The organism is Kordia periserrulae (assembly GCF_003054265.1).
Taxonomy (GTDB): domain Bacteria; phylum Bacteroidota; class Bacteroidia; order Flavobacteriales; family Flavobacteriaceae; genus Kordia; species Kordia periserrulae.
Window position 1 is genome coordinate 115,343 of the sequence record NZ_QBKT01000001.1, and the last position, 835,480, is coordinate 950,822.

713 protein-coding genes, 9 tRNA genes and 1 riboswitch (1 of these 723 only partly in view) are annotated in these 835,480 nt (G+C 36.5%); of the genes, 353 read left to right on the plus strand and 369 right to left on the minus strand.

The features are described from left to right. The 3 genes from C8N46_RS00505 to C8N46_RS00515 all read right to left on the minus strand — a co-directional run. Positions 1-178, minus strand: partial view of a hypothetical protein gene (locus C8N46_RS00505; protein WP_108112903.1) — the beginning only. The gene continues 473 nt to the left of window position 1, outside the view; only the first 178 of its 651 coding nucleotides appear in the window; its start codon is at positions 176-178; its stop codon lies off the left edge, out of view. Further along, positions 179-580 (minus strand): RidA family protein, encoded by a 402-nt coding sequence (locus C8N46_RS00510; protein ID WP_108112904.1) that lies wholly within the window; start codon positions 578-580, stop codon positions 179-181. A 121-nt stretch (positions 581-701) separates the two neighbouring features. Then, the gene (locus C8N46_RS00515; protein WP_158269036.1) at positions 702-1,247 is read right to left on the minus strand and encodes a DUF1697 domain-containing protein; all 546 of its coding nucleotides are present in this window, start codon (positions 1,245-1,247) and stop codon (positions 702-704) included. 580 nt (positions 1,248-1,827) lie between these two features. Between C8N46_RS00515 and C8N46_RS00525 the strand changes: the two genes are divergently transcribed. The 7 genes from C8N46_RS00525 to C8N46_RS00555 all read left to right on the plus strand — a co-directional run bounded on the left by C8N46_RS00525 (position 1,828) and on the right by C8N46_RS00555 (position 6,572). Beyond that, positions 1,828-2,289 carry a hypothetical protein gene (locus C8N46_RS00525; protein WP_108112906.1) on the plus strand — a complete coding sequence of 154 codons (462 nt, stop codon included), beginning with the start codon at positions 1,828-1,830 and terminating at the stop codon, positions 2,287-2,289. Positions 2,290-2,362: 73 nt separating this feature from the next. Continuing rightward, a complete protein-coding gene (locus C8N46_RS00530; protein WP_108112907.1) occupies positions 2,363-3,250 on the plus strand; it encodes a dienelactone hydrolase family protein in 888 nt (295 codons plus the stop codon). Between the two features lie 59 nt (positions 3,251-3,309). Beyond that, positions 3,310-4,095, plus strand: coding sequence for a bile acid:sodium symporter family protein (locus tag C8N46_RS00535; protein WP_108112908.1), 786 nt, complete (start codon positions 3,310-3,312; stop codon positions 4,093-4,095). Then, entirely contained in the window at positions 4,088-4,807 is a 720-nt protein-coding gene (locus C8N46_RS00540) for a phytanoyl-CoA dioxygenase family protein (protein WP_108112909.1), read from the plus strand. The genes C8N46_RS00535 and C8N46_RS00540 overlap by 8 nt, the downstream gene beginning before the upstream one ends. Positions 4,808-4,867: 60 nt before the next feature. Then, positions 4,868-5,395 (plus strand): TPM domain-containing protein, encoded by a 528-nt coding sequence (locus tag C8N46_RS00545; protein ID WP_108112910.1) that lies wholly within the window; start codon positions 4,868-4,870, stop codon positions 5,393-5,395. Between the two features lie 212 nt (positions 5,396-5,607). Beyond that, positions 5,608-6,066 (plus strand): TPM domain-containing protein, encoded by a 459-nt coding sequence (locus tag C8N46_RS00550; RefSeq protein WP_158269037.1) that lies wholly within the window; start codon positions 5,608-5,610, stop codon positions 6,064-6,066. 35 nt (positions 6,067-6,101) lie between these two features. Beyond that, entirely contained in the window at positions 6,102-6,572 is a 471-nt protein-coding gene (locus tag C8N46_RS00555; RefSeq protein ID WP_108112912.1) for a carboxypeptidase-like regulatory domain-containing protein, read from the plus strand. On the opposite strand, the gene C8N46_RS00560 is transcribed toward C8N46_RS00555, so the two are convergent. Further along, positions 6,569-7,969 (minus strand): FAD-dependent oxidoreductase, encoded by a 1,401-nt coding sequence (locus C8N46_RS00560; protein ID WP_108112913.1) that lies wholly within the window; start codon positions 7,967-7,969, stop codon positions 6,569-6,571. The genes C8N46_RS00555 and C8N46_RS00560 overlap by 4 nt on opposite strands. Position 7,970: 1 nt before the next feature. Next, entirely contained in the window at positions 7,971-9,230 is a 1,260-nt protein-coding gene (kynU, locus tag C8N46_RS00565) for a kynureninase (RefSeq protein ID WP_108113564.1), read from the minus strand. Between the two features lie 124 nt (positions 9,231-9,354). Between kynU and C8N46_RS00570 the strand changes: the two genes are divergently transcribed. The 4 genes from C8N46_RS00570 (at position 9,355) to C8N46_RS00585 (ending at position 18,804) form a co-directional block, all read left to right on the plus strand. Next, positions 9,355-9,996 carry an O-methyltransferase gene (locus tag C8N46_RS00570; protein WP_108112914.1) on the plus strand — a complete coding sequence of 214 codons (642 nt, stop codon included), beginning with the start codon at positions 9,355-9,357 and terminating at the stop codon, positions 9,994-9,996. A 236-nt stretch (positions 9,997-10,232) separates the two neighbouring features. Next, the gene (locus C8N46_RS00575; RefSeq protein WP_108112915.1) at positions 10,233-11,936 is read left to right on the plus strand and encodes a 7TM diverse intracellular signaling domain-containing protein; all 1,704 of its coding nucleotides are present in this window, start codon (positions 10,233-10,235) and stop codon (positions 11,934-11,936) included. A gap of 357 nt (positions 11,937-12,293) precedes the next feature. Further along, positions 12,294-17,972 carry a M4 family metallopeptidase gene (locus C8N46_RS00580; protein WP_108112916.1) on the plus strand — a complete coding sequence of 1,893 codons (5,679 nt, stop codon included), beginning with the start codon at positions 12,294-12,296 and terminating at the stop codon, positions 17,970-17,972. 19 nt (positions 17,973-17,991) lie between these two features. Further along, a complete protein-coding gene (locus tag C8N46_RS00585) occupies positions 17,992-18,804 on the plus strand; it encodes a T9SS type A sorting domain-containing protein (protein WP_245896664.1) in 813 nt (270 codons plus the stop codon). A 160-nt stretch (positions 18,805-18,964) separates the two neighbouring features. Here C8N46_RS00585 and C8N46_RS00590 read toward each other — a convergent pair whose 3' ends face one another. The 6 genes from C8N46_RS00590 to C8N46_RS00615 form a co-directional block, all read right to left on the minus strand. Then, positions 18,965-20,479 carry a S8 family peptidase gene (locus C8N46_RS00590; RefSeq protein WP_108112917.1) on the minus strand — a complete coding sequence of 505 codons (1,515 nt, stop codon included), beginning with the start codon at positions 20,477-20,479 and terminating at the stop codon, positions 18,965-18,967. A 37-nt stretch (positions 20,480-20,516) separates the two neighbouring features. Further along, complete coding sequence (locus C8N46_RS00595) at positions 20,517-21,080, minus strand: phosphatase PAP2 family protein (RefSeq protein ID WP_108112918.1); 564 nt, start codon at positions 21,078-21,080, stop codon at positions 20,517-20,519. Beyond that, complete coding sequence (locus C8N46_RS00600; RefSeq protein ID WP_108112919.1) at positions 21,080-21,352, minus strand: Sec-independent protein translocase subunit TatA/TatB; 273 nt, start codon at positions 21,350-21,352, stop codon at positions 21,080-21,082. Before C8N46_RS00600 ends, C8N46_RS00595 begins: the two co-directional genes overlap by 1 nt. 167 nt (positions 21,353-21,519) lie before the next feature. Next, positions 21,520-23,790, minus strand: coding sequence for a M1 family metallopeptidase (locus tag C8N46_RS00605; protein ID WP_108112920.1), 2,271 nt, complete (start codon positions 23,788-23,790; stop codon positions 21,520-21,522). 63 nt (positions 23,791-23,853) lie between these two features. Continuing rightward, complete coding sequence (locus C8N46_RS00610; protein ID WP_108112921.1) at positions 23,854-24,354, minus strand: DUF6702 family protein; 501 nt, start codon at positions 24,352-24,354, stop codon at positions 23,854-23,856. A gap of 80 nt (positions 24,355-24,434) precedes the next feature. Next, positions 24,435-25,202, minus strand: a complete 768-nt coding sequence (locus C8N46_RS00615) for a carboxypeptidase-like regulatory domain-containing protein (RefSeq protein WP_108112922.1) — start codon at positions 25,200-25,202, stop codon at positions 24,435-24,437. Between the two features lie 142 nt (positions 25,203-25,344). On the opposite strand from C8N46_RS00615, the gene pepE reads away from it, so the two are divergent. Next, complete coding sequence (pepE, locus tag C8N46_RS00620; protein ID WP_108112923.1) at positions 25,345-26,049, plus strand: dipeptidase PepE; 705 nt, start codon at positions 25,345-25,347, stop codon at positions 26,047-26,049. Positions 26,050-26,080: 31 nt separating this feature from the next. On the opposite strand, the gene C8N46_RS00625 is transcribed toward pepE, so the two are convergent. Both C8N46_RS00625 and C8N46_RS00630 read right to left on the minus strand, forming a co-directional pair. Further along, positions 26,081-26,156, minus strand: a tRNA-Gly gene (locus tag C8N46_RS00625). A 51-nt stretch (positions 26,157-26,207) separates the two neighbouring features. Further along, on the minus strand, positions 26,208-26,633 hold the full coding sequence (locus tag C8N46_RS00630) for a GNAT family N-acetyltransferase (protein ID WP_108112924.1): 426 nt from the start codon (positions 26,631-26,633) through the stop codon (positions 26,208-26,210). A gap of 93 nt (positions 26,634-26,726) precedes the next feature. Here C8N46_RS00630 and C8N46_RS00635 point away from each other — a divergent pair, with 93 nt between their 5' ends. The 5 genes from C8N46_RS00635 (at position 26,727) to C8N46_RS20245 (ending at position 30,166) form a co-directional block, all read left to right on the plus strand. Next, a complete protein-coding gene (locus C8N46_RS00635) occupies positions 26,727-27,179 on the plus strand; it encodes a GNAT family N-acetyltransferase (protein ID WP_108112925.1) in 453 nt (150 codons plus the stop codon). An 80-nt stretch (positions 27,180-27,259) separates the two neighbouring features. Continuing rightward, positions 27,260-28,228: a TolB family protein gene (locus C8N46_RS00640; protein ID WP_108112926.1), complete on the plus strand. Its 969-nt coding sequence runs from the start codon at positions 27,260-27,262 to the stop codon at positions 28,226-28,228. Continuing rightward, positions 28,221-28,952 (plus strand): M15 family metallopeptidase, encoded by a 732-nt coding sequence (locus C8N46_RS00645; RefSeq protein WP_108112927.1) that lies wholly within the window; start codon positions 28,221-28,223, stop codon positions 28,950-28,952. The genes C8N46_RS00640 and C8N46_RS00645 overlap by 8 nt, the downstream gene beginning before the upstream one ends. 39 nt (positions 28,953-28,991) lie before the next feature. Continuing rightward, entirely contained in the window at positions 28,992-29,750 is a 759-nt protein-coding gene (locus tag C8N46_RS00650; protein WP_108112928.1) for a M48 family metalloprotease, read from the plus strand. A gap of 239 nt (positions 29,751-29,989) precedes the next feature. Next, complete coding sequence (locus C8N46_RS20245; protein WP_158269038.1) at positions 29,990-30,166, plus strand: hypothetical protein; 177 nt, start codon at positions 29,990-29,992, stop codon at positions 30,164-30,166. A 65-nt stretch (positions 30,167-30,231) separates the two neighbouring features. On the opposite strand, the gene C8N46_RS00655 is transcribed toward C8N46_RS20245, so the two are convergent. After that, positions 30,232-30,624 (minus strand): ankyrin repeat domain-containing protein, encoded by a 393-nt coding sequence (locus C8N46_RS00655; RefSeq protein WP_108112929.1) that lies wholly within the window; start codon positions 30,622-30,624, stop codon positions 30,232-30,234. A gap of 345 nt (positions 30,625-30,969) precedes the next feature. Here C8N46_RS00655 and gpmI point away from each other — a divergent pair, with 345 nt between their 5' ends. Genes gpmI through C8N46_RS00685 form a run of 6 tightly spaced genes read left to right on the plus strand, consistent with a single transcriptional unit; the run spans position 30,970 to position 35,708 of the window. Further along, the gene (gene gpmI, locus C8N46_RS00660) at positions 30,970-32,487 is read left to right on the plus strand and encodes a 2,3-bisphosphoglycerate-independent phosphoglycerate mutase (RefSeq protein ID WP_108112930.1); all 1,518 of its coding nucleotides are present in this window, start codon (positions 30,970-30,972) and stop codon (positions 32,485-32,487) included. Next, positions 32,487-33,083 (plus strand): outer membrane beta-barrel protein, encoded by a 597-nt coding sequence (locus C8N46_RS00665; protein WP_108112931.1) that lies wholly within the window; start codon positions 32,487-32,489, stop codon positions 33,081-33,083. The genes gpmI and C8N46_RS00665 overlap by 1 nt, the downstream gene beginning before the upstream one ends. A 6-nt stretch (positions 33,084-33,089) precedes the next feature. Beyond that, positions 33,090-33,671, plus strand: a complete 582-nt coding sequence (locus C8N46_RS00670; protein WP_108113566.1) for a thioredoxin family protein — start codon at positions 33,090-33,092, stop codon at positions 33,669-33,671. A 43-nt stretch (positions 33,672-33,714) separates the two neighbouring features. Further along, on the plus strand, positions 33,715-34,125 hold the full coding sequence (locus C8N46_RS00675) for a BT0820 family HAD-type phosphatase (protein ID WP_108113567.1): 411 nt from the start codon (positions 33,715-33,717) through the stop codon (positions 34,123-34,125). Beyond that, positions 34,122-34,928: a type I methionyl aminopeptidase gene (gene map / locus C8N46_RS00680; protein WP_108112932.1), complete on the plus strand. Its 807-nt coding sequence runs from the start codon at positions 34,122-34,124 to the stop codon at positions 34,926-34,928. The genes C8N46_RS00675 and map overlap by 4 nt, the downstream gene beginning before the upstream one ends. A 15-nt stretch (positions 34,929-34,943) precedes the next feature. Next, positions 34,944-35,708 carry a class I SAM-dependent methyltransferase gene (locus tag C8N46_RS00685; protein WP_108113568.1) on the plus strand — a complete coding sequence of 255 codons (765 nt, stop codon included), beginning with the start codon at positions 34,944-34,946 and terminating at the stop codon, positions 35,706-35,708. A gap of 615 nt (positions 35,709-36,323) precedes the next feature. Here the strand turns inward: C8N46_RS00685 and C8N46_RS00695 are convergent. The 11 genes from C8N46_RS00695 to C8N46_RS00745 form a co-directional block, all read right to left on the minus strand. Then, positions 36,324-36,566 carry a hypothetical protein gene (locus C8N46_RS00695; RefSeq protein WP_108112933.1) on the minus strand — a complete coding sequence of 81 codons (243 nt, stop codon included), beginning with the start codon at positions 36,564-36,566 and terminating at the stop codon, positions 36,324-36,326. A 98-nt stretch (positions 36,567-36,664) separates the two neighbouring features. After that, complete coding sequence (locus C8N46_RS00700) at positions 36,665-36,913, minus strand: hypothetical protein (RefSeq protein WP_108112934.1); 249 nt, start codon at positions 36,911-36,913, stop codon at positions 36,665-36,667. A 136-nt stretch (positions 36,914-37,049) separates the two neighbouring features. Then, positions 37,050-38,000, minus strand: coding sequence for an FAD:protein FMN transferase (locus C8N46_RS00705; protein ID WP_245896666.1), 951 nt, complete (start codon positions 37,998-38,000; stop codon positions 37,050-37,052). An 87-nt stretch (positions 38,001-38,087) separates the two neighbouring features. Further along, the gene (locus tag C8N46_RS00710) at positions 38,088-38,450 is read right to left on the minus strand and encodes a Na(+)-translocating NADH-quinone reductase subunit F (RefSeq protein ID WP_245896668.1); all 363 of its coding nucleotides are present in this window, start codon (positions 38,448-38,450) and stop codon (positions 38,088-38,090) included. 221 nt (positions 38,451-38,671) lie between these two features. Next, complete coding sequence (locus tag C8N46_RS00715) at positions 38,672-41,446, minus strand: alpha/beta hydrolase family protein (RefSeq protein WP_108112935.1); 2,775 nt, start codon at positions 41,444-41,446, stop codon at positions 38,672-38,674. 134 nt (positions 41,447-41,580) lie between these two features. Then, on the minus strand, positions 41,581-42,891 hold the full coding sequence (nqrF, locus tag C8N46_RS00720; RefSeq protein WP_108113571.1) for an NADH:ubiquinone reductase (Na(+)-transporting) subunit F: 1,311 nt from the start codon (positions 42,889-42,891) through the stop codon (positions 41,581-41,583). Positions 42,892-42,896: 5 nt separating this feature from the next. Then, positions 42,897-43,616: an NADH:ubiquinone reductase (Na(+)-transporting) subunit E gene (gene nqrE / locus C8N46_RS00725; RefSeq protein WP_108112936.1), complete on the minus strand. Its 720-nt coding sequence runs from the start codon at positions 43,614-43,616 to the stop codon at positions 42,897-42,899. 77 nt (positions 43,617-43,693) lie between these two features. Continuing rightward, positions 43,694-44,326: an NADH:ubiquinone reductase (Na(+)-transporting) subunit D gene (locus C8N46_RS00730; RefSeq protein ID WP_108112937.1), complete on the minus strand. Its 633-nt coding sequence runs from the start codon at positions 44,324-44,326 to the stop codon at positions 43,694-43,696. A gap of 3 nt (positions 44,327-44,329) precedes the next feature. After that, positions 44,330-45,082 (minus strand): Na(+)-translocating NADH-quinone reductase subunit C, encoded by a 753-nt coding sequence (locus C8N46_RS00735; protein WP_108112938.1) that lies wholly within the window; start codon positions 45,080-45,082, stop codon positions 44,330-44,332. Between the two features lie 2 nt (positions 45,083-45,084). Beyond that, positions 45,085-46,293, minus strand: coding sequence for an NADH:ubiquinone reductase (Na(+)-transporting) subunit B (locus C8N46_RS00740; protein ID WP_108112939.1), 1,209 nt, complete (start codon positions 46,291-46,293; stop codon positions 45,085-45,087). A 4-nt stretch (positions 46,294-46,297) separates the two neighbouring features. Next, a complete protein-coding gene (locus C8N46_RS00745; protein WP_108112940.1) occupies positions 46,298-47,647 on the minus strand; it encodes a Na(+)-translocating NADH-quinone reductase subunit A in 1,350 nt (449 codons plus the stop codon). A 190-nt stretch (positions 47,648-47,837) separates the two neighbouring features. On the opposite strand from C8N46_RS00745, the gene C8N46_RS00750 reads away from it, so the two are divergent. Both C8N46_RS00750 and apaG read left to right on the plus strand, forming a co-directional pair. Further along, the gene (locus tag C8N46_RS00750) at positions 47,838-49,091 is read left to right on the plus strand and encodes a type IX secretion system plug protein (protein ID WP_245896670.1); all 1,254 of its coding nucleotides are present in this window, start codon (positions 47,838-47,840) and stop codon (positions 49,089-49,091) included. Between the two features lie 123 nt (positions 49,092-49,214). Next, entirely contained in the window at positions 49,215-49,601 is a 387-nt protein-coding gene (apaG, locus tag C8N46_RS00755; RefSeq protein WP_108112942.1) for a Co2+/Mg2+ efflux protein ApaG, read from the plus strand. A gap of 238 nt (positions 49,602-49,839) precedes the next feature. Here the strand turns inward: apaG and C8N46_RS00760 are convergent, their stop codons facing one another. From C8N46_RS00760 to C8N46_RS00770, 3 genes are all read right to left on the minus strand, one after another. Continuing rightward, a complete protein-coding gene (locus C8N46_RS00760) occupies positions 49,840-50,802 on the minus strand; it encodes a hypothetical protein (protein ID WP_108113572.1) in 963 nt (320 codons plus the stop codon). Positions 50,803-50,877: 75 nt separating this feature from the next. After that, on the minus strand, positions 50,878-51,891 hold the full coding sequence (locus tag C8N46_RS00765) for a DUF6695 family protein (RefSeq protein WP_108112943.1): 1,014 nt from the start codon (positions 51,889-51,891) through the stop codon (positions 50,878-50,880). After that, on the minus strand, positions 51,884-52,612 hold the full coding sequence (locus C8N46_RS00770; protein ID WP_108112944.1) for an NRDE family protein: 729 nt from the start codon (positions 52,610-52,612) through the stop codon (positions 51,884-51,886). Before C8N46_RS00770 ends, C8N46_RS00765 begins: the two co-directional genes overlap by 8 nt. 211 nt (positions 52,613-52,823) lie before the next feature. On the opposite strand from C8N46_RS00770, the gene pruA reads away from it, so the two are divergent. Further along, complete coding sequence (gene pruA, locus C8N46_RS00775) at positions 52,824-54,449, plus strand: L-glutamate gamma-semialdehyde dehydrogenase (protein WP_108112945.1); 1,626 nt, start codon at positions 52,824-52,826, stop codon at positions 54,447-54,449. A 131-nt stretch (positions 54,450-54,580) separates the two neighbouring features. Here pruA and C8N46_RS20250 read toward each other — a convergent pair whose 3' ends face one another. Both C8N46_RS20250 and C8N46_RS00780 read right to left on the minus strand, forming a co-directional pair. Then, positions 54,581-54,742, minus strand: coding sequence for a hypothetical protein (locus C8N46_RS20250; protein WP_158269039.1), 162 nt, complete (start codon positions 54,740-54,742; stop codon positions 54,581-54,583). A gap of 153 nt (positions 54,743-54,895) precedes the next feature. Continuing rightward, on the minus strand, positions 54,896-56,221 hold the full coding sequence (locus tag C8N46_RS00780) for an Omp28-related outer membrane protein (protein ID WP_108112946.1): 1,326 nt from the start codon (positions 56,219-56,221) through the stop codon (positions 54,896-54,898). 231 nt (positions 56,222-56,452) lie between these two features. On the opposite strand from C8N46_RS00780, the gene C8N46_RS00785 reads away from it, so the two are divergent. Beyond that, the gene (locus C8N46_RS00785; protein ID WP_245896673.1) at positions 56,453-56,941 is read left to right on the plus strand and encodes a TlpA family protein disulfide reductase; all 489 of its coding nucleotides are present in this window, start codon (positions 56,453-56,455) and stop codon (positions 56,939-56,941) included. Positions 56,942-56,988: 47 nt separating this feature from the next. Further along, complete coding sequence (locus C8N46_RS00790; protein WP_108112948.1) at positions 56,989-58,668, plus strand: DUF6029 family protein; 1,680 nt, start codon at positions 56,989-56,991, stop codon at positions 58,666-58,668. Positions 58,669-58,847: 179 nt separating this feature from the next. Here C8N46_RS00790 and rsmG read toward each other — a convergent pair whose 3' ends face one another. Next, a complete protein-coding gene (rsmG, locus tag C8N46_RS00795) occupies positions 58,848-59,477 on the minus strand; it encodes a 16S rRNA (guanine(527)-N(7))-methyltransferase RsmG (RefSeq protein WP_108112949.1) in 630 nt (209 codons plus the stop codon). A gap of 116 nt (positions 59,478-59,593) precedes the next feature. On the opposite strand from rsmG, the gene C8N46_RS00800 reads away from it, so the two are divergent. Continuing rightward, positions 59,594-60,640, plus strand: coding sequence for a fatty acid desaturase (locus C8N46_RS00800; protein ID WP_108112950.1), 1,047 nt, complete (start codon positions 59,594-59,596; stop codon positions 60,638-60,640). Here the strand turns inward: C8N46_RS00800 and C8N46_RS00805 are convergent. Beyond that, positions 60,633-61,370 (minus strand): hypothetical protein, encoded by a 738-nt coding sequence (locus tag C8N46_RS00805; protein ID WP_108112951.1) that lies wholly within the window; start codon positions 61,368-61,370, stop codon positions 60,633-60,635. The two genes, C8N46_RS00800 and C8N46_RS00805, sit on opposite strands and share 8 nt — an antisense overlap. Before the next feature lie 102 nt (positions 61,371-61,472). On the opposite strand from C8N46_RS00805, the gene C8N46_RS00810 reads away from it, so the two are divergent. After that, a complete protein-coding gene (locus tag C8N46_RS00810; RefSeq protein ID WP_108112952.1) occupies positions 61,473-62,657 on the plus strand; it encodes a pyridoxal phosphate-dependent aminotransferase in 1,185 nt (394 codons plus the stop codon). Between the two features lie 329 nt (positions 62,658-62,986). Here C8N46_RS00810 and C8N46_RS00815 read toward each other — a convergent pair whose 3' ends face one another. The 4 genes from C8N46_RS00815 to trkA all read right to left on the minus strand — a co-directional run bounded on the left by C8N46_RS00815 (position 62,987) and on the right by trkA (position 66,713). Continuing rightward, positions 62,987-63,286, minus strand: a complete 300-nt coding sequence (locus C8N46_RS00815; protein WP_146169686.1) for a hypothetical protein — start codon at positions 63,284-63,286, stop codon at positions 62,987-62,989. A 213-nt stretch (positions 63,287-63,499) separates the two neighbouring features. Next, positions 63,500-63,757 carry a hypothetical protein gene (locus C8N46_RS00820; protein ID WP_146169687.1) on the minus strand — a complete coding sequence of 86 codons (258 nt, stop codon included), beginning with the start codon at positions 63,755-63,757 and terminating at the stop codon, positions 63,500-63,502. A gap of 106 nt (positions 63,758-63,863) precedes the next feature. Further along, positions 63,864-65,354, minus strand: a complete 1,491-nt coding sequence (locus tag C8N46_RS00825; protein WP_170110051.1) for a TrkH family potassium uptake protein — start codon at positions 65,352-65,354, stop codon at positions 63,864-63,866. A 9-nt stretch (positions 65,355-65,363) separates the two neighbouring features. Continuing rightward, positions 65,364-66,713 carry a Trk system potassium transporter TrkA gene (gene trkA, locus C8N46_RS00830; RefSeq protein ID WP_108112956.1) on the minus strand — a complete coding sequence of 450 codons (1,350 nt, stop codon included), beginning with the start codon at positions 66,711-66,713 and terminating at the stop codon, positions 65,364-65,366. Between the two features lie 161 nt (positions 66,714-66,874). Between trkA and ubiE the strand changes: the two genes are divergently transcribed. From ubiE to C8N46_RS00845, 3 genes are read left to right on the plus strand one after another with little or no spacing between them, the layout of a single operon-like run. Continuing rightward, positions 66,875-67,603: a bifunctional demethylmenaquinone methyltransferase/2-methoxy-6-polyprenyl-1,4-benzoquinol methylase UbiE gene (ubiE, locus tag C8N46_RS00835; protein WP_108112957.1), complete on the plus strand. Its 729-nt coding sequence runs from the start codon at positions 66,875-66,877 to the stop codon at positions 67,601-67,603. 5 nt (positions 67,604-67,608) lie between these two features. Further along, positions 67,609-68,328 (plus strand): type IX secretion/gliding motility protein PorT/SprT, encoded by a 720-nt coding sequence (gene porT / locus C8N46_RS00840; RefSeq protein WP_108112958.1) that lies wholly within the window; start codon positions 67,609-67,611, stop codon positions 68,326-68,328. Positions 68,329-68,364: 36 nt separating this feature from the next. Beyond that, positions 68,365-68,793, plus strand: a complete 429-nt coding sequence (locus tag C8N46_RS00845; RefSeq protein WP_108112959.1) for a hypothetical protein — start codon at positions 68,365-68,367, stop codon at positions 68,791-68,793. Position 68,794: 1 nt separating this feature from the next. Here the strand turns inward: C8N46_RS00845 and C8N46_RS00850 are convergent, their stop codons facing one another. Then, positions 68,795-69,526, minus strand: coding sequence for a TrmH family RNA methyltransferase (locus tag C8N46_RS00850; RefSeq protein WP_108112960.1), 732 nt, complete (start codon positions 69,524-69,526; stop codon positions 68,795-68,797). 38 nt (positions 69,527-69,564) lie between these two features. On the opposite strand from C8N46_RS00850, the gene tamL reads away from it, so the two are divergent. The 3 genes from tamL to accD all read left to right on the plus strand — a co-directional run bounded on the left by tamL (position 69,565) and on the right by accD (position 74,928). After that, positions 69,565-72,105, plus strand: a complete 2,541-nt coding sequence (gene tamL, locus C8N46_RS00855) for a translocation and assembly module lipoprotein TamL (RefSeq protein ID WP_108112961.1) — start codon at positions 69,565-69,567, stop codon at positions 72,103-72,105. Between the two features lie 519 nt (positions 72,106-72,624). Next, the gene (gene fbaA / locus C8N46_RS00860; protein ID WP_108112962.1) at positions 72,625-73,692 is read left to right on the plus strand and encodes a class II fructose-bisphosphate aldolase; all 1,068 of its coding nucleotides are present in this window, start codon (positions 72,625-72,627) and stop codon (positions 73,690-73,692) included. Positions 73,693-74,070: 378 nt separating this feature from the next. Continuing rightward, on the plus strand, positions 74,071-74,928 hold the full coding sequence (gene accD, locus C8N46_RS00865; protein ID WP_108112963.1) for an acetyl-CoA carboxylase, carboxyltransferase subunit beta: 858 nt from the start codon (positions 74,071-74,073) through the stop codon (positions 74,926-74,928). A gap of 76 nt (positions 74,929-75,004) precedes the next feature. Here the strand turns inward: accD and C8N46_RS00870 are convergent, their stop codons facing one another. Next, positions 75,005-75,832, minus strand: a complete 828-nt coding sequence (locus tag C8N46_RS00870; protein WP_108112964.1) for a hypothetical protein — start codon at positions 75,830-75,832, stop codon at positions 75,005-75,007. Between the two features lie 297 nt (positions 75,833-76,129). Between C8N46_RS00870 and rpsO the strand changes: the two genes are divergently transcribed. After that, positions 76,130-76,399, plus strand: a complete 270-nt coding sequence (gene rpsO, locus C8N46_RS00875) for a 30S ribosomal protein S15 (RefSeq protein WP_108112965.1) — start codon at positions 76,130-76,132, stop codon at positions 76,397-76,399. 166 nt (positions 76,400-76,565) lie between these two features. Continuing rightward, a complete protein-coding gene (locus C8N46_RS00880; protein WP_108112966.1) occupies positions 76,566-78,743 on the plus strand; it encodes a polyribonucleotide nucleotidyltransferase in 2,178 nt (725 codons plus the stop codon). A gap of 72 nt (positions 78,744-78,815) precedes the next feature. Here C8N46_RS00880 and C8N46_RS00885 read toward each other — a convergent pair whose 3' ends face one another. The 7 genes from C8N46_RS00885 to C8N46_RS00915 form a co-directional block, all read right to left on the minus strand. Beyond that, on the minus strand, positions 78,816-79,178 hold the full coding sequence (locus C8N46_RS00885) for a hypothetical protein (protein ID WP_146169688.1): 363 nt from the start codon (positions 79,176-79,178) through the stop codon (positions 78,816-78,818). 29 nt (positions 79,179-79,207) lie between these two features. Then, entirely contained in the window at positions 79,208-79,714 is a 507-nt protein-coding gene (locus tag C8N46_RS00890) for a hypothetical protein (protein WP_108112968.1), read from the minus strand. Positions 79,715-80,032: 318 nt separating this feature from the next. After that, positions 80,033-81,148: a helix-turn-helix domain-containing protein gene (locus tag C8N46_RS00895; protein WP_108112969.1), complete on the minus strand. Its 1,116-nt coding sequence runs from the start codon at positions 81,146-81,148 to the stop codon at positions 80,033-80,035. Positions 81,149-81,294: 146 nt separating this feature from the next. Then, a complete protein-coding gene (locus C8N46_RS00900; RefSeq protein WP_108112970.1) occupies positions 81,295-81,696 on the minus strand; it encodes a GtrA family protein in 402 nt (133 codons plus the stop codon). A gap of 70 nt (positions 81,697-81,766) precedes the next feature. Next, the gene (locus C8N46_RS00905) at positions 81,767-82,333 is read right to left on the minus strand and encodes a CDP-alcohol phosphatidyltransferase family protein (RefSeq protein ID WP_108112971.1); all 567 of its coding nucleotides are present in this window, start codon (positions 82,331-82,333) and stop codon (positions 81,767-81,769) included. A gap of 1 nt (position 82,334) precedes the next feature. Then, the gene (locus C8N46_RS00910) at positions 82,335-82,784 is read right to left on the minus strand and encodes a CDP-archaeol synthase (RefSeq protein WP_158269040.1); all 450 of its coding nucleotides are present in this window, start codon (positions 82,782-82,784) and stop codon (positions 82,335-82,337) included. A 58-nt stretch (positions 82,785-82,842) separates the two neighbouring features. Continuing rightward, positions 82,843-85,152 carry a phosphotransferase gene (locus C8N46_RS00915; RefSeq protein ID WP_108112973.1) on the minus strand — a complete coding sequence of 770 codons (2,310 nt, stop codon included), beginning with the start codon at positions 85,150-85,152 and terminating at the stop codon, positions 82,843-82,845. A gap of 187 nt (positions 85,153-85,339) precedes the next feature. Between C8N46_RS00915 and C8N46_RS00920 the strand changes: the two genes are divergently transcribed. The 4 genes from C8N46_RS00920 (at position 85,340) to C8N46_RS00935 (ending at position 88,974) form a co-directional block, all read left to right on the plus strand. After that, positions 85,340-86,101 carry a 7-carboxy-7-deazaguanine synthase QueE gene (locus C8N46_RS00920; protein ID WP_108112974.1) on the plus strand — a complete coding sequence of 254 codons (762 nt, stop codon included), beginning with the start codon at positions 85,340-85,342 and terminating at the stop codon, positions 86,099-86,101. A gap of 134 nt (positions 86,102-86,235) precedes the next feature. Continuing rightward, the gene (locus tag C8N46_RS00925; RefSeq protein WP_108112975.1) at positions 86,236-87,099 is read left to right on the plus strand and encodes a sigma-70 family RNA polymerase sigma factor; all 864 of its coding nucleotides are present in this window, start codon (positions 86,236-86,238) and stop codon (positions 87,097-87,099) included. 136 nt (positions 87,100-87,235) lie between these two features. Continuing rightward, the gene (gene rpe / locus C8N46_RS00930) at positions 87,236-87,895 is read left to right on the plus strand and encodes a ribulose-phosphate 3-epimerase (RefSeq protein ID WP_108112976.1); all 660 of its coding nucleotides are present in this window, start codon (positions 87,236-87,238) and stop codon (positions 87,893-87,895) included. A 422-nt stretch (positions 87,896-88,317) separates the two neighbouring features. Continuing rightward, positions 88,318-88,974 (plus strand): sensor histidine kinase, encoded by a 657-nt coding sequence (locus C8N46_RS00935; RefSeq protein WP_108112977.1) that lies wholly within the window; start codon positions 88,318-88,320, stop codon positions 88,972-88,974. On the opposite strand, the gene C8N46_RS00940 is transcribed toward C8N46_RS00935, so the two are convergent. Beyond that, complete coding sequence (locus C8N46_RS00940; protein WP_211314468.1) at positions 88,971-89,774, minus strand: zinc-dependent peptidase; 804 nt, start codon at positions 89,772-89,774, stop codon at positions 88,971-88,973. The genes C8N46_RS00935 and C8N46_RS00940 overlap by 4 nt on opposite strands. Positions 89,775-89,963: 189 nt before the next feature. Between C8N46_RS00940 and C8N46_RS00945 the strand changes: the two genes are divergently transcribed. Both C8N46_RS00945 and C8N46_RS00950 read left to right on the plus strand, forming a co-directional pair. After that, positions 89,964-91,280, plus strand: coding sequence for an aryl-sulfate sulfotransferase (locus tag C8N46_RS00945; RefSeq protein ID WP_245896675.1), 1,317 nt, complete (start codon positions 89,964-89,966; stop codon positions 91,278-91,280). Between the two features lie 150 nt (positions 91,281-91,430). Continuing rightward, a complete protein-coding gene (locus C8N46_RS00950; RefSeq protein WP_108113573.1) occupies positions 91,431-92,444 on the plus strand; it encodes a hypothetical protein in 1,014 nt (337 codons plus the stop codon). Between the two features lie 214 nt (positions 92,445-92,658). On the opposite strand, the gene C8N46_RS00955 is transcribed toward C8N46_RS00950, so the two are convergent. From C8N46_RS00955 to C8N46_RS00970, 4 genes are read right to left on the minus strand one after another with little or no spacing between them, the layout of a single operon-like run. Continuing rightward, positions 92,659-93,072 (minus strand): DUF2452 domain-containing protein, encoded by a 414-nt coding sequence (locus C8N46_RS00955; protein WP_108112980.1) that lies wholly within the window; start codon positions 93,070-93,072, stop codon positions 92,659-92,661. 18 nt (positions 93,073-93,090) lie between these two features. Beyond that, entirely contained in the window at positions 93,091-94,626 is a 1,536-nt protein-coding gene (locus tag C8N46_RS00960) for a cryptochrome/photolyase family protein (RefSeq protein ID WP_108112981.1), read from the minus strand. Positions 94,627-94,632: 6 nt separating this feature from the next. Then, entirely contained in the window at positions 94,633-95,931 is a 1,299-nt protein-coding gene (locus tag C8N46_RS00965) for a DASH family cryptochrome (RefSeq protein WP_108112982.1), read from the minus strand. After that, positions 95,924-96,067 (minus strand): DUF2256 domain-containing protein, encoded by a 144-nt coding sequence (locus C8N46_RS00970; protein ID WP_108112983.1) that lies wholly within the window; start codon positions 96,065-96,067, stop codon positions 95,924-95,926. The genes C8N46_RS00965 and C8N46_RS00970 overlap by 8 nt, the downstream gene beginning before the upstream one ends. Before the next feature lie 93 nt (positions 96,068-96,160). On the opposite strand from C8N46_RS00970, the gene C8N46_RS00975 reads away from it, so the two are divergent. The 13 genes from C8N46_RS00975 (at position 96,161) to C8N46_RS01035 (ending at position 107,964) form a co-directional block, all read left to right on the plus strand. Further along, complete coding sequence (locus tag C8N46_RS00975) at positions 96,161-96,952, plus strand: SGNH/GDSL hydrolase family protein (protein ID WP_108112984.1); 792 nt, start codon at positions 96,161-96,163, stop codon at positions 96,950-96,952. A gap of 77 nt (positions 96,953-97,029) precedes the next feature. Then, positions 97,030-97,665, plus strand: coding sequence for a hypothetical protein (locus tag C8N46_RS00980; protein ID WP_158269043.1), 636 nt, complete (start codon positions 97,030-97,032; stop codon positions 97,663-97,665). A gap of 99 nt (positions 97,666-97,764) precedes the next feature. After that, positions 97,765-99,285 carry a sulfatase-like hydrolase/transferase gene (locus tag C8N46_RS00985; RefSeq protein ID WP_108112986.1) on the plus strand — a complete coding sequence of 507 codons (1,521 nt, stop codon included), beginning with the start codon at positions 97,765-97,767 and terminating at the stop codon, positions 99,283-99,285. A gap of 34 nt (positions 99,286-99,319) precedes the next feature. After that, a complete protein-coding gene (locus C8N46_RS00990) occupies positions 99,320-99,724 on the plus strand; it encodes a hypothetical protein (RefSeq protein WP_108112987.1) in 405 nt (134 codons plus the stop codon). A gap of 159 nt (positions 99,725-99,883) precedes the next feature. Continuing rightward, positions 99,884-100,837 (plus strand): YitT family protein, encoded by a 954-nt coding sequence (locus C8N46_RS00995; RefSeq protein WP_108112988.1) that lies wholly within the window; start codon positions 99,884-99,886, stop codon positions 100,835-100,837. 54 nt (positions 100,838-100,891) lie between these two features. Continuing rightward, positions 100,892-102,241 (plus strand): DEAD/DEAH box helicase, encoded by a 1,350-nt coding sequence (locus C8N46_RS01000; RefSeq protein ID WP_108112989.1) that lies wholly within the window; start codon positions 100,892-100,894, stop codon positions 102,239-102,241. Positions 102,242-102,402: 161 nt separating this feature from the next. Further along, on the plus strand, positions 102,403-102,819 hold the full coding sequence (locus C8N46_RS01005; RefSeq protein ID WP_158269044.1) for a lysozyme inhibitor LprI family protein: 417 nt from the start codon (positions 102,403-102,405) through the stop codon (positions 102,817-102,819). A 318-nt stretch (positions 102,820-103,137) separates the two neighbouring features. Further along, the gene (locus C8N46_RS01010; protein WP_108112991.1) at positions 103,138-103,554 is read left to right on the plus strand and encodes a lysozyme inhibitor LprI family protein; all 417 of its coding nucleotides are present in this window, start codon (positions 103,138-103,140) and stop codon (positions 103,552-103,554) included. 431 nt (positions 103,555-103,985) lie between these two features. Continuing rightward, on the plus strand, positions 103,986-104,753 hold the full coding sequence (locus C8N46_RS01020) for an XRE family transcriptional regulator (protein WP_108112993.1): 768 nt from the start codon (positions 103,986-103,988) through the stop codon (positions 104,751-104,753). Positions 104,754-104,755: 2 nt separating this feature from the next. Next, complete coding sequence (locus tag C8N46_RS01025; RefSeq protein WP_108112994.1) at positions 104,756-106,132, plus strand: exonuclease domain-containing protein; 1,377 nt, start codon at positions 104,756-104,758, stop codon at positions 106,130-106,132. Further along, positions 106,098-106,298 (plus strand): hypothetical protein, encoded by a 201-nt coding sequence (locus C8N46_RS20105; protein ID WP_146169690.1) that lies wholly within the window; start codon positions 106,098-106,100, stop codon positions 106,296-106,298. The genes C8N46_RS01025 and C8N46_RS20105 overlap by 35 nt, the downstream gene beginning before the upstream one ends. A gap of 222 nt (positions 106,299-106,520) precedes the next feature. After that, positions 106,521-107,369: a DUF2971 domain-containing protein gene (locus C8N46_RS01030; protein ID WP_108112995.1), complete on the plus strand. Its 849-nt coding sequence runs from the start codon at positions 106,521-106,523 to the stop codon at positions 107,367-107,369. A gap of 133 nt (positions 107,370-107,502) precedes the next feature. Then, positions 107,503-107,964 (plus strand): hypothetical protein, encoded by a 462-nt coding sequence (locus tag C8N46_RS01035; protein ID WP_108112996.1) that lies wholly within the window; start codon positions 107,503-107,505, stop codon positions 107,962-107,964. A gap of 47 nt (positions 107,965-108,011) precedes the next feature. Here the strand turns inward: C8N46_RS01035 and acs are convergent, their stop codons facing one another. From acs to C8N46_RS01085, 10 genes are all read right to left on the minus strand, one after another. Continuing rightward, positions 108,012-109,919 carry an acetate--CoA ligase gene (gene acs, locus C8N46_RS01040; protein ID WP_108112997.1) on the minus strand — a complete coding sequence of 636 codons (1,908 nt, stop codon included), beginning with the start codon at positions 109,917-109,919 and terminating at the stop codon, positions 108,012-108,014. A 14-nt stretch (positions 109,920-109,933) separates the two neighbouring features. Beyond that, entirely contained in the window at positions 109,934-111,829 is a 1,896-nt protein-coding gene (locus C8N46_RS01045; protein ID WP_108112998.1) for an acetate--CoA ligase, read from the minus strand. Continuing rightward, positions 111,826-112,050 carry a hypothetical protein gene (locus C8N46_RS01050; protein WP_108112999.1) on the minus strand — a complete coding sequence of 75 codons (225 nt, stop codon included), beginning with the start codon at positions 112,048-112,050 and terminating at the stop codon, positions 111,826-111,828. Before C8N46_RS01050 ends, C8N46_RS01045 begins: the two co-directional genes overlap by 4 nt. Positions 112,051-112,121: 71 nt before the next feature. Next, on the minus strand, positions 112,122-112,487 hold the full coding sequence (locus C8N46_RS01055; RefSeq protein ID WP_108113000.1) for a response regulator transcription factor: 366 nt from the start codon (positions 112,485-112,487) through the stop codon (positions 112,122-112,124). 18 nt (positions 112,488-112,505) lie between these two features. Then, positions 112,506-115,199 (minus strand): ATP-binding protein, encoded by a 2,694-nt coding sequence (locus C8N46_RS01060; RefSeq protein ID WP_108113001.1) that lies wholly within the window; start codon positions 115,197-115,199, stop codon positions 112,506-112,508. After that, entirely contained in the window at positions 115,192-115,386 is a 195-nt protein-coding gene (locus C8N46_RS01065; protein ID WP_108113002.1) for a hypothetical protein, read from the minus strand. Before C8N46_RS01065 ends, C8N46_RS01060 begins: the two co-directional genes overlap by 8 nt. A gap of 94 nt (positions 115,387-115,480) precedes the next feature. After that, complete coding sequence (locus C8N46_RS01070) at positions 115,481-117,274, minus strand: sodium:solute symporter family protein (protein WP_108113003.1); 1,794 nt, start codon at positions 117,272-117,274, stop codon at positions 115,481-115,483. Between the two features lie 30 nt (positions 117,275-117,304). Continuing rightward, positions 117,305-117,565: a DUF4212 domain-containing protein gene (locus tag C8N46_RS01075; protein ID WP_108113004.1), complete on the minus strand. Its 261-nt coding sequence runs from the start codon at positions 117,563-117,565 to the stop codon at positions 117,305-117,307. Positions 117,566-117,578: 13 nt separating this feature from the next. Next, on the minus strand, positions 117,579-118,823 hold the full coding sequence (locus C8N46_RS01080; RefSeq protein ID WP_108113005.1) for a hypothetical protein: 1,245 nt from the start codon (positions 118,821-118,823) through the stop codon (positions 117,579-117,581). Between the two features lie 108 nt (positions 118,824-118,931). Then, positions 118,932-119,351 carry a transposase-like zinc-binding domain-containing protein gene (locus C8N46_RS01085; RefSeq protein ID WP_108113006.1) on the minus strand — a complete coding sequence of 140 codons (420 nt, stop codon included), beginning with the start codon at positions 119,349-119,351 and terminating at the stop codon, positions 118,932-118,934. Between the two features lie 136 nt (positions 119,352-119,487). Between C8N46_RS01085 and C8N46_RS01090 the strand changes: the two genes are divergently transcribed. The 6 genes from C8N46_RS01090 (at position 119,488) to C8N46_RS01115 (ending at position 123,501) form a co-directional block, all read left to right on the plus strand. Then, positions 119,488-119,889 (plus strand): hypothetical protein, encoded by a 402-nt coding sequence (locus C8N46_RS01090; RefSeq protein WP_108113007.1) that lies wholly within the window; start codon positions 119,488-119,490, stop codon positions 119,887-119,889. Positions 119,890-120,033: 144 nt separating this feature from the next. Further along, positions 120,034-120,732: a DUF2490 domain-containing protein gene (locus tag C8N46_RS01095; protein ID WP_108113008.1), complete on the plus strand. Its 699-nt coding sequence runs from the start codon at positions 120,034-120,036 to the stop codon at positions 120,730-120,732. A 44-nt stretch (positions 120,733-120,776) separates the two neighbouring features. Beyond that, on the plus strand, positions 120,777-121,412 hold the full coding sequence (locus tag C8N46_RS01100; RefSeq protein WP_108113009.1) for a transglutaminase-like domain-containing protein: 636 nt from the start codon (positions 120,777-120,779) through the stop codon (positions 121,410-121,412). A gap of 126 nt (positions 121,413-121,538) precedes the next feature. Beyond that, positions 121,539-121,781, plus strand: a complete 243-nt coding sequence (locus C8N46_RS01105; protein ID WP_108113010.1) for a hypothetical protein — start codon at positions 121,539-121,541, stop codon at positions 121,779-121,781. Between the two features lie 159 nt (positions 121,782-121,940). Then, on the plus strand, positions 121,941-122,183 hold the full coding sequence (locus C8N46_RS01110; protein WP_108113011.1) for a class I lanthipeptide: 243 nt from the start codon (positions 121,941-121,943) through the stop codon (positions 122,181-122,183). 79 nt (positions 122,184-122,262) lie between these two features. Then, positions 122,263-123,501: a lanthionine synthetase LanC family protein gene (locus C8N46_RS01115; protein ID WP_108113012.1), complete on the plus strand. Its 1,239-nt coding sequence runs from the start codon at positions 122,263-122,265 to the stop codon at positions 123,499-123,501. Between the two features lie 74 nt (positions 123,502-123,575). Here C8N46_RS01115 and C8N46_RS01120 read toward each other — a convergent pair. The 15 genes from C8N46_RS01120 to mraZ all read right to left on the minus strand — a co-directional run bounded on the left by C8N46_RS01120 (position 123,576) and on the right by mraZ (position 140,137). Further along, a tRNA-Arg gene (locus C8N46_RS01120) sits at positions 123,576-123,649 on the minus strand. Between the two features lie 66 nt (positions 123,650-123,715). Continuing rightward, positions 123,716-124,165 carry a GatB/YqeY domain-containing protein gene (locus tag C8N46_RS01125; RefSeq protein WP_108113013.1) on the minus strand — a complete coding sequence of 150 codons (450 nt, stop codon included), beginning with the start codon at positions 124,163-124,165 and terminating at the stop codon, positions 123,716-123,718. Between the two features lie 101 nt (positions 124,166-124,266). Continuing rightward, positions 124,267-126,198, minus strand: coding sequence for a cell division protein FtsZ (gene ftsZ / locus C8N46_RS01130; protein ID WP_108113014.1), 1,932 nt, complete (start codon positions 126,196-126,198; stop codon positions 124,267-124,269). A 22-nt stretch (positions 126,199-126,220) separates the two neighbouring features. After that, entirely contained in the window at positions 126,221-127,576 is a 1,356-nt protein-coding gene (gene ftsA, locus C8N46_RS01135; protein WP_108113015.1) for a cell division protein FtsA, read from the minus strand. 3 nt (positions 127,577-127,579) lie between these two features. Continuing rightward, positions 127,580-128,299 (minus strand): cell division protein FtsQ/DivIB, encoded by a 720-nt coding sequence (locus C8N46_RS01140; protein ID WP_108113016.1) that lies wholly within the window; start codon positions 128,297-128,299, stop codon positions 127,580-127,582. Continuing rightward, positions 128,289-129,641, minus strand: coding sequence for a UDP-N-acetylmuramate--L-alanine ligase (gene murC / locus C8N46_RS01145; protein ID WP_108113017.1), 1,353 nt, complete (start codon positions 129,639-129,641; stop codon positions 128,289-128,291). Before murC ends, C8N46_RS01140 begins: the two co-directional genes overlap by 11 nt. A gap of 4 nt (positions 129,642-129,645) precedes the next feature. Beyond that, the gene (gene murG, locus C8N46_RS01150) at positions 129,646-130,752 is read right to left on the minus strand and encodes an undecaprenyldiphospho-muramoylpentapeptide beta-N-acetylglucosaminyltransferase (RefSeq protein WP_108113018.1); all 1,107 of its coding nucleotides are present in this window, start codon (positions 130,750-130,752) and stop codon (positions 129,646-129,648) included. Between the two features lie 209 nt (positions 130,753-130,961). Beyond that, positions 130,962-132,185 carry an FtsW/RodA/SpoVE family cell cycle protein gene (locus C8N46_RS01155; protein ID WP_108113019.1) on the minus strand — a complete coding sequence of 408 codons (1,224 nt, stop codon included), beginning with the start codon at positions 132,183-132,185 and terminating at the stop codon, positions 130,962-130,964. Between the two features lie 107 nt (positions 132,186-132,292). Then, on the minus strand, positions 132,293-133,633 hold the full coding sequence (gene murD / locus C8N46_RS01160; RefSeq protein ID WP_108113020.1) for a UDP-N-acetylmuramoyl-L-alanine--D-glutamate ligase: 1,341 nt from the start codon (positions 133,631-133,633) through the stop codon (positions 132,293-132,295). A 98-nt stretch (positions 133,634-133,731) separates the two neighbouring features. Next, the gene (gene mraY / locus C8N46_RS01165; RefSeq protein ID WP_108113021.1) at positions 133,732-134,967 is read right to left on the minus strand and encodes a phospho-N-acetylmuramoyl-pentapeptide-transferase; all 1,236 of its coding nucleotides are present in this window, start codon (positions 134,965-134,967) and stop codon (positions 133,732-133,734) included. Between the two features lie 38 nt (positions 134,968-135,005). After that, entirely contained in the window at positions 135,006-136,469 is a 1,464-nt protein-coding gene (locus tag C8N46_RS01170) for a UDP-N-acetylmuramoyl-L-alanyl-D-glutamate--2,6-diaminopimelate ligase (RefSeq protein ID WP_108113022.1), read from the minus strand. Further along, positions 136,466-138,457: a penicillin-binding protein gene (locus C8N46_RS01175; RefSeq protein ID WP_108113023.1), complete on the minus strand. Its 1,992-nt coding sequence runs from the start codon at positions 138,455-138,457 to the stop codon at positions 136,466-136,468. Before C8N46_RS01175 ends, C8N46_RS01170 begins: the two co-directional genes overlap by 4 nt. Positions 138,458-138,463: 6 nt before the next feature. After that, the gene (locus tag C8N46_RS01180; RefSeq protein ID WP_108113024.1) at positions 138,464-138,784 is read right to left on the minus strand and encodes an FtsL-like putative cell division protein; all 321 of its coding nucleotides are present in this window, start codon (positions 138,782-138,784) and stop codon (positions 138,464-138,466) included. A gap of 2 nt (positions 138,785-138,786) precedes the next feature. After that, the gene (rsmH, locus tag C8N46_RS01185) at positions 138,787-139,683 is read right to left on the minus strand and encodes a 16S rRNA (cytosine(1402)-N(4))-methyltransferase RsmH (RefSeq protein ID WP_108113025.1); all 897 of its coding nucleotides are present in this window, start codon (positions 139,681-139,683) and stop codon (positions 138,787-138,789) included. After that, a complete protein-coding gene (mraZ, locus tag C8N46_RS01190) occupies positions 139,670-140,137 on the minus strand; it encodes a division/cell wall cluster transcriptional repressor MraZ (protein ID WP_108113026.1) in 468 nt (155 codons plus the stop codon). Before mraZ ends, rsmH begins: the two co-directional genes overlap by 14 nt. Positions 140,138-140,533: 396 nt before the next feature. Here mraZ and C8N46_RS01195 point away from each other — a divergent pair, with 396 nt between their 5' ends. The 3 genes from C8N46_RS01195 to C8N46_RS01205 all read left to right on the plus strand — a co-directional run bounded on the left by C8N46_RS01195 (position 140,534) and on the right by C8N46_RS01205 (position 142,828). Further along, positions 140,534-141,298, plus strand: coding sequence for an alpha/beta fold hydrolase (locus C8N46_RS01195; protein ID WP_108113027.1), 765 nt, complete (start codon positions 140,534-140,536; stop codon positions 141,296-141,298). 37 nt (positions 141,299-141,335) lie between these two features. Continuing rightward, positions 141,336-141,944 carry a ribosome biogenesis GTP-binding protein YihA/YsxC gene (gene yihA / locus C8N46_RS01200; protein WP_108113028.1) on the plus strand — a complete coding sequence of 203 codons (609 nt, stop codon included), beginning with the start codon at positions 141,336-141,338 and terminating at the stop codon, positions 141,942-141,944. 131 nt (positions 141,945-142,075) lie between these two features. Beyond that, positions 142,076-142,828: a DUF5995 family protein gene (locus tag C8N46_RS01205; RefSeq protein ID WP_108113029.1), complete on the plus strand. Its 753-nt coding sequence runs from the start codon at positions 142,076-142,078 to the stop codon at positions 142,826-142,828. A gap of 39 nt (positions 142,829-142,867) precedes the next feature. On the opposite strand, the gene gldC is transcribed toward C8N46_RS01205, so the two are convergent. Then, positions 142,868-143,206: a gliding motility protein GldC gene (gldC, locus tag C8N46_RS01210; RefSeq protein ID WP_108113030.1), complete on the minus strand. Its 339-nt coding sequence runs from the start codon at positions 143,204-143,206 to the stop codon at positions 142,868-142,870. Further along, positions 143,206-144,159 carry a gliding motility lipoprotein GldB gene (gene gldB / locus C8N46_RS01215; RefSeq protein WP_245896678.1) on the minus strand — a complete coding sequence of 318 codons (954 nt, stop codon included), beginning with the start codon at positions 144,157-144,159 and terminating at the stop codon, positions 143,206-143,208. The genes gldC and gldB overlap by 1 nt, the downstream gene beginning before the upstream one ends. Before the next feature lie 202 nt (positions 144,160-144,361). Here gldB and nadE point away from each other — a divergent pair, with 202 nt between their 5' ends. After that, positions 144,362-145,150: an NAD(+) synthase gene (gene nadE, locus C8N46_RS01220; RefSeq protein WP_108113031.1), complete on the plus strand. Its 789-nt coding sequence runs from the start codon at positions 144,362-144,364 to the stop codon at positions 145,148-145,150. Between the two features lie 170 nt (positions 145,151-145,320). Beyond that, positions 145,321-145,950 (plus strand): response regulator, encoded by a 630-nt coding sequence (locus C8N46_RS01225; RefSeq protein WP_108113032.1) that lies wholly within the window; start codon positions 145,321-145,323, stop codon positions 145,948-145,950. A gap of 193 nt (positions 145,951-146,143) precedes the next feature. On the opposite strand, the gene dnaG is transcribed toward C8N46_RS01225, so the two are convergent. The 5 genes from dnaG to C8N46_RS01250 form a co-directional block, all read right to left on the minus strand. Continuing rightward, positions 146,144-148,105: a DNA primase gene (dnaG, locus tag C8N46_RS01230; protein ID WP_108113033.1), complete on the minus strand. Its 1,962-nt coding sequence runs from the start codon at positions 148,103-148,105 to the stop codon at positions 146,144-146,146. Positions 148,106-148,485: 380 nt separating this feature from the next. Then, positions 148,486-149,544 (minus strand): porin family protein, encoded by a 1,059-nt coding sequence (locus C8N46_RS01235; RefSeq protein WP_108113034.1) that lies wholly within the window; start codon positions 149,542-149,544, stop codon positions 148,486-148,488. Between the two features lie 49 nt (positions 149,545-149,593). Then, on the minus strand, positions 149,594-150,337 hold the full coding sequence (locus tag C8N46_RS01240; RefSeq protein ID WP_108113035.1) for a hypothetical protein: 744 nt from the start codon (positions 150,335-150,337) through the stop codon (positions 149,594-149,596). Then, positions 150,324-150,887: an RNA polymerase sigma factor gene (locus C8N46_RS01245; RefSeq protein ID WP_108113036.1), complete on the minus strand. Its 564-nt coding sequence runs from the start codon at positions 150,885-150,887 to the stop codon at positions 150,324-150,326. The genes C8N46_RS01240 and C8N46_RS01245 overlap by 14 nt, the downstream gene beginning before the upstream one ends. A gap of 68 nt (positions 150,888-150,955) precedes the next feature. Beyond that, positions 150,956-151,933: a polyprenyl synthetase family protein gene (locus C8N46_RS01250; RefSeq protein ID WP_108113037.1), complete on the minus strand. Its 978-nt coding sequence runs from the start codon at positions 151,931-151,933 to the stop codon at positions 150,956-150,958. A 263-nt stretch (positions 151,934-152,196) separates the two neighbouring features. Between C8N46_RS01250 and C8N46_RS01255 the strand changes: the two genes are divergently transcribed. After that, positions 152,197-153,321 carry a T9SS-dependent choice-of-anchor J family protein gene (locus C8N46_RS01255; RefSeq protein WP_108113038.1) on the plus strand — a complete coding sequence of 375 codons (1,125 nt, stop codon included), beginning with the start codon at positions 152,197-152,199 and terminating at the stop codon, positions 153,319-153,321. Positions 153,322-153,482: 161 nt separating this feature from the next. Here the strand turns inward: C8N46_RS01255 and rlmN are convergent, their stop codons facing one another. The 9 genes from rlmN to rsgA form a co-directional block, all read right to left on the minus strand. After that, positions 153,483-154,526, minus strand: a complete 1,044-nt coding sequence (gene rlmN / locus C8N46_RS01260) for a 23S rRNA (adenine(2503)-C(2))-methyltransferase RlmN (protein ID WP_108113039.1) — start codon at positions 154,524-154,526, stop codon at positions 153,483-153,485. 67 nt (positions 154,527-154,593) lie between these two features. After that, positions 154,594-155,133: a hypothetical protein gene (locus C8N46_RS01265; RefSeq protein ID WP_108113040.1), complete on the minus strand. Its 540-nt coding sequence runs from the start codon at positions 155,131-155,133 to the stop codon at positions 154,594-154,596. A 203-nt stretch (positions 155,134-155,336) separates the two neighbouring features. Next, complete coding sequence (gene queA / locus C8N46_RS01270; RefSeq protein ID WP_108113041.1) at positions 155,337-156,392, minus strand: tRNA preQ1(34) S-adenosylmethionine ribosyltransferase-isomerase QueA; 1,056 nt, start codon at positions 156,390-156,392, stop codon at positions 155,337-155,339. Between the two features lie 76 nt (positions 156,393-156,468). Next, positions 156,469-157,698 (minus strand): 3-phosphoshikimate 1-carboxyvinyltransferase, encoded by a 1,230-nt coding sequence (locus tag C8N46_RS01275; RefSeq protein ID WP_108113042.1) that lies wholly within the window; start codon positions 157,696-157,698, stop codon positions 156,469-156,471. Between the two features lie 24 nt (positions 157,699-157,722). Then, the gene (locus C8N46_RS01280; protein WP_108113043.1) at positions 157,723-158,049 is read right to left on the minus strand and encodes a nucleotide pyrophosphohydrolase; all 327 of its coding nucleotides are present in this window, start codon (positions 158,047-158,049) and stop codon (positions 157,723-157,725) included. Positions 158,050-158,172: 123 nt separating this feature from the next. Next, a complete protein-coding gene (locus tag C8N46_RS01285) occupies positions 158,173-160,194 on the minus strand; it encodes a DUF3857 domain-containing protein (RefSeq protein ID WP_108113044.1) in 2,022 nt (673 codons plus the stop codon). A 36-nt stretch (positions 160,195-160,230) separates the two neighbouring features. After that, on the minus strand, positions 160,231-162,138 hold the full coding sequence (locus tag C8N46_RS01290) for a DUF3857 domain-containing protein (protein ID WP_108113045.1): 1,908 nt from the start codon (positions 162,136-162,138) through the stop codon (positions 160,231-160,233). 357 nt (positions 162,139-162,495) lie between these two features. After that, complete coding sequence (gene dtd, locus C8N46_RS01295) at positions 162,496-162,948, minus strand: D-aminoacyl-tRNA deacylase (protein ID WP_108113046.1); 453 nt, start codon at positions 162,946-162,948, stop codon at positions 162,496-162,498. A 2-nt stretch (positions 162,949-162,950) separates the two neighbouring features. Then, entirely contained in the window at positions 162,951-163,904 is a 954-nt protein-coding gene (rsgA, locus tag C8N46_RS01300) for a ribosome small subunit-dependent GTPase A (protein ID WP_108113047.1), read from the minus strand. A 148-nt stretch (positions 163,905-164,052) separates the two neighbouring features. Between rsgA and C8N46_RS20255 the strand changes: the two genes are divergently transcribed. Next, a complete protein-coding gene (locus tag C8N46_RS20255) occupies positions 164,053-164,223 on the plus strand; it encodes a hypothetical protein (protein ID WP_158269045.1) in 171 nt (56 codons plus the stop codon). 283 nt (positions 164,224-164,506) lie between these two features. Here the strand turns inward: C8N46_RS20255 and C8N46_RS01305 are convergent, their stop codons facing one another. The 5 genes from C8N46_RS01305 to C8N46_RS01325 all read right to left on the minus strand — a co-directional run bounded on the left by C8N46_RS01305 (position 164,507) and on the right by C8N46_RS01325 (position 170,614). Beyond that, entirely contained in the window at positions 164,507-166,156 is a 1,650-nt protein-coding gene (locus C8N46_RS01305; RefSeq protein WP_146169691.1) for a hypothetical protein, read from the minus strand. A gap of 364 nt (positions 166,157-166,520) precedes the next feature. Then, entirely contained in the window at positions 166,521-167,603 is a 1,083-nt protein-coding gene (locus tag C8N46_RS01310; RefSeq protein ID WP_108113049.1) for a bifunctional 3-deoxy-7-phosphoheptulonate synthase/chorismate mutase type II, read from the minus strand. A gap of 184 nt (positions 167,604-167,787) precedes the next feature. Continuing rightward, positions 167,788-168,636, minus strand: coding sequence for a prephenate dehydrogenase (locus C8N46_RS01315; RefSeq protein ID WP_108113050.1), 849 nt, complete (start codon positions 168,634-168,636; stop codon positions 167,788-167,790). Positions 168,637-168,638: 2 nt separating this feature from the next. Then, positions 168,639-169,787 (minus strand): pyridoxal phosphate-dependent aminotransferase, encoded by a 1,149-nt coding sequence (locus C8N46_RS01320; RefSeq protein ID WP_108113051.1) that lies wholly within the window; start codon positions 169,785-169,787, stop codon positions 168,639-168,641. Continuing rightward, positions 169,784-170,614 (minus strand): prephenate dehydratase, encoded by an 831-nt coding sequence (locus tag C8N46_RS01325; RefSeq protein WP_108113052.1) that lies wholly within the window; start codon positions 170,612-170,614, stop codon positions 169,784-169,786. Before C8N46_RS01325 ends, C8N46_RS01320 begins: the two co-directional genes overlap by 4 nt. Before the next feature lie 555 nt (positions 170,615-171,169). Between C8N46_RS01325 and gldA the strand changes: the two genes are divergently transcribed. Beyond that, positions 171,170-172,063, plus strand: a complete 894-nt coding sequence (gldA, locus tag C8N46_RS01330) for a gliding motility-associated ABC transporter ATP-binding subunit GldA (protein ID WP_108113053.1) — start codon at positions 171,170-171,172, stop codon at positions 172,061-172,063. A gap of 412 nt (positions 172,064-172,475) precedes the next feature. Here the strand turns inward: gldA and C8N46_RS20260 are convergent, their stop codons facing one another. The 4 genes from C8N46_RS20260 to C8N46_RS01345 all read right to left on the minus strand — a co-directional run bounded on the left by C8N46_RS20260 (position 172,476) and on the right by C8N46_RS01345 (position 175,202). Next, entirely contained in the window at positions 172,476-172,616 is a 141-nt protein-coding gene (locus C8N46_RS20260; protein ID WP_158269046.1) for a hypothetical protein, read from the minus strand. A 135-nt stretch (positions 172,617-172,751) separates the two neighbouring features. Then, on the minus strand, positions 172,752-173,510 hold the full coding sequence (locus tag C8N46_RS01335) for a head GIN domain-containing protein (RefSeq protein ID WP_245896680.1): 759 nt from the start codon (positions 173,508-173,510) through the stop codon (positions 172,752-172,754). After that, on the minus strand, positions 173,507-174,043 hold the full coding sequence (locus C8N46_RS01340; protein ID WP_108113054.1) for a hypothetical protein: 537 nt from the start codon (positions 174,041-174,043) through the stop codon (positions 173,507-173,509). The genes C8N46_RS01335 and C8N46_RS01340 overlap by 4 nt, the downstream gene beginning before the upstream one ends. Before the next feature lie 49 nt (positions 174,044-174,092). Beyond that, the gene (locus tag C8N46_RS01345) at positions 174,093-175,202 is read right to left on the minus strand and encodes an acyloxyacyl hydrolase (protein WP_108113055.1); all 1,110 of its coding nucleotides are present in this window, start codon (positions 175,200-175,202) and stop codon (positions 174,093-174,095) included. A 181-nt stretch (positions 175,203-175,383) separates the two neighbouring features. On the opposite strand from C8N46_RS01345, the gene C8N46_RS01350 reads away from it, so the two are divergent. The 3 genes from C8N46_RS01350 (at position 175,384) to C8N46_RS01360 (ending at position 177,090) form a co-directional block, all read left to right on the plus strand. Continuing rightward, positions 175,384-175,599 (plus strand): hypothetical protein, encoded by a 216-nt coding sequence (locus C8N46_RS01350; RefSeq protein ID WP_108113056.1) that lies wholly within the window; start codon positions 175,384-175,386, stop codon positions 175,597-175,599. A gap of 487 nt (positions 175,600-176,086) precedes the next feature. Further along, complete coding sequence (locus C8N46_RS01355) at positions 176,087-176,287, plus strand: hypothetical protein (protein ID WP_108113057.1); 201 nt, start codon at positions 176,087-176,089, stop codon at positions 176,285-176,287. Between the two features lie 599 nt (positions 176,288-176,886). Beyond that, positions 176,887-177,090 (plus strand): class I lanthipeptide, encoded by a 204-nt coding sequence (locus C8N46_RS01360; RefSeq protein ID WP_108113058.1) that lies wholly within the window; start codon positions 176,887-176,889, stop codon positions 177,088-177,090. Between the two features lie 91 nt (positions 177,091-177,181). Here C8N46_RS01360 and metF read toward each other — a convergent pair whose 3' ends face one another. The 10 genes from metF to C8N46_RS01405 all read right to left on the minus strand — a co-directional run bounded on the left by metF (position 177,182) and on the right by C8N46_RS01405 (position 195,128). Beyond that, positions 177,182-178,138: a methylenetetrahydrofolate reductase [NAD(P)H] gene (gene metF, locus C8N46_RS01365; RefSeq protein WP_108113059.1), complete on the minus strand. Its 957-nt coding sequence runs from the start codon at positions 178,136-178,138 to the stop codon at positions 177,182-177,184. A gap of 196 nt (positions 178,139-178,334) precedes the next feature. Beyond that, positions 178,335-181,043: a methionine synthase gene (gene metH, locus C8N46_RS01370; RefSeq protein WP_108113060.1), complete on the minus strand. Its 2,709-nt coding sequence runs from the start codon at positions 181,041-181,043 to the stop codon at positions 178,335-178,337. 113 nt (positions 181,044-181,156) lie between these two features. After that, positions 181,157-182,158, minus strand: a complete 1,002-nt coding sequence (locus tag C8N46_RS01375) for a homocysteine S-methyltransferase family protein (protein ID WP_108113576.1) — start codon at positions 182,156-182,158, stop codon at positions 181,157-181,159. 278 nt (positions 182,159-182,436) lie between these two features. After that, positions 182,437-182,538: riboswitch (SAM riboswitch) on the minus strand. Positions 182,539-182,717: 179 nt separating this feature from the next. Further along, positions 182,718-183,752, minus strand: coding sequence for an SAM-dependent methyltransferase (locus tag C8N46_RS01380; protein WP_146169692.1), 1,035 nt, complete (start codon positions 183,750-183,752; stop codon positions 182,718-182,720). Between the two features lie 135 nt (positions 183,753-183,887). Further along, positions 183,888-188,153, minus strand: coding sequence for an Ig-like domain-containing protein (locus tag C8N46_RS01385; RefSeq protein ID WP_146169693.1), 4,266 nt, complete (start codon positions 188,151-188,153; stop codon positions 183,888-183,890). A 333-nt stretch (positions 188,154-188,486) separates the two neighbouring features. Then, positions 188,487-188,744, minus strand: coding sequence for a hypothetical protein (locus C8N46_RS01390; RefSeq protein ID WP_108113063.1), 258 nt, complete (start codon positions 188,742-188,744; stop codon positions 188,487-188,489). A gap of 73 nt (positions 188,745-188,817) precedes the next feature. Further along, the gene (locus C8N46_RS01395) at positions 188,818-189,993 is read right to left on the minus strand and encodes a trans-sulfuration enzyme family protein (protein ID WP_108113064.1); all 1,176 of its coding nucleotides are present in this window, start codon (positions 189,991-189,993) and stop codon (positions 188,818-188,820) included. Between the two features lie 415 nt (positions 189,994-190,408). Then, the gene (gene thrA / locus C8N46_RS01400; RefSeq protein ID WP_245896683.1) at positions 190,409-192,811 is read right to left on the minus strand and encodes a bifunctional aspartate kinase/homoserine dehydrogenase I; all 2,403 of its coding nucleotides are present in this window, start codon (positions 192,809-192,811) and stop codon (positions 190,409-190,411) included. A gap of 21 nt (positions 192,812-192,832) precedes the next feature. Beyond that, positions 192,833-193,825: an alpha/beta fold hydrolase gene (locus tag C8N46_RS20835; RefSeq protein ID WP_245896685.1), complete on the minus strand. Its 993-nt coding sequence runs from the start codon at positions 193,823-193,825 to the stop codon at positions 192,833-192,835. A gap of 7 nt (positions 193,826-193,832) precedes the next feature. After that, positions 193,833-195,128, minus strand: coding sequence for an O-acetylhomoserine aminocarboxypropyltransferase/cysteine synthase family protein (locus C8N46_RS01405; RefSeq protein ID WP_108113065.1), 1,296 nt, complete (start codon positions 195,126-195,128; stop codon positions 193,833-193,835). Positions 195,129-195,917: 789 nt separating this feature from the next. On the opposite strand from C8N46_RS01405, the gene metK reads away from it, so the two are divergent. Beyond that, positions 195,918-197,174, plus strand: coding sequence for a methionine adenosyltransferase (gene metK, locus C8N46_RS01410; protein WP_108113066.1), 1,257 nt, complete (start codon positions 195,918-195,920; stop codon positions 197,172-197,174). A gap of 81 nt (positions 197,175-197,255) precedes the next feature. Here metK and C8N46_RS01415 read toward each other — a convergent pair whose 3' ends face one another. Further along, on the minus strand, positions 197,256-197,678 hold the full coding sequence (locus C8N46_RS01415; RefSeq protein ID WP_146169694.1) for a hypothetical protein: 423 nt from the start codon (positions 197,676-197,678) through the stop codon (positions 197,256-197,258). A gap of 502 nt (positions 197,679-198,180) precedes the next feature. Here C8N46_RS01415 and C8N46_RS20265 point away from each other — a divergent pair. The 5 genes from C8N46_RS20265 to C8N46_RS01440 all read left to right on the plus strand — a co-directional run bounded on the left by C8N46_RS20265 (position 198,181) and on the right by C8N46_RS01440 (position 202,796). Continuing rightward, positions 198,181-198,339 (plus strand): hypothetical protein, encoded by a 159-nt coding sequence (locus C8N46_RS20265; protein ID WP_158269047.1) that lies wholly within the window; start codon positions 198,181-198,183, stop codon positions 198,337-198,339. 589 nt (positions 198,340-198,928) lie between these two features. Then, a complete protein-coding gene (locus C8N46_RS01425) occupies positions 198,929-199,693 on the plus strand; it encodes a hypothetical protein (RefSeq protein WP_108113069.1) in 765 nt (254 codons plus the stop codon). Positions 199,694-199,784: 91 nt separating this feature from the next. Then, positions 199,785-200,762: a Gfo/Idh/MocA family protein gene (locus C8N46_RS01430; protein WP_108113070.1), complete on the plus strand. Its 978-nt coding sequence runs from the start codon at positions 199,785-199,787 to the stop codon at positions 200,760-200,762. 2 nt (positions 200,763-200,764) lie between these two features. Continuing rightward, the gene (locus C8N46_RS01435; RefSeq protein WP_108113071.1) at positions 200,765-201,409 is read left to right on the plus strand and encodes a hypothetical protein; all 645 of its coding nucleotides are present in this window, start codon (positions 200,765-200,767) and stop codon (positions 201,407-201,409) included. 73 nt (positions 201,410-201,482) lie between these two features. Continuing rightward, complete coding sequence (locus C8N46_RS01440; protein ID WP_146169695.1) at positions 201,483-202,796, plus strand: paraquat-inducible protein A; 1,314 nt, start codon at positions 201,483-201,485, stop codon at positions 202,794-202,796. Between the two features lie 5 nt (positions 202,797-202,801). On the opposite strand, the gene C8N46_RS01445 is transcribed toward C8N46_RS01440, so the two are convergent. The 7 genes from C8N46_RS01445 to C8N46_RS01480 form a co-directional block, all read right to left on the minus strand. Continuing rightward, a complete protein-coding gene (locus tag C8N46_RS01445; protein ID WP_108113073.1) occupies positions 202,802-203,473 on the minus strand; it encodes a response regulator transcription factor in 672 nt (223 codons plus the stop codon). After that, positions 203,466-204,257: a sensor histidine kinase gene (locus C8N46_RS01450; protein WP_108113074.1), complete on the minus strand. Its 792-nt coding sequence runs from the start codon at positions 204,255-204,257 to the stop codon at positions 203,466-203,468. The genes C8N46_RS01445 and C8N46_RS01450 overlap by 8 nt, the downstream gene beginning before the upstream one ends. Further along, positions 204,233-204,883, minus strand: a complete 651-nt coding sequence (locus tag C8N46_RS20270) for a hypothetical protein (protein ID WP_158269048.1) — start codon at positions 204,881-204,883, stop codon at positions 204,233-204,235. The genes C8N46_RS01450 and C8N46_RS20270 overlap by 25 nt, the downstream gene beginning before the upstream one ends. A 9-nt stretch (positions 204,884-204,892) precedes the next feature. Then, positions 204,893-205,615 (minus strand): hypothetical protein, encoded by a 723-nt coding sequence (locus tag C8N46_RS01465; RefSeq protein ID WP_108113077.1) that lies wholly within the window; start codon positions 205,613-205,615, stop codon positions 204,893-204,895. A gap of 154 nt (positions 205,616-205,769) precedes the next feature. Next, a complete protein-coding gene (locus C8N46_RS01470) occupies positions 205,770-208,487 on the minus strand; it encodes a carboxypeptidase-like regulatory domain-containing protein (protein WP_108113078.1) in 2,718 nt (905 codons plus the stop codon). A gap of 45 nt (positions 208,488-208,532) precedes the next feature. Then, entirely contained in the window at positions 208,533-209,417 is an 885-nt protein-coding gene (locus C8N46_RS01475) for a GLPGLI family protein (protein WP_108113079.1), read from the minus strand. Between the two features lie 184 nt (positions 209,418-209,601). Next, on the minus strand, positions 209,602-210,456 hold the full coding sequence (locus C8N46_RS01480) for a GLPGLI family protein (RefSeq protein WP_108113080.1): 855 nt from the start codon (positions 210,454-210,456) through the stop codon (positions 209,602-209,604). 139 nt (positions 210,457-210,595) lie between these two features. Between C8N46_RS01480 and C8N46_RS01485 the strand changes: the two genes are divergently transcribed. After that, entirely contained in the window at positions 210,596-212,068 is a 1,473-nt protein-coding gene (locus C8N46_RS01485; RefSeq protein ID WP_108113081.1) for a sensor histidine kinase, read from the plus strand. Next, positions 212,065-212,748, plus strand: coding sequence for a response regulator transcription factor (locus C8N46_RS01490; protein WP_108113082.1), 684 nt, complete (start codon positions 212,065-212,067; stop codon positions 212,746-212,748). Before C8N46_RS01485 ends, C8N46_RS01490 begins: the two co-directional genes overlap by 4 nt. A 65-nt stretch (positions 212,749-212,813) precedes the next feature. Here the strand turns inward: C8N46_RS01490 and C8N46_RS01495 are convergent, their stop codons facing one another. Continuing rightward, complete coding sequence (locus C8N46_RS01495) at positions 212,814-213,215, minus strand: hypothetical protein (RefSeq protein ID WP_108113083.1); 402 nt, start codon at positions 213,213-213,215, stop codon at positions 212,814-212,816. Positions 213,216-213,502: 287 nt separating this feature from the next. Here C8N46_RS01495 and C8N46_RS01500 point away from each other — a divergent pair, with 287 nt between their 5' ends. Both C8N46_RS01500 and C8N46_RS01505 read left to right on the plus strand, forming a co-directional pair. Next, complete coding sequence (locus C8N46_RS01500) at positions 213,503-214,294, plus strand: hypothetical protein (RefSeq protein ID WP_108113084.1); 792 nt, start codon at positions 213,503-213,505, stop codon at positions 214,292-214,294. 77 nt (positions 214,295-214,371) lie between these two features. Further along, positions 214,372-214,986, plus strand: a complete 615-nt coding sequence (locus tag C8N46_RS01505) for a deoxynucleoside kinase (RefSeq protein ID WP_108113085.1) — start codon at positions 214,372-214,374, stop codon at positions 214,984-214,986. Between the two features lie 221 nt (positions 214,987-215,207). Here the strand turns inward: C8N46_RS01505 and C8N46_RS01510 are convergent, their stop codons facing one another. From C8N46_RS01510 to C8N46_RS01530, 5 genes are all read right to left on the minus strand, one after another. Beyond that, positions 215,208-215,456, minus strand: a complete 249-nt coding sequence (locus C8N46_RS01510; protein WP_108113086.1) for a hypothetical protein — start codon at positions 215,454-215,456, stop codon at positions 215,208-215,210. Positions 215,457-215,651: 195 nt separating this feature from the next. Then, positions 215,652-217,925, minus strand: coding sequence for a sodium-translocating pyrophosphatase (locus C8N46_RS01515; RefSeq protein WP_108113087.1), 2,274 nt, complete (start codon positions 217,923-217,925; stop codon positions 215,652-215,654). A 115-nt stretch (positions 217,926-218,040) separates the two neighbouring features. Beyond that, positions 218,041-218,568, minus strand: coding sequence for an inorganic diphosphatase (locus C8N46_RS01520; protein ID WP_108113088.1), 528 nt, complete (start codon positions 218,566-218,568; stop codon positions 218,041-218,043). A gap of 86 nt (positions 218,569-218,654) precedes the next feature. Then, positions 218,655-221,147: a DUF5686 and carboxypeptidase-like regulatory domain-containing protein gene (locus tag C8N46_RS01525; protein ID WP_170110061.1), complete on the minus strand. Its 2,493-nt coding sequence runs from the start codon at positions 221,145-221,147 to the stop codon at positions 218,655-218,657. Positions 221,148-221,253: 106 nt separating this feature from the next. Then, on the minus strand, positions 221,254-222,231 hold the full coding sequence (locus tag C8N46_RS01530) for a pyruvate dehydrogenase complex E1 component subunit beta (RefSeq protein WP_108113090.1): 978 nt from the start codon (positions 222,229-222,231) through the stop codon (positions 221,254-221,256). A 450-nt stretch (positions 222,232-222,681) separates the two neighbouring features. On the opposite strand from C8N46_RS01530, the gene C8N46_RS01535 reads away from it, so the two are divergent. The 7 genes from C8N46_RS01535 (at position 222,682) to C8N46_RS01565 (ending at position 229,402) form a co-directional block, all read left to right on the plus strand. Then, on the plus strand, positions 222,682-223,428 hold the full coding sequence (locus tag C8N46_RS01535; protein ID WP_108113091.1) for an electron transfer flavoprotein subunit beta/FixA family protein: 747 nt from the start codon (positions 222,682-222,684) through the stop codon (positions 223,426-223,428). 70 nt (positions 223,429-223,498) lie between these two features. After that, on the plus strand, positions 223,499-224,467 hold the full coding sequence (locus C8N46_RS01540; RefSeq protein ID WP_108113092.1) for an electron transfer flavoprotein subunit alpha/FixB family protein: 969 nt from the start codon (positions 223,499-223,501) through the stop codon (positions 224,465-224,467). Between the two features lie 94 nt (positions 224,468-224,561). Beyond that, positions 224,562-225,209 (plus strand): bifunctional nuclease family protein, encoded by a 648-nt coding sequence (locus C8N46_RS01545; RefSeq protein ID WP_108113093.1) that lies wholly within the window; start codon positions 224,562-224,564, stop codon positions 225,207-225,209. Between the two features lie 12 nt (positions 225,210-225,221). Continuing rightward, positions 225,222-226,946, plus strand: coding sequence for a nucleoside transporter C-terminal domain-containing protein (locus C8N46_RS01550; protein ID WP_108113094.1), 1,725 nt, complete (start codon positions 225,222-225,224; stop codon positions 226,944-226,946). 114 nt (positions 226,947-227,060) lie between these two features. Next, entirely contained in the window at positions 227,061-227,885 is an 825-nt protein-coding gene (locus tag C8N46_RS01555; protein ID WP_108113095.1) for a thymidylate synthase, read from the plus strand. A 22-nt stretch (positions 227,886-227,907) separates the two neighbouring features. Next, positions 227,908-228,780 carry an energy transducer TonB gene (locus tag C8N46_RS01560; protein ID WP_108113096.1) on the plus strand — a complete coding sequence of 291 codons (873 nt, stop codon included), beginning with the start codon at positions 227,908-227,910 and terminating at the stop codon, positions 228,778-228,780. Positions 228,781-228,808: 28 nt separating this feature from the next. After that, the gene (locus tag C8N46_RS01565; protein ID WP_108113097.1) at positions 228,809-229,402 is read left to right on the plus strand and encodes a GNAT family N-acetyltransferase; all 594 of its coding nucleotides are present in this window, start codon (positions 228,809-228,811) and stop codon (positions 229,400-229,402) included. Positions 229,403-229,456: 54 nt separating this feature from the next. Here C8N46_RS01565 and C8N46_RS01570 read toward each other — a convergent pair whose 3' ends face one another. Next, the gene (locus C8N46_RS01570; RefSeq protein ID WP_108113098.1) at positions 229,457-229,753 is read right to left on the minus strand and encodes an isoamylase early set domain-containing protein; all 297 of its coding nucleotides are present in this window, start codon (positions 229,751-229,753) and stop codon (positions 229,457-229,459) included. Positions 229,754-230,173: 420 nt separating this feature from the next. On the opposite strand from C8N46_RS01570, the gene C8N46_RS01575 reads away from it, so the two are divergent. From C8N46_RS01575 to C8N46_RS01605, 7 genes are all read left to right on the plus strand, one after another. Then, the gene (locus tag C8N46_RS01575; RefSeq protein ID WP_146169696.1) at positions 230,174-230,587 is read left to right on the plus strand and encodes a hypothetical protein; all 414 of its coding nucleotides are present in this window, start codon (positions 230,174-230,176) and stop codon (positions 230,585-230,587) included. Between the two features lie 8 nt (positions 230,588-230,595). Continuing rightward, a complete protein-coding gene (locus C8N46_RS01580; protein WP_108113100.1) occupies positions 230,596-231,528 on the plus strand; it encodes a dihydrofolate reductase in 933 nt (310 codons plus the stop codon). 152 nt (positions 231,529-231,680) lie between these two features. Beyond that, on the plus strand, positions 231,681-232,691 hold the full coding sequence (locus tag C8N46_RS01585) for a DinB family protein (RefSeq protein WP_245896687.1): 1,011 nt from the start codon (positions 231,681-231,683) through the stop codon (positions 232,689-232,691). 126 nt (positions 232,692-232,817) lie between these two features. Next, entirely contained in the window at positions 232,818-233,708 is an 891-nt protein-coding gene (gene fabD / locus C8N46_RS01590; RefSeq protein ID WP_108113102.1) for an ACP S-malonyltransferase, read from the plus strand. A 10-nt stretch (positions 233,709-233,718) separates the two neighbouring features. Next, the gene (gene lspA, locus C8N46_RS01595; RefSeq protein WP_108113103.1) at positions 233,719-234,225 is read left to right on the plus strand and encodes a signal peptidase II; all 507 of its coding nucleotides are present in this window, start codon (positions 233,719-233,721) and stop codon (positions 234,223-234,225) included. Positions 234,226-234,473: 248 nt separating this feature from the next. Beyond that, positions 234,474-234,683, plus strand: a complete 210-nt coding sequence (locus C8N46_RS01600) for a hypothetical protein (RefSeq protein ID WP_108113104.1) — start codon at positions 234,474-234,476, stop codon at positions 234,681-234,683. A 407-nt stretch (positions 234,684-235,090) separates the two neighbouring features. Next, positions 235,091-235,345 carry a hypothetical protein gene (locus C8N46_RS01605; protein ID WP_108113105.1) on the plus strand — a complete coding sequence of 85 codons (255 nt, stop codon included), beginning with the start codon at positions 235,091-235,093 and terminating at the stop codon, positions 235,343-235,345. A 73-nt stretch (positions 235,346-235,418) separates the two neighbouring features. On the opposite strand, the gene C8N46_RS01610 is transcribed toward C8N46_RS01605, so the two are convergent. The 3 genes from C8N46_RS01610 to C8N46_RS01620 form a co-directional block, all read right to left on the minus strand. Beyond that, positions 235,419-236,699 carry a metal-dependent hydrolase family protein gene (locus tag C8N46_RS01610; RefSeq protein WP_108113577.1) on the minus strand — a complete coding sequence of 427 codons (1,281 nt, stop codon included), beginning with the start codon at positions 236,697-236,699 and terminating at the stop codon, positions 235,419-235,421. Beyond that, the gene (gene galE, locus C8N46_RS01615; RefSeq protein ID WP_108113106.1) at positions 236,696-237,736 is read right to left on the minus strand and encodes a UDP-glucose 4-epimerase GalE; all 1,041 of its coding nucleotides are present in this window, start codon (positions 237,734-237,736) and stop codon (positions 236,696-236,698) included. Before galE ends, C8N46_RS01610 begins: the two co-directional genes overlap by 4 nt. A 134-nt stretch (positions 237,737-237,870) precedes the next feature. Next, positions 237,871-239,028, minus strand: coding sequence for a DegT/DnrJ/EryC1/StrS family aminotransferase (locus C8N46_RS01620; RefSeq protein WP_108113107.1), 1,158 nt, complete (start codon positions 239,026-239,028; stop codon positions 237,871-237,873). Between the two features lie 98 nt (positions 239,029-239,126). Here C8N46_RS01620 and C8N46_RS01625 point away from each other — a divergent pair, with 98 nt between their 5' ends. Together C8N46_RS01625 and C8N46_RS01630 are read left to right on the plus strand one after the other, a co-directional pair. Then, positions 239,127-240,362 (plus strand): 3-deoxy-D-manno-octulosonic acid transferase, encoded by a 1,236-nt coding sequence (locus C8N46_RS01625; protein ID WP_170110052.1) that lies wholly within the window; start codon positions 239,127-239,129, stop codon positions 240,360-240,362. A 137-nt stretch (positions 240,363-240,499) separates the two neighbouring features. Further along, a complete protein-coding gene (locus tag C8N46_RS01630; RefSeq protein WP_108113108.1) occupies positions 240,500-240,889 on the plus strand; it encodes a hypothetical protein in 390 nt (129 codons plus the stop codon). Positions 240,890-240,951: 62 nt separating this feature from the next. Here the strand turns inward: C8N46_RS01630 and C8N46_RS01635 are convergent, their stop codons facing one another. The 7 genes from C8N46_RS01635 to C8N46_RS01665 form a co-directional block, all read right to left on the minus strand. Next, complete coding sequence (locus tag C8N46_RS01635; protein WP_108113109.1) at positions 240,952-241,146, minus strand: hypothetical protein; 195 nt, start codon at positions 241,144-241,146, stop codon at positions 240,952-240,954. Positions 241,147-241,266: 120 nt separating this feature from the next. Beyond that, positions 241,267-241,452 (minus strand): hypothetical protein, encoded by a 186-nt coding sequence (locus C8N46_RS01640; protein WP_108113110.1) that lies wholly within the window; start codon positions 241,450-241,452, stop codon positions 241,267-241,269. Between the two features lie 146 nt (positions 241,453-241,598). Continuing rightward, complete coding sequence (locus tag C8N46_RS01645) at positions 241,599-241,832, minus strand: hypothetical protein (protein WP_108113111.1); 234 nt, start codon at positions 241,830-241,832, stop codon at positions 241,599-241,601. 154 nt (positions 241,833-241,986) lie between these two features. Beyond that, a complete protein-coding gene (locus C8N46_RS01650) occupies positions 241,987-243,486 on the minus strand; it encodes a tail fiber domain-containing protein (protein WP_158269050.1) in 1,500 nt (499 codons plus the stop codon). Positions 243,487-243,713: 227 nt separating this feature from the next. Further along, positions 243,714-245,234, minus strand: coding sequence for a tail fiber domain-containing protein (locus C8N46_RS01655; protein ID WP_108113113.1), 1,521 nt, complete (start codon positions 245,232-245,234; stop codon positions 243,714-243,716). Between the two features lie 242 nt (positions 245,235-245,476). After that, positions 245,477-247,045 (minus strand): tail fiber domain-containing protein, encoded by a 1,569-nt coding sequence (locus C8N46_RS01660; protein WP_108113114.1) that lies wholly within the window; start codon positions 247,043-247,045, stop codon positions 245,477-245,479. Between the two features lie 227 nt (positions 247,046-247,272). Further along, positions 247,273-247,357 (minus strand) — tRNA-Leu (locus tag C8N46_RS01665). A 109-nt stretch (positions 247,358-247,466) separates the two neighbouring features. Between C8N46_RS01665 and C8N46_RS01670 the strand changes: the two genes are divergently transcribed. After that, positions 247,467-248,855 (plus strand): dipeptidase, encoded by a 1,389-nt coding sequence (locus C8N46_RS01670; RefSeq protein ID WP_108113115.1) that lies wholly within the window; start codon positions 247,467-247,469, stop codon positions 248,853-248,855. Between the two features lie 286 nt (positions 248,856-249,141). Here C8N46_RS01670 and C8N46_RS01675 read toward each other — a convergent pair whose 3' ends face one another. Beyond that, positions 249,142-249,996, minus strand: a complete 855-nt coding sequence (locus C8N46_RS01675) for a hypothetical protein (protein WP_108113116.1) — start codon at positions 249,994-249,996, stop codon at positions 249,142-249,144. Between the two features lie 197 nt (positions 249,997-250,193). Here C8N46_RS01675 and C8N46_RS01680 point away from each other — a divergent pair, with 197 nt between their 5' ends. The 3 genes from C8N46_RS01680 (at position 250,194) to C8N46_RS01690 (ending at position 253,837) form a co-directional block, all read left to right on the plus strand. Next, entirely contained in the window at positions 250,194-250,565 is a 372-nt protein-coding gene (locus tag C8N46_RS01680; RefSeq protein WP_108113117.1) for a BlaI/MecI/CopY family transcriptional regulator, read from the plus strand. Beyond that, positions 250,562-252,616 carry a M56 family metallopeptidase gene (locus C8N46_RS01685; protein ID WP_108113118.1) on the plus strand — a complete coding sequence of 685 codons (2,055 nt, stop codon included), beginning with the start codon at positions 250,562-250,564 and terminating at the stop codon, positions 252,614-252,616. The genes C8N46_RS01680 and C8N46_RS01685 overlap by 4 nt, the downstream gene beginning before the upstream one ends. Before the next feature lie 120 nt (positions 252,617-252,736). Beyond that, positions 252,737-253,837, plus strand: a complete 1,101-nt coding sequence (locus C8N46_RS01690; RefSeq protein WP_108113119.1) for a DUF4407 domain-containing protein — start codon at positions 252,737-252,739, stop codon at positions 253,835-253,837. Between the two features lie 64 nt (positions 253,838-253,901). On the opposite strand, the gene C8N46_RS01695 is transcribed toward C8N46_RS01690, so the two are convergent. The 9 genes from C8N46_RS01695 to C8N46_RS01730 all read right to left on the minus strand — a co-directional run bounded on the left by C8N46_RS01695 (position 253,902) and on the right by C8N46_RS01730 (position 259,764). After that, positions 253,902-254,624: a LytR/AlgR family response regulator transcription factor gene (locus C8N46_RS01695; RefSeq protein WP_108113120.1), complete on the minus strand. Its 723-nt coding sequence runs from the start codon at positions 254,622-254,624 to the stop codon at positions 253,902-253,904. Between the two features lie 13 nt (positions 254,625-254,637). Next, positions 254,638-254,961, minus strand: a complete 324-nt coding sequence (locus C8N46_RS01700) for a histidine kinase (protein WP_108113121.1) — start codon at positions 254,959-254,961, stop codon at positions 254,638-254,640. 1 nt (position 254,962) lies between these two features. Then, a complete protein-coding gene (locus C8N46_RS01705; RefSeq protein ID WP_108113122.1) occupies positions 254,963-257,029 on the minus strand; it encodes a PAS domain-containing sensor histidine kinase in 2,067 nt (688 codons plus the stop codon). A gap of 138 nt (positions 257,030-257,167) precedes the next feature. Continuing rightward, positions 257,168-257,578 carry a response regulator gene (locus C8N46_RS01710; RefSeq protein WP_108113123.1) on the minus strand — a complete coding sequence of 137 codons (411 nt, stop codon included), beginning with the start codon at positions 257,576-257,578 and terminating at the stop codon, positions 257,168-257,170. A 158-nt stretch (positions 257,579-257,736) separates the two neighbouring features. Then, the gene (locus C8N46_RS01715) at positions 257,737-258,006 is read right to left on the minus strand and encodes a DUF1272 domain-containing protein (RefSeq protein WP_108113124.1); all 270 of its coding nucleotides are present in this window, start codon (positions 258,004-258,006) and stop codon (positions 257,737-257,739) included. 4 nt (positions 258,007-258,010) lie between these two features. Then, positions 258,011-258,382 carry an MmcQ/YjbR family DNA-binding protein gene (locus C8N46_RS01720; protein WP_108113125.1) on the minus strand — a complete coding sequence of 124 codons (372 nt, stop codon included), beginning with the start codon at positions 258,380-258,382 and terminating at the stop codon, positions 258,011-258,013. Between the two features lie 64 nt (positions 258,383-258,446). Then, on the minus strand, positions 258,447-258,584 hold the full coding sequence (locus C8N46_RS20280) for a hypothetical protein (protein ID WP_158269051.1): 138 nt from the start codon (positions 258,582-258,584) through the stop codon (positions 258,447-258,449). A 182-nt stretch (positions 258,585-258,766) separates the two neighbouring features. Continuing rightward, positions 258,767-259,390: a DUF4230 domain-containing protein gene (locus C8N46_RS01725; protein WP_108113126.1), complete on the minus strand. Its 624-nt coding sequence runs from the start codon at positions 259,388-259,390 to the stop codon at positions 258,767-258,769. 113 nt (positions 259,391-259,503) lie between these two features. Beyond that, the gene (locus tag C8N46_RS01730; protein WP_108113127.1) at positions 259,504-259,764 is read right to left on the minus strand and encodes a hypothetical protein; all 261 of its coding nucleotides are present in this window, start codon (positions 259,762-259,764) and stop codon (positions 259,504-259,506) included. Positions 259,765-259,960: 196 nt separating this feature from the next. On the opposite strand from C8N46_RS01730, the gene C8N46_RS01735 reads away from it, so the two are divergent. Together C8N46_RS01735 and C8N46_RS01740 are read left to right on the plus strand one after the other, a co-directional pair. After that, positions 259,961-260,317, plus strand: a complete 357-nt coding sequence (locus C8N46_RS01735; RefSeq protein WP_245896689.1) for a hypothetical protein — start codon at positions 259,961-259,963, stop codon at positions 260,315-260,317. Between the two features lie 239 nt (positions 260,318-260,556). Then, complete coding sequence (locus C8N46_RS01740; RefSeq protein WP_245896691.1) at positions 260,557-260,949, plus strand: hypothetical protein; 393 nt, start codon at positions 260,557-260,559, stop codon at positions 260,947-260,949. Here the strand turns inward: C8N46_RS01740 and C8N46_RS01745 are convergent, their stop codons facing one another. Genes C8N46_RS01745 through ruvC form a run of 5 tightly spaced genes read right to left on the minus strand, consistent with a single transcriptional unit; the run spans position 260,950 to position 265,483 of the window. Continuing rightward, positions 260,950-261,699, minus strand: a complete 750-nt coding sequence (locus C8N46_RS01745) for a cyclase family protein (RefSeq protein ID WP_108113129.1) — start codon at positions 261,697-261,699, stop codon at positions 260,950-260,952. It abuts the gene before it with no gap. Between the two features lie 60 nt (positions 261,700-261,759). Next, entirely contained in the window at positions 261,760-262,884 is a 1,125-nt protein-coding gene (gene hemW, locus C8N46_RS01750; RefSeq protein WP_108113130.1) for a radical SAM family heme chaperone HemW, read from the minus strand. A gap of 12 nt (positions 262,885-262,896) precedes the next feature. Next, positions 262,897-263,184, minus strand: a complete 288-nt coding sequence (locus C8N46_RS01755; RefSeq protein WP_108113131.1) for a hypothetical protein — start codon at positions 263,182-263,184, stop codon at positions 262,897-262,899. Between the two features lie 20 nt (positions 263,185-263,204). Then, positions 263,205-264,911, minus strand: coding sequence for a leucine-rich repeat domain-containing protein (locus C8N46_RS01760; protein WP_108113132.1), 1,707 nt, complete (start codon positions 264,909-264,911; stop codon positions 263,205-263,207). Next, positions 264,908-265,483 (minus strand): crossover junction endodeoxyribonuclease RuvC, encoded by a 576-nt coding sequence (gene ruvC, locus C8N46_RS01765; RefSeq protein WP_108113133.1) that lies wholly within the window; start codon positions 265,481-265,483, stop codon positions 264,908-264,910. The genes C8N46_RS01760 and ruvC overlap by 4 nt, the downstream gene beginning before the upstream one ends. A gap of 115 nt (positions 265,484-265,598) precedes the next feature. On the opposite strand from ruvC, the gene C8N46_RS01770 reads away from it, so the two are divergent. Beyond that, positions 265,599-266,543 carry a lysylphosphatidylglycerol synthase domain-containing protein gene (locus tag C8N46_RS01770; RefSeq protein WP_158269052.1) on the plus strand — a complete coding sequence of 315 codons (945 nt, stop codon included), beginning with the start codon at positions 265,599-265,601 and terminating at the stop codon, positions 266,541-266,543. Between the two features lie 122 nt (positions 266,544-266,665). Further along, positions 266,666-267,667 (plus strand): glycosyltransferase family 2 protein, encoded by a 1,002-nt coding sequence (locus tag C8N46_RS01775; protein ID WP_158269053.1) that lies wholly within the window; start codon positions 266,666-266,668, stop codon positions 267,665-267,667. A 6-nt stretch (positions 267,668-267,673) separates the two neighbouring features. Here C8N46_RS01775 and C8N46_RS01780 read toward each other — a convergent pair whose 3' ends face one another. Then, on the minus strand, positions 267,674-268,138 hold the full coding sequence (locus tag C8N46_RS01780; protein WP_108113136.1) for an RES family NAD+ phosphorylase: 465 nt from the start codon (positions 268,136-268,138) through the stop codon (positions 267,674-267,676). After that, a complete protein-coding gene (parS, locus tag C8N46_RS01785) occupies positions 268,138-268,551 on the minus strand; it encodes a type II RES/Xre toxin-antitoxin system antitoxin (protein WP_108113137.1) in 414 nt (137 codons plus the stop codon). The genes C8N46_RS01780 and parS overlap by 1 nt, the downstream gene beginning before the upstream one ends. Positions 268,552-268,653: 102 nt before the next feature. On the opposite strand from parS, the gene C8N46_RS01790 reads away from it, so the two are divergent. Beyond that, a complete protein-coding gene (locus C8N46_RS01790; protein ID WP_108113138.1) occupies positions 268,654-269,397 on the plus strand; it encodes a Bax inhibitor-1/YccA family protein in 744 nt (247 codons plus the stop codon). 54 nt (positions 269,398-269,451) lie between these two features. On the opposite strand, the gene C8N46_RS01795 is transcribed toward C8N46_RS01790, so the two are convergent. The 11 genes from C8N46_RS01795 to dnaE form a co-directional block, all read right to left on the minus strand. After that, positions 269,452-269,949, minus strand: a complete 498-nt coding sequence (locus C8N46_RS01795) for a hypothetical protein (protein ID WP_146169697.1) — start codon at positions 269,947-269,949, stop codon at positions 269,452-269,454. Positions 269,950-269,984: 35 nt separating this feature from the next. Beyond that, positions 269,985-271,133, minus strand: coding sequence for a tetratricopeptide repeat protein (locus C8N46_RS01800; protein ID WP_108113140.1), 1,149 nt, complete (start codon positions 271,131-271,133; stop codon positions 269,985-269,987). A gap of 6 nt (positions 271,134-271,139) precedes the next feature. Further along, a complete protein-coding gene (locus C8N46_RS01805) occupies positions 271,140-272,372 on the minus strand; it encodes a M56 family metallopeptidase (RefSeq protein ID WP_108113141.1) in 1,233 nt (410 codons plus the stop codon). Then, the gene (locus C8N46_RS01810; RefSeq protein ID WP_108113580.1) at positions 272,369-272,737 is read right to left on the minus strand and encodes a BlaI/MecI/CopY family transcriptional regulator; all 369 of its coding nucleotides are present in this window, start codon (positions 272,735-272,737) and stop codon (positions 272,369-272,371) included. Before C8N46_RS01810 ends, C8N46_RS01805 begins: the two co-directional genes overlap by 4 nt. A gap of 128 nt (positions 272,738-272,865) precedes the next feature. Further along, positions 272,866-274,140 carry a hypothetical protein gene (locus C8N46_RS01815; protein WP_146169698.1) on the minus strand — a complete coding sequence of 425 codons (1,275 nt, stop codon included), beginning with the start codon at positions 274,138-274,140 and terminating at the stop codon, positions 272,866-272,868. A gap of 288 nt (positions 274,141-274,428) precedes the next feature. Further along, positions 274,429-274,502, minus strand: a tRNA-Asp gene (locus tag C8N46_RS01820). Between the two features lie 86 nt (positions 274,503-274,588). Beyond that, the gene (locus C8N46_RS01825; RefSeq protein ID WP_108113143.1) at positions 274,589-275,518 is read right to left on the minus strand and encodes a DUF58 domain-containing protein; all 930 of its coding nucleotides are present in this window, start codon (positions 275,516-275,518) and stop codon (positions 274,589-274,591) included. A gap of 172 nt (positions 275,519-275,690) precedes the next feature. Then, the gene (gene trxA / locus C8N46_RS01830; RefSeq protein WP_108113144.1) at positions 275,691-276,011 is read right to left on the minus strand and encodes a thioredoxin; all 321 of its coding nucleotides are present in this window, start codon (positions 276,009-276,011) and stop codon (positions 275,691-275,693) included. A gap of 157 nt (positions 276,012-276,168) precedes the next feature. Next, positions 276,169-277,185, minus strand: a complete 1,017-nt coding sequence (locus tag C8N46_RS01835) for a transglutaminase domain-containing protein (protein WP_108113145.1) — start codon at positions 277,183-277,185, stop codon at positions 276,169-276,171. 26 nt (positions 277,186-277,211) lie between these two features. Continuing rightward, on the minus strand, positions 277,212-277,613 hold the full coding sequence (locus C8N46_RS01840) for a carboxypeptidase-like regulatory domain-containing protein (RefSeq protein WP_108113146.1): 402 nt from the start codon (positions 277,611-277,613) through the stop codon (positions 277,212-277,214). A 227-nt stretch (positions 277,614-277,840) separates the two neighbouring features. Then, entirely contained in the window at positions 277,841-282,223 is a 4,383-nt protein-coding gene (gene dnaE / locus C8N46_RS01845; RefSeq protein ID WP_108113147.1) for a DNA polymerase III subunit alpha, read from the minus strand. Between the two features lie 313 nt (positions 282,224-282,536). On the opposite strand from dnaE, the gene C8N46_RS01850 reads away from it, so the two are divergent. Both C8N46_RS01850 and rimM read left to right on the plus strand, forming a co-directional pair. Then, positions 282,537-283,043 carry a 30S ribosomal protein S16 gene (locus tag C8N46_RS01850; protein ID WP_108113148.1) on the plus strand — a complete coding sequence of 169 codons (507 nt, stop codon included), beginning with the start codon at positions 282,537-282,539 and terminating at the stop codon, positions 283,041-283,043. A gap of 68 nt (positions 283,044-283,111) precedes the next feature. Next, complete coding sequence (rimM, locus tag C8N46_RS01855) at positions 283,112-283,639, plus strand: ribosome maturation factor RimM (RefSeq protein WP_108113581.1); 528 nt, start codon at positions 283,112-283,114, stop codon at positions 283,637-283,639. A 159-nt stretch (positions 283,640-283,798) separates the two neighbouring features. Here the strand turns inward: rimM and C8N46_RS01860 are convergent, their stop codons facing one another. Next, positions 283,799-284,011 (minus strand): hypothetical protein, encoded by a 213-nt coding sequence (locus tag C8N46_RS01860; protein ID WP_108113149.1) that lies wholly within the window; start codon positions 284,009-284,011, stop codon positions 283,799-283,801. 79 nt (positions 284,012-284,090) lie between these two features. Here C8N46_RS01860 and C8N46_RS01865 point away from each other — a divergent pair, with 79 nt between their 5' ends. The 5 genes from C8N46_RS01865 (at position 284,091) to C8N46_RS01885 (ending at position 288,002) form a co-directional block, all read left to right on the plus strand. After that, entirely contained in the window at positions 284,091-284,804 is a 714-nt protein-coding gene (locus C8N46_RS01865; protein ID WP_108113150.1) for a tRNA1(Val) (adenine(37)-N6)-methyltransferase, read from the plus strand. 106 nt (positions 284,805-284,910) lie between these two features. Next, on the plus strand, positions 284,911-286,089 hold the full coding sequence (locus C8N46_RS01870; protein WP_108113151.1) for an acyl-CoA dehydrogenase family protein: 1,179 nt from the start codon (positions 284,911-284,913) through the stop codon (positions 286,087-286,089). Between the two features lie 816 nt (positions 286,090-286,905). Continuing rightward, on the plus strand, positions 286,906-287,289 hold the full coding sequence (locus C8N46_RS01875; RefSeq protein ID WP_108113152.1) for a toxin-antitoxin system YwqK family antitoxin: 384 nt from the start codon (positions 286,906-286,908) through the stop codon (positions 287,287-287,289). Between the two features lie 29 nt (positions 287,290-287,318). Continuing rightward, positions 287,319-287,705 carry an SMI1/KNR4 family protein gene (locus C8N46_RS01880; protein WP_108113153.1) on the plus strand — a complete coding sequence of 129 codons (387 nt, stop codon included), beginning with the start codon at positions 287,319-287,321 and terminating at the stop codon, positions 287,703-287,705. 39 nt (positions 287,706-287,744) lie between these two features. Next, the gene (locus C8N46_RS01885) at positions 287,745-288,002 is read left to right on the plus strand and encodes a hypothetical protein (RefSeq protein ID WP_108113154.1); all 258 of its coding nucleotides are present in this window, start codon (positions 287,745-287,747) and stop codon (positions 288,000-288,002) included. Between the two features lie 2 nt (positions 288,003-288,004). Here the strand turns inward: C8N46_RS01885 and C8N46_RS01890 are convergent. The 3 genes from C8N46_RS01890 to mutS all read right to left on the minus strand — a co-directional run bounded on the left by C8N46_RS01890 (position 288,005) and on the right by mutS (position 290,882). Further along, positions 288,005-288,088 (minus strand) — tRNA-Leu (locus tag C8N46_RS01890). Between the two features lie 23 nt (positions 288,089-288,111). Further along, positions 288,112-288,184: transfer RNA gene (locus C8N46_RS01895), tRNA-Gly, on the minus strand. A gap of 124 nt (positions 288,185-288,308) precedes the next feature. Beyond that, positions 288,309-290,882 (minus strand): DNA mismatch repair protein MutS, encoded by a 2,574-nt coding sequence (gene mutS / locus C8N46_RS01900; RefSeq protein ID WP_394340239.1) that lies wholly within the window; start codon positions 290,880-290,882, stop codon positions 288,309-288,311. Between the two features lie 283 nt (positions 290,883-291,165). Between mutS and C8N46_RS01905 the strand changes: the two genes are divergently transcribed. Then, positions 291,166-291,699 (plus strand): RNA methyltransferase, encoded by a 534-nt coding sequence (locus C8N46_RS01905; RefSeq protein ID WP_108113156.1) that lies wholly within the window; start codon positions 291,166-291,168, stop codon positions 291,697-291,699. A gap of 295 nt (positions 291,700-291,994) precedes the next feature. On the opposite strand, the gene folK is transcribed toward C8N46_RS01905, so the two are convergent. Next, positions 291,995-293,128, minus strand: coding sequence for a 2-amino-4-hydroxy-6-hydroxymethyldihydropteridine diphosphokinase (gene folK / locus C8N46_RS01910; protein WP_108113157.1), 1,134 nt, complete (start codon positions 293,126-293,128; stop codon positions 291,995-291,997). A gap of 206 nt (positions 293,129-293,334) precedes the next feature. Here folK and sppA point away from each other — a divergent pair, with 206 nt between their 5' ends. Further along, positions 293,335-295,101, plus strand: coding sequence for a signal peptide peptidase SppA (gene sppA / locus C8N46_RS01915; RefSeq protein WP_108113158.1), 1,767 nt, complete (start codon positions 293,335-293,337; stop codon positions 295,099-295,101). 81 nt (positions 295,102-295,182) lie between these two features. Here the strand turns inward: sppA and C8N46_RS20285 are convergent, their stop codons facing one another. Next, positions 295,183-295,344, minus strand: coding sequence for a hypothetical protein (locus C8N46_RS20285; RefSeq protein ID WP_158269054.1), 162 nt, complete (start codon positions 295,342-295,344; stop codon positions 295,183-295,185). 229 nt (positions 295,345-295,573) lie between these two features. Between C8N46_RS20285 and C8N46_RS01920 the strand changes: the two genes are divergently transcribed. Beyond that, positions 295,574-296,308: a queuosine precursor transporter gene (locus C8N46_RS01920; RefSeq protein WP_108113159.1), complete on the plus strand. Its 735-nt coding sequence runs from the start codon at positions 295,574-295,576 to the stop codon at positions 296,306-296,308. A gap of 140 nt (positions 296,309-296,448) precedes the next feature. After that, positions 296,449-299,121, plus strand: coding sequence for an AsmA-like C-terminal region-containing protein (locus C8N46_RS01925; protein WP_108113160.1), 2,673 nt, complete (start codon positions 296,449-296,451; stop codon positions 299,119-299,121). A gap of 246 nt (positions 299,122-299,367) precedes the next feature. On the opposite strand, the gene C8N46_RS01930 is transcribed toward C8N46_RS01925, so the two are convergent. After that, on the minus strand, positions 299,368-300,162 hold the full coding sequence (locus C8N46_RS01930; protein WP_108113161.1) for a DUF2797 domain-containing protein: 795 nt from the start codon (positions 300,160-300,162) through the stop codon (positions 299,368-299,370). A 133-nt stretch (positions 300,163-300,295) separates the two neighbouring features. On the opposite strand from C8N46_RS01930, the gene C8N46_RS01935 reads away from it, so the two are divergent. Continuing rightward, positions 300,296-301,816 carry a GH3 auxin-responsive promoter family protein gene (locus tag C8N46_RS01935; protein ID WP_108113162.1) on the plus strand — a complete coding sequence of 507 codons (1,521 nt, stop codon included), beginning with the start codon at positions 300,296-300,298 and terminating at the stop codon, positions 301,814-301,816. 187 nt (positions 301,817-302,003) lie between these two features. Beyond that, positions 302,004-303,635 (plus strand): OmpA family protein, encoded by a 1,632-nt coding sequence (locus C8N46_RS01940; protein ID WP_108113163.1) that lies wholly within the window; start codon positions 302,004-302,006, stop codon positions 303,633-303,635. A gap of 62 nt (positions 303,636-303,697) precedes the next feature. Here the strand turns inward: C8N46_RS01940 and C8N46_RS01945 are convergent, their stop codons facing one another. Beyond that, entirely contained in the window at positions 303,698-304,153 is a 456-nt protein-coding gene (locus C8N46_RS01945; protein ID WP_108113164.1) for a hypothetical protein, read from the minus strand. A 502-nt stretch (positions 304,154-304,655) separates the two neighbouring features. Here C8N46_RS01945 and C8N46_RS01950 point away from each other — a divergent pair. Next, on the plus strand, positions 304,656-306,524 hold the full coding sequence (locus C8N46_RS01950; RefSeq protein ID WP_108113165.1) for a tetratricopeptide repeat protein: 1,869 nt from the start codon (positions 304,656-304,658) through the stop codon (positions 306,522-306,524). 110 nt (positions 306,525-306,634) lie between these two features. Continuing rightward, positions 306,635-309,712, plus strand: a complete 3,078-nt coding sequence (locus C8N46_RS01955; protein ID WP_108113166.1) for a T9SS type A sorting domain-containing protein — start codon at positions 306,635-306,637, stop codon at positions 309,710-309,712. A 141-nt stretch (positions 309,713-309,853) separates the two neighbouring features. Here the strand turns inward: C8N46_RS01955 and C8N46_RS01960 are convergent, their stop codons facing one another. From C8N46_RS01960 to C8N46_RS02000, 9 genes are all read right to left on the minus strand, one after another. Further along, entirely contained in the window at positions 309,854-311,128 is a 1,275-nt protein-coding gene (locus C8N46_RS01960) for a serine hydrolase domain-containing protein (protein WP_108113167.1), read from the minus strand. A 118-nt stretch (positions 311,129-311,246) separates the two neighbouring features. After that, on the minus strand, positions 311,247-312,056 hold the full coding sequence (locus C8N46_RS01965) for a LytTR family DNA-binding domain-containing protein (RefSeq protein ID WP_108113168.1): 810 nt from the start codon (positions 312,054-312,056) through the stop codon (positions 311,247-311,249). 10 nt (positions 312,057-312,066) lie between these two features. After that, entirely contained in the window at positions 312,067-313,299 is a 1,233-nt protein-coding gene (gene clpX, locus C8N46_RS01970) for an ATP-dependent Clp protease ATP-binding subunit ClpX (RefSeq protein WP_108113169.1), read from the minus strand. Between the two features lie 27 nt (positions 313,300-313,326). Further along, on the minus strand, positions 313,327-314,019 hold the full coding sequence (clpP, locus tag C8N46_RS01975; protein WP_108113170.1) for an ATP-dependent Clp endopeptidase proteolytic subunit ClpP: 693 nt from the start codon (positions 314,017-314,019) through the stop codon (positions 313,327-313,329). Between the two features lie 77 nt (positions 314,020-314,096). Beyond that, a complete protein-coding gene (gene tig / locus C8N46_RS01980; protein WP_108113171.1) occupies positions 314,097-315,425 on the minus strand; it encodes a trigger factor in 1,329 nt (442 codons plus the stop codon). A 232-nt stretch (positions 315,426-315,657) separates the two neighbouring features. After that, the gene (locus tag C8N46_RS01985; protein WP_108113172.1) at positions 315,658-317,169 is read right to left on the minus strand and encodes an SGNH/GDSL hydrolase family protein; all 1,512 of its coding nucleotides are present in this window, start codon (positions 317,167-317,169) and stop codon (positions 315,658-315,660) included. Positions 317,170-317,188: 19 nt separating this feature from the next. After that, positions 317,189-318,442, minus strand: a complete 1,254-nt coding sequence (locus C8N46_RS01990) for an OmpP1/FadL family transporter (protein WP_108113173.1) — start codon at positions 318,440-318,442, stop codon at positions 317,189-317,191. A 128-nt stretch (positions 318,443-318,570) separates the two neighbouring features. Then, positions 318,571-319,338: an alpha/beta fold hydrolase gene (locus C8N46_RS01995; protein WP_108113174.1), complete on the minus strand. Its 768-nt coding sequence runs from the start codon at positions 319,336-319,338 to the stop codon at positions 318,571-318,573. After that, positions 319,335-320,054: a pyridoxine 5'-phosphate synthase gene (locus C8N46_RS02000; protein WP_108113175.1), complete on the minus strand. Its 720-nt coding sequence runs from the start codon at positions 320,052-320,054 to the stop codon at positions 319,335-319,337. Before C8N46_RS02000 ends, C8N46_RS01995 begins: the two co-directional genes overlap by 4 nt. 97 nt (positions 320,055-320,151) lie before the next feature. Here C8N46_RS02000 and C8N46_RS02005 point away from each other — a divergent pair, with 97 nt between their 5' ends. The 8 genes from C8N46_RS02005 to murI all read left to right on the plus strand — a co-directional run bounded on the left by C8N46_RS02005 (position 320,152) and on the right by murI (position 328,311). Then, positions 320,152-320,808, plus strand: coding sequence for a CBS domain-containing protein (locus C8N46_RS02005; RefSeq protein ID WP_108113176.1), 657 nt, complete (start codon positions 320,152-320,154; stop codon positions 320,806-320,808). A 3-nt stretch (positions 320,809-320,811) separates the two neighbouring features. Further along, positions 320,812-321,696, plus strand: coding sequence for an NAD kinase (locus C8N46_RS02010; protein WP_108113177.1), 885 nt, complete (start codon positions 320,812-320,814; stop codon positions 321,694-321,696). A gap of 99 nt (positions 321,697-321,795) precedes the next feature. Beyond that, complete coding sequence (gene porG / locus C8N46_RS02015; RefSeq protein ID WP_108113178.1) at positions 321,796-322,482, plus strand: type IX secretion system protein PorG; 687 nt, start codon at positions 321,796-321,798, stop codon at positions 322,480-322,482. 20 nt (positions 322,483-322,502) lie between these two features. Next, on the plus strand, positions 322,503-323,243 hold the full coding sequence (locus tag C8N46_RS02020) for an isoprenyl transferase (RefSeq protein WP_108113179.1): 741 nt from the start codon (positions 322,503-322,505) through the stop codon (positions 323,241-323,243). Between the two features lie 7 nt (positions 323,244-323,250). Then, the gene (gene bamA, locus C8N46_RS02025) at positions 323,251-325,872 is read left to right on the plus strand and encodes an outer membrane protein assembly factor BamA (RefSeq protein WP_245896693.1); all 2,622 of its coding nucleotides are present in this window, start codon (positions 323,251-323,253) and stop codon (positions 325,870-325,872) included. 48 nt (positions 325,873-325,920) lie between these two features. Further along, the gene (locus C8N46_RS02030; RefSeq protein WP_108113181.1) at positions 325,921-326,862 is read left to right on the plus strand and encodes an OmpH family outer membrane protein; all 942 of its coding nucleotides are present in this window, start codon (positions 325,921-325,923) and stop codon (positions 326,860-326,862) included. A 45-nt stretch (positions 326,863-326,907) separates the two neighbouring features. Continuing rightward, positions 326,908-327,420 carry an OmpH family outer membrane protein gene (locus C8N46_RS02035; protein WP_108113182.1) on the plus strand — a complete coding sequence of 171 codons (513 nt, stop codon included), beginning with the start codon at positions 326,908-326,910 and terminating at the stop codon, positions 327,418-327,420. 111 nt (positions 327,421-327,531) lie between these two features. Continuing rightward, positions 327,532-328,311: a glutamate racemase gene (gene murI / locus C8N46_RS02040; RefSeq protein ID WP_108113183.1), complete on the plus strand. Its 780-nt coding sequence runs from the start codon at positions 327,532-327,534 to the stop codon at positions 328,309-328,311. A 53-nt stretch (positions 328,312-328,364) separates the two neighbouring features. On the opposite strand, the gene C8N46_RS02045 is transcribed toward murI, so the two are convergent. The 3 genes from C8N46_RS02045 to C8N46_RS02055 form a co-directional block, all read right to left on the minus strand. Then, positions 328,365-328,886 carry a gamma carbonic anhydrase family protein gene (locus C8N46_RS02045; protein WP_108113184.1) on the minus strand — a complete coding sequence of 174 codons (522 nt, stop codon included), beginning with the start codon at positions 328,884-328,886 and terminating at the stop codon, positions 328,365-328,367. A gap of 530 nt (positions 328,887-329,416) precedes the next feature. After that, entirely contained in the window at positions 329,417-330,148 is a 732-nt protein-coding gene (locus C8N46_RS02050) for a LytR/AlgR family response regulator transcription factor (protein ID WP_108113185.1), read from the minus strand. Continuing rightward, positions 330,149-332,377 carry a tetratricopeptide repeat protein gene (locus C8N46_RS02055; protein WP_108113582.1) on the minus strand — a complete coding sequence of 743 codons (2,229 nt, stop codon included), beginning with the start codon at positions 332,375-332,377 and terminating at the stop codon, positions 330,149-330,151. Positions 332,378-332,589: 212 nt separating this feature from the next. On the opposite strand from C8N46_RS02055, the gene C8N46_RS02060 reads away from it, so the two are divergent. The 4 genes from C8N46_RS02060 (at position 332,590) to C8N46_RS02075 (ending at position 338,380) form a co-directional block, all read left to right on the plus strand. Continuing rightward, positions 332,590-333,615 (plus strand): SIMPL domain-containing protein, encoded by a 1,026-nt coding sequence (locus tag C8N46_RS02060; protein ID WP_108113186.1) that lies wholly within the window; start codon positions 332,590-332,592, stop codon positions 333,613-333,615. A gap of 7 nt (positions 333,616-333,622) precedes the next feature. Then, positions 333,623-334,333 carry an SIMPL domain-containing protein gene (locus tag C8N46_RS02065; RefSeq protein WP_108113187.1) on the plus strand — a complete coding sequence of 237 codons (711 nt, stop codon included), beginning with the start codon at positions 333,623-333,625 and terminating at the stop codon, positions 334,331-334,333. A gap of 48 nt (positions 334,334-334,381) precedes the next feature. Further along, positions 334,382-335,557 (plus strand): VWA domain-containing protein, encoded by a 1,176-nt coding sequence (locus tag C8N46_RS02070; RefSeq protein ID WP_108113188.1) that lies wholly within the window; start codon positions 334,382-334,384, stop codon positions 335,555-335,557. Positions 335,558-335,926: 369 nt separating this feature from the next. After that, on the plus strand, positions 335,927-338,380 hold the full coding sequence (locus C8N46_RS02075; protein WP_158269055.1) for a LamG domain-containing protein: 2,454 nt from the start codon (positions 335,927-335,929) through the stop codon (positions 338,378-338,380). 68 nt (positions 338,381-338,448) lie between these two features. On the opposite strand, the gene C8N46_RS02080 is transcribed toward C8N46_RS02075, so the two are convergent. After that, complete coding sequence (locus C8N46_RS02080) at positions 338,449-339,453, minus strand: PorP/SprF family type IX secretion system membrane protein (RefSeq protein ID WP_108113190.1); 1,005 nt, start codon at positions 339,451-339,453, stop codon at positions 338,449-338,451. Positions 339,454-339,886: 433 nt separating this feature from the next. On the opposite strand from C8N46_RS02080, the gene C8N46_RS02085 reads away from it, so the two are divergent. The 4 genes from C8N46_RS02085 (at position 339,887) to C8N46_RS02100 (ending at position 342,552) form a co-directional block, all read left to right on the plus strand. Continuing rightward, complete coding sequence (locus C8N46_RS02085) at positions 339,887-340,792, plus strand: NifU family protein (RefSeq protein ID WP_108113583.1); 906 nt, start codon at positions 339,887-339,889, stop codon at positions 340,790-340,792. A 76-nt stretch (positions 340,793-340,868) separates the two neighbouring features. Beyond that, entirely contained in the window at positions 340,869-341,069 is a 201-nt protein-coding gene (locus C8N46_RS02090; RefSeq protein ID WP_108113584.1) for a dodecin family protein, read from the plus strand. 123 nt (positions 341,070-341,192) lie between these two features. Continuing rightward, positions 341,193-341,564, plus strand: coding sequence for a DUF1304 domain-containing protein (locus C8N46_RS02095; RefSeq protein ID WP_108113585.1), 372 nt, complete (start codon positions 341,193-341,195; stop codon positions 341,562-341,564). Positions 341,565-341,691: 127 nt separating this feature from the next. Then, on the plus strand, positions 341,692-342,552 hold the full coding sequence (locus tag C8N46_RS02100) for a mechanosensitive ion channel family protein (protein ID WP_108113191.1): 861 nt from the start codon (positions 341,692-341,694) through the stop codon (positions 342,550-342,552). Positions 342,553-342,625: 73 nt separating this feature from the next. Here the strand turns inward: C8N46_RS02100 and tsaB are convergent, their stop codons facing one another. From tsaB to cyoE, 15 genes are all read right to left on the minus strand, one after another. Continuing rightward, complete coding sequence (gene tsaB, locus C8N46_RS02105) at positions 342,626-343,300, minus strand: tRNA (adenosine(37)-N6)-threonylcarbamoyltransferase complex dimerization subunit type 1 TsaB (RefSeq protein WP_108113192.1); 675 nt, start codon at positions 343,298-343,300, stop codon at positions 342,626-342,628. 79 nt (positions 343,301-343,379) lie between these two features. Then, positions 343,380-343,547, minus strand: a complete 168-nt coding sequence (locus C8N46_RS02110) for a hypothetical protein (protein ID WP_245896695.1) — start codon at positions 343,545-343,547, stop codon at positions 343,380-343,382. 62 nt (positions 343,548-343,609) lie between these two features. Further along, complete coding sequence (locus C8N46_RS02115; protein WP_108113194.1) at positions 343,610-344,941, minus strand: TolC family protein; 1,332 nt, start codon at positions 344,939-344,941, stop codon at positions 343,610-343,612. Between the two features lie 31 nt (positions 344,942-344,972). After that, positions 344,973-346,127, minus strand: coding sequence for an efflux RND transporter periplasmic adaptor subunit (locus tag C8N46_RS02120; protein ID WP_108113195.1), 1,155 nt, complete (start codon positions 346,125-346,127; stop codon positions 344,973-344,975). 35 nt (positions 346,128-346,162) lie between these two features. After that, positions 346,163-347,422: an ABC transporter permease gene (locus C8N46_RS02125; RefSeq protein WP_108113196.1), complete on the minus strand. Its 1,260-nt coding sequence runs from the start codon at positions 347,420-347,422 to the stop codon at positions 346,163-346,165. 16 nt (positions 347,423-347,438) lie between these two features. Beyond that, complete coding sequence (locus C8N46_RS02130; protein ID WP_108113197.1) at positions 347,439-348,671, minus strand: ABC transporter permease; 1,233 nt, start codon at positions 348,669-348,671, stop codon at positions 347,439-347,441. After that, a complete protein-coding gene (locus C8N46_RS02135) occupies positions 348,664-349,365 on the minus strand; it encodes an ABC transporter ATP-binding protein (RefSeq protein ID WP_108113198.1) in 702 nt (233 codons plus the stop codon). Before C8N46_RS02135 ends, C8N46_RS02130 begins: the two co-directional genes overlap by 8 nt. A 127-nt stretch (positions 349,366-349,492) precedes the next feature. Further along, the gene (locus C8N46_RS02140; RefSeq protein WP_108113199.1) at positions 349,493-349,726 is read right to left on the minus strand and encodes a hypothetical protein; all 234 of its coding nucleotides are present in this window, start codon (positions 349,724-349,726) and stop codon (positions 349,493-349,495) included. Further along, the gene (locus C8N46_RS02145) at positions 349,726-350,289 is read right to left on the minus strand and encodes a DUF420 domain-containing protein (protein WP_108113200.1); all 564 of its coding nucleotides are present in this window, start codon (positions 350,287-350,289) and stop codon (positions 349,726-349,728) included. Before C8N46_RS02145 ends, C8N46_RS02140 begins: the two co-directional genes overlap by 1 nt. 12 nt (positions 350,290-350,301) lie before the next feature. Further along, on the minus strand, positions 350,302-351,006 hold the full coding sequence (locus C8N46_RS02150) for an SCO family protein (protein WP_108113201.1): 705 nt from the start codon (positions 351,004-351,006) through the stop codon (positions 350,302-350,304). A 3-nt stretch (positions 351,007-351,009) separates the two neighbouring features. Further along, positions 351,010-351,702, minus strand: a complete 693-nt coding sequence (locus tag C8N46_RS02155) for a hypothetical protein (RefSeq protein ID WP_108113202.1) — start codon at positions 351,700-351,702, stop codon at positions 351,010-351,012. A gap of 315 nt (positions 351,703-352,017) precedes the next feature. Further along, positions 352,018-352,416 (minus strand): cytochrome C oxidase subunit IV family protein, encoded by a 399-nt coding sequence (locus tag C8N46_RS02160; protein ID WP_108113203.1) that lies wholly within the window; start codon positions 352,414-352,416, stop codon positions 352,018-352,020. Positions 352,417-352,447: 31 nt separating this feature from the next. Continuing rightward, the gene (locus C8N46_RS02165) at positions 352,448-353,533 is read right to left on the minus strand and encodes a cytochrome c oxidase subunit 3 (RefSeq protein WP_108113204.1); all 1,086 of its coding nucleotides are present in this window, start codon (positions 353,531-353,533) and stop codon (positions 352,448-352,450) included. Between the two features lie 46 nt (positions 353,534-353,579). Then, a complete protein-coding gene (locus tag C8N46_RS02170) occupies positions 353,580-354,161 on the minus strand; it encodes a cytochrome c oxidase subunit 3 (RefSeq protein ID WP_108113205.1) in 582 nt (193 codons plus the stop codon). Between the two features lie 5 nt (positions 354,162-354,166). Next, complete coding sequence (gene cyoE / locus C8N46_RS02175) at positions 354,167-355,078, minus strand: heme o synthase (RefSeq protein WP_108113206.1); 912 nt, start codon at positions 355,076-355,078, stop codon at positions 354,167-354,169. Between the two features lie 192 nt (positions 355,079-355,270). Between cyoE and C8N46_RS02180 the strand changes: the two genes are divergently transcribed. Next, on the plus strand, positions 355,271-356,173 hold the full coding sequence (locus tag C8N46_RS02180) for an MBL fold metallo-hydrolase (RefSeq protein WP_108113207.1): 903 nt from the start codon (positions 355,271-355,273) through the stop codon (positions 356,171-356,173). Here the strand turns inward: C8N46_RS02180 and C8N46_RS20110 are convergent. The 20 genes from C8N46_RS20110 to C8N46_RS02275 form a co-directional block, all read right to left on the minus strand. Beyond that, positions 356,156-356,359, minus strand: coding sequence for a hypothetical protein (locus C8N46_RS20110; protein ID WP_146169699.1), 204 nt, complete (start codon positions 356,357-356,359; stop codon positions 356,156-356,158). The two genes, C8N46_RS02180 and C8N46_RS20110, sit on opposite strands and share 18 nt — an antisense overlap. A gap of 98 nt (positions 356,360-356,457) precedes the next feature. Next, positions 356,458-358,569 (minus strand): gliding motility protein RemB, encoded by a 2,112-nt coding sequence (locus C8N46_RS02185; RefSeq protein ID WP_108113208.1) that lies wholly within the window; start codon positions 358,567-358,569, stop codon positions 356,458-356,460. A 419-nt stretch (positions 358,570-358,988) separates the two neighbouring features. After that, positions 358,989-359,792 (minus strand): energy transducer TonB, encoded by an 804-nt coding sequence (locus C8N46_RS02190; protein ID WP_158269056.1) that lies wholly within the window; start codon positions 359,790-359,792, stop codon positions 358,989-358,991. A gap of 110 nt (positions 359,793-359,902) precedes the next feature. After that, positions 359,903-360,619 (minus strand): energy transducer TonB, encoded by a 717-nt coding sequence (locus tag C8N46_RS02195; protein ID WP_108113210.1) that lies wholly within the window; start codon positions 360,617-360,619, stop codon positions 359,903-359,905. A 54-nt stretch (positions 360,620-360,673) separates the two neighbouring features. Next, positions 360,674-361,054, minus strand: a complete 381-nt coding sequence (locus C8N46_RS02200; protein WP_108113211.1) for a VanZ family protein — start codon at positions 361,052-361,054, stop codon at positions 360,674-360,676. Between the two features lie 4 nt (positions 361,055-361,058). Continuing rightward, the gene (gene gcvH, locus C8N46_RS02205) at positions 361,059-361,439 is read right to left on the minus strand and encodes a glycine cleavage system protein GcvH (RefSeq protein ID WP_108113212.1); all 381 of its coding nucleotides are present in this window, start codon (positions 361,437-361,439) and stop codon (positions 361,059-361,061) included. Between the two features lie 75 nt (positions 361,440-361,514). Then, positions 361,515-368,780, minus strand: a complete 7,266-nt coding sequence (sov, locus tag C8N46_RS02210; protein WP_108113213.1) for a T9SS outer membrane translocon Sov/SprA — start codon at positions 368,778-368,780, stop codon at positions 361,515-361,517. A 5-nt stretch (positions 368,781-368,785) separates the two neighbouring features. Beyond that, positions 368,786-369,367, minus strand: a complete 582-nt coding sequence (gene ruvA, locus C8N46_RS02215; protein WP_108113214.1) for a Holliday junction branch migration protein RuvA — start codon at positions 369,365-369,367, stop codon at positions 368,786-368,788. A 111-nt stretch (positions 369,368-369,478) separates the two neighbouring features. Further along, the gene (locus C8N46_RS02220; protein ID WP_108113215.1) at positions 369,479-371,782 is read right to left on the minus strand and encodes an NADP-dependent malic enzyme; all 2,304 of its coding nucleotides are present in this window, start codon (positions 371,780-371,782) and stop codon (positions 369,479-369,481) included. A gap of 114 nt (positions 371,783-371,896) precedes the next feature. Further along, positions 371,897-372,838 carry a tRNA epoxyqueuosine(34) reductase QueG gene (gene queG, locus C8N46_RS02225; RefSeq protein WP_108113216.1) on the minus strand — a complete coding sequence of 314 codons (942 nt, stop codon included), beginning with the start codon at positions 372,836-372,838 and terminating at the stop codon, positions 371,897-371,899. Next, positions 372,835-374,169: a cytochrome P450 gene (locus tag C8N46_RS02230; RefSeq protein WP_108113217.1), complete on the minus strand. Its 1,335-nt coding sequence runs from the start codon at positions 374,167-374,169 to the stop codon at positions 372,835-372,837. Before C8N46_RS02230 ends, queG begins: the two co-directional genes overlap by 4 nt. Positions 374,170-374,404: 235 nt before the next feature. Then, the gene (gene ruvB / locus C8N46_RS02235; protein ID WP_108113218.1) at positions 374,405-375,427 is read right to left on the minus strand and encodes a Holliday junction branch migration DNA helicase RuvB; all 1,023 of its coding nucleotides are present in this window, start codon (positions 375,425-375,427) and stop codon (positions 374,405-374,407) included. Positions 375,428-375,573: 146 nt separating this feature from the next. Beyond that, complete coding sequence (locus tag C8N46_RS02240) at positions 375,574-377,370, minus strand: cytochrome c oxidase subunit I (protein WP_108113219.1); 1,797 nt, start codon at positions 377,368-377,370, stop codon at positions 375,574-375,576. 34 nt (positions 377,371-377,404) lie between these two features. Further along, complete coding sequence (locus C8N46_RS02245) at positions 377,405-378,469, minus strand: cytochrome c oxidase subunit II (protein WP_108113220.1); 1,065 nt, start codon at positions 378,467-378,469, stop codon at positions 377,405-377,407. Positions 378,470-378,495: 26 nt separating this feature from the next. Next, positions 378,496-379,923, minus strand: a complete 1,428-nt coding sequence (locus tag C8N46_RS02250; RefSeq protein ID WP_108113221.1) for a quinol:cytochrome C oxidoreductase — start codon at positions 379,921-379,923, stop codon at positions 378,496-378,498. A gap of 28 nt (positions 379,924-379,951) precedes the next feature. Further along, positions 379,952-380,530: a c-type cytochrome gene (locus tag C8N46_RS02255; RefSeq protein ID WP_170110053.1), complete on the minus strand. Its 579-nt coding sequence runs from the start codon at positions 380,528-380,530 to the stop codon at positions 379,952-379,954. 8 nt (positions 380,531-380,538) lie between these two features. Further along, positions 380,539-381,063, minus strand: a complete 525-nt coding sequence (locus C8N46_RS02260; protein ID WP_108113222.1) for a DUF3341 domain-containing protein — start codon at positions 381,061-381,063, stop codon at positions 380,539-380,541. Then, on the minus strand, positions 381,056-382,447 hold the full coding sequence (nrfD, locus tag C8N46_RS02265; protein ID WP_108113223.1) for an NrfD/PsrC family molybdoenzyme membrane anchor subunit: 1,392 nt from the start codon (positions 382,445-382,447) through the stop codon (positions 381,056-381,058). The genes C8N46_RS02260 and nrfD overlap by 8 nt, the downstream gene beginning before the upstream one ends. A gap of 33 nt (positions 382,448-382,480) precedes the next feature. Continuing rightward, positions 382,481-385,645 (minus strand): TAT-variant-translocated molybdopterin oxidoreductase, encoded by a 3,165-nt coding sequence (locus tag C8N46_RS02270; protein ID WP_108113224.1) that lies wholly within the window; start codon positions 385,643-385,645, stop codon positions 382,481-382,483. A 34-nt stretch (positions 385,646-385,679) separates the two neighbouring features. Continuing rightward, positions 385,680-386,981 carry a cytochrome c3 family protein gene (locus C8N46_RS02275; protein WP_108113225.1) on the minus strand — a complete coding sequence of 434 codons (1,302 nt, stop codon included), beginning with the start codon at positions 386,979-386,981 and terminating at the stop codon, positions 385,680-385,682. A gap of 212 nt (positions 386,982-387,193) precedes the next feature. Between C8N46_RS02275 and C8N46_RS02280 the strand changes: the two genes are divergently transcribed. Further along, positions 387,194-387,592: an SPOR domain-containing protein gene (locus C8N46_RS02280; RefSeq protein WP_108113226.1), complete on the plus strand. Its 399-nt coding sequence runs from the start codon at positions 387,194-387,196 to the stop codon at positions 387,590-387,592. 77 nt (positions 387,593-387,669) lie between these two features. Here C8N46_RS02280 and infB read toward each other — a convergent pair whose 3' ends face one another. From infB to rimP, 3 genes are read right to left on the minus strand one after another with little or no spacing between them, the layout of a single operon-like run. Beyond that, entirely contained in the window at positions 387,670-390,501 is a 2,832-nt protein-coding gene (infB, locus tag C8N46_RS02285; protein ID WP_108113227.1) for a translation initiation factor IF-2, read from the minus strand. Between the two features lie 49 nt (positions 390,502-390,550). After that, positions 390,551-391,783 carry a transcription termination factor NusA gene (nusA, locus tag C8N46_RS02290; protein ID WP_108113228.1) on the minus strand — a complete coding sequence of 411 codons (1,233 nt, stop codon included), beginning with the start codon at positions 391,781-391,783 and terminating at the stop codon, positions 390,551-390,553. Positions 391,784-391,796: 13 nt separating this feature from the next. Then, a complete protein-coding gene (gene rimP, locus C8N46_RS02295) occupies positions 391,797-392,261 on the minus strand; it encodes a ribosome assembly cofactor RimP (RefSeq protein WP_108113229.1) in 465 nt (154 codons plus the stop codon). A 152-nt stretch (positions 392,262-392,413) separates the two neighbouring features. Between rimP and C8N46_RS02300 the strand changes: the two genes are divergently transcribed. Further along, positions 392,414-393,238 (plus strand): universal stress protein, encoded by an 825-nt coding sequence (locus C8N46_RS02300; RefSeq protein ID WP_108113230.1) that lies wholly within the window; start codon positions 392,414-392,416, stop codon positions 393,236-393,238. A 40-nt stretch (positions 393,239-393,278) separates the two neighbouring features. Here the strand turns inward: C8N46_RS02300 and C8N46_RS02305 are convergent, their stop codons facing one another. The 4 genes from C8N46_RS02305 to C8N46_RS02320 form a co-directional block, all read right to left on the minus strand. Then, positions 393,279-394,679, minus strand: coding sequence for a TolC family protein (locus tag C8N46_RS02305; protein WP_108113231.1), 1,401 nt, complete (start codon positions 394,677-394,679; stop codon positions 393,279-393,281). Between the two features lie 2 nt (positions 394,680-394,681). Continuing rightward, positions 394,682-396,046, minus strand: coding sequence for an HlyD family secretion protein (locus C8N46_RS02310; RefSeq protein ID WP_108113232.1), 1,365 nt, complete (start codon positions 396,044-396,046; stop codon positions 394,682-394,684). 5 nt (positions 396,047-396,051) lie between these two features. After that, the gene (locus C8N46_RS02315) at positions 396,052-397,710 is read right to left on the minus strand and encodes a peptidase domain-containing ABC transporter (protein ID WP_108113233.1); all 1,659 of its coding nucleotides are present in this window, start codon (positions 397,708-397,710) and stop codon (positions 396,052-396,054) included. A 797-nt stretch (positions 397,711-398,507) separates the two neighbouring features. Continuing rightward, a tRNA-Gln gene (locus tag C8N46_RS02320) sits at positions 398,508-398,580 on the minus strand. A gap of 159 nt (positions 398,581-398,739) precedes the next feature. Between C8N46_RS02320 and C8N46_RS02325 the strand changes: the two genes are divergently transcribed. Both C8N46_RS02325 and C8N46_RS02330 read left to right on the plus strand, forming a co-directional pair. After that, complete coding sequence (locus tag C8N46_RS02325) at positions 398,740-402,012, plus strand: DUF2723 domain-containing protein (protein WP_108113234.1); 3,273 nt, start codon at positions 398,740-398,742, stop codon at positions 402,010-402,012. A gap of 18 nt (positions 402,013-402,030) precedes the next feature. Continuing rightward, on the plus strand, positions 402,031-402,681 hold the full coding sequence (locus C8N46_RS02330) for a polysaccharide deacetylase family protein (protein ID WP_108113235.1): 651 nt from the start codon (positions 402,031-402,033) through the stop codon (positions 402,679-402,681). On the opposite strand, the gene C8N46_RS02335 is transcribed toward C8N46_RS02330, so the two are convergent. The 3 genes from C8N46_RS02335 to cphA form a co-directional block, all read right to left on the minus strand. Beyond that, positions 402,678-402,974, minus strand: a complete 297-nt coding sequence (locus tag C8N46_RS02335) for a thioredoxin family protein (protein ID WP_108113236.1) — start codon at positions 402,972-402,974, stop codon at positions 402,678-402,680. The genes C8N46_RS02330 and C8N46_RS02335 overlap by 4 nt on opposite strands. 87 nt (positions 402,975-403,061) lie before the next feature. Continuing rightward, positions 403,062-404,372 carry a metallophosphoesterase gene (locus C8N46_RS02340; protein ID WP_108113237.1) on the minus strand — a complete coding sequence of 437 codons (1,311 nt, stop codon included), beginning with the start codon at positions 404,370-404,372 and terminating at the stop codon, positions 403,062-403,064. Between the two features lie 243 nt (positions 404,373-404,615). Continuing rightward, positions 404,616-407,267, minus strand: a complete 2,652-nt coding sequence (gene cphA, locus C8N46_RS02345; protein ID WP_108113238.1) for a cyanophycin synthetase — start codon at positions 407,265-407,267, stop codon at positions 404,616-404,618. Between the two features lie 183 nt (positions 407,268-407,450). On the opposite strand from cphA, the gene C8N46_RS02350 reads away from it, so the two are divergent. After that, on the plus strand, positions 407,451-408,314 hold the full coding sequence (locus tag C8N46_RS02350; RefSeq protein ID WP_108113587.1) for a cyanophycinase: 864 nt from the start codon (positions 407,451-407,453) through the stop codon (positions 408,312-408,314). 410 nt (positions 408,315-408,724) lie between these two features. On the opposite strand, the gene C8N46_RS02355 is transcribed toward C8N46_RS02350, so the two are convergent. After that, positions 408,725-409,654, minus strand: a complete 930-nt coding sequence (locus C8N46_RS02355; protein WP_108113239.1) for an isoaspartyl peptidase/L-asparaginase family protein — start codon at positions 409,652-409,654, stop codon at positions 408,725-408,727. Positions 409,655-409,898: 244 nt separating this feature from the next. On the opposite strand from C8N46_RS02355, the gene C8N46_RS20785 reads away from it, so the two are divergent. Then, entirely contained in the window at positions 409,899-412,253 is a 2,355-nt protein-coding gene (locus C8N46_RS20785; protein WP_211314469.1) for a beta strand repeat-containing protein, read from the plus strand. Between the two features lie 49 nt (positions 412,254-412,302). Here C8N46_RS20785 and C8N46_RS20290 read toward each other — a convergent pair whose 3' ends face one another. After that, the gene (locus C8N46_RS20290; RefSeq protein ID WP_158269057.1) at positions 412,303-412,452 is read right to left on the minus strand and encodes a hypothetical protein; all 150 of its coding nucleotides are present in this window, start codon (positions 412,450-412,452) and stop codon (positions 412,303-412,305) included. A gap of 143 nt (positions 412,453-412,595) precedes the next feature. Beyond that, complete coding sequence (locus C8N46_RS20295; protein WP_158269058.1) at positions 412,596-412,751, minus strand: hypothetical protein; 156 nt, start codon at positions 412,749-412,751, stop codon at positions 412,596-412,598. A 143-nt stretch (positions 412,752-412,894) separates the two neighbouring features. On the opposite strand from C8N46_RS20295, the gene C8N46_RS02365 reads away from it, so the two are divergent. Together C8N46_RS02365 and polA are read left to right on the plus strand one after the other, a co-directional pair. After that, positions 412,895-413,692: a hypothetical protein gene (locus tag C8N46_RS02365; RefSeq protein ID WP_108113240.1), complete on the plus strand. Its 798-nt coding sequence runs from the start codon at positions 412,895-412,897 to the stop codon at positions 413,690-413,692. Positions 413,693-413,758: 66 nt separating this feature from the next. Next, positions 413,759-416,590 carry a DNA polymerase I gene (gene polA / locus C8N46_RS02370; RefSeq protein WP_108113241.1) on the plus strand — a complete coding sequence of 944 codons (2,832 nt, stop codon included), beginning with the start codon at positions 413,759-413,761 and terminating at the stop codon, positions 416,588-416,590. Positions 416,591-417,530: 940 nt separating this feature from the next. Here the strand turns inward: polA and C8N46_RS02375 are convergent. The 3 genes from C8N46_RS02375 to C8N46_RS02385 form a co-directional block, all read right to left on the minus strand. Further along, positions 417,531-418,049 carry a lipocalin family protein gene (locus C8N46_RS02375; RefSeq protein WP_108113242.1) on the minus strand — a complete coding sequence of 173 codons (519 nt, stop codon included), beginning with the start codon at positions 418,047-418,049 and terminating at the stop codon, positions 417,531-417,533. A gap of 73 nt (positions 418,050-418,122) precedes the next feature. Continuing rightward, positions 418,123-419,592 (minus strand): KAP family P-loop NTPase fold protein, encoded by a 1,470-nt coding sequence (locus tag C8N46_RS02380; protein WP_108113243.1) that lies wholly within the window; start codon positions 419,590-419,592, stop codon positions 418,123-418,125. Positions 419,593-419,850: 258 nt separating this feature from the next. Beyond that, positions 419,851-422,478 carry a DUF5916 domain-containing protein gene (locus C8N46_RS02385; RefSeq protein WP_108113244.1) on the minus strand — a complete coding sequence of 876 codons (2,628 nt, stop codon included), beginning with the start codon at positions 422,476-422,478 and terminating at the stop codon, positions 419,851-419,853. A 186-nt stretch (positions 422,479-422,664) separates the two neighbouring features. Here C8N46_RS02385 and C8N46_RS02390 point away from each other — a divergent pair, with 186 nt between their 5' ends. The 6 genes from C8N46_RS02390 to C8N46_RS02415 all read left to right on the plus strand — a co-directional run bounded on the left by C8N46_RS02390 (position 422,665) and on the right by C8N46_RS02415 (position 429,349). Beyond that, positions 422,665-423,570 carry a nucleotidyltransferase gene (locus tag C8N46_RS02390; protein WP_108113245.1) on the plus strand — a complete coding sequence of 302 codons (906 nt, stop codon included), beginning with the start codon at positions 422,665-422,667 and terminating at the stop codon, positions 423,568-423,570. Beyond that, on the plus strand, positions 423,563-425,026 hold the full coding sequence (locus tag C8N46_RS02395) for a B12-binding domain-containing radical SAM protein (protein WP_108113246.1): 1,464 nt from the start codon (positions 423,563-423,565) through the stop codon (positions 425,024-425,026). The genes C8N46_RS02390 and C8N46_RS02395 overlap by 8 nt, the downstream gene beginning before the upstream one ends. Then, positions 425,019-425,804, plus strand: coding sequence for a class I SAM-dependent methyltransferase (locus C8N46_RS02400; RefSeq protein ID WP_108113247.1), 786 nt, complete (start codon positions 425,019-425,021; stop codon positions 425,802-425,804). The genes C8N46_RS02395 and C8N46_RS02400 overlap by 8 nt, the downstream gene beginning before the upstream one ends. 309 nt (positions 425,805-426,113) lie before the next feature. Further along, a complete protein-coding gene (locus C8N46_RS02405) occupies positions 426,114-427,499 on the plus strand; it encodes a B12-binding domain-containing radical SAM protein (protein WP_108113248.1) in 1,386 nt (461 codons plus the stop codon). Next, on the plus strand, positions 427,496-428,248 hold the full coding sequence (locus C8N46_RS02410) for a class I SAM-dependent methyltransferase (RefSeq protein ID WP_108113249.1): 753 nt from the start codon (positions 427,496-427,498) through the stop codon (positions 428,246-428,248). Before C8N46_RS02405 ends, C8N46_RS02410 begins: the two co-directional genes overlap by 4 nt. A 3-nt stretch (positions 428,249-428,251) precedes the next feature. Then, positions 428,252-429,349 (plus strand): SGNH/GDSL hydrolase family protein, encoded by a 1,098-nt coding sequence (locus C8N46_RS02415; protein ID WP_108113250.1) that lies wholly within the window; start codon positions 428,252-428,254, stop codon positions 429,347-429,349. Between the two features lie 335 nt (positions 429,350-429,684). Here C8N46_RS02415 and C8N46_RS02420 read toward each other — a convergent pair whose 3' ends face one another. Together C8N46_RS02420 and C8N46_RS02425 are read right to left on the minus strand one after the other, a co-directional pair. Further along, positions 429,685-431,103 (minus strand): B12-binding domain-containing radical SAM protein, encoded by a 1,419-nt coding sequence (locus tag C8N46_RS02420; RefSeq protein ID WP_245896698.1) that lies wholly within the window; start codon positions 431,101-431,103, stop codon positions 429,685-429,687. A 30-nt stretch (positions 431,104-431,133) separates the two neighbouring features. Further along, positions 431,134-431,874, minus strand: coding sequence for a glycosyltransferase family 2 protein (locus C8N46_RS02425; RefSeq protein WP_108113252.1), 741 nt, complete (start codon positions 431,872-431,874; stop codon positions 431,134-431,136). A gap of 90 nt (positions 431,875-431,964) precedes the next feature. Here C8N46_RS02425 and C8N46_RS02430 point away from each other — a divergent pair, with 90 nt between their 5' ends. Beyond that, complete coding sequence (locus tag C8N46_RS02430) at positions 431,965-433,401, plus strand: ArnT family glycosyltransferase (RefSeq protein WP_146169701.1); 1,437 nt, start codon at positions 431,965-431,967, stop codon at positions 433,399-433,401. A 35-nt stretch (positions 433,402-433,436) separates the two neighbouring features. On the opposite strand, the gene C8N46_RS02435 is transcribed toward C8N46_RS02430, so the two are convergent. Next, positions 433,437-434,288: a DUF3472 domain-containing protein gene (locus C8N46_RS02435; RefSeq protein WP_146169702.1), complete on the minus strand. Its 852-nt coding sequence runs from the start codon at positions 434,286-434,288 to the stop codon at positions 433,437-433,439. A gap of 219 nt (positions 434,289-434,507) precedes the next feature. Here C8N46_RS02435 and C8N46_RS02440 point away from each other — a divergent pair, with 219 nt between their 5' ends. From C8N46_RS02440 to C8N46_RS02465, 6 genes are all read left to right on the plus strand, one after another. Next, positions 434,508-435,485: a polysaccharide deacetylase family protein gene (locus C8N46_RS02440; protein ID WP_158269059.1), complete on the plus strand. Its 978-nt coding sequence runs from the start codon at positions 434,508-434,510 to the stop codon at positions 435,483-435,485. 9 nt (positions 435,486-435,494) lie between these two features. Then, on the plus strand, positions 435,495-436,418 hold the full coding sequence (locus C8N46_RS02445; RefSeq protein WP_158269060.1) for a GNAT family N-acetyltransferase: 924 nt from the start codon (positions 435,495-435,497) through the stop codon (positions 436,416-436,418). Then, a complete protein-coding gene (locus C8N46_RS02450; protein ID WP_108113257.1) occupies positions 436,419-437,264 on the plus strand; it encodes an FkbM family methyltransferase in 846 nt (281 codons plus the stop codon). It abuts the gene before it with no gap. A 119-nt stretch (positions 437,265-437,383) separates the two neighbouring features. Then, complete coding sequence (locus C8N46_RS02455) at positions 437,384-437,824, plus strand: GIY-YIG nuclease family protein (RefSeq protein WP_317046659.1); 441 nt, start codon at positions 437,384-437,386, stop codon at positions 437,822-437,824. Between the two features lie 399 nt (positions 437,825-438,223). Further along, complete coding sequence (locus C8N46_RS02460) at positions 438,224-439,273, plus strand: glycosyltransferase (protein WP_108113258.1); 1,050 nt, start codon at positions 438,224-438,226, stop codon at positions 439,271-439,273. Further along, positions 439,266-440,405 carry a lipopolysaccharide biosynthesis protein gene (locus tag C8N46_RS02465; protein WP_108113259.1) on the plus strand — a complete coding sequence of 380 codons (1,140 nt, stop codon included), beginning with the start codon at positions 439,266-439,268 and terminating at the stop codon, positions 440,403-440,405. The genes C8N46_RS02460 and C8N46_RS02465 overlap by 8 nt, the downstream gene beginning before the upstream one ends. 227 nt (positions 440,406-440,632) lie before the next feature. Here the strand turns inward: C8N46_RS02465 and C8N46_RS02470 are convergent, their stop codons facing one another. Continuing rightward, positions 440,633-441,469, minus strand: coding sequence for a 2OG-Fe(II) oxygenase (locus C8N46_RS02470; RefSeq protein ID WP_108113260.1), 837 nt, complete (start codon positions 441,467-441,469; stop codon positions 440,633-440,635). Between the two features lie 110 nt (positions 441,470-441,579). Here C8N46_RS02470 and C8N46_RS02475 point away from each other — a divergent pair, with 110 nt between their 5' ends. Both C8N46_RS02475 and C8N46_RS02480 read left to right on the plus strand, forming a co-directional pair. Continuing rightward, entirely contained in the window at positions 441,580-442,638 is a 1,059-nt protein-coding gene (locus C8N46_RS02475) for an SGNH/GDSL hydrolase family protein (RefSeq protein ID WP_108113261.1), read from the plus strand. 98 nt (positions 442,639-442,736) lie between these two features. Then, positions 442,737-443,741 carry a sensor histidine kinase gene (locus C8N46_RS02480; protein WP_108113262.1) on the plus strand — a complete coding sequence of 335 codons (1,005 nt, stop codon included), beginning with the start codon at positions 442,737-442,739 and terminating at the stop codon, positions 443,739-443,741. 332 nt (positions 443,742-444,073) lie between these two features. Here C8N46_RS02480 and C8N46_RS02485 read toward each other — a convergent pair whose 3' ends face one another. After that, complete coding sequence (locus C8N46_RS02485; protein WP_108113263.1) at positions 444,074-445,663, minus strand: ArnT family glycosyltransferase; 1,590 nt, start codon at positions 445,661-445,663, stop codon at positions 444,074-444,076. Beyond that, positions 445,660-446,775, minus strand: coding sequence for an SGNH/GDSL hydrolase family protein (locus tag C8N46_RS02490; protein WP_108113264.1), 1,116 nt, complete (start codon positions 446,773-446,775; stop codon positions 445,660-445,662). The genes C8N46_RS02485 and C8N46_RS02490 overlap by 4 nt, the downstream gene beginning before the upstream one ends. Positions 446,776-446,927: 152 nt before the next feature. Between C8N46_RS02490 and C8N46_RS02495 the strand changes: the two genes are divergently transcribed. The 7 genes from C8N46_RS02495 (at position 446,928) to C8N46_RS02525 (ending at position 454,190) form a co-directional block, all read left to right on the plus strand. Further along, positions 446,928-447,296 (plus strand): DUF2200 domain-containing protein, encoded by a 369-nt coding sequence (locus C8N46_RS02495; RefSeq protein ID WP_108113265.1) that lies wholly within the window; start codon positions 446,928-446,930, stop codon positions 447,294-447,296. A 597-nt stretch (positions 447,297-447,893) separates the two neighbouring features. Then, on the plus strand, positions 447,894-448,964 hold the full coding sequence (locus tag C8N46_RS02500) for a radical SAM protein (RefSeq protein ID WP_108113266.1): 1,071 nt from the start codon (positions 447,894-447,896) through the stop codon (positions 448,962-448,964). A gap of 30 nt (positions 448,965-448,994) precedes the next feature. Further along, positions 448,995-450,515 carry a B12-binding domain-containing radical SAM protein gene (locus tag C8N46_RS02505; RefSeq protein ID WP_108113267.1) on the plus strand — a complete coding sequence of 507 codons (1,521 nt, stop codon included), beginning with the start codon at positions 448,995-448,997 and terminating at the stop codon, positions 450,513-450,515. 9 nt (positions 450,516-450,524) lie between these two features. Then, entirely contained in the window at positions 450,525-451,184 is a 660-nt protein-coding gene (locus C8N46_RS02510) for a methyltransferase (RefSeq protein ID WP_108113268.1), read from the plus strand. Positions 451,185-451,186: 2 nt separating this feature from the next. Continuing rightward, positions 451,187-452,152, plus strand: coding sequence for an acyltransferase family protein (locus tag C8N46_RS02515; protein ID WP_158269061.1), 966 nt, complete (start codon positions 451,187-451,189; stop codon positions 452,150-452,152). Between the two features lie 12 nt (positions 452,153-452,164). Then, on the plus strand, positions 452,165-453,364 hold the full coding sequence (locus C8N46_RS02520) for an SGNH/GDSL hydrolase family protein (RefSeq protein ID WP_146169703.1): 1,200 nt from the start codon (positions 452,165-452,167) through the stop codon (positions 453,362-453,364). Between the two features lie 13 nt (positions 453,365-453,377). Further along, complete coding sequence (locus C8N46_RS02525) at positions 453,378-454,190, plus strand: TerC family protein (RefSeq protein WP_108113271.1); 813 nt, start codon at positions 453,378-453,380, stop codon at positions 454,188-454,190. Between the two features lie 231 nt (positions 454,191-454,421). Here C8N46_RS02525 and C8N46_RS02530 read toward each other — a convergent pair whose 3' ends face one another. Continuing rightward, positions 454,422-455,420 (minus strand): SGNH/GDSL hydrolase family protein, encoded by a 999-nt coding sequence (locus tag C8N46_RS02530; RefSeq protein WP_146169704.1) that lies wholly within the window; start codon positions 455,418-455,420, stop codon positions 454,422-454,424. Between the two features lie 276 nt (positions 455,421-455,696). On the opposite strand from C8N46_RS02530, the gene rplM reads away from it, so the two are divergent. The 4 genes from rplM to tsf all read left to right on the plus strand — a co-directional run bounded on the left by rplM (position 455,697) and on the right by tsf (position 458,580). After that, the gene (rplM, locus tag C8N46_RS02535; RefSeq protein ID WP_108113273.1) at positions 455,697-456,152 is read left to right on the plus strand and encodes a 50S ribosomal protein L13; all 456 of its coding nucleotides are present in this window, start codon (positions 455,697-455,699) and stop codon (positions 456,150-456,152) included. 1 nt (position 456,153) lies between these two features. Beyond that, positions 456,154-456,540: a 30S ribosomal protein S9 gene (rpsI, locus tag C8N46_RS02540; protein WP_108113274.1), complete on the plus strand. Its 387-nt coding sequence runs from the start codon at positions 456,154-456,156 to the stop codon at positions 456,538-456,540. 176 nt (positions 456,541-456,716) lie between these two features. Beyond that, positions 456,717-457,508, plus strand: a complete 792-nt coding sequence (gene rpsB, locus C8N46_RS02545) for a 30S ribosomal protein S2 (RefSeq protein ID WP_108113275.1) — start codon at positions 456,717-456,719, stop codon at positions 457,506-457,508. Between the two features lie 106 nt (positions 457,509-457,614). Continuing rightward, a complete protein-coding gene (tsf, locus tag C8N46_RS02550; RefSeq protein WP_108113590.1) occupies positions 457,615-458,580 on the plus strand; it encodes a translation elongation factor Ts in 966 nt (321 codons plus the stop codon). 71 nt (positions 458,581-458,651) lie between these two features. Here tsf and C8N46_RS02555 read toward each other — a convergent pair whose 3' ends face one another. Then, positions 458,652-458,888: a hypothetical protein gene (locus C8N46_RS02555; protein WP_108113276.1), complete on the minus strand. Its 237-nt coding sequence runs from the start codon at positions 458,886-458,888 to the stop codon at positions 458,652-458,654. Between the two features lie 598 nt (positions 458,889-459,486). Here C8N46_RS02555 and pyrH point away from each other — a divergent pair. From pyrH to C8N46_RS02600, 8 genes are all read left to right on the plus strand, one after another. Beyond that, positions 459,487-460,194, plus strand: coding sequence for a UMP kinase (gene pyrH, locus C8N46_RS02565; protein ID WP_108113278.1), 708 nt, complete (start codon positions 459,487-459,489; stop codon positions 460,192-460,194). Between the two features lie 106 nt (positions 460,195-460,300). Next, positions 460,301-460,855, plus strand: a complete 555-nt coding sequence (gene frr / locus C8N46_RS02570) for a ribosome recycling factor (protein WP_108113279.1) — start codon at positions 460,301-460,303, stop codon at positions 460,853-460,855. A gap of 187 nt (positions 460,856-461,042) precedes the next feature. Beyond that, positions 461,043-463,565: a DUF5686 and carboxypeptidase-like regulatory domain-containing protein gene (locus C8N46_RS02575; RefSeq protein ID WP_108113280.1), complete on the plus strand. Its 2,523-nt coding sequence runs from the start codon at positions 461,043-461,045 to the stop codon at positions 463,563-463,565. A 47-nt stretch (positions 463,566-463,612) separates the two neighbouring features. After that, positions 463,613-466,039: an efflux RND transporter permease subunit gene (locus C8N46_RS02580; protein WP_108113281.1), complete on the plus strand. Its 2,427-nt coding sequence runs from the start codon at positions 463,613-463,615 to the stop codon at positions 466,037-466,039. A 491-nt stretch (positions 466,040-466,530) separates the two neighbouring features. Further along, positions 466,531-467,973 carry an asparagine--tRNA ligase gene (gene asnS, locus C8N46_RS02585; protein WP_108113282.1) on the plus strand — a complete coding sequence of 481 codons (1,443 nt, stop codon included), beginning with the start codon at positions 466,531-466,533 and terminating at the stop codon, positions 467,971-467,973. Between the two features lie 183 nt (positions 467,974-468,156). Next, entirely contained in the window at positions 468,157-468,945 is a 789-nt protein-coding gene (locus C8N46_RS02590) for a hypothetical protein (RefSeq protein WP_108113283.1), read from the plus strand. Positions 468,946-468,993: 48 nt separating this feature from the next. After that, complete coding sequence (rpoN, locus tag C8N46_RS02595; RefSeq protein ID WP_108113284.1) at positions 468,994-470,451, plus strand: RNA polymerase factor sigma-54; 1,458 nt, start codon at positions 468,994-468,996, stop codon at positions 470,449-470,451. Continuing rightward, positions 470,452-471,057 (plus strand): hypothetical protein, encoded by a 606-nt coding sequence (locus C8N46_RS02600; RefSeq protein ID WP_108113285.1) that lies wholly within the window; start codon positions 470,452-470,454, stop codon positions 471,055-471,057. Here the strand turns inward: C8N46_RS02600 and C8N46_RS02605 are convergent. The 8 genes from C8N46_RS02605 to C8N46_RS02640 all read right to left on the minus strand — a co-directional run bounded on the left by C8N46_RS02605 (position 471,052) and on the right by C8N46_RS02640 (position 476,396). Then, on the minus strand, positions 471,052-471,747 hold the full coding sequence (locus tag C8N46_RS02605) for a porin family protein (protein ID WP_108113286.1): 696 nt from the start codon (positions 471,745-471,747) through the stop codon (positions 471,052-471,054). The genes C8N46_RS02600 and C8N46_RS02605 overlap by 6 nt on opposite strands. A 102-nt stretch (positions 471,748-471,849) precedes the next feature. Next, the gene (locus C8N46_RS02610) at positions 471,850-472,335 is read right to left on the minus strand and encodes an ExbD/TolR family protein (protein ID WP_108113287.1); all 486 of its coding nucleotides are present in this window, start codon (positions 472,333-472,335) and stop codon (positions 471,850-471,852) included. 13 nt (positions 472,336-472,348) lie between these two features. Then, positions 472,349-472,966 carry an ExbD/TolR family protein gene (locus tag C8N46_RS02615; protein ID WP_108113288.1) on the minus strand — a complete coding sequence of 206 codons (618 nt, stop codon included), beginning with the start codon at positions 472,964-472,966 and terminating at the stop codon, positions 472,349-472,351. Positions 472,967-472,968: 2 nt separating this feature from the next. Next, the gene (locus tag C8N46_RS02620; protein ID WP_108113289.1) at positions 472,969-473,385 is read right to left on the minus strand and encodes a hypothetical protein; all 417 of its coding nucleotides are present in this window, start codon (positions 473,383-473,385) and stop codon (positions 472,969-472,971) included. A gap of 33 nt (positions 473,386-473,418) precedes the next feature. Continuing rightward, positions 473,419-474,150 (minus strand): MotA/TolQ/ExbB proton channel family protein, encoded by a 732-nt coding sequence (locus C8N46_RS02625; protein WP_108113290.1) that lies wholly within the window; start codon positions 474,148-474,150, stop codon positions 473,419-473,421. Positions 474,151-474,228: 78 nt separating this feature from the next. After that, positions 474,229-474,316, minus strand: a tRNA-Ser gene (locus tag C8N46_RS02630). A 58-nt stretch (positions 474,317-474,374) separates the two neighbouring features. Continuing rightward, a complete protein-coding gene (locus tag C8N46_RS02635; protein WP_108113291.1) occupies positions 474,375-475,403 on the minus strand; it encodes an asparaginase in 1,029 nt (342 codons plus the stop codon). A gap of 225 nt (positions 475,404-475,628) precedes the next feature. Further along, positions 475,629-476,396 (minus strand): TatD family hydrolase, encoded by a 768-nt coding sequence (locus tag C8N46_RS02640; protein ID WP_108113292.1) that lies wholly within the window; start codon positions 476,394-476,396, stop codon positions 475,629-475,631. Between the two features lie 126 nt (positions 476,397-476,522). Between C8N46_RS02640 and C8N46_RS02645 the strand changes: the two genes are divergently transcribed. Continuing rightward, a complete protein-coding gene (locus tag C8N46_RS02645; RefSeq protein WP_108113293.1) occupies positions 476,523-476,963 on the plus strand; it encodes a retropepsin-like aspartic protease in 441 nt (146 codons plus the stop codon). 251 nt (positions 476,964-477,214) lie between these two features. On the opposite strand, the gene C8N46_RS02650 is transcribed toward C8N46_RS02645, so the two are convergent. From C8N46_RS02650 to C8N46_RS02660, 3 genes are all read right to left on the minus strand, one after another. After that, positions 477,215-479,248 (minus strand): carboxypeptidase-like regulatory domain-containing protein, encoded by a 2,034-nt coding sequence (locus C8N46_RS02650; protein ID WP_158269062.1) that lies wholly within the window; start codon positions 479,246-479,248, stop codon positions 477,215-477,217. A 170-nt stretch (positions 479,249-479,418) separates the two neighbouring features. Beyond that, on the minus strand, positions 479,419-480,642 hold the full coding sequence (gene odhB / locus C8N46_RS02655) for a 2-oxoglutarate dehydrogenase complex dihydrolipoyllysine-residue succinyltransferase (protein ID WP_108113295.1): 1,224 nt from the start codon (positions 480,640-480,642) through the stop codon (positions 479,419-479,421). Positions 480,643-480,759: 117 nt separating this feature from the next. After that, complete coding sequence (locus C8N46_RS02660; RefSeq protein ID WP_108113296.1) at positions 480,760-483,534, minus strand: 2-oxoglutarate dehydrogenase E1 component; 2,775 nt, start codon at positions 483,532-483,534, stop codon at positions 480,760-480,762. Between the two features lie 168 nt (positions 483,535-483,702). On the opposite strand from C8N46_RS02660, the gene C8N46_RS02665 reads away from it, so the two are divergent. Then, positions 483,703-484,194 (plus strand): alpha-ketoglutarate decarboxylase, encoded by a 492-nt coding sequence (locus tag C8N46_RS02665; protein WP_108113297.1) that lies wholly within the window; start codon positions 483,703-483,705, stop codon positions 484,192-484,194. Here the strand turns inward: C8N46_RS02665 and C8N46_RS02670 are convergent. Then, entirely contained in the window at positions 484,178-484,531 is a 354-nt protein-coding gene (locus C8N46_RS02670; protein ID WP_108113298.1) for a hypothetical protein, read from the minus strand. The two genes, C8N46_RS02665 and C8N46_RS02670, sit on opposite strands and share 17 nt — an antisense overlap. Positions 484,532-484,693: 162 nt before the next feature. Here C8N46_RS02670 and C8N46_RS02675 point away from each other — a divergent pair, with 162 nt between their 5' ends. From C8N46_RS02675 to C8N46_RS02695, 5 genes are all read left to right on the plus strand, one after another. Further along, positions 484,694-486,007 carry a DUF2254 domain-containing protein gene (locus C8N46_RS02675; protein ID WP_108113299.1) on the plus strand — a complete coding sequence of 438 codons (1,314 nt, stop codon included), beginning with the start codon at positions 484,694-484,696 and terminating at the stop codon, positions 486,005-486,007. Between the two features lie 193 nt (positions 486,008-486,200). Further along, positions 486,201-486,887, plus strand: a complete 687-nt coding sequence (locus C8N46_RS02680) for a glycosyltransferase family 2 protein (protein WP_108113300.1) — start codon at positions 486,201-486,203, stop codon at positions 486,885-486,887. Next, entirely contained in the window at positions 486,888-488,393 is a 1,506-nt protein-coding gene (locus tag C8N46_RS02685; protein ID WP_108113301.1) for a cellulose synthase family protein, read from the plus strand. Further along, positions 488,390-489,790, plus strand: a complete 1,401-nt coding sequence (locus C8N46_RS02690; RefSeq protein WP_108113302.1) for a glycosyltransferase 87 family protein — start codon at positions 488,390-488,392, stop codon at positions 489,788-489,790. Before C8N46_RS02685 ends, C8N46_RS02690 begins: the two co-directional genes overlap by 4 nt. A gap of 93 nt (positions 489,791-489,883) precedes the next feature. Beyond that, a complete protein-coding gene (locus C8N46_RS02695) occupies positions 489,884-490,621 on the plus strand; it encodes a hypothetical protein (RefSeq protein ID WP_108113303.1) in 738 nt (245 codons plus the stop codon). A 15-nt stretch (positions 490,622-490,636) separates the two neighbouring features. Here C8N46_RS02695 and C8N46_RS02700 read toward each other — a convergent pair whose 3' ends face one another. From C8N46_RS02700 to C8N46_RS20300, 3 genes are all read right to left on the minus strand, one after another. Next, positions 490,637-491,302 (minus strand): response regulator, encoded by a 666-nt coding sequence (locus C8N46_RS02700; RefSeq protein ID WP_108113304.1) that lies wholly within the window; start codon positions 491,300-491,302, stop codon positions 490,637-490,639. A gap of 11 nt (positions 491,303-491,313) precedes the next feature. Beyond that, positions 491,314-492,927, minus strand: a complete 1,614-nt coding sequence (locus C8N46_RS02705; RefSeq protein WP_146169705.1) for an ATP-binding protein — start codon at positions 492,925-492,927, stop codon at positions 491,314-491,316. Positions 492,928-493,308: 381 nt separating this feature from the next. Further along, the gene (locus C8N46_RS20300; protein WP_158269063.1) at positions 493,309-493,479 is read right to left on the minus strand and encodes a hypothetical protein; all 171 of its coding nucleotides are present in this window, start codon (positions 493,477-493,479) and stop codon (positions 493,309-493,311) included. A 389-nt stretch (positions 493,480-493,868) separates the two neighbouring features. Between C8N46_RS20300 and C8N46_RS02715 the strand changes: the two genes are divergently transcribed. Next, positions 493,869-494,420: a hypothetical protein gene (locus C8N46_RS02715; RefSeq protein WP_108113307.1), complete on the plus strand. Its 552-nt coding sequence runs from the start codon at positions 493,869-493,871 to the stop codon at positions 494,418-494,420. A 70-nt stretch (positions 494,421-494,490) separates the two neighbouring features. Here C8N46_RS02715 and C8N46_RS02720 read toward each other — a convergent pair whose 3' ends face one another. The 5 genes from C8N46_RS02720 to C8N46_RS02740 all read right to left on the minus strand — a co-directional run bounded on the left by C8N46_RS02720 (position 494,491) and on the right by C8N46_RS02740 (position 499,977). After that, a complete protein-coding gene (locus C8N46_RS02720) occupies positions 494,491-495,351 on the minus strand; it encodes a pseudouridine synthase (protein ID WP_108113308.1) in 861 nt (286 codons plus the stop codon). Between the two features lie 200 nt (positions 495,352-495,551). Continuing rightward, on the minus strand, positions 495,552-496,466 hold the full coding sequence (locus tag C8N46_RS02725; RefSeq protein WP_108113309.1) for a geranylgeranylglycerol-phosphate geranylgeranyltransferase: 915 nt from the start codon (positions 496,464-496,466) through the stop codon (positions 495,552-495,554). Between the two features lie 13 nt (positions 496,467-496,479). Beyond that, positions 496,480-497,409 carry a mevalonate kinase family protein gene (locus C8N46_RS02730; protein WP_108113310.1) on the minus strand — a complete coding sequence of 310 codons (930 nt, stop codon included), beginning with the start codon at positions 497,407-497,409 and terminating at the stop codon, positions 496,480-496,482. A 35-nt stretch (positions 497,410-497,444) separates the two neighbouring features. Beyond that, on the minus strand, positions 497,445-498,527 hold the full coding sequence (locus C8N46_RS02735; RefSeq protein WP_108113311.1) for a diphosphomevalonate/mevalonate 3,5-bisphosphate decarboxylase family protein: 1,083 nt from the start codon (positions 498,525-498,527) through the stop codon (positions 497,445-497,447). 241 nt (positions 498,528-498,768) lie between these two features. Further along, positions 498,769-499,977, minus strand: coding sequence for a BaiN/RdsA family NAD(P)/FAD-dependent oxidoreductase (locus tag C8N46_RS02740; protein WP_108113591.1), 1,209 nt, complete (start codon positions 499,975-499,977; stop codon positions 498,769-498,771). Between the two features lie 203 nt (positions 499,978-500,180). Here C8N46_RS02740 and C8N46_RS02745 point away from each other — a divergent pair, with 203 nt between their 5' ends. Beyond that, complete coding sequence (locus tag C8N46_RS02745) at positions 500,181-501,038, plus strand: hypothetical protein (RefSeq protein WP_245896700.1); 858 nt, start codon at positions 500,181-500,183, stop codon at positions 501,036-501,038. 72 nt (positions 501,039-501,110) lie between these two features. Next, positions 501,111-501,845 (plus strand): 23S rRNA pseudouridine(2604) synthase RluF, encoded by a 735-nt coding sequence (gene rluF / locus C8N46_RS02750; protein WP_108113312.1) that lies wholly within the window; start codon positions 501,111-501,113, stop codon positions 501,843-501,845. Here the strand turns inward: rluF and C8N46_RS02755 are convergent. The 6 genes from C8N46_RS02755 to C8N46_RS02780 all read right to left on the minus strand — a co-directional run bounded on the left by C8N46_RS02755 (position 501,842) and on the right by C8N46_RS02780 (position 509,982). Further along, positions 501,842-502,564, minus strand: a complete 723-nt coding sequence (locus C8N46_RS02755) for a LytR/AlgR family response regulator transcription factor (protein ID WP_108113313.1) — start codon at positions 502,562-502,564, stop codon at positions 501,842-501,844. The two genes, rluF and C8N46_RS02755, sit on opposite strands and share 4 nt — an antisense overlap. A gap of 2 nt (positions 502,565-502,566) precedes the next feature. Then, entirely contained in the window at positions 502,567-503,628 is a 1,062-nt protein-coding gene (locus tag C8N46_RS02760; RefSeq protein ID WP_108113314.1) for a sensor histidine kinase, read from the minus strand. Between the two features lie 81 nt (positions 503,629-503,709). Next, a complete protein-coding gene (locus C8N46_RS02765) occupies positions 503,710-505,104 on the minus strand; it encodes an alpha/beta hydrolase family protein (RefSeq protein WP_108113315.1) in 1,395 nt (464 codons plus the stop codon). A gap of 150 nt (positions 505,105-505,254) precedes the next feature. After that, positions 505,255-505,947 carry a DUF6090 family protein gene (locus C8N46_RS02770; RefSeq protein WP_170110049.1) on the minus strand — a complete coding sequence of 231 codons (693 nt, stop codon included), beginning with the start codon at positions 505,945-505,947 and terminating at the stop codon, positions 505,255-505,257. 45 nt (positions 505,948-505,992) lie between these two features. Continuing rightward, positions 505,993-509,682 (minus strand): metallophosphoesterase, encoded by a 3,690-nt coding sequence (locus tag C8N46_RS02775; protein ID WP_108113317.1) that lies wholly within the window; start codon positions 509,680-509,682, stop codon positions 505,993-505,995. A gap of 45 nt (positions 509,683-509,727) precedes the next feature. Further along, positions 509,728-509,982 (minus strand): peptide methionine sulfoxide reductase, encoded by a 255-nt coding sequence (locus C8N46_RS02780; protein ID WP_108113318.1) that lies wholly within the window; start codon positions 509,980-509,982, stop codon positions 509,728-509,730. 190 nt (positions 509,983-510,172) lie between these two features. On the opposite strand from C8N46_RS02780, the gene C8N46_RS02785 reads away from it, so the two are divergent. Next, positions 510,173-511,417: a Pycsar system effector family protein gene (locus tag C8N46_RS02785; RefSeq protein WP_245896702.1), complete on the plus strand. Its 1,245-nt coding sequence runs from the start codon at positions 510,173-510,175 to the stop codon at positions 511,415-511,417. 5 nt (positions 511,418-511,422) lie between these two features. On the opposite strand, the gene C8N46_RS02790 is transcribed toward C8N46_RS02785, so the two are convergent. Beyond that, positions 511,423-513,795, minus strand: a complete 2,373-nt coding sequence (locus tag C8N46_RS02790) for a GAF domain-containing protein (protein ID WP_108113319.1) — start codon at positions 513,793-513,795, stop codon at positions 511,423-511,425. A gap of 280 nt (positions 513,796-514,075) precedes the next feature. Between C8N46_RS02790 and C8N46_RS02795 the strand changes: the two genes are divergently transcribed. Both C8N46_RS02795 and C8N46_RS02800 read left to right on the plus strand, forming a co-directional pair. Then, positions 514,076-517,495 (plus strand): hypothetical protein, encoded by a 3,420-nt coding sequence (locus C8N46_RS02795; protein ID WP_394340234.1) that lies wholly within the window; start codon positions 514,076-514,078, stop codon positions 517,493-517,495. 120 nt (positions 517,496-517,615) lie between these two features. After that, a complete protein-coding gene (locus C8N46_RS02800; protein WP_108113320.1) occupies positions 517,616-518,173 on the plus strand; it encodes a hypothetical protein in 558 nt (185 codons plus the stop codon). 313 nt (positions 518,174-518,486) lie between these two features. Here C8N46_RS02800 and C8N46_RS02805 read toward each other — a convergent pair whose 3' ends face one another. From C8N46_RS02805 to C8N46_RS02815, 3 genes are all read right to left on the minus strand, one after another. Next, positions 518,487-520,031: a glycine--tRNA ligase gene (locus C8N46_RS02805; protein WP_108113321.1), complete on the minus strand. Its 1,545-nt coding sequence runs from the start codon at positions 520,029-520,031 to the stop codon at positions 518,487-518,489. 36 nt (positions 520,032-520,067) lie between these two features. Further along, positions 520,068-520,622, minus strand: coding sequence for a class I SAM-dependent methyltransferase (locus C8N46_RS02810; RefSeq protein WP_108113322.1), 555 nt, complete (start codon positions 520,620-520,622; stop codon positions 520,068-520,070). A gap of 128 nt (positions 520,623-520,750) precedes the next feature. Beyond that, the gene (locus C8N46_RS02815; protein WP_108113323.1) at positions 520,751-521,152 is read right to left on the minus strand and encodes a hypothetical protein; all 402 of its coding nucleotides are present in this window, start codon (positions 521,150-521,152) and stop codon (positions 520,751-520,753) included. 51 nt (positions 521,153-521,203) lie between these two features. Between C8N46_RS02815 and C8N46_RS02820 the strand changes: the two genes are divergently transcribed. Both C8N46_RS02820 and C8N46_RS02825 read left to right on the plus strand, forming a co-directional pair. Further along, positions 521,204-521,893 carry a ComF family protein gene (locus tag C8N46_RS02820; RefSeq protein ID WP_317046660.1) on the plus strand — a complete coding sequence of 230 codons (690 nt, stop codon included), beginning with the start codon at positions 521,204-521,206 and terminating at the stop codon, positions 521,891-521,893. A gap of 415 nt (positions 521,894-522,308) precedes the next feature. Then, positions 522,309-523,925: an Ig-like domain-containing protein gene (locus C8N46_RS02825; RefSeq protein ID WP_108113324.1), complete on the plus strand. Its 1,617-nt coding sequence runs from the start codon at positions 522,309-522,311 to the stop codon at positions 523,923-523,925. Here the strand turns inward: C8N46_RS02825 and C8N46_RS02830 are convergent. The 3 genes from C8N46_RS02830 to C8N46_RS02840 form a co-directional block, all read right to left on the minus strand. Continuing rightward, positions 523,909-524,694, minus strand: a complete 786-nt coding sequence (locus C8N46_RS02830; protein ID WP_108113325.1) for an amidohydrolase — start codon at positions 524,692-524,694, stop codon at positions 523,909-523,911. The genes C8N46_RS02825 and C8N46_RS02830 overlap by 17 nt on opposite strands. A gap of 62 nt (positions 524,695-524,756) precedes the next feature. Beyond that, positions 524,757-525,470: a LytR/AlgR family response regulator transcription factor gene (locus C8N46_RS02835; RefSeq protein WP_108113326.1), complete on the minus strand. Its 714-nt coding sequence runs from the start codon at positions 525,468-525,470 to the stop codon at positions 524,757-524,759. A gap of 104 nt (positions 525,471-525,574) precedes the next feature. After that, the gene (locus C8N46_RS02840; RefSeq protein WP_108113327.1) at positions 525,575-526,543 is read right to left on the minus strand and encodes a sensor histidine kinase; all 969 of its coding nucleotides are present in this window, start codon (positions 526,541-526,543) and stop codon (positions 525,575-525,577) included. 220 nt (positions 526,544-526,763) lie between these two features. On the opposite strand from C8N46_RS02840, the gene C8N46_RS02845 reads away from it, so the two are divergent. The 4 genes from C8N46_RS02845 to C8N46_RS20750 all read left to right on the plus strand — a co-directional run bounded on the left by C8N46_RS02845 (position 526,764) and on the right by C8N46_RS20750 (position 530,190). After that, complete coding sequence (locus C8N46_RS02845) at positions 526,764-527,648, plus strand: thioredoxin family protein (RefSeq protein ID WP_108113328.1); 885 nt, start codon at positions 526,764-526,766, stop codon at positions 527,646-527,648. A gap of 238 nt (positions 527,649-527,886) precedes the next feature. Next, a complete protein-coding gene (locus C8N46_RS02850; protein WP_108113329.1) occupies positions 527,887-529,590 on the plus strand; it encodes a helix-turn-helix domain-containing protein in 1,704 nt (567 codons plus the stop codon). 79 nt (positions 529,591-529,669) lie between these two features. Then, on the plus strand, positions 529,670-529,834 hold the full coding sequence (locus tag C8N46_RS20305) for a hypothetical protein (protein ID WP_158269064.1): 165 nt from the start codon (positions 529,670-529,672) through the stop codon (positions 529,832-529,834). Between the two features lie 200 nt (positions 529,835-530,034). Then, positions 530,035-530,190: a hypothetical protein gene (locus C8N46_RS20750; protein WP_170110054.1), complete on the plus strand. Its 156-nt coding sequence runs from the start codon at positions 530,035-530,037 to the stop codon at positions 530,188-530,190. A 233-nt stretch (positions 530,191-530,423) separates the two neighbouring features. Here the strand turns inward: C8N46_RS20750 and C8N46_RS02855 are convergent, their stop codons facing one another. Together C8N46_RS02855 and C8N46_RS02860 are read right to left on the minus strand one after the other, a co-directional pair. Next, complete coding sequence (locus C8N46_RS02855) at positions 530,424-530,657, minus strand: hypothetical protein (RefSeq protein ID WP_146169706.1); 234 nt, start codon at positions 530,655-530,657, stop codon at positions 530,424-530,426. Positions 530,658-530,701: 44 nt separating this feature from the next. Beyond that, complete coding sequence (locus C8N46_RS02860) at positions 530,702-531,847, minus strand: methionine aminotransferase (protein WP_108113331.1); 1,146 nt, start codon at positions 531,845-531,847, stop codon at positions 530,702-530,704. 166 nt (positions 531,848-532,013) lie between these two features. Between C8N46_RS02860 and C8N46_RS02865 the strand changes: the two genes are divergently transcribed. Then, positions 532,014-532,214 (plus strand): hypothetical protein, encoded by a 201-nt coding sequence (locus C8N46_RS02865; protein WP_108113332.1) that lies wholly within the window; start codon positions 532,014-532,016, stop codon positions 532,212-532,214. A gap of 46 nt (positions 532,215-532,260) precedes the next feature. On the opposite strand, the gene C8N46_RS02870 is transcribed toward C8N46_RS02865, so the two are convergent. The 8 genes from C8N46_RS02870 to C8N46_RS02905 form a co-directional block, all read right to left on the minus strand. Continuing rightward, positions 532,261-532,827: a hypothetical protein gene (locus C8N46_RS02870; RefSeq protein WP_108113333.1), complete on the minus strand. Its 567-nt coding sequence runs from the start codon at positions 532,825-532,827 to the stop codon at positions 532,261-532,263. Between the two features lie 171 nt (positions 532,828-532,998). Then, complete coding sequence (locus tag C8N46_RS02875) at positions 532,999-533,565, minus strand: hypothetical protein (RefSeq protein ID WP_108113334.1); 567 nt, start codon at positions 533,563-533,565, stop codon at positions 532,999-533,001. Positions 533,566-533,831: 266 nt separating this feature from the next. Next, on the minus strand, positions 533,832-535,607 hold the full coding sequence (locus C8N46_RS02880; RefSeq protein WP_108113595.1) for a MutS-related protein: 1,776 nt from the start codon (positions 535,605-535,607) through the stop codon (positions 533,832-533,834). A gap of 144 nt (positions 535,608-535,751) precedes the next feature. Then, positions 535,752-536,147, minus strand: a complete 396-nt coding sequence (locus C8N46_RS02885) for a hypothetical protein (protein WP_108113335.1) — start codon at positions 536,145-536,147, stop codon at positions 535,752-535,754. Positions 536,148-536,231: 84 nt separating this feature from the next. Next, positions 536,232-537,140, minus strand: a complete 909-nt coding sequence (locus C8N46_RS02890) for a M28 family peptidase (RefSeq protein ID WP_245896704.1) — start codon at positions 537,138-537,140, stop codon at positions 536,232-536,234. Positions 537,141-537,216: 76 nt separating this feature from the next. After that, positions 537,217-537,963 (minus strand): succinate dehydrogenase/fumarate reductase iron-sulfur subunit, encoded by a 747-nt coding sequence (locus tag C8N46_RS02895; RefSeq protein ID WP_108113337.1) that lies wholly within the window; start codon positions 537,961-537,963, stop codon positions 537,217-537,219. A gap of 70 nt (positions 537,964-538,033) precedes the next feature. Then, positions 538,034-540,031: a fumarate reductase/succinate dehydrogenase flavoprotein subunit gene (locus C8N46_RS02900; protein WP_108113338.1), complete on the minus strand. Its 1,998-nt coding sequence runs from the start codon at positions 540,029-540,031 to the stop codon at positions 538,034-538,036. A 15-nt stretch (positions 540,032-540,046) separates the two neighbouring features. Further along, positions 540,047-540,706 carry a succinate dehydrogenase cytochrome b subunit gene (locus tag C8N46_RS02905; RefSeq protein WP_108113339.1) on the minus strand — a complete coding sequence of 220 codons (660 nt, stop codon included), beginning with the start codon at positions 540,704-540,706 and terminating at the stop codon, positions 540,047-540,049. A 309-nt stretch (positions 540,707-541,015) separates the two neighbouring features. Between C8N46_RS02905 and C8N46_RS02910 the strand changes: the two genes are divergently transcribed. Together C8N46_RS02910 and C8N46_RS02915 are read left to right on the plus strand one after the other, a co-directional pair. Beyond that, positions 541,016-541,924 carry a RimK family alpha-L-glutamate ligase gene (locus C8N46_RS02910; protein ID WP_317046663.1) on the plus strand — a complete coding sequence of 303 codons (909 nt, stop codon included), beginning with the start codon at positions 541,016-541,018 and terminating at the stop codon, positions 541,922-541,924. After that, positions 541,902-542,873 (plus strand): succinylglutamate desuccinylase/aspartoacylase family protein, encoded by a 972-nt coding sequence (locus C8N46_RS02915; protein ID WP_108113341.1) that lies wholly within the window; start codon positions 541,902-541,904, stop codon positions 542,871-542,873. Before C8N46_RS02910 ends, C8N46_RS02915 begins: the two co-directional genes overlap by 23 nt. Positions 542,874-543,203: 330 nt before the next feature. Here C8N46_RS02915 and C8N46_RS02920 read toward each other — a convergent pair whose 3' ends face one another. From C8N46_RS02920 to C8N46_RS02930, 3 genes are all read right to left on the minus strand, one after another. Further along, positions 543,204-545,198 carry an NACHT domain-containing protein gene (locus C8N46_RS02920; protein ID WP_158269065.1) on the minus strand — a complete coding sequence of 665 codons (1,995 nt, stop codon included), beginning with the start codon at positions 545,196-545,198 and terminating at the stop codon, positions 543,204-543,206. Between the two features lie 650 nt (positions 545,199-545,848). Continuing rightward, positions 545,849-546,346 carry a nuclear transport factor 2 family protein gene (locus tag C8N46_RS02925; RefSeq protein ID WP_108113343.1) on the minus strand — a complete coding sequence of 166 codons (498 nt, stop codon included), beginning with the start codon at positions 546,344-546,346 and terminating at the stop codon, positions 545,849-545,851. 217 nt (positions 546,347-546,563) lie between these two features. Then, positions 546,564-549,419, minus strand: coding sequence for a VPS10 domain-containing protein (locus tag C8N46_RS02930; protein ID WP_108113344.1), 2,856 nt, complete (start codon positions 549,417-549,419; stop codon positions 546,564-546,566). Positions 549,420-549,629: 210 nt separating this feature from the next. On the opposite strand from C8N46_RS02930, the gene C8N46_RS02935 reads away from it, so the two are divergent. The 4 genes from C8N46_RS02935 to C8N46_RS02950 all read left to right on the plus strand — a co-directional run bounded on the left by C8N46_RS02935 (position 549,630) and on the right by C8N46_RS02950 (position 555,920). Further along, on the plus strand, positions 549,630-550,214 hold the full coding sequence (locus C8N46_RS02935; protein WP_108113345.1) for a Crp/Fnr family transcriptional regulator: 585 nt from the start codon (positions 549,630-549,632) through the stop codon (positions 550,212-550,214). A 123-nt stretch (positions 550,215-550,337) separates the two neighbouring features. After that, positions 550,338-553,799, plus strand: a complete 3,462-nt coding sequence (locus C8N46_RS02940; protein WP_158269066.1) for a T9SS type A sorting domain-containing protein — start codon at positions 550,338-550,340, stop codon at positions 553,797-553,799. A gap of 134 nt (positions 553,800-553,933) precedes the next feature. Beyond that, positions 553,934-555,226 (plus strand): aminopeptidase P family protein, encoded by a 1,293-nt coding sequence (locus C8N46_RS02945; RefSeq protein WP_108113347.1) that lies wholly within the window; start codon positions 553,934-553,936, stop codon positions 555,224-555,226. A 73-nt stretch (positions 555,227-555,299) separates the two neighbouring features. Beyond that, positions 555,300-555,920 carry a hypothetical protein gene (locus C8N46_RS02950; protein ID WP_108113348.1) on the plus strand — a complete coding sequence of 207 codons (621 nt, stop codon included), beginning with the start codon at positions 555,300-555,302 and terminating at the stop codon, positions 555,918-555,920. A 62-nt stretch (positions 555,921-555,982) separates the two neighbouring features. Here C8N46_RS02950 and C8N46_RS02955 read toward each other — a convergent pair whose 3' ends face one another. The 6 genes from C8N46_RS02955 to C8N46_RS02980 form a co-directional block, all read right to left on the minus strand. Further along, complete coding sequence (locus C8N46_RS02955) at positions 555,983-556,381, minus strand: cupredoxin domain-containing protein (RefSeq protein ID WP_108113349.1); 399 nt, start codon at positions 556,379-556,381, stop codon at positions 555,983-555,985. 84 nt (positions 556,382-556,465) lie between these two features. Beyond that, positions 556,466-557,023 (minus strand): carboxymuconolactone decarboxylase family protein, encoded by a 558-nt coding sequence (locus C8N46_RS02960; protein WP_108113350.1) that lies wholly within the window; start codon positions 557,021-557,023, stop codon positions 556,466-556,468. Between the two features lie 644 nt (positions 557,024-557,667). Beyond that, entirely contained in the window at positions 557,668-558,513 is an 846-nt protein-coding gene (locus C8N46_RS02965; protein ID WP_108113596.1) for a helix-turn-helix domain-containing protein, read from the minus strand. Positions 558,514-558,720: 207 nt separating this feature from the next. Then, a complete protein-coding gene (locus C8N46_RS02970) occupies positions 558,721-559,953 on the minus strand; it encodes an AbiH family protein (protein WP_108113351.1) in 1,233 nt (410 codons plus the stop codon). Between the two features lie 197 nt (positions 559,954-560,150). Beyond that, positions 560,151-561,440: a branched-chain amino acid transport system II carrier protein gene (brnQ, locus tag C8N46_RS02975; RefSeq protein WP_108113352.1), complete on the minus strand. Its 1,290-nt coding sequence runs from the start codon at positions 561,438-561,440 to the stop codon at positions 560,151-560,153. Further along, positions 561,441-562,001: a hypothetical protein gene (locus C8N46_RS02980; protein WP_108113353.1), complete on the minus strand. Its 561-nt coding sequence runs from the start codon at positions 561,999-562,001 to the stop codon at positions 561,441-561,443. 48 nt (positions 562,002-562,049) lie between these two features. Here C8N46_RS02980 and C8N46_RS02985 point away from each other — a divergent pair, with 48 nt between their 5' ends. Both C8N46_RS02985 and C8N46_RS02990 read left to right on the plus strand, forming a co-directional pair. After that, positions 562,050-562,832 carry an alpha/beta fold hydrolase gene (locus C8N46_RS02985; protein WP_108113354.1) on the plus strand — a complete coding sequence of 261 codons (783 nt, stop codon included), beginning with the start codon at positions 562,050-562,052 and terminating at the stop codon, positions 562,830-562,832. Positions 562,833-563,078: 246 nt separating this feature from the next. After that, positions 563,079-563,309, plus strand: a complete 231-nt coding sequence (locus C8N46_RS02990; protein WP_108113597.1) for a hypothetical protein — start codon at positions 563,079-563,081, stop codon at positions 563,307-563,309. A gap of 314 nt (positions 563,310-563,623) precedes the next feature. On the opposite strand, the gene thiL is transcribed toward C8N46_RS02990, so the two are convergent. Beyond that, on the minus strand, positions 563,624-564,670 hold the full coding sequence (gene thiL, locus C8N46_RS02995; protein WP_108113355.1) for a thiamine-phosphate kinase: 1,047 nt from the start codon (positions 564,668-564,670) through the stop codon (positions 563,624-563,626). Between the two features lie 89 nt (positions 564,671-564,759). Between thiL and C8N46_RS03000 the strand changes: the two genes are divergently transcribed. The 13 genes from C8N46_RS03000 to sufD all read left to right on the plus strand — a co-directional run bounded on the left by C8N46_RS03000 (position 564,760) and on the right by sufD (position 579,863). Next, a complete protein-coding gene (locus C8N46_RS03000) occupies positions 564,760-566,187 on the plus strand; it encodes a choice-of-anchor B family protein (RefSeq protein WP_108113356.1) in 1,428 nt (475 codons plus the stop codon). Positions 566,188-566,218: 31 nt separating this feature from the next. Continuing rightward, entirely contained in the window at positions 566,219-567,472 is a 1,254-nt protein-coding gene (locus C8N46_RS03005; protein ID WP_211314470.1) for a choice-of-anchor B family protein, read from the plus strand. A 3-nt stretch (positions 567,473-567,475) separates the two neighbouring features. After that, the gene (locus C8N46_RS03010; protein ID WP_108113358.1) at positions 567,476-568,861 is read left to right on the plus strand and encodes an autotransporter outer membrane beta-barrel domain-containing protein; all 1,386 of its coding nucleotides are present in this window, start codon (positions 567,476-567,478) and stop codon (positions 568,859-568,861) included. A gap of 2 nt (positions 568,862-568,863) precedes the next feature. Next, positions 568,864-569,619, plus strand: coding sequence for an MbnP family protein (locus tag C8N46_RS03015; RefSeq protein WP_108113359.1), 756 nt, complete (start codon positions 568,864-568,866; stop codon positions 569,617-569,619). Between the two features lie 293 nt (positions 569,620-569,912). Continuing rightward, entirely contained in the window at positions 569,913-572,702 is a 2,790-nt protein-coding gene (locus tag C8N46_RS03020; protein ID WP_108113360.1) for a sensor histidine kinase, read from the plus strand. Further along, positions 572,699-573,328, plus strand: a complete 630-nt coding sequence (locus tag C8N46_RS03025; protein ID WP_108113361.1) for a response regulator transcription factor — start codon at positions 572,699-572,701, stop codon at positions 573,326-573,328. The genes C8N46_RS03020 and C8N46_RS03025 overlap by 4 nt, the downstream gene beginning before the upstream one ends. A 421-nt stretch (positions 573,329-573,749) precedes the next feature. Continuing rightward, a complete protein-coding gene (locus C8N46_RS03030) occupies positions 573,750-574,820 on the plus strand; it encodes a cytochrome-c peroxidase (RefSeq protein ID WP_108113362.1) in 1,071 nt (356 codons plus the stop codon). 212 nt (positions 574,821-575,032) lie between these two features. After that, the gene (locus tag C8N46_RS03035; RefSeq protein ID WP_108113363.1) at positions 575,033-575,362 is read left to right on the plus strand and encodes a HesB/IscA family protein; all 330 of its coding nucleotides are present in this window, start codon (positions 575,033-575,035) and stop codon (positions 575,360-575,362) included. Positions 575,363-575,406: 44 nt separating this feature from the next. Next, the gene (locus C8N46_RS03040) at positions 575,407-575,808 is read left to right on the plus strand and encodes a four helix bundle protein (protein WP_108113364.1); all 402 of its coding nucleotides are present in this window, start codon (positions 575,407-575,409) and stop codon (positions 575,806-575,808) included. Positions 575,809-575,841: 33 nt separating this feature from the next. After that, positions 575,842-577,290, plus strand: coding sequence for a Fe-S cluster assembly protein SufB (gene sufB, locus C8N46_RS03045; RefSeq protein ID WP_108113365.1), 1,449 nt, complete (start codon positions 575,842-575,844; stop codon positions 577,288-577,290). A 20-nt stretch (positions 577,291-577,310) separates the two neighbouring features. Beyond that, a complete protein-coding gene (locus C8N46_RS03050; protein ID WP_108113366.1) occupies positions 577,311-577,745 on the plus strand; it encodes a hypothetical protein in 435 nt (144 codons plus the stop codon). Between the two features lie 34 nt (positions 577,746-577,779). Beyond that, entirely contained in the window at positions 577,780-578,532 is a 753-nt protein-coding gene (gene sufC, locus C8N46_RS03055) for a Fe-S cluster assembly ATPase SufC (RefSeq protein WP_108113367.1), read from the plus strand. An 11-nt stretch (positions 578,533-578,543) separates the two neighbouring features. Next, on the plus strand, positions 578,544-579,863 hold the full coding sequence (gene sufD / locus C8N46_RS03060) for a Fe-S cluster assembly protein SufD (protein ID WP_108113368.1): 1,320 nt from the start codon (positions 578,544-578,546) through the stop codon (positions 579,861-579,863). 62 nt (positions 579,864-579,925) lie between these two features. Here sufD and C8N46_RS03065 read toward each other — a convergent pair whose 3' ends face one another. From C8N46_RS03065 to C8N46_RS03080, 4 genes are all read right to left on the minus strand, one after another. Beyond that, on the minus strand, positions 579,926-580,462 hold the full coding sequence (locus C8N46_RS03065; RefSeq protein WP_108113369.1) for a hypothetical protein: 537 nt from the start codon (positions 580,460-580,462) through the stop codon (positions 579,926-579,928). A gap of 46 nt (positions 580,463-580,508) precedes the next feature. After that, on the minus strand, positions 580,509-581,249 hold the full coding sequence (locus C8N46_RS03070; protein ID WP_108113370.1) for a hypothetical protein: 741 nt from the start codon (positions 581,247-581,249) through the stop codon (positions 580,509-580,511). A 68-nt stretch (positions 581,250-581,317) separates the two neighbouring features. Next, positions 581,318-581,854 (minus strand): DUF2589 domain-containing protein, encoded by a 537-nt coding sequence (locus C8N46_RS03075; RefSeq protein WP_108113371.1) that lies wholly within the window; start codon positions 581,852-581,854, stop codon positions 581,318-581,320. Between the two features lie 360 nt (positions 581,855-582,214). Further along, complete coding sequence (locus tag C8N46_RS03080; protein WP_108113372.1) at positions 582,215-583,558, minus strand: serine hydrolase domain-containing protein; 1,344 nt, start codon at positions 583,556-583,558, stop codon at positions 582,215-582,217. 293 nt (positions 583,559-583,851) lie between these two features. On the opposite strand from C8N46_RS03080, the gene C8N46_RS03085 reads away from it, so the two are divergent. After that, a complete protein-coding gene (locus tag C8N46_RS03085; protein ID WP_108113373.1) occupies positions 583,852-584,136 on the plus strand; it encodes a class I lanthipeptide in 285 nt (94 codons plus the stop codon). 19 nt (positions 584,137-584,155) lie between these two features. Next, on the plus strand, positions 584,156-584,416 hold the full coding sequence (locus C8N46_RS03090) for a class I lanthipeptide (RefSeq protein WP_108113374.1): 261 nt from the start codon (positions 584,156-584,158) through the stop codon (positions 584,414-584,416). Between the two features lie 51 nt (positions 584,417-584,467). Here C8N46_RS03090 and C8N46_RS03095 read toward each other — a convergent pair whose 3' ends face one another. The 5 genes from C8N46_RS03095 to C8N46_RS03115 form a co-directional block, all read right to left on the minus strand. Next, entirely contained in the window at positions 584,468-585,331 is an 864-nt protein-coding gene (locus C8N46_RS03095) for a helix-turn-helix transcriptional regulator (RefSeq protein ID WP_158269067.1), read from the minus strand. Positions 585,332-585,578: 247 nt separating this feature from the next. Beyond that, positions 585,579-587,459 carry an OmpA family protein gene (locus C8N46_RS03100; RefSeq protein ID WP_108113376.1) on the minus strand — a complete coding sequence of 627 codons (1,881 nt, stop codon included), beginning with the start codon at positions 587,457-587,459 and terminating at the stop codon, positions 585,579-585,581. A gap of 20 nt (positions 587,460-587,479) precedes the next feature. After that, on the minus strand, positions 587,480-588,397 hold the full coding sequence (locus C8N46_RS03105; RefSeq protein WP_108113377.1) for a PorP/SprF family type IX secretion system membrane protein: 918 nt from the start codon (positions 588,395-588,397) through the stop codon (positions 587,480-587,482). Between the two features lie 53 nt (positions 588,398-588,450). Then, a complete protein-coding gene (locus C8N46_RS03110; RefSeq protein WP_108113378.1) occupies positions 588,451-593,880 on the minus strand; it encodes a T9SS type B sorting domain-containing protein in 5,430 nt (1,809 codons plus the stop codon). 91 nt (positions 593,881-593,971) lie between these two features. Then, the gene (locus C8N46_RS03115) at positions 593,972-594,934 is read right to left on the minus strand and encodes an endonuclease/exonuclease/phosphatase family protein (RefSeq protein WP_108113379.1); all 963 of its coding nucleotides are present in this window, start codon (positions 594,932-594,934) and stop codon (positions 593,972-593,974) included. A gap of 83 nt (positions 594,935-595,017) precedes the next feature. Here C8N46_RS03115 and hflX point away from each other — a divergent pair, with 83 nt between their 5' ends. The 5 genes from hflX (at position 595,018) to C8N46_RS03125 (ending at position 597,292) form a co-directional block, all read left to right on the plus strand. Further along, the gene (gene hflX / locus C8N46_RS03120) at positions 595,018-596,229 is read left to right on the plus strand and encodes a GTPase HflX (protein ID WP_108113380.1); all 1,212 of its coding nucleotides are present in this window, start codon (positions 595,018-595,020) and stop codon (positions 596,227-596,229) included. Between the two features lie 264 nt (positions 596,230-596,493). Beyond that, entirely contained in the window at positions 596,494-596,658 is a 165-nt protein-coding gene (locus C8N46_RS20755) for a hypothetical protein (RefSeq protein WP_170110055.1), read from the plus strand. 31 nt (positions 596,659-596,689) lie between these two features. Then, the gene (locus tag C8N46_RS20760) at positions 596,690-596,863 is read left to right on the plus strand and encodes a hypothetical protein (RefSeq protein WP_170110056.1); all 174 of its coding nucleotides are present in this window, start codon (positions 596,690-596,692) and stop codon (positions 596,861-596,863) included. Between the two features lie 37 nt (positions 596,864-596,900). Beyond that, positions 596,901-597,071: a hypothetical protein gene (locus C8N46_RS20310; RefSeq protein WP_158269068.1), complete on the plus strand. Its 171-nt coding sequence runs from the start codon at positions 596,901-596,903 to the stop codon at positions 597,069-597,071. 38 nt (positions 597,072-597,109) lie between these two features. Continuing rightward, a complete protein-coding gene (locus tag C8N46_RS03125) occupies positions 597,110-597,292 on the plus strand; it encodes a hypothetical protein (RefSeq protein ID WP_108113381.1) in 183 nt (60 codons plus the stop codon). 51 nt (positions 597,293-597,343) lie between these two features. On the opposite strand, the gene C8N46_RS03130 is transcribed toward C8N46_RS03125, so the two are convergent. From C8N46_RS03130 to C8N46_RS03180, 11 genes are all read right to left on the minus strand, one after another. Continuing rightward, positions 597,344-598,627: a sortase family protein gene (locus tag C8N46_RS03130; protein ID WP_108113382.1), complete on the minus strand. Its 1,284-nt coding sequence runs from the start codon at positions 598,625-598,627 to the stop codon at positions 597,344-597,346. A gap of 35 nt (positions 598,628-598,662) precedes the next feature. Continuing rightward, positions 598,663-599,379 (minus strand): response regulator transcription factor, encoded by a 717-nt coding sequence (locus tag C8N46_RS03135; RefSeq protein WP_108113383.1) that lies wholly within the window; start codon positions 599,377-599,379, stop codon positions 598,663-598,665. Then, positions 599,379-600,773, minus strand: a complete 1,395-nt coding sequence (locus tag C8N46_RS03140; protein WP_108113384.1) for a sensor histidine kinase — start codon at positions 600,771-600,773, stop codon at positions 599,379-599,381. Before C8N46_RS03140 ends, C8N46_RS03135 begins: the two co-directional genes overlap by 1 nt. Before the next feature lie 218 nt (positions 600,774-600,991). Next, entirely contained in the window at positions 600,992-601,912 is a 921-nt protein-coding gene (locus tag C8N46_RS03145) for a DUF3078 domain-containing protein (protein ID WP_108113385.1), read from the minus strand. A 138-nt stretch (positions 601,913-602,050) separates the two neighbouring features. Further along, positions 602,051-602,974 carry a DUF3078 domain-containing protein gene (locus C8N46_RS03150; RefSeq protein WP_108113386.1) on the minus strand — a complete coding sequence of 308 codons (924 nt, stop codon included), beginning with the start codon at positions 602,972-602,974 and terminating at the stop codon, positions 602,051-602,053. Positions 602,975-603,157: 183 nt separating this feature from the next. Continuing rightward, positions 603,158-603,673, minus strand: a complete 516-nt coding sequence (locus C8N46_RS03155; protein WP_108113387.1) for a DUF2480 family protein — start codon at positions 603,671-603,673, stop codon at positions 603,158-603,160. A gap of 11 nt (positions 603,674-603,684) precedes the next feature. After that, positions 603,685-604,011, minus strand: coding sequence for an iron-sulfur cluster assembly protein (locus tag C8N46_RS03160; protein ID WP_108113388.1), 327 nt, complete (start codon positions 604,009-604,011; stop codon positions 603,685-603,687). Position 604,012: 1 nt separating this feature from the next. Continuing rightward, the gene (locus C8N46_RS03165; RefSeq protein ID WP_108113389.1) at positions 604,013-604,435 is read right to left on the minus strand and encodes a SufE family protein; all 423 of its coding nucleotides are present in this window, start codon (positions 604,433-604,435) and stop codon (positions 604,013-604,015) included. A gap of 48 nt (positions 604,436-604,483) precedes the next feature. Beyond that, positions 604,484-604,939: a hypothetical protein gene (locus tag C8N46_RS03170; protein WP_108113390.1), complete on the minus strand. Its 456-nt coding sequence runs from the start codon at positions 604,937-604,939 to the stop codon at positions 604,484-604,486. Between the two features lie 93 nt (positions 604,940-605,032). After that, complete coding sequence (locus C8N46_RS03175) at positions 605,033-606,067, minus strand: zinc metalloprotease (protein WP_108113391.1); 1,035 nt, start codon at positions 606,065-606,067, stop codon at positions 605,033-605,035. A 266-nt stretch (positions 606,068-606,333) separates the two neighbouring features. Next, the gene (locus C8N46_RS03180; protein ID WP_108113598.1) at positions 606,334-607,545 is read right to left on the minus strand and encodes an aminotransferase class V-fold PLP-dependent enzyme; all 1,212 of its coding nucleotides are present in this window, start codon (positions 607,543-607,545) and stop codon (positions 606,334-606,336) included. Between the two features lie 269 nt (positions 607,546-607,814). Here C8N46_RS03180 and C8N46_RS03185 point away from each other — a divergent pair, with 269 nt between their 5' ends. From C8N46_RS03185 to C8N46_RS03285, 22 genes are all read left to right on the plus strand, one after another. Continuing rightward, positions 607,815-610,301, plus strand: a complete 2,487-nt coding sequence (locus tag C8N46_RS03185; protein ID WP_108113392.1) for an O-antigen ligase family protein — start codon at positions 607,815-607,817, stop codon at positions 610,299-610,301. 306 nt (positions 610,302-610,607) lie between these two features. Further along, positions 610,608-611,186 (plus strand): DUF4255 domain-containing protein, encoded by a 579-nt coding sequence (locus tag C8N46_RS03190; protein ID WP_108113393.1) that lies wholly within the window; start codon positions 610,608-610,610, stop codon positions 611,184-611,186. Further along, the gene (locus C8N46_RS03195) at positions 611,183-612,001 is read left to right on the plus strand and encodes a hypothetical protein (RefSeq protein ID WP_108113394.1); all 819 of its coding nucleotides are present in this window, start codon (positions 611,183-611,185) and stop codon (positions 611,999-612,001) included. Before C8N46_RS03190 ends, C8N46_RS03195 begins: the two co-directional genes overlap by 4 nt. Before the next feature lie 51 nt (positions 612,002-612,052). After that, positions 612,053-613,633, plus strand: a complete 1,581-nt coding sequence (locus tag C8N46_RS03200) for a phage tail sheath family protein (protein WP_108113395.1) — start codon at positions 612,053-612,055, stop codon at positions 613,631-613,633. Positions 613,634-613,703: 70 nt separating this feature from the next. Continuing rightward, positions 613,704-614,165, plus strand: a complete 462-nt coding sequence (locus C8N46_RS03205) for a phage tail protein (protein ID WP_108113396.1) — start codon at positions 613,704-613,706, stop codon at positions 614,163-614,165. Further along, the gene (locus tag C8N46_RS03210; protein ID WP_108113397.1) at positions 614,158-614,604 is read left to right on the plus strand and encodes a phage tail protein; all 447 of its coding nucleotides are present in this window, start codon (positions 614,158-614,160) and stop codon (positions 614,602-614,604) included. Before C8N46_RS03205 ends, C8N46_RS03210 begins: the two co-directional genes overlap by 8 nt. 2 nt (positions 614,605-614,606) lie before the next feature. Next, entirely contained in the window at positions 614,607-614,777 is a 171-nt protein-coding gene (locus tag C8N46_RS20315) for a DUF5908 family protein (RefSeq protein ID WP_158269069.1), read from the plus strand. 24 nt (positions 614,778-614,801) lie between these two features. Further along, a complete protein-coding gene (locus C8N46_RS03215) occupies positions 614,802-615,467 on the plus strand; it encodes a CIS tube protein (protein ID WP_245896707.1) in 666 nt (221 codons plus the stop codon). Next, positions 615,464-617,263 carry a type VI secretion system tip protein VgrG gene (gene vgrG / locus C8N46_RS03220; RefSeq protein ID WP_108113399.1) on the plus strand — a complete coding sequence of 600 codons (1,800 nt, stop codon included), beginning with the start codon at positions 615,464-615,466 and terminating at the stop codon, positions 617,261-617,263. The genes C8N46_RS03215 and vgrG overlap by 4 nt, the downstream gene beginning before the upstream one ends. A 291-nt stretch (positions 617,264-617,554) precedes the next feature. Further along, positions 617,555-617,857, plus strand: coding sequence for a PAAR domain-containing protein (locus tag C8N46_RS03225; protein WP_108113400.1), 303 nt, complete (start codon positions 617,555-617,557; stop codon positions 617,855-617,857). Then, positions 617,850-618,278, plus strand: a complete 429-nt coding sequence (locus C8N46_RS03230; RefSeq protein WP_108113599.1) for a GPW/gp25 family protein — start codon at positions 617,850-617,852, stop codon at positions 618,276-618,278. Before C8N46_RS03225 ends, C8N46_RS03230 begins: the two co-directional genes overlap by 8 nt. A 7-nt stretch (positions 618,279-618,285) precedes the next feature. Then, positions 618,286-622,992: a hypothetical protein gene (locus C8N46_RS03235; RefSeq protein WP_108113401.1), complete on the plus strand. Its 4,707-nt coding sequence runs from the start codon at positions 618,286-618,288 to the stop codon at positions 622,990-622,992. Next, positions 622,992-625,859: a hypothetical protein gene (locus tag C8N46_RS03240; protein ID WP_108113402.1), complete on the plus strand. Its 2,868-nt coding sequence runs from the start codon at positions 622,992-622,994 to the stop codon at positions 625,857-625,859. The genes C8N46_RS03235 and C8N46_RS03240 overlap by 1 nt, the downstream gene beginning before the upstream one ends. Beyond that, positions 625,852-630,054, plus strand: coding sequence for a contractile injection system tape measure protein (locus C8N46_RS03245; RefSeq protein ID WP_108113403.1), 4,203 nt, complete (start codon positions 625,852-625,854; stop codon positions 630,052-630,054). Before C8N46_RS03240 ends, C8N46_RS03245 begins: the two co-directional genes overlap by 8 nt. A gap of 135 nt (positions 630,055-630,189) precedes the next feature. Beyond that, positions 630,190-632,703, plus strand: a complete 2,514-nt coding sequence (locus C8N46_RS03250; RefSeq protein ID WP_108113404.1) for a coiled-coil domain-containing protein — start codon at positions 630,190-630,192, stop codon at positions 632,701-632,703. Next, complete coding sequence (locus C8N46_RS03255; protein ID WP_108113405.1) at positions 632,700-633,545, plus strand: hypothetical protein; 846 nt, start codon at positions 632,700-632,702, stop codon at positions 633,543-633,545. The genes C8N46_RS03250 and C8N46_RS03255 overlap by 4 nt, the downstream gene beginning before the upstream one ends. Positions 633,546-634,047: 502 nt before the next feature. Continuing rightward, complete coding sequence (locus C8N46_RS03260) at positions 634,048-634,971, plus strand: hypothetical protein (RefSeq protein WP_108113406.1); 924 nt, start codon at positions 634,048-634,050, stop codon at positions 634,969-634,971. Further along, the gene (locus tag C8N46_RS03265; protein WP_108113407.1) at positions 634,961-636,316 is read left to right on the plus strand and encodes an ATP-binding protein; all 1,356 of its coding nucleotides are present in this window, start codon (positions 634,961-634,963) and stop codon (positions 636,314-636,316) included. Before C8N46_RS03260 ends, C8N46_RS03265 begins: the two co-directional genes overlap by 11 nt. 11 nt (positions 636,317-636,327) lie before the next feature. Next, entirely contained in the window at positions 636,328-636,843 is a 516-nt protein-coding gene (locus C8N46_RS03270; protein ID WP_108113408.1) for a hypothetical protein, read from the plus strand. A gap of 24 nt (positions 636,844-636,867) precedes the next feature. Further along, positions 636,868-637,368, plus strand: a complete 501-nt coding sequence (locus C8N46_RS03275; protein ID WP_108113409.1) for a hypothetical protein — start codon at positions 636,868-636,870, stop codon at positions 637,366-637,368. Between the two features lies 1 nt (position 637,369). Beyond that, positions 637,370-638,341, plus strand: a complete 972-nt coding sequence (locus tag C8N46_RS03280; protein WP_108113410.1) for an eCIS core domain-containing protein — start codon at positions 637,370-637,372, stop codon at positions 638,339-638,341. Between the two features lie 17 nt (positions 638,342-638,358). Next, positions 638,359-638,703: a hypothetical protein gene (locus tag C8N46_RS03285; protein WP_108113411.1), complete on the plus strand. Its 345-nt coding sequence runs from the start codon at positions 638,359-638,361 to the stop codon at positions 638,701-638,703. A gap of 495 nt (positions 638,704-639,198) precedes the next feature. Here C8N46_RS03285 and C8N46_RS03290 read toward each other — a convergent pair whose 3' ends face one another. The 3 genes from C8N46_RS03290 to C8N46_RS03300 all read right to left on the minus strand — a co-directional run bounded on the left by C8N46_RS03290 (position 639,199) and on the right by C8N46_RS03300 (position 642,574). Next, positions 639,199-639,870: a hypothetical protein gene (locus tag C8N46_RS03290; RefSeq protein WP_146169708.1), complete on the minus strand. Its 672-nt coding sequence runs from the start codon at positions 639,868-639,870 to the stop codon at positions 639,199-639,201. A 27-nt stretch (positions 639,871-639,897) separates the two neighbouring features. Further along, positions 639,898-640,728, minus strand: a complete 831-nt coding sequence (locus tag C8N46_RS03295) for a hypothetical protein (protein WP_108113413.1) — start codon at positions 640,726-640,728, stop codon at positions 639,898-639,900. Positions 640,729-641,122: 394 nt separating this feature from the next. Continuing rightward, complete coding sequence (locus tag C8N46_RS03300; RefSeq protein WP_146169709.1) at positions 641,123-642,574, minus strand: hypothetical protein; 1,452 nt, start codon at positions 642,572-642,574, stop codon at positions 641,123-641,125. A 562-nt stretch (positions 642,575-643,136) separates the two neighbouring features. Between C8N46_RS03300 and C8N46_RS21095 the strand changes: the two genes are divergently transcribed. Next, positions 643,137-650,444: a PKD-like domain-containing protein gene (locus C8N46_RS21095; protein WP_108113415.1), complete on the plus strand. Its 7,308-nt coding sequence runs from the start codon at positions 643,137-643,139 to the stop codon at positions 650,442-650,444. Positions 650,445-650,452: 8 nt separating this feature from the next. Next, positions 650,453-651,460: a PorP/SprF family type IX secretion system membrane protein gene (locus C8N46_RS03310; RefSeq protein ID WP_108113416.1), complete on the plus strand. Its 1,008-nt coding sequence runs from the start codon at positions 650,453-650,455 to the stop codon at positions 651,458-651,460. A 28-nt stretch (positions 651,461-651,488) separates the two neighbouring features. On the opposite strand, the gene C8N46_RS03315 is transcribed toward C8N46_RS03310, so the two are convergent. After that, on the minus strand, positions 651,489-653,267 hold the full coding sequence (locus C8N46_RS03315) for a T9SS type A sorting domain-containing protein (protein WP_108113417.1): 1,779 nt from the start codon (positions 653,265-653,267) through the stop codon (positions 651,489-651,491). Between the two features lie 257 nt (positions 653,268-653,524). Here C8N46_RS03315 and C8N46_RS03320 point away from each other — a divergent pair, with 257 nt between their 5' ends. The 27 genes from C8N46_RS03320 (at position 653,525) to C8N46_RS03455 (ending at position 698,481) form a co-directional block, all read left to right on the plus strand. After that, positions 653,525-654,115: a toxin-antitoxin system YwqK family antitoxin gene (locus C8N46_RS03320; protein WP_108113418.1), complete on the plus strand. Its 591-nt coding sequence runs from the start codon at positions 653,525-653,527 to the stop codon at positions 654,113-654,115. Then, positions 654,096-655,328 carry a hypothetical protein gene (locus C8N46_RS03325; RefSeq protein ID WP_108113419.1) on the plus strand — a complete coding sequence of 411 codons (1,233 nt, stop codon included), beginning with the start codon at positions 654,096-654,098 and terminating at the stop codon, positions 655,326-655,328. Before C8N46_RS03320 ends, C8N46_RS03325 begins: the two co-directional genes overlap by 20 nt. Further along, positions 655,306-655,674, plus strand: a complete 369-nt coding sequence (locus C8N46_RS03330; RefSeq protein WP_108113420.1) for a hypothetical protein — start codon at positions 655,306-655,308, stop codon at positions 655,672-655,674. Before C8N46_RS03325 ends, C8N46_RS03330 begins: the two co-directional genes overlap by 23 nt. Continuing rightward, complete coding sequence (locus tag C8N46_RS03335) at positions 655,652-656,128, plus strand: hypothetical protein (protein WP_108113421.1); 477 nt, start codon at positions 655,652-655,654, stop codon at positions 656,126-656,128. The genes C8N46_RS03330 and C8N46_RS03335 overlap by 23 nt, the downstream gene beginning before the upstream one ends. Beyond that, positions 656,118-657,242 (plus strand): type II secretion system F family protein, encoded by a 1,125-nt coding sequence (locus tag C8N46_RS03340; RefSeq protein ID WP_108113422.1) that lies wholly within the window; start codon positions 656,118-656,120, stop codon positions 657,240-657,242. The genes C8N46_RS03335 and C8N46_RS03340 overlap by 11 nt, the downstream gene beginning before the upstream one ends. 147 nt (positions 657,243-657,389) lie before the next feature. Further along, positions 657,390-657,815, plus strand: a complete 426-nt coding sequence (locus C8N46_RS03345) for a type IV pilin protein (RefSeq protein WP_108113423.1) — start codon at positions 657,390-657,392, stop codon at positions 657,813-657,815. Positions 657,816-657,819: 4 nt separating this feature from the next. Beyond that, positions 657,820-658,308, plus strand: coding sequence for a prepilin peptidase (locus tag C8N46_RS03350; RefSeq protein WP_108113424.1), 489 nt, complete (start codon positions 657,820-657,822; stop codon positions 658,306-658,308). Continuing rightward, positions 658,298-659,707: a GspE/PulE family protein gene (locus C8N46_RS03355; RefSeq protein WP_170110057.1), complete on the plus strand. Its 1,410-nt coding sequence runs from the start codon at positions 658,298-658,300 to the stop codon at positions 659,705-659,707. The genes C8N46_RS03350 and C8N46_RS03355 overlap by 11 nt, the downstream gene beginning before the upstream one ends. 4 nt (positions 659,708-659,711) lie before the next feature. Continuing rightward, positions 659,712-661,625: a type II and III secretion system protein gene (locus C8N46_RS03360; RefSeq protein ID WP_108113425.1), complete on the plus strand. Its 1,914-nt coding sequence runs from the start codon at positions 659,712-659,714 to the stop codon at positions 661,623-661,625. 1 nt (position 661,626) lies between these two features. Then, complete coding sequence (locus tag C8N46_RS03365) at positions 661,627-662,811, plus strand: hypothetical protein (RefSeq protein WP_108113426.1); 1,185 nt, start codon at positions 661,627-661,629, stop codon at positions 662,809-662,811. Further along, a complete protein-coding gene (locus C8N46_RS03370) occupies positions 662,811-663,329 on the plus strand; it encodes a hypothetical protein (RefSeq protein ID WP_108113427.1) in 519 nt (172 codons plus the stop codon). Before C8N46_RS03365 ends, C8N46_RS03370 begins: the two co-directional genes overlap by 1 nt. After that, on the plus strand, positions 663,319-664,281 hold the full coding sequence (locus C8N46_RS03375) for a fibronectin type III domain-containing protein (protein ID WP_146169710.1): 963 nt from the start codon (positions 663,319-663,321) through the stop codon (positions 664,279-664,281). Before C8N46_RS03370 ends, C8N46_RS03375 begins: the two co-directional genes overlap by 11 nt. A gap of 15 nt (positions 664,282-664,296) precedes the next feature. Continuing rightward, positions 664,297-664,773, plus strand: coding sequence for a hypothetical protein (locus tag C8N46_RS03380; RefSeq protein ID WP_108113429.1), 477 nt, complete (start codon positions 664,297-664,299; stop codon positions 664,771-664,773). Then, positions 664,774-665,271: a hypothetical protein gene (locus C8N46_RS03385; RefSeq protein ID WP_108113430.1), complete on the plus strand. Its 498-nt coding sequence runs from the start codon at positions 664,774-664,776 to the stop codon at positions 665,269-665,271. It begins immediately after the preceding gene. A 16-nt stretch (positions 665,272-665,287) separates the two neighbouring features. Continuing rightward, positions 665,288-665,872 carry a hypothetical protein gene (locus C8N46_RS03390; RefSeq protein ID WP_146169711.1) on the plus strand — a complete coding sequence of 195 codons (585 nt, stop codon included), beginning with the start codon at positions 665,288-665,290 and terminating at the stop codon, positions 665,870-665,872. A gap of 271 nt (positions 665,873-666,143) precedes the next feature. Further along, complete coding sequence (locus tag C8N46_RS03395; RefSeq protein WP_146169712.1) at positions 666,144-672,248, plus strand: hypothetical protein; 6,105 nt, start codon at positions 666,144-666,146, stop codon at positions 672,246-672,248. A 10-nt stretch (positions 672,249-672,258) separates the two neighbouring features. Next, positions 672,259-672,906 carry a hypothetical protein gene (locus tag C8N46_RS03400; protein WP_146169713.1) on the plus strand — a complete coding sequence of 216 codons (648 nt, stop codon included), beginning with the start codon at positions 672,259-672,261 and terminating at the stop codon, positions 672,904-672,906. Between the two features lie 2 nt (positions 672,907-672,908). Further along, the gene (locus C8N46_RS03405) at positions 672,909-673,646 is read left to right on the plus strand and encodes a hypothetical protein (RefSeq protein WP_146169714.1); all 738 of its coding nucleotides are present in this window, start codon (positions 672,909-672,911) and stop codon (positions 673,644-673,646) included. A gap of 96 nt (positions 673,647-673,742) precedes the next feature. Beyond that, on the plus strand, positions 673,743-684,539 hold the full coding sequence (locus tag C8N46_RS21035) for an RHS repeat-associated core domain-containing protein (protein WP_108113435.1): 10,797 nt from the start codon (positions 673,743-673,745) through the stop codon (positions 684,537-684,539). 4 nt (positions 684,540-684,543) lie between these two features. Next, the gene (locus C8N46_RS03415) at positions 684,544-684,933 is read left to right on the plus strand and encodes a DUF5071 domain-containing protein (RefSeq protein WP_146169715.1); all 390 of its coding nucleotides are present in this window, start codon (positions 684,544-684,546) and stop codon (positions 684,931-684,933) included. 870 nt (positions 684,934-685,803) lie between these two features. Beyond that, the gene (locus C8N46_RS03420; protein WP_108113437.1) at positions 685,804-686,097 is read left to right on the plus strand and encodes a hypothetical protein; all 294 of its coding nucleotides are present in this window, start codon (positions 685,804-685,806) and stop codon (positions 686,095-686,097) included. Between the two features lie 379 nt (positions 686,098-686,476). Continuing rightward, positions 686,477-687,160 (plus strand): hypothetical protein, encoded by a 684-nt coding sequence (locus C8N46_RS03425; protein ID WP_146169716.1) that lies wholly within the window; start codon positions 686,477-686,479, stop codon positions 687,158-687,160. 457 nt (positions 687,161-687,617) lie between these two features. Continuing rightward, a complete protein-coding gene (locus C8N46_RS03430; protein ID WP_108113439.1) occupies positions 687,618-689,258 on the plus strand; it encodes a tetratricopeptide repeat protein in 1,641 nt (546 codons plus the stop codon). A gap of 417 nt (positions 689,259-689,675) precedes the next feature. Next, complete coding sequence (locus C8N46_RS03440; protein ID WP_108113441.1) at positions 689,676-696,248, plus strand: matrixin family metalloprotease; 6,573 nt, start codon at positions 689,676-689,678, stop codon at positions 696,246-696,248. 27 nt (positions 696,249-696,275) lie between these two features. Next, on the plus strand, positions 696,276-697,094 hold the full coding sequence (locus tag C8N46_RS03445; RefSeq protein ID WP_108113442.1) for a T9SS type A sorting domain-containing protein: 819 nt from the start codon (positions 696,276-696,278) through the stop codon (positions 697,092-697,094). Positions 697,095-697,267: 173 nt separating this feature from the next. After that, a complete protein-coding gene (locus C8N46_RS03450) occupies positions 697,268-697,654 on the plus strand; it encodes a helix-turn-helix domain-containing protein (RefSeq protein ID WP_108113443.1) in 387 nt (128 codons plus the stop codon). A 5-nt stretch (positions 697,655-697,659) separates the two neighbouring features. After that, on the plus strand, positions 697,660-698,481 hold the full coding sequence (locus tag C8N46_RS03455) for an IS3 family transposase (RefSeq protein ID WP_108113444.1): 822 nt from the start codon (positions 697,660-697,662) through the stop codon (positions 698,479-698,481). On the opposite strand, the gene C8N46_RS03460 is transcribed toward C8N46_RS03455, so the two are convergent. Next, positions 698,465-701,374: a hybrid sensor histidine kinase/response regulator transcription factor gene (locus C8N46_RS03460; protein ID WP_108113445.1), complete on the minus strand. Its 2,910-nt coding sequence runs from the start codon at positions 701,372-701,374 to the stop codon at positions 698,465-698,467. The genes C8N46_RS03455 and C8N46_RS03460 overlap by 17 nt on opposite strands. 498 nt (positions 701,375-701,872) lie before the next feature. Here C8N46_RS03460 and C8N46_RS03465 point away from each other — a divergent pair, with 498 nt between their 5' ends. The 9 genes from C8N46_RS03465 (at position 701,873) to C8N46_RS03505 (ending at position 710,045) form a co-directional block, all read left to right on the plus strand. Beyond that, on the plus strand, positions 701,873-702,301 hold the full coding sequence (locus C8N46_RS03465; protein ID WP_108113446.1) for an ABA4-like family protein: 429 nt from the start codon (positions 701,873-701,875) through the stop codon (positions 702,299-702,301). After that, the gene (locus C8N46_RS03470) at positions 702,298-703,095 is read left to right on the plus strand and encodes a hypothetical protein (RefSeq protein WP_108113447.1); all 798 of its coding nucleotides are present in this window, start codon (positions 702,298-702,300) and stop codon (positions 703,093-703,095) included. Before C8N46_RS03465 ends, C8N46_RS03470 begins: the two co-directional genes overlap by 4 nt. A gap of 5 nt (positions 703,096-703,100) precedes the next feature. Then, positions 703,101-704,171 (plus strand): sensor histidine kinase, encoded by a 1,071-nt coding sequence (locus tag C8N46_RS03475; protein WP_108113448.1) that lies wholly within the window; start codon positions 703,101-703,103, stop codon positions 704,169-704,171. Then, complete coding sequence (locus C8N46_RS03480; RefSeq protein WP_108113449.1) at positions 704,168-704,938, plus strand: LytR/AlgR family response regulator transcription factor; 771 nt, start codon at positions 704,168-704,170, stop codon at positions 704,936-704,938. The genes C8N46_RS03475 and C8N46_RS03480 overlap by 4 nt, the downstream gene beginning before the upstream one ends. 46 nt (positions 704,939-704,984) lie before the next feature. After that, on the plus strand, positions 704,985-705,599 hold the full coding sequence (locus tag C8N46_RS03485; protein ID WP_108113450.1) for a hypothetical protein: 615 nt from the start codon (positions 704,985-704,987) through the stop codon (positions 705,597-705,599). A 72-nt stretch (positions 705,600-705,671) separates the two neighbouring features. Next, on the plus strand, positions 705,672-706,760 hold the full coding sequence (locus C8N46_RS03490) for an SGNH/GDSL hydrolase family protein (RefSeq protein ID WP_108113451.1): 1,089 nt from the start codon (positions 705,672-705,674) through the stop codon (positions 706,758-706,760). After that, complete coding sequence (locus C8N46_RS03495) at positions 706,757-707,332, plus strand: hypothetical protein (protein WP_108113452.1); 576 nt, start codon at positions 706,757-706,759, stop codon at positions 707,330-707,332. The genes C8N46_RS03490 and C8N46_RS03495 overlap by 4 nt, the downstream gene beginning before the upstream one ends. 270 nt (positions 707,333-707,602) lie before the next feature. After that, positions 707,603-708,892 carry a hypothetical protein gene (locus C8N46_RS03500; protein ID WP_108113453.1) on the plus strand — a complete coding sequence of 430 codons (1,290 nt, stop codon included), beginning with the start codon at positions 707,603-707,605 and terminating at the stop codon, positions 708,890-708,892. After that, a complete protein-coding gene (locus C8N46_RS03505) occupies positions 708,882-710,045 on the plus strand; it encodes a glycosyltransferase family 2 protein (RefSeq protein ID WP_108113454.1) in 1,164 nt (387 codons plus the stop codon). The genes C8N46_RS03500 and C8N46_RS03505 overlap by 11 nt, the downstream gene beginning before the upstream one ends. A 95-nt stretch (positions 710,046-710,140) precedes the next feature. On the opposite strand, the gene C8N46_RS03510 is transcribed toward C8N46_RS03505, so the two are convergent. Beyond that, positions 710,141-710,815: a class I SAM-dependent methyltransferase gene (locus tag C8N46_RS03510; RefSeq protein WP_146169717.1), complete on the minus strand. Its 675-nt coding sequence runs from the start codon at positions 710,813-710,815 to the stop codon at positions 710,141-710,143. 515 nt (positions 710,816-711,330) lie between these two features. Between C8N46_RS03510 and C8N46_RS03515 the strand changes: the two genes are divergently transcribed. The 8 genes from C8N46_RS03515 (at position 711,331) to C8N46_RS03550 (ending at position 717,526) form a co-directional block, all read left to right on the plus strand. Beyond that, the gene (locus tag C8N46_RS03515) at positions 711,331-712,467 is read left to right on the plus strand and encodes a hypothetical protein (protein WP_108113456.1); all 1,137 of its coding nucleotides are present in this window, start codon (positions 711,331-711,333) and stop codon (positions 712,465-712,467) included. Between the two features lie 103 nt (positions 712,468-712,570). Continuing rightward, the gene (locus C8N46_RS20320) at positions 712,571-712,747 is read left to right on the plus strand and encodes a hypothetical protein (RefSeq protein WP_158269070.1); all 177 of its coding nucleotides are present in this window, start codon (positions 712,571-712,573) and stop codon (positions 712,745-712,747) included. Positions 712,748-712,863: 116 nt separating this feature from the next. Beyond that, a complete protein-coding gene (locus C8N46_RS03525; protein WP_108113458.1) occupies positions 712,864-714,003 on the plus strand; it encodes a hypothetical protein in 1,140 nt (379 codons plus the stop codon). Positions 714,004-714,031: 28 nt separating this feature from the next. Then, on the plus strand, positions 714,032-714,547 hold the full coding sequence (locus tag C8N46_RS03530) for a hypothetical protein (protein ID WP_108113459.1): 516 nt from the start codon (positions 714,032-714,034) through the stop codon (positions 714,545-714,547). Beyond that, on the plus strand, positions 714,544-715,362 hold the full coding sequence (locus tag C8N46_RS03535) for a tetratricopeptide repeat protein (RefSeq protein WP_108113460.1): 819 nt from the start codon (positions 714,544-714,546) through the stop codon (positions 715,360-715,362). The genes C8N46_RS03530 and C8N46_RS03535 overlap by 4 nt, the downstream gene beginning before the upstream one ends. 95 nt (positions 715,363-715,457) lie before the next feature. Further along, positions 715,458-716,057, plus strand: a complete 600-nt coding sequence (locus C8N46_RS03540) for a methyltransferase domain-containing protein (protein WP_108113461.1) — start codon at positions 715,458-715,460, stop codon at positions 716,055-716,057. Between the two features lie 84 nt (positions 716,058-716,141). Further along, positions 716,142-716,948, plus strand: coding sequence for a DUF6503 family protein (locus C8N46_RS03545; protein WP_108113462.1), 807 nt, complete (start codon positions 716,142-716,144; stop codon positions 716,946-716,948). 2 nt (positions 716,949-716,950) lie between these two features. After that, on the plus strand, positions 716,951-717,526 hold the full coding sequence (locus C8N46_RS03550) for a DUF2911 domain-containing protein (protein ID WP_108113463.1): 576 nt from the start codon (positions 716,951-716,953) through the stop codon (positions 717,524-717,526). Here C8N46_RS03550 and C8N46_RS03555 read toward each other — a convergent pair. The 4 genes from C8N46_RS03555 to C8N46_RS03570 form a co-directional block, all read right to left on the minus strand. After that, on the minus strand, positions 717,513-718,010 hold the full coding sequence (locus C8N46_RS03555) for an Arm DNA-binding domain-containing protein (protein WP_108113464.1): 498 nt from the start codon (positions 718,008-718,010) through the stop codon (positions 717,513-717,515). The genes C8N46_RS03550 and C8N46_RS03555 overlap by 14 nt on opposite strands. A 201-nt stretch (positions 718,011-718,211) precedes the next feature. After that, positions 718,212-718,285 (minus strand) — tRNA-Asn (locus tag C8N46_RS03560). Positions 718,286-718,394: 109 nt separating this feature from the next. Next, entirely contained in the window at positions 718,395-719,720 is a 1,326-nt protein-coding gene (gene rseP / locus C8N46_RS03565; protein ID WP_108113465.1) for an RIP metalloprotease RseP, read from the minus strand. Positions 719,721-719,884: 164 nt separating this feature from the next. Further along, positions 719,885-721,639: a M1 family metallopeptidase gene (locus C8N46_RS03570; RefSeq protein WP_108113466.1), complete on the minus strand. Its 1,755-nt coding sequence runs from the start codon at positions 721,637-721,639 to the stop codon at positions 719,885-719,887. Between the two features lie 139 nt (positions 721,640-721,778). Between C8N46_RS03570 and C8N46_RS03575 the strand changes: the two genes are divergently transcribed. The 4 genes from C8N46_RS03575 (at position 721,779) to C8N46_RS03590 (ending at position 725,071) form a co-directional block, all read left to right on the plus strand. Next, positions 721,779-722,447 carry an SCO family protein gene (locus C8N46_RS03575; RefSeq protein ID WP_108113467.1) on the plus strand — a complete coding sequence of 223 codons (669 nt, stop codon included), beginning with the start codon at positions 721,779-721,781 and terminating at the stop codon, positions 722,445-722,447. 100 nt (positions 722,448-722,547) lie between these two features. Then, the gene (locus C8N46_RS03580) at positions 722,548-722,775 is read left to right on the plus strand and encodes a FeoA family protein (RefSeq protein ID WP_108113468.1); all 228 of its coding nucleotides are present in this window, start codon (positions 722,548-722,550) and stop codon (positions 722,773-722,775) included. Positions 722,776-722,787: 12 nt separating this feature from the next. Next, the gene (feoB, locus tag C8N46_RS03585) at positions 722,788-724,944 is read left to right on the plus strand and encodes a ferrous iron transport protein B (RefSeq protein ID WP_108113469.1); all 2,157 of its coding nucleotides are present in this window, start codon (positions 722,788-722,790) and stop codon (positions 724,942-724,944) included. A gap of 4 nt (positions 724,945-724,948) precedes the next feature. Continuing rightward, complete coding sequence (locus C8N46_RS03590) at positions 724,949-725,071, plus strand: FeoB-associated Cys-rich membrane protein (protein WP_108113470.1); 123 nt, start codon at positions 724,949-724,951, stop codon at positions 725,069-725,071. A gap of 18 nt (positions 725,072-725,089) precedes the next feature. Here C8N46_RS03590 and C8N46_RS03595 read toward each other — a convergent pair whose 3' ends face one another. The 7 genes from C8N46_RS03595 to C8N46_RS03625 form a co-directional block, all read right to left on the minus strand. Continuing rightward, positions 725,090-725,737: a hypothetical protein gene (locus C8N46_RS03595; RefSeq protein ID WP_108113471.1), complete on the minus strand. Its 648-nt coding sequence runs from the start codon at positions 725,735-725,737 to the stop codon at positions 725,090-725,092. A 407-nt stretch (positions 725,738-726,144) separates the two neighbouring features. Further along, the gene (locus C8N46_RS03600) at positions 726,145-726,750 is read right to left on the minus strand and encodes a cysteine peptidase family C39 domain-containing protein (RefSeq protein ID WP_158269071.1); all 606 of its coding nucleotides are present in this window, start codon (positions 726,748-726,750) and stop codon (positions 726,145-726,147) included. A gap of 11 nt (positions 726,751-726,761) precedes the next feature. After that, entirely contained in the window at positions 726,762-728,156 is a 1,395-nt protein-coding gene (locus C8N46_RS03605; RefSeq protein ID WP_108113473.1) for a metal ABC transporter permease, read from the minus strand. Then, positions 728,149-729,222 (minus strand): metal ABC transporter permease, encoded by a 1,074-nt coding sequence (locus tag C8N46_RS03610; RefSeq protein WP_108113474.1) that lies wholly within the window; start codon positions 729,220-729,222, stop codon positions 728,149-728,151. The genes C8N46_RS03605 and C8N46_RS03610 overlap by 8 nt, the downstream gene beginning before the upstream one ends. A 76-nt stretch (positions 729,223-729,298) precedes the next feature. Beyond that, entirely contained in the window at positions 729,299-730,036 is a 738-nt protein-coding gene (locus tag C8N46_RS03615) for a metal ABC transporter ATP-binding protein (RefSeq protein ID WP_108113475.1), read from the minus strand. A gap of 75 nt (positions 730,037-730,111) precedes the next feature. Then, on the minus strand, positions 730,112-731,026 hold the full coding sequence (locus C8N46_RS03620; protein ID WP_108113476.1) for a metal ABC transporter solute-binding protein, Zn/Mn family: 915 nt from the start codon (positions 731,024-731,026) through the stop codon (positions 730,112-730,114). Between the two features lie 67 nt (positions 731,027-731,093). Then, positions 731,094-731,759, minus strand: coding sequence for a metal-dependent transcriptional regulator (locus C8N46_RS03625; RefSeq protein WP_170110058.1), 666 nt, complete (start codon positions 731,757-731,759; stop codon positions 731,094-731,096). A gap of 103 nt (positions 731,760-731,862) precedes the next feature. Here C8N46_RS03625 and C8N46_RS03630 point away from each other — a divergent pair, with 103 nt between their 5' ends. After that, the gene (locus C8N46_RS03630) at positions 731,863-734,136 is read left to right on the plus strand and encodes a TonB-dependent receptor (RefSeq protein ID WP_108113478.1); all 2,274 of its coding nucleotides are present in this window, start codon (positions 731,863-731,865) and stop codon (positions 734,134-734,136) included. A 294-nt stretch (positions 734,137-734,430) separates the two neighbouring features. On the opposite strand, the gene C8N46_RS03635 is transcribed toward C8N46_RS03630, so the two are convergent. Beyond that, on the minus strand, positions 734,431-735,405 hold the full coding sequence (locus tag C8N46_RS03635) for a polyprenyl synthetase family protein (RefSeq protein WP_108113479.1): 975 nt from the start codon (positions 735,403-735,405) through the stop codon (positions 734,431-734,433). Between the two features lie 129 nt (positions 735,406-735,534). On the opposite strand from C8N46_RS03635, the gene C8N46_RS03640 reads away from it, so the two are divergent. From C8N46_RS03640 to C8N46_RS03655, 4 genes are all read left to right on the plus strand, one after another. Continuing rightward, on the plus strand, positions 735,535-736,143 hold the full coding sequence (locus C8N46_RS03640) for a TetR/AcrR family transcriptional regulator (protein WP_108113480.1): 609 nt from the start codon (positions 735,535-735,537) through the stop codon (positions 736,141-736,143). A 1-nt stretch (position 736,144) separates the two neighbouring features. Next, positions 736,145-737,473, plus strand: coding sequence for a TolC family protein (locus C8N46_RS03645; protein ID WP_108113481.1), 1,329 nt, complete (start codon positions 736,145-736,147; stop codon positions 737,471-737,473). Between the two features lie 97 nt (positions 737,474-737,570). Next, a complete protein-coding gene (locus C8N46_RS03650; RefSeq protein ID WP_108113482.1) occupies positions 737,571-738,740 on the plus strand; it encodes an efflux RND transporter periplasmic adaptor subunit in 1,170 nt (389 codons plus the stop codon). 5 nt (positions 738,741-738,745) lie between these two features. Beyond that, on the plus strand, positions 738,746-742,279 hold the full coding sequence (locus C8N46_RS03655; protein ID WP_108113483.1) for an efflux RND transporter permease subunit: 3,534 nt from the start codon (positions 738,746-738,748) through the stop codon (positions 742,277-742,279). Positions 742,280-742,645: 366 nt separating this feature from the next. Here C8N46_RS03655 and C8N46_RS03660 read toward each other — a convergent pair whose 3' ends face one another. Beyond that, complete coding sequence (locus C8N46_RS03660) at positions 742,646-743,005, minus strand: toxin-antitoxin system YwqK family antitoxin (RefSeq protein ID WP_108113484.1); 360 nt, start codon at positions 743,003-743,005, stop codon at positions 742,646-742,648. A 313-nt stretch (positions 743,006-743,318) separates the two neighbouring features. Here C8N46_RS03660 and aspS point away from each other — a divergent pair, with 313 nt between their 5' ends. From aspS to C8N46_RS03690, 6 genes are all read left to right on the plus strand, one after another. Then, positions 743,319-745,067, plus strand: a complete 1,749-nt coding sequence (gene aspS, locus C8N46_RS03665) for an aspartate--tRNA ligase (protein ID WP_108113485.1) — start codon at positions 743,319-743,321, stop codon at positions 745,065-745,067. Between the two features lie 91 nt (positions 745,068-745,158). Next, a complete protein-coding gene (locus C8N46_RS03670) occupies positions 745,159-745,698 on the plus strand; it encodes a hypothetical protein (RefSeq protein WP_108113486.1) in 540 nt (179 codons plus the stop codon). After that, positions 745,670-746,611: a tetratricopeptide repeat protein gene (locus C8N46_RS03675; protein WP_108113487.1), complete on the plus strand. Its 942-nt coding sequence runs from the start codon at positions 745,670-745,672 to the stop codon at positions 746,609-746,611. The genes C8N46_RS03670 and C8N46_RS03675 overlap by 29 nt, the downstream gene beginning before the upstream one ends. 30 nt (positions 746,612-746,641) lie before the next feature. After that, positions 746,642-748,420: a chloride channel protein gene (locus tag C8N46_RS03680; protein ID WP_108113488.1), complete on the plus strand. Its 1,779-nt coding sequence runs from the start codon at positions 746,642-746,644 to the stop codon at positions 748,418-748,420. Positions 748,421-748,455: 35 nt separating this feature from the next. Next, complete coding sequence (locus tag C8N46_RS03685) at positions 748,456-748,710, plus strand: hypothetical protein (protein ID WP_108113489.1); 255 nt, start codon at positions 748,456-748,458, stop codon at positions 748,708-748,710. Between the two features lie 82 nt (positions 748,711-748,792). Then, positions 748,793-748,987, plus strand: a complete 195-nt coding sequence (locus C8N46_RS03690) for a cold-shock protein (RefSeq protein ID WP_108113490.1) — start codon at positions 748,793-748,795, stop codon at positions 748,985-748,987. Between the two features lie 261 nt (positions 748,988-749,248). Here C8N46_RS03690 and C8N46_RS03695 read toward each other — a convergent pair whose 3' ends face one another. Next, positions 749,249-749,704 (minus strand): nucleoside deaminase, encoded by a 456-nt coding sequence (locus C8N46_RS03695; protein WP_108113491.1) that lies wholly within the window; start codon positions 749,702-749,704, stop codon positions 749,249-749,251. A gap of 83 nt (positions 749,705-749,787) precedes the next feature. Here C8N46_RS03695 and C8N46_RS03700 point away from each other — a divergent pair, with 83 nt between their 5' ends. After that, entirely contained in the window at positions 749,788-751,554 is a 1,767-nt protein-coding gene (locus C8N46_RS03700) for a 1-deoxy-D-xylulose-5-phosphate synthase (RefSeq protein WP_108113492.1), read from the plus strand. 151 nt (positions 751,555-751,705) lie between these two features. Here the strand turns inward: C8N46_RS03700 and C8N46_RS03705 are convergent, their stop codons facing one another. From C8N46_RS03705 to C8N46_RS03720, 5 genes are all read right to left on the minus strand, one after another. Next, a complete protein-coding gene (locus tag C8N46_RS03705) occupies positions 751,706-752,116 on the minus strand; it encodes a DUF1801 domain-containing protein (protein ID WP_108113493.1) in 411 nt (136 codons plus the stop codon). A 40-nt stretch (positions 752,117-752,156) separates the two neighbouring features. Continuing rightward, a complete protein-coding gene (locus C8N46_RS20325) occupies positions 752,157-752,294 on the minus strand; it encodes a hypothetical protein (RefSeq protein WP_158269072.1) in 138 nt (45 codons plus the stop codon). A 333-nt stretch (positions 752,295-752,627) separates the two neighbouring features. Further along, the gene (locus tag C8N46_RS03710) at positions 752,628-755,426 is read right to left on the minus strand and encodes a T9SS type A sorting domain-containing protein (protein ID WP_108113494.1); all 2,799 of its coding nucleotides are present in this window, start codon (positions 755,424-755,426) and stop codon (positions 752,628-752,630) included. A gap of 46 nt (positions 755,427-755,472) precedes the next feature. Then, complete coding sequence (locus C8N46_RS03715; protein WP_108113495.1) at positions 755,473-758,367, minus strand: M4 family metallopeptidase; 2,895 nt, start codon at positions 758,365-758,367, stop codon at positions 755,473-755,475. 43 nt (positions 758,368-758,410) lie between these two features. Then, a complete protein-coding gene (locus tag C8N46_RS03720) occupies positions 758,411-759,754 on the minus strand; it encodes a deoxyguanosinetriphosphate triphosphohydrolase (RefSeq protein ID WP_108113496.1) in 1,344 nt (447 codons plus the stop codon). Between the two features lie 235 nt (positions 759,755-759,989). On the opposite strand from C8N46_RS03720, the gene C8N46_RS03725 reads away from it, so the two are divergent. Then, a complete protein-coding gene (locus tag C8N46_RS03725; protein WP_108113497.1) occupies positions 759,990-762,320 on the plus strand; it encodes an inorganic phosphate transporter in 2,331 nt (776 codons plus the stop codon). A gap of 122 nt (positions 762,321-762,442) precedes the next feature. Next, positions 762,443-763,195, plus strand: coding sequence for a DUF6503 family protein (locus C8N46_RS03730; protein ID WP_394340237.1), 753 nt, complete (start codon positions 762,443-762,445; stop codon positions 763,193-763,195). 283 nt (positions 763,196-763,478) lie between these two features. Here C8N46_RS03730 and C8N46_RS03735 read toward each other — a convergent pair whose 3' ends face one another. From C8N46_RS03735 to C8N46_RS03745, 3 genes are all read right to left on the minus strand, one after another. Further along, a complete protein-coding gene (locus tag C8N46_RS03735) occupies positions 763,479-765,917 on the minus strand; it encodes a ribonucleoside-diphosphate reductase subunit alpha (protein WP_108113498.1) in 2,439 nt (812 codons plus the stop codon). A 151-nt stretch (positions 765,918-766,068) separates the two neighbouring features. Continuing rightward, a complete protein-coding gene (locus C8N46_RS03740; protein ID WP_108113499.1) occupies positions 766,069-767,049 on the minus strand; it encodes a ribonucleotide-diphosphate reductase subunit beta in 981 nt (326 codons plus the stop codon). A gap of 273 nt (positions 767,050-767,322) precedes the next feature. Further along, complete coding sequence (locus tag C8N46_RS03745; RefSeq protein ID WP_108113500.1) at positions 767,323-767,892, minus strand: DUF3109 family protein; 570 nt, start codon at positions 767,890-767,892, stop codon at positions 767,323-767,325. 158 nt (positions 767,893-768,050) lie between these two features. Between C8N46_RS03745 and C8N46_RS03750 the strand changes: the two genes are divergently transcribed. The 3 genes from C8N46_RS03750 (at position 768,051) to C8N46_RS03760 (ending at position 769,625) form a co-directional block, all read left to right on the plus strand. Further along, positions 768,051-768,644: a MarC family protein gene (locus tag C8N46_RS03750; RefSeq protein WP_108113501.1), complete on the plus strand. Its 594-nt coding sequence runs from the start codon at positions 768,051-768,053 to the stop codon at positions 768,642-768,644. 172 nt (positions 768,645-768,816) lie between these two features. After that, entirely contained in the window at positions 768,817-769,023 is a 207-nt protein-coding gene (locus tag C8N46_RS03755) for a hypothetical protein (RefSeq protein WP_108113502.1), read from the plus strand. Next, entirely contained in the window at positions 769,023-769,625 is a 603-nt protein-coding gene (locus C8N46_RS03760) for an FAD-dependent oxidoreductase (RefSeq protein WP_211314471.1), read from the plus strand. Before C8N46_RS03755 ends, C8N46_RS03760 begins: the two co-directional genes overlap by 1 nt. Positions 769,626-769,742: 117 nt before the next feature. Here C8N46_RS03760 and C8N46_RS03765 read toward each other — a convergent pair whose 3' ends face one another. The 5 genes from C8N46_RS03765 to C8N46_RS03785 all read right to left on the minus strand — a co-directional run bounded on the left by C8N46_RS03765 (position 769,743) and on the right by C8N46_RS03785 (position 773,621). Beyond that, positions 769,743-771,341, minus strand: coding sequence for a S41 family peptidase (locus tag C8N46_RS03765; protein WP_108113504.1), 1,599 nt, complete (start codon positions 771,339-771,341; stop codon positions 769,743-769,745). A 12-nt stretch (positions 771,342-771,353) separates the two neighbouring features. Further along, positions 771,354-771,788 (minus strand): deoxycytidylate deaminase, encoded by a 435-nt coding sequence (locus C8N46_RS03770; RefSeq protein ID WP_108113505.1) that lies wholly within the window; start codon positions 771,786-771,788, stop codon positions 771,354-771,356. A gap of 130 nt (positions 771,789-771,918) precedes the next feature. Beyond that, complete coding sequence (locus tag C8N46_RS03775) at positions 771,919-772,113, minus strand: hypothetical protein (RefSeq protein ID WP_108113506.1); 195 nt, start codon at positions 772,111-772,113, stop codon at positions 771,919-771,921. A gap of 52 nt (positions 772,114-772,165) precedes the next feature. Beyond that, the gene (locus tag C8N46_RS03780; protein ID WP_108113507.1) at positions 772,166-772,747 is read right to left on the minus strand and encodes a HupE/UreJ family protein; all 582 of its coding nucleotides are present in this window, start codon (positions 772,745-772,747) and stop codon (positions 772,166-772,168) included. Positions 772,748-772,808: 61 nt separating this feature from the next. Further along, positions 772,809-773,621: a molecular chaperone DjiA gene (locus tag C8N46_RS03785; protein WP_108113508.1), complete on the minus strand. Its 813-nt coding sequence runs from the start codon at positions 773,619-773,621 to the stop codon at positions 772,809-772,811. Positions 773,622-773,803: 182 nt separating this feature from the next. Here C8N46_RS03785 and C8N46_RS03790 point away from each other — a divergent pair, with 182 nt between their 5' ends. The 3 genes from C8N46_RS03790 to C8N46_RS03800 all read left to right on the plus strand — a co-directional run bounded on the left by C8N46_RS03790 (position 773,804) and on the right by C8N46_RS03800 (position 775,697). Then, a complete protein-coding gene (locus tag C8N46_RS03790) occupies positions 773,804-774,214 on the plus strand; it encodes a BrxA/BrxB family bacilliredoxin (RefSeq protein ID WP_108113509.1) in 411 nt (136 codons plus the stop codon). Positions 774,215-774,282: 68 nt separating this feature from the next. Next, the gene (locus tag C8N46_RS03795; protein ID WP_108113602.1) at positions 774,283-775,026 is read left to right on the plus strand and encodes a lysophospholipid acyltransferase family protein; all 744 of its coding nucleotides are present in this window, start codon (positions 774,283-774,285) and stop codon (positions 775,024-775,026) included. 11 nt (positions 775,027-775,037) lie between these two features. Continuing rightward, a complete protein-coding gene (locus C8N46_RS03800) occupies positions 775,038-775,697 on the plus strand; it encodes an HD domain-containing protein (RefSeq protein ID WP_108113510.1) in 660 nt (219 codons plus the stop codon). Between the two features lie 12 nt (positions 775,698-775,709). On the opposite strand, the gene C8N46_RS03805 is transcribed toward C8N46_RS03800, so the two are convergent. After that, complete coding sequence (locus C8N46_RS03805; RefSeq protein ID WP_108113511.1) at positions 775,710-776,579, minus strand: AraC family transcriptional regulator; 870 nt, start codon at positions 776,577-776,579, stop codon at positions 775,710-775,712. A 206-nt stretch (positions 776,580-776,785) separates the two neighbouring features. On the opposite strand from C8N46_RS03805, the gene C8N46_RS03810 reads away from it, so the two are divergent. Continuing rightward, the gene (locus C8N46_RS03810) at positions 776,786-777,370 is read left to right on the plus strand and encodes a hypothetical protein (protein WP_146169718.1); all 585 of its coding nucleotides are present in this window, start codon (positions 776,786-776,788) and stop codon (positions 777,368-777,370) included. 111 nt (positions 777,371-777,481) lie between these two features. Here the strand turns inward: C8N46_RS03810 and C8N46_RS03815 are convergent, their stop codons facing one another. The 11 genes from C8N46_RS03815 to hemH form a co-directional block, all read right to left on the minus strand. Then, positions 777,482-777,913 carry a hypothetical protein gene (locus C8N46_RS03815; RefSeq protein WP_108113513.1) on the minus strand — a complete coding sequence of 144 codons (432 nt, stop codon included), beginning with the start codon at positions 777,911-777,913 and terminating at the stop codon, positions 777,482-777,484. Positions 777,914-778,111: 198 nt separating this feature from the next. Then, positions 778,112-779,185 carry a PA0069 family radical SAM protein gene (locus tag C8N46_RS03820; RefSeq protein ID WP_108113514.1) on the minus strand — a complete coding sequence of 358 codons (1,074 nt, stop codon included), beginning with the start codon at positions 779,183-779,185 and terminating at the stop codon, positions 778,112-778,114. Positions 779,186-779,456: 271 nt separating this feature from the next. Continuing rightward, on the minus strand, positions 779,457-780,311 hold the full coding sequence (locus C8N46_RS03825) for a fibronectin type III domain-containing protein (protein WP_146169719.1): 855 nt from the start codon (positions 780,309-780,311) through the stop codon (positions 779,457-779,459). Positions 780,312-780,496: 185 nt separating this feature from the next. After that, the gene (locus C8N46_RS03830; protein WP_108113516.1) at positions 780,497-781,540 is read right to left on the minus strand and encodes a T9SS type A sorting domain-containing protein; all 1,044 of its coding nucleotides are present in this window, start codon (positions 781,538-781,540) and stop codon (positions 780,497-780,499) included. Between the two features lie 43 nt (positions 781,541-781,583). Next, a complete protein-coding gene (locus tag C8N46_RS03835; protein WP_108113517.1) occupies positions 781,584-782,621 on the minus strand; it encodes a T9SS type A sorting domain-containing protein in 1,038 nt (345 codons plus the stop codon). 180 nt (positions 782,622-782,801) lie between these two features. Then, entirely contained in the window at positions 782,802-783,602 is an 801-nt protein-coding gene (locus C8N46_RS03840) for an enoyl-CoA hydratase/isomerase family protein (RefSeq protein ID WP_108113518.1), read from the minus strand. A gap of 5 nt (positions 783,603-783,607) precedes the next feature. After that, entirely contained in the window at positions 783,608-785,020 is a 1,413-nt protein-coding gene (locus C8N46_RS03845) for a sensor histidine kinase (RefSeq protein WP_245896709.1), read from the minus strand. Between the two features lie 93 nt (positions 785,021-785,113). Further along, the gene (locus C8N46_RS03850) at positions 785,114-785,665 is read right to left on the minus strand and encodes a CopD family protein (protein ID WP_108113520.1); all 552 of its coding nucleotides are present in this window, start codon (positions 785,663-785,665) and stop codon (positions 785,114-785,116) included. Beyond that, positions 785,666-788,770: a VPS10 domain-containing protein gene (locus C8N46_RS03855; RefSeq protein WP_170110060.1), complete on the minus strand. Its 3,105-nt coding sequence runs from the start codon at positions 788,768-788,770 to the stop codon at positions 785,666-785,668. It lies immediately after the preceding gene. Positions 788,771-788,911: 141 nt separating this feature from the next. After that, positions 788,912-790,252: an MATE family efflux transporter gene (locus C8N46_RS03860; protein ID WP_108113521.1), complete on the minus strand. Its 1,341-nt coding sequence runs from the start codon at positions 790,250-790,252 to the stop codon at positions 788,912-788,914. Continuing rightward, positions 790,252-791,295 (minus strand): ferrochelatase, encoded by a 1,044-nt coding sequence (gene hemH, locus C8N46_RS03865; RefSeq protein WP_108113522.1) that lies wholly within the window; start codon positions 791,293-791,295, stop codon positions 790,252-790,254. Before hemH ends, C8N46_RS03860 begins: the two co-directional genes overlap by 1 nt. 616 nt (positions 791,296-791,911) lie before the next feature. Here hemH and C8N46_RS03870 point away from each other — a divergent pair. Then, positions 791,912-795,361 carry a TraB/GumN family protein gene (locus tag C8N46_RS03870; RefSeq protein ID WP_108113523.1) on the plus strand — a complete coding sequence of 1,150 codons (3,450 nt, stop codon included), beginning with the start codon at positions 791,912-791,914 and terminating at the stop codon, positions 795,359-795,361. Positions 795,362-795,664: 303 nt separating this feature from the next. On the opposite strand, the gene C8N46_RS03875 is transcribed toward C8N46_RS03870, so the two are convergent. Continuing rightward, entirely contained in the window at positions 795,665-797,155 is a 1,491-nt protein-coding gene (locus C8N46_RS03875; RefSeq protein ID WP_108113524.1) for an aminotransferase class V-fold PLP-dependent enzyme, read from the minus strand. A 213-nt stretch (positions 797,156-797,368) separates the two neighbouring features. Beyond that, the gene (locus C8N46_RS03880) at positions 797,369-798,256 is read right to left on the minus strand and encodes a helix-turn-helix transcriptional regulator (RefSeq protein ID WP_108113525.1); all 888 of its coding nucleotides are present in this window, start codon (positions 798,254-798,256) and stop codon (positions 797,369-797,371) included. A 203-nt stretch (positions 798,257-798,459) separates the two neighbouring features. Here C8N46_RS03880 and hemA point away from each other — a divergent pair, with 203 nt between their 5' ends. The 12 genes from hemA (at position 798,460) to C8N46_RS03940 (ending at position 811,128) form a co-directional block, all read left to right on the plus strand. Then, positions 798,460-799,719, plus strand: a complete 1,260-nt coding sequence (gene hemA / locus C8N46_RS03885; RefSeq protein ID WP_108113526.1) for a glutamyl-tRNA reductase — start codon at positions 798,460-798,462, stop codon at positions 799,717-799,719. Next, positions 799,716-801,296, plus strand: a complete 1,581-nt coding sequence (hemC, locus tag C8N46_RS03890) for a hydroxymethylbilane synthase (RefSeq protein WP_108113527.1) — start codon at positions 799,716-799,718, stop codon at positions 801,294-801,296. The genes hemA and hemC overlap by 4 nt, the downstream gene beginning before the upstream one ends. Positions 801,297-801,709: 413 nt before the next feature. Beyond that, positions 801,710-802,735 (plus strand): uroporphyrinogen decarboxylase, encoded by a 1,026-nt coding sequence (gene hemE / locus C8N46_RS03895; RefSeq protein WP_108113528.1) that lies wholly within the window; start codon positions 801,710-801,712, stop codon positions 802,733-802,735. A 202-nt stretch (positions 802,736-802,937) separates the two neighbouring features. Then, positions 802,938-803,906, plus strand: a complete 969-nt coding sequence (locus C8N46_RS03900) for a hypothetical protein (protein ID WP_146169720.1) — start codon at positions 802,938-802,940, stop codon at positions 803,904-803,906. Positions 803,907-803,952: 46 nt separating this feature from the next. Beyond that, positions 803,953-804,477 (plus strand): GNAT family N-acetyltransferase, encoded by a 525-nt coding sequence (locus C8N46_RS03905; RefSeq protein ID WP_108113530.1) that lies wholly within the window; start codon positions 803,953-803,955, stop codon positions 804,475-804,477. Further along, positions 804,474-805,217 carry an EI24 domain-containing protein gene (locus C8N46_RS03910; RefSeq protein ID WP_108113531.1) on the plus strand — a complete coding sequence of 248 codons (744 nt, stop codon included), beginning with the start codon at positions 804,474-804,476 and terminating at the stop codon, positions 805,215-805,217. Before C8N46_RS03905 ends, C8N46_RS03910 begins: the two co-directional genes overlap by 4 nt. A gap of 99 nt (positions 805,218-805,316) precedes the next feature. Continuing rightward, positions 805,317-806,219 carry an oxygen-dependent coproporphyrinogen oxidase gene (gene hemF / locus C8N46_RS03915; RefSeq protein WP_108113532.1) on the plus strand — a complete coding sequence of 301 codons (903 nt, stop codon included), beginning with the start codon at positions 805,317-805,319 and terminating at the stop codon, positions 806,217-806,219. After that, positions 806,210-807,007, plus strand: coding sequence for a hypothetical protein (locus tag C8N46_RS03920; RefSeq protein WP_108113533.1), 798 nt, complete (start codon positions 806,210-806,212; stop codon positions 807,005-807,007). Before hemF ends, C8N46_RS03920 begins: the two co-directional genes overlap by 10 nt. A gap of 69 nt (positions 807,008-807,076) precedes the next feature. After that, complete coding sequence (locus tag C8N46_RS03925; RefSeq protein WP_108113534.1) at positions 807,077-807,508, plus strand: PaaI family thioesterase; 432 nt, start codon at positions 807,077-807,079, stop codon at positions 807,506-807,508. A 142-nt stretch (positions 807,509-807,650) separates the two neighbouring features. Next, a complete protein-coding gene (locus C8N46_RS03930; RefSeq protein WP_108113535.1) occupies positions 807,651-808,373 on the plus strand; it encodes an FRG domain-containing protein in 723 nt (240 codons plus the stop codon). A gap of 236 nt (positions 808,374-808,609) precedes the next feature. Then, positions 808,610-809,902, plus strand: a complete 1,293-nt coding sequence (locus C8N46_RS03935) for an ATP-binding protein (RefSeq protein WP_108113536.1) — start codon at positions 808,610-808,612, stop codon at positions 809,900-809,902. Continuing rightward, positions 809,899-811,128 (plus strand): tetratricopeptide repeat protein, encoded by a 1,230-nt coding sequence (locus tag C8N46_RS03940; protein ID WP_245896711.1) that lies wholly within the window; start codon positions 809,899-809,901, stop codon positions 811,126-811,128. Before C8N46_RS03935 ends, C8N46_RS03940 begins: the two co-directional genes overlap by 4 nt. On the opposite strand, the gene C8N46_RS03945 is transcribed toward C8N46_RS03940, so the two are convergent. After that, a complete protein-coding gene (locus C8N46_RS03945; RefSeq protein WP_146169721.1) occupies positions 811,118-812,047 on the minus strand; it encodes a hypothetical protein in 930 nt (309 codons plus the stop codon). The genes C8N46_RS03940 and C8N46_RS03945 overlap by 11 nt on opposite strands. A 135-nt stretch (positions 812,048-812,182) precedes the next feature. Between C8N46_RS03945 and hemB the strand changes: the two genes are divergently transcribed. From hemB to C8N46_RS03960, 3 genes are read left to right on the plus strand one after another with little or no spacing between them, the layout of a single operon-like run. Then, the gene (hemB, locus tag C8N46_RS03950) at positions 812,183-813,160 is read left to right on the plus strand and encodes a porphobilinogen synthase (RefSeq protein WP_108113538.1); all 978 of its coding nucleotides are present in this window, start codon (positions 812,183-812,185) and stop codon (positions 813,158-813,160) included. A 5-nt stretch (positions 813,161-813,165) separates the two neighbouring features. Continuing rightward, the gene (locus tag C8N46_RS03955) at positions 813,166-813,570 is read left to right on the plus strand and encodes a c-type cytochrome (protein ID WP_146169722.1); all 405 of its coding nucleotides are present in this window, start codon (positions 813,166-813,168) and stop codon (positions 813,568-813,570) included. 5 nt (positions 813,571-813,575) lie between these two features. After that, a complete protein-coding gene (locus C8N46_RS03960; RefSeq protein WP_108113540.1) occupies positions 813,576-814,082 on the plus strand; it encodes a DinB family protein in 507 nt (168 codons plus the stop codon). Positions 814,083-814,145: 63 nt separating this feature from the next. On the opposite strand, the gene C8N46_RS03965 is transcribed toward C8N46_RS03960, so the two are convergent. After that, complete coding sequence (locus C8N46_RS03965; protein WP_108113541.1) at positions 814,146-816,059, minus strand: T9SS type A sorting domain-containing protein; 1,914 nt, start codon at positions 816,057-816,059, stop codon at positions 814,146-814,148. A gap of 246 nt (positions 816,060-816,305) precedes the next feature. Here C8N46_RS03965 and C8N46_RS03970 point away from each other — a divergent pair, with 246 nt between their 5' ends. The 9 genes from C8N46_RS03970 to C8N46_RS04010 all read left to right on the plus strand — a co-directional run bounded on the left by C8N46_RS03970 (position 816,306) and on the right by C8N46_RS04010 (position 823,032). Continuing rightward, complete coding sequence (locus tag C8N46_RS03970) at positions 816,306-817,385, plus strand: CNNM domain-containing protein (protein ID WP_108113542.1); 1,080 nt, start codon at positions 816,306-816,308, stop codon at positions 817,383-817,385. 192 nt (positions 817,386-817,577) lie between these two features. Further along, positions 817,578-818,063 (plus strand): methylated-DNA--[protein]-cysteine S-methyltransferase, encoded by a 486-nt coding sequence (locus C8N46_RS03975; protein ID WP_108113543.1) that lies wholly within the window; start codon positions 817,578-817,580, stop codon positions 818,061-818,063. Between the two features lie 28 nt (positions 818,064-818,091). After that, entirely contained in the window at positions 818,092-818,904 is an 813-nt protein-coding gene (locus C8N46_RS03980) for a cyclase family protein (protein ID WP_108113544.1), read from the plus strand. Between the two features lie 58 nt (positions 818,905-818,962). Continuing rightward, positions 818,963-819,454, plus strand: coding sequence for a PaaI family thioesterase (locus C8N46_RS03985; protein ID WP_317046668.1), 492 nt, complete (start codon positions 818,963-818,965; stop codon positions 819,452-819,454). 39 nt (positions 819,455-819,493) lie between these two features. Then, positions 819,494-820,207 (plus strand): 3'-5' exonuclease, encoded by a 714-nt coding sequence (locus C8N46_RS03990; protein WP_108113546.1) that lies wholly within the window; start codon positions 819,494-819,496, stop codon positions 820,205-820,207. Between the two features lie 224 nt (positions 820,208-820,431). Next, positions 820,432-822,003 carry a helix-turn-helix domain-containing protein gene (locus tag C8N46_RS03995; RefSeq protein WP_158269073.1) on the plus strand — a complete coding sequence of 524 codons (1,572 nt, stop codon included), beginning with the start codon at positions 820,432-820,434 and terminating at the stop codon, positions 822,001-822,003. A 95-nt stretch (positions 822,004-822,098) separates the two neighbouring features. Beyond that, positions 822,099-822,374 (plus strand): hypothetical protein, encoded by a 276-nt coding sequence (locus C8N46_RS04000; protein ID WP_108113548.1) that lies wholly within the window; start codon positions 822,099-822,101, stop codon positions 822,372-822,374. 85 nt (positions 822,375-822,459) lie between these two features. After that, positions 822,460-822,735 (plus strand): hypothetical protein, encoded by a 276-nt coding sequence (locus tag C8N46_RS04005; RefSeq protein WP_108113549.1) that lies wholly within the window; start codon positions 822,460-822,462, stop codon positions 822,733-822,735. Between the two features lie 99 nt (positions 822,736-822,834). Continuing rightward, positions 822,835-823,032, plus strand: a complete 198-nt coding sequence (locus tag C8N46_RS04010) for a hypothetical protein (protein WP_108113550.1) — start codon at positions 822,835-822,837, stop codon at positions 823,030-823,032. A 189-nt stretch (positions 823,033-823,221) separates the two neighbouring features. On the opposite strand, the gene C8N46_RS04015 is transcribed toward C8N46_RS04010, so the two are convergent. After that, positions 823,222-826,974: a S8 family serine peptidase gene (locus tag C8N46_RS04015; RefSeq protein WP_108113551.1), complete on the minus strand. Its 3,753-nt coding sequence runs from the start codon at positions 826,972-826,974 to the stop codon at positions 823,222-823,224. Positions 826,975-827,327: 353 nt separating this feature from the next. Here C8N46_RS04015 and C8N46_RS04020 point away from each other — a divergent pair, with 353 nt between their 5' ends. From C8N46_RS04020 to C8N46_RS04030, 3 genes are all read left to right on the plus strand, one after another. Next, a complete protein-coding gene (locus C8N46_RS04020; protein WP_108113552.1) occupies positions 827,328-828,998 on the plus strand; it encodes an ABC transporter ATP-binding protein in 1,671 nt (556 codons plus the stop codon). Between the two features lie 42 nt (positions 828,999-829,040). Continuing rightward, on the plus strand, positions 829,041-829,397 hold the full coding sequence (locus tag C8N46_RS04025; RefSeq protein WP_108113553.1) for a hypothetical protein: 357 nt from the start codon (positions 829,041-829,043) through the stop codon (positions 829,395-829,397). Positions 829,398-829,544: 147 nt separating this feature from the next. Next, positions 829,545-831,104 (plus strand): class I SAM-dependent methyltransferase, encoded by a 1,560-nt coding sequence (locus C8N46_RS04030; protein ID WP_108113554.1) that lies wholly within the window; start codon positions 829,545-829,547, stop codon positions 831,102-831,104. Position 831,105: 1 nt separating this feature from the next. Here C8N46_RS04030 and C8N46_RS04035 read toward each other — a convergent pair whose 3' ends face one another. From C8N46_RS04035 to C8N46_RS04045, 3 genes are all read right to left on the minus strand, one after another. Continuing rightward, the gene (locus C8N46_RS04035; RefSeq protein WP_108113555.1) at positions 831,106-832,782 is read right to left on the minus strand and encodes a S8 family serine peptidase; all 1,677 of its coding nucleotides are present in this window, start codon (positions 832,780-832,782) and stop codon (positions 831,106-831,108) included. A 19-nt stretch (positions 832,783-832,801) separates the two neighbouring features. Further along, positions 832,802-833,020: a hypothetical protein gene (locus C8N46_RS04040; protein WP_146169723.1), complete on the minus strand. Its 219-nt coding sequence runs from the start codon at positions 833,018-833,020 to the stop codon at positions 832,802-832,804. Between the two features lie 120 nt (positions 833,021-833,140). Next, entirely contained in the window at positions 833,141-834,817 is a 1,677-nt protein-coding gene (locus C8N46_RS04045; protein WP_211314472.1) for a helix-turn-helix domain-containing protein, read from the minus strand. A gap of 253 nt (positions 834,818-835,070) precedes the next feature. Between C8N46_RS04045 and C8N46_RS04050 the strand changes: the two genes are divergently transcribed. Next, positions 835,071-835,480: HMG-box domain-containing protein (locus tag C8N46_RS04050; protein WP_108113558.1), on the plus strand; the 410-nt coding region annotated here is incomplete at its 3' end.

The window sequence follows — 835,480 nt, forward strand, 5'->3', positions numbered from 1 at the left end:
CAATAATGTTAGTTTGATGTATTTTAAATTCATTATAACTGTATTTGTAAATATAGCCATGATGTGTTTCTCCATTGTTTAAAGCAATATTTACATAGAAACGATAGGCATATCCAGCGTCTACTGCTTTTCCTTTGAAACTAAAGAACAAACATATAATGAATACAATCTTTTTCATTTACTGTTTTTTGTAAGCGACCACTTTAATTTCCACCACCAAATCTGGATGCGGCAATTGATGCACGGCAACCGTTGTTCGTGTTGGTCCGGTAGCTTTGTCGAAAAATTCACCATACGCTTCGTTGTAGCCTGCAAAATCGTTCATATTCACCAAAAACGAAGTAACATCAACCACATCAGCCAGACTTGCGCCTACACTTTGTAAATTTTTGTCAATATTTTTCAAAACTTCACGTGTTTGCGTGCGAATGTTTAGGTGTTTCGTTCCCATTTCATCAATAATATCCACACCTGCAATGCTATTATCTGGTCGTCGCGAACTGGTTCCTGATACAAATATAAAATCGCCCACACGTTTGGTATGCGGATACGCGCCTCTTGGAGTTACTTTTTTTTCCATTGTTTTTTATTGTCGATTTGTCTTTTTGTTAATTTGTGTTTACACTGAGCTTGTCGAAGTGTTATTCGTTATTCAAAAATCACTTTTTTATTTAACATTTTGCGGTTTTACATTTTACATTTCATAACGCTTCCGCCATTTCTAACAACTTATTGATAGTTTTCCAGTTTCGTGTGGTCGCTTGTGTTTTGAGTTTTCGTTCAAACAGATTGTTGGTCAATTTACTACGCCCAAAACCGTTGGGACAATACAAATACACTTCCGAATTGATGATTTTAAATTCATCGTCTTTACTATCAATCTCAAAATCTGTTACTGTGGGAGTGGTTGCTAGAAATGTAATAGCTTGTTTGGAAATATCTTTGTCCGTGAACGGATTATTTGCCATCGCTATTTTCCATTCCGCAATCGTTTTTACCAACACAGGCACGTCGTAATCATACTGCTTTTTGATGGCTTCTGAAATTTGATTGCCTAATTTTGTTTGATCTTTTTCATTGGAAGCAAATACTACATTTCCACTTTGGATATACGATTGAACCTTCTCTAAGCCTATATCTGACAGTAATAAACGAAGTTCCGCCATCGGCAGTTTTTTACTTCCCGAAACGTTAATTCCGCGCAAAATAGCAATGTATATCATGTTTGTTGGTTGTCTTGTTTTCAAAGATACATTTTTTTTGGGTGTTGGGTGTTGGGTGTTGGGTGTTGGGTGTTGGGTGTTGGGTGTTTGTTTACGCTTCGCTTTAAACTGATACCTTAAAAATCGAAGGAAAAGCTCGGTGTAGCGTTACGAGAAGATACTTTTTGTTGGGGAAAGCTTGTTGCACGATTACAGGAACGAATTCCCCACGGGGAAAAGCTTCTCGCACGTCTGCAGGAACGTTTCGAACGTGTTGGAAAGCTTCTCGCAGCGCTGCGAGACGGTTTTGTTTGTTCCCGAAAGCTTGTTGCAGGTCTGCGAGACTGTTTCGGGACTTCCCGAAAGCTTCCTGCAATGCTGCGAGACCGTTTCGGGTTTTCCCGAAAGCCTGTTGCATTGCTGCGAGAAGGTTTCGGGAGCGTTTTTATTGCGAATTCTTTAATAAAAAGTTCATTTTTTGTAGGTTTTTTGTGAATTTTTCAGAAGTTATGTTTTTCTTTATTGGAAGCTGTATTGCAGAATTGAAATCTTTAGATTTATTTATTACAGAAATTGTTTTTATCCTATATTTAAAGGAAAATGAACTTACATAAAATCATTGAACTTGAAAGAAATCTCCAAAGACACTCTTGAAACCAACTTAAAAGAAGCTACTCATATTTTATTGGAAATGGCTAGAAATATGTGCTGGAATACAATTTCAAGTCATGTAGTTTATTTTATTTCAGAAACACGAAATGATATTCATAATAGTATAAAGTTTAATAATCAAAAAGAACTAAAGTCACTTCCAGAGACTATTGCAGAATTAGAAGTAATCTATGAAAATCTTTATGATATAAATTTATATATCTACAATAGTGAAAAGAAACGGACAATTATAGAAATCCAGTACTATCCTAAATCACTTCTTGAACTTGATTATTATGAAACCGTGAAGAATAAAGAGCCAATGTTACATTGTAAAGTAAAAATACCTAACTATCGAAAAAACGATTCTGAAAAGTTTGATATTAACTGGACTTTGGGTGGAATTCGACATAAATGGAATTCTTTTTTTAAATAAATATATTTCAATGTTTAAAAATAATTTCACCTAAAATTTCCCTAACTTTAAGCTCAACCAAAAATCCAACATCATGAGCGAGCTTAAAAAGGAAGACATTAAACAAGAAGTATTTGATTTATACGACGATTATGCGCATAATAAGATTGGACGCAGACAGTTTGTGGAGCGACTTTCTTTGTATGCCGCTGGAAGTGTTACGGTTGGTGCCTTGCTCAGTTTTATGTCGCCCAACTATCGAACAACAGCAGAAGTTGCCAAAGATGATCCAAATATTGAATCGGATTATATAACATACAAATCTCCGAAAGGTGGTGGCGATATCAAAGGCTTGCTTTCCATCCCGAAAGATACCAAAACGAAAATTCCAGGTGTTGTCGTAGTACATGAAAATCGCGGATTGAATCCGTATATTGAAGATGTTGGACGAAGAACTGCGTTAGAAGGATTTATCAGTCTGGCACCTGATGCATTATCGCCATTGGGCGGTTATCCTGGCAACGATGATGATGGGAGAACGATGCAGCGTAAACGCGATAGAAACGAAATGTTGGAAGATTTTATTGCTGCGTTTGAATACGTAAAGAATCACCCGCAATGTGATGGCAATGTTGGAGTCGTCGGATTTTGCTTTGGCGGCTGGATTTCCAACATGATGGCAGTGCGACTGAGCGATTTAAAAGCCGCCGTTCCTTTTTACGGACGACAACCCAGCGACGAAGATGCCGCGAAAATCAAAGCGCCTTTGTTATTGCAGTATGCCGAATTGGACACACGCGTCAACGCAGGTTGGGAAGCTTTTGAAAAGGTGTTAAAAGCAAATAATATTGAACACACGGCACATTTTTATCCAAACGTCAACCACGGATTTCACAACAATACGACACCGCGTTATGATAAAAAAGCGGCAACCTTAGCATGGGAACGTACGATTGCTTTTTTTAAGGAGAAATTGGTGTAAATTTTTATCATCATAAGGATAAAGCTGTATATTTCTGCTCTCAATTGTAAAATTTTAGCATGCAGAAAGAAATTGACACGAGAAATAGTGAGTTATACACGAAACAAGCAATAAGTATCGCTACATTTATTGGTGGACCGTTAGCGGCAGGATATCTTATCCGAGAAAATTTTCTAGCCATAGACGAACCTAAAAAAGGAAAAAATGTATTCATTATTTCTATAGTGGCTACAATTGCACTTTTTGTATTAATTTTTTCCATTCCTGAACATATTATAGAAAAAATACCAAATATTGTGCTTCCTGTAGTGTATACCGTAGCTATTACTATTTGGGTAGAACAAACTTTTGGAACGATTTTAAAAAAGCATGAAGAACTTAAATACAGTTTTTATTCTGTTTGGCGTGCGATTGGAATAGGTATAGTTTCACTTTTGATTATCGGAATAGGTATTTTTGGTTATGCGTATTTGTCTGCCGACACAGAAGCAACAGAAGCATATCAATCTTCTTTAGAAAAGTTTTATGAGAATGAAAAACAGTCGCTAGCTTTTTACCGACTGATGCAAACCGAAAGCGATTTTGATCTTATTTTAGAATTGAACAAAAATGCTATTCCCAAATGGAAAGAGAATATTGAAATTGTAAAAAGTGCTGATACCATTACAGATTTACCTAAAGAAATTAGTGATTACAATAAAAAATTACTTCGATATAGCGAACTCCGATTGGAAGCGTTTGAAGTATTCAAAAAAGCGCTAAAAGAACGTACTGTTAAGTACGATTCAGAGTTAAGAAATTTACATGAAATGATTGATAAACAGCTGGAAGCGATTAATGAATAAAAACGTTGATTACATAAGTTCCTTAGACGAACAGGGATTTGCTGTTCTAAATCATATATATGCAGACGCGGAAGTCGACGCTATATACAACTGTATTGAAAAAGCTTGTGCCAAATTGAACGTTGGCAACTATTCTAAAAGTGTGTTTGCAATACGACAAGCAATGAAGAAGATTCCTGAATTGGAATCGCTAGTTAGTACAACAAAATTACAGAACTTATTATCTTCTCTTTTTACGGAACCGTATTTTTTGACCAAAGCTATTTATTTTGACAAACCTAGCGAATCTAATTGGTTTGTGGCGTATCATCAAGATTTGAGTATTTCTGTTGATAGAAAAGTAGCTGTTTCAAACTATACGAATTGGACATTCAAAAAAGGTCAATATGGCGTACAACCGCCATTAGATATTTTAGAAAATATTGTCACTGTTAGAATTCATCTCGACAAAACCACCAAAGAAAACGGCGCATTAAAAGTCATTCCAACATCGCATCTAAAAGGAATTTACAGACCTGAAACCATCGATTGGAATACAGAAACCGAACATGTTTGTGAAGTCGAAAAAGGTGGCATCATGCTCATGAAACCGTTAACACTTCACGCTTCTGAGCGAACCACAAATGGCAAACAACGACGTGTGTTACACTTGGAGTTTGGCTCAAAACAACTCACCAAGCCTTTAGAATGGTTAGAGTTTTATAAAATTTAACATCAGGTTACTATTTTATTTTATATCTTTCTATCACATTAAAATCACACTATTGATATTATGAAGTATAAGTATCTACTGATTCTATCGCTTTTCATCGCAAGCATTTCCTGCAAACAAAAACCCGCAACATTTCCCAATATTGACAAAGACGCTACTAGCGAAATTTTCCCAAAACCTGTAGGCTTTGTGAATGATTTTGACAGTATTTTTTCTGAAACCGAACGAGCGGATTTGTTGAAGCTTATCAAATTACACGAAGCTGCTACTACCAATCAAATTGCTGTAGTAACGGTCAATGATTTAGGAACCTATTCCGATATTGAAAAGTATTCGTTGGATTTGGCAAATTATTGGGGCGTGGGACAAAAAGAAAAAAACAACGGCGTACTCATCGCAATTCATGAAGATGCTAGAAAACTTTGGATACAAAACGGCGATGGTTTGGTCAAAAAATTGACGGATGCCGAAACGAGTTATATCATTGAATCTAAGATAATTCCTGAATTTAAAAGAAATAACTATTACAAAGGTGTCTACAGAGGTATTGAAGCCATTATTCGAGAAGTGAATAAAACGGAAGACTAATACCAACTACTCTAATTTTCTTTTTAAAAAGTAACTAAACAGTTCATTTCATCGAAAATTTGCTATTTAAGTTGTTAATTTTAAACGACATATCGTTGATTTTCTTATCTTGCAAGAACCCAATTGATTTTTAATAGCCCGCCATGATATGTAAACGCCTACTGCTCTGCCTGCTAATTGCGCTTTGTTTTAGCTGTGAAGCTACGCATAAAATGCACTCCAAATCATTTATTGGCAAACATGCTGCCAAGGTTGACTTTCCTATGTTAAAAGGAAGTGTGAATGATTATGACAATATTCTTTCCAAAAAACAAGAAGCCGATTTACTCCGACTGATACAAAAGCACAAAGAAACTACCACAGATGAAATTATCGTTGTAACCTTAACCTCGTTGCAAGGATATTCTGGATTGGTAGAATATTCGTTGGATTTAGCAAATCACTGGCAAATTGGCGAAGAAGATAAAAATAACGGTGTTTTAATTGCACTCTATATGAAAGACCGTCGCATTTGGATTCATAATGACGTTGGAGTGATGCATAAACTTACCGATGAAGAAGCGTTAGAAATCATCAACCAAGTGATTGTGCCTGAGTTTAAGAAAAACGATTTCTTTACAGGTTTTGAAAAAGGAATTCAAGAGATTATTAAAGAGTTGAAGGAGTCGTGAAACAAGTATTTTTTTGCTGTTGTATTATATTGTTAATGATTCGTTGCAAAAGCAACAACAAAGCTTGTGCCTTAGCAGAAGCACCTGCGCATCTCCAAACAAAAAGTAAAAGCACCCTAGATATCAATAAAAACTTAATTTTTGCTGATACGACAGTCGCAACCATTTCTGGAAAAATATATGGCGAATCTTTATACAGCGATGAGAAATTTCAAGAAGAAGACACTTTGCCATTTGCAAATATTGCATTAATAAACGCGGAAACACAAGAAGTTCTAGGAACAACCACTGATTTGGATGGCGCCTACAATCTTTCCATTCCCGCTGCTACGTATCAACTTAAAATAAGTTTTGTTGGCTATAATATCGTTTTGATAGACAATATACAATTAGGAACGGGCGAACTCTTTAACCTATCTGCACAACTAGGACTCGGAATTGAGAAGGAAGAGTTTACCATTCGAAATCATCGCGGCACTAAAAAACTTATCCGTAAAACGAATTAGTGCTTCATCTTCGCAACACTATCTTCCTCTAAAATTTCATTCGTCTCTTCTTGCACTTTTTTAAGAATTGCGTGTAAATCTTCCGTCGTGTCGATTTCGTCATCCGCAATCATGTTTAATAAGGCTTTGTCTTGCGCGCGCCCAATTTGCATGGCTTTGCTGTACGGAATATCTTCGTTAAACGTCACCATCGAATATTTAGAGAAATACTGCTCTGGGAAGTTTTTTTCCAAATCCATTTCTAGCTTTCTCTTTTCCTTAAAAATCGGATTCGCCACATGGTCGCGCATTTCGTAGTAATTGTCAATCGCTAAATCGGCAATGGCATCCGTATCTTTTTTACGTGTTTTTTCGTATGCTTTAAACACTGCTTCCCAATCGCCTTCATGCGTATCAAGAACTTCATTCAGCACCACAACATCTTCAAAAGAAGCATTCATTCCTTGTCCGTAAAATGGCACAATGGCATGTGCTGCATCGCCCATTAACAAGGTATTATTTTTATACGACCACGGCGAACATTTTACCGTTCCTAGTGGTGCCGTCGGATTTTCAAAGTATTCTTTTTTCAAATCAGGAATCAACGGTAACAAATCTGGAAATTGTGCTTCAAAGAATTCTTGTACGCGCTCAGGTGTCGTAATATTATTGAAGTTGTATTCGCCTTCATCATACGATAAAAAGAGTGTAACCGTAAAACTTCCATCCAAATTCGGCAAGGCAATAATCATATAATCGCCGCGTGGCCAAATATGCAGTGCGTTTTTCTCCGTTCGGAATCCGCCTGTAGCTGTGGGTGGAATGCTTAATTCTTTGTATCCGTGTGTTAAGTAATTTTGAGAATAGCTAAATAAAAACTTACGCTCCAAATAGTAACTTTTACGCAAGGCAGAACCCGCGCCATCTGCTCCAAAAATAACATCTGCCGTGAATTCAATGTCTTTTTCAGTTTCGTAACAATAGAAAGAAGCTACGTTGTTTTCAATATCGACACCTGTACATTTTTTGTTGAAATGTATGTTGACAGCTTCATGTTCCTCCGCTTCTGTTAATAACAACGCGTTCAAATCGCCACGCGAAATGGAATTGATATATTCGCCTTCACGTCCCGAATAGTTAGACATAAAGGTGTTTCCTTCCACGTCATGTACCAAACGTCCGTGCATCGGAATGCAAAGCGGCATGACTTTATCCGCAATTCCCACCATATTCATCGCTTTGATACCACGGTCGGAAAATGCTAAGTTAATGGAACGTCCTGCTGAAATGTCTACTTTTCGCAAATCGGGACGACTTTCCATCACAGTGACTTTATAACCACGTTGTCCCAAACGCAACGCCAATAAAGAGCCGCACAAGCCTGCACCAATAATCAGTATGTTTTCCTTTTTTTCCATCTTATAAGCATTTTTTGAGTTCGTCTACCATGTTGTACACATCTTCATACGAATTGTACAACGGCACTGGCGCACAGCGAATGACATCAGGTTCGCGCCAATCGGAAATTATATGTTTGTCTAACAGCTGTTGATGCAAAGATTTGTCTGCATTTTCAACCTGAATTGATAATTGACAACCTCTCTCTTCAGGATTTGACGGTGTGATGATTTTGATACGATGGGTATCAATCTGATTGATTAAATATTCAAAATACGCTGTGAGATTTTTAGATTTTTCGCGCAAAGCATCCATTCCGACTTCGTTAAACATATCGAGTGACGCTTTGATAGCTGCCATCGATAATATCGGCGGATTGCTCAATTGCCAACTTTCTGCGCCCGGAATTGGATTGAAATCGTACCGCATGTTGAAACGCGTTTCCTTATCGTGTCCCCACCAACCCGCAAAACGATGCAGTTCTTTGTTGTGCGCATGCTTTTCATGCACAAATAATCCTGCCAAACTTCCTGGTCCGGAGTTGAGATATTTATACGTACACCACGCAGCAAAGTCCACATTGGAATCGTGCAAATTCGGTTGAATGTTTCCTGCGCCATGCGCTAAATCGATTCCCACCATCGCGCCTTTTGCGTGACCGAGTTCCGCTATTTTTTTAATGTTGAGATATTGTCCTGTGTAATAATTGACGCCGCCAATCATGAGCAACGCAATTTTGTCACCGTGTTCATTGAGCATTGCTTCCAAATCTTCCATGCGTAAGAGTTCTTCACCTTCGCGCGGTTTCCATTCAAGCATTCCTTCTTTCGGATCGAAACCGTGAAATTTAAGTTGCGATTCTACCGCATATCTGTCGGATGGAAAGGCATCACTTTCAATCACGATTTTGTATTTGGTTTTTGTCGGTTGATAAAACGACACCATCAATAAGTGAAGATTTGTGGTGAGCGTATTCATAATCACGACTTCGATAGGTTTTGCGCCTACTATTTTTGCCATGTTTTCCGTGAGAAACTCGTGATACGGCATCCACGGATTTTTCGCATCAAAATGTCCTTCTACGCCTAAATTTGCCCAATCGTTCAACTCTTGTTGAATATATTCTTGCGTGATTTTAGGTTGTAATCCGAGCGAATTTCCACAGAAATACAACCATTCGTTTCCGTCAGCATCTTTGGGAATGTGAAATTTTGTTCGGTAGTTTTTTAAAGGATCTTTTGCGTCTTGTGCTTGCGCAAACGCCAATGTATTTTGAAACATGTGCAATGCTATTTTTACCAAAAATACGTATTCCATTTTGGTAATAAAAAAGATATCTGTCATTTTGTAATTACTTTTGGTTCGATTCTTTTTTTAATCAATATTTTTGCAAAAATCAAAAGTCATGCATTTTATTCCAGAAGCTTTAGACGAATATGTAGTTGCACATTCGGAAGACGAACCAGCATTATTGAAAGCACTTACCAGAGAAACGTATCAGAAGGTGTTGCAACCACGCATGTTGAGCGGACATTACCAAGGACGTTTGTTGAGTATGCTGTCTAAATTAATCGCGCCGAAAACTATTTTGGAAATTGGAACGTACACAGGCTATTCAGCGTTGTGTTTGGCGGAAGGCATGAGAGCTGATGGTACATTGCACACCATTGACATCAACGAAGAACTGCACGATTTTCAACGCAAGTATTTCGATGCTTCTGACTATGGCAATCAAATTCATCAATATACAGGAAATGCTTTGGAGATTATTCCTGCAATGGACATGCGTTTTGATTTGGTGTTTATTGACGCCGATAAACCGAATTATCCAGCCTATTTTCATGCGATTATTGAAAAGATGCAACCGAATGGCGTGATTTTGTCGGACAATGTTTTATGGAGCGGAAAAGTGATTCAATCAGTACAGAAAAACGACATTTCCACAAAAGCGTTGTTAGAGTATAATCAACTTTTAAAAGACGATGCACGTGTAGAAACGGTTGTATTACCGATTCGCGATGGTTTGACGATTAGTAGGGTTGTTTGACAGGTGTTGGGTGTTGGGTGTTGGGTTTTGGGTGTTGGGTTTTGGGTGCTTTTTTGGCGATTTGTTAATTTGTTTTTTGTTTTTCTTGACTCTTGACTCTTGAATCCTGACTCTTGATTCTTGATTCTTGATTCTTGATTCTTAAATCATGACTCGTTTTCATTTTGTATTTTAAATTTCAATATTATATTATAGCCAATTAGTCATACGTTTTATGTTTTAAACTAATTAGATAGATGATTGCTTTTCACAATTTGCTGCGAATCAGAAGCGCATGGATGGTTATTTCGTGTGTCTTTTTGTGTTTGCAATGCAGTTGTGTTTCTAGTGGAGAAAAAGAATATGTTATTGAAAACGGTGTTTTGGATATTTCGGCGTGGAATACTAACACTGAAGCTATTGCTTTACAAGGAGCCGCACTTTTTTACTGGAAACAATGGGCAAAAGATGAGAACGGAAATTTTGATGCTTCTTTGTTGAAGAAAGCGGATACCATTAATGCGAGTACTTTTTTATGGTCGCATATACGCAACGAAAAACGTGGCTATGGAACATTACGCTTTGCCATACAACAAAAGCGTCCTCAAAAGCTTGTCCTTGAAATTCCGAGACTTCTTGGAGCGGCAGAGGTTTGGATTAATGGCAAATTGGTGAAGTCGCATGGTCAAATTTCAAAAAATGCCGCTGAAGAAAAGATTGACGGAAGACCGCTAGAAATCATTTTACCACAAGAACCTTTTTTAGATATGGTTTTCTTGATATCGAATCATAAACATCGTTTGGGTGGCGGCATTGCGTTGGCTTCTAAAATTAAAACCAAAGAATACTACCAAGAAACGAAACTGTCAAAACCATTGATAGAAGGCATTATTACTTTCTTGATTTTGCTGTTTGGCATGTATCAAATCATCCACTTTTTTAGTTTTCCGACTTACAAATATTATTTATATCTGGGACTGTTTTGCCTTATTGGTGCTTCTCGACAGTTGTTTGTGGGCGAAAATTTAATTTATTCTTTTTATCCTGAAATTTCGTTTGATTGGGTACAAAAAATGCGATATATCGGCTATTACGGCGGATTGCTTTCGGTGTTCATGTATCATGCGGTGTTGTTTCCTGGTTATTTTCATAAATACTTAATCGTAGCCATCAAGATTATTACAAGTATTGGAATTTTATATGTAATTGTCGTACCAACTTACTACACTACTTTAAGTGCGCCTATTTTTCAGGTGTTAGGATTGTTCTATGTTTTCTTAGGATTCTATCAGATACTCATGGCAATTAAAGACAAACGCCCGTATGCGATTGGCATGTTCATCAGTATGTCGATTACCGCTTTTTTATTAGCGAATGATCTTTTAATTGCGATGTTGTTTTTGAAAACAGAATTTTTAGTGATTTATGGATTGTTGTTTTATGTTGGTTTTCAGATTGTATTGAACAATCGAATTCAGAAACAAACCGAAAAAAAACTAGCAGCATTGGCGTTTGACATTCAAAATATGTCTAAAAATATTCAGCAGAAGCAAGAGGAAATTGTGCAGTTACGCTCAGAAACTTTTCAACAGTTAAAATCGAAAGAGAAATTAGTAGAAAACCTGAAAAAAGTAGCTTCCAAAGACGAATCTATTAGTATTCAAAACTTGATTGTGAATTTAAAATCAGAATTGCTAGAAGATTCGCAACTCAACAGAATTAAAAATGATATTGAAACGCTGAATCATGAATTTGCCGAACGTCTTCTTTTAAAACATTCCAACTTGACTAAAACAGACATCGAAATCTGTTCGTACATTCGTCTTTCGTTAAGCAGAAAAGAAATTGCCAAACTTCGTTTTACCACCGTAGAAGCTGTTAAAAAATCGAGAAGTCGTTTGCGCAAAAAAATGAATCTTTCTCCAGAAAAAAATCTAGACGAGTATATCAAATCCATTTAAAACATTGCATTTTTCTGAATTTTTCTCCTTGTAAGCGTATTTTTTTACGATACTTTTATCTTGCTAACTACCTAAATGCAAGTTTCTTACAAAGTTGTCCCCTACGGTGTACCCTCTTCATTTTTTAAGAATATACATGAGTCGCATACATTTACCGTGCTTTAATTAAAAGAAGCGTATGTATGATGCGACGTTTATTCAAAAACATATTTAAAGTTCCTAAAAAACAACTGACACCTCTTGAAGAGTTAGAAAAAAGAAAGAACGAAATGCAACTCCAATTACACCAGTTGGAAGAGATAGAAAACGAGCTTAGAAACAAATCAAATTAATTATACACCTACGAAAGATTAACACATGAAGAATTCAATTTTACTAACCTTAGTATGCCTTATTTTTAGTAATGCAACTGCGCAAGATGGTTCTTTTGGAAAAATTCCCTTAACCAAAGTTTCCGCTAGTCAACAAAAATCGACACCACTAAGTATTTTATTCAACGATTTACAACCAGTTTCAGGAACTGAATTTCGACTAAAACATTCAAACAAAGATGCTGCTAACAATGTACACTTAACGTATCAGCAGTATTATAATGGTGTTAAGGTTGAACTTGGAGTGATTAAAGTACACCAACAAAACGGACAAACGATTTCATATAATGGCGCCTATTTTCCTGTGCGTAGCCTGTCAACTTCAGCATTTTTACCGAAAAGTCAACTGGAAACAACTGCGAAACAATTTTTAAAAACACAAAATATTTTTTGGTTTTCGGGTACGGAATTGGCAACGAACGTCATACCAAATCCTGAAAAAGTCATCATTCCCAACAGAAAAGCAGGAACAATACACATGGCGTATGCTTTAAATGTGGGTACTTCCAATCCTGAGTTGCAAATGGGAACCTTGTATGTAGATGCTACTTCTGGAAAAGTACTTCGCTATAAAAATCGTTTGTTTCAGTGTTTTGAGGAAGAAAATCACAGCTCTTTTTCCACCGATGAAGAACATACACATACATCAATTCCTTTCGCAAGCGGAACTGCTGCAACTGTATATTCAGGTTCGCAAACATTTGACACGGAATTGGATAACTCAAACTACATTTTAGAAGATTTTAGCAGAGCAACGGGAACCAACTGGAATTTAAGCACACAGGGTTTGGGTTATAAAACAGGAATTTTTACCGTAGACCTACGAAATAGTACCGACCTTCAAAGCACTTTATACGATTTTACAGATGCTGATAACAATTGGACAGCCGCAGAAATGAGCAGCAACGAAGACCAATATGCGTTGGATACACAGTGGGGAACAGAACTTGTATATGATTATTGGAAAAATGTACATGGACGAAATAGTTATGAAGGCTCCAATGCTTCCATTCTGTCGATTATGCATTATGGAAGTAATTATAACAATGCGGCTTGGGGCGCACTTTCTGACAATGTGGGTTATATGATTTACGGTGATGGTTCGGGCGCTTATACACCATTTACTTCGCTGGATGTTGTTTCACACGAAATTGGTCACGGAGTTACCAATAGTACGGCAAGCTTGGATTACGAATTGGAATCAGGAGCGCTCAACGAGAGTCTCTCCGATATTTGGGCAATGGTGATTGAAAATTATGCCAATACCAACAACGGATTGAGTAAGGATTTCTCCTTAATCAACGAAGAAAATGGCGGTGGCGCTATTCGTTCTATGTCTAGTCCGAATACGTATGGACAACCTGATACGTATGGCGGAACGTTTTGGACAGATGTTTCATCTTGTACGCCAAGTAGTGCGAATGATTATTGTGGTGTACATACCAATAGCGGCGTGCTGAATTATTGGTTTTGGCTACTCTCACAAGGTGGAACAGGCACCAATGATTTAGGAGATTCATTCAGCGTTACTGCTATTGGAATGGACGATGCTGCAGCCATTGTGTGGCAAATGCAAAATAATTATCTCACCGCAACTTCTGATTATGCAGACGCAAGAACAGCAGCGATTCAAGCAGCTATTGATTTGTATGGTGAATGTTCTGCCCAAGAGCAACAAGTGACAAACGCTTTTTACGCAGTTGGTGTTGGCAATGCGTTTTCTAAATTGACAGCAACAGTAACTAGTAATCCGAGTGATGAACGAATTTGTGAAACCACTGCTGCAAGTTTTACCGCGGCTGGAAACGATTACACAGGATTGCAATGGCAAGTCAATGATGGAAACGGTTGGGTAGATTTGAGTGATGACAGCACCTATTCAGATACCAATCAATTGACAATGAATATTAGCAATGCGCCGTTTAGTCTGAATGGATACGAATATCGCATAGCGTTTCAGTCAGATTGTGGGGAAACCTATTCAAATGCCGCTATACTGACAGTGATGGAATATCCTGACGCTACTATAACCACACAAGATGCTGTATGCGATACCGACTCAGGCGAAATTACGTTTGCTTTTCCTGATAATGATGCCAGAACCAATATTGAATTTAGTATAGATGGTGGAAGTACGTATCCGTACAATTATAGCGATAATACAGGCTCAGGTACCGTAACAGGTTTGGCAGCAGGAACCTACGATGTTTTTGTACGATGGGGAAATGATGAATGTGCTGTAGATATGGGACAATATACTATTGTAAATTTATGCTATACTGCCATTCCCGATGCAAACTTTGAAGCTGCTTTAGATGCGTTAGGCTACGATGATATTTCTGGCGACGGACAAGTGCCAACCTATTTGATTGAAACACTTACTTCTTTAGATGTATCTAATAAAAACATCTCAGATATTACAGGAATTGAAGATTTTACGAGTTTACAAACGTTAGACATCAGTGACAATACAATGAGCGCCATCGATATAAGCACTAATATTTCTTTAACGAGTTTGAGTGCGCAAGACAATAATTTAACAGCCATCGATGTCAGTAATAATACAAATCTAGTCACTTTAGGTATCGCCCGAAATTCAATTACGAGTTTAGATGTTTCTAACAATACGCAGCTCTCTGAACTATACGGAGCAAGTAATTCCATCACCAGCGTCGATTTGAGCAATAATCCCAACTTAACCATCGTTGGATTGAACCCTAATGCACTTACAAGCTTAAACGTTCAAAATGGAAATAATACAGCCATTACTACTTTTGCCATTAATGGTAATCCTAATTTAACCTGTGTATTGGTAGATGATGCTGCGTATAGTACTACGAATTGGACAATTGTTGACTCGCAAACATTTTTTAATGAAGTTATTTGTTATGAAGAATATACGACTATTCCAGATGCTAATTTTGAAGCGGCACTAGATGCGTTGGGCTATGATGATATTTCAGGTGACGGACAAGTGCCGACAGCGTTGATTGAAGTGCTAACTTCGTTAAATGTAAGTAGCTCAGGCATTACTGATTTAACTGGAATTGAAGATTTTACAGCACTGGAATCATTGATTGTTTCTAGCAATTCCCTCACTACAATTAACACAAGTACTTTAGTAAATCTTGACCAAATTTGGGCGACTGGAAATGACCTTACAAGTTTGGATTTCAGCACCAACGTATTGCTTGACGATATTAGAGTTGAAAACAACGAATTGACATCAATCGATTTGAGCAATCAACCAAACTTGCAAATTTTACAAATCAATGTTAACAGTTTAACAGCGCTTGATGTATCTAACAATCCACTACTTGTGCGACTTCGATTGAATTCAAATAGTGTTACAAGTTTAGATTTAACAAACAATACAGTATTAAATGAATTTAGAGCCAATGATAATGGTATGACTGATTTGAATGTTCAAAACGGAAACAATAGCAACATTAGTACGTTTACCGTTACGGCAAATAATTTAACTTGTATATTGGTAGATGATGCCGCATATAGCACGACCAATTGGACTTCTATTGATAGTGGTGTTGTTTTTTCAGAAGTGTATTGCGGCAATTATACCGCTATTCCAGACAGTAATTTTGAAGCGGCTCTTGAAACACTGGGTTACGATGATATTTCTGGAGATGGACAAGTCCCTACCAATTTGATTGATACCATTACCTTTTTAAGTGTAGATGATAATGCGATTGCAGATTTAACAGGTATTGAAGACTTTGTATCGCTTGAAAGTTTGAATATTGGAAACAACCTTTTGACCAATTTGGATGTATCTAATCAAACTAACTTAAAAAGTTTAGACCTGAATAATAATCAAATCGCTTCTCTAGATATATCTGCAAACACGCAATTAGAATATTTACGAATTGATTTTAACAACTTCACAACTATTGACATAAGCAATAATCTATTATTAGAAACATTCATCTTTAATAACAATGGATTTACAGAACTTGATGTATCAAATCACCCAAATATTATAGAATTTAATGCTAATTATAATGATTTAAGTTCGCTAAATTTTAAAAACGGCAACAATACGAATGTTACACAATTCACTGCGATAAGCAATCCAAATCTTGAATGTGTTCTAGTAGATGACGCCACCTACAGTACTACCAACTGGACAAATATTGACGCGCAAACATCTTTTAATGATGCCTTTTGCTATACAGAATATACTTTAATACCTGATGCTAATTTTGAGGCGGCACTTGAAGCGCTTGGCTATGATAATATTTCTGGAGATGGACAAGTACCAACCCTTTTAATTGAAAGCATTACCTCATTAAACGTAAACAATCAAAACATTGCTGATGCTACAGGTTTGGAAGACTTTACAGCGTTACAAGAGTTATTTATCAGAGGCAACAACTTATCAAGTCTTGATATTTCTAATTTGATAAATCTGGAGAAAATCTGGGCACTGAATAACAGCTTAACGTCATTAGACATGACCAACAATCCGTTATTAGAAGATGTGAGAATAGAATACAACAATATAACAAGTCTTGATTTTAGCAATCAACCCAATTTAAGTATTCTTCAAATTGACAACAATCTACTTACAGAACTTGATGTGTCAAACAATCCAGCAATTACAAGGCTTCGTGCAGAAAACAACTTCATTACTTCACTTGACTTGTCAAACCTTTCAGTGTTAAATGAATTGAGAGTTTCAAATAATGTCTTGACATCTTTGAATGTTCAAAATGGAAACAACACAAATATTAGCACATTTTCTGTAAATTCAAATGACCTGTATTGTATTTTAGTAGACGATGTAGATTATAGCACTACCAACTGGACAAATATAGATGCAGATGTAAGCTTTACTGAAACCTCGTGCGATTATGTAATTGTAGATATTGATGTATTCTTGCAAGGTGCGTTACTCAATCCAAATACAGGAGAAGAAAGCTTAATGCGCGACGATTTACGAGCAGGTTCTTTGCTAAATACCACTTCGCCTTATTCGGATAGTATTACTGTTCCTCAATCCATAACACTTACCGATAACGGTTCTGATAGTATGGTAGATTGGGTTTGGGTAGAATTACGCCATAAAAGTATAGATACACTGTTTATCGCTGGACAATCTGCTGTGCTGCAACGCGACGGAGATGTTGTTGCTAATACTGATGATTTGGCTACACCTTTAACCTTTGATGGAGTTGCTCCAGATGATTATTACGTCGTAGTCAAACACCGAAATCATTTGGCAATTATGACATCGAGTCCAATTTCTTTAAAAAATGGAGCTACAACGATTAATTTTACAGATGCTACCAATGAAATCACCTATGGAAGCAATGCACAAACTACCTTTGGAATGCCCACAGATACATTCGCAATGTGGAGTGGAAATACCAACGAAGATTCAGTAGTGCAATACTCAGGAACCGATCCTGATACGCCAACCATTCTTTCGGAAGTATTGAACGATTCTGGAAATTTCTTAAACTTTCCAACATACGCCATCAATGGATATAATGTGAATGATATTGATTTGGACGGAACAGTGCAATACTCCGGTACCGATCCTGATACGCCGTTTATTTTGCAAAATGTATTAGCACATCCTTCAAATTTCCTCAATTTCAGCACGTATCAAATTGAAGAACAATTACCAGAAAACAATGATTAATCCTAAAATACCTACAACAATGAAAATTCAAAAAATAACAGCTATTTATATTTTAATTGTATCATTCTTTACAGTACAATTACACGCGCAAGATGGTTATACCTATACATTGATTGATAATGGAGGGTACAGCTATACTATTGGAGCTGTTCCAAACACTAGTACAAATACCTTTGCCACTTCCATTCAGAGTTATGGCTTTACCATCATTATTCCAGATGGAGTGACCGCAAGTATCACTTCTTCTTTGGGAAATGGTGCCAGTGCTACATTTTTTAATGGAAGTGATGTTGGCGACAGTTCTATTGATGGATATTTGATTACAGAAACCTTAGGAAGTCCAATTTCCATAGCAGCACCGTCTTCCGGAACCACTACCAACATGGTAACGATTCAAGTAAATGGTGCGCCAACTTCAGGAACAATGTATATTTTAGAAAATAACTCATCATTGGCAGCAACGGTTACTCCGTTAAAAAGTTTTATGTCTGCCGATATGGAAGATGATGGTTCTGCCATGTATTCCAATAGAGTAGACCCAAACGGAACTGGTGTTTCTGGTTCTTCATCAGTTGATTTTTCAACATTGTCTGTAACGCAAAATGAATTTCTTGAATTGACCATCTATCCAAATCCAGTAAAAGATATTTTATACCTAACTAGTGTAACGCCAATTACCAAAGTTGAAATTATAAATACTAATGGACAATCTGTACTCAACAGTACAAGTAACATGGAACAATTAGATGTTTCACGATTGCAAAGTGGTGTTTATTTTTTAAAAATATACCATCAAAAGCATTCCATGACTAAGAAAATTGTAAAGCTATAACAAATGCGATTCATGATTTGTTGATGATGATGTTTTTATATTTCAAATCATCTACATCAACCTCTTAAATTCCTCAAAATTTTAGTTCAACACATAAAAAAACTCTCGCCATTACGACGAGAGTTTCTCCCTATTTACTAAACTAAATATGCCAACTGTTCTACTGAACTGCCTGCAATGCGTCTATATTTCCATATCCATATTGTGAGTTTTTGTATGGATAGAAATCTGCAGATTGTTTCAATCTGTTTAATACCTGTGTTTTTGACCAGCCTGGATGTCTAGACCATACTAAAGCCGCGATTCCTGCTGTTGTTGCCGTTGCTACTGACGAACCTCCAACATAATCTGTTTGTCCGTTGTAATAGCTTAGTACTGGCGTTGTTCTACTTCCGTTACCATGACGTTGCATTACTACGGTAAAATCAATATCGCTTCCTTTGTGGCAAATATCGCATTCTTTGTAGTAACTTGCATCGGTTACTCCTGTTACAGCAACCGTTTCATCCATCCATGCAGGAAATATCACTCCTACAAAGTTAGTGAAAGTTGTGGAAGTTCCACCCGCTGCGAAGATTAATTTTCCTCTATTGTTTGCATATCGTACTGCATCTTTGATTCTTCCTACCGAAATGATATGTCCAATAGACATCGAAATTACCTTTACATCGCTTCTGTTTCCTAAAGCTGTAAGAGCGTTTGCTACCCCTTTTTGTTCGTGATAACCGTCTAAAAGTACATTTTTTGTTCCACGATAGCTAATTAAATTTGAATTATATGCAACTCCGACTGGCATTCCGTCGTTATTTCTAGGCGCGGCAGCTACTGCCGTCATGCTTGTTCCGTGTCCACATTTGTCATTTGGACCATCTGTTCTAGTGGACCATGGCCAAATTGAATCAACAAAGGTGCCATATTTTTGAACATATCTTCCCGAAGAATATCCGTCGTTAAAACTTCCATTCATCAAAGAATTGTTTGGTGTCAATCCAGTATCAATCACACCAATACCTACTCCTGAACCTGTGCTGTAACTCCAAGCGGCTGGAATATTGTGCTTGTAAAACGTCCACGGCACTTTTGCCCCTGGCGCAACGGTTGTATAATCTGCGGAGTTTAATGTTTCAGACTCGTATCCGCAACCTGCTCCAGATTTTGCCGTAACTTCATGGTCTAAGTAACGATACCCTGTTGGTTCAATGTAACGAATTCCTTTTTGAGATAGCAAATCGATAACCGTTTCTAAGTCTTCAATTTTTACATCAATGATGTTGAGTTGACTATCTTCTTCTATGAGAAAATCTTTGATTGTTTTTTGTCCGTTAGCTTCTACCGTTGCAATGCGTTGTAGAAGTCGATTTTTAATGCTTTCAGCATTTGAGTTTTCTTTGTTGAAATCATTGTCGTCATTTCCATAACCAATCGTTAGGATTTGATCGCCATGAACGGTAGCACTCCATATTGTATGTGCGTCCATGTTTGTCCACTCAAATCGTTCGCGACTGGAAACGGTTTCGTTGATTTTGGCATTGATTTGTGTTGGTGTTAGCGGTGTTTTTTGTAGCGTTACTACACTGTTTTCTTCTTCTAAGGTTTCGATTGCAGGATCGTTTGAACAAGAAATGACACTAAAAGCCGCCACAAGTACGGCTAGTCTTAGGTTAAGATTTTTCATGCTTAATTGTTGATTGGTTAAAATTTTAACGAATATATTAATAAATTCGTAATTTTACTATGCGTGCATTGCAAATTCGATGAAATGCAATTCCAATCAAAATACCTACTATAATTCCCGTAAGGATGTCCGACGGATAATGCACGCCAAAGTACAAGCGGCTGTACATGAAAAGCAACGGCCATATAACCAAGAGTTTTATCCACGGAAGTGTGTTGTGCAACATTAAAAAGAGAAAGCTTGTCAACGCTACCGAAACCGTAGCATGCCCTGAGAAGAAACTGTAATTTTTTGGCTGAATGATAATGTTTAAAAATGGCGCTACGGTAGCATCGTTGCATGGTCGCATACGCTCTACACCTATTTTAATGACTTCCACAATGAGCAAGGAAAAAAGAAGAATAACAATTCCATAACCTATGATGAGTCGCGCCTGTTTTTTGGGGAATTTTTGGTAGATTTTATAAAAAACAAGCACCAATATCGGAACCCAATAAATGAATTTGGTTACAAAAAGCCAGAAAGTTTTAAATTGTGAATTCCCTAAATTATTTAGGTAAATGAGAAGTTCTTTATCATATATCAATAGTTCATCGAGCATTAAAATTGCCTTTTGATCGGTCCTGACATGTCTTCTATATCTTCTTTTACTTTATTGATTTCATTTTGAACATCGCCAGTAATGTCAGTATCTATTCCGTTGTCTTCTGCACTTTTTTGAATTTCATGCTTTATTTCGTTGGTCGCATCTTTTAGTTGACGCATTCCTTTTCCCAAACCACGCGCAATTTCAGGAATTTTATCCGCACCAAATACCATCACCACAATCAACATGATTACAAAAATTTCTCCACCACTTATGAATAATACCATACGTTGTTCAAATTAATATACAAATATAATCAAGTTAATAGAATAGTATGAGGAACTTGTTTAATCTTTTTTCTTTTGCAACGTTGCCATATTTTGATATTTGCAATTTGCACCTACAAAAAAAGCCAGCAATAACGCTGGCTTTTGTATGATTGTTGAAACGGTTGTTATTGTTTCATTTTGTTTTCTTTGAACTTGTTAAAGTCTGACTGACCTTCTTCTTTTGGCCATGAATTGTTGGTGGTATCAATATCCGCAGTTTCTAATTTTGGATCTAATTGAATACCTACCAATTCTTTTTCTGATGCAACCACTACTGTCGCTTGATTGTCATTTTTTCTCCAGATTTGTACAGGATAACGCATCATTTCTTTGGAACCGTCTGCGTACGTACATTCAAAAATAATTGGCATTACCAAACCGCCAGGCTTGTTGAACGCAATTTCATAGAAATATTTAGGATTGCCCATAGCGGCTCTCTCTGCTGCTGTGAAATTGTCCATCAAATATTCCTTTAACGGAGCGTTTTCTTCCATATCGACTAACGACTTTCCTTCGTTTTCTTTATTATAATTTTCATTGTCTTCAGGAATAAAATACACCACACTTTGATTTCTAATGGAACGCGAACCAACTTGGTATTTCTTTACGCTTTCAATTCCGATATCTACGAAATCTGTGGTGTAAAACCATCCACGCCAAAACCAATCCAAGTCATATCCTGAAGCATCTTCCATTGTTCTAAAGAAGTCTTCTGGAGTTGGATGTTTAAACATCCAGCGCTGTGCGTAGGTTTTAAAAGCATGGTCAAACGCTTCGTGTCCCATGATAGTTTCACGTAAAATATTCAATCCTGTTGCTGGTTTTCCATAGGCATTTGGTCCTAATTGATATACGTTTTCAGGATTGGACATGATTGGCGATAAACGATCTTGACTCCCTTTCATGTACGGTACAATTTTAGAAGCTTCTCCTCTACGCGACGGATATTTTCCACCAGAAGATGCAACCGATTCTGGATGCGCTTTCGCGAATTCTTGCTCCGCTAAGTACTGCATAAAGGTGTCTAAACCTTCATCCATCCATCCCCATTGACGCTCGTCAGAGTTGACAATCATAGGGAAAAAGTTATGTCCAACCTCGTGAATAATTACACTAATCATCCCAAATTTTACACGCTCAGAATACGTTCCATCTTCGCTTGGACGTCCGTAATTCCAACAAATCATCGGATATTCCATTCCTTGATTTTTAGCGTGTACAGAAATCGCTTTGTGATATGGATAATCAAACGTGTGTTTTGAATAGGTTTTTAAGGTACTTGCTACTGCTTTTGTAGAATATTTTTCCCAAAGTGGATTTCCTTCTTTTGGATACATAGAAACTGCCATCACTCGCTTTCCGTTGATATCTACCGCTTGCATGTCCCAAATAAATTTACGCGAAGTCGCAAAGGCAAAGTCGCGCACATTTTCCGCATAAAATTCCCACGTTTTCTTTTTATTTGAAAAGTTTTTTTCTGCTTTTTCTACTTCATCTTGTGTTACAATAATTACGGGCTCATCATAGGATTCTAGCGCGCGTTCGTAACGTTGCATCATTTCTTTTGAGTAGACTTTCTTTCTGTTTTGCAGTTTTCCTGTAGCATCTAAAACATGATCGGCAGGCACCGTAATTTTTACATTGTAATTCCCAAATGGTAAGGCAAATTCACCATTTCCCCAAAATTGATAGTTTTGCCATCCTTCTACATCATTATATACTGCCATACGTGGAAAGAATTGTGCAATGACATACGCATAGTTTCCATCTTTTGGAAAGAACTCATATCCTGAACGACCTCTTTTCGTAACGTGATTGTTGATATTGTACCACCATTTAATAGAGAATGATACTTTATCGCCAGACTTTAATGGTGTTGGCAAGTCAATTCGCATCATAGTTTCGTTGATGGTAAACGACATTGGTCTTCCTTTGTCATTTTTTACATAATCAATATTAAAACCACCATCAAACGGATCAGCAACATAACTTCCTACAAATGTAGACGCTCTTTGCAAACGCGGAAAGCTTCCGCCATTTTTTAATTTTGCTTGCGAATTTTTAGCACGGATGTTTTGATCTAATTGTACCCAAAGATAGGCTAAATCGTCAGGGGAATTGTTGGTGTATGTAATGGTTTCGACTCCGTATAATTTTTGATTTTTGTCATCAAGCTCAATTTCCATTTCGTAATCGGCTTGCTGTTGGTAGTATGCCTTTCCAGGAGCTCCAGAAGCTGTTCTGTACATATTTGGCGTTGCAAACTCTTGATACAGCTGTCTAAATTTATTGTTGTTGGTATGTCCCTGCGGCTTTTTATCTTCTGTTTCCTGCGCTACAGCAAGATTTGCGCCTATAAATAGGAACGCTAAGATGTAGAAATGTATTCGTTTCATTAGGTTTTTAAAATAGGTTTGTGGTTTTGAAGCCCTAAAAATAACTATTTTAAAAAGTTTTTGTTAAAATTTTAACAAACCTTTATCGTTTTGCCTCACAAGTAGTAAGCTTTTGCGCGAATTATTGATTTTTACGTGTACCAAATTCTGTTGATCTTCTTCTATTTCGTAAAGCAATCCGTTTTCAATGGTGAGCGATTGTACCGAATCAATCGCTACAATTTCTAGATAGCAAACCGTAACATCGTCTTCGTATTTTTTTCCGATAAAATTGAATGATTTTGCTTCTCCATTCACCCAAATTTTAATTTTTTTGGTCAAATATTTTTGCATAAGATTTTCTACTTCCGCAACATTTTTTTCGGTAGTCAATTCTTCTTGCAAGTCATACCGTTCTTTTAACACACGCTGAAAATCATCGATAAAGATTCGCGTGGTTATTTGTAATGCTTTGTTTGTTTCGCTGTATTCAATATTGGTAACGCTTACATAAAATTTATGCAAGGTGGTAAATCCGAAGAACGGAACTATCAAAAAGAATAGAAGAAATCTCTGTAGTTTCATAAAGTTAAACGACATTTTAGGTCTGCCACAAAGATATCCAAAAAGCATTCCAATTGTAGAAATTTTGAATAGGAAGTGATTTAATTTTTAGTTGTAGCAATTGATTTGAGATATTCTTTGCTATGTTTCACCATGAAATCAATCATTAAAAATTCGTTTTTCTCTAAAAAGATATCTTCCGAAGGCATTTGGTCGTCACAATAATATAGAAAAGCGCTAATGTTCTCTTTTGGAATGCCTAAGTTTTCCGTGAAAAATTCATCCTCATAACGATTGCGAATTTCGTTAAAGCTTGTACGCTCGTAAATCGGCTTTGCCTTTTCTTTCTTTTTCCCTTTTCCTTTAAAAATGGCATTCACTAACATTCCCACCAAACCTATAATATTGGCACCGCGAAATTCTGCCTGTCCCATCGCTTCGTTTCGAACTTGCGAATAACGGTCGTCCGCAAATTGATAATCTTGGTACTTGACGATTTGCTCTTCTTGAAAATCAAGAAACTTATCTTTATTTTCTGGACTTATCACTACTTCGTCCAACTCCTCTACTTTATCCTTCACTTCTACGACCAAGCGATTGTTTTCTATGATTTTGTCAGTAATTACAATTTCTTTTATGGTATATTGAACCGAAGAAAAAATCAAAATATCATCTTTTTTAGCTAAAATTTCAAATTCTCCTTTTTGATTGGTTGTGGTTCCTGTACTCGTCGTATTGTTGATAATATTCACATTGGGCACTTTTACATCTCTGTATACCACAGCACCGCGTAAAATTTTGCGTTCTGCATCTTGCGCAAGCATTATGGTAGAAATCAAAAGTGAAAACAGAAGTAATTTTAGTTTCATAGCAATTGGTATTATTGGTTAAATAGTTTCAATTTTTAATTATATAAAGAACTTACTTTTTGTACTTAAAAAAATGTCAACAGACATTAAACTTTTGTTAAAAGCTTTTAATGATTATTTTTACACATAGAATTGATTTTTCATGAAAAACCTCATCATTGCCAGCACATCTACCGTTCACGGAAGTGCGCCATTAAGCTATTTACTTGACAAACTTTCCTTGTTTTATAAAGATACGGAAGAAATTTTATTTATCCCATACGCGCGTCCAGGCGGAATTACACATGACGAATATACCGCTGCCGTAAGTAAACCTTTTAATTCTATTGGAAAAAATGTACGCGGTGTACATACGTTTGAAAATCCCGCACAAGCCATTGCCAATGCCAAAGGACTTTTTACAGGTGGCGGAAATACCTTTTTATTAGTTTCACAATTGTATGCGAATGAAGTAATGCAACCGCTACGAGAAGCTATTTTTAATGGCACACCGTATTTTGGAACAAGTGCAGGAAGTAATATTTGCGGACTTACCATGCAAACGACCAATGACATGCCAATTATTTATCCGCCAAGTTTTAAAACCTTGGGCGTGATTCCTTTTAACATCAATCCGCATTATTTAGATCCGATGGAAGGCAGTACGCACATGGGCGAAACTCGTGAAACACGCATTAAAGAGTTTCACAAATTCAACACGCTTCCTGTAGTCGGAATTAGAGAAGGTAGCTGGATTCGCGTAAAAGGTGATAACATTCGATTGGAAGGCCCACACAGCGCACGTATTTTTGAGCAAGATAAAACACCGTACGAACTGGAAACAGGTTCAGAAATTATATTTCCATAAAAAAAGCCGATTCGGACTGAATCGGCTTTGGTGGAGCGAGAGACCGGGTTCGAACCGGCGACATTCAGCTTGGAAGGCTGACGCTCTACCAACTGAGCTACTCTCGCATTAGCGGATGCAAATATAGAAAAATATGACTTCTATTTCCAAATGTTTTTTTAGATTTTTTTTAAAAAATGATAGCCGCGCGCCACAAATCCCTGATTATAATAGAATTTATGCGATGGAAAGTTTTCGATATACGTATTGAGTTCAATCGTAGTCACACCTTTTTCTTTTCCGTAAGCTTCAATCCATTGAAACAATGTGGCACCAATTCCTTTACTTCTGTAGGCATCTTCAATATACACATGGTCTGGCTCTAAACTTTTTCCACAATAATGACGCGTCATGCTCCACAATCCGAAACAACCAATGAGTTGATCGTGGTCGTAAATAGCAAAGGCTTCATAATTTTGAGACAACATTTCTTCAAAACGTGCTTGTAATATATCCATTGGAACCTTTTGTTGATTCATAATATCCAAATACGGCAAAATAATGGACGCTTCTTCTTTGGAAAGTGATTTAAACGTAATTTGCATACGAATTCTTTTTTGTTCAAAATTAATTCATTTCTACAAAACACAACTCCCAAATTAGTGATACTTTTGAGTATTTGTATCAATTTTGTGACTATGGAAACTTCCAATTACACCATTAAAGAAATTACCGCAACAACTGCTTTTGAAGTGCGCCATCCTGTGTTGCGAGAAGGAAAACCGATTGAATCTTGCCATTTTGCTGGCGATGATTTGCCCACGACTTTCCATTTAGGATATTACACAAACGAGCAACTTGTAGGCGTCGTTACCTTGATGAAAAACAATCACGCAGAAATTAACCGTAAACATCAGTATCAACTGCGTGGCATGGCGGTGTTGACCAATTTTCAAAAACGCGGCATTGGTGATGCACTAGTAAAAAAAGCAGAACAAATGATTCTCGCTCGTGGCGGAATGTTTATTTGGATGAACGCACGCGAAATAGCGGTACGATTTTATGAAAAATTAGGCTATGAAAAACACGGAACACCTTTTACCATTCCAAAAATAGGACTGCATTTTGTGATGATAAAATCGTTGGAATGAATATTAACGCCTTTTTAACGCTTCTACAGCAGTAAAAAGCGTACTTTTTCAACAACAATCATCAATCAAAAATATTTTTTATGAAAAAAATCGTCTTTATCCTCTTGTGGACGAGTCTGCAATTGTGTGCGCAAAATTCACCAAACATTGCCTTTGAAAACAATTCAGCAACAGCCAAAATTTTTATAGAACTTCCTGAATTTAAAAATATCAATCTACGTGATATTGCCATTTCGCCCAAGTATGATGAAATTTTCTTCACGCTTGACGCGCCTAAAAATGCATTTCGAACCATTTTAACTTCCAAAAAAGTAAACGGACAATGGACCGCTTTTTCGATTGCTTCGTTTTCTGGAAACTACCACGATATTGAACCAGCTTTTTCTCCTGACGGGAAGAAGTTATTTTTTGCTTCTAAACGTCCTATTAATGTTGAAAAAACGCCTAAGAAAGATTATGACATTTGGTTTGTTACCAAAGAAAATGGTGTTTGGAAACATCCGACACGATTACCCGAAACTATCAATTCAGACCAAAACGAATATTATCCTTCTATCACAAATGACGGCGCTATTTATTTTACTGCTGAACGACCTGACGCAAAGGGAAAGGAAGATATTTACAAAAGTGAATTTAAAGACGGAAGCTATCAAACACCTGTAAGTTTAGGTACTGGCGTCAATACAAAAACGTATGAATACAATGCGTATGTGAGTCCCGATGAATCCTTTATTATTTTTGGTTCGTACGGTAGAAAAGGAAGTTTGGGTCGTGGTGATTTGTACATTAGCTTTCGCAAAAATGCTGTTTGGCAAGACGCAATTCACTTAGGAAATTTCGTTAATTCCAATCAAATTGATTACTGTCCGTTTGTTACGTTTGATAAAAAATATTTCTTCTTTACCAGCGAAAAAAGTACGATTCAACCTGCATATAAAAACCTGAGTATGGAAAAATTGAAAGCAATTCTAAATGATGGAAGCAACGGAACTTCAAAAATTTACTATCTTTCGTTTGATAACTTATTAAAATCGCTTTCACTTGAATAGAAAAGATTTCACAAAACTCTTAGGATTGGGCGCAGTGGCTTTACATAGCCTTCCCAGTTTCGCGTTTCAGCAACCACAATTACCTACTGAAGAATTGATTGGCAAAGGAAATCCGACCGTTTTTGGCGATGGTTTTTCGTTGCGAAAAGAAGCCTATGATGCATTTGTAAACATGCGCGCTGCGGCTGCAAAAGATGGTTTTTATATTCATGTAGTGTCAAGTTACCGCAATTATGCGCATCAAAATCGTATTTGGGAACGCAAGTACAAACGTTACACAACACAAGGATTATCGCCTGAAAAAGCGATTAAAAAAATCATTGCATATTCTACCATTCCAGGAACTTCCAGACACCATTGGGCAACTGATATTGACATTATTGATGCGAATGCAACGTACAGTGGCGATGCGTTGGTTCCAAAAAAATTTCACGGTGACGGACCGTTTTGCAAATTGCGTGAATGGTTAGAAAAAAACGCAAACTCCTTCGGTTTTTATATTGTTTACACTGACAAACACGACCGAAAAGGGTTTAAATATGAGCCGTGGCACTACAGTTATGCACCACTTTCCAAACCAATGCTAAAAGCGTATCGAGAATTAGACATCAAAACCATGCTACAAAAAGAAAAATTGATGGGCAGTACGCATTTCAGCGAAGCTTTTATCCATTCGTATATAAACGAAAATATTTTGGACATCAATCCTGAACTTTTATCGTAGGTTTTGTACTTTTAAGAAACGCATCGTATTGACAGAATTATGAGAGGAACTAATGTAAAAATCAGATTGTTGATTGGACTCGCCATTGTCGCTTTTGCTTTTTTTAAAAAATGTGCCAATCGTGAAATGAACGAATATACAGGTCGCACACAAACCATCAGTATGACCACCGAAGAAGAAATTGCGCTTGGGTTTCAAAATAGAGAAGCCATGGCGCGACAATATGGCGGTTTGTATCCTGATGCTGGCGCGCAAGCACGGGTAGATATGATTGGTGAAAAACTGGTAAACATGAGCATGGCAAAAGAATCGGGCTATCAATTTGAATTTCATTTGTTGGCGGACAATCGTTCTATAAACGCCTTTGCATTGCCTGGCGGACAAATTTTTATCACAAATGCACTTTACAGCAAACTCGATGATGCACAATTGGCAGGCGTTCTCGGTCATGAAATTGGTCATGTGTTGGGAAGACATTCTGCGGAGCGCATTGCAGAATCTGATTTTTGGCAAACGGTCACTACAGGCGCTTCTGTTGGTGCTGATATGGGAAATATGGTCGGAAGCATCGGACAACAAAAATTACTAAAAAATGGACGTGAAGATGAATTGGAAAGTGACAAACTTGGCGTAGCATTGATGATTTATGCAGGTTATGACCCTGAAGCTATGATTGAAGTGATGAAAATCTTGAAAGCTGCCGTAGGACCTAACAGAGTTCCTGAGTTTCAAAGTACACATCCCGATCCTGAAAATAGAATTCAGAAAATCAAAGAAGTAATTGAAGAGTATCAGTGATTTTTTTTGGGTGTTTGATGCTAGGTGTTAAGTGTTGGGTGTTGGGTCGCTTCGCTTTTTGTTTTTTTGTTTTTTGTTTTTCGTCGATTTGTCAATTCGTCTTGACTCTTGACTCTTGATTCTTGATTCTTGTTTCTCAATTAATCCCAAAAACCACTACCAAAACGGTGGTGAAACTGTAATTGATTGCGTGTTTTTCTCAGTATATTCTGCCCATTAACCTTTTTAATTTTATAATCATGAAGAAAAAAGTAAATCAATTACGATTAAACAAGAAACAAGTAAGCCTTTTAAATGCGGATGCTGTAAAAGGAGGATATCCTGTTAGATGGACAAATGCATGTCCTGAAGAAACCGTACAAATCACTATGTGCTATGGAGCCATTCGATGCCAAAAATGGCCAGAACAACCATAAAATAATAATCTAAAAAAAGCCGTTTCCTCTCAGAAACGGCTTTTTAATGTGAACTAATTTAGTGATTATTTTGAAGCGTTCTCCAATACTTTCTTTGCGTCCAATGCTTTTGAAATTTTGGCATAATCGACAGCAGTGTGTCCTTGATTATCCTTAATATCTACTTTAGCACCATTTTCTAATAATAATTTGATAATTTCAACTCGGTTAAAACGAGCTGCATACATTAACGGTGTTTTTCCATTGGATATTTTGTTGACATTCTCGCCAAATTGAATCATTTTCTTTACCGTTTCAAAATCGCCTTTTGCAATCGCAATACAAAACGAATTGACTTTAGTAACATTTGTTACTTTTACTTTGTACGTTTCAGTTGATTCGGTGTTCTTTTCAGTTGCGTTAGCCGTAGTGAATGATGCTCCTACTATAAGAGCCATCATAAAGATTGTTTTTCTCATAATGTTGTTGTTTTTTAATTGATGATTACATGACCTTTTCAAAACTGGTCACACCAAATAGACGACACTTCTCAAAAAATGTTGCAACAAAAATTCAATTATAACACTTCCTTAACTATTTGCTATCAAATCTGTTAAGACGCTCTTAATTTCTTAAATCACATTAAGATTTTATACAGAGATTCTTAAGAATTGTTTAATAATTTTTTTTTGACGCTTTTACAGAAAAAACAGTCTTTTACTGTGAATTTGATAATCCCATACAAAAAAACCGCGTTTTTTAGGTTTGCATTGTGTTATGTACACAATTACACTTATTTTTATTTTTTTAAAAAATTATATCGCATGAATAAGAAAGTCATTTTAATGATTTTAGACGGATGGGGAAAATCGCCCGATCCAAAAGTTTCTGCCATTGCCAACGCCAATGTTCCGTTTATCAATAGTTTATACACGAACTATCCAAATGCCAATTTATTGACCGACGGCATGAATGTAGGTTTGCCTGATGGTCAAATGGGAAATAGTGAAGTTGGACACATGAATTTGGGTGCAGGACGCATTGTATATCAAGATTTAGCTAAAATTAATTTAGCCATTCAAAATAGCACTTTAAAGGACGAAGTGGTTCTAAAAAATGCCTTGCAACACGCCAAAGAACGCAACAAAGCTGTTCACTTATTAGGACTTGTTTCCGATGGTGGTGTGCATTCGCACATCAAACATTTAGAAGGTTTGGTACAAATTACGCACAGTTATGATTTGGACAATGTGTTTATACATGCTTTTACCGATGGTAGAGATGTCGATCCGAAATCTGGGAAAGGTTTTATTGCGCAAACAGAAGCATTCTGCCAAAAAGCAACTGCCAAACTCGCAACTGTTACAGGACGCTATTATGCGATGGACCGTGACAAACGTTGGGAACGTGTACAATTGGCATACAACGCGCTCGTTCACGGACAAGGAAAACTGAGTTCCAACGCCACACAAAGCATTCAAGAAAGTTACGATGTTGGTGTCACGGACGAGTTCATCAAACCGATTGTAATGACAGATGAAAATGGACAACCAATTGCAAAGATTCAAGCTGATGACGTGGTGATCTTTTTTAATTTTAGAACCGATCGCGGGCGTCAATTGACAGAAGCCTTATCGCAAAAAGACTTTCCAGAATTTGGCATGAAAAAACTGCCGTTGTATTACGTAACGATGACCAATTACGATGCTTCTTTTGAAGGAATTCATGTCGTATTCAACAAAGAAAACATCAAGGACACACTTGGAGAAGTATTGGCAAAACATGGAAAAAAACAAATTCGTATTGCGGAAACTGAAAAATATCCGCATGTGACGTTTTTCTTTAATGGCGGACAAGAAACACCGTTTGAAGGAGAAGAACGCATTTTATGTCCATCACCAAAAGTAGCTACGTACGATTTAAAACCCGAAATGAGCGCATACGAAATTCGCGATAAAATTATTCCTGAGTTGAAAAAAGAAGTGGCAGATTTTGTTTGTTTAAACTTTGCCAATCCAGATATGGTGGGTCATACGGGCGACTTTCAAGCTGCCGTAAAAGCCTGTGAAGTAGTTGATACTTGTGCAAAAGCCATCATAGAAACGGCACAAAAGCACGGGTATAGCACCATTGTGATTGCCGACCATGGAAATTGCGATACGATGATCAATCCTGACGGAAGTCCAAACACCGCGCACACAACCAATCCTGTGCCAATTATTTTGGTCGATGAAGACATCAAACAGGTACACGATGGTGTTTTGGGCGACATTGCACCGACCATCTTACAAATGATTGGAATTCCACAACCTAAATTAATGACACAAAAATCGCTTATTTAATGACGCAAAAACTTTTAATTATTACTGCTTTTTTATGTTGTTTACATGTTAAAGCTCAAGAAAATCTTTCCTATGGAGTTTCTGTAGGGACAAATGTATATTCAATGCTCACTGATAGAAACACAAGCTTTAATTCAAATGGTTCGTTTTCCATTCCTGAATATGCGGGATTATATATAGGAGCATACGGAAATTATCAATTAAACAATCATTTTGGTGTTGTTGCTGACGTTGCTTATGAGCAGCGGACTATTGATATTGTCCCAAGAGTAAAACTGAGTTTTATAAGTATTAGTCCAAAAGTAAAATTTGATGTTAACGGAAGTTATAATCAAGGTTTTTATCTAAAATCAGGATTGCGCTATTCGATGCTCACTACTGCGGAAACTTCTGATGGAGGTATCGATGTAAAAGAAGCTTATAAAAATGGGCTTTTCAGTTTAAATTTTGGAATGGGAACTGATTTTGCAAATATTTTAGGTTTAGAATTAATTTTCGACTATTCCCTTGCAGATGCTTTTGATGTAGACGTAAAATCCAAACTATTAGGTGCATACGCACTTTTAACAGTTGATATTGAAAAACTTATTAAATAAATGTTCATGAAAAAATTAAGCTATATCCTAATCGCACTTGTATTTTTTGCGTGTAAAGACGGAAAAAAGACAAATTCGACAGAAAATACCGAAGACAAAAAAGAAATTGAAATCACCAAAGAAGTGATTAACGAAGAAGAAGAAGCATTGCCAATTATTGTAGGTACGCAAACGCGCGAAGCCATTTCTTCCGAACCGTACGACAGTTGGTTTGCGCCTACGTACGCAACCTATCCTGTAGATAAAGAAACTGCAGAAAAAGTACAACCGTTGATGACAGATGTAAGCGTGAAAATTTTTATGGGAACTTGGTGCGAAGACAGTCAACGCGAAGTGCCGCAGTTTTACAAAATTTTGGACAAAATGAACATCAGTAATGACATCATCACATTAATCACAGTTGATGAAGACAAAACGACTCCTGAAAATTTAGAAGAAGGATTGAACATCACCAACGTGCCAACATTTATCTTTTACAAAGACGGAAAAGAAATCAATCGTATTGTGGAGTCGCCTGTAACTTCTTTAGAAAAAGACATGCTGAGTATTTTATCTGGCGAAGACTATACCCACATCTATGCTGAATAGTTGGTAATTCTTTGTAGCTTTGCAGGCACAAAATGGAAGTGGAATGATTGTGAAAGAAAGCTTACTGATTGCTATTGATTTTGACGGTACTATTGTTGATGATGGGTATCCTAAAATTGGATCGCCCAAAATTTTTGCATTTGAAACTATGAAACGCTTGCAGCAAGATGGACATCGGCTTATTTTATGGACCTACAGAAGCGGTAGAAAATTGGAAGAAGCTGTTCAATTCTGTGCTGATAATGGTATTGAATTTTATGCGGTAAATAGCAGTTATCCTGAAGAAGTATTTGATGGAAAAGTAAGTAGAAAAATCAACGCTGACTATTTTATTGACGATAGAAATATTGGTGGATTTATTGGTTGGGGAAAAGTATATCAAATCCTTACAAACGAATCACCAGACGAAAAATTAACAAAGAAAAAAGGATTGTTTTCCTTTCTGAAGAGATGATTATACCAAAAACACGAGAAGAAATTGAATTGATGCGCGAAAGTGCGTTGATTGTCTCCAAAACGTTAGGAATGTTGGCCAGCGAAATTAAACCTGGCGTAACTTCGTTATATTTAGATAAATTGGCGGAAGAATTTATCCGCGATCATGGTGCGATTCCTGGATTTTTAGGCTTATACGATTTTCCAAATACGCTGTGTATGAGCCCAAATGCACAAGTCGTTCACGGAATTCCAAACAACGAACCGTTGCAAGAAGGTGATATTATTTCCATCGATTGTGGCGCAATTAAGAATGAATTCTACGGCGATCATGCCTACACGTTTCCTGTCGGCGAAATTGCTCCCGAAATGGAAAAGCTATTAACAGTTACAAAAGAATCTTTGTATGTAGGTATCCGCGAGTTCAAAGCTGGAAATCGCGTAGGCGATGTTGGTTTTGCCATTCAAAAGCACTGTGAAGCACACGGATATGGTGTGGTTCGTGATTTGGTAGGTCACGGATTGGGACGTAAAATGCACGAAGACCCTAACATGCCAAACTACGGACGTCGTGGACGTGGAAAGAAATTTATTGAAGGTATGGTTGTTGCCATTGAACCGATGATTAATATGGGCGTAAAAGAAATTAAGTTTTTACGTGATGGCTGGACTGTGTTGACGAAAGACGGAAAACCAAGTGCACATTTTGAACACGATGTAGCCTTAGTCAACGGAAAACCTGAATTGTTGTCTACCTTCAAATATATTTATGAAGCGTTGGGCATTGAAAGTAATGAAGAAGACGAATTCAGACAAGCGTAGCTAGCAAATACATTGGTGAGAACACTTTTTAAATACATATTAAATACGATTCCGCGACCATTTTTAATTAAAATGAGTTATTGGATTCGTCCTATCATCACATTTGTATTAAAAGGAAACAGTTATACTGATCCAATTGATGGCAAAAGTTTTCGAACGTTTTTATCGTATGGATATGCTATTAATCGCGAAAATGCCTTGTCGCCCAGTACGTTCTCGTTAGAACGCCATCGATTGTTATGGTTGTATTTACAAAACGAAACGGACTTTTTTACCAAACCACAAAAAGTACTGCACTTTGCACCTGAACAAGCCTTTTATAAGCGTTTTCGCAATCAGGAGAACTTAGATTATACGACGACCGATTTGTATTCGCCGCTTGCAGATGTGAAAGCTGATATTTGCAATTTGCCTTTTGAAGATGATGCTTTTGATACGATTTTATGCAATCACGTGTTGGAACATATTCCTGATGATACTAAAGCTATGCAAGAATTGTATCGCGTCCTAAAACCAGGTGGTATGGCGATTTTGCAAATTCCACAAGATTTGGAGCGCGAAACTACGTTTGAAGACGATTCGGTCACCGATAAAAAAGAACGCACGAAAATTTTCGGTCAATACGATCATGTACGTGTGTATGGATTGGACTTTTTTGACAAACTTCGCAACGTCGGATTTACCGTAAAAGAAGAGGATTACACTGCAAATTTCACTCCCGAAGAAATTGAACGCTATTGTTTGATGGAAGGTGAAATTATTCCTGTTTGTTTTAAGTAGGTATTTTTAGGTTTTGGGTTTTGGGTGTTAGGTCGCTGGCGCTTTTTGGCTGTTGGCTGTTGGCTGTTGGCTGTTGGCTGTTGGCTGTTGGCTGTTGGCTGTTAAAGATACTTTTTCATTTTAGATTTTGAGTTTTACATTTTAAATTTTGTTATTCGTTATTTGTTATTCGTTGCTGGTTGCTGGTTGCTGGTTGCTGGTTGCTGGTTGCTGGTTAAAAGTACTTTTTTAATTTGTATTTTGTTTTCAATTCAAACTCTCAGTTATTTCACTACACAAACAAAAAAGACTCCATCATACGATGAAATCTTTTTCTCTTAGAAAGTTACTCATGCTTTCTTTTTAAAAACTAGTTGTTGAAGTTGATTACTGCCCTACTTCGTTTCACTTGTGATAAGCTCTTATTTTTTGTTTTGATGTAAATATACATTTGAATATGTTTTGAGTGCACAATCAGTTGCTCAAATGCAGATTTGAATTTTTGAAATGTAGACTTCCGCAAATCATCGGTTGTAGCGCTTCAACTATTTTAAGCTAAGCATTCTCAGAAGAAGAAACTTAAAAAAGGTCATTAGAAAAACTAATGACCTTTTGATTATTGTGGGCATAATTGTTTTAGCAAATCCCTGGATCACAAGAAAAAGTACGTTCGCATTCAAATCCTTGTGTAGGACATCCTATAGTGCCGCAGTTTTGGTTGGTTCCACAGCCAACTGTACACGCTGCAGAATAACACAACGTATTTGCATCTTGTATGCATGATTCTGTTCCTCCACCAGAGATTCCTTGTGTTTTAAAGTTTGAGATTAAGTTCTTGTTTAATGATAAGCTACTTTGTTTAAAATTCTTTTTTTTCATGACTTTTATTTTAAAGTTACGCTAAGAATATACTTAAAATACAGCGACTTATCCTTGTATACGCCACACTAATAGTACACGAAAACCGTATTTAACATTTAGCAAATACCGTTTGGCTCGCAAGATATGGATGGAATACATAATTCTGTAGGCGCACAATCTTCTGTGTATGGACATCCTAAAGCTGTTTGGCAGGTTCCTGTCAACGCGCCGCAATTGGTGTCAGCATCTGCAAAACACGAAAATGTACGTACCAGCGTTCCTCCTTTTAATTTTGCTGTAGAAAAGTTTGAAATAACGCTTTTGTTTAAACTAAGTCCGTGGTGTTTTAGGTTCTTTTTTTTCATGATATGTGATTTTTAAATTAATACCTTAAAGATAGTTTCTACTTTAAGGATTTTTTTATTTAAAAACCTCACCATTAGTATTCTAAAACCCTAATTAACATACTGTGTATGTTTTAAGATTCTTTTTCGCGTTGAATTAAAAGTCGGTAATGATTAAGTTTTGAAAACCGTTGGTTGTATATTTTTGAATGTTTCCATATTCGTCTCTACTGACAATATATGCGTCCACATCGTTCAACTCGCTGAGTAGTTTTTTTGTTTTGTCATACGGCATTACCATAAATGCAGTCGCATACGCATCTGCTTTCATACAGTTATCCGCAATCACCGAAACGCTCAATACATTGTTTTTCATAGGATAGCCTGTTTTGGCATTTAAGATATGTACGTAATGGTCACCAGTTTCAGGATCTACTCTGTATTTTCGGTAGTTTCCAGAAGTTGCCATGGCTTTGTTTTCTAGCGTAATGTATTCAATGTATTGTCGCTCGCTAGACTCTTGCACGGGACTGTCAATAGCAACTGTCCATTTTTTTACTTTTTTGGTGTTTTTTCCTTTGGTTAGAATCTCGCCGCCAACTTCAATGATATAGTTTTTTATTCCTTTCTCATCAAACATTTTACCAATTAAATCAATAGCATATCCTTTTCCCAGTGAGTTAAAATCAAAAGTTAATGAAGGATGTTCTTTGTACACTTTTCCTTCTTCCGAAATACGCACTTTATCAAACCCAGTAAACGCCATAATGCTGTCTACTTGCTGTTTTGCAAGATTGTTTATTGGTTTTTCTGGACCAAATCCCCACGCATTTACCAACGCGCCCACAGTTGGGTCAAAGAAGCCGTCTGTTTTTTCATAAACTTCTCTTGAAAAATTATATACTTCACGAAAATATTCGTCAATCACTACATCTTTTTCGTTTCTGTTAATCCGTGAAATATCAGAGGTTGGAATGTAGGCAGACATCGATTTATTGACTACGTGAAATATGTTTTCAATAGCATCTTGGTAGTCTTCGCCTTCTTTTTGAATTTCGTATTGAATATTGTATGTTGTACCAAGTGCAAATCCTTGGTTTTTATGCATCAGTACCTCTTTGGGTTTTTCAATGCACGACGTTAGTAGAAAAGCTATACATATGTATAGGGGAAATGTAATTGCTTTCATTTGTTGTTATAGTATTTGTATTAAACCATCATAATCGAGTATGTATGGTTGGTCTTTCATGACTTCTTCTAGTGGATTTTCTGCATTTCCGAGTCCGACACCAGCATAATAGAGTTCCGCTTCAAACTTTTCTACATGCTGTTTAAAGGTTTCCATCCATATAGCGTCGTACTCTTTTGGATCTTCAGGGTACATAACTGCTTTGACCAACACAAACTTTTTTTTGTTGTGTTTATCAATACAGACAAATTGTGGATGTTTGTTGAGTTTGCTGTTAACAGCCAAGAATTCAAATCCTTTTTCCTCCAATTCCTTTCCTACAATATTCATTGCAAGGTTATGCAATTCCTGTTTTGTGAGTTTTTCCATTAGTAGAATTCACTAACCAACACACTACGAATGTACTCGTTTATTGGTCGTCTTGATTTTTATTTTATGTTTTGTATTGAAATTCGATAAAGTGTTCAATTTTTCCTTTTAACTGAAAATCAACACAAAGATACTTTAATTTCAGCGGATTTGATAGTATTCTCAATGGTAAGCACATAAAAAAAAGGAGTGTCTTTTTAGAACAATCCTTTTGCGATATTTTATTCTTTATCAAGATCATATCCGAGATTGACTCCTTTTTCAGAGCGCGGAACACCTTTGGTCATCCAAATCGGCGCTGGCGCATCTTTTAGGTAATGATCAAAAAATTGCATCATTCTGATGGATAAATCTTGCTTGTTTTTCATTTTTCGTAGATTGTGCTCTTCGTTATTATACACCAACATCCAAACGGGCTTTTTCAATCGGCGCATGCCCATGAAAAGTTCAATTCCTTGATAATACGGTACAGCACCATCATTGTCGTTATGCATGATAAGTAACGGCGTTTCTACATTTGGCAAGTGAAATAACGGTGAGTTTTTTACGTATAAATCAAATCCGTCCCACAAATCCGTCCCGATACGACTTTGGGTTTTTTCATATTGAAACATTCGACTCAGTCCACTTCCCCAGCGAATTCCGCCATACGCAGAAGTCATGTTACTCACGGGAGCTCCAGCCATAGCAGCTCTAAATTTGTTTGTTTTTGTGATGAGATACGCTACTTGATAACCGCCCCAACTCTGCCCTTGAATTGCCATACGACTACTGTCGATATAGCCTGTTTTTTCCATCATTTCTACTCCAGAAACCACGCAGTTATACGCGTCATCACCAGGTTGTCCTGTGTTGTAAACGATGTCTGGAACGAATACAATATAATCGTTGCTCACTAAATAGGTTCTATCAATAGTTGAAGCACTTGGTCTTGGCGAATAATGATTGTGAAATCCATCTGAGCTTTTTTCGTAGAAATAGGTAACTAGTGGATATTTTTTTGATGCGTCAAAATCTTCGGGTTTGTACACAGTGCCTTCAAGTTTTGTACCGTCGTACGCGTTCCACGATACCAATTCGGCAGTTCCCCATTTAAAATCTTTTTCATGAGGATTAACGTTTGTGATTTTAGTATGCGATTTAAAACTATTCGTCGTTACGTATACATCTTCAAAGTCTTTAAAATTTTGTTTGGTAAAAGTTACGACATCAGCTTCTAATGCTTTTTTAAAGTCCATGATGAGATATGTATCTGGCTTAATCTTCTCTTTCAGCTTGCCATTATCATTCAATAAATAAACACCTATTGCTTTGTTTTTTTCGTTAAAACCCTTAATTAAAAGTTTGTCATCAACATACGTGACTAACAAAGGATTTTCTCCTAATCTTCTCGTTCTATAGACTATTTTATTTTCTGTACCGTTTTTGGTGATGTTTTTTGGCTGGGTTTTTCCATCTAATGAAACTTGCCAAATATCGTACTGACTGTTGAGTAAGAGGTTTCCATTTTTATCAAAACCACCAGAGCCATACGCCGAAGCTGGGGCAGGAACATCATTTTCTACATCTTGAAAATCTGCAGCAATGTTTTGTGTCATGTTGTGCTTTTTCAATGTATGTAGGTTTATTGAAATCCAGTCGTTGGTATCTATATCAAAGTAGACTCCATAATTTCCATCCACAGAAATGTCCATTCGTACTTGCACCTTTTTTAAAACCAGTTTCTTTTCACCTGTTTCCAAATTGATGGCATATATATCACGTTCCCAAGGCATTTTCCACGTTTCAATAGCATACGGCGAATAGTCAACTCCAATCGCAAAAGTGTTCATGTATTTATCGAATAGTTCAACTGCATCAATAACATCGTCTTGCAATTTCACAATACGATTTTCGTTGATATGATACACATACAAGCGATTGTCTTCTTCTAAGTTTTTTTTGTTTACTTTTTGCCTTGGCTGTGTGATTTCATCTTTCCAATTCCAAACATCTACCTGTGGAATTTCATCATCGAGTAAGGTGGTGTCTTTTTTGTGAATGCTTTTTACTTTTGTGAAGAAATATAAATGCTCCAAATTTTCAGAGAAAAACAATTGTTTTGACCCACTTAATGTTTGACCTTTTCCGAAAACTGCTTCTTCGTTATCAGCAAGTATTTTTAATCTATTGTCTTTATACAAGTATAATTTATGCGGTACGGAATCCGTTTTTGTAGAATCTCTATCTGCAATAAAAGCCAATCGATTTCCTTGTTTGTTGACAGCTAGTTTTTTGTAATCGTAGCGAGATGTATCAATAATTATCTTAGTTTTTGTCGCAGTATTATACGCATATACACCTTTTGCCTTCTTTTTACGTTTGTCATGTTTTTTAGTATAGTAGAATGTGTTTCCTTCTTCGGGAATTACAACATCTTTGATGTTGAATAACGTATCTTGTTGTTTGCTGCTTAAATGATATACAAGCGCATAGTTGTTTTTCCAAGCTGGCAGACTGTCTCCTTTGATAGAATCTTTGTGGTTTTTAAATTTTTCTACAACCAGATAATCACTGTTCTTTTTAGGAAGTTTGAACGATTTTACGCGTGTAATGGAATCATAGATACTATTATTTTCCGCATCGTATATGTAGAGTACTTCTTTTTTTCTATCCTCTTCTTTTACCTTGCTTTTCTTTTCGAGCCGTTGAGTTTGATACTTGACTTTTTTCTGAAAGATGATAAATTTTTCATCGTACGAAATGACACTTTTGCTTCCATTGAAAAAACGCGCTGTTTTTTTGGTTTCTGTATTGTACACTTGCAAATATCCATCGCCGCGTTCTGTACGTGTTATGATTTCAGAGACAATCAGCTTTCCTTTGTTAGAAATTTTGGTTTTATCCACTATTTTCCAAAGATCATAATCGTTATGTGTAATTGCTTTTTTTTGTGCAGTAGTTATTCCAAAAGAGAAAAATAATAGGAATAGTAGGGAGAATATTTTTTTAGTCATTTTGCGCTGTAATAATAATGTCTAAATATAAGTAGAATATTTCTTATTGATAAAGCATCAAATGTTAATATAGTTCCCATAAAAAAAGGACCGCAGTAATTGCGATCCTTCTATATATTAAAAAATATGATTTTTTATCCTCCGAAGTCATCAAATCGGATGTTCTCATCTGGAATACCGAAGTCTTCTCCCATTTTTTGAACGGCTTGGTTCATTAAAGGTGGTCCACAGAAGTATAATTCAATATCTTCTGGTGCTTCGTGATGGTTTAGATAGTTATCAATTACACAGTTGTGAATGAATCCGACAAAACCGTCTCCTGCTTCGTCATTGATATCTTTTTTAACTTTCCAGTTATCTTCTTCTAACGGCTCAGAAAGTGCCATATAGAACTTGAAATTAGGGAAATCTCTTTCCAATTCTCTGAAGTGTTCAATATAGAATAACTCACGCTTAGAACGTCCTCCGTACCAATACGTAACTTTTCTTCCTGTTTTTATGGTTTTGAATAAGTGATATAAATGAGAACGCATTGGCGCCATTCCTGCTCCACCTCCAACATATAACATTTCTGCATCCGACTCGTTGATAAAGAATTCTCCGTAAGGTCCAGAAATCGTTACTTTATCACCTGGCTTTTGCGCGAAAATGTACGATGACGCTACACCTGGATTTACATTCATCCATTGGTTTTTAGCTCTGTCCCATGGCGGCGTAGCAATACGAACGTTCAACATAATTTCACGTCCTTCTGCTGGGTATGAAGCCATAGAGTACGCACGCTCAACCGTTTCATTATTTTTCATCACTAAAGGCCATAATCCAAATTTATCCCACTCTGCTTGGAATTTATCTGGTGTTTCATGCTCTTCTGGATGCGCAGTAATGTCAATATCTTCGTATTTGATTTCGCATGGAGGAATTTCAATTTGAATATATCCTCCAGCTTTGTATCCCATATCTTCTGGAATTTCAACAACAAATTCTTTAATGAAAGAAGCTACGTTATAGTTACGAACAACCACAGCTTCCCACTTTTTAATTCCAAATACTTCTTCTGGAATGGTGATGTTCATGTCTTGTTTTACTTTTACCTGACAAGCCAAACGCGCTCCGTGTTGTAATTCTTTACGTGTAAAGTGTGGTGTTTCTGTTGGCAAGGCTTCTCCTCCACCTTCTAGTACATGACATTCGCACTGAATACATGTTCCACCACCACCACAAGCAGATGGTAAAAATATTTTTTCGCTACCAAGTGTAGATAGTAACGTTCCTCCTGATGCAACTTCTATTTCTCGTTCACCATTGATGGTAATTTTTACGGGACCCGATGGTGATAATTTTTGTTTTACGTACAACAATAATGAAACCAATACTAATATGATTAGTAAGAAGGCTGCAACTGTAGCAATGACTGTTCCTGTTGTACTTGCTTGTAATATCATCATGATTAATTAATTACTTTTGTATTGTTAGCGATTTCTTTTGCTGTACTATTGTCTTGAATAGTTTCTGTTTGAGCGGTGTTGTCTTTTGCTTCTTCCGCTTCGTCTCCGCCAGTTAACATTCCACCAAAACTCATAAATCCGATAGCCATTAAACCTGTGATGATGAAGGTAATTCCCAATCCTCTTAAGGGTGCAGGAACGCTAGAGTATCTGATTTTTTCACGAATTGCTGCAATTGCCAAGATAGCTAAAAACCATCCGATTCCTGAACCAACTCCGTACGTTGTTGCCAATCCTAAGGTTGCGATTTCGCGAGATTGCATGAATAACGAACCTCCTAAGATAGCACAGTTTACCGCGATTAATGGTAAAAAGATACCCAACGAGTTGTATAGTGATGGTGAAAACTTCTCTACAATGATTTCTACTAATTGTACCATGGTTGCAATGGTAGCAATAAACATGATAAAGGATAAGAAACTAAGGTCGTAATCCGCATATTCTGCTCCTAACCATGATAAGGCACCAGGTTGTAAGATGTATTGATCTAGCAACCAGTTTAAAGGTACTGTAATGGCAAGTACAAAGATTACTGCAGCTCCCAATCCGACAGCAGTAGATACTTTTTTAGATACAGCAAGGTACGAACACATTCCTAAGAAGGTTGCAAATACCATGTTGTCTATGAATATTGATTTGAAAAATAATTCTACGTGTTCCATATTTTTTTGTTTTTAGTTGTTTGTTATTTGTTGTTTGATGTTTCCAACAACCAACAACTAGCAACTGTCAACTAAGTTTAGTCTTCGATTAATGCTCTATTTCTTGAACGTTGCACCCAAATAATGATTCCTACCACGATTAATGCCATAGGCGATAACAACATGAATCCGTTGTTTTCATAACCGTATGCATATAATCCTGTTTTTGCTACTGGATCACCTAATATTTGTATTCCTAATAAAGTTCCAGAACCTAGCAACTCTCTAAAGAAACCTACAATGATTAAGATGATAGCGTATCCTAAAGCATTTCCAATTCCATCCAAGAATGATCTCCACGGTCCATTTCCTAAAGCAAAGGCTTCAAAGCGTCCCATAATGATACAGTTGGTAATAATCAGTCCTACAAAGGCTCCTAGTGTTTTACTCAATTCGTAGGCGTATGCTTTTAGTACTTGATCTACAATAATTACTAAGGTTGCTACTACGATTAACTGTACAATGATTCGAATTTTTGAAGGAATAATGTTTCTCATTAATGAGATAACCACGTTTCCTACTCCCATTACGAAAAGTACGGAGATAGACATTACTATCGAAGCTTCTAATTCTGCTGTAATCGCTAATGCAGAGCAAATTCCTAATACTTGAATGGTAATAGGGTTGTTGTCTGTTAACGGATCTAAAATTAACTTACTATCTTTTGCCATGACTTACCCTTTGTTTTTTAATTGTTTGAAATATGGCACATACAGCCTTAAATCTTTTTTAATCATCGCTGATACTCCGTCGCCCGTAATGGTTGCTCCTGCAATAGCATCAACTTCGTAATCATTTTTATCTTCGTTAGTAGGATCGGCATTTGTTTTAGAAACTGTGATTCCTTTAAAAACTCCTGCTTCCGTTAATAGACGCTCTCCATAGAAATCGTCCATAAAGTAACGCTGCTTGATGTTGGCACCTAATCCTGGCGTTTCACCTTTGTGATCGAAGTACACACCTTGCACTACCATATCTTTATCCATAGCTACATATCCCCAAATAGCATCCCATAGTCCTTTTCCACGAATTGGCGCGATATAGAATGTTTTTCCATCTTTTTCTCCGACAAACAAAGGCAATCTACGCGTTTTTCCTTCTTTCGCTCTCGTTTGCTCTTTCTTCACATCAATTAGATATGCTTCTTTATCTTCTTTTACTTGTCCGTTTTCAATAACCAATTGTTTGGTAATGTATTTTTCAAACAACTTAGGCGCTTGTTCTGTAGAAACAAAATTGGCAGCACCATCAGTATTATTGTTAACACCCATAGTATATAGGATGTTTTGCTGTTTTTCCAAACGCTCATTTTCTTGAATAATTGGTCTAAATGTAGAAGCCAAATATGCAAGTATTGCTCCCACAACCAATACCATTCCAACGGCGAATAAGACGGTATATGTGTTTTTATCTGTTCTTTTTTCCATCGTTACGCTGTTTTAACTTTTAGACGTTTCATTCTTTTCTTCACGTTTCCTTGAATCACATAGTGATCAATGGTTGGTGCAAATACATTCATTAAGAGAATGGCTAAGAATACACCTTCTGGATAGGCTGGATTGAATACGCGAATCATAATAGAGATGAATCCTATTAAGAAACCGTAAATCCATTTTCCTTTATTCGTTTGAGCTGCGGTTACTGGATCAGTTGCCATATATACAGCACCGAACAAGATACTTCCGATAATTAAATGCTGCCAGAAAGGCACACTCATCAATCCGTAAAATTTACTTGTATCAGAAATCCATCCTGCATCTACAACTCCGTTGAAAATTAATCCCATCACCAAAGCACCAATTACGGTACTCAACATAATTCTCCAACTTCCAATTTTGGTAAAGATTAAGAATAACGCTCCTATGATGATTAAGAATTTAGACGTTTCTCCCACAGAACCAGGAATCAATCCCCAAAACATATCCCATTGATCTATATTTGGCAATGTTGAGTTTTGCGCATACGCTCCTAAAAGTGTTTCTCCAGAAATGGCATCTGCTGTTCCTGCTCTTTCTACGGCTTCACTTACCCAAACTTTGTCTCCTGACATCCACGTTGGATAGGCAAAGAATAAAAAGGCTCTGATGGTTAATGCAGGATTTAGAATGTTCATTCCTGTTCCACCAAAAACTTCTTTTCCAATCACAACACCAAAAACAACTGCTACTGCCAACATCCATAATGGAATATCCACTGGAACAATTAATGGCACTAACATTCCTGTTACTAAGTATCCTTCTTCAACTTCATGACCTTTGATAACGGCGAATAAAAACTCTACCGCTAGTCCAACACCGTACGATACAATAACCAATGGCAATACTTTCCAAGCTCCGTGAATTAAGTTATCGAACGTCCAAAATGTACTTCCTAAAAATCCATTAGAAGCTTCAATTTCACCTGTAGCTAAAAAATGTTGATATCCTGCGTTGAAAATCCCGAAAATTAAACATGGAACTAATGCAAGAATCACCGTATTCATCGTACGCTTTAAGTCGTCTGCCGCTTTGATGTGCGTTCCACCGTGCGTAGTTTCGTTAGGTAAGTATAAAAATGTATGCAATGCATTGAATGCAGGCGCCATTTTTTTGCCTTTATACTTTTCTTTTAAATTGTGTAATTTTTCTTTTAAGCCCATAGCTTTATCCTATTTCTTTAAGCATTAAATCTAAACCTTCTCTAATTATTTTTTGATGCGGTTGTTTAGACACACATACAAATTCTGTCAATGCAAAATCTTCTGGAGCTACTTCATACATTCCTAATGCTTCCATTTCGTCTAAGTCAGCATACATACATGCTTTTAAGGTTTGCATTGGATAAATATCTAATGGAAATACTTCTTCGTACGTTCCTGTAGTTACGAACGCTCTGTGTTCTCCGTTTGTATTGGTAGTAAGGTCGTATTTTTTCTTCGGATTCAACCAAGAGAATGTAAATGCTCTCGACACACTTACTTTGTCAAAAACGGGCTTGTTCCATCCGAAGAATTCGTAATCGTCACCTTCTGGAATTGCCGTAATTTGGTTGTCATAAAATCCTAATGCGCCATCAGCTCCTTCATTACGTCCTGATAATACATTTCCACTGATAACTCTTGTATTGTCAAGGTTGATATTATCTGCAACGATATCTTTAATGCTCGCTCCTGCAATGGCGGTTACGTATTGTGGTTTTGTAATTTGCGAACCTGTTACTGCAATCGTTCTTGTTGCATTAAACTTACCTGTAAGCAATAGTTCACCGATAATTACTAAATCTTTCGCTGCGACTGTCCACACCACTTCTCCTTTGTTTACAGGATCAATTTTATTGATGTGCGTTCCAACATTTCCTGCTGGATGCGGTCCAGAAACCGTATGCGAAGTTGTTCCTGCTACGTTTGCCAATGGAGAATTTCCACCTTTTTTCGTAACAACATGAACGCTTCCTTCTGTAAGTTTCGTCAACGCTGTCAATGCTGCTAACAACTCTTCTTCCTTTCCTGCTAATGTGTAATCCAAATCAGCAGCCAAAGGCGCGCTATCATATCCAGAAACAAAAATTGCTTTAGGAGATTTTGTAGGATTAGCAATCACAGCATACGGACGTTGTTTGATGAATGGCCAACATCCTGCCGCTAGCAAATGCTCTTTTACCTCATCACCAGACATGTTTGCAACATCTTTTTTTCCGAAATCGTGATGTGTTTGTGTTGCATCTGCCAAAATTCTAATCTCTAAAATTTTTCGCTTTGCGCCACGAACAATTTCTGAAACCTCTCCACTTACTGGAGAAGGAAAAAGTAATGTTTCGTCTAATTTAGAATGGAATAATGCCTCACCGGCTTTTACTTTGTGACCAACTTTCACCAACATTTTAGGAATGATACTGTGAAAATCCTCGGGCTTTATCGCATAATAACTACTCGCTTTTGCTGCTACCGTAGTTTTTTCTGCTTCGCCAACAAGCTTAATATCTAAGCCTTTTTTTATGCGAATGTCTTTTGACATAGTTTATGAATTTTATCTAAAAATCGTGCAAATTTAAACATTTATACACTCATCTAAAAGCCAATAGATAACTATAAAATTTATTTATACTGATTCTAAATTATTAATTTAAAGCTGCGTTTTACTACTAGAAATAGCTCAGATATTATTAGGCATGCATTTTGCGTATCTTTGTAAAAATTTTCAATTCATGATTACTCGTATTTTCACTGTTTTTTCATTGTTTTTTGTACTGTGTATGTATGCACAAGTAGCACCACTTGAAGAAGTAGAACCACCTTATTTTATTAAAAGTATTGATTTGATTGGCACAAATCAGGGCGACCAGTTTCCTGTGCTACAATTAGGAGAACCATTGCGAGTAACGTTTGACGATGTCAATGGCGATGAAGCTGACTATTATTATAAAATAGTGCATTGCAACTACGATTGGACACCTTCCAATCTGGCGAAAGCGCAATATATGCGTGGCATGGACAATCAGCGAATTATTAATTATGAAAATTCATTCAATACACTGCAATTGTATTCCAACTATCGCTTGACGATTCCGAATCAGTTTACAACCTTGTTATTGACAGGAAATTACATGCTTTCCATCTACAACGACGATGACGAATTGATGTTTTCACGAAAATTTATCATCTATGACAATATAGTTGGCGTTGGCGCTGCTGTTCACCGAACTCGAGATTTAAGTACGATTCAAGAAGATCAACTGATTCAGTTTGAAATCAACGTTCCAAATATGCAATTGCGAAATCCAGAACGCGAACTCAAGGTTGCTATTTTAAAGAATTACCGCTGGAAAACAGCTATTACCGATATTAAACCACAATATACACTAGGAACTCGATTTGTATATCGCTACAATACAGAAACCGCTTTTAAAGGCGGAAACGAATATTTGAATTTTGAAAATAAAGAAATTCGCGGTGGAAATGTGAGCGTAGCAAGTATTGAACTCCGCGATTTGTATCACAATTATTTACATACCGATATTACTCGTGCTGGGCAACCATATACGTTTAACCCCGATATTAATGGCGATTTTGTAGTGAATACCATTGTTGGTGAAGATCCTTCGATTGAAGCTGATTATGCGGTGATTCACTTTTCGTTACAAAATTATATGGATTTGACAGGCAGCAAAGTATATGTTGTGGGACGATTTAACAATTATGCCATCAGCGAGGAAAATCAACTGTTTTATAACCCAGAAACGGACTTGTACGAAGCGCAACTATTGATGAAGCAAGGGTTTTATAATTATAAATACGTTGTCGTCAATGAAAAAGGTGACGTGGACGAAACCAAAATCAGCGGTTCTAATTTTGAAACTGAAAACGATTATTTAATCATTGTATATTTTAGAAAGTTTGGCGAAATTTACGATCGTGTTATTGGAATTGGAACTACGAATTCTAGCGTAATTAAAAATTAGAAAATCAGGCTTTTACCTAAAATTCGTTAAAATTTTAACAAGCTTTAAAAATATAACTATAAAATTTGTATTTTTGAGTACACCTCGATAAATACTTTTATTAGTAAACAGCAAACATAGCAAATGATTCAACAGGTAACGAGAGGCATAAAAATTTCCGTAGAAACTAGTTTTGAAGGTACTTTTTTCAAAAACTATAAAATGCATTTTGCGTTTGGTTATCAAATTACGATTGAAAACCAAAGCAAAGATTCTGTGCAATTAACTTCTAGACATTGGCAAATTTTTGATGCTCTTAACAACATCGAACTTGTAGATGGCGAAGGTGTGATTGGCAAAAAACCTGTCTTAAAACCAGGAGAATCACACACCTATCAATCAGGTTGTTTGCTCGCCTCTCCAATCGGTGCCATGCGTGGACATTACAATATGGTGAACTTTACAACGACCAAAAAATTCCGAGTTTTCATTCCGACATTTAAGTTGTGTGCGCCTTTTGCGTTGAATTAGGTGTTGGATGATAGGTGTTAGGTCGCTTCGCTTTTAGGTTTTGATTCCGTATTATACTTTATTTTCTCTCTTTATTTAATCGCTAGATTTCTCTTGTCGATTTTTTGTATTTTTATGTTGAATTTTAAATGTTGGATGTTGAGTTGTTGTTCTTTTTCAACATCAATACTAAAATACCAAAGCGTCAGCGTATCTAACCATCTAAAAATCTAAGCGCAGCAAAGTCAAGTCTAAACAATCATTCAAAATCCAATACGTTTTCTGCTTCAATCAAATACTGTAGTGCTTCAATCTTTTTATACATTTTGTTGAAAAAAATTCGCTGTTCTTTTTTGCCTGCGGCAGATAATAATTTGGAATTCCGCATTTGTCGCTGTAAATGTTCATCTACTTGTGAGAGTGTTTCGGTGTCGCTGGTTTTGTAGTACGAAAGAACAGTATACGGCACAAAAAGCGTTTTGATGCTTGGCGTCTTTACCAACACCGTATTGTTCATCAGTAATAATTCGTTGTAAAATAAACGATAGTTAGTGTCATTCGTGACTTTCAGTTCAATCATTTCAACTAATTGCCGTACATCGTCACACAACTGCAACGCCATTTTTTCAGAAAGTAAGGTCGATTTGTAATAAAAGTGAATCTGTTTTAACGTACTATTAATGGTGGTGATATCCCAAATTTCCGTGACTTTTAAATTTGCATACAATTCTCCCAATTGAGAAGCCGCTGTAACCAACGAAACTGATGGCGCAAAATTTTCAAATGGAACGACTTTTTGATTGTCGCTCAGCAATTGCAACCACACATACATTTTAAAGCGTGACAATACATTGTTTGACGATGTATAAAAAATAGGCAAATCTTTCGCCGAGTAAATGATTTCAGAATCTTTCATCGCCAAAATCTGTTGTAAATTTTGATGCGACGCTTTAAAGTAGGCTTCCAAATCTTCTTGTGAAGAAATAGTTTGCGTTTTTTCTACTGCAATTACCTGTTGTTTTCCAACGGCAAATAGTTGATCTAAGGATATATTAAAATGATGCGCTAACGCAACTGCTTCTTCCAACGATAATTTACTTTTCAAACTGGTACGTCGGTGCGCGGCATCATAGCTAATATCCAATACTTCAGCTACGACTTCAATTAATGAAGAATTTTCAGGTAAAGCTTCTTTAAGTTTTGACAGAAAAAATGCTTGCATGCTATTTGTGATTTTCACAAAAATAAACATTTAGTCATTTAAAATTACTCTTAAATTGCACTAACAACAATAAATCTAGGTCACAAGCAATTGATAATCTTCTTGAAAAGTAAAGAAAAACACCGTATCATCTTGCAACACAGAACAAAACGCACAGTTAGAATCGTAGATAAATTTGTATGGTTGTTCCCAATCAAAATCTGGATTGTTTACCTTGAAAATTCCGTCAACATCTACATTTCCGTTAGGAGAAATTCGGCGAATGCGATAACAATATGTTTTTGCAGGCAAAGGAAATAGTTCAAACCAAACTCCTGCGCCAATTCCCGGAAGCCATTGTGCATTTTCTGAAAGTATCGTCAATTTTTTCGGCTGTAGGTTTCCTTCTATAGTAGGCTCAAAATCTTTTAAACGATCTAAAAAACAACGTCTTGTTACTTTTCTCGCCGTCGAATTAAAAAAACGAATTTCATCTCCCGAAACCTCATAACAATGCACTTCTGTACTTGCTAAAACAACATTTCCAATCGTACTCGGCGTAAACCATTTCGACTGTTTGAGACGTTTTTTTATGGTGGAATTTGTGGTAGCGGAAATAATCGTATCCGTAACAAATCGCGCGCAATTGGAAGCATTTTTGTCAAACGCTGCATATTTTGTCGCACCTTTTCGCATATAATACTGAATAAAAGTAGCCGCAGCATCGTAATCCACTTGATTGCAAATAGAAGCCATCATTTTTCCTTCACCATGTGTTAATTGTGGATTATTGGCTAAAAAGTGTAAAATTTCCTCTAAATTGACAATTTCGCCATTCCGAATCGTGGCTTTTAGCGGAAAATCCAATTCTCTATCGCGTTCTTTGGAACGCACACGACCGTACGACAATTTCGTCACATAACGACCGAAGTCATAATACGCAAGTTCACCGCTGACTTTTTCAATCAATACCAACGCGGCATGTCCTGCACGCACGTAGTTTTTAGTGCCCATTCCCATAAAACGCAAATAAGGAGAATACCATTCTGTAGACGTTCTTACAACAGTTTCAGGATATGCCAACACCAATATAATCCCCGTATTATTCATGCAAGGTTTGTATCGAATTGAAACTAAGTTCGCTTGTTGCATCTGTCATCAAATGGTGATATTTCATGGAAAGTATTTCGGTTGTTTTTTCTATTTGTGTGATACTAACGGTTTTCACGAAAAATCGGTCCATAATCACATCTACCTCAGGATTGCCAATGCCTGCCGTTTTGTGAAAGCGCATTACCGATGCAGCATTTAAAATATTTTTCTGTTGGAAATCTGAAAACCAATCGCGGCGCAACTGTTTCATATCTTCAGAATACAACATTGAAGACGACCAAATATGAGGTGTTTCTAACGGTAGCTTTTGAAAGTGTTTTTGCGCGCCATCCCAAACCAATTCGAAAAGTTGCAACGAGGTGTTCCAATCGACGATGATTATTGTAAATGGTTCAATTTTATGGAGATTGTAATCTGTAACGGATTTTTCAATATGTGTACTCGTCAAAAAATCTTTTACCACAATTCCACGACTGTGCCGATATGCAGGCAAGCGTTTATGCGCAGTAAATCCAGCATTCAACAAACAAACCGCACGTTTTTGATTGCTCATGCCAATCCAAGTGCCACCTCCAACTTTATCTTTGGGATATACTATTTTAGCATTAGCTGTTGAATATATTGCTGGCTTTATAGTTTCTCGAGCAGGCGATTCGTCACGATTTGACGTGAGTACAAACGCATCATTTCCTTGGTAAACAAAACTAACAGTACACATAGTCGTTTTGGTCTTTCTTTGGGCGAACAACTTACAAAATTTTCATCAGAAACAGGCAAAAACTGTGAATTCTGTAATTCATCAAAAAATAACATCCTGATTATTGTAAAAACCCTAAAAATGACTAAAAACGCATATTCCTGTAAAGGTGCTTTTTTTTTGTATCTTTGCAGCTTTAAATTCTAATCAAAATACAAATAAAAATATCACTATGGGAAAAGGATTTTTTCAAGTTCCAACAGCCATTAACGAACCTGTAAAATCGTATGCACCTGGCAGTCCTGAAAGAGCTGCTGTTATCGCACAATACGAAGCATATTTTAATGGAAATGTTGATGTGCCAATGTACATTGGAAGTGAAACTGTAACAACTGGAAATACAAACAATATGACACCTCCACACGACCATCAACACGTTGTGGGAACGTATCATTTAGCAGAAAAAAAGCACGTAACACAAGCTATTGAAGCGGCTTTGGAAGCTAGAAAAAAATGGGCACAGTTAACATGGGAACAACGTGCAGCTATCTTTTTAAAGGCTGCTGAATTAATCGCAGGACCTTACAGAGCAAAAATCAACGCAGCTACGATGATTGCGCAATCAAAAACAGTACACCAAGCAGAAATTGATGCCGCATGTGAGTTGATTGACTTTTTACGTTTTAACGTAGAATTTATGTCACAAATTTACGAAGAGCAACCAGATTCTGCAGAAGGCATTTGGAATCGTGTTGAATACCGACCATTAGAAGGATTTGTATATGCAATTACACCATTCAATTTTACTGCGATTGCTGGAAATTTACCTGCAAGTGCTGCAATGATGGGAAATACCGTAGTTTGGAAACCTAGTGATAGTCAAATTTTCTCAGCAAAAGTGATTGTTGATGTTTTTAAAGAAGCTGGCGTACCTGATGGTGTCATCAATGTAGTATATGGTGATCCTGTGATGATTACCGATACTATTTTAGCAAGTCCAGATTTTGCTGGAGTGCACTTTACAGGTTCAACCTATGTTTTTAAAGAATTGTGGAAAAAGATTGGAAATAATATTCACACATATAAAACCTATCCTAAAATTGTAGGTGAAACTGGCGGAAAAGATTTTATTATTGCGCATCCAAGTGCAAATGCTAAACAAGTCGCTACCGGAATTTCACGTGGTGCATTTGAATTTCAAGGACAAAAATGTAGTGCAGCTTCACGCGTGTACTTGCCAAAATCTATCGCAAATGAGGTGTTAGAGTATGTAAAAGAAGATATTGCTTCTTTCAAAATGGGTTCTCCTGCTGATTTGAGTAATTTTATTACTGCGGTAATTCACGAAGGTTCTTTTGATAAATTGGCAAAATATATTGACCAAGCAAAAGCGGACGCTGATGCGGAAGTGATTGCTGGTGGAAATTACGATAAATCGAAAGGGTATTTTGTGGAACCAACAGTGATTTTGACCACAAATCCAAAGTACACTACGATGGAAACAGAATTATTCGGTCCAGTAGTTACGGTATATGTGTACGAAGATGCCGATTGGTCAGAAACTTTACAATTGGTTGACGGAACTTCTGAATACGCTTTAACAGGCGCTGTATTTTCTGGAGATCGTTACGCAATTGACGAGGCTACCAAAGCCTTGGAAAACTGTGCTGGAAACTTCTATATCAATGACAAGCCAACAGGTGCGGTTGTAGGACAACAACCTTTTGGTGGCGCAAGAGCTTCTGGAACCAATGACAAAGCAGGTTCTGCACAAAACTTATTGCGTTGGGTTTCTCCACGATTAATCAAAGAAACTTTTGTAACTCCAACAGACTATAGATATCCGTTTTTAGGGTAATATTTTCAAACTCATATAACAAAAAGCCAGCAAATTGCTGGCTTTTCACTTCTTTAGTTATTGGTATTATTAGCTAATTGTTTAGCTATACTTAAAAAGCTATACAAATAGCTCTTTTAAAATATTCTTACTTAGCGGCAGAAATAAGAAATGCATACATAATTTCCATCATCATCAATGTACCATTCTTTCGTTAAATCTGTTGGTCCTCTTTGTCCTTTAACTTTTTCTACATCAAAATTGGAGATGACTTTTCTATTTAACTGCAAATTTGACAACTTTCTTTTTTTCATAGTATTATAATTTTTATGATTAACACTTAAAGCTACTAAGAAAAAACTATGTTGCAGTAAGGTTTTACCTTATAAAAACAAAAAGACAGCTACGAGAGCTGTCTTTTTTATAAAGAATTAAATACGATAATTCTAGCTAATTATATGTTTTCTTTAGTTTGCTAAGAAGTCAGAATCTGCTTCTGCTGTCCCTGTTTTAGAGAATGCTGCGTTGATTACTTTGTTGTCAGCACCAACAATCATAGCGATTACAGAAACTTTTGAACTGTCAGATACATTTCCTGGCATTGCAATATCAAAAAACTCTGTATGTTTTTGTCCTGCTGCTGTGCTTCCTGCTGGAATAGCATCTCCCAACACATTTGTAATAGAGTGTCTTAATGTATGATTGTGAACGAAGTTTGTGATTGGATCTACACCTCCGTAGTAAGTTGTGTAGTTTGCTTGTGAAGCTACAATGCCATCTTCTAATACCATTACTACTAATTTTGCTCCTGATGTGTTTTGTGCAAACGCTGCACTCACATATACTTGCAAGTTGTTTCCAACTACCATAGAATTTAAAGACAATCCTGAAGATGTAGTTCCAGTTGCTAAGTTTGTTGCTTGCGCTACGTTACTTGGCTCTGGGAATGTCCACTCTTGATCTCTGTTGATAACTGCTGTTGGATAACTTCCTCCTGGATTGAATTGACTTACCAATGTTTGGCTGTATGAGTTTTGCATGTTATCACCACTGTGTGCTCCTACTGCAAAAACTCTGTCTGATTGCGCTTCTACTTGTTCAATAGCGTATGATACTCTTGGACACCATCCGCACCAAGTTCCTGTAAAGTCTTCAATAACTGCCATTTTAGCAAATGTTGCTGGAGCTGTTTCTCCAGTTACAGGTAAGTTAAATACTCCAGAAGTCAAACCGTCTTTTGACGCTGTTACTTCTAAATCTCCCATAGCAGTCACCATCATTGCATGACCACTGATTTGGTTTCCATTTACTGTTAACGTTGCAGAATCTGTAATTGTGTAATCGTTTCCAGAAGCATCTGAACCAATCACGGTAAAACTTGCAGTATCTCCTACTTTTACACTTGTATCGTTACTTTCTACTCGTAATGCTGTAATTACTGGAGGCGTTACCTCAACACTAATAGCACCACTGTTGATTTGTTGATATTGCGCTGTAATTTGATACGTTCCTGTAGCAGTTGGCGTAAAATCTAGTCCTGAAATAGCACTATTATTTACTCGAATTGTTGAACTTGATGATACATTAGACCCATCATTTGCTGTTACCGTAAAAGTAATAGACCCGCCCAATTCGATGGAATTTTGACTTGCAGTCACTGTAATAGAAGTAATTCCTGATCCGCCACCTGGATTTGTAGGTTCGCCTGGCTCGTTATCAGAATCACTACTGCAGGAATACATAAATAACGCAGCAACGACAAGCATACATTTAAAAAGATTTTTTGCTTTCATAAGTTTTTTTTGGTTTATAAAGTTTAGTTAATTGGTATAATTGGCGTCTAATTTATATTAAATTTTTGTTAAAAAAAAGAAAAATCTAACAAACAGTAAATCAATAAAATAACCTATCATTTATATAGAGAATATGGAGAAACCACCAAAAATGATTTATTTTATTTTTCTTGTTTTTTTAACGTTAGCTTTTATATATTTACAAAATTCTCACTATTAAACTAAAAAAATATGAAGTCAATTATGAGTTTTGTTGCGGTATTTCTACTGTTTACAATACAAGCTACTGCTCAGAAGGAAATTCCGAATGTTGAAGTCAAAAATTTAGACGGAACTTCGCTAAACATGAATCAAATTACGCAAGAAAAAGGCGTGAAAATTCTCAGTTTTTGGGCAACATGGTGCGTGCCTTGCATTAATGAATTGGATGCTATTAATGAAGTATATGAAGATTGGCAAGATGAAACGAATGTAGAATTGATTGCCATTGCTACAGACGATTCAAGAACTAAAAAAAGAATCAAGCCGTTGATAAATGGTAAAGGATGGGAATACAAAATTCTTTTAGATGACAATCAAGATTTACAACGCGCTTTAAATATTACCACAATTCCTCACGTAATTGTTATTAAAGATGGAGAAATTGTTTTTCGCCATACAGGATATTTTCCTGGCGCAGAAAATCAGTTGTATGATGTCGTAAAGAAAAATTCAAAATAAACCATCTACAAACAGCTAACCTAACACTAAACTAACTACATATTTTCATGAAGAAACTAATTTACCTTTCTTTAGCATTGGTATGCACTGTCGGATTTGCACAAAATCCCGACGAAGAAGATAAAAAAGATTGGGGAAGACTCACTGGCGGATTTGAATCTATTGTTCAATGGTATAACGATGACACAAGCTTAGGAAAATTCGCCGAAGAAGAACATGTTCGTTCCAATAACTATTTAAAATTAGATTACAATTACGGAAATTGGTTTGCGGGAATGCAGATAGAATCGTACGCGCCAATGCCATTATTGAATTATTCTCCAAAACTAGACGATTCTGGCGTAGCATTATATTATGCAATGTATCGCTCCAAAAAATTAGAAGTGACTGTCGGGCATTTTTACGAGCAATACGGAAGCGGACTGATTTTACGTGCTTGGGAAAACAGACCACTCGGAATCAACAATGCTTTTAGAGGTGCACGTGTGAAATTTGATCCTTCCAATTCGGTATCACTTTCTGCTATGTACGGAAGACAGCGTGACGGTTTTGATGTGTCGAATGGTGATATTTATGGATTTAATTCCGAATTTGATTTATCCAAACTACTCAAATTGGAAAGTTCAACAGTTTCTGCCGGATTTAGCTATGTAGGACGTAAAGAAGACATTCCTGAAGAATTTCAAAACGGAGAATTTGACGAATTGACCAATTCCTTTTCTGCACGATTGGATTATTCTGGCGAAAGCTTTTACTCGGGAATAGAATATATCGTTAAAGACAAAGACATTATTGTAAACTCACAACGTTTCATAGAAAATTTTGTAGAAAATGGAAGTGCCTTATTGCTCAACTTCGGATATTTTAAACAAGGTTTAGGAATTGATGCAACGTTCCGTAGACTCGAAAATATGAACTTCTTCTCCGAAAGAGAAGCTGCCGGAAATGTATTCAACGAAAATATTGTCAATTACTTACCAGGATTGACCAAACAACACGATTATTTACTGACCAATATTTACGTGTATCAAGCACAAGCTGCTATCACGGTTCCTGATCCGTCATTGTTAAAATACGGTGAAATTGGTGGTCAAATTGATGTGTTTTACAATTTTGAAAAAGGAACACCAATTGGTGGAAAATACGGAACTAAAGTTGCGGTAAACGCTGCGTATTGGGCTGGATTGAAAGGAGATTTCAACTTTACAGACAGAGATGCCAACATTGACTATTTCGGATTTGGACAAAAATACTTTTCAGAATTTAGTTTGGAAGTCCGTAAAAAATGGAGTCGCAAGTGGCAAAGTATTTTTTACTATGTAAATCAATACTACAACCAACGTTTTATCACGGATCAGCGCGGTGTGGTAAACTCAAATATTGGTGTGGTAGAATCTACCTACAGAATCAACTCCAAACAATCGGTTCGTGCAGAATTACAACATTTATGGACGCAAGACGATAACGGAAGTTGGGCTGGAGCAACGTTGGAATTTAATGTAACACCAAGATTATCATTTTATGTAAACGATATTTACAATTACGGAAACGACGTAGAAGACGAGCAAATTCACTTTTACAATGCAGGAGGAAGTTATGCTAGAGGCGCTACTCGATTTGCCATCAATTACGGAAGACAGCGTGGCGGATTGATTTGCGTGGGAGGAGTTTGTCGTTTTGTACCACAAAGTACTGGATTGACAGTAAACATTACCACAGCATTTTAAAAATTCATACACATCCCAACCAACTAACTACTTAAATACGAGGCTGTTTTTAAAAGTCCAATCTTCGTCAAACCGAACTTGATTCGGTTTCTCATAACAGTGAGAAATCAGTGTGATGGGATTCTGAGTCAAGCTCAGAATGACGTTAGAAATACTTTTAAAAACAGCCTCGTTCATTTTTATGGCTTATATTTTAACGGAAGATGTACTACTTTTTTCGTTTCAAAAAAATCTTCTTCAAAATAATCGGAAATCGCATACAATGTAGCTTTGGGAAAATCTTGCAACTCTTCAGTTAAGTCGCCGCCTTTTAAATATAAAATTCCGTTTTTCAATTCGTGTTGTTGTTTTTTGGCAACTTTTTTACGAACCCATTTTACAAAATCAGGCATATTGGTTACGGCTCTGCTCACAATAAAATCGAATTCGCCTTTCACTTTCTCCGCACGTAAATGATACGCAGAAACATTGGTCAAACCTATACGTTCTGCAACGGCTTGTACGACTTTTATCTTCTTTCCAATCGCATCTACCAATACAAATTTTACCTCTGGAAACAAAATTGCTAGTGGAATTCCTGGAAATCCGCCGCCTGTTCCCACATCCAATATTTTTGAGCCTGCTGCAAACGATTGAACTTTTGCAATAGCCAACGCATGCAGTACATGACGCAGATACAATTCGTCAATATCTTTGCGAGAAATCACGTTAATTTGCGCGTTCCATTCCTTATATAAATCTTCCAGCTGCTCAAATTGTTCGATTTGAGTGTCTGTTAAATCTGTAAAATACTTTTGTATAATTTCCATAATTAGCGCAAAACTACTCTTTATTTACGATTTAATAAATTTATTATTTTCAAATTGCAAATTTTACAATATATTGTACTAGTTTTACCTCAAACATAGATTAAATAGCTTTTTATATGTCGAAAAAAAATGTAGATCAAGAAATTAAAGAAGCATTGAAAAATTGGAGATCTATCGTCTCTAAATACAGAAAAAAAAGTACAAAAAAAGCCATTGGGCAAATGGCATCTTCTTTTTTACCATTTATTGCCGTTTGGGTATTGATGTATTTTACCCTTGAATTTTCACTAACGCTGACCATTTTATTGGGAATCTTAAACGCCTTCTTTTTGGTGCGAATTTTTATCATTCAACACGATTGCGGACACGGTTCTTTTATAAAATCGCAAAAAGCAAGTGATATTATTGGATATGTGTGTAGTGTATTTAGCTTTTTACCATTCAAATATTGGGCAGTAACGCACACATTTCATCACGGACATAACGGACAGTTAGAAACGCGACAAGTTGGCGACATGCCTACGTTGACCGTAGAAGAATTCCGCGCAAAAAGCTGGTGGGGACGCTTCAAATACAAAGTTTTCAGAAGTCCCATCGTAATTTTCGTAATTGCGCCTGCGTACTATTTAATTGTGACAACCAAGTATCCGTTTTTGCAATTTAACAAATGGAAAAAAATCACGTTGACACTTTTAAAAGACAACCTCATCATCATCATTCCATATTTAATTATTGGGTATTTTGTAGGTTGGGCAAACTTTTTTGCGGTGCAATTTATCATCTTATTCTTCTTCGGAATCATTGCGTTTTGGTTTTTTTACATTCAGCATCAACATGAGTTTTCGTATAAAAAGTGGAAAAAAGATTGGGATTTCTTGCTATCTGCAATCAAAGGAAGTACGTATTTAAAATTACCACGAGTAATGGAATGGTTTACAGGTCACATCGGCATTCACCACATTCACCATTTAAATAGTAGAATTCCAAATTACAATCTAAAAAAGTGTATTACAGAAAATAAAATTTTATCAAAATACGTAACTACTTTGTCCTTTAAAGACGGATTGAAAATGATGTTTTTAAAATTATGGGATGAAGAACAACAGCGTATGATTACGTTTAGAGAATACTATAGACTCGAAAAAGTTCGCTTTTCTAATTAAAGAATATAAAATACATTCTAATTGCAATAATAAGTACCACATAAGCAATTGAAATATAGAGCAACGGCTTTGCGATGACTTCGTAAAGCCGTTTTTTAATGCGTTTGATCGATTTGATAAATTCCACATAAAGTAATGCATAGCACACAAATAACAACACGCCCAATCCTTCTGTGATTCCAAAATGAAATTGCAATTTTAGTATGTGAAAATATGCTACAGCGTGTGATAAGAAAAAAACAAATAGTAATACTATAGATGCTGTAGACCTAAGGTTTCTCAAAGTTAAATCGAGCGTATAAAAAAACTCATAAAAAGAACTCGGTGCAACAGTAGAAGAAACAATTAACAATTTTTCATTTCCTTTCTCAACATTCATATCTTTTCGTTCTTCGCGCCATCTTTTTCCTTTAAAAAAAGGATTGAATTTCAATTCTTTATCGATCATATTTCTTTTTAAAACATATTCGATAAAATGTGAACCTAGTATTCCAAAAACGACTAACAAGCTTACTGCGATTACACCATGATACACGGAAGGATTCAATCCATCCAACTCAAAAAAGATAAACTTTTTAGGCACTACATTCATAAAATACAACCCGAAAAAAGTAACAACAACTAGAATAAAGACCAAATAGTCAAGTCGTTTTTTAACACTTATGATGCGACTAATTAAATTCTCTAGAAAAAACTCTTTAGAAACTTCTTGATTGTTATTATTTTCCATAATAAAATACTTTTGTGATTATTGAAAACTATCTTTCATCCTAAAACAAAAATAACTAATTTCGCAACGTTCAGTAATTAAAAAAAGAAACAACACACAACCATGGCATTATTATCTGAAAGAGTTTTAAATATGTCTACTTCTGCTACGTTAGCAATGGCAGCGAAAGCACGAGAACTAAAAAATGAAGGAAAAAATATTATTGGGTTAAGTTTGGGTGAACCCGACTTTAACACACCCGATTTTATCAAAGAAGCTGCCATACAAGCCATCAATGACAACTACAATAGTTACACGCCTGTAGATGGATATGCAGAATTGAAAGATGCTATTATTCAAAAATTTAAGCGAGATAATAACTTAACATACACGCCAAATCAGATTGTAGTTTCTACAGGAGCTAAACAATCGCTTGCAAACGTGGCAATGGTATTACTGAATGATGGTGACGAAGTCATTCTTCCTGCGCCTTTTTGGGTAAGTTATAGCGACATTGTAAAATTGGCAGAAGGAGTTCCAGTAGAAGTATCAACTTCAATTGAAACCGATTTCAAAATGACGCCTGAACAATTGGAAGCTGCCATTACACCAAAAACAAAAATGATTTGGTTTAGCTCGCCGTGTAATCCAAGTGGTTCGGTATATAGTGAAGCAGAATTAAGAGCTTTAGCGGCTGTTTTAGAAAAACATCCAAATATATATGTGGTTTCTGATGAAATTTACGAACACATCAACTTTACAAGCGAGCATTTTAGCATTGCGCGAATTCCATCTATGTATGATCGTACTATTACGGTAAATGGTGTTTCCAAAGCCTTTGCTATGACAGGTTGGCGAATTGGTTATATCGGTGGTCCTGAAAAAATAGCAAGAGCTTGTAATAAAATTCAAGGACAAATTACAAGTGGAGCCAATTGTATTGCGCAACGCGCTACCATTGCAGCTTTAGAAGCTTCAACAGATAAAATACAATACATGATAGACGAATTCTTAAAACGTAGAGATATCGTTTTAGAATTGCTTCAAGAAATTGAAGGGTTCAATGTCAATGTTCCTGAAGGTGCTTTTTATGTATTTCCAGATATTTCCTCATTCTTTGGAAAAACCTTGCGTGGAAAAACAATCAACAATGCTACAGACTTCTCTACGTATCTGCTAGAAGAAGCTTTGGTAGCAACTGTAACGGGAGAAGCGTTTGGAAACCCAAATTGCATTCGAATTTCGTATGCCGCTTCCGAAGCAGAACTGCGTCAAGCAATACAACAAATAAAAGAAGCATTGCAATAAAAGTATATTTCTGTAAGTAGAATCTAAAAGCTGTTTTTCTTTGAGAAACAGCTTTTTTTTGCCAACAAATAAGCAAAAAGCATCTAAAAAGTCTAAAGCGAAGCGTTTCTAACAATTCTAAAAACAAAAACCTTAAATCATTAAATTGAGCGAAGCGAAAGCAGAACATCTAAAAAGTCTAAAATTCCAAAGCGAAGCGTTTTTAACAATTCTAAAAACAAAAACCTTAAATCATTAAATTTTTGAATCCTTGAATGGAGCGAAGCGACAAAAATCAAATGAGCCAAAAAATGTGTGATAAGTACATTTTTTGGCTCGGTTGAGATTAACTAAATAATATTAAGTATTAAAAGTGAAATTGTCAAAATAGCACCACTAAACATGATAATGGTGTTGGGAAACTTTCGTTCGTAACGCCAAAAAAACTCTTTAATCCCAAAGAATAAAAAAGTATTGAAGGCATAAAAAATAACAATACAATACGTGAGATCAATTCCAAAGAGCGTCTTTGCTGGTGTTGCAGTATCAACAGTAATATCCATGTTGGTAAAAATCATAATTACCGTACTTGTTAGCAATATGACAGTAGCCAACCAACAGAATTCCAAAAAATTAAACTTCTTTAGCATTCGTTCTCTAACTTTTGTTTCACGAAGTAAATTTCCAAAAAACATCTAAAATTCAAAAGGGGTTTTTTCCCCTTTTTTGTTGGAAAACTCTGAGTGAACTAACGAAATTGCGACTAAAACTATACTTTTAAGTACTAAAATTTTTAACGAGCATAAAAAAACCGTTTCAATACAATTTGAAACGGTTATATATTATTTGATATGAAGTATCGTTTACAGAAAAGCAATTGCATATGCTAAGATGAAAACTGATACTTTTAAAATAGCTCCTGCAGCTGGCGTAAATCGATGTTGATTGGTACGTATGCGTTGCTTTAATCCAAATAAAGAGCTAGATTCTACATTGCGAAAGTTCTCTTTTGCTTTTTCTTTGTAGTTAGAAGTTAAAATACCTACATATCCTAAATCCTCTGTTCTTTCGATGGGTTCTGTGCGAACCAACATTGTGTGTGTTAAATTTGTTGTTGTCATGATGATTGTTTTTTTTTGATTGATACAAGTATGACGAAGCAACAACTATTTTGTTACACGTAGCTGTAAAAAAATTTGAAAAATTATTCTTTTAAAACTCTAGAAACTAACGGTTTCGCCAGAAAATTGGCGTCAACAGGATTAAAACAGTAAACAATTCCAAGCGTCCAAGAAGCATTAAAAACGCACACCACCATTTTCCAAAAGAAGGTATGGAATTGTAATTTTCAAGCGGATTCAAATCGCCCAATGCGGGACCGACATTTCCCAAAGAAGAAGCTGCGCCACCAATGGCAGATTCAAAATCCAATCCTACAAATCCTAAAACCAACGCACCAATAATAAACAACAACATGTAAAGAATGAAGAATCCTAAGATATTGTACACAATATGTTCTGAAACCGATTTGTTGTTGTATCGTACAGGAATAATCGCGCGTGGATGTAATGTTCGTTTAAATTCTAACAAGCCGTTTTTAATCATTAATAAATGCCGCACAACTTTTACACCACCCGAAGTAGAACCTGCAGAACCACCAAGAAACATCAATCCGAAGAAGAAAATAGTTAAAAAGGTAGTCCAACTTGTAAAATCAGCGGTGACAAATCCTGTGGTCGTAATGACGGCGACGACAGAAAACAACGAATGTCGAAAGCCACTTTCCAATTCGCCATACACCATCGGATGATAGTCAGACGGTTGCACATTAGCCTGTGTATATACGATTACGGTTGCTATCAAGGTAAATACGATGACAAAAATTGCGTAGAACCGGAATTCTTCATCGCGAAATACTTTTTGTATTTTTCCTTTAAACGCGAAGTAACTCAACACAAAGTTGGTTCCTGCCAAAAACATAAAGAAAATGATGATATACTGAATCATCGGATTGTCGTTCCAATACGCAATACTCGCATCTTTCGTAGAAAATCCTCCTGTTGACAAGGTACACAACGCGTGATTTATCGCATCAAAAAAGGACATTCCTGCGACTTGCAATAAAATGGTTTCCGCTATGGTATATCCTACGTAAATCAGCCATAAACGCTTGGCTGTATCGGTAATTCGCGGATGCAATTTATCTGCACTTGGTCCTGGCGCTTCTGCAGCAAATAACTGCATTCCTCCTATTCCCAGTAATGGTAAAATAGCAATGGCTAACACAATAATTCCCATACCGCCAATCCAGTGTGTCATGCTTCGCCAAAAGAGAATACCTTCTGGCAAACCTTCAATTTTTTCTAAAATTGTGGCGCCAGTAGTAGTATAACCCGACATGGTTTCAAAAAAGGCATTGGTAAATTTCGGGATGGTTTTGGTAAATATGTACGGAAATGTTCCCGAAAGGGACATAAAAATCCAACCGAACGTCACGACAATATATCCTTCACGCTTTTTGATTTCTTTTTTGTGGTCTTTGGTCGTCAACATAAAAAGCGCACCTGCAATAATGGTAACCAATCCTGCAAGAAAGAGTTTAAAAGTCACACCATCTTCATACAGAAAACTGACCAAAGTAGCTAGTAGCATAAATCCGCCATTGCAAATCAACAGCAGTCCCATCAAATGAAATATGATTTTATAATTGACTTTCATTTTCAATGCTTAAAGAAACATGCGTTCTACTTTATTGATGGATTGCGGCAAACTACAAACCACAATTCGGTCACCCGATTTGATATGGAAATCGCCCAAAGCAATCAATCCTTCACCTTCACGAATTACGCCGCCAATAATAGCTGAGCGAGGAAAATCAAGGTCTTTTATTTTTTTATCGCATACGCGAGAGGTTGGTTTTACAACAAATTCTAACAATTCTGCATTCAAGTTGTTTACACGCGTCATATCGACCACATCACCTTTACGAATGTGGCGAAATATATTGTTTGCTGCTAACAGTTTTTTATTGATAAGTGTATCTATTCCGATAGATTGAGAGAGTTGGAAATAATCCATATTTTCCACCAATGCAATGGTTTTTCGGATGTTTTTAGTTTTAGCAACCAAACACGACATGATATTGGTTTCGGAGTTTCCTGTCACCGCAATAAATGCATCCATATCGTATATTCCTTCTTCTTCTAGCAATTCCACATTGCGTCCGTCACCTTGAATAATCATGGCATTTGGCAATTCATCAGCTAGTTCAAAAGCTTTGTTTTTGTCTTTTTCGATTAATTTTACTTTGAAACGGTTTTTGCATAAATCTCTTGCCGTTTTATAACCGATATTACTTCCGCCGAGAATCATGACATTTTTAATATCTTCTCGTTGTTTTCCAATCAATTTATACAACTCTTCCACACCTTCTTTTGAGGTGATAAAATACACCTGATCGCCTTCTTTAAAAAGCGTATCTCCACGTGGAATGAGTGTATATTGCGTTCCAAATCGTTGAATCGCAATCGGCACAAAGTGTAATTCTGGAAAAATCCGCGCGGCTTCTTTCACGCTTTTCCCCACAAAAGGTGCGGTACGTTGCAAAATGGTTCCTACCATAGTAAGCGCACCTTCTTCAAACTCGTAACTATCGTTAAAAGCCGATTGATCTAACAATAATTTTATCTCGGCAGCCGCTAATTTTTCAGGAGAAATCAACTCATCAATTCCCAAATCTGAAAATTGGAGTTCTTCCTGATAACTGATAAACTCTGTATTAGAAATTCTTGCGATGGTTCGCTTACAACCCAATTGTTTCGCAAGTACGCAAATGGTAATATTTGTAGTTTCGGAAGACGTTACTGTGATTACTAAATCAGCTGAAGAAACTCTCGCTTCTTTCAAAATACGAATAGAAGTTGCATCACCTTTAATCACACGAATATCTAAATGTGTATCCGCATAATCCAAATTCTCTTTGTTGCAATCTATTAGCGTTATATCTTGTGATTCGTAAGAAAGTAGTTTCGCTAAATGATATCCTACTTCACCAGCTCCCGCAATTATAATTTTCATCGAGTTAACTTATTGAAAAAGTACACAAATATAAGGCAAAAAAGCGATTATTCACTAATACTTTTCATGTTGAATATCAGTTTTGTATATCTACCATAAATTATAGCCGTTGCAATACTACATTGACAATAGGATTGAGTATATTTGCCAAAATTTCCAATATGTCAAAAAATGTAACACCATACAAAGAGTCCAATCGTGGCAAGAAAGAGCAAGTTACAGAGATGTTTGATACCATTTCAGAGAATTACGACGGCCTAAATCGTGTGATTTCTTTTGGTATTGATGTAAAATGGAGAAAAAAAGTGGTAAAATTAGTTGGCGACACCAATCCAAAAAGCGTGTTAGACATTGCCACGGGAACAGCCGATTTAGCAATTAATCTTGTTAAAACTGGCGCTGAACGCATTGTTGGCCTAGATATTTCGCCAGGAATGTTGGAAGTCGGCAAGCAAAAAATCAAGAAAAAAGAGTTGCACGATAAAATTGAAATGGTGTTGGGCGATGGCGAAAAGTTACCTTTTGAAGACAATTCGTTTGATGCCATAACCGTAGCATTTGGCGTGCGAAACTTTGAAAATTTAGAACAAGGCTTGCAGGAAATTTACAGAGTTTTAAAACCGAAAGGAATTTTTGTCGTGTTGGAAACTGCTGTTCCAACAAAAACGCCTTACAAACAGTTTTATCGTCTCTATTCAGGGAGAATCTTACCTGTGATTGGAAAGTTGTTTTCTAAAGACAATGCAGCGTACGGATATTTGTCAGAATCGGCAGCCGCTTTTCCTTTTGGAGAAAACTTCAACAATATTTTACGAAAAATTGGGTTTATAGATGTGAAAGATAAACCACAAACGTTTGGTGTAGCGAGTATTTACACCGCAACAAAGTAGATTTTATGAGGAAGATTTTGTTCATCATCTGTTGTATGTTTGCGTTTCAGTCTGCGCATTCTCAATTATTTAGCAAGAAAAAAGTACAAAACGATGCCAGTGGCGGAAACGGTCAAATAGACAATAATACGCTTACTTGGGGTTATTTTTTAGGATTTAATAGTTACGATTTTAAATTTACCTACAATCAAAATCCAGATGCTATACAACTAAAACCGCAACTTGGCTTTAATGTAGGATTGGTGGGTGATGTAAAGTTGAATAATTATATGAATTTGCGCTTGGAGCCAGGAATTTACTTTACCACACGTAATATTGAATATCCAGAAAGTTACGGTTTGACAGATCCTGTGGATAGATTGCGCGAAATAAAATCGAGTTATGTGCATATTCCGTTGTTATTAAAAATTGGCACAAAACGTATCAACAACTTTAAGCCGTTTATTGTGGGCGGATTTTCTACCTCGATTAACTTATCGAGCAACGAAAAAAATCCTGATGACAATAGTAACAATCAGTTTCGAATGAAACAGCGAACGTTTTATTACGAATTAGGTTTTGGGGTTGATTTTTATTTGTACTACTTTAAATTTACACCTTCAATCCGCGGTGTTTTTGCGTTGAATGATGAATTGGTGCGTGACCGCGATCCAAACAGTCCGTGGACGAGCAATATTCAAAAAATGCAAACGCGCGGAATTTTTATTAATTTTACGTTTCAATAGCATCTCGACTGCGCTCGATGTGACATATTACTTCGCATGAAAAAGTACCAACTTTTAATTGATAATGATTTAGAAGTCAGGATAGATCATATTGACCAATGGTTTACCTATAGTGGATTGCTAGAAGGATTACCAACAAACAGGCTTAACACAATGATACTGGAACGAACGAAAGAGGAAGCTAAAGAACGCTTTCATTCAGATGCCGTCTATCTTATTGAGCCTACACAAACTCCTATTGAATATGAAGGTAGATATGTTTTTGGGAAACCGATGCAACTTCCTTCAATTACTTGTGTCTGTAGCGTTGCTAGTTCTGAAGTTTTCAGGAATAAAGAAATGCATGGCTCTCATTTAATAATTATTTGGCTTCAGGAAGATTATGCCTTTCCTATTGAAGAAACTATTATCGAAAAAATAAAAGAAATTCCTTTTCGCAAAATTTGTAAAGAATTTGAATATTGATTTAAGTAAACTCCATACGTTTAAACTCATTCAACAAAATTCCGGTTGCCATCGCAACATTTAAACTTTCGGTTTGTTGGAAGTCTCCGAAACGTGGAATCGCTATTTTTTCGGTGATGAATGTTGAAATTTCTTCAGAAACACCATTGGCTTCGTTGCCCATAACGAGAATTCCATCTTTCGGCAAGTTAGTTTTGTACACATTAGTACCGTCCATAAAAGCACCGAAAATTGGCAAGTTGGTTTCTGATAAGTATGTTGATAAATCTGTATAGACAACTTCTACACGTGTCAAAGAGCCCATGGTTGCTTGAATCACTTTCGGATTGTAGCAATCGACGGTAGTTTCTGAACATACGAGTTGTTTCACGCCAAACCAATCGCACAAACGAATGATGGTTCCTAAGTTTCCAGGATCGCGAATTGCATCAAGCACAACGATTAATCCTTTTTGTTGTGAAAAAGTTGCTTCATGAATTTTAAACAGCGCCAAGGCTTTGTTCGGTGTTTTTAAAAAGCTGACTTTTTTCAGTTCGGCTTCGGAAACCAACGTTGCGTCTACATTTTCTTCAAACAAAAATTCATCGGTTGTAAACAAAGTGTCCAATTCAAAACTAGAATCTAGAAACTCCTGAATCACCTTTTTTCCTTCTGCTACGAAAAGTCCGGTTGATTTTCGGTACTTTTTTTGATGTAGACTCGTTATTATCTTTATTTGTCTTTTGCTAATCATCCAAATAGTTTAATTTTGAATTTGTAAAACACCTCTTATTGAAATCCTTTTTAGCAAAAATATCATTATTTATTATAATTGGCGTGTACGTTACTTCTTGTAATTCTATCAAATATGTAAAAGAGGATGAATTACTGTTGACGAAGAACGAATTAACGGTCAACGGAGAAGTGTCTAGCGACCCTGATGCGTTGAGTCAAATGTACCAAAAACCGAACAGTCGACTTTTAAATTTTCCGCTGCGACTGCACATTTATAATTTAGCTGAAAAAAATTCTGATTCTACCTATCAAGCTTGGCTCGATAGAAACCCGAAACGCCGTCAACGTTTGAATAACGCGCTTTCAAAAAAGCAAGTTCGCGAGCTTGGAAATTACAAAACGGGCTTTAATAAATGGTTGCAAAAAACAGGAGAAGCGCCTGTCATTATCGATCAAAAGAAAACCAAAAAAACGACCAATCGACTCAAAGTATATTATCAAAATAAAGGCTATTTTAATGCGAATGCCGATTTTGAAGTGATTCCTTCCGAAAAAGAACGTCGCGCAAGCATTCAATATCGTGTCGATACCGGAAATCCGTATTTTTTAGACAGTATTCAAGTTGCTATCAAATCACCTGATTTAGATTCTATTTACAATTTATACAAAGATGCATCATTCTTAAAGCAAGGAAAACAGTACAATACGGGCGATTTTTACGACGAACGCGAACGCTTGACAGTACTTTTTAGAAATTCGGGAATTTATAATTTTCAGTTAAACTCTATCAAACCTACAGTCGGAATTGATTCTACAGGAAACGATTATAAACTACCTGTTTTATTAAAGATTAATAATTTGAACGAGCGCAAAGGCGATAGCATTGTGGAAACAGAATACAAAGTGCATCGCATTAAAGAAGTAAATATTTATACCGATTATACGTTTGCCAATTCGCGTTCAAAATTTATTGATTCGGTTCAGTATGACGATTTTACAATTTATTCAAATGATAAATTGCGTTTTCGTCCAAAAGCGATTACAGATGCTGTATTTATGCATGCTGGCGATATTTATCGCGACAACGACCGAACACTTACGTACAAGCACATCAACAACTTGCGAACGTTTAAATATCCGAACATTCAGTACGAATATGCCAATGACAGTCTGACGGATTTGATTGCGAATATTTATTTGCAACCACGAAAGAAGTTCTCTTTAGGTTTTGATATTGACATTACGCATTCCAACATTCAGGATTACGGTTTTTCGTTTAGTACGTCGTTGATTAGCAGAAATGTTTTTCGCGGTGCAGAAACGCTCGAAATTGCTGCTAGAGGAACTTTAGGAGCATCGAGAGATGTGGCCGATTCGGAAGACCAATTCTTTAATATTGCGGAGATTGGCGTCGATTTTAGATTGAATTTCCCGCGATTTTTCTTTCCGTTCAATACTGACAAAATTATTCCGAAATACATGTTGCCAACCACTGTTTTATCGCTCGGAACGAGCAATCAGCAGAATATTGGACTCGACAGACAAACCTTTACAGGATTTATTCGCTACAACTGGCAACCTACCAAAAAGAACACGTTTAACTTGGAATTGTTCAATCTGCAATTCATCCGAAACCTGAATACGAGCAATTATTTTAACGTATACACCAGTTCGTACGACCGATTAAACTCCGTGGCGCAAAGCTCCAATTATATTGATAATGACGAATCGCTCAATATCGCTTCTGGACAAACCGACCAGTTTATCGAAGACGTAATTTCTAACAACTTTGAAGTCACGCCAAGCGAGCTTTCTACCGTTTTGAGTGTGAATCAGCGAAAATTTCGATTGACGCAAGACAACTTGATTGCAGCTTCAAAAATCAACTTTCTCCATAACAGCAAAGAAAACATTGCCGACAATACGTTCTTTCAGTTTAGAACCGAATTGGAATTGGCGGGTAACTTTTTATCTGCGATTGCAGGCGTGGCGAATTTGGAAAAAGATAGCAGAGGAAAATACGAGCTTTTTGGAGTTCCGTTTACGCAATACATCAAAACGGAATTTGACTATATCAAACACTGGGAACTCTCACGAAAAGAAGATGTGTTGGCATTTCGCACCTTTTTCGGAATTGCAATTCCGTATGGAAACTCTGAAAACATTCCGTTTGCTCGAAGTTATTTTGGCGGTGGTTCTAATGACAATCGCGCGTGGGCAGCGTATCAGTTAGGTCCTGGACGTTCGGCGAGTCTACTCGATTTCAACGAAGCCAATTTAAAACTTACCACCAATTTGGAATATCGTTTTGATTTGTTCGGAAGCTTTAAAGGCGCGCTTTTCGCGGATGCTGGAAATATTTGGAATGTATTTGATGATATAGAAGACGAAGACCAAAAATTCAACGGATTTGATTCGCTTCGCGACATTGCCTTAGGAACAGGTTTCGGTTTGCGCTACGACTTTAGCTTCTTCGTGTTGCGTTTTGATATTGGTTTCAAAACCTACGATCCTGCCTATCCGATTGGCAATCGTTGGTTTAATGATTACAATTTTGGAAACGCGGTCTATAATATTGGGATTAATTATCCTTTCTAATTGGGTTTTGGGTGTTGGGTTTTGGGTGTTAGGTTTTTGGTGTTGGGTTGCTGGTTGCTGGTTGCTGGTTGCTGGTTGCTGGTTGCTGATGAAAATACTTTTTAATTTTATATTTTGAGTTTTACATTTTAAATTTCGTTATTCGTTATTCGTTATTCGTTATTCGTTATTCGCTAATTTTTCACTCTTAACTATTCACTCATAACTTTTAACTTGATTACTGATTACTGATTACTGGTTGCTGGTTGCTGGTTGCTGGTTGCTGGTGAAAATACTTTTTAATTTTACATTTTGAGTTTTACATTTTAAATTTCGTTAAAAGGCAAGTGATTCTCGATAGAAAATTTGTATCGAGATGTACTTTCAAGTTCCATATCAATTTCAAATTCAACTTCAAGTTCAAATTCCAACAACACTAAAACGTTTGCGCCCACAAACAACTAAAAATGAACGCAGAACTGCATAAAAACTCACTACAATTTTATTACATTTGTAATCCAAACAAAAAAACCAAAGACGATGAGTCATAATATCAAACCAGGAGTTGCTACTGGAGACGAAGTACAAGAAATATTTAAACTAGCCAAAGAAAAAGGCTTTGCGTTACCAGCCGTAAACGTAGTAGGTTCAAATTCTATCAACGGAGTGCTAGAAACTGCTGCAGAGCTGAACTCTCCTGTTATCATACAATTTTCAAACGGAGGTGCACAATTCAACGCTGGAAAAGGATTGAGCAACGAAAATCAAAAAGCAGCCATTGCAGGCTCCATTGCTGGCGCAAAACACGTGCATGAAATGGCAGAAGCGTACGGCGTTCCAGTCATTTTACACACAGACCATTGTGCTAAGAAATTATTGCCTTGGATTGATGGATTGTTGGATGCCAGCGAAAAGCATTTTGCAGAAACTGGAAAACCATTATACAGTTCACACATGATTGACCTTTCAGAAGAACCGTTGGAAGAAAACATCGAAATCTGTAAAGAATACTTGGCGCGCATGAGCAAAATGGGCATGACGTTGGAAATTGAGTTGGGAATTACAGGTGGTGAAGAAGATGGTGTAGACAACAGCGATGTGGACGATTCTAAATTATACACGCAACCAGAAGAAGTAGCCTATGCATACGAAGAGTTGATGAAAGTAAGTCCTAGATTTACCATTGCAGCAGCTTTTGGAAACGTTCACGGTGTATACAAGCCTGGAAATGTAAAGTTGACACCAAAAATCTTGAAAAATTCACAAGAATATATTTCTCAAAAATACAATGTAGGTCACAATCATATTGACTTTGTATTTCACGGCGGATCAGGTTCTACCTTAGAAGAAATCAGAGAAGCTATTGGCTATGGTGTGATTAAAATGAACATTGATACCGACTTGCAATTTGCCTTCATGTCTGGAATTCGCGATTATATGTTAAATAAAAAGGATTATTTAATGACACAAATTGGAAATCCTGATGGTGACGACATTCCAAACAAAAAAGATTACGATCCAAGAAAATGGTTGCGCGAAGGTGAATTGACCTTTAAAACACGTTTAAAGCAAGCATTTGAAGATTTAAATAACGTAAATACGTTGTAATATAATTTGGGCGTTTCCCTCCAATCGAGTTGGAGGTCGGGCTTTCGTAACTCGCTTTTCACAAACTGTCATTCCTGCGTAGGCAGGAATCCATTTTGCGAAAGAGCTCAAACAATTTACTCAATCCCTAACGCGAAACTTCCCACGAAAGTGAAAAACTTCAAAACAGAAACCTCGTTAACATTGTAAAACAAACTGTTAACGAGGTTTTTTACATATAAATCAAATACAATCTTTAGTTAGTCAAATCAAATTTTGAGTTTCAACAATAAAAACAGTAATTTTGTCCACTAACTAAAAATGAAAACTAACTATTGATTGTACGATACAGATTGCTGTAAACAGTCTAACATTGTAAATCGTAATTCACAAATCATTATGGCTTGGTTTAAAAGAAAAGAAAAAGGTATCCAAACCTCCACAGAGGAAAAAAGAGATACACCGAAAGGACTTTGGTACAAATCGCCCACAGGAAAAATTGTAGATTCGGAAGAATTGGCAAAAAACTTTTATGTAAGTCCTGAAGATGGATACCACGTTCGCATTGGAAGTAAAGAATATTTTGAAATATTATTCGACGAAGGAAAATTCAAAGAACTCGATAAAAACTTATCCTCTAAAGATCCACTAAAATTCGAAGACAGTAAAAAATACACGGATCGATTGAAAGACGCTAAAGAAAAAACAGGCTTAAAAGACGCTGTTCGTTCTGCCGTTGGAAAATCGAAAGGAAAAGAGTTGGTTATTGCGTGTATGGACTTCAAATTTATTGGCGGTTCTATGGGAAGTGTTGTAGGAGAAAAAATTGCACGTGCGGCAGATTACTCCCTTAAAAACAACATTCCATTCATGATTATCTCCAAATCTGGTGGCGCTCGTATGATGGAAGCAGCCTTATCATTGATGCAATTGGCAAAAACTTCGGCAAAATTAGCACAGTTGGCAGATGCTGGAATTCCGTATATTTCATTATGTACCGATCCAACAACGGGTGGAACTACTGCTTCATTTGCAATGTTAGGAGATATCAATATTGCAGAACCTGGTGCTTTAATCGGTTTTGCAGGACCACGTGTAGTTCGTGATACGACAGGAAAAGATTTGCCAGAAGGTTTCCAAACCTCTGAATTCCTCTTAGAACACGGATTCTTAGATTTTATCTCTCACCGAAAAGAATTGAAAAACAAAATCAACTTATATATTGACTTGATTCAAAATCAGCCAATACGAGCGTAGTTTTGTTTTAAAAATAGTATAAAAAAAGGCTTCCCGACGTGGAAGCCTTTTTCATATACCTAAAACCAAATATTTGCTAATCTAAAAAAATGGTTACGGTGTTTCCATTTGGACCTGTCCACGTAGCTTCGCCATCACAATCTCCGTCGCCGTACGCTAAGATTCCTGTGTTTTCATTTCGAGACAATTCCACCACACCACTTACAATAAAAGCACAAACCGCTTCTCTACGTAATGGTGTTGTTATAGTTGCTGAATGTGTATTTCCTAAAGGTCCTGTAGTAGTACCATTTCCTGTAATCGAAAATACATTGTCTGTCCAAGTGCCTGTATTTACACCTTCAATCCATTCGCGAGCACGTGTTGCTTGGCGAGTATAGGTTGCGCCATTTGGCCAGGTAATTTGCATGTCAATTGCTGCGGTCGATTGTGGATTTCCATTTTCATTCGACAATACACGTGTTACACTTCGGGTGCCATCAACCAATACGCCATTGCGTGTAAAATTGTTAAATGTAACTTGAATGACTCTACTTGCCAATTCTGCGTTTACATCTTGACTCATCATGATGATTCCGCTAACGATATTTCCATTTGGCAATTGGCAACCATCACCAAAATCGAGTGTAAGCTGACTAAATCCGCCGCTAACTTCTGTAGAAATTGTTACACACGACGGTAAAAAAGAAGGAGCTGATTCGAATTCTTGTGAAGCATCATCGACAATCAATCCGATATCATCTGAAATTAGGTCAATTTCTGCACTGCGTTGTGCCAATTCGTCGTTTATAGCGACTTCATCTTCGGCAGTAACTGTTTCGTTCTCGTTTTGACAAGCTGTTAGTAAAAAAAGACTCATCAATACCAATAAAATTCCTCGTTGCTTTTTGAATGTAGTTTTCATCTTTCTGTTTTTTTAAGTTTTTAATGTTTTGTGATGGAAAATGTTTGTATTCAAATAGTTCGGCGCCAACCTATCATAAATGTATTTTGTGATTAACATTTTTTAACATTTCATGTCTGTAAGACTAAACTGAAATACAAAGGTTTAATTAGCGTTAAAAAAGATGTATGGCATTCAAAAATTCGCAGCACAACAATCTTTCTATTTTTCTACTTTAGATTCTAAAAAATAATAGTATATTTGCGGCTTGATACGATACACGTATCTATACATAAAAATTATTAAAATAATATTGGCATGTACTTAACTAAAGAAGTTAAAGAAGAAATCTTCGCAAAGCACGGATCGTCTGCACAAGACACAGGTTCGTCAGAAGGTCAAATCGCGTTATTTACGCACAGAATTAATCACTTAACGGAGCACTTAAAAAGAAATCGTAAAGATTATAACACAGAGCGTTCTCTAGTAAAATTGGTAGGTAAAAGAAGAAGCTTACTAGATTACCTAAAAAAGAAAGATATCAACAGATATCGTGCAATCGTAAAAGAATTAGGATTAAGAAAATAAAAACAAAAAGAGGCTTCGTGCCTCTTTTTTTAATTATATAAACACATATTTCTTTCTGTAGAAAGAAGTTATAAAAAGCTATAATTACTGGTTTTTCATTGGGTCAACACAACAACTACACACAACAACACAACGACCTTTGTTTAATTAGAATTAAAGAAAATTTATGATTCCAAAAGTTTTTAAAGAGGTCATTGACCTTGGTGACGGAAGAGAAATCTCTCTCGAAACCGGAAAATTAGCGAAGCAAGCACATGGTAGCGTTGTGGTACAATCAGGAAAATGTATGCTATTATGCACGGTTGTTTCTAACTATCACCAGTCTGATGTTGACTTTTTACCTTTAACGGTAGATTACCGTGAAAAATTTGCTGCAGCAGGTCGTTATCCTGGTGGATTCTTCAAAAGAGAAGCTAGACCAAGCGACGGAGAAGTGTTAACCATGCGTTTGGTGGATCGTGTATTGCGTCCGTTATTTCCAAAAGATTATCACGCAGAAACACAAGTAATGATTCAATTAATGTCGCACGATCCAGATGTAATGCCAGATGCCATGGCAGGTTTGGCAGCGTCAGCGGCAATTCAGTTGTCTGACATTCCGTTTGAAACAGCAATTTCAGAAGTACGTGTAGGGCGAATTAATGGTGAATTTATCATCAACCCAACCTTATCACAATTGAAAGAATCAGATATTGATATGGTGATTGGTGCTTCTGCAGATTCTGTAATGATGGTAGAAGGTGAAATGAAAGAGATTTCAGAAGAAGAAATGACCGAGGCTATCAAGGCCGCTCATGAAGCTATCAAAAAACAATGTGAAGCGCAGTTGCGATTGGCAGAAGCTTTCGGTAAAAAAGAAACCCGTGAATACGAACCAGAAGTTGAAGATGAAGAGTTAGCTGCGAAGATTCATGATATGGTGTATGACAAAACATACGCTATTGCAAAAGCAGGTTCTTCAAAGCACGAGCGCGGACAAGCGTTGAGCGATTTAAAAGAAGAAGTATTTGAATCGTTTACCGAAGAAGAGCAAGAAGCATTAGGAAAACTCATCCACAAATACGTTGCAAAAGCTCAAAAAGCAGCTATTCGCAACTTAACTTTAGATGAAGGATTGCGTTTGGATGGTCGTAAAACAACAGACATCCGACCAATTTGGTGCGAAGTAGATTATTTACCATCTACACACGGTTCTGCAATTTTTACACGTGGAGAAACACAAGCGTTGGCTACTGTAACACTAGGAACTTCTAGAGAAGCCAATGTGGTAGACATGCCATCATTTGAAGGTGAAGAGCGTTTCTACTTACACTACAACTTCCCTCCTTTTTCAACAGGAGAAGCACGCCCAATTCGTGGAACATCGCGTCGTGAAGTTGGACACGGAAACTTAGCGCAACGCGCATTAAAAGGAATGATTCCTGAAGATTGTCCATACACAGTACGTGTGGTTTCTGAAGTATTAGAATCAAACGGTTCGTCTTCTATGGCAACAGTTTGTTCAGGAACAATGGCATTGATGGATGCTGGTGTGCAAATGATTAAGCCTGTTTCAGGAATTGCGATGGGATTAATTTCGGATGCAGAAACTGGAAAATACGCTGTATTGTCTGATATTTTAGGTGATGAAGATCACTTAGGAGATATGGACTTTAAAGTAACAGGAACGGCTGACGGAATTACAGCATGTCAAATGGATATTAAAGTAAAAGGATTGTCGTATGAAATTCTTGTAAAAGCTTTAAAACAAGCACGTGACGGACGTCTACACATTTTAGGAAAACTGACGGATACGATTGCAACTCCAAACGAGAATGTAAAACCGCATGCACCAAAAATGATTACCAGAACGATTCCTGGAGAATATATTGGAGCATTGATTGGTCCTGGTGGAAAAGTAATTCAAGAGTTACAAAAAGAAACCAATACAACTATCGTAATTAACGAAGATCCTGAAACGGAAGAAGGAATTGTAGAAATTCTAGGAACCGACCAAGAAGGAATTGATGCGGTATTGGCAAAAATTAGTGCCATTACATTCAAACCTGAAAAAGGAAGTGTTTACGAAGTAAAAGTAGTAAAAATGCTCGATTTCGGAGCGGTGGTAGAATACCTAGAAGCACCAGGAAACGAAGTATTGCTACACATTTCTGAATTGGCTTGGGAACGCACTAACAATGTAAGTGACGTGGTAAAAATGGGTGATATCATCGATGTGAAATATTTTGGAGTAGATCCAAAAACACGCAAAGAAAAAGTATCGCGTAAAGCCTTATTACCAAGACCTCCAAGAGAAGAGCATAAACCACGCGAAGACCGTAAACCAAGAGAAGATAGAAAGTAATCTTTTTTGAAATATATGTATAAACGCCTCAACTTTTATTGAGGCGTTTTTTGATTATGATTGCTATCAGGGTTAAATGGATACTAATGCTAAAGCAACGATTCCTACCAACAATCCTAAGGCTCCAATTCCTGCCCCAAATACAGTTCCAATTGTTGAAAGTGTAGGGTTTTTTAATTGTATGCGTACAATTTCAGATTGATCAATCTGCAAAGTGTCTTTCCAAACAATCCCATAATACGTTTCTCCCGATTTTATTACTTTTTTATACTTTTTTTTAACTCCGGATTGCAAGTGTACTTTGACTTTTCGTTCACTCGCTACAGCTTCGTCTAAAGTTGCTGACGCATTTCTGTAGATAGTACAACTTTGTATGCAAAAGAAAAATGCCATCATCATTATTATTAGTTTATTTGTGATTTGAATACATTTCATAATTTCTGTTTTTTTAGATTATTTTATATTTAAAAGTCCAATTGAAACGCTAAGCCCAAACTCATAATCGTATGCAAACTATTTATACTTAAACGTATTTGCGGACCAATTGAAAAATTATTACTCACCATAACTTTAAGTTTTGACGTTATCGGAACGCCCACTGTAGCATTTCTATCATGACCACGAATAGTAAAATTTGGAGTTTTAAAATAGAAATATGACAACCCAATAAAAATATCTGTTTGCAACCAGTCGGCGAGTTCAAATTCTTTTCCCCAAGACAAACTCACTTCTGAAAAAGAATCATTAAGATCTGACAATATGACTATCTCTGACCCAAATTGCCCAGAAAGTAGAAATACATTTTCTTTAAATCTAAAGCTTATATCTCCGCTTATAACAAGACCGCCCGTTTTTGCACTTCGATAAACAGAAAGAGGATTTAAAGAAATAAAATTGAATCCAAAATCCTTTTTTTCTTGTCCACTACATAATAATGGCAATACTAATAAGATGACAATACATTTTTTCATAATGATCTAATTTTAAGATTAATATGAAACGAATCTACTATTGAAGTGTGGCTTTAGCATCCGAATTGTTGATTTGCAGTAGTATTCGGATATTTTTTCCAGTTTGTTTTTAAGAACAAATCACCAAAGACATAGCGATTTCATCAAATCTAAATTGATAAAAACACTAGAAAACACAATAGCTTAGCGTTACTTTAAAAGAAAATAACTTTGGAATCTTTTTAGAGAAAGTGTGGCAGAAATAATTTCCTTAAGAAGCACTTTTACTGGTGTCCGAAATCTTCATTTGAATGAAAATTTGAGATAAATTATAGAATATCAATGTGTTTTTCGATATTCGGAAGGTGTGAGATTTGTGAATTTTTTGAAGGCTGTGTAAAAAGTTGAACGTGAATTAAATCCACATTCTAGTCCGATAGCGACAATGGTATAATTGTCAAAATCATTATCTTTTAATAACACTTTTGCTTGATGCACGCGCAACGAATTGATATAATCTGAGAAGTTATATTCGCTACAACTATTGATCAATTTTGACAAATGTCCGCCACTAATATTGAGTTCATCAGACAATTGCTCCAAACTCAATTTAGCATCTAAAAATCGTTGTTCTGTGAGAATATAATTGGCAATGGTTTCAAACTCTCGTTGGTGTTTTTCAGATAAATCCGTTTTAGTTTCTGAAATTATTTTTTTAGTCGTTTCCGGTTTTAATTCTGCTAATTTTCCACGCAATAGGATTCGGTCGTGTAATAAGGTATAACGTGAAGTTCCTTGGTATCCAATCCAATACAACAACACAGAAGTTGCCAATCGTAACGGATAATACGCACGTGCATCGCTAAAATACGTATTCAACACAATTGCCAATACCCAGAACAAAAGGACAAATCCGCCCAAAATCAAAAAGATTTTCAGCCATTTGATGTCGTCATAATTCGCGATAAAATCTAGCAATTTGCTCTTTTCAAAGACAATTCGGACACATTTATAAAAAAGAAAAATCGAAAACGCAGCATTGACCATTTCTTCTACAGAAGTGTACAGGTTGATAGCGGAAACATCATTTTCAGAAGCCGTTACAATAAAAATACTTCGCACTATCAATTCCAACACAAATAAAATAATGGCGACATTTAAAAAGCTACGGACTTGTTCCTGAATTTTTAAATAATGAATCAAAAACATGTAAAACATGGGCATAATCAACATATACCAAGGCACTAAAAATTGCCGTAAAAAGAAAAAATCGAACCGGAAATCTTTGGCAATCAACCATGCTTGCAGATTGTTGAGCGAGAGAAAGAAAACGGTCAGATTTAAAAAGATAATGACACTATCAACCTTCTTTTTAGAAAACAACGTAAAACCATTAAAGATAAATCCTTGTACAGCTCCAGCAATTAGTAAAAAGTTAAAAAAGTTGGCGTCCATTCATTTTTCTTTGTGTGAAAGTAGGAAACTCAAATCAAACTTAAAATTTTTTCGTATGTTATTTGAAGTGAATTATAGGTTATTTTTTGACAAACTCTATTCTGTAGTGACGCAATAGCGATTTTGTTACCTACTTTTACACACAATTATGTTGAAGAAACGCTTCTTTTAAAAACGTATGTTTTCAAAAAAATCAAACTTATCAACGCAGTCGATAGCAAACAAATTCCCCAAACCCATCGGTGATGAAACTGCAATACTTCCACCAAAAACAAATGCAATACAGTACTAAAAATCAATGCGCCAACATCCACCACAAAGGCTTTGTACAAACTTTTAACATACGAACCTTTATGTGAAAACGTGAATTTTCTGTGCAATGCATGTTGGCGCACAATACCAATCACAAAAGCTGCAATCCAACTCAGCGTAGCTTTCGGCGAAAACGGATTGACATAGTACATAACTTCATAAGTCAAAAATCCTAAAATCACACCGATTCCTGCAATAATTAACATTCGAAATGTTTCAGATTGTTGGTTGTTCATGAATTAAAAGATTGAAAAATTGAAAGATTAAAGAACTAAAAGACTCACCAACTCAAAAACTCAATACTCACTACTTCCAAAGAACCCAATACAAACCTTTCGCGTCTGTTTTCATTTCGTTTGAAATCAGCAAAATGATCAATTCTTCTACATGTGAAATGTATCCTAAAATCATAGCGATGTAAAATAAAGTTTCGTTGTAACTCCACGCAAACAGCACAAAAATGAAGAAACCTTGTACGTAACCGCCAATTTTTGTAGTGTATAAATGTAAGGTCGGATATTGCTTGAACTTGAGAAACGACACCAACAATCCTAAAAAGAAGAAACCGATAAATACCCAAAGCATCCAAATGGACTGTGACATTTCTTGAAGTTTAAACATAAAAATTCCCAAAAAAGCCGCGATAAAGGTTCCGTTGTCGGCGAGTGAATCGAGTTTTGCGCCAAAGTTGGTTTGCAGATTGAAACTTCGCGCAATCAAACCATCTAAAATATCTGTGACGAGATTTACACATAAAAATATGGCAAACAAATTCGCTTCTTCAGTGTAAATAAACCAAAGAATCAACGGAAACGTGAGCAATCTGTAAAAACTTAAAAAGTTAGGAACGTTGTAAATGTTTTCTTTTTGCATGTTAAAATGATTTTTTAAGGTGTAATTGAACTAAGAAATAACTCATACTGATATGTAAACTGCTTGAAATCGCAAACAACAAAAGTGCGTTGGGAAACGTGATAAATCCCAAAAGGAAATACACCAAATTCACGCCGAAAGCAGAATCTGTTTTATCAAGAAGCATAAAAAACAATGCGTGTGTTTCAGATTTTTCACCAGCTTCAATTCCTAGTTTGCGTTTCATATACGAATTCGGCAACTCAAACAACATATAGGAAACACCCAACACAAAACCGAGCCAAAATGCATGTGTTAAGTGAAATGAAAAAAGTAAATTCATTAAAAACAACAACAATCCATTTACGACAGAAACTACCAGAAATCCGCGCCAGGTTTTGTTGTTGCCAAATAATTTTGTTGAAATCGGACGCTTTACATTTGAAAAAATAGCTGTCTTAATAATGATCATGTGCAACACATTTGATATGAGCAACGGCAACAAAACGATGGCAATATGCTGTGAAAAACTATACATCTTCCTCCAAAAATTTGAGCATTTGTAATGCCGTTTGCAACACACGTTTTGAAAAATCATACGCAATCAAAATGCTAGAAACTTCGTAAAAGGAAAGTCGCGTGATGATGTACACTTTCAACGAATATTGGCTCGCTTGCAACCATTCGTGCCACGTTGCTCCGTTATACAATTCAAAATGTTCTTTTAGATATTCGTAAAAAGTTGCTTTGTTAAAATTTTCAGGCAATACAAAACTCAAAAACTCCACAATATCGCGCTGTGGAAAATCGACAACCGCCAATTCCCAATCGTAAATGGCAGGTGTTCCATTCTTCCGAATCGCAATGTTTCTCGGGTTGCAATCGTTGTGAATAATCGTTTTTGCTATCGAAATTTCATTGGCTTGTGTTTCCAAATTGTCTATTTCATTCAGTAAATTTTTCAACGCAAACCGATTTTCTGCTGTAGCACATTCCGCAATCAACAATTGCATCATTTTTGTATACAATTCGGCAGCGTTCCAAGGTTGAAAAGCTTCAATATGTGTAAAATCTTTCACAGAAACTTCTTGGTGAAACTGCGTCATCGCTTTAATCACTGAAGAAATATGTGGTTTTTTCCAATGCGTTGGATGATTTTCCGCATTCATCAATTGCATCTTTTCGGCAGGCAAAAACTCTTGAATCAGCATAAAAATCTCGCGTTTCAAATTGACGTGTTTTCCAAAATATTTCGGCATGCATTCAAAACCGTTTTTGTGCAAATACGTGTAAATTTCAATTTCTTTCAGATGACAATTGTGATATTCCAACTGTGGCTTGAAACGTTTCAGCAAATCCGACAATTTCGGATCAATGGAAGCTGCGATTGTGTGCAAGCCTTTCATCACTTCATCGTCCAACGGTTTGGATTTTATGAGTACATCTTTGATTTTTTGCTGTCCATTTTTAGTCGTGTATGCAATTTGAAACGGCAAAAACCCAATAATTTTTTTATTGACTTTAGAAGCGATATTCGTCAAAATTCCATTCTCCAGCAACGCATGTGTTTTCGGCTGAATATCTTGAATCTGCTTGTCTTCAAAAAAACCATTCAAACTCGATTGCACAAAATTTGGCGTCAATTCAGACAGCAACAACCACGAAACAGGTTTATTTCTTCCTAATTTTTCATGTGCTTTCGCGAATTCACCACTAACAATTGCCGCATAGGTTGAAATTTCCAAACCTAAGGCAAAACCAGCAATCAATTTGGCAAAACGCATCACTTTTCCACTTCCGCGACACTTCATAATTTCCAGTGCTTGCGCTTGTCGCGGCAAGGAAGTTCCACCACCAACCGTACCAATGACTACATTTGGAAGCGTCAACTGAACATGTAAACCGTTCTCTTTTTTTGACAAATGCAATTGTCCAACACTCGATTCATGAATCGAAGCCAAATCTTGTCCAGTTGCTACAAAAATAGCGGCAATCGCATTCGCTACGTTGATGTTATAGCCAATCATGCCATCTTTTTCTGCTAATTTTTTTGACGGATAAAAAAACTGTAATAACTTTTCAGAAGTCGTTCGCAATACTTTTTGAATGATTTCTTCTGAAAGAGTACATTCAGCCACCACATGAATTCCTCTTCCCGACTCCATATTATAGCGAGACACTTTTTTATCGCACGCGCCGTTGCCTTCAATCACAAAATCTACAGGCTTGATATTTGTTTCTTTAAAAAACGCTTCTACTAAGTGCAACATAGCATGCCACGTACAGGTCGTCGTCATATTTTGTCCCGATGCATCGCCAGTTTCATAAGTGAATTTTGTGTGAATGATGTGTTCTTGTTGGATATTTTCTATCTGAATTAATGTAGCATGATTGGAATGCGATTCCGCAACTTTTTTGATAGCTTGAAATGTGTTTATAACAAATTGCTTGAAAATACTCGCTTCTTCTTCATTCGTAAAAATAAACATCGGCGCACGCGTCATTTTTTGCCATTTTACTTCCGCAGAAAAACCATTGCTCTTGCTGATAACTTTTGCTCCACGATTCATGCTGGCAACCAACGCACCTTCCAACGTTCCTGCGGGTGCGTACACCAATTCCTGTGTTCCGTTATCGTTAAAAAGTAGTGGACCAACAATTCCGAGTGGAATTTCAGTGCTTCCAATATAGGATTCTATATTTCCGCGAATATCATGAAACTCCAATTTCGATTGTGATATCTCATTAATTTTGATGTTTTGCTGTGTTAAAAAGTCCAAACGCAAGTTGGTCGCTGTGTTTGTAACCAATCCTCTTCCTGGAATAATCGGTATTTCCATAGTTTCTGAGTTTTTCTTAGCTCCAAAATTATTGTTATAATCACATTTACACTTACGTAAAACTCAAACACTTAATTTATTTTTTGTGATTTTCGCAAAATATGATTGTAAAATCATTCACAAGCATATACGTTTGTCACTCCGAAGGGAAACTCGTAATTTTGCAGCCTATTTTATACATTGTATCATGGTCAAATTGAAAATTGCGAATTTGGACGGAAAGCCTGAAATTTTCCACTCCATTCAAGGAGAAGGAAAAAACATGGGCCAACCAAGTGTGTTTATTAGAACATCGCTTTGCAATTTGCATTGTATTTGGTGCGATACCGATTATACGTGGAATTGGGAAAAGACGCGATTTACACATGTAAAAGATGCCGATCCTACATACACAAAGTATAAAATGGACGACATGATTATTTCGCTTACGCTGGAAGAAATCTATGCGGAAGTTGCGAAAACAGGTTGTAAAAATATTGTATTGACTGGCGGCGAACCGATGATGCAACTCCAAGGAATTTCTGCCTTGATGGAATATTTCAATACAAAAGCAGACGATTATTTTTTTGAGATTGAAACCAACGGAACCTTATTACCCGATGCTACCTTTGAAGCGTTAATTGATCAATATAATGTGTCGCCCAAATTAGAAAATTCCAATAATCCGAAGAAATTACGCGAAAAACCTGAAGTCTATCAATATTTTGCGACGAATGAAAAGGCTGTTTTTAAGTTTGTGATTGCGTCAGAGAACGATCTCACGGAAGTGTTAACGATTTGCAAGAACTATCAAATTCCGAACGAAAAAGTGTATTTAATGCCCGAAGGAACGAATCCAGAAGCATTAAAACAGAAGCAACAATGGCTAATAGAAGTTTGCAAAAAATACCAATTTCACTACACCGATCGCTTGCACGTACATATTTACGGCGACAAAAGAGGTGTTTAATTATTTGTTTTTTAAGCAATTACAGGAAAACTTAAACTTTATTTTAAATAATTCTTATGTTTCTGTAACATTTTTGTCATTTCATACGTATAACTAATTGCGTAAGCACAAGATTAAAATCCCAAGCATATTACATGAGACAACTTAAAATTACCAAGCAGGTTACCAACAGGGAAACCGCGTCATTAGACAAATATCTTCAAGAAATCGGTAAAGTTGACCTTATTACAGCAGACGAAGAAGTAGAATTAGCACAGAGGATTAAGGCTGGCGATCAAATAGCGCTAGAAAAATTGACAAAGGCTAACCTTCGTTTCGTAGTATCGGTTGCAAAACAATATCAAAATCAAGGATTGACACTTCCTGATTTGATTAATGAAGGGAATTTGGGACTTATCAAAGCCGCGCAGCGTTTTGACGAAACGCGTGGTTTTAAATTTATTTCGTATGCCGTATGGTGGATTCGTCAATCTATCTTACAAGCATTAGCTGAACAATCGCGTATTGTTCGTTTACCTTTGAACAAAATTGGTTCAATTAACAAGATTAATAAAACTTTTGCGTATCTTGAGCAAAGTCATGAAAGAGTACCTTCTGCAGAAGAAATTGCAAAGGAATTGGACATGACCGTGAATGATGTGAAAGAGTCTATGAAAAACTCTGGACGCCACGTATCTATGGATGCGCCGTTGGTTGAAGGAGAAGATTCAAACTTATATGACGTATTGAATTCTGGTGAATCGCCAAATCCTGATAAAGAACTCTTACATGAGTCTTTAAAAACAGAGATTGAGCGTGCGCTAGAAACGTTGACACCAAGAGAAGCAGACGTAATTCGTTTGTATTTCGGATTAGGAAACCAACATCCAATGACCTTGGAAGAGATTGGTGAAACCTTCGATTTAACGCGCGAGCGTGTACGTCAAATTAAGGAAAAAGCGATCCGTCGCTTGAAGCACACTTCACGTAGTAAAATATTAAAGACATATTTAGGATAAAAGTTCCTATAAACCGTACAGCAGTTTAGTTTTTATAACATAACTGTTCGTTTTTTGATTGATGAATGACGCTCTCGCATTGCGAGAGCGTTTATTTTATACTACTTTTGTCAACAAATAACAACACACTACAATTATGTCTACAAAACGAATTGCGCCATCTATTCTGGCGGCTGATTTTGCCAATTTACAACGCGATATTGAAATGGTAAACCAAAGTGAAGCCGATTGGTTTCATATTGATATTATGGACGGCGTTTTTGTGCCGAATATTTCTTTTGGAATGCCCGTTTTAAAAGCGATTAGCCAACACGCTACCAAAACGATTGATGTCCACTTAATGATTGTGGATCCTGATCGGTATATTCAAACGTTTGCCGATTTGGGCGCCAATGTGTTAACAGTTCACTATGAGGCTTGTACACATTTACACAGAACGTTACAAGCCATAAAAGCAGCTGGAATGAAAGCTGGCGTTGCGTTGAATCCACATACCAATGTGAGTCTGTTAGAAGATGTAATTCAAGATATTGATTTGGTGTGTTTGATGAGTGTAAATCCTGGCTTTGGTGGACAATCGTTTATCGAAAACACATACGATAAGGTCAAAAAATTGAAAGCATTAATTACCGAAAAAGGAGCTGCTACAGAAATCGAAATTGACGGTGGCGTGAATGATAAAAATGCCAAAGCGTTGGTTGATGCTGGCGCAGATGTGTTGGTTGCAGGAAGTTTTGTATTTCGTTCTGAAAATCCGATAAAAACAATTCAAAATTTAAAGACAATCGTTTCTTGAGATAGATTTAAGAACCATATTTTAACAAAAAAGTCATCCTTAGGATGGCTTTTTTTTGTGACCTATCGAGTGCAAATCGCGTCAAAAAAATCCTTTTTAATTTAAAATTTCTACGTTTTTTTCAGAAAAATACACTTTTCTAAAAGACTTTTTACGGACAAGAAACAGCTTTTTTAGTGTCAATTCCGTGAATTGACCACCCTTTTTTCGATTTTTTCACAAAAACAAAATAAGCTACTAATAATCAGCATTTTATATTGATTTTTATTGTACTGTTTTCCGTGAATATAGACTCTGAATTCGGGAAAACGGGCAAAATGCTGTTGTCTTTTGTTTATAACAATTGTACTTTTACCTACACCTATTTGATAAAAATCCCTAAAAGCCGACACGAAAATGTTAACTCTAAAAAATTGTATTGAATGTCATCAAATGAACTATCGTTACGCTACGATCTTTTAAACTCCCAAATGAACCCGCATTTTATTAATAATGCAATCCAAAGTATCTGTAATGCTATGACCAAAGGAAATGTGAATCAGTCAATCAACTGGCTCAATAGACTCTCACATTTGTACCGACTCGTTCAAAAATCTACAAAATCGAAACTCATTGATTTGCAGGACGAGATTGAAATTTCAAAATTATATATTGAATTGCAACGCGATCTTTTTGACAAAGGTTTTTCATATAGTATTCTAATTGACGAAGCCTTAAAAGAAGATTTAGAATATACCAAAGTGCCACCATTAATTTTTCAACCACTCATTGAAAATGCTATTTTACACGGCTTGAAAGACATGAAACGAAACGGAAAAGGAACTTTGAAAATTTCCATCAAGCTAGAAAAAGAAATGTTATACGTGTGTATCACAGACAACGGTAATGGCATTACCAAAACAAAAAAAGAACTAAACGAAAGCTCAGGTATTTCCTTAGAAAATATCAACGAGCGTTTAAAAATCATCAATGGCACTACGAGCGAGAAAAAGCTTCTCGACGTACGAACCTTACGCTGCGATGCTGGAATTATTTCAGGTACACAAAGCTGCTTGCGAGTTCCATTAATTCAAATTTAAAAATCAGCTACATTCATATTCAACATGCGCTTTACATTATTGTACATGTGAGGTAGTTTGGCACGAAATTCTTCAGGAGTTTCAAAGAAATGCTCAATCAACACAGATAAAAATTCATACTGATTCTCAAAAGCATACTCGCGTAAATAATTTACTTTTATCAAGCGCTTTTGAGCATCTTTATCTGTAAGTGCTGCCAGCAATCGTTTGTAATTTCGCAAAAATTGTCGCGCCGTATAGGTACGTTCTGTCAAAAAACTAAAATGCAACGCGTGTGTCAATTCGTGAATCCCGAGATTTAGATTGTCATCTTCAATTTTGATACCTTCTTCAAAATCTTCCCATGAAAATACCAAGGTTTTGTATTTCGGATTGGCTTCTCCTTTGTGTAATTGCTGTGTAATATTGGAGAAATAATGCTGTGGATAGACTAAAATCGTTTCAAATCGCGAAAGCAAATACCGACGAAATCCAAACGTAATCATCACTGCTGTAGCCGAAATTAATAATTGCATGCGTTCTGTAACTCGTAAATCTTCGCGTCCTACAAAGGTGTGAGAACGTATAAAACGCAATACTCTATGCTCAAAAACACGCTTTTCTTTCACCGTTAATTTGTTGTAAAAAGGTACTTCATTTGCAACAATACTTCGCTGTCGCTTTGTAAACGCATCTGAAAACAACACAAAGTGATGCAAATTGGTATTTTTGTATAAAAAAGCTTTCAGATAATCTAATGGCAATGCAGATAATTTAAAGAATACGCGTAGAAAATTACGTTGGTATAAGTTATACTTCAATTTGCATGCTAAAATAGAAATTCTAGATTGATAAAAAATAACTTAGAACTAAATTTAAGATGATTTGAATCGTTATTTGTAAAAAAATAATTCAAAAACGTATAAAATTGAAAGAAAATGACGAAACTTATCCGTTTTGATACTGAACTTATGAGAGAATTATATATTTTTAGCCTACTAATTTAAGCTATGATGAAACAATTATATAAAGTAAGGTATGCTGTATGTGCATTGTTGTTTGCCTTTGCAAGTTGCGCTGAAGATGATTCTGTAATTATTACGCCTGAAGGTGGAGAAAATCCAAACCCAAATCCCGATCCTGTAGTGTTGGCTCCCGAAGTGGAAGTATATGACGCTGATAAAGTACACAATAACATCACATTAGTAGCAAATGTTGCTAGTGAAACTGCTTTTTTACTAAACAAAACAGGACAAAAAGTACATGAATTCACTTTTGACGCACCTTTGGGAAATGACTTAGAAATACTACCAAATGGAAAACTATTAGGCATTTTTAAAGATCCAAACGCTCAAATTACCTTTGGAGGCTACGGCGGAACCGTTAAAATTATGAGTATCAATGGAAACGTGGAATGGGAATACACGTTAAGTAACCAAAATTTTGTGTTGCATCATGATGTGGAAATGCTACCCAATGGAAATGTTTTATTATTGGTTTGGGAACGTATTCCAGAAGCAGACGCTGCTTTACAAGGTTCTGCAAATCCTGGCGATATTTATCCAGAAACATTAATGGAAATAAATCCTGACACTAATTCTATTGTATGGCAATGGAGAAGTTTTGATCACATCGTTCAAGATGACGATTCATCGTTACCAAATTATGGCATTGTAAGTCAAAATCCACACAAAATCAACATCAATTACAACCCAATTGCCAATGGCGACATTATGCACGCCAACGGTTTTGATTATGATACAGCCAAAGATGTAATCTATTTGAGTGTAAATTTTTTTAGCGAAGTTTGGGTAATTGACCACAGTACAACAACTGCCGAAGCTGCTACAGGTTCTGGCGGAAATTATGGAAAAGGCGGCGATTTGATTTATCGTTTTGGAAATCCGCGTGCCTATGACAATATGATGGGAGAAGTTCGTGGCGACAGAAATCACTATCCAAACTTATTAGAAGATGGTGTACAAGGAGAAGGAAATATGTTATTGTATGTAAACGGATTTGCAGAAGGTGTTTCTACCGTGTACGAACTAGAAATGCCAACAACATTTTCGTTACTTCCTGATACAGACAACGAACCAAATGTGGTATGGTTTTATAAAAATGATGCCATATTTTCCAGTAAAGTTTCTGGAGCAGAACGCTTAGACAACGGAAACACCTTAATCTGTGAAGGTGATTTTGGCTTTTGGGAAGTCACACCAGAAAAGGAATTGGTTTGGAAATACAATGGCGGCGAAGGCTCGTTCTTTTGGAGAGCATACGATTACGAAGTGGACGATCCTGTATTGGCAAGTTTCGGATTGTAAAAGTCAATATTTATAATAATTTAAGAGAAGCTGAATAATATATTATTCAGCTTCTTTTTTTGCTTTTTTTTCAAAAAACACAGGTGTTTTTGTAACAAATCAACTGCTTTTGATACTTATTTGGCGAAGCCAACTCAAAAACAATTCGCCATGCAAATACTGTACAACTTTCACCAACGTTTTGCTAAATTCCTAATTCCAATTGCGCTTTTTACAGCAACCTATTTTTTAATAAAATCCCCATATTTTTTAGAAAATTCCAATACACTTTCCTTTGCTGTTTCTGCGGATTTATTACTAACGATTCCTATCATCTATTTTTTATTGATTCGAAAAACAAGTATTCCAAAAACCACCGTAGTTCCTGTCATGCTGATTGGTTTAGCGATTGGGTTTTCAACGCTTCCAGCAACAAATCAAGAATATTTACAATTGTTTAAAACATGGTGTTTACCTGTGATTGAAATCGGTGTCGCATCATTCATCATTTACAAAGTCCGAAAAGCAATTCTCTTTCACAAACAGCAAAAAACTTCGGTAGACTTTTTTACTGCATTGAAAAAAACCTGCGCAGCAATACTACCAAAACCAGTAGTGATTCCGTTTGCCACCGAAATTGCGGTCTTTTACTATGGATTTATCTATTGGAAACGAAGAAAATTAGCCGAAAACGAATTCAGCTATCACAAAGAAAGTAGCTATTTAGCCTTATTTTTTGGGTTGATATTAATTGTGGCGATTGAAATTGTTCCAATTCATATTTTATTAGCAAAATGGAGTGAACTTGCCGCGTGGATTCTCACAGGACTCAGTATATATTCTGGAATACAAATATTCGGCTATGCAAAATCACTCATGAAACGCCCAATTGCGATTGAAAATAATCGTTTACTATTGCGATACGGCATCATGCAAGAAGCAGAAATTCCATTATCAGATATCAAACAAATCACACTTACAAGTAAAGAATTTGACAAAGAAGAAAATAGTGCACGACTTTCCATCGTAGGAGAATTGGAAGGTCATAACGTACTTATTGAAACCAATAACGAACATCAGTTGCGCGGTTTATTCGGCAAGAAAAAAGCATTTACAAAAATTGCGTTGTTTGTGGATACGCCAGCAAAGCTGAAATCGTTTATTGAAAATTCTTTACAAGATTAGATATTTCATCAAAGTACTTCTCGATACAAATTCGCTTCATTTCGACAAGCTCAATGAGCTGCAAATTTACTCGAAGTGACGGTTTTTGAAATTGAAGCTGAACTCGAAATTGAAATCGAAACAAATCGTTACTTCTAGTGAAATTTAGTATCGAGAAGTGCTTTGAAAACCAACATTTACTTTTCAAAAAAATTCAACATTCAACATTAAAAATTTAATCCTCAACTACTTCCCACATCTTGTCAGCATTCAAACGAAACGTTTCCACATAATCAAAATTACATTGACTCGGCGCAATAATGGATAAAAATGGTTGCTGATGCTTGTCGCGATACAAATGGTAAATTTCACCGACAATTGGTTCAAAGTTGAATTTTGCATTGTAAATCAGGTTGTTATATTCAAACTTTTCCATCAACGCGTCGTATTCTGCTTTGAGTTCGTCATACCGCGCTTTGACTTGTTTGTTGACTTTATCAATGTTTACATTTTTCCAGGTAATGGTATCTGGCGTTTCAATTCGTGGTGCGCCTACGTTAGTAGCATACGGTTTTAGCGCCGCATTATAGCTATTGCTTTCTTCATCAAAAACTACATTATCAGGTCTTTTATCTTCCTTCTCTTGCATAACTTTACTTCTTCTTTTTTAATACTTATCTGGATTTGCAATCACGTCTTGCGCTCTTTTTTTCAACGCTTCTAATTTATCTTTATCCATTTTATTTAGCAAACTCATCATCATATTCATACGTTGGTTATCTTCAAAATGCGCACGTTTTTCGTCTAAAAAATTCCAATACAACGAATTAAATGGACAGGCATCTTCGGTTTCTTTTTTAGAAATTTTATACGTGCAATCTTTACAATAATTACTCATTTTATTGATATAGCTTCCGCTAGAAACGTACGGTTTTGTGGCTACCAATCCGCCATCAGCAAATTGACTCATCCCACGCGTGTTCGTAATTTCAACCCACTCAATCGCGTCAATATAAATACCTAAATACCATTTATCAACCTCATCAGGATGCATTTGCGTGAGCAGCGCAAAGTTTCCTGTAATCATCAAGCGTTGAATGTGATGCGCATACGCGTGATTCAAGCTTTGAGAAATGGCATGTTTCAAACAATTCATTTTTGTGTTTCCTGTCCAGAAAAAATCAGGAAGCTTGTTCGAATTGTCTAATTTGTTCAAAGTTCTATAATTTGGCATTTCTTTCCAATACATTCCGCGCATATATTCACGCCAACCCAAAATTTGTCGCACAAAACCTTCTACTTGCGAAATATCAATGTCGTCTTTATGATGGCGCCAATACGAAATGACGGTTTCAATCACTTCTTTTGGATGCAGCATTTTAGAATTCATTGCAAATGACAAGCGACTGTGAAATAAGAAATGTTCATCCGTGTGCATCGCATCTTGATAATCGCCAAAATACTGTAATAAATTCTTGCAGAAATAATTCAACACATCCAAACATGCATCGCGATTCGTTGGCCAATGAAAGTTGTCAACATCTATGTTTCCTATGGTTTCCACGTCTGCCTTTTGAATCATTTCATAGATTTCTTCTACAGAGTTTTCTAGCTGTTTTTCAGTGGGAATTTCAGGTTCGCCTTTCCACTTTTTACGATTGCTTTGGTCAAAATTCCATTTGCCACCTTCAGGATCTTTCTCATTCAGCATCATAATGTCATACTTTTTGCGCATATCGCGGTAAAAATATTCCATGACCATCTGCTTTTTCCCTTCGTAAAAGTCTGTAAAATCAGTTCGCGAGGTTAAAAAATGTTCGGTGTCGTATGCTTCTGTTTCAATATCAATTTCATCACAAAAATTCGTTAACTGCTCGTCCAAACGATATTCGTCGGGCAATTGATATTCAAACTTTTCAATGTCGTGTTCGTCAATCAATTGTTTCAAATTCTCCACCAAATCCTGTAGATTCTTCTCGTCATCTAACGTATAATAAACAACTTCATGACCTTCATTTTCAAGCCAATCCGCAAACGAGCGCATGCTTTTAAAAAACGCTACTACTTTTTGTATGTGATGTTTTACATAATCCGTTTCCTGACGCATTTCCGCCATAAAATAGACAACTTCGTCATTTGTGTCTTCATACCAAGAATGCTGCTGATTGAGCTGATCGCCCAAAATAAGTCGTAGTGTTTTCATATATTTTTAAAATAATCTTGGTTGTAGCCAAAGATTTTGAAATTTGTTGTTGGCATCGTAGCGTTCGGCTTGCAATCGCACATTAAACGTTCGGTTGCGAGGATCGTTTCCAACGCCCGAAACATATTGCCAATTTCCGTAATTGCTATGCACATCGTAATCGAGTAACATAGATTCAAAATACGCCGCGCCAATTCGCCAATCCAATTGCAAGGTTTTGGCAAAATACGAACCCACATTTTGTCGCCCGCGATTGCTCATCCAGCCTGTATGTTTGAGTTCGAGCATATTTGCATTGACAAAAGGTTCGGAAGTTTCGCCGTCAATCCATTGTTGAATTTGTTTTTGGTCATCATTCCACTCGTACGATTTTTGTAGAATTCCTTCCAGTTGAAACAAATGATTTCCGTGTTTTAGGGAAACATACTTAAAAAAGTCGCGCCAAATCAATTCAAAAATCATCCAATACGTTGATTGATTCTTCTCAATTTCAGATTCGTATTTTTTAACTTCATGATATATTTTTCGTGGCGACAAACTACCATTTGCCAACCACGCAGAAAATTTAGAACTGTAATCTTTCCCTACCAATCCGTTGCGTGTTTTTTTGTAATAGGACAACTTTTTGGTATTCCACGCATATTCTTCTAAGCGTTGTAATCCAGCTGTTTCGCCACCTTTAAAAGGAAATGCTGTGCGCGAATCACGTTCAAAATGCTCCAATCCTAAGTCGTGTAATGTTGGGGCTTTCGTCAGATGCGCCACGCGATTTTTCTCTGGCATTTTGGAAACGGTTTCCATCGGACGAACACTTGCGTATTTTTCACATTTTTTTCGAAAGACCGTAAATACTTTCGGAATCTGGTCAATTGACATCGGAATGTCTTCTGGGTGAAACAAAAATTGGTCGTAACTTTCTATCCAATTCACATGCTCAGGAAGTGTATTTTGTACTTTTTTAGCGACAGAAACTTCTTTGGCAGTCCATTCTTTTTGCGAATAAACCGAAGTCACATTGTGAATCGAAATATATTCTGCAATTATTTTTTCAGGATAATCCACATGTACAAACAACGGAATATTCAATTCGTTGAGTTGATTTTGCAAATCTGCAACGGTTTCTATCAAAAATTGGGCGCGGTACTTTCCTGTTTTCACAAATCCGAAACGGTCTTTTTCAAACTGTCGCGGATCAAAACAATACACCGCCATGACAAAATTATTTTCTTTTGCCGCTTTTACCAACGAAATTTGATCATGCACACGCAAATCATTTCGAAGCCAAACCAATCCTATTTTAGTCATTTTTTGTGTTTTTATTTCTGCGACAGCGCTCACTACAATATTGTACTTCATCCCACACACGCTCCCATTTTTTGCGCCATGTAAACGGTCGTTCGCAAACTTTGCAGATTTTTGTAGGAAGGTGTGTTTTCTTCATTTGAGTGCTTTGTTTAACAAATATACAAAATGATGAAACAAAAATAGTTTTCTGACTCAAAATTGTATCTTTAAGCGCTAATTTGAAATGATTATGAATATTAAATACATGCTTGGCGCGATGATTTCCATTCCGCTGTTGCCGATACTTTATTTCCAGGGAAAGAAAATCGAGCGTACCATTCCGAAATTACCTGAAGCTACCGATGTTGAAGGAATGTCTGCTGTAGAAAATACGCAATCATTTCAAATAGTAGCTATTGGCGAAAGCACCATTGCTGGTGTTGGCGCCAATTCACACGCCACAGGATTTATAGGAACCTTGGCAAACGAATTGTCTGCACAAATTCCGGCAACGATTTCATGGAAAGTCTATGCAAAAAGTGGGTATACTGCCAAATGTGTCACGCAAAAAATCATTCCAACAATTGAAGATCAAAACGTAGATATCATCGTGATTGGTTTGGGTGGAAATGACAGTTTTGCACTGCGTACGCCCAAACGCTGGAAAAAAGACATCAACGATTTGATTATTAATATTCGCTCAAAATACCCAAAAACACCTATTGTTTTTACCAATATGCCACCGATTAAAGAATTTACCGCTTTTACGGGAACGTTCAAATTTGTGATTGGTAATTTGGTGTTGCATTTGGGTAAAGAGCTCGAAAAAATTGTGAAACACCATGAAAATGTCTATTTCAATGCACGAAATTTAGAATACGACGATTTGATAAACCGCATGAATTTAGACGCTGCACCTGAAGATTTTTTCAGCGACGGCGTGCATCCATCGGAATTGGCATATCAAGTTTGGGCAAAAGACATGGCAGAGTTTATGGTGGAAAATGTAAATTTCAAAAGAAAAAGCATTCTTGCTAGCTGAAATTTACAGCGCATTGCACTACTTAATTTACAAAGTTTTGCTACTTTAGAAACCTCAATTTTATGAAACTTTATGTTATGAATTTTAGATATATTTTCCTTTCTCTTATGGCTGCAATTTGTGTGATTTCTTGTGCAGATAACAACAAAAAAGAAAATAACGCAACAACTACAGAACAATCTAAAAATACGGAAAATACTGCTGAGAGTGTTGTCTTGGTACAATCGTTTGTGGACGCTCGTAATAGTTACAACAAGGAAAAATTAGCCGCAATGACACCGAAAAATTATCAAGAATCATTTGATAATAAAGTTGTAGAAGTAAAAAGTCAAGATGATTTTTTAGCACAAATCGGTTGGGCAAAAGTCATGGATTCTAAAACCACCATTGAAAAAGTAATTTCAAAAAATGATGCTGCTGTGGTTGTTATTGAAACCAATAGTAATTATATCAATACGGCATTGGAATTAAAACCGCGAAAATTTAAAACAAAATATTACTTAAAAGACGGTAAAATTGTAAGACAAAGTTTTGGCTATCCACCAAATGAAAAAATAGATGTAAAAGCTAATAATGTTATATACGGAAATTTTGAACGATACTGCAAAGTGAGAAATATTCCAGTTTCGTGGGAACCAACAAAAGAAGATGGGGAAATTCTACGAAAAGCATTGGAAGCGTATGCAAATCGCGAAAGAGAGCCAAAACAGTAAGTCAACTACTTTGAAATAATCTCTTCAAAAAAGGAATTACGTAGTTTCACGCTATTTTTTTTGAATAAATACTCCTATTTTCATGGAAAACTTTACTCCATGAATATTTCAAATTTACCAGAAAAGCCAGACATGATCTTAATCATCACTGATCAAGAACGTGCTACTCAAAATTTCCCTCCAAATTGGGAAAGTGAAAACTTAAAAACCATGACATTTTTAAAAGATCATGGTTTTACGTTTAACAAAGCATTTTGCAACTCGTGCATGTGTTCGCCAAGTAGAACCACTCTGTTTACAGGTGTATATCCTGCACAACACGGAGTCACACAAACGCTCACTTTTGGCGGTCGTTATTCGGATGCAGAAACACAATTAGACCCAAAAATATACAACATGGCACGTATGCTTTCGGGTGAAGGTTATGATGTGCAATACAGAGGAAAATGGCATTTGAGCAAAGGCGAAACCGAAGAAGGTTTGACCGCTTCCGAAATTGCACTTACAGGTTTTAGAGGTTGGATTGCTCCTGATGCTGGTGAAGACGTAAAACCGCAAAACTTTGGCGGCGGCTTTGCCAATCATGACGAAATGTACATACAACAAGGCATTGATTTTTTACGAAAAGTGAGAACCGAACGCGAAAACGGTCACAAACGTGTGCCATTTTTGTTGGTGTTATCATTAGTAAATCCGCATGATGTATTGGCATATCCAAATGGTACTGACTTTGGATATACCGAAAGTGACTGGTCTGGCAGAAGTGTCGGCTTGCCATATTCAGTCAATGAAGATTTATTAAAAAACAAAAAACCGATGGCACAATTTCAAATTGTAAAATCGGCAAACATATTACTTGGCGCATTACCAACAGATGAAGAAAAACTAAACTATATCAACTTTTATGCGCATACACTCACCAAAATAGATCATCAAATTGGTGAGTTTATAGATGAGTTGTATCGCGTAAGTGATGCAGGAAATAGTATGGCAGACGAAGCCTTAGTGATTCGTATTTCAGATCATGGTGAAATGGGCTTAGCACACGGCGGCATGCGACAAAAAGCATTCAATGTGTACGAAGAAACACTCAATGTTCCGATGGTATTTTCAAATCCGATTCTTTTTCCAAGTGAAGACGAAAACGGAAATCCAATTGCACAACGCAGTTCGAATGAATTGGCTTCTTTAATTGATATCATGCCCACTATGGCTGCGATTGCTAATGTGGCAAATCCGTCAAAAGCATTGCAAGGCAACAACTTATTGCCAATCATCACGGATGGAAAGGGCGTTCAAGATGAAATTTTATTTACGTTTGATGATACCAAAGCAAGTTCAGCAGATTACCCGTCTGCCGTTTTGGCTACCAATCGTATTCGTTGTATTCGTACCAAAGAGTGGAAATTTGCATACTATTTTCACGCCTTAGGAAGTTATCCTACGGTATACGAATTATATCGCTTGACAGATAATGAGGATAACGAAATGGAAAATTTAGCGTACAATCCTGAATACAAAGACATCAGAGACGAATTGGCTAAAAAATTACACGAAGCCGAAGAACGACTCTTACGACGCAAAGCGGTTACAGACGGACCTATTGCGTTGAACAGATAAGATATTGTTACTTTTGTAAAAACACGAGTTCTAAATGTCGAAAAAAAGTTTCTTTTTGTATAGTGTAGCTATAATATTTCTTTTTAGTTGTGAACAGAAACAGCAATTTAGTTCCCAATGGAATTATGAAAAAATAAAAGGCTATGGAAAAACAAACGTACATACGTATATATTTTGTGGTCCTGTAGCTGAAAAGTTGACACAATATTATAAAGTAGGAACTTGGACTTTCTATTCTCCACAAAATATAAAAATTGCCGAAGGTGTTTTTGATGCAGAATTATCCGAAATTAACAATCACGGTGGTTGCTCGTTCAATGTATATACAAATACTATGAATCCTAAAAAATGGAAGTTTTGGGATAGTAATGGTACGCCAATACCAACTAACAAAAGAGATTTGAATTATTTATTAAAATACGAAATTAATAATAATTAAAATGAAATAGTCAACTACTTAGGGGCAAGCTCATGAAGCACACAGCAGAAACAATTAAAATATTTCGACGAAAGCTTCGGAGCATTATACATCTCGATTATAGAGTGAAGAATATTATAAGTATCTTTCGAGAAAGAAACATCTCTCAACCTAAAAGCCATGAAACGACTCCTTTCAGAAATTTTTCAAATCAGTATTGGAATTTTATTGGCGAGTATTGGACTCAAAATGTTTCTGTTGCCCAACGGTTTTTTAGATGGCGGCGTTACGGGAATTGCCATTTTGTTAGGAGAGCTTTTTGGATTGAATGTTTCCGTTTTACTACTGATTGTCAGTATTCCGTTTTTAATCTTAGCGTGGTTTACATTGACGAAACGCATCTTTATAAAATCGCTCATTTCCATTATCGGATTGGCTATTTTTATTCAGGTTGAAAATTTTTCTGTCGTTACCGAAGATAAACTACTCATCGCTATTTTTGGTGGATTATCGCTTGGCGCAGGAATTGGCATCACAATAAAAAACGGCGCTGTGTTAGATGGTTCTGAAATTTTAGGAATTTTCATCAACGACCGTTTAGGCATCAGTATTGGTAGTGTGATTTTGGGGTTTAATGCCATTCTATTCAGTTTAACCGCGATACTCCTTTCGGTAGAAATTGCCATGTATTCTATTTTAACCTTTCTAGTCACCGCAAAAATTATTGACCTAGTCATTGAAGGGTTTGAAGATTTTGTCGGATTAATGATTGTCTCCGAAAATTACATCGAAATTGAAGAAGAACTCATCAAAGTCGTCGGTACAGGAATGACCTTGTACAAATCGGCGCGTGGTTATGGAAAACGCGGAACACAAACCGAAAAAGACATCATTCACACCGTCATCAACCGAATTGATATTCGCCGAACGTACAATTTAATCGAAAAAATTGATCCGAATGCGTTTATTATTGAATTTGACGTCAATCGAATTAAGGGCGGAATTTTAACCAAATATCTGACTGCAGACGGACTTAAAAAGTTATCGCCTGCATTGTATACAACGGACGACGACGAAAATGACAACAATGCTAAAAACGGTCAAGAGAAAACATCAAAAACTGTAAAAAAGTAGCTTTCCGCAGGCTAAACACATGAAATACACTACATTTGCGCAAAATAAACGCTTATGGCAACTTTTCAGGATTTTGACTTAACCAAACAATTACACTACGCCATTGAAGACTTGGGTTTTACAACACCAACGCCTATTCAAGAACAATCGTTTTCGGTCATTCGTTCTGGGAAAGATGTGGTGGGAATTGCGCAAACAGGAACGGGAAAAACCTTTGCCTACATGTTGCCACTACTGCGCGATTTAAAGTTTTCAAAGCAAGACACTCCACGAATTTTAGTGCTAGTTCCTACACGCGAATTGGTGATTCAAGTGGTGGAACAAATTGAACTATTTGCCAAATATATCAACGTTCGAATTGTCGGTGTGTACGGTGGCGTGAATATGAATACGCAGGCACAAAGCTTGCAACAAGGCGCTGATATTGTGGTGGCTACGCCAGGACGTTTGTACGATTTGGTATTGAGTCGAGCTCTACAATTGAAGGCCATTAAAAAGTTGGTCATTGACGAAGTAGATGTCATGTTGGATTTAGGATTTCGCTATCAAATCACGAATATTTTTGAATTGCTTCCTGAACAACGTCAAAACATCATGTTTTCGGCCACCATGACTGACGATGTAAACGTATTGATTGAAGATTTTTTCGTTGCACCACATACCATTTCGATTGCTGTGAGCGGAACGCCGTTGGACAATATTTCACAAACTTGTTACGCCGTTCCAAATTTTTACACGAAAGCTAACTTGTTGACTCATTTGTTGAAAGATGCTGAAACCTACAGTAAAGTCCTAGTTTTTATCACCAACAAACGCTTGGCTGACCGATTGTTTGAATCATTACAACGTGATTTTGGAGAAGATGTTGCCGTCATTCATTCCAACAAAACTCAAAACTACCGTATTCGTTCTATTGAAAATTTCAATGCAGGCGAAAACCGCATTTTAGTTGCAACCGATGTCATGGCGCGTGGATTGGATTTGGATATGATTACGCATGTATTCAACTTTAACACGCCCAACTATCCTGAAAATTACATGCATCGTATCGGTCGTGCCGGAAGAGCGAAAGCCAAAGGAAACGCCATTTTATTCTTCACCGAAAAAGAAAAAGAATACAAAGAAGCCATTGAAACTTTGATGAATTATGAGATTCCGCAACTAGAAATTCCAGCAGAAGTCGTGATTTCAACCGAATTGGCTCCAGAAGAACAAACGCACATTAGCGAACACAACAATCCATCCAAAACGGAAGGCTTGGAAGCGGGTTTTCACGAAAAGAAAGAAAAAAACAAGAAAACTAACCAAGGTGGTTCGTATCGAAGAGAAATCGCGAAAAAATACAAAAAACCGAAAACAAGAGGTGATAAAAATTACAACCGTCGGAATAAGAAACGTAAATAATGTACCGATGTAGCAATTTTTTAATATAACAATGGTTTTTAATCAGTTAACTTGTTAATATATCTATTAAAAAATGTACTAAGCTTATGATTACTGTGTTAATTTTCAAATTGACAGGTTTTCAAATTAATAGATTCATTAACAATCAACATCTTAAAATCATGAAAAAAATCTTTTCCCTTCTAGTAGTCCTAATGACCAATTTTTGTTTTAGTCAAACAACCGCAGATACGATTGACCAAGAAAATCGAAGATGTCTTCAAGAGTCTACACCCGGAACATTGGAAAGCGTTGAGTGCGATAGAGCTGCGTCGGCTTCTTGGAAAGAATTACTAGAACAAACGCTAGTTCAGCTCAGAGATCATCCAGAGATTATAGCAGAAGATGCATTATTTGATTCACAAACGCATTGGGTAAGATATCAAGAAGCAGATTTAGAATTTTATACAGCGTTCTACCACCAACAATACGAAGGCGACACCATGACTCAAACCGTGATTGCAAATCATGAAAAACAACAATTCCGCAAACGCACGATGTACTTATTGGAGTTTTTGGAAATATTGAATGAACAATAATAATACATTTTTTCAAAGCATCTCTGGATACAATTTTCTATCGAAAATCACTCAATGTGACGCTTCGTTTACTGTGCTAATATGATGATTTGAAAATGTGATGCTTTGAAAATTTGGCAATTTTCTTTTTTATGCCTTGCGGCTTTTTTTGCTTACGCAAAAATTGTTTTTATTCTTTGGTTGTTACTTATCAAAACGGCAAAACTGTCATTCCTGCGACTTGTACTGAGCCTGCCGAAGTAAGGCAGGAATCCATTTAAAAACTTCAAAAAACAAAAGACAAACAACGAACACCAAAAAAAACCGTATCTTTTCTTTATGAAAAAACTTGTTCTTCTTCTCGCGCTCATTACAATACAGTTTGGTTTTAGTCAAGAAACTGCAGAAGCTATTGATAAAGAAAACCGAAAATGTCTCGAAAATGCCATGCCAACAACATTAGGCAGCGTAAAATGTGAAAAAGAAGCCACAGCTTCTTGGCAAAAACTCATGGATGAAACCTTACAACAACTAAAAAAACATCCTAAAACAGCATCCGTAAATTTACTGTTCGATTCGCAAACACATTGGTTGAAATTTCAAAAGGCAGACTTAGCATTTTATGCAGCGTTTTACCACAAACAATACGAAGGCGGCACCATGACCATGGCAGCAGTAGCAACGCATGAAAAACAACAATTCCGCAAACGCACCTTGTATTTACTAGAGTTTTTGGAAGTATTGAATGAAGAATAATCACGTTAATTTCAAAGCACATCTCGATACAATTTTCTATCGGAAATCACTCGATGTGACGCTTCTTTGTAATGTGTTAATTTGATGATTTGAAAATGTATCAATGTTTTTTTGTTATTATGATTTACGCTTTTAATCTTTAAATTCAATTTTCTATAACTTCCGTTCAAGTAGCGATTAAAAAAAGAAAAATTGAGCAAGCAATTCAAAAAAATCTAATCATCTAAAGGCAAAGCCGTCTAAAAAGTCTAACAATCCAAGTAAGTGCAAAGCACGACAACAAAAATTTTCAAATTGACACATTTTCAAATTTACACATTGGCACATTCACACATTGGTACATTAAAAATTCCGTAGTTTCCATCACTTGCTTTTATTTGTAGCATTTATTACCTATGTTTGTAGTAACGTAGATTATAAACCCAAACGTTATGCGGAATATTCAAAAGAACATCAAGCATTTGCGCACACTGAAAGGCTTTTCACAAGAACGTTTTGCCGAAGATTTAGGCTGGTCACGCTCCATGGTTGGCTCGTATGAAGAAGGTCGTTCGGAACCGCCTATTGATCGCTTAATCGATTTATCAAACTATTTCAAATTACCGATTGACATTTTAGTCAAAAACGATTTGACACAAGCCAAAGACACTTCGTTTATGCAGCTAGGAAATCAGCGATTGCTCTTCCCGATTACGGTCAACGAAGACGATGAAGAATTGATTGAAATCATTCCCACACAAGCTTCAGCAGGATATTTGGCTGGTTATGCCGATCCGGAATATATTGAGCAATTGGAAAAAATTAAGCTGCCTTTTCTGCCTACAGGAACACACAGAGCGTTCCCGATTAAGGGCGATTCTATGTTGCCTGTGAAAGATGGTTCGTACATTGTAGCAAAGTTTGTGGAGGATATTAATGATATCAAAGACGGTCGCACCTATGTCGTTTTGACGAAAAATGACGGTTTGGTGTACAAGCGTGTTTCACAACATTTTACGGGACAAGGTTTGCTGTTGAGCAGTGATAACAAAGCGTACGAACCGTTTATTGTGGCGAATGAAGATGTGTTGGAACTTTGGGAATTTACCTGCTGTATCAATACGCAAGAATATGATAAAAAGGAGTTGAAACTCAGCAGTATTATGGCGATGTTTCGCGAATTGCAAGTCGAATTGGAAGCGGTAAAACGAATGTCGTAAGTATGCCAACAAATCAAATCTATACCATTATCGACGTTGAAACGACGGGACGCACCAACAAAATCACAGAGATTTCTATTTTTCGTTTGGACGGAAATGAAATTGTGGATGAATTTACTTCGTTGGTCAATCCGAATGCGTTTATTCCTGCGCATATTACCGCATTGACAGGCATTGACAACGAAATGGTCGCCGATGCGCCGACATTTTCAGAAATCGCTCAAAATGTGTTGCGAATTACGAAAGACAGTATTTTTGTGGCGCACAATGTTAATTTTGACTACAACGTTATTCGCAATGAATTTAAAGAATTGGAGATAGACTTTCGTCGGAAGAAACTCTGTTCGGTGCGCTTGTCGCGAAAACTCATCCCAGGATTGCCGTCGTACAGTTTGGGAAAATTGTGTAAATCGCTCAACATTCATATTTCTGACCGACACAGAGCGCGCGGCGATGCTGCTGCGACGGTTGTGTTATTTCAACTTTTATTGTCAAAAGAAACTGCCGAAGAAACCTTTCAACAGTTTTTAAAGAAGGAATCCAAAGAAGCAACCTTGCCGCCGCATTTGCCCAGCGAAATTTTTGATGAATTGCCCAACAAACCTGGCATTTACTATTTTAAAAACAAGCGTGGAAAAGTTATTTATGTGGGAAAGGCAAAAAACATTCAAAAACGCGTGTTGGGACATTTCTATAACAAATCCAAAAAAGAACTTGATTTGTGCAGAGAAACTGCCGATATCGACTACGAATTATCGGGAAGCGAATTGATTGCTTTATTGATGGAAGATGCAGCTATTAAGCACTATTATCCGCGTTATAATGTGGCTTCCAAGCGCATGCCGAAACGTTTTGCCATTTTTGAATATGCCGATCGTCGCGGCGTGCGACATTTGGCGATAAATGATGCGAAAATCATTCAAAATCCATTGTTGGTTTTCTACAATATTCGCGATTGCAGAACCTATTTGGAACGACTTTGCGTGCAATTTGAGTTGTGTCCAAAATACTGTCATTTGCAGGAAAACGTCCAAGAATGTTCACATTTTATGATTCAATCCTGTAAAGGCATTTGCAAAAATGAAGAAGCGATTGAACACTACAACGAGCGCGTACAACAAGCCATTGATTACAGCAAAGAATCGTCGCAAAATTTGGTCATCAAGCAAAAAGGCAGAAACACCCATGAAGAAGCTTTTGTCTTGGTCAAAAATGGTTTGTATCTTGGATATGGTTTTATTGATAACGAAATACAAATCACGCATACTGACGAATTGGAACATCATCTTATCAAGCAAAAAGATAATGTGGATGTGCAACGAATTTTACGGAAAGTGTTGTTGGATGCGAATGTTCGGCGTGGGTTGGTTTTTGGGTGATGTTTTTGATTTTTTATTTATGGATGATTTGACAAAACGAATACGAGAGCAGCAGAAACAAATTGACTTGATTCAATCAAAACTGGAAAAAGCGGAACAAAATGGTTTTACAAAAGATAGTCAGCAAGATATTTTGGCACAATCGAAGTCTTTGCTTAATGGTTAATTATTAAAGTGTTTTATTATATCAAAAAAAATATCGTTTGCGCGTTTAAGTTTTTATACTATTTATTTTAGAGTTTTTGCTAATATGGTTGATTGATATTAACTATTTAATTCAACTAAAAATTTGAATTAGAAGAAAAATCTTATATTTATATATGATTATTGAATAATAGGAGATTTTGAGGAAGTTCCGTGTTATGAATACATTAATAACAAAGCAATAATGAATAGAATTGACGACATATTTAATTCAGATGAAATCATATATCATTACACGAAAACCCAAACTGCTTATGAATATATCCTTCACACAAAAAAGCTGAAATTATCTGAACGAAAAACATCGAATGACCCAATAGAAAATATTCAAAATAGAGTAATTGCATTAAGTTCTTATGGTTATGAAGATACTCCAGTAGCAAACGCTGAAGATGCTGATTATGTTAAAAAATTTATTTTAAATAAAATAAAAAATTCTCGACAATTATGTTTTTGCAAAAACAATGATAATCCTGAGTTAAAAAAGCACTTAATTTTACCTTCTGAATATTATGGATTTCTTAAACCTCGCATGTGGGATCAATATGGAGATAAATATAAAGGTGTTTGTTTAGTTTTTGATAAAAGCGAACTTAAATCAAATAATCAACATATATTTTCTAAAGATGTTAAATATATTAACTATGAAGAGTTCTTCAGGAAGATTACAAATATTGACCTTAATCAGCTTTACGCTATAGGAGTAGATGAATACTGTAATCAGTATTTAAAAAGAATAATAAATTTTAGTTTTTTAAAACATAAAGATTATTCTGGAGAAAACGAATTCCGTTTCCTCTCTTTTTCAAATGAAGATAATTATTTGAATATAGGAAATAGTTTAAAGGCAATAGTAGTCTCTCGAAAAGAGCTTTCTGAGTTTGCTAATAAATGGTTTATTAAATACACTAGGGATAATAATATACAGCTATTCTATATTGATTGGGATTATGATGGGTTTCGTCTAATTTCTAAAAAAGATTTTGATAATCAAGTTAAAGAATTAGCTAAATTAACTACAGAAACGGAATAAATATTAAACTTATCGCTAACAAAGGTAGTCACTATTGAACCCAAGATTAAAAAATAATACGTCATTAGCACTTTTTGAGTAAATTTTCTTTTTGAGTTTTCCTATAAAATCTTAAAATTAAAAAAACATATAAATGAATTTAAACTCCATTTGTCAACAACTCCTTCAATTTAAAGTTGAAGCTACTACGGAAGACTTTGAAATAAACCTCTTTTTCGATAAGGTTGGTGAAGAAATTCACGAATTAGGAACGTTGAATAATACCCAAAAAGAACAACTTATTACAACACTTTTTCAGTGCATTGCCAATCAGCATCCTGAAATGGAAGCAAATTTTTCTTTTATTCACTTGATTGAAAATATTGATGCACCAGATTTTAAGATTTACGAAGCTGAATTGCTAAAGTTTACTAAAGCACATGGAACCATCACATCTGTTTTATTATTAAACAGACATATAAATTCGTTAGATAAAACTAAACAAACTGAATCTTTAGATATTCTGAAAGCGATTGCTGAAAACAAAAATTACTCTGAGCATGTGCGACAGGAAGCATTGAATTATTACAATTATCAAAAGAAGAAACTTCTATAAAAAATCCCGCCATTTAGCGGGATTTCTCATCTATAAAATTGCTGTCACTACAACGCATTATCCATAATATCCTGCACAACCTCAGGATTTAACAACGTACTCGTATCTCCTAAATTACTAGTATCTTTTCCTGCAATTTTTCGTAAAATACGACGCATGATTTTTCCTGAACGTGTTTTAGGTAAGCCGTTGGTGAATTGTATTTTGTCCAACTTCGCTATCGGTCCAATTTGCTCCGTAATGATTTGGTTGATTTCCTTACGAAGATTGTTTTGGTTTCTGCTTTCGCCCGTTTCTTTTAATGTCACATAGCCATACAACGCATTTCCTTTGATATCGTGAGGAAAACCGACAATCGCCGATTCCGCCACCGCAGGATGTTCGTTGATGGCATCTTCAATCGGAGCCGTTCCTAAATTATGTCCCGAAACAATGATGACATCGTCTACTCTACCCGTAATTCGGTAATACCCAACTTCATCACGCAACGCACCATCACCTGTAAAATATTTGTTCTCGTAGGCTGAAAAATACGTGTCTTTGTATCGCTGGTGATTTCCCCAAATGGTTCGTGCCATACTTGGCCAAGGAAATTTGATACACAGTCGTCCGTCTACTTGATTTCCTTTTATTTCGTTGCCGTTTTCGTCCATCAACGCAGGTTGAATTCCAATAAAAGGCAAGGTTGCGTAGGTTGGTTTGGTTGGTGTTGCGTATGGAATTGGCGTAATCATGATGCCGCCCGTTTCGGTTTGCCACCACGTATCTACAATCGGAGCTTTTCGCTTTCCAACATTATCATCATACCAATGCCACGCTTCTTCGTTGATTGGTTCTCCAACGGTTCCCAATACTTTTAATGACGACAAATCGTGCTTTTCTAAATGTTCTACACCTTCTTTTGCCAAGGCGCGAATGGCCGTTGGTGCCGTATAAAATTGATTAACCTTATGTTTTTCTACAATTTCCCAAAAACGTCCAAAATCTGGATAACTTGGCACGCCTTCAAACATTACAGTGGTCGCACCATTACACAACGGACCGTATACAATGTAACTATGTCCTGTAATCCAACCGATATCAGCAGTACACCAATACACATCTTGTTCACGATATTGGAATACATTTTTAAAGGTATACGCGCTGTACACCATATATCCTGCGGTAGAATGTACCATTCCTTTGGGTTTTCCTGTAGAACCTGAAGTATACAAAATAAACAACGGATCTTCTGCGTCCATGACTTCTGGAACACAATCGTGATACGCTTCGTCAAGCAAGGGTTGCAACCAATGGTCGCGTCCTGTTTCCATGTGAATGTCTGTGTTGATTCTTTTTGCGACTAATACCGTTTCTACACATTCACATTCTTTCAAGGCTTCGTCTACAATGCCTTTTAAATCGATGGTTTTAGCACCGCGATACGAGCCGTCACTCGTAATGACCATTTTACATGTGGCATCATTGATTCTAGTCGCTAATGCGGAAGATGAAAATCCTGCAAAAACTACAGAATGTATCGCTCCAATGCGCGCACAGGCTAATACAGAAATTGCCAATTCAGGAATCATCGGTAAATAGATACACACACGATCGCCTTTTTGGATGCCTTGCTCTTTCAATACATTCGCAAAACGGCATACTTTGTCGTGCAAATCGCGATAACTAATATGTTGCGCTTCTTCTTCTGGATTATTCGGTTCAAAAATAATGGCGGTTTTATCGCCACGAATGTGCAAATGACGATCAATACAGTTTTCGGTGATATTGAGTTGCGCTCCTTCAAACCATTTCACTTCCGGTTTGGTAAAATCCCAACTCAGTACATTGTCCCACTTTTTACGCCACATAAAATGCTCTTCGGCGATTTCTTCCCAAAAAATTTCAGGATTTCGAACAGATTTTCGATATACTTGATAGTATTCTTCTAAATGTTTGATATGATAATTACTCATGGTTGTTTAATTTTTTATTTGTGAATGCCAATACGATGATTTTTGTAAATGGCTTGAATTTCGTTAATAATATTGGTATCGTCAATGGTTGATGGAATTTTGTATTCGTTTTCATCTGCAATATTCCGTAGTAATTTACGGAGAATTTTTCCACTTCGCGTTTTTGGCAAACGTTGCACTACCAACACATCTTTAAATGATGCCACAGCTCCGATTTCATGACGTACATTTTGAACGATTTCGTTTTGAATGAAATTTTCTGCTAACTGTTCTCCAGATTTTAATACAATCAATCCCAACGGTTTTTGCCCTTTGATGTCGCAGTGCACGCCGAAAACAGCACATTCAGCCACAGCTTTATGCGAAGCTACGATTTCTTCCATTTCTGCGGTAGACAAACGATGTCCCGCCACGTTAATAATATCATCTACGCGACCTGTGATAAATACATAACCATCTTCATCTTTATATCCGCCATCACCAGAAAAATAATAACCTGGAAAGCGTTCTAAGTATCCTTTTTGGAAGCGTTCTGGATTTCCCCACAGATTTTGCAAAGTTCCTGGTGGCAATGGCAATTTGGCAACAACATAGCCTTCTGTATTGGCTGGAACCTGTTCGCCCGCTTCATTTACAATTTGAATGTCATATCCGCACACGGGAAAACTTGCCGAACCTGCTTTTACGTGTTGCAATCCTACACCGACCATATTGGCTAACATTGGCCAGCCGCTTTCGGTTTGCCACCAATGATCAATAACGGGAACGTTTAATTTTTCCTTTGTCCAATTTAATGTCGCAACATCACAACGTTCGCCTGCTAAGAACTGATATTTTAGACACGACATGTCAAACTGCTTCAATAATTTCCCGTCTGGATCTTCTTTTTTAATTGCTCGAATGGCTGTTGGCGCGGTAAACATCACTTTTACCTTGTGTTCACTAATGACACGCCAAAAAGTAGAAGCATCAGGTGTTTTGATAGGTTTTCCTTCAAAGAGAATCGTCGTATTGCGATGTAGCAACGGAGCGTACACAATATAGCTGTGTCCCACTACCCAACCGACATCACTGGCAGCCCAATAGGTATCGCCTTCTTCTACGCCATATACATATTTCATAGAAAATTTGAGCGCCGTTGCATAACCGCCTGTATCGCGAATGATTCCTTTCGGAGTTCCTGTGGTTCCTGATGTATATAAAATGTAAGATGGATGTGTCGCTTCTAGCGGAATGGCTTCTACTGGCAACGCACTTTCGACAAAAGAAGTATAGTCGATATCGTATGTTTTTTGTGGAATTTCTACGCCCAATTTTCTATCAAAAACAATGACATTTTTTGGTTTGTGAATCGCTTTTTCAATCGCTTCATCTACAAAAGGTTTGTACGGAATGATACGATTGATTTCTATTCCGTTTGATGCTGTGATGATTGCTTTTGGCTTGCAGTCGTCAATGCGAATTGCCAGTTCGTGCGGTGCAAATCCACCAAAAACTACCGAATGAATGACGCCAATGCGTACACATGCTAACATCGCATAGATGGCTTGCGGAATCATCGGCATGTAGATGATACAGGTATCGCCTTTTTGCAGTCCTAATTGTTGCAACGCGCCTGCTAATTTGGCAACTTCGACATGCAATTCATGAAAAGTGATGTGTTGTTTTTTTTCGGTGACTGGAGAGTCGTAAATGATGGCATTTTGCGTTCCAAAACCATCGTTGATGTGTTTGTCAATGCATAGATAACTCAAGTTGAGTTTGCCATCTTCAAACCATTGATAATAGTCGTTTTTATCTTTGGAAAGAATGGTTTTTGGCGGCGTATGCCAATCTAAATTTTGTGCTTGTTCTTGCCAAAAAACTGCTGGTTTTTCTATGCTTTTTTGATAGAATTCTTGATAGTTCATGACTTTGATTTTTTGGGATTGAAGAGTCCGAACCAATTCGGATTTAATACTTTAAGCTTTATCAAAGCCCAAATAATCAGCACAAAGCAAGCACCCATGACTAAAGAATTCACGGTACTAATAGCAGCTTCGCTTTCAAACTTAAATCGAAGAAAAAGCGTCACGACAACATACAAACTGATGATAATATCTGACGCTAAAGGATTGATACGTAATTTCATGTCTTCAAAATTTTAATTAAATATTGTTTGTTTGCACACAAAACCAACATTTACTAAGACTTAGAAGACTTCTAAGTTACCAATTCCAGAATTTCTGAAATTATTTTTTTTACTGAAAAAGGTTTTGTTACATATTTATCCGCTCCAAGTTGCAACCCTTTTTCAATGTCTGAAGCTTTATTTTTTGCAGTTAGAAACACTACTTTCGTGTGTTGCAAACTGTCGTTATCTCTAATTTTTGTCAACGTTTGATATCCATCTACATTTGGCATCATAATGTCTAGCAATACCACATCTGGAATTTGATGTTGTAAAATTTCCAAAGCTTCACTTCCATCTCTGGCGATAAATACTTCAAAATGTTGCTTTTTAAAAGCATATTCCAACGACATTACGATGTTAGGTTCATCGTCAACAATTAAAATTTTCTTCTTCATATTTTTACTGAAACCAATTTAGTCAAAAGGTAGCGTAAAAACAAGTGTTGCGCCGTTTTTTATTCCTTTTTTTGCCCAAATTTTTCCACCGTGTTTTTCTACAATTTGTTTCGTAATGGCTAATCCCAATCCACTCCCTTGCGGTTTGATGGTATTTTGATGTTTTGATTGGTAAAATTTATCAAAAATATAGTCGTGATCTTCCGCAGGAATTCCTTTGCCATTGTCTTTTACCATAACCTCAACTTCACCATTCCCGAGCGTTGCATCAATCACTACTTTTCCTTCTTTTTCTGGACAAAATTTAAGCGCGTTTGACAACAAATTTGTCAATACTTGCAATATGCGATCTTCATCATATTTGAGCGTGATGGCATGTACGGTTTTGTTATTGATTTTGATATTTTTTTTGGAAGCAATGTGTTCAATACTGCTCACAGCTTTTTCAATGGTTTTTTGCAAGTCGTTTGCTTGTATTTCTAGGTGTAAACGACCTGTTTCTAGTTTTTCAAAATCTAAAATATTATTAATCAATCGCGCCAAACGGTCAGAATCTTGCAGAATGTTTTTTAGAAATTGATTTTTCATATCTTTTGGCATATCATCGTCATCGTCCATCAACAATTCGGTTGCTGCTCTGATTCCCGTAATTGGTGTTTTTAATTCGTGCGCTACTGTGTCTAAAAATTCATCTTTTTGTTTGTCTTTTGTGATGAGTTCTTCATTCGCATCTTTTAATTGAGAGGAAAGCTGTGATAGTTCTTCTGATTTTTCGCGTAATATTTTGTTGTTAACGATATTTTCTTTGGATTCTTCTAAAATTTTCAACACTTCCACCAAACTGATTTGCTCTTCCTTAACCACACTTGCAATGAGTATTTTAGCAGAAGCACCACCAATACTTCCGGTTAGGAGTTTTTCTGAAAAATTGATCAATCGTGCGTCCGCGAGTTGCGTATTGGGCGATAGATTGTATTTAGTAAAAAAGATTTTTAAAGCGCGTGTTGCCCGTTTTTCTCCCAAGAAACGAACCAACACATTTTTAATATCTGCCACATAGGCTTCCCCTTTCCAAACCAACGCACTGTCTTGCAGCGTTGAAAAGTTACGACTGTCTACAAACATTTCCGCATAGTTCCGTTCGCGATAGTTTCCTTTTGAGGTTAACGAAAAAGTCAAATAACACAATATATTACAACTCATACTCCAAAAGAAGGCATGTGCTGGCGGACTTAAAAAATCGATTCCGAAAAGTGCGTAGGGTTTTGTCCATTCCATGCCGTTGATTCCGTGTTGAATAAAATCGTCTGTTCCTGTGTAGGCTTGTAGTATGAATGGTAGAATTAAGGTATAAACAGCGATTAGTGTTCCTGCAATAATTCCAATGATTGCTGCTTTTGAGGCACCACGATTCCAAAATAAGCCAATAAAAAATGACGGAGCGAGTTGCGAAATGATGACAAATGAAATCAATCCGATAGAATACAGCGATAATTCTTTTGAGAAGGAAATGTAAAAGAAATACGCACCAATGATGATGAAAAAGATAGAAATTCTACGAATGTTTTTAATGTATTTGGAATTTCGCTCTGTTTGATTTTTGATGAATTTGTCTAAGAAACCATACGGAATCACCAAGTTGTTACTCACCATCGTTGATAGTGCCAATGTAGACACAATCACCATAGAAATGACGGCTGAGAATCCTCCTAAAAACACCAAAGTTGCTAGGAACGAATTGCCATTTTCTAGCGGAAGTAATAAGGTGTAGTATTCTGCATTTTGGGTGTCGCCAAACGTTAGTTTTCCCGCCCAAGCGATAAAAATCACAAAGAAATTAAATAGCAATAAGTACAAAGGAAATAACCAGATTGCTTTTTTTAAGTGTTTTTCGCGTGTGTTTTCTATGACGGACACTTGAAATTGTCTTGGTAGTAAAAAAATTGCGATGAACGCGAGTGCAATCATGAAAAACCAATCAAAACCATTTTCTACACTTCCTAAAGTGACGAGGTCTTTAAAGTTTTCCATACTTGCCGACATCTGATTGTAAATGTCCGTCGTTCCATCAAACAAATAGAAAGTGATGTAGACACCAACTATCAAGAAGAACACCAATTTGATGACAGATTCAAACGCTACCGACATGACAATTCCTTTGTGTTTTTCCGACGCATCGGTATTTTGTGTACCAAAAAAAGTAGCGAAAATTGCCAATAGCAATGCCACATAAAACGTAGAATCGTCAAAAACAGAAGTCGATACGTAACTGGTTTCATCCGCCATAATTTCAAAAGTTTCTGAAACCGCTTTGAGCTGCAACGAAATGTATGGCAGCGTTCCCATTAAACAGACAATAGTCACCAACGCACCTAAAAACCGGTTGTTTCCATAGCGAAGTGAAATGAAATCAGCAATGGACGATATTTTATGTTGTTTGGAGATACGAATGATTTTCCGCAGTACAACAATCCACAACGGCGCTGCAATGACTGGTCCGAGATATATTGGCAAGAAATTGATTCCTGAGTTGGCTGCAATTCCGATACTTCCGTAATACGTCCACGCCGAACAATATACTGCCAATGAAAGTGTGTATACGTACGGATTGTTTACCCATTTGCTTTGCCGTCTTTTTTCCGCCAAAAACGCCATGTAAAAAAGTACCGCTAAGTAACTTATGATGATAAAAACAAGTGTGTAATTATTCATAGTGACGTTTTAAGACGATATAGGAAATAATGACAGACAACAACCAAACCGAAAAGATGGAAAAGTAAAATGTGGGAATTCCCCAAAAAGCACCTTCTAAATTAAATATCAACACAAAAGGTACATTGAATACCAAAAACAACGCAATAGCGAGGACAATTAATTTTTGTTCGTGTCGTTTTTTCATTTGGCTGGTTTGTATTTTTAAAAATAAGAAAAAATCAACACTACAAAAATGCAGTGCTGATTTTGAACTAACGCAATATAGTTATAAAAGAATTTTAATGCGCTGAAGCTTCTCCGGCTCCAGATGGAATTCTGATATTTTCTACCAATTCTTGCACCTCTTTTGGTGGTGCTGGTGTTAATCGGGAAACGACTACTGAAACGACTACGTTTACAATCATGGCAATAGTTCCGAAACCTTCTGGCGATGTTCCAAACCACCATTCGCTTTTTGGCAACGGATCCATTACGCCGATGAGTCCCGTTTTGTAGCGAATCATGTAATAAAGCATCAGTAAGATTCCAACTACCATTCCAGCAACGGCACCTTCTTTGTTCATTCGCTTGTCAAATATTCCCAAAATAATTGCTGGGAAGAAGGACGCTGCGGCGAGTCCGAATGCTAGGGCGACGACGGCGGCAACAAATCCTGGAGGATAAATTCCGAAGAGTCCTGCCACTACTACCGCAATTACGATAGAGATTCTTGCCCATTTTAATTCACCTTTGTCAGAGATATTTGGATTGATTTGTTTTTTGATTAAATCGTGAGAGATGGATGTTGAGATTACCAATAATAATCCTGCAGCTGTTGATAATGCAGCTGCCAATCCACCTGCGGCAACTAGAGCGATTACCCAGTTTGGCAGATTTGCAATTTCAGGATTTGCCAATACCATGATATCCCTGTCTACATATAATTCGTTTGCTTCCGCTGCTTTCATATTTGATACTAAACGTTCTCCATGCGCTCCTCTTAGATTTTCTCCATTCGCATCTTTTAGGAAGTTCGGTTTTCCATTCAATGCATCTCCTGCAACATACTGAATTTTTCCATCACCATTTTTATCTGCCCATGCGATTAATCCCGTGTTTTCCCAGTTTTTAAACCATGCTGGAATTTCTTGGTATTCTTTTTCGCTTACCGTTTCAATTAAGTTTGTTCTAGAGAATACAGCAATTGCTGGTGCTGTGGTGTATAAAATTGCGATGAATAATAAAGCTAAACCGGCAGATTTACGTGCATCTTTTACTTTTGGAACGGTAAAGAAACGTACGATTACGTGTGGTAATCCTGCGGTTCCTACCATTAAGGCTAAGGTAATTGCAAATACATCCCACGTTGATTTGGTTCCGCTTGTGTACTCGTTAAATCCGAGTTTTGTGTGTAATTGATCCAAATGATCGAGTAATGGAATCCCTTCTGCCACTTCGCCTCCCATTCCGATTTGTGGAATGATGTTTCCTGTCATTTGCATTGAAATGAAGAACGCTGGTACCATAAAGGCAAAGATTAAGACACAGTATTGTGCTACTTGCGTATAGGTGATTCCTTTCATTCCTCCTAAAAAGGCAAAGGTTAATACGACTGCCATTCCGATGACAACTCCGAGATTGATATCTACTTGTAAAAATTGTGAAAATACAATTCCCACACCACGCATTTGTCCTGCTACATAGGTAAATGACACAATTAATGCACAGATAACCGCTACTGTTCTAGCGATATTTGAGTAGTATCTGTCACCAATAAAATCGGGTACGGTAAATTTTCCGAATTTCCGCAAATACGGCGCTAATAGTAAAGCTAGTAATACATATCCGCCTGTCCATCCCATTAAAAATACAGAACCGTCATATCCCATAAAAGAGATGATTCCTGCCATTCCGATAAACGAAGCGGCACTCATCCAGTCGGCTGCGGTTGCCATTCCGTTGGCTAGTGGAGAAACGCCTCCGCCAGCTACGTAAAATTCTTTTGTTGAGCCTGCTCTTGCCCAAATTGCTATTCCAAAATAGAGGGCAAAAGTTACCCCTACTAAGATCCAAGTCCACGTTTGTACACTCATGTTTTTTTGTTTTAAAAAGGTTAGTTAGGGTTACTCGTCGAAACCGTATTTTTTGTCTAATTTGTTCATTAATCGCACGTACACGAAGATGAGAATTACGAATACGTAAATAGAGCCTTGCTGTGCAAACCAGAAACCTAGTTTGAATCCGCCAAGTCTAAATTGATTGAGTTCTTCTCGGAATAGAATCCCACAGCCGTAGGAAACTACAAACCATATTGATAGTAGGATGAGAAGATATCTTAGATTTTCTTTCCAGTACGCTTTTGCGCGTTTTTTTTGATCGCTCATATTGGTTGGTTTTTTATAGGTAAATCATTGCTTGAAGCGTGAGTGTTCCCACCGCATCTGCATTTCCGTATTTTGTATTGAAATATTCTAGTGTTAGTTTTGAATGATGTCCACTGAGATAGGTGTTAACTCCTATTCCGAAGGAAGTGGCATTGTCGTCAATCGCGTCTATTTGTCTGCTGTCAAATTGAATATACGGTTGAAATTTTGTCGATTTTTCTGTTGGAAGTACGTAGCCAACGTGTCCGTGAAGTAAGGAGCCCGTTTCATAGGTTCTACCCAATGTGTAGTTTCTTCCGTAATCGCTGAATTGTGCTAGTGCATACGCTGTAATGGCACCGCCTTTTCCGCCCATTGGCGCATCGTAAAAAGCATCTACGGCAAAGATAGATACATCTTCTCCTGCCAGTTCTCCTGCAGAATTTGCAATGACTGATCCTTTTGGGTGAAAGAAGAATCCCGCTCCTACATTAAAGACTTTTTTTCCGCCTAAGTATGTTCCTACTTTGTATGGCAAGAAGTTCGATTCTTGATCTAAAAAGTTGTAATCAAAATATCCTGAATAGGTTCTGCCTGCGTCTTTTGAGCCTAATAAGCGTCTTCCAGCATACACCGCCGCTCCGTCAGGTGTTGGCGTTGCTGCTTCTTGCAGATTATTAGTGACTGCATCATTGATGGAAACACGGTATTGTAATTTTCCGAATTTCCCTTTGAGATACACTCCCATGTGGCGTGCAAATTGATCGGACAATCCAATGGTTGCCCACGCTTGTCGCTGATTATCGAGCGTCATCATGTTGAGCGTACTTTGGTTGTTTGCTCTGGAGATTCCATTCCAATAGTGCAATCCGCCACCGATGGCATGATTGTCTGTAATGGTAAATTGTCCCCAAACATCGTGAAAGAAGAGTTGCGAACTGTCGCCTTTTCCTGTTGGAGAAAGGTTATCGCCATTTAAACTGTTGAGTCCAAAATGTGTGAGGATTAAAAAACGTTTGTTAAGCTGTGCGTACATGAGGACACGCGCTCTACGCAGACTAAAATTGAGATCGCTTTGTTCGTTTCCGTTCGCGTCTAATGGCCTGTCGGAATTGTGTTGTGCCCAAATTTGTGCCCATGAGATGATTCGAAAGTATTTTGAACCATCTTCGTTGAGTTTTACTTTCATTCCGCCTTGATAATCTGGCGCGCCTTGGGCGTTTGAGTTTTGGAACGATAGTATAAACAATCCGACTAATAAAAGGGTTAATTTTCTCATTGTGATTAAGGTTAGTTTTGCTATGATACTGGTTTTGTGTGCAATGCTAAACTCTAAAAAACAGCGAGATAAATAAAAATTAGTATATTTTTTTGTTAATTTACTATATTAATCTTTGAAACGCTCCCATTTTATCAGCATAAACTTATCTCCTAGTTCTGTTACAATAACTCCTGCTCCTTTGATGTTTTCTGAATTTTTAAAATAGTTTCCTAGCTCCGTAGCGTTTAAGATTTTGTAAGTAGGATGGTAATCAGAATTGTACGGTCGTTTGATGTTGTATTTTTTCACCCAATTCATGATACTAACATGCGAGATTCCTAAAATGCGTTCAATTTCACGATAGGTCAATCCTTCTAAATACAATTGCAGCGACTTGTTTACATAATAATCATCAATCTTCTTCCCTATTTTGTTTACAGAGAAAAAGTAGTTGCATTTTTTACATTTATATCGTTGGCGATTGTTGACAATTCCACTCTTAATGTATTGCTCTGAACTGCAGTTGGGACACGATTGAATCTTCATATATACTAATTTAGCATAAATATAGTAATTTAGCAATAATTATTTTTAAAACTATAGTATATATAATCTACTTATTGGCTTGATTTTTGAGATAATTCATCAAAAACATATTTTTAAACGACTTAAAATTTGATATATGAGAATAATTTTTGTTTTAGTGTTTGCGTTGGGTATTGGAAATGTAACAGCTCAAGAAAAAAATGTTTTTGATAGAGATACTATAGCTCCATCTGACGAGGAATATTTGAAATATTCTTGCGAAAGCGGCAAAAAACAAGCAGCATTAGATTTTAAGAATGGAGAGTACAATTGCTTTTCATATGGATTGATGAGAAAGGAAGACTTCGATTTTGAACGATTTTATTCTGCGTATTTACACAAAAAATATAAAATTGTCAATAGAAATATGGGCTGTGTTGTGACAGATTATGACATGTGTTATTCTGACATCATGACTAAACTTGTAAAAGAAAAATTTGGCAAAGATATCTTCAAAAAATCTAGAGAAGAAGCTAAGAAAGTTTATAAGAAGAAATAATTTTACAATTCATTTTTAAGCTGTGTTTTCTATGAAGTGATTGAAACTATTTAAAAAGATAGTGACACAATTAGTTCTGTGCTATCTCACTAAAATGTATTTGATTTGAGTATTTTTGTTAACCAAAAGCACAATCACACACTTATGAAAAAAACACTCCTTTTTCTCACACTTTTTCTGGCTTACACAAATATTAGTACTGCACAATCTCCCGATGAAGATCAACTCGGTGCTTGGTTTATGTACTTTTACAGTGCCGATTTTAAAGATTCAAATTGGGGAATTCAAGGTGATTTTCAATATCGTGATTGGCGTGGATTGGGTGATAGAGAGCAGTTGTTGCTACGTTCAGGAGTTACCTACACACCGAAAGATGCTGGCGTAAAATTTACCTTTGGATTCGCTAATATAACTACTGGACAATTTGGTAATGACATTGACAATCCTGTGTCTGAAAATCGTATCTATCAAGAAGCGTTATTTTCCAATACGCTTTTACAGAGAGTTTTATTGACACATCGTATTCGCTATGAGCAACGCTGGGTTGAAAACCAAGATTTTAGAACACGGTATCGCTATAATTTATTCGTAAATGTTCCTTTCAATAATACAAAACTGATTAAAAACACCTACTATTTTGCGTTTTACAACGAGATTTTTCTCAACGGGCAACGCGCTATCGGAAATGGAAGAAGTGTACAGTTTTTTGATAGAAATCGTACGTATTTAGGATTGGGATATGCCATTACAAACAACCTGAGATGTCAACTCGGTTGGATGGAGCAAACTACTACAAACTGGCAGAAAGGTCAATTACAATTTAGCATTCATCATTCGCTTTAGAGAAATTGTAGAAAATTTAAACTAGAATAACTATCTTGTAAATTATGCAAGAATACCTACAATCAACCTTCTATTTTGACTATGAAAGTCCCGAAATTCAACAACTAATTTCAAACTTTCAGCATCTTTCAAAATTAGAAAAAATTACACAGCTATACATTCACGTTCGTGACCATTGGCGATACAATCCGTACACCATTGGACTCACTGCAAATCATTTTAAAGCAAGTTCCATTTACAACAAAAAACAAGCGCATTGTATTGACAAATCTATTCTTTACATTGCAGGATTGCGTGGTTTGGGAATTCCTGCGCGCTTGCGTTTGGCAAAAGTTTCCAATCATATTGCCGTAGAACGTTTGGAACAAAAATTAGGTTCTAACGAACTAGCGCCACATGGTTTGGTTGACGTGTATTCGGGTGGAAATTGGGTAAAATGCTCGCCTGTTTTCAATAAAGAATTGTGTGAGATGTATAATATTGCCACTCTAGATTTTGACGGAAAAACCAATGCCATTCTCCAAGAATACAACAGAGACCAAGTAAAATTTATGGAATATTTAGAAGATTACGGAAGTTTTGCCGATGTTCCACTCGATTTTATCAAAGAAACGTTTAAAAATCACTATCCAGCATTATACGAACAATTCAAAGATTCAGAAGAAGCTAATATTGTTTAATTTCGATTACAACGCCATCAAGCAACTGATTTTGAAATAACTGATATTTATTATACATTTATTTGAAACTTAGTTGCGGAAGCCGAAAAGCATATAGAGTAGGCAACACCAATTCACTTTATCATTATGAAAAAATTAAAACTAAACGAATCAAAACTAAAGCTTCACAAAGAAAAAATTACGAAGCTTAACGCGAAAGAAAATCTACAAATTAAAGGTGGTGCGACAGATTGGCCAGATACTGCAAAATACTGCGAGCCAATTCGTATTACACAAGGAGATTGTGACATTCCAACTATCGGTCACGATGACGGACCAAATTGTTTAAGTGCTACTGATTGGGGATGGTGCTGGTGTCATGGAATTTAATATATAATTCCAAAAGCATTCTATATAACAGCATGGACGTTTTTACAAACGACCATGCTATTTTTTTTGCTAAAAAATTTTGTCATATATTTAATAACGAAAACTTAGTGCGGTCACCGAAAAGCATATAGAGTAGGTATTATTAACTTTCACAAAATCATGAAAAAATTAAAAATTAACGAATCCAAACTGAAGTTGCACAAAGAGAAAATTTCTAAATTTAGTGACGACATGTACAATCAAGTTAAAGGTGGAGCTTCTGACGGACCAACTACCTGCCAAGTATGCCCTGTGGGTAAAATTACGGAAGGAGATTGTGATATTCCAACCATCGGTCATGATGATGGACCGTATTGTTTAAGTGCTACCGATTGGGGATGGTGCTGGTGTCATGGAATTTAATATTCAGAAAATATATTTTTAATGTAAACAATGGCGATTCGTAAAAGAATCGCCATATTTATTGTTACTCTCAATTATCATGTCGTACAAAATTCATTCAAAAAATCCTCTTTACCAACCATCCAAGCAACTTTTAGAACAATTATTTCACATCACTTCAACTGCGAAACCGTCAGGTGATACCATATTATTTGATTTGGGAATTATTGTGTTTACGGCGATGTATCATCATCATTTTGGAAATGAACAAAGCAAAATTGCTCTCGAAGATCAAGTTGAAACTTTTGAAGAAGCACTCAATAACTATGCAGTTGACAATCCTGCAAAGCAAACTTTGGTCAGTGGTTATTTGTCCTTCGGATTGGTGTATCATTTTCTCAAGAAATATGCAAAAATGGAAGCATCGCCTTATTTTGAAGAAAACTTGGATGACATTGCTTTTGCAGCTTTGGAATTTCAGCTAGACATTGGCAATTTGGATTTTTTATACGGAGCTACGGGAATTCTGCATTACATGCTTCGATATACAAAAGACAAAAATATAGTAAACAAAGCCATTTCACTATACCTTACACATTTACAAAAAACAAAACTCCATTTAAAAGGCGGCATTGCTTGGGAAGACTATTATTTTAGACATCGAGAAGATAAGATTGGTATCAATTTAGGACTTGCACATGGTGTTCCAGGAATTTTAAAGGTCTTATTGTCTATTTACGCATACGCAGAACATGCACAACAAAAAGATGGTATTAAAAAAATCATTCAAGGCGTCGTTTCCTTTTTGAAAAATGTAGTGTTTAAACAACATGAAATTGCATATTCCTATTTTTACATTCCCGATGTAGAACAAGATAGTTCCACTGTCGACACACGATTGGGTTGGTGTTATGGTGATTTGAGTAATGCATTGATTCTCTACCAAGCTGGAAAAATTATTGAAGATGATGCTATGATACAATTTGCCAATGAAATTCTACAAAAAACATGCAAACGCAAATTACAAAGCAGTACTAAAATTAGAGACGCTGGACTTTGCCATGGAACTGTGGGTTTACAGCACATGTATCAAATAGCATACAACTACACACAAACAACAGATTTCCTTGATGCTTCTCAGCATTGGCTTCAAGAAACGTTTGAACAATGTAGTTCTTTTGTAAACGAAGGAGCGTATAAAAAATTCAACCCTATTGAAAAAAAGTACGAAGTCGACAACGGCTTTTTAGAAGGTGCTGCAGGAATTGGACTGTCTTTAATCACGTTGCTAACAGGCGACAACAGCTGGAATGAATTGTTGCTTTTGAATGATGTGTGATGATATTCAAAGACGGGAGAGACATGATAAATAAAAAAATCTACATAGATATGTAGATTTTTTTGCTTGTGTAGTGACCCCGGCAGGATTCAAACCTGCAACCGCTGGAGCCGAAATCCAGTGCGCTATTCAGTTGCGCCACGAGGCCATTTTATTCCCGAGAAATCGGGAATCCTTTTATTAAAAGTTCTGATTTCTCAGAACTTGTCTTTTCCTAATTCATCAACTTAGCCTTCACAATGGCGGAAATAGTTTTTCCATCCGCTTGTCCTGCCAATTCTTTGGAAACGATGCCCATCACTTTTCCCATGTCTTGCATTCCCGAAGCACCAATATTGTCAATGGTCATCACAACTACTTTTTCTATTTCTTCCTCAGATAATTGTTCAGGTAAGAATTGCTCAATGATGGCAGCTTGTGCTAATTCAGGTTCCGCTAAATCTTCACGTCCTTGTTCGTTGAATATCGCTGCGCTGTCTTTGCGTTGCTTGACTAACTTTTGTAATAACTTAATTTCATCTGCTTCCGATAAATCGTCTCCTGCTCCACTTGTTTTGGCTAATAATAATTCCGATTTCACCGCTCGCAACGCTGCTAAAGCCGTTTGATCTTTTGCCTTCATCGCCGTTTTCATTGCCGTCATTATCTCTTGTTGTAATCCCATGATTTCTTTTATTTTTTGAGAAGCGAAGATAAAAAATTAAACCCGAAAATAGAACAGCAATTTCCGGGTCTAAAAAACATATATAATAGTACTAAATCTAATTAGTCAACGTTGTCGTGCAAAAAAGAATTATTACTTCTCAATTGCATATCATCATTGCTATCCGTTCCTAAACTGGTTCGGGAAGCATTGTTGCCAGTCGGTTTGTTTTCATCAAGTTCAATACCTGCACGCTTATATGCTGGTTGTTTTTCAATGTCGTCAATACGATTGGCAGTATTGTTGTTGAATTTATAATTAAACTCTTTTAACTTTCGCTTTCGTTCGTCCGTTCTGCTTTTCAAACTCTCTTCTATCGTACTATTGAATGGATCAATTGCATCTTTAGCTGGAGTTTCTTCCATTGGACTTTCTACTATTTTCTTCTCAAAAACGATACCTTCTTCAGCTGCTTGAGGCGCCTTTTTTTCAGTAGCAGCATCTTCATCCATATAATCGTCCAAACTATAACGCTTTACGCCTTTATCATTGACTTCCGTTACCGGAATTACCTCTACAGGATTGTTCACTTCCATAGATTTCACGTCGTCCGTCAAATCGAATTTCACCGTGTTTTCTTCCTGTGTTGCTTCTTCCGATGTTGCGTTTGCCAACGGCATGTCAAAAGTAAAAGAAATTTGGTTTTCATCCTCAATTTTTGGTTGTGCTACCACAAATTCAGGGTCAGTTACCTCCATGTTTCTAATTTCATCTGTCAAATTGGTAATAATAAACTCCTCTTCCATCGAAGTTGCTTTTACTTCTTCGTACACCACAGCAATATTTTTGATCAGTTCCGTGGTCGGAATTAGATTCAATTCCGCAACATCATCAACCAAGGTATGACGAATCACTTTTTCCGCTTTTGGCGTTTCCTCTTTTGGTTTTTGAGGAGTTTTTGGTGTAACTACTGAAGTTGATTTTGGTGTTAAATCTTGCACCGCTGGTTGTTCATCTTCTAAGGTGTGAATAACTTTTTTAGATTCCGTATTCACGATTTCATCCTGCTGATCTACATCAAAACCTGTCGCAATAATCGTTACCGAAATTGCATCTTCCAACGTTTCATCTTCTCCAACTCCCATGATGATATTGGCGCCGCCACCTGCTTCATTCTGAATGTGGTCGTTGATATCTCCAATTTCGTCAATGGTGATTTCTTCTGAACCAGAAACGATAAGCAACAGTACGTTTTTAGCTCCTGAAATTTTATTGTCATTTAATAATGGTGAATCCAAAGCTTTCATAATAGCTTCATTGGCTCTATTCGCCCCAGAAGCATTTGCCGATCCCATGATGGCAGTTCCACTATTTGATAACACAGTTTTCGCATCGCGCAAGTCAATATTTTGCGTGTAGTGATGCGTTATTACTTCTGCAATTCCTCTTGAAGCTGTTGATAATACTTCGTCTGCTTTTGAGAATCCTGCTTTGAAACCTAAGTTTCCATATACTTCACGTAGTTTGTCATTGTTAATCACAATTAACGAATCTACATGCGCACGTAACTTTTCTACACCAATACGCGCTTGCGCATTACGCATTCTTCCTTCAAATTTAAAAGGAATGGTTACGATACCTACCGTCAATATATCTTTGTCCTTGGCTAATTTTGCAATGACTGGCGCTGCTCCTGTTCCTGTTCCACCGCCCATTCCGGCAGTGATAAATACCATTTTGGTATTGGTATCGAGCATTAAACCGATATCTTCAATACTTTCCAAAGCCGCTTTTTCCCCAACTTCCGGATTGGCTCCTGCGCCAAGTCCTTCCGTAAGCGAAACCCCTAACTGAATTTTGTTAGGCACTGGACTGTTTTGTAAAGCCTGCGCATCTGTGTTACAAATGACAAAATCTACGCCTTTTATTCCTTGATGGAACATGTGGTTGATGGCATTGCTTCCGCCACCACCTACACCGATCACTTTGATGACATTTGATTGATTTTTTGGTAAATCAAATGAAATGTTTCCGAATTCTGTGTTGCTACTCATAATTCTTAAAACTGGTTTTTTATTATTCTGCGTTATCTAAAAAATCTTTTAACTTATCGGCCCATTTTTCAAAAATCGACTTGCGTTCTTTTTTGGGTTCCGATGGTTTTGGGGCGCTATGTTCGGTTTGTGCTGAGTCATTGTCGATAGCATGTTCTGCTTCTGAGGTTGTTTCTGTAGGTGGTTCCACAACGTCTTCTTCAACGACTACTTTTGATTGGTTTTCAATGGCATTCATTACAAGTCCGACAGCCGTTGCGTACAACGGACTCGCCATGTCAGGATCAGAATCGCCCGCCAAATGTTCATTCGGGTAACCAATTCGTGTGTCCATGCCTGTAATGTATTCTACTAATTGCTTTAAGTGATTCAACTGACTTCCGCCACCTGTCAACACAATTCCTGCAATGAGTTTCTTTTTTTGTTCTTCATGTCCGTAATTCTTGATTTCTAAGTACGCCTGTTCTATGATTTCAACTACACGTGCATGAATGATTTTTGAGAGATTTTTTAAGGTAATCTCTTTTGGTTCTCTTCCTCGCAATCCTGGAATAGAGACAATTTCGTTGTCTTTATTTTCCCCAGGCCACGCTGAACCAAATTTTATTTTGAGTAATTCCGCTTGTTTTTCAATGATAGAACACCCTTCTTTAATATCTTCCGTAATGACGTTTCCACCAAATGGAATGACTGCTGTATGGCGAATGATTCCGTCTTTGAAAATGGCTAAATCGGTAGTTCCACCTCCAATATCAATCAACGCGACTCCTGCTTCTTTTTCTTCTTGACTTAATACCGCATTGGCTGAAGCTAAAGGCTCAAGCGTGATTCCTGCCAAGTCCAATCCGGAACTTTTGACACAACGACCGATGTTTCGGATAGAAGATACTTGTCCGACCACTACATGAAAATTCGCTTCTAAGCGTCCGCCGTACATTCCAATCGGTTCTTTTATTTCGGCTTGTCCGTCTACTTTGTATTCTTGCGGAAGCACATGAATGATTTCTTCCCCAGGAAGCATCACTAGTTTATATACTTGATTGATTAACAAGTCAATATCAGCATCGTTGATGACTTCATCTGCGTTGGCACGCGTGATGTAATCGCTGTGTTGCAGACTGCGAATGTGTTGCCCTGCAATTCCCACCACCACTTCCGTAATTTTAAAATCAGAATCGCTTTCTGCACCTTGCACAGCTTGTTGTATGGATTGAATGGTTTGTGTAATGTTATTTACGACACCACGATGCACACCAAGACTCTTAGATTTTCCTACTCCAAGAATTTCGAGCTTTCCGTATTCATTTTTGCGCCCAATCATTGCCACAATTTTTGTGGTTCCTATGTCTAATCCTACTGCGATGTTGTTATTTTCCATGACTTATTTTTTGGTGCACACTACTTGATTGGTAAATTTTAAATCAACTTTTGCATAATTGTCCAGCGTTTGGTCTTTCATTGCTTTTTTGTAAAACGCTTTCAAATTATTCACCTTCTTCTCCATATTTTTTATGTTGCCAAACAGCACTACGAAATCATTCGTTCTTAGCTTCAGATTGAATGTTTTGTTTTCGTTTTGAACAATGGCAATGACATTCTTTTTGAGAAAATCATCTTGTGCAATATAGGTTGCCAATGCGTACACATCATTCAGCTCTTTTTTGTCTACTTTCCCTTCCACAAATGGAACACGAGCAGCAGAAACTGTAGACAAAGGCATAGCTTTCCCTTCAGAATCGATGTAATAAGAGTTTTTTGTTGCGATACGTGCTATTGGTGTTCGCTGTTTTATTTTTGCACCAAGAGTACCATTTACAGACAGATACACTTCTGCATCCTGAATCATTTCATTTGCGCGCAAACGCTTCTCCAGAATATCCAAATCTAGTTGTTCTTTTCGTACGCTCGTAACCGTATCGTTATTTTGTATTAACAATTTATTAACCATCGCACGTGTGATAAAAGCTTGTTCTCTGTCCAAAAATTTTATCTCAGGATTTTCAATGATACGCGCCGAATTTCTATTCGCCGAAAAGGCATATAGAAAGATTAATACTGCCGCAATAGCAATTCCTTTTATGAGATTCCAATTAATTTTCAACGGTTAATTTGTTTTTAATTTTTATCACTTCTTCTCCAATATCTCCAGCGCCTACAGTGAGCAATACATCAGTTGTTTTGCTAGAGATATAGTTGATTACAGCTTCTTTTGTAAGTAACTGTTTTTGGTCGTTGTTTATTTTATTGAGTAACCAACTTGCGTTGATTCCCGCAATAGGTTCTTCCCTTGCGGGATAGATTTCCAACAAAATGATTTCATCAAATTGTGACAGACTTTCCGCAAATTCATCTGCAAAATCTCTAGTTCTGCTGAATAAATGTGGCTGAAATATCGCTGTCACTTTTTTTTCAGGATACATTTCGCGTACTGCTTGATGCAAGGCATTGATTTCCGTTGGATGATGCGCATAATCGTCTATAAACACAAAATCGTCTGTTTTTATTTGGTAGGAAAAACGACGTTTTACACCTTTAAAAGTTCCCAAAGCTTTGGCGAGGCGGTCGGTTGGGGATCCTATTGTTTCCGCCATCGCAAAAGCTACTAGACCGTTTAACAAGTTGTGTCGTCCCGGTAAATAAAATTGTACGTCTTCAATGATTTTTGTCGGCGTTACAATATCAAACATATACGCACCATTTTGTATGCGTATGTTTTTTATGTGATAGTTGGATGTTTCTTTAAATCCATACGTAATTCCTTCTAAATTCAAATCTTCTTGCACAAAGAGTTTCCCGTTTGGTTTTATGCATTCCGTAAACGCTATAAACGATTCCTGCAAGGCTTCTTTTTCACCGTAAATATCCAAATGATCAGCGTCCATCGATGTGATACAGGCAACATCTGGCGAAAGCTGTAAAAACGAACGGTCAAACTCGTCCGCTTCTACCACAGTGATTTTGTTTCCTTTTAGAATGAGGTTTGAGTTGTAATTTTCCGCAATTCCACCTAAAAAAGCCGTGACATTTACTTCAGAATCTGCTAATAAATGTCCTAAAATGCTAGATGTTGTGGTTTTTCCATGTGTTCCCGCAACGCCCAAGCAGAAGGTGTTTTTTGTGATTAAGCCTAAAATTTCTGCGCGTTTGTATATGTTGAATCCGTTGTTCCGGAAATGATTCAATTCTGTATGCGAACTTGGAATAGCAGGCGTATATACGATTATTGTGTTTTCTTTATTGAGAAATGCCGCTGGAATTTCAGCTACAGCATCTTTCGTTGAAACAGGAATTCCGAGTGCTTCTAAGGCATTTGTGATGTCTGTTTTTGTTTTGTCGTAACCTGCAACATTTTTGTCACTGAATTTAAAATAGCGCGCCAAAGCAGACATGCCGATGCCGCCAATACCTACAAAATAAACGTTATGTATGTTTTTTAAATTCACTCTTTTACTTATTCAATAATTTTTCTATTTCATTAACAATTCTTGCGGTCGCATCTGGTAATGCTAGTTTTTTGATGGCTGTTCCGTAATCTTGCTGCATTTTTTCAGAGTGTATCAATTCTTTAAAACAGATTTCAAATTGCGCATCCAAGTCTTTTTCTCGAATGAGCATTCCGGCTTTTTGCTCTGTGATTGCCAGTGCATTTTTGGTTTGATGATCTTCCGCAACATTGGGTGACGGAATGAAAATCACAGGTTTTCCAACGATGCATAATTCCGACACTGAACTCGCGCCCGCTCTTGAAATGATAACATCTGCAGCAGCATACGCCAAATCCATTTTATTGATGAATTTATGCACTTGTACTTGCGGTAATTCGTTGTGAACTTTGTACTGTTCGTAATAGAATTTTCCGCATTGCCATATCAGTTGTACGTTTTGCTTTTTAAAGAAATCCAATTCCGCTTCAATGAGTTGATTGATTCTTCTTGCGCCTAAACTTCCACCTATAATTAGGACTGTTTTTACATCGCTTTTTAGCTTAAAAAAAGCTTGTGCTTCGACTCTTTTTCCATCTATTTCCAACAAATCTTGTCGTACAGGATTGCCTGTTTTGATGATTTTTTCTTTGGGAAAATAGCGTTCCATGTGATCATACGCGACACATATTTTTTGCACTTGCTTCGCCAACCATTTGTTTGTTTTGCCTGCATAGGAGTTTTGCTCCTGTATCAACGCAGGTATTTTTTGTCCAGAAGCGACTTTGAGTAACGGTCCACTGGCAAATCCGCCTGTTCCAATGACTACATCTGGTTTGAATTTTTTGATAATTTTTCGAGATTTCAACAAACTACTCAATACTTTGAACGGAAACATCATGTTTTTGAGCGTGAGTTTTCGTTGCAATCCTGAAATCCACAATCCTTCGATGTTGTAACCCGCTTGCGGTACTTTTTCCATTTCCATTCGGTCTTGCGCGCCTACAAAGAGAAATTCTGCCGTTGGATATCGTTTTTTTAATTCGTTCGCAATCGCAATCGCTGGATAGATGTGTCCACCTGTTCCGCCACCTGATAGGATGATTTTATATGATTGCGTTTGTTTGCTCATTTTTTTGTTCTTTGTTCTTCGTTGTTTGTTTTTTGTTGTTTGTTTTTTTTCTATTCGTCAATTCGACTTGACTCTTGGCTCTTGGCTCTTTTTTGTCAATTTATTGATTTGTTGATTTGATTTCTTTCGTCATGCTGAACTTGATTCAGCATCTCATACATATATGTTTAAATCATAAATCGTATATCGTCAATCAAAAATCGTAAATCCTAAAGCGCTTCACTCAGCACATTTAACGGATTTTCTTCATTTTCTTTTTGTATTTCTTCTTTTTCTTGTTTTTCCAAGAGTTCTTCTCGTTTTTTGCTGACGCTTAATACGACTCCGATTGCCAAACAGGTCATCCAAATGGACGTTCCTCCACTACTGATTAATGGTAAGGTTTGTCCCGTGACAGGAAATAATTCTACCGCAACCGCCATGTTGATTAATGCTTGAAACACAATGGGCAATCCGACACCGATGGCTAGTAATTTTCCAAAAATGGTATCTGCCTTGTGCGCTACAATCACAATTCGAAATAGCAATAGTAGGTACAGAAATAGCAGAAACAATCCACCCACCAAACCGTATTCTTCTACAATGATAGCATAGATAAAGTCTGACGAACTTTGCGGTAACAACGTTTTCATTTTACTTTTTCCTGCACCAACACCTACAATTCCACCACTTGCAATGGCAATTTTAGAGCGGTCAATTTGGTAATTTTCCTTTTTATTTTCTTTTTCATCTTCGTTCCAATAGTTTGATACACGACTTTCCCAGGTTTGTATTTTGACTTGAATTGGTCCTGGAATGGCTCTTCCCACCATGATAAATAATGCCAATCCGACAATTCCTGAACCGACAACCATTGCTAGGTATTTTATAGGATATCCTCCCAAAAAACACAACATTAACACCATGGAAAAGATGATTGCTGTGGTGGAAAAATTGGCTGGCAATATCAGTCCTACGACTAAAAATACAGGCAACCAAAGCGGCACCAATGTTTCTTTGAACGTGATGGTTTTTTCTTTTATTTTGGAGAGATAGCGCGCTACATATATCATTAATACAACACTCGCCAAGGTAGAGGTCTGGAATTTTATTCCTACAAACGGAATGCGCATCCAACGACTTGCATTGGCACCTCCAATAGTGGTTCCTTGTGCTAGCGTATACGCCAAAAATAACAACACAATAGGTAACATAATTAGCGATAAGCCTCTGAAATAACGATACGGCATGCGATGTACTGCGTAAATGATGACAAACCCTAAAAACAAGTGCGATCCGTGACGCACCAAAAATTTTAACGTTCCACCATCTCCGTACAAGTATGCCAAGTTACTACTGGCACTGTATACAGGCAAAAACGAGAATAGCGCTAGCAAGGCAACTACTGCCCACAACGCTCGGTCTCCTTTTATGTTTTTAAAGATGGTGTTCATTTTTTTGTTTTCTGTTCTTTGTTCTTCGTTTTTTGTTGATTTGTCTATTTTTCTTGACTCCTGACTCCTGACTCTAGAATCTAGAATCTTATATCATAATCTTAGCTTCAAAGTGCTCTTACGGCTGCTTTGAATTGCCTTCCGCGTTCTTCGTAGTTTTCGAATAAATCAAAACTTGCACAGGCTGGCGACAGCAGTACATTATCTCCTTTTTCCGCGATTTTGTGGGCGATTTTGACAGCTTCACTCATGGAAGTCGTTTCCACCATTAAATCCGTTACGCCGCCAAAAGCTTCAATGATTTTAGAGTTGTCTACTCCTAAACAAATGATTGCTTTTACTTTTTCGTGCACTAATGGCAATAATTCTGCGTAATCGTTTCCTTTGTCCACTCCACCAACTATCCAAACCGTTTGTGTGGTCATGCTTTCTAGCGCATAGTATGTGGCGTTGATGTTTGTCGCTTTGGAATCGTTGATGTATTGTACGTTTTGGATTTTTAATACTTTTTCCAAACGATGTTCTACACCTTGAAATCCTGACATACTTTCGCGTATGGTTTGTTTTCTAATGTTCAATAATTGTGCTACAGCAGATGCCGCCATGGCATTCTTTGTATTGTGTTGTCCTTCTAGTGCTAGCGAGTCCGTCGGCATAGTAATTGTCTTATTTTGTATCGTTAGTATTATGTTATTGCCTTCTATATAAGCGCCATTCTCTTGTTTGTTTTTGAGTGAGAATGGAATTAATGTTGATTTTACTTTGTATGTTTTTAATCCGTTGACAACAACTTCATCGTCGGCGTCGTAGATTAAGTAATCGTTTTCCGTTTGATTCATCGCAATTCTAAATTTTGCTGCGATGTAATTTTCAAATTTGTAATCGTATCTGTCTAAATGGTCAGGCGTAATGTTGGTAATGATGGCAATGTGCGGACGAAAATTCACGATGCCGTCTAGCTGGAAACTACTTAGCTCTAACACATATTCATCAAAGGATTCTTCTGCGACTTGTCGCGCAAAACTTTTCCCCATGTTTCCTGCTACTCCCACATTCAATCCGCCTTCTTTTAACACGTGATGTGTTAACATCGTTGTGGTCGTTTTTCCGTTGCTTCCCGTGATTCCCACAATGGTTGCTTTGGTGAACTGCCCTGCAAATTCAATTTCCGAAATCACTGGAATTCCTTTCTCACGAAGCGATTTTACCAACGAAACCGTATCTGGAATTCCTGGACTTTTCATCACTACATCTGCATTGAAAAGCTTTGCTTCCGTATGTTGCTGCTCTTCCCATTCAATTTCAAACTGATTCAGAACGTTTTTATAGTGCGTTTTGATGGCTGATTTGTCCGAAACAAATACGTCATATCCTTGCTGTTTCCCTAAGATTGCCGTTCCTACGCCACTTTCTCCCGCTCCTAATATGACCAATCGTTGTTGTTGCACTTTTTGTTTGTTATTTGTGTTTTGTCATGACTCCTGATTCTTGGCTCCTGACTCTCTTTTTATCGATTTGTTGCTTCCTAAAACCCAACGCCCAAAACCTATCTCACCTTCAATGTTACAATCGTTAGAATTGCTAGTAAGATTCCGATAATCCAGAATCTGGTGACAATTTTACTTTCGTGATATCCTAATTTTTGATAGTGATGATGCAATGGTGACATTTTGAAAATTCTTCTTCCTTCTCCAAATTTCTTTTTGGTGTATTTGAAATAACTCACTTGCATGACTACCGATAGATTTTCCGCCAAGAAGATTCCACACAAAATTGGAATGAGCCATTCCTTACGAATTGCTATCGCGATTACTGCAATGATTCCACCAATGGTTAAACTTCCTGTATCGCCCATAAATACTTGTGCTGGATAGGTGTTGTACCATAAAAATCCAATCAAGGCTCCGACAAAAGCGGCTATGTAAATGGTGATTTCTCCCGCGCGCGGAATGTACATGACATTGAGATATTCTGAGAAAATTAAGTTTCCAGATATCCATGCAAATATTCCTAATGTTAGTACGATGATGACCGAAGTTCCAGCGGCGAGTCCGTCAATTCCGTCGGTGAGATTGGCTCCGTTTGAAACCGCCATAATGATGAAAATCACGATTGGAATAAACACCAACCACGCGTATTTTGCATAGTCTGGATTCATCCAAGTCACTAGTTTTGCATAATCGATTTCGTTGTTTTTTACAAACGGAATCGTGGTTTTCATGGAGCGTTTTTCTTCTCCAAATTTTTTCGTTGGCGTGGTATTACCTACCATTAATTCTTGCTGTTGCGCTGCAGGTAATTCTTCACGAATGGTTACATCTTGATGAAAGAATAAGGTTGCTCCTACGATGATTCCCAATCCTAATTGCCCTAAGATTTTGAATTTTCCTTTGAGTCCTTTTTTGTCGTTTTTAAACTTCTTGATGTAATCATCAATAAAACCAATAATTCCCATCCAAATGGTGGTCACAATTAGCAAAATGATGTATATGTTTTCCAGCTTTGCAAAAAGCAATACAGGAACTAAGGTTGCCAAAATGATGATGATTCCTCCCATGGTTGGCGTTCCTGCTTTTTCTTTTTGCCCAGCTAATCCCAAATCGCGCACGGTTTCTCCAATTTGTTTTGAGCGCAAATAGTTGATAATTCGTTTTCCAAAAATCATAGAGATCAACAACGAAAAAATTACCGCCATTGCCGCTCTAAAACTCAGGAATCCAAACAAAGAAGCGCCTGGAAACTGATATTGTTTTTCGAGATATTCAAATACGTAGTATAACATGTTATTTTTGGTGTTGTTGCTCTTTTAAAACTGGTTTTTTATTCGTGTAAATTGTCTAATATTTCTTTGGCGATTTTGTAATCGTCAAAATCGGTTCGTTTGCCGTTGATTTCTTGATAGGTTTCATGTCCTTTTCCTGCAATGAGAATGATGTCGTTTTCCCCTGCCATTTGACACGCCGTTTTGATAGCTTGTTTTCTATCTGTAATTGAGAGTGTCTTTTTATAGTTTTGCGGTTCTACACCTTTTTCAATGGCTTCAATGATTGCTATTGGATCTTCTCTACGAGGATTGTCGGACGTGAAAATGACTTTTGTACTCAACGTTGACGCAATGTTCCCCATTTTTGGACGTTTTGTAGCATCTCGATTACCGCCACAACCTACCACCGTAATGAGTTGTTCATTTCCTGTGCGAATGTCATTGATAGTTTCTAACACATTTTTTAAAGCATCTGGCGTATGCGCATAGTCCACAATGGTTGTGATGTTATTTTTTGTGATGAAATATTCAAAGCGACCGCTGACGTTTTCGAGTTCACTCATCAATTGTAAAATTTCCATCTGCTCTAAACCTAATAATTCCGCCGTAGCGTAAATAGATAAGAGATTGTACGCGTTGAAACTTCCGATGAGTCGTGTCCAAACTTCGTTGTCGTTTATTTTTAAAAGCAATCCTGAAAGACTGTTCTCCAAGATTTGCGCGCGATAGTCTGCATACGTTTTTAAAGCGTAGGTGTATTTTTTGGCTTGCGTATTTTGCATCATTATCAAGCCGTTTTTATCGTCTATGTTCACCAAACAGAACGCATCTTTCGGCAATTCGTCAAAGAATTTCTTTTTGACATCTCTGTATTCAGCAAACGTATCGTGATAGTCTAAATGATCATGCGATAGATTCGTGAAAATTCCACCTCGAAACCTTAATCCAGCCGTTCTTTTTTGATGAATTCCGTGCGAAGACACTTCCATAAAACAGTATTCCACACCTTCGTGGTTCATCTTTTCTAGATAACTATTAATGGTGAGTGAATCTGGCGTGGTATGCGTTGCTTTGTATTCGACATCGTCCACTAAAATTCGCACTGTAGACAACAATCCGACTTTGTAACCTGCTTTTTTAAAGAGTTGATATAACAGCGTAGCCACGGTTGTTTTTCCATTGGTTCCTGTAACGCCAATTAGCTTGAGGTTTTCCGAAGGATTTCCGTAAAAATTAGATGCCATAATTGCTAATGCGCTGCTTCCGTTATCTACTTGAATGTAGGTAACTCCATTGACAATTTTGTCTGGAATCATATCGCAAATGATTGCAACAGCGCCTGCTTTGATGGCTGCACCTATATAACTATGACCGTCAAATTCATATCCTTTGATAGCGATAAAAACATCATTAGCTTGCACTTCTCGCGAATCAAAGACCAGTTTGCGGATAGCTAGATTGGTATCGCCCGTCACTGCTTCGATATGAACTTTGTATAATATGTCTTTTAGGATCTTCACGATAATTCTAGTACAATTCGTTTTTCCTTGCTAATTTTTTCTCCTGCCTCTAAAGATTGCTTTGTCACTTTTCCACTTCCTTTAATTTCTACACGCAATCCTAAATTTTCAAGTAGTGGAATGGCGTCCATTGCTGGCATTCCAACCACATTTGGCATGATGGTTTTGTATTTTTTACTCTTATCTAAATATTCTTTATATTCTTTTTCTACAACTGGCGCTACGCTTTCGATGTTTTCTACTTGGTCAAATATTGGTGTGTCTCTGTAGATTTTATGTGCGATTTTTTTAAAAACTGGTCCCGACACATCCGCACCGTAATACCCAATTTTTTGATCAGGTTCATGAATGACTACAATGCATGAATATTTCGGATTCTCTACTGGGAAAAAGCCTGAAAACGTCGAAATGTATTCGCGATTTTCTTTGATGGCGTAATTTTTTTGGCAAGTCCCAGTTTTTCCCGCCATAGAAAAGTTTGGGGAATACAATCCATTTCCTGTTCCGTGTTCTTTTTCTACTACATTCAACATCATCTTCGTTACTTTTGCTACGGTTTCTTTTGAGCAAATGGACGGATTGATAACTTCTTTTTCGAATTGTTTTTCGCTAGTGTACCAGTTTTCACGTACGGCTTTTACAAATCGCGGTCGCACCATTTCACCTCCATTTGCGATGGCATTGTAGAATGCTAAAATTTGTAATGGCGTCAATTCTACACCATATCCGTATGCCATCCATTGCAATGAAATTCCACTCCAGCTTTTGTCATTTGGATGTGGCACAATAGGTTTCGGCTCGCCCTGAATAGGCAACTCAAGTGGTTTGTGCAGATTCATATTATAGAGTCTGTTCACAAATTTCTTTGGATTTTTTCCGTAGAAATTGTCAATAATCTTTACAATTCCAACATTTGACGATACTTCAAATGCTTTGGATGCTGTGATGGTTCCGTATCCACGTCTGTTAGAATCTTCTACCGTTTCGCCATAAAACGTAATTCTTCCGTTTCCTGTATCGACCAAATAATCACTGTCAATCACACGGTCTTCCAACGCCGCAACCATCGCCATCAACTTAAAGGTTGAGCCTGGCTCATGTCGCTCACCAACCGCGTAATTATAACGTTCTACATAATTTCCTTTACTGTTTCTTCCTAAGTTTGAAATGGCTTTTATTTCGCCCGTCTCCACTTCCATTACTACTACACAACCGTGATCGGCTTTGTATTTTTCCAATTGTTCCAACAATGCATGATGCGCAATGTCTTGAATATTCACGTTGATAGATGAAATGATATCGTAACCATCTTGCGGTTCTAAATCGTTGTCAATAGAAATGGGTTTCCAACGTCCGTTGGCTATTTTTTGTTCGATGCGACTTCCTTCTTTTCCGCGCAAATCATCACCAAAAGCACCTTCCAATCCAACACCCACTTTGTCTTTTACTTCGTATCCAATGGTACGACGCGCAATGCTTCCGATTGGATATTCGCGTACTGTTTTTTGTTTGCTGATAAATCCGCCTCTAAACGTTCCTCGTTTGAATATTGGAAACTTTTTGATGCGCATGTATTCTGCGTAACTTAGATTTTTTGCGATTGGATGATATTGATCTTTGTTAGCACGCGCTCTTGTCAATTTGCTTTCGTAATACGCAGACGATTTTCCTAATAACTTTGCTAAAGAATCTGAAAGTGCTTTGATGTTGTCTGTAAATTCACGTTTGTAGACCGTTTTGGCATCAAAAAAGATATCATATTTAGATACCGAAGTTGCGAGTAAACTTCCATCGTCGGCATAGACATTTCCGCGACTTGGCTCTATGACTGCTTTTCGTATCACTTCCTCATCAGCAAGTGCGCGATATTTGTCACCTTCTACAAATTGCACGTTTACCAATTGCACCACAACCGCAATCGCGAAGAGAAACATACCTCCTGCGACAAAATATAAACGATTTAATATGTTTTTTTCGGTTACTGGCATTGATTATTATTGTTGTGATGTTACTCTAATTTTTTGTGGTGGGTTTTTCGATGGTGCTAATCCCGTGTTGGCAACTTTTTCAGTGATGTAGGATTCTAGTTTTAGTTGTTGCAGCGTTGTTCGAGTTTCTACAAATTCACTTTTGAGTCGCTTCACTTCATCGTTTAGTCTTGCGATTTCGTGTACTTTTTCATCTGCCCAATGCGAACTTGCAATCATAATCAAGGCTAAAAACGAAGCAAATACAATGAAACGCCAGTTTTTGATGGCGTCATCTTTGATGAGAAACTTCCCTTTTAGAATGTCGTAAATGTTTTCCTTTTTCATGACTACAGACGTTCTGCTATTCTTAGTTTTGCGCTACGCGCTCTGTTATTTGTTTTTATTTCTTTGTGTGATGGAATAATTAATTTCCCCACTTTTTTAAACGGCACTTCTACTCTACCGTAAAAATCTTTTTCTGGCTCACCTTCAAAAAGTCCGTTACGAATGAAGCGTTTTACCAAGCGATCTTCTAGCGAATGATAACTTATCAAACTGAGTCTTCCGCCAATTTCAAGCACTTCTTGTGTTTGCATTAGAAATTCTTTCAACACTTCTATTTCTTGGTTTACTTCGATACGAATTGCTTGGTAGATTTGTGCTAACACCTTATGCTCTCTGTGTTTTGGCAAAAATCGCTGCAATACTACTCGCAAGTCTTCCGTAGTTCGAATGGGTTGTTCAGACCTTGCTGTAACGATTTGCGCTGCAATGGCTTTTGCATTTCGCAATTCACCATATAATGATAAAATTGATTGCAAATCTTCTTCTTCATATTCATTGACTACGTTGTAAGCAGACACTTCATCTTCTTGATTCATTCGCATGTCTAAATCCGCTTCAAAGCGCAGTGAAAATCCGCGTTCAGCTTTGTCAAATTGATGCGATGACACTCCGAAATCACCCAGAATTCCATCTACTTTTCGCACTCCATAAAACCGTAAGAACTTTTTAAGATGTCTAAAATTTTGATTGATGAGCGTAAATCGCGCATCATCAATTGCATTGTCAAGCGCATCTTGATCTTGATCGAACGCATATAGTTTTCCGTTTTCTCCGAGTCGACTCAAAATTTCTTTGGAATGTCCGCCACCGCCAAAGGTTACATCTACATACACTCCATCTTCTTTGATGTTGAGTCCATCAACGGTTTCTTTCAGCAATACAGGATTATGATATTCCATCGCCATCGTCATTTCCCATTACTTCTTCTGCCAAATCGCCGATATCAACATCCGCATCATCTGTTGCTGCATTGTATTGTTCTTTGTCCCAAATCTCCACAATGTTAATAGCGGACGACAATACAATTTCTTTCTTAATTCCTGCAAAAACCACTAAGTCTTTCGGAATCAACAATCTTCCAGCAGCGTCAATTTCCACCATTCGAACACCTTTGTTAAATCTTCGAATGAAATCGACATTTTTCTTTTTAAAACGGTTCAATTTGTTTAGTTTTTGCGTCATGAGATTCCATTCGCTCATCGGATGCAATTCTAAACACGAACCAAATAAACCTTCTTTGATGACAAAACCTTCTTGCAACACCGGAGACAACTGCTTTTTTAAATCCGCAGGAACCAGCATACGCCCTTTAGCGTCTACTTTGCATTCGTATGTTCCGATTAAATTTATCACGTGAGAATCAGGTTTACCTATATAAGATTCAAATATATTGAAAATTTTACCACATTTTACCACATTTTACCACTTTGTTGATAAGTTTTTGCTTTTTTCAGCCAAAAAGCCTGTAATTGAGCTAAAAATCAACTTGTTGAAAGTGGGATTTTAGAAAAGTGAAACATACTTTTATTAAGCATTTTTATGTCATGATGTCGAAATTTTATTTCGTGTAACTTCACAAGAAAAACTGAAGAAAAATCACTAGAATACTGCGAAAAAAACAAAATGCATCTCTTATTTTCATCATAAAAACACATTGTTTTACTATTTTTCAAGACATTTCAAAAAAAGCCTATTAATAAATTTCGAAATGCCTATATTTGTCTCTTGTTAAAAAACTGATAGCCATTAATGAAAGAAAGCTTTAAAAAGGACGGGAAATTCAATTATCTAGAATTAGGAGAAGGAACACCTATCGTTATTTTACATGGCTTAATGGGCGGTTTGAGTAATTTTGAAGCTGTTACCGAAAATTTTTCAACGAAAGGATATAAAATTTTAATTCCTGAGTTACCTATTTACACAAAGCCACTTTTAAAGACCAACGTAAAGAATTTTGCAAAATATGTTAAGGAATTTATTGAACATAAAGAGCTTGACAAGGTTATTTTGCTTGGAAATTCACTTGGCGGACACATCGGATTGTTGACTACAAAATTGTACCCTGAACTTGTCAAAGGATTAGTCATCACAGGAAGTTCTGGATTGTACGAAAGTGCGATGGGCGACGGCTATCCAAAACGTGGCGATTACGAGTTTATCAAGAAGAAAAGTGAGGATGTTTTTTATGACCCAGCAGTGGCTACCAAAGAGATTGTAGACGAAGTGTTTGCTACGGTTAATAATCGCAGTAAGTTGATTAAAACCTTGGCAATTGCGAAAAGTGCTATTCGTCACAATATGGGCAAAGACTTGCCAAATATGCACACACCTACAGGAATTATTTGGGGAAAAAACGATACGGTTACACCACCAAATGTTGCTGAAGAGTTTCATGAATTATTACCTGATTCTGACTTGTATTGGATTGACAAATGCGGACATGCACCTATGATGGAACGCCCTGAAGAGTTTAACGAATGTTTACAAGATTGGCTGACCAAACGCAATTTTTAGGTCGTCACGAAACGAAATAACATCAAATTTTACCGCTGTGAAAATTAAATCTGCCGAATTCGTAATGAGCAACTCGGACGTTGCGAAATGTCCAAAAAATCCAATTCCTGAATACGCGTTTATTGGTCGCTCTAATGTTGGAAAATCTTCTTTGATCAACATGTTGACGCAACGAAAGAGTTTGGCAAAAACTTCTGGACGACCAGGAAAGACACAGCTTATCAATCATTTTAAGATTAACGACGAATGGTTTTTGGTCGATTTGCCTGGTTATGGCTACGCACGTGTTTCCAAAAGCACAAAAAAGGTTTTCCAAAAGTTTATTACAGAGTATTTTAGAAAACGCAAACAACTAGTTTGCGGATTTGTGTTAGTAGATATTCGTCACGAACCACAGAAAATTGATTTGGAATTTATGCAATGGTTGGGCGAAAACCAAATTCCGTTTTGCATCATTTTTACGAAAGCTGATAAATTACGTCCATCACAGATTGAAAAACATATTGAAAACTATAAAGCCAAATTATTAGAAGATGTTTGGGAAGAAATGCCGCAGTATTTTGTGACGTCCGCTTCAAAAGCGATTGGTCGCGATGAAGTGTTGGAGTTTATTGAGCAAATTAATCAAGATTTGAAGAATTCGTAGTTTTTTTGATTGTTCTTTGTTGTTTGTTTTTTGTTGTTTGTTTTTCGTCGATTCTATAGAAACATCTCAATACTTAATGCTTTTTAAATCTTTATAATTTTCATACTTTTAAGAGACCAAAAACACCAACCATGCAAGCTACTACGATTGATGAAGTGATTTCATTTTTAGAAGAAATCATTCAAAAAAATAAGGAGATTCCAAGCACGATGGGCTATTTCGCTGCCTTGTATCACAAAGTGACTTGCAAAGTGAAAGAAGGTATTGAGAACGATTTTTTTGATGACAATCCGCGCATGGAACAACTAGATGTTATTTTTGCAAATCGTTATTTGCAAGCGTATTCTGAGTTTCAAAACGGTACAAAACCTACCGATTCTTGGCAAATTGCTTTTGAAGAAGCAGATAGTTATTGGTTGATTGTGTTGCAGCATTTGTTATTGGGAATGAACGCACATATCAATCTCGATTTGGGAATTGCTGCCGCAGAAGTCATGAAAGGAAAAAATATTGACGATTTACAAAACGACTTTAATAAAATCAACACAATTTTAGGCGAACTCGTCCATGATGTTCAAAAGGAATTATCACTGATTTGGACGTTTTTAGCCAAAATTTTAAAGAAAACAGAGAAATTCAGCATCATTTTGACCGATTTTAGCATGAAACTTGCCAGAGACGGCGCATGGAAATACGCGACACTTTTGGCGAATTCACCTGAAACAGAATGGCAAAAACTCATTCAGGAACGAGATGTCAAAGTTGTTAAAAAAGCCAATTTGGTCATCAATCCAGGATTTATTGCACGATTGATTTTAAAAATCATCCGATTAGAAGAAACTGGAACTATTAAAACACGCATTGAGATTTTGCAAAAAGACTAGTTTTCGGCTTCGCCCAAACTACATGTTTTTACAAGCTATCTACTTCTTAATAATTTCAAGCTTTTCAGCAAAATAATCACAAAAATCGAGCATGGTTGCGCTCATTTTTTCATCGTTCGTTGCGCGTTGAAATGTACGTGCCATAGATACTAATGTTTGATGATAAAACACTTTCATTTCGTCAACAGGCATGTCTTTTGTCCACAAATCGATACGCAGACTTTCTTGCGCTTTATGATCCCACACAGACAACATCACTGCTTTGGAAGGCTCATTTTCAATTCCGCCATCTTTCGCGGTCCAATTGATAGCTTCTGGCACATTATTTTCATCAACCGTTACTGCTATTTTTATTTCGGACGTTACTTTTTTCGCCATTATTTCTTGGGTTTGTACTTTGAATTTGTAAAAATTTCTTTGGAGGATTTCCCTAAAAGATTTTGCAAAGATACATCATTATTTTCCATGTACGATTTCACAATTTGATATCCAATAAAACGCCCAATTCCACCAGGCGATTCACTGTCCAATTCGAGATTGAATTTTGAAAATGGCGCTACGTTTAAGAACCGATTATCTAATTTATTATCAGTACTGTACAACAATTCTTTTTCAATAAAATAGGTCCAGATTTGTTTTTCGTTGGCTTCTGCCCATGCAATTTTTTCATCTGTATAACCAAACTGCATTGCCAAACTCGCTTTCGGCACTAATAATGATTTAAGATATTGCACTTTTCCGTGATAAATCATTTTACTTAAAAACGTACGTTCACGTGGTGGTTTTACTTGTGTATACGCAAACTCATTGGCAATATCAACAGGAATCATTTCTTTTTCAAAGCTTTGTGAAATGTACTTTTGAATGCCGTCGTAAAATTTGTGATTTTTACCCAAATAGGTATTCAACGCAATTAAAATCATGTCTTGGTATAGAATGACTTTTTTGCGATAATCTTCGGTTGTTACCGTAAATACTTTTGGCGTATCGTATTCAGGAAAATAGTATTCCAAATGTTGCAACACCGATTTTATATCGCGCTGCACAGGCGCAAAATCTGAAAAGACAGTATTAATTTCAGTTTTTAATTCTTTTTGTAGCGGATCGTTCATGGTGTAAATCCACGTAGAATCTGGAATCGAAGCCGGAAAGAATAACGGATAGGTTTCTTTCAATTTTGGCAAATCAGAAGGTTTAGCTCCTAAAAAGACCTGATCAAACCGAACTACATTTACATCTAAGGGAATTGCCGAAATTTCTTTTTCGAGCGGATTTTCTTCAGCACAACCAATCACGAACAATACTATTAAAAACACTAACTTTTTCATCATTTTTTTCATAAAGCAATTCGATACATTTAACTTCTATTTTTATTTTTTATTGCGTGACTATCTTTGGACTGCAAAGTTACTTTTTTTATCTTGTAAAAAAATTGAAACCGATGAAATGCGCTGACACAATTGCATTACAAATAACTAAAATTGGTGCTGGTAAATTTTATCTGACAGAAATTAATAAGCAAACATAAAATAGATGAAAACTCAACAGGTGATTGACCATATTGTCGAATGGTTAAAAGATTATGCTACTAAGGCAAAAGTAAACGGATTTGTAGTGGGTGTATCGGGCGGAATTGACTCTGCCGTAACCTCTACATTGTGTGCCAAAACAGGCTTACCAACCTTATGTATTGAAATGCCCATTCACCAAGCAAAAAGTCACGTAACACGTGCCCAAGAACATATCAAACAATTAAAAGAACGCTTTGAAAATGTGGCAGATACACGTGTAGATTTGACACCTGTTTTTGAAGAATTTAAAACAGAAGTTTCTTTAGAAGGCAAACAGGCAACGGTTGACATGGCGTTGGCAAATACCAGAGCGCGTTTGCGTATGACCACTTTATATTATCACGCAGGATTGCTAGGACGATTGGTTGCGGGAACAGGAAACAAAGTTGAGGATTTTGGTGTTGGTTTTTACACAAAATACGGCGATGGCGGCGTGGATTTGAGTCCCATAGCAGATTTGATGAAAAGTGAAGTATATCAGTTAGGTGCAGCACTAGAAGTGCCAGAATCTATTATGAAAGCTGCGCCTTCTGATGGTTTATTTGGCGATGCTCGAAGTGACGAAGATCAAATCGGAGCGAACTATGACGAACTAGAGTGGGCAATGCGTATGGATGATGAAGGAAAAACTGCTGACGATTTTACTGGAAGACAACAAGAAGTGTTCAAAATTTACAAACGATACAATACTGCGAACCAACATAAAATGATTCCAATTCCAGTCTGTATAATACCGCAAAATCTTACATAAAAAATCGCCTTTTTTAATAGTTTTTATAAAAATTTGTTTAAATTTGTCGATACAGACCCCCTAAACCTGAAATAAAAATTGATTCGCTTTTATGTGCACATCTTTATGTCCATAAACGAAACTATCTTTATGTGATGGTCTGATTTAATAATAACTTTAAAAACTAAATTATGGTTAAAGTATTAATTGCAGACAATCATCCTATTGTTCGTAAAGGAATTAAATCCTTATTCAAGAACTCTACTGAGATTGATGTCGTAGGAAAAGCTGCGACAACTTCTGAATTATTTGATTTTATCAGTCAAGAATCAGTTGATGTAGTATTATTGGAAATGGATATTCCTGAAGTCAATGGAATTACTGCTTTGAGAAGACTTAAAAAAGACTTCCCTGACGTGAAAGTAATTATGTTTAGCTCGCATTCTGAAGATGTTTACGCTGTAAGCACACTTAGAGCTGGAGCTTCTGGTTACTTATCAAAATCTGTAGCTACAAATGTTATTAAAGAAGCGATTACCAAAGTTATGAATGGAGGCATCTATATCAGTAACGAGTTAGCGCAACGCTTAGCATTTGACGAAAGCACAAACAAACCCCGCAGATTCTTCAGACGTTTGTCTACGAGAGAAGTTGAAGTGTTAAAACTTTTAGCTTCTGGTAAACGTAACAAACATGTTGCTGAAGAGTTAAATCTGAACGAAAAAACTGTGAGCACATACAAAGCTCGCCTAATGCGTAAGTTGAACGTAGACAACTTGGTTGATTTACTACAACAAGCAAAAGCATTAGAATTACTGTAACTAAATTGCATTATTGTAAAGATTTCCCTTTACTACAGTAAAAATTTTGATGATGATATGTGTACTGAAAAGTATGTATATCATCATTTTTTTTACTTTCAGATGTTAGTTGTGAGATATGAGTACTGATTGACGATTGTTGATTGACGATTGTTGATTTTTGAAATCTCAATACTAATATCGAAATACTACCTCAAATCACCCTCTTCAACTGTTCCGAAAGTGATTTTTTTAAGAAGATATAATCTTTGATTTCCTCTAAAACCTGTTGCAACTCTTCAACTTTAGTATCTTCTGTCAGACTGAGTTTGAGTTCTTCTATTTTTAGATTGATAAGAAAGCAGCGTAGTGAAAGTATGGTTTCGTTGGTCAATTGCGCAATGGTTTCTTCTTTGGGTTTTACGAAGATGTTTTGCGCTTCCCAATTGTGTAGTTCGTATTGCTCTTCGCGCATGAGAATATCTGTAATTTCACTTGCAACTTCTGGCTCTATTTCGTTGACAAACGCATCGAGTTCTAGTTTGCCTGTTTCGTTGAGTTTTTCGATAGCGCGATAGTAAATCGTTTTGAATTTTTCATTTGCCAAATCAATTTCATCTTGTTGTAAATCGAGATAGAGTTTTTGAAAGACTTTTGCATCAAAGAGTTCACGCTCCATTTTGAGTTCGCCATCTTCATCTTCTTTTAAAATCAAGTCTTCAAACGTCGCTTCCATGTTTCCGTAGAGCAATAAGATTTCAATGATTTTTCGCTCCAACACATATTGCTGATCAACAGCTTCTGCCTTTTTTTCAGGTTTGATTACCTCAAACGTTTTTTGCTCTTGCTTGATTTTTTTGTTGGCATCCTTGATGTTTTTGTTTTGCAATTGCGCTAAGGTTGCAAACAACACATCTTCCGAAATGTCCATGATACGCGATGTTTCACGCAAATACAACTCCTGTTTGATACGATCAGAAACTCTCGAAATACTCGACATCATGTCGTTGATGACTTCCGCCTTTTTAATCGGATCGTTTTTTGCGACTTCCATCAGCAACGAAGCTTTGTAGCTGATAAAGTCTTTGACGTTATTTTCAAAATATGCCAACACATCTTCCAACGCGTTGTTTTTGGCAAAACTATCCGGATCTTCTCCCTCTGGAAACGTACATACACGAACATTCATGTCTTGCTCCAAAATCAAATCCACACCACGAAGCGACGCGCGAATTCCCGCAGCATCTCCATCATAGAGAATCGTAATATTTTTTGTCAAACGATTGATTAAGCGAATTTGCTCCGCCGTTAAGGCAGTTCCCGACGAAGAAACGACATTGTGAATGCCCGCTTGATGCATTTGAATTACATCCGTATATCCTTCTACCAAATAGCAATTATCTTCTTTGGCAATAGCTTGCTTTGCGTAATACAATCCGTAAAGCACTTTACTTTTATGGTAAATATCACTTTCGGGTGAATTGAGGTATTTGGCAGCTTTTTTATCATTCGTCAAAATTCGTCCACCGAAACCCAATACGCGTCCGCTCATACTGTGAATTGGAAACATGACACGTCCTTTGAAACGGTCAAAACGCTTTTCACCTTTTACAATAGTAAGTCCCGTTTTTTCTAAATAGGTAAGATTGTAACCTTCTTTCAAAGCTGTATCCGTAAATGCGCTCCACTCATCCAACGCATATCCCAAACCAAATTTTTTGATGGTTTCCGTCGTAAAACCTCGTTCTTTAAAATAAGTAAGTCCAATCGCTTTTCCTTGCGGCGATTCCCAAAGGATTTCTTCATGATATTTTTTGGCATATTCCGACACCAAATACATACTTTCCTTTTCGTTGGCTAGTGCTTTTTCTTCGTCGGTGCGCTCGGTTTCTTCAATTTCAATTCCATATTTTTTTGCCAAATAGCGAATGGCTTCCGGATAGGTAAAATGCTCGTGTTCCATGAGAAATGCTACTACATTTCCGCCTTTTCCAGAACTAAAATCTTTCCAAATTTGCTTTACGGGCGACACCATAAACGACGGTGTGCGTTCGTCCGAGAATGGACTTAACCCTTTGAAGTTGCTTCCCGATTTTTTGAGTTGCACAAAATCGCCAATCACTTCTTCTACGCGAGAAATGTCAAATACAGCATCTATGGTCGATTTAGCAATCAAAGGTTTTGTGATTTTTAGGAATGAACTTCAAAAATACTAAGTTTCGAGGGAATTTTGAACGTTGGATGCTGAATTTTGAATTCTCTTTCAAAGGAAATCCTTAAACTTCTATCTAAAAATGGAATTTCATAGTACTTTTCGATACAAATTTGCCTTATTTCGACAAGATCAATGAGCGGCAAATCCACTCGAAGTGATGGCAACTTTTAATGTGTAAATTTGATAATTTGAAAATGTACCAATGATTTTAACAGTTGCAATCTTGAAACTGAATTTACAACAAAGATACTAAACGTCACTTCGAGTAAAATCTTGAAAAGATTTTGTATCGAGAAGTACTATGGAATCTAGCCTAATTCAACATTTAAAATTCATCATTTCTAAAAAACATCCAATCGCACACCTAACGAAATATTGCGTTGTTTAGTATTTGGACTTTTGAAGATTGGCGACAGGTCGTATTTGCAGTACAAACTCATATCGTCCCAACCAATATACGCGCCCAAACCATAGACAAAGTTATTGGTATTGAAATTTCTGCGGATTTCTTGGTCTACATTATCGCCGTTTTCAGCATAGCGTAGTTTTTGCTTTACAGCTAAGTTGACACCGAAATAACCACCCAATCCAATTTTGAATTTTGAGTTGGTGTAATAGCGCACATAACGTTCATTTTCCACTTTGCGTGAAGGACCAAATTCAAAGTATAACGGGATTGTTAAATTGGTCATTCGTATTTTGGAACGATTCAAATCGTTGGGAAATTGCTCTAGCGTTGTCAAGTCGCCATTATCAACAAAATAGCGATTTCCCGTAGGTTTTAAGTTGTTGTATTGCAGCGTTAAACCATAGCGAAAACGTACAAAGTTGTGATTTTTAGCAACACGTGTGCTCCACAGAATTCCAAATTCGAAGAATCGCGAACCGCCCATTCTGTAATCGGAATCGCTGAGAGAAACACCATCTTGTATAGCATTATTAAAACCAAATGCAAACATGATGTCAGATTTCGTGCGACGGTCATAGCGAATAGGTCGTTTTTTGATTTTTCGGGTATCAAATACTTCTCCAAATCGAATAAAACTTCCTTTTTCACGAATGTAATAGCCCGTTATCATTTCGCGTTTGTTTTTCGCCATACGATATTCGATGTTTGCTACGGACAATTTTGCTGCTTTCTTTTTTTGTTTTTCAGCTTCTTCGGGAGTGATTTTTCCTTTTTCTAAATCTTCATTAATCAGATTTACTTTTCGTTTGAGCAACTCCTTTTCATCTTCCGTGATGGCTTTTAAAAGACCTTCAAGGTATTGTTTTTCACGCTCCTTTTTAAGTGTAATGGAATCTTTTGTTTGATTCGGAATGCTGTCTTTTTGTTGTGCTTTTGCACTAAAATTTATGCATAAGATAATCAGGCATGCATACAAAGTACTTGTTTTCATGTTCGTTTTTTTTATGTTAATTGATGATTTTTGTAATTTTTTTGAGCGATTATTGCTCGATATCTGCTGTTCGCGTTCGTTGTAAATTGCGTTTTACGAGTTCAAATACGCGTTGTTTGAATGACTTATCGAGCTCGTGTTCTACTTCGTTCAGCAATTCTTCTGCAGTGGCAATATGTGTATCATTTACTTTTTCTTCTTTGACTTTTAAATGTTTGAGCGATGCTTGTGCTTCTTTCAGTAAATAATCAATTTCCGCATCGGTGACCGTTCGTTCTTCTTTTTCAAATAATGATGCGATAGATGCCTTTAATTCGTCATTGGAAGCTACTATGATTTCTTTTTCTTGTATAACCGTTTCTAACTTTTGCGGCACTGCTTTTTCTTGAACAACGACAGTTTGCTGCACTTCTTTTTGCAAATCGGTTTGCAATTCTTTTACCTGTTTTGTAACTTGTTTTTCAGTATTTACGATTTGTTCTGTCACAACAACATCCGTTTCTTTTGTAGGATTGATTTCTTTTTGTGGTGTGATGATTGGCTTGGATTTTTTCTGAACAGGCAATTCTTCATTCGCAATGACATCCTCCACTTTTGCCGTTTCTGAACGTAAGATGCTAAATACAATCCAACCAATGAGCAATGCCAAACACGCTGCGTACGGAATATACATTTTTTTGCTACGCTTTTGTCTGTCGTTCGCATCAAGGCGAGCAGCGAGTGTTTCCCACGATTGCTCCGACACTTCCATTCTGCGTTCTTCTAGTAGTTGTTTGATTTCAGGCGATTTCATTAGCTCTGTTTTTTTTTGATTGTAATTGCGTTTGAAGCGTCTTTTTTGCTTTGAATAGTTGCGTTTTGGAAGTACTTACCGAAATTTGCAACATTTCTGCAATTTCTTGATGTTTGTATCCTTCTATTTCATACAAATTGAATACAATTTTATAGCCTTGCGGCAACGCATCAATCGCTTTCTGAATTTCTTCTACACCAGCATTTACGTCCATTTCACACTCAGTGATTTCGGTATAACTTTCAATTTCTTCTACCGCAACCAGCGGATTCTTTTTTCGCAAAAACGAAATCGATTCCCGAATCATAATTCTGCGAATCCAACCTTCAAAACTTCCGTTGTGTTGAAAGGTTTTCAATTGTGTAAATACTTTGAAAAATCCCGAAAGCATGATTTCTTCTGCATCGTGAATGTTGGAAATATAATACCTACAAACGCTCAACATTTTTGGCGCGTGTTGTGCATACAAAACTTGCTGCGCTTTTCGGTCGTTGCGTTTTGCTCGTTTGATTAATTGTGCTTCTTGTAGATGTAATTGTATAACTTTCACTTTACAGGCTGCTTTCTATTGACATAGACGCAATTTTTGTGCAAATGGTTGTCTGACGATGAAAAAAATTATTTTTTTCTATCAATTACGTAGTTTACCATCAACTCTAAAGAGTCCTTATAGGTAGATTTTGGGTAGGTTTCCAGCAGGTTGAGCGCTTTTTCTTGGTATACCTTCATTTGATTCACGGCATAGTCCAATCCGCCAACTTTTTTTACAAAAGCAATCACTTCTTTGACTCTTTTTTTGTCTTTGTTATGATTTTTGACCGAGTTGATTGCCCACTTTTTTTCTTCCTTCGTACAATGATTCAACGCGTAAATGAGCGGAAGTGTCATTTTTTGCTCTTTGATATCGATGCCTGTAGGTTTCCCGATTTGCGTTTGTCCGTAATCGAATAAATCATCTTTTATTTGAAACGCCATTCCGATGTATTCGCCAAACAAACGCATGCGCTCTACTTCTTCTTCAGAAGCATTTACGGATTGCGCACCCATGGCACAACAGGCTGCAATTAAGGTTGCAGTTTTTTGTCGGATGATTTCATAGTAGATTTCTTCAGTAATATCCAATCTACGTGCTTTTTCAATTTGCAACAATTCGCCTTCACTCATTTCACGAACTGCCACTGAGATGATTCGCAACAAATCAAAATCGCCATTATCAATCGATAGTAATAATCCTTTCGACAGTAAATAATCGCCCACCAAGACCGCAATTTTATTTTTCCAAAGTGCATTGATAGAGAAAAAACCTCTTCGTCGATTGGAATCGTCTACCACATCATCGTGAACTAAAGTTGCGGTGTGAATCAATTCAATTACCGAAGCACCACGATAGGTACGTTCATTCACAATTCCGTCAGACACCATTTTCGACACTAAAAAAACAAACATCGGGCGCATTTGCTTTCCCTTTCTGTTAACGATATAGTGTGTGATTCGGTTGAGTAGCGCGACTTTGGAAGACATTGAATTGTAAAACTTTTTCTCGAAAAGTTCCATTTCTTTGACAATCGGTTGTTTTATCTGCGCGACTACTTTCATGTGGCTGCAAAGATATTAACTAATTCCATGATTTGTGTCCTTTTTAACAAGAATCAAACACAATTCATCGTTTTATCAGCCACCTTTTTACGCTTTTTATGATTCTTGACTTGCGATTCTTTTTTGATGAATTGAAAATTTTTGTTGTAAACTTTTAGCAAATTCCTAAAAATAGACTTGTGAACGTTAAAAACAACGCAGATTACTTTGTGTATTGTATTTTTTCATAACTTGAAGGATATTAACACTTTAAAGCCGAGCTTATGAAAAAAATTACACTTTTACTTTTTACATGCATTTTCTTCCAATTTGGATTTGCGCAGTTATCCGAAGATTTTGAATCTAGCGCTACCATTCCCGCAGGATGGACGAGTTTTATTGGTACCAACGGTTTAGGAACGGTACAAAATTGGCAAGTGAATGACGGAGCTACTAATAATGTTGCCTTTGTTACTTGGGAAGCGGTTACGGGCGGAAATTCGGAAGATTGGCTTGTGACACCACAGTTTACGGTAGATGCTACAAATTTTATTTTATCGTTTGACCAATCGGATAGTTTTGCTACGGATTATGGTTCTACATACACAATTCGCGTTTCAACGAATACGCAAACCACACATGCCGATTTTGTGATTGTAGACACGCAAACAGAAGCCGATGTTTGGTCTGGCGGACCGTTGGCACAACACACGGTGGATTTAAGCGCCTACATTGGTCAACCTATTTATGTAGCGTTTGTATTAGAACAAAATGATGGCGATCGTTGGATTATTGACAACGTAGAAATGATTGCCAACGCTACTGCACCTGACCCTGCGACAACACCAACACCTGCAGATATGGCAACAGGCGTTGTGATTGATCCTGCGGATGATAATATGGACGGAATGCCAGACAATTCGGTTTCGTTTGCTTGGCAAGCTGCCACTACTGGCGATCCTGCCACAGCGTATGATGTGTATTTGGGCGATTCGCCAACGACACTGAATTTATTAGGAACACTTGGCGCTACTTCAGTTGATATTACAGGAATGCAATATTCTACGCAGTATTATTGGCAAATTGTAGCAAAAAATGTTGGTGGAGACGCTATGAATTCTCCTATTTGGAGTTTTACTACCGAAGCCGACCCGTTATCGGTGGAGGAAGTCGATACCTCGAATTTTATACTATATCCTAATCCGACAACTGGCATTGTACAGTTTCAAAGTACGCAACCTATTAACAAGTTAAAGGTGATTAATTTCTTTGGACAAGAAGTATTGCGTGTTGATGAAGAAGTACTTACCAATAAGCAAATAGATCTTTCAACTTTACGCGCTGGAACGTATATTATGATTGTCACTATTGGCGATAACACCAGTTCTTATAAAGTTGTGAAGCAATAGTTTTCAAAACATATTTCATAAATAAACAAAAGCCTTCAGAGTTTTACTTTGGAGGTTTTTTGTGTTTTTAATTGAAAGATTAAAAGATTTAAAGATTGAATGATGGAAGCAAGAACAACATTGATACATTTTCAAATTATCAAATTGTTACACTAAAAATATTATTCTTTATTCGCCAACTGTCCGCATGCTGCGTCAATGTCTTTTCCTCTGGAGCGTCTTACCGTTACGGTAATTCCGTTTTGTTCTAAAGAATCTACATACCTATCAATTGCTTTGTTGCTGGCTTGTTGAAATTGTCCATCGTCAATTGGATTGTATTCAATCAAATTAACTTTGCTTGGCACATCTTTACAAAATTTCACTAATGCATTGATATCTTTTTGTTGGTCGTTAATGCCATCCCACACTACATATTCGTAAGTAATTTTGTTTTTGGTTTTATCGTACCAATACGCCAGGGCTTCTTTTAAATCTTTGAGTGGAAAGTGTTCATTGAACGGCATGATAGATGTACGAACTTCATCAATAGCAGAATGTAACGAAACAGCAAGTTTGAATTTCACCTCATCGTCTGCCATTTTTTTAATCATTTTTGGAACGCCCGAAGTAGAAACGGTGATTCGCTTAGGCGACATTCCTAAACCTTCATCCGACGTAATTTTATCGATCGCTTTTAATACATTATTGTAGTTCATCAACGGTTCGCCCATTCCCATGAAAACAATGTTTGATAACGGTCTGCCATGATACAAACGGCTTTCACGGTCAATTGCTATTACTTGATCATAAATTTCGTCAGGATTCAGATTTCGCATGCGTTTTAATCGCGCTGTAGCGCAAAATTTACAATCCAAACTACAACCTACTTGACTTGAAACACAGGCAGTAGTTCGTGTACTCGTTGGAATGAGCACGGATTCCACAATCAAACCATCATGCAAACGCACTGCATTTTTGATAGTACCGTCCGAACTTCGTTGCATTTTGTCCACACGAATATGATTGATGACAAAGTTTTCTTCTAACATTTGACGCGTATCTTTGGAAATATTCGTCATGTCATCAAAATTGTGTGCGCCTTTTTGCCACAACCATTCATAGACTTGATTTCCGCGAAACGCTTTGTCTCCTTGCGACACAAAAAATTCTCGAAGCTGTTCTTTGCTTAATGCACGTATGTCCTTCTTCCCTGCTTGTTTCATGCTGCAAAAATAGGGAGAATTTATGAGTTAGTTAATGTAGCAATGAACTAATTGAAAAATGTAACAATTATCTACTTTTCACTTCAATTTTTAATTCGTAATCGCCTTCGGTTAAGCCTTCTGCGCCCACAACACCAATCACGACTTTGTACGACCTATTGATAGCATTTATGCGAACCTTTCGGGAATGATCTTGCGTTTTTCCACGCCATTTTCGATCCCATTTATAGTCGGCTTCACACGTGATGCAGCTGTTCAAATTTGGCGGAACGGCTTCGTTAGTTTCACCAACTATGTACGCGTACAAACTAAAATTGTGCTTTTTATTTTTCGGAATGACCGTAATAAACATTTCAGAATACTTCGGAATCATGGTCGAATACAACACATGATTTCCTGTAAATTTTTGATTTTGCGTCGCAGGAAAGCACGCCACACTGCTATTGGCTGCCCATGACAAATCGGGTATTTTTTCACCGCTGGATAAATTTCCCTCGTACGAAGTCGTACTGTTGGGACTGACTTTTAATGAATACACTTGTTTTTGTGCAAAAGTGCTGTGACTTATCAACACACAAAAAATTACGAATAAAATACCTGTTTTCATGATGGAATGCTTTAGTTGTTACTTTCAAAGTACACAAAAAAGCTACTTGCAGAAGATTGATTTGTATTTTCGGTTGTCAATTTTGTACAAACTACCGATTTTATACTTTTTGAAAATTTGCACAAAAAAAATCCTGCCATTCGACAGGATTTGCATATTTCTATTTAAAGATATCTCGACAGCGCTCGATATGACATGATTGATTATAAAATCAACATTGCATCTCCGTAGGAATAGAATTGATATCCTTCTTTGATAGCTTCATTGTACGCTTTTAGGATGAAATCGTGACCAGCAAAGGCTGAAACCATCATTAATAAGGTAGATTTTGGTGTATGGAAATTGGTAATCATGCAATTCGCAATACTGAAATCGTACGGAGGAAAGATGAATTTGTTCGTCCAACCTTCGTATTCGTTCAAGGTACGCTCTGAGGATACTGAACTTTCCAATGCACGCATTACCGTAGTTCCTACAGCACACACTTTACGTTTGTTTTGCTTCGCATTGTTTACTATTTCTACTGCTTTTGGCCCTATTTTTAATTCTTCCGAGTCCATTTTATGCTTGGATAAATCTTCTACCTCAACTGGGTTGAAGGTTCCCAAACCAACATGTAGAGTGATTTCAGAAAAATCAATTCCTTTGATTTCCAAACGCTTTAATAAGTGTTTTGAAAAGTGTAAACCTGCCGTTGGTGCAGCTACAGCGCCTTCTTCTTTTGCATAAATAGTTTGGTAACGCTCTTCGTCTTCTGGCTCTACTTCTCTTTTGATGTATTTTGGGAGCGGTGTTTGCCCAAGTTCACTTAGTTTTGCTCTAAATTCTTGATACGAACCGTCATATAAAAAACGTAAGGTACGACCTCTAGAAGTCGTATTATCAATCACTTCTGCTACTAAGCTTTCGTCATCCCCGAAATATAATTTATTTCCAATTCTAATTTTACGTGCAGGATCTACCAACACATCCCATAAACGTTGTTCTTCGTTTAGTTCTCTTAATAAAAAGACCTCAATGCGTGCGCCTGTTTTTTCTTTGTTTCCAAAAAGTCGCGCAGGAAATACTTTTGTATTGTTCAACACCATTACATCTCCTTCATCAAAATAGTCCACCAAATCTTTGAATTTTCGGTGTTCAATAGTTTGCTTTTCGCGATTCAACACCATTAAACGTGCTTCATCTCTGTGCTCGGAGGGATATTCTGCTAATAATTCTGAAGGAAGATTAAAATTAAAATGCGATAGCTTTTTTGCCATAAGTTTTTTGAGTTTTTTTAAGAATTGCAAATATACAATCTCAACATAGGGGTTGTCAAGTATTTGGCTTGTTTTTTTAGGTTTCGGTCACTTTAATTCCAATCTTTTGTATATCTGCCCAAAAATCTGGAAAGGATTTAGAAACAACATCCGCTTTTTCGATTTGAATAGGAACACGCAATGACAACGGCGCAAAAGCCATTGCCATTCGATGATCTTTATAAGTTGCTATGGAGATGTTTTCGTTAATATTGGTTGCTTTGTGTAAATGCAATGATTCGTCTGTTATGTCTACAGAAGCGCCTAGTTTTTCCAATTCGGTTTTGAGTGCGACAAGTCTGTCGGTTTCTTTGATTTTTAGTGTATGCAAGCCAATCATTTCACAAGATAGTTGCAATCCGAAAGCAGTAACTGCAATAGTTTGTGCGATGTCTGGTGCATTTTTTAAGTCAAGCTTGATAGTTTCCTGTGTTGCTTCACGCGTTTTGCAAAGTGTGATGGAATTGTTTTGAAAACTCGTTTCTACGCCAAATTTTGTATAGATTTCCGCCAAGCAAGAATCGCCTTGTAGACTGTTTTTTTTGTATGACGAAAGCGTAATTTCTGTGCCAATCTTACTTAAAGCAATCAAACTATAGAAGTACGACGCCGAACTCCAATCGGATTCTACCGTGAATTTTTTAGTTGCTGACAAAGCCTTAAACGCTGCTACCGTAATGATATTTCCTTCAAAATTCGTCTGCACACCAAGTTCGTTGAGCAACGAAAGTGTCATGTTGATGTACGGAACCGACGTAATGTTTCCATCCAGCGTAAGCGATATGCCATTTTTCAAAGTTGGTGCAATGAGTAGTAAGGCAGAAATATATTGACTACTTACATTTGCTGCTAATGTTACCGAATTTTTAGTAAGTTTTTTTCCGTTGATGCGCAATGGCGGATACCCTTCGTTGTTGGTGTATTGAATGTCTGCACCCAATTGTTGCAAAGCTTCCACCAATATTTTAATTGGTCGTTCTTGCATGCGCGAAGAGCCTGTGAGCGTTATTTCTTGTCCGTCACGTGTTGCATAATAAGCAGTTAAAAACCGCATTGCCGTTCCTGCGTGATGAATGTCTTTGACCGTTTCTGTAGACGACAAGGCTTTTTGCATTAATTGCGCATCGTCTGAATTGGAAATGTTGTCAATCGTGATATTCGGATATAAAGCTTGCAATAAAAGTAAGCGATTGGTTTCACTTTTAGAGCCTGTAATGGCAATATTGGATTGTAGATGAAGTGTAGATTTTTGAAGCTTTATATTCATGGTTTATAAAATGACGTCTGTTGTTTATTTCAATTTTTCGTTGTTGTGATGACGATCGTGGTCACGCTTGGTTTTTTTGTCCATCTTTTTGTCAAATGCAGCTTGCAGGTCAATTCCTGTTTGATTTGCCAAACATAGTACTACAAAAACCACATCTGCCAATTCTTCACCTAAGTCCTTGTTTTTATCACTTTCTTTTTCACTTTGTTCACCGTAACGTCTAGCAATGATGCGTGCTACTTCGCCCACTTCTTCCGTGAGTTGCGCCATGTTGGTAAGTTCGTTGAAATAGCGTACGCCGTGTTCTTTTATCCAAGTGTCTACTTGTAATTGTGCCGCTTGTAAGTTCATTTTTTGTTTTTGTGCAAAGTTATGGAATCTTCGTCGCAATAACCTAAAAAACCCAATTTTAAGCAGTTTTAAAAAGCAACTTAAAATTGAGTTTTTGTAATTTTTTGATTTTTTTTTAGAACTTTAAATCTTCTTCAATACTACTTTTTCTTTTTCTTTTTCCACCAACATTTTGTAGAATTCACGCAACGCTCCGTATTTGTCTGGTGTAATTACAGAAGCGTTGATTTCTTTTGACATCACCACGCTTATTCCAACTGCCGTTTTAGAAATGTTAAACGAATATACACCTAAGTTTTCTGGCATTTTAACCATTCCCGCTTCGGGTAATGATTCTACCTCGTATCCTTCTGGCAGTGTAATATTCATCATGATTTTTCGTTTCCACGGATAGCCAAAATCAACAGGATATACACGTTCTTCAGCTTTGAAAATGTTTTCAGAGGTTGCTAAAAAGAATAATGGTGAAAAGTACATTTTGTCACCAATCACTTCCGCTTGTGCTTCTTTTTCAAACGCATACGATTCCATCACGGGTTCGCCTACTTTGTTAAGATTTTTTACTGAATGTTCTGAAATTTCAATGTCTTCAATACTGTTTTCCAATCGCTCCAAATAGTCTTCTTCTTCAACTTGCGCATACATTTCGCGGAAGTTCAGTGCGTTGTGCGAAGTGTATTGTGTACGTTGTTTTCCCGTAAGGTCACCGTTTTCATCCAACGTTACATTAATCATCGTTGCACGTGATGCTTTTTCTTGTGGCATCAAACTGATTTGATTCCAACTTCCGTCCTTACGAATGAGTCGCCCTGACCAATTTAACGCTCGCAATGGCAATACATTTGGTTCACCGTAATAGTTAGTCGCATCCAACAAAATCACTGCATTTTCCACTTCAATTGCGGTAATTACATAGTTGAAACCTTCCAACGTTGGGAACAACGTAATTCCGTGTGAACGTGTGCTTAAAATCACGGGATTGGCGTTGATACCTGCGTGACGCAACATGGCAGTGAGCATCAAATTCATGTCTGCCACGTTTCCTGTTTTATCTTTATACGATTTGCGAACGCCCAATTCAGGATATTTTCCGTAGTTTCCGTTCCACTTGATTCTATCGCGCACATAGAAGTAAATCATCGCGGCTTTTTTCATATCGCCCGATACGCCTGCTACCAAGTTGTCTATATCACTTTTAAAGTAGGACGATTTTTCCAATTCGCCACCGAAGCTTTCACTTCTGTAAATCGTTTTTACCACATCGTCCCATGATTTTGCAAGGTATTGTGGAATGTCGTTTGGCATTTGCACTTGCGCCAATTCAAATTTTACCGCACTTCGGTAATTTTGAATATTACTCACAAAATTTTCATCTTTCAGAGCTGGCACATTGCTGAGATTGTATTTGGTAATGTTGAATGTGAAATCGATGTCATCTTTAGAAAAAGTTGTTCTCACAGAAGTTGTTCTACTAGTTCCTCCGTTTCGAGAACTCCCTGTTAAGGTAATTGTTCCTGGACGTGTAGTTTCTACTGGACTTATTCTAAAATAACCTTTGTAGTGTTTTTTATAGGTAAAATATTCGTGCGCTTCAAAAACGACTTCAATTTTATTAACAGGAATCTCGTATTGGAAATAGACTTCATTGATGTTCCAATAATATGGCGACACTACTTTGTAACGATATTCCACAACCGAACCTTCTTTTACGTTTGGCATCGTAATTTTTTCGATGTCTACGTATTCGTTCCGTTTTTCTGTAAAGATTCCGTCTTTACGCAATTTGGTGTCTTCAATTTTTCCACCTTCCAAGTTGTAGGTATATCCTTTTAGGTTGGAAACTTTTTCACGATTCCCGCCATCTCCTTTGTAGAGCGGAATGGAGTGATTTGCCCAATCCAAACCGTCTTTGTTATAAATTTTGATGCGTTTGTGAATATTGGTTTCTACTTGAAATCCTTCGCCTTGTATGTAACGTAAGGTGATGTAGTTTTTTTCAAATAGAATTGCCGCATTGGCTTCTGGGTCATTAGGATGTTTTGTTTCTTCTAATTCAGCTTTGGACACTTCACCAAAATCGAAATCTTGTGCGTGTAATGTGATAAAAGCAAACATTGCAAGCACACATATTGTGTATTTTTTCATTGTAGAGTTTATTTTTATAGAATTTAGGAGATTGAATTATTTTTTTACTAATACAATTTTAGAACTATCGTATTTGACAATTTTCTTGATAAATTTTCGATAGTTGCTGTATTCTTCTTTGGGATACAAACCATCTTTTATGGTAATTTTTCGTGTGAATTGTAGCGTTTGATTGTCTTTTTGTTCGATAGAAAACGAATAGCTTCCAAATTTGGTTTCATACGAAACATCGTCTGGCATGGCTTCTATTTTAAAATCGCTAGGCAATTTGATTTCATACGAGTCAACGTCTTGATATCCTCGTTGAATTTCCAATGGAAATTTACGATTTCGGTAGCGATCAGGAATGCTAGAAATTCTATTGAAAGCGTTTGGCGCAAATAACAATCTGTCGCCCGTAACCACGCCATACGCATCAGCATTGAACGCTACTTTTTCTGTGAATACGACTTCTTTTTTGTCGTTTTGTAGTTCTATGTTGTCTATGTTTACATTGTTGACTGCGTAGAAATATTTTTTATAGCGTTTATCCTTTTCAACATCTGAAAAATCTTCTATATAAAAACGACTGTCATATTGTATTCCGTAAGTTTTGATAGTAACCTCAGCATCTATGTTTCCATTGGCATCTAAGGTATAATTTCCTGTGGTTTCTTGCAGATTTTCTTCCGTTGCGTATTTTTTGGTGTGTTTTAGTTGTCCGCCTTCTGGAGTTACTACCAACACATTTCTATCATCGGTAAAATCGCCAATATGACCAAAAGGCATTTTTTGACTGGTACATTCCAACCAAATATCATCACCATTGTTCGGAAGATTTAAAATCACGTGATTTCCTTGTCCGAGCGTTGCAAAATCTTCATAAAAATTCACAATTTCACTTCCTGATTGCACAACCGTATAATACGATTCAATTCCCGCAATTTTCAGCAATGCCATCATATAGTTTGTCAAACCTTTACAGTCACCATAACCTACTTTATCTACTTCAGCAGCTTCAATCGGTTGGTAACCGCCAATTCCGACCTGCACACTGATGTAGCGTGTTTTTCCTTGCATGTATTCGTAAATTCGTCTTGCTTTTTCAATATCGGAAGTTGCATCAGCAACTAAGTTTTCGATGGCTGCTTTTGTTTCTGCATCAACCGTAGCACGTCCTAGTAAGAGATTATCGTAAATCCATTTCCCGGTTTCATCCCAATCTTTCACTTCCGCGCTGATACCTTCGTAAGTAAACTTACTAAGTGCAAGGTATACTTGCGGTTTTATTTTTGCTTCTGACGGACTGTACGCTTCAGGTTTCATTCCTGAAACATCATCCAAGACATAAATTAATTTGCCTGGATTTTCTATTTTGACCACCCCAAATTCCTCCAAATTCAACTCTTTTTTATACAAGGAAAGTGATTCCGGATAGGTAATTTGATATTTGCTTTTTTGAATGCCTGTGTAATAGCTAAGAGGCGAAAATCGGGGTAGGTTTGCGGTTGTTTTGTAGTTGACAGTACTGGTAAAAACTACTGTGAAAGGATAGGAAATAGGCGTGTAATCCATGTATTTTATTCGAGAGTCAGAATACATGGTTACGCCATCAACGGCACTGACATCTTGAAAATCGCGTTCGCGGATTTTTTTGATTTGCTTTCCAAACTTATCATAGATTCTAGCTTCTAAGTCTTTGATACTTGTAGAGTTATCATATCCAGCTCCAGCCTGAATTTTGCTCAAACCATTTTCGTTTAAGACCGTTACAATTCGTTTTTTAGACACTTCCATATCGTCAGTTGCATTTACGGTCACTGTAGTTTCATCTAAGCGAATAACGGCATTTGCATTTTTTGTAAGTTCTTGTGGAAGTGTGAGATAACTGGTAAGATTATCTTGAGCGTTCGCTACATGTATAGCGAATATGATGGCAACTGTTGCCAAAAATTTTAAGCGCATACGTTTGTATTTATTTTGATATTAAGGGAGAACAAGTCACGAATATAAGAAAAGTTATTAATTTAACGTAAGTTAGATATAGATTTCATTCAAACTTAAATTTAAGTTCTCATGGAAACTTATAGAATCATCTAAAAATTTAGTTTTATACTTTCTTTTCTTTGCTCGCCCAAAGAAAAGAAACAAAAGAAAAGGCGCTTTTCCAGAGGTGTTTTTAGTTTTTCTTTTAAGGAAAAACAAAAACCGCATGATTTTTTCTAAATTTTCTCCAAGGATTCAAAAATTTTTAACGAAAAATTCCTGCTACACTGCGGAAAAGATTAAAACGACTGTTCCTTAAAATTGATAAACGTTCAATTATTCCTTGTTTTTTGTATCAATAATGATGGTTACAGGACCGTCGTTTAATAAGCCTACTTTCATATCGGCGCCGAAAATGCCTGTTTGTACTTTTTTCTGAATGTCGGTTTCAAATTGTTTTACAAACGCTTCATACAACGGAATAGAAACGTCAGGTTTTGCTGCTTTGATATAGCTTGGACGATTTCCTTTTTTAGTACTGGCATGCAAGGTAAATTGACTTACGACAATCGCTTCTCCGTCCACATCGATAAGGGAAGTATTCATGACGCCATTTTCGTCGTTGAAGATGCGCAATTTGGCTATTTTTGCAGACAACCAAGCAATGTCTTCCTGCGTGTCTTCATGCTCAATTCCCAACAAAATTAGCAATCCGTGCCCGATGTTGGCTACTTTTTTTCCGTCGACAGCAACACTTGCCTCCGTGACTCTTTGTATGACAGCTCTCATGATTAGACTTCTTTAAATTCGTCCATACGATAGTTGCTTTCGTCGCCTTCTATCATTTGTAGATAGCTTTTGTAACGCGACCAAGCTATTTCACCATCATCAACCGCATCTTTTACCGCGCATTTTGGTTCTTCAATGTGGATACAGTTGTTGAATTTGCACTGACTTTTTAGCGCGAAGAATTCTGGAAAGTAATCGCCAATTTCTTCTTTTTCCATATCTACAATTCCGAAACCTTTGATGCCTGGCGTATCAATGATTTTTGCACCAAATTCCAAATCGAACATTTCGGCAAAGGTTGTGGTATGTTGTCCTTGCTTGTGTTGTTCAGATATTTCTTTGGTTTTTAAGTTTAATTCTGGAGAAATTGCGTTGACTAAAGTAGACTTCCCAACGCCTGAATGTCCTGCAAACATGCTCACCGTTCCTTTCATGCGTTTTTTAATGACGTCTATATTTTGTTGCTTTTTGGCAGATATTTCTATGCACTCGTAGCCTATGTTTTCATAAATGTCTTTGAGATACATGACCTCAGCACGACGTTCAATTTCTTTGTAGGAGTCAATTTTGTTGAACACCAGTACGCACGGAATGGAATAGGCTTCTGCCGTAACCAAGAAACGATCGATAAAACTTGGAAACGTCGGCGGATTGTCAATTGTAATTAACAAAAAAACCTGATCAATATTGGCAGCAATAATATGTGTTTGCTTGGAGAGATTGACCGATTTTCGAATGATGTAGTTTTTTCGGTCAAAGATTTTGTCAATGATGCCTGTTTCGGTGTTGTTATCCGTTTCAAGCGTAAAATTCACGTTGTCGCCAACCGCAATCGGATTGGTGCTTTTGATGTCTTTGAGTCTAAATTTCCCTTTGATTCTACACTCGTATTCGTCACCGTTCTCGGTTTTTACCAAGTACCAACTTCCCGTAGATTTATAAACAGTTCCTATCATTAGTGCAAAGATTATGATTATTCTTAAAAAAACAAACGATTGTCGTACAGGCTTTTCAGAATCTTATAAAAATGTTAAGTAAGGTGTTTCCGTACTGCGTTTTATAGAAGGCATTGTATATTATAAAATAACAATTAAAATATACATTATGTTACAAAACATTTTAAAGGTAAAAGGAGTTCGTGAACTTACAAAAAAGACACAACTTGAAATCGTTGGGCAGTTAGGTAGTTTTTGTTGTGAATGGTGTCCAGATGGAACTTGCAACGGCTGGGTAGATTCTCCAAAAACGACATGTCCTTTTGCACCACCGTGCTAAAAAACAAAGCCATCTCAAGCGTATGACTGAGATGGCTTATTTCATTGTAATTGGATTATTTACTTAACGTGAATTCGATATAACTATTTTATTATACAACTGATTACTAATAGATTATACTCAATATCAAATCGAGCATTATCGTAGATACCGAGCATAGCTCATGAGATTCCTTTGAAATTATCAATTCTTAGTTGTTCTTGACTGCGCTCGAACTGACAATTAGCTATTTCTCAGTGAATTGTGAATTACATAGTGATTTCTTAAGTCGAACTCACGTTACTTAGTTTTGAATTTGAAGTCTCCCCAATTTATCTTTTGATCTTCTAGAAGCATAAATGATATAATCACCTGCAGCTTTTTGGAAATATACACCTGGTCTGAGTATCAAGCGTTCTTCTTGCAAATCTTCTGGATCGAGACGCGTGATGTTTCCTTCATTATCAAATACAAATGCTGTTGGAATGGCTTTGTTGTAGTTTCCTAGCTTTTTTATTTCTTCAATATCAGTAACGCCAACGTTCTTTTTGTTGTCGTTAAACACAACCGTCAGTTGTCCGTTTTCATAAATTGGAATTGCGCTTAAATATTCTGGACCTTTTCCTGCTACTGCAATTGGAATTGAAACGCTCACTCCGACAGAAAAATTATTTCCGCCAGCAAAACCAAAAATTCCTAAAGAGAATACCGTAAAACTCGCTTTTTGTTCTTTCGGAATTACGTTTGTCCATGCTACCGAACCATCTGCATTTAACGATGTTACAATGATTTCGTTGTTGATGTATGTAATTGGCTGAACCGACAATGGTCCAATTCCTTGACTTCTTCCCACAAAAACTTCCTGATATTCAGATAATAAAAATAATCCGCCGTCATTTTTTTCAATGATACTATGCGTTCTGTACAAAGGTTTGATGTCTTTGTCTTTTTTAGCACGACGTTCTCCAATGAGCTTTACTTTGGTTTCGTAATCGAATTTGTTGAATTTTAAATTTTTTACGTCATTGGTTTGTACATCAACTGTTGCGGCGTAAATTCCTCTGAGTTTTTTATTGGCTTTTCCATTTTTACGAACACCTGAATAAAATCCTACCAAATGCAATACATCTTTGTTGGTCGCTAAAATTTCACAGTTAATCACTTCTCTATTGGTAAAATCAATATTAATGATTTCTTTCGCGTAGTCTTTGTCTTTTTTGAATGCGTGTACTTCAAACTTTTCGATGTTTTTTTTCTGCTTTCTGTCTCGGTAACTTTCGTTAATTACTACAAAAATATCATCGTACACATTTACATCAAAGTCTGCAATATTGAACTCTAAATCGCTTCTGTCTTTGAACGGCACCTTTTCCAAGTCTGACATTTGAGTATCAAGACTTTCGTTGAATAGTTTTATTTCGTATTGTACTTCGTCTTCTTTGTCAAAATACGCTGCATGCATGATGAGCAATCGCGCTCCATCTGGCGAACTTTTAAAGTAAAAAGCGCCTCTTTCTCTCTTTTTGGTCACTTTTGTTTTGAACAAGATTTTTCCTTTGTTAGAAATTTTTCCATCCGCAGAAATAGGAAATCCTAATAAGTGATTTTCTTTGGCTTTGCGGTCGTACAAACTTCCAAAAGCGTATAAATTATTCCCGATAACGATGATTTCTTCAAACGTAAGGTCTTTTCCGTTATATTCGGCAAATTCGACTTCTTGTTTTCCAATTTCAGCCATCGTATCAGAGCTAAACATTTTTAGAAAGTATTTATTCTTTCCTTTTCGAGCTAAGGTGTAAATTTTACCATTGACTTCTCCCGCAATTCGGACAATTTTTTCTTTGTCTTCTTTAATTTCTTCTCCGTACGAAATTGTGATAGGACCAAGTTTTCCTTGTGCGCTCATAGTGCATACTACAAATAATAGCATACAGGCGCTGATAACGTGTTTCATGTGTTTACTTACAGTTTTAAGTGATTGAATTTTGAATTAATTTTTGGGGATATTTTTTGGCTTCTAAGGCAGTTATGTATTGTTAAAATTGCTACAAACATATAGAATTTAGAAGAGATTCGAAGTCCTTAGTTGAATTTTATGACTCTTGAACGCAAATACAAAAAGATACATTATTCTTTTTCAACAACTTAGCTTCTTATTAAAAATTTAAAAAAATTGAGTCTTGTTTTTTGCTGCGATATTTCATGTCAATTAAACATCAAAACGTACACTAAGTGCAAAATCGAGCGCAGTCGAGATTCCTTAGAAAGTGAATCTCTAAGATTTCTCGACTGCGAACTAACAAGTAATTGTATGCAACCTATTTACTCATAATTTTCTCCTGATGGTTGATAGATTCTTGGTGAATCGCTTTAAAGATGCGCAATACAAATTCTTCACTTAGTTGATTTTGCTCACCTTCGAGAATCATTTTGCCTAAAATTTCATTCCAACGTCTGGCTTGTAAAATGGCAACGTTTTTCGCCTTTTTCAATTCTCCAATTTTATCGGCAACTTTCATACGTTTTCCTAGCGTTTCAATCAATTGATGGTCAATGACATCAATTTGCGTACGCAATGTATTGAGTGCGTTACGGTAATCGGCTTCTGTGTCAGTTTCCTTTCTGATTTTTAAATCGTCCATGATTTCTACTAAACGCGTTGGTGTAATTTGCTGTTTGGCATCACTCCACGCATTGTCTGGATCAAAATGTGTTTCTACCATCAATCCGTCGTAATTTAAGTCGAGTGCAGTTTGACATAAATCGAAAATGATATCTCTACGCCCTGCAATGTGTGATGGATCTAAAATAAGTGGCAAATCTGGGAAACGGTTTTGCAATTCAATTGGAATTTGCCACTCAGGATTGTTTCGGTAGCGCGTTTTCTCGTAGGTTGAAAATCCTCTGTGAATGACACCTAATTTTTTGATATCAGACGAATGCAAACGCTCAATGGCACCCAACCACAATGGCAAATCTGGATTTACAGGATTTTTCACCAACACAATTTTATCCGTACCTTGCAATGCATCTGCAATTTCTTGTACAATAAACGGACTTACCGTAGAACGTGCTCCAATCCACAACACATCAATATCGTGTTCCAACGCCAAACGCACGTGTGTTGCATTGGCAACTTCGGTAGCCGTTAACATGCCTGTTTCTTCTTTGGCTTTTTGCAACCATTTGAGACCTAAAGCACCGACACCTTCAAAATTTCCTGGTCGTGTACGTGGTTTCCAAATTCCTGCGCGTAATACAGTAGCATCGGTATCTTTCAGTTGATGCGCTATGTTTAATACTTGTGATTCTGTTTCAGCACTGCACGGTCCCGCAATTACTAGCGGATGCGGCAGCTCAAAGGCATTGAGCCAGTTTCTGAGTTCTTTTTTATTTTCCATGGTTTGTTTTTTATGTTTTTTGTTCTTTGTTATTCGTTATTTGTTATTTGTTGATTCGTGTATTTGTCTTGGCTCTTGACTCTTGGTTCTTGGCTCTAAATTATTTGTTGATTCTCTGATTAGAATTTCAATAGGTTATTGATTTCATACTGAAAACCGACAACTGAAAACTGGCAACTACCAATCATTCCAATCCTTTTAATATTTTCTTTATATAGTTTGTGTTTTCCATTTCTTTGTAAATTCCTTCAAAATTGTCTTGCAACATCAGGTTTTTAAATTCTTGTAAGTTGCTGATGTATTCGTCGAGCGTTTCAATGACGTTGGTTTTGTTTTGTTCAAAAATGGGTGTCCACATAGCTGGTGAGCTTTTTGCTAAACGCACGGTGGATGCAAATCCACTGCCTGCCAAATCGAAAATATCGCGTTCGTTTTTTTCTTTTTCTATGACCGTTTTTCCCAGCATAAACGAACTGATATGCGATAGATGCGATACATACGCAATATGTTTGTCGTGCGATTTCGGATCCATATATCGAATGCGCATTCCTAAGTTTTTAAACAGTTCTAATGCTTTTTCTTGCAGACTGAACGCTGTTTTTTCGACTTCGCAAATAATATTTGTTTTGCCTTCAAACAACCGTTGAATTGCCGCAGAAGGTCCCGAAAATTCGGTTCCTGCAATTGGATGCGCTGCTAAAAAATTGCGCCGTTTTGGATGCGCTGCTATGCTTTTACAAATTTGTTCTTTGGTGGAACCCGCATCAATGACCAACGCATCATCTTTGACCGTGTGTAATACTTCGTCGATAATTTTGATAGACGCATGCACAGGAATCGTCACAATGACAATATCTGCATTTTCAACATTTTGTAGTGTTGCTTTTTGATGAATTAACTGTCTTTGCAGTGCTTCTTCCAAATGTGCGTCACTGACATCAATACCGTGAATGATTGCCTCAGGATATGTCACTTGAATATCCAACGACATGCTTCCGCCAATAAGTCCAATTCCGATGATATATACGTTCATTGTTATGCGATTCTGTTGATGACTTCTTTTATTTTTTCTTCCGATACACAAAGTGAAAAGCGCACATAGCCTTCGCCTTGTGTTCCAAAAATGCTTCCTGGCGTAATAAACACACTTTTTTCATACAATAGTTTGTCTACAAATTGCTCTGATGTAAGTGTATTGTCCGAAGGTAATTTTGCCCATACAAACATTCCTGCCGTTTCTTTGTCGAACGTGCATTGTAATTTCGTTGCGACTTCCCACACGAGTTTGCGACGTTTTTCATATATAGTGTTGAGTTGCGAAAACCATTCTTTAGAACTCGACAATGCTTTGATAGCGCCTTTTTGGATTCCGTAAAACATGCCCGAATCCATATTGCTTTTTACTTTTAATACATGTTGAATGTGTTCCGCTTTTCCCATCACCATTCCTGTTCGCCAGCCTGCCATATTGAACGATTTACTCAACGAATTCAATTCCAACGCCACTTCTTTAGCGCCGTCAATTGCCAAAATACTGAGTGGATGTTCGTTCAGAATGAAACTATACGGATTGTCATTTATGATTAATATTTGATGCTTTTTCGCAAATACAATCAGTTTTTCAAAGAAAGTTTTCGTTGCTTTTGCGCCCGTTGGCATGTGTGGATAGTTTACCCACATGAATTTTACCTTGCTCAAATCTTGCTTTTCCAATTCGTCTAAATTTGGCAACCAATCGTTTGCAGCATGCAAGTCGTAATATCGTGGAATCGCGCCTAATAATTTGGTTACCGAAGTATAGGTTGGATAACTTGGATTCGCAATCAACACCTCATCGCCCTCGTCCAAATACGCCATAGAAATGTGCATAATGCCTTCTTTACTTCCCATTAACGGTAGTACTTCCGTTTCCGCATTGAGCGTGACTTGATAGTTTTTTTGATAGAAATCGGCAATTGCATTTCGCAATTCTGGAATTCCTTGATAGCTTTGGTATTTGTGCGCCATTTCGTCGTTCAGACTTTCTTCTAAAGCATCAACAACAATACTTGGCGGTTGCAAATCGGGACTTCCTATTCCGAGATTGATAATGTTTTTTCCAGCGTTTACCAAGCCGCGTACTTCTCGCAACTTTCGCGAAAAGTAGTATTCTTCAACTGTATGTATGCGTTTTGCAGGAATCATGTGTTTCGTTGGTTTTTGTAGGTTCCTAAAACTTTAAGACTTGTAGACATTATTTCCAATATTGAAATGGCTTTGGTGTAATCTTCATACGCTTCAAAGGTAACATCGACAAAGAAGGCGTATTTCCAAGGTGTTTCAATAATGGGTAAGGATTGTATTTTGGTCAGATTCAGTTTGCAATCGCTCATAACGTTGAGTACGGTTGCTAAACTTCCTCTTTTGTGGTCGAGTTCAAAACGGAGCGATGCTTTGTCTATTTGATCAATTCCGTTGCTTGGCTTTTCTTTTTGCAGAATGACAAAACGTGTCGCGTTGGTTTTGATGGTTTGAATTTCTGCTGATAACACGTGTAATTGAAACAACTCTGCAGCCGTTTTGGTTGCAATGGCGGCTGTGCCTTTGAGTTTTTGTTCTTGAATTCTTCGCGCGACTTCCGCAGTATCATTATCTTCAACCAGTTTGATATGTGGATATTGTTTAAAAAATTCTTTGCATTGCAACAGCGCCATCGGATGCGAACAGACTTCTGTAATATCTTCTATGGTTTGATTTGGCAATGCCATCAAATGATGATGAATGTTTAAATAGTATTCGCCGTTAATGTGAATATTGTTGGCATCAATCAACGCGTAATTTGGAATGATGGAACCTGCAATGGTGTTTTCTATCGCCATAATAGCGTAATCACTTTTTCCATGAATCAAACTGTGTACGAGCGCATCAAAAGACAGGCATTCGTCCAACTGTATTTCATTTCCAAAATAAAGTTGTGCCACTTTGTGATGGTTTGATCCTAATATTCCTTGTATTGCGATGGTTGATTTCATCAATATTATTTATCGTGTTTTAAACTTGAAAAACAAAAACTAAGTTTCCTGTTAAAGCCACTAATTAATAATTTAAAATAAATGTCAAATTGAGCACAGTCGAGATTCAATCAAAACCTTAATTTTTGTAGTGTTCTCGACTGCGCTCGAACTGACAAATATTAGGTTTTAGTGAACTTTATGCTGTTAAATTATTCTTTATTTCAAATTCACGTTATTAAATTTTTATTCCAAAAAAAAAGTTCCGAATGTATTTCGGAACTTACTTTATATCGTTATTTGTTTTCTACTAAATTACATGACAAAGCGTTCCGACTTCTTTCCAAAAAAGAAGTAAAAATATCCTTGCCAAAAATAATTTGTATTGAACATGTTGTTTTTCATTTCGTTATAGCTAAAGTATAGATTAATTTTTAGATTCAAAATCGTTTTCCAATATTTTTTAAAGAAAAACGTTTTTAGCAATAAACCGCAGTGTTTTTTGTTTTTATTTAATTTAATATCGCGAATTGCTGATAAAAATTTATGTAATTTTGATGTTCAAATCCCTATACTATGTCTATTGTCGTTGAAAATGTCACAAAAATTTATGGCGAACAAAAAGCGCTAAACGCAGTTTCTTTTGAGGTAAAGAAAGGTGAAATTGTTGGCTTTTTAGGGCCAAACGGCGCGGGAAAATCGACCATGATGAAGATTTTAACCACGTATTTGAAAGCTTCGTCGGGAACAGCTGCTGTGAACGAATTTGACACGACTACAGAAGCTCGAAACGTACAAAAAAGCGTAGGTTATCTTCCGGAGCACAACCCGTTGTATTTAGACATGCACGTGCGTGAGTATTTGGCGTTTAACGCGAATGTGTATAAAGTTTTAAAATCGCGCATAGACGAAGTAATTGCCATGACAGGATTGACGCCAGAAGCACAGAAAAAGATTGGCGAATTGTCCAAAGGATATCGTCAGCGTGTGGGATTGGCAAATGCGTTGTTGCACGACCCAGAAGTGTTGATTTTGGATGAACCAACGACAGGACTCGATCCGAATCAGATTACTGAAATCCGCAATTTAATTACGTCCATTGGTAAAGAGAAAACTATTTTTCTTTCCACACATATTATGCAAGAAGTGGAAGCCATGTGTGACCGCGTGATTATTATAAATAAAGGTGAAATTGTTGCTGATACCACCTTGGCAAAACTGCAAAAAGACCAAGATCAAATCATAGAAGTAGAGTTTGATTATCGCATAGAAGATGTATTGATTGAGCAACTTCCGCATGTAACAAAAGTGGTCAACACACATGGTTTGGTGTATGAAATTACGTTTAACACCTCCAAAGATATGCGTCCGACGGTGTTTGATTTTGCACACGACCACAGCTTAAAAACTTTGCAAATTAATCAGAAGAATAAAAATTTGGAGAGTTTGTTTCGGGAGTTGACGGCTTAGGTTCGCTGCGCTCAATTCAAAGATTCAAGGTTTTTTATGTTTTTTTTAATTGCTTCGCTCTTTGATATGCTAGCGCTTTTAGATTGCTGTTGCTTTTAGATTTGTTCCTTTACAGGAATCTTTTTAGATGCGCTTTCGCTTTAGAGTTTTAGTATGGGCTCGCCTCTTGGTGTTTTAGTAAGTTAGTAGTTGAGTTTGTGAGTTTTGTTTGGATAATATTTTCACATTGGCACATTTTCAAATTATCATATTGATTCATTGAAAAAACGTCATATCGAATGATTCGCCTAAGCGAATAGTATCGAAATGTGCTTTGATAAAAAATCCTGTGCAAACAAGTACTTCTCGATACATTTTTTCTGCGAAAAAACACTCGAAGTGACGCTTTTTCTTTCATGATGTAACACACATTTTATCCCACGCAGAGACAAAACGTTTTTTCCAACGAAGTTTGTTTGGTAGTTGGTAATTTTCCTCCATTAATTGCAATGCTATTCATTTTGCAGATGGTTTTCTTTTTTAGCAATAAATCTTTTGATTTTTTTTCTTTCATGCTGTTTCATTTTAGAATTAATAATGACATGAAAGTACTATACCTGTGTCGCTTTGACAACAGTCGTTACCGTTCGTTTATGAATTGAAGGTATTAAAAATACATTACCGTAGATATTTATGATTCTTTATGAAATTAATCTTGAAAGATGAGATTTCCTGTGTAATGTGCTGTAAAGTCAATGATTGGCGGACGATGTACGGCAATAACATCGCCTGTTCCGTAAATATCTCCAGAAAGTTCTCGTTGCGGATGGATGATGATATCGTTGCTTCCGCGCGAAAAGATAGCTACGGATTCTGCAATAAAATCAGCCGCTTCGACTCTTGAATTTCCTCCAGGAAAGTTGATACTAAAATTGTTCGTACTTCCCGTTATGAATAGATTGGATAAGTTATTGAACACTATTCGCAGTTCTTCATTTTGTACTTGCAAATTAAAGTTCCCAGAAGCTGCATTATCGTTCGTGAAGTTTTCTGAAATCAATGTCAAGTTTGGAAACGTTAAAATTCCGTCCGAACGTACTTCAAACTGCGTTTTACTCACAATTTCTGTAATGTTTGGACTTGTTATATACACAGTTGTGATTCCGTAATCGCGAACGTAATTGCAATCGTTGTTATCTGACAATTTTAGTGTTTCTCCCGTAACTTTGGCTTCAATATCGTTGAGAAGATTTTGCCCTGTTTCAATGGTTATTTCTTGTGTGACGCCTTCTTTTATGATTAACGTAATATGTTCTCCCACTTCTATTTTTGAGAAATTGGCAACCGTAATCACCTCTGTAACAATCGTTCCTGAAGTTTGAAAGCAATCGTTTGCATCTTCTGAGTTACAAGAAATACAGAGCAAGAGTAATATTATTAAGTATTTTATTCTTAGTATTGTTTTCACTTTGACTTTCGTGATTTTTTATTAAAATTTAAAAAATAAACCGCCGACAACATGTGTTTACTCACATTAGGCATGTCTTTATTGGTAATTGCCATGTTGAAAGCGTAGGTTAGTTTTATTTTTCTGTCACCATAACCTATTTCTGGTCTTACACGGAAACTGTTATTATTTTCCATATCAAAATACCAAACTGCTCCAGCTCCTAGATTGATTCCCCATAAATTAGAAAACCCTGCTATTTTCGGAGCAATTATATATTTATCATTAATGTAATGTTCAGTCGATATTGCATAGCCTTTTCCTACATCACCATAACCAGCAGATCCCCATTGGTAATGGAAATATCCTATTTCAAACATAGTTTCCCTAGCGCCATGAACTCCTAACACAATTCCATCTAATGGAGGATACTCTTCACTTTCGTTTTCAAAACCAAGTTTATTTTTTTTAATTGGCTCTTCTGGTGCCATTTGTGCTATTCCTATATGATATAGAAATAACACTATCATGCTACATAAAACTCTTTTTTTCATCTTTTGTTTTTTTCATGATTGTATAAAAGAGTCTTTTATTTATTAACTGTTACAATCTAATTCCAACTCCAAATTCTACCGCTTCTGCCTTGGCTGCGTGCGATTTGAGCGTTAACGCTCCAAACCATTTTTTACCAAAATAACGCTTCATTCCCACACGAATATAGGTTTGTCCTTCAAAATCTACTGGATAGTACACATAATAGCCCAATTGCGTAACGACCGATAATTTATTGATGAATAATTCGTGTCCCACAAATACTCCCACACGTTTGTAATCTTCATCGCCTGCTATTTCTCCGTTTGGAAATGCGATGGAACGATAACGAATCCATTCTTTTAAAAAGTTAGAGAAAAATACTTCCGTTCCGAGTTGAATTGCGCTTTTTCTACCCAAACGTTTGTCTGCATACGCAGATAGTATTGTAAAACCGTATTGTCCGCTTCCAATCGCATCACTTTCGTTGACGCCTGCGCGCAATACAAAGTTGAACTTTATTGGTTCGGCAAAGTTTTGTGTGACTTCTGTTTGTTGATATTCTATGAGCGATGTATCGTCAAGATTGTAATTGACACCTACATTAAACGCTAGCGTATTGATGCTTGTATTTGGCGCTTTTACGTTGGCATTGGAATAGTGTATGAGCGATAAACCTGCTTGCACGCCGATTCGCTTGAATAGGTTTTCTTTTTTGTAATTGAGCATCACGTACGTACTACTCATCAAGCGTGAACCGAAAGCGATATTTCTGAAATTTTCAACTTTGTCATATGGATTACTAGTGTACGCAATTCCTTGTCCGACACGCAACATTAAATTTCTATTGAGAAAGTAAAAATTATAGTGTGCATACAGTGCCAAATTCTCTCCTAAAAATTCATTTTGTAAGTTTTGATAGCTAAACGAAACCCCATAATCGGGATAGTTGTAAAACTGTGACCAATCGTCATAACCAAATGTTTTTTGATTGTAACTTATAATAAAACCTTCGGGATGTCCTGTAATCAAATGTAAAATATCGTCGTTGTGACGCGCAATGCTTCCACTAAAATAATTGACATCAACCGTTGCCGCTTTGGGCGCTTTGGTTGTGGTTGTCGTTTCTTGTGCTATACAACAATACGAATAGAGAAAAATAAGGAAAACTATTTTTTTCATAGCAGCGACAAATGTAGTTTTTATTTTACAAAGGTGATTATTTCTGTGATTTTTCTTGACAAAAGTAGAATTATAAACGATAAATGTTAACTACAGCATCCACATACTTCTGGTATTGAAAAACCTTCGGAACTAACTGTTTCATTTTCATAATTTTAAATCAATCTAAAAACCATATATCATGAAGAAAAAATCAATTCACAAGTTACACTTAAAAAAAGCAGCTGTTTCCAACTTGAATATGGCAGTTGTAAAAGGTGGAAACGATGCAAATTCGGATTTTCCATGTGTGTCCGTTAATTTCTCTTGCTTTTCCTTTAATTTTTGCGAAACTATCGATTATACAGCATGCAATGGAGAGTATATATGTCAAATTTATCAAGAACCACAACGTTAGTTTTTAGTTTATAAACCATCATCAAGGAGAGATTTTTAACGAATCTCTCTTTTTTATACATCCTATTTTTACACTTACAGCAATCACGTATGTAAAGTATTGTAAAACCCGCACAGTAACTTTCTGTTTTTTAATAGTTTTACACAACAAAATTACATTATGTAATAAATATACATACACGCAAATTTAGAAGCTTTTTCGTGTGCTTCCTATTTTGTCATTTAAGGGATTCGTATTTTTAAGGCTAGAATCTCTTGAGGCTATAATAGACTATTTGCGATGCTATGATAGATTGCTACTAGGTGCAATCGACAAACTGATTTCTAAAATAATCGATTTTATGTTTAGTTAAAAAAGAGGAATTTAAGGCATTCCTCTTTTTTTGTTTTAAATGTTAAATACAGCGAACACCTACTTCTAGTAATGTAAAACCTAAGACGTTTTTGTGACGTTTTTTCTAAATTTAGCATTCAAAAAATTTATTATCATGAAGAAAAAATCAATTCAAAAGTTATCGTTGAACAAGAAATCAATTTCTGATTTGAATACCAAAGCGATTAAAGGAGGAACCGGTGATTCTGAATTCTTTTGCCAGTCAGAAGATATTTGTGCAACTATAGATTACACAAGATGTAGAGGCGAATTGCAGTGTCAAATTTATGCAGTTCCTACTGACCAACCTTGGTAAATAAACAGTTGAAAATTGGGTTATAAAATTCAATTAAAAAACAAAATCATGAAGAAAAAATCAGTTACATCTTTAAAGTTAAAGAAATCTTCAGTTTCTACTTTAAATATAAATATTCTTACCGTGAAAGGTGGATTGGGAGATTCATTTCACATCTGCAATTCTGTGAATAATTTTTGTGACACTATTAATGTGACAAAATGTTATGGAAATGTAGAATGTGGTTATTTTAATACGAGAATAGATGTGTGTTAAATCGAGAAACTTATTTATTACAAACCATGAAAAAAAGTAAATAGTTAAGTTTTAAGATTGTTCTTTTGCTGCGTTGAAAGCAACAAGGACAACTCACACTGCATAAATGAGTTAGTAATAATTACTAATTGTTGAAAGGCAACTGCTCAACTTGTTTGATCCGAGAGTTGGGTATTGTTGATACAACTTTTCAATTATGCATTAAAAGAGAGGAGCTAAAGTTCCTCTCTTTTCTTTTTAAAATAACCTATAAATTATAGAAAAAACATACTTTTTGTACTGTAAAAATCTGCATTTTATTATTGATTTTCAATATCTTATCATTAATAATAAATACATAAATCATGAAGAAAAAATCTATTAAAAAGTTATCTTTAAAAAAGGCAGCCGTTGCAAATTTTAATCCTAACGACTTAAAAGGAGGAAATGATCCTTGGCAATCTGTGTATATCTGTGAATCAGAAAACTGGTGTCAAACAATTGATTACACAGCTTGTGACGGTGGTTACAACTGCGGAATCTTTGACAGAGGCACAAGAGACCTTTAGGCTACAAACACACGCATTCGTGTATACAAAAAGAGAGGAACATGTTTGTTCCTCTCTTTACATTTTTAAGTATAATCGCTTACAATTTCGACTAAAATATCTCTTTCGCAATGGCTTCAATATTGCTCGATCTTCCCATAGAATAGTAATGCAAAATAGGAACGCCAGCCGCCACCAATTCTTTACTTTGCTGAATACACCACTCAATTCCTACTTGGCGCACTGCTTTGTTATCTTTACAACGAACCACTTCCATAATCAAATCGTCTGGTAAATCTACTTTGAAACGATGTGGAATCAAGTTTAATTGTTTGCGCGTTGCAATCGGTTTTAATCCTGGAATGATAGGAACAGTAATGCCTTCTTTTCGGCATTTTTCTACAAAATCGAAGTATTTTTGATTGTCAAAAAACATTTGCGTTACAATATATTCTGCGCCTGCTTTTATTTTTTTCTTTAAAAAGTGAATGTCCGAATCCAAACTCGGTGCTTCCATGTGCTTTTCAGGATAACCTGCCACACCAATACAAAAATCGGTTGCGGAAGAGTTTTGCAATTCTTCATCCAAATACTTTCCATTGTTCAAGTCTTGTATCTGACTAACCAATTCAGACGCATAGCGATGTCCTTCTTTTTCAGCTTTAAAATAGATTTCACTTTTTACGGCATCACCACGTAACGCCACTACATTATCAATTCCCAAGAAATCTAAGTCAATCAAGAAATTTTCCGTGTCTTCTTTGGTAAATCCACCACACAAAATATGCGGAATCGCGTCTACTGAGTATTTATTTTGAATCGCCGCACAAATTCCAACCGTTCCAGGACGTTTTTTCACAACTTGCTTTTTCAATAATCCATTCTCCAACTCTTTAAACGTATATTCTTCTCGGTGATAGGTAACGTCAATAAATGGTGGTTTGTATTCCATTAACGGATCAATATTATCAAAAATAGATTTGATGTCTTGTCCTTTTAACGGTGGTAATATTTCAAAGGTAAACAAGGTTTTTCCTTCTGATTGTGCAATATGTTCTGTTACTTTCATTTAATCCTTTAGGTTTCATTCCCGAGAAAGCGGGAATCTTTGTTAAATATTCTTTCTTTTTCTCTTTTTCTTCTTTCTGTTGATTCGTGTTTACATTGAGTTTGCCGAAATGCCTATTAATTTACTGAATCTCGATTCTTGTTTCTTGATTCAAGAAAAATTCAAAATCCAACATTCAACATTTAAAATTCATAGACTAATCTGCCAACACAGGATGCAACCATTTTTGCGCTTTTTCAACCGTGATTCCTTTTCGTTTGGCGAAATCTGCTACTTGGTCGCTGGTTATTTTTCCAAGTCCGAAGTATTTCGCTTCTTCATTGGCAAAATAGTATCCTGAAACAGCGGCGGCTGGCCACATTGCTAAACTTTCAGTGAGCGAAACGCCAATAACGTTTTCCACATCTAGCAATTCCCAAATCGTTTCTTTTTCCAAGTGATCTGGACATGCAGGATAGCCTGGCGCAGGACGAATTCCTTTATACGTTTCTTTGATGAGCTCTTCATTTGATAAATCTTCTGCAGCAGCGTAACCCCAATGTTTCGTTCGCACTTGCTTGTGTAAATATTCTGCCAAGGCTTCCGCAAAACGATCGGCAATGGCTTGTGCCATAATCGCGTTGTAATCGTCGTTTTGTTCTTTGTAGCTTTTTGCCAATTCGTCCGCACCAAAAATAGCAGTACAGAACGCACCCATATAATCTTGCTTACCGCTTTCTTTAGGCGCGATAAAATCTGCTAACGCAATATTGGGCACTTCTTGTCGCTTTTCTAATTGTTGGCGCAAGGTTCTAAACACCGCAATTTCTTTTCCGTTTTTCTGAATGGAAATATCATCGTCGTGAATCGTATTTGCTTCAAACAGTCCAAAAATAGCTTTTGCTTTTAGTGATTGTTTTGCGATGATTTCCTCAATCATGTTCGTAGCGTCATTGTACAATTGTGTTGCTTGTTCGCCAACGACGTTGTCTTCTAAAATAGTAGGAAAACGACCGTGCAAATCCCACGAACGGAAAAACGGACTCCAGTCAATATACGGAACCAATTCTTTTAAACTTAACTGCGTCAGCTTCTGAATGCCAAGTTCTTTCGGTTTTACAATATTGCTAGTTTCCCAATCGATTTTATATTTTTTCTGGCGTGCTTCTGCTAAAGAGATGTATGATTTTTTCTGTTTACGCTTTAAAAACTTTTCACGGAATTCGTCATAATCCTTTTTTAACTGATCGCGATATGTTTTAGATTTTTTCTTGTTTAATAAATCGCCAACCACCGTAACTGCTCGTGAAGCATCATTGACATGTACCACCGCGTTTTTATACTCTGGATCAATCTTTACAGCTGTATGCGCTTTGGAAGTCGTGGCACCACCAATCAACAGCGGAATCTCCAAGTTTTGACGTTCCATTTCTTTTGCCAAATACACCATTTCATCGAGCGAAGGCGTGATTAAACCTGACAACCCGATGATATCTACGTTTTCTGCTTTGGCCGTTTCAATGATTTTTTCTGGCGGCACCATCACGCCTAAGTCAACAATTTCATAGTTATTACAACCTAGCACAACACTTACAATATTTTTTCCGATATCGTGTACATCTCCTTTTACGGTTGCCATTAATACTTTTCCAACCGCTTGTTGTTGCTCGCCTTTTTCAGCTTCGATAAACGGTTGCAAATACGCCACCGCCTTTTTCATGACACGTGCCGATTTTACGACTTGTGGTAAAAACATTTTTCCAGAACCGAACAAATCGCCCACCACATTCATTCCCGTCATGAGTTGTCCTTCAATGACTTCAATTGGTTTTTCAGCTTGCAAACGTGCTGCTTCGACATCTTCGATAATGTATTTATCAATTCCTTTGACAAGCGAATGCGTGATGCGTTCCTGCAATTCGTAATTGCGCCATTCTTGGATTGTTTCTGTGTCTGCTTTTTTGGTTCCTTTGTAGCTTTCTGCTAAGTCTAGTAAACGTTCTGTAGCATCATCGCGACGATCGAGAATGACATCTTCTACGTGTTCTAACAAGTCTTTTGGAATGTCGTCATAGACTTCTAACATGGTCGGATTTACGATTCCCATGTTCATTCCAGCTTGAATGGCATGATAGAGAAACACTGAGTGCATTGCTTCTCGCACTACATTGTTTCCTCTGAACGAAAACGACACATTGCTCACGCCACCACTCACACTTACATTCGGATAGGTTTCGCGCGTCCAGCGTGTTGCTTCTATAAAATCTATGGCGTTTTTGCGATGTTCTTCCATTCCTGTGGCGACCGGAAATATGTTTAAGTCAAAAATGATATCTTCTTCAGGAAAACCAACTTTATTGACCAATATATCGTAAGAACGCGCTACAATTTCCAATCGGCGTTCGTAGTTATCAGCTTGTCCAACCTCATCAAAAGCCATCACAATGACTGCCGCACCATAGCGTTTGATTTGCGTAGCTTCCCAAATAAAATTTTCTTCGCCTTCTTTTAACGAAATAGAATTGACCACACATTTTCCTTGTACTACTTGCAATCCGGCTTCAATGATGTCCCATTTGGAGCTATCAATCATGATAGGAACGCGGCAAATATCAGGTTCGGCAGCAATGAGATTTAGGAATTTTACCATCGCTTCTTTCCCATCAATCAAACCGTCGTCCATATTGATATCGATAATTTGCGCGCCGCCATCTACTTGGTGTCTGGCAATTGCCAACGCTTCATCGTATTTCTCTTCTTTGATGAGTCGTAAAAACTTCCGAGAACCTGCGACATTGGTACGTTCACCAACATTGATAAAGTTGCTATTCTCGTTTAAAACCAAGGGTTCCAAACCAGAAAGACGCATGAATTTTGTTTGCTTTTTAGGTGTTGGGTGTTGGGTATTGGATGTTGGGTATTGCATTTTTCTTTTTCTTTTCGTTGTTCCGCTTGTTCTTTGTTATTCGTTTTTTGTCAATTTGTCGATTTGTCTTTTATGGTTTTGATTGACAATTTTCGATGTAAACTTTTTATTTTTTAAGCACTAACAACCAATCTTCTAGGTTCATATTTAGCAGCTACTTCGGCGATGGCTTTGATGTGTGCTGGTGTGGTTCCGCAGCAACCTCCGATGATGTTGATGAGATTTTTTTTGAGATATTCTTCTATTTGAAGCGCCATTTCTTCAGGTGATTCGTCGTATTCTCCGAAAGCATTTGGCAATCCTGCATTTGGATGTGCCGAAATGGCAAAGTCTGTTTTGTTAGCAATGGCTTCTAAGTGTGGTTGCAATAGGTTTGCACCCAATGCGCAGTTGAATCCGACAGAGAGCAACGGAATGTGAGAAACCGAGATGAGAAATGCTTCTGCTGTTTGTCCGGACAAAGTTCTGCCACTGGCATCCGTAATGGTGCCACTTAGCATGATTGGAATTTTGATATTTCGTTCTGCCTTGACTTCTTCTATTGCGAATAGTGCCGCTTTGGCGTTTAGCGTATCAAAAACGGTTTCTACGAGTAGGATATCCACGCCTCCATCAATGAGCGCTTCTACTTGTTGTTTGTACGCAATGCGCAATTCGTCAAAGGTGACGGCTCTATATCCTGGATCGTTTACATCTGGCGACATGCTTGCTGTTTTGTTGGTGGGACCGATAGAGCCTGCAACAAAACGTGGTTTGTATGGCTCTTTAGCCGTGAATTCGTCCGCGACTTCTTTGGCAATTTTGGCAGATTCGTAGTTGAGTTCATACACTAAGTCTTCCATTTCATAGTCTGCCATCGCGATGGTTGTCCCTGAGAAGGTATTGGTTTCTACGATGTCTGCACCTGCGGCAAAGTATTTTGCATGTACTTCTTTGATGGCGTGTGGTTGCGTAATGGACAGCAAATCGTTGTTTCCTTGCAGTGACACATTGAAGTCTTTAAAACGTTCGCCACGGAAGTCTTTTTCCGTGAATTTATAAGCTTGCAACATGGTTCCCATAGCGCCATCGAGCACTAGTATTCTTTTTTCTAGTTCGTTCCAGATGTTTTTCATTTTCATTTTTTATAGTGTTCATACGTTTTGTCTTTTTTCAAAATATTTCTTTGAGATTCCACTTTCGTGGGAACTTGTCGTTAAGGATACTTCGGCTTTACTCAACAACTTTATATCCTTGCGTTAAGGATAGGAGCATTGTTGGAGCTCTTTGTATGATGAGATTCCTGCCTACGCAGGAATGACAGCGTACAAAAGCGACTGCGGATAGCCTGACCCGTTAGGGTAACGCCCAAATTATTATCAAAAAAGTAGTAGGAAATGGTGTGAATTTCACTTAGTTATCTATCTGCACTGCAGTAGAATGTAGCACCTTCTTTAAATGTAAAGGGTTGCTAAGGCGTCAGCGGGTCTATTCCCTCAACCTTTCTTGATAACGACAATATTTGTATGAACTATTTGCTACAAAGAAACAGTATAGAACAAGAAGATGCAAATATTTTTAGTTGATTTTTAAACGATAACGTTTTCGGTTTGGGTTTTGGGTTGGTTGTCTGTTTTTCGTTGTTTGTTATTTGTCTATTCGTCGATTTGTTGATTGACAACCGACAACCGACAACTAATTTTGAAGTTTAAGTTCTACAGATGGTTTGAGTTGATAGAAAAAGGTGACGTTTGGAGCATCGAGTGGATATACGATTTCCATTTCAAACGGAATGCTGAGTGAGGATTCGTTTCTTGTTAGCCAAATGTCTTTACAGACGTGTACTTTGGTGTCGATAATCATGGTATGGTAACGTTCATCGCCTGCTAAGTTGATGGTAACACCTTCAAATGTTTCTGGAAGTGCTTTGCTTCCGTCACTGCTGTTTACTGCTTTTCGAACGTCTAAAATGGTAGCAACTTCTTTTTCTTTTCGTGTGTCTTCACCTTCTTTTTGCGGATAGGTTAAGCTTGCTTTTACTATGACATTGTTTGGAATGAGTTCGCAGTTTTCCGAAAGTTGCGGTAGCATGTTCCACAGAATTGGCACGTATGATTCTCGATATAATAAAGCATCTAACGTTTCGCTAAAGAGAATGTGGTATTTTTTAGCATCTGGAATTTGAAAGGTTACCGCATCTGCATTGTAGAAATTGGTAACGTACGCTGCTAAATCTAATGATTTTACGAGTTTTTCTGCCATTTTGATAGAGTCCGGATTGATTTCTAATACGGCAAATTGTACTTCGGAAGCTTCAAATAACGGCGCTACTAAGGTGACAAATGGCGCGTACGGTCCGCAACCCGCGTAGAATATGTGAATCGTTTCGTTGGGATGTTGTTGTTGCTTTTCACGAATCAAGGCTACCATTCCTTTTAAAAATTTGGCAGTTCTGTGGTAATCTAATAAACAGGCAGCAGCGTGATTGAGCGACAGTGCTTTTCCGCTTGCTGTGGGTACTGCAGCGTTGTATTGCATGCCTTCTCTGTAGTCAGAAATATTAGTGGTTTCTAGATAGTGCTTGTGAATTTCGTCAACCGTATTTTTTATGGTTTCAAAGTCAGGCGAACTATTGAGAAGTTTTGTAGCGAGGTCTTTAATCGTATTGCGTAGCATGCTTGTTTTGATTTTGCATAAAAGTAAGTGATGCGTTTTGATTTCGCAACCCATATTTCTTTGTGTTTTTAGTTTTGGTTATTTTCTGACATGTTTTTTTATATAAAAAAGAAGTTTATTTTTAAAAACACAAAAGCACTCTCTATAAACATAAAGAGTGCTTTTTGCAAAACGATTGATACAGAGTTGTTAGTATATCACTTTTTGAATTTTCTGCTTCCCGTTTTCTAATACCACTTTTACGATAAGCGTACTATTTGTCGGTTTTAAATTCGTAATGTCATATACTTCTTGTCTGATATTACCTTTGTGTATTAAACGTTTTCCAAGAATATCGTGAATGGTAATTTCGTCTATTTGACTGTTATACGCATGTACTTTTATTTGCTGTTGACCTGTCGTAATTACAATTCCTGTGTTTGCGTCGAAATCATCCACACCTAAGGTGCTGCTGGCTGCAGCAACATATTTTAAGATGAAACGGTCTTCAAATTCTCCATTTTCAGAATAGAAGTTATACGGTGTCAAACGTAAATTGTGTTCGGTACTTGTGTACGTATCTTCTAAATAAATTTCTTGATTTGTTGCATTAAAAAGTCCGTCGAGCGCGTTAATAGCAATGGTATAATTTCCGCTTTGCGCGATGGTTACACCTAATGGTACTTGGTCATTGCTATCAAAAGGAACCGCTCTTCCTTGAATCGCCATTTTTTCATCTCCAATGAGCGAATAGATTTGCGTTGGCGCATTGCTTAGATTTAATCCGTCGTAAAGATTATCTGCACTGTTTGATGCACCTGTAATGTACCCAATAAGTGTAGAAGCCGCTTTGTTGTTTGGCGCAATAATGTCTAACCAAATTCTATTTTTTTCAATGGTTGTGGTTGACGTATCGCTTTCTGTATCACTGTTTTCAAATTGCACATCTGCTACGTCGGATGCTCTATAAAATTGATCATTAGTGTACGCTGTACCACGCATGGAGTTGTTAAACTGAACCGTGGTTGAAGCAGGTGCGGCATCGTCTACAAAGACAAAAAAGGCTTGTCCTGCCGCAATGTTTCCGTTAAATCCTGCCGGATTTGACCCTGTACTGTTGTATTGGATATAATCGTTTTCGTTGTAGTTATAATAGTAATCGCCATAGAAAGGATCGCCATAGGCATTGCTTGGCGCACTGAGATGTCTCCATAAATATACTGTTCCTGAAATGGTAGCAGCATTAGCTGCAATAAAAACATCTGCAGAGATTGCTGATGGATATGGATTTCCGATTAAGTTCCAGTTGTCGTCTTCTGCGGTTGTTGTTGTTCCATACGCTCCAGGATAGTCAACTCCTGTGTACGAACCTCTTGATACTGCGGTATTAATGATACCGTTGTTTGGACGTCCAATAAATTCTGCTGTACCCGCGACACTGGTTCCAGAAAGTCCTCTCACAATATATCCACTTCCAATTCCCATAGTTCCAGAAGCAGCTTGCCATGAACCATGATTTCCAATACCATTTCCGCTTACAGTAGGGTTCCATTCGTATATATAACTTGAACCTGGCGAAATATTGCCCACATCAAAACCTTCTACCGCAGTTGACCAATATACATAGTCTAAGTTTCCAACCGTAACGGCACGATCCATATTTATTTCTCCTGTGTTGTTATTGGAGGCTACATCGGTTACCTGTATAAGATTTGCACCGTCAGCCACATGCAACGTTCCTCCAGCTTCTACACGAATCCAATCTGTCACCGTAATGGAAGAACCTGGATCCATTTCAAGATATCCGCCATTTTTTATGGTAATATTTTTTGCTACTCCTGCTCCTGAAGCTCTGGTGTCAATAGTTAATCCGTTGTCTTTGATGATAACACAATCGTCTGATGTTGGCACTAAACTTTGCGCCCAGTTGGCTGAATTTCCCCAAGCATCTGCGGTACTTTCAAATATTCGTGTTTTGTTGGTTACATCAAAATTAGAACTTACTGCACCACAACCATTTGCCAAATTCGCATCAATGGTAAACGAATAGTTTGCTTGTGCTAATTGCGGTAACGTTGGCATTGCGTATACGGTTTCGTAACTTCCTGTGGTGTACGGCGTATCACCAACACCGTCGCTATCAGTATCGATGTATAAATCTATAATTCCAGAAGGAGTCGTTGTCCAATCTACAGCAGTTACATCTTTGTCTCCATAAAGTTGAATATTGTCCACCGCAATTCCATCTACCCAAATACCATAAAAGCGAATACGAACGCTGAGTGTTGGTTCGTTGATATACGCAGATAAATCATACGAAAGATTGTCAAACTTCGTTCCAATTCCGACATCGGCTACAATATCAGAAGTGATTGCTGTCCAGTTGGTGTTGTCGGTAGAAACTTCCACCGTAAAATAATCGTTTGTTGCGCCATTTCCATCCGCTAGATAGTGTGAGTAGTAACAATCGAAGCTAAACGTTAGGTTGACAAAATCCGTAGTATCGTACGAACTTGTGGATTGTAAGGCATTGTGCGTTACATAGGAATTCCCTGAACCATCTTGACCTACATCTGAATTACTCAGTGCAAATTGATCACTTCCAAATCCGGAAGAGATTGCTGGAAACCATACTTGTTCTGCTGGCACAAAGGTACTTGTTTGAACTTGCCACGCCGTTTTTGCATTGATAGTCGCGCCATTATCTACAATAACCACATTGCTAAAATCACCCAAACTACCCGATTCAAAGTCTTCATTTATTAAAAATACATCTTCCACATCGCCCGAAACAGAGATTTCGAGCATATCGTTTTCACCACATACGACTCTATTATTGATGTCTGGCGTTACATTGATGGTTGGAATCGGATTCACTTTCGCCACAATTGGCTCGCGCACCCACGATTCACAGGTTCCGTTGTATGCAGTTACGTAATAAGTGGTTGTTGCCGAAATAGAAGGCGTTGTCCAGTTTCCTAAATTTGTTTCTGCCAACATGGTTCCGCCAGTTTCTGCATCGTACCATCGATATCTTTTAAACCCAGAGAAAGATGCTGATACTGATAAATCTACCGTTCCAGGTCCGCAGGTTTCTCCATCAGTAATGGTATCAATAAGCGCGTCACAATACGGTTCAACTGTGAATAGATAATCTTCCGCTTCCCCGAATTGATCAAGGGTTGCACCTGTATTTACAAAGTCTTCACAAGGATTAAAGTCATACGAGTTGTTGTACGTTCCTGATGAGTAACTGTATCCTGTGTAGTTTCGTATGCGCAATTTGTAATCGCCAGCTGCAGTTCCGAGTGGAATGACAAACCCGAAAGTCGTCGTGGTCGTTGAAATGAAGTTTGAGTTGTACACTTCTTCCGTAGCTTCGTCAAATATATCATCTTGATTCCAATCAACCCATGCTTTCCACGTACATCTAAAAGCGGCTTCTACATATACATTGATACCTTCTCCTTCTACTTGTCTGGAAAGTGTAGCTAAACCAGTGTGATCTTGATATCCTGTACTGTATCCTGTACCTGCATTGGTTACATCTTGCAAAGTTCCCAAGAAAGATACTTCGTCAATATACATTCTACTTGGTGTATCGGTTGTTGGCTGACAGTTGATGAGTGAAGGCGTGGTAACACAAATATCAAAGGTTCCATCACCAGAACCTCCGTAACTGTACACACGCACATAATAGGTATTTCCAATCGTTAGTCCTGAAGCACTTATTCGTTCGCTATTGCTTCCCGTTGTCGCATCGGCACAGTCAATATTGGTACCATTACACGAACCAGAACGCAAATCTACCACAGCGTCCGTAAGTGTTCCTGGAGTTACCGTAATATCCAGGTCTGTTGCTGTTGCCACAAAACTAAACCATACATCGTCGTCTGCATTTCCTGTATAACCTCCACAACTGATTGCGGAGATACTCTGCGTTGCGTATAAAGTAGTGCCAGTAGTACTCGTGGTACAGACAGCTCCATTTACGGTAAGTGCTGTAGCATTGGCACATGCATTATTGGCTGGCGCAGAAGCTCCGTTGGAGAGTAAAGTAACAACAATATCGCCATTAAGATTGTTGGTAGTTGCGCAATTGTATCTATTTAAGTGAATTCTGTAATCGCCTGTTGTTGCTGGCACAAAATCTATGGAAGCGGCAGTTCCTACGCAGGCTGGTCCGTTGTCGTCATTGAATGCCACAAAATTTCCGCCAGAATCTCTGATGGTCATTTGCGTGTCATAGCCTGAACCACAGTTGGAAATCCTGTAGGTTGCTCCGGCTATCATGTTGGTGACATTGAAATTTCGCCTTCCCCCTTGGTTTGCTGGCGGAGTACAGCTTATACTACTTCCCACTACTGTTGGCGCAGCAGTGCTACATGCGTTTGTACTTATTCCGCTACACTGTGCCTGTAGATTCACAGATATAAAATAACATAGAATAAGAGTCAATGGTAGTTTTGCTCTCATAGACTGATAGATTTAGGGGTATTCGTAAAATTGGCTTATTATTAATCACGTTGAAATTATAAAATATATCTGTTCACTGAACTTAAGAAAAATGCATTTCAACCTCGTTTTTAAACATTTCGTCGAAACTACAGTCTTAAAGCGTTGTAAAAAGACAAAAATATACATCACTATTTACTAGGCTTTTACGATATTTTACCACAAAAAGGCATTTTATTTCAACTATTTGATTTATAGCTTATTACAAATATATTTTTTATATCGAACTGTCTTGTTATTTCATAAAAAAAGCGAACCGAAGTTCGCTCTATTTTCTGTTTATTACACCTAGAGTTATGCGCAATCTCTACATGTTGGCGTTTCTGTTTGTGTGATACAATCAATAAAGACACTAACACATTCTTGGTCTGAGATTGGCACACAATAGTCTGTTCGTTGACAATCAAAAGTCACCAAGCAAATATTATTTCCGTTGGCGTCCACAAAAGTTCGAACACAATTGGCTGTATTACCTCCAACCGCTTTATTGTATTCTAAACTAGAAATGGTTTTTCTGTTTAATGCTAAATTTTTTAAGTTCTTTTTTTTCATGACGTTTGTATTTTTAGTTACGAGGTAAAAAGGTAAAAATAATTTCACGTCATGAAGTACGGGATTCCCTTACTTAACGTTCATTTGTTAAGGCTTGCTGCAAATCGGCAATGATATCTTGTACATTTTCAAGTCCCACCGAAACACGGATAAGTCCGTCCGTAATGCTTGTTTCCAAACGGTCTTCTACAGAAAGTTTGCTGTGTGTTGTCGATGCTGGATGTGTTACAATGGTACGTGTGTCGCCTAAGTTTGCCGATAAAGAACAAAGTTTGATACTGTTTAAAAATTTTCTACCTGCGTCAACGCCGCCTTTTATTTCAAACGAGACCACATTTCCACCCAATTTCATTTGCTTTTTGGCGGTTTCGTATTGTGGATGCGATGGCAAAAAAGGATATTTTACCAATTGTACTTGCGGATGTGTTTCTAAGAATTCTGCTACTTTTAAAGCATTTTCACAGTGACGTTCTACACGTACGACTAAGGTTTCTAAACTTTTGGATAATATCCACGCGTTGAACGGCGACAATGCAGGTCCTGTGTTTCTGGAAAAGAGATAAATTTCACGAATTAAATCAGCGCGTCCAACAGTAACACCGCCTAACACACGACCTTGTCCGTCAATCAATTTAGTAGCGGAATGAATGACCAAATCGGCTCCAAATTGTATTGGATTTTGCAGATATGGCGTCGCAAAGCAGTTGTCTACGATAAAGATTAGATTATGCTTTTTTGCAATGTTTCCCAACAATTCCAAATCCAAAATATCTACAGCAGGATTTGTGGGCGATTCTGCATAGAGTACTTTGGTATTGGGTTGAATTAAAGATGCTATCTTGTCTACTTCATCGACTTTAAAATAGCTTGTTTCGATATTCCATTTGGGCAAAAACTTGGTAAATAAACTGTTTGTAGAACCAAATATGGAGCGAGACGACACAATATGATCGCCGCTATTGAGCAAGGCTGCAAATGTTGAAAATACGGCAGACATTCCCGTGGCAAAGGCATATCCGTCTTCAGCACCTTCCATTTTGCAAATTTTGGATACGAATTCAGACGTGTTTGGATTGGTGAAACGACTGTAAATGTTTCGTTGTTTCTCTTCCGCAAAGGAAGCGCGCATGTCTTCTGCATCTTCAAATACAAAACTCGACGTTAGGTACAACGGATTGGAATGTTCCAAAAAATCAGTCCGTTCAATTTGCGTCCGAATTGCTTGTGTTTCTATATGGTTTGAGGTCATTTTTTTGTTTTTTATTTACACTGAGCTTGTCGAAGTGTTTGTTGATTTGTTTTTTGTCAATTCGTCTATTTGTCTTGTTTCTTGGTTCTTGGTTCTTGATTCTTGATTCTTTTTAAATACTTTTAGATTTAAAATTTATCATTTTACATTTTGAGTTTCATAGTACTTCTCGATACAAAATTTTCTTTGAAAATTTCACTCGAAGTGACGTTTGTGCAATTCAAAATTGAGCATTTATAATTTTTCTGTTTTTCGTTATTCGTTGCTTTTTCAAAACTTCACTCATAACTCATCACTTTTAACTCATAACTTGAACTATGCTTATCAAAGGCATCTCGACTGCGCTCGATGTGACAATTTTCAATTCAAAATTCAACATTCAACATTTATAATTTAAAATTTAACATTTCTAGTTTCAAAGCTTCTCCGTTAGTCGTAAAATATCTCCAAAAACGCCTCTTGCCGTCACTGCTGCGCCTGCGCCTGCGCCTTGAATGACTAAAGGTTGTGTTTTGTAGGCTTCTGTGTAAATTTCGAAAATGGAATCGGAACCTTTTATCTGTCCCAATGCTGTATTGTTGGGAACAGAAATTAGTTTTACTTCTAAAATTCCTGTTTCTGTTGATAAATCACCCACATACCTCAACACGTGATTTTTTGGTTGATTCGCTTTGATGAGTCGATAGGTTTCATCCAAATCGGTGACTTTCTTTTTGAATTGCTGCAACGGAATCGATTGTAAGTGCGCTGGCAATAAATTTTGAATGGTAATGTCTGAAAATTCATGTTTCAAATCCAGTTCTCTGGCAAGGATTAATAACTTTCGTGCCACATCATTTCCCGATAAATCTTCACGCGCATCCGGTTCGGTATAACCATTTGCTTCCGCTTGTTTTAAAACGTCACTAAAAGACACATCTTCCACCGAAAACGTATTAAACAAATAGCTTAACGAACCTGAAAAAACACCGCGAATTTTGTTGATTTTTTCACCCGATTTGTGCAATAATTTAATTGTGTCAATTAATGGCAATCCAGCTCCAACGTTGGTTTCGTACAAATAATTTTTTTGATACTTTTTGAGTTCGCTTCGCAACGTTTCATAAAATGAGTACTCAACCGTATTGGCAATTTTATTTGCCGAAACCAAATCGAAGCCATTACTAACTAAACTTATATAATTATGAATGAAATCCTTACTTGCCGTGGTATCTACCGCAATTAAATTTTCTAAATGATGTGTTTTTGCGTAATCAATAATTTGTTGCACCGTGTAGGCAACTTTTTCTTTTTTGAATGTTTCTTTCCAATTGTCTGCAATGCCGTTTTTGTCTAAATATACATGTTGCGAATCTGCTACCGCAAACACATTGAGTTTGATATTGTTTTTGTCTAAAATGTCTTTCTTGCTTGTAATGATTTGATGGAGCAACGTGCCGCCGACCAAGCCTTTTCCAAATACGGCAATGTTTATTTTTTTAGAAATTCCGAAAATTTGACCGTGAATGACATTAATCGCTTTGTGTAATTGTGATTTTTTAACCACCAAACTCACATTTTTTCCAGAAACCGTATTGTTGAACAGAATCGGAACGATTTGATTTTTAATCAACGCGTTGTATGGCTTGTGAAATTCGCTCAGGTCTTGCCCAATAATGGAAATCACAGCGACATCATCTACAACCGAAATTTTATTGACATCTTTGTTATAGAAATCATTTTCAAATTCTTTTTCCAAAGCAACAATCGCTTTTGTCGCTTTGGCAGCGTCAATCACCAAACCAATTCCACGCTCAGACGAACCTTGTGAAATGATGCTCACATTGATGTCATTTTCGCTCATGGTTTTAAAAATTCGTGCATCTACGCCTACTCGTCCTAGCAAACCTCTTCCTTCCAAATTAATCAACGCGACATGTTCCATTACTGAAATTGATTTAATCCCTTTTTTAGTCGTTTTTTGCTTGATGATGGTACCTTCATCCGAGCTGTTAAAGGTGTTTAAAATACGCAACGGAATGTTTTTTTCAATCAGTGGCACCATAGTTTTTGCATGTAAAATATTTGCTCCAAAAGTGGCCAATTCGTTCGCTTCGTTAAAAGATAATTCTGAGATTTTTCGCGCATCAGCGACCAAATCAGGATTTGCGGTAAAAATGCCGTCTACATGTGTGTAATTTTGCAACTCTTCCGCATCTAAAAAATTCGCCAACAACGCCGCGGTATAATTGCTTCCGTTTCTGCCCAACGTAGTCGTTTCATTGTTTTGATTAGAACCGATAAAACCCGTAACAATATTCACTGTAGTTCCGTTGTGCGATTTGAAATGATTGATAATATTTCTGCGCGAAATGGTATCTAAAGGACGTGCATTGCCAAAGGAATTGTCCGTTTTAATCAAGTTTCTAGCATCCGCAAAATGCGCGTTGACACCTTCTTTTTTGAGTAAATTGGTCACTAATTTTGCTGCAATCAATTCGCCTTGCGACACAATTTGATCTTTTATTTTTTCACTGTAATCGCCTAATAAATAAACACCTTGAAATAAATTTTCGAGCGTAGTGAATTCTTCTGTAAAATCGATGGAGCGATCTATTTGACTTTGATAGGCTTTAAAAGCGGTCAATTGTTCGTGATAGGATTCTTTGTTGATTGCTTTTTCTAACATTTCTAGCAATTCGTCCGTTGCGTTTCCGCGTGCCGACAAAACCACGGCAATATGTTCTTGTTTTTTTGCCTTTTCTTTGATGATGTCTATTGTGGCTTTAATTCCTTTTCCGTTTGCGAGCGATGTACCACCAAATTTTAAAATTTTCATAACAATGTGTTGTGTGCTAGTTTAGATAGATGATTTTTGAACTTGAAATATGTTTCTGAGAATGAGACTTAATTGTCCGTATTCTATTAAAAATGCGTCGTGTCCATGAATGGATTGTATTTCATCGTGATATACATTTTCTTTGAAACGTTGCAAACGTCGGTAAGTTTCTAGGTCTTCATCAGGCGAGAAAAAGAGATCACTATTGATACTGATAATGTGAATGTTTCCCGTGATTTTTGAAGCCACTTCTTCCAACGATGTTCTTCCTCTTGTAATGTCGATGGTTTTTAGCAATTGATTCATCAATTTGTACGCCGCCAATTGATAACGCTGTTGTAATTTTTTTCCGTGATGCGCCAACCAACTTTCGGTATTGAATATGTTTTTTTCTTTGTGTTGCGTTCGCTGAAATTTTACTTTGAGCGAAAACGGCGTTCTGTAACACAACATGGCATGAATACGGGCATCTTCAATTGGATTGTTGGAATTTTCTAAGATGCGTTCTTGCAAAAAACAATTTCCAATCAGCCAATCGGTCGATTTCCAATCGGAAGCAATCGGAATCAAATTTTGAATTAAATTGGGTTCTAACACTGCCATTTCCCAAGCAATTCCGCCACCTAAGGAACCGCCAATCGCTGCAAAAAGCTTCTTGATTTGCAAGTTTTCCAATCCTCTGAGAAAAATCTTGGCAATATCACGCGCTACAAAATCTTTGTAATGCTCAATCAATCCAACTTCTGCTGAAAAACCATTGCCAGGAATGTCGAAACTTAAAATTTTGAAATGATTCGTATCAATACATTTATCATCGCCAATCAAGCTATTCCACCAACCGTTTTCCCCAGTCACTTCCGAATTTCCCGTCAAGGCATGATTTACCAAAACAATCGGCGCATTGGCATCATCCGAACCTACAAGCTGATAACTCAACTTGAGGTTTGGATAATACGCGCCGCTTTCCGTAAAGAAATTTGAAATGGTAATATGTGCTGTTTTTTGTGCCGCCATCACGCTGTTATGATGCTGGAATTCCAGCGGTTATTTTGTCGAATACGGTTTGTAAATCTGTTTTTAAATCTTCCACATCTTCCAATCCAACAGACAAGCGAATTAAATCTTGCGTAACACCTGTAGAAGCTTGTTGCTCTTCTGTCAATTGCTGATGTGTGGTACTTGCTGGATGAATAATTAAGGATTTGGTATCGCCAATATTGGCTAAGAGCGAGAATACTTTTGTTTCATCAGCAATGCGTTTTGCCGCTTCGTACCCAGCTTTGATACCAAACGTTACAATGCCACTTTGTCCTTTTGGCAAGTATTTTTCTGCTAAAGCTTTGTAATTGCTCGTTTCCAATCCCGGATAATTTACCCAAGCTACCGCTTCTTGTGTTTGCAACCATTTTGCTAATTCGAGTGCGTTTTTGCTGTGTTGTTTGATTCGAATTGGCAAAGTTTCCAATCCTTGAATGATTTGAAACGCGTTGAACGGACTCAATGCCGAACCAAAATCGCGCAATCCTTCAATACGAACTTTCGCAATAAACGCCGCGGCTTCCAACGCTTCGCTATATACCAATCCGTGATATCCTGGTGATGGTTCTGTAAACTCTGGAAACTTTCCGTTGGTCCAGTCAAACGTTCCCGCATCGATGATAGCTCCTCCTAAGGCAGTTCCGTTTCCGTTAATGTATTTGGTAAGTGAGTGAATGACGATATTTGCACCGTGTTTGATAGGATTCAATAAATAAGGCGTGGCAATGGTGTTATCGACAATGAGTGGAATTTTGTTGGCTTTGGCTTGTGCGGAAATCGCTTCGATATCTAACACATCTAATTTTGGGTTTCCGAGCGACTCAATGAAGACAGCTCTTGTGTTTTCTTGTACAGCATCTGAGAAACTATTTTCTACGTCTGGATCGACAAATGTGGTAGTAATTCCGAGTCTTGGTAGCGTGACGTTCAGCAAGTTATACGTTCCGCCATACAAGCTATTGGAAGCTACAATATGATCGCCTGCTCTAAGCAAAGTTAGTAGCGTCGTTGCAATGGCTGCTGTCCCAGATGCAGTAACTACTGCGGCAATTCCACCTTCCAATGCTGCGAGTCGTTGCTCTAAAATATCGTTGGTCGGATTGTTAATTCGGGTGTAAATATTTCCTGGCTCTGCTAAGGAAAATAAATTGGACGCATGATCCGAATTATTAAATACGTACGCTGTTGATTGATAAATTGGAACTGCTCGTGTTCCGCCATTTTGCGTAGTGTCGTGTCCTGAATGCAATGCTTTTGTTGCGAATTGTTGTGTGCTCATTTTCTTTGTTTTTAGTGTGTTTGTATTTTATGTTCTTTGTTTTTTGTTCTTCGTTATTTGTTATTTACACTGAACTTATCGAAGTGTTTTTAAACTGGATTTGTTGAAATTGTACCAATGAAAAAAGGCCCTTTTGGGAAAACTATTACCAAAAGGACCTTTTTTTGAATTATAACAAATGCGTTAGCATTTATCTGGAACTTTTCGATAATAGCAAGCTTGGCTACAGCACATCATGCACATAACCATCATCATACAGCAACACGTTGTTTTGGTTGGTTCGATTCCTGCTATTTGAAAAATTTGACTCATTGGTTTTTGAAAAAAAAATTAACTTAAAATATAATCATGAAAAAAGCCTCTGCGTTTTGCAGAGGCTTAATGTTATTGTGAAATACGTTCAGTTATCGTAATACAATAGAGTCCTCTGCGGCATTTCTACTACACATCATACAACACATATTACAAACTTTAGTATACATTTTCTGTTTTGTTTGTCACAAAGGTAAAGTTATAATTTTTTAAAATCCAAATCTTTTTTTGAGAAATTTTCTTTTTTAACAGTTTTTTACGTTCTCAATAAAAATCTTTTTTTGTTGTTTGTTTGTACTTAGTTTTTTATACATTTGCACCTGTTTTGAGGAAAAATTTGAACTGATTGCAACCTCAAGTACTGAATTTTCAGTATGCTAAAAAATGCTAAAGCAGTAATTTTCTACTTCTTTAGACGACCAAGCAATCGCTTTTTTAATTTTCCACACTATTTTAATTTTTAAAAGAAGATTTATTATGTCATATTTTTTTACCTCTGAGTCAGTTTCAGAAGGACATCCAGACAAAGTAGCAGATCAAATTTCTGATGCTTTAATTGATAACTTTTTAGCGTTCGATCCTGAGTCAAAAGTTGCTTGTGAAACGTTAGTAACTACTGGTCAAGTCATCCTTGCGGGAGAAGTAAAATCAAATACGTATTTAGACGTTCAAAAGATTGCTAGAGAAGTTGTTAACAAAATTGGCTACACGAAAAGCGAATATATGTTCGATGGAAATTCTTGTGGTGTTTTATCGGCTATTCATGAACAATCTGAAGACATTAATAGAGGTGTTGACAGAGAAACGAAAGAAGAGCAAGGTGCTGGTGACCAAGGAATGATGTTTGGATATGCTACCAAAGAAACTGAAAACTTGATGCCTTTAGCGTTGGATTTATCACATTTACTGTTGATTGAATTGGCGGCTTTGCGTAGAGAAAATAAAGAAATCACCTATTTACGTCCAGATGCGAAAAGTCAGGTAACAATTGAGTATAACGATGATAATGTACCTTCACGCGTAGAAGCAATTGTAATTTCTACACAGCATGACGATTTTGACGAAAGTGATGAAGTCATGTTAGCAAAAATTCGTGAAGACATCGTAAATATTTTGATTCCTCGTGTAAAGGCGAAATTAAAGCCAGAAATTCAAGCATTATTTGGTGATGATATCAAATATCACATCAACCCAACAGGAAAATTCGTTATTGGTGGACCACACGGAGATACTGGCTTGACAGGTAGAAAAATCATCGTTGATACCTACGGTGGAAAAGGTGCACACGGTGGTGGAGCGTTCTCTGGAAAAGACCCAAGTAAAGTAGATAGAAGTGCTGCGTATGCAACGCGCCATGTAGCGAAAAACTTAGTAGCTGCTGGTGTTGCTGATGAGATTTTAGTACAGGTTTCCTACGCTATCGGAGTGGTTGAACCAATGGGAATTTTTGTGGATACGTACGGAACTGCCAAAGTTAACATGACCGATGGAGAAATTGCTGAAAAAGTAAAAGAAGTATTTGATATGCGCCCAGCAGCGATTGAAAGTCGTTTAAAACTTCGTACACCAATGTACAGTGAAACAGCAGCTTACGGACACATGGGACGTACAAATGAAGTGGTTTCTAAAACATTTACCACACCAAGTGGCGAAACAAAAACAATGGACGTAGAGTTATTTACTTGGGAAAAATTAGACTACGTAGACAAGGTAAAAACAGCTTTCGGATTGTAAGATTCTAAGCTTAGTTATATATTTAAAAACCGCTTTTGTAATTTATACAAAAGCGGTTTTTTTATGATGTTTTTAGCTTAGTTATTCGGCAACTTCAAGCACTTTAGCATTTTGAATTTTTTCCATAAAATGTTCTTTTGAAGTGACATTCCATGCGGTTTCAAAAACAGTTCCCCAAATGGCAAGTACTTGTCCGGGTTTCATCTCGGTTTCAACAATTAAGTCCCAATGAAATAGACGGTTAATTTTTGCACGAAATTTTAAATTTGGATGCCATCGTACTTTTTCATGCCAATTTGGACCAAACTCAGATTTCCCCCACCAACGTCCGTCCGTGTGTAAAAATTGCCACGACGCATGGTACAATCCCTTGTGATGAAAATAACAAAATTCATCTGTCATTGCTTCTTCTTGGTTTTGTTGTTCTACATTCAATTCTTCAGCAGGTTTGAAACCTTTTAATACTAATTCGTGGTTTGAATTTTCATTTTTAGAATTCATCATGATTATTTTTTTATGGTTTGTAATGATACGAAAGTAGAAGACATGAAAGACAAAAACCAATAATCACGCGCACTTCAAGGGTTTATACGCTAAAAAAACGTATATATACGCTACCTTTTTTCACAACATCTATTGAAATCTTGCCTTTATACAATCAAGTAGACCAATGACGAAACCATTCTTTAGTTTCAAATAGAAGTACCGCAATTTTGACACACTGCGGAAGCTGAAAAGCAAAAAGAGTAAGCAACATAAATATTTTAAAAAATGAAAAAAATAGGTATCTATCTGTGTGTCATATTCTTATCAAGCTGCAATAAGCAATTGATGGAATATTGTAAAAAAGAAAATGCTGCTGCACTTGAAAAGTGTAAAAAAGAGTGCGAGTTGGCGTTACCGGATCCTTCAACAGGCTTAACCAAAGAAGAAGCGGTTAAAAAATGTAAAGAACGATGCTCCGTAAAAAATATGGAAGATCGTTTAAATTGTTACTACAGTCGAGATGCAAAATGCATCCGAAAATGTACGCGAAACAAAGCAAAAGAATGTCGAAAAGACAAAAGAGATTGCAGACGAATTGCACGAACTACAAAACGAAATTGTATCAATCAAGCAAGAGCCAACAAAAGAAACTGTATCCGAAATTGCAGAAGAAATTTGAGAGGACGACAGCGACGAAGATGCATTAGAAACTGCAAACAAACTTTTAGAGCTATACGAAGAAATTGCAAACGCAATTTTAGAACTGCAAAGCGTCAATGCAACACTGTCGATTGTAAAAAAAGTGTATTTTATGATGAATGTGTGAAAGACTGTGCCAAAAATTAGCGCCTTTTCAGGTAGAATTTATAATAATGTGAGTTCGATATAACTATTTTATTATATAACTGATTACTAATAGATTATACTCAATGTCAAATCGAGCATTATCGTAGATACCGAGCATAGCTCATGAGATTCCTTTGGAATTATCAATTCTTAGTTGTTCTCGACTGCGCTCGAACTGACAATTAGTTATTTCTCAGCGAATTATGAATTACATAGTGATTTCTTAAGTCGAACTCACGTTATAATAAGCAAAGTCATTTTTATCGCTGTAAAGATGACTTTGTTGTGTTTGTAAAATCATTTCTGCAACAAAATTATAAAAAGCGTATACTTTTCGTAGACATTCACAAAGATTGTTAGGTTTTGATTTGATTGTCGTTTTTAGCTTTTCTATCTTGAAAAAAACTTGTTTATAAGCCAATATGGAGTCTTTACGTCATCACTCTAAAAATTCGCCAAAGCATACTGCTGTGGCTAATGGCATTGCACAGCAAAAATCCCAAAAAACCACTTTTCAACTATTAGATAATCGTCCTGCAACCGTTATTCAACAAAAAAAGTGGCAACAAACTACTTCTTCACAAAACAGTAAAATAACGACTTCCAATGCTATACAACTTGTAAAGAAGTATGAGAAAAAGAAGAAGAAAAAAGTTACAAAATCAGGATATGAAAGTGATTCCGAAGATTGGGTGCCATCAAGTGCTCGACGCAAGCACAGACAAACTTTTAGCAAGAAGCTTCGAAGAGAAGTAATAATGCGAGGCGCGTTGCGAAATAAAAATCGAATGTATGTATGTCCTGGTTGCGGAAGACCATTGGCTGACAGAAAAGGACGAGAAATTAAAACTTTTTTTATTAGTAAATCGAAAAAGCGACATAATATCGTTTCGGCGCAACTAGATCATTATCCGCCGTGGGCTGGAAGATTGAAGAAATTAAAAGCAAAAAAGAAATCAGACGAGGAAATTCGTAAAGATCATGACGACCCAACAAGGTTGAGACCGTTGTGCCGTGAATGCAATCAGAGTCATAAATTTGAAAATGTAAAAGAACTGCCTGACAGCGGATATACCGATGATGAATACGAAAGCGATAACGAAGCAAGAGACAAAGAAATTTGGAAAAAATACCGAAAAGACGACGATGATAATGCAGGAACTGGTGGTTCGGGAATTACGGCGTAAAGTCTAAGCTATCTTTTTATCACAATTCACAAGGTAAAATGTTAAAATCGCGCTTTATTTTTTACTTTTAAGTTCACTTTTACTAAAAATCATGTCACAAAAAATACGTTGGGGAATTCTTGGGTTGGGAAAAATTGCACACAAATTCGCATCCGATTTACAACTTTCAGACACTGCTATTTTACAAGGCGTTGCTTCTCGAAGTCTAGAAAAAGCTTCGGATTTTGCTACAACCTATCATGCAAAAAAAGCTTTTTCTTCGTATGAAGCATTGGTCAAAGATGAAGAGATTGATATTGTATACATTGCCACACCACATGCGTTGCATTTTGAAAATACCATGTTATGTTTACAGCATAAAAAAGCAGTGTTATGTGAAAAGCCGCTCGGAATGCATCTCACAGAAGTGCAACAAATGATAGAAAAGTCAAAAGCACAAAATGTATTTTTGATGGAAGCCATTTGGACACGATTTATGCCTTCGTATCAAAAAGTACTAGAATTGTTGAACAAAAAAGCCATCGGAGAAATCATCAGTGTTCGAGCAGATTTTGGTTTTCAAACGCCATTTCAACCTGAAAGTCGTTTGTTTGATAAAAAACTAGGCGGCGGCTCGTTGCTTGATATTGGTTTGTATCCTATCTTTTTGAGTCTTACCGTATTGGGAATGCCTTCCAACATTAAAGCTTCGGCGCGATTTACCAAAACTGGCGTGGATAGTTTTTGCGCCATGTTGTTCGATTATGAAAACGGTCAAAAAGCGGTGTTGGAATCTACTTTTGAAGTCGATACGCCTACAGAAGCTTATATTTTTGGAACGAAAGGCGTGATAAAATTGCATCGTCGTTTTCATGAAGCCAATACTGTTTCGCTGATAAAAAATAATAAAGAAACCGTTTTCGAAGTTCCGCATGCAGGCATTGGATATATTCACGAAATTGAAGCAGTACACGCATGCATGCTAGCTGGCAAAACCGAACATCCGAAATTACCACTAGAATTCAGTCTGCAACTGATGACCATTATTGATAAGGTAAAATCTGCTATCGGATTGCAATACATTGTATAAAAATGGGCGTTTATAACTTTTTTAGTCGTGAAAACTTATCAAATTTGAATCCGCCAAGCGCAGGAGTTATTAAAGAGATTTTGTACGATATTGCTACTCCTGTTTTTGAAAAGCTCAACCTTCAAGCTACTGAAAATCCGTATGTTTGGATGAGCGATTTTAACGAAGAAGGAATTCGAAGAATAATTCAGTTTAGTTATCGTGGTACTGTTGGTAATTTTAGAATAGGAACCAATTTTGACTTTATGCCTGTCATCAATTCGAAACAAAACATTGTTTTCAAAAAAGAACAGTGTCATTTATTTGATGATGCACAAACTATTGTGAATAGCAAAAAAAGCATCTCGCTTTGGCATAAAAAATCATTTATTAAATCGTTGCAAAAACTAGTACATAAACGTATTCATAAAATTGACACATATTTAAGAAACACAAATACGATTTCGCAAAATATTATCATTGCAAATGCGCAATTACAACATCCCGATGAAGTATACCCAATTCACGAGCCAGCACTGCGTTATGTACTTGCTTTTTTACATGCCAAGTTAGGAGAAAAGGACAAAGCCATCGAATTGATGCAAGAACATTTGGCAAATAGACAACACACGCCAAAAGAAGTTTTAAACTATCTTGAAAAAGTGTGATTTATTTTTTTGAAACAAATTTCGTTCTCAATCGTTTATTGTATAAATAACATTACGAACCAAGAATTGAACCGTGCGGAATAACCTCATCATCAATAGTTTTTTAATTGGATTGCTTATCGCAATTAGTGTGGCAGCTTTTACTACGTATCGTCTTGAAACGAAAAAGCGTTCGCTTAAAGAGGACGTTATTGAACTTTCGGATATTAAATACGGAATGTTTAATGTGGATGCTTGGGAAGAACAATTTGCAACGATAATCACGAAAAAACTGGAAGAATTAGAACTTTCAGGTACGCAACGCGATGAAGCACGTGTGAAGATTAAAACATTTTTAAACGAATCGATTGATAAATTTGAAATTGCGTACAAATCAAAAAACGAGAAAAACGCAGATTTTTTAGGACTTTCATTACGTAATATTGGTGCGGATTATTTTCAGATTTTTGGCGAATTGAAAAATCAAATACCTGTCATTACGGAAGATATTCTCGATTTTTTAGAGAGTGAAGAAAATCGTGATGGCATCAAAAATTATATTTTAGCGCAAATCAATTCGTATACAGAAGGCACTTTTCAAAAGTTAGATTACACCACTTACAACAACATTGTATCCAACTATAATGCTGCTGACGGAAGCGAGTGTATCTCAATTATTTCTGATAAACTAGCGCAGGTTAAAAATCAACAAAGCACGTCCAATATTGTCATTGTCGCGGCTTTTTTGAGCATGCTTTTGTTGTTATTAGTGTTGAAAGAAACTTCCAATTTGAGAATTGCTATTTATATCGTTGCTGCCATTCATTTACTCGCGTTAGGTGTTTTTCTTCCGATGATTGATATTGACGCGCGCATTGCTTCGATGGAATTGCAATTGATGGGCGAAGCGATTTCATTTACCGACCAAGTGTTGTATTATAAGAGTAAAAGCATCATGGAAGTATCACACATCATGCTTTCGCAAGGAAAAACAAAAGTGATGTTGGTGGGTATATTGGTCTTACTTTTTAGCGTGATTTTCCCAGTTTCCAAGCTAATCTCGAGTATTGCGCTCATCTTTAAACGTTCCTTACAACACAACAGATTTATAAAATTTATGGTATTTAAAAGCGGAAAATGGTCCATGGCAGATGTGATGGTGGTTTCCATTTTTATGTCGTATATCGGTTTTACGGGCATCATTTCAGGACAGCTTTCGCAATTGGAAAACAGCATTGAAAATTTAGAAATTCTTTCCACCAACAAATCCGAATTGCAAAATGGTTTCTTCTTTTTTATGGGCTTTGTGATTTTTAGTATTTTTATTTCACAACGCATTCAGAAGTTGTTGAAAACGCCCGAAACAGTTGAAGTTGCCACGAAAGTCACAGACAATTCAGCATCCTAATTTTATCAAAAATCCAACGAAATCAATCCTTCTTTTACCGCTTTTATAATCAGCGTTGCTGTATTTCGCGCACCTAATTTACCAATCAAATTTTTGCGATGTCCTTCAATAGTTCGTGTGCTTAAAAACAATTTTTTTCCTATTTCAGTGGTCGTCAATCCTTTGGCAATCAATTCTAATACTTCCATTTCGCGTGAAGTGAGTTGGTAATTATTTCTGAGTGTAGGTGTTTTGTTCGATTTGTCTTTCAGACTTTTTAACATCGCATGCGATACTGATTCGTTAAAATAATGGTCTTCTTCGTAAACAGTTCTAATAGCTTCTTCAAATTCTGCAGGTTCGGCGTCTTTCATCAAATAACCATTGGCGCCCAATTCCATCAAATACGCAATCATACGTTCTTCTTTGTGCATGGTTAAAATGATAATTTTTAGTTCTTGATAATTACAGTCTTCTTTTAAACGTTTTAAGGTTTCTACGCCGTCCATTTTGGGCATTTCCAAATCGAGAAGAATGACATCTGGCGTATTGTTTTGGAGTTTTGTCAACAAATCTTGACCATTTTCTGCTTCTAGCGTCAGCTCAATATTGTCAAAATCGTCCACAATCAATCGGATGCCTTCGCGGAATAACGAATGATCGTCTGCAATGCCTACGGTGATAACTTTTTCATTCATGAGTAATTGGTATTTGTATGATTAATTTGATTCCTTTTGAAACTTCTTCATAGCGCAATGTGCCTAAAAGTGCCGATAAGCGACTTTCTATATTTTTGAGTCCGATGCCTTTCTTTTGCTGTATTGTAGATTCGTCAAATCCTACTCCATCATCTTGATATACGATTGTAAAATTCGTTCCTTCATTTGCGAACAGTATCGAAACTTTTGTCGCCTGTGCATGTTTTAAGGTATTATTGAGTAATTCTTGCAGAATGCGATATACGTTTAGTTCGTTTCTTTTTGATACAGTTTGAGTTGTTTTATCTGTAAAATGAATCTGCACTACTTTTAAATCGTTTACGGTAGCTACCAAGCTTTTTACCGCTTCCACCAAACCCAATCGCTCCAAAATAACAGGTCGTAAATCTTGTGAAATGCTTCGTACACCTTGAATCATTCGTTCAAATAAGGCATACATTTTTTCCGTAGTTGCTTGCAGTTTTTCTGGAGAAGCTTCAGGCGAAATTTGACTTAAATACAATTTCGTAGTTGTTAACAATGCGCCCACATCGTCGTGCAATTCTTTTCCAATTCGCGAACGTTCTTTTTCCTCGCTTTGGATGGCAATTTGTAACAATTCTCGTTGGTACGCGGCTTCTACTTGTTGATGTTTTTGCTGCTGCGCGAATAAGCGTTTTTGGTAAATGATGAAGAATACAATCACACCCAAAGCCAGCGCAAAAAGCACGACCATGCCAATAATGATAATTTGTAATGTTAGCGTCGAATCGGATTCACCCATACAGCAATGGTAAAAAAGAGCATTAATATGATATTGACAACCGCATGCAATCCCCACACTAAATAACTTACCGCATCAGGTTTGGTAAACATGCTATTGTTGATAAAAAACAGGATTAAGTTACTCGAAAAATAAATTAAAAAACCCGCATTGATCCAAAACATTGGCTTTTTTTCTAGCGGACTGTATATTTCTTCCTGCAAAAGCGCATAAAAATAACACAAACACAAAAAGATGACTAAAAATCCGAGCGTGGTTGTTACATTGGAATTGAACGTTGTCAACGCTTGAAAACACAACATGTTTACTATCGCAAATACTGTAAAAATCACTCCGGCACTCATAAAAACATGCTTTGAAAACAGTTTTTTCAGTGCTTCTTTATACAAATTAAGAATCAGCAAACATTCTACAATACTGTAAAAATGATATACGGGTAAATTGTTCTCTTTTCGATACCACAACGCATTCGCAATCGCTTCTACAATACAAATTGCAATCAGTAAATACAGTAATTTTCGCTGAATGCTTGTCAAGCGACGACGTTTCCAAAGTGCCAAACACAATGGCAACAATACGCCAAATGACGAGATGAGTCGCAGGTATCCAAAAAGTTCTTCACTCATGTTTTTCAATTAACATGTTGGCGGACACGGACTGGAATATTCAATAAAGGTTTCTCCTTTGGAAAATTCCAAAACACTTTTCAACCCGAACGATAAGTCGTTTTTGTCTACTGCCGAATCGTATTGAAATCCTAAAACTGGCGTAAACGAAATTTGAGTTTTATCGGAAAACTTGTTCATATCGATTCCTGAATACAGCGTGATTCCAGTCAATTCAGGCAATTTGCGAATCACTTCCGTAAGTATTTTTTCTTTTACTTCAAAGTATTGCACACGAAGTAAGGTATCAAATCCGTTGGCTGCTTTTTTAGAAGCAAAAAACAAATCGTCTACTAAATTTGCATCAATCGTGTCCCAATTTTGACAAATCATGTCTTTAAATAATTTTGGAACGACTTCTAAATCTCCAGAACTTGATTTTCTATTTTCTGTAGCATGCAATTTGAATTGATGCAATTTATCATCATCCGTTAACACTTCTAGCACTGGAAAAAAAGTAAACGCAGCTTTGTTTGGAGGATTTAATGCTAGATAAATTCGCAACCGTTTGATGGTTTTTTTTATGCCTTCAAACTTAATAACATCCTCAACCTTATCCATGTCAAAGTCGCTCGTACGCTCATATTGCTCACCTTTGAGTCGATGAAAATGATGTGTTAATTGCAACATATCTTCATGTGCCCAGCGTTCAATATGCTCTGAAAATTCATTTGTTTCTTTAGGATGATTCATAATACCGTAGTTTCAATGATTATATATGGTTTTGATAGATTGTATTTCCTATAAAACTAGCTAAAAAACACTATATTTTTCGCTTTTCATATAGCAAATACGTATAAACCACTTAAAATCACGGGAAACTACGGAGTTGTATTTTTATGACATTTTACAAATGATATTTCAAGCTAAAAATCACATAACGCGGCTGAATAAAATATTCGCTCGTACTGGTTAAGAAATTATTCGAATTGTCTTGATTGAGCGATGTTGTATTAAGCAAATTCGTTCCGCTCACAGCATATTCCCAAGGATTGTCCTTTTTTCGGTATGACAATTCCGCTTTTAAAAAACTGTAACTGTTGATGGTTTGTGCTTCGTTGCTGTAGTTGAAATACGAATAGTCAGCCGTAAAAATGAAGCTTTTTAAGAAATATGCATCCACATTTACAAACGGATTGCTCGTGATGAATCGGTTGGAATTTTGTCCTTGCTCGTAATCGTTAATCGTTAAATTGTAGCCCACTTCAATATTGGGCGCATCTCTAAAATTGGTACTGACGCGCGTGCTATAATTCTGTGTGAATGATTCGTTGACATTGCGCAAACCATTGATTTCTTGATTAAATCGCGAGAACGAAAAGGTGCCGCTCACAGAGGCTTTTATTTTTCGAAACGTACGCTCAAAACGTCCGTTAGCGGTAATACTTTCGTCTGCAAAATTGGAATTGAACGGCGTAGAAACGGTATTGGTACTTAGCACATCAGGATCACCTGCATTTTCACCTGGAATGACTAAAAATTGTGAACGATTTCGAATCGGATCGATGCGCTTGTTATAGTTTATAAAACCAAAAATATTGGTATAATTAAACAGGTTGAAGCTAAAGTAACTCAAATTCAAATTGTGCGACAAAGCGTTTTCAAGCGTTCTATTTCCTCTAAAAATGGAATTGAAATTGTTAAACACCAAACCTTCTGCCAAATTATTCACATCGGTAAAATCGGTTTGCATTCGATAGGAAAAATTCAGCGTTTCAGAATCTTTAAACTGTACTAAAATATTCGCATCTGGCAAGAAACGCGTAAAGGCATCTTTAAATTCTGAACCAAATTGTGCATTCTTTACACCGTACGCATGTGCCGTAATTCCTGGCGTAAATGTAAATTTCCCTGATTTTATCTTATAGTGCAATCCTAAAAAAGTATCTGAAAAATTATACCGAACATCGTTTGCAATGGCTTCTTGCGGATTTGCCAACGTGAGTTTGCTTCCGCTATCTAACAACTGAAATATTTCTGAGTCAAATTGCTGTGTACTCAATGTGGTTCCCACCGTAAAATTCAGATTGCTTTTTTGATTCAACACGTACCAATAATCCAATCGTGCGTCAAATTTGTTGGTTTTTACACGTCTGTCTTGCGCAATGTCTAAAAAGTTTTGCGAGGTATTTAAGCCTAACAAATCTGTGAAACGGAATTGTTCACTTTGCGCCAAACGTGCGTTGTAAAACGGATCTTCATCTTGTAACAAATGCTGCGCTTCCAAGGCAAAAATATGCTTGTCGCTCAAGGTGTAATAGTAATTCAAATTTTGATTGAAACTGTATGGATTTTGCGATTGTCGCTCGTCAATATTTCCTAATAACGACGAAAAGAAATCTTCGGTTTGCGTTTGTTGCGACACTTTTGCAAACACATCATAATCCAATTGATTGTTGCTATTTGGCTTGTATGTTGAACTTAGCTTTAACAATCCCAAATCCGTTTTTTGGCGTGTGGTCGTCGTTGTGATTTCATCAGGCGTATTTTCGTCGATATAATCGTTCAAACTATTTTCTTCGAGTTCCGTTCGTGAACCTGAATAGATGGCAAAACCGCTAATATCCCAGGTCTTTTTTGGCGAATAACTAAAGTTTGCCGCACCAAATTTGGAGTTGATATCTTTCGCACGATTGTTTCGCAAGGTCAAAAATCCGATATCGCTTGTGGCTACGTTAAAGTTTGTTCCTGTGTTTCTAGCGGCACTTCTAAATCCGCCCGTAAAATTAAAATAATCGCGCGGTGTAAATGGAATCGCGCCAATATTGTTGATATCTGTGATAAGATTAATGCTGTATTTTGGACTGTAATAAAACAAACGCGGATTGGCAACATAGCGTTCTTCTGGACCGATTCCGCCCGTAATTTCACCAAACCAAAAGTTTTTCTTGCCTTCTTTCAGTTTGATGTTTATCATCACATTATCTTGATCATTTCCAAGTCCTTTTAATTGTGAAACTTCGTTGCTGTTTTTCAACACTTCTACTTTGTCAACGGCGTCTGCGGGAATGTTTTTTGTAGCAAGTTTGCTATCGCCGTCAAAAAAATCCTTGCCTTCAACCATGACTTTTGTAACCGTTTTTCCTTCCACTTCAATGTCACCTTCATCACTGACTTCCACGCCTGGCAGTTTTTTCAAGACATCGCCTAATTTACGCTCGGAGCCATTTTTGAATGAGTCGGCATTGTATACAATCGTATCGCCTTTAATGGTTACGGGCATTTCGTAGGTGAGTTCTACCGCTTCTAGCCTTTCGTCAGCTTTCATCACAAAATCTTTTTGGATATCAACTTCTTGGGTTTTGATAGAATCGTTGATAGTTGCCAAACCGATAAAACTTACTTTGATGGCATATTCGGTATTCTTCTTCAAGGCAAGTCTGTAGCGACCTTCGTTGTTGGTAATTCCGTACGATTCTAAAGCGTTGGTAGCTTTATTAAGTGCGATTACATTGGCGAGTTCTATAGGTTTTCCGATAGAATCTCGAACCGTTCCTTCCAGTTTAATTTGGGCAATAGAAGCCTGTGCTATGAAACATAGCAGTATACAGATTATATTTTTCATTGGATTTTTCTTCTGAATGGTTACAGGAAGGAAAGGACGTATTTTTTATCCTCTACCTCTGCCACGACCGCGACCACGGTACATTTCGCGCATTTCCTGCATTTTTTTCATTACAATATCATTGTATTCTTTACGCGTCACAACGTCTCCCTTGTCTGGAGCTTCAATAGTTTCTTTTTCGCCTGGATTCATCACAATTTTAGAACATAAAATCGTGGTTCGATAAGCGCTTACTTCTAAAATTAATCCTGGTAATCCCCAAAATTCTCCAGGTCCTTGATTGATTGGTATGTCTAACGTATACCACGCTGTGACTAAAATTTCTTTTGGAATATCTATTTGACTAAACGGATCGTTTGCAGCTTTGATAGAGTCTTGCTTTTTTTCTTCGGCAGTTTTTTCTTTGTCATTATTGTTTCTTCTTGGACGCATCGCACTAAAATCCAAATCGTCTACTTTTTTCAATGCGGTAGCTTTAAAACACAAATATTTTCCTATCTGTTTTGTTTCGCCTTCCATTTTCCACTCTAGCTTTTGTAAACTGTCTTTGATTAAGAATTTTTTACCGAAAAACTCTTTCGATTCAATCAAAACGCCTTCTTTCAAATCTTTGTATTGCGGTCCTGGTGAAAAACTTCCCATCATAGCACTTCCAAAACCGCCACCTCCACGACCTGGCGCATCAATTTTGTCTTCTTCCTTGTAGATAGATGCTGACTGATTAAAGTCTAAAATATATACTTTTTCCAAGAAGCTTTTCATGCGTTCCGCAATTCGCTTTTTTTGCTCGGTTGATAATTCTCTACCGCGTGGTCCCCAACTATCAAAGTCCATCGTGGTTTTGGATTGGTAATACGCTTTTCCTTGAAAATTTTGAGCAAATACGCCTGTTGTACATAAAACTAAGCTCCAAAGTAATAATCGTTTCATCTGTCAGATCTTTATAAGTTTGTTGTTATTGTTATGTTTGTACATAACAGCGTAAAAAGTTACACTTTTTAACTTCATTAAGACCCTAATTTTTAGGTAGAGTTTAAGCGATTTTTGTTAAAATTTTCTTAAAGCTGCTGCAAGATTCCGTTGTACTGTTCGTTTTTTTGATGATTTATGGGAATTAACCGCCAATTTCAATTCTAATTTCGTTGCCGTCACCACGTCGGTTACTGCGATAACGTTCCATCATTTCTTTGGATTTTTTGTCCATGATTTCTTGAAATTCTTTACTATTGACTTTTTTTCCGCTCGTCGGCTCTTTAATCGCTACTTTGTCCTTTGGATTCATCACAATTTTACTGCATACAATCGTTCGCGTGCCATCGTTTACTTCTAGAATCAATCCTGGCAATCCCCAATACATATCTGGTCCAGAATTCACTGGAATTTCTGGTGTGTACCAAGCTGTTACGGTTACTTTTTCGGTAGTTACTTCTGGCTCTTCATCGTTGGAACCGACAGACATCGAAGTCATTTTTTTCATTTCAATCGTACGTGTTGCTTTGTAACATGTGTACTGACCGATGAATTTGGTTTCGTTTTCCAATTTCCATTCCTTGTTTTCTAGCGCATCTTGTACTAAGAATTTTTTTCCTAAAATTTCTTGTGCGTGTGCGTATCGTTTTTCTTTGGTGTTTTTGTACAACTCTGTTGATGCACCATCGCCCATCACCATGACTTGAAATCCATTGTTTCCTTGTGGTGTTGGTGCAGCTAGTTTTTCTTCTTGTTTGTACACAGATTCGGAAGGTGTAAACGTTAAACTGTATTCTTTTTGAAATTGTTTTTGCAACATGGCATTTAACTGTTCTTTCATTTCTTTGTTGATGCCTTGTGCCGTAGAAATACTGTCCATTTTAAAGTCCATTTTCATGCTGGTTTTATAGGTTGCGACACCTTGAAAATCTTGCGCAAGCATAATAGAACTAATCAACATGAAAATAGATACGATGATTGATGTGGTATAATTTTTCATAATTCGTGAGTTTTTAGTTTTTGATGGTACAAATATGAAGTTCTTTCTTTTTGTTTTGCGTTAACGAACGTTAACGAGTGTTAACCGATGCTATTTTTGCCAAATAACTTCTTACTTTTGAGATGTAATTATACTGAAAATGAAGCAAAAACATTCTTCTTGGATTTTATATGGAATCATTGCGACGATAGCAATTACGATTGCTGTTCAAGTATATTGGAATTATAAAAATTACATCGTTAATAAACAACAATTCATCAATCATGTGCAAATAAGTTTGGATAATGCGGTGGAAGCTTATTATGCCGATGTTGCCAAGCGTGAAAAGATGATGTTTATTACAATGGACGCTAGAAGCTCTGCAAAAGATTCTGGCGCATTTGAAAAATTGCGAAGCGTGAATTTTGATTCTATTATAACAACGTTGGAAAAACAAATTTCAAAACATGGCGAAACCTTTATTATCGATTCTGGTGCTACTGATTTTACAAGAATAGATTCTATTCATTTCACCAATATACAGCAGAAACAAAAGACTCCGTGGCATGTAAAACAACGAGACAGCATTCGTTTATTCAATCAAATTTCTTCTTTGTACATCTCAATTTCGGAAGATTCGCTGAATTTTAAAAAGCTACAAACGTTTTTAGATACCGAACTGCATCGCAAACAAATTGACATTCCGTATAGCTTGCAACTTTCCATCAATGATTCTATTGTGGAAGAAATGCACACCGAGACACTTCCCACTAAAACCTTAAAAACATTTTCAAAATCTGCTTATTATAAACCAGGCGAAAAATTGGCATTAGAGTACGCCAATATTACGATGCCTGTATTGAAAAAGAGTATGTTTGGCATTTTGATTTCAACCTTACTTTCGTTGGCAATTATCAGTTCACTGCTGTATTTATTACGTGTGATTCGCCGTCAGAAGCAATTGGCGGAAATTAAAAACGACTTGATTAGTAATATTACACACGAGTTTAAAACGCCCATTACGACCATTTCAACAGCCTTGGAAGCGATTCAACATTTTGGCGCGATGAAGGATCCTGAAAAGACACAGAAATATTTGTCTATTTCAGATAAACAGTTGAAAAAATTGCACGTAATGGTAGAAAAATTACTGGAAACTGCCACACTTGATAGTGAAAAACTACTACTCAAAAAAGAGTTGGTTGACATGGTCGATTTCGCACAAAAAATCACCGATAAGCAACGGACACTTTCTGGCGAAAAAACACTTTCGTTTCGAAGTAATGTTTCGGAATTACCTGCAGAAATAGATACGTTTCATTTTGAAAATGCGATGACCAACTTGATTGATAATGCACTGAAATATGGCGGAGATACAATTGAAGTCAATATTGCCAAAGTGTTGGAAACAATCGAAATTACCGTTTCAGACAATGGAAATCCGATTGATAAATCGCAACGCGACAAGATTTTTGATAAGTTTTACCGCATCCCGAAAGGAAATACACACGATGTAAAAGGTTTTGGTATCGGATTGTATTACACAAAAAAGATTATCGAAAAACACGGTGGCACCATTCAATTAGTGCCAAATACCAATCATACGATTTTTAAAATTACGCTTTTCTCATGACCAAAAATACCATCAAATTATTGCTAGCAGAAGACGAACCTGCGTTAGGACAAATTGTAAAAGAAAGCTTGGAATCGCGCGATTTTGAAGTGTTTTTATGTGAAAATGGTGAAATTGCGGCTAAAACCTATCAAGAAGTACAACCTGATATTTTGGTGTTGGATGTGATGATGCCGAAGAAAGATGGTTTTACGTTGGCAAAGGAAATTCGTCAAGAAAACGCAGCAATTCCGATTATTTTTTTAACGGCAAAATCGCAAGTAAAAGATGTGGTGGAAGGTTTTCAACACGGCGGAAACGATTATTTGAAGAAACCGTTTAGCATGGAAGAATTGATTGTACGCATTCACGCGCTGTTGGACAGAATTCACCTGAAAAAAGACCATACAAAAATTCCAATTGGCAAGTATATGTTCAATCACACACAACAACAATTGCTTTGGGAAGAAACGCCAATTCAACTCACACATCGCGAATCTGCTTTGTTATTTCACTTGTCAGAAAAGCGAAATTCGGTGCTCGACAGAACCTTTATTCTGAACAAACTTTGGGGCGACGACGATTTTTTCAACGCGCGTAGCATGGACGTGTTTATCACCAAACTCCGCAAGAAACTGAAAAACGATCCTGACATTCAGATTGTCAATGTACGTGGTTTTGGGTATAAGTTGATTTGTTGATTTTAGATTATTTAGACACGCTTCGCTTTTTAGAAACGCTTTGCTTTAGACTTTTTAGATTGTCATTATTCAAACTTAAGTCCATAACTAGCAGCGATTTCATCTAGCTTATATCCAGCTTTTTTTCCTCTTTCAGATAATTCAACTATTTTTTTTGATGTCTCTTTGTCTCTAACTCCTTTATTGAGTATACTCATTAATAAAACAAATTGATTTTTAATTTTCAAAGCTTGAAATTTATAATCTGATGGGCAATTATCTAAATTAACTCCATCCAATGTTTCTATTAAAGCAGAGATTGAAGTCTTAACTCCTTCTACAGAATCAAAACCATTTTTATTAAGCTGATCGATAGCCCTTTTTATTTCTTTATGTGACTTTTCCACACAATTGATTTCTTTACCCTTTTCAGATTCACAACCAAAAAAAATAACCAAAAATAAAATACAAAAGAAAAACTTTTTCATGTGCTTTTAGATTAATAATTAGTCTTAAACTCAGTTAAATATAAGTGTAAAATTACTACATTTAGAAGGTTTTACTTATTTTTTATTAAAATAAAAAATTATCAAAAGAAAACTTTTGTAATTATGTTTCAAAATTCTATCAATAAATTGAGAGCAATCAAAATCTATTTCACAACATAATTTTCAAATTAAAACATTTTCAAATCATCAAATTAATACATTAGTACATTAAAAAATTGCTACATTATTACATAAGAAAAAGGTTCCTTTTTTGTAATTTGCCTTTTATGAAGCGTTTGGTTTTTCTTTTGTTTTTAGCGAGTTCTTTGTGTTCTTTTGGACAGGAAGTTGTAACGGCGACTTTGCTGGAGCAAGATAGTTTGGCTGTTGATCGTTTTGTGGCGAAAGATAATTTTGGCGCGTTGTATGTGATTCAAGATAATATTCTCATCAAACGACATGATGGAAAAGAATGGCAATACAATAACTTGCAATTGGGCGATATTACGTCGGTTGACATTTTGAATCCGTTGAAAATCACGCTTTTTTACGAAGATTTTAATACCGTAATTGTGTTGGATAATACGCTGAATGAGATTAAAAAGACCGATTTTAATGTGATTGAAGAGTTTAAAAATCTCGCCGCAGCAAGCACAGCAAACGACCGAAATTTGTGGATTTTTGATACCAATACGCAACAATTGGAAGTGTTTAATTATGTACAACAGAAAACGCCTGTGCAAAATTTGCCGATTCCCGAAAAGTTTGTCACGATGAAAAGCAATTACAATTTTTGTCGCGTGTTGACAGAAACAAAATTGTATTTGTACAACATCTACGGAAGTTTACTTTCTAAAAAAACTCTGGAAGGCGCTACCGATTTTGAGATGACCAACAACGAAGTTATCTTTTTGAAAAACAAACAATTATTTTACAGCAGTAACGACGACGTTTATCTAATAAAGTTACCATCTGAAAGAATTGCTATGAAACAGTTTTCGCTTCACGATGATATCTTGTATATTTACGACGGAATTGTATTGTACCGATTTCAACTCCAAAAACCAACGAAAGAATAGATAGAACGAATAAATTTACCTTCCACTAAAAAATCCATTAGTTTTGAAGGTAATCGAACACCTAATTACAGAATCACATGCATGTTGCAATTGCCGGAAATATTGGCGCAGGAAAAACAACGTTAACGAAATTATTGGCAAAACATTACAAATGGGAAGCGCATTTTGAAGATGTTGTTGACAATCCGTATTTGGATGATTTTTATACGCAAATGGAACGTTGGAGTTTTAATCTTCAAATTTACTTTTTAAATAGTCGTTTCCGACAAGTATTGAATATTCGCGAAAGCGGGAAAAAAGTCATTCAAGATCGTACGATTTATGAAGATGCACATATTTTCGCTCCGAATTTACATGCGATGGGACTCATGACGAATCGCGATTATGAAAACTACCAATCGCTGTTTGAATTGATGCAAAAATTGGTAGACGCGCCCGATTTACTGATTTATTTACGTGCAGACATTTCTACACTGGTAGCGCAAATTCACAAGCGTGGCCGCGATTATGAAAATTCGATAAGTATTGATTATCTAAGCAGATTGAATGAACGCTATGAAGCGTGGATTTCAAAGTATGACCAAGGAAAATTGTTGGTGATTGACGTTGATAATTTAGATTTTGTAGACAATCCAGAAGATTTAGGAAACGTCATCAACCGAATCGACGCCGAAATTCACGGATTGTTTTAAGGGAAGCTTTTCACAATATTACAAAAGAGGTTGTTTTTAAAGTGTTTAAAACGTCATTCTGAGCTTGACTCAGAATCTCATTCTATTGATTTTCAACTGTTATGGGAAACCGAAATGCTTGCATTCATGAATACCAAAAATTATCAATATAGATATAGTATGAATAATCAAGTTCGGCTTGACGAAATTTAGACTTCTAAAAACAGCCTCTTTTTTTTATTCTAACAACCTGTATGACAGGTTCTACAATGAATTGGATCACTTACAGGATGTGCATTCGTAATACAATAGCCGCAAGTTTGTCCGCTGCAATTATTGGTGTACGTTCCTCCGCTTCCGCCTCCGCCGCCAGTATCGCAATCTGCATCTTCGGTTTCAAATGGCGGATAATCTCCTCCGCGAATTTTAGAGAGATTGGAAACACTCGCTTTGCCTAAATTCAGTTTTGAAATTAATTTCTTTTTTTTCATGATATATTATTTTATGGTTCATAAGTTCTTTGAAATTATAAAACATGTAGGATTTTTCTTTTAGGTTTTTCTATAAGATATTTACGTGTATACATGAAAAAAGTATTGATTTGTTAACATTGATGACATTTTCACACATAAAAAAACAGCAACCATTGCTGATTGCTGTTTCTAAAAAATATAAAAAGTCGGTTTTTATAGATTTTCCTCTTTCATTGTGATGATATTCAAGGCAACTTCTTCTTCATTTGTTTCCTGTGCATTCACCTGAATGATATTTTTGTCTACTTCTTCAGCCGTAGCTGTTTTATCTGAATGTCCACCCAAAATTGGTGCAATAACTAATCCTACCAAACATGTCAATTTGATTAGAATATTCATAGAAGGTCCAGAAGTATCTTTGAATGGATCTCCAACCGTATCTCCAGTTACTGCTGCTTTGTGTGCATCAGAACCTTTGTATGTCATTTCTCCGTTGATTTCAACTCCTGCTTCAAACGATTTTTTAGCGTTGTCCCAAGCACCACCAGCGTTGTTTTGGAAAATTGCCCACATTACACCCGATACACAAACTCCAGCCATATAACCTCCTAAAGCTTCTGCTCCAAATACCAATCCGATGATGATTGGTGTAATGATTGTGATTAATCCTGGAATTAACATTTCGCGTAAGGCTGCTTTTGTAGAAATATCTACACATTTTCCGTATTCTGGCGTTCCTTTTCCTTCCATAATTCCTGGAATTTCACGGAACTGACGACGAACCTCTTCTACCATTTCCATTGCTGCTTTTCCTACAGATTCCATGGCTAAAGCAGAGAAAATTACAGGAATCATTCCTCCAACAAATAAAGCGGCTAATACATCTGCCTTGAAAATATTGATACCTTCAATGTCTGTAAAAGTTACGTATGCTGCAAATAATGCCAATGCTGTTAATGCGGCAGATGCAATAGCAAATCCTTTTCCAACAGCCGCCGTAGTGTTTCCAACAGAGTCTAAAATGTCAGTACGCTCACGCACGTGAGGTTCTAATTCGCTCATTTCCGCAACTCCACCAGCGTTGTCTGCAATTGGTCCAAACGCATCAATTGCTAACTGCATTGCCGTAGTTGCCATCATCGCAGAAGCTGCCAACGCTACTCCGTAGAATCCTGCTAACGCATACGAACCGTAGATTGCTGCTGCAAATAATAATACCGATAAGAAGGTAGATTTCATTCCAACTGCCAAACCTGCAATAATGTTTGTTGCGGCTCCTGTAGAACTATTTTGAACGATATTCAATACTGGTTTTTTACCTAAACTTGTGTAGTATGCTGTTACCACAGAAATCAACGCTCCTACTGCTAAACCGATAGTTGCTGCATAAAATACGTGACGTGAAGGAATCATCATTGCTTCTTCCACTCCAAAGAATTTCATTTGAATGGTTTCTGGCAACATCCACTTGATTAAGAACCAAGATGCTACCCAAGTAAGCAAAATTGCTACCCAGTTTCCTAAGTCTAATGCTTTTTGAACTTGCGCTTCTTTTGCTTCGTTATTTTTTATTTTTACTAAAAATGTTCCAATAATAGACGCTAAAATTCCGACACCAGCAATTACCAATGGTAATATGATTGGTCCCATGTTAGAAAAGCTATCTGTAAATGGTGCTTTTGTAATTTCAACTATATCTCGAATTACATAATTTCCAAGTACCATGGCTGCTAAAACTGTAGCTACATACGAACCAAATAAATCAGCTCCCATTCCTGCTACATCTCCTACGTTATCTCCTACATTGTCTGCAATGGTTGCTGGGTTACGTGGATCATCTTCTGGAATTCCCGCTTCTACTTTTCCTACTAAATCCGCTCCAACATCGGCTGCTTTGGTGTAAATTCCACCACCAACACGTGCAAATAACGCAATGGATTCCGCTCCTAAAGAGAATCCTGCCAAGGCTTCTAACACAACTGTCATTTCATCATAGAAGTTTCCACCAGTCATGAATTGCTTCATAAAAAAGATAAAGAATAAACTCAATCCTAAAACTGCCAAACCTGCTACTCCAAGTCCCATAACGGTTCCACCACCAAACGATACTTTTAGTGCTTGTGGCAAACTTGTTTTTGCTGCTTCCGCTGTACGAGCATTTGCATCTGTAGCAATTCGCATTCCAATATTTCCTGCTAAGGCTGAGAAGATAGCACCGACAACAAATGCTAAAATAATCATGTAGCTAGTAGTATCTACTTTCCAAGCTACCAATCCAAGAAGTCCAGATGCTATGACAACAAATATTGCCAATAACCTATATTCCGCATTTAAAAATGCTAATGCTCCTTCTTTAATACTTTTTGAGATTGACTGCATTTTTTCATTTCCTGCAGCCTGTTTTTTTACCCAACTCATTTTGATGAGCATAAAAACAAGACCCAAGATTGCCAAGGCGATTGGCACATAAATCATGTAAGATTCCATATTATTTATTTGATTTGTTAATTAGCGGCGTAAAAGTAACAAAATCAAGCAGAAAAAAAAACCTTCTAAATCGCTTTAGAAGGTTTTTTTTAAGATTTCTGATGTAATCTTTTTTTTATATTGTAAAGTCGCCGTTCTTTTTGTGTTCGCTCGCTTCGTAACGCGCAATGCATTTATCTACAATTTCATAGGCTTCTTGTGCATTTCCCCAACCGCCAACATCTACTTTTTTCTTTTCTAAATCTTTGTATACTTGGAAAAAGTGCGTAATTTCTTTGATTCGGTGCGGATTCAAATCTTCAATGTCTTCATACGAATTCCAAATAGGATCGCTTACAGGAACACATACTATTTTTTCGTCTGGCCCTTTTTCATCTGCCATGTGGAAAACGCCAATTGGCTTGATTTCCATCACACACATTGGAAATGTAGGTTCGGTTCCTAAGACTAAAACATCTAACGGATCGCCATCTAACGCTAATGTTTCTGGAATAAAACCATAATCACCTGGATACATCATCGACGAAAATAACATTCTGTCAAAACGTATCTTTTTTAAGTCAAAGTCGTACTCGTATTTATTTCTGCTTCCTTTTGGAATTTCAATCAGTGCGTCAAAAGTCCCTTTTTCTTTCGCTGTCATATTTTCAATTATTACGCATTTTTTAAAACGGCTGCAAATTTAGGTAAAACCGTCAGATTGACCAATGGAGAAGTGGTTTAATTTTATTAAAAATGAAATCCGAAGGCACCTGTCACACCAAATTGACGCGCGTCTATGTTTCCTTTGTAGTTTCCTCTGAAGTTAAAATCGATTCGGAAAACTTTGAAGATGTTACCAACTCCGAGTGAGTATTCCCAGTAAATATCTTTGTTTGGTGCGATTCCTTCTGGTGTAATGCTTCTAAAAGGCAAACTTTGAAAAGCAGGAACGTTCATGTCTACATTTTCTTGCGAGATTTCTCCCCAAACTCCTCGAATTCCGACAATTTCACGCAAATTTAGCTTTCGTAGAAACGGAATTCTTGAAAAAAGTCGCCCGTTGAAATTGTGCTCTATGTGTAATGAAGCATACGTATCTGTCACGAATTCGTAAAAATTTAACTGTGAAAAAGTATTGTGAATTGAGAAATATGCTTGGTTTCCTGGCACCACGTTCAGCAAGCTTAACGGTACTGTTCCAAATGTTTTTCCTGCTTCAAATGTGGTGAATGTTCTTCCGAATCCGCCGACTTGAAACGGTTGTCGGTAGAATAATTGCACTCTGGAATAGTTAAAATCACTGTTGAATAATCCTTCTACACCGCGTGCATAGTTTAGATAAATTCGCGGATAATCGTCATTGACAATTTTACGTTCTACTCCGTGACGAATGGTTTTTCGCCCTGGCGTCATGTCTACAGAAAAATTGACTTCCGATTGTACCAAACGATCATTGATACCATTTGGCGCTTGCGGATCGAGATAAGACAAACTAAAGGTTGTTGGCGATGCCGAACGCATGGTTTTGTAGGAACTTCCCAAACGAAAAGTCATGTTTTTGATAGGCTCCATTTCCAACGCAAAGGTGGATAAATTGATGTTTGTTAAACGATCGCTGTTTCCAGAAGCAAATAATGCGGATGATGCAAAACTTCGCCCTAAAACATTGTCATTTACCGTTAAACTTACGCCTGTTTGTTCCACATCACGGCGATTTCCTGCCGAAATAATCAATCGGTTTTTAGGGTTGAGTAACCATTTTCCTGAGATTCCGTATTTGAAACGATTGTCTTTAAAACCATACGCGCCATAACCTTCTAATCGCCATTTGTCGTTTGGTCCGAAATAGGTTCGTCCTCCGGCACGCACTCTAATTCCTTCTACATCGTTGAACCCGAAGGTGGAAAAAATTGGTCCGTAATCCAAGTTGTATTGGTCAAATTCCACATACCCCGAAGCTAAAATAGACGCCAAACTGTACAAGCGTTTAAATTTTGGAACGGTTTTAAGCGTATCCAACATTTTATACACGCCTTTTTCGTCTTTGTTTAACTTCTCTAAGCGATTTTCTTGCCAAAAAGCATCATCACGCTCGTAAATTTCTTCGTTAAACGGATTGATTTCCTTTTTGTAGAATTCATCTGGTTTTTCTTCATCAAACACGTAATTGTCATACAACGTAGTACGTTTTCCGTAGACACCTTTGGACTTTTCTTTTTTGTTTAATGCGAAATCCGACAACATATAATCGCGCTTGAGCAAGAATACGGAATCGTTCAAGACGTCAAATTCTTGTTCTATGTAAATTTCTTTTACCCAGTTGATATTGGCACTTTTACTAGCTTGAAGATTTATTTTTTTGATGGCAAACGTAGAATCATTCACCCAAAAATCACCTTTAAACGTAAGTTCATTTTTTCGTCGTGGATAGTACACAATATTGTAACACCATTTGTTGTCGATAAAAGCCGTATCGACCAATACATAGTTATACGTATTGATTCCTGTGCGTGATAATGGACTTGTAAAACTTTTATCGAAAAACTTCAGATAATTGTCGTAAATATCATAATCGGCATATAAATCTTTGATAAAAGCCGTGATGGTTTCGTTGCTGCTAAAACCAGAGTTTTTATTCCCGATTAGGTCTTCTTTTTCTTTGTTTTTTACATTATCGCCATAGACTTTTGAGAAGGCTTCGTTGATAAAAATTGGCAGATAGGTTTTCCCCGTAACGCTAGAGGTATCAATTTCGTTGAAGATGAATTCCATGCCACGAAAGAGTCTGCTTTTCATCATGGCACTGTCAATCGTGTTCAAATCAAATTCTACTTTTTCGTATTTATCGTATTGATATTGTTTGAATTGCCGAATACCATTGAAGCGTTTTCGCTTCCAAATTTTGCGAAGAATATCGATGGCGGGATTGTTCTTTTTCGGCTGTTTTCCCGAAACTATGACCACAGCATTGAGTTTTTCACCTTCTTCTAAAGTGACTTCCATGTTGTAATTGACCTTTTTGGACAATTGAACTTCTTTCGTTTCATATCCCACAAAAGAAAAGACAACTATTGTGTATGTTTCATCAGATTCCAAATAAAATCGACCATCCTCGTTGGTAATCGTCCCTTGAATGGAATTTTTAAATACCACATTGGCAAAAGGCACAGGTTCCCCTGACGCGTCTTTGACTACTCCACTTACTTTGGTTTGGGAAAAACCTGTGTAGCAGAACAGCATGGCTATAAAACAATAAAAGGTAGTCTTCAAATTTGTGTCATTTTAAAAACAAAAACTTCATCAACAAACATGCCGATGAAGTTTTTATAACGTTAAAAGTTCCTGTTTATTTATACATCACTTTTTTCACAGCTTTGATAACGTCATTTTTGTTTGGCAACCATTCTTCCAATAATACTGGAGAGTATGGTGCTGGCGTATCTGCTGTATTTATTTTTTGAATTGGTGCATCTAAGTAGTCAAATGCTTGTGCTTGTACTTGGTAAACGATTTCTGTAGCAACGTTTCCAAATGGCCATGCTTCTTCTAAAATGACCAATCTGTTAGTTTTCTTGACAGAAGTTAAAATTGCATCATGATCCATTGGACGAACCGTACGCAAGTCGATGATTTCACAAGAAATTCCTTCTTCTGCTAATTCGTCTGCCGCTTTGTACGCTTCTTTGATGATTTTTCCGAAAGAAACAATAGTTACATCCGTCCCTTCGCGTTTAATGTCTGCAACTCCTAATGGAATGGTGTATTCACCTTCTGGCACTTCACCTTTGTCACCATACATTTGCTCTGATTCCATAAAAATTACAGGATCGTCATCTCTAATCGCTGTTTTTAGTAATCCTTTTGCATCATACGGATTGGAAGGAACAACCACTTTTAAACCTGGACAGTTGGCAAACCAACTTTCAAAAGCTTGTGAGTGTGTTGCGGCTAATTGTCCCGCAGAAGCTGTTGGTCCGCGGAAAACAATTGGAATATTTAACTGTCCACCAGACATTTGACGCATTTTGGCTGCGTTGTTTATAATTTGATCGATTCCAACTAGTGCAAAGTTGAACGTCATGAATTCGATAATTGGTCGGTTTCCGTTCATGGCTGAACCTACTCCGATTCCTGCAAAACCAAGTTCTGCAATTGGTGTATCGATAACTCTCTCAGCACCAAACTCATCCAACATTCCTTTCGAAGCTTTGTACGCTCCGTTATATTCGGCAACTTCTTCTCCCATTAAGTAAATGCTGTCATCTGTGCGCATTTCTTCGCTCATAGCTTCGGCTACCGCTTCTCTAAACTGTATTGTTCTCATACAATTGTTTGTGTTTTAAAAAAGTGAAAAACAAAAATAACAATTAATTCTAAAAATGATAGTTCCTAAATCAAACATTTCTTAAAGATTAATGTTTTTATGATTTCTTTAGTAAAAGCGTGTACTCTTTGAAAATCTTCTTGATTATTCACCATTAAAAATGTTAAATAGTATGATTCCTATTTTTAGAGGATACTATTTTAAGTATTTGGATATACCTGTGATTCATTATCACAAGAAATCCAATGAAAGTGCTGAAAGAATGTAAACTGTATTTATTTTTTAAGATGATAAATTCCATGAAAAACCTAGGTAAAATTATAGATAATTGAAAAAAATATACAAAAATCAAAAAATCATCAAAATTTCCTATGCGCGCATAGTATTTTTAGAGAAATATTCAGTATATTCGTCGAAAATTTAAACTTTCAATTAAAACATATAAATTCCATGAAAATATTAGTATGTATTAGTCACGTTCCTGACACTACTTCAAAAATCAATTTTACGGAAGGAGATACTAAATTTGACACCAACGGCGTACAGTTTGTTATCAATCCAAATGATGAATTCGGATTAACACGCGCTATGTGGTTTAAAGAAAAACAAAGCGCTTCTGTAGACGTTGTAAACGTTGGTGGTGCAGAAACAGAACCAACACTCCGCAAAGCCTTAGCCATTGGAGCCGATAAAGCAATTCGTGTAAATGCTGAAGCGACTGACGGATTTTTTGTTGCAAAACAATTAGCAGCCGTAGTAAAAGATGGCGGATACGATTTGGTAATCGCAGGAAGAGAATCGATTGATTATAATGGCGGAATGGTTCCTGGAATGGTAGCTGAATTGACAGGTGCTAATTTTGTAAATACTTGTATTGGTTTAGAAGTTGACGGAACTTCAGCTACTGCTGTTCGTGAAATTGACGGAGGAAAAGAAACTTCAAATACTTCACTTCCATTAGTAATTGCAGGACAAAAAGGATTGGTAGAAGAAAGTGACTTGCGTATTCCTAATATGAGAGGAATTATGATGGCGCGTAAAAAACCATTAACCGTAATTGATGCGGTTGATGCTGCAAAAGAAACCACTGCTGTAAAGTTTGAAAAACCTGCACCAAAAGGTGCTGTGAAATTGGTGGACGCCGATAATATTGACGAATTAATCAACTTATTACACAACGAAGCAAAGGTAATTTAGTCAATAGCATAATTCAGATAAATATGAATGTTTCAATCATTCAATAATTTAATCTTTAAATCAAAAAAACATGTCAGTTTTAGTATATACAGAATCAGAACAAGGAAAACTTAAAAAAGCAGCTTTCGAAGTAGCATCGTACGCAAAAGAAGTTGCCAATCAATTAGGAACTACAGTTACGGCAGTAACTATCAACGCAAATGATACTTCCGAATTAGGAACATACGGCGTTGACAAAGTATTAAATGTATCAAATGACAAACTAAACAACTTCAACGCAAAAGCATATGCAGCTACTTTACATCAAGCTGCTGAAAAAGAAGGTGCCAAAGTGGTCATTGTAAGTTCAAGCGCCGATAGCAAATCGGTAGCGCCAATTTTAGCAGTAAACCTAGATGCAGGATATGCTTCTAACGTTGTTGCTGCACCAAGTAACACAAGTCCTTTTACGGTAAAAAGAACTGCTTTTACCAATAAAGCATTTAGCATGACAGAAATCAACTCTGATGTCAAAATCGTAGGCGTTTCTAACAATGCTTTCGGATTGGTGGAAAATGCTGGTGACGCTGCTGCAGAAGCTTTCGCACCAAACTTAGACGATTCATTATTTGGTGTTAAAGTAGATACCGTAGATAAAGTTACTGGAAAAGTAACCATTGCAGATGCGGATATTGTAGTTTCTGCAGGAAGAGGATTAAAAGGTCCTGAAAACTGGGGAATGGTAGAAGAATTAGCAAGCGTTTTAGGCGCGGCAACTGCCTGTTCAAAACCAGTTTCAGACTTAGGATGGAGACCTCACGGAGAGCACGTTGGACAAACAGGAAAACCTGTTGCTTCTAACCTTTACATTGCTATTGGAATCTCTGGTGCCATTCAGCATTTGGCAGGAATCAACGCTTCTAAAGTAAAAGTTGTGATCAATACAGACCCAGAAGCTCCTTTCTTCAAAGCAGCAGATTATGGTGTTGTAGGAGATGCTTTTGAAGTAGTTCCAACGCTAATTGAAAAATTGAAAGAATTTAAAGCGAATAACGCATAATTTTTGTTAAATTGTGCCCAAATAAGGGCTGTCTAAAATTGGGAAACCCTTTTTTTAGACAGCCTTTTTTTATGAGAATGCATTCCAAAAACAAATGAGCTTAGTAAAACTAAATATTAAGGGAATTTCATATAGCCAAACGCAAAATGGAGCGTATGCTTTAATTTTAAATGAAGTAGATGGCGACCGCAAACTACCTATTGTTATTGGCGCTTTTGAAGCACAATCCATCGCAATTGCGCTTGAAAAAGAAATCAAACCACCGCGACCATTGACGCACGATCTTTTTAAAAACTTTGCCGATCGGTTCGATGTGGTGGTCAAACAAGTTATTATTCATAAACTGGTAGATGGAGTTTTTTATTCGAGCATCATCTGCGAGCGTGATAAAATAGAAGAAATCATTGATGCCCGAACTTCAGATGCTATTGCCCTAGCTTTACGCTTTGATGCGCCAATTTTCACCTATAAAACCATTTTGGATAAGGCTGGAATCTTCCTAAAACTCACTTCCAAAGAAGAAGACGAAGAAAACGAAAAAGAAAGCATTGTCGTAGACGAATTATTTACCGATGAAGACCAAGAATTAGATACGGTAGAAAGTGCTACTGACAATACGTTAAAAACACTTTCGCTTCAAGAATTATACAACATGTTAGATGGCGCTGTGGCGGATGAAGACTATGAAAAAGCTGCCCGACTTCGTGACGAAATCTCTAACAGAGAGCAAGACAACAAATAAACACCTATTCCAATGCAGAAATTTGTAGTAAGTATTTTGACAGTATTTTGTGTACTATTTACTGTAAGTGCACAAGAAACTGAAATTGACGGAACGTGGAAATTTACCAGCATTCAAAACGCAGATAACGAGGAAATTGTTCAAGTTTCTAGTGTAGATAAATTGACCTTACAATCAGGCGAATTTCAATACCAACTCGCAGCAAAAGACAATTTAAAAGCTAGTGGCGATTATATCTATCAAAACAATCTCTTGGTTTTTTATTACAATCAACCAAACGATACCATTCGCAAATACAAAATCACCACACTGAATGATTCTATCTTAGTTTTTAAAGAAAAAGAAATTTCATATCACTTCAAAAAACAACAAGAAAAACAAGAAGTTGTTACTGCAACTAATACGAACTCAGAAATAAGCGAAATTATTCCGAATGATGGATTTAGCATGAATAGCTTACTCCGCGGAATTCTTGGAATGGTTGTATTATTAATTATTGCATTTTTATGTAGTAGCAATCGAAAAGCCATCAATTGGAAAACTGTTGGCTTGGGATTGGCATTCCAGTTGATTATTGCCATCGGGGTATTGAAAATTGATGCTGTAAAAAGTGCTTTTGAAGTAGTTGGTGGACTTTTCATTAAAATTTTAAATTACACGCAAGCAGGAAGTGAATTCTTATTTGGGGGCATGATGAATGTAGATTCTTTTGGATTCATATTTGCTTTTCAAGTATTGCCAACCATCATCTTTTTCTCTGCACTAACTTCTGTATTATTCTATTTAGGAATCATTCAAATCATTGTCAAAGGAATGGCATTGGTACTAACGAAACTCTTAGGCATTTCTGGCGCAGAAAGCTTATCTGTTGCTGGTAATATCTTTTTAGGACAAACCGAAGCTCCTTTATTGATAAAAGCCTATTTGGAAAAAATGACACGATCTGAAATTTTATTAGTCATGGTCGGAGGAATGGCAACGGTGGCTGGAGCCGTTTTGGCGGCATATATTGGATTTCTAGGTGGAGACGACCCTGCATTACAACTTATGTATGCAAAACACTTATTAGCGGCTTCTGTTATGGCAGCACCAGGAGCGATTGTCATTTCGAAAATACTATATCCGCAGACGGAGAAAATTAACAATGATGTAAAAGTTTCACAAGAAAAAATAGGCTCGAATATTTTAGACGCCATTGCTAATGGTACTACAGAAGGCTTAAAACTTGCCGTAAATGTTGGAGCCATGCTACTCGTTTTTGTTGCTTTTATTGCCATGCTGAATGGAATTTTAGGTTGGGTTGGTGACATTACATCGCTAAATAGCTGGATGGCAGCAAATACAGTATATTCAGAGTTTTCCTTAGAAGCAATCCTTGGAACTATTTTTGCGCCATTAATGTGGCTTATTGGTGTTGCAGTGGAAGACATTATGCAAATGGGACAATTGTTAGGTGTAAAATTGGCCGCGAGTGAGTTTGTTGGATATATCCAATTAGCAGAATTAAAAGATGTTGCAAGCGCATCGCATTTAACCTACCAAAAATCTATTATCATGGCAACGTACATGTTGTGTGGATTTGCCAATTTTGCTTCTATTGGAATACAAATTGGTGGCATTGGTTCATTAGCACCAAAACAGCGAAAAACCTTATCAGAGTTTGGAATGAAAGCCTTAATTGGCGGAACCATTGCTTCCTTAATCTCCGCAACGATTGCAGGAATGTTGATTGGATAAAATCGTTAATAACCTATTGATAAAATATAAACGCATTGATACAAAATCAATGCGTTTTTTTTATTTTTATAAACTGCAAAAATTGTATCGCAACACTCAAAAAAAGGAAACATCATGAGACAATATTTAGATCTTGTAAAACATGTATTAGAACACGGAAATGAAAAAGGAGATCGTACAGGAACTGGAACGAAAAGCGTTTTTGGCTATCAAATGCGTTTTGACCTCAGCGAAGGTTTTCCGATGGTGACAACGAAAAAACTACACTTAAAATCGATTATTCACGAATTGTTGTGGTTTATTAAAGGCGATACGAATGTAAAATATTTGCAAGAAAACGGCGTACGTATTTGGAATGAATGGGCAGATGAAAACGGCGATTTAGGTCCTGTGTACGGACATCAATGGCGCAATTGGAATAGCGAAAGTATTGACCAATTATCCGAAGTGATTGAAACTTTAAAAAACAATCCAAATAGTAGACGTATGTTAGTTTCTGCTTGGAATCCAAGTGTTTTGCCAGATACGTCTGTGTCGTTTGGCGAAAATGTGGCAAACGGAAAAGCAGCGTTACCGCCGTGTCACGCGTTTTTTCAATTTTATGTAGCAGATGGTAAATTATCGTGTCAGTTGTATCAGCGAAGTGCCGATGTCTTTTTAGGCGTTCCGTTCAATATTGCTTCATACGCCTTACTTACAATGATGATGGCACAAGTTTGCGGTTACGAATACGGCGATTTCATTCACACGTTTGGCGATGCGCATATTTACAGCAATCATTTTGAACAAGTAGAATTACAACTTACGCGTGAACCATATCCGCTTCCAACCATGAATATCAATCCGAATGTAAAAAGTATTTTCGACTTTACCTTTGACGATTTCGAATTGGTCAACTATCAACATCATCCGCATATTAAAGGTGCTGTGGCTATTTAATTTAACTTTAATATTTTAATTCATGTCTTTCTCCTTAAAAAATTTGCTTAGCTTATTAATATTCTTTTTTTCATTATTGATAAGTGCTCAAACAGAAAAATCTAAAAAAGATATACCAGAATCTACCGTAATAGAAGGTTGCCAATATGAAGAAGATGTATACGAATGTTCCAAGGAAAAATTTCGACGTTCTATTTTTCAATATCTAAAACCTTCGGACGCCATTTTGATTGCAAAGAACACTACAAAAGACACCATTTTTGTAGATGTAATGTTTGCGACTGATTCCGTTGGAAAAGTAGACAAAGAACGTTCCTCGCTGAAATTTCACGAAACCGAGATGAAACCTTTCAAAATTGAAACATCTTCTTCTCCCGTAGACTTTCAAATTGAATTAGCTCCAATATCACAAAAGCAAACCTCTTATATTAGAAATCATTTATTTCTAAAAATTGATCGAAAAAACAATATTTTCATCCCTTTATATGATTATACACCTAAACGAATTCCGTTTTCAGGACCAGAAGTTGGTGTTGTTTATCCTGGTTGCGAAAAAGCTTCTTCTAACAAGGAGAGAAAAAAATGCATGGCTACTAATATTTCTAAGTTTGTTGCTGAAAATTTTAATGATAGATTAGGAAAAAAATTAGGGCTCGACGGCATCAATCGAATTTATGTTGTATTTAAAATTAATGAAGAAGGAAAAGTTAAAGAAATACGCTCCAGAGCGCCACATCTTAAACTAGAACAAGAAGCTATCAGAGTTATCAAAAAACTTCCTGATATGCAACCTGCAACTATAGAGAATATTCCTGTAAGTGTAAATTATGCACTTCCTATCGTTTTAAATGTATCTGCTAAAGAAAGAAAAAAAAGAAAGCGAAATAAATGGTAACTTTGATTGACATATCAATTTTACTGCCATGATATTACTCGATTTTAAAAAGAATTATATTCTCGACAATGGCTTTGTACAATTACGACCATTACATGTAGATGATTTTAAATACTTACTTCCCTACTCGCTCAATGAACCTGAGTTGTGGAAGTATTCTTTAATTCCGGCAGACGGAGAAGTAGGTTTACGCAACTACATCAACATTGCCCTAGAGGGTAGAACACAACAAAATGCCTATCCATTTATTGTGTACGACAAACGGTACAATACCTATGCTGGTTGTACGCGATTTTACGATTTTCATCAAAAACATCAAACCGTTTCCTTAGGATATACTTGGTATGGAAAAGATTTTCAAGGAACGGGACTGAATAAAAATTGCAAGTTTTTGTTGTTGCAATTCGCTTTTGAGCACATGAAAGTGCAGCGCGTAGAATTTAGAGCCGATAACACCAACAAACGTAGCATTGCCGCTATGAAAAGTATTGGCTGTACCGAAGAAGGTGTATTGCGAAGCAACTGCGCTACCGAAATTGGCAGACGCGATAGCATTGTACTCAGCATTTTACGCTATGAATGGTTTAGTCGCGTAAAACGTGAATTATTGAAGAAGTTATAAAAACAAAAAGCCCTCTACAAAAGTAGAAGGCTTTGTAAAAATTCAAAATTCTAATTATAAACTCAAAACTCCGTTTTCAGCAGCTGCAAAGTCATTCCACTTGTACGCATCTGCTTCGTCGTCGTTTGTGTACACTCCGTCAACTACATAACGGAATTCATACTCAGCATCTTTTTCTAAATCAACAGTTCCTTTAAAGGTTCCGTTTTTAAGTTTTTTCAAGCTTGTAGCTTCTGCATTCCATTCATTAAAATTTCCAACCACAGAAACTGCTTCAGCTTCTTCAGCAGCAACACTAAAAGTTACTTTGCAAACTGGTTTACTTTTTAAATATTGTTTTTTAATTGCCATAATTTCAAGTATTTAATAAGGCCAAATGTATATAAGAATTTTTGGGAAACAAATGAAAGAATTCATAAAGATGTAAGAATTATCATTTTACTAAAAAATAGCTTTTAAAATCGTAAAGAATGAAAAAAATATGCCGTTTATTTAAAAGATTGACAACACAATTTTAACACCTTTTCCCTTGATTTTCAACGATATCGTTTGCGTAAATTCACACTCACAAAGGAATTCACGCTAATTTCATTCATCTAAAAAAATTGCATTTCATAGGGAAAATTCATCTTTTCGTTGGAACAGAATGTAGTATTCAAAAAAGAAAAGTATCTTTATCTCAATAAAACAATTTCAAACATGAAAAAATTTATCATTACTATAGCATGTTGTTTTGCAATTCATATAAGTTTTGCTCAAAAATCAACAAATATGTCCACTCCTAAAGTTTCTCCAAATGGCACCATGAATTTTTCAGTGATGGACAATGCGCCAACGTTCAAAAAATGCAATTCGGCAGACAATCCATCGTATTGTACCGTTAGTGAAATAAAATCTTTTCTTATTCAAAACATTAGTAAAGACGCCGCTGCAGTAGCTGCTTTAAAAAGTCAAAAAGAAAAAAAAGCATACATTCGTTTTGTTATTAACAAATCTGGAAGCGTTGAAAATATTGGCGTTCGTACGGAAAGTCCTGTGTTAAAATCAAAACTTACTAAAATTTTAGCACAATTGCCTACATTTTCTTCTGGTTCACACAATGGAACTCCTGTAAAAGCTTCTTTTGGTGAATTTATCAATTTATCAGATGCCACAATTGACCCAACTTCCAAAACTAAATTTTAAACAATTACATGTTCGGTAAAAAAAAGAATCCTACCACAGAAATCGATAAAGAACAATTAGCACTCATAAAAACGGCACAAAAGCGTATCAAGCAAAAAAAACGCTTATATTATCATTTTGTCATTTTTCTCATTGGCTCTGCATTATTAGTACTCATCAATATCGTATTGGGTATGGGAAAAGATATAACGCTTTTTGGCGCAAATTGGTTTGTTTGGGCAGTGTTTTTATGGCTGTTTGCCTTTCTATTTCATGCGTTTGATGTATTTGTTACGAATAAATTCATGGGGAAAGAATGGGAAGCCAAACAATTAGAAACCTTAGTGGCGCAACAAGAAAATCGCATTGCTGAATTGAAACAAAAGTTTATCGACCAAGAAACAAAAGTAGCAGAAGTTGAAGCCAAAGCCGAATTGGCAAATGAACCTGTTCCTGAAGTGATTGATCGTGGTAATTTAACCATTATTGTCGCTGCGGCAGAAAATAACGTTATCGGAAAAGACAATCAACTGATTTGGCATTTAAGTGATGATTTGAAGCGATTTAAAAAACTGACTTCGGGACACCATATTATCATGGGACGTAAAACTTTTGAGAGTTTTCCAAAACCCTTACCAAACAGAACGCATATCGTCATTACGCGACAAAAAAATTACAAAGTTCCCAAAGGAGTTATTGTCGTTCACACCATGAAAGAAGCCGTAAGTGTGGCAACTGTTGCCGATGCGGAACCATTTGTAATTGGCGGTGGCGAAATCTACAAACAAGCCATTCCGTTTGCGACAAAAATTGAATTAACACGTGTACATCACGAGTTTGAAGGCGATACGTTTTTTCCAGAAATTGACACAAAAGATTGGAAAGAAGTCTCAAACACATTTCACAAACAAGATGACAAACACGAATACGAGTTCTCTTTTATTACGTATGAAAGGGTGTAAAACAAATTAATCCGATGAATTATTTCACTATTTTTTCTAGAAAAAGTATGCGCTGCTTTCTTCTAATGGTATTATTTTTTTGCGCAAATAGCCATGCTCAAGACGATTGGACTTATTTTACGTATACCATAAAAATCAAAGCAAATAAAAAATTGAAATTCAAGCTTTCCGCAGATATAAAAGTAGAAAACATTGACAAAGTAGCTTGGGGAGCTATCTACACTCGTGTAGACACAAAGAACGATGAATATGGATTTTTTGATAATATGCGCGATAGACCTGTATTATCTAATGAATGGAAAAACTATGAAATTAACGGACATATTGACGAAAACTCTTCTAAATTAGTCTTTGGTGGGATTTGTATATCTAATGGGAAATTTTATTTTGACAATTTTGAACTGTACATTGAAAATCTCCAAACAGGTGAATTAGAAAAAACTACAATCAATAATCACAATTTTGAAAACAATCCTGCCAATATTAAATTATCTGGATGGGATACAGACTTTCCAAAAATAACGGCTGATTTTGAGAAAGGATATGCCTACAATCTTATAAAAGATGACCCAGAAAGAGGATATTCGCTAGTTATTGAAGGAAAAAATATAAAAATTGACGATTACAATCTTATAGGAGAACGCGAAGAATATACGCCGCAAATCGGAACCTTAGTTTCCATGCTAAATAATCTTAGTGACCGTGTTGAATATCACGTTAAAAACCTTGATCAACGTGAGTTAGACCATTTGCATGATGAAAAGGCGAACTCCATTGGTGCATTAATTATGCACTTAGCTGCTGCAGAAAAAATTTATCAATTATACACATTTGAAAATCGTGGTTTTAACGATGAAGAAGAAAAATTTTGGGGACCAGCACTCTATCTGGATGATGCAGGAAGAGAAACGTACAAAGGGCATGATGTTGAATATTACTTAAAAATTTACAGAGAAGTACGTGCGGTTACTTTGGAAGAATTTAAAAAGAGAGACGATGAATGGTTGAAAAAAACCAATCCTACGCGCAGTTCTAATAATCACTACTATTGGTTTCATGTCATGGAACATCAATCAAGTCATTTAGGACAAATATTATTTCTAAAAAAGAGAATTCCGCCACCGCCACCGATTATTGTCAAAGAGAAAAAGAAAATTGATTAATTAATCGATTTAAAAAGAACTCATTGCCCACGTTACACCACGTAAATCTAAATTATCAAGTAAAATTCTTTACTTTTGCCGAACATTTACAAATACGTGTTTGACACGATTTAAAAGACAATTACAATGAAAGCATATATTTTTCCAGGACAAGGTGCGCAATTTACAGGAATGGGATTAGACCTTTATGAAAACTCAAACATCGCTCAAGAGCTTTTTGAAGATGCCAATGGTATTCTTGGATTTCACATCACAGACATCATGTTTGAAGGTTCTGCGGAAGACTTAAAACAAACGAAAGTTACACAACCTGCTATCTTTTTACATTCCGTAATTTTAAGTAAAGTTTTGGGTGATGCCTTTCAACCAGAAATGGTGGCAGGACATTCCTTAGGAGAACTTTCTGCTTTGGTTGCCAACGGCGTATTAACGTTTGAAGACGGTTTGCAATTGGTTTCTAAACGTGCATTAGCCATGCAAAAAGCCTGTGAAATTCAACAAAGTACAATGGCAGCCGTATTAGGATTGGACGATGCTGTGGTTGAAAAAGTATGCGAAGAAACACCAGGAGTGGTGGTGGCAGCAAATTATAACTGTCCAGGACAAATTGTAATTTCAGGAGAAATTGATGCTATCAACAAAGCCTGTGAAACATTGAAAGAAGCGGGCGCAAAACGCGCATTGGTATTGCCTGTAGGCGGTGCTTTTCACTCTCCTTTAATGGAACCTGCGCGTGAAGAATTGGCAGCAGCTATTGAAAATACTGCTTTCAATACACCAACATGTCCAATTTATCAAAATGTAACAACTACGGCAGTTATAAACCCCGATGAGATAAAAAAGAACTTGATTTCACAATTAACAGCACCTGTAAAATGGACACAATCGGTGCAACAAATGATTGCAGATGGTGCTTCTCACTTTACGGAAGTTGGCCCAGGAAAGGTATTACAAGGATTATTGCGCAAAATTGACCGTTCTGTAGCGGCTGAAAGTGCAATCTTCGAAAAGGAATAAATAAAAAATCATGAAAATGTCTCGAACGTTGCGAATGCTTTTTATCGTTGGGCTGATTTTGATAAATGTTGGTTGCGACCAAGTATCGAAATCAGTGGCGCGAACTCATATTGACGATACCGAGCGTATTTCAGTGATTGGCGAATACGTAGTCTTGTTAAAAGCGGAAAACAAAGGTGCATTTTTAGGATTTTTATCTACACTAGAAAATCCGATTTTAAAAGTTATTTTTCTCATCATTTTACCAATTGCAGTATTGTTCTTTATCTTGCGAATGATTATTATCACTAAAGATTTAGACCGCTTTATGATTGTTGGTTTATGCTGTATTGTTGGCGGCGGTATTGGTAATTTGTACGATAGAATCTTATACCAATCGGTAACTGATTTTATGCACATTGATTTGGGCGGAATTTTTAAAACAGGCATTTTCAACATGGCAGATGTTTCTGTGATGCTCGGAAGCGCACTACTACTTATTTCCTTTATCAAACGAAAAGAAATTTCATTATCATAAGTACAAAACCTAGCAAAACGCTAGGTTTTTTTTATGAATAGAATCTTCACACTACTCTTAAAATTACATCAAAAACGTATTCATCAAGAACGACGAAGTTTATAAATTGAAAAGCAGAAAGGTTTAATATAGAACACATGTCGAAATGTTTACATTGAGCCTGTCGAAATGTTAACTACGGTTTTACCGTACCTATTTTTTAGATGATTTTAATACTTTAAAGAATTAGTAATCAAAAACTTAAAATCATGAAAAAAAGAAACACAACATCCTTACGTCTAAACAAAAATTCTATTTCCAATCTTGAAAAACAACAAGTACAAGGTGGAACTGTATACACAAAATATAACTGTGATACATTTGCGGGAAGTCCGTGTACGTCATTTATTGATGCGTGTCCGTCGGCTTGGGTATGTCCATTAACAGAAGATCCTAAACAATGTCCATATCCGTACTAGAATTTGATATGACATTCTTATAAAGTTTAAAAATACAGATTGATATTCGTGTGATGCTTCTTTTTGTATTCGCAAATGAAGTTTCGCCCTATTCCATACAGACATTATTTTATACCTCTAAAACTTAGATGAAAAATGACATTTTTGTAAGAATTTTTCAATGTATTTTTAGTTCTTAATCAAGCTATTAACTAAAATTAAAATCATGAAAAAAAGAAATCTTAAATCGTTAGAACTTAGAAAAAATTCAATTTCAAATTTAGAAAATCACCAAGTAAATGGTGGATTGAAACTTACAGATACGTGTACATCCGTTATTGATGATTGTCCTTCCGCATGGTATTGCCCTACAGATGTACCTACGCTCTGCGTTTTTACTTCTATATAATCAACTTAAATACAAAATCATGAAAAAAAGAAATCTAAAAACATTAAGACTCCGCAAAAACGCTATTTCTAGTGTAGGAAATACTGCAAAAGGCGGATTGGTAAGAATTACATTGATTGATGACTGCGGCTCGCAAATTGATGCGTGTCCGTCTGCGCTTGCATGCACATTTCAAGCAGATTGCCCATTAACGATAGATCTTACTTGTCAGACACTCAACAACAAGTGTGAAACATTTAATTATCCATGCCAGTCACTCGTTGAATGTGCATAATACAAACAATAAAGGCTGTTTAAAATGTTAAACAGCCTTTTTACTATATAATTTTGTTCTTCCTTTTTTTGAGTTATTGCTTGTAAATTTTTCCATCTTTCATTACAAAAGTGACATTCTCCATTGTGTTGATGTTTTGTGTAGGATCTTCGTCAACCGCTACAATATCTGCTAAAAATCCTGCTTTCAATTGTCCTAGCTGATTTTCCATTCCTAAAATTTTAGCATTCGTCACCGTAGCCGATTGAATGGTTTCCATTGGCGGCATTCCTGCTTCTACCATAAAACCAAATTCCTTTCCGTTGAGTCCATGTTTAAAAACGCCAGCATCAGTTCCAAACGCAATTCCCACACCTTTTTTATAGGCTTTAGCAAAAGTTCCTTGGATTTTAGGTCCAACTGCTAACGCCTTCGGTACAATAATTTCCGGATAATACCCTTCAATTTTTGCCTTGGCAGCGACTTCTTTTCCCGCAGTAATGGTTGGCACCAAATACGCATCATGCTTTTTCATCAACTCCATGGTTTCTTCGCTCATCAACGTTCCGTGCTCAATGGTTTTTACGCCACCGATGATAGCGCGTTGCATGCCTTCATCGCCGTGTGCGTGTGCTGCAACATGCATTCCGTAATCTTTAGCAGTTTCACAAATCACTTTAATTTCGTCAACCGTAAACTGCGGATTGCTTCCACTTTTCGCGACACTTAGCACACCGCCAGTTGCCGTAATTTTGATAACATCTGCCCCATTTTTATAACGTTGACGTACTGCCTTTTTTGCATCACTTACATTGTTTACCACACCTTCTTTTGGTCCTGGATCGCCACTAATTTCTTTGCGATTTCCGTTGGTAGGATCGGCATGTCCGCCAGTAGTTGCGAGTGCTTTTCCTGCGGTGAAAATTCGTGGTCCGTCCACTCTTCCTTGTGCTATGGCATTTCGCAACGAAATATTCACACCTGTTCCTCCTAAGTCACGAACTGTTGTAAATCCCGCTTGAAGCGTAACATTCGCAAAACCTACAGAGCGAAATGCTACGTCGGCATCGTTTAAGGTATACTTTTCTAAATAAGCTTTCGGATTGGTTTCACTTTCAATATGTACGTGCATATCAATCAATCCTGGCATGACTACTTTCGATTTTAAATCGATCACAACATCCGCAGAAGATGCTGGTCGCACATATCCGTTTTCGACACTTTTGATGGTATTTCCAGAAACAATAATCGTTTTTTGCGACAGTATTTTTCCGCTTTTGGTGTCAATGATTTTTCCACAATGTAAATAGGTATCTTGCGCCATTAATAATGTAGCACAAAACAGACTTACGCAAAGAGCTAGTAGTTTTTTCATGAGGTTTTGATTTGGTTCGTTTTTCGTATTTTTTGTTCCCATTTCCAAGCAGAAAGCATGGCTTCATCTAGTGTTGAAATTGCTTTCCAGCCTAAAATGGTGTTGGCTTTGGTAGTGTCCGCATAGGCAGAAATGACATCGCCTTCTCTCCTACCGACAATTTTATAGTTGAGTTTTTGTCCGCTAACACGCTCAAAACTTTGAATGACTTCCAACACAGAACTTCCGGTCCCCGTTCCAATATTGAACACTTCAAAAGTTGCCTCATTTTCTTTGTTGAGCAATCGCTGCAATGCGGTAACGTGCGCTTTCGCGAGATCGACCACGTGAATATAATCACGAATACAAGTACCATCTTCCGTAGGATAATCGTTTCCAAAAACGGCCAGTTCTTTTCGCAATCCGATAGCAGTTTGCGTGATAAAAGGCACTAAGTTTTGCGGAACACCATTGGGCAATTCGCCAATTTCTGCACTTGAGTGCGCGCCAATTGGATTAAAATAACGCAACGATATTACCTGCAAACCACTGACAACTTTCGCAGTATCTTTTAGAATTTCTTCGCCAATTTGTTTGGTATTTCCGTACGGAGAAAAAGCTTCTTTTATAGGCGCAGCTTCCGAAATCGGCATCTGTTCTGCCTGACCGTACACCGTACACGACGAACTAAAGATAAAAGCACTGTTTTTTTTGTGTTGAATTTGCTGTAAAACGGTGATTAATGTCGACAGATTGTTTTCATAATACAACAACGGATTTTCCACGCTTTCGCCCACAGCTTTGCTCGCCGCAAAGTGGATAATTCCGTCAATAGTATCGTGTCGTTGAAAGAAGGAAATCGTTGCTTTTTTGTCGCGTAAATCTAGTTTTTCAAATACCGGCAACACTCCTGTAATTCGTTCAATACCTTCTAAAACTGCTTCTGACGAATTGGAAAGATTATCAATAATTAATACTTCGTATCCAGCCGATTGCAACTCAACTACTGTATGAGATCCAATATAACCTAAGCCGCCTGTAACTAGTATTTTTTTCAAGATGGGTATTGGTTTTTTGGTGTTGGGTTTTTGGTGTTGGGTTTTTGTTTTTCTTTTTTGTCGCTTTTAGCTCTTGACTCTTTGCTCTTGACTCTTGATTCCTGACTCTTGGTTCTTGATTCTAAAAAATATCCTTATCCGTTTACGAAATCTAAGACTGTTTTGGTGATGAAATCTATTTGATCATCTTCCAATTCGGTATGCATAGGCAAAGAAATTACTTCTTTTACCAACTGATTTGTCACAGGAAAATCTGCTTCGTCGTATCGCTCATCAGCATACGCTTTTTGTGAGTGCAACGGAATTGGATAGTAGACTCCGCAAGGAATTTCGTTATTATTTAAATGCTGAACTAATGCATCTCTATCTGTATTAAGGATGCGCAACGTGTATTGATGAAATACGTGACAGTTACAGCCTGCACAAATTGGATTTTCGCAAGATTTTGATATTTGTGGCGTGATTATTTTATCATTTCCATAGAATGCGGCATTGTATTTTCGCGCTGCGTTTTGACGTGCTGCATTGTACGTATCTAAATGCGGTAATTTTGCGCGTAAGATAGTTGCTTGAATTGAATCCAATCGAGAATTTACTCCAACTACATCATGATGATATCGCACATACATTCCGTGATTTACAATGCCGCGAATGGTATGCGCTAAATCGTCGTCGTTGGTAAAAATTGCTCCACCGTCACCATAGCAACCTAAGTTTTTTGATGGAAAGAAAGATGTTGAAGCTACATGACCAATTGCACCCGCTTTTTTAACCGTTCCATCTGCAAAGGTATAACTTGCTCCAATGGCTTGTGCATTGTCTTCAATTACATACAAATTATGTTCGTTGGCAATTTCCATAATTGCGTCCATATTGGCACATTGTCCAAATAAATGTACGGGCACAATTGCTTTTGTTTTTGGTGTAATTGCTTTTCGAACTGCTTCTGGGTCAATGTTGAATGAATCTTTTTCTACATCAACCAATACTGGTGTTAATTGTAGTAAGGCAATTACCTCAACCGTTGCGGCAAACGTAAAATCGGCAGTGATGACTTCATCACCAGGCTTCAATCCTAGTCCCATCATCGCAATTTGCAAAGCATCTGTTCCGTTGGCGCATGGAATGACATGTTTTACATCTAAATATGCTTCTAATTCTTCTTGAAACGCATGTACTTCAGGCCCATTGATAAATGCGGAAGATTCGATTACATTTAGGACAGATTGATCAACTTGGTCTTTAATTTTCTCGTATTGACCTTTGAGGTCGACCATTTGGATTTTCTTCATTCGTATCTTTACTTTTATTCTAACAATATTACAAAATTGTACAACGATACCCAATGAATTTAAGGGAAAGATGTATTTTAGCTGCAAACTGAATGCTTTTGTATTATATCTACAACATATTCGTCTATATTGCTGGTTTTTTTTTGAAAATTATTGCACTGTTCAACACCAAATTGAACCTTTTTGTTCAAGGCAGAAAGACCGTTTTTCAAACCTTATCTGATACGATTTCTGCTACTGATAAGGTGATTTGGTTTCACACGGCTTCTTTGGGTGAATTTGAACAAGGATTGCCTGTGTTGGAGGCGTTGAAAGCACAATATCCAAATCACAAATTTTTATTGACGTTTTTTTCGCCTTCGGGATATGAGGTAAAAAAAGATAGCGGCGTGGCAGATATTATTACGTATTTGCCTTTAGACACCAAAGCCAACGCACGAAAGTTTTTAGCATTAACGCATCCGGAATTGGTGGTTTTTGTAAAGTATGAATTTTGGCCGAATTATTTAGCTGAGCTGAAAAAGAGCAACATTCACACGATTTCTATTTCTACTATTTTTAGGAAGTCGCAAGTATTTTTCAAGTTTTATGGCGGCTGGATGCGAAAATCATTGCGTGCATTTCATCATATTTTTGTTCAGGATGAAACGTCTCAGCAACTTTTAAAGCGCATCAATTACACCGATGTTACCATAAGCGGCGATACCCGTTTTGACCGTGTATTGGAGATTTTAGATCGTGATAATTCACTTTCTTTCGTTGAAGATTTTAAAAATAACACTCCAACCGTTGTGATAGGAAGTAGTTGGGCAGAAGACGAAGCTATTTTTGTTCCGTTTATCAATGCAACAACAGAACACTGTAAGTTTATCATCGCACCACATAACATCAAACAGGCAGAAATTCAGAAGTTAAAAAGTAGTATTACCAAAGCTACGGTGCTGTATTCCGAAAGAGCACAGCACAAAGATTTGAGTCAGTTTGAGGTGTTTATTGTAGACACTATTGGCATTTTGACCAAAGTGTATAGTTATGCAGATATTGCCTACGTTGGCGGCGGCATGGGTACTTCTGGACTGCACAACACTCTAGAGCCTGCTGTGTTTGGAATTCCTGTTGTGATTGGCAAAAATTACACAGGATTTAAAGAAGCGGAAGATTTAGTTGCTTTGGGCGGCATTGTTTCTGTTACTTCTAAAGTGTCGTTTCAGCAAGTTATGCATCGTTTACTTACAGATGCTGATTATAAAAAAGCTATTGGAGCAATTAACGATGCGTATGTTCGTAGTAATGGCAATGCTTGTGAAATTATTATGCGCTATCTAAACCGTTGAAAATTCTTTAAAAAACGGCACTCATTTTTACCAAAACGTTAATTTTAACAATTGCAAAAAAGATGTTATGGTATTCTTTGTGAATGAATAAAAGAAATCTTAACATTGTGATACAATTAACAATAAATAGGTAAAAAATGAAAAAATTAGTATTAAGAGCTTCTTTGGTTGTTGCGTTGATGATCGGAATGACTTCTTGCGAAGAAGTTAAAAAAGAAAGCGAAAAAGCAAAAGAAAACGCTAAGGAAATGGCAAAAGATGCCAAAGAGACCTTGAAAGAAGCAGCAAAAGATGCTGAAAAAGCAGCAAACGATTTGAAAGAAGATGCTAAAGAAATGGCGAACGATGCAAAGGAAGCTGCTGAAAAAGCTGCAGAAGATGTAAAAGACGCTGCAAAAGCTACTATGGAAGAAGCAAAAGACTCCGTAAACGCGAAAATGGACGAAACTTCAGATGCTGCTAAAAAGAAAATGGACGAGACTAAGAAAGCTGCGTCTGATAAATTAAATAACGCTACAGGAAACTAAGGCGTTATAAGAAAGACTTGTAAAAGTAAAAAGCTTCTCTGTAACAGAGAAGCTTTTTTTGGTTATTGGCAATTTGTTCCATATCCTGTCAAACACCAAGAGCCTGTTTGTGTTGGAGGCGGACATTCTGTCTCAAATTGACTTTGTCCAGTTGGTCTATCATAAGTCCAATCTAATCCACCTTTTAAAGCGTTTGCCTCTAAACTGGATACTAAACTCTTGTTAAGTTTCAAGCTTTGTACGTTTTGTTTTTTCATAATGTAAAGTTTCTTAGTTAAAGTCTTAAATTTAGGAAATTACAGTGATATTCAAATACGTGAAAACCGTAAAACTCACTGTTATTCCTGCCATTTCTCTTTCTAATCAACAACATTTAATTATAAACAAATACAAGCACTTCCGTTATCTTGTGTAAAACAGCCATCTGAAATTGGTTCGCATTGTCCTGTACAAACTACTGAACATAAATTTGAAGTTCTTGTCCCTCCTTTTATAGCATCTGTAGTAAAATTAGAGACGATACTTTTCTTAAATTCAATTTTTTTAATTCCTTTTCTTTTCATAATTTTTCTTTTTGTGATTAATTTTTAATAAAAATATACTTTCAAAAAAAAAATTACGTACGGTAAAACCGTAATTAACAAAATTATAAGAAATTGATAGTCAATACTTAGCAATGTTTTTATAGCTAATGGTTTTTGCTGTATCCTTAACAAATAGGACGCGTGAGTCTATCAACTTCAATGGTTAAAACACAACCTGCTTCTTGGGTTTGTGGACAGTTAAAGCGTGTCAAACATAAGTTGTTGCCGTTTTGATCAACAATTGATAAAATACAGTATCGTACAGAGTTTTCTACTCCACCAACTACTTGTTTGTCTCCATGAAGATTTGAGATAGACTTCTTGTTTAGCGATAAATTTTTAATGCTCTTTTTTTTCATGATTATAAAGTTTTATAGTTAAGATTAAAAAGGTAAGAATCCGCAACACAAAAAGAAAATCTTTTAACAACATTGGTTGTTCATTTTATAAAACAAACAATCAGCACCAAACGGTGCTGATTGCAGTATATCTAAGATTGTATTTCGTAATGGACTATTTTACAATCATTTTCTTAGTTACCATAATTTCTCCGTTAGAAACTAAGCTGTAAATAAACATTCCTTTACCAATTTCGTTAGAACTGATAATTACTTGTCCTTTTTGGCTTGTTAAATTATAATCTCTGATGAATTTTCCAGACATGTCAAACACCGAAATTGTTGCTTTTGCGTCGCTTGGCAATGTGTAATTGATAGTAGTTTGGTTTGTAAATGGATTTGGTCTGTTTTGATCCATTGTAAATCCAACTTCCGTATCGTTGTTACCTTCTAGTTTGTTTTTAGTGGTAGCCAACTCATTGCGCAAGTCTGCAATTTCAGTTTCCAACACCGTTACTTTATTGTTCATTTCATTCAAGCTTGATGTCAATACTGAAATTAATCCTGTGTAGTTCACTGCTTTGTATTCAAACGAACCTGTTTGCTTATTTTCTTTATCAAAAGTAGGCTTGTTGATGGTTGTTACCAATTCTGGGAATACTTCTTCAAGGTTTTGCGCTAAGAATCCGTGTTGTAATTGTGAAGGTAAGTTTAAGTGTTCGTTTTGCTTGAACGTGTACGAAACGGTTTCTAATTGCGATAACTTATCCAGCATATTTTCTTCTGCTTGAATGTTTTCTTTTAATCTTTTATCAGAAACTGTAAATGTTCCTGTTACAAAAACGTCACCATTAAAATATCCCGCAAATCTATTCGGAAGTGATGCTGAACTACCGTAAATAGCCGCTCCAAACCCTGTAGGATTCGCTACAATACTTCCAATAGCAGCTTCCACACCATAAGTAGGACCTGTTTGACTCCCTATTGTTTCAACTCTTACTCCTCTACTATCCCCAGATTCTTCTTTAACCGTAACGTTAATACCAGTTACCGATTGAGATTTACCTGTCTGTAAGACACTAATTCCTGTCTTAAACTGCCCTTTTTGTTCATTAATGGTTTTGATTCCTGTAAACACTGTTCCGTTGTCTGTGTTGTTACGTACAATCAAACCTGTTTTAGTATTTCCTGGTACGGTACTGTAATCAATACCTACTAATGGTTCGTTAGACGCTAATGGTTTTCCAAAAAAGGTTCTTCCGTCATACGTCATTGTGGCATTTAAAATAGAACTTGTAGACGTAAAGCTATCTGAGGTTCTAAATTCTAAATTGTTTTTGTTGGTTCCAATCCACTGAATTCTAGGATCGTCGTCATTGATGTCTTGAAACCCTAATGTAATTGCTTTTTTAGGCAATTGAAAACGCAATCCGTAAACGGTTTGTGTTCCTGTGTTCAATCTTCCGAAAGAAAACCAGCGACTTGTATTAAAGTCAAAAGCTCCTCCTAAATCGAGTTGTGTAACGAGTCCTTTGCTAAATCTGAAAATTTCTGTACCACCAAATTGCTGCGGAATTGGTGTTGTAATTGTCGATTGTACTGGTCCCGCCGATTGATTCTGTGCGAATGTCATTCCCGCAAAAAATAACGCTAATAAAAAGATAGTTTTTTTCATGTTAAATAATTTTAATTGGTTTTGTTTAAAAATAATCATTAATTAGTTAAACAAATTACGGTTGCACCTTACTTTTAATATACTACTAATCAGTTTTATACATAATATTTTGTTAAAATTATTTACACTTATTCAAAACAAAACAAGAAACATAAAAAAAGCCAAGGTTTTGCAACCTCAGCTTTCCTTCGTAACTGTGTACGACTGTAATTATATTTGGTGAACTATTATCGAATAATCATCTTTTTAGACATGATTACTTCGTTATCAGAAATAAGCGCATATACAAATATGCCTTTTCCAATATCGTTTGCGTTAATTGTTACTTGTCCTTTTTCGCTAGATAGATTGTATTCTTTGAGAAACTTCCCAGATAAATCTACCACCGAAATCGTTGCTTTGGTATTGCTTGGCAAGGTATAATTGATTACCGTTTGATTGGTAAAAGGATTCGGTTTGTTTTGCTCCATGGAAAATCCGTCAACACCATTTGGTAATTCTGGTTTTATAGCGCCGCTAGTTTCCAAACTACGTTTCATCTCTTCAATAGTACCTTCTAAAAGTGTAATTTTTTCATTGAGTTCATTGATGCGTGTGGTAGATTCTTCGTTCAATTCTTTCAAACTTGACGTTAAAATTGAAATCAATCCTGTGTAATTTACAGCTTTGTACTCATACGTTCCTACTTGAAAGTTTTTCTCATCTTCAATTGGTTTGTTGATAGTTGTCACCAATTCTGGAAAAACTGCTTCAAGGTTTTGTGCCATAAATCCGTGCTGAATGTTTGAGGGTAGATTTAAATGTTCGTTATCTCTAAACTTATATGTTACTGATTCTAATTGTAATAGTTTATCCAATACATTTTCTTCTGCTTTTACATTTTCTTTTAATTTTTCATCCGAAGGCAGATATGACCCTGTAGTAAAAACATCACCATTAAAATATCCTGCAAAACGATTTGAAAGTATCGCCGAACTACCGTAGATAGCTGCTCCAAAGCCAGTTCCTGTATTTGGAATATCACCACGAACAGCATACGAGCTACCATTGCTAGTTCCTGAAATTCTAGCCGTTACTCCCGTATTTTGATACGACGCACTTGTACTTACATTAATACCCGTAGACAAATACGAAGATCCTGCGCTTTGTACTTCAATTCCTGTTTTGATATATCCTGATTGATTATTTATAGCTTTAATTCCTGTAAAATACAAACCCGAAGTATTGTTGTTTTCTACAATAAGCCCCGTTTTGGTATTGTTTGAAATATTACTATAATCAATTCCTACCAAAGGCTCATTGGAAGTCAGTGGAGTTCCAAAATACGTTTTTCCATCATTGGTCATCGTTGCTACTAAGTTGGAAGCTGTGGAAGTAAAACTATCGGCAGCTCTAAATTCTAAGTCGCTTCCTGCAAAGCTTGAAGCGCCAATCCATTGAATTCTTGGGTTTGCATCATTCAAATCTTGATATCCCAACGTAATAGATCTGTTAGGCAATTGAAAGCGCAATCCATATACAGTTTGTGTTCCTGTAAAGAGTCGTCCCATAGAAAACCATCGGTCGCTCGTGAACCCGAAGCCACTTCCTGAGTCTAACTGCGTCATGAGTCCAGGGCCAAATCTGAAGGTTTCGCCTGAAAGCGGACTTGGCGTTGTAATCGACGTTGCGATGGTTCCTGAAGATTCATTTTGCGCAAACAAAATTCCCGCAAAAAATAAAGCGAATACTAAAGTAATTTTTTTCATAGTTTAAATAATTTTAAATTGGTTTTGTTTAAAGTTACCTATAAAAAAATTAAACAAGTTACGGTATAACCATAAAATTAACATGTTATAATTCAGATAATTAAAAAATAGAACGTTAATCACAACTCATTTTTCAGTACATAAACTTTACACAGATTAAAAAGAAGCACAAACACAAAAAGCTAAGACGTCAACATCTTAGCTTTTACTATTGTAAGGTAGGTTTTTAAATGCTACTCAAATTATCGAATCACCATCTTTTTCGTTAAAATAACTTCATTATCCGAAAGTAACGCATATACAAATATGCCTTTTCCTATTTCGCTCGAATTGATAGTTAATTGTCCTTTTTCACTTGATAAGGTATACTCTCTAATGAATTTTCCTGATAAATCTACCACTGAAATGGTTGCTTTGGTATTGCTTGGCAACGTATAATTGATCACTGTTTGATTGGTAAAAGGATTTGGCTTGTTTTGTTCCATAGAAAATCCTATATCGTTAACATCATCAAGACTATCTGGCTTGGTTTCTCCTGTGAGCGCTTGTATTTTACTTTCTAAAGCTGCTACTTTATCGTTTAATTGCGCTATAATTACCGACGTTTCTTCTTTCAACTCTTGCATTTCTGCTTTCGATTTTTCATCCAATTCCTTCAAACTTGACGTCAAAATTGAAATCATTCCAATATAATTAACCGCTTTGTATTCGTAGGTTCCTGTTTCCTTATTCTCTTTGTCAAAAATAGGTTTCTTAATCGTTGAAACTAACTCAGGAAATACTTCTTCAATATTTTGAGCGATAAATCCGTGTTGCAAATTACTTGGAAGACTCAATTGGTCGTTTGATTTGAAATTATACGTAACCGCATCAATCTGAGCTAATTTTTCAAGTACATTTTCTTCGTTTTTAATATTTTCCTTCAATTTTCTATCAGAACCCGCCGAGAATGATCCTGTAACTACCACATTTCCATTAAAATAACCTGCATAACGATTCGGGTTTGTAGAAGCTCTTCCTTGAATAGCCGCTCCAAAACCTGTTGGTGTTACACCTGATGGTCCTGAAATTGCTCCTGAAATTCCGTAGGTAGAGCCCGTATCACTACCTGTTACGCTCGCTGTAATTCCTGTATTGTAATATCCGTCGCTAATTCGCATACTCATTCCTGTATTTCCGTAACAAGAACCTGTGATAGCCTGCACTTCAATTCCTGTTTTTGCATACCCTCCTTGATTGTTTTTAGCAAAAATTCCTTTCGCAATATAAGCGTTTGTACCTGAGAGATTATCTACCGTTATACCTGTTCGTGTGCTTCCTAAATCTCCGTAATCAATCCCTACTTTTGTGGTTGTTATGCCTAATGGATTTCCAAAAAAAGTATTCCCTCTATCAGTCATTGTTGCCACCAGTTTTGAACTTGTAGAAGTAAAACTATTAGAAACTCTGAATTCTAAATCGGTTCCAGCCGCAAACGAATCGCCAATCCACTGAATTCTAGGATTAACATCGCCTAAGTCTTGGTATCCCATCGTAATAGCTCTATTTTTTAACTGAAATCGCAAACCATATACGGTTTGACTTCCTGTGTTTAATCTTCCCAAAGAAAACCATTGACTAGAATTAAAATCAAAAGCAGTTCCTGAGTCGAGTTGCGTCACTAATCCAGGTTGAAATCTAAAAATTTCTGTTCCTCCGAATTGCTGAGGAATTGGATTAAAAATTGAAGACTGTACTGCCCCAGATGATTGATTTTGCGAGAAACCAATCGCTGTAAAAAGTACAGCAAAAAAGAATGTAATTTTTTTCATGGTGTTAGTTTTTAAATTAATATTCTTTTAAAGGTAGCCACCAACACACAAACATTTTTACGGGATAACCATAAAAATTAAATCATTAAATATCAAACATTTATAAAATTAAATGGTTATTTTATAGTAAAATTTAAATAAAGAATAAGATGAAGAATATACTAGAAATAATATGTTCAAATCCACATAAAAAAAGCCGAAGTCTAAAGAACTTCGGCTTTCTGTTTTGGTGCGGGTGAAAGGACTCGAACCTTCACACCGTGAGGCACTAGATCCTAAGTCTAGCGTGTCTACCAATTTCACCACACCCGCAAATGTGGCTGCAAATATAAAGAACATTTTTAATATTCAAAGGAAGTCAAACGTATTTTTCCTTCTTTTTTTAGTACATTTGAGTATCTACAAAAACTCAATATATTTCATGAATACAATAAAAACGTATATCGAAACGCATAAAAATCGTTTCATAGATGAACTCATCGAACTTTTAAAAATTCCCTCAATTAGCGCTGATCCTGCCTACACACAAGATGTAATTGACACCGCAACTGCTATAAAAAACAGTTTGGAAAAAGCAGGCTGCGACCATGTAGAAATCTGCGAAACGCCTGGCTATCCAATTGTTTTTGGACACAAACATATTTCTGACGATTTACCGACCGTTTTGGTATACGGACATTACGATGTACAACCACCAGATCCATTAGATTTGTGGGAAAGCGGACCGTTTGAACCCATCATCAAAAAAACTACCTTGCATCCCGAAGGCGCTATTTATGCACGTGGTGCATGTGATGACAAAGGACAAATGTACATGCACGTAAAAGCATTGGAATTGATGAACGAAACCAATCAATTACCGTGTAATGTAAAATTTATGATTGAAGGTGAAGAAGAAGTCGGTTCTGAAAGTCTTTCGTGGTTTGTGGAGCGCAATCAAGAGAAATTGGCGAATGATGTTATTCTGATTTCCGACACGGGAATGATAAGCAACACACAACCATCAATCACGACAGGTTTACGCGGATTAAGCTATGTAGAAGTAGAAGTTACAGGTCCCAATCGCGATTTACATTCCGGATTATATGGTGGCGCAGTGGCAAATCCAATCAATATTTTGGCAAAAATGATTGCTTCCTTGCACGATGAAAACAATCACATCACCATTCCTGGATTTTACGATAAAGTAGAAGAACTATCTGCGGAAGAACGCGCCGAAATGGCAAAAGCACCGTTTTCGTTAGAAGCTTATAAAAATGCACTCGATATTGACGCTGTGTATGGAGAAGCAGGTTACACAACCAACGAGCGCAATTCCATTCGCCCAACATTGGATGTCAACGGAATTTGGGGCGGCTACACAGGCGAAGGTGCTAAAACCGTGATTGCCAGCAAAGCGTATGCGAAAATTTCAATGCGTTTAGTGCCAAATCAGGAATGGAAAGAAATTACCGAATTGTTCAAAAATCATTTTGAAAGTATCGCGCCAGCAGGTGTAAAAGTAAAAGTAACACCACATCACGGCGGACAAGGATATGTAACACCCATTGACAATATTGGGTATCAAGCGGCAAGCAAAGCATACGAAGACACCTTTGGCAAAACACCGATTCCACAACGCTCTGGAGGAAGCATTCCGATTGTTGCATTGTTTGAAAAAGAACTTAAAAGCAAAACCATTTTGATGGGATTCGGACTCGATAGTGACGCCATTCACTCACCAAACGAGCATTTTGGCATCTTCAATTATTTGAAAGGAATCGAAACCATTCCGCTATTCTATAAATATTTTACAGAACTTTCTAAATAACGTGAGTTCGATATAACTATTCTATTATGTAGCTGATTACTAATAGATTACGCTCAATGTCAAATCGAGCGCAGTCGAGATTCCTTTGAAATTATCAATTCTTAGCTGTTCTCGACTGCGCTCGAACTGACAATTAGTTATTTATCAGTGAATTATGAATTGCATAGTGATTTCTTAAGTCGAACTCACGTTAAATAACTTCAAAATCCGCTCTCAGTAGCGGATTTTTTATTGTGATTCTGTAAAATTTTTAGGTTGAAGTAAAAATCGAAAAGTTCAAATTACCTCATCTATAATATATTTTACGCACCACATGCGAAAAAGGTTTTTCCCAGTATAAATCTGTTTTTGCAATCCAATTTCCTTGTGCGTCATACGTATAATTAATTGTGTTTTTTAAAGATTTGAGTCCCTTATCATACACTTTCTCTTGCACTAAAAGACCATTTTCATACTTAAAATTTCTCTTGAAATCCTTATTCTCTACGACAGTTAACTTTCGATCTTTCATTAAAGATTCACATGAAGGACAGTCTTTCAAAAGGTTTTTAAAGTTCGCTTCAGAAGTATCAATTCCTTCAACATAATCATAAAAATCATTTTGAGCCACAATATCAAACTCGATATGTAAATAGTTACTTTTGGTAATGGCGTCTTCGTAACTTTTTACTATTCCATCCTGCACTGAAAATATGAGTTTAGAAACAGGTTCTCCTTCATCAAAAATAATCTTTTCTGTTTGATAGTCACTATACGTAAAAAGCGTCTTAGAAACAACAAAATCGCGATCTCTGTATTGCGAACTATCAATCGATTTTGTTACTCTTCCTTTATTATCGTACATATATTTGTGGTAATTATGCGTGTGTGCTGTTTTAATTGATTTCTCTACAATTTTTCCAGCTTCATCAAACACTAAAATTTCTTTACTTAACAAATGCTCATCCGATGGGTTTTTAACATCTGCCTCTTTAGAATATAAATAGATTTCTACTTTCGCTATTTTATCTGTATACTTCAAGCGATCATTTCTATGTTCATTATTTAAAATATACCACTCCGTAATTTCTTTCTGAGTGAGCTTTTGAGCATAGGAATTATAAGCAATTAATAAGACAAAAAAGAAAATTGTATTTTTCATATGAATAAGATAGTTAGGCTATAAAAATATAAAATTATCATCAGAAAATTTTACTCTACACTTGTAGAATATAAAATTTAATTCTACATTTGTAGAGTAATATTACAGTGATTGGATATAGTGAACACTTTTATTTTGTTGTCGACCAAACTAAAAGTAGTAACTTCTCTCCTATCAAAACCTTAAATTTTTGACGTGTGAAACTATCAAAAACAGAAGAACAATTGATGCAACATTTATGGAAGCTTGAAAAAGCATTCATGAAAGACCTTTTGGAACAATACGAAGAACCAAAGCCTGCAACCACAACGATTGCAACTTTACTAAAACGCATGACCGACAAAGGATATGTTGCCTACAAAACGTTTGGAAAATCGCGAGAATACTATCCATTAATCAAAAAAGCGGACTATTTCTCCAAGCATTTAAACGGACTGATTAAGCACTTTTTTAACGATTCTGCGTCGCAGTTTGCTTCGTTTTTTACCAAAGAAACAAACCTCTCCGAAGATGAGCTAAAAGAGCTACGTACGATTATCGATCAACAACTAAAAGAGAACAAAAAATGATTTCGTACCCCATCAACGCTACATTGTGTTTGGCGCTGCTTTTGTTCGTTTACAAAGCATTGCTAGAACGCGAACGTATGTATGTTTTCAACAGGTATTATTTACTTTTTGGATTGTGTTTTGCGTTTGCCGTACCGTTCATAACAATGGAAACTGTCGTTGAAATTCCGCTGACGGAACTGGCGACTACCACAAACCTTTCAAATATTGACAGCAGTACACTAGGAACAACACTAGAAAACACTACAAAAGTTTCTACAATTTCCGTGTGGCTTATGGTCACTATAAGTTTGTATGCTATTGGATATCTGTTATTCTTCTTTCGCTTTTTACAGAACATATATAGAATTTTTTACAAAATCATAAAAAGTGTACGCGTTCGCTACAAATTAGCGTCGTTGGTATTATTAAACGAAAACGTATTACCACATACATTTTTACACTATATATTTCTCAAAAAAGAAGCCTATGATACCAACAATATCGCAGAAGAATTGTACACACACGAACTGGCGCATGTAACACAAAAACATACGTTAGATATTATTTTCATTGAATTGATTCAAATTATTTTTTGGTTCAATCCATTACTAATTTTTTACAAAAAGGCGATACAGCTCAATCACGAATTTTTAGCCGATGCTGCTGTATTACAATCAAACACACAAGTGCCTAGGTATCAACATTTATTGTTAGCAAATGCACATGGAAATCACGATTTGCGCCTGGCAAGTAATTTGAATTTTTCTGTAACTAAAAAGAGATTAAAAATGATGACAAAACATACTACTCGTGGACGTGCTTGGCTCCTAGCCTCACTCACGATTCCGATTTTTACAGCTGCTTTATTTTTGTTTAGCACCAAAGTAATCGCGCAAAAAACAATTCCTGTTACCACAGCAAAAAAGACAGCTATCCAAACTACGCTTCAAAAAGATGCAAAAGCAGCATATTATAAGAATGCGACGTTTGTATTTGAAGATAGCAAAGGACAAAAAACAAAAAAAATATACACAGAACTTACGGTTTCCGAGAAAGCAAAATTAGTTCCGCCGCCGCCAAAACCGACTGCGAATCAGCCCACAAAACAACAATTGAGCGACTGGCTAGATGAGCAAAAGTTTGCCATTTGGATTGATAATAAAGTCGTTCACAATAGTGAAATCACAAAACATGATATTGTCCATTATCAGCAGAGTTTTGTGCATAAAAATGCGCGTAGCAAGCGTTTTCCGCAAGCGTATCAAACACATTTATATACGGCAAAAGGTTTTTCAGCATTGCAACAAAAACACAAACCTACTTTAGGTAAAAACGTGGTTTTACACATTAAAGAAGGGAGCGATCAAATTCGTTTGGAAAAGAAAAAAGCAGATGCAACAAAGACCGATTCAAAAGAGAAAGTACAGCGTAAAGACCTCTTGATATTTATTACTAAAAACGAAACGTTTTTAGTGAATGAAAATTATGTTGTATCAGGAATTGACAAATTGGACAACGTTCTAAAATCAGAGCTTTCAAAAATGAAACAAAAGAAATCAATTACAGCTTCAATTATATATGATACTGCGGTTTCAAAGGAATTTATTTCAAAGACCATTGCTGTTTTGAATAATCATAAAATTTATGACATTACGACTAGAAATTCATCTTCCGAAGACGAAATACGATTACCACCGCCGCCACCTGCGCCAAAAAAGCCACAAATAAAAGAGGTTAAAATTCCAGCGCCAACAGCACCGCCTAAAGTCACAAAAGAAGAAGAAAAACGGTTGAGCATCATGCATAAAATCGTCAAAGGTCAAAAATTAGAAACGATGATGATTAATGGAAAAAAGCATTATTATGTAGAGAAAAATGGCAGAACCTATATTTTTGACGAGGATAGTTATATGGTCGATAAAGAGGGAAATCGATTACCTCCGCCACCGCCACGTTCAAAAGAAAAAGCAAAAAAGAAAGAATTGGAAGCAAAGAAGGCTAAAGAAGAAAAAGCTGCTAAAAAATCATCCGATTGGAAAGAGGTTAAGAAGATTTTGGATAAATCTTAAAATAAGATCAAAAAATATAAGACAATACCAAGCGGTTTATTTACTGAAATAAGCCGCTTTTTTTGTAACATTTTGGCAAACTTCACGTTCTTATAGACATCATCAATCAAAAATCATACTATGTTACAACAATTTTTTCTCGTCTGTTCGGGTGTCGATCGCGACTTGATACGCGACTGTAGCCGCGGCGAACAAACCAAATATGCTGGCATTGGCGCCACCGTTTTTTTCACTGCATTAATGGCGTTCATTGCTAGTGGTTATGCACTCTACACTGTTTTTGATAATGTATATACCGCGATTGGTTTTGGACTGATTTGGGGATTGCTTATTTTTAATTTGGATCGATTTATTGTATCTACCTTACGGAAGAAAGATTCAAAATATCAAGAAATTCTTCAAGCCACACCACGAATTATTTTAGCGGTAATTATTGCGGTGGTGATTTCAAAACCGTTGGAATTGAAAATTTTCGAAAAGGAAATTGATCAAGTGTTGCTGAAGCAGAAGAACGATTTGACACTTTCCAACAAAAATCAAATCGCGGAACAGTTTACACCGGAAATCACACAAATTCAACAAGAAATTACCGATTTAAAAGCAGCAATAACTTCCAAAGAACAAGAAGTAAACAATTTATACGAAACGTATATTGCGGAAGCAGAAGGTAGAAAAGGTACCGAATTGGTCGGCAAAGGTCCTGTGTACAAAGAAAAACGCGAAAAGCATGATGCTACTTTGCAGGAATTGCAAATATTACGAGAAACAAATGCTGCAAAAATTGCAACAAAAGAAGCCGCGATTACAGATTTAATCACAAAACAAAAAACTGCGGAAGCCGAAACCCAACCTATTATTGATCGGTTTGACGGTTTGATGGCGCGTGTCAATGCGCTGGGCGAATTGCCTTGGCTACCTTCATTTTTTATTTTTCTATTGTTTTTAGCTGTTGAAACTGCGCCAATTTTTGCTAAATTATTCACGTCAAAAGGCGAATATGACTTGAAGCTTCAAGATGTAGAAGATGCTGTAAAAACTTGGGTAGAACAAAAAGTGCATCAGCGTAAAACACTGTTAAGCACCGATATTTCATTAAATAATAAGGTGTACAGCGATATTGCTGAAGAAGAGGAAGTGTATCAGTATAAGCGTAAAAAAGCGCGTGAGTTACTACAATTACAAGCAGATGCCTTTTTAAATTTACAGAAAAAACAGTTTTAAATGTGAATAACAATCGTTGGCAACTTCCCTATTTAAAAGTAATGATTCTTAAGAAAGTGTTGTATTAAAGCAAGTTTAAGCGCTGCATCAATTCTTTTCGATTGGCTCTACTTACTGGAATTACGTCTTGTTTTATCAACACGCTATTGTCTTCAATATCCACAATTTTTGTGGTATTAATGATATAGGAACGATGTACTTTTAAGAACAAGTGACTTGGCAATTTTTCTTCTATCTTTTTTAAGGTAGAATGTACCACGTAGTTTTTGTCTTCTGCTTTTATTTTGATGTAATCGCCTTTAGCTTCTATCACACAAATATCTGGCACGTTTATTTTTACCAAACGACGATCAATATTTACATACAAATCATTGCCGACAGCCTTCGTTGTTTCTTCTGGGTTTGCGCTTACAATTTCTTCTGCATGTTGCGTTGCACTGCGTTCTTTAATTCGTGCTACAGCTTTGGCAAAGCGCTCTGGAGAAATTGGTTTTACCAAATAATCTACCACACAATCATATTCAAAAGCGTCTAAAGCGAAGTTTCTATCGGAAGTTGTTAAAATGATAAGTGGCGGATTTTTTAAGGTTTGAATAAAATCAAATCCTGAAAATGTAGGCATGTGAATGTCCAAAAAGATAAGGTCAACCGTATTCGTATTCAGATATTTGATAGCACCAATAGCATTGTCAAACTCTTCTACAATGGTTAATTCATCAATCTTCTTACAGAGCTGCTTGGTAATGGCTCTTGCGGCAGCTTCGTCATCTACAATTATACACTTCATAACTAGGTAGGGCTTAGATAGTCGTTAAAAATTCTTCCATGTTTTGCAAAATCCTGAGAAAAGTGTCTAATTGACTCGGATTGTCATTTTTTAGTTCTTCCTCAAAAGCAATTGCAAAGTCATAGCTTTTTTCGAGTCCCAAAATACTAATTTTATGTTTAATTTTATGTACATGTTCGGCTGAATTTTGATAGTTCTGCTCACGAATGCTCTCTAAAAAGGCTTCTTTTTCTTTTGGAAGTTCTTTTTTTACAATAGAAATTAAGTTGGCTTCAAAATCGGCATCGCCGTCAGCTAAAGCCTTTATATACGATAAATTGGGACGATCTAACTCCATATTATTTTTTTAGTTTAAAGAAAAATGTGGTGCCTTTTCCTTCTTTGGATTCTAGCGAAATGGTTCCGTTGTACAACTCAATGATTTTTTTCACAATAGACAATCCTATTCCGGTAGATTTTCCTTTTTTGTCTAAAGTTTGAAATATTTTAAAGATTTTATCGTGATACGCTTCTGAAATTCCAACACCATTGTCAGAGATTGAAAATTTCCAGTAGGTTTTGAGTTCGGTAAATTTTACTTCTATTTTACCTTCTTCTTTGTCAATATAATTGATGGCATTGCTGATTAAGTTTTGAAATAATTGCTTGATGCGTGTTTTGTCAGCATTGATAGTTGGTAAATTGTCAGGATATATAAATTGAATGTGTTCTGGAATGTAGAGTATGGTTTTAATTTCTTCCAAAACCTCTTCTATATGTACTTTTTGAACGGCTAGAATGTTTTTGTCATTTACACTCGAATAGCGCAAAATACCGTCAATAAGCGCGTCCATTTGCTCCAATTTATTGTTCAACTTGTCAAAGGTTTCTACAGCTTCCGCATCGAGCACGTGCTCATAATCTTCTTGAAACCAAGATATTAACGCATTAATACTTCGTAATGGCGATTTTAAATCGTGAGAAACAATATGTGCAAAATCGCGCAATTCTTTATTGCTTCGTTTGAGGTTTTCGAGCAACTCTTTGTTTTCACTTTCAGCGGCAATTCTTCGCTCCAAATTGTTGGCGTTGGTCAACTGAATGGACACTAAATTGGCAACATTGACTAAAAGGCGCAAATGTTCTTTTGTGAAAAAGTTTTTGGATGAATTTTCAGAATCAATCACACCAATTACCTCATCATTAATGATGATTGGCACGGCGAGTTCAGACAAGCGGCGTTTGTCATCGACCACATATCGATTATCTTTAGACGTATCTTGAATGAGTTCGGGTTTCCCTGTTTCAGCAACATGCCCTACAATTCCTTTTCCAAACGGAATGTAGATTTTATTGACAATTTGCTTGTTTTCGTCAACTTTAGCGCCATACGCAGCTATTTGTTCTAGTACTTTTTCTTCTTTATTTACCAAATAGACGACACAATCTTCAAACTCCAAATCGTGCGCAGCTACATTGGCAATTTCCCAAGCAATATCGTGAATGGTAAGTTTTCCAATAAACGAGCGCGTTAAATTATTGAGTGTATCCAACATGACACGTCTTTTATGTTTTGCTGTAATATCTTCTACAAAAGCTAACTGGTATTTTATTTTCCCGTTTCCATCACGAACTCCAGTTACATTGGTTTTGGATAAGAAAGAGGTACCATCTTTTCGCCGGTAACGCTCTTGCAAACTGTAATGATCTATTTCTTTATCGACCATTTGTTTGTAAAGTCCTCTCGATTCTTCGTGTCCGTCTTCAAATGAAAGCGATTCTATAGGCAAGCCCAACAATTCTTCTTCACTATATTGAATAAGTTGTTCAAAAGCTTTGTTGGTTTTAATGATTTTTCGGTCTTGCGCCAATACAATCCCTAAGGTAGAATTGTCAACAATAGCCGCGAGTTGCTCTCGTTGCTCTTCAAAATTAACGGCATTTTCTTTCGATTCTGTAATATCGCGTACAATTCCTTGCGCGCCAACTATTTGTCCTTCTTCATTGTAAATGAGACTCGAATTCACCTGAACCCACTTTACTTGTTTGTCTTTCGTGTAGACTCTAGCTTCATAATTCGGAAACGTTCCATCTTGAATCAATTGCGCAAACGAGTTCATAGCGTAGGCAAAATCGTCTTTGTAAATGATGTTTACTAGATTGAAAGGCTCTTTTTTGATATCGTATCCAAAAAGTTTGACCGCTGCGTCGTTCATTTTGATTACGTTCCCTGTAGATGGATTGATGACAATGAAAGCATCGAGAATATTGTCGAAAAACATATCGTACTCACGTGTCTTCACTTTGAGTGCTTCGCGCAGCTCTAGTAATTCACTCGTGCGATGTAGGAGTAATTCTTCCGCTTTTTCGCGGGCTCTTTTTTCGTTCTGAAGTGCTTCTTCTAGGGCTTGAATCGTATCTTTCATTGAACGCAACTATAGTTTCGAGGGATTTTCGCGTCTGAATATACTAAATTCAAAGCAATTTTCGGTCAATAAACAAAATTAACCGACGAAATGCACTTTTAAGGCTTTGGTTGGAAAAATAGTAGAAAATGGAACTTCCTAAAATTCAATGACTTCATTCACCATCCAGTAGTCAACAACACGCTGTATTTTTTTAATATAATCTTCGTATCGCAGTGGTTTGATGATGTAACCCGCAATTCCAAGATTGTAACTTTCGAGCATGTCTTGATGGTTATTTGAAGTGGTAACAATAATTGCAGGAATGTAACGTAAATGTGGATCTTCTTTCAATTCTTTTAAGAATTCGAGACCGTTCATTTTTGGCATATTCAAATCCAAAAGAATGACGTTAGGTAGCTCTTGTTTCTTTTTTAAGATATCAAGTGCTTCCTCTCCATTTTTCGCTTCGAGTATTTTATGTGTAAATCCTAGTTTTTTTAAGGATTTTTTGAACTTCAATACTTCGATCTCGTCATCTTCGATAAATAAAAATGAAAGATTCTCCATGAATTCGTTAACTTATAGTTTTCAGCAATTAAAACGTAAATTTCTCGTTTATATGCGACTTGACACAGTTCTTTCGACTAAATGTTTTTTTTACTAGTCTAATGGACTTTTTAGACAGTTTAACGGTTTTGATTTTTTAGTCTTTTTTCGACTGTTTTCTATTGAGATTCCGCTATTTTTCTATGATGCGCAACAATATCAACAGGTTTGAAAACTCTTTTACTACTTACAGGATATTTTTTTAAGAGTTGTTTTGGACGAATGGGACGCTTGCTAAAATCACCTCCACAATTGGGACATACATTTTTTAAAATCCCAGAAGCGCAAGCCTTACAATAGGTACATTCAAAAGTACAAATAACCGCATCTTCGGCATCGAAGGGTAGATCTTTGTTGCAATTTTCACAATTTGGTCGAATTTCTAACATATTGTTATTGATACGTTTTGAGTGCTGCTTGTTGTTTTTTGGTCATTCCTTTTACCACCAAACGATACGATTCGTCAATAAGTTCTTGAATAAACTCGGTGGATAATTCGCCGTGAAACAGTTCTACTGTGTTCCAATGTTTTTTACTCATGTGAAAGCCTGGTTTGATACTTTCATAGTCACTCCGCAATTCTTCCGCTTTTTCAGGATCACATTTTAGGTTGATAGCCGCTTGTCCTTCTTCCCATTTACGCAAAGAAGCAAGTGCAAACATTTTTCCTAGTACTTTAAAAACGAGTGTATCTTGATCAAAGGGAAACTCTTCAGTAACCGCTGGTTTTTGAATACAATATTCGCGAAGTAATTCAATATTCATAGCATCTATTTACAAACAAGATATAAAAAATTGTGCAATAGACAGGAATAACGAATACTAAAAGTTATGCATTGATATCGGAACGATTTTGCATTTCTTTTTTCTTATTCTTTTCTTTGGTTGTCGTCTTGTGGATTGGCGCAATGTCCAAGCTTACCAATACATCATTTAGGTAGTAGACGACTTTATCGATTAGTGACATCTTGCTGTTGTTATTAGGTTGGTACAAATATACGGCAACAATGCGGAAACCAATGTTAGATTTTCTTTAAATCCGTGTATATTTTCGATAAACTACCCATTTTCTATAAAAATAGTCTACAATAACACTAGACAAGTCATCCATTCATCACAAAAAATTAGTTTTCAAATACTTATAAAATCTTACGCTTCTGAAGATTCTTTTAATTTTGGAACGGTTGTTTCAGGCAATGTTATTTCAGCATAATCCAATTCCCAACCAATGGTTTCAACAATTTTTTCTATGACCAAAATAGCATTGAGCGCTTCTTTGTTGGCAGCTTCTATCAAACCACTTTCAGGAACTTTATCAACAATGTGTTGTTTTGCTTCTTGATTGAGTTTGGTTAAATCGTCTGCTTTAAATTTATTCAGCAATCCGTCTTTGATATCGTAATATGTCACATCTGTTTCTACCGTTAAAATTTCGGGTTGCGGAAAGTGTACAATGCGTAGTTTTTTGCTGCTGTTATCGGCTTCTAAGCGTAGTTTTTTTAAATCGTATCCAACACTCGCTTTTGCTTTTATAACGACAAGCGCACTTTTTTTACTCGAAATCATTCGCAAAAAGTGGGCTGATTTATCTTCATACTGATAAATTTCACTAAAATCGCCTTCTACCGTAGTGAGTTTACACACACTTTTAATTTTGTTTAAAAGCAAGTGAGACTGCTGCACGACACGATTTTCAGATTGCTTTTTATTTACCAAATAGTAAATAACATATGATACTATTCCTCCAAGAAGTACTGCTACAATTAAATCCATACATCAGCAATTTACAAAAATCTTTTTTGTGTTATTGACTTGTAAAAATACTGTATTTTTTATTGGATTGGCAATTTGAAAACTATGTATGTGTAAAATATGACAAAAATAACTTACGTTATACCTAATATTCGATTTCTAGCTTCTTCGGTTTCTTTGATGCCTTCTTGTGTTCGGATAAACAGCTCTATGATGGCGTTTTCAATATCTTCATTTTCATTCAAACCATTAAAGACATTTCGAATCATAGAAGAACCGTAAGGCTTGCCGTTTCTGCTTTTAATATTTTTCTCTTTTAAAATTTTTAAGACACCATCTGTATAATGATATCCTAACACTTCTTTAAGCTTAACACGTTGTTTTTTTCGTATCATTTTTATACCCAAATTTAATATTACTAGTTAATTGCTATATTTGTGTCGATTTTATGACACACGTTATAGAACTGACAGTATAATATTACAAACTATTTTCTACATATAGAAATTTTTTGTAGAATAATTTCATAAAACGATGAAAATAATCGACAGAATACTCCTCTTCATTAAGCATAAAAACTTGAGTATGCGTATGTTTGATAAGTCAATCAGCGTAGGAAACGGCTATACAAGCAAGCAATCGAAAGCGAATGCTTCTGTAGGGAGCGACGTGCTTGAGAGAATAATCGATACGTATCCCGATTTGAATCCGCTATGGTTGCTTACAGGAGAAGGTGAAATGATTCGTGAAATCACCAAAAAGCATCCTACCAAAAATACTACGGAAGAACCACCATTGCAATACGACACGATTGACGACATGATTAATCATAAAATTGAAAGCTCCATACAACGACAATTCAAAGTGTTGTTAGACAAACTTGACACGTTTCCAACCATGGAAGACATCCGAAAAGAGATTGAAAAAATGCAAAAAAGTGACCAATAGTCAGGAAAAATCTTCGTTTTACTACACATCTTCTAAAAGTCAACGCTACACAAAATTGAGAATCAACGGTATATAATTCCTGTCTTTTCAGAAAAAAAGCGACAGCTCTCATAAAATTATATTATATTTACGAGTTCACTAATTTGTGCTGATTTACTGTCAATTTAAGTGACGTTTTAAAATTTTAAAAACTATTTTCTATGAAAATTTAATTTTTCATAGCTAAATTTCTATATAAAATGAAAATAATCGATAGAATCATAGAGTTTATTAAGTATAAAAATATGAGCATGCGTGCCTTCGATATCTCAATAAAAGTGGGCAATGGCTACACCAGCAAGCAATCAAAATCGGGCGCTTCTATCGGAAGTGATGTTTTGGAGCGTATTATCGATACCTATCCAGACTTAAATCCGTTGTGGTTGATTACAGGAAATGGTGATATGACGATTCCAATTCGAAAATCAGACGAGCCGCTTCCCGATTACGGAGAAACGATTGACGAAATTTTAGAAAATAAAATCAAGCGTATCGTACAAGAACAGTTAAAAGAGTTTAGCGACAAATTAGAATCGTTTCCAACGTTGGATCAGATTAGCAAAGAGATTCAAAAAAATCTGCGCGGAGAATAGTTACTTCAAAATTTTATACAAAATCGGTTTGCTTGGTGCAGCGTCGTTTTCAAAAGGCGCAATTTGAATGTTTACATAATACGCGCCGTCTTCAATCGAATTTGCCACAAAAATAAATTCTGTAATCGTTGCTTGCATGCGAATTTTTTCCGTAGTATTCCAAAACGCATTGTGTGCCAACAATTTTCCTTCGTCTTTTTCTTTATCGATACTAGGCAAATCAATCAGCAAATGCTCAATTCCCTTTTCACAAAGATACACCGCAGCCGCTTCTTCCAAATATGGCGGATTGGTATGTGAATATTGTTTATGAAGTTTTTCGTTAAAATTAGGCAACGTACGAATGATGATTGCTTCACGCTTTTTATTGCCGATAATCGATTGCAATTGCTTTCTGGAAATAATATAATCATCGCCCATTTTTTCTGGCACGACCGTAATCAATTCCGCATAAAAGAAAAACTGCTTTAAATTTTGATTGATGGAATAGACTTCTTCTGTAATATGTCCCACACATTCGGTATGCGTTCCGTGTGCATGTGGATTGAACGAAATGGTGTTGAAATTGACATCGCCACCTTCTTTAACGCTGCCAACCCAACCGTCAAAACGTACAGGCTGTACTGTTGGCGCATCTACATACCACGCGTTTACGTTGTCTTCGGAAGCCCGAAGCGGAATGGAAATGTCTAAAGGTTTGGATAAATCTATTTGATGTTTGGTAGTATTTCGTTGTATTGTGCAAATCATGTCACAAAAATACAAATTGATTACTCATCCTAAGAATGATTTGTAAAAAACTCTTTGTTTTTACACTTTAAAGAAATCTGCAGCAATTCCATCACAGAGAAACTTTCCTTTTTGAGTAGTTTTGATACTGTCTTTTTCGGTTTGAAGTGTTTCTTCTTGTAAATGTTTTTGGGCGCTTTTTTGTGTGTGATGTAGATAGTTGTCACCAAATTCCTTTTGAATGTATTGTAAAGAAATTCCCCAAATCGTGCGCAAACCTGTCATGACATATTCGTTGTATTGATCGTCTTTTGACAAGGTTTCTGTCGTAGATGGAAGTTCATTTTGTTCCATACTTTTGATGTATTTGGTATTGTTTGAAACATTCCAACTGCGGGTTTTTCCATCAAACGAATGTGCACTTGGGCCAATTCCGATATAATGAGCACCTTTCCAATACGAAGAATTGTGCTTCGAAAAATAATTCGGCTTCCCAAAATTTGAAATTTCATAATGCACAAAACCTTGCTTTTCGGCTTCTTGAACCAACACGTTAAAATGTGCCAAAGACGCTTCTTCAGAAACATTTTGATATTTTCCTTGTCGGATAAATTTTTCCAATGCCGTTTTTGGCTCTACCGTAAGTGCGTAACTTGAAATATGAGAGATTCCAAAGTCAAAAACTGTTTGTAAGTTGGTTTGCCATTCTTCCATGGTCATGTTTGGAATTCCGTAAATCAAATCGACAGTAATATTGTCAAAATACTGCGTCGCGATTTCCAAGCATTGTTTCGCTTCTTCACTATCGTGCGCGCGATTCATTAGGGTTAAATGCGCATCAAAAAACGATTGAATTCCGATGCTTAATCGATTGACCGAAGATTTTGCCAACTCCATAATTTTTGCTTCGTGTAAATCGTCTGGATTGGCTTCTAGCGTAATTTCAGGGGTTTCAGAAACGGTATAATTTTCAGAAACCACCGCTAAAAGCTGATTGATTTCTTCTGACGAAAGTACACTTGGTGTTCCACCACCGAAATAAATAGTTTCTACAGTAGTAGTTGCCAATTCTTCACGGCGCAATTCTAGCTCTTTTTGTAACGCTAACAGCATGGCATCTTTCTTGGCGAGCGACGTAGAAAAATGAAAATCGCAATAATGACAAGCTTGCTTACAAAACGGAATATGTATATAAATACCAGCGATGACTTTCTGTTTTTAATCTGACAAACGCATAATTAATCGTACCAACAACAAAATAAAAATGATAATACTTAACACCACACGCCAAACAGGAACGCGTTTTCCGTTGGCATCATATATATCATCAACTTCAATAGCCGCTTGTCGGTCTGCCATGCGTTTTTCGTGTTTTACATCTCTTACAAAATCGTCACATTTTAGCAAAAATGCTGGTTTTTCATTCGTTAAACCACATACAATTCCCTGCGACGAAGAGAACGAACGATTGGTACAGGTTTTACAAAATTCTATTTTATCACTCATAATATTATTTTTTAGACTTCCTATTTTCGTGGAGTCACATTCAAATTCGGATTGATTGTTTGTAGCGAATCTATGTTTTTTTGTGAAATATATTTTGGATTGACCATTAAATATTTTAATTCGGAATCTTTAGCTATTGATGTTGGAATGTTTGATATTGGTGTATCATGAACATCAATACTGTATAAGTTTTTGAGCTTTGCTAGTTCTTTTGGATACATCTTAAAATCATTACTATCTAACGAAACATCAAACAAATTCTGTAATTTTTGAAAAGATTTGGGCAGTCCTTTCAATTTATTAGTACTTAAATTTATCGAACGAAGTGTTTCTAAATCTCCAAAAGTCTGCGGTAGCTTTTCAATTTTGTTATGATGCATACTTAAGCTTCTTAAATTGACCAAATATGAAAGTGTTTCAGGTAAAGTTTCAATTTTACAACGATTGGCGGATAATTTTATTAATTGCGAACAGTAGCCCACAACAGCAGGAAACTGTTTAAGTCTTGTTTGAGAAATCTCCAAATACTGCAAGCACTGTAAATTTTGGAAAGTAACAGGAAGTGATGTGAGTTTTAAATTGGTTTCTAGGCTCAGGTATTTCAATTGTCGCAATTCTCCAATGCCATTGGGCAATTCTTGTAAAAGATTCCCTTGCAAACTCAACATCCATAAATTATCAAGCAACGCTATATTCTCTGGAAGTTTTCTAATACCGCATTGACCAAGTTTTAAAATTCTCAAATTTGGCAATAAACTCAATTGTTGAATGGTTTTTTCAATGTCAGTAAATTGATTTCGCGACAAATCTAAAATCTCCAAATTTTTGAACTGAAATAATGTTGTGGGTAGTTCATGCAATTCACTGTCTCGAAGATTTACTATTTTCAATTCATTACGCTGCGGCAATAACGCTTTTAAATTTTCTGTTCTAGGCACTCTTGCAATACTATTTAAAATCTCTATTTGGAAACGTTTGTTTTCATCAAACATATTGAAATCAGCACAATTATTTTTCAGAATACCATCCATTTCTGATATGGTTAATTTTGGTAATTCAAACTTAGCAACTTGCTCAAACGTTATTTTATCTTCTATAATATTGCGCATTAAAAGCGTGTCTTCTTGAAAACCACGATTATCCAAAAAAGCAGTATCCCAAACAGCACCTTCTTTATTGTTCCCTAAATACTTGGAGAAAATCATGAAATAATAATTATTACGAATGTCTTCATACGTTCCAGGCATGCGCGTTCGTTGCTCATACACTTTGGCAGCAATATCAAATTTTTGTGACATAAACGCACAGTTTCCTTTCCACGAAAGTAGAAATGGATTTTTTCCATGGCGTTCAATAATGGTATCAATATCTGCCATCGCTTTTTCGAATTCATTTGCATATAAGTATGCTTGAAAGCGAAACAATGTCGCTAAAGAACTTTCTGGAACATGCTCAAGATATGTATTCAAATCGGAAATGATTCCTTTGATGTCTAAAGGTGCAACATTGGTAGCGATTTTGGCTCGTGAAAAATACGCTTCTATATCTTCTGGCTTTCGCTCTAAATATTCGTCAATCAAATCTTTAGCCGCTTTCCAATTTTTAGATTCTGATGCTTTTTGATACCGTTCTTGTAGTTCTTCATCACTCAGTAAATTTCCACAAGTAATAAAAATTATAGATAAGAATCCTATAGAAAGTATCTTAGAAAAATTCGTCAATTTCATTTTTTTACGCGCTTTTCATTCTGTTTTACAAAACTCGCCCAACCCGAATAACCTTTGCCTACGTCTACTCTGCCCGAATTGTAAAAGTGACACACTGCAGCCGCCAAACCGTCTGTAGAATCTAAGTTTTTGGGAAGCGATTTTAGTTGTAATAAACTTTGCAACATTTTGGCAACTTGCTCTTTACTAGCGTTTCCGTTCCCTGTGATTGCCATTTTTATTTTTTTAGGAGAATATTCTGTGATAGGAACTTCACGTGACAACCCTGCTGCCATCGCCACACCTTGCGCGCGACCGAGTTTGAGCATCGATTGTACGTTTTTTCCAAAGAATGGAGCTTCAATCGCGATTTCGTCTGGATGATAGGTATCAATCAATTCCACTGTGCGTTCAAAGATGAGCTTGAGCTTTAAATAATGATCACTGTATTTTTGAAGTTGCAATTCATTAAGTTGTAAAAAGTGCATTTTTTTTCCCACCACTTTAATCAATCCGAAACCCATAATCGTGGTTCCTGGATCAATTCCAAGTATGATTTTTTCTGTTTTTCCTGTTTTTTTCTCTTGATTCATCTATCTCCCAAGCTAATCACATCACGAAAATATTCGTCATGACTATTTTGTTTGCCGAAATGCCTTATTTTGCAACATGCGAATTTCGGTATCACACAAAACTAAACAATTCTTCGTGTTCACAATAAAAGTAGCAATACTAATTGGTGCTGCCTATTTTATTTATGATAAATTGACCAACAATTCGCAACTAGATTTTGCTACGTTTTGGACGCAATTGGAGCACTCAAAACTGTTACATTTTTCAACTATTAGCGTGTTGCTTTTTATAAGTATTTTGAATTGGTTTGTCGAAATTGTAAAGTGGAAAACGTTGGTGAACAGTTTTAAAGAAATTTCACTTTGGGAAAGTGCTGCGCATACCTTGGGCGGATTAACGGCTTCGTTGTTTACGCCAAATCGCATTGGCGAATATGGTGCAAAAGCTTTGTATTTTCAGAAATCGGAACGCAAACGCGTTGTGGGACTGAATTTTCTTGGAAACGTTGCGCAACTATTAGCAACTATTTTTTTTGGTATGCTTGGTGGACTTTTTTTTATACTTCATTTTGAATTGACATTACCTTGGATAAAAGTGTGGCAAATTGTTTTTCTATTGATGATAATTGCGACATTGCTGATTGTGATTACAAAGCAAAAAATCATTCAAATTAAGGGTTTTTCTTGGGGACGTATGCGTGATTTTGTACGGAATGTTTCTGGGGGAATTCACTTGAAAAATTGTAGTTATGCGGTGATACGCTATTTGATATTTTCACATCAGTTTTACTTTTTGCTATTGTTTTTTGGCTTGAATACTTCGTACTTTTTAACCATGAGTACTATTGCAGTAATGTATTTAATTACGTCGTTGATTCCGATGTTGTTTATTTTTGATGTGGTTGTCAAAGGAAGTGTTGCCGTGTGGCTTTTTGGGTATCTTGATATTCCAGAATTGTCCATTTTAACCGTAGTTTCGTTAATGTGGATACTTAATTTTGTGTTGCCAAGTATTGTAGGAAGTTATTTTGTGTTAAACTTTTCAGTTCCAAAAAGCAACGAAAAATCTGTAGTGTCATGATGTTGATAATTCTTCTTTTCGTTTGTTTTAGCTACTTTTTGTTATTAGTATGTTTGATAGTTGGTTTTAGGAAATTGCCTGAAACTAAATTCAAAAAAACGCCGTCACAAACAAATTTTTCTGTGATTATTCCCTTTCGGGATGAAGCAACACATCTTCCAAATTTGTTAGCATCTATCGCTGCACTAAATTACCCTGAAAGCAACGTTTCGTTTTGGTTTATTGATGACGATTCTCAAGATGATTCGTGTACAATCATTGAAGAATTGAGTAAGAAACACGCGATACAAAACGTACATCTTCTTCAAAACAAACGCCAATCCAATTCGCCCAAAAAAGATGCGATAGTTACTGCCATTTCACATCTTAAAAATAATTGGATTGTAACGACAGATGCCGATTGTATGCTTCCAGAAAATTGGCTTCACATGCTGAACCAAAAGATTGTTTTAGAACAACCCAAAATGATTGCGGCTCCTGTGACATATGTGGAAGAAATGTCATTTTTCAAGTATTATCAACTCCTCGATTTTTTGAGTCTGCAAGGAACAACAATCGGAAGTTTTGGTATAAAGATTCCTTTTTTATGTAACGGTGCAAATTTAGCTTATCAAAAAGATGCTTTTTTAGACGTCGATGGTTTTTCGGGAAACGACACTCTTGCCAGTGGCGACGATGTGTTTTTATTGGAAAAGTTCGTTCAAAAATTTCCTGATGAAGTTGTCTATCTCAAATCAAAAGACGCTTTGGTAAAAACCTATGCGGTTTCCACATGGAAGGCATTTATTTCTCAGCGTGTGCGTTGGGCATCAAAAAGTGCTAATTATACACTGTACACAGGAAAAATAATCGGTATTATTGTGATGTTAATGAATTTGCTGTTTTGTGTACTTCCGTTGTTTTTATTTGGAGTGTTTTCATGGAAAGTTATTGTGTTGATTGTGGTTTCAAAAATAGTTCTCGATAGTGTTTTGTTACTTCAAACTTTACAATTCACACAACAAAAAATAAAGCCATTTTTCATCTTCATTAGTGGAATTACCTATCCATATCTTACTATTTTTATTTTTATAAAATCATTGTTTTCAAGTTATCAGTGGAAGAATCGAACGTTTAAGAAGTAATGACTTCTATTTCTCTTGATACAACCGCGAATCAAAGCTAAATTTTTGAACTTTTGCGACGGTTATTTTGTGGAAATCTATGTGTAACGGATTTAAGATATAATTGAATTCGTCTTTAACAATGGCAGAAGGCACTTTGAGTACGGCACATTTATTTTCCGTGACGAATTTGGTAAAAATTTCTTGCGTTTTGCTGTTGTATGGAAACGTATTCCAGTCTTTCGGAAGTTTTTGAAGTTCGTATATCGGAACTTCATCAGGAATGTCTACATGCACTAAAATACGATCGCTTGGCAAATCTTCTGTAATGTCAAGATGCATCACAACTTCCAAATATGCTAACGAAATGTGTTGCGAAGTATATACGGCACGCGTTCCAATTTCGTTCCAACGTCCGCCAATTTTTTCTGCACCAATTCCAGAAAGCAAGTTGTTTTTCCGTTTGGCTCTGTCAATTCTGTAAACAATCATCAAGCAAAAATTCCGTAATCAATACGTCGTATTTCGTCAATGACCAACTTTACACCATAACTCGTATCTAATAGTGAAAAAGGCGTTTGCCCGCCCAAAACTTTACTTTTTTTATTGAGCCATCTGGTAAATTTTTTCTCATCACCAAATACTTCAAAACCTTTTGAATATACTTCAGCAATTTCAAACAAACGCTCGCTAACTTCTTTATCGTAACTTGTTTTTTTAGATAAGGTAGAATACGATGCAGGCACAATTTCTGATATCTTTGTCAAAGGCAATGCGACACGCAGGCTAAATTTTTTCAATTGTGAACGTGTCACACCATTTCGTGTGGCGTGAATGACTTTTAGTTTGTTTTGTGGTGAGTCATTTCTGTTGTCAATATAGCTTGTAAGAGTCAGCGCTTCCATGTTTGAGTTATTTTACCTAATACATTATGTAAATTTACAAATATTTTATGAGATTAGCATTGAAGATTTCACTTTTTTCTTATTTTTAACAAAAACTAGCCGATGAGTTTATTTGGTTTGAAAACTTCGAATCCAGCGTTTACAAATTATTTTTGGGAAAATCCTCGTAGTAAAAGCGCTTCTGGAAAAATGACACTTCAGGGTGTGATTGCTAAATCTGTTTTTTGCTTACTACTTGTGACGCTTGCTGCTGCTTTTGTTTGGAAATTATATTTTGATGGTGTATCCATCACTTGGTACACTTCCGGAGGTATTATTGTAGCACTGTTATGCAGCATTCTTATTTCTGTAAAACGCGAATGGACAATGCCTTTGACGCTTATTTATGCGATTGCCAAAGGTCTTTTTATCGGTGGATTTAGTGCTATCATTCACGGAAAATTTCCGTATTTACCTTTTCAAGCCGTTATCATTACCTTGGCTACTTTTTTGGTCATGCTTTTTCTCTATCTTGCCAAAATAATCAAAGTCACGAAAAAGTTTAAAAGTGTTATCATTGCTGCAACTACCGTTATTTTTGTCATTTACATTACAGCCTTTATTCTGCGCTTTTTTGATATTTATATCAGCTTTCTTTGGAGCAGTTCTTGGTATGCAATTACCTTTAATGTGATTGTGGCGATTTTTGCTTCGTTAAGCTTGCTGCTCGATTTTGATTTTATTAATAAATACGTCGGAAAGGCAAAAAAGCACTACGAATGGTTTGCCACTTGGGGATTGCTCGTAACCATTATTTGGTTGTATGTAGAAATTTTACGTTTGTTACGAAAACTAGCCGTTCGGTAAAAAAGTACTTTCAATAATTGAATCTTTTAATCTTTCAATTAAAATAGAAAAAAATCACTGTTCTTCGACTTTTAAAATGATGGGCAGCATAAATTTTGTAGTCACGGGAATGCCTCTTTTGTAAGCTGGAGACACTTTCGGAAGTGATGCTGTACTGGCTTTGATTAAACTGTCTAACGACGGAATTTGTTTTGCTGTTAACACCGCTTTGTGAATACTTGAAACTTCAATCACGCCAAGTGTATCAATTTGTAATGCTACCTGAATGGTGTCTTGAATACGTTTGGTCACCGAAATAGTATGTTGCGAAAGTTTTTCGTGAATTTGATTGGTTAAGGTTTGAAAAAAACACGCTTTTTGCGCTTCTTTGTCCAATTCGTCACAGTTTGAAAAAGACGGAAACACATCTACCGTATTCAAATTGATACTTTCTTTTTCTTGCGCTATGATGGTTTCTTGCGAAACTACAGGCTTCTTAAAAAAGTCGCAAGACGCACAAACGCAAAATATCAGGCAATATGTCCAAAAATGTTTCATTCGTACAAATATCATGAAAAATACAACTTTTCAAGATTTTGCCGTCATTTTTAGTTTTTTTCTTCTGATTTTAAATGAATTTCTTCTTTTAACTCTCGAATTCGAGTGTTGACAATCGTTTTTATTTCCACTTTTGCTTCTGGAAATTTTTCCAAGAAACGCTCATACATTTTCATCTTTTCATCCAAATCTGCAAAATAATTATCTGCGCATTGTGCCAATCGTAACTGCGCCAATTCGTACTCAGGATTTTCGTCTAAAGCCATTTGAAAGAGTTTCATAGCTTTTCGGAATTCTTTTCGGTCAAAATGCACCATTCCCAAAATATAATAATCGCCCGAAGGATCGGTCATTTTTCCAACAATTGCTTGCGAAGCGTGATGTTCCGCTTTGTCTATAATTCCATCCTGATAATACAATTTCGCCAACTGCGAATGATAAAAATAATTTCCTGCATCGCGTTTGAGCGCCGCTTCGTAATATGAAATCGATTTTAAAATTTTATTCGTTCGATATGCAGAAAACGCTGCTTTTTCATACACATATTGCGTCGCTTTCTTTTCGTTAATCAATTTTTCAAACCAAAGCAATGCTTTCCTATAGGCTTTGTTAGCATACAATAATTGCGCGTTGAACCCAATGATTTTGGCATCTTCTTCATTGTTTTGCAAACCTTTTTGTATCAAATCTTCCGCTTTGTCAAATTCTTGATGTTCAATAGCACTTTTAATCAATTTGTAAATACTTTTTTGGTGTTGTGCATCTAGTTGAAAAGCCGTTTCATACGATTGCAAATAATCGTTTCGCTCCAGCGCTTCTTTTACCAATCCAATGTGATAATGAAAATTTGGGTTTAAGGTATCTTTTTCTTCCAGTTTCTCGAAAGTTTGTAATGATTTTTCGAGTTTTCCCGCACTAAATAACAACTTCCCATAATCATACAACACCAAGGTATTTAGTGAATCTACTTTGAGTACATTTTCATAACTTTTAATTGCTTTTTTAGTATTTCCTAAGGCTTTGTAGGCTTTCGCGATTTGCGTTTCGGTATAGTTATTTTTCTCTTGCTGATATAACTGAATGGCTTTTGAATAATTTCCGACCAAATACAAACTATCTGCAACAGACAAAGTCGAAGTTTGCGCTCCGACTTTGTAACATACTACACTCAACATACATGTGATGATTATTTTTTTCATGTAAATTTACTCTACTTTAAAGGCAATTGGCAATACATATTTTACACTTACTGGTTTTCCGTCTTTCATACCTGGCGAAAGTTTCGGTAGTTTTTCCACTACGCGTTCTGCTTCTGCAGTCAATTCTGGATGCGGTGAATTTACATCGAGTGCTGTAATAGCTCCTGTTTTGTCTACCACAAATTTTACAAATATTTTTTGCGTTCCTGACAATCCAAGCTGACTTGCTTTTTTCGCATTAAAATGTTGACTTACATGCGTAGCAATTTTATTCGTAAAACAGCTTTTTAAGTCTTCTAATGTTTGCTCATTTTCGCACCCTGGAAAAATAGGCGCGCTGTCTATAATTTGAAAAGAAATGGCTTCTTTTTCAATAGCTTCTACCGTATCTTCAGCCTCTGTTGTGCTGTCTTCGCAAGACGTATACACTAATGATACTAGTAAAAGCGGCACTAATACTAAATACTTTAATTTTAAAATTTCTCGGGATTTTTGTTTTGATAACATACTAATTCGTTTTTTGATTAATGAATGTTTAAAAAATTGATTGGTAAATGAAAAATGTTGTGTTTGAAAAACTTCTGATAACAATTTTTCGTAATAATTGGATTTGTTCGTGTGTTGAACAACTCTATCATCAGCAATGTATTCGTGTAGTTCTGAAATTCGTTTTTGATAGATGTAGACTAATGGATTGAACCAACATAGAATTCGTAAGAGTTCAAAATACAGCAAGTCTAGTGAGTGTTTTTCTTGAATGTGCACCAATTCGTGCGAAAGAATGTCTTCCAATTTGGCTTCGTCAATCTCTTCTCCTATAAAAACATAGCTAAAAATGGAAAACGCCAAGCTGCTTTTGGGTATGATGACAATGGTGTAGTTTTCGTGTTTTACAAAACGTCCTTTGAAACGAAGCTTGAGCAATTGTACTATTTTGTAGATGAATAGCAAACTACTTACTGCAATTCCAATAACTAAAAACCATTTCCAAGTAGGTTCAATAGTTTCGACTGCTTTTTGTGGTGTAAGCACAATTTCTGGTAGCAGAATAATGTATTCTTGCGGCACGACATTTTGAAAGCTTTCAATTTTGATGAATGGCAACACAAACGAAATCAACGAGGAAAAAATCAGATACATTCGATTCCAATTGAAAAAGGTTTCTTTTTTGAGAAACAAATCGTATCCCAATAAAAACAATAACTGAAACGCAACGACTTTGATAAAATAGACCATCATGACTCTTGATTATTTTTTTCGATTTCTCTTCGTATTTCTTCCAATTCTGAAGTACTGATATCATTTTTTTGCATAAAAAATGACACCATACTTTTAAAAGAGCCTTGAAAATAGCCATTTACCAATTTAGAAATGGACTGATTGCTATATTCCGATTGCGGCAATAAGGGAAAATAAATATGTCCTTTTCCAACTTTTTCGTATCCAACAAATCCTTTACTTTCCAAAATTCGCACAATGGTAGAAACCGTATTGTATGCAGGTTTTTCACCTTTGAGATGTTCAATAATCGTTTTTACATTGGCGCGTTCTAGCTGCCATAGAATTTGCATGATTTCCTCTTCTGCTTTTGTCAATTGCTTCATTGCTACTTGTATTAGTTTTTTCAACTAAATCCTTAGTTCAACAATACAAATATAACTAAAATTTTAGTTTGAACTAATTTTTTAGTTAAAAAATAGCAACTTTAACATTTTGAATGTCTTAAGATATATTATTTTGAAAAGTACTTTATTTGTCGAAAAGTTTGTTCTTTTTTAACGCCGTTTTCTGTAAACGTTTTTGACGTCCAGTTGCCTTGTGCGTCGTACACATATTCATAAGCTAATTTTGTATTTTCCTCAAAATCAATTCGTAAAAGCTCATCTCCGTATATAGAATAAGTTACTTCTTCAACTAATTGATTGCCTTTATAATAGTATGATTTATATCCTTCATTATTTTTTTCAGTGATTCGATATAATTTTTGAGACGTGATTGTATTGTCCTTAAAACGAACAGTATATTGAAGTGTTTTACAAAGTTTCCCATTGTTAGAATCATACTCATACATTTTCAAGTTTCCTTTAACTGTATTATATTTTATAATTGCTTGCCGAAGTCTGTTGTTACTGTCAAAAATGTATTGCTCTATACTAGTTTCTATAGAATCATTTCTTCGTTTGCGATAGGTATTAATTTTCTTTACAGTTTTACCATCTTTATTATATATGTATCTTTTATTACTTTTTAACTTATACTCAGAAAGGTTCCTTTTTGCAACAGGTTTTCCATATTCGTTACTAAAATCATATTCAAAAACATATGTTTTGATTTGAACCAATCTTTTTTTTTGATCATGTCCATAGAATATAACATAATCGCTATCGGGAATTCCTCCTTTACAACTTACAATATGACTTGTGAACACATGATTATTGAGCGATTCATGTTTGACAAGTAATGTATCTTTTTGATATGTATAGCGCTGTTTGAGAAAAAAATTGTTTTGGTAGGATGATTTTCCCCAGACTTCTTTGAGTTTACCATATTCAGTATAGATTCGTTTCTCCTCTTCGATATGTATTCTTTTCAAGTTATTTGTCGTTCTATCATAGATTTTCCTAGACTCAACTGAATGTATAAGTTGTCCAGAATCATTAAATGTATTTTGAATATCTGAGGAAACTATGCCGTTTTTATTAATGTATTCTCTTCGTAAAAGTTTGCCGTTTGAAAGATATTCAGACACTTCTTTAGATTCTTCTATAAATGTATCTGAACTAATTGTTTTATATTTTTTCAGAATGGAATCAAATTCAAATTGAATGTAAAGGTGTTTTTGTGTAGTTACTTTTTTAACAGCTCCTTTAAATTTTTCACCATGTAAAAAATAATCATGATAATAGGGTTGCGGAATCAAAGTCTCATTATCCAATACAGTTTGCGCATTTCCAAAAGAAAATGAACTCAACATAAAGAATAGTGTAAAATATAGATTCTGCTGCATCTATTAACTAACGAAAAAAGTCATACTTTATTAAAAGAGGAAGTGAATTTTTATGTAGAGGATTCTAGCATACGCTGGAATTAAGTGTTCAATTAGAGTAAGCACTTTTAAAAACCGAGTTTCCCTAAAATAAAAAAGCATCCCTATTTTCGGTGAAGAAAAAAGGAAAGCTTTTCATTGGTTTAACTACTAAACCAAGGCAAACCAAGGGTTTACCTTAAACAACACAACTAAATCATTTTGCCAAAAAAAGCTTCTCAACTTAGGAGAAGCTTTCTGCAATTTTAGCGGTCTGGACGGGACTCGAACCCGCGACCCCATGCGTGACAGGCATGTATTCTAACCAACTGAACTACCAAACCGTTGCTTGATTGCGGATGCAAATATACACCACAATTCTATTTATGCAAATATATTTTAGCAAAAAATTAAAGTTTTTTTAATCCCGCTATGCAAATTTTTGTCTTTCAACGAGATAAGTCAATAAAATTTTCTCAAAGTTTTCATTGATATCTGCCGCTACGTACTTTATTTTGTATTGCGCGCATTTCATTTTGAGCTGTGAAAAATAGTCCGACACTGCTTTTTGATAGTTTTCTTGTACGGTATCTGCATAAATGTCAATATGCTCGCCCGATTCTACATCTATGAAACGTTTGGGTTTGTTGTCGAAATCAAATTGTAATTCTTTTTGCGCATCAAACACGTGAAATAAAATGACTTCGTGTTTGTTGTATTTTAAATGCTGCAATGCTTCAAATAATTGTTCGTCTGCTACACCATCTTGAAACATGTCTGTAAAAAGAAAAATAAGACTTCTGCGCTTTATTTTCTCGGCTATTTGATGCAAATAGGTGTACGTGTCTGTTTTTTTGTTGCTGCGCTTTGTAGTGACTGCCGTATCAAGTGCATTCAACAACAACTGATGATGTCGCTCGCTTCCTTTTTCGGGCGCGTAAAAATCATACGTATCTGAATAAATACTCAAACCTATGGCGTCGCGTTGTTTTTTTAAAATATTCATCAAAGAAGCTGTTGCCAATGCGGAAAACCCGATTTTATTCAAGTTTTCTAAAGACAAATTCGCCACTTCAGGATAGTGCATGGAAGAAGAGTTATCAATAATGATATGACAGCGTAGATTGGTTTCTTCTTCATATTTTTTAGTGTACAATTTGTCCGTTTTGGCAAACAATTTCCAGTCAATATGTTTGGTGCTTTCGCCCGAATTGTAAATTTTATGCTCTGCAAATTCCGCAGAAAACCCATGAAATGGACTTTTGTGCATTCCCGAAATAAATCCTTCAACGACTTGCTGCGCGAGTAATTCCAGATTTTTAAATCCTGAGGTTTTATTGAGTTCTTGTTGTAAATTCAAATGATACAGACTTTAATGATGATATAAATGTACAATTAAATATTGTTTTGAAAGAACGTCACGAAGGTATGAAACTGTTTTTAACTCTTTTTAAGAAGTTAAATTGAAGCAAACAAAAAAGGCTTAGCAGTACGCTAAACCCTTTCTTCTTTTTCACTAAGTTGTATATTTCTTATGCTAATAGCTTGTCTAACACGTCTGTATAGGTACTTTTCTGAGCTACACCAACTTGACGACCAACTAATTCTCCGTTTTGGAACACCAATACGGTAGGAATGTTACGAACACCAAATTGAGAAGCATACTGCTGATTTGCATCAACGTCTAACTTACCAACAACAGCTTTTCCTTCATATTCTCCAGCAATTTGCTCTACAACTGGTCCTAACATTCTACATGGTCCGCACCAAGCTGCCCAAAAGTCAACCAACACTGGCTTATCGCTGTTCAAAACTACTTCTTCAAAATTTGCATCTGTGATTTCTAATGCCATAATTATATATTTTTAAAATGTTACTTTATTATTTGATTAATATGCAATATTAGTCAAATATTTTACCAAAACTTACATCTCACACATTTGTTTTGACTATGTTTATATTGATTTTTCTTATTACTATCTAAATCTCAATTATTTAGATAAAAAATCATTATCGAGTCACCTCAACAGTGTACGTTGCTATTAAATCTTCTTTGATGTATAAATGCACATCGTAAAATCCTGTGAATTCGAACTTGTAATCTATACTCAGCGAATTGTCTTTGATTGAAACTTCTTTCGGATAGATTTTGCGTTCTCTAAAACTACTTTCAATGACCAAATTGACATCTTTTTCAGCAACTTCTTTTTGCAACTGTAAGGTAAAATTGATGTTTTGATTTCTTTGAATGGCATTGTGCATTTTTTGTGGATATGTATGACCGCTGAAATACGCATACGCTTTATTATAGATAATTGGCGCGTCCATAAAATCGTCAAACGATGGCGTTTCTCCTTCCAACAAAAACCACTTTTTAATTATCGGATGATGATTTATCGCAAAGATTTTCGGATCAGACAGAAAAAATCCTTCGTTAAAGTCAAATTGAAATTGATTGGATTCAGGATTAGGATTACCACTCGCCCACGTTGGATCACACAAATACCATTTCCCATCAAGTTTTACCACATTCCAACTGTGATTAGGCGAATCTAAGGTTTTCAGATTGATAGTACTCGTTCTACCATAACCGTGAATCATTTCGCATTCAATATCTGCCAAATTCGCCAATTCTTTCACCAAATACGCATAACCTGTACATATCGTAGAACGGTTTTTGAGGAGTCTTTTAAAGACAATTTTCTGAAATTTAGAATTCCACGCTTTGAGTCGAGCTGGATTGTCTTTGTAGCGTTGGCGATTGCGTTTGTTGCGCTCGTACAAGCCGTAATTATTGGACACATTGCTACAAATCCATTTAAAAATAGCGCGAAATCGTTCCGCATCTGTGTCCAGTTGTGACGTGAGTTTGTAGACTAAATCAGGTAAGTTGTGCAATGTTTCATCTTTGTATTTCAGTGCTATTTCATCCGCTTTTTCAAAAGAAATATGACTAAAGTCTGAAATTTGAGCTGTTCCCTGAAATACAAAGATGTATAGGAATATGTATAATATAAATATTCGCATGAAACTGCATTGCTACGGTAGCAAGGTTAATTTTTCCGTTTCGATTTGTAACGCTTATTGGTGTTGACCGCGCCCATAATTTCAATCACCTCATCGGATAAAATTGCTTTTACAAATGTTGTGTCCTCTTTAATGCGGAATTCAATCGATTCGTAGCCTAAAAAGCTTATCACCAATACATCGCCAGTTTCAAGTGCTACAGGAAAGGTAAATTCACCTTTGGCATTGGTTACCGTTCCTTGGTTTTCACCTTTTAAAATAACATTGACACCTTCAAGCGGTCCTTGAGGATTGCTAACTGTTCCTTTAATAATTCGTCCCTTTTGTGCACTTGTGTTTTGTCCGTACATCGGATTGAACGCAAAAATGAGCATCATTATCAACGCTGCATACCAAGCTTTTTTCGGAATTGTAATGTGTGTTTTCATCTGTTTCTTTTTTTAATCTATGTTAAATGTATTGTTGCTATTGTAATTATCAAAACCATTATGAGTAAACTCTCGGTTTGAGTGAGTAAATGGCTAATTTGATGTAATTTAAGCTTTTATTGAGCGAATTACAATAGTTTCAAACCAAATTAACATTCTCTCTTTTTTGTTATTTGTTATTTGTTTTTCGGTGTTTCCTATAACACCCAACACCAAAAACCTAACACCTAATTAATCCGATACAACACGTCTTCTTCCGTCAACGCATCTAACAATTCTTGGGTAATGTTTACTTTTTTCTTTTTACTTGGTGCTTTGAGTTTTATTTTTTCGTTGGCTTCATATAAGGTAAAATGCAAGGCTTTGTCACCTTTGTGTGTAGAAATGATATCGTTGATGCAATTCAATGTTTCTTCTTTCAATTCGTTGACATCCAATTGAATAGTGAGTTTTTTAGCTGCAGTTTCCATGACATCTTGCAGCAATTGCATGGAATTGAATTGCAATCTCGGTTCACCGCGTTTTCCTGTATCACGATTTACCCAACCTTCCCGAATAAACGCTTTGATATACACAAACGAATTGGGCACAAAGAAATGTCTGAACTTTAAGTATTCTTCTCCAAAAATTCGAAATTCGTGCGAATTGTTGTAATCTTCTACCGTAAACAATGCCCAACCTTTGCCGTTTTTGGAAACTCTATGTTGCACTTCCGTCACAACGCCACCAAACGAAATTTCACGATTTACATAGTCTTCCATTCGTGAAAAACAACTCAAATCACCATTACAGAAGTATTCCATCTCGGTTTTAAAATCGTCCAACGGATGTCCCGAAATATAAATTCCCACAACTTCTTTTTCGCGCGCCAACTTCTCCATCGTTCCCCATTCTTCACAAGGCGGCACTTTGGGTTCTGCAATTTGCACTTCGCTCGATTCGCCAAACAAACTTACCTGGGCTGAGTTTTGATTTTCTTGGAATTTTGCTCCGTATTTCACGGCTTTTTCTAAAAAAGTTACGCCGTCGCCTTCCGTGTGAAAGTATTGTGCTCTATGTGTATCGCCGAACGAATCAAATCCGCCTGCTAAGGCTAAGTTTTCAAAGGCTTTTTTGTTGGCGGCGCGTAAATCAATTCGTTTTGCCAAATCGAACACAGACTTATATTTTCCATCTGCGCGTTCTTTTACAATAGTTTTTACCGCGCCGTGTCCCACACCTTTAATTGCGCCCATTCCAAAACGTACCGCACCTTGATCGTTTACTGTAAACTTATAGAACGATTCATTCACATCTGGACCTAATACGTCCAATTTCATACGCTTACATTCTTCCATAAAGAAGGTAATCGTTTTGATATCGTTCATGTTGTTGGATAGTACTGCCGCCATGTATTCCGCAGGATAATGTGCTTTTAAATAGGCAGTTTGATACGCAATCCAAGCATAACAAGTTGAATGCGATTTGTTGAAGGCATACGCTGCAAACGCTTCCCAGTCTTTCCAAATTTTTTCCAATTTGTCTTCTGGATGTCCTTTAGCAGATGCTTGCGTAATAAACTTCGGCTTCATCTTGTCCAAAACCGCTTTTTGCTTTTTTCCCATCGCTTTACGCAAGACATCGGCTTCACCTTTGGTAAAATCGGCTAATTTCTGCGACAACAACATCACTTGCTCTTGATAGACCGTAATTCCGTAAGTTTCTTCCAAGTATTCTTGACACGCTTCTAAATCGTATTCAATGTCTTCTTCTCCGTGTTTTCTGCGGATGAAACTTGGAATGTATTCCATCGGTCCTGGACGATATAACGCATTCATAGCAATGAGATCGGCAAACGTTGTCGGTTTGAGCGATTTCATGTGTTTTTGCATTCCGGGCGATTCGTACTGAAACACACCAACCGTTTCTCCTCTTTGGAATAATGCGTAGGTTTCTTCATCGTCAAGCGGAATGTTTTCGATGTCGATGTCAATTCCGTGTTTGTATTTGACAAGCTTGACCGTATCTTTTATCAGTGTCAGCGTTTTGAGTCCTAAGAAGTCCATTTTCAGTAAGCCAGCACTTTCCACTACTGAGTTGTCAAACTGTGTACAGTACATGTCGGAATCTTTTGCCAACGCGACAGGAACGAATTTGGTAATATCGTCTGGTGTGATGATGACTCCACAAGCGTGAATTCCCGTATTTCGTACCGAACCTTCCAATACGCGCGCCATATTGATGGTTTCTGCTTCGAGCCCATCTTCTTCGGAAAGATTCAACAGTTCGTTGATTTGAACGACTTCTTCTGCTCTAAATTTTTGTTTGAGTTCCGCCTCCGATTTTCCAAAAATCTTTTCCAGTTTTGTATTCGGAATCAGTTTGGCAATTCTGTCCGCTTCGTTGAGAGGTAAATCCAACACACGCGCTGTATCACGAATGGAGGATTTTGCCGCCATCGTTCCATACGTAATGATTTGCGCCACTTGATTTTCGCCGTATTTATCAATTACGTATTGCATCACGCGACCGCGACCTTCATCGTCAAAGTCAATATCAATATCGGGCATGGAAATACGATCTGGATTTAAGAAACGCTCAAAAAGTAAGTCGTACTTTATCGGATCAATATTGGTAATCCACAAACAATACGCCACTACCGAACCTGCTGCTGAACCACGTCCTGGACCAACCGAAACGTCCATGTTTCGCGCTTCTCGGATAAAATCTTCTACAATTAAGAAATAACCTGGATATCCTGTGTTTTCAATGGTGGCTAGCTCAAAATCGAGCCGTTCTCTGATTTCAGGTGTGATTTCGCCGTAGCGTTTTTTGGCACCTTCATACGTTAAGTGACGTAGATATTTATTTTCTCCACGCTTTCCGCCGTCCATTTTGTCTTCTTCGCATTGAAATTCTTCTGGAATGTCAAATGCTGGCAATAAGACATCGCGTGCTAACTCAAACGATTCTACTTTGTCAATGACCTCTTGAACATTCAGAATGGCTTCTGGTAAATCTTTGAACAAGGTTTTCATTTCGTTTGGCGACTTGAAATAGTATTCCTGATTCGGCAAACCGTAACGATAACCACGTCCGCGACCAATAGGCGTTGCTTGTTTTTCACCATCTTTTACACACAATAATACGTCGTGTGCGGTGGCATCTTCTTGTGAAATATAATAGGTATTGTTGGTTGCGATTAACTTGATATCGTGTTTTTTGGCAAGTTGCACCAAGACATCATTTACGCGATTTTCATCTTCTTGATTGTGACGCATGATTTCCACATACAAATCGTCTTGAAAGGTTTCTTTCCACCATAATAAGGCTTCTTCCGCCTGAGCTTCTCCAACATTTAAGACTTTGCTTGGCACTTCTCCGTACAAGTTTCCGGTAAGCACCATGATATCTTCTTTGTATGTTTCGATGACATTTTTATCAATTCGTGGTACGTAGTAAAATCCTTTGGTGTATGCAATGGAAGACATTTTTGCCAAATTGTGATAGCCATTTTTGTTTTTGGCTAATAGTACAATTTGATATCCGTTGTCTTTTCGGGTTTTGTCTAAATGATCTTCGCAGACGAAAAATTCGCATCCTACAATCGGTTTTAGTAATTGCAAGTTGGATTCTTCACCATTTTCTGCAGCTTCCGCGATTTTTGCTTCGATTCCTTTGTTGTAACCACTTACTTCTCGCACAAAGTGAAACGCGCCCATCATATTTGCATGATCGGTAATGGCAACGGCTGGCATATTGTAATCGGCAGCAGCTTTTACCAAATCGGCAATGCTTGAAGTGGATTGCAAAACGGAGAATTGCGAGTGATTGTGCAAGTGTGCAAACGCTGCATCTTTTAGTACTTCAATATTTTCGGCGATTTCTTGCTTTGAAATTCCGCCGTCCGTTTGTTCTTTTGCTAAACGCTCTCTGATTTTTTGAGAAGCTGCTTTGAGATTGATGTGTTTTAGACCAATCATTTCGATTGGCTTCGGATTGTTTTCCGAGAAACGCTCAAAGTAATCAGGCGCGACATCAAGTTGTTCAATGGTGTATTCTCTTCTTCGGATAAGTTCTAGAAAACAGCGTGTTGTTGCTTCCACATCGGCAGTTGCGTTGTGCGCTTCTCCAAAACCGACTCCGAATAAGTATTCGTGTAATTCCGTTAGTGTGGGTAGTTTGAACTTTCCGCCACGTCCGCCAGGAATTTTACACAATTGCGCAGTATCTTCCGTACAGGTGTCCAACACCGGCAATTCTTGTAAATTGTTGACAACATTTTCACGATAGAATTCCGCACCCATGATATTGACATCAAAGCCAACATTTTGTCCGACAATGAATTTTGCTTTTGACAGCGCGATGTTGAATTTTGCCAACACTTCTTGGAGTGAAATTCCTTGTTCTTGTGCCAATTCGGTAGAAATTCCGTGAATTTTCTCAGCATCGTACGGAATATTAAATCCGTCAGGTTGTACCAAATAATCTTGATGTTCGATGAGATTTCCTAGTTCGTCGTGCAATTGCCAAGCGATTTGTATGCATCGTGGCCAATTGTCGGTATCAGAAATTGTTGCGTCCCAACGTTTTGGTAATCCTGTTGTTTCGGTATCAAATATTAAGTACATAGAATGCTTTTGTAAAGAGGAAATTGAACGGATAAAATTACAAATTTATTTCCTGATTTTGAGAAGGAGTTATCAACACCGTATTAGTGGTTGAGCGGTTTGTTGGAGCTCTTTTTAGGCGCGTATTTCAACTCTTTCTTAGTGAAGTTATTCACTTTTTTGCGCCTAAAAAAGCGACTAGCGAAGACACGACCGCACTTTTTCGTGCGGGAATACCAAAAAAAATAAATTTAACTCCTTGTTTTTCAGAAATTATAGTATTTTTGCAGCCTTATTAATAATCGAGGTCGTGAACCTCACAAATTAATTTTTTATGCCTGTTAAAATTAGATTACAGAGACACGGTAAAAAAGGAAAACCTTTTTACTGGATTGTTGCCGCTGACGTGCGTGCAAAAAGAGATGGTCGTTACTTAGAGAAATTAGGTACGTACAATCCAAACACAAACCCTGCAACGATTGACTTAAATGTTGACGGTGCTGTACAGTGGTTACAAAATGGTGCGCAGCCAACTGATACTGCGAGAGCAATTCTTTCTTATAAAGGTGCTATGTACAAAAATCACTTATTAGGTGGTGTACGTAAAGGTGCTTTGACTGAAGAGCAAGTTGAAGAGAAATTCAACGCTTGGATTGAGCAAAAAGAAGGAAAAGTACAAGGAAAAGTTGACAGTTTAGCAAAAGCTGAAGAAGAAGCAAGAGCAAAAGCTTTGGAAGCTGAGAAAGCTGTAAACGAGGCGCGTATTGCTGCCAGTGCTCCTGTAGTGGAAGATGCAGCGGAAGATGCTGGAGAAGTTCCTGCTGCAGGTGAAGAAGAATAAATTATAGCTCGATATAATTTTTAGCCTAGTAAATGTTAATTTTGCTAGGCTTTTTTTATGTTATTGATATGAAAGTTGAAGATTGTTTTTATTTAGGAAAGATTGTTAAGAAATACAGCTTTAAAGGTGAGTTGTTGGCAAAATTGGATACCGACCAACCTGATTTGTACGAAGATTTAGATGCTGTTTTTGTGCAATTAGGACGTGATTTTTTGCCGTTTTTTATTGAGAAATCCTCGTTACACAAATCAGATTTGCTTCGAATTAAGTTTGAAGATGTTGATACAGAAGAAGATGCCGACCAACTATTGAAGTGTGATTTGTATTTGCCTCTAGCTGCCTTGCCAAAATTAGAAGGCAATAAGTTTTATTATCATGAAATTATTGATTTTACAGTAGAAGACGCTTCTTTTGGAATCGTAGGAACAATTACTGGCGTGAATGATACGACTTCGCAACCGTTGTTTGAAATTGAACGCGATGGTATTGAAATTTTAATTCCGATGAACGATTCTATTATCAAAAAAGTTGATCGGAAAGCGAAAAAAATTCACATTGAAGCGCCCGAAGGATTGATTGATTTGTATTTGGAGTAAAAGTCAACTATTTCGGAGAAAAACCAAGAAGCATTTAGGAGAGACTATTGAAACATTTCGACGCAAGCATTGGAGAATTTTTAATCTCGATTATTGAGTAAGCTCTCACAATAAAAACTGTAAGAGCTTTTTTTACTAAAATTTTGACGTAGTTATATACTAAATGTCACAATAATAGATTGAATCAGGCTCGCCACACGCTGGTCTGTGTACTGAAAGTCCACAACCTTCATGCAAGAATGTTACATTTTTTATTGGTTCATCTGGCGTATCTCCTCCATCGTTTGGAGCTGCGCCACCTAAAACTGCTTTTGAATCTAACATTGAGATTCTTTCTTTGACGAATGTCAACTTTTTAAGTTGTTTTTTCATTTTGATTAGATTTTTTATGGTTAATACACTTTAAAGTGCAGAATTATTATTTTTGTTACCCATTGTTTTTCAAATAATTATGAGCAAACCTTTTCGATTCAAACAATTCACCATCCTTCAAGATAAAACTGCCATGAAAGTAGGTACGGATGGCGTTTTACTCGGTGCTTGGACGTCCGTTGAAAGTAATCCGTTTTCTATTTTAGATATTGGTGCAGGCACAGGATTGATTGCGTTGCAATTAGCACAACGCTGTCATGCCGAAGTGATTGATGCTATTGAGATTGACGATGATGCTTATGAGCAAGCGGTTGAGAATTTTGAAAATTCTCCGTGGAGCGACCGACTGTTTTGTTACCACGCAGGTTTGGATGAGTTTGTCGCTGAAATTGACGACAAATACGATTTGATTGTTTCCAATCCACCTTTTTACACTGAAAATTACAAAAGCGACAATACACAACGTGATTTGGCTCGTTTTACAGATTCGCTGCCTTTTGAAGAACTGATTGCTGGCGTTGCGCACTTGTTAGAACCTACAGGAACCTTTCACACAATTATTCCACATAAAGAATTCGCGCATTTTATTCATCTGGCGAAAGCCAACAACTTATTTCCATATAAAACTTGCCATGTAAAAGGAAATCCGACTGCCGATTTTAAACGAAGCATGATTTCGTTTTCGTTTGAAGAAAAGACACATTTGATAGAAGAATTGACTATTGAAACGGAAAGACATCAATATACGGACGCTTATATTTCACTAACGAAGGATTTTTATTTAAAATTATAACAATTAGTCTTTGTTTTGTGACATTTCATTAATTACATTTGTGAGCGCGATTTACAAACATTGCGTACATTTGAGTAGTTAAAAAAATGCTATAAACACACGATTGATGAAACCAGATTTATTCCAAGCTCCTGATTACTACAACTTAGACGAGCTATTAACTGAAGAACATAAATTAGTACGAGATGCTGCCCGCGAATGGGTAAAAAGAGATGTATCTCCCATTATAGAAGAGTATGCACAACGCGCCGAATTTCCAGAGCAAATTATTGATGGATTGGCAGGAATTGGTGCTTTTGGACCGTATATTCCAGAAGAATATGGCGGTGCTGGTTTGGATCAGATTAGTTACGGATTAATCATGCAAGAAATAGAGCGTGGTGATTCTGGCGTGCGTTCTACAGCTTCTGTACAATCTTCCTTAGTGATGTATCCTATTTGGAAATACGGAAATGAAGAACAACGCAAAAAATACTTACCAAAATTAGCTTCTGGCGAATGGATGGGTTGTTTTGGATTGACAGAGCCAGATCACGGAAGTAATCCTGGTGGCATGACGACCAACTTTAAAGATATGGGCGATCATTATTTATTGAATGGCGCTAAAATGTGGATTTCCAACGCGCCATTTGCACAAGTTGCTGTGGTTTGGGCAAAGAATGAAGAAGGAAGAATTCACGGTTTAATCGTAGAGCGTGGTATGGAAGGATTTTCTACTCCTGAAACGCACAACAAATGGTCGTTACGTGCTTCTGCTACTGGCGAATTGATTTTTGACAATGTAAAAGTTCCAAAAGAAAACTTATTACCAAACAAATCAGGATTGGGCGCGCCACTTGGCTGTTTGGATTCTGCACGTTATGGAATTGCTTGGGGCGCTATCGGAGCTGCGATGGATTGCTATGATACTGCATTGCGTTACAGCAAAGAGCGTATTCAATTTGGAAAACCAATTGGCGGATTCCAATTACAACAAAAGAAATTAGCCGAAATGATTACCGAAATTACCAAAGCGCAATTATTAACATGGCGTTTGGGTGTGTTGCGTAATGAAGGAAAAGCTACTTCTGCACAAATTTCAATGGCAAAACGTAACAATGTAGCGATGGCGTTAGATATTACACGTGAAGCACGTCAAATGTTAGGCGGAATGGGAATTACGGGAGAATATTCTATCATGCGTCACATGATGAACTTGGAAAGTGTAGTGACGTACGAAGGAACACACGATATTCACTTATTAATCACAGGATTGGATATTACTGGATTAAACGCTTTCAAATAAAATAAGAAGGCTTTACGAAGCTTTTTTCAATAAATCAAAACATGGGCAACGTTTACAACGCTTGCCCTTTCCTTTTTTATATTTCTTGCAACACTTACTTTTAACGTTCTTGACAATCTTAACTTTTTCCTTCTTCGATTTTGCAGGAACTTCTTCTAAAGCAATTAAAAAAGACATAAAAACTGAGTTCTAATTTCGAGGACAAATATAGTTATTTTAATTTATTCTAAATAAAAAAATTAAATTTTAACAACACAAGAAATAGCGTTGTGATTTTAAGAAAAAAAAGTAAAAAGAAAGCGTGGTGTGCGAAAGAAAGTTTGGGAAATCTCTTTTTAGGTTAATGGAAGTTATTTTAATTACTAAATGAGACCCCCTAATTTCTCAATTTAATACATAACTAACTTTTATATTTCTCTAAGTTTCCTCAGCAACACTAAAAAAAAGGGAGAATCACAAGTCATGATCTCCCTTTTATCTAATAGAATAATACTATTATAATGAGATTCCCCTAAACCTCAATATGTTTTTAACAAAATTACACGATATCTTCGGAGAAGGGTACGATTAAACATTACTTGTGTTACGGTTTTACCGTAATTATATTACGTTTAGCTTTTTATATTTCACAAATCATTATTTATCAGTTATTTATAATAAAAAACTATTTTCGACGATAAAAAATAATCGAACAAAATTCGTTTCCAAGTTAAAAAATTTAAAAATGAAAGAAGTAGAACTTGTAGAAAAAGTCATAAATTATCTCATTAAGTCTAATGCTGTTTATGGAGAAAATAACATATAAATATAAATAACATGAATCAAAGCATAATAAGACCAGAAAAAATACGAGTTGATATAGAAAATTTAGAATATTGGAAAACAGGAACCTACACTGGAGTAGATTACAAATATAACGGAAAACCATTCACAGGCTTTGCCGTATTGGGATATTACAACAATGGTCAAATTGAAGGTGAGTGGGAATATCATGACGGTGAAAAATTGGGATGGGAAATTGATTATTATGAAAATGGTAATATTAAAGAAAAAACCTTGACTTATGGAGCTACTTCAATCGTATTTTACGAATACGATGAACAAGGTAATATAATTGATCACGGCTTCGTTGCTCCCAAAACTATTTATAACGAATGTGCAAGACTTATCGGCATGCAAGAAATAGAAGAAGATGACTAATCATTTTTTAGTGGGTTAAACTAACATTCATGCAAAAATTAGAAGAATACCTAATCGAAAATAATATAAAAGATAGTTCTGGTATTCCGATAACTGAAATAGAAAACTTCGAACAAAAATTGAACATTAAGTTTCCTAAAGCCTATAAAGAATATAATGAGCTGGCGAAAGCTAATTTAAAAGAATATGGTCTAGAACATTTAATCACAAAAGATTTTTGGGTCATTGGAGAAATATATGGCTCTTTGTATATCAATTTTATATATTTAGACGAAGGAGATGATCCACCAGTATATGGCTTAGATATGGAGAATTATGAAGATTATCCAGAAAAATTTTTCAGAAAAATAGCCAACAGCTTTTCTGAATATGTAGAACGAGCTATTGACAGTTATGATCCTAGATATGATAGATAGGACTATATAAAGCTTTGAAAACTATAGATAAATAAAGCTATGTTAAAAAATAAATATTGTAAAGTGGGAGATCGTCCCGTTAAAGGAATACAAAGTAAAGAAGGTTTCGGCGTGTATGTTTTTAATTGGGAAACTGGAAACTTTGATTTAGACCTAGGTTATTTGGAAAAAATTTACTTTGGTTCTATGGACGATGTTGAAGAATTAACCAAAGAAGAATTTGAGATTTACACAAAACGCTTGAGAGCAGAATTTAAAAAACAAAAAAAGCTTCACAAATTTGTGAAGCTTTTTTAAAGTACTCGAGGCGGGACTTGAACCCGCACGAACTAATGTTCATTGGATTTTAAGTCCAACGTGTCTACCAATTCCACCACTCGAGCTTGGACTTTTAACTATTATTTAGAGCGAAAAACGGGGCTCGAACCCGCGACCTCAACCTTGGCAAGGTTGCGCTCTACCAGCTGAGCTATTTTCGCAGTTTGTTTGTATGAACGTACAATACTATTGCTGTATTGCGGATGCAAATTTAAAACATTTCTTTAAATACCAAAGCGTTTTCTATAAAAAGAATGAACTTTTTTATAATTCACTCGTTATCAACTACTTTTTTTTGCGTACCAACATCCGTTTGATTTCGTTGAGCTTCATCAAAGCCTCTACAGGCGTCAGCGTATCGATGTCGGTCATCAAAATTTCTTCCTTGATTTCTTCCAACAACGGATCGTCCATGTTGAAGAAACTCAATTGCATATCGTTTTCTACACTTTTTAAATCGTCTGCCAATTCTTCGCTGGAATGCGATTTTTCTAAGCGTTTGAGAATTTTATTGGCTTTGTGAATGACTTGCTGCGGCATTCCTGCCATTTTTGCCACGTGAATTCCGAAACTATGTTCGCTTCCACCTTTGACCAATTTTCGCAAGAATAACACATTGTCTTTCAACTCTTTTACAGACACATTATAATTCTTGATGCGATCAAAAATCTCGGTCATTTCGTTGAGTTCATGGTAATGTGTTGCAAACAAGGTTTTCGCGCGTGATGGATGCTCGTGCAAATATTCTGAAATCGCCCACGCAATCGAAATTCCGTCATACGTACTCGTTCCACGACCAATTTCATCCAACAATACCAAACTTCTATCCGAAATATTATTCAAAATTGACGCGGTTTCGTTCATTTCTACCATAAAAGTCGATTCGCCCATCGAAATATTATCGCTCGCGCCTACTCTGGTAAAAATCTTATCCACCAAACCAATTCGCGCCGAATCTGCAGGTACAAAACTTCCCATCTGTGCCAACAACACAATCAAAGCAGTTTGACGCAAAATAGCCGATTTACCACTCATATTCGGTCCCGTAATCATGATGATTTGTTGGGCTTCTCTATCGAGATACACATCGTTGGCAATATAACTTTCGCCAATGGGCAACTGCTTTTCAATCACTGGATGACGTCCATTTTTTATCTCTAAATCGTACGAATCGTCAATTTGTGGATATGTATAATTGTTGTCTTTCGCTAACATGGCAAATCCACACAAACAATCCAACTTCGCAATAATATTCGCGTTTTGCTGAACAGATTTGATATATTGATGCATCCAAACGACCAAATCGGCAAACAACTCTTGTTCTATCTGCATGATTTTTTCCTCAGCACCCAAAATCTTCGTTTCGTATTCCTTTAACTCTTCTGTAATATAACGTTCCGCACTCACCAACGTTTGCTTTCGCGTCCACGTTTCTGGCACTTTTGCTTTATGCGTATTTCGAACTTCAATATAATACCCAAACACATTATTGGACGCGATTTTTAAGGACGGAATTCCCGTTGCAGCAGATTCACGTTCCAACATTTTGTCTAAATAATCTTTCCCCGAAAAGGCAATCCCGCGCAATTCGTCCAACTTATCAGAATAACCATTCGCAATGGCATTTCCTTTTAAAATATTGACTGGCGCTTCTTCGTTGAGTGTTTCTTTAATTTTGGAGCGCAGCAATTCGCATTCATGAATCGTATCTCCAATAACTTTCAGTGCTTCGTTTTTACTTTTACTTGTAATTTGTTTGATGGGAATAATAGCTTCAAGCGAATTTTTCAGTTGAATGACTTCTCTTGGCGAGATTTTCCCTGTGGCGACTTTGGAAATCAAGCGTTCAATATCACTAATTTGTTTGATGTGATGCTGAATTTTTTCCAGTTCTGCAGTTTCTTGAAACAGATAATTTACCACTTCATGTCGCTGTTTTATCTGCTGACTGTTCTTTAGTGGCAAGGCTAACCAACGTTTCAACAAACGTCCGCCCATCGGAGAAATGGTTTTATCAATCACATCCAACAACGTAATTGCATTCATGGCGGTTGAAGCGTACAATTCCAAATTTCGAACCGTAAAGCGATCCATCCACACATATGCATCTTCTGCAATTCGGGCAATCGACGTAATGTGTTGCAATTGGTTGTGACGCGTTTCCGATAAATAATGCAAAACCGCGCCAGAAGCAATAATTCCTTCCTGCAAATCTTCTACACCAAAACCTTTTAACGAACTGGTATCAAAATGTGTGATGAGTTTTTCGTGCGCAAAGTCCGATTTAAACACCCAATCTTCCAAATAAAACACATGAAAGTCATTGCCGAACGTTTCTGTAAATGCTAGTTTTTTCTGCTTCGGAATGAGAATTTCGCTCGGTTTAAAATTTTGCAAGAGTTTGTCAATATATTCTGCTGAACCTTGCGTTGTCATGAATTCTCCCGTAGACACATCTAAAAAAGAAACGCCCAACAGCTTTTTTCCATAGTGAATGGCACACAAAAAATTGTTCGTTTTGGCTTGCAACACTTCGTCGTTAAACGCCACACCTGGCGTTACCAATTCGGTGACGCCGCGTTTTACAATAGTTTTTGTTTGTTTCGGATCTTCTAGTTGGTCACAAATTGCCACGCGCTCGCCTGCTTTGACGAGTTTTGGCAAATAGGTATTGAGCGAATGGTGTGGAAATCCTGCCAATTCAACATTTTCACCGCCGTTATTTCGATACGTTTGTACGATGCCTAAAATATGAGCCGCTTTCACAGCGTCTTCTCCAAACGTTTCATAAAAATCGCCCACTCTAAAGAGCAACATCGCATCAGGATATTTGCTTTTGATGCTATTGTATTGCTTCATCAACGGAGTTACTTTTTTCGCGCTACTTTTTGCCAATGTTTGGAGTTTTTAATGTTATTTTTGCAGAAATCAATTGATATGAACTCATATAACCTTTTTGTGCTTGCTAAAAAATTGTGATTTTAATTCCTGTATTCGTCTTTTTTGAGTTCCGTAACGTTGCTATGCAACTAAAAAAATACTTCAACAGAACTTAAAATTCCTAATTTTCGCCTAAACACAAAAAGTCTACATGAGTTCATCGCGAATTTAAGTAAATTCAAGGAAAACTTACGAAGTATCTATGAGAAAACTCAAAAATAGTGAATTGAACAGATTGAGTGTAGACGAATTCAAATCGTCACAAAAAACACGTCTTATTGTTATCCTTGACAATATTCGCAGTTTGAACAATATTGGCTCAGTTTTTAGAACGAGTGATGCCTTTTTGGTGGAAAAAATCTACTTGTGTGGCATTACCGCAAAACCACCGCATAAAGACATTCACCGAACGGCTTTGGGCGCTACGGAATCCGTGGCGTGGGAATACCGAGAAGATACCTTAGCACTTGTAAAAGAATTGCAAGAAAACAACGTACAAGTCGCTTCCATTGAACAAGCCGAAAATGCTGTGATGCTTCACGAATTTGCACCCGAAAAGGGAAACACTTACGCACTTATTTTTGGAAACGAAGTAAAAGGTGTGCAGCAAAAAGTGGTTTCCGCCAGTGATTACGTAATTGAAATTCCGCAATTTGGCACCAAACATTCGTTGAATATTTCGGTAAGTGCTGGCGTGGTGATTTGGGATGTGTTTTCGAAGCTGCGCTTCTTCTAGACTCGCTGCGCTCTTGGATACGCTTTGCTTTAGACTCGGCTGACGCCTTTTAGACACGCTTCGCTTTGGATTTTTGGACTGCTGACGCTTTTAGTATTTTTCTTTTTTTAGAATAATCTTACTGTCATTCCGTACTTGATGCGGAATCCACTTTGCAATTTCTATTATTTTTTTTGATAGCTCAACTAGTAAATCGAAATAGATTCCTGCCTACGCAGGAATGACAGATTGTTTTCCAAGGAAAAAGGCGAACAGCCGCGTCCAAAGCGTCAGCGCGTCTCGTTTTCTAAAAAGTCTAAAAACTATTGATTTCCGAAATAATCTTCTGATAATCATTGGCATTCGCTACAAAATCCAAGTCAGAAACGTCGATGATTTTTACGTTGAGGTTTTTGTGTGTTCGGATGAATTCTAAATATCCGTTGTTGATTTTTTCTAAATATTCCGAAGGTATTTTTTGTTCGTAGTCACGTCCGCGTTTTTTGATGTTTCGCAACAAACGTTCGGTATTTTGATAGAGATACACATACAAATCAGGTTTTGGAATTTCTTTGTACATGATATCAAATAACTTTCGGTAGAGTTTGTATTCTTCTTGTTGCAACGTGACTTTCGCAAAGATGAGCGATTTTACCACGTCATAATCGGACACTATAAAATCTTTAAACAAATCCAATTGCGCTAAATCGTCTGAAATTTGCTGATACCTGTCTGCCAAAAACGACATTTCTAACGGAAACGCATAGCGACTGTTATCTTCGTAAAATTTTGGCAAAAACGGATTGTCTGCAAAACGTTCTAAAATCAGCTTTCCGTTAAAATCTTCTGCAATTTTGGTCGCTAATGAAGTTTTTCCCGCTCCAATGTTCCCTTCTATGGCAATGTAATTAAAACGAGAAAAACTCTTTTCAGCATTCGGGTTTTTCAATGTTTCTTTTTGCTTTTCTATGTCTTGAACAGGAATTTCATCGTTTAATTGCGATATTGTTTTTTTAAGTGTTGGATGAATTTTACTCGGCGCAATATCACACAAAGGATGCATGACAAATGCGCGTTCATGTGCCAACGGATGCGGCAATGCTAACAATTCGGTTTTCATGACAACATCTTCGTAAAAGATAATATCAATATCAATGGTCCGATCTTGATAGCCTTTTTGCTCACTTCGCACACGACCTAATGCTACTTCAATTTCCAAAATTTGCATCATCATTTCTGCGGGATGCAACGCAGTTTCCACACACAAACAGGCATTGTAAAAATCATTTCCATCATATCCCCAAGAAGGTGTTTTATAAATAGGAGAAATTTTCACAATCCGCCCCACTTTTTTAGAAAGCTCGTCTACAGCGTTTTGCAAATGTGCGCGTTTGTCGCCAACATTACTTCCGATTGAAATGTATGTAGTATGTAACAGGTTTGGATGCAATTAAATCGATTTTTTGCGCTGAAAATAATTCCGCCAAAGATAGTCAAAATATGCAGACAGGAATTGCCAAACGGAAGAAAGAACATGTTAACTTATCAACACAGCAACCACATTAAGCATGATAAAACTGTAACTTTTACAGAGAAAACCACACTTACTTTCTAATTCAATTATTAATAGATATTTTTGTGTAAAATATAGACACTATGAATTTTTTTAAACGTGTATTGTCCACAATTGTGGGATTGATCATTTTTGTTGCCCTTTGCTTTTTAATCTTGTTTTTTATGCTGTTCGCGAATGCGAGTTCGGCGAATGATTTGATTAGTGTAAAGAAAAATACGGTTTTAGAACTCGATTTGAGTCAGCCAATTGATGATTACGGCGGACGATTTGATTACAGCAAGGTCCCTTTTTTCCCTGATGAGCCAGAATATGACGGATTGTTTGATATTATTGATGCTATCAACCAAGCAATGAACGATGATAGAATTAAGGGAATTTCCATCAAAAACAATTCAATTGTCGCAGGAATGGCGCAAACCAAAGCCTTACGCGACGCACTGCTTTCCTTTAAAGAATCTGGGAAATTCATTGTTTCCTACAGTGATTTTTATTCTCAAAAAGATTACTACTTAAATTCTGTTGCAGATACTATCTATCTAAATCCTGTAGGCGCTTTAGACTTTAAAGGCTTGGCAATGGAGCGCATGTATTACAAGGATTTTCAAGAGAAATACGGCGTAAAAATGGAAGTCGTGCGCCACGGAAAATACAAAAGTGCAGTAGAAGGCTATCTCAGTCAGGAAATGAGCGATGCCAATCGTGAACAGATTTCAGTGTTTTTACAATCGATTTGGGACGAAATGCGAAAAGAAATCAGCGCGAGCAGAAATATTTCAAGTGACGAATTGAATACGTTGGCAGATGAATTGGCGGGCAGAACAGCAACAAAAGCATTGAATGCCAAACTAATTGATAAAATTGGTTATGAAGACGAGTTTGAAGCAGGAATTCAACACGCCATGGGCAAAAACACCTTGGTCAATCGCATGGATATATACGAATACGCAACTTACACAGGAAACCTAAGAGCTTATGATTCGTCTACCGATAAAATTGCGGTAATTTATGCGCAAGGCGAGATCATGTACACCGAAGGCGACGAAAATACCATTGGACAAGTGGTGATGAGTGAAGCTTTTAAAGAAGCTAGGGAAAACCCAAAGGTAAAAGCCGTTGTATTACGTGTCAATTCTCCTGGTGGAAGTGCGTTGGCAAGCGAACTCATTTGGCGAGAAATTGAATTGACAAAGCGCACAAAGCCTGTCATCGTTTCTATGGGCGACTTAGCAGCTTCTGGCGGCTATTATATTTCGTGCAATGCAGACAAAATTTTTGCAGAACCTAATACCATCACAGGAAGTATTGGTGTTTTTGGCACCATTCCAAACATTCATGAATTGGCAGAAGATTTAGGCATTAACGCAGAACAAGTTGGTACGAATAAAAATTCTGTTGACTATAGTATTTTTGAACCGTTATCCGACGAACAACGCGCGTTGATTAAAGAAGGCATTGAAGATGTGTATGATTTATTTACCCAACGTGTGGCAGACGGACGTGGCATGACGCAAGAAGCCGTTGACGAAATTGCACAAGGTAGAGTTTGGACAGGAAACGATGCGGTAAAAATTGGTTTGGTTGATGAAATTGGCGGATTGGACATGGCATTGCAAGCTGCGGCTTCTGCGGCTGAAATTTCAAACTATCAAATTTTGGAATTGCCTGTGTATAAAAAAGATTTACAAAGTATTATCAATCAATACACCAACGGTTTTGTACAAACGAAAGAAGATATTTTAAAAGAAGAATTGGGCGATAAAAACTATCAATTGTTGCAAAAAATGAAGCGCCTTTCACAAATGAAAGGACCACAATTGTTATTGCCATACGAAATTGAGATTCGATAATTTTGTTAGTTATTAATCACAAGAAAAAGCCTTTCTCCGAATGTTGAGAAAGGCTTTTTTATGTTAGTCATTTACAACGTATTATAAACACCAGCAATAAGATCCACCACCTAAAATAATGGAAATTGGATGATCACAAGCTCGAGCATTAGATCCTCCCACAACTTTGGTTTTCGTTGAATGGTCGATAGCTGAAATAGATTTCTTGTTAAGCTTCAAGCTTTTTAAATTCTTTTTTTTCATAATAATAGATTTTGTGATTAATATTGAAAACAAAGCTAAGCACGGAAACCTTGCTAAAAAAGCACTTATAATCAAGCATTTATAAATAACGAGTCGTGATTTATATATCTCGACCATGATTTTTAAAAACAATAATTATGCTTTCTCCGTGACGATATGTAATTTCCAAATCTGCAAACACCTCAAAGCAAAACTTCTTTTCAACTAGAATCTTTAGTATCTTTACCACATGACCGTAGCCGATAAAAAACTTGCTGCTAAAATATACTTGTATTTGGCCGCATTATTCATTACTTCGTTAGTAGTTTCAAACTTAATTTTTCAAAAGTTTTTCTATTGGTATCCTGTAGATATTGAGATTTTTGGCGAAAATCTTTTTGAACTTTCGGTTGGTTTGTTACCGTATCCACTTACCTTTTTAATTACAGATGCCATTTCGGAGATTTATGGAAAAAAGAAGGCAAATCAAGTTGTAATTGCGGGTATTTTTGCTTCGGTATTTTCGTTGGGAATCATTTACATTTCAAAAAGTGTTCCTGCATTAGACAATTCTCCTATTAATGATGAAACGTTTACAAAAGTATTTGGAAATGCGCCACTAGCTGTTTTTGCCTCTATGTTGTCGTATCTTTTTGCACAATTTATTGATATTCAGCTATATCATTTCTGGAAAAAACTCACAAAAGGAAGACATTTATGGTTGCGTAATAATTTTTCCACGTTTGCCTCGCAATTTGTAGATACTTTTTCTGTGATAACGCTATTATGTTTGTTTGAAATTTTACCTTGGGATATTTATCTCGGTTTGGTTGCTAGTGGTTTTATCTTTAAAGTCTTAGTCGCTTTCATTGATACACCGTTTTTATATTTGATAGTATATGCCTTTAGAAAGCGTTTTGGCTTGAAAATTGGTGAAGAGATAGACTTAGACGATTACGCAACAGAAACAATTGAAAACAAGTAACTTTCTTTGTTTGACTGTGCGTTTTGGTCACTATCGAATCATTCTTTGACGCATTCGATGGTATCTAAAAAATTTATCAACTTCTTAACAGTGATTTTTTGAAATTTTACGTTCTTAGGAGTAGAAAAAATGCCAAATCTATGAAAGTGAAAAAAATAGTAAAACGTACAGGAATTACCTTCCTTATTCTGCTTATCGCCTTAATTGCAACACCCTATATTTTTAAAGATAAAATTATTGCGATGGTAAAAGAGAGCATCAACGAAAATATCAATGCGCGTGTTGATTTTGCCGATGCAGATCTTAGTTTCTTCCGCAATTTCCCAAAAGCTTCTATTGTATTGGAAGATGTAAAAGTTATCAACAATGCACCTTTTGAAAATGATACGTTATTTTATGGAAAAGAAGTTTCGGTGACCACCGGAATTGGCGAACTTTTTAAAGGAAAAAACGAAGCGATTCAAATTTATAGTTTTACAGTTGATGATGCGAAACTGAATATTGTGGTTGACGAAAACGGAAATGCCAATTACGATATTGCCAAACCCAGCGAAACACCTAAAACCGCAGATACAACTTCAGAAACGTCCAATTTTGCGTTCCAAATAGACAATTATCACATCCTAAATACTGATATTACCTATCACGATGCAAAAAGCAAGACGTTTTTAACCATTGAAAATGCACAACACGAAGGTTTTGGCGATTTCTCATTAGCGACTTCCAAATTGGAAACGACGACAACGGCGCTGGTTTCGTTTGCGCTCGATGAGTTAACCTATATCAATCAGCAACAAGTACAACTAGACGCGCTCATTGGAATGGATTTGAACGAAGGAAAATACACGTTTTTAGAAAACGAAGCTTTAATCAACAAATTGCCGTTGAAATTTGATGGTTTTGTAAAAGTCAATCCGAATTCGCAAGAAGTACAATTGAAATTGCAAACACCTTCTTCCGATTTTAAAAACTTTTTAGCAGTCATTCCTGAAGCGTACACCAAAGATATTACCAATGTAACAACCTCAGGAAATTTTGAAGTTTCTGGAGAAATCAAAGGAATTGTAGACGAAAACAATATTCCGAAAATTGATATCAATATTGTGTCCAACAATGCTTCTTTTAAGTATCCTGACTTGCCAAAAAGTGTGGAGAATATCAACATTAATGCACAAATTAAAAACACCACAGGAAAAACCGAAGACACGTATATCAACATCAACGATTTGGCTTTTAAAATTGACCAAGATTCTTTTCGTGGAAACGGCACACTTTCGCAACTCATGAGCAATCCGAAAGTGAATGCGACCATCAAAGGAAAATTGAATTTAGGCAATATTTCCAAAGCGTATCCAATCGAATTAAATAAAGAATTAAGCGGCATTGTCGACGCCAATTTAACGACCAATTTTGACATGAACGCGATTGAAAAACAACAATACAATCGCATCAAAAATACAGGAAACTTAAAAGTGACGGATTTTTTATTTTCTTCCAAAGATGTGGTAAATCCATTAGCGATTTCGGAAGCTGCAATTGATTTTGTTCCTGGCAGAATTTCACTTCGAAAATTTGACGCTTCCAGCGGAAAAACAGATTTTAACGCCACAGGAGCCATTGATAACTTGCTTGGTTTTTTATTTAATAATGGAAAATTGAAAGGAAATTTCAATGTAAATTCAGATACTTTCTACGTGAGCGACTTCATGGTAGCTAGCGAAAAAGGAAGTGAAAATAAAAACACAGAAGTACAGCAAGGAGAAGCCTTGAAAATTCCAGCGTTTTTGGATTGTAAGATTAACGTAAATTCAAAAAAGGTATTTTACGATACTATCGAGCTTACCAACGTACAAGGAAGTTTATTTTTGGAAGATGGAGAAGCGATTTTAGAAAATGTCCGCTCCGATGTTTTTGATGGAAAAATCACCTTAAACGGATTGGTTTCTACAAAGCAAAACACGCCAAATTTTGCCATGGATTTAGGTATGAATTCATTTGATATTTCCAAATCATTCAACGGACTGGAATTATTGCAAAACATTGCGCCAATTGCCAAAGCGCTGAACGGAAAACTCAATACAAATATTTCTTTAAAAGGTGATTTAAGCGACAATTATACGCCAAATTTAAAAACGATTTCTGGAAATGCGTTTGCTGAGTTATTAACTACGACCTTACGCTCTACAAACATAGATTTCTTCAATAAAATCAATGAAAAATTGACCTTTATCGACTTAAATAAAGTAAATATTGAAGATATTAAAGCAAAGTTGTCTTTTGACAATGGGAAAGTAAGTGTAAAACCGTTTTCGTTCAATTATAAAGACATTGAAATTACCGTGAGCGGAAGTCACGGATTTGACCAATCACTAGCTTATAATGCTACATTTCAAATTCCTGCAAAATATTTAGGCTCGGAAGTGACGAATTTACTTTCGGAAATCAAATCGGAAGAAGCAAAACAGATTTCGATTCCTGTGTCAACAAAAATTACAGGAAACCTTACCAGTCCAAATTTTACTACCGATTTGGCAAGTGCCACCAAAGATTTGGTCACAAAATTAGCCAAACTAAAAGCACAAGAAGCATTAGGAAATATTGATACTGGAAGTGATACCGTAAATGATATTTTAGGAAGTGTGTTGAATGGAAATACCAAAGAAAAAGATTCTACCGTAACAACGCCAAATTCTAAGCTAGATGAGGTAAAAGGTGTTTTTGGGAATTTTCTAAAAAACCGTAAAAAGAAAAAAGAAGCCACAAAAAAGAATGATACGATTTCGCAAGTAGAAAAGCAGCAGGATTCTTTGTAGGTGTTGGGTGTTTGGTGTTGGGTTTTGGGTTTTGGGTTTTGGGTGTTTGAAGTAAAATTATCAAATTTTCAAATCAACAAATTTTCAAATTAAAAAACTGCTACATTGATACATTAAAAAAGCTGCCGCGTCGAAAGCTCCTCATAGTGACGTTTCAAAAAAGCAATTAACACATTTTCAAATTACCAAATTGACAAATTTTCAAATTAAAACACTGCTACATTGCTACATAAAAAAATTGCTACATTAGCCAATTCCAAGACTCACCACCAAGCCTTCATTTCCGCGAATGTTGAAAACTGTATTGTCTTCAAAAATTAAATATTGTCCTTTGATGCCTTTTAAAATTCCTTCGTAGGTTGGTGTTTTGAGGAGATTCAAACTTTTTATCTTTTCAGGATAGGAAAGCACTGGAAAATCCAATTCTACCACTTCTCTATTCGGCAAATAATAATCTTTGGCTTCGTCAGGAATGAATTCTTTTAATTCTTCTTTTTTGGCGACTAAATCTGCTTCTTCATTCAGATTTTGCAGCATTTTTCGCCAATTCGTTTTGTCAGAAACATGCGCTTTTAAAGCAACTTCCGTAATTCCTGCAATATATCTATTAGGTGCTTCCAAAATTTCTACCGCTTTTACCGCGCCTTGGTCTATCCAACGTGTCGGAACTTGACGTTTTCGCGTCACACCAACTTTTATCTCGCTTGATAATGCCAAATAGACAATATGCGGTTGCAGCTGTACTTGCTTTTCGTATTCCAAATCGCGATCTTCAATACCTAGATGCGCAGTGCTCAATTCTGGTCGCATAATCCAATCGCCAGCCGTTGGAATCTCAAAAAAACAACTTTTACAAAATCCTTGACGGTAAATTTCCTTATCCAAATGACAATTTAGGCACTCAAACTTCTCAAAAGTCAGACTCATTTTCTTATCGAGTAACTGGTTCATATTCAAGAAATCATCTTCAAAATTTAGGTAATATTGTATCGGATTTCCGAACTCAGTTTGCATTTTCGTTAAAACACCTTTGTACATCATTAAAGATTTTTGCTATTTTTATTCAATTAAAGTAAGTTTACACACCAAAGAAAAGTGATAACGAAAGTAACAAACTTTTCGCGAGTAGCCATATTTTAATAGCTAAAATACAACCGAATAACCGTAAGACACCATGCCGATACCTTTAGTAAATTCTATCGCGTCTTGGTTTTTAAAAAAGCGCATCACGCAAATTGAGCATTTTTTAAAAAACCCGAACGAAGTGCAGTCAGAACTGCTAAAGAACTTATTGTACGCGGCAAAAAAGACGGAAATCGGAAAGCAATACGACTTTGCCAACATCTCCAATTACCAAATATTTTCAGAGCGAATTCCCGTTACAACGTATGAAGACATTCAATCAATGATTGAACGCGCGCGCAGAGGAGAAAGTAATATTTTTTGGCCAAAATCGATTCGTTGGTTTGCAAAATCGAGTGGAACTACCAATGCCAAAAGTAAATTTATTCCTGTGACAAACGAATCGTTGGAATGGTGCCATTATGCTGCGAGTAAGGATTTATTGTGCATGTATTTGAATAACAATCCTGAGGCGCAATTGTTTAATGGAAAGAGTTTACGCTTGGGCGGAAGCAAAGAATTGTACGAACAAAACGGTACATATTACGGCGATTTATCAGCCATTTTGATAGATAATTTGCCGTTTTGGGCAGAATTTAGCAGTACGCCAAGCAGTAAAGTATCGCTTATGGGCGATTGGGAAGTAAAGATTGATGCCATTATCAAAGAAACCTTGCGCGAAAACGTGACGAGTTTGGCAGGCGTTCCTTCGTGGATGTTGGTATTGATGAATGAAGTATTAGTCCAAACACAAAAAGCAAATTTATTTGAAGTGTGGCCCAATTTGGAAGTCTATTTCCACGGTGGTGTGAGTTTTGCTCCGTATGAAGAGCAGTACAGAAACTTATTGCCAAATCCTGATTTTAAATACTACGAAATTTACAATGCTTCCGAAGGATTTTTTGCCATTCAAGATCGAAATGATTCGGATGAACTTTTATTGATGTTGGATTATGGTATTTTTTATGAATTCATTCCGATGGATACCTATCATACCCCAAATCAGAAAGTAATTCCGCTGTCGGAAGTTGAGGTAGATAAAAACTATGCTGTTGTCATTACGACCAATGGCGGTTTGTGGCGCTATATGATTGGCGACACCATTCGTTTTACTTCTGTAAATCCGTATCGCATCAAAGTTACAGGAAGAACCAAGCATCACATCAATGTTTTTGGAGAAGAACTCATCATTGAAAATGCCGAAGATGCCCTCAAAAGAGTTTGCACTGCAACTCAGTCAAAAATTGCAGAATATACCGCAGGACCTATTTTTATGCAGGATAAAGAAAAAGGTGCGCACGAATGGATTATTGAATTTAACAAAGCACCTGAAAATATTGACGAATTTGCTTTTCTGTTGGATGAAGCTTTGCAAAACATCAACTCCGATTACGAAGCCAAGCGTTATAACAACATGACGCTAAACAGTTTAAAATTGAACGTAGCTCGTTCAGGATTGTTTTATGATTGGTTAAAGAAAAACGACAAACTTGGCGGACAACATAAGATTCCTCGACTCTCCAACGAGCGCACGTATTTGGACGATTTACTTCAGATGAATTCACAAGGCTAAAATCATTAAAAATCAAATAAATAGCTTTTTATATAGGGGAAAATACGTGGTTTTTTCCTGTAGTTTCAGCGGTTTGTACTCCTTATCGGATATTCACGTCATTTATCTAAAAAAATGCGTTTAGCATAATTCCCGCTTTATATTTGTGTTATCAGATTATTAACAATAGTACAATACTAAATTTCAAATGAGAAAGTTTACAGCTACGGTGCTAACTTCTTTAGCACTGTTCACAGTAACTTTCGCAACTGCACAAGGGCCAGAGGCAGAAGCGATAGGGACTAGTGAAACCTACAGCAATGTAGCGGATAAAGACGCGGAATATCGCGCAATCAAAGCATTGGATCCAAACGGATTCATGTATGAATTCAAAAATCTTAATATCAACACTGAATTCTCTGAGCATGCAACTGCATTCTTTAGAGACAAAGTAATTGTGTCTTCTGCGAAAAAAATTGGGGCGTTTTTCACAAAGAAAGATCCAACTACAAACGAAGGATTTCACAATCTATACTGTGGTGATTTAAACCAAAAAGGAGATATTAAAAACTTAGTGAATTTTTCTAGAGCAATCAATACTAGAGAAAATCACGAAGGTTCTGTTGCTTTAAACGATGCACAAAATGTAGTTTTCTTTACAAGAAGCATTGAAGAAAATGGGCAGCACAACTTGAAAATTTTCAAAGCAGAAATGCTAGAATACGAATGGACAAATTTTGAAATGTTGCCATTCAACGTAGCAGGATACGCTATTGAAAACCCTGTGTTATCTCCAGATAATAAAACGATTTATTTTTCATCAAATATGCCAGGTTCTAAAGGTGGATATGATTTGTTTTCAGTAACTATCAACGAAGACGGAACATACTCGAAGCCAAAGAACTTAGGAAGTGAAATCAATACACACAAAGACGAAAAGTTTCCATACGTAATGGCAGACAATAGCGCTTTGTATTTTTCCTCTAACGGACATTACAACTTAGGAGGATTGGATGTATTTGAAAGTAAAATCATTGATGGAAAATTTAGTTTTCCTGTGAATATGGGAAGTTCATTAAACAGTCCAGAAGACGATTTTGGATTTTTGATGGATCAGACAAATTCTGGTTTCTTCACGTCAAATCGTGCGGGTGGAAAAGGTGGAAATGACATTTACTATTTTAAGAGAGAAAAAACAACTCAAACATTACAAGGTTTGATTGTTGACCACAAAACAAACATGATTTTACCAAATGCTACGGTAACTGTAGTAGACGCGTATGGTCGTGTTGTTGACAAAATTACGTCTGATGATAAAGGAATTTTCACTACAACAATTATTCCTTACAATTCATACACAATTCACGCTTCAAAAGATGGTTTTATTGACCAAGAAGAGGACTTCGAATCGTTTAGAGGTGATAATTATAAGCACAATGTAACGATTAAGTTGCCACAAGCAAAAGCTGAAATCGTACAGGAAGAAGAAAAATTAGTTATTAAAATCGAGAATATCTATTTCGATTATAACAAATGGGTTCTTAAAGATGAGTCTACGTTAGCATTGAACAAAATCGTAGATGTATTGAATGAAAACCCAGAAATGAAAATTGAAATCAACGCGCATACCGACAACAGAGGTAGTGCAAACTACAACGCAAAGCTTTCTAACAAAAGAGCTACTGCGGCAAGAGCATACTTGTTAGCAAAAGGTGTAGCTGCCAGCCGTGTGATTTCTAATGGATATGGTGAATCGCAACCTTTAGTAGATTGTGGAACAACATGTTCAGAGGCGCAACACGAGACCAACCGTAGAATCGAGTTCATTATCGTGGAGTAAATTGTAAATAATACTGATATTACCCAAAAAAGGAACGTGCCCTGCGTTCCTTTTTATTTTCTTCAACTACTAGAATATTGTACAATTGACAGTATTGTCAATATTAGACCTATAACGGATATTATGATTTGAATAGAAATCCAATATTTGTATAAGCGTGATTTATGTATCCATCCAAATCTCTCTCTAATTTTCTTTTTAGCTAGATCATTATCAATACTTGTATTTGGAAAATCTTCATGAATTTTTTCTTTATACAATCTACTGCAGTACAAATGCCATGAGAACCTTTCATAATGTTTTATAGAAAAAAAACTTCCAAACAAGCCTAATATCATAAGTAAGGCTGATAAAATCATCTTTTCAATACTGACTTCCACATTAGTTATCACTGCTGTCAATATTGTTGACACTGTTAGAATTATGTTAGTCATACTCGCACGCTGAGATTCATGATTAAGCATTGAATTTTCATGTTTTTTGTAAAACTCAAGAAGTATTTGATGTTTTGCCTCCATACATATAAAGCTTTATTAGTTAATAATTAAATAATATAACATGATTAACCAAAAAAATTATTGATAGTATCAAATGATACTACCGCACTAAGATAAGATACTCTACATTAGCAAACACAAACTTCTTCTTCTTTTACAAAAAATCTCAGCAACTTTTTAGTTTTTCCTCAGCAACTTTTCATCCTTTCCTCCTTTACTTTCACTCAAAACCTCATGAGCTTTTGAAACTTTACTACCTATCAAAAAAAAGTTTAATACGTATTAAAATCATTTTTGCTACGTAGCAAACTAAATTTTACTATAGAGTAACTATTTAAAATGTCTTGACAATTCATTGTTTTTACACGGAGGTTTTCATAAAATGATACAGTACTATTGACTGTTATACCCTTTGCTAAAATGTTTAAAATAATTTTGTAAATTTCGATACGATTCTTCAAGAAGGATATAAGAACGCATTTGATTTTGAAATAGAGAATCTCTTACCCTAACTCCGTAAATAATGAAAATAAAAGTAGTTTACATTATATGCTTTCTCTGCTATGCATCCTTTGCGCAAACCGATAGCTTAGAAACCAAGCTCAAAACAATTCCTAATGACACCACAAAAGTTAAACTACTTAACGACCTTGCTCGGAGCAATTTCAATAAAAACATCAAAAAATCATTAGCGTATTTATCTGATGCAATAACGTTGAGTCAAGAAATCAATGACAATATAGGTTTATCAGATTCCTATAAAAACTTAGGAACAGCACACTATTATTTAAGTCAACTCGACAGTACAAAATTCTACTGGAATAAGTCCCTAAAACTTATTCCCGCAGATTCAACCGCTAAAAAAGCCGATGCCTTTAATAATATGGGAATTGTTTATTTAAGAATTGGGCAGACAGATTCTAGTCTATATGCGCATAACCAATCGCTTATATTAAGAAAAACATTGCCAGATTCTACCAATGTTGCACGTTCTTATCATAACATCGCAGCACTCTACAGATCTAAAGGCGATTATAATATAGCCATAGAATATTATTTTAAAGCTCTACCGATATACAAAGCGCATGACTTAGATAAGGAAACCTCTGATTTACTTAATAGCGTGGGATTATTATACCAAAATATTGAAAACTACGACGAAGCCTTGAAATTTCTTTTAGATTCTTATGAATTGAGAAAAGCGATTGGAAATCCAAGACTTATTGCAAGTTCTATAAATAACATTGGCACCTTGTACTATCAAATTGAAGCGTACGATAAAGCAGAGGAATATTATTTAAAATACCTTGATTATGCTGAAAAATTAAAGGATTCTAGAGGTATGGCGGGTTGTTATTTAAATTTAAGCAACATCTATAAATACAGGGAAGAAAATTCAAAAAGTATTGATTATCTGGTAAAGGCAAATACCCTTTTTGAAAAAATTAAAGACCTCAGAAGTTCCGCTTTCGCAAGTATTAATTTAGGAAGCCTCTATTTAAAACTAAACCAGTATTCCAATGCTAAAACCTATTATCTCGAAGCTAGAAACAAAGCAATCCAAATTGAATCGAAATCCATAGAAGTTAAGGCTTTAAACGGTCTTTCTGATGCCTATGCAGGAACTAATGACTTTAGAGAAGCTTTAGCTTACTATAGAGTACGCGATAGTCTGAAAGAAGTCTTATTCAATACTGACCTCAATGAAAAAGTAGCGCATTACCAAGAGTTGTATGAAGCTGAAAAAAAGGCTAAAGAGATACAAATACTAGAAGCCGATACTCTCAAAAAGGAAAAAGAGGTAGCACTATATAAAGCCTACAGAAATTGGGCTGTTGTATTCTCAATTCTTTTACTAATTACCATTTTTTTGATTATCAATCGAAATAAAATTAAGAAACAGTATCTTAAAAACGAGACTGAAAAATTTAAGCTTCAGGCAGATTTGAATAAAAAAGAGCTTGAACTCAAGGAAGCCGAACTAAGTTCCATAGCGATGAAATCCTTACAGAAAAACGAAATTTTAACTGCTATTGAAGACGAAGTTAATGCACTTAAAGCTGATAAACATCAAACAAAGACAAGTGTATTTAATGCCTTAGAACATCTAGTTAAAAAAGGGTTGGTAATGGATAACCAATGGGAAGTATTTCAAAAACACTTTAAAAATGTACATCCAGGGTTTTTCGATTATCTCAATAAAAATTTTCCAGAACTCACAAGTAACGATTTAAAAGCTTGTGCTTATGTGCGAATGAATTTATCCTCAAAAGAAGTAGCATCGCTCACCAATGTGAACCCAAAAAGTGTAATTATGCATCGTTACCGTTTAAAGAAAAAACTTCAATTGAACAAAGAGGATGATTTAAAGAATTTTCTGTACGATATTTAAAAAAAATGAGCCTTGTAGACATTTTGTAGATACTCTTTTTTTTAAAATCCCCTTTCTAATTGGTTGATTTGCAACAACACAATTTGTGTATATGCAAAAAACCAATTTATATGAAAAAATTTTTACTTCTTAGTGTATGTATCATAATACCTAATTTATTTTATGGTCAACTTGTATTAACGACCAATGATGCTTTAGATATCACAGCATCCTCTGCTAGACTTGGTGGTAATGTATCATCAAACTCTAGTGTATTTCCAACATCATTTGGAATTGTGTATTCCAGTACCACTTCATCTCCTTTTGATGGTAACGCAAACAGTACTACCGATTGGAATGCTAGTGCCAGCGGTTTTGGTACTTTTGATGAAATTGTAGGAGGCTTGTCTAGTAACACTACCTATTATTTTAGAACGGTTGCCTGGGATAATCAAGGAAGTCGCTACCATGGTCCGGTAAAAAGTTTTACAACAGACACCTCGTCAGTACCTGTAGTATCTACAGCAGCCGCTTTTAATATTACAGCAACCTCGGCTTCTTTAGGAGGAACCGTTTCTCTACAAGGAACCTCGTCAGTAACCGAGCGCGGTGTTGTATATTCGAGTTTGGACAATACGCCTCTTATTGGAGAAACTGATGTAACCAAAGACACTAATGGAGCCGGCATCGGTAGTTTTAATGAAGTGATAGCAAGCTTATCACCCAGCACAACTTACTATTACAGAACTTATGCCACCAATGCTTCGGGTACTGGTTATGGACCTATAATGAGTTTTACAACCTTAAATGCTTTACCAGGAGTTGCTACGGCTACTGCAAGTAGTATCACAAGTAATACCGCCACTTTAGGTGGTGACGTTACTAGTGAAGGAGCAAGTTCTGTTACCGAGCGCGGTGTAGTGTACTCAACGACCGACACCAATCCAACTATAGGAGCAAGTGGTGTTATAAAAGATGCCAACGGTAGTGGCTCAGGTACGTTTAGTGAAACCATAAGCTCACTCTCTAGTACAACAACTTATTATTTTAGGGCGTATGCTATCAATGCGTCAGGCACCAGCTATGGCAATACTTTAAATTTTACAACGCCCGCAGCACTGCCAACGGTAACTACCACAACACCTAGTAGCATAACCACAAATTCAGCAGTCTTAGGAGGTAATGTTACTAGCGATGGAGGAGCATCTGTTTTTGAAAATGGAGTTGTCTACTCTACTACAGACGCTACACCAACCATTGGAGAACCTGGTGTTACAAAAAATAGCAATGCTTCTGGATTAGGAACATTTAGCGAAACAATCAGTGGTCTTTCCCCAAACACTACCTATTACGTAAGCGCGTATGCTAGCAATGCTTCTGGAACAAGTTATGGCTCAGTAGTAAGTTTTACTACAACAGGGTTTAATTTACCAACTGTAACAACAACAACCGTTATCAATACCGTTGCTACCATAGCTGTTTTCGGTGGTGACGTTACCGATGATGGTGGCGTACCAGTTACACAACGTGGAACGGTGTACTCTACAACCGATAGCACACCAGAAGTTGGAGAAGCTGGTGTCATGCAAACCTTTGATGGCGCTGGCACAGGAACTTTTAGCAATAACGTTGTGGTAGACAGAAATACGACCTATTATTATCGTGCGTACGCTACCAACTCCGAAGGTACTGCTTATGGTAATCTCTTAACTTTTACTACACCTGCAGAGTTACCAACATTAACAACCTCTACACCGACGAATATCACAAGTTCAGCAGCCGATTTGGGAGGTAATATTACTGATGATGGAGGTGATACCATTATAGAGCGTGGTGTAGTGTATTCATCAACGGATACATCTCCTGCTATCGGTGAAGCCGGAGTTGTTACAGATACCAATGGCACAGGTACAGGAATTTTTAATGAAACTATTGGAGGATTAGCCAATTCTACCACTTACTATGTAAGAGCCTATGCTATCAACTCTGCTGGTACGTCCTATGGTAACCTTATGAGTTTTAGCACCCCAAGTGCCAATGAACCAACTGTAACTACCTATGCAGCAGTTGATATTATGCAAACTTCAGCGCTCCTTGGCGGGAATGTTAGTGATGAAGGCCTTTCGAGTGTTACTGAACGAGGTATAGTATACTCCACCACGGATAGCACTCCAGAAATTGGAGAAGCTGGAGTGATAAAAGATACAAATGGTAGTGGTGCTGGTAATTTTTGGGAAACCATCAGCGGACTTACTCCAGGTACAATGTATTATGTGAGAGCGTATGCTATAAATAGCTCTGGCACGGGTTATGGAAACATATTGACGTTTACAACTTTAGATCCTTTAACAGTGGTTACTTTGAATGCGACTGGCGCTAATACGTCCATCAGTTTTTCTGGTGAAATAGCTTCTGATGGAGGCTTGAATATCCTTTCTAGAGGTTTTTTATACTCTACAGTAGATACGAACCCAATAGCGGGAGCACCTAATGTTTTTTCAACAACATCATCAACGTCCATGTCGGTAGCAACATTTGCTAAAATCGTATTTGGCTTGACAGGAAATGGAACTACCTATTATTATAGAGCATGGGCAAATAGTTCTGAAGAAGGCTTAGCCTATGGTGATGTGTTGAGCTTTGTGTTGGTTTCAGATGCAACTGTTTCAACTGTTAGCGTAAGTAATATCACTGATACTACTGCTGAAATGGGTGGTAATATTGTAGATAACGGTGGCGGCACCATTTCAGAGCGTGGAGTAGTATATTCTAGCACAAATACGAATCCTATAATAGGAGGTGCAGATGTTGTGAAGGATATCAATGAAACTGCTATGAATCCTTTTAGTGAAGTCATTACAGGACTTAGTCCAAATACAACTTATTATTTTAGAGCGTATGTCATAAACGAGGCTGGCACTAGATATGGTGCTGTTGTAAGTTTCTCAACAAATACCCTCGGTGTCGCATCCAATACTATTCAAGGATTTGAGTATTACCCCAACCCTACCAAACATACTTTGCACATTAAAGCAGCTACCGTATTGGACAATATTACCGTTACCACTACTACGGGGCAAGTTATCCTTCAAAAAGAGATACATCAGTTGAGCGATGCTATTGATATCTCTCAATGGAATGCTGGCATGTATTTTATAAAAGTACAGGCTTTAGATAAAACAGTTGTAAAGACAATTATAAAACAGTAACTATCTGTTGCACCTTTTAGTCAACCACTTCGACGCAGGCGTCGGATTATTTTAAATCTCGATGATCGAGTAAAAACTGTGCTCAAGTGATTGTAATCAAATATAAAATCACTTGGGCATGTTTTGAAGATAACTGTTTTATTATTTTTTCTCTATGGCTTGTTGGTCTTTATTGGCAGTTTCTTTCTTCGGCAACATCTTTTTATAACGACCATTTCCGACGTATGTATATATTAACTCAGAAAGGTAGAAACGTTTGTTTCGCCATGAATCGCCTAAGCGAACTACAATGATGTTTTCATTTGGGTTTACATATACATATTGCCCTAAGATGCCTAGTGCATTGTAATCATCGCCTTGAAAGTGCGCTACATATTTGCCACTTTTCAGCTTTTTTGTGACTACCAAATCTTTATTGTTAGCTTCTGCATGTGCTTTCCCTTCTGCTTCTGTTTCAAACACATCGTAGTGTGTGTTGGTCCACCATTTGTTTTTGTATTGTTGATTGGCATAGATTTTTTTCCCGCTATCTGTTTTGGCTACCCAAGCGGCTGGCACGATTTGCTTTCCTTTGTATTTTCCGCCGTTTAGATACAATCTGCCTAATTTTGCAAAGTCTTCAGCCGTAGCATTTAAACAACAGAATGCTTTCACCATTTTATTACGTTTGCTATCAACCGTCCACGTAGCATCCGATTTCATTTCGAGTGGCTTCCATAGCTTTTCAGAAAGGTATTCTTCTAATGGCATTTTTGTGACACGCTCTAAGATGACACCTAATACTTGCGTATCAATACTTCTGTAATTGAAACGTCCTGGCGCTTCTTCAATGGACATTCCATTAGTGATTTTTGTGCGAATGTTGGTTCCGTAATACAAACGTGCCATTCCTGTAAATGGATTGATGCGTGGATATTCGTCGAATTTGATACCGCTTTGCATGTTTAGCAAGTGTTTTACAGTGATTTTCTCAAAATCTTTGTCTTGTTTCAATAATTCTGGAATGTACGTGGTAATCGGCTCGTTTTCGTGTAATAAACCTTCTTCTTGTGCGATTCCTACCAAAGCAGACACAAATGACTTCGCTACCGAGAAAGAGGTTAGTAAGGAGTTTTCATCATAGTCATTAAAATACTTTTCGTAGATAATGGTATCGTTTTTAATGACCATAAACGCGTTGGTGTTGCTTCCTTCCAAAGCTTCATCTAAAAAAGACGCCAATTCCGCATCTGTTTTTGCGGCAAACATAAATTCTTGTTCTCCTTTTTCAACAGCTACACTAGGTTGCCATTCGTTATCAGTGACATCGGCTTGACCATGTACTACAGTACGATATACCATGGTACAACTTTCACAATAAAATGCGGTTACTATTATAAATGTAAGCGCGAAAATTTTAAATATTGACTTTTTCATCTGTCTATCTTTTTATTGGTTTGACAGTTCAATATTCTGACATTTCCCCAGTGTTTACAACTATTTGTGGCGAATGAAACGATTTGAGTGGTGAAAATTTTTCGCTTTGGCGAACGGTTTATTCTGCGGGATTAATGAATTTTGCTACCAATGCTTTTTTATAGGTTTTAGACACAGGAATTTCTGTGACATTTGGCTTCAAAATCAAAATAGTTTGTGCAGCATCGCGTTTCCATTCTAAAAAATGAACTGGATTGATTAGGAATGAACGATGCGTTTTTAGGAGAAACGGAAATTGTTTTTGCATGGCAGATATTTTGTTTCGGAAGAGTTCGCTTTTTAATTCACCATCTAACAAATAGCATACTTTTACATAATTGTTTGCCGATTCAATAAAAACCAACTCACTTTCTTTAATGTGCAATACTTCCGCTTTGTTTTCTCCTTTAATGACAATGGTAGGTTCTTTTATGGAAGCGGGTTCTTGTACAATTGTTTTTTCACTGAATAACCATCGCAAAAAAATCATCACGGGAAGAATTAAAAAAACCGTCGGAATTACTTGTTGAAAGAAGAAATAGGAAAAACTGTGTGCGTACGGATCATTTTCAAGCAGAATGAATTTAAAGAACAGATAGCCAATTCCACCCGAAATTAAAAGCATGGACAATATGAATAATCCTTCTTGTAAAAACGACCATTTTCCAGCCGATTTGTAAAGGAAACGCTGAATAGGAATGGTAATGATATAGGTTAAAACTCCAATAACACTATACCCAAAAACAGCTAACGTACGCTCGTTTCGAGGCAGCTGATACATGTCAAATGGTTCCACATAGTAAAAGAACAGAAACAGCCAAAATCCAATAAAAAATCCAATCAATAATTGCTTTTTTATTGATTGGATGTAAAAATTCTGTATTTGCATTACCGTTGTTTTAGGATACTGCTTTTAATTTTTTGATGGCTACTTTCGATAGCTTTTTCTCAGCATAGGTTTTGCTGATTTTTAATTCTTTTTCGTCCGAACCAGGCAATTCAAACATCGCATCGGTTAGGATAGTTTCACAAAGTGAACGCAATCCACGCGCGCCAAGTTTGTACTGAATTGCTTTTTCCACGATAAATTCCAACGCACCTTCCGTAATATCAAACTCAATATTATCCATTTCGAATAATTTTTTGTATTGTTTGATGATGGCATTTTTCGGCTCTGTTAAAATCGCGCGAAGCGTATTGGCATCTAGCGGATTCATGTGTGTCAATACTGGCAAACGACCAATGATTTCTGGAATGAGTCCAAAATCTTTTAAATCTTTCGGAATGATGTATTGCAACAAGTTGTCGGTATCAATTGCGCCTTCATCTTTGGAAGCACTGTATCCAACGGCTTGCATGTTTAAACGACGCGTAATTACTTTTTCAATTCCGTCAAAAGCACCGCCTGCAACAAATAGAATGTTTTCCGTGTTGACTTCAATAAATTTTTGATCAGGATGTTTTCTTCCGCCTTTTGGTGGAACGTTTACTACCGTTCCTTCCAATAGTTTCAACAACGCTTGCTGTACACCTTCTCCAGAAACATCGCGTGTAATGGATGGATTGTCGCTTTTGCGCGCAATTTTATCAATTTCATCAATGAACACAATTCCGCGCTCTGCTTTTTCCAAGTTATAATCTGCTGCTTGCAACAAACGTGTTAGGATGCTTTCTACATCTTCTCCAACATAACCAGCTTCCGTCAATACGGTTGCATCTACAATTGCCAACGGAACATTTAACATACGCGCCACGGTTTTTGCCATGAGCGTTTTTCCCGTTCCGGTTTGCCCAACCATGATGATGTTACTTTTTTGTATTTCGATATCATCATTCGTTGGTGGTTGCAACAATCGCTTATAGTGATTGTACACCGCAACCGACATTACTTTTTTAGTGGCTTCTTGTCCGATGATAAATTCGTCCAAAAAGGCTTTGATTTGTTTTGGTTTGCGAAGCACCAATTCAGACGACAATTCATCATTGCTAGACTGTTTTGATTCTTCGAGCACAATTCCGTGTGCTTGCTCAATGCATCTGTCGCAGATATGCGCGTCCAAACCTGCTATTAACAGATTGGTTTCTGGCTTTTTTCTACCACAGAAGGAGCATTCTAATTCTTCTTTCGCCATTATTCTTATTGTTTACTTGTGTGGAGATTATTCTCTTACAAGTATTTCGTCAATCATTCCGTATTCTTTTGCTTTGTCAGCTTTCATCCAGTAATCACGATCAGAATCGTTGTATACTTTTTCGTAGTCTTGTCCTGAATGTTTTGAAATGATTTTATATAATTCTTCTTTTAGTATTAAGATTTCTCTTGCTGTAATTTCAATATCACTCGCTTGTCCTTGCGCGCCACCAAGTGGTTGGTGAATCATGACACGAGAGTGTGTTAATCCTGAGCGCTTTCCGGCTTGTCCTGCACATAACAATACCGCTCCCATAGAAGCAGCCATTCCTGTACAAATAGTTGCCACGTCTGGTTTGATGAATTGCATGGTATCATAAATTCCCAATCCTGCATATACGCCTCCTCCTGGAGAGTTGATATAGATTTGAATGTCTTTTGACGAATCTACACTTTCCATGAAAAGCAATTGTGCTTGTACAATATTCGCAACTTGGTCGTCAATTCCTGTTCCTAAGAAGATGATTCTATCCATCATTAAACGAGAAAAAACGTCCATTTGCGCTACATTTAGCTGACGTTCTTCAATGATGTATGGCGTCATTCCCACAGGATTTGAAAATGTTGATGGAGTCATACGACTTACAATTTTGTCGTAATACATATTATTGATACCGTGATGTTTAGTCGCGTATTTATGAAATTCTTTTTTATAGTTCATAAGATGTCTTTGTATTTTTGATTAAAAAAGGCGTTAAAAATATGATTTTAACGCCTTAAATATAAGTATTTTATTTCTTACTCGCTATCTCCGTAAACTTCTTTAACGAAGTTTTCGTAGGTAACTTCTTTCGTTGTTAAGTTTGCCTTTTCTTTGAAAAGCTCTAATAATTTTTGACTCAACAATTGATCTGTTAATCTGCGTACTTCTTCTTGGTTTGATAAGATTCTTGCTGCAATGTCTTCCAATTCTTGATCGCTAGGATTTAGCTGACCAAATTGTGCCATTTGCGCTTTAATCATTTGTTTAGCAAACTCTTTTAAGTCTTCAAACTCAACTTTTACTTCGTTTTCTTTTACCAATTTGTCTTGAATTAATTGGTAACGCAATCCTTTTTCAGATTTTGTGTATTCTTCTTCAGCTTGCTCTGGCGTTAATTCTTGCTCGCCTGCAGATTGAATCCACTTTATAAGGAAGTCCGCTGGCAAATCGAATTTTGTATTTTCAATCAAACCTTCTGTAACGTCATTTAACAAACGTTGGTCAGATTGCTGCAAAAATTGTCTTTCCGCGTCTTCTTTGATTTTTTCTTTTACTTCTTCTAGTGAAGAAACATTTCCTTCTCCAAATAACTTGTCAAACAATTCTTGGTTCAATGCTGCCAATTCTCTTTTGTTTGCTTCGTTAATTTTGAAAGAAACTTCAATATCTAAATCGTGTACTTCGTCGTGAGATACTTGCAAGAAGTTCATTAAATCGTGATCGTCGTTGAACAATCCTTTCGTGTTTAGTGTAATCGTATCACCAACTTTAGCACCGACAAATTTATTTAGATTCTTTTTTCCTTTTACTTTATCTAGACTGAAAGTTACGTTGTTTTCAATTTCTTTTTCTTCGTTTGAAAAGATTCCTGTTACTTCTGATTCCTCTGTTACCTCATCTTGACTGATTAATTTTCCGTATTGCTTACGAATGTTTTCAATTTGTCCGTCAATCATTTTATCATCCGCTACAATGTTGTATCGTGTAACTTCATTTCCTTTCAAGTCTACACTAAATTCAGGAGCCAATCCTAATTCAAATTCGAAAGAAAACGTTTCTGCATTCCAATCGAATTCTTCTTGGATTCTAGGCAATGGATTTCCAAGAATATCTAGTTTTTCTTCAACTAAATATTTGTTGAGGCTTTCTTGCAACAATTTGTTTACCTCATCAACTAAAACTGCTTTTCCGTATTGCTTTTTTACCAATCCTAAAGGCACATGTCCTTTTCTGAATCCTGGAATATTAGCCGTTTTTTTATAATCGTTTAAAATTTTTGTAACCTTGTCACTGTAATCTTCTTTTTCAATATTTACAGTCACAACTGCATTTAATGCATCTATATTTTCTCTTGTTATATTCATCTTCTTATTAGTGGTATGAAAATTGGGTTGCAAAAGTACATTATTTTTAAACGCGAATCAAGTTTTTAACCAATTGTATATCAGTTTATTTTTGCTGCAACTACAGAAATTTTGCGGTATTGCATTCACTCATTAAGCAATTTCAATTGAAATATTTCTAGCTAGTCGTTTTTACACATAAAAAAAGCACCGAAAAATTCCGATGCTTCCTTTGTATATGTTTTTAGTAGTCTTAGTTTGATGGAACTACCGTAACGCCTGGATAATAACCAGCGGTTACTCTTGGCACATTTGCACCATATTTTTCATTAATTACTTGAATGAATTGATCAGCAATGATAGCATATCCTCTTGCATTTGGATGTACGCCATCTAAAGAGAATACTGCTGTAGACAAGGCATCGCTAGAACCGTCAAAATAGTTGTTTGTGTAAATTTGACCATCAGAAGTACGCAATCCTGAAACCAACTCTTCTAACAATACTGCCGTATCTACTACCGCTAAATCGTTCGCAGTTGCAATAGACACAATCGCATTGTTATAAGCCGTTCTTGCATCTCTTACTGCTTGAATTTCCGTTGCTGTCAATACCCAATTGTCTGCTAAAGGCACAGATACACCATTTATTTGTGTAGGGTCATTATTTACCTCTTCTCCTATAATTCCAGAAGAAGGCAATACTAATAAATCTTCAATAGTTGCTTGACGGTAACTTGGAATTCCAAATCCTGTCAAATCTGTTAAGTCTTCATCAACAATGACAACCGCGTTTTGACCTGCTGAGAACGAAATAGTACGTTGTGCAGCTTCTTCCGCAGTGATTAAACCGTTTCCTGCTGCAAACTGCAATCCACCATTATACGCTGCATATCCGCTATTTACAAATGCTGCCGTTGCTGCATCCATCGGAATTGGATTGTAAGGAACCGTTGTAAAATAAGGAATTGAAGTTACATCTGGTAAAGTTGCTACAATACCTTTAGCTCCGTTAGCCGTTAACGCATCTACCAATCCTTGATACGTAAATGCAAATACTCCTGGGTCTGTGATGTCATTAAACCCATACGATAATACGTTCGGGTTTCCTGTTTGGTCAACACCTACACCACCAGAAGTTGCATACGATAAGATGTCGTTGTTTCCAATCCAAAGTGTAAAGAATGTTGGGTTTAAAGATACTGCGTCACCAATTACGGTAGCATTTGGCGCTGTAGCATGACGTACATAGTACGGATTTGCCGCACCAATAGCTAAGTTAGCTATGTTTCCATATCCTGGCGCTCCTAAGTGAAATGATTTTGCTCCAGGAACTCCCATGTTATTGTACGCCGTAGCTTGCAAGTTAGATACTTCCATTGTTGGCGCTACATTTAAGTTTTCAGGTCTTCCCTGACTAGCATCAATTACCAAACGCGTATCAAATCCTGGTAATGGAACTCCACCTAATAAAAATCCTCCTGCATCATTTACATCATCATCATACGAAGGTTGTGTAAACGTTCCGCCGCCAGCAAATTCGAATTGCTGTGCCATGATGTTTGGAAACGAGTTTTGTTGTCCGCTTCTAAATACGGTTCCGTCCATGAAACCTGCGGTAAGTGAATTCCCAACAGCAACAAACGTTGAAAAATCTGCTGAGCCACTTGTGTACGTTCCACTTTCGTCGATAGGATTGTCAAATTCTGGTTCACAGGCAAATAATCCTAACGCTAATACTGCTAAATATTTTATATTGTTTTTCATCTTTTTCTACTCTTTGATATTATAGTTTGTACGATACTCCAATTCCTGCTACCAATGCGTTCGATTTGTAATCGCCTCCAAATGACAAACGCTCTCCTGCTTCTACAAAGCTATCGTACGAGTTGTTTACTTCGTTAGAATGTACATATAATACAGAAGCATCAATTGCCCATTTACTATTTAGGTTGTATGAGAAACCTGCTGTAAAGTTCACAGAGTCTGGACGTGGCGTTTCTGGCGCAAAGAATCCGTCTCTAATTGGCGATTCGTCATAGTAAAATCCTGCTCTTACGATTACTTTTTGCGTAGCTTCGTATTGCGCTCCTATTTTATAGATAGATGAGTTTTTGTAGTTTCTTGGGTTTCTTGACAATCCTGCTGCATTGAAGAATTGTACATCTAGTGATTTGTATGCATCCCAAAATGTTCTGGTATAATCAAATGCTACTAACCATTTTTCTGAAGGCTTGAATGATGCCCCAAATGTTAATTCTGCTGGTAATGGTAATGATGAGGTAAAATCTCCGTCAGGAAAACTTCCCGCTAAAGCGCCAGGTATGTTTTCAAAATCGGCAGTTCCATCACCTCTTTCTACGTCCATATTAATTTTTGAACGATAGTTAAATCCTAAGTTGATATCTTCTGTAGGGCGAAACATGGCACCGATAGAATATCCCCAAGCGTTAATTCCTGAAGCATCAATCGTTACATTGGAACGATTTCCAGCTTCGTCCGTTAAGCTTCTTGATAAGTTTCTGTTGAAGTTTACTGCACCTGTTACATAAATTGGTCCACCACCAATACTTAATTTATCCGAAAGTTTAATAGCAATGGTTGGCTGTACGAAAATAGCCGACAGCTCAATTTCGTTTACCAAATGTGAACCTTCCCAATCAGATGGCCACTCTACTCTACTTCCGTACGGTGTATATACTGCCAATCCCGCAGATAACCAATCATTAATTTTGTACGAACCGTACGCATAAAAAGGTGTTCCTATTGGATTGTCTGCTTCTGACGAATATCCAAATTCACGATTTTGATAGATGGTGTTCGACATTACTACTGCCGCTCCTAGTGATACATTAAGCTCTCCATCCAAGTACACTAAACCTGCAGGATTGAAAAATGCTGATTCTGCACTTGTTACAACCGCAACGCCCGTATGCCCCATAGCCAACTGCTTATGACCTTGTACTCCGACTCTATATCCTCCAGCATACATTACCGAAGCCGAAAACGCGATGGTCAGTACCAATAATAGTTTTTTCATAATAAATAAAAATGTTGATTTAAGGTTAATTTTTGTAAAAAATCAGAGCTCCAAAATTAGTATAAATTATGATAAACACAAGAATTAAACGAATTTATTATGCATTCATAGTAAATTTAATATGATTTTTATGAATTCAAGAAAAGTAAGGATTTTTCAAAAAATTCTTTTGGGTTTTCAGCGTGCAACCAATGTCCTGCATTTGACACTTCTTGTATGATTGCATTCGGAAAGTGTTGTTGTATTACTCTTTCGTCGCCTGTAAGAATGTATTCAGACGCGTCTCCTTTTAAAAACAAGGTTTCTTTATGATAAATAGCTTGAGGGGAAAGTGACTCACCAATTTCTTCTACATTTTCTATTAGTACATCTAGATTGATGCGCAATCCGAGCGTTTTATCATCTTTCCAATATAAGTTTTTGAGTAAGAATTGACGCGTTCCAAAGTCAGGAACATACTTTTCCATAATGTCTTCCGCGTCGCTTCTGCTGGTCAATGTTTCTTTTTGAATGGCAGCTAATCCTGCTAAGATTTGTTCGTGATGTGTGGGATAGAATTTTGGCGAAATGTCTACAATAATCAATTTATCAAGCATTGCTGGAAAGCGTGTGGCAAATACCATCGCTGTTTTTCCGCCCATAGAATGTCCTATGAGCGATATATTTTCTAACTGATGGTGTTCACAATAGCGTTTTACATCTTCCGCAAGGAGATCATAATTAAAGTCATCCGAATGAAAACTTCGTCCGTGATTTCGCTGATCGATTAAGTGTACTTGAAAACCTTGTTTAGCAAACTTTTTTCCCAGTGTTTTCCAGTTGTCTGACATCCCCAAAAACCCATGCAGTATCAACAATGGCTTTCCGTCTCCAAGAATATTTGAATGTAAAATCATGCTTTTAGTTTGTTTAAGTACATATTTACTACATTTTCAATGCCTAAGTACAACGATTCAGAAATCAACGCGTGACCAATAGATACTTCGAGCAAACCAGGAATTTCTTTGACAAAAAACGCAATGTTATCCAAACTCAAATCGTGTCCCGCATTTACGCCGATTTCTAATTCATTGGCACGTACAGCACAATCTACGTAAGGCTGAATGGCTTTGGAGTTGCCTAAACTGTATTGATGTGCAAATTCTTCCGTGTACAATTCAATGCGATCTGTTCCTACTTCTTTGGCGCCTTCAATCATTTCTATGACTGGATCTACAAATATGGAAGTGCGAATTCCGTTGTTTTTAAATTCTGCAATCACTTCCGTGAGAAAGTCTTTGTGTTTTATGGTATCCCAACCAGCATTTGAGGTAATCGCATCAACCGCATCTGGCACCAACGTTACTTGTGTGGGTTGCACTTCCAACACCAAATCCATAAATTTTTGGATAGGATTCCCTTCTATATTATATTCGGTATAGACAATTGGTTTTAAATCGCGCGCATCTTGATAGCGAATATGGCGTTCATCTGGTCGCGGATGAATGGTGATTCCTTCTGCACCATATTCTTGTACATCTTTGGCAAATTGAACGAGATTTGGAACATCGCCGCCGCGTGAATTTCGAAGCGTCGCTATTTTATTAATGTTTACACTTAATTTTGTGCTCATTGTGGTATATTTTTTGTCTGATTACAAAAATACAAAGTTCGCTATACTTAAGAAGTAGTTATTTTTAATTAATTTGCACTCTCAAAATGCTATTGCTATGAATATTGCACAATATATATTGAATGATGTGAAACCCTTATCCGTTTCTGACAATGTAAAGGAAGCGCAATTGGTGTTTAATCAGCTTACGTTTTCACATATTCCAATTATGGAAAACGGAATCTATATAGGATGTATCTCTGAAACTGACACACATTGCTTTGACGCTGAAAAAGATATTTATGACTATCGCTATGCATTAGAGCAGTTTTTTGTGCGCGAACAAACCAATTGGATTGACGTATTGGAAGCGTTTGCACAGAATTCAGCGAACATCATGCCTATTTTAAATGATAAAAACGATTATATTGGCTATTATGAACTGAATGATATTATTCAAGTTTTTAATGATACGCCATTTTTACACGAATTGGGAAGCGTATTGGTGGTTGAAAAAGGCGTGAAAGATTATTCGTTTAGTGAAATCTGTCAAATTGTAGAATCGAATAATGGCCGTTTGTTAGGCGCGTTTATTTCGAATGTGGAACGCGATATAGTACAAGTCACGATGAAATTGAACAACGTTATTTTGAACGAAGTTGTACAATCGTTCAGACGCTACAGTTATAATATTGTTTCTGAATTTGCAGAAGACACGTATATGCAAAACCTAAAAGAGCGCTCAGAATATTTAGATAAATACTTGAATATTTAATTTATGAAAGTTGGTATCTACGGTCAATTTTATCACAAAAAATCAGGTGAATACATTAGTTTTTTATTGCATTCCCTACAACAGTATGGAGTAGATATTTATATTGAGAAAAAGTTTTACGAAGCGTTTACTTCGGAAAATCAAGTTGAAAAAGCATATCAAACTTTTGAATCGTATCATGATTTAGACAATTCATTTGACGTGTTTTTTAGTATTGGCGGCGATGGAACTATTTTGAGAACCATCACGCTTGTGCAAGATTTAGACATTCCGATTATCGGAATCAACACGGGACGACTTGGTTTTTTAGCGACAATTCAAAAAGAAGATATTCAAACCGCCATTGCAAAAATTGTCAAAAACGAATATGCCATCGAAGAACGCTCAGTGCTTGCTGTGACAACTTCACCCGAAAACGAAGACATTCTCCATATGAATTTTGCCTTAAACGAAGTCACCGTCGCACGAAAAGACACGACTTCCATGATTACGGTGAAAACACATTTGAATGACGAATACCTTACGTCTTATTGGGCAGATGGTTTGATTATAGCCACACCCACAGGTTCTACAGGGTATTCGCTAAGTTGCGGCGGCCCTGTAATCACTCCAAACAATAATAACTTTGTCCTCACGCCTATTGCGCCACACAATTTAAACGCGCGTCCGTTGGTCATTCCAGACCACACTATTATTCGATTGGAAGTTTCTGGAAGAGAAGACAAACATCTTATTTCCTTAGATTCCCGCATTGCCACTGTTGATATTAATAGCACTATTATTATTAAAAAAGCGCCTTTTACCATCAAACTTATAGAGCTAGAAGGTGAGAGTTTCTTAAAAACACTTCGTAAAAAACTACTTTGGGGCGAAGATAAACGAAATTAAAAGCAATAAAATCGAGCAAATTATGTTTAAATGGCATAGGCTTATTTTTCAATTGCCTATAACAAAAGAGAATACTATATTTGCAAACTTTTGATACCTATGAGAAGACTCGTTATTCTATTGGTTGCTTTTACGTTAACCAAAACACTTCATGCGCAACTCCACGAAATTGGAGCGTATGTAGGGTATAGTAATTTTATTGGTGATGTGGGATCGACTCAATACATTAATCCGAATCATTTGGCGTATGGTGCTATTTATAAATGGAACAGAAGTGAACGTCATTCCTTTAGAGCATCTATTACCCGAACGCTGTTAGAAGCAAAGGATATTCATTCTGATGATCCTGCGCGACAACTAAGAGGATTGGAGTTTACCAATACCATAACTGAGTTATCTTTAGGAATTGAATTTACATTTTGGGAGTTTAATTTGCACGAAACCGATGCGCAAGCGGCTCCTTATTTATATACAGGAATATCGTACTTTAGTTATGATTCGCTGTTTTTAGATAACGGAGACTTAGTATCGTTTGGTGACGACAATACGTTTGCCATTCCTATGGTGTTGGGATACAAAATGACCATTTCGGACAAGTTTATTCTTGGTTTTGAATTGGGCGCACGCTATACTTTTACAGATGGTATTGACGGAAGCAATCCTGTAAATGACAAAAAAGATTTTGACAGTTTGAAGTTTGGAAATATAAATAGTAACGATTGGTATATGTTTACGGGCATTACCCTAACCTATACATTTGGGAAAAAACCCTGTTATTGTTACTAGCGCAGTAAGCAAAAATACGAATGAGTTTAGCCGAGAAAATACAGAAAGACTTTTTGCCGCAACATTTAGCCATTATCATGGACGGAAATGGACGCTGGGCAAAACAAAAAGGAAAACTTCGTGTATTTGGACATGAAAGCGGTACAAAATCTGTTCGTGAAATTGTGGAAGCCAGTGCCGAACTTGGAATTAAGAATTTAACCTTATACGCATTTTCTACCGAAAACTGGAATCGTCCAAAATTGGAAGTAGACGCATTGATGCGATTATTGGTTTCTTCGTTGCGAAAAGAACTCAAAGTACTTCAAAAAAACAACATCAAACTACAAGCCATTGGCTCGTTACAAACGCTCCCTAAAAGAGCTAAAAATGAACTGTTTGAAGTTATTGAAAAAACAAAGAACAACGCACACATGACATTAACATTAGCATTGAGTTATGGCTCTAGAGAAGAACTTAAAAATGCTGTTAAAGAAATCTGTGATAAAGTTAAAAATAATATAATTTCTACGGAATCTATTGACGAATCCATTATTAATCAGCATCTTTACACGCACAATTTACCCGACGTAGATTTGCTTATACGCACAAGCGGAGAACATCGTATAAGCAACTTTTTACTTTGGCAAATTGCCTATGCTGAACTGTATTTTACCGACGTACTATGGCCAGATTTTAGCAAGGAGCATTTGTATGAAGCGTTGATTAATTATCAAAATAGAGAACGAAGATTTGGAAAAACAAGCGAACAAATTAATTAAAATTTTAATGCAGAAAAAATACCTAAAATCATTATTGCTAGTATTAGTACTGTTTTTCAGTATTGCCTCGTACGGACAAGAGACGACATTTGACAAAGGAAAAAAATATACGATAGGCGGCATTAAAGTTACCGGATTGAAAAGTTATAACGAACAAACCGTTATTACCTATACACAATTACGCGAAGGACAAGAAATTTTGGTACCTGGTGAAGAAATCAGTGCCGTAATTAAAAAATTGTGGGGATTAGAGCTTTTTAGTGATATTAATTTCTATATAGAACGTATTGAAGGCGATAAAGTATTCCTTGAATTGAACATTCAAGAATTACCGACGTTATCAGACATTCAAGTTCGCGGATTGAAAGAAAATAAAGCGGCTGGAGTCATCAAAGAAACAGAACTTAAAAAAGGAAAAAAAGTTACCGAAAGTTTCTTAGCAAATACTAAAAACTACATCCAAAACAAGTATAAGAAACAAGGATATTACCGAACTAAAGTTGATATTTCTACAAAGCCTGATACTACTGACAAAGCGACTAACAATGTGAAAGTCATCGTAAATATAGACCGTGGCAAAAAGGTAAAGGTTAAAAACATTCGCTTCTCAGGAAACGAGCAATTTAAAGACAAAAAATTGCGCAGAGCAATGAAAAATACCAAGGAAAAATTTCCACTGCGTATTTTTAAAGCCTCAAAATTTATTCCTGAAGATTATAAGGAAGACTTAAATTCTATCATCGAAAAGTATAAAGAAAATGGTTTCCGTGATGCGCGAATTGTAAAAGATTCTATTAGCTGGAACGAAGACAATACCTTAAATATTGATATTGCACTTGAAGAAGGTAACAAATACTACTTTGGTGATATTACATTCTTAGGAAATACGGTATATACGGACAGACAATTGAGCAGTTTGTTGGGAATTAAAAAAGGAGATACCTATAATGGTGTATTGTTGGAAAAAAGAATCGCTGATGAAACCGATCCTGATGCGCAAGATTTGACCAATCAGTATCAAAATAACGGTTATTTATTCTCAAATATCAACCCTGTGGAGGTTTCTGCTAAAAATGATACTATCAACTTTGAAATTCGTATCATTGAAGGAAAACCGGCATATTTCAACAATATCTCTGTAGTTGGAAACGAAAAAACGAACGACCACGTAATTTACCGTGAAATCCGTACCAAACCAGGAGAATTGTATAGTAAAGATAAAATCATTCGCACCATTCGTGAATTAGGTCAGTTAGGATTCTTTGATGCTGAACAAATCAAGCCTGAAATCAAAAATCCAGATCCAAACAGTGGAACGGTTGATGTAGAATATAGTTTAGCAGAACGTGGCGGAAGTCAAATAGAGCTGCAAGGTGGTTACGGTGGTGGAGGTTTCATCGGAACCTTAGGATTGTCGTTTAACAACTTTTCTATCCGAAACTTATTTAACAAAGACGCTTACAAACCATTACCAACTGGTGACGGACAAAAATTAGCGTTGCGTGCACAAGCAAGTCGATTCTTCCAAACCTTTAGTTTCTCGTTTACAGAACCATGGATGGGCGGAAAAAAACCAGTTCAGTTTACAACTTCGCTATCACATACAGTACAATTTCTATTCAATCCACAAACAAACAATGCTGATAAAGACCGTCGTTTCTTAATCACAGGTTTATCTGTCGGATTGGCAAAACGTTTATCGGAGCCAGACGATTACTTCGTATTGTCGCAAGCATTGAGCTTTCAACATTACAACTTAAAAAACTATAACACTGGCTTATTTACCTTTGGTGACGGATTCTCAAACAACCTTTCCTACACAGTTGCCCTAACGCGAAATTCATCGGGTCCAAACCCAATTTATCCAATGCAAGGTTCAGAATTTACGGTAAGTGCAAAACTTTCCTTACCTTATTCGCTGTTTAACGACGTAGACTATGGAAATTTAGAGAATTTAGAAGAATTTCAGCAAAAAGATGCCAATGGTAATTTCTTAAATGCAAATGCTGGTTTGCCTGGCGAACCTGCAAACTTAGGACCAACATTAGAGCCTGGAGAAACACCTGTAGTAAATCAGGGAAGAGTGGACCAAGAGAAATTTAAGTGGTTGGAGTTTTATAAAATCAAATTCAAAGGTGCTTGGTACCAAAATATTGTTGATAAATTAGTCTTAAAAACACAAGCAGATTTTGGGTTCTTAGGAGCGTATAACAATGATAGAGGCATCATTCCTTTTGAGCGATTCTTCGTTGGTGGAGACGGATTAGGAAACTTTGCATTAGATGGTAGAGAGGCAATTGCTTTGCGTGGATATCCAAATCAATCACTTTCTGATATTGATGGAGGTACTATTTTCAATAAATTTTCGTTAGAGTTACGTTATCCGATAACATTAAAGCAAACAGCTTCCATTTATGCATTGACGTTTTTAGAAGCTGGAGGTTCTTTTAATTCGTTTAAAGAATACAGTCCGTTTGAGCTCAATCGCTCAGCTGGAGCAGGTTTACGTATATTTATGCCTGCATTCGGATTGTTAGGAATTGACTTTGGATATGGATTTGATCCAATTCCAGGAACGACGCAACGAAACGGATGGGAAACGCACTTTATTATCGGACAACAATTTTAAGTAATTTTAATTTTGGCACGATATTTTCTATTAACAACACCGACACTCATGAAAACTAAAGTTCTTTTTTTATTAACAATGCTTCTGACACTATCTACCGTGAACGCACAACGTGTAACTGGTGCGCGAGTTGGCTATATAGACATGGAATACATTTTAGAAAATGTAACGGCATATCAAGAAGCAAACACGCAACTAGAAGCAAAAGCGCAACGCTGGAAAACTGAAATTCAGAAGAAGCAAAACACAATAGATCAAATGAAAAAAAATCTAAGTGCGGAACGTGTTTTACTTACGAAAGAATTGGTGGACGAGCGTGAGGAAGAAATTCAAATCTTGGAGCAAGAACTGGAAACGTATCAACAAGATCGTTTTGGTCCGTACGGAAGTTTGATGCAGCAACGCCAAAATATGGTGAAGCCTATTCAAGACCAAGTGCTCACAGTGGTTCAAGATATTGCAAAAAATAAAAGTTACGATTTCGTGTTTGACAAATCAGCCGATGTAGTAATGCTCTATTCTGCGAAAAAATTTGACATTAGCGATCAAGTTTTACGTGTGATTAATAGAAACGAAAAGCGCAAAGGCAGAGAAGAAAAAATCAGGAAAAAGCAAAGTGAGCGCTCTAAATTTGAAGAAGGAGAAACCACAAAACAGCCAAATCCTGAAGCAGAAGCTAAAAAGAAAGCAAGAGAAGAAGCCATTGCTGAAAAAGAAGCTGCTGTAGAAGAAAAGAAAGCAGAACGTGAAAAGCTATTAGAAGAACGCAAACAAAAACGTTTGGAAGAGCGCGAAGCAAAGAAAAAAGAATATGAAGAGCGTCGCAAAAAACTTATAGAAGCGCGCGAAGCAAAAAAGAAAGCTGCGGAAGAAAAACGCAAACAACGAGAAGAAGAGAAACGCAAACAACAGGAAGCACGTAAAAAGAAACAAGAAGAAAATAACAAAGAAAACGAGGGAAACGGTGAAGGTGCCGGAAACGGAGAATAACAAACAATTAATATAAATAACACTTAAAGTAAATAATTGAAAATCATGAAACAATTTAAAAAGCTAATTGCAATTGCAGTACTATTTTTTGGAGTAGTAAGTTTTACAAATGCACAGACTAAAGTTGCTCATATCAATACGCAAGAGTTAATTAGTTCGATGCCAGAAATGAAGAACGCAAAAGATGAGTTTGACAAATTACAAAAATCATTAGGTGCTGATATTCAAGCTTCAGTAACTGAGTATAGAAATAAATTAACACAGTACACTAACGAAGCTCCAAACAAAACAGATGCTGAAAATAATGCACGAAAAAAAGAGTTAGCAGAGTTAGAGCAACGTATCCAAGAAGCACAAGCTGCTGCTGATAAAACAACTCAGCAAAAGTATATTGATTTAACAAAGCCAATTCAAGAAAAAGCATTGGCAGCGATTCAAAAAGTAGCAAGAGCGCAAGGTTTCCAATATGTTCTTGATGAAACACCAGGTTCAGGTGTATTATTCGCCGAAGGAACTAACTTAATGGATGCTGTTAAAAAAGAATTAGGTATCAAGTAATTATACTCTAAATGATATCATTAAAAACCGCCTACTCAGGCGGTTTTTTGTTTTCAAAAGCTTTGTGAAAATCATTTAAAAAGCATTTAATTTTTATGTATTTTTACATATATGAATACTTCTCCAATTGGCATTTTTGATTCAGGCGTTGGCGGCACTTCTATTTGGCGAGAAATTCACAAATTATTGCCCCATGAAAACACTATTTATTTAGCCGATAGTAAAAATGCACCGTATGGCCCAAAAGGCAAACAAAAAATTGTAGAACTTTCCATAAAAAACACTGAATTACTGTTAGGAAAAGGCTGTAAACTCATTGTCGTTGCCTGTAACACTGCAACAACCAATGCCATTCGCTATTTGCGTGAAAATTACAACGTTCCTTTTATCGGTATTGAACCTGCCATTAAACCTGCTGCGTTACAAACGAAATCCAACACTATTGGCATTTTAGCAACCAAAGGAACCTTATCGAGCGAATTGTTTCACAGAACAAGCGATTTGTACACCAGCGGCGTTACTGTGATTGAACAAATTGGTGAAGGATTAGTTCCACTAATTGAAAATGGTGAAATCAACTCACCAAAAATGGAAAAATTACTGAATTTGTATCTGCAACCAATGATTGCTGCAAATATTGATTATCTAGTTTTGGGCTGTAGTCATTATCCATACCTCATTCCGAAGTTACAAACTTTGCTTCCAAAACACGTAACCATTATCGATTCTGGAATTGCCGTTGCGAAACAGACTCAAGCAATTTTAGAACGACACACGCTCTCTGCTCCTAAAATGAATTCAGGAACGTGTATTTTTTACAGCAATGGAAATCCTGAAATTCTACGCGATATTGTACAAGGCAACTTTACAGTAGAAGCGCTGGATTTTTAAAAAAAGTACCTCATTCTGAATCTTTTATCTGTCGCTGCTCCAAACAGACCTTATTAAGCATCTTCCTCTTTAAACCAACTCGAATATTTCACATAATTATCGGCAATGCGATTAATTTCTCCTGAAATCAATTCCTTGCTGATATCTTTTACTTTTTTCGCGGGAACGCCAGCATAAATACTCCCCGATTCCACATGCGTATTTTTAGTCACAACCGCGCCAGCTGCAATGATGCTATTGCTTTCCACTACACAATCGTCCATCACAATACTTCCCATGCCAATCAACACATTATCATGAATGGTACAACCATGCACAATTGCGTTGTGTCCGATAGATACATTATTTCCTATAGTTGTCGGTGAGGTTTGATAGGTTGCATGAATCACCGCGCCATCTTGCACGTTGACTTTATTGCCCATTTTGATAAAATGTACATCACCACGAATTACCGCATTGAACCAAACACTGCATTGATTGCCCATAGTCACGTCTCCGACGATAGTTGCGTTTTCAGCGAGAAAGCAATCTTCTCCAATTTGTGGGTGTTTTCCGTTTACTGGTTTGATGATCATATTTTTTAGGTGTTGGGTTTTGGGTGTTGGGTTTTAGTTATTGTTTTTTGTTCTTTGTTCTTTGTTCTTTGTTGTTCGTGTTTTGGAAGTTTCTAATTCGAGTTCAGCTTAACGAAATACATTTTCAATCTTAAATAAAAAACATTGGTACATTTTCAAATTATCAAATTGCTACATTAACAATACCGTCACTTCGAGTGAAATCTTGAAAAGATTTTGTATCGAGAAACGCTTTGAAACGTCAGCTTTTTAATTATTGTTGTTTGTTGTTTGTTTTTCGTGTTTTGAAATTTCAAATTCGAGTTCAGCTTAACGAAATACATTTTCAATCTTAAATAAAAAACATTGGTACATTTTCAAATTATCAAATTGCTACATTAACAATACCGTCACTTCGAGTGAAATCTTGAAAAGATTTTGTATCGAGAAGCACTTTGAAACGTCAGCTTTTTGATTATTGTTTTTTGTGTTTTGTTTTTCGTGTTTTGAAATTTCAAATTCGAGTTCAAGTTCAAGTTCGAGTTCAAGCGTTATTTAAAATACGACAATAAATTTGCTTTTTTCGTTGACGAAACCAAAACTTCTTTTCCGTTGCTTAATACTACGCTTCCGCCTTTTCCTTTGCGATATTTCACAACTTCATTTACATTGACCAAATACGATTTGTGAACTCTTGCAAACGGATATTGACTTAGTGCTTCTTCAAAATATTTTAGCGTTTTACTCACCACAATTTTGGAATTGTTGATGTAAATCTCAGTATAATTGTCGTCTGCTTTACAATAAATAATATCAGAAACATTTAACACTTCAAAACCGTCTTGTTGCGGAATGGTAATTTTTCCGTTGATACTTTCAATAGTTGTCGCCAAAACCGTTTCCGCCAAACGCTCTTCTTTACTTTTGATAGCAACTACATGATCGACTGCTTTGATGAGGTCGTCAATCGAAATTGGTTTTAGTAAATAATACGATGCGTGACTGTTCAACGCTTCAATCGCATAATGATCATACGCCGTTACAAAAATGGTTTCAAACGAGCGATCGCCTACTTTTTCGAGCAAATCAAAGGCATTCCCAAACGGCATTTCCACATCTAAAAACACCAAATCCAATTCGTTGTTTCGTATCAAAACGAGTGCATCTTCAATATTAGAAGCTTCGCCAATCACATTGACATTCGGACAGTATTTTGCGACGTATTTTTTTAGAATTTCTCTACTAATTTCTTCGTCTTCAACAATAATGGTTTGTAATTGCATTTAGTCTTTTTTGAGCGTTAATATTACTTTCGTTCCTTGTCCATCCTCAAACACATCGGTTACAGAAACATCTACTTTGTCTTTGTACATATCGTTTAAAATCGCGATTCGTTTTTTGATATTTCCCATACCTTTCGATTTTTGACGCAACTGATTTTTGGTTTTTAATTCCATAGAGCGTTTGCGACCAATGCCGTCATCTTCTATCACAATTTCAATCATTTCATCCGTTTTTGGCGTGATGGAAATTTTCAACAAACCTTTTTCTTCTTTGTAGCGCAGTCCGTGCCAAATAGCGTTTTCAATGTACGGTTGCAGCAACATCGGCGGAATTTGATATTCGGAAACTTTCAATTGTTCGTCTACGTGAATTTCATAGTCAAACTTGTCTTGAAAACGCAAATGTTCGAGTCGCACGTACAATTCTAGCAATTCCAACTCTTTGGAAAGCGGAATAAAGTCTTCATCCGAATTTTCCAATACCGAACGCATCAAGGTAGAAAACTCCGATAAGTAGCGATTGGCATTGCGTTCGTCATTGAGCGCGATGTAATTGTTGACCGAATTCAACGCATTGAAAATAAAGTGCGGATTCATTTGCGTTCTGAGCGATTTCAACGCCAATAAATTGTTGGCAAGCTTCTGTTGTTTGCTATTTCTGTACAACAAATAAATTGTGACAATTAATAATAGCATCCCGAAAATAAGTGAATAAATAGTATATTTCTGAGTCTGATTGCTCTTTTCTACCAATTCTTGTTCGCGGCGATAACTTTCCGTTCGTAACAGTTCTAGTTTTCCATTGGCTTCCAAACTGTTGATACGTGTTTGTTGCTCCTGAATGTTTTTTCGCAAGCGACTTGCTTCTGAAATTTGCTGTTCTTTTCGAATTACCAATTCGTTGACCAATTCTACATATTCTTCAAACTTATCCCGTGCTTTTTCAAAATCTCCCATAGACTTATAGGCTTCTGAAAGTCTTCGTGTTGCATCTTTTGCAACAATAATATCTTCTTTTGAATTGGCCTCCGAAGCACTTTTTTCCAAATATGGCAAGGCTTCATCGTATTTTTCCTGTAAGATTAAAGCGTTTCCTATTTTATAATTAATTCGCTGCGAACTGATGACTACAGAATCGTTCAATGCTCCTTTGGCAACCTGCGTTTCTGAACCCGATTTTTCTAAGTCTTCTAAATTCTTTTTACGCAGTTGAATTTCTTTGTCGTACAAGTTGTTTGAATTGTAGAAATCTGCCACACGATCTTGTTCAACAATGGCACGTTTTAGGTTTTGTTCTTGCGCTAAATTCAACGAATTTGTAAAATATCCTGCGGCCTGATTTACATTTCCAGATGCAGCGTAATTGTCTGCAATTTTAGAATTCAAATCTGTGATTTTTGGCGTAATTAAGTCTTCTTTCGCAATTGCCAATCCTTTGTTGTAATTTTCAAGTGCAATATCATATTTCCCTAATGCCTTGTAGGCGTCGCCCAAACCTTCGTACACCGTAATTTCTTGGTAACGCGATACATTATTACGCAAAATTCGTTCAAATGATTCAATCGCTTCCTTATAATCGCCATTCAACAATTGTGTTTTTCCAAGTGAAATCCACAAACGCGTTGTGCTATACGTATTGAGTGCAATTTGATAATTGCTAATTGCCAAATCGTACTGTTTCCAATACGCATACACATCTCCTAACACTTCATACGCATCCGAAAGTTGTTTTTTGTCATTGGAATCATACACACTTGTCAACGCTTTTTCTATGTATTCAATACTTTTTTCAATGTCTTTCTTTTTAAATATTTTGGCAGAATCGAGCATGATTTTATGCTGCTCCAGATTGGATTTTCTCTTTTTAGAAAATTTCTTTGTCGTAGGTATTTCTTCTTCTCCATAACCATCTACCAACACCACAATAGATTCGTCACTATCAATCACGTGAAATTGTTTTCCAAAACTCGGATGCTCAATCACCAACTGATCGCCTACGCGCGTTTTAATGGTGAAGCGACCAAACATATTTGTTTTCGTAACATCGCCACCCACAATACGAATCGTTGCTTCTGCTACAGGTTCACGATTGTTTTTTCCTCGTATTTCACCGCGTACTGTAAAATAAGCTGCTTCATCTTTTTGCTGTGTTTCCGTATTTTGAGAAACTACCGTTTGAAATGAAATCAGGCAAAAAAACAGACATAGTATGCTAAGTGTTTGCTTCATCTTTTTCATTAAGAATGATAAACTTACGCACTTTCGTTGATATACTAAAATGTGCTACTACTGAAAACCGCCTTTTTTCGTGTTTTTTAGGCGATTTTTCACGATTTCTCTCAAGGAAAGAATCCATTCACTCATTCAATATGACTATTGACTCATTGGTGTTTTTTTTCAAATTTCTTTGCGGGTACTTTTAGACAAAATTTAATCAAAAAATGAAAAAAATAACACTTTTACTCTGCTTGTGCATTACACAATTCATCATAGCGCAACACAAAGGAAACTATGACCAGAATCTTCAAATTTCCAGGCAAAATATAGCAACTTCTAGAAGCATGGGCAACGCGAATTTTGGGCCTCGTGCTACCAATCCGACAAGAAATATAACTCCAAATTCCAATATTGTCATTGACGTACACGCATTGTACAATGCAAAAGCGACTTCGTACACCGCAATTTTTAATATTTCGCAAATTGGTCCGACAGCCGAAGAAACACACAAACTTGTGAATGAGCGTGTTGACAATGTTCGAAATGAATTGCTTTCCGCAGGAATTGCCAAAAATGATATCGCTATCGACGTCATTTCGTTTGTACCTGTGTATGAAATTGAAGTGGAGAAAAAGTTGTTTAGCAAAAAATACAATGAAGTCCCAAAAGGCTTTGAGTTGCAACAAAACATTCATATTAAGTTTACAAAAACAGCGCAATTTGAAAAGATTTTAGCGTCATGTGCTGTCAATGAAATTTACAACTTGGTAAAGGTTGATTATTTTATAGAAAATATTCGTGAAGTGTATAAAAAGCTGCAAACTTCACTCCTATCTTTAGTAAAAGAAGAAAAAGAATACTATAAAATTTTAGGATTTGATTTGACTAATTATGATGCTATTATGGCAGATGATAAGTATTGTTATTTCCCAAAGGATTTTTATAGGAACTATCAAGCATATAATAGTATTTCATTTGAAGCATTAGAAGGAAAGAGAAGCGTGACTAAAGCGAAAAAACAAACTTCGTATTATTACCAACCGATTTCGACAGAAAATTATGATATCGTCATCAACCCTAACATTTTAGAACCCGTGATACAAATTGGTATGCAAATTAAGTTGGTGTACACACCAAAACCAAAGGAGCAAAAACAAGAACCAAAAACAGAAATTAAAACCGAGCATAAATATTATGTGATTTCGCCAGATGGCAATATTGACGTAAAGGAATTGAGAACAAACAACTAATTATATCATGAAGCATCTTACAATCATTATCGTATTTCTATTGTGCATTCCTTTGGCAGTTCTATCGCAAAGTGAAAAAAACTTTATCGATCAAAATTATATTGAGATTACCGGAACTGCGGAAACGTTGGTAACTCCTGATGAAATTTATGTTTCTGTAACGCTTACAGAGAAAAATCATAAAAAAACGATTGAAGAACAAGAACAATTGTTGCTAGCCAATTTAAAAAGTTTAGGTATTGATACCGATACAGATGTGTCTGTTTCTAGCTTTCAAGGTAGTTATGAACGTTATTTTTTACGACGCAACGAAGTTGAGAAAGAAAAAAAGTATCAAATCATTATTCATGACGGCGTTACGCTTTCAAAGACATTTATGGTGCTAGATAGCTTACACATTACAAATGCTAGCATTACCAAAGTAAGTCATTCTGAAATTGAAAAGTTTCGAAGAGATACCAAAATTAAATCGCTCGTGGTAGCCAAAGAAAAAGCTAAACAATATGCTGAAGCAATTGACCAAGAGATTGGAAAAGCAATTTTTATTCAAGAAGTTGACCCGAATTCCTATCAAAGAGTAGCGCAATACAGGGCTTTGAACTCCTCTAACACCATTACAAATTTGACAGCTTCTATGGAATTGCAAAATATCGCTTTTCAAAAAATTAGTCTCACCGCCACTGTTTTAACCAGATTTGAACTAAAAACAAGTAATTAATCACCAAAAGCATCACCAGACTTGAATTAAGAACTTAAAACAAAAAACATGAAAAAATTAAATTTATTCATTGCAAGTACGTTACTTTTTGTGGGTGCTTGTAAAGGAAACTCAAAAACAGACACTGTGCTGTTGAGTGAAACAGCAACGAATTTAAACGCAACTACAGTACTGACTACAAAAGTTGTTGCTAAAAACACCATTAAAGTCGCGCTATTGTTAGACACTAGTAATAGTATGGACGGATTGATTCATCAAGCGAAAGCACAGTTATGGGAAATTATCAATGAGCTTTCGTATGCAAAATGCGGTACAGAAAAGCCTAGTTTGGAAATTGCCTTATACGAATACGGAAACGACAATTTGCCATCGGAAGAAGGTTATATTCGACAAGTATTAGGATTTAGTAATGACTTGGATGAAATTTCTGAAAAGCTATTTTCGTTAACCACACGCGGTGGGAATGAGTTCTGCGGACATGTAATTCAAACATCCATGGATCAACTAAATTGGGGAAACAATCCGAAAGATTTGAAACTGTTATTCATTGCTGGAAACGAACCTTTTACGCAAGGAACTATCAGCTATAAAGATGCCATTACCAACGCTATTGAAAAAGACGTTGTTATCAATACTATTTTTTGTGGAAACTATGAACAAGGAATTTCAGGTATGTGGAAAGATGGTGCGGTATTGGGAAAAGGAGATTATATGACCATTGCGCACAATAAAAGTATTGCTTATATAGAAACTCCGTACGATAAAAAGATTATGGGATACAATGCAAGCTTAAACTCAACTTACATCGCATATGGTTCCAAAGGAAATTACAGAATGACGAAACAAGCAACACAAGATGCAAACGCGAGTTCTATCAATGCTGAAATTGCGGTAGACAGAGCGGTTTCTAAAAGCTCCGATTTTTACACTAATTCTTCTTGGGACTTAGTAGACGGAATTGCCAACGATTCTGTCAAAGTAGACGAATTGTCCGAAAGTGAATTACCAAAAGAACTCAAAGGCAAATCGAAAGAGCAGATTTTAACGTATGTGAAAGAACAGCAAAAAAAGCGAAAAGAAATTCAACAAAAAATTCGTGAGTTAAACGCGAAGCGAAAAGCATACATTTCTGAAAAAAGTACTGAAAAAGGAAAAAATGATTTGGAAAGCGCTATCATTCAAGCTATCAAAAAGCAAGCAGCCCGTAAAAATTACACATGGTAATTTAGACTGCTTTGCTTTTAGATAATTAGAGCGCTTCGCTTTTAGATATTAGCCTTTTATTTGCTTCGCAAATTGGTTGGTTTTTTCTTTTTGCCTGCGCAAAAATTTTTAAAAGCATGCTGATTCACACACTGAAAGTTTAGTAATAACCTGTGTTATTGCTAAACTTTCTTTTTTTATAAAATAATTTAACCCACAGAAAACCAACACATCATAAACTTCGTATGTATTGACAGAAGGCTTTGAAAGTCAATAACTAATCCCCGAATTAATACAAAAACTATGATGCATACAATTACTTTTTATGTAAAGAAAAAACAGATTCCCCTTTTTGTTTTTTTATCTTTTTTTTTAATGTCTAATTTGACAATGGCTCAGGACAATTACGCAATTGAAGTAGACAACAACCGAGAGTTTGTAGAAATTCAAAACTACGGTGAGTTTATGACTAATGGAAATCCGTATACAGTTGAATGCTTGTTCAAGTTAAGTAATATACCTTTCTTTAGTTCTGACCAGGTAATTTTCGGTTCTGGAAATTATTTCAATCCGAATTTTATACGCTGTGCCAAACCAATTGTGCTGGTAGGTAATGACCTTTTCAATGGCACGTATATTGGCTTTATTCCAACAGAAAGACAAAATAATAATTTTGGACGATTGCCGATTTTGGAAATTCCGTACGAATTGGAAGTTGATACATGGTATCATGTTGCTTTTGTGTATAACGGAGGGAATGAATTTTATTTTTATGTAAATGGAAGACGCGTTGGTCATGCCACGAAAACACATCATAATATATCATGTAATACTTCTAACAATGATATACATATCGGCGGCGTCAATATAGATGGTAGAAATACGGCTAATTTGGATGGTGCTGTTGATGAATTTAGAATTTGGCGAAAAGCAAAAACCGAAGCTGAAATTCAAGCGCAAATGTACACACATCTTACCGGAAGAGAAACTGATTTAGATTTGTACTATGATTTTGACGACGCTTCTAATACTAGTAATGTTATAGATATTACCGGTAACGGAAATAATGGTATTACTAATAATATTGATTCAAGAAACTGGATTACGTCATCGAGCTTTTCTAGCTTTACAGGAGCTGTTAGCGACGATTATTATTTAGCAGAAAACTGGTATAATTTTCAAGCAGCGCCTTCCAACGTAGGAATTGAAGCGAGTACATCTATTTCCAACAATGTATCTTTAAAAAATATCAGCATTTCCCAAAACGGCTCATTAACGGTTACTGAAAATAGCACATTTACAGTTGACTCATATTTGCACACGCAAGGTTTATTAACGCTGGAAGAAGGTTCGTCTTTAGTGCAACTTGATGAAGGTATTGTGAATCAATATCCAATCGTTATGAAAAGAACCGGAAACACCAACGAATTTAGATACAGTTACTGGTCGTTGCCTGCTGTAAAAAGTATTGATATCTTATATGAAACACCACCAATATCAGCGCCGTGGACAACAAATCCGACGCTCAATGAAAAACTTTTAACACCTGAAGACATCTTTAATTTTGGAACTTCCGAAGGACAACGCGATCCATATTGGTTGTTTTTATTGACAGGAACACAAGGTGGCTTTGGAAATGATGCAGATAATATTTTCTGGTCACAAATTAGTCAAACCACAGAAATTGATAAAGGATTCGGTTTTACGCTAAAAGGTCCTTTGGGTAGCAATCCGTCGCAAGCAAAAGCTACTATTGAAGGCGTTCCTACCAATGGTGATGTTACGGTTCCGTTGGTATATGTGGATAACAATTCGTATTTGATTGGAAATCCATATCCTTCCGCAATTTCTGCCGATGAATTTATTGAAAGAAATAATGCAACCATTACAGGTACTATCTATTTTTGGGAACAATGGTCAGGAAACTCGCATGTATATGACGAATATATTGGCGGTTACGCTACGTACACACGTTTAGGCGGCGTAACTACTAAAAATGAAGCACAATCGTTCAACGATCCAACTTTTAGAGCACCTACAACTCCAAATAATGCCATTAGTGCTGGACAAGGATTTGTGGTAGAAACACGTGAAAATACTTCTGGAACTATCATTTTTGATAATGACATGCGTATTGAAGGAAGCAACACACAATTTTATCGTCAAACCACAACAAGCACAAATGAAAATGATGTAAAAAAATGCTGGATTAATTTGTCGAATGAGGAAGGCGATTTTGATCAAATATTGATTGGAACACTTCCAGGCGCAACTGCCGCAGATGATTATGGTTTAGATGGAAAATTACTAGATTTTAAAACGGTATATGCGTACACACTAATTGATGATGAAAAATATACCATAAATGCGTTGCCTTCTTTAGACAATGTAATTCCACTTGGAGTGGCAACAAACATCAATATGGAGCATACTATTGAATTGGATAACGAAGAAGGATTGGCGAATCATGAAATTTTACTAAAAGACAACACTACAGGAGTTACGCATAACTTACGAGAAGCTTCCTATACATTTACATTGGACGTTGGTGATGTAGCTAACAGATTTGAACTGCTAATTCAAGAAAATGAAACACGTTCAACAGATGATGAAAGTCCTATAGTTACCTTACCAAATGTGCGATTACGATTGCAAAACAACGGAATTGCCATTGTTACAGAACGTACCATTGAAGCTATTCAGGTTTCTGACTTGAGCGGTCATACAGTGTATACAGATAGAAAGTCAGACTTTATCAAAAAGAAATTTGAACAAGGCTTTTATATTGTTATACTGACTGATAGTAACGGCAATCATGTACGAAAGAAAGTGTTTATACCATAAAATACATAAAAGAAAAAGGCTTGCGTTTTGATGCAAGCCTTTTTCATATAGTGTAAAGATTAAATGTCTTAGTTAATCGCAGGACAGTTACAATCATACGGATCTCTTCGATCTCCGAAATCGTATCCTAACGTAATTTGGTGATAACCTCCGTTAGAAAGCACTAAAGAATTTGCTTGGTACGAATACGTGTACGCAAACATAAAACGATTGTAATTTACACCTACAAATGGTGTAATGTACTGTAGTTTCTGATTGTCAACCTGTGTTCCGTTTACGAATTCTGCGCCGTCTAAACTTCTTCTATACGACAATCCGCCCCAAACAGAACCGAACTCCATACTTCTGTACACTTTTATGTTAGCATCAATAGAAGATTCTTGCGTCTCTTCTGTATATTGAAACATGATTGATGGCTCGTATGTCCAATCGCTATCATAAGCTCCGAATGTATATCCTGCAGACGCTAAGTAGCGACGTTGGTTTTTCGATTCAAATTCCTGCGAGAATAAATCTCTTTGTGTTGGCAATGCGTTTTTAATGGTTAAATGCGCAAAGAAATCTAAGAAATAGTACGAAGCTCCAAAATCTACATTAAAATACGTTGTATTCAATCGTCCACCAGAAATGATAGGGTCAGGATTGTTGATGATATCAAAACCTGTTTCATCTAATGTTCCTTGGGTGAATCCTGTACTAATTCCGAATGATAATTGATTTAAGTCTACTCTATTTCTAGATAACAATAAGTGATATGCGAATGTTAAATACACACCTTGCTGCGAGAAATTTCCGTTTTCGTCGTTATACACAATAGCTCCAACTCCTACTTTGTCGCCTACGCGCGTATTAAAACTCAATGTTTGTAATGATGGTGCGTTATCTACATCAAACCATTGTTGCCTAGCTGTCAATCTGATTTTAGAAGCGTTAGAAGCGCCCGCCATCGAAGGATGTATCAGATATAAATTGTCAGAAAGATAGTCTACATAAACAGGAAGTCCATCTTGCGAAAAAGAGCATTGTACTCCAAATGCGATGGCAACAATAGCTAAGTATTTTTTAAATTTCATTAGTGTGTATCTTTTTGTGTAAAAAATTATCGATACGATATGAGTCGTATCGAAATTCAATGCAACTTATTTATTTGATAACGAGGCTTTTAGTTGTTTGTGTTTCAGTTAGTTATATGCAATACTCCTGTAAAATAGGCGTTTCCATAGCGCAAAATGCCACACATTTGGTCAAATATATAAATTATTTGATAAGTATGTAATGCTTATCATAATTAATTATCGATGTTACCCTAAGAAACTCGTTTGAATGAAACCTATTTTCTACATGGTTTCATTTTCGCTGTTAATTTATTAAAAACGTAATTATTTACTAATTATTTTAACACAAAAAATAAATTTCTTGCAAACACCACTTTTCAAAAGAATAATTTACGCGACTCCATTTACAGAATCCAGCGATAATGGTTACTTTTGTAAAAAAATTGAAACCATGAGTGGTATTACAATACAAATAGAAAAAACAAGCAATCCCGCAATTGTAAAGTTTGAAGCAAGCACATTTTTAACACGACATAATAGTTACGAATTTAAAAATATTGACGATGCAAAAGATTCGCCTTTAGCACAGCAATTATTTTACTTGCCATTTGTAAAAACAATCTTTATTTCGGGAAATTTTATCGCCATTGAGCGTTATAATATTGTGACTTGGGAAGATGTACAAGATGAAGTTGCTGAGCAAATTCAAGAATATATTAACAGTGGTAAAGAAATCATCAGCGAATCGGCTACAGCAAAAAAAGTAGTTCCTGTTACTGTATACGCAGAAAGTACGCCAAATCCGACTGTGATGAAGTTTGTTGCCAATAAAAAAATAGTAGAGCGCATTTTTGAGTTTAAAAATATTGACGAAACTAAATATGCACCGCTGGCACAAGCGTTGTTCCATTTTCCATTCGTAAAAGAAGTCTTTTTAGATAAAAACTATATTTCCATCACCAAGTACGATATGGTCGATTGGAATGATATTACGATGGAGATTCGTGAATTTATCCGAAATTATATTCAAGAAGGAAAAGAAGTCATTTCAAAAGACATTCCTGCCGAACAGAAAGAAAAAATTGAAATTTCAGACGAAAGTTTTGAAGCGCTGGACGATATTTCTAAAGAAATTGTCAACATTTTAGAAGAATACATCAAACCAGCAGTGGCAAGCGACGGTGGAAACATTATGTTCGACTCGTACGATCCAAACTCAAAAGTGGTTAAAGTTGTGTTGCAAGGCGCTTGTAGCGGTTGTCCGTCTTCTACCATGACCTTGAAAAGTGGTATTGAAAACACGCTAAAAAACCTATTAAAAGGGCAGATTAACGAAGTTATTGCAATTAACGGATAAGAAATCTTTGTTTATTACAAGAATTGCTGTAATTTATAAGGTAAAATATTTAATAACCTTTAAAAAAACACTAATTATGGCAGTTTTAAAAGTAATAGAAGTACTTTCAAACTCTAAAAAGAGTTGGGAAGACGCGACTGCAAAAGCAGTAAAACAAGCAGCAAAATCGGTAAAAAACATCCGCTCCGTATATGTGCAAGAGCAAAGCGCTATTGTAGATGGCGATGCCGTTGTTGAATACCGTGTAAACGTAAAACTTACGTTTGAAGTAAAATAACAAAGAAATCAATCATACGTACAAAAGCGTTGTCAGTATTTGATAACGCTTTTTTTTATACTCAAAGTTTTTCCATATCTTATGTATGCCTTAATCTTAACAACAATAAATAAAGAACAGCTTATGAGAACTTTAGAAATCATTCTTATTGCGCTTGTCGCGATAGAGCACGTGTACATTTTATACCTTGAAATGTTTTTATGGACTACACCGAAAGGCATGAAAAGTTTTGGCTTAAAATCGAAAAGTTTTGCCGAAGAAACCAAAACACTTGCTGCCAATCAAGGATTGTACAATGGCTTTTTAGCGGCAGGATTGTTTTGGTCATTGTACACCAAAGAGATACACGTTAGTCTATTTTTTATTATCTGTGTGTGCATTGCTGCTGTATATGGTTCGTATTCCACCAACAGCAAGCGAATTTTAATCATTCAAGGAACACCTGCATTTTTGGCATTGATTGTTATTTTACTACGCATGTTTTTAAAGATGTAACAAATAGATTCAAAGGTGTCAAACGACAGATTTTTTTACCGTTGATAGATTCCCCCAAAATTTGTCGCTAATTTAACGTTGAAAAAACTCGATTTTATAATTTTACACTCAATAAAAAATCAATACTATGCAAACAGGAAATACTACACAAACTTCCACAGAAGATGCCAACACTGCAACAAGTTGGCTTGGCAATTTTGACTTTAAACAAATTATTTTTGATTATGGATTAAAAGTGGTTGCTGCACTTGCCATACTCATCATTGGATTGTTTATCATCAAAATGATTGTGCGCGTTTCAAAGAAAATTATGAAAAAGCGCGGAGTTGACGATACGTTGCAAAAATTCCTAGGAAGTTTACTAAGTTGGACACTTAAAATTTTATTATTTGTTATTGTAGCTTCGCAATTGGGCATTGAAACTACGTCATTTGCGGCTATTATTGGTGCAGCTGGTTTGGCAATTGGTTTGGCATTGCAAGGGTCACTGTCAAATTTTGCGGGCGGTGTGCTCATCATGATTTTCAAACCATACAGAATTGGCGATTTTATTGAAGCACAAGGCGTGATGGGAACTGTAAAAGAAATTCAAATATTTACCACACACTTAAACACCGTTGGAAACAAACTAGCCATTTTACCAAACGGTGCAGTTTCTAATGGAAATATCATCAACTATTCTGCAGAGGAAAAACGAAGAGTCGATTTGGTTTTTGGCGTGAGTTATGATGCCGATATCAAACAAACTAAAGATGTGTTGATGAAAATCATGACGGATAATGATACTATTTTGAAAGAGCCTGCTCCAAGCGTAACTGTTTTAGAACTGGCAGATAGTTCTGTAAACTTCGCAGTGCGTCCGTGGGTAAAAACAGAAGATTATTGGGATGTGTATTTCTACATGCAAGAAAATGCTAAGATTGCACTAGATGCTGCAGGAATTGAGATTCCTTATCCACACAGTGTTGAGATTCACAAAGGAGAATAACTGTTAGATAAAATTAGAAAATCCTATTGTACCATAATTTACAATAGGATTTTTTTTATAGTATCGTTTGTGTTTACTTTTTAGACTTCGTTACGACGAAATCTTTTAAATAATACGGTTCAAAATATGCGACATCTTCGAGGTCGTTTTTTTTGTGCTTTTCTTTAGCAATCGGAATCATTTTTTCAGTAGATGGAAAATACACCTCATCATAAAACACCGCATTTTCATGCGCAATAATACCTTTGCATTTTTCAGCACCGTTTCCTATAAAATGTACTTTTCCTTTGGCTAATTCAGCAGCAAAAGAAGCCTCTGTGATGATTTCTGCCTTTGTATCTCTAATTTGGTTGTAATTTGCATCAAATACTGCTGAATATACTTCCATACGGCGCGCATCTAACAGTGGTACAATAACGCCGTCTGTAATAGCAATAGCACGAGCTAAAATTTCCAAACTTTCAATCGCAAGCAAATCTACGTCAGCAGCAAAACACAATCCTTTAGCAGCAGAAACTCCAATGCGCAATCCTGTGTACGAACCTGGCCCTTTTCCAACAACCACTGCCGCAATGTCTGTTGACTGAATATTGGCAGTTTCAAAAGCTTCTTTGATAAATACGTGTAATTTTTCAGAATGCGAGTAGTTTTTATCGTTTTCTTCCTTAAAATAAAGAATCTCTTCATCATCTGCCAAACACACCGAACAATTCGTCGTTGAGGTTTCTAAGTATAATCGTATTGCCATTGGATTGCTAATTTTTTACAAAAATAAAAAAAGCATCAATCGTTATATAAGAATTGATGCTTTTTGTGTGTTTTTATTATTATTTCCGAAAATCTTTTTCTGTCATCCGCTCGTCATATATTTTACCATCTTTTTCAAAAGCCCAAACATTTGAGATTTCACGTAATTTTGGCAATTTATCTTCTTCTTTTTTAATTTTTTGCTTTACGATTCTCCGAAATTTTCTATTAGCATCACGCTTATTCACCTTTTCGGAATCTGCCGACGTAACTCCTCTAATTTTTATCTTTTTTTAGACCTACTCATTATCTATTTAAAATCTGTTAGCGGCAATCCGAAATAGAATTCTAGTATTTTTAAACGGAAAATATAGTCGTACTTGGTTCGAACTACATCCGATTCCGCAGCTTCCAAACGCTGTTTTGATTGACTAAAATCGAACGAGTTCATCATTCCTTCATTGAAACGTTCAGTAGAATATTTGTGAGCTTCTCTACGTGCTACTAAGGTTTTTTCAGCAGCTTCATAGGCTTTTAACGCACCTTTGGTATCATTGTACGCCTGATTGACCGTTGCTTCTAAATCAATTTTAGTTTGTTCTAAGTTAAATTTCGCGCGTTCAATATTGATTCTTGAACGTCGCACACTGTTTCTACTTCTAAAACCATTAAGAATTGGAATACTTAACTGCAATCCAAACGAATGTGTTTTGTTATCAGAAACCTGAACAAAAAATGGGTTGGTTGGAAAAAGTTCACTATCAAAAACGGTAGTACTAAATCCGTAAAAACCAGATAAGCTAGGCAATAGCGTTCCTTTTGCTATTTTTAAATCGTATTCTGCCAATTCGATATTGGTTTGTGATATTTTTACATCATTTCGTACTTCCAATGACTTTTCAAAAATTTGTCGCGGCGTATTGTTCATAATCGTTGTTGACGGAATCATATAATCGCCTTCAGCAATATCAAACGTTTCGTAATCGTTTAACAATAACAACTGCGCCAATGATATTTTGGAAAGACGCAAGTTATTTTCAGCGTTCACAATTTGCTGTTCTTGTGTTGCGGCATTGGCTTCAATTTCTAAGGCATCACCACGTGGCACCACACCTTCTTTTACCAATTCGTTTGTACGATTGAGCTCGTTCATCGTTACTTCATACTGTGCTTTTAACACTTTGAGCGATTCTTTATTGAAGAGAATCTGTAAAAACGATTGCACAACCTGTAAGGATGTATTGTCTTTAATATCGTCTAACTGATATTGATTGGCTAATAATGCCAAATTTGCTCGGTGCAATCTATTGACATTTTGCAAACCATTATAGATATCAACATTTACATTTATAGATCCATTAGAGTTTTGCTGAGTTGCTGTTTGAATTTGACCTGTAAGCGGGTTTTGCCCTAAACCTATACTCCACGAATGTCTAGCTGAAATATTTGCTGTTGGCAGAAAACTTCCTACGGCGTCACTTTTGTCTAATTCTGTATTTTGTCGGTCGAGTTGCGCTTGTTTGATGGCAATATTATTTTCCAACGCATAGTCGACACACTCTTTTAATGTCCATTTTTTTTGTGCGGTAGCAAACGTTGTAAATCCTGCTAATAACACGATAATGATATAAACTTTTTTCATGGTACTGTAATGGTTATGCTGTTTTTCGGTTTTATTCGTTTGTTTCTTCTTTGTTATTTTCTTCGCCTTCTTTCTTTTCCTGATCTTCTTTTTTGACAGCGTATTTGTTCCAGATTTTGATTTTATCGTCTTCTTTTAATCCAGATTTTATTTCGATATTTTTTCCGTCAGAGATACCAACTTCTATGAATTTTTTCTCAAACTCTTGCTCGCCTTTTTCAATTTCTACATACGGTTTGTCATCATTCTTAGCATCAAATCGCAACAGCCCTTCGTCAATCACTAAGATATCTTCTTTTTTTCCAAGTTCAATCGTTGCATTCGCGCTATATCCTGCTCTGATGAAAAATTCATCGTCCAACGCTACATCTGCTTTTATTTTGAATTGCACCGTTCCGCTTTCTTCCACACCTTTTGGTGCTACGAAAGTAAGTGTTGCTGGAAAATCTTTATCTTCAATCGCGCCTAAATTTACGATAAGTTCAGAATTTGGCTTTAATTTTCCAACTTCAGCTTCGTCAACTTTCCCTTCAAAAATCATTTTTCCTAAATCTGCAATGGTAGCAATGGTAGTTCCTGCATTGAAATTATTACTTTCAATCACTTGATCACCTTCTTTGATAGGAATGATTAAAATCGTTCCTGAAACCGTTGCTCTAATGTTTGTATTTGCCGCAGAACCACCTACAGAACCTTTTTTGATGATTTGCAAATCGCTTTGTGCATTTCGCACGTCTTGTTTTGCCTGATTGTACGAAAGTTCTGAACGCTCAAATTCTTGACTCGAAATGATGCCTTTGTCAAAAAGCGTTTTGTTTCTATCGAATGCAATTTTTGCATTGTCTAACACAATTTGTGCATTTTTAATACGATTTCGAGCGCTGTTTAGCGATTGTTCGTTTGGTACTACTTTGATTCTCGCAATTAAATCTCCTGTTTGGATTTTGTCACCTTCTTCCACAAATATTTTTTCAATAATTCCTGAGATTTGCGGTTTTATTTCCACTTCATCTTCTGGGATTACCGTTCCCGCAGCGACGGTTTTTTCAATAATAGTTGTTTTAAAAGGTGTCGTAGTTTCAAAAGTTTCTACGTTCGTTTTATTGGTGTTTACAAAGTATGAACCTGCAAAAAAAGCAGCTACCAATAGTAATAGTATCAACAGGGTTTTTAAAACTTTTTTCATTATATGATTCTTAATTTAGTGTATGATTGATGTTGTTATTCTTCTCGTAAGGCTTCTATTGGTCGAATACTTACGGCGCGTTGCGCTGGTATGAGTCCAATGAGCGTTCCTAATATGACCATTATGGCAATGGCTAAACCGATGTATTCCAAACTTACCGTTGGATTGATGAATGGAAAATCCAATCCTTTGGTAAAGTTATTTAGTAATTTTAGTGACAATCCTCCAACGGTCATTCCTAAAAGTCCAGCAACCAGCGTTAAAAATACCGATTCTAAAATGATTTGTCCGCGAATTTCATTTGGTTTTGCGCCCAATGCACGTCGGATTCCGATTTCTTTGGTACGTTCTTTTACCGTGATTAATAATATATTTCCAATTGCGATAACGCCTGCTAAAATGGTGGCAATTCCCACAATAAGTGCTGTAAATTTGAGTCCTTTGACAAATCCTGTGATTTTACCAAACATTTCTCCAAAGTTTGCTGCTCCAAAGGCGCGTTCATCATTTGGATGCACGGTGTATCTTCTTTTAAGTAATTCTTTTGTTTTTTCTTCAATGGCAACAATGTCTTCTTCAGGATATCCTGCAATAACCATCCAACCGATTCTGTTTCCTGTATTGAATACTTTTTTAAACGTTGTAAACGGAATAAAGATAGAGTCGTCTCCTTCAAAGAAATCTGTATTGTTTCTTTTGTACACGCCGACTACTTGAAAATACACATTGTTGATTTTGATGTATTGTCCAACAGGATTTTCGTCTTTTTCAAAGAGTTCTCTTTCTACACGTTCTCCAATGACACATATTTTACGACTGTCTTTGATATCTTTTTGATTTAAGAAACGACCTTTGCGCAACTTCTTTTTCGACACATTGTCAATAATTGGATAATCGCCAAAAACCTTATAGTTTTCAGATTTCATATCGTTTACCACAAGTGGCGCAGCGCCTCCAAATAATCCTCTCGCATTTCGTGGTGCTACAAATTGCACGCCTTCTATTTGATTGGCAATTCGGTAGGTATCACTAATTTCAAGTTGAATGTTACGATTTCTGTTGTAACCGCCGTAGGGAATTCCCGTTTGTTGTCCCCAAAGAAAAATACTATTGGTAGCTAAATCTTTAAACGTTACATCAAAACCATTTTCCATTCCTTTGGCGGCTCCTTGCAATCCTACAAAGAGTAGAATTCCCCAAAAAACACCAATAATCGTAATTGCCGTTCGTAGTTTGTTTTTACGAATGGTTCCGAAAATTTCTTGCCAAGTATCTCTTGTAAATATAAATTTCATCGTTTCTTGGTGTTGTTTATTCGTCTCTTAATGCGACAATTGGTTTTACTTTTGCGGCGCGTCTTGCGGGAATGTATCCTGCAATGAGTCCAGATATTACTAAAATGATGGTAGCACCTATAATAGTTCCTTGACTTACATTCGGATTGGTGATAAACCAGTCTTTTAGTTTATCGCCCATAGAATTTAATATAAAGTTTCCGATGACCAAACCGATATACCCAAACAGTAATGTGATGACTACCGTTTCCTGCAATATCATTCCGATGACTGAACTAGGTTTGGCGCCTAATGCTTTGCGAATTCCGAGTTCTTTGGTACGTTCTTTTACAATGTACACCATGATATTACTAATTCCAATGACACCTGCTAGTAATGTTCCGATACCAATCACAATGACAATGATTTGCAACAGACTGGCAAACTGCAAGGTTTCTTCTAAGTCTTCTATTTTGTTGTTAATTCGAAGTGCACTTCTGTCGCTTGGCGCAATATTGTGTCGTTTTTTGAGTTCTTTTTCAATTTCTTTGGAAAGTTTTCGGGCTCCGTTAGCTCCGATACTCATGTCATACATCAAATTGATTTGATCTATTCGTTCCGTGTTTTTGTAAATGCGTTGTGTGGTACTTACAGGTGTATAAATGGTGCGTTCTTCTCGGTCGCCACTTCCTTCATCTTTAAAAACACCGATAACACGATACACGATTTTGTTCATGCTAAAGTATTCTCCAACAGCATCTTTATCGCCAAATAAGTCTTTTTCTACCAAACGCCCGATAACTGCCACACGCGCATCGGTACGTATATCATTTTGATTGATATAGCGTCCTTTGAATGTTTCTGTTTGTTCTAAATATTGATGCGATGGATGTACTGCACGCACATCGTAACTTCCGTATTCGTTTTTATATTTTGCCGAAACACCTTTAAATACACGTGCTGTGATATGTTCGAGTCGGTCTGCGAATTTTTCTTTTAAGAATTCTAGGTCTTCGTTTTCAAACTCAATGCGCCTGTTTTCCTTAAAGCCTTTGAAGGGTTTTGACGTACTTCTTGGGCTAATGAAAATGGTATTTTGTGCATCGTCTTGAAAGGATTCGTAAAAGGTGTTTTTGAGTCCATTTCCCATTCCGAAAAGAATCGTGAAAATCAAAATTCCAAGCGTCACAGTAAACCCTGCCAAGAGCGTTCTTAGCTTGTTTTTATTGATAGTTTGGAATATTTCTCGCCAACGATCTAAATCAAACATGTTCAGAAGCTCTTACTTGTTCTACAAATTTGTCTTGCTCTATCACACCGTCTTTTAACATCACAATACGTTTGGTCATGTGTGCAATGTCTTCTTCGTGTGTTACTACTAAAATTGTTTTTCCTTCGTCATTGATTCCTTGCAAAAAATCCATTACTTCGTATGAAGTTTTGGTATCTAATGCACCTGTTGGCTCATCGGCTAGTAATACTTTTGGCTCAGAAGCCAATGCACGTGCAATGGCTACACGTTGTTTTTGTCCACCAGAAAGCTCACTTGGTAAGTGATGCGCCCAATCCGCTAGTCCAACTTTTTCAAGATAGTAGAGTGCTTTTTCTTTTCGGATTTTTCGCGAAATACCTTGATAGTATAAAGGCAGCGCTACGTTTTCGGCAGCATCTTTATAATTAATCAGATTGAAAGATTGAAAGATGAAACCTAAGAATTTATTACGGTAGATTGCTGCTTTTTTTTCGCTTAAATTTTTAATTGGAACATTGTCGAGCACGTACGAACCTTTGTCGGCTTCGTCTAACATTCCGATAATATTTAGTAGGGTAGATTTCCCTGAACCAGAAGATCCCATGATGGAAACAAATTCTCCTTCTTTGATATCGAGATTGATTCCTTTGAGTACGTGAAGCGAGTTACTTCCCATACGATAGGATTTGTGAAGTTCCTTGATTTGAATCATAGATGGTTAGGTGTTTAGTCAACACAATATTACATATTTGCAGTTACAAGTGTTATTAATATTGTGTTAATCTTATTTTGATTGATTTCTATATAAGACTATCCAAACACGATTTCGTTACAAAAACCTATGATTTTTTTACCGCTTCTTTCTTATTAAGAAGTTTGTAGATGTAAAATATGGTGATTCCGACCAAAATGTAAGGAATTGCCATTAAATACACGATTCCGTTGTTGATTCCCTTAGCTTGTGATACATCTGCTTCCGATTCTAATACAGCTCTACACATGGCACATTGCGCATCTGACGGAAGTACAACAAGCAAGAATAATACAAATACTATGTAGTGTTTCTTTTTCATTAAGGAATAGCGTTTACAATTGCTACAGCTTTGTCGTAGTACGGCGAAATCATAAGATAGACTACAACGCCTGTTATCGCAACATATAACCAAATTGGAAAGGTGATTTTTGCTATTTTTTTGTGTTTGTCGAAACGTTTTGCCAAGGCTTTTACATAGGTGATTAACACCAGCGGAATAATCGCAATACTCAACACAATATGCGAAATCAGAATAAAGAAATACACACCACGCATAAACGCATCAGGATTTCCGTATTTAGTAGATTCTGAAGTCATGTGATACGCCACATACATCGCCAAGAATGCTACTGATAGTCCGATGCATATTTTCATCAACGTTTCGTGCAGCTTTATTTTTTTGTTTTTGATAGCAATGACTGCAGCAATTAATACTACTGCCGTAATTCCGTTTATCGTTGCATAAATTGGCGGTAAAAATGTCAACGGTTCTACACTTTCGAGTTTTACTCTAAACAAAATAGCGACTACTACAGGAATTGCTACAGATAGTGCAATAATCAGTTTTTTATATTTTTTTTCGATGTCGGTTGTTGCTTCCATAGTATGCACTATTTATTCTTCTTCTAGTAAATTTTTAATGTCTTGTTTGAGCATTTCTACTTCTTCAATATCGGTTCCTTGATAGTAGATTTTTGGATTTCCGTGCTTATCTCTTCGCGAACGTATGAAACCGTTTTTATCAATCAACGCAAAATATCCTTGATGTTCAAATCCGCCAGCCACCGCAGGATTGATTCCTGTAAAGATGTTAAACCCTGTATTGGAAAGTTTGTGAATTTCTTCCAAATCGCCTGTTAAAAAATGCCAGTTAAGTGATTTTACACCATATCGTTCTGCATATTCTTTTAAGACTTTTGGCGTATCTGTCTTAGGATCGATGGTGAATGACGCAATGGCAAAATCGTCGCGTCCGTGAAATTCTTCATCAAGTGTACGCATGTTGCTATTCATTACAGGACATATTGTTGGACAGGTAGTGAAGAAAAATTCCATCACAGTTACTTTTCCATTAAAATCTTGATTAGAGATTTCTAAACTATCTTGATTGATAAATAGAAAATCGGGCACTCTTCGTGCTTTTCCATCAATTTTAAGGTACATCAATTTGGTGTTTCGTTCTGCACCCACAATATTCATTCGGTCTTTTTCAACCGTTTCGCCTTTTTGCACTTTGTCAACGATTTTAGGAACGAAAATAATTCCAAAAACTAAGATGATTAGCGCAATTCCGATGTATGAATAGTTCTTTTTTTGCATGTTTTATTTTTTCAAGTCTTCCGTTCTTCTTTTGTCAGATTTCTCATTTTTTCCACCGCGATATTCTTTGAAAAGAATTCGAACGTCATCTGTCATTTTACCTGATAATTCAGAAATTAAGATTGTATTGTAGCCATACAGCATATATGGCGCTGCTTTTTCTTCAATTTCATCGTCTGTTCTATCGTCAATACGTCCACGCAGGTCTTTGTTTTTGTCAATGATATACACATATTCTGAACTCCCAAATTCGTCTAATGGCAATGGAGATTCTAGTCCGTCAAACACACGTTCTAGTTCATCTTTTTCAACAATGACAAAGTTCCAGTATTTTTGTTCGTCTGCAAAACGACTGATTTCTTGTTTCAGATTTTTAATTTCCTCCTCTTGTCCAGGCGTTACTAACATTACCAATTGAAAATGCTTGAATCCGCTGAAACGTTTGTATATTTTTTGATTGAGATTGAGAACGTTGATTTTTCTATCTTTTACTTTGCTTCCTAGAAAGCCAAGAATGGTAATTTTACCTTTAAATTGAATAGAATCTCTTCCTTCAAAAGAAGTGTAGTTGACCAATTCTGATACATTTTGTTTGATTATAGGAAGCTGACGATAGTTGTGATTGGTAAATAGAAGAATCAATACAATTGTGATGGGTAGTAAGAATAAAATTCCTAAGATGATTTTCTTTTTCATGAGTACGTTTGTATCGTTATTCTTCTTTTTAAAAAGTTTAGCAGCTTCATCGTCAAGCTTTTAAACTAATGAAAAGTGCTTTTTTTACAACTACAACTTTTCTACTGCAAAAATAAAAATCGGTTCGCGAATTACCGCGATAATCTTCCGTTTTTTTCGCTTTTCGGACTGTTTTTAGAAAAGAATTAACATTATTATTTGATGAATCTTAAAAAGACAAAATTCACCCAAAAACCATCAAAATTTTGAAAGTGAATCGCATAAAAAAAGACAGTAAAAAATTACTGTCTTTCGGTATATGTTTAAGGTGTCATTTTAGAAATTCCACTTGATAAATCCGTTTGCTTTTACGTCTTCAATATACGTTCCTTCTTGTAAAAGGATAAAGATTAAGTAGCAAATTAGGAATACTGCTGTCCAAACTACTGCTCTACGCAACGAGCTTTTTTCATCACGCAAGTGCATAAAGTCCCAAGCAATATAGTATGCTTTTACAATCGTTAAAACGATAAATACCCAGTTTAACAATTTCATTCCGATGAAGTAGTTATCAACTAAGATTGAAGGCTTTGCAATACCCAATCCAACTTCAACGATTGTTACAATAGATAAGAAGATTAAAACGCCCCAAATTTTTTGAACGTTTGACTTGAATTTAAGTCTTCCTCTAAATATGGCTAATTTGTGTTCCGTATGTCCGTGATCGTGTGCCATGATAATTATATAATTTCTTTGATATTTTTGATTAAACTAAGTAGAAGAATGTAAATACAAATACCCAAACTAAATCGACAAAGTGCCAATACAGTCCAACCTTCTCTACCATTTCATAGTTATTTTTTCTTCTGTCATACGTTCCTAAAAGGATATTTAAGAAGATAATGATGTTGATAACTACTCCAGAAAATACGTGGAATCCGTGGAATCCTGTAATAAAGAAGAAAAAGTCTCCAAACAATCTGTTTCCGTATTCGTTGTGAATAAGATTTGCTCCTTTTACGTATGTTACCGCATCTTTCAATGCTTTTTCAGATTCTGCACGTGTTAAAATTCCTTTGTGACCTTTGTGGTCTGCATTGATGTACATTTTCTCAAATCGCTCCGCTTTGGCTACATCTGCAGGATTTTCAGAAGCTTTTAAAGCTGCTACGTTTGGTATGATTTCCTGCGTACGAACCGCCAATGTAGAATGTTCATTAAATCCTGTAATTACGTCTTGTACAGAATACGTTGGCAATGCAGGTTCAGAAACATACCACAATCCGTTTTTACCTTCGTGTTGTACTCTTTCTTTATGAGAAGCTGTCGCAAAATCTTCCACTGATACACGATACATTTTATCGTCATCAGCTGTTGTTTTTGTATCTACAAACTGTAAAATTTGCCCACCTTCTGTTTCTAATGCTCCGTACGAACCTTGAATAAAGTTTGTCCACTCCCAAGCTTGTGAGCCTAAGAAGATTGCTCCTCCTATAATCGTTAAGAACATATAGAAAATTGTCTTCTTTCTATCGTTGTGGTGACCAGCATCTACTGCCAATACCATCGTTACCGACGACGCAATTAATATAAAGGTCATTAAGGCAACAAAATACATTGGGTTGTCTCCGTGTGTTCCAGGAAAGTGATTGTATACTTCATCGGCAATTGGCCACGAATCGATGAACTTAAATCTTGAAAATCCGTATGCTGCCAAGAATCCTGAGAATGTTAATGCATCTGACAAGATGAAGAACCACATCATCATTTTTCCGTAGCTTGCGCTTAGTGGCTTATTTCCGCCTCCCCAAACTTTACCTTCTGTGCCTGTATTTGAAACAGTAGCTTCCATAAAAAGTTTACATTTTTAAAAAATTGTTCAAATTTACGTTTTTTTCTTATCTTAAGAAATATAAAAATAAAAACAAGAAGACCCACAGTATATCTAGGAAATGCCAAAACATTGCACCTAGTTCTAAACCAAGCGTTTGCCCTTGTTTGTACTTTTGTTTAAAATGATTATAAATTACAACTAATAACACGATAATCCCTGCTGCCACGTGCAATAGATGCACTCCTGTGATAATATAAATGAAAGAGAAGGCAATGGTACTCGATTTACCTGTAAAATAATACTTATTCGCAATGATTTCGCTAAAGCCCACAAATTGAAAAATCACAAACGCAATTGCGAGTGCTAGCGTCAATAGCAAAAGGATTGTCGTAATTTCTCTATCGCCTTTTTGAATGAAGACTTTTGCAAAGTGAAACGTTACGCTGCTTAAAATAATGACAATCGTACTGTAAAAAAACGCTGTTGGCAGCACTAAATCGCTCAACCAATCTGGGCGTTCTTGACTCACAATATATGCACTGGTCAATCCTGCAAAGGTCATAAACATACTAATCATGGCGAACCACAACATCATTTTCCTTGATCTGTCCTTCTTCTCTTGAAATGTTCCCTGCGTTAAGTCCATATAATTTACTGTAAAAATTTATCTACTACAAATATAATTTGCATTAAGGTGATGTATCCGACACTTGCTAGCATCAAGGCTTTTGCTGATTTTTTATCCATGTTTTTATACAATCGGATTCCATAATATAACAATCCAATTCCTGATAGGAATACTAAAATTGCTGCTACAACCGACAATTGCAATTCTCCCGTCAATCCAGAAACTGGAAATATGGAAATTAAAATCAGCCAAACAGTGTACATAATGATTTGCAAGGCTGTTGCTTTGTTACGTTTGCCTGTTGGCAACATAAAGAACCCACCTTTTTCGTAATCTTCATATAAAAACCAACCTATTGCCCAAAAGTGTGGAAATTGCCAAAAGAATTGTATCATAAATAAAATTCCTGGCTCAATGCCAAATTTATTCGTAGCTGCAACCCAACCCAACATAAACGGAATGGCTCCTGGAAATGCGCCTACAAATACAGCTAAAGGCGTTTTGGTTTTTAAAGGCGTATACACACAGGTGTACAGAAAGATAGAAATCGCACCAAACATGGCAGTTCTTGGATTGATAACGTATAAAATCGCGATTCCCAATACGGTAAAAATTGCTGCAATGATAAACGCCGTAGTCACCGACATGCGACCTGACGGAATAGGCCTGTCTTTGGTTCTGTCCATCAAAGCATCCAAATCACGTTCTATGATTTGATTGAAGGCATTGGATGCTCCTACCATAAAATATCCACCTAAAGCGAGCAAACTCAATATCTTAAAACTGAAACCATCTGCACCGACTGCGAGTAAATATCCTGCTAACGAAGAGAAGACTACGCTGATGGCTAAACCAACCTTGGTAAGTTGTTTAAAATCTTCTAATAGGGAAGCAAATGCGTATGTTTTTTTGACTGTATTCAATGCCGTTTTCATCAACCTTTCTAAATTGCTGCAAAGATATAGTACAAATCATTTGTATGCAATGATTTTCAAAGGTTTTACATCTTTTATGAATTGTTATTGCTTTTGTATTTTTATCTTTGGAAAGGAAGCTCTTTTTGTAACGACTATTGCTTGCCGCTAATTCATTTTATTAGAATAGAAACCAACTAAAAAATCGCACCCATGAAATTTTTAAAAATCATTACGTTCATTGTTTTTTTCACAACTGTTTCTATAGGATTTGCACAAAAGAAAGAGGTGCAAATTAACGTTACGAAAGTTTCAGACCATATTTATATGCTGGTTGGACAAGGTGGAAATATCGCAATTTCTGTGGGAGAAGATGGTGTTTTTATGATTGATGACCAATTTGCACATTTGACGCCAAAAATTTTAGATGCCATCAAAAGTGTTACTAATCAACCTGTGGAATTTTTAATCAATACGCATTGGCATGGCGATCATACAGGCGGAAATGAAAATATGCAAAAAGAAGGCGCCATAATTGTAGCGCATGAAAATGTTCGCAAGCGTATGAGCATGGAGCAATTTAATAAAGAACGAGAAATTACCAAAGAAGCAGCTCCAAAAGAAGCATTGCCTGTTATTACCTTTTCTAAAGATGTTTCATTTTTTTTCAATAATGAGTCTATTTTTATTTTTCACGTTCACGAAGCGCACACAGACGGTGACGCAATGGTGTATTTTACAGAAAGTAATGTATTGCATACTGGCGATGCGTATTTTCAAGGAAAGTATCCGTATATCGATTTGAATTCTGGCGGAAGCGTTGAAGGATATATTGCCGCTATTAAAAAAGCATTATTGGTGATTAATGATGCTACTAAAATTATTCCTGGTCACCGAAATATGTCAAACAAGGCTGAGTTGCAATCGTACGTGAAAATGTTGGAGGAATTAAAAACCGCTGTTATTACTGAAATTAAAGCTGGGAAAACCGAAGAAGACGTGGCAAAAAACACAACGCTTACGAAAAAGTATGATGATTTAAACTATGGTGACTGGTTTATTTCGAGCGAAAGAATTCGAAGAACTTTTTACAAAAGCCTACAAAAAGTCCATTAAAACTCTATAATTTATAATGATAACGCCCGCAATGGCAAACAAAGCACAACCGATAATAAATACTGGGTATTCTTTTACGATGTAAATCGATTTTCTGTGTCGTTTGTAGGTTGCTAAATCAAGAGATTTGTATCCTAAATAGATAAATGGTAATGCAAGAAGAAGGATGAATAATGGCTTAATCATTCGAAATATAGGTTTGGGCAGTACAGAACTTTTACATTCTGTTAGGTTAATTTATTCGAGGCTTTAACAAATTTAAAGAAAATTTCTGAAAAGAAAAGTTAAAAATCGAAATACCAATTAAAAATATCGGTGCGGATTCCAAAATTAAACCACGTGGTGTTTTCTTCAAAATCAACTGCCGTATTTGCTTCAGGATTGAAACTTCTATACGTAATATTGGCAAATATTTTTAAATTGGTTTTCGGATTGATGATGTAACCCACATTCAAATCGCCAATCAATACATTGGTTTTGTTTCCTTGCAATAATTCGATGCCTGTATCGCCTACTCTATTGTCGTTATCTATAAAAATATTCCCTCCGTAACTCGCATTGTCAATAGCTGGATCAAAGTCCAATCCGCGCTGCCCAAAGATGAGTTTCGCACTTCCAAACCAACGTTTGTGATTGTAGCGTGCAATTCCAATAACTTCACGAAAATTTGCGCCCCATAAATGTGCTAGCGATTGATTGTTATGTCCGTAATTGGTTGCCACTTCGTTATGCGAATACGTGTACGGTCGCACTTGATTATATTCAAATTGCAGCAATAAATTAGCTACTTTAAACGCGTTGTAATATTTTGCACCAAGCTGAAACCCGAATTTATTTTTCCAACTTTGATTGCCTTCTCGGATGTCGTTCAGTGAAAATTCATCTAAAATAAATTGTCCGTAGAAATTCACGTTGTCATTCCATTTGTATTTTGAACTCAGTCCAACCAACGCATTTCCTGCGCGTGAACCTGTTGAAAATTCTATCGCACGATAAAAAATAACAGGATTTACATAATTGATATCAAAGCCGCGATTGTTGTCATTTTTCCAAATTACCGATTCAAAAAAGCCAAGATTTAATTTCTTGGAAACATTCCAACTTAAATAATGATTGGCAATGTATTTTGTTAAAAAAGCACCATCTTCCGTGACTTCCGGACGCACATCGCGCAGCCACATCCAAGTGTTTGTATATTTGATTTTCCAGAAAGAAGTGTTTAATTTTAAGAATGGATACGGACTTACCACGTCACTTACAAACAATGAACGATATCCATCACCAATAAAGTTTCTGCTGTGTCCAAATTGCACATTGAAGGTTTTGTTGGGCGAATAGGAAATATACCCTTCTGCCACAGGATAATCGTACGAATCGGTTTTGAATTCTTTGGCAATTCCACGCGCAGGAATGATAGCCGGATTTCCGCCTGCAGGACGAATACTTTCTGCATATCTGTTAAAATAATCTGCAAATCGTCCTTGACTTTCAAATACTGTCGCTGAAAAATTAAATCCTTTTCCTAATCCACCTTGCACTTGCAATCCTCTGGTGTTGTTGTATGTGTAATCGACTTCGCTATTGGTATTTTTCCCTAGTTGTAAATCGAGAATCGGATCTACCGTAAACCAATAGTTTTTTCCTTTGACAGTAACCAAATGTTCGTTCCAAAGCTTTCGTCCCAACCAAGAAGAAGCGTCTTTTTTAAGTGCTGCCTGTTGGTTATTCAAGTCGTAATAGTTTGAAACAGTAGTGTACAAAAATGGCTTTGACGCAGTGTGACTATTGGTTCCTACCAAATTGATTTGACGGTCAAAATACGAATACATATCGTGTGAAAACGGAATGTTTAAGTTACTTGCATACAAATCATCTTCATAGATTTGCAACTCGTTATTTACTTGGTCAAACTCCGTTTTTGCGGCAGCTTCTAGCTCATTTTCTTTTTCTTCAAGCGTTTCAGGTTTTTCAATAGATTCCACGCTTCCTAACGGAATTTCTAACTTCATCGTAAACTGTACATACGCAGGTTTTCCACTGTAGGTTGATGGTTGTACTGTTGGCAATTGACCAAATACGCGTTTTATTTCTGTTTTTAATTCTTCATATACTGCATCTACATACAATACTTTGAATTTTCCTTCTTTCGTGACTTCAAACAATACTACCAATTCGCCTTGATAGTTTTCTTTGGCAATAATTGCTGGTTCTTTAAAGTTATTAGTAACAAAAGTACGTAGTGTGGTATTGAAGCAATTTTCAAGATCGTCAATAGCTACATTTTCACATTCCGCAAATACAGGGTATTTTTCAAAATTGGACGTAGAGGTTTGTCCTAAAGCTGTTTGAAATAGTAAAAATATAAGTAGATATAGAGACGTATGGACTCGCTTCATGTTTGAGGATTTATGAAGCCGAAAGATACTATATTTTCGCAAAAATCAATTCATTCTGCGTTGTTTATGATGAGAGATTGGCAAAAAATGACCTTGCTTTTAACAGTTATCGAATTAATTTTCGTTGTTTTTTTACTCTTTTTTTTCAAGAGAAATCACTTTTTAACCTAAAAAAGCGACAAATTAAACGATAAAAACCATTAATTACACATAATCAAAGTGCTATCAATTACTTTTTCGTACTTTTGTGGTATACTTTCTGATTAAATGACCTTTGTAAGTCTTGGTAACATTTACAAAAGGCTTTAAGTTGACATTTTTCATAATAATCGGTTTTAATGTTAATGTAATGATATGTCACAGAAAGTATACCTAAAAAACCGAGTGAATAACTCGGTTTTCCTTTTTTAAATAGTTGCTTAATTCACCTTAAAGAGAATTGGCAACGTGTACTTCACTTTTACTGACTCATTTCGTTGCTTTCCTGGTTGCATTTTAGGAAGTAATTTTACCACGCGCTCCGCTTCTTTTTCAAGTTTTGGATGTACAGCTCGCGATTGAATTCCTGTTACATTTCCATGTTCGTCAATTACAAATAAAACATTGATTCGTTGTACACCTTCGTCTAAGTTTAAATCATCAGCAATACCCGTATTGAACTTTCTATTGATGAGTTTTTGAACTTTTTCAGACATACATTTTTTACGTTCAACTTTACTTTTGAATTTTTCGCAACCTGGATAAATTGGTGCATCTTCAATAAGCGAAAAAGGAACTTCCTCAATTTTTTCTTCGTCATCTACGTATTCTACCGCATTTGGATCAAAATCTTTGTTGGTTTCAACAGGATCTTTAGACGTTTTTAAAACAGTTTCTTGTAGTATTTTTGTCTTATCGTCAACTTCTTTTACCTCATCGTAAATAATTTGTGATTCTACCTTTGGTTCAGGTTTTGGCTCTTCTACTTTGATGATTTCTTCTTGAAATATTGGAACGTATTCCATGTTATCATCCAAGATATCATCTTCAATTTTTACCATTTCTGGCGCAGCTTCAACGGTTTCAATTTGAAAGAGTGTGTACACAATAAATAAACTCAGCATGAGGCTTACTGAGAAACGTAGTAATGGACTTCTTTCGATTTTTAAATCGTTCTTTTTAGCAAGGTGACTTTCGTGTACACCGTTTGCATTCAAATCGTTGTTGTGATTTGCTTTTTTCATATTAATCGGTTTTAATGTTAATGTTGTGTTAACATCAAGAAGCATACCAAAAAGAAAAAGCCCGAGCAAAATGCTCGAGCTTTTCAATATATTTTATAAAGTTTTCTAACTTACTGTACTTTGAAAACAATTGGAAGCGTATAGTTTACACCTACTGGCTTTCCTCTTTGCTTACCAGGCTTCATTTGCGGAAGACTCTTAATTACTTTTTCAGCTTCTTGAGCCAATCTTGGATGCGGCGCTCTTGAACGCACATCAGTAATTTTTCCATTTCTGTCAATTTTGAAGACTACAAATATTTTTTGCACACCTTCCAAATCTAAATCACCTGCTAACTCTGTATTAAATTTTTTGTTAACGTGTTTTTGTACTTGGTCAGACATACACTTTTTACGCTCAGCCTTGCTCTTATATTTTTCACAACCTGGGTAAATAGGTGCATCTTCAATTACTGCAAACGGTACGTCTTCAATAATTTCTTCTTCTTCAACTACCTCAACTTCTTCTACTTCTTCGATAACTTCGTCTTCCGTAGTTTCTGTTGATTCAATTACAGTTTCTTCCACTTCTTCCTCATCTTCCACAACTTCAATTACTTCCGGAGCTGGTGGCGGTGGCGGTGGTGGTGGTTGTTGCAATTGCTCAGTGATTACCATTTCTTCTTCAGTGTCTTCAATCACCTCAGCAGTTTCCTTTTTTTCAACTTTGTCGTAAGCTGTCCATTCCATTCCTTGCCAAATAAGAAATGTAACTAATGCCAAACCTAAGGATAGATAAAATAGACTATTTTTTCTTAAGTCAACATCTGGATTCTTTTTTGCTTCCATAATAATATAGTTTTAATGGTTGCTAATTTAATTATTTATTAGCAGAAAAAACAATTAATTCTGCGTTTTTAACGTTGTTTTGTTTGCAATAAACCATTTTATAGTGAATACTGCAAGTATTATACCAATTGTATTTGCTAAAGCATCTTGCCAATCGCCTTGTCGGTTGGTAACCAGCGTTTCCTGTAGTATTTCTATGATAATTCCATACACAAAAGCCAAAATTGCACTTGCTTTGATGGCGTTTTTTTGTAAACTATCACGCGTAATCCCTTTAGAAAAAGCAAAAAACCAAACAATGGTCACTAAAAAATAGATAATTCCGTGCATCAGCTTGTCAGCATATGAAAAATGCAATGCCTGCGGTCCTTTTAATTCTACCAAACTAAGAATGGTAATGACAATTGTCCAAGCAACGGCTGCTGCAGAAAACATATATTTATGCACCTACAAGCTCTTTATATGCTTCATGATCTAACAAATCATCGATTTCTGAAGCATCTTTGATAGCAATTTTAATCATCCAGCCTTCTCCATACGGATCTTTGTTTACCAATTCTGGATCGTCTTCCAAAGTTTCATTGAACTCAATTACTTCTCCAGATAAAGGCATAAATAAGTCTGATACCGTTTTTACCGCTTCTACCGTTCCAAAAACCTCGTCTTTGTCAACTTCATCGTCTAACGTATCCACATCAACATATACGATATCGCCCAATTCGCCTTGCGCAAAATCTGTAATTCCAACCGTTGCCGTATCACCATCAATCTTCACCCACTCGTGGTCTTTGGTATATTTTAAGTCTGCTGGTATGTTCATTTTTTTTTGAGTTATTTAGTGTTATATGTGAGCAAAAATACTTTTTTCTAGTTAAGTTTTCAATACCTAGTATTGTTAATTTCCAAAATTGTATCGAAGCGTGATTCCTGAGCGAATTGTCGTCTGTGGAAATGCCGTAGAAACTGCAAATTCAGAGAAGGTATGATCGTAGTAGAACAATGCTGTTAGGTTTCTACTCAATGCATAATCAGCCGTGAATTTTAACGACCAAAGTGTTTGTCCCGCAGTTACTTGATTGTTGAATAAATCCAAACTGCGAATTATTGTGATGTTATCTCGCAATGACAAATCTGCTTTTAGGTTTAAATCTCCTTTAAGCGTCGTTTTCTTTCCTGCAATTCTCGTATCGATACGTACATCTTTGAAACGATAACCAAGTCCTACAATGTATTCGTTTCCAGAAACTTCTGTTAGTAAGTTGTTATCAAAGCTTAACGATAAAGCTCTATCGCGTTTTACTTCTGCCAAGATTTTAATAGAATTTTTCATCTCCATATCAATTCGAAGTAATGGATTGAATTGCTCTACCAAGTTGATATTAGAGAAAATATTCTGATTGTGGAAGTTTCCACCTTGGTCTAAGTTGGAAGTACCAAATGGGTTAGACGCGTCGTAATCCAAGTTATTTCTAAACGAATTGATGGTATAGCTTGAACGATACCCGTGTGTCAATGAAAAACGCTTGAAACGCTTTTTGAACCATTTTAAACGCATCAAACCAGTATATTTTATGGTCCAGTTCGGAATTGGCACGTCTCTAAAAGCACCGAGTTTTACATCGTTTGCATCTTGTCCTGTGTACGCTGCTAAGAACGCTGGCAATAATACAGCCTGATTTGTTTTTCCGAATCCGTCAGGGAAACCGTCAGCATCTGTATCTGTCAATGGTTGTCCATTGGCAATAGCCAAACGACGCGCGATGATTTCTCGGTTATTTTCAAAGTCCGCAAACGTTGCCGATTCGTTTTCATCGCTTTTCTTAAATGCTGTTTTTATCAATACCGTAGAAATTCCGAAGTTTCCAAACGTGTTTCCAGCACCGTTTGGCGATAAGGAAATGTATTCGCCGTTTTGCACATTAAATTGCTCTGAGAAATTTTCCGAATAATTACGATTGGCAACTACATCAATTTTCAAATCGCGCATTGGCTCCACTAATGCCGTGATGTCTAAGTTTTTATTGTGTACTTGTGTGAATTGCTGATTGAATCCTGAGAATTCTGTTAAATAGCCTTGTCGCGCTGCTTCGTAACGAACGTCTGCTTGACTACCAAATACGAATCCGAGAGAAGGTTTCAATGTTCCAATAAATCCAATAGATGGTGTATATCCTGGTAATACTTTACCATTGTTTTCCGAATACGCAATATTGATTCGTTTTACACTTCCCACCACATCTACCAAGGTGTTGAAAATTTTTGTTCCAACGCTAGATTTGTTCGAGTTCTTATTGTCAGTATTCTGCGCTTCGTTTCCGCTAGGAACGCCAGGACTACGAGGATTTCTTGTTCGTAAATTGGTTTTACTATTTCGTTTATCCTTTCGCACAAAACCTAAATACTTATAGAACTTTGTCATATCCAACGTAGCATTTAAGTTGTGTGTATTTGCGTTTTGAATCGTGTTTAAACGCTCGCCTGCTACTTGCTGCAATACATCCGAACCACGCTGCCAGTTAAAATCTCCTGTGTAACTGTACGCAGCTGTTAAAAAGCTCAATGTTGGAATTTTATTCAGCGGTAAATCATAGGTTAGTTGCAATGATTGCGTATGTGTATTTGGCTCTCCAATATCCCAGAAACCATCCCAAATACCTAAATCTTGGTTGATGTCTCCATCTTCGTCAAAGAAATTATTGACAATATTATTATTGGCTGCCGTAAAGTTGAAACGCAGTGAATTTGTCAAATTATAATTGATAGCATACGACCAATCAAACAAGAAATTACGCTGCTGTAAACGCGGTAAATTGTCTGCATTCGCATCAGGCAATAATGGATCTCTATAAATTTGATCGTTAAAGCTTCTTGTGATGTTTGAATTTAATGAAATGCTTGTTGGTAATGGATTGAAATTGAAGTCTTTTAACCATTTCCAGTATCTTCCTGTAAATAACGAATCGTTTTTCTTAAACGGTTCTATAGATTTTGGTTGGAAGTTAAAATTGTAATCCAATCCTGCGCGTACATTTTGATCGCGAAGCGATTTGATTTCGTAATCGTGATGCTCTGTTTCGTTGTACGAATAGGAAAGTGTTAAGTTTTCTACATCATAAAAACGAGCTTTTTGTTCTGCTCCGCGTTCTTTCCGAACGCCAATAAAATTGATACTTTTTCGCTTTGTGTAGGTGATGGCTTGCTCACGAATACGATCTTTGTCTTCTTGGGTTTCCGCCAAATCCAATCGGTCTTCCAAGCGAATATCTTGATAGAATGGATCAAACTCTGGCGTGATAATTTCTTCCCCAATACTATAATTGAACGGAATTTTAATCCCCCACTTTTTCGGTAATAGTTGTCCCAAACTTACATTGGTCACTACATCATACTGCTTGATGTCTTCCCTGCTACGATCGTTTGGCGATTGTTCTATATTTCCAAATCCCACTGTACTGATTCTTCCTGTTGCAGAAATGGTTGCAAAATCAGCCAAATTCGCATCTAACGAACCGACAGCTGCCCAACCACCGCGATTTTCGAGTTCTGCTAAACGCAATTCATTAAACCAAAATTCTCCACAAATTGGAATTCCGCCAGTTGGTGTATCGGTATCATCCAATTCTGTTGCGGTGTTATTTTTTATACCTACCATTAAGGAACGTACACGACCAATGGTTGGATTACCAATAATAGCTACACGCATTTTATCTTCTGCTCCTGCATATGTTTCCCCTAAATTACTTTCTGTATAGGTTCCAAAATTAGCAAATTGATTGTCTATTAAAGCTCCATTATCTGTGTAATAGGCAACTTCAGAAGCTCCTGTAGCATTGTTGAAGTTTGCTGCTTTTATTCGTGTAAGCAATGCTAGTGGAATGTCAAATTCGTTTCGCCACACATCTTCCGGCAGTGATTCATCTGGCAAGGTTACATTTAGCGGAATTTCCACTTGGTAATAGTTTTGCGTAAAGTCGTTTCCAAATCGTAAAAACGCGACGGCTTGTTGGTCGCCTAATGGTTGTGTTTGTCCGAAAAGTGATTCCGCATGCACAAACATTTTTAAGTTTTTGTACTGACGCAAATCGACATCTACATTTTTGAAAACACCACGCGAATCGCCTGCTTCCAAATCGCACAACACCATTCCGAGCGATTGTTCATTTTGACGAATTACCGTGTTGTTATTGTTTAATTGCTCACGTACCACACCTGGCGGAATTACATATCCAATTGGTAATTTGTTAGCGTTTTCTTCAATGTTTACGATGTTTACATCAAATTGCGTTCCGTCATCTTGCGGGTCGTCATCGTTCGCTTCTAACGACAAATTGTAACGTCTCCAATCACCACGAATCAAATCTAAAGTTCCAAAACGAAGTACTGTTGGCTCGTTAAAGCCTGTCATATACATACGGATAAAACGAACGGCACGTAAATCGTCTAAAGAAATACGATCGTCCGGATCTTGCTTATAGAAATCTGTAATTGGAATTTTAAATTGAATCCAACGTGAACTGATTTGCTGTTGATTTGGCAAATCGGTCGTTACTAAACGTTCATCAGTAATGTAACTTGTTGCTGTTCCAATGTTTGGATTGATAGGAATTCTGAATTGGAAATAATTATCAATCGTATTCATCGTTTGGTCACGGTTGATATCTTCCACATCTGGCACCGTTGTAGCACCTCTGTTGGTATCTGTAACAGCAATTGGCGAGTTTCCTTGTGTTCCGTTATAGTTTTTGTAACGCTGTAAGATATCTCCAGAAGCATTTAAGAAATACTGATAGTTATCTGCTGCCGGATCGGCTTCACCCGCATAATTGTCATAGGTTAACGCTTCTTCCGTATCGTTCAAACCATCCAAACCAATATCTTGCACTTGACGATTGGCTTCCTCTGAATCAAATGCATAGACTAGCGATTGTGTTTGCGGTACTTTTCCCCAAGCAGTTTGTGTTACTAACTGGTTTAACGCATCCGCTTCTGGCAACCCGTTTTCGTATTGCTTACGACCGTCTTTTAAGATATCTTCTGAAATATTACCAATGTTTAAGACCAATTCTCCACCTGTACTGGTAGTGTTATCACTTGAGAAATATGGGTCTAGTAACCAGAATTGAATGTATTCAACATTGGCTTGCTCAAAATTCGTCGTCGTAACAGGACGCATAATTCCTCCCCAATTTTGATTTGGTGATTGGTTCGGGAAATTTGGATTGTTGTTATACGGACCTCTTTCGTTTGGATAGTAGGCTAAATCGAGTGTGTTTTGAACCGTTGTTTGTCCGCGTGCAATGTCAGTTTGTGGAAATATTTCTTCTACAAATATTCTACGTGTTTCACTTCTAGAAACATCATTATCACTGATTTCGCCTGGCGCTTGATTTCCGTAGAAAATTGGGTCAATGCTATACCAAGCCAATCGCGCACGGTTGTAACCATATTGTAAATCGTCGTTTCCAAATTGTCCACCCAAGTTATCACCGAGCGAGTTTCCTGGCGTTCCTGGTGTACTTGCTAAAAACCAACCTAGTGGAGATTTGATATCAATCAGTGCTTGTGCACCTTCAAAATCATCTACATACGCTGTAGCTTCTCCTTGAAAATCGGCATTTTTTGGACTCCCTGGAAGTAAGTATGCAAATTCACCACGAATAGAAACATTGGAAGGCACATCAGTATCCACATTTGGTAGTTTGTTTACCAAACGTGTTAAAAACGGTACTTCTGTAGAATAGTTTCCATTAAATCCAAAGATAGAGTTGTTTACAGGTTCTTGCCCGTAGTTTGCTTTTTGTGTAATTGGTCGCTCGTTGAGATTCAAATAGGTTGCTCCAATTAAGAAGTTTTCGTTGAATTGATGCTCAATGTTAATTCCTGTAAATCGTTTGTTTTGCTGACCGAATAACGCATTGTTTTCTACCGAAACGTTAATTGGTGTATTGGATGCTTTTAAAGCTTCGTCTAAAATGGTTACGCGTCCCGCTTGATAGTTTACCGTATAGTCAATTCCTTCTTGCAACACACGTCCACCAGCAGTTACTACTACAGAACCTCGCGGCACATTGAACGCACCGAGTGGAATTCCGTCGCCACCTTGCGATTTGTAACGTCCTTTCAATTGGAATTTGTTTTGTTCTGCATTGTCTAGCGCGCCAGCTTTGGTTTCTTCATACATCGAGCGGTACACGTATAGCGACTGATTGGCATTATACCCTGCAGGCGTATTATAGTTTTCCGTAGGTGAGTTTCGAAGTTTTTCAAATAGAAATTCTCCAAAAGGCTCTACTGTGGTAAAAATAATCCGTCCAAATTCTTGATCGACTGTAATTCCAGGCAAATAGTCAAAGAAACCATCTCCACCTGCTTGTGGATTGTCGTAAATATCCAATCGGTCAAGATTGAATACTTTTAGTAAGATTTCGTCTGCTACGTCTTCTGGCAATGCTGGTCCGCCTGCTGCTGCAGTGATATAGTTTACGGGCGAAGGATCCGTATATAAAATATTTAAACGAAAATCTTCTGGACTTAATTGATACGCGTTTGTTGCGTAGATGTTTTTCATCATCAAATCCCAAATAGGATCTTCAACTTCCGTAATGGCGCTTTTTAAGAGTTTTACAACTAGATTTTGATTTTCAATGTCTGTTGCCACACCATTCGTGTCCGTGTTTGTTACCTGCGTTGCATCGATTCCTCCATTGGCAAATTCACCCACTTGAAATACTTGTCCGTTTGCGGTGTATTGATACGCTACTGCTAGTACTTCGTCATTGCTGAGTCGCTGGTTTAGCGATATGTATCCTAGTTTTGTATCTACTTTGTATTCGTTTTCGTTCAGCTTTCGAGCATTTTCTAAGAAAACGTAGTCAAATCCTTGCTGTACGTTGTTCGCTAGTACGCCAAAACCTTGTTGTACCGTAGCAATGTCACGAATTTGATCCGTTAATACAGAGCCACCTGTTCCAATAGCTACTGGATTGTAGTCGTTGTTCGCATTGGCTGGAAGTGCTCCTGGGTTTGCTGAGTTGAAGAATCCTGCAGGCACGGTTCCACTGTTGTTGATTCTTGTTTTGGCAGGATCGGCTTCTCCTAAATCTTGCAAACCTACAATGTTACGTACGTTTTGTGTTTGTGCAGAACGGTTGGTTACCCAAACTTCCACACGCGTAATTTCTACAGGTGTATTTTTAAATGGATAGTTTGCCAACGCTTCATCGTAATTATCTCTAAAATATTGTGATAAAAAGAAGTGTCGGTCTTCGTCATAGTCGAGCGCAAATAAGGCAAATTCTTCAATGGTTCCGCCACCTTGTGCTGTAATGCTCCTCGTTTGTGAGCGTTGTTCGGAGAAAACTCCTGTGAAGCGAGTTTTTCCAAATTGCAATTCTGTTTTTACACCAAATAGACTTTGTGCACCTGTAATGAGCGAGCTATTGAGTGGCATGCTTACGTTACCTACTTCAATTTTTTGCAAAATATCATCTTCCGTTGGCGTGTATTCTAATTTGATTTGATTTTGGAAGTCGAACGTAGATTCTGTATCGTAGTTGGCGTTAATTTGCAGGCGTTCACCTACTTTTCCCAATAAACTTAAACTGATGCGCTGGTCAAAATCAAAACTTAAATTGCTTCGGTTTCTCGGTGATAAGGCTGGATTGTCATTTTTTTGAAAACGCACACCTAAGTCAATTGCCACCGAACCTTGCGGAATTACCTCAATGGTATTTCCTCCAAAAATAGTTTCAAAAAAGTTAGAGTTGATTTCAAATATTGGCAGTAAGTTTTTTATTCCGTCTTTTGAATCCTCTTTTTTACCAGCAATCGCATCGAGTTTTTCTTTGAAGTAGCCTTTCATGCTTTCTTTCAGTAACAACTCTTGAAATTGCTTTGGCGTTAAGATGAGCGGATATCTAATATCGAAATTCGCTACGGTTTCTGTGTAGATGTAGCGATCTGTTTTTGGGTCATAGGTATATTTTGAGACAATGCTGGATGGATCTTTTAGTTTTATTTCTCCAATCGCATATCCCGTTTTTGTTGAGTCTGACGGCGTTGGTGTCGGTTCTTGCGCCGTGAGTATGGTGCTAAATAACAAAATAAATACAACTAGTGTATTTTTGGTGTAATTTGTCATTAGGTTGGTAATGTTTTTCAAAGTAATTATAAGTTTTTTAATGCCATCTTTATCAACTCTTCTACACTTCCGTTTGGCATTTCTTTCATTATTTTATCGAGTACTTTTTCAGATTGTTTTCGGGTGTACCCTAATACTTCCAAAGCAGATAACGTTTCTTCTTTGTTTGTATTGTTTTGAGACATCGAAACTTCGTCAAGATCGTATAATTTTATGATTTTATCTTTTAATTCTATGATAACACGCTGTGCTGTTTTTGCCCCAATCCCTTTTACGCCTTGAATGGTTGCCACATCGCCGCCGCCAATTGCTTCACATATTTGCTCTGCAGTTAAGGAAGAAAGCATCGTTCGAGCTGTACTTGTTCCAATTCCTGAAACTGAGATGAGTAAACGAAAAATAGCACGCTCTGATTTTTGAAAAAAACCATAAAGCGTGTGCGCATCTTCTCTAACATGAAGGTGCGTAAATAATTTTATGTTTTCTTGGTTTGGGATTTGCGCATACGTTGTGAGAGAAATGTTGATAAAGTATCCGACTCCATTGCATTCTATCACTACATCTGTTGGATTTTTCTCTACGAGCTTTCCCTGTATGTGAGTAATCATGTATTCGTTGCTGCTAGTTAAAGTCCCAAATGTAATAAATTTATTCACATTTATTTAAGGATTTAAGCCTTTAATATACCAACGCGCTATACTAAGTGATTTTAGAGCAATTTACGACTCTTCTTTTCGGAGCGCCCACTTTTCTTTTTCTTGTGCGTCAACCGCCGCCACAGCTGCCATGTTGATGATTTCATCCACACTTGCACCGAGTTGTAAAATGTGAACTGGTTTGCGCATTCCTAACATGATTGGTCCAATAGAATCAGCTTTGTTTAACTCTTTCATGAGTTTGTAGGTAATGTTTGCTGCATCTAGATTTGGAAAAACAAGTGTATTGACTTCTTTTCCTGCCAATTTGGAGAATGGAAATTTTTCCGAAAGCATTTCTTTGTTTAAGGCAAAATCTGATTGTACTGCACCGTCTACATTGATATTTGGATAGTATCTGTGTAAAAATGCTACAGCTTCACCTACTTTTTTAGCGTCTTCATGTTCCGATGAACCAAAGTTTGAATAAGACAACATCGCAATATTAGGCTCCAAACCGAACATTTTTACCGTAAGCGCTGTCATTTGCGCAATTTTTGCTAAGTCGCGCGCCGAAGGATTTATGTTGATGGATGTATCTGACAAGAATATCGGTCCGCGCTCTGTAATCATTAAGTTTGTGGTAGCTGCTTTTCGCACGCCTTTTGCCGTTCCAATTAATTCTAGCATCGGTTTTACTACGGTTGGATAGCTACGGGAGTAGCCTGAAATTAATCCGTCTGCATAGCCATCATTCACCAACATCGCTGCAAAATAGTTACGCTCTCGCATCATTTTTTTAGCATCAATCTTAGTGACACCTTTGCGTTTTCGTGATTCCCAGTAGATTTCTGCAAATTTTTGTCGCAACTCTCTTTGGTCTTCACTCTTCGGATCAATGATTTCTACATCATCTTCAAATTCGAGTTCTTCTCTGAGTTCGTGAATGCGTTTTTCATTTCCTAATAAGATAGGAATGGCAATTCCTTCATCATACACATATTGCGCTGCTTTGAGAACATCCAAATGATCGGCTTCTGCAAATACAATACGTTTTTTATTGCTACGCGCTCTTTTGTGTAATAATCGAATGATTTTGTTGTCTGCACCCAATCTGTGCAACAATTCGTCTTCATAACGCGCCCAGTCTTCAATAGGCTCTGTTGCCACGCCAGAATCCATTGCTGCTTTGGCAACCGCTGGTGGAATTTTTGCTATTAATCGCGGATCAAATGGTTTTGGAATGATGTATTCTTTACCGAAATTAAGTTTGGTTTCTGCATAGGCAATATTTACTTGCTCAGGCACAGGCTCTTTTGCCAATTCTGCCAATGCTTTGACAGCCGCCATTTTCATTTCTTCGTTAATTTTTGTCGCACGTACATCTAAGGCACCACGAAAAATAAACGGAAAACCTAACACATTGTTTACTTGATTCGGATGATCGGAACGTCCTGTTGCCATGATGATATCTTCGCGCGAAGCAATGGCTTCTTCATACGAGATTTCAGGTGTCGGATTTGCCATCGCAAATACAATTGGGTTTTCTGCCATAGAGCGCAACATGTCTTGCGAGACAATATTTCCAACCGATAATCCTAAAAATACATCTGCACCTTTTAGTGCGTCTGCCAGTGAGTCGTAATGTTTTGCCGTACGGAAACGCGCCTGCATCGGTGATAAGTCTGTTCGGTTTTTGTGCAATAAACCATCTACATCAAACATGGCGATGTTTTCCAATTTCGCGCCCAACGCCACATATAAATTCATACAAGAAATCGCCGCAGAACCTGCTCCAGATACTACAAAACGTACATCTTCAATGTTTTTTTCTGCCAATTCTAACGCATTTATCAACGCTGCCGAAGAGATGATGGCTGTTCCATGCTGATCGTCGTGCATTACTGGAATATCCAATTCTTCAATGAGTCTGCGCTCTATTTCGAAAGCTTCTGGTGCTTTGATATCTTCCAAGTTGATTCCTCCAAAAGTTGGCGCAATGTTTTTAACCGTATTGATAAATTCGTCCACATCTTTGGTATCCACTTCAATATCGAACACATCAATATCCGCAAAGATTTTAAAGAGCAAGCCTTTTCCTTCCATCACAGGTTTGGAAGCTTCCGGACCAATATCACCCAGACCTAAAACGGCAGTTCCGTTAGAGATTACCGCCACCAAGTTTCCTTTGGTCGTGTATTTGTAAACGTTTTTTTTGTCTTTATGGATTTCTAAACAAGGCTCGGCAACGCCTGGAGAATAGGCTAGAGATAAATCGCGTTGTGTAGCGTATCTTTTAGTAGGAACTACTTTAATTTTTCCAGGTTGCGGTTTCGCATGATATATCAGTGCTTCTCTCCTTTTACGTTCTTCATTGTTTTTGCTCATTGTAGGTCATTTTTTTGCCCTTGTATGTGACTATGTGAATTTACAAATTTATGAGTATGCAAGTAAAGGAAAAAATTTAATAGCTTTTCTTTGGCATTATTTAACGTCCTTAAGCTATTCTAGTCCTTTTTCCGTTTTTAAAAATTTAATATTTCGCACCAAACCTGTATATTTTGTTCGTTTTACTGCCGATTTTTTAAAGATTTCGCTAAAGACTTCTTGCGTAATTTCTTCCCACTCTTTTTTGCTCATCGAAAGCAATTCTGGATGCGGATTGAACAATGGTTCGTTGTGCGGTTTTGAGAAACGATTCCACGGACATACATCTTGACATACATCGCAGCCAAACATCCAATTGTCAAACTGCCCTTGTACGTGTGTTGGAATTTCGTTTTTAAGTTCGATGGTAAAATAGGAGATACATTTGCTTCCGTCAACTACATAGGGTTCAACTATGGCTTGTGTTGGACACGCATCAATACAAGCGGTACAACTTCCGCAATGGTCAGTAACTGGCGCATCGTATTCCAATTCCAAATCGATGATGAGTTCTGCAATAAAATAGAACGAACCTACTTTTTGCGTGAGTAAGTTGCTGTGTTTTCCAATCCAGCCCAAACCGCTTTTTGCCGCCCACGCTTTGTCAAGTACTGGTGCAGAATCCACAAAAGCGCGTCCTGAGACTTCTCCAATTTCTTCTTGAATGAAGTGTAATAGTTGTTTGAGTTTGTCTTTGATGACGAAATGATAGTCCATTCCGTAAGCATATTTGGAAATTTTGGGCGCTTCCGAATCTTTTTGTGTTTCCGATGGATAGTAATTTAACAATAATGACACTACCGATTTGGAACCTTCTACCAATTTTGTCGGATCAAGTCGTTTGTCGAAATGATTTTCCATGTACTGCATTTCGCCATGCATGTTTTGGTTGAGCCACGCTTCTAATCGCGGTGCTTCTTCTTCTAAAAATGCTGCTTTTGAGATTCCACACGATAAAAAACCCAAGCGTTTGGCTTCGGCTTTGATAAGATTTGTATGTTTTTCTTTCGAATTCAAGCAGTTCGTTTTGAGAACGTTAGTTTTACATTTATAGGTTTTAGGGTGATTAGCGGCGAAATTTCTATGTGTTGTTGATTCGTTTTGATGTTGTACTTTTTCAACATTTGATAGACAGACAACATCATTTCATACATCGCAAAGTTATTTCCAATACACATGCGCGGTCCTGCACCGAACGGAAAGTAATAATTGGTGATTTCTTTTCGATTTTCATCAGAAAAACGTTCTGGAATAAAATCGTTTGGATGTTTCCAGTAGGCTGAATTTCGGTGTAATTCGTAGAAAGAAATTCCAATCATCGTTCCTTTTTCTACCGTGTAATCGCCAAACGAATCGCCTTCAATTGCTACTCTATCCGTAATCCACGCTGGCGGATATAAACGCATCGACTCTTCTACGCAGTTTTTTACGTAGCTGAGTTTGCCAATTTTTTCCATGGGCGATAGTGTTTCGTCAATCGCGTCAATTTCAGCTAAAACTTTTTGATAGACTTCTGGATTTTTAGCGATGAGTTGAAACGTGAATGTGAGTGCGTTTGCGGTAGTTTCATGTCCCGCCACAAAAAAGATGAGAATTTCGTCAATGAGTTGTTCGTTTGTCATGGAAGTGCCATCGTCTTCGTATTTTGCTTTGAGCAACATATCGAGCAAATCGTCGTGTTCTTTGTCAGAATTTCTACGCTCTTCGATGACTTTATTGATGATTTCTCGGCTTTCTTTGACGAGTACTAAATGTTTTTTGACCAATCCGCTAACGTTGTACCACCATTGTTTGTGCGGTTGACGGATTTCTCGAATGATAAAACCTTGCAGCGTTTCGATGATTTTTTGCAAACGATGCATCGTGTTTTCGTCCGAAGAATAGTTGAACAACGATTTTGCCACAACATGAAACGCCAGTTCATTCATGATGGGATACGTGTCAATATTTGTATTTTCTGGAAGATTTGACAACTGCTTTTCAATCGTTTTATCCATGATGGCGACCAATCTTTGCAGCTTTTCCTTGTGAAATGCAGGTTGAATCAGTCGTCGTTGTTTTAGCCAATACTCACCACTTGAAGTCAACAATCCTTTGCCAACGTATTTGGATAAGAACTTGGTCTGGATTTTTGATTTGTTATAGTTCCGATGATTTTTTCGCAGCAAATGCTTTATGATTTCTGCATCGCGCGTTAGCATGATTTTTTTAGAAAACGGCGGCGAAATCGCAAACGAATCACCATGCTTTTCAAAATTTTCTTTGTGAAACGGAATCGGATTTCGCGTAATCGACGACGATTTTAAGAAGATTTTGTAGAATGGGATTGTTTTTGGGTAGCGGTACATTTTTTTGGTGTTAGGTGTTGGGTTTTTGTTGATTTGTTAATTCGTCAATTTGTTGTTTTTTATTTACTACTTGACTCTTGGTTAGCTGTTAATTTACTTCTTTCAATTTTGCATCAAAACTTCAACTAATAACCTTATAAACATCTATACTTCGTAGTTGATTCGTCTTTTAGTCTTTTCTTAGAACTAATATGACTTTTACATTTAAAATTCAACATTTAGCACATAACATTTCCTAGAAAAGTCCTCCTTGAATGCCGCCTTTGACTCTTCCTAGATGTTTGTAGGCGAGTTCGGTGACTTCTCTTCCTCTTGGTGTTCGAATGATGAATCCTTGTTGTATGAGAAACGGTTCGTACACTTCTTCGATGGTTTCGCCACTTTCAGAAACAGCTGTAGCCAGCGTTGTGATTCCGACTGGTCCGCCTTTGAATTTGTCGATGATGGTTGAAAGAATTCTGTTGTCCATTTCGTCTAGACCATACGCATCTACGTTTAATGCTTTTAGACTAAAACGTGCTATTTCTATATCAATGGTACCATTTCCTTTGATTTGTGCAAAATCGCGTACTCTACGCAACAATGCGTTTGCAATACGCGGCGTTCCACGACTTCTTCCTGCAATTTCAATCGCTGCTTCCATACTGATAGGCACATTGAGTATTTGTGCACTTCGCTGAACGATGGTAGAGAGTAATTCTGTGGAATAGTATTGCAATCGGCTTGCAATTCCGAAACGTGCACGCATGGGCGCGGTAAGCAATCCTGAACGCGTAGTCGCTCCTACTAAGGTAAAAGGATTCAAGTTGATTTGAACGGTTCTTGCATTCGGTCCCGATTCAATCATGATGTCAATTTTGTAATCTTCCATCGCCGAATAGAGGTATTCTTCCACAATGGGACTTAGTCGATGTATTTCATCAATAAATAAGACATCGCGTTCATCGAGATTTGTTAGCAATCCTGCTAAATCACCAGGTTTGTCTAATACAGGTCCCGAAGTCACTTTGATACTTACGCCAAGTTCGTTTGCTAAAATGTGTGCTAGCGTTGTTTTTCCCAATCCTGGAGGCCCATGAAATAAGGTATGGTCTAGCGCTTCATCACGTAGATTTGCCGCTTGGACAAAAACTTCCAAGTTTTCTAATACTTGATCTTGTCCTGTAAAGTCTTCAAAAGACAGCGGACGCAATGCTTTTTCTACGTCTAATTCCTCAGACGAATAGTTCTGATTTGTTGGGTCTAAATTGTCGTTCATTAGAAACAAAGATATAAAAGAAAAGCCTTTCTGTGGAGAAAGGCTTTTTATTATTTGTATTCTCGTTTGAGAACGCTTTTTATTTTTTGAAATTTTTACTCTTGTTACATCTGTTGTTTCAAGAGATTGCCACTTTCGTGGAGATGTTAGTGATGCAATTCTTCTTCACCCTCTTTCATTGGAACTGTTTGCGGCACAAAATCCTCATCGTGTCCAGGTTTGCTATAGTCATACGCCCAACGGTGTACGTGTGGAATTTCTCCTGGCCAGTTTCCGTGAATATGCTCTACTGGAGTTGTCCACTCAAGAGTATTAGATCTCCATGGGTTTTGCGGTGCTTTTTTACCATAAAAAATACTGCTAAAGAAGTTGTACAAGAATACCAATTGGAATGCTCCTCCAATGATGGCAAACATTGTAATTACCACATTCACATCTGCAACATCATCGAATAATGGGAATTCAGAGTTTGTATAATAACGTCTTGGCAATCCTGCCATTCCGATAAAGTGCATTGGGAAGAAAACTCCGTACGCACAGACAGCAGTTACCCAGAAGTGTATGTATCCAAGATTTTTATTCATCATGCGCCCAAATAATTTTGGGAACCAATGATATATTCCTGCAAACATTCCATAGAGTGCAGAGATACCCATTACTAAGTGGAAGTGTGCTACTACAAAATAAGTATCGTGCACGTTAATATCTAAGGTACTATCTCCTAAAATAATTCCTGTCAATCCACCTGTAATGAACGTCGATACCAATCCGATAGAGAATAGCATTGCAGGGTTCATCTGTAGGTTTCCTTTCCAGAGTGTGGTGATATAGTTGAATGCTTTAACGGCAGAAGGAATTGCAATGAGTAGGGTTGTAAATGTAAATACAGAACCTAAGAATGGATTCATTCCTGAGATAAACATGTGGTGCCCCCATACAATTGTTGATAAGAACGCGATTGCCAAAATTGAGGCAACCATGGCTCGATATCCAAAAATAGGTTTTCGAGAGTTCGTAGCAATAATTTCTGAAGTTATACCCAATGCTGGTAATAGTACAATATATACTTCAGGGTGTCCTAAGAACCAGAATAAGTGTTCAAATAATACTGGCGAACCTCCTTGATAGTGTAATGCTTCTCCTTGTATAAATATGTCTGATAGGTAGAACGATGTTCCAAAGCTTCTATCAAAGATTAATAATAATGCTGCAGAAAGTAATACTGGGAACGAAACCACACCAATAATCGCTGTTACAAAGAATGCCCAAATTGTTAATGGCAATCTTGTCATAGACATTCCTTTTGTTCTAAGGTTAATTACCGTAACGATATAGTTTAGCGAACCTAGTAATGATGATGCAATGAATATTGCCATCGATACCAACCATAATGTCATTCCTAATCCAGAACCTGGAATTGCTTCAGGCAAGGCACTTAACGGAGGATAGACTGTCCAACCTGCTGATGCCGCACCACCTTCTACAAATAAAGATAATACCATGATTACACTTGAGATAAAGAATAACCAATAGGATACCATGTTTAAGAATCCTGAAGCCATATCACGTGCTCCAATTTGCAATGGAATTAACAAGTTACTGAACGTACCACTTAAACCAGCAGTTAATACAAAGAATACCATAATGGTCCCATGAATCGTTACTAAGGCTAAGTATTTATCTGCACTCATTACGCCATCAGGTGCCCAGTTTCCTAAGAATATTTCAAAGATTGCGAATGATTCTTTTGGCCATGCAATTTGCATACGGAAAAATATAGACATCATAATCCCGATAACTCCCATAATAGTACCTGTAATTAAGTACTGCTTGGCAATCATTTTGTGATCCTGACTAAATATATATTTAGTAATGAATGTCTCTTTATGATGATGTCCGTGATCGTGTCCGTGATCTCCTGCGTGTGCTGCTGTTGCTGACATATCTATATGTTATATCTTTAGTTTATTTTTATTATTACTTTTTTCCGAAAGTTTCTTGCTCCGCCATCCACTTATCGAAATCTTCTTGACTTTCAACAATTACGTTGATTTGCATGTTGTAGTGCGATTCACCACAGATTTTATTACACAGTAAAAGAAAGTTAAACTCGTAAGGCTCTAATGGCTCTTCTCCTTTGGCAACTAAGGTTTCACTTTTTGCTGCTCTTAGTGCATTGATTCGACTTACTTTTTTCTGAATTTTTGATGTTTGACGCATTTCATCTGTTGTCATAGTAGGCGTCATTGCAAATTCTGTAATCATCCCTGGAACACAGTTCATCTGCATTCTAAAGTGTGGCATGTATGCAGAGTGCAATACATCTTGCGAACGCATTTTGAATACCACTTTACGATTTACAGGTAAATGTAATTCTTGTACAATTACATCATCTTGTGCGTATTTGTCTTCTCTATCCAATCCGAGAATGTTTGGATTGTCTCCTAAGTCAATTAAACGAACGTTTGCTTTTCCAAGCACATTGTCTTCTCCAGCGTATCTAACTTTCCAGTTGAACTGTTGTGCGTATAATTCTACCACAATTGGATCATCGTCCATATTTACGTCCATGATTTCGTTCCACGTGAATAATCCGTAAAGAATTAAACCTGCCAACGTAATTACTGGAATGATGGTCCAAATGAACTCTAATTTATCGTTATCTGCGTAGTATAATGCTTTTCTTCCTTTTTTACCTCTGTACTTATACGCAAAGTAGTGAAGTAACGCTTGTGTTACTGTTTGCACAAAGAAGATTAATACCATAGATATAATCATCAATGTATCTACACTCGATCCGTGTTCTGAAGCTGCATTTCCAATCAATGGCAAATCTCCCCATTTCCAGAAAGAAATGATTGTTATGATGTATATGAACATCAAGAACCCCATCATTAGGTATCCATTGATATTGTTATCCTTGTCATTCGCTATTTGCGTATTATCGGCTTTTGCTTGCGATAAGTCAAATATCTTCGTCAACTGCCAAATTGCGATTGCAATGAGGATAAGTACTATAAACGTTAGTAAACCAGTAGTCATCTTATTTTATACTGTTTTGAAATTAATTAATAATGAAAGTGTTTACTTTCTTCAATAAACGGATTTCGTTTCGCCATTAATGGTGCCTTCGTAAGTGTGGTAAACACTACAAAGATGAATAATCCTAAGAATAATAGTATTGCGCCTACTTCAGCCAATCCTAGCGACCATTGCGCTCCAACTGTTGCTGGCATTACCATGTTGAACACATCAAGATAGTGACCGAATAGAATTACAATTCCTGCAATTACAATAATCCAGTTTAATCTCTTGAAATCACTATTCATTAAGATTAGTAATGGGAATATTAGGTTTAAGCCTAACATTCCAAAGAATGGTAAGGTATAATCGTCAATTCGTGTGATGAAGTAGGTAACTTCTTCTGGAATGTTTGAATACCAGATTAACATGAATTGAGAGAACCATAAATATGTCCAGAAAATACTGATACCAAACATAAATTTTGCTAAATCGTGTAAATGGCTATCATTTACATATTCTAGATATCCTCTTGATTTAAGATATATGGTGATTAATGCGATTACGGTGATTCCAGACACAAACATACTTGCGAATACATACCATCCAAATAGTGTACTGAACCAGTGGTGATCAAAAGACATAATCCAATCCCAAGACATCATAGATTCTGAGATTAAGAATAGTACTAAGAATACTGCAGCCAATCGGAAGTTTTTCTTAAAGTTGCTATTGTCGTTTGAGTTGTCTTGTTTTACAGAGAAACGTCTTGATAAAATGCTATATACAATCCAAATAGTACTGTAAATGATGGCTCTTACAAGAAACGCTGTGGTGTTTAACCAACCGCTTTTTCCGTCAGTAAGTTTGTCATATTTTAACTCATTAGTTTTATCAATTAAATCAGGATCCATCCAGTGGAATAAGTGATTTAAGTGCAAACTTGGAAAACTCAATACTATCAATGCAATGATGATAATTGTTCCAGGAATGATGTAGGCACCAATTCCTTCCATCACTCTAAATAGTAATGGTGACCAACCTGCTTGTGCGGCACGTTGAATAGCATAAAATGCTAATACGCCTAGTGCAATCATCATAAAGAAGAATGCTGCTACGTATACTGCTGCCCAAGGCTTGTTTTGTAATTGATCTAAATGATGCTTATCGATGTCAGCTTGACTTTTATGATGTCCGCCATCTGTTGCATGGTGTGCTGTTTCACTATGTGCATTGTCATGAGATTCACCTCCATGAGTTTCTGCTTTGTGGTCACTGTGATTTGCTGTTTTATCTGCATCATGCGTTTCAGTTCCGTGAGAAGCACCATGCCCATGTGCATCATGAGCGGCATGCATTGCTTTCATTTCTTCAACCGTACCAGGCGTATTCATGAAGCTCAAAGCAACCATGATGGCTCCAACTACAAAGGAAGCTATTGCAAAAAGTCTTAATCTATTTGAAAACGTATACATTGTATATAATTCTATATCGTTATTGGTCTTATTTTTTCTCTAATTCTGCTTTCAACTGTAATACATGCTGCACTACTTGCCAGCGCTCTTCAGTATCTAATTGACTTGCGTGCGATCCCATGTTGTTTTTACCATACATTAATACATGATAAATACTACCTTCTGTGATAGCTCTTGCGGCATCGTCATATCTTGGAATTCCTAAGAATTTTTCACGCTTCACTAACGTTCCTTGTCCGTCACCTTTGTTTCCGTGACAAATAGCACAATAGATTCCGTAAAGCTCTTTTCCTTTTGCTAGGTTTTCTTCGGTAGTCGCTAATGGATTTTTCAATTCCGCTTTTGCAGCTTCATATCCTTCATTGGTATCGTCATACTCATACGGCATCCAACCTCTTTTCACACTTCCTTCTGCAGGAATTTGCGCTTCCATATTGTGTACTGCATATTCTCCGTAAGGCACACCGTCTACTTCTTGATATGCTTCATATCCTACAGATTCATACATGTTAGGAAAGTATTGATAGTTTGGCTGCGATTTATCAAAGCATGAAGACATCAGCAACGCTGCTCCAAAAACGACTCCTATTTTTATAAGGCTCTTCATAATTCTTATTAATGCTTTTCTGTAACTTTAATTTCTGTAGCACCTGTTTCTAACAACAATGCTTTTAATTCTTCTTCGTTTCCGTGAACTGATACTTCCATTAAAAAGTGATCATCTGTTGTTCTTGGATCAGGATTTTCAGCTTCTTTAAACGGCCATAATTTACTACGCAGGTAAAATGTAATTACCATTAAATGCGCTGCAAAGAAAACGGTCATCTCAAACATAATTGGCACGAATGCTGGCATGTTTTCTAGGAAACTAAAACTTGGTTTTCCACCTATGTTTTGTGGCCAATCAACAATCATGATATAATACATCATGGTAACGGCAACTGACAGTCCAACACAACCATACATAAATGCTGTAATGGCCAATCGCGTAGGCGCTAATCCCATAGCTTTGTCTAGTCCGTGCACAGGAAATGGCGTGTACACTTCTTCGATATGATGATTTTCTTGACGCACTTTTTTCACTGCTGCCATTAGCACATCATCATCAATATACATTGCTTGTATTACTTTACTACTCATGGTTACCGTCTCTTAGTTTTTTATATTTTTCTCCTGATGATTTTAAGATTGATTTTACTTCCGCCTGTGCAATTACAGGGAATGTTCTAGAGTATAGTAAGAACAATACAAAGAAGAAACCAATTGTACCAATAAATATTCCTATGTCTACAAACGTTGGAGAGAACATCGTCCATGATGATGGAAGGTAATCTCTGTGTAATGAGGTTACGATAATTACGAAACGCTCAAACCACATTCCAATGTTTACGACAATAGAGATGATAAAAGAGAACATGATACTTGTTCTTAATTTTTTAGACCACATAAATTGTGGAGAGAACACATTACATGTCATCATTGCCCAATATGCCCACCAGTAAGGTCCGGTTGCTCTGTTTAAGAATGCATATTGTTCGTATTCTACTCCAGAATACCACGCGATGAATAACTCTGTAATATACGCACATCCTACGATAGAACCTGTAATCATGATTACGATGTTCATCAATTCGATGTGTTGTAGTGTGATATAGTCTTCCATATTACACACCTTTCTCATGATGATTAATAAGGTGTTTACCATGGCAAATCCTGAGAAAATTGCTCCTGCAACGAAATACGGAGGGAAAATTGTCGTGTGCCATCCTGGAATTACCGACGTTGCGAAGTCAAACGATACAATGGTGTGTACCGAAAGTACTAATGGTGTTGCTAATCCTGCTAATACCAATGATACTTCTTCAAAACGTTGCCAGTCTTTAGCACGTCCACTCCATCCAAAACTTACCAAACTGTATATTTTCTTTTGGAAAGGTTTTACCGCTCTATCACGAATCATAGCGAAATCTGGCAATAAGCCTGTCCACCAGAATACTAAGGATACCGATAGATACGTAGAAATCGCGAATACGTCCCAAAGTAATGGTGAGTTAAAGTTCACCCAAAGTGAACCAAACTGGTTTGGAATTGGCAATACCCAATATGCCAACCATGGACGTCCCATGTGAATGATTGGGAATAAACCTGCCTGTACTACTGAGAAAATGGTCATCGCTTCCGCAGAACGGTTAATTGCCATTCTCCATTTTTGACGGAATAGTAAGAGTACGGCAGAAATCAGCGTTCCTGCGTGACCGATACCAACCCACCAAACGAAGTTTGTAATATCCCAAGCCCAACCAACAGTTTTGTTAAGACCCCAAACTCCAATTCCAGTAGATATTGTATATATAATACATCCAATTCCCCAAAGGAATGCTACCAAAGCAATTGAGAATACTATCCACCATTGCTTATTTGCTTTTCCTTCTACTGGAGCTACGATATCAAGAGTTACATCGTGATATGATTTGTCTCCAGTTACTAAGGGTTTTCTTATAGGTGCTTCGTAATGCGACGCCATAATCAGTTTATAATTGTTTCTTATTAATTATTTTTATGCTTCTTTCGTATTTCTCACTTTTACGTGATACTGTACATTTGGTTTTGTTCCTACATGCTCCAACAAGTGATACATACGCTCGTCTTCATGCAATTCAGCAACTTTACTTTCTTTATCATTCAAGTCACCAAATACCATTGCTCCTGAACTACAAGCAGCAGAACATGCTGTTTGGAATTCACCATCTTTGATTTGACGTCCTTCACGCTTCGCATCCAAGATTGTTTTTTGTGTTTTTTGAATACACATAGAACATTTTTCCATTACACCTCTTGAACGAACTACAACGTCTGGGTTTAATACCATACGTCCTAAATCGTCATTCATGTGGTAATCGAATTCATCATTCTTATTGTATAAGAACCAGTTGAATCGACGTACTTTGTATGGACAGTTGTTTGCACAGTAACGTGTTCCTACACAACGGTTATACGCCATGTGGTTTTGACCTTGACGCCCGTGAGATGTTGCCGCCACAGGACATACTGTTTCACATGGTGCGTGATTACAGTGCTGACACATTACAGGCTGGAACGCTACTTGTGGATTTGCTGCTGGACTTTCCATTTCAAGGAAACCTCCTAGAGATCCGTTTTCACCAAACAATCCACTCATATTTTCTTTCTTCTCTACATCACCACTAAAGGTATCTGCTGAAGAGTAATATCTATCAATACGCAACCAGTGCATATCTCTACTGCGTCTTACTTCTGTTTTACCAACTACTGGCACATTGTTTTCTGCGTGACATGCAATTACACATGCTCCACATCCTGTACAAGCGTTTAAGTCAATTGATAAATTAAAGTGATGTCCGACAGAACGATCAAACTCAGCCCACATATCTGCTTTTGGACTTGTTGCATCAATCATTTCGTGATCGCGAGATACGTGTGGCATCGGATTCCACTCACGGTAATGCTCTGTATTGAAAACTTCTAATGTAGTTTCTTTTACAATATCGCCTCTACCCATTAAGGTATTGTGTAACTGAACGCATGCAAATTCATGTTCTCCACCAACTGCTTCTACAGAAACATTTTGAACATTGTTGAAGTTTTGATACACTTTGTAAGCGTTCACTCCCGTTTGCATTTCTTTTTTGATTCCAGCAGTTTTACCGTAACCTAATGCTAAACCAACGGTTCCTGGCGCTTGTCCTGGCTGAATGATTACTGGAACTTTGATTGGCTCTGAACCGTTTACTGTAATGTTAGCATACGAACCATTCAATCCGCCGTTTGCTACATTCCAGTTTTTCAAACCTTTTGCCTCTGCATCTGCCTGAGAAACCGTTAAGTAGTTATCCCAAGAAGCTCTGGTGATTGGATCAGGGAATTCTTGCAACCAAGGGTTGTTTGCTTGCTGTCCGTCTCCCATTCCAGTTTTCGTGTACAATACCAACTCCATTCCAGAAGCTGCTGCTGTACTTGCTAATTTTTGAGCTTGTGCTGCTGCACTACTCGTCACAACTGTTTCAGTTTCAGTTTCGTTTGTCGCTTCTGCATCTGCATCTTCCATAGCTGCGGTAGCTTCCGCTGCCAAACTTACTGTTGCTGTTGTTTTAAATACTCCGTCATGCACTGCTTGATTCCAAGAAGTTCCTCCTAAGATATCAGCCGTCCAAGTTGCGCGTAAGTATTCGTAGTATGATTTGTCATTTCCAGTCCACTTTAATAAAGCGTCTTGAAATTGCCTTGTATCAAATAATGGACGAATTGTAGGCTGCGTAATTCCGTAGTGACCTTTTTTGATTTCTACATCTCCCCAAGATTCTAAGTAATGTGGAGCCGCGGCTACATATTTCGTAGTTATAGCAGTTTCATCATCTTTTTGTGTGAATGTTACTGCCAAGTCTAATTTCTTTAATCCTTCTGCAAATTCGTCTCCGTTTGCTAAAGTATATACAGGATTTACGCCTGCCATGATGATTCCGCCTACAGCACCAGCTTTCATATCACTGATGAGTTTTGCTACAGCTTTATCACTTCCTTGACGTAATTTTCGTGGTGCACTGGTATCAAATGCTTTACTTGCCAATGCTTCGTTGATTGCCAACACTAGGCTTTGCGCATCCACATCGTTGATTCCAGTTACTACAACCGCTTTAGAACCTGCTTGCTTTAGTTGACCTGCCGCATTTTTGATAGCTTGTTCTACATTTGCCGCTAATTTTCTGCCAGAAACAGAAGTTCCAGTAATTTCAGCGTATAATTTAGCCAAGGCTACTTTTTGGTCTGCCACAGTTAATGGAACACGTTTGTCAGCGTTTGCTCCAGACAACGTCATGTTTGATTCAAACTGCACGTGTCTTGACATTTTTTTATGTCCTTTGGTTCCATGTGGAATTCTTCCTTTCGCATATCCGTCGTCATATCCGCCACCTTGCCAATCTCCTAAAAAGTCAGCACCAACTGATACAATTACTTCTGCTTTTGAGAAATCATAATCTGCCAATCCTCTTTCGCCGTATTTTGCTTCAAAAGCGTCTAAAGCTGCCGATTCAGAAACTGCGTCGTATACAACGTGCTTCACGTTACCAAATTTCGCAGTAAATTCACCTACTAATTTTGCTACTGAAGGACTTGCAAAAGTTTGTGTCAATAACACAATTTGCTTTCCAGAAGCACTGATTTGATTTAGTTTTTGACCAACTTCCGCATCAAACGTTTCCCAAGTAGTGTCTTTACCATCAATTTTTGGCTTTTTCACTCTCATGCTATCATATAAAGATAGTACAGACGCATGAACTCTTGCATTTGCGCTTCCTTTAGTAATAGCTTCTTTGTTGTTTTCTACTTTGATTGGACGACCTTCTCTTGTTTTGATTAAGATACTCGCAAAATCGTATCCATCAGCAATTGTTGTTGCGTAATAATCTGCAACTCCAGGAATGATAGTTTCTGGCTGAATTACATAAGGAATTGATTTAACTACAGGTCCTTCACAAGCTGCTAAAGTTGCAGCAGCTGTACTAAAACCAACGTATTTAAGAAAGTCTCTACGAGAAGTTGAAGAAGATTCTAACGTTTCTTTGTCTCCCAAGAATTCATCTACAGGAACTTCCTCTACAAACTCATTCTGTCTAAGCGTCTCAACAATAGAGCTATTTTCGTTTAGCTCCTCAACACTTTTCCAGTATTTCTTGTTTGATGCCATATTATATATATAAAATTAGCTTCTTAAATTAGTATTAATAGTGACATTTTCCACATTCAAGCGCACCCATTTCAGCTGCTTTGAATGATTCAACACCATATTTTTCTTTTAACTGCTCGTGAATTTTTTCGTAGTATGCATTTCCTCTGAAATTCACATCGGTTTCTCTGTGACAGTTGATACACCATCCCATTGTTAGTGGCGAATGCTGTTCTACAATTTCCATACTTTCAATTTCACCGTGACATGTTTGACACTCAACACCAGCTACAGAAACGTGCTGCGAGTGATTGAAATATACAAAGTCAGGCAAATTGTGAATACGAATCCATTTTACTGGTTTTTGCTCATTCACGTAATCTTGCTGTGTTGGATCCCAACCAACAGCATCGTATAATTTTTGAATTTCTTTGTTGTAATCTACTCCGTATTTTGTGATTCCTTCCTGCTGCACTTCTTCCGCAACTTGCGCGATGTTTTTGTGACAGTTCATACATACATTTAAAGAAGGAATTCCTGAATGCTTACTTACTCTTGCAGAAGAGTGACAGTATTTACATTCTATTTTGTTATCACCCGCGTGAATTCTGTGCGAGTAATGAATAGGCTGAATTGGCTGGTATCCTTGATCAATTCCAATTTGCATGAAGTAGCCATACGCGAAATATGCCGCTCCTAACATAAAGAAGATTGTTGCAACAATGACTAAGAACTGATTTTGAACAAATGCTTTCCAAATAGAAGTTTTACTAACTTCTTCTTCCAAACTCACGGTTCCATTTGCAATAGCAAACTTGCGCAATGTTTTGTTTACTAAGAACAATCCTAACGCCAATAATCCGAATAATACGATTAAAGCAGTTAATACAATCTCAGTTGAAAATCCAGATTCTACAACCTGCGACTTACCACCATCTCCATTATCCACTACTATTGGTGCTTTTTCCTGAGCCGTATACGCTAAAATATTATCAATATCTTCATTTGACAATGTTGGAAACGCCGTCATTTGACGCTTGTTGTACTTTTCATACACTTCAACAGCATAACGATCTCCCGATTTGATAAGTGCGCTACTGTTTTTAATCCACTTGTACAACCATTCACGACCAAGTCCTTGCTCCTCATCTAAGCGAGCTTCAATATTTCTCAACATTGGACCTGTAGACATTGCGTCTAGTTTGTGACAGGCAGCACAGTTAGCTTTAAATGATGCTTCTCCAGCTTTGATTGCAGCTTCATCTTGCGCAAATGCAACAGTTGAAAATGCTAACATCAGCGCTAATGCGGTTCCTAAAATTCTTGAAATTGAATTGCGGCGATTCACCTTTTTCATATTTGTTATCTTCTTAATTTGGCATGATTTTTTCTAAGCTTGATTACAACTTAGGTATTAGTGCTTATTCCAAATCTGCACAAAAATACAAATCACGGGCAATTTGCGAAATTATACTGAACTCTTAATTTGTAATTTATAGTAATTCTAAATAACAATTTTACCAGTTTGTTCGTTAGGTTGTTTTACATTTGTAATAAATTATATTCATTATGAGATTTTTAGCTAAAAAAAGATATTTTTATTTGTTGATTTTGACGTTTTTTCTTGCAGAAAATGCTGTTGCTCAGGAAGGTGAAATTTCCATTTCAAAAGACCCAAAAATTGACAAATTACTTGAATTTCAAAAAGAAATCAATCAGGAAACCGATAATGACAATCGCTTAAAGATTCAAATTTTTAATGGCAATCTTCGAAATGCTGAAAAAGTGAAATCGCAGTTTGAGTCAAAGTATGTAGATATTCCTACAACTATTAAGTTTGAAACGCCAAATTACAAAGTTTGGGTTGGAAATTTTAGAACAAGCTTAGAAGCAGAACGGTATTTGATTGAAGTGAAAGAGACATTTCCTAACGCATTTATTTTTACACCTCCAAAGAAGAAGAAATAGATTTTATAGCTTACTATTATTCCATAAAAAAAGGATTGCGCTTGCAATCCTTTTTTTATGTCTATGTACATTATTTATTATAGTGTTTTCTTCACGGCTACTTCTTGGAAAGCTTCTACAATATCACCTTCTTTGATGTCGTTGTAGTTTTTGATTTGCAATCCGCAATCATATCCTTTGCTTACTTCTTTTACATCGTCTTTGAAACGTTTTAACGAAGCCAATTCACCTGTAAAGATGACAACTCCATCACGTATTAAACGAATGTTAGAGTTTCTGTAAATTTTACCGTCCGTCACCATACATCCAGCAATGGTACCAATTTTAGAGATTTTGAACGTTTCTCTAATTTCAGCATTTCCTGTGATTTCTTCTTTCATTTCAGGCGACAATAATCCTTCCATCGCATCTTTTACATCGTTGATAGCATCATAGATGATAGAGTATGTTCTGATATCGATTTCTTCTTTATCCGCTACCACTCTTGCATTTCCTGCTGGTCGAACGTTAAATCCGATGATAATCGCATCTGAAGCGGTTGCTAATAATACATCACTTTCTGTGATAGCACCTACACCTTTGTGAATGATTTTCACTTCAATTTCTTCGGTAGATAGCTTTTGGAATGAATCTGTCAACGCTTCAACCGAACCATCCACGTCACCTTTTAGAATGATGTTTAATTCTTGGAAGTCACCAATTTTGATTCTTCTACCAATGTCAGATAACGTTGTTCTACGTTGCGTTCTTACCGATTGCTCACGCAATAATTGTGTACGTTTTGCAGCAATTTGCTTCGCGTCTTTTTCATCTTCAAAAACATTGAATTTATCTCCCGCTTGCGGCGCACCATCTAAACCAAGTACAGATACTGGCGTTGACGGATTGGCTCTTTTCACTTTTTTACCGCGCTCATCAAACATTGCTTTTACTTTTCCGCTATGTTTTCCTGCTAGTAAATAGTCTCCAATTTTTAAAGTTCCGCTTTGTACTAAGATGGTGGACACATATCCACGACCTTTGTCAAGGAATGCTTCTACCACAGTACCAACCGCGTTTTTATCAGGATTTGCTTTTAGTTCTAATAATTCAGCTTCTAACAATACTTTTTCCAACAATTCACCTACACCAACTCCTGTTTTAGCAGAGATATCGTGCGATTGGATTTTTCCTCCCCAATCTTCTACCAACAAGTTCATACCTGCAAGTTTCTCCTTGATTTTTTCTGGATTTGCTGTCGGTCTATCAATTTTGTTAATCGCAAATACAATAGGCACTCCAGCCGCTTGCGCGTGACTGATAGCTTCTTTTGTTTGCGGCATTACATCATCATCTGCAGCAATTACAATAATTGCAATATCGGTTACTTTAGCACCACGTGCACGCATCGCTGTAAAGGCTTCGTGACCAGGTGTATCTAAGAATGTAATACGTTGTCCGCCATCTAACGTAACACCGTATGCTCCGATGTGCTGTGTGATTCCTCCAGATTCTCCCGCGATTACGTTTTCACTACGGATATAATCTAGTAAAGATGTCTTACCGTGGTCAACGTGTCCCATCACCGTTACGATTGGCGCTCTTGGCACTAAATCTTCTGGCGCATCTTCTTCTTCTTGAATCGCTTCTTCAATTTCTGCTGAAACGAAATCAACCGTAAATCCGAATTCTTCTGCTACAATTGTTAAGGTATCTGCATCCAAACGTTGGTTTTGCGTCACCATAATTCCAAGCATCATACATTTAGAGATGATGTCATTGACACTAACATCCATCATCGTTGCAAGTTCTCCTACAGTTACGAATTCTGTAGCTTTTAACACCTTGCTTTCTGCTGCTTGTTGCTCTAAATCTTCCTCTGCTTTTTGTCGGTGAATATCACGCTTTCCTCTACGGTATTTAGCACCTTTAGACTTGCTGCTTTTCCCTTGTAGTTTTTCAAGCGTTTCTCGTACTTGTTTTTGTACTTCTTCTTCTGTTGGCTCAACTTTTACCAAAGGTTGCTTACGATTGCCTCCTCTGCGGCTTCCGCCACGATTATTGCCACTATTGCCGCCAGCTTTGTTTCCAAATTTACCTCCTTGACGGTTGTTGTTGGCAGCACCACCAGCACCCGTTTTAGAAATACGCTTACGTTTTTTACGCTTGTCAGCCTCCGAGTCTTTCTTAGAATCTTCTTTCTTCTTTTTGGATTTGTTGAACTGCGTCAAATCAATTTTTTGACCTGTCATTTTAGGTCCTGAAAGTTTTTGATATTTTGTTTCAATCACTTTCTTTTCAGGTTCTTGCGAAGTATCAGCAGCAGTTTCATTTGCTACTGGTTTTTCAACAGCTTTAGGTTTTTGCACTTCTTTTTGAACCTGCTTTGGTTTTGAGAATTTCGGTCTATTAGAGATGGTTTCAGACTTTTCTGGCTTGCTTTCTTTTTCAGACTCAGCAGCCTTCTCAATAGTTTTTGGAGCTTCTTTTTGCGGAGCTTCTTCCGTTGTTTGTTCGGTAGCTTTTGGCGCTTGCTCAGCTTCTTTCTCTTCCGTTGACGACGTATCTTTTTGAGGGTTTAGATCTATTTTTCCTATCGTTTTCGGTCCAGATAAATTTGCTTTGGCACGCACTACTTTTTCGCGCTCTTCACGTAAGCGTTGTGCTTCTTCTTGTTCTTTTACAAGTTGTTCACGCAATGCTTCTTTCTCCTTCCTTTTTTCTTCCCCAATTTCTTTGGAAGCTCTTTTTTTGCTTTTGTCAGTTTGAAATTCATCCAATAGCACATTGTATATTTCTTGCGATATTTTAGTCGTCGGTCGTTTGTCCACAGAGAAACCATTCTGCGCCAAATGATCGACAGCTCTATCGATAGAAATGTTTAATTCGCGTAGTACTTTACTAAGCCTTATTTGTTTTTGTTCAGCCATAAGCTATTTTAAATTTTACCCTCTTTTTTTAATAAAAAACTGCTTTTTATTAATCTTCAAATTCTTCTTTTAGAATTCGAATGACCTCACCCACAGTTTCTTCCTCTAAATCTGTTTGTTTTACGAGGAAGTCCATTTCTTGATCTAAGACACTTTTGGCAGTATCTAAACCAATTTTCTTAAATTCTTCTATTACCCAAGCTTCAATTTCATCAGAGAATTCGGTTAATTCCACATCTTCTTCAACACCTTCACGATATACGTCAATTTCGTATCCTGTAAGTTGTCCTGCTAATCGGATGTTGAAACCACCTTTTCCAATGGCTTTTGAAACTTCTTCTGGTTTTAAGAACACTTCTACACGCTTTGTTTCTTCGTTAATTTTTAACGAGCTCACCCTTGCTGGACTCAGCGCGCGCGTAATATATAGTTGTAAGTTTGTTGTATAATTGATTACATCTATATTTTCGTTTCCTAATTCTCGTACGATTCCATGGATACGAGAACCTTTCATTCCCACACATGCACCCACAGGGTCAATTCTATCATCATAAGAATCAACTGCTACTTTTGCTTTTTCGCCTGGAATTCTTACTACTTTTTTCACTGTAATTAAACCGTCAAAAACTTCTGGAATTTCTTGTTCAAATAGTTTTTCCAAGAATTCAGGTGCCGTTCTCGACATGATAATCATAGGCTTGTTTCCTTTTAAGTCTACTCTATCAATAATTCCACGTACATTTTCTCCTTTACGGAAAAAGTCGGACGGAATTTGGTTTTCTTTAGGCAACACAATTTCGTTTCCTTCATCATCTAATAATATCACAGCTCTGTGTCGAATGTGATGTACCTCAGCTGTATATATTTCTCCCACTAAATCTTTAAATTGCTTGTAGATTGTAGTGTTATCATGCTCATGTATTTTAGAAATTAGGTTTTGACGTAGTGCCAAAATAGCTCTTCTTCCTAAATCTACCAATTTTACTTCTTCAGACACATCTTCTCCTACTTCAAAGTCTGGCTCAATTTTTCGTGCTTCTGAGAGTGCTATTTCTTGATTTGGCTCTTCTACTTCACCATCGGCTACTACGATTCTGTTTCTCCAAATTTCCAAATCGCCTTTATCTGGATTGATGATGATATCAAAATTATCGTCGGATCCAAATTTCTTTTTCAATGCATTTCTAAAAACATCTTCTAATATCGCCATTAATGTTACACGATCTATTAGCTTGTCGTCCTTAAATTCTGAAAACGACTCAATCAATGCTAGATTCTCCATGACATGTCTTTAATTAAAATGTTACCATAACTTTAGCTTTTACAATAGTTTCATAAGGTATTTCCTGTTCTTTTTGAACTGTAACTTTACCTTTTCCAACAGGTTTTGGCTCGCGCGCTTTCCATTGGAGTTTTATTTTTTCATCATCTGCTTCCACCAAAGTACCTGTAACTTTGTTTTGGTCGTCCATGATGACTTCTAATTTTCTACCCACATTTTTCTTGTATTGACGAATGTGTGTAATTCCTTCTGATATTCCTGCAGAATATACTTCCAAAGAGAAGTCTTCTTCCTCTCTGTCAAGGTTGTGTTCAATGTGTCGACTCACTTTCATACAGTCGCTTAGCGTTACGCCATTATCGCCATCAATCACAATGATAATCTTGTTTCCCGGCTTTATTTCCTTGGAAATAAGGAACAACGAAGATTCCTCTTCGAGCACTTCCTGTAATAAATCTGTAACCTTTTGCTTCAACATTTTTAGTATGAAAAGAGGGGACTTCTGTCCCCTCATTTTTTGCCTTTACTTCGAATAACGGTGCAAATATACACATTTTTTCCAATCTTTAAAACTATTCAACCAAAGGTTTTTATTTGTAACTTTCAACCTATATTAAAAATACAATCTTCATGAAAAAAATTCTCCTTCCTACTGATTTTTCCGAACAAGCCGAATATGCGTTAAAAGTTGCCGCTTCGTTGGCAAGACAGAATGATGCTACTATTTATTTGATGCACATGTTAGAAATGCCCTCACATTTATTGTCGGGCGATACCAATTTGGATGTTCCTGAACAATTATTGTTTATGAAGATAGCGCATGAACGCTTTGAAAAAACCATGGCACAAGATTTTTTGAAGGGAATTAACGTGGAAATCACCGTAGAAACACACAAAGCTTTTGACGGAATTACGCAAGCCATTCACCGACACGAAATTGATTTGGTAGTAATGGGCTCTAGCGGCGCTTCTGGATTGAAAGAAATGTTTATTGGCTCTAATACTGAAAAGATTGTACGAACTGCCGACGCACCTGTACTTGTGATTAAGAATGCTATTGAAGATTTTACCGTGTCTAATTTTGTGTTTGCTTCTGATTTTTCCGAAGATCAAAAATTAGTGTTTGAGCAAGCAATCGATTTTGCCAATAGTTTTAACGCCAAACTGCATTTATTATTTGTCAATACACCAAATAGATTTGTAACGACTGCCATTGCCGAACAAAAGATGAATTTGTTTATTGAAAATTTTGAAGATTTGGGCGACCACGAATTGCATATTTACAATGATAATAAAATTGAAACGGGAATTTTGAATTTTTCACGCGCTATTAATGCCGATTTGATTGGAATGAGTACGCACGGGCGACAAGGATTGGCGCATTTCTTTAACGGAAGTATTAGCGAAGACTTGGTCAATCATTCGTTGCGACCTGTGATTACGTTTAAGATTTGATGATTGAAAGACTGGTTAGACAAATTTTAAAAATTTTAAACTACAACATATTCGCCATAATGTTGAACAAGTTGGCTTTGGTGATGAAGTATTTGTTTTCTAAATCAATTGCTTTGATGAGATTTTCAATGAGTTTTGCTTCGCGCGAATTGACTAGAAATAGTGAACTTTCTCCCAAAAAGAATTTTCGCTCTTCCGCTCTGAGCATCACTTCATAATCATTGACCAATTGCTCCGTAAGCTGATTTTGCAATTGATACGATTCAATTTCTTGCGTAACGGCGTTTATTTTGTTTTTGAGATTGACACGTGTTGCCGTGCGCTCAAAGTCAACATCTTGTAGTTTTAGTTTTGCCAAACGCAAATCTCCGCGTTCTTTTCGCAAGAATAATGGAAAACTGATGTTCAATCCTGCTTTGTAATTTTGCGTATTGAACGTTCCCGTTTCGTCAGGCGTTTGCGTTAAAAAATTGTATTGCAAATCTATTTGTGGCAACAGATTGTTGAGTCGTAATCGCCGATTGAGCAACAGACTTTCGTATTTTAGGTTGAGCGACTGCATTTTCGGATGCGCTTCCACATCAAAATCAGCACTGTCAAATCCTGTGACATTTAGCACTTCATCAATTCGATTGGCTGTATCAATATCTGGGCGAATGTAGGGTTGCAATTCTACAGGCGTATCATTATTCAACCACAAAAAATTGGACAACTCCAAAGAGCTTTTGACAAACTTGATGCGCGCTTTTTCCAAATCGAGTTTTCGAGTGTTGAGCGTTAAGCTTGCTTCTAGCGTGTCAATCGCAGCTTTGTCACCTGCTCGGTAACTTTTCTTGATTCCGTCAAAACGCAATTGCGCGTTGGATAAAAACGATTGATATACTTCTCTGTTTCTGTACGATTTTAACCATGTAAAATAGGTAATGGAAGCTTCGTATAATATTTCGTTCACTAATAATTGCTGATCGGCTTGTGCTTGTTGCGTAAAGAGTTTTGCTTGTTTTAGCATTGCCATGCGTTCATTCATCAAAAAACCTCTTGCCAACGACACCGAAACGCCTGCGCTGTACAATCCGTCTGTTGGTACGCTGAATTCTGGATTTAAGAATTCGCCTGTATTTTCTTCAAAATTCGCTTTGAATTCTACGCCATACCACGTTGGAATTTTGAACGTCGCATTGAGTTTGTCGTAATATTCTGTTTTTTTGAATTTTTTCCGATCGTAATCTACTTGCAATTTCGGATCAAAAGCACCACGCGCTTTGAGCAGTTTTGCTTCACTTTCGTTGATGATTAGGTTTGCCTGCTTTACAATTGGATGATAGGTTTTTACATACCCAAGATATTCATCCAACGACATGACAGAGTCGAGCGGATTTTCAATTTGAGCAGTTACATTTCCACTGAAAAGAAATACAAGGAAAAGAAAAATATATCTCATAGTTATTTCTTCTTGTCTTTTGATGCTTTGTTAACAGTTTTGTCATCTGGCTGATAGAAATCTGGCGGGAAACTGTTGAGTTGTCGCCACAATTCAAACCAAATTGGCACATCATTTAGCAATGCAATCGTTCTGGCACCTGAACCTACACGAATGGCATCTGGCCATGGATTATCAGTTTCATCTGGTGCTAATAAGATTCTATATTTTCCGTTATCGCTGATAAAGTTTTCAATCGCTACTACTTTAGCGCCATAGGTTCCGTACGAAACGTTAGGCCAACCGCTAAATACGATTGCCGGCCAACCGTCAAATTGCACGCGTACTTTTTCACCTTTATGAATCAACGGTAAATCAATTGGCCGCACATACGTTTCTACCGCCAATTCATAGTTTGATGGCATAATGTTTACCAATTGTTGTCCTTCTTTGAAGGTTTCTCCAATTCCACCTATGATTGCTTTGTTGATAAAGCCATCTTGCGGTGCAAGAATATAGCGCAAATTGTTTCGCATTTTGTAATTTGTATATTGATTCTCCAATTTGGTTACTTGCGCTTCCGTATCAAATTGACTGGATTGCGCGGTATACAAATCACTTTGTGCTTTGGAGATTTTGTCAGCATAATTAGCTTGTGTGCTTGACAGTTCTATTCTCGCATTAATAATGTCATTCTTATTCGCTAAATATTTGTTTTCTAGCGAAATGAGTTTGGCTTCTGTTTCTTGTAGTTTTAAACGTTTTGCTTCTACATCTTTTGTAGCAGCCAATCCTTCATTTGCAAGTGTTACCGCACGATCGTATTGTGTTTGTGCAATGCCTCTGTTGATACGAGCTGCTTCTACATCAATACTATCACCTTTAATTTTTAGTTTTGCTTGTAATAGTTTGTTTTGAACTTGCTCTAATTTTAACTCGCGTTCTCTGAATAATGCTTTAATTTGTCTTTCTAGCGCTTCTCTTTTTCCTTTGTATGCTGTGACAGATGAGGATTTCGCTACGATTTGATCGTTGGTTCTTTCGACCAATCTATCGTCAAAATATTCACTTTTTACTTCTGATATTCTTAAGATTGTATCTCCTTTTCGAACAGAATCACCTTCGCGCACGTACCATTGCTCAATACGCCCAGGAATTTGTGACTGAATGGTTTGCGGACGTTGATCTGGTTTCAAAGTAGTTACCTGTCCTTGTCCCGTAATATTTTGCGTCCAAGGTAAAAACAGAATGATGATTCCAACCACCGCAAATACAAATAAAAATCTGTTGAGTTGCTTGTAATATTTTTTGTTAAAGACAAGCTTCCCAGACGCATACTCCGTAAGTTTCACCTTTTTATTTAACTGATTATTTGTAATATTTAGCATGTCTTTTAATTTTTAATTTCCCCTTTTTCCAATGTAATTCGTTCGCCGCAATATGTTTTCCAGCGTTCGTTGGTGCTGACTACAATTAACGCCCACGGATTTGACGAATCTGTTAAAAAGTCGATAATTCTATTACTTTCTTCCACATTAAATTGGTCTAATGGATCTTCTAGAATCAGCACTTTTGGATTTTTGATGATGGCCCTTGCCAGCACTATTTTTTTGGAAATATTGTATGAAATTTGCTTCCCTTCTGGATACAACACCGTATTCAATCCTTTTGATTGTTCTTTGATAAATTGCAGCAATCCTACTTTTTCCAACGCCCAAAATATGCGATCGTCAGATATGTTTTCATTCCCAAAAGCTAGGTTTTCTCGGACAGTTCCTTCAAATGGAGTTTCTTCTGAGAGTGATAATCCTAAATGACTTCGGTAATGATTTAAAAATAAACTCGATATGGAGAATGAGTTCACATAAATACTTCCTGAAGTTGGCGCAATGACGCCTGCAATCATTCGTAATAAACTCGATTTCCCAGAACCACTTTCACCTTGAATTAAGATTCTACTTTTCGGCTTAATTTTAAACGATATTTTATTGAGAATTGGTTGTTCTCTCCCAAAAACTTCATACGAAACCTTATCGAGTTCAATATGCATTTCTTCGCTAAAATCAGGTTGTTCTCCTTCTTGCGCTTCCAATCCTTTATCTACAACTTGCCCTAATTTTTCGATAGACGTTAATACGTCATAAAATGATTCCAATCCAACAATGAGTTTTTCTACAGAGCCAATCACTAATAAAATGATGATTTCGGCCGCGACAAACTGTCCAATATTCATTTCTTGATTCAACACCAACGCTCCGCCAATTAGCAGTAAAGAAGCCGTAACTAGCACCTTAAAAGATATCATTTGAATAAACTGCAATACCAATACACGAAAGTGACTTTCACGTGCTTTTAAGTATTTTTCTACCAAAGCATCGTTTTTTTTGAGCGCCAAACTGGTATTTCCAGAAAGTTTGAAACTCACCATGGTTCGTGCTACTTCTTGAATCCAATGTGCGACTTTATATTTGTTTTTAGATTCTTCCAAGCTTGTTTGCAAACCTCTTTTTGCCGTGTATTTAAACACTACATAAATTAAAGCCACCAACAATACCCCAAATATGATAAAGAATGGATGGTAGAATGATAGTAAAATTAGCGCAAATAAAATTTGCAATAGTGCTGATGGCACATCGATTAGTATTTTAGACAGTCCTTTTTGAATGGTTAAGGTATCAAAAAAGCGGTTTGCAAGTTCTGGCGGATAGTAATTGCGCAACTCATTCATGCGAATTTTAGGGAAGCGATAACTCAATTCGAACGACGCTCGCATAAAAATACGTTGTTGAATGGTTTCAATGATGCGCAATTGCATTAATTGCAACGCTCCTGTAAATATAACTCCAAGCGTAACTAATATCACCAATACTACCCAAGAAGTAGATACTTGCGCTCCTTGAATAAGGTTGATGATGGATTGAATTCCCAACGGCAAGGATAGCGCAACAATTCCTGCAAAAACGGCATAATACAATACTTGTAGAATGTCTTTTTTTTCTAATTGAAGCAAGCCAATAAATCGCTGCCAAGGTGTTAATTGTTTATTCGCCATATTTTATACGTTAAAAGCGTTTAAGAAATCTATATTTTGAGTGAAAATTATTATTCACTATTTTTTCATTTTAATATTCACGAACGCAAATATAATAGTATTACTATTAATTTTGCATAAAATGATATTAATATTAACATTAATTAAATTTATAATACTGAAAAACAGTTACTTAAAAACTAAATGCTTTATTAAATTTTAACATTCAACAGGCTCTAATTCACCGACATACATTCGTTTTAGAGCTAGTTTATCAAAGATAACTAAAATAAATAGGCAAAGCGGAAAGATTCTTTTTGAATAAGATTTTATTGTAAAAATTGAACAAAATAAAATTTAATTGTTCGAGTTATTGATGATTAAAGATTTATAAGAAACCATTCAGAAGACGATAAATTGTTAGGAGAAGTATGTAAAAATAAAAATCCTTTTTTAAAATGAAAGGAAGTTTTGTTGGCCCACTAGGGTTTATCTCGTCAAGCTCGATATAAACTTCTCGCCCTAATTATCAAAACTTAAAAACCTCTGAAAATAAAAAAGTCCTTCTCGGATTGAAAAGGACTTTCGTTGGCCCACTAGGGCTTATCTCGTCAAGCTCGATATAAACTTCTCGCCCAAATTATCAAAACTTAAAAAACCTCTGAAAATAAAAAAGTCCTTCTCGGATTGAAAAGGACTTTCGTTGGCCCACTAGGGCTTATCTCGTCAAGCTCGATATAAACTTCTCGCCCAAATTATCAAAACTTAAAAAAACTCTGAAAATAAAAAAGTCCTTCTCGGATTGAAAAGGACTTTCGTTGGCCCACTAGGGCTCGAACCTAGACTCTTCTGGACCAAAACCAGACGTGTTGCCAGTTACACCATGGGCCATTGCTGTAATGCGGTTGCAAATTTAAAACAAACTTTTTAAAGTGCAAACATTTTTTAATTTATTTTCATCGAATTTGATTCTTAAGGTTTTCCAAAAAAATTCACTTGATTGACTATAAATTCTTAAATTCGCCGTTAGTCTTAATTAAAAGCAATTACATGACTTCTTTGAATTTTAATAAATGGAACACCATCTTAGGATGGGTTGTTTTTTTAATCGCGTTGATTACCTTTAGTCTTACTGTAGAACCTACAGCAAGTTATTGGGATTGCGCCGAATATATTGCCACTTCTGCAAAACTTCAAGTAGGACATCCACCAGGAGCTCCTTTCTTTCAAATGATGGGCGCCGTGTTTGCCACATTTGCTTCTGCACCTGAAGATGTAGCCTTGATGGTAAATTATTTATCCGTTTTCTCAAGTGCCTTTACTATTTTATTTATGTTCTGGTCCATTACGAATTTGGTTCGTAAAATGGCATTGCTTAAAAAAAATGACACAGAAGAAACTCCAGAATTTACAACAGCTAAGAAAATTGCCGTTTTAGGAAGCGGCTTGGTAGGCTCATTAGCCTTTACGTTTTCCGATAGTTTTTGGTTTAGTGCCGTAGAAGCAGAAGTGTATGCGATGGCAATTTGCATCATGTCACTCATGTTTTGGTTGGCATTGCGTTGGGCTGACGAAATGCACACACCACGAGGCAACAAATGGCTGATTTTAATTTCGTTGATTGTTGGACTTTCCTTTGGAGTACATTTTATGGGATTATTGACCATTCCTGCCATTGGAATGATTTACTTCTTTAAAAATTATAAAATTGTGACTGTTCAAAATTTCATTCTTGCCAATGTAATTTCTGTAGGTGTGTTGTTGTTTATCTTTAAATTATTATTGCCGAATGTATTACGCCTGTTTGGATATTTGGAAGTATTTTTTGTGAATACGTTTGGAATGCCGTTCAACTCAGGTTCCATTATTGCTGGATTGTTACTGATTGCAGCTTTTTACTACGGTTTAAAATATACACGCAAGAAGAACTTTCCAATTTTAAATACCATCATATTATGTACGGTGTATGTTTTGATAGGATTCTCAACTTGGTTGATGATTCCAATTCGCGCAAACGCAAACACTATTATTAATGAAAATAATCCATCAGATGCGCGTTCGTTGTTAGCCTATTACAATTTAGAACAATACCCAGAAACACATTTGCTATACGGACCAATGTACACGGATATTTATGGCGGACTTGACGAAGATGAACCGTATGTTGACGATGCACCAAAATACGAGCGTGATTATACGCTTGGAAAATACGTCATCGTAAATCAATGGAAAGGCGCTAAGCAAAATTCCGATAGCAAACACCGAGGTTTTCTCCCACGAATGTGGAGCTCCGAACATGCAGAAAACTATATGGACTTTAGCGGCATTCTTGATTTTGATTTAAAGCCACAATATAGAGGAGAAATAGAAGCCGTGAAGTTTGTCGATTCCATAAAAACTGCTGCGGAAGAAGGCTATATTTCACCTGAAAAATTTATTAAAATTGTTAAAAATTACCGCGATTTTATCGACGTAAAGCCGCCAACATTCTGGGACAATTTCCATTACATGATTACCTACCAAATGGGCTACATGTATTGGCGCTATTTTATGTGGAACTTCGTGGGAAGACAAGACGATATTCAAGGAAAACTAGACAACCACGGAAACTGGATTAGCGGCATTAAGCTTATTGATGAAATTCACCTAGGAAGATCGCAAGATAATTTACCGTCGGATGTACTGAATAACAAAGCACGAAACACCTATTACTTTTTACCGTTAATTTTCGGAATCTTCGGGTTTGTATTTTTACTCATGCGTGGTCAAAAACAATTTTGGGTGCTATTTGTATTCTTCATGTTTACAGGATTGGCATTAAAAATATATCTCAACGAGCGTCCTTTTGAACCTAGAGAACGTGATTATGCCTTGGTAGGCTCATTTTATGTATTTGCCATGTGGATTGGCTACGGTGTGTACGCACTATTCGATTCGTTACGATTGTATGTTGCCAACAGAACGGCGGTTGCAAGTTCAATTACAGTAGTAGCATTATTGGCTGTTCCGTTGTTAATGGCAAGTCAAAACTGGGACGATCATGACCGTTCCAATCGCTATACGGCACAATCTACTGCAAAAGCCTATCTCAATTCCATCCAAGAAGATGTTGGTGCGATGATTTTCACCATTGGAGATAATGACACATTCGCGCTTTGGTATGCACAAGATATTGAAGGATACCGAACGGATGTGCGAACTATCAATACCAGCTTATTAGGAACCGATTGGTACATTGATCAAATGAAACGCAAAGCGTATGAAAGTGAAGCAGTACCGTCTGAAATGACGCATGATAAATATAAGCACGGAACGCGAAACTACATTCGTTACGAACCAAATCCTAGATTTAAGGAAGACGAAGTATGGGATTTAGATCAATTCATGAATTGGGTACTCAGCGATGGAAAAGAAACAAAATACGGATACTTGATTGATAATATTTATCGCCGACCAGATTATGATATTCCTGAAAGTCAACGCAATACCATTTATTATCCTGTATACAAAATCCGTGTTCCTGTCAATAAGGAAAATGCTAAAAAATATGTTGACCCAGAAGACCACGATAAAATTGTAGACAGCATTATTATTGAATTGCCGCGTTCTGCCATTTACAAGAACAACTTAATGATGTTGGATATTTTGAATCAAAATGATTGGAAACGTCCTATTTATTTTACAGGTGGAAGCTTTGACAAAGCTGAATATATTTGGATGAAAGATTATTTGCAGTTAGATGGTTTGGTATACAAATTAATCCCAATCAAAACAGAATTCCCGAATGAACTCGATATGGGACAAGTCAATTCAGACTTGATGTACAAAAACGTCATGACTTGGGATTGGGGTAATTCTGGAAGCGACGACATTTACCACGATCCACAAACGCGCCGCCAAAGTATTTCGTACCGATTGAATTTGGCGAGACTCATAGAGCAACTCATCAAAGAAGAAAAGTTTGAAAAAGCTGAAAATGTCATCGACTTGGCGTTTGAAAAAATGCCTATCAAGTACTTTGATTTTTATGGTTTGAACGAGCCTTTTATCGACGGTTATTTCAAAATTGGAAAAACCGAAAAAGCAACGAAATACTATTACGAAGTACGCGCGAAGTATTTAGAATATTTAGACTATTACAAACAAGTTCCAGTAAGTCAAAAATACAGAGATATTGAAGATATTTTTATGAATATTGAAAAATATAGAAGTCTCTTAGAATTGTTGGAAACTAATAAACAACAAGAACTTTTAGAAAGTGAAATGGACGTTTTTAATGGATATATTGAAATATTCGGTCCTGTTTTGAAAAGTCTTGAGTAGTTTTTAAATCTAACCTTCATGAAACTCTATACCGCTAAAACTCCCAAACTGGCAAAATGGTTATTTCCATCGCTGGTTTGGGAGTTTTCGGTTACTGAAAAAAAACTTTTTCTAACGTTTGACGATGGTCCCATTCCAGAAGTAACGCCGTGGGTTTTAGCACAACTTGCCACATACAACGCCAAAGCTACTTTTTTTTGCATTGGGGATAATGTGGAGAAACATCCAGCAATTTTTCAACAAGTAGTGGCTGCTGGACACGCTATTGGCAATCATACACAGCAACATCTAAATGGCTGGAAAGTTTCCAAAGAAACATACATCGACAACATTTGTGAAGCACAAAAAAGCATCGAAAACCACTTAGAAAATGCTGCGGAAGCGTCCAAACTATTTCGTCCGCCTTATGGAAAATTGACGCCACAACTCTGCAAAAGAATCCAAAAATTAGGTTATAAAATTATTCTGTGGGATGTGTTAAGTGGCGATTTTGACAAGAAATTATCGCCAGAAAAGAGTCTTTCAAATGTTGTTAACAATGCAGAGGCAGGAAGCATCGTCGTATTTCACGATAGCCTCAAAGCATTTGAAAAATTAAAATATGCGCTTCCGAAAGTATTGCAGCACTTTCATGAATTAGGATATACGTTTGAACGAATTCTGCTTTAAACGTGCTCAGAAATCAATCCGATTAAAGTATTAGCATCTTGCTCGCCGCTTTGTCTCCACACCATTTCACCATGCTTGTAAATCATCAATGTGGGAAGTCCTTTCACGCGTAAGGCTTCTGCCAATTCTTTATTTTTATCCACGTCTATTTTAATTACTTTGGCTTTGTCGCCAAGAGCTGCTGCAACATCGCGCAATACCGCATGCATTGCTTTCGATTGCTCATTCCATTCTGTATAAAAGTCTAACAAAATTGGAATATTTGCACTAATTAAGTCACCAAACTTAGACATAAGCAAATGTTTTTATTTTATGGAATTATTACATTTTTAACCTAAAAAATAACAATCCGCTATTACAAATGTACTATTTTCTTGCGATTATGCCACTTTCTCGCGTTTTTTCAGTTCTATCACGGTAATTTCAGGCCAAATTCCAACACGTCCAGGAAACGCCAACACACCAAATCCGCGGTTTACATGCAAGTATTTCCCTGCTTCTTCATACAAACCTGCCCAACGTGGATATCGATATTTTACAGGACTCCACTTGAAATTTAAAAACGGAATTTCAATGCCAAACTGCATTCCGTGTGTATGTCCGGCAAGCGTCAATTGAATTTTTTTCTCAAAATTGATGATATTACTTTCATCGACCACATCGGTTGGACGAATGACTTCCTTTCCTTCTTTATTTTTTGGAAACTGCATTTCTTTATAGTCAAAGTGCGAAGGATCATGCGAAAGCAACACATTAAATTCTCCATCAACAACGTTTTCTGTAGCTTTTTTTAAACTTCCCTTCTTGGGAAAGTGTCCAGAAGCACCCCAATTTTCAACACCTAAAATATGTAACTTTTCACCGTTGCGTTCTATTGTTTTTTTATCGTTTAACAATAGATTGAACCCAATGTCTTTATGAACTTGTTCTATTTTTTTGTGATTTTCTAGAATTTCTGCTTTCGTTTCATACGCATAAAAACCATAATCGTGATTTCCCAGTACGGAATATTTTCCATCTTTGGCTTCTAAACGTTTAAAGGTATCAATCCACGGATGCATTTCTTCCGCCACAGCGTTTACAATATCGCCTGTAAAGAGAATGACATCACTTTGTTGCTCGTTGATCAAATCGACCGCGTATGCTACTTTTTCTTTATTGTCAAAACTTCCCGCATGAATGTCTGAAATTTGCGTAAGCGTATAACCATCAAACGCAGCAGGCAAATCGTCAAAAAACATCGTATGCTTAATGACTCTAAAGTCGTATCGTCCTTTAAAAACGCCGTATAAAAATCCCGCAAAGGGAATAGCGGCAATACCCAATGCCAGTTGACTAATAAATTTTCGCCTGCCTGGTAAGGCTTCTGTGGCAGACATTCCGCTGTGTTGAAAATAGTTGAACAATCCTGTAAAAAAACGGAAAATATCTTCTATAAATAAAATCGCAAGAATAAACAATTTCGGCACGGTCAGCGTCAGCAACATGGCAATGGCATATCCTAATGATAAACTAAAACGACCTTCACGCTGCGCAATGCTCATTTGATAGAAAAAAACACCATAAACAAGTACCGTAAATACCCAAAATCCGATGAGTATAAATTTGTTGGCAGTCAATGTACGAATGGAAAAAAAAGTGTACAGTTCTAGAATAAAAACCAGCACTATAGGAATGATGAATCGTAGCATTTTGTAAATTTTAACAAATGTAATTTTTCTTCAATGAACGCTTTTTGTTTTTAGAGGAACTTTAACATTCGCTGCACTCAATTCTAGGGTTTAAAAATTCATTGATTCAAGTTTTTTTCACGCTTTGCTTTTAGATTGTTGGACTTGTCAGTTAGAGCGCAGTTGAGAACAACTTAGAAACTTTGGTTTCGGCTGTATCTCAACTGCACTTAATTTGACATCTATGTGATTTTTAAAAATCTTTTACTTATTCGGAATATCGTCTGGTGTAAAATCGTACAGTTTATTGGATTCTTCTTCTTTAAGTTTTTTCACCAAATCCAACGCATCTGGAACCACATCGCTACACAACACAATTAGTGAACCGTTTTTGGCATTTTCTACCGCGTGCAAAATGGCTTGTTTTTCGGATGGAATGACCGTTGTTTTCTTGTTTGGATCGTGCATTTTAATGCCGTCTTCCAACATTTTGATGAGTTCTGCTTCCGTTTTTCCGCGCAATTGTTTGTCTTGACGAATAATCACTTCATCAAACATTGCTGCTGCCAATGCGCCCATTTCGTTATTATCTTCCACGCGTCTGTCGCCAATTCCTGCAATAATTCCGACTTTTTCAGTAGCTTCCAAATTGTCAACAAATTGTTTCAGCGCGCGCATTCCTGCAGGATTGTGTGCATAATCTACTAAAATTTGGAAGTTTTTGAATTTGAACAGATTCAAACGTCCAGGTGTTTGTGAAGCGGAAGGAATAAAGGTTTCTAACGCAACTTTCATGTCTTCCAGCGTAAATCCTTTTAAATATCCCGCAATCACTGCTGGCAACACATTTTGAATCATAAAGGTTGCTTTTCCGCCAAAAGTTAACGGCACATTGACTGCTTTGATGATGCGCATTTTCCATTCGCCTCTACACAAAGTGATGTAACCATTTTCATAAATAGCACAAATACCACCGCGTTTTTGCATGGCTTTGATGTGCGGATTGTTTTCGTCGAGCGAGAATAATGCTACGTTGCATTCTACATTTTTACGCATTGCATAGACTAGTTCGTCGTCTGCGTTTAAAATTGCGGTTCCATCTGGCAAAACTGTTTCTGGAATGACACCTTTTACTTTTGCCAATTGCTCAATGGTATGAATTCCTTTCAAGCCTAAATGATCAGCCGCTACATTGGTTACAATTCCGATATCGCAGTTTTTAAAGCCCAATCCTGCACGCAACAATCCGCCACGTGCACATTCCAACACCGCAAAATTTACCGTTGGATCTTTGAGTACAAATTCTGCACTTGCCGGACCTGTACAATCGCCCGTCATCAGTAATCTATTTTGAATGTACACGCCATCACTTGTAGTATAACCCACTTTATAACCTTTCATTTTAGCCATGTGCGCGATGAGTCGCGTTGTGGTTGTTTTTCCATTGGTTCCCGTAATCGCAATGATTGGAATTCGGGAAGTTGATCCTGGAGGAAATAGTTTGTCAATTACAGGAGCTGCCACGTTTCTTGGCAATCCTTCCGTTGGCGCTAAGTGCATACGGAATCCTGGCCCTGCGTTGACTTCCAATACGGCGCCGCCTGTTTCTGACAACGGTTTGCTGATGTCGGAAGTCATGACATCAATTCCGCAAATATCTAAGTCGATAATTTTTGAGATACGTTCTGCCATAAACACATTGGCTGGATGTACGATGTCAGTAACGTCTTCAGCCGTTCCACCTGTACTGAGGTTTGCCGTGTCTTTTAACATCATGACTTCATCTTTTTCCAAAACGGTTTCTAAGGTATATCCTTTTGCGGCGATGAGCGTTTCGGTCAACGTATTGACCTTAATCATCGTCAATACTTTTTCGTGTCCATACCCTCTGCGTTCGTCTTTGTTAACCTCATCAATTAATTCTTGAATCGTTGATTTTCCATCTCCAATCACATGTGCTGGTGTACGTTTTGCCGCTGCAACCAATTTATTATTGATAACTAACAGACGATAATCATCTCCCGTTATATATTTTTCTACGATGACCGACCTCGAAACTTCTTGTGCTTCTTTAAAGGCTACCAAGGCTTCTTCATACGAATTGATATCTACTGTAATGCCGCGTCCGTGATTTCCGTTAATGGGTTTTATTACCAAAGGAAATCCTACATAGCGACAAGCGTCTTTTAAATTGCTTTCGCGACGAATGATATCTCCGCGCGGCACTTCTACTTCGGCTTGTTCTAGTAAGTACTTGGTATCTTCTTTATCACAAGCGATTTCCACACCAATATTGCTGGTTTCACTCGTTACCGTTGCTTGAATACGCTTTTGATTTGCCCCGTAACCTAATTGACAGAGTGAGTAACGGTTCAATCGAATCCATGGAATGCCTCTGCTTGCTGCTTCTTCTACAATAGAACCTGTGCTTGGTCCTAAACGTTCTTCTTCACGAATTTCGCGCATTTCTTGAATATCCGACGCTAAGTCGTATTCTTCGCCAGCAATCAACGCTTCACAAATACGAACGGCAGCTTTAGCGGCATAGCGTCCTACTTTTTCTTCCATATAGGAGAACACTACATTGTACACACCTTCTTCGCCATAGCCACGCGTTCTACCAAATCCTGTGTCCATTCCCGCCAAGGTTTGTATTTCAAGCGCAATATGTTCAATGACATGTCCCATCCAAGTACCTTCATCGACACGCATAAAAAAACCACCTTCGCAACCTTCCGAACAACGGTGTGAATACATGGAAGGAAACATGGCTTTGAGTCGGTCGCCAAAACCGTCAACTTTGTTTGTTGGATAGTGTTCCATTTCTTGTAAATCCAACACCATTACGATGAGTTTATGTCTTCTTACCGACCAGTAATTTGGGCCGCGCATTGCATTGATACTTCTAATTTCCATGTGTTATCTTGGTTTGGTGGTTAATTCACTTGTTTTATCACAAGCCTAGTGATAAATATAGAAAAATTTCACAGATTTCTGTATTGATTTCTGCATTCTGTTGATATCCTTTAAGATTAGACTAAAAAAGAAACGCCACTCCAAAATTTGTATTATTTTTGCAACCACAAAAATCACATGAACATGCAGCAGATTAAAGGAACATTAATTCCGATTGGAGGTAATGAAGACAAAGGCATTGAGGAAGATGAAATGTACACACTCGATTTTATTGATGAGGGTATTTTATTTCATGTAGTCAAAGAAGCTGGTGGCGAAAATGCGAATATTGTAGTGATTCCAACTGCCTCAAGTATTCCTGTAGAAGTTGGTGAAAATTATTTGACCGCTTTCCGAACGTTGGGTTGTAACAACGTGACAGTACTGGATATTAGAAGCAAAAAAGACGCAGAAAAAGAATCGTCAATTGCATTGATTGAAAACGCAAATTGCATTATGTTTTCGGGCGGTGATCAGTCGAAAATTACGGATAAGATTGGCGGTACTAAAATTCATGAGATTTTAGTGCATCGCTATCAAAATGAGGTTGGTTTTGTGATTGCGGGAACGAGTGCTGGCGCCATGGCAATGGCAACCGAAATGATTGCAGGCGGAAGTGCTTCAGAATCGTTTATTAAAGGCGCCGTACGCATGTATAAAGGTTTGGGATTGATTCCTGAGTTGATGATTGACACCCATTTTATTCGCCGAGGACGTTTTGGTCGCCAGTCAGAAGCAGTGGCAAAATTTCCAAATTTGATTGGTATTGGCTTGGCAGAAGATACGGGGATGATTATTAAGAATGGTAACGATTGTACTGTAATTGGTTCAGGCATGGTGATTGTGTTTGATGGTTCGACACTGACGCATAATAATGAAAAAGTTTTGCAAGAAGGAACACCTATGACGATGGCAAATATGACCATTCATGTACTTTCAAACGGTGATCAGTTTGATATTCAAAATCGGAAAGTAACGGTATTGCCTATTGAGGCACCGTTTATTTAGACTGTTAGATGTTAGATCGGCTACGCCTTTTAGACTTTTTTGTGCGCTTTGCTTTTTGGTATTTTGGTATGTTCGTATGCTGGTATTGCTTTGCTTTTGGTATGCTTCGCACGAATTGTCATTCTTGTGACTTGTACTGAGATTTTCGAAGTAAGTTAGGAATCTGCTTTTAGTGTGAAATTTTTTATGACTTTTTTATTTGGAAGAATGTACTTTGAAAGCAATTGACACATTGCTACATTTTCAAATTATCAAATTGAGTACGCTTGCTTTGCTTAATTTAAAGATTGAAAAATTAAATGATTCAAAAATTTTCTTTGAATAACTTCTTTTTCTGTTTTTTCAGGAAATAACCTTTGAAAGCAATTGACACATTGCTACATTTTCAAATTATCAAATTGAAGAAGTAGCTATTTATAAATAGCTACTTCTTCAATTCCGTTGGAAGATTTACACGCTCGGTACATGCCTTCGGTATTGAAAGGCATCGCGATGTTTCCTTTGGCATCTATAGCGATGAGTCCGCCGTCGCCACCGAGTTTAAGGATGCGTTTGTTGATGACTTCATCCGCCGCTTTTTCTAGCGAATAGTTTTTGTATTCCATTAAACAAGAAACATCATACGCCACCACACCACGAATGAAGTATTCGCCACTTCCTGTACAAGAGACTGCACAAGTGTTGTTGTTTGCATAATTTCCAGCACCAATCATGGGCGAATCGCCAACGCGTCCAAAACGCTTGTTGGTCATGCCACCTGTAGATGTTGCAGCTGCAATATTGCCATCAGCATCACATGCTACAGCGCCAACCGTTCCAAATTTGGAGTCTTTTTTTAGAGAATGATCGAGTTGAAAACTATCCGTATGTTTGATTTCTTGCCATTGTTGATATCTGAATTCATCGTAAAAATATGAGGGTTCTTCAATTTCATAGTTATGCATTTTTGCGAAATACATTGCGCCTTCGCCTGCCATAAATACATGCTCACTTTTCTCCATTACATCACGTGCCAACGATATTGGATTTTTGATGCCTGTTATGAGCGAAACAGCACCTGCATTAAGGTGTTTTCCTTCCATGATTGCGGCGTCCATTTCGTGTGTTCCTTCTGCGGTAAAGACACTTCCTTTTCCTGCATTGAATAGATGTGAATCTTCCAGCAATTTTACAGCGACTTCCACAGCTTCTACCGAAGATTTTCCTGCTGCCAAAACTTCATACCCAGCATCTAAGGCTTTTTGCAAAGCAGCTTTGTATTGCGCTTCTAATTCAGGCGTCATCATTCCTTTGACCAATGTTCCTGCGCCGCCGTGAATGGCAATTGAGATTGTTTGCATATATCAAAAATTTGATGCTCGAAAAGTACAAATTTGAAATCATTTCACGAAAAACTCATCCATAAGATTTTGATTCTTTTGTAACTATGTGCTAAAACAAACCATCTATACAAAAAACACCCCTAAGTATATAGTTAACAAATGTTCCGTGCAGATTATTTGTATTTTTAATTGCCCAAAAAAATCACTACCATAACCATTTTTAACATACATGCTGACTATTTGAACAGAAAAAAATCAGGTTATGAAAAAATTACTATTCTTCTATTGTATTTATATCAGTTTTTGTTGTATTTCTACAGCACAAACTTGCATCACTGGTACGGTAACTTTGTCTTCTCAAACAGCGGTTGATAATTTTGTGGCTACTTATTCTGGCACATGTGATACGGTGGAGACACTCAATATTTCATCTACAACAATAACAGATTTGTCAGGGCTATCATTTTTGACCACCGTTACGGGCGACTTATATATAAGAGTACGAACCATTACAACGTTGGCTGGTTTGGAAAATATCACTACAGTTGGTGGAAATTTACAGATATATGACTGTGAAGCAATTACAGACTTAAACGGATTGTCTGGACTTACCTCTATTGGAACGTATTTCTCAATTCAGCTTACTGAGAGCCTTACAGACTTAACTGGCCTCGGCAACTTGGTAAGTATAGGTTCTTATTTTTCCGCTCGTTTTAATAATGGTTTGCAAAGTTTTTCTGGACTTACTAGTTTGACTTCTATTGGAGATTATTTAGAAATTATATATAACGACGATTTACTAAATACCAATGGCTTTTCAAATCTTGCCAGTGTAGGTGGAAACATCTCTATTAATTCAAATGCTTCGCTAACTACTGTGAGTGATTTTGCCAGTCTTTCTACTGTTGGAGGAAATATAAGTATTTCTAGTAATGGTGCACTAACACAAGTGACAGGATTTAACGCTTTAACGTCCGTAGGAGGATATATAAGCATAGCTAATAATTCTTCCTTACTTGATATTTCGGGGTTTTCAAACGCCATGACCGTCACCAATTATATTTATATAAATACGAACAACGCTTTAACAGATATTTCTGGGTTTAATGGTGTAACTTCTACAGGAGGCTATATTAATATTTATCGAAATAATGGCTTAACCAGTATTACAGGCTTTTCCAACATTACTTCGGTAGGCAATAATCTTAGTATTGATGACAATCCTATGTTAACCAGCGTGTCCGGATTTGGAAGTTTAACGACTATCACAGCAAATCTTTATATTGGAAGAAATGATAACTTGGCGAGTATTACTGACTTTACAAACCTGAATTCTATAGGAGGCTTTTTTTATTTGGATGACGATTATGCATTGACTGACATCAGTGGTTTTGCTGCTTTAACTACCGTTACTGGTGATTTTTATATTGATAATGCTGACGGACTTACAAACTTGAGCGGATTGGACAACTTATCCTCTATAGGTGGTAATTTTCAAATCATAAATAATGATGCGCTAACTAATATAGATGAGTTAAGTGCTGTAACTGGAACGCTAGGAACTGTTACTTTATCTAATAATCCTTCATTGTTAACGATTCAAGGACTCAATGGTATTACTACAGCAAGTTCTTTATCTGTTTACTCAAATACATCATTAACCAACGTTGACGGATTGAGTAATATGACTACAATCAATGGTTCTGTAATTTTTTCAGGGAATAGCGCGTTGGCAAATCTCGACGGATTGTCGAATGTAACTACTTTAAGCGGTAATTTACAGATTAATCTTAACAATGCGCTTACTTCTATTGCGGGAATTGGCAGCATTACTTCACCATCAATTAGCAGTTTGACCATTAGCAATAATGCAATGTTGAACGATTTAACTGGTCTTAACCTAAGCTTGGTCACAGGAAATATTTCCATTTCCTCAAATAACGCTTTGACTAGTTTTGCTGGAATTACCTCTACGGATAGCCTTAATGGAAATTTAAGCATTAACTCCAATACTGCTTTAACCGATATTGATGACTTGCTTGGCGATGTTATTTATATTGAAGGAAACTTGACGATTAGTAACAATTCAACGCTAGACGAATGTTGTGTGGTTACAAATTTTACAAATGGCGATTCATATATTAACGGAAGTTTGTCCATTTCTGGAAATAATACCAATTGTGCGTCTTTAGCTGCTATTATTCCGTATTGCAATACGACTCAAAGTGATACCGACGATGATGATGTTATTGATTCTATAGATAATTGTAGCGATGTAAGCAATCCTGATCAAACAGATACGGATGGCGACGGCATTGGCGATGCATGTGATAACTGTCCTGAAAATGCAAATCCTACCCAAGACGACGCTGATAATAACGGAATTGGGGATGTTTGCCAAAGTGATATGAGTGTAGACACGGGAACCAATGCTGGCGGCGTAGGAATTGGTACTACCACACCAAACTCCCAACTAGAAATTACAACAGGCGATGTATTTATCAACAATAAGTACAGAGGAATTATTATGAAAGCCACCAATGGAAAGTGCTTTCGCTATCAACCCGATAAAGACGGGAAACTACTGGGTAAAGAAATTACGTGCCCAGACAACTAAACTACGAAAAAAGCGGCTTCTGAGCCGCTTTTTCATTTTTAAAATCGTATTATTTATCCGTTTTAATTGTATATAAAGTATCTGGACAATCACAAATAGACTCATAATGTGTGCCGCCACCTTTTACAGTCATCGTTGCTTTCGGATTTGAAATCGTTTTTTTGTTAAGTTTAAGTGATGTTAGGTTTCTTTTTTTCATGATATATAATTTAAAAAGTTAATACATTTTAAACTTATAAAATGAAATCAGAAACTATGTACGGGAAAACCGTATTTAACATTCAAATTATCATAGCAAAAAGAAAAATGAACCAAAATTCGCTGTAAATTAATTTGGAAAGACTATTTAAATTGACACTCTCTAAACGAAGTTGGGTAACTGGATGTTTGTCCGCCACACGTTTCTGCTCCCGAGCCACCAACGATGACTGCTACTGTTTTAAAGTTAGAAATGGACTTTTTACGAAGCGCTAATGTACTAAGATTTCTTTTTTTCATGTCTGCATAATTTAAAAGTTACTACTACTTTAATATATGAAATGAAATCAGGAATTGTGTACGGGAAAGCCATACTTAAATGACGTACTAAAAAAGAACCAATAAGTTTTGTAGATTTACCAACCTAACCAATAAATTCCATCATGTCTTCTAAAAGTTACGTACTGTATATTATTTTCATATCTGTCATAATTAGCTGCGCACCTTCTTTCGATTTGGAAAAAGAAAATACTAACCTCATTACTTCTTTACAAAAATTATCAAATCCTGAAAAAAGAGTAGACGTTTTTTATCCCGCTTCATACAATACTGATAGTATCAAAGCGTTGATTGTTGAAGAAAATAAAGGCTTGCTTCATGCTATTAATAAAATGGGAAAACATTCTAATGTACAAATTAATACTGTCAGTTCGGCTATCACTATACAAGAACGTCTTTTTAGAATTGTAAATGCCAGTTCAACTTACAAATTGAATCTAAACCAATATATGCTTAGTGAAGAAGAACTTAAAAAAAGTTTGGATAATAATCATATTGATTATGTTGAAAAAGATAGCATTTTAACAATCAAAACTAATGCTGATTATGTTGCCATTTTTCATGATAATCGTTGGGAATATTTCGATTTTAATGTTTCCATATTATACGATGCGTATGGTTTAAAAGATACCAAAAAATTGGTGCAATTGTATTATAATGAAGTTTTTGAGCCTGCAAAAGAAAAGTGGGATGCAGAAAGCATTACTGACTTTAAAAATATCTACAATGAAAATAAAGACTTGCCTCAGTATCAAAAGTTAAATTATGATGCCTATTGTGATTGTTTGATATTACACTATGAAAAGTTTGACGATGACAAAACCTATACTGAAGATTTTTTTATGAGTGAAACATATCTGAACAAAATGTACAGTTGCCGAATTTTAACCACTCAAGAATAATTCCCCAATTCCATATAGATTCTAGCGATTATTGTTAACTTTGGAATTCTTTCAAATGTATCATTCATGGCAGACCAAAAACGACTTTTTTTACTGGACGCGTACGCGCTTATTTTTAGAGGATATTATGCATTTATCAAAAACCCGAGAATCAACTCGAAAGGTTTTGATACTTCCGCAATTATGGGATTTATGAACTCATTATTAGATGTAATAAAACGCGAACGTCCTGACCATTTAGCGGTATGTTTTGACAAAGGTGGAAGTGTGGATCGTGTCGAAGTTTTTCCTGAATACAAAGCGAATCGACAAGAAACACCAGAACCGATTACACTCGCCATTCCGTACATTGAAAACATCTTAAAAGCCATGAAAATTCCAGTGATTGTCAAAGCAGGTTTTGAAGCCGATGACATTATAGGAACTCTTTCTAAAAAAGCCGAAAAAGAAGGCTATCAAACGTTTATGGTAACGCCCGATAAGGATTTTGCGCAGTTGGTTTCTGAAAATATCTTTATGTATCGTCCAAAATTTGGTGGCGGTTACGAAACGTGGGGCATAAAAGAAGTACAGGAAAAATTTGGCGTAGAACGCCCTGAACAAGTGATTGACTTTTTAGGAATGATGGGCGATTCTGTCGATAACATTCCTGGATTGCCTGGCGTGGGAGAAAAAACAGCAAAAAAGTTTCTCGCTGCGTATGGAAGCATGGAAGGTTTGCTAGAAAATTCACATGAATTGAAAGGCAAAATGAAGGAAAAGATTGAAGCCAATGCTGAATTAGGCTTGCTATCTAAACAACTCGCAACCATCATGCTCGATGTTCCGGTGGAATTCAACGAAGAAGATTTTGAAATGTGCGATCCAGATTTGGAAGCTGTAAAAGAAATTTTCACCGAATTGGAATTTAGACGCTTGCTAGACAACTTAATAAAAACATTTGCACCACAAGAAGAAAGCACTGCGGAAGCAGACAACACAACTGCTACAAAAACCACTCAAAAAACAACGACTAACGGACAATTTGATTTATTTGCTACACCTGGAAGCGGAAATGTAAGCGAAGAAACTACAACTTCTGGTTATCAAACCATCACAACAACCGACCATTTTTATCAATTGGCAAACACACCAATGTCGCGAAAAATACTGCTTCAAAAGTTACTAAAACAGCAAAGTGTATGTTTTGACACCGAAACCACAGGCTTAAAAGCACTCGAAGTAGCATTGGTTGGCGTGGCATTTTCATGGGAAAAAGGCAAAGGATACTATGTGCCGTTTCCTGAAGACCAAGCAGAAACGAAAGAAATATTGGAGGAATTCCGCCCGTTTTTTGAAAGCACTTCCATTGAAAAAGTTGGACAGAATTTAAAATACGACATCAAAGTCTTATCAAATTATGATATGACCGTAAAAGAACCACTTTTTGACACCATGATTGCGCATTATCTCATCAATCCTGATATGCGACACAATATGGACGTACTGGCGGAAACCTACTTGAACTATCAACCAGTTTCCATTACAGAATTGATTGGAAAGAAAGGTAAAAATCAACTGTCGATGCGCGAAGTTCCTTTGGAAGAACAAACTGAATATGCAGTTGAAGATGCCGACATCACCTATCAGTTGAAGGAACACTTTATCAAAGAATTGGAAAGTGGCAACTTAACCAAATTGTTTACTGATGTAGAAGTGCCTTTGGTAAGTGTGCTTTCAGCGATGGAAATAGAAGGAATCAATCTTGACCCAAACTTTTTAGCAGAACTATCTAAAGACCTCACCACCGATATTGAGCGATTGGAAAAAGGCATCTACGAGCAAGCAGGAGAAGAATTCAACATTGGTTCGCCAAAACAACTCGGTCCAATTTTGTTTGACAAATTAAAACTGGTCGACAAACCTAAAAAGACCAAAACAGGACAATATTCTACCGCAGAAGATGTGTTGTCATACTTAGCAAAAGACCATCAAATTGTAGCGGATATTTTAGAGTGGCGACAATACAAAAAATTACAAAGTACGTACGTGGATGCGCTTCCAAATGAAATCAACCCAAAAACAAATCGAATTCATACCGTATACGCACAAGCAGTTGCCGCTACTGGAAGATTAAGCTCTAACAATCCAAACTTACAAAACATTCCAATTCGTACAGAACGCGGGCGACAAGTTCGAAAAGCGTTTGTACCGCGAGACGAAAACTACGTATTACTCGCTGCCGATTACTCGCAAATTGAATTGCGTATCATTGCCGCATTGAGCAAAGAAGACACGATGATTCAATCATTCAAAGATGGTACGGACATTCACGCGTCTACAGCTTCAAGAGTGTTTAATGTGCCGTTGGAAGAAGTCACACGCGAACAACGAAGCAACGCCAAAACCGTCAATTTCGGAATCATTTATGGAGTTTCTGCCTTCGGACTGAGCAATCAAACTTCCTTAACACGAAGCGAATCCAAAGAATTGATTGACACCTATTACGAAACCTATCCAAAACTCAAAGCCTACATGGCAAATCAGGTAGCGTTTGCGCGCGAAAAAGGCTATGTAGAAACCGTATTGGGAAGACGTCGTTACTTAAAAGATATCAATTCAAGAAATGCCATTGTACGTGGTGCGGCTGAACGAAACGCGGTCAATGCGCCAATTCAGGGAAGCGCGGCAGACATTATCAAATTGGCGATGATTAACATTCACAAGCGTTTTGAAGCAGAAAGTTTCAAATCAAAAATGCTGTTGCAAGTACACGATGAATTGGTCTTCGACGCACACAAAGACGAACTCGAAATCATCAAACCAATCATCAAAGAAGAAATGGAAAACGCGTTCAAAATGGAAGTTCCACTAGACGTTGAAATCGGCATTGGACAAAACTGGCTCGAAGCGCATTAGCCGCAGGCGTCATGCTGAACTTGATTCAGCATCTTATTATTGATGCACGATTGTTGATTTTTGATGTACGATTTATTTGATGTACGATTGTTTGTTTTGTCATTCCTGCGACTTGTACTGAGCTTGCCGAAGTAAGGCAGGAATCTGTTTGATATGCGATTGTTGATTTTTGATATACGATTTATTTGATTGACGATTGATTGTTTTGTCATTCCTGCGACTTGTACTGAGCTTGCCGAAGTAAGGCAGGAATCTGTTTGATATACGATTGTTGATTTTTGATATGCGATTTTGTCTTTTCGAGGAAGCATGACGAAGTAATCTTTTACTATGCTTAATCAAATCGTCTCTTCGAGTGGTTTTTCGTAATAAAATGAAGAAAAATTGTATCGAGAAGTACTTTGAAATTCACAGCTGTTCTCGATACAATTTTCTATCGAAAATTACTCGAACTGACAGTTTAGGATTTCGTTCCTTTGCTACAATAAGATAGCATTTTGAGAAAATATAGGGAAAAAGAAAAGCGAACCGAAGTTCGCTCAAAAGTTAACATCCAATTAAAGTGTCATAACAAGGACTCTCCTGTGGGTAAGGATATTCAGGACCATCACATTGACATTCAAATCCACCTTTTATTGCAGATTGCTCCTTTTTATTCAATAATTGAACTCCTTCGAGTAGTAAAATGTTGTTTAGCATGATGTGAATTTTTGGTTAAAAACATAAGATAACACAACTAATGATAAACCTAGTACGGTTTGACCTTACTTAACAGTAAAATAGCAGATTTTTGTCAATAGAAATTGATAGAAACAGTCATACTAACAACGAATTGTAAGACGCAAAAGAATAACTTTTCAAACAAAAAAAGAGACTGTCTTTAAAGTATAAATTACTTCAAAAACAGCCTCTATCCCTTAAGCTTACAGGCTTGCTTATTTTATTGCTTTGTGTACACGACTCTCACATCTTCTTGAGCAACAGCGTTAAATCCGCCTGAATAAATTTGAAATCCTTGCGGAATTAGCAATGAAAGTTGACTATCAGAGTCAATCGTTACGGTAACGGTATATCCATCGTCTTCTATTAATGATAGATTGGAACCATTTACCGTCCAATTTGATGGAAAAATGTCGGTTTCCATCTCACAATTTAACGTGTACGTAAACTCGTTTGTAGTTCCTGCAACCAACTCAGCTACGACGAATAAAAACGAATTAGACGTTACCAACGCAGTACCGTCTGCGTTGATTTGAATGGTTTCGTTTTGATAACAATTTGTTTCGGAAATGAGCTCATTGCTCGCTGTTCCGTCGCCGTTAAAATCGTAGGCGTTTTCTACTTCAAACGCGGTCATTCGCCACGTTCCTACTAATGGATCAACTGTTGTTACGTCATCGTCTGATGAACATGCAAATAATCCTAAACTCAAAACGGATAGTAAAATTAATTTTTTCATACTGTTATATATTTTTTAATTGATGATGCGAAAGCTACATCAAAATACATGCCGAAAATTAGTACAAAAGAAATTATAAAATCTGCTTAACGCCTTGGTAGATGTCTGAAATGGATTTGTTGGAGTAGCTTTTAAGTGTTTTAAAAAAATCTAAATTTTCACCCACATATTTTAAAAAGTAGTAATCTATTCTTTTTTCTTCTAAATAAATTGATTTAAAAATTTTATCGTGAGCATAAAACCCTTCCGCTACATCAGTAAGATTTGCAGGGCAAAAAATAAGCATTAATCTAGCAAAACCAACACTTCGTTCTGGAAGTATGTTAGTTAAGAATATTTTTTCAAATTCTGTTTTATATAAATTATCTTCTAAGCTATTATTCACTCTTCCCCATTTATTGTTAATTGAATCAGGATTCATTTTAAAGACTGCTTCCCTAAAAGTTTTTGTTTTTAACTTAAAATCAAAAAGTATTTTAAATAATTCTGGATTGAATTCCTTTACGGTAATCAGATATAAGGTTAAAATCGTCTCAAAATAATTTTCGTTAGATGATTTCTCAGTGTAAATATTTCCTGTATATTCTAAAAATGGATGAGCTTCTGGCAAACTTTCTTTTGCATTCGCTAACAACAAATATTTATTCAACACCTTTTTCAGCTTTCGCGGATTGGTAAAGTGAAGCGCCCGGAAGAAATTTGCAATTCTTTCATTGAGTTTTTCTCCTGCTACATCACGCTCATCAAAATAATGAGAAACCAGTTTTAACACACTTTCATGTTTTGGCATGGAGAACGAAATATCAAAAATTTTCTCCAAATATTCTTCTGACTTCACCGCATCTTTGTATTTGGTTTGAATCGCTTGTTGGACGGCTTTTTTATCGATGCCAAAAAAGAAAATCGTTTTCTTTCCGTAGGTAAAGAATAGTTTTATGGCAGACAGTAAATTCAGTACGTTTTCAGGCTCGCAACGATCTAAATCGTCAATAAAGATGATGTTGTATTTTTTCTTTTTTTTCTTTGTGGTGTGACATTCCCAACGAACAAATTCTGTTTTAAATTTTTCTAAAGCTTCATAAAAAGAAAGTTCTCCTTTTTCAAACTCTTTTACAAGTTCTGATGGGTTAAAATCCACACTCGGACCATTTTCGTAAAGCTGATACTTAACTTTTATAGATTTTCCAAAACCACGAAATAGTTTTACTGCGTATTTTACAAAATCCTTACTAATAGTATCAGCTTCACTTTCCTTCAATAAAAAATCTAACAACGTTTGCGGCAAATTATCGTCTTTTTCAAACTGCCATGTATCAAAGAAAAAGGTGTTAAAATCTTCTTTTAACTCACGTTCCAAATACTTCATCAACGTACTTTTTCCACTTCCCCAATCGCCATACAACACAAACATTTTAATTTCATGAAATTGATCTGTATTGCTTTCCAAAATGGTTTTGATGAGTTCCGCTTTGTCAATAACGCCTAAATAATCGTTTTCCTTTTTTAAATCTTCTATAGGTAAGTTGTTCAGTAATTTTGCCATGAAACGTGTTTTTCTAAATGTAAGAAAATATCTTTTATTATGAACAGTAAGTTTTGAACATCATAGCTATTCTCGATACAATTTTTCTTCATTTCATTCCAAAAAATCACTCGAATTGACGGTTGTAGTTTTACAGAAGAAAGCAAATTCAAGAGCACTTGAGTAGAAAAAATTCTAGTCAAGAGCACAGATTCTCTACTCAAGAGCAAAAATTCCTAAACTTTTAAACGCCGAGCAACGCGAGTAAACGCATCAACTTTACAACACAAATCGATAGGTAAACTTCATCAAAAAGATATTCTCTGGTTGCTGTCCCAAAATCTGATTGTCTAAACTTTGCAAAATGTGATTGCGTGTGTTCCCAAAACCTGTGGTTCCTTGCGACCACACTAAGAAGAGTTCGGAGCCTGGAATGTATTCCCAACGCAAAACCAAATTGGAACGAAACTGCACAAACGCAAAATCAGGATTTCCGATAGAATAGTTGACATTGCCGTCTGCACCTTCGTCAACGAGATACGAATTGGAAGCCGTGTCAAAGCTAATTTCATTGGGCTGATATTGATAAAAACGGTCGTTTAAATTGTCTGCAATGGAATTGGTAACGTATTTAAAATCCTTGTAGCGACCAACAGAAACAAACGGTTCGCCATAATACTGAATCGATAAATTCGGATTGATGGTATAATTGAAACGAATTGCCGCACTCAAGGTTTGGTTGTCAATATCTCCTAAAATATAGCGTGTGGTTCCGTTATTATTTACTTCCGTTACATACTGCGTTTTGTTTGGATTGTTGTTATAGCTTGGACTGATGGAAATACGCATGGCATTCGTAGGTTGATAGGTAACATCACCACTGACTTCAAAAAACCTGAAATTGTTTTGTTTTGCTTGCGAATACACCATTCCCCAACTTGTACGCAACTTTTTACGCTCGTCTGTTCCGAAAAAAGCATAGCCAAAGTTTTCATCAGAAAATCGCCAACGCGGTCCGCCACGTAAAAAAGTATTCGTAAAAATTCTAGGTTTGTGCGCGCCGCCAAAATCAATCCACCAATTGTTTAGGAAGCGTAAATTTCCGTTGATTTCATATTGAATTCGGTTGTAGTTCCCTTCAAAATCGTAGGTAGTAAATTGTGAAAATCGTGCTGAAATTCGCCTAAAATTTCCAAAAGATTTGGTCGTTTGATACCGAACGTTTGCATACTGACGAACTTCATCTGCTTGCCGTAAAAAGCCGATGTCGTTCAATTCCAATTCTGGCGAACGCCAAATAACGCCTGCATCATAACGCCAAGTTCCGCTTCCTGCTTTTCCAAATTCTAACTTTCCTCCGGTTCCTGTCAAGGAAGTACGATTCGGATCAACGTCTACATGTCCTGCATCCACACGCTGAAACAAATGCGTTAACGAATTTTGGGTAGCCGCAATCGCTTCTTTGCTTCCTTCTATATGACTTGCTACGATATTTCCTTGTAAATAATAGGTTCTATCTTTCCAATTGTGTGTAAAATCTAATCCGCCCGTATACGCTGAACGATGCAAAAAGTTGAGATTGTCTTCCAAACGTCGGTTGGTTGCGGTGAAAATTCCGCCAATAAAAGTATTGCGCTCGTTGAAGTCTTTTTGCAAGCGACCGACAAAATAATTCGTCAACGGTTCTACGAGCTCTTTTCTGCGTGTTCCGTTGTTGTCAATTTCGGCAAATTCGCGTCCTGTCACACTCTCCAACACACCAATGGACCAACCATTTTTAGTTTTTCCACTGAATTTTGCTGCGCCAATAATGGTGGAGTTTTGCGGTTGATTGACAAATTCTTGTGCTTGTGTGTTGGGAAAACCTTGTGGATTTCGCCCAATACGCCTTGAATAAAACACATTGTCTTGTCCGTTCGCAAATTGATAATCGAAAATATTTTTATTCTCCACAAAAAACGGTCGTTGCTCGCGGAAGAAAATCTGAAAACCGTCCAAGGCAATTGCGGCAGGATCGGCTTCTACTTGTCCAAAATCTGGATTGATGGTAAAATCTAAAGTCAAATCGTTCGTCACGCCAATTTTTCCATCCAAACCTGCATTTAATGAAAAATCATCACCATCACGAAACGGATTGCCATTTTCTTCTGGATAGGTATCATATTGCGTTAACAGAAACGGCTGAATTTCCAATTGTTTTTGCGGAATGATATTTTTCAAACCGTGCAATTCGCCAAATTCACTTACCCAACCTGGCGCATCCAATGGAATTCGTTGCCATGTAGAGCGTTCTTCTTTTCTAAAAAAACGACGCTGCACTTGCAATCCCCAAATTTGTTCGTCACTTTTTCCAAAACGCAATTGACTGAACGGAATTTTCATTTCGGCAGACCAACCTTCGCTATCTACACTGGTTTTGGTGTACCAAATCGGATTCCAACTTCCGTCCCAATTATTTCCGTTATTCGAGATAAACTCGTCACCTTTTACGCCAGCCGCAGTCACAGTAAACGAAAAACCAGAGCGTAAATCGTGGTAACTATCAATATTAATTTCTACCCAATCGCCATCAAAACCATCGCGACGCGACAAGCGTTTTACAATTTTTTCGGGATTTTTATCCAACGCACGAACTGCTACATACAAAAACTTGGCATCGTACATAATTTTAAACTTTGTTTGCTCGGTTGGCGGCGTATTTTCGTCGGGGCGATTTTCAATAAAATCGCTTGCCCATTCCACTGAATTCCAACTTTCATCGTCGATAATTCCGTCTATTTTGGGTGCTTCGCCTTGTAGTACGTTCGTGGTGTAAATTCGTTTTGGAATTGATTTGGAGGTTTCTTGTGAAAATCCCCAAAAGGGAATGCACAAAAACCCCATACAAAACCATAGGAAAGATTTCATATTGTCGTTTTTTGAATGATTGATTGTTATAAAAGTAGCAAACCTTGTAAAATAACGTCAAAATTTAGTTAAATATTAACACTTATTAAGAAGTACAATAAATAATAAACAATACCAGTTTTATTGTTTATACTCACGTAAAGAAGTTTAATTTTACCTACATTTGATTCGAAAAACAACAAAATTGTGAGTGCCTTACAAACCATATTATATTTTTCGCTTTTCAAGTATCCTTTGACGCGGACGGAAATTTTTCAGTTTTCCAACAATCCGAATCAGAAGGAAATTGACCGTGAAATTGATGTACTTCTGGAAAAAGGCATCATTTTTAATTTTGATGGTTTTTATATTGACGTCAACGATCCTGACCGTGTAGAACGTCGTTTAAAAGGCAATGAAATGGCGCGAAACATTATGCCAAAAGCGGTAAAAGTTTCGAGAAAAATTGCCAAATTCCCGTATATCAAAAGTGTTTCCTTATCAGGTGCTTTGTCCAAAGGATATTACGATGACGAAGGCGATTTTGACTTTTTTATCATTACCAAACCCAATCGTTTGTGGATTGCACGTACGTTGTTGGTTTTATATAAGAAAATCTTTTTGTTGAACTCTAAGAAGTATTTTTGTGTGAATTATTTCATCAGCACAGACCAATTGGAGATTGTAGAACAAAATTTATTTACGGCAACCGAAATTGCGACGCTGATTCCGTTGTATGGAAAAGAAACCTTTGAAGACTTTTTAGCAGCAAATTCGTGGGCAACACCGTATTTTCCGAACAAACCCAAAGTCAAAACAAGTACGATTAGAGAAACGCCGAAAAGCAAACTCTCAAAAATGATTCAACGTGTATTTGATGGTGGTTTTGGATTGAAGCTTGATAACTATTTGCAAAAACTAACCATCAAAAAGTGGATGCGAAAGTTTAAACATTTAGAGAGAGAAGATTTTAATATTGCGATGAAATCTACCAGACATGTTTCTAAACATCATCCGCAAAACTATCAAAACAAGGTGACGAAACGTTTGCGAGAACGGTACAATGAAGTTATTGAACAACACGATTTGAAATATCCTAAAAAACATGCTTGATATTGTTTTTTCACATTCCTATTACTATAAGTTTGATGCAAAGCAATGGAAAAATCAAACACCGTATCCGCCCTTAGGAACGCTCTATGCCGCTTCGTATTTGCGCGAAAACGGTTATACAGTTGGTGTATTTGATGCGAACTTACTCGACGACCCAAAAACGATACAACCATATTTAGAGAAACAGCAACCAAAAATATTTGTATTATACGATGATGGCTTTAATTATTTGACAAAAATGTGCTTAACCACCATGCGCGAAGCCGCTTTTGAAATGATTACAATTGCTAAATCGTTAGATTGCAAAGTGATTGTGTGTAGCTCGGATTCTACCGATCATTATGAAAAATATTTGGCGGCTAGCGCTGATTTTGTCATTCAAGGAGAAGGTGAAATTTCGTTGAAAGAACTAGTCGATGCATTGTCAACTAATGAAGATACGTCACAAATTAAAGGCTTGGTTTTTGAGAATGATGGCGAAATTGTCAAAAATCCAAAGCATCCTGTATTGCGAAATTTAGACGAATTGCCAATGCCTGCGTGGGATTTGATTGATATTGAACCGTATAGAAAAATCTGGGAAGCTGGTGGCAATGAATTTACGCTGAATATGGCAACCACGCGCGGTTGTCCGTTTAAATGCAATTGGTGTGCAAAACCGATTTATGGCAATCGTTACAATTCGCATTCGCCGGAATATATTACGAAGCACATCAAATATCTCAAAGAAAATTATGGCGTGACGCGCTTTTGGATGTGTGATGATATTTTTGGCTTAAAGCCGAATTGGGTGCAAAATTTCAACAAGGAACTTAAAAAAGAAGACCTGAAAATTTCGTATTACATTCAAAGTCGTGTTGATTTGTTATTGAAAGAAGATACGATTGAAGCGTTGGCAGAAAGCGGACTGGAAGAAGTTTGGGTAGGTGCAGAAAGTGGCTCACAAGCGATTTTGGACGCGATGGACAAGGAAACGAAAGTGGAACAGATTTATGAAGCTACACGTTTGTTAAAAGAGAAAAATGTGCGTGTGGCGTTCTTTATTCAATTTGGGTATTTGGAAGAAACCAAAGAAGACATTCAGAAAACGATTGACATGATTAAAGAGTTGGTTCCTGACAATATTGGCGTGTCGGTTTCGTATCCGTTGCCTGGTACAAAATTTTATGAAAAAGTCAAAGATGATTTACAACTTAAAGCCAATTGGACGGATTCTGATGATTTGGCGATGATGTTTAAAGGAACCTATAACACGCAATTTTACCGAAAATTACAGCGCTACGTACATAAAGAATTTCGTAAAAGTCAAGCGTTTCAAAACTTTAAAAAGTTTTTCAAAAATCCATTTTCTATTTCCAAAGCAGAATTACGTTCCATGATTTTACTTGGGTATTACGTGCCTTCTGCCTTTATCGACAAGTTACAACTCAAAAACATGGAAAATACCAATGCATAGCGATTTTGATGTAGCAGCGGCGCAATATGACGCTATTTTTACGTATTCCAACATTGGGAAAGCACAGCGAAAACTGGTTTTTAAGTATATCAATCCAATCATTAAACAAGATAAAAAACTATCTATTTTAGAGTTAAATTGTGGAACTGGCGCAGACGCGATTGAATTTGCAAAGTTAGGTCACGACGTCATTGCCACAGATATTTCTTCGGGAATGATTGAAGTTGCCAACGCAAAGCCACATCCTGAGAATGTGCAGTTTCAAGTGCAAGATATCAATACCATTACCAAAGATACGTTCCACAAGCAATTCGATGTTATCTTTTCAGATTTTGGGGGAATTAATTGTTTATCACATGAGCAATTGCAAACATTTTTTAAAAATGCTGCGGACTTGCTCTTACCAAACGGGACATTAGCCATTGTTCTCATGCCAAAAAATTGTCTGTGGGAACGTTTCTATTTCACACTAAAAGGCGACAGAAAAAAGGCAACGCGTAGAAACACTACCAAAAGCATTGTTGCGAATGTAGATGGTGTTGGCGTAGACACGTGGTATTACAATCCGAAAGACATTTCTGCAGCAGCGAACAACTATTTCAACACTAAAAAAATAAAACCCATTGGCGTGACCATTCCGCCCTCGTATCTGGAGCAATCGTTTGTAGCAAAATTTCCAATGCTGAATATTTTCAAAGGAATTGACTCAATAGTAACAGCTTCTTCCCTAGCAAAGTATGCAGATCATTTTTTGATTGTCCTTGAAAAAAGAAGCTAGTGAGTCATCTCGACTACGCTCGATGTGATAATTTTCAACCACCATTCTAAATAAGCAGATACACGAATTGAAATTTTAGAACTCAGTAAAACATCTTTATATTTACGATTGAGAATTCACGATAACGAATAACGAATAACGAATAACGAATAACGAATAACGAATAACGAATAACGAATAACGAATAACGAATTAGGAATTAGGAATTAGGAATTAGGAAAATTACAAACTAACGAAAAACAAACAACACAAAACCTTGAATCATTGAATCTTTAAATTCTTGAATTGAGCATAGCGAAAAGCGACAAAATGAGCATTCTCCTCACACATACCTACTACTTATACGAAGATGCCAAAGAGCAACGCATCATGCGTCCGTATGCGCCGTTGGGATTGTTGTATATTTCTTCGTATTTGAATGAGCATCAGGTTGAAAATCATGTGTACGATTCCACATTTTACTCCAAACAAGAACAGCTCGATTTCATCAAAGCAACACAACCAAAAGTCGTTGCGATTTACACGAATTTGATGACAAAAATCAATGTGATTTCGTTAGTTCAAATCCTAAAAACGGAAGCTGCATACGGTTTTCCAACGATTATTTTGGGCGGGCCCGATATTACCTATAATTGTAAAAATTACCTCAACACTGGCGCCGATTTTTTAATTATTGGCGAAGGCGAACAAACGACGTTGGAACTCTATCAAGCAATTATCAATGGCGAAAATGTGAGTGAAATTCACGGAATTGCCTACTTAGAAAATGGTGAAGTTGTAAAAACGCCAGCGCGTATGCGTATGAAAAGTTTGAAAGAATTACCATTGCCCAACAGAGCTGCAATTCCCGTAGAAAAATATTTGGACGCTTGGAAAACATATCACGGGAAAAGTTCGATGACAGTAAGTACACAACGCGGTTGTCCGTATACGTGTAAATGGTGTAGCACGGCGGTATATGGACAAAGTTACCGCAGACGTCCCGCTGATATGGTGGCTGCCGAATTGAAACTATTGAAAGACACCTACAATCCGGATGGAATTTGGTTTGTGGACGATGTGTTTACGGTAAGTCACAAATGGTTGGAACAATTTCATGAAGAAGTCATCAAGCAAGATGCGATTATTCCGTTTGAATGCATCACGCGCGCAGAACGTTTGAATGATAATGTATTGCAATTGCTAAAAGAAGCTGGTTGTTTCCGAATATGGATTGGTGCCGAAAGTGGTTCACAGAAAATCATTGATGCGATGGATCGTCGCGTAGATGTGGATGTGGTGAAAACTGCCATTCAAAAAACCAATGCCTTGGGAATGGAAAGCGGCACGTTTATCATGGTCGGTTATCCTGGTGAAGACGAACAAGATATCAACGAAACGATTGATTATTTAAAAGCCGCCAATCCAACACATTTTACCATTACGGTGGCGTATCCTATCAAAGGAACGTCGTTGTACAACGAAATTGAAGATAAAATTACCGTGCAACCAGAATGGAATACCTCCACAGATAGAGATATTGACTTTACACGCACCTATTCACGAAAATTTTACGATTTTGCTGTGCGAAGAATTGTCAATGAAGTCAATTACAACAAAGAATTACGCAAAGGAAAAGATAAAAGTTTGTTGACAACTATAAAGTTAAAAACGAAATCTTTGCTTGCGCAAACTGCCATGAAATTGTATAAATGAACCTAGATTTTAGTCGAATCACGCAACAAGAAGGTGTGTATTATTTAACGCCTGAAGATGCTGGTTTTTCCAAGCATTATCTCGCTGTGCGCGAAAAGGAAAATCGCATCTTAACGGACGCTGACATACGAAAATTGCCTTTTTTAAATCGTGATGAATGGCCATATCGTGTGAAATCTACAGAGCGATTTATCAAGTATATAGCTATAAAAAAACGACCACAAACCATTTTGACTATTGGTTGCGGAAACGGTTGGTTTTCAAACAAAATTGCAGAAGTTTCTTCTGAAAATAACGTCATTGGTTTGGATGTTAATCGTGAAGAATTGGAGCAAGCAGCGCGTGTTTTTAGAAAAGAAAATCTGTATTTTATGTATGCGGATATCTTCAAAGTCTCTAAAAAATGTGAAACACTGTTTGACATCATCACGCTCAATGGCGCGATTCAATATTTTGAAGATTTTGAAGAACTTATCACGCTTTTACAATCATTTTTGACTGAAAATGGCGAAATTCATATCATCGACAGTCCTTTTTATAAAACCAACGAAATTGCTGCTGCAAAACAACGTACAAAAGCGTATTATAAAGACTTGGGCGTTCCTGAAATGACAGCACATTACCATCATCACGATGAAAAACTGGTCGCTAATTTTGAAGTTTTGTATCAGTGTAAGCGCAACATCATTCACAAAATTTTAGGCAAAAAAGATTCGCCTTTTTCTTGGTATCGATACATAAAAAGTTAACGAATGGCACGTAAAAAATTTTTAAGAAAAGTAACCTATTACGGTTTGTTCACCATCATCATTTTGGTGATTGCGGAAATTGTATTGTCGTTGTTGAATGTTGTGCCGAGCGATTATTATGTAAATACGCCAAATTCAGGTTTTACGTGGGAAATCAATCATGATGAAATCATTGGGATTCATCAAGATTCGGAAGTTTCTTTTGATGCATTGGGCGCGCGTTCTATTTCAAATTATGAAGAAGCAAATCACAAAATGTTTGTTTTGGGCGGAAGTACCGCAGCATGTTTCGCGCTAACCCAAGAAAAAACGTGGGCAGCATTGATTGAAAAAAAGTTGGGCGATACATTTTGGATTGGAAATTTTGGACGACCAGGAAATAATAGCAATCACCACGTATTGCAACTGGAGCAATTGTTGAAAAAGCCAGCATTACAAGACACCAAAACCGTACTTGTGATGCAAGGTGTGAACGATTTAGTTGCCTATTTAATTTCGGAAGAACGCTATCTAAACTTGCCAGAAGCGAAAGTAAAAAGCTTTGCCTTTCAGCATATTCCAGACGATCATTTACCTTGGTACAAACGCTTCACCTTGTACAAACTCGCTTCGAGAGCGAAGAAAAATATTTCGTTCTATTTCAATCACAAAGACCATTTGACAAAGACCGTTTTAGACATCAGAGCGTTGAAAAAGCAATCTAAAATCATTCCCGAATTGCCTGATTTGACCAAAGGTTTGACGCGATATGAAGAAAATATCAAACGAATGATTCAAATAGCAAAAGAGAAAAACATTCAACTCGTTTTTATCACACAAGCCACGATGTGGAAACCGAATTTGGAACCGCAATACGAAGAATTGATGATTACCAGCGGTTTTCAAAATAACGAAGCTTTTTACAGTACCACAGCGTTGTATGGCGGTATGGAAGCATTTAATCAAAAGTTAAAAACAGTTTGCGCGCAAGAAAATATTCCGTGTATTGACTTACAACTACCAAAAACCACCGAATCGTTTTACGACGATTTTCACTTTAACGAATCGGGTGCGGAATTGACTGCGCAGCAGATTTCAGAGAAGCTCTTGGAGTTTCTTTAATTTGAAAATTTGATGATTTGTAAATGTGTAAATGGACTTTCAAAGTACATTCTTCCTAAAAAAAGCATGAAAACTTTCATACTAAAAGTAGATTCCTGCCTTATTTCGGCAAGCTCAGTACAAGTCACAAGAATGACAATTCAAGGAACAAACCAAAAGCAAAGCACTACCAACATATGAACATACCAAAATACCAACAAGCGAAGCGTTCAAAAAAAGTCTGAAAATCCAACAGCGAAGCAATCTAAAGCGAAGCGTTTCTAAAAATTTACGCTGAGCTGAGCGAAGTGAAGCAAATCAAAAATCGTCAATCGTAAATCGTAAATCCAAAATCCCTAGGCTAATTGCTGTTTTTTAAAGAAGGTATCAACAATCTTCTTCTCCACTGGCATGTTGAAATACTTGTGTTTCAAACGCCATCTCGCGACTAATTGTAGCGGTTTGTAAATCCATTTTTGGTTGGAATAGGCAAATTTTAAGTAGAACTTGAATTTCTCAAAGAATGCATATTTTTCCTCGCTCACCCAAGGTCCAGACGAACCTACAAAGTCAAAATCTGACCATTCGTGAACAGTTTCTGGAAGTTTGTAGCCTTGTTTTACAACATTGTCGGTAATCGTTGTTCCTGGATACGGTTTAAAGTAAAAAATAGGCGTATGAAAGTTGGGATGCATGCTATTCAAATCGAGTGCAACTTTAACCGTTTCTCGAATACTTTCGTCTGTTTCTTCTGGGAAACCTACGATAAACGGGAATTGTACGGCAATGCCTAAATCTTTGCAACGCTCGGCACACATATATACTTGCTCAATTTTGATATCTTTTTTCAACCAATTCATCATTTCTTGCGAACCAGATTCGACACCTATCAACAAACGACGCAAACCAGATTTCGCACAGATTTTAAAATCTTCCACCGACATTCGCGAACCTTGATCGGCGCGCATAGTAGCTGCCCATGTAAAGTTTAAACCTTTCTCAATCATACGTTCGGAAATTTCAATCACACGATCGCGATACGTGAAATAGGTTTCATCTTGCAGATTCAAATCGGTAAACTGATATTTTTCGTGTAAAGCGGCTAATTTATTCACCATGATTTCAGGTGAAATTGCCGTCCATTTTCTGTTGTACACAAACGGATCCGCACAAAATGTACATCTAAAATAACATCCTGTCGAAGAAATATAATCGAGTTGACGTCTGCCTTTCTTTTCAAAGTATTTTTCAACGTCAATCAGTTCGTAATTGATATCCGCAAAAGTGTCCATCGCCACAATAGTTCGCGGCGGATTTTTGATAATTTCGCCTTCGTCATTACGATAGCAAATTCCTTTTACTTGTGATAAATCGCCGTTGGTTGCATACACTTCTACCAATTCACGAAACGTATCTTCACCTTGTCCTTGCGCGGTAACATCAATACAAATTTCGTCTTTTAAGGTCTGTTTTGGAAACAGCGATGTATGCCAGCCGCCCCAAATAACAGGAATGTCTTGGCGCATTTTTTTTACCGCTTGCGTTACTTTTAGCGCATCTTTTATCGGTCTTCCCGTTAATACGGTCGTTCCAAAACACAAAGCGTCGTCAATATGTGATTGAATTGTTTCGAGCGGATTTTCATCAATACGCCCGTCCACAATAATAACTTCATATTTCTCTGGGTCAAGCACAGAACCTATCGCCAACAAGGCAAGTGGCATGTCAAAAAAGACAGCTATTGGATTGTACAGTAAGATTTTTTGCTTTTTCAAAACGGGCAATTATTTTTATAAAGATAATGACTATTTGAATATTTGAAATGACTTTAGTTTGTTTTTATGTAGAAAATATTGAATTGACACTTTCAACACGCCCAAACCATAAGTAACACTGCGTTGAAAATTGATGGACGAGCTTTCGCTAGAATAGGTTGTCGGACAGGTAATTTCAGCAATTTCATAGCCTTTGTTAAAAATTTGACACAACATTTGATTGTCAAAAATAAAATCGTCCGAATTATACTCTAATGCGAGTGAATTCAGCACTTCCTTAGAAAACGCACGAAATCCTGTATGGTATTCCGACAATTTCTGATTGATGACAATATTTTGAAATAAGGTTAAAAAACGATTGGCTACATATTTGTACATCGGCATGCCGCCGCGCAACGCACCTTTTCCTAAAATTCGCGAACCCATCACTACAGGATACACATCATTTGCAATCAAATACGCCATAGAATGTATCAACTTTGGTGTGTATTGATAATCGGGATGCAGCATTACAACAATATCGGCTCCTAGCGATAATGCTTTTTTATAACAACTCTTCTGATTGGCTCCATAGCCTTTATTTTGATCGTGTTTTACTACATGTTCAATACCCAACTCGTTGGCTACACGCAACGTTTTATCGGTACTACAATCGTCTACCAACACCACGTCATCTACAATATCGAATGGAATTTCGTTGTAGGTTTTTTGCAAGGTTTCCGAAGCGTTGTATGCAGGAAGAACAACAATAAGTTTTTTGGAGTTAATCATGGTTTTGGCGTAATTGCACAAAAAATAATGCTAATTTTTTACGTTCGCCAATTTAACAACTATATTTAGATACACAAAACAAAACTACTATTGAAACCTTCTAAATTAACGACTTTTTTTTACCAGAAAGCAACGCTTTTTTGCATTCCGTTGCTCATCATGATAACATTTCAAATAGTAGGTTTTGATGGTTTGTACGGTCAAGACGCGTATGAATATTTGCGCTACAGCAATGCCATTCAAGAGTATATGACGGACGGCGTGCATCCAGGAACGTATTATTGGCCTGTTTTATATCCGACACTGGGAAGCTTGCTTGGTTTTTCGTTTGGAAGCACCGCATTTGCCTTGCAACTGATAAGTTGTTTAAGTTTTTCAATTGCGAGCGTATATATTTTAAAAACCATTCGAATTGTATATCCAAAAGCAGCACTCCGTTTTTTGTATGTGTTACTTTTTGTGGTATTTTGTCCGTTTTTATTAAAAATGGGACTCATCGTAATGTCTGATGCTTTAGCGTTGGTTTTTGTTGTATTGAGTGTTTATTTTTTCTTTAAATCCTATTACAAAAACACCAACCTTGCTCCTATTTTTATATTTGCTACGTGTGCATTGATGACGCGTTATGCTTCGTTGTTTATTACCTTTCCAATTGTTGTTTACAGTTTGATGCTGGTATGGAAACGAAAGCAGTTTTTGCAATTAATAACAGCTGTATTTTTGAGCGCGATTGTAAGCATTCCATTTATTATTTTTCAATGGGGCGCATTGTTTGAAGCGACTGCAAATCCGTTTTTACAAACCTGGTCGGTTGGAAATTATTTCAAAACAAGTTTTACCACACAAGATGGTTCTGCAAATTATACACTTCCAAATTTAATACATGCGCTTTCGGTATTTTTTCATCCTGGTTTTCTCTTTTTAGGAAGTATTTTAAGTGTGATTTCACTTAGAAATTATAGATTGCTTTTTACATTTCCACAAAAACTATTGTTCGTTTGTATAGGATTGTATTTGTTGTTTTTGGCAGGAATTCCGTTTCAAAATCCGCGCATTACGGGATTGGTTTTTCCACTGGTATTACTACTTTTATTTCCTGCGTTTGTACGATTGATGAAGTTCGATTTTTTAAAACGATTCCGCACTCCGTTTGTAATTTCAGCCATCGTTTTACAATTGGTGTTTTTTGTAATGACATTTCAACTGATTTTTACACGCGCCATTACAGAAAAAGAATTGGCAGCGATGATACAACCGTATGAAGGCACTACGTTGTACAGTTTTGATGTAGATTTGGCGATGAAAGGTCGCGGATTGGACTTTGAGTATAAAAACATGTACTTAGAACGCTACGAGAACTTTCAAGCAAACGATTTGGTTTTGTTTGATGCGGCACGTTATCAAACACAATGGAAGGACAAAAATCCTATGCTAAACTGGAATTTCATCGTTCAAAATTATCAACTAAAAACCCTAGAAAATCATCCAAAAGGCTGGAAATTGTATCAGATTCAAGCTAAAAAATGATTTTTTACTAGTTCTAGCAAAGAAATCTTTCCAATTTAATTATCAGGCATATCTTTTGGCGATTTCGGAATATTCGATTGTGTATGCTCGTTTTTATTTCCGCCCAAAAATAGTACAACGCCTTTCGCAAAATCAAAATTATAGTTGAATGGCGTAACTAAGGCACCATTATTCTCTGTGCCGTTCTCACAAATATTCCCCGAAGCTTTGGTACTTCCTTTATATGTCGAATAGCCACTATACACTCCTTTTCCTTGATAATTCACCGCAGGCGGCGTAAAACCGACAACCGATAATGGCACTTGATCACACGGACTAATGGTCCTTCCGTAAAACTCCACAAAATTAGTAATCGAATGTATGTCAATTTTTTTATAGCCTAACGGAACTTTTATTTTCCCGATAAAGTGTTCTTTTAAATTGCCTTGCGCATCAGCTTCAATCAACCATCCGCCCCACCATTGACCATCTTCAACAGTTTCCAATCGCCAAACTCTATATCTGTAAAACTTTGTAGCATCTATTTTAATGGCTAACTCGCAGGTTTCACCAACACCTTCGCCACCAAATTTGCGACATTTAGTGCCTTTCGATGCTGTCGCATTCCATAGCGAAAATCGCACATTGGTTGCGCCGTTATTTTGTTCTTGTAGTCCTAAATAACCACCAACACCTGGGTTGTCTACCCAATCCCATTGCACTGGCCAAAAAGAACTCGCATTTGATTTGGAAATCCATACTTGCTGGTCAATATTCCAAACGTCTGTTGGACTTTCTTCAAAGCTCCAACGGACATATTGAGATGCCCATAATTGCTGTTGCGCCATGGCTTGATTGACGCTAAAACAAAGTAGTACTACACAGCATATACGTTGTAGTATTGACATAGTTACTGATGAATTTATTGTGTTTTGAAGCTTCATATTGAAATATTTTATGATGAAAGATACGTATATATAATAGAATTCTTAGTGTCGTTTGACATTTTCAAACAATCTACTTAGAAAATTTCACGATGAGATAAACAGCGTGCATTCTTAAATGTATTTCAAAAGGAAACTTTATATTGCAACTTTATACTCTATTTTTGAAAATGTATGCTTTGGATGCGCATCAAATATCGGCTCGGATTACTGTACAAAACCATCTTGTTCAAACTTGGTTTTGGAAAGTTTTTGTTGCGAAATCGCTATGGCGAACGTATTTTGGTGTATCACGGAATTGATGAAGTTGGCGAAACCAAGTACAATAGCCGATTCATCTCGAGAGCATTTTTTGAAGAATTCATCAAATATATTACCACGCATTACAACGTAATTTCACTAGACGATTTTTATCAGAAGAAATTCAAAAAAGATACACTGAACATTGCGTTGACTTTTGACGATGGATATTTGAACAATTACAAATATGCCGTTCCAATTTTAGAAAAATATAAGGTTCCTGCCAGTTTTTATATTACTACGATTCACGACAAAGCACCGTATTTATGGGCGGATTTTCTGGATATTGTTTCGTATCACACCAACAAAAAAGAAGTCATTTTAGAGCGAAATCTCTATCAAAAAAACGATAAACACGAATTTATTTGGAACGGCATCTCTATGAAAAATGTCGCAAAAGCATTGCCGTATGACGTTTTGAAAATGATTTATGAAGTTTTTAAAGACGATTGGGAAGCCTTGCCACCAAAAAAATACGAGGATTATTGGATGCTGATGAACGCACAACAAATTAAAGAAATTGCTGAAAATCCGTTGTTTACCATTGGCGCGCATGGCGAAACACACGCGAGTTTGGTAGATATTCCACTCGAAGAAGCAAAAAAAGAAATTTTACACAGCAAAACACAACTCGAAAACATCTGTAAACAACCCATTACTGAATTTGCATTTCCGTTTGGGTATTACAATCAGGAATTAGCTGATTATTGTACAGACATAGGATTTGAGCGACTATTATTGGTAGATTACAATACTAAAGAAGATGCTGAAAATGACGCGTGGAAAAACCGTTTTGTGATGAATCCGTACATTTCCATGGAACAACAATTGGCGTGTTTATTAAAAGGTTCTTACTTTTAAAAAATGAAGGTGTACAAAGACATATATCAACTGAAACGCGTAGATAATAACGATTTTCCAGCCATCAAAGAACTCTTTTGGAAAGTCTTTAAAAAGAAAGTCACGCTCAAGTATTTGCAAAACAAATACAACACGTCGCACGTAGGTGTAAAGTATATTTGTAGCATTGCCTATTGTGACGAAATTCCTGTAGCGTTTTACGGAGCGATTCCACAAAAATTTAAAAATAACAACGAAGAAATCTATGTCGCACACGCCTGCGATTCGTACACACTTCCCAATCATCAGCGAAAAGGTTTGCATTATGAATTGGCGAAATTGGCATACGAAATCATGAAAGAGCACGACATGAAATATGTGTATGCATTTCATAGCGAAAACACCTATTTCAGCACCAAAAAGCTGGGTTGGAAAGAGCACGAACGCTTGCAACGATTTCATGTAAAAGTCAACACTTTGCCTATTGGAAAAGGGTTGAATAAACTGCGTTGGACGAAATTGTACGATGTGTTTTTTAGTCAAAAAGTTCCCGCGAAAGCATTAGAAAAACTAAATTCAGAACACAAAGAAAAATTCCGATTGAAGTTTGATAACGACTTCATTCAGTATAAAAACAGTTTCAAAAGTCATTACTGTGTACAAATTGGCGAGTGTGTGTTTTGGTTAAAAATTCAGGCAATTATGCATGTGGGCATGTTCTACGCGCCTTCTGCGGAAGCGTTGCAAAAAGCTCTCAAAAAACTAAAACGAAAAGCATTTTTCTTAGGCATTACGGAACTTTTATTTCAAGTGGATCAGCATTCTGTCATGGCAACACAATTACAAACCATTACGCAACCAAAAGAATCGTGGTTGGTGGGTTATTTAGATTTTGATCCGCAAATTGACCTAAAAGATTTTATATTTACCTACTCAGATTTAGACACTTTTTAAATGCAAATTCAGCTAAAAAATCACACTTTTCAGATTGATCCTGGACAAAATAAACACTATTGGACGTATATCAATTCCATCGATTGGGAACCGCATACCTTTGCTATTTTTGACTATTTTGTAACGGAAGATTCTGTGGTATTGGACATTGGTTCGTGGAGTGGCGTGTTGACGTTGTATGCGGCAAAGACTGCTAAAGAAGTACATGCGCTTGATCCAGATCCGGTGTGTTTTCGGGAGTTGAATGTGAATGTAGATTTAAATCCCGCTGTGGCGGAAAAAATACAAACCTATCAAACGGCGATTTCAAATACGAAAGAAAGCGTTCGTTTGTCTGCACGCGCGCAATACGGAGCTTCGTCGAGTAGCATTTTAGAACGCAAACGCGATACTGAAAACTCTTTGGAAATCAACACGCTTTCGTTGGAAGATTTTTTGGATTCGGAAAACATTCAAACCGTAGATTTTATTAAAATGGACGTGGAAGGTGCCGAATTTAAAATTTTACCAACAATTGGAAAGGCGTTGCAAAAAGTCAACTATCCAACATTGTATGTGTCCTTTCATTATCATTTTTTGAATGAAAACATGTACCACAAATACATTCCGTCTACATTTTTAAACAAATTACTCATGCGATTGGAACACACGTTCGGGTTTTCCCTTTTCAAAAAACGAATTCGAAAAGAAATCGAGCATTTATTCCAAGATGTAAAAGCATATCGCTACATTTATAAAACCGACGGAACGCCGATAACTTATGAAACATTACAACAAAACCCACAATTGATTAAAACAACCGATTTGGTGTTTACGAATTTGGAGTGGGATGTGTCAAACTTGTAATATATTTTGTCATTCCTGCGTAGGCAGGAATCCATACTGAACTATGCAATTTTGTAGTTCATCAAAAAAATTAACAAAAATGTAAAAAATAGATTCCGCAACAAGTGCGGAATGACAAAATGAAACAAATTGTCATTCCTCTCAAGCAGAACAAAAAAAGAATCCAAATAGTCATTCCTGCGACTTGTACTGAGCTTGTCGAAGTAAGGCAGGAATCCACAAGAAACAATATGTACAAAACAATTCATCAATATTATGTCTATATTCTTTCTAACAAAAAGAATGGAACGTTATACATTGGTATCACAAATAATCTTGAAAGAAGAGTTTTTGAGCATAAAAACAAATTGGTTGATGGTTTTACTAAAAAATATAATCTTACCAAACTCATGTATTATGAAATATTTCAACATGTTGACGAAGCCATAAAAAGAGAGAAAAGGCTAAAAAAATGGAAAAGACAATGGAAAATTAATTTAATTGAAGAGAAGAACCCTAATTGGAAAGATATAGCTTCTGATTGGGCAACAAACATGGATTCCGCAACAAGTGCGGAATGACAAAATGAAAACAGCTTGTCATTCCTCTAAAGGAGAACAAAAAAGAACCCAAATGTCATTCCTGCGTAGGCAGGAATCCATACTGAACTATGCAATTTTGTAGTTCATCAAAAAAATTAACAAAAAATGTAAAAAATAGATTCCGCAACAAGTGCGGAATGACAAAACGAAAACAACTTGTCATTCCGCTCAAGCAGAACAAAAAAAGAACCCAAATGTCATTCCTGCGTAGGCAGGAATCCATACTGAACTATGCAATTTTGTAGTTCATCAAAAAAATTAACAAAAATGTAAAAAATAGATTCCGCAACAGGTGCGGAATGACAAAATGAAAACAACTTGTCATTCCTCTCAAGCAGAACAAAAAAACCAAGATTCCCGCCTACGCGGGAATAGATAATGAACAAACCAACCCAACATATCGTATTTTTAACACCAGGTTTTGCGGAATCCGAAGCGGATTCTACTACAATTCCTGTGCTGCAAGTATTTTTAAAAAGTATCCGAAAAGCATTGCCAGAAGCAAAATTAACCTTACTTGCTTTTCAGTTTCCATTCACAAAAAAAAGATACCATTGGCACGGTATTGAAGTGATTCCGCTAAACGGAAAAAATAAACGCCTCCGAAAACTACAAACGTGGCGAAAAGCAGCAAAAACACTTAAAAAACTACACAAAATCCAAAAAATAGATACGATTCATAGCTTTTGGATTGGTGAATGTGCACGTATCGGACAAAAGTTTGTGGATAAGTATAAAGTGAATCATGTTGTGACGGTGATGGGGCAAGATGCTTCGATTAAAAATTCGTACGGCGTGTATTTGGAAAATTCGAATGCCAGATTGGTCACGCTTTGCGAAAACCATCAGAAGACATTGCTTAAAAATTACGGTTTTATTTCCACAATCATTCCTTGGCATTTAGACGTTTCTGATGTTCCTCCATTGCAGCAAAACACGATTGATATTTTGGGTGTTGGCGCTTTAAATTCGGTTAAAAATTACAGCGATTTTGTAGATATCATCGCAGTATTAGCGAAAACGCACCCGAACCTCAACGTTACAATTATAGGCGATGGCGACCAACGAAATGCTATTGAAACAAAAATCAAAAGTCTAGGCTTGGAAGACACCATTACACTATTGGGAACGCTTCCTCGAAACGACGTTTTTCAAAAAATGGTGCAATCGAACATCTTGTTGCACACAAGTCATTATGAATCCTTTGGTTTTGTATTTTTAGAAGCCTTGTATTCGGGAATGCACATTGTTTCAACAAACGTTGGACTTGCCAAAGCATCTGACAAATGGAAGGTTTGCCATGAAAAAATGGAACTCATTGAAGCTTGCGAATCGCTACTTTCGCAAAAGAACGTATCCAAAGAGCGCGTACTTTTGAGTTCAGAAACCGAAACTATCAACGCTTATCTATCTTTGTATCATGCGTAGATTGCTCACCATCGGAATCAACACCATTCAAGGATACGCCAATCCTGCATTCAATTTTTTGATTGTGGTTTTTGGGGTGAAAATCTTTGGAAAAGACGATTGGGCAAGCTTAATCAACGTGATGATTTGGGTATTTTTTCTCTCGTTTATTTTTGGTTGGGGAAATCGCGATTATTTGTTACGCACCTACAGTAAAAACCCAGGCAACATGTACCGCGCATTTTTTAGCAATCTCTTTTCAAGAAGTTTGTTGTTGCCCTTTTCGGGAATTTTCTTTTTGTTCTTTCCAGTAGAAATCGCAATATGGTCTGTCATTTTAATTTGCTTGCTGTTTTTGTATAATTCGTTGAACACGTTGGTCATTTATCATCAAAAATTTGGCGCGCAGTTAGTGGCAGAAATTCTTGGTTTTGGTATCATTTTCGGAAGTATTTTTTATCTGGAAACATTTGAGCTTGAAACTTTTTTGCAAGTATATTGTATTGCCACATTGCTTAAATTTATAGTGTTAAGCGCACAATTGCAATATTGGAAAGAACCTATTAGCGCGACAATTTCCTTGCAAGAATTCAAACTAGGATTGCCTTTTTTTATTTTGGGATTAAGCGGCTGGCTGATTTCCAAAACAGACATTTACATGGTCGATTTGTACCTAAAACCTTCACAATTGGCAGAGTATCAATTGCTGATTACCGCATTTTTAATGTTGCAAGCGTTGGCAGCGTACATCACCATTCCGTTTACCAAACATGTGTATCGCGTGTCGGATGAAGTTGTGCAAAAAATAAAATACAAACTCTATTTAGTATCACTTCCATTAACGATTCTCGGCGGATTTACAATCTGGTTAATCATGGAATATTTTGTGAAATTGGGCTTTAGTTACGAATATTATATTGTAGGTTCATCCATCGCATTGCCCTGTTATTTTTACACGTTGAACGTGATGGAACTCATGAAAAATCACCAAGAACGCATCATTATTTACATTAGTTTTTTTGCTTTTTTTATCAGCGTCAGCATGATAGTATTGTTGATAGAAATCTATGAAATTTTTGGCGTGTTGCTAAGTGTTTCCATCACGCAATGGTTGGTATTGTTGGTGTATAAATTGCAACGAAAGTTTGGATGATTTCCAGTCGTCACTTCGAGTAAAATCTTAAAAAGATTTTGTGTCGAGAAGTACTCTGAAACTACAAGTTTTGACTTCACAGTGATTTCGACTGCGCTCAATCTGACAATTGAAACTAATGTCTAAAAACTGAAGAACGAGATTGCTTCGTCATGCTTCCTCGCAAAGACGTTTCAAAATAAAATACTAAAAGTGTTTACACTGAGCCTGTCGAAGTGAAAACCAATCTATTTCTTCTTTCTACGGAATAAATTCAACACTTTACTCACAAAATCATCATTGATTCCCAACGTACCTTTTACCCACGTATATGCTGCAATGAGTTTTTTATCGAGCCAAATAAAAACGGCTTTAAAACCATCACCAGGACGTGCTCGGTAATTGGTAGAACGCCGTTTGAACGAACCCGATTTTTCTTCGGTAAAGTAATACAAGGCAATCGATTTACGCGTAACGTCTTCTGGACAGGTGATTGGGTCAGGGAAACCATGATACGAATCTTCATCCGTGTTAAAAATGACAATCCGATTGAAAATGGGTTGTACTTTTACCGCGCATTTCGACATGTCTTTTTCCCAAAGTTCCAACGCGCCGCCGTACGATTCGTCCCAATCTTTGTTTAAATACACCAACACATTTACACGACGTCGCCAGTTTTTTTTGTGCGGATGCACGGTAAAATCTGCATGAATATTTAAAAAACCGCCTTTTTCACTTTGGTGAATACCGCCGCCTTCAATGGTTTTATCGGGCAAGAGATTGGAAATTCCTGTGAGTTGTTCCAGATATGTGATGAATTCTGGAGAATTCAATTCGTGGATGATTTCGTCGCGAATAAATGCTGGAATCAGCTCTAACTTGTTGAGTCCGTGTTTCTTTTCGTTGACATGAATGTAATGAATCCAGCCATCATCTTTGATTTTCGGAAATACTTCCAAGGCTTTTTCCGCCGCAGCGACTTCCAAAAAATCATCTACCACGATATGCGGATACGGTGACGCTTTTTGGTATTGTTCTATGGCTGATGGAAGTTGCGCATTCCATTTGGAATAGTCAAAAATCATGAGTTGGTTTCAAATTTTCGTGCTAAAAGTACTAAAAATAGTCAGTCGCGAATAGCAATTTTCCGTGCTTTTTTAATTTTTTATTTGTTCCTTTGTTTGAAACCATTTCCATGAAATACAAACGACTTGTTGGAATAAATTTACTTGTTTTAAGTGGATTGTTACTGCTGTTGACAATGATTTTGTATTTCGTGGAAGTCCATCGCATCAACAGTTTTTTTTCATTTACGAGTGAGAAACAAGCGGAATATTTCATTCCCGATGCTACCGCGATGTTCGTCCACAAACCGAATATTCATTTGTATGACAATTGGGGAACGCCGCAACAAAAAATGTCTACCGAACGCAGAACTAATAATGTAGGATTTCGCGAAGATGATGACATTACCACCAAACAAAAAAACGAATTTCGAGTTTTAGTTACGGGCGATTCGCATACGGATGGTGTGCTGCGCTACAACACGCAATCGTTTGTGAATATTTGGGAAGAAAAACTAAATGCTGCAGATAGCACCATGTTTTTCAATTGTATGAATGGTGGTGTTGGGTATTACACATTTCGCAACTATGATGGTTTTTTAAAAAAATACACTTATTTACAACCAGATGTGTTTTTAATCAATGTGTTTGCAGGAAATGATTTTCGAGAAGCAGCCATGTTTGAGGACAATCGTACAGGTTTTTCCAACGTTTATAAAAGTTTGCGAATGCGCTTCCGCAGAAAGTTTCAATCAAATGCACAAAAGCAAATTCCCTACACGCAAGGATTGGAGCAATTACTCTATTTTGAGTCGTTTCCAGATGAAAAAGAACGCACTATGGAAATTGCACAAGGTTATCTATTGCAAATTAAAGAATGGTGCAAACAGCATCATATTCGACTCATTGTTACGGTATTGCCTTCAAAATTGGACACCAATGCAGACTTTCGTCAAGAAATACAACACTTATTCAAACTTGATGAAAAAACTATGCAAAGCACGCAAGAATTAACCCAAACATTTATCAAATTCCTTCAAACAGAACAGATAGAACATTACGATTTGCAACCTTTATTACAAAACGCTACTGAAAAAGTATATTGGGATGCAGACTTACACATCAATCCAAAAGCGCATGAAATGATTGCGGAGTTTCTCAATACACATATTGCATTTCCGTCAAAATAACTATATTTCTTACAGTATTTGCATCACAAATTGCATATTTATACAGTTTATAGTACATTTACTTTCAACAGTCCCGAATTTAAGAACAACAACTCTTTATGCACTTTTACGACTACCTTATTGCTGCACTTATTTTGTTGGGTGCGTTTATCATGTTGTTAAGTGCGCGATATACCAAAAAGATTTTCAACACACTTCCCGATAGTCAACTACAAGGAAATTGGAAAAAACTCCGCATTTTAATGCTGATTTTTTTAGTGGGATATTTGGCAGTAGCAACCGTAGTGATTTTGGGACAAACGGACTTGTTAGCGGTGCTTTCGGGTGTTATCTTTTTTATGGGATCGCTCTTTGTGTTTATTGTAGTTCGCACTGGATTGGATAGTTTTAAACGTTTAAAAGAACTCAATCAAAATTTAGACGACACCGAGCTCAAAAACAAGGAATTAGAGCAATTTGCTTATATCACATCGCACGACTTAAAAACACCGATTCGCGGTATTTCGAGTTTGGCGTCTTTTATTAAGGAAGATTTGGAAGCTGGTGAAACAGATGACGTGTATGACCATCTAGAAACCATGCAAGGACGCGTGAAACGACTAGAAAATTTGATTGATGGTATTCTGCATTATTCCAAAATTGGAAAAATCAATCCTGAGTCGGTTGATTTGAACAAAATGCTACGCGGAGAAACTAAAAGTTATCCAAATCCCGACAAGGTAAAAATTGTCAAAAAAAGCACACTTCCTACGGTATATGGTGATAAAATTCAGTTGTCGCAAGTCCTATCAAATTTAGTCGGAAATGCTGTAAAATATAACGATAAAGACGTTTGTAAAATCACGATTTCCAGCACAGAAACCTCCGATTTTTACGAAATTACCTTTGCTGACAACGGACCAGGAATTGCTCCGAAATACCATCAAAAAATCTTTGAAGTTTTTCAAACGTTGGACGATAAAAACAAAAACGAAAGCACGGGATTGGGCTTGTCTATCGTCAAAAAAATTCTAGAAAAACATCAAGGCAGCATTCGCGTGGAATCGGATGGAAAATTAGGAACAGCATTTGTGATTTTATATCCGAAGCGTTTAGTGAAATAAATTGATTAAAATCACCAATTCATCACATGAAAAAAAGACTTCAAAAATTTTTTAAGAAGCAATATAAAACTATTGAAAATGACACTTTTAAAATCGTAGACCACAATCCTAATTATTTGATTCAGAAGGTGAATTGAAACTATAATTAGATTTGAGATATGAGTAGTGAGATAAGTCCAGAGTTCAGAGTTCAGCTAGAAATACAAAAGGTTCTCGACTGCGCTCCTGAACTGACATTTTGAAGTCTCTCAATTCTCAATACTAACATCTAAATACTAAAAAACATCTAGATTCCAGACTCTAAAAATCCTGACTCCTGAATCTAAAAAAAATCACTTCACCAAATAAAAAACGCCTTCTCCAAACAACCAACGCGAATATTTGTACTTTTTTACTATTTTTTGATGCTTTGCTGGTTTGAAAACTAGCGTGTATGTTGGCGTGACTTGCTCCCACCATTTTTCTTGTGTTTCGGAGAAAAAATTCCACGTAACATATTCTACGCCGCCTTGCAGTTGATTTTTAGGAACGGTTTCTGTGAGTTCGTGTATCACTTCCCAACGTGCGCGATTCCATGATAAATAATCATGCACGGCGCATACAGAAAACCACGTCAAAATTCCCAAGAAACCATACGTGGCATATTGATAGCTTTTTTTGAAAACTTTTGTTGAATTCGCACCCAAAAAGACAATCGCGATAGGAAATAAGGGCAGCAAATATCTATCGTACACGCCAACCATTAAAAACGGCGTCAAATACACAACAAAAAATACAAACGATAAAATGACAAGCGAATTGACCTGCCTTTTACGAAACACACCAAGAACCATATTTCGAATATGAAAAACCAATGTTACACTTGAAAATACGCCGATTGTGGTAATAATTTGCCAAAACCATTTCGGCATTGTCGGTTCAGGGCTTTTGGTAAAACTTCCGCCGTCGTCTGCTAAGGTTGTTGGACCGACTCCAAAATCAATCCAAATGTTGTCTAAACTTGGAATTTCTTTTCCTGACCAAATTAAAAAAGCAGTTATCAAAATTGTCCATACAATTGCTGAAATTACAGAACCTTTAAAAGTGTATCTCTTAAAATATAATAGGTGAATTGGCACTAAAAAGATTCCCAAATACGCCATGGTACGACAGAAATACGAAAACGCATTGATGATGATAACTTTATTTACATTCAAAATACTATCTATGAGCAAATTGAACTTTGAATTGTATCGTTCTTGCAACAAATTGTTCGTTTCCATGATATAATTAAACACCAACGAAAAAAGCATCAACGCTAATAATGGCATGAAAGCTTTGAGTAAATTTTTTCGATTTCGTGGTTTTACAATCACAAATGTTACCAAAAATACGAGTGGAAAAACCCATGCCAATTGGCGAATTAAAAATGCCCAATAACAAAAGAATATTGCCAAAAAAATGGGTTGCCATGTGTCTGTTTGTAACGCTTTCGCGAAGAAGAAAAAAGCCCAAATCGTTACGCACATAAACGGCACATCGGTCATGAATGAAAACGACAGCGATAAAAAAATCGGATTCATCACACACAATACAATTCCCACAAAAATTGCCCAACGCGACAAGTTTGCCAATTTGAAAAGTTCATACATTCCAATGATAGTCGCAAATCCCATGAGTAGTGTTGACCAACGCAATACGGTAAACGAAAAGCCAAAAACTTCGGTAAAAAAGTAACCCCAATATACATGTGCAATTAAGGTCATTTCGCCCCAATTGTAGAGTTTTAAATACCCTTCTTCGTATAAGGTTTTCACCGATTTCCCATAACACCAATCATCATTCAGTGGAAAATCGCCTACTGGATTGATGAGTAAAATGAGCAACAACCACAACAGCAGCAATCCGAAATACTCTTGATATTTTTTGAAAAATTTCATCATTGATAGTACCTAAAAAACGATTCAATTTCTTTTTTGGCAAAAGCGTTTCCAGCTTCGCTCCAATGTCCGTCACACGATAAAAACAGCGCTTTATATTCGTCTTCTGAAAATTGATTGGTTTTGGGTAATAAGTCCAAATATTCTATTTGAAGCGAATCGCACACCGCTTTCAATTGTGTTCCGAGCGGATTTTGTCCGTGTTCGCGATAGGCTTTGATTTCTTTTTCAATCGGAATGCTATACACCATTACAGGACGATTTCCTGCCAAGGATTTTATGGCTTCCAACGTAAATCGCAAACGGTCAAATTGTGCTTGCGAATAGTTAAAATAACTTGGCACTTTTTCCGCTACTAGCAATTGTTCTTTTGGAATCGTACTGACTCTTTTCATCACGCGCAAATACCGATACATATTGTACGAATACGTAAAATTCTTTAAAATTTTATGTTTCCATCCTTGCTTTTTTGGGCGTGCTTTGGAATCGTTGATATTTTGGGTGTGATAGACAATTTCATAGTTCGGATAGTTTCCTTTGAGAAACGGACGATACCGATCGCCACCCACTTTTAAGGCAATTTCATAATCATCGTCAATAAAATCGTTGGACGGTAAAATACCAACCAAAACAGCGTCGTGACTGTACCTTTGCGCATGCGTTTTGTACAACATCCAATATTGTGTTGGTCCAAAATTTCCTGCCAAGCCAAAGTTTAAATGTGGAATATGTGTGTCGCTTTCCAGCAGATTTGTCAAGCGATTCTCTGAATCTACGCCAATACCTTCTGTAAACGAATCGCCCAAAGCAACGACACGTTTTCCTGTGCTTTCAACGGCTCGTTCTACATCACGAAAGCCTTTGGAATTGGTTTCATAGACGACATCAAAACAATATTTTTTTTGACGATAGCTATCGTTCGGCAAATGCAAGGTGCCAAAATTTACATCCAAATCGAACCAAAAACTGTGTGTGTTTTGAAAGGTGTAGGTTGGCAATTCAATCTTAATTTCTGCTACACGAATATAGATGGCTAACACAATTTCGAGCAACACAAACGTAATTCCGAAAATAAGAATGAAGTTTTTAATGAATTTGAAAACACGTTTTTTCAACGAATGCTATTTTTTGGTTGGTGTGATAGAAACAAATATACAGTCTCTCAGAAAAGATTGTACATGAAATTGAAAAAAATACAGTTGACGAATCTCGTTTTGCGATTGCCCAAGATTATTGTAGTTTTATAAAACACCTAAAATTCACAAAGATGAAAGTCACCGACGCACACAATGAGCGCATTGCCAACATGAAATTTAGTTCCGTTTATCCACATTATGTCACCAAAGTTGAGAAAAAAGGCAGAACCAAAGAAGAATTGCATCAAGTGATTACATGGCTTACAGGTTTTGACGAAGCGAAATTGCAAGAATTCATCGGAAATGAAGCTACTTTCAAAGAATTCTTCGCAAAAGCCAACCTCAACCCAAACGCACATTTGATTAAAGGTGTGATTTGCGGCTATCGCATTGAAGAAATCGACAACGAACTCACGCGTAAAACAAGGTATTTAGACAAACTCGTGGACGAATTGGCAAAAGGTCGTACAATGGAGAAGATTTTGCGTTCGGCAATTTAGATACGCTTCGCTTTGGATCGCTTTGCTGTTAGATTGTAGATATTAGACTTTTATGTCATTCCTGCGACTTGTACTGAGCTTGCCAAAGTAAGGCAGGAATCTATTTTGATTTTTCCGCACTCTTATGAGAAGTTAAAACCTATGCTGAATTTATTTCAGTATCAAGTTCAACTTGACGTTTGAATTCTTTATGTCATTCCTGCGACTTGTACTGAGCTTGCCGAAGTAAGGCAGGAATCCATTTAGTTTCTGAGTAGATTCCGCAATGAATGCGGAATGACAAAACTACTCAAGCTGCAACTCCGATGGTAAAAAATCGCTCAACACCTATTTCCTTGATTGTTGATTAAGGACTTTTCCTTATTCTTATGGAAAATTGAATCAAACTCAACTTGACAAAAGTTTTGATTTAAAACATCCTCAATTCTAAAAAAACAATTCAAAATTCAACATCCAACATTCAAAATTTCAAAACAGACATCTCATTATTTAAACCCAATCGAAATAGTTGTCGTAATTTTTCTACTGAAAACCCGAATTTCATCATGCTTTTTGCGTTTAGATTTGTAGTTTTACGGCATTACAATAAAATTGCACATGAGCATCGCTACGTTAAAGAAAGTCAACCAAAAATTCTTGCCAAACAAATACATGTTTGCGCCAGAGTGGATTATTTTGGGTGTGAATAATGTGTGTAATTTGCATTGTAAAATGTGCGATGTTGGCACGAAAAATCTAGATTCTAACTTTGCGCAAAATCTGGTGGGAACACATCCTATCAACATGCCGTTGGAATTGATTCAGCAAATTATTGACCAAATGGCGGAATTTTATCCTTCCTCAAAATTAGGCTACGCGTTTACGGAGCCCTTGGTATATCCGCATTTGGAAGCTTCGTTGCTCTATGCCAAACAAAAAGGAATCGAATCTGCTATTACGACTAATGCGTTGACATTAAAACACAAAGCAAAAATCGTAGCCGATAGCAATGTATACATTTCACTAGACGGTCCGCAAGACATTCACAATGAAATTCGCGGGCATAAAAAATCGTTTCAAAAAGCTGTTGAAGGTATTGAAGAAGTACTGCGCATCAATCCGAACGCGACTATTGGTGTTTTTTGCGTGATTACGGAATGGAATATTGGTTATTTAACGGAGTTTTTAGACTTTTTTAAAGACTATCCGCTGCAACAAATCGGGTTTATGCATTCTAATTTTGTGGAACAAAAAGTTGCCGATTCGCACAATCAAATTTGGGCACACTCCTATCCAGCAACAGCTTCTAACGTTGACGAAGTGAATATTGATAATTTTGATTTGGACGTACTTTGGGAAGAAATTGCCGAAATAAAATCGAGAAATTATAAGTTTCCTGTGGGTTTTTCACCAGAAATTGCTTCCAAAGAAAAATTACACGAATATTATCACCAACCTGAAAAGCAGATTGGAAAAATGTGCAACGATGTGTTTACCAATGTCATGATAAAATCTGACGGAAGCGTCATTCCCGCACACGGACGCTGTTATAATTTGGAATTGGGAAATATTTACCAAGAAAATTTAAAGCACATCTGGAACGGTCGCGTATTGTCAAAATTCCGAAGCGATTTATCAAAAAACGGCGGCTTGTTACCTGCGTGCAGTCGTTGTTGTAGTGCGTTTTAAATCTCAAAAAATATAATAAGAACTATATTCATGTCAAACAAAATCATCATATTCAATCCGCGAAGTGCCAATGCAAAGCATCGCTTACCAAATACTATCATTCAGGTAGGCGCGTCCATTCATGGAAAATATGACTATGTGTTTGTGGATGGAAATATGGAGAAAGACCCTTGGGTAAAAATCAATGATTATTTTGCTACGGGCGAGTTCAAGTATTTCTGTTTGACTGTGATGCCTGGACCGCAATTGAAACAAGCCATTCCGTACGCAAAAAAGATTAAGGAATTGTATCCAGATGCGGTAAATATTTGGGGTGGCTATTTTGCTTCGAATCAATTTAAGGCGTGTATGAATTCTGGCTATGTAGATTATATTGTGAATGGTCCTGGAGACAATACTTTTCCAAAATTATTAGATGTTTTAGAAGGAAAAAGTGATGAAAAATTATCTCTGATTCGCAATTTAATTTACATAGATGAAAACGGAGAGATAAGGCAAACCGTTAAAGAAGCCTTGCTCGATCAAGATACATTGCCACCATATCCGTATGAATATTTTAACGAGTTTTATCCGCTTGAGCGCTATTTGGCAAAAACCTTTATGGGCGAACGAACGTTTGCCTATCATTCGAGTATGGGCTGTCCATTTACGTGTTCGTTTTGTGCCGTGGTGCCAATTTACAATGCAAAATGGAAAGCAAAATCTGCGGAAAACGTGTATAAAGACGTGAAATATTTTAAAGAAAAATACAATATTCACGCGGTAGAGTTTCACGACAACAACTTTTTTACGTCCAAAAAACGTGTGTTAGAATTCTCCAAATTGGTCATAGACGATAATATTCAATGGTGGGGCGAAGGTCGTATTGATACGATTAATAAATATTCGGATGAAGATTTGCATTATATGCGAAAAGCAGGTTGTCGCATGATTTTTTTAGGTGCCGAAACAGGCAACGATGAAGTGCTAAAGCAGATGAACAAAGGCGGCACGCAAACTGGACAAATGATTAAGGATTTTGTAAAGCGCATGAAAGCGGTAGACATTATTCCTGAATTGTCGTTTGTGCTCGGTTTGCCAGGCGAAAACGAGCAGAAAGTCTACGAGCAAATTTTGTGGGACATCAATTTTATTCGTGAGATTAAAGGTATCAATCCGGATGCGGAAATTATCATTTACTTGTACAGTCCGGTTCCGACAGAAGGTTCGGAATTGTATGAGCAAATTACAAAAGCAGGGTTTGCATTTCCAACCAAATTGGAAGAATGGATTGAACCAAGTTGGGAAAAATTCGATTTGCGAAGAAATCCCCTCACACCTTGGCTAAAACCGTATATGATTGATAAAATTCAAAATTTTGAAACGGTGTTGAACGGCTATTATCCAACAGCTTCTGATTTTCGAATTAAAGGCTACAAAAAATGGTTGCTAAAAATGGCATCGGGCTATCGTTTTAAATATGGTTGGTATAAGTTTCCGTATGAAATCAAAGTTATGCACAAAATTTGGAAATACCGTCAGCCAGAAATTGAAGGCTTCTACTCAGAATAAGTTGGAAATATGGTTAAAAAACTAAAAAAACGCTTGTTTCCTGTTGCGAAATTTTTCTTTGATAAATATACTTCCAAACAGCGAAAATTTACGTTTGAAGGCATTACTATTCAAATGCATTCAGCCGTGTTTCCACCTAAGTTTACGCTTAGTACCAAAATTTTATTGGAGTATTTAAAATCATTAGATCTAACGGATACAACCTTTTTAGAATTGGGTTGCGGTTCGGGAATCATCTCGTTGTTTGCCGCTTCTAAAGGTGCAAATGTGACAGCTTCTGATATCAACCAAACTGCATTGGATTTACTGAAAGAAGCTTCTCGAGAAAACGAAATTCCGTTGCAAATTGTGTATTCTGATTTGTTTGAAAACTTGTCCAATCAACAGTTTGAGTATATCATTATCAATCCGCCCTATTATCCAAAAACACCGCAAAATGTAAAAGAGCGTGCGTGGTTTTGTGGCGAACATTTTGAGTATTTTGAGAACTTATTTCAGCAATTACCTAACAATTTAGCTGAACATACATGGATGATTCTTTCGGAAGATTGTGATATTGAAACAATTAAAAACATCGCTCAAAAAAACCAACTTTCGTTCGAATTGATTTTAGAAAAAACCGTAGTCAAAGAGAAAAACTATATATTTAGTCTTCAAAAATCGTCTTAAACTTGCAAACAACGTCGCGAAACATATTGCTCGATATTTTTAAAGTTATTGCTGCATTATTTGTGATTGGTGCGCATTGTCACTTTTTGTATGAGTATAGTGAAGTAAGCTTTCGAATTATTACCAACGGAATTTTCCGAATTGCCGTTCCCTTTTTTTTCTGTGTGAATGGTTTCTTTTTATATGCTGTTTTTAAAAATAATCGCATGCAAACGTGGTTGAAACGCGTGGGTATTTTATATGCAATTTGGATGTTGATATATTTCTATTTTTGGACGTATTTACAAGATTTTAATGTTTTAAAAATGATGTTAACATTGGTGTTTGGCTTTAATCATTTATGGTATTTGGCGGCATTGCTCGTTGGCGGATTGGTTTTGTATCAACTTCGAAAGATGTCAAATAAAGTATTAATTGCAGCTGCGTTTTTGTTCCTTTTGCTTGGAATTGCGATTCAATATGTGGGACAGCTTCATGTGTTTTCGCAACAACCTACGCTGGACAAATTGCTTAACTATCCGCCGTTACACCGAAATTTTTTACTATTTGCATTTCCTTTACTAAGTATGGGTTATGTGATAAGACGCACCAACGTTCACACAAAACTTAGCAAAAAATTAGTTGCGATTTTACTGATAACAAGCTTCACACTTTTCATTGCAGAAAATTTGATTGCGTATTATTTTATAACGGGAAAAGTAATTCTCAACACGTATCTTTCTTACCTATTCTTAGCTCCGATGTTGTTAATTGCTGCTTTTGTGTTTAAAAAGAACGCTAATCTCAATAGTAAATTATTAGCGTCGTATTCAATTGCGCTCTATTTAATACATCCGTTCATTATCTTTCTAATTTATCGTTTTTTCACGTTAGATTCACCAACATTGCTATTTGTGACTATTTTAGTAGCTGGAATTGCTAGTTATCTATTAATTTTACTCAATAAAAAATTGAAATACATTTTATAAACCATCCTACTCGTGAAGAAAAAACTCAAATTCGCCCTTATTTTATTTCGAAACGTATTGATTATTTTCTTTCTAATGGAAATTGGATTGGGGATTTTTTATCATTTTTATGACAAAAGCGGCATTGACGAAAATACCGAACGCATTATTGCTTCAGGAATTTATGAAGGTACTGATTTGAGTGATGACGATATTAAAACGATTCATCGTGAATTGCGCCAACAAGACATGATTTGGGAACCGTATTTGCATTATCGCTTTCAACCGATGAATGGAAAGTTCAACACGATTTACAAAAACGGACGCAGAAAAACCAGCAATCCAAGCTTGAAAGATTCTGCCACCGCGCTAAAAATATTTTGCTTTGGCGGTTCTACGATGTACAGTTCGGGTGCTCGCGACGAATACACAATTCCGTCAGAATTGTCCAAATTAATTCATCAAACCTTTCCCAATCAGAATGTGGAAGTTACCAATTTTGGGTGTCACGGCTACACACGCGCTTCAGAAAACATTCAGCTACAGCGAGAATTGATTCAAAATAATATTCCAGACATCGTGATTTTTTATGATGGCGTCAACGAAGTGATTTCGGCACATCAAAATAATGAAGCGGGAACACCAACGAATGCTTACAATCGAAAAAAAGAATTTAAAATTGCGCACAGTTACAAAAAACGCATCAAATTGATGATAACTACAAGCAATTTGTACCGATTTATCACTACGATGCAACGCAAAATATTTTCAGGTTCCGCGTACAAGCAATTAAGTGCTAGAGGAGACTCATTGGCAATTGATATTGCCAAAAATTATGTGGGTTTTGTGAAGCTTTCCAAAAGTCTGGAAAACGAATATGGTTTTAAAGTATTTAACTTTTTACAACCAAATATTTACTCCAAGAAAACCTTGTCAGAAGCGGAAAAAAATTATTTCCAACAGCAACAATATTACGAAAACCTATACACGCTTTCGTATGAAAATGTCCGAAAAGATGCTGTATTCATCAACGATGACACGTTTATAGATATTAGCGATGCGTTTGACAATACTGAGAAAACTATTTATTTTGACTTTTGCCATACAGGCGAACGCGGCAATCAATTAGTCGCTGGGCGAATGTTTACGTATTTGCAACCGTTACTGGCAACGAAAGAAAAGGATACTGTAACAAACGCCGTTATCAATCAACTAACAGAAATCAATCAATAATCACGATAAAAACATGGAACAACTTTTAACTTTAGACAGTCTTTTCACCTTATTTATGCTTGTGTTGCTGCAAGCCGTTTTAGGATTTGACAATTTATTATACATTTCCTTAGAATCACAAAAAGCGCCAAAAGACAAGCAATCGTACGTTCGAAAAATGGGCGTTGGCTTGGCAATTATTTTGCGAATTGTGTTGTTGTTTGTATTGTTGGAATTGATTAAATATTTCCAAAATCCGTTTTTGTCCATGCACAGCAATACTTTTATAGAATTTGATCTTAATGGACACAGTTTGATTGTGTTGGCAGGAGGAATTTTTATCATTTACACCGCCGTTAAAGAAATTTGGCACATGATGCTCATGAAAGAACACGCCAAAATAGAAGGTAAGGAAAGTAAGAAATCGGTTAAAAGTGTCATTATTTGGATTGTGATTATGAACTTGGTGTTTTCGTTCGATTCTATTTTAAGTGCGATGGCATTAACGAGCGATATGGACGCTACACCTCAATTAGTTTTAATGACGATTGCCATTATTTTGGGTGGATTGTTAATGATTGTGATGGCAGATAAAGTATCGAACTTCTTGCAGAAGAACAAAATGTATGAAGTGCTCGGATTGTTCATTTTATTTATTGTGGGAATCATGTTGTTGACCGAAGGCGGACATTTGGCACACATCGAATTATTCGGCAATAAAATCACGCCAATGAGCAAAACTACCTTCTACTTTGTCATTATTACCTTAGTCATTATTGATATTGTTCAAGGTCGTTACCAGAAAAATCTCTTAGCAAAGAAAGAAGCGCAAGACCGTAAGGAGTGAGGATTTTTGATTTTTGATTTTTAATTTTTTCTTACTCTTATGGGAAGTTGAATGATACTTAATCTAGTTCAGCACTTGAGTTCAACTTGACGGTTTGAAAATACTTTGATACGTCATTGCGAGAATTTCATCGAAATTCGTGGCAATCTGTTTCTTTCAAAAGCATACTTGAACTATGAAGCAAACAGACTACCGCGTCGCTGTGCTTCTCGTAGTGACGTTGCTCTTTAATTAAAGCGGCAATTCCGACTGTAAAAAATCGCTCAACACTGTATTTCCTTCATAGTTAATATGCGGATCATTGGCGAAGTACAAACGATTATCATTCGTATCGTTCACTTGAAAAACTGACAACGGATTTAGTTGTTTTACGTTTTTGTATTGCTGTAAATCTTGTGTTGCTTTTGCGAAAAATGGATAATCGGATTGTTGTATAGCAACTTCATCTTCAAACCTAGCGCCTATTTCGTTTAGATTATTTCGATAATATGAATTGACTTGCGAACAATGCGGAATCCAAACCAAATACACTGGAATGTCTTCAGGAATCGTTTCTAAAAATTCGTGCATTTCGGCTAACCATGTTTCGTATCGGGAAGCAAAAGGTGCTTTAAGCATCAACGTATTGTTAAAATAGCTCGCATCAAAATTTAAAAAACGTTTGGTGCGTTCATCATAATATTCTGGGCGAAATTCATCCGTTGCCATCGTGTAACTTCTACTAGTAACGCGCGGACTAAAAGCAGCAAGTTTGTGGTTTAGATACGAAAGGCTCAAAAAATAATCAGAAATTCCCCAATAGAGATTTCTCATCAACGAAAATTGTTTCCAACTCCACAAATGATCAACATCGGTTAAATCGTTTCCTACATATATTTGATAGATAATGGCCTTTGGCTTGTGCTTTTTGATTTTTGAACGCGCAAAAGTGTTTACTTGCCGAATGCCAATGCCAGGAACGCTCACATTTACAAACGTCTTTTCAGGATTGTATTCGCGCAACTTATCTATATAATTGATTTCTTTTGCTGTAGCTGAAAACGAATCGCCAAACACTAAAAAATCTACGGAAGTCGCTGTCAAATCTGCTTCGCTATTCAAATGCGCGGTTTCGGCTTTGTAAAAATCGATGATGGAATACCGATAGAGTACTTCAAACAACAACAAACTCAACACGAGAATGATACAAGCATTAAGAACAATCTTCTTTATTTTTGGCAACAATTTCATCGGTTACAATTTGACCAAAGATAGGTTTAAAATCAAATTTTGAATAATTTTTTATCAATTTGAAACCCAACTCGACGACAAAATGATTTTTTCATTCACATAAAACACGAAAAACAAAACCTTTTACATTCTGAAAATAAAAAGTAAGCTAATGAAAACCAATACTTTTAACTATTTCAAGGATTCTTTCAAATGAGTTTGTTATCTACAGAATAAATCTTACCTTTGCGGACTCTTTTAAAGAGATAGGAATGTTTAATTATTAAAAAAATTAGTGTGGATACATTAAGCTACAAAACAATTTCAGCAAACAAAGCTACTGCAGATAAGCAATGGGTTTTAGTAGATGCTGAAGGACAGACGCTAGGGCGTATGGCTTCTAAGGTAGCAAAATTACTTAGAGGTAAGTACAAGCCTAGCTTTACACCACATGCTGATTGCGGAGATAATGTAATTATTATCAATGCTGAAAAAATCAACTTAACTGGAAACAAGTGGGCAGACAAAACATATGTTCGTCATACAGGATATCCAGGTGGTCAAAGAACACTTTCTGCTACGGAACTTTTTTCAAAAGATCCTGCAAAATTAGTAGAGAAATCAGTAAAAGGAATGTTGCCAAAAAACAAATTAGGTAGCGCATTATTCCGTAACCTTAAAGTGTATGCTGGCGCTGAGCACGGACAAGAAGCTCAAAAACCAACTACTATTAACTTAAATGATTTAAAGTAACATGGAAGTGATTCACAAAATTGGTCGTAGAAAGACCGCTGTTGCTCGTGTTTACGTAAAGCCAGGTTCTGGAAACATTACCGTAAACAAAAAAGCATTTGAAACGTATTTTCCAACTCCAACATTACAGTACAAAGTAAAACAACCATTCGCGTTGACTGAAACTGTTGACACGTATGATGTAAACGTAAATGTTTATGGTGGTGGATCTACAGGACAAGCTGAAGCTGTTCGTTTGGCAATCTCTAGAGTTTTATGTGAGATTGATGCTGAAAACAGATTGGTATTAAAACCAGAAGGATTGTTAACAAGAGATCCTAGAATGGTTGAACGTAAGAAATTTGGACAGAAGAAAGCTCGTAAGAAGTTCCAATTCTCGAAACGTTAATTTTTGGTCGTTTTTCAAAAAAACGTACTGTTCATTTATTATTGAAATTAAAATCATGTTGTCGTTGTTTCACTTTCAGAGTGAAATTTAGTTTAGCATCTAAATAGGTAAGACCGATTTGTACAGATTGCTACTTAGCTATTGCTAATTCAACGGAACGTAAACTATTTACAAAAATGGCAAATAACATAGAAGTAAAAGACTTACTTGAAGCAGGTGTACACTTTGGACACTTGACAAGAAAATGGGATCCAAACATGGCGCCGTATATCTACATGGAGCGCAATGGAATCCACATTATCAATTTATACAAAACAGCTGCTAAAATTGAAGAAGCAAACGAAGCTTTAAAGAAAATTGCAGCTTCAGGTAGAAAAATATTATTCGTAGCTACCAAAAAACAAGCAAAAGACATCGTTGCTGAAAAAGCAGGGAAAGCTAACATGCCGTACATCACTGAAAGATGGCCAGGTGGAATGTTAACTAACTTTGTAACGATTAGAAAAGCCGTTAAAAAAATGGCTTCAATTGATAGAATGAAGAAAGATGGAACGTTCATGACTTTATCTAAGAAAGAACGTTTACAAGTAGATCGTTTAAGAGCAAAATTAGAGAAAAACTTAGGTTCTATCTCTGATATGACACGTCTTCCAGGTGCATTGTTCGTTGTAGACATCAAGCGTGAGCATATCGCGATTAAAGAAGCTCAAAAATTAAACATTCCAATTTTTGCAATGGTTGATACTAACTCAGACCCAAGAGAGGTTGATTATGTAATTCCTGCAAATGATGACGCTTCAAAATCAATCGAGAATATCTTAACACACGTTACAGATGCTGTAATCGAAGGATTATCTGATAGAAAAGCTGAAAAAGAAGCTAAGAAAGCTGAAAAAGAATCGACTGCTCCAAAGGCAGAAGCTCCAGCGAAAGCGGAAACTCCAGCAAAAGAAGAAGAAACAAAATAATTATTATTTAACGTTGATACGTTCATTCTCCTAAGAAAGATAAGTAGCTTTGCTGCTCGTTTTGAAAATGATGAATGAACGTACTAACATTAAAACAAACAATAAAATGGCAAAAATTACAGCCGCAGAAGTAGGTAAATTAAGAAAAGCTACCGGTGCAGGAATGATGGACTGCAAAAAAGCATTAGTAGAAGCAGAAGGTGACTTCGATAAAGCAATTGAAATCCTTCGTAAAAAAGGACAAAAAGTTGCTGCAAAAAGAGCAGATCGCGAGTCGTCTGAAGGTGTTGCTGCTGCAAAAGTAAATGCAGACAATACTGCTGGTGTCGTAATCGTTTTAGGATGTGAAACAGATTTCGTTGGTAAAAACGAAAGTTTTGTTGCCTTAGCAAAAGATTTCGCTGATTTAGCAATCAACTACAACTCTAAAGAAGAGTTCTTAGCTGCTGACTTTGGAGGTATTACTGTTGCTGATAAGTTAACTGAGCAAACAGGTGTTATTGGTGAGAAAATTGACATCAACGGTTTCGAAAAATTGGAAGCTCCGTATGTTGGTTCGTACGTTCACATTAACAAAATTGCTGCTGTTGTTGGTTTATCTGCTAACGTTGACAATGCTGAAGAGTTGGCAAAAGACTTAGCTATGCAAGTGGCTTCTATGGGAGCAACTACATTATCTTACAAAGATTTTGACCCTGCGTTTGTAGCCTCTGAAACAGAAGCTAGAATTGCGGCAATTGAAAAAGATAACGAAGAATTAGCACGTTTAGGAAAAACGTTGAAAAATGTTCCTCAGTACATTTCTATGTCTCAATTGACAGACGAAGTAATGGCAAAAGCAGAAGAAGAAGCAAAAGCACAATTGGCTGCTGAAGGAAAACCAGAAAAAATTTGGGATAGAATTTTACCAGGAAAAATGGAAAGATTCATCTCTGATAACACAACTTTAGACAAAGAGCAGTGTTTATTAGACCAAGATTTTATCAAAGACGATAAGAAAACTGTTGCACAATACGTTTCAACTTTTGGAGACGTTGAAGTAACAGGATTCAAACGTGTATCTTTAGGATAAGCAATATACGCTTCGGCGTTTTTATATAGCAAAAAGGATTGTCACTATTGACAATCCTTTTTTTTATTTTTCTAGTAACAACCACAGCTTTCAGCTTCATAAGTTCGAAAGCCACAAAATGCACCAATGGTTTCACCGCAAGCATAACCACCTTGAGTTTCACAATTCATAGTATCTTCGCAATCACCAAGTTCAGTGTCTTGGTTACACATAGCTATAAAAGTTTCTTCATATCCGCCTTTAAGACTTTTAAAATTAGAAATTGCTATCTTATTAAGTTGTAATGTTGTAAGATTCTTTTTTTTCATGGTAAATGATTTAAAATTAATTCATTAAATTAATGAAAAATATTACAAATATCCTAAAAGAAGAATTCCCCTTTAACGTTAACTTTTTTAGTTTAAAAACATCCCACAACAAAAAAAGTTGCCACATGGACAACTCTTTTTTTTCTTTTTCATAACTGCAATTTTTACAACTGTTGCTTTGTAAGCAATATTTTAATTCAATAGTTTCACTACTGAAATGACCTGTTGCATCAATAGTACTAAGCGGGAGAACAATTGGCATTGCCAAGCGATGCAACACCAACACTTTATTTAAGACTGTTTCAGTATAATACCAACTAACAAAAACATATACTTTATAAAGATGCTTAATGCACTATGTTTAACTGCTTTACAAAGATATTTAGGATACGCTTGCAAATATGTTAACGATGTCTTAATAAAATTTCAATTTCAATTAAAAGAAGTTATGTCTACTATAAGAGCTTTTTATGTGTAATGTTTTTATGTTGTCAAAATTTTATCTGAACGAAAAATAAAAAAACTCCATTTTCGCTTTTCAAAACATTTTTGTAGACTTCATTATTTGCTATATTTGCAAAACTCATCACAGAACACAATGCAATACAAAAGAATTTTACTAAAACTATCGGGCGAAGCGCTCATGGGCGAAAGACAATACGGAATAGACCCAAAACGTTTAGCCGAATATGCTGAAGAAATAAAAAAAGTTGTTGACTTAGGAATTGAAGTTGCCATTGTTATTGGTGGTGGAAATATCTTTAGAGGTGTTGCCGGTGCAAGTAATGGTATGGATCGCGTACAAGGCGACCACATGGGAATGTTAGCCACGGTAATTAACGGACTTGCATTGCAAAGCGCTTTGGAAGATGCTGGCATTTACACACGTTTAATGACCGCACTCGAAATTAAAGAAGTTGCAGAACCCTACATCAAGCGAAAAGCCATTCGTCACCTTGAAAAAGGGCGTGTTGTCATTTTTGGTGCAGGAACAGGAAATCCGTATTTCACAACCGATTCTGCCGCTGTATTACGCGCTATTGAAGTGAATGCAGATGTCATTTTAAAAGGAACACGTGTCGACGGAATTTACAACGAAGACCCAGAAAAAAATACAAAAGCCATCAAATTTGATCACATTTCTTTTGATGAAGTATTGAAAAAAGGTCTCAAAGTAATGGACACTACAGCCTTTACACTAAGCCAAGAAAACGAATTGCCAATTATTGTGTTTGACATGAATACCAAAGGAAATTTACTCAAAGTAGTTTCTGGAGAAAACATTGGCACAAAAGTGAATTTGTAATTTAAAACTGGCGTAGTTTTTGATTTTATTCGATCGAAATAAAAAAAATTAATATAAATTAGTATGATGTAACGTTAAATTGCATGAAATTAATTAAAAGATAATTATGAACGAAGACGTTAAATTTATAATAGACACCACAAAAGAATCCATGGACAGTGCCATAATGCACTTAAATAAACAATTATTAGGAATCAGAGCAGGAAAAGCTTCTCCAGCCATGCTATCAAGTGTGATGGTTGAATATTACGGCTCACAAACACCTTTGGCGCAAGTTGCCAACGTAAACAGTACCGATGCGCGTACCATTACTATTCAACCATGGGAAAAAAGCATGATTTCTGAAATTGAAAAAGGAATCTTAGTAGCAAATCTCGGATTCAACCCAATGAACAATGGAGAATCTGTTATCATCAATGTGCCACCACTTACAGAAGAACGTCGTAAGGAATTGGCAAAACAATCCAAAGCAGAAGCAGAAGACGCTAAAGTTGGTGTCAGAAATGCTCGCCAAGATGCTAATAAGGAAATCAAAAAGCTAGACATTTCTGACGATTTAAAAAACAATGCCGAAATTGATATTCAAACATTGACAGACAAATATGTAAAGAAGATTGACGAAATTTACGCCATAAAAGAAAAAGAAATCATGACGGTGTAAAAAACGTTAAACTTATAATAAACTAAGAATAAAGCGACCTGAGGTCGCTTTATTTTTTGTAACATTATACTTCCTTTTTCGTTATATTTAAAATACGTAATGAAGGTGGATTGTACGTTCAAGATTGATAGTTACATACAAAGGTTTCGACCAATTTTCAACTGACCATTAAAACATACCCTACTAGATGAAAAAATCAGTATTGATTTTTATTGTATTGCTCACTTCTTTTGCTGCCGTTGCACAACAAAGAATTTCAGGAATTGTCATTGACAAAACTTCCAAAGCATCGCTGCCATTTGCGAATATTTCTATCTCAAAAACAAAAGGAACCATCACTGATGCAGAAGGGAAATTTAATCTTGTATTAGATGATGACGTTATGTCCATTAAAATTTCCTATATAGGCTACAAAACCGCTGTGATTCCTATTTCGAAAAATACCAACTATCTAAAAGTACAATTGCAACCTTCGCAAGAAGCATTGGACGCTGTAGTACTGTACAACAAAGAAAATCCTGCATTGCAAATCATGCGTGATGCGATTGATAGAAAGAAAGAAAATGATCCTGAGCGCAAACTGAATTCGTTCAAATTAACAGCGTACAACAAACTATTGGTCACAGCGAATCCAGATTCTATCAACGGGCAAATTGATTCTGTTTTCACCAAAAAAGACGGCAAACTCATCTTCAAAGAAGTCGATTCAACCAATTATAGTTTTAAAAAAGATATCACGCGAAGTCATATTTACATGACGGAAAAAGTCAGCGAAATTTCGTTTACAGACTCCAAAGGAAAACGCGAAAAAATTCTAGCTACACGCATGGCAGGATTTAAAGAACCGATTTATGAACTTTTGGGCATTAAAATTCAGTCGTTTTCCTTCTACAACAACAAATATGAACTTTTTGGAACGGCGTATGCGGGACCGATGGCGGGAAATGCACTTTCCAAATACAAATACAAAATTTTAGATACGGTGAGCAATAACAATCGTGAATCGTATATGATTTATTACAGTCCCCAAAAAAAAGAAGAAACTTCGGGACTCGAAGGAATTTTGTATATCGACCGTGAGTCGTACGCGCTTCAAAAAGGAATTGCAGAAATAAAAGGTGTGATTGACATCAAAGCCGTTCAAAACTTTGACTATAACGAAACTTTTCAAGTATGGTTTCCAACCGATAAAGAAATTCAAATTCGAAAAGGTAAAACCGACGAACCTGTGACGATTTTTGGAACTTCCGTTCGTGTATCGCGCAGCACACAACAAGACAGCATCAAAACAGTAAATACCAATAAGCAAGATGTGAGCGACTTTGTTTATTTAATTTCTAAAACGAAAAACTTTGATTTATCGCTCAACAAACCTGTGACCATTCGTGGACGCGGTTTGGAAATTGAAATTGAAGACCAAGCACATAACCGAGATGAAGCGTATTGGAATCAATTCCGAACAGATAGCATTACCAAACGCGGAAAGGAAACCTATTTTGTGTTGGACAGTATTATTGAGAAAGACGATGTAGAAAAAGATATTTACCTAGCGCGAAAACTCATCAGAGGATATTACCCGACAAAATATGTCGATTTGGATTTGCGCTACTTGATAAAATACAACAACTACGAAGCCTTTCGTTTGGGACTTGGTGGCGTTACCAATGCGAATTTTTCTACCAAATACCGCATCAATGCGTATGGAGTGTATGGAACGCGCGATCAAGATTTTAAATTTGGCGTGGGCGCTGCAGCGCGATTGGACAAACGAACACAAACGTGGTTTGGCATGTCGTACACGGACGATTTGGTGGAAACTGGAAGTTCGCGATTTATTACAGATAGACGCGCTTTTTCGTTGTTTGAACCGCGATTATTCAACATTGATTTGTTCTATGAAACACGACGACTCACAGCCAATATCGAACACCAAATTACGGCGAAAACACATGCGAACTTGATGCTTTCTAAAAGCAATATAGAATCAACCTACGATTACGGATTTGTCAATAATGGTGAAATTTTCAACTCGTACGAAATCACGGAAGCTACCTTTTCGGTGCAATGGAATCCATTTAGTGAGTACATGCAAACACGTCACGGTCGAAGTGAAATAAAGCGCGGATTTCCACAATTTGCATTTCAGGCAACGCAAAGTTTTGATGGCTTTTTAGGAGGCGATTTCAATTATACAAAATTTGATGCGCGTATAGCGTATGAAATTAGTCCTCTCAACAAAGGTGTAACTTCGTTTTTGATAAAAGGTGGATTAGGTTTGGGCGATATTCCAATTTCGCACTTGTACCACACTTCGCCAAACAATCCAAACAAAGACGTGCTTTTACAGCGTTTTTCCATTGCTGGAAGAAACAGTTTCGAAACCATGTATTTCAACGAATTTTTCTCTGACAAATACGCGATGTTTCAGGTAAAACATCAATTCAAACCATTTAAAATAGGTAAAAGTTTTCGCCCAGAATTGATATTAATTTCACGATTTGCCATTGGTGATGCAGACAATATTGAACGTCATTTAGGACAACAATTCAATTCGTTACAACACGGTTTTTCAGAATCTGGTTTTGAAATCAATCAGCTATTTGCTGGTTTCGGTTTGAGTTTTATGTATCGTTACGGTGCATATCACCTACCAAAGTTTGAAGATAACCTCTCATTTAAATTCACGTATTATTTTAGTTTAGGATTCTAGCGGACTTCAATCGTTTTTCCTAAATTTGCACGAGCAAAAACGGAACAATGATTAAATGGATAAATACGCGCTTCTGGGCAAGTGTCGCACGACTGATTCTTCGCAATAGAATAATCATTTTGACACTTGTGGTAGGAATGACGATATTTTTAGGATATCAATGGAAAAACATGCGTTTCTCCTATACGGAAGCGAATTTATTGCCTGACAATCACCCTGTTAACAACGAATACAACAAATTCCTTGGTATTTTTGGGGAAGAAGGCAACTTAATCATTCTTGCCGTAAAAGACAGCTCACTATTTACTCCAGAAAAATTCAATGCATGGAATCGCCTTAGCAAGCGTTTTTATGCGAAATCGGAAGTAAGTGCGGTGATTTCGACAGACAATCTTAAAAAACTCATTAAAGACGACGAAAATCAACGCTTTGATTTGGAAGATTTGGTCAAAGGAAAAATCAAAACCCAAGAAGAAGCCGAAGCCATTCGCGATGAACTTTTTCAAAATTTACCGTTCTATAAAAGCTTGCTGTTTAACGAAGAAGGAACCATCCGTACAGCCGTTTATTTAGATAAAGAAATTGTAAATACCGCCACGCGAAAAGATTTTATCTACAGTGAAGTTTTACCAATTATAGAAGAGTTTGAAGCCGAAACTGGCATGGATTTGCGCGTGTCGGGAATGCCATACATTCGCACACTCAACTCGCAAAACATTGTCGACGAAATTGGTTTGTTTATTGGTGCTGCCTTGCTCATTACCAGTTTAATTTTCTTTTTCTTCTTCCGCTCATTTCGCGCTACATTTATTTCGATGATCGTCGTAATTATTGGTGTAATGTGGTCGTTTGGCGTGATTGGTTTGTTGAATTATGAAATCACCGTATTAACAGCCTTGATTCCGCCACTAATCATCGTGATTGGAATTCCGAATTGTATCTTCTTTATCAACAAATATCAGCAAGAAGTCAAAAAACATGGAAATCAGGCAAAATCGTTGCAACGTGTAATTTCTAAAATTGGAAATGCTACGTTGATGACCAATATGACAACTGCGGCTGGTTTTGCGACGTTTATCATCACGGAAAGTAAACTTTTAAAAGAGTTCGGAATTGTAGCATCAATCAACATCATTGCGATTTTTATTTTGTCATTGTTGATTATTCCAATCATATACAGTTTCATGGCATTGCCAAAAAAGAAGCACTTGCATCACTTAAATAAACGTTGGATTGGTGCTTTTGTGTCTTGGATGGAAAAAATGGTGCGTCATCACCGATTTGCCGTATATGCTGTTTCGGTAGCGCTACTCGTAGTCAGTATTATTGGAATTTATCAAATTCGAATTTCAGGAAGTTTGATTGAAGATATGCCACAACGCGCAGATTTCTTTAAGGATATTCGCTTTTTTGAAGAAGAGTTTGACGGCATCATGCCGTTGGAAATTTTGATTGACACTAAAAATAAAAACGGTGTAACCAAACTTCCTACACTCAAACGCATGGAAAGATTGGAAGAGTTAATTGAAGAAACGCCAGAGTTGTCGCAGCCCATGTCTATTGTAAGTTTGGCAAAATATTCGCGTCAAGCGTATTTCGGTGGATTGGCAAAAAACTACTCCTTGCCTACTTCCAATGAAAATTACTGGATTTCCTCATTTGCCGCGAAATCAAAATCGGAAGCCAATTTATTAGCAAGTTTTGTAGATTCTACGGGAAGATATGCACGTATTACAACGTTTATGAAAGATATCGGCACCGACCGAATGGAGCGTATCGAAGAAAATTTACAAAATAAAATAAACAACACGTTCCCAGAAAAAAAATACGACGTTACCATGACAGGAAAAGCGTTAGTTTTCCTCAAAGGAACCAAATACTTGGTGAATAACTTAATCATGTCGCTATCGTTAGCAATCTTCTTGATTTCGTTGTTTATGGCGTATTTATTTCGCTCGTTTCGCATGATTTTAATTTCGTTAGTACCCAACTTACTTCCGCTATTAATTACGGCTGGAATGATGGGCTTTTTAGGCGTTCCTATCAAACCATCGACGATTTTGGTATTTAGCATCGCATTTGGAATTTCGGTAGACGACACGATTCACTTTTTGGCAAAATACCGCCAAGAATTACAAAGCAATCACTGGCGCATTCGAAAATCCGTATATGCCGCTTTACGCGAAACTGGTGTGAGTATGTTTTATACATCTATCGTATTGTTCTTCGGGTTTTCGGTATTTATGATTTCCAGCTTTGGTGGAACGGTTGCTTTGGGCGGATTGGTTTCTGCAACCTTACTCTTTGCCATGTTGGCAAACTTGCTGTTATTACCTTCTCTATTGCTTTCGCTAGAACGTAGCATTGCCAACAAACGTGTATTAAAAGAGCCTAACTTTAGAATTTTACCGGAAAAACCAAACAGAAAACTTTCAGACTTGGTACGTAGAAAAAATAGAAATAATAAATCTTAACGGATACTAAACATGTTATGTTGTAAGAAAAAAGATGGTATCTTTGCAAAACAGCTATAAAAAATAAAGCCTGAAGCTGTTGGTACAGCATTCAGACTCTATTCGGTTCCCCCAAACCTACCTTAATTTTCTTAATCATTGAAGACAAATTAAGATTACAATTGATTAATAGCCATGACAAATATATGTCAACATGTTGCTTTCAGACAAGGGGAAAAATCCCCTTTTTGGTAGGTAATACCCTTTAATTTATAGGTATTTCTACGCTTTGTGGAATTCTCGCAACATAAAAACATAGTCTTCTCACAAAATCTACGTGCATTTCGTATCAATTTTACACACTAAGTTTTTAATCTGTTCAATCTATTTTTAGGAATTCTCATCAAATTGATTTCATTAAGAATCATATCTATTCGCATCAAAAAATTATTGTAGCCTATTTCATAAGTTTTCACTAATAAACTATATTTGTCGCCTAAAATATTAGAGAGATGAAATCATACACAGTCGCTGAGTTACTAAGCTCAGAAACATTACTACAAGAAGTTACTGTAAAAGGTTGGGTACGAACATTTAGAGCAAATCGTTTTATTGCTTTAAATGATGGATCAACCATCAATAATATTCAATGTGTGGTTGATTTTGAAAATACAAACGAAGAAACACTAAAACGCATTGGTACAGGCGCTGCTATTGCTGTAAAAGGTGAATTGATTGAAAGTCAAGGAAAAGGACAAAAAGTAGAAATTCAAGTTACTGATATCGAAATATTAGGTGATGCTGATCCGGAAGAAGTATCGGAAACCGTAATGCAACCTAAAAGACATACGTTAGAATTTTTACGTAAACAAGCACACTTGCGTACGCGTACAAATACTTTTAGCGCGGTAATGCGTTTGCGTTCGTCGTTATCGTTTGCCATTCACAAATATTTTAATGAGAATGGTTTCTACTACATGCACGCACCAATTATTACAGGAAGTGATGCAGAAGGTGCCGGAGAAATGTTTCGCGTGACCACACTCGATGCTAAAAATCCACCGTTGGATGACGATGGAAATGTTGACTATTCAAAAGATTTCTTTGGAAAGGAAACGAATTTAACAGTTTCTGGACAGTTGGAAGCGGAAACCTACGCAATGTCTTTAGGAAAAGTATATACATTTGGACCAACATTTAGAGCCGAAAACTCAAATACATCACGTCATTTGGCAGAATTTTGGATGATTGAACCCGAAGTTGCTTTTATGGATTTGGCTGGAAATATGGACTTAGCAGAAGATTTTATGAAATCGGTGTTGAGTTATGTGTTAGAACACAATGCGGATGATTTGGCGTTTTTAGAAAACCGTTTGATTCAAGAAGACAAATCAAAACCACAAGCAGAACGCAGTGAAATGACCTTAACAGAGAAGTTGCGTTTTGTGATTGATAACAACTTTAAGCGTGTAAGCTATACAGAAGCGATTGATATTTTACGCAATTCAAAACCGAATAAAAAGAAAAAATTCAAATACATCATCAACGAATGGGGCGCAGATTTACAAAGTGAACACGAACGTTTCTTGGTAGAAAAGCATTTCAAATGTCCGGTGATTTTATTTGATTATCCAGCAAATATCAAAGCGTTTTACATGCGTTTGAACGAAGATGAAAAAACGGTTCGCGCTATGGACATTTTATTCCCAGGCATTGGAGAAATTGTCGGCGGTTCGCAACGTGAAGAGCGCTTAGACGTATTAAAGGAGAAAATGGCTGCTTTAGACATTCCTGAAGAGGAATTGTGGTGGTATTTAGAACTTCGCAAATACGGAACAGCAGTACATTCAGGTTTCGGACTCGGATTTGAGCGTTTGGTAATGTTTGTGACAGGAATGAGCAACATTAGAGATGTAATTCCATACCCAAGAACTCCACAAAACGCAGAGTTTTAAATTTTAAAAAATAAATTCTATAACCAAGCAGTCATTTATTTTGAATGACTGCTTTTTTATTTCTTCTTGAAAAAACATCTTACAATTTCTTTCCAAAGACAGGAATTCGTTTGCTAATTTTTGATGCGTAATATACTTTACCATCGAAGTTTGTTATATTTGTGTAACACTTACACACAATTCATGAGAAAAAGTTTTTACAGTATCGTAACAATGGTATTATTTTTGGTGAGCTGTTCCCAGAAAAGTACAGACAAAGTCAGTTCCACCATTAATTTTCCGAAAGGATTTACACAAACACTAGTGTTAGGAACAGAAACTAGTGCCAACAAACAAGGTTCTTTTGAAGAAATGAGCTATGTTCATTTTCAATTGGATGAGGTCACAGCTGATAGTACGTTTGTGTTTACTGGAAAAGTGACTCGTATGCAATATAAGTCTGATATTTTTGGTGAAAAGGAAAGTTTAGACACCGAAGTGATACAATCACTAAACAGTACCAAAAGATTGAGCGCTACTGAATTGGAAATGTATAACGATATCAAACAATATTTAGATAAAGAGTTTACGTTAACACTAGATAAATACGGAAATATCATCAAAGAAGCTCAATTTAAAGGCGATGATAGTTATTTGTATGATACATCTTTTGTAGATCAATATACACCTGTGCCACTCGCATTTCCGAAAGAAAAACTCGCCGTAGGTACTACTTGGGATTTTAACACAGAAAATCCTTTGATTGCATCGCAGAAAATAAAATACGTATATACGGTTGATGACATTACTGAGGATAGAATTTTTGTAGACGTTGAAATGACGATTGATGGATTTGCTGGAATGCTAAAGAAAAACAAAGCAAAAGGCATCTATGAAATTGATCGAAAAACCAAAAGATTTATCAAAGGTGAGCGCACGATGAATATTCAAACTGGTGGCGGAAAAGCGATATACAAAATTTATGAATTATAACTAAGACCAAAAACTAATCAACAAAACCACGTGTTTTAACAGAATACCATGCTTAAACAACAACTGAATTTTAAACTATCTCAAAAACTATCTCCTCAACAAATTCAATTAATGAAGTTGATTCAATTGCCTACGCAAGCTTTTGAGCAACGATTGAAACAAGAATTGGAAGAAAATCCTGCATTGGATAGCGGAAAAGAGCAAACGGACGATTTTGATTCCGATTTGTCAAATGATTATGATGACGATTATGGAAACGAGTCAATCGCTGCAGAAGATATCAATGTGGACGAATATTTGAGTGATGATGAAATTCCAAGTTATCGTTTACAAACCAATAATTATAGTGCCGATGATGAAGAGAAAAGCGTTCCGTATGCGTCTGGAACGTCTTTTAATCAACATTTAAAGAATCAATTGAATACGTTTCGCCTTTCGGAAGAAGACCGTGAAGTGGCTGAATTTTTGATTGGCAGCGTGGATGAAAGTGGTTATATCCGCAGACCTTTGGAAGATATTGTGGACGATTTAGCATTTACACAAAATATTTTCACTTCTGTAGAACACATAGAAAAGATTTTAAATATTGTGCACGAACTGGATCCGGCTGGAGTTGGCGCACGAAATTTGCAAGAATGCTTACTCATTCAACTACAAAGAAAAGAACCGACAGCTTCTATAGAAATGGCGATTGAAATTTTGGAAAAGTCGTTTGAGCATTTTACCAAAAAACATTACAAAAAGCTATTACAGAAGTTTGATATTACTGAAGTAGAACTGCGTGATGCGATTTTAGAAATTGAGCGTTTAAATCCAAAACCTGGCGGCTCGTATGCTGGAAATACCAAAATCATAGAACATATTGTTCCCGATTTTACCATTCGTATCGTTGAAGGTGTCTTAGAATTGACCTTAAACGGTAGAAATGCTCCCGAATTGCATGTTTCTAAAGAATACAATAACATGCTTAAAGGCTATAAAGACGCCCGTGAGAAAACGAAATCGCAAAAAGATGCGGTATTGTTTATCAAGCAAAAGTTAGACGCTGCCAAGTGGTTTATTGATGCCATAAAACAACGTCAACAGACACTTTTGGTAACGATGAATGCCATTATGCATTATCAAGAGGAATATTTCCTTACAGGCGATGAGCGCAAGCTAAAACCTATGATTCTGAAAGACATTGCCGATATGATTAACATGGATGTTTCTACGGTTTCGCGTGTGGCAAATAGCAAATACGTGGATACGCCGTACGGAACGAAATTGATTAAGGAGTTTTTCTCGGAAGCAATGAAAAATGAGCAAGGAGAAGATGTTTCTACACGAGAAATTAAAAAGATTTTAGAAACTGTCATTGAAGAAGAAAACAAGAAAAAACCGTTGACAGATGAAAAGTTAGCCAGTATTTTAAAAGAAAAAGGCTATCCAATTGCACGCAGAACTGTAGCAAAATATAGAGAACAGCTCGATATTCCTGTGGCTCGCTTACGAAAGAAAATATAAATGCGCACTTTTCTCAACGTTATCTCGTACATATTTCATCCTATCTTTATTCCTGTAATGGCAACTGTTGGATTCTTTCTGGTAACGCCACGCATGTATGAATTCAACTTTAAAATAGACGTATCCATCACGATTGCCATTTTTACTGTATTCATTCCTATCTTGACATTTATTTTGTTGCGACGACTACGAATGATTGATACTGTTTTTGTGAAAGATGTACGGCAGCGTAAAATTCCGTTATACTTATATGTTTTACTGCTGTTTTTAATTGTTACCAAAATCATTTCGAAATCTATTTTTGCAGAGTTGTATTATTTTTTTGTCGCGACGCTGATTTCGGCAATATTGTGTTTGTTTTTCGTGTTGATTCGCATCAAAGCGAGCATGCACATGATGGGAATTGCTGGTTTGGTCATGTTTTTGATAGTGCTCAGCATTAGCTATCAACTCAACATTACGTTTGCATTAAGCATTTTAATTTTAATGATTGGAATTGTAGGAAGCTCGCGTTTGTACTTAAAAGCGCATACTGTTGGCGAACTGATTCTTGGGTTTGCCATTGGCGTTATTCCTCAATTGTTAGTGATGTACGATTGGTTATAAAATGTAAAACATCAAGCCTACTTTAATGGTATTTATTTGAAATTGTTCGCCATTGGTGGTAAAGGTATCATCTTTAAAAAGCTTGTTCAACCCATAATAGAAGTGAAAATTCCACGTATTGTATCCTGCACTTAGCGTCAATCCGTATTGAAAACGATTCAAATCGTCGTTTTGAAACTTTAGCTTTTCAGCATCACTGATAAATTTAGAAACTCCCGAAAAAATATATCCAACTTTGAATCCGCCGTAAATACGCCAAAATTTATATGTTTCTGCTGTAGACGTTCGCCAGCGAAATTCGATAGGCAATTCTACTTCGTGTGTTCGGTATTTATTTCGCTTAAAACTTACATCGCCATCAATAGCTTCATAAGCAATTCCGTTGTCCGTTTCTACTGCTTTTAAATTATGAAAGTAAGAATTAAAAGAATAGCCCAGACCAATTCCGATAGCTTTGTTTCGTTTTTTGTTGATGGGAAAATCGCGGATAACACCTATATGCAATCCGTTTGAAAAGTTATTTTGAGAAATGCCGCTAGGGCGATTTTGAAGGATGTTATAGGTGAATCCGATATAAATCTGGTCTTCACGGTACTTATCATCAGGAATTGTGTCTTGAATGGACTCTTCTTGTGCAAAACCTGCTTGCATTCCTAACAAGATTACAATTCCAATAACAATATGTTTCATTTGCGATGTATTTTAAAAACGATTGCTTTGTGGATTCTATGACAAGATAACATAAAAAAAGCACTCTTAGTAGAGTGCTTTTCTATAAAAATTTAAGATTTTCTATTTGTAATTTTGACTAGCTTCACCTTTTCTAGTGGTGTAGTTAATCTTTAACGCGTTGATTTCACGAAGTTGTTGCTTGATATCTGCTACCAATCCCATATTCGTTTCTCCATCAACTTTTAAAGCTGTAATGGCAACATATCTGAACTCTTGACCAACATCATTGTTCAGCGTATTAAACCAATAATCTTTAATTTCATCAACATTTGCAAACTTATCATTTAACTGAATTTTTGCTTGTGCTCCTACTTCCTTTTGATATCTTTCATGAGGTTTTCCTGCATAAATATAAATGATAGGATCATTTTTATCTAGCTTCTGCACTTGGTCTGCATACGGGAAATCTTGTGCTACTTTGTAATCATCTTTCTTAAACGTGGTTACCGTCATAAAGAAAAATAATAACATGAATACAATATCTGGTAATGCTGCTGTAGAAACAGGTGGTAATTCACCACTTTTTTTCTTTTTAAATTTAGACATAGTAACTACGTTTTTAATTATTTGTTTCTGCTTCAGATATTTTCAAAGGAAATAACTCTTTAATTACTTCCATTTTCTCTTTTAAGTCTTCTTTTACTGATTCATCGACTTGAGGATCAGCAACGACACTTTCCATTTCTGTAAAATCTCTTTGATACAAACGTTGTGCTTCACGGTTTCTCAACACATTGTATGCACCTACGAGTTCATTTTGTACAGACATGAACGTTTTATAGTTTGTCTCTCTATCGTTTCGTACAGAAATAATCGCTTTGTTGGGATGATCTGAAGATTCTGGATCCTTCTTACCTTTACAATATGTACAAGGCTCACCTTTTTCGTTAGTTCCGCCACCGTTATCAAGGAATTCTATTGCTGCTTTGCGCAAATCTTTGATATCCATGATTTCTTCTTCAACCAAAAGATCATTGTTTTTATTTACCAATACTGTAAATAAGTTCTTTTGCTTGATGATTGGTGGTGTTACTCCAGGAGGCGGCATTGGAGGCAACTTACGGTTGATTCCTGCATCCTCTTGGAATGTAGTAGTTACTAAGAAAAAGATAAGAAGTAAGAATGCAATATCGGCCATCGAACCTGCGTTCACTTCTGGTATGTTTCTTCTTCCCATAATTATTTGTTAAGTGTTTTCTTGATTCCAAATCCAATCATAGACAAAATTGCTATGGCTGCTAAAAAGTAGAACATGTAAATACCTGTTCCTACATATTTAGATTCTGTTGCGGTTACTTGTATATCGTCTCCTAGATTTTTCGGAATTACGTCACTTGCAGCTACATAAGACAGGATTGCGATGATGGCAAATACTGCTAAAGAAATCAATGTTTTCTTTAACGCCTGTGGATTGGTAGCCAAGTTTTTAATTCCAAAGAACAATGCAATTGCCGAAGTAACAATAACCAATACTTCACCTGCAATAATCATTCCATTTCCAGTTGAATTGTCCGTAAGTATCATAATATAGAGAATTAACCCTATCAATGCTATTACGGCAATTAAAATTGTTAGTATTAATTTTAAAGTTTTCATATTATATATTGTATTGTATAAAAGTTGATAGTCTTATTTCTTGTAACGAACTAATAAATCTATTAAAGAAATAGATGAATCTTCCATATCGTTTACAATACTATCAATTTTAGCAATAATATAGTTGTAGAAAATTTGAAGAATAATACCTACAATCAAACCGAATACAGTTGTCAATAAGGCTACCTGAATAGAACTCGCAATTAACGAAGCATCTAACGAACCTACTGCTGCAATTTTATCGAAGGCTTGAATCATACCAATTACCGTTCCCATGAAACCTAACATTGGTGCAATGGCGATAAATAAAGAAATCCAAGATACGTTTCTTTCTAATTGTCCCATTTGTACTCCACCGTAAGCAACTACTGCTTTTTCAGCGTTTTCAACACCTTCATCCATACGGTCTAATCCTTGATAAAAGATAGATGCTACAGGACCTTTTGTGTTTCTAGCTACTTCTTTTGCAGCTTCTACTCCACCACTCGCTAAAGCATTTTCAACATTTGCTAATAACTTCTTGTTATTAGTAGACGCCATATTAAGGTAGATGATTCTTTCAATACAAATAGCCAATCCTAAGATAAGACATAAAAGTACAATTCCCATAAATCCAGGGCCACCTTTAATAAAGTAATCTTTTAATATTTGGTGAATACCTTGCTCAGCACCTGCTGTTGCTTCAGCTGCGTCTTGCGCTGTTGCTACACCTACATTTAAAATCGTTAACATGGCCACAGCCATAATAGAAAATCCTTTTTTCATTTCTTTTGAACTTAAATTTTGTTAGTTAATCGGGTTAAAGATATAAAAATTTTAATAATAATGTACGATATTTTTATGCAGAGAGGAAGGGATTCGAACCCTCGATACGGTTGTGCCGTATACACACTTTCCAGGCGTGCGCCTTCGACCACTCGGCCACCTCTCTAAAATGGACGGGCAAATAACAAAAAATATTTTAGTTTTTGAAATATATCAGGTTATTTTTAAGACATTTCACCTCTAATCTGTGTTTCAAAGACTATTTTGAAGGTTGACATGTCCATTTTCCTACCAAGAAGATACATAAGCTTGGCTATCGCGGCTTCAGTGGTAATGTCTTTTCCGCTCACGATTTCAAGGTTTTTTAAGGCAACACTAGTTTCGTATTGTCCCATAATGACTTTTCCACCGGAACACTGTGTTACATTGACAAGGAAGATTCCTTTTTGTTTTATTTCTGATAAAAATTCCAAAAACCAAGGCGCTGTAGGCGCATTTCCCGCACCATACGTTTCTAAAATGATGGCTTTTATAGTGTTTGAAGCTAAAAAACCTTCTAAACTTGCTTTAGTAATGCCAGGAAATAGTTTGATTAAAGCAATATTATTATCTATTTGTTTGTGCACTTTAAATGGTTTCCCTGGAGTTGCACGCCACAAATTTTCCTTAAATATTTTTAAATGCACACCCGATTCTGCCAATGGTGGATAGTTGAGCGATGCAAATGCTTCAAAATGTTCTGCGTTTATTTTGGTAGTTCGATTGGCTCTGTAGAGTTTGTATTCAAAGTACAATCCGACCTCTTGTATTTCCGGATTTCCGTCAGCATCACGCAAGGAAGCTAATTGAATAGACGTAATGAGGTTTTCCTTTGCATCCGTGCGTAAATCGCCAATAGGCAATTGCGAACCTGTGAAAATGACAGGTTTTGCCAAGTTTTCCAACATAAAACTCAACGCCGAACTTGAATAACTCATGGTGTCGCTTCCGTGTAATACTACAAAACCGTCAAATTGCGCATAGTTTTCTTCGATGATTTCCGCAATTTTTATCCAGTTTTGCGGATTCATATCGGAAGAGTCTATCGGTGTGTCAAAGGCAACTGTTTCAATAAAACAATCCAAATGAATCAGCTCTGAAATACGCTCTAAGAGTTTGTCAAAGTTAAAAGCACGAAGCGCACCCGTTTCAAAATCTTTAATCATTCCGATGGTTCCACCTGTGTATATGAGTAGTATTCTGGGTTGGGTCATTTTTTTGTGGGTGTTGGGTTTTTGGTGTTGGGTGTTGGGTATTGGGTCGCTTTGCTTTTGGTTGTTTGTTTTTTTGTTATTCGTTTTTTGTTAATTTGTTGATTTGCCTTAACTCTTGAGTCTTGCATCTTGGCTCTTGGCTCTTGGCTCTTGGCTCTTGGCTCTTGGCTCTTGGCTCTTGGCTCTTGGCTCTAAACTTTTAAACAAAAATAACCAAATTACGGATTATATTCCGAAAATAGCTTTTGAGTTTTCTGTGGTGATTTGCGCGACTTCTTCTGTGGATAGCTGATATATTTCTGCTACTTTTCCCAATACATTGGTCACGTAACTGCTTTCATTTCGCTTTCCTCTATACGGCGTTGGCGCTAAATAAGGTGCGTCGGTTTCTAAAACAATATGTTCTAGCGGAATTTCGTGAAGAAATTTGTCAATTTTACCATTTTTAAAGGTTACAACGCCACCAATACCGAGTTTCATATTGTAACTCAAGGCTTTTTCAGCGTGTACTTTGGTTCCCGTGAAACAGTGAAAAATCCCGAAAAGGGCATCATCTTTTTCTTTTTCCAACACTTCAAATACTTCGTCAAACGCATCGCGACAGTGAATAACAATAGGAAGCTCGTACTTTTTTGCAAGTTGAATTTGATACTGAAACGCTTCTTGCTGTTGACTTAAAAATGTGGTATCCCAATACAAATCAATACCAATTTCGCCAACCGCATAAAATTTCCGTGCGGCTAGTAATGCTTCTACATGTGCTATTTCTTCTTTGTAATTTTCTTTCACATGTGTTGGATGCAATCCTGACATCAAAAAAACATGATTAGGATAGTTTTTTTCAAGCTGAAACATGCGCTCTGTATACGTAGAATCGATTGCGGGTACAAAAAAACGTTGTACACCATGTTGTATGGCGCGCTGCATCATGTCATCTCTATCTTCGTCAAAAGCTTCGCTGTATAAATGTGTATGCGTATCTGTAAGTATCATGCCGCAAAAATAGTACTTTCCATAATATTTATACTGCACTTCTTTTTAAAAGGTTTTCGCTTTTTTATATCGTTTCGTTGTTTTGATTCGTATTTTTGTGAAGAATCGAATTAGATATTTTTACAGATGAGAAAGAGTTTGCGAAAGTTTTTGCTCGACAAAGGATATACACGTGTGAAGTTGAATCGAATCAACACGAATCATTACGAAGTAAAAGCAAAGATTAATGGTGTGGAAGGAAGTTTTATTTTAGATACAGGCGCTTCTACCTCATGTGTTGGTTTTGAAGCTGTAAAGATTTTTAAGTTGAAAGCGAAAGATTCTACAATTAAAGCTGCTGGTGCTGGTGCAGTGAATATGGAAACTCAAATCGCGAAAAGCAATAAAATTCGAATTGGAAAGTGGAAAAAACAACGTGTAGCGTTGGTACTTTTTAATTTGGATCATGTAAATACTGCCCTAACACAACACGAAGCCGAGCCTGTACACGGAATTATTGGCGCTGATATTTTGCGCAAAGGAAAAGCCGTGATTGATTACGATAAAAATTGCCTGTACTTAAAGTAGGGTTTTTGTCAACACAACTGTTTTTATGTTTTTAAAAGTACTTGTTTAAAAAAACAGGTAGAATTGCGCATTTTTTTACGCGTATTTTTTAAGATTTTTACCCTATTAACTAAAAATGAGTTGTCATGACTTCCCTAACGCATAGCAATAAACGATTTACCATCCTTTTTACCATACAAGTTATTTTGCTGATTGCTGCTTTTTGTATCAACATTTACGAGTTGTTATAGTAATTTTCTCGCTTAATCTTCCTATCGCTGCAAGGAAGATGATGTATTTGATTGATAGTTAATCTTGTCTAATGTTACTTTTTGTTGGTGCTTGTATAATTTCACTACTTTTATACTTCGTTCTTGATTTGGCGCGCCGTAGTTGGTATATACAGTATATTTTAAATAGGTAGGATTGCTATTGTCTTCTTCTTCCAAACTTTTAATATTCACAATCCATTCGCCCGTGTTATTTGTATCATCAATAATAAATTCTTCCATGTGATAACCGTTTTTCACCTCATCTATCAGACGGTCTTTTTTAGCAGAAAGTGTATGTTCCCATGTGTAGAATTTTTGTGACGGATTGACAAATTGAAATTCAAATTTAGCATCTGGTCGATTCCATTCCAATACCAAGCGCACATCATATTTAAATGTTGCTTTGAGCAAGTTTGAAGGAATGTCTTTATAATCAAGTTCTACTCTATGTCTGCGCAGTAATTGTTGCATTTCGCTCAAAAGCGGCTTTTCCAATCCAGAAAAATCTATGTTTTCAAACGAATCCGTGAGCATTTTTATATACAAATCCAACGATTCTTGATAGTTTCCAGCACGCTTATACGCCAATGCCAAATCGCGGTACGATTGTGAAGCATTTGGCAACAACACTGCAATGCGTTGATAGACTTCTTTTGCCTTTTCAAATTCGCCCATTTCTTCTAGTTTATATGCCAAGCTTTTCAAAGCTTTCGGATTTTCCTCCGCTAATACTTCAATGTTTTGCAAAATCCCTAAGGCTTTATCTTTTCCCCAACGCTTAAAATATTCAGCCGTATCCAAATAATATGGAATGGTATTTCGATTTGCATTTTGCTGTTGTTTTTTAAATATTTCAATGGCTTCAGCGTATGTTTTTGCCGATTCCAATTCTAAAATATACATTGGTTTTTCGTCCACATTATAAATGAGCGGAATCCTTTCTTTGTAATCGTTATTGGTTGCCAATGCTGTATTTACAATAGTTCCATTCGCATCTTTTTTTAAGAATCGATTTTTGGATGTGATTAAAATAGTTGGTTTTCCACCGTACAATATGGTAGATTCTATCGATTTTAAAATGACAATATTGTCAATCGTCCTTAACTCTATATCGTCTAAACTTCCACGAAAAGGAAAACCATCATAATACACCTGAACCGACTCACCGCGAAGCAACATTAGTGTTTGCGAATCTGAATCGATAGGTGTAAAATTCCCTGAAGTCAAACTACGGCGTGGCGATATGGAATAACGTGGAACTGTATTTGTTCCGCCGTTGTACACAAATAAACCTGCTACACTTCCGCGCAACACATCGGAGGTGTAAATATGTTGTGGACCAATATCTTCTGATGAAATGATGGTACTTGAACCAAAAGAATCGAGTGTTACTTTGCCGAATCCTGTGTCTACAAACTGTGGTTTTTTCTCTTTTTTCTTTCCTTTTAATGTTACGGGATTTAGCAATTCCGTATTCGGATTCAACACAATATCCAACGGATTTCGATTGCGAATAACCACTTCTTTGGCATCCATTCCTAAATAGCTCACCACAAGTGTATCTCCTACTTTTGCAGAAATTGAAAACACACCATCAAAATCGGTGTGCGCTACGGTAAAACTATTTTTTATTCGCACGGTAGCATTTTGTATGGAGAGATTTTTTTGTGTAGAAACGGTTCCTTTTAGTTTATTTTTTTTTACAATATTATCATTCGCCCTTAGATAGATTTTATCAGATACAGAAAGATATTTTTTTAGTTTAGACATTTCTGTTGTGACCGTTTTATAACCGTTTGCTAAAAGCTGAAAACGGTCATTTTCACGTACCCAACCTTCATCAAATGACATGGTAAATTTTCCAGAAGCGTCTGTTACGGCTTTGATGTCTTTGTCTAAAAATTCAACATTTACATACGGAATGGGTTCTTTGGTTTCTGTGTCTAAAATATAGGCATCAATCGTAATTTCATATTGCGCAAAAGCTGCGATTGTAAATAGGAATAGTATAAAAGTGGTCGTTATTTTTTTCATAGCTGATGGTTTTCCAAGTCGTAATTCAACGCTCATTTTAAACTCTTAAGTTACTGAAAATAAAGACATCAACCAATATGTGAATTCTTAAAAAAAGTTAATTTACAAAACGCCACAAAAAAAGCCATTGCGTTTCCACAATGGCTTTTAATGACATATACAGTCGGTTTTTATAATTCCAATGCTTTTTTCACATTGTTGTCCATTAATAATTCTTCTGGATTTTCCAACGCTTCTTTTACGGCTACTAAGAATCCTACAGATTCTTTTCCGTCAATAATTCTATGATCATACGATAGCGCAACATACATAATTGGTCGAATCACTACTTGTCCATCCACAGCAACTGGTCGTTCTACAATGTTGTGCATTCCTAAAATTCCAGATTGTGGCGGATTGATAATTGGCGTAGATAACATACTTCCGAAAACACCTCCGTTAGAAATGGTAAATGTTCCGCCGGTCATTTCATCCACAGTAATTTGTCCATCGCGAGCACGCAATGCCAATCGTTTTACTTCCGCTTCAACACCTCTGAAGGATAGGTTTTCAGCATTTCTAATGACAGGAACCATCAATCCTTTTGGTCCTGAAACCGCAATACTGATGTCACAGAAGTCGTAGCTTATCATTTCTTTTCCATCAATCATAGAGTTAACTGCTGGATATAATTTTAACGCACGAACCACTGCCAATGTGAAGAAAGACATAAATCCTAAACTTACGCCGTGCTTCGCTTTGAAAGCTTCTTTATATTCTTTACGTAAAGCAAAAATTGGCGACATGTCAACTTCGTTGAACGTAGTTAACATTGCCGTTTCGTTTTTAGCGGATACCAAACGTTCTGCCACTTTTCTACGTAACATGGATAGTTTTGTACGCTCTGTACCGCGCGAACCGCCTGTTGGTGTTCCCATACTTGGTTGTGCTTTTACGGCATCATCTTTCGTAACACGACCGTCTTTTCCTGTTCCTTGTACTTCGTTAGCACTCATTCCTTTTTCAGCTAGTACTTTTTTAGCCGCTGGAGAAGCTGTTCCTGTTGCGTATGTTTTTGCTGGTTCTGTCGCTTTTGGTGCTTCAGGTTTTGCAGGCTCAGGTTTTGGTGCTTCCGCTTTCTTTTCTTCTTTCGGAGCATCGCCTCCGCTTGGTTTCTCTGCACTTGTATCAATTAAACAAACTACTTGTCCAACTTCTACCGCATCGCCTTCTTCTGCTTTTAAGGTGATTGTTCCACTAGCTTCTGCTGGCAACTCTAAGGTTGCTTTATCAGAATCAACCTCAGCAATTGCTTGGTCTTTTTCTACGTAATCGCCGTCTTGTACTAACCATTCTGCAATTTCTACTTCAGTGATGGATTCTCCTGGCGAAGGAACTTTCATTTCTAAAATCATCGTGTTCTATATTTTAGTTTTTATTTTGTTTGTTTTTAGAATGTTCACTCGAACAAGCGCAGCGAACATTGTGTGTTATGAAATATTTTTTGACTGAATTTAAATCAACTCTATTTCTTAACGCATGTTATCTTTTGTTTTGTCAAAGACATACGCAATGACTTCTTCATGACGACGTTTGGAACGAACGGCACTTCCTGCGGCTGGCGCTCCGTAAAATCTTCTTGAAGCTACTCTGAAGTTTCGAACTTCTTCCATGTGCATGAGTAAATGACCATACGCTCCCATGTTTCTAGGTTCTTCTTGTGCCCAAACGACATCGTCCGCGTTTTTATATTTTGCTAATATGTCTTTAATTTTTGTTTTTGGTAATGGGAACAATTGCTCCAATCGTACCAAAGCTACGTCTGCTTCTCTACCTTGCTTTTCGCGCTCTTCTAGTAAGTCGTAGTAGAATTTACCTGTACAAAATACTAAGGTTTTTACTTTTTTAGCATCTGCATTCACATCGTCAATGAGTGTTTGAAAGCTTCCCGTTGCAAATTCTTCACGTGTAGATACTGCTTTTGGATGACGCAATAAACTTTTTGGCGTAAATACAATCAAAGGCTTTCTAAAACCTGCTTTCATTTGACGACGCAATAGGTGATAGAAGTTTGCTGGCGTGGTACAATCAGCAACAAACATATTGTCTTTAGCGCATAATTGTAAATAACGTTCCATACGCCCTGAGGAATGCTCTGCTCCTTGTCCTTCATATCCATGTGGCAGTAGCATCACCAAACCGTTTTGGGTTTTCCATTTGTCTTCTGCTGAAGAAATGTACTGGTCAATCATAATTTGCGCGCCGTTGCTAAAGTCACCAAATTGCGCTTCCCAAATCGTTAAGGTATTTGGACTTGCCATCGCATATCCGTAATCAAATCCTACCACTCCATATTCTGATAACAATGAATTGTAAATGTAGAAGTTTCCTTGATTCTCCGCTACATGGTCTAGCAACTTAATTTCTTCTTCCGATTCTTCTACTTTGACAACTGCATGGCGATGCGAAAAGGTTCCTCGTTCTACATCTTGTCCTGTGATACGCACGTCAAATCCTTCTTGCAATAACGAACCATACGCGAGTGTTTCTCCCATTCCCCAATCGATTTCATTCTTTTCAAAGAACATTGTATGACGATCGGAAACGATACGGTTTATTTTTCGCAAGAATTTTTTATCTGACGGAAGTTTAGACACTACTTCAGCAATTTGTGCCAGTTTATCTTCTGGATAGGTGGTGTCAATATCTTTTTCCATCACGCCTTCGTCTACACGCTCCAAACCTAAGTCTTTCCAAGCGTCTTGCATGAATGGTGTGATGACTGTTTTTTCTTCTTTACGAGAATCTTCTAGATTTTCTTCTAGTGAATCTTTGTATTTTTTCTCCAATTCTCGCACATAGTTTTCATCAATGACACCTTGCTTTACTAATTTTTCAGCGTAGATGTCTCTTGGATTGCTATGTTTTGAAATGGCTTTGTATAATTTTGGCTGTGTAAAACGCGGTTCATCACCTTCGTTGTGTCCGTATTTACGATATCCTAGTAAGTCAATAAATACATCGCGTTGGAATGTCATACGATATTCTAAAGCGAATAACGTTGCATGTACTACAGCTTCCGCTGCATCCGCATTTACGTGCAATACTGGCGATAGGGTTACTTTTCCAACATCGGTACAATACGTTGACGAACGAGCGTCTAAGTAGTTTGTTGTAAATCCAACCTGATTGTTGATGACAATATGAATAGTCCCTCCAGTTTTATAACCGTCAAGTTGCGACATTTGTACAATTTCATATACCAAACCTTGTCCCGCAATTGCCGCGTCACCGTGAATCACAATTGGCAATACTTCTGAAAAGTTATCTGCGTGATTTCTATCTTGCTTTGCTCTAGCGATTCCTTCTACAACAGCACCAACCGTTTCTAAGTGTGACGGATTTGGCGCAATATTCATACTGATTTTTTTACCAGAATCGGTTTCTCTATCAGAAGTCAATCCTAAGTGATATTTTACATCACCATCAAAAATAGCTTCGGCGTAGTCTTTTCCATCAAATTCGCTAAAGATGTTTTTTGGCGATTTCCCAAAGATATTTGTCAATACATTCAAACGACCTCTGTGCGCCATTCCTAAAACAAATTCTTTTACACCAGCATCTGCCGCAGCTTCTACCAACGCATCCAACGCAGGAATGAGCGATTCTCCACCTTCCAACGAGAAACGTTTTTGTCCAACATATTTGGTATGTAAAAAGTTTTCAAAGGAAACTGCTTCGTTTAGTTTTTTAAGAATTTGCTTCTTTTGGTCTGTAGAAAACTTTGGGTGATTGTCGTTGACATTCAACTTTTTCTGAATCCACTCAATTTGCTCCGGTTTTCTGATGTACATGTATTCCACACCTATAGATTCGCAATAAATACGCTCTAAGTGCTCTACAATTTTCCGAAGTGTGGTTTTTCCGATGCCTAAAATTTCACCTGCTTCAAAGGTTTTGTCTAAGTCGCTTTCGCTTAAACCGAAGTTTTCCAAGGCTAGTGTTGGCTCGTATTTTCTACGTTCGCGAACAGGATTGGTACGTGTAAATAAGTGTCCGCGCGTGCGATATCCGTTGATAAGTTTTACTACATCAAATTCTTTTTTAACATTTTCAGGAACAACTTCTTTCGTGATGACTTGCGTTGTTTCTGAGATTTCTTCGCCATTGCTTTCCATTCCGAAATCGAATCCTTGAAAAAAGGCGCGCCAGCTTGGCTCTATGCTGTCGGGATTTTGTAAATATTGGTCATATAATTCAGCAAAATATGCTGTATGTGCTGCATTTAAAAAGGAAAATCTATCCATGTTTTTTCTTTCTCGTCTTGTTTCGACAAAATTTTATCAAAAATACAACTTTTGCTAGAAACACATCACAAGTTTTTATATATATTTATGGGAATAACCTATAAGCTTTTTTAAGAAATGAAAAAAAATGTTTTTTGCCACTTCAAAAGTCCTTTTTTGCTCTTTTTTATGTTGTTATTTTCCCTTTCGGCACTTTCACAAAATACAACCTCCAATTCGCAAGGAAGTGATTTTTGGAAACGTGTACGCTATGGTGGCGGATTGGGTTTGAGTTTTGGAAACGGTATTTTTAGCGCTACGGTAGCACCAAGTGCGATTTACGATTTTAATACACAGTTTTCAGCAGGTATTGCATTGAATTATACTTATTTTAACGATGACGATTTTTTTAGATCTACGATTATTGGCGGAAGTCTTATTGGATTGTATAGTCCGTTGCGTGAAATTCAATTGTCTACCGAGTTTGAATATATGAATGTAAACCGCGATTTTGACGATCCTATTTTTGCAGATGATAATTATTGGCAACCTGCCGTATTTTTCGGGATTGGATATACTACCAATAATTTTACCGTTGGCGTTCGGTATAACGTACTACACGATGATGAAAAGAGCATTTATGCAGATGCCTTAGTACCTTTTGTCAGAGTTTATTTTTAAACCACACTTTTTGCCATTCGCGTTTCAAAATTAGAAACGCTACTTGTTCCGAAAGTTTGACCATATCAGAACCATCAAGTGCCTTTATTTTTGTTTCGGAAACGTCGATGATGTAGAGCAAATTCAAGTATTCTGAAAATTTTTCTTGGATGAGTTGAAAGACTATCGCGTGCAATTCTCTTTTTAAAGATTCTGGAGAAATGTTGGGGGCAAACGTTTCTTCAATATTTGCTAAGGCAAAATCTTTGTTGAGTTGCGCTATCAGTTTTTCGTACAATGCTTCTTTTTGGGCATCGTCGAGGAGTTCTTGGATATGTGCATGATTTTTTGGCAACATACACAAATGTAATTATTCCCGGGTAGACTTCAATCAAAACATGGGAGAATCATGAAAAATTTACGAAAGAAGGTATTCTCCGAATTGTTCTTCACTTCAAACCATCAAAAAACTAAATAAATACGTAGTTTTATGGAGGAGTTTTAAAATAATTAGAATTACATGCTTAACCTCATCTATCTTTTTAAAAAAGCGCGTGACAGTTTTTGGTTTGTGCCTACGCTAATTATTGTGTGTAGCATTGTTTCTGCAATTGTTTTATTGTACATAGACCGCACTTTTCCCTTTGAACCCGAAGGCGTTTTGCGATTGATGTTCTCTGAAAACTCCGATTCTGGAAGAAATGTGCTCACCGTAATTGCTGGCTCCATGGTTGGCATTGCCGGAACGGTTTTTTCAATTACCATAGTAGTGTTGCAACTCGCTTCTTCACAATTAGGACCTCGATTGCTTCGTAATTTTATGTACAAACGACTCAATCAAGTGGTTTTGGGACAGTATGTTGGTGTATTTTTGTATTCCATTATTGTCATCAATGCGATAAAAGACAACAGTGAATATGCTTTTATCCCGAATATTTCTATTCTTTTTGCCATTTTTCTTGCAATTTTTAATGTGTTTTTACTGGTGATTTTTATTCACAGTATCAGTATTAGCATTCAGCCAAGCAAGATTATCAACGAACTTCGCGTCAGAATTGAGCAAAACATTCAAGATTTATATCCAGAACAGGTTGAAAAAGAAGTAACGTTAATCCCAAAAGAAGACATCAGTAATCAACTTGAAAGCATTCAAAAGTTGGAAGCAAAAGCAAGCGGTTATATTCAATATTTTGATTTGGATGCTTTGGTAAACATTGCTAGAAAACGTGAAATTATCATCAAAATATTGCACAGACCTGGAAGTTATATCGTTAAAGAACAAGCCGTTTTTGAGCTTTTTAAAAACAATTCGGAAGCTGAGTTTTCAGAAGAAGATTCACTATCGGTCGAAAAAACATATAAAATTGCCACAAAAAAAAGCTTTTTTCAAGATGTTGAATTTGGTATTCATCAGATAGCAGAAATCGCTTCTAAAGCCTTGTCGCCTGGCATCAACAATCCGTACACTGCGGCAATTTGTATTGACAATTTGACTTCTGTGTTGTGTAAATTGGTCGTAGTAAAAATTCCTGATGCTGCTATTAAAGATGATACTAATGTGCTCCGATTGATTGTGATGCAAAATTCCTTTGAAGGTTATTTAGATGCTGCTTTCAACTTGATTCGCCAATACGGAAAAACGAGTCCATTCATCATCATTGCGTTGATGGAAGCCTTGAAAACTATTCTTGATGCGGACACTGATAAAACTCATACTGAAACACTTTCAAACTATGCAGAAATCGTTATGGAAACTGGAAAAAAATCATTTCAATTACAAAAAGATATAGACGATTTGGAACATCGTTACACACTATTTAAGACAAGTTTATAATTTGATTTTTAAGTTATAAAGTATACAAAATCCTTAAATCATCCATAACGACGAGATTAACTCCTAAAAAATGAAAGATTGTCAATGGCATTTCGACTACTCCAAAAATAATCGTTAAACGTTATAAAAAACCAAACCCTTACATTTGCAAAATCGTAATCGACAACATACCAAAACGAACTAAAAGAGATTTATGATTATAAAAGTCATCATTCCTGCGTATAATGAAGAAGATTCTATTGCGAATGTTATTCAGGAAATCCCCGAGATGGTTACGGAAGTGATTGTGGTCAGCAATAATTCCACCGATCATACCGAAAAAAACGCTGCTGCTGCTGGCGCAACGGTTTTAAAAGAACCTCAAAAAGGCTACGGTTATGCGTGTTTGAAAGGAATGGAATACATTGCACAACAAGATGTAAAACCTGATATTTTGGTGTTTTTGGACGGCGATTATTCGGATTATCCTCAAGAATTGACTAAAATTGTGGCACCAATTATAGAGCAAGACATTGATTTTGTGGTTGGTGCGCGTGTAAAATCGCTTCGTGAAGATGGTTCTATGACGCCGCAACAAGTATTTGGAAATTGGTTAGCTACGTTTTTGATGCGATTGTTTTTTGGAGCAAAATTTACGGATTTAGGACCGTTTAGAGCCATAAAGTACGAAAAGCTACTGAAACTGAATATGGAAGACAAAACCTATGGATGGACAGTGGAAATGCAGCTCAAAGCATTGAAACAGAAACTTTCATACATAGAAATTCCTGTACGATATAAAAAGAGAATTGGTGTCTCAAAAGTTTCAGGAACCGTAAAAGGTACTATATTTGCGGGCATGAAAATTTTAGGTTGGATTTTTAAATATAGTTTTAAATAGATGGGATTTGATGCAGAATTTTTCAAGTTGGCACTGTCGTTTGTCGTGATGGCGATATACGGAATTGCGCTGATTTTGATTTTAATGTATAGCTTGGCACAGTTAAATTTGTTGATTAATTATCTACGAGCAAAGAAAGAAGATGAGAACGCGCCACGCTTCGATTTGAACAATCCTGATGAGGTTCCGTATGTGACCATTCAGCTTCCAGTGTACAACGAATTGTATGTAATGGAGCGTTTGTTGGACAATATTGCGCTGCTAGAATACCCAAAAGACAAACTAGAAATTCAGGTGTTGGACGATTCTACGGACGAATCGGTCATTTCCACCGCAGAAAAAATTAAAGAACTTCAACAACTTGGGTTAGACATTTCACACATTCGCCGCAAAAACCGCGTTGGCTTTAAAGCCGGTGCACTAAAAGAAGGTTTGGAAGATGCAAAAGGTGAATTTATCGCAATTTTTGATGCCGATTTTCTACCCAAAAAAGACTGGCTTCAACAAACAATTCCGTTTTTTAAAGATGAAAAAATTGGTGTGGTGCAAACCCGTTGGGGACATTTAAACCGCGATTATTCCTTACTTACCAAAATTCAAGCATTCGCGCTCGACGCACATTTTACGCTCGAACAAGTCGGTCGAAATTCCAAAGGCCATTTTATCAACTTTAACGGAACGGCTGGAATTTGGCGAAAAACCTGCATTATTGATGCTGGAAATTGGGAAGGCGACACACTCACTGAAGATTTGGATTTGAGCTACCGCGCACAGTTGAAAAACTGGAAATTCAAATACTTGGAAGATGTAGAAACGCCTGCCGAATTGCCTGTAGTGATTAGTGCGGCGCGCTCGCAACAATTCCGCTGGAATAAAGGTGGTGCAGAGAATTTCCGTAAAATGTTCAAACGTGTTATTCGCTCCAAAAACATATCGTTCAAAACCAAAGTTCACGGTGTTTTACATTTGCTGAATAGCACCATGTTTTTAAACGTATTAATCGTGGGAATTTTAAGCATTCCGATGTTATACATTAAAAATACCTACGGACATTTGGAAATTTATTTCACCGTTTCGAGCTTCTTTATTATTAGTACGATTATCTTTTTTATCTGCTTTTGGTTTCCGTTTAAACGTGTACAAGGTGGCGGATTTTTAAAATTTGTTGAATACATTCAGATGTTTTTCACCTTTTTTTCCGTAGCAATGGGATTTTCGGTGCACAACTCTGTCGCTGTGTTGGAAGGTCATATGGGCAAACGCAGTGAATTTGTGCGCACGCCAAAATTCAATATCAAAAGCTTGAAAGATTCGTGGAAAAACAACAAATACATTCGCAAAAAAATATCTGCAAACACGATTATTGAAGCGTTTTTAATGGTGTATTTTTTGTTTGGAATGTACAGCGCGTATCCGTTAAATGACTTCGGATTGTTTCCGTTTCACTTAATGTTATTCTTAGGTTTTGCCTTTGTCTTTTTTAATTCCATTCGCTCCAAAGTGTGATAGCAACTGCCGCGAAATATCGTAGCGTTTCTATTGTATTCGTGCTGTTGAGCATTTTTGTATACTATTATATTGGTTATCCGCTCGTACGCACGGAAATTTCCTTACTAATTTCATTGCTCGCGCTCGGTTTTGCTTGTTTTTTAGGATTGATTCATCTTGAAAAACAACACTTTTTTTTCCTTGCGGGAATTGCCATTGTCTTCCGATTGGTTTTTGCGGGAAGCATTCCGAATTTATCACAAGACTTTTACCGTTTTATTTGGGACGGACGCATGTTGCTCGAAGGCTGGAATCCATATTTATACTTACCAAACGATTTGATAGCTTCAGGAACTGCGCCAGTAGCAGAAGCACAGGAATTGTGGCAAGGCATGGGCAATTTGAGTGCATCGCATTATACCAATTATCCGCCCATCAATCAGTTGTGTTTTGCCATTGCGGGATTGTTTGCTGGAAAAAGTATTTTGGGTTCCGTTATTGTGTTGCGCTTGTTGATTATTCTAGCAGATATTGGCACCTTGTATTTTGGGAAAAAATTGCTGAAACGACTCGGTTTGCCTGTACATCATATTTGGTTGTACATTCTCAATCCGTTTATCATTATTGAGCTCACAGGAAATTTACATTTTGAAGGCGTGATGATTTTCTTCCTAGTTTGGAGTTTGTATTTGCTACACAAAGGCTCGTGGAAATTGGCGGCAGTAGTGTTTGCATTGTCCGTTTCTGTAAAGTTGATTCCGTTAATTTTTCTTCCGATTTTGTTTCAATGGTTTACCAAACATAAAGCTTCTGAGGTATCTAAAAAGACGTTTGCTGCTATTTGGAAAGGCATGTTAAAACTTTTGAGTTTTTACGGAATTGTCATCACAACGATTGTATTGCTCTTTTTACCATTCATATCGAAAGAATTTATAGCAAACTACCAAGAAACAGTCGGATTGTGGTTTCAGAATTTTGAGTTCAACGCCAGTTTTTACTACATCGCACGCTGGATTGGCTATGAAACCGTCGGCTGGAATTTGATTAAAGAAATTGGAAGCATCACACCGATAATCGTGTTGATTTTTGTTGCAGGCATTAGTCTGTTTAGAAATAATAACAACTTCCAAAAAACCATCACGGCGTGTTTGTTTGGCTTGTCTTTTTACTTTTTTACCACCACGACCATGCATCCTTGGTATTTGGCTACGTTGTTGCTATTAAGCATTTTTACACGGTATCGATTTCCTGTTGTTTGGTCTTTTGTGATTATGTTTAGTTATTCCGCGTATCAGAATGAAGGTTCTGTAGAAAATCTGGCATTTGTAGCGTTGGAGTATGTAATTGTGTATTGGTTTTTGGTGTATGAATTGTTCTTCTATCCAACAGAAAAAAGAAACGTTGAGACAACCTAGCAAGGTATTCAAGAGAATATTCCTTATCAAAGAAGCTTTTCTTTCCTCATTTTTCCGTATTTTTAAAAGATATAACCAATTCACATACTGATTATGAAAACGTTACGCCTGTTACCAATTGCCTTTTTACTACTTTTTAGCAGTTCCTTAATTGCTCAAATTAGCGGTTCGCCAAGAGAATTTGAAACCACTACAGAAATGTACAATCAGATTCGAAAATTATTAAATACCAAAGAAAAAGTACCGTATAAAATTGATTGGGAGAATGTAAAAGGAAGTCCGTATTTAACTGAAAACTATAAATTGGCAAAGTTCTCTGTTGGAGAGAAATCGTACGGAAATATTATGATGCGTTTTAATACATACACAGACGAAATTGAGCTCTTACCAGAAGAAGGAGAAGAAGCTGGTGCCTTGATGAAACTTGACGACTCTAAAATTACATTTGGAAATACGACGCTTGCATTGTTTGATTATACCACTGAAGAAGGCGATGCTAAAAAAGGGTATTTTTTAGTGTTGAATTCTGCTGATAACATAAAGCTAGTCCTCAAAAAAAAGTGTGTATTTTCTCCGAATGAGAAAGCTTTAACCGCCAATCAGGCAGATAGAGCCGCTAAGTTTACGCAATACGATTATTTCTACATCGTGAAAGATGGTGATTTTATGGAGGTAAGTCCTAAAAAGAAAGATATTCTAAAAATCTTCCCGAATCAGAAAAACGAGATTAAAGAGTTTATCAAAACTGAAAAATTAAAACTTAAAAATCAACAAGATTTCGGAAAACTGGTGGATTATATCGCGAGCATTTCCAATATGGAATCCAACTAACTGGCTAATAGAATTTTATATCAAGCCTAAATCCTTTGCGTTTGCAATAAGATGAATGGCATTGTTGGCTTTGAAGTAAATTTTAAGCTTGCTCAATCGTTTTTCAATGGAACTTAAGCTGTTGGGTGAAACACTTCGCGCTTTTAAATCTTTGGCAATTTCATCTTGACTCAATCCTTTAGACAATAATTTCAAAAGTACAATGTCATAATCGTCAATTTCCATATCGTTTTTAGGACTTAGCGCATTGTTTACTTTTTGCGATAAGTGCTGCTCTCCCTTGAATACTTTTTTGATGGCAGCAGTCAATTCTTGCAGACTTTTTCTGCCCTTGCACACATACGCATCAATTTCGTGTTCATTGACCAATCTACGAACGCGTTGCAATTTATCTTCTACAGAATACACAATTACTTTTAAGTTGGGCTGTCTTGTTTTTAACTTTACAATCAACTCTTCTCCCGAACTTAATTTTTGTTCTCTGTGGTCTTTCACAAAAGACAAATCGGTAATCAACAAATCGTATGGTTTTTGATCTATGAGTGCTTTTTTCGCTTTTAAATCTGCATCATCACAATATTGTGCATGATGTATGGTGTCTATTTCCAATGAGGAAAGTACAGTTAGGACGCCTGTGTTGATATCGTCCATATCTTCGGCAATTAAAACTTTCGTAAACATAAGCTATTCTATCATACTGGTACATTAATACTAAACTTACAACCTTTGTCAAGTTCTGTATCAAAAGTAAGTTTTCCTTTAATGGCACGAATACGGTTTTCCGCATTTCGCAAACCATTTTTGGAAGTTTTGGCTGTAAAGCCTTTCCCATTGTCGATATATTGAATGAATAATTGCTTGTTTTGTTTTTCGATAGAAACCACTACCAATGCGGCATTGCTGTGTTTTTTCATGTTTGTCAAAAATTCTTGCAATACGCGATATACGGTAACTTTGATGTGCGAAGAAATTCCTTTCCAGATATCTGTATCGTAGCGCTTCAACAGTACATTTACCTCATCCGATTGATAACTTCGGAACAAATTACTGAGTTCATCAGGAAATGTATCGTCCGTTTCTACGGTTTGAATTTGTTTGGAAATATCGCGTGCCTGATTGTAAATGGTGTCCAACTTGTCCAACACTACTTCCTTTTCAGGATCTGTGGTTTCTAGTTGTGTCATGAGCTCGTACAAATCGTTTGCCAACTCATCGTGTACTTTGGAAGAAATTCGCGCTTCCGTAACATGTACTGTTTTTACTTTTTCAATTTTATGACGTCGTTGAATGCGTTGGTAGATGAAGAAAGTGAGAACGATGAGGACGATGAGGATTAATAATAGGATTAAAACTTGGTTTTCCTTTTTTGATGCTAAATTATCAGCTTTTATAGCAGCATTTTGGGCTTCAATTTTTTGCTCTTTTTCATCATCATAATTAAACTTAGCGTTTGCAAATTCACTTTGCACTCTATTTCTCTTTTGATTGACTTCCTTTTTTATTTTTAGATATTTAGCTATATTTTCACTTTTAGCATCAATTGTAATTAATTGCTCATAAGCTTCATACTTTACTTGATCATTATCAAGCTTATCTGCTAGTTCAATAATTTTTTTTGTATAGTTAAGTACTTTTTGCTTATCTCGTTGAACGTACATTTCAGCTAGTTTCATGTATATAGAAACCAACCCAGATATATTATTTATTTTTTCATAATATATCAGTGACTCTTGAAGAAGTGAATCCGATTTTTTGTTCAATCCATTTTTAAGGAATAATGTATGTGCTAAATTTCCATTAAAGCGAGCTCTTTGTGTTTGAGATAATTTCTTTGAACTTTCACTTAGAATATTGTTATAAATTTCAATAGCTCCTTCATAATTCTCTTTTTCTTTAAAAATATTTGCTTTTGTGTTTAAAAAAGTTCGAATGAGGTCATAACCTACTTTTTTCGTGGTTACAGAGTCTTTAGCCAAATCTAGAGCCTGATTTATTCTGTTCTCTGCATTAAGTAAATCTCCTCGCTCCTTTGCAGCAACAGCAATATTGAAATAAAGTTTACTTTTTATTTTAATGTTTTTTGATTTTTTTACATATTTTAATCCTTCTAGTGCAGACGTTTGACTCAAACCAAAGCTTCCTGTCTTTTTATCTATAGTAGAAATCTCTAAAAGTGATTTGGCAACTTGTAAACTATCATCAATTTTTTCATAAAGATCCTTTGCACTTCTGAAGTATTCATAGGACACCTTAAAACTATCCAACTCTTTAAAATTGGTCGCTTTTTTATAAAGAGCTTTAGCCATATAAAGCGTATCTTGAGTTGACTCTGCGATTTCGTATAATTTGTTTGCATAAAAAATAGCAGAATCATACTTTTCGCTCTTGTTATAGACTGATTCTAGCCTTATATACGATCGCTTTATGTACTTAGTATTGTTGTGAGTTTTTGCTAATTTCAATTCTTCATTAGCATAAAAAATAGCAGTATCATATTGTGCATTATTTTTTTTGGAAAAAGCTAAAGAGTCTAGCGAGTAAAGAGTATTTTTTATCTCATTTCTTGCCAAATCTTCTTTCTTTTCACAAGAAGAACATAAGACAATAAATACACAAAATAAAAAGAAGGATGTTGCTGGTAGTAGTTTCATCCTTCTAAAATAGTAAAAATATAATTACAGATTCTATTAATCTTTCGTAGGAGCTTCTTCCTCTTCTTCTGGCGTCATTTCTCCATCATCACCTTCCGTAGCTTGTTGTTCAAATTGCACTTCTTCTTCGGCAATAGAGTTTGGCGTACAAGAAAATAATGCGCAATTGAGGAAAACCGTAAGTATTATTAAGCTGAATTTTTTCATTTTGTTAGTGTTTAAAAATTGGACATAGGTGTTGCCGTCCGAGGAATACTCAGCGTAGTCTTTGTTCAGCAACACAGCGAAATAGAAATGGCGCCGATTTCTTGTGTTTTTGGGAAGTGAAGAGACAATCACATGTAGTTTGGCTACTTCCGGGAGCCAACCCAAATGCTTCTTATCTCAAAAATGAACCGAGCTACATGCAGGAGATCAAATTGCTATATCTCAGTGTTTAGAAATAATTTCTGTAACAAATAAACTGAGGTTTTGAATGAAAAAATGGAAAGTTTAGGGAAGTGTTTTGGAAAGTTTAGAGAAACTTTTTTCCCGATTTTCAAAAAGGATTTTTAAACGCTTTTTACAACAATAAAAGAAACCTAAAACGATAAGTAATGCATAGAGAGTTAGTATTAAGTGCTTTTAAAAAAGCGAGAAAAGAAGTGAAGGAAGCCACAGGTGTCACGATGTCCATTACAGGACTTTCAAAGAAAATTTCCGACTATCTAATGGACAGATTTCATTTCCAATACCATGAAAAAAGTCTGCGGAATAAGTACAATTTGGCAGTAAAAGAAGAAACGGTAGAACTGAAAAGCTCCGTAGCGAATTATTTGTGCCGCTATCTTGGCTATGAAAATTATGCAGATTTTATCTTGGAGAAAGAAAAAGAAGCGAATCCAATTGAAACCGCAAATGCTGAAGTTATAGAAGCAGGAAAAATAAAGAAGGAACCCACAATGGGAGAAAAACTGAAGATTATTATTCAAAAAAATAAAGTCACACTGATTTTCAGCGGATTGACATTCATGATTTTTTTCGGGTTATACGCCATCAATAAACAGCGATTTTTAGAGTGTGAAGATGTATATTGCGCAACAGAATTGTTGGAAGTGAAGAAAAAATCTTGTAAAAGAATTCAGCAGACTAAGACGTTATACGCATAGTTTCAAAATTCCCCAAAACAAAAAAACCTCCCAAAAATGAGAGGTTTACAATGTAATATGTTTTGTTCTGTTATAAATGCTTCAAGTTAATTACTTCTTGAGCGGTTAGTTCACGCCAGTGACTTCGCGGCAAATCCTTTTTTGTCAATCCAGCAAAAACAACTCTGTCCAAACGAGATACTGTATACGATAAATGCTCAAAAATAGCCTTTACCATTCCATTGCTTCCCGTACTAACTTTAATACCTACTTCGCGTTTTGTAGCTCCCTGAATCCACGAAATTTCATCTACTTCATGCTTGATTCCATGAATATGAATTCCGTCTTTTATTTTGTTGAAGTCTGCTTGACTAAGATTTTTATCTAGTTCAACATGATAGATTTTACGAACTTTTTGATTCGGATCTGTTAATTTTCTTGCCAACTGTCCATCATTGGTAAATAATAACAATCCTGTGGTTTGTCGCTCCAAACGCCCTACAGGAACTACTCTTGCAGTCGTTGCCGTTGCTACCAAATCCATCACCGTTTTACGCCCTTTTTCATCTTTAGTAGTTACTAAAAATCCTTTCGGTTTGTTCAATAAAATATAGGTTGGTTTTTCAGGATTGATAATACGACCATCAAAACGAACTTCATCCGTTAGCTGTACTTTATACCCCATTTCGGTCACAACCTTACCATTTACAGTTACACTTCCGATAGAAATATGCATATCAGCTTCACGTCGTGAACAAATACCTGAGTTTGAAATATATTTATTTAAGCGAATTCCGTCAGAATTGCTCTTTGAAGTCGGTTTTGGCGTTGTTTTTTTCTTGTAATTCGGCTGTTTTCCTTCAAAAGATTTCTTTCCTTGATACGGTTTTTTTCCTCCTTTATCATTCCCTTTTGACGAAACTTTACTTTTGCCTTGTCGCTCTTTTGCCATTATATGTATGCTCTAAATTTTTTGCAAAGATACTCTTTAATTATTCACAAACGAATATCGAGTTGATTATTCGTTTTTTTATTGTTGAAATTGTTAATGCGTTCAAAATCAACTCTTAATTTTAAGAGTGTATGAAAGCTTTTTCAACACATACAGGCAATAAGCAGACTTAAAAAGTGTTTTGAAGTTGACAACTTACATCACAAAACGCGTGTGATTTTATCCAAGATTGCTTCAATATTTAATAAAGGAATACTGAAAACGCCCGAAACAATGATGAATTTTAAAATGTTGTGAAGTAATACATATTGCGATTTTGTTTTAGAGCGATACAAAATCAATACGGAAATTAATAAAAGTGCGATACTTCCGTAAAAATAATAGCGCATATAGCCTGTATCATAATGGGAAAGTAGAAAAATTGTAACCAACACCGCAATGGTTGCTGCCGATGTAATCAGTGCTTTGGATTTTTGTTCACCATACATCACTGGAATGGTTTGGTAATTTTGCACCAAATCACCTTTGATATTTTCCAAATCTTTGATGAATTCGCGAATGAGAATTAAGAGAAACAAAAATGTAGCATGTACAAAAATGACGCTGTTTAAGTTGCCGTAGTATATAAAAACTGCAAAGAAAGGCGTAATTGCCAACGTTGCAGATGTCAAATTCCCCAAAAAAGGAATCTTTTTCATTTTATGTGAGTAAAACCAAATTCCGAAAATATAAGCGGAAAAGAAGAGAAATGCATTGAATGATACCAAACTCGCAATTCCCGCAGAGATAAAGTTTAAGATGAAATAGGTAGCAAGTTTTGTGCGCTGACTTACCAAACGATCTAACATGGATTTTTTTGGTCGATTGATTAAGTCTTTTTCTGCATCATAGAAGTTATTGATAATGTATCCTGCCGCAATGGCAACTGCAGAAGCTAAAATTAAGGCATGCAAATGTCCATCGAGCAAAATTTCCATAAAACCTTCAGTTGGCGCCAAAATAAATTTCGCTGCTAAATATTGTGCAATAACGATAATGAGAATATTATAGCCTCTTACGACAGAAAATAAGCTGAAGAGTTTGTAGTAAAATAGCTTTCGTTTTCTGGATAACATGCGTGACCAAACGTTAGAAGTTATACACTACTTCAAGTTTGTAATCTTTCAACGTCTCTTTTGTTTTTTCAATGTTTTGAGTAAATCCAAGAATGTATCCGCCGCCGCCAGAACCGCAAAGTTTTAAGTAGTAATCATTGGTTTCAATTCCTTGTTTCCACAATGAATGGAATTGCGTTGGAATCATCGGTTTGAAGTTATTAAACACAACTTTTGAGAGCGATTTTAAGTTTCCAAATAAAGATTTTATGTCACCTTTTAAGAAATCTTCCACGCAAGAATCCGTGTGTTTTATAAATTGATCTTTGAGCATTTTACGGAAACCTTCTTGCTTCATGTTTTCCATAAAAATATTTACCATCGGTGCCGTTTCGCCAATAATTCCACTATCTAATAAGAATACCGCGCCTTGTCCGACTTCGTTTTGAGATGGAATTCCCGTCGGCTCAATATTGTCTTTGGAATTGATTAAAATTGGAATGCTTAAATAGCTATTCAACGGATCGAGACCAGAACTTTTTCCGTGGAAGAATGACTCCATCGCGCCAAAAATATCTTTTAGCTTTAGAAGTTTTTCTCGAGTTAAGTTCTCTAATACCGTGATTTTATCATGTGCATATTTATCATAAATAGAAGCCACCAATGCACCTGAACTTCCGACACCATAACCTTGCGGAATGGAAGAATCGAAATACATGCCTTTGTCCAAATCACTTTTTAAAGCTGCAATATCAAACATAACTAAATCCGCATCTAATGCTTCCAAATAGTCTGCAAAATCTTTAAGACTTTTGTTAGATTTTATAGCTTCCTCAGATGGATTTTCGTCAATTTTTAATGCGCCTTTGTAAAAGTTATACGGAATAGACAATCCTTTTGAATCTTTAATGATTCCGTATTCTCCGAAGAGTAGTATTTTTGAATAAAACAGCGGACCTTTCATAATTGCTTTTTAAATGGGGCTTTTATACTGTAAAATTACAACTTTTTTGCTCCAAAACCTATTCTGTCGCAAATGTGATGCCCATTTTGACAAAATTTTAGTAATTCCTTTTGAATAAACGGATACACAGTATCTTTTTCGTTTTCAGGATATAATACATGAACGTTTGCACCTGCATCTAAGGTAAAACAAACATGCGTTCCCGAAGTTTCTCTAAATTTCCAAATTCGATTGATGATTTCTAGCGTATTTGGCTTCATCAAAATGAAATACGGCATGGAAGTCATCATCATAGCGTGCAAAGTGAGTGCTTCACTTTCTACAATGGCAATAAATTCTTCCAAATTTCCTTCATCTAAAACCGATTGCATATTGGTTAAATTTTCATGCGCCTGTAAAAAACGCTGTTGGGCAAACGGATGATTGTGCATTAAATCGTGTCCCACAGTACTGCTGACTTGCTTCTCACCTTTATCCACCAACAAAATGGTGTCATGATAATTTTTGAACACTTGATGAACGCCGTACGGATATTTTATTCCGAACAAATCCGAGCTTCCAATGGTATCTTTGTGATGTCCCCAAACTATCAAATCTCCTTCAATACTTCTGCTCGCACTTCCAGAGCCTAAACGCGCTAAAAAGGAAGCTTTACAGTTAAATTTTTCATCGGAAAGTGCTGGATTGAGCTCTTTTTCCAAACTCATCAAGCACAATGCCAACGCACTCATTCCTGAAGCTGAAGAGGCAATTCCGCTACTGTGCGGAAAGGAATTGGACGTTTCTATGGTAAAATGATAGTCTTTTAAAAACGGGAGATATTTTTCAACACGCTTAAAAAACGTGATAATTTTTGGTTTAAAATCGTCTTTCTGTTTGCCTTCAAAAAATAAATCAAAAGAAAAATCTTCGCCTTTCTCTTCAAGCTTTTCGTAAGATAACTTTGTCGTGGTAGCACATGCTTCCAACGTAAAACTGATAGAAGGGTTTTGCGGAATTTGATCTTCTTTTTTTCCCCAATATTTAATTAGTGCAATATTGCTTGGCGATTTCCAAGTAACGCTTCCTGATGTACTATTATTGGTATATTTTTCAGGTAGAAATTCAGCGATGTTCATAGACAATTGTAAATTTTTGCAAAGATACGGTTTTTTAATGTGTCAATTTGAAAATGTATCCATGTGATAATGGCTTCTTTTTTTAGAAACTACAATTATTTTCTCAACGCATATCTCGATACAATTTTTCTCTGAAAAATCACTCGATATAGCATTTTGGTTAGACTTCTTAGATTTTTAGACGGACTTAGGTTTTCTTCTAACACATCTAAAACAACGTAAGTCTAAAAGCGACAGCGGTCTAAAGATTAAAAATCGTTTCTGAAATCACAAAACTTCCTGTCCATGCGTTTTGAAAGTTAAATCCGCCCGTAATGGCATCGATATTTAGAATTTCACCTGCAAAATAGAGATTTTGGTGTTTTTTACTTTCAAAGGTTTTAAAATTGACTTCTTTTAAATCGATTCCACCAGCTGTCACAAATTCTTCTTTGAACGTGCTTTTCCCTTTTACTTGAAAAATAGCTGCTGTGAGTTGATTGGCTAATTCCTCTGTTTGTTGTTTGTTTACGTCTGTCCAACGTATATTTTCGTCAATCTTAGACGCTTGCACAATGCGTTGCCACAAGCGTTTTGGCAAATCAAACGGATTGTTTTTTTGAACTATTTTTTTTGCTAATTGTATTTTATAATCTTTCAAAAGTTCTATGCATTCTTGTGGCGAAACATCATTCAACCAATTGACTTCTATCTGAAAATCGTAATTTTTATCGGCTAAAATTCGTGCGCCCCAAGCGGAAAGTTTTAAAATTCCTGGTCCGCTCATTCCCCAATGTGTAATGAGCAACGGTCCGTTGGATTCCAATTTTGTATCCACTACTTTTACATTGGCAGGCGTTGCAATTCCGAGTAAATCTTTGATACGCGTATCTTTGATATTGAACGTAAATAACGATGGAACCGCAGGAACGATAGTATGTCCGAGCGTTTCTAACAGTTTCCATATTTTCGGATTGCTGCCTGTGGCAAGCACTAGGTTGTTCGCTTTCAGTATTCCTTGACTCGTTTCTACATGCCAAATAGCATCTTCTTTTGAAATATGTTTTACCGCATGATTTTTCCGAAAATCGACTTGGTATTTTTTTGCTTCTCGCAGAAAGCAATCAATTATTGTTTGGGAAGAATCGGAAACCGGAAAAATTCTGCCGTCGTCTTCAATTTTCAATTCCACGCCGCGTTCTTCAAACCAACCCATCGTATCGCCACAACAAAATTGATGAAAAGGACCGAGCAGTTCTTTTTCACCTCTTGGATAGTATTTTACCAAATCTTTCGGGTCAAAACACGCATGCGTGACATTACAGCGTCCGCCGCCTGAAATTCTGACTTTGGTCAAAAATTCTTTCCCGCGTTCCAAAATCACCACCGATGCTGAAGGATATTTTTCCGCTACATTTATCGCTGTGAAAAATCCCGCAGCGCCGCCGCCAATTATGAGAACATCTATCATTGTTGTTTGTTGTTTGTTGTTTGTTGTTTGTTGTTTGTTGTTTGTTGTTTGTTGTTTGTTGTTTGTTGTTTGTAAAGAAATACTTTTTAATTTAAAATTCAATAGTTAGCATTTAAAATTTAATAATCTTAAACTCTTCTTAATTGATTGTTGAAATTTTCTATTCCCTAGAGAAAGCCTTATTTTTGAGAAAAAGCCCTTTTATGAAGAATTTTCCCTTAAAATATATCTTTTTTCTATTGTTATGCACCAATTGCAACGTGAATTACGGACAATTGAAGTATGCTGGAAAGATTTCTGACGATTTGGAAGAAGTCTCTGGTATGGAATCAATTCCTAATTTTAAGGGTTTTTGGATGATTAATGATGGTGGAAATGATGCAGAAGTGTATGAGGTAAATATGGAAGGAAAGATTTTTAGAACCTTGTATATTGACGGGAAGAATCGCGATTGGGAAGATTTGACAAAGGACGATGAAGGCAATTTATATATTGGTGATTTCGGGAATAATTCTAACGACCGGAAGAATTTAAAAGTGTATAAATTGGACGCCAAAGATATGGCGGAAAAGAAGAGTATTGATCCGGAAAAGATTAAGTTTTCATTCCCAAATCAGAAAAAATTTCCACCAAAAAAGAAAGAACGCCATTTTGATGTAGAATCGTTTTTTTATCATAATGGATATTTGTATTTATTCACAAAAAGCCGAACGAAAAGTGATTTTGGACGCTCCGATTTGTATAAAATTCCTGCTGAAAAAGGCGAACACGAAGCCGAATTTTTAGGGACATTTCATACCTGTAGCGACGAACATTGTTGGGTAACCTCAGCAGCCATCAGTCCTGACGGAAAGAAAGTCGTTTTGCTGTCGCACAATGCTGTTTGGCAATTTACCGATTTTAAAGGTGATGATTTCTTCAATGGAACCGTAAAGAAATACGATTTGGGACATACCTCGCAGAAGGAAAGCATCTGCTTTACCGACAATACTACCGTGTATATTGCAGATGAAGAATCGCACGGAAGTGGGCGAAATTTGTATCGATTTACGCTTGATTGAAAATCTTCAAGTGTCTTCAAATAAAAAATTAACATAACTTTGCACTTTGAATAAATTTCGAATACAATTTGAATGAGCGATCCACAACTGACACGAATTAATAAGTTTTTGAGCGAAGCAGGTTATTGTTCGCGTAGAGCGGCAGATAAATTGATTGAGCAACGACGTGTGACCATCAACGGGAAAGTGCCAGAAATGGGCACTAAAATTGCGCCAGGCGATGAAGTCCGTGTGGATGGCGAGTTGATTTCAAATCCGTCAGCCAAACAAGTGTATTTGGCGTTTAATAAACCTATCGGTATTGTGTGTACGACTGATACACGTGTGGAAAAGGATAATATTATTGATTATATCAATTATCCGACGCGAATTTTCCCAATTGGACGTTTGGACAAACCCAGTGAAGGCTTGATTTTCCTGACAAGCGATGGCGATATTGTGAATAAAATTTTACGCGCACGTAACAATCATGAGAAAGAATATGAAGTGACCGTGAATCGTCCAATTACGAATGATTTTATTCAGAAAATGGGCAATGGCATTCCGATTTTAGGAACCGTGACGCGCAAATGTAAAGTGGAACAACTCACAAAATACACGTTCAAAATTATTTTGACACAAGGATTGAATCGACAAATTCGTAGAATGTGTGAATATTTGGATTATAATGTGGTCAAACTGAAACGCACACGCATTATGAATGTTTCGCTAGATGTTTCTGTGGGGAAATGGCGTCATTTGACAGCAGAGGAACTGCAAGGAATTCACGATTTAACGAGTGCTTCTTCGAAAACACATCCCAACTAAAACCCTAATACTTCTTTGAATTTATAGGATTGTCGGCGCGAAACTTCTATTTCTTGCTGTGAATTTTTCATCGTTATTTTTAGCTTTCCGTTAAACCACGGCACGACTTTATCTACATGATTGAGATTGATGATTTGTTGTCGATTGGCTCTGAAAAAAGTGTCCTCAGGCAACTTCGCTTCTATTTGGTTGAGCGATTTGTAGATTAACGGCTTGTGTTCGTCAAAATATACACGTGTGTAATTTCCAACGATTTCAAAAACAGCAATTTCCGAAATTCGGATGAGCCAACAATTTTCACCTTCTTTGATGAATATTTGACGATGTAGCTCAAACGGTTTTTCTTCAGAAGCTTCTTTTTCTATCGTTGTAATGACTTTTTCGATGGTTTTGGAAAAGCGTTCTTGACTGATGGGTTTTAGCAAGTAATCGAACGCATTGTATTCAAAGGATTTAATCGCATACTCATCATACGCAGTCGTAAAAATAGTCATGGGAACATTTTCTAACATTTCTAGCAATTCAAAACCATTTTTTTCAGGCATGTTGATGTCTAAAAATAACACTCGTGGTTGTTTTTGATTGATGAGTTCGTAGGCTTTGTCTACATTTTCAGCTTCGGCTACCAGCTCAATCTGCGGATGCTTTTTGAGAAGCTCCTTTAGTTCATTTCGCGCCAAGCGAGAGTCTTCGACAATTATTGCTGTGATGTTTTCCATGATTAACTAACAGGTATTTTAATAACTGCTTGTACTTCGTTTTCCACTTCTTTGAGTGTAAATGTAGCGTTTTCTCCGTATAATAATTCCAGACGCTTTGAAATATTGTCGACACCTATTTGAGTAGAATCGGTGGTTGATTTTAAACTTCCTGTATTGTTGACTTGTAATATGATTTCTTCGTTGTTTGTAGCGACCAACAACTTGATTTTCCCACCTTTTTTCTGGTCGGAAATACCGTGTTTGATAGCATTTTCAACCAACATTTGTAAAATCATCGGTGGAATTTTGATTTGCAATAACGATGCGTCTACTTCTTTTTCATAGTGTAAACGGTCTTCCAGTTGTATTTTGGAAAGTGCAATATAATTTTCAACCGTTTCCAGCTCTTGCGCAATTTGAATAGCATCCACTTTGTTCATGTTGAGCGAATATCGCAGCATTTCAGACAACCGTGTGAGCATTTCTCTAGATTTGTCCACATCTTCCAACATGAGCCCGCGAATGTTGTTGAGGCTGTTGAACATAAAGTGCGGATTGAGTTGTCCTTTTAACGTGTTTAATTGTGATTCTTTTAGAGAAGCTTCTAATCGTAAACGATCGATTTTGTTACGCTGCATACGCGCAATGGATTTTATCGCCACATAAGAAACAATCCAAAAGAACACATAAATACTTACATTTACGGAAGTTACAACAATAATGTCACTAGAAATTGGAAGTATTTTTTCATGAATAGACGCAAAGATTAGTGCACTAAGGCTGAGAAGAATTACAATGAATAACAGTACAATAAAAGCGTACAATCCGAAGATTTTTAGATAATTTTCACGGGTTTGGTTTTCAATAAAATTGATACGTTTTAAATACAAGCGCAACCAAGTAGTTAATCCAATACCAAGAATCACAAATACAATTCCTTCAAAGAAAAAATATAGAGGCTGAATTCCATTTTCAGAACCTAAAAAAATTTGTGCCGCAATGTTGATGCTAATTAATCCTCCCCAACCTAAAAATTGCAGTAGCCAGAAAAGGTATGTATTTGTTTTTTTTAAAGTTGCCATGTCTGTGAAAATCGTGTCTAAAAGTACGTAAAATGCACTTTCTCAAGCTAGAAAAAGTGCATTGTAAATTTGATTGATGATTTAGAATCGTGCGTTTATCCAGTCAGAAATAAAATTTAATGCAACAGGCGCAAATGTTTCTTCAATAGTTGCATATTCACTAAATGCGCCTGTTTCTGAGGTTTGAAATAGGTGGTTTAGGTTCTTAAATTCCTTGATGGTTACGTCTTTATTGTGTTGCAAACCTTTTTGAATACCGTCTAAGTTCATTTTAGGCAATACTTGAAAGTCTTTTTCTCCGTTCACAGCCAATACAGGACAGTTTACTTTTTGCAATGATACTTGCGGATCGTAACTCATAAAAGCACGCATCCATGGTGATGTAAAGGCTTCTACTTGCTGATTGATAACTGCATCTGTAAGTTCTGCTTTTCCTTTTTCGGAAGTAATTTTGGTTTTTAAATCGTGCAAGATGGCTTTCATTTCTTTTTTGGAAGCTTCACCTTTGTAGTTGGCACTGATTGTATATAATTTGGCAGACGCTTCTTGCGATGCCGCAATGTCTTCCGCAGGATAACCTTCCAATTCGGCAGCACGTTTTCCTTGAGTGAGCAATACTGTTTTTCCGTCAACACCCGGTCCTGCTAATAAAACACAATATGCTACGTTGTTGTTTCTAGCTGCTACAATTGGTGCAATCAATCCGCCTTCACTATGACCGATTAATCCAATTTTAGTTACATCTACAACATCGCTTCGCGTTTGTAAATATGCCATCGCAGCTTCTACATCGGTAGCGAAATCAAAAGAAGTTGCTGATGAAAAATCACCTTCCGATTTTGCCGTTCCTCTATCGTCGTAACGCAAAACTGCAATTCCCTGACGCGTTAAATGATCTGCTAATACTAAAAATGGTTTGTGTCCTAGCAATTCTTCGTTTCTATCTTGCGGTCCAGAACCTGAAATTAAAATCGCTACTGGCGGATTTTTAACGTCTTTTGGTAAAGTTAACGTTCCTGCTAATTTGATGTTTTCTGCTTTCGCATTTTCAAAAGTAACTTCTTCAGCAGTGTATGGATACGGTTTTTTTGGCTCTTGTGGTTTTACTTTTTTAGTTTCCTTTTCGCCTTTGGTCATGTTTAAAGGAAAGGTTTGCCCAGATTGTTTGAACGTTCCTTGAAGCTTACCATTAGCAAATATAGCCGTGTATTCCATTCCTATTTGTGCATACGTAATGGTTAGTGTGCTTCCTTCTAATACTGTTTTGTCAGTAGGAAGATCGTACGCACCTTGTTTTGGACTGTCTAAGGTAGTTGTGTATCCGTCATCGCTTTGTGAAATGTTGAATACTATAGGAAGTTCCATTCCTTGCACATTCAAATTTCCTTTCCAAGTTCCAGAGATATCTTGTGCCGATGCGAACATGGCTCCTAGTAGAAAAGCAAGCTTAAAGATGAGTTTGATAATTGATTGCATGTCTGTCGTTTTTTGATTACGGTGTAAAAGTAGGACACTTTTACGCGTTCTTAATCAAAATTATGACGAACGGAAAATAGATTGTGGCGAACGGTTTTTTGGTTGTTTTTCGTTTACACTGAGCTTGTCAAAGCATTTTTTGTATACACATCAATCCTCTTTTTCGGCAATTCGCTTTTCTATTTCTTTCATGATTTTTTCAGCTCTTGTTTTGAAAATTTTTAATTCAGGTAAGAAGATTTTATATGCCATGAAATGTGTGGTCGCAATTCTGTTTTTGTAATCGGGATCGTTGAGCGCGTAGTCGATGAATTCTTTGGTAGGACGAAAATTGATGACACTTGACCACCATTCGTAGTTTTTCTTGAAATGCGAGTAATTTTCTTTGATATCTTCCGAACGCATGTCGTCATCTATTTTAATTTCTCGAAGTCGTTCTGTGTAAAATTCTATGATTTGCGTAGGCAAACTGTCTTGAAACTTGTCGGTATTGAAGGCTTCTAACTGATTGTATCCGCGCTTGTTGAACGTAATTTCAGGAAAACCAATCATAATAGCAATGTATTGCGGATTAAAAGCATAATCAACCGCTTTGATGGAATCTTTTAATATTTTATTGAATAGTGGTTCTGCCAAATCATAATAGGAAAACATTTTATCAATTTCTTTGATATCATTTTCCAAATCATCTTGGACAATGGAATAAATATTTAACAGCTTTGCTTTTTCTTTGCGTCGTTCATTCCAATTGTTTAGAGAAACTGCAATTAAGATTCCTATTACCACCAAAATGATTTCTCCAATTGCATATGCAATATAACTTGCTATTTCTTTCTTTTTCAAAAGTTTACTTCTTTTATTTCTAAATAATTTCATATATGATATTCATTAGAATCCAAAACCAAAACCGAATGCAAAACGCAATCCGTCATCAGAATTAAATAATGAAATATTAGCAGAAAGCATATCGGCAGCATTGAGCCAAATTCCGCCTCCGAGCGATGTATTCCATTTTTCAGAAGTATCGCCGCTAATCCAAATTCTACCATAGTCAAATCCGCCAAAAACACCAATATTTAACGGCAATATTCCTGTTTTTACTTTTCTAAGATTTACGCGTAAATCGGTCGTTTGCACAAAGGCACGTTTTCCTGTAAAACGCTCATGACGAAAGCCACGCAAACCTGTTCGAGCACCCAAACTTGCTGCTTGATAAAATTCAAAACCATCGCCAAAGTTGATGTGTCCGCGGAATTTTGTCGCCAATACTAGTTGTCCACTCGAAATCAGTCGATGATTGATGGCAAACTCAGGAATTAAGTAGGCAAAACCTCTTGTGGTACTTACGTTATTTTTATATCCTGATTCTACACTTATCTCCATTCCCATTGTTGGAAACGCTGCATTGTCAACATTTTTGTAATGATATTTTGCACGAACTCCGAAGAAATCTTGCTTGTCAAAAAGTCGCGAATCTGCTGGAAAGTTTTGCTCTAAGAAACGACCTGGCGTCCGTTCTATTTCATTGCTTTCATAGGAAAATCCTGCTTGGAAATTTCCGCCCAATTGTCCACGCCATATCAGTGATGGTGTAAATGTAAACGTTCGTATTTTGACACGATTGAAATCCAAATCTACATCCAAACCATCATTTTCGTCTGCTTCAGGATTTGGTGTGTTGTTTCCAAAACCGAAAAAGTTGATGGCATAATTTGGACTATTAAAATCGACTCCGAGTAATAAATTCCAACGTCCAATGATATTGCTAAATTCTCCCAAATAACCGAGATCAAAACCATTGGTTGCGAAGAAATATTCAGCTCTAATCGTATGACGAGACGTAAATGGATTTCGCTCAAAACCAAAATCGGTAATCGTTGTTGAAACTCCAATTTTAATACCGTCGTCAGGATTGAATCCTAGCGTTGGAAGCAGTTGCGACGTTCCATTTTTTAACTTTTTGTAATCGTACACATTCGTTTCGTAATTGTCCGTCAATACTCTGTTTCCTTTATTGCTCAAAAACGTATTCTTCTTGGACTTGTAATCATAATAAATGATTTTTTTACCATTTTTAATATCGTACACATCATTGTTTTGTCCACCAACCAAACGCACTTTGATATAATCATCGCCTTTTCCATATACGTGGAAAACATCGTCATCGTCTAACGCATAAATCCAAATTTCTTTGGTTTCGTCTTCATCATAGGTACGCTCGTGGAAAATATCTTTTTTCTCACCACCTTTGATGCGATATGCAGTGACTTTGGTTTTTCCATTTGGCAATCGTTCAATGTCAAACCAATCGTCTTTATTGGTTCCTTTGATGACCGCAAGTTTGTTGATGAGTTCGTAATAACGGTCAGATATAGCTTGTAAGTTTTTGCGTCTTCCTTTTAATTTTTCCTTGATTTCTTCCAGAGTTTCATCGCGGACTTCTTCTGGAAATGCCAAAAACGCTTCTTCAATCACTTCGTCTGTTACACCTTCTTGAATGATTTTCACTTGCGCATCCCAAACCTCTTTTCCTGATTGTTGAATGATTTCCATATCTAACGGATACGGTTCAATATTGACGCCTTTTACATCTTCTAAGTCTTCTTCATATTTTCGCAATAAGCGCGCTGTCGGAATGATTTTTACCGCAGTTCCCAACAAGAAACCGTCTGACATTTTAGAAAATGCCTGATCACGATCGCGTGGCAACGGACGAAATACGCGTTGTCCGTTCTCTCTAAATTCAATCCAACGCCATTGGTCTTGGTGTCTGTCCCAATCGCCAATAAGCATGTCAAACAAACGCGCACGAATGTAAGAGGCTTCATCGATGATGATGTCTTCGTCTTTGTGCAATTTTTTCATAAAATCGTCCGTACTTTCCAAATCGTCTTGATACCCAAAACTTGCTTTGTCGCTGTGACCTTCGGACGTGTGTTCTTCAATCATGTACAATTCGTCTCCAAAATCGACATTGTACTTGCCCAACGCTTTTTGTTTAGGTACATAAAACAGGATTGGATTTGTGTGATATACTTGCGCTCCGTCTGCCAATCTTCCCACCGCAAATGGTGCGTACGGATGCGCTCCTGTAAAGATGTCGAGGATTAAATCTTGCGTTGAGGTATCTTCAAATTGATTTTTTACATATTGCTCTTTGAATAAAACAGCTTGTAAGTATTGCAACGCTTGTTTTCGCAAGGCTCTCATCACATATTCTGCACCGTTTTTGTCTCTTAATCGTAAGGATTTTGATTGATTTCCACCGCCTTTTCGAACAGGTTCCAATCCGCCATACAACGTATCTAAATCAACCGTTGGAGCTTTAACAGGCGTACTGAAGAGTTCTCGGTAGCGATCGCCCCATAAAAATTTATGAAAGCCCGATTTTTCGGTTTCTTCTTTGGTGTACACAGAAGCATATACATGTTTTGGAAATGTTTCTGGATATATGGTTTCTATTTCGGGTGCGTCTTCGCGAATTACTTCTGTTTCAAACACTAGTTCGTTATCTTCTGCAGAATAGAATCGCACAAAAGAAGAACCATCAGTAAAAACATCTAAGCGCGCAAAACCATGTGTTCCATACGAGAATTTTCCGCCACCCACATTGCGTGTTCCCGATTTTTTGGCTCCTGAACCACTTACTATCTGACGTAAATTGTCTTCTGTAATGTATTGCAAACTGTGTTCGTGACCCGATACAAAGATGACTTTATCATTTTCTTGCGATAGCGTTATGATTCGCTTTCTCAATTCGTTATAACGCTTGTGCGATTGGTCTACATTGGCAGTTCCGCTGGTAGAACGAATTAAGTTTTTTAAGCTTCCCAAAATTGGAATGGGCGTTAAGTGTGTTTTGAATGTGTATTGCGCATTGTGTGGTCCGTTGGTGTACATCGGATGATGCAATGCTACAATTGTTGTTTTTCCTCTTGCTTTTTTGATAAGACTGCTATATTCTTCTAAAAACTTTGTTCGTGTTTTGATTTCACAATCGTCATTTATAGTAGGATGTCTGTCCCAATTGGTGATGTACCATTGCGTATCTAGTAGAATGAGTTCAATATCTTCACTGACGTGAATTTTTTCAATTGGACAGCCGTCTTCTGGCAGAAACGTATTTTTCCCTACAATGTCTTCAATATATTTTTCTTGTCGCTTCAAACCTTCCAAACCATCGCTGTACCAATCGTGATTTCCGGGAATAAAAATAGTGCGCCCTTTAAAATCTTTTACAATACTTGTTTGCGCATCCAATTGATGTGCTGCAAACTCTCTAAGAATACTTGATTTTTTAGGTAATCCCGCAGGATAAATATTGTCGCCTAAAAAAATAGCAGTACTGTTTTTAGAAGCTTTTTGCAGTTCTTTTTCCATCATTTTCAAGGCAATTGCTTTGTCTCCCAACGGAGAATTTCCAGCATCGCCAATTAAATAGAAGGTATGTTTTATCGTTTTTTCTGTTGGAAAAGGACTTACACTCTTTTTTTCTGCGTATTGTGCTTTGTAGGTTGCACAAGCATTGAAGAGCACTATTAGTATAAGAATTCCAGTAGGACGTAGCAATTTTGTCATGGGTGTTTTTTTGTCTGTTTAAAGATAATCATTCATTCGCAAATGTTAACATATAAGTTCGTAGTTTTCTAAAAAGTGAACGACTTTAGTCACAGGCATTTCACAAGGTTTTAAAATTTCACGTTGACTTGTACAATAATAATTAAGGCTAATGAAGTTCTTTCCTCCCAATTCTGAGGCATAAATTTTATAACTTTTTTCATTGTTGAACACACTTTTGGTAACGCTGTATTTGGCGTTATTGTATCGCACTTCGCAATAGCCGTTGGGAAGTTTTTGAATGTATTGTAATAATTTCATTTCCCTCTAAAAGTAACAAAACATTTTTAAGAATGCTCCCTGTAAAGTTTTGATAAAATAGTAGACAGATATAAACCTTTGATGCATGATTACTAAACATTGCTTAAAGTTTAGTATTTTTACTTGATAATCGAGATTAAGACACTATGGGATTTTTCCAAAGTTGTTGACTTAATTTAAAGAAGCCTTTATGGAGACACTTATTGTTGAAGTTGAAAAGTATGTGATTGACTTTCTGAATAAAAATGTAGACAAGTCGTATGTGTATCATAATTTAACGCATACCAAGTCTGTAGTTGACAGCACAAAGGAAATTATTGAAGGCATGGAGATTGAGGAAAAACCTGCGCAACAACTTGTTATTGCAGCGTGGTTTCACGATACAGGATATGCCAAAGGTGTTGAAAATCACGAAGAAGAAAGTGCCCGAATCGCCACCGAGTTTCTCACACAACACAACATTGCCGAAGAAGATTTGAAAGTCATTACATCGCTTATTTTGGCAACAAAAATGGGCAGTAAACCTAGTAATTTACTAGAAGAAGTCATTTGTGATGCAGATTGTGGGCATATTGGTAGCAAAAATTATCAAGAAGTGTCTGAATTGCTTCGAAAAGAAATTGAACTCACGCAAGGTGAATCTATTTCGGAAGGTGAATGGTTGAAAGAGAATATCAATTTTTTATCAAAACGACATAAATTTTATACGAGCTACGCCGCAAAGAATTGGCAAAAACGCAAAGGAAAAAATCTTTCCAAATTGCTGAAAAGTCAAAATAAAGTTTCGCGTTCCGTTACGAAATTAAAACAGAAAAAAGCGGAATTAAAGTTTAAGAAACGTAAAATTGAATTGCCAGAGCGCGGTATTGAAACCATGTTTCGTGTAGCACTTCGAAATCATATTACGCTGAGTGATATTGCCGATACCAAAGCCAATATTTTGCTATCCGTAAATGCAATTATCATTTCCATGGTGTTGTCTAATTTGGTTTCCAAACTCGATAATCCTTCGAATGATTATCTGATTTATCCAACGATTATTTTTACCGTTTTCACCGTAACATCGATGGTGCTTTCTATTTTGGCAACACGTCCAAATGTAACTTCGGGAAAGTTTACCAAAGAAGATGTAGCGAATAGAAAAGTGAATTTGTTATTCTTCGGAAATTTCCACAAAATGAAGCTAGACGAATTTGAGTGGGCAATGGGCGAAATGATGCAAGACCGCGATTATTTATACGGTTCACTTACGAAAGATTTGTACTTTTTAGGACTTGTGTTGAATCGAAAATATAGTTTATTGCGAACAACTTATACCGTTTTTATGATTGGCATCGTAGTTAGTGTATTGTCGTTTGTGATTGCGTTTTACACCCGCGATCCAGAAGCTGGAAGAAGAATACATGAAGCTACAACCGCATTGTTAGTTCCGTAAAATTCTCACTTCAATTCTTCCATCAACTGGTCAATAGTCAATGAAGATTTTTCGTTGAAATCTTCTCTGTAAATCACTTCTACACGCAACGCACGCAATCCGGAAACACCTTGCAAGTCTTCCAACTCAAGCTTTTCTAGTTTGCCAAAACAGTTTTTCGATTGCATGAATTTGATGTACTTCATATACTCCAACGCGTCTTTGTCTTGCGAGTACACAATTGCAATTTTTCCAGGAACGGTCAAACGATCTGTGGTATTTTTGATGTTGACTTTATCAATACGCTTTTTAATGATTTCGTAGCGAATATTGTATGCACCGTCCACGTCAAACTGCTTTTCGTCCATGCGGAATTTAATCGCCAGCGAACTGTTATGCACTAAAATAAGCGAAGCCACACGCAAATCGTGATCCATTTCTTTGCGAGCATTGTAGGCTACTTGCTCCATTTCGTAGGTATTTTGCAATTGCCACAAACGCAAATTGTGCAAATAGAGTTTGTGGAAAGCCCTATCGCGCACTAACGATTGACCAATATACATGTTGTATTCAACACCATCGGTTTTGTAGCGCTCAAAATAATGTGGAAACATTTCCTGCGCTTCTTCTTGCTTCTTGTCAATATATTTTGCCAGTTTTACATTCAATATATTCACGCTATCTTCATACGCTTTTCGCTTATCGTACACCACTTTTAGATTTTTATCCAAACTGTTGATGTATTCTGTCACCAACAACGCCAACGCTGGATTGGTTTCTTTTAAGTGATTGAAAACAGGATAAATATCTTTCTTTAAAAACTGTAAAATTCCGAGTTCGTCACCTGCCTTTAAACCTTCTTCAGTATCGTTTAAATAGGTTTTCACTCTAAAAATAAGCTCTTCGTAAATTGGTAAATTTTCTTGATGGCTTGCTGCTTCCAAAACTTTAATTGCCAAATCTAACTGTGTGGTCAAATCTTCTTGAATAGCTTCATTTCGAGCCACCGATGAACCTTTGATATCGCTTTGTCCGTACAACGGATACACATCGTCAAACACAATATTTTCGATTTCAGGATTTTCAACTTGATCTGCAATCTGTTTTTGATAATTTTCAGCAGCATCGTAAAAACGCCACTTTACCGAAGGATGAATTGACGTATATTGTTCTTGAATCGTCGCTTCTAAGGTATTTTGGAAATCTTCAGAAGCACGTGAAACCGCTGCTTGAAACACCGGTATAATATCTTGAAGCTTTTGCTGGTTTACAGAATTGAGTTCATACGCACGCGGAGAAGCAATTTCTAATACTGCTAAATCTCTTCCGTGAGAAGACACAATAGGAATCAAAATAATGCTGTTGATACCTTGCGCTTTTAAACGTTTGTAAAAGCCGTTTTCTCCAGAATGTTCTCCGTAACGCTCCAAATCTGAAATGGCAATTTCTTCTTTTTTGTAAAAAATTTTATCAATGATTCCTCTACAGAAAAATTCATTACAAGACACTTCATCCTCATCATGAAATATTAAGCTTTCTGAGCGTTTTATATGCGTTTTACAGGTTTTCTTATCCAAACCACCAAAGACAGAAAAACCAAGTTTTAAATCTTTAATATTAAAAAATTCACTCAAGTTTTTACGCAAAGAAGCGACCATATTATCATCACTTCGCAATAAATTTTCACGAATAGATGACAAGGTTTCATCAAAAGTAACATCGAATAAATTCATGATGCCAAAACCTTTGAAAATATAACTCTCTAATGGAAATTTTTGTTTCCAAACTTCAATATTATCGTAATTATCCAATAATAAATGAACATCTTCTTGCGTGATTTTTGGTGCATCTTCGGTTGGAATGACTTGACAAAAATCGCCATTGAACGCAACACGGTAATGCTTGGTTATGCCTAAATTCTTATCTGGAATGTCAAAATAAAACGGACGTTTTAAATCAATTGTATAACCATAACACACATTCAAAATCAACACACAGGCGTGCATGTACATCTCTCTTTCTGGAAGATTTCGCGCTGTAAAGCTATAATCGTCTCCCGCGTTTTGAAGAATATTTTTAAGTCGGTTGGAATATTTGAACGACTGAAATGTAAAAGGAATGGTTGCCACTTTAATTTCATTGTCGGTTAAAATCTCAGGGAACAATCCTTCCAACACCAAATCAATTTGTTCTTTATAGGTTTCTAATTTTGAAAAATCAGAAAATCCGTCTCTCAACTCTGGATAATTATCCAAATACTCCATAATTTCCACTGCAGACTTATGATACGGATGGTTTGTGTCTTCTATATATCTATCGTAAAAAGAAATAACTTGGTCAAAACTTACGACAAGTTGTAACGGCAAATTAATTTCTTGATGTGTATTGCTCTTTTCCATGATGCTCGGTTTAATTTACAAAGATACGAAATCCTTGTGAAGCTGTGATTTTTAGACGTTTGTTTTCAGTTTTCATTACAAATCACTAAATAATTGACTATTAGTTAAGTTACGCCAATATTTTGAATTAAAAAAAACGATGCAGTAAAACATGTAAATTTTAGCAATTTCAATGTCCTATTTACAATCACTTTTTAAGTACACAGCTATCGTTTCGACTAAAAAGCTTCTTTTCCTGCAAAAATTAAAATATTTTTGATTGGAATTAGTTTAGTTGTAGATGAAGTCACTCTTTCTATTTTTTTGTATCGGATTGTTTTTCACTGTGCAAACGCAGGGACAAACAAAAAACCGTCGTACAAAAAAAGTGGCTGTCAAAGATTCTATCGTGCTCGATTCGGTGAGTATCAATCCTTTTAAATTTGAACTTACTGATAAACAGTATAAAAAAATTGACTCAACTGCCTACCGAATAGACTTCACAAAAGCAATTTTATATCTTGATGTTTCAAAAATTACTACCGATTCCATTCGCGTAAGCTATACGAAATACCCAAAGTTTCTCACCAAAAAATACAAAGGCTTTAATAAAGATTTGATTGTTGAAAACCCGATTGATATTGATAAAATTGTGTCGCTCAGCACCAATAAAGAACCGAGCAACACGCAACTTTTTGATGGCTTGAATACCTCTGGAAGCATTTCACGTGGCGTTACGATTGGAAACAATCAAAATTCGGTACTGAATTCGGAATTGGATTTGCAAATTTCAGGGAAAATTTCCCAAAATATCACACTTCGCGCTTCCATTCAAGATGCCAATATTCCGATTCAAGAAAGTGGCTATTCGCAACGTTTGGACGAATTTGATCAAGTTTTTATTGAACTGGAAAGCAAACGCTGGAAAATTCGTGCTGGTGATGTGAATTTGGCAAATACAACCACCGATTTTATGCGCTTTCAGAAAAAAGTACAAGGTGTGGGCATTACGGCAAATTTGCCTGGCGAAAACAGCGATACCACCCTATTTGCTGCTGGAGCTTTGGTACGCGGACGCTATACGCAAAGTCGTTTTCAAGGACAAGAAGGAAATCAAGGACCGTACAAATTGACAGGTCCGAATGAAGAATTGTTTATTTTAATTATTTCTGGAAGTGAAACAGTCTATGTAAACGGTTTGCCTGTGGAACGCGGGGAAAATAACGATTATGTGATAGATTATAACGCGGGAGAAATCACCTTTACCTCACGTTTTCCAATAACTTCCGAAATGCGAATTACGGTAGAATATCAATTTACAGATAATAATTACACGCGATTTGTAGCATACGGCGGCGCGCAATATGAACGTGAAAAGTTTAAAATTGCAGGCTATATCTATTCGGAAAATGATTCAAAAAATCAACCGATTCAGCAAAATTTATCCGAAGAACAAGTGCAAATTTTACGCGATGCGGGAGACAATCAACAGTTGATGAATGCGCCTTCTGCGGTGGAACAACCGTTTTCGGAAAACCGCATTTTGTATCGCAAAGAAACTATTGACGGTATGGAAGTCTTTGTCTTTTCAAACAATCCTGACGATACGTTGTTTGATGTTCGTTTTTCGCTCGTCGGAGACAATCAAGGGAATTATGTGTTGTCAAATACAGCTTCTAACGGACGTATTTACGAATATGTTTCGCCGATTGCGGGCGTTCCGCAAGGAAATTATGAACCTATAATTCAACTCGTAGCTCCTACAAAAATTCAGGTTGCTGTAGTGAATGGTGCGTATACGCCAAGTGAAAAAACGGACGTGCAATTTGAAGTCGGTTTTAGCAGTAACGATCAGAATTTATTTTCGTCTTTGGACGATGATGACAATCAAGGATTGGCGGCTAAAATTAGCGTACAACAACAATTGCTCGATAAAAAATGGAAGATTCGCAGTTTTGCTAATTTTAATCATATTGATGAGAAGTTTCAAACTATTGAGCGATTGTACTCTATTGAATTTAGTCGCGATTGGAATTTGGAAAACAATTTCAATGCGGGAAATCAGCAATTTTTGTCTACAGGATTGCATTTTTCCAACGAAAAAAACGGCACTGCACAGTATCGTTTTGAATATTTGAACTTTGACAATAATGCTACGGGAAATCGGCATGTATTGCAATCCAATTTGAAATTTGGCAAACTGCAATTGCAATCTAGCGGAAGCTTTTTAACAAACGAAACCGTGAGCACAACTTCCGACTTTTTACGCTTGTTTGCACGTGCGGCGTATAGTTTTGATAAAAGTTGGGTGGGCGCACGCGTCGATTTGGAAAGCAATGAACAACAAGAAATTACCACACAAAATTTTACGCCGTTGAGTCAACGATTTAAAGCGTATACAGGATTTATTGGCGTGGGCGATAGCTTGAAAATTCATGCCGAAGTTGGCTATACGTATCGTGTGAATGATAGTTTGCGGAACAATTTATTGCAACGTGTCAACACTTCGAATACGTACTATTTAAAGTCGCGCTTAATTCAGAATAAAAATACACAATTGTCATTGTTTGTGAATTACAGAACTTTAGACCAAGAAGATGAAACGATTGAAGACGAAACTTCGTTGAACTCGCGTTTGGTATATCAGCAGCGACTGTTTGATAATATTGTGACCTTGAATACGGTGTACGAAACCAATTCGGGAACGTTGCCGCAACAGGAATTTACGTATGTGCAAGTCGATCCTGGGCAAGGTGTGTACACATGGAACGATTATAATGACAACGGAATTCAAGAACTGAACGAATTTGAATTGGCACAGTTTCCCGATGAAGCTATTTATGTACGTGTGCTGTTGCCGAATCAGGTTTTCATCAAAACGCATCAAAACAAATTTAGTCAAGTAGTAACGCTCAATCCATCTACTTGGAATACGAGCAATACCAAAGGTGTCAAAAAGTTTTTATCGCATTTTTACAATCAAACATCATTTTTAATAGATAGAAAGATACGTCGTGAGAATGATAATTTTAGTTTTAATCCGTTTGACGATTCTGAAGATGAGAATGTTTTGGGATTGAATCAAACTTTACGAAATGCACTGTTTTTTAATCGCGGAAAGCAAAAATACACTACTTCGTACACGTATTTGAATGCCAAATCGAAAAATTTACTGTCTATCGGTTCCCAGGAAAATATCAATACCTCACATCAGCTCCAATTTACACATAAAATTGGTAAATTTTGGCTTACCGATTTGATTAGTAGTACGGGTAAAACCGAGAGTATTTCTGAGAACTTTCTTAATAAAAACTTTGAAATCAATCTATTTAAAGTAGAACCTACTTTATCATATTTATTCAGTAGAAACAGTCGTTTTAGCGTGTTTTATAAATATGAAAATAAGGAGAATCTCGCTGGCGATTTGGAACAATTGACGCAGCAAAAAGTAGGTATTTCGTTTGCGTATAACAATCAGCAAAAAATTGCCCTAAACGGCGAATTTAATTACTTTCAAAATGACTTTTCTGGAAACGCCTTTTCGCCTGTAGGTTACCAAATGTTGGAAGGTTTGCAGCCTGGCACCAATTTTACATGGAATATTTTAATTCAGAAGAAATTGACCAAGTTTTTAGATTTGAATCTTTCCTATTTTGGCAGAAAAAGTGAGGCTTCACAGACCATTCATACAGGAAATGTGCAGTTGAGAGCGTTCTTTTAAACAGTCGCTTTTTTCAAAACATTTTCATCATTACGCAACCTTTTTTTTATTTTCACATCTATCAGTGGTATAATTCTTGGTAAGACAAAACAACATATAACAACAAAACCGTTAATTATTATGAAAAACAACTTTTCTACTACACTACTCGTATTATTTCTTTTTTTAGGATTTGCAGTACATGCACAAAACACCACTGATAGCACAACTACAGATCCGTTTGGCGTAGGCAATCGTGCCAATGAAATTCGTTTAGACGTTTTTGACGCCGCTTTCTTCTCTGCACTTGATGTTAGCTACGAGCGCGTAAGCGATTCAGCTATCGGATATGGAGTTTCTATTTTTGCAAATTTGAGAGACACTGAAGATGATGTAACTTATTATGAAAAATTTGCTGTTACGCCTTTTTTTAGATTTTACTTTTTTAACAAACAAGACTTTGGAGCTAAAGGATTGTATGCAGAAGTATTTTCAAAATTTGCTTCGGGCGATAATCCAGATAACTTAAATGAAGCGTATTTTGATGCTGCTTTGGGATTGTCTATCGGACAAAAGTGGGTGAATAAAAGAGGATTTATGTTAGAAATTTCCCTTGGTGGCGGACGAAACATCGGATTGGACGACAACTCACCAGATTTGACATTTAGAGGTGGAATTTCTTTAGGATACCGTTTTTAAAAAAACAAGTACATTAACATTATACCATATAGTTAAAAAGCCTACCGTTCTTGTATTTTAATGTAACGATAGGCTTTTCGAAGGAAAAAATGATTCTTCTCAATATATTTTCTTAGTTTTTAGCTCCTATTATAATAAAGTTATACTGCTAAATAACAATTTATATCTTACACATAAAAATGCTTATTTACTACATTTATAAATACCATCATGAGATTTATAAATATGGCTAAGGATTTAACTACAGCGTATTAAAAACAAAAAGCGCAATACAAAATGTACTGCGCTTTAATCTATTTTTACTGAATGAATTTTACATATTCATCAGCCATGTACGCATGTCTACTTCTTTAGCGATGATGCCACGTACTTCTTCAATTTTTACACGTTGTTGTTCCATTGTGTCGCGGTGACGAATAGTGACCATATGATCGTCTTTAGTTTCATGATCAACCGTAATACAGAATGGCGTTCCTGCTGCATCTTGTCTACGGTAACGACGACCAATAGAATCTTTACCTTCTTCGTACACCATATTGAAATCCCATTTTAAATCGTCCATAATTTTTCTGGCGATTTCTGGCAATCCATCTTTTTCTACGAGTGGCAATACTGCTGCTTTTGTTGGTGCCAATACTGCTGGCAAACGCAATACGGTACGCGTAGTTCCATCTGTCAACTCTTCTTCTACTAATGAATTAGAGAATACCGCCAAAAACATACGATCCAAACCAATAGAAGTTTCCACCACGTATGGTATATAACTTTCTTTGGTTTCGTTATCATAATATCTTAGCTTCTTTCCAGAGTACTCTTCATGCTGACTTAAATCGAAATCTGTACGCGAATGGATTCCTTCCAATTCTTTGAAACCGAATGGAAAATTGAATTCAATATCTGCCGCAGCGTCTGCATAATGCGCTAGTTTATCATGATCGTGAAAACGATAGTTTTCTGCGCCCATTCCTAATGATAAGTGCCACTTTAAACGCGTTTCTTTCCATTGCTCATACCATTCTTTTTGCGTTCCTGGTTTTACAAAGAATTGCATTTCCATTTGTTCAAATTCGCGTTGTCTAAAGATGAATTGACGCGCTACAATTTCGTTACGAAACGCTTTTCCTGTTTGCGCAATTCCGAATGGAATTTTCATACGTCCCGTTTTTTGCACATTTAAAAAGTTGACAAAAATACCTTGTGCCGTTTCTGGTCGTAAATATACTTTGGTTGAACTTTCTGCGGAAGCACCCAATTGCGTACCAAACATCAAGTTGAACTGCTTTACTTCCGTCCAGTTTTTGGTTCCCGATACAGGATCGACAATGCCCAAATCGATAATTAACTGTCTGAAGCCTTCCAAATCATTTTCTTCCTGTACGCGTGCCAATTCTGCACTGATTTCGTCAATTTGCTTTTGACGACGCAATACATTCGGATTGGTAGCACGGAATTCTTCTTCATTAAAAGCATCGCCAAAACGTTTTTTGGCTTTTTCAATGTCTTTATCGATTTTTTGTACAATTTTTTCTCGGTAATCTTCCACCAAAACATCCGCACGATAGCGTTTTTTAGAATCTTTGTTGTCAATCAACGGATCGTTGAACGCATCAACGTGCCCAGAAGCTTTCCAAGTTGTCGGATGCATGAGAATTGCAGCATCGATTCCCACAATATTTTCATGCATTTGCACCATGGCTTTCCACCAATAGTCGCGTATATTTTTCTTTAATTCTGCTCCATTTTGAGCATAATCGTACACCGCACTCAATCCGTCATAAATTTCACTTGATTGAAAGATATAACCGTATTCTTTTGCGTGCGATATTACTTTTTTAAATTGATCGTCTTGTTTTGCCATGCCGCAAATATAAAACGTTTGTATATCAGCTACAAGCTATTTTTTTGCGATGTACACAAAAGCTGGTGGAATGTTGAATGCTTCGAAAGATAACTTCACCTTATCTTTAAAAACTTCTTTGAGTTTTTTGTAGTAGGAAAGACTGTATTGGTATTGCACAAATACGCTGTTATCGCGCATTGCTTCGTAGGTATTGTCTAAAATTCTATCGCTTATTTCAGCAGGAATATTAGTAAACGGTAAACTCGAAACGACACAATCAACTTTGTCAAAACCGTGTTTTTGCAAAATAGGCGTAATTTCTTCCGCAGATACTTTTTCAATAATGAGTTGCGAGTGTTTTATTTTTTCGAGCGATTCAAAAAAGCGATTATTAATTTCGAACGCAATTAATTTGGTGCCAGGTCGTATTCTTTTTAGAATTTCTTTTGTGATGATTCCATTTCCAGGACCAAATTCGACAATGACTTTTACGGTGTCAAAATCGATATGTTTTACCATTCGTTTGGTTAAAAAACGGGAACTTGGCACAATCGTTCCAGAAGTTTTGATATCGCGTATGGCTTCTCTGAAAAATTTTAGTCGATCCAATCGAGGAAATTTTAATACTTAGTGTTGGTTTTTTCGAAATTATCGCGAAGTAAAGAAAATATTCAGAAAGTAAGGTGATTTTTGTGTGAATCTTTTTCTTTTTTAATGAAATGATGTTGCGTAATTTTTTATTTAAAGCTTGTATTTATAGAGCCTGAAGACATGCTACTGTGCAATTTTCGTTGGATTTGAAGATTGCTTTTGCGGAGTTCAATCATTTTTTTTCGGTAATCTGTCAGCGATTCGTAATCTAACGTAGTATGTGCTATATTATCGAGTAGTACTTCGGCTTTTTTCTTTTCGAGTAACAGTTCCGTAGAGTTAGTTACGTGTTCTTTTGTTAAATGGTCGTAATTCTTGATAATTTCTCTGAGTTCTTCTTCTACCAACGATTTTTCATTTTTCAAATATTTACTTTTTTCTTTGTTTTCTCTATCAGATAAAAAAGAAATGCAAACAATTGACACCGCCATCGCAGAAAGTGCCACAAGTAATATTTTTTGAATTGTATTTTTGGTAGTTCCACTCATAAAAAAGTAGTACTTTTAAAACGAATTGTGTTAAATTTTTATCGTTCGTACGTGACAAATATATTAAATAATATTCTTTCTTCCTTTTTTCCAGCAACTTGTCTGTCGTGTACGGACACATTGAAGCATCAAGAACAGCATATTTGTACGAAATGTTTGCACAATCTACCATTTACAGAGTTTCATAAACACGCAGAAAATCCTGTAAAACATACATTTTATGGTCGCGTACATATTGAAAACGCCACCGCATTGTTACACTACAAAAAGAATAGCATAGTACAACAACTCATACATCAATTAAAATACAAAAACAGACAAGAAATTGGCACATTACTAGGAAATATGCTAGGTGAGCGATTAAAAAAGGAAGTAGCTTACCATTCAATTGACTACATCATTCCTGTACCATTACACAAAAAACGATTACAAAAACGCGGATACAACCAAGTAGCAACGTTTGGAAAACAGCTCGCCACACATTTAGAAGCTGCGTATGATGACACCATTCTTGTAAAGACTCAAAACATCAAAACACAAGCATTTAAAAAACGAGCGGCACGTTGGATGACTGCACAACATTCATTTGAGATTACAGATACCGAAATATTGGCAGGAAAACATATTTTATTAGTGGATGATATTATTACGACAGGTGCTACTTTAGAAGCCTGTGCTATCGCGCTTCAAAAAATTCCAAATATTACAATAAGTGTTGCCACAATGTCAATAGCGAGTTAAAAATCATCTTTATCTTCAAATAAAATTCGTATTTGTTTCAATAGCATGTATGAAAAAGTAGAAAAATTAAATTTCTTATTTTCTTTTCTTTGCTCGCCCAAAGAAAATGAAACAAAAGAAATGGCGCTTTTCCAGAGGTGTTTTTAATTTTTTTTGAAAAATTAAAACCGTAATAATTTTTCGAGTTTTTAATTCCCTTTGCTCTATTTTCAATTGCAAAGATTATGTAATTAATCCCTTCTAAATCTTTAGAAAAATTTTACGAAAAATCATTACTACACTGCGGAAAAGATTGTATCAATTTGTATTTCATTGAAAATAGCTTATAATAGTTATAATGTTTAATCCGAGTTAAAACCTTCGCCAGTACCAAAAATAATTAGTTTATTTGTAGCGTATTATTTTACATGAGTTCATGAAACAGCGTTTTATATATTTTTCTTTAGTCGTTTGTATCCTTTTGTGTTTGGTGAATTGCGCGAAGCGCGGATATCCTACTGGTGGCGAACCCGACAAAACACCTCCAAAAATGGTGAAAGCACAACCGAAGGAATTCAGCACTAATTTTGATGAAAAGCGAATTCGCATCTATTTTGATGAATATATTAAAATCAAAGATGTACAGAAACAATTGATTATTTCGCCACCAATAAAAGAAGGTGGCTATATTATTTACCCACAAGGAAACGCGAGTAAGTATATTGATATTCAAATTTTAGATACGCTTCAACCCAATACGACATATTCATTCAATTTTGGACAAAGTATTGTGGATAATAACGAAGACAATCCATACGATTATTTTAAATATGTGTTTTCTACAGGTTCGTATATTGACTCGCTAGAAGTTTCTGGAACGATTAAAGATGCGCTGAATCGCACACCAGAAAAGTTTGTTTCTGTGATGTTATATGAAATTGATTCTACGTATACTGATTCTATCATCTATAAAAAAACACCGACGTATATTACCAATACATTGGATAGTTTGACAGAGTTTAAACTGTCTAATTTACGCGCAGGAACGTATAAAATGATTGCACTAAAAGATGCTTCTAACAATTATTTGTTCAATCCGAATTCAGATAAAATTGGCTATGTTGAGCAGGAAGTTACCGTGCCAACGGATTCTTTCTACACGATAACGCTGTTTAAAGAAATTCCTGAATTTAAAGCCACACGTCCTGCACAGATTTCCAAAAACATGATTGCTTTTGGGTATGAAGGAAACGTAGACAGCATGAACATTACGATAAATTCAGAAGTTGCGGACAATTTTCGTTTTCAAACCACACGCCATCCTGAAAAAGATACCTTGCGCTATTGGTTTGAGAATTTAAAACCAGAAACAGATTCGCTTTTATTTACGGTTTCTAAAGGAAATTATAGCAAGGATTTTACTGTGAAATTAAAAGATATCAAGAAAGACTCCTTGACCTTGTCTGTGAATTATCGCGGTGTGATTCCGCCAAACGGCGATTTTAAAATAGCGTCCAACACACCAATTACAGCTATTGATGAACGTATGATTTCTATTCAAAATAAAGATTCCATTCCAGTCAAATTCACGACTGAGCTTAATACGAAAAACAATAGTTTGGATCTGTTTTTTGAGAAGAAAGAAAACCAGCGCTATAACATTCAAATGTTGCCAAAAACCATTACCGATTTTTATGGTGAAGTGAACGACACATTGAATTATGCGTTGACAACGAAGGAAAATAAAGAGTATGGAAATATTCAACTTTCCTATCCTGGAACAGAATTTCCTGTGATTATCCAGATTGTAAATGAAAAGCTAGAAGTGGTTGCAGAGCAATATGTGACAGAAGCACAACCTTCGTATAATTTTCCATACATCAATCCGCAATTTGTGTATTTCCGCGTGATTTATGACACGAATAAAAATGGCAAATGGGATACGGGAAATTATTTAAAAAACATTCAGCCCGAAGTGGTGAAATATTTTCCTAAAAAAGTGGAAGTCCGCGCCAATTGGGATGTTATTGAAGTGCTTACGAATTTAAAGTAAACGCGTCCTTATCGTCTAAGAATTTCAATTTGTTTCTGTAAGTTGCAATGTGTGCTTTTGTCAAAGTCACAATTTCCGTTGCTTCTTGATTGGACGGAATGTTGGTCAATTTTTCGCCCAATACATCATACGCTGCTGAATGTCCACTGTATTCGTTGGAATTGGCATCGAGTCCTACTCTATTCACGCCAATGCAATAACTCATATTTTCTATAGCACGCGCTTTTAATAAGGCATCCCAAGCATTGACACGTGGTTTTGGCCAATTGGCAACGTATAGCAATACATCGTAATTTTCCACATTGCGCGCCCATACAGGAAAACGCAAATCATAACAAATCAAAGAACAAATTTTCCAGCCTTTATAATCAATAATTGTTTTGGAAGTTCCTGCTGTGTAGACTTTATGTTCACCTGCCAACGTGAATGTGTGCTTTTTATCATAGGTTTTCACTTCGCCAGAAGGCAACACAAACACAGAACGATTGTAATAGTTATTGTTTTCAGTAATCACCAAACTTCCTGTAATGGCAACATTTTTTGTTTTTGCTGTATTTTTTAGCCAACGTATCGTTTCACCGCCCATTGTTTCGGCAACGGCTTTCGGATTCATGGTAAAACCAGAAGTAAACATTTCGGGCAATACAATGATATCAACCGTTTCTGTAATGGCATCTATTTTTTTTGCTAATTGCTGACGATTTTCCGCAGGATGTTCCCAAACAAGATTGGTTTGAACAAGCGCTACTTTGAGTTGTTCGCTTTCCATGAGTAATTTTTGATTTTTGGTGCAATCATAGACACAATCTCTACGATAACGTAAAGTTAGTACTATTTTCCTTGAATGTCTAGCATTTCAAACAAATGTGTTTTGTAGGTTCTGCCAATTGGAATACGTTTGTCGTGAATGTAAACTTCATTTCCCGCAATTTTATCAATGTGATTTTTGTTAATGACAAACGATTTGTGAATTTGTATGAATTGGGTTTCAGGCAGTTTTTCTTTCCAAGTTCGCAAGGTTCCGATAAAGGATAATTTTTGGTGTTTGCTAACTAATGTAAGATAGTTTCGTTCGGATTCGACATAAAAAATATCGTCAAATTGAATTTTATGAAAGGCTTTGTCTACATTTAAAAACAACGTGTCAGACGACTTTTTTTCAACGTTCGTTTCAACCAGTATCGGCTGCAAGCGTTGTACTTTTTGAATCGCTTTTAGGAAACGTTCTAGTGAAAACGGCTTTACCAAATAATCTACAATAGTTTCAAATTCAAAACTTTCTACTGCATAATCTGGATACGCTGTGGTCATGATAATTGTTGGCGGATTTTTAAGCGTTCGCAGAAAACTCAATCCGGAAATATCAGGCAAATTGATGTCAAGAAAAATCAAATCAATTGCTTCTGAGTGCAAGCTATCATAAGCTTTCAACGCTGCATTGAATGTTCCTAGCAATTCCAACGAAGCTATTTGTGCAATATAACTTTGTAGAATCCGTTGTGCTGGAATTTCGTCTTCTATGATAATGCAGTTTAGTGGTTTCATGTCAATCTTTTTTGCATACTACAATTACGTAACTTTTTGTCAAATGAGAATTCAAGTATCCTATAAAATAGCTCTTATTCAAATAACAATATACCTTCCTATTTTCATGTCAATTCTAGTTTCAATAATACACGATATGCGTTTTTGGTTTCAATGATGAATTCGTGTTTTTCTTTATAAAGTAACAACAAGCGTTTTTGTAAATTTTGCAATCCAATTTGATGATTCGTATTGCTTTTTGCTGCGTCAAATGTATTTTCACATACACACTGTAATGTACCATTTTTCACCTCAATATGAATGGTAATTCGCGTGTTCATAATACTGTGTTTAAACGCATTTTCAATAATGGTAATCAACAACAACGGCGCAATCGTATAATTCAGATGATCGAACTGTTTTGTATAGGAAATTGTTTTGATGCCTTCCGTTCTAATTTCTTGAAACTTGATGTAATTATCAATGAAATTCAGTTCTTTTTCTAGCGCAACAAAAGTCGCATTGCTTTCATACAACACGTGTTGTAAGTTGTTGGACAACATTAAAATCAACTCAGGAACTTGCGCAGGTTTTTCTAGAGAATAGGAATAAATTGTATTCAAATTATTAAACAACACATGCGGGTTGATTTGCGATTTTAGAAATTTCAACTCCATTTCGGTGTGTTTTTGCTGAATGGCCTCTACTTCGTCTTTCTTTTCCAAATAGCGAAATAACATCCAAATAAAGGAGAAAAAAACAATCGGCACTATGGTTTGCCACACATAATCCGACAAGCATTTGGACACCGTACAACCACATTCTGCAAAGACATAACAATACAATTGCGTTGCCAAAAAACTGATCATGGTAATGATAAGTATGTAAATGGCATACCATTTTTTTCGCTCAAAAAACGGCAACAGTACAAAATCATTCACATAAACAATAATTACTAAAATAGACAAGTATTGCAAAAACGGATTTGCCGCCCAATAATAATCTGAAAAGTAAAATAAGGAAACAAAAACAAACAACGCCCAAAACAACGTATGGATAAGTATTTTGGAAATGGTGTAATTGAAAAATTTCATGGCGTTGTATTTTCAAACGCTCAAAATACTAAGAAACCAAAGATTCGTCAAATATACACGGACAAAATTCAAATTCGACTGTACAAACTTCCGAATACGCTGAAAAATATGCTAATTTTCAAAAATTCCCGTTCGTAGAGTTGTTTGTGTCGTAGGTACATTTTTTTGGTTTTCTGTTTGGATTTGAATGACTTTTGAAACTAGTTAAATCAATCAAATTATGAACAGAATTTTTTTATGCGTAATGATACTTTTTATGTGTCAATTTTCGCTTTCGCAGGAAATTAATGCGTTGTCAAAAGATGCGCGTGGACGCGAAATGCTATTGGGAGAAATCACCAAAGAAGGATTCACGTCGAATTCCTTCAACACTTGGTTTTCTAAAAATTATGAAGCCTACCAACCTGATGAAGCAATTGTGCAAAAGTTACAACGAAAATTGAAGAAGTATTCCATTACCGTTTTTATGGGTACTTGGTGTGGCGACAGCAAACGCGAAGTTCCCAGACTCTACAAAGTGCTAGAAACTGCTAATTTTCCAAAAGAAAAACTACGCATTATCGGCGTCAACAACGCGCGTTCAAGCTACAAACAAGGACCAAACAACGAAGAAAAAGGCATGAATATTCATCGCGTTCCCACGATTATTGTGTATAATAAAAAAGGAAAGGAAGTCGGTCGTATCGTAGAACATCCAGTAGAAAGTTTGGAAGCTGATTTGCTTCTCATTTGCAAGAAAAAGTCATATCAGCATCACTATCAAATTGTGACGCAATTGCACAAACTGTTTAAGAAAAAAGGAACAGATTACATCAAAGAAAACTCAGAGAAAATTACACGTAACTTACAATCCTACTCCAACAGTTTTAAAGAATTGAATACCTATGGTTATGTGTTGTTGTATGCAAAAGAATTTGAAAAAGCGATTGCAACATTTACCATTAACACTCAATTATTTCCCAATACTAAAAACAGCTTTGACAGTCTGGCAGAAGCTTATTTCACTATCAAAGATTACAAAAACGCTACAAAATATTACACCAAAGTACTTTCGATAGATGCCAATGATGAAAACGCAAAAAACATGCTCGCAAAAATGCAATGATACTTGAATTCATAAAAGGTTATTTTAAAAAAGCAACACATCTCAATAGCAAAGATGTGTTGTTTTTATTTTAGGGAAAATCGTCATAAAAAAAGAACTAAACTTCTCTTCTTGCCCAAATAATTAGTAATTTTAACATTGAAAGTGTTATTAATTTGTAAAATGTAACTGAAAATTACCTGCCATCGTTTTCAGACACTTTTAGTATCGTAGTACAATCCCGAACGTTCGCCTATTTATGAAATTTTTGTTTTCTAGATTTTTAGCATGCATCTTATTTTTATGCTGTTTTTCAACCCTACATGCGCAGGAACTTCCTAAAGATGCTTCTTTGGATGAGATGTATGATTTTATTGTTCAGCACAAATATTCCAATCCGGAGTTAGCAAAAAAATATGCTAAAATATTAGCTTATAAAAGCAAAAAAGCACAAGACAATTATGGACTGTATCGAGCATATATACAATTTAGCAAAATTGCCAATATAGAAGGGAATTATAAATTGGCAATTCAATACTGTGATTCTGTTATTCCAGTGACTGAAGCTTTAAAGAATAAGCGTTATTTAGTAAATGTGTATCTCACCAAAGGAAATGCTATTGTATATTCTGGCAATAACAAGGAAGCTTTGGTAAACTACCTTCATGCGCTTGATATAACCAAAGAATTAGGTATTCTTGAACTTGAAGCTGTTGTCAGAGCTAATATTGCGAAGATTAAAAGACGTATGGGCTTTCATGAAGAAGCGCTTTCCATTTATAAAAACAACATGCTTTTAGCCAAACAGCATGATTTTAGCAATAAAATGATTCTCATTAATGCGTATATGGGCGTTGGCGGGACATTTTTACGCTTGCATCAACCTGATTCTACGCTGGTATATTCTGAAATAGGACTGCAAAAAAGCCTAGCCATCAATGATATGGAAGGTGTGAGTTATTTTTATATCGATATTGGCATTGCGCATTTTATCAAAGGAAATTTTGAAACTGCTATCGACTATCTTAGCAAAGCAGAAAAGATTACCAAAAGATTGAACAATCAAAATCGATTGACGGAAATCTACTATTATATTGGAAAATCGTATTTTGAACTAAAAGCCTACGATAAAGCGATTTCGTTTTTGCGATTGGTAGAAACCATCGTAAATGAAAAGAATCAACAAAAAAACGTCACTTTCAATCCGCCAGAATTGTTGGGTACGTATTTGACACTTTCCAATGCGTACGAACAAACCAACCAACAGAAATTACAGCTTGAATACACTACCAAATATTTAAAATTGAAAGATGCCAATGAAGACGATGATATTGAAGTGTTGAAAGAATTGTATGAAACTGCTCGAGAAGAAAACAACTCGTTGACTTCCCTCACATCAGAATTGAAAAATAGCCTTATTTACGTTATTTTATTTAGTGTTTTTGCGGTTGGATTGTGTGCCTTTCTATTGTATAAATTTTTGAAGGCGAAAAAGCAAAACAAAATTATTTTTGAGAAATTGGTTGCCGAAATCGAGACTAAAAAAATTACGAAATCAACACCTGAATTCAATATTGAAGATGACAAAGTAGAAGCTATTTTACAACGTTTGGATAAATTAGAAGACACGCTATTTTTCTTAAACAGCAATTGCACCTTACAAAGTGTGGCGAAAAAATTAAAAACCAACACCAACTATTTATCAAAAATCGTCAACAAGTATAAACAGCAAAAATTTAATGAGTATTTAAACGAACTTCGAATTCAATATGTATTGAAACGATTGAAAGAAGATCCGAAATTCAGGAACTATTCCATAAAGCATATTGCAGAAGAAATTGGCTATAAAAGCACCAATTCGTTCACAAAGTATTTTAAAGCTTCTACAAAACTATATCCATCGTACTACATTAAAAATCTTGAAAATACCAAAGAAAATAATACCTCAAATTCAAAAATTTGAGGTTCGTGAGATAGCATTTTTTGCATACTCGCAAATAAATGATTTATCTTTCAAATAATAATAAACTAAAAAACTAATTATGAAAGTAAAGCGTTTAGAAAAAATGCAACTGAAAAAAGAAACTATTTCCTTAATCAACCAAAGAATTACCGCACACCTCAAAGGAGGAACACGAAATGGCAGTGATACAGATTTTGGAAATACAGGTCAAGCTACTCATTGTGCAGATGTAATTTGTTATTAAAAAAAACAGAAAACTTAGTAGTAAAATCGGGAGTCAATACTCCCGATTTTTTTATGCTTTTTTGTTTAACCTCGTTTTTAAAAAAATCTTCCCTCAAATCCTCTAAAATTTAAAGCTATTGCGGTATCGTTCTTTGTTTTCATTCGTTACGAATCATACATTGTAACCGATAAATTATTAACAACCATAATATTTAAAGTATGAAAACTCAAAAAAGAAAATCATTAAAGTTTGTAAAAGCGTCTATCGCTAGTTTGGAAACAAAAACATCACAAGAAATTGTAGGTGGAGTTACAGGAATTGGAGATTGTAACAGCAGACGTTCTTTATGTATTACTTCATGCCATGCGCACTAAACCAAAATTACAAACCCAAAAATTTTAAACCATGAAAACTCAAAAAAGAAAATCATTAAAGTTTGTAAAAGCGTCTATCGCTAGTTTAGAAACAAAAGCAGTAAGAGAGGTACAAGGAGGAAGAAACAATTCTTTACCTCGAACTTTATGTATCACCTCTTGTGTGGCACACTAGTAGATAGTTTATTAGATTATGTTAAAGGCTCTTGCAATTTGTAAGAGCCTTTTTTTATCTACTTGTTTGGGTTGTATATCTTAGGATTCAATCCAGAAAGAGTTGATAAAACAAGTATCAATAGCATCAAAAATATAAATCCAGTGTAATAGGCTTTATAGTAATATTTTTTGAATCCACTTTCTGGATTCACCTCATTCATAATCTGATGATAGGTTATTTTTTGTCCTTTAATTTTATAGTAAATCCACAAAAGTGTTGCACCAACATATCCCGTGATGATTTGTCTCACGATGATTCTTTTTAATTGTTCCATAGGTTAGTAAACGAAAGATATCATATTGTATTCAAAATATCGGCAGCTTTCGCCAAGGTTTCTTCTGTTTTGGCAAAGCAGAAACGAAGTAGTTTATGATCTTCGTTGTTGGTATTGAAAACCGATAACGGAATGGACGCAATTTTATGTTCTTTGGTCAAACGCTTTGCAAATTCCACATCGGGCTCATCGGTGATATTTTCATAAGAAAGCACTTGAAAATACGTTCCTTGTGATGGTGTAAAGGTAAATCGTGATGCTTTGATAGCTTCTAAAAAGAAATCGCGCTTCTCTTGAAAAAATGCAGGCAATTGCAGATAATTTTCAGGATTTTTCAAATATGTTCCAACCCCAATTTGCATCGGATGATTTACCGAAAATACATTAAACTGATGCACTTTTTTAAATTCATCCATCAAAGGTTTTGGCGCTACACAATAGCCCATTTTCCAGCCTGTATTGTGAAATGTTTTTCCAAAAGAAGCCGTGATAAAAGCGCGTTCAGCCAATTTCGGAAACAAGGCAGCACTTTGGTGTTGCGCACCGTCAAAAATGATGTGTTCGTACACTTCATCGCTTAATAAAATGATGTTGGTATTTTCTAAAATTTTGGACAATTGTAGCATATCGTCTGCTGACAACACTGTTCCGCTCGGATTGTGCGGCGTGTTGATAATCATCATTTTGGTTTTGGATGTGATGCTATTTCGCACTTCATCCCAATCTACCGTAAACTCTTTTCCTTGTAATTGAATCGGCACCACTTTTCCGCCATGTGTTTCTACGGCTGGCGCGTAACAATCGTAGGCAGGCGTAAAAATAATTACTTCATCATTTGGACGTACAAAAGCACTGATAATGGTAAAAATAGCTTGTGTAGCGCCTGCTGTTACGACTATTTCTGTATCTGGATGATAGCTTCGCTGGTACAAATACTCCATTTTTTCAGCAATAGCTTCCCGCAAAATCATCGCGCCGGGCATTGGTGCGTATTGATTGTAGTTTTCGCGCAACGCTTGCTGTACCATTTCAATCAATACCGGATCGGAAGGAAAATTTGGAAATCCTTGTGATAAGTTAATCGCATTTTCTTTCGCTGCCAATTGACTCATCACGGTAAAAATAGTAGTTCCTACGTTGGGAAGTTTGGACGTATGTTGGAGCATTTTTTGAGTTTTTGGTGTTAGGTGTTGGTTTTTGATTTTCTAAAATTCGTGATTTTGTATGGCTTTGTGAAATGAAACACTAAAAAATATAAGAATACGGCAAACCCGTACTTTATTTTGAAAAATTGTATGTAGTATTACACTGAAAACCAAAAACTTATACCTCATGAAAAAAAGAAAAATTACCGCATTGACTTTACACAAAAAATCAATTTCCAACTTAACAAACCATGCAATTCGTGGAGGAGACGACAGTTCAACGTGTTTTACAGAATTGGACGCTTGCAATACCAAAGACGTTATTCGATGTCAAACAGGAGACGCTTGCCCAACGGTGTATGGTTGTCCTTCGTTTATACGATGTTAGAAAGTAAGCGAACTTCGGTTCGCTTTCCTTTTGTGTAGTGTATTGATTAATTCAAATGCTTTTTTTCTAGCATTTCAATGAGCAAGGTTTTCAGCACATCATTTTCTACGTTGTGAATATACACGGTTTGAAAATTGTCTCGGAAGTTTTGAATTTTGCGTAAATCGAGTCCTTTGTAGCGCATGTTATTACTCACTTCGTTCCAAATTTCTAGCAATCTTCCAATCAACTTTCGATTGGTTTCAAACTGCGCGTTGAGTTGTGCGAGTAAGCTTTTTGTATAACTTGAAAACAACGGCATTTTAGCTAATTTTTGCATGGAAACGTTCATAAAGTGTTGAATTTCCACTTCACTTTGAAACGAGAAAAAACGATATTTATCTTCCGCTTTACACTTCTTACAAGCAACAATTGCAAAGGTATCTTTAATGATTTTAGTACAATCGTAATTCGATTCGTAGTAAATTTCCAAACCTAAATTGGTATTCATCACCAATACTTCGCTTTTGATTAATTCTGTTAAAAAGTTCTTCAAAATAATCACTTGCTGATGCGAGATAATCAGTTGTTTTTTGTGATGTTTTTCGTTGATATGAAGATATTTTAAAGTCATTCATAAAATATTAACCTTTACAAGTTAACGCATTACAACTCAAAAAAATGTTAAAAAGAATTATTTGATATGATTTTAGTATTGGAAAAATCTATATTGAGAATGATTTTAATGTGAGTTTGATAGTCTTTTTTGCTTTGTAATTTTACATCAAACTCACATCAATTACAATCAATTCGCGTATTTTACATCTACAGCGCCCACTACGAGTTCTTTTAATACTTTGTCTTCAATCATGTTGATATACACATCTTGAAAATCGATTTGTAAAGCATGTATTTCTTGAAGATTTACATTTTTTACACTTAAGTTTTTCGTTGCTTCATTCCATAAATCTGACAATTTTCCAATGATTCTTTTGCTAGATTCATACTGTGGTTTTAGCTGACGCATCATATCTTTTAAATACCCTAAAAAGAATGAATCATTCTCAATATGTTTTATAGAATCATGAATAGAGTATTGTATTTCTTTTTCATTTTTTAAGTAAAGAAAATCAAAACTGGCGTTCATATCACGTTTCTCACTTACTATTAAGGCTAGTATATTTTTTATAATGCCTGTATAATCATTGGGAGATTCGTAATAAATTTCTAAACCTAAGGTCGTGTTGATAATTAAGACTTCGTTTTGCAGTAAGTCTTTCAATAATTTTTTCAGAATATAGACTTGTTTTTCTGAAATTAACAATGCTTCTGAGTACTGCTTTTCGTTAACATGGAGATACTTTAAATCCATCGTACGTAGTATTTTATGCAATTAGATAATAGGGGAACTTTTATTGGGGATAAAAGTAATAACGTCGACATAGACGCTACTTAACACTAAGTTAACATTTAAAGTGCTGAAAACCATGTTAAATTAGATTAGCGGGTAGAATTATACGTTAAAAACAACATTTCCTAACGACATAGTAAGCGTATTACAAATACTATGCATGGCAAAACGCTGATGAAAAACAAAAAAATCCTAAATCCTGACTCTTGAATCTTGATTTAAAAAAACTACTCCACAATCTCCATTTTTTTGAGTAGAAACGAAGCGTTCATGTTGGTACAGATTCCTTTTTTGAGTAAATAGCCAAAGAACAGTTCGTCGTTGATGATTTCTGCGTCAAAGAAGTAGTTTTTTACTTGATCAATTTCTTGTTCCAATTCGCATAGACTTAAATCGTGCGTAGCAATAATTCCTGCAGCGTTTTGAGAAGCTAATTTTTGAACGATTTTCTTAGAACCCAAAGCTTTGTCGTGACTATTCGTTCCTTTTAAAATTTCGTCCAAAATGATAAAATACGTATCGTTTTTAATGTTGTCGACAATCATTTTTAAGCGTTGCAATTCTGAAAAGAAATACGAAGCGCCTTCCGCTAGCGAATCGGTAGTACGCATGCTTGTAATGAGTTTTATAGGCGAATAAATTGCTTCTTTCGCACATATTGGCAATCCGACATTCGACATTACAATACAAAGCGAAACTGTTCTGAGAAACGTACTTTTTCCCGCCATATTGGCGCCTGTTACAATGAAAAATTCGGAATTTCCAATGGTGAAATCATTGTCGACACGATTGTTCGTTCGTAATAATGGATGTCCCAATTGTGTTGCTGTTATGACGTTTTTTGCAGCAGTATCAATCGTAGGATAGTGAAATTGCGGATGATTGAACGCAAAGTTTCCTAAGCTGTTGTAGGCATCAAAAAAAGTAACCACTTCAAACCATTGTGCGACTTTTTGACTGTGCTTGTCAATCCAAATTTCTATTTGATACGACTTTGCAATATCCCACAGTAAAAAACCATTTAAAAAGATACCGACCAGGATATTGTTTCGGTTATCGAGCGCATCAATTCGTTTGGAAAAACCGTTGACCAACGTAGATGCTTTTTGCACCTCGCTGTGAATGTTTTGCTGCTTTTCTTTGAGAAGTGTGGACGAAAAAGTTTCTCCTTCAATACGTTGCAACAGTTGTCCGTATTGCTGAAAGGTGTCTTTTGCTTTATTGGTATTGATAGATAATAGATTGATGCTTTTTAGAAATCTTCCTGTAATTCCCAATCCCACAAAAAGCCAAAGCAGTGCTGCTAAAAACGGCAAAATTTGCAAGGAAACTAAGGTGATGATTGCTATTGATATTGCCGAAAAAATCATTGGCACATAGCGAATTGCTTTTGGGACAAAACTTTTATAATCGCGCAGCCAATTGGTGATTTCTTTGGAAGTGGTTTCTACTTTTATCAGCAAAGCAATTGCGGAAAAATGTTGTCGCCATGTCGCTTTTTGTGCCAATTCTTGTATTGCTTCTTGTCGTTCTGTAATGTTAGCAATATCGTTACTCGCTAACAATTGTGCTAATTTGTTTTTTCCTTCCTTTGTTGTGGAACGATTCAAATATTGAAAAAAAGAAGCATTCCCAAACAAATCGATATCATAGCTAAATTCGTGAGCCGCATCTAAAAATTCTTCACCAGTAGGCAATTTGGACAAATCGCCATTGAGTACATCTATTTCTAACTGATTACATAGAATAAGCGCTTTGAGTTTGTTGCTTTTATAGACCAAATCGGAGTGACGAAACACCAAAGCTAAAAAAATTGCCATTCCGACAGCGGCGGAAATAGTGACATACGTCCATTGTCCGAAGAAGAAATAAATTAAAAAAACGGTGCCTAAAAAAACGAGCAAACGAAGAAAGCTTGACTGGTTCAATTTGCGGCGTTGCGCTTTTAATTCGGTTTCAAAGGTGGCTTTTTGGGTTGTGTAAAAGGTTCTAGGGTCTTGCATCATCAATCGCTTAAAAAATCGCTTCAATAAACGAAAAAAATCACAAATCCAATAACATTTTAAAGGCTTCGTGACGTTTCTGGTGAAAGTTTAACAGTTCTATTTTTTTAGCTTTTTTTCTTCACTCAAATCTTTAGCAAATATTTATTTTGTCAATTGATAAAACACTTCATTTGCCAATTCAATATTCAGTTCAGGTAAAAACACAAAATGCGGTCCTTCTAAGTGTGTTATCCCTAAAACACCATATTGACGATGATATAGTATCTTAGAATAATTATCTGACCTATACGTTGTAAAACCTTCTTTGTAAATCTGTTTATTCAAATATACTGGTGAATTTAAGGAAGTAAATTTATCAAAGATAAAAATTAAGTCTTTTGAGGATTTGTCATATAAAAATTCTAGGTCTTTTTTGTCATTTTTTAAATTCTTGTATGTATATTTTATAACAGAGTCATTCTCTTTGATTCCAAATTGGTATTCCATGATTGGCTTTGCAACATCCGTAAAATACACCGATACATATCTTTTTTTCATTATTAGAGTCTAGATGTTTTTTGGCGTCAGTACAACCAACAAGTGTCAAAAAGACCGTAATTATAGTGATGGTTTTTTTCAATTTCACAACGAAGTCTCCTCAACTTTTTTAAAGAAATTGATAATTGTCTGCACGGAATTCACATAAAAATCCAAGTGAATATTTTCAAAATCGTCTGTAGGTCTATGATAATCTTTGTGATCTTCTACGCCAAAATAAATGAAGGGAATGTTCGCCTTGTGAAATGCTGCATGATCACTAGCAGTTGTCCATTCTTCATGACCTATTTTTAAGATGACATTTCCATGAGCTTTGGTCGTTTCCACCAATGATTTGTAGCTTGGATAGTGTTGCGGTCCAACCGCATATAGTTCTTTCTTCTTGCTACGACTAATCATATCCATATTGATGTTTAGCTTAATTTGCTCTTTTTTGATGATTGGATTGTCTACGAAGTAATACGAACCAACCAATCCTTTTTCTTCCGCATCAAACGCTGCAAAAATGACAGAATATTTCGGCGGATACTTTTGAAAATATTCCGCAAAAGCGAACAAGGCACTCACTCCAGAAGCATCGTCGTCGGCGCCGTTGTAAATTTGACCATTTCGTATGCCGAGATGATCGTAGTGTGCTGAAATTACGATGTACGTATTAGGTTCTGTAGTTCCTTTTACGACTCCGAGAATGTTTTCTCCTTGTGCTATGTTAGAAGTTTCTGGCATCGGAAAAACTTGCTCAAACGTTTCTCCTAGCGGCTCAACATTTAATTGTTGAAATGCTTTTATGATGTATTCTTTTGCTTTTTTAGCACCTTCTGTTCCTGTTTCTCGTCCTTCAAATTCATTAGAAGATAACGCTGCAATGTGATAAATTAGGTTTGTTTTGGAAAAGTCGTAAGAGGTCTCTTCATTTAGATTATCTTTCTTTTTGTCCGTTTTACAACTTATAAAACACAACACACAAAGAAGGAACAGTTTTGATAGCTTCATGGTGATTTTTTGTTGAATATAAACAAAAAATCCCAAGCGTTGCTACTTGGGATTTTATATAATTTGTATTTGGCTCTTATCCTTTGAAAGATGCTTTTAAATACTCACGGTTCATACGTGCGATGTTTTCTAGTGAAATTCCTTTCGGACATTCCACTTCACAAGCTCCCGTATTGGTACAGTTACCAAAACCTTCCGCATCCATCTGATTGACCATATTCATTACACGGTCAGTCGCTTCTATTTGTCCTTGAGGCAACAATGCAAATTGTGATACTTTTGCCGAAACAAATAACATCGCGCTCGAGTTTTTACAACTTGCTACACACGCGCCACAACCGATACAGGTAGCAGCATCAAATGCGGCATCTGCATTGGCTTTTTCAATTGGAATGGCGTTTGCATCTTGCGTGTTTCCAGAAGTGTTTACCGAGATAAATCCACCTGCATGTTGAATACGATCAAAAGCACTTCTGTCTACAATTAAATCTTTAATTACAGGGAATGCTTTTGCTCTCCATGGCTCAATGTAAATAGTATCGCCATCTTTAAACTTACGCATGTGTAACTGACACGTTGTAATTAAACGGTCTGGTCCGTGCGCCTCTCCATTGATATATAACGAACAAGAACCGCAAATTCCTTCACGACAATCGTGGTCGAAAGAAACTGGCTCTTCTCCTTTTTCAATTAATTCTGTATTTAATACATCTAACATTTCAAGGAAAGACATATCTGGAGATACATTGCTGATTTGATAATCAACCATTTTCCCCTGTGCATTGGCGTTTTTTTGACGCCATATTTTTAATGTTAAATTCATAATTTTATGCTTTTGGCTATTAGCTTTTGGCTGTTAGCTAAATGCTAATGGCTAAAGGCTAAAAGCAATATTATTTATAACTTCTCTCTTTTACTTCTATGTTTTCGTATTGCAAGTCTTCTTTGTGCAATACAGCATCTTTTGGTTCGCCTTTGTATTCCCAAGCAGATACGAATTGGAATTCTTTACGACGCATGGCTTCACCATCTTCCGTTTGGTATTCCTCTCTAAAGTGTCCACCTGCCGATTCTTCACGAACCAATGCATCTTTTGCGAACAATTCTCCTAATTCTAAGAAGTCTGCTACACGACCTGCTTTTGCCAATTCTTCGTTGAATTCATTAGCATCGCCTGGTACACGAACATCTTTCCAGAATTCTTCACGTAATTGTGAAATTTCTTCGATGGCAGATTTTAAATCTTTTTCGTTACGCGCCATTCCACACTTATTCCACATAATTTTACCTAATTTTTTGTGGAAGTAGTCAACTGGTTTTGAACCGTTATTGTTGATTAAGTGGTCAATTTCTGAGCGTACTTTGTTTTCTGCTTCTTCAAATTCTTTGGAATCTGTTGAAATTGGTCCTGTACGAATATCGTGTGATAAGTAATCTCCAATGGTGTATGGTAAGACAAAATATCCATCTGCCAAACCTTGCATTAACGCAGAAGCTCCTAATCGGTTGGCTCCGTGATCAGAGAAGTTTGCTTCTCCAATAGCATATAATCCAGGAACGGTGGTTTGTAAGTTATAATCTACCCAAAGTCCACCCATCGTGTAATGTACCGCTGGATAAATCATCATTGGTGTTTCGTATGGATTCTCGTCAACGATTTTCTCATACATTTGGAATAAGTTTCCGTATTTCGTTTTTACAACTTCCTGTCCGAGTTTTTTCACTAAAGCCGCATCGTTTTCATTCAATCCTTTTACGTGTGCTTGCTCTTTTCCGTATCGCTCAATCGCAGAAGCAAAGTCTAAATATACTGCTTCTCCCGTTGCATTGACTCCGTAACCTGCATCACAACGTTCTTTTGCGGCACGCGATGCTACGTCACGCGGTACTAAGTTTCCGAAGGCTGGATAGCGACGCTCTAAGTAGTAGTCTCTATCTTCTTCTTTAATATCAGTAGGCTTCAACGTTTTGTTGCGAATTGCCTCTACATCTTTTTTGTGTTTTGGCACCCAAATACGACCATCATTACGTAACGATTCTGACATCAACGTCAATTTTGATTGATGATCTCCCGAAACTGGAATACAAGTTGGGTGAATTTGTGTGTAACATGGATTGGCAAAGTACGCTCCACGTTTGTGTGCTTTCCAAGCAGCCGTTACGTTACTTCCCATCGCATTGGTAGAAAGGAAAAATACGTTTCCATATCCACCAGTTCCTAATACGACTGCATGCGCAGAGTGACGCTCTATTTCTCCTGTCACCAAGTTACGTGTGATAATTCCTCTCGCTTTTCCATCAACTACAACGACATCTAACATTTCGTGGCGGTTGTACATTTTGATTTTCCCACGACCAATTTGACGATTCATCGCAGAATAAGCTCCTAAGAGTAATTGCTGTCCTGTTTGCCCTTTTGCATAAAAGGTACGAGATACCAATACGCCACCAAACGAACGGTTGTCTAGCAATCCACCGTAGTCACGTGCAAAAGGAACTCCTTGTGCTACACATTGGTCAATGATATTAGCAGATACTTCTGCCAAACGGTACACATTCGCTTCACGCGAACGGTAATCGCCTCCTTTTACCGTATCGTAGAACAATCGGTAGGTAGAGTCACCATCACCTTGATAGTTTTTTGCGGCGTTGATTCCTCCTTGTGCTGCAATAGAGTGCGCACGACGTGGAGAATCTTGAAAGCAAAATGCTTTTACATTATATCCTAATTCTGCTAAGGTTGCTGCCGCAGAACCTCCCGCGAGTCCTGTTCCCACAACAATAACGTCAATTAAACGTTTGTTTGCTGGGTTTACAAGATTGATTTCATTTTTATGTCTCGTCCACTTATCTGCTAGTGGTCCTTGAGGTATTTTTGAGTCTAAAGCCATAGTTATGATGCGTTTTTAGTGAGCGAAGTGGTGATATAATGCAATAAATACGAATCCTGCTGGAATTCCGATTGCATATACTTTTCCGAATCCTTTTAAGGCTCTTGTGTATTTGTTATTCGCTCCGATAGATTGGAATGCTGAACTGAAACCGTGCAATAAGTGCAGTGCTAAAAAGATAAAAGCTACTACGTAAATTCCGACGATTACTGGACTTTGAAAGTGCTCTACCAATTCTTCATAATAACGTGTAGCATCAACAGGTTGCGGGTTGATGTACTTTACCATCATTTCGTGCCACCAAATATTTGCCATGTGAACAACTAGAAAGCCTTCAATAATCAGACCTGTCCAAATCATGTTTCTACTCATCCAAGATGAATTTGCTGCGCCGTTATTTTTGGCATAGCTTATCTGTCGTGCTTTGCGATTTTTGATTTCGAGAACAATTCCCATCGTAAAGTGAAAAATAATTCCAATAATTAATATCGGCTGTAGTATAAATTGTACTGCCCAAAATGTTCCCATAAAGTGTGATGCTTCGTTAAAAGCGTTTTCACTGAATACAGAAAGAATATTAATTGCAAAGTGCTGTAGAAGAAATACCATTAGGAAGAGTGCTGAAAGTGCCATCGCAAACTTTCTTCCTATTGAAGAATTTAAAATTCCGCTCATTATAATTGTGATTAATTATTTGTTATACAAATATACGGCTCATGCAGAACGTCTACAAGTTTTCACACTTATTTTGAAGCCTATTTAGAATGAATTTAATTAGAAAAGCTTGGAACGAAACCTCGTGAGTGCTGTACGAATAGATTATTTATCAATAGTAACGGTAATTTTGACATTCACAAAGATTTCTATTCATGAAAAAGTATCACTATTTGTGGTTTAACACATCGTTCTATCAATTATTTACCAGTTTTTTTATGACAAATCTTTCAAACTAAGAAAGTTTACTTATTTTTAAAAAATCTTAGCTTGATTTCTTCTACGATGAATATTTATATTCTTTCCATTAGTTCCCGAATTTATTCTACGAATAGATTGTATCATGAAGCTGCCAAAAGAGGACATAATGTGCGCGTAATTGACCATACGAAATGTGCTGTTGTATTGGGAGAAGACACGAAACCGCAAATTTATTTCGGCGCCGAAAATATTACACACGGTGTACACGCTATTATTCCGCGAATTGGTACTTCGGTAACGCGACACGGCGCTGCGATTGTAAAACAGTTTGAAATGAACGGAGCGTTTACCACCGCAAAATCGCTCGGAATTATTCGCTCAAGAAATAAACTACGGACGATGCAAATTTTAGCTAGAAAACGCATTCCCATTCCAAAAACCTTGTTTGCGAAAGATACGTCTAATATTAAAGACCATATTGAATTGCTTGGCGGCGCACCAATTATCATCAAACTACAAGAAGGTACGCAAGGACTCGGCGTGATGATTGCCGATAGTAAGAAATCCGCAAAATCTATTATTGAATCGCTGTATAATATGAATGTGAATATCATCATGCAGGAATTTATTGAAGAAGCCAACGGACAAGATATTCGCGTGTATATTGTGGGCAATAAAATTGTGGCTGCCATGATGCGTAGTAGTGGTGAAGAAGATTTTAGAAGCAATGTACATCGCGGTGGTACAATGACCTCTGTTGAACTGACACAATACGAAAAAAAGATGGCAATTCATACCGCAAAAGTACTAGGCTTGCCTGTGTGCGGCGTGGATATTATTCGCTCCAAACGCGGTCCGTTAGTGATTGAAGCCAATTCGTCTGCTGGACTAGAAGGTATTGAAGCACATACCAAAGTGAATGTTGCGGGCGAAATTATTAAATATGTAGAAAAGAATGCTCGGAAATTCGGAAAATAAACCCATAACGATTTACGGAGAAACAGTAGTGCCTGGCGAAGCAAAATGGATTCAAATTCCTATTGACCGTTTGCCAACAGGAACGCTGATTGACATTCCCGTGTATGTGTACAACGCCAAAAAAGCGGGACCAACGATGTTGGTGCAAGGCGGTTTGCATGGCGATGAGATTAACGGTGTGGAAATTATCCGTAGAATGCTGTTTGAAAAATTATTTGAAGTGAAACGCGGTGCCGTGATTGTGTTGCCCTTGTTGAATATTTTCGGATTTATACATTTTTCACGACAAGTGCCTGACGGAAAAGATGTGAATCGCAGTTTTCCCGGTATTAAAAAAGGCTCGCTAGCTTCGCGAATTGCCTATCAAGTGACCAACGAAGTGTTGCCACAAGCTGATTTTGGTATTGATTTGCATACAGGTGGCGCGCAACGGAATAACCATCCGCAAGTACGTTTTACCGAAAACATGAGCGATAGTGAAACACTCGCCAAGGTGTTTAATGCGCCTTTTTATTTTGCGACTTCTTTGATTGAAAAATCATTTCGAAAAACGGCATACGACAAAAAGATTCCGATTATTGTGTATGAAGGTGGCGAAAGCATGCGTTTTGACGACTATGCCATTAAAGAAGGTATTCAGGGAATTTTAAACATCATGAAACACCTCAACATGATTGACAACATCGATCCAATGTTGATTGAACGCGAAAATACAACGCTACTTACCGAGCGTAAATGGCTTCGCGCTCCAACCGCTGGCATGTTTGTTCCGCAAGTTTTGAATGGAAGTTCTATTAAAAAAGGAGAAACACTCGGTTTTATCACCGATACGTTTGCCAATTACTGTGAGGAAATCAAAGCACCGTACGATGGTTTTGTATTTTGTATTAACAATCAGGCTGTGGTGAATTTAGGAGATGCGTTGTTTCATGTAGGTACCTCGGCGTAGCTCGGCAACCTAGTTAGATACGCTGACACTTTTAGAGCACTATCGCTGTTAGAATCTAGACCGCTTCACTTCGACAGGCTCAGTGTGAACGCTGCTGGATTTTAGACTTTTTTTACGCTTCGCTTGTTGGTATGCTGATTCCTGTTTGTCATTCCTGCGGAGGCAGGAATCTCAAACGTAACTTTAGTTTTTTTAAGTTGATTAGAAACGTCCTTGCGAGAAGCGTAGCGACGTGGCAATCTGTTTATTTATAACCCTGCATTTTCTTAGAAAAATCTCAAAACTTTCACATTGAGCGCTGTCGAAATGCAATTCTCAAATCTTTTTATACTACCAATCCAACAATTCGTTTTTTTCTTTTTCGGGATTGTTTTTTTCTAGTTTTTTGAGTTTTTCTAGTGCTTTATCATAGTTCAAATTATAATTATATTGTTGAGGGTTTCTATATGAAATTAAATCATTAAAAATGTCAAAGTATTCTGTTGAATTAATCCAATTAGTTTTGTCGTAATTAACTTTACAAATTAGCTTTCTACTAAATACTTCTGATTTTTTTAATTTATTAAAATCCGTAAAATCTTTTTTTAATAAATCAATATGCGTATTTTTCAATATATTAATTGTAGTACTAAATAATTTACTTTCTTTTAAGAATAAAATATAATCTGTATTTGGATAACCATCTATAATAAAGGCATATTGCCTATAATCAAAAAAATTAAACTTATTAATATTTAAGTTTTTTTTATTAAAAGATTTATTAAAAAATCTAATAAAAGTTTCTTCATTATATAAGTCTTCATAATCAACTGACAAAAACAAATAATCTCTTCCAAAATTACATTCTATTCTTCTCTTTATTATTTCCCTTTTTATGGAAAAACTTTTGTCATTAATCTCCACATAATTCTTAAACTTAGTCAAAAACCACTTCAATATAGTATGTTCAAATCCTTTTGTGTCTAATTCACAATATAATAATAGTATACTGTAAAAACGCTGATTTTCTTCGTCTTCAAATATTTTTCTTAAAATTGGAATTCTATTTTCTTTCGTATCAATTTGAATAAATTTAGCTGCAAAATAATCCTGTAGCGATTTATGTGCCCATTTAAAATTATTCCCTGCTTTTTTAAACAAGGGAACTGTATTCAATAAGTCTTTTAAATAATCACTATTCTTAAATTGCAATCCAGAAGTTTGTTTTTTTGCCTTTTTGATAAATTGAATGATGGTATTTTTATCATATTCAATTTTATTTGCCATAGATGAAAAATACGCAATCCCTCGTAGAACTTGTTGAAAATCATCTTTATGTAACTTACTGTATTTCTCTCGTTTTAAGTATCCTTCTTTCGATAAATCGTGTGCCTCAAATAACGCGTCATATACTTGCTCATAAAATTGGGTTTTCTTTAAGGGAATGTCCTTTTTATATTCATAAGACTTATGAAGAAGGGAAACTAAAAAAGGGTTTTCAAGATATTCTTCCAAGGATTCATCACTATCTTTCAATTCATTAATTAAGTTATCTGCTATTTTATGATAACTCTGTTTATCATACTTTTTTAACAACTCATAAGCTTCTTTTTTTTCTAATGGATTCACATGAAATTTTTGAAAATCTCCAAAGGAAGCCAAAGATTCTTCAGGTCGTGAAGTAATTAAAAAATAGTTATCTCCCGCTTTTTCTATAAAGCTATGCAATTCTCTAATGGTAAACTCTCTATCCGCCAACGCTATTTCATCATACCCATCAAATAGAAATATGAAATTTCCTTCATTAATTAACTTTAAAATAACATCTTGATTGATTTTTTTTCCAATCGAAGACATTTGGTTTTGTATTTCTTTTAAAATACTATTCTTTTCCTTTATTCGACTTAATTCAATAAGTACAGGAATTCCTACCTTTTGTTCAATGATAGATAGAAATAGTTTTTTAATAATCGTAGATTTTCCCATTCCTGCCGTATCTTCAATGATAACTTTTTTATGTAAAGGCAACAACTCTCCTGGATACCGGTCTATTTTGATATCTTTTTTTTCTACTTTTTCTCCTTCATATCTCTTCAAATAACTCACAGTCAAAGGCTGATAAAAATCTTCCAGTTTAGTTGGACTGTTTGTTAATACCAAAGTATCGATTGTTTCAAATTTAGTATAGCGCCTTTTAAGATATTCATGTAATTGTTTTTCCACACTTTCTTCATCCGTATTTCTTATTTGAAATTTTTTGAAGATTGACTGTATTTTGGGTAGAGCTATATCTTTGACTACAGGTAAGATTAAGTTTTTAAGTATTGATTCTCCGAATTCGCTCATATTTAAATTCATTTTCTATAACTCTAAAGTTAAGACAAAGATGACAACTACACAATAAGTTTTCCGTAAGAAAAACTTAGCTTCTTATGGGAAGTTGAATCACACTTCGGTTGCACTCAATGTAAAAGTTCAGCTTGACGCAGATTTCATTTTTTTAATGCGTTGAAAAATCTCAACATTCAGTACTCAATACTAACATCTCTTTAACCACCAACCCAATTTTGAGGTTCCACAATATCTTTTTGCGGTTGTTTGATATCTTTTTGAGGTTCCGTAAAGGGTTTTACCCCTAAAAGAAATGGTTCGAAGAGGTTATTTTGGGGATAAAAGCGGTTATTGAACCCCAAATAATAGGTTCTGAACCACTTCGAAGAGGTTGTACAACCACTTTTATGCTATGTTTTACTGCAAATAAAGAATAAGGAATTGCTTTTTGTGTTTGCCCAACCGCTTTTAGTATCCAATCTATGGATTAAAATGATTGTCAAAGCAGCATTGAATACTAAAACTGACAGATTACTTCGTCAAACTTCCTCGTAAAGACGTTTCAAAAAAGTCTAACAAGTCTAAAGCGAAGCATCTATGAAAATTTGCTGTAAAGCAAAATTGAGTCTAATAAATCTCAATACCAAAACCTAATACATAACAACCTAACTCTTATGCGTACTCACAATCCGTGTCATTTTCCAAGTTCCGTTGTCGTTTTTCCAGATGGTGACAAACTTGCTTGGAATGGATTTCGCATTGGGTTCTTGGTTGTTGAAGAATTTGTGTTCTCCCATTTGTACGGCGCCGTAGCCTTGAATTGGGTAGACTTCTACACTTTCGTTTACAAGCGTACGCGTGACTTTTCCGCAGATGTTATTTTTTATAGCTTCTATGATTTGTGATTTGGAGGTTGCCAATCCGCCTTTGTCGTGGAAAAATTCGATGTCTTCTGAAATAAGTTGACGTTGCGTTTCCAAATCGCAGGTATTGTATGCGTCAAAGAAGCGTTTATCTAAGTCGAGAATGGTTTCGTATAATTGTTTGTCTACAGGAATGTATGTTTCTTTTTTGACAACAGTTCGTTCTGACCTAGTTCGAACAGAAATACAAGAAGTTGCAAAAATGGTAATAAATAATACAGCGAGTAATTTGGTTTTCATGCTAATAAATTGAAATGAATATATTCCAAAGAGCACAAGACTTGACATTTGTTACACTTTCACCCTACTCTTGAGTAGAAATATTTTTACGCAAGAGCACAAAATAAGCGCACTTGCGTAAAAATATTTCTATTCAAGTGCGCTTAAAATATCTGTTTGAGCACATTTAGCAGTACTAATAAACTACTAAACTTATAAACTCTTAAACTTAAAAAAGCTACTCAATCACCAACTCCGTAGCATCCGTTCCTCCATTTCCAGAAACTTCAATGCTATATGTGCCTTTTGGCAAATAGTATGCGCCATTTTTCTTTTTTGGAATAGACGCTTCTTCGTCTTTTTTCAAGTATTGTTTACGTGCTTTTTCCGTAACGCTCAAATCGTAATTCCATGTATTGAAACCTGCATCTGCTTTGATAGATGCTTCATGCATCACAACGCCGTTTTTGGCAATCACTTTTACCGTTACATCGCCTGCATTTTTGGTGTGAAAATAGATTTCTTTAGAAGGCACATTGGCATCCAACCATTTGCTCCACGTAGTTCCCCAAGACGAACGCGCTTTGATACTTTCCGTTTTAAATACATGAAAAGGTTTGCTTGCTATTGTTGCATCTGCTTGTTGCAATACCGCAATGTTGGCTTTGTAAATAGAACGTCCGTGCGTTCCTAACAGCAAGTCTTTTGCTTGTTTTTGTACCACAATGTCATGAACCGCCACGTTTGGCAATCCGTTGTGGAATGGTTGCCAAGTGTTGCCCATATCTAACGAAGCATACGCGCCATTATCGGTTCCTACATACAATACATTTTCGTTTTCAGGATCTTCTTTAATAACATTTACAGGCGAAGCTGGAATTCCACTCGCTATACTTTTCCATGTTTGTCCGTAATCGTCAGACATATAGATATAACTAGTAAAATCGTCCCAACGATAGCCGTTTAATGTCACATAAACACGTTCTTTTTTGTGGGATGAAGCAATCACACGCGACACCCATAAATCCTGCGGAAAGCTGTTGGAAATCTTTTGCCAGTCGCCACCGCCGTTTTTGGTAACATGTACCAATCCGTCGTCGCTTCCTACATAGATTAATCCAAATTGAAATGGCGATTCAGAAATGCTTGTTAAGGTTCCATACGCAACATTTCCTTTTTTACCGCCTTTGGTTAAATCGCCCGAAATCGCTTCCCAATCATCACCTTGATTCAATGATCTGTGCAATTTGTTTCCGCCTAAATATAAAATATCTTGATTGTGAACCGATAGATGAATTGGCGTTTGCCAGTTAAATCGATAAGGCGATTCGCCCAATTCGTGCTTTGGCTGAATGTATTGTCGTCTGCCTGTTTCACGGTTGATTCGGAAGTAATTTCCAAACTGATATCCTGTGTATACAATATTTGGATTGCGTTTATCAACTTGCACTTGCATTCCGTCGCCGCCCATAATTCGTTCATACGGATATTGTCCTTCTTCATGCCACTTTACAGAGGCTTTGTAACTATTTGGCCCAACCCAAACACCGTTATCTTGCAGTCCGCCATACACTTTATACGGTGTTTGTTCGTCTGCAAAAATTGCGTAAAACTGTCCAACCGCTGGCGTATTGCATTTAATCCAGTTGTCGCCGTTGTTGTATGAAATATTCACGCCACCATCATTTCCGTTGATTAAATGATTTGGATTGTTCGGATTTACCCAAAGTGCGTGATGATCTACGTGTACATTTTCTCCGTTGATCGATTCAAAGGTTTCTCCACCATCTTGCGAGCGTAAAATTGGCACACCTGCAATATAAATTTGATTTGGATTTTTTGGGCTTACGCGAATCATTCCGAAGTAATATCCATAGGAATATACAACATCATCTAAGTAATCGTCATGTGTTTTTTTCCAGCTTTTTCCGCCGTTGGTCGTTTTAAACACTTGCGCGCCAATCACAGGCGTATCAAATAATAATGAATTGGCATCTTCTAGGTATTTTGCTAAATCTTCTGGTTTGATGGTTCCTGTTCTTACCAATTGCTTTACATTTTCTGCTCTATATTTTTCTTGAAAACCATTCGTTTTTAAGTACGTATTGAGTTCTTTATCACCTAAATTTAAAAACGTAGCCGACGACATGGTTTTAAAATCGTCTTTAGTCAATGCTTTGGAATCACTTTTCTTTTCTGCTTTCTTTTCACGTCTAAATTGACTATCGTGAAATGCATATACCGTTTCGTCATCGTACACTGCCAATCCGATACGTCCAACGCCATCACCTTCTGGAAAACCTGATTTTTCACTTACTTTTTTCCACGTGTTTCCTGCATCGATACTTTTATAGATAGCTGAATTGACACCATTCCCCACAAAATTCCACGCTTTACGGTCGCGTTCCCATGAAGATGCGTATTGCACGTTGAAGTTATTCGGAGAAACCGCCAAGTCTACAATTCCAGTATCGTTATTGATAAATAAGGTTTTATTCCACGTTTTTCCGCCATCGGTAGTTTTGAAGATTCCGCGTTCTGCATTTGGCGAATATAAATGTCCAAGCGCCGCCACAACAACCTCATCAGCATTGTTTGGATTGATAACGATACGACTGATATGATGCGAATCGAGCAATCCCATGTTTTGCCAGTTTTTCCCGCCATCGGTACTTTTGAGAATTCCGATTCCGGCATACGACGAACGTGAAGAGTTGTTTTCGCCCGTTCCTACCCAAATCGTTTTGGAGTTCCAATCGACCGCAATATCACCAATGTTTTGCGTTGGCGAATTGTCCAATACTGGTTCAAACGTAGTTCCGTTGTTGTTGGTGTACCACAATCCGCCCGAAGCATAGGCAACGTAGAATTCGGTTGTGTTGTTTGGATTCACGTCCAAATCAACCACACGTCCGCTCATAATTGTGGGACCGATGTTGGTAAATTCGATATTTTTTACGGTGGAGTTTTGGGTGAGTTTTGCTTTTTCTTTTAAAGCTTCTTGCACTTTTTCTGCTGACGTCGGATTGCTTTGCGCAACGCTAACCGTTACAATAAAAAGCGATAGGATACATGATAAAATATTAGGTTTCATGGATGGTTTGATTTAGTTTTGAAAATTACGCAATGTTGCAAACTCATCAAAATTTTAAGGCTTTTTTTAACAAGAGTTGTCAATTTTTCAATGTTTATAACTTTCCATTTTGAATCTTTCAGTCGACGTAAGCATTACGAGTATTTTTAATTTCGATTATCGAGTAAAAAATTAAAAGTGTATTTTTAGTTTCTTGTTTTATGAGCTTTTATGAATGTGAACACCAAAAATTTAGAAGCGTATATACAAAGATTTATCACCAATAATTCTTTGCACGACCAAATTCCCACGATTGTGGAAGCCTTTCAGCATTTGCTGCTGAAGAAAAATATGTTTTTGGTGGAAGAAGGAAACATTTGTCCGTATTTCTGTTTTATAGAAAGCGGTATTTTACAGCATCATATTACGATTGAAGGTGAAGAGAAAACAACGTATCTCGCATTGAAAAATTCCGCCACAGCGGCATTAAAAAGTTTTACACACCAAATTCCATCACGCAAAAATATTAAAGCCATTAGTGAGTGTGATTTGTTTGTGATTGATTTGCCAAAGTTTCAAAAACTACTACAAAACAATCCTGCTTTTCATCAATTTTATTACAATTTAATTGAGCATCAAATCTACCGAATTGACGATTACCGCATCGATTTGCTCACGTTAACGCCCGAAGAACGCTATAAAAAATTACTCGCCAACGAACCTAAATTGTTAAAAGAAGTACCATTGCATTATTTGGCATCTTTTTTAGGAATTTCATCGCGACACATGAGTCGGATTCGGAAATCGGTTAAATAATAATTTGACATTCATTAGGTTGGAAATGTTGTAATTCTATATATTTACGAATGATTCGAAAATACACAACCGAATCTCAACTTTTGCCTCGATTTTATTGACTATTTACACACAATGTGCGCTATGAAAAAATTACTACTCTTTTTCGTATTGCTTACGGCAATCGTTGGACATTCGCAACAATCTCCACAACCAAACATTTCAAACCAATTGTACAAAGACGCGCCAGAATGGGCAAAACTGATGTACAGTGACAATCCGAATGCAAATACGGTAGATTATTTATATAGAAAGTATTACGAAACACATGCGTACGTTAAATCATATCACACACAATATTATAAAAGATGGCGACGCGCAATCAATCCTTTTTTAAACAACGAAGGTTTTTATGATCACCATAAAAAATTAGAAGCAGCACAAGCTGCCAGAAGTTTACAAAACGCTCAAAATGCTGTGCTCGAATCGGGCAATTGGTCCGTAATGGGCCCTTTTGAAAGTTATCGTGAAGGTGGAACGGTTTTAAGTGGAGCGCAAACCAATATTTATAGCATCAGTCAATGTTCGGCTGTTCCAACAGTACTGTATTGCGGAACAGAATCAGGAGAAATATATAAAACCACAAATGGTGGCAATACTTGGACAAATGCTTCTAAAACACTGGTCACAACTTTGGCTCCACAAGCTGTAATTGCGAATGCTGGAGTTCGTGCAATTGCTGTACACCCAACAAATCCTGACATTGTATATGCAGGTTCGGGAAGCGAGCTATTTAAAACAACAAATGGTGGAACTTCATGGTCGGTCGTTTTTGATAGTAATATTCCTCTGTTTGGTTATATTGAAAACCCTGCTGCAATTTTTATCAATCCATCAAATCCAAATATTGTACTACTTGCTGGAAAAGCAGGTGTACACCGAACAACTGACGGCGGAAATTCATGGGTGCGTGTTGTAGTAAACGAAACGTACGACTTAAAAGCACAACCTGGAAACCCGAATATCTTATATGCTGTACGACGTAATACAGCAACCAATACACATCAATTTTTAAAATCGACTGATGGTGGATTTGTATGGCTAGCTCAAGGCACAGGTTGGTATAATTCTACGGATCCGAATAGAAGTGTTGTTGGAGCAAAACTAGCCGTTAGTGACGCCAACCCAAATAGAATTTATGCCTTTTTAATTGGTGATTCTAAAGCTGGCGATAATGGTTTTATTGGTGTATATCGCAGTGATGATGCAGGCGTTTCATGGATAAATACAATGGGATATGATGGCGCGCCGTACACCGCAACGCATCCAAACTTGTTGAATTCTGATACTTCTACTAACGGATTCAACCAAGGATTTTACAATTGCGCTGCCATGGCTTCCAACTCAGATGCCAATCAACTACTTGTGGGCGGAATTGGTATGTGGCGATCTGATGATGGCGGGCAAACATTTACGTGTATTTACAATTATGGATGCGGTTCGTACAACCCAATGCACGTAGACATGCAAGAATTCCAAGCATTTGGCAACGAATATTGGGCAACAACAGACGGCGGAATTTTCAAATCGAATGATTTATTTGCTACACAACCAGAGTTTAAAATGAATGGCGTACACGGAACAGATTTTTGGGGATTCGGCTCAGGTTGGAATCGCGATTTGTTAGTTGGTGGAACTTTTCACAATGGCGTAGATGTGTATTCGGAAGGATTTCCTTTTGGAACTTTTCTCGATTTAGGCGGCGGCGAACCTGCTTCTGGCTATGTAAATCCAGGAACTGAACAAATCTATTCTACCAATATCGGAAGTAGATTTATTCCAACAACTATTAGCGGAGCTGTGTTGAATGCTTCGTTGGGAATTGCACCTACGGAATCGCCTTGGTATGCACAATCATCCGAAATGGAGTTTCATCCTAGTTGCTATAATTATGTATATACAGGAGATGACAATCAGTTGTTTAAGAGTGAAGACGCAGGAGCTACCTTCAACGCAATTTATACCGCGCCCGCAAATTCAACTGTATTGGGCATCGAAATTTCACGAACCAATACGGATACCATGTATATTGTAGTACGACCGAATTCTGGGAATTCGTATCTCGTAAAAACTACGGATGCTTGGGCAACTACAAACACAATTACGCTACCAAGTGGTAACGGAAGTTTAGCACTAATTAGTTTAGACCCTGAAAACGATCAAACGATTTGGTTAGCCTATCCAAGAGGTTCAAACGGCAATAAAGTATTCAAGAGTACTGATGGCGGCGCTACATGGAATAATGAAACTTCAAGCGAATTGAACGGTCATAATATTCAAGTAATTACAACCATTGGCGGAACTAATGGCGGCGTGTACGTTGCTACTGGAATGTCTGTTTTTTATAAAAATAATGCGATGTCTTCTTGGACGTTAGATAATGCTAATTTACCAACAACCATCGGCGCTAATGACTTGCGCCCTTTTTATAGAGATGGAAAAATTCGCTTAGCGAGTTATGGAAAAGGTATTTGGGAAAGTCCTTTGTTTGAAGCGCCATCTAAACCTTTGGCAAAAATCATGGTAGATAAGCTGAGTGCGAATTGTGCTGGAGATGTTTTTTACTTTGACGATTATTCCATGCTAAATCATACCAATGCAACTTGGGCGTGGACATTTGAAAATGCGAATATTGCCACCTCATCTTTACGAAATCCGCAAGTAACTTTTAACACAACGGGAACACATTTAGTAACGTTGACTGTGACGAATGATGCAGGAATTTCTTCAACCGATTCCATCACTATTTCTGTGGAAGCTTTAAGCAATACCAACTTGGAAGAAGATTTTGAAGTAGCTTTTATTCCTGATGGCTGGCGACAAGAATCTACAGGAAATTATGCATGGACCTATGAAAATACTGTCGGCGGTTTTGGATTGAGTACCAATTCTATGATGGTAAACAACTTTGTCATTGCGCAACAAGGAACCTATTGCGACATTATTGCGCCTCTAAATATGACCAATACGAATATGAGCGATGCAACGCTGACCTTTGATGTGGCATACGCAGAGTATTCCGCAGCGTATTCTGATGGATTGGAAGTGTATGTTTCTACTGATTGTGGTGTTACTTGGACTTCTGTGTACAGCAAATTTGGAGACACACTTGCAACGGCACCTGATACAACCACGCTTTTTTTACCTACAGCAGCACAATGGCGACAGGAATCTGTAGATTTGTCAAGTTATATAGGCAATGAAAACGTTCAGGTAAAATTTAGAAATGTAAATGGGTATGGACAAGCCTTGTATGTTGACAATATCAATTTAGGAAGCGTTTTAAGCGTTAACGAAGTCACTTCAGAAGCTATTAGCTTTTATCCAAACCCTGTGAAAAGTAACGAAGTTGTCTTTGTAAAAAGTACTAAAAACGAAGACATCAAATTTTCTTTATACAACATTCAAGGAAAATTGATTGGGACGATTTTTACACAAACCAATAAGGCAATTCCAACACAACAATGGAATTTAAGTGCAGGCGTTTACTTATATAATATTCGCGCTGAAGATAAAATTAAAAAAGGAAAGTTGATGGTGTATTAAAGCTAGATTCATATATGAGTCCATCGCTACATTGACACATTAGTACATTGTTACATTATAAAATTCCGCCATTTGGCTACTATTTTCCTTTTGGGATTGATTATTTTTGAAGAAATCCATTAAAAAATCACATAATGAAATATCATCCTATAGATCGCAACTTATTTATACAGAATCGTAAAAACTTTATGTTACAGATGAAACCAAGTAGTCTGGCAGTGTTTAACTCGAACGATATTTATCCGATTAGCGCAGATAGTACCATGCCGTTTGAGCAACATCGCGATATTTTCTATTTAAGTGGTGTGGATCAAGAAGAAAGTATTTTGGTATTGTTTCCCGATGCGCCGAAAGAGAAACATCGTGAGATTTTATTTTTAAAGGAAACCAACGAGCATATTGCGGTTTGGGAAGGTGAAAAGTTAACGAAAGAAGCAGCATTGGCGACTTCAGGAATTAAAACTGTGTATTGGTTGCAAGATTTGGAAAAAATCATGTTCGAAATCATGACGCAATGCGATACGGTGTACATCAACACCAACGAACATTACCGCGCCAATGTAGAAACAGAAACACGCGAAGACCGTTTTACAAAATGGTTGAAAGATAAGTATCCTGCACATAGTGTGGCGAAAAGCAATCCGATTTTACAGCGCTTGCGTTCTGTGAAAGACTCAATAGAGCTTGATTTGATGCAAAAAGCCTGTGATATTACCGAAAAAGGCTTCCGCAGAGTGCTCAATTTTGTAAAACCTGGCGTTTGGGAATACGAAATTGAAGCCGAATATATGCACGAGTTTTTACGAAATCGCTCTAAGAAGTTCGCCTATACGCCAATTATTGCTTCTGGAAATAACGCGAATGTGTTGCATTATATTGAGAACAATCAACAATGCAAGGCTGGCGAATTGATTTTAATGGACGTTGGCGCCGAATACGCCAATTATGCAAGCGATATGACACGTACCATTCCAGTTTCTGGGCGATTTACAGAGCGACAAAAAGCGGTGTACAATGCGGTAAATCGTGTAAAAAATGAAGCAACAAAAATGTTGGTTCCAGGAACACTTTGGGGAGAATATCACGTAGAAGTTGGAAAGTTAATGACCTCCGAATTGCTAGGTTTAGGTTTGTTGGACAAAGCCGATGTGCAAAACGAAGATCCAGATTGGCCAGCGTACAAAAAGTATTTTATGCATGGAACATCACATCATATTGGACTCGACACGCACGATTACGGAATTTTAACAGAACCAATGACCGCAAATATGGTGTTCACCGTAGAACCTGGAATTTACTTGCCAGATGAAGGTTTTGGAATTCGACTAGAAGATGACGTTGTGATTCAAGAAACGGGCGAACCATTTAACCTGATGCGCAATATTCCAATTGAAGCAGATGAAATTGAGGAGTTGATGAATGGGTAGTTTAGGTGTTAGGTTTTGGGTTTTGGGTTTTGGATTCCTCCCGAAGAATTACTGTAAATTTTAGAGTATAATTATGGCTATAACAGATTTTGAAACTGCAATTTCAATTCATCAAGAAACTACATTAACCGTAGAAAGGAAAAAAAAAGAAATTGTTGGTCAAACTATAGAAAAGGTATTTTACGTCTTAGCTAATTATTCAGACAATTCATATACATATGAAGGCTTTCATTTGTGTGATGAAGCTGTTTTGATTCAACTTTCCAAAAATCAATGGATTAGCTGGGTTTGGTTAGAAGATGACCCTACAAGTGGATATAGTTATCATTTGTACTATGATGATGCTCGAATTGCAATTGAAGAAAGAGAAAATAATGGAATTACTTTTTTAAAGCAGATAGATCAATATACTTCCAGTTCTCGCTCTATATGGAGTGATGAAACAAACTCTAGTGCATGGAAAAAATTTATTGGTCAAAAAATTGAAGATATACAATTCGTGACGAAAAAAATTGATGATATATCTTTTGTTTCAGACGTTATTTTAAATTTTAAAAATGAATCGGTTCGCATTATAGCTATCGAAGAACCTGATCCTGAACTTTTACCTGAAATTGAAAATCTAAATTTTGATCCTATTTGGACAATGATTGTTTTTAATGATGAAATTTTAAAAAAACACAATCGATTTTAAATAAAAGCACGCCGAATAAGCGTGCTTTTCTATTGGTAATCATGAAAAAAAACAATTAATCCCTATTTTACTAGTAAAGTATATTGGGGTGTTGGGTTGAGCGGACAAAAATATACATATTCGCCTTTGGCTAACTTCACTTTGTTGGAATGTCCTGTCGTGTTATTTTTAACAACTTCCGTTACATATGCGCTTTTGATATGATGTGCTGCGTCTGTTTTTCCTTTGGGTGCTAATACAAATCCGACATCGTGTCCAACGTTGGCATTGGCAATTTCGAAAATGTAGGTTCCTTCTGAAAGCGTTAACGATTTTTGCGTGAATTCTCCTTTGGTTTGCTCTAAAGAAACCGTTTTGACGTCATTTTTCATCATCGTTTCTTTCTTCATCGTGTTGTGTTGCGCTTGTGCCGTAATGGAAAATCCAACAAAGAGCACTAAAATTGCAATAATTTTTTTCATTGTTTTGTGTTTTAAATGTTTGTGTAAGTGTGTATATAAAGTGTAAGCGCACATGTCAACTTCGCTTCATGTGCGCACGTGATGTTATTGCGTTACCGCGAATTTTCCTGTCGCCACTACTGGAAAGTCAATTTCCGTTTCTGCAATGTGGTTTGCGTAGTTGGTTAAGGTGTTCGATACGACATTTAATACAATTTCTAAAATATCACCGTCGTTATAACCCGCAGCTTTTACCGCGTTGATTTCTTCGCTTGTTACGTTTCCTCTATTTTTGGTAACGCTTTGTGCAAATTGCAATCCTGCTTGAGTTTTAGCGTCGTTTGCCAAGCCTTGTCTGCTCGCTTCCGTTTGCGCTTCTGTCAAACCGTTCATTTTTCCAATCGCAGTGTGTGCTGACAAACAGTAATCACAGTTATTTTCTTCTGCAATCGCTAAGGCTAATTGCTCTCTAAATTTGTTGTTGAAATTTCCACTAGCAGTTAATTCGCCTAAGCTTAAATAGGATTTTAACGTGGCTGGAGAGTTTCCAAATACTTTAATCAGGTTTGGAATAAATCCTAATTTCTTTTGTACGGCGTTGAATAATTCTTTTGCTTCGCCTGTCGTTGTTTCTGGGTGTAAGGTTTCAATTCGTGTACTCATAATTTTTTTGTTTTTCGTTCTTTGTTTTTTGTTTTTCGTGTCATTCCTGCGAAGACAGGAATCTTTAATTTGTTATACTTCTGTTTAATTTATGTACTTAGTTCGCTTCCGCAGAATTGACTCTCGGTAAGTTGTTCATTGTATTCTTGATAGCCCCAACAATTTGGGCAAGTAGTTTCTTTTGAATGTTTCATAAAATTGTTTTTTGTATTACTTATTTTGAACAGTACAAAGATGCGGCGGAAAGATGGCTGGAAAAATGGACAAAGGTTCCTAAGGATTGGACTTTTGTAGATTTATTAGATTTTTAGATGTTTTAGATACGCTTTAGCTTTAGAATGCTGTCGCTTTTAGAGTCTAGACCGCTTTGCTCCTAGATTTTAGACGCGCTTTACTTTCTTTGAATTTTCAAACGTCAGTTCGATGAATTTGCGGCTCATTGAGCTTGTCGAAATGAAGCAAATTTGAATCGAGAAGTACTTTGAAGTTTTAAATATTGATTTCTGAGCTTTGGATTGTTTTAAACTAAACTTTTTATAAAAAACAAACTTCTAACATTCTAAAAAGCGACAGCAGTCTAAAACTCTAACAGCAACAGCGCTTCTTACATTCTAGAACAAAATCTTGAATTGAGCGAAGCGATGCTATTTTCCAAATTCTGCCTTAAACGAAAGTGGCGATTTTTGCATGGCTTTGGTGAAGAAACGTGTGAAATATGCTGGATCGTTAAAGCCTAAATCGAAGGCAATTTCTTTGACAGATTGCTCCGAGTATAACAATTGTCGTTTGGCTTCTAAGATGATTCGGTTTTTAATGAAGTCGCTTGGCGTGATGGTTCCGAGTTTTTGAAAATGTTTGCTAATGGATTTTGGAGAAATTCCCAATCGCGCAGCATACGCGGAAACCGAATGCATTTTTCTAAAATTCTGCTCTACCAATACGCTAAAATCTTTATAGAGTTGGGTTTCTGTTGCTGATTTTACGACAAAATCATCTTTCTTTAAACGCACCGAATGTATGATGAATTGCTTTAAATAACTTTGCAACATATCGTATTGTCCAGAGTTTTCATGATTGAATTCTTCCCTCAAATCTGCCAACAAAAATTGCAAGCGTTGCACATCTTTTGATTTCGGAATCACATACGGAGAATCGTATAGATTGTTAAACAACACACCATTACACGAAATTTCTTGGTCGTGTGTTTGAATGCAGTAAAAATCGCGTTGAAACGACAGCTTATACGCTTCTTTAATTGCTTCTGAACTTACTGTAAACACTTGTCCGGGCGACAAAAAGAAGATGATAGTCCCATCAAACGTGTATTCTTCAAAATCGATAAAATAGGTTCCTTTTCCTTCTTTAATCCAATAAATCGTGTACGCATCTACTTGTTCGGGCTGATTTACTACACAAGCTTTTTCAAACTGTACTACGCTTAACGAAAATGTATTTTGATAACTATAAGTAGTAATATCTTGTACTGCCATTCTATTGTTTTTTTTGATGATTGGAAGTTTGGTCGTAATAGATAGCAATTATTTACTCGATAATCGAGATTTATAATGCTCCGACGCTTGCGTCGAAATGTTTTAATAGTTTCTATTGAATGCTATGGACTTGCCTTGAAGTAGTTGACTTTTTTTAAAAGCCTTTTTGTCATTCCTGCAAAGGCAGGAATCCATTTCGGAACTAAACTATTTCTTTTTCGGCAACTGCAATTGTGGCATCGGTTCACACAAGGTTTTCTCAACGATTTTTGTACGCATTAATTGTTTATCCTTAAAATGTCTAGAAATATTTTGAATGGTTTCGGTGTAATTATCCGTTCCATCTTCTTTTTGATGATAAAATACTTTGATTGAACGACAATTGTCATGTTCAAAAATAGTGTTTAGCAACACTCTATCCGACAATCCACAAGAATGTCCCATGATAATGACTTGAAATTTTTCAGAATCAATATAACGCAGTACATCTTTATAATTGGAGTTTTGAGAATACTGAAACGATTTAAAATAGCGTAAATACTCATTGTCGTCCATGTCTTCAATTAACTTATAATCTTCGTCCATTTCGTCTCCGAAGCCGAAGACAAGGTTGTTATTTAATTCGCCATGAATGTGATTAACATGTAGAATAATGTTATTCTTCTTCATCAACTTCTTATATTTTTCAAATGTATTTGTGTAATTAAAGTTTAAAACATAAGTAACTATTAGAGATCTCATAAGAAATTCATTTGAACCCATAACCATTTCATTAACCTGATGAAAATCATTAACATCAGAAAATTCTTTTGAAATTTTAAGCTTACTGTCATATCTTGAATAGTGTTGAAATATCTCTAAAAGCTTACCATCATGGTAATCACTTTCTATTTTATATTCATCAATTACATTCTTTTTTAAATATCTAATAAATAATTTTTTGACTTGCTCAAATTCTTGATGGAGTTTTACAATATTTGCTCTTTTTTGACGAGCTTTTAATACCCCATTTTTACAGATATTTTTTAATGACTGATAATATTCATTCTCTACATCCACCCAATTTTGGATAGATTGTGTTTCGTTTAATTCTCTAAAAAAATCGTTTTTAAATTTAAAAATTTGAATACTTATAATATCATATGGAGGTTTGTTGTTTGCTATACAAATTGTGTAATTTTTAATTGAAATTCCATGAAAATATCTTTCATTATTATGAATATATTTCTTTAAAGCTTCTTTAAAACTCTTAAAATTTAATATGCTTTTTTCACTTAAAAATTCTCCGTAATCAGATTCCAAGTGTATAAGTTTCTGGATTAACTGATCTTCAGTACTATACTTCAAATCCCGCCAAAAAGCATCCATAAAATGATTGTACGATGTTGGCAATCCGTGTGCTAAATCGAATCCGTTTCCAGCGATGATGAGTTTGTTCATGAGAGTTTTTGGTTTATTTCAAAAGCGAGTTTTAAAAATATCTCTACTGCACTTTATATGACAACCGAAAATACAAAAAATTGTAAGATTTTTACTTTGAAAAGTATCTGAGTCCAAAAGTCTAGATTCTAAAAGCAAAGCGGTCTAGATTCTTATGTCAGTTTGATATGATGCTGCATCAAGTTCATCATGATGAATTATGCTTTCTTCGGCATCAATCCCAATACTAAAAACGTCACCAATGCAGGTAATACCCAACCGAAATCGTAGATTCCTAAAGGAATGACTTCTCTAAAATTCTTTAAAAAAATACTATCTGGGTAAAAGTAAAAAATCGCATCAAACAATCCGAAGACAAAGGTAATTGCCACCACCGCTCTAAACAACAAAGGTGTTGCTATTTTTTGTGGTATTATATTTAAGAAAATCAATACAATGGTAATGGGATATACGAAACTCAATACTGGAATGGCAATGACAACGATGTAATGAAAATCTAATTGTCCGACTAGAACGCCCAATATACTTGCCAAAATTGCGGTACTAACATAGGCTTTTTGCGAATTGTGAAAGAGTTCTTTAAAATAATCTGCCGTTCCTGTAATGATTCCGACAGCAGTCGTAAAACACGCCAGCGCGACTAATACACTTAAAAAAGCGGTTCCGATGTTTCCTAAAGTCGCCAAACTGATGCCGCGAAGCAAGGTGGCACGTTTCATGTCGTTACTAGCGTTCATGTCAATGTCTATTTCACTACTGAAATACGAACCGAGCAGTATCAATCCTGCATACATGATGAACAATCCCAAACCTGCAATCCAACCCGATTTGGCAATGAGTGTTTTCTTTTCTTCAAACGAGTTGAGTCCTTTTAAATTTAAGGAAATGATAATTACACCACCAATCACTACTGCGCCAATCGCATCGAAAGTTTGATAGCCTTCTAACAATCCTTTAAACAAAGGAATATCGAAATTAGAAGCTTCTACGGCTTCATGTGGCATACACAATCCGATTCCGATAATTAATAATAATATGGAAACGATTAACGGTGTTAAAAATTTTCCAATAAAGTTGAGGATTTTTGAGCGATTCAACGCAAAGATTAAGACCAACGCAAAATAAATACTGCTTGTTAACAATGCATTGGTTCCAAAGTTGGGAAATATGGAAATTTCATGCGTTGCTGCCGCCGTTCTTGGTGACGGAATGGCAACGGCAATCACGTAAATGACAATACAAAATATGGTGCTAAATAATGGCGACACTTTCTTCCCGAAGTCAAACATCGAACCTTGCAATCGCGCATGCGCTAATATTCCAAAAATCGGAATCACTACCGCCGTAATCATAAATCCGAGAACTACCCAAAACCACTGGTCGCCCGCTTGATACCCTAATAATGGTGGTAATAATAAGTTTCCAGCACCAAAAAACATGGAAAATAAGGCAAAAGCCGTGACAAAGAGTTCTTTATTTTTTGACATTTATGTGAGTTTTTTTATTCCTACCATCAACCAACTGATGATTACATATAGTATTCCGATAACAATATTGATAAATTTGATAGTCGCCGTAGCAAACGCTAGATGTACCCAATGTGACTGTAAATCGCCATAAAATAGTTGTAGCAACGCAAAATTTTCAACCATATCTAACAAACCTGCAAAAACCACCATTGTAATCAATACAGTTCCAATTCGATAAGCTAAAGATGTGGTTTCTTTCCACACCATTCTTCGTGTTCGATGTAGCATCAAGCATAATAAAAGTACATACGTGATGATAAATACATAATCGAACCATAAACTCCATTCGGCAGCTTGCATGGCAGTTTCTGTAGCGTTCCAAGTATTGAGAATTTGCGTAGCGTTTTCCAGCGTTTTTGCCAATTCCAACGAAACAATTCCCAATGGCGAAACTTCACTTTTTAACGGTTCGTCAAAGTGCATCATACAACTTCCTGCTAATAAAAAGCACGCAATTGCAAGAAATAAGAGCTTTTTTTCAGTAGTGTTGGAAAGTTTTTGAAAAGTTGACGATAACATTTGTAGCGAATGATTTTATAGCTAACGAAAGATACATATTTTTGCGACATGCAACAGTTTGTGACGTATAAAAATATAGAAATTGCCTACTCGGTTTCGGGTGAAGGAAATGCGGTCGTTTTTTTGCACGGTTTTTTAGAAACGAGTACCATGTGGCAGCCGTTCGTGGATGTGTTTTCTAAAACACACAAAATTATTACCATAGACTTGCTCGGTCATGGAAAAACGCCATGTTTGGGATATATTCATACGATGGAAGAAATGGCGGAGACGGTTTTTGCGGTTATTAAAGAATTGCGATTGCGAAAAGTACACCTCATCGGACATTCGATGGGCGGATATGTAGCCTTGGCTTTCGCCGAAATGTACCCTGATTATGTAAAAGGGCTGTGTTTGGTAAATTCGACTTCGAGAGCGGATAGCGATGAACGAAAAGTGAATCGTGACCGCGCTATTAAAGCCGTGAAGCACAACCACAAACAGTTTATTCGAATTTCTATTTCGAACTTATTTCGACCAAAAAACCGTAAAATCTTTGCTGAACAAGTAAAAGAAGTAAAAAAAGAAGCGTTGACCACTTCACTGCAAGGAATTGTTGCCGCTTTGGAAGGCATGAAAATTAGAGAAGACCGCGAAGTGTTGTTACATTTTTCACCGTATAAAAAGTTGATGATTGTTGGAAAACACGATCCTGTGCTCAATTTTGACAATCTTATGGATCAAACTAAAAATGCCGAAGTAGATGTCGATATTTTTCCCGACGGACACATGAGTCACATAGAAAACAAAGACGATTTACTGTTTTCGCTACAACGATTTATTGAAAATTAAAAGTTTCTCGCTCATTTAGAACCCTTTAGTTGATTTGTGATTTCTGAGAATCTTTACAAAAACTACTTTTTTAAAATATAACATTACGAAATTTGTAGGAAAAAAGAATTTTTTTAGACCACTTATCGAAAGGAACTGTGTATTTCGTCTAAAAAATAATACTCTTCATCGGGTTTGTGTTTTGAATTTTTATCTTAGGGGTAACCAAAAGAAAACTTACTTAACCTACTTATTGAAATGGAACATATGAGTATTAAAACTACTTTTTCCCTCGGAAAAATTTATTGCAACATCTTCGGTCATCGCTACCGAGTTACTAAGAAAATCACTTCTCACGTTAATGAATACCAATGCATGCTTTGCAACTGTGAAGCTACTACCGATGATAAAGGAACATTAACCCAACTTACACAACAACGCAAAGAAATTAATGAAACCTTAGTGTCGTTTCATAAAAAGAAGAATCCGGCGTTTTAACTTCGCTTAGATATTTTAGATTTTTTAGACTTGTTAGAGTTTTAGCCTTGTTTCTGCTGGTGTGAAAAAGCTTTTCTAGACTTTTTTAGATATGTTAGATTTTTAAAAAATCAAATTCAAGTTCAGCTTGACGAAATATATTTTCAATTCTAAATAAAAACCATTAATTCGAGTGATTTTCTGTCATATCGAGCGCAGTCGAGATAGAGAATAGTTATGAAACGAAGATTTAATTCAAAATTCAACACCCAACATTCACAATAAAAAAATCCAAGTTCAAGTTCGAGTTCAACTTCAATTTCAACTTCAAAACCCTACGCTTCCATCGAATTCCAGCCTTGCGCTTTTAACTCAATTTTGGTGTTTGCTCTTGTTACCAAATGCATGCCTTCGCTTGCTTGCGTTATATGTCCGATGATGGTTAAGTTCGGATTTGCTTTAATTTTTGGATAATCTTCTTGGCTGATAGTAAATAACAATTCATAATCTTCGCCGCCGCTCAATGCAATCGTTGTACTGTCTAAATTGAATTCTTCACAGGTAGAAATCACTTGCGGGTCTAACGGAATTTTGTCTTCATACACATTACAACCCACATTCGATTGTTTACACAAATGCATAACTTCGGAAGATAACCCATCGCTGATGTCAATCATAGACGTTGGTTTCACACCCAATTCGTGCAATAATGGCGGAATATCTTTGCGAGCTTCGGGCTTTAATTGTCGCTCAATAATATAGGAATACATGTCCAAATCTGGCTGGTTGTTCGGGTTGACTTCAAACACCGATTTTTCTCGTTGCAACACTTTCAATCCTAAATACGCGCCGCCAATATCACCTGTAACAACTAATAAATCGTTTTCCTTTGCGCCATTTCTGTAAGTGATTTTCTCTTCTTCCACTTCACCAATCGCGGTAACGCTAATTAGCAATCCTTTTGTGGACGACGTCGTATCGCCACCAACAACATCAACCTTATAAATCTCAGAAGCCAATTGAATTCCCGCGTACAATTCCTCCAACGCTTCAAGCGGAAAACGGTTGGAAACTGCAATAGAAACTGTGATTTGTGTCGCTTTGGCATTCATCGCATAAATATCAGACAAATTCACAATCACTGCTTTGTATCCTAGGTGTTTTAGCGGCATATAACTTAAATCAAAATGAACGCCTTCTACGAGTAAATCGGTAGAAACCACCACTTTTTTTGATGCAAAATCCAATACAGCAGCATCGTCACCAATTCCTTTTACCGTAGAACTTTGCGTAATCTTGAAGTTTGCTGTCAAATGGTCAATCAATCCAAATTCCCCCAAACTTGCCAATGATGTTCGCTGTTCGTTCTTGTCTTTTAACATGCCGTAATAGTATTTATAAAAGTTAAAATTGTATTTTAGTCCGCAGTTTTTAGCCTCGATCTTATAAAAACGCAAAATTAGCCAAAAAAATGACACGCATTGCACGAAACCTACTCTTTGTTATTGCGCTTTTTAGTATTTCTACAAGTGTTGCGCAAGTAGTTCCATGTTCAGGCGGATTTGCAGGTTCTTTTCCTTGTAACGGATATGACTTGCTTTCAAACCTACCAAAATCAACCTTTAGCAACGAAGACGGAAGTGATATTTGGGGATGGACCGATTCCACCACAAATAAAGAATATGCCTTAATTACTTTTGAAGATAAAACCTGTTTTGTAGATGTTTCTGATCCTGTAAATCCAGTGTATTTGGGGAATTTACCAACCAACGCTGGTGTGAATTTTTGGAGAGATGTAAAAGTATATAACGACCACGCGTACATTGTTGCCGATAATGTGGGCAGTCACGGAATGCAAGTGTTTGATTTAACACGACTGCGCAATGTAACGAGTCCACCGCAAACCTTCACCGCAGATGCGGTATTGAACGATGTAGGAAGTTGTCACAATATTGTCATCAATGAAGCTACAGGTTTTGCGTATTTGGTAGGTTGTAATACGTATAGCGGCGGACCGCATTTTGTAGATTTGTCCAATCCTACAAGTCCAGTTTCTGTCGGCGGATATGCTACAGATGGCTATACGCACGATGCGCAAGTTGTTACGTACAACGGACCAGATACACAACATCAAGGCAAGGAAATTATGATTGCCAGCAACGAAAATGAACTTGTCATTTTAGACGTTACCAACAAATCATCTGTCACCAGACTTTCAAGAATCAGCTATACCGATGTGGGTTATACACATCAAGGATGGCTTTCGGATGATCATCGGTATTTTTATTTAGGCGATGAAACGGATGAAATTAATTTTGGGTATCAAACGCGTAGTTTAGTGTTTGATTTTGCCGATTTGGACAATCCGACATTTCTAACCTCATTTTTAGGAAATTCATTTGCTATCGACCATAACTATTACACGCATGGTGACAAATTATATCAAGCAAATTACACTAGTGGAATGCACGTCATGGACATTTCCAATCCGATGAACGTAACTGAAATTGGGTATTTTGACACACATCCAGAGTCTAACAACACTACGTTTTTTGGAGCTTGGACAGCCTATCCGTATTTTGCGAGTGGAAATATCATTATCAGCGATACCGACAGAGGACTTTTCATCGTTCGCGATAGCAATACATTGTCAACTGTAGATACACCAACTTTTGATTTTAAAATGTATCCAAACCCTGCTTCCAATCACACCATGATTCGTTCAGGCGATACTACATTGATTCAAACCGTAGAAGTGCGCGATATAATGGGCAAAAAAATTGCAGCATTCAGCCATATTGACAAAAATCTATTTCAATTGCCTGTTGCAAAATTTCCTTCGGGAATGTACGTTGTAAAAATAAACGATGCCACTTCTCAGAAATTAATTGTAAATTAAGCATTTGCTTAATTCACCTAAAATATTGCTTATGAAAAAGATACAACGCTTCTTTTTCGTGATGGTTACACTGAGTTTTTTCGCTTGTGCGGATGATGACAATCTACCATTACAACCTTCGGATGTTCCCAATTCTGTTGCCTTTCCAGATGCTGCTATTTGTGAAAATGGACTCGCAGGAATCTATCCGTGCAATGGATACGATTTGATGGCGCACATTCCGCTAGAAACATTTGGTGCTGCAAGAGGAACGGATTCTTGGGGCTGGACAGATTCACAAACAGGACGCGAATATGCCTTAATTGCCACCAATGAAAATACAAGTTTTGTAGACATTACCAATCCTACAAATCCTGTGTATTTAGGAAACTTACCTACGCAAACCGTTGCCAGCAACTGGAGAGATGTAAAAGTATATAACAATCATGCATTTATTGTGAGTGAAGCGCCAAGTCACGGCATGCAAGTGTTTGACTTAACACGATTGCGAAACGTTGCCAATCCGCCACAAATATTTACTACCGATGGTTGGTATAACGGTTTTGGAAGCGCGCATAATGTTGTCATTAATGAACAAAGTGGATTTGCCTATGCTGTCGGCGCCATGACTTTAGACGATTCTATGTTTTCCTATAGTGGCGGACCTCATTTTGTAAACATTCAAAATCCGACAAATCCTGTAGCGGCTGGCGGTTATGCTAACGATGCCTATTCGCACGATGCACAAGTCATTACGTATAATGGTCCAGATACAGAACATATTGGGAAAGAAATTTTAATTGGAAGCAACACCAACGAAGTTGTCATTATTGACATTACAGACAAAAACAATCCTGTACAATTATCCACTACTGGCTATGGAAACATTGGCTACACACATCAAGGTTGGTTTACCGAAGATCAACGCTATTTTATTGTAGGCGACGAATTGGATGAATTGAATTTCGGTTTCAATTCGCGTAGTATTATCTTTGATTTGCAAGATTTGGACAATCCGAGTGTACAAGCTTCGTACAACGGTCCAACTGGAGCAATTGACCACAACGGATATGTAAAAGGTGACACATTTTTCTTGGCAAATTACACGGCTGGTGTTCGCATTTTAGACATTTCTAATATTGGTGCTGGTATAATGCAGGAAGAAGGTTTTTTTGACACCTATCCTGAAAATGACGATACTGTTTTTAGAGGTGCCTGGAACATCTATCCATATTTTGAAAGTGGAAATATTATTGTGAGTGATATCAACTCAGGATTATTTATCATCCGAAAAAACAACGAATAATTCATGCAAAAAAATAATATATACTACCTATTTACTCTGTTGATGCTTCTCGTAAGTTGTGCTTCCGATGATGGAAACGCACCACTAGATTCAACAGACACCGAAGATCCGATTGTATTTTTAGGAGAAATCAATTGGATAACAACGCTTGGCGGTACGCAAGAAGATACTGCACAAGACATCACTTTGACGGCGGACGGCGGAACGGCAATTGTTGGTTACACCGAAAGTATCAACGGCGACATTACCGATAATGCTTCTGAACAAAACAACTATTGGGTAGCACGCTTGGATGCGGATGGAAATTTACTGTGGAGCAAAACCTACGGCGGTACAGCTGACGACCGTGGCGAAGCCATCAAAGCCACTGCTGATGGTGGATTTATCATCACAGGATACAGTCGTAGCGCGGATGAAGATGTAAGCCAAAACAATGGTTTTTATGATCAATGGATTGTAAAATTGGATGCTGCTGGAAACATTCAGTGGGAAAAAAGCATCGGATATTCAGGAAGTGATCAAGCATTTGACATTATTCAAACGAGCGACGGCGGTTATTTTACTACAGGATTTTTAGACATTACCGCTTCTGGCGGACAAGGAAATTTTGGGCGAAATGGCACTTCAAATCAAGAAGAAATTAATTTTGAACATGGTGTTGGCGAATTTTGGTGTCACAAATTAGACGCTAATGGAAACATTACTTGGAGTCGCTATTTCGGCGGAAGCAACAACGACCGTTCGTATGCTGCTTTGGAAACGGATGATGGTAATTTTATCATTGCAGGCTCTTCGGAAAGTGATGATTTTGACATTACTAACAGCAAAGGAAGTTATGATTTTTGGGTGGTAAAACTTAGCAATACTGGCGATTTAATTTGGCAAGAATCCTATGGTGGAAGTGGCATTGACATCGGTTATGACATTGCCAAAACTAACGACGGAAATTATATTGTGGTGGGCGATACGCGAAGCAGTGACGGAGATGTTTCCAACTTAAAAGGCGCTGCCGATTTTTGGGTGCTAAAAATTTCAGACACGGATGGTTCGTTACTTTGGGAACGCACGTATGGCGGCACTGATTTTGATTCCGCACGTGGCATCACAGCATTACAAGAAGGCGGATTTGCCATTGTGGGAAGCTCTAAAAGTGATACTGTAGATGTCAATTCCAATTATGGTCAAAATGATTTTTGGGTGGTGAAAATTTCTGATTCGGGTACTATCACTTGGGAGAAAAACTTTGGTGGTTCACAATTGGATATTGCTTTTGGCATTGTAGAAACGATGGACAAAAAACTAATTGTCGCGGGAAGCACACAAAGCAACGATGGCGATATTGTAGAAAATAAAGGTATCAAAGACGCATTTATCATCAACATCAAATAATTATGAAAAAGATTGTTTATCTATTTTCTTTGAGTTTATCAATACTAGTATTATCGTGTAATAGCGATGCTGATGTAATAGAAACTTCAACAGTAGAAATTACGTTTGACAATCGTATTTCTGCCAATCAAAATTTGACATTGGGCACAACTGTATATGTAAACCAAAACAACGAAAGTGTGGTCACCAATGAACTAAAATATATCATTTCCAACATCCAATTGACGCAAGACAACGGAACTATTTTTGAGTATCCAAAAGCGGATTCTTATTTTGTAATCAACGAAGCAGATTTGAGCAGTTTAACACTGAATTTGGATGGAATTCCTGTTGGAAATTATACACACATTTCGTTTGGAATTGGCGTCGACCAATCAGAATATCCGTTGGACGGAATGCTCAATTTTATTCCTACCGCAGAAGAAGCACAAATGATTTGGAATTGGGCAGCAGGCTATATTTTTATCAAGTTTGAAGGCACATTTACACCGCAAGGTGGCACGGAAAGTCCGTTTGTAATTCACGTGGGAAGTCATGGACAAAACTTAGACAATTACAAATTTGTCACACTTCCACTCGCAAATACCATGAATGTCAATGCAGGAACTACTGCTTCCGTAATGGTTGAAGCATATATTGAACGTATCATTGATGCCACCAATCAAATCAAGTTAGAAGACACTAACAACATTCAAGTAGATCCTGTGAATGCGCCGCGAATCGCTACGAACTTGGAAAGCATGTTCAGCGCACAGTAAATTCTGATTACATAAATAACGTGAGTTTGAGATAAGAAAAAATGACAATGCTTGTAATTACACTTGTCAGTTCAGGAGCATTATCGTAGATACCGAGCATAGCTCACGAGAACAGCTAAGAAAATATGTATTTCAATTGAATCTCGACTGCGCTCGATTTGACATTAGGTATAAAATCATGTAAATCAAATATATACCGAAATTATTATATCAAACTCACATTAAATACTACAAAATGTAGTACTACAACTTCAACAGAATGCTTACATTTAAGGAAACGTACGTTTCCTTAGGTGAAAAAAATCATACTCCATACCATTTTTCTATTGAGTTGTGTTCAATTGTATGCGCAATATTGGACACAGCAACACTACAATGTTGAAAATGGCTTGCCCGACAATTACACCTTTGCTATTGAAAAATTTCAAGATGAATTGTATATCGCTACTGATGGCGGATTGACAACTTTTGACGGTGTCGATTTTAAAATTCATCATCGGAAAGAAGTACGCTATCCTGTGTGTTTGGTCAATAAAAATGACAGCATTTTATACATCAGTTCGTGGTTGGATGGCATTATCGCAAAGCAAAAACAAGAATTTACCAATGTATATGCTGAGCGTGTCAACAGAGCATTGCAATATCAAGACAAAGTACTTTTTTACAATGTATATCAACGAAATGCTTTTTTAACTTTTAACAAAGAGTACGTTGTTGACACGCTTGTTTCTGAAAATTACACAAATAGAAATCGTCGCATTGCCATTGATATTGATGCTATTTATATTGCTGAAGGACAAACTATCAAAACCTACGATTGGAACGGCAATCAACAAACACCGTTTCCGTACCAACCTACAGCACCTGTAGAAGCGATTCGCAGTATAAATTCATTGTTATTTTTTGGAGACCAGCACGGCAACCTAACTTGGATTTCAAAGAAAAATCCTGAACAAAAACAAAGTTATCATTTCAAAAACTCCTATACTATTCAGCATATTGAACCGTATAAAAAACAGCAAATTATAGTGCAATTCAAGCATCGTGCGGAATACAGCAGTTTGTGTATTGTAACATTTTCAGACGATTTTTCTAAAATTGTAAACACCGAGTGCATTCTCACTATAAAATACGGCATCAGCGATATTTTTGTGGATGACAATATCATTTATGTAGCGAGTTATGGCAATGGTATTTACAAGCTTTTCCCGTCACTTTTTAAATCGTATCAAAAAAATGATTACCAAATTCCTGTGCCTAAATTTTGTTATGAAAATGATGCTGGAAATATGGTGTTTGCCACAGAAAACGTTTCATACACCCTACAAGAAGACAATACTTTTACACCACAAAAAAATAAATTTCGACTCAATACCATTTTCGAATTTCAAAACGAACGCTATTTCTCTTCACACGAGGGTTTGTACAATTCCAAATTAGAAGAAATTAGTGGTTGCCGTGCTAACAACTTTCTGTATGCCGCAGAAAAAGACACAATTTTTTATTCCAAATATTGGCTGAGTCGTTTTCATCGCGGGGAACGAGAAGATTTGTTTTGTATTCAATACAACCGAAAAGCTAAAAAAATAAACACCGGAATTTTTACCAACAATACCATACATATTGGCACGCAAGCTGGCATTCGAAAATTTAGCAAAAGTGGAGCAGATACATGGGCAGAAGAAATAGATACTGTTTTACAACAAACGTTTGCACAACGTGTAGTTCGGAAGTTGCTCAAACATAAAAATCAAATCATTATTACCACGCCGTACGAAGCGTTTACGTATAAAGAAAATGCAGTTTCAACATTGCAATTTACCGATAAAAACATTTATATCAATGATACTTTTGTCGATTCGGATGATAGAATTTACATAGCTTCTAACAAAGGGCTTTGGATTTTGACAGATGATTTCACGTATCATTTCAACACTAAAAACGGCACCAATTCCGATAATATTTATAGTTTTTATCAAGATTCCAAAGGCATTGTTTGGATAACCACTGGTAACGGAATTATGGAATTCAATCCACAGCGACTTCAAGTAATGGAAGCTCCAAAAATCGACATTCATCAAACCACCATTAAAGACGACCAAGTGCATATTCAGTTTAAAAATAGCACACAATATTTTGCCGAAGACGTACTTTTTGAATACAACATCAACAATTCTGAATGGCGCAAAAGAAACCTGCAGCAACTCCACATGAGCAATTTAAAACCCGGAACCTATTCTGTTTCGTTTCGCGGAAAACATCTCAACAGTAACTGGTCTGCACCTGTAACAACAACGTTCACCATTGCGCCAAAATGGTATCAACTTACGGTGATTAAAATATTTATTTTTATTGTAATTGTACTGTTATTGTTAGGATTTTTATGGTTTCGCTTACGCGTGATTAAACGCAGAAACGCTATTTTATCCAATGAAATTGACCGACGGATTTTTTTAGAACACAAAGTAGAGCATTTGCGAGAAGAAGTCGCGCGTGACTTTCACGACGAAATCGGGAATAAAATTGCTTCCGTCATCGGTTTGTCTAACAATTTAAAACACAGCGAAAAAATAACGTCACCCAAAGTGGATAAAATTACGTCGCTTTCTAAGGAAATTTATCATACGGCGAAAGATTTTGTATGGTCGTTAAATCCCAAAAACAACAACATTGAAAGTCTTTGCAAATACCTAAGAGATTATGGCGAAAACTTTTTTGATCTTTTTGACGAAATTGACTTTTTGTATCAAGAAATAGACATTTTTCCTATTGACATTTCATACACCAAAAGCAGAAACATCATTTTGGCATACAAAGAAATTTTGGCGAATATCATCAAACATTCGCAAGCGACAAAAGTTACGTTTAAGGCATATTTGTATGAAAATACATTTACCATTCAAATTCAAGACAATGGCATCGGAATTGAAGCGGCGATTTCCGACAACGGAAACGGACTCAAAAATATCCAAAAACGTATGGAAATGATTGATGCCGAGATGAGCATTGAAAAATCGGATGGTGTTTGCTATACGTTTGTGTTAGATGTGGAAGAAGAACTTATAAAATATATAGAATCATGACGAAAAAATATATCTCTATTATTGAAGACAATGTCATTTTTCGCGAAAATATGACAAGTTACGTGCAGCAGCTTGACAACTATATTTTGTTAGGCGTGTACGAAGATTTTGAAACTGCTTTTGACGATTTAACGTCTGGAAATCTTCCCGATATTATCTTAATGGATATAGGATTACCAGGCATCAACGGCATTGAAGGCACCAAACGCATCAAGCAACAATTTCCTAATATCGAATTGATTATTGTGACGGTTTTTGAAGATAGCAATATGGTATTTGAAGCTTTAAAAGCGGGCGCTTGTGGGTATTTAACCAAAAGTTTGGGCGTTCCCGAATTGAACAAAGCGTTGGCAGATTTGGAAAAAGGTGGCGCACCGATGAGTAATAAAATTGCCAAAATGGTGGTGGAATCGTTTCAATTAAATCATCAAGATAATACCTTATCCAAACGAGAAAAAGAAGTGTTGACCTTGCTGGCAAAAGGAAAAACCTATAGCAATATTGCGGAAGAGTTGTTCATTTCAAAAACTACGGTTCGCACGCACATTCGGAACATTTACCAAAAACTGCATGTCAATTCCAAAGCAGAGGCAATTCAATTGGCAAATGAAAAGAAAATGATTTAAAAAAACTCACAATGCAACACTATAAACCTAAAAACATGAGTGTCGACTGTGAGTTTGAGTGATATTTCTACTAACTATCTAGCAATACCATGAATTACAACCTGCGCATTGGGTATACGTTAATTCAGTTGCACAATTAACTTTATTCGTTCTTGTGCAGGCGAAATTTCCCGACAATGCGCCTCCGGTCACTTCTTTTCCGTTCAAGCTTGAAACTGTTTTTCTTGCGAACACTAAGTTTTTCTTCAAATTTTGTTTTTTCATCGTTTTTGAATTTTGTGATTAATACTATTCCAAAGCTATCGGAAATAAAAGTCGTACAAGTCATGCAATTTGTAGGATTTTAAATCATTCATAAAATATCATACAATTTGCAGTACTATTGTCTAATCGACTAACATTTGGTATTTTAGCCACAGCTATGAAACTTTTGAAACTCACATATCTACTCATTGCGTTGGTGTTTTTTTCTTGTAAAAACGAACCTTACGAAGAAATTCCAACACAAGCTGCGGGCGAATACCAAAACGTACCGTTAAGTTTTGAAGTGCCTTCGAATTTTCCACCATTGCAATATGATATAGAAAACAATCCACCAACGGAAACGGGTTTTGAATTGGGAAGACGCTTATTCTATGAAGGTCGTATGGCATCAGACAATATTGTGGCGTGCGGTTTTTGCCATATTCAAGAATTTGCTTTTACACATCACACGCACATTGTAAGTCACGGTGTAGATGGTGCCTTGGGAAGCCGAAATGCGCAACCGTTGCAAAATTTAGCCTTTCAGAACGAATTTAATTGGGATGGTGCCGCCATTCATTTAGACATGCAACCGATTATTCCCATTACGAACGAAGTGGAAATGAACGAATCGTTTACGAGTATCATTGCCAAATTGCAAGCACATCCCGATTATCCGCGATTGTTCAGAGAAGCATTTGAAAATGGGGAAATCAATTCGGAAAATATCTTAAAAGCCTTGTCGCAATTTATGGTAATGATGGTTTCTTCGAATAGCAAATACGACAAATTCCGCAGAAACGAAGGAAATGTCACACTCACCGCAAACGAACTGCAAGGCATGGAATTGTTCAATCAGAAATGTGCTTCGTGTCATGCTGGCGAATTGTTTACTGACCAAACATATCGAAACAACGGTTTGGCAATTGATCCGCAATACAACGATATTGGTCGCGAGCGCGTCACAGGATTTCCAGAAGATCGATACAAATTCAAAGTGCCAAATCTCAGAAATGTTGAAGTTACCTTTCCATACATGCACGACGGTCGTTTTGCAAACTTAGAAGCTGTGTTGGAACATTACCGAAGCGGCATTCAAGACACGGAAAATGTAGATGAAAGCTTGCGTCAAACCGACGGCACATTGGGAATTCCGATGACCGACGAAGAAAAAGCACGTATCATCGATTTCCTAAAAACCTTAACCGATACCGACTTTATTTTTGACCAGCGTTTTTCGGAGTTTTAAAGCGCTTCAAAATAGTGATATTCGCTAATGTTCCGACTCACTTCTGTGCATTATATATCCTACATTATCAGTCTTTTGTATCATAAATTGCATGCGACTTCTCCATCATCAACAAATTCTATCATACAATTTGTTATATAAATGTTAGGTTTCTTCAATAAGAACGGCAAATAGCCTATCTTTGCACGTACAATTTAAACGTAATTAAAAAAATGATAACAGTTTCAGACACAGCTCGTAAAAAAGTAGTCGAACTCATGACAGATGATGGTTTTGACGCTACTACTGATTTTGTTCGTGTTGGTGTGAAAAGTGGTGGATGTTCTGGACTCTCTTACGATTTATCATTTGACAAAAGTCACGCAGCAGAAGATAAAGTTTTTGAAGACAATGGTGTCAAAATCATTGTAGACAAAAAAAGCTTCTTGTATCTCGTAGGAACTATTTTGGAATATTCAGGTGGATTGAATGGAAAAGGATTTGTTTTCAACAACCCAAATGCACAACGCACTTGTGGATGTGGGGAGTCGTTCTCGCTGTAAAGCGCATTCAATGTTCAATGTTTTTGATTCAAGGTTAATTTCTAATGGCAACTATAAAACAGTTTGAAGATTTAGAAATCTGGAAACTAGCCAGAACACTTTGTCAAGATATTTTTGAACTCGCAAACACCACCGAATTAAAAAGTGATTATAAGCTTTATCACCAAATAAATGCTTCTTCAGGTTCTATTATGGACAATATTGCAGAAGGATTTGAACGAAATGGAAATAAAGAATTTATACAATTCTTGTCAATTGCAAAAGCATCTTGTGGAGAAACAAGGTCACAATTGTATAGAATTTTAGACAGAAAGTACATTACAAGTGAAGCTTTTGACACATTGAAAATGAAAACACTTGTATTGAATAAGAAAATTAGCGCATTTATAAATTATTTGTCAAAAAGTGACCTAAAAGGAAGTAAGTATAAGAACAAGCAACCTTGAACGTGGAACTTTAAACTTTGAACAAACAAGAAAATGAGTAAATATACCGAAGAAGAATTACAGAAAGAACTGGAAACGAAAGAGTATGAGTACGGTTTTTATACCGATTTGAAAAGTGATACGTTTCCCAAAGGTCTGAATGAAGATATTATTCGAGCGATTTCTGCAAAGAAGAATGAACCCGAGTGGATGACGGAATGGCGCTTGGATGCATTTCGAATTTGGTCGGAAATGGAAGAACCCGATTGGGCAAATGTCAATTATGAAAAACCAGACTTTCAAGCCATTTCGTACTATTCTGCTCCTAAAAAAGCCGATCCCAACAAAACACTAGACGATGTTGACCCAGAGTTGCTGGAAATGTATAAGAAACTCGGAATTTCTGTTGATGAACAAAAGAAATTGCAAGGAGTTGCGATTGATGTCGTAGTGGATTCGGTTTCTGTGGCGACGACTTTTAAAAAGACACTTGCCGAAAAAGGCATCATCTTCTGCCCTATTTCGGAAGCCATTCAGGAACATCCAGAATTGGTGAAAAAATATTTAGGAACTGTTGTTCCGAAAAAAGATAACTTTTACGCCGCGCTGAATTCTGCGGTATTTACCGATGGTTCTTTTTGTTATATTCCAAAAGGCGTTCGTTGTCCGATGGAATTATCAACCTATTTCCGAATCAATGAAGCGGGAACAGGACAGTTTGAGCGTACGTTGGTGATTGCAGACGAAGGCAGCTATGTGAGTTATTTGGAAGGTTGTACAGCACCATCGCGTGATGAAAATCAATTGCATGCTGCGGTCGTAGAATTGATTGCTTTGGACGATGCAGAAATCAAATATTCTACGGTACAAAACTGGTTTCCAGGAAATGCTGAAGGAAAAGGTGGTGTGTACAATTTCGTAACCAAGCGTGGATTGTGCGAAACCAACTCTAAAATTTCGTGGACGCAAGTAGAAACAGGTTCGGCAGTAACGTGGAAATATCCAAGTTGTGTATTGAAAGGAGACAATTCGGTAGGAGAATTTTATTCTATCGCGGTAACCAATAATTACCAGCAAGCAGATACAGGAACGAAGATGATTCATTTGGGAAAAAACACCAAAAGCACTATTATTTCTAAAGGAATTTCGGCAGGAAAATCACAAAATAGCTATCGCGGATTGGTACAAATTTCGCCACGAGCAGAAAATGCGCGTAACTTCTCGCAGTGTGATTCACTCTTGATGGGAAATAAATGTGGCGCACATACTTTTCCGTATATCGAAGCAAAAAATAAAACAGCACAAGTAGAACACGAAGCTACCACTAGTAAAATTGGGGAAGATCAAATTTTTTACTGCAATCAACGAGGAATTGACACTGAAAAAGCCATCGCTTTGATTGTAAATGGTTTTAGCAAAGACGTGTTGAACAAGTTACCAATGGAATTTGCCATAGAGGCACAAAAATTATTAGAAATTTCCTTAGAAGGTTCTGTTGGATAAGCAATCAAAAAAACTATACAATGAAAAAAATCTATTTCATCCTTGCATTCGGACTTTTGCTAGTAAGTTGTAAAAACGAAACAAAAACAACAGATAAAGCCGCAAGCGAAACAGAAAAAAAAGAAGGTTTTACCGCAACAAAAACAGTTGGTGATGCGTATGACACGTTTTCCGGAATGTTTTTATACTTGGAAAATGAAAATGCTGCGGTGTTGAAAACATCAAACAGTCAAATGTATGCTGTGGTGATTGACGAAAAAATGCACGAACTCAACAAGCAATGCGATCAGTTTAAACAAAACGAACACGATATGGTTCCTGTAGTTATTAGAGGAACTACGATGCCAAATCCTGTTAAAGACGGATGGCCAGAAGCTGTTGAAATTAAAGAAATTCTTTCCGTACAAAAACCAAGCGGAAATGATGGCACCATCATTATCACCAACAATCAATAATTCGATTTACAAAAAATAGAAAACATAGTTTACCATGTTACACATAAAAAATTTACACGCAGGTATTGAAGAAAAAGGAATTCTGAAAGGAATCAACCTTGAAGTAAAAGCAGGAGAAGTACATGCGATTATGGGACCAAACGGTTCTGGAAAAAGTACCTTATCATCTGTTATTGCAGGAAAAGAAGAATACGAAGTAACGGAAGGAGAAATTTTCCTTAACGGAGAAAATATTGAAGAACTAGGACCTGAAGAGCGTGCGCATGAAGGTGTATTTTTATCATTCCAATATCCTGTAGAAATTCCTGGTGTTACGGTAACCAACTTCATCAAAACGGCTATCAACGAAACGCGCAAAGCAAAAGGTTTGGAAGAAATGTCGGCAAGCGAAATGCTTAAAAAGATTCGTGAAAAAGCTGAATTACTCGAAATTGACCGTAAATTTTTATCGCGCTCGTTGAATGAAGGATTTTCTGGCGGAGAAAAAAAGCGTAATGAAATTTTTCAAATGGCAATGCTAGAGCCAAAATTAGCCATCTTAGACGAAACCGATTCTGGATTGGATATTGACGCGTTGCGAATTGTTGCCAATGGTGTGAATAAATTACGTAGCAAAGACAACGCTGTTATCGTCATTACGCACTATCAGCGTTTATTAGAATATATTGTGCCTGATTATGTTCACGTATTGCACGATGGAAAAATTGTAAAATCAGGAACCAAAGAACTTGCTTTAGAGTTAGAAGAAAAAGGATACGATTGGATTAAGCAAGAAGCAACTATTTAAGGAAGTACCACATGGAATTAAAAGATAAATTATTGTCATCATTTATGGTTTTTGAAGATCGTGTTCACGATGAATCAAAGCATATTCATGACATTAGAAATCACGCAATAAAGACCTTTCAACAAAAAGGATTTCCTACAAAAAAAGACGAAGATTGGAAATATACGTCGCTAAATTCCATATTGAAGCACGATTATGTTATTTCGCCACGTCACGAATCAGCAATTGAATTTAAGGAAGTTAAAAAGTATTTTATTCACGATATTGATACGTACAAAATTGTATTTATCGACGGAAAATACAGTTCGTTTCTATCCGAAACAACACATGACGGCATTGATGTTTGCTTGATGAGTGCAGCGTTGAATCAGCCTAAGTATAAAGTGATTATAGATTCATACTATAACAAAGCTGCCAAAGACACACACAGTTTAACGTCGTTAAATACCGCGTTTGCTTCGGAAGGTGCGTACATTCACATTCCACGAAATAACGTAGTGAAAAAACCGATACAAATTATTCACTTTTCTACAGGAAGCGAAGCATCTGTGATGTTGCAACCGCGCAATTTGATTGTAGTTGATGAAAATTCACATGTGCAAATTATTGAGCGTCATCAAAGTTTAACATCGAATGTTGTGTTGACAAATTCGGTTACAGAAATATTTGCCAATAAGCGTGCGATTGTCGATTATTACAAAATTCAAAACGACAACCAAGAAGCGTCGTTAATTGATAATACGTTTGTTTCTCAAAAGCAAAGCAGTAATGTTTCGGTGCATACCTTTTCTTTTGGCGGAAAGTTGGTGCGAAACAATTTGCAGTTTTTTCAAAAAGGAGAACGCATTGATTCTACCATGAAAGGTGTGACCATTATTGATGACAAACAACACGTTGACCACAACACATTGGTACATCATATTGAGCCAAATTGTGAAAGTCATCAAGATTATAAAGGAATTTTTGGCGGACGTTCTACAGGTGTTTTCAATGGAAAAGTAATTGTAGAAAAGGAAGCACAAAAGACGAATGCGTTTCAAGCAAATAATAATATTTTGGTAGATGATAAAGCAACCATCAACACCAAACCACAACTTGAAATTTTTGCAGATGATGTAAAATGCTCGCACGGTTGTACCATTGGTCAGTTGGACAAAGATGCTTTATTTTATCTGCGTTCGCGCGGAATTCCCGAGAAGGAAGCAAAAGCATTGTTAATGTACGCGTTTGCAAATAACGTTTTAGCAAGCGTGAAAATAAACGCTATCAAAACGCGAATCACCAAGTTAATCGCACAAAAATTAGGTGTGAATTTAGGATTCGAACTATAAAAAATAGGACAAAAAAGAGAGATAAAATCCCGAAGCGTTCATGCTTTGGGATTTTTTTTGGCTTAAAGTTCAATTTCTTCTGCAATAATTCTGTAAATATCAACTTCAGGAAGCAGTGTTTGTAATTGCATTGCGACAGCTGTAAATTGAGAATCTTGTCGCAAACGCTTCCAAGTATTTTTTACGTATTGATTAAAGTTTTCCTGCGGTGATTGTTGATATGCTGGGTTTTCTTTGACCATCATTAAAATTTGCTGAATGGTTTCTCTTCCATTTGTCAACTTTGTTTTGATAGGCTCGTGCAATCCTGTCAACACACTATGCGCGGATTCTAAGCAATTGGCGCCAACCATTAACACGTGTCTTCTTTTTTGAGGAACATCATTTGTTTTTGCCACAAACAACTGATTTTGCAAAATGCTCATACGACTCGATTCTACCAATCCAAACTGCTTTAATGCTTGTTGATTTTCAGAAAGCCAACGCTCAATCTCCGCTAAAAAGCGAGAAGATTTGGAACGAAGCAATTCAGAAATCAATTCAACTTTGTAAATGGAAGCTTCAAAGAAGTTGTTTTTTTCTATGATACTTGTTTTCATTTGTTGCTGTTTTTGTTATTTTCACTTACGTGTGAAAACCATGGGTTTATAGATAATCTAATCGTTGTACGGTATTACCGTTTTCGTCTACATCAGTTGTCCATTCCATAGCGTCGTCCGTAATGTTTATTTTAATACTGATAAGATTCGTAGGATCGTTGATGGCTTCCAAACGTTGCGTTTCTACGATGACAGGAAGATCTTGAATTTCTGGCGTTCGTGGTTGTAAATTTTGTTCAATTTCTTGCACCATTGCTGTACGGAATACAGGCTCTTCAATATTCAAATCTGTCAAAAAGCCAAAAGAAACATCCACAAATTTATTTGCTGATATATTTAAAGCGTTGGCATATTCTGCGGAAGTAGTTCCGTCAGCAGATTCGCCTTCTGGTGCGGCAGTAGCTTCTGCTTGTTGTAAACGGGAAACTGTTGCGGTTGCTTCTACTTGTGCTTTAGTTGCCAATTCTGGTTGAATACTTTGTAAGTAGGCATTATGTTCATCAGCTCTATCTGCTAGTGAATCAGTAGTTACTTTGGTAAAAGCATCTTCATATACTTTTTGCACTTCGCTTTCCGTATAACTGCGTGCAACCGTTTGTGTAGTATCAACAGCAACTGGAATTGTTAACTGCATGTCTTTGATGCGTATGTTTGGCACGGCAAAATGTTTCAACATTGGATTTTCCACATATTCTTGGGCGATTGCTAAGGTTTCAATATCTGATTGTACTTTGGCATTGGTAACCTCTTTATAAATCTTTCCGATATAATCTTTTAAGGTAATCATGATTTTTTTGTTTTTTTAAGTGGAAGAAACCTCCGAAGAGGCTTCTTCAATTGTTAATGAAATACGTTTTAAGATTCAATAATAGACTCTTCAAGCATGTCTAACACACGACTCATTCCTGCTGGAAGTTCGTCTTGTACTGCATGAATTCTAACATTCATACTATAAGAACGCTTCGATTCGTCAGAGTACGTATTTTTCTTTTGGTACGAGTAACTTCCTTTAAAGTCAAAACGTCCCCAAGCCCAACGTAAACTCAATTCAGCACTTAAATCTAATTTGTGAGAAGTTGTCGTGGTCACTTTGGTCACACTAGAAATTTTAGCATTAAAATCGATAGTGGTATCGGCAACTCTCATGAATGGAATTGGCACAATGGTTAATAACGGTGTGGTTAATGTAACTTCTGTACTGATTCCGTCAATTAATTTGGAGTAAATAAATGATACATTTTTTACTTTCCCCAAATCATCTAAACCTACTTCGTTGATAAAATCAACCGTAGACAGTGCTGCTGCTGCTTGCGCATCAATAACTGCTGTTAATGGCTTTCCTAACATCGCACTAAAGTTGATGTTAGCAATCTCATTTGGATTAACTGGCATAATTGTAATTTTTTAAAATTTTGTGCCTACTCTTTTTCAAAGGCTTTTCGGCTTTCTCCTTTTGTGCAAAAAATAGTCGCGAACAATTTCTTACGGATTTTAAGCTTAAAAAGATATTCTTTCGAAAGAATTACGGCGCAAACATACAACATTTGTTGTTTTACACAAACATATTACAATATTTAATCCTGTAATTTCACATTATAATAAGTAATATGTTTTAAAATGTATTGTTTAAAGTTGAAGTAAAGCGATTTCAAATTATGCTAGAATACACATATCACAAGAAAAAGAGCTGCAATGTACCACGATGTACATTGCAGCTCTTTGTAAAATTTTTGATTTTGTAGTTGCAGTTACTTATTCAACCGCATTGCATATTTCACTTAGAAAACGATTAAAGTCGAGCGCATCTTTTCCAACCAATCCAAAACGCACTACTACCAAGTTTTTTGAAGGAATGATGTACACTCGCTGTCCTTGATATCCATTTGCCGAATACATATCTTTTGGTACATCTTTGTGAAATCCGCCAGCATTGAGCCAAAAATGACCGCCGTAACGTCCTTCTGATGTTGGTGTTGGTTTGGTAATATAATCTACCCAAGAATCGTCAAAAATACGTGTGCCGTTCCAGTCGCCTCTGTGTAAATACAACAAGCCAAATTTTGCCCAATCGCGCGGCGTTGCCCAACCATACGACGAACCTACATAGTTTCCATCCATGTCAGCTTCAATCAGCATAGAGTGCATGCCGATTTTATCGATAAAATTTGTGTACGGAAAATCTAAGTATTCTTGATGACTGTTGAACTGTTGTCGCAAGATTCCCGATAGTAAATTAGACGTTCCAGAAGAGTAATTCCATGTTTCGTTTGGTTTTCCAACTAACGGTTTGTCTATTTGAGAAGCGGTCATGTCTTTGTCTAAAAAGAGCATTTTGGTGACATCAGAGATAGTATTGTAGTTTTCATCCCACTCCAAACCGCTGTTCATTTGCAATAAATTGTGAATGGTAATTTCTTTTCGTTCATCATTTTTCCAAGCTTCAATAGGTGCGTTGTCCAACACGCTCAATTTCCCTTGATATTCTAGTATTCCATACATCGTGCTTACTAAGCTCTTCGTCATGGACCAACCTAAGATTTTGGAGTCTTTGTCAAACCCTTTTGCATATTTTTCAGCAATAATTTGGTCTTTATAGATGACTAAAACCGCTCTTGTTTTTTTAACATCTTCACCGTCTACTTTTTCAAAAGCGTATTGTACTGCTTTGTTTACTTTTTCGTAATTGATATTAGAAAACGTAGTGTCTTTTTGCGGCATGTTTCCATACGGATATGGCAACATTCGTATAGTAGTATCTCGTTGCGGAATTGGCGTTTTTTGAGTTACATCGTACTCATCATCAATTAAAACACTACCTAAGCCTTTTCGATAGATGGCAGTACGTTCCATAAGTCCGTACACAGAAGCCGAAGCATATTTTTTTTGCTGATCTACAAAATCACGAGCAAATTTAATTGGTGAAAATCCATTATCTGTTGTATCGGTAAAAGCGGGCGCTCTTCCGGCAACAAAAACAGAAGAACTCATGTTTTTGGCAGAATATCCAGAAATGATATTCAGTTTAGAGTAATTGAATGCAATTAGCACTACAATTACTGCAATTATAACTCCTAGAATTTTTAAAGCTTTTTTCATCTTTTTGTGGGCATTTAATGCTTGCTACGTTGATATTAGCAAACGACTGTCTTCAAAGATATTAAAATTAAAGTGATTTGTACTATGGTAGATTTTAGACTTTTAGGCCTCAATTTTTATTGCGAAAAAAGTTAGTTTTAAAACATCTGTCAGAAAGCACAGTGTTTTTCCTATTTTAAAAAAAGGAAAAACACCTCTTAAAAGTATCTATAAAGCTGTTTTCCAATTAAGTAATTAAATACATATTTGTAAGTATGTTACGTAACAAAACTATAATTTAAAACTAGAAAACCATGAAAAAAAAGAAAGCCAATTTAAAAAAGCTCTCGCTTAACAAGAAGGTTGTTTCTAATTTAGAAAGCCAACAAGCAAATGGAGGAGCGCCGTATTCGGTAAACATTTGTCCAATCAATACGTTTTACAACTGCCCGATTAATACGCTCGCTTGTCCAAATACGCTAATTTGTCCGATTGACACGCGTTTACAATGTCCGATAGATACGCTGGTTTGCCCAATTGAAACTATTGAATGTCCTACGCTTGCATGTCCAATTGACACCGTAGGCTGTCCTTATTAATCCATTAAATACTTAAATCATGAAAAAAAAGAAAACCAATTTGAAGAAGTTGACACTTAACAAAAAGGTCGTGTCAAAATTAGAAGAAGGTCAAGTAAACGGTGGAACCTTGATTACCTTGGCGTGTCCAGTGACATTATTATGTCCAAGAACGTTGGCATGTCCAGACACTTGGTTATGTCCACAAACGTTAGACTGTCCATTAACATTGGATTGTAGCTTTAACGGATGTAATTCATTTATTGATGATTGCCCATCCGCATTGGCGTGTCCATATTAAGAACAATTAGTATATACTATAGTATGAAAGCTGCTGTAAAAGGCAGCTTTTTTAGTTTGCGAAGGTTTGTAAATAATTGCGCAAGTCTTGGTGTTTTTGCAGTACTAGTTTTTTTTTAAGCCTGTATTTGTGAGTGCGCACACTTTCTTGATTGATTCCTAAAATGATGCGAATGTCTTCGTTAGACATGTTCATTTTTAGGTAACAGCAGTATTTTAAATCTTTTGCCGTAAGACAGGGAAATTTAGTACTCAATTTTTTGATAAATTCTGGATTGATGTTTTCGAAATAATGTTTAAAATCGTCCCAATGTCTTTGGTCGCTATGCGTCATTTTGATGGTGTTTACGATGGACATTAAGCGCGTTTTGGTTGTTGCATCTACATCGCTATACAATTGTTTGATACGCTCTTTTATCTTATCTAGCACGGCTTTTTTTTGGTCGAGTTCCAACGTATATCGTGTTAAATCTTTGCTTTGATCTTGTGTGAATTTTCCTTTTGGCACAAACGATTTTGATGTTGAAATTATTTGTGTTTTTTGAATAAGTCGTAAAATCCCTAAGATATTTCCAACGAGGTTGTTGGATTGTATTCCATACTCAAAGGATTGACGAAATACCACTAAGTTTTCCCGAATTTTTAATTTTTGATGCTGTACGTTGGAATGCAAACACACTATAGGAATAGAAAAATCGCGGTTATAGGAAACTAGAGAATTAATCACATCTTGATTGTTTCTAAAACTAAGTACAATTAAAGTTGGTTGAATGGATGCTGATAATTGTACCATGTCTGACACGCGTGTAGCCGTAATGAAACTGTACTGATTCATCACTTGCAAACTTTTAAGGATTGCAGCTATTGAACTAGAAGTATCACTTCCTATGAGTATATTTTCATGCGTTGTCATCACTATAATATCGGTTGCAAATGTAATAGCGTATTTATGGGGAATCGCACAGTTATGAATACTTCAAATATATAGTTTAAACATTAAATAAAATACGGTAGAAATACTTGGTTTTAGTCGTTTTACTGTTAATTTATTACTGTGTTAGACCGCTTTTTGGAAACGAAAAATCTATGTGTAATTCACAAAAGCGCATAAAAAAACCTGTAACTTTTTACAGCTACAGGTTTTTAATATGATGTAAGATTGATTAATCTTTGCTTACAATAATAAAGTCAGAACGACGATTTTGTTGGTGTTCTTCATCAGTACATTTCGTTCCGCAATCAATCAACGGAGCTGCTTCTCCTTTTCCTTCACTGCTAAGGCGTGATGCATCAATTCCTTGTGAAATGATGTATTGTACCGTTGATTTAGCTCTTCTTTCTGATAATTTTTGGTTGTATACTGCAGAACCTCTATTGTCTGTATGTGATTCTACTTTAATTACCATATTTGGATATTTGTTCATTGCATTTACTGCTTTATCCAATTCGAAAGCTGCTTCTTTGGTAATGTTGTGCTTGTCAAATTCAAAATAGATAGGATTTAACACAATCACATCTTCAATAATTTCTTCGATAGGCTCAAGTGCAATATCAATCGATTGTTCAGGATCGTCGCCACTATTCACTTCTACTCTTTGTGATACATAATCTTGGATAGAAGCTTCCAATACAGATGATTTGTCACATTCTACTTTGAATACCACTTTTCCATCAGCATCGGTAGTTTTTGAACCTACATTGTTTCCTTGTGTATCAGCCAATATCACCATTGCTCCGCTTAACGCTGCGCCAGTTTCTTTGTCTGTCACTGTAATTATATAATCAACATCACAAATTGGGTTGATTAAATCTACTTCGTAAATATCGTCACTTCCTTTTCCTCCTTCACGGTTAGAAGCTACAAATCCTTTTTTAGATTCTTCATCAAACGTAAAAGAGAAATCATCTGAGTTACTGTTTAACGGCGTTCCTAAGTTACGAACCGCACCATACGAATCGTCTTTTATTTTTGCCGCAAATACGTCCAATCCTCCAATTCCTAAGTGTCCGTCAGAAGAAAAGTATAAGGTATTGTTGCTACTTACATATGGGAAAAATTCTCTTCCTTCTGTATTGATGTCACCTCCTAAGTTTTCTGGCTCACCAAACGTTCCATCATCATTTATTGCCACTTTGTATAAGTCTGATTGACCTAATCCGCCTGGCATATCTGATGCAAAGTATAGTGTTTTTCCATCTGCACTTACGGCTGGATGTCCTACAGAATATTCGTCATTGTTGAATGGAACTGGTTGCACATTTGTCCACTCACCACCAGACATTGTAGCTGTGTATAAGTTTAATGTTCCTTTTCCTTCTTCGTCTTTTTTGAATTTTCCATCGTAGTAACTCTCACGCGTGAAGTACATTGTTTTTCCATCTGGAGAGAAACTTACCGTTCCTTCGTGATATTTTGTATTGATATCGTCTGATAACGAAACGGCTTTTGACAATTCGCCATCTCCGCTATACGACGCCATGTAGATATCTAAATACGGTTGGTCGTTCCATCCGTATTTTCTTCCACCATCACGCGTAGACGTGAAATATACTGTGCTTCCTACTGCAAGTGCTCCAAAGTCAGAATTTTGCGTGTTGATTTCAGAATTCTTCACTTCAAACTTTGTCACTTTTGCTAAAATTTGCGGAATATAATTCGGGTTTTCATTGAATGCAATCGCTCTTTTATCATTTGGCTTCTTCGCGGCAAACTTTGCCATCCATTCGTTATGCTCTTGGTATTTTCCGTTTGCTTTTAGCATTTGTGCATATTTAAAATACACATCAGCACTGGTATTTCCTTCTGCAATGGTTTGTCGGTACCAACGTTCTGCTTCTTCCGTTTTAAAAAGATTGTAGTAACAGTTGGCTAACTGCTCATATACGTACGCGTCTGCTTCTTCAATAGCAATTTCTTGATATTCCTCAGCCGCTTTTACATATTCAAGTCTGTTATATAACTTGTCTGCTTTTTTGGTTTTATCGTTCTGCGCAAATACATTTGAAGTAGCTAGAACGAGCAATAATATATATAATTTTTTCATTGTTATTGGCGTGTTAGGTTTTAGAAATATCTTGGCGAACGAGAAATTTTACGTGGGAAGTATAAATCGAATAGTAAAAATACTTCATGCGATGCATTGGCAACAGAAGAGATTTCTGAAGTTACTGCATCGTAGGCATATCCTATACGCAATCTCGGGTTAATCGCAAAGTTGACCATTCCACTGAAAGAGTCATCCAAACGGTACGAAGCTCCAATTTCAAATTTTTCATAAAACAAAGCATTCAAGTTCAAGTCAAATGATGTCGGTGCATCAAAAGCGGACTTTACTAAGAACGATGGTTTTATTTTAGTATTTGGGCTAGCTTGGAATACATAACCACCTGTAAGGAAATAGTGTTGTACTTCCGAACCGAACGCTCTACCATTAACATCGAGGTGTTTTCCTTGTAAAAAGTTAGGCACCGATAATGCTAAATAGTAATTGTCGGAGTAGTAAAAAACTCCAGCTCCAATATTGAAAGTTGTTTCATTTACATTACTAGAAAAGGCTTCATCTCCTTGGTCGATGAGTGTTGGGTTTACTTGTGATAGTAATCCTATATCGTGGAAGGTAAGTCCTCCTTTAATACCAAACGCCAATTTGTGAGCGCCTCCTAAGTTTAATGTATATGCAAAGTCTACGTAAGTGTTGGTTTCTTTTACAGGGCCAATTTGGTCTGAAATTAAAGAAAGTCCTAATCCTACGTTTTTACCGACTGGCGAATGCCCAAAGAACGTAAACGTTCTTGGGGCACCGTCAAATCCGGTCCATTGATTTCTGTATAGTGCACCTAAAGATATTCCTTCTCTAGATCCTGCATACGCTGGATTAATAACTGCCATGTTGTACATATACTGAGTGTACTGAGGATCTTGCTGTGCAAATGATGGCAATGAAAAAAGTAATACAAATAGTGCGATATATAAGTTCTTCATGATATGATGTAATATTATTTTTAAGAATTTAGATGTTTAATGTAAGGGAAAATCTATTTGTTAAGATAAATCCAACCGTTTTTAGATTCTCCATTTTCAAGTCTCAATACATAAAAATAAGTACCTACAGGTAATTCATCATTATCATTGGTTTGACCTCTCCATTCGTTTGTATAGTTATTCTTCTTATATACAGAACGACCATGAGAATTAAATATCTCTAATTCTTGTACTCTGAATGCTCTTAAATCCCATGTATCATTTAGGTTATCTCCGTTTGGTGAAATTCCTTGCGGGAATGAACACATTGCGTTGATTACTGTAAATGTTTGTGAACTAGAACAACCATCGGCAGTAGTTACTGTTACGGTATAATCTCCATCATCTGTTGCAACGAATTGTGCTCCATCGTTATCTAATGATGAACCTCCAGACCATTCGTATGTTACTGTTGCTGCGTCATATCCACCATTGAGTGGAGTTACTGTAATGGTATATTCTCCATTAACACATTCGCCTTCAAGACCAATGTTTGTTGGATCAATTTGCATTAACACAACTACTTCGAAACTATCTGTTGAGTAACAACCAGTAATATCATTTTGAATGCGGAGATATACTGTTCCACCTGCAGTACTGTATGCTGTTGGGTCTGCAAGCATATTCATACCTGCTTCAGCATCTGCCAAGGTTTCATAATAGGTAACTGAAACGTCTGTTTGTGTCCCTATAACGTTGGCATCTTGTACTGTTAAGTCAAATTCAGCAACTCCATCTAAGTCATCATCACAAGCTTCTAATGTTTGGGTTCCAACCACATCTGGATTGCTTTCAACTGTTACCGTAACATCATCTGTTAATGTAACAAGGTTTCCATTTGCTAACGCATAGGTTATAGAAGCTGTGTATGTTGTTGTTTCCGTTGGTGATACCGTAATATCGGTATCATTACTGATAACGTTACCATCTTCATCTAACCATTCAAACGTGTAGTTAGGGTTTCCATCTGGAACAAATCTCCAAATTTCTTGCTCTGTAACTGTCCAAACTCCATTGTTTCGGTTTGCTGGTGCATATCCAACAGAACCTGCTCCATTTTGGATACCTACAATAGCAATTCCTCCATCATTCCAAGTTGTACAAACTGGCTTTTCAATTAACAGTACATCAATCACATTAGATGATTCGTGTAATATAATTTGCTGTGTTGTCGTAATATTATTACATCCAAAATGTGGCACTTCGAAGAACGTTACTTTAAATTGACGCTCTGGTGCAGTTCCTACAACAGCATATTCAATATAACCGCCAACACTTGGATCAATATCATGGAAAGCTCCGTGAATTGCATTGGTTGGTACTGCTGGCGTAGGTAATAAATCACCTGGCGCAAAGTTCCAAGGACAGAAGTTTCCTGCATCAGATATATCAAATGATACCAAACCGTTTGCTCCAATAATTACTTGCGTATATGTATTTCCAAAATATTCGAATTCAAAATCAATATTAATTGCAGAAGACCATCTATCATCTAGAGTAATAGAAGTTGGATCTCCTGTCAAGTTATCTGGCGGACATTGTAATTCACTTACTGAATACACACTTGTATCAGTTGTGATAGAACTTGACATGAATGTTGCCGATAAATCTGTAGACGTTACATCACAGGTTTGCAATTGATCATATCCTGCATTAATAATTCTACATTCTTGATCTGGACAGAATGCCTGTGTTTGTGGCTCACTTGTTAATACACAATTGTTATCATCGGTATCGGCAACTGTAATCACTACTGGCGTTGTATTTGGATACGGTCCAAATGTTAAAATACCAGGTGCACTAACCACTTGTGGTGCACTACCGAAGTCATCACTAACTGTGATAGAAACTGCATCTCCCGTTGATAAGATTTCAACATCAATTAAGAATTGTTCTCCTGCTGCACAGTCATCAACAATTGTATAGGTTGCCGTTGGTTTGAAACATGTCAAACATTCTGCAGTCCAATCCCAAGGAGTACCATTTCCGTTAGCACAACTTGTAAATCCGTCACTTTCTACTACCATAAATAAGTTACCGCCTGTAGATTCGATTATCAATCCTGATAAATCTCCTGCGTTATTTGTTGTAGTAATAAGAGTAGCTGGATCGGCTGTTGAACCGTCATAGAACGAAATAACATCATCATCATCTATAATAGTTCCTGAGTTGAATGTCAATCTTACAGGGAAACCTGAATCACTTGTAAATAAAAATGTATTATCATCATTGTTGGTGTAACAATGGTTTACATTGATTGGTCCGTTTGCACAAACCAAGTTAAATATTTGATTTGGGTCAGGTCTAGTTGTAAAGCTTTCTTCAATACATCCTGTTGCAAGTCCATTAGCATTATATGGTAATATTGTTATATAATAAGTAGTTAAATAGTCTGTATCTAAAGGATATGTATTTACGTTTCCTACATCTATTCCATTCACAATATCCGAGCCGCCTGGCGTAGTTCCAACTATTAAAATATATCCTGCTGGATTTCCAATGGCAGAACCCCAAGTGATATTTTGATCTATTTCAATACCTGTTGCACCATCCGTAGGGAATGTTAACGACACACATGTTGGTGGCGCTGTTGGATCTATACATGCAACGCTGAAGTCAAGTGGTGTATATCCTTGTGACTGACAAGAAAATATTCCATCCGATTGTACGGTAACAGAAATTGAAGGACCTGAAGATTCAAATACCAATCCTGCTACGTTTCCTGCGTTTCCATATCCGTTGTATAATTGTGTAACTCCATCTGAATCAAACACAATCAGTTCGTCCCAGTTGTTCTCTACTTGTCCTGCATTGAAAACGATTCCTAATGTTGAAACACCGTCTGAGCTGTAAAATGTAAATACAGTAGTATCGTTATCAGTATAACAGTACGTTGTATTTACTGGACCAGCAGCACAATCTACCTCAGTAAACGTTGTAAAGTTAACTGGTCCTGTCCATATACTTTCATTACTTGGCCCACAAATTGCTCTAACATATACTTCGTAATCTGTATCACCCATTAATCCTGTTACTGTCGTTGGATTTGTAGTTGTAGCAGTTCCTGGTCCTGTTGGTGTCCCGGTTCCAGCTGGTTGTACTACATATTCCCACGCTGTTTCTCCACTGTTAGCTGTCCAGCTAATTTCAGCACTGTTATTAGTAATATTAGATATTGCTATAGCTGATGGGGCTATACAGAACGAACCACACGCTTCAACACGCATAAAGTCGATGGATAAATCACCTTCGAATCCTGTTCCTGCACCTCCATAGCTAAATTCTATATAGATGGTTTGTCCTAAATACGCACTCAAATCTACTCCAACTGCTTGCCAAGGATCTGAATCTGCTGTTTGTAATTCACCACTATAGGTGAACTCAGTTGTAAATGGTCCTGTAGCAGAGGTTCCTACACCTACATTTAACGTTCCTATATCAGCACCAAAAGCATGGATATAGAATGACAATTCTGCACCATCAACTGCTGTTGATAAATCGATAGCCGGACTAATTGCAGATGCTGTTGTTGTGGAGCTTCCTGATGCTTCATATTCTAAGTGATTTCCACCACTGAAAGAAGCTGATGGACCAGTACCTCCAGAGTTTGCAGCTCCTGGGGTAATGTCCCAATTTCCATTAGAACCATCAAAACCAGTTCCTGTCCAGCCCAAAGGCGGATCTACTTCAAAATCTTCTGTAAATATAAAGGAAGAAGTTCCTCCAGACGCACAATTGACACCTGATGGACCTGCTAATGCCGTTGTGAAGTTGATTGGACCTGACCAGACGCTAAATCCGTTAGCTCCACAGTCAGCTCTTAGATAAATTTCATACGCTGTATTAGGAGTTAATCCTGTAGCCGTGTATGGATTTGTGGTAATCGCAGTTCCTGAACCTGCCGGAGCTCCAGTTCCTGCTGGTTGTACCACAATTTCCCATGCAGTTTCACCACTGTTAGTAGTCCAACTAATGTCTGCTGAAGTCCCTGTAATATTTGCTGTTGCAATTGCTGATGGAGCAATACAGAACGAACCACACGCTTCAACACGCATTAAATCGATAGATAAATCTCCTTCAAATCCTGTTCCTGCACCTCCATAGCTAAATTCTACATAAATAACTTGTCCGAGATATGCATCTAGGTTAATTCCGATTGGTACCCAAGCATCTGAATCGGCTGTTTGCAAATCACCATTCCAAGAGTACACATTAGTAAATGGTCCTGTTGCTGATGTTCCAACATTTACATTCAACGTTCCTATATCATCACCAAAAGCATGTAAATAAAATGATAATTCTGCGCCGTCTGTTGCTGTTGATAAATCGATAGCCGGGCTAATTGCAGAAGCTATTGCTGTTGAGTTTCCTGAAGCTTCATATTCTAAGTGATTTCCTCCACTGAAAGAAGCAGATGGACCAGTTCCTAAAGAGTTTGCACCTCCTGCGGTAATGTCCCAATTTCCATTTGAACCATCAAAACCAGTTCCTGTCCAACCTGCTGGTGGATCATCTTCAAAATCTTCCACAAAAATAAAAGACGAAGTTCCTGTAGCACAGGTTACACCAACTGGAGCTGGCGGCGGAGCATTCAATGTTGTAAATGTAATTGGACCAATCCAGTTACTGAATCCGTCCACGGCGCCACAATCAGCTCTTACATATACTTCATAACTTGTACTTCCTGTAAGTCCTGTAGCCATGTATGGAGCGTTGTTAGTAATTGCAGTTCCTGAACCTGTTGGAACTCCTGTTCCTGCTGGTTGAATTACGATTTCCCAAGCAGTTTCACCACTGTTGGCATCCCAGCTTAAATCTGCTGTAGTTTCGGTGATATTCGCTACGGCTAGGTTTGAAATATCAAAACAAGAAGGTGGTGTTGCCGAAGCAATTGTTGGAGAGTCAAAACAAAATCCCCACTGCCATGCATCATCGTCATCGTACGCTAAACGGTAGCGGAATCCAGATTGTTGTGTTGCGGTAAATCCTGCAATGTTTAATGGATCACTTGTAAAAGCATCCTTGTTTGCCGTACAAAAGGCATTGTTTGGTTGCGTGCTTGATGCTACAAATTGTTGCCAAACAACCCATGCGGCAGCATCTGCATCCCAATATTCTAAATTTAACATGTCGTTACCATTGTCATTGTAAACGTAATCAACTGTAACGGTAAGCCATGTTTCTCCAGCAGTAAATGCTGCGGTAATATCAATTACAGGAGACTCTGCTGCGATATCATCATCGCTTGTTCCTCCTGCATCGTCATCATCGAAGGCGAAGTTTGCCGTCAATGTCGGATCTGCTTCAAAAGCAGCTGGATCTGTATTATATGTTCCTACAACCGACCAATTCGTGTTTGGCCAATTGGCAGGCTGATTCAATACTTGTGAATATGCAAACGTACAGAATAACGTTAGCATACATAACAAGGTAATTTTTTTCATAAAAAAGTTGGTTAATAGTTAGTAGCCCTAAAAATAGTAAAAAAATATAAACTTAACTTTACTTTAACATTTAAGTTGAAAAAAATAAAGCTTAGTCATTGAATTTCAGTTGAATATATACAGGGAAGTGATCACTGTAGCCTCCTAAGTATTTTCTCCCAGCATACGTCCTAAAAGGGTTTCCTTTGTATCTTCCTTTCCATTGTGTTAAGAAGTATTCGTCAAAAATATCGGCAGAAGCAAAGCTGTGCGTACGCTTTTTATAGTCGAAAAAGTTGGTGGAAAATATGATTTGGTCAAATAGGTTCCATTCGCCTTTGTAGTTTAAACTTCCCGAATATAACGTCAACAGTTTTTCCATCGGATTGTATAAATCTGTATCCATTAAATAATCGCTGATGCTTGTACTGGTTGGATCATCGTTGAAATCGCCCATAATAATGATATGCGGATCGTCTTCTTGAAGCTGAATGTAGTTTATTTTTTCTCTAACCGTTTCTGCAGCTTTGATACGTTTGTAGGCTGTTTCATCCGCGCCATCTCGACGAGACGACCAATGATTTACAAAAACATGAATTGGCTCATTGTTGAGTAAGCCTTTTACATACAATGTATCACGCGTAAAATCGCGTTGTCCTTCTTCATTATATAATAGTATAGGAATGGATTCTGATTCTAGCACTTCAAAATATTCGGTTTGATAGAGCAAACCCACGTCTATTCCACGCTCGTCAGGCGAATTGTAATGCACGAAATCATACTCGAATTCCGCAAGTTTTTTTGACGCAATCAAATCTCTCAACACTTTTTTGTTTTCTACCTCAGCCACACCTAAAATTACCGGTGCATTTTGTGCTTCTTCTGGTCCTAAACTCGCAATCGCAGCACCCAATTTATAGATTTTCTTTTCATAACGCTTCGGAGTCCAATTTCGATCAGAGTTTGGCAAAAAATCATCATCAAGCACATATTTATCATCTTCAGTATCAAATAAATTTTCAAGATTGTAAAATGCTATGGTATGATATTTTCGGATGTTCTTTTTTGGCGTCATAAAGTCGTATAAAGTTGATTTCTCCCCATAAAAGTACTAAAATCAACAAAGGAAATGCGTAACTTTGCTTTTTAATTTAATCTATGCTAGAGAAGAAATCCATTGCGTATGAGCGCGCTGTCCTTATCGGAATCATTTCAAAAGAACAAGATGAAGCCAAATCAAAAGAGTATTTGGACGAGCTTGAATTTTTGACGTACACTGCAGGCGGCGAAGTCGTGAAACGCTTTACACAGAAGATTGATATTCCAAATCCGAAAACGTTTATCGGAACTGGAAAAATGGAAGAAGTAGAAGAATTTGTAAAATCGAATGATATTGGCTCTGTCATTTTTGATGATGAATTATCGCCATCACAACAAAAAAATATTGAACGTTTATTGCGTTGTAAGATTATTGACAGAACAGGATTGATTTTAGATATTTTTGCACAGCGTGCCAAAACGAGTTACGCTCGCACACAAGTAGAATTGGCGCAATATCAATATTTATTACCGCGACTAACAGGTTTGTGGACACACTTGGAGCGTCAACGAGGTGGAATTGGAATGCGCGGTCCTGGGGAAACGGAAATTGAAACGGATAGACGTATTGTACGTGATAAGATTGCCTTGTTGCGTAAAAAGATGGAAACGATTGATAAGCAAATGGCGGTTCAGCGTGGAAATAGAGGCGCTTTGGTGCGCGTGGCATTGGTGGGTTATACCAACGTTGGAAAATCTACGTTGATGAATGTGATTAGTAAAAGTGACGTTTTTGCCGAAAATAAATTGTTTGCTACGCTTGATACTACCGTGCGCAAAGTGGTGATTGGAAATTTACCGTTTTTATTGAGTGACACGGTTGGATTTATCCGAAAGTTGCCAACACAGTTGGTTGATTCTTTTAAAAGTACGCTTGATGAAGTGCGCGAAGCAGATTTGTTATTGCACGTCGTAGATATTTCACATCCAAATTTTGAAGACCATATTGCTTCGGTCAATCAGATTTTGGGTGAAATAAACAGCGCCGACAAACCTACCGTGATGGTTTTTAACAAAATTGACGCCTATACGCACGAAACGATTGACAACGACGATTTGGTAACTGAAAAAACCAAAGCACATTATACATTAGAAGATTGGAAAAAAACATGGATGGGTTCTTCTGCAGAAGATGTCTTGTTTATTTCTGCCATCAACAAAGAAAACTTAGACGATTTTAAACGAAAGGTATATAACGTAGTTCGCGAAATTCACATAACGCGTTTTCCGTATAATAATTTTCTGTATCCTGATTACGAAGACTTATCGTAATTTTTAAGAATAAAAAAGGAGATACATGCAAGTATTTCCTTTTTTTAGTATATTTAAAAACTGAATGGCAATTTTCACGTAGTAATTGTCATTTTTCTCCCCTAACAATCCCCTAGTTTTAGAAACTGTTACAATGCGACATTGTGTTTTTATTAAAATATGATGTTTAAAAGAATGTACCTATTGCTTAAAGTCCTACCAAAAAAACAAGCAACATTCTTCAAAAAAAGTAATGAATAGTAACTTTAATTAAATATGTAAATCATGAAAAGAAATTTAAAAAAACTAGCATTGAACAAAAAGGCAGTAAGCCATTTAAGTGACATCGTAAAAGGTGGATTGGATAAAGTAAGTCACGGAATTACTACGACAAATGATCCTACAGCAAACACAGGATGTTTTGATTGTCCTCCAACAACAATACGATAAATTATTATTCCCAAACAAAAAACTTAAAATCATGAAGAAAAATTTAAAAAAACTAGCTTTAAACAAAAAAGAAGTGTCTAATTTATCTGTAAGATTAAAAGGTGGATTGCGCCGACAAGACGATGATACTTCCGATACGTTCACTACAGGACCAACTGGACCAACAGCGCAAACATTGTGCTTTATTTGCCCAGCCGAACGTTAATACTTAGCACATACTAATCACTCAAAACTTAATAATTATGAAAAAAAGTATCAAAAAACTTTCGTTGAACAAGAAAGCAGTTTCTAGTTTATCATCAGAAATTACAGGAGGATTGCGCAGAGCAGATAATACTGGCGGACCTTTAACTTGTACTGATCCAACATTGTTAACACACTGCTATCATTGTCCTCCACAAGAACAGCGATAATTCATTTAAGTTTAGTTAAAAACTAAAATCATAGAATTATGAAAAAAAGTCTGAAAAAATTAGCTTTAAACAAAAAAGCAGTTTCCAATTTGAGTTTGGAAAAAATTGGAGGAAGAGCTGCACAATCTAACGATATTTTAAGTTGTACAGATCCTACAAAATTAACTTGGTGTTATTACTGCCCAAAGGATCCAATTGATGTTCCGTCGGAAGAACGATAATCCAAGTATGAAGAAAGCGATAAGAGTCTGTATTTTACAGGCTCTTTTTTTTTATCTATCTTCTTCAATCCAAGTACCCACAATGCCATTGGTATCCAAACTGTAGCCCAAACGATAGCTTCCCGCTTTTTTCATTTCTATATACTTTCCTGGTGCCGGAATGATGCCGTTGTCACGAAGAATCGCATTATACGAAGCGACTTTACTTGTCGTTAATTTTTCTCCGTTTTGCGTGATGCTTACACCATTTATTTGCAATTTTATAGCTTCATCTGTAGAAGCAATAAATCCTTTTTTGTGTAAATCGCTGAATACTTTTTTAATTTTTGCATTGTGTCCAATAATCACAATATGATTGTCTTTTTTATAGAATGAAAAATCTGCATTGGGTTGAATTCCAGCCGCACGAAACATGCGACTGTACTTTTCATATTTCGCTTTGCTGAGCTCGTTACCGTTGACATACATGCGGTCTTTTTCGCTGGTAAACATCACATCAGAAGCCGAAGAAATCAACTCGTCTTTTAACAAAGCTGCCAATAAATTTTCTTGCACTTCTGGCCAAATCCAATTTAGATTTGACCCAGAAGTTGCTGTATATGTTGTTTTCGGATTGTCTAATAAGCGTTTGATATAGCTACTTACGCCGCCTTTGTGGCGCGCTTGCTCTTCCAAACGTTTGGCTTCACGCTCAACACGCTTGGCTTCTTCTTCTATACGCTGTGCATCGCGTTTTATACGCGCTTGTTCACGCTTCATTCGCGCCACTTCTCGTTCTGCTTGTCTTTTAATACGCTCTTTGTCTCGCATCGATTGACGTTCCAAACGCTCGGCTTCACGTTGCATTCTATCTGCTTCTCGGCGCATTCTGTCAGCTTCGCGTTGCATGATTTCGCGTTCTACTTTGATATCGCTTCCTGATATGATAATTTTCGCATCGTTTCCAAGCGCTTCCACTTTTTCTGCCAAATCGGGCGAAGCCACATTTAAATCAACTTCCATACGTAGGCTTTTTTCCGTAAGTTTTACCGAATACACTTTTTCATCGTTACTCCATTTAGAATAGCCTTTCCCGATGTCCATATTTTTTCCACCGAGCGTTTCTTCGATTAAATTTTTCAGCTTGCCATATCTATTTTTAGGAAAACGTGCTCTAAATTTATAATCGTCGTCTGTTTTACTTACCGAAACCGAAGTACTTTCGTTGGTACTTCTACTTTTTGAAGAACTGCTATAGGTTGAATTTTTTGGTGTTGCTGGCGGTTCTGGAGTTACTTGTGCATTTGCTAGTTGAAATGCCAATGCTAACATGATGAATATGCTTATATTTTTCATTTGTTCGTTTTTTTTAATTTTTGATGATTTTTAATTTACTCTGTGACGATTTTAAAGGTCAATCCTACACCGCGCGTGCTTTCAATAGCTATTGAAGAATCTTTTTTAAAGTATTTCCGAAGTCGGCTAATGAATACATCCATACTTCTTCCAGAAAAGAAATCGTCGGTTCCCCACACATTTTCGAGAACGTCTTCTCGTTTGATGAGTTGGTTTTTGTGGTCGTAGAAATACTGAATAAGTTGCGCTTCTTTTTCAGTAATTCGCTGGGTTTCTCCATTGAATTTCAATTGATAGTTTACCGTGTCAAAAACATATTTCCCGATTGCGAATTGCTGTCCGTTTTTTGATGATTTGTTCGTTTTTTGCGTTCGTTTCAATATGTTTTGCAAGCGTAATACTAAAATATCAGCTTCAAAGGGTTTGACGATATAATCGTCGGCTCCGAGTTTTAATCCTCGTATTTTGTCTTCTTTCATCTTCTTGGCTGTCAAAAAGATAAAGGGAATTTCAGGGTTATGTTGTAGTACTTTTTCCGCCAATGTAAAACCGTCCAACTTTGGCATCATCACATCAAACACACAGATATCAAACGCATGTTCTGCTTGATGTTCGTCTGACGTAAATTGCGCAAAAGCTTCTGCCCCATCAAGTGCCCACACGACTTCAAAGTTGTGAATTTGCAAGTATTGCTGTAAAATACTTCCAAAATCATAATCGTCTTCCGCTAGTAATATTTTGGTTTTTTGCATTAGTGAATCGGTATTATAATGGTAAATGTGGTTCCTTTTTCGAGTTCGCTGTACACAGAAATTTTTCCATCATGCGCATTTACAATTTGACTCGTATAGTATAAGCCCAATCCGAGTCCTTTGACATTGTGTACATTTCCGTGACTTACTCTGTAAAATTTATCAAATATTTGCGCTTGATCTTCTTCCGCAATTCCGATACCATTGTCTGTGATTTCAATACCATATTCCTTGCCTTTAACAGCAGTTTCTATAAGGATTTCTGTTTGCGGATTGCCATATTTTACAGCATTTTCCAAAATATTAAAAAGTGCTGTGGTAAAATGAAAGGTATCAATTCGCAATACTACTTCTTCTTCACATACATGGTTTACAATTGTCAAATCGCGTTGTTGTGCGGAAAGTTTGAAATCGGCAATTAAGTCTTCAAAATACACATTATCCACAACAGAATCTTTCGACAATACAATGTCATTCGCGCTTAAACTATTGGTCAAAACTTGGTCTATGAGTTTTTGCAAGCGTGTATTTTGGCGGTCTACAATGTTTAGGGTATGATTAAATGCTTCTTCGGAGTTTCGAATTTCGGTATTTTTTAAACTTTTTGATGCGACGCTTAAGGTTGCCAACGGCGTTTTTAATTCGTGCGTAATATTGTTGATGAAATCCGTTTTGATTTCGGTGATTTTTTTCTGTTGGATTAGGTTTTTGATGGAATAATAGAGCAATCCTACCACAAAAAGAAAGAGCAACACCGAAAAAATAAGCAACATTGCCATACGACGGAATACAATACTTTTCCAATCGACAATTAGAATGACATCGCGCATTTTCAATTCTACATCGACACTTTTTGTAAACACGCTGTCATTTTCTTGCGCTACATAATCAAACTCCGAAAACGTACGCGAGGTTTTAATCACTCGCAAATCTTTGTCGTTAAAAGTATCACCTAACAGTTTTAGATATTTTTCTTTTGCATACGGGAAAACACTATCACTTTTTTGCTCGTCGTACACCACAATGCTCGTTATTTGTCGTTGATAGCGGATTTTATAACCAAGATTAATCGCAGCCAATTCTTTGTTGTACCGTTTCATATACGGTGCATTTAAGCTATCACTTTTTAGTTGAAGTCTGCGTATGACTTCCGCTTTGGTGATGCGATTGTTGAGATAATCTGCCAAGTGAGTGCGCATATTTTCCCCAATCAAATCTACCAACGAATCCAATTCTGGGTGATTGTCTATGTCAGAAATCGCATTGTCTGTTTCTTGTATAAATGCGCGCTTTTTGAGTTGATATGCATTTTCCACCAAATACGCTTGAATGGCAGAAAGCGCAATCAACGTTGCAATAGAGGCTATAATTAATATGGTGATTTTGTTTTTCATTGAATGATTGGTTATTGAAAGCGATGAGGAGTTTCAACAATTCAAAAGTAGTCATTCAACGATTTTTAGCCATAAAAAATAATAGCGTTAACCGATTATTAACCTAAAAAACGCTGTAAAGCATTGTATTTACTAGGTTTTGAATTTTGTGTTAACAAAAACGCTACCGCGAATATACAACTGTATTAACGCAATTGTTAACGTGTAAAGATGATTTTTTAAAACCCATAATTGACACCAATTCCCAATACTTCGCGTGTTTGGAAACCTTTGAACGCATTGTCGTCGTAAATGGTTTGAAAGTTGATGTTTGCCGTAAAATATTCGTTGATGGTCATGATGATGTTTACCGTGTAATCAATGTCCACATTTTCAGGATTTTCCAAGTAATTGGAATAGAGATTTATCACATTTTCCATCACCATGTTTTTAAACATGCCAAACTTGTAATAACCAGACGCATACATTCCCAACTCGTAGCGAATGCGTTCGCCTTCAGCAACGCCAAAATATTTTTCATCGGGCAAGGTAAAATCTTCATCTACAATGGTCATTTTGGACGTTCCTGGAGCGATGTTGAAATTGAAATGATCGCTTTTTTTCCACAATACGCCAGGTCCGAACGAAAGATATGCTGGCGACAAAATATTGGTGTGCAACATGCGAATTTCACGACCGTTTTCATCAGTTTCATACCGAAATCCTTTGGTCATTTGGGTTCTAAAGTTTACAAACGCGGAGTAAAACCAGTGATTTTTTCCTTTTTTCCCTATCACCGAATTGATTTCAAACCGATCGTCAGTTTTTTTCGTGAATTCGCTATTGCGTGTTTGTATCAAACCATACGCAGCTACAATTCTTGTGTCCCAATCCCAATTTGTTTGATGATAATTTAAATCGTACGTCACACCTAAAGTTCCAGAAATGGTATTTTCGCCACCAGCAGTCCAATTGGCAAATGCTGCTTGGTTAAAAAGAAAGGAAACATTTCCTTTAGAACGCCAACCTTTCGGGATAGGATCTCTTGCAGGAATAATGGAATTGCGAATAGCAGCTTTGATGACTTTTATTCTCTTAAGGTCTTGTGCTGTAACAAGTGAGCATATACAAAATAAGCAAATAGTTAGTACATGTTTCATAGGGGTAACAATGCGTTTTACGAAAAAATTAGTCGCAAAAATAAAAGGTTGTGGTATTTAAGGCAAATTTGAGTTTTAAAAATTAAAAAAGCCGTTCCAAAATATATTGAAACGGCTGTGTATGAAGTGGATTTTTGATTAGAATTTGTAGCTCAAACCAAGTGTCCAGTATGATTGTAATTTGTTATCAACGTTATCAAACGTTGTTCCTGTATTTCCGTTAGCAAGGTTAAACGCCACCGCTTCTTGCTTGTTTTGACGCAATCCGAAATCGAATCCGACACCAATCATTTTCCAAAGTGTGTAGCTAAATGAGTTTGTCCACGTCCAGTTAGATAAGTCACTGCTTTCATAGCTTTGGAACATTGATAAGTTGGTTTTAAAGTTGATAGCTCCGATGTTTCGTGTATAATCTGCTACAATTTTAGCACCTAACGAAGACTCAAATACCGTATCGTTATCACTAAATACAAAGTTGTAGTTTAATGGATGAATCACCACAATTAAGTTTTTAATTGGCGTCCACGTAGCACCTACACCAACGTCTAAATAACCAGGATCGTTAAAGTTGCTCAACAAGGTAGTTCTGTATTCCATCAATCCAGAAATGGCAAATTTCTCACTCAGTTTTCGTCCGTATAAGGAGCTAAGATTGAATACGTCTGTTGCTTCTCTAAAATCGTCACTATCGGTTGGATCGTCTGTATTGTCAAGTTTTACCCAAGCTAAGTTGACATTGGCACTGTTCAACCAGAAAAATTTCTCTTGTTGTAAATTTGCAAACGCATTTACTGTAAAACCAATATTTCCTGAGGAGTTGTTTGGAATTCCTTGCGCGTACCAGTTGTTGAATTTAGAAATATTTCCTCCAATAACACCAAATGCGCCAACTCTCCATCCTGGAAGGGCATCAATTTGTGCTTGAATAGCGTTTGCTTCTGCTTGAAACTTATCCGCTTCTGCTTGCTTTTCTTTTTTCTGTGCTTTTAACTCTTCTACTGTTTGAGCGTTCATTGCCTGTATTCCGAAACATAATGCAATGACAAATACAATTTTTTTCATGTGTTCGTTTTTATTAGGTTCTCAGTTTTTAAATAGTATTCTTATTCCTTTCTGTTATCATAACTAAGGTAAGAATTATTTATATACCTATTTTTTGCGAGCGCAAATATAAAATTTACACCGAAGTTCACAAAAATATTATGATTTACCCAACTAAATGATAATCAGTTAATCAATGTATTTTTAGGAAGTTTTTTTCTTTTTGTAGAGTGGAACTGACGAGCATGCCTCACCGTACATGATACTTTTGGCAACACCGTGCAATTTGGCAATCATCATCGTGTAGGCGTTGTCTGGTATAGGTTTGTTAGCACATCCTTTGATGATGACAGGCTTGTCTTGATACTCAGAAACGTCTAAATTGTAAATGATTTCTTGATAAATGACTGTTTCTAAATTTTCCAAAGAGCCAATTACGACTTTTTCGACAAAAGGTGCCAAATGTACGCTAATCAACATAAAAGCCCATCCAGGAATGATGGCATCGGTACTGCAATGCAGTGCAACGTACGTTCCTTGGTATTGTGACCAATCATGAGTGGCTACGTGGTTTCGGAATTCTTTTTCGCGAAGTATCAAGCCTTCTAACAGCCATTGTGAAATATCAAATTGCACACGCTCGCCCGCTGGATAATAGTCTTCCAAATCGAACGTAACAAGCTTGCTTTGCGCAACTCTATTGATGATTTCGTCCGCCATAATCTTTACATTTAGAGTAAGCCTAGTTCTAGTTTTGCTTCTTCACTCATCAAATCTTTGTCCCACGGTGGATCAAAGGTGATTTCGACCGTTGCATTGTTGATTTCTTTGAGCGATTTTACTTTTTCTTCTATTTCTAGCGGAAGCGTTTCTGCTACAGGACAGTTTGGCGACGTCAATGTCATTAAGATTTTTACATCGTTTTCTTCATTGACGAAAACATCGTAAATCAATCCCAATTCGTAAATATCTACAGGAATTTCTGGATCGTAGATGGTTTTTAAAACGCGTACTATTTTTTCGCCTAAAGCTTCTGTATCTATTGTAGTTTCTGACATGTTAATTGAGTTGTGTTTGATACGCAATTGCGTATAATTTAAGTTGTTTAATCATACTTACCAATCCGTTGGCTCTTGTGGGAGATAAATGCTCTTTTAAGCCAATTTCATCAATAAAATCAGTATTTGCATCAATAATTGCCGCAGGTGGCTGATTGGAAAAAGCACGAATTAAAATGGCAATGATTCCTTTGGTAATGATGGCATCACTATCAGCCGTAAAAACGAGTTTATCTCCGTTCATTTCCCCGTGAACCCACACTTTACTTTGACAACCTTTGATAAGGTTTTCGTCTTTTTTAAGACGTTCGTCAATTAAAGGCAGTGATTTTCCCAAATCAATCATGTATTCATAGCGCTGCATCCAATCGTCAAACATGCTAAATTCGTCTACAATTTCGTTTTGTATTTCTTGTATCGTCATTTCTTCTTTCTTTATACAATGATTTTAGACGCAAAAATACAATAACTATTACGGTTTATCAACTGCATTGACCATTGCTTCTATTTTTGTGAGTAATGCAGCCAATTCTTCTGGCGGATTTCCATGACCAAATTCCACGTTGGTCACCACATTTTCTTTGTAACTGATGGTTAATTTTGCAGGAATTGCCGCATCTCTTCGCAAGTCGTCAGGGTTTACATAGTTTTTTTCGAGTTTTTCGGCATCAATCTTATCAAGAATATCCACAAGTTCGCTCCAATCGCTGTTGGATATTTGTTTTGTCAATGCTTCTCCGCCTCTAGCATTTGTAAGCGAAAATTGTTCTTTCTTAATGTTTACTTTTTGATAAAATCCACGCGAAGACGCTTCATAATCGATTGAAATTTCATCTTGCGCAGTTTTTACGGCATTTTTATCAGGTTTATTGTCATTACAACCTTTCGTAAATAGCGTGACAGAAAACAGAATCAGTATATATTTCATTGCAGTTTGTGTTTTAAAGTTATCACATAATAATACAAAAAAAAGACGTCAATATTGACGTCTTTTTCAATTTAAATTTAGCACTATGTGAGGTTAGTTCACTAAGCTTTCTCTAGCTCCGCCTGGTACTAATACGCCACGCATTCTAGCTTTTTGTCCTGCACTGAACATGTTCATACAAGCATCGTTTGTATAATCCATATAGTTCATTGTCATGTCTGTTGAACGACAGTGCGTTGTTGGGAATGAAGGACATCCGTAGTTTGGTCTGTCAGACGTTGGAGTATCAGAAACAAAATCATCTCTGTTACATCTTCCGTCTCCCCAAATGTGACGTAAGTTTAAGTAGTGTCCAACTTCATGCGTTGTAGTTCTACCTTCGTCAAATGGAGCAGCAACATATCCTGTTGACCCAAAATATTGTGGTCCTACTACAACTCCGTCAGTTGCTGAGTTTCCACCTGGGAATTGTGCATATCCTAAGATACCACCACCAATGTTACATACCCAAATGTTTAAGTGAGTTGAAGGTGTTACAGGTGGATACGTAGCTTTTACTAGGTCATTTGTTCCCCAAGAAGTTCTTGAGTTTGCATATCTGAAAGTTCCCGCTAATGTAAACTGAATTTCAGTATCAGCAGCTACAGGAGCAAATAATGAAGGTGTTTGGTTCGCATCATTGTTTGTTCTTCTAAAGTCATCATTTAACACTGCCATTTGCGAGTTAATTTGCGCATCACTGATGTTTTCGTTACTGTTGCTGTATACAACATGTACATATACAGGAATTGTAACTACACCTAAGTTATCTGTTGGTGGCTGAGGATCTCCGCCGCCGTTTCCGCCGCCGCCGTTACCATTTCCTGGCTTCTGCGCTACAGAACTTCTGTATCTTTTCTCAATTTCATACATATTGTTGTAAAGATCTTTGTCTTTGTCAAGCTGCGCATTCAATCGTTGCATCGTATAACATCCGCCAGCTGCTTTTTCGCCATTATCAGTGTACAGGTAAAAGTCGCTCATATCGACTTGTTGCTCGTCTAGGTTGGTTGTGTTTGCAGTTTGGTCATCACTACAAGACACCATGATTGCTCCAACAGCAACCATGCTTAATAGAAGTTTTCTCATAATTTGTGTATTATGTTTTTTGGTTAAAAAAATTCTGTCAAAGCTACTTTTTTTTAGATATATATCAATGTTTCTGCTAAATTTTTAGATAAATGACATTTTTAGATTTTAATTGTTGTATTTATAACATTTAGTTAATTTTAGCTACAAGTGAAGAATAGTGTTTTTATCGACGAAATACATCCTGTTTTTTCATTTTAACACAAAAAAAAGAATCGACCAATGGACCGATTCTGTAGACGAGCTGTTTTTATTTTATGTTTTTCTTAAGAAAGCATCATTTTTGCCTTTTTGATAGCTTCTATAAACGTATCGATTTCTTTTTTGGTGTTGTAGAACGAAAAGGAAGCTCTCACCGTTCCTGGAATTTTATAGAAATCCATAATAGGTTGCGCACAGTGATGTCCTGTCCGTACGGCAATACCGAGTTTATCAACAATAGTCCCAATGTCATACGGATGAATGTTGTCAATATTGAACGAAATGACAGAAACTTTTTTGCCCGTACCATATATGGTTACATCACCAACTGCCAATAGCTTTTCTGTGGCGTAGTGCAATAATTCGTTTTCGTAAGCTGCAATTGTTTCAAAGCCAATGTTGTTCATATAGTCCAATGCTGCTCCAAAAGCAATGACACCACAAATATTAGGCGTTCCTGCTTCAAATTTATGTGGTAAGCCTGCGTAGGTTGTTTTTTCAAACGTTACTTGATCAATCATTTCTCCGCCACCTTTGTATGGTGGTAATTTTAGCAACCATTCTTCTTTTCCATATAAAACGCCCACGCCCGTTGGTCCACAAATTTTATGTGCGGATGTTACGTAGAAATCGACATCCAATGCTTGTACGTCAGCTTTGATATGTGGAGACGCTTGCGCGCCGTCAATCAAAACAGCAGCACCAACTTCGTGTGCTTTTTCAATGATAAACGCAATAGGATTGATCACGCCAAGTGCATTTGACACATGATTACAAAAGACTAATTTTGTTCTTTCATTCAACAACGACGTGTACGTTTCCATATCTAACTGTCCACTTTCGAACATTGGAATCACTTTTAAGATTGCGCCTGTTTGTTCGCACAACATTTGCCACGGTACTATATTAGAATGGTGTTCTAACGCAGAAACTAAAATTTCGTCTCCTTTTGTCAAAATCGCACTAAAACCATTTGCCACCAAGTTAATACTGTCGGTTGTGCCCGACGTCATAATGATTTCATACGGTTTGGCAGCGTTGAAATGTTGTTGGACTTTGATACGCGCTTCTTCATACGCATTCGTTGCTTCTTGACTCAAGGTATGCACGCCACGATGAATGTTGGCATTGTATCGGGAATAATAATCTACAATACAATCAATCACTTGTTGTGGCGTTTGCGACGTTGCGGCATTGTCAAAATATATCAGCGGTTTTCCGTTTACTTCTCGGTGAAGAATTGGAAAATCTTTGCGAATCTTTTCTACATCAAACATGAGTTCTTTTTCTATCATAGTCTTTTTTCTAAGAGTACAAAGATACTAACTATTCACAACACCGCATGTCACTTTTTATGAGAAATCAGTTGTAGTTTTAACAGCAAACAACGCTGTTTTTTGCGTTTAATCGGCTTTTGATGAAGCTTTTAAAAAACAGCGACGCTATTTTCAAGATTTTTCTTTTTATTTGTTTTGCAAGTCATGTACCTCATCAATTTGATTTGCGTTTTGAAAATTAGTACTTTTCATGACATAAATTTGAAGCAATGCCAAAAAACAAGTCTACAAAGAAATCCGTTTCTTCCTTTAACCAATTGCCTAATCAACTTATTATTGCGCATATTTTTTTGTTGTTGTATATGATTTCGTGTTTTGTGCCTTTGCTCAATGCAATGGATTACGACGCGCCGCAATGGTTGTACTTTTCATTATTGAATATTGCTTCTTTAATCTTTCTTTTTAAGAATAACAGCTTTTTTCAAGCATTTCAACTCTCAAAAAAAGCGAAACTGTTTTTCGGTGTAATGACAGGTTTTTTTGTTGTTGGTTGTGTATCGATGCTAGTCGCTATTAATGTTAGTGAAAGTTTGGTGCATTTGTCGCGATTATTGAATATGGTAGTTGCTACTTTTTGCGTGTTCACTTACGTGAGAAAAAACCCGAAAGTCTTTTTCTATTTTGCAGGTAAAGTTTCTATCTTTTTAGTTGCTTTCTATGGTTGGCGCGCGATTAGTTATTTTGTGGGAAACGCTACAGTTGCTAGAACAAACGAGTTTCTTCTTGGATTTCAAAGTGGTTTTTCCAGCATTAATATTTACACAGCGTTTTTAGTAATTCAGATACCTTTACTAATATTTGGCTTTCTTTATTTTTCTAAAGTATGGAAATATGCCTCAGGAATTTCGCTGTTTATCGGAATATTTGCTTTGTTACTATCGGGTTCAAGAACTGCATCTTTATCACTCGTTTTAATCTTAATAAGTGTTTTAGGTTTTTTATTGTATGGTTTGATAAGACAAAAAAAGACATTTCAACCAAAGCTAGAATTTTTATCCATATTGTTAATTCCTATCGCCTTAGGATTTTTAGTTTTAAATATCAATAGAGTGGACAAAACGATGATGAATTCGCCTTCTGTTATTTTAAACACAAAGCCGAGTGATTATTACAAAGGGAAAAAGGCCGTTACCAGAAATTCGTCTGCTCAAGAAAAACTACCTACGAATACGATTAAAATTCAAAAACCTGCTAGTTTAAGTTCTGGACGTTTTTCTTTATGGGAATTGGCGTTTCGCAACTTTAAAAAAAGTCCCGTACTAGGAATTGGCTATGGAAATTACAAAGCTGTCGGCAAAAAAGAGCATTATCAAAATTTTGCTAATAGTAGAGGAACTTTTGCCAATCCGAGACGTGCACATAGTGATTTTATAGAAAAACTTGCCGAAACAGGAATCATTGGTTTTGTATTATATGTTTCGCTGTTTGTGTTGCCATTGTTTTGGTTTGTTCGGCTACTTGTAAAAGAAAAAGAATATCGCATACAATTTTTGTACTTCACTATATTTTTAGTCGCTGCGGCATATACACTCGATGCTTTGTTAAACTTTCCATTAGAAAGACCGCCAATTCAATTGTATTTTATGTTGAGTGCAAGTTTGATTATTGCGTTTGCGGAGAAAAAAGTGGGAAATCCAACAACAGAATCTCCTAAAAAACCATCACTCATACTATTTGGTGTAGTGTTTTTGTTTAGTATTGCGAGTACAGCTTCTAATTATGCTGTATTGAGTGCGTATCAACTACAACGAAATTTACGAACTGATTTGATGGGAAAAACACTCTTCTCTGAAGAAAAGTTAAAAAACAATTTTGAAAGCGTTAAAAAACAATGGACAAACTATCCGCAGTTGAGTTATGTAGGTACTGTAAACAATGTCTTTTTAGCAAACTATGCCATCAAAGCAAAACAATATGATGAAGCGTTAAAAATTTTAGACAAGTCAAAATCGTACAATGTAGATGCTTTATTGGTAAAAGCGTTTAAAGCAGAAATCTTTTTAAATGCCAAGGAAAACTTAGATAGCGCACGCTATTATTCGGAGCAAGTATTTGATATTTATCCAGCGTTTAAAACTAATTATTACATGCTGAAGAAGATTTATGCAACACAAAAAGATACGGCAAGTTTGATAAAAGCCATGCATCGCTATTCTAAACACAATTTCCGAGATATCGCCGAATGGCAAACCAAAGCCAATACGATTTACGAGTTTACAAAAGACAGTGACCTAATGTTAAAAGTGCTAGACACTGCTTTGGCATACAACACCTATAGTCAGAAATTACTCGATGCGAAAAAAGAAATAAAAGAAAAAGTCGGATTCAAATCGTATTTGAGCAAAGCAGAAGTGAAAGCAAAACACCAAGAAGCATACAATTTCTTTGTAAAACAACAATACGAAAAAGCACGTGCGGTGTATTTGGAAATTTTAAAAACAAATCCGAAAGACTTTCTTTCCATTCAAAATATTGGTATTATTGATTTGATACAGAAAAATTATGAAGCTGCTATAAAAAATCTATCACGCGTTATCAAAGCACGTGCTTTTACAGATGGAAAAGCAGAATACAGTCGCGGATATTGCTATGAACAATTAGGAAAACTAGAAAAATCCAAAGAAGATTACAGAGCAAGTAGAGCGAAAAATTATCCACAAGCCATCAGTTTGCCGCCATCAAAGTACGAGGAGTAATTTTCAACTAAACGATGCTATCAAATTTCAATAGCGTTCGGTAATTGCTACACAAAATTTTCCTAACTTTTCAGCAAGAAGTATTGCTGAAAACTTCCCACCTCAAATTTTAAAAAACAGATTTCAAATCGTAAATGACCGTGTGTTTATTTACGAGTAATTGTATGTTGTCTACGATTTGTCTACGGAAAATTTCCTGTAAAGACTGCTTGTACATGAATCGTACACGCCTACTTCACTATGCGCATGTATTGTATTACTAATTTTAGCATGCTACAAGCGAGCTAATACCAATTTGTATTTATTATGATTGAAAAAGCACTTCAATTTACAGGAAAAGCACTCAACCAATTTGTCAAAAAGAAATTTGGCATTGACGACGATGTAGTGATTATGAATCCGATTATTGATCAAACAGGTACGGTTCCGAAAGAGAATCAAAACAAAATCATTATTTCATTGATTCACGTTGAACAAGAAAACACCAAACAATTTTACAACAACAACCAACCATTGGGCAATGGCAACTATGCGCGCGTGCCACTGAGTCATCGGTATAATTTGTTTACGCTCATTACACCCAATTTTGACAATTATATAGAAGCATTAAAGTTTTTGGACGCGGCGATTCAGTTTTTTCAAATCAATCAAACGGTTGACGCAACAAAGAACGCCGAAATTCCGTCCGAATTGAAACGCCTCGATTACGAATTTCAAAAAGGAGAAAATTATATGCAAATGCAAAACCTTTGGCAAGCATTGGGTGCAAAATACCAGCCTTCGGTCATTTACAAACTTCGCTTAGTAACCATTGTTTCTGATGAAGTTACAGGATTTGACCAAGCTGTTATACAAATCAACACGCAAACAGAAGAAAAGCCATGAATGTAGTGTATACATCGTTGTTCAAAGTAGCTGTATCGCATTCGTATTATGCGTCCAATATTTGCGAATGTATGTCATACAAAGCAAGTGCAACTACTGAAAAGATACTTTCCAAATACGGAATTGTGCTGCGTAATGAACACGATGGTTTCGAAATATACACTACAGCGAATCAATCCATAGAAACATTTTTAACATACATTACCAACGTTGCAGGACATACTGCTTTTGAGTTTGAGGGTGTCGCAAACGACCAAAATTTTTACAATTTCACCAACATTCCTATAAACAACGTTGGTGTGCTTACGTACGAAAGCAATCAAACTATTGCGGAAGCTTCAAGCACAACCATACAGCTTCAAGAAACTTTTGTGCCATCAAACACCGCAGCAAACGCACTCAAAGTTACCATTTACTTTGATGATATCATTCGTTTGCAACAAACAAACGACCACGTTCAATTCGGAATTCAATTGCAAGCGCGAAAAACGCAATGGAATTATTACATCATCAACAATTCCAATCAAGAATACAATCAATTAGAAATACAAAGTACTGACGAAAATATCCAATTTTCTGATGCTACGGAAGTTACCTTACAAAACAATCAAAAAGCATTGCGCTTTACCTCAAATACCAGCCAAATACCTTTGAAAAATGAAGTCACCTATCAATTTAATCTAATCAACACTCGAAAAACCATTGCCGGCGAACGAAAAGAAATCATCATTAAAGGATTGCCCATACCCAATCCACAAAATATAAGCATACAAAACGACCATACAATAGCATCACTAATGTACGTGTACATTTAGATGCCTTATTTGATATCTATAAAAATTATTACAAACTAATAACTCTATTTTATGAATCTATCAACCATTAAATCTCCAGGGGTTTATATCAATGAAATAAATGGTTTTGGAAATTCAGTTGTTCCTGTAGCAACGGCAGTTCCCGCATTTATCGGATATACACCACAAGCCATGTACGAAGGGAAATCATACACCAACGTACCGACTAAAATTTCGTCCTTTACAGACTTTAAGGCGATTTTTATGATACCCGATCCACCAGCACCAGCCGATCCTGCAAAACAATACAGTCCGCAGTATTACTTGGTCGCTGAAAAAAGTCAGCCTGAAAAAGGTGACTATCTATTAATTGATGGAACCTACTACTCTATCGTTCCTGATCCAAACACAATTTATTACTTATACAACAGCATTCGCTTATTCTATGAAAATGGTGGCGGTGATGCGTATATTGTTTCTGTAGGAAGTTATGGTGCCGCTTCTGGAAAAGCCATGACGCCAGGCGACCAAATTGTGAACCCGAATGTACAGTTGAACGACTTAACCAACGGATTGGCATTGCTAAAAAACGAGCAAGAGCCAACCATGTATATTTGTCCTGAAGCTACGTTACTTTCGGTAGAAAACAACGGAACGCTTATGCAATCTATGTTGTTACAAGCTGAAGAAATGCAAACTGCCGTAGCTATTTTTGATGTGATTGGGGGAAGAAATCCTGATCCAGTAATGTGGATGGACGATATCACAAACTTCCGCGACAATACAGGCGCTAACGGACTCAACTACGGAACTGCGTATTATCCGTTTGTGGGAACCACCATTATGCAAACTTCGGATATTGATTATACCAATCTTTTTGGTGGCGATGTAAAACAATTACAACCTTTGTTAAGTCCAGCAGATAACCCAAATCAGACAGTAGATACGATTATCGGAAACATTGAAAATCCGTCAGGAACGCCGTTAACAGTAAGCCAGTACAACAACTCATTAATTACCGCGAGTAAAACGTATAGTTCTATCATCAATCATGTATTGAATGATGCCAATATGTTACCGCCAAGCGGTGGAATGGCAGGTGTGATTACCACAACTGATAACGAGGTTGGTCCATGGCAAGCACCTGCAAACACCTCTATGGTTGGCGCGGCTTCCTTACCAATAAAATTATCAGAATCGCAGCAAGCCAACTTAAACGTTGATGCAGTTTCTGGAAAATCAATCAATGCGATTCGTTTTTTCAATGGATTGGGAATTTTAATTTGGGGCGCACGAACTTTGGATGGAAACAGTCAAGATTGGCGCTACCTTTCAGTAAGAAGAACGATGAACTTTTTAGAGCAATCGTGTAAACTGGCTGCGCAAGCGTATGTATTCGCACCAAATGACAAAAATACGTGGGAAGCTGTAAAAACCATGATTGGAAGCTTCTTAACAAGTGTTTGGAAAGAAGGAGGATTGCAAGGAGCTACCGCTGCTGCTGCCTTCTCAGTAGAATGCGGATTGGGAACCACCATGACGTCTGACGATATTCTTAACGGATTTATGAACGTAACGGTAAAAGTTGCCGTAGTTCGTCCAGCAGAATTCATTGTACTGACATTCCAACAGCAACAAGCAACTTCTAGTTAATTTGTACGCTATAGAAGTACACAAAATCAATTCATTAAATAAAAAAATAACTCATTAAAAACATACTATTATGGCAGATGATGGAAGTAAAGAAGGCGCAACATGGCCCATGCCTAAGTTTCGATTTGAAGTAGACTTAGGAACCGAACTAAAAGGAGTTGCATTTCAGGAAGTATCTGGAATGGACGTAGAAAATCAAATCATAGAATACCGTAAAAGTAACAGTACATTATTCTCTACTGAAAAAATGCCAGGCATTGTAAAGTATGGAAATGTAACCATGAAACGCGGTGTATTTGTCAACGACAATACATTTTGGGATTGGCATGCTGAAATTTCTATGAATACCATCAAACGTAGAACAGTCATTATAAAACTGTTAGATGAAAACGGAAAAGTAACCATGCAATGGACACTCAACAATGCGTGGCCAACAAAAATTACGAGTACCGATTTAAAATCTGATGGAAATGAAGTTGCGATTGATACGCTAGAAATTGCACATGAACAACTAATTATATCGAATGGCTAGTAGCAATTATCCTGTTGGATTTTACTTTTCACTTTCGTTTGAAGGTGGAGATGCCGCTTTTAAAGAAGTCTCTGGAATCAGCAAAGAACTTGGCGTAGAAGAAGTTGCGGGTGGCGGTGAAAACCGTTTCAAATACCGACTACCTACTACAAGTTCAAGCAAAAATCTAGTACTCAAAAGAGCCATTGTTCCCACAGGATCAAATCTCATAGCGTGGTGTGCTGATACACTTGACAATGGATTGGCTTCCGCCATACAAACCCAAGATGTGTCGGTAGACTTGCTAGATAATGAAGGAAAAGTGTTGATGAAATGGACGTTTTACAATGCTTATCCTGTAAGCTATGCCGTATCCGATTTAAAATCGCAAGAAAGTGAAATACTCATAGAAACCATTGAATTGGCGTATACCTATTTCAATATACAATCAAACTCATAATTATGCCGATAGAAATCAGAGAATTAGTAATCAAAACAGAAATAAAAACTGTTCACGAAAACGTACACACCAAACGCAACGCATACGACACTTCACAATTAAAAAATGAAGTGTTGGAAAGTTGCCGACGCATGATTTCTGAAGCAAAAAAGCGAGAAAAGTATAATAGATAAATTACGATTATGGCATTGGAATACATGAAAATAACAGGGTACAAAGATGAAGACTTCACACAAGCGGTCTCAGGCGATCCGTATAATCTCATGATCAATCCAGAGTCTATCAAATGGAGTCGTAGTATTGAATACAATGAACAACAACCTATTGATACAAGTTCAACGTCACAAAAATACAAACATACACCAAGCGACAATCTCAGTTTTGACATTGTAATTGATTGTACAGGTATTGTAGACAACAAACGAACCGATCTCAACAAGGAAATTCAAGCACTTGAAGACATTGTGTACACGTACAACGGTGACATTCATAGACCTAATTTCGTAAAAATTCAATGGGGAAGCGATTTGGTATTTTACAGCGTATTAAAATCATTTGATACCACGTACACACTATTCAAACCCGATGGAAGCCCGCTGAGAGCAAAAATTTCATTAAGCTTCGGAAAATACATTTCGGCTGACAAGCGAAAAAAAGAAGACAATGAAAGCTCTCCCGACATTTCACATTTGGTAGAAGTTGTACAAGGCGATAGCTTGCCGCAATTATCAAACAAAGTTTGGAACACACCTTACTATTACGTTCAAGTAGCGCAATACAACGATTTAAACAAATTCAGACAATTAAAAGGTGGACAACAATTACTATTTCCACCCATCATTAAACCCACAGAAAATTCATGAGTGCATCCACAAACATAGATAGTGGCGGAGTAGTCACATTTGACATTAAAACCAACGGAAGTGTTATTCCCGACGCGATGGACATACAATCTGTTGAAGTCGAAAAAGGCGTCAACCGAATCTCCACAGCAAGAGTCGTCGTCATTGATGGAAATCCTGGCAAAGAAACGTTTGAGGCAAGTTCGTCAAGCACGTTTGTTCCTGGCAATACGATTACCATTGAAGCAGGATACGATTCCAGCAACAAAACCATTTTTAAAGGCATCATTACCAAACAAAGCATTCGTATTCATGGCGCAGAAGGTTCAGTGTTGGTTGTAGAATGTCGTGATGAAGCGGTAAAAATGATTGTGGGACGTAAAAGTGTTACCTATTCCAAACAAAAAGACAGCGACATCATTAGCACTATTATTGGGAATTACAGCGGATTATCAGCAGACGTTACCGCAACAAGCACGCAATGGGACGAACAAGTACAATACTATACAACCGATTGGGATTTTGTGCTTTCACGAGCAGAAACCAATGGCATGATTGTAACCACGCTAAATGGAAAAGTTTCTGTATTTCCGCCTGATAATGACACGAGTTCTGTGTTAGAAATTGCTTATGGAAACAATCTGTTGGAATTTAACGCATCATTGGATTCGGTGACGCAATTGGGTTCAGCAAAAGCCACTTCTTGGGATTATACGCAACAACAAACTGCTTCGGGAGAAGCAACGGTAAGTTATGCAGGACCTGGAAACTTATCGTCCAAAAAACTCTCGGAAGTTGTGGGTTTATCAGAATATGATTTGCAAACCACCACACCTTTGGAAAGCAGCGATTTGACCAATTGGTCCAAAGCAGCATTGGTAAAAAGTGCCTATTCCAAAATTAGAGGCGATGTAAAATTTCAGGGAAGTGACTTGGTTGATCCAGGAAAATACATCACACTCGCAGGTTTGGGTGACCGTTTTAACGGCGATCACATCATTTCCAATGTGCATCACTTGATTGGGCATGGAAACTGGATTACGGAAGTAGGCATTGGATTGTCGCCTGTATGGTTTACTGAAGAACCCGATGTCATGTCGCCACCAGCATCAGGTTTATTGCCTGGCGTACAAGGCTTGTTCAACGCAACGGTAAAGAAAATGTATGAAGATCCAGACAGTCAATACCGAGTATTGGTTGATATTCCATTATTTGATCCGAATGGAGAAGGTTTATGGGCGCGATTGACCAACTTCTACTCCACTTCAGGCGCAGGAACGTTTTTTATGCCAGAAGTGGGCGATGAAGTCGTGGTAGGCTTTTTGAATGAAGATCCTCGTTTTCCGATTATTTTGGGAAGCATGTACAGCAGTAGCAACAACAAACCGTTTGAAGGTTTAGACCCGAATGAAAACAATACTATTAAGGCTTTTGTGTCTAAATCGGGAATCAACATTCAGTTTGATGATGAAAATAAGATTCTTACGCTACAAACACCAAGCAAAAACACGGCAATTTTTAGCGATGAAGACAAGCAAATCACCATCCAAGATCAAAATGACAACAGTATTGTCATGTCTGAAAGTGGCATCACTATCAAAAGTCCAAAAGACATTACGATAGAAGCAACGCAGAATTTAACCCTAAAAGGAAATACGGGCGTTACCATTGAATCTTCTGGCGGCGATGTGCAAATCAAAGGAATGAACATTAAACAATCAGCCGATATGGAATATTCCGCAGAAGGAAGCATGACAGCGTCGCTTCAAGGCGGTACACAAACGACCATTAAAGGCGCGATGGTGATGATTAATTAGGTGATGGATGTTGGGTGTTGGGTGTTGGGTTTTAGGTGTTAGGTGTTAGGTTTTAGGGATTAGGGATTAGGGATTAGGGATTAGAAAGTACCGTTAAAACCTTTTGAAAACCTAACGTCACTTCGAGTGTTTTAGGCTTTGCCTGAAATGTATCGAGAAGTACTTGGAAACTAAAAACACAAAATCAAAACATCTCAATACTTAATACTAACAGCTAACAGCTAACAGCTAACAGCTAACAAAGAACAAAGAACAAAGAACAAAAAACGAATAACAAAAAACAACAAAACCATGCCACCAGCAGCACGATTAACCGATTTTCACGAATGTCCGATGCAAACACCCGCGGTTCCGGCGCCAATTCCGCACGTAGGCGGACCCATTATTGGTCCTGGAGAACCCACTGTTTTAATCGGCAAATTGCCTGCCGCACGCGTAGGTGATATGCTTACCTGTGTTGGACCACCAGATTCTATTGTCAAAGGTTCAGCAACGGTGCTCATTGGCGGAATGCCCGCTGCACGCGTAGGCGACACTACCGCACACGGCGGATCAATTGTTTTGGGAGATTTTACAGTAATGATTGGTGGATAGAACAAGCAACATACAAAAAGAGTTTCTCGGTTCAGGATGGTCATTTCCCGTAACATTTTCTGCGGAAAATCGCCAATTGCAACTCACGAAATACGAAACCAATATCAATGAAATGATCAATTTGATAATGCAAACGACTTTTGGGGAACGACCATTTTCGCCACAATTCGGTTCAGGGTTACAGACGTTTTTCTTTAAAGAAATGCGTCCCACATTGCAAGGAGAAATTAGAGAAGCCATTAAAACTTCGCTCCTGAATAATGAGCCGAGAATCAAAGTCATGGCTGTTGAGGTTGTTTTTGCCGATTTACAAAGTGGTTTGGTAGAAGTAACCATCGATTATATATACAATCAAACCAATACAAGACATAACTATGTATATCCTTTTTACATAAAAGAAGGTACCAATTTACAACGATAACGAACAAATGAGTCCATTTAATCAACATACCGCATTACTGTCACTAGAGAACGCTTTGGTGCCAAATTCGCGTTTGGTTGATAGCAGAACCGAAATGGACAATCTACGCTTACTGGTTGACTTTGCCTCATTATTTAATTTTTACGATCAAAACAATAAAATCAACGGAACTTGGTCACCATTTTTACTGAAAGATCCTGTTTTTTTAGTGGCTTCTATTGCCAAAACAACGTTTCAAAAAGCCTATTCATTGTTTATCAATACGTGTTTGCAATTGGAAAAAGCCTTGCAAACCGATGTGAATACGTCGTTTATTTCCAACGGATTCAATCAATTGTTCAATCAGCTTACCTATGTGTTTCGCACGATTGAGCGCTGGACGTATTATATGCAGCAATCGGACATGACATACAATTTAAAAACCTATGTCATTCAGCAAGTAAAAGAAAAACAAAGTGCCTTGCTTTGGGCAGTTTTGGCATTGCAAACCGATTTGAATCTCAACAAGATAATTCCAAATATGGCACCTGTTGACACGTATCTTTATAAAGATTACGACCAAAAAATTTGGAAAGACAGCAAAGGAAAAGAACCGTATTGGAAATTGTTGAACTTACAATTTTCGCCTGAACATGATGTTGTGTATTATTTCTTTAAGGATGTTATCATCCTCGTAAAAGAGCTTTGGACTGTATTAAAAGAGCCTTTTTCAAAAATTACAGAAGCTGTTTTTTCGCTTATCAAAAAAGTATTTACAGCACTTGTAAGCACGTTGAAAATTATGTTTGAAAAAGCAACTACGATTTTTGAAAAAGTTGTGAAGCTAGTTGATGAAGTCTTCGCATTTTTGGATAATATCATTCAAAAAATAATCCATTCGCTCAAAGAAAAGTTGCAAAATTTCAAAGCTTCTAGTCAAGAAACGGACACAATTTCAACGCTTGTTTCCAATCTTCAAACCGTACAAAATTCTTTAAAGAATGAAACAGACAGCGTATCGTTCGAAAACATTCAAACCGTTATACAAAAGATAGAAGCATTGGTCACAAAAGTTGCCGCATTTGTCTTAAAATTTGGAAAATGGTTTTTTGAAATTGTTGTAGAACTTGTGGAAATTATCGCAAATACGATTGCTGATACTGTAAAAGAAATTTATAAACTTCTCAAAGAAATCATTCAAACTATTAGCACCAAACAAGTGCGTCTTGATATTTTTAATGGCTTGAAAGGAACTGGAAAATCGCTGTTTACCTTTTACAGCAAATGTATCTCCTATGCGGGAACAGAATTGAAAACCTTACAAGAAGTGCCAGGACATTTTCCAGATACGATTTTATTGCGAACGTTTACCAATTTGATGAAAATTTACCAGAAGCAATTCAATTCGTTAGCTGAAAAGCATTTACATTTTTACTACCACGACATTTTAAAACAAACACCCAATAGTGTATCACCTGATTCGGTTTTTGCATGTAGCAATTTGGCAAAAAAAACAGCGACGTATCAATTAAACGAAAACACGATTTTCCTTGCGGGAACGGACGCCAATAAACAACCGATTTTATTTGAAACTACAAATAAAACTTCGTTAAATCCTGCAAAAATTGTGAATTCGTATGTGCTTTCACAACCAACAATTGCAGATAATACACAGCTTTATTTGGAAAAATTAGCGCCTGTCAATGTGGTTGCGAAAAACGAAGCTGGCGCGATTGCTTCGTGGAAAACGTTTGGTTCTTCCCTAACGCCACAAGGAACTCCACAAGAGTTGGCAATGACCTTTGGCTCGCCAATGTTTTATATGACAGAAGCAAAAAAACGAACTATTACGTTGAGTTTTACATTTTCAAATTGTGAAGAAATAAATTTTTCACAACCTGATTTTACGTTGTATCTCAGCACTAAAAAAGACTGGTTTAAAGTTCCTGTTCCTACCAATACTAGTGATGTTATTGTGGCAAATCAAATTCAGATTACATTGCAACCTACCGATCCTATCATAGAAGCATTTACTAAAAATCCTGACGGTTATTCCTGTGAATGGCCATTGCTGAAAATTGTATTTCCAAATTATGATTCGACCTACGCATCTCTAGAAATTTCAACCTTAGACATTACCGTACATTCAGAAGAATTACAAAATTTCCAATTGTATAACGATTTTGGACAGCTAAACCCGAAAAAACCATTTCAGTTGCTCGGCGGCGCGCCAAAAGTGAACGAAAGTTTTATGATTGGAAATGCAGAAATTTTTAGCAAACCCTTACAAAATGTCAACATACAACTGACATGGAATCCGTTTGCGCCTAATTTCAATTTTGCGGATTATTACAAAGAATACAACGATTATTTAAAAGATAAATATTCAGGAGAACCGCTAGATGTTGAAGCGTTACTCAAAAAATTAAAGGCTATCGAAACCCCGCAAGATAACTTTATCACAACCATTATAAACAAAGAAAATACACTTTTTACTAGTTTAAAAAAAGCAGGAGTTAGCGTTTCCGATGCTACAAATTTAATTACTACAAATATTACTGAAATTACATCTGAAGTAAGCGCACAAACAAAAACGCTCAACAAATCATCGAGTACTTTTCATACGCTAGTGACTGAAATTATTACAGACAACACGAACATGGAACGTTCAATTACAAGTGAATTGAACACGCTGAAAAATACGATTACTACTGCTAAGAAAATTGACGCTGCCACAGTAGATGCAACAGCACAAAGTATTACCAATAAAATTAACAGCACGAAAAATTCAGTAGACGAACGTCTTTTAGAAAAAGAAAATTCCTTGCTTTCTTCGATGAATTCCCAAAAGAAATCATTGTTTCAAAAATTCACGTCACTTTTCAAAAAACATAAAAACACTCCACTATTAGAAATAGATACTTTTCAGTTTTCAAACAACTCATTTTTTATCAATTTTCAACAACTAAAAAATGGCGTTTGGACGACTATCGAAACTGCCATTACAAAGAAAAACCAAGAAGGAGAAGCTGTTACAAAAGAAATAACTTCTGTGCCACTTTTTTCTGTGACAGATTCCAAATTAGCTCCGACGAAAGAATTACAGTTTTTAGAACTGAATACTAATCCAACAGCAGTAGACGCAACGTTACAAAAAGTACCATTGCAATTAACAGAAACTACCGCGACTGGTTTTATAAAAATGAAATTATTTGTTCCAAACTACGGTTTTGGCACAGATTTATACCCAAAAGTAGTCGCAGCAATTGCATTGTACAATGCTCAAATTATCGCTGAAAAAATAAAAGATTCTGATGACAAACAAACGCTCGTTGCACCACCAAATATCCCTTTTGTACCAACGGTAAGTGCCTTTACAGGAAGTTATACCGCACAGGTGAGTTACGATTTTTCAAAAGCAACACAAGACTATCCGCTGCAATGTTTTTACAATACGCCTTTTGCGAATTTTAAGGTGTTTGATACGAATTTGGATGAAAATATCCTTGCAGAAAATACAACGATTGGGGTTTCTCCAAAACGTGATGCTTCAGGCAAAATCATTCCATTAAAAACCTTGCCTTTTTTACCGACAATCGCGTACAAAGGAGCGCTATTTTTAGAATTGCAAGATGTGATTGCTCCTGCAAAAGTGAGTTTTTATGTTGAACTGGCACGCGCATACACGGAACAAAAACTAACTCCAAACACAGTATCCTATTCGTATCTCAGTACAGATGGCTGGAAACTATTGACATCGATTGAAGATGGCACCAATAATTTTACCTGCTCAGGAATCATCACGATAGCTATTCCTAGCGATATTACGACAAACCACGACACATTTTCTGGAACAAACTACTGGATTTCAATTGCCACGAATGACAATTTGGACAGTTTCCCTGAAACTTCTTTTTTAAACACCAACGGATTTACATTACAACGCATTCTTGCTGAAAAAGATTTCTCTACAAAAACACCTCAAATTGCAGCCAATACGATTACGAGTCCACAAACTGCCATTCCTGCAATTGCAGCAACGATGCAGCCTTTTGCTTCCTTTGATGGAAAAGCGGCAGAAACCAATATGCAGATGAATTCGCGTGTAAGTACACGACTCAAAACGAAAGATCGATTGGTCACTTTTGAAGATTTTTTTAATGCGATTCGACTCGAATTTCCGTCTGTATATTATTCAAAAACGGTGTATAACAAAAGTGAGAAACAAGCATATACCTATGTTGTAAAACGAGTAGCAGATGTCACGGATACGAATGCGTTTGAACCATTGTTAAGCGAATGCAAAGAATTGAAAATTCAGGAATATATTACTGATAGAACATCGCCTTTTGTAACGGTTTCTGTTTCAAATTTTGAGTTGAAGTATGTGAAAATTACAGCGACGATTCAAGTACAGCCTGAAGAAGATGTGACGACGGTTGCAAAAGATGTCAACAACGGAATCAATTTGTTTTTAGCGCCTTGGATAACCAGCGCGCAATCGCAAATCATCATTGATCAAGGATTGAATACGGCGCAATTGGCAACATTCATCAACAGTTATGCAACTGTGTTAGACGTGAACGATATTTCGTTTCAAATTGGTACCAAAGATTTTTCAACAGGAGAAATTACCTATGGAGACGCCATGCAAGAAGTCGCTGCAACTGACGGAATTGTATTGGTTCCCTCATTAAATAACACCACAAAAAATAGCACAATCACATACCAATAATGACGCAAGAAAACTACATAAAAGATACACAACTTCCTTTAGAGCTCGATTTTAAAGCGCTAAAGGCCGCTGGTCTTGCGTACATTCAAAAGCATAGCAGTCAGGAATGGACCAACTTGAATCCGAGCGATCCTGGCGTGACCATTTTGGAGCAATTGTGCTATGCGTTTACCGAATTGGGCTATTGTGCGAACTTTTCTATCAAAGATATTTTGACCGATAAAAACGGTAACTTAATTGTTAACGACCAGTTTTTCCTTCCGCAAAATATCTTAACAATAACACCGATTACCATTGATGATTACACCAAATTCATCATTGACCAAGTTCCTAGTGTTAAAAATGTAATTATTACAACGGTTACTTGTGCAACTCCTTTTGTAAGTCGTTTGTATAAAGTGTATCTGTTATTAGATTCGAATGAAACGGATACGCTCACAGACATTACCGAATTCAATACCGAAAAAGAAAACGAAACATTCTACTTGTTGAATAGTTGTAGAAATGTGGGCGAATTGTTTTTGAAACCTAGTGTGTTCAAACCAAAACAATACACCATCAAAGGAAAATTGGTGCTCGAATCTGATGCAGATTTTGATACGGTGTTATCGCAAATTATTCAAAACATCAACGCGTATATTTTTCCAGAGGTGACACAAACTGGTTATGACAAACTGAAAGAAGAAGGCGTTGCGACCAACGATATTTTTAACGGTCCTACTTTAGATAATGGCTGGATTACTTCTGAAAGTATTCAACCTAAAAAAGACAGCATTCAGCCTTTTGAAATCACCAAATTGATTCAGGAAGTGCAAGGCGTACAATCCATTTCGGGCGTTTCGCTTTGGCTTGATGGTGCAGCAGTACAAACTGCCCACTGTAACACTGACGAAATTTTAATATTTAGTTTTTTACAAGCAACTACACCAGCAACGATTTCAAATTTTGAAATCAGTACACAAGGAAAAAGTTTAAACTCCGCCGTAAACTTGTCTTTAATAGACGAATTAGCAATGATGCAACAGGAAAACTCGCAAGTCAATGAAGTGGCTGCGGTACAAATGGCGCCTAAAGTTCCAACGGGAAAATATAGAGATATTGCGAGTTATTATTCTATTCAAAACACCTTTCCAGAAGCATTTGCTGTAGGTTTAAATGCTACCAACGATTCCACGCCTGCCTATCAAATAGCACAATCGCGACAGCTAAAAGGCTATTTAAGTTTGTTTGACCAAGTGTTGAGCAATCAGTTTGCGCAATTGGCAAATATTGATAAATTATTTTCCTTTAAAAACGCAATTACGGGCGCTACTGCAGATTTGGAACAGTATAACAACATCAGAACACCAGAAGAAAAAGCACATCCAACGTATCCTGCGCCGTTTGAAGTATTTTCACCAACGTATTTTTACCAATCGTTGTATAAAAGTGTACCGAATGTGTCTCCGCTGTTGCGAGATAATGACATTTTCGATTTTGGTCCAACTTCTGAATCGGATGTGATGTTGGCGCATAGAAGTTGGTTGGCATATCAAGATAATCCGTACAACTCGTACATGTATGGTTTGTTGCTTTTTAATGAAAACGACGATGTCAATTTACAACGCAGAAACGACTTGTTAGACCATTTATTAGCACGTCATGGAGAATCGCCTGCAATCATTGATACGTTGATTTACGGTACGGTATATTCAGGTGATTATTTGAAAGATCGTGTCATTATTAAAAGCATCTATCTGCAAAACTTGGAACTACTATCGTACAATCGCACCAAGGCGTACAACGTTATCGGCGCGCAATTGTTGAACGATTTTGTATTGACCATTACGCCGCAATTCATCAAACAACTCAAAAGTACAACGGCAACAGAGTTCGCTCAAGAAATCCAAACGCAATTGACAACTACGCTAGAAGAAACGCAAGCGCAAAGAGCAACGGCGATTGCCAAAGCACATACGCTACAAATTAGCTACGATATTGCTGCAAAAAGTTATAAAAACGAAGGTATTTTTAATATAAATCGTATCACGAAAGAAGAAAAAATATCGCAGCAAGACACATTAAATTATACCACTATTTCCCTAAAATTAAGCATGTTGTTAACGCTGCAGCCGTTTTGCATCAACTTTATTCAAGAGGCATTTCATCAAGATGTAAGCGAAATTGACCAAACTGAACTTTCAAAAATTTTGGAAGAGGTTGAAATGACCTTGTGGCTATTATCGCAGCGAAAAGGCATGATTGCATTGGAAACCGCTGTGCTATTACAATCGGCAAATTATCAAGTGTACTTTAAAGATAGTTCAGAAAACATAGTTTATTATCGCTTAAATACGATATTAAATTACGAAGAATACACTGAACTCGCGACTTCGCTAGATGCTATCGGAACACAAGACATTTCTAGCTATTTAACAAGTATCAATCCAACCTATACACTTACAGAAACACAGAATACGCAAGTTGAAAATACCAGTTTTATAACTATTGACACCACAAAATACGCGTGGACAGCCAGTGTAGCATCTAACGATACCGAAGAGATATTTGTCACAAATCCGTTATTTGAAAACACCTTGCTTTGGGTATTTCCAAACTACCTTCCAGAAATTGTAACGACAGATTGGCAACATCGTCTCTCCTACTTTACGGAAACACAATTGCCTCTGCATATTTCAGCAGGTTCCTTCTATGCAACTGCGGACGATTTAAAAACGTTCATTCCTCAGTATGTACGTTGGTTTAATGCGAATATTTACAATACGTCCACTCAAAGTTATGATATCACAACGGCAGCAACTAGTGCTTCCGAAATCATCTTAACGCTTTCACAACTATCACAAAACATAACAGCCACACATGCATAGTCAAGAAGCACATATCGTCACGCGTTGCCAATGGAATACTGCTTTCGATTCCAAACAGTTGGCGCATCAATTGCAGACAGATATCAGTTCGTGGAGCGCTTATAAAATGAAGCGCGTGATGGATAGCGTTTTTGACAGTATTTGTCCAAAAGGGCAAACACTCAAAATACGGAAACTTGCGGTGGATTTGGGCGCAATTACCTATGAAAATCTGTTGAGCGAATTGCCATTACGTTTGGAAGAAGCCTTGCGAAATGCATTGTACGACCTGATTTTATATCCGAAAAATGGCGACAAAACCTTGGAAATAATTCACGAAGATGTGGCTCAAATTAGTGTGTTGCGCGATTTTCTTTTGCAAGGAATGTTACCATGGAATTATCAAGAAAGTTACGGAACTGCGGTTCAAATTATGGATTCGCAATTACATCACAATCGCTTGGATGTAATCCAGATGATTCAAGAAATTGGTACGGCGAGCAACGTTCGCAAACGCATTGCTTGGCAATTTCCGGATGCACTTTTGAAAAAAATTATCGTTGGATTAGAGCCTAACAATCATCAACAAATCATTGATTTTTCGGATGAATTTGTAAAAGTTCAGGAAAAGGAAACTATTGTGCAAACTAGCACCAATGATCTCAAAAAGAATATTTGGCTATGGATTCTGAACTACTTATTCACTGAAAGAGGCACCATTTTTAATCGCATCGCGTTTGTGCGAAGTACGGTGACGCAAATGGCGAGTCATTTCAATATTTCGTATGATGCGATGATTGAACTGATTGAAAATGCCATTGAACGCACCAATGAATATTCACAAGTAGACAAAGGCTTTATCGCAATTTTAAAATTATTATCTGAGGAAGTCAAAAACACTTCTTTTTCTCGTATCAAAACTAAAAAACAAGAAGAAAATTATTGGTCGAAAGTGGAAACGTATTTTTATAACGCTTCCGCGAGAACTACGCATGTTGCGAAAAATGAGTTTAACGAATTGGTCATTAATTTGTCAAAACTTGATGCGAAACGTTTTCAAAACATCATCTTGAAAATAGAGCAAAAACAGACGATTTGGAAAAACATTGTAAAAGACTTAATTCCTGCGGCGGTTGAAAATCTATTTTTAGCGCTGTCGCCTTCGGAATCGAAAAATGTATTGCAGCAAATTTCGTTTTTGTCCAAACTTCCACAAACAACAAAAGTTCACATTGACACACTCGATTTGTATACGCTCGGAATTGACTTTTGCATCACGCATCAACATGCATCTGTTGGTAAAACAGCATTCCTCGATTTTGTCATTGAAAAATTAGTCCGACAAAAACAACAAAAGAAACTTGTTTTATTGGAGCATTTCATAAGTGGAAATAGCTCGCAAGAACAGAAAAGAGTGAGTTTTCTTCCTTTGTTTCAAGAATTACATTCACTCTATCAAAAAGAAATTAGCAATACCAAAAAGTACACTTCTGAATCCGTTTTGCAACAGGTACTATTTCGTTACGCAACCGAGTTACAACGCAGAAATTACGCAACAGCAGCATTCCAATCCGTTGAAAAAACACTTCAAAAATGGATGACAGCTTCGCCTGAAAAATTTTGGAATGCAGCACAGCAACTGGAAAAAACATCAACATTGACCAAGCATATTTCGGCGCTGGTAGCATCTTTTGGAACAGCACGATTTGTAAAAGCAAGTTCGCCAAACATCTATGCGTTGGTTGTAAAAATTCAGCAAGTTTTGGAGTTTTTAATTTCCAAACATCCAAAACAAGCAAGCGCATTCAGAACGATTAAAAACGAATTGTTTTCACAGAGTTTTCAAGTCGTTTGGGAATTTCCAAAAGCAAGTGAAGCCGAATTTTTCACAAAACTTTTGCAACAATTAGCGCAAAAAAATCTTCGAAGTGTTTCCCAAAAAGAAATCCTCGAAGCATTGAATTTATTGATAAAAACTCCAAAAATCAGAACACTTTCATGGTCAAATCGTGAGTTTGTTTCCATTCAAAAGCAGTACGGTGTACAGAAAATACAAACACCTTTAGAAGCGATTCTGAACTACACAAGTCAATCGAATCAGCAAATAAAAGTTGCAAAGAAACTTTCAACATTGGTCCGTCAAAAACAGACGACTACACACGAATTCAAAGAGAACGAAAACACGTTAATTTCCTATCTTTTAACAAGTGATTCACACCTCAAAACACGTTTGATTGCGAAGTTTTCAAAGAAGATTCTCGCTACAAAAACTACATTTAGTGAAACAAGAATTAAAGCACTGTTACACGAACTTTTTTGGCAAGTGTTGGCGCGTTATGAAAACTATCGCGGTGATGTTCAAAAATTTAGTGCTTTCTATAAAAAAACAGTATTTCAAACATTTCCTGAATTGGAAAAACATGCTACAAAAACAGCTTTTTTCAATGAAAATATTCATGAAAATCGAAGCTTACAAATGCCGTATCAAATCTCGGTAGCGAAATTGTTTGAAGCAATTCGTATCAATTTGGAAACAGCAACGCCACAATTTGAAATCGCGCAAAAAACCTATGATTTTACTACCATTTACAAACTTGGTTTGGAAACCTCGCCTGCGCAAATGCGTGCGATACTGCGAGAAATAAACATCACCAAAAAACAGCGTGCATTTTTAAAGGAGCATGTTTCTTTTGAACTTTTTGTAGCATGTTTTGCAAACGATGTTTCTGGAAAAGACAGAGACGCTTTTAAAGCCATTTATACCTTATTTCATCTTGCGAAGCAACTTGGAAATGCGCAAATTATCAATACATTACAAACTACTTTTTGGAAACAAACCATTACGTTATTACAACAAAAACAAGCGGCGAAAGAAACCATCAAAATACTAGTAGACAGTACTTTTGAAGCACTTTCTAGCATCGCTACTTTAGATCAAATCACTATTGTAAAACACATACAAAATAATCACATCGCAATTCCTGAATTGCTCAGAATTGTGCTAGTGGAACGTCATCAAATTTTTGAATTGATTTATCAGCAAAAACCACAAATTTCACTTTCAAAGGCACTCAAAACCTATCAAAAAACTGGAAAAATTGAATCGTTGAGCAAGCATCTCATCACTCAACATGAAATTCCTGCGTGGTTTGTGCATGCGGAAGCGTACAATTATGCGCAACTTGTCAACGAATTGATGACACAACAACCATTTGTCATCTTAAAAACCATCCGCAGTGTACCTCTTTCGGAAGTTCAATCAACACGCTTTGTTCAAACCATAGATGTTGAAGTATTTATTTCCACATTACAGAAATTGTACACAGCTCCGCAAAAGGATTTGACAAATGTGTTAACCTTGTATGAAGTCTTCGCTTTTGTGAATATACGTGGGATTTCAACCAAAAACATACAAGAAATCATCCTTAGAAAAGTGGTGGTTGCTTGGCAAAATTCTAACTGGTCTTTGATTGCGAACGCCCAAATTTGGAACGAATTGTTATGGGAAATTTGCGGGAAGAAATCTGTGCACAAAAAAGACTTTTTCAACGCTGTAGATTCAATAAAAAGCATGTTACCAACAACACTGTTAGTCACCTATAAAAGCCTGCTTTCTATCGAAAAAGCCACACAACATATCTCTCAAAAAGACCATACAACAAACACTAAAAACAACGTGCTTATGGAACAAAAAGAAAATAACTTTCCCGAAGAAGGCGTGAGCATTCGCAATGCTGGTTTGGTACTCTTAAACAGCTACTTTTTGATGTTACTTGAGCGTTTGCAAATTGTCAAAGACAACGCTTTTATTTCGGAAGAAGTACAACTTGATGCTATTCATTACTTGCAGTACATCGTTACAGGACACACACAAACGGAAGAATCGCTCCTAGCACTCAATAAAATATTGGTGGGAATTTCGCCTGAAACACCTGTAAAAGACAGTGTGGAAATGACGGAAAGTCAAAAAGAACTCATCAATAGTTTGATACAAGCGGCTATCAATTATTGGCCAGAAATTGGGCAAACTTCCGTAGATGGATTTCGAGGAAATTGGTTGGTTCGCGATGGCATTTTGCGAGAAACCGAAGATCGTTGGGAACTTTTGGTAGAAAAAAGACCGTACGACGTTTTAATGATAAAATCACCGTTTTCATTTTCAATCATCAAATTACCATGGATGGAAAAACCACTGCATGTCACGTGGCCATTCTAAAAAATTATACAACCATGAACATTCATACAACCACCATCAAAATAGACAGTAGTTAAGGCTGTCGTCATACAGAACTGAAGCGTATAACCTGAAAAATGGTTACAAAAATTAATTAACAATCTAAAAATAAAATTTATGAATTCTTACAATGAAAATCTACATTCGAGTGTCGTTTCGTCATTGAACGCACAAGAATTAGAACTGCAAAAATTGAAGTCGCAAAAAGACTCAGCCACGTTTTCTATGTATTATGCGCAAGGTGCGCGTATTACTGCAGCGGAAAAATTACAAATGACTACTTCGAAGTATAAATTCCAACAGCAAGTCAACAATCAGGCAGTAAGCGACAGTGATATGTCTACCAACGTATTGACCTCCGCCAATAATGTAAAAACGTATGTTGCCAAATCGGTAACCAATGCTTCGGTAGCTGCGGCGAATGTGCAAATTGCTACCAATGCTATTGTAAAACTAGCAAGCGATACAGGAAGTATTTTCAGTATTGTAAATGCTGCCGATTTTGGTACTGAAATTTACCGTCAGGCGGAAAAAGCAAAGCAGTACATGGATCAAACTGCGTATTTAGCAGAACGCACTTCACAAAGTGGTATGGAAGCGTCTGCGCTAGTGGCAAAAATATCTGCAAATACCTTGGCAGAAGAAGCAACTACAGCAGATACTTCCGTAAAAAGTTTATTAAGTGTCACTTCTGCTCAATTAGATGCGACTACAACGGAATTAGCTACAGAAAGTCAAAAATTAGCGACTTCCAACACAGAGGAGAAAAAAGCGGAAGGTACCTTAGAAGATATCAATGCAGTGTACCATGCAACGCAAACCGCGTACGATTTAACTAACAAAGAATTGAATCTTGGATTGGGCGTTGTGTCTATTATGGGCGTAAGTACTGCTGACGAATCTGAAGCAGACGTGCCTGTGGGCGATGAAACACACTACACAGTACAATTTTCACATTTTAAAACACCGTTTAGAAATGTCGTTCCACCGAAGCCGCAAACTTCTCAAGATGGCAAGACAATTCAGGTGTACAATCCTGTGGAGAATTACTACATCATGCTTGCTAAAACCAGCAAAAAAGACACCTTCTCTATTTCAGAAGCAGATGCGTTGGTAGGAAAAGAAAATTCCAGCCAATATATCAAAATTCATCAGTCAGAGTTTGTGACCGTTAAAGACAATGTTTCTGATTTAGGCGTTATTACGAAAAAAATCTTTACTTCTGAATTAGAAGACACGGATGGAGATGCAATGATACTTGGGAATGATTATGTTATTTTTGTGTATGCAGAATTGCGAACAAACTATAAGAAAATCATCAATACGTTTGATAATTATTTATCGGCTGCTTCTGCAAAATTCACACTGCAAAATCAATTAAGCGCTCCAAAATCTACGGATATTATTGTCACTCCAAATGGTTTGCCTAGCAAAACTAAAAATAACACCGCTGCGCAAGCTGATGAAACACAAAAACAAGTGGTAAGTTTTACGGTTTGGGAAGATAAAGACTATACAGTTTCGTACAGATGTATGTTTTTACCACACAACAAAAGCTTTATCAAAGATTTATTGACGGTAGAAGGTTTAAATGCTATCGAATCGGAAGCAGAAGGTTTGGAAAGAATTGCAGATTTTTACGATCCAAAAATTGCAAGTACAAGTACTGAGATTACTTCGACAGAAGCAGAAATTACAGGAATTGATGCGCAACTTAAAGAAGCCAATGATGAACTGAAAAGTACGCAATCAAAAGCTAAGAAAAAGTCAACTGACGCAAAAGAGAAAGCGGCGCTTGAGAAACAAGAAAAGCAGCTAGAAAATTCGATTGCAGCTTTACTTTTAGAAAAAGAAAAACTAACGACCAAACTCGAAGAGCTTCAAAATAAATTGACACAGTATGAAACTGGCAGACAAACTGAAATTGAAGACTTAGAAAGCAGTAAAAAACATGTAAAGCCAGGTTTTTACTTTGATTTATTAACTGCCGAACAAGTTCCTGCGGGTAGTTATACTACTACATCGCAAGCAAAAGGTTCACATTTAAACGAAATAACAAGACAAATTTTAACCATTATCGATGATACCGAAGCCTTAAAAGTTGACATTCAGGTTTTAAAAAACAATGCAAATCAATTTGTGAAAGATTGCAAAACACTCATCAAGGATATTGCTTCTAAAAAAGGACTCGATACACTCAAAAATGATGCAGAGGCTATTTTAAAAGATGTCGAAAACATGACCGACTCTTTAAATGCGGCTAAAAAGGAATTTGTAACGTTGATTAACGATATCATCAAATTGGTGAAAGACATCAAATCAGAAGCAAGTTTGCTACAATTATTTGAAGAACTCATCATTATTGCAGAAGGCTATGTAAACATTTTAAACGGTTATGCATGTAGCAGACAAGAAATGATCATTGAACCAGAAACTACTGATAATTTTGGAAACCGATTGATCAACACAAAAATGTACATTCCAGCCGTGTTGTCAATTTCCAACAATGCATCTGTAGAAGAAAACGCTCAGTTTACCAATGCGTTATCCGATTTTCAAAAAACCGCTGATTTCATATATCTAGCAGGAAACTCAGCAAATCTTAATAACTATCAAAACCAACAATCATGAGTAGCATATTATCATTAACACCCGTAAGACAAAAAAAATACGGCGTTACAGAACGTAAAAAGCAAGAACTTGACGAATTGTCACAAAAAGTGCTCAATGCCGAAAGTTCAGTAGAGCAATTAGAAGCCATTGTTTCTTCTTTAACGACAAAGTCTAACAAACTACAAGCCGATTTGGCAACTGCCGAAACCAACAAAGCCAACGCACTTAGCAATAAAGATTTGGCAGACGAAGTAGTGGAAAACTTGCTTGCCTTAAAAAACAACTCTGAGGTAACGTTTAACGAAACAGTGTTGGCAGAATCGAAAATTAAAACCGTTTCGAAAGAAGTGAGCAATTTGATTGATAAGTTAATTTTCTCAGCTGAAATCATCAATAAACTTGGAAACTTGGTGGTTCGCAAAAAAGCAACAAATCCGTTAATTTCTGACGAATTGGTAACGATGGTTACTACCGCAAGTGCCGATGCCAACAATGCCGTAGCACTTACGTTAGTGGCACTACAATCGGTTTTTGCAGCGCAGGCAACTACCAAAGAATCGGAAGCTGCTGTAGCTTTGGAAATGTTACAAGCTGTAAAGCTCTATGAATTTGTGATTGGTGAAGAAACTGTGGACAATATTGAAAGCGATGCCACGCTATCGCCAGCTACAAGTATTCAAGGATTATTGCACAAAGCGTATGACATCAACGAAAACATGTACAATCAAGCATTGGCAGCTAGTAATGACACCATCAAACAGTTAAACAATACCAAACGAGAATTGAGCAAGGCACAAACAAATCTCAGCTCATTACAATCGGCTCTTGCGGCAGCAAACGCCGCAGCATTGGCTTCGTAGGTATCTATGTTTTTGAAACACTCATCATGTTTCTTATAACTTGTTTTCGACGTAACATGTCAAATCGAGCGCAGTCGAGATTACTTTGAGAATATAGTTTTACAACTATTCTCGACTGCACTCAAATTGGCAATTGAGCAGTATAAAACTGAGTTTATTCAAATTTTACGTGAATTCGAAATAAAAATCAATAGTAGTTTCTTCTTTTCCGCAGTGTAGCAGGGATTTTTCGTTAAAAATTTCTGAAGCCTTGGAAGAAATTTAGAAAAATTACTGCGGTTTTGGTTTTCTCCCTAAAGAGAAAACCAAAAACACCTCTGGAAAAGTGCCCTTTCTTTTGTTTCTTTTCTTTGGGCAAGCAAAGAACAAGAAAACAAACAACTGATTTTTAGTTTTTTAAATTCATTTCATTGAGGAAAAATAAGTTTAAATTGAATAAAACTTATATTGAACTGACGTTAATTCTAATAACTTAGGTATATAAACTTAAAAACCCAGCAACATGGAAAACGTATTTAGAAATTTTTATCGAAATTTTTATAACAAAACACAAGGTTTTATCCCAACAAAACCACTGACGCAAAATGTGTATCCAGGTGATTTTTTCCAAATTAAAAACGGAGAATTTATTGTACTGGGAAATATATTTAGAAAAAATGTACTCAATGCAGATGATATCGTTTTTGAAAACGGCATCAAACTCAATTCTGCTAGTTGGAATTTTAGTGACGGTGTCAAAAAAGCCTATTCAGGTCGCGATGCCGGACACAACGCTATTGAAGGCGATTTCGAATTTAGCAGGCAAGTACTCGATTTTGACAAATCTGGAAGCTTCTTCTTTTCAAGCAGCAATCCGGAATCTGTGAAAATTGCGAATTGGGGCGATTTTAAAAATGAGCTCATCATCAAAATGACGCAGATCATGTACTCGTTTCGAAAACTCTATATCGTAACTGAATGTGCTACCACTGAAAATTGGACACTCGCAATTGCGGGTTCCAAAAAAGGAGAATTGGAAATTGCCACAGAATCTGAAAACTTTGGATTGGTCAATATTTTCGGCGATGCCAATGCGAAAACCATTCGTGCAAAAGACATTGAATTTTACCATCGAGAAGAGCAACGAAAACCGTCTTTTTTTAAAGCGAAAAAGTTGGTGGCACAGCAAGAAAAGTTAGAAATATTTATCAACGAACTTATCAGCGACAGAACGCGAATAGCTTCGTGGGCAAACAATTTTTTTCAATACGATTTTTATCACAACGAACTCTCGTACAATCCGCCAATTACCACAAATGCACAAACAAGCCTTTTAGATATGTTGCAAGCCAATCAACTCAATCCAAATACGGCGTTGCAATATTTTTCGTGGGCAGATGCCAATTTGGACGATATCGAACTGTTATTTAACTATTATGGAGACTAGCGAATACATCACATTGCTCTATGACGAAATTGATTGGCTACAAAAAGTCATCAATCAAGTGATAAGTACTTATTTGCAACACGAAGATGCCGAGAAACTGCATTGGACAGACATTCCGATGCCCGATATTTCGGAAATAGCCGCACCGTACGCCAATACACTTCGCGAATGGGAGTTGACGCCTGTAGAACGTTTGGCACTTATTTTAGCAATAACACCGCATATTTTGCCAGAAACCTTGGATATCTTTTTTGGACAAAACGGTATGTACAATCGTGGATTTACAGAGTTTGGCGGCGTTATCGACAAAAATCATAGTGGTTTTTTGCCTACAGGACAAACCTTGTTATTTCTAGTAACCGCTCTAAATCCGGAATGGCGCTTGGAAGTACTTTCAATGTTTGAAAACACACATATTTTTCAGAAAGAACAAGTCATCAGTTTGGAAACTACCGAAAGTTATATTCCTAAGTATAATGGTGTATTAAGTGCGAATCATCGTTGGGTACACTATTTTATGACGGGAGAAAAACCAAAATTAGAACACAGCATTACGTTTCCAGCGCAAAAAATAACGACCGAATTGGCGTGGGAAGATGTCGTTTTAAATCCTGACATCATGGATCAAGTAGAAGAACTCAAAACGTGGATTGTTCACAAAGAAACGCTACTGAACGATTGGGGATTGTACAAAAGACTAAAACCTGGGTATAGAGCTTTATTTTACGGGCCACCAGGCACAGGAAAAACGTTGACGGTTTCCCTTTTGGGGAAAAATTTTGGAATGGACGTATATCGCGTCGATTTGTCTATGATTGTATCCAAATACATTGGAGAAACCGAAAAAAATCTTTCGCGAATTTTTGATACGGCAGCGCATCAAAACTGGATTCTATTTTTTGACGAAGCAGATGCCTTGTTTGGCAAACGAACCAAAGCAGCTTCATCCAATGACCGACATGCCAATCAGCAAACTGCCTATTTATTGCAACGCATTGAAGATTTCCCAGGATTCATCATTTTGGCTTCCAATTTGCGCGCCAATATGGATGAGGCATTTTCTAGAAGATTTCAATCGATTATTCACTTTAAAATGCCTTCTATAGAAGAGCGTTTGGTGCTTTGGCAAAAAGCATTTTCGGGTGCTTGCTCCCTTTCGTCTGACATTGATTTGTATTCCATTGCTGAAAATTACGAATTGGCTGGTGGTGCTATTATCAACGTGCTTCGCTATTGCGCGATGGCAGCTGTGCAACGTGGAGATACGGTGGTACAAAAACAGGAACTCATCACAGGTATTCGAAGAGAACTCAAAAAAGAGAATAAAACCATTACGCAACCTTAAAACACTGTTGTATGGATATTGAAGAATTGATATTGCTCAAAGAACATTCCCAACTATTGGTTATGCATTCGTGGCGAAAAGACATTCCGCGCACACATCGGAATATCATCATTGCAGAAGCATTGAATAGTTGTACGGTGGATGAAAACTTCCATATTACAGGATATTTGATTACAAATCGGCGCGTATTTGTAGTGGGATGGAGTGAAACAACGCCTTTTCAAAAAATACTAAAGCATTTCTACAGAAAAGTAGCAGAAGGTATTTTTAATTACAGAAAACACACTTTTCAATACGATGATGAATCTTATGTGGACGAGCAACATGCAAATGTTTTGTTTACCACATATCCGTTTTACAATGAGCATATTCATACATTAATTACGGGAAGAAAATTGGTGTCAGCGTATTATGACCCAAACATAGAACGGCTCAAAGAGTATATCAAACATCATGAGTATTGTTCGGCGTTGGATTATGAAGGCGGGAAAAGTCCGGTGTTTGTTAATACCAGTGCCAATGTGTAATAAGCATTTTTAAAAACTTAGATGATGGAGAAACAGTTTCAAAAAAAATCAACTCATAAAAATACAGCAACTGCGGCTGCACATCAAAACAAAGGAAAAGTGCTAGAGGACTATCGTGAGCAAACTATATTACAACGCAAAGCTATTTCATCCATACAAAAATCAAACTCTGTACAGCGTATAGCTACTGGTGTCATACAGCTTTTTAGTACGCCATCTTTACTTCGGTTTTCAGACTTAAAAATCGGTCGTTCTAAAAATGCTGGAATTGTAGATGAGCATGTTAAATTAGCAACAGGATTAGAATTCACCCAACACTTTCATTGTAATGGATGGGATGAACAACAAAAAACATTTACCAGTTTTACAGGTACTTTTAATGTAGGTGGCACTAAATATCACTATACCATTCCAGATGGCGGAAGTGGCGCTTGGACAGCAGACCCTGGTACTCCACCACAAAATGCACTTGCTATGAAAATACGAACAGAAAAAAAATTACAAGATTTGACTAAAGCCGAATAATATGAAAACGCGACTCCATAAAAAATCAACAGCAAAAACAGCGCAAACTGCGGCGGCTCATACTAAAAATGGTTTTTCGCTGGAAGATAATCGTCCGTCAACTATCATTCAACAGAAAAAAAACAACACAGGATTGCCTGATGGTTTAAAATCGGGTATTGAAAGTCTTTCAGGGCATTCGCTAGATGATGTGAAAGTGCATTACAATTCAGCCAAACCTGCACAATTAAACGCACATGCGTACGCGCAAGGAACTAATATTCACTTGGCTTCTGGACAAGAAAAGCATTTACCACATGAAGCTTGGCATATTGTACAGCAAAAACAAGGTCGTGTACGCCCGACAAAAACGGTAAACGGAGCAAAAATTAACGACAATGCAGGTTTAGAAAAAGAAGCGGATGTGATGGGTGCGAAAGCGTTGCAACGGAAAGTTGATTCGAGACAAATTACACAGAAAAAAATAGTAAAAAACACAACAGCATCAGAAACATCTATACAAAAAATGCAGCATGACGTTATTCAATTTGCAGAACCACAAGATACACTAGATGTGATTCAAAAATACTTTCCAGATACGTATAATCATTACGGCGCGGATTTGATTAGAAAAGTTTGTGTAGAAAATGATATGCGTGTACACGCACATGGAAGTGGAAAACCTGGCGACGGAATCAATGCTGCTACACAGAAAGAAATGGATAATTTAATACCATATTTAAGAGCTGCAAAAGAATCTTCCAAAAAAGAAGATAAAGAAGAATCGAAGGAAGAAGATAGTTCTTACGGTAGTTCTAAAAGTTCTAAGTCAAAAGCTAAATATCAATCCAAAGCAGAAAAAAAAGAAACAGACAGGAGAAAAGAAGCACATAAGGAAGAAGTTGCTAGACGAAAAAAAGAGAACTATTTAGCCAAAAAAGCTGATGGTGGTAGCGGAGGCTCATCAAAATCTTCTAAAAAGAAAGGAAAATAAACTAAAAAAACACGTATATGTACACATCCAAAAAACAAGAACATCAACATAAAAAACAGGTTACTGCAACGCAATTAAAAAGAAGTGAATCTTCAGGAAAAACTTTAGAGGACAATCGGGCAACATCTGAAACAGCGCAATTGGTCACACAATTGGCACACAAAAGAGGAAAACGAAAATCCACACAAGAAAAACATCAAAAAGGAGAACGCCAATTACAAGACGCACAAATACAAGCGCGTTGGCGTCAATTGTATAATAGCAACTTTAGTAAAGGAACTCCATTTTGTAAAAATTGGATTAAGAAAAATAGACAACAACATGGCGAAAATTATTCGCAATGGACGCGACAGAAGATGTGATGTTTCCTTGAATATTTTGTTTTGATTGTACACAAAAAAACACTCACAATTGCTCGTGAGTGTCTTTAAATCATTTTGTATCACCATAATACGAAAGGTTACTTAATGCTTTTTGGCAATCCGTAACACATTCTAACAAAAATATATACCATTCCACAACATTATTATGCAGGAAAATATATTTCCTATACAAAGACCTATTGTTGTTTCATCGTATCTATTCATTTTTTGTACTTGGTGTTTTACAGCTATTCCTTAGTAAGCGTAACAAAAAGCTCCCAAAGCTGTGTTAGGGCATTTGGGAGTTGTTGAAAAAAATTAAAAGTAATTAAGTCTTCACCGAAAAATAGACTTAAATCGTTTGCAGCTTTAGTTTCTTATTGTTTTTTGAAGGATGTGTATTTAATGTTTTCTTTTTGTAGAAGAAACGCTATAGAAAAACCTAGCTTTTAAAAGCTAGGTTTTTTGAAAAATGATTAACGTTTTTTTATTTTATTAAAAAATATCAAAACAATCGAATAATGAACCTGCAAAACCTGCGATACAAAGTGCTGCAACTGGTCCAGACAGAGCATTTGATATTCTACCACAGAAGTTAATTTCTTTTGTTGTCTGTCCTATAATAACCTCTGTAGCTGTTCCTCCTGTATCAATTATAATTTCAACGTCAACTGCTATAGCTGCTGTTATGCAAAAAGAAAATTTGGCTAATGCCCAACCTGTAATTCTAATACCTCCACAACCTGCTACAGCTACTATACATTTGTTTCCAAAACATTTAAGTTTTTCTTTCACAGTTTTTGATTGTGCATAAATGGTTGATATAACTTCTTTTCTTTCCTCTTTACTTAAGCTTTCATATTCAGGAAACTTTGCTTTAATTGCTTTTGATGTTTCTTGAAACTCAGCAGTAACCGTTTTTAATGTCTCCAATACTTCTTTTTTAGTATCTGCATCTTGATTGTGAATCATTCCTTTTACAAAATTCACGGCATAAACTTTACCTAATAATGACACTACATCTTCATCTTCCGCCATTCTATTTACAAGGTCATCCTTATCAATACATTCTGATTTTTCACTTTCAATTGGTTCTAAATTCAGAATATTTGCTTGCATTGTAGTACATACTAAAAGACATACTATTAAAATTTTATATATTTTCATGTTTTCTTTATTTATAGTTAATAATTATTAATACAGTATCAATATTGATCCTGCAACATTAGTACCGTCAACTTTATAACTTGAAGACGTGACGATAACATCCTCATTAGGATCTACAGATACAATGTTATATTGTCCTCCATAATTAGCATCGTCAAAATATACTACCCAAACATCGCGAGTAGCTTCATCTCTTGTATATCTAACATGCATATTATATCCGTACTGTTCTGCTACAGAATATCTTGTATTAAAACTACTAGCCAAGTCTCTTAAATTCCACCATGTACTCATGTAATGAAAAGTAGTTGTATTGCTTGTATTTGGAACATCTGCGAGACCTTCTATCCAACTAACATCACTTTTTTCAAAAAGGAAAAATCCTGAGTCAGAATGATCGTCAATAATACCATAATCATGGTCATTATCGTGGTCAACTTTTGCAAGAGGACCACCTGCAAACTCATCATGACCTTTTGAGTTTATTGCTAAAAAAGGTTTAGTCGATTGGGAAGCCTGTTGAAGACTTTTTTCTATCTTATTGGCTATTTTTGCTTTCATTTGAGGATGATTGACCTCTAAATATCTCTTAGCGTCTACTTCAGAAGTAGATATTGCTATTTTGTTATTCGGATAATCAAAGTGTACACTGTAAGCATTTTTTATAGTTGATTCTAAATCGTCTACTGTCTTTACCTCTTTACCATCTATTTCTACAGTAGAAATTCCTTTATATTTAGAAAGGTCTATAGATTGCTCGACAGTATTCTCAATGCGGTCATCATCCTTTGAACATGACCATTGCATACTAACAACTAGCATTGCTAAGATGTAATACGTTATTTTTAAATGTTTCATAATTAAATTGTTTTTTTGGTTATTGTTTAATAATGCTCATCTGGTTGTGAGCGGGTTTCCTTAGTTTGTGATGTAAGTAGGTTTTTTTAAATCACTTTTGGTATGCCTAAGGACTGAAGTGTGGATTCCCTTTGACTAGGTTTTTCATGTTAAAATAGATTGGTTAATAAAATGTTAAAGTTGCACAACGAGACGAATGTAGATAGTTCATTTTTGTTTTCAAATCCAAAAGCGGACAAGCGATTTCAATAACGGAACGCTGTTTTCGTTTTCGGACAAAAGCTTTAAATTGTTTCAAAAGCGGACAAAAAAAGAGGTTTCTAACATTAGAAACCTCTTTCTTATCAAATACTAGCTATTAAGTTGTATTCTATGTAAATCACAGATGGTGTGATTACCAAATATACCCGCTAGGATAGCTAGAAATATCAATTAAAGAAACATAGTAGCGGTTTACATACGCTCCGTTAATATAGCCAACATCGACACCGGAATCAGAACTCAATTCAACTAAAAGAGTTTTATGACCGCTGCTTCCTTGTGAAGGATCATATAGACCTAAAGCATACGTTGTTGGTAAAAGATATTTATTATTTCTATTCGCACCTCTTGTGGCATAATAGGTGTAACCTTCAGCTGTAATAGTTTGATAAGCCCAAGACCCATAAGGATCAATATCGTACTGGGCATGAAATATTTCGCTAGGTAGATTATGATAGACTTTCACTTGACATGACGGGATAGACCAATCTGTAGTATGTGACCAATCAAACGACGTTCCAACATTTAAGCTTGGTGATAAGCCATATGAGCCACTAATATCAATACCATATCCATAACTATCACTTCCGGTACGTCCATTTAAAACTCCATTGTCTCCATTTACTGGAAAATATTCACGAAGCGAACTTTCAAAGCCACTATTTGTTACGTCTGGTTGTTGTAAAATATGTAAATCATTAGCTCTATAACTGCCATTCGTAGATTTCATAGTGATTATATGGTCCATGATATGCATACTAGGAAATTCTTGGTTCCCTGAACCATTATTTATAAAATATCCTTGAGTATCGGCTCTGTATCCTTTTGAGCCAATAGTGAAATCAGCTACTCCAGACCATATAAAATCTAGTTCTAAATTAGTTACAAGAGTTTTATTCCCAGACTTACTCGGAATTACTTCTTTGCTTTTTTCCACCATCTTTTTCTCACTCCATTCTAAGATACTCGTTACTGCCTGCTCAATGTTTTCAGACATACTTATTAATGTTTTATGTCTACCATTTACAGATAGATACGTTGTAAAAGAGAGTTCGTCATTGACTAAGTTCTTCTCTATATCTAATGTTCTTGTTTTATCATCATTTGATGGTGTTACTTCCTTAAGTAGTTGTGCTTGAGCAGATAATTTTTTTGGCTCAATTGCCTCTTCATTCAATTGTGCAACAAGTACTCCTGAATTTCTTAGGTCATCTATAATTCCTGAACGAACATCAATATCCTTACCAACGAAAAGCGCATAAGAATTACCTACGGTTTTCGTAATTGCATTTAGTTCTTCTTCTGAACTAATTCGTGTCATGTCAACGTCTTCAAATTTTTCAAAATCAGCATCACTTCCGTAGAAGTATAAGCTTTTAGCATCCACAGTAGATTCAACTTCCACAATAGAAGCATCATCCATGTCTCTGCTACAAAAAGTTAATGTTAAGCATGAAAATAATGTTAATAAGATTGTGAATAATCCTTTGTTATATTTTTCTAATCTATATATCATAGTTTTTTTAAAATTGTTTTTTATTACCATTTGTATAGATGAATACAAATGATAGGATTCGTAATTCATTTAATAATATTTATTTAAAATTGAATCGTCATGGGTTAAAATGTGGATTTCTTTTTGTTTGATTTTTCATGTTAAAAAATAATTGGTTTTTGTAATTAAATACATGAATAGCATACACTTTTTTATAATAGCACCAAATACAAAAACGGACATCTCCTTTCAAAATCGGACATTTTTATTTGTTTTCAGACAAATACGGTCATCGTCTTTCAAAAACGGACATTAAAAAGAAAAACGATAGCAGAATACTGATGACCTTATAAAAAACCTCATTATAAATACGGATATAAAAAACCCACTATTATAAGGTAGTTTGGCACTTCTACACACTCTATTTTAGCAGAAACAAATAACGCCATGTAAAGAAATTGTAAAAAGAAATAGAAGTAAGGAAATCCGCAAAAACAACCGTTATAAATTTCATTATTTTGAAAATCAAGCAGGTGTTAACAATTTTTTAACGAGTTTCCTACAGTAACTAAAAGATATTAAGTAATTTTAAAAACGATAAACAGGAAACATACCTTGCCCACGTATAGTTCCTGACTAAAGATATCAGCCTATGATCAAAAAATACCTACTCACGATACTTTTGATGTGCCTTGCGCTGCAACTAGATTATGCATCGTATTCAAAATCAGAACTTGTACATGCTGAAATGATGCCCAACGCCACCATTAGCGTTGATGTACCTACCGTATGTCAATACAACGATTCGCCTATCATCACCTTTACAGGTACTGACGGAACAGCTCCGTATACTTTTACGTATGTTATTGGTACAGGCACTCCTCAAACGGTTACTTCTACAGGAGATATCGCAACAATTGAAGTTCCTACAAATGCTGATGGAACATTTACGTACACCCTAACATCTGTACAAGATGCCACAGCAACTGACAATGCCGTTTCTGGAAATGTTACCATTACCGTTACGGAAGGGCCAGATGCAACCTTAGGTGGACCAAATCCTATCATGATTGATGGTGAAACGGTCTTTAGAGAATGTAACAATACCTCAACTACCTTATCATTTACCAATACGTCGTCTACAACTTCTACGTTGAATGCCAGCTATACTATCGATTGGGGTGATGGAAGTCCCGTGTTTAATGATACTAGTTTCGCACTAGAAACACACGATTATGCAGTTGGAATTTATACGTTGATTTATACCATTACAGGAAATAATGGCTGTAACACCACTCGTGAATACACAGTATTCGTAGGCTCAAACCCTGCGGTATCTTTAGGGAATCCTGGAAATACAGATATTTGTAATACAGATGCGCTTACCTTCCCAATTACAGGAACAAGTAACAATCCACCAGGAACGGTTTATACAGTCACATTCAACGACGGTTCACCACCACAAGTGTTCAACCATCCACCGCCAGCGAGTATTACACATACATTTGCTAGTTCTTCTTGTAATACTACAAGTTCTGACGGAAGCAACACGTATGCCAACTCATTTTCGGCAAACATCGTTGCGTCCAATCCGTGTAGTTCTTCGTCTGTAGGAGTAGTTCCTATCTATGTTTCTTCCATTCCACAATCAGACTTTACCTTTCCTACGGAACCAACATGTACCAATACAGAAATTTGCTTTGAAGATTTATCTATAGGAAACTCAACCAACGGAAGTGATCAAAACTGTACCACAAATCCGAATGTAATTTGGGAGATTTCTCCGAATACTTATAATGTGACAAGTGGAAATCTCGGAAATAGTTTTGGTTCTTCCGACCCAGGATTATGGCTAACAGGCTCTGAAATTGTTTGTGTTGAATTTACACAACCTGGCACCTACACCATCACACAATCTGTTGGAAACAGATGCGGTATTGATGTACTTTCGCAAACCATTTGTATAGAAGCACCTGTAAATCCACAATTCAATTTGAGTAGCACTGACGGTTGTACACCGTTAGATGTTACAACCACCAATACTACCGATGAATCTACCAGTTGTATTCCGCCAACCTATCAATGGCAAGTAACCTATACTTCTGATTTTTGCGGAACAGAACCCGCTACGTGGAGTTTTACCAACGGAACTGATGCAAGCTCTACAAATCCGTCGTTTAACTTTGTAACGCCAGGAACCTACACTATTGAATTAGCAGGCACAAATTCGTGTGGAACAACAACAAGCTCGCAACAAGTCACGGTAAAACAACCGCCGACAGTCAGCATCAATCCGATAAGTGACTTGTGCAACTCCAACACCATCAACCCAAGTGCGGTGATTGAAACCTGTACCGATAATGTAGGTGCGGTTACCTATTCGTGGTCATTTCCGGGAGCCAATACAACATCATCCAACTTAGAATCGCCTGGAGCTATTGATTATCCATCGCCGGGAACCTATACAATTTCTTTACAAGTCACCAACGAATGTGGCACTTCTAACCTTGCAATGCAAACGTTTACTATTGAAGAAGTTCCTGTCATCACCAATACAAACTTGACACAAGATATATGCTCTGGAGCATCTACAACCGAAATCAATCTTACATCCAGTAGTGCTAGTACAACCTATTCGTGGACAGCAACGGCAACGGCTGGCATTAGTGGTTTTATCCCGTCAGGAACTTCAAGCACTATTCCTGCACAAATTATTACGACGACTAATACCACTTCGGGTACAGTAACATATACAGTAACGCCAACCATTAACAATTGTGATGGTACTCCTGTAGATTTTATCATTACGGTAAATCCTGCTCCAGAAATAACGACACAACCGCAATCGAGCATGGTATGTCAAAACGGAACGCCAAATACGCTAAGTGTAGCTACAACAGGTGCTTCTGCACAATACCAATGGTATAGCAACACAGTCAATAGCAATACAGGCGGAACATTAATTCCAGGAGCAACCAACCCAGATTATGTACCGCCAACAGATACCGTAGGAATCTTGTATTATTATTGTGAAATTACCTTTACCACAGGCGGCTGTTCATCCTTAAACTCACAAACAGCAACGGTTGAAGTCACGCCAAATGCTAACATTACATCACAACCAACGCCAACACAAAGTCTATGTGTAGGAAGTACAATTGATAGTCCGTTATCGGTTGCTTTTGCCAATGGCTCAGGAACGGTTTCGTATCAATGGTATAGCAATACCACAAACAGCAACACAGGCGGAACACAAATTGCAGGTGCTACCAATGCAGACTATACGCCACCAGCATACACAGCCGCAGGAAACTACTATTACTATGTAGTATTGTCCTTTGCGGGAAGTGGCTGTGCAGATATTACAAGCGATGTCGCGGAAGTCATCGTAGTCGATGTACCAACGGTTGACGTACAACCGATACCAACACAAACACTCTGTCAAAATACAGCACCGCAACTCCTAGAAGTACAAGCTTCTGGAGGTTTGGGAGCGTTCTCATATCAATGGTATAGCAATACAACCAACAGCAATACAGGCGGAACACCAATTGCAAGCGAAACAAACAATACCTTTACTCCACCAACAGATACGGTAGGGACATTGTATTACTACTGTGTCATTTCGCAACCTGCAAGTGCGAGTTGTACCGTAACGAGTGATGTTGGCGAAGTCATTGTAAATCCTGCGCCTTTGATTAATTCGCAACCGCAATCGCAAGATTTGTGTTTGGGCGATGTTGCAAATGCGCTTACAGTAAGTTATGTAAACGGTGTTGGTACTCCAGCTTATCAATGGTATTCCAATACTACAGACGATACCACAACTGGAACTGCTATTGCGGGAGCAACAACAGCTTCATACACTCCAGATGTTTCTTCAGTAAGTACCACATATTACTATTGCATACTCACTTTTGCTTCTGGCGGATGCCCTGAAGTAACCTCAGCAACGGCTGAAATCATCGTGAATGAAACGCCAAGTATCAGCAACTTTATGGAAACGCTTTGTAGCGGAAATAGTTTTACAGTCACGCCAGATGGAACTAGTGGCGATATCGTTCCAACCAATACAACCTATACATGGACAACACCAACAGTAGTGCCTGCGGGAAGCGTTACGGGAGCTACGGCAGAAGCAACTCCACAAACAGAAATCAGTCAACTCTTAACCAATACCACGAACGCTACGGCAACGGTTACCTATACCGTAACGCCAACAGCTGGAAATTGTGACGGTACACCATTCACTATTGAAATTACACTAAATCCTGCCCCAGAAGTCACCACGCAACCACAACCAAGTACCGTTTGTCAAAACGGAACGCCGAACACAATGAGCATTACCTTAGGAAGTACGTCTGACACACCTCAATACCAATGGTACAGCAATACAACTGATAGCAACACAGGCGGAACTCCAATTGCAGGTGCTACCAATGCAGATTATATTCCACCAACAGATACGATTGGAATGGTTTATTATTACTGTGAAATCACCTTTGCTACTGGCGGATGTGCGTTGATTACGTCACAAACGGCGTTGGTAACGGTAACTCCAAATGCAACCATTACGAGTCAACCTACGGCGACACAAAATTTATGTGTGGGAAGTACAATTGACAGTCCATTATCAGTGGCATACACAGACGGAACAGGAACAGTTTCGTATCAATGGTTTAGCAATACAACCAACAGCAATACAGGCGGAACAGCTATTGCAGGTGCTACCAATCCTGATTATACACCGCCAGTCTACACAACTGCTGGAACGTATTATTACTATGTAATATTATCCTTTTCGGGAAGTGGCTGTTCAGATGTTGTTAGTAATGTTTCAGAAGTCATTGTTGTTGATGCACCAATGATTGATGTGCAACCAATTGTGACACAGACACTTTGTCAAAACACCATTCCGCAAGATCTTACAGTGCAACCTTCGGGTGGTATTGGCGCATTTTCATATCAATGGTATAGCAATACGACAAACAGCAATACAGGCGGAATTGCCATTGCAGGCGAAACCAACGCTTCGTACACGCCACCAACCAATACAGTAGGAACTTTTTACTATTATTGTATCGTGTCGCAAGCTGCGAGTGCAAGTTGTACTGCTACAAGTGATGTTGCCGAAGTTATTATCAACTTAGGGCCACAATTTGATTCGCAACCACAATCACAAGAATTATGTACGGCAGATACGGTAAACACATTAAGTGTAAGTTATTCAAACGGTGTAGGCACGCCAACCTATCAATGGTATATCAATGTCGTTGACGATACCACTTCAGGAACACCAATTGCAGGCGCTACTACAAATTCGTATACGCCTAATACATCATCTCAAGGAACTACCTACTATTATTGTATTATTACGTTCTCTTCAGGTGGTTGTTCTGAAATTATATCAAACACGGCAGAAATCATCGTGAATGAAACACCTGTCATTAGTGATGTTACAGAAACTATCTGTAGTGGCAATAGCTTTACCATCACACCAGATGGCACTAGCGGCGATATCGTTCCAACCAATACAACCTATACGTGGACAGTACCGACCATCGTTCCTGCGGGAAGCATTACAGGAGCTAATGCGGAAACCAATCCACAAACAACTATCAGTCAAACACTCATCAACACGACGACGTCGCCTGCTACGGTAACATATACGGTAACTCCAGTGTCAGGAATTTGTACAGGAATACCTTTTACAGTTGAAATCACCGTAAACCCAGCAATTTCTCCAAATGTAACTGTTACACAAATTGATTGTTTTGGAGCAAATAATGGTGAAATCATGACCAATATTACAGGAGGAATTCCGTTTTCCACAGGAAATCCGTACAATATTTCATGGACAGGACCGAACGGTTTTACGTCTAGCAGTGCTACCATTTCAAATTTAATTCCTGGTGATTATACACTTTCAGTACAAGATGAAGGCGGCTGCCCGTTTACAGAAACGTATACCATTACAGAGCCTGATGAATTAATTTTAACGGTTGATACGGAAAGTCAAATCAGTTGTTTTGGTGCGAATGACGGTGAAATTACCGTAACCGTTTCTGGAGGAACGCCAACCTATATTTATAATTGGACGCGTAATGGTGCTGCGTTTTCTATGGATGAAGATATTTCAAACCTTTCGCCAGCAACTTACGAATTAACTGTAACCGACGCGAATGGTTGTGGACCAATTGTACAATCGTTTGTCATTACAGAGCCAAGCGAATTATCGGCTTCGCTAGTAACGCAAACTAACGTAGCTTGTTTTGGAGAATCTTCAGGAGCTATAGATGTAAATATTACTGGTGGAACTCCAACAGAAACCGCGCCTGGCGTATTTGAATATACCTACGCATGGACAGGACCTGACGGATTTACAAGTGCGACGCAAGATTTGACAAATTTGCCAGCAGGAACCTATACGCTAACTGTAACAGATGCCAATGGTTGTGACGATACACTTAGTGTCAACCTAACACAACCTAATGAAATTGTGATTTCATACACCGCTACCGAATTGCAATGTTTTGGAGACAATGATGCTTCTATCACTATTACAAGTATTACAGGAGGCTCTGGCTCGTACACGATTACGTGGAGTAATTTTGGAGAAGGAACAAGTCAAACCAACTTATCAGCGGGAGATTATACCATTACGGTGACCGATAGTAACAATTGTACAGCTTCTGAAACGGTAACGATTGATGCGCCTCCTATTTTTACGATTGAGCCTGTAGTACAGCAAATTTCATGTTTTGGTGCCAATGACGGAAGTATCAGTTTGAACTTTCAAGGTGGTATAGAACCTATTGATTTTGCGTGGGCAGATGATCCAAATGCAGGTGTTGAACGTAATAATTTAGGTCCTGGCGCGTATACAATTAATATTGTGGACGGCACTCCGTGTACCATTACCGAAACCTTTATCATTATAGAACCCGCGGAATTGCTCCTTTCTGGAAACGTCACCAATGCGTTGGATTGTGACGATGCAAGCTCTGGTGCAATTAATTTGTTAATCTCTGGAGGAACAGAACCGTACACGGTCAATTGGTCCAACGGAGCAATTACAGAAGATTTGGATGATATTCCTGCGGGAGATTATTTAGTAACCGTTGTAGATGGCAATGGTTGTGAAGCAACGGATACCTTTACCGTTATTCGTCCGCCAGAAATTGTCATTGAAGTAGACACTGAAACGGTTGTCAATTGTAATGCCTTTACCGCGAGTCAAACCTTTACGGCACAAGTTTCAGGTGGTGTTCCACCATTTACGCTCAATTGGTCAAGCGGAACGGTAACAGGCGCCAATAATGAAATGATGACCACTTCACAAAACGGTTTGGTCATTTTAGAAGCTACTGACGCTTTAGGTTGTGTAACGAGTTATACGTTTGAAGTAGACGTGCCTGAAATTAGCGATGCCGATTTTACCTTAACCTCAACCGCTTTTGAAACTTTCGGAATTTATTCGCAGATAGACCCAATTCAGTTTACCAATACCACTACAGGCGATTATATCAATATTTCGTGGGATTTTGGCGATGGCAACTTTTCTAACGAAGAAAACCCTGTGCATTCGTATTCTGCTCCAGGCGCATATACGGTGATACAAACCGTAACGTTCCCTGGTGATTGTGTGCATACCAAAGTCATTACCTTATTGATTGAAAAAGGATACAAACTTATCATGCCATCCGCATTTACACCAAATGAAGATGGTTTAAATGACCGTTTTCGACCTGTTTTTGTGGGACTCGATTCTATGGAGTTGAATATTTACGATACGTGGGGAAGTTTAATCTATTCTGAAACGGGCGATAATGTACAAGGTTGGGACGGAAAAGTAAAAGGTGAACTTGTTGAAAACGGAAACTACTATTTCACCTTCACCGCGAAAACATTTTTTGGGACAACTGTTCGTGAAAGCGGACCATTGACACTAATCTTATAAGAATACAGATGAAATTAAAACTATATATTTTACTACTAGGTTGTTGCTTTTTTGTTCCAGAAATGAAAGCACAAGACCCAATATTTACACAGTATTTTCTAGTACCGCAAACTTTAAATCCTGGATTTGCAGGGTTTTTAGAAACCACACATATCGGAATTGTTCACCGAACGCAATGGCCAGCCTTAGGCTTTCGAATTGACACCAATTACGGATTTGCCAGTACGTGGTTCGCGGAAGCTAACAGTGGCGTTGGTGTCAGTTTTTTAAATCAGCGCGAAAGTCAAAGTGGTTATACATTTTCGCAAGTCAATGTCAATTATGCCTATCAAGTGCAGTTGGGAGACGATTGGTATTTTAGACCTGGACTGGAATTTGGTCGTGGCTGGAAAAACATCGGATTTCAAGGATTATTACTCGAAGATCAAATCAATATTCAAGCCAACGTGATTAATCCTACGTCTATTGATGCGCTCTTTTTTAACGATGGCGCTATCGGTTTTTGGGATATTTCTGCGGGATTGCTTTTTAATACTGAAAATGCTTGGATTGGAATTTCCGCCAAACACTTAAACCGCCCAAATATTTCCTTAACGGTGAATGGAAATGTGCCATTAGAGACTTTTTTCTCGGTGAGCGCAGGATACGAATTTATTGTAACTGATATGATTGACGTCCGCTTTTTGCCTTTTGACACACGCTTGATGATTACAGGAAATTATATGCATCAAGGACGTTTCAATCGTTTTGATTTGGGAACTTCGCTCTCGGTTGGGCGTTTCTTTTTAGGAACTACTTTAGTGACCAATCCTGGCAAAAACAGCGGAAATAGTCATTTGCTCACTTCCGTGAATGCTTTTACAGGATTGCAATACACCAACTTCCGATTTGGAATTTCATACGATTTTAACACCTCTCAAATTGGTCGAACAGGCGGTGTGTACGAATTGTCACTCACTTATCAATTCGATTCGGAAGCAAAGCGTTGTTTTGGTTGCCCTGATTATCAGGATTGATATAAAATTCAAAGTTTTATGGGATACATTAATTCTTCACAATAACTTTTTTGGCAAATTCAGCGTTGTCTTTGTTTTTTATTTTTAGAATGTAAACGTTTTCACTTAATGAACTTGTATTGATGGTGTAATTAGTAGTTGTTTTTACGTCAGTATCTGACCAAATTAGTTTTCCTAACATATCATACAATTCAATACGATTCATCTCAACCTTATTCGGATTTTGGATGATGAGTTCTTTATTTATGATATTTTGCACCACTTGAAAAGTATCTGCCGTAATATCTTCCGTGCTTAACGTATTTCTGGCAAAAACAACCTTAAAACGGTTTGCATATTCGCCTTGAGGCAAGCTAATTTCAAAAGGCAATTGTCGAATATCCGTGTAGATTCCTGTTGCTGTATCCCAAATAAAAATCGGTTGATTCGCTTCAAAATGTTGCACATCAAACAAACGAACCCGAATGTTGCTATTAGTACTTAATTTGATATGCAAAGGAATAGACAAATCAATAGTAAAAGGCAAGGCTTGAGCTATAAAAGGCTCTTGATTGATTGTCCAATAGGCGTCGTTGGCAACTCCTGAAGGGCTTTTAGATTCTAGTCCATAATCAAATCCTGCAGTAGCTTCAGTATCGTGAAATGTTTGTACAAGTTGTCGCGTATATACATCGTTGAAGTCAATATTTAAGCGAAAACGCTTGTAATCGTCAGGAATTTCACCATATGGACTTACTTCTTCAGTAGTGGATGAGTTTTGTTCATTTTCTGTGATGAATTCAGTATCAGAATTGGCTAGTCTAAAAAATTCACTATCGGTATTGGATTGTTTGTAATACACACGATGCGCATTTTTGGTTTGCACAGTTCCAGTACTTCCTACACTGCCTTCCACCATAAAACCTTGTCCGACAGGAATATACCTGCGCGCTTGTTTTCCACTCGTACTACTTGAACCCGCCGTATTGAGACTTCCGTCAGAATTGTAGGTATCAAACGTGGCTGGCACAAAAGTTTCTATCGTTCCAGCTGCGTTGATGGTGTAGGTTGCGTAACCACCGACATAATCGTCCAAGCTATGCGACAATACACTTAAATCTTGTTCCCAATAATACAATGTTCCTGTAATAGCTGCAGCATTATCTGTATCATGAATATAAGCAACCGCGTCCATGGCAGAAGGATATGGATTTCCAACCAATGTCCATTCGCCATCTGCTACCGAATTGGCAATGGTTCCGTTATTCGGTTTTCCTCTAAAATCGTATAGTTGATTATTTCCAGAACCACTGGTACCTTTCATGGTAAATCCCAATCCTGGTGCAATCGTTCCTGTAGCGCCTCGTTGCACCCAATCGCTAAATTGTGCTGAATTTTCAAAGGTATATATCCAATAGCTTGCAATGACTAATGGCGACGAAGTACCATCAAGATTGGTAAAAGTAGCGTCTGTGCTTGTAATGAGTCCGGTAGCATCGTCGATTAAATTGGCTCTGAAGCTTTCATTTCCGAAAGTTGCCAAATTATCACCCACAGGTGAGCACCAATAGTTAAAAGCATAATTGTGTGTCGTTCCATTTTGATACACGCTCAATGCGCCAACTCCAGCATTGCCTGTAGTTCCTGTTCCTTGAATCAGTTGTGCTTCATCTCGTAGGTAAATTTTAGAATCCGTTTCACCCAAATTCACATTATCACTGACAAACAATACTTGATCTGTCACAAAAATATAGTTGTCATCTCGAACCGTTAATTGCGCATACACACCAGAAACGATAAAGAAAAGTACAAAAGAAAGATATTTCATGGTTGGTAATTTATGTATCTAAAATACGTTAAAAAAGAGGACTTTAGAAAAAATATTGTATGAAGTGTCTGCTTTTTACTGTGAATGACAAAAAAACATCTATTCGACTTTTTTTTATAAGAATTTACTAGAAACAGATTAAAAAAATTACGCTTATACAATAATTGTTACGCTTATAAAGTAATCTTAGGTTTTTATGATTCAGTATTGTAATATGCAATGAAATACGATTGGTAACCCTCTATTAAAGTAATTTCATGAGATTTGTATGTGCATTTGTTTTGATTGTTTTTTTAATTCCCCAGAAGCGAATTATCAATGCATCTGATTTTGATTACGAATTTTATATTTCTTCCGAAAAACTCAAAAAACCGAAGAATGATAAGACCTATTTTTGGTTTAAAAGTGGAAAAATTCATCAATCGAAAGCTGATGTTGGCGGATTTGTCTTAGTGGATGAATTTACCAAATATTACAAATCAAAACAACTTGCTGAAAAAGGTACTTTTAGTGACGGATTGAAAGATGGTGTTTGGAGAAGCTGGCATGAAAACGGAACGGTAGCAACGGTTGAAACTTGGAAAAACGGATACAGACATGGGGATTTTGTTCAGTTTGCCAAAAATGGAAATACAATTGAAGAAGGACGCTATCGAAACCATCAAAAGCATGGAACTTGGATACAACATATTTCTCAAGATACATTGCGATATAAAAAAGGAGTTGTAATTCCTAAAAAAGAAAAAGATACTGTTCAAAAAGTGCCTTTCTTAAAACGTATTTTCAAAAGAAAAAAGAAGAAAAAAGAAGTCATTAAAGATTCAATTCATGATCCTGCAAAAACTTAAAGCATCGTCATTGTTGCAGGCAGTTTTTGTATGTTTTTTGATTGCGACGCTATGCTTCGGAATAATTTTACTGAGCAGTTACAATTCGTTATTTCAAAAAAGAATACTTCAAAAAACACAATTGCAACTCACCAATGATGCTGCCATAACACTGCTGCTTTCTGATGCGGCTAACATTACAAATGGAAGTACGCAGATGAGTGTGTTTTCAAATCAAGTCAACACGAATACCAACATAAAAGATTGGGGATTTTACAAAGTAATCTCTGCAAAAACTTATTATAACAAAGATACAATACGCAAAAGCATCCTTGTTGGAAAGACTGCAAAATCTACCACTGCGTTGTATGTGACGAATTATGACAAAATTGTAAATGTTGCAGGAACCGTTACTATAACAGGCGATGTTTTTGTGCCGAAAGGATTGCTGGAAAAACGAAATTTGTTCGGAGAACAAACAACAATCACCATTCAAGGAGCGCAAAAAGAAGCAGAAAACCAGCTTCCGAAGTTACGTGCCATAAACACCAATTGTATTCCTGAATCGGCGGCAAATCTTTCTGAAGAACAATTGGAAAAAGAGTCTATTTATGTGCGCTCTTTTGATAAAGAAACACAAGTCTGTCACACCAACAATTTGTCGTTTTTAGAAGGTAAAATTGTAAAAGGAAATATCATATTTCAGTCCAACGGAACGCTGATTTTGAACAAACACATGCAATTAGAAGATGTTATTATCAACGCAAGAAATGTGGTCATTCAAAGCGGTTTTAAAGGAACTGTTCAAATAATTGCTTCGTCTTCGGTGGTGGTTGAAGATGATGTAAAACTTAGCTATCCGTCTAGTATTTTGGTGCAACATCCTAGCAATGTTACTAACGTTACTATTGGAAAAGAAAGCGTAATTATTGGTGGAATTATCGTCAACAATAGCACTCACAATAAAGTGCTGGAATCGGTAATTTCTATTGGTGAAGACGCACTGATTGTTGGCGCGGTATATTGTTACGGAACGTTGGAACTCAAAGGAAACGTATATGGAAGTGTGTTTGCAGACAGGTTACTCACAAAAACCAAGGAAACCTCGTATGCCAATCTTTTGATGGATGCAGAAATTGATGTGAGCAAACTCCCTGAAAACTTTATTGGCATTCCATTATTTGAAACTACTCACAACGATAAAAACATGTATGAAACGGTTAAAGAACTTTAAAATACAAGCTTCTTCGTTGATGGAATCGGTCTTAGCGACAGCGATTATTGCTATTTGCGTTGTTATCGCCACCATTGTTTTTGTCAATGTTTTTAAAATAAATTATGACACTACATTTATTGAAGCACGTCATACAATTAAAGCTATTATCGTAAAATTACAGAATCAGTCAAAAATTGAAGATGATACGTATGAGTTTTCTGAGTACTCCATTGAGCAAATAGTAAAGCCACATGATGATTACCCTAAAATACAACACATAGAATTTACCATTAAAACCAACACACGAACAGAAACGTTTTTCTATTTACTATCAAAAAAAGATGAATTGCAATCCGAAATATAAAGCCTTTACACTCACAGAAACCGTATTTGGCATCATCATTTCTAGTGTGTTGATTGGTGTGATTTATACCGTTTTTACGTCGTTTAATAAGCAATTTTCCATGTTTCAAACACAACAATTACAAACCAATGATTTTATGGTGTTTGATACTACATTGCAAAACGATTTGTATGAAGCTGTACATGTAAATTACCAAAACGAAACCTTGTTTTTGAAACGCTATGATGAAACTATCATACAATATCGTTTTAACGAAGAAACTATTGAACGATTGCAAGCTGGAAATAGTGAAATGGTGTTGTCATCTGTACGTTCACACACATTCCAACAAAAGAAACATCATAGCATTCTAACCATAACATTGCTATTGCACGATGAATCTATTTCTGTTGAATTTTACAAAGAAAATCCATCAAATACTCAAATAAACGCAACTTTTATAGATGAAACTTGATATCACAAAACATAAAGAAACTGTAAGAGTATCGAAAAGGACAAAAGCAAATTCACTCGATTTGAATTTTGATTTTTTCACGAAGTTTTCAAGTAAAGAAAAAGAAGCTTTTTACCGAGAATTTGCCGTGCTGATAAAATCGGGCGTTGATTTTAATCAGTCGCTACAATTACTGGCGTCGCAGCAAAAATCTGAAAAAATTCAAAAAATATTGACAAGCATTAATAATGATGTCGTTGCAGGAAATACATTGTTTGATGCTCTCAAAAAACACAAAGAATTTTCTCCTTATGAATATTATAGTATAAAAATTGGGGAAGAAACTCGAAAATTAGCTGAAGTTCTGACACAATTACAGCTATTCTTTGCGCGAAAAATTAAGATGAAGCGACAATTGATTTCGGTGATTACCTATCCTGCATTTGTCTTGGGAATTACGTTTGTGGTATTGTATTTTATGCTAAAATACATCGTTCCGATGTTTACGTCTGTATTTAAACAGTTTGGAAGCGAATTGCCCGCCATTACGAAGTTTGTCATACGATTATCTGATAATTTTAATATGATTTTAGGTGTTTTATTGGGAATTATTTTACTATTTGTAGGCATTCATAAATACTATAAAAACAATGATAACTACAGAAACTTTACGGGAAAACTTCTTTTGAAAATTCCGTTCTTAGGGCGATTCATCCAAAAAATATACATCTCCCGATTTTGTCAATCGTTGAGTCTATTATTAGCTGCAAAAACACCTTTAATTACTTCGTTAGAATTGACAAAAGAAATGATTGTTTTCTATCCTATGCAAAAAGCAATTCATGAAACAACGCAAGAAATACTCAAAGGAAATTCGCTTGCTAATGGTTTGCAAAAACATCCTATTTTTCCAAAAAAATTAATTTCACTTGTTGGTATTGGTGAACAAACCAATGAACTCGATACCATGTTTCACAAACTAAACGACCAATACAATACTGAAATTGAACACACCACAAAAATGGTCGGCACCGTTTTGGAACCACTCATGATTATCATCATCGGAATTTTAGTAGGTTTTATTCTAATTTCGATGTACACACCTATGTTTGATTTAAGCAAAGTGATTGGCTGATGTGGATTTTTTCTTGTGAAAATTCCGCTTTTTTACACGAAAATTTTACGCTTATAAAATAATTGCTACGCTTGTAAAGTGATTTGCAGCTAAAGCCATATTTATCAATACATTCGTTTTGAAATAATAAACTGTAATGTATTCATCATGAAAAATATTCCCTGCAAAAAACATGAAAAATATTGGCTCAAAGGCTATTCGCTAACAGAAATTCTGATTGTATTATGCATTATCGGAATTCTGATTTATTTAGTATTGCCAAACCAAACACAAGCGGTAGTTCAAGCTAGAGCTATTGAAGCAAAAACGGCACTCAACTCCTTGTATTCATACCAAAAAAATTACTTCTTTACACATGCAAAATATGCATCGAATTTAGAAGACATTGGTTATGAAACAGAGCTGACCATTGACAAAGGCGGACAAGCCGTATATCGAATTGAAATTATTGAAGCTTCTATCAACAGTTTTAAGGCTAGAGCGCTATCCATTCAAGATTTTGACGGTGATGGAAACTACAATACCTGGGAAATTGATCATCAGCGAAACTTAAAAGAAGTCATACGAGACTAGCGCTTTGAAAACAATTCTCATCATCTTATTACTTCTCCTTTTTGGAATAATAAGTATCCAAGATTTCAAATACAGAGCCATTCATGCCTATTTACTCTTAGGTATTGCCGTAGTATCAGTATTGATAAACCTACTAGAACCTTTATTAACATTGTACGAAATGCTAAAAAGCATGGCGTTTTTAACCTGCACAAGTGTCGGATTTATGATCTATCAAACTATTAAAAATAAGCAATTAGAAAACCCGATTGATACGTCTATAGGCTTGGGTGATATTCTGTTTTTTATAGCAATCACGCCTCTTTTTCAAATACATAATTACATTGTGTTTTTCATTTCAGGACTGTTGATTTCTATACTACTTTTTGTGGCGACTAAAAATCTGCGAAAGCAACCTACCATTCCATTAGCAGGCTATCTCTCACTCTTTTTAATCATCTGTTTTGGGCTAAAATTAAGCAACCTTGTAAATCCATTTTTCATTGAATTCTAAGCAAGCACATATCACTCTTTCTGTAGAACAGCAACAATTGATCAATGCTGAACTTGCCAATCATTTTAAAGTGATTCCTTTGCAGGAAGATGCACATGAAATTGTATTGTACGCGGAAGAAAGCAATCAAAAGAATGCTAATTTTTTACAGGAATTACAGCTTTTTTTAGATAAAAAAATTAAGCTTACGTATGTAGATGCTACGCTAATTCAACAAGCGTTAGCAACGTATTACAGAACTGGCGAAGAAACCGCTACACATCACAACAACAGCACTGATTTTTTAGACGAATTGATTCACGAAGCCAAGCAAATTAGAGCAAGTGATATTCACATAGAAATTTTTGAAGAAGAAGCACGTGTACGCTTTCGAATTGATGGTTTACTGATTGAGAAATACAAGATTGAAACCATAAATTATCTAGAGTTAATCAACAAAATTAAAATTCGTTCCAACTTAGATATTACCGAAAAAAGATTGCCGCAAGATGGACGAATCAATTTTGAAACATTTGATATTAGAGTTTCTATTTTGCCTACACATTACGGTGAAAAAGTAGTGATGCGTTTGTTAGGAAGAGACGCTTCGCATTTAGATTTGAACATGTTGGGAATGGACACGCACGAACTGGAAATTTACAGAAATGCGGTGAAAAAAACCAACGGAATCATTCTCATTAGCGGTCCGACAGGTTCTGGAAAAACGACAACGTTGTACGCAACGCTCAAACACTTAAATCATTCCAAAACAAATATTGTTACCGTTGAAGATCCGATAGAATATACCCTAAAAGGCATCAATCAAGTACAGCTTAAAGAAGATATTGGACTCACATTTACCTCTGCGTTGCGTTCGTTTTTGCGACAAGATCCTGACATTATTATGTTAGGGGAAATTAGAGATGCGCAAACCGCTCAAATGGCAATCAGAGCTTCGTTGACAGGTCATTTGGTATTGTCTACCATTCACACAAATTCTGCCTTAGGCACGATTTCCAGATTGATGGACATGGGCGTTCCTGCATTTTTAATTGCAGAAACCTTAAACATTTCCATTGCACAACGTTTGTTGCGCAAACTGTGTACACATTGCAAGGAAAAAGTCAATTTACACAACGAAGATCTTCCTAAATATCTTAGAGGAGATAACACATTATCGCATCAATACGTTGCTAAAGGTTGTCATGAATGTTACTACACAGGCTATAAAGGCAGAACGGCAATTTACGAAATGATTCCCATCACTTCGGAGATTTCGGAAATCATCAAAAAAGAAGATTTGCACAAAGCACATCATCATGTCGACAACACCAAAAGCTTGTCGCATACCGCATTACAATTGTTTAAAAATGGCATCACTTCTTTGGAAGAAGTTTATCCAATTTTATTAAAAAGCTAACATCATGTACAAAAAAATCATCATCATATTCCTCTTTTTAATTTCGGGATTTTGCTTCGCGCAGAATAGTGAAACATATCGCGAACAACTAGAAACGCTCGCTACCGAAATTAAAGCCTATAACAAAACCATGCAGGTAGAAATTTCAGGAATCACCTTGTACGATTTCATTTCTGCCGTTGCCGACGAACACAAGTTGAGTATTGATGTTGATACCTCTTTGGAACAACTTATTTCAAGTAATTTTTATGATGTCCCCGTAAAAAATGTGTTGCTATTTTTAATAGAAAAACACGATTTGGAAATGATGGTGAAAGGAAAAATTTTAGTCATTAAAAAGAAAGAAGTTATTCCTGAAAAGCCAAAACCTGTAATACCCAAAAAAATTGATGTTAGTTATAACAAAGAAAATGGTTTTCTCTCTGTGAAATTAAAGAACGATTCCATTACGCGCGTTGCACAAGCCATTACCGATGCCTCTCAAAAAAATATTGTGTTGGCGCCTTCTATAAAGAAAGAAACGGTTTCTGCATACATTTTAAATCGCCCTTTTGACCAAGTGTTAGATATGATGGCAAAATCTAACAAATTGATGGTAACGCGAGACGAAAATGATTTCTATTATATCGACAAAGCAGATATTGTGATTGATGAAAACGCAACTGCCAATACTTCCAACAATCGTAAAAATACTAGAAAGAAAAATGTTCCAGCAAATTCAAAAGGATACTATTCAATTGCGATAGATACGAAAGGATTTTTATCGGTGAATGCCTACGATGCAGATGTGATGAATCTTGTGATAGAGGCAGCAGAAAAACTCAACATCAACTATTTTATGTATGACAAACCTGAAAATGAAACCACCACGCTTTTAGCCAATGGAATCACATTTGAAGAGTTGTTGAATCATGTGTTTAAAGGAAAAGAGTTTACGTATAAAATGGTGGACGAGCTTTTCCTAATCGGGAAACACGATACGGACGGACTGCGAAAAACATCGTTAATTCAGATGGAAAACAGAACGATTGAATCTGTTAAAAAAACATTCCCAAAAGCACTAACAAAAAACATTGAAATCGAAGAGTTTGTGGAATTAAACGGTTTTGTCGTTACAGGTTCGGACATTCAAATTAGAGGTCTTCGAGAATATTTGAGAGAAATAGACAAAGTAGTCCCAAATATCGAAATTGAAATTATGATTGTGCAATATCAAAAAGGATACGAAGTACAGACAGGATTTCAAGCAGGATTGGACGATAACAAACGAACGACTTCGGGCGTTTTGTTTCCGACTTCAGAAGTTCAGGTAAACGCCAATTCCGTAAACGGACTGATTGATGCTTTTAACGGTTTGGGAATTGTCAACTTAGGAAAAGTAACCGAGCGTTTCTATTTCAGCTTAAAAGCCTTGGAAAACAACTCGTACATCAAAGTGGAATCGACGCCGAAATTGGTAACACTGAACGGACACGAAGCTTCAACTTCTATTGGAGAAACTAGTTATTATTTTGAGCAACGAAACGAGTTAATTCAATCGGGAATTAACAATAATGTGTTGCAATCGGGACAATGGAAATCTACCGACGCGAATTTGAGTGTGCGTGTAAAACCCTATGTTTCCAAAGACGAACATGTAACCTTAGAAATTTCTGTTGAGCAGAGTTCGTTTTTAGGAAGAGCTGGCGAAAATGCACCTCCAGGAAAAGCAACACGACAGTTCGAATCTATGATTCGAGTTAAAAATAACGAGATGATTTTATTGGGCGGATTGGACGAATTGGAAAACGAAAACTCTGGAACAGGAACACCGTTTTTCTCTCGAATTCCAGTCATCAAATGGTTTTTTAGCAGTCGAAAAAAGAAAAAAGAAAAATCAAAACTTCACATTCTTATCAGACCGACAGTAACGTATTAATATGCTTCAACCATTGCGACATATCATTCCTTTGACACAAACCTTTCAGGTATTGGGCATTCATTTTTTAGAAGATGAAAAAGTAGCCTATACGCTGCTAACCATTCACAAGAAAAAAGATGAGTTTACCCTTAGGAAGCGCATAAAAACAGCTTCTTTGGAAACTGTGTACAAGGAAATACAAACCAAACATCCGTTGTTGCTTCATTTTTCAGGTGTTGGGATTTTGCATAAAAAAGTAGTGAGAACCGCCAATTATCGCAAGAAATTATTGTTTAAAGCCAATCCGGATGAATTCTATTTTTACGAATTGCATCAAGAAGAATCCAGTTTTGTTTCGTTCTGTCGAAAGAAAATTATTGACAGCCATATTTCAGCATTTACCAGTAAAAAATATCACGTTCTCAATATGGCAATCGGTCCTTTTGTGGTATATGCGTTGCGTTCGCTTTTGTCAGAAAATACCATTGTATCTAACGCATCAAAATTGACTTTTTCAAAAAACAAATTGCTGGATTTTGAATTGAGCACATCGTTAGAAACCACAAAATACAAGATTGACGATTTGGAGTTTGACACTTCCGAAATAGCGCTTTTTGCCTTAGTGATTCAACATCACATTCAGGAAGAAGCCTTGGTGATAGAAACATCATTTTTGGCGCAACACAAAACGGATTATACCTTTTTTAATGCAACAAAAACAGTAGGTGTATTGGGAATACTATTGCTTTTAGCGGCACTTCTTTATGGACATTTTACGCTTAAAAAACAGCAAAACTTATTTGCAGAAAAGAAAGCAATGATGACGCAGCTTACGGAAGCTAATGAAACGGTAACCCTTTTAGAACTAGAGAAAAAAAATAAAGAAACGATTGTAGCAACTTCTGGATTGTTTCATCCTAAGTTTTTGACACAGTATTTCTACGAAATTGGCAATTCGGTGGAAAAAAATGTTGTATTGACAGCAATTGACATCACACCGTTGACTAAAAAAATTAGAGATGATAAGGAAGTCCAATTTTACAAAAAGCAAATTCATGTAGAAGGCGTTACCACAAACGATGCTGATTTTAACAATTGGATTGCTGATTTGACCGCAAAAACTTGGGTGCAAAAAATTGAAATTGAAGCGTACACGCAAGATAGAAACCAAAAAAAATCATTTGTAATTCACCTGTATTTCTAATGTTGGACAAGTTATCACATAAACGCCGTTTTTTCTTGGTAGTCATTGTTTTTGTACTGCTAGCTTTGGCTGTGTATAAAAAGACCTATCAGCCCATTTTCGCATTACAAAATGAATTGAATGCTTCCAATCAACTTATAGCTGAAGATGTAAGTCCTTTTGTAAAAATTGAGCAATTACAATCAGAATTAGCAGCCTTGGATAAAATTGTTGGAAAATCAGAAGATAACGCTTTTATCCAACAAAAAATACTGGATTTTATTACCAAAAAAGGACTTGACGTAAGTGTAGTAAACATTGCTGATTCGCACATTTACAAAGGAAATGCATTTACAGTGTATACCAACAGCGTCATTTTAAAAGGTGATTATCCATCTTTATTACAAACAATTTACACGATTGAAAAAGAATGCAAAGCTTCCAAAATTGTAAGCGCAAAATTCTATTCAAAAAAAAATTATAGTACTAACAAAACAGCAGAATATGCTGAACTTTATTTTCAAAATTATGGGAAATAACATAAAATTTTTAGCTCTTTTTTGTCTGATTCTTTTTATGTCTTGCGATGATATTTTAGAAGAAGATTTAACTAATGACACCGTAACACCTATTACACCTACCGAAGGAAGTGTTGTCATTACTAATTTGGTGAACTTTTCATGGCAATCTGTGGATGGTGCCGATAATTACAGGTTGCAACTCATACAACCTTCGCAGAATAATATGATTGTGTTGGATTCTTTGGTAAGCAATGCTTCTTTTCAATATCCGTTGGACCCTGGTATGTACGAATGGCGTGTGCGAGGTGAAAATTTCGCCTATCAAACCGCCTATTCGTTTCCTGTAGCATTTACGGTAGAAGCTTCTTCCGATTTGAGCAATCAGAGCTTGATTTTAAATACGCCAACGGATAATTTGTACACCAACAACACCAATCTTTTATTTACGTGGAACGAGTTAGCGTTTGCCAATTCGTACACGTTTGAACTGATTAAAAATTTAAACGGACAAACCACACTTACACAGCAATCGGGAATTACGGGAACGAATTTTAGTGTAAATGCTTCCATTTTTGATGAAGATGCTGCCTACATCTGGAAGATAAAAGCGGTTAATGCGACTTCGGAAACTGCCTATAGTTCTAGAACTGTATTGATTGACAGACAAGCACCAAATCAGCCTTCGTTAGTTACGCCAGCAGCTGATGAAGTTTTTACCGAAACCACGATTGATTTCAATTGGACCATTGGTCAAGATAGCGGAAATGTGCAATCGGACGTAGAAAGTGTTTTGGAAATAGCGCAAGATGCCAATTTCAACTCTATTGTAGAAAGTATCAACATCAGCAATGGAAATGCACAACAGCTTACTTTAGCCACAACAGGAACGTATTATTGGAGAGTACAATCGAGAGATGTAGCTGGTAATAGTAGTGCTTTTAGCATTTCTAGAACCTTTACTATTGAATAAGCATCAGACATATTGATGAGTAAAAAAAATATAAATATCGTGTTGATTCTTTTAGTCCTATTCATTTGGGGAAGTATTGGCTACACCTATTTTGTAAAAAAAGAAACGACACAAAATATTATGCCTGTGACAAAAAAAAATGTACTCACAAAGTACACCATGCGAAAAGACACATTTGAGCTTACCAACATTAAAAACCCTTTTAAAAAAGTGTTGGTAACACCGAGAATCGTCACGAAAAAAACCACAGAAAAAACCGTTCAAAGTCAACGAAAAGTTACAGCAAAAGCGATTTGGCCGAGCATTACGTATCACGGATATGTACTGAGTAAAGGAAGTAGCAGGAAATTAGGCATCATCAACGTGAACGGAAAAATCATGAAAAAAAGAGAAAAAGATATCATTTTAGAAACTATTAAAATCACAAAAATATTTGAAGATTCAATTCAATTTCAATTCAATAATTCAACAAAAACTATAAAAATAAAGTAGATGAAAAAATTAAAACTTCTTCCAGTAATCAATCTTATACTACTCATTGCAGGATTAGTATATGTAGTTGTAATGCTCAATTCAACCGAAAAAAAGCAATACGGATATATTGACAATATCACCTTGTTTAGCGAATTCAATATGGTGCAAGATTTACAACAAATGAAATTGCCTGCATTGAAAAATCAGCAGAAAAAATTAGACAGCATCTATCAACTAATGCAACAGCAAACTGACCCAAAAACCATCCAAGAATTTAAGCAAAAAATGTATGTGGAAAATAATGCGTTTCAAAAGTTGAGTACTGATGTAAAACAGCAAATTAACAGTCAAGCTTGGGAGCGACTCAACACGTATTTGGAAGAATTTGGCAAACAGAAAAACGTGCATTTAATCTTTGGTATTCAAGGAAATGGAAACATCATGTATGCAGACGATGCCTATGATTTTACCAATGAAGCCATTCAATACGCCAACACGAAATATGAAGGAAATTAATTTAACCATAACAGAAATGAAAAAGCTAGTATATATTCTATGTGTTCTTTTTGGTGTGATGTCTTGTACAAACACCTCAAACGAGCGCGTTGTGACGGAAGATTATAAATTCTTTAATCTTGCCGTTGACGGATGGAAATCGAAACAGATTAATCAATATATCAATACAATCAACTACACGGCTACAGAAGTACCTTTGCATTATTATATTTTAAAAGACAATCAAAACTTTGAACCCAAAGCAATAGATTCGTTGTATAAACTGCACAAAAACGAACGCATTGTGGAAATCGAATTTCATCACGATGAAGAAAAAGATTTGCTTGGAGAAGCATTTACCGACTTACCATATGACAAAGCTGTGGAATATATGTCGTTTAAGCTGGATAAAGACTTTCAGGTCATTACTTCTTCGAACGATACCATTCCGTGTTCGGGCGTTTTATTTGAGCGAAATTTTAAAGTTGCTCCTTTTAAAAGAGCGTTGTTGTATTTCGGAAACATTCCTGAAAACGATCAAATTCAATTGCTTTACAACGATCAGTTATTTGGTAATGGAATTATCAAGTTTAATTTCAAATCGACTCCTTTAAAACTATAATAGCAATCAAAAAAGTGGATTTTTTTAACGCTTATAAAAAAATTGCTACGCTTATCAACTAATTTGAGCATTCGATGCGATAAAAACATATTTTAGCATTTGTAGAATAAACCCAACTGTTTTTTACCCCATAAATAAAAACAGCTTCCTCACTAAAACATTCAGGTAAAACTGTGTCTTTTCATTGACTTCACTCAGTGTTAGGACTGTATTGTACATCACACATTTTAACGAAAAAAACAATTTAAGTTTAAAATAAAACTTAGCTATAATGATTATACAGCACATTAGAACTGGAAAACTTTCTAAGGTTTTGGCATGCTATTTAGCAATGCAATTGGTATTAACAACCATTCAACCTGCACAACTATTTGCGCTTACGAGCGGACCTTCGCAACCAGAATTCAATGCCTTTACACCAATTGGCACTTCTGACATGGTAAATCTGAGTACGGGTGATTTCAATTATAACATTCCTATTATGGATGTTGGTGGTTATCCCCTCAACTTGGCATATGATGCAGGGATTACGATGGATCAAGAAGCTTCTTGGGTTGGTTTGGGATGGAATTTAAACATCGGACAAATCAACAGAAACGTTCGCGGGCTTCCTGACGATTTTAAGGGAGACTTGGTGACCTATGAAAACAACATGAAGAAGAACAAAACGGTGGGTATGACGCTTTCGATAAATGGACAATTTTCTGGAACAGAAAATACTGGAAATCAAAGTGACGGAAATCCACAACAAAATAATGATTCTTCAAATGATGGAGATAATGGTAATAATTCTTCTGGACTTTCTGCTCCAAGTTGGAATGCTAGTGCGACTCTTGTGCATAACAACTATGAAGGTTTTAGTTTTACGCCATCTTTCGGAGTTGGTTTCCAATTGGCAAAAGGGACTAGTGTCGGAATGAATCTTTCTCCTTCAGTTGCGAATGGTGCTAATGTATCGCCAACGGTAAGCTTTTCTGAACAAATAAAAGATGCTAAAGTTGCAAATAATGAGTCAATTTCTCAAGGTTATGGAATTGGACTTCCATACAACAGTCGACAAGGAATTACAGCCTTTAATATAAGTACCTCTACCACAAGACAAGTTAAAAAAAAGAATGGATACACAAGTAATTTAAGAAGTCGTTCAGCTGGAGCTTCTTTTATAGATAATACCTTCACTCCTACAAAACGTATAGGATACCATAATGAAAATTATACATTTAGAGCCTCTCTCGGTCCACAGCTAGCTGCTTTCAGTTTTGAAGGTGGTGTGTCTGCATTCTACTCAGTACAACGTATCAAAGATGATGAACAAATTAAAGAAGAAAAAACGTATGGATATGAGTTTACAAAATATGCTTCACATAATGACATTTTAGATTTTAACAGAGAAAATGAGCGTATCGTAACAAAAAACACCTTAACGCTACCTGTAACGAATTATACACATGATATTTACCACATTCAAGGACAAGGAATCGCAGGACAATTTCGTCCGTTTAAAGGTCAAACAGGCTATGTTTTTAATCAAAAAATTGAAGATTCTGGCGATAGCTTTAGTTTAGGTGCAGAAATTGAAGCTGGTTGGGGATTTAGAGGTGGAGTAGATATCCATTACTCGCCAACGAGAAGTCATACAGGCGTTTGGAATACGCCAGCCATCCATAAATTTCAATCGGTAAGCAATACTGAATTGGATTATGAAGAAACCTATTTTAAAGCCATTGGGGATTTAAGTGCAGACCTCGAGGAAGAAGTGTATAATGTAAAATTATCTGGTGAAAAGCCGATGGCTTTAGATTTAACACCTGATGGAAATAGCTACAATAAAAAAGCTGTTGGTGTTTTTAATGTTAAAAATTATGATAATAGTAGCGATATTGAAATGACTACTAATCCAATTTCTGGCCCTATACGAAGAACAAAACGTGAACAACGAAATCAAGCAATTCAAAAGATTACAAAAAAAGAAGCCACTTTTGATCCTTTTGTAAAAGATCATCAAGACTTAAAAGATCATCATACGAATGGAATTAAAATAACACAACCAAGTGGAGCTGTTTATGTATATGGAGAAGCTGCTGTAAACCATGAAAAGGAAGAGGTTACTTTTGCTGCTGACGGAATCGCTGATTTAGAAACTGGTACAATTTCTATTGATGGAAATGATACTGCTGGAAGTGCTGGTGGTTTTGATAATTTTTTCAATAAAATAACGACTCCTAATTACGCACATACATTTTTGTTAAGCGCCGTTCTTTCCAATGATTATGAAGACTTAACTGGCGACGGACCAACAGATGACGATCTTGGTGCATATACTAAAATGCATTACAACAACTTTGTAAATAGTTCAGGAGTTGCATCGGTAGTTGACGATTATAAATGGCAAACTCCATATGCAGCAAATACTGCTTCCTACAATCCAGGATTTTATACAAAACCGAATGATCAAAAAGGTAGTTACGTACGCGGAACCAAAGAACTCAAGTACGTAACAATGATTGAAACGAAAACTCATGTAGCCATTTTTGATTTTGCTGCTAGAGATGATGCTAAAGATGCAAGTGATAGAAATGCTTCTTTACAAATTGAAACTATCAAATTATACTCTAAGCCAGAAGCTAAAGCAGCAAATCTATTAGATGACGATCCATTAAACAATGTAGATATTGCTCCTATAAAAACGGCATATTTTGAATATGATTATTCGTTAATGCAAAACACACCAAACAGTACTTCTGGAAAATTGACCTTAAAGAAGGTGTACTTTACCTATCGCAATTCTAAGATGGGAAAATACACACCGTATGTATTTAATTATGACAATTACAATCCCGATTATCAAATGAAATCACATGATATATGGGGAAATTACAAACCTTTATTTGAAGAAGGTGTAACGTATGATGAAGATGCGAATGGAGATATCACAAATATTACACTTCCAAATGGTAATACAAATGCAAGTTGTGAAGTACAATCAGACATAACCGCACAAGAGTTTCCTTTTGTACAGCAAAAAGATAAACTTCTACAAGATTATTATACCTCAGCATGGACGTTATCATCAATTGATTTACCATCAGGCGGACGAATTGAACTGCAGTATGAATCTGATGACTACCAATATGTGCAGGATAAAAAAGCGATGCAAATGTTTAAGGTCGCTGGTGTAAAAGAATCTCCTACTAGTGCAATTTCCCAACAACTTTACAATGGTGAAAATCATAAAAGATATTTAGTAGTTGAATTGTTGGAAACAGAAGCTATAACTGTTGATCAATTTAAAAGTAGATATCTCGGAGAGAATATAGACAAACCGATTTTCTTCAGATTTCTACTCAATATGGAAAAATATAATAACTGTGCATTTGATTATGTAGAAGGTTATGTAAATATTGACACAAGTAATCTTGAAGATTTTCACGTGTACACAGAAGGAGAAAAACAGTTTGGACTTATTCCAGTACAATTTGAAGATTTAGAAGGTGGAGTTGCGGGAGGAACGCAAGTGCATCCTATTGCTAAATCAGGATGGTTTTTTGCAAGAAAACATCTAAATCGTTATGCTTACGGAACAGGAGATGATACACCTTCTTCAACTAATATTCGTGACATTGTACAAGCTATTGGAAGTAGTTTACCAGTATTAGCTGAAATATTTATAGGTCCAAATGGATATTTACAAACTCGTGGTATTGCTAAAACGTTTATCCCTCAAAAATCATGGATTCGTTTGCAACATCCAACCAACGCAAAATTGGGTGGTGGCTTAAGAGTTAAGAAAGTAAAAATGCATGATAATTGGGATGCTATGGTAAACAATCCACAGTCAAATCCTGTAAATCCATATAGTAACTTTTACGGACAAGAATACGATTATACCTTGAAAAACGGAGGCTCTAGTGGTGTTACTACTTGGGAACCAAATATGAGTAAAGAAAACCCATTGATTCAGCCTTTCTTCGATGATTCTGAAAAACTACAAGCAAGAGAATATGTTGAAAAACCTTTTGGAAAATCATTTTATCCTTCGGCGACTGTAACATATAGCAAAGTAACCGTTAAAAACTTACAAAGAATCCGACAAGGAGATAACAATACTAATTTAGTAGTCAAAAGACATGCAACGGGTAAGGTAACCAATGAATTTTTTACTTCTAAAGACTTTCCAACAAAATCAGATCATACAGATATTGACGACAAAAATAATTACAGAACCAATCAAGAGAACATCTTAGACAATGTATTGCGATTAAGCGTCAAAACAGAATTAGCTCTTTCGCAAGGATTTTCAATCATCACAAATGACATGAATGGAAAATCGAAGTCTCAAAAAATATATGATGAGAATGAAAACCTAATTTCTGGAGTTGATTATATATACAACATAAATGATACTGGAGAATTAGACAATCATTTGCCAGTTATTCTTTCTGACGGCTCTGTTGAAACAAAAGAAATCGGTACGCACTATGATGTCATTACCGATTTTAATGAAAATTATAATTTATCTGAAAGTTATGGTGTAAATACAAATCTTACCTTTTTTAATGTTGGTATTATACCAATTCTATTAGGTCAATTACCTTTTGAATACAAACGAAACGAAACCACATTACATACCACAACAACAACCAAAGTAATTCACAAAACAGGAATTTTAAAAGAAAAAGTAGCATACGATTTAGGAGCTAGTGTCAGCACTCGAAATCTTGCTTGGGATGCTGTAAGCGGACAAGTACTACTAACAGAAACTTCTAATGCGTATAAGGATAACTATTACAATTTTAGCTATCCAGCACATTGGGCATATAAAGGAATGGGGCAAGCCGTTCAAAACTTAGGAGTTACTTGTCAGTTAAGCTCTATGGAGTATAGTGAATCTAATGACTACGATGAAGATGAAGATGGAAAATCTACTTGGTATCGTATTGATGGACTTGATGCAGGCTCAATTACACTTGATGCTAAAAAATTATTTCTACCAGGAGACCAAGTAATGGTATTTGATAGTGAAGGAAATTCTATTTCAACAGATAATGCCTATTGGATAAGTCAGGTTGAATACATTGGTGCAGATATAGCTTCTGGTCAAAAAATGGTATTAATCAAAAGAAATGGAGAATACCTCAACGCCTGTGGTGAAGACGCAAATTTGGAAAATATCACCATCAAGGTTGTAAAATCAGGTTACAGAAACTTCCAAAGTGCAGCAATGGCATCGGTAACTACGATGACAAATCCGATGGATGATGGAGGTAACCCGCCAAAAATAACAGCTAGCGATTTTAGCTATAATGGAACAGGAACAAATCCAAGAATCATCAATGCTTCTGCTATTAAATACAAGGATTTTTGGGCGAATCCAGAAGAAAATCCAGGTGTTGACAGATACCCTTCGGCATCCTTCGAAGGGTATGAGCCGCAATTACTTAAATATCCTAATTATTATCAAACCAATCCATTTATATACAATGTTAAAGGGGATTGGCGTGCTGTAAAGTCGTATGCACATTTAACGACACGTTCATCAACAAATACAAAACGAAATAGTGGTTTTTTTGAAAGTTTTTCTCCATTTTACATGTATGATGACGTAGCTAAAAAGTGGATTGAAAACCCCGAAAATGATGAGACTTGGACATTTGCAAGTGAGGTCACACAATACTCTCCTTATGGCGCGGAATTAGAAAATAAAGATGCTTTAGGAAGATACTCTTCAGCACAATATGGATACAACTACAAATTACCTATTGCAGTTGCTTCAAATAGTGAATACAGACAAATGGGATATGACGGTTTTGAAGATAGAGATATCGAAGATATTGTAAATACACATTTTAGATATCTAAGTACAGTAAATAATGCGAATGCAACTATAACAGACGAAGAGTCGCACACAGGGAGATATAGTATAAAAGTAGATGGAGGACATGAGGTAGGTATTTCCAAAAGATTATACAACGACTGCATTGAGCGCGGTACAAAACTAGATTGTGAGCCAGAAGCAGTGATACCTCCAGGAACTCCAACATGTGATTATCATTTCGATAACAGGGAAGATTTTACATCAGTTTACATATCGTTTAATTATGGTTCAGATGGACCATTACAGTCAGGACCATCGTTAATATTCAATTATTCAAATAATACTAGTATTGAATTTAATTCTTATGATAGCAATACTGAGCAGTACGTTTATGAATGGATAGTGCCAAGTAACGGAGAGTTTATTCTCAATTATATAGTAAAAGATAATACCCAACCAGAGCCCGATACATGTGGTGGTAGTGAGTCTATTATGATTACAAATGGGATACCTGCGACCAATACAGCAACACCACAAATAACACTTCCAATAAGCCATTAAAAATAAAATTATGAAACAGATACTTATAATCAGTGCTATAGTAATCATTAGTCTAACACATACTTTTGCACAAGAGGGTAATCCACCATCAGGACAGTCTACTTTAGGAACATTTGATAACAATTGTTCGTCTTTTTATCCACTACCTGGAGAGAAATATATTGTGAGTTGTTGGGTAAAAGAAAGCAATAGTACAACCAAAAAAACCTATACAAACGGAGTGATGGAAATCAACTTTTATAATGGTCCTGATATAAACGGTGTTACAAGCTTAGTTCCTGCTTTACCTACCATAACCATGTATCCAAGTGGAAAAATCATTGAAGGTTGGCAGCGAATTGTTGGAATTGTTACCATTCCACAAGCAGATGGAGAAGAAGTTGCAGAAACTCCGAGAACTATAGGAATTAATCTTGCCTGTTTGCAACAAGGGACTTCTTGCTATTTCGACGATGTCCGAATATTTCCATTCAACGGAAGTATGAAAAGTTTTGTGTACGATAAAGACACACAACGATTAATGGCAGAACTCGATGAAAACAACTATGCAACTTACTATGAATACGATAAAGAAGGTGGCTTAGTTCGTGTCAAAAAAGAAACAGAAAAAGGAGTGTACACCATTCAAGAAACACGCTCTAAAAGTAAAAAACAATAATGATGAAACAATTTATATATAACAATCTAAGGGTCATAACAGCAATCTTTTTTATTAGCTATAGTGCATTAGGAACTGCGCAAGAAAAAACGGTAAATGAGGTTTTAAAAAAGACGCAGGAAGTCATGGAAAAAAATAATCAGCTAACATGTAATCTAAATTATAACTGGTATGATACATACACTACTGACAAACCTTCATTCAACTACGAAGGAGTCATGATTAAACAAAGTGATGTAGTGTATTCTAAAATCAATCAAACATTTTTTCTGACCGATCAAAAAGCTCAATTAGCTATAAAATGTAACGAAGTGCAAAAAGCATTGTTAGTTACAAAAACTAATGGTGATTTTAGTCAATCTCCGTGGGAACTTTTAGAAAGCTATATGAAACAATTCAAAGTGAAAAAAGTGACCGATAAAGGTGATTACTGGATATGTACATTAACAACTGATGTCATCACGCAACTACCGTATGGAAAAATAGAAATTTATATAGACAAACAGAGTTCGCTAATGACAAAGCAAGTTTTGTATTTCTTAACGCAAGTGCCTTATACTAACGATAAAGAAGAGAAAAAGATTGGAAATCCAAAATTGGAAATTGTCCTATCCAACTACAAAACAATACTAAATCAAGAAGAAAAACGAACAGCAAAGCTGACTTCGTACATCCATAAAAAAGGGAAAAATATAACTCCTACAGCAGCATATAAAACATTCAAAATCATACATAACTAAGGAGTTAGCAACTATGGTTTACCAAGTATTTAAAGCTGACAATCAGTAACCTTATACACAACTTTTAGACTTCGCTCAACACTAAAATATAAACACATGAAAATAATGAAATCAACATATATATTCAAAGTAGCACTCTGGATGAGTATATTCTGTACATATTCATTAGCCGTTGCTCAAGGAGAAATTCCAAGAGTTTCAGAACAGAGTACTACCTATATAAAAGGAGACATTGAAAGTAATATGATACAAGAGTTTGATGTATCTAACCTCAATACGACAAATAGTTTCATTTACAACCCAGAAGCCTATATTCTTTTAAATGTGAATAATGATATTGCTCCTTTTAGGCATTATTCATTTGAATTACAATTAAAAGTATATCCTGTGCTTTCTGACGGAAGTTTAGATACGCCTTATGATGAAGTCCTAAACGTTGATTTCAAGCCACATACAAACTTGGGAAATAGTGCAGATCAAGTCTATCATAAAATTTTAAATCGCTATGGCGTAAAAATAAATGTTGAAGGCTACTCTACTACGTATCATGATACCAATACCACTGTTTTGGAAGTTCCTGAAAATATTCAATTAGTGTTGGGATTTGAAGGAATTCGTGTCATAGATATTTCCAACAGCCCTGCTCCTACAGTTTCTACTTTGATTGAGAATCCTGAAAATACGAGCGAATATAAACTTTCATGGAATCCTGTAGCAGGTGCTATCTCTTATGATGTTGAATGGACTTGGATTGATAATTACGAAAATACACCAAGCACTATTTCCTTAACCGAAAAGGAATTTCAAAGAAACAGTACCCGAATTAACACAAAAAATGACCATTACGAAATCTCTGATATTTATGACAGTGGTTATATCATATACAGAGTTAGAGCTGTAGGACGATTTGCTGATGATTACACCACAAACTTTTACGGTCCTTGGAGTCAAACAGGAACTACAACCTCAACAGTAGCAGATTGGGTAAACGAAACCGTAACCGGACATGAGGATAATAAAAACTGGCAATTTCAAGCAAGTTATGCAGAAGAAGGCAAAAAGAAAGAAGTCGTTAGCTATTTTGACGGAACCTTACGAAATCGTCAGACAGTGACTAAAATCAATACGGATGATAATGCTATTGTAGGCGAAGTTGTGTACGACAATCAAGGGCGACCAGGAATCGAAATTTTACCTGCACCAACTACCAGTAATGAAATAAGATACTATGCCAATCATAACATCAACATGAGTAATCAAAAATATTCTCATATGGATTTTGATTGGGAAGGAACTTCTAGTACTACTAACTGTGATGTTGATGTGGAAGGAATGAAAAATACTTCTGGAACCAGTAAATACTACTCTCCTAATTATACAGGCTCGAGTGAATTTCACGATGCCGTTCCAGATGCACAAAACTTTCCGTTTTCTCAAATTCAATATACTCCTGACAACACAGGTCGAATCAAAAGAAAAAGTGGCGTTGGCGTTACACATAAATTAGGTTCTGGACATGAAATGAAATACTTCTACTCAAAGCCTTTTCAGAAAGAATTAGATCGTTTATTCGGAGCTGATATTGGTTGGGATTCATACTATAAAAAAAATACTGTAGTCGATCCTAACGGACAAGTAAGTGTGAGTTATGTAGATCCGCAAGGAAGAACCATTGCAACCGCTCTTACCGCAGACAATCCTGCATCACTTGATAGTCTTTACGAAGAAGAAAACGGTTCACACATAAATACCACGCTCGATTTATTAAATAAAGTAAATCCAAATGATGCTGATACCGATGACGATAATAACATTGCATTTAATACAGGAAGATTTCCAAATTTCAATGTCAACGACGGACTGAGATATGACGGATTTAGAACGGTCTCAAAAAATGGAGAAGCACACGATTTTAACTATAATTTGAGCATAAATGGTGAGTTTACGGATAATTGTGTAAACGAAACAACTCAAACAAGTACACTAATTACATTTCCTTTTTCTTATGACTTAGGAATCGATGTTAAAGACGAATGCGGAAATATCTTATACACTCATAATGAACAAGATATAAGTGAAACAGTCAATAAATCATTTTCAATAACACCTCCATTGGGTGATTTAGCCATTCATAAAACAGTTCAAGTAAACGAAGAAGCCCTTAATAAACACGCTGATGATTATATCACTGAAGGACAAACTAATGGCTGTATTTTAGAACCTTCTGACTTTGACGTTTCAGCTAGTATTGAAGATTGTTTTCCAACATGTGAAGAATGTGTGGATGCCATAACTGAGGATTTCGATAATGACGGAATTAGGGAGCAAGAAGATTATGTACAAACACAACTGTCTTATTACGATAATTTAGACCAACCAACCATTGATGCCCTAACTGGAAGATTTCAACGAGAGTATGACTTATTAGTGGAAGCGTGTATGGCACCATGTATTGCTGATGGAATGGTGTCAACAACCAATCCAAATGCTACAACGTTGGCTACCAATTCAATATCATGCGATGTTACTATACAAACACTTGTAAACGATATGAAGCCTGTTGGACAATATGGTAGACAAGTAAGTGAACTCAACAGTAATGGTGAATACGAATTAGTTGATGTTGTCCCTGAATTGAGCATCTTCGACGATGAAAATAATGTATTGACCAATCCATTTATTGAAAATTTATACGTCACTAGTGGATCTGGACAAAGTTTGCCTGCGAGATTTAGTTGGAAAACGCCTTTCAATCCAAAATATGGAGATCCATATCACTATTACGATGCTAATGGTGAGATTGTAAAAGTATTGATTCCAATCGATAATAACATTTATGGACTTACACAAGAAGATCCTCTAAACGCTGGATTTGCAGCTATTGAACCGCAAAACTTAAATGAAGAAGACTTTGAAACCTACTGGCAAGATCAATGGGCAGAATCCTTAGTAGCATTTCACCCAGAATATGTATATGCACATTTTTCTAATGAACTCTGTAATCTTACAGTGCAATTATCAATGGGAACTAGTGGAAGTTTTATAGTCAATGTTGATGGGTATGAAAATTATTTAAATGAACTTTCATTTTCCTTAGCTTCTGCACGTTATCTAAACTACAATGTTCTAGAAAATATCGTAAATCATGATCCATTATTTTATCATGACTTGCCTATTACATTAGGCTTTACAAATACCGATTTACATAGTGAAGTAGCTACGATTGCAGTAACCTCAAATTATGAAGGTACCAGTCAAACAATGCTACACAATGCACTCCTAACTGTTGCGTGCAATAGTATAGAGGGAAATTGCATTGTTGATATCAGTTCAATGTCAAATGAAGAAAAAGAAGAAGTATGGCCTATTTACAGAGGAATGTATCTTTCTTTTAGAGATCGTGTAAAAAGTGCTTTAGCAAACATGTATGCTATTCAAGAATACGCATATAATGGCTGTATTGGAGAGGATGCAGACAATCCTGGAAATCCAGTATTACGATTAAATGAATATTCAGGTAGTAATTTTGGACCTACTTCAGTACCAAGTGGGAATAATGAAAATGTTTGTGGTGTTAATGCTAATCTATATTTATCTAAAATAAAAAGATTTGTTTCTGAAGATTATAACTATGATTCAAGTCAAACTGTAGCAGAAATTGGACAACAATTAGAAGAATACACAGGATATCAATTTTATGTAAGCTCAGGACAATGTCCAATGAGTCGTGACTTTGAAACCTTTATCAAAGGAATTATTGCCAACACGAACGAAATCTCGCAGGCAAATAGTAATTCCCCAATTTTATTAGGAGATATCGGAGCCTTTGAAGGCAACTATCTTAGTATGAATCTCTTTGAAGATTTAGGAGGAGCAACTACAACTCAAGCAAATTCAAATACTGATATTGAGTTTGAGGCAACAGAAACTGGACAGGATTTAGCAGTCGTAATTACGGTCGGTAATCCTATAACAACTACCATGTTACCTATCAATTTTACCATCGAAGATCCAGCCTATAGCTGGAGCAACTATAATAATACTTGGCAAATCAGCGAGATAAGTCAATTCGCTTATACTAATTACAACGCTGCAGTTTCTCCTACTCGATTTGACTTCGAAATGGCTGCTAAAGTAGTCGTTCCTGGAAGTACCGCTGTCATTGCAGAAATTATCATTTCAGGAAATACCATTGCAAGAATTGGAGAATGTTTTGTCGATGGGCAAGATGATGTAGCAACCTACGGTGACGGTACTCCGATTGGAGAAGATTTAGGGAATGGCGGTGTATTAAATGATGATGTAGCCTGTCAAGACAAAGATGACTTTGCAGTAAGCATCAAAAATATGATGAACGCTATGTTACCGTTTTCAGGTACTTCTGTAAATCTACAATCAGTAGCAGCCTATAGTGCAGATGATTTTCTTCCTGAATTTTTAGGGGATGATCCACAAAGTATTTCGGCAGTTTGGAATAACAATGGAAATGGAAATTATACCATTACACTCGCAGGAAATACTGTATTAGAACTTTCTAATTTTTCAGATTTTATACATAATGGACAAACTATCAGTTTCGAATCATTAGCAAGTGGTGTTATTCCGTCACAAAATGGTATTTACGCTATCAATAATGTTAGTGTACAAGGAACAACGAACATTATTGTAGAAGCCATTGTTAATTATGCAACGACAGGACATTCTATCCCTTACATATTTACGGCTACTATAACTGCATTACCGTACGATTGCTGTACATACATTGATGGAGATGAAAGTGTAAATACCAATATTCCCGATTGTGGAACCATTGATAACGACCAAGATGGTATTTTTGACGATTGTGATAACTGCCTAAAGCATTACAATCCACAACAAACAGATAGTGACGGTGACGGAATTGGAGATGGTTGTGACAACTGTCAAAACACCTACAATCCTGACCAGTCCGATGTTGACCAAGATGGTATTGGTGACGTTTGTGACAGTGACTCTAGTAGCGTTACCTGTATTGCAGCCATTCAAGCAAATGAAGCAATTTTCAATACGGGAATGACACAATTATTGAACTCTGTATTGTCTAATGGAAACTTTTATTCGCAACATGAAGTGTCACAGTATTTCACTACTGAGTTACTAGAGTTCTTTACCGAAAATGCAAAGTTGCTCCATACTAATACTTCTATTACCTATAATTCTGTGATTTGGACAGCTCCTTTTGCCGTGAATACGAATCTACAAAATACAATAGAATTAGAATTTACAAATACAGGAACCTCCACACCTGCTTATTTTGTAATTGTAGAACTGACAGATACGTTAATGCAAAACGGAATTGCCAATGAAGCAAGTTTTACAGAAGTTGATCCGTACGGATTACCATCGAACACAATGCCAACACAATATGGTATCTTTTACGACAGTCCATATAGCAGTAACGCAGTCGCTTTAAGCAAAATTTATCAATCACCTGACAAAAGATACACAAGTTTATCTCCTTTAAACTTTGACTGTGATTTAAATGCTATCATAAGTAGTAATGGGCGACAAACAGCTCATAGAAACACTATAATTACTTTCCAAAAAGAAAATTCAGCCAGCTATGAACCTTGTACAACCTGTATTCCACAAACAATCACGCCTGTAGACAGAGATGTCATGTGGGAACGTTATACTAATGAAGTCGGAGATATTCCTAACTATACGATTCCTGCTCATCATACACTAGAGTATTTTGATAATATGAACTATCAATATATTACGGAAGGCTATATTGATTATTTAGAAACCTTCGCTGGAGGAACAGATGTAGTTGATATTGAAGCGCCGTATTTTTTAACCATTACTGAATTTGGAGCAACTCCATTAAACTACGGGTTCAATCTTAATGAGCAGGGCTATTTACCTATAATACAAGCATACAAAACGTATATTGACAATGCAGGAAACGCCGCCTTAACTCCTGAAGACCCAATGTATAAAACATGGCGTGAATTTGTCATTTATTATTTAGCAGAGCATCCTGAAATTTGTCCTCCAGGACTAATGATGACTACATTAGAACTCAATATTGACGATTCGTTGAGCGATTGTAGAGAATTTGCTATCAGTGTTGCAGAAGCGTATGGTGCTGATAATTACAATGCTTACATAGATAGAATCAAACAGCAATTCAAATTGGAATACACTTCGCAAGCTTTAGCAGCTTTAGTAGAAAAATTTGAAGTTAGCTATAAAGACAAAGAATATCAATATACGCTTTACTATTACGATCAAGCTGGGAATTTAACTCAAACAGTTCCACCACAAGGAGTAAATCGTACAGAATTTGCTGCTATAGATTTGGCACAAAATAATCAATTCCGTGAGGATAATGTAACCACGCCAATTTTACCAACACACGAATTAAAAACACAATACAAGTACAATTCGTTAAATCAATTAGTGTGGCAAAAAACACCCGATGGTGGCGAAACGGTATTTGCTTATGATGACTTAGGAAGAATTATCGCTTCTCAAAATGCAAAACAAGCAGAAACAACTCCTCACAAAAAATATAGCTATACCAGATATGATGGCTTAGGTAGAATTTTGGAAGCTGGTGAAATTGAAGATAATACTTCTTTATACAGCATTAGCGTTGAAGGGAAGTTGCTATACAACGAATCAAAAGTGAATAACTTTGATGCTACCTATGAATCAATGCGCAGAATAGAAGTCACACGAACTACGTATGACGACCGAATTCTTGTAGAAGAAACAGCCAATACGACGGTATATTCTTCAGATTTATTTACGGCAACTTATACACCTTTTAACAGTATCAACAGAGTGACTGCTGTATGCTATTTTGATGAAATTCCACCGAATAAGACGCCTAAGTTTGACAATGCACTATTCTACAATTACGATGTCCATGGCAATGTAAAAGAATTGGTAACCTATATCACAGAATTAAAATTGCCAAACTGTGAAGAACAAACAACCATTCTTGACTGCGAAGCACATCTCAAACGTGTGCATTATGAATACGATTTGATAAGTGGTAATGTACATCGAGTAACGTTTCAACCAGAAAAACCAGATCAATTCATTCACAAATATGAATACGATGCTGACAACAGAATTGTATCCGCATATACATCCAAAGATGGAAATATCTGGGAACAAGATGCTAAGTATCAGTACTACGAACACGGTCCGTTAGCCAGAGTAGAACTTGGTGATAAAAAAGTACAAGGAACCGATTATATCTACACCTTGCAAGGTTGGTTAAAATCCGTAAATGGTGAAAGTCTAGCAGACGCTACTAACGATTTTGGATACGACGGAATCGCTTCCCGTAGCAATATGGCGAAAGATGCTTTTGGATACGCTTTGCATTACTATGATGGTGACTACACGCCAAGCAACACTGCTATTTCAGGAAATGTATTCAAGCTTTCAAATGCTTCAGTAGTAGCTCCTAATAACAAAAATCTTTACAATGGAAACATCAAAACAATGATGACTTCCTTACGCGATCAAAATGAGCATATCTTAACAACGCAGGTAAACAATTACACCTACGATCAGTTAAACAGAATCAAAGCCATGAATTCCAAAGCGGTGACTGACAAGCCACTGAATTCATTACAGGCGCAAGAAAGTTATGCATCATCATACACATTTGATAAAAATGGAAACTTACAAACATTACAAAGGTATGTGCCTGAAAACGGTGTCCTGAAAACAATGGACAATTTTGAGTATAAATACATTACCGAAAATAATGCTCCAACAAACAAACTTGCCATTGTAAGTGATGAAATATCCGCAGCTGATAAATACGAAACTAGTGCAGATATTGAAGACCAAATAGACTTCTTAACTGGCTACGGTTACAACTATAATACTGACCCAAACAGTACCGACAATCATAACTACATCTATGATGAAATTGGACAGTTGATTGAAGACAAAACGGAAGGATTACAAATCTTTTGGCGAGTTGATGGTAAGGTTAAAGAAGTGCATAAATTGCCATATATGGCAAAAGGAATTCCTGATGTAATTGCGTTCCATTATGACGGATTAGGAAACCGAATTGGAAAATCAACCTATAAAAAAGGCAATAGTAACGATAAAGAAACTACCTTTTATGCGCGTGATGCTCAAGGAAATGTATTGGGAATCTATGACGTAACAACCTCTAGAAATCTGTATGATTTTGACATAGAAATGGTTCAAAAAGAAAATCATATCTACGGAAGTTCGCGCTTAGGAATTGAAAATGTTGGAAAAACACTCGTGAATGAAAACTTCCCTACAGAAATACAAACGGGAACCTCAGGAAGCGGCGTTCCTGTACTAACAGGTGGTTTTACAAAAAGTGGATTGCGTACCACTCCAGAAACATATTTCTATTGGCCACAACCAACTACAAATTCAAGCGCTACTAGTGAGTTTAGAGGAGTTAACATTCAAACACAATTCAAAATTGAGACCAATCATTCAAGTAATCCAATAGCAATCTTACGACATGCCAATGTTAAGGATGGAAAATATGATGAATATGTTGAGGCAACCATTTATGTAATCAAAAGTTCTACCACCAATAAGTATGCTTTTTATATGCGTATTCGCGAAGAGTACGAAGATATTAAAAACAATGGTGAAGGATATTATACGAGTAAATATTACATCACTCCATACAAATTCACCGAAGATCACTTACAAACTAAAGGACTCAAAGTAAACTGTAACTACTTTGGTGAAAATGCAAATATCACGATTGATGGTATTACCTATTCTCCATCTGACCCAGTAAACCAACTCATTGTTTCCAATACAGATACAGGAACATTAACACAAATCAACACACAAAGTCGTGGCTATATTTATAGAACTCCAGGATTGGTAACACAAGATGTTGCGTATTTAAAATATCATTTTGACTTCTCCGAAAGTGATGCTGAAACGATTTATTTCCCAATGTTGGATGAGGATTTTTTCATGAACAACTTAGGAGAGGAAATGAGAATTGTCAGTACCATTACACCTACGCCTACACCAAGCGATTATACAATTCCAAATGCTTTCCATACAGATACAGACAATGACGGAATCGATGATTATTTGGAAGACATCAATCAAGATGGAAATGCAGACAACGATGATGCAGATGGTGATGGAACCGCCAATTATCTTGACGATGATGATGATAATGATGGCGTACCAACAAGTGTGGAAGACGCCACAGACAATGACAATGACGGAATTCCAAATTATTTAGACACGGACGATGACAACGATGGCTATCTCACTTCCGTAGAAGGACAAACTGACGATGACAATGACGGAATTCCAAATTATCTAGACAATACCTACTATGAAAATCCTGTCAATGGACCGTTAGCGTACACCAACAACACCAACTATATTGGAGACAAAGCCTATGAATTATCCAATCACTTAGGAAACGTATTAAGCGTCATCACTGATAAAAAAGTAGTAGCCTACGGAAGTCAAACCAACAAAATTGCGGGTGACTTAGAAAGTTTTGTGGAAGATGGCGAAGGTGTGGAATTGGTCTTAAACGGCACCTTACAAGTGGCAACTACCAATAACGATACAGGAACGTATTTCCAGGTAGATTTTACGGAAAATACAGAATATCAAATCGTAACGGACATTATAAAAGACAATTACAATGCCGATATCAAAGTAGAAATTGCAGAAGAAGGTGGCACTGTGTATCATACAGGATTCATTACACAAAGTGAACTCAATGCCTTTACATTTACAGCGCCTGTGACAGCTACATACAAGGTTCGTTTCTTAAAATCGCATCAAAATACAGGAGATACCAGTATCGAAGCATTCTATATCAAAGATTTTAGTATATTTACCGTAGTAGAAACCCAAGAAGTAACAGGGTTCCTACCAGACGTTCTTTCATATAACGATTACTATCCGTATGGAATGCTACTTCCAAAGAGACATGCAAGTGATGAGAGTTATAGATACGGCTTCCAAGGACAAGAAAAAGATGATGAATTGAAAGGAGAAGGGAATAGTCTGAATTATAAATATCGTATGCACGATCCTAGGATTGGTAGGTTCTTTGCTACCGATCCTTTAGAAAAAATATATTCTTACAATTCTCCGTATGCTTTCAGTGAAAATAAAGTCATTAATTTTATTGAATTAGAGGGATTAGAAACACCTGATGATGTAGCAGCAGCAGCAGCTGGTCCTCCAGGATGGGCATATTTATTTATAAAATGGACAGGTATTGCAATCATCTCTTATACAGCTTATAGAACTGGGCAAGAACTTAAAGAGAATTTTAAAGATGCTCCTCCTTTGGAAATAGATGTACCAGTGATTACAACTATTCCAAAAGTTGAGGCAACAGATAAACCTGAACATGATCCAAATAACGATAAAGAGCCCAAACCTGAAGATAACCCTAAACCAAAAATACCTACACCAAAATTTCAATCTGATACTGATACTAATACTGATACTGATGATGACGATGATGATGACTATGTTTACAGATCTGGTGGATTTACTAATAAGACTTTTACGCCAAGAGAAAAAGATACAGAACCTGGACCAAAAAAAGGATTATCTACTTACAGGGATCCATTAAAAGCAGCTAATGGTAAAAAAGGAAAGGTTCATAAAATAAGTGTCAAAAAATTGAGGTCTTTTGGGTTTAGATTAGTAGAAGATCCTACCGATGGACATGTGAGTATTTTACCTGCTTTGGATACTGAAGATGATAAGCTCTTAAAAGATTGGGCTAGTACTAGGGAAGAAGCTGATTCTGGAGGTAAGGTTCATGTTTACACAAGACTTGTTCAACATTCAGTAGTTAAAACCGAAATTGTCAAACCAAAATAAATTTATGAAACCATATATACCAAAAAATAAATCTGATGAAGAATTTCACTTATTTTTAAATAAGAAAAAAATAAATGAAATAAGGGAAGATGTATATTTATTATTAGAATGGTTACAAGATATTAATTGGCCAGTTGTGAAATATGTCTCAGCATATTTAAATGAGTATACTAATGAAATTGCTGATGATATTATAAAAGTATTGAATGGGACTGATGAAGAATGGAAATATTCTATAATGCATACTTTAATTTTAAATTCTAATAAGAAACCTAATGAATTCATTTTAAATAGAATTAAAAAAATTTATTATTCTCCCACTGAAGAAGAAAAATATGCAGAATTAGTAGAAATTGCCGAAGATATTTTGAATAAATATGACGGTAGTTGTTAGCCTACTCTAGAGCTAGTTTCTAACTAGTACCAAACCCAAGTAAGAACAAAAAAGAAAAAGCTATACAACAAAAATGTATAGCTTTTTCTAATATAAAATTGTCTCGTCCTGAAATAGCGGTGCAATCTCTACGACTATTTTAAAATAAACTGCCCCATTTATGGAGGGCGGAACGTTAAGAAAATGTTTAGTAAACATTTTTAGTGAACGAGCCAGCTGGCGCGAGGGTAAATAGAGATAGTTATAATTTTAACTTTAAAATTCACTATATTTATAAAAAGGGAAGTATCAAAAAAATGCTTCCTTTTTCTTTTTGGTTTAATGAGTTGGTTTTAAATACATCCTCTACATCTATTTTTATCTTGAGCGGAGTCGAAGGATTTCTTGTTTTCTGTTCGTCTTAGCTGTTTTTGGTGTACAAAACCTGCTTTTTAGGTATTAAAATTGCTAGGAATTCCATGAAAAGATTCTTTTGGTTTACCAATACGTATATAATTAAAAAAGAAAAAGTTTTGCATATTGTTCATGCTCAATCTATTTATATTCTCATCATGTAATAATTCCCATGAGAGGTACTTACAAACAAACGGGAGTGTTTATGAATCGTATTAATAGTGAATCTTACTGGAAACTTCATGAATTTTTCAATTTAAACTCAAAAGTTTTGAGGTTTTAAATACTGAATTCTTTTTTTAAACTGAAGTGGTTTAAACTTTTTGTTTTGTAGCGAAAATTATAAATTTTTTGACCTGATGAAGCCTTTTTTGAGTAGCATAGCCGTAGCTACGTTACGAAAAAAAGTCAAAATCAGGGCGAAACAAGATAAATTTGAAACCATAAGAAAAAGTTTAAATCACTTCACTGTAAAATATGGAATACATAGAAGATGAAATTAGAAAATATATTTGTTATCAAAATGATGTCAAATTATTTTTAAAAAATAAAAAAATACATGGCGAACCAATAGATGTTGACATAAAAGATTATGGCTTGACTAGCAATTTATGTAGAAAGATTCATGACCTATCGGATATGGCGTATTTATACAAAAAAAATCTATTAGGCGTAATAATGAAAGAAGATTTTGAGAAAGAATTAAAAACACTTAATTCTAATCTACAAAAAGCTGAAATTTTGGAATTATTGTTAGAGGTTAGAAAATAGGTAATGGATCAAAATGGTAGTGTAGCAAATTAGCACTTGGTATTTTGCTATTATGAAATGTAGTAGTTGTAACAAATCGAATTGTATTAAAAAAGGAAAATAAAATAATATTCAACATTTTTATTGTAAGAATTGTAAAATATTTTCAGTCTAGTTATAAGTACTTAGCTTATCAAAAATTATCAAGAAAAATGATTTGCTTTCCAAAAAATCAAAAATACCATGAAGCCTATTTAAAATATATTCTTGGAGATAAAATCTTCAAAAATATTCAGTAGTTTTGTATATTGAAAATACAAAATTCTGTAGAATAACCTTCCCTCATAAATACAATTCTTTGATAACCATCAATAAATTAATAACAAAAAACAACAAATTAATGAAACACATTTTTAAAGCGCTGTTAGCATGCAGTATAATTTTAGCAATCAGTTGTAGTAATAATGATGAGGGTTCAGGAGATGAATTATCATTCAATCCAGAGGATTACCACTATTTTATAAGCGGTAAAATCAATGGAGAATCTTTTTTATATGGACAAAGAAAAGATGCAACAACTGTAGATTATAATATTATTCATTCTGGAGGAACTACTACTGAATGTGCTTATTATCCTGAAACAGGAGGAGTTAATTACTACTCTGGAGTATATCCAAATTTCGAAGAAGAAACACTACCTTCAATGAATTTTGGCTTTGTTCGTTTTTATCTCTGTTCAGAGATGGATGCTACAAGTCAATCAGCAGTTTTTAATGAGCGTTTTGCACTAGGTAATTATGAAATAGCAACAAAAGATGATATATCAGGCACAACTGGAGGAATATATTTTGAGTATTCGTCAAATTCTCTAGAAGGACCTTATTATAATTCTAACGGAGACCAATCTAGTAGTTATTGTGAAATTACGTCATCTACAAATGCAAATCAATATCTTTTAGAAGTATTAGTAAATTCACAACAGATAATTGAAGGTAATTTTTCGGTAAAACTTTATAACGAAGAAGACAGTTCGGATGTTATTGAAATAACAGATGGCTCATTTAAACTTCGTCCTCGTATTTAATTGATAATACTTACTCCTGCTAGCGCTAGCTTGTAGCTAGTGGCATGCATGAGTAAAAAAACATATGAAAAGCTATACAATAAAACGTATAGCTTTTGTATTTTACGATAATAAGCAGAAACTATAAATTCCAATTTTCACGGTTTTTAAAAATGGGAGTCTTTATGGAACCTTTTTTAACGATTATTGAGTAGTATCAAAAAAATAGGGTATGTAGAAAAATGGTCTAAAAAACTTGGTAAGTTGGCGGTTTCACGGAAATTATACACACACAAAAAAGCCACCCCTAATGGATGGCTTTTGAAAGCTTTGCTCTCCTAAGTACCCTAATATCGAACCACAAAAAATCTTAAAACCCTTCAGTATTAAAAGAAAATTGTACCTTATTTGAACCCTACTTAAGTTTCAATGTTGATTTTTTTTTATTTTCTTTGTAACAAGAGTTGATTTAAATCTAATGTCTGTTAAAAATTTCTTTTATCATTTTGTACTATTATACCTGAGTTTTCTAATACCCCTGAATGCCCAAAATTCTGGTTTTGAAAATGATAGCACGACTTTTGAGCAGCGTTTCCTTTCGATAGATAACGACTTTAAATTTGATTTTGCCAAAACAGCGAAACAGTACAGAGCAATTCTTTCAACTGTGGATAGTTTGATAAAAAAACATCCTAAACAAACGTATTTTTTAAGAAGGAAAGCAGATATTCTTAATAAAAGAGCCCTGGTATATATTCAGGAAGCAAAGTTTACAGAAGCCTTAGAATATCTCACAGAATCCATTGGTATTAGGGATAAATATGGCAAACCTAACGACGCATCTAGCTCTTATTATCTTATGGGTATTGTTTGGGTGAGGCAAAATGAATACGAACGTGCCAAAACCTATTACGATTCTGCTTATATAATGACAGAGCGTAATATTAAAAAAGGGAAACCGCACCATTCGTTTAAAGCCACACTACTTAATTTATATGGGAGTCATTATGCTAATCTTGATAGTATCTCTAAAGCAGAATATTATTTTAAAAAAGCTATAAACTTTGCTGATTCTTTAGGTAGTAAAGGGACTGGAGCTATGAATCGTATTCAGTATGCTGAGGTATTGCACGACAAAGGCCGATTGAGCGAAGCTTTACAGTTAAGAGAACAGGCACTTAGAAACTTCCGAGATATTGGACACAAGGAAGGCGAAATGAATGCACTTTCAGATTTAGCTATTAGTTATAATGCCTTAGGCAACCATCATAAAGCCTTGCCTTTGATGCAGGATTATGTGGATTACCTCAAAAAAACCAATCAAAAGGGTAGGTTGATGGTTTATTACTCAGACTACATTAAGGTTCTTGAAAAAAACAGAAAGTTTGAGTTGGCATTTCAAGAGCAAAAGAATCATTTGACTCTTAGGGACTCTGTGAAAAATGCTGAAAAATATAAAGAATTGGCAGACTTGGATGCCAAGTTGAAATACGAGTCCAAAAAGGCGGTTGATAGTTTAAAGATTATTTCAGAGCGAAAATTAGTTGAAGCTGAACAGTCGAAAAAAGCGAGTGTTAGGTTTTGGGTGGTCGTATCAGTTTTGTTGTTTGTCCTTGGCATTATCGCGTTTTTCTATTTCAGAAACAGACAGCGTATCAAAGAACAAGCATATCAAAACATATTGCTCAATAATAAGGTGGCTACAAAAACCGAAGAAATCAACGAGTTGCTGACCGAAACCATTCAACATATCAAATCCAAAGAGCGTATAGCTGAAAATCTTCAAAAGCTTTCTAACGAGCAAGAGGGCATTACCTTAAAAAGTATTATTGCCGACTTAAAAGCTAGCAAGGCAGATAATGCTAAACTTATGCTCATTAAACAAAATATTGAACAGGTTAATTTTGAATTCATCAAAAAATTGAAAAATCTACATCCCGAACTTACCAAAACCGATGTTGAAATCTGTTCCCTAATCCGTATTGGATTAAGCCGAAAAGAAGTGGCAAATCTTCGAAATACATCTCTAGAAGCTGTGAAAACATCTCGTTTTCGAATTAAGAAAAAGCTCAATCTTAGTTCTGCACTTAGTCTTGATGACTACATTAACTCACTGTAAAACAATTATTTAAAATTTTGAACCCTATTTTGAACCCTGCTATTTTTAGGGCTCAATGCTTGTTGAACGATATATTTGGTCAAAAATTAGTAATCTACTACTTCAAAATAGCATCATAGTGAAAATATCAAAAGATAATAATATTACAAAAATAACGAACAGGGTTTTTAAAAAGAAAGTCAACTGTTTGCATGTGATGAAATTTCAAGCAGATTTTTTAAAACAACATTTAGCCGAACTAAAAAAGCTGAAAAAAAGAATTGAGAAAATGAAATAGTGCACGTAAAGCCATATGTTCTATGTACCCTATTTGAACCCATAAAATCTTTTATTAGAACGGTTTTGTCTTATTTATTTGTCAATTATACCGTTTATCGACAAAAACAGTACCTAAACGTAAAATTAAATCAATCCTAAATGAAAACTAAACTACTTATTTTAACTTTTTTGACAATTCCTTTTTGGAATTTTGGACAAAACTGTGGGGCGCTTATGGAACCTGTTTCCCTAGAAGTGCGAGCGAGTGAAGCTACTAAAATTATTGAAGGAGAAGTAATTGATAGCCAAAGCCTATGGGATGTAAATCTTAAAAACATCTACACTATTTATACGGTTAATATCTACACAAACATGAAGGGAAGCAATACCTCAACTTCCATTAATGTTGTAACAATGGGTGGGCAAGTAGGCGATGCTATTCAAGTAACTTCAAGTGAAGCCAATTTACAAGTTGGTACTGTCGGTACATTTTTCCTGAAGAATTTTACAGGTAATCTGAATGCATCAGGCACATTATATCAAATGGTTGCTGCTGCCCAAGGGATTATTAAATATGATAAGTTTAAGGATGAAGCTTCTGATGTTTTCAATACTTACAATTCAATCGAAAACAAATTATATAATAGAATTCAGCAAGCAACAGGACGCAGTTTTCAAACTATTCAAGCTCGACCTAGTAGAACAACGAATACTAATAAAAGTTTTTTAGCAACACCTACTGTTTATAGTTTTTCACCGCTAACAGCAACAGCTGGAACACAAACAATTTTAACACTAACTGGAATAAATTTTGGAACTACTCAAGGAACTGTTGGGTTTTCATATGCCTCAGACGGTGGTGCTAGCCATGTCAGTGCAGCAGATTCAGAAGTAGTAAGCTGGTCTGATACAGAAATACAAGTTGAAATACCATATTTTGCAGGAACTGGGACTATCATTGTGACTAATGATAGTGGTGAAAGTACTGAACCTAATGTCGATTTATCAATAACTTATAGCCATCTCAATGCAATAGGTAGTACCGCAGTGTATCCTTCTGTATTACAGGATGATGATGGGAATGGTGGTTATACATTTCAATATCATACCGACTTTGATACTAGCAATGCAAAGACTTATTTTGAGGAAGCCTTTGGTTTATGGAACTGTGAATCGGATGTGAATTTTACGTTTAGTGGCACAACAACTACAGATGAGTCAGTAAATGATGGTATCAACATTGTTCGATTTGATAACGGAAGTGAATTGGCAACAGGAGTCTTAGGGCAAGTAACCACACGTTTTTTAGGAACCTGTTCCACCACTAACAGAGCTATTGTTAGCGAAATGGACATTACTTGGAATGATAGCACCAATTGGTACTATGGTAACGGAACACCATCATCTTCTCAATACGATTTTAAAAGTGTTGCCTTACACGAATTGGGGCACGCTCATCAATTGGGTCATGTAATAGACAGCAATGTGATTATGCATTATAACATTGGTACTGGTGTGAGCAAATATTCGCTAGATCAAAACGATATTGATGGTGCCAATTATACCATGGGCTTATTTACGCAATCTGCTGGTTGTGGTGTTTCGGCAATGACTGACAATATACAGTGTTGCGATGCAATGGCTATAACAACCCAACCACAAAGCACAACGGTTGAAGCAAATAATGGTACAGCTCAATTTACAATTGTAGCTGAAAATTATGATACTGTGCAATGGGAAGAATCGGGTGATGGTGGCGATACCTGGTTTACCATTTCAGACAATACCATATATTCTGGAACAACGACAACAACTTTGTCGGTTACAGATGTACCTGAGACCAGTGATTTGTATTATAGGGCTATTTTGAGTAATGTCTGCGGAGATAGTCTTACTTCAAGTGACGCTAATTTGATGTCTATTCAATATACACAAATCCCAGACTCTAATTTTGAAGCTGCTTTAGAGGCATTGGGTTATGATGATATCTCTGGTGACAATAAAGTGCCTACAGCAAATATTGAAAACCTAACCAGTTTAATCGTTACTAATGCAAGTATAACGGACTTATCTGGAATTGAGGATTTTCGGGATTTAGAGACACTTAATTATAGTAATAATTCAGTTACAACTGTAGATTTAAGCAACAATTCAGCACTTAAAAATATAGCTGCTCGTTACAACGGAATTACAACAACCATTGATGTAAGTGCCAACACAGCTTTAGAAAAATTATTTTTAGAAAATAATAGTGTTACTAGTATTGACTTATCTAATAATCCAAACTTAATTGCTGCATGGTTTCAAAATAACAATCTGACTTCAATAGATGTAAGTAATAATCCAGCATTAACTGCACTTGGGATTCAAGGAAATTCAATTACAAGTTTAGATGTTTCTAATAACACATTGCTTGCCCAACTTTATGCTGGAAGTAATTCTATTACAAGTGTTGATTTAAGTAACAACCCTGACCTATTTGTTGTTGGGTTAAACGCAAACGATTTATCAAGTTTAAATATTCAAAATGGAAATAACACAGCTATTACCACATTTTCGTTAGCAGATAACCCGAACTTGACTTGTATCTTAGTAGATGATGCCACTTATTCTACAGTAAACTGGACAAGTATAGATGCTCAAACTTCATTTAGTGATACAGTGTGTTATACTGAATACACCTCAATACCAGACACTAATTTTGAAGCAGCGTTAGAGGCTTTGGGATATGATGATATTTCTGGCGATGGACAAGTACCTACAGCATTAATTGAAACCCTTACTTCTTTGTATGTTTCAACACAAAACATTTCAGACCTTACAGGAATAGAAGATTTTACACTACTTCAAGAACTAGGAGTAAGTGAAAATAATTTAACTTCTCTTGATTTGTCATCAAATACAAATATGATGTTTTTAGTAGCTGATGATAATCAACTGAATTCAATAAACGTATCGAATCTCGCTAACTTAAGTTTATTAAATATTCACACTAATCAATTAACTTCACTTGACTTGACTAGTAATACCTCACTAACCGAGGTATATATATACAATAACGATTTACAAGTATTGGATATAAGAAATGGAAACAATACAAGCATCACAAATTTTGAGGCCACAAACAATACAAATCTTGATTGTATTTCTGTGGATGATGCAACTTATAGCGCAACAAATTGGACAAACATAGATGCCCAAACCAGTTTTTCAGAAACCGCCTATTGTGGTTACACCCAAATTCCTGATGCTAATTTTGAAGCTGCTCTTGAAGCCTTAGGTTATGATGATATTTCTAGTGATGGGCAAGTACCTACAACATTTATTGAAACAGTAACCTCATTAAATGTTAATAGTGAAAGTATTTCTGATATTACAGGAATAGAAGATTTTGCAGCACTAGAAGAATTGTACATAAATAACAATCAACTTATCAGTATAGACTTAAGCAGCTTATCTAATTTAAGAAAGCTTTGGAGCGTGAATAACAATTTTACAAGCTTAGATTTCTCTAACAATCCATTGATGCAGGATATACGGGTAGAAGGGAATGATTTAACCACACTAAATGTTAGTGGGTTAACTAACTTAACGATACTACAAGCCAATAACAATCAATTAGAAACAATCGATTTGAGCAGCAGTGATTTATTGTTCAGACTTAGATTGTATGGCAATAATATACAGACATTGGATTTGTCAAATAACATTGCTTTGACAGAATTACAATTACAATATAATGCACTAACGTATTTGAATCTGAAAAATGGAAATAATACAAATTTAAGTCTTGTTAAATTAGATAATAACCCAGAATTGTATTGTATTCTCGTAGATGACGCAACATATAGTGCTACAAACTGGACATCTGTGGATGCTCAAGTGGTATTTAATGATGGTGTGTATTGTGATTATACCCAAATACCAGATGCAAATTTCGAACTCCAACTGGAAGTTCTAGGTTATGATGATATTTCAGGTGACGGACAAGTACCAACCATACTTATTGAAAGTATTACCTCATTGGCAATAATTGACGAAAACATTACAGATTTTACAGGGATACAAGATTTTATTTCCCTTGAATATCTTGAAATTAGGGACAACCCGATAGTAGTTCTAGATTTAAGTCAAAATTTAGCACTTCAGCATCTGAACATCAATGATTGTGGTATGACTTCAATTGACCTCACAAATAATACGGCCTTAACATACTTAGATGCAGATGGTAATGATTTTACTACGATTGATTTGGTTAACAACACATCATTGCAAACCCTATTGCTAAGTCGTAATTTTTTAAGTGAATTAGAATTAGTGAACCAAACTGCGCTTGTTGTACTGGACCTGTCTGATAATATCTTAACAAGTTTAAATCTCCAAAATGGTAATAATTCGAACATAACAGCAATTGACTTAACGGATAATACAAATTTACAATGTGTTAAAGTGGATGATGCAAATTACAGTACAACCAATTGGACTAATATTGATGTTCAGACCAGTTTCAGTAATATGTATTGTACTTATACACAGATACCAGATGCTAATTTCGAAGCCGAATTAGAAGCATTGGGCTATGATGATATTTCTGCGGATGGACAAGTACCTACAGCGCTAATTGAAGTAGTTACAAGTTTGAGTATGGTGAATAAAAATATTTCAGATATTACTGGTATTGAAGATTTTATTTCACTTGAAGAATTATACATAAGCAACAATAATATCTCAACTATTGATTTATCGACACTTACAAATCTTGAGAAATTTTGGGGTTTACTTAACAACTTTGTTTCTTTAGATTTTAGTAATAATCCATTGATTCGTGATATACGAGTTGAATTAAACAACCTAAGCTCAATAAATCTTTCACAAGCGAGTCAGTTGACCATCTTACAGGCCGATAGAAATTATCTTACAGAAATAGATTTAAGCAACTCTCCGCTTTTAACGCGTGCAAGGTTAGATCAAAATGATTTGACCTCTCTAGATGTATCAAATAATCCACTATTATCTGAATTAAGAGTTCAGCTGAACCAGCTTAATTATTTAAACGTACAAAGTGGTGGTAATACTGCAATCAATAATTTTAATGCTACAAACAATTCAGAACTTGCTTGTATCTTAGTTGATGATGCAGCTTATAGCACAACCAATTGGACTAACATTGATGCTCAAACGAGTTTTAGTGATACGTATTGCGAATACACCCAAATTCCAGATGCTAATTTTGAGGCTGCTTTAGAGGCTTTAGGTTATGATGATATTTCTGCAGATGGTCAAGTACCTACCGAATTAATTGAAAGTATTACTACCTTATCAGTAGGCAATAAGAATATATCAGATTTTACAGGAATTGAAGATTTTACAAGCATTCAAAGCTTGTATGTACACGATAACCCGATAACAACAATCGATTTAAGTAATAATTTGAATTTATCAAATTTCAGAGCACTACGTTGTAATTTATCATCTTTAGACCTTAGTACTAATACTTCTTTAAGTTATTTAGATATCACAGACAACGACCTTACAGAATTAAATTTAGCTAATAATATAGCATTAACTACTTTGATTTGTCCTGATAACCTATTGAGTTCCTTAGATGTAAGCAATATAACCGTTTTAGAAGAATTAGAAGCAAATAATAATCTATTAACTTCTTTAACTTTAGGAACACATGATGATTTGGTATCATTACTGTTAGATAATAATGAACTAACTGAGTTAGATCTTTCAGCATATCCAAACTTAGAATATGTAGTGTTAAACGACAACAATCTAACTGCTTTAAATCTTCAAAGTGGTAGTAATCAATATATTTTCGATTTTGATATTACTAACAACCCTGATCTAATCTGTGTATTGGTAGATGATGCTACCTATAGCACAACCAACTGGACAAGTATTGATTCTCAAACCAGTTTTAATGAAACAACTTGCGATTACATAATGGTTGATATTGATGTTTTCCTTCAAGGCGCATTGTTAAACCCTTATACTGGTGAAGAAAGTTTAATGAGAGATGATTTGAGAGCAAGTGCCATGATTAATGCCAATTCACCTTATTCTGATGGTCAGGTTATTACTGAAACGATAAACCTTGATGATAATGGTTCAGATTCAATGGTAGATTGGATTTGGGTGGAACTTCGTGATGCTACAGATCCTACATTAGTCATAACAGGACAATCTGCTATTTTACAGCGAGATGGAGATGTTGTATCAAATGTCAGCGATTTGGCAACTGCACTTACATTCAACGTAACGCCTGGTGACTATTATATTGTTGTTTCACATAGAAATCATCTCGGAATAATAACAGCAAATGCCATAACATTAAATCAATCTACAACAACTGTCGATTTTACAGATGCTAACAACCAAATTACTTACGGCAGTAATGCACAGGCCACTTTTGGTATGCCAACAGATACTGTTGCTATGTGGGCTGGTGACGTTAATGGAGATGGTATTGTACAATATTCAGGTACTAGTCCTGATACACCAGATATTTTATCTGAAGTATTGAACGATTCGGGAAATTTCTTGAATTTTCCAACATATACAATCAATGGTTACAACAACTACGATACCAATTTAGACGGGGAAACTCAATATTCAGGGACTAACCCAGATGTACCTTACATACTACAGAATGTATTAGCACATCCAGGGAATTTCCTAAACTTTAGCACCTATCAAATTACAGAACAACTACCATCAAATTAATTTACATAACCTAGTTAAAACAATAAAATGAAAGCAATTAACTTAACTTCAATATTACTATTTGTGTTGTGCATTTTCTCAAATAAATTAAAAGCTCAAGATGGTTATACATACACCTTGCAGCATGATGGAGGTTATGATTTTACAATTCAAGCAGTTCCAAATTCTAGTTCCAATACCTTTGCCACTTCAGTACAGAGTTATGGTTTTACAATTATTTTACCAGATGGTATTACAGCTACAATAACATCATCTTTAGGAAATGGAGCAAGTGCTACGTTTTTCAACGGATCGGATGTTGGCGATTCATCTATTGACGGTTACTTAGTAACTGAAGCCTTAGGAAGCCCTATTTCTTTACCAGCACCATCACTTGCAACAAATTCAGATATGGTTAGTTTTACTGTCAATGGAAATCCTTCTTCAGGAACATTATATATACTTGAAAATAATTCAAGTATAGCAACAGCAGTAACCCCTTTAAAATCGTTTATGGCTGCAGATATGGTTGATGACGGAATGGCTGTGTTTCCAAATGTTGTTGATGAATTTACTTCGGCTGTATCTGGAATGAGCTCATTTAGCTTTACAACTTTAGGAATCAACACTAATGAACTTTCTATTACTTCCATGTACCCAAACCCAACGGATGGAATAGTCAATATATCTGGAGTTCATAATTTAGAACGTATTGAAATTTATAACCTTAATGGCCAATTGATACAATTGTTTTCAAAGAATGGTAATATGCAACAAATTGATGTCACAGAGCTTCAATCTGGAGTATACTTAGTGAATGTTCAATCTAAGTCTGCCAGTAAAACATTTAAACTCATTAAGCGCTAATATTATTTTTAAATACAAATCAATACTTAACTAACTTATTGATTTGTAAAAAAAGATGCTGGATTCATAACAAGCACATTATGACAATTAAAGCCACTTCAATTATTAGAAGTGGCTTTTTTTTATACTTTGTGTCTCGTCCTGAAATAGCGTTACACTAAACTTTAAGTGTAATGAAAACAAATTATATAAAGCGAACACAGAAAGATTATTCATTATCTTTTAAACTCCAAGTAGTTCAAGAGATAGAGCAAGGAGAACTTACTCGATCTCAAGCAGCATTAAAGTATGGCATTCAAGCAAAATCTACCATTAGGACTTGGTTGCAAAAATATGGTAACTTTGATTGGCAAAACCAAACTTCACAAGCCATGCCTAAAACTCCCGAGCAAAAGATTTTAGAATTAGAAGAAAAAATCAAATTATTAGAAAAGCAGAAAGCACGAGCAGAACACTTAGCTGAACGAGCTGATAAGAAAGCTATTTTGTTCGATATGATGATTGATTTGGCTGAAAAAGAATTTAATATTCCCATCAGAAAAAACTCCAAACCCAAGTAATTGATATGTTCAAAATACACTACAGAGAAAGTATCTCATCCACTTGTGAGTTACTTGGGTTAAGCAGGCAAGTATATTATCGAGCTATACGTTCCAAAGAGAAACGACAATCCATTGCTAATGATGTGATTGATTTAGTACAATCCATCAGAATGGATCAACCGCGTATTGGCACAAGAAAATTATATCATATTTTACAAGATTCTTTACGTAGTTTAGGTGTTGGCAGAGATCGTTTGTTCGCGATTTTAAAAGCAAATCATCTATTGATTAAGCCTAAGCGAAGCTATCATATTACTACCAACTCTCATCATCGTTTTAGAAAACATAAAAACTTGATTGAGAATTTAGATATCAACAGACCAGAGCAAGTTTGGGTAAGCGATATCACTTATGTAGGTAATAGAAGTAATCCGATATATTTATCGCTTGTTACAGATGCATATTCTAAAATGATAGTTGGATATTATTTATCAAATACTTTGGCGGTAGATAGTTCTATAAAAGCACTAAAGCAAGCCGTTAAAAACAGAAAATATCCCAAAGAAACACTAATACATCATTCTGATAGAGGATTGCAATATTGCAGCAATCAGTATCAAAGAATACTACAAAGACATACTATCAAATGTAGTATGACAGAATCTTACGACCCGTATCAAAATGCAGTAGCTGAGCGAATCAATGGAATCTTAAAGCAAGAGTTTTTAATCAATACTGACAAAATTAATATCAAGATGATGAAAACTATCGTGCAACAAAGTATTGAAATTTACAACAACAAAAGACCGCATTTATCATGTCATAATTTTATGAAGAAGCCGTAAAATACGTTGCTGGATGCTTTCCAAAACGCTCTATATACAACTTACTAAAACGGGTACTGTTATGAATACCCACTGAAATAGCAACTGCTTTTACATTGCTATACGTGTCTTCTTCTAGCAAGGTTCTCGCTTTTAAGAGCTGAATTTCTTGTTGAAATTTCTTCGGACTCAGTCCTGTAATGAGTTTTATTTTTCTGCGTAATTGACGTTCACTTACATAAACTTTCTCCGTAAGATCAGTTAACTTAAAATCAGGATTATCAATATTTTGCGCAATAATCTCAGCCACTTTGTCAATCAATAGTTTGTCTGATTTTTTTATAATTGCTTTTTCCTCAGCAATGGTAGTAAGTTGTTCCGTAAAAGCTTCTGATACTTCTTCTTCATGTTCAACAGTTTGTGTACTCTCTTCTAAAAACTGTTTTCTACTTTCAGAACGCATGAGCAAATTGTAAACTCGTGCCAGTAATTCTGCCGCGACAAAAGGTTTACTCAAATAATCATCTACTCCAAAAGTCAATGCTTTGATTTTATATTTTATATCAGATAATGCCGTTAGCATGATGACAGGAATATTGCAATAGACTTCCGATGCTTTCAATGTTTCTAACAAGGTAAAGCCGTCCATAGCAGGCATCATTACATCAGAAACAATCAAGTCTACAGCAGTATTTTGTAGCTTATCCATTGCCTCTTTTCCGTTGTTTACCAATAATACACGATACTCTTTTTGCAAAATAGAAGCGATAAATTGTTGCATGTCTCTATGATCTTCCACAATTAAAATTGTGTGTTCTTTCAACGTTTTATCCATATGTTGTAGCATGGAAGCAAACGTGTCTACAGAAGGTTTTATCTCATCTACTTGCGAACTTTGGTGTTTGTTAGTGTCCACATTTTCCAACGGAAGTTTAACTACAAACTGACTTCCTTTTTTTACTTCACTTTGTACGTGTATGGTACCATTCATAAACTCCACCAATTCTTTTACCAACGACAAGCCAATTCCGTAACCACCTTCCAGTGGTTTTGAAGCATCATTGCTTTGAAAATACCGCTCAAATACATGTGGAATATCTGTGGCAGGAATGCCAATGCCAGTATCTTTTACGGTGAGAATGAGTTGTTCGTCTTCCAATTTTCCACATACTTTAATAGTGCCATTTGCTGGTGTATATTTAATAGCGTTGGAAAGTAAATTATTTAGAATTTTTTCCAGTTTTTTGGTGTCTACTATGGCAGTGTAGCTTTCCAAATCCTTAAAACAATAGTTAAAATGTAGTTTCTTTTGCTTCATTATAGCGGTAAACTTTCGCATCGTTGTATTTAAAAAGGTATCCAAATCGACATTTTCTCGTTTCAACACCAACTCTTTGGCTTCTAGTTTGGACAAGTCTAGCATGTCATTCACCATCGTTTTTAAGGAATCTGTATTATTCATTGCCATCTGAATCTTTGCTTTTGTTGAAGCATCTAGACTTTTATGATTTTCTTCTAACGCAAGTTCCAACGGACCTTTTATCAACGTCAACGGTGTTTGTAGCTCGTGCGTAATATTTGAAAAGAAATTTGATTTTATCTTATCCAATTGCTCTAACTGCATATTTTTTTTGGCAATTTCTCGCGCAAGTTTGCTTTTCTTTTTCCAATCTTTATAAATATAAATCATACTAAAAATACCTACTGCTAATAGCAACGCAATCCAAAAAATAATTTTATTCATCTTTTCACTTTTTGCTTCGGCAAGTTCAATATTCTTATCTCGTCGTTGTATTTCTATAAATGCTGTTTTTTTAAGTTCCTCTTTATTGGACATCTTTTTTTCAATAGCTACAATTTTTTCCAATAATAAATTTGCCTTCTCAAAAAAGCCCTTTTCTTTGTAGGCATCGTACAATAGATTTCCTGTAGCAATCTGTCTGTCTGAAAGTTTTTCATTTTCTAAAAGCGCAAATGCTTTTTCAGCATGGTACAACTTATCTGATACATTGTTATTTTTTTTACCAATAACTGCTTTCAAATAATGGTATTTAGACAATAAGCTTAAATATTGCTTATCTTCCTTTAGTATTAAATGCGCCTTATCTAAATAGAGAGTTGCGTTGGCAATGCTATTAATATCTACATAAATATGCGCCAACTCCAAATACGACATCGCTGTTCGTACGGACATACTATTTCTTACAGAAGTAGCAATAGCTTTATAGGCATATACTAATGCGTCATCTATATTGCCCGCCTGTCTATTAAACCGAGCACAACGCAGATAAACAATAGACGAAATTTTTGAAACATCTATTTGATTTTTTTCGACATAAGCAAACAATGAATGGTAGTGACTCAATGCAAGCTTGTAATTTTTTTGAAAGGCAAAAATTTCAGCAATTTCTGTTGTTGCAGCTTGTCTTTGATGGTAAAAATAATCAGGATTGGTAGTATGCTCTGTTTTGGAAATAATGTCATTGAAAAAGTCCAACGCCTTTGAAAAATCTCCTAAACTTTTATATACTGTTCCTTTAAAACGCAGTGCATGAAGCTTTAGTTTTAGACTTTCATCAGATTGTGTATTACTAGTGAGTGCTATAATCTTAGTACTATACTGTAATATATCCTCGTAACGAGGAACTTTTAAATAATAAGCAGAACTGTAATATACAAAACAGATATTGGTGTAAGCTTTTGCAGAATCAATAGCAGTTGTAGCTTTTTGAAGCATTTCCAAATTATCATTCAATTTCTTTTGATGCGTAGGTAATAAGTTTGATTGTAAATTATCATCTTTAAATTCTGCTGTATTTTTATTCAGACCATAAGTTAAAAAAGAATACAGCAGTAGTATCCATAATGGGCTGTATTTTAGTGAATTTGGGCGATATTTTATAACAAAAAGCATAGGTAGGTTTTTACTAAATATAGGAAGTTTCAGCAGAAAAACGCAATTTTATTGGTTGAAAATTCTTTCTAAAATAAGTAAATGACTACGAAAAAACCGTAAAATGTAATACGGGTTAAAAAAATTACGCAATCGTTGTAGTTTTTTGTTTAAGGGTTTTGAGTAGTTATCAAAAAAACCTTAAACAAAAAAACGAGTGATTCATTATAAATCATTTAAAAAAAGGGAAAACCATAAACTTTTTACTGTTGCCAAATTTTTTAAAATGCATGGAAAAAAGAAAGAATAGTATTACAAAATACATTTTTTAGTACAAGAAATACGTAGTTCTTAAGTTAAAAACATGTTCAATTTGAGCAATTTACGATGAAAAATAGCTAAGGTGTGACACTTCAAACCCCATTTGCGACACTTCAACAAAAATGACTCGTATCAAACCTCAAAAAGTAACATCTTTGAAGCATCAAACAAAAAACGAACACTTAAAATTAAAATCTTATGACACCAGCAGAAGTTTTTAAAATTGTAGGCGCACTAGCCTTACCGATGTGGGTTTTACTCGTATTTCTTCCCAAATGGAACGTCACCCGATTTCTAATCGATTACAAAATCATTCCTATTGTACTTTCAGTAATTTACGCTATATACATTACCAAAGCACTCATAGCTGGCGGTATGATGGATTTCGGAAGTCTAGAATCTGTAATGCAACTCTTCACCGTAGAAAATGCAGTAGTAGCGGGCTGGATTCACTATTTAGCCTTCGATTTATTGGTCGGAATGTGGATTGTAAATCAAAATCGTAGTCTGCAAATTCATCCTGCAATCATTGCACCGTGTTTGCTGGGAACGTTCATGTTTGGACCTGTTGGCTTTTTAATTTTTATGATGATTCGTAGTGTGAAACTCAAAAAGACAAACTCATGAAACTACTAAATCACGTCCTCAATACCGTTAAAAAAGAAAGTCCAATATTATACACTATTGTACTCATACATGTAGTATTTGCTATAATTTGTGTTGGCGGAATGCTGATAGACGAACGTACGCTTGGCGGCATCAGCGTATGGATAAAACCACTAAAATTCTGGATTTCGGGCGGAATTTACATCTTAACATTAGGTTTCTTCATTACCAAATATCCGTATTCCCTAAAAAAGAAAAACATCCTCAGAAACATTGTTTCGTGGACACTATTACTTGAAACAGGCATCATATTTTATCAAGCAGTTCGTGGCGTGCGCTCGCATTACAATCAAGATTCACTATTTGATGGAATGCTATTTACCGCAATGGGAATACTCATCGGAATCAATGTACTTATTATGATCCTATTAGCATTTGACGCCGCACGCTTAAAACTTAAAGTCGCAAAACCTATTCAAGTGGCAATCTGTATTGGTTGGATTGTGGTTATTGTTGGAAGTTGGGTTGGTGGACACATGATTGGTCAACTAGCACACAATGTTGGTGTAGCCGATGGCGGCGAAGGATTGCCCATTTTAAACTGGAGTACCGTTGGTGGCGATTTGCGTGTAGCACACTTTGTCGGATTGCATGGTATTCAAATAATTCCGTTATTCGCATGGATACTTGTCAAAAAATGGCATACCACCACACGCAACAAAGTCATTGCTGTATTAATATTCGGATTGCTATTTACAGCGTGTATCGCGTACGTATTCTATCAAGCAATGCAAGGAATTCCATTCATTAAATAATATAGATGAAGATTTTCAACAAAGAAAAAAGATTACAATACATCGGATTCAATGATGTCTGGTTCATGATTATCGGAATCATTATTCTTGGTTTTGTGACCGATTATCTATTCAACAATTCATTTGCACGGTATCCTTTTTGGAAAGCGGTATCACATTGGAGCATTTCGTTATGTTTTTCTATAGTCAATTGGTGTGTGATGCGAACCTATTTTATCTACTTGCGAAAAAAACTTCCCAACGTTGCACAAGTAGGCAAACGCGCTCTTATTTTATTCTTTGCCATTGTGATTTCTGTGACTACGATTGACGCTATTGGCGGAACCATAATAGCCTATTTTTTAGATGCAAAATATTACTTTTCGGAACGTATTCGAGTGCTACTGCCTATCATCATTATCAGTGTGATGGTGATGGCAATTTACGAAGCAATTTACTATTACATCCAACTCAAAAAATCGATTCGCGAAGAAGAGCAAGCCAAACAAGTCGTTGTTTTAGCACAGTTAGATGCCTTACGGAATCAGGCGCAGCCGCACTTTTTCTTTAACAGTCTAAATACCTTGCGCGATATCATTGATCAAAACTCCAAAGAAGACGCCAAAAAATTTGTAGACAAACTTTCGGATGTATATCGGTATATTTTAGATGCGAGCAATGCCAATATCATTCCGCTTCGCGATGAGCTCAAATTTGCCAATGCCTACGTGCACATTCAAAAAGAACGTTTTGGTGCCAATTTGCAACTCAATTTGCAATTGCCAGAAACTATATTAGATGCTTTCATTGTGCCAATAAGTTTGCAATTACTGCTCGAAAATGCCATCAAACATAATGTCATTTCGCGCTCCAAACCGTTGACGATTAATGTAAATTATAAAGATGATTATTTGGTGGTCAACAATACAATTCAAGCAAAATCAACACAATTACCCTCTACAAAATTAGGATTGGTCAATATGCAAAAACGCCACGATTTGATTGCTGAAAAACGTCCAAAAATTGAAAACAATGGTAAAGAATTTACGGTATTTGTTCCTTTATTAAAACCTTCTGACTTAAAACATTCGTTATGAACATACTCATCATAGAAGACGAATTTCGCGCGGCAAATCAGTTGCAAAACATGTTGCAGAAATGTGGTTTTTCGTACAATTTATTAGACACAATTGATACGGTAGAAGATGCCGTGCAATGGTTTCAAACCAACCCACTGCCCGATTTGGTGTTTATGGACATTCAACTGGCAGATGGTTTGAGCTTTGAAATCTTTCAAAAAGTGGAAGTAGATGCACCGATTATTTTCACCACAGCGTTTGACCAATATGCGATTCAGGCGTTTAAAGTCAACAGTGTCGATTATCTCTTAAAACCTATTCAGCAAGAAGATTTGCAAAAAGCCTTGGATAAGTTCAACAAATCCAATCAATCGCAACATATTGAAGCTTCTGTATTAAAACAATTATTAACAAGCATACAATCGCAAACCGAACTCAAAAACACCAAACAACGGCAAGGATTGCTGGTCAAAGAAGGCGCAGGTTTTGTGCAAATCAACATCGCAGATTTGTGTTATATGTATTCGGAAGACAGCGTTACGTTTGGCGTTACCGAAACCAAACGCTACGTTATTGACGAAACCATTGATCAATTATTCAGCACGCTCAATCATGAGGATTTTTACAAAATCAATCGTGGACAAATTGTAGCAAAGCGCGCCATTCTAAAAATACATCCATACTTCAATCACCGTGTAAAACTGTCCATGCAAAACGAACGCAATCAAGAATTCATCGTCAGCCGACAAAAAACAAGTGATTTTAAAGCGTGGTTGAATTGGTAGTATTCATTTATAACTATCTTGTAGTGAAAAATTAAAAAAATAGAACATGAGTCAATTAAATTTTGGTGTTTTTAATGATTTTTGGGATAAAAATCCTAATCACTTGCCATTTTTAAGTTTGCACTATTTACCTAATATTTCAGAAGGTTGGGGTTTGTATCAAAGTATCGAAAAGCTTGATGTAATTATTGAAGAAAATGACTTATCTGGAATAATAGAAGGGATAAAACTTTTATTAAAAAGTGAAAATTGGCGACCGCATTTGGTAGCTTCATTAGCGATTTTAAAAATAAAAAAAGACGAGCAAATAAAACTTAAATCGTTATTGTGGGAACGAATAAGAAAAGGTTCATGGGTAAGTCCTCAAATACTTGTTATTTTGTCAATTATCGATATTGACTTTAAAAAAATTGCGAAAGAAATATACGAAAATGGATTCCAAATAGTCTATTCAAAAATGTCATCTGTAGAACATCATTCAGCAAGAGGTCCAGCAGGGTTGCATGTTGATAATCAAAAGGTCATTGCTTCGGTAGAATATTTATTGCATGGTACAATTAATGACTCATTTGAAAATGATTGTGGCGGTTCAATTACAAAATCATGGAAAAAGAATTTAATGGATTTAATAGAAAATAATAAGTTTACAATAAAGTCATGATGAGTTCAATAGTAGATAATAATTAAACTTCATTGTTCAATCAAATTATAAAACCCTATTTTCGTCTCCATCATGCCAAAAAAACTAAAACTCATCCTTATCAACCTATTGGTTCTTGTGATTGGAATTCTAATCATAGAACTCAGTTTTGGCGGTTGGTTGAGCAGTAGCAATCAGTTGAGCAACTTAGGAATTATCAAAGATGCCAAATTCGAATTTGAAGTTGGTGATTTGTACATGACCAAAACGCCTACAATAACCTACACACGTGATGCATACGGATTGCGCGGCATCGCAACGTTTAATCAACCTGAAAAAATAGACATTTTAACCGTTGGCGGAAGCACGACCGATCAACGCTATCTGGACGATTCGCAAACTTGGCAAGAAGCGTTGCAACGTGAATTTCAAAAAAACGGAAAAGACATCTATGTTTCCAACGCTGGCGTTGACGGACAATCAACCTACGGACATTTAAAAAGTACGGAAATTTGGTTTCCGAAAATTGAAAACTTGCAGCCTAAAGTCATTCTATATTATGTCGGAATCAACGATTTTTACAGAGTCAATAGCGATGCCAAATACGATGACATTCAGCAAGTGAACAGCGGCGGATTCAAACAAAAAATCAAAGACAATTCTGCGTTGTATAGTGTATATCGAAAGCTTCGAGGCATGCAACAAGCAACCAAATTTGAAGTCGGACATCGCAATATTGATTTTTCACGCGTGCATTACACCAAAGAAGAAATTTTAAATGAAAAACTGCTAGAAATCTATGATGAAACCAATCTCAAAGCGTTTAAAACCCGCATTCAAAAACTAATAGACTACGCAAAAGGAATCAACGCAATTCCAATATTCGTTACGCAACCAACCATGCATTACAAAATCAGAAATGGTGTGATTTTCGGAACGGAATCGACTAACTATTTAGAAGAAAAATACGCGTACAATGGTGTTGGGTATTTAACACTTCTCAACAAACTCAATCAAGCCATGAAAGAAGTCGCAGGCGAAGCGTCAGTCATCGATTTAACCAACGACGAAGACTGGAATATTATGGACTTTTACGATTATTTTCACAATACTCCAACAGGTGCCAAAAAAGTTGGGCAGAAAATGTATGAGAAACTTTTCCAACTCGGAGTTTTAAAGTGAAGAATAGCAAAGAAATACCAAAGTTTAAAAGTGCTTTTCCTAGAACTTTACTTGTAGAAATTGAAGGGATAATTTCAAATATTAATATTACAACAAAACATGTAGCGTCTAGGGATTTTACAATCTTTCTTAAAGGAGAAAAAATTGAAATACCTTATCGAATTTATTGGGAAGTATCAACATTATCTGAAGATACATTGAATGATATTCAAAAGTTAATACTTGCCTGTATCCTAACACGGCATCACAATGGATTTATACGTGAAGAAAATCTAAACAAATTATTTTCATCTGATGCATATTGGACAATTCCTTTTATTATACAACTTACAGGAGAATACGTTGTTGAAATACTTGAATTCATTTTTGAGAATTTTGATTTGCTTGATAAACAAAACGTTCTCCGATTTATTCTAGAAAATAAATCATATTGGCAGAAAACAAAACAAAGAATAGCTAGTTATTGGAATTGTTACTATCGTTATGGTAAAAACTCAAAAAAGGGTAATTACGTAGGATTCAGGTTGATAGAAAAAATAGAAAGTTTGGAAGTTGAAAATATTGAATTTTAAATGCTGAATTAAAACATTGGTACACTTTCAAATTATCAAATTTACACATTAAAACAAACCGTCACTTCGAGTGAAATCTTGAAAAGATTTTGTATCGAGAAGTACTAGGAAACTAAATGTTTTCAAAGTATTTCTCGATACTTTTTTCTTTCATTTCGACAGGCTCAATGTGAAGAAAAACATTCGAAGTGACGTTTTGTACAACTTAATCGCCAACATTGAAAACCAACTCAACAGCCAAAACCAAAAAAATTAAATACTTTTACCAAAATGAAAACAGTGAAGTGGTTTCAACAAAAAAGTAATCTGACAATAGGAATTGTATTCCTCGCGGCTTTTATATGGGTACTTTTACAGCCTGTTGTGCACTATCCAGATTCGGCAGGTTATCTTGAAATGCACATCATTCGCACGCCTGGTTATCCGCTATTTCTTCAAATTATACAAAGCGTATTTGGTGAACATTATGAAATTGGGATTGTTAGCATTCAGTTTTTATTCGGTTGTTTTGGGATATATTATTTCATTCAAAAATTACGATTATACAAGATAATTAATGGTTTTTTTAGCATCTGTTTGGCAATTGTGTTGTTGCTTCCTTATGTTACAGGATTAAAAATTGCAAACAATATACTTACAGAATCCATTTCGTATAGTTTATACCTAATTATTGTGGCGAAATTCATTTCGTTCTTTCTCTCAAAAAACACAAAAGAACTGTATTTTTCGCTTCCAATTTTGGCTTTGTTGCTCATCACGCGCTATCAATTTATCTACTTAATTCCGATTGCCTTGGGATTGCTATTTTGGGTAAGTTACGTTCAAAAAACACTTAAAAAACAGTTGCTTTTAATAGCATTATATATCACGCTTCCGCTGATGACTTCTCTCATCGACAGAACGTATCACAAAGCAGTTCACGGACATTTTGTAAGTACACCGTGGACGGGAATGAACATGATAACGCTGCCTTTTTTTGTGTCGGATGCGGAAGATGCAACACTTTTTGACGATTCCACCGAAAAAAAATTTTTCCAAAATACCCATCACGATTTGGTGGCTTCACAAATGAATATCAACAATTTTGATACTACTGTTTTTCCGAATCCAACACAATTTTACATAGGACGATTTGCTGATATTACGATGGGACCGATTTACAAAAATGGTGTCGCAGTTTTGGATAAAACACTTTCGGAAAACGAAAAATTCATCGCATTGGATCAAATGACGTCCAAAATGACCAAGCCATTGTTGTTGGAAAATTTTTCAAAGTGGAAACGTATCTACATCAAAAATGCGATACACGGTTTTGGCGGTTTCAAATACATGTTGTTATATCTGCTGATATCATTTTACAGCATATATATGTTGTTAAAACGCAATGAAAATAGTTATAAAGTCTTAGGACTGCTTTCGGGGTTGCTCATTGCGAATGTGCTTATTGTTGCGATTGGCATGCACGCCGTGGTTCGCTTTACTTTTTACAACGATTGGGTATTATTCCTCACGATTTTTGTATTATTGACTTCGCTTAACAAAAAACGGTATGAATCCTGAATTATCTGTCGTAATGCCTTGCCTAAATGAAGCAGAAACTTTGGAAATCTGCATCAAAAAAGCACACGATTTCTTTGAAAAACATCAAGTTGCTGGAGAAGTGGTGATTGCTGATAATGGAAGCACCGATGGCTCTCAGGAAATTGCAAAACGATTGAACGCTCGTGTCGTTCCAGTAGCCGAAAAAGGCTATGGAAACGCACTCAAAGGCGGCATCAAAGCAGCGAAAGGAACCTATATTATTATGGGCGATGCGGATGACAGTTACGATTTTTCGAAGTTGGAATTGTTCTTAGAAAAGCTTCGCGAAGGTTACGACTTAGTGATGGGAAATCGTTTTAAAGGCGGCGTTAAAAAAGGAGCGATGCCTTTTTTGCATAAATACTTAGGAAATCCGGTATTGTCGTTTATTGGACGGTTGTTTTTTAATATTAAAATTGGTGATTTCCACTGCGGATTGCGAGGCTTTTCCAAAGAAGCCTTCTACAAAATGGAGGTCAATACCACAGGAATGGAATTTGCCTCAGAAATGATAGTAAAATCCAAACTCAACGGATTGACGATTACGGAAGTTCCCACCATTTTACATCCAGATGGACGTTCGCGTCCGCCACACTTAAACACTTGGCGCGATGGTTGGCGACACCTACGGTTTTTACTGCTCTACAGTCCGCGTTGGCTGTTTTTATATCCTGCATTTTTGTTAATCATTGTAGGAACTATTGTATCTGCACTTTTAATTGTAAAACCACTTCAATTCAACGGAATCATCTTTGATGTACACACGCTTTTATACACAGCAAGTGCGGTCATCATCGGATTTCAATTTTTGATGTTTTACGGATTGACGAAGATTTTTGCGGTAGAAAACGGCTTGCTTCCCAAAAGCAATCGCTACACCAAATTGTTCAAGTTTTTTACCCTAGAAAAAGGATTGATTGTCGGTTTTCTAACCTTTGCGTTGGGAATCTATTTGAGTATTTCAGGATTTTTAGATTGGAAAGCGACAAGTTTTAGCGATTTAAAACCAGCGGAAACTTTACGCATTATTGTTCCTGCGGTGTTTACCATCATGCTGGGATTGCAAATCATACTCTTTAGTTTCTTCTTTAGTATTTTGGGATTGAAGCAGCATATTAAAGAAGATAGCTAATAACCTTTATTTGCCATAATTTCTACTAAATGTGATTAAGTAAAAGAATTTAGTATAGATGCTAAATTCGTGAATCGATACACTAGCGAGTAAAGTTATATGGTTTTTGTTTGTATCACACTCACAAACTGATACTTTCCTTTAAAAATATACTTCACCAATGGTAAATGATTGTACAAATAGATTGGACAAATACGTTTGACTTCTTGCAATTGTTGGTTCTCTAAAATAGCTTGAAAACTTTTTTGGGTAAAATAGCGCTTCGGAATGGAAACACCGTAGCCGTAATTCCCGATGATGTCTGCCAATTGGAGCAACGTTCTGGAGAAAAAACCGTATTCGAAATGATCTTTAATAATGATAAAATTGGCCACACGTTTCGCTTCTTGCAACAACCGATTTCTATTTTCGACATCGTGATGCAAAACATCGCTAAACAAAACCACATGAAAAGAAGCATCTGGAAAAGGCAGCGTTTTTCCATCAAAAGCAACATAATTTTTCCAATCTTTTGTGTTTGGGTAAATATCTACGCCAGTACCTTCAATATTGTGTCCTTTTTCAGAAATAATAGTGGTGATGGTCATATCGCCACAACCAATATCCAATAAACGAATAGGACTTTTAGCAGCAACAGGCAACTGTTCAATTTCTTCTATAAAAAGCGAACTTAAAAGCGTAATTCGATGGCTGTGCGATGTTTTTTTATGAAATCGAATCAGCAACTTATCGAAGAAACTTTTTTTATCTTTTGCTAGTGGAGAACTCATGAATGTGTCAATAAGCAGTAAAGGTACTAAATCTGTACTAGAGATGTTCAAATCACACAAAAAGTAAGATATGAGTGTAAGGTTGTATTTATTTTTGCGACAAAATGCATCCAATTTTTTTCTTCACTAGAATCTTGCCTTTGAAATAACAAGAAAAAACACATAAAACAAGTTGTAATATCTTAAAAAACTTAGCATTACTTCACGTTTTTTTGATATCTTTTTTATAAAAAAATCATAAATTTTCAAAAATTATTTCTTACAAATACAAGTCGTAAAATATGTTAAAATTTAAGAATGTTTGTCAGCAAAAAATCACCTATTTGTGCATAATTCAGCAGTTTGACAGAAAAATACGTCGTTAAAATTTTAATAAGATTGTATGTAAATGTTATAAAAAATATGTGAAAATTTTTGGATTATTTCAGTAAAATCGTTAAACACTTAAAATAAATGTAGGATTTTTGTGTTATTGTTAGTAATATAGTATTGAACAAATTACACTATAAAATCGTATGGCTGAGTTATTAGAAAAAGACGCAATCATTTCAGATATCAATGAAAAAATCAATACGGTAAAGATTTTACTGTATAAAGAAGCGCCGCATATTTTTGAGAAAATCGACTTTGACAACGATGAAATTTTCTGTAGCCCTTTGTTATTTGCTTTTTTTAGACATAAAGTAATTAATACGTTTACGCCTGAAGAAGAAAAAGCGTTGCTAGAAGAATTTATGCAAGGCTATTATGTAGAAAAGCCTGAAACCTATAGCATAACACATTTATACAACGAAGAAGGAATTGCCTATATGCCAAGTGTTGGCTATTTTAAAAAGGGAGAAAACACACCTTTTGCACCAACGGCATACGTTAAAGATTCTTCCGTAAAAATTCTGCGCTGTGCTACACCTTTTTTAAAAGTTATTTTAGACATACCGCTTGAAGATCAACAATGGGATGACGAATTGTACAACAATCGTATTGGGCAATTGAACAACGCAATGGATTTGATCCGAAAAAATGTTCCAGACCAATACAAATTGATTGACCAATGTTGCGAGTATATTTATTTGTTCAACACAGATCCAAACAATTCCAATTCGTTTGCTAGTGGAAATGCGCTTGGATTGGCTTTTTTTAATGTTTATCAAGAAGAATACAACGAAATATTTTTCATCGACGACATTGCGCATCAAACAGGACATGTGATTATGAACAACTTGATGTTTAGCAAACCTACGTTCTACAAAATTGACCAAACGCAAGCTGTAGAAGAAATTCTGGGCAGACCAGATCATCGAAATGTCAACATCTTAATTCACGCTTTATACACATATTACACCACATTTTATTGCTTAGACGAATGCATCACTGCAAATAGTTTTGAGGGAAAACTATACAAAGAAGCAGTGGCACGTATCGGATTTTACCAACGAAAGTGTCACACCGATTTGCAAATACTGGATGTAGTCATTAAACATTTTGGCGGACTCGAAAATATGTTGACTGATAAAGGATTGAAGGTAATGAAATCCATTACCAACAAATTTGAAGAAATTACACAAAAATGGGGAGAAACTATCAACGCGTACGATTTCTCGAACCAAACTTACAATTTCAGTTTCAAACTATTTGAAGAACTGAATCCATGAAAAAAATAAGATTGAAAAATCTGAAAAACATTTGTGCGCACAAATAGGCGAAAACCGAAAAGCCTTAGAAAGAGTAGGTAAAACAACCTTTAAATTTAATATTATGAGTAAATTATCATTCGCAGAATTAGCAAAAAAAGCTGATGCAATCGTATCAAACGAATTGTTAAACACTATTGCTGGAGGTGTATCAGAACCATTTAGTGATTGTCATACTGACGACTGCCACTACGCTGTAGCTTCTGCACCATCTAGTCCATTAGACACAAGAAGCAAGTAATAATTTTTTAGTTGTATAACTAAAATTAAACTACAAAAGCAGAGATTTGATACACACTTTAGTGTTATCAATCTCTGCTTATTTTTCTACCAAAATTGATCTCGTAATACAAAAATATGCTTACCAAATTACTACCCATAAAACAAAATGCACTAGCGGATATTGTTAGAATTCTCATCTACAAAGAAGATGCTTCGCTGCTAACAAAAGTCAATCTGGAAGACGACCACGTGTTTTTAGAACCCTTGCTCATGGCGTATTTTAACAAAGCACAAACTGAAAAATCCTTTCCAGAAGGAATGTTGCCCGCGCTATTACAAGGATTTTTTTTGGAAGCAGAAATCATTGCTACGGATGTACTTTGCAATACAAATGATATCGCGTATGTTCCCGAAAAAGGATATTATAAAAAAGGAGCAACTTCACCATTTGAAGGTGTTCACATTATTCCAGAAACGACGGTTGAAGTCTTAAAATATGAAGTGCCGCTGCTGCGGAATGTGATTCATATTGTGTCCAAACGCGATCCTATTGCAGAAAACGATTTGGTGATGAATACTTCGCTATTTGATCATAACATTACGCCGTTAACCAATGCTTTTCAACATCTAAAAAAGAACAATTCAGATTTTTATAATTTGATAGATTTGTGTGTGAAAAAATGTGCGTTCTACAAACTCATCGGTCGCTACAGTCGCTCGTTTGCTTCCATCAACGCCAATGGCACTATTTATTTTGCGATTCCCGATGGAAAAGATGCAGAAGACGAAGTCTATTTTTTAGACATGATAGGATTTTTTACGGGGAAAATGCTGCATACCACCTTATTTCACAAGCAAGAAGAACTCTTTAAAATCAATCACCGAACGCGAACTACCGAAATTGTGGAAACAGAAGAGCATCGCAATATATATACGTTGTACAACAATACATTTTGCAATGTGATGGCGTGTGTAAGTTTGGAAAGTTGTGTAACATCCGATACATTTTCAGAACAGCAGCAGCAAGATGCAAAAGCACGTATGGCGTTGTATCTTAAAAAATACCAAGTAGACAGTCAAAAATTGGAAGCAGTCATTGCACATTTTTCAGGAATCGAAAATGTATTTGTAAAAGATGGCATTCAGATTTATCATTTTATGACCAATCATGCAAACCGAATTTTGGAAAACCATGAAGATATACTTGATGATTTTGATTTTTCAAATTTTCACTATCGAATGGAATATCCTGAATTCTCAAAAATAAATTCATAACATTCGTAAAATACCTGCCAAAACAACCATGAAAGCGAACAAAACCTACATATATATAGCGCTACTTTTGGTGTTTCTGAGTTGTAATTCCAAAAAAGAAACAGAAGTCACGCAAAAACCTGAATATCTAGACGATATTGGCGACACCACATTCAATCCAGCACTTGACAACGCCAATTTCAAATTTTGCGATTCCACCAACGTACTTCATAAAAGAGCTAGCGTTGCCTACACAGGTGGCATTACAGCCATGGAAAAAGAATTGATAAAAAAGTATAAAAAACAACCTGCATTTGAATCGTTTACAGGCTACTTTTTTATTCGTTTTGCGGTAAACTGTAACAATGAATCTGGACGATTCCGTTGGGAAATCGTTGATGAAGAATTTAAAGAAACAAGCTGCCCCAAAGCGCTGGAAGAGGAAATCATTTCTACCGTTAAAAGTCTACAGCAGTGGAATTACCCAATTTACAGAGGAAAAAGTTACGACGGATATACGTTTATCATTGTAAAACTAAAAAACGGAAACATTCTACGCTCATGAAAAAAATACTCTTTACACTAGGATGCTTTTGCACGACTTTACTATTCAGTCAAGGAAATTGTTTATTATATCCTGAAGGAAGCGACGCGCGAAAAGCATGTGAACTTGCCTATGAAGGGAAAAGTTTAAAACAAGGCAGCAGAGAATCGCAAGAAATGTTTGATTCCATTCTCAAACTCAATCCGGAATACGATTGGGCATACATGGAAAAATCGGTAGCGTATTTAAAACGCGGACTTATTGTAGAAGGGTTGGAATTGCTCGACAAAGCTGTGGAATTGGAACCGAGATACAATCTTCCGTACAGAGCCTATTGGCACTTTCAAAACAGAAACTACAAACTTTGCATTCGCGATTTGGAACGCTATTACAAACTGCCAAACGCATTTATATACGAACTCACACCAGGTGGCGATAAAGACATGCGACTCTTATTAGCGATGTCGTATGCCAAAGAAGGAAATCTGCAAAAAGGCATAGAAACGGTGCAAAACTGTCTTAAAAGTTACAAACGCGAATCTGATTTTGGCTTGGTCGATTATCATATTTTAGGCATGCTGTACGTAAAAAATAAGCAATACAAAAAAGCGTTGGAAGCATTTGACAAACAACTCAAAATGACGGAAGATTATCCCGATTCCTATTACTATATGGGATTGGCGTACAAAGCGTTAAACAAACCAAAAGAAGCCAAAATGCATTTCGAAAAAGCCAAAGATAAATTCTTAGACGATTCTCATATTCGTAACGGATATTTATGTTATAAAGTGTATTATTCGGATGTGCTTGATGAAATTGACGCGCTTTCGGAGTAATGCATACTTAAAAGAAGCATACTACTTCTCAACAAAAAGCTAAAGTTTATAGAAAATCAAATTCTTTTCAGAACTTTACAAAAAAAATTGTTTGTATGAATTCAGCAGAAACAAAAGCGTATTGGTCGCAGCGTTACCAAGAAGAACGTACAGGTTGGGATATTGGTTCGCCTTCTACACCGTTAAAAGAATATATTGATCAACTATCTAATAAAAACCTTAAAATTTTAATTCCAGGCGCAGGAAATGCCTATGAAGCCGAATATTTATGGCAACAAGGATTTTCAAATGTGTATATTTTAGATATTTCCAAACTTCCGCTAGAAGCTTTCCAACAACGAAATCCTGATTTTCCTGCGGAACAATTGCTTTGTGAAGACTTTTTTGAGCATACTGGAACCTACGATTTAATTTTAGAACAAACCTTTTTCTGTTCGTTTCCGCCATTCCCAGAAACCCGAAAAAAGTACGCAAAACACATGACGCAACTCTTAAAACCGCAAGGGAAATTAGCAGGTTTGTGGTTTTCATTTCCGTTGACGGATGATGTGGAAAATCCACCATTTGGCGGAAGCAAAGAAGAATATCTCAACTATTTTGAACCGTATTTTAACGTGAAGGTTTTAGAAAAAGCACACAATTCCATTCCGCCGCGCGCAGGCAACGAACTCTTTGGGATTTTTGAAAAAAGTTAAATACTGTTAAAAAAAGAAAGGTGTTTGAATTTATTCGACAAATTCAGCAATCAAATAAAAAACTAACTTTAAGCCTTCACTGTTTTGAAAAAAACACTATTCTCATTTGTGCTTTGTGCACTATTTTTAAGTTTCACTTCGTGCGATTCTGAAAAGAAATCAACTCCTGAAACAACGCCAACTGTTTCTGAAACTTCTCAAAAAGAAACTCCAAAAACGGATAAAGCGTCACAAATTCTTCAAGAAACCATCAAAGCACATGGTGGCGATTTGTATGAGAATGCACACTATCAATTTGTATTTCGAGATAAAACATATACGTTCAAAAACAACGGAAATAAGTTCACCTATACAGTAGAAAGTACGAAAGATGGTGACCAAACAATGGACGTTTTAGAAAACGGAGTCTTTTCACGCCAAGTGAACAATCAAACCATTACACTTTCTGAAAAAAAGGAAAACAGTGCCAAAGGTGCTATCAATTCCGTGATTTATTTTGCAACATTACCACACAAACTCAATGATGCTGCCGTAAATGTGAGTTTTATAGAAGAAACAGCTATCAAAGACAAAAAATACGATGTGTTAAAAGTGACCTTTAATCAAAATGGCGGCGGCGAAGATTTTGAAGATGAATACCATTATTGGGTGAATCAAGAAACGAAAAAGATTGATTATTTAGCCTATAACTATCAAGTCAATGGTGGCGGCGTTCGTTTTAGAAGTGCCTATAATGTGCGAGTTGTGGATGGAATTACCTTTCAAGATTACATCAATTACAAAGCAGAAGTTGGTACGCCATTAACGGATTTGCCAGCGTTGTATGAGCAAGGAAAACTCAAAGAACTTTCAAAAATAGAAACAGAAAACATAACTAATTTAACTCAATAACCATGAAAAAAATCATTATGATGTTGGCATTTTTTGCCGCTGTAAGTACCGTAAATGCTCAAGATTTTCCAAAAGCAGATAAAAGTCCGACCGACATTGCACATTATCCAACAAACGCAGCCAAAAGAGCTTTTGCAAAAACAGACGCTCAGAAAAAAGCGTTGGAACCAAAAATCAGAGTCATTTATGCGCGACCTTTTAAGAAAGGAAGAAACGTTTTTGGCGAATTGTTAAAATTTGGAAAAGCATGGAGAGTCGGTGCCAACGAATCTACCGAAATTTTATTCATGACCGATGTGATGGTGGGCGATACCAAGGTAAAAGCAGGTCGTTATTCGGTAATCATTGTTCCAAATGAAGATTCGTGGACCTTACATATAAATTCAGAAAATGACGGTTGGGGAAATTACTCGTATGATGCTTCTAAAGACGTAGCGAGTATTACTGTACCCACACAAAAAAGCGATACCGAAATTGAGCAACTATCCATTGTACTATACGAAAAAAGCGAAAACGTAGTACACTTAAAAATCGGTTGGGACACGACTATTGCTGAGTTTCCAATTACGCTAAAATAATACCAAAGAAGCGATTAATTATATCTAGTTTTCTCTCTTTAATTAGCATAAAGCTTACAAGATCATTCTTAACATAGTAAAACTTATTCCAAGTAGATTGTTTTAGATCAATTCCTATAAGGCTTTTAAGCTCCTCTAAGTAGCTTTCAAAACATTCTACAGTATGATATTCTTTTTCTAATTTCTCTCCTTTATAGAGCTTATAAACATCTTCAACGGTAAAATCTTTCTCTTGAATTTGGAGTATTAAAAAAGCCTGATTAATAGCATTACTAATCAGGCTTAATTGTTTGTTTGAGAACTCAGATTTTTCAAAAGAGTCTAGTATTTTCTGTTTTCTACTATTCCAATATTTAGGACTCACAAATAGTCCTGTATTAAATGCTTTTCTTTTTTTGTTATATGTTATTCTACATCTTATAGGACAGAGTCCTTTACTGTTAATTTCACCCTTGCTGAGTACAAATAATATATGGATTTTCATGGTTTTCACGTTTTTTTAAAATGGGTGTCTTCTCTATTTTGATGGGTGTCTTTTTGGGTACCTTTTTTTGAATAATTATTCAGTAATATCAAAAAAAAGGAAATGCTATAAAATAGTCCAAAAAACTTGGAAAGTTGGCGAATTCACAAGAAGTATGGGCACAAAAAAAGCCACCCTAATGGATGGCTTTTGAAAGCTTTGCTCCCCCTCTTGGGCTCGAACCAAGGACCCTTTGATTAACAGTCAAATGCTCTAACCAACTGAGCTAAGGAGGAGTGTTATTGCTTTTTGCGAGGGCAAATATAAGGCTATTTTTTTTTCCAACAAATAAATTTTTTAAAAAATTAAAAAACTTTTAAAATTCGTTGTGACACTTTGGTTTTACTAGCCTTTTATAAGATTCCAAATGTCATTTCCGAAGATAACCACCATCAAACTCATGATGATTACAAAGCCTACAATTTGTCCAATTTCCATCACTTTTTGCGATGGCGCTTTTCCAACGATGATTTCATACAATAAAAACATCACATGACCTCCATCTAAGGCAGGAATTGGTAGAATGTTTAAAAAGGCCAACCATACCGAAAACATTGCCATAAAGCCCCAAAAGAATTCCCAATTCCATGATGCTGGCATCATTTCAACAATTCCAATCGGCCCTTTTACCTTTTCATATCCTTTTATGATAGGATTGAAAATTAATTTGAATTGCTTTACTTGACGTACTAATACGTTCACGGTTTCTTCTAAACCTCTCGGAATAGATTCAAAAAATCCATATTCTTTGGTGACGATTAAACGCTCTCTTGCTTCTCTACTATTCAATCCTACGCCAATAGTTGCACTGTCGGTAACTTGTACAGGAAGCATTAATTCGCTACCATCTCTTTTTAATGTGATTGTTACTTCTTTACTAGAATTTGCTTTTATTTTTGTTACAAATTCATCCCAAAATTGGACTTTACTACCATTTACTGCCAGAATTTCATCATTAGTTAGCAATCCAGCTTCTCTGGCATTTGTTTTTGTCGTATCTACCGTAATAACAGGTGCAAAACGTGGTGTCACAAAGTTTCTTCCTTGACTGTCCAATGCTGCTTTTTTTCCTTCATCACTCAATGGAAATGTTACTTCTTTTCCATCACGCAATACAGTCATTTCATCGCCTAAGAGAATATCAATAGATAAGTATTTGTCTAGTTTTTCTACTTTATCGCCGTCAATTTTTAAAATTTTATCGCCCGTACGCAATCCAATTTTTTCACTGATTTCATCTACATAAATTCCATCCTTAATTTGGTCAACAGGAATGTACGATTCTCCATAATAATTAAATAAAGAAACATAAATCACCCAAGCCAATAAAAAATTCACAATAACACCACCTAACATGATAATTAAGCGTTGCCAAGCTGGTTTGGAGCGGAATTCCCAAGGTTGTGGCGGTTTTTCCATTTGTTCCTTGTCCATGCTTTCATCAATCATTCCTGCAATTTTCACATATCCACCTAATGGAAGCCAGCCAATTCCGTACACAGTATCTCCTATTTTCTTTTTTACGATAGAAAACCAAGGATCAAAAAATAAGTAGAATTTTTCAACTTTCGTTTTAAAAAGTTTTGCTGGTATAAAATGCCCCAATTCGTGAAGAATCACTAAAATCGATATGATTAGAACAAACGATGTAATCTGAATAAATACTCCCATTTATAGTATAAAATGTTTATAGAACGCACAAAAGTAAGGTTTTATGATTACTTAAAAAAGGCAGCAGCAAGCTAAAAAACAGATTTAACGATATTTACTGAATAATCAAGATATTCTTGTACAGGAGCTTTACTTTAAATGGTAGCTATAAGGATAAGAAATTATTATTTTTCTAACGTTAGTAAGGTGGTTTTGTTTGCAGTATTTTTGAGAGAAGATTGTTCCTCTAGTTCGGCAATAGCTTCAATATCAACACTAATAGTATTGTTTTTAGAAATGATGTCAAATTTTGGATCGAAGATGATGTCAGAGATTTCAAAATCTACAGCAACAGAAAATTCTTCACCGTTCATTACATTCTCTAAAGCTATGTACTTCTCTTCTCCGTTTGTTCCCATCACCAAAAACGGAACGTTCATTTCAAAGAAAGCTACTTTTTTACTGGATTGTGATTGATTCAAACGAATAATCAATTCATTTCTGTTTGCTTGATGCCAAGCTACATCATACATTGGATAGCCTTCACCATAAATCCAATCGTTAAAAAACTCCTGTAAATCTTGACCGCTTTCTTTTTCTAAATGAGCTTGTAAATGATTGGTGTTTGCAAATCCGTATGCCAATTCTTCATCATTTAAATAATTGCGAATCGATTTGAAGAAAATGTCGTCACCCAATTTTTGACGCAACATGTGTAATACCATGGCACCTTTGTTATAGGTCAATCGTGAACTGAAAATACGACCTATATTATCTAGTTTTTCATCTTTTATATATACTGAACCTGCTCTTGAAGTTGTGATATCTGCAATTTTTCCACGTTTCCAATTGGTGAAATCAGCTTCTCCGTCAAAATGATGTTCTACCAATCCAGACAAATAGGTTGCAAAACCTTCATTCAGCCAAATATGATTCCAAGAATCGCAGGTTACTTTATTTCCAAACCATTGGTGAGCCAATTCGTGCGCAATTAACGAGCGACTAAAATTCCCCATAAACGAAATGGTAGAATGCTCCATGCCGCCACCATATTCAAACTCTGCATGGCCATATTTTTCATCTTTATAAGGATATTCTCCAAGTAAATCTTGAAACAAATTCATAATTTCAACTGTCACTTGTGTGTATTCCTCAGCCTTATCTCTCGATTCTGGGTACACATAATTTACGATATCAAAACTATGTCCGTTAGCATCTACAGTTTGTGAAAACACTTCATAATCGGTTACCGCAATTCCAATTAAATACGTCGAAATTGGATAGTTGTGTTGCCAATGCGTCGTCATCATAGCTCCTTGTTGAGTTTCTGATATTACCATTCCGTTGGAAACAGCTTTGTACGCTGCAGGAGCCGTGATGATGACGTCAATTTGATCAATTTTATCGTTCAAATCTTGCTTACATGGCCACCATTCGCTAGAACCATACGGCTCAGATAACGTGTATAATGATGGTGTGTTGTTGTGTGTTGTTGTTACGAAACCATCACCGTCAGGGTTTTTGTTTGGAACACCTTCGTAAGCAATGGTAAATGTATAGGTTGAAGCTTCGCAAAAATCATTTTCGAATGAAATGGTAAGCTCGTTATTTTCGTGTGTAAAAGGTAATGTTGCATCTTCTGAAGTCACAGAAGCTACTTGTAAGTTATCCGACAAATCGAAAACGATGAAATCGGTATTTTCTGTAACACGAAGCTCTGTGGTAACTTTTCCTTTAATATAATGAATGGCAGGATCAACTTCTAGTTCAAGTTTATGAGATAATAAATCGTAAGAAGCTGTTTTTTCGTTTGCCTGAAAATCTTGAAGTTTAGCCGCCTTTGTGTACTCTCCTCTAGCCACATCAATCAACTCTTGATCTGTTTGGCTAAAAGCGACGAAGGTCCATAAAAAACCAATGGCAAGGATGGTTTTTCTCATAGTTAAGCTAGATTTGGGACTAACAATATAGGAATTTTTCCCTATGAAATTTTAAAATCGTAAATTTGCACCGTGTTTTTTCGACAAACACCCTAAATTTTATCGACGAACTGTAAATTTATCCGCTAAACAACACTCAATGATTTCATTTTTTAAAAAATATAAACTTTTCGTGATAGTAATGAGCTGTTTATCAGCGATTATCATGACCACTTTCTATTTTGCCTTGCGCGATGCAAAAGTGCTTCCTATATATCAACCTGAAAACTTTAATGTAGAATTGGTCGATCCGTCTATACAACACGTGCGAAAGTATCATACTATTAGCGATTTTAAATTAATCAATCAAAACGGCGATACCATCACGCAAGAAGATTATAAAGACAAAATTTACGTGGCGGATTTTTTCTTCACCACATGTCAAACCATTTGTCCAGTCATGACCAAAAACATGGCAACCATTCAAAAAGAAATTCTCAATGATGATGAAGTCATGCTGTTATCGCACACAGTAACACCCGAAATTGACACGGTGGCACAATTAAAACGATATGCGATTGAAAAAGGTGTCAACGATAAAAAATGGAATTTGGTAACAGGCGACAAAAAACAAATCTACGACTTGGCTCGAAAATCATATTTGGCGGTAAAATCTACTGGAGATGATAATTACGGCATGGTTCACACGGAAAATTTTATTCTAATCGACAAAGAAAAAAGAGTACGCGGTACGTATGATGGCACTAACGAAGAAGAAATAAAAGAGCTCCTAGAAGACATTAAAATTTTAAAAGCTTCCTACAAATAAAAGTCGTTTAAATCACTTCACAAAAAAAGCCATTGAAAGAAGTTTTCTAATTGAACTTTTTGGTGTATTTTTGCTTCTTTAAATTTAATCTAAATAAGAAGTGTCAACGATTGCCGATTTAAAAAAAGGAGAAAAAGCGATTATTCTCGATTTTCCTGTAGATAGTATTCCTCTTAAATTAATTGAAATGGGTTGCTTGCCTGGCAATGAAATTTCTTTGGTACAAACTACACTATTCAATGGTCCTTTATTTTTAACGATTAACGAAAGTAATATCGCCATCCGAAAAGACACTGCCGCAAAAATTCAAATTGAAAAAGTTTTGTAATCCCATCAGGTAATGAGTGATGCACCCATACAAGTAGCGTTAATAGGAAATCCGAATACCGGAAAAACATCGTTGTTCAATCATTTGACAGGATTGAACCAAAAAGTGGGGAATTATCCTGGAATTACAGTAGATAAGAAAACAGGAACGTGCAAATTATCGCCGACACAAAAAGCTACGATTTTAGATTTACCAGGAACGTATAGCTTAAATGCTTCTTCTGTAGATGAAAAAATTGCAATTGACATCTTGAACGATACTGATAACGAATTGCATCCTGATGTTGCTATTGTCGTTGCCGATGTGGAGCAATTAAAACGTAATTTGCTCATTTTTACACAAGTAAAAGATTTAGAAATTCCTACGATTCTAGTCATAAACATGGCAGATCGGATGCAATTGAAAGGAATTTCAGTAGATATTGAGCAATTAGAAGCCGATTTACAAACGAAAGTAGTCATCATCAGTTCCAAGCAAAAAACAGGAATTGACGATGTAAAAAAAGCCATTTTAGCGTACAAATCACTTTCTACAGAGCGTTGCATCTCGAAAGAAAAAATTAAACAAAATACCATTACCGATACTTCGTTGCTAACATCATTGTCGGCAAGTGAATTGAAAAAAGTACAACATCGGGAAACGATTGTACGCTATCAATTTATCAATGATGTGTTGAAAAAATCGTATGTGGTCGATCGTTCCAAAGCTTCGGACACACAAGCAAAACTCGATCGAATTTTTACACATAAAATTTTTGGATACGTCATTTTTGGACTTTTATTATTGCTAATTTTTCAAGTAATTTTTGAGTGGAGTTCAGTTCCAATGGAATTGATTGATGGCGCGTTTGGTTCGTTTGCCGAATGGACAAAGGAAGTGTTGCCGAAAGGCATGTTGACCAATTTACTCGCCGACGGAATCATTGCTGGTTTGGGCGGAATTGTCATTTTTATTCCGCAAATTGCCTTTCTATTTCTTTTTATTTCCATTTTAGAAGAAAGTGGCTATATGAGTCGCGTTGTATTTTTGATGGACAAAATCATGCGCCGATTCGGATTGAGCGGAAAAAGTATTGTTCCGTTAATTTCAGGAGCTGCCTGTGCCATTCCTGCTATCATGGCGACTCGAAATATTGAAAGTTGGAAAGAACGACTGATTACTATTTTAGTCACGCCATTTATTACGTGTTCAGCGCGTTTGCCTGTATATGCTATTTTAATTTCTCTCATTATTCCAAATGAGCGTGTATTTTGGTTTTTTAACTGGCAAGGAATTACATTGATGCTTTTATACCTTATCGGATTTGCCATTGCGTTGATTTCTGCCTTTATTTTACACAAAACACTCAAGATTCAAAGCAAATCGTATTTTGTGGTGGAATTGCCAAAATACAAAGTCCCGCTGGTAAAAAATGTAGCCTATACTGTGTTGGAAAAGACCAAAACGTTTGTGTTTGAGGCAGGAAAAATTATTTTAGCGATTTCGATTATTTTATGGGTGTTGGGTTCAGTTGGTGTGAACGATAAATTTCATAATGCAGAAACGATTGTGCAACAAGCCATTGAGAAAAATGGGTTTACTGAAATTCAAGAAATTGCACTAGAAAATAAAATTATTCGCTATACAGAGAGTGTACGTGAAGAAGCCGAAGCAGCAGGAAAAACAGTAAATGTTCAAGAAATGGATGCGGAAGTTGCGGAAAAAATACCAGAGTTTAGAGAAGCTGTGATTGAAGATGAAATTGAAGGTATGCGCTTGGAAAATTCTATCCTTGGTGTGATTGGAAAAACCATAGAACCTGTGATACAACCTTTGGGTTACGACTGGAAAATAGGCATTGCACTCGTAAGTTCATTTGCAGCGCGTGAAGTATTTATAGGAACTTTGGCAACTATTTATAGTGTAGGCAGCGAAGGCGATGATGAAGCAGGAAATACCATCAAAGCGAAAATGCAAGCGGAAGTACACGCCAGTAGCGGAAAAAAGGTATTCAACTTTGCTTCTGGAATTTCACTTTTATTATTTTATGCCTTTGCGATGCAATGCATGAGTACGTTGGCAATTGTAAAACGAGAAACCAAAGGCTGGAAATGGCCAATGGTGCAATTATTCTCCATGACGATTATTGCGTATGTAGCGGCGTTGATAGCCTATCAATTTTTAAAATAAACAAATGATTCAAAAAATACTTGTCGGCATCTTATTTTTAGCAGCGATAGGATTTATCGTAAAGAAGTTTTTTTGGAAAAAGAACACCGCAAAAGCTTGCGGAGAAGACAATTGCGGTTGTTCGTAAATATTGTATGTATTATTCTTAAAAATAATAACTCAATCCGAAGAATAAATTTGTTGAATTTAAAGAAAGACCAAAATTATTAAAGTCCGTTTCTGTTCCTGTAGCTTCATCATCAACATTAGAAGAAGTATATCCTAAATCACCAAAAGTTGCTTCCAATCCAAAATTATCACTCAACATAAATACAATTCCTGGTCGCACACCTACAAAAAAGGTATTTGTTTTTCTAGGGTTGGCATTATCTACTTCTGCTTTAGAGTGTCTGTAACGCGTTTCTCCTTGCAAGAAAAAACCAAATCGTTTGCCTACACCTTTGTAATAACGCACGAAAGGAAATATCGAAAATGAATTGGTAGTATTTTCACCGGCGTCCATTCCGTTTAATTCAATATCTCTGCTATTGAATCCAATTCCTGCGCCCAATCCTAAAAAAAGATTGTCGCTCACCGCATAACTATACGAGGGATTGAAGGATATGCCAAAATTTTTAATCTCTTGGTTTTGTGTTGGAGCTTCCACATCTGTATTGCCTGTAGTAAGGGAGAAATTGATATTGAGAAACTGAGTTCCTTTAGCAAAATTGAGCGTGCTTGAAGCAGTATCGTCATTTTGTGCGTGCAAACACATCATAGCAAATACACATGCGAAAAATGTAATTTTTTTCATAACTAATCGATTTTATAATTTATAGGTTTCAAAACTACTGAACAGAAATTAAAACACCGTAGATTTAACACATTTTTACTAAACGTGATAAAAACTAAATATCGACGAATTGAGGTGAGGAAAATATAAGGCATAAAAAAAGAGAGTGTTAAGCCTCACTCTCTTTCCTTAACAAACAGTTGCTGTTAATTAATGTCTTAAGTTAAAACAACTAAATGATTTCTAAAATTACTCATTACGAATGTACGTTCTTTATGTATGCGATGATTAATATTTAGGTTAATGCACAAAGTTCATCGATAAATGTACTTTTTTATTCGATAAACGGTAATAGTTATTTTTTATAAGTAACTGAAAACCAATTAGCTAACATTTGTTAGTTGTTTTCTTTCAAAAAAAGAAAGAAGTCATCTTTCGTAAGCATCTTTTTGAGAAGTTGATTTCTCTTTTTTATTTTTTTCAATTCTACTTTGCGTAAGCACTTTAATTTTAGTTCTTGCATCAAAAAAGGCTTCTGTGGTCTCCATTAATAACGCATATCCTTCTTGCAAATTTGAAGTAGAGTCTTTTACAATCCAGTGTGGTAGAAATTCCTCTTTTGTATATGTCATGTAACCTTTTGCAGGATCAGCTATCCAAATAGAATCTTTATCCATGTTATAAACGACAACAAAATGATTTCCGTCCCAATGCAACATGGCAGGATACGGCACTTCATCTAACAACAACTGGTAATCAATTTTAACCGCTAAATTGTATAATCCTATGAGTTCGGCAGCATCTGCAATATTTCCCATAGAAGTTCCTTCGTACGGTTTCATTTGAGAAATAAGCGCCAATGTTTCAATACTATAATCGCTCCCAAAAAAGTCACTAATCATTTTTAAACATGCAGGACCGCATTCTGATGGTGTTTTTTGTAAATACAAAGGAAACTCTGGTTTTTCCTTTTGAGCTGTTTTGCAAGCAGAAAACAGTAATAGTACGCAAAGTAATTTCAATGTAAATTTCATAGTAAACATTATTATCCTCGAAACAAAAAGAAATCATCTTTCATTTCTTCAATTTCTGTGTCTTTATTTGTGATGATATAATCGATGGCTTTTTCGGTAAAATCGGCACCTTTTTCAGTTAATGAAATGATATTATCAGCAGAAACGGTCACCATGTTATTCTTCTTTGCCAAATCCACAATGGATTGCGAGCGCAAGCGTTGCCAATTGATATGTTCGTTCAAATGTTTTACATGACGTTCACTTTCTTCAGCATGATTTCGAATGTGCAATAAAAACACCAACAACATGATTTCAGTTTTTTGCTGTCGCACTTTGTAATATCCATAAATTAACCCTCTTTTCGGTAAAATATAGATTAAGAATGCTGCCATAACAACTGCAATTCCCAAAATGTATACATAATCTAAAAAGACAAATTTTGAAAAGATATACGTAAGCTTTTCACCCAACTGATAACCTTCAAAACTAACACCACCTAAGATTGCAGCATCGTAATATTGATACAATACCATTCCAATTCCAACAATACTACTCACTATAATAGACGTAATAATCGGTTCGTATACCAACAAGAAAAGAATGGCCAAAACAGTGGTCATAGAACCTGAAATAGACGCATCTAAAATATGTGCCAACCAAAACCCTGCAATGGAAGCTACCACGCCAAAAAAGCAGGAAAGTAAAAGCATTCTCTTTAAATCTTTGGTAAATAAATATGCGGTTGCTGCAGGAGCAATCATCAAAGCGACGACCAAAATTGGACCTACGGCATCAAAAGCACCCACAATGGTGACGGAAGAAACCGTCATCAATCCGTAATGCATGATTACTGGCGAAAATCCAAGTGCCGCTGCCAAACCAGCATCAAACGTACTTACTTTTAATTCTTTAAAAAAGGCAATCAACAATGTCAAGGTTACCAACAAAATGATTCCAATTACCCAAATGGCTTTGGGACCTAAATTGATACACGAATCGGCAATACCTTCTTGACAATTGATAAGTAACGGATCAAATGGTGCTAGACTCAAATCCCCAACCATTACCGAATCAATATCTAAATGAACGTCATTAGCATTTTTGGAAATAAGAATGACGCCAATACTAAACAACGCAGGAAACACGAGTCCAATAGCAGTATCTTCTTTGACCAAGCCTGTTTTTTGAATGAATTCGACCAAAATGACGGTAACAATTCCTGTCAACGCTGCTAAAAAAATCAACAACGGAGACGACGTATCTTCCACAATAAAAAATCCAATCACAATTCCCAACAGGATAGAATGACTGATAGCATCACTGATGAGCGACATTTTACGCAACACCAAAAACGTTCCTGGAATGGCGCAGGCAATGGCAACGAGCGTGACAATAATTTGTATGGAGATTTGCGCGCTATTCATGTGAGTTTTCTACTTGTTGATTGTATAAATTGGCAGCAGTCATAAAGCCTTTTTGCGTCATTGACCATTGTTGTCCGTCGATTTCTACATAATTCAAATCGACGAGTTTTTGCAGCGAACGTTTCGAAAATCCTTGAAAACCATTTAAAATTTTGATGGCGTGCGGATGCGAAATATTTTCATGCGTTTTGGCAATTCCGTACATGAATGCTAAGGTTTTTTGCATTTTGATGTCGTTTCTATTTTTTCGGAAGCGGATTTCTCTAAATAATAAGCCTCTTTTGGGTGAAAATATAAACGAAAGCAACACAATTCCCGCAGCAACCAACACTATCACTGGACCTGTAGAAAGATTTCCAGAAACCGAACTGATTCCTGTACCGACAACTCCTGAAAACGACCCAAAAATAGCTGCTAAAATGACCATTTTTTCCAAACTATTTGTCCATTGTCGCGCTGCTGCTGCTGGCGCTAGCAATATTGCACTCATCAAAATAACACCAACGGTTTGCAAACCTAATACGATTGTGATGACAATAAAGGTGGTGATTAAAATGTCGATAAAACGTGTGTTGAAACCAAGCGTTTTGGTGTAATCTTCGTCAAAAAGTAAAATTTTAAATTCCTTCCAAAAAATGAGTAAAATCAACAGTGCAATGCCTGCAACGATGGCAATGAGCCAAACGTCTTTTTCTAACAATGTCGCTGCCTGACCGAATAAATACGTGTCTAATCCAGCTTGACTGGCATTGGGTTGTTTTTGAATAAAGGTTAAGAGCAACATTCCAAATCCGAAAAATAACGACAGCGTTAAGCCCAAAGCAGTATCCGATTTTAAGTGTGTTTTTTTCGTAATGCTTCGTATCCAAAACGTTCCAACCAATCCACTAATTAATGCGCCCAACAAAAATAAATTACTGTCTTTAACACCTGTGATGAGAAACGCAATCGCAATTCCTGGCAATGCAGCATGCGAAATGGCATCGCCCAAGAGACTTTGTTTTCGCAATACGGCGAAACTTCCCAACATGCCACAGATAGCTCCCAAAATGGCAGTTCCCAACATCACGATTCGTGCAGTATAATTGGAGAAAATAAGTTCTATGTAATCTTGAAAGTCGATGGTTGTTTAGTTTAGAGAATTATTCTTGCACACTTACTTTATAGTTAATTCCGTAGGTTTTGGTCAAATTGTCATCGTTGAAGATATCTTTTACAGGACCTGTCGCGATTTTTTTCACGTTGAGAAACGTTACCCAATCAAAATATTCGGGAACAGTTTGCAAATCGTGATGCACGACTACTACTGTTTTCCCTGCTTTTCGGAGTTCTTTTAAAATATTGATGATGGCTTTTTCTGTAGTCGCATCCACACCTTGAAACGGTTCGTCCATAAAGTAAATAGTAGCATTTTGCACCAAAGCTCTGGCTAAGAAAATTCGCTGTTGCTGTCCGCCCGAAAGCTGACTAATTTGTCGATTTTTAAAAGGCAACATTCCCACTTTTTCCAAAGCTTCTAAGGCAGCTTTCTTTTCTTTTTGTCCTGGACGTTTTATCCAGCCAAGACTTCCGTACGTTCCCATCATCACCACATCCAAGGCAGTCGTTGGAAAATCCCAATCAACACTCCCTTTTTGTGGCACATATGCTACTAATGAACGTTGTTTTGCGTACGATTTTCCAAAAACAGAAACCGTTCCCGCAATTGGTTTGATGATGCCCAAAATGGCTTTTATCAACGTAGATTTTCCTGCGCCGTTTGGCCCCACAATACACATCAATACACCTTCTGGAATTGCCAAATCAATATCCCAAAGTACTGGTTTATAATTGTAAGCAACCGTAAGGTCATCTACTGTGATTGCGTATTTTTCTTCCATTATTTTTTAGGTGTTGGGTTTTAGGTTTTAGGTTTTCTTTGAAAAATCTCAATACTCAATTCTCCTAACTCACTATTATTTCAGCGCTTCCACAATCGTTTTTACATTGTATCGATACATTCCAACATACGTTCCTTCTTTGGTTCCTGCATCGCCGAGCGCATCTGAATATAGTGTTCCGCCAATTGCAACTTCATGTCCGCTCGCTTTTACGGATGCTTGTAATGCTTCAATGGTTCGTTTTGGCACGGAGCTTTCTACGAAAATGGCTTTGACATTGTTCTCTATAATAAATGTAGCTAATTTTTGTACATCTTGTACGCCAGCCTCTGTCGCTGTTGATAATCCTTGTAAACCAACGACTTCGAAATTGTGTAGCTTTCCGAAGTAATTAAATGCATCGTGTGCCGTAACTAAAATTCGTTTTTCTATTGGCAATACAGTAATTTCATCTGAAATTTCAGCAGCAAGCGTATCAAGTTTTGCTAGATAGACCTGTCCGTTTTTCTCAAAAGTTGCTGCATTTTTAGCGTCTATTTTTTTGAGTTCGTCAATGACAAATTGCGTTGCTTGTTTCCAATAACCGATATGAAACCAAATGTGCGGATCGTAACTTGAAGCAAAATATTCCGAGCCAATCAAACCGCTTTTATCAATAGCATTTGCTACGGCGATGGTTTGTTTTTGTTGCTTGCGCATTTTTTCAAAAACATCTTCCAGTTTTCCTTCCAAATGCAATCCGTTGTAAATAATCACATCGGCGTTAAAAAGTTTGCTCACATCGCCTTCACTCGCTTTGTACAAATGCGGATCCACACCACTTCCCATCAAGCCTTTTACCTCTACAACATCGCCGCCAATATTTTTAACCATATCGGTAATCATGGTCGTCGTAGTGACAATTTGCAGTTTTCCATTTTGCTTTTTGGTTGCTGTAGTGCAACTTGTTACAATGCTTACAAGAAAAAGTATATATATGTATTTTTTCATTTGTTTGGGTGTTGGGTTTTAGGTGTTGGTTTTTTTCACTGACAATTGACAACTGATAACAAAACTTCTACGCTTCTGGACTCAATTTCACATAAATATTATTCGCGATTTGTTGTGAAATCATAAATTCTTCTTTTTTGATGCGAATTTTCATGGAATTGTCAAACGGCTCTTTGTCTAATACTTTTATTTTTTTGCCTAATGCAATTCCTTGCTTGTCTAAATATTTTAAGAATGAGGACGAAGAATCTTTTACGCCGACAATTATTCCTCTATCATTTTTATTAAGCGTAATTAAAAGTTTACCCAATTTATTGGAAACGTTTCCGTCTTTGTCTGGAATTGGATCGCCATGCGGATCGTGCTTTGGAAATCCTAAAAACGCGTCTAACTCATTGATAAGTTTTTCAGATTTTATATGCTCCAACTGCTCGGCAACATCATGCACTTCATCCCAAGTAAAATTGAGTTTTTCCACCAAAAAGACTTCCCACAAACGATGTTTTCTAATGATATTGGCAGCGACCAACGTTCCTTTTTCCGTCAATTCAGAACCTTTGTAACGCTTGTAATGCACTAAGCCTTTTTCAGATAATTTTTTAATCATATCTGTCACAGAAGAAGCTTTGGTATTCATTTGTTCTGCAATCGCATTTGTGCTAATTCCACCATCGTGAACGTCGCCTAAATGATAGATAGCTTTTAGATAATTTTCTTCTGAAAGTGTCATCATAATTTTGTACTTAACTATGCAAATATACAATTTTTACTTTTATGTAATTAAATTTTTAGTCTAAGCTAAAAATAAAATATATCTTTGCTAAAAATTTATTGAAATGAATCTCAAAGTTTGTGTTATAACATGCTTATTTTTCTTTGCAGGATTTTCTCAAAGTGTTGAAATTAAAGGTATTGTCACGCAAAAAAACAATCCCATTCCATTTGTAAATGTGTATGTAAAAAGCCAAAACAAAGGAACAATGACGGATGAAAATGGGCAGTATTCTTTCAATATACAAAGCGGAACATATACGCTAATTGTTCAATCCATCGGTTATAAAACTATAGAAAGAAAAGTTACGGTTACAGATGAAAGCTTGACTATTAATTTTAATTTAGAAGAAGATCCACTCGGATTGGATCAAGTAGTCGTTTCGGCAACTCGAACTGCTTTGAACCGACGAGAAGCACCTGTTTTAGTAACTGTGACCAACGCTGAATCTTTACAAAAAGTACAAGCTACCACACTGTTTGAAGGCTTGAATTTTCAACCTGGACTGCGTACCGAAGTCAATTGTCAAAATTGCGGGTTTAGTCAAATTAGAATCAATGGTTTGGATGGTGCGTATTCACAGATTTTAGTCAACAGTCGTCCCGTTTTTGGTTCGTTGAACGGAATTTACGGTTTGGAGCAAATTCCAACAAACATGATTGAACAAATTGAAGTCACGCGCGGTGGTGGTTCTGCTATTTTTGGCTCGAATGCGATTGCAGGAACTATCAATATTATTACCAAAGACCCAATAGAAAACCTGTTTCAAGTCGCTTCAAAAATTGGGCTGATTGACGGCGAACGTACCGATGCGGTGACGACGTTTAATTCTACGTTTGTTTCTGATGATTTAGATAAAGGAATTACCTTTTTTGGCATGTACCGCAATCGTGAAGGCTATGATGCTAATGATGATAGTTTTACAGAAATCACCAAACTGCGCAACCTAAATTTTGGCTTCAAGTCGTTTTATAATTTTGATTTTAGACGAAAGCTTACGCTAGATTTTAATACGTCTCACGAATATCGTCGCGGTGGTGATTTGTTAGATAAATCGCCTTTAGTTACTAATATAGCGGAAGAAATTACGAGTACTATTGTCGGTGGCGGATTGACCTTTGACTATTTTTCAGAGAATTATTTGCAAAAGTTTTCTACTTATGGAAATATGCAACATACACATTCAGACAATTATTACGGCACAAACCAAGACCCGAATGGTTTTGGTGTTACCAAAGATTTTGTCACTGTGGCTGGAGTTCAGCATACTGCAAAGTTTACCGACTTTTTTAACGGAGCGATGGACTTGACTTCAGGTGTGGAACATCGTTTTAATCGCATTACAGAGCGCAGGGAAAATCCGTTGGTCATTCCTATCACACAAAACACGAATACACTTGGAATTTACACACAACTCGACTGGAAAGTTTTAGAAAATTTAAAACTATTGACAGGCGTACGCGGAGAATTGTTTACTTCAAATTTGACCGATGAATCGCTTTTTATTGTGAATCCGCGCGTAAGCGTTTTATACAATATCACCAAAACCATTAGCTTTCGAACTGGCTATTCGCAAGGATTTAGAGCACCGCAATTTTATTCGGAAGATGTGCATTCGGAGATTATTACGGGCGAAGTGCGTCGTGTGCGTTTGTCAGATGATTTGAAAGAAGAGTTATCGCATAGTTTTATTGGTTCGTTAGAATATTCACATCAGCATGAAGATCATCAATTGGTATTGACTTTGGAAGGTTTTTACACCACAATCAACAATCCGTTTGTGTATGAAGCGCGTGGCGAAGTTGGTGGTTTGGAGATTAAAGAAAAGATTAACGGCGATAATGCCATTGTGAATGGTTTTAATGTGGAAGCGCGTTACAGTCCAAATCCGAAGTTTTTAATTCAGTTGGGCGGAACCTTTCAGAACAGTTATTTTGAAAAATCGTACGCGCCAGAACAAGGAATTGTAACGAATAAAATTACGCGAACGCCCAATGTATATGGAAATATGCTATGTAATTATTCTCCCAATGAGCGTTGGGATTTTAATGTAAGCGGAATTTACACGGGCAGAATGTTTGTACCACATGTAGCAGGTTTTATTCCAGAAACTGTCTTGGAAGAAACGCCTGATTTACTCGAAATTGGATTCAATGCAAGCAAGACTTTTGCGATTTCAGATAATTATAACTTGGAAATTAATGGTGGTGTAAAAAATATTTTCAACGCGTACCAAGATGATTTTGATAAAACTATTGACCGAGATCCAAACTACATTTACGGCCCTGCACAACCGAGAACAATTTTTGTGGGATTGCGTTTTGGAAGTGGATTTTGATTTGTTTGGTTGTTGGTTGCTAGTTGCTGGTTGTTAGCTTTTTTTGATTTGTTTATTCATTGTTTATTATCAAGTCGCTGTTCACAACGTCTGTTCGAGTGATTTTTGCAATGAAATGAAGAAAATTGTATCGAGAACTACTTGGGAATTCAAAGTGCTTCTCGATACAAATTTGTTGCACAAATTCACTCGAAGTGACGATTTCAGTAATTATAGTTAAGGTCTCATAACAGTAAGAAAAAATCTCACTACAAAACCCAAAAGCGAAGCGACCGAACACCCAAAACCCAACACCTATACTGTTCTATTCATCAAATATTCTCCAAAAGCTTGTAATTGCTGCTTTTCGGAATCGCCTACATTCAAAGTTTCTAGCAGTTTAAAAGCCTTTTGTGTATAGTTTGAAATCGCATTTTTCATTATTTCAGGAATGCCTGCTTTGTCGAAAATTGCCTTTACTGTTGCTACTTTTTCTGCGGGATTTGCTGATTTTTCAGAGAACAATTGTACCAACTTTTCCTTGTCTTCTTGCGAACTATTTTCGAGTGCTTTTAAATATAAATAGGTTTTTTTATTTTCGATAATATCACCGCCAACTTGCTTTCCAAACGTTTCCGGATTGCCATACGCATCCAAATAATCATCTTGCAATTGAAAGGCTATTCCCAAAAAACGTCCAAAATCATAAATAACTGCTGCATCTTTTTCGCTCGTTTCTGCAATGATAGCGCCCATTTTCATCGCTGCGCCAACCAAAACAGCGGTTTTATATTCAATCATTTTTAAATATTCGGGAATCGTCACATCGCTTCGCGTTTCAAAATCGACATCGTATTGCTGACCTTCACATACTTCAATTGCCGTTTTGCTAAACAATTCTGCCAAGGCTTTAAAAATTGAACCCTCGTAATTTTCAAACAATTGATAGGCCAAAATCAGCATTGCATCGCCCGACAAAATTCCCGTATTGATATCCCACTTTTCATGTACGGTGGCTTTGCCTCTTCGCAGCGGTGCTTGGTCCATAATATCATCATGTACCAACGAAAAGTTGTGAAAAACTTCTACTGCCAGTGCCGCATCTAAGGCTTTTTTATGAGAAGTTCCGAAAATTTCTGCGGTCATTAAGGTCAACACAGGACGCAGGCGTTTTCCGCCCAATTGGAGAATGTACACAATTGGCTCATAGAGGTTTTTGGGTTCAGCTAACACTACTTTTTCATCTAAATACTGTATAAAGGTTTCTCTGTACTGAGCAATTTGTATCATTTATAAAAAATTTATGTAAAAATACCATATTTCAGAATTATGCAAATTAAAATCATTTGTTAAATAATTGTAAAAACTTAGGAAACTTTTTTGGTTTTTAAAGTTTCCATTCTATTTTTGTTGTTACTTATGAAAGAGAAAATTAAAAATACAGCCACAGAATTGTTCTTAAACCTAGGGTTTAAGAGTGTAACCATGGACGATATTGCGCACGAAATGGGCATTTCGAAAAAGACGATTTACACGCATTTCAACAATAAAACTGCGCTGGTAAGTGAAGTGACGAGTTCTTTATTTTGTGCAATTAGTGAAGGAATTGATGTGATTTGTTCCGTTGAAAAGAATTCGATTGAAGAATTGTACGAAATTAAACGCTTTGTATTGGAGCATTTAAAAAATGAAAAAACATCACCGTTGTATCAGCTCCAAAAGTACTATCCAAAAATTTATGCAACCTTAAAGAAAAGACAACTGGAGTTGATGCAAGATTGTGTAGTGGAGAATTTAACTCGCGGTGTCAATTCGGGAATGTATCGTGAAAATATCAATGTCGATTTTGTATCGCGCATTTACTTTGTAGGCGTTGTAGGCATTAAAGATAACGACCTATTTCCTACCAACAAGTTTCCAATGGATGTGCTAATGGATGAATTTTTAGAATACCACTTACGTGGAATTTGCACTCCGAAAGGACTCGAAACTTTAGAAAAATGTATAACAACAAACCAATTATCATAACATGCGTAAGCAACTCATAGTACTCTTTAGTTTATGTTTTCTGAGCATCGGACTTTCTCAGAATCAAGATATCCCCGAAAGTTTTTCCCTAGATGAAGCCATTTTGTACGCACTAGAAAATAACAGAACCGCCAAAAATGCGGTGCGTGATATTAGTGCGGCTGAAAAACAAAAATGGGAAACCACCGCAACAGGATTACCACAATTAAACGGTAATATCGATTATTTATACAACATTAAACAGCAGTTTGAAGGTGCTGTCGATTTTGACCAAAACGGATTTATTGATTTTGGTGCCAGACAGTCTGTAACTGCCACAGCACGGTTATCACAACTTGTTTTTGACGGTTCGTATTTGGTCGGATTGCAATCGGCAAAAGTCTTTTTAGAGATTTCTAAAAATGCTAAAGAAAAAACCGATTTGGAAATTCGTCAAGCGGTGATTAATGCGTATGGAAATGTTTTGTTAGCAGAAGAAAGTGTGGCTATTTTAGAACGAAATAAAGTCACGCTCGAAAAAAATCTCAACGAAACTCGAAAAATTTATGAAAACGGATTGACCGAAGAGGAAGATGTAGAACAGCTAGAAATTACCCTAGCAAGCATTGTGAGCAATTTGCGCAATATGGAGCGTCTTCGCGATTTGGCGTATCAGATGTTTAATATTACGTTGGGAATTGATGTGAATACCAAAACTACGCTTACAGATACCTTACCGACATTGACTTTTCAAAATATTACGCCATCACTTTTAGAAGCGGATGAAGATATTACAAAAACCATTGATTATCGTATTGCTGCAAACGATACACGCTCTAAAGAATTGTTGGTAAAACTAGAAAAAAGCAAAGCGTTGCCTTCGTTGAGTGGATTTTTATCAGGTTCGTATTTAGGAAACGGAGAAGATTTTGAGTTTTTCACAAACAATCAAACGTGGCTGGGAATTGCCTCTTTTGGATTCAGTTTGAAAATTCCGATTTTCAGTTCGTTACAACGAAGTGCTTCCACGCAACGTGCAAAAATCAACTTAGAAAAATCGCAAGATGATTTGATTGAAGTAGAACAGCAATTAAAATTTCAAATTGCTTCTGCTAAAAGCGATTATCAATTAGCCATTGAAGAATATGAAACTGCAAAGAAAAATTTGAACCTTTCAGAACGTATTGAAAAGAAAAATCAAGTGAAGTTTTTTGAAGGTGTTGGTTCAAGTTTTGAATTGCGCCAAGCACAAACTCAATTATACACGGCTCAGCAAGAATATTTACAAGCCATGCTGGACGTAATTACAAAAAAAGCAGCCTTAGAAACTATTTTGAATACAACGAATTAATCTAAAGAAGTTATTGAGTCTTTGAGTAGTTGAGCACAAACACTCAAAGACCAAAACACTCATCAACTAATAAACTAAAAGAATAAAATCAATCCTAATGAAAAAAATAAAATTCCTTCTTCTTCCGGTCGTTCTTATGCTTGCCGCTTGTGGTGGTGGAAAAGAGAAAGATATAGATACATTAATTGAAGAAAAAAATGTAGAAGCCATCACAGAAAAAAAAGAAGCATTAACAGCTGAAAAAGATGCGCTTGATGCTCAAATTAAAAAACTGTCTGATGCCTTAGAGGAAATCAATCCTACTAAAAAGAAAACCTTTATCACGGTATTTTCTGCAAAAGACAGCGTGTTCAATCACTACTTAGAATTGCAAGGAAGTGTAGATACTAAAAAAAATATTGTCATCACACCGGAGTATAACGGAATCCTAAAACAAGTATTCGTAAAAGAAGGACAACAAGTTTCTAAAGGACAAATTTTAGCAAGAATCGATGATGGTGGCTTGGGGCAGCAAGTAGCACAATTGCAAATTCAAGCAGACTTAGCCAAAACAACCTACGAGCGACAAAAAAGATTGTGGGATCAAAAAATTGGTTCGGAAATTCAGTTTTTACAAGCAAAATCAGCGTATGAAGCACAACAAAAAGCGGTGGACCAACTAAAAACACAACTGGCAAAAACAGCCGTAAAAGCACCATTTTCAGGCGTTATTGACGATGTGATTACAGAGCAAGGTTCAGTAGTTGCTGCAGGACAATCACCGTTGATTCGTATTGTAAACTTACGCGATATGTACATTGAAGCTGTGATTCCAGAAAAATACATCACAAGTGTAACTGAAGGAAAAGACGTGGAAGTATATTTCCCAGTATTAGGCAAAGAAATTCCAGCAAAAATACGCCAAGCAGCTGATTTTATCGATCCAAACAATCGTACCTTCAAAGTAGAAATTGCGGTGCCTAATAAAGACGGAAACATCAAACCAAACTTAACTGCAAAGCTAAAAATCAACGATTACACCAATCCGAAAGCTATCTTGATTCCTCAAAGCGTAATTTCAGAAAATGCTGATGGCGAACAATATGTATTTGTTGCCGATTCTATTCAAGGCAAAACTGCAAAAGCAAAAATAAGAAAGATTGTCACAGGCAAAACGCAAGGCGATTATATTGAAGTAATTGACGGTTTACTTAACGGTGATGCAGTTATCAACGCAGGTGCAAGAACAGTAAATAACGGACAAGAAGTAACGATTTTAGAAAAATAAAAACTATGTCGGACAAAAATATAAACAAGGAATTCAAACTATCCTCTTGGGCGATAGATAATCCTACCATTATCTACATCATTATGGGATTGCTGCTCGTACTCGGACTTTCCGCGTACTTTAGCATGCCAAGGGAAAACTTTCCTGAAATCAAGGAAACCAAAATATATATCAGTACCATTTATCCAGGAAACACTGCAGAAGATATTGAAAAACTGATTGTCGATCCACTCGAAGACCAAATCAAAAATATCAGTAATGTAGTAGAAGTTACCTCTACCTCACAAGAAGATTACGGAATCATCATTGTCGAATTTGATGAAGATATCACGGTTGAAGAAGCCAAAACCAAAATCAAAGACAAGGTTGATACCGAAAAAGGCGGCGAAGATTGGCCAACGTTCAACGGCGCCAAAGTGGAACCGAATGTATTTGACTTAAATATTTCGGAAGAAACGCCGATTCTGAATATCAATATCAAAGGAGATTATCCTGTTGAAAAGCTCAAAGAATATGCAGAATTCTTAGAAGATGAAATTGAAGACTTAGAGCAAATCAAGCAAGTAGACATTCGTGGCGCACAAGAAAAAGAAGTAGAAGTTGCCGTTGATATCTACAAAATGATGGCAGCTAAAGTCAATTTTGACGATGTTCGAAACGCCATTGCCAACGGAAATGTCACGATTTCCGCAGGAAACATGATTACCTCAGGGCAACGACGTACCATTCGTATTTTGGGCGAAATTGATGACCCGAAAGAATTGAACGATTTCGTGGTAAAATCTATTGACGGACCTGTGTATTTACGTGATATTGCTACGGTTCGCTTTCAAGAAGAAGACAAAACCACTTTCGCTCGTGAATTCGGTAAAAAAGTAGTGATGCTCGACGTGAAAAAGCGTGCTGGGAAAAACATGGTCGCTGCTGCAGATGAAATCAATAAAATCGTTGATACATTTAAAGAAGACCATAAAGACTTAACCGTAACCATCACCAACGATCAATCGGAAAAAACCATCAACCAAGTAAACGATTTGGTAAACAATATCATCTTCGGTATCATCTTAGTAGTCTTTGTATTAATGTTTTTCTTAGGATTTCGGAATGCCCTATTCGTAGGATTGGCAATTCCGATGTCCATGTTTATGTCGTTTATGATTCTAGATTTGTTAGGATATACGATGAACACTATGATTCTTTTTGCATTAATCATGGGACTTGGAATGTTAGTAGACAACGGAATTGTAGTCGTGGAAAACGTGTATCGTTTGATGGACGAAGAAGGCATGAGTCGTATAGAAGCTGCTAAAAAAGGAATTGGAGAAATTGCGTTTCCAATCATCATTTCTACCTTAACTACAGTAGCTGCATTTGTGCCACTCGGAATGTGGCCTGGCGTTATGGGACAATTCATGATTTACTTCCCAATCACGTTATCGGTCGTATTAGGTTCGTCACTTTTCGTGGCAATTTTTATCAACTCCATGATGGTATCACAATTTATGGAAGTTGGAGAACGCAAACTTAAGGTACGACAATTACTAATTCTCAGCGCTGTATTGGTTTTCTTAGGAATTCTGTGCTATCTCATTGGTGGCGATGCTGTAGGATTGGGAACCTTATTCATTTTCATCGCATTGATGTTTTGGGTGTACAAATACATACTCAAACCAATGGCGCGTTATTTCCAAAAACGAATTCTCGCTGCGCTGGAAAGAGCGTACGAACGTTTCTTGCGCTTTGCCTTAACGGGATGGAAATCGTATGCGTTTTCATTCGGAACATTTACATTACTACTAGTAACATTTATGCTATTTGGACAATCTATCCAAAGCAAACGAACAAGTGTAGAATTTTTTCCAGACAACAAACCAAATCAAATTATTGTCTACATCGAATATCCACAAGGAACCGCGATTGAAAAAACCAATGAAATCACAAAAGACATCGAAAAACGTGTATATGATGTGCTAAATGCCGAAGAATACATGGAAGGCGACCGTAACTTCTTGGTAGAATCTGCCGTGTCACAAGTAGGTGAAGGCGCTGGAAATCCGCAAACCGATGGAGGTTCAGCAGCAGAAATGCCACACAAAGGAAAAATTACGGCGTCCATGCGCGAATACAAATTCCGAAAAGGAAAAGACAGTGAAGTATTGCGTAAAAAAGTAACGGAAGCACTGAAAGGAATCTATCCTGGAGTTGCCATTTCGGTAGAAAAAGACGCGGTTGGTCCGCCAGTAGGTTATCCAATCAACATCGAATTGGAAGGAAACGATTATACCGAACTTATCACAGAAGCTGAGCGTTTGCGCGATTTAATCAACTCTAAAAATATTGCAGGAATTGAAGAACTCAAAATTGACGTCAACAAAGGAAAACCTGCAATGCAAGTAGTTGTAGACCGTGAAAAAGCGGGTGAACTAGGTGTTTCGGCAGGACAAGTTGGGCAGCAATTGCGAAACTCGTTATTTGGTGTCAAAGCAGCGGTGTACAAAGAAGACGGAGAAGATTATGACATCTATGTGCGTTTCAACGAAGAAAACCGTTACAACAAAAGCTCGTTGTTCAATCAAAAATTGATTTTTAGAAATCAAATGGGGCAACTCAAGGAAATTCCTGTCTCTGCAGTAACAACGGAACGAAACACTTCTGGATTTAGCGCCATCAAACACAACGATTACAAACGTGTGGTTACGGTGTATTCAGGATTGGCACCAGGCTACACGGATGCTGGAGCCATTGTCGATCAAATCAAAAAAGAAATCGGAAACGAATTCAAACCTGAAGGCATTAAAGTAGATTACACAGGACAAATTGAAGAACAAACAAAGCAAATGATATTCTTAATGAGCGCCTTTTTTGCTGGTTTAGGGTTGATTATGTTGATTTTAATTTTCCAATTTAGTTCCATCTCAAAACCGACTATCATCATGATTGCCATCTTTTTAAGTTTGATTGGTGTTTTTGGTGGATTACTAATCACAGGAGCTTCTTTCGTAATTATGATGACCATGATGGGAATTATCTCCTTGGCGGGAATTGTGGTGAATAACGGAGTTGTATTATTAGATTACACACAACTCTTGATAGACCGTAAGAAGCACGAAATGAAAATTCCGAAGGAAACCTATTTGCCAATACCACAAGTATATGAAGCAGTTGTAAAAGCAGGAAAAGCACGTTTGCGTCCTGTATTACTAACGGCAATTACGACGGTTTTAGGATTAATTCCACTCGCAATTGGTTTCAATATTGACTTTTTCTCACTCTTTAGCGAATTTGATCCAAAAATATACTTAGGAGGAGACAACGTAATCTTTTGGGGACCATTAGCTTGGACGGTAATCTACGGATTAATCATTGCGACATTCTTGACCTTGATTATTGTTCCAATATTGTTCTATCTCATCACGAAGTTTAAATTCTGGTTGTTCAAAAGCAAGCGACCAATAGAATACAGCTCGTTCATCAATGATAATGACGACGATGAAGATATTGATATCAACGAAGTGGATTTACCGATAGAAACGGTGTAGTGAAACTGAAAGTGAATTTGAAGTTGAACTCGAAGTTGAAATTGAAAATCATAGCTGTTCTCGATACATTTTTCCTTCGGAAAAACACACGAACTGACGGTTTGTGTTTTGAATTTAAAGGTTAAATAATCATAACAAAAGAAACATTGATACATTATCAAATTATCACACTAATCAAAGCGTCACTTCGAGTGAAATTCTGAAAGAATTTTGTATCGAGAAGTGCTTGGAAACTTAAAGTTTTAAATGCTGAATTTTGAATTATTTTCAAAACGTAAACTCATAAACTTTTAAACCTATAAACTCAACAAAAAAATCCCGAAATCGTATCGATTTCGGGATTTTTTTGTCGTTATAAAAGTTCTTTTACTTATTACTTACCACAGAAGTATTTCGTTTCCAAACATTTACGTCTTTAATTTTACTTTTCTTATAATCTACTTCACTCAGTTGGTCAGCATTCCAAAAGAACCACTTCCCTACTTTTTTTCCGTTCTCATAATTTCCAACGGCTGTTTTCTTTCCTTTTGCGTTAAATGATTTCCATTCTCCTTGTAATTTTCCGTCCAACGTAAAAAATCCTGTTTGTGCTACGACTCCATTATCATGGAAATACGTCGCTTTAATCAAATCTCCTTTTTTCTCTAATGTTGGCTTATCACTGCTTTGTGCAAACGCAGTTGCTCCGAAAACTAAGCAAACTGCTACAAAAAATAACTTCTTCATATCTATATATTTTTAATGATTTGGGACTTCTATTAATATTTACATTACAAACTTAACGTTTTTTTTACTTTCACACAACATTTACATAACATTAAATTAACATTGAAGCTGTAAAGCACTTATTTTCATACACTTACTATTGTTAATTTTGGTAACATTACACATAAAAAGAAGCTTCTCTGCGTCTAAATTTTGGTAAAAAAGGGAATTTCATTCCTAAAATTCGAAGAAAGAAAATCCACAAAATATTTCCATTCTCACAAGCTTCATCCACTAAAAACCATTAAATTTGCGCTTTTAAAATCGCATACACATGTACAGATCACATAGTTGTGGTGAATTAAGAGCATCACACGTTTCACAAGAAGTTACCTTAGCAGGTTGGGTTCAAAAATCAAGAGATAAAGGATTTATGATTTGGGTAGATCTTCGCGATCGCTACGGAATCACACAACTTATTTTTGATGAAGAACGCACACCAGCCAACGTTTTTGAAAAAGCAAAAACCCTTGGACGCGAATTCGTGATTCAAGTAACAGGAAACGTTATTGAACGTGAAGCCAAAAACGCTAAAATTCCAACAGGAGATATTGAAATTCTAGTCACAGAACTAACAATTTTGAATGCTTCATTGTTACCGCCTTTTACCATTGAAGATGCAACCGACGGCGGAGAAGACATCCGAATGAAATATCGCTACTTAGACATTCGTCGAAATCCTGTAAAAAACAGCTTAATCTTCCGCCACAAAGTAACAATGGAAGTGCGCAAATACTTGTCTTCACAAGAATTTATCGAAGTGGAAACGCCGTATTTAATCAAATCTACGCCAGAAGGTGCGCGCGATTTTGTAGTGCCTTCTCGTATGAATGAAGGACAATTTTACGCATTGCCACAATCGCCACAAACTTTCAAACAATTATTGATGGTGGGCGGAATGGACAAATATTTTCAAATTGTAAAATGCTTCCGCGATGAAGATTTACGTGCCGACAGACAACCAGAATTCACGCAAATTGACTGCGAAATGGCGTTTGTAGAGCAAGAAGATATTTTAAATGTATTTGAAGGACTCACACGTCACTTACTCAAAGAAATCAAAGGAATTGACGTAGAAAAATTCCCAAGAATGACCTTTGACCACGCCATGAAAACCTATGGAAACGACAAACCAGACATTCGTTTTGGGATGGAGTTTGGCGAATTGAACGATGTAGCACAACACAAAGATTTTAACGTATTCAATTCGGCAGAATTGGTTGTCGGAATTGCAGTGCCTGGCGCGGCAAGCTTTACACGTAAAGAAATAGACAAACTGATTGACTGGGTAAAACGTCCACAAATTGGCGCGCTCGGAATGGTATACGTAAAATACAATGAAGATGGAAGCTTCAAATCATCGGTTGATAAATTCTACGACCAAGAGGATTTGGCAAAATGGGCAGAAAAAACAGGTGCAAAACCAGGTGATTTAATCTGTGTACTATCAGGAGCAACGAATAAAGTGCGTGCGCAACTCAGTGCGTTGCGTATGGAAATGGCAGAGCGTTTAGGTTTGCGTAATCCGGAAGAATTTGCGCCTTTGTGGGTTGTAGATTTTCCTTTGTTAGAATTGGACGAGGAAACAGGACACTATCACGCCATGCACCATCCATTTACGTCACCAAAACCTGGACAATTGGAATTGCTAGACACCAATCCTAGCGATGTAAAAGCAAACGCGTACGATTTGGTCTTAAACGGAAACGAAATTGGCGGCGGTTCTATTCGTATTCACGATAAGCAAATGCAAGCCATCATGTTCAAACATTTAGGCTTTACAGAAGAAGAAGCCAAAGCACAGTTTGGATTCTTAATGGACGCTTTCCAATACGGCGCGCCACCACACGGCGGATTGGCTTTCGGATTGGACCGATTGGTGGCTATTTTGGGCGGACAAGAAACGATTCGTGACTTTATTGCCTTCCCGAAAAACAACTCTGGTCGCGATGTCATGATTGATGCGCCTGCACCAATTGACGATGAACAATTGAAAGAACTCAGTATCAAGCTTGATATGTAGTTTGTACTGAACTATAAAACACGCATACAATTAACTTCGTATTATATTAAAAACCCTGCAATTTGTAGGGTTTTTTTAGTAGTTTTAGATAATGAAAACAATCAAAAGTTATAGTTTCTTCTGTCTAATCATCATATTAGCAACCTGTAGTATTTCTTGCGAAAAATTACCGAATGAAGAAACTTATATTCCAACAGAAAACGCCTTCACCGCAGATGCACATTATATCAATCCTGAAACGGCATTGTTAAGTGACGGATTTGAAGTGTGTGACGAAAATTTCATTCTTCAATATTACAATCCCGAACGTGCCACGTATAGCAAAGGCAAAAACGGATTGCGAAATTTTATACTTTCCAATTATAAAAACAACAACTATACAGATGCTGGCTATCTCAACATTCGTTTTGTGATTAATTGCAAAGGCGAAGCGGGTCGTTATGTCATTCATGAAAATAATTTGGAGTTAGAACCAATCACTTTTACTGAAGGATTAAAAGACCAATTGTTTGAATTGACAACACAATTACAAGAATGGAATCCAAATTTTGTACGTGGTGCGTATCGCGATACCTATATGTACATCTCATACCGAATAGAACATGGAAACATTACCGAAATACTTCCTTAGTTTAGCAATCGTTTTGTGTTTGTTTTCGTGCGAAGACGAAATCGACCGAAAAAAACGTGCGTTGGACAGTTTTCACTACGGAATGCAGCACTATCAAGGAACCGAAGAAAGCATCAACGCGTTTGCAAGAGCCGTAGAACTCGATCCGACACATGCAGAATCGTGGCGCGAATTGTCGATTCCGTTCTTAAAAAGAGGCATGCCACACTTGTGGAAACCGTATATAGACAAAGCGGTGGAACTCGATCCAATTACGTGGCAAGGCTATCGCGGATATAATTATTTGTGGTTTTATCGCGATTATAAAAGTGCCATTGCTGATTTTGATGCAACAGATACCTTAACGCCAAATTTTACTGATGCGCCGCAAGGTCACAGCGTCGATTATTGGCGTGGTATTGCGTATTTAGGCTTGAAAGAGTATGACAATTGTATTGCCTATTTTGACAAACACATTCAAAAAGAAACCGAAGAAACTGGCGAAGATTGGGTAGAACATGAAGCGTTTCTGTATCGTGGTATTGCGCATTATGAAAAAAATAAAACACAGTTTCATTCCATTTACAATCCGAAAATTTTTGAAGCTGCGTTAAACGATTTTAACACGATTTTGAAATACAATTCAGATTTTGCGGATGCAAACTATTACAAGGCACTGACATTGTTTGAAGAATGCAAACTGTTACAAAAAGAAATAAAAATAAACAGTTTTCGCGACAGTAATTTGTTACACAGCCCAACTCCTCAAGAAATCTTAGCAAAGAAAAAATCAGAAGCGGTCAAAACCATTCAAAAAGGCTTGGAAAACTTTCAAAATGGCTATTCGGTTCGGCGTCCGTATGTAGAAACCATTCGTCAATTGTATTTGGAAGATTTTATAAACCTGCAAGCGAAATTGGAATCGATGCATTAGATTTGTATTTTTAAAAGATACAATCGCAACATGCCAACGAGCAAAAAATCACGTTTTACACGTTTTCTGATTTGGAGATACAAACATATTTCCAACAAAAACTTTGTATATATCTTAGGCGTGTTGGTAGGTTTGAGCTCTGGTTTGGTGGCGGTAACCATAAAAAACATTACCTTTTCCATAGAAGCATTGCTAGAAAACGGCATTATCTTTTCTAAAAATCAACTCTACTTTATTCTGCCAACTATCGGATTGTTTTTAGTATATATTTTATTGCGATATGTATTTAAAAAAGAAACAGAACATGCCATTTCGTCCATTTTGTACGCGCTTTCCAAGCGAACGGGCATTATGGAAAATCATAAAATTTACATTCCACTCATTACGGCACCACTCACAGTAGGTTTTGGTGGTTCGGTCGGATTGTTAGGACCAGCCGTTGCTTCGGGTTCGGCAATTAGTTCTAGCATCAGTAAGTTATTTCATATTGATAACAAAACACGCATGTTGTTGATTGGTTGTGCGGCAGCAGGCGCTATTTCGTCCATCTTTAAATCGCCCGTAGCGGCTATTATTTTTGCCATTGAAGTATTCAGTCTCGATTTAACCTTAACTTCGTTAATTCCCTTATTATTGGCGTCGGTTTCAGCAGTGGTGACTTCATATTTTTTCTTGGGAAATGAAAACTTGTTCAATTTCAATCTGACAGAACAGTTTCAACTCGGCGACATTCCTTTTTATATTTTGCTTGGCGTCGGAACTGCTTTTGCGTCTATTTACTTTACCAAAATGCATTTTGCCATTACGAAATTTTTTGGGCGCTTTCGCGAGAAAAAACATAGACTCATTATTGGCGGATTGACTATTGGTGTGATGCTCTATTTCATTCCACCACTGTATGGAGAAGGTTTCGGATTCATTACAGATTTGTTAGATGGCAATCACATCAAAGCACTTGGAACAACGCCGCTAGATGCCTATATTGACAATATTTGGGTAGTCATTGTGCTACTGATTGGTATCACCATTTTTAAAGCCATTGCCATGACCACCACTTTTGCCGCTGGCGGTTCGGGTGGAATTTTCATTCCGACACTAGTGATGGGAAGCGCGCTGGGAAATGTCGTTGCCAAAGTCATCAATCAGTTTGGATTTAACGTTTCAGAGTCCAATTTTACCTTAGTCGGCATGGCTGGATTGATTGCTGGAGTTATTCATGCACCACTAACCGCTATTTTCTTAATTGCGGAAATTACGGGCGGCTACGATTTGTTTGTACCGTTGATGTTAACCTGCGCGATTTCGTTTTTATTCACCAAAAACATCTTACATTATACCATTTACACGCGCGAATTGGCAGCTACAGGCGATTTACTCACGCATAACAAAGACGAAACTGTATTGACGTTGATGGCATTGGACAGTGTTATTGAGAAAAACTTTAGTGTCATTCATCCCGAAATGAGTTTGCGAACCATGTTGCATGAAGCGGTTGCAAAATCGAAGCGCAATTTGTTTCCTGTAGTAGATGACGATGATAATTTGGTGGGAATTATTTTGTTGGATGATATTCGCGAGTTTATGTTTGATACCGCATTGTACGATTCGCTTCACGTAGATGACATCATGCACAACGCGCCCGATTATATCATTTACGAAGAAGACAATATGAAATCTGTAATGAAAAAGTTTCAAGACAGTAGCGCTTGGAATTTGCCAGTATTAAAAGATGATAAATATTACGGATTCGTCTCAAAATCTAAACTATTAACCGCATATCGCCGAAAGTTGATTACTTTTACGAGATAATTAATAAGGTCGAAAGCATTTTAAATTCTATTAAAGTGAGTAATACAATTATAAAATACATTTTAATCGTTCTTATCATCGCACTTTTAGGTGTGGGAATCTTTGCCTATACGTACGAATTTGCCGAAGAAGACTTCGATAAAAAAGTCATGGGCATCTGTATTTTAATCTTTTCTTTTATTTGGATGCCGCTCTTTATTTACTATCGTTATAAAGATAAAAAGAAGGAAGATTTTATACTTTCCAATGAAAAATTGAAAGAAATGAACGACTACGGACGAAAAGAATAACACAAAAAACACCAGCGATTTGCATCAGTTGTCCTTGAAAAATGTTAACTTAGGTATCTATTAATTTTATTTTATTTCACAAATGACTGGTACAGTTAAATTTTTCAATGAAGACAAGGGCTTTGGATTCATTACCAACGACGACACAGGAAGAGACATTTTTGTTCATGTTTCCAACTTAAATGGCTTAGTATTAAATTCGGATGACAGAGTTTCGTATGAAGAAGAAGAAGGCCGAAAAGGGATGGTTGCAGTTCAGGTACAAATTATTGAATAAATTTTTTGAACAACCCACTTAAAAAGCTATGCGCGCAATATGAATTGCGCGTTTTTTTATTAATTTTTTAACGTGAGTTCGATATAACTATTTTATTATGTAGCAGATTATCAATAGATTACATTCAATGTCAAATCGAGCGCAGTCGAGATTCCTTTGAAGTTATTAATTCTTAGCTGTTCTCGACTGCGCTCGAACTGACAATTAGTTATTTCTCAGTGAATTATGAATTACATAGTGATTTCTTAGGTAGAACTCACGTTAATTTAGATTTCGCTTTTGAATAAAAAACCTTTTAAGCAATTGTGAAGCTTCTTCTGCTAGTACGCCACCTTTCATAACTGTTTTCGGATGCAGTTTTGTTTGCAAATTGATGCATCCGCGTTCCGTATCGCGCGCGCCATACACAATGTTTGAAATCTGACTCCAATACAACGCACCTGCACACATTTGACACGGTTCAAGTGTTACATATAAGGTACATCTTTTAAGGTATTTTCCACCTAAAAAATTTGCGGCTGCCGTAATGGCTTGCATTTCAGCATGAGCCGTCACGTCGTTTAGTGTTTCTGTTAAATTATGTCCTCGGGCAATCACTCTATTGTCAATCACAATCACCGCGCCTACGGGAACTTCTCCTTTTTCAAAGGCAAATTCGGCTTCTTGCAGCGCTTTTTTCATAAAATAGGTATCGTCAAAGATGTTTTCGAGTTGCATACTAAAAAAATTGTATTGCAAAACTACTAAGTTTTTAGTGAACCCAATTCTAAAATCGTAATTTTACCATTCTAAATGCGTCCATGAAAAAATTACTTTCACATATCAATTCGCCCAAAGATTTGCGAAAACTTTCCAAAGAAGCGTTGCCACAAGTAGCGAAAGAATTGCGTGAGTTTATTATTGATATTGTGGCTGTAAAAGAAGGACATTTAGGCGCTAGTTTGGGTGTGGTGGAATTGACAATCGCCTTGCATTATGTGTTTAATACGCCCAATGATTTGCTGGTTTGGGATGTAGGACACCAAGCATACGGACATAAAATTTTAACGGAACGACGCGACATTTTTCATACCAATCGTCAAAAAGAAGGTATTTCAGGCTTCCCAAAACGTAGTGAAAGTATGTATGATACGTTTGGCGTGGGACATTCGTCCACGGCGATTTCTGCGGCGTTGGGAATGGCGATTGCTTCCAAACTACAAAACAACTTTTCAAAACAACATATCGCCGTGGTTGGCGATGCTTCCATTGCCAGCGGAATGGCGTTTGAAGCGATGAATCACGCAGGTGTTACGGATACTAATATTTTGATAATTCTGAATGATAACGCGATTGGAATTGACCCAAGTGTGGGTGCATTAAAGATGTATCTGACGAATGTCAAAAAAGGCATACAAAAACAAGACAATATTTTTGAAGCGTTGAATTTTAACTATTCTGGACCAATTGACGGACATGATATTGCGGCTGTTGTTGCTGAATTGGAACGCTTAAAATCAGTCAGTGGTCCTAAATTTCTGCATGTAATTACAACAAAAGGAAAAGGATTGCAAAAAGCAGAAGAAGACCAAGTAAAATATCATGCACCTGGAAAGTTTGATAAACTTACAGGCGAATTGGCTCCGAAAAACACGTCACATTTACCGCCGAAATTTCAAGATGTGTTTGGACATACGATTGTGGAATTGGCCCGTAAAAACGGAAAAATTATCGGAATTACACCTGCGATGCCCACGGGAAGTTCCTTAAAGTTTATGATGGAAGCAATTCCTGAACGTGCCTTTGATGTCGGAATTGCTGAGCAACACGCAGTCACGTTAGCTGCAGGAATGGCAACACAAGGACTGATTCCGTTTTGCAATGTGTATTCTACGTTTTTGCAACGCGCGTACGATCAAGTGATTCATGATGTGGCATTGCAAAATTTACCTGTGATTTTTTGTTTGGATAGAGCAGGTTTGGTTGGTCAAGATGGTGCTACGCATCACGGTGTGTTCGATTTGGCATATTTGCGATGTATTCCAAACCTCATCATTTTTGCGCCGTTGGATGAAATTGCCTTACGAAACATTATGTATACAGCACAAATTGGTTTGGAACATCCGATTGCGATTCGTTATCCGAGAGGTCGCGGAAGTTTGACCGATTGGAAACAACCGTTTTCGAAAATAGAAATAGGAAAAGGTCGCTGTTTGCGAAAAGGTTCAAAAGTTGCGGTGTTGAGTATTGGTCATATTGGAAATCAGCTGCAACCTATTTTAGAAACTATTGATACCGACGCACAGATTGGTTGGTACGATATGCAGTTTGTAAAACCATTAGATGCAACATTACTTCATGAAGTGTTTGCAAGTTATGATACGATTGTCACGCTGGAAGATGGTGTCATTAAAGGCGGATTTGGAAGTGCTGTGGCAGAATTCGCATCACAATATCAATATAAAAATACTTTACATTTTCGAGGAATTCCTGATGCGTTTATTGAACATGGAACGATGGAAGAGTTGTATGAGGAATGTGGTATTTCAGAGCGTAAAATAACGGAATTTTTGAGTTCACTATTATAATGTAAGACTATTTTTAGATTTTTTAGACTCGCTTTGCTTTAGATTTTTAGACGATTTTCAAAAAATAGCATCTTGCGAAAGCAAAACAACTAAAAGCGAAGCTTTTAAAGACATTGATACATTTTCAAATTAACACATTGCTACATTAAAATCACCGTTCCCAACGGTCACTTTTTTCAATGAGTTGTTTTAAGATATCCATGTTTACGTCTTCTAGTTTTTTGATATACAAACACCCTTTTCCAATTGAGTATTTCCCTAGATTTTCCAATAATTCGGCTTCGGTTTTTACATCGTACATCATGTATAAGGATAAGTGTGCTTTTCCAGGCGAAAATCCTGTGTTGAACCACTCAAATTCGTCTCCATTTTTTCGTTGATATGAATATTTTCCGTAACCAATGATACTCGTTCCCCAAATTTTAGGTTCTTTTCCTGTGACTTCTTTAAATACTTCGAGCAATACCTTTGCATCTGCTTTGCGCTTTTCGTTGGAAATAGCTTCTACAAAAGCATATACATCTTTGTCTGTTTGAGAATTTACCAATGTTTTCTTTGCCATGATTGAAAAGGTTTACAATGATTTGTATGCCACTTGTAACTTAATTTTCGTTTTGAGTGGCTTCTGTTTTTAGTTTTTCTTGTTGTGCTTCTTTTTTCTTTTTACTGCTAATAATATAGCCAATTATGGCAAGAAATAATAAAATATAGATGACTCTTCTTCTTTTGGTTGCGTTCATGATTGTAAAATCTATGATGTATTTGTTGTGAAGTTACTGTTTTTTGGAAAACGAAAAAAGACTGTTTCGGGAGACATAAAATTATATCTTTTGAAACAGTCTTTAAATTATAATATTGCTGACTATTTAACGTGAGTTCGGTATAAGTAATCTTATATTTAACTGACTTTCAAATACTTGCAATAAATGTCAAATCGAGCATTATCGTAGATACCGAGATTCGATTGAAAAGCACCGTTTTCTAGTGTTCTCGACTGCGCTCGAAGTGACAAAGAGTTATTTATCAGTAAATTACGAACAACATGACGATTTCTTACGTCGAATTCACGTTATTTACTGAATCACTATTTTTTGTGTTTTAAGTTTATTGTTTTGTTGAATTTTCAAAATATAAACACCTGTTGCCAATTCCGATAGGTTCAAGCTTGATGGTGAATTTCTACTCAAATCCAATTGCTTTACGCTGGCTTGTTGTCCTGCAATCGTATATGCCGTAATAGTTGTTTTTCCACTATCGTTAGCTTTGATGGTCATGTTTCCATTCGAAATTGTCGGATAGATAGAAAAATTATTGTCCGCCGTAAATTCTTCTGTACTTAATACGCCAGGCAAGAATTGTCCTGTAAAGAATCCTCTTCCGTGCGTAGTTGCCAATACGGTATTGTCTATGGTTCGTAAATCCAAATCTAACACAGGCACAGAACGCATTCCATTATCTGAGCGTACCCACGTTGGGTTTGCCGTATTAAAGTTTGACGATCTCCAAACACCTAATTCGGTTCCGATGATAACCTCAGCGCCGTTTGCTACTAATGGATTGACTAGAATCGCTTTTACGGGAATGTCTGGCAAGTTTCCATCTTTTTGTTCCCACGTAACACCAGCATCTGGAGAATACCATACGTTGTTTACGCCGTAGTTATGGAACGTTACGTATAAATCATCTTCCGTTTCTCCGAATTCAATATCAGAGATGCTTCCTACAAAACCAGCATCTTGAATGTTTGACCAAATTCGAATCGTAGTTAATGCCGCTTCAATTTTTAACAAACGTCCGTTGCGAAGTCCTGCATACAGTGTTTGTCCGTCTGCAGAGGTTTTAAAAGCAGTTGGACTGCTATTGAGTAAAGCGTTCGTCAAATCTGTTCGTACAACGTTAGAACCGCCGTTAGTAATGTTTGTAAACTGACCGATTCTAGCTGTTCCGCCCAGCGTAGTATTGGCATAAAATGTATTGGTATTTTTGTCCAATTCTGCCACATTGATAAAACCTCCTTCATTTGCATTGGCAATAAAATACGCGCCTGAAAAGTTCAATGTAGGATATGGAATAAATGCGTGACTTAAAAATGGAAAAGACGCAATCATATAACCGTCGTTAAAATCAATGGCTGTGTAGGCTCCGTCACCTCCTAAAAATTCTGATAAACTGTTGACACCAGCATTCGCATCAAGTGCGATTAAACTTCCGTTGTCTTGCGTTCCTCCTGCAAAATCATCACCATCAGCAATATCGCCATCAGCAATATCTCCGTAGTAAAACTGTGTGACATTGTAGTTTAAATTTCTTGGCACAATGGCATTGGCGTTTCCTGCGGAGTTGAAAATATCTGCACTGTAATACACGCCTCCATCATTTCCTATGATTGCTTGTGTATTATCGTTTGGACGGAATACAATTGCATGTTGATCGGCATGTACTAAAGACGCTGTAATATTTTGTTGTCCGCCGCCTGTTTGCCATTTTGAGAGTTGCTCCCATTCAGAATTTGTGTTGTTAAATTTGAACAAATCAATTCCTCCTACGTATAAATTGTCATTATTATCTACTTCAATAGGCAAATTGTAAAAGGCTTGTTGTCTTGTATAATCTGAAGCAGGAATTCCATTGTCAGCATCATCTGGTTCTGTGAGGAGCGTTATGGTAGCAAAACTATCGGTAGTTTGATATAAGTTTGCCTGCGATCCACCGCCGACATCTGCTGCTACCCAAAACGTTCCCGCTGTTGTTGATGAAGGTTCTAATTCGGTACGTTGTGTATTTGGTAAAGTAAATACTGAAGTAAACGTAATTCCATCTGTAGATGTTAAAATTTCTCCTCCATTGTTTCCAAAGAAATCACTTGTGGTTGTTAACCAAATATCGTTATTGATATCCAATTCGATATCGTTTGGATTTTTATAGGCTCCATTCCCAAACTGAATGGGAAAACGTGACCAGTTTGTACCGCCGTCATCCGATTTGTACAATCCTCTTTGGTCAAATCCTAAGATATTGAAAGGAACTCCCGATTCTCTATACGGCGCACTTGCTATAGCGGCATAAATTTCCGTAGTTCCGTTATTGTCTCTTGCCACTACATCGTTTACATAAAAAATTCCATCAATAGCAACATTTCCACTTATGTTAGAGGTTGTTCCAAAGTTTCCGCCTAAGACTTGCTGCCATGTGACGCCTCCATCAGTAGATTTGTAAATTCCTGAACCTATGGCAAATCCTGACGTGTACGATTCTCCAGAGCCTAAATACATGGTGTTGGAATCATTTGGGTCAGAAACAATTACCGTTACCGAAATATTGTCTGGCAATCCTGTTACCAATTGCCAAGACGAATTGACATCGGTAATATCATCATTTACCCACAATCCACCCGAAACGCCACCGGCGAATACACGTGTATAATCGTCGGCAGGATTGGCATTGTTGATATCGTTTGGATCAAAGAGCAAGGCGCGTGTACGACCACCAATATTGTTGGGTCCACGTTCTACCCAATTATTGTCTGCTGCATCGCCTGGCGCGCGTCCTTGCAATTGAAATTGCTCTATTTCGCGCTCAATTTGAGGAAGCAACTCAGGTGTTGGTCGCCCCAAGCTTGGATTCATAGTGAGTTCCCACACTTGTTCGTTATAGGCATTTGGCGGTAAGCCTTTCGCTTTGCGTTCTTTTCTAGATAGTTTTTGTGTTTCCTTGTACGGACTGTTTGCTAAGAAGTTGGCATGCTTTTCTCGCAATTCTGCTGCTGAAAGACTTTTTTCTTCCGCAGCAGCGAACTCGTCTATAAAAATATAGCCAAGCACAGCGAGCAACACAAAACCGATAGCAAGTCCTTTTTGAGTTGTTTTTTTCATAATTTTTTCTTTTTCTTTTTTCTTTTTTGGAGATGACTTCTCTACATTATTCGATGACGATTTTAGTAGATTCTACGAAGTTTTCTCCTGCAATTTTTAAGATATATAATCCTGATTGTAGATGATCTACATTGATATTGGCTGTTCCTGTAAGATTGATTTTTTTCGAAAATAAATTTCTTCCGTTGATATCAAATATGCTTACAGACACATCTCCTAAGTTTCTCGCCGCTTTGATGTTGAAACTTCCTTTTGATGGATTTGGATATACTGAAAACGCATTGTTTACAGCAACATCATTTACGCTTAATATGTCAGCAACTACTAAATTATCTATGACAGCACCTTCGTTATTCGTGTTTTGATCTGTCACTAAAACAAATCTAAACACAATACTTGATTCGTTGTTGAATGCAGATAAATTGTATTTGTATTCTTTCATGGTGGTATCGGTTCCTGTCCATTGCGAGCCAATACAGTTGAAGCAATCGGTATTTCCTGAAGAAGCAAAGGTTCTGTCACTATTGTACCAATCTGGATCGGTAGCATCACCCAAAACATTCCAATCTACGCCACCATTGGTTGAATATTCTACGTATAAATAATCCCAGTTTTGCTCAATATCGAACGCCATATCAAATTTTAGCGTCGGATTGGCAATTCCGTTCAAATCATAACAATCAGTAACAAGATAGCTTCTCGTGTTTTGGAAATAATCTCCATTTAAATTGGTTGCGTATACGTTTCCGCTTAGCGTTGTAGTAGCAAAAACACTTCCTGATTGATTGTAAACACCTCTACTCCACAATTGCGGAATACCATCAGCATAGGTAAGTAGCTCATCATCTGCGTTTTCTAAGTCATATACATCATCTACTGCGCCAATTTCATTCACGCGAATGGCAAACCCTTCTTGGTTGTTGGACGCATCGCCATCATTTAGTAAATCGACTGAAAAGCTTAACGCGTGCAATCCTTTGGTGAGTGTAATTGCTGGAAGATCAATATCTGTAGTACTTCCCACAGGAATGCTTCCGTTATAGGTAAATGTGTTTACGGAACCACCGTCAATAGTGTAATTGATATCCAAGGTTGTAATGTCGGTCGTAACTCCAGAGTTTTCCACACGGACTCTTGGTGAATAGGTATTTAATCCACAGTGAATTTCAGGATCGGTAACAGATACCAATCGCGCATCCGTTGCTTGTGCTACGTACTGATTTCCAACGTTTACCGCAAAAAATGCATCTTGTGTTGCAATGGCTTCTGGACTGTTAGAGCCGTATAAACTTAGAGCTACTTCTACTGCCGCGTTTCTAGTATCTAAGAAGGTACTGTTTGGCGTGAGGTAGTCGCGCAATACCAAATATGCAATTTCTTCTGCTTTTTGCATTCCGATTCCAGTAACATTGAATGGATTGAAGACATCGTTTGTTCCAGAACCTCCTTGTACCAGTAAGTAAAACCAGTAATTTAACACACCGCTGTTACTGTGTACGCCACATTGGTCATTGCTATTGTTTGGTGTTGGGCAACCTGCAGTCGAAGTTGGTCGCCAATTGGCACCTTCGTACGTATCTGGATCACCAAATTGGTTGGGATTGCTCATGCTTCGAATTCCGATGCCATTAGGTGCAATATCTTCTCCTATTTGCCACGTTTGCACATTCGGATTTAGGTCATCGCCATTTCCTTTCGCATAAAATTCAATAGCTGCGCCCCATAAATCTGAGTAGCCTTCATTGAGTGCGCCAGATTCTCTAGCATATACCAAGTTGTTGGCAAATTGTGTAACTCCGTGTCCAATTTCGTGTGCGCAAATATCAATACTTGTCAACGGATCAAATCCGCCGCCACCATCACCATACGACATTACTGAACCATTCCAAGCGGCATTTACCCAACTTGCTCCGTTTTGTGGATTGGCTACGTGAATATAGCTTCGCATGGCAAAACCGTTGCCGTCAATTCCGTTTCTTCCGTGCACGTTTAACCAATAGTCATACGATTGCATAGCGCCCCAATGTGCATCTAGCGCAGCGTTGTCTAATCCTGGAAGTGACCATACATTGTCTGCATCTTCAAATTCGGCAAAGTTGTTTATGTATCCGCCACCAAAAGGTACGTTTTGCGCATCTCGTGTGTACACACTTCTTGAGTCATCATTTAGTGTGTACATTCCGCTCGTTTCTAAGCGTGTTTCAATATCTCTTAATCCACTGTAACTTGTTTGCGCAGAACCTGTCACAAACAAATTGGTCGCTGTTTTTGCTTTTAGATTGTTTGGATTGTTGAAATACTCACGTCCTTCATTGTAAGCGTGTTTGATGATTTTATTATTGAATAAAATGTTTCCGTTTTGCGCATCTACATAAACTTCGCCTCTACTCACTGGTTGTGTAGCGTACATGTCAAATTTGTAAGCCAAGTTGAGCAAGCCAGAGTACTCATTCATTTCTGGTAATAAAACCAATTCGCCTTCAGGTTTGCTGTAATTGATAGCTGCTGCTTCCGCAGGATTTGACCATAAATATTCTTGTGCACCAACAAACGCTTTTGCTTTTTCAAATGCTTCTTGCGGAGATAAGGTTGGAGTTACATTTACACCAAGTCCATTGTACACTTCGCCATTAATACTTTTTACTGCATTATTTTTTGAGTGCATAATCAACGTACCAAATTCTACTTTGATTCCATTGTAATATTGTTGCATGCGCTCATGCTTCATTCCTGTACGGTCTTGGTTGACTGTAATTGTTTGGAATGTGTGATTGTCGTCTACATTGAACTTTTGTAAAAATGTTCTTTGCGCTTCTTCCGAAGAAACGTGTGTAGTAAACTTGATGGTTTTGTTGACAGAAACTGCCTGTTGCGCTTTTAGTTGCATCGCGCACAAGGCACATAAGATGAGAATTCCTGCTTTAATGTAATTTGAATACATAATTTAGTTAGTAATAATAGGGTTAAGAGGCTAATATTTTTGTTTATACTGTTTTGGCTGTGAGCTTATTGAACAATAATACTGCCTGACTGTCGGAGAGTCTGGAAATATAATTCGTTACGTTCATCAGTCGATGGTATAAATGATTTGTTTTATAGTCTACTGTTTCTGGTAAAACTTTCAAAATCAATTTGTCATAGCTAGATAATGAATCGTTGTGATGATTCTCTACTGCAGAAATAAAGGTGTTTAGTAAGTGCTGCAATACATGATATCCTGTTATTTCTTTTTCGATGACTTCTTCGCTTTTGTAAATTTTTTCGAAACTAATTTTGATAATATCTTCAATCTGTGCTTTGTACTTGCTCTTCTCCATAATACCTACGGAAAAATCGCCTGCACGGATTGCTTCTTCGTTTTCTAGAAAAATTCGCACCGCATCTTCAATGAGTGTATTGATAGATAAAGCACGTAAGTAACTCAACCGATCTTCTCGGTGTTGTAAGGCGCTGTATTTTTCTTTGTGAATGGTGTCGCGCACTAAATTGATTAAGTATTCGAGCGCTTTTTCTTCTTGAATTAAGCCAAGATTGATTCCATCTTCAAAATCAATAATTGTATAACAGATATCATCGGCAGCTTCTACCAAAAATGTCAATGGATGTCTGGCGTAGCGAATGTCATCACCTTCACCTTGTTGTAGTAAACCCAATTCGTTTGCCACATCGGTAAATGCTTCTTTTTGCGATTGGAAAATGCCGTATTTTTTATCGGCAATATGTTTTGTTGGTTTTTTTGGTAACGATTGCTTCGGATATTTCATAAAAGCGCCCAAAGTGGCATAGCTTAAACGCAAACTTCCGTCGACACCTTTTCGGTTTTCGGTTAAAATTTTAAATCCGTTCGCATTTCCTTCAAAATCGCATAAATCTTGATATTCTTTTGCCGTTAATTTTGATTGAAATTGCGTGCCGTTTCCAATTTTGAAATATTCACCAATAGCACGTTCGCCCGAATGTCCAAATGGCGGATTTCCAATGTCGTGTGCTAAGGCAGCGGCGGCAACGATGGCACCAAAATCGTTGAATTGAAAACCGTGCACTTCTTGTAAGTGCGGATATTTTTCTAAAAGTTTTTTCCCAACTTTTCTTCCCAAACTTCGTCCTACGACAGAAACTTCCAAACTGTGAGTAAGTCGCGTGTGTACAAAATCGGTTTTAGACAATGGAACGACTTGCGTTTTGTCTTGCAAACTGCGAAAAGCGGATGAAAATATGACCCGATCGTAATCTACTTCAAAACCCAATCGGGTTTCGTCTTGCTCTTTGCGCAAGCGCTTGTGGGTATCTCCATGACGTTTAAGAGAGAGTAGTTGTTCCCAATTCATTAGAAAAATAGCATTTTTACGTGCAATATAGCACATTAATATTGTAAATACCAACACATATATTCTAAACAGTTTATAAAAACAATTCCCTAAAGTAAAGTTATATTTCTGTGGTTTTTCAGTTATTTAGTATCTTTAGCGACGCCATAGGCAACAGTTAAGATATAACCTTATGGTAACATTACATTTGACAACACTTTTGATATTTGTAAATTATTTTTTTTAAAATCCTCGTATGGACAATATTTACTTACTGATGATCATTGCGTTGACTATTTTGGCGATTGCCGATTTGGTCGTTGGAGTTAGTAATGACGCAGTAAACTTCCTGAATTCTGCAATTGGTTCAAAAGCCATTTCTTTTAAAACAATTATGATTGTAGCCAGCGTTGGTGTTGCCGTCGGTGCTATTTTTTCAAGCGGTTTGATGGAAGTCGCCCGAAAAGGAATTTTTACGCCCGAACAGTTTCATTTTCATGAAATCATGATCATTTTCATGGCAGTAATGATTACGGATATTTTGCTGCTCGACTTTTTTAATACGCTCGGAATGCCTACTTCTACTACGGTTTCCATCGTTTTTGAATTGCTTGGAGCTGCGGTTGCCATGGCACTTATTACAATTAGTAAGAAAGGAGACGGATACGATACGCTTCTTGAATATATCAACACTTCCAAAGCTACTGAAATTATTGTCGGCATTTTATTGTCTGTCGTCATTGCGTTTACGATTGGTGCTGTCGTGCAATGGTTTTCACGTTTGTTGTTATCCTATAATTTTAATGAAAAAGCACGTTGGATTGGCGCTTTGTTTGGCGGATTTGCCTTAACAGCGATTACCTATTTTATTTTTGTAAAAGGAATAAAAGGAACTTCATATGCCAATAAAATTGTAGATACAGCATCTTCTCTAACGCTGAAAGACTTTTTAGAAGTGTATGTGTTACAAATTGTAACCATCAGTTTTGTGGCTTGGTCAATTATTTCTTATGGCGTAATGTCGCTTCTCAAAGTAAATATTTATAAACTCATTATTGTTATTGGAACTTTTGCCTTAGCACTCGCATTTGCAGGAAACGACTTGGTAAACTTTATTGGTGTTCCAATTGCGGGTTGGCAAGCGTTTGAAAAGTTTATGGAAAGCGGTTTTGCTGGTGGCGATATTGTAGCAGCAGCAAAAGATTTTGAAATGGGCTTTTTAGGAAAAACGGTAGAAACACCGACTATTTTCCTAGTAATTGCAGGCTTTATCATGGTAATCACACTTTGGTTTTCAAGCAAAGCAAAAGCCGTAGTAAAAACGTCAATCGATTTGTCAAGTCAAGAACAAACAAAAGAACGTTTTCGACCAAATTCGTTGTCGAGAGGTTTTGTTCGTGCTTCTATTGGCATATCCACTGGAGTTTCTTCTATCATTCCAAATTCATGGCAAAAGAAGATTGACAAACAGTTTGCAACGCCACCAGTAAAGAGTTATAAAAATAAAAAAGACATTCCTGCATTCGACATGGTACGTGCAGCCGTAAATTTAATGGTTGCCAGTGTATTGATTTCTATTGCTACTTCTATGAAATTGCCATTATCTACTACCTACGTTACGTTTATGGTTGCGATGGGAACTTCGTTGGCAGATAGAGCTTGGGGCGCAGAAAGTGCCGTATATAGAGTGGCAGGAGTTTTAAATGTGATTGGCGGATGGTTCTTTACAGCTATTGTTGCTTTTCTAGCAGCAGGATTGATAGCCTTCTTATTGAACATTCACCTTCCAATCATGCTAGCGTTGTTGTTGAGTTTAGCAGCGTTTTTATTAATCAGAAACTACATCATTCACAACAAGAAAGCCAAAGAAGCAAAGGTTGAAGATAGCTTGAAGAAAGCTGAAAGCAGTTCGGTGCAAGGTGTGATTCACGAAAGTGCTGATACCATTGGAAATGTATTGAAAAGAGGAAATCGAATTTATACAAACGCCATTAACGGTTTGGCTAAGCAAGATTTGAATATGCTGAAGAAAAACCGTAAAAATATTTCCAAACTTTCTGATGAGATTGACGAATTGCGCGATAATATTTTCTTCTTTATTAAAAATTTAGACGAAGCCAGCAGCGTTGGCGCGAGTAATTTTTATATCAATATTTTAGGGTATTTACAAGACATTACACAGTCGTTGGAATACATTTCGAAAGCGAGTTTAAAACACGTAAACAACAACCATAAGAAGCTAAAATTCAATCAAATTAAAGAGTTGAAACAGGTTGATGAAGCTATGGAAACCTTGTTTAATAAAACGAAAGAATCTTTTGATTCGCGTTCGTTTGAAGATATAGAAGGTGTTTTGGTGAGTAGAGACGGCATTTTTGAATTGGTTCAACAAAAAATCCAAACACAGGTTGAACGTACACGCACAGAAGAATCGAGTCCGAAGAATACAACGTTGTATTTTAGTTTGTTGCTAGAAACCAAAGATTTACTGAATGCTACGATGAATTTATTGGAAGTATATTACAAAGAACACGATAGTTCGGTTGAGCCTGCTACGATTAAAGATAAAACGGATCAAGAGGAATAGTTCTTCAATGTAACAATTTTTCTATTTGAAAATGTAGCAATTGTTTTTTAATCGCTTTGCTACTAGATTCTAGACTTTTTTAGTTTTTTACATTCTTTCTGAGCAAAATTACGCCTTGCGCTATGCTTTGCGATGAAAATACTATCTTAGAGCAATCAAATGCTACACACATGCTAAAATCTGTCATCATTTCTATTTTTCTATGTATTTCTACGATTACTTTTGCGCAGGAAGTATCTGGAAAAGTACTTCTTGAAAAAGCTATCCAATATCATGACCCGAATGGCAATTGGGAAACGTTTAACGACACGTTGCACATTACAATGAAAACTCCCAAAAATCCTGATCGCGTGAGTATCATTCATATCAATTTACCAGACGAATATTTTTCTGTAAAAGCTACTCGCGGCGAGAAAACTACCGAATATACCATTGCGAAAGACCGTTGTGCGATTGCGTTTAACGGAAATTCCAATCTTTCAGAAGAAATCAAAAAAGAAAACAATCTCAGTTGCGAACGTGCCCATTTATACAAAAATTATTATACCTATTTATATGGTTTGCCCATGAAGTTGAAAGACGAAGGAACGCTTATTGACCCAAAAGTGCAACGAAAAACCTTTAAAGGCAAGGAATATATAGTCTTAAAAGTTACCTACAACGAAAGTGTTGGAAAAGATACGTGGTACTTTTATTTCAATCCGAAAACATACGCGATGGAAGTGTATCAGTTCTTTAAAGACGAATCTAAAAACGACGGAGAATATATTTTGTTAACAGACGAAAAGGTGATTAACGGAATTAAAATGCCAAAAAATCGTGCGTGGTATTATAATAAAGATGATGGGTATTTGGGAACGGATATATTGAATTAGATCGCTTCGCTGCTAGACTTGTTCTCGCGTAGGCGAGAATCTCTTAGACTATTTTGCTTCGCTTTGCTCGCGATTTTGATGTAACTGGAAAATCTTTATTATTATATTGTTAGACTTTTTAGACTTGCTTAGATAGTTAGATGGTTACGCTTTCTCTTTGTTATTTCTGCCTTCGCAGGAATCCACTATTATTTGATTCTCAAAGTATGATAAAAAACAAAAAGCTGGTACGAGTTTGCAACTCAGTACCAGCTTTGAAAATATAGTTGTCCTTTAACTTATTTTAAGAACCGCACATCAAACAATCGTCGTCTTGATTGCCTTTTGAACGCGCAATTAATTCCTTCATTTCTTCAGGTGTTAGTGGCTCTACTGCAATTGGTGCAGGTTTTGCCGCAGCAGTTTGCACAGAAATAGCACTAGCTGTTTCTGCCGCTACAGGCGCTTTTTTCACTTCTTTCTTCAGCGTAAACTTAATAGCGTCTACTGCCGATTTCGTACGCAAGTAATACATTCCTGTTTTCAATCCAGATTTCCATGCGTAGAAGTGCATTGATGTCAATTTCGCCATCGTAGCACCTTCCATAAACAAGTTCAACGACTGCGATTGGTCAATGAAATATCCTCTGTGGCGCGACATATCAATGATGTCTTTCATGCTCAATTCCCACACTGTTTTGTACAATTCTTTGATGTCTTGTGGAATTTCATCAATGTGTTGGATGGAACCATTCGCACGCATCAATTCTTGCTTTAAATCTTCCGTCCATAAACCTAAGTTTACCAAATCTTCTAGCAAATGCTTGTTTACTACGATGAATTCTCCAGACAATACACGTCTTGTGTAAATATTAGACGTGTATGGCTCAAAGCATTCGTTGTTTCCTAAAATTTGCGAGGTAGAAGCTGTTGGCATTGGCGCTACCAATAATGAGTTACGCACTCCATTTTTCAACACTTGCTTGCGCAATTTTGCCCAATCCCAACGTCCGCTGAGTTCTTCATCTTTAATGCCCCATAAATTGTGTTGGAATTCTCCTTTGGACATTGGCGAACCTTCATACGTTTGGTATGGTCCTTCTTCTTTTGCCATTTCCATAGAAGCCGTTACTGCCGCAAAATATAGCGTTTCAAAGATTTCTTGATTCAATTTTTTCGCTTCATCCGACGTAAATGGCATGCGCAATTTGATAAACGTATCTGCCAACCCTTGTACTCCCAATCCGATTGGACGGTGACGGAAGTTTGAGTTTTCTGCTTCTTTTACAGGATAATAGTTTCTGTCGATTACCCTATTTAAGTTTTTCGTTACGCGTTTCGTTACACGGAATAATTCTTTGTGATCGAACTCGTTTCCTTTTACAAACATTGGCAAAGCAATAGATGCCAAATTACATACCGCAACCTCATCTGGAGAAGTGTACTCCATGATTTCGGTACACAAATTCGATGAGCGAATCGTTCCTAAGTTCTTTTGGTTCGATTTACGGTTCGCAGCGTCTTTGTACAACATGTATGGTGTTCCTGTCTCAATTTGAGATTCTAAGATTTTCTCCCACAATTCACGCGCTTTGATAGTTTTTCTACCTTTTCCTTCCGATTCGTATTTTAGGTATAAAGCTTCAAACTCGTCGCTGTGCACATTGAATAGGTTTGGACATTCGTTTGGACACATCAACGTCCAAGCGCCATCTTCTTCTACTCTTTTCATGAATAAATCTGGAATCCACATTGCGTAGAACAAGTCGCGCGCGCGCATTTCTTCCTTTCCGTGATTTTTCTTTAAATCTAAAAAGTCAAAAATATCCGCATGCCAAGGTTCTACATAAATCGCAAACGAGCCTTTACGTTTTCCACCACCTTGATCTACATAACGAGCCGTATCGTTGTACACACGCAACATTGGTACAATTCCGTTACTCGTTCCGTTGGTTCCTGCAATATAGGAGCCTGTGGCACGTACATTGTGAATAGACAAGCCAATTCCACCAGCCGATTGAGAAATTTTTGCGGTTTGTTTGAGCGTATCGTAAATTCCGTCAATACTATCGTCTTGCATTGCTAATAAGAAACAAGATGACATTTGTGGTTTTGGCGTTCCAGAGTTGAATAATGTTGGCGTAGCGTGCGTAAAGAATTTTTTAGACATTAACTCATAGGTTTCAATCACTGCTTCTAGGTCGTCTAAGTGAATTCCAACAGAAACGCGCATCAACATGTGTTGTGGGCGTTCTACAATGTTGCCGTTGAGTTTTAATAAGTAAGAGCGTTCTAAGGTTTTAAATCCGAAATAATCGTATCCGAAATCACGGTTGTAGATAATGGTAGAATCCAAACGATCGGCATTATCCATGACAACTTTGTACACTTCATCCGAAAGTAATGGTGCTTTTTTACCCGTTCTTGGGTTGATGTATTCGTACAAATCCGTCATCGTTTCCGAAAACGACTTTTTGGTATTTTTATGTAAGTTTGATACGGAAATACGCGCCGCCAATCGTGCATAATCGGGATGCGTTGTCGTCATTGTGGCAGCAATTTCCGCTGCTAAGTTATCTAATTCTGAGGTAGTTACGCCATCGTATAATCCTTCAATTACACGCATAGCCACCTTTACAGGATCTACCAAATCGTTTAAGCCATAGCACAACTTTCTCACTCGCGCGGTGATTTTGTCGAACATCATTGGCTCCTTTCTTCCGTCTCTTTTTACTACAAACATACGCTCATCTGTTTTTTTTATTTTTCTGACTTTCGTTCAGAAAAGGGGTTAGTTATTTTACCAACTTTTCGGAAAAAGTTGGCATTTTGGGATATTATTATTGTTTTAAAATTTTAATTGCTAAGCAATCAAAATCAAAGGGATTTTCTTTTTAGAAATCAGCGTCAAAGCTAAATTTGTCTTTCTCTTCTTCTTTGTTTAAGACACCAGCTTTTTGGTATTCTGAAACTCGTTTTTCAAAGAAATTGGTTTTTCCTTGAAGAGAAATCATATCCATAAAATCGAATGGATTGGACACATTGTACTCTTTTTCACAACCTAATTCTTGCAACAATCTGTCAGTTACAAACTCTAGGTATTGTGTCATTAATTTAGCATTCATTCCAATCAAACTTACAGGTAAAGACTCTGTAATGAATTCGCGTTCAATATTTAATGCGTCAACAATAATACTGCGAATACGTTCTTTTGGAACTTTATTTACCAAGTGATTGTTGTGTAAATGCACTGCAAAATCACAGTGTACACCTTCATCACGAGAAATCAACTCGTTTGAAAACGTTAGTCCAGGCATAATTCCACGTTTCTTCAACCAGAAAATAGAACAGAATGCACCTGAGAAAAAGATTCCTTCAACGGCAGCAAACGCGATTAAACGTTCTGCGAAACTTGGCGATTCAATCCATTTTAAAGCCCAATCTGCTTTCTTTTTGATGGCAGGGAAATTTTCTATCGCTTTAAATAGGATGTTTTTTTCCTTTTCATCTTTCACGTAGGTATCAATCAATAATGAATACGTTTCTGAATGAATATTTTCCATCATGATTTGGAAACCGTAGAAAAATTTAGCTTCCGAATATTGTACTTCATTTACAAAGTTTTCCGCTAAGTTTTCATTTACAATTCCATCAGAAGCCGCAAAAAAGGCAAGAATATGCTTAATGAAATAACGTTCGTCATCATTCAATTTTGTATTCCAATCGGTCAAATCTTGGTGTAAATCAATTTCTTCCGCCGTCCAAAAACTAGCTTCTGATTTTTTATACCATTCCCAAATATCTGCATGTTTGATTGGAAAAATCACAAATCTGTCTTTGTTTTCTTGTAAGATGGGTTCTATTGCTGATGACATAAAATTATCGAGTTTTTAATGTAAAATTGGGTAAAAAGACTATTGTTTGATTTGGGAATAACAAAGATTGAAAAATGTATGCGAAAATGAAAGGGTAACTTATTCACAAAGTCTATGAGTTTTTAACAACACTACAGTTTTTTCTTACTTTTTTAACATTTCGCAAAATGGCATTTTTTACTGATTATCAACACATTAGAATATGCTATTTCCCGCTATGAGTGATAAAACAAGCGTTTTTCAAAAAAAATGGGAAAATGAGTTTATTGCCAATTAACGGCCTAATTTTTTTGCTGTACTTTCCAATTCGGCGTACCAATCTTCGCCAAATTTTCGAATCAACGCTTCTTTGACAAAAACATAAATAGGTACTTGCAATTCTTTTCCAAGCGTGCATGCATCGTCGCAAATTGGCCAACGATGATAGTTTACCGCAGCAAAATCACTGTACGCTTCTACACGAATAGGATATAAGTGACAAGAGATAGGTTTTTTCCAATCTATGATTCCTTTATTGTATGCTTGTTCGATGCCACACATCGCGGTATTTTTTTCGTCAAAGGTGACATACGCACATTCGGCTCCGTTGACTAACGGTGTTTCCAAATCGCCATTTTCACGCACAATATACGTTCCTTGTGCTTCAATGGCTTCAATACCTTCTTTTCGTAAAAAAGGTTGTATGGTTTCGTAAATGGCGTCAAGTTTTTTAATTTCTTCTTCATCTAACGGTGCGCCAGCATCACCTTCTACACAACAAATGCCTTTGCATGCGTTGAGATTGCACACAAAATCATTTTCAATAATATCTTCTGAAATAATGGTTTTTCCTATCTGAAACATGCCGCAAATATACTTTTTTCTAAGGTTTTAATTTCAGCTAATTACATGATTTTTTTACATCCACAATGTTCACTTTAATTTAACCTAAAAAACATGCTTTTTCACCTTATAAATTACTTTAAACATGTACTTTTGCGGCAAATTTAAAACGTATAGAAATGGACTTAGATTTTAAACAAATTCTAACGGCAAGTATGGTACTTTTTGCCGTAATCGATATTGTGGGAAGCATTCCAATTATTATTGATTTGCGCCGTAAAACAGGACACATTCAATCGGGAAAAGCGACGATTATTGCCGGTGTTATTTTGACCGTGTTTTTATTTGTTGGACAAAGTATGCTGAATTTGATTGGTATTACTGTAAGCCAGTTTGCCATTGCAGGTTCATTTGTATTGTTCTTTTTAGCATTGGAAATGATTTTGGGAATTACCTTTTTTAAGGAAGAGGATGAAGACGCGATGAAAGATGCTTCTGTGTTTCCAATTGCGTTTCCATTGGTAGCTGGACCAGGAAGTTTGACCTCTATTTTATCGCTTCGTGCAGAATTTAGTTCTGAAAATATCATTGTAGCAATTTTTGTAAACATGATTATCATGTTTATTGTATTGAAAGCTTCTGCAAAAATTGAGCGTTTGTTAGGACAAAATGGAATTCGTATTTTGAGAAAAGTTTTTGGAGTGATTTTGTTGGCAATTGCTGTGAAAATTTTCACTACAGGAATTCGCGATATATTTTTAATTCCTTCTTAGTTTCAGAAAAGACTAGGTTGCATCAAGTCATTTTAAAAACGAATACCGAGAAATATCGTATTTTAGCGGTTCGTAAAAATTGACAAAATCGCCAACGAGTGATGAAAAAGCGAAAATGCTTAAAAAGGACATACTTTTAAAGTTTGTCAGAAAAAATTAATAGAAAATTGCTATGAAAAAATTCTCATATATCGCTATTGTGATTGCTATTCTACTTAGCATTTACAGCGCAACCAAGCTAGATTTTGATAATTTATTAAAAGGAGATAGCATGGTGGCTGTTATCAGCATTGTAGCGGCTTTGTGTGCTATTTTGATTGTGCTGATTTATCTGACTTCCAAGAAGATTCAAGATAAAATAAACGACTCTAAGAAATAATGTTTGATGTACTTATAATCGGCGGTGGCGTTTCGGGCATGCAATGTGCGCTCGTATTGGGTTCTGCCAAAGAAAAACCATTTGCTACCGATAAAAAGATTGGTATTGTCATGCATCAACGTGCTTCACATTTGCAGAATGCATTGTTTAATAATGTATTAGGGTTGCCCGCAGGAAAAACAGGTGCGGAAATTTTGATTGAAGGACAGAAACAGTTAGCAGAAACCTATCCACACGTCACACAAATTACACAAGAAAAAGTACTAAAAATTTCAGGAGAAGCAGGCAATTTTCAAATCGTTACGAATAAAAAAACATACCAAAGTAAACTCGTAGTTATTGCACTAAATTACGCAAAACCTTTAACCATTGATGGCTTGGATGACTTCACTGCGCCACATCCAAGAGCTGCTGCTACAAAAGACAGAGTGTATCTTAAAAACAATGACCATGTAGTCAAAGAAGGAATGTATGCATGTGGAACGATTGCAGGTTGGCGTAGTCAATTTGCCATTGCGGCAGGAAGCGGCGCGCAAGTTGCCACCGATATTTTAACGCTGTGGAACGATGGAAATCACACGAAAGTGCATGATAAAATCTAGACTTTTAGACCGCTTTGCTATTAGATATTAGATTGCTTCGCTTTTAGCTATTTTTTAGGAATTGAAAGATTTAAAAATTAAATAATTGATACACTACTACATCAAAAAATTGCTACATTAATTACCGTGTAATTCAATCACTTTTTCAATCATTTTGTCGCCTTCGTTGAGTTGTTGTTGGTAACCATTGGTTCCGTACAATTGCTCTATATAGGTTGCTTTGATGTGACGCTTCATCTGCGGTGCATATTTTTCAATATAGATTCGCTGACCGCGCATTTCGCTTAGATAATTGGTGTATTCTTTGAGCAATTCATCCGTAATTGTGAAGTTTTGCATGAATTCTTCCTCAGAAATATCGGCATATTGCGCTCTGTCAGTTTCTAGCTTGTTAAAGACAAAATCGTCAATATAACCCACGATTTTAGTACGCAAACCACGTTCGAGTGATAATTCTTCTGGCGAACTCGTCAACGGCACAAATACATCTGGAATAATGCCGCCGCCACCATACACAATTTTACCTTTTGGTGTTTTGAATTTGAGCGAATCTGCTACTTTAATACTATCCATCGACTGCAACTCTCCCGATTTGAATCGATCGTAATATTCATCAAAATAGTCTTTATTACCATCTTTGTACGAGCGTTGAATGGAGCGACCTGTTGGTGTGTAATAGCGCGAAATTGTCAATCGGACTACAGAGCCATCGCCCAAAGGCATTGGACGTTGTACGAGTCCTTTTCCAAACGAGCGTCTTCCCACAATCACACCTTTATCATTGTCTTGCAATGCGCCCGCAATGATTTCACTTGCAGAAGCTGATTTTTCATTCATCAATACATAAACTTCGCCGCTTTCAAAATTGCCTTCCTCTGTGGCATAATATTTTTCAACTTCTCCTTTTTTGTTTTTGGTGAACAGAATCAGTTTTCCATCTTCGAGAAATTCATCCGCAATATCACGTGTAACGTCTAAAATTCCGCCTGGATTGTTTCGTAAATCCAACGCTAAATGTCGCGCACCTTTTGCTTGTAGATTGTTGAGTGCTTCTTCAAATTCTTCGTAGGTAGTTTCGGCAAAACGATTGATTTTGATATAGCCCAAATCGTCCGTCAACATATAATGTGCCACCACACTTTTGATAGGAACTTTAGCTCTTTTTAAGTCAATAAATAATTCTTCATCCGTGCTTTTGCGGTAAATTTTCAGCTTGACAGACGTATTTTCAGTACCTTTTAAGCGCGTGATAATTTGCGTATTGCGAAGATTTTTTCCGTACAAAGTATCGTTATCCGCCATCAAAATACGGTCGCCCGCTTTGATGCCTGCCGCTATACTTGGGCCACCTTCTAATGTTCGTACGACAGTTAATGTGTCATTAATCATATCAAAACGAATTCCGACGCCGACAAAATCACCTTGCATGTTTTCTGCCACGCGTTTTTCTTCTTCGGAAGGAATGTACACGGAATGCGGATCTAAGTTTTCGAGAATATTATTTACCGTTACATCTACAATGCTATCTACATCTACATCGTCTACATATTCATAATCGATGTAATCAATTAAGCGATTGAGTTTGTCTTTGCTTGTGTTGGATGAGAATAGTTTTTCGGGCGTCGCACTAAAATTTAACTTTCCGCCAATAAATACACCTGCTGCCACTGCGGCTGCAATGATCATAGGAAGTAAATATTGTGTTTTTTTGTTCAAAATATGTTTGTTTTAAGAAGCAGCAACTTCAGGAAGATGTTCTACTTCAACGCCTGCTTTTTGTAAAAATTGTATTCCAGAGTCGTCTTTATACGCATCTATGTACACCACTCGGGTAATTCCTGCTTGATGAATGAGTTTGCTACATTCTTTGCACGGCGACATCGTTATATACAACGTAGCACCGACACACGATTGCGTAGAGGCTGCTACTTTTAAAATGGCATTCGCTTCTGCGTGCAATACATACCATTTGGTGTAGCCTTCTTCATCTTCGCAAAAATTTTCAAATCCTGATGGTGTTCCATTGTAACCATCGGAGATAATCATTCTATCTTTGACAATAATCGCGCCAACTTGTTTACGCTTACAATACGAGAGTTTTCCCCATTCTTTTGCCATGCGCAAATAGGCATGATCATATTTTGCTTGTTTTTGTTTTGGCATGTGTAAATGTACGCTTTTGGAGCGAAAAAAAGCAACCGTTACGTTGCTTCTTGTCTTCTATTAACGAAGATATTAGGTTTGTGTTGGAATCACAATAGCTTCGTTGTTAATTTTTTACCAAAATTGGTTTTCACGGTTCTGAATGACATGCTATACATTCTGATTCTTCAGTGCCACACGTTTGTACTTCTGTACAGTTACAGGTACAAGTTCCTTCACAATCGGAACCTGCTACTGCGAATTTTCCGCCACGTAAATTGTGATAATTTAAGGTTGAAATTTGCTTTTTATTTAAGCTTAATTTCGAGATTTCTCTTTTTTTCATGTGTAATGAATTAATAGTTACTACGTTTCTAAACTATTAAATTACCATCACATCACAAAAAATTGATGTCTACAATGTGAAAAGCAATTCCCAATACAATTGATGAAATGACCATCACCCAATCTCTTTTAGAGAAACGGAATACGGTTTGAAACACAAAAGAAAGCACCAACACCACTAACACGACAATAATTTGTGCGGCTTCAATGCCTAACGCAAATTCTAACATTGGCAATAGCTTACTTTCTACTCCAGAAGTAATGGTTTTGAAATAGTTAGAAAAAGCCAATCCGTGAATCAATCCGAAGAATAACGCAACGACTAAGAGAATGACAATTTTCGTTTTGTTGTTGCTTTTTCCTGCAGTGAATATGTTGTATAACGCCGTGGCAATAATGGTCACGTAGACCAGTAATTCTGCCGTATTCGCTCGAACAGCAATGACATTGTACGTAGATAAAAGTAACGATATGGTGTGACCAATGGTAAAAATCGTCACAATCCAAAATACGCGCTTCCAATCTTTGAATAAGTAGGCAACTGTGAGGACAATCAAAAATAATACATGGTCGTAGCCGTTGAAATCTAATACGTGATTGAGTCCTAGTTTAAAGTAAATCCAAAAGTCGCTCATAAGTAATTGTAGGTTTTAAGGTTGGGGTTTATGTTTCAAACATACATTTTATTTTGCGATTTTAAAAACCGCGTTCTTCTTGCAATTGTTCGTAGGCTTTTTGGACACGTTGAAATTTTTCTTCGGCTCCTTTTACGTGTTCTTCACCTAAGTGTTGCAATTTGTCTGGATGATACTTTTTCGCCATTTTACGATAGGCTTTTTTGATTTCGTTAATCGTAGCCGATTTGTCAATTTCCAAAATGCGATACGCACTGTCAATTGGATTGTAAAACATGGCTTTGATCGATTGATAATCGCGATCATTGATGTATAAATATCCTGCTATTTTTTCAATCAGCTCTACTTCTTCTTCGCTTACTATTCCGTCAGCTTTTGTAACGCCAAATAGATAATGTAGCAGTTGCAAACGCGAAGAATGATCCATGTGCATTTGAATTTGCTGACATACTTGACGTGTAGAGATATCTTCCTTTTGCAATAAACCGTTGAACAATTTAAACGCATTATTTGCACGTTCTTTTCCGTACATTTTCACAAAATAATCGCGGACATAGTTTTTTTCCGATTGCGAGACTTCTCCATCCGCTTTCATCACAATCGCTGAAAGCACTAACAAACTCACTTCAAAGTCACCCGATTGTGTTTGCGATTGTTTTTCAGTAGTCGTTGTTCTAGGTCTTCTTCGGCGCTCGTAGGTTGGCTCGGGTCTTGGTCTACGACGTCTTTTGGAATCTTTAGGTTCGTCTAGTAATAATCCTTTTGAAGTTGCTTTGTCGACGGCTGCTCCAATGGCAAATCCGATAGCAGCACCAATAGGACCGCCCAATGTCCAGCCTAACGCGCCTCCAATCCAGCTTGCAAATCCACTCATATACTTGTTTTTTACCAAAGATACATTTTCCGAAGAAAAAATAATTGCCTGCGACTATATTTCTAAAAAATCAACAATTTCTTTGCGTTTTCTTTAACAAAAATCGCACAGTACAAATTCAGCCAGAAAAAACTTTATCCGTATCTTTGTACAAATTATTCATGAATTTAATTTAAAAGATTATGTATCCACCAGAATTGGTAAAACCAATGCGCGAAGATTTGACCGCAGTAGGTTTTGAAGAATTACATACGGTAGAAGCTGTTGACAATGCGTTGGCAAAGGAAGGAACAACGTTAGTAGTTGTAAATTCAGTGTGTGGTTGTGCTGCGGCAAATGCAAGACCTGGCGCACGAATGTCTTTAGATAATACTAAAAAACCTGATCATTTAGTAACGGTTTTTGCTGGAGTAGATAGAGAAGCAACAGATAAAGCTCGAAGCTATATGATTCCTTTTCCACCATCTTCTCCAAGCATGGCATTGTTTAAAGATGGACAGTTAGTACACATGTTAGAACGTCATCATATTGAAGGAAGACCAGCAGAAATGATTGCTGAGAACTTGAAAGATGCATACAACGAAAATTGTTAAAACGCTATCGAATACCTTATAAAAACCACGCTGATGCGTGGTTTTTTTTAATCTAAATGTCTTTTTACGTGAAGTTTATATCCTATATATTATCCAGTATCTACATGCTAGTTTTTGGATTGCTGTTGGTGATTTTTCATGGATTGCTTTGGCTTGGCACGACACTTGGCGGACGTGAAGGGCTTCATAGAGTTGCCAATGCACTGCAAATTAGCCTGATGTATGCGCACCTTATTTTGGGAGTTCGTTACCAGCTTCGCAATAGGTTTACTTTTGATACAGATAAACCGTTAATTATAGTTTCGAATCATCAGAGTATGAACGATATTCCGCCGTTGATTTGGATGTTTCGCAAACACTATCCAAAGTTTATCAGCAAAAAAGAATTGGGCAAAGGCATTCCGAGCATTTCGTATCATTTGCGAAAAAGTGGTGCCGCATTGATTGACCGAACGAATCAAAAACAGGCCATTGCTGAAATTATACGTTTTGCCAAATTGATTGCTGAAAACAAGTACGCAGGAATCATTTTTCCAGAAGGTACTCGAAGTCGTACAGGCATTCCAAAACCCTTTAAAACTACAGGGTTGGAAGTACTTTTTAAGTATATTCCCAATGCGCAAATTGTTCCTGTAACGATTAATAATTCGTGGAAAACCACCAAATACGGAAAATTTCCGTTAGGATTGGGTGCCAAAATTACCTTAGAAACGCACGAACCGATTTTATTGAGTGATTATCAAAAAAACAACTACAACGAATTGATTGCAACGCTTGAAAAAATAGTGACTTCGAAAATAATTACTGCATAATTTTTTACGTAATGACTTCATCCCAAAAAGAAAACATCCAAAAAACCATTGCTTTTGTGCAAAAAACATTGGCAAATGCAGAAGGCGGACACGATTGGTTTCATATAGAACGTGTGTACAAAAATGCATTGTTGATTGCCAAAGACGAAAACGTAGATGTGTTTATTGTGAGTTTGGGTGCGTTGCTTCACGATATTGCCGATGCTAAATTTCACGACGGTGACGAAACTGTCGGACCGAAAGTTGCGTGTCATTTTTTAGAAAGTATCGCTGTGGCGGAAACGGACATTGTACATGTAGAAAACATCATTAAACATATTTCCTTTAAAGGCGGAAACTTTACGCAACAATTTACCTCACCAGAATTGGACGTCATTCAAGATGCCGATCGTTTGGATGCCATTGGTGCCATCGGAATTGCACGAACCTTCAATTATGGCGGATTTAAAAATCATAAAATATATGATCCTGCAATTGCGCCAAATCTCAACATGACGAAAGAAGAATATAAAAAATCGACTGCACCAACGATTAATCATTTTTATGAAAAATTGTTGTTGTTAAAAGATACGATGAATACGCAAACTGGACAAAAAATTGCAGCGCAACGTCATGCGTTTATGGAACAATTTCTTAATCAGTTTTATGATGAGTGGAATGGATTAGCGTAGTCTTTTTTAGCTTTACTGAATCATCAATTTCATTTCGCTACGATATTTAGATGCACTTTTTCCTGTAATTTCCTTGAAAAGTTTGTTGAAGTGCGAAAAGTTGTTAAAACCACTTTCGTAGCAAATTTCCGTGATGCTGCTATCGCTTTCCTGTAGCAGTTTTGTCGCGTATACCACACGATATTCATTGACGAGTTTGGTAAAGGTTTTTCCTGTAATTTTCTTAAAGTAACGACAAAACGCAGGTACGGTCATGTTTACTTCTTCCGCAATTTCGTCCAAACTGATATGACGCTGAAAGTTGCTGTTGATGTACTTAAAAATAGTGTCAATTTTTACACTGTCTTGCGGTTGCGCTTCAAAGGCAAATCCGTCTGCGTTGAGCAATTCGTAATCTTCTGCAAAGGCTAACATGTACAATATTTCCAATAGTTTGATGACTCTTTTAAAACCATTGTATTTTGGTAGTTTTTCAATTTTTGGACCTACTACTTTTTTGGTTTCAGGCTTGAAGCGAATTCCTTTTTTGGCTTTTTCTAACAGAAGATAGATTGGTTGCATTTCGGGCAAATTATAAAAGTCTTTGCCTAAAAAATCTGTTTTGAATTGAATCAGCGTTTCTTTCCCTTTAGATGTCAATCTATCTGCAAATCCGTTGTGCGGAAGGTTTGAACCAATTAAAATCAACTGACTGTTGTTAAAGTACGACAAATGATTTCCGATATGACATTTTCCATTTCCTTTGTTCACATACACCAATTCCACTTCTGGGTGAAAATGCCAAAAAGCAGCTTCACGCTTGCGCTTTTTGGTGTTTTGTGCTACAAAAATGGAGTTTCCAAATTCGGGCGTAATTTTCTCAAGTGTAGGTTTTGTATTCAAAGCAATATCGTATCAGGCATTACAAAAATACTATTAAAAGCGCTTTAAAAGTGTGTAAATTTACCTAAATTCTATGCTATTTTAACTTTATTAAAAGTTTACAATAATTTAATGGTTAAAATAATACACAAATTAGCCAAGATAGACGTTTTTCAATCTTTAAAGCTGACCTAGATTTGTGATGTAATTTTTTAAAAAAAAATGTCATGAAAAAAAGAATCCATTACATCGTATGTATCCTACTAATGCTAATTAGTGTACAGAGTTTTGCGCATCGTGCTACTGAGACAAACTTGGTAGTTACCTTTGAAAAGGTAAAAAAAGGACACGAATTGGTGATTAAAGACGCTAATTTACTTATTGTATATAAAGAAGTTATCCAAAAAGATGGAAACTATAGTAAAGGTTTTGATTTAACTGCTTTACCCGATGGTGAGTACACGGTAGAACTAGATAAAGATGTACAAATTGTCATCATTCCATTTACAGTTTCAAGCAATACTGTGACTTTTCAAAAAGAAAACGAAACCGTTGTGTACAAACCAATGGTACGACTCGAAGGTAATCATTTGTTTGTGTCGAAACTTTCACTAGATGCGGAACCGTTACAAATTAAATTGTACTACACAGCATCCTTCCAACAGGGAAGAGAATTAATTTTTAAAGAAGAAGTAAAAAACACTAAAATTGTAGAACGTGTGTTTCAGCTTTCTAAAGAGGAAAAAGGAAAATACATGATTACGTTTCAAAGTCAAGGAAGAACGTTTACAGAGTATGTGAATTTTAGATAGAATACAGACAAACAAATTTTTATTAAAATGTCAAATTGAGCGCCGTCGAGATTGTTTTGAAATTATAGTTTCCTAACCGTTTTCGACCGCGCTCAAACTGACACTATTTGATTAGAACTCAATATTGATTACACCATTTGTAAATCTATAAATTCCTCTGCGAGAAGCATCTTCAAACGTAACTCGAAACGTGCCTTCCATATTGGAATCCGTGTGTTTGGTGATGGATGTTTCACGATTTCCATACGTAGGATCTGATTCCCAAACAACGTCGTCCACTTCAAAAAGTAAGGTATTTATTTGATTGGTTTCTTCAACTTCTACGGTAAATCGCAAAGTTTTAGTAGCATTATCAAATGGAACTTCCACCATCCGATTCCATTCATCGGTTGAATCAATTGTAACCACGTATTCCGTAACGACATAATCAACGTCGTTTAAGGTAAAACTGATAAAGTGTACTTCTGGTAATTGCAGATTTTCGTCATCAGTTGCACATGAAAGCATCATAAATGACAGCAAAACTAAAACGAGTTTTTTCATTGTGTATATTTCTAATTATAGATGATACACGTTGAAATTTGGGAATTCTTTGTCAATCTAAGAAAATACTTTTTATAAGAAAAAAAGTACTTTGTAGGCGTTGCAATTTTTTGATGAGCGTAATGATGCTATCAAAAAATCCTTACTGCACTGCGAAAAAGAATAAATTCCCTCCATATGTGCTTTACTTTTTATTTATTAAAACAACGAATATTGCCCGTTTTTGTGTTGTTCGTGCAGTTCCATGTTGAGTCTGGGCATTTTTTTGTTTTTAAAATATTTATGCCGCGCCAACTGCATTAGATTTCGAATTTGCTCTGCTATTTTTCCTTCGCCTCGCATTCGATGTCCGTAGCGACTGTCGTTCAACGTGCCACCGTGACAACTTTCAATTTGATGCAACACTTTATCTGCTTTATCGGGCATAGTTTTTCGAATCCAATCGGTAAATATTTCGCCAATCGCGCCGTTGAGTCGCACAATGGTAAACGCAATGGACGTTGCTCCCAATTCGGACACTTTTTTCGCCAATGGCAGAATTTCATGACTGTTGATAGACGGAATAATCGGTGCCAACATCACATTCACTGGAATTCCGTTTTCGGCTAAGGTTTTTACGGTTTCAAGGCGTTTCTTAATGGTTGTTGTTCGCGGTTCTAGCACGCGACGTGTTTCTTCCGACAAGGATGTAATGGAAATATTGACGCCGATTAAATTGTCTTTTGCGAGTTCTTTAAGCAAATCCAAATCACGCAAGATAAGAGCGTTTTTGGTGATGATGGCTACAGGATGTTTGTATTTTAGAAAAACTTTGAGCAGATTGCGCGTAATTTCCAATTCCTTTTCTACAGGTTGATAACAATCCGTGTTTCCCGACAATACAATGGTTTGTGTTTTCCAGCTTTTCTTTTTGATTTTTTCCTCTAATAAAGTCGCCGCATTTTGTTTGACAAGAATGTTACGTTCAAAATCCAATCCCGCACTATAACCCCAATATTCATGACTATTTCTGGCATAGCAATAAATACAACCATGTTCACAACCTTGATACGGATTGAGCGAATATTCCATGCCCACATCGGGACTCGTTACTTTGTTGATGATTGTTTTGGGAAAGACGTTGATGTAAGTTGTTTTGTTTGTATCTGCGATTTCTCCTTCTTTTCGGCAGTATTCTAAAAAATCAGAACGGACTTCATGCGCATCTTCCAAAAAACGATTGTGTACATTTTTTTGCGCGCCTCTGCCTTTGACTTTTGTTGAATTTTCCACCGTTCAGTTTCCTTTCTACAAAAATAAAAGTCAAGCAAAAATTAGCGTAAAATTGGGCTACATTTTCACTGTAACTACGGGAAATAAACTAAAAAAGCTGTTTTAATTTTTATTAGAACAGCTTTTTGAATTATTTTATAAAGACATGTAAGTCTTCATTTTAATATTGACTCTATAATCGAGATTTATAATGTTCCTCGCTTGCATCGAAACGTTTTAATAGTTTTACTGAATGCTTCGTGGGCTTTTCCCCAAAGTGATTGACTTAAATTTAGTCAAAAGTACTATGGTCTAACAAATAATTAAATGTTCCATTTAAACAGTCTAAAGGACCTATTTCATCACCCGTATCTGGATTAACTCTTTTAAAACTAAAATTAAATGTACCTCTAATAACTCTATCCGTAGTATTGAATTCTGTAATAGTTATTGTTCCGTCATCTTCTTCAAAAGCTTGTGAATAGTTGTCAGAACTATCAAAGTAAACAATATTCACAAAAGAGGTAGGATTTTGAGAAGCATTGAGAGAGTCATTGTAGAGTGTATACGTACCTGTAGACCATTGGCTTTCAGGAATGTAAATATTAATTTCTCGTAAATCTGCTGGTAGTAACACACCAGGTGCACTATTACCTTGAATATGTATGAATTTTTCAGTTGTTCCTGTAAATGTAGTCATTAGTATCGCTGTCTGAGAAATATTCCAAGAAAATGGTCTTAAATTATTGTATTGCGTTCCCGCTATATTAGCTGTCATTAATGCTTGACTTTGTGGTGAGTTATTCTCCGGAACGTTAGTAACAGGACCTGACCAGTCACTAAATTGATCATTACCACAATTTGCACGAACGTAAAAATCATAGGCAACATTAAAATTTAATCCGCTAATAGTAAATGTATTATTGATTGCTTCAACAACTGTTCCTTGACCTTGCGAAAATCCAGAGATTCCGTATTCGACTTCCCAAGAAGTAATGTCAATTTCGGTATCCCAATTCAAGACAACTTGAGAAAGGAAATTATATTCAAGAATAGCGAAATTTGCCGGAACGTTGCATGCAATTTCTTCTTCATTCATTGTGGTATCGTCGCTTGTGCAACTTGTAAAAATTAAAAGTAGACCCAAAAAAAGTGTCTTTAAAAAGTTTTTCATTGTAATGTTTAAGATTATTATTTTGGCGAAAATAACAATTATCCCAACGTTTGGGCAAGAAAACTTTGTAAACGTATCAATTAATTTGTAAGTGTATTTTTTTATACCAATTTTAAACGTATAAACCTTTAAATTCAAAAAGAATGACAGCTTTAATGCTATTTTTTAACAAATTTTTTAATCACAGAGTGATTTTGGTTGTCGGTAATTTTTAAAAAGTACACACCACTTTTCAATCTACTAATGTCTATTTGCGAATTGGAAAGAGATACGTGCATCTTTTTACCAAGTATGGAATGAATTTCTACGGTTCGAATGTTGTCAATTCCTTGAATATTTATGTGGTTTGAAGCTGGATTTGGATAAACAGAAACGTTTGTCAATTCAAAATTTTCATTAGAAAGTGTTCGTGAGAAGGTTGCTGTGCTACAATCATCTGAAACGGTGACATAACGAGATTCATCAACATTACAGCCTGCAAAACAATCGCCACCCGCTAAAAAAAACTCATAAATTCCATTTTCTGTAATCCTAATATCGCATACTTCCGCAAAAGCTGTTGGACCTATAATACTTCCGTATATTACATAAGAAATTCCTGTGTATGGAGGACCAAAAATAGGATATTCCGAATATGGAAACACGCTGAGAATGTCTTGAATTACTTCAAACTCAGGAATAATTGCCCTAAAATTTAATACATCATAGTTAGTTTTAAATGTAAAGACTGTTATATTATTAAATGTATTATCAAAATGTTGTTCATATACTAACTGATATTGACTAAGTAAATTATCAAGTTCAGTGTTACCGGAAATACCAGTATCTTTTAATGGTTGCACCCAAGATACATTTGTATTTACAAAAAATTCAACCCCATCATGAATCAATTCGTCAAAATTACTAACATCCAATACAGGGTTTACATGAAATTGAAATTCATTAAACAAAGAATCAATTCGAGCATCATTGGAAGGATTCAGATAGATTGCAGATAATTTTTCTAAATACGGAACAGCTCTTGTAGAAGGAACAAACGGATTATTATAATCAGGATCAGAAGGATTCATTAAAATTTCTCGCAAAGCAAGCATTTTGGCATCTTTTTCATAATGCTGTTGAATAAACGGATCAATGGTACACTGCGCGTTTACTTGATATATAAAAGCACAAAATAAAAGTATGAGTGTAATTTTTTTCATGGTGTTTACATCTCTTTATTGAGGTTTCTCAAAAGATACAAAATTACTTTTTGATAAATTTTTTAATCACAGAACGATTCTGGTCATCCACAATTTTTAAAAAGTACACGCCACTTTTCAATCTACGAATATCTATTTGCGAATTGGAAAGCGAAGTTTGCATTCTTTTTCCTTGAATGGAATTAATTTCTACGGTTTGAATGTTTTCAATTCCTTGAATATTTATGTGGTTTGAAGCAGGATTTGGATAGATTGAAACGTTTGTTAAAGTAACATCTTCATTAGATAAGGTTCGTGAAAAATTGACTTGATTGCAATCGTTGGAAACTGCTACGTAACGGTATTGAAAATTGTTTGGAGGATTGAAAAGGCAACCATTTTTTAAAGTAAAAACCCAATAATTATTACTTGGATGTTTGGTAATATCGCACGCAACAACTGGTGATTGTTGCGGTGGTAGTTCGTAAGTTTCTATAGTATATGGAATTCCATCATAGCCGCAAATATTATCATTAAAAAAACCCAAGTCATATGATAAGTCTTCTGTGGTGGCATTCTGCAAATCGTTCCGTAAAGCATACGTATTTATAAAATCAATCGAAGATTCCAAGGTGAAAATAGTTTTTCCCTCGTATGGATGAATTGTATAATCGTTGGCACTGGCAACAGTAAATTGATATTGAGCCAAAACTGCATCAAAGGCTGTAATTCCAGTTAATCCAGTATCCTTTAACGATTGTACCCAAGGTGCATTGGTATCTACACTAAACAAGATATTGTGATATTGTAATTCCCAAGGATCTACATGGAATTGAAATTCGTTGAAAATAGAATCCAAGTCCGCAGAATTCTGCTGATTAATGTACATAGCAGACAACTGTTCTAAATAATAGTTGGTTCTTGTAGATGAAATTTCAGGGTTGTCATAATCAGGATCGTTTGGGTTTCCCTCAATTTCACGTAGCACTAATACTTTTGCATCAAATTCATAATTCTGCTGTATAAAAGGATCAATCGTACATTGTGCATTCATATCCCAAAAACAAAGACATAAGAGACATAGAAGTGTAATTTTTTTCATGGTGTATGTAGTTTAGTTGTTAGGAAAATTCAAAAAGCAATTTTTTACTGAAAAATTGAAATTCAACGATTTGAACTCTCTCCAAAGTAACAAACTATCTCACCAAAAGCAAAAAAATATCATTGATGGTTTATGAAAACGAGAGAAAACACCTGTTTTAAAAGTGCTTTTTTTAAAAATTTATCTGCGCTTAAAACTATTGCCGCCGGGAAATGCCGCTTTTCGTTTTTCTAAGAAAGCCGTGGTTCCTTCTTTAAAGTCTTCGGTACCAAAACAGTTTCCAAATTCCTCAATTTCTACGTTGTAACCATTCACACCATCTTCAAAATTAGCATTCACAGCTTTGATAGCGCCACGAATTGCAACGAGTGAGTTTCGCATGATTTTCGAAGCAATTTTATTGGCTAAATCCAATAATTCTTCTGGTGTCGTTACATGATTTACCAAACCACAAGCTTTGGCTTCCTGGGCGTCAATCATTCCAGCCGTCATAATCATTTCCATCGCTTTTCCTTTTCCAACCAATTGTGGCAAACGCTGCGTTCCACCATAACCAGGAATCACACCAAGTGATACTTCTGGAAGTCCCATTTTGGCATTGTCACTAGCAATTCTAAAGTGTGCTGCCATGGCTAATTCCAATCCGCCACCGAGCGCAAATCCATTTACGGCTGCAATCACTGGCGTTCCTAAGTTTTGTACAAAATCGAATAGTAATTCTTGTCCTTTTGCCGCCAATACGCCACCTTCTTCCACAGAAAAATGTGCAAATTCGCTAATATCAGCGCCTGCAACAAATGCTTTATCGCCGCTTCCTGTCAAAATAATCACTTTGGTAGTGTCATCCGCATCTAATGCTTTAAAAGCATCGTGCAATTCGTGAATGGTTTTGCTGTTTAAAGCATTTAATTTTTTTGGGCGATTGATAGTGATTGTTGCAATGGCGTTTTCTGCGTGTACAAGAATGTTTTCGTAGCTCATGGTATTTAGATTTTTGGAAACGACACAATGAATGTGGTGCCTTTATTTTCTTCAGATGTAAAGGTAATATTTCCGCCGTAAGTTTCCACAATATTTTTCACCATTCCGAGTCCTAATCCCATGCCGCTGGTTTTGGTGGTAAATTTTGGCTCAAATATTTTAGGTTCGTTTTTTTTGGAAATTCCTATTCCGTTATCTTGAACCGTAATCATGACTTTATCGTCTTGCTCAAAAACTCGAACGTCAATTCGTGGCGGACGTTCGTGAGAAATGGCTTGAATAGCGTTTTTGACCAAATTCGTTACGACGCGAATGAGTTGTGTACGGTCAAATTTTGCAATGATTTTTTCCGATTCGTGTGTATAGTTGATATAATCTTCGTTGAATAAATCCATTGCCAAGCGTGTAATTTCAACCACATTGAGCATTTCGCTTTGCTGTGCAGGCATTTTGGCAAAGTTTGAAAATGCCGAAGCAATATTGCTCATGGTATCAATTTGTTGAATGATGGTTTTGGAATATTCATCTACTTTTTGATGAATGTTCGGATCGTTTGGATCAAATTTTCGCTGGAAACTTTGTACCGTCAAGCGCATTGGTGTGAGCGGATTTTTGATTTCATGCGCCACTTGTTTTGCCATTTCGCGCCAAGCTTGTTCACGTTCACTTTTCGCCAATTTCACCGCACTTTCTTCCAACTCGTCAATCATGCTATTGTATGCGCTGATAAGGTTGTATATTTCTTCTCCAGCATCTTCTACAATAATTTTTTCATTGCGCTGATTGAAACGTGTCTGATCTAGTTTTTCTCCAATTTTTTTAAGTGATTTTGTAATGTATCGCGACACATAATACGCAAAGAAGATAGCAATAATCAACATTACTACATAGGTATATCCCAATCGTGTTAAAAACTCCCGCAACTCACTTTCACTAAAGGTATTATCGAGCTTGTAGCGCAAATTGATAATTCCCAAAGGTTTTGATTTGATGTCGGTAATGATACTATACGACGATTGATATTCCGTGCCGTTTTCAACAGCAATATCGTCTACATAATGTTTGTCGACGTCGTATTGCAGATTGTTTAAAATTTTAGCAGGCAAACATTCTATAATTCCTTCGCTTCTTATGGACGTATCGGACGTTATTAAAAATCCGCCTTCCAAATCGTACAAATTGAAGGTTACATTGTGAATATCGGCAATTTTGTAGATTTCTTCTTTAAAGATTAATGGCAGATTTTCCTCATTGACAACATACGTAGTTTCAAAGTTGATAAGATAACGTATATGTCCTTTGACTTGCTTTTCTTTTCGATCCAAACGGCGCAAATGGTAATCGTTCGATTGTTCGCTGTACTGATAAATGGTCACCAAAGCAATCAAGATAGACGCTACTAAAATTAGTAGAATCATGTAAGCAAATATTCGAGAACGTAATGAAAGTTTTGCGGGTTTCATGAATGTGAGTTATTTTCTCCTTGCTTTCGCACAATAATCAAGCCAAAATCACGCCTCAGGATTCTTCTCGCGAATGCGTTTGTATACTTTAAATCCGAGCATTAGTAAAATTCCTAAAATGACTATTCCAATCACACCAAAAATCCAGTTGATGGAATTTTTTAGAATGACCAAAAATATCACCGCAAATAGGATAAAGGTGGCGCCTTCGTTCCACAATCGCATAAAATTAGAGGTGTAACGCACCTCGTCTTTTTGCAATTGCTTGTACATTTGATGGGTTTTTAAATGATACAAAAACAGTAATACTACAAAGGCAAGTTTTACATGCATCCAGCCTAATTGAAGCAACGACGAGTTTAATACGAGTAAAATAATAGCAAAAAGCGTTGCTAAAATCGCGGATGGCCACGTAATGATAAACCATAAGCGTTTTGCCATTAGCTTGAGTTGTTTTCCTAAAATTTCCTTTTCTGGAGATGGCTTGTGAAACGCTTCAATTTGATATACAAACAAGCGCGGAATGTAAAATAACCCTGCAAACCACGTCACTATAAATATTAAGTGCAGTGCTTTTATGTAATTGTAATATTCAAACATTTAGTCTTCTATAAACAAATAGTTTAGTTTTTTGGCATTAAAGGCTTCGTTAAAGGCTTTGATTTCCGTGTCTACCAAATTATTAAAGGTGTTGAGCTCTTTGTTGATTTTTTGTGTCAATTCGTTTTTTACCGCAATATCTTGTGCCGTCGGCGCAAAATCGCCCATGCTTACAAGCGAATTTAAGTGTCCTAATTTGTTGGTCAAACGAATTGGGAAATTCAACGGATCTTGTCCACTGCGGTTTTTGGTTTGATACAAGGCTTCTTCAATTTCGGTAAATTGTTTTTTCAGTTCGTTGGCTTTTTCCACCAAGTCTTTGACGTTGTCATCGTCTTTATATTGCGCTGCAAAAGAAGTCAATTTTGCGTTGATTTTTCGAATTTTTTTGATGGATTTGTGCGCGTTGTCCATCGTAGCATTGACATCTTTGATGAATTCGAATTGCTTTTGCATATCTGCCAACGTACTTTCCGCTCTTGGATCTGCTAAAATGGTAAACGGTTTCGTGATTTCAACCGCATCTTGTCCTTCTTTCTTTATGGTTAATTTCACTTTGTACGCGCCTGGAACTGCTTTTGGACCGTTCAAACTTGCCCACCACAAAATCATGCCTTTTAAACGCTCCGTTCCTGTATACATCATGTCCCACAAAAACATATTGGCTCCTTTTTCAACCTTGAGTTTGTCTTTTTCTTTGTTCTTGGTGCTGAATGTTTTAATAACATCGCCATTGGCTTCCATATACGTTAACGAAACCTCGTCTTTTTCATCGTAATCGTTTAAGTAGAAATAAGTCATCACACCATTTGGATGATTCGTTCCTTCCGTTTTACTGCCTTTTCGGGAACCACCACGCATTCTGTAACTGTCTTTTGGAGTGTAAAGAATATCCTTATTTTTAGAGCGATTGTATTGCTGGTGAATCACGGTTAAATCGTCAATAATCCAAACACTTCTTCCTTGTGTCGCCACGATTAAATTGTTGTTTTTTACGGCTAAATCAGTAATCGGAACTATTGGAAGATTCAACTGAAACGATTGCCAATTTTTTCCATCATCGAATGAAATGTACATGCCTGTTTCTGTTCCTGCGTATAATAATCCTTTGCGTTTTGGGTCTTCACGAACCACACGTGTAAAGTGATTATCTTTGATTCCATTTGTAATTTTTGTCCACGATTTTCCGTAATTGGTGGTTTTGTAGAGATATGGAGTAAAATCGCCAGTTTTGTATTTTGTGCCTGCAACATAGCATGTTCCTGCATCAAAAGTACTTGGTTCAACACTGTTAATCATCATCCATTCAGGCATTCCTTTTGGCGTTACATTTTCCCAAGTTTGTCCGCCATTTTGCGTAATGTGAATCAATCCGTCGTCACTTCCTACCCACAACAATCCTTCTTTCAAAGGCGATTCTTGCGCAGCAAATATGGTACAGTAATATTCTACGGAAGTGTTGTCCTGCGTAATCGGTCCACCAGAAGATTTTAATTTTTCAGGATCGTTTCGCGTCAAATCTGGACTGATAATTTTCCACGATTGTCCTTCATTTTCCGTGACATGCACTTGATTGGAAAAGGTGTACAATCGATTCGGATTGTGTTTTGAAAACATGATTGGAAAATTCCACTGAAAGCGATATTTCATGCCTTCTGCACCATGTCCCATCGGATTATCTGGCCATACATTAATGGCTCTTACCGTTCCTGTTTTGTGATTGACTCTCGTCAGAAAACCATCATAACTTCCGCCATACACAATGTCATTATCTTCAGGATCGACCGCAATATGTGCCGATTCGCCACCTGCAGTACTTTCCCAGTCATCATCCGAAATAGAATATCCGTCTGTCCTGTGAGGAATTCGGACAGTTGAATTGTCTTGCTGCGCTACATAAATTCGATACGGAAAGCTGTTATCTGTCGTCACACGGTAAAATTGTGATGTCGGTTGATTGTGATAGGTACTCCACGTTTCGCCACCGTCGTAGGTAACTTGCGCACCGCCATCATCACCAATAATCATACGTTTTGGATTTTCAGGTGCAATCCACAAATCGTGATGATCGCCGTGTGGTGCGTTGTAGGTACTAAATGTTTTTCCGCCGTCGGTACTTTTGTGATAACGTACGTTTAAAACGTATACGACATCTTCGTTTTCGGTATCAGCATATACACGTGTGTAGTACCAAGCGCGCTGACGCAATTTACGTTCGCTATTGACTTGTGTCCACGTTTCGCCACCATCTTCGCTGCGATACAAACCACCTTTATCTTTATTTTCTACAATTGCCCAAACACGTTGGTTATTTAATGGTGAAACGGTCACTCCGATAATTCCTAAAGTTCCCGTTGGAAAGCCTTTTTTTGTGGAGATTTCCGTCCACGTTTCCCCGCTATCCGTACTTTTCCACAATGCAGAACCGTCACCGCCAGAACTCAAACTGTACGGAGTTCTGCGAACGCGCCATGTAGAGGCATATAAAATTCTAGGATTGGGATCGATTAATAAATCGACTACACCTGCATCTGCATTAGCAAAGAGTGTTTTTCGCCACGTTTTTCCGCCGTCGGTACTTTTGTACACGCCTCTTTCGTCAGAAGATTTGTAGATATTTCCCATCACACCAGCATATACAATATCTGGATTGGTTGGATGCACCGCCATTCTAGGAATGTGACGTGAATTTGTTAATCCAGAAGCTTTCCAAGTTTTTCCAGCATCCACACTTTTCCAAACGCCGTACCCTGAAGATACGTTTCCGCGTACCGTTTTTTCTCCGCCGCCAACATAAATTACATTGGGATCGCTTTTAGAAACGGTAATCGCTCCGATACTTCCACCAAAATAACCATCAGAAATATTGTCCCAAGAACGTCCGCCATTGGTTGTTTTCCAAATTCCGCCGCCTGTAGCGCCAAAATAGAATAGATTTGGCTTGTTGGGAACACCTGTCACCGCAGCACTTCGTCCGCCACGAAATGGTCCAACGAGTCTGTATTCTAGGTTTTTATAATAGGTTTCGTCAAAAGTTTGTGCTTGAATTTCAAGTTGGCTGATAATGGTTAAAAAAACGGTCAGCAGGATGGTTGTAATTCGCATGCGTAAAGATAGGTTTGGTTTTAGCTACTAAAATACGGATTATTCTTTTATATGTTGTTGTTTGTTCTTCGTGTTTTGTTGATTCGTCGATTTGTTCTTTGACTCTCAATACTCAATACTAATTTCTCACTACTGAAAAAATCACCTTAGCGTTCGCTTTACTTCCCGATTCAAATACCAGCCTGTGACAAGCGTAGCTAATACATCGGCAATAGGAAACGAAACCCAAACGCCAAAGATTCCGAAGTATGTTGGTAAGATAAGAACAAGTGGAATGAGGAAAAATCCTTGTTTGGTTAAGGTTAATAATAAGGCTGGAATGGCTTTTCCAATGGCTTGAAAATAGCCTGCTCCAATCATTTGTACAGCAATGAGTGGTGTAACGAGAAAAACCCAACGTAGCGCATTGGGCGTTTCACGAATAACGGTTTCATCTTTTGTAAATATGAAGGTGATTTGTTCTGGAAATATCATGATGACCGCAAAAATAAGCAATGCTAAACCTGTTCCGTATTTGATAGAAATATTGATACTTTCGCGCACACGCGCCAATTTTTCTGCGCCGTAATTATAGCCTGCAATCGGCAGAAATCCTTGTGAAATTCCCATCACAGGAAATAAGGCAAACATCAACATTCGGCTAATGATACCGTAAATAGTTACCGAAGTTTCGCCACCATAGGCAAATAAGGTATGATTGAGAACGATGGATAGTATACTTACCATTCCTTGTCGCGCCAAGGTGACGCCGCCCAATTCTGTAATTTCTCTCACAATGGCATGTTCCAACTTAAAACAACGCAATTTGATTTTGAGTTCGCTGTATTTTGATATGAAAAACCAGTAAATAAAGAGAAAGCAAATAAAGTACGAAATCGACGTTGCCCAAGCCGCGCCTGCCATGCCCATATCCAACACATTGATAAATAGGTAATCAAAAAAGATGTTTCCAATGGCAGGAAGTATCAAAGCTACCATGGCAAATTTGGGTTTTCCTTCGGCACGTACTACTGGATTTCCCGTCATACACAGTGCTAAAAACGGAATTCCATACATGACAATGACATAGTAGATTTCTGCGGGCGAATAAATGTCTCCATTCGCACCAAAAAGTGCCAAACCTTCTTCTTTAAAGACGAGTCCGACAACCACAAAGAAAACTGCCAAGCCAAGCGACATTACAATCATGTTTCCAAAGGTTCGTTGGGCTTTGTCTTGATCGTCTTTTCCCAACGCTCTGGAAATGATAGAGGCACCACCAACACCAATTGCCATTCCGATAGAAGCAATTAAAAAGGTGAGTGGCACTACAACCGTAATTGCGGCAATTGCCATCGGTCCAATCCATTGTCCCACAAAAATAGTATCTACAACCATGTTGAGCGACATTACCAAGATGCCAATCGATGCTGGAACTGCTTGTGCAATGAGTAGTTTTCCAATAGGTTCTGTACCTAATGCTGCCGATTTGTTGATTGCCATTAGGCAGTGATTTCTTCTTTAGGTTGTGATGTGACGCTCCATTCGTTAATCCAGCGTGTCATGACTTTTACCCAATCATCATCATCGTTTAAGCATGGAATGTGTTGGTATTGTTCTCCGCCAGCTTCTTTGAATTCTTCTTCGCCTTCCATCGCAATTTCTTCGAGTGTCTCTAAACAATCTGCCACAAAGGCTGGTGTAATGACCACTAAATTCTTTTTGCCTTCTTGTGGAAAACGTTCAAATTCTTTGTCCGTGTACGGTTTTAACCAAGGATCGCCTCCTAATCTCGATTGAAAGGAATTGCTAAATGTATCTTTGTCTAATTCTAAATATTCTCCGACCAATTTTGTGGTTTCAAAACATTGATGTCTGTAACAATAGTCGTGCGCTTTTGAAGGTGTATTGCAACAACTTCCATCTATTTTGCAGTGCGATTTGGTAGGATCGCTTTTGCGAATGTGTCGCTCAGGAATTCCGTGATACGAAAACAGAATGTGATCGTAGTCAATGTCTTTGATGTAAGATTTTATTTTTTCTGAAAGTACGCGAATGTAGTCTGGATGCTTGTAAAAAGGTGGCATAATCGTCAATTCCATGTTTGGAAAATGTGCTTGCTGCTCTTCTTTTGTTTTGACAACTACCGTTTCATACGACGACATCGCATAGTGAGGATACAGCGGAACTACCAATACTTCATCGACACCTTTATCGTGCAACTCTTGCAATCCTTTTTGAATGCTCATAGAGCCGTATCGCATTCCTAATGCTACAGGAACTTTGGCACGTGCTTGTATTTTTTCTTGAAAACGCTCTGAAATAATGATTAATGGAGAACCTTCATCCCACCAGATTTTTTGATAGGCTTTTGCCGATTTTTTTGGTCGCGTATTGAGAATAATTCCTTTTACCAAAAACGTTCGCAACCATTTTGGAACGTCAATCACACGTTCGTCCATGAGGAATTCGGCTAAATATCTTTTTACATCTTTCGGATTGGGAGTATCTGGCGAACCAAGATTTATCAGTAATACACCTTTCATCTGTATTGTTATGTTTTTTGTTCTTTTTCTTAAACACAAAAATACGACTCTATCTTCAATTAATACGAAGAGAAGTATAGGAAATCTTTATACGCTCATTTAAAATTAAATCAAAAATAATTTTAGCAAGTCTTTCGAACAATATTCTGAATGTTACTTTAAAATTGAAGTGTATAGTAGAAAAGTTAAGTTTCTTACTTTCGTTTTCTTTGCTCGCCCAAATAAAAGAAACAAAAGAAAAGGCGCTTTTAGTTCGTGAGTTTTCTATTTTAAATAAAGGAACTCATGAATCTTTGATTTCCAGAGGTGTTTTTAGTTTTCTTTAAGGGAAAACTGAAACCGCAATAATTTTTTCGAAACCTCAAATTAACCATGCCCTATTTTGGAATTATGAAATTTGTGTATTTCTCCTTGTTCAATAATTTTAATTCTTTTGCGAAAAAATCATTACTACACTGCGGAAAAGAAAAAATCGCTCTTAGAAATATTCTCTTCACTAATTAGATGCTGTTTTTCACGCATTATGATTCCGTTAACACGATAGAATTTATATCTTTAGTACATTAGTTGACATTTTACCGATAACACGATTACCATTAAATTTTCTACCCTTTTTATGCGATTTTATATTTCTCTTTTATTTCTGTGTTGTTCCACTTTTATAGTTGCGCAAGAAGAAAAACAAAGTCTACTTTGGGAAGTTTCTGGAAACGGCATGGAAAAACCATCCTATTTGTATGGAACGATGCACGTAAGCAAGAAAGTCGCTTTCCGATTGGACGACGTGTTTTTTAAAGCCTTAGAAGCTGCTGAAACGGTGGCTTTGGAGTCTGATCCGACTACGTGGTTGGCGCATAATTATGAGCAAATGTCTGATATGTCACCTAGAGATTATGACTACAATAATTTTTACGACCGAAATTTTAATCCGCAGTTTCCTGAGAAAGAAGCAGTGCGACGTATCATCCGATTTGACAACAGAATTATTAATGGATATTTGTATCGAAAGCAAGCTGGCGCAGACGATTTTGAGGAAGAAACCTACTTAGATATGTTTATTTATCAAGCTGGGAAAAAGAATAACAAACCCATTATCAGCTTAGAAGATATTAAAGAATCACGGTATTTAACATCGCGCGCAGCCTATAATCCCATGAAGAAAAAACCTGATGAATGGGTACAAAAAATGTTTAAAGATCAAAGTCGCTACAAAGTTCAAGAAGATGCGTACCGCGATCGAAATATCGAATTGCTCGATTCTATTGGAGCTGCTGTCAATACCAACTTTTATCGCGAACACATGTTGTACAAACGCAATGAAAATATGGTACGTGTGATGGATTCGCTGATGCAACACAAAACGGTGTTTGCTGGTGTTGGTGCGGCACATTTGGCTGGTGAAAAAGGCATGTTGCAAATGCTGGAAAATCTTGGCTACACTGTAAAACCGCTAACTTCTGAACAAACAGACTATGCACTGAAAGCCAAAGTAGCTTTGGAAGATTTATATATAGCGCCCAAATTAAATACGTATAGCACGCCCGATGGTTTTATTACGATTAAAACTTTTGACGAACTTAGAGAGTTTGTGTATAAAGAACAAAAATTCTACCTCGCACCCGACATGACTAATGGCGCGTATTTGACCATTACACGATTGAATACCTACGATTATTTTCCAAAGAAAAAAGAAAAAGAAGCAATCACCTTAGCAGAAATTGATCCGTTGTTGTATGAAGATATTCCTGGCGATATTATTTCGAAAGAAAACTTTACAAGTCCGTTTCCAGGATTTAGCATTGTGAACAAAACCAAAAAAGGCGATTACCAAAAGTATCATATTTATAAAACGCCGCTGGAAATAATTGTCATCAAATTTGGTGGAAAAAAAGATTTTGTGCTGCAATACGAAGAGGAAATTTTCGAATCAATTCAGTTTCAAAAACCTTCTGACGCATTGAAAACGTACACGTCCGAATATCATAAATACGAGTTTTTGTTTCCAGCCAATTATATTTCTGACAATACTAAAAACGCAGGAAATAAGCTATTGCAAGCGGCTGTAAATGACGAATATTATTTTTTTAAGGAAGCCTTTGTAAGTGACCTTTCGTATATTGAAGAAGATGCGTTTGAAGCTGAGTATATTCACGAGAATTTTTACAAGAAATTAGACCTTGAAAAGCTGCAAGGTGAGTTTGTTGATTTTCGCTATAAAAGTTATGAATCTTCTGCGATTGTGGATTCCATCACACAGAAAAAAATCTATTTAAAAACGGTTGTAAAAGACGAAAGTTATTATTTGCTTGGTTTTATTGGGAATGATGCTCTAAAAGCGAAAACTTATTTTAATTCGTTCAAACTAAAAACACCAAAATACGAGCAATTTAAAACAGTTATTGACACTGCTTTGCATTTTTCTGTATGGACAAATACCAAGCAACCATTGGCGCAACGCTCGTACAAATCGCGATTTAATACGGATAAAAAGCCGTATAATGAGGAGCAAAAATTTTCGACATATACTTCCAAAAGCAATGAACAAATATTTGTAAGCAGAGTTAAATATCACGACTTGCAAATGTTTCACAATATTGATAGCGTATGGAATGGAATGGAACGTTTTTACAAATCGAGGCTTGTGATTGAAGATAAGAAACTTGAGCAAAAAAATGATATGTACATAAGTACGTATATTTTAAAAGACACCGCAAGTGCCAAGCGCATCTACCGAAAAAGCATTTTAAAAAAAGGAGTATTGTATATGTTATCAACGCTGGAAGATTCCATTTCAGAACGTTCGGAATTTGTCAAAAACTTTTATGACACATTTACACCGCAAGATACCTTGCTTGGAAAAGATGTCTTTGCAGATAAAACGGGAATTTTCTTTGATGGTATTAAAAACAACGACAGTATTGTATTGCAATCATACGATAATATCAAATTTTCAGATAAGCATGCAGAAGCCATCATGCATCTTTTAAAAACACATGAATTTCCTGAAGATCGTGAAAACATCAAAAACTACCTGATTACTTCGTTGGGGAAATTGAAAAATCCACGTATTTATCCGTTTATCAAAAATTTGTATGTGGAAGCATACGACAAACCAACAACGCAAACCGCTATTTTAAGAATGCTGTTGCTTCAAGAAAATGAAGCATCTCACAAGCTGATATTGGAGGTACTAAAAAAGGATTTTCCGTTAGAGTCCAAAGCGACTAGCAGACTTTTTAAAGTTGGAAAAAAGAACTTGGAACTCAAAAAAGAATTGTTCCCAGAATTGCTTGAATATTCTAGCATTCAAGAATATAAAACACCGATTTACGAGTTGCTGACACAACTGTGCGATAGCAATTACGTAAAACCAAAAGTGTACAAAAAATATAAACATCAGTTGTTGACTGATGCAAAGATTGAAATAAAGCGAAACTTAGGAAAATCTAACTATTTTAAAGGAAATGATGCTTTAGAACGTTATGTAAAGTTGCTATTTCCGTATCGAAAAGATAAAAATGTAACAGATTTTTACAACAAATTGGTTACAACAGAATCAAGAGCTGCATTGACAACTTATTTTGCTTTGCTAGTTGAACATAAAGAATCCATTCCGCAAGAGTTGAAAGAGAAAACCTTGTACGAAGAAAAAGCATTGGCAACTACCTTGTGGAAACTCGGAAAAAAAGACTTGCTCGGTATGGTGCCCGATTCGTTAAAAACCCAACAACGCTATGCAAAAGCTGGATTGGTAAGTCACTTAGGACTCGATAAAGAAAAAGACACTATTTCGTTTGTAAAAACGATTAAAGTACACAACGAAGATGGAGATATTACGATTTATTTCTTTGAAACTAAAGAAGAAAATCGCTATGGCGAAATGCAAAAATTGCATTATGTCGCTTTTCTTGACAAACCTGAGTTGACAATTGAACCATATTCATTCGACAATTCAAGAGGAAAGCGCATTTACGGGAATGAAATTGACGAAGAACTCTTTGAAGAAGCTGTAGAACGTGTAAAGTATAATAAGCGAAGGCGCATTAGCGGATTGTTACAATTTTAATGATATAGATTTGTTTCGACGTTTATACTGTTTGGAAATAATTGCTAGCGCGAGTTTGAAGCTCGCGCTAGCTTGTTCTAAATTAACGTGAGTTCGACTTAAGAAATCACCATGCAATTCATAATTCACTGATAAATAACTAATTGTCAGTTCGAGCGCAGTCGAGAACAGCTAGGAATTGATAATTTCAAAGGAATCTCGGTAGCTTCGCTCGGTATCTACGATAATGCTCGATTTGACATTGAGCATAATCTATTAGTAATCAGCCACATAATAGAATAGTTATATCGAACTCACGTTAAATTAACTCAATACTTCTTCTTGCGTTACTGCATTTAATTCTTCTATTGTTATGGTATGATTTTTTTGGATGAGACTCGCAATTTTAAGCACTACTGCCGTAATTTGATTAGGTAAATTCATAATATGTGGACAAATGCGCAACGCTTCCGGATGCGGATTGTCACCTTTTCTTTCAGGAATAAACCCAACCGCAAAACGATTCTTTTCGTTTTTTTCTCCATACAAATCATTGTATAATTTTTCATGATTAATCGCGCCGTTTGGTGTTGTGATGCTAAATACCGTCACGCCATTGGAAAACTTTTGAGAAATTGGCGTTATATGCTCAACTTTCACACGAAGTCTTTCCGCCATCAATACTAACTTTTTTCGTAAATCGTCTTGTAAAAATTTAACGCGTTCTTCTATACGTTTTGGATTGCTTCCATTAATTCTATTATGCGTGGCAATGGTTTGCCCCAAAGCATAAATATTGGCTTCGTCGCGTTGTCCAAGCAATTCAAATCGTGAAGTATCATTCGGTATCGTATCGCTAAATCCAATTTTTCCGTCATACGCGTGAATGCTAATGTCAAAATTTTGCGCGCGTTCAGGTTTCATGTAAAAGATGCCTGTTTCAAAAGGTCCCATCAACCATTTGTGCGAACTAGACGCAAAACTGTCACAATCTACACCTTTAACACCATTTTTTTCTTTCAAATTAATTTCCAATCCGCCCCAACTTACTGCGCCATCAATATGAATATGAATTTCTGGATATTCCGCTCGAACTCGTGCTACAATTTCTTTGGAAGGCATGCAAATTCCAGAAATATTGGAAACTTCTGAAAAACTCAGCATCACAATTTTTTCGCTCGATTGTCTAATAGCATCAATAATAACATCGCCGATTTCTTTCGTGATTTCAGCATCTGTACTATTGAAAAAATCAACGTCTTTTAAAGAAAACATCTTTACTTTTTTGGTGGAAGTCGCTCTTAATTTCCACACATTATTATTTGTCGGATGATTTTCGTCCCACAAAAGTACTGCGTTGCCTTCCCAATGTTTATAGCCTTTTGAAAGCTGATTGTTAGCTTCACTTGTATTTCGAACTAAAGCAATATTTTTAACGCCTGATTCCGAAACCGCACCTACATGATAACCAATCACTTTTCGAATGGTTTCTAAAATTTCGGTGTAGCGCTTTTTTCGCGATTGCATAGAAATATCTTCATTAAATTGTAATCGCAACGCGTTGATGCTTCGCAACACAGGAAAAAATGTAGGACATAAATTGGCAGAGTTCATCGGCTCTACTGTAAAGTTTGGCGTAACTCCGTTGTCAAAAAATAACTTTCGTACATCTGCCCAATCTATAGCAGCATCAATGTGTGAAGTTGGTGTAAAATCTTGTTGTAATTGTTGAAATTGTTCGTTGGTAATGAGTGATTTTTGTACTAATGTTTCCAAAAGTCCAAGCATGGTGGTTTGAATGGTGTTTGTTTCCATACGATTGCTATTTAATTGTGTTTCTTACTCGTTATAGGTTTTTCAGATATCACCTTTTCTTAAACACAAATTTGGACAGAAATAGCACGCCAAAACAGACCAGGACTACGGAAAATACCATTGCGGATAGTACGCAAAAGTACCGTATTTATACGCTAGCGCGAGTGTACAAACTCGCGCTAGTATTTTAGTAATGTAAAAATAAAACGTGTACTAACCAGCACTCGATAAAATATACTTTTTGGGCGTAGTTCCGTACTTCTTTTTAAACGCAGAAATAAAATGACTTGCCGTGCTGTAACCTACTTTTAGTCCGACTTCGTTTACGTTGTAACTTCCGGTTTCTAACAACTTACGCGCGTATTCCATTTTATAATCAAACAAAAAGCTAAAGACAGAATCGCCGTAAATTTGCTTAAAGCCTTCTTTCAACTTCTTAATATTCAGTCCGACTTCATTAGCGAGTTCTTGTAAACTTGGCGGTTCTGCCATGTTTGCAATCACAATATCTTTTGCACGACGAATTTTTAATACGTTTTCTTCATCTACCAAAAACGGACATTGCTCAATATCGGCGTCTTCACTTCTATTAAAATACAAGCTCAGCAATTCGTACGCTTTGCCTTTTAAATATAATTTTTTGATGGACGGATGCATGTTATTATTCAACATCTGATTGAGCACAACCGCCATAATCGGCGTTATTTTCTTATTGTCGTAATACTTTTTGTCTTTCTTATCCGCGTCTAAAAAGTGAATATAATTGGCTTCTGTAGAAAATAACGAGTGAAATTTTTTAATCGGTAACAACACCGAAATCAACCACGTTTTCGGACTTAAATCTACATTGATTGGCAAGTCTGTTTGCGGATTATACAGCAATAGCGCATGCTCGTCCAGCACGTTAAACGAATACCGCCCATTATTAAAATTAAACTTACATTCGCCCTTCACACAAAAATGAAATTGAATAAAACTACTATCAATTTCACGTATCAATTGTTGGGTTTCATCACTATCATTTTGAAGCTTTAAAATGTAAAAACCATCTTCAACCTGAGTTTCTTTTAAAGTACTTTGAGCGTTATTTTTTTCTTCCATAAGTAGAAATACCTGTTTTTATCTTATTTAGAACGATTCTATGTTAGATAGCCTAAAAAGCCTTATTTTGCAGTAAAATTACAACATTCTAGATGTTTTTCAGAAGAATCACATCTAAAAAACTTATAACGACATAAAAAGTCCTTTGAGCGTTATTTTTATTTCACTTTGAATAATATTTTTGTTATCGATTTTGAATCCTCATGAAGCAATACAATATTTCAAAACATAATTCTTTCTACTGTGTAGGTCTTAGCTATCAAAAAGCTGAGGCGCATATTCGAGGTAAATTTAGTTTGACCGATACTGCACAAGCTTCCATTCTTGAAACGACAAAAGTACAACATATTGGTGATGGCGCGTTGATTATTTCTACGTGTAATAGAACAGAAATTTATGGTTTTGCTTCACATCCATGTCAATTTATCAAATTATTATGTGATTACTCGAACGGAACAGCCGAAGAGTTTGAAAAAGTAGCGTATATCTACAAAAACAAAGACGCTATCAATCACATGTTTTCTGTTGGAAGTGGTTTGGATAGTCAAATTTTAGGTGATTTTGAAATCATTTCGCAACTTAAAAAAGGATTCAAAGCGTCGCAAAAAGTTGGATTGATTAACGGTTTTATGGAGCGTTTGGTCAATGCGGTCATTACTGCGAGCAAGCGTATCAAAAACGAAACTGAAATCTCTTCTGGCGCGACATCCGTAGCGTTTGCTTCGGTACAGTACATTTTAAGAAATGTTGAAAATATCTCTGAAAAGAACATTCTCCTTTTCGGAACTGGGAAAATTGGTCGCAATACCTGTGAAAATTTGGTAAAACATACCAAAAACAATCACATTACACTCATTAATAGAACCAAAGACAAAGCTGAAAAAATTGCAGGTAAGTTTAACCTAACCGTAAAAGATTACGCAGCACTTTCTGAAGAAATCCAAAAAGCAGATGTATTAATTGTGGCTACAGGCGCACATCGCCCAACAGTTTCTAAAGAAGACATTTTAACAAATAAAGAACTCTTAATTTTAGATTTATCGATTCCTGAAAATGTATCACGTAATGTAACGGAATTGGAAAATGTAAATTTAGTTCATTTAGATGCATTATCGCAAATTACCGATGAAACTTTAGAGCGTAGAAAAGCAGATGTTCCCAAAGCAGAAGCTATTATTGCTGAAGTAAAATCTGAGTTCAATTCGTGGCTAGAAACGCGTAAGTTTGCACCAACTATCAAAGCGTTAAAACAAAAATTAACGGCAATCAAAAATGCTGAACTCGATTTCCAACGCAAAAAAATTAATGATTTTGACGAATCACAAGCGGAAATCATCAGCAATAGAATCATTCAAAAAATAACTACACAATTTGCCAATCATCTCAAAGATGATAATACAACTTCAGAAGAAAGTGTAGCCTTGATACAAAAAGTATTTCAATTGGAAAATAACTCGCTATGAGTACACATATCAGAATCGGGACTAGAGATAGTGAACTCGCATTGTGGCAAGCCAAAGTCGTACAAGAACAACTCGAATTTTTAGGACACACCACCGAATTGGTGCCTGTAAAATCTACAGGAGACTTAGTATTAGACAAACCTTTATACGAACTCGGAATTACAGGAATTTTCACGCGAACGCTTGATATTGCCATGTTGAATGGCGACATTGATATTGCGGTGCATTCCTTGAAAGATGTGCCTACAATCTTGCCAAAAGGCATCGTGCAAGCTGCCGTTTTAAAACGTGGAAATGTGCGTGATACGTTGGTTTTTAAAAAGAACGAAGAATTTTTATCACAACGCAACGCCGTCATTGCCACAGGAAGCTTACGCCGAAAAGCACAATGGCTCAACCGATATCCAACACACACGATTGAAGATTTACGTGGAAATGTCAATACACGTTTGCAGAAATTAGAAGATAACGAGCATTGGAATGGCGCTATTTTCGCTGCTGCGGGAATTGGACGTATTGGATTACGACCAGAAAACTCCGTGAATCTCGATTGGATGATTCCAGCACCAGCACAAGGCGCGATTATGATTACGGCATTGGAAGCCAATACGGAAGTGCGTGATATCTGTGCGGAAATCAATCATGAAGAAACAGAAATCTGTACGTCGATTGAACGTAAATTTCTCAATTTGTTAGAAGGTGGTTGTACCGCTCCCATTGGCGCTATTGCGTATATCAAAGATGATATTGTAACGCTTGAAGGTGTATTGCTAAGTACCGACGGCACGAAGCGAATTTATGTAACCCGCTATGAAAAAGTCGGTGAACATCACGAATTGGCAAAATACTGTTCGGACTACATCATTGAACGTGGTGGAAAACGTTTGATGGACGACATCAAGAATTCAGGGAAGAAAATCAATGTGTATTCTACCAAATTATTGACCGAAGCGCAACGACAATTATTTGCTGACGGAATTGTTACCGAAAGCAGCGATTTCATCAAAATCAGCACGAATAGAATCAAGCCGCAAGTAGTTCAGAAACCAATTAAAAATGTCATCATCACTAGTAAAAATGCAGTAGAAGCGTTGGTTCAAAACTTTCCGGCTTCCAAATTGCAATTTGAAAATATTTACTGTGTTGGGCGCAGAACAAAAAAGCTCATTGAGCAAAAAATTGGTCCTGTAAAAAAATCGGCACGAAACGCTAAGCAACTCGCCGACTATTTAGTGGAATATATAGAAGGTACAACAGCAACGTATTTTTGTAGCGACATTCGTTTGGATGAATTGCCAAAATTTTTACAAGAAAACCATATAGAAGTCACCGAAGTACACGCATACAAAACCATAAAAGACGCTGAAAAATTGCAAGACGGCATTGAAGGCGTGATGTTTTACAGTCCGTCTACCGTTCAAAGTTATTTGTCTGCCAACAAAGCAAAAGGTATTGCATATTGCATAGGAGAAACCACTGCCAAAGAAGCCAAAAAACACTTTGAAGATGTCCGTGTCGCAAAAATGCCAACAGTAGAAAGTGTGATTGAGTTAGTGAATGCGCAGTATGCGCGTTAGGTGTTGAGTATTAGGTATTAGTAAGGACACTAGAATCTTTGCTAAATCATACGTCACTTCGAGTGATTTTTCGTAGAAAAATAGTATCGAGAAGTGCTTTGAAATAAAAATGTAGATGTGAGTATTGAGATTTTTGTCCATACGTAAATGGATTCCTGCCTGCGCAGGAATGACAGGAAATCATCTAAATTCTCAATACTAACAAAAAGTAAAACGTCACTTCGAGTGATTTTTCATAGAAAAATAGTATCGAGAAGTGCTTTGAAATAACTAATTTGAAATAAAAATATATAGATTCCTGCCTACATTTCGATGTAGCTCAATGCAAGAGCAGGAATGACAACTGAAATGTTGGTAGCGAACTGAGAAAAATCTAAATTCTCAATACTAACATCTCACTACTAATAAAAAAAATGATAAAAAACGACCTATTCTTAAGAGCATTAAAAGGCGAAACGGTGGAACGTCCACCTGTTTGGATGATGCGTCAAGCGGGAAGATATTTGCCTGAATTTATGGAAATTAAACGCAAGTACGATTTCTTTACACGTTGTCAAACACCTGAATTGGCAAGTGAAATTACCGTGCAACCTATTCGTCGTTACGGAATGGATGCGGCAATTTTATTTTCAGATATTTTAGTGATTCCGCAAGCGATGAACATCGAAGTGCAAATGAAGCCAAATTTTGGACCGTATTTGCCAAATCCTGTTCGAACGCAACAAGATGTAGACAATGTTATTGTGCCTGATGTCACCGTGGAACTGGACTATGTGTACAAAGCGATCAAAGCCACGAAAGAATTACTCAATGACGAAATTCCATTGATTGGTTTTGCAGGTTCGCCGTGGACAATTTTGTGTTATTGTGTACAAGGTCAAGGCAGTAAAAACTTTGACAAAGCCAAAAAATTCTGCTTTACCAATCCTGTTGCGGCACACATGTTATTGCAAAAAATTACCAATACGACGATTGCGTATTTAAAAGAAAAAGTAAAAGCAGGCGTAAATGCAGTACAAGTATTTGATTCTTGGGGCGGCATGTTATCGCCTACGGATTACAAAGAATTTTCATGGCAGTATATCAATCAAATTATTGAAGCGCTAAAAGACGATGCGCCTGTCATTGCATACGGAAAAGGGTGTTGGTTTGCACTACAAGACATGGCACAATCAAACGCCGCGGCTTTAGGTGTTGACTGGACGTGTTCGGCTCGTAATGCACGTTATTTAACTGGCGGAAACATTACGTTGCAAGGAAACTTTGATCCAACACGTTTATATTCGTCACCTGTAAAAATTAAAAAAATGGTGCATCAAATGATAAACGAGTTTGGGAAAGACAAATACATTGTCAATCTCGGGCACGGAATTTTGCCTGATATTCCACTAGACAATGCCAAAGCCTTTATTGATGCAGTAAAAGAATATAAAGCATAATTTACGTCATGCTGAACTTGATTCAGCATCTCACGAGGAGTTCCAACAAAGTCTCCACCCATAACACAAAGTTTCAAAACAATATATCATAAAACAGAAATCCGTTGCTTTTGTAGCTAACGGATTTTTGGTTTTTAAAGCTAATAGACAACTAATCAAAAAGTTTTCCGTTTATGATATTATGAAAAACTATCTCTTTCTTTTGATAGCAATCCTGTTTTATTTAACCGGATTTGCACAGTACAGTACCACAACTCTTCAGACAGATTCCACAAAAGTAGAAATAACAAAAAACTCCGAATACAGAATTTGGGAAGAAACATATCTCCATAAAGATTCTATTTTTTATAGCGTTCGGTATATAAAAGACACTACTAAAATCCATACAGAAGGTTGGTTTCGAAAAAATGAACAATACATGGGAAAATGGTCTAAGTACAAAATAGATGGAACTTGGTTATATACGATTGACTATGACAAACACACTTGGAAATACAACAAAAAAGAATTCAAATATCAACCACTCAAAGACCAAATAAAAACCAAAGCAGACACCATTTTACTGAACATTTTTGGAAAAGAATTTTTTGACAATAATATCGTTTTCAATTTTGACGGAAGCACATCCTTTAATCGATTGAAAACGTGCAAAAAAGGCACATATTGGATGCAAGACCCATATTTAGGAAGTTGGATAGAACCTATACACCAAAAACCAAATACATTCTCAATAAGTTACGATGTCAAATTATCTGATCATGAGTTGTATAACGATTTGATTTTTTTAGAATTAGATTCTGTTGGAAAGCTAAAGGAAAAATCGTTAATTCTTACTAAAATAAATCACGCACAAAAAGGAAAATTCACTATCACTAAAGAAAAAGCTATTGAAATTTGCAAACAAAACACACTTAAAAAATCAAACAGGGAGTATAAAACTTATTTAAAATTTGGCCACAGAGCGAACACACCTTACACAGGAACATTTTTTTATGAAGTTGTACAACAATATGAAGAAGTAAAAGATGAAAATGAAATCATACGATTTTTCAATATTTGGCGCTTCAATCCTTGGTCAACGAAGTTACTCTCTAAAAAGCAAATGAAAAAAGAATACCGATTATACGATGGATGTTTGACAAGTAGTAATTTCATTGAAGTAAAAGAATAAAAAACAGATTTTTTATGGCTTCTAATTTTATACTACATTTACAACAATGCAAACACCATTTTCCATAGCACTTTTAGAATCCACAGACAAAATTCCTCTTTTTGAGTTGATTCAAGCAAATGCTACACGCTTGCATCAATACTTTCCTATCACGGCAAAACAAAATTGCTCTTTAACAGCTACGGAATATTACATTCAAACCAAAATTCGCGAAGCCAATAACAAAGAAAATTTTACCTTTAAAATTGTTGAAAGTATCACACAATTGCCTATTGGATTGCTCATTATCAAGAAAATAAATTGGCAAACCAAAACTTGTGAATTGGCATATTTTGTTGATGGGAATTACGAAGGAAAAGGCATTATCTCCGCTGGAATTTCACAACTCATCACCTACGCAAAAGAAACGCTGCAATTGCAATCTGCCTGTGTGCGTATTGGAGAAGACAACCCAGGAAGCTTGCGTATTGCAGAAAAGCATAACTTTGTACTCACCAAACGCATTAAAAACGAACATACAGATTTTCACGGAAATGTAATGGACGTTTTACATTTTGAACGCATATTATGATAAACGAAATACTAAAAGGAATTCAAGACTATTTTTCAGCCTACCGATTGCTGAACGAACTCAACTTATGGAAGTACTTTAGAATTCCGATTGTGGTGAGTTTTATTTTGGGAATCGTTATCATCTTCGCTTCTTGGGGTTTTTCGGATGATATTGGCGGTTACATTTCGAGTGTTTGGCCATTTTCATGGGGAAAAGAAACAGCAACGGCTATCAGTAATTTTATTGGTGGATTGATTGTATTTGCCTTCGGATTGGTCATTTTTAAACACGCATTGATGATAATTGTGGCGCCATTTATGAGTCCAATTTCTGAAAAAATAGAGCGTCATATATACGGAATTGTAAAAAAATCAGGCACAGGTTTTAGAGCACAAACCTCAGCATTTGCCCGCGGAATTCAAATTGGTGTGCGCAATGCAGCAATTGAAATTCTTTGGATTATTCCGTTTTTCGTATTCAGTTTTATTCCTGTAATTGGGATTGTATTTCTTGCGCTCATTTTCTTAGTACAAGCCTACTACGCCGGATTTGGAAACATGGATTATACCTTAGAACGCTATTTTCCATACAAAAGAAGTGTGGAATACGTACGCGCGCATCGCGGAATCGCCATTGGAAACGGAATTGTATTTATGCTCATTCTGTTGATTCCTGTTGTTGGAATTCTCATCGTACTGCCGCTTTCTGTCGTAGCAGCAACTATCACAACCTTGCGAGAATTGCATACAAAAAAGTAGTTTTCTATTACGTTTTTGTTTTTAGCAATAGAATACGTTTGTAATATAAAAAGTATCTTTGTGATGCTTCTAAGTCGGGCTGATTTTTAATTTATACACATGAAAGACCAATTCCTAAACTACATACATCAACTACAAGATTCCATCACCTCAACACTCGAAAAAATTGACGGAAAAGCAACCTTCCAAGAAGATTTATGGGAACGTCCCGAAGGCGGCGGAGGACGTACACGCGTGATTGAAAACGGAGCAATTTTTGAAAAAGGTGGCGTTAATATTTCTGCAGTGCATGGCGAATTACCAGAAGCCTTGCGTACAAATTTTAAAGTAGAACAAGGTGATTTTTTTGCGTGTGGATTGAGTTTGGTATTGCATCCTAAAAATCCGTTCATTCCTACGGTACATGCCAATTGGCGCTATTTTGAAATGTATGACGAAACGGGAACTATTGTGACCCAATGGTTTGGTGGCGGACAAGATTTAACGCCGTATTATCTCTTTGAAGAAGATGCCATTCACTTTCATACAGTTTGCAAAGAAGCCTGCGATAAACATCATCCTAAATTCTATCCAACATACAAAGAAACTTGCGACAAGTATTTTTGGAATACACACCGAAACGAAGCGCGCGGCGTGGGCGGATTGTTCTTTGATTATTTAAAAGAAACGGACGAATTCACCATGCAAGACCGTTACAATTTCGTCACAGAAGTCGGAAACAGCTTTCTAAACTCATACGTTCCAATTGTAGAACGCCGAAAAGATATGGAATACACACAAGCGCACAAAGATTGGCAAGAAGTACGCCGCGGACGTTATGTAGAATTCAACTTGGTACACGACAGAGGAACCTTGTTTGGACTCAAAACGAACGGACGTATTGAAAGTATTTTGATGAGTTTACCACCAACCGTACAATGGAAATACAATCATCATCCTGAAAAGGGAAGTCACGAAGCCAAATTGATTGACGTATTGCAAAAACCAAAAGCATGGGTGTAGATATAACTGTTTTGTATGTAGCGGTTGCAGTAATTTGCAACCTATTCTTATCAAATATTCTATATTCCATTTATGCCAAGGTATTCGGAATGCGATTGGAATCATTTGAAATTTCTACAAAAATTTTCGGAAAGCATCTCATGTATTTTAAACGAAGTAATATTCGATATATTTTAGGATATCTTCCAGTAAATGCTTCCGTCAGAATCGCTGGAATGTCTAAAGATGAACTCGAATTTGAAAATCGTGAAATAGAAGACGATATGTATCTTGGAAAACCCATTTCGTCAAGAATTATGTTTAGAATTCTTCCAATTATTACAACCATTATTTTAGTTTTCGTCTGTATGGTGTTTATCAATCTTGATAATACATTCATAGATAACTTTCACATTGCAAAAACGGCGGTGTTAAATATGTATGACTATCTTTCTGAAAACATCAATGCGGAAATCTCAATCGCTACATGGAATTCGTTGACTAAAATTCATAACGAGTTTTTTATCATACTCATGATGTTGCTGTTGATGAATGTTATTTTTGCTATTACAACGCCCATTGTAATTTTTCTAATTCAAAATCCTAAAACTTATCATGTCATAATCACCTTTGTATTACAGGTGTTAATCTATGGTTACATTTTATATAAATTGGGAATATTATTTACGAATTTGCACACATTTTCAGAAGGTTTTATGGCTCTAGTTGTATTTTTTGGCACAACATATATTATTTCTTATGTGTTATTTTTAGGAATAAAGTACTTTCCGCAAAATCAGTATTTTTAATCGATGTTTTTGTTGAATGCTTCAGCTTGTAGAATAACACACCCACAAAAAATTTACTACTTTTAAACCATGGAACAATACCGAAAACTCGAACGCATGTATCTATCTGCCAACATGAATACGCAGATTTATCACACGACCGAAATCACCATTGCTGACGAAACCGCTACCATTTCTATGACGATTAATCCAAAATATTTTCATGCGTTGGGCGCCATTCACGGTTCGGTGTATTTTAAATTGTTGGACGATGCAGCATTTTTTGCGGTGAATTCGGTAGTAAAAGATGCGTTTGTCTTAACGACTTCGTTCAATATCAACATTACGCGACCAATTAGCAAAGGAAAAATTACCGCAACGGGAAAAGTTAAATTCAAATCACGCAATTTGTTTGTGGCAGAAAGTACTTTGGTCGATGAAAAAGGACGTGAAATTGCCTTCGGAACCGGAAATTTTGCCAAAAGTAAAGTCGCGCTTAGTGAAGACATTGGATATCAATAATCTAATACTTTTTTTTGTAATCAAAGTATTAGATTTTCTTTTTAGTAAGAAAATTTACTTTTTATTCGTAGTTGAATTATATTTGTTATAAACAAAAAGAATTACAATATTATAATTTAAGTTTTAGCAATAGACTAGAAATATGGGAACATGGTACGATTTTTTTGAAGAGATAAAGAATATTAAAAGTGAGTTTGAAAATCCAGAAACTCTTTGGTATCGTGGTCATAGTTCAAGTAGATTTGAACTAAAACCATCTCTTCTAAGATTTAAAAATGGAGTAGACCGTGAACAATTTTTATTTCAAAGATTTAAAGACTACTCTGCAAAAATTTTTAGAAAAAATGCTACCGATTGGGAAACTTTATTTGATATGCAACATTATGGAGTACCTACACGCCTTTTAGATTGGAGTGAATCACCTGGCGTATCTATTTTCTTTGCTGTTTCCAATCAATTTCATCATGATGAAGATGGATGTTTTTATATTTTAGACCCTATTGCCTTGAATAGTAAAAGTGGACAATCTAATATTAAAATACTTTCGGACGATAAAGATTTTAAGTATCAATCAATATATTGGGAAAAGAAACCTTTCAGCGCTGCTACGCCTATTGCTATTGGACCTCATTTCAGAAATGACAGAATATATGCACAAAAAGGAAGGTTTACTATACATGGTGAGGTTAATGATCCTTTAGATATTCAATGTCCAGATGTAGTTAGAAAAATTATTATCCCAAAGGAAATTAAAGGAAGTTTGAATGAGTTTTTACAAATATCAAATATTAATGCTTTGACTATTTTCCCTGACATGCATGGAATAGCTGAGTACATCAAGCTAATTTCTGACCTTGAATATTAAGCTTCTTATATTTTCACTTGATAAATTAATTTATCTAAAAATGATTATAATTAATAGGTTTAATTAAAAGATGTTCGAAGGTCAATTATTGAAAGCCCCACAATTTTTCTAATAATACTACCTGCCCCCATAAGCAAAGGAAAAATTACCGTAACAGGAAAGGTTAAATTCTAATCGCACTCAGTGAAGACATTGGATATCAATAAAAATGCTATCTTCAACAAAAAAAGAAACGAATGTTAGAAAGTTTATTAGAAGCACTCCAATTTTCTCCCAATAATATTCCGCTCAAACTTCAAATTGCCAAACTCTATATGCAACAAGGAAGTTTCGCCGAAGCGGAACAACAATTGATTGAAATCATCGATTTAGACAACCATCATGTAGAAGCCAAATACGAACTGGCAAACTGCTTTTACAAACAGCAAAAATTAACCGCCGCAGAAGTATTGCTTGAAGAAATCATCAAAAAGAAAACCGATAAAAAGTACTTGGAATTGCTGTGTTATTGTCAAATCAACCAAGAAAATTACAGCGATGCGCAAGAAACCTATAAAGAATTGTTGGAACTTGATTCCAGCTACGAAAACGAGGATTTTGACAATGTATTAAAAGTAAATACAACTCGTGAACCTGATTTTATCGACGAAGACGGTTTGTCGTTCCTCAAAAAACCAACGACCAATTTTGCCAGTATTGGCGGCATGGAAGACATCAAAAAGGAAATCGATTTAAAAATCATCAAACCTTTAGAACACCGCGATTTGTACAAAGCGTACGGCAAAAAAATTGGTGGTGGCATTCTTTTGTACGGTCCGCCAGGTTGCGGAAAAACACACATTGCACGTGCCACAGCAGGCGAAATCAACGCGAATTTTATCAGTGTTGGTATCAACGATATTTTGGACATGTGGATTGGAAACTCGGAGAAAAACCTGCACGAAATCTTTGAAACAGCTCGAAACAATACACCGTGTGTCATTTTTATTGATGAAATAGATGCGCTTGGCGCGAATCGGAATGATGTCAATAAAACTTCGGGAAGAAGCGTTATCAATCAGTTTTTAGCAGAATTGGACGGAATTGACGCAGATAACGATGGAATCTTAGTGTTAGGCGCAACCAACGCGCCGTGGCATTTGGATCCTGCATTTCGCCGTCCAGGACGTTTTGACAGAATCATCTTTGTATCGCCTCCCGATGTGGAAGCCAAAGCAGCTATTTTTAACATTCATCTTCAAGAAAAACCGACGGAAACCATCGATTATATGGCGTTGGCAAAAGCTGCCAAAGAATTTTCAGGAGCCGATATTCAAGCAGCCATTGATGTGGCGGTGGAAACCAAATTAGAAGCTTCTTTCAAAGATGGCATTCCAAAACCACTCAGTACCAAAGATATTTTAAAAGCCATCAAAAAGATAAAACCGAGTACCAAAGAATGGTTTATTTCCTCAAAAAATTATGCCTTGTATGCCAATGACAGCGGATTGTACGATGATATTTTAGCGTATTTAAACATAAAAAAATGATGGAGTCAAAAAATCATCTACGCGGTGTACAACTGTTCGAATTGGGACGTTTTCAAGAAGCCATAACTTACTTGAGTGAAGCTGTTGCGGAAAGTGTGTACAACTATCCAAGCAAATACTATTTGGCGTTGAGCTATTTTAATGTGAGCGATTATACCAAATCTTCTCAAATTATTGACGAATTGCTCAGCGAAACACCTAATGAAGGCAATTTATTCTTTCTAAAAGCACAAATAGCTTCTCGATTGGACAAACTCCAAGACGCTATTGCGTTGGTGAATAAAAGTATTGAACTCGATCCGTATCAAGCTGATTATTTTGGGTTTAAAGGTGCGTTGTTGATGGATAAAAAGAAATTTGAAGAAGCCTTATATTTTGTGAACGAAGGATTGCAACTCGATCCGAAAAATGCGGCTTGTTTAAACATTCGTGCGCGACTACTAACGAAATTAAATCGTAAAGAAGAAGCCAATCAAACCGTAGAACATATTTTATTTGACAATGCGGAGGATGATTACGCTCATGCCAACGTTGGTTGGGTTTCATTGGAAAATGGCGATACTAAAAAAGCCTTACATCATTTCAAACAAGCACTACAACTCAATCCGAACATGCAATACGCACGCGAAGGTATGGCAACCGCGATTAAATCGAAAAATGTATTGTACAAATGGTATCTTCAATATGCCTTTTGGATGAGCAAACAATCCTCGCGCAATCAATGGATTTTTATCATCGGATTGTATGTGGCGTATCGTTTGGGCGTAAAAGTGTTAGAAGCATCCGACTTGACCTTTTTAGTCATTCCGCTTATCATTGTATATTTAGTTTTCGTACTCGGCGGCTGGATTATGGAATCATTATCCAACACTATTTTATTGGGCGATTCGTACGGAAAATATCTATTAACCGACAATGAAAAATACAGTGGTTACGCATTTGGCGGATTGACCTTAGCGGGAATTGTAGGTGTCATTTTGTTCTTCGCACTCCACAATCCGTTGTATATGCTTTGGGGATTTACCTGTTTTTGTGCATTATTGCCGTTGCCAGGTTCCTTTTTGCGAAACTCCAAAAACGGACGAATGATTGGACTTTTCTACGGAATTACCATGTTGTGCGTCGGTTTCTTAGGAATGCTGTTTACCACAGACATCATGCTCGTTGGCGGCATTGTGTTGGGAATGATGGTGATTTACACGTGGGTTTTTAATTTTATTTCGTAGGCTTATCTAGAATAATATATAATTCGCGCTGTATTTCTTTGCCATAAATTGCAGTAGCGAAGTCAGATTCAAAATAATAAACCTCCTTATTTTCCAAGAGAGTTTCAGCCGTTTTTTGTAATTGTTTAAAAGACATTTCTTTACCATTTAAAACCACCAACGGATCATTGGTTTTCGCATAGTGACCTATACCTCCCATAATTAGCATTGATTCAGTCGCTTTTACGGTAAAATTCGTTGAAATTTCTTCACGATTCAACACATAATTTTCAGTATCAAACAACTTAAACTGTTTTCTTTTCTTAAAGTTTACTTCATCATACGATATTCTAATCACGTTGGCATCATCTAGCAACGCTGTTGGAATTTTCATAGAAAAAGCACCCCTTTCTGAGCTATATACTGTAATTGCTTTTTGAAGTGTTATCAACGTAATTTTAGCATTTTCAATAGGCGTTTCTTCTTTGTCTGATAACACAGTTCCTGTAAACGTTACAAAACCACTCGGTTTGGTTGCAGGTTTGGATTGCTTTCGCTTAAAGTTTGATTTAGAAGACAATGTATTGCTATGTTGAACGAATTCTGTCGCTGTTTTCTCCGTTTGCTGTGCTTGTACTGTAGAAACCGCCAATGTAGAAGCCAATAAAATACTCGCGGCAACATTGGAATACGGTATTTTGAATGTTTTTTGCGCTTCAAACGCTAATAAAGGTGTTTCTAATTGCGTTTTGGTCAAGCGTGCACAAATTTGTCCTTTTGAGTTTTGGACTTTCTCCGTAATTTCTGCTTGACTCAACTTGGTAAAATCAATGACGTTTTTGGCACAAACATCACAAAAGCTTCCGTGTTCATTCGGTGTCATGTTTTCCCACCGTTCACTACACGGTTTGTTGATTTTTAAATACGTATTTTTCATCATCGGTTTATAATATCTTTTGAAAGTACCTATTTATCGCATAAAATCAAAAACTATTAAGAAAGCTTTCACTTTTTTTAATACAAGCTTTCGCTTGAATATTTCCTATCTTTGTACAACTTTTCAAAAAGACAATATATGTTCCCACTTCGACGCAACAGACGTTTACGTGCCAATGCTGCCATTCGCGGTTTGGTAAGAGAAAATATAATTACAGCCAACGATTTTTTAGTGCCGCTTTTTGTGGTAGAAGGCAAAGGTGTTAAGGAAGAAATTCCGTCCATGCCCAATTATTACCGACATAGTTTAGACACGTTGGTTGACGAATTGAAATTGTTGTGGAGTTTAGGATTGCGCTCTGTCTTATTGTTTGTAAAAGTACCTGACAATTTAAAAGATAACAAAGGAACAGAAGCCTTAAACCCTGATGGTTTGATGCAACGTGCTATTAAAACCATTAAAAATACCTGTCCAGATATGATTGTGATGACGGATGTAGCACTCGATCCGTATTCTTCTTTTGGTCATGATGGAATTGTGGAAGATGGAAAAATTATCAATGATGATACGGTGGAAGTATTAGCCGAAATGAGCATTTCGCATGCAGAAGCCGGAGCCGATTTTGTGGCACCAAGTGATATGATGGACGGACGTATTTTGAGTATTCGTGAAGCCTTGGAAGACGAAAACTTTACTGATGTTGGCATTATGAGTTACAGCGCCAAATACGCGTCTGCATTTTACGGTCCGTTCCGCGATGCGCTGGATTCTGCACCTGGATTTGGTGATAAAAAAACCTATCAAATGGATCCTGCCAATCGTTTTGAAGCCTTGCGCGAAACCGAAATGGACATTGACGAAGGCGCAGATATTGTGATGGTAAAACCTGGCATGCCGTATTTAGACATTGTTAGAGAAGTAAAAAACGAATTTGATGTCCCTGTTGCGGTGTATCAAGTAAGTGGCGAATATGCCATGTTGAAAGCTGCTGCGGCAAAAGGTTGGCTCAATCACGATCAAGTGATGATGGAGTCGATTATGGCGTTTAAGCGCGCAGGTGCAGATATGATTGCAAGTTATTTTGCGAAAGATGTGATGCAATTGTTATCTAAATAATTTTGATGAAAGCCGCCGTTTCCATATTTGTTTTTTTGATTGCAGCTGGAATGGCTATAGTATTTATCCTGAGTGTAAAAGAATCAGAAAAAATAACTAAAACTCAGCCGATTTTAATCTGTGGCTACACATTTTTAGAAGAACATCTTACGGAAGCGCAAAAACAAGGAGAAGCGTTATTTAAAATAAAATGTGCTGCTTGCCATAAATTAGATGCTCAATCTACTGGACCGCCATTGCGCTCTGTAAAAGCTCGCTATGAAGAAGAAAAAGAAATCAGTATAGATTCATTCCTAAGTGTAAGGCGCGCATCATTTACGGAAATTTTTAACTCAAAAGAACGCAAGTGCCTTATTCCACCAGAAATAACCAATGCTGACATTCAAAATATTTTACAATACACACAATAATTTTTATGAAAATATATACGCTCTTACTTTTTGTTACAACGCTTTCAGTTGCTAACGCACAAGACACACCAATTTCTGCATTTTTAGAGAAATGGGAAAACTCTAAAAATTATTTAGTTGAAATAGCAGAATTGATGCCAGAAGACAAATACGATTACAAACCTACGGAGCGTCAAAAAACGTTTCGTGAGCAACTCTTACACATCAAACAAAATATGGATTGGTTGAGTAGCACTTATTTTTCCACCGAAAAAAAGAAAACAAAAGAAAAAACACCGAAGACGAAAGCTGATATCATTGCTGCATTAAAAACTTCTTTTGAGCAAACAGCAACGATTGTAAAAACCGCGAAGGAACGTGATTTAAAAGAAATTGTAGAATTTTTCGCTGGTCCTAAAACCAAATTGCAGATTTTAAATCTGTTGCAAGACCATGTTACACATCACAGAGGACAACTCATCGTTTATTTAAACTTAAATGATATCAAGCCACCGAGATATCGTGGTTGGTAATATATCAAAAGAGAGCCTGCGTTGCCACAGACTCCCTTTCTCCATCGTTAAAACTAAAACCAACTATTCTTTTACCAATTGCTTTACGGTAGTTCGGTTGCCATCTGTGGTAATTTTACAGAAATAAATTCCCGTATTCCACTTTTGAATATTTACGTTATGCACACCGTCTGTAATTGGTGATTTGTGATATGTAATACCACGCACATCTGTAATTTGAACCGATACTGTTTTGAATTCTTCGTAGTCTTCAATTATAATTTCAATATTTGACTTTCCAGGGTTTGGAGACATTCTAAAACGTATATCATCTCTTATTACTAAAGGCGGTACTGTAAATGGATGCGTTCCTGAAACGGTAGATTCTCCATTATTACAAATGGCTGTTACTGAAAAACTATACTCTCCAGGTACTAAATTTGCTGTATAGTTTGTATCCGCAGTATTGTAAGTGTACAATAAAACTCCTGTGTTGCTATAAACCTTAATTTGGTAATAATCTACACCTGCTTGCCCATTCCATGAAAAATCTACTGGTCGCGTATTAGATCCAATATTTAAGTCTGTTGCATCTACAGCAAGACCTGTAACTACATCAATTCCACATACTTTACACTCTTCTGTACGATACGCAAAACCAATATTTGTGTTGATATTTACATTGCCATCACCATTGGTGTCTGATAAGTTGTCCCATGGCGCATAAAGCGTTTGGTGTGCTCCTATAGTATTTAGCAATGCTGTTGAACCAGGAAGTCCTAACGCTCCAGAAACCCATTTCCCATATTGTTCCATACAGCATTCAGGATTTGAATTATTAAACGGCAATACTGCTGATAGTAAGTAAGCACTTCTATGCTCTGAGTCACTAACAAACTTTCCTTTCCCTTTTCCATAAATATAACCTTTAGAAATCATAGATACCGTGACAATATGATTTGGTTCCAAAGTAACCGCTCCGATATAATCCATAGAAAAACTTCCTGATTCTGAACCATCTTCTTCTTCTTGATAATGTATATCAATTGGCGTTTGAAAAACATTGACAATTTGCGAGCCAACTTGCGTAACGGAAGTACCCCAGTTAATTGGAGCACCAGTATTTATAGCTACAACAATTCCCACAATGGAAGATGCTAAATCAATTGTATTCATCCAAAATTCAGGATTCCAAGTATCATCTTGTGCTCTTGACAATTGAAACTGTCCACCTGCTAGTACCGTAATTTGTGTATCTGTTTGGTATTGATCAACAGCAAATAAAGCAACGTCATCTTCTACAGCGGCAAAACTCGAATGCGTTCCCCAACCGCCTGTTGCAGAAGTTGCTACCCATGAATCACCATAATAATTTGCGCGTAAATCTATGGTTTTTCCACAGCCACAATCTTCTGGTAGCAAACTTCCGTTAGTGCAGATGTAATTAAATGACATACGTGCATAACTATTTGAGGATGTTTCATCACCACTTACCGACTTTTCATATTCATATTCATTGTTGGTGGTTGGAGAGTTTAACTTTAATCGTTGACTTGTTGCGGCTCCTGCAATAGATTCTGCATACCATGTAGTCAGTCCGCTTTGGTTTTCTGGTGGTGAAAATTGATTGGAATAATTTGCCGCTACATCATACGAGGAATTTACCGTAAGTACCGCACAATTACAATCGGTATCTCTTGAACCACCGCGCAATTGTTTTAAAAGTATGGCAACTTTTGGCTGCATTTCTGGTGAAATGTCTTGTGTAGCTAGGAACTCATCTAAAGGAAGTTGATTATCTCTCTTATTTTGCCAATCTTTTATTTGATTAAATAGTTCTAGCGTGATTTCAATATTATCACCTTCAATTCTTGTGTTTTGCGATTCTTTCACTTCTTGCGCCATTGCTGTATGCGTAGCAAGGCTAAATGCTAATACAACTAGAAACATCATTAGGCATTTTTGCGCAAATGATTGTTTAAAAATATTGTTTTTCATAATTTAAATGTTTTATTGTTCGGAACAAACTTAGTGTGTGAAGTCGCGTAAAAAAAGCATCGTTATTGATGCTTTATAAAGGAATAGCACGTTTTTTATAAAGCGTCAATTCCTTATTCCTATCAAAAAAAGCGTTCTGAATCAGAAAAACAGTGAAAAGACAAAAACTTTTCAGATTCCGAAGACATATCTCAAAAATTGAGCAAAATATTAGCTAAATTCGCCATATACAATTTTTAAATCATCATGACACTATTAGTACTCTACGCAATAATTTCTATTTTCTTTTCTTTTTTATGCTCCATTTTGGAAGCTGTATTGTTAAGCGTAACACCAACGTTTGTCAATATTAAAAGTAAAGAAGGAAAACCGTATGCCGATAATTTAAAAGCGTTAAAGCAAGATGTAGACAAACCGTTAATTGCTATTTTAACACTCAATACCATTGCACATACTGTTGGCGCCATCATGGTAGGAACAGAAGCCAAAAAACTGTATGGTGATGAAGACAGTTACGGTGTATTTATCATTTCGGTAATTATGACGATTTTAATTTTGGTGGCTTCTGAAATCATTCCAAAAACGATTGGCGCGATGTACTGGAAACAACTTGCCAATTTTACAACCAGAACGTTGGATATTATGGTATTAGTTTTAAAATACACAGGTATATTGTGGGTTTTACAGTTGTTTACCAAAATCATTGGAAGCAAAGGTCATGGTGCCAGCGTGTTGAGTCGCGAAGATTTTAGCGCGATGACACAAATTGCTACGGACAAAGGTGTTTTTCACGAATCGGAAAGTAAAGTAATTCGAAATTTGTTAGGCTTTAAAGATATTTTGGTAAAAGATGTCATGACGCCGCGTTCGGTATTAAAAATTGATTCCGCAGAAAAAACCATTCAGCAGTTTTACGATGAAAATCCCGATTTAAAATTTTCTCGTATTCCAATTCACGGCGCGCAAACCGATGATATTACGGGGTATATTTTGAAAGATAATTTGATGGAAGCTATTATTGAAGGAAAAGGGCAAGAACCTTTGGCATCTATCAAAAGAGAATTGCTAGTTACAGATAGAAATTTACCAATTCCAGAATTGTTTGAAAAACTCATTGAACACCGCGAGCATATTGCGTTGGTTGTAGATGAATATGGATCTGTGAGCGGATTGGTGAGTCAAGAGGATGTCATTGAAACCTTATTAGGTTTGGAAATTATGGACGAGAGTGACAACGTTGCCGATTTGCAACAATTGGCTCGTAAAAGCTGGGAAAAACGTGCTAAAAAGTTAGGAATTATAGAAAAAAATAACCCAGAAGAATAAATCGACTGGGCATATTTGTCATTGGTAAATTATACACAAATTACCAACTACTAACAACTTTCATTTTTTTCTCATATAACAGCTACAAACATGTGGCTCATTGCTGTACAAACGAGAATACGAATGTATAAAAAAAATACGCTTTAACCTTAATTTTATACGCTTTATCGATAAAAAGCTGTTTTAACTTCGATGAATGTACATACAGCACATATTCAAACTCCCTTAGGAATTGCTAAAGTTGTTTCTGACAATGTAGGAATTCAAGAAATTTCTGTGCTGAATGAAGAATTTGAAATTGACAATTCGGATGCAATTCCAGTCGTTTTAAAAAATTGTATCGCACAATTAGAAGAATATTTTAATGGAAAACGAACCGAATTCGACGTACCGTTAGCACCAAAAGGAACCGAATTTCAACAAAAAGTGTGGAGCGAATTACGCAACATTCCCTACGGAAAAACCTGTTCGTATTTAGACCTTTCTAAAAAACTAGGCGATGTCAAAGCCATTCGTGCGGTTGCTGCTGCTAATGGGAAAAATCCACTGTGGATTGTCATTCCGTGTCATCGAGTCATCGGAAGCGACGGTTCATTAACAGGCTATGCGGGCGGATTGTGGCGCAAAAAGTGGTTATTAAATCATGAAAACCCTGTAAAACAGCAGTCGTTGTTTTAACCATTATAAAAACCAAAAACGTATCACCATGAAAAAAATATACCAACTGACTTTAATAGCATCTTTTTTGCTAATTGCTTGTGGCGAAAAAGATACCAATACATCTCAAAAAGCGGAAATGTCTGAAAAAGTTATCATTGACCTTTCTCACTCCTATTCTGAGGAAACTGTGTATTGGGTAACGGCAAAAGAATTTGATTTGGATACGGTTTTTATGGGGAAAACAGACAAAGGTTTTTTCTATGCTGCTAATAATTTCAGTACGGCAGAACATGGCGGAACACATATTGATGCGCCAATTCATTTTGCTGAAAAAGGACAATCTGTAGACGAAATTCCGCTTGAAAAATTGATGGGAGCTGCTATCAAAATTGACGTTTCAGCTAATGCGCTTCCAAATCCAGATTATCTTATTACTGTTGACGATTTAAAAGCTTGGGAAAAGGAACATTCAAAAATCCCAGATGGAAGCATTGTACTATTGCAAACTGGTTTTGCAAAATACTATCCCAACAAAGTAAAATACATGGGAACTGACGAACGCGGTGATGTAGCCATTGAAAAGCTACATTTCCCAGGATTGTCTCCCGAAGCTGCTGAATGGCTGGTTCAACAACGCAACATCAACGCGATTGGAATAGACACACCGAGTATTGATTACGGACAATCAACCTATTTTAAAAGTCACGTAATTTTATTAGAAAAAAACATTCCAGCCTTTGAAAATTTGACCAATTTAGACCAATTGCCCAATAGCGGATTTGAAATTATTGCGTTACCGATGAAAATTAAAGGAGGAAGCGGCGCACCTTTACGAATTGTTGCTATTCTTACAAAATAACTGTCTTTACAACATATACACCATGTACAGAACCGCTACCAATTTCCTGAAAAAATTCATGTCTACTGCGACAATTTTTAAATACGGATTCAATCTGTCGCCCATGTATCGCCGAACCACTGCTAGAGTTGTGGAGATTTCGGACGATTTAAAACGTGTTAAAATTAAAGTTCCGATTAGTTATAAAAACAAAAACTATGTCGGCGCTATTTTTGGCGGAAGCATGTTTGCGGCAACCGATCCGATTTACATGATTCAATTGGTGCAAATTTTAGGTGAAGACTATGTGGTTTGGGATAAAGCGGCAACCATCAATTACAAACGTCCTGCAAAAGAGCATTTGTATTGTGAGTTTCTCTTTTCGGAGGGTGAAATTGAAACCATCAAAAAACAAATCGCGGAAACGCATGAAATGACTATTGAAAAAACTACCTATTTGACCAATGCGAATACACAAGTTTTTGCAGAAGTCATCAAAACACTTTATATTGCTGAAAAGTCTTTTTACAAAGAAAAACTGAAAAAGCGAAAACAAGCAAAGTCTAACTAGTACCTCATTTTTCCTCACGAACGTACTAAATATAGACGTATGTTACATAAAATTAATTTAGAAAATGTATTGTTTCTAGACATAGAAACAGTTCCTGAATATCCGTATTATGACGATTTGGATGCGGAAGAAAAACTACTTTGGGAACAAAAAACAACGTATCAACGCAAAGACGAATTTACCGCAGAAGAATTTTATGAGCGTGCCGGAATTTGGGCAGAATTTGGAAAAATCATCTGTGTTTCTGTCGGTTATTTTGCGAATAAAGGTGATGTTCGACAGTTTAGAACGACTTCGTTTCACGGAGAAGAAGAAAAACTGCTTCGCGAATTTAAAGCCTTGCTGGAAACACATTTTAACCGCCCGCAACAACTACTCTGCGCGCACAACGGAAAGGAATTTGACTTTCCATTCATTGCTCGACGCATGATTATCAATCGAATTCCGCTACCGTTCAAATTGAATTTATTTGGTAAAAAACCTTGGGAAATTCCGCATTTAGACACCATGGAACTCTGGAAATTTGGCGATTATAAACACTATACTTCGCTGCGTTTGATGACTAAAGTGTTGGGAATTCCTTCGCCAAAAGATGATATTGATGGAAGTCAAGTACGAAATGTTTATTACGAAGAAGGCGATATTGACCGAATTATCAATTACTGTGAAAAAGATGTCATCGCTGTCGCGCAGATTTTACTCAGATTGCGCAATGAACCGTTGTTGGAAGATGATGAAGTATTGCAGGTTTAGTGTCATTGGGTTTTTGAACCTTTTTGGTTAGCGAAATGAAGTTCAATATTTGTGTACAAATCTATATACAACTTTTTTGACGCTAGCTCGTTTTCTATAGAAACCTCTTGTTTATGAAACAACTTTTACTTTTTTTCTTTTTGATTGTTTTTACGTGTATGAATGCACAAAATGACTCTTTAAAAAATTCAACTTTTGAAAGCTTAGAGGCATCCTACAAAAAAATGTTGTATACAAACACTTCCCAAGCATTGTCATACGCCATTAAGGCAAAAGAGATAGCACTCACAAGTAATAATCATACACATATAACAAAAGCATACTACTACATTGCGAATTGTTATTATAATATGGGAGCAAACTCAGATGCATTGCAACCTATTGAATTGGCTTTGGCAAATAGTACTGACAGTACCGATATTGTTCTTTTGTATAATGTTGCGCTCTTACACGGACACATTCTTTCTGAATTAGGAGAAGACTCAAAAGCACTTAAAGCATATGTAAAAGCACAAGAATATGCTGAAGAAATTAACAATCCAGAATATGAAATTTCTGTACTGACAAACATTGCATATATAAAAAAAATTCACAAAGACTTCCAAGAAGCCATCAACATGTACAAAACAGTGTTGCAAAAGTTGGAAACACTCGAAGAAAGCCAAAACAACAATGTATATAAAGCTATTGCACTTATGAACATTGCTGATACGTATTTATGGCTACAAAAAACGGACGATGCAAGTTATTATAATGAACAAGGATTGAAGCTTTCGTCTCGCTTGAATATGGAATTGTTGCATCATCCCATGTTAATGAACAAAGCGATTATTTATTACCAAAAAGAGGTGTATGGTGAATGTATAAAATTAGCAAAACAAATAGCTACTTTAACGAAGGATGATGAAAAGAAAAGTCTGCACCTTACTGCGCTATTTTATCTTGGTAAAAGTTCCTACAAGCTTAAAAATTACGAAGAAGCTATTGCTTTTTTAGAAGAAGTATTACAAGCTATCAATAGTTCCTCTACTGTAGATGTGAACGAAAAAGAATTGCATGAGTTTTTAGCTTTGTTATATAACAAAGTAGGGAACGCTGAAAAAAACTTATTTCACTTTAAAAAATATGTCGAATTAGAAAAAAAGCAAAGTGCAGAAGATTTGAAAATCAACAACGAAACCCATGAGTTGGTTGATCTTGTTTCTGTACAAAGTGAAATACGAGAAATTAAAGCTAGTTTAGCTGACGAAACCAACTCAAAAAGAGTGATTTCAATTGTAGCACTTTTGTTATTGGTTTTGCTCATTATAAGTAGTATCTATTACAAAAGAAAAGGGCGTATTATCAAACAGAAGTTTGACAAATTATTAGAAAAAGTAACTGCTCTTGAAAAAGAAGAAACATCAGAAAAGGCAGTTCCTAAAAAAGAAAAAGTAACTGATGCGAAAGCAGCTGTCATTTTAGAAAAGATTGATGCGTTTGAGAAAAGAGAATCCTATTTAAGTACTGAGTGTAGCTTGGGATTTATGGCAGAAAAACTAGAAACAAATACTTCCTATTTATCGAAAGTGATTAACAAGTATAAGAAAAAAACATTTACAGCCTATATTACCGAGTTACGCATTAATAACTCATTGATCCGATTGAAGAATGATAAAACATTACAATCATATACCATTAAGGCAATTGCAGAAGAATTTGGGTTCAAACGACAAGAAACATTTTCGAAAGCGTTTAAGGCACAAACAGGAATTTATCCATCACAATACTTAAAAAAACTAAGAAAGAATCGTTAGGTTGTTGAGAATTCATAAACCGTCAATAGCTTTGTTTTTATTTCTCCTTACAAGAGTATTGTTTTATACTATATAAATCCCTAATACTAAACGTTATGAAGAAAAAAAAGCTAAAAAGCCTCGTATTGTCTAAACACAGTGTTTCTAATCTTTCTTTGCTCTACCAAAAATTTGGTGGACAAGAAACATCCGATTCACAAACGGACACCAATCATGGATTTGTTTCGTTACAAATTCCCTGTCCTACAGCAGAAGGAGAAACTTGTTTACAAACAGAGTGTTATGGAGATTGCGGCACCAATGGAGGAACACAAAAATCGCCGCCGCCAACGGAATATAATACGTGTAATTGTAATCCTCCAGGGTTTTAGTAATATAAAAAGCGTAAATCATTAAAAAAACTATACTTTGCTTCTGTTTGTTTTTTTAATTTTAAAACCATAAAACGCTACAATTATGAAGAAAAAAAAACTAAAAAACTTGGTATTGCTCAAACGCAAAATTTCAAACTTGCAACTGTTATACAAAAAGATAGGCGGCACCAATACGATAGAAACAGAAACGGAAGTAGAAACAAATCCTAGTCTCATAACCATTGTTTTAGCATGTCCAACGGAAGTTGTGGATTGCATTTCTCAAAATTTTACAGACTGCGCCACCAATGGTGGAACGGTTAAAGCACCGCCGCCAACGGAGTATCACACGTGTAATTGCAATCAACCAGGACTTTAGTTTTAGCTATATATTGATGGATTATAAACGGTCAATGCCTTTTCTTTTTTACTTCAAATCAAATCACTTGCTTTGAACTGTAAATCAAAACGTACTATTATGAAAAAAAGAAATTTAAAATCGTTGAAGCTAAACAAAAAGTCTATCATTAGATTTGAAAACATGCTTACTGGTGGATTGGCTCCAACTACCACGAGCGTAACTACGTATTCAATTGAGTATTCTAATTGTGATTGGTGTCCTATTGATGATGCTCCAAGTGGAGATATATCAGCATGGTTTCCAGGTAATTGTTAAAGTCAACAACTCTTAGAGCGAACTTCGGTTCGCTTTTTTAATTTATAAAGAGTTTTGGATTACTCTGGTTTGGTTTTTTAGACTTTCTCAGATTTTTACCAATCCCAATTCCCTAACAACGAATTCCTAAAGCAAAAAAAGCCCAAACCGAAAATGGTTTGGGCTTTTAAGCACTCTAAATTTATATACTTATTGCTTAATAAATTTCTTAGTTACTGATTGTGTACCAGCATTGATTTGAATCATATATACACCTGCTTGTAATTTTTGAACGTCAATAGCGCCAGAAACAATATTTCCTTTTGCTACTTGCTGTCCAACCATATTCATAATGGTGTACGTTGCATTGTCTTGTGAAATAGTTACGTTTAACGTTCCTCCTTTTACAGGATTTGGATAAATGTTCACTTCAAAAGTAGATGAATTGAATGCATCATCACTTGTAGTTACATAATTATTCGCAGCTGTTGATGCTGTCGCTGTCAAACAGAAGTTTGTAGTATCAGACGTTGTAAATGAACCTCCAGAAGCTAAGGTTGCTCCAGAATCACTATTTGTCAACGTAAACGAACCGTTTCCGTACGAGCAGCAGATTCCATCACCATACGTATCAGTGATTGTAAAGTCATAGCATCCATCAGGTAAACATCCAACGGCAATGTTTAACGTTGAACCATCTGGTTGTGAACCATACGTTCCGCCAGAAGCAACAACTGTTCCACCACTATTGGTAATTTGCCAAGCCGTTTCTTCAGGATAGTTATCAAACGTAATTGATAAAGAAACATTTGAACACGATGGACCACTTCCGCCACCTGTAGACAAGCTTACGTCATCAATAGCGATATCTGCTTGCCAAGTAGCTCCTGTAATTCTGTTGAAACGTAATTGAACGCTTCCACCGACATACGCAGCTAAGTCTATGCTTGCTGTTTGCCATGCGTTACCTTTGTTTCCAGTTTCACTCCAAAGTGTTGACCATGTTGCTCCATTATCATCACTTGCTTGTACAGAAATACTTCCCATGTCTGCAGCACCATACATATGATAGCTAAACGCAAAAGTAGCTTGTGTTTCTCCACTCAAGTCAAAACACGGTGAGTTTAAAATTGCTTGTTTGTTTGGATATCCTGTTCCGTTTCCAGAAGCTTCTACAAAAATGTAGTACGTTCCTTGTGTGGCACTTGAAGGTCCTGTTCCTGAAGATGGTGTTCCAGAAGCATCTACCGTCCAGTTGATATCATCTGCAGTAGACTGCGTCCATGCGCCTAACGTATTTTCAAAACCTTCTGAGTATGGGAATGATGAAATTCCACCTGTACAACCTCCTGTACTTGCTGGGTCTACATTTACAGTTCTTGAAACCTGTGTTGCGGCATTTCCTGCGGCGTCACTTACGTTATAATTTAACGTGTACGTTCCTGCAACCGATGTATTCACAGAACCTGTTACAACAATACTCGCTGTTAAATCGCCATCAATATTGTCAGATGCCGTTGCACCTGGATCGGTAAACGAATCGCCCACAGTAAGGTTGATGGTTGATGCACCATTGAGCGTAATTACAGGCGCTACCGTATCTGCTACGCCTGCGCTAATATTTACGGTGTAATCTTCAACTTCTCCATAAGAGAACGATTCACACGCTGTTGGAATGCCATTGTATTTCATAGAAACACGCATACGCGTAGCGCCACTAGTTGCCGAAGTTGGCACTGTAAATGAACCGCTTACTGGCGTTGTTTGTGTCGCTGCTTGTGTCCACACTTGCTCACCTGCATCTGTAAAATCTCCATCTTGGTTGTAATCAATCCAAACGCTGTAGCCTTCGCTGTAGGTTGTTCCTGTCCACGTTGGTGTTACAGTTATGGTATATGCTTGATTTTTTGTTAATGAGGTAGATTCTGAAGTAAAATCAGCATATCCGCCAGCCGCAGCTCCAGAGCTATTATCTAAGGTTGCTAACTGTACTCTGCTGATATATTCGTCAGCCACACTGTTTCCATTCGAAGCACAGTAATTTAACTGAAATTCTGTAGTTGTAAAGGTAACTGAAGTACTGTACGAAGAATTTCCACTTGTACATTTACTACGTACTTGCACTTCATATTGCGTTGTTGCTGATAATCCTGTCAATGTTGTAGATGTTCCAGAAACAGCATTTGTGGTCCACGTACTCGTTCCTACTTGACGGTAACGTACATCGTACGTAGCACCTGGAACTGCTGTCCAAGAAACTGTTGCTTCAGCATCTGTAACTCCTGAAGTTGTTACTCCTGTTGGTGTAGTTGCGTTACAAACTACAGGTGTTCCTGTTAATCCTGTTACGATTAATGAGAAGTCTTGACTTCCGCCCACTAAAGAACCTTTGTGAGTTACTGTGATGGTATATGTTCCAGAAGCTCCAGAAACGTCTACTCTTTCATACGGATCCACTACGTTGTCTCCTGTTCCGTTTGTTGTTACGCCTGTTAATCTCCACGGACTGTATGTTGTTCCACCTTGTGTAACTCTAATATCTAAATCGTTCACCAATACTGGCGTTGAAGAGTTTGTCGCTGTTGTTGCTGTTCCTGCACGATCTGTCCAAGAAATTGAAGCTAATAAAGGACTTACACCATCAGAATCAACTGTGATTGTGTATGATTGTCCGGATGTTAATGTTAATTGCTCAATTCTAGATTCGTTTCCGTCGTTAGAAATTGCTTCCGCAGCACGTTTTGAGTTCATCAATCCCCAACCAAATATAGCATCTGGCCCATTGGAGCCTGCATCATCAGCCGTATGTAATACAATTCCTTTGATAGTTGCTGCTCTTGCAAACGAACCATTGGTATTGTTGTAATGTTGTTGTAATAGTAATACCGAACCTGCTACGTTTGGCGAAGCCATTGACGTTCCTGTAATGGAGTTATACGCTGTATCACTATTTTGATACGTTGAATACACACCTGTTCCGTTTCCTGTAATATCTGGTTTGATTCGATAATCATCTGTTGGTCCTTCACTACTACTACTGTTGATAGATACGGAAACTAAATTTCCACTTCCATCAATAGTAGCATCTTGCGCATTGGCAACTACTAAGTTGTTTTTTGCGGTAGAATGTCCCGTTAATTTGTCATACGAGCTGTTTCCTCCTAGCGGACTTCCGTTGTAACCGTTCTGATTTCCATCATTTCCAGCCGCAACGACCATTAAATAATTTGGCGCATTGAAAAGAATTTCATCCCAATCTCTTGATTCATCGATATAGCCTCCAAAATAGTAATCTGGAACCAAATCGCCTCTAAAACCATACGAGTGATTGGAAACCAGCATTCCGCTAGAAGCTGCCGAAGTTGCTTCTGCTTTGTCACTATTCCAGTCATAACCCACAGCACTTGCATGTGGTGCCATTCCTTTTGCAGCAGGCACTACACCCGATGCCATAATGGTTCCTGTAACGTGTGCTGAATGGTAATTTAACGCTCCCGAATCTCCTGTGGAAAATCGATTGGTTCCACCTGGTCCATCATATTCTTGATGTGTAGCTCTAGCAACTCCACCATCCCAAACATAGGCAGTCATGTTTTGTCCCATAAGGTTCAATCCTAGTGAGCCGCCTGAATTTAAATGGTCTGTTCGTGTTGAGCGTGCAGCATCTACGTTGAATGTTCGGTAATACACTGGCTGTCCGTCTGCGGTTACCTTTTGTAATTCGATGAGTGTTCCGTCTGGAAGCGTGGTTCTAATTTCCCAGCCGTTTTGTCTTGCAAGTTCAATAGCGCGTTGCTTTTCTTGCTGTTGTTCTGTAGAAAATTTGTTTTCTAATGTTCCTAGCGTTTGCAAATCATACTGACTCACAATTTTTTGCTTTTCAGCATCTGTTTGTCCAAATGAAGTTTGCGCGAAGAACATACCAAAGGCTAAAAGCCCTAATGAAAGGTACTTGTTTTTCATGTTTTGTTTTGGTTAATTAAGGTTAATTTATTTTAATGTCATAAGCCTTCCTAATGCATTCACAATCAGGTGTATTTTTTGCTTAATGAGCTGCATTATTGGTGATTGTTTTTGACTTATTTTCATTAATAGGCGCTAAAAATGTTAATTTTTTGTGAATATTTTATAAACATGTTTGTTTTTTCGATGAATTACATAATTTTTTAAGAAATTCTTACAAAGCATGTTTTTTATACATATATAGTATGTTTTAACCTTACTTTTTTTATGAATAAATAGCGATATAATTGTTTTTTTCAGACTATTTTACGAGTTAATTTTTGACTGAACTTCAATTTCGTTACTTTTGAGTAATGCAGCCTTTAGTAAACATCCAACACCTCAGCATTGCGTTTAAAGACGATGAAGTCATTCATGGAATTTCCTATAGTGTTTCTTCGAATGAAATTTTGGGAATTGTAGGGGAATCGGGCAGTGGAAAATCTGTTTCTTCTTTGGCTATTTTAGGGTTATTACCCAAAAAAAACGTTACGATTTCTGGCGAAATTGTTTATGACAATCAGAACTTGGTCACACTTTCTAATGCAGCCTTTCAACGCATTCGCGGGAATGAAATTTCTATGATTTTTCAAGAACCGATGAGTTCGTTAAATCCGTCCATGACCTGTGGAAAACAGGTGGCAGAAGTACTATTACAGCATCAAATCTGCACCAAAAAAGAAGTAAAAGCAACTGTTTTAGCATTATTTGAAAAAGTAAAATTGCCTAGAGTCGCGCAAATGTATCGCTCCTATCCACATCAGTTGAGTGGCGGACAAAAACAACGTGTGATGATTGCCATGGCAATTGCCTGCAAACCGAAGCTGCTCATCGCTGACGAACCAACTACTGCATTGGATGTGACCGTTCAAAAGGAAATTATTTTGCTCTTGAAAGCGCTGCAACAAGAAACCGAAATGGGCATTATTTTCATTTCACACGATTTGTCATTGGTTAGTGAAATTGCCGATAGAATTGTAGTGATGTACAAAGGTGATATTGTGGAAACAGGCGAAACACGTTCTTTGTTTACACATCCAAAACACGAGTACACCAAAGCCTTGTTGCAATCAAAACCTTCTTTAGAGGTACGATTGAAAAAGTTGCCTACCATTCAAGATGTATTGGCAAGTACGGTTTCCAACGAAGTCGTTTCTGCGGAAGCGCGAAAACATCACCACGAAACCATTTACGCGAAAGCGCCCTTATTGGAGGTAAAAAACGTTTCCAAATCCTTTTTTAGCAAAGCAGGCATTTTTGGCGCATCTACGGAAGTGAAAGCCGTCAACGACGTGAGCTTTTCTTTATACGAAGGCGAAACACTAGGTTTGGTGGGCGAATCGGGTTGCGGGAAATCGACCTTAGGAAATACCATTTTACAACTACACAAAGCTACCGAAGGCGAAATTTTTTATAAAGGACAAGATGTAACCAAATTGTCAAAAAGGGACATCCGAAGTTTGCGCAAAGAGATACAGATTATTTTTCAGGATCCGTTTGCGTCGTTGAATCCGCGTATTCCTGTTGGAAATGCGATTTTGGAGCCGATGAAAGTACATGGATTGTATGCAAACGACGCTGAACGCAAAGAGAAAGTCCTCGAATTGCTCAATCGCGTTGGTTTGGATGCTTCGTATTATGGACGCTATCCGCATGAGTTTTCGGGCGGACAACGACAACGTATTGGTATTGCTAGAACGATTGCTTTACAGCCCAAATTGATTATTTGTGACGAATCGGTGTCAGCTTTGGATATTTCGGTACAGGCACAGGTGTTGAATTTACTCAACGAGTTGAAAGATAATTTCGGTTTTACTTATATTTTTATCTCACACGATTTGGCGGTTGTCAAGTATATTTCGGATCAATTAGTGGTCATGAACGCTGGAAAAATTGAAGAAATGGGCGAAGCAGATGCTATTTATGCCAATCCGAAATCTGATTATACACAAAAACTCATTGATGCGATTCCGAAGGGGATTTGATAGTTTGTACTATCTTACACTATATTAATTTAAAAAAATAATATGTCAGAAACACAGGAAGTTTGCAAAGAAATGACTGAAGAGGGCTTTTTAACTTTGATTGAAAATGATCCAAAGCTGAAGGAAAAGTTTGAGCAGTTGGGTATTTCGCTTGACGAAAAAGGGTTGAGTGTTGCACTTAATTATTATGACTTTTTGAGCAAAGAAGAGTTTGAGTTTTTGAAAGGCTACTTTAAAACATTTTATCCTGGTTCAAAAGATGCTGATCTTTTTTTGAAATTTAATAGTGATCCAGGTAGTTGGACTATTTGCGTAACCAATAAAATGTGTGATAATTGTCGTAAACATTTATTGAACATTCGAACACATAAAGACTATTTGAATAAGGACAAATATTAATAAAATTATATTAGTAATTGTTTAAAGATTGCGAATAATACTTTTTAGATTTTTCTCGTTTTTTATGATTAAATGAATTGTTATTGCGATTCAGCTAAAGCCTATTTTTATTTGCAACTTCATTTGAAAAAAGTGTATCTTTAGGATATGAGCTTAACCAAAGAACAAAAACGCGCTTTTCGAGCCTTGTTATTTAAACACCAAGATGGTATTGCCATTACAGGCTCAATCGCTGTATTACAGAAACATGCAATTTTTGATTTTTTGGCAAAAAATAAGAAGACGACACTCACAAAAATCATCGAATATTTTCCACTATTTCATGCGGGTTATTTGAATGTTTCGCTACGAAGTTTGGCTTCGCAAGGAATTTTATTGTACACGGTTTCTTCAAAAGAAGTTACGATTGAAACAACTCCTAAGTTTGAAATTTTTCAAAAACACATAGCCCATTACGTGTATTTTAATGCGCTTTTTGCGTATTATTATGAATTGTTACAACAGCCTTTTCAGTTTCCATTGCCAAAAACAGATATGTTGATTACCTATGCGGAATATTGGTCAAATGCTAAAGAGAAATTGAAAGACGATGTCTATTTTCAAGAGGAAGTTGTTTTTCATTTGGAAGGTGTATTGTTGGCGCCAATGTTGGTGTATTTGGGCTATCATTCCGATTTAGAAAATAATGAAACTACCGATTTTTTAGAAGATACTTCGCTTCAAAAAGTGTTGCAATTGTTGGAAATGTTTGAAGGCAATGCGTTGACAACCAAAGGTGAATTTCTGTTAGCAAAAAGTTACGCGTATGGCGTTACGACTTCGTATATGCCGATTATGCGACATAAAGAAACCTATTTGACGGGCGATTTTTTACCGTTTTTCCAGCAAGATCATTTGGGCAACGAGCAGCATGTGTTTCGCGGTATTAATGTGTGGGGAAGTGGTGGAAGTCACGCAACCTATTTCAATAAGTTTGACGCTGTTTTGATAGATATTTTTAACAAACCACTACACGAACAACCGAAAGGAATTATTGATGTTGGCTGTGGAAATGGCGCGTTGTTAGAACATATTTTTGATTTGATTTGGAATAAAACCCAACGCAAAGACGATTTGAGCACCAACAAATTGATTTTGATTGGCGCCGATTATAACAAAGAAGCATTATTGAGCACCAAACGAAATTTAGAGAAAGCCAATGTGTGGGCAGAAGTAGTTTGGGGCGATATTGGAAATCCCGCAGAAATTGATGCAAAGTTGCAAGAGTTGTACGGTGTAAAATTAGAAGAGTTGTTGAATGTCCGTTCGTTTTTGGATCATAACCGTCCGTTTAATGTTCCGAAAGGCATGTATTCTGGCAATTTGTTATCTACTGGAGCTTTTGCCCATCGCGGGAAACAATTGCACAATGCGGATGTTGCACAAAGCCTAATAGAGCATTTTGAAAAGTGGAAACCGTATATTTCAACACACGGTTTATTGTTTATTGAATTGCATACGGTAGCTCCACATGTTGTCGCAGCTAATTTAGGCAAAACACCATGCACCGCGTATGATGTGACACATGGTTTTTCCGATCAGTATATTGTGGAGTTGGATATCTTTTTAGACGCTATTAAAAAAGCAGGAATTTCTATCAATCCAACACATTCCTACCGCTTTCCAAGTGATGACATCTCAACAATTAGCATCAATTTGATTCAGTAGTTTATTTTTTATTTTTCCGCTTCTTTTTTTTCTTTTTTGAAACTTCTTCTGCCATGAGGAGTGCGTTGTAGGCGTTGACTATTTTGCCTGATTTGGATAGGGAGCTGAAGGGGACTTTGTTTGGATCACGTTTCTCTCCGTTAGGATACGGCTTTAATACCATTAAATCAATTGGAGTTCCAGATTTTAAGATTATCTCTTTTACTTCACGCGCTGTTAAATTTGGATAATATGAAAATAATAAACTTGCAACACCACTGACAACTGCCGAAGACAACGAAGTTCCTGTATCCTCAGTAACTCTCCATCTATTTAAGCAAGTGATTTTTGTGCCTGGTGCAAATATATCTACCTCTTTTCTTCCATAGTTAGAATTATCATCAACTAAAGTAGAATCAACTCTATAGGAAGTATTACCAACTTTAATAAAGTTATTTACATATTCATAACCATCAATAGCATCATTAGGATAATTAGAAATCTTATCAAGATTATATCCGTCATTTCCCGAAGACGTAATTACTAAAACGTCATGTTTCTCTGCATATTTAAGTGCATCGTAAACCCACTCTGGATATAATGAAAAATCTTTTCCAATACTCATATTGATAATTTTTGCTCCATTATCAATCGCATATCGAATAGCTAAGGCAATGTCTTTATCGTGCTCACTTGCAGATACTGAAATACTTAAAGGCATTATTTTTACCATATCGTTTATTCCTTCTACTAATGTATCATTCCTTGTTGCAGCTATTATTGAAGAAACCTTGGTAGAGTGACTTATTAATTGAGTTCCTTGAATATTATTATTACCATATGGAAAATCATCAAGATTGTTAGAATCATCACTTGTAAGATAACGTTCTTTATAGTTGAAGTCGAATTTGAAGTTGATATAGTCATGGTATAATTTTATTTTATTATTTAACCACTTTTCGGATATTCCATATTTCTTGAAGTTACTTAATCGCAGTATTTCTTTTTTATGATTTTCATTAGAAACTATATTCTTTAGTGAATCAAGTTTTTCTTGACTCTTATCGGCAGGATTTTCTATATATTTACTCGTTATTTCTATAGACTTAAGATAACGTTCTTTCCCCTTTTTATATCTTTCTAAGTTTTTTTTTGTAAGCTCTAATTTGAAATGATAAGTTTCATATGCTTTCTGATATTTTTTAAAGTTCTCTATTTGAGATTTATCAACATCATTTAAAGAAGTTACATCTCTAAAAATGGAATCAAAACGATTAATAATTCTAACAAATTCATAATGTCCGTAAGGAATACTATCTTTTTTAGTAGTACCTACATAATTCCAACCATTAATATCGTCTATATATCCATTGTTGTCATCATCAATACTGTTATTAGGAATTTCACCCTCATTAATCCAAATTTGGTCTTTTATATCTTCATTATTTATATCTAACTCAGTATCGATGACGGCAACAATTGTTATTACTCCTTTTTTACTTTTAATTAAATTATATGCTCTATCTAAGTTAATTCCTGGAACACTATCTTTTGAAAGATCTTTAAAATACCAAAAATTGTTAAAATTAAAATCATTATTATCAGACAAAATGGTGTCTTTAATATTATTTTTTGTCTTACAAGAGACAAAAAATAATAGTAGTGTAATTATAAATATTTTTAGATATAGCTTCAGCATATTTTTAATATTTAATTATTCAATCAGTAGTAACACAAAATAATGAGTCACATTCAATATCTAAAGATCCACATACAGCATCTTTTGTATCTGTATTCGTATTTGTTACCTCTGGACCACACCTTCTATCACCACAACTTTCATCAGCATCAGATTCTCCTCCTCCTCTTAATGAATTGGTAACATTTAGATTAACTACTCTAATCTTTCCTAAGTTAAGTTTTTTGTTTTTTTTCATTTTGTATATAATTTTAAATTTTGTCAAATATATTCTCAGACTTTCTAATTTAAAAGAAAAGTCTTTCTCATTTCCTTGAAAGTAGAAAGTTAAAAGACAAATTAACATGCTAAATATCAATTATTTAATTTTTTTCATATAATATGACACATTTAATCCTGTTTTTTTAGTAAATGCACGCGTAAAAGATTCAGTACTTGAAAACCCAGCTTCTGAAGCAATAGCACTTATAGTATAATTTCTTAAAACTTGATCATTATATAACTTTCCAATTATGTATTCTATTCTTAAATTATTTATATAGTTTCTAAAGGTCTGAGATTTGTAATCATTAATAACTATCGATAAGTATTTAGTATTTGTATTGAGTTCTTTTGCGAATGAACTAAGGGTAAGCTTAGGAGTTAAAAAAGCTTTATTTTTTTCAAATTCATCGAGCCCCTCTAATATATGATTTAAGGTGTTCTCATCAACAACTGACTTTCGCTTTTCTCTATTTGATTGACCAACTTGTTTTATCTTAGGTGTAGACTCAAGAGATTTTAAAACTTCACGGAATCTTTTTTCATTTATACGCTTTTTTCTGTAAATCGCTATCAATAAAGATATGACTAAAACTAAAAATATTAATAATATATAGATACCATATTTAAAGTCAGTATTTTTTTTATTTAACTCTTGTATTAATAATCTTTTATCTTCCACCAATCTTGGTGTATCGTATTCATGTTGAAATGTATGTGTAACATTTCTATGCTCTTTATTAATAACTGTATCAATAATCATTAATCTTTCAGTGTAATAAAGTTGTTTTTTTAAATCTCCTTTTTTTTTGTAGTAATCTATTAAACCTTCATAGGCTTTTCTTGGTTTCGGAATTATGTACTTTTTTACTCCAAATATACTATCTACTTTTTTAAAGTATTCAATCTTAATTTCTTCATTTTTTGCAATTGTTCCAAGATAATAGTATATAATGGCTAAGTTAGGGTAATCCTTCTCCCTCATCAAATAAGGAACTGCTTTTAACATACTATCTTTAGCTGCTTTATACTCTTTTCTAGCATAGTGTAATGCACCTTGAGCATAAGTAAAATATAAATGACTCTGATCATTTAATTTTAGAGACTTCTGATACCCTATTTTATTAATTTCATAAGCAGAATCTAACATTTTATTTGATGCATAAGCTATACTTAGTCCATAAAGTAAATCTAAGTAAGACTTACTATTCACATCTTTACCTTTTTCAAATTTCAAATTTTCTTTAAAAATTTCAATAGCTTCTGCATGATATCTAACTTTTAACTTTAGTAAACCAATATTATATCGCAGGCTATAATACATTTCATTTTTTTGCTTTTTGTAATATTCATTGGCTTTTAAATACGCTTCTAAAGCATTACCATATTTTCCTAATTCATATAAAACTATTCCTCTATAAAAATGACCCTCAGCAAGCAATTTTTCAAACTCATATTCTGTAGCATACAAAATACAACTATCTGTATACTTCAAAGCTAAATCAAGGTCATCATATGAAACTCTACATAATCTAATAAAGCTATTTACAATTGCTTTTTTATTTCCAAGAGATCTTGCTTTTGATAATGTATATAAAGCAATTTCTTTACCTACTTTGATTTCACCCAAATCTTTGTGATAGTAAAAAATTTTCTTTAGCTCATCAAAGCTTTTATTATCCAAAGTATCTTTTTGAACAGCTTGTGCATATCCATTAAAAGAAAATAAAGACAAAAATAAAAAAACATAGCAAGCACTGTTTAGTCTATTCATTTTCAATAAAACACAATTATTTATTATACAGTTTCTCTTTCTCATTTCTTGGAAAATAGATTCTCATTTCATGGAAAGTAGTAATATATCACTTGATTTAAAGGTTTTTCAAACATACATTTACACCAATCAAAAAAAATCCGAGCACTAAAATACAGTTTTAATTTTAACAAGCAGAATCTTAAAAAATAAAAACTACTTCTTACGATAACTCAGATTTTTTACAAAAAGTATAATCTCTTAAAACAATAACATGGCATTAGAAAATTTGATTAGTATTGAATTTACACAAGAAGAACTTACCAACTTGGATGCGCATTTAGATGGCATTCAGCAAATCCTAGCTGGAAAAACGGTGAACCTTACCCCTGAACAGCGACAACAATATGGTCGTATTGCCAACCAAAACAAATTGATTGTAGACAAAGCCAAAAGTCACATGGAACAACATCCAAATTGGGTTCCAAGTTTTATTGACAAAGCAGAATTTGACAAAGACTACGTCGCACGCATGCAAATAGAAGGACGTGTGCAAATGTTGGAGAATCTTACCCAACAACTGCTAGACACTAAAACCTTACTAGACCATGATAACTATACAAATACGTTGAGTTTTTATAGAACCATGCGTTACTTAGCTGGCGAAAATGAAGCTGGAGCTAA

What these genes read in the sequence shown, in the direction of transcription:
- C8N46_RS03940 (WP_245896711.1), top strand. Translation starts at nt 809,899, where the DNA reads ATGATGGAGTCAAAAAATCATCTACGCGGTGTACAACTGTTCGAATTG.
- C8N46_RS01375 (WP_108113576.1), bottom strand. Translation starts at nt 182,158, where the DNA reads ATGAAAAACATCTGGAACGAACTAGAAAAAAGAATACTAGTGCTCGAT.
- C8N46_RS03835 (WP_108113517.1), bottom strand. Translation starts at nt 782,621, where the DNA reads ATGAAAAAAATTACACTTCTATGTCTCTTATGTCTTTGTTTTTGGGAT.
- C8N46_RS03140 (WP_108113384.1), bottom strand. Translation starts at nt 600,773, where the DNA reads ATGAAAAACAAAATCACCATATTAATTATAGCCTCTATTGCAACGTTG.
- C8N46_RS02665 (WP_108113297.1), top strand. Translation starts at nt 483,703, where the DNA reads ATGTTGTTATTTTCCCTTTCGGCACTTTCACAAAATACAACCTCCAAT.
- C8N46_RS01045 (WP_108112998.1), bottom strand. Translation starts at nt 111,829, where the DNA reads ATGAACTATCAAGAATTCTATCAAAAAAGCATAGAAAAACCAGCAGTT.
- C8N46_RS00895 (WP_108112969.1), bottom strand. Translation starts at nt 81,148, where the DNA reads ATGGACGCCAACTTTTTTAACTTTTTACTAATTGCTGGAGCTGTACAA.
- C8N46_RS03125 (WP_108113381.1), top strand. Translation starts at nt 597,110, where the DNA reads ATGAAAAAAAGTCTGAAAAAATTAGCTTTAAACAAAAAAGCAGTTTCC.
- C8N46_RS03880 (WP_108113525.1), bottom strand. Translation starts at nt 798,256, where the DNA reads ATGGAAGAAAAAAATAACGCTCAAAGTACTTTAAAAGAAACTCAGGTT.
- C8N46_RS01265 (WP_108113040.1), bottom strand. Translation starts at nt 155,133, where the DNA reads ATGAAAACAGGTATTTTATTCGTAATTTTTTGTGTGTTGATAAGTCAC.
- C8N46_RS02725 (WP_108113309.1), bottom strand. Translation starts at nt 496,466, where the DNA reads ATGTTATCCAGAAAACGAAAGCTATTTTACTACAAACTCTTCAGCTTA.
- C8N46_RS03955 (WP_146169722.1), top strand. Translation starts at nt 813,166, where the DNA reads ATGAAAGCCGCCGTTTCCATATTTGTTTTTTTGATTGCAGCTGGAATG.
- C8N46_RS03265 (WP_108113407.1), top strand. Translation starts at nt 634,961, where the DNA reads ATGGAGACTAGCGAATACATCACATTGCTCTATGACGAAATTGATTGG.
- C8N46_RS00920 (WP_108112974.1), top strand. Translation starts at nt 85,340, where the DNA reads ATGGTCAAATTGAAAATTGCGAATTTGGACGGAAAGCCTGAAATTTTC.
- C8N46_RS01935 (WP_108113162.1), top strand. Translation starts at nt 300,296, where the DNA reads ATGCCGATACCTTTAGTAAATTCTATCGCGTCTTGGTTTTTAAAAAAG.
- C8N46_RS03775 (WP_108113506.1), bottom strand. Translation starts at nt 772,113, where the DNA reads ATGAAAAAAAGAGAAATCTCGAAATTAAGCTTAAATAAAAAGCAAATT.
- C8N46_RS03150 (WP_108113386.1), bottom strand. Translation starts at nt 602,974, where the DNA reads ATGAAAAAAATTGTATTTGTCATTGCATTATGTTTCGGAATACAGGCA.
- C8N46_RS03375 (WP_146169710.1), top strand. Translation starts at nt 663,319, where the DNA reads ATGGGAAATAACATAAAATTTTTAGCTCTTTTTTGTCTGATTCTTTTT.
- C8N46_RS01205 (WP_108113029.1), top strand. Translation starts at nt 142,076, where the DNA reads ATGCAAGCTACTACGATTGATGAAGTGATTTCATTTTTAGAAGAAATC.
- C8N46_RS02895 (WP_108113337.1), bottom strand. Translation starts at nt 537,963, where the DNA reads ATGAATTTAACATTAAAAATATGGCGTCAAAAAAACGCCAATGCACAG.
- C8N46_RS01850 (WP_108113148.1), top strand. Translation starts at nt 282,537, where the DNA reads ATGCCTGTTAAAATTAGATTACAGAGACACGGTAAAAAAGGAAAACCT.
- C8N46_RS02310 (WP_108113232.1), bottom strand. Translation starts at nt 396,046, where the DNA reads ATGCTAAATATTACAAATAATCAGTTAAATAAAAAGGTGAAACTTACG.
- C8N46_RS02250 (WP_108113221.1), bottom strand. Translation starts at nt 379,923, where the DNA reads ATGTATACGTTTTCAAATAGATTAAGACTTTTTGCAATAGCTTCCTTT.
- C8N46_RS02985 (WP_108113354.1), top strand. Translation starts at nt 562,050, where the DNA reads ATGCAACAGTTTGTGACGTATAAAAATATAGAAATTGCCTACTCGGTT.
- C8N46_RS20250 (WP_158269039.1), bottom strand. Translation starts at nt 54,742, where the DNA reads ATGAAAAAAAGAAAGTTGTCAAATTTGCAGTTAAATAGAAAAGTCATC.
- C8N46_RS20295 (WP_158269058.1), bottom strand. Translation starts at nt 412,751, where the DNA reads ATGAAAAAAAGAAATCTTAGTACATTAGCGCTTCGTAAAAAGTCCATT.
- C8N46_RS03145 (WP_108113385.1), bottom strand. Translation starts at nt 601,912, where the DNA reads ATGAAACATGTACTAACTATTTGCTTATTTTGTATATGCTCACTTGTT.
- C8N46_RS00605 (WP_108112920.1), bottom strand. Translation starts at nt 23,790, where the DNA reads ATGAAACGAATACATTTCTACATCTTAGCGTTCCTATTTATAGGCGCA.
- C8N46_RS03525 (WP_108113458.1), top strand. Translation starts at nt 712,864, where the DNA reads ATGCTTACCAAATTACTACCCATAAAACAAAATGCACTAGCGGATATT.
- hemE (WP_108113528.1), top strand. Translation starts at nt 801,710, where the DNA reads ATGATAAAAAACGACCTATTCTTAAGAGCATTAAAAGGCGAAACGGTG.
- C8N46_RS01250 (WP_108113037.1), bottom strand. Translation starts at nt 151,933, where the DNA reads ATGAAAGTAGTCGCGCAGATAAAACAACCGATTGTCAAAGAAATGGAA.
- C8N46_RS01445 (WP_108113073.1), bottom strand. Translation starts at nt 203,473, where the DNA reads ATGAATGAAAAAGTTATCACCGTAGGCATTGCAGACGATCATTCGTTA.
- C8N46_RS01835 (WP_108113145.1), bottom strand. Translation starts at nt 277,185, where the DNA reads ATGCGAATATTTATATTATACATATTCCTATACATCTTTGTATTTCAG.
- C8N46_RS03050 (WP_108113366.1), top strand. Translation starts at nt 577,311, where the DNA reads ATGAAAAAAATCTATTTCATCCTTGCATTCGGACTTTTGCTAGTAAGT.
- dnaE (WP_108113147.1), bottom strand. Translation starts at nt 282,223, where the DNA reads ATGTACTTAATATTTGATACCGAAACAACAGGATTACCAAAACGTTGG.
- C8N46_RS02660 (WP_108113296.1), bottom strand. Translation starts at nt 483,534, where the DNA reads ATGGATAGATTTTCCTTTTTAAATGCAGCACATACAGCATATTTTGCT.
- C8N46_RS00995 (WP_108112988.1), top strand. Translation starts at nt 99,884, where the DNA reads ATGAAACGACTCCTTTCAGAAATTTTTCAAATCAGTATTGGAATTTTA.
- C8N46_RS02620 (WP_108113289.1), bottom strand. Translation starts at nt 473,385, where the DNA reads ATGAAAACTTTAAAATTAATACTAACAATTTTAATTGCCGTAATAGCA.
- C8N46_RS03575 (WP_108113467.1), top strand. Translation starts at nt 721,779, where the DNA reads ATGATTTCATTTTTTAAAAAATATAAACTTTTCGTGATAGTAATGAGC.
- ruvB (WP_108113218.1), bottom strand. Translation starts at nt 375,427, where the DNA reads ATGAACGACAATTTAGACCCAACAAATCAGAACTATTCGTCTGAGGAA.
- C8N46_RS02150 (WP_108113201.1), bottom strand. Translation starts at nt 351,006, where the DNA reads ATGCAAAAAAAGAACTATTCATACATCGGAATTGCGCTAATCATCTTA.
- gldB (WP_245896678.1), bottom strand. Translation starts at nt 144,159, where the DNA reads ATGATGAAAAAGTTAGTGTTTTTAATAGTATTGTTCGTGATTGGTTGT.
- odhB (WP_108113295.1), bottom strand. Translation starts at nt 480,642, where the DNA reads ATGATTTTAGAAATGAAAGTTCCTTCGCCAGGAGAATCCATCACTGAA.
- C8N46_RS01730 (WP_108113127.1), bottom strand. Translation starts at nt 259,764, where the DNA reads ATGATACGAAAAAAACAACGTGTTAAGCTTAAAGAAGTGTTAGGATAT.
- C8N46_RS01950 (WP_108113165.1), top strand. Translation starts at nt 304,656, where the DNA reads ATGAAAATAAAAGTAGTTTACATTATATGCTTTCTCTGCTATGCATCC.
- C8N46_RS00810 (WP_108112952.1), top strand. Translation starts at nt 61,473, where the DNA reads ATGGCATTATTATCTGAAAGAGTTTTAAATATGTCTACTTCTGCTACG.
- C8N46_RS03370 (WP_108113427.1), top strand. Translation starts at nt 662,811, where the DNA reads ATGTTGGACAAGTTATCACATAAACGCCGTTTTTTCTTGGTAGTCATT.
- C8N46_RS03065 (WP_108113369.1), bottom strand. Translation starts at nt 580,462, where the DNA reads ATGAAAACAAGTATCATAGAAAAAAACAACTTCTTTGAAGCTTCCATT.
- C8N46_RS20310 (WP_158269068.1), top strand. Translation starts at nt 596,901, where the DNA reads ATGAAAAAAAGTATCAAAAAACTTTCGTTGAACAAGAAAGCAGTTTCT.
- C8N46_RS04025 (WP_108113553.1), top strand. Translation starts at nt 829,041, where the DNA reads ATGTCAGAAACACAGGAAGTTTGCAAAGAAATGACTGAAGAGGGCTTT.
- fabD (WP_108113102.1), top strand. Translation starts at nt 232,818, where the DNA reads ATGAAAGCATATATTTTTCCAGGACAAGGTGCGCAATTTACAGGAATG.
- clpP (WP_108113170.1), bottom strand. Translation starts at nt 314,019, where the DNA reads ATGAACTATAAAAAAGAATTTCATAAATACGCGACTAAACATCACGGT.
- C8N46_RS01865 (WP_108113150.1), top strand. Translation starts at nt 284,091, where the DNA reads ATGAGCAAACCTTTTCGATTCAAACAATTCACCATCCTTCAAGATAAA.
- porG (WP_108113178.1), top strand. Translation starts at nt 321,796, where the DNA reads ATGAGAAGACTCGTTATTCTATTGGTTGCTTTTACGTTAACCAAAACA.
- C8N46_RS00955 (WP_108112980.1), bottom strand. Translation starts at nt 93,072, where the DNA reads ATGCAAGAGAAGGAAGATAAAAGACCTGATAATGTAGTTTTTGATGAA.
- C8N46_RS02195 (WP_108113210.1), bottom strand. Translation starts at nt 360,619, where the DNA reads ATGGAAGCAAAAAAGAATCCAGATGTTGACTTAAGAAAAAATAGTCTA.
- C8N46_RS00980 (WP_158269043.1), top strand. Translation starts at nt 97,030, where the DNA reads ATGAATTTTAGATATATTTTCCTTTCTCTTATGGCTGCAATTTGTGTG.
- C8N46_RS03740 (WP_108113499.1), bottom strand. Translation starts at nt 767,049, where the DNA reads ATGTCATCAGCAATAGAACCCATCTTACAAGAAAACAAAGACAGATTT.
- C8N46_RS02095 (WP_108113585.1), top strand. Translation starts at nt 341,193, where the DNA reads ATGAGAACTTTAGAAATCATTCTTATTGCGCTTGTCGCGATAGAGCAC.
- C8N46_RS01280 (WP_108113043.1), bottom strand. Translation starts at nt 158,049, where the DNA reads ATGAACTTACAAGCGGCACAATTACAAGTAGACACTTGGATAAAAGAA.
- C8N46_RS01175 (WP_108113023.1), bottom strand. Translation starts at nt 138,457, where the DNA reads ATGCCAGTAACCGAAAAAAACATATTAAATCGTTTATATTTTGTCGCA.
- C8N46_RS01520 (WP_108113088.1), bottom strand. Translation starts at nt 218,568, where the DNA reads ATGACAGCGAAAGAAAAAGGGACTTTTGACGCACTGATTGAAATTCCA.
- C8N46_RS01415 (WP_146169694.1), bottom strand. Translation starts at nt 197,678, where the DNA reads ATGATGAATTCTAAAAATGAAAATTCAAACCACGAATTAGTATTAAAA.
- C8N46_RS02410 (WP_108113249.1), top strand. Translation starts at nt 427,496, where the DNA reads ATGAACCTAGATTTTAGTCGAATCACGCAACAAGAAGGTGTGTATTAT.
- C8N46_RS00845 (WP_108112959.1), top strand. Translation starts at nt 68,365, where the DNA reads ATGAAAAAGTACCAACTTTTAATTGATAATGATTTAGAAGTCAGGATA.
- C8N46_RS02030 (WP_108113181.1), top strand. Translation starts at nt 325,921, where the DNA reads ATGAAAACTAAAGTTCTTTTTTTATTAACAATGCTTCTGACACTATCT.
- C8N46_RS03590 (WP_108113470.1), top strand. Translation starts at nt 724,949, where the DNA reads ATGATTCAAAAAATACTTGTCGGCATCTTATTTTTAGCAGCGATAGGA.
- C8N46_RS02480 (WP_108113262.1), top strand. Translation starts at nt 442,737, where the DNA reads ATGCACTTTTACGACTACCTTATTGCTGCACTTATTTTGTTGGGTGCG.
- C8N46_RS01875 (WP_108113152.1), top strand. Translation starts at nt 286,906, where the DNA reads ATGAATCAAAGCATAATAAGACCAGAAAAAATACGAGTTGATATAGAA.
- C8N46_RS02675 (WP_108113299.1), top strand. Translation starts at nt 484,694, where the DNA reads ATGCTTAACCTCATCTATCTTTTTAAAAAAGCGCGTGACAGTTTTTGG.
- C8N46_RS00985 (WP_108112986.1), top strand. Translation starts at nt 97,765, where the DNA reads ATGAATATTTCAAATTTACCAGAAAAGCCAGACATGATCTTAATCATC.
- C8N46_RS03595 (WP_108113471.1), bottom strand. Translation starts at nt 725,737, where the DNA reads ATGAAAAAAATTACATTTTTCGCATGTGTATTTGCTATGATGTGTTTG.
- C8N46_RS02825 (WP_108113324.1), top strand. Translation starts at nt 522,309, where the DNA reads ATGAAACAGCGTTTTATATATTTTTCTTTAGTCGTTTGTATCCTTTTG.
- C8N46_RS02380 (WP_108113243.1), bottom strand. Translation starts at nt 419,592, where the DNA reads ATGGCAAAATTACTGAACAACTTACCTATAGAAGATTTAAAAAAGGAA.
- C8N46_RS03440 (WP_108113441.1), top strand. Translation starts at nt 689,676, where the DNA reads ATGAAAACTAAACTACTTATTTTAACTTTTTTGACAATTCCTTTTTGG.
- C8N46_RS02980 (WP_108113353.1), bottom strand. Translation starts at nt 562,001, where the DNA reads ATGTTATCGTCAACTTTTCAAAAACTTTCCAACACTACTGAAAAAAAG.
- C8N46_RS03870 (WP_108113523.1), top strand. Translation starts at nt 791,912, where the DNA reads ATGCGATTTTATATTTCTCTTTTATTTCTGTGTTGTTCCACTTTTATA.
- aspS (WP_108113485.1), top strand. Translation starts at nt 743,319, where the DNA reads ATGTACAGATCACATAGTTGTGGTGAATTAAGAGCATCACACGTTTCA.
- C8N46_RS00555 (WP_108112912.1), top strand. Translation starts at nt 6,102, where the DNA reads ATGATTCGTTGCAAAAGCAACAACAAAGCTTGTGCCTTAGCAGAAGCA.
- C8N46_RS03200 (WP_108113395.1), top strand. Translation starts at nt 612,053, where the DNA reads ATGAATCTATCAACCATTAAATCTCCAGGGGTTTATATCAATGAAATA.
- C8N46_RS01880 (WP_108113153.1), top strand. Translation starts at nt 287,319, where the DNA reads ATGCAAAAATTAGAAGAATACCTAATCGAAAATAATATAAAAGATAGT.
- C8N46_RS02330 (WP_108113235.1), top strand. Translation starts at nt 402,031, where the DNA reads ATGAAACTCTATACCGCTAAAACTCCCAAACTGGCAAAATGGTTATTT.
- C8N46_RS03405 (WP_146169714.1), top strand. Translation starts at nt 672,909, where the DNA reads ATGAAACAATTTATATATAACAATCTAAGGGTCATAACAGCAATCTTT.
- sppA (WP_108113158.1), top strand. Translation starts at nt 293,335, where the DNA reads ATGAATTTTTTTAAACGTGTATTGTCCACAATTGTGGGATTGATCATT.
- C8N46_RS02165 (WP_108113204.1), bottom strand. Translation starts at nt 353,533, where the DNA reads ATGGAAGCTACTGTTTCAAATACAGGCACAGAAGGTAAAGTTTGGGGA.
- rsmG (WP_108112949.1), bottom strand. Translation starts at nt 59,477, where the DNA reads ATGGAAATTATACAAAAGTATTTTACAGATTTAACAGACACTCAAATC.
- C8N46_RS00990 (WP_108112987.1), top strand. Translation starts at nt 99,320, where the DNA reads ATGTCGAAAAAAAGTTTCTTTTTGTATAGTGTAGCTATAATATTTCTT.
- C8N46_RS00800 (WP_108112950.1), top strand. Translation starts at nt 59,594, where the DNA reads ATGTCGAAAAAAAATGTAGATCAAGAAATTAAAGAAGCATTGAAAAAT.
- C8N46_RS02080 (WP_108113190.1), bottom strand. Translation starts at nt 339,453, where the DNA reads ATGAAATTTAAAAAATACTTAGCTATTGTTGCCATCGCATTTGGAGTA.
- C8N46_RS01305 (WP_146169691.1), bottom strand. Translation starts at nt 166,156, where the DNA reads ATGAAACACGTTATCAGCGCCTGTATGCTATTATTTGTAGTATGCACT.
- C8N46_RS03830 (WP_108113516.1), bottom strand. Translation starts at nt 781,540, where the DNA reads ATGAAAAAAATTACACTCATACTTTTATTTTGTGCTTTTATATATCAA.
- C8N46_RS03400 (WP_146169713.1), top strand. Translation starts at nt 672,259, where the DNA reads ATGAAACAGATACTTATAATCAGTGCTATAGTAATCATTAGTCTAACA.
- C8N46_RS01780 (WP_108113136.1), bottom strand. Translation starts at nt 268,138, where the DNA reads ATGATTGTTTACAGAATTGACAGAGCCAAACGGAAAAACAACTTGCTT.
- pepE (WP_108112923.1), top strand. Translation starts at nt 25,345, where the DNA reads ATGAAAAACCTCATCATTGCCAGCACATCTACCGTTCACGGAAGTGCG.
- C8N46_RS02185 (WP_108113208.1), bottom strand. Translation starts at nt 358,569, where the DNA reads ATGAAGCGAGTCCATACGTCTCTATATCTACTTATATTTTTACTATTT.
- C8N46_RS00790 (WP_108112948.1), top strand. Translation starts at nt 56,989, where the DNA reads ATGAAGAAACTAATTTACCTTTCTTTAGCATTGGTATGCACTGTCGGA.
- mutS (WP_394340239.1), bottom strand. Translation starts at nt 290,882, where the DNA reads ATGAAGCAATACAATAGCATCAAAAGCAAATATCCTGATGCGATGTTG.
- C8N46_RS01565 (WP_108113097.1), top strand. Translation starts at nt 228,809, where the DNA reads ATGATATTACTCGATTTTAAAAAGAATTATATTCTCGACAATGGCTTT.
- C8N46_RS03500 (WP_108113453.1), top strand. Translation starts at nt 707,603, where the DNA reads ATGAAAACAGTGAAGTGGTTTCAACAAAAAAGTAATCTGACAATAGGA.
- C8N46_RS03330 (WP_108113420.1), top strand. Translation starts at nt 655,306, where the DNA reads ATGAAACGGTTAAAGAACTTTAAAATACAAGCTTCTTCGTTGATGGAA.
- C8N46_RS03290 (WP_146169708.1), bottom strand. Translation starts at nt 639,870, where the DNA reads ATGAAAATATATAAAATTTTAATAGTATGTCTTTTAGTATGTACTACA.
- C8N46_RS02575 (WP_108113280.1), top strand. Translation starts at nt 461,043, where the DNA reads ATGAAAAAATCAGTATTGATTTTTATTGTATTGCTCACTTCTTTTGCT.
- asnS (WP_108113282.1), top strand. Translation starts at nt 466,531, where the DNA reads ATGAAATCATACACAGTCGCTGAGTTACTAAGCTCAGAAACATTACTA.
- C8N46_RS03770 (WP_108113505.1), bottom strand. Translation starts at nt 771,788, where the DNA reads ATGCCAAAACAAAAACAAGCAAAATATGATCATGCCTATTTGCGCATG.
- C8N46_RS02220 (WP_108113215.1), bottom strand. Translation starts at nt 371,782, where the DNA reads ATGAGCAAAAACAATGAAGAACGTAAAAGGAGAGAAGCACTGATATAT.
- C8N46_RS00950 (WP_108113573.1), top strand. Translation starts at nt 91,431, where the DNA reads ATGCAAATACTGTACAACTTTCACCAACGTTTTGCTAAATTCCTAATT.
- C8N46_RS00945 (WP_245896675.1), top strand. Translation starts at nt 89,964, where the DNA reads ATGATGAAACAATTATATAAAGTAAGGTATGCTGTATGTGCATTGTTG.
- C8N46_RS03705 (WP_108113493.1), bottom strand. Translation starts at nt 752,116, where the DNA reads ATGGCAAAGAAAACATTGGTAAATTCTCAAACAGACAAAGATGTATAT.
- C8N46_RS03540 (WP_108113461.1), top strand. Translation starts at nt 715,458, where the DNA reads ATGAATTCAGCAGAAACAAAAGCGTATTGGTCGCAGCGTTACCAAGAA.
- C8N46_RS00780 (WP_108112946.1), bottom strand. Translation starts at nt 56,221, where the DNA reads ATGAAAGCAAAAAATCTTTTTAAATGTATGCTTGTCGTTGCTGCGTTA.
- C8N46_RS02780 (WP_108113318.1), bottom strand. Translation starts at nt 509,982, where the DNA reads ATGAAATTATTACAATACATTCAAAAACTTCCCAACGGCTATTGCGAA.
- C8N46_RS04010 (WP_108113550.1), top strand. Translation starts at nt 822,835, where the DNA reads ATGAAAAAAAGAAATTTAAAATCGTTGAAGCTAAACAAAAAGTCTATC.
- C8N46_RS01095 (WP_108113008.1), top strand. Translation starts at nt 120,034, where the DNA reads ATGAAAAAAACACTCCTTTTTCTCACACTTTTTCTGGCTTACACAAAT.
- C8N46_RS01930 (WP_108113161.1), bottom strand. Translation starts at nt 300,162, where the DNA reads ATGATGTACAAAGGTGTTTTAACGAAAATGCAAACTGAGTTCGGAAAT.
- rimM (WP_108113581.1), top strand. Translation starts at nt 283,112, where the DNA reads ATGAAAGTTGAAGATTGTTTTTATTTAGGAAAGATTGTTAAGAAATAC.
- brnQ (WP_108113352.1), bottom strand. Translation starts at nt 561,440, where the DNA reads ATGTCAAAAAATAAAGAACTCTTTGTCACGGCTTTTGCCTTATTTTCC.
- C8N46_RS01425 (WP_108113069.1), top strand. Translation starts at nt 198,929, where the DNA reads ATGGAGTCTTTACGTCATCACTCTAAAAATTCGCCAAAGCATACTGCT.
- C8N46_RS00785 (WP_245896673.1), top strand. Translation starts at nt 56,453, where the DNA reads ATGAAGTCAATTATGAGTTTTGTTGCGGTATTTCTACTGTTTACAATA.
- C8N46_RS03780 (WP_108113507.1), bottom strand. Translation starts at nt 772,747, where the DNA reads ATGAGCGACTTTTGGATTTACTTTAAACTAGGACTCAATCACGTATTA.
- C8N46_RS02400 (WP_108113247.1), top strand. Translation starts at nt 425,019, where the DNA reads ATGCATAGCGATTTTGATGTAGCAGCGGCGCAATATGACGCTATTTTT.
- C8N46_RS03465 (WP_108113446.1), top strand. Translation starts at nt 701,873, where the DNA reads ATGACACCAGCAGAAGTTTTTAAAATTGTAGGCGCACTAGCCTTACCG.
- C8N46_RS03100 (WP_108113376.1), bottom strand. Translation starts at nt 587,459, where the DNA reads ATGAAAAAATTATATATATTATTGCTCGTTCTAGCTACTTCAAATGTA.
- C8N46_RS02270 (WP_108113224.1), bottom strand. Translation starts at nt 385,645, where the DNA reads ATGGCATCAAACAAGAAATACTGGAAAAGTGTTGAGGAGCTAAACGAA.
- C8N46_RS01545 (WP_108113093.1), top strand. Translation starts at nt 224,562, where the DNA reads ATGAGCTTAGTAAAACTAAATATTAAGGGAATTTCATATAGCCAAACG.
- C8N46_RS01555 (WP_108113095.1), top strand. Translation starts at nt 227,061, where the DNA reads ATGAGACAATATTTAGATCTTGTAAAACATGTATTAGAACACGGAAAT.
- nqrE (WP_108112936.1), bottom strand. Translation starts at nt 43,616, where the DNA reads ATGGAACACGTAGAATTATTTTTCAAATCAATATTCATAGACAACATG.
- C8N46_RS03170 (WP_108113390.1), bottom strand. Translation starts at nt 604,939, where the DNA reads ATGAAATATATACTGATTCTGTTTTCTGTCACGCTATTTACGAAAGGT.
- murG (WP_108113018.1), bottom strand. Translation starts at nt 130,752, where the DNA reads ATGAGCAAACAAACGCAATCATATAAAATCATCCTATCAGGTGGCGGA.
- C8N46_RS01100 (WP_108113009.1), top strand. Translation starts at nt 120,777, where the DNA reads ATGCAAGAATACCTACAATCAACCTTCTATTTTGACTATGAAAGTCCC.
- C8N46_RS00740 (WP_108112939.1), bottom strand. Translation starts at nt 46,293, where the DNA reads ATGGGCTTAAAAGAAAAATTACACAATTTAAAAGAAAAGTATAAAGGC.
- C8N46_RS02510 (WP_108113268.1), top strand. Translation starts at nt 450,525, where the DNA reads ATGGTTAAAAAACTAAAAAAACGCTTGTTTCCTGTTGCGAAATTTTTC.
- C8N46_RS02760 (WP_108113314.1), bottom strand. Translation starts at nt 503,628, where the DNA reads ATGGCAACTTTAAAAAAAACAAATACATACCTTTTCTGGCTACTGCAA.
- C8N46_RS02870 (WP_108113333.1), bottom strand. Translation starts at nt 532,827, where the DNA reads ATGACTTTAAAATATCTTCATATCAACGAAAAACATCACAAAAAACAA.
- apaG (WP_108112942.1), top strand. Translation starts at nt 49,215, where the DNA reads ATGATTCAACAGGTAACGAGAGGCATAAAAATTTCCGTAGAAACTAGT.
- gcvH (WP_108113212.1), bottom strand. Translation starts at nt 361,439, where the DNA reads ATGAACATACCAGCAGACTTAAAATATACCAAAGACCACGAGTGGGTG.
- C8N46_RS01720 (WP_108113125.1), bottom strand. Translation starts at nt 258,382, where the DNA reads ATGAATATTGAATTACTTCGCGAATATTGTATTCAAAAACCAGCGGTT.
- C8N46_RS03320 (WP_108113418.1), top strand. Translation starts at nt 653,525, where the DNA reads ATGAGATTTGTATGTGCATTTGTTTTGATTGTTTTTTTAATTCCCCAG.
- C8N46_RS00615 (WP_108112922.1), bottom strand. Translation starts at nt 25,202, where the DNA reads ATGAAACTAAAATTACTTCTGTTTTCACTTTTGATTTCTACCATAATG.
- C8N46_RS03395 (WP_146169712.1), top strand. Translation starts at nt 666,144, where the DNA reads ATGATTATACAGCACATTAGAACTGGAAAACTTTCTAAGGTTTTGGCA.
- porT (WP_108112958.1), top strand. Translation starts at nt 67,609, where the DNA reads ATGAGGAAGATTTTGTTCATCATCTGTTGTATGTTTGCGTTTCAGTCT.
- C8N46_RS03190 (WP_108113393.1), top strand. Translation starts at nt 610,608, where the DNA reads ATGATTGAAAAAGCACTTCAATTTACAGGAAAAGCACTCAACCAATTT.
- C8N46_RS03650 (WP_108113482.1), top strand. Translation starts at nt 737,571, where the DNA reads ATGAAAAAAATAAAATTCCTTCTTCTTCCGGTCGTTCTTATGCTTGCC.
- C8N46_RS02790 (WP_108113319.1), bottom strand. Translation starts at nt 513,795, where the DNA reads ATGGAAAAGAGCAATACACATCAAGAAATTAATTTGCCGTTACAACTT.
- C8N46_RS20325 (WP_158269072.1), bottom strand. Translation starts at nt 752,294, where the DNA reads ATGAACGCAACCAAAAGAAGAAGAGTCATCTATATTTTATTATTTCTT.
- C8N46_RS03720 (WP_108113496.1), bottom strand. Translation starts at nt 759,754, where the DNA reads ATGAATTGGGAACAACTACTCTCTCTTAAACGTCATGGAGATACCCAC.
- C8N46_RS01485 (WP_108113081.1), top strand. Translation starts at nt 210,596, where the DNA reads ATGAAGCAAAAACATTCTTCTTGGATTTTATATGGAATCATTGCGACG.
- C8N46_RS01105 (WP_108113010.1), top strand. Translation starts at nt 121,539, where the DNA reads ATGAAAAAATTAAAACTAAACGAATCAAAACTAAAGCTTCACAAAGAA.
- C8N46_RS03300 (WP_146169709.1), bottom strand. Translation starts at nt 642,574, where the DNA reads ATGAATTACGAATCCTATCATTTGTATTCATCTATACAAATGGTAATA.
- C8N46_RS00715 (WP_108112935.1), bottom strand. Translation starts at nt 41,446, where the DNA reads ATGACTAAAAAAATATTCTCCCTACTATTCCTATTATTTTTCTCTTTT.
- C8N46_RS01005 (WP_158269044.1), top strand. Translation starts at nt 102,403, where the DNA reads ATGAAAAAAATCTTTTCCCTTCTAGTAGTCCTAATGACCAATTTTTGT.
- gldC (WP_108113030.1), bottom strand. Translation starts at nt 143,206, where the DNA reads ATGGCGAAAAAAGTAACGTCCGAAATAAAAATAGCAGTAACGGTTGAT.
- C8N46_RS02970 (WP_108113351.1), bottom strand. Translation starts at nt 559,953, where the DNA reads ATGAACAAACTCATCATCGCTGGAAACGGATTCGATTTAGCACACGGA.
- C8N46_RS01540 (WP_108113092.1), top strand. Translation starts at nt 223,499, where the DNA reads ATGTCAGTTTTAGTATATACAGAATCAGAACAAGGAAAACTTAAAAAA.
- C8N46_RS21095 (WP_108113415.1), top strand. Translation starts at nt 643,137, where the DNA reads ATGATCAAAAAATACCTACTCACGATACTTTTGATGTGCCTTGCGCTG.
- C8N46_RS03790 (WP_108113509.1), top strand. Translation starts at nt 773,804, where the DNA reads ATGTATCCACCAGAATTGGTAAAACCAATGCGCGAAGATTTGACCGCA.
- C8N46_RS04045 (WP_211314472.1), bottom strand. Translation starts at nt 834,817, where the DNA reads ATGAATAGACTAAACAGTGCTTGCTATGTTTTTTTATTTTTGTCTTTA.
- C8N46_RS01480 (WP_108113080.1), bottom strand. Translation starts at nt 210,456, where the DNA reads ATGAAAAATTATACCACATCAATCATCGTATCTATTTTCATGTTGATT.
- C8N46_RS00935 (WP_108112977.1), top strand. Translation starts at nt 88,318, where the DNA reads ATGTCATCAAATGAACTATCGTTACGCTACGATCTTTTAAACTCCCAA.
- kynU (WP_108113564.1), bottom strand. Translation starts at nt 9,230, where the DNA reads ATGTTTCAAAATACATTGGCGTTTGCGCAAGCACAAGACGCAAAAGAT.
- C8N46_RS03850 (WP_108113520.1), bottom strand. Translation starts at nt 785,665, where the DNA reads ATGTTTGAATATTACAATTACATAAAAGCACTGCACTTAATATTTATA.
- C8N46_RS03340 (WP_108113422.1), top strand. Translation starts at nt 656,118, where the DNA reads ATGAAACTTGATATCACAAAACATAAAGAAACTGTAAGAGTATCGAAA.
- C8N46_RS03815 (WP_108113513.1), bottom strand. Translation starts at nt 777,913, where the DNA reads ATGAAAAAACTCGTTTTAGTTTTGCTGTCATTTATGATGCTTTCATGT.
- C8N46_RS02600 (WP_108113285.1), top strand. Translation starts at nt 470,452, where the DNA reads ATGCGCACTTTTCTCAACGTTATCTCGTACATATTTCATCCTATCTTT.
- C8N46_RS02680 (WP_108113300.1), top strand. Translation starts at nt 486,201, where the DNA reads ATGATTATAAAAGTCATCATTCCTGCGTATAATGAAGAAGATTCTATT.
- C8N46_RS02955 (WP_108113349.1), bottom strand. Translation starts at nt 556,381, where the DNA reads ATGAAAAAAATTATTGCAATTTTAGTGCTCTTTGTTGGATTTTCCATT.
- thrA (WP_245896683.1), bottom strand. Translation starts at nt 192,811, where the DNA reads ATGAAAATTTTAAAATTTGGTGGTACATCGCTCGCAAACGGAAAAGGA.
- C8N46_RS02530 (WP_146169704.1), bottom strand. Translation starts at nt 455,420, where the DNA reads ATGAAATTGTTGCCAAAAATAAAGAAGATTGTTCTTAATGCTTGTATC.
- cphA (WP_108113238.1), bottom strand. Translation starts at nt 407,267, where the DNA reads ATGGAAATTAGAAGTATCAATGCAATGCGCGGCCCAAATTACTGGTCG.
- C8N46_RS20835 (WP_245896685.1), bottom strand. Translation starts at nt 193,825, where the DNA reads ATGGCGGCACAAAAAACAGCACATATTACCATTTCAAATTTCTTTACG.
- C8N46_RS01000 (WP_108112989.1), top strand. Translation starts at nt 100,892, where the DNA reads ATGGCAACTTTTCAGGATTTTGACTTAACCAAACAATTACACTACGCC.
- C8N46_RS03335 (WP_108113421.1), top strand. Translation starts at nt 655,652, where the DNA reads ATGAATTGCAATCCGAAATATAAAGCCTTTACACTCACAGAAACCGTA.
- C8N46_RS00540 (WP_108112909.1), top strand. Translation starts at nt 4,088, where the DNA reads ATGAATAAAAACGTTGATTACATAAGTTCCTTAGACGAACAGGGATTT.
- C8N46_RS01315 (WP_108113050.1), bottom strand. Translation starts at nt 168,636, where the DNA reads ATGAACGTATATATCATCGGAATTGGACTTATTGGCGGAAGCATGTCG.
- C8N46_RS02670 (WP_108113298.1), bottom strand. Translation starts at nt 484,531, where the DNA reads ATGTTGCCAAAAAATCATGCACATATCCAAGAACTCCTCGACGATGCC.
- C8N46_RS02650 (WP_158269062.1), bottom strand. Translation starts at nt 479,248, where the DNA reads ATGAAAAAAATAACGACCACTTTTATACTATTCCTATTTACAATCGCA.
- C8N46_RS03715 (WP_108113495.1), bottom strand. Translation starts at nt 758,367, where the DNA reads ATGTATTCAAATTACATTAAAGCAGGAATTCTCATCTTATGTGCCTTG.
- C8N46_RS03250 (WP_108113404.1), top strand. Translation starts at nt 630,190, where the DNA reads ATGAATTCTTACAATGAAAATCTACATTCGAGTGTCGTTTCGTCATTG.
- C8N46_RS00770 (WP_108112944.1), bottom strand. Translation starts at nt 52,612, where the DNA reads ATGTGTACTGTTAGTTTTGTTTACCAAGGAAATGATGCGTTTGTACTC.
- C8N46_RS02775 (WP_108113317.1), bottom strand. Translation starts at nt 509,682, where the DNA reads ATGACAAAATTGCTACGTCCTACTGGAATTCTTATACTAATAGTGCTC.
- C8N46_RS20305 (WP_158269064.1), top strand. Translation starts at nt 529,670, where the DNA reads ATGAAAGTAAAGCGTTTAGAAAAAATGCAACTGAAAAAAGAAACTATT.
- C8N46_RS03255 (WP_108113405.1), top strand. Translation starts at nt 632,700, where the DNA reads ATGAGTAGCATATTATCATTAACACCCGTAAGACAAAAAAAATACGGC.
- C8N46_RS03620 (WP_108113476.1), bottom strand. Translation starts at nt 731,026, where the DNA reads ATGAAAAAATACATATATATACTTTTTCTTGTAAGCATTGTAACAAGT.
- C8N46_RS03655 (WP_108113483.1), top strand. Translation starts at nt 738,746, where the DNA reads ATGTCGGACAAAAATATAAACAAGGAATTCAAACTATCCTCTTGGGCG.
- C8N46_RS01755 (WP_108113131.1), bottom strand. Translation starts at nt 263,184, where the DNA reads ATGAGTGATAAAATAGAATTTTGTAAAACCTGTACCAATCGTTCGTTC.
- C8N46_RS04020 (WP_108113552.1), top strand. Translation starts at nt 827,328, where the DNA reads ATGCAGCCTTTAGTAAACATCCAACACCTCAGCATTGCGTTTAAAGAC.
- C8N46_RS01180 (WP_108113024.1), bottom strand. Translation starts at nt 138,784, where the DNA reads ATGAAAAAGGAAAACATTTACGACATTCTAAAAGGGAAGTTTCTCATC.
- queA (WP_108113041.1), bottom strand. Translation starts at nt 156,392, where the DNA reads ATGGCAAAAAAGCTATCGCATTTTAATTTTAATCTTCCTTCAGAATTA.
- C8N46_RS01550 (WP_108113094.1), top strand. Translation starts at nt 225,222, where the DNA reads ATGCAGAAATTTGTAGTAAGTATTTTGACAGTATTTTGTGTACTATTT.
- hemA (WP_108113526.1), top strand. Translation starts at nt 798,460, where the DNA reads ATGAAGCAATACAATATTTCAAAACATAATTCTTTCTACTGTGTAGGT.
- C8N46_RS01620 (WP_108113107.1), bottom strand. Translation starts at nt 239,028, where the DNA reads ATGAAGAAAATCCAAATGGTCGACCTCAAAGGTCAATACGAGAAAATT.
- C8N46_RS02735 (WP_108113311.1), bottom strand. Translation starts at nt 498,527, where the DNA reads ATGAACATCGCTGAATTTCTACCTGAAAAATATACCAATAATAGTACA.
- C8N46_RS01795 (WP_146169697.1), bottom strand. Translation starts at nt 269,949, where the DNA reads ATGATATTTGTACGAATGAAACATTTTTGGACATATTGCCTGATATTT.
- infB (WP_108113227.1), bottom strand. Translation starts at nt 390,501, where the DNA reads ATGGCTGAACAAAAACAAATAAGGCTTAGTAAAGTACTACGCGAATTA.
- C8N46_RS20280 (WP_158269051.1), bottom strand. Translation starts at nt 258,584, where the DNA reads ATGTCACTAATCGATAAAGTCGTCTACTACCTAAATGATGTATTGGTA.
- lspA (WP_108113103.1), top strand. Translation starts at nt 233,719, where the DNA reads ATGAAAATGTCTCGAACGTTGCGAATGCTTTTTATCGTTGGGCTGATT.
- C8N46_RS02840 (WP_108113327.1), bottom strand. Translation starts at nt 526,543, where the DNA reads ATGAAATTTTTCAATTACACCATTTCCAAAATACTTATCCATACGTTG.
- C8N46_RS20300 (WP_158269063.1), bottom strand. Translation starts at nt 493,479, where the DNA reads ATGAAAAAATTCAGCTTAATAATACTTACGGTTTTCCTCAATTGCGCA.
- C8N46_RS00760 (WP_108113572.1), bottom strand. Translation starts at nt 50,802, where the DNA reads ATGCAAGCATTTTTTCTGTCAAAACTTAAAGAAGCTTTACCTGAAAAT.
- C8N46_RS02190 (WP_158269056.1), bottom strand. Translation starts at nt 359,792, where the DNA reads ATGAAAAAAGCAAATCACAACAACGATTTGAATGCAAACGGTGTACAC.
- C8N46_RS03810 (WP_146169718.1), top strand. Translation starts at nt 776,786, where the DNA reads ATGAAAAAAAGAATCCATTACATCGTATGTATCCTACTAATGCTAATT.
- C8N46_RS01905 (WP_108113156.1), top strand. Translation starts at nt 291,166, where the DNA reads ATGAGAAAACTCAAAAATAGTGAATTGAACAGATTGAGTGTAGACGAA.
- C8N46_RS01430 (WP_108113070.1), top strand. Translation starts at nt 199,785, where the DNA reads ATGTCACAAAAAATACGTTGGGGAATTCTTGGGTTGGGAAAAATTGCA.
- C8N46_RS00850 (WP_108112960.1), bottom strand. Translation starts at nt 69,526, where the DNA reads ATGATTAGCAAAAGACAAATAAAGATAATAACGAGTCTACATCAAAAA.
- C8N46_RS01195 (WP_108113027.1), top strand. Translation starts at nt 140,534, where the DNA reads ATGAAAGAAAGCTTTAAAAAGGACGGGAAATTCAATTATCTAGAATTA.
- C8N46_RS03000 (WP_108113356.1), top strand. Translation starts at nt 564,760, where the DNA reads ATGACACGCATTGCACGAAACCTACTCTTTGTTATTGCGCTTTTTAGT.
- C8N46_RS03365 (WP_108113426.1), top strand. Translation starts at nt 661,627, where the DNA reads ATGCTTCAACCATTGCGACATATCATTCCTTTGACACAAACCTTTCAG.
- sufC (WP_108113367.1), top strand. Translation starts at nt 577,780, where the DNA reads ATGTTACACATAAAAAATTTACACGCAGGTATTGAAGAAAAAGGAATT.
- C8N46_RS03920 (WP_108113533.1), top strand. Translation starts at nt 806,210, where the DNA reads ATGGGTGTAGATATAACTGTTTTGTATGTAGCGGTTGCAGTAATTTGC.
- C8N46_RS00900 (WP_108112970.1), bottom strand. Translation starts at nt 81,696, where the DNA reads ATGAACAACCAACAATCTGAAACATTTCGAATGTTAATTATTGCAGGA.
- gpmI (WP_108112930.1), top strand. Translation starts at nt 30,970, where the DNA reads ATGAATAAGAAAGTCATTTTAATGATTTTAGACGGATGGGGAAAATCG.
- gldA (WP_108113053.1), top strand. Translation starts at nt 171,170, where the DNA reads ATGTCTATTGTCGTTGAAAATGTCACAAAAATTTATGGCGAACAAAAA.
- C8N46_RS03625 (WP_170110058.1), bottom strand. Translation starts at nt 731,759, where the DNA reads ATGATGACACTTTCAGAAGAAAATTATCTAAAAGCTATCTATCATTTA.
- C8N46_RS00570 (WP_108112914.1), top strand. Translation starts at nt 9,355, where the DNA reads ATGCATTTTATTCCAGAAGCTTTAGACGAATATGTAGTTGCACATTCG.
- C8N46_RS02640 (WP_108113292.1), bottom strand. Translation starts at nt 476,396, where the DNA reads ATGATACTTACAGATACGCATACACATTTATACAGCGAAGCTTTTGAC.
- C8N46_RS02120 (WP_108113195.1), bottom strand. Translation starts at nt 346,127, where the DNA reads ATGAAAAAAGTTTTAAAAACCCTGTTGATACTATTACTATTGGTAGCT.
- C8N46_RS03280 (WP_108113410.1), top strand. Translation starts at nt 637,370, where the DNA reads ATGAAAACGCGACTCCATAAAAAATCAACAGCAAAAACAGCGCAAACT.
- C8N46_RS01235 (WP_108113034.1), bottom strand. Translation starts at nt 149,544, where the DNA reads ATGAAAACAAGTACTTTGTATGCATGCCTGATTATCTTATGCATAAAT.
- C8N46_RS01490 (WP_108113082.1), top strand. Translation starts at nt 212,065, where the DNA reads ATGACCAAAAATACCATCAAATTATTGCTAGCAGAAGACGAACCTGCG.
- C8N46_RS03225 (WP_108113400.1), top strand. Translation starts at nt 617,555, where the DNA reads ATGCCACCAGCAGCACGATTAACCGATTTTCACGAATGTCCGATGCAA.
- C8N46_RS02365 (WP_108113240.1), top strand. Translation starts at nt 412,895, where the DNA reads ATGTCTTCTAAAAGTTACGTACTGTATATTATTTTCATATCTGTCATA.
- C8N46_RS00910 (WP_158269040.1), bottom strand. Translation starts at nt 82,784, where the DNA reads ATGATCATTATTAAGACAGCTATTTTTTCAAATGTAAAGCGTCCGATT.
- rsgA (WP_108113047.1), bottom strand. Translation starts at nt 163,904, where the DNA reads ATGATAGGAACTGTTTATAAATCTACGGGAAGTTGGTACTTGGTAAAA.
- C8N46_RS01325 (WP_108113052.1), bottom strand. Translation starts at nt 170,614, where the DNA reads ATGAAATCAACCATCGCAATACAAGGAATATTAGGATCAAACCATCAC.
- C8N46_RS03675 (WP_108113487.1), top strand. Translation starts at nt 745,670, where the DNA reads ATGGAAACATTACCGAAATACTTCCTTAGTTTAGCAATCGTTTTGTGT.
- C8N46_RS01510 (WP_108113086.1), bottom strand. Translation starts at nt 215,456, where the DNA reads ATGAAAAAAAAGAAATTAATTTCAAAACTGAATTTAGGCAAAGCGAGT.
- C8N46_RS02845 (WP_108113328.1), top strand. Translation starts at nt 526,764, where the DNA reads ATGAACAGAATTTTTTTATGCGTAATGATACTTTTTATGTGTCAATTT.
- C8N46_RS01990 (WP_108113173.1), bottom strand. Translation starts at nt 318,442, where the DNA reads ATGAAAAAACTATTATTGGTACTGACCATCGCGTTTTCGGCTTCGGTA.
- C8N46_RS01345 (WP_108113055.1), bottom strand. Translation starts at nt 175,202, where the DNA reads ATGAAAAAAATAGTTTTCCTTATTTTTCTCTATTCGTATTGTTGTATA.
- C8N46_RS01840 (WP_108113146.1), bottom strand. Translation starts at nt 277,613, where the DNA reads ATGAAAACACACATTACAATTCCGAAAAAAGCTTGGTATGCAGCGTTG.
- C8N46_RS03005 (WP_211314470.1), top strand. Translation starts at nt 566,219, where the DNA reads ATGAAAAAGATACAACGCTTCTTTTTCGTGATGGTTACACTGAGTTTT.
- C8N46_RS00880 (WP_108112966.1), top strand. Translation starts at nt 76,566, where the DNA reads ATGATTCCAAAAGTTTTTAAAGAGGTCATTGACCTTGGTGACGGAAGA.
- C8N46_RS02875 (WP_108113334.1), bottom strand. Translation starts at nt 533,565, where the DNA reads ATGGATTTAAAGTATCTCCATGTTAACGAAAAGCAGTACTCAGAAGCA.
- nusA (WP_108113228.1), bottom strand. Translation starts at nt 391,783, where the DNA reads ATGGAGAATCTAGCATTGATTGAGTCGTTTTCAGAATTTAAGGACGAC.
- C8N46_RS02145 (WP_108113200.1), bottom strand. Translation starts at nt 350,289, where the DNA reads ATGGAAGCAACAACCGACATCGAAAAAAAATATAAAAAACTGATTATT.
- C8N46_RS01605 (WP_108113105.1), top strand. Translation starts at nt 235,091, where the DNA reads ATGAAAAAAAGAAATCTAAAAACATTAAGACTCCGCAAAAACGCTATT.
- C8N46_RS02260 (WP_108113222.1), bottom strand. Translation starts at nt 381,063, where the DNA reads ATGAGTAGTAAAGTAATACAAGCAATGTATATTGATGATGATGTGCTA.
- C8N46_RS03360 (WP_108113425.1), top strand. Translation starts at nt 659,712, where the DNA reads ATGTACAAAAAAATCATCATCATATTCCTCTTTTTAATTTCGGGATTT.
- C8N46_RS03725 (WP_108113497.1), top strand. Translation starts at nt 759,990, where the DNA reads ATGGACAATATTTACTTACTGATGATCATTGCGTTGACTATTTTGGCG.
- C8N46_RS00675 (WP_108113567.1), top strand. Translation starts at nt 33,715, where the DNA reads ATGATTGTGAAAGAAAGCTTACTGATTGCTATTGATTTTGACGGTACT.
- C8N46_RS00730 (WP_108112937.1), bottom strand. Translation starts at nt 44,326, where the DNA reads ATGGCAAAAGATAGTAAGTTAATTTTAGATCCGTTAACAGACAACAAC.
- C8N46_RS01715 (WP_108113124.1), bottom strand. Translation starts at nt 258,006, where the DNA reads ATGTTAGAAATTCGACCAAATTGTGAAAATTGCAACAAAGATCTACCC.
- rimP (WP_108113229.1), bottom strand. Translation starts at nt 392,261, where the DNA reads ATGTTGAAGCAAAAGGTTACAGATTTATTACAGGAAGTGCTCGAAGAG.
- C8N46_RS02740 (WP_108113591.1), bottom strand. Translation starts at nt 499,977, where the DNA reads ATGATAGATGTTCTCATAATTGGCGGCGGCGCTGCGGGATTTTTCACA.
- C8N46_RS03975 (WP_108113543.1), top strand. Translation starts at nt 817,578, where the DNA reads ATGAATGTACATACAGCACATATTCAAACTCCCTTAGGAATTGCTAAA.
- rpe (WP_108112976.1), top strand. Translation starts at nt 87,236, where the DNA reads ATGTCTACAAAACGAATTGCGCCATCTATTCTGGCGGCTGATTTTGCC.
- ftsZ (WP_108113014.1), bottom strand. Translation starts at nt 126,198, where the DNA reads ATGAGTAGCAACACAGAATTCGGAAACATTTCATTTGATTTACCAAAA.
- C8N46_RS02100 (WP_108113191.1), top strand. Translation starts at nt 341,692, where the DNA reads ATGCAAACAGGAAATACTACACAAACTTCCACAGAAGATGCCAACACT.
- C8N46_RS01025 (WP_108112994.1), top strand. Translation starts at nt 104,756, where the DNA reads ATGCCAACAAATCAAATCTATACCATTATCGACGTTGAAACGACGGGA.
- C8N46_RS01640 (WP_108113110.1), bottom strand. Translation starts at nt 241,452, where the DNA reads ATGAAAAGAAAAGGAATTAAAAAAATTGAATTTAAGAAAAGTATCGTC.
- rluF (WP_108113312.1), top strand. Translation starts at nt 501,111, where the DNA reads ATGAGCGATCCACAACTGACACGAATTAATAAGTTTTTGAGCGAAGCA.
- C8N46_RS02590 (WP_108113283.1), top strand. Translation starts at nt 468,157, where the DNA reads ATGAGAAAAAGTTTTTACAGTATCGTAACAATGGTATTATTTTTGGTG.
- sufB (WP_108113365.1), top strand. Translation starts at nt 575,842, where the DNA reads ATGAGTAAATATACCGAAGAAGAATTACAGAAAGAACTGGAAACGAAA.
- C8N46_RS00655 (WP_108112929.1), bottom strand. Translation starts at nt 30,624, where the DNA reads ATGAGAAAAACAATCTTTATGATGGCTCTTATAGTAGGAGCATCATTC.
- C8N46_RS01575 (WP_146169696.1), top strand. Translation starts at nt 230,174, where the DNA reads ATGTCCACTCCTAAAGTTTCTCCAAATGGCACCATGAATTTTTCAGTG.
- C8N46_RS02610 (WP_108113287.1), bottom strand. Translation starts at nt 472,335, where the DNA reads ATGTCTAAATTTAAAAAGAAAAAAAGTGGTGAATTACCACCTGTTTCT.
- C8N46_RS20260 (WP_158269046.1), bottom strand. Translation starts at nt 172,616, where the DNA reads ATGAAAGAAAAAAAATCAAAAGATTTATTGCTAAAAAAGAAAACCATC.
- C8N46_RS02945 (WP_108113347.1), top strand. Translation starts at nt 553,934, where the DNA reads ATGAAATATCATCCTATAGATCGCAACTTATTTATACAGAATCGTAAA.
- C8N46_RS02940 (WP_158269066.1), top strand. Translation starts at nt 550,338, where the DNA reads ATGAAAAAATTACTACTCTTTTTCGTATTGCTTACGGCAATCGTTGGA.
- thiL (WP_108113355.1), bottom strand. Translation starts at nt 564,670, where the DNA reads ATGTTAAAAGACAAGAACGAACAGCGAACATCATTGGCAAGTTTGGGG.
- C8N46_RS01155 (WP_108113019.1), bottom strand. Translation starts at nt 132,185, where the DNA reads ATGAACACCATCTTTAAAAACATAAAAGGAGACCGAGCGTTGTGGGCA.
- C8N46_RS04040 (WP_146169723.1), bottom strand. Translation starts at nt 833,020, where the DNA reads ATGAAAAAAAACAAAAAACTTAACTTAGGAAAGATTAGAGTAGTTAAT.
- C8N46_RS01435 (WP_108113071.1), top strand. Translation starts at nt 200,765, where the DNA reads ATGGGCGTTTATAACTTTTTTAGTCGTGAAAACTTATCAAATTTGAAT.
- C8N46_RS03180 (WP_108113598.1), bottom strand. Translation starts at nt 607,545, where the DNA reads ATGTTTGATGTAGAAAAGATTCGCAAAGATTTTCCAATTCTTCACCGA.
- C8N46_RS02255 (WP_170110053.1), bottom strand. Translation starts at nt 380,530, where the DNA reads ATGAAGAGCCTTATAAAAATAGGAGTCGTTTTTGGAGCAGCGTTGCTG.
- C8N46_RS00870 (WP_108112964.1), bottom strand. Translation starts at nt 75,832, where the DNA reads ATGAAAACTACATTCAAAAAGCAACGAGGAATTTTATTGGTATTGATG.
- C8N46_RS03910 (WP_108113531.1), top strand. Translation starts at nt 804,474, where the DNA reads ATGATAAACGAAATACTAAAAGGAATTCAAGACTATTTTTCAGCCTAC.
- C8N46_RS01870 (WP_108113151.1), top strand. Translation starts at nt 284,911, where the DNA reads ATGAAACCAGATTTATTCCAAGCTCCTGATTACTACAACTTAGACGAG.
- C8N46_RS20265 (WP_158269047.1), top strand. Translation starts at nt 198,181, where the DNA reads ATGCAAAATGCATCCGAAAATGTACGCGAAACAAAGCAAAAGAATGTC.
- C8N46_RS01065 (WP_108113002.1), bottom strand. Translation starts at nt 115,386, where the DNA reads ATGAAAAAACGACACGAACAAAAATTAATTGTCCTCGCTATTGCGTTG.
- C8N46_RS02795 (WP_394340234.1), top strand. Translation starts at nt 514,076, where the DNA reads ATGAAGTCACTCTTTCTATTTTTTTGTATCGGATTGTTTTTCACTGTG.
- C8N46_RS03420 (WP_108113437.1), top strand. Translation starts at nt 685,804, where the DNA reads ATGGAATACATAGAAGATGAAATTAGAAAATATATTTGTTATCAAAAT.
- C8N46_RS02050 (WP_108113185.1), bottom strand. Translation starts at nt 330,148, where the DNA reads ATGCAATTACAAACCATTATTGTTGAAGACGAAGAAATTAGTAGAGAA.
- C8N46_RS00535 (WP_108112908.1), top strand. Translation starts at nt 3,310, where the DNA reads ATGCAGAAAGAAATTGACACGAGAAATAGTGAGTTATACACGAAACAA.
- C8N46_RS01380 (WP_146169692.1), bottom strand. Translation starts at nt 183,752, where the DNA reads ATGGGTTGCGAAATCAAAACGCATCACTTACTTTTATGCAAAATCAAA.
- C8N46_RS03345 (WP_108113423.1), top strand. Translation starts at nt 657,390, where the DNA reads ATGAAAAATATTCCCTGCAAAAAACATGAAAAATATTGGCTCAAAGGC.
- C8N46_RS03030 (WP_108113362.1), top strand. Translation starts at nt 573,750, where the DNA reads ATGAAACTTTTGAAACTCACATATCTACTCATTGCGTTGGTGTTTTTT.
- C8N46_RS03555 (WP_108113464.1), bottom strand. Translation starts at nt 718,010, where the DNA reads ATGAAAATCCATATATTATTTGTACTCAGCAAGGGTGAAATTAACAGT.
- ubiE (WP_108112957.1), top strand. Translation starts at nt 66,875, where the DNA reads ATGTCAAAAAATGTAACACCATACAAAGAGTCCAATCGTGGCAAGAAA.
- C8N46_RS01745 (WP_108113129.1), bottom strand. Translation starts at nt 261,699, where the DNA reads ATGATTTGCACAATACAACGAAATACTACCAAACATCAAATAGATTTA.
- C8N46_RS02070 (WP_108113188.1), top strand. Translation starts at nt 334,382, where the DNA reads ATGAAAAAATTAAATTTATTCATTGCAAGTACGTTACTTTTTGTGGGT.
- C8N46_RS02415 (WP_108113250.1), top strand. Translation starts at nt 428,252, where the DNA reads ATGGCACGTAAAAAATTTTTAAGAAAAGTAACCTATTACGGTTTGTTC.
- accD (WP_108112963.1), top strand. Translation starts at nt 74,071, where the DNA reads ATGGCTTGGTTTAAAAGAAAAGAAAAAGGTATCCAAACCTCCACAGAG.
- C8N46_RS02405 (WP_108113248.1), top strand. Translation starts at nt 426,114, where the DNA reads ATGAGCATTCTCCTCACACATACCTACTACTTATACGAAGATGCCAAA.
- C8N46_RS01080 (WP_108113005.1), bottom strand. Translation starts at nt 118,823, where the DNA reads ATGAGAAAATTAACCCTTTTATTAGTCGGATTGTTTATACTATCGTTC.
- C8N46_RS00560 (WP_108112913.1), bottom strand. Translation starts at nt 7,969, where the DNA reads ATGGAAAAAAAGGAAAACATACTGATTATTGGTGCAGGCTTGTGCGGC.
- C8N46_RS00905 (WP_108112971.1), bottom strand. Translation starts at nt 82,333, where the DNA reads ATGCAAAAAGAAAACATTTACAACGTTCCTAACTTTTTAAGTTTTTAC.
- C8N46_RS03730 (WP_394340237.1), top strand. Translation starts at nt 762,443, where the DNA reads ATGCTTTGCGATGAAAATACTATCTTAGAGCAATCAAATGCTACACAC.
- C8N46_RS03315 (WP_108113417.1), bottom strand. Translation starts at nt 653,267, where the DNA reads ATGAAATATCTTTCTTTTGTACTTTTCTTTATCGTTTCTGGTGTGTAT.
- C8N46_RS04035 (WP_108113555.1), bottom strand. Translation starts at nt 832,782, where the DNA reads ATGCTGAAGCTATATCTAAAAATATTTATAATTACACTACTATTATTT.
- C8N46_RS02275 (WP_108113225.1), bottom strand. Translation starts at nt 386,981, where the DNA reads ATGAAAAAGGTGAATCGCCGCAATTCAATTTCAAGAATTTTAGGAACC.
- C8N46_RS01645 (WP_108113111.1), bottom strand. Translation starts at nt 241,832, where the DNA reads ATGAAAAAAAAGAGCATTAAAAATTTATCGCTAAACAAGAAGTCTATC.
- C8N46_RS02800 (WP_108113320.1), top strand. Translation starts at nt 517,616, where the DNA reads ATGAAAAACAACTTTTCTACTACACTACTCGTATTATTTCTTTTTTTA.
- C8N46_RS02950 (WP_108113348.1), top strand. Translation starts at nt 555,300, where the DNA reads ATGGCTATAACAGATTTTGAAACTGCAATTTCAATTCATCAAGAAACT.
- C8N46_RS03600 (WP_158269071.1), bottom strand. Translation starts at nt 726,750, where the DNA reads ATGAAATTTACATTGAAATTACTTTGCGTACTATTACTGTTTTCTGCT.
- C8N46_RS02160 (WP_108113203.1), bottom strand. Translation starts at nt 352,416, where the DNA reads ATGGCACACGATCACGGACATACGGAACACAAATTAGCCATATTTAGA.
- ruvA (WP_108113214.1), bottom strand. Translation starts at nt 369,367, where the DNA reads ATGATTACTCACATACAGGGAAAGCTCGTAGAGAAAAATCCAACAGAT.
- C8N46_RS02245 (WP_108113220.1), bottom strand. Translation starts at nt 378,469, where the DNA reads ATGACTACTGGTTTACTAACGTTTATAGTACTTATCCTCATTGCAATC.
- C8N46_RS01060 (WP_108113001.1), bottom strand. Translation starts at nt 115,199, where the DNA reads ATGAATAATTACACACTTGTTTTTATCATCATAAGTTACTTAGCGGTA.
- C8N46_RS03205 (WP_108113396.1), top strand. Translation starts at nt 613,704, where the DNA reads ATGGCAGATGATGGAAGTAAAGAAGGCGCAACATGGCCCATGCCTAAG.
- C8N46_RS01735 (WP_245896689.1), top strand. Translation starts at nt 259,961, where the DNA reads ATGTTTGATAAGTCAATCAGCGTAGGAAACGGCTATACAAGCAAGCAA.
- C8N46_RS03680 (WP_108113488.1), top strand. Translation starts at nt 746,642, where the DNA reads ATGCCAACGAGCAAAAAATCACGTTTTACACGTTTTCTGATTTGGAGA.
- acs (WP_108112997.1), bottom strand. Translation starts at nt 109,919, where the DNA reads ATGAGTAATTATCATATCAAACATTTAGAAGAATACTATCAAGTATAT.
- C8N46_RS00575 (WP_108112915.1), top strand. Translation starts at nt 10,233, where the DNA reads ATGATTGCTTTTCACAATTTGCTGCGAATCAGAAGCGCATGGATGGTT.
- C8N46_RS20255 (WP_158269045.1), top strand. Translation starts at nt 164,053, where the DNA reads ATGTTACAAAACATTTTAAAGGTAAAAGGAGTTCGTGAACTTACAAAA.
- C8N46_RS01740 (WP_245896691.1), top strand. Translation starts at nt 260,557, where the DNA reads ATGAAAATAATCGATAGAATCATAGAGTTTATTAAGTATAAAAATATG.
- C8N46_RS01465 (WP_108113077.1), bottom strand. Translation starts at nt 205,615, where the DNA reads ATGAATCATCCTAAAGAAACAAATGAATTTTCAGAGCATATTGAACGC.
- C8N46_RS02395 (WP_108113246.1), top strand. Translation starts at nt 423,563, where the DNA reads ATGCTTGATATTGTTTTTTCACATTCCTATTACTATAAGTTTGATGCA.
- C8N46_RS02485 (WP_108113263.1), bottom strand. Translation starts at nt 445,663, where the DNA reads ATGATGAAATTTTTCAAAAAATATCAAGAGTATTTCGGATTGCTGCTG.
- C8N46_RS03755 (WP_108113502.1), top strand. Translation starts at nt 768,817, where the DNA reads ATGAAAAAATTCTCATATATCGCTATTGTGATTGCTATTCTACTTAGC.
- C8N46_RS00965 (WP_108112982.1), bottom strand. Translation starts at nt 95,931, where the DNA reads ATGACTAAAATAGGATTGGTTTGGCTTCGAAATGATTTGCGTGTGCAT.
- C8N46_RS02065 (WP_108113187.1), top strand. Translation starts at nt 333,623, where the DNA reads ATGAAGCATCTTACAATCATTATCGTATTTCTATTGTGCATTCCTTTG.
- C8N46_RS01705 (WP_108113122.1), bottom strand. Translation starts at nt 257,029, where the DNA reads ATGAAAGATACGATTCAAGCCCTAGAAGAAGCACTTCAGAACGAAAAA.
- C8N46_RS02200 (WP_108113211.1), bottom strand. Translation starts at nt 361,054, where the DNA reads ATGTTTTCTGCAGCAGCCGTTGCTTGGACAATTGTCATTACCATTCTT.
- C8N46_RS04015 (WP_108113551.1), bottom strand. Translation starts at nt 826,974, where the DNA reads ATGAAAAACAAGTACCTTTCATTAGGGCTTTTAGCCTTTGGTATGTTC.
- mraY (WP_108113021.1), bottom strand. Translation starts at nt 134,967, where the DNA reads ATGTTATACTACGTATTTGAATATCTCGAAAAACAATATCAGTTTCCA.
- C8N46_RS01560 (WP_108113096.1), top strand. Translation starts at nt 227,908, where the DNA reads ATGTCTTTCTCCTTAAAAAATTTGCTTAGCTTATTAATATTCTTTTTT.
- C8N46_RS03165 (WP_108113389.1), bottom strand. Translation starts at nt 604,435, where the DNA reads ATGACGATACAAGAAATACAAAACGAAATTGTAGACGAATTTAGCATG.
- C8N46_RS03875 (WP_108113524.1), bottom strand. Translation starts at nt 797,155, where the DNA reads ATGGAAACAAACACCATTCAAACCACCATGCTTGGACTTTTGGAAACA.
- C8N46_RS01675 (WP_108113116.1), bottom strand. Translation starts at nt 249,996, where the DNA reads ATGAAAAATACAATTTTCTTTTTTGTCTTATTAATTGCTTATAATTCC.
- C8N46_RS01600 (WP_108113104.1), top strand. Translation starts at nt 234,474, where the DNA reads ATGAAAAAAAGAAACACAACATCCTTACGTCTAAACAAAAATTCTATT.
- C8N46_RS03965 (WP_108113541.1), bottom strand. Translation starts at nt 816,059, where the DNA reads ATGAAAAACAATATTTTTAAACAATCATTTGCGCAAAAATGCCTAATG.
- C8N46_RS00635 (WP_108112925.1), top strand. Translation starts at nt 26,727, where the DNA reads ATGGAAACTTCCAATTACACCATTAAAGAAATTACCGCAACAACTGCT.
- C8N46_RS03385 (WP_108113430.1), top strand. Translation starts at nt 664,774, where the DNA reads ATGAAAAAATTAAAACTTCTTCCAGTAATCAATCTTATACTACTCATT.
- C8N46_RS03800 (WP_108113510.1), top strand. Translation starts at nt 775,038, where the DNA reads ATGACTTCATCCCAAAAAGAAAACATCCAAAAAACCATTGCTTTTGTG.
- C8N46_RS02440 (WP_158269059.1), top strand. Translation starts at nt 434,508, where the DNA reads ATGCGCATCAAATATCGGCTCGGATTACTGTACAAAACCATCTTGTTC.
- C8N46_RS01110 (WP_108113011.1), top strand. Translation starts at nt 121,941, where the DNA reads ATGAAAAAATTAAAAATTAACGAATCCAAACTGAAGTTGCACAAAGAG.
- C8N46_RS01960 (WP_108113167.1), bottom strand. Translation starts at nt 311,128, where the DNA reads ATGAAAAAGTCAATATTTAAAATTTTCGCGCTTACATTTATAATAGTA.
- C8N46_RS01945 (WP_108113164.1), bottom strand. Translation starts at nt 304,153, where the DNA reads ATGGAGGCAAAACATCAAATACTTCTTGAGTTTTACAAAAAACATGAA.
- C8N46_RS02350 (WP_108113587.1), top strand. Translation starts at nt 407,451, where the DNA reads ATGCAGCAGATTAAAGGAACATTAATTCCGATTGGAGGTAATGAAGAC.
- C8N46_RS02580 (WP_108113281.1), top strand. Translation starts at nt 463,613, where the DNA reads ATGATTAAATGGATAAATACGCGCTTCTGGGCAAGTGTCGCACGACTG.
- C8N46_RS02720 (WP_108113308.1), bottom strand. Translation starts at nt 495,351, where the DNA reads ATGGCAAAAGAGCGACAAGGCAAAAGTAAAGTTTCGTCAAAAGGGAAT.
- C8N46_RS03860 (WP_108113521.1), bottom strand. Translation starts at nt 790,252, where the DNA reads ATGGCAATCAACAAATCGGCAGCATTAGGTACAGAACCTATTGGAAAA.
- C8N46_RS02435 (WP_146169702.1), bottom strand. Translation starts at nt 434,288, where the DNA reads ATGTCAATACTACAACGTATATGCTGTGTAGTACTACTTTGTTTTAGC.
- C8N46_RS02035 (WP_108113182.1), top strand. Translation starts at nt 326,908, where the DNA reads ATGAAACAATTTAAAAAGCTAATTGCAATTGCAGTACTATTTTTTGGA.
- C8N46_RS00970 (WP_108112983.1), bottom strand. Translation starts at nt 96,067, where the DNA reads ATGAAGAAAACACACCTTCCTACAAAAATCTGCAAAGTTTGCGAACGA.
- C8N46_RS02880 (WP_108113595.1), bottom strand. Translation starts at nt 535,607, where the DNA reads ATGCAAGACCCTAGAACCTTTTACACAACCCAAAAAGCCACCTTTGAA.
- C8N46_RS03240 (WP_108113402.1), top strand. Translation starts at nt 622,992, where the DNA reads ATGACGCAAGAAAACTACATAAAAGATACACAACTTCCTTTAGAGCTC.
- tsaB (WP_108113192.1), bottom strand. Translation starts at nt 343,300, where the DNA reads ATGGCAATACGATTATACTTAGAAACCTCAACGACGAATTGTTCGGTG.
- C8N46_RS03695 (WP_108113491.1), bottom strand. Translation starts at nt 749,704, where the DNA reads ATGCAACTCGAAAACATCTTTGACGATACCTATTTTATGAAAAAAGCG.
- C8N46_RS01630 (WP_108113108.1), top strand. Translation starts at nt 240,500, where the DNA reads ATGAAAAAATTAGTATTAAGAGCTTCTTTGGTTGTTGCGTTGATGATC.
- C8N46_RS03275 (WP_108113409.1), top strand. Translation starts at nt 636,868, where the DNA reads ATGGAGAAACAGTTTCAAAAAAAATCAACTCATAAAAATACAGCAACT.
- C8N46_RS01525 (WP_170110061.1), bottom strand. Translation starts at nt 221,147, where the DNA reads ATGCTGTTCTGCTACACAGGTTTTTCCCAAACCAAAGTAAGTGGAGTA.
- C8N46_RS00580 (WP_108112916.1), top strand. Translation starts at nt 12,294, where the DNA reads ATGAAGAATTCAATTTTACTAACCTTAGTATGCCTTATTTTTAGTAAT.
- nqrF (WP_108113571.1), bottom strand. Translation starts at nt 42,891, where the DNA reads ATGATATTACAAGCAAGTACAACAGGAACAGTCATTGCTACAGTTGCA.
- C8N46_RS00925 (WP_108112975.1), top strand. Translation starts at nt 86,236, where the DNA reads ATGAGACAACTTAAAATTACCAAGCAGGTTACCAACAGGGAAACCGCG.
- vgrG (WP_108113399.1), top strand. Translation starts at nt 615,464, where the DNA reads ATGAGTGCATCCACAAACATAGATAGTGGCGGAGTAGTCACATTTGAC.
- C8N46_RS03460 (WP_108113445.1), bottom strand. Translation starts at nt 701,374, where the DNA reads ATGCTTTTTGTTATAAAATATCGCCCAAATTCACTAAAATACAGCCCA.
- C8N46_RS00610 (WP_108112921.1), bottom strand. Translation starts at nt 24,354, where the DNA reads ATGAAACTACAGAGATTTCTTCTATTCTTTTTGATAGTTCCGTTCTTC.
- trkA (WP_108112956.1), bottom strand. Translation starts at nt 66,713, where the DNA reads ATGAAAATTATAATTGCGGGAGCTGGTGAAGTAGGATATCATTTAGCG.
- C8N46_RS02300 (WP_108113230.1), top strand. Translation starts at nt 392,414, where the DNA reads ATGAAAAAAATTCTCCTTCCTACTGATTTTTCCGAACAAGCCGAATAT.
- C8N46_RS03480 (WP_108113449.1), top strand. Translation starts at nt 704,168, where the DNA reads ATGAACATACTCATCATAGAAGACGAATTTCGCGCGGCAAATCAGTTG.
- C8N46_RS03840 (WP_108113518.1), bottom strand. Translation starts at nt 783,602, where the DNA reads ATGAGCTACGAAAACATTCTTGTACACGCAGAAAACGCCATTGCAACA.
- ftsA (WP_108113015.1), bottom strand. Translation starts at nt 127,576, where the DNA reads ATGGAAAATAACAACATCGCAGTAGGATTAGACATAGGAACCACAAAA.
- rsmH (WP_108113025.1), bottom strand. Translation starts at nt 139,683, where the DNA reads ATGGAATATCATAATCCTGTATTGCTGAAAGAAACCGTTGATGGACTC.
- C8N46_RS03415 (WP_146169715.1), top strand. Translation starts at nt 684,544, where the DNA reads ATGAAACCATATATACCAAAAAATAAATCTGATGAAGAATTTCACTTA.
- C8N46_RS01985 (WP_108113172.1), bottom strand. Translation starts at nt 317,169, where the DNA reads ATGAAAAACAATATAAAATATTTAGCAGTATTAGCGTTAGGATTATTT.
- C8N46_RS00735 (WP_108112938.1), bottom strand. Translation starts at nt 45,082, where the DNA reads ATGGAAAAAAGAACAGATAAAAACACATATACCGTCTTATTCGCCGTT.
- C8N46_RS03510 (WP_146169717.1), bottom strand. Translation starts at nt 710,815, where the DNA reads ATGAGTTCTCCACTAGCAAAAGATAAAAAAAGTTTCTTCGATAAGTTG.
- C8N46_RS01695 (WP_108113120.1), bottom strand. Translation starts at nt 254,624, where the DNA reads ATGAAGTGTATAATTGTAGATGACGAAGCTGCCGCAAGAGCCATTACC.
- C8N46_RS03245 (WP_108113403.1), top strand. Translation starts at nt 625,852, where the DNA reads ATGCATAGTCAAGAAGCACATATCGTCACGCGTTGCCAATGGAATACT.
- C8N46_RS01275 (WP_108113042.1), bottom strand. Translation starts at nt 157,698, where the DNA reads ATGAATATAAAGCTTCAAAAATCTACACTTCATCTACAATCCAATATT.
- C8N46_RS02785 (WP_245896702.1), top strand. Translation starts at nt 510,173, where the DNA reads ATGGAGACACTTATTGTTGAAGTTGAAAAGTATGTGATTGACTTTCTG.
- C8N46_RS03035 (WP_108113363.1), top strand. Translation starts at nt 575,033, where the DNA reads ATGATAACAGTTTCAGACACAGCTCGTAAAAAAGTAGTCGAACTCATG.
- C8N46_RS02230 (WP_108113217.1), bottom strand. Translation starts at nt 374,169, where the DNA reads ATGTACCGCTACCCAAAAACAATCCCATTCTACAAAATCTTCTTAAAA.
- polA (WP_108113241.1), top strand. Translation starts at nt 413,759, where the DNA reads ATGGCAGACCAAAAACGACTTTTTTTACTGGACGCGTACGCGCTTATT.
- C8N46_RS03995 (WP_158269073.1), top strand. Translation starts at nt 820,432, where the DNA reads ATGTTGTATACAAACACTTCCCAAGCATTGTCATACGCCATTAAGGCA.
- C8N46_RS03425 (WP_146169716.1), top strand. Translation starts at nt 686,477, where the DNA reads ATGAAACACATTTTTAAAGCGCTGTTAGCATGCAGTATAATTTTAGCA.
- C8N46_RS03710 (WP_108113494.1), bottom strand. Translation starts at nt 755,426, where the DNA reads ATGAAAAAAACAACTCAAAAAGGACTTGCTATCGGTTTTGTGTTGCTC.
- C8N46_RS03235 (WP_108113401.1), top strand. Translation starts at nt 618,286, where the DNA reads ATGAGTCCATTTAATCAACATACCGCATTACTGTCACTAGAGAACGCT.
- C8N46_RS00820 (WP_146169687.1), bottom strand. Translation starts at nt 63,757, where the DNA reads ATGACAACAACAAATTTAACACACACAATGTTGGTTCGCACAGAACCC.
- C8N46_RS20285 (WP_158269054.1), bottom strand. Translation starts at nt 295,344, where the DNA reads ATGAAAAAAAAGAATTTAAAAAGCTTGAAGCTTAACAAGAAATCTATT.
- C8N46_RS03090 (WP_108113374.1), top strand. Translation starts at nt 584,156, where the DNA reads ATGAAAAAAAAGAAAACCAATTTGAAGAAGTTGACACTTAACAAAAAG.
- C8N46_RS02990 (WP_108113597.1), top strand. Translation starts at nt 563,079, where the DNA reads ATGAGTATTAAAACTACTTTTTCCCTCGGAAAAATTTATTGCAACATC.
- C8N46_RS01035 (WP_108112996.1), top strand. Translation starts at nt 107,503, where the DNA reads ATGAATTTAAACTCCATTTGTCAACAACTCCTTCAATTTAAAGTTGAA.
- C8N46_RS01800 (WP_108113140.1), bottom strand. Translation starts at nt 271,133, where the DNA reads ATGAAAAAAATAATCATCACATGTATGTTGAGTGTAGTATGTTACAAA.
- rseP (WP_108113465.1), bottom strand. Translation starts at nt 719,720, where the DNA reads ATGGGAGTATTTATTCAGATTACATCGTTTGTTCTAATCATATCGATT.
- C8N46_RS03745 (WP_108113500.1), bottom strand. Translation starts at nt 767,892, where the DNA reads ATGTTTCAGATAGGAAAAACCATTATTTCAGAAGATATTATTGAAAAT.
- C8N46_RS01495 (WP_108113083.1), bottom strand. Translation starts at nt 213,215, where the DNA reads ATGAAAAAGTTTTTCTTTTGTATTTTATTTTTGGTTATTTTTTTTGGT.
- C8N46_RS01940 (WP_108113163.1), top strand. Translation starts at nt 302,004, where the DNA reads ATGAGAAAGTTTACAGCTACGGTGCTAACTTCTTTAGCACTGTTCACA.
- dtd (WP_108113046.1), bottom strand. Translation starts at nt 162,948, where the DNA reads ATGAGAGCTGTCATACAAAGAGTCACGGAGGCAAGTGTTGCTGTCGAC.
- C8N46_RS02170 (WP_108113205.1), bottom strand. Translation starts at nt 354,161, where the DNA reads ATGGACTTAACGCAGGGAACATTTCAAGAGAAGAAGGACAGATCAAGG.
- cyoE (WP_108113206.1), bottom strand. Translation starts at nt 355,078, where the DNA reads ATGAAAACGGCATTGAATACAGTCAAAAAAACATACGCATTTGCTTCC.
- C8N46_RS01685 (WP_108113118.1), top strand. Translation starts at nt 250,562, where the DNA reads ATGATTTCGTACCCCATCAACGCTACATTGTGTTTGGCGCTGCTTTTG.
- C8N46_RS01385 (WP_146169693.1), bottom strand. Translation starts at nt 188,153, where the DNA reads ATGAGAGCAAAACTACCATTGACTCTTATTCTATGTTATTTTATATCT.
- C8N46_RS02450 (WP_108113257.1), top strand. Translation starts at nt 436,419, where the DNA reads ATGCAAATTCAGCTAAAAAATCACACTTTTCAGATTGATCCTGGACAA.
- hemC (WP_108113527.1), top strand. Translation starts at nt 799,716, where the DNA reads ATGAGTACACATATCAGAATCGGGACTAGAGATAGTGAACTCGCATTG.
- C8N46_RS03660 (WP_108113484.1), bottom strand. Translation starts at nt 743,005, where the DNA reads ATGAAGAAGTTATTTTTTGTAGCAGTTTGCTTAGTTTTCGGAGCAACT.
- C8N46_RS21035 (WP_108113435.1), top strand. Translation starts at nt 673,743, where the DNA reads ATGAAAATAATGAAATCAACATATATATTCAAAGTAGCACTCTGGATG.
- C8N46_RS01925 (WP_108113160.1), top strand. Translation starts at nt 296,449, where the DNA reads ATGAAAGTGAAAAAAATAGTAAAACGTACAGGAATTACCTTCCTTATT.
- C8N46_RS02935 (WP_108113345.1), top strand. Translation starts at nt 549,630, where the DNA reads ATGAATGTGAACACCAAAAATTTAGAAGCGTATATACAAAGATTTATC.
- C8N46_RS01020 (WP_108112993.1), top strand. Translation starts at nt 103,986, where the DNA reads ATGCGGAATATTCAAAAGAACATCAAGCATTTGCGCACACTGAAAGGC.
- C8N46_RS00510 (WP_108112904.1), bottom strand. Translation starts at nt 580, where the DNA reads ATGGAAAAAAAAGTAACTCCAAGAGGCGCGTATCCGCATACCAAACGT.
- C8N46_RS03605 (WP_108113473.1), bottom strand. Translation starts at nt 728,156, where the DNA reads ATGAATAGCGCGCAAATCTCCATACAAATTATTGTCACGCTCGTTGCC.
- C8N46_RS00960 (WP_108112981.1), bottom strand. Translation starts at nt 94,626, where the DNA reads ATGAAAACACTACGACTTATTTTGGGCGATCAGCTCAATCAGCAGCAT.
- bamA (WP_245896693.1), top strand. Translation starts at nt 323,251, where the DNA reads ATGCAGAAAAAATACCTAAAATCATTATTGCTAGTATTAGTACTGTTT.
- C8N46_RS02920 (WP_158269065.1), bottom strand. Translation starts at nt 545,198, where the DNA reads ATGAGCGAATTCGGAGAATCAATACTTAAAAACTTAATCTTACCTGTA.
- C8N46_RS02830 (WP_108113325.1), bottom strand. Translation starts at nt 524,694, where the DNA reads ATGGAAAGCGAACAACTCAAAGTAGCGCTTGTTCAAACCAATCTTGTT.
- C8N46_RS03490 (WP_108113451.1), top strand. Translation starts at nt 705,672, where the DNA reads ATGCCAAAAAAACTAAAACTCATCCTTATCAACCTATTGGTTCTTGTG.
- C8N46_RS02645 (WP_108113293.1), top strand. Translation starts at nt 476,523, where the DNA reads ATGAGAAAGAGTTTGCGAAAGTTTTTGCTCGACAAAGGATATACACGT.
- C8N46_RS02815 (WP_108113323.1), bottom strand. Translation starts at nt 521,152, where the DNA reads ATGAGTGGAACTACCAAAAATACAATTCAAAAAATATTACTTGTGGCA.
- C8N46_RS02355 (WP_108113239.1), bottom strand. Translation starts at nt 409,654, where the DNA reads ATGCAAACAATCTCAATTGCCATTCACGGCGGCGCAGGAACATTGGTC.
- C8N46_RS00630 (WP_108112924.1), bottom strand. Translation starts at nt 26,633, where the DNA reads ATGCAAATTACGTTTAAATCACTTTCCAAAGAAGAAGCGTCCATTATT.
- C8N46_RS20760 (WP_170110056.1), top strand. Translation starts at nt 596,690, where the DNA reads ATGAAGAAAAATTTAAAAAAACTAGCTTTAAACAAAAAAGAAGTGTCT.
- C8N46_RS02045 (WP_108113184.1), bottom strand. Translation starts at nt 328,886, where the DNA reads ATGATCATCAAACCAGTAAACGGAAAACACCCACAAATTGGAGAAGAT.
- C8N46_RS01340 (WP_108113054.1), bottom strand. Translation starts at nt 174,043, where the DNA reads ATGAAAAAAAGAGTTTTATGTAGCATGATAGTGTTATTTCTATATCAT.
- hemF (WP_108113532.1), top strand. Translation starts at nt 805,317, where the DNA reads ATGAAAGACCAATTCCTAAACTACATACATCAACTACAAGATTCCATC.
- C8N46_RS02730 (WP_108113310.1), bottom strand. Translation starts at nt 497,409, where the DNA reads ATGAAAGGTCCGCTGTTTTATTCAAAAATACTACTCTTCGGAGAATAC.
- nadE (WP_108113031.1), top strand. Translation starts at nt 144,362, where the DNA reads ATGAAAACTCAACAGGTGATTGACCATATTGTCGAATGGTTAAAAGAT.
- C8N46_RS03260 (WP_108113406.1), top strand. Translation starts at nt 634,048, where the DNA reads ATGGAAAACGTATTTAGAAATTTTTATCGAAATTTTTATAACAAAACA.
- C8N46_RS01405 (WP_108113065.1), bottom strand. Translation starts at nt 195,128, where the DNA reads ATGAGCACACAACAATTCGCAACAAAAGCATTGCATTCAGGACACGAC.
- C8N46_RS02890 (WP_245896704.1), bottom strand. Translation starts at nt 537,140, where the DNA reads ATGAAGCTATCAAAACTGTTCCTTCTTTGTGTGTTGTGTTTTATAAGT.
- C8N46_RS02000 (WP_108113175.1), bottom strand. Translation starts at nt 320,054, where the DNA reads ATGAGCACAAAATTAAGTGTAAACATTAATAAAATAGCGACGCTTCGA.
- C8N46_RS02075 (WP_158269055.1), top strand. Translation starts at nt 335,927, where the DNA reads ATGGCTCAGGACAATTACGCAATTGAAGTAGACAACAACCGAGAGTTT.
- C8N46_RS02555 (WP_108113276.1), bottom strand. Translation starts at nt 458,888, where the DNA reads ATGAAAAAAAAGAATCTTACAACATTACAACTTAATAAGATAGCAATT.
- C8N46_RS00825 (WP_170110051.1), bottom strand. Translation starts at nt 65,354, where the DNA reads ATGAAAGTCAATTATAAAATCATATTTCATTTGATGGGACTGCTGTTG.
- C8N46_RS20110 (WP_146169699.1), bottom strand. Translation starts at nt 356,359, where the DNA reads ATGATTAAGCCATTATTCATCCTTCTTCTTGCATTACCATTTATCTAT.
- tsf (WP_108113590.1), top strand. Translation starts at nt 457,615, where the DNA reads ATGGCAAAAATTACAGCCGCAGAAGTAGGTAAATTAAGAAAAGCTACC.
- C8N46_RS03115 (WP_108113379.1), bottom strand. Translation starts at nt 594,934, where the DNA reads ATGACGCCAAAAAAGAACATCCGAAAATATCATACCATAGCATTTTAC.
- C8N46_RS02055 (WP_108113582.1), bottom strand. Translation starts at nt 332,377, where the DNA reads ATGAAGCAAACACTTAGCATACTATGTCTGTTTTTTTGCCTGATTTCA.
- C8N46_RS01805 (WP_108113141.1), bottom strand. Translation starts at nt 272,372, where the DNA reads ATGATGGTCTATTTTATCAAAGTCGTTGCGTTTCAGTTATTGTTTTTA.
- C8N46_RS01320 (WP_108113051.1), bottom strand. Translation starts at nt 169,787, where the DNA reads ATGATTCCTGCAAAACGCATACATACAGTTGAAGAATACTACTTTTCG.
- C8N46_RS03935 (WP_108113536.1), top strand. Translation starts at nt 808,610, where the DNA reads ATGTTAGAAAGTTTATTAGAAGCACTCCAATTTTCTCCCAATAATATT.
- C8N46_RS01885 (WP_108113154.1), top strand. Translation starts at nt 287,745, where the DNA reads ATGTTAAAAAATAAATATTGTAAAGTGGGAGATCGTCCCGTTAAAGGA.
- C8N46_RS03615 (WP_108113475.1), bottom strand. Translation starts at nt 730,036, where the DNA reads ATGGAAGAAAAATACGCAATCACAGTAGATGACCTTACGGTTGCTTAC.
- feoB (WP_108113469.1), top strand. Translation starts at nt 722,788, where the DNA reads ATGAGTGATGCACCCATACAAGTAGCGTTAATAGGAAATCCGAATACC.
- C8N46_RS01240 (WP_108113035.1), bottom strand. Translation starts at nt 150,337, where the DNA reads ATGAAATCGCCTGAAATCAAACAACTACTAGAAGAACGCAGAATGGAA.
- C8N46_RS00595 (WP_108112918.1), bottom strand. Translation starts at nt 21,080, where the DNA reads ATGCTCGATGAACTATTGATATATGATAAAGAACTTCTCATTTACCTA.
- C8N46_RS01225 (WP_108113032.1), top strand. Translation starts at nt 145,321, where the DNA reads ATGGTTAAAGTATTAATTGCAGACAATCATCCTATTGTTCGTAAAGGA.
- C8N46_RS01860 (WP_108113149.1), bottom strand. Translation starts at nt 284,011, where the DNA reads ATGAAAAAACAACTTAAAAAGTTGACATTCGTCAAAGAAAGAATCTCA.
- C8N46_RS03445 (WP_108113442.1), top strand. Translation starts at nt 696,276, where the DNA reads ATGAAAGCAATTAACTTAACTTCAATATTACTATTTGTGTTGTGCATT.
- C8N46_RS02925 (WP_108113343.1), bottom strand. Translation starts at nt 546,346, where the DNA reads ATGAAAACCAAATTACTCGCTGTATTATTTATTACCATTTTTGCAACT.
- C8N46_RS00915 (WP_108112973.1), bottom strand. Translation starts at nt 85,152, where the DNA reads ATGGAAATACCGATTATTCCAGGAAGAGGATTGGTTACAAACACAGCG.
- C8N46_RS03455 (WP_108113444.1), top strand. Translation starts at nt 697,660, where the DNA reads ATGTTCAAAATACACTACAGAGAAAGTATCTCATCCACTTGTGAGTTA.
- murI (WP_108113183.1), top strand. Translation starts at nt 327,532, where the DNA reads ATGAATACTTCTCCAATTGGCATTTTTGATTCAGGCGTTGGCGGCACT.
- C8N46_RS00885 (WP_146169688.1), bottom strand. Translation starts at nt 79,178, where the DNA reads ATGAAATGTATTCAAATCACAAATAAACTAATAATAATGATGATGGCA.
- C8N46_RS03700 (WP_108113492.1), top strand. Translation starts at nt 749,788, where the DNA reads ATGAAAAAATTACTTTCACATATCAATTCGCCCAAAGATTTGCGAAAA.
- metF (WP_108113059.1), bottom strand. Translation starts at nt 178,138, where the DNA reads ATGAAAGTAACAGAACATATTGCACAATCAGAAGGAAAAACCTTGTTT.
- C8N46_RS01255 (WP_108113038.1), top strand. Translation starts at nt 152,197, where the DNA reads ATGAAAAAAATTACACTTTTACTTTTTACATGCATTTTCTTCCAATTT.
- C8N46_RS03310 (WP_108113416.1), top strand. Translation starts at nt 650,453, where the DNA reads ATGAAATTAAAACTATATATTTTACTACTAGGTTGTTGCTTTTTTGTT.
- C8N46_RS02705 (WP_146169705.1), bottom strand. Translation starts at nt 492,927, where the DNA reads ATGGCTAAAGCTCTTTATAAAAAAGCGACCAATTTTAAAGAGTTGGAT.
- C8N46_RS04005 (WP_108113549.1), top strand. Translation starts at nt 822,460, where the DNA reads ATGAAGAAAAAAAAACTAAAAAACTTGGTATTGCTCAAACGCAAAATT.
- C8N46_RS03295 (WP_108113413.1), bottom strand. Translation starts at nt 640,728, where the DNA reads ATGAAACATTTAAAAATAACGTATTACATCTTAGCAATGCTAGTTGTT.
- C8N46_RS03535 (WP_108113460.1), top strand. Translation starts at nt 714,544, where the DNA reads ATGAAAAAAATACTCTTTACACTAGGATGCTTTTGCACGACTTTACTA.
- C8N46_RS01355 (WP_108113057.1), top strand. Translation starts at nt 176,087, where the DNA reads ATGAAGAAAAAATCAATTCAAAAGTTATCGTTGAACAAGAAATCAATT.
- C8N46_RS01090 (WP_108113007.1), top strand. Translation starts at nt 119,488, where the DNA reads ATGAGAATAATTTTTGTTTTAGTGTTTGCGTTGGGTATTGGAAATGTA.
- C8N46_RS03185 (WP_108113392.1), top strand. Translation starts at nt 607,815, where the DNA reads ATGCCAAAAAACAAGTCTACAAAGAAATCCGTTTCTTCCTTTAACCAA.
- fbaA (WP_108112962.1), top strand. Translation starts at nt 72,625, where the DNA reads ATGAGTCATAATATCAAACCAGGAGTTGCTACTGGAGACGAAGTACAA.
- C8N46_RS03635 (WP_108113479.1), bottom strand. Translation starts at nt 735,405, where the DNA reads ATGATACAAATTGCTCAGTACAGAGAAACCTTTATACAGTATTTAGAT.
- C8N46_RS02155 (WP_108113202.1), bottom strand. Translation starts at nt 351,702, where the DNA reads ATGAAAAAGAAAATCATCTTAGGAATTTTATTCTTACTACCCATCACA.
- rpsO (WP_108112965.1), top strand. Translation starts at nt 76,130, where the DNA reads ATGTACTTAACTAAAGAAGTTAAAGAAGAAATCTTCGCAAAGCACGGA.
- C8N46_RS01995 (WP_108113174.1), bottom strand. Translation starts at nt 319,338, where the DNA reads ATGATTTTACATTCAAATATTCTTGGAGACGGAAAGCCATTGTTGATA.
- C8N46_RS04000 (WP_108113548.1), top strand. Translation starts at nt 822,099, where the DNA reads ATGAAGAAAAAAAAGCTAAAAAGCCTCGTATTGTCTAAACACAGTGTT.
- C8N46_RS03075 (WP_108113371.1), bottom strand. Translation starts at nt 581,854, where the DNA reads ATGCCAGTTAATCCAAATGAGATTGCTAACATCAACTTTAGTGCGATG.
- C8N46_RS03110 (WP_108113378.1), bottom strand. Translation starts at nt 593,880, where the DNA reads ATGAAAAAAATTACCTTGTTATGTATGCTAACGTTATTCTGTACGTTT.
- C8N46_RS03390 (WP_146169711.1), top strand. Translation starts at nt 665,288, where the DNA reads ATGAAAAAGCTAGTATATATTCTATGTGTTCTTTTTGGTGTGATGTCT.
- parS (WP_108113137.1), bottom strand. Translation starts at nt 268,551, where the DNA reads ATGGAAGCGCTGACTCTTACAAGCTATATTGACAACAGAAATGACTCA.
- C8N46_RS02455 (WP_317046659.1), top strand. Translation starts at nt 437,384, where the DNA reads ATGAAACAAATTGTCATTCCTCTCAAGCAGAACAAAAAAAGAATCCAA.
- C8N46_RS02060 (WP_108113186.1), top strand. Translation starts at nt 332,590, where the DNA reads ATGAAAAAAATAACACTTTTACTCTGCTTGTGCATTACACAATTCATC.
- rlmN (WP_108113039.1), bottom strand. Translation starts at nt 154,526, where the DNA reads ATGAAACAAGCAGGGAAGAAGGACATACGTGCATTAAGCAAAGAACAG.
- C8N46_RS03450 (WP_108113443.1), top strand. Translation starts at nt 697,268, where the DNA reads ATGAAAACAAATTATATAAAGCGAACACAGAAAGATTATTCATTATCT.
- C8N46_RS00975 (WP_108112984.1), top strand. Translation starts at nt 96,161, where the DNA reads ATGAATATTAAATACATGCTTGGCGCGATGATTTCCATTCCGCTGTTG.
- C8N46_RS01050 (WP_108112999.1), bottom strand. Translation starts at nt 112,050, where the DNA reads ATGAAATTACGTATCAATCCTTTAGCGTCAGATATTATCATCAGTTTG.
- C8N46_RS03640 (WP_108113480.1), top strand. Translation starts at nt 735,535, where the DNA reads ATGAAAGAGAAAATTAAAAATACAGCCACAGAATTGTTCTTAAACCTA.
- C8N46_RS20750 (WP_170110054.1), top strand. Translation starts at nt 530,035, where the DNA reads ATGAAAACTCAAAAAAGAAAATCATTAAAGTTTGTAAAAGCGTCTATC.
- C8N46_RS01010 (WP_108112991.1), top strand. Translation starts at nt 103,138, where the DNA reads ATGAAAAAACTTGTTCTTCTTCTCGCGCTCATTACAATACAGTTTGGT.
- C8N46_RS03015 (WP_108113359.1), top strand. Translation starts at nt 568,864, where the DNA reads ATGAAAAAGATTGTTTATCTATTTTCTTTGAGTTTATCAATACTAGTA.
- C8N46_RS00545 (WP_108112910.1), top strand. Translation starts at nt 4,868, where the DNA reads ATGAAGTATAAGTATCTACTGATTCTATCGCTTTTCATCGCAAGCATT.
- C8N46_RS01580 (WP_108113100.1), top strand. Translation starts at nt 230,596, where the DNA reads ATGTTCGGTAAAAAAAAGAATCCTACCACAGAAATCGATAAAGAACAA.
- pyrH (WP_108113278.1), top strand. Translation starts at nt 459,487, where the DNA reads ATGCAATACAAAAGAATTTTACTAAAACTATCGGGCGAAGCGCTCATG.
- C8N46_RS03130 (WP_108113382.1), bottom strand. Translation starts at nt 598,627, where the DNA reads ATGAAAAATATAAGCATATTCATCATGTTAGCATTGGCATTTCAACTA.
- C8N46_RS02965 (WP_108113596.1), bottom strand. Translation starts at nt 558,513, where the DNA reads ATGGCAGTACAAGATATTACTACTTATAGTTATCAAAATACATTTTCG.
- C8N46_RS01725 (WP_108113126.1), bottom strand. Translation starts at nt 259,390, where the DNA reads ATGGATTTAATTGTAGCAGTACTTCTTGGAGGAATAGTATCATATGTT.
- C8N46_RS03990 (WP_108113546.1), top strand. Translation starts at nt 819,494, where the DNA reads ATGTTACATAAAATTAATTTAGAAAATGTATTGTTTCTAGACATAGAA.
- C8N46_RS01790 (WP_108113138.1), top strand. Translation starts at nt 268,654, where the DNA reads ATGAGTTTATTTGGTTTGAAAACTTCGAATCCAGCGTTTACAAATTAT.
- C8N46_RS20245 (WP_158269038.1), top strand. Translation starts at nt 29,990, where the DNA reads ATGAAGAAAAAAGTAAATCAATTACGATTAAACAAGAAACAAGTAAGC.
- C8N46_RS01075 (WP_108113004.1), bottom strand. Translation starts at nt 117,565, where the DNA reads ATGAGCGATCAAAAAAAACGCGCAAAAGCGTACTGGAAAGAAAATCTA.
- C8N46_RS02885 (WP_108113335.1), bottom strand. Translation starts at nt 536,147, where the DNA reads ATGAAAAAAAGATATGTATCGGTGTATTTTACGGATGTTGCAAAGCCA.
- C8N46_RS02850 (WP_108113329.1), top strand. Translation starts at nt 527,887, where the DNA reads ATGAAATTTTTGTTTTCTAGATTTTTAGCATGCATCTTATTTTTATGC.
- C8N46_RS01475 (WP_108113079.1), bottom strand. Translation starts at nt 209,417, where the DNA reads ATGAAACGATTATTACTTTGGAGCTTAGTTTTATGTACAACAGGCGTA.
- C8N46_RS01920 (WP_108113159.1), top strand. Translation starts at nt 295,574, where the DNA reads ATGACCGTAGCCGATAAAAAACTTGCTGCTAAAATATACTTGTATTTG.
- C8N46_RS00710 (WP_245896668.1), bottom strand. Translation starts at nt 38,450, where the DNA reads ATGGAAAAACTCACAAAACAGGAATTGCATAACCTTGCAATGAATATT.
- C8N46_RS03430 (WP_108113439.1), top strand. Translation starts at nt 687,618, where the DNA reads ATGTCTGTTAAAAATTTCTTTTATCATTTTGTACTATTATACCTGAGT.
- hemB (WP_108113538.1), top strand. Translation starts at nt 812,183, where the DNA reads ATGTTCCCACTTCGACGCAACAGACGTTTACGTGCCAATGCTGCCATT.
- C8N46_RS01515 (WP_108113087.1), bottom strand. Translation starts at nt 217,925, where the DNA reads ATGGAATCTTACATGATTTATGTGCCAATCGCCTTGGCAATCTTGGGT.
- hemH (WP_108113522.1), bottom strand. Translation starts at nt 791,295, where the DNA reads ATGAAAGGTGTATTACTGATAAATCTTGGTTCGCCAGATACTCCCAAT.
- C8N46_RS02375 (WP_108113242.1), bottom strand. Translation starts at nt 418,049, where the DNA reads ATGAAAAAATTAATTTTACTATCCGTTTTGAGTTTAGGATTATTTGCA.
- C8N46_RS01660 (WP_108113114.1), bottom strand. Translation starts at nt 247,045, where the DNA reads ATGAAAAAAATTACATTCTTTTTTGCTGTACTTTTTACAGCGATTGGT.
- C8N46_RS02685 (WP_108113301.1), top strand. Translation starts at nt 486,888, where the DNA reads ATGGGATTTGATGCAGAATTTTTCAAGTTGGCACTGTCGTTTGTCGTG.
- C8N46_RS03215 (WP_245896707.1), top strand. Translation starts at nt 614,802, where the DNA reads ATGAAAATAACAGGGTACAAAGATGAAGACTTCACACAAGCGGTCTCA.
- C8N46_RS02505 (WP_108113267.1), top strand. Translation starts at nt 448,995, where the DNA reads ATGTCAAACAAAATCATCATATTCAATCCGCGAAGTGCCAATGCAAAG.
- C8N46_RS03985 (WP_317046668.1), top strand. Translation starts at nt 818,963, where the DNA reads ATGTCTACTGCGACAATTTTTAAATACGGATTCAATCTGTCGCCCATG.
- metH (WP_108113060.1), bottom strand. Translation starts at nt 181,043, where the DNA reads ATGCAATACCCAACATCCAATACCCAACACCCAACACCTAAAAAGCAA.
- C8N46_RS02900 (WP_108113338.1), bottom strand. Translation starts at nt 540,031, where the DNA reads ATGGCTTTAGACTCAAAAATACCTCAAGGACCACTAGCAGATAAGTGG.
- C8N46_RS02805 (WP_108113321.1), bottom strand. Translation starts at nt 520,031, where the DNA reads ATGGCAAAACAAGACGATCAATTTAAAAAAGTAATATCGCACGCAAAA.
- C8N46_RS02930 (WP_108113344.1), bottom strand. Translation starts at nt 549,419, where the DNA reads ATGAAACCTAATATTTTATCATGTATCCTATCGCTTTTTATTGTAACG.
- C8N46_RS01570 (WP_108113098.1), bottom strand. Translation starts at nt 229,753, where the DNA reads ATGGCAATTAAAAAACAATATTTAAAAAGTAAACCAGTTTGCAAAGTA.
- C8N46_RS03080 (WP_108113372.1), bottom strand. Translation starts at nt 583,558, where the DNA reads ATGAAAAAAGCTTTAAAAATTCTAGGAGTTATAATTGCAGTAATTGTA.
- C8N46_RS01655 (WP_108113113.1), bottom strand. Translation starts at nt 245,234, where the DNA reads ATGAAAAAAATTACTTTAGTATTCGCTTTATTTTTTGCGGGAATTTTG.
- C8N46_RS03135 (WP_108113383.1), bottom strand. Translation starts at nt 599,379, where the DNA reads ATGCAAAAAACCAAAATATTACTAGCGGAAGACGATTATGATTTTGGA.
- C8N46_RS03855 (WP_170110060.1), bottom strand. Translation starts at nt 788,770, where the DNA reads ATGCGAATTACAACCATCCTGCTGACCGTTTTTTTAACCATTATCAGC.
- C8N46_RS01530 (WP_108113090.1), bottom strand. Translation starts at nt 222,231, where the DNA reads ATGAGAACAATACAGTTTAGAGAAGCGGTAGCCGAAGCTATGAGCGAA.
- C8N46_RS03515 (WP_108113456.1), top strand. Translation starts at nt 711,331, where the DNA reads ATGGCTGAGTTATTAGAAAAAGACGCAATCATTTCAGATATCAATGAA.
- C8N46_RS20755 (WP_170110055.1), top strand. Translation starts at nt 596,494, where the DNA reads ATGAAAAGAAATTTAAAAAAACTAGCATTGAACAAAAAGGCAGTAAGC.
- C8N46_RS03475 (WP_108113448.1), top strand. Translation starts at nt 703,101, where the DNA reads ATGAAGATTTTCAACAAAGAAAAAAGATTACAATACATCGGATTCAAT.
- C8N46_RS01390 (WP_108113063.1), bottom strand. Translation starts at nt 188,744, where the DNA reads ATGAAAAAAAAGAACTTAAAAAATTTAGCATTAAACAGAAAAACCATT.
- C8N46_RS00695 (WP_108112933.1), bottom strand. Translation starts at nt 36,566, where the DNA reads ATGAAAAAAAAGAATTTTAAACAAAGTAGCTTATCATTAAACAAGAAC.
- C8N46_RS00550 (WP_158269037.1), top strand. Translation starts at nt 5,608, where the DNA reads ATGCACTCCAAATCATTTATTGGCAAACATGCTGCCAAGGTTGACTTT.
- C8N46_RS03505 (WP_108113454.1), top strand. Translation starts at nt 708,882, where the DNA reads ATGAATCCTGAATTATCTGTCGTAATGCCTTGCCTAAATGAAGCAGAA.
- C8N46_RS01535 (WP_108113091.1), top strand. Translation starts at nt 222,682, where the DNA reads ATGAAAATATTAGTATGTATTAGTCACGTTCCTGACACTACTTCAAAA.
- C8N46_RS03485 (WP_108113450.1), top strand. Translation starts at nt 704,985, where the DNA reads ATGAGTCAATTAAATTTTGGTGTTTTTAATGATTTTTGGGATAAAAAT.
- C8N46_RS02755 (WP_108113313.1), bottom strand. Translation starts at nt 502,564, where the DNA reads ATGGAAAACATCACAGCAATAATTGTCGAAGACTCTCGCTTGGCGCGA.
- C8N46_RS03530 (WP_108113459.1), top strand. Translation starts at nt 714,032, where the DNA reads ATGAAAGCGAACAAAACCTACATATATATAGCGCTACTTTTGGTGTTT.
- C8N46_RS02335 (WP_108113236.1), bottom strand. Translation starts at nt 402,974, where the DNA reads ATGTCTAAGTTTGGTGACTTAATTAGTGCAAATATTCCAATTTTGTTA.
- C8N46_RS02715 (WP_108113307.1), top strand. Translation starts at nt 493,869, where the DNA reads ATGCATAGAGAGTTAGTATTAAGTGCTTTTAAAAAAGCGAGAAAAGAA.
- C8N46_RS02125 (WP_108113196.1), bottom strand. Translation starts at nt 347,422, where the DNA reads ATGAAATTTATATTTACAAGAGATACTTGGCAAGAAATTTTCGGAACC.
- trxA (WP_108113144.1), bottom strand. Translation starts at nt 276,011, where the DNA reads ATGGCATTAGAAATCACAGATGCAAATTTTGAAGAAGTAGTTTTGAAC.
- C8N46_RS02005 (WP_108113176.1), top strand. Translation starts at nt 320,152, where the DNA reads ATGAATATTGCACAATATATATTGAATGATGTGAAACCCTTATCCGTT.
- C8N46_RS03325 (WP_108113419.1), top strand. Translation starts at nt 654,096, where the DNA reads ATGATCCTGCAAAAACTTAAAGCATCGTCATTGTTGCAGGCAGTTTTT.
- C8N46_RS02495 (WP_108113265.1), top strand. Translation starts at nt 446,928, where the DNA reads ATGAAAGTCACCGACGCACACAATGAGCGCATTGCCAACATGAAATTT.
- C8N46_RS01085 (WP_108113006.1), bottom strand. Translation starts at nt 119,351, where the DNA reads ATGAAGATTCAATCGTGTCCCAACTGCAGTTCAGAGCAATACATTAAG.
- C8N46_RS03925 (WP_108113534.1), top strand. Translation starts at nt 807,077, where the DNA reads ATGGAACAATACCGAAAACTCGAACGCATGTATCTATCTGCCAACATG.
- C8N46_RS03980 (WP_108113544.1), top strand. Translation starts at nt 818,092, where the DNA reads ATGAAAAAAATATACCAACTGACTTTAATAGCATCTTTTTTGCTAATT.
- C8N46_RS02115 (WP_108113194.1), bottom strand. Translation starts at nt 344,941, where the DNA reads ATGAAAAAAGTTTATATCATTATCGTGTTATTAGCAGGATTTACAACG.
- C8N46_RS02860 (WP_108113331.1), bottom strand. Translation starts at nt 531,847, where the DNA reads ATGCTCCAACATACGTCCAAACTTCCCAACGTAGGAACTACTATTTTT.
- C8N46_RS02085 (WP_108113583.1), top strand. Translation starts at nt 339,887, where the DNA reads ATGAGTGGTATTACAATACAAATAGAAAAAACAAGCAATCCCGCAATT.
- C8N46_RS00805 (WP_108112951.1), bottom strand. Translation starts at nt 61,370, where the DNA reads ATGGAAAATAATAACAATCAAGAAGTTTCTAAAGAGTTTTTTCTAGAG.
- C8N46_RS02470 (WP_108113260.1), bottom strand. Translation starts at nt 441,469, where the DNA reads ATGATTTTTGACTATTCCAAATGGAATGCGCAACTTCCATCAGCCATA.
- C8N46_RS02140 (WP_108113199.1), bottom strand. Translation starts at nt 349,726, where the DNA reads ATGAAAAAGAAACACTACATAGTATTTGTATTATTCTTGCTTGTTGTA.
- C8N46_RS01395 (WP_108113064.1), bottom strand. Translation starts at nt 189,993, where the DNA reads ATGACCTCAAACCATATAGAAACACAAGCAATTCGGACGCAAATTGAA.
- C8N46_RS02280 (WP_108113226.1), top strand. Translation starts at nt 387,194, where the DNA reads ATGAGATTTTTAGCTAAAAAAAGATATTTTTATTTGTTGATTTTGACG.
- C8N46_RS03550 (WP_108113463.1), top strand. Translation starts at nt 716,951, where the DNA reads ATGAAAAAAATCATTATGATGTTGGCATTTTTTGCCGCTGTAAGTACC.
- C8N46_RS02865 (WP_108113332.1), top strand. Translation starts at nt 532,014, where the DNA reads ATGAAAAAAAGAAAAATTACCGCATTGACTTTACACAAAAAATCAATT.
- C8N46_RS01650 (WP_158269050.1), bottom strand. Translation starts at nt 243,486, where the DNA reads ATGAAAAAAACTATCTTTTTATTAGCGTTATTTTTTGCGGGAATGACA.
- C8N46_RS02020 (WP_108113179.1), top strand. Translation starts at nt 322,503, where the DNA reads ATGAGTTTAGCCGAGAAAATACAGAAAGACTTTTTGCCGCAACATTTA.
- C8N46_RS01505 (WP_108113085.1), top strand. Translation starts at nt 214,372, where the DNA reads ATGCATGTTGCAATTGCCGGAAATATTGGCGCAGGAAAAACAACGTTA.
- C8N46_RS01690 (WP_108113119.1), top strand. Translation starts at nt 252,737, where the DNA reads ATGTTACAACAATTTTTTCTCGTCTGTTCGGGTGTCGATCGCGACTTG.
- C8N46_RS03930 (WP_108113535.1), top strand. Translation starts at nt 807,651, where the DNA reads ATGGGAACATGGTACGATTTTTTTGAAGAGATAAAGAATATTAAAAGT.
- C8N46_RS01070 (WP_108113003.1), bottom strand. Translation starts at nt 117,274, where the DNA reads ATGAGTGTACAAACGTGGACTTGGATCTTAGTAGGGGTAACTTTTGCC.
- C8N46_RS00600 (WP_108112919.1), bottom strand. Translation starts at nt 21,352, where the DNA reads ATGGTATTATTCATAAGTGGTGGAGAAATTTTTGTAATCATGTTGATT.
- C8N46_RS02625 (WP_108113290.1), bottom strand. Translation starts at nt 474,150, where the DNA reads ATGAAAAAAGGATTTTCTATTATGGCTGTGGCCATGTTAACGATTTTA.
- C8N46_RS01500 (WP_108113084.1), top strand. Translation starts at nt 213,503, where the DNA reads ATGAAGCGTTTGGTTTTTCTTTTGTTTTTAGCGAGTTCTTTGTGTTCT.
- C8N46_RS01115 (WP_108113012.1), top strand. Translation starts at nt 122,263, where the DNA reads ATGTCGTACAAAATTCATTCAAAAAATCCTCTTTACCAACCATCCAAG.
- C8N46_RS02385 (WP_108113244.1), bottom strand. Translation starts at nt 422,478, where the DNA reads ATGAAATCTTTCCTATGGTTTTGTATGGGGTTTTTGTGCATTCCCTTT.
- C8N46_RS03610 (WP_108113474.1), bottom strand. Translation starts at nt 729,222, where the DNA reads ATGTTGGGAACTGCCATTTTGGGAGCTATCTGTGGCATGTTGGGAAGT.
- C8N46_RS00705 (WP_245896666.1), bottom strand. Translation starts at nt 38,000, where the DNA reads ATGCATAAAAACCAAGGATTTGCACTTGGTACAACATACAATATTCAA.
- C8N46_RS02835 (WP_108113326.1), bottom strand. Translation starts at nt 525,470, where the DNA reads ATGAAACCACTAAACTGCATTATCATAGAAGACGAAATTCCAGCACAA.
- C8N46_RS03070 (WP_108113370.1), bottom strand. Translation starts at nt 581,249, where the DNA reads ATGATTACCTTAAAAGATTATATCGGAAAGATTTATAAAGAGGTTACC.
- C8N46_RS03270 (WP_108113408.1), top strand. Translation starts at nt 636,328, where the DNA reads ATGGATATTGAAGAATTGATATTGCTCAAAGAACATTCCCAACTATTG.
- hflX (WP_108113380.1), top strand. Translation starts at nt 595,018, where the DNA reads ATGCTAGAGAAGAAATCCATTGCGTATGAGCGCGCTGTCCTTATCGGA.
- C8N46_RS01760 (WP_108113132.1), bottom strand. Translation starts at nt 264,911, where the DNA reads ATGAAATTGACGAATTTTTCTAAGATACTTTCTATAGGATTCTTATCT.
- C8N46_RS01030 (WP_108112995.1), top strand. Translation starts at nt 106,521, where the DNA reads ATGAATAGAATTGACGACATATTTAATTCAGATGAAATCATATATCAT.
- C8N46_RS00650 (WP_108112928.1), top strand. Translation starts at nt 28,992, where the DNA reads ATGAGAGGAACTAATGTAAAAATCAGATTGTTGATTGGACTCGCCATT.
- C8N46_RS01815 (WP_146169698.1), bottom strand. Translation starts at nt 274,140, where the DNA reads ATGCAGCAGAATCTATATTTTACACTATTCTTTATGTTGAGTTCATTT.
- C8N46_RS02465 (WP_108113259.1), top strand. Translation starts at nt 439,266, where the DNA reads ATGCGTAGATTGCTCACCATCGGAATCAACACCATTCAAGGATACGCC.
- C8N46_RS03285 (WP_108113411.1), top strand. Translation starts at nt 638,359, where the DNA reads ATGTACACATCCAAAAAACAAGAACATCAACATAAAAAACAGGTTACT.
- C8N46_RS01610 (WP_108113577.1), bottom strand. Translation starts at nt 236,699, where the DNA reads ATGAAAAAACTACTAGCTCTTTGCGTAAGTCTGTTTTGTGCTACATTA.
- C8N46_RS02010 (WP_108113177.1), top strand. Translation starts at nt 320,812, where the DNA reads ATGAAAGTTGGTATCTACGGTCAATTTTATCACAAAAAATCAGGTGAA.
- C8N46_RS03905 (WP_108113530.1), top strand. Translation starts at nt 803,953, where the DNA reads ATGCAAACACCATTTTCCATAGCACTTTTAGAATCCACAGACAAAATT.
- C8N46_RS03160 (WP_108113388.1), bottom strand. Translation starts at nt 604,011, where the DNA reads ATGTCAGAAACTACAATAGATACAGAAGCTTTAGGCGAAAAAATAGTA.
- C8N46_RS03785 (WP_108113508.1), bottom strand. Translation starts at nt 773,621, where the DNA reads ATGAGTGGATTTGCAAGCTGGATTGGAGGCGCGTTAGGCTGGACATTG.
- C8N46_RS03690 (WP_108113490.1), top strand. Translation starts at nt 748,793, where the DNA reads ATGACTGGTACAGTTAAATTTTTCAATGAAGACAAGGGCTTTGGATTC.
- C8N46_RS02135 (WP_108113198.1), bottom strand. Translation starts at nt 349,365, where the DNA reads ATGATTCAAATCAAGGAACTTCACAAATCCTATCGTATGGGAAGTAAC.
- C8N46_RS03175 (WP_108113391.1), bottom strand. Translation starts at nt 606,067, where the DNA reads ATGAGAAAACTTCTATTAAGCATGGTTGCTGTTGGAGCAATCATGGTG.
- C8N46_RS02460 (WP_108113258.1), top strand. Translation starts at nt 438,224, where the DNA reads ATGAACAAACCAACCCAACATATCGTATTTTTAACACCAGGTTTTGCG.
- C8N46_RS02425 (WP_108113252.1), bottom strand. Translation starts at nt 431,874, where the DNA reads ATGATTAACTCCAAAAAACTTATTGTTGTTCTTCCTGCATACAACGCT.
- C8N46_RS00665 (WP_108112931.1), top strand. Translation starts at nt 32,487, where the DNA reads ATGACGCAAAAACTTTTAATTATTACTGCTTTTTTATGTTGTTTACAT.
- C8N46_RS00765 (WP_108112943.1), bottom strand. Translation starts at nt 51,891, where the DNA reads ATGAATAATACGGGGATTATATTGGTGTTGGCATATCCTGAAACTGTT.
- C8N46_RS03105 (WP_108113377.1), bottom strand. Translation starts at nt 588,397, where the DNA reads ATGAAGAACTTATATATCGCACTATTTGTATTACTTTTTTCATTGCCA.
- C8N46_RS03645 (WP_108113481.1), top strand. Translation starts at nt 736,145, where the DNA reads ATGCGTAAGCAACTCATAGTACTCTTTAGTTTATGTTTTCTGAGCATC.
- C8N46_RS00815 (WP_146169686.1), bottom strand. Translation starts at nt 63,286, where the DNA reads ATGCTAAAGAAGTTTAATTTTTTGGAATTCTGTTGGTTGGCTACTGTC.
- C8N46_RS01810 (WP_108113580.1), bottom strand. Translation starts at nt 272,737, where the DNA reads ATGAAGCAATTGACAAAAGCAGAAGAGGAAATCATGCAAATTCTATGG.
- C8N46_RS00700 (WP_108112934.1), bottom strand. Translation starts at nt 36,913, where the DNA reads ATGAAAAAAAAGAACCTAAAACACCACGGACTTAGTTTAAACAAAAGC.
- C8N46_RS00750 (WP_245896670.1), top strand. Translation starts at nt 47,838, where the DNA reads ATGATTACTCGTATTTTCACTGTTTTTTCATTGTTTTTTGTACTGTGT.
- C8N46_RS03380 (WP_108113429.1), top strand. Translation starts at nt 664,297, where the DNA reads ATGAGTAAAAAAAATATAAATATCGTGTTGATTCTTTTAGTCCTATTC.
- C8N46_RS03760 (WP_211314471.1), top strand. Translation starts at nt 769,023, where the DNA reads ATGTTTGATGTACTTATAATCGGCGGTGGCGTTTCGGGCATGCAATGT.
- C8N46_RS02090 (WP_108113584.1), top strand. Translation starts at nt 340,869, where the DNA reads ATGGCAGTTTTAAAAGTAATAGAAGTACTTTCAAACTCTAAAAAGAGT.
- C8N46_RS03010 (WP_108113358.1), top strand. Translation starts at nt 567,476, where the DNA reads ATGCAAAAAAATAATATATACTACCTATTTACTCTGTTGATGCTTCTC.
- C8N46_RS20105 (WP_146169690.1), top strand. Translation starts at nt 106,098, where the DNA reads ATGCGAATGTTCGGCGTGGGTTGGTTTTTGGGTGATGTTTTTGATTTT.
- C8N46_RS03040 (WP_108113364.1), top strand. Translation starts at nt 575,407, where the DNA reads ATGGCAACTATAAAACAGTTTGAAGATTTAGAAATCTGGAAACTAGCC.
- C8N46_RS01470 (WP_108113078.1), bottom strand. Translation starts at nt 208,487, where the DNA reads ATGAAAAATATAATCTGTATACTGCTATGTTTCATAGCACAGGCTTCT.
- C8N46_RS02340 (WP_108113237.1), bottom strand. Translation starts at nt 404,372, where the DNA reads ATGCTACGATTCATCATTCCTATAGTGCTGGTTTTTATTCTAGAACTG.
- C8N46_RS03025 (WP_108113361.1), top strand. Translation starts at nt 572,699, where the DNA reads ATGACGAAAAAATATATCTCTATTATTGAAGACAATGTCATTTTTCGC.
- C8N46_RS02605 (WP_108113286.1), bottom strand. Translation starts at nt 471,747, where the DNA reads ATGAAACATATTGTTATTGGAATTGTAATCTTGTTAGGAATGCAAGCA.
- C8N46_RS03970 (WP_108113542.1), top strand. Translation starts at nt 816,306, where the DNA reads ATGACACTATTAGTACTCTACGCAATAATTTCTATTTTCTTTTCTTTT.
- C8N46_RS20315 (WP_158269069.1), top strand. Translation starts at nt 614,607, where the DNA reads ATGCCGATAGAAATCAGAGAATTAGTAATCAAAACAGAAATAAAAACT.
- map (WP_108112932.1), top strand. Translation starts at nt 34,122, where the DNA reads ATGATTATACCAAAAACACGAGAAGAAATTGAATTGATGCGCGAAAGT.
- C8N46_RS01285 (WP_108113044.1), bottom strand. Translation starts at nt 160,194, where the DNA reads ATGAAAAAATACACAATATGTGTGCTTGCAATGTTTGCTTTTATCACA.
- C8N46_RS03845 (WP_245896709.1), bottom strand. Translation starts at nt 785,020, where the DNA reads ATGATTCTACTAATTTTAGTAGCGTCTATCTTGATTGCTTTGGTGACC.
- C8N46_RS20270 (WP_158269048.1), bottom strand. Translation starts at nt 204,883, where the DNA reads ATGAGTGAAGAACTTTTTGGATACCTGCGACTCATCTCGTCATTTGGC.
- C8N46_RS20785 (WP_211314469.1), top strand. Translation starts at nt 409,899, where the DNA reads ATGAAAAAATTACTATTCTTCTATTGTATTTATATCAGTTTTTGTTGT.
- C8N46_RS03570 (WP_108113466.1), bottom strand. Translation starts at nt 721,639, where the DNA reads ATGAGAAAAACCATCCTTGCCATTGGTTTTTTATGGACCTTCGTCGCT.
- C8N46_RS02500 (WP_108113266.1), top strand. Translation starts at nt 447,894, where the DNA reads ATGAGCATCGCTACGTTAAAGAAAGTCAACCAAAAATTCTTGCCAAAC.
- rpsB (WP_108113275.1), top strand. Translation starts at nt 456,717, where the DNA reads ATGGCAAATAACATAGAAGTAAAAGACTTACTTGAAGCAGGTGTACAC.
- C8N46_RS03945 (WP_146169721.1), bottom strand. Translation starts at nt 812,047, where the DNA reads ATGATGAAAAATACGTATTTAAAAATCAACAAACCGTGTAGTGAACGG.
- C8N46_RS03085 (WP_108113373.1), top strand. Translation starts at nt 583,852, where the DNA reads ATGAAAAAAAAGAAAGCCAATTTAAAAAAGCTCTCGCTTAACAAGAAG.
- C8N46_RS02525 (WP_108113271.1), top strand. Translation starts at nt 453,378, where the DNA reads ATGGAACAACTTTTAACTTTAGACAGTCTTTTCACCTTATTTATGCTT.
- C8N46_RS00590 (WP_108112917.1), bottom strand. Translation starts at nt 20,479, where the DNA reads ATGAAAAATCTTAACCTAAGACTAGCCGTACTTGTGGCGGCTTTTAGT.
- frr (WP_108113279.1), top strand. Translation starts at nt 460,301, where the DNA reads ATGAACGAAGACGTTAAATTTATAATAGACACCACAAAAGAATCCATG.
- C8N46_RS02960 (WP_108113350.1), bottom strand. Translation starts at nt 557,023, where the DNA reads ATGAGTACACGAATTGAAACCTTACACCCAGAAACAACGACAGGCGAA.
- rpoN (WP_108113284.1), top strand. Translation starts at nt 468,994, where the DNA reads ATGCTTAAACAACAACTGAATTTTAAACTATCTCAAAAACTATCTCCT.
- C8N46_RS03195 (WP_108113394.1), top strand. Translation starts at nt 611,183, where the DNA reads ATGAATGTAGTGTATACATCGTTGTTCAAAGTAGCTGTATCGCATTCG.
- C8N46_RS01670 (WP_108113115.1), top strand. Translation starts at nt 247,467, where the DNA reads ATGAATACAATAAAAACGTATATCGAAACGCATAAAAATCGTTTCATA.
- C8N46_RS03210 (WP_108113397.1), top strand. Translation starts at nt 614,158, where the DNA reads ATGGCTAGTAGCAATTATCCTGTTGGATTTTACTTTTCACTTTCGTTT.
- C8N46_RS02700 (WP_108113304.1), bottom strand. Translation starts at nt 491,302, where the DNA reads ATGTTTACGAAAGTTTTAATTGCCGAAGATATGGACGATATCAACACA.
- C8N46_RS01710 (WP_108113123.1), bottom strand. Translation starts at nt 257,578, where the DNA reads ATGGAGAATCTTTCATTTTTATTTATCGAAGATGACGAGATCGAAGTA.
- C8N46_RS02130 (WP_108113197.1), bottom strand. Translation starts at nt 348,671, where the DNA reads ATGTTTGATTTAGATCGTTGGCGAGAAATATTCCAAACTATCAATAAA.
- C8N46_RS01450 (WP_108113074.1), bottom strand. Translation starts at nt 204,257, where the DNA reads ATGGGTGAATCCGATTCGACGCTAACATTACAAATTATCATTATTGGC.
- C8N46_RS00640 (WP_108112926.1), top strand. Translation starts at nt 27,260, where the DNA reads ATGAAAAAAATCGTCTTTATCCTCTTGTGGACGAGTCTGCAATTGTGT.
- C8N46_RS03470 (WP_108113447.1), top strand. Translation starts at nt 702,298, where the DNA reads ATGAAACTACTAAATCACGTCCTCAATACCGTTAAAAAAGAAAGTCCA.
- C8N46_RS01700 (WP_108113121.1), bottom strand. Translation starts at nt 254,961, where the DNA reads ATGGAGTTAGATCGTCCCAATTTATCGTATATAAAGGCTTTAGCTGAC.
- pruA (WP_108112945.1), top strand. Translation starts at nt 52,824, where the DNA reads ATGGGAAAAGGATTTTTTCAAGTTCCAACAGCCATTAACGAACCTGTA.
- ruvC (WP_108113133.1), bottom strand. Translation starts at nt 265,483, where the DNA reads ATGAATCAAGAGAAAAAAACAGGAAAAACAGAAAAAATCATACTTGGA.
- C8N46_RS02615 (WP_108113288.1), bottom strand. Translation starts at nt 472,966, where the DNA reads ATGGGAAGAAGAAACATACCAGAAGTGAACGCAGGTTCGATGGCCGAT.
- C8N46_RS03155 (WP_108113387.1), bottom strand. Translation starts at nt 603,673, where the DNA reads ATGGCGGACGAAATCATCAATAGAGTTGCGCAAAGCAAGCTTGTTACG.
- nrfD (WP_108113223.1), bottom strand. Translation starts at nt 382,447, where the DNA reads ATGGCGTCGCATTACGAAGCACCTATAAGAAAACCCTTAGTAACTGGA.
- metK (WP_108113066.1), top strand. Translation starts at nt 195,918, where the DNA reads ATGTCATATTTTTTTACCTCTGAGTCAGTTTCAGAAGGACATCCAGAC.
- C8N46_RS00530 (WP_108112907.1), top strand. Translation starts at nt 2,363, where the DNA reads ATGAGCGAGCTTAAAAAGGAAGACATTAAACAAGAAGTATTTGATTTA.
- C8N46_RS02180 (WP_108113207.1), top strand. Translation starts at nt 355,271, where the DNA reads ATGAAATTTTTAAAAATCATTACGTTCATTGTTTTTTTCACAACTGTT.
- C8N46_RS02240 (WP_108113219.1), bottom strand. Translation starts at nt 377,370, where the DNA reads ATGTCAGCAACAGCAGCACACGCAGGAGATCACGGACACGATCACGGA.
- C8N46_RS00890 (WP_108112968.1), bottom strand. Translation starts at nt 79,714, where the DNA reads ATGAAAAAATGTATTGTCATCTTATTAGTATTGCCATTATTATGTAGT.
- tig (WP_108113171.1), bottom strand. Translation starts at nt 315,425, where the DNA reads ATGAATATAACAAGAGAAAATATAGATGCATTAAATGCAGTTGTGACT.
- C8N46_RS02905 (WP_108113339.1), bottom strand. Translation starts at nt 540,706, where the DNA reads ATGAGCGGAATTTTAAATTCTTCAATAGGAAGAAAGTTTGCGATGGCA.
- C8N46_RS01360 (WP_108113058.1), top strand. Translation starts at nt 176,887, where the DNA reads ATGAAGAAAAAATCTATTAAAAAGTTATCTTTAAAAAAGGCAGCCGTT.
- clpX (WP_108113169.1), bottom strand. Translation starts at nt 313,299, where the DNA reads ATGGCGAAAGAAGAATTAGAATGCTCCTTCTGTGGTAGAAAAAAGCCA.
- C8N46_RS03630 (WP_108113478.1), top strand. Translation starts at nt 731,863, where the DNA reads ATGAATCTCAAAGTTTGTGTTATAACATGCTTATTTTTCTTTGCAGGA.
- C8N46_RS01955 (WP_108113166.1), top strand. Translation starts at nt 306,635, where the DNA reads ATGAAAAAATTTTTACTTCTTAGTGTATGTATCATAATACCTAATTTA.
- C8N46_RS03735 (WP_108113498.1), bottom strand. Translation starts at nt 765,917, where the DNA reads ATGTTTGTAGTAAAAAGAGACGGAAGAAAGGAGCCAATGATGTTCGAC.
- C8N46_RS02475 (WP_108113261.1), top strand. Translation starts at nt 441,580, where the DNA reads ATGAAATACAAACGACTTGTTGGAATAAATTTACTTGTTTTAAGTGGA.
- C8N46_RS00670 (WP_108113566.1), top strand. Translation starts at nt 33,090, where the DNA reads ATGAAAAAATTAAGCTATATCCTAATCGCACTTGTATTTTTTGCGTGT.
- C8N46_RS02635 (WP_108113291.1), bottom strand. Translation starts at nt 475,403, where the DNA reads ATGACCCAACCCAGAATACTACTCATATACACAGGTGGAACCATCGGA.
- C8N46_RS01055 (WP_108113000.1), bottom strand. Translation starts at nt 112,487, where the DNA reads ATGAAGAAGAAAATTTTAATTGTTGACGATGAACCTAACATCGTAATG.
- C8N46_RS02695 (WP_108113303.1), top strand. Translation starts at nt 489,884, where the DNA reads ATGAAAACGTTACGCCTGTTACCAATTGCCTTTTTACTACTTTTTAGC.
- C8N46_RS01310 (WP_108113049.1), bottom strand. Translation starts at nt 167,603, where the DNA reads ATGGAAAATAAAAAAGAACTCAGAAACTGGCTCAATGCCTTTGAGCTG.
- C8N46_RS01635 (WP_108113109.1), bottom strand. Translation starts at nt 241,146, where the DNA reads ATGAAAAAACAAAACGTACAAAGCTTGAAACTTAACAAGAGTTTAGTA.
- sufD (WP_108113368.1), top strand. Translation starts at nt 578,544, where the DNA reads ATGGAATTAAAAGATAAATTATTGTCATCATTTATGGTTTTTGAAGAT.
- C8N46_RS02305 (WP_108113231.1), bottom strand. Translation starts at nt 394,679, where the DNA reads ATGAGATATATTTTTCTTTTCCTTGTATTTCTTTTCAGTGGAAATGTA.
- C8N46_RS02325 (WP_108113234.1), top strand. Translation starts at nt 398,740, where the DNA reads ATGACTTCTTTGAATTTTAATAAATGGAACACCATCTTAGGATGGGTT.
- C8N46_RS20320 (WP_158269070.1), top strand. Translation starts at nt 712,571, where the DNA reads ATGAGTAAATTATCATTCGCAGAATTAGCAAAAAAAGCTGATGCAATC.
- C8N46_RS00585 (WP_245896664.1), top strand. Translation starts at nt 17,992, where the DNA reads ATGAAAATTCAAAAAATAACAGCTATTTATATTTTAATTGTATCATTC.
- C8N46_RS02765 (WP_108113315.1), bottom strand. Translation starts at nt 505,104, where the DNA reads ATGCAATCAATTATCAAACTCATCTTTAAGCTTGCTTTTCTACTAGGA.
- C8N46_RS01125 (WP_108113013.1), bottom strand. Translation starts at nt 124,165, where the DNA reads ATGGGATTACAACAAGAGATAATGACGGCAATGAAAACGGCGATGAAG.
- C8N46_RS02915 (WP_108113341.1), top strand. Translation starts at nt 541,902, where the DNA reads ATGCTCGGAAATTCGGAAAATAAACCCATAACGATTTACGGAGAAACA.
- C8N46_RS03750 (WP_108113501.1), top strand. Translation starts at nt 768,051, where the DNA reads ATGGACTTAGATTTTAAACAAATTCTAACGGCAAGTATGGTACTTTTT.
- C8N46_RS02745 (WP_245896700.1), top strand. Translation starts at nt 500,181, where the DNA reads ATGAAGAATTTTCCCTTAAAATATATCTTTTTTCTATTGTTATGCACC.
- C8N46_RS03670 (WP_108113486.1), top strand. Translation starts at nt 745,159, where the DNA reads ATGAAAACAATCAAAAGTTATAGTTTCTTCTGTCTAATCATCATATTA.
- C8N46_RS01965 (WP_108113168.1), bottom strand. Translation starts at nt 312,056, where the DNA reads ATGCAAATACAGAATTTTTACATCCAATCAATAAAAAAGCAATTATTG.
- C8N46_RS00745 (WP_108112940.1), bottom strand. Translation starts at nt 47,647, where the DNA reads ATGTCAAAAGACATTCGCATAAAAAAAGGCTTAGATATTAAGCTTGTT.
- C8N46_RS02315 (WP_108113233.1), bottom strand. Translation starts at nt 397,710, where the DNA reads ATGGCGAATAAACAATTAACACCTTGGCAGCGATTTATTGGCTTGCTT.
- rpsI (WP_108113274.1), top strand. Translation starts at nt 456,154, where the DNA reads ATGGAAGTGATTCACAAAATTGGTCGTAGAAAGACCGCTGTTGCTCGT.
- C8N46_RS01290 (WP_108113045.1), bottom strand. Translation starts at nt 162,138, where the DNA reads ATGCGCTTAAAATTTTTGGCAACAGTTGCCATCATATTCGCTATACAT.
- C8N46_RS20290 (WP_158269057.1), bottom strand. Translation starts at nt 412,452, where the DNA reads ATGAAAAAAAGAAACCTAACATCACTTAAACTTAACAAAAAAACGATT.
- C8N46_RS03960 (WP_108113540.1), top strand. Translation starts at nt 813,576, where the DNA reads ATGAAAATATATACGCTCTTACTTTTTGTTACAACGCTTTCAGTTGCT.
- C8N46_RS01350 (WP_108113056.1), top strand. Translation starts at nt 175,384, where the DNA reads ATGAAGAAAAAATCAATTCACAAGTTACACTTAAAAAAAGCAGCTGTT.
- C8N46_RS04030 (WP_108113554.1), top strand. Translation starts at nt 829,545, where the DNA reads ATGAGCTTAACCAAAGAACAAAAACGCGCTTTTCGAGCCTTGTTATTT.